General features: G+C 40.6%; 955 protein-coding genes, 28 tRNA genes, 3 rRNA genes, 1 other RNA gene, 2 pseudogenes, 8 riboswitches and 6 other annotated features (2 of these 1003 running past the window's edge). Of the genes and pseudogenes, 217 read left to right on the top strand and 772 right to left on the bottom strand.

Annotated elements, in window-relative coordinates:
- From fliF to rnhB, 16 genes are all read right to left on the bottom strand, one after another.
- A protein-coding gene (gene fliF, locus ABC361_RS11680) for a flagellar basal-body MS-ring/collar protein FliF (RefSeq protein WP_413074141.1) crosses the window boundary here: on the bottom strand, positions 1-114 show its 5' portion. It extends 1,470 nt beyond the left edge of the window; 114 of the gene's 1,584 nt are visible here — the first part of the coding sequence; it begins with the start codon at positions 112-114; its stop codon lies off the left edge, out of view.
- Between the two features lie 22 nt (positions 115-136).
- Positions 137-436, bottom strand: coding sequence for a flagellar hook-basal body complex protein FliE (gene fliE / locus ABC361_RS11685; RefSeq protein ID WP_413074142.1), 300 nt, complete (start codon positions 434-436; stop codon positions 137-139).
- A gap of 10 nt (positions 437-446) precedes the next feature.
- Positions 447-878 carry a flagellar basal body rod protein FlgC gene (gene flgC, locus ABC361_RS11690; RefSeq protein WP_099301069.1) on the bottom strand — a complete coding sequence of 144 codons (432 nt, stop codon included), beginning with the start codon at positions 876-878 and terminating at the stop codon, positions 447-449.
- A gap of 15 nt (positions 879-893) precedes the next feature.
- Complete coding sequence (flgB, locus tag ABC361_RS11695; protein ID WP_413074143.1) at positions 894-1,289, bottom strand: flagellar basal body rod protein FlgB; 396 nt, start codon at positions 1,287-1,289, stop codon at positions 894-896.
- 353 nt (positions 1,290-1,642) lie between these two features.
- Entirely contained in the window at positions 1,643-2,422 is a 780-nt protein-coding gene (codY, locus tag ABC361_RS11700) for a GTP-sensing pleiotropic transcriptional regulator CodY (protein WP_413074144.1), read from the bottom strand.
- A 22-nt stretch (positions 2,423-2,444) separates the two neighbouring features.
- Positions 2,445-3,848 (bottom strand): ATP-dependent protease ATPase subunit HslU, encoded by a 1,404-nt coding sequence (gene hslU / locus ABC361_RS11705; protein WP_413074145.1) that lies wholly within the window; start codon positions 3,846-3,848, stop codon positions 2,445-2,447.
- 31 nt (positions 3,849-3,879) lie between these two features.
- Complete coding sequence (gene hslV, locus ABC361_RS11710) at positions 3,880-4,419, bottom strand: ATP-dependent protease subunit HslV (protein WP_413074146.1); 540 nt, start codon at positions 4,417-4,419, stop codon at positions 3,880-3,882.
- Positions 4,420-4,441: 22 nt separating this feature from the next.
- Complete coding sequence (gene xerC, locus ABC361_RS11715) at positions 4,442-5,347, bottom strand: tyrosine recombinase XerC (RefSeq protein WP_413074147.1); 906 nt, start codon at positions 5,345-5,347, stop codon at positions 4,442-4,444.
- Positions 5,348-5,409: 62 nt separating this feature from the next.
- The gene (gene trmFO / locus ABC361_RS11720; protein WP_099301075.1) at positions 5,410-6,720 is read right to left on the bottom strand and encodes an FADH(2)-oxidizing methylenetetrahydrofolate--tRNA-(uracil(54)-C(5))-methyltransferase TrmFO; all 1,311 of its coding nucleotides are present in this window, start codon (positions 6,718-6,720) and stop codon (positions 5,410-5,412) included.
- Between the two features lie 214 nt (positions 6,721-6,934).
- On the bottom strand, positions 6,935-9,007 hold the full coding sequence (gene topA, locus ABC361_RS11725) for a type I DNA topoisomerase (RefSeq protein WP_413074148.1): 2,073 nt from the start codon (positions 9,005-9,007) through the stop codon (positions 6,935-6,937).
- 98 nt (positions 9,008-9,105) lie between these two features.
- Positions 9,106-9,945 (bottom strand): DNA-processing protein DprA, encoded by an 840-nt coding sequence (gene dprA / locus ABC361_RS11730; protein WP_413074149.1) that lies wholly within the window; start codon positions 9,943-9,945, stop codon positions 9,106-9,108.
- 138 nt (positions 9,946-10,083) lie between these two features.
- Positions 10,084-10,986: a succinate--CoA ligase subunit alpha gene (sucD, locus tag ABC361_RS11735; protein WP_413074150.1), complete on the bottom strand. Its 903-nt coding sequence runs from the start codon at positions 10,984-10,986 to the stop codon at positions 10,084-10,086.
- Positions 10,987-11,004: 18 nt separating this feature from the next.
- Positions 11,005-12,165 (bottom strand): ADP-forming succinate--CoA ligase subunit beta, encoded by a 1,161-nt coding sequence (sucC, locus tag ABC361_RS11740; protein WP_413074151.1) that lies wholly within the window; start codon positions 12,163-12,165, stop codon positions 11,005-11,007.
- Positions 12,166-12,301: 136 nt separating this feature from the next.
- Complete coding sequence (locus tag ABC361_RS11745) at positions 12,302-12,469, bottom strand: hypothetical protein (protein ID WP_413074152.1); 168 nt, start codon at positions 12,467-12,469, stop codon at positions 12,302-12,304.
- Positions 12,470-12,531: 62 nt separating this feature from the next.
- Positions 12,532-13,221 carry a hypothetical protein gene (locus ABC361_RS11750; protein WP_413074153.1) on the bottom strand — a complete coding sequence of 230 codons (690 nt, stop codon included), beginning with the start codon at positions 13,219-13,221 and terminating at the stop codon, positions 12,532-12,534.
- A 10-nt stretch (positions 13,222-13,231) separates the two neighbouring features.
- Positions 13,232-14,032 carry a ribonuclease HII gene (gene rnhB, locus ABC361_RS11755; protein ID WP_413074154.1) on the bottom strand — a complete coding sequence of 267 codons (801 nt, stop codon included), beginning with the start codon at positions 14,030-14,032 and terminating at the stop codon, positions 13,232-13,234.
- Positions 14,033-14,106: 74 nt separating this feature from the next.
- Between rnhB and ABC361_RS11760 the strand changes: the two genes are divergently transcribed.
- Entirely contained in the window at positions 14,107-14,862 is a 756-nt protein-coding gene (locus tag ABC361_RS11760; RefSeq protein WP_413074155.1) for a sulfite exporter TauE/SafE family protein, read from the top strand.
- Positions 14,863-14,913: 51 nt separating this feature from the next.
- On the opposite strand, the gene ylqF is transcribed toward ABC361_RS11760, so the two are convergent.
- The 14 genes from ylqF to smc form a co-directional block, all read right to left on the bottom strand.
- Positions 14,914-15,777 carry a ribosome biogenesis GTPase YlqF gene (gene ylqF, locus ABC361_RS11765; RefSeq protein WP_413074156.1) on the bottom strand — a complete coding sequence of 288 codons (864 nt, stop codon included), beginning with the start codon at positions 15,775-15,777 and terminating at the stop codon, positions 14,914-14,916.
- 15 nt (positions 15,778-15,792) lie between these two features.
- Entirely contained in the window at positions 15,793-16,344 is a 552-nt protein-coding gene (gene lepB / locus ABC361_RS11770; protein WP_413074157.1) for a signal peptidase I, read from the bottom strand.
- 182 nt (positions 16,345-16,526) lie between these two features.
- Positions 16,527-16,991 (bottom strand): CHAP domain-containing protein, encoded by a 465-nt coding sequence (locus ABC361_RS11775; RefSeq protein WP_413074158.1) that lies wholly within the window; start codon positions 16,989-16,991, stop codon positions 16,527-16,529.
- A 168-nt stretch (positions 16,992-17,159) separates the two neighbouring features.
- Complete coding sequence (gene rplS, locus ABC361_RS11780) at positions 17,160-17,507, bottom strand: 50S ribosomal protein L19 (protein WP_099301086.1); 348 nt, start codon at positions 17,505-17,507, stop codon at positions 17,160-17,162.
- 131 nt (positions 17,508-17,638) lie between these two features.
- Positions 17,639-19,462, bottom strand: a complete 1,824-nt coding sequence (locus tag ABC361_RS11785; RefSeq protein WP_413074159.1) for an arginine--tRNA ligase — start codon at positions 19,460-19,462, stop codon at positions 17,639-17,641.
- Between the two features lie 18 nt (positions 19,463-19,480).
- Entirely contained in the window at positions 19,481-20,224 is a 744-nt protein-coding gene (gene trmD, locus ABC361_RS11790; RefSeq protein WP_413074160.1) for a tRNA (guanosine(37)-N1)-methyltransferase TrmD, read from the bottom strand.
- On the bottom strand, positions 20,224-20,742 hold the full coding sequence (rimM, locus tag ABC361_RS11795) for a ribosome maturation factor RimM (protein WP_413074161.1): 519 nt from the start codon (positions 20,740-20,742) through the stop codon (positions 20,224-20,226). Before rimM ends, trmD begins: the two co-directional genes overlap by 1 nt.
- Entirely contained in the window at positions 20,739-21,149 is a 411-nt protein-coding gene (locus tag ABC361_RS11800) for a YlqD family protein (protein WP_413074162.1), read from the bottom strand. Before ABC361_RS11800 ends, rimM begins: the two co-directional genes overlap by 4 nt.
- A 49-nt stretch (positions 21,150-21,198) precedes the next feature.
- Complete coding sequence (locus tag ABC361_RS11805) at positions 21,199-21,426, bottom strand: KH domain-containing protein (protein WP_413074163.1); 228 nt, start codon at positions 21,424-21,426, stop codon at positions 21,199-21,201.
- A 24-nt stretch (positions 21,427-21,450) separates the two neighbouring features.
- The gene (gene rpsP / locus ABC361_RS11810) at positions 21,451-21,723 is read right to left on the bottom strand and encodes a 30S ribosomal protein S16 (RefSeq protein ID WP_099301092.1); all 273 of its coding nucleotides are present in this window, start codon (positions 21,721-21,723) and stop codon (positions 21,451-21,453) included.
- Positions 21,724-21,813: 90 nt separating this feature from the next.
- Positions 21,814-23,169, bottom strand: coding sequence for a signal recognition particle protein (ffh, locus tag ABC361_RS11815; RefSeq protein ID WP_413074164.1), 1,356 nt, complete (start codon positions 23,167-23,169; stop codon positions 21,814-21,816).
- Positions 23,170-23,188: 19 nt separating this feature from the next.
- Positions 23,189-23,524, bottom strand: a complete 336-nt coding sequence (locus ABC361_RS11820) for a putative DNA-binding protein (protein WP_375078410.1) — start codon at positions 23,522-23,524, stop codon at positions 23,189-23,191.
- Positions 23,525-23,614: 90 nt separating this feature from the next.
- The gene (gene ftsY, locus ABC361_RS11825) at positions 23,615-24,601 is read right to left on the bottom strand and encodes a signal recognition particle-docking protein FtsY (protein WP_413074165.1); all 987 of its coding nucleotides are present in this window, start codon (positions 24,599-24,601) and stop codon (positions 23,615-23,617) included.
- 8 nt (positions 24,602-24,609) lie between these two features.
- Positions 24,610-28,173 (bottom strand): chromosome segregation protein SMC, encoded by a 3,564-nt coding sequence (gene smc, locus ABC361_RS11830; RefSeq protein ID WP_413074166.1) that lies wholly within the window; start codon positions 28,171-28,173, stop codon positions 24,610-24,612.
- Between the two features lie 175 nt (positions 28,174-28,348).
- Here smc and ABC361_RS11835 point away from each other — a divergent pair, with 175 nt between their 5' ends.
- Entirely contained in the window at positions 28,349-28,570 is a 222-nt protein-coding gene (locus ABC361_RS11835) for a DUF1128 domain-containing protein (RefSeq protein ID WP_099301097.1), read from the top strand.
- Positions 28,571-28,613: 43 nt separating this feature from the next.
- Here ABC361_RS11835 and rnc read toward each other — a convergent pair whose 3' ends face one another.
- From rnc to ABC361_RS11895, 12 genes are all read right to left on the bottom strand, one after another.
- Positions 28,614-29,396: a ribonuclease III gene (gene rnc, locus ABC361_RS11840; protein WP_413074167.1), complete on the bottom strand. Its 783-nt coding sequence runs from the start codon at positions 29,394-29,396 to the stop codon at positions 28,614-28,616.
- 158 nt (positions 29,397-29,554) lie between these two features.
- A complete protein-coding gene (acpP, locus tag ABC361_RS11845; RefSeq protein WP_099301099.1) occupies positions 29,555-29,788 on the bottom strand; it encodes an acyl carrier protein in 234 nt (77 codons plus the stop codon).
- 71 nt (positions 29,789-29,859) lie between these two features.
- A complete protein-coding gene (gene fabG / locus ABC361_RS11850; RefSeq protein ID WP_413074168.1) occupies positions 29,860-30,603 on the bottom strand; it encodes a 3-oxoacyl-[acyl-carrier-protein] reductase in 744 nt (247 codons plus the stop codon).
- A 1-nt stretch (position 30,604) separates the two neighbouring features.
- Complete coding sequence (fabD, locus tag ABC361_RS11855; RefSeq protein WP_413074169.1) at positions 30,605-31,546, bottom strand: ACP S-malonyltransferase; 942 nt, start codon at positions 31,544-31,546, stop codon at positions 30,605-30,607.
- On the bottom strand, positions 31,539-32,543 hold the full coding sequence (gene plsX, locus ABC361_RS11860; RefSeq protein ID WP_413074170.1) for a phosphate acyltransferase PlsX: 1,005 nt from the start codon (positions 32,541-32,543) through the stop codon (positions 31,539-31,541). The genes fabD and plsX overlap by 8 nt, the downstream gene beginning before the upstream one ends.
- A 2-nt stretch (positions 32,544-32,545) precedes the next feature.
- A complete protein-coding gene (gene fapR, locus ABC361_RS11865; protein WP_413074171.1) occupies positions 32,546-33,118 on the bottom strand; it encodes a transcription factor FapR in 573 nt (190 codons plus the stop codon).
- A 92-nt stretch (positions 33,119-33,210) separates the two neighbouring features.
- Positions 33,211-35,256 carry an ATP-dependent DNA helicase RecG gene (gene recG, locus ABC361_RS11870; protein WP_413074172.1) on the bottom strand — a complete coding sequence of 682 codons (2,046 nt, stop codon included), beginning with the start codon at positions 35,254-35,256 and terminating at the stop codon, positions 33,211-33,213.
- A complete protein-coding gene (sdaAA, locus tag ABC361_RS11875) occupies positions 35,256-36,143 on the bottom strand; it encodes an L-serine ammonia-lyase, iron-sulfur-dependent, subunit alpha (protein ID WP_413074173.1) in 888 nt (295 codons plus the stop codon). The genes recG and sdaAA overlap by 1 nt, the downstream gene beginning before the upstream one ends.
- Positions 36,144-36,156: 13 nt before the next feature.
- Positions 36,157-36,819, bottom strand: coding sequence for an L-serine ammonia-lyase, iron-sulfur-dependent subunit beta (gene sdaAB, locus ABC361_RS11880; RefSeq protein ID WP_413074174.1), 663 nt, complete (start codon positions 36,817-36,819; stop codon positions 36,157-36,159).
- A gap of 62 nt (positions 36,820-36,881) precedes the next feature.
- Positions 36,882-37,742, bottom strand: a complete 861-nt coding sequence (locus tag ABC361_RS11885) for a DegV family protein (protein WP_413074175.1) — start codon at positions 37,740-37,742, stop codon at positions 36,882-36,884.
- Between the two features lie 19 nt (positions 37,743-37,761).
- Positions 37,762-39,399 carry a DAK2 domain-containing protein gene (locus ABC361_RS11890; protein WP_413075765.1) on the bottom strand — a complete coding sequence of 546 codons (1,638 nt, stop codon included), beginning with the start codon at positions 39,397-39,399 and terminating at the stop codon, positions 37,762-37,764.
- A gap of 55 nt (positions 39,400-39,454) precedes the next feature.
- Positions 39,455-39,817, bottom strand: coding sequence for an Asp23/Gls24 family envelope stress response protein (locus ABC361_RS11895; protein WP_099301109.1), 363 nt, complete (start codon positions 39,815-39,817; stop codon positions 39,455-39,457).
- A 200-nt stretch (positions 39,818-40,017) separates the two neighbouring features.
- Here ABC361_RS11895 and rpmB point away from each other — a divergent pair, with 200 nt between their 5' ends.
- Positions 40,018-40,206: a 50S ribosomal protein L28 gene (rpmB, locus tag ABC361_RS11900; protein WP_035441949.1), complete on the top strand. Its 189-nt coding sequence runs from the start codon at positions 40,018-40,020 to the stop codon at positions 40,204-40,206.
- 39 nt (positions 40,207-40,245) lie between these two features.
- On the opposite strand, the gene spoVM is transcribed toward rpmB, so the two are convergent.
- The 13 genes from spoVM to ABC361_RS11965 form a co-directional block, all read right to left on the bottom strand.
- Positions 40,246-40,326 (bottom strand): stage V sporulation protein SpoVM, encoded by an 81-nt coding sequence (gene spoVM, locus ABC361_RS11905; RefSeq protein ID WP_035395149.1) that lies wholly within the window; start codon positions 40,324-40,326, stop codon positions 40,246-40,248.
- Between the two features lie 200 nt (positions 40,327-40,526).
- Positions 40,527-41,177 carry a ribulose-phosphate 3-epimerase gene (rpe, locus tag ABC361_RS11910; protein ID WP_413074176.1) on the bottom strand — a complete coding sequence of 217 codons (651 nt, stop codon included), beginning with the start codon at positions 41,175-41,177 and terminating at the stop codon, positions 40,527-40,529.
- 2 nt (positions 41,178-41,179) lie between these two features.
- Positions 41,180-42,064: a ribosome small subunit-dependent GTPase A gene (rsgA, locus tag ABC361_RS11915; protein WP_413074177.1), complete on the bottom strand. Its 885-nt coding sequence runs from the start codon at positions 42,062-42,064 to the stop codon at positions 41,180-41,182.
- A 41-nt stretch (positions 42,065-42,105) separates the two neighbouring features.
- Positions 42,106-44,205, bottom strand: a complete 2,100-nt coding sequence (gene pknB, locus ABC361_RS11920; protein ID WP_413074178.1) for a Stk1 family PASTA domain-containing Ser/Thr kinase — start codon at positions 44,203-44,205, stop codon at positions 42,106-42,108.
- A 1-nt stretch (position 44,206) separates the two neighbouring features.
- Complete coding sequence (locus tag ABC361_RS11925) at positions 44,207-44,953, bottom strand: Stp1/IreP family PP2C-type Ser/Thr phosphatase (RefSeq protein WP_413074179.1); 747 nt, start codon at positions 44,951-44,953, stop codon at positions 44,207-44,209.
- A gap of 50 nt (positions 44,954-45,003) precedes the next feature.
- Positions 45,004-46,362: a 16S rRNA (cytosine(967)-C(5))-methyltransferase RsmB gene (gene rsmB, locus ABC361_RS11930; RefSeq protein WP_413074180.1), complete on the bottom strand. Its 1,359-nt coding sequence runs from the start codon at positions 46,360-46,362 to the stop codon at positions 45,004-45,006.
- The gene (gene fmt, locus ABC361_RS11935) at positions 46,349-47,290 is read right to left on the bottom strand and encodes a methionyl-tRNA formyltransferase (protein ID WP_413074181.1); all 942 of its coding nucleotides are present in this window, start codon (positions 47,288-47,290) and stop codon (positions 46,349-46,351) included. Before fmt ends, rsmB begins: the two co-directional genes overlap by 14 nt.
- A gap of 11 nt (positions 47,291-47,301) precedes the next feature.
- Complete coding sequence (gene priA, locus ABC361_RS11940; RefSeq protein WP_413074182.1) at positions 47,302-49,698, bottom strand: primosomal protein N'; 2,397 nt, start codon at positions 49,696-49,698, stop codon at positions 47,302-47,304.
- On the bottom strand, positions 49,695-50,903 hold the full coding sequence (coaBC, locus tag ABC361_RS11945) for a bifunctional phosphopantothenoylcysteine decarboxylase/phosphopantothenate--cysteine ligase CoaBC (RefSeq protein WP_413074183.1): 1,209 nt from the start codon (positions 50,901-50,903) through the stop codon (positions 49,695-49,697). Before coaBC ends, priA begins: the two co-directional genes overlap by 4 nt.
- Positions 50,904-50,994: 91 nt before the next feature.
- Positions 50,995-51,222, bottom strand: a complete 228-nt coding sequence (gene rpoZ / locus ABC361_RS11950) for a DNA-directed RNA polymerase subunit omega (RefSeq protein WP_099301118.1) — start codon at positions 51,220-51,222, stop codon at positions 50,995-50,997.
- Entirely contained in the window at positions 51,222-51,833 is a 612-nt protein-coding gene (gmk, locus tag ABC361_RS11955) for a guanylate kinase (protein ID WP_413075766.1), read from the bottom strand. The genes rpoZ and gmk overlap by 1 nt, the downstream gene beginning before the upstream one ends.
- 21 nt (positions 51,834-51,854) lie before the next feature.
- On the bottom strand, positions 51,855-52,118 hold the full coding sequence (remA, locus tag ABC361_RS11960; protein ID WP_035395155.1) for an extracellular matrix/biofilm regulator RemA: 264 nt from the start codon (positions 52,116-52,118) through the stop codon (positions 51,855-51,857).
- A gap of 193 nt (positions 52,119-52,311) precedes the next feature.
- Positions 52,312-55,029 (bottom strand): cation-translocating P-type ATPase, encoded by a 2,718-nt coding sequence (locus ABC361_RS11965; protein ID WP_413074184.1) that lies wholly within the window; start codon positions 55,027-55,029, stop codon positions 52,312-52,314.
- 143 nt (positions 55,030-55,172) lie between these two features.
- On the opposite strand from ABC361_RS11965, the gene ABC361_RS11970 reads away from it, so the two are divergent.
- A complete protein-coding gene (locus tag ABC361_RS11970) occupies positions 55,173-56,879 on the top strand; it encodes an Rqc2 family fibronectin-binding protein (protein WP_413074185.1) in 1,707 nt (568 codons plus the stop codon).
- 46 nt (positions 56,880-56,925) lie between these two features.
- Here the strand turns inward: ABC361_RS11970 and ABC361_RS11975 are convergent, their stop codons facing one another.
- The 39 genes from ABC361_RS11975 to ABC361_RS12165 all read right to left on the bottom strand — a co-directional run bounded on the left by ABC361_RS11975 (position 56,926) and on the right by ABC361_RS12165 (position 97,693).
- Positions 56,926-57,585, bottom strand: a complete 660-nt coding sequence (locus ABC361_RS11975; protein WP_413074186.1) for a class I SAM-dependent methyltransferase — start codon at positions 57,583-57,585, stop codon at positions 56,926-56,928.
- Positions 57,586-57,597: 12 nt separating this feature from the next.
- Entirely contained in the window at positions 57,598-58,239 is a 642-nt protein-coding gene (gene pyrE, locus ABC361_RS11980) for an orotate phosphoribosyltransferase (protein ID WP_413074187.1), read from the bottom strand.
- Positions 58,236-58,955 carry an orotidine-5'-phosphate decarboxylase gene (gene pyrF, locus ABC361_RS11985; RefSeq protein WP_413074188.1) on the bottom strand — a complete coding sequence of 240 codons (720 nt, stop codon included), beginning with the start codon at positions 58,953-58,955 and terminating at the stop codon, positions 58,236-58,238. The genes pyrE and pyrF overlap by 4 nt, the downstream gene beginning before the upstream one ends.
- Positions 58,928-59,866, bottom strand: a complete 939-nt coding sequence (locus tag ABC361_RS11990; protein ID WP_413074189.1) for a dihydroorotate dehydrogenase — start codon at positions 59,864-59,866, stop codon at positions 58,928-58,930. The genes pyrF and ABC361_RS11990 overlap by 28 nt, the downstream gene beginning before the upstream one ends.
- Positions 59,867-60,646, bottom strand: coding sequence for a dihydroorotate dehydrogenase electron transfer subunit (locus tag ABC361_RS11995; RefSeq protein WP_413074190.1), 780 nt, complete (start codon positions 60,644-60,646; stop codon positions 59,867-59,869). It lies immediately after the preceding gene.
- Between the two features lie 67 nt (positions 60,647-60,713).
- Positions 60,714-63,902: a carbamoyl-phosphate synthase large subunit gene (gene carB, locus ABC361_RS12000; RefSeq protein WP_413074191.1), complete on the bottom strand. Its 3,189-nt coding sequence runs from the start codon at positions 63,900-63,902 to the stop codon at positions 60,714-60,716.
- Between the two features lie 23 nt (positions 63,903-63,925).
- Positions 63,926-65,011, bottom strand: a complete 1,086-nt coding sequence (locus ABC361_RS12005) for a carbamoyl phosphate synthase small subunit (protein ID WP_413074192.1) — start codon at positions 65,009-65,011, stop codon at positions 63,926-63,928.
- A complete protein-coding gene (locus ABC361_RS12010) occupies positions 65,004-66,281 on the bottom strand; it encodes a dihydroorotase (protein WP_413074193.1) in 1,278 nt (425 codons plus the stop codon). The genes ABC361_RS12005 and ABC361_RS12010 overlap by 8 nt, the downstream gene beginning before the upstream one ends.
- A gap of 24 nt (positions 66,282-66,305) precedes the next feature.
- The gene (locus tag ABC361_RS12015; protein WP_413074194.1) at positions 66,306-67,211 is read right to left on the bottom strand and encodes an aspartate carbamoyltransferase catalytic subunit; all 906 of its coding nucleotides are present in this window, start codon (positions 67,209-67,211) and stop codon (positions 66,306-66,308) included.
- A 14-nt stretch (positions 67,212-67,225) separates the two neighbouring features.
- Positions 67,226-68,530, bottom strand: a complete 1,305-nt coding sequence (locus tag ABC361_RS12020; RefSeq protein ID WP_413074195.1) for a solute carrier family 23 protein — start codon at positions 68,528-68,530, stop codon at positions 67,226-67,228.
- 140 nt (positions 68,531-68,670) lie between these two features.
- Positions 68,671-69,201 carry a bifunctional pyr operon transcriptional regulator/uracil phosphoribosyltransferase PyrR gene (gene pyrR / locus ABC361_RS12025; protein WP_413074196.1) on the bottom strand — a complete coding sequence of 177 codons (531 nt, stop codon included), beginning with the start codon at positions 69,199-69,201 and terminating at the stop codon, positions 68,671-68,673.
- A 159-nt stretch (positions 69,202-69,360) separates the two neighbouring features.
- Positions 69,361-70,269, bottom strand: a complete 909-nt coding sequence (locus ABC361_RS12030) for an RluA family pseudouridine synthase (RefSeq protein ID WP_413074197.1) — start codon at positions 70,267-70,269, stop codon at positions 69,361-69,363.
- Position 70,270: 1 nt separating this feature from the next.
- Entirely contained in the window at positions 70,271-70,735 is a 465-nt protein-coding gene (gene lspA / locus ABC361_RS12035) for a signal peptidase II (RefSeq protein WP_413075767.1), read from the bottom strand.
- Between the two features lie 149 nt (positions 70,736-70,884).
- Positions 70,885-71,517: a TraR/DksA C4-type zinc finger protein gene (locus ABC361_RS12040; RefSeq protein ID WP_413074198.1), complete on the bottom strand. Its 633-nt coding sequence runs from the start codon at positions 71,515-71,517 to the stop codon at positions 70,885-70,887.
- A gap of 190 nt (positions 71,518-71,707) precedes the next feature.
- Positions 71,708-72,232 (bottom strand): DivIVA domain-containing protein, encoded by a 525-nt coding sequence (locus ABC361_RS12045; RefSeq protein WP_413074199.1) that lies wholly within the window; start codon positions 72,230-72,232, stop codon positions 71,708-71,710.
- 95 nt (positions 72,233-72,327) lie between these two features.
- Entirely contained in the window at positions 72,328-73,089 is a 762-nt protein-coding gene (locus ABC361_RS12050) for a YlmH family RNA-binding protein (RefSeq protein WP_413074200.1), read from the bottom strand.
- 3 nt (positions 73,090-73,092) lie between these two features.
- Complete coding sequence (locus tag ABC361_RS12055) at positions 73,093-73,374, bottom strand: YggT family protein (RefSeq protein ID WP_099301135.1); 282 nt, start codon at positions 73,372-73,374, stop codon at positions 73,093-73,095.
- 27 nt (positions 73,375-73,401) lie between these two features.
- Positions 73,402-73,845 carry a cell division protein SepF gene (locus ABC361_RS12060; RefSeq protein ID WP_413074201.1) on the bottom strand — a complete coding sequence of 148 codons (444 nt, stop codon included), beginning with the start codon at positions 73,843-73,845 and terminating at the stop codon, positions 73,402-73,404.
- A gap of 11 nt (positions 73,846-73,856) precedes the next feature.
- On the bottom strand, positions 73,857-74,558 hold the full coding sequence (locus ABC361_RS12065) for a YggS family pyridoxal phosphate-dependent enzyme (protein WP_413074202.1): 702 nt from the start codon (positions 74,556-74,558) through the stop codon (positions 73,857-73,859).
- The gene (gene pgeF / locus ABC361_RS12070) at positions 74,558-75,385 is read right to left on the bottom strand and encodes a peptidoglycan editing factor PgeF (RefSeq protein WP_413074203.1); all 828 of its coding nucleotides are present in this window, start codon (positions 75,383-75,385) and stop codon (positions 74,558-74,560) included. The genes ABC361_RS12065 and pgeF overlap by 1 nt, the downstream gene beginning before the upstream one ends.
- 63 nt (positions 75,386-75,448) lie before the next feature.
- Positions 75,449-75,757 carry a YlmC/YmxH family sporulation protein gene (locus tag ABC361_RS12075; RefSeq protein WP_413074204.1) on the bottom strand — a complete coding sequence of 103 codons (309 nt, stop codon included), beginning with the start codon at positions 75,755-75,757 and terminating at the stop codon, positions 75,449-75,451.
- 86 nt (positions 75,758-75,843) lie between these two features.
- Positions 75,844-76,629: an RNA polymerase sporulation sigma factor SigG gene (gene sigG, locus ABC361_RS12080; protein ID WP_099301140.1), complete on the bottom strand. Its 786-nt coding sequence runs from the start codon at positions 76,627-76,629 to the stop codon at positions 75,844-75,846.
- 163 nt (positions 76,630-76,792) lie between these two features.
- Positions 76,793-77,506, bottom strand: coding sequence for an RNA polymerase sporulation sigma factor SigE (gene sigE / locus ABC361_RS12085; protein WP_413074205.1), 714 nt, complete (start codon positions 77,504-77,506; stop codon positions 76,793-76,795).
- Positions 77,507-77,516: 10 nt separating this feature from the next.
- Positions 77,517-78,407, bottom strand: coding sequence for a sigma-E processing peptidase SpoIIGA (gene spoIIGA / locus ABC361_RS12090; RefSeq protein WP_413074206.1), 891 nt, complete (start codon positions 78,405-78,407; stop codon positions 77,517-77,519).
- A 177-nt stretch (positions 78,408-78,584) separates the two neighbouring features.
- Complete coding sequence (ftsZ, locus tag ABC361_RS12095) at positions 78,585-79,691, bottom strand: cell division protein FtsZ (protein WP_413074207.1); 1,107 nt, start codon at positions 79,689-79,691, stop codon at positions 78,585-78,587.
- Positions 79,692-79,733: 42 nt separating this feature from the next.
- Positions 79,734-81,029 carry a cell division protein FtsA gene (ftsA, locus tag ABC361_RS12100; protein WP_413074208.1) on the bottom strand — a complete coding sequence of 432 codons (1,296 nt, stop codon included), beginning with the start codon at positions 81,027-81,029 and terminating at the stop codon, positions 79,734-79,736.
- Positions 81,030-81,326: 297 nt separating this feature from the next.
- Positions 81,327-82,088, bottom strand: coding sequence for a cell division protein FtsQ/DivIB (locus ABC361_RS12105; RefSeq protein ID WP_413074209.1), 762 nt, complete (start codon positions 82,086-82,088; stop codon positions 81,327-81,329).
- A 228-nt stretch (positions 82,089-82,316) separates the two neighbouring features.
- A complete protein-coding gene (spoVE, locus tag ABC361_RS12110) occupies positions 82,317-83,414 on the bottom strand; it encodes a stage V sporulation protein E (protein ID WP_413074210.1) in 1,098 nt (365 codons plus the stop codon).
- Positions 83,415-83,579: 165 nt separating this feature from the next.
- Positions 83,580-84,938, bottom strand: coding sequence for a UDP-N-acetylmuramoyl-L-alanine--D-glutamate ligase (gene murD / locus ABC361_RS12115; protein WP_413074211.1), 1,359 nt, complete (start codon positions 84,936-84,938; stop codon positions 83,580-83,582).
- Positions 84,935-85,912, bottom strand: coding sequence for a phospho-N-acetylmuramoyl-pentapeptide-transferase (gene mraY, locus ABC361_RS12120; protein ID WP_413074212.1), 978 nt, complete (start codon positions 85,910-85,912; stop codon positions 84,935-84,937). The genes murD and mraY overlap by 4 nt, the downstream gene beginning before the upstream one ends.
- 1 nt (position 85,913) lies before the next feature.
- The gene (locus ABC361_RS12125; protein WP_413074213.1) at positions 85,914-87,272 is read right to left on the bottom strand and encodes a UDP-N-acetylmuramoyl-tripeptide--D-alanyl-D-alanine ligase; all 1,359 of its coding nucleotides are present in this window, start codon (positions 87,270-87,272) and stop codon (positions 85,914-85,916) included.
- Positions 87,269-88,732 (bottom strand): UDP-N-acetylmuramoyl-L-alanyl-D-glutamate--2,6-diaminopimelate ligase, encoded by a 1,464-nt coding sequence (locus ABC361_RS12130; RefSeq protein ID WP_413074214.1) that lies wholly within the window; start codon positions 88,730-88,732, stop codon positions 87,269-87,271. The genes ABC361_RS12125 and ABC361_RS12130 overlap by 4 nt, the downstream gene beginning before the upstream one ends.
- A gap of 88 nt (positions 88,733-88,820) precedes the next feature.
- On the bottom strand, positions 88,821-90,755 hold the full coding sequence (locus tag ABC361_RS12135; RefSeq protein ID WP_413074215.1) for a stage V sporulation protein D: 1,935 nt from the start codon (positions 90,753-90,755) through the stop codon (positions 88,821-88,823).
- A 194-nt stretch (positions 90,756-90,949) separates the two neighbouring features.
- Positions 90,950-93,130, bottom strand: a complete 2,181-nt coding sequence (locus ABC361_RS12140) for a penicillin-binding protein (protein ID WP_413074216.1) — start codon at positions 93,128-93,130, stop codon at positions 90,950-90,952.
- A gap of 53 nt (positions 93,131-93,183) precedes the next feature.
- Positions 93,184-93,501, bottom strand: coding sequence for a cell division protein FtsL (locus tag ABC361_RS12145; RefSeq protein ID WP_413074217.1), 318 nt, complete (start codon positions 93,499-93,501; stop codon positions 93,184-93,186).
- Between the two features lie 24 nt (positions 93,502-93,525).
- Entirely contained in the window at positions 93,526-94,455 is a 930-nt protein-coding gene (gene rsmH / locus ABC361_RS12150; RefSeq protein WP_413074218.1) for a 16S rRNA (cytosine(1402)-N(4))-methyltransferase RsmH, read from the bottom strand.
- A gap of 36 nt (positions 94,456-94,491) precedes the next feature.
- Positions 94,492-94,923, bottom strand: coding sequence for a division/cell wall cluster transcriptional repressor MraZ (gene mraZ / locus ABC361_RS12155; protein ID WP_413074219.1), 432 nt, complete (start codon positions 94,921-94,923; stop codon positions 94,492-94,494).
- Positions 94,924-95,075: 152 nt separating this feature from the next.
- Positions 95,076-96,698 (bottom strand): bacillithiol biosynthesis cysteine-adding enzyme BshC, encoded by a 1,623-nt coding sequence (gene bshC, locus ABC361_RS12160; protein WP_413074220.1) that lies wholly within the window; start codon positions 96,696-96,698, stop codon positions 95,076-95,078.
- A gap of 92 nt (positions 96,699-96,790) precedes the next feature.
- A complete protein-coding gene (locus ABC361_RS12165) occupies positions 96,791-97,693 on the bottom strand; it encodes a 2-dehydropantoate 2-reductase (protein ID WP_413074221.1) in 903 nt (300 codons plus the stop codon).
- Positions 97,694-97,845: 152 nt separating this feature from the next.
- Between ABC361_RS12165 and ABC361_RS12170 the strand changes: the two genes are divergently transcribed.
- The gene (locus ABC361_RS12170; RefSeq protein ID WP_413074222.1) at positions 97,846-98,346 is read left to right on the top strand and encodes an N-acetyltransferase; all 501 of its coding nucleotides are present in this window, start codon (positions 97,846-97,848) and stop codon (positions 98,344-98,346) included.
- A gap of 34 nt (positions 98,347-98,380) precedes the next feature.
- Here the strand turns inward: ABC361_RS12170 and ABC361_RS12175 are convergent, their stop codons facing one another.
- From ABC361_RS12175 to ABC361_RS12185, 3 genes are all read right to left on the bottom strand, one after another.
- Positions 98,381-98,935, bottom strand: a complete 555-nt coding sequence (locus tag ABC361_RS12175) for an RsfA family transcriptional regulator (protein WP_413074223.1) — start codon at positions 98,933-98,935, stop codon at positions 98,381-98,383.
- A 145-nt stretch (positions 98,936-99,080) separates the two neighbouring features.
- Complete coding sequence (gene rpmF, locus ABC361_RS12180) at positions 99,081-99,254, bottom strand: 50S ribosomal protein L32 (protein ID WP_099301159.1); 174 nt, start codon at positions 99,252-99,254, stop codon at positions 99,081-99,083.
- Positions 99,255-99,294: 40 nt separating this feature from the next.
- Positions 99,295-99,810: a YceD family protein gene (locus ABC361_RS12185; RefSeq protein WP_413074224.1), complete on the bottom strand. Its 516-nt coding sequence runs from the start codon at positions 99,808-99,810 to the stop codon at positions 99,295-99,297.
- Between the two features lie 180 nt (positions 99,811-99,990).
- On the opposite strand from ABC361_RS12185, the gene ABC361_RS12190 reads away from it, so the two are divergent.
- Positions 99,991-101,211: a nucleotidyltransferase gene (locus tag ABC361_RS12190; RefSeq protein WP_413074225.1), complete on the top strand. Its 1,221-nt coding sequence runs from the start codon at positions 99,991-99,993 to the stop codon at positions 101,209-101,211.
- 89 nt (positions 101,212-101,300) lie between these two features.
- Here ABC361_RS12190 and ABC361_RS12195 read toward each other — a convergent pair whose 3' ends face one another.
- Entirely contained in the window at positions 101,301-102,323 is a 1,023-nt protein-coding gene (locus ABC361_RS12195; RefSeq protein WP_413074226.1) for a SepM family pheromone-processing serine protease, read from the bottom strand.
- A gap of 3 nt (positions 102,324-102,326) precedes the next feature.
- Entirely contained in the window at positions 102,327-103,109 is a 783-nt protein-coding gene (locus ABC361_RS12200; RefSeq protein WP_413074227.1) for a patatin-like phospholipase family protein, read from the bottom strand.
- A gap of 133 nt (positions 103,110-103,242) precedes the next feature.
- Between ABC361_RS12200 and ylbJ the strand changes: the two genes are divergently transcribed.
- Positions 103,243-104,469 (top strand): sporulation integral membrane protein YlbJ, encoded by a 1,227-nt coding sequence (ylbJ, locus tag ABC361_RS12205; RefSeq protein WP_413074228.1) that lies wholly within the window; start codon positions 103,243-103,245, stop codon positions 104,467-104,469.
- Between the two features lie 45 nt (positions 104,470-104,514).
- Here ylbJ and coaD read toward each other — a convergent pair whose 3' ends face one another.
- Complete coding sequence (gene coaD, locus ABC361_RS12210) at positions 104,515-104,997, bottom strand: pantetheine-phosphate adenylyltransferase (RefSeq protein WP_413074229.1); 483 nt, start codon at positions 104,995-104,997, stop codon at positions 104,515-104,517.
- Positions 104,981-105,556, bottom strand: a complete 576-nt coding sequence (rsmD, locus tag ABC361_RS12215; protein ID WP_413074230.1) for a 16S rRNA (guanine(966)-N(2))-methyltransferase RsmD — start codon at positions 105,554-105,556, stop codon at positions 104,981-104,983. The genes coaD and rsmD overlap by 17 nt, the downstream gene beginning before the upstream one ends.
- 268 nt (positions 105,557-105,824) lie before the next feature.
- Here rsmD and ABC361_RS12220 point away from each other — a divergent pair, with 268 nt between their 5' ends.
- Positions 105,825-106,196: a DUF7147 family protein gene (locus ABC361_RS12220; protein ID WP_413074231.1), complete on the top strand. Its 372-nt coding sequence runs from the start codon at positions 105,825-105,827 to the stop codon at positions 106,194-106,196.
- A 25-nt stretch (positions 106,197-106,221) separates the two neighbouring features.
- On the opposite strand, the gene ABC361_RS12225 is transcribed toward ABC361_RS12220, so the two are convergent.
- Positions 106,222-106,500: a YlbG family protein gene (locus ABC361_RS12225; protein ID WP_099301168.1), complete on the bottom strand. Its 279-nt coding sequence runs from the start codon at positions 106,498-106,500 to the stop codon at positions 106,222-106,224.
- A gap of 82 nt (positions 106,501-106,582) precedes the next feature.
- Positions 106,583-107,023 (bottom strand): YlbF/YmcA family competence regulator, encoded by a 441-nt coding sequence (locus tag ABC361_RS12230; RefSeq protein ID WP_413074232.1) that lies wholly within the window; start codon positions 107,021-107,023, stop codon positions 106,583-106,585.
- Between the two features lie 121 nt (positions 107,024-107,144).
- On the opposite strand from ABC361_RS12230, the gene ABC361_RS12235 reads away from it, so the two are divergent.
- The gene (locus tag ABC361_RS12235) at positions 107,145-107,909 is read left to right on the top strand and encodes an ATP-grasp domain-containing protein (protein ID WP_413074233.1); all 765 of its coding nucleotides are present in this window, start codon (positions 107,145-107,147) and stop codon (positions 107,907-107,909) included.
- On the opposite strand, the gene ABC361_RS12240 is transcribed toward ABC361_RS12235, so the two are convergent.
- Together ABC361_RS12240 and ABC361_RS12245 are read right to left on the bottom strand one after the other, a co-directional pair.
- Entirely contained in the window at positions 107,906-108,172 is a 267-nt protein-coding gene (locus ABC361_RS12240; RefSeq protein ID WP_099301171.1) for a YlbE-like family protein, read from the bottom strand. The genes ABC361_RS12235 and ABC361_RS12240 overlap by 4 nt on opposite strands.
- A 9-nt stretch (positions 108,173-108,181) precedes the next feature.
- On the bottom strand, positions 108,182-108,673 hold the full coding sequence (locus ABC361_RS12245; protein WP_413074234.1) for a YlbD family protein: 492 nt from the start codon (positions 108,671-108,673) through the stop codon (positions 108,182-108,184).
- 143 nt (positions 108,674-108,816) lie between these two features.
- Here ABC361_RS12245 and ABC361_RS12250 point away from each other — a divergent pair, with 143 nt between their 5' ends.
- Positions 108,817-109,299: a PaaI family thioesterase gene (locus ABC361_RS12250; protein WP_413074235.1), complete on the top strand. Its 483-nt coding sequence runs from the start codon at positions 108,817-108,819 to the stop codon at positions 109,297-109,299.
- Positions 109,300-109,403: 104 nt separating this feature from the next.
- Here ABC361_RS12250 and ABC361_RS12255 read toward each other — a convergent pair whose 3' ends face one another.
- On the bottom strand, positions 109,404-110,498 hold the full coding sequence (locus tag ABC361_RS12255; RefSeq protein ID WP_413074236.1) for a CAP domain-containing protein: 1,095 nt from the start codon (positions 110,496-110,498) through the stop codon (positions 109,404-109,406).
- Positions 110,499-110,673: 175 nt separating this feature from the next.
- Here ABC361_RS12255 and ABC361_RS12260 point away from each other — a divergent pair, with 175 nt between their 5' ends.
- On the top strand, positions 110,674-111,027 hold the full coding sequence (locus ABC361_RS12260) for a YugN family protein (RefSeq protein ID WP_099301175.1): 354 nt from the start codon (positions 110,674-110,676) through the stop codon (positions 111,025-111,027).
- Positions 111,028-111,083: 56 nt separating this feature from the next.
- On the opposite strand, the gene ABC361_RS12265 is transcribed toward ABC361_RS12260, so the two are convergent.
- From ABC361_RS12265 to coxB, 6 genes are all read right to left on the bottom strand, one after another.
- Positions 111,084-111,563 carry a TcaA NTF2-like domain-containing protein gene (locus ABC361_RS12265; protein ID WP_413074237.1) on the bottom strand — a complete coding sequence of 160 codons (480 nt, stop codon included), beginning with the start codon at positions 111,561-111,563 and terminating at the stop codon, positions 111,084-111,086.
- A gap of 65 nt (positions 111,564-111,628) precedes the next feature.
- Positions 111,629-112,174, bottom strand: a complete 546-nt coding sequence (locus ABC361_RS12270; RefSeq protein ID WP_413074238.1) for a DUF420 domain-containing protein — start codon at positions 112,172-112,174, stop codon at positions 111,629-111,631.
- Between the two features lie 214 nt (positions 112,175-112,388).
- Positions 112,389-112,736 carry a cytochrome C oxidase subunit IV family protein gene (locus ABC361_RS12275; RefSeq protein ID WP_099301178.1) on the bottom strand — a complete coding sequence of 116 codons (348 nt, stop codon included), beginning with the start codon at positions 112,734-112,736 and terminating at the stop codon, positions 112,389-112,391.
- A gap of 2 nt (positions 112,737-112,738) precedes the next feature.
- The gene (locus ABC361_RS12280) at positions 112,739-113,362 is read right to left on the bottom strand and encodes a cytochrome (ubi)quinol oxidase subunit III (RefSeq protein WP_099301179.1); all 624 of its coding nucleotides are present in this window, start codon (positions 113,360-113,362) and stop codon (positions 112,739-112,741) included.
- 1 nt (position 113,363) lies between these two features.
- Complete coding sequence (ctaD, locus tag ABC361_RS12285) at positions 113,364-115,238, bottom strand: cytochrome c oxidase subunit I (protein ID WP_413074239.1); 1,875 nt, start codon at positions 115,236-115,238, stop codon at positions 113,364-113,366.
- 29 nt (positions 115,239-115,267) lie between these two features.
- Complete coding sequence (gene coxB / locus ABC361_RS12290; protein ID WP_413074240.1) at positions 115,268-116,302, bottom strand: cytochrome c oxidase subunit II; 1,035 nt, start codon at positions 116,300-116,302, stop codon at positions 115,268-115,270.
- Between the two features lie 362 nt (positions 116,303-116,664).
- Here coxB and ABC361_RS12295 point away from each other — a divergent pair, with 362 nt between their 5' ends.
- Positions 116,665-117,579 carry a COX15/CtaA family protein gene (locus ABC361_RS12295; protein WP_413074241.1) on the top strand — a complete coding sequence of 305 codons (915 nt, stop codon included), beginning with the start codon at positions 116,665-116,667 and terminating at the stop codon, positions 117,577-117,579.
- An 86-nt stretch (positions 117,580-117,665) separates the two neighbouring features.
- On the opposite strand, the gene pyc is transcribed toward ABC361_RS12295, so the two are convergent.
- Both pyc and ABC361_RS12305 read right to left on the bottom strand, forming a co-directional pair.
- Entirely contained in the window at positions 117,666-121,112 is a 3,447-nt protein-coding gene (gene pyc / locus ABC361_RS12300) for a pyruvate carboxylase (RefSeq protein WP_413074242.1), read from the bottom strand.
- 132 nt (positions 121,113-121,244) lie between these two features.
- The gene (locus ABC361_RS12305) at positions 121,245-121,523 is read right to left on the bottom strand and encodes an Fpa/YlaN family protein (protein WP_035398491.1); all 279 of its coding nucleotides are present in this window, start codon (positions 121,521-121,523) and stop codon (positions 121,245-121,247) included.
- Positions 121,524-121,685: 162 nt separating this feature from the next.
- Here ABC361_RS12305 and ABC361_RS12310 point away from each other — a divergent pair, with 162 nt between their 5' ends.
- Positions 121,686-122,198, top strand: coding sequence for a peptidyl-prolyl cis-trans isomerase (locus ABC361_RS12310; RefSeq protein WP_413074243.1), 513 nt, complete (start codon positions 121,686-121,688; stop codon positions 122,196-122,198).
- Here ABC361_RS12310 and ABC361_RS12315 read toward each other — a convergent pair.
- Entirely contained in the window at positions 122,195-123,514 is a 1,320-nt protein-coding gene (locus ABC361_RS12315) for a PhoH family protein (RefSeq protein WP_413075768.1), read from the bottom strand. The genes ABC361_RS12310 and ABC361_RS12315 overlap by 4 nt on opposite strands.
- 215 nt (positions 123,515-123,729) lie before the next feature.
- Between ABC361_RS12315 and ABC361_RS12320 the strand changes: the two genes are divergently transcribed.
- Positions 123,730-123,933, top strand: a complete 204-nt coding sequence (locus ABC361_RS12320) for a YlaI family protein (protein ID WP_099301186.1) — start codon at positions 123,730-123,732, stop codon at positions 123,931-123,933.
- On the opposite strand, the gene ABC361_RS12325 is transcribed toward ABC361_RS12320, so the two are convergent.
- Together ABC361_RS12325 and typA are read right to left on the bottom strand one after the other, a co-directional pair.
- Positions 123,930-124,283 carry a YlaH-like family protein gene (locus ABC361_RS12325; RefSeq protein ID WP_255223399.1) on the bottom strand — a complete coding sequence of 118 codons (354 nt, stop codon included), beginning with the start codon at positions 124,281-124,283 and terminating at the stop codon, positions 123,930-123,932. The genes ABC361_RS12320 and ABC361_RS12325 overlap by 4 nt on opposite strands.
- Before the next feature lie 20 nt (positions 124,284-124,303).
- Positions 124,304-126,142: a translational GTPase TypA gene (typA, locus tag ABC361_RS12330; RefSeq protein WP_413074244.1), complete on the bottom strand. Its 1,839-nt coding sequence runs from the start codon at positions 126,140-126,142 to the stop codon at positions 124,304-124,306.
- 194 nt (positions 126,143-126,336) lie between these two features.
- Here typA and ABC361_RS12335 point away from each other — a divergent pair, with 194 nt between their 5' ends.
- Positions 126,337-126,519 (top strand): DUF5325 family protein, encoded by a 183-nt coding sequence (locus ABC361_RS12335; RefSeq protein ID WP_413074245.1) that lies wholly within the window; start codon positions 126,337-126,339, stop codon positions 126,517-126,519.
- 21 nt (positions 126,520-126,540) lie between these two features.
- Here ABC361_RS12335 and ABC361_RS12340 read toward each other — a convergent pair whose 3' ends face one another.
- The 3 genes from ABC361_RS12340 to ABC361_RS12350 form a co-directional block, all read right to left on the bottom strand.
- Positions 126,541-127,440 (bottom strand): NAD(P)-dependent oxidoreductase, encoded by a 900-nt coding sequence (locus ABC361_RS12340; protein WP_413074246.1) that lies wholly within the window; start codon positions 127,438-127,440, stop codon positions 126,541-126,543.
- Between the two features lie 2 nt (positions 127,441-127,442).
- Positions 127,443-128,234 carry an inositol monophosphatase family protein gene (locus tag ABC361_RS12345; protein WP_413074247.1) on the bottom strand — a complete coding sequence of 264 codons (792 nt, stop codon included), beginning with the start codon at positions 128,232-128,234 and terminating at the stop codon, positions 127,443-127,445.
- A 106-nt stretch (positions 128,235-128,340) separates the two neighbouring features.
- On the bottom strand, positions 128,341-128,529 hold the full coding sequence (locus tag ABC361_RS12350) for a hypothetical protein (protein ID WP_413074248.1): 189 nt from the start codon (positions 128,527-128,529) through the stop codon (positions 128,341-128,343).
- Positions 128,530-128,689: 160 nt separating this feature from the next.
- Here ABC361_RS12350 and ABC361_RS12355 point away from each other — a divergent pair, with 160 nt between their 5' ends.
- On the top strand, positions 128,690-129,331 hold the full coding sequence (locus tag ABC361_RS12355) for a YktB family protein (RefSeq protein ID WP_413074249.1): 642 nt from the start codon (positions 128,690-128,692) through the stop codon (positions 129,329-129,331).
- Positions 129,332-129,464: 133 nt separating this feature from the next.
- Here the strand turns inward: ABC361_RS12355 and ABC361_RS12360 are convergent, their stop codons facing one another.
- On the bottom strand, positions 129,465-129,725 hold the full coding sequence (locus ABC361_RS12360; RefSeq protein WP_413074250.1) for a UPF0223 family protein: 261 nt from the start codon (positions 129,723-129,725) through the stop codon (positions 129,465-129,467).
- Between the two features lie 111 nt (positions 129,726-129,836).
- On the opposite strand from ABC361_RS12360, the gene ABC361_RS12365 reads away from it, so the two are divergent.
- The gene (locus ABC361_RS12365; RefSeq protein ID WP_413074251.1) at positions 129,837-131,315 is read left to right on the top strand and encodes an aminotransferase class I/II-fold pyridoxal phosphate-dependent enzyme; all 1,479 of its coding nucleotides are present in this window, start codon (positions 129,837-129,839) and stop codon (positions 131,313-131,315) included.
- Between the two features lie 44 nt (positions 131,316-131,359).
- Here ABC361_RS12365 and ABC361_RS12370 read toward each other — a convergent pair whose 3' ends face one another.
- Positions 131,360-131,497, bottom strand: a complete 138-nt coding sequence (locus ABC361_RS12370; RefSeq protein WP_099301196.1) for a GapA-binding peptide SR1P — start codon at positions 131,495-131,497, stop codon at positions 131,360-131,362.
- 190 nt (positions 131,498-131,687) lie between these two features.
- Positions 131,688-132,536, bottom strand: coding sequence for a polysaccharide deacetylase family protein (locus ABC361_RS12375; protein ID WP_413074252.1), 849 nt, complete (start codon positions 132,534-132,536; stop codon positions 131,688-131,690).
- Between the two features lie 271 nt (positions 132,537-132,807).
- On the opposite strand from ABC361_RS12375, the gene ABC361_RS12380 reads away from it, so the two are divergent.
- Together ABC361_RS12380 and ABC361_RS12385 are read left to right on the top strand one after the other, a co-directional pair.
- Positions 132,808-134,460 carry a glycine betaine uptake BCCT transporter gene (locus ABC361_RS12380; protein ID WP_413074253.1) on the top strand — a complete coding sequence of 551 codons (1,653 nt, stop codon included), beginning with the start codon at positions 132,808-132,810 and terminating at the stop codon, positions 134,458-134,460.
- A 117-nt stretch (positions 134,461-134,577) separates the two neighbouring features.
- The gene (locus ABC361_RS12385) at positions 134,578-134,970 is read left to right on the top strand and encodes a hypothetical protein (RefSeq protein WP_413074254.1); all 393 of its coding nucleotides are present in this window, start codon (positions 134,578-134,580) and stop codon (positions 134,968-134,970) included.
- A gap of 40 nt (positions 134,971-135,010) precedes the next feature.
- Here ABC361_RS12385 and opp4C read toward each other — a convergent pair whose 3' ends face one another.
- From opp4C to ABC361_RS12435, 10 genes are all read right to left on the bottom strand, one after another.
- Entirely contained in the window at positions 135,011-135,898 is an 888-nt protein-coding gene (opp4C, locus tag ABC361_RS12390; protein WP_413075769.1) for an oligopeptide ABC transporter permease, read from the bottom strand.
- Positions 135,899-135,929: 31 nt separating this feature from the next.
- Positions 135,930-136,895 carry an ABC transporter permease gene (locus ABC361_RS12395; protein WP_413074255.1) on the bottom strand — a complete coding sequence of 322 codons (966 nt, stop codon included), beginning with the start codon at positions 136,893-136,895 and terminating at the stop codon, positions 135,930-135,932.
- A gap of 79 nt (positions 136,896-136,974) precedes the next feature.
- The gene (locus ABC361_RS12400; RefSeq protein WP_413074256.1) at positions 136,975-138,720 is read right to left on the bottom strand and encodes an ABC transporter substrate-binding protein; all 1,746 of its coding nucleotides are present in this window, start codon (positions 138,718-138,720) and stop codon (positions 136,975-136,977) included.
- An 85-nt stretch (positions 138,721-138,805) separates the two neighbouring features.
- The gene (locus tag ABC361_RS12405; protein WP_413074257.1) at positions 138,806-139,789 is read right to left on the bottom strand and encodes an ABC transporter ATP-binding protein; all 984 of its coding nucleotides are present in this window, start codon (positions 139,787-139,789) and stop codon (positions 138,806-138,808) included.
- The gene (locus ABC361_RS12410; protein WP_413074258.1) at positions 139,786-140,805 is read right to left on the bottom strand and encodes an ABC transporter ATP-binding protein; all 1,020 of its coding nucleotides are present in this window, start codon (positions 140,803-140,805) and stop codon (positions 139,786-139,788) included. The genes ABC361_RS12405 and ABC361_RS12410 overlap by 4 nt, the downstream gene beginning before the upstream one ends.
- Positions 140,806-140,963: 158 nt before the next feature.
- Complete coding sequence (lpdA, locus tag ABC361_RS12415) at positions 140,964-142,370, bottom strand: dihydrolipoyl dehydrogenase (RefSeq protein WP_413074259.1); 1,407 nt, start codon at positions 142,368-142,370, stop codon at positions 140,964-140,966.
- Between the two features lie 3 nt (positions 142,371-142,373).
- The gene (locus tag ABC361_RS12420; RefSeq protein ID WP_413074260.1) at positions 142,374-143,663 is read right to left on the bottom strand and encodes a dihydrolipoamide acetyltransferase family protein; all 1,290 of its coding nucleotides are present in this window, start codon (positions 143,661-143,663) and stop codon (positions 142,374-142,376) included.
- 98 nt (positions 143,664-143,761) lie between these two features.
- Complete coding sequence (locus ABC361_RS12425) at positions 143,762-144,739, bottom strand: alpha-ketoacid dehydrogenase subunit beta (protein ID WP_413074261.1); 978 nt, start codon at positions 144,737-144,739, stop codon at positions 143,762-143,764.
- 3 nt (positions 144,740-144,742) lie between these two features.
- Entirely contained in the window at positions 144,743-145,828 is a 1,086-nt protein-coding gene (pdhA, locus tag ABC361_RS12430; RefSeq protein WP_413074262.1) for a pyruvate dehydrogenase (acetyl-transferring) E1 component subunit alpha, read from the bottom strand.
- A gap of 450 nt (positions 145,829-146,278) precedes the next feature.
- Positions 146,279-146,929, bottom strand: coding sequence for a YkyA family protein (locus ABC361_RS12435; RefSeq protein WP_413074263.1), 651 nt, complete (start codon positions 146,927-146,929; stop codon positions 146,279-146,281).
- Positions 146,930-147,228: 299 nt separating this feature from the next.
- Here ABC361_RS12435 and ABC361_RS12440 point away from each other — a divergent pair.
- The 6 genes and pseudogenes from ABC361_RS12440 to ABC361_RS12465 form a co-directional block, all read left to right on the top strand.
- Positions 147,229-147,300 (top strand): annotated as a pseudogene (locus ABC361_RS12440) (YjcZ family sporulation protein); the annotation flags it as partial.
- Positions 147,301-147,474: 174 nt separating this feature from the next.
- A complete protein-coding gene (def, locus tag ABC361_RS12445; protein ID WP_413074264.1) occupies positions 147,475-148,026 on the top strand; it encodes a peptide deformylase in 552 nt (183 codons plus the stop codon).
- Between the two features lie 282 nt (positions 148,027-148,308).
- Positions 148,309-148,518, top strand: a complete 210-nt coding sequence (locus tag ABC361_RS12450) for a DNA-dependent RNA polymerase subunit epsilon (protein ID WP_413074265.1) — start codon at positions 148,309-148,311, stop codon at positions 148,516-148,518.
- On the top strand, positions 148,519-150,186 hold the full coding sequence (gene rnjA / locus ABC361_RS12455; protein ID WP_413074266.1) for a ribonuclease J1: 1,668 nt from the start codon (positions 148,519-148,521) through the stop codon (positions 150,184-150,186).
- A gap of 109 nt (positions 150,187-150,295) precedes the next feature.
- A complete protein-coding gene (locus tag ABC361_RS12460; RefSeq protein ID WP_413074267.1) occupies positions 150,296-151,090 on the top strand; it encodes a mechanosensitive ion channel family protein in 795 nt (264 codons plus the stop codon).
- Positions 151,091-151,202: 112 nt separating this feature from the next.
- Positions 151,203-151,901 carry an SDR family NAD(P)-dependent oxidoreductase gene (locus tag ABC361_RS12465; RefSeq protein ID WP_413074268.1) on the top strand — a complete coding sequence of 233 codons (699 nt, stop codon included), beginning with the start codon at positions 151,203-151,205 and terminating at the stop codon, positions 151,899-151,901.
- A 34-nt stretch (positions 151,902-151,935) separates the two neighbouring features.
- On the opposite strand, the gene ABC361_RS12470 is transcribed toward ABC361_RS12465, so the two are convergent.
- The 7 genes from ABC361_RS12470 to ABC361_RS12500 all read right to left on the bottom strand — a co-directional run bounded on the left by ABC361_RS12470 (position 151,936) and on the right by ABC361_RS12500 (position 158,646).
- Positions 151,936-152,187 (bottom strand): YkuS family protein, encoded by a 252-nt coding sequence (locus ABC361_RS12470; protein WP_413074269.1) that lies wholly within the window; start codon positions 152,185-152,187, stop codon positions 151,936-151,938.
- 51 nt (positions 152,188-152,238) lie between these two features.
- Positions 152,239-153,378 carry an N-acetyldiaminopimelate deacetylase gene (locus ABC361_RS12475; RefSeq protein ID WP_413074270.1) on the bottom strand — a complete coding sequence of 380 codons (1,140 nt, stop codon included), beginning with the start codon at positions 153,376-153,378 and terminating at the stop codon, positions 152,239-152,241.
- Complete coding sequence (locus tag ABC361_RS12480) at positions 153,375-154,583, bottom strand: aspartate aminotransferase family protein (RefSeq protein ID WP_413074271.1); 1,209 nt, start codon at positions 154,581-154,583, stop codon at positions 153,375-153,377. The genes ABC361_RS12475 and ABC361_RS12480 overlap by 4 nt, the downstream gene beginning before the upstream one ends.
- Before the next feature lie 60 nt (positions 154,584-154,643).
- Positions 154,644-155,363 (bottom strand): 2,3,4,5-tetrahydropyridine-2,6-dicarboxylate N-acetyltransferase, encoded by a 720-nt coding sequence (gene dapD, locus ABC361_RS12485; protein WP_099301217.1) that lies wholly within the window; start codon positions 155,361-155,363, stop codon positions 154,644-154,646.
- A gap of 63 nt (positions 155,364-155,426) precedes the next feature.
- Positions 155,427-156,323, bottom strand: coding sequence for an AEC family transporter (locus ABC361_RS12490; protein ID WP_413074272.1), 897 nt, complete (start codon positions 156,321-156,323; stop codon positions 155,427-155,429).
- Positions 156,324-156,344: 21 nt separating this feature from the next.
- Positions 156,345-157,364 carry an HD-GYP domain-containing protein gene (locus ABC361_RS12495; RefSeq protein ID WP_413074273.1) on the bottom strand — a complete coding sequence of 340 codons (1,020 nt, stop codon included), beginning with the start codon at positions 157,362-157,364 and terminating at the stop codon, positions 156,345-156,347.
- A 181-nt stretch (positions 157,365-157,545) separates the two neighbouring features.
- Complete coding sequence (locus ABC361_RS12500) at positions 157,546-158,646, bottom strand: mechanosensitive ion channel family protein (RefSeq protein WP_413074274.1); 1,101 nt, start codon at positions 158,644-158,646, stop codon at positions 157,546-157,548.
- A 423-nt stretch (positions 158,647-159,069) separates the two neighbouring features.
- Between ABC361_RS12500 and ABC361_RS12505 the strand changes: the two genes are divergently transcribed.
- Positions 159,070-159,666: a copper resistance CopC family protein gene (locus ABC361_RS12505; protein ID WP_413074275.1), complete on the top strand. Its 597-nt coding sequence runs from the start codon at positions 159,070-159,072 to the stop codon at positions 159,664-159,666.
- Between the two features lie 244 nt (positions 159,667-159,910).
- Positions 159,911-161,008 carry a sporulation integral membrane protein YtvI gene (gene ytvI, locus ABC361_RS12510; protein ID WP_413074276.1) on the top strand — a complete coding sequence of 366 codons (1,098 nt, stop codon included), beginning with the start codon at positions 159,911-159,913 and terminating at the stop codon, positions 161,006-161,008.
- Between the two features lie 43 nt (positions 161,009-161,051).
- Here the strand turns inward: ytvI and ABC361_RS12515 are convergent, their stop codons facing one another.
- On the bottom strand, positions 161,052-161,696 hold the full coding sequence (locus ABC361_RS12515) for an SDR family oxidoreductase (protein ID WP_413074277.1): 645 nt from the start codon (positions 161,694-161,696) through the stop codon (positions 161,052-161,054).
- Between the two features lie 138 nt (positions 161,697-161,834).
- Here ABC361_RS12515 and ABC361_RS12520 point away from each other — a divergent pair, with 138 nt between their 5' ends.
- Positions 161,835-162,860 (top strand): NADH:flavin oxidoreductase/NADH oxidase, encoded by a 1,026-nt coding sequence (locus ABC361_RS12520; RefSeq protein WP_413074278.1) that lies wholly within the window; start codon positions 161,835-161,837, stop codon positions 162,858-162,860.
- A gap of 82 nt (positions 162,861-162,942) precedes the next feature.
- On the opposite strand, the gene ABC361_RS12525 is transcribed toward ABC361_RS12520, so the two are convergent.
- A tRNA-Val gene (locus tag ABC361_RS12525) sits at positions 162,943-163,014 on the bottom strand.
- A 149-nt stretch (positions 163,015-163,163) separates the two neighbouring features.
- Between ABC361_RS12525 and ABC361_RS12530 the strand changes: the two genes are divergently transcribed.
- Positions 163,164-163,715: a GNAT family N-acetyltransferase gene (locus ABC361_RS12530; protein ID WP_413074279.1), complete on the top strand. Its 552-nt coding sequence runs from the start codon at positions 163,164-163,166 to the stop codon at positions 163,713-163,715.
- Between the two features lie 34 nt (positions 163,716-163,749).
- On the opposite strand, the gene copZ is transcribed toward ABC361_RS12530, so the two are convergent.
- Together copZ and ABC361_RS12540 are read right to left on the bottom strand one after the other, a co-directional pair.
- Positions 163,750-163,959: a copper chaperone CopZ gene (gene copZ, locus ABC361_RS12535; protein ID WP_099301225.1), complete on the bottom strand. Its 210-nt coding sequence runs from the start codon at positions 163,957-163,959 to the stop codon at positions 163,750-163,752.
- A gap of 76 nt (positions 163,960-164,035) precedes the next feature.
- Positions 164,036-164,344: a metal-sensing transcriptional repressor gene (locus ABC361_RS12540; RefSeq protein ID WP_413074280.1), complete on the bottom strand. Its 309-nt coding sequence runs from the start codon at positions 164,342-164,344 to the stop codon at positions 164,036-164,038.
- Between the two features lie 160 nt (positions 164,345-164,504).
- On the opposite strand from ABC361_RS12540, the gene ABC361_RS12545 reads away from it, so the two are divergent.
- Positions 164,505-165,281: a Cof-type HAD-IIB family hydrolase gene (locus tag ABC361_RS12545; protein ID WP_413074281.1), complete on the top strand. Its 777-nt coding sequence runs from the start codon at positions 164,505-164,507 to the stop codon at positions 165,279-165,281.
- A 74-nt stretch (positions 165,282-165,355) separates the two neighbouring features.
- Here the strand turns inward: ABC361_RS12545 and ABC361_RS12550 are convergent.
- From ABC361_RS12550 to ABC361_RS12590, 9 genes are all read right to left on the bottom strand, one after another.
- Positions 165,356-165,428 (bottom strand) — tRNA-Arg (locus ABC361_RS12550).
- Positions 165,429-165,496: 68 nt separating this feature from the next.
- Entirely contained in the window at positions 165,497-165,862 is a 366-nt protein-coding gene (locus ABC361_RS12555) for a hypothetical protein (RefSeq protein ID WP_413074282.1), read from the bottom strand.
- Between the two features lie 123 nt (positions 165,863-165,985).
- Positions 165,986-166,414, bottom strand: a complete 429-nt coding sequence (locus tag ABC361_RS12560) for a BrxA/BrxB family bacilliredoxin (RefSeq protein ID WP_413074283.1) — start codon at positions 166,412-166,414, stop codon at positions 165,986-165,988.
- A 67-nt stretch (positions 166,415-166,481) separates the two neighbouring features.
- The gene (locus ABC361_RS12565) at positions 166,482-167,738 is read right to left on the bottom strand and encodes a dihydrolipoamide acetyltransferase family protein (protein WP_413074284.1); all 1,257 of its coding nucleotides are present in this window, start codon (positions 167,736-167,738) and stop codon (positions 166,482-166,484) included.
- Positions 167,739-167,749: 11 nt separating this feature from the next.
- Positions 167,750-168,733 (bottom strand): alpha-ketoacid dehydrogenase subunit beta, encoded by a 984-nt coding sequence (locus ABC361_RS12570; RefSeq protein WP_413074285.1) that lies wholly within the window; start codon positions 168,731-168,733, stop codon positions 167,750-167,752.
- A complete protein-coding gene (locus tag ABC361_RS12575) occupies positions 168,733-169,734 on the bottom strand; it encodes a thiamine pyrophosphate-dependent dehydrogenase E1 component subunit alpha (protein WP_413074286.1) in 1,002 nt (333 codons plus the stop codon). Before ABC361_RS12575 ends, ABC361_RS12570 begins: the two co-directional genes overlap by 1 nt.
- Before the next feature lie 14 nt (positions 169,735-169,748).
- A complete protein-coding gene (gene lpdA / locus ABC361_RS12580; RefSeq protein WP_413074287.1) occupies positions 169,749-171,170 on the bottom strand; it encodes a dihydrolipoyl dehydrogenase in 1,422 nt (473 codons plus the stop codon).
- Between the two features lie 15 nt (positions 171,171-171,185).
- Entirely contained in the window at positions 171,186-172,283 is a 1,098-nt protein-coding gene (locus ABC361_RS12585; protein WP_413074288.1) for a Glu/Leu/Phe/Val family dehydrogenase, read from the bottom strand.
- Between the two features lie 157 nt (positions 172,284-172,440).
- A complete protein-coding gene (locus tag ABC361_RS12590; RefSeq protein ID WP_413074289.1) occupies positions 172,441-174,414 on the bottom strand; it encodes a sigma 54-interacting transcriptional regulator in 1,974 nt (657 codons plus the stop codon).
- Positions 174,415-174,568: 154 nt separating this feature from the next.
- On the opposite strand from ABC361_RS12590, the gene ABC361_RS12595 reads away from it, so the two are divergent.
- Positions 174,569-174,820: a DUF2627 domain-containing protein gene (locus ABC361_RS12595; protein WP_413074290.1), complete on the top strand. Its 252-nt coding sequence runs from the start codon at positions 174,569-174,571 to the stop codon at positions 174,818-174,820.
- A gap of 21 nt (positions 174,821-174,841) precedes the next feature.
- Here the strand turns inward: ABC361_RS12595 and ABC361_RS12600 are convergent, their stop codons facing one another.
- The 24 genes from ABC361_RS12600 to ABC361_RS12715 all read right to left on the bottom strand — a co-directional run bounded on the left by ABC361_RS12600 (position 174,842) and on the right by ABC361_RS12715 (position 194,955).
- On the bottom strand, positions 174,842-175,594 hold the full coding sequence (locus ABC361_RS12600) for a hypothetical protein (protein WP_413074291.1): 753 nt from the start codon (positions 175,592-175,594) through the stop codon (positions 174,842-174,844).
- A gap of 145 nt (positions 175,595-175,739) precedes the next feature.
- Positions 175,740-176,531 carry a sporulation transcription factor Spo0A gene (spo0A, locus tag ABC361_RS12605; RefSeq protein ID WP_413074292.1) on the bottom strand — a complete coding sequence of 264 codons (792 nt, stop codon included), beginning with the start codon at positions 176,529-176,531 and terminating at the stop codon, positions 175,740-175,742.
- Between the two features lie 234 nt (positions 176,532-176,765).
- The gene (gene spoIVB / locus ABC361_RS12610; RefSeq protein WP_413074293.1) at positions 176,766-178,061 is read right to left on the bottom strand and encodes a SpoIVB peptidase; all 1,296 of its coding nucleotides are present in this window, start codon (positions 178,059-178,061) and stop codon (positions 176,766-176,768) included.
- Between the two features lie 117 nt (positions 178,062-178,178).
- Positions 178,179-179,858: a DNA repair protein RecN gene (gene recN / locus ABC361_RS12615; RefSeq protein WP_413074294.1), complete on the bottom strand. Its 1,680-nt coding sequence runs from the start codon at positions 179,856-179,858 to the stop codon at positions 178,179-178,181.
- Between the two features lie 18 nt (positions 179,859-179,876).
- On the bottom strand, positions 179,877-180,326 hold the full coding sequence (ahrC, locus tag ABC361_RS12620) for a transcriptional regulator AhrC/ArgR (RefSeq protein WP_413074295.1): 450 nt from the start codon (positions 180,324-180,326) through the stop codon (positions 179,877-179,879).
- A gap of 188 nt (positions 180,327-180,514) precedes the next feature.
- Positions 180,515-181,330, bottom strand: coding sequence for a TlyA family RNA methyltransferase (locus ABC361_RS12625; RefSeq protein WP_413074296.1), 816 nt, complete (start codon positions 181,328-181,330; stop codon positions 180,515-180,517).
- 6 nt (positions 181,331-181,336) lie between these two features.
- Complete coding sequence (dxs, locus tag ABC361_RS12630) at positions 181,337-183,223, bottom strand: 1-deoxy-D-xylulose-5-phosphate synthase (RefSeq protein WP_413074297.1); 1,887 nt, start codon at positions 183,221-183,223, stop codon at positions 181,337-181,339.
- Positions 183,224-183,387: 164 nt separating this feature from the next.
- Entirely contained in the window at positions 183,388-184,272 is an 885-nt protein-coding gene (locus ABC361_RS12635) for a polyprenyl synthetase family protein (protein WP_413074298.1), read from the bottom strand.
- Positions 184,269-184,472 carry an exodeoxyribonuclease VII small subunit gene (gene xseB, locus ABC361_RS12640; RefSeq protein WP_413075770.1) on the bottom strand — a complete coding sequence of 68 codons (204 nt, stop codon included), beginning with the start codon at positions 184,470-184,472 and terminating at the stop codon, positions 184,269-184,271. Before xseB ends, ABC361_RS12635 begins: the two co-directional genes overlap by 4 nt.
- A gap of 19 nt (positions 184,473-184,491) precedes the next feature.
- Positions 184,492-185,853, bottom strand: coding sequence for an exodeoxyribonuclease VII large subunit (gene xseA / locus ABC361_RS12645; RefSeq protein WP_413074299.1), 1,362 nt, complete (start codon positions 185,851-185,853; stop codon positions 184,492-184,494).
- 33 nt (positions 185,854-185,886) lie between these two features.
- The gene (gene nusB, locus ABC361_RS12650) at positions 185,887-186,297 is read right to left on the bottom strand and encodes a transcription antitermination factor NusB (protein WP_413074300.1); all 411 of its coding nucleotides are present in this window, start codon (positions 186,295-186,297) and stop codon (positions 185,887-185,889) included.
- A gap of 117 nt (positions 186,298-186,414) precedes the next feature.
- On the bottom strand, positions 186,415-186,819 hold the full coding sequence (locus ABC361_RS12655; RefSeq protein ID WP_413074301.1) for an Asp23/Gls24 family envelope stress response protein: 405 nt from the start codon (positions 186,817-186,819) through the stop codon (positions 186,415-186,417).
- Between the two features lie 13 nt (positions 186,820-186,832).
- The gene (accC, locus tag ABC361_RS12660; RefSeq protein ID WP_413074302.1) at positions 186,833-188,194 is read right to left on the bottom strand and encodes an acetyl-CoA carboxylase biotin carboxylase subunit; all 1,362 of its coding nucleotides are present in this window, start codon (positions 188,192-188,194) and stop codon (positions 186,833-186,835) included.
- 19 nt (positions 188,195-188,213) lie between these two features.
- A complete protein-coding gene (accB, locus tag ABC361_RS12665) occupies positions 188,214-188,705 on the bottom strand; it encodes an acetyl-CoA carboxylase biotin carboxyl carrier protein (protein WP_413074303.1) in 492 nt (163 codons plus the stop codon).
- Between the two features lie 128 nt (positions 188,706-188,833).
- Positions 188,834-189,181: a hypothetical protein gene (locus ABC361_RS12670; RefSeq protein ID WP_099301251.1), complete on the bottom strand. Its 348-nt coding sequence runs from the start codon at positions 189,179-189,181 to the stop codon at positions 188,834-188,836.
- A gap of 108 nt (positions 189,182-189,289) precedes the next feature.
- On the bottom strand, positions 189,290-189,841 hold the full coding sequence (locus ABC361_RS12675; RefSeq protein WP_413074304.1) for a SpoIIIAH-like family protein: 552 nt from the start codon (positions 189,839-189,841) through the stop codon (positions 189,290-189,292).
- 4 nt (positions 189,842-189,845) lie between these two features.
- Positions 189,846-190,490, bottom strand: coding sequence for a stage III sporulation protein AG (gene spoIIIAG / locus ABC361_RS12680; protein WP_413074305.1), 645 nt, complete (start codon positions 190,488-190,490; stop codon positions 189,846-189,848).
- The gene (gene spoIIIAF / locus ABC361_RS12685; RefSeq protein ID WP_413074306.1) at positions 190,483-191,103 is read right to left on the bottom strand and encodes a stage III sporulation protein AF; all 621 of its coding nucleotides are present in this window, start codon (positions 191,101-191,103) and stop codon (positions 190,483-190,485) included. The genes spoIIIAG and spoIIIAF overlap by 8 nt, the downstream gene beginning before the upstream one ends.
- Positions 191,104-191,115: 12 nt before the next feature.
- Entirely contained in the window at positions 191,116-192,303 is a 1,188-nt protein-coding gene (gene spoIIIAE / locus ABC361_RS12690) for a stage III sporulation protein AE (protein WP_413074307.1), read from the bottom strand.
- A gap of 15 nt (positions 192,304-192,318) precedes the next feature.
- The gene (gene spoIIIAD, locus ABC361_RS12695; RefSeq protein ID WP_099301255.1) at positions 192,319-192,708 is read right to left on the bottom strand and encodes a stage III sporulation protein AD; all 390 of its coding nucleotides are present in this window, start codon (positions 192,706-192,708) and stop codon (positions 192,319-192,321) included.
- Positions 192,709-192,729: 21 nt separating this feature from the next.
- Positions 192,730-192,936, bottom strand: a complete 207-nt coding sequence (gene spoIIIAC / locus ABC361_RS12700; protein WP_038481281.1) for a stage III sporulation protein AC — start codon at positions 192,934-192,936, stop codon at positions 192,730-192,732.
- Between the two features lie 29 nt (positions 192,937-192,965).
- Positions 192,966-193,478, bottom strand: coding sequence for a stage III sporulation protein SpoIIIAB (spoIIIAB, locus tag ABC361_RS12705; protein ID WP_413074308.1), 513 nt, complete (start codon positions 193,476-193,478; stop codon positions 192,966-192,968).
- Positions 193,475-194,377 carry a stage III sporulation protein AA gene (gene spoIIIAA / locus ABC361_RS12710; protein ID WP_413074309.1) on the bottom strand — a complete coding sequence of 301 codons (903 nt, stop codon included), beginning with the start codon at positions 194,375-194,377 and terminating at the stop codon, positions 193,475-193,477. Before spoIIIAA ends, spoIIIAB begins: the two co-directional genes overlap by 4 nt.
- 122 nt (positions 194,378-194,499) lie before the next feature.
- On the bottom strand, positions 194,500-194,955 hold the full coding sequence (locus tag ABC361_RS12715) for a hypothetical protein (RefSeq protein WP_413074310.1): 456 nt from the start codon (positions 194,953-194,955) through the stop codon (positions 194,500-194,502).
- A 146-nt stretch (positions 194,956-195,101) separates the two neighbouring features.
- Between ABC361_RS12715 and ABC361_RS12720 the strand changes: the two genes are divergently transcribed.
- Complete coding sequence (locus tag ABC361_RS12720) at positions 195,102-195,668, top strand: shikimate kinase (RefSeq protein ID WP_413074311.1); 567 nt, start codon at positions 195,102-195,104, stop codon at positions 195,666-195,668.
- Between the two features lie 45 nt (positions 195,669-195,713).
- Here ABC361_RS12720 and efp read toward each other — a convergent pair whose 3' ends face one another.
- The 3 genes from efp to ABC361_RS12735 form a co-directional block, all read right to left on the bottom strand.
- Positions 195,714-196,271, bottom strand: coding sequence for an elongation factor P (gene efp, locus ABC361_RS12725; protein WP_099301260.1), 558 nt, complete (start codon positions 196,269-196,271; stop codon positions 195,714-195,716).
- 85 nt (positions 196,272-196,356) lie between these two features.
- Complete coding sequence (locus tag ABC361_RS12730; protein ID WP_413074312.1) at positions 196,357-197,421, bottom strand: M24 family metallopeptidase; 1,065 nt, start codon at positions 197,419-197,421, stop codon at positions 196,357-196,359.
- Between the two features lie 57 nt (positions 197,422-197,478).
- Positions 197,479-197,979, bottom strand: coding sequence for a YqhR family membrane protein (locus ABC361_RS12735; protein ID WP_413074313.1), 501 nt, complete (start codon positions 197,977-197,979; stop codon positions 197,479-197,481).
- A 193-nt stretch (positions 197,980-198,172) separates the two neighbouring features.
- Here ABC361_RS12735 and ABC361_RS12740 point away from each other — a divergent pair, with 193 nt between their 5' ends.
- Positions 198,173-198,556 carry a hypothetical protein gene (locus tag ABC361_RS12740; RefSeq protein WP_413074314.1) on the top strand — a complete coding sequence of 128 codons (384 nt, stop codon included), beginning with the start codon at positions 198,173-198,175 and terminating at the stop codon, positions 198,554-198,556.
- Between the two features lie 18 nt (positions 198,557-198,574).
- On the opposite strand, the gene ABC361_RS12745 is transcribed toward ABC361_RS12740, so the two are convergent.
- The 3 genes from ABC361_RS12745 to splB all read right to left on the bottom strand — a co-directional run bounded on the left by ABC361_RS12745 (position 198,575) and on the right by splB (position 201,108).
- Positions 198,575-199,471, bottom strand: coding sequence for a patatin-like phospholipase family protein (locus tag ABC361_RS12745; protein WP_413074315.1), 897 nt, complete (start codon positions 199,469-199,471; stop codon positions 198,575-198,577).
- Positions 199,472-199,575: 104 nt separating this feature from the next.
- Positions 199,576-200,004 carry a transcriptional regulator MntR gene (gene mntR / locus ABC361_RS12750; RefSeq protein WP_413074316.1) on the bottom strand — a complete coding sequence of 143 codons (429 nt, stop codon included), beginning with the start codon at positions 200,002-200,004 and terminating at the stop codon, positions 199,576-199,578.
- 78 nt (positions 200,005-200,082) lie between these two features.
- Positions 200,083-201,108, bottom strand: a complete 1,026-nt coding sequence (gene splB / locus ABC361_RS12755; protein ID WP_413074317.1) for a spore photoproduct lyase — start codon at positions 201,106-201,108, stop codon at positions 200,083-200,085.
- A gap of 142 nt (positions 201,109-201,250) precedes the next feature.
- On the opposite strand from splB, the gene dat reads away from it, so the two are divergent.
- Positions 201,251-202,105: a D-amino-acid transaminase gene (dat, locus tag ABC361_RS12760; RefSeq protein WP_413074318.1), complete on the top strand. Its 855-nt coding sequence runs from the start codon at positions 201,251-201,253 to the stop codon at positions 202,103-202,105.
- Here dat and helD read toward each other — a convergent pair.
- Positions 202,102-204,405, bottom strand: coding sequence for an RNA polymerase recycling motor HelD (helD, locus tag ABC361_RS12765; RefSeq protein WP_413074319.1), 2,304 nt, complete (start codon positions 204,403-204,405; stop codon positions 202,102-202,104). The two genes, dat and helD, sit on opposite strands and share 4 nt — an antisense overlap.
- A gap of 78 nt (positions 204,406-204,483) precedes the next feature.
- Positions 204,484-205,320 (bottom strand): lipoate--protein ligase family protein, encoded by an 837-nt coding sequence (locus tag ABC361_RS12770; protein WP_413075771.1) that lies wholly within the window; start codon positions 205,318-205,320, stop codon positions 204,484-204,486.
- Positions 205,321-205,434: 114 nt separating this feature from the next.
- Here ABC361_RS12770 and ABC361_RS12775 point away from each other — a divergent pair, with 114 nt between their 5' ends.
- On the top strand, positions 205,435-205,821 hold the full coding sequence (locus ABC361_RS12775) for a rhodanese-like domain-containing protein (protein WP_413074320.1): 387 nt from the start codon (positions 205,435-205,437) through the stop codon (positions 205,819-205,821).
- 52 nt (positions 205,822-205,873) lie between these two features.
- Here the strand turns inward: ABC361_RS12775 and gcvPB are convergent, their stop codons facing one another.
- From gcvPB to gcvT, 3 genes are read right to left on the bottom strand one after another with little or no spacing between them, the layout of a single operon-like run.
- Positions 205,874-207,361: an aminomethyl-transferring glycine dehydrogenase subunit GcvPB gene (gcvPB, locus tag ABC361_RS12780; protein ID WP_413074321.1), complete on the bottom strand. Its 1,488-nt coding sequence runs from the start codon at positions 207,359-207,361 to the stop codon at positions 205,874-205,876.
- Entirely contained in the window at positions 207,358-208,680 is a 1,323-nt protein-coding gene (gene gcvPA / locus ABC361_RS12785; RefSeq protein ID WP_413075772.1) for an aminomethyl-transferring glycine dehydrogenase subunit GcvPA, read from the bottom strand. The genes gcvPB and gcvPA overlap by 4 nt, the downstream gene beginning before the upstream one ends.
- Positions 208,681-208,726: 46 nt before the next feature.
- Entirely contained in the window at positions 208,727-209,818 is a 1,092-nt protein-coding gene (gene gcvT, locus ABC361_RS12790; protein ID WP_413074322.1) for a glycine cleavage system aminomethyltransferase GcvT, read from the bottom strand.
- Positions 209,819-209,974: 156 nt separating this feature from the next.
- A riboswitch (glycine riboswitch) is annotated at positions 209,975-210,071 on the bottom strand.
- Between the two features lie 158 nt (positions 210,072-210,229).
- Between gcvT and ABC361_RS12795 the strand changes: the two genes are divergently transcribed.
- Positions 210,230-211,906, top strand: a complete 1,677-nt coding sequence (locus ABC361_RS12795; protein ID WP_413074323.1) for a DEAD/DEAH box helicase — start codon at positions 210,230-210,232, stop codon at positions 211,904-211,906.
- Positions 211,893-212,693, top strand: a complete 801-nt coding sequence (locus ABC361_RS12800) for a YqhG family protein (protein WP_413074324.1) — start codon at positions 211,893-211,895, stop codon at positions 212,691-212,693. Before ABC361_RS12795 ends, ABC361_RS12800 begins: the two co-directional genes overlap by 14 nt.
- Positions 212,694-212,737: 44 nt before the next feature.
- Here the strand turns inward: ABC361_RS12800 and ABC361_RS12805 are convergent, their stop codons facing one another.
- Positions 212,738-212,923, bottom strand: a complete 186-nt coding sequence (locus tag ABC361_RS12805) for a DUF2759 family protein (RefSeq protein ID WP_413074325.1) — start codon at positions 212,921-212,923, stop codon at positions 212,738-212,740.
- A 126-nt stretch (positions 212,924-213,049) separates the two neighbouring features.
- Here ABC361_RS12805 and ABC361_RS12810 point away from each other — a divergent pair, with 126 nt between their 5' ends.
- The gene (locus ABC361_RS12810; protein WP_413074326.1) at positions 213,050-213,682 is read left to right on the top strand and encodes an MBL fold metallo-hydrolase; all 633 of its coding nucleotides are present in this window, start codon (positions 213,050-213,052) and stop codon (positions 213,680-213,682) included.
- 50 nt (positions 213,683-213,732) lie between these two features.
- On the opposite strand, the gene ABC361_RS12815 is transcribed toward ABC361_RS12810, so the two are convergent.
- The 7 genes from ABC361_RS12815 to comGC all read right to left on the bottom strand — a co-directional run bounded on the left by ABC361_RS12815 (position 213,733) and on the right by comGC (position 216,063).
- Positions 213,733-213,975 (bottom strand): DUF2626 domain-containing protein, encoded by a 243-nt coding sequence (locus tag ABC361_RS12815; RefSeq protein ID WP_038485837.1) that lies wholly within the window; start codon positions 213,973-213,975, stop codon positions 213,733-213,735.
- Positions 213,976-214,047: 72 nt separating this feature from the next.
- The gene (locus ABC361_RS12820; protein ID WP_413074327.1) at positions 214,048-214,242 is read right to left on the bottom strand and encodes a YqzE family protein; all 195 of its coding nucleotides are present in this window, start codon (positions 214,240-214,242) and stop codon (positions 214,048-214,050) included.
- A 47-nt stretch (positions 214,243-214,289) separates the two neighbouring features.
- Positions 214,290-214,652, bottom strand: coding sequence for a competence type IV pilus minor pilin ComGG (comGG, locus tag ABC361_RS12825; protein ID WP_413074328.1), 363 nt, complete (start codon positions 214,650-214,652; stop codon positions 214,290-214,292).
- On the bottom strand, positions 214,630-215,073 hold the full coding sequence (locus ABC361_RS12830; protein ID WP_413074329.1) for a ComGF family competence protein: 444 nt from the start codon (positions 215,071-215,073) through the stop codon (positions 214,630-214,632). The genes comGG and ABC361_RS12830 overlap by 23 nt, the downstream gene beginning before the upstream one ends.
- A complete protein-coding gene (locus ABC361_RS12835; protein ID WP_413074330.1) occupies positions 215,057-215,320 on the bottom strand; it encodes a hypothetical protein in 264 nt (87 codons plus the stop codon). Before ABC361_RS12835 ends, ABC361_RS12830 begins: the two co-directional genes overlap by 17 nt.
- Before the next feature lie 19 nt (positions 215,321-215,339).
- Positions 215,340-215,765, bottom strand: a complete 426-nt coding sequence (comGD, locus tag ABC361_RS12840; protein ID WP_413074331.1) for a competence type IV pilus minor pilin ComGD — start codon at positions 215,763-215,765, stop codon at positions 215,340-215,342.
- The gene (gene comGC, locus ABC361_RS12845) at positions 215,752-216,063 is read right to left on the bottom strand and encodes a competence type IV pilus major pilin ComGC (RefSeq protein ID WP_099301280.1); all 312 of its coding nucleotides are present in this window, start codon (positions 216,061-216,063) and stop codon (positions 215,752-215,754) included. Before comGC ends, comGD begins: the two co-directional genes overlap by 14 nt.
- Positions 216,064-216,246: 183 nt before the next feature.
- Between comGC and yidD the strand changes: the two genes are divergently transcribed.
- Complete coding sequence (gene yidD, locus ABC361_RS12850; RefSeq protein WP_413075773.1) at positions 216,247-216,486, top strand: membrane protein insertion efficiency factor YidD; 240 nt, start codon at positions 216,247-216,249, stop codon at positions 216,484-216,486.
- Positions 216,487-216,563: 77 nt separating this feature from the next.
- Here yidD and ABC361_RS12855 read toward each other — a convergent pair.
- The 12 genes from ABC361_RS12855 to ABC361_RS12910 form a co-directional block, all read right to left on the bottom strand.
- Positions 216,564-216,645, bottom strand: a tRNA-Leu gene (locus ABC361_RS12855).
- Between the two features lie 6 nt (positions 216,646-216,651).
- Positions 216,652-216,742: transfer RNA gene (locus ABC361_RS12860), tRNA-Ser, on the bottom strand.
- A gap of 14 nt (positions 216,743-216,756) precedes the next feature.
- Positions 216,757-216,830: transfer RNA gene (locus ABC361_RS12865), tRNA-Ile, on the bottom strand.
- 20 nt (positions 216,831-216,850) lie between these two features.
- Positions 216,851-216,921 (bottom strand) — tRNA-Gly (locus ABC361_RS12870).
- 87 nt (positions 216,922-217,008) lie between these two features.
- Positions 217,009-217,080 (bottom strand) — tRNA-Gly (locus tag ABC361_RS12875).
- Positions 217,081-217,087: 7 nt separating this feature from the next.
- A tRNA-Gln gene (locus ABC361_RS12880) sits at positions 217,088-217,162 on the bottom strand.
- Positions 217,163-217,167: 5 nt separating this feature from the next.
- Positions 217,168-217,244, bottom strand: a tRNA-Met gene (locus ABC361_RS12885).
- Between the two features lie 92 nt (positions 217,245-217,336).
- Positions 217,337-217,429 (bottom strand) — tRNA-Ser (locus ABC361_RS12890).
- Positions 217,430-217,437: 8 nt separating this feature from the next.
- A tRNA-Ala gene (locus ABC361_RS12895) sits at positions 217,438-217,510 on the bottom strand.
- Between the two features lie 161 nt (positions 217,511-217,671).
- Positions 217,672-218,712, bottom strand: coding sequence for a competence type IV pilus assembly protein ComGB (comGB, locus tag ABC361_RS12900; protein ID WP_413074332.1), 1,041 nt, complete (start codon positions 218,710-218,712; stop codon positions 217,672-217,674).
- A 2-nt stretch (positions 218,713-218,714) separates the two neighbouring features.
- Positions 218,715-219,713 carry an ATPase, T2SS/T4P/T4SS family gene (locus ABC361_RS12905; RefSeq protein ID WP_413074333.1) on the bottom strand — a complete coding sequence of 333 codons (999 nt, stop codon included), beginning with the start codon at positions 219,711-219,713 and terminating at the stop codon, positions 218,715-218,717.
- Positions 219,714-219,752: 39 nt separating this feature from the next.
- On the bottom strand, positions 219,753-220,058 hold the full coding sequence (locus ABC361_RS12910; RefSeq protein ID WP_413075774.1) for an HNH endonuclease: 306 nt from the start codon (positions 220,056-220,058) through the stop codon (positions 219,753-219,755).
- A gap of 81 nt (positions 220,059-220,139) precedes the next feature.
- Between ABC361_RS12910 and ABC361_RS12915 the strand changes: the two genes are divergently transcribed.
- Both ABC361_RS12915 and ABC361_RS12920 read left to right on the top strand, forming a co-directional pair.
- Entirely contained in the window at positions 220,140-222,428 is a 2,289-nt protein-coding gene (locus tag ABC361_RS12915; protein WP_413074334.1) for an ATP-dependent helicase, read from the top strand.
- Between the two features lie 83 nt (positions 222,429-222,511).
- Positions 222,512-223,894 carry a glycosyltransferase gene (locus ABC361_RS12920; protein ID WP_413074335.1) on the top strand — a complete coding sequence of 461 codons (1,383 nt, stop codon included), beginning with the start codon at positions 222,512-222,514 and terminating at the stop codon, positions 223,892-223,894.
- Here ABC361_RS12920 and ABC361_RS12925 read toward each other — a convergent pair.
- Together ABC361_RS12925 and ABC361_RS12930 are read right to left on the bottom strand one after the other, a co-directional pair.
- Positions 223,868-224,956, bottom strand: a complete 1,089-nt coding sequence (locus ABC361_RS12925) for a glycosyltransferase (protein ID WP_413074336.1) — start codon at positions 224,954-224,956, stop codon at positions 223,868-223,870. The genes ABC361_RS12920 and ABC361_RS12925 overlap by 27 nt on opposite strands.
- Before the next feature lie 23 nt (positions 224,957-224,979).
- Positions 224,980-226,620: a glycosyltransferase gene (locus tag ABC361_RS12930; RefSeq protein WP_413074337.1), complete on the bottom strand. Its 1,641-nt coding sequence runs from the start codon at positions 226,618-226,620 to the stop codon at positions 224,980-224,982.
- A gap of 87 nt (positions 226,621-226,707) precedes the next feature.
- On the opposite strand from ABC361_RS12930, the gene ABC361_RS12935 reads away from it, so the two are divergent.
- Complete coding sequence (locus ABC361_RS12935) at positions 226,708-227,136, top strand: hypothetical protein (protein ID WP_413074338.1); 429 nt, start codon at positions 226,708-226,710, stop codon at positions 227,134-227,136.
- Here ABC361_RS12935 and ABC361_RS12940 read toward each other — a convergent pair.
- A complete protein-coding gene (locus ABC361_RS12940) occupies positions 227,119-228,081 on the bottom strand; it encodes an NAD-dependent epimerase/dehydratase family protein (RefSeq protein ID WP_413074339.1) in 963 nt (320 codons plus the stop codon). The two genes, ABC361_RS12935 and ABC361_RS12940, sit on opposite strands and share 18 nt — an antisense overlap.
- 10 nt (positions 228,082-228,091) lie before the next feature.
- A complete protein-coding gene (locus ABC361_RS12945; protein WP_413074340.1) occupies positions 228,092-229,345 on the bottom strand; it encodes a nucleotide sugar dehydrogenase in 1,254 nt (417 codons plus the stop codon).
- Positions 229,346-229,782: 437 nt separating this feature from the next.
- Here ABC361_RS12945 and ABC361_RS12950 point away from each other — a divergent pair, with 437 nt between their 5' ends.
- The 3 genes from ABC361_RS12950 (at position 229,783) to ABC361_RS12960 (ending at position 232,289) form a co-directional block, all read left to right on the top strand.
- Complete coding sequence (locus ABC361_RS12950; protein WP_099301291.1) at positions 229,783-230,484, top strand: BMQ_0737 family morphogenetic spore coat protein; 702 nt, start codon at positions 229,783-229,785, stop codon at positions 230,482-230,484.
- Positions 230,485-230,616: 132 nt separating this feature from the next.
- Positions 230,617-231,363 (top strand): hypothetical protein, encoded by a 747-nt coding sequence (locus ABC361_RS12955; protein WP_413074341.1) that lies wholly within the window; start codon positions 230,617-230,619, stop codon positions 231,361-231,363.
- Positions 231,360-232,289, top strand: a complete 930-nt coding sequence (locus ABC361_RS12960) for a CgeB family protein (RefSeq protein WP_413074342.1) — start codon at positions 231,360-231,362, stop codon at positions 232,287-232,289. Before ABC361_RS12955 ends, ABC361_RS12960 begins: the two co-directional genes overlap by 4 nt.
- Here the strand turns inward: ABC361_RS12960 and ABC361_RS12965 are convergent.
- From ABC361_RS12965 to ABC361_RS12995, 7 genes are all read right to left on the bottom strand, one after another.
- On the bottom strand, positions 232,282-233,346 hold the full coding sequence (locus tag ABC361_RS12965) for a glycosyltransferase (protein WP_413074343.1): 1,065 nt from the start codon (positions 233,344-233,346) through the stop codon (positions 232,282-232,284). The two genes, ABC361_RS12960 and ABC361_RS12965, sit on opposite strands and share 8 nt — an antisense overlap.
- Positions 233,346-233,672: a DUF1360 domain-containing protein gene (locus tag ABC361_RS12970; protein WP_413074344.1), complete on the bottom strand. Its 327-nt coding sequence runs from the start codon at positions 233,670-233,672 to the stop codon at positions 233,346-233,348. Before ABC361_RS12970 ends, ABC361_RS12965 begins: the two co-directional genes overlap by 1 nt.
- A gap of 101 nt (positions 233,673-233,773) precedes the next feature.
- Complete coding sequence (gene fabI / locus ABC361_RS12975; RefSeq protein ID WP_413074345.1) at positions 233,774-234,553, bottom strand: enoyl-ACP reductase FabI; 780 nt, start codon at positions 234,551-234,553, stop codon at positions 233,774-233,776.
- Positions 234,554-234,641: 88 nt separating this feature from the next.
- Positions 234,642-235,544, bottom strand: a complete 903-nt coding sequence (locus ABC361_RS12980; RefSeq protein ID WP_413074346.1) for an RluA family pseudouridine synthase — start codon at positions 235,542-235,544, stop codon at positions 234,642-234,644.
- Positions 235,537-236,337 (bottom strand): NAD kinase, encoded by an 801-nt coding sequence (locus ABC361_RS12985; protein WP_413074347.1) that lies wholly within the window; start codon positions 236,335-236,337, stop codon positions 235,537-235,539. Before ABC361_RS12985 ends, ABC361_RS12980 begins: the two co-directional genes overlap by 8 nt.
- Positions 236,338-236,354: 17 nt before the next feature.
- Positions 236,355-236,978 (bottom strand): GTP diphosphokinase, encoded by a 624-nt coding sequence (yjbM, locus tag ABC361_RS12990; RefSeq protein ID WP_099301299.1) that lies wholly within the window; start codon positions 236,976-236,978, stop codon positions 236,355-236,357.
- Between the two features lie 19 nt (positions 236,979-236,997).
- Positions 236,998-237,375 (bottom strand): UPF0738 family protein, encoded by a 378-nt coding sequence (locus ABC361_RS12995; protein ID WP_413074348.1) that lies wholly within the window; start codon positions 237,373-237,375, stop codon positions 236,998-237,000.
- A 99-nt stretch (positions 237,376-237,474) separates the two neighbouring features.
- Here ABC361_RS12995 and ABC361_RS13000 point away from each other — a divergent pair, with 99 nt between their 5' ends.
- Positions 237,475-238,047, top strand: a complete 573-nt coding sequence (locus ABC361_RS13000; protein ID WP_413074349.1) for a CYTH domain-containing protein — start codon at positions 237,475-237,477, stop codon at positions 238,045-238,047.
- 14 nt (positions 238,048-238,061) lie between these two features.
- Here ABC361_RS13000 and ABC361_RS13005 read toward each other — a convergent pair whose 3' ends face one another.
- Positions 238,062-238,718 carry a lytic transglycosylase domain-containing protein gene (locus ABC361_RS13005; protein WP_413074350.1) on the bottom strand — a complete coding sequence of 219 codons (657 nt, stop codon included), beginning with the start codon at positions 238,716-238,718 and terminating at the stop codon, positions 238,062-238,064.
- Between the two features lie 166 nt (positions 238,719-238,884).
- On the opposite strand from ABC361_RS13005, the gene ABC361_RS13010 reads away from it, so the two are divergent.
- The 3 genes from ABC361_RS13010 (at position 238,885) to ABC361_RS21520 (ending at position 240,534) form a co-directional block, all read left to right on the top strand.
- Positions 238,885-239,280, top strand: coding sequence for a globin domain-containing protein (locus tag ABC361_RS13010; protein ID WP_413074351.1), 396 nt, complete (start codon positions 238,885-238,887; stop codon positions 239,278-239,280).
- Positions 239,281-239,297: 17 nt separating this feature from the next.
- Positions 239,298-240,191 carry a ClpXP adapter SpxH family protein gene (locus ABC361_RS13015; RefSeq protein WP_413074352.1) on the top strand — a complete coding sequence of 298 codons (894 nt, stop codon included), beginning with the start codon at positions 239,298-239,300 and terminating at the stop codon, positions 240,189-240,191.
- 121 nt (positions 240,192-240,312) lie between these two features.
- Positions 240,313-240,534, top strand: coding sequence for a hypothetical protein (locus ABC361_RS21520; protein ID WP_488199663.1), 222 nt, complete (start codon positions 240,313-240,315; stop codon positions 240,532-240,534).
- Positions 240,535-240,536: 2 nt separating this feature from the next.
- Here the strand turns inward: ABC361_RS21520 and pepF are convergent, their stop codons facing one another.
- The 9 genes from pepF to trhA form a co-directional block, all read right to left on the bottom strand.
- On the bottom strand, positions 240,537-242,342 hold the full coding sequence (pepF, locus tag ABC361_RS13020) for an oligoendopeptidase F (RefSeq protein ID WP_413074353.1): 1,806 nt from the start codon (positions 242,340-242,342) through the stop codon (positions 240,537-240,539).
- 38 nt (positions 242,343-242,380) lie between these two features.
- Positions 242,381-243,535 (bottom strand): competence protein CoiA, encoded by a 1,155-nt coding sequence (locus ABC361_RS13025; RefSeq protein WP_413074354.1) that lies wholly within the window; start codon positions 243,533-243,535, stop codon positions 242,381-242,383.
- A gap of 99 nt (positions 243,536-243,634) precedes the next feature.
- Positions 243,635-244,264 carry an adaptor protein MecA gene (gene mecA, locus ABC361_RS13030; RefSeq protein WP_413074355.1) on the bottom strand — a complete coding sequence of 210 codons (630 nt, stop codon included), beginning with the start codon at positions 244,262-244,264 and terminating at the stop codon, positions 243,635-243,637.
- Between the two features lie 190 nt (positions 244,265-244,454).
- Positions 244,455-244,850: a transcriptional regulator SpxA gene (spxA, locus tag ABC361_RS13035; protein ID WP_099301308.1), complete on the bottom strand. Its 396-nt coding sequence runs from the start codon at positions 244,848-244,850 to the stop codon at positions 244,455-244,457.
- Between the two features lie 488 nt (positions 244,851-245,338).
- Positions 245,339-245,476 carry a hypothetical protein gene (locus ABC361_RS13040; protein ID WP_413074356.1) on the bottom strand — a complete coding sequence of 46 codons (138 nt, stop codon included), beginning with the start codon at positions 245,474-245,476 and terminating at the stop codon, positions 245,339-245,341.
- Between the two features lie 17 nt (positions 245,477-245,493).
- Complete coding sequence (locus tag ABC361_RS13045; protein ID WP_413074357.1) at positions 245,494-246,060, bottom strand: GNAT family N-acetyltransferase; 567 nt, start codon at positions 246,058-246,060, stop codon at positions 245,494-245,496.
- 147 nt (positions 246,061-246,207) lie between these two features.
- Positions 246,208-247,440 carry a putative glycoside hydrolase gene (locus tag ABC361_RS13050; protein ID WP_413074358.1) on the bottom strand — a complete coding sequence of 411 codons (1,233 nt, stop codon included), beginning with the start codon at positions 247,438-247,440 and terminating at the stop codon, positions 246,208-246,210.
- A 24-nt stretch (positions 247,441-247,464) separates the two neighbouring features.
- Positions 247,465-247,689: a hypothetical protein gene (locus ABC361_RS13055; RefSeq protein ID WP_413074359.1), complete on the bottom strand. Its 225-nt coding sequence runs from the start codon at positions 247,687-247,689 to the stop codon at positions 247,465-247,467.
- Between the two features lie 192 nt (positions 247,690-247,881).
- Positions 247,882-248,532, bottom strand: a complete 651-nt coding sequence (trhA, locus tag ABC361_RS13060) for a PAQR family membrane homeostasis protein TrhA (protein ID WP_413074360.1) — start codon at positions 248,530-248,532, stop codon at positions 247,882-247,884.
- Positions 248,533-248,613: 81 nt separating this feature from the next.
- Between trhA and ABC361_RS13065 the strand changes: the two genes are divergently transcribed.
- Positions 248,614-249,138, top strand: a complete 525-nt coding sequence (locus ABC361_RS13065; RefSeq protein WP_413074361.1) for an HD domain-containing protein — start codon at positions 248,614-248,616, stop codon at positions 249,136-249,138.
- Here ABC361_RS13065 and ABC361_RS13070 read toward each other — a convergent pair.
- On the bottom strand, positions 249,135-249,659 hold the full coding sequence (locus ABC361_RS13070) for a TlpA family protein disulfide reductase (RefSeq protein ID WP_413074362.1): 525 nt from the start codon (positions 249,657-249,659) through the stop codon (positions 249,135-249,137). The genes ABC361_RS13065 and ABC361_RS13070 overlap by 4 nt on opposite strands.
- A gap of 32 nt (positions 249,660-249,691) precedes the next feature.
- Here ABC361_RS13070 and ABC361_RS13075 point away from each other — a divergent pair, with 32 nt between their 5' ends.
- Both ABC361_RS13075 and trpS read left to right on the top strand, forming a co-directional pair.
- The gene (locus ABC361_RS13075) at positions 249,692-249,871 is read left to right on the top strand and encodes a hypothetical protein (RefSeq protein WP_413074363.1); all 180 of its coding nucleotides are present in this window, start codon (positions 249,692-249,694) and stop codon (positions 249,869-249,871) included.
- A gap of 62 nt (positions 249,872-249,933) precedes the next feature.
- Positions 249,934-250,923 (top strand): tryptophan--tRNA ligase, encoded by a 990-nt coding sequence (trpS, locus tag ABC361_RS13080; RefSeq protein WP_413074364.1) that lies wholly within the window; start codon positions 249,934-249,936, stop codon positions 250,921-250,923.
- A 20-nt stretch (positions 250,924-250,943) separates the two neighbouring features.
- Here trpS and ABC361_RS13085 read toward each other — a convergent pair whose 3' ends face one another.
- From ABC361_RS13085 to ABC361_RS13095, 3 genes are all read right to left on the bottom strand, one after another.
- Positions 250,944-251,435: a MarR family winged helix-turn-helix transcriptional regulator gene (locus ABC361_RS13085; protein ID WP_413074365.1), complete on the bottom strand. Its 492-nt coding sequence runs from the start codon at positions 251,433-251,435 to the stop codon at positions 250,944-250,946.
- Positions 251,436-251,722: 287 nt separating this feature from the next.
- On the bottom strand, positions 251,723-252,469 hold the full coding sequence (locus tag ABC361_RS13090) for a DUF3603 family protein (protein WP_413074366.1): 747 nt from the start codon (positions 252,467-252,469) through the stop codon (positions 251,723-251,725).
- Between the two features lie 42 nt (positions 252,470-252,511).
- Positions 252,512-253,351: a DUF2268 domain-containing putative Zn-dependent protease gene (locus ABC361_RS13095; RefSeq protein ID WP_413074367.1), complete on the bottom strand. Its 840-nt coding sequence runs from the start codon at positions 253,349-253,351 to the stop codon at positions 252,512-252,514.
- Positions 253,352-253,520: 169 nt separating this feature from the next.
- On the opposite strand from ABC361_RS13095, the gene coaA reads away from it, so the two are divergent.
- Complete coding sequence (gene coaA, locus ABC361_RS13100; protein WP_413074368.1) at positions 253,521-254,471, top strand: type I pantothenate kinase; 951 nt, start codon at positions 253,521-253,523, stop codon at positions 254,469-254,471.
- A 105-nt stretch (positions 254,472-254,576) separates the two neighbouring features.
- Here the strand turns inward: coaA and ABC361_RS13105 are convergent, their stop codons facing one another.
- Positions 254,577-255,230 (bottom strand): CAP domain-containing protein, encoded by a 654-nt coding sequence (locus tag ABC361_RS13105; protein ID WP_413074369.1) that lies wholly within the window; start codon positions 255,228-255,230, stop codon positions 254,577-254,579.
- A gap of 597 nt (positions 255,231-255,827) precedes the next feature.
- Here ABC361_RS13105 and ABC361_RS13110 point away from each other — a divergent pair.
- The 3 genes from ABC361_RS13110 to ABC361_RS13120 all read left to right on the top strand — a co-directional run bounded on the left by ABC361_RS13110 (position 255,828) and on the right by ABC361_RS13120 (position 259,458).
- Positions 255,828-256,421, top strand: a complete 594-nt coding sequence (locus ABC361_RS13110; RefSeq protein WP_413074370.1) for a cell wall hydrolase — start codon at positions 255,828-255,830, stop codon at positions 256,419-256,421.
- An 81-nt stretch (positions 256,422-256,502) separates the two neighbouring features.
- Positions 256,503-256,919 (top strand): hypothetical protein, encoded by a 417-nt coding sequence (locus ABC361_RS13115; RefSeq protein WP_413074371.1) that lies wholly within the window; start codon positions 256,503-256,505, stop codon positions 256,917-256,919.
- Between the two features lie 73 nt (positions 256,920-256,992).
- Complete coding sequence (locus tag ABC361_RS13120) at positions 256,993-259,458, top strand: CBS domain-containing protein (protein ID WP_413074372.1); 2,466 nt, start codon at positions 256,993-256,995, stop codon at positions 259,456-259,458.
- A 17-nt stretch (positions 259,459-259,475) separates the two neighbouring features.
- Here ABC361_RS13120 and fabF read toward each other — a convergent pair whose 3' ends face one another.
- From fabF to ABC361_RS13140, 4 genes are all read right to left on the bottom strand, one after another.
- A complete protein-coding gene (gene fabF / locus ABC361_RS13125) occupies positions 259,476-260,717 on the bottom strand; it encodes a beta-ketoacyl-ACP synthase II (RefSeq protein WP_413074373.1) in 1,242 nt (413 codons plus the stop codon).
- A 42-nt stretch (positions 260,718-260,759) separates the two neighbouring features.
- Positions 260,760-261,695 (bottom strand): beta-ketoacyl-ACP synthase III, encoded by a 936-nt coding sequence (locus tag ABC361_RS13130; protein WP_413074374.1) that lies wholly within the window; start codon positions 261,693-261,695, stop codon positions 260,760-260,762.
- Positions 261,696-261,805: 110 nt separating this feature from the next.
- The gene (locus tag ABC361_RS13135; RefSeq protein ID WP_413074375.1) at positions 261,806-262,120 is read right to left on the bottom strand and encodes a hypothetical protein; all 315 of its coding nucleotides are present in this window, start codon (positions 262,118-262,120) and stop codon (positions 261,806-261,808) included.
- The gene (locus ABC361_RS13140) at positions 262,117-262,305 is read right to left on the bottom strand and encodes a ComZ family protein (RefSeq protein WP_413074376.1); all 189 of its coding nucleotides are present in this window, start codon (positions 262,303-262,305) and stop codon (positions 262,117-262,119) included. The genes ABC361_RS13135 and ABC361_RS13140 overlap by 4 nt, the downstream gene beginning before the upstream one ends.
- A gap of 148 nt (positions 262,306-262,453) precedes the next feature.
- Between ABC361_RS13140 and ABC361_RS13145 the strand changes: the two genes are divergently transcribed.
- The gene (locus ABC361_RS13145) at positions 262,454-264,058 is read left to right on the top strand and encodes a peptide chain release factor 3 (RefSeq protein WP_413074377.1); all 1,605 of its coding nucleotides are present in this window, start codon (positions 262,454-262,456) and stop codon (positions 264,056-264,058) included.
- Positions 264,059-264,104: 46 nt separating this feature from the next.
- Here the strand turns inward: ABC361_RS13145 and ABC361_RS13150 are convergent, their stop codons facing one another.
- From ABC361_RS13150 to ctaG, 14 genes are all read right to left on the bottom strand, one after another.
- Entirely contained in the window at positions 264,105-264,848 is a 744-nt protein-coding gene (locus tag ABC361_RS13150) for an STAS domain-containing protein (protein ID WP_413074378.1), read from the bottom strand.
- Positions 264,835-265,494, bottom strand: coding sequence for a cobalamin B12-binding domain-containing protein (locus ABC361_RS13155; RefSeq protein ID WP_099301329.1), 660 nt, complete (start codon positions 265,492-265,494; stop codon positions 264,835-264,837). The genes ABC361_RS13150 and ABC361_RS13155 overlap by 14 nt, the downstream gene beginning before the upstream one ends.
- Positions 265,495-265,589: 95 nt before the next feature.
- Entirely contained in the window at positions 265,590-266,300 is a 711-nt protein-coding gene (locus ABC361_RS13160) for an NAD-dependent epimerase/dehydratase family protein (protein ID WP_413074379.1), read from the bottom strand.
- Between the two features lie 29 nt (positions 266,301-266,329).
- Positions 266,330-266,983 carry a hypothetical protein gene (locus tag ABC361_RS13165; RefSeq protein WP_413074380.1) on the bottom strand — a complete coding sequence of 218 codons (654 nt, stop codon included), beginning with the start codon at positions 266,981-266,983 and terminating at the stop codon, positions 266,330-266,332.
- A 131-nt stretch (positions 266,984-267,114) separates the two neighbouring features.
- Positions 267,115-267,294: a YjzC family protein gene (locus ABC361_RS13170; protein WP_413074381.1), complete on the bottom strand. Its 180-nt coding sequence runs from the start codon at positions 267,292-267,294 to the stop codon at positions 267,115-267,117.
- Positions 267,295-267,314: 20 nt separating this feature from the next.
- Positions 267,315-268,286 (bottom strand): ornithine carbamoyltransferase, encoded by a 972-nt coding sequence (argF, locus tag ABC361_RS13175; RefSeq protein ID WP_413074382.1) that lies wholly within the window; start codon positions 268,284-268,286, stop codon positions 267,315-267,317.
- Positions 268,262-271,429 carry a carbamoyl-phosphate synthase (glutamine-hydrolyzing) large subunit gene (gene carB, locus ABC361_RS13180; RefSeq protein ID WP_413074383.1) on the bottom strand — a complete coding sequence of 1,056 codons (3,168 nt, stop codon included), beginning with the start codon at positions 271,427-271,429 and terminating at the stop codon, positions 268,262-268,264. The genes argF and carB (ABC361_RS13180) overlap by 25 nt, the downstream gene beginning before the upstream one ends.
- Entirely contained in the window at positions 271,422-272,498 is a 1,077-nt protein-coding gene (locus tag ABC361_RS13185; RefSeq protein WP_413074384.1) for a carbamoyl phosphate synthase small subunit, read from the bottom strand. The genes carB (ABC361_RS13180) and ABC361_RS13185 overlap by 8 nt, the downstream gene beginning before the upstream one ends.
- Positions 272,499-272,571: 73 nt before the next feature.
- Complete coding sequence (gene argD / locus ABC361_RS13190; RefSeq protein ID WP_413074385.1) at positions 272,572-273,717, bottom strand: acetylornithine transaminase; 1,146 nt, start codon at positions 273,715-273,717, stop codon at positions 272,572-272,574.
- A 15-nt stretch (positions 273,718-273,732) separates the two neighbouring features.
- The gene (gene argB, locus ABC361_RS13195; RefSeq protein WP_413074386.1) at positions 273,733-274,497 is read right to left on the bottom strand and encodes an acetylglutamate kinase; all 765 of its coding nucleotides are present in this window, start codon (positions 274,495-274,497) and stop codon (positions 273,733-273,735) included.
- 12 nt (positions 274,498-274,509) lie between these two features.
- Positions 274,510-275,739, bottom strand: a complete 1,230-nt coding sequence (gene argJ / locus ABC361_RS13200) for a bifunctional ornithine acetyltransferase/N-acetylglutamate synthase (RefSeq protein ID WP_413074387.1) — start codon at positions 275,737-275,739, stop codon at positions 274,510-274,512.
- Positions 275,740-275,752: 13 nt separating this feature from the next.
- Entirely contained in the window at positions 275,753-276,790 is a 1,038-nt protein-coding gene (argC, locus tag ABC361_RS13205; protein ID WP_413074388.1) for an N-acetyl-gamma-glutamyl-phosphate reductase, read from the bottom strand.
- Between the two features lie 192 nt (positions 276,791-276,982).
- The gene (locus tag ABC361_RS13210) at positions 276,983-277,582 is read right to left on the bottom strand and encodes an SCO family protein (RefSeq protein ID WP_413074389.1); all 600 of its coding nucleotides are present in this window, start codon (positions 277,580-277,582) and stop codon (positions 276,983-276,985) included.
- Between the two features lie 12 nt (positions 277,583-277,594).
- A complete protein-coding gene (ctaG, locus tag ABC361_RS13215) occupies positions 277,595-278,488 on the bottom strand; it encodes a cytochrome c oxidase assembly factor CtaG (protein ID WP_413074390.1) in 894 nt (297 codons plus the stop codon).
- A gap of 115 nt (positions 278,489-278,603) precedes the next feature.
- On the opposite strand from ctaG, the gene ABC361_RS13220 reads away from it, so the two are divergent.
- The 6 genes from ABC361_RS13220 (at position 278,604) to ABC361_RS13245 (ending at position 285,106) form a co-directional block, all read left to right on the top strand.
- Positions 278,604-279,413: a Cof-type HAD-IIB family hydrolase gene (locus ABC361_RS13220; protein WP_413074391.1), complete on the top strand. Its 810-nt coding sequence runs from the start codon at positions 278,604-278,606 to the stop codon at positions 279,411-279,413.
- A gap of 24 nt (positions 279,414-279,437) precedes the next feature.
- The gene (locus ABC361_RS13225) at positions 279,438-279,893 is read left to right on the top strand and encodes a GNAT family N-acetyltransferase (protein WP_413074392.1); all 456 of its coding nucleotides are present in this window, start codon (positions 279,438-279,440) and stop codon (positions 279,891-279,893) included.
- A gap of 118 nt (positions 279,894-280,011) precedes the next feature.
- Complete coding sequence (locus tag ABC361_RS13230) at positions 280,012-280,617, top strand: hypothetical protein (RefSeq protein ID WP_413074393.1); 606 nt, start codon at positions 280,012-280,014, stop codon at positions 280,615-280,617.
- Between the two features lie 135 nt (positions 280,618-280,752).
- Complete coding sequence (locus tag ABC361_RS13235) at positions 280,753-282,006, top strand: hypothetical protein (RefSeq protein ID WP_413074394.1); 1,254 nt, start codon at positions 280,753-280,755, stop codon at positions 282,004-282,006.
- A complete protein-coding gene (locus ABC361_RS13240; RefSeq protein WP_413074395.1) occupies positions 281,978-284,941 on the top strand; it encodes a DEAD/DEAH box helicase in 2,964 nt (987 codons plus the stop codon). The genes ABC361_RS13235 and ABC361_RS13240 overlap by 29 nt, the downstream gene beginning before the upstream one ends.
- Before the next feature lie 18 nt (positions 284,942-284,959).
- Positions 284,960-285,106: a hypothetical protein gene (locus ABC361_RS13245; protein ID WP_413074396.1), complete on the top strand. Its 147-nt coding sequence runs from the start codon at positions 284,960-284,962 to the stop codon at positions 285,104-285,106.
- 28 nt (positions 285,107-285,134) lie between these two features.
- On the opposite strand, the gene ABC361_RS13250 is transcribed toward ABC361_RS13245, so the two are convergent.
- The 9 genes from ABC361_RS13250 to ABC361_RS13290 all read right to left on the bottom strand — a co-directional run bounded on the left by ABC361_RS13250 (position 285,135) and on the right by ABC361_RS13290 (position 291,695).
- Positions 285,135-285,632 (bottom strand): BsuPI-related putative proteinase inhibitor, encoded by a 498-nt coding sequence (locus ABC361_RS13250; protein WP_413074397.1) that lies wholly within the window; start codon positions 285,630-285,632, stop codon positions 285,135-285,137.
- Between the two features lie 15 nt (positions 285,633-285,647).
- Entirely contained in the window at positions 285,648-286,469 is an 822-nt protein-coding gene (locus ABC361_RS13255; protein ID WP_413074398.1) for a YitT family protein, read from the bottom strand.
- A 1-nt stretch (position 286,470) separates the two neighbouring features.
- Positions 286,471-287,247: a serine aminopeptidase domain-containing protein gene (locus ABC361_RS13260; protein WP_413074399.1), complete on the bottom strand. Its 777-nt coding sequence runs from the start codon at positions 287,245-287,247 to the stop codon at positions 286,471-286,473.
- 56 nt (positions 287,248-287,303) lie between these two features.
- The gene (locus ABC361_RS13265; RefSeq protein ID WP_413074400.1) at positions 287,304-287,564 is read right to left on the bottom strand and encodes a hypothetical protein; all 261 of its coding nucleotides are present in this window, start codon (positions 287,562-287,564) and stop codon (positions 287,304-287,306) included.
- Positions 287,565-287,765: 201 nt separating this feature from the next.
- Positions 287,766-288,146 carry a rhodanese-like domain-containing protein gene (locus ABC361_RS13270; RefSeq protein ID WP_413074401.1) on the bottom strand — a complete coding sequence of 127 codons (381 nt, stop codon included), beginning with the start codon at positions 288,144-288,146 and terminating at the stop codon, positions 287,766-287,768.
- Positions 288,147-288,166: 20 nt separating this feature from the next.
- Positions 288,167-288,715: a hypothetical protein gene (locus ABC361_RS13275; protein WP_413074402.1), complete on the bottom strand. Its 549-nt coding sequence runs from the start codon at positions 288,713-288,715 to the stop codon at positions 288,167-288,169.
- A gap of 132 nt (positions 288,716-288,847) precedes the next feature.
- The gene (locus tag ABC361_RS13280) at positions 288,848-290,299 is read right to left on the bottom strand and encodes an acyl-CoA carboxylase subunit beta (RefSeq protein ID WP_413074403.1); all 1,452 of its coding nucleotides are present in this window, start codon (positions 290,297-290,299) and stop codon (positions 288,848-288,850) included.
- A 59-nt stretch (positions 290,300-290,358) separates the two neighbouring features.
- Positions 290,359-291,201, bottom strand: a complete 843-nt coding sequence (locus ABC361_RS13285; protein WP_413074404.1) for a dimethylarginine dimethylaminohydrolase family protein — start codon at positions 291,199-291,201, stop codon at positions 290,359-290,361.
- Positions 291,202-291,398: 197 nt separating this feature from the next.
- Positions 291,399-291,695: an IDEAL domain-containing protein gene (locus ABC361_RS13290; protein WP_413074405.1), complete on the bottom strand. Its 297-nt coding sequence runs from the start codon at positions 291,693-291,695 to the stop codon at positions 291,399-291,401.
- A gap of 149 nt (positions 291,696-291,844) precedes the next feature.
- Between ABC361_RS13290 and asnB the strand changes: the two genes are divergently transcribed.
- The gene (gene asnB, locus ABC361_RS13295; RefSeq protein ID WP_413074406.1) at positions 291,845-293,728 is read left to right on the top strand and encodes an asparagine synthase (glutamine-hydrolyzing); all 1,884 of its coding nucleotides are present in this window, start codon (positions 291,845-291,847) and stop codon (positions 293,726-293,728) included.
- A 77-nt stretch (positions 293,729-293,805) separates the two neighbouring features.
- Here the strand turns inward: asnB and ABC361_RS13300 are convergent, their stop codons facing one another.
- The 12 genes from ABC361_RS13300 to ABC361_RS13355 form a co-directional block, all read right to left on the bottom strand.
- On the bottom strand, positions 293,806-294,255 hold the full coding sequence (locus ABC361_RS13300) for a chemotaxis protein CheW (protein ID WP_413074407.1): 450 nt from the start codon (positions 294,253-294,255) through the stop codon (positions 293,806-293,808).
- Positions 294,248-296,203, bottom strand: coding sequence for a chemotaxis protein CheW (locus tag ABC361_RS13305; RefSeq protein WP_413074408.1), 1,956 nt, complete (start codon positions 296,201-296,203; stop codon positions 294,248-294,250). The genes ABC361_RS13300 and ABC361_RS13305 overlap by 8 nt, the downstream gene beginning before the upstream one ends.
- Before the next feature lie 109 nt (positions 296,204-296,312).
- Complete coding sequence (locus ABC361_RS13310) at positions 296,313-296,681, bottom strand: hypothetical protein (RefSeq protein WP_413074409.1); 369 nt, start codon at positions 296,679-296,681, stop codon at positions 296,313-296,315.
- Positions 296,682-296,766: 85 nt separating this feature from the next.
- Positions 296,767-297,414, bottom strand: a complete 648-nt coding sequence (gene phoU / locus ABC361_RS13315) for a phosphate signaling complex protein PhoU (protein ID WP_413074410.1) — start codon at positions 297,412-297,414, stop codon at positions 296,767-296,769.
- 12 nt (positions 297,415-297,426) lie between these two features.
- On the bottom strand, positions 297,427-298,203 hold the full coding sequence (gene pstB, locus ABC361_RS13320) for a phosphate ABC transporter ATP-binding protein PstB (RefSeq protein WP_413074411.1): 777 nt from the start codon (positions 298,201-298,203) through the stop codon (positions 297,427-297,429).
- A 17-nt stretch (positions 298,204-298,220) separates the two neighbouring features.
- Entirely contained in the window at positions 298,221-299,024 is an 804-nt protein-coding gene (gene pstB, locus ABC361_RS13325) for a phosphate ABC transporter ATP-binding protein PstB (protein ID WP_413074412.1), read from the bottom strand.
- A 10-nt stretch (positions 299,025-299,034) separates the two neighbouring features.
- On the bottom strand, positions 299,035-299,922 hold the full coding sequence (pstA, locus tag ABC361_RS13330; RefSeq protein WP_413074413.1) for a phosphate ABC transporter permease PstA: 888 nt from the start codon (positions 299,920-299,922) through the stop codon (positions 299,035-299,037).
- A complete protein-coding gene (gene pstC, locus ABC361_RS13335) occupies positions 299,919-300,848 on the bottom strand; it encodes a phosphate ABC transporter permease subunit PstC (RefSeq protein ID WP_413074414.1) in 930 nt (309 codons plus the stop codon). Before pstC ends, pstA begins: the two co-directional genes overlap by 4 nt.
- A 90-nt stretch (positions 300,849-300,938) precedes the next feature.
- Entirely contained in the window at positions 300,939-301,871 is a 933-nt protein-coding gene (locus ABC361_RS13340; RefSeq protein WP_413074415.1) for a phosphate ABC transporter substrate-binding protein, read from the bottom strand.
- Positions 301,872-302,061: 190 nt separating this feature from the next.
- Complete coding sequence (locus ABC361_RS13345; protein WP_413074416.1) at positions 302,062-302,535, bottom strand: DinB family protein; 474 nt, start codon at positions 302,533-302,535, stop codon at positions 302,062-302,064.
- Positions 302,536-302,607: 72 nt separating this feature from the next.
- Positions 302,608-304,068: an amidase family protein gene (locus ABC361_RS13350; protein WP_413074417.1), complete on the bottom strand. Its 1,461-nt coding sequence runs from the start codon at positions 304,066-304,068 to the stop codon at positions 302,608-302,610.
- Between the two features lie 39 nt (positions 304,069-304,107).
- A complete protein-coding gene (locus ABC361_RS13355; RefSeq protein WP_413074418.1) occupies positions 304,108-304,824 on the bottom strand; it encodes a gamma-glutamyl-gamma-aminobutyrate hydrolase family protein in 717 nt (238 codons plus the stop codon).
- Positions 304,825-304,952: 128 nt separating this feature from the next.
- Between ABC361_RS13355 and ABC361_RS13360 the strand changes: the two genes are divergently transcribed.
- Both ABC361_RS13360 and ABC361_RS13365 read left to right on the top strand, forming a co-directional pair.
- A complete protein-coding gene (locus ABC361_RS13360) occupies positions 304,953-306,071 on the top strand; it encodes an NAD(P)/FAD-dependent oxidoreductase (protein ID WP_413074419.1) in 1,119 nt (372 codons plus the stop codon).
- Between the two features lie 155 nt (positions 306,072-306,226).
- Positions 306,227-306,670, top strand: a complete 444-nt coding sequence (locus tag ABC361_RS13365; protein WP_413074420.1) for a DUF4385 domain-containing protein — start codon at positions 306,227-306,229, stop codon at positions 306,668-306,670.
- A gap of 1 nt (position 306,671) precedes the next feature.
- On the opposite strand, the gene ABC361_RS13370 is transcribed toward ABC361_RS13365, so the two are convergent.
- The 10 genes from ABC361_RS13370 to ABC361_RS13415 all read right to left on the bottom strand — a co-directional run bounded on the left by ABC361_RS13370 (position 306,672) and on the right by ABC361_RS13415 (position 313,355).
- Positions 306,672-307,298 carry a uracil-DNA glycosylase gene (locus ABC361_RS13370; protein WP_413074421.1) on the bottom strand — a complete coding sequence of 209 codons (627 nt, stop codon included), beginning with the start codon at positions 307,296-307,298 and terminating at the stop codon, positions 306,672-306,674.
- Positions 307,299-307,300: 2 nt separating this feature from the next.
- Complete coding sequence (locus ABC361_RS13375; RefSeq protein ID WP_413074422.1) at positions 307,301-307,435, bottom strand: hypothetical protein; 135 nt, start codon at positions 307,433-307,435, stop codon at positions 307,301-307,303.
- 26 nt (positions 307,436-307,461) lie between these two features.
- A complete protein-coding gene (locus ABC361_RS13380) occupies positions 307,462-308,613 on the bottom strand; it encodes an amidohydrolase (RefSeq protein WP_413074423.1) in 1,152 nt (383 codons plus the stop codon).
- Between the two features lie 57 nt (positions 308,614-308,670).
- Complete coding sequence (locus ABC361_RS13385; RefSeq protein WP_413074424.1) at positions 308,671-308,958, bottom strand: AbrB/MazE/SpoVT family DNA-binding domain-containing protein; 288 nt, start codon at positions 308,956-308,958, stop codon at positions 308,671-308,673.
- A gap of 207 nt (positions 308,959-309,165) precedes the next feature.
- Entirely contained in the window at positions 309,166-309,444 is a 279-nt protein-coding gene (rpmA, locus tag ABC361_RS13390) for a 50S ribosomal protein L27 (protein ID WP_099301373.1), read from the bottom strand.
- Between the two features lie 4 nt (positions 309,445-309,448).
- Positions 309,449-309,790 (bottom strand): ribosomal-processing cysteine protease Prp, encoded by a 342-nt coding sequence (locus tag ABC361_RS13395; protein ID WP_099301374.1) that lies wholly within the window; start codon positions 309,788-309,790, stop codon positions 309,449-309,451.
- A 5-nt stretch (positions 309,791-309,795) separates the two neighbouring features.
- Positions 309,796-310,104, bottom strand: coding sequence for a 50S ribosomal protein L21 (gene rplU / locus ABC361_RS13400; protein WP_054706797.1), 309 nt, complete (start codon positions 310,102-310,104; stop codon positions 309,796-309,798).
- Between the two features lie 12 nt (positions 310,105-310,116).
- Positions 310,117-310,190 (bottom strand) — a sequence feature (ribosomal protein L21 leader region).
- Between the two features lie 55 nt (positions 310,191-310,245).
- On the bottom strand, positions 310,246-311,733 hold the full coding sequence (locus ABC361_RS13405; protein ID WP_413074425.1) for an Rne/Rng family ribonuclease: 1,488 nt from the start codon (positions 311,731-311,733) through the stop codon (positions 310,246-310,248).
- Positions 311,734-311,794: 61 nt separating this feature from the next.
- Entirely contained in the window at positions 311,795-312,640 is an 846-nt protein-coding gene (locus ABC361_RS13410) for a M50 family metallopeptidase (RefSeq protein ID WP_413074426.1), read from the bottom strand.
- Positions 312,633-313,355 (bottom strand): peptidoglycan DD-metalloendopeptidase family protein, encoded by a 723-nt coding sequence (locus ABC361_RS13415; protein ID WP_413074427.1) that lies wholly within the window; start codon positions 313,353-313,355, stop codon positions 312,633-312,635. The genes ABC361_RS13410 and ABC361_RS13415 overlap by 8 nt, the downstream gene beginning before the upstream one ends.
- Positions 313,356-313,476: 121 nt before the next feature.
- Here ABC361_RS13415 and ABC361_RS13420 point away from each other — a divergent pair, with 121 nt between their 5' ends.
- Positions 313,477-314,394 (top strand): aldo/keto reductase, encoded by a 918-nt coding sequence (locus ABC361_RS13420; RefSeq protein WP_413074428.1) that lies wholly within the window; start codon positions 313,477-313,479, stop codon positions 314,392-314,394.
- A gap of 66 nt (positions 314,395-314,460) precedes the next feature.
- Here ABC361_RS13420 and ABC361_RS13425 read toward each other — a convergent pair whose 3' ends face one another.
- Positions 314,461-314,994, bottom strand: coding sequence for a biotin transporter BioY (locus ABC361_RS13425; protein WP_413074429.1), 534 nt, complete (start codon positions 314,992-314,994; stop codon positions 314,461-314,463).
- Positions 314,995-315,150: 156 nt separating this feature from the next.
- Here ABC361_RS13425 and ABC361_RS13430 point away from each other — a divergent pair, with 156 nt between their 5' ends.
- Positions 315,151-315,606: a cyclic pyranopterin monophosphate synthase MoaC gene (locus ABC361_RS13430; RefSeq protein ID WP_413074430.1), complete on the top strand. Its 456-nt coding sequence runs from the start codon at positions 315,151-315,153 to the stop codon at positions 315,604-315,606.
- Between the two features lie 66 nt (positions 315,607-315,672).
- Here ABC361_RS13430 and minD read toward each other — a convergent pair whose 3' ends face one another.
- From minD to ABC361_RS13490, 12 genes are all read right to left on the bottom strand, one after another.
- Complete coding sequence (minD, locus tag ABC361_RS13435; RefSeq protein WP_413074431.1) at positions 315,673-316,470, bottom strand: septum site-determining protein MinD; 798 nt, start codon at positions 316,468-316,470, stop codon at positions 315,673-315,675.
- Between the two features lie 32 nt (positions 316,471-316,502).
- Complete coding sequence (minC, locus tag ABC361_RS13440; RefSeq protein WP_413074432.1) at positions 316,503-317,189, bottom strand: septum site-determining protein MinC; 687 nt, start codon at positions 317,187-317,189, stop codon at positions 316,503-316,505.
- A gap of 65 nt (positions 317,190-317,254) precedes the next feature.
- Positions 317,255-317,779 carry a rod shape-determining protein MreD gene (mreD, locus tag ABC361_RS13445; RefSeq protein WP_413074433.1) on the bottom strand — a complete coding sequence of 175 codons (525 nt, stop codon included), beginning with the start codon at positions 317,777-317,779 and terminating at the stop codon, positions 317,255-317,257.
- Positions 317,776-318,681 (bottom strand): rod shape-determining protein MreC, encoded by a 906-nt coding sequence (gene mreC, locus ABC361_RS13450; protein ID WP_413074434.1) that lies wholly within the window; start codon positions 318,679-318,681, stop codon positions 317,776-317,778. The genes mreD and mreC overlap by 4 nt, the downstream gene beginning before the upstream one ends.
- Positions 318,682-318,692: 11 nt before the next feature.
- The gene (locus ABC361_RS13455) at positions 318,693-319,724 is read right to left on the bottom strand and encodes a rod shape-determining protein (RefSeq protein ID WP_413074435.1); all 1,032 of its coding nucleotides are present in this window, start codon (positions 319,722-319,724) and stop codon (positions 318,693-318,695) included.
- Between the two features lie 241 nt (positions 319,725-319,965).
- Positions 319,966-320,649 (bottom strand): RadC family protein, encoded by a 684-nt coding sequence (gene radC, locus ABC361_RS13460; RefSeq protein ID WP_413075775.1) that lies wholly within the window; start codon positions 320,647-320,649, stop codon positions 319,966-319,968.
- A 21-nt stretch (positions 320,650-320,670) separates the two neighbouring features.
- Positions 320,671-321,252, bottom strand: a complete 582-nt coding sequence (locus tag ABC361_RS13465) for a Maf family protein (protein WP_413074436.1) — start codon at positions 321,250-321,252, stop codon at positions 320,671-320,673.
- Between the two features lie 133 nt (positions 321,253-321,385).
- On the bottom strand, positions 321,386-323,335 hold the full coding sequence (locus ABC361_RS13470; protein ID WP_413074437.1) for a S9 family peptidase: 1,950 nt from the start codon (positions 323,333-323,335) through the stop codon (positions 321,386-321,388).
- Between the two features lie 140 nt (positions 323,336-323,475).
- Positions 323,476-324,546, bottom strand: coding sequence for a hypothetical protein (locus ABC361_RS13475; protein ID WP_413074438.1), 1,071 nt, complete (start codon positions 324,544-324,546; stop codon positions 323,476-323,478).
- Positions 324,547-324,589: 43 nt separating this feature from the next.
- On the bottom strand, positions 324,590-325,327 hold the full coding sequence (locus ABC361_RS13480) for a prepilin peptidase (protein WP_413074439.1): 738 nt from the start codon (positions 325,325-325,327) through the stop codon (positions 324,590-324,592).
- 361 nt (positions 325,328-325,688) lie between these two features.
- Positions 325,689-326,975 (bottom strand): bifunctional folylpolyglutamate synthase/dihydrofolate synthase, encoded by a 1,287-nt coding sequence (locus ABC361_RS13485; RefSeq protein ID WP_413074440.1) that lies wholly within the window; start codon positions 326,973-326,975, stop codon positions 325,689-325,691.
- 54 nt (positions 326,976-327,029) lie between these two features.
- Entirely contained in the window at positions 327,030-329,672 is a 2,643-nt protein-coding gene (locus tag ABC361_RS13490) for a valine--tRNA ligase (protein ID WP_413074441.1), read from the bottom strand.
- A gap of 48 nt (positions 329,673-329,720) precedes the next feature.
- Positions 329,721-329,941, bottom strand: a binding site (T-box leader).
- A gap of 157 nt (positions 329,942-330,098) precedes the next feature.
- Between ABC361_RS13490 and ABC361_RS13495 the strand changes: the two genes are divergently transcribed.
- Positions 330,099-330,311 (top strand): hypothetical protein, encoded by a 213-nt coding sequence (locus tag ABC361_RS13495; protein ID WP_413074442.1) that lies wholly within the window; start codon positions 330,099-330,101, stop codon positions 330,309-330,311.
- Positions 330,312-330,319: 8 nt separating this feature from the next.
- On the opposite strand, the gene ABC361_RS13500 is transcribed toward ABC361_RS13495, so the two are convergent.
- The 23 genes from ABC361_RS13500 to ilvD form a co-directional block, all read right to left on the bottom strand.
- The gene (locus ABC361_RS13500) at positions 330,320-331,009 is read right to left on the bottom strand and encodes a hypothetical protein (RefSeq protein WP_413074443.1); all 690 of its coding nucleotides are present in this window, start codon (positions 331,007-331,009) and stop codon (positions 330,320-330,322) included.
- Between the two features lie 138 nt (positions 331,010-331,147).
- Positions 331,148-332,152 (bottom strand): spore coat protein YsxE, encoded by a 1,005-nt coding sequence (gene ysxE, locus ABC361_RS13505; RefSeq protein ID WP_413074444.1) that lies wholly within the window; start codon positions 332,150-332,152, stop codon positions 331,148-331,150.
- Positions 332,149-333,027 (bottom strand): hypothetical protein, encoded by an 879-nt coding sequence (locus tag ABC361_RS13510; RefSeq protein WP_413074445.1) that lies wholly within the window; start codon positions 333,025-333,027, stop codon positions 332,149-332,151. Before ABC361_RS13510 ends, ysxE begins: the two co-directional genes overlap by 4 nt.
- A 7-nt stretch (positions 333,028-333,034) precedes the next feature.
- Complete coding sequence (spoVID, locus tag ABC361_RS13515) at positions 333,035-334,141, bottom strand: stage VI sporulation protein D (protein WP_413074446.1); 1,107 nt, start codon at positions 334,139-334,141, stop codon at positions 333,035-333,037.
- Positions 334,142-334,326: 185 nt separating this feature from the next.
- A complete protein-coding gene (hemL, locus tag ABC361_RS13520; protein ID WP_413074447.1) occupies positions 334,327-335,619 on the bottom strand; it encodes a glutamate-1-semialdehyde 2,1-aminomutase in 1,293 nt (430 codons plus the stop codon).
- Positions 335,620-335,634: 15 nt separating this feature from the next.
- Positions 335,635-336,615 carry a porphobilinogen synthase gene (gene hemB, locus ABC361_RS13525; RefSeq protein WP_413074448.1) on the bottom strand — a complete coding sequence of 327 codons (981 nt, stop codon included), beginning with the start codon at positions 336,613-336,615 and terminating at the stop codon, positions 335,635-335,637.
- A complete protein-coding gene (locus tag ABC361_RS13530; RefSeq protein WP_413075776.1) occupies positions 336,599-337,351 on the bottom strand; it encodes a uroporphyrinogen-III synthase in 753 nt (250 codons plus the stop codon). The genes hemB and ABC361_RS13530 overlap by 17 nt, the downstream gene beginning before the upstream one ends.
- The gene (gene hemC, locus ABC361_RS13535) at positions 337,351-338,283 is read right to left on the bottom strand and encodes a hydroxymethylbilane synthase (RefSeq protein ID WP_413074449.1); all 933 of its coding nucleotides are present in this window, start codon (positions 338,281-338,283) and stop codon (positions 337,351-337,353) included. Before hemC ends, ABC361_RS13530 begins: the two co-directional genes overlap by 1 nt.
- Positions 338,284-338,663: 380 nt before the next feature.
- The gene (gene hemA, locus ABC361_RS13540; RefSeq protein ID WP_413074450.1) at positions 338,664-340,037 is read right to left on the bottom strand and encodes a glutamyl-tRNA reductase; all 1,374 of its coding nucleotides are present in this window, start codon (positions 340,035-340,037) and stop codon (positions 338,664-338,666) included.
- A gap of 168 nt (positions 340,038-340,205) precedes the next feature.
- Complete coding sequence (yihA, locus tag ABC361_RS13545; RefSeq protein ID WP_413074451.1) at positions 340,206-340,802, bottom strand: ribosome biogenesis GTP-binding protein YihA/YsxC; 597 nt, start codon at positions 340,800-340,802, stop codon at positions 340,206-340,208.
- A gap of 2 nt (positions 340,803-340,804) precedes the next feature.
- Positions 340,805-343,132 carry an endopeptidase La gene (gene lon, locus ABC361_RS13550; protein ID WP_413074452.1) on the bottom strand — a complete coding sequence of 776 codons (2,328 nt, stop codon included), beginning with the start codon at positions 343,130-343,132 and terminating at the stop codon, positions 340,805-340,807.
- 197 nt (positions 343,133-343,329) lie between these two features.
- Complete coding sequence (lonB, locus tag ABC361_RS13555) at positions 343,330-345,000, bottom strand: ATP-dependent protease LonB (protein WP_413074453.1); 1,671 nt, start codon at positions 344,998-345,000, stop codon at positions 343,330-343,332.
- 139 nt (positions 345,001-345,139) lie between these two features.
- Positions 345,140-346,411, bottom strand: coding sequence for an ATP-dependent protease ATP-binding subunit ClpX (gene clpX, locus ABC361_RS13560; protein ID WP_413074454.1), 1,272 nt, complete (start codon positions 346,409-346,411; stop codon positions 345,140-345,142).
- A gap of 310 nt (positions 346,412-346,721) precedes the next feature.
- Positions 346,722-348,020 carry a trigger factor gene (tig, locus tag ABC361_RS13565; protein ID WP_413074455.1) on the bottom strand — a complete coding sequence of 433 codons (1,299 nt, stop codon included), beginning with the start codon at positions 348,018-348,020 and terminating at the stop codon, positions 346,722-346,724.
- 154 nt (positions 348,021-348,174) lie between these two features.
- Positions 348,175-349,230: a hypothetical protein gene (locus ABC361_RS13570; RefSeq protein ID WP_413074456.1), complete on the bottom strand. Its 1,056-nt coding sequence runs from the start codon at positions 349,228-349,230 to the stop codon at positions 348,175-348,177.
- A gap of 167 nt (positions 349,231-349,397) precedes the next feature.
- Positions 349,398-350,003, bottom strand: a complete 606-nt coding sequence (gene leuD, locus ABC361_RS13575; protein ID WP_413074457.1) for a 3-isopropylmalate dehydratase small subunit — start codon at positions 350,001-350,003, stop codon at positions 349,398-349,400.
- Complete coding sequence (gene leuC, locus ABC361_RS13580) at positions 350,000-351,415, bottom strand: 3-isopropylmalate dehydratase large subunit (RefSeq protein WP_413074458.1); 1,416 nt, start codon at positions 351,413-351,415, stop codon at positions 350,000-350,002. The genes leuD and leuC overlap by 4 nt, the downstream gene beginning before the upstream one ends.
- Before the next feature lie 12 nt (positions 351,416-351,427).
- Positions 351,428-352,516: a 3-isopropylmalate dehydrogenase gene (gene leuB / locus ABC361_RS13585; protein WP_413074459.1), complete on the bottom strand. Its 1,089-nt coding sequence runs from the start codon at positions 352,514-352,516 to the stop codon at positions 351,428-351,430.
- 9 nt (positions 352,517-352,525) lie between these two features.
- Positions 352,526-354,070 carry a 2-isopropylmalate synthase gene (locus ABC361_RS13590; protein ID WP_413074460.1) on the bottom strand — a complete coding sequence of 515 codons (1,545 nt, stop codon included), beginning with the start codon at positions 354,068-354,070 and terminating at the stop codon, positions 352,526-352,528.
- Positions 354,057-355,085 (bottom strand): ketol-acid reductoisomerase, encoded by a 1,029-nt coding sequence (gene ilvC / locus ABC361_RS13595; protein WP_413074461.1) that lies wholly within the window; start codon positions 355,083-355,085, stop codon positions 354,057-354,059. Before ilvC ends, ABC361_RS13590 begins: the two co-directional genes overlap by 14 nt.
- Positions 355,086-355,103: 18 nt before the next feature.
- Positions 355,104-355,622: an acetolactate synthase small subunit gene (gene ilvN, locus ABC361_RS13600; protein WP_413074462.1), complete on the bottom strand. Its 519-nt coding sequence runs from the start codon at positions 355,620-355,622 to the stop codon at positions 355,104-355,106.
- Entirely contained in the window at positions 355,619-357,358 is a 1,740-nt protein-coding gene (gene ilvB, locus ABC361_RS13605; protein ID WP_413074463.1) for a biosynthetic-type acetolactate synthase large subunit, read from the bottom strand. Before ilvB ends, ilvN begins: the two co-directional genes overlap by 4 nt.
- Positions 357,359-357,426: 68 nt before the next feature.
- Positions 357,427-357,651: a binding site (T-box leader), on the bottom strand.
- Between the two features lie 3 nt (positions 357,652-357,654).
- Positions 357,655-359,319 (bottom strand): dihydroxy-acid dehydratase, encoded by a 1,665-nt coding sequence (gene ilvD / locus ABC361_RS13610; RefSeq protein WP_413074464.1) that lies wholly within the window; start codon positions 359,317-359,319, stop codon positions 357,655-357,657.
- Positions 359,320-359,584: 265 nt separating this feature from the next.
- Here ilvD and ABC361_RS13615 point away from each other — a divergent pair, with 265 nt between their 5' ends.
- The 4 genes from ABC361_RS13615 to cynS all read left to right on the top strand — a co-directional run bounded on the left by ABC361_RS13615 (position 359,585) and on the right by cynS (position 361,899).
- Positions 359,585-359,998: a hypothetical protein gene (locus ABC361_RS13615; protein ID WP_413074465.1), complete on the top strand. Its 414-nt coding sequence runs from the start codon at positions 359,585-359,587 to the stop codon at positions 359,996-359,998.
- Between the two features lie 81 nt (positions 359,999-360,079).
- A complete protein-coding gene (locus ABC361_RS13620; protein WP_413074466.1) occupies positions 360,080-360,634 on the top strand; it encodes a CatB-related O-acetyltransferase in 555 nt (184 codons plus the stop codon).
- Positions 360,635-360,644: 10 nt separating this feature from the next.
- The gene (locus ABC361_RS13625) at positions 360,645-361,325 is read left to right on the top strand and encodes a glycosyltransferase family protein (RefSeq protein ID WP_413074467.1); all 681 of its coding nucleotides are present in this window, start codon (positions 360,645-360,647) and stop codon (positions 361,323-361,325) included.
- Between the two features lie 106 nt (positions 361,326-361,431).
- On the top strand, positions 361,432-361,899 hold the full coding sequence (gene cynS, locus ABC361_RS13630) for a cyanase (RefSeq protein ID WP_413074468.1): 468 nt from the start codon (positions 361,432-361,434) through the stop codon (positions 361,897-361,899).
- 64 nt (positions 361,900-361,963) lie between these two features.
- On the opposite strand, the gene ABC361_RS13635 is transcribed toward cynS, so the two are convergent.
- The 12 genes from ABC361_RS13635 to ABC361_RS13690 form a co-directional block, all read right to left on the bottom strand.
- Positions 361,964-362,037: transfer RNA gene (locus ABC361_RS13635), tRNA-Arg, on the bottom strand.
- 2 nt (positions 362,038-362,039) lie between these two features.
- Positions 362,040-362,113, bottom strand: a tRNA-Gly gene (locus ABC361_RS13640).
- Between the two features lie 334 nt (positions 362,114-362,447).
- Complete coding sequence (locus tag ABC361_RS13645; protein ID WP_413074469.1) at positions 362,448-362,969, bottom strand: metallophosphoesterase family protein; 522 nt, start codon at positions 362,967-362,969, stop codon at positions 362,448-362,450.
- On the bottom strand, positions 362,966-363,559 hold the full coding sequence (locus ABC361_RS13650; protein ID WP_413074470.1) for an XTP/dITP diphosphatase: 594 nt from the start codon (positions 363,557-363,559) through the stop codon (positions 362,966-362,968). Before ABC361_RS13650 ends, ABC361_RS13645 begins: the two co-directional genes overlap by 4 nt.
- 3 nt (positions 363,560-363,562) lie before the next feature.
- The gene (gene rph, locus ABC361_RS13655) at positions 363,563-364,300 is read right to left on the bottom strand and encodes a ribonuclease PH (RefSeq protein WP_413074471.1); all 738 of its coding nucleotides are present in this window, start codon (positions 364,298-364,300) and stop codon (positions 363,563-363,565) included.
- 98 nt (positions 364,301-364,398) lie between these two features.
- Complete coding sequence (locus tag ABC361_RS13660) at positions 364,399-365,553, bottom strand: GerMN domain-containing protein (RefSeq protein ID WP_413074472.1); 1,155 nt, start codon at positions 365,551-365,553, stop codon at positions 364,399-364,401.
- A gap of 130 nt (positions 365,554-365,683) precedes the next feature.
- The gene (trhO, locus tag ABC361_RS13665; protein ID WP_413074473.1) at positions 365,684-366,652 is read right to left on the bottom strand and encodes an oxygen-dependent tRNA uridine(34) hydroxylase TrhO; all 969 of its coding nucleotides are present in this window, start codon (positions 366,650-366,652) and stop codon (positions 365,684-365,686) included.
- Between the two features lie 165 nt (positions 366,653-366,817).
- Complete coding sequence (locus tag ABC361_RS13670) at positions 366,818-367,057, bottom strand: 4Fe-4S ferredoxin (RefSeq protein WP_035398139.1); 240 nt, start codon at positions 367,055-367,057, stop codon at positions 366,818-366,820.
- Positions 367,058-367,189: 132 nt separating this feature from the next.
- A complete protein-coding gene (gene racE / locus ABC361_RS13675; protein ID WP_413074474.1) occupies positions 367,190-368,008 on the bottom strand; it encodes a glutamate racemase in 819 nt (272 codons plus the stop codon).
- Between the two features lie 38 nt (positions 368,009-368,046).
- The gene (locus ABC361_RS13680) at positions 368,047-368,511 is read right to left on the bottom strand and encodes a MarR family winged helix-turn-helix transcriptional regulator (RefSeq protein ID WP_413074475.1); all 465 of its coding nucleotides are present in this window, start codon (positions 368,509-368,511) and stop codon (positions 368,047-368,049) included.
- 121 nt (positions 368,512-368,632) lie between these two features.
- On the bottom strand, positions 368,633-370,348 hold the full coding sequence (gene ptsP, locus ABC361_RS13685) for a phosphoenolpyruvate--protein phosphotransferase (RefSeq protein ID WP_413074476.1): 1,716 nt from the start codon (positions 370,346-370,348) through the stop codon (positions 368,633-368,635).
- Entirely contained in the window at positions 370,348-370,611 is a 264-nt protein-coding gene (locus ABC361_RS13690) for a phosphocarrier protein HPr (RefSeq protein ID WP_099301428.1), read from the bottom strand. The genes ptsP and ABC361_RS13690 overlap by 1 nt, the downstream gene beginning before the upstream one ends.
- A 374-nt stretch (positions 370,612-370,985) precedes the next feature.
- Between ABC361_RS13690 and ABC361_RS13695 the strand changes: the two genes are divergently transcribed.
- Positions 370,986-371,210, top strand: coding sequence for a helix-turn-helix domain-containing protein (locus ABC361_RS13695; RefSeq protein ID WP_035398135.1), 225 nt, complete (start codon positions 370,986-370,988; stop codon positions 371,208-371,210).
- Between the two features lie 23 nt (positions 371,211-371,233).
- On the opposite strand, the gene ABC361_RS13700 is transcribed toward ABC361_RS13695, so the two are convergent.
- Genes ABC361_RS13700 through ABC361_RS13715 form a run of 4 tightly spaced genes read right to left on the bottom strand, consistent with a single transcriptional unit; the run spans position 371,234 to position 374,888 of the window.
- The gene (locus ABC361_RS13700) at positions 371,234-371,674 is read right to left on the bottom strand and encodes an acyl-CoA thioesterase (protein WP_413074477.1); all 441 of its coding nucleotides are present in this window, start codon (positions 371,672-371,674) and stop codon (positions 371,234-371,236) included.
- Positions 371,675-371,734: 60 nt separating this feature from the next.
- On the bottom strand, positions 371,735-372,484 hold the full coding sequence (gene sdhB, locus ABC361_RS13705) for a succinate dehydrogenase iron-sulfur subunit (protein WP_413074478.1): 750 nt from the start codon (positions 372,482-372,484) through the stop codon (positions 371,735-371,737).
- Positions 372,481-374,247, bottom strand: a complete 1,767-nt coding sequence (gene sdhA / locus ABC361_RS13710) for a succinate dehydrogenase flavoprotein subunit (RefSeq protein WP_413074479.1) — start codon at positions 374,245-374,247, stop codon at positions 372,481-372,483. Before sdhA ends, sdhB begins: the two co-directional genes overlap by 4 nt.
- A gap of 32 nt (positions 374,248-374,279) precedes the next feature.
- Positions 374,280-374,888 carry a succinate dehydrogenase cytochrome b558 subunit gene (locus tag ABC361_RS13715; RefSeq protein ID WP_099301432.1) on the bottom strand — a complete coding sequence of 203 codons (609 nt, stop codon included), beginning with the start codon at positions 374,886-374,888 and terminating at the stop codon, positions 374,280-374,282.
- 314 nt (positions 374,889-375,202) lie between these two features.
- On the opposite strand from ABC361_RS13715, the gene ABC361_RS13720 reads away from it, so the two are divergent.
- The gene (locus ABC361_RS13720) at positions 375,203-375,604 is read left to right on the top strand and encodes a DUF2507 domain-containing protein (protein ID WP_413074480.1); all 402 of its coding nucleotides are present in this window, start codon (positions 375,203-375,205) and stop codon (positions 375,602-375,604) included.
- Between the two features lie 17 nt (positions 375,605-375,621).
- Here ABC361_RS13720 and uvrC read toward each other — a convergent pair whose 3' ends face one another.
- The 15 genes from uvrC to ABC361_RS13795 all read right to left on the bottom strand — a co-directional run bounded on the left by uvrC (position 375,622) and on the right by ABC361_RS13795 (position 393,332).
- Positions 375,622-377,397 (bottom strand): excinuclease ABC subunit UvrC, encoded by a 1,776-nt coding sequence (gene uvrC / locus ABC361_RS13725; RefSeq protein ID WP_413074481.1) that lies wholly within the window; start codon positions 377,395-377,397, stop codon positions 375,622-375,624.
- Between the two features lie 56 nt (positions 377,398-377,453).
- On the bottom strand, positions 377,454-377,768 hold the full coding sequence (trxA, locus tag ABC361_RS13730) for a thioredoxin (protein WP_413074482.1): 315 nt from the start codon (positions 377,766-377,768) through the stop codon (positions 377,454-377,456).
- A gap of 157 nt (positions 377,769-377,925) precedes the next feature.
- Positions 377,926-378,891, bottom strand: a complete 966-nt coding sequence (locus tag ABC361_RS13735) for an electron transfer flavoprotein subunit alpha/FixB family protein (protein ID WP_413074483.1) — start codon at positions 378,889-378,891, stop codon at positions 377,926-377,928.
- Positions 378,892-378,905: 14 nt separating this feature from the next.
- Positions 378,906-379,676: an electron transfer flavoprotein subunit beta/FixA family protein gene (locus tag ABC361_RS13740; RefSeq protein ID WP_413074484.1), complete on the bottom strand. Its 771-nt coding sequence runs from the start codon at positions 379,674-379,676 to the stop codon at positions 378,906-378,908.
- A gap of 16 nt (positions 379,677-379,692) precedes the next feature.
- Positions 379,693-380,463 (bottom strand): enoyl-CoA hydratase, encoded by a 771-nt coding sequence (locus ABC361_RS13745; protein WP_413074485.1) that lies wholly within the window; start codon positions 380,461-380,463, stop codon positions 379,693-379,695.
- Between the two features lie 17 nt (positions 380,464-380,480).
- Positions 380,481-381,068: a fatty acid metabolism transcriptional regulator FadR gene (gene fadR, locus ABC361_RS13750; RefSeq protein WP_413074486.1), complete on the bottom strand. Its 588-nt coding sequence runs from the start codon at positions 381,066-381,068 to the stop codon at positions 380,481-380,483.
- Between the two features lie 134 nt (positions 381,069-381,202).
- Positions 381,203-382,903, bottom strand: a complete 1,701-nt coding sequence (locus ABC361_RS13755; RefSeq protein ID WP_413074487.1) for a long-chain-fatty-acid--CoA ligase — start codon at positions 382,901-382,903, stop codon at positions 381,203-381,205.
- Between the two features lie 335 nt (positions 382,904-383,238).
- Positions 383,239-383,649, bottom strand: coding sequence for a DUF350 domain-containing protein (locus tag ABC361_RS13760; RefSeq protein ID WP_413074488.1), 411 nt, complete (start codon positions 383,647-383,649; stop codon positions 383,239-383,241).
- Positions 383,650-383,662: 13 nt separating this feature from the next.
- The gene (locus ABC361_RS13765; RefSeq protein WP_413074489.1) at positions 383,663-386,026 is read right to left on the bottom strand and encodes an endonuclease MutS2; all 2,364 of its coding nucleotides are present in this window, start codon (positions 386,024-386,026) and stop codon (positions 383,663-383,665) included.
- Positions 386,002-387,747 (bottom strand): DNA polymerase/3'-5' exonuclease PolX, encoded by a 1,746-nt coding sequence (gene polX / locus ABC361_RS13770; protein WP_413074490.1) that lies wholly within the window; start codon positions 387,745-387,747, stop codon positions 386,002-386,004. Before polX ends, ABC361_RS13765 begins: the two co-directional genes overlap by 25 nt.
- 49 nt (positions 387,748-387,796) lie before the next feature.
- On the bottom strand, positions 387,797-388,336 hold the full coding sequence (locus ABC361_RS13775) for a CvpA family protein (protein WP_413074491.1): 540 nt from the start codon (positions 388,334-388,336) through the stop codon (positions 387,797-387,799).
- Between the two features lies 1 nt (position 388,337).
- On the bottom strand, positions 388,338-388,574 hold the full coding sequence (zapA, locus tag ABC361_RS13780) for a cell division protein ZapA (protein ID WP_413074492.1): 237 nt from the start codon (positions 388,572-388,574) through the stop codon (positions 388,338-388,340).
- Between the two features lie 225 nt (positions 388,575-388,799).
- The gene (gene pheT, locus ABC361_RS13785) at positions 388,800-391,226 is read right to left on the bottom strand and encodes a phenylalanine--tRNA ligase subunit beta (protein ID WP_413074493.1); all 2,427 of its coding nucleotides are present in this window, start codon (positions 391,224-391,226) and stop codon (positions 388,800-388,802) included.
- A 14-nt stretch (positions 391,227-391,240) separates the two neighbouring features.
- Complete coding sequence (pheS, locus tag ABC361_RS13790) at positions 391,241-392,275, bottom strand: phenylalanine--tRNA ligase subunit alpha (protein WP_413074494.1); 1,035 nt, start codon at positions 392,273-392,275, stop codon at positions 391,241-391,243.
- Positions 392,276-392,588: 313 nt separating this feature from the next.
- The gene (locus ABC361_RS13795) at positions 392,589-393,332 is read right to left on the bottom strand and encodes a TrmH family RNA methyltransferase (RefSeq protein ID WP_413074495.1); all 744 of its coding nucleotides are present in this window, start codon (positions 393,330-393,332) and stop codon (positions 392,589-392,591) included.
- 117 nt (positions 393,333-393,449) lie between these two features.
- Between ABC361_RS13795 and sspI the strand changes: the two genes are divergently transcribed.
- Both sspI and ABC361_RS13805 read left to right on the top strand, forming a co-directional pair.
- The gene (gene sspI, locus ABC361_RS13800; protein ID WP_413074496.1) at positions 393,450-393,656 is read left to right on the top strand and encodes a small acid-soluble spore protein SspI; all 207 of its coding nucleotides are present in this window, start codon (positions 393,450-393,452) and stop codon (positions 393,654-393,656) included.
- Positions 393,657-393,762: 106 nt separating this feature from the next.
- Positions 393,763-393,945: a hypothetical protein gene (locus ABC361_RS13805; protein WP_099301449.1), complete on the top strand. Its 183-nt coding sequence runs from the start codon at positions 393,763-393,765 to the stop codon at positions 393,943-393,945.
- Positions 393,946-393,952: 7 nt separating this feature from the next.
- Here the strand turns inward: ABC361_RS13805 and ABC361_RS13810 are convergent, their stop codons facing one another.
- Together ABC361_RS13810 and ABC361_RS13815 are read right to left on the bottom strand one after the other, a co-directional pair.
- Complete coding sequence (locus ABC361_RS13810) at positions 393,953-394,237, bottom strand: hypothetical protein (RefSeq protein ID WP_413074497.1); 285 nt, start codon at positions 394,235-394,237, stop codon at positions 393,953-393,955.
- A 15-nt stretch (positions 394,238-394,252) separates the two neighbouring features.
- Positions 394,253-395,329, bottom strand: a complete 1,077-nt coding sequence (locus tag ABC361_RS13815; protein WP_413074498.1) for a M42 family metallopeptidase — start codon at positions 395,327-395,329, stop codon at positions 394,253-394,255.
- A gap of 160 nt (positions 395,330-395,489) precedes the next feature.
- On the opposite strand from ABC361_RS13815, the gene ABC361_RS13820 reads away from it, so the two are divergent.
- Entirely contained in the window at positions 395,490-395,888 is a 399-nt protein-coding gene (locus ABC361_RS13820; protein ID WP_413074499.1) for a sigma-w pathway protein ysdB, read from the top strand.
- A 58-nt stretch (positions 395,889-395,946) separates the two neighbouring features.
- On the opposite strand, the gene ABC361_RS13825 is transcribed toward ABC361_RS13820, so the two are convergent.
- The 12 genes from ABC361_RS13825 to ABC361_RS13880 all read right to left on the bottom strand — a co-directional run bounded on the left by ABC361_RS13825 (position 395,947) and on the right by ABC361_RS13880 (position 404,727).
- Positions 395,947-397,473, bottom strand: a complete 1,527-nt coding sequence (locus ABC361_RS13825; RefSeq protein WP_413074500.1) for a solute symporter family protein — start codon at positions 397,471-397,473, stop codon at positions 395,947-395,949.
- Entirely contained in the window at positions 397,470-397,796 is a 327-nt protein-coding gene (locus tag ABC361_RS13830; protein ID WP_413074501.1) for a DUF485 domain-containing protein, read from the bottom strand. Before ABC361_RS13830 ends, ABC361_RS13825 begins: the two co-directional genes overlap by 4 nt.
- Positions 397,797-397,937: 141 nt before the next feature.
- The gene (locus ABC361_RS13835) at positions 397,938-398,522 is read right to left on the bottom strand and encodes a TVP38/TMEM64 family protein (RefSeq protein WP_413074502.1); all 585 of its coding nucleotides are present in this window, start codon (positions 398,520-398,522) and stop codon (positions 397,938-397,940) included.
- Positions 398,523-398,551: 29 nt separating this feature from the next.
- Positions 398,552-398,809, bottom strand: coding sequence for a DUF1294 domain-containing protein (locus ABC361_RS13840; protein WP_413074503.1), 258 nt, complete (start codon positions 398,807-398,809; stop codon positions 398,552-398,554).
- Positions 398,810-398,865: 56 nt separating this feature from the next.
- Entirely contained in the window at positions 398,866-399,225 is a 360-nt protein-coding gene (gene rplT, locus ABC361_RS13845; RefSeq protein WP_255223592.1) for a 50S ribosomal protein L20, read from the bottom strand.
- A gap of 32 nt (positions 399,226-399,257) precedes the next feature.
- On the bottom strand, positions 399,258-399,461 hold the full coding sequence (rpmI, locus tag ABC361_RS13850) for a 50S ribosomal protein L35 (RefSeq protein ID WP_413074504.1): 204 nt from the start codon (positions 399,459-399,461) through the stop codon (positions 399,258-399,260).
- Between the two features lie 39 nt (positions 399,462-399,500).
- The gene (gene infC, locus ABC361_RS13855; RefSeq protein WP_413074505.1) at positions 399,501-400,004 is read right to left on the bottom strand and encodes a translation initiation factor IF-3; all 504 of its coding nucleotides are present in this window, start codon (positions 400,002-400,004) and stop codon (positions 399,501-399,503) included.
- Between the two features lie 66 nt (positions 400,005-400,070).
- Positions 400,071-400,193 (bottom strand) — a sequence feature (ribosomal protein L20 leader region).
- A gap of 60 nt (positions 400,194-400,253) precedes the next feature.
- Complete coding sequence (locus tag ABC361_RS13860; RefSeq protein ID WP_413074506.1) at positions 400,254-401,447, bottom strand: ABC transporter permease; 1,194 nt, start codon at positions 401,445-401,447, stop codon at positions 400,254-400,256.
- 22 nt (positions 401,448-401,469) lie between these two features.
- Entirely contained in the window at positions 401,470-402,141 is a 672-nt protein-coding gene (locus tag ABC361_RS13865) for an ABC transporter ATP-binding protein (protein WP_413074507.1), read from the bottom strand.
- Positions 402,138-403,472 carry an efflux RND transporter periplasmic adaptor subunit gene (locus ABC361_RS13870; RefSeq protein ID WP_413074508.1) on the bottom strand — a complete coding sequence of 445 codons (1,335 nt, stop codon included), beginning with the start codon at positions 403,470-403,472 and terminating at the stop codon, positions 402,138-402,140. The genes ABC361_RS13865 and ABC361_RS13870 overlap by 4 nt, the downstream gene beginning before the upstream one ends.
- Positions 403,473-404,195: a YIP1 family protein gene (locus ABC361_RS13875; protein WP_413074509.1), complete on the bottom strand. Its 723-nt coding sequence runs from the start codon at positions 404,193-404,195 to the stop codon at positions 403,473-403,475.
- Positions 404,196-404,355: 160 nt separating this feature from the next.
- Entirely contained in the window at positions 404,356-404,727 is a 372-nt protein-coding gene (locus tag ABC361_RS13880; RefSeq protein ID WP_413075777.1) for an OsmC family protein, read from the bottom strand.
- A 133-nt stretch (positions 404,728-404,860) separates the two neighbouring features.
- On the opposite strand from ABC361_RS13880, the gene ABC361_RS13885 reads away from it, so the two are divergent.
- Both ABC361_RS13885 and ABC361_RS13890 read left to right on the top strand, forming a co-directional pair.
- A complete protein-coding gene (locus tag ABC361_RS13885) occupies positions 404,861-405,397 on the top strand; it encodes a GrpB family protein (RefSeq protein ID WP_413074510.1) in 537 nt (178 codons plus the stop codon).
- A complete protein-coding gene (locus ABC361_RS13890; protein ID WP_413074511.1) occupies positions 405,394-405,714 on the top strand; it encodes a cupin domain-containing protein in 321 nt (106 codons plus the stop codon). The genes ABC361_RS13885 and ABC361_RS13890 overlap by 4 nt, the downstream gene beginning before the upstream one ends.
- Before the next feature lie 114 nt (positions 405,715-405,828).
- On the opposite strand, the gene ABC361_RS13895 is transcribed toward ABC361_RS13890, so the two are convergent.
- From ABC361_RS13895 to ABC361_RS13980, 18 genes are all read right to left on the bottom strand, one after another.
- Positions 405,829-406,752: an aldo/keto reductase gene (locus ABC361_RS13895; RefSeq protein ID WP_413074512.1), complete on the bottom strand. Its 924-nt coding sequence runs from the start codon at positions 406,750-406,752 to the stop codon at positions 405,829-405,831.
- Positions 406,753-407,748 (bottom strand): Gfo/Idh/MocA family protein, encoded by a 996-nt coding sequence (locus ABC361_RS13900; RefSeq protein WP_413074513.1) that lies wholly within the window; start codon positions 407,746-407,748, stop codon positions 406,753-406,755. It lies immediately after the preceding gene.
- 147 nt (positions 407,749-407,895) lie between these two features.
- Positions 407,896-409,824 carry a threonine--tRNA ligase gene (gene thrS, locus ABC361_RS13905; RefSeq protein WP_413074514.1) on the bottom strand — a complete coding sequence of 643 codons (1,929 nt, stop codon included), beginning with the start codon at positions 409,822-409,824 and terminating at the stop codon, positions 407,896-407,898.
- 331 nt (positions 409,825-410,155) lie between these two features.
- Positions 410,156-411,022, bottom strand: a complete 867-nt coding sequence (gene ytxC / locus ABC361_RS13910) for a sporulation protein YtxC (RefSeq protein ID WP_413074515.1) — start codon at positions 411,020-411,022, stop codon at positions 410,156-410,158.
- 139 nt (positions 411,023-411,161) lie between these two features.
- Positions 411,162-412,274 (bottom strand): cyclic dehypoxanthinyl futalosine synthase, encoded by a 1,113-nt coding sequence (gene mqnC / locus ABC361_RS13915; RefSeq protein ID WP_413074516.1) that lies wholly within the window; start codon positions 412,272-412,274, stop codon positions 411,162-411,164.
- 121 nt (positions 412,275-412,395) lie between these two features.
- Positions 412,396-413,322: a primosomal protein DnaI gene (dnaI, locus tag ABC361_RS13920; RefSeq protein ID WP_255223602.1), complete on the bottom strand. Its 927-nt coding sequence runs from the start codon at positions 413,320-413,322 to the stop codon at positions 412,396-412,398.
- Positions 413,323-414,735, bottom strand: a complete 1,413-nt coding sequence (locus ABC361_RS13925) for a replication initiation and membrane attachment family protein (RefSeq protein ID WP_413074517.1) — start codon at positions 414,733-414,735, stop codon at positions 413,323-413,325.
- A gap of 55 nt (positions 414,736-414,790) precedes the next feature.
- Entirely contained in the window at positions 414,791-415,246 is a 456-nt protein-coding gene (gene nrdR, locus ABC361_RS13930; protein ID WP_255223604.1) for a transcriptional regulator NrdR, read from the bottom strand.
- A 74-nt stretch (positions 415,247-415,320) separates the two neighbouring features.
- The gene (locus tag ABC361_RS13935) at positions 415,321-415,731 is read right to left on the bottom strand and encodes a DUF1499 domain-containing protein (RefSeq protein ID WP_413074518.1); all 411 of its coding nucleotides are present in this window, start codon (positions 415,729-415,731) and stop codon (positions 415,321-415,323) included.
- A gap of 123 nt (positions 415,732-415,854) precedes the next feature.
- The gene (speD, locus tag ABC361_RS13940; RefSeq protein WP_413074519.1) at positions 415,855-416,247 is read right to left on the bottom strand and encodes an adenosylmethionine decarboxylase; all 393 of its coding nucleotides are present in this window, start codon (positions 416,245-416,247) and stop codon (positions 415,855-415,857) included.
- Positions 416,248-416,453: 206 nt separating this feature from the next.
- The gene (locus tag ABC361_RS13945; protein ID WP_413074520.1) at positions 416,454-417,485 is read right to left on the bottom strand and encodes a glyceraldehyde-3-phosphate dehydrogenase; all 1,032 of its coding nucleotides are present in this window, start codon (positions 417,483-417,485) and stop codon (positions 416,454-416,456) included.
- Positions 417,486-417,642: 157 nt separating this feature from the next.
- Complete coding sequence (gene coaE, locus ABC361_RS13950; RefSeq protein ID WP_413074521.1) at positions 417,643-418,236, bottom strand: dephospho-CoA kinase; 594 nt, start codon at positions 418,234-418,236, stop codon at positions 417,643-417,645.
- 16 nt (positions 418,237-418,252) lie between these two features.
- Entirely contained in the window at positions 418,253-418,876 is a 624-nt protein-coding gene (gene ytaF / locus ABC361_RS13955) for a sporulation membrane protein YtaF (protein ID WP_413074522.1), read from the bottom strand.
- Between the two features lie 58 nt (positions 418,877-418,934).
- Entirely contained in the window at positions 418,935-419,759 is an 825-nt protein-coding gene (mutM, locus tag ABC361_RS13960; protein WP_413074523.1) for a DNA-formamidopyrimidine glycosylase, read from the bottom strand.
- A gap of 14 nt (positions 419,760-419,773) precedes the next feature.
- A complete protein-coding gene (gene polA, locus ABC361_RS13965) occupies positions 419,774-422,401 on the bottom strand; it encodes a DNA polymerase I (protein ID WP_413074524.1) in 2,628 nt (875 codons plus the stop codon).
- A gap of 221 nt (positions 422,402-422,622) precedes the next feature.
- Positions 422,623-424,386: a two-component system histidine kinase PnpS gene (pnpS, locus tag ABC361_RS13970; protein WP_413074525.1), complete on the bottom strand. Its 1,764-nt coding sequence runs from the start codon at positions 424,384-424,386 to the stop codon at positions 422,623-422,625.
- On the bottom strand, positions 424,379-425,098 hold the full coding sequence (locus ABC361_RS13975; protein WP_255223610.1) for a response regulator transcription factor: 720 nt from the start codon (positions 425,096-425,098) through the stop codon (positions 424,379-424,381). Before ABC361_RS13975 ends, pnpS begins: the two co-directional genes overlap by 8 nt.
- Positions 425,099-425,198: 100 nt before the next feature.
- Positions 425,199-425,642: an Lrp/AsnC family transcriptional regulator gene (locus tag ABC361_RS13980; RefSeq protein WP_099301480.1), complete on the bottom strand. Its 444-nt coding sequence runs from the start codon at positions 425,640-425,642 to the stop codon at positions 425,199-425,201.
- Positions 425,643-425,791: 149 nt separating this feature from the next.
- Between ABC361_RS13980 and ABC361_RS13985 the strand changes: the two genes are divergently transcribed.
- Complete coding sequence (locus tag ABC361_RS13985; protein ID WP_413074526.1) at positions 425,792-426,409, top strand: YitT family protein; 618 nt, start codon at positions 425,792-425,794, stop codon at positions 426,407-426,409.
- A 46-nt stretch (positions 426,410-426,455) separates the two neighbouring features.
- Here ABC361_RS13985 and mdh read toward each other — a convergent pair whose 3' ends face one another.
- From mdh to ABC361_RS14040, 11 genes are all read right to left on the bottom strand, one after another.
- On the bottom strand, positions 426,456-427,400 hold the full coding sequence (gene mdh, locus ABC361_RS13990; protein ID WP_255223612.1) for a malate dehydrogenase: 945 nt from the start codon (positions 427,398-427,400) through the stop codon (positions 426,456-426,458).
- A gap of 42 nt (positions 427,401-427,442) precedes the next feature.
- Positions 427,443-428,708 carry an NADP-dependent isocitrate dehydrogenase gene (gene icd, locus ABC361_RS13995; RefSeq protein ID WP_255223613.1) on the bottom strand — a complete coding sequence of 422 codons (1,266 nt, stop codon included), beginning with the start codon at positions 428,706-428,708 and terminating at the stop codon, positions 427,443-427,445.
- Between the two features lie 69 nt (positions 428,709-428,777).
- The gene (gene citZ, locus ABC361_RS14000) at positions 428,778-429,893 is read right to left on the bottom strand and encodes a citrate synthase (protein WP_413074527.1); all 1,116 of its coding nucleotides are present in this window, start codon (positions 429,891-429,893) and stop codon (positions 428,778-428,780) included.
- A gap of 346 nt (positions 429,894-430,239) precedes the next feature.
- Positions 430,240-430,638 carry an FxsA family protein gene (locus tag ABC361_RS14005; RefSeq protein ID WP_099301484.1) on the bottom strand — a complete coding sequence of 133 codons (399 nt, stop codon included), beginning with the start codon at positions 430,636-430,638 and terminating at the stop codon, positions 430,240-430,242.
- A 60-nt stretch (positions 430,639-430,698) separates the two neighbouring features.
- The gene (gene pyk, locus ABC361_RS14010) at positions 430,699-432,453 is read right to left on the bottom strand and encodes a pyruvate kinase (protein WP_413074528.1); all 1,755 of its coding nucleotides are present in this window, start codon (positions 432,451-432,453) and stop codon (positions 430,699-430,701) included.
- 23 nt (positions 432,454-432,476) lie between these two features.
- Positions 432,477-433,436 carry a 6-phosphofructokinase gene (gene pfkA / locus ABC361_RS14015; protein WP_413074529.1) on the bottom strand — a complete coding sequence of 320 codons (960 nt, stop codon included), beginning with the start codon at positions 433,434-433,436 and terminating at the stop codon, positions 432,477-432,479.
- A 141-nt stretch (positions 433,437-433,577) separates the two neighbouring features.
- Positions 433,578-434,555 (bottom strand): acetyl-CoA carboxylase carboxyl transferase subunit alpha, encoded by a 978-nt coding sequence (gene accA / locus ABC361_RS14020; protein WP_255223614.1) that lies wholly within the window; start codon positions 434,553-434,555, stop codon positions 433,578-433,580.
- A gap of 15 nt (positions 434,556-434,570) precedes the next feature.
- Positions 434,571-435,416 carry an acetyl-CoA carboxylase, carboxyltransferase subunit beta gene (accD, locus tag ABC361_RS14025; protein ID WP_413074530.1) on the bottom strand — a complete coding sequence of 282 codons (846 nt, stop codon included), beginning with the start codon at positions 435,414-435,416 and terminating at the stop codon, positions 434,571-434,573.
- 23 nt (positions 435,417-435,439) lie between these two features.
- Positions 435,440-436,099: a FadR/GntR family transcriptional regulator gene (locus ABC361_RS14030; RefSeq protein WP_413074531.1), complete on the bottom strand. Its 660-nt coding sequence runs from the start codon at positions 436,097-436,099 to the stop codon at positions 435,440-435,442.
- A 9-nt stretch (positions 436,100-436,108) separates the two neighbouring features.
- Entirely contained in the window at positions 436,109-437,311 is a 1,203-nt protein-coding gene (ystJ, locus tag ABC361_RS14035; RefSeq protein WP_255225383.1) for an NADP-dependent malic enzyme, read from the bottom strand.
- Between the two features lie 141 nt (positions 437,312-437,452).
- Positions 437,453-440,728, bottom strand: coding sequence for a DNA polymerase III subunit alpha (locus ABC361_RS14040; RefSeq protein WP_413074532.1), 3,276 nt, complete (start codon positions 440,726-440,728; stop codon positions 437,453-437,455).
- A gap of 100 nt (positions 440,729-440,828) precedes the next feature.
- Between ABC361_RS14040 and ABC361_RS14045 the strand changes: the two genes are divergently transcribed.
- Positions 440,829-441,164, top strand: a complete 336-nt coding sequence (locus ABC361_RS14045) for a YtrH family sporulation protein (RefSeq protein ID WP_099302146.1) — start codon at positions 440,829-440,831, stop codon at positions 441,162-441,164.
- Positions 441,164-441,682 carry a sporulation membrane protein YtrI gene (gene ytrI / locus ABC361_RS14050; RefSeq protein WP_413074533.1) on the top strand — a complete coding sequence of 173 codons (519 nt, stop codon included), beginning with the start codon at positions 441,164-441,166 and terminating at the stop codon, positions 441,680-441,682. The genes ABC361_RS14045 and ytrI overlap by 1 nt, the downstream gene beginning before the upstream one ends.
- Before the next feature lie 26 nt (positions 441,683-441,708).
- On the opposite strand, the gene ABC361_RS14055 is transcribed toward ytrI, so the two are convergent.
- Complete coding sequence (locus ABC361_RS14055; RefSeq protein ID WP_413074534.1) at positions 441,709-442,644, bottom strand: DHH family phosphoesterase; 936 nt, start codon at positions 442,642-442,644, stop codon at positions 441,709-441,711.
- 83 nt (positions 442,645-442,727) lie between these two features.
- Between ABC361_RS14055 and ABC361_RS14060 the strand changes: the two genes are divergently transcribed.
- Positions 442,728-443,015, top strand: coding sequence for a YtpI family protein (locus ABC361_RS14060; protein ID WP_413074535.1), 288 nt, complete (start codon positions 442,728-442,730; stop codon positions 443,013-443,015).
- Between the two features lie 120 nt (positions 443,016-443,135).
- Here the strand turns inward: ABC361_RS14060 and ABC361_RS14065 are convergent, their stop codons facing one another.
- From ABC361_RS14065 to ABC361_RS14075, 3 genes are all read right to left on the bottom strand, one after another.
- Complete coding sequence (locus ABC361_RS14065; RefSeq protein ID WP_413074536.1) at positions 443,136-444,446, bottom strand: DRTGG domain-containing protein; 1,311 nt, start codon at positions 444,444-444,446, stop codon at positions 443,136-443,138.
- Positions 444,447-444,515: 69 nt separating this feature from the next.
- Positions 444,516-444,755 (bottom strand): hypothetical protein, encoded by a 240-nt coding sequence (locus ABC361_RS14070; protein ID WP_099301495.1) that lies wholly within the window; start codon positions 444,753-444,755, stop codon positions 444,516-444,518.
- 98 nt (positions 444,756-444,853) lie between these two features.
- Positions 444,854-445,540, bottom strand: a complete 687-nt coding sequence (locus ABC361_RS14075; protein WP_099301496.1) for a metal-dependent hydrolase — start codon at positions 445,538-445,540, stop codon at positions 444,854-444,856.
- A 113-nt stretch (positions 445,541-445,653) separates the two neighbouring features.
- On the opposite strand from ABC361_RS14075, the gene ABC361_RS14080 reads away from it, so the two are divergent.
- A complete protein-coding gene (locus tag ABC361_RS14080; RefSeq protein WP_413074537.1) occupies positions 445,654-446,769 on the top strand; it encodes a M24 family metallopeptidase in 1,116 nt (371 codons plus the stop codon).
- Here the strand turns inward: ABC361_RS14080 and ABC361_RS14085 are convergent.
- The 19 genes from ABC361_RS14085 to ezrA all read right to left on the bottom strand — a co-directional run bounded on the left by ABC361_RS14085 (position 446,729) and on the right by ezrA (position 464,881).
- Complete coding sequence (locus ABC361_RS14085; protein ID WP_413074538.1) at positions 446,729-447,175, bottom strand: hypothetical protein; 447 nt, start codon at positions 447,173-447,175, stop codon at positions 446,729-446,731. The genes ABC361_RS14080 and ABC361_RS14085 overlap by 41 nt on opposite strands.
- 46 nt (positions 447,176-447,221) lie before the next feature.
- Positions 447,222-447,974, bottom strand: coding sequence for an SDR family oxidoreductase (locus ABC361_RS14090; protein WP_413074539.1), 753 nt, complete (start codon positions 447,972-447,974; stop codon positions 447,222-447,224).
- A gap of 137 nt (positions 447,975-448,111) precedes the next feature.
- Entirely contained in the window at positions 448,112-448,252 is a 141-nt protein-coding gene (locus ABC361_RS14095; RefSeq protein ID WP_413074540.1) for a hypothetical protein, read from the bottom strand.
- A 138-nt stretch (positions 448,253-448,390) separates the two neighbouring features.
- Positions 448,391-449,767 (bottom strand): argininosuccinate lyase, encoded by a 1,377-nt coding sequence (gene argH / locus ABC361_RS14100; protein ID WP_413074541.1) that lies wholly within the window; start codon positions 449,765-449,767, stop codon positions 448,391-448,393.
- The gene (locus tag ABC361_RS14105) at positions 449,764-450,975 is read right to left on the bottom strand and encodes an argininosuccinate synthase (RefSeq protein WP_413074542.1); all 1,212 of its coding nucleotides are present in this window, start codon (positions 450,973-450,975) and stop codon (positions 449,764-449,766) included. Before ABC361_RS14105 ends, argH begins: the two co-directional genes overlap by 4 nt.
- 178 nt (positions 450,976-451,153) lie before the next feature.
- A complete protein-coding gene (locus ABC361_RS14110) occupies positions 451,154-451,918 on the bottom strand; it encodes an EcsC family protein (protein ID WP_413074543.1) in 765 nt (254 codons plus the stop codon).
- Entirely contained in the window at positions 451,918-452,832 is a 915-nt protein-coding gene (locus ABC361_RS14115) for a CMP-binding protein (RefSeq protein ID WP_413074544.1), read from the bottom strand. The genes ABC361_RS14110 and ABC361_RS14115 overlap by 1 nt, the downstream gene beginning before the upstream one ends.
- A gap of 106 nt (positions 452,833-452,938) precedes the next feature.
- Positions 452,939-454,123, bottom strand: a complete 1,185-nt coding sequence (locus tag ABC361_RS14120; RefSeq protein WP_413074545.1) for an acetate kinase — start codon at positions 454,121-454,123, stop codon at positions 452,939-452,941.
- A 180-nt stretch (positions 454,124-454,303) separates the two neighbouring features.
- Positions 454,304-455,293 carry a class I SAM-dependent methyltransferase gene (locus tag ABC361_RS14125; RefSeq protein WP_413074546.1) on the bottom strand — a complete coding sequence of 330 codons (990 nt, stop codon included), beginning with the start codon at positions 455,291-455,293 and terminating at the stop codon, positions 454,304-454,306.
- Between the two features lie 107 nt (positions 455,294-455,400).
- A complete protein-coding gene (gene tpx / locus ABC361_RS14130) occupies positions 455,401-455,898 on the bottom strand; it encodes a thiol peroxidase (protein ID WP_413074547.1) in 498 nt (165 codons plus the stop codon).
- Positions 455,899-456,061: 163 nt separating this feature from the next.
- A complete protein-coding gene (ytfJ, locus tag ABC361_RS14135) occupies positions 456,062-456,502 on the bottom strand; it encodes a GerW family sporulation protein (RefSeq protein WP_413074548.1) in 441 nt (146 codons plus the stop codon).
- 31 nt (positions 456,503-456,533) lie between these two features.
- Positions 456,534-457,190, bottom strand: a complete 657-nt coding sequence (locus ABC361_RS14140; RefSeq protein WP_413074549.1) for a DUF2953 domain-containing protein — start codon at positions 457,188-457,190, stop codon at positions 456,534-456,536.
- 56 nt (positions 457,191-457,246) lie between these two features.
- Entirely contained in the window at positions 457,247-457,804 is a 558-nt protein-coding gene (locus tag ABC361_RS14145) for an RDD family protein (protein ID WP_413074550.1), read from the bottom strand.
- 11 nt (positions 457,805-457,815) lie between these two features.
- Positions 457,816-458,781: a signal peptide peptidase SppA gene (gene sppA / locus ABC361_RS14150; protein ID WP_413074551.1), complete on the bottom strand. Its 966-nt coding sequence runs from the start codon at positions 458,779-458,781 to the stop codon at positions 457,816-457,818.
- Positions 458,778-460,364, bottom strand: coding sequence for an amidohydrolase (locus ABC361_RS14155; protein ID WP_413074552.1), 1,587 nt, complete (start codon positions 460,362-460,364; stop codon positions 458,778-458,780). Before ABC361_RS14155 ends, sppA begins: the two co-directional genes overlap by 4 nt.
- 99 nt (positions 460,365-460,463) lie before the next feature.
- Entirely contained in the window at positions 460,464-460,658 is a 195-nt protein-coding gene (locus ABC361_RS14160; RefSeq protein WP_035393924.1) for an alpha/beta-type small acid-soluble spore protein, read from the bottom strand.
- 76 nt (positions 460,659-460,734) lie between these two features.
- Positions 460,735-461,940: a tRNA uracil 4-sulfurtransferase ThiI gene (thiI, locus tag ABC361_RS14165; protein WP_413074553.1), complete on the bottom strand. Its 1,206-nt coding sequence runs from the start codon at positions 461,938-461,940 to the stop codon at positions 460,735-460,737.
- On the bottom strand, positions 461,940-463,076 hold the full coding sequence (locus ABC361_RS14170) for a cysteine desulfurase family protein (RefSeq protein ID WP_413074554.1): 1,137 nt from the start codon (positions 463,074-463,076) through the stop codon (positions 461,940-461,942). Before ABC361_RS14170 ends, thiI begins: the two co-directional genes overlap by 1 nt.
- Positions 463,077-463,183: 107 nt before the next feature.
- Positions 463,184-464,881, bottom strand: coding sequence for a septation ring formation regulator EzrA (gene ezrA, locus ABC361_RS14175; RefSeq protein WP_413074555.1), 1,698 nt, complete (start codon positions 464,879-464,881; stop codon positions 463,184-463,186).
- Positions 464,882-465,071: 190 nt separating this feature from the next.
- Between ezrA and hisJ the strand changes: the two genes are divergently transcribed.
- Complete coding sequence (hisJ, locus tag ABC361_RS14180; protein WP_413074556.1) at positions 465,072-465,872, top strand: histidinol-phosphatase HisJ; 801 nt, start codon at positions 465,072-465,074, stop codon at positions 465,870-465,872.
- Here hisJ and refZ read toward each other — a convergent pair.
- Entirely contained in the window at positions 465,858-466,490 is a 633-nt protein-coding gene (refZ, locus tag ABC361_RS14185) for a forespore capture DNA-binding protein RefZ (RefSeq protein WP_413074557.1), read from the bottom strand. The genes hisJ and refZ overlap by 15 nt on opposite strands.
- A 169-nt stretch (positions 466,491-466,659) precedes the next feature.
- On the opposite strand from refZ, the gene ABC361_RS14190 reads away from it, so the two are divergent.
- Together ABC361_RS14190 and rpsD are read left to right on the top strand one after the other, a co-directional pair.
- A complete protein-coding gene (locus ABC361_RS14190) occupies positions 466,660-467,157 on the top strand; it encodes a GAF domain-containing protein (RefSeq protein WP_413074558.1) in 498 nt (165 codons plus the stop codon).
- 212 nt (positions 467,158-467,369) lie between these two features.
- On the top strand, positions 467,370-467,972 hold the full coding sequence (gene rpsD / locus ABC361_RS14195; protein ID WP_099301517.1) for a 30S ribosomal protein S4: 603 nt from the start codon (positions 467,370-467,372) through the stop codon (positions 467,970-467,972).
- A 91-nt stretch (positions 467,973-468,063) separates the two neighbouring features.
- Here the strand turns inward: rpsD and tyrS are convergent, their stop codons facing one another.
- Complete coding sequence (gene tyrS, locus ABC361_RS14200) at positions 468,064-469,308, bottom strand: tyrosine--tRNA ligase (protein ID WP_413074559.1); 1,245 nt, start codon at positions 469,306-469,308, stop codon at positions 468,064-468,066.
- 44 nt (positions 469,309-469,352) lie between these two features.
- Positions 469,353-469,559: a binding site (T-box leader), on the bottom strand.
- A 105-nt stretch (positions 469,560-469,664) separates the two neighbouring features.
- Between tyrS and ABC361_RS14205 the strand changes: the two genes are divergently transcribed.
- Complete coding sequence (locus ABC361_RS14205; protein WP_413074560.1) at positions 469,665-472,139, top strand: transglycosylase domain-containing protein; 2,475 nt, start codon at positions 469,665-469,667, stop codon at positions 472,137-472,139.
- 51 nt (positions 472,140-472,190) lie between these two features.
- On the opposite strand, the gene acsA is transcribed toward ABC361_RS14205, so the two are convergent.
- The gene (gene acsA, locus ABC361_RS14210) at positions 472,191-473,900 is read right to left on the bottom strand and encodes an acetate--CoA ligase (RefSeq protein ID WP_413074561.1); all 1,710 of its coding nucleotides are present in this window, start codon (positions 473,898-473,900) and stop codon (positions 472,191-472,193) included.
- A gap of 184 nt (positions 473,901-474,084) precedes the next feature.
- Between acsA and ABC361_RS14215 the strand changes: the two genes are divergently transcribed.
- The 3 genes from ABC361_RS14215 to ABC361_RS14225 are packed head-to-tail and all read left to right on the top strand — an operon-like array spanning position 474,085 to position 476,580.
- Entirely contained in the window at positions 474,085-474,717 is a 633-nt protein-coding gene (locus tag ABC361_RS14215; RefSeq protein ID WP_413074562.1) for a GNAT family N-acetyltransferase, read from the top strand.
- 43 nt (positions 474,718-474,760) lie between these two features.
- Positions 474,761-475,414, top strand: a complete 654-nt coding sequence (locus tag ABC361_RS14220) for a CBS and ACT domain-containing protein (protein ID WP_413074563.1) — start codon at positions 474,761-474,763, stop codon at positions 475,412-475,414.
- Positions 475,411-476,580, top strand: coding sequence for an acetoin utilization protein AcuC (locus tag ABC361_RS14225; protein WP_413074564.1), 1,170 nt, complete (start codon positions 475,411-475,413; stop codon positions 476,578-476,580). The genes ABC361_RS14220 and ABC361_RS14225 overlap by 4 nt, the downstream gene beginning before the upstream one ends.
- A gap of 36 nt (positions 476,581-476,616) precedes the next feature.
- Here ABC361_RS14225 and ABC361_RS14230 read toward each other — a convergent pair whose 3' ends face one another.
- The 24 genes from ABC361_RS14230 to ABC361_RS14345 all read right to left on the bottom strand — a co-directional run bounded on the left by ABC361_RS14230 (position 476,617) and on the right by ABC361_RS14345 (position 500,741).
- On the bottom strand, positions 476,617-477,027 hold the full coding sequence (locus ABC361_RS14230) for a PaaI family thioesterase (RefSeq protein WP_413074565.1): 411 nt from the start codon (positions 477,025-477,027) through the stop codon (positions 476,617-476,619).
- Between the two features lie 19 nt (positions 477,028-477,046).
- Positions 477,047-477,814: an SDR family oxidoreductase gene (locus ABC361_RS14235; protein WP_413074566.1), complete on the bottom strand. Its 768-nt coding sequence runs from the start codon at positions 477,812-477,814 to the stop codon at positions 477,047-477,049.
- Positions 477,815-477,971: 157 nt separating this feature from the next.
- Complete coding sequence (locus tag ABC361_RS14240) at positions 477,972-479,663, bottom strand: sigma-54 interaction domain-containing protein (RefSeq protein WP_413074567.1); 1,692 nt, start codon at positions 479,661-479,663, stop codon at positions 477,972-477,974.
- Between the two features lie 147 nt (positions 479,664-479,810).
- Positions 479,811-480,215 (bottom strand): MaoC/PaaZ C-terminal domain-containing protein, encoded by a 405-nt coding sequence (locus ABC361_RS14245; protein WP_413074568.1) that lies wholly within the window; start codon positions 480,213-480,215, stop codon positions 479,811-479,813.
- Entirely contained in the window at positions 480,212-480,661 is a 450-nt protein-coding gene (locus ABC361_RS14250) for a MaoC family dehydratase N-terminal domain-containing protein (protein WP_413074569.1), read from the bottom strand. The genes ABC361_RS14245 and ABC361_RS14250 overlap by 4 nt, the downstream gene beginning before the upstream one ends.
- Before the next feature lie 15 nt (positions 480,662-480,676).
- Positions 480,677-481,438, bottom strand: coding sequence for a 3-oxoacyl-ACP reductase FabG (fabG, locus tag ABC361_RS14255; protein ID WP_413074570.1), 762 nt, complete (start codon positions 481,436-481,438; stop codon positions 480,677-480,679).
- Positions 481,439-481,451: 13 nt separating this feature from the next.
- On the bottom strand, positions 481,452-482,627 hold the full coding sequence (locus tag ABC361_RS14260) for an acyl-CoA dehydrogenase family protein (RefSeq protein ID WP_413074571.1): 1,176 nt from the start codon (positions 482,625-482,627) through the stop codon (positions 481,452-481,454).
- Between the two features lie 18 nt (positions 482,628-482,645).
- On the bottom strand, positions 482,646-483,845 hold the full coding sequence (locus ABC361_RS14265; protein ID WP_413074572.1) for an ABC transporter substrate-binding protein: 1,200 nt from the start codon (positions 483,843-483,845) through the stop codon (positions 482,646-482,648).
- A 20-nt stretch (positions 483,846-483,865) separates the two neighbouring features.
- The gene (locus tag ABC361_RS14270) at positions 483,866-484,570 is read right to left on the bottom strand and encodes an ABC transporter ATP-binding protein (RefSeq protein ID WP_413074573.1); all 705 of its coding nucleotides are present in this window, start codon (positions 484,568-484,570) and stop codon (positions 483,866-483,868) included.
- A 1-nt stretch (position 484,571) separates the two neighbouring features.
- A complete protein-coding gene (locus tag ABC361_RS14275; RefSeq protein ID WP_413074574.1) occupies positions 484,572-485,330 on the bottom strand; it encodes an ABC transporter ATP-binding protein in 759 nt (252 codons plus the stop codon).
- Positions 485,327-486,319 carry a branched-chain amino acid ABC transporter permease gene (locus tag ABC361_RS14280; RefSeq protein ID WP_413074575.1) on the bottom strand — a complete coding sequence of 331 codons (993 nt, stop codon included), beginning with the start codon at positions 486,317-486,319 and terminating at the stop codon, positions 485,327-485,329. Before ABC361_RS14280 ends, ABC361_RS14275 begins: the two co-directional genes overlap by 4 nt.
- On the bottom strand, positions 486,312-487,187 hold the full coding sequence (locus ABC361_RS14285) for a branched-chain amino acid ABC transporter permease (protein WP_413074576.1): 876 nt from the start codon (positions 487,185-487,187) through the stop codon (positions 486,312-486,314). The genes ABC361_RS14280 and ABC361_RS14285 overlap by 8 nt, the downstream gene beginning before the upstream one ends.
- Positions 487,188-487,203: 16 nt before the next feature.
- A complete protein-coding gene (locus tag ABC361_RS14290) occupies positions 487,204-488,763 on the bottom strand; it encodes a long-chain-fatty-acid--CoA ligase (protein ID WP_413074577.1) in 1,560 nt (519 codons plus the stop codon).
- A 38-nt stretch (positions 488,764-488,801) separates the two neighbouring features.
- A complete protein-coding gene (locus tag ABC361_RS14295; protein ID WP_413074578.1) occupies positions 488,802-489,965 on the bottom strand; it encodes a thiolase family protein in 1,164 nt (387 codons plus the stop codon).
- Between the two features lie 218 nt (positions 489,966-490,183).
- Entirely contained in the window at positions 490,184-491,182 is a 999-nt protein-coding gene (gene ccpA, locus ABC361_RS14300) for a catabolite control protein A (protein ID WP_413074579.1), read from the bottom strand.
- A gap of 305 nt (positions 491,183-491,487) precedes the next feature.
- Positions 491,488-492,579: a bifunctional 3-deoxy-7-phosphoheptulonate synthase/chorismate mutase gene (locus tag ABC361_RS14305; RefSeq protein WP_413074580.1), complete on the bottom strand. Its 1,092-nt coding sequence runs from the start codon at positions 492,577-492,579 to the stop codon at positions 491,488-491,490.
- A 240-nt stretch (positions 492,580-492,819) separates the two neighbouring features.
- Complete coding sequence (locus ABC361_RS14310) at positions 492,820-493,263, bottom strand: YtxH domain-containing protein (RefSeq protein WP_413074581.1); 444 nt, start codon at positions 493,261-493,263, stop codon at positions 492,820-492,822.
- Between the two features lies 1 nt (position 493,264).
- On the bottom strand, positions 493,265-493,711 hold the full coding sequence (locus tag ABC361_RS14315; protein ID WP_413074582.1) for a DUF948 domain-containing protein: 447 nt from the start codon (positions 493,709-493,711) through the stop codon (positions 493,265-493,267).
- Between the two features lie 196 nt (positions 493,712-493,907).
- On the bottom strand, positions 493,908-495,215 hold the full coding sequence (gene murC, locus ABC361_RS14320; protein ID WP_413074583.1) for a UDP-N-acetylmuramate--L-alanine ligase: 1,308 nt from the start codon (positions 495,213-495,215) through the stop codon (positions 493,908-493,910).
- 173 nt (positions 495,216-495,388) lie between these two features.
- A complete protein-coding gene (locus ABC361_RS14325; protein ID WP_413074584.1) occupies positions 495,389-497,782 on the bottom strand; it encodes a DNA translocase FtsK in 2,394 nt (797 codons plus the stop codon).
- A 60-nt stretch (positions 497,783-497,842) separates the two neighbouring features.
- Positions 497,843-498,445, bottom strand: coding sequence for a YtpR family tRNA-binding protein (ytpR, locus tag ABC361_RS14330; protein WP_413074585.1), 603 nt, complete (start codon positions 498,443-498,445; stop codon positions 497,843-497,845).
- Positions 498,446-498,509: 64 nt separating this feature from the next.
- On the bottom strand, positions 498,510-499,310 hold the full coding sequence (locus ABC361_RS14335; protein ID WP_413074586.1) for a DUF1444 domain-containing protein: 801 nt from the start codon (positions 499,308-499,310) through the stop codon (positions 498,510-498,512).
- Between the two features lie 78 nt (positions 499,311-499,388).
- Positions 499,389-499,715: a thioredoxin family protein gene (locus ABC361_RS14340; protein ID WP_413074587.1), complete on the bottom strand. Its 327-nt coding sequence runs from the start codon at positions 499,713-499,715 to the stop codon at positions 499,389-499,391.
- 15 nt (positions 499,716-499,730) lie between these two features.
- Positions 499,731-500,741 (bottom strand): PTS sugar transporter subunit IIC, encoded by a 1,011-nt coding sequence (locus tag ABC361_RS14345; RefSeq protein WP_413074588.1) that lies wholly within the window; start codon positions 500,739-500,741, stop codon positions 499,731-499,733.
- A 144-nt stretch (positions 500,742-500,885) separates the two neighbouring features.
- On the opposite strand from ABC361_RS14345, the gene ABC361_RS14350 reads away from it, so the two are divergent.
- The gene (locus ABC361_RS14350; protein WP_413074589.1) at positions 500,886-501,332 is read left to right on the top strand and encodes a YtoQ family protein; all 447 of its coding nucleotides are present in this window, start codon (positions 500,886-500,888) and stop codon (positions 501,330-501,332) included.
- A 97-nt stretch (positions 501,333-501,429) separates the two neighbouring features.
- Here the strand turns inward: ABC361_RS14350 and ABC361_RS14355 are convergent, their stop codons facing one another.
- Both ABC361_RS14355 and ABC361_RS14360 read right to left on the bottom strand, forming a co-directional pair.
- A complete protein-coding gene (locus tag ABC361_RS14355) occupies positions 501,430-501,939 on the bottom strand; it encodes a DUF84 family protein (protein WP_413074590.1) in 510 nt (169 codons plus the stop codon).
- The gene (locus ABC361_RS14360; RefSeq protein ID WP_413074591.1) at positions 501,936-503,009 is read right to left on the bottom strand and encodes a M42 family metallopeptidase; all 1,074 of its coding nucleotides are present in this window, start codon (positions 503,007-503,009) and stop codon (positions 501,936-501,938) included. Before ABC361_RS14360 ends, ABC361_RS14355 begins: the two co-directional genes overlap by 4 nt.
- 238 nt (positions 503,010-503,247) lie before the next feature.
- Between ABC361_RS14360 and ABC361_RS14365 the strand changes: the two genes are divergently transcribed.
- Positions 503,248-503,550, top strand: coding sequence for a hypothetical protein (locus ABC361_RS14365; protein WP_413074592.1), 303 nt, complete (start codon positions 503,248-503,250; stop codon positions 503,548-503,550).
- A 51-nt stretch (positions 503,551-503,601) separates the two neighbouring features.
- Here ABC361_RS14365 and trmB read toward each other — a convergent pair whose 3' ends face one another.
- Complete coding sequence (gene trmB / locus ABC361_RS14370; protein WP_413074593.1) at positions 503,602-504,240, bottom strand: tRNA (guanosine(46)-N7)-methyltransferase TrmB; 639 nt, start codon at positions 504,238-504,240, stop codon at positions 503,602-503,604.
- Positions 504,241-504,314: 74 nt separating this feature from the next.
- Here trmB and ABC361_RS14375 point away from each other — a divergent pair, with 74 nt between their 5' ends.
- Positions 504,315-504,551, top strand: coding sequence for a YtzH-like family protein (locus tag ABC361_RS14375; RefSeq protein WP_413074594.1), 237 nt, complete (start codon positions 504,315-504,317; stop codon positions 504,549-504,551).
- Between the two features lie 47 nt (positions 504,552-504,598).
- On the opposite strand, the gene ABC361_RS14380 is transcribed toward ABC361_RS14375, so the two are convergent.
- Positions 504,599-505,393 (bottom strand): phosphotransferase, encoded by a 795-nt coding sequence (locus ABC361_RS14380; protein WP_413074595.1) that lies wholly within the window; start codon positions 505,391-505,393, stop codon positions 504,599-504,601.
- A 393-nt stretch (positions 505,394-505,786) separates the two neighbouring features.
- Here ABC361_RS14380 and purU point away from each other — a divergent pair, with 393 nt between their 5' ends.
- Positions 505,787-506,650: a formyltetrahydrofolate deformylase gene (gene purU / locus ABC361_RS14385; protein ID WP_413074596.1), complete on the top strand. Its 864-nt coding sequence runs from the start codon at positions 505,787-505,789 to the stop codon at positions 506,648-506,650.
- A gap of 266 nt (positions 506,651-506,916) precedes the next feature.
- On the opposite strand, the gene ABC361_RS14390 is transcribed toward purU, so the two are convergent.
- Together ABC361_RS14390 and ABC361_RS14395 are read right to left on the bottom strand one after the other, a co-directional pair.
- A complete protein-coding gene (locus ABC361_RS14390) occupies positions 506,917-507,633 on the bottom strand; it encodes an SDR family NAD(P)-dependent oxidoreductase (RefSeq protein WP_413074597.1) in 717 nt (238 codons plus the stop codon).
- Between the two features lie 134 nt (positions 507,634-507,767).
- A complete protein-coding gene (locus tag ABC361_RS14395; RefSeq protein WP_413074598.1) occupies positions 507,768-508,070 on the bottom strand; it encodes a type II toxin-antitoxin system HicB family antitoxin in 303 nt (100 codons plus the stop codon).
- 332 nt (positions 508,071-508,402) lie between these two features.
- Here ABC361_RS14395 and cysK point away from each other — a divergent pair, with 332 nt between their 5' ends.
- Both cysK and ABC361_RS14405 read left to right on the top strand, forming a co-directional pair.
- Entirely contained in the window at positions 508,403-509,338 is a 936-nt protein-coding gene (cysK, locus tag ABC361_RS14400; protein WP_413074599.1) for a cysteine synthase A, read from the top strand.
- Between the two features lie 401 nt (positions 509,339-509,739).
- Positions 509,740-509,958 (top strand): DeoR family transcriptional regulator, encoded by a 219-nt coding sequence (locus ABC361_RS14405; RefSeq protein WP_038482055.1) that lies wholly within the window; start codon positions 509,740-509,742, stop codon positions 509,956-509,958.
- 14 nt (positions 509,959-509,972) lie between these two features.
- Here ABC361_RS14405 and ABC361_RS14410 read toward each other — a convergent pair whose 3' ends face one another.
- The 6 genes from ABC361_RS14410 to ABC361_RS14435 all read right to left on the bottom strand — a co-directional run bounded on the left by ABC361_RS14410 (position 509,973) and on the right by ABC361_RS14435 (position 516,287).
- Entirely contained in the window at positions 509,973-510,698 is a 726-nt protein-coding gene (locus ABC361_RS14410; RefSeq protein ID WP_413074600.1) for a pseudouridine synthase, read from the bottom strand.
- A gap of 53 nt (positions 510,699-510,751) precedes the next feature.
- Positions 510,752-511,912 (bottom strand): rod shape-determining protein RodA, encoded by a 1,161-nt coding sequence (gene rodA / locus ABC361_RS14415; RefSeq protein WP_413074601.1) that lies wholly within the window; start codon positions 511,910-511,912, stop codon positions 510,752-510,754.
- 20 nt (positions 511,913-511,932) lie between these two features.
- Positions 511,933-513,069 (bottom strand): putative lipid II flippase FtsW, encoded by a 1,137-nt coding sequence (ftsW, locus tag ABC361_RS14420; RefSeq protein WP_099301558.1) that lies wholly within the window; start codon positions 513,067-513,069, stop codon positions 511,933-511,935.
- A 174-nt stretch (positions 513,070-513,243) separates the two neighbouring features.
- A complete protein-coding gene (locus ABC361_RS14425) occupies positions 513,244-514,860 on the bottom strand; it encodes a putative polysaccharide biosynthesis protein (RefSeq protein ID WP_413074602.1) in 1,617 nt (538 codons plus the stop codon).
- A 162-nt stretch (positions 514,861-515,022) separates the two neighbouring features.
- Complete coding sequence (locus ABC361_RS14430; RefSeq protein WP_413074603.1) at positions 515,023-515,889, bottom strand: SMP-30/gluconolactonase/LRE family protein; 867 nt, start codon at positions 515,887-515,889, stop codon at positions 515,023-515,025.
- A complete protein-coding gene (locus tag ABC361_RS14435; protein WP_413074604.1) occupies positions 515,886-516,287 on the bottom strand; it encodes a secondary thiamine-phosphate synthase enzyme YjbQ in 402 nt (133 codons plus the stop codon). The genes ABC361_RS14430 and ABC361_RS14435 overlap by 4 nt, the downstream gene beginning before the upstream one ends.
- Before the next feature lie 189 nt (positions 516,288-516,476).
- Between ABC361_RS14435 and ABC361_RS14440 the strand changes: the two genes are divergently transcribed.
- A complete protein-coding gene (locus tag ABC361_RS14440; protein WP_413074605.1) occupies positions 516,477-516,590 on the top strand; it encodes a LuxR C-terminal-related transcriptional regulator in 114 nt (37 codons plus the stop codon).
- Here the strand turns inward: ABC361_RS14440 and ABC361_RS14445 are convergent.
- A complete protein-coding gene (locus ABC361_RS14445) occupies positions 516,587-517,768 on the bottom strand; it encodes a M20 metallopeptidase family protein (protein WP_413075778.1) in 1,182 nt (393 codons plus the stop codon). The two genes, ABC361_RS14440 and ABC361_RS14445, sit on opposite strands and share 4 nt — an antisense overlap.
- 134 nt (positions 517,769-517,902) lie before the next feature.
- On the opposite strand from ABC361_RS14445, the gene ABC361_RS14450 reads away from it, so the two are divergent.
- Positions 517,903-519,162, top strand: coding sequence for a BaiN/RdsA family NAD(P)/FAD-dependent oxidoreductase (locus ABC361_RS14450; RefSeq protein WP_413074606.1), 1,260 nt, complete (start codon positions 517,903-517,905; stop codon positions 519,160-519,162).
- A gap of 33 nt (positions 519,163-519,195) precedes the next feature.
- On the opposite strand, the gene leuS is transcribed toward ABC361_RS14450, so the two are convergent.
- Both leuS and ABC361_RS14460 read right to left on the bottom strand, forming a co-directional pair.
- Positions 519,196-521,610 carry a leucine--tRNA ligase gene (gene leuS / locus ABC361_RS14455; protein ID WP_413074607.1) on the bottom strand — a complete coding sequence of 805 codons (2,415 nt, stop codon included), beginning with the start codon at positions 521,608-521,610 and terminating at the stop codon, positions 519,196-519,198.
- A 53-nt stretch (positions 521,611-521,663) separates the two neighbouring features.
- Positions 521,664-521,881, bottom strand: a binding site (T-box leader).
- A gap of 72 nt (positions 521,882-521,953) precedes the next feature.
- A complete protein-coding gene (locus ABC361_RS14460) occupies positions 521,954-523,153 on the bottom strand; it encodes an MDR family MFS transporter (protein ID WP_413074608.1) in 1,200 nt (399 codons plus the stop codon).
- 154 nt (positions 523,154-523,307) lie between these two features.
- On the opposite strand from ABC361_RS14460, the gene mnmL reads away from it, so the two are divergent.
- Genes mnmL through ABC361_RS14475 form a run of 3 tightly spaced genes read left to right on the top strand, consistent with a single transcriptional unit; the run spans position 523,308 to position 525,413 of the window.
- Positions 523,308-524,261 (top strand): tRNA modification radical SAM protein MnmL/YtqA, encoded by a 954-nt coding sequence (gene mnmL, locus ABC361_RS14465; RefSeq protein WP_413074609.1) that lies wholly within the window; start codon positions 523,308-523,310, stop codon positions 524,259-524,261.
- Positions 524,258-524,827, top strand: a complete 570-nt coding sequence (gene mnmM, locus ABC361_RS14470) for a tRNA 5-(aminomethyl)-2-thiouridylate-methyltransferase MnmM (protein ID WP_413074610.1) — start codon at positions 524,258-524,260, stop codon at positions 524,825-524,827. The genes mnmL and mnmM overlap by 4 nt, the downstream gene beginning before the upstream one ends.
- Before the next feature lie 19 nt (positions 524,828-524,846).
- Positions 524,847-525,413 carry a beta-class carbonic anhydrase gene (locus ABC361_RS14475; protein ID WP_099301567.1) on the top strand — a complete coding sequence of 189 codons (567 nt, stop codon included), beginning with the start codon at positions 524,847-524,849 and terminating at the stop codon, positions 525,411-525,413.
- Here the strand turns inward: ABC361_RS14475 and ABC361_RS14480 are convergent.
- Positions 525,321-525,593 carry a hypothetical protein gene (locus tag ABC361_RS14480; RefSeq protein ID WP_413074611.1) on the bottom strand — a complete coding sequence of 91 codons (273 nt, stop codon included), beginning with the start codon at positions 525,591-525,593 and terminating at the stop codon, positions 525,321-525,323. The two genes, ABC361_RS14475 and ABC361_RS14480, sit on opposite strands and share 93 nt — an antisense overlap.
- Before the next feature lie 43 nt (positions 525,594-525,636).
- The gene (locus tag ABC361_RS14485; protein WP_413074612.1) at positions 525,637-526,419 is read right to left on the bottom strand and encodes an alpha/beta hydrolase; all 783 of its coding nucleotides are present in this window, start codon (positions 526,417-526,419) and stop codon (positions 525,637-525,639) included.
- 89 nt (positions 526,420-526,508) lie between these two features.
- On the opposite strand from ABC361_RS14485, the gene ABC361_RS14490 reads away from it, so the two are divergent.
- Together ABC361_RS14490 and ABC361_RS14495 are read left to right on the top strand one after the other, a co-directional pair.
- Positions 526,509-527,021 carry a gamma carbonic anhydrase gene (locus tag ABC361_RS14490; RefSeq protein WP_413074613.1) on the top strand — a complete coding sequence of 171 codons (513 nt, stop codon included), beginning with the start codon at positions 526,509-526,511 and terminating at the stop codon, positions 527,019-527,021.
- A 32-nt stretch (positions 527,022-527,053) separates the two neighbouring features.
- Positions 527,054-527,794, top strand: coding sequence for an SDR family NAD(P)-dependent oxidoreductase (locus ABC361_RS14495; RefSeq protein ID WP_413074614.1), 741 nt, complete (start codon positions 527,054-527,056; stop codon positions 527,792-527,794).
- 46 nt (positions 527,795-527,840) lie between these two features.
- On the opposite strand, the gene metK is transcribed toward ABC361_RS14495, so the two are convergent.
- A complete protein-coding gene (gene metK, locus ABC361_RS14500) occupies positions 527,841-529,040 on the bottom strand; it encodes a methionine adenosyltransferase (RefSeq protein WP_413074615.1) in 1,200 nt (399 codons plus the stop codon).
- 222 nt (positions 529,041-529,262) lie between these two features.
- A riboswitch (SAM riboswitch) is annotated at positions 529,263-529,368 on the bottom strand.
- Between the two features lie 641 nt (positions 529,369-530,009).
- Between metK and pckA the strand changes: the two genes are divergently transcribed.
- A complete protein-coding gene (pckA, locus tag ABC361_RS14505) occupies positions 530,010-531,590 on the top strand; it encodes a phosphoenolpyruvate carboxykinase (ATP) (RefSeq protein ID WP_413074616.1) in 1,581 nt (526 codons plus the stop codon).
- Between the two features lie 32 nt (positions 531,591-531,622).
- Here the strand turns inward: pckA and ABC361_RS14510 are convergent, their stop codons facing one another.
- Positions 531,623-532,408 carry an alpha/beta hydrolase family protein gene (locus ABC361_RS14510; RefSeq protein ID WP_413074617.1) on the bottom strand — a complete coding sequence of 262 codons (786 nt, stop codon included), beginning with the start codon at positions 532,406-532,408 and terminating at the stop codon, positions 531,623-531,625.
- Between the two features lie 107 nt (positions 532,409-532,515).
- Between ABC361_RS14510 and ABC361_RS14515 the strand changes: the two genes are divergently transcribed.
- Genes ABC361_RS14515 through ABC361_RS14525 form a run of 3 tightly spaced genes read left to right on the top strand, consistent with a single transcriptional unit; the run spans position 532,516 to position 535,051 of the window.
- The gene (locus tag ABC361_RS14515; protein ID WP_413074618.1) at positions 532,516-533,502 is read left to right on the top strand and encodes an ABC transporter substrate-binding protein; all 987 of its coding nucleotides are present in this window, start codon (positions 532,516-532,518) and stop codon (positions 533,500-533,502) included.
- Between the two features lie 12 nt (positions 533,503-533,514).
- Complete coding sequence (locus ABC361_RS14520) at positions 533,515-534,264, top strand: ABC transporter ATP-binding protein (RefSeq protein WP_413074619.1); 750 nt, start codon at positions 533,515-533,517, stop codon at positions 534,262-534,264.
- A 19-nt stretch (positions 534,265-534,283) separates the two neighbouring features.
- Positions 534,284-535,051, top strand: a complete 768-nt coding sequence (locus ABC361_RS14525; protein WP_413075779.1) for an ABC transporter permease — start codon at positions 534,284-534,286, stop codon at positions 535,049-535,051.
- Positions 535,052-535,079: 28 nt separating this feature from the next.
- On the opposite strand, the gene ytkD is transcribed toward ABC361_RS14525, so the two are convergent.
- From ytkD to ABC361_RS14550, 5 genes are all read right to left on the bottom strand, one after another.
- Positions 535,080-535,565 carry an RNA deprotection pyrophosphohydrolase gene (gene ytkD / locus ABC361_RS14530; RefSeq protein ID WP_413074620.1) on the bottom strand — a complete coding sequence of 162 codons (486 nt, stop codon included), beginning with the start codon at positions 535,563-535,565 and terminating at the stop codon, positions 535,080-535,082.
- Positions 535,566-535,631: 66 nt separating this feature from the next.
- Entirely contained in the window at positions 535,632-536,843 is a 1,212-nt protein-coding gene (locus tag ABC361_RS14535) for an MFS transporter (protein WP_413074621.1), read from the bottom strand.
- Positions 536,844-536,955: 112 nt separating this feature from the next.
- On the bottom strand, positions 536,956-537,447 hold the full coding sequence (locus ABC361_RS14540) for a YwpF-like family protein (protein WP_099301577.1): 492 nt from the start codon (positions 537,445-537,447) through the stop codon (positions 536,956-536,958).
- An 18-nt stretch (positions 537,448-537,465) separates the two neighbouring features.
- Positions 537,466-537,618 carry a hypothetical protein gene (locus tag ABC361_RS14545; protein WP_413074622.1) on the bottom strand — a complete coding sequence of 51 codons (153 nt, stop codon included), beginning with the start codon at positions 537,616-537,618 and terminating at the stop codon, positions 537,466-537,468.
- 82 nt (positions 537,619-537,700) lie between these two features.
- Positions 537,701-538,873, bottom strand: coding sequence for a MalY/PatB family protein (locus ABC361_RS14550; protein ID WP_413074623.1), 1,173 nt, complete (start codon positions 538,871-538,873; stop codon positions 537,701-537,703).
- Positions 538,874-539,020: 147 nt separating this feature from the next.
- Here ABC361_RS14550 and ABC361_RS14555 point away from each other — a divergent pair, with 147 nt between their 5' ends.
- Both ABC361_RS14555 and ABC361_RS14560 read left to right on the top strand, forming a co-directional pair.
- Positions 539,021-539,653, top strand: a complete 633-nt coding sequence (locus tag ABC361_RS14555) for a deoxynucleoside kinase (RefSeq protein WP_413074624.1) — start codon at positions 539,021-539,023, stop codon at positions 539,651-539,653.
- A complete protein-coding gene (locus ABC361_RS14560; protein WP_413074625.1) occupies positions 539,640-540,275 on the top strand; it encodes a deoxynucleoside kinase in 636 nt (211 codons plus the stop codon). The genes ABC361_RS14555 and ABC361_RS14560 overlap by 14 nt, the downstream gene beginning before the upstream one ends.
- Before the next feature lie 83 nt (positions 540,276-540,358).
- On the opposite strand, the gene ABC361_RS14565 is transcribed toward ABC361_RS14560, so the two are convergent.
- The 6 genes from ABC361_RS14565 to ABC361_RS14590 form a co-directional block, all read right to left on the bottom strand.
- Positions 540,359-540,964 (bottom strand): restriction endonuclease, encoded by a 606-nt coding sequence (locus ABC361_RS14565; RefSeq protein ID WP_413074626.1) that lies wholly within the window; start codon positions 540,962-540,964, stop codon positions 540,359-540,361.
- 130 nt (positions 540,965-541,094) lie between these two features.
- On the bottom strand, positions 541,095-542,072 hold the full coding sequence (locus ABC361_RS14570; RefSeq protein WP_413074627.1) for a siderophore ABC transporter substrate-binding protein: 978 nt from the start codon (positions 542,070-542,072) through the stop codon (positions 541,095-541,097).
- A gap of 100 nt (positions 542,073-542,172) precedes the next feature.
- The gene (locus ABC361_RS14575) at positions 542,173-542,988 is read right to left on the bottom strand and encodes an iron ABC transporter ATP-binding protein (RefSeq protein WP_413074628.1); all 816 of its coding nucleotides are present in this window, start codon (positions 542,986-542,988) and stop codon (positions 542,173-542,175) included.
- Complete coding sequence (locus ABC361_RS14580; protein WP_413074629.1) at positions 542,985-543,938, bottom strand: iron chelate uptake ABC transporter family permease subunit; 954 nt, start codon at positions 543,936-543,938, stop codon at positions 542,985-542,987. Before ABC361_RS14580 ends, ABC361_RS14575 begins: the two co-directional genes overlap by 4 nt.
- Positions 543,928-544,881 carry an ABC transporter permease gene (locus ABC361_RS14585; protein ID WP_099301585.1) on the bottom strand — a complete coding sequence of 318 codons (954 nt, stop codon included), beginning with the start codon at positions 544,879-544,881 and terminating at the stop codon, positions 543,928-543,930. Before ABC361_RS14585 ends, ABC361_RS14580 begins: the two co-directional genes overlap by 11 nt.
- Before the next feature lie 191 nt (positions 544,882-545,072).
- Complete coding sequence (locus tag ABC361_RS14590; protein WP_413074630.1) at positions 545,073-545,705, bottom strand: phosphatase PAP2 family protein; 633 nt, start codon at positions 545,703-545,705, stop codon at positions 545,073-545,075.
- 168 nt (positions 545,706-545,873) lie between these two features.
- Here ABC361_RS14590 and ABC361_RS14595 point away from each other — a divergent pair, with 168 nt between their 5' ends.
- Positions 545,874-546,017, top strand: a complete 144-nt coding sequence (locus ABC361_RS14595; protein ID WP_413074631.1) for a Fur-regulated basic protein FbpA — start codon at positions 545,874-545,876, stop codon at positions 546,015-546,017.
- A gap of 13 nt (positions 546,018-546,030) precedes the next feature.
- Here ABC361_RS14595 and ABC361_RS14600 read toward each other — a convergent pair whose 3' ends face one another.
- The 4 genes from ABC361_RS14600 to cyoE form a co-directional block, all read right to left on the bottom strand.
- Positions 546,031-546,519, bottom strand: coding sequence for a small multi-drug export protein (locus ABC361_RS14600; RefSeq protein WP_413074632.1), 489 nt, complete (start codon positions 546,517-546,519; stop codon positions 546,031-546,033).
- A 282-nt stretch (positions 546,520-546,801) separates the two neighbouring features.
- Positions 546,802-547,173, bottom strand: coding sequence for a DUF1516 family protein (locus ABC361_RS14605; RefSeq protein WP_413074633.1), 372 nt, complete (start codon positions 547,171-547,173; stop codon positions 546,802-546,804).
- A 69-nt stretch (positions 547,174-547,242) separates the two neighbouring features.
- On the bottom strand, positions 547,243-547,737 hold the full coding sequence (locus ABC361_RS14610; protein ID WP_099301590.1) for a CcdC family protein: 495 nt from the start codon (positions 547,735-547,737) through the stop codon (positions 547,243-547,245).
- Positions 547,738-547,821: 84 nt separating this feature from the next.
- The gene (gene cyoE / locus ABC361_RS14615; protein WP_413074634.1) at positions 547,822-548,748 is read right to left on the bottom strand and encodes a heme o synthase; all 927 of its coding nucleotides are present in this window, start codon (positions 548,746-548,748) and stop codon (positions 547,822-547,824) included.
- Between the two features lie 308 nt (positions 548,749-549,056).
- Between cyoE and ABC361_RS14620 the strand changes: the two genes are divergently transcribed.
- Positions 549,057-549,989 (top strand): manganese-dependent inorganic pyrophosphatase, encoded by a 933-nt coding sequence (locus ABC361_RS14620; RefSeq protein WP_413074635.1) that lies wholly within the window; start codon positions 549,057-549,059, stop codon positions 549,987-549,989.
- 117 nt (positions 549,990-550,106) lie between these two features.
- On the opposite strand, the gene ABC361_RS14625 is transcribed toward ABC361_RS14620, so the two are convergent.
- From ABC361_RS14625 to ABC361_RS14660, 8 genes are all read right to left on the bottom strand, one after another.
- On the bottom strand, positions 550,107-551,297 hold the full coding sequence (locus tag ABC361_RS14625) for a Ger(x)C family spore germination protein (protein WP_413074636.1): 1,191 nt from the start codon (positions 551,295-551,297) through the stop codon (positions 550,107-550,109).
- Positions 551,294-552,754: a spore germination protein gene (locus tag ABC361_RS14630; protein ID WP_413074637.1), complete on the bottom strand. Its 1,461-nt coding sequence runs from the start codon at positions 552,752-552,754 to the stop codon at positions 551,294-551,296. Before ABC361_RS14630 ends, ABC361_RS14625 begins: the two co-directional genes overlap by 4 nt.
- Positions 552,738-553,832: an endospore germination permease gene (locus tag ABC361_RS14635; RefSeq protein WP_413075780.1), complete on the bottom strand. Its 1,095-nt coding sequence runs from the start codon at positions 553,830-553,832 to the stop codon at positions 552,738-552,740. The genes ABC361_RS14630 and ABC361_RS14635 overlap by 17 nt, the downstream gene beginning before the upstream one ends.
- A gap of 115 nt (positions 553,833-553,947) precedes the next feature.
- Positions 553,948-555,315: a GntP family permease gene (locus ABC361_RS14640; RefSeq protein ID WP_413074638.1), complete on the bottom strand. Its 1,368-nt coding sequence runs from the start codon at positions 555,313-555,315 to the stop codon at positions 553,948-553,950.
- Positions 555,316-555,395: 80 nt separating this feature from the next.
- On the bottom strand, positions 555,396-556,394 hold the full coding sequence (gene pdxA, locus ABC361_RS14645) for a 4-hydroxythreonine-4-phosphate dehydrogenase PdxA (RefSeq protein WP_413074639.1): 999 nt from the start codon (positions 556,392-556,394) through the stop codon (positions 555,396-555,398).
- 3 nt (positions 556,395-556,397) lie between these two features.
- Entirely contained in the window at positions 556,398-557,696 is a 1,299-nt protein-coding gene (locus tag ABC361_RS14650) for a four-carbon acid sugar kinase family protein (protein ID WP_413074640.1), read from the bottom strand.
- Positions 557,697-557,723: 27 nt separating this feature from the next.
- Positions 557,724-558,479 carry a DeoR/GlpR family DNA-binding transcription regulator gene (locus tag ABC361_RS14655; RefSeq protein ID WP_413074641.1) on the bottom strand — a complete coding sequence of 252 codons (756 nt, stop codon included), beginning with the start codon at positions 558,477-558,479 and terminating at the stop codon, positions 557,724-557,726.
- Between the two features lie 242 nt (positions 558,480-558,721).
- Positions 558,722-558,794 (bottom strand) — tRNA-Ala (locus ABC361_RS14660).
- Positions 558,795-559,157: 363 nt separating this feature from the next.
- Here ABC361_RS14660 and ABC361_RS14665 point away from each other — a divergent pair.
- Both ABC361_RS14665 and ABC361_RS14670 read left to right on the top strand, forming a co-directional pair.
- Positions 559,158-559,325 (top strand): hypothetical protein, encoded by a 168-nt coding sequence (locus ABC361_RS14665; protein ID WP_413074642.1) that lies wholly within the window; start codon positions 559,158-559,160, stop codon positions 559,323-559,325.
- A gap of 21 nt (positions 559,326-559,346) precedes the next feature.
- Entirely contained in the window at positions 559,347-559,559 is a 213-nt protein-coding gene (locus ABC361_RS14670; protein WP_413074643.1) for a hypothetical protein, read from the top strand.
- A 3-nt stretch (positions 559,560-559,562) separates the two neighbouring features.
- Here ABC361_RS14670 and ABC361_RS14675 read toward each other — a convergent pair whose 3' ends face one another.
- The 5 genes from ABC361_RS14675 to ABC361_RS14695 form a co-directional block, all read right to left on the bottom strand.
- On the bottom strand, positions 559,563-559,724 hold the full coding sequence (locus tag ABC361_RS14675; protein WP_413074644.1) for a hypothetical protein: 162 nt from the start codon (positions 559,722-559,724) through the stop codon (positions 559,563-559,565).
- Positions 559,725-559,785: 61 nt separating this feature from the next.
- A complete protein-coding gene (locus tag ABC361_RS14680) occupies positions 559,786-560,202 on the bottom strand; it encodes a YugN-like family protein (protein ID WP_413074645.1) in 417 nt (138 codons plus the stop codon).
- Positions 560,203-560,302: 100 nt separating this feature from the next.
- The gene (locus ABC361_RS14685) at positions 560,303-561,649 is read right to left on the bottom strand and encodes a glucose-6-phosphate isomerase (protein WP_413074646.1); all 1,347 of its coding nucleotides are present in this window, start codon (positions 561,647-561,649) and stop codon (positions 560,303-560,305) included.
- Between the two features lie 66 nt (positions 561,650-561,715).
- Positions 561,716-562,819 (bottom strand): D-alanine--D-alanine ligase, encoded by a 1,104-nt coding sequence (gene ddlA / locus ABC361_RS14690; RefSeq protein WP_413074647.1) that lies wholly within the window; start codon positions 562,817-562,819, stop codon positions 561,716-561,718.
- Between the two features lie 104 nt (positions 562,820-562,923).
- Positions 562,924-564,087, bottom strand: coding sequence for an iron-containing alcohol dehydrogenase (locus tag ABC361_RS14695; RefSeq protein WP_413074648.1), 1,164 nt, complete (start codon positions 564,085-564,087; stop codon positions 562,924-562,926).
- Positions 564,088-564,273: 186 nt separating this feature from the next.
- Between ABC361_RS14695 and ABC361_RS14700 the strand changes: the two genes are divergently transcribed.
- A complete protein-coding gene (locus ABC361_RS14700) occupies positions 564,274-564,507 on the top strand; it encodes a DUF378 domain-containing protein (RefSeq protein WP_099301603.1) in 234 nt (77 codons plus the stop codon).
- A gap of 29 nt (positions 564,508-564,536) precedes the next feature.
- Here ABC361_RS14700 and yugI read toward each other — a convergent pair whose 3' ends face one another.
- From yugI to ABC361_RS14725, 5 genes are all read right to left on the bottom strand, one after another.
- Positions 564,537-564,956: a S1 domain-containing post-transcriptional regulator GSP13 gene (gene yugI / locus ABC361_RS14705; RefSeq protein WP_413074649.1), complete on the bottom strand. Its 420-nt coding sequence runs from the start codon at positions 564,954-564,956 to the stop codon at positions 564,537-564,539.
- A 78-nt stretch (positions 564,957-565,034) separates the two neighbouring features.
- On the bottom strand, positions 565,035-566,168 hold the full coding sequence (locus ABC361_RS14710; protein WP_413074650.1) for a DEAD/DEAH box helicase: 1,134 nt from the start codon (positions 566,166-566,168) through the stop codon (positions 565,035-565,037).
- Between the two features lie 14 nt (positions 566,169-566,182).
- Positions 566,183-566,962 (bottom strand): hydroxyethylthiazole kinase, encoded by a 780-nt coding sequence (thiM, locus tag ABC361_RS14715; protein WP_413074651.1) that lies wholly within the window; start codon positions 566,960-566,962, stop codon positions 566,183-566,185.
- Between the two features lie 33 nt (positions 566,963-566,995).
- Entirely contained in the window at positions 566,996-568,189 is a 1,194-nt protein-coding gene (locus tag ABC361_RS14720; protein WP_413074652.1) for an aminotransferase, read from the bottom strand.
- Positions 568,189-568,686 carry an Lrp/AsnC family transcriptional regulator gene (locus tag ABC361_RS14725; RefSeq protein WP_413074653.1) on the bottom strand — a complete coding sequence of 166 codons (498 nt, stop codon included), beginning with the start codon at positions 568,684-568,686 and terminating at the stop codon, positions 568,189-568,191. Before ABC361_RS14725 ends, ABC361_RS14720 begins: the two co-directional genes overlap by 1 nt.
- A 130-nt stretch (positions 568,687-568,816) precedes the next feature.
- Between ABC361_RS14725 and ABC361_RS14730 the strand changes: the two genes are divergently transcribed.
- Positions 568,817-569,365: a cysteine hydrolase family protein gene (locus tag ABC361_RS14730; RefSeq protein WP_413074654.1), complete on the top strand. Its 549-nt coding sequence runs from the start codon at positions 568,817-568,819 to the stop codon at positions 569,363-569,365.
- Between the two features lie 128 nt (positions 569,366-569,493).
- On the opposite strand, the gene ABC361_RS14735 is transcribed toward ABC361_RS14730, so the two are convergent.
- Positions 569,494-569,964, bottom strand: a complete 471-nt coding sequence (locus ABC361_RS14735; RefSeq protein ID WP_375078251.1) for an S-ribosylhomocysteine lyase — start codon at positions 569,962-569,964, stop codon at positions 569,494-569,496.
- A gap of 121 nt (positions 569,965-570,085) precedes the next feature.
- On the opposite strand from ABC361_RS14735, the gene ABC361_RS14740 reads away from it, so the two are divergent.
- Both ABC361_RS14740 and ABC361_RS14745 read left to right on the top strand, forming a co-directional pair.
- Complete coding sequence (locus tag ABC361_RS14740) at positions 570,086-570,916, top strand: YihY/virulence factor BrkB family protein (protein ID WP_413074655.1); 831 nt, start codon at positions 570,086-570,088, stop codon at positions 570,914-570,916.
- Between the two features lie 63 nt (positions 570,917-570,979).
- The gene (locus ABC361_RS14745; protein WP_413074656.1) at positions 570,980-571,252 is read left to right on the top strand and encodes an HU family DNA-binding protein; all 273 of its coding nucleotides are present in this window, start codon (positions 570,980-570,982) and stop codon (positions 571,250-571,252) included.
- Positions 571,253-571,295: 43 nt separating this feature from the next.
- Here ABC361_RS14745 and ABC361_RS14750 read toward each other — a convergent pair whose 3' ends face one another.
- From ABC361_RS14750 to ABC361_RS14760, 3 genes are all read right to left on the bottom strand, one after another.
- Complete coding sequence (locus ABC361_RS14750) at positions 571,296-572,627, bottom strand: Na+/H+ antiporter family protein (RefSeq protein ID WP_413074657.1); 1,332 nt, start codon at positions 572,625-572,627, stop codon at positions 571,296-571,298.
- Positions 572,628-572,750: 123 nt separating this feature from the next.
- Positions 572,751-573,032: a hypothetical protein gene (locus tag ABC361_RS14755; protein ID WP_413074658.1), complete on the bottom strand. Its 282-nt coding sequence runs from the start codon at positions 573,030-573,032 to the stop codon at positions 572,751-572,753.
- Between the two features lie 139 nt (positions 573,033-573,171).
- Positions 573,172-574,656, bottom strand: a complete 1,485-nt coding sequence (locus ABC361_RS14760; protein WP_413074659.1) for a leucyl aminopeptidase — start codon at positions 574,654-574,656, stop codon at positions 573,172-573,174.
- Between the two features lie 137 nt (positions 574,657-574,793).
- On the opposite strand from ABC361_RS14760, the gene ABC361_RS14765 reads away from it, so the two are divergent.
- The gene (locus ABC361_RS14765) at positions 574,794-575,267 is read left to right on the top strand and encodes a divergent PAP2 family protein (RefSeq protein ID WP_413074660.1); all 474 of its coding nucleotides are present in this window, start codon (positions 574,794-574,796) and stop codon (positions 575,265-575,267) included.
- A gap of 118 nt (positions 575,268-575,385) precedes the next feature.
- Here the strand turns inward: ABC361_RS14765 and ABC361_RS14770 are convergent, their stop codons facing one another.
- The 3 genes from ABC361_RS14770 to ABC361_RS14780 form a co-directional block, all read right to left on the bottom strand.
- Positions 575,386-576,009: a 3D domain-containing protein gene (locus ABC361_RS14770; RefSeq protein WP_413074661.1), complete on the bottom strand. Its 624-nt coding sequence runs from the start codon at positions 576,007-576,009 to the stop codon at positions 575,386-575,388.
- Between the two features lie 83 nt (positions 576,010-576,092).
- Complete coding sequence (locus tag ABC361_RS14775) at positions 576,093-576,419, bottom strand: YuiB family protein (protein ID WP_255223742.1); 327 nt, start codon at positions 576,417-576,419, stop codon at positions 576,093-576,095.
- 113 nt (positions 576,420-576,532) lie between these two features.
- Positions 576,533-577,735: an NAD(P)/FAD-dependent oxidoreductase gene (locus tag ABC361_RS14780; protein ID WP_413074662.1), complete on the bottom strand. Its 1,203-nt coding sequence runs from the start codon at positions 577,733-577,735 to the stop codon at positions 576,533-576,535.
- Positions 577,736-577,987: 252 nt separating this feature from the next.
- Between ABC361_RS14780 and ABC361_RS14785 the strand changes: the two genes are divergently transcribed.
- Positions 577,988-578,983 (top strand): NAD(P)/FAD-dependent oxidoreductase, encoded by a 996-nt coding sequence (locus tag ABC361_RS14785; RefSeq protein ID WP_413074663.1) that lies wholly within the window; start codon positions 577,988-577,990, stop codon positions 578,981-578,983.
- Positions 578,984-579,031: 48 nt separating this feature from the next.
- Here the strand turns inward: ABC361_RS14785 and ABC361_RS14790 are convergent, their stop codons facing one another.
- Genes ABC361_RS14790 through ABC361_RS14805 form a run of 4 tightly spaced genes read right to left on the bottom strand, consistent with a single transcriptional unit; the run spans position 579,032 to position 584,430 of the window.
- Positions 579,032-580,159: a mannitol-1-phosphate 5-dehydrogenase gene (locus ABC361_RS14790; RefSeq protein WP_413074664.1), complete on the bottom strand. Its 1,128-nt coding sequence runs from the start codon at positions 580,157-580,159 to the stop codon at positions 579,032-579,034.
- On the bottom strand, positions 580,159-580,590 hold the full coding sequence (locus ABC361_RS14795) for a PTS mannitol transporter subunit IIA (protein WP_255223745.1): 432 nt from the start codon (positions 580,588-580,590) through the stop codon (positions 580,159-580,161). The genes ABC361_RS14790 and ABC361_RS14795 overlap by 1 nt, the downstream gene beginning before the upstream one ends.
- Complete coding sequence (locus ABC361_RS14800) at positions 580,587-582,653, bottom strand: BglG family transcription antiterminator (RefSeq protein WP_413074665.1); 2,067 nt, start codon at positions 582,651-582,653, stop codon at positions 580,587-580,589. Before ABC361_RS14800 ends, ABC361_RS14795 begins: the two co-directional genes overlap by 4 nt.
- A 55-nt stretch (positions 582,654-582,708) precedes the next feature.
- Positions 582,709-584,430: a PTS mannitol transporter subunit IIBC gene (locus ABC361_RS14805; RefSeq protein ID WP_413074666.1), complete on the bottom strand. Its 1,722-nt coding sequence runs from the start codon at positions 584,428-584,430 to the stop codon at positions 582,709-582,711.
- Between the two features lie 215 nt (positions 584,431-584,645).
- Between ABC361_RS14805 and ABC361_RS14810 the strand changes: the two genes are divergently transcribed.
- Positions 584,646-585,470 carry a transporter substrate-binding domain-containing protein gene (locus tag ABC361_RS14810; RefSeq protein WP_413074667.1) on the top strand — a complete coding sequence of 275 codons (825 nt, stop codon included), beginning with the start codon at positions 584,646-584,648 and terminating at the stop codon, positions 585,468-585,470.
- 17 nt (positions 585,471-585,487) lie between these two features.
- A complete protein-coding gene (locus tag ABC361_RS14815; protein WP_413074668.1) occupies positions 585,488-586,162 on the top strand; it encodes an amino acid ABC transporter permease in 675 nt (224 codons plus the stop codon).
- A 31-nt stretch (positions 586,163-586,193) separates the two neighbouring features.
- On the opposite strand, the gene ABC361_RS14820 is transcribed toward ABC361_RS14815, so the two are convergent.
- Positions 586,194-586,547 carry a HesB/IscA family protein gene (locus tag ABC361_RS14820; RefSeq protein ID WP_413074669.1) on the bottom strand — a complete coding sequence of 118 codons (354 nt, stop codon included), beginning with the start codon at positions 586,545-586,547 and terminating at the stop codon, positions 586,194-586,196.
- A 64-nt stretch (positions 586,548-586,611) separates the two neighbouring features.
- A complete protein-coding gene (locus ABC361_RS14825; RefSeq protein WP_413074670.1) occupies positions 586,612-586,782 on the bottom strand; it encodes a Spo0E family sporulation regulatory protein-aspartic acid phosphatase in 171 nt (56 codons plus the stop codon).
- Between the two features lie 211 nt (positions 586,783-586,993).
- Here ABC361_RS14825 and mqnE point away from each other — a divergent pair, with 211 nt between their 5' ends.
- Positions 586,994-588,088, top strand: a complete 1,095-nt coding sequence (gene mqnE / locus ABC361_RS14830; protein ID WP_413074671.1) for an aminofutalosine synthase MqnE — start codon at positions 586,994-586,996, stop codon at positions 588,086-588,088.
- A 41-nt stretch (positions 588,089-588,129) separates the two neighbouring features.
- On the opposite strand, the gene dapF is transcribed toward mqnE, so the two are convergent.
- Genes dapF through ABC361_RS14845 form a run of 3 tightly spaced genes read right to left on the bottom strand, consistent with a single transcriptional unit; the run spans position 588,130 to position 589,496 of the window.
- Entirely contained in the window at positions 588,130-588,990 is an 861-nt protein-coding gene (gene dapF / locus ABC361_RS14835; protein ID WP_413074672.1) for a diaminopimelate epimerase, read from the bottom strand.
- Positions 588,987-589,226 carry a hypothetical protein gene (locus ABC361_RS14840; RefSeq protein WP_413074673.1) on the bottom strand — a complete coding sequence of 80 codons (240 nt, stop codon included), beginning with the start codon at positions 589,224-589,226 and terminating at the stop codon, positions 588,987-588,989. Before ABC361_RS14840 ends, dapF begins: the two co-directional genes overlap by 4 nt.
- Positions 589,227-589,262: 36 nt before the next feature.
- On the bottom strand, positions 589,263-589,496 hold the full coding sequence (locus tag ABC361_RS14845) for a YuzB family protein (protein ID WP_413074674.1): 234 nt from the start codon (positions 589,494-589,496) through the stop codon (positions 589,263-589,265).
- 206 nt (positions 589,497-589,702) lie between these two features.
- Between ABC361_RS14845 and ABC361_RS14850 the strand changes: the two are divergent.
- Positions 589,703-589,867 (top strand): annotated as a pseudogene (locus ABC361_RS14850) (TetR/AcrR family transcriptional regulator); the annotation flags it as partial.
- A gap of 393 nt (positions 589,868-590,260) precedes the next feature.
- A complete protein-coding gene (locus ABC361_RS14855) occupies positions 590,261-591,328 on the top strand; it encodes an NAD(P)/FAD-dependent oxidoreductase (protein ID WP_413075781.1) in 1,068 nt (355 codons plus the stop codon).
- A 41-nt stretch (positions 591,329-591,369) separates the two neighbouring features.
- On the opposite strand, the gene ABC361_RS14860 is transcribed toward ABC361_RS14855, so the two are convergent.
- On the bottom strand, positions 591,370-591,681 hold the full coding sequence (locus ABC361_RS14860; protein ID WP_413074675.1) for a YuzD family protein: 312 nt from the start codon (positions 591,679-591,681) through the stop codon (positions 591,370-591,372).
- A 140-nt stretch (positions 591,682-591,821) separates the two neighbouring features.
- Between ABC361_RS14860 and ABC361_RS14865 the strand changes: the two genes are divergently transcribed.
- Together ABC361_RS14865 and ABC361_RS14870 are read left to right on the top strand one after the other, a co-directional pair.
- A complete protein-coding gene (locus ABC361_RS14865; RefSeq protein ID WP_413074676.1) occupies positions 591,822-592,061 on the top strand; it encodes a NifU family protein in 240 nt (79 codons plus the stop codon).
- Between the two features lie 102 nt (positions 592,062-592,163).
- Positions 592,164-592,382 carry a small acid-soluble spore protein Tlp gene (locus ABC361_RS14870; protein WP_413074677.1) on the top strand — a complete coding sequence of 73 codons (219 nt, stop codon included), beginning with the start codon at positions 592,164-592,166 and terminating at the stop codon, positions 592,380-592,382.
- 49 nt (positions 592,383-592,431) lie between these two features.
- On the opposite strand, the gene ABC361_RS14875 is transcribed toward ABC361_RS14870, so the two are convergent.
- The 4 genes from ABC361_RS14875 to yutH form a co-directional block, all read right to left on the bottom strand.
- Positions 592,432-592,653, bottom strand: coding sequence for a transcriptional regulator SplA domain-containing protein (locus ABC361_RS14875; protein WP_099301635.1), 222 nt, complete (start codon positions 592,651-592,653; stop codon positions 592,432-592,434).
- 44 nt (positions 592,654-592,697) lie between these two features.
- The gene (gene thrB / locus ABC361_RS14880; RefSeq protein WP_413074678.1) at positions 592,698-593,588 is read right to left on the bottom strand and encodes a homoserine kinase; all 891 of its coding nucleotides are present in this window, start codon (positions 593,586-593,588) and stop codon (positions 592,698-592,700) included.
- Positions 593,589-593,590: 2 nt separating this feature from the next.
- Positions 593,591-594,652: a threonine synthase gene (thrC, locus tag ABC361_RS14885; RefSeq protein ID WP_413075782.1), complete on the bottom strand. Its 1,062-nt coding sequence runs from the start codon at positions 594,650-594,652 to the stop codon at positions 593,591-593,593.
- 128 nt (positions 594,653-594,780) lie between these two features.
- Entirely contained in the window at positions 594,781-595,821 is a 1,041-nt protein-coding gene (gene yutH / locus ABC361_RS14890) for a spore coat putative kinase YutH (RefSeq protein WP_413074679.1), read from the bottom strand.
- A 115-nt stretch (positions 595,822-595,936) separates the two neighbouring features.
- On the opposite strand from yutH, the gene ABC361_RS14895 reads away from it, so the two are divergent.
- Positions 595,937-596,419 carry a phosphatidylglycerophosphatase A family protein gene (locus ABC361_RS14895; protein ID WP_413074680.1) on the top strand — a complete coding sequence of 161 codons (483 nt, stop codon included), beginning with the start codon at positions 595,937-595,939 and terminating at the stop codon, positions 596,417-596,419.
- 65 nt (positions 596,420-596,484) lie between these two features.
- Here the strand turns inward: ABC361_RS14895 and ABC361_RS14900 are convergent, their stop codons facing one another.
- Complete coding sequence (locus tag ABC361_RS14900; protein WP_413074681.1) at positions 596,485-597,240, bottom strand: TIGR01457 family HAD-type hydrolase; 756 nt, start codon at positions 597,238-597,240, stop codon at positions 596,485-596,487.
- A gap of 2 nt (positions 597,241-597,242) precedes the next feature.
- Positions 597,243-597,689 carry a DUF86 domain-containing protein gene (locus tag ABC361_RS14905; RefSeq protein ID WP_413074682.1) on the bottom strand — a complete coding sequence of 149 codons (447 nt, stop codon included), beginning with the start codon at positions 597,687-597,689 and terminating at the stop codon, positions 597,243-597,245.
- Between the two features lie 70 nt (positions 597,690-597,759).
- On the opposite strand from ABC361_RS14905, the gene ABC361_RS14910 reads away from it, so the two are divergent.
- Positions 597,760-598,005 carry a hypothetical protein gene (locus ABC361_RS14910; protein ID WP_413074683.1) on the top strand — a complete coding sequence of 82 codons (246 nt, stop codon included), beginning with the start codon at positions 597,760-597,762 and terminating at the stop codon, positions 598,003-598,005.
- Positions 598,006-598,055: 50 nt separating this feature from the next.
- On the opposite strand, the gene ABC361_RS14915 is transcribed toward ABC361_RS14910, so the two are convergent.
- A complete protein-coding gene (locus tag ABC361_RS14915; RefSeq protein ID WP_099301642.1) occupies positions 598,056-598,352 on the bottom strand; it encodes a YutD family protein in 297 nt (98 codons plus the stop codon).
- A 169-nt stretch (positions 598,353-598,521) separates the two neighbouring features.
- Here ABC361_RS14915 and ABC361_RS14920 point away from each other — a divergent pair, with 169 nt between their 5' ends.
- Positions 598,522-599,127, top strand: coding sequence for a YhcN/YlaJ family sporulation lipoprotein (locus tag ABC361_RS14920; RefSeq protein WP_413074684.1), 606 nt, complete (start codon positions 598,522-598,524; stop codon positions 599,125-599,127).
- Between the two features lie 67 nt (positions 599,128-599,194).
- Here the strand turns inward: ABC361_RS14920 and lipA are convergent, their stop codons facing one another.
- Positions 599,195-600,121: a lipoyl synthase gene (lipA, locus tag ABC361_RS14925; protein WP_413074685.1), complete on the bottom strand. Its 927-nt coding sequence runs from the start codon at positions 600,119-600,121 to the stop codon at positions 599,195-599,197.
- Positions 600,122-600,296: 175 nt separating this feature from the next.
- On the opposite strand from lipA, the gene ABC361_RS14930 reads away from it, so the two are divergent.
- Positions 600,297-601,292 (top strand): M23 family metallopeptidase, encoded by a 996-nt coding sequence (locus ABC361_RS14930; protein ID WP_413074686.1) that lies wholly within the window; start codon positions 600,297-600,299, stop codon positions 601,290-601,292.
- Positions 601,293-601,319: 27 nt separating this feature from the next.
- On the opposite strand, the gene ABC361_RS14935 is transcribed toward ABC361_RS14930, so the two are convergent.
- The 28 genes from ABC361_RS14935 to ABC361_RS15070 all read right to left on the bottom strand — a co-directional run bounded on the left by ABC361_RS14935 (position 601,320) and on the right by ABC361_RS15070 (position 628,577).
- Positions 601,320-602,936 carry a Na+/H+ antiporter NhaC family protein gene (locus ABC361_RS14935; RefSeq protein WP_413074687.1) on the bottom strand — a complete coding sequence of 539 codons (1,617 nt, stop codon included), beginning with the start codon at positions 602,934-602,936 and terminating at the stop codon, positions 601,320-601,322.
- A gap of 84 nt (positions 602,937-603,020) precedes the next feature.
- Positions 603,021-603,193: riboswitch (Lysine riboswitch) on the bottom strand.
- 183 nt (positions 603,194-603,376) lie between these two features.
- Positions 603,377-604,177: a sporulation protein YunB gene (yunB, locus tag ABC361_RS14940; protein WP_413074688.1), complete on the bottom strand. Its 801-nt coding sequence runs from the start codon at positions 604,175-604,177 to the stop codon at positions 603,377-603,379.
- A 63-nt stretch (positions 604,178-604,240) separates the two neighbouring features.
- On the bottom strand, positions 604,241-604,723 hold the full coding sequence (locus ABC361_RS14945) for a dihydrofolate reductase (protein ID WP_413074689.1): 483 nt from the start codon (positions 604,721-604,723) through the stop codon (positions 604,241-604,243).
- The gene (locus ABC361_RS14950; protein ID WP_413074690.1) at positions 604,720-605,514 is read right to left on the bottom strand and encodes a thymidylate synthase; all 795 of its coding nucleotides are present in this window, start codon (positions 605,512-605,514) and stop codon (positions 604,720-604,722) included. Before ABC361_RS14950 ends, ABC361_RS14945 begins: the two co-directional genes overlap by 4 nt.
- A gap of 24 nt (positions 605,515-605,538) precedes the next feature.
- On the bottom strand, positions 605,539-605,853 hold the full coding sequence (locus ABC361_RS14955; RefSeq protein WP_099301649.1) for a YunC family protein: 315 nt from the start codon (positions 605,851-605,853) through the stop codon (positions 605,539-605,541).
- Positions 605,854-605,893: 40 nt separating this feature from the next.
- Positions 605,894-607,270 carry a bifunctional metallophosphatase/5'-nucleotidase gene (locus tag ABC361_RS14960; RefSeq protein ID WP_413074691.1) on the bottom strand — a complete coding sequence of 459 codons (1,377 nt, stop codon included), beginning with the start codon at positions 607,268-607,270 and terminating at the stop codon, positions 605,894-605,896.
- A 6-nt stretch (positions 607,271-607,276) separates the two neighbouring features.
- Positions 607,277-608,092 (bottom strand): sulfite exporter TauE/SafE family protein, encoded by an 816-nt coding sequence (locus ABC361_RS14965; RefSeq protein ID WP_413075783.1) that lies wholly within the window; start codon positions 608,090-608,092, stop codon positions 607,277-607,279.
- 21 nt (positions 608,093-608,113) lie between these two features.
- Positions 608,114-608,959, bottom strand: coding sequence for a DUF72 domain-containing protein (locus ABC361_RS14970; protein ID WP_413074692.1), 846 nt, complete (start codon positions 608,957-608,959; stop codon positions 608,114-608,116).
- 75 nt (positions 608,960-609,034) lie between these two features.
- The gene (locus tag ABC361_RS14975; RefSeq protein WP_413074693.1) at positions 609,035-609,427 is read right to left on the bottom strand and encodes a DUF1259 domain-containing protein; all 393 of its coding nucleotides are present in this window, start codon (positions 609,425-609,427) and stop codon (positions 609,035-609,037) included.
- Between the two features lie 100 nt (positions 609,428-609,527).
- The gene (gene sufB, locus ABC361_RS14980; protein ID WP_099301653.1) at positions 609,528-610,925 is read right to left on the bottom strand and encodes a Fe-S cluster assembly protein SufB; all 1,398 of its coding nucleotides are present in this window, start codon (positions 610,923-610,925) and stop codon (positions 609,528-609,530) included.
- A 19-nt stretch (positions 610,926-610,944) separates the two neighbouring features.
- Entirely contained in the window at positions 610,945-611,388 is a 444-nt protein-coding gene (gene sufU / locus ABC361_RS14985; RefSeq protein WP_413074694.1) for a Fe-S cluster assembly sulfur transfer protein SufU, read from the bottom strand.
- On the bottom strand, positions 611,375-612,598 hold the full coding sequence (locus ABC361_RS14990; RefSeq protein ID WP_413074695.1) for a cysteine desulfurase: 1,224 nt from the start codon (positions 612,596-612,598) through the stop codon (positions 611,375-611,377). The genes sufU and ABC361_RS14990 overlap by 14 nt, the downstream gene beginning before the upstream one ends.
- Complete coding sequence (gene sufD, locus ABC361_RS14995) at positions 612,595-613,905, bottom strand: Fe-S cluster assembly protein SufD (RefSeq protein WP_413074696.1); 1,311 nt, start codon at positions 613,903-613,905, stop codon at positions 612,595-612,597. The genes ABC361_RS14990 and sufD overlap by 4 nt, the downstream gene beginning before the upstream one ends.
- A 51-nt stretch (positions 613,906-613,956) precedes the next feature.
- The gene (gene sufC / locus ABC361_RS15000; RefSeq protein WP_413074697.1) at positions 613,957-614,748 is read right to left on the bottom strand and encodes a Fe-S cluster assembly ATPase SufC; all 792 of its coding nucleotides are present in this window, start codon (positions 614,746-614,748) and stop codon (positions 613,957-613,959) included.
- A gap of 535 nt (positions 614,749-615,283) precedes the next feature.
- Positions 615,284-615,433, bottom strand: coding sequence for a YuzK family famiily protein (locus tag ABC361_RS15005; RefSeq protein WP_413074698.1), 150 nt, complete (start codon positions 615,431-615,433; stop codon positions 615,284-615,286).
- A 212-nt stretch (positions 615,434-615,645) separates the two neighbouring features.
- Positions 615,646-615,975 (bottom strand): carboxymuconolactone decarboxylase family protein, encoded by a 330-nt coding sequence (locus ABC361_RS15010; protein ID WP_413075784.1) that lies wholly within the window; start codon positions 615,973-615,975, stop codon positions 615,646-615,648.
- Between the two features lie 100 nt (positions 615,976-616,075).
- Positions 616,076-617,008, bottom strand: coding sequence for an ABC transporter substrate-binding protein (locus ABC361_RS15015; protein WP_413074699.1), 933 nt, complete (start codon positions 617,006-617,008; stop codon positions 616,076-616,078).
- The gene (locus ABC361_RS15020; RefSeq protein ID WP_413074700.1) at positions 617,005-617,547 is read right to left on the bottom strand and encodes a hypothetical protein; all 543 of its coding nucleotides are present in this window, start codon (positions 617,545-617,547) and stop codon (positions 617,005-617,007) included. The genes ABC361_RS15015 and ABC361_RS15020 overlap by 4 nt, the downstream gene beginning before the upstream one ends.
- Before the next feature lie 201 nt (positions 617,548-617,748).
- Positions 617,749-618,588: a MetQ/NlpA family ABC transporter substrate-binding protein gene (locus tag ABC361_RS15025; protein WP_413074701.1), complete on the bottom strand. Its 840-nt coding sequence runs from the start codon at positions 618,586-618,588 to the stop codon at positions 617,749-617,751.
- 23 nt (positions 618,589-618,611) lie between these two features.
- Entirely contained in the window at positions 618,612-619,280 is a 669-nt protein-coding gene (locus ABC361_RS15030; protein WP_413074702.1) for a methionine ABC transporter permease, read from the bottom strand.
- Positions 619,273-620,295, bottom strand: a complete 1,023-nt coding sequence (locus ABC361_RS15035) for a methionine ABC transporter ATP-binding protein (RefSeq protein ID WP_413074703.1) — start codon at positions 620,293-620,295, stop codon at positions 619,273-619,275. Before ABC361_RS15035 ends, ABC361_RS15030 begins: the two co-directional genes overlap by 8 nt.
- A gap of 59 nt (positions 620,296-620,354) precedes the next feature.
- A riboswitch (SAM riboswitch) is annotated at positions 620,355-620,463 on the bottom strand.
- Between the two features lie 58 nt (positions 620,464-620,521).
- Positions 620,522-621,805: an MFS transporter gene (locus ABC361_RS15040; RefSeq protein WP_413074704.1), complete on the bottom strand. Its 1,284-nt coding sequence runs from the start codon at positions 621,803-621,805 to the stop codon at positions 620,522-620,524.
- Between the two features lie 73 nt (positions 621,806-621,878).
- Complete coding sequence (locus ABC361_RS15045; RefSeq protein WP_099301664.1) at positions 621,879-622,100, bottom strand: DUF2553 family protein; 222 nt, start codon at positions 622,098-622,100, stop codon at positions 621,879-621,881.
- 129 nt (positions 622,101-622,229) lie between these two features.
- The gene (gene gcvH / locus ABC361_RS15050; protein WP_413074705.1) at positions 622,230-622,619 is read right to left on the bottom strand and encodes a glycine cleavage system protein GcvH; all 390 of its coding nucleotides are present in this window, start codon (positions 622,617-622,619) and stop codon (positions 622,230-622,232) included.
- Positions 622,620-622,705: 86 nt separating this feature from the next.
- On the bottom strand, positions 622,706-623,062 hold the full coding sequence (locus ABC361_RS15055) for an arsenate reductase family protein (protein WP_413074706.1): 357 nt from the start codon (positions 623,060-623,062) through the stop codon (positions 622,706-622,708).
- Positions 623,063-623,215: 153 nt separating this feature from the next.
- Positions 623,216-625,000 (bottom strand): acyl-CoA dehydrogenase family protein, encoded by a 1,785-nt coding sequence (locus ABC361_RS15060; RefSeq protein WP_413074707.1) that lies wholly within the window; start codon positions 624,998-625,000, stop codon positions 623,216-623,218.
- A 19-nt stretch (positions 625,001-625,019) separates the two neighbouring features.
- A complete protein-coding gene (locus ABC361_RS15065; RefSeq protein ID WP_413074708.1) occupies positions 625,020-626,198 on the bottom strand; it encodes an acetyl-CoA C-acetyltransferase in 1,179 nt (392 codons plus the stop codon).
- A 12-nt stretch (positions 626,199-626,210) separates the two neighbouring features.
- Positions 626,211-628,577 carry a 3-hydroxyacyl-CoA dehydrogenase/enoyl-CoA hydratase family protein gene (locus ABC361_RS15070; protein ID WP_413074709.1) on the bottom strand — a complete coding sequence of 789 codons (2,367 nt, stop codon included), beginning with the start codon at positions 628,575-628,577 and terminating at the stop codon, positions 626,211-626,213.
- 305 nt (positions 628,578-628,882) lie between these two features.
- On the opposite strand from ABC361_RS15070, the gene ABC361_RS15075 reads away from it, so the two are divergent.
- Positions 628,883-629,155, top strand: coding sequence for a ferritin-like domain-containing protein (locus tag ABC361_RS15075; RefSeq protein WP_413074710.1), 273 nt, complete (start codon positions 628,883-628,885; stop codon positions 629,153-629,155).
- A 12-nt stretch (positions 629,156-629,167) separates the two neighbouring features.
- Positions 629,168-629,488 (top strand): spore coat protein, encoded by a 321-nt coding sequence (locus tag ABC361_RS15080; RefSeq protein WP_413074711.1) that lies wholly within the window; start codon positions 629,168-629,170, stop codon positions 629,486-629,488.
- A gap of 48 nt (positions 629,489-629,536) precedes the next feature.
- On the opposite strand, the gene ABC361_RS15085 is transcribed toward ABC361_RS15080, so the two are convergent.
- The 15 genes from ABC361_RS15085 to ABC361_RS15155 form a co-directional block, all read right to left on the bottom strand.
- Positions 629,537-631,570 (bottom strand): catalase, encoded by a 2,034-nt coding sequence (locus tag ABC361_RS15085; protein WP_413074712.1) that lies wholly within the window; start codon positions 631,568-631,570, stop codon positions 629,537-629,539.
- Positions 631,571-631,664: 94 nt separating this feature from the next.
- On the bottom strand, positions 631,665-632,327 hold the full coding sequence (locus ABC361_RS15090) for a glycosyltransferase family protein (RefSeq protein WP_413074713.1): 663 nt from the start codon (positions 632,325-632,327) through the stop codon (positions 631,665-631,667).
- 85 nt (positions 632,328-632,412) lie between these two features.
- Positions 632,413-633,696, bottom strand: coding sequence for an aspartate aminotransferase family protein (locus ABC361_RS15095; RefSeq protein WP_413074714.1), 1,284 nt, complete (start codon positions 633,694-633,696; stop codon positions 632,413-632,415).
- Positions 633,697-633,711: 15 nt separating this feature from the next.
- Complete coding sequence (locus ABC361_RS15100; RefSeq protein ID WP_413074715.1) at positions 633,712-635,100, bottom strand: YjiH family protein; 1,389 nt, start codon at positions 635,098-635,100, stop codon at positions 633,712-633,714.
- Positions 635,101-635,182: 82 nt separating this feature from the next.
- Positions 635,183-635,746, bottom strand: a complete 564-nt coding sequence (locus ABC361_RS15105; RefSeq protein WP_413074716.1) for a histidine phosphatase family protein — start codon at positions 635,744-635,746, stop codon at positions 635,183-635,185.
- Positions 635,747-635,830: 84 nt separating this feature from the next.
- Positions 635,831-636,184: a transfer-messenger RNA gene (gene ssrA, locus ABC361_RS15110) on the bottom strand.
- Between the two features lie 73 nt (positions 636,185-636,257).
- The gene (gene smpB, locus ABC361_RS15115; RefSeq protein WP_099302159.1) at positions 636,258-636,725 is read right to left on the bottom strand and encodes an SsrA-binding protein SmpB; all 468 of its coding nucleotides are present in this window, start codon (positions 636,723-636,725) and stop codon (positions 636,258-636,260) included.
- A gap of 36 nt (positions 636,726-636,761) precedes the next feature.
- Complete coding sequence (locus tag ABC361_RS15120; protein ID WP_413074717.1) at positions 636,762-637,172, bottom strand: DoxX family protein; 411 nt, start codon at positions 637,170-637,172, stop codon at positions 636,762-636,764.
- 109 nt (positions 637,173-637,281) lie between these two features.
- On the bottom strand, positions 637,282-639,621 hold the full coding sequence (rnr, locus tag ABC361_RS15125) for a ribonuclease R (protein WP_413074718.1): 2,340 nt from the start codon (positions 639,619-639,621) through the stop codon (positions 637,282-637,284).
- A 25-nt stretch (positions 639,622-639,646) separates the two neighbouring features.
- Positions 639,647-640,393 carry an alpha/beta hydrolase gene (locus ABC361_RS15130; protein ID WP_413074719.1) on the bottom strand — a complete coding sequence of 249 codons (747 nt, stop codon included), beginning with the start codon at positions 640,391-640,393 and terminating at the stop codon, positions 639,647-639,649.
- A complete protein-coding gene (locus tag ABC361_RS15135; RefSeq protein ID WP_413074720.1) occupies positions 640,390-641,106 on the bottom strand; it encodes an alpha/beta hydrolase in 717 nt (238 codons plus the stop codon). The genes ABC361_RS15130 and ABC361_RS15135 overlap by 4 nt, the downstream gene beginning before the upstream one ends.
- Positions 641,107-641,123: 17 nt before the next feature.
- Entirely contained in the window at positions 641,124-642,080 is a 957-nt protein-coding gene (locus tag ABC361_RS15140) for an LLM class flavin-dependent oxidoreductase (protein ID WP_413074721.1), read from the bottom strand.
- A 93-nt stretch (positions 642,081-642,173) separates the two neighbouring features.
- On the bottom strand, positions 642,174-642,404 hold the full coding sequence (gene secG, locus ABC361_RS15145) for a preprotein translocase subunit SecG (RefSeq protein ID WP_255223773.1): 231 nt from the start codon (positions 642,402-642,404) through the stop codon (positions 642,174-642,176).
- Between the two features lie 66 nt (positions 642,405-642,470).
- Complete coding sequence (locus tag ABC361_RS15150) at positions 642,471-642,917, bottom strand: hypothetical protein (protein ID WP_413074722.1); 447 nt, start codon at positions 642,915-642,917, stop codon at positions 642,471-642,473.
- Positions 642,907-643,476 (bottom strand): non-oxidative hydroxyarylic acid decarboxylases subunit B, encoded by a 570-nt coding sequence (locus tag ABC361_RS15155; RefSeq protein ID WP_413074723.1) that lies wholly within the window; start codon positions 643,474-643,476, stop codon positions 642,907-642,909. Before ABC361_RS15155 ends, ABC361_RS15150 begins: the two co-directional genes overlap by 11 nt.
- Positions 643,477-643,662: 186 nt before the next feature.
- Here ABC361_RS15155 and ABC361_RS15160 point away from each other — a divergent pair, with 186 nt between their 5' ends.
- On the top strand, positions 643,663-645,075 hold the full coding sequence (locus tag ABC361_RS15160; RefSeq protein WP_413074724.1) for an alkaline phosphatase: 1,413 nt from the start codon (positions 643,663-643,665) through the stop codon (positions 645,073-645,075).
- Positions 645,076-645,200: 125 nt separating this feature from the next.
- Here the strand turns inward: ABC361_RS15160 and eno are convergent, their stop codons facing one another.
- From eno to rpoN, 8 genes are all read right to left on the bottom strand, one after another.
- Positions 645,201-646,490, bottom strand: coding sequence for a phosphopyruvate hydratase (gene eno / locus ABC361_RS15165; RefSeq protein WP_413074725.1), 1,290 nt, complete (start codon positions 646,488-646,490; stop codon positions 645,201-645,203).
- 23 nt (positions 646,491-646,513) lie between these two features.
- Positions 646,514-648,046, bottom strand: a complete 1,533-nt coding sequence (gpmI, locus tag ABC361_RS15170) for a 2,3-bisphosphoglycerate-independent phosphoglycerate mutase (protein ID WP_413074726.1) — start codon at positions 648,044-648,046, stop codon at positions 646,514-646,516.
- A complete protein-coding gene (gene tpiA / locus ABC361_RS15175; RefSeq protein ID WP_413074727.1) occupies positions 648,043-648,798 on the bottom strand; it encodes a triose-phosphate isomerase in 756 nt (251 codons plus the stop codon). The genes gpmI and tpiA overlap by 4 nt, the downstream gene beginning before the upstream one ends.
- A gap of 24 nt (positions 648,799-648,822) precedes the next feature.
- Complete coding sequence (locus ABC361_RS15180; RefSeq protein WP_413074728.1) at positions 648,823-650,007, bottom strand: phosphoglycerate kinase; 1,185 nt, start codon at positions 650,005-650,007, stop codon at positions 648,823-648,825.
- Between the two features lie 84 nt (positions 650,008-650,091).
- Positions 650,092-651,099: a type I glyceraldehyde-3-phosphate dehydrogenase gene (gap, locus tag ABC361_RS15185; protein WP_099301687.1), complete on the bottom strand. Its 1,008-nt coding sequence runs from the start codon at positions 651,097-651,099 to the stop codon at positions 650,092-650,094.
- A gap of 51 nt (positions 651,100-651,150) precedes the next feature.
- The gene (locus ABC361_RS15190) at positions 651,151-652,173 is read right to left on the bottom strand and encodes a sugar-binding transcriptional regulator (RefSeq protein ID WP_413075785.1); all 1,023 of its coding nucleotides are present in this window, start codon (positions 652,171-652,173) and stop codon (positions 651,151-651,153) included.
- Between the two features lie 118 nt (positions 652,174-652,291).
- Positions 652,292-652,549 (bottom strand): glutaredoxin family protein, encoded by a 258-nt coding sequence (locus ABC361_RS15195; RefSeq protein WP_413074729.1) that lies wholly within the window; start codon positions 652,547-652,549, stop codon positions 652,292-652,294.
- The gene (gene rpoN / locus ABC361_RS15200) at positions 652,546-653,865 is read right to left on the bottom strand and encodes an RNA polymerase factor sigma-54 (protein WP_413074730.1); all 1,320 of its coding nucleotides are present in this window, start codon (positions 653,863-653,865) and stop codon (positions 652,546-652,548) included. Before rpoN ends, ABC361_RS15195 begins: the two co-directional genes overlap by 4 nt.
- 171 nt (positions 653,866-654,036) lie before the next feature.
- Here rpoN and clpP point away from each other — a divergent pair, with 171 nt between their 5' ends.
- Positions 654,037-654,699 carry an ATP-dependent Clp endopeptidase proteolytic subunit ClpP gene (gene clpP / locus ABC361_RS15205; protein WP_303708797.1) on the top strand — a complete coding sequence of 221 codons (663 nt, stop codon included), beginning with the start codon at positions 654,037-654,039 and terminating at the stop codon, positions 654,697-654,699.
- A gap of 51 nt (positions 654,700-654,750) precedes the next feature.
- Here the strand turns inward: clpP and ABC361_RS15210 are convergent, their stop codons facing one another.
- From ABC361_RS15210 to uvrB, 26 genes are all read right to left on the bottom strand, one after another.
- Positions 654,751-655,116 (bottom strand): DUF4870 domain-containing protein, encoded by a 366-nt coding sequence (locus tag ABC361_RS15210; protein WP_413074731.1) that lies wholly within the window; start codon positions 655,114-655,116, stop codon positions 654,751-654,753.
- Positions 655,117-655,258: 142 nt separating this feature from the next.
- A complete protein-coding gene (locus ABC361_RS15215; RefSeq protein WP_413074732.1) occupies positions 655,259-655,516 on the bottom strand; it encodes an HPr family phosphocarrier protein in 258 nt (85 codons plus the stop codon).
- A 29-nt stretch (positions 655,517-655,545) separates the two neighbouring features.
- A complete protein-coding gene (gene whiA / locus ABC361_RS15220; RefSeq protein ID WP_413074733.1) occupies positions 655,546-656,496 on the bottom strand; it encodes a DNA-binding protein WhiA in 951 nt (316 codons plus the stop codon).
- 31 nt (positions 656,497-656,527) lie between these two features.
- The gene (locus ABC361_RS15225; RefSeq protein WP_413074734.1) at positions 656,528-657,499 is read right to left on the bottom strand and encodes a gluconeogenesis factor YvcK family protein; all 972 of its coding nucleotides are present in this window, start codon (positions 657,497-657,499) and stop codon (positions 656,528-656,530) included.
- Entirely contained in the window at positions 657,496-658,386 is an 891-nt protein-coding gene (gene rapZ, locus ABC361_RS15230) for an RNase adapter RapZ (protein WP_413074735.1), read from the bottom strand. The genes ABC361_RS15225 and rapZ overlap by 4 nt, the downstream gene beginning before the upstream one ends.
- Before the next feature lie 7 nt (positions 658,387-658,393).
- The gene (locus ABC361_RS15235; RefSeq protein ID WP_413074736.1) at positions 658,394-658,861 is read right to left on the bottom strand and encodes an NUDIX hydrolase; all 468 of its coding nucleotides are present in this window, start codon (positions 658,859-658,861) and stop codon (positions 658,394-658,396) included.
- A gap of 214 nt (positions 658,862-659,075) precedes the next feature.
- Positions 659,076-660,029, bottom strand: coding sequence for a thioredoxin-disulfide reductase (trxB, locus tag ABC361_RS15240; RefSeq protein WP_413074737.1), 954 nt, complete (start codon positions 660,027-660,029; stop codon positions 659,076-659,078).
- 111 nt (positions 660,030-660,140) lie between these two features.
- Positions 660,141-661,214, bottom strand: coding sequence for a tetratricopeptide repeat protein (locus ABC361_RS15245; RefSeq protein WP_413074738.1), 1,074 nt, complete (start codon positions 661,212-661,214; stop codon positions 660,141-660,143).
- Positions 661,215-661,346: 132 nt separating this feature from the next.
- Positions 661,347-661,955, bottom strand: coding sequence for a bifunctional phosphoribosyl-AMP cyclohydrolase/phosphoribosyl-ATP diphosphatase HisIE (gene hisIE, locus ABC361_RS15250; protein ID WP_413074739.1), 609 nt, complete (start codon positions 661,953-661,955; stop codon positions 661,347-661,349).
- Positions 661,952-662,710: an imidazole glycerol phosphate synthase subunit HisF gene (gene hisF, locus ABC361_RS15255; protein ID WP_413074740.1), complete on the bottom strand. Its 759-nt coding sequence runs from the start codon at positions 662,708-662,710 to the stop codon at positions 661,952-661,954. The genes hisIE and hisF overlap by 4 nt, the downstream gene beginning before the upstream one ends.
- Positions 662,700-663,440 carry a 1-(5-phosphoribosyl)-5-[(5-phosphoribosylamino)methylideneamino]imidazole-4-carboxamide isomerase gene (gene hisA, locus ABC361_RS15260; protein WP_413074741.1) on the bottom strand — a complete coding sequence of 247 codons (741 nt, stop codon included), beginning with the start codon at positions 663,438-663,440 and terminating at the stop codon, positions 662,700-662,702. The genes hisF and hisA overlap by 11 nt, the downstream gene beginning before the upstream one ends.
- A 3-nt stretch (positions 663,441-663,443) precedes the next feature.
- Positions 663,444-664,073, bottom strand: a complete 630-nt coding sequence (gene hisH / locus ABC361_RS15265) for an imidazole glycerol phosphate synthase subunit HisH (protein ID WP_413074742.1) — start codon at positions 664,071-664,073, stop codon at positions 663,444-663,446.
- Positions 664,073-664,660: an imidazoleglycerol-phosphate dehydratase HisB gene (gene hisB / locus ABC361_RS15270; RefSeq protein ID WP_413074743.1), complete on the bottom strand. Its 588-nt coding sequence runs from the start codon at positions 664,658-664,660 to the stop codon at positions 664,073-664,075. The genes hisH and hisB overlap by 1 nt, the downstream gene beginning before the upstream one ends.
- A gap of 2 nt (positions 664,661-664,662) precedes the next feature.
- Positions 664,663-665,940, bottom strand: coding sequence for a histidinol dehydrogenase (gene hisD, locus ABC361_RS15275; protein ID WP_413074744.1), 1,278 nt, complete (start codon positions 665,938-665,940; stop codon positions 664,663-664,665).
- Positions 665,941-665,950: 10 nt separating this feature from the next.
- Positions 665,951-666,571 (bottom strand): ATP phosphoribosyltransferase, encoded by a 621-nt coding sequence (hisG, locus tag ABC361_RS15280; protein WP_413074745.1) that lies wholly within the window; start codon positions 666,569-666,571, stop codon positions 665,951-665,953.
- Positions 666,568-667,740, bottom strand: coding sequence for an ATP phosphoribosyltransferase regulatory subunit (locus tag ABC361_RS15285; RefSeq protein ID WP_413074746.1), 1,173 nt, complete (start codon positions 667,738-667,740; stop codon positions 666,568-666,570). The genes hisG and ABC361_RS15285 overlap by 4 nt, the downstream gene beginning before the upstream one ends.
- Positions 667,741-667,909: 169 nt before the next feature.
- On the bottom strand, positions 667,910-668,404 hold the full coding sequence (locus ABC361_RS15290) for an acyltransferase (protein ID WP_413074747.1): 495 nt from the start codon (positions 668,402-668,404) through the stop codon (positions 667,910-667,912).
- Positions 668,401-669,042 (bottom strand): pyrophosphatase PpaX, encoded by a 642-nt coding sequence (gene ppaX / locus ABC361_RS15295; RefSeq protein WP_413074748.1) that lies wholly within the window; start codon positions 669,040-669,042, stop codon positions 668,401-668,403. Before ppaX ends, ABC361_RS15290 begins: the two co-directional genes overlap by 4 nt.
- Positions 669,032-669,988, bottom strand: a complete 957-nt coding sequence (locus ABC361_RS15300) for a nucleoside recognition domain-containing protein (RefSeq protein ID WP_413074749.1) — start codon at positions 669,986-669,988, stop codon at positions 669,032-669,034. Before ABC361_RS15300 ends, ppaX begins: the two co-directional genes overlap by 11 nt.
- Before the next feature lie 14 nt (positions 669,989-670,002).
- Entirely contained in the window at positions 670,003-670,866 is an 864-nt protein-coding gene (gene lgt / locus ABC361_RS15305; protein ID WP_413074750.1) for a prolipoprotein diacylglyceryl transferase, read from the bottom strand.
- 27 nt (positions 670,867-670,893) lie between these two features.
- A complete protein-coding gene (gene hprK / locus ABC361_RS15310) occupies positions 670,894-671,829 on the bottom strand; it encodes an HPr(Ser) kinase/phosphatase (protein ID WP_413074751.1) in 936 nt (311 codons plus the stop codon).
- 132 nt (positions 671,830-671,961) lie between these two features.
- Positions 671,962-672,306 carry a phage holin family protein gene (locus tag ABC361_RS15315; protein WP_413074752.1) on the bottom strand — a complete coding sequence of 115 codons (345 nt, stop codon included), beginning with the start codon at positions 672,304-672,306 and terminating at the stop codon, positions 671,962-671,964.
- Between the two features lie 12 nt (positions 672,307-672,318).
- A complete protein-coding gene (locus ABC361_RS15320) occupies positions 672,319-672,504 on the bottom strand; it encodes a PspC domain-containing protein (protein WP_413074753.1) in 186 nt (61 codons plus the stop codon).
- A gap of 32 nt (positions 672,505-672,536) precedes the next feature.
- The gene (locus ABC361_RS15325) at positions 672,537-673,607 is read right to left on the bottom strand and encodes a DUF4097 family beta strand repeat-containing protein (protein WP_413074754.1); all 1,071 of its coding nucleotides are present in this window, start codon (positions 673,605-673,607) and stop codon (positions 672,537-672,539) included.
- 82 nt (positions 673,608-673,689) lie between these two features.
- Positions 673,690-676,551: an excinuclease ABC subunit UvrA gene (gene uvrA / locus ABC361_RS15330; protein WP_413074755.1), complete on the bottom strand. Its 2,862-nt coding sequence runs from the start codon at positions 676,549-676,551 to the stop codon at positions 673,690-673,692.
- A 4-nt stretch (positions 676,552-676,555) separates the two neighbouring features.
- Positions 676,556-678,538: an excinuclease ABC subunit UvrB gene (gene uvrB, locus ABC361_RS15335; RefSeq protein ID WP_413074756.1), complete on the bottom strand. Its 1,983-nt coding sequence runs from the start codon at positions 678,536-678,538 to the stop codon at positions 676,556-676,558.
- 276 nt (positions 678,539-678,814) lie between these two features.
- A riboswitch (FMN riboswitch) is annotated at positions 678,815-678,937 on the top strand.
- 111 nt (positions 678,938-679,048) lie between these two features.
- Between uvrB and ABC361_RS15340 the strand changes: the two genes are divergently transcribed.
- Complete coding sequence (locus ABC361_RS15340; protein WP_413074757.1) at positions 679,049-680,035, top strand: DMT family transporter; 987 nt, start codon at positions 679,049-679,051, stop codon at positions 680,033-680,035.
- 89 nt (positions 680,036-680,124) lie between these two features.
- Here the strand turns inward: ABC361_RS15340 and ABC361_RS15345 are convergent, their stop codons facing one another.
- The 10 genes from ABC361_RS15345 to ABC361_RS15390 all read right to left on the bottom strand — a co-directional run bounded on the left by ABC361_RS15345 (position 680,125) and on the right by ABC361_RS15390 (position 691,313).
- Complete coding sequence (locus ABC361_RS15345; RefSeq protein WP_413074758.1) at positions 680,125-681,297, bottom strand: hypothetical protein; 1,173 nt, start codon at positions 681,295-681,297, stop codon at positions 680,125-680,127.
- A 91-nt stretch (positions 681,298-681,388) separates the two neighbouring features.
- Positions 681,389-682,855 carry a S41 family peptidase gene (locus tag ABC361_RS15350; RefSeq protein ID WP_413074759.1) on the bottom strand — a complete coding sequence of 489 codons (1,467 nt, stop codon included), beginning with the start codon at positions 682,853-682,855 and terminating at the stop codon, positions 681,389-681,391.
- 149 nt (positions 682,856-683,004) lie between these two features.
- Positions 683,005-684,399 (bottom strand): murein hydrolase activator EnvC family protein, encoded by a 1,395-nt coding sequence (locus ABC361_RS15355; RefSeq protein WP_413074760.1) that lies wholly within the window; start codon positions 684,397-684,399, stop codon positions 683,005-683,007.
- A 31-nt stretch (positions 684,400-684,430) separates the two neighbouring features.
- Complete coding sequence (ftsX, locus tag ABC361_RS15360) at positions 684,431-685,321, bottom strand: permease-like cell division protein FtsX (RefSeq protein ID WP_413074761.1); 891 nt, start codon at positions 685,319-685,321, stop codon at positions 684,431-684,433.
- Positions 685,311-686,003 carry a cell division ATP-binding protein FtsE gene (gene ftsE / locus ABC361_RS15365; protein ID WP_413074762.1) on the bottom strand — a complete coding sequence of 231 codons (693 nt, stop codon included), beginning with the start codon at positions 686,001-686,003 and terminating at the stop codon, positions 685,311-685,313. The genes ftsX and ftsE overlap by 11 nt, the downstream gene beginning before the upstream one ends.
- A gap of 196 nt (positions 686,004-686,199) precedes the next feature.
- Positions 686,200-686,523, bottom strand: coding sequence for a c-type cytochrome (locus ABC361_RS15370; protein WP_413074763.1), 324 nt, complete (start codon positions 686,521-686,523; stop codon positions 686,200-686,202).
- 61 nt (positions 686,524-686,584) lie between these two features.
- Positions 686,585-687,692, bottom strand: a protein-coding gene (gene prfB, locus ABC361_RS15375; protein ID WP_413074764.1) for a peptide chain release factor 2 whose coding sequence is annotated in 2 segments (ribosomal slippage) — positions 686,585-687,619 and positions 687,621-687,692 — 1,107 coding nt in all. Because the reading frame shifts where the segments join, the coding sequence is not laid out codon by codon here.
- Positions 687,693-687,720: 28 nt separating this feature from the next.
- Positions 687,721-690,246: a preprotein translocase subunit SecA gene (gene secA, locus ABC361_RS15380; protein WP_413074765.1), complete on the bottom strand. Its 2,526-nt coding sequence runs from the start codon at positions 690,244-690,246 to the stop codon at positions 687,721-687,723.
- Between the two features lie 147 nt (positions 690,247-690,393).
- Entirely contained in the window at positions 690,394-690,957 is a 564-nt protein-coding gene (gene hpf / locus ABC361_RS15385; protein ID WP_099301723.1) for a ribosome hibernation-promoting factor, HPF/YfiA family, read from the bottom strand.
- Between the two features lie 158 nt (positions 690,958-691,115).
- Complete coding sequence (locus tag ABC361_RS15390; RefSeq protein ID WP_035420575.1) at positions 691,116-691,313, bottom strand: cold shock domain-containing protein; 198 nt, start codon at positions 691,311-691,313, stop codon at positions 691,116-691,118.
- Between the two features lie 433 nt (positions 691,314-691,746).
- Between ABC361_RS15390 and ABC361_RS15395 the strand changes: the two genes are divergently transcribed.
- On the top strand, positions 691,747-692,595 hold the full coding sequence (locus tag ABC361_RS15395) for a DUF6612 family protein (protein WP_413074766.1): 849 nt from the start codon (positions 691,747-691,749) through the stop codon (positions 692,593-692,595).
- Between the two features lie 90 nt (positions 692,596-692,685).
- On the opposite strand, the gene ABC361_RS15400 is transcribed toward ABC361_RS15395, so the two are convergent.
- From ABC361_RS15400 to ABC361_RS15475, 16 genes are all read right to left on the bottom strand, one after another.
- Positions 692,686-693,030, bottom strand: coding sequence for a flagellar protein FliT (locus ABC361_RS15400; protein ID WP_413074767.1), 345 nt, complete (start codon positions 693,028-693,030; stop codon positions 692,686-692,688).
- On the bottom strand, positions 693,027-693,419 hold the full coding sequence (gene fliS / locus ABC361_RS15405) for a flagellar export chaperone FliS (RefSeq protein WP_413074768.1): 393 nt from the start codon (positions 693,417-693,419) through the stop codon (positions 693,027-693,029). Before fliS ends, ABC361_RS15400 begins: the two co-directional genes overlap by 4 nt.
- A gap of 12 nt (positions 693,420-693,431) precedes the next feature.
- The gene (fliD, locus tag ABC361_RS15410) at positions 693,432-695,192 is read right to left on the bottom strand and encodes a flagellar filament capping protein FliD (RefSeq protein WP_413074769.1); all 1,761 of its coding nucleotides are present in this window, start codon (positions 695,190-695,192) and stop codon (positions 693,432-693,434) included.
- 16 nt (positions 695,193-695,208) lie between these two features.
- Complete coding sequence (locus ABC361_RS15415; protein WP_413074770.1) at positions 695,209-695,505, bottom strand: flagellar protein FlaG; 297 nt, start codon at positions 695,503-695,505, stop codon at positions 695,209-695,211.
- Between the two features lie 37 nt (positions 695,506-695,542).
- The gene (gene csrA, locus ABC361_RS15420) at positions 695,543-695,776 is read right to left on the bottom strand and encodes a carbon storage regulator CsrA (RefSeq protein WP_413074771.1); all 234 of its coding nucleotides are present in this window, start codon (positions 695,774-695,776) and stop codon (positions 695,543-695,545) included.
- Complete coding sequence (fliW, locus tag ABC361_RS15425) at positions 695,777-696,208, bottom strand: flagellar assembly protein FliW (protein ID WP_413074772.1); 432 nt, start codon at positions 696,206-696,208, stop codon at positions 695,777-695,779. It abuts the gene before it with no gap.
- A 9-nt stretch (positions 696,209-696,217) separates the two neighbouring features.
- Entirely contained in the window at positions 696,218-697,273 is a 1,056-nt protein-coding gene (gene flgL, locus ABC361_RS15430; RefSeq protein WP_413074773.1) for a flagellar hook-associated protein FlgL, read from the bottom strand.
- Positions 697,274-697,291: 18 nt separating this feature from the next.
- The gene (gene flgK, locus ABC361_RS15435; RefSeq protein ID WP_413074774.1) at positions 697,292-698,647 is read right to left on the bottom strand and encodes a flagellar hook-associated protein FlgK; all 1,356 of its coding nucleotides are present in this window, start codon (positions 698,645-698,647) and stop codon (positions 697,292-697,294) included.
- A gap of 12 nt (positions 698,648-698,659) precedes the next feature.
- Positions 698,660-699,055, bottom strand: coding sequence for a flagellar export chaperone FlgN (flgN, locus tag ABC361_RS15440; RefSeq protein ID WP_413074775.1), 396 nt, complete (start codon positions 699,053-699,055; stop codon positions 698,660-698,662).
- Positions 699,052-699,315, bottom strand: coding sequence for a flagellar biosynthesis anti-sigma factor FlgM (locus tag ABC361_RS15445; RefSeq protein WP_413074776.1), 264 nt, complete (start codon positions 699,313-699,315; stop codon positions 699,052-699,054). Before ABC361_RS15445 ends, flgN begins: the two co-directional genes overlap by 4 nt.
- A gap of 12 nt (positions 699,316-699,327) precedes the next feature.
- A complete protein-coding gene (locus ABC361_RS15450) occupies positions 699,328-699,750 on the bottom strand; it encodes a hypothetical protein (RefSeq protein ID WP_413074777.1) in 423 nt (140 codons plus the stop codon).
- A gap of 14 nt (positions 699,751-699,764) precedes the next feature.
- Entirely contained in the window at positions 699,765-700,211 is a 447-nt protein-coding gene (locus ABC361_RS15455) for a ComF family protein (protein WP_413074778.1), read from the bottom strand.
- A 257-nt stretch (positions 700,212-700,468) separates the two neighbouring features.
- Positions 700,469-701,824: an ATP-dependent helicase ComFA gene (locus tag ABC361_RS15460; protein ID WP_413074779.1), complete on the bottom strand. Its 1,356-nt coding sequence runs from the start codon at positions 701,822-701,824 to the stop codon at positions 700,469-700,471.
- A 22-nt stretch (positions 701,825-701,846) separates the two neighbouring features.
- Entirely contained in the window at positions 701,847-702,686 is an 840-nt protein-coding gene (locus ABC361_RS15465) for a DegV family protein (RefSeq protein ID WP_413075786.1), read from the bottom strand.
- Between the two features lie 110 nt (positions 702,687-702,796).
- Positions 702,797-703,504, bottom strand: a complete 708-nt coding sequence (locus tag ABC361_RS15470; RefSeq protein WP_081762106.1) for a response regulator transcription factor — start codon at positions 703,502-703,504, stop codon at positions 702,797-702,799.
- Between the two features lie 30 nt (positions 703,505-703,534).
- Positions 703,535-704,665, bottom strand: a complete 1,131-nt coding sequence (locus ABC361_RS15475) for a sensor histidine kinase (protein WP_413074780.1) — start codon at positions 704,663-704,665, stop codon at positions 703,535-703,537.
- 241 nt (positions 704,666-704,906) lie between these two features.
- On the opposite strand from ABC361_RS15475, the gene ABC361_RS15480 reads away from it, so the two are divergent.
- Positions 704,907-705,545, top strand: coding sequence for a YigZ family protein (locus tag ABC361_RS15480; RefSeq protein ID WP_413074781.1), 639 nt, complete (start codon positions 704,907-704,909; stop codon positions 705,543-705,545).
- Here the strand turns inward: ABC361_RS15480 and ABC361_RS15485 are convergent.
- Complete coding sequence (locus ABC361_RS15485; RefSeq protein WP_413074782.1) at positions 705,518-706,135, bottom strand: pyroglutamyl-peptidase I; 618 nt, start codon at positions 706,133-706,135, stop codon at positions 705,518-705,520. The two genes, ABC361_RS15480 and ABC361_RS15485, sit on opposite strands and share 28 nt — an antisense overlap.
- 75 nt (positions 706,136-706,210) lie before the next feature.
- Here ABC361_RS15485 and ABC361_RS15490 point away from each other — a divergent pair, with 75 nt between their 5' ends.
- Entirely contained in the window at positions 706,211-706,816 is a 606-nt protein-coding gene (locus tag ABC361_RS15490; protein ID WP_255223795.1) for a trimeric intracellular cation channel family protein, read from the top strand.
- 36 nt (positions 706,817-706,852) lie between these two features.
- On the opposite strand, the gene ABC361_RS15495 is transcribed toward ABC361_RS15490, so the two are convergent.
- The 6 genes from ABC361_RS15495 to ABC361_RS15520 are packed head-to-tail and all read right to left on the bottom strand — an operon-like array spanning position 706,853 to position 713,035.
- Positions 706,853-708,688: an oligopeptide ABC transporter substrate-binding protein gene (locus ABC361_RS15495; protein ID WP_413074783.1), complete on the bottom strand. Its 1,836-nt coding sequence runs from the start codon at positions 708,686-708,688 to the stop codon at positions 706,853-706,855.
- A 14-nt stretch (positions 708,689-708,702) separates the two neighbouring features.
- Entirely contained in the window at positions 708,703-709,614 is a 912-nt protein-coding gene (locus ABC361_RS15500; protein ID WP_413074784.1) for an ABC transporter permease, read from the bottom strand.
- A 15-nt stretch (positions 709,615-709,629) separates the two neighbouring features.
- Positions 709,630-710,592, bottom strand: a complete 963-nt coding sequence (opp4B, locus tag ABC361_RS15505; protein WP_413074785.1) for an oligopeptide ABC transporter permease — start codon at positions 710,590-710,592, stop codon at positions 709,630-709,632.
- 2 nt (positions 710,593-710,594) lie between these two features.
- Complete coding sequence (locus ABC361_RS15510; RefSeq protein ID WP_413074786.1) at positions 710,595-711,521, bottom strand: ABC transporter ATP-binding protein; 927 nt, start codon at positions 711,519-711,521, stop codon at positions 710,595-710,597.
- Positions 711,502-712,524 (bottom strand): ABC transporter ATP-binding protein, encoded by a 1,023-nt coding sequence (locus tag ABC361_RS15515; RefSeq protein ID WP_413074787.1) that lies wholly within the window; start codon positions 712,522-712,524, stop codon positions 711,502-711,504. Before ABC361_RS15515 ends, ABC361_RS15510 begins: the two co-directional genes overlap by 20 nt.
- Positions 712,525-712,558: 34 nt before the next feature.
- On the bottom strand, positions 712,559-713,035 hold the full coding sequence (locus ABC361_RS15520) for an Lrp/AsnC family transcriptional regulator (protein ID WP_413074788.1): 477 nt from the start codon (positions 713,033-713,035) through the stop codon (positions 712,559-712,561).
- A gap of 445 nt (positions 713,036-713,480) precedes the next feature.
- Here ABC361_RS15520 and ABC361_RS15525 point away from each other — a divergent pair, with 445 nt between their 5' ends.
- Both ABC361_RS15525 and ABC361_RS15530 read left to right on the top strand, forming a co-directional pair.
- Positions 713,481-714,521, top strand: a complete 1,041-nt coding sequence (locus ABC361_RS15525; protein ID WP_413074789.1) for an LCP family glycopolymer transferase — start codon at positions 713,481-713,483, stop codon at positions 714,519-714,521.
- 191 nt (positions 714,522-714,712) lie between these two features.
- Positions 714,713-718,936 carry an SH3 domain-containing protein gene (locus ABC361_RS15530; protein WP_413075787.1) on the top strand — a complete coding sequence of 1,408 codons (4,224 nt, stop codon included), beginning with the start codon at positions 714,713-714,715 and terminating at the stop codon, positions 718,934-718,936.
- 45 nt (positions 718,937-718,981) lie between these two features.
- Here the strand turns inward: ABC361_RS15530 and ABC361_RS15535 are convergent, their stop codons facing one another.
- From ABC361_RS15535 to ABC361_RS15565, 7 genes are all read right to left on the bottom strand, one after another.
- Complete coding sequence (locus tag ABC361_RS15535) at positions 718,982-721,933, bottom strand: CDP-glycerol glycerophosphotransferase family protein (protein ID WP_413074790.1); 2,952 nt, start codon at positions 721,931-721,933, stop codon at positions 718,982-718,984.
- Between the two features lie 250 nt (positions 721,934-722,183).
- On the bottom strand, positions 722,184-724,373 hold the full coding sequence (locus ABC361_RS15540) for a CDP-glycerol glycerophosphotransferase family protein (protein ID WP_413074791.1): 2,190 nt from the start codon (positions 724,371-724,373) through the stop codon (positions 722,184-722,186).
- A 53-nt stretch (positions 724,374-724,426) separates the two neighbouring features.
- The gene (gene tagD, locus ABC361_RS15545) at positions 724,427-724,822 is read right to left on the bottom strand and encodes a glycerol-3-phosphate cytidylyltransferase (RefSeq protein WP_413074792.1); all 396 of its coding nucleotides are present in this window, start codon (positions 724,820-724,822) and stop codon (positions 724,427-724,429) included.
- 102 nt (positions 724,823-724,924) lie between these two features.
- Positions 724,925-725,689: a CDP-alcohol phosphatidyltransferase family protein gene (locus ABC361_RS15550; protein ID WP_413074793.1), complete on the bottom strand. Its 765-nt coding sequence runs from the start codon at positions 725,687-725,689 to the stop codon at positions 724,925-724,927.
- A gap of 3 nt (positions 725,690-725,692) precedes the next feature.
- Positions 725,693-726,874, bottom strand: coding sequence for a CDP-glycerol glycerophosphotransferase family protein (locus ABC361_RS15555; protein ID WP_413074794.1), 1,182 nt, complete (start codon positions 726,872-726,874; stop codon positions 725,693-725,695).
- Between the two features lie 68 nt (positions 726,875-726,942).
- Positions 726,943-728,331, bottom strand: a complete 1,389-nt coding sequence (locus ABC361_RS15560) for a sugar transferase (protein ID WP_413074795.1) — start codon at positions 728,329-728,331, stop codon at positions 726,943-726,945.
- A gap of 137 nt (positions 728,332-728,468) precedes the next feature.
- Positions 728,469-729,494 (bottom strand): glycosyltransferase family 2 protein, encoded by a 1,026-nt coding sequence (locus ABC361_RS15565; protein WP_413074796.1) that lies wholly within the window; start codon positions 729,492-729,494, stop codon positions 728,469-728,471.
- 130 nt (positions 729,495-729,624) lie between these two features.
- Here ABC361_RS15565 and ABC361_RS15570 point away from each other — a divergent pair, with 130 nt between their 5' ends.
- The 8 genes from ABC361_RS15570 to ABC361_RS15605 all read left to right on the top strand — a co-directional run bounded on the left by ABC361_RS15570 (position 729,625) and on the right by ABC361_RS15605 (position 737,506).
- Complete coding sequence (locus ABC361_RS15570) at positions 729,625-730,410, top strand: SGNH/GDSL hydrolase family protein (protein ID WP_413074797.1); 786 nt, start codon at positions 729,625-729,627, stop codon at positions 730,408-730,410.
- A 258-nt stretch (positions 730,411-730,668) separates the two neighbouring features.
- Positions 730,669-731,061: a class Ib ribonucleoside-diphosphate reductase assembly flavoprotein NrdI gene (nrdI, locus tag ABC361_RS15575; protein WP_413074798.1), complete on the top strand. Its 393-nt coding sequence runs from the start codon at positions 730,669-730,671 to the stop codon at positions 731,059-731,061.
- Positions 730,982-733,126, top strand: coding sequence for a class 1b ribonucleoside-diphosphate reductase subunit alpha (nrdE, locus tag ABC361_RS15580; RefSeq protein ID WP_413074799.1), 2,145 nt, complete (start codon positions 730,982-730,984; stop codon positions 733,124-733,126). Before nrdI ends, nrdE begins: the two co-directional genes overlap by 80 nt.
- 36 nt (positions 733,127-733,162) lie before the next feature.
- Entirely contained in the window at positions 733,163-734,140 is a 978-nt protein-coding gene (nrdF, locus tag ABC361_RS15585) for a class 1b ribonucleoside-diphosphate reductase subunit beta (protein WP_413074800.1), read from the top strand.
- Between the two features lie 174 nt (positions 734,141-734,314).
- Entirely contained in the window at positions 734,315-734,941 is a 627-nt protein-coding gene (locus ABC361_RS15590; RefSeq protein WP_413074801.1) for a hypothetical protein, read from the top strand.
- 121 nt (positions 734,942-735,062) lie between these two features.
- Positions 735,063-735,254 carry an SE1832 family protein gene (locus ABC361_RS15595; protein WP_099301990.1) on the top strand — a complete coding sequence of 64 codons (192 nt, stop codon included), beginning with the start codon at positions 735,063-735,065 and terminating at the stop codon, positions 735,252-735,254.
- Positions 735,255-735,372: 118 nt separating this feature from the next.
- On the top strand, positions 735,373-736,665 hold the full coding sequence (locus ABC361_RS15600) for a glycoside hydrolase family 18 protein (protein WP_413074802.1): 1,293 nt from the start codon (positions 735,373-735,375) through the stop codon (positions 736,663-736,665).
- An 88-nt stretch (positions 736,666-736,753) separates the two neighbouring features.
- Positions 736,754-737,506: an SDR family oxidoreductase gene (locus tag ABC361_RS15605; RefSeq protein ID WP_413074803.1), complete on the top strand. Its 753-nt coding sequence runs from the start codon at positions 736,754-736,756 to the stop codon at positions 737,504-737,506.
- Between the two features lie 508 nt (positions 737,507-738,014).
- Here the strand turns inward: ABC361_RS15605 and ABC361_RS15610 are convergent.
- Complete coding sequence (locus ABC361_RS15610; protein ID WP_413074804.1) at positions 738,015-738,848, bottom strand: NYN domain-containing protein; 834 nt, start codon at positions 738,846-738,848, stop codon at positions 738,015-738,017.
- A 314-nt stretch (positions 738,849-739,162) separates the two neighbouring features.
- Here ABC361_RS15610 and ABC361_RS15615 point away from each other — a divergent pair, with 314 nt between their 5' ends.
- Genes ABC361_RS15615 through ABC361_RS15630 form a run of 4 tightly spaced genes read left to right on the top strand, consistent with a single transcriptional unit; the run spans position 739,163 to position 742,223 of the window.
- Entirely contained in the window at positions 739,163-739,987 is an 825-nt protein-coding gene (locus ABC361_RS15615; protein WP_413074805.1) for a hypothetical protein, read from the top strand.
- Entirely contained in the window at positions 739,988-741,148 is a 1,161-nt protein-coding gene (locus ABC361_RS15620) for a hypothetical protein (RefSeq protein WP_413074806.1), read from the top strand.
- Positions 741,149-741,160: 12 nt separating this feature from the next.
- Positions 741,161-741,547: a GntR family transcriptional regulator gene (locus tag ABC361_RS15625; protein WP_413074807.1), complete on the top strand. Its 387-nt coding sequence runs from the start codon at positions 741,161-741,163 to the stop codon at positions 741,545-741,547.
- On the top strand, positions 741,534-742,223 hold the full coding sequence (locus ABC361_RS15630; protein ID WP_413074808.1) for an ATP-binding cassette domain-containing protein: 690 nt from the start codon (positions 741,534-741,536) through the stop codon (positions 742,221-742,223). Before ABC361_RS15625 ends, ABC361_RS15630 begins: the two co-directional genes overlap by 14 nt.
- A 91-nt stretch (positions 742,224-742,314) precedes the next feature.
- On the opposite strand, the gene ABC361_RS15635 is transcribed toward ABC361_RS15630, so the two are convergent.
- Positions 742,315-743,067 carry an MBL fold metallo-hydrolase gene (locus ABC361_RS15635; RefSeq protein ID WP_413074809.1) on the bottom strand — a complete coding sequence of 251 codons (753 nt, stop codon included), beginning with the start codon at positions 743,065-743,067 and terminating at the stop codon, positions 742,315-742,317.
- A gap of 102 nt (positions 743,068-743,169) precedes the next feature.
- Between ABC361_RS15635 and ABC361_RS15640 the strand changes: the two genes are divergently transcribed.
- Entirely contained in the window at positions 743,170-743,673 is a 504-nt protein-coding gene (locus ABC361_RS15640; protein WP_413074810.1) for an Rrf2 family transcriptional regulator, read from the top strand.
- 18 nt (positions 743,674-743,691) lie between these two features.
- Positions 743,692-744,543, top strand: coding sequence for a metallophosphoesterase (locus tag ABC361_RS15645; RefSeq protein WP_413074811.1), 852 nt, complete (start codon positions 743,692-743,694; stop codon positions 744,541-744,543).
- A 40-nt stretch (positions 744,544-744,583) separates the two neighbouring features.
- Here the strand turns inward: ABC361_RS15645 and ABC361_RS15650 are convergent, their stop codons facing one another.
- The 5 genes from ABC361_RS15650 to ABC361_RS15670 form a co-directional block, all read right to left on the bottom strand.
- Positions 744,584-745,246, bottom strand: a complete 663-nt coding sequence (locus ABC361_RS15650) for a type 1 glutamine amidotransferase domain-containing protein (protein WP_413074812.1) — start codon at positions 745,244-745,246, stop codon at positions 744,584-744,586.
- Positions 745,247-745,347: 101 nt separating this feature from the next.
- Positions 745,348-746,160 (bottom strand): sugar-phosphatase, encoded by an 813-nt coding sequence (gene yidA / locus ABC361_RS15655; RefSeq protein ID WP_413074813.1) that lies wholly within the window; start codon positions 746,158-746,160, stop codon positions 745,348-745,350.
- 39 nt (positions 746,161-746,199) lie between these two features.
- A complete protein-coding gene (locus tag ABC361_RS15660) occupies positions 746,200-747,150 on the bottom strand; it encodes a ribose-phosphate diphosphokinase (RefSeq protein WP_413074814.1) in 951 nt (316 codons plus the stop codon).
- A 125-nt stretch (positions 747,151-747,275) separates the two neighbouring features.
- Positions 747,276-748,373, bottom strand: a complete 1,098-nt coding sequence (locus ABC361_RS15665) for a Gfo/Idh/MocA family protein (protein ID WP_413074815.1) — start codon at positions 748,371-748,373, stop codon at positions 747,276-747,278.
- An 89-nt stretch (positions 748,374-748,462) separates the two neighbouring features.
- A complete protein-coding gene (locus tag ABC361_RS15670; RefSeq protein WP_413074816.1) occupies positions 748,463-749,092 on the bottom strand; it encodes a D-Ala-D-Ala carboxypeptidase family metallohydrolase in 630 nt (209 codons plus the stop codon).
- Between the two features lie 150 nt (positions 749,093-749,242).
- Between ABC361_RS15670 and ABC361_RS15675 the strand changes: the two genes are divergently transcribed.
- Positions 749,243-749,581: an SCP2 sterol-binding domain-containing protein gene (locus ABC361_RS15675; protein WP_413074817.1), complete on the top strand. Its 339-nt coding sequence runs from the start codon at positions 749,243-749,245 to the stop codon at positions 749,579-749,581.
- A gap of 95 nt (positions 749,582-749,676) precedes the next feature.
- Here the strand turns inward: ABC361_RS15675 and ABC361_RS15680 are convergent, their stop codons facing one another.
- Both ABC361_RS15680 and ABC361_RS15685 read right to left on the bottom strand, forming a co-directional pair.
- Positions 749,677-749,859 carry a CsbD family protein gene (locus ABC361_RS15680; RefSeq protein WP_413074818.1) on the bottom strand — a complete coding sequence of 61 codons (183 nt, stop codon included), beginning with the start codon at positions 749,857-749,859 and terminating at the stop codon, positions 749,677-749,679.
- A gap of 62 nt (positions 749,860-749,921) precedes the next feature.
- Positions 749,922-750,884 carry a Gfo/Idh/MocA family protein gene (locus tag ABC361_RS15685; RefSeq protein WP_413074819.1) on the bottom strand — a complete coding sequence of 321 codons (963 nt, stop codon included), beginning with the start codon at positions 750,882-750,884 and terminating at the stop codon, positions 749,922-749,924.
- 177 nt (positions 750,885-751,061) lie between these two features.
- Here ABC361_RS15685 and ABC361_RS15690 point away from each other — a divergent pair, with 177 nt between their 5' ends.
- From ABC361_RS15690 to ABC361_RS15705, 4 genes are all read left to right on the top strand, one after another.
- Complete coding sequence (locus ABC361_RS15690; RefSeq protein ID WP_099302007.1) at positions 751,062-751,310, top strand: YuzB family protein; 249 nt, start codon at positions 751,062-751,064, stop codon at positions 751,308-751,310.
- Positions 751,311-751,538: 228 nt separating this feature from the next.
- Positions 751,539-753,290: a LytS/YhcK type 5TM receptor domain-containing protein gene (locus ABC361_RS15695; protein WP_413074820.1), complete on the top strand. Its 1,752-nt coding sequence runs from the start codon at positions 751,539-751,541 to the stop codon at positions 753,288-753,290.
- Complete coding sequence (locus tag ABC361_RS15700) at positions 753,290-754,024, top strand: LytR/AlgR family response regulator transcription factor (RefSeq protein WP_413074821.1); 735 nt, start codon at positions 753,290-753,292, stop codon at positions 754,022-754,024. Before ABC361_RS15695 ends, ABC361_RS15700 begins: the two co-directional genes overlap by 1 nt.
- A gap of 139 nt (positions 754,025-754,163) precedes the next feature.
- Positions 754,164-755,615: a carbon starvation CstA family protein gene (locus tag ABC361_RS15705; protein WP_413074822.1), complete on the top strand. Its 1,452-nt coding sequence runs from the start codon at positions 754,164-754,166 to the stop codon at positions 755,613-755,615.
- 32 nt (positions 755,616-755,647) lie between these two features.
- On the opposite strand, the gene ABC361_RS15710 is transcribed toward ABC361_RS15705, so the two are convergent.
- The 6 genes from ABC361_RS15710 to ABC361_RS15735 form a co-directional block, all read right to left on the bottom strand.
- Entirely contained in the window at positions 755,648-757,306 is a 1,659-nt protein-coding gene (locus ABC361_RS15710; protein ID WP_413074823.1) for an alpha-keto acid decarboxylase family protein, read from the bottom strand.
- Between the two features lie 1,197 nt (positions 757,307-758,503).
- A complete protein-coding gene (guaA, locus tag ABC361_RS15715; RefSeq protein WP_413074824.1) occupies positions 758,504-760,051 on the bottom strand; it encodes a glutamine-hydrolyzing GMP synthase in 1,548 nt (515 codons plus the stop codon).
- Between the two features lie 201 nt (positions 760,052-760,252).
- Positions 760,253-762,433 (bottom strand): transglutaminase TgpA family protein, encoded by a 2,181-nt coding sequence (locus ABC361_RS15720; RefSeq protein WP_413074825.1) that lies wholly within the window; start codon positions 762,431-762,433, stop codon positions 760,253-760,255.
- Positions 762,423-763,595, bottom strand: a complete 1,173-nt coding sequence (locus ABC361_RS15725) for a DUF58 domain-containing protein (protein ID WP_413074826.1) — start codon at positions 763,593-763,595, stop codon at positions 762,423-762,425. The genes ABC361_RS15720 and ABC361_RS15725 overlap by 11 nt, the downstream gene beginning before the upstream one ends.
- Positions 763,592-764,539: an AAA family ATPase gene (locus ABC361_RS15730; RefSeq protein WP_413075788.1), complete on the bottom strand. Its 948-nt coding sequence runs from the start codon at positions 764,537-764,539 to the stop codon at positions 763,592-763,594. The genes ABC361_RS15725 and ABC361_RS15730 overlap by 4 nt, the downstream gene beginning before the upstream one ends.
- Positions 764,540-764,743: 204 nt before the next feature.
- Positions 764,744-765,328, bottom strand: coding sequence for a thioredoxin family protein (locus ABC361_RS15735; protein ID WP_413074827.1), 585 nt, complete (start codon positions 765,326-765,328; stop codon positions 764,744-764,746).
- Positions 765,329-765,459: 131 nt separating this feature from the next.
- Between ABC361_RS15735 and ABC361_RS15740 the strand changes: the two genes are divergently transcribed.
- The gene (locus ABC361_RS15740; RefSeq protein ID WP_413074828.1) at positions 765,460-766,410 is read left to right on the top strand and encodes a metallophosphoesterase; all 951 of its coding nucleotides are present in this window, start codon (positions 765,460-765,462) and stop codon (positions 766,408-766,410) included.
- Between the two features lie 73 nt (positions 766,411-766,483).
- On the top strand, positions 766,484-766,765 hold the full coding sequence (locus tag ABC361_RS15745) for a hypothetical protein (protein WP_413074829.1): 282 nt from the start codon (positions 766,484-766,486) through the stop codon (positions 766,763-766,765).
- Positions 766,766-766,802: 37 nt separating this feature from the next.
- Here the strand turns inward: ABC361_RS15745 and ABC361_RS15750 are convergent, their stop codons facing one another.
- The 8 genes from ABC361_RS15750 to ABC361_RS15785 form a co-directional block, all read right to left on the bottom strand.
- Complete coding sequence (locus ABC361_RS15750) at positions 766,803-767,042, bottom strand: spore coat protein (RefSeq protein WP_413074830.1); 240 nt, start codon at positions 767,040-767,042, stop codon at positions 766,803-766,805.
- Positions 767,043-767,118: 76 nt separating this feature from the next.
- A complete protein-coding gene (locus ABC361_RS15755) occupies positions 767,119-769,092 on the bottom strand; it encodes a penicillin-binding transpeptidase domain-containing protein (protein WP_413074831.1) in 1,974 nt (657 codons plus the stop codon).
- Between the two features lie 566 nt (positions 769,093-769,658).
- Complete coding sequence (locus tag ABC361_RS15760) at positions 769,659-770,237, bottom strand: nitroreductase family protein (RefSeq protein ID WP_413074832.1); 579 nt, start codon at positions 770,235-770,237, stop codon at positions 769,659-769,661.
- Positions 770,238-770,442: 205 nt separating this feature from the next.
- On the bottom strand, positions 770,443-771,264 hold the full coding sequence (gene ehuA, locus ABC361_RS15765) for an ectoine/hydroxyectoine ABC transporter ATP-binding protein EhuA (protein WP_413074833.1): 822 nt from the start codon (positions 771,262-771,264) through the stop codon (positions 770,443-770,445).
- Positions 771,261-771,941 carry an ectoine/hydroxyectoine ABC transporter permease subunit EhuD gene (gene ehuD, locus ABC361_RS15770; RefSeq protein WP_413074834.1) on the bottom strand — a complete coding sequence of 227 codons (681 nt, stop codon included), beginning with the start codon at positions 771,939-771,941 and terminating at the stop codon, positions 771,261-771,263. The genes ehuA and ehuD overlap by 4 nt, the downstream gene beginning before the upstream one ends.
- Positions 771,938-772,609: an ectoine/hydroxyectoine ABC transporter permease subunit EhuC gene (gene ehuC / locus ABC361_RS15775; protein WP_413074835.1), complete on the bottom strand. Its 672-nt coding sequence runs from the start codon at positions 772,607-772,609 to the stop codon at positions 771,938-771,940. The genes ehuD and ehuC overlap by 4 nt, the downstream gene beginning before the upstream one ends.
- Before the next feature lie 77 nt (positions 772,610-772,686).
- On the bottom strand, positions 772,687-773,562 hold the full coding sequence (ehuB, locus tag ABC361_RS15780; RefSeq protein WP_413074836.1) for an ectoine/hydroxyectoine ABC transporter substrate-binding protein EhuB: 876 nt from the start codon (positions 773,560-773,562) through the stop codon (positions 772,687-772,689).
- Between the two features lie 368 nt (positions 773,563-773,930).
- Complete coding sequence (locus ABC361_RS15785) at positions 773,931-774,743, bottom strand: DUF6612 family protein (protein WP_413074837.1); 813 nt, start codon at positions 774,741-774,743, stop codon at positions 773,931-773,933.
- Between the two features lie 233 nt (positions 774,744-774,976).
- Here ABC361_RS15785 and ABC361_RS15790 point away from each other — a divergent pair, with 233 nt between their 5' ends.
- The 6 genes from ABC361_RS15790 (at position 774,977) to ABC361_RS15815 (ending at position 780,101) form a co-directional block, all read left to right on the top strand.
- Entirely contained in the window at positions 774,977-775,933 is a 957-nt protein-coding gene (locus tag ABC361_RS15790; RefSeq protein ID WP_413074838.1) for a glycosyltransferase family 2 protein, read from the top strand.
- Positions 775,917-776,336 (top strand): GtrA family protein, encoded by a 420-nt coding sequence (locus ABC361_RS15795; protein ID WP_413074839.1) that lies wholly within the window; start codon positions 775,917-775,919, stop codon positions 776,334-776,336. The genes ABC361_RS15790 and ABC361_RS15795 overlap by 17 nt, the downstream gene beginning before the upstream one ends.
- Positions 776,326-778,911: a YfhO family protein gene (locus tag ABC361_RS15800; protein WP_413074840.1), complete on the top strand. Its 2,586-nt coding sequence runs from the start codon at positions 776,326-776,328 to the stop codon at positions 778,909-778,911. The genes ABC361_RS15795 and ABC361_RS15800 overlap by 11 nt, the downstream gene beginning before the upstream one ends.
- 118 nt (positions 778,912-779,029) lie before the next feature.
- Positions 779,030-779,194 carry a hypothetical protein gene (locus ABC361_RS15805; RefSeq protein ID WP_413074841.1) on the top strand — a complete coding sequence of 55 codons (165 nt, stop codon included), beginning with the start codon at positions 779,030-779,032 and terminating at the stop codon, positions 779,192-779,194.
- Between the two features lie 92 nt (positions 779,195-779,286).
- Entirely contained in the window at positions 779,287-779,469 is a 183-nt protein-coding gene (locus tag ABC361_RS15810) for a hypothetical protein (protein WP_413074842.1), read from the top strand.
- Between the two features lie 95 nt (positions 779,470-779,564).
- On the top strand, positions 779,565-780,101 hold the full coding sequence (locus ABC361_RS15815; RefSeq protein WP_413074843.1) for a hypothetical protein: 537 nt from the start codon (positions 779,565-779,567) through the stop codon (positions 780,099-780,101).
- A 25-nt stretch (positions 780,102-780,126) separates the two neighbouring features.
- Here ABC361_RS15815 and fdhD read toward each other — a convergent pair whose 3' ends face one another.
- From fdhD to fdhF, 3 genes are read right to left on the bottom strand one after another with little or no spacing between them, the layout of a single operon-like run.
- Complete coding sequence (fdhD, locus tag ABC361_RS15820; protein WP_413074844.1) at positions 780,127-780,927, bottom strand: formate dehydrogenase accessory sulfurtransferase FdhD; 801 nt, start codon at positions 780,925-780,927, stop codon at positions 780,127-780,129.
- 1 nt (position 780,928) lies between these two features.
- Positions 780,929-781,573 (bottom strand): helical membrane plugin domain-containing protein, encoded by a 645-nt coding sequence (locus tag ABC361_RS15825; protein WP_413074845.1) that lies wholly within the window; start codon positions 781,571-781,573, stop codon positions 780,929-780,931.
- On the bottom strand, positions 781,566-784,520 hold the full coding sequence (gene fdhF / locus ABC361_RS15830; RefSeq protein WP_413074846.1) for a formate dehydrogenase subunit alpha: 2,955 nt from the start codon (positions 784,518-784,520) through the stop codon (positions 781,566-781,568). The genes ABC361_RS15825 and fdhF overlap by 8 nt, the downstream gene beginning before the upstream one ends.
- A gap of 169 nt (positions 784,521-784,689) precedes the next feature.
- Between fdhF and ABC361_RS15835 the strand changes: the two genes are divergently transcribed.
- On the top strand, positions 784,690-785,499 hold the full coding sequence (locus ABC361_RS15835) for a formate/nitrite transporter family protein (protein WP_413074847.1): 810 nt from the start codon (positions 784,690-784,692) through the stop codon (positions 785,497-785,499).
- Between the two features lie 156 nt (positions 785,500-785,655).
- On the opposite strand, the gene moaD is transcribed toward ABC361_RS15835, so the two are convergent.
- From moaD to moaA, 5 genes are read right to left on the bottom strand one after another with little or no spacing between them, the layout of a single operon-like run.
- Complete coding sequence (gene moaD / locus ABC361_RS15840) at positions 785,656-785,895, bottom strand: molybdopterin converting factor subunit 1 (RefSeq protein ID WP_413074848.1); 240 nt, start codon at positions 785,893-785,895, stop codon at positions 785,656-785,658.
- Positions 785,892-786,335 (bottom strand): molybdenum cofactor biosynthesis protein MoaE, encoded by a 444-nt coding sequence (locus tag ABC361_RS15845; protein ID WP_413074849.1) that lies wholly within the window; start codon positions 786,333-786,335, stop codon positions 785,892-785,894. Before ABC361_RS15845 ends, moaD begins: the two co-directional genes overlap by 4 nt.
- A gap of 1 nt (position 786,336) precedes the next feature.
- Positions 786,337-786,840: a molybdopterin-guanine dinucleotide biosynthesis protein B gene (gene mobB / locus ABC361_RS15850; protein ID WP_413074850.1), complete on the bottom strand. Its 504-nt coding sequence runs from the start codon at positions 786,838-786,840 to the stop codon at positions 786,337-786,339.
- Positions 786,816-788,090, bottom strand: a complete 1,275-nt coding sequence (locus tag ABC361_RS15855; protein ID WP_413074851.1) for a molybdopterin molybdotransferase MoeA — start codon at positions 788,088-788,090, stop codon at positions 786,816-786,818. The genes mobB and ABC361_RS15855 overlap by 25 nt, the downstream gene beginning before the upstream one ends.
- Before the next feature lie 16 nt (positions 788,091-788,106).
- A complete protein-coding gene (gene moaA, locus ABC361_RS15860; protein ID WP_413074852.1) occupies positions 788,107-789,120 on the bottom strand; it encodes a GTP 3',8-cyclase MoaA in 1,014 nt (337 codons plus the stop codon).
- 99 nt (positions 789,121-789,219) lie between these two features.
- Between moaA and ABC361_RS15865 the strand changes: the two genes are divergently transcribed.
- From ABC361_RS15865 to moaC, 3 genes are read left to right on the top strand one after another with little or no spacing between them, the layout of a single operon-like run.
- Complete coding sequence (locus tag ABC361_RS15865; RefSeq protein WP_413074853.1) at positions 789,220-789,708, top strand: MogA/MoaB family molybdenum cofactor biosynthesis protein; 489 nt, start codon at positions 789,220-789,222, stop codon at positions 789,706-789,708.
- Positions 789,705-790,271: a molybdenum cofactor guanylyltransferase gene (locus ABC361_RS15870; RefSeq protein ID WP_413074854.1), complete on the top strand. Its 567-nt coding sequence runs from the start codon at positions 789,705-789,707 to the stop codon at positions 790,269-790,271. The genes ABC361_RS15865 and ABC361_RS15870 overlap by 4 nt, the downstream gene beginning before the upstream one ends.
- Before the next feature lies 1 nt (position 790,272).
- Complete coding sequence (gene moaC, locus ABC361_RS15875) at positions 790,273-790,785, top strand: cyclic pyranopterin monophosphate synthase MoaC (protein WP_413074855.1); 513 nt, start codon at positions 790,273-790,275, stop codon at positions 790,783-790,785.
- Here moaC and ABC361_RS15880 read toward each other — a convergent pair whose 3' ends face one another.
- Complete coding sequence (locus tag ABC361_RS15880) at positions 790,786-792,225, bottom strand: 4-hydroxyphenylacetate 3-hydroxylase family protein (protein WP_413074856.1); 1,440 nt, start codon at positions 792,223-792,225, stop codon at positions 790,786-790,788.
- Positions 792,226-792,370: 145 nt separating this feature from the next.
- Here ABC361_RS15880 and ABC361_RS15885 point away from each other — a divergent pair, with 145 nt between their 5' ends.
- On the top strand, positions 792,371-793,189 hold the full coding sequence (locus ABC361_RS15885; protein ID WP_413074857.1) for an alpha/beta fold hydrolase: 819 nt from the start codon (positions 792,371-792,373) through the stop codon (positions 793,187-793,189).
- 158 nt (positions 793,190-793,347) lie between these two features.
- Entirely contained in the window at positions 793,348-794,022 is a 675-nt protein-coding gene (locus ABC361_RS15890) for a queuosine precursor transporter (protein ID WP_413074858.1), read from the top strand.
- 89 nt (positions 794,023-794,111) lie between these two features.
- Here ABC361_RS15890 and ABC361_RS15895 read toward each other — a convergent pair whose 3' ends face one another.
- Positions 794,112-794,468: a hypothetical protein gene (locus ABC361_RS15895; RefSeq protein ID WP_413074859.1), complete on the bottom strand. Its 357-nt coding sequence runs from the start codon at positions 794,466-794,468 to the stop codon at positions 794,112-794,114.
- Positions 794,469-794,721: 253 nt separating this feature from the next.
- On the opposite strand from ABC361_RS15895, the gene ABC361_RS15900 reads away from it, so the two are divergent.
- Entirely contained in the window at positions 794,722-796,257 is a 1,536-nt protein-coding gene (locus ABC361_RS15900) for a glycosyltransferase family 2 protein (protein WP_413074860.1), read from the top strand.
- A gap of 84 nt (positions 796,258-796,341) precedes the next feature.
- On the opposite strand, the gene groL is transcribed toward ABC361_RS15900, so the two are convergent.
- Complete coding sequence (gene groL / locus ABC361_RS15905; RefSeq protein ID WP_413074861.1) at positions 796,342-797,982, bottom strand: chaperonin GroEL; 1,641 nt, start codon at positions 797,980-797,982, stop codon at positions 796,342-796,344.
- Between the two features lie 44 nt (positions 797,983-798,026).
- The gene (gene groES / locus ABC361_RS15910; protein ID WP_099302048.1) at positions 798,027-798,311 is read right to left on the bottom strand and encodes a co-chaperone GroES; all 285 of its coding nucleotides are present in this window, start codon (positions 798,309-798,311) and stop codon (positions 798,027-798,029) included.
- A 227-nt stretch (positions 798,312-798,538) separates the two neighbouring features.
- Between groES and ABC361_RS15915 the strand changes: the two genes are divergently transcribed.
- A complete protein-coding gene (locus ABC361_RS15915; protein WP_413074862.1) occupies positions 798,539-799,450 on the top strand; it encodes a CPBP family intramembrane glutamic endopeptidase in 912 nt (303 codons plus the stop codon).
- Positions 799,450-799,629 carry a DUF4305 domain-containing protein gene (locus ABC361_RS15920; protein WP_099302049.1) on the top strand — a complete coding sequence of 60 codons (180 nt, stop codon included), beginning with the start codon at positions 799,450-799,452 and terminating at the stop codon, positions 799,627-799,629. Before ABC361_RS15915 ends, ABC361_RS15920 begins: the two co-directional genes overlap by 1 nt.
- 45 nt (positions 799,630-799,674) lie before the next feature.
- Here ABC361_RS15920 and ABC361_RS15925 read toward each other — a convergent pair whose 3' ends face one another.
- From ABC361_RS15925 to ABC361_RS15955, 7 genes are all read right to left on the bottom strand, one after another.
- Positions 799,675-800,589, bottom strand: coding sequence for an ABC transporter substrate-binding protein (locus ABC361_RS15925; RefSeq protein ID WP_413074863.1), 915 nt, complete (start codon positions 800,587-800,589; stop codon positions 799,675-799,677).
- Positions 800,590-800,601: 12 nt separating this feature from the next.
- Entirely contained in the window at positions 800,602-801,366 is a 765-nt protein-coding gene (locus tag ABC361_RS15930) for an ABC transporter permease (RefSeq protein ID WP_413074864.1), read from the bottom strand.
- Entirely contained in the window at positions 801,363-802,367 is a 1,005-nt protein-coding gene (locus ABC361_RS15935; protein WP_413074865.1) for an ABC transporter ATP-binding protein, read from the bottom strand. The genes ABC361_RS15930 and ABC361_RS15935 overlap by 4 nt, the downstream gene beginning before the upstream one ends.
- Positions 802,368-802,382: 15 nt before the next feature.
- On the bottom strand, positions 802,383-802,979 hold the full coding sequence (locus ABC361_RS15940; protein WP_413074866.1) for an ABC transporter permease: 597 nt from the start codon (positions 802,977-802,979) through the stop codon (positions 802,383-802,385).
- Between the two features lie 241 nt (positions 802,980-803,220).
- On the bottom strand, positions 803,221-803,970 hold the full coding sequence (gene tatC, locus ABC361_RS15945) for a twin-arginine translocase subunit TatC (protein ID WP_413075789.1): 750 nt from the start codon (positions 803,968-803,970) through the stop codon (positions 803,221-803,223).
- A gap of 7 nt (positions 803,971-803,977) precedes the next feature.
- The gene (gene tatA, locus ABC361_RS15950) at positions 803,978-804,166 is read right to left on the bottom strand and encodes a twin-arginine translocase TatA/TatE family subunit (protein ID WP_035395357.1); all 189 of its coding nucleotides are present in this window, start codon (positions 804,164-804,166) and stop codon (positions 803,978-803,980) included.
- A gap of 17 nt (positions 804,167-804,183) precedes the next feature.
- Positions 804,184-804,819, bottom strand: coding sequence for a redox-sensing transcriptional repressor Rex (locus ABC361_RS15955; RefSeq protein ID WP_099302053.1), 636 nt, complete (start codon positions 804,817-804,819; stop codon positions 804,184-804,186).
- Positions 804,820-804,988: 169 nt separating this feature from the next.
- On the opposite strand from ABC361_RS15955, the gene ABC361_RS15960 reads away from it, so the two are divergent.
- Positions 804,989-806,905, top strand: coding sequence for an ABC-F family ATP-binding cassette domain-containing protein (locus ABC361_RS15960; RefSeq protein WP_413074867.1), 1,917 nt, complete (start codon positions 804,989-804,991; stop codon positions 806,903-806,905).
- Between the two features lie 36 nt (positions 806,906-806,941).
- On the opposite strand, the gene tsaD is transcribed toward ABC361_RS15960, so the two are convergent.
- The 6 genes from tsaD to ABC361_RS15990 form a co-directional block, all read right to left on the bottom strand.
- Positions 806,942-807,949 carry a tRNA (adenosine(37)-N6)-threonylcarbamoyltransferase complex transferase subunit TsaD gene (gene tsaD, locus ABC361_RS15965; protein ID WP_413074868.1) on the bottom strand — a complete coding sequence of 336 codons (1,008 nt, stop codon included), beginning with the start codon at positions 807,947-807,949 and terminating at the stop codon, positions 806,942-806,944.
- The gene (rimI, locus tag ABC361_RS15970) at positions 807,927-808,370 is read right to left on the bottom strand and encodes a ribosomal protein S18-alanine N-acetyltransferase (protein WP_413074869.1); all 444 of its coding nucleotides are present in this window, start codon (positions 808,368-808,370) and stop codon (positions 807,927-807,929) included. The genes tsaD and rimI overlap by 23 nt, the downstream gene beginning before the upstream one ends.
- Positions 808,351-809,097: a tRNA (adenosine(37)-N6)-threonylcarbamoyltransferase complex dimerization subunit type 1 TsaB gene (gene tsaB, locus ABC361_RS15975; RefSeq protein WP_413074870.1), complete on the bottom strand. Its 747-nt coding sequence runs from the start codon at positions 809,095-809,097 to the stop codon at positions 808,351-808,353. The genes rimI and tsaB overlap by 20 nt, the downstream gene beginning before the upstream one ends.
- Positions 809,075-809,548: a tRNA (adenosine(37)-N6)-threonylcarbamoyltransferase complex ATPase subunit type 1 TsaE gene (gene tsaE, locus ABC361_RS15980; protein WP_413074871.1), complete on the bottom strand. Its 474-nt coding sequence runs from the start codon at positions 809,546-809,548 to the stop codon at positions 809,075-809,077. Before tsaE ends, tsaB begins: the two co-directional genes overlap by 23 nt.
- Positions 809,549-809,561: 13 nt before the next feature.
- On the bottom strand, positions 809,562-810,536 hold the full coding sequence (thiL, locus tag ABC361_RS15985) for a thiamine-phosphate kinase (RefSeq protein ID WP_413074872.1): 975 nt from the start codon (positions 810,534-810,536) through the stop codon (positions 809,562-809,564).
- 61 nt (positions 810,537-810,597) lie between these two features.
- Positions 810,598-810,671, bottom strand: a tRNA-Met gene (locus tag ABC361_RS15990).
- 201 nt (positions 810,672-810,872) lie between these two features.
- On the opposite strand from ABC361_RS15990, the gene ABC361_RS15995 reads away from it, so the two are divergent.
- The gene (locus tag ABC361_RS15995) at positions 810,873-811,016 is read left to right on the top strand and encodes a hypothetical protein (protein WP_413074873.1); all 144 of its coding nucleotides are present in this window, start codon (positions 810,873-810,875) and stop codon (positions 811,014-811,016) included.
- 53 nt (positions 811,017-811,069) lie between these two features.
- Here ABC361_RS15995 and ABC361_RS16000 read toward each other — a convergent pair whose 3' ends face one another.
- From ABC361_RS16000 to ABC361_RS16010, 3 genes are read right to left on the bottom strand one after another with little or no spacing between them, the layout of a single operon-like run.
- On the bottom strand, positions 811,070-812,206 hold the full coding sequence (locus ABC361_RS16000; RefSeq protein WP_413074874.1) for a trans-sulfuration enzyme family protein: 1,137 nt from the start codon (positions 812,204-812,206) through the stop codon (positions 811,070-811,072).
- Between the two features lie 19 nt (positions 812,207-812,225).
- A complete protein-coding gene (locus ABC361_RS16005; protein WP_413074875.1) occupies positions 812,226-812,582 on the bottom strand; it encodes a fluoride efflux transporter FluC in 357 nt (118 codons plus the stop codon).
- Positions 812,579-812,956: a fluoride efflux transporter FluC gene (locus ABC361_RS16010; protein WP_413074876.1), complete on the bottom strand. Its 378-nt coding sequence runs from the start codon at positions 812,954-812,956 to the stop codon at positions 812,579-812,581. Before ABC361_RS16010 ends, ABC361_RS16005 begins: the two co-directional genes overlap by 4 nt.
- A gap of 114 nt (positions 812,957-813,070) precedes the next feature.
- On the opposite strand from ABC361_RS16010, the gene ABC361_RS16015 reads away from it, so the two are divergent.
- A complete protein-coding gene (locus ABC361_RS16015; RefSeq protein WP_413074877.1) occupies positions 813,071-813,781 on the top strand; it encodes an MgtC/SapB family protein in 711 nt (236 codons plus the stop codon).
- A gap of 72 nt (positions 813,782-813,853) precedes the next feature.
- Positions 813,854-814,492 carry a DedA family protein gene (locus ABC361_RS16020; protein WP_413074878.1) on the top strand — a complete coding sequence of 213 codons (639 nt, stop codon included), beginning with the start codon at positions 813,854-813,856 and terminating at the stop codon, positions 814,490-814,492.
- Positions 814,493-814,872: 380 nt separating this feature from the next.
- Here ABC361_RS16020 and rrf read toward each other — a convergent pair.
- From rrf to ABC361_RS16065, 9 genes are all read right to left on the bottom strand, one after another.
- Positions 814,873-814,988, bottom strand: a 5S ribosomal RNA gene (gene rrf / locus ABC361_RS16025).
- A gap of 208 nt (positions 814,989-815,196) precedes the next feature.
- Positions 815,197-818,132 (bottom strand): 23S ribosomal RNA (locus ABC361_RS16030).
- A 381-nt stretch (positions 818,133-818,513) separates the two neighbouring features.
- A tRNA-Ala gene (locus tag ABC361_RS16035) sits at positions 818,514-818,589 on the bottom strand.
- Positions 818,590-818,601: 12 nt separating this feature from the next.
- Positions 818,602-818,678: transfer RNA gene (locus ABC361_RS16040), tRNA-Ile, on the bottom strand.
- 99 nt (positions 818,679-818,777) lie between these two features.
- Positions 818,778-820,325: ribosomal RNA gene (locus ABC361_RS16045) — 16S ribosomal RNA — on the bottom strand.
- Together the 16S, 23S and 5S rRNA genes with 6 tRNA genes alongside form the textbook arrangement of a ribosomal RNA operon.
- A 232-nt stretch (positions 820,326-820,557) precedes the next feature.
- Positions 820,558-820,634, bottom strand: a tRNA-Ile gene (locus ABC361_RS16050).
- Positions 820,635-820,657: 23 nt separating this feature from the next.
- Positions 820,658-820,731 (bottom strand) — tRNA-Gly (locus tag ABC361_RS16055).
- Positions 820,732-820,753: 22 nt separating this feature from the next.
- Positions 820,754-820,827, bottom strand: a tRNA-Pro gene (locus tag ABC361_RS16060).
- 3 nt (positions 820,828-820,830) lie between these two features.
- A tRNA-Arg gene (locus tag ABC361_RS16065) sits at positions 820,831-820,907 on the bottom strand.
- Positions 820,908-821,118: 211 nt separating this feature from the next.
- Between ABC361_RS16065 and ABC361_RS16070 the strand changes: the two genes are divergently transcribed.
- Positions 821,119-821,985, top strand: a complete 867-nt coding sequence (locus tag ABC361_RS16070; protein WP_413074879.1) for a polysaccharide deacetylase family protein — start codon at positions 821,119-821,121, stop codon at positions 821,983-821,985.
- Positions 821,986-821,991: 6 nt separating this feature from the next.
- Here the strand turns inward: ABC361_RS16070 and ABC361_RS16075 are convergent, their stop codons facing one another.
- The 9 genes from ABC361_RS16075 to ABC361_RS16115 form a co-directional block, all read right to left on the bottom strand.
- Positions 821,992-822,345, bottom strand: coding sequence for a YuzC family spore coat inner layer protein (locus ABC361_RS16075; RefSeq protein ID WP_413074880.1), 354 nt, complete (start codon positions 822,343-822,345; stop codon positions 821,992-821,994).
- A 187-nt stretch (positions 822,346-822,532) separates the two neighbouring features.
- Positions 822,533-822,617, bottom strand: a tRNA-Leu gene (locus tag ABC361_RS16080).
- A gap of 31 nt (positions 822,618-822,648) precedes the next feature.
- Positions 822,649-822,731, bottom strand: a tRNA-Leu gene (locus ABC361_RS16085).
- A 20-nt stretch (positions 822,732-822,751) separates the two neighbouring features.
- Positions 822,752-822,828 (bottom strand) — tRNA-Asp (locus ABC361_RS16090).
- An 8-nt stretch (positions 822,829-822,836) separates the two neighbouring features.
- A tRNA-Val gene (locus ABC361_RS16095) sits at positions 822,837-822,912 on the bottom strand.
- A gap of 179 nt (positions 822,913-823,091) precedes the next feature.
- Positions 823,092-823,166, bottom strand: a tRNA-Glu gene (locus tag ABC361_RS16100).
- 11 nt (positions 823,167-823,177) lie between these two features.
- Positions 823,178-823,268: transfer RNA gene (locus ABC361_RS16105), tRNA-Ser, on the bottom strand.
- 1 nt (position 823,269) lies between these two features.
- A tRNA-Asn gene (locus ABC361_RS16110) sits at positions 823,270-823,344 on the bottom strand.
- A 74-nt stretch (positions 823,345-823,418) separates the two neighbouring features.
- Positions 823,419-823,865, bottom strand: coding sequence for a SprT family protein (locus tag ABC361_RS16115; protein ID WP_413074881.1), 447 nt, complete (start codon positions 823,863-823,865; stop codon positions 823,419-823,421).
- Between the two features lie 80 nt (positions 823,866-823,945).
- Between ABC361_RS16115 and cmpA the strand changes: the two genes are divergently transcribed.
- Complete coding sequence (gene cmpA / locus ABC361_RS16120; RefSeq protein WP_099303503.1) at positions 823,946-824,083, top strand: cortex morphogenetic protein CmpA; 138 nt, start codon at positions 823,946-823,948, stop codon at positions 824,081-824,083.
- A gap of 46 nt (positions 824,084-824,129) precedes the next feature.
- Here cmpA and ABC361_RS16125 read toward each other — a convergent pair whose 3' ends face one another.
- The 13 genes from ABC361_RS16125 to acpS form a co-directional block, all read right to left on the bottom strand.
- The gene (locus tag ABC361_RS16125) at positions 824,130-826,322 is read right to left on the bottom strand and encodes a Tex family protein (RefSeq protein WP_413074882.1); all 2,193 of its coding nucleotides are present in this window, start codon (positions 826,320-826,322) and stop codon (positions 824,130-824,132) included.
- Between the two features lie 39 nt (positions 826,323-826,361).
- Positions 826,362-826,958 carry a PP2C family serine/threonine-protein phosphatase gene (locus tag ABC361_RS16130; RefSeq protein ID WP_413074883.1) on the bottom strand — a complete coding sequence of 199 codons (597 nt, stop codon included), beginning with the start codon at positions 826,956-826,958 and terminating at the stop codon, positions 826,362-826,364.
- Positions 826,958-827,743 (bottom strand): RNA polymerase sigma factor SigB, encoded by a 786-nt coding sequence (gene sigB, locus ABC361_RS16135; protein ID WP_099303509.1) that lies wholly within the window; start codon positions 827,741-827,743, stop codon positions 826,958-826,960. Before sigB ends, ABC361_RS16130 begins: the two co-directional genes overlap by 1 nt.
- Entirely contained in the window at positions 827,709-828,188 is a 480-nt protein-coding gene (gene rsbW, locus ABC361_RS16140; RefSeq protein ID WP_099303511.1) for an anti-sigma B factor RsbW, read from the bottom strand. Before rsbW ends, sigB begins: the two co-directional genes overlap by 35 nt.
- Positions 828,185-828,511 carry an STAS domain-containing protein gene (locus tag ABC361_RS16145; protein ID WP_413074884.1) on the bottom strand — a complete coding sequence of 109 codons (327 nt, stop codon included), beginning with the start codon at positions 828,509-828,511 and terminating at the stop codon, positions 828,185-828,187. Before ABC361_RS16145 ends, rsbW begins: the two co-directional genes overlap by 4 nt.
- 66 nt (positions 828,512-828,577) lie before the next feature.
- Entirely contained in the window at positions 828,578-829,594 is a 1,017-nt protein-coding gene (locus tag ABC361_RS16150; RefSeq protein ID WP_413074885.1) for a PP2C family protein-serine/threonine phosphatase, read from the bottom strand.
- Positions 829,595-829,606: 12 nt separating this feature from the next.
- A complete protein-coding gene (locus tag ABC361_RS16155) occupies positions 829,607-830,023 on the bottom strand; it encodes an anti-sigma regulatory factor (protein WP_413074886.1) in 417 nt (138 codons plus the stop codon).
- Between the two features lie 2 nt (positions 830,024-830,025).
- Positions 830,026-830,382: an STAS domain-containing protein gene (locus tag ABC361_RS16160; protein WP_035398810.1), complete on the bottom strand. Its 357-nt coding sequence runs from the start codon at positions 830,380-830,382 to the stop codon at positions 830,026-830,028.
- Positions 830,383-830,401: 19 nt separating this feature from the next.
- The gene (locus ABC361_RS16165; RefSeq protein ID WP_413074887.1) at positions 830,402-831,220 is read right to left on the bottom strand and encodes an STAS domain-containing protein; all 819 of its coding nucleotides are present in this window, start codon (positions 831,218-831,220) and stop codon (positions 830,402-830,404) included.
- Positions 831,221-831,371: 151 nt separating this feature from the next.
- Positions 831,372-831,722 carry a type II toxin-antitoxin system PemK/MazF family toxin gene (locus ABC361_RS16170; RefSeq protein ID WP_099303522.1) on the bottom strand — a complete coding sequence of 117 codons (351 nt, stop codon included), beginning with the start codon at positions 831,720-831,722 and terminating at the stop codon, positions 831,372-831,374.
- A 3-nt stretch (positions 831,723-831,725) separates the two neighbouring features.
- A complete protein-coding gene (locus ABC361_RS16175; protein ID WP_099303524.1) occupies positions 831,726-831,932 on the bottom strand; it encodes an antitoxin in 207 nt (68 codons plus the stop codon).
- Between the two features lie 373 nt (positions 831,933-832,305).
- Complete coding sequence (locus ABC361_RS16180; RefSeq protein ID WP_413074888.1) at positions 832,306-833,328, bottom strand: LolA family protein; 1,023 nt, start codon at positions 833,326-833,328, stop codon at positions 832,306-832,308.
- A gap of 115 nt (positions 833,329-833,443) precedes the next feature.
- Positions 833,444-833,806: a holo-ACP synthase gene (acpS, locus tag ABC361_RS16185; protein ID WP_413074889.1), complete on the bottom strand. Its 363-nt coding sequence runs from the start codon at positions 833,804-833,806 to the stop codon at positions 833,444-833,446.
- A gap of 91 nt (positions 833,807-833,897) precedes the next feature.
- On the opposite strand from acpS, the gene ABC361_RS16190 reads away from it, so the two are divergent.
- Both ABC361_RS16190 and ABC361_RS16195 read left to right on the top strand, forming a co-directional pair.
- Complete coding sequence (locus ABC361_RS16190; RefSeq protein ID WP_413074890.1) at positions 833,898-834,650, top strand: rhomboid family intramembrane serine protease; 753 nt, start codon at positions 833,898-833,900, stop codon at positions 834,648-834,650.
- A gap of 94 nt (positions 834,651-834,744) precedes the next feature.
- Positions 834,745-835,356: a YitT family protein gene (locus tag ABC361_RS16195; protein WP_413074891.1), complete on the top strand. Its 612-nt coding sequence runs from the start codon at positions 834,745-834,747 to the stop codon at positions 835,354-835,356.
- 159 nt (positions 835,357-835,515) lie between these two features.
- On the opposite strand, the gene ABC361_RS16200 is transcribed toward ABC361_RS16195, so the two are convergent.
- Together ABC361_RS16200 and ABC361_RS16205 are read right to left on the bottom strand one after the other, a co-directional pair.
- Positions 835,516-837,432 (bottom strand): LTA synthase family protein, encoded by a 1,917-nt coding sequence (locus tag ABC361_RS16200; protein WP_413074892.1) that lies wholly within the window; start codon positions 837,430-837,432, stop codon positions 835,516-835,518.
- A gap of 143 nt (positions 837,433-837,575) precedes the next feature.
- Positions 837,576-838,334 (bottom strand): M15 family metallopeptidase, encoded by a 759-nt coding sequence (locus ABC361_RS16205; RefSeq protein WP_413074893.1) that lies wholly within the window; start codon positions 838,332-838,334, stop codon positions 837,576-837,578.
- Between the two features lie 288 nt (positions 838,335-838,622).
- On the opposite strand from ABC361_RS16205, the gene ABC361_RS16210 reads away from it, so the two are divergent.
- Complete coding sequence (locus ABC361_RS16210; RefSeq protein WP_413074894.1) at positions 838,623-838,931, top strand: hypothetical protein; 309 nt, start codon at positions 838,623-838,625, stop codon at positions 838,929-838,931.
- Positions 838,932-839,031: 100 nt separating this feature from the next.
- Positions 839,032-839,664, top strand: coding sequence for a YesL family protein (locus ABC361_RS16215; RefSeq protein WP_413074895.1), 633 nt, complete (start codon positions 839,032-839,034; stop codon positions 839,662-839,664).
- Here ABC361_RS16215 and ABC361_RS16220 read toward each other — a convergent pair whose 3' ends face one another.
- The 6 genes from ABC361_RS16220 to ABC361_RS16245 form a co-directional block, all read right to left on the bottom strand.
- Positions 839,665-840,603, bottom strand: coding sequence for an MBL fold metallo-hydrolase (locus tag ABC361_RS16220; RefSeq protein ID WP_413074896.1), 939 nt, complete (start codon positions 840,601-840,603; stop codon positions 839,665-839,667).
- A 27-nt stretch (positions 840,604-840,630) separates the two neighbouring features.
- Positions 840,631-841,965, bottom strand: coding sequence for a dihydrolipoyl dehydrogenase family protein (locus ABC361_RS16225; protein ID WP_413074897.1), 1,335 nt, complete (start codon positions 841,963-841,965; stop codon positions 840,631-840,633).
- A gap of 99 nt (positions 841,966-842,064) precedes the next feature.
- Positions 842,065-842,805 (bottom strand): sugar phosphate isomerase/epimerase family protein, encoded by a 741-nt coding sequence (locus tag ABC361_RS16230; protein WP_413074898.1) that lies wholly within the window; start codon positions 842,803-842,805, stop codon positions 842,065-842,067.
- A gap of 13 nt (positions 842,806-842,818) precedes the next feature.
- Positions 842,819-843,856 (bottom strand): Gfo/Idh/MocA family protein, encoded by a 1,038-nt coding sequence (locus ABC361_RS16235; RefSeq protein ID WP_413074899.1) that lies wholly within the window; start codon positions 843,854-843,856, stop codon positions 842,819-842,821.
- Between the two features lie 14 nt (positions 843,857-843,870).
- On the bottom strand, positions 843,871-844,839 hold the full coding sequence (locus tag ABC361_RS16240; protein WP_413074900.1) for a sugar phosphate isomerase/epimerase family protein: 969 nt from the start codon (positions 844,837-844,839) through the stop codon (positions 843,871-843,873).
- A gap of 124 nt (positions 844,840-844,963) precedes the next feature.
- Positions 844,964-845,806, bottom strand: a complete 843-nt coding sequence (locus ABC361_RS16245; RefSeq protein WP_413074901.1) for an SDR family oxidoreductase — start codon at positions 845,804-845,806, stop codon at positions 844,964-844,966.
- A gap of 120 nt (positions 845,807-845,926) precedes the next feature.
- Here ABC361_RS16245 and ABC361_RS16250 point away from each other — a divergent pair, with 120 nt between their 5' ends.
- Positions 845,927-846,784 (top strand): PRC-barrel domain-containing protein, encoded by an 858-nt coding sequence (locus ABC361_RS16250; RefSeq protein WP_413074902.1) that lies wholly within the window; start codon positions 845,927-845,929, stop codon positions 846,782-846,784.
- Here the strand turns inward: ABC361_RS16250 and ABC361_RS16255 are convergent.
- The 7 genes from ABC361_RS16255 to ABC361_RS16285 are packed head-to-tail and all read right to left on the bottom strand — an operon-like array spanning position 846,781 to position 852,638.
- A complete protein-coding gene (locus ABC361_RS16255; protein WP_413074903.1) occupies positions 846,781-847,188 on the bottom strand; it encodes a Na+/H+ antiporter subunit G in 408 nt (135 codons plus the stop codon). The two genes, ABC361_RS16250 and ABC361_RS16255, sit on opposite strands and share 4 nt — an antisense overlap.
- Positions 847,166-847,450, bottom strand: coding sequence for a Na(+)/H(+) antiporter subunit F1 (locus ABC361_RS16260; RefSeq protein ID WP_413074904.1), 285 nt, complete (start codon positions 847,448-847,450; stop codon positions 847,166-847,168). Before ABC361_RS16260 ends, ABC361_RS16255 begins: the two co-directional genes overlap by 23 nt.
- Positions 847,450-847,932 carry a Na+/H+ antiporter subunit E gene (locus ABC361_RS16265; protein WP_099303559.1) on the bottom strand — a complete coding sequence of 161 codons (483 nt, stop codon included), beginning with the start codon at positions 847,930-847,932 and terminating at the stop codon, positions 847,450-847,452. Before ABC361_RS16265 ends, ABC361_RS16260 begins: the two co-directional genes overlap by 1 nt.
- A 39-nt stretch (positions 847,933-847,971) precedes the next feature.
- Positions 847,972-849,459 carry a Na+/H+ antiporter subunit D gene (locus ABC361_RS16270; protein WP_413075790.1) on the bottom strand — a complete coding sequence of 496 codons (1,488 nt, stop codon included), beginning with the start codon at positions 849,457-849,459 and terminating at the stop codon, positions 847,972-847,974.
- On the bottom strand, positions 849,452-849,796 hold the full coding sequence (locus ABC361_RS16275; protein WP_099303561.1) for a Na(+)/H(+) antiporter subunit C: 345 nt from the start codon (positions 849,794-849,796) through the stop codon (positions 849,452-849,454). The genes ABC361_RS16270 and ABC361_RS16275 overlap by 8 nt, the downstream gene beginning before the upstream one ends.
- A gap of 3 nt (positions 849,797-849,799) precedes the next feature.
- Complete coding sequence (locus ABC361_RS16280; RefSeq protein WP_099303563.1) at positions 849,800-850,222, bottom strand: Na(+)/H(+) antiporter subunit B; 423 nt, start codon at positions 850,220-850,222, stop codon at positions 849,800-849,802.
- A complete protein-coding gene (locus ABC361_RS16285; RefSeq protein ID WP_413074905.1) occupies positions 850,209-852,638 on the bottom strand; it encodes a Na+/H+ antiporter subunit A in 2,430 nt (809 codons plus the stop codon). Before ABC361_RS16285 ends, ABC361_RS16280 begins: the two co-directional genes overlap by 14 nt.
- A 622-nt stretch (positions 852,639-853,260) precedes the next feature.
- On the opposite strand from ABC361_RS16285, the gene ABC361_RS16290 reads away from it, so the two are divergent.
- A complete protein-coding gene (locus tag ABC361_RS16290) occupies positions 853,261-853,947 on the top strand; it encodes a universal stress protein (protein WP_413074906.1) in 687 nt (228 codons plus the stop codon).
- A 57-nt stretch (positions 853,948-854,004) separates the two neighbouring features.
- Here ABC361_RS16290 and ABC361_RS16295 read toward each other — a convergent pair whose 3' ends face one another.
- Both ABC361_RS16295 and ABC361_RS16300 read right to left on the bottom strand, forming a co-directional pair.
- Positions 854,005-854,583, bottom strand: coding sequence for a nitroreductase family protein (locus tag ABC361_RS16295; protein ID WP_413074907.1), 579 nt, complete (start codon positions 854,581-854,583; stop codon positions 854,005-854,007).
- Between the two features lie 78 nt (positions 854,584-854,661).
- Complete coding sequence (locus ABC361_RS16300; protein ID WP_413074908.1) at positions 854,662-855,498, bottom strand: VOC family protein; 837 nt, start codon at positions 855,496-855,498, stop codon at positions 854,662-854,664.
- 130 nt (positions 855,499-855,628) lie between these two features.
- On the opposite strand from ABC361_RS16300, the gene ABC361_RS16305 reads away from it, so the two are divergent.
- On the top strand, positions 855,629-855,970 hold the full coding sequence (locus tag ABC361_RS16305; protein ID WP_413074909.1) for a winged helix-turn-helix transcriptional regulator: 342 nt from the start codon (positions 855,629-855,631) through the stop codon (positions 855,968-855,970).
- Between the two features lie 79 nt (positions 855,971-856,049).
- On the opposite strand, the gene ABC361_RS16310 is transcribed toward ABC361_RS16305, so the two are convergent.
- From ABC361_RS16310 to ABC361_RS16355, 10 genes are read right to left on the bottom strand one after another with little or no spacing between them, the layout of a single operon-like run.
- The gene (locus tag ABC361_RS16310) at positions 856,050-856,406 is read right to left on the bottom strand and encodes a DoxX family protein (protein ID WP_413074910.1); all 357 of its coding nucleotides are present in this window, start codon (positions 856,404-856,406) and stop codon (positions 856,050-856,052) included.
- A 12-nt stretch (positions 856,407-856,418) separates the two neighbouring features.
- Positions 856,419-857,576, bottom strand: a complete 1,158-nt coding sequence (locus tag ABC361_RS16315; protein ID WP_413074911.1) for a CapA family protein — start codon at positions 857,574-857,576, stop codon at positions 856,419-856,421.
- Positions 857,577-857,596: 20 nt separating this feature from the next.
- Positions 857,597-858,604: an ABC transporter ATP-binding protein gene (locus tag ABC361_RS16320; protein WP_413074912.1), complete on the bottom strand. Its 1,008-nt coding sequence runs from the start codon at positions 858,602-858,604 to the stop codon at positions 857,597-857,599.
- Complete coding sequence (locus tag ABC361_RS16325) at positions 858,601-859,518, bottom strand: C40 family peptidase (RefSeq protein WP_413074913.1); 918 nt, start codon at positions 859,516-859,518, stop codon at positions 858,601-858,603. Before ABC361_RS16325 ends, ABC361_RS16320 begins: the two co-directional genes overlap by 4 nt.
- Positions 859,519-859,522: 4 nt before the next feature.
- Positions 859,523-860,449 (bottom strand): S66 peptidase family protein, encoded by a 927-nt coding sequence (locus ABC361_RS16330; RefSeq protein WP_413074914.1) that lies wholly within the window; start codon positions 860,447-860,449, stop codon positions 859,523-859,525.
- Between the two features lie 52 nt (positions 860,450-860,501).
- Positions 860,502-862,136 (bottom strand): peptide ABC transporter substrate-binding protein, encoded by a 1,635-nt coding sequence (locus ABC361_RS16335; protein ID WP_413074915.1) that lies wholly within the window; start codon positions 862,134-862,136, stop codon positions 860,502-860,504.
- 17 nt (positions 862,137-862,153) lie between these two features.
- Positions 862,154-863,149: an ABC transporter ATP-binding protein gene (locus ABC361_RS16340; protein ID WP_413074916.1), complete on the bottom strand. Its 996-nt coding sequence runs from the start codon at positions 863,147-863,149 to the stop codon at positions 862,154-862,156.
- Position 863,150: 1 nt separating this feature from the next.
- Positions 863,151-864,092 (bottom strand): ABC transporter permease, encoded by a 942-nt coding sequence (locus ABC361_RS16345; protein ID WP_413074917.1) that lies wholly within the window; start codon positions 864,090-864,092, stop codon positions 863,151-863,153.
- A complete protein-coding gene (locus ABC361_RS16350) occupies positions 864,092-865,015 on the bottom strand; it encodes an ABC transporter permease (RefSeq protein ID WP_413074918.1) in 924 nt (307 codons plus the stop codon). Before ABC361_RS16350 ends, ABC361_RS16345 begins: the two co-directional genes overlap by 1 nt.
- Positions 865,016-865,030: 15 nt before the next feature.
- Positions 865,031-865,849 (bottom strand): M55 family metallopeptidase, encoded by an 819-nt coding sequence (locus ABC361_RS16355; protein ID WP_413074919.1) that lies wholly within the window; start codon positions 865,847-865,849, stop codon positions 865,031-865,033.
- 215 nt (positions 865,850-866,064) lie between these two features.
- Here ABC361_RS16355 and rarD point away from each other — a divergent pair, with 215 nt between their 5' ends.
- Together rarD and ABC361_RS16365 are read left to right on the top strand one after the other, a co-directional pair.
- Positions 866,065-866,979, top strand: a complete 915-nt coding sequence (gene rarD, locus ABC361_RS16360; protein ID WP_413074920.1) for an EamA family transporter RarD — start codon at positions 866,065-866,067, stop codon at positions 866,977-866,979.
- Positions 866,980-867,032: 53 nt separating this feature from the next.
- Positions 867,033-868,085, top strand: coding sequence for a lactonase family protein (locus tag ABC361_RS16365; protein WP_413074921.1), 1,053 nt, complete (start codon positions 867,033-867,035; stop codon positions 868,083-868,085).
- Positions 868,086-868,133: 48 nt separating this feature from the next.
- Here the strand turns inward: ABC361_RS16365 and ald are convergent, their stop codons facing one another.
- The 5 genes from ald to ABC361_RS16390 all read right to left on the bottom strand — a co-directional run bounded on the left by ald (position 868,134) and on the right by ABC361_RS16390 (position 874,219).
- Positions 868,134-869,255 carry an alanine dehydrogenase gene (gene ald, locus ABC361_RS16370; protein WP_413074922.1) on the bottom strand — a complete coding sequence of 374 codons (1,122 nt, stop codon included), beginning with the start codon at positions 869,253-869,255 and terminating at the stop codon, positions 868,134-868,136.
- A 378-nt stretch (positions 869,256-869,633) separates the two neighbouring features.
- Entirely contained in the window at positions 869,634-870,788 is a 1,155-nt protein-coding gene (locus ABC361_RS16375; protein WP_413074923.1) for a PucR family transcriptional regulator, read from the bottom strand.
- Between the two features lie 70 nt (positions 870,789-870,858).
- The gene (locus ABC361_RS16380; protein ID WP_413074924.1) at positions 870,859-872,280 is read right to left on the bottom strand and encodes a cryptochrome/photolyase family protein; all 1,422 of its coding nucleotides are present in this window, start codon (positions 872,278-872,280) and stop codon (positions 870,859-870,861) included.
- A gap of 63 nt (positions 872,281-872,343) precedes the next feature.
- Positions 872,344-873,171, bottom strand: coding sequence for a sulfurtransferase (locus ABC361_RS16385; RefSeq protein WP_413074925.1), 828 nt, complete (start codon positions 873,169-873,171; stop codon positions 872,344-872,346).
- Positions 873,172-873,262: 91 nt separating this feature from the next.
- The gene (locus ABC361_RS16390; RefSeq protein WP_413074926.1) at positions 873,263-874,219 is read right to left on the bottom strand and encodes an ABC transporter substrate-binding protein; all 957 of its coding nucleotides are present in this window, start codon (positions 874,217-874,219) and stop codon (positions 873,263-873,265) included.
- Positions 874,220-874,386: 167 nt separating this feature from the next.
- Between ABC361_RS16390 and ABC361_RS16395 the strand changes: the two genes are divergently transcribed.
- From ABC361_RS16395 to ABC361_RS16405, 3 genes are all read left to right on the top strand, one after another.
- A complete protein-coding gene (locus ABC361_RS16395) occupies positions 874,387-875,718 on the top strand; it encodes an APC family permease (RefSeq protein WP_413074927.1) in 1,332 nt (443 codons plus the stop codon).
- A 105-nt stretch (positions 875,719-875,823) separates the two neighbouring features.
- The gene (locus tag ABC361_RS16400) at positions 875,824-876,459 is read left to right on the top strand and encodes a M15 family metallopeptidase (protein ID WP_413074928.1); all 636 of its coding nucleotides are present in this window, start codon (positions 875,824-875,826) and stop codon (positions 876,457-876,459) included.
- 130 nt (positions 876,460-876,589) lie between these two features.
- Positions 876,590-877,855, top strand: coding sequence for a helix-turn-helix domain-containing protein (locus ABC361_RS16405; protein ID WP_413074929.1), 1,266 nt, complete (start codon positions 876,590-876,592; stop codon positions 877,853-877,855).
- A gap of 133 nt (positions 877,856-877,988) precedes the next feature.
- On the opposite strand, the gene ABC361_RS16410 is transcribed toward ABC361_RS16405, so the two are convergent.
- Positions 877,989-879,125: a S8 family peptidase gene (locus ABC361_RS16410; RefSeq protein WP_413074930.1), complete on the bottom strand. Its 1,137-nt coding sequence runs from the start codon at positions 879,123-879,125 to the stop codon at positions 877,989-877,991.
- 195 nt (positions 879,126-879,320) lie between these two features.
- On the opposite strand from ABC361_RS16410, the gene ABC361_RS16415 reads away from it, so the two are divergent.
- The gene (locus ABC361_RS16415) at positions 879,321-879,470 is read left to right on the top strand and encodes a hypothetical protein (protein ID WP_413074931.1); all 150 of its coding nucleotides are present in this window, start codon (positions 879,321-879,323) and stop codon (positions 879,468-879,470) included.
- A gap of 54 nt (positions 879,471-879,524) precedes the next feature.
- On the opposite strand, the gene hflX is transcribed toward ABC361_RS16415, so the two are convergent.
- Together hflX and ABC361_RS16425 are read right to left on the bottom strand one after the other, a co-directional pair.
- Entirely contained in the window at positions 879,525-880,787 is a 1,263-nt protein-coding gene (gene hflX / locus ABC361_RS16420) for a GTPase HflX (RefSeq protein ID WP_413074932.1), read from the bottom strand.
- Between the two features lie 222 nt (positions 880,788-881,009).
- Positions 881,010-881,906 carry an alpha/beta fold hydrolase gene (locus tag ABC361_RS16425; RefSeq protein ID WP_413074933.1) on the bottom strand — a complete coding sequence of 299 codons (897 nt, stop codon included), beginning with the start codon at positions 881,904-881,906 and terminating at the stop codon, positions 881,010-881,012.
- Positions 881,907-882,041: 135 nt separating this feature from the next.
- Positions 882,042-882,210, top strand: a riboswitch (yybP-ykoY riboswitch).
- A gap of 43 nt (positions 882,211-882,253) precedes the next feature.
- On the opposite strand from ABC361_RS16425, the gene ABC361_RS16430 reads away from it, so the two are divergent.
- The 3 genes from ABC361_RS16430 to ABC361_RS16440 all read left to right on the top strand — a co-directional run bounded on the left by ABC361_RS16430 (position 882,254) and on the right by ABC361_RS16440 (position 884,566).
- A complete protein-coding gene (locus ABC361_RS16430; RefSeq protein WP_413074934.1) occupies positions 882,254-883,066 on the top strand; it encodes a TerC family protein in 813 nt (270 codons plus the stop codon).
- Between the two features lie 86 nt (positions 883,067-883,152).
- Positions 883,153-883,252, top strand: a riboswitch (TPP riboswitch).
- 58 nt (positions 883,253-883,310) lie between these two features.
- Positions 883,311-883,997, top strand: a complete 687-nt coding sequence (tenA, locus tag ABC361_RS16435) for a thiaminase II (RefSeq protein ID WP_413074935.1) — start codon at positions 883,311-883,313, stop codon at positions 883,995-883,997.
- Positions 883,994-884,566, top strand: a complete 573-nt coding sequence (locus ABC361_RS16440; RefSeq protein WP_413074936.1) for a hypothetical protein — start codon at positions 883,994-883,996, stop codon at positions 884,564-884,566. Before tenA ends, ABC361_RS16440 begins: the two co-directional genes overlap by 4 nt.
- 44 nt (positions 884,567-884,610) lie before the next feature.
- On the opposite strand, the gene ABC361_RS16445 is transcribed toward ABC361_RS16440, so the two are convergent.
- Genes ABC361_RS16445 through ABC361_RS16455 form a run of 3 tightly spaced genes read right to left on the bottom strand, consistent with a single transcriptional unit; the run spans position 884,611 to position 888,302 of the window.
- Positions 884,611-885,318, bottom strand: coding sequence for a TasA family protein (locus tag ABC361_RS16445; RefSeq protein WP_099303623.1), 708 nt, complete (start codon positions 885,316-885,318; stop codon positions 884,611-884,613).
- Complete coding sequence (locus ABC361_RS16450; RefSeq protein WP_413074937.1) at positions 885,299-885,859, bottom strand: signal peptidase I; 561 nt, start codon at positions 885,857-885,859, stop codon at positions 885,299-885,301. Before ABC361_RS16450 ends, ABC361_RS16445 begins: the two co-directional genes overlap by 20 nt.
- A gap of 49 nt (positions 885,860-885,908) precedes the next feature.
- Complete coding sequence (locus ABC361_RS16455; RefSeq protein ID WP_413074938.1) at positions 885,909-888,302, bottom strand: S8 family serine peptidase; 2,394 nt, start codon at positions 888,300-888,302, stop codon at positions 885,909-885,911.
- 431 nt (positions 888,303-888,733) lie between these two features.
- Between ABC361_RS16455 and ABC361_RS16460 the strand changes: the two genes are divergently transcribed.
- From ABC361_RS16460 to phnE (ABC361_RS16480), 5 genes are all read left to right on the top strand, one after another.
- Positions 888,734-890,236: an AbgT family transporter gene (locus ABC361_RS16460; RefSeq protein WP_413075791.1), complete on the top strand. Its 1,503-nt coding sequence runs from the start codon at positions 888,734-888,736 to the stop codon at positions 890,234-890,236.
- A gap of 412 nt (positions 890,237-890,648) precedes the next feature.
- Complete coding sequence (locus ABC361_RS16465; protein WP_413074939.1) at positions 890,649-891,596, top strand: phosphate/phosphite/phosphonate ABC transporter substrate-binding protein; 948 nt, start codon at positions 890,649-890,651, stop codon at positions 891,594-891,596.
- Positions 891,597-891,707: 111 nt separating this feature from the next.
- On the top strand, positions 891,708-892,508 hold the full coding sequence (gene phnC, locus ABC361_RS16470; protein WP_413074940.1) for a phosphonate ABC transporter ATP-binding protein: 801 nt from the start codon (positions 891,708-891,710) through the stop codon (positions 892,506-892,508).
- A complete protein-coding gene (phnE, locus tag ABC361_RS16475) occupies positions 892,477-893,265 on the top strand; it encodes a phosphonate ABC transporter, permease protein PhnE (protein WP_413074941.1) in 789 nt (262 codons plus the stop codon). The genes phnC and phnE (ABC361_RS16475) overlap by 32 nt, the downstream gene beginning before the upstream one ends.
- Positions 893,262-894,065, top strand: a complete 804-nt coding sequence (gene phnE / locus ABC361_RS16480; RefSeq protein ID WP_413074942.1) for a phosphonate ABC transporter, permease protein PhnE — start codon at positions 893,262-893,264, stop codon at positions 894,063-894,065. The genes phnE (ABC361_RS16475) and phnE (ABC361_RS16480) overlap by 4 nt, the downstream gene beginning before the upstream one ends.
- A gap of 42 nt (positions 894,066-894,107) precedes the next feature.
- Here the strand turns inward: phnE (ABC361_RS16480) and ABC361_RS16485 are convergent, their stop codons facing one another.
- A complete protein-coding gene (locus ABC361_RS16485; protein ID WP_413074943.1) occupies positions 894,108-895,115 on the bottom strand; it encodes a zinc-binding alcohol dehydrogenase family protein in 1,008 nt (335 codons plus the stop codon).
- A 130-nt stretch (positions 895,116-895,245) separates the two neighbouring features.
- On the opposite strand from ABC361_RS16485, the gene ABC361_RS16490 reads away from it, so the two are divergent.
- Complete coding sequence (locus ABC361_RS16490) at positions 895,246-896,760, top strand: CocE/NonD family hydrolase (RefSeq protein ID WP_413074944.1); 1,515 nt, start codon at positions 895,246-895,248, stop codon at positions 896,758-896,760.
- A gap of 36 nt (positions 896,761-896,796) precedes the next feature.
- On the opposite strand, the gene ABC361_RS16495 is transcribed toward ABC361_RS16490, so the two are convergent.
- Positions 896,797-897,435 carry a peptidylprolyl isomerase gene (locus ABC361_RS16495; protein ID WP_413074945.1) on the bottom strand — a complete coding sequence of 213 codons (639 nt, stop codon included), beginning with the start codon at positions 897,433-897,435 and terminating at the stop codon, positions 896,797-896,799.
- Positions 897,436-897,440: 5 nt separating this feature from the next.
- A complete protein-coding gene (locus ABC361_RS16500; protein WP_413074946.1) occupies positions 897,441-898,214 on the bottom strand; it encodes a hypothetical protein in 774 nt (257 codons plus the stop codon).
- A gap of 167 nt (positions 898,215-898,381) precedes the next feature.
- Between ABC361_RS16500 and ABC361_RS16505 the strand changes: the two genes are divergently transcribed.
- A complete protein-coding gene (locus ABC361_RS16505) occupies positions 898,382-899,440 on the top strand; it encodes a DUF3900 domain-containing protein (RefSeq protein WP_413074947.1) in 1,059 nt (352 codons plus the stop codon).
- 82 nt (positions 899,441-899,522) lie between these two features.
- Here the strand turns inward: ABC361_RS16505 and ABC361_RS16510 are convergent, their stop codons facing one another.
- On the bottom strand, positions 899,523-899,975 hold the full coding sequence (locus ABC361_RS16510) for a flavin reductase family protein (protein ID WP_413074948.1): 453 nt from the start codon (positions 899,973-899,975) through the stop codon (positions 899,523-899,525).
- A gap of 257 nt (positions 899,976-900,232) precedes the next feature.
- Between ABC361_RS16510 and map the strand changes: the two genes are divergently transcribed.
- Positions 900,233-901,000: a type I methionyl aminopeptidase gene (gene map, locus ABC361_RS16515; protein ID WP_413075792.1), complete on the top strand. Its 768-nt coding sequence runs from the start codon at positions 900,233-900,235 to the stop codon at positions 900,998-901,000.
- Between the two features lie 100 nt (positions 901,001-901,100).
- Positions 901,101-902,210, top strand: a complete 1,110-nt coding sequence (locus ABC361_RS16520) for a PstS family phosphate ABC transporter substrate-binding protein (protein ID WP_413074949.1) — start codon at positions 901,101-901,103, stop codon at positions 902,208-902,210.
- 58 nt (positions 902,211-902,268) lie between these two features.
- On the opposite strand, the gene ABC361_RS16525 is transcribed toward ABC361_RS16520, so the two are convergent.
- Positions 902,269-903,549: an aspartate aminotransferase type Ic gene (locus ABC361_RS16525; protein WP_413074950.1), complete on the bottom strand. Its 1,281-nt coding sequence runs from the start codon at positions 903,547-903,549 to the stop codon at positions 902,269-902,271.
- A gap of 461 nt (positions 903,550-904,010) precedes the next feature.
- Here ABC361_RS16525 and ABC361_RS16530 point away from each other — a divergent pair, with 461 nt between their 5' ends.
- A complete protein-coding gene (locus tag ABC361_RS16530; protein WP_413074951.1) occupies positions 904,011-904,517 on the top strand; it encodes a GNAT family N-acetyltransferase in 507 nt (168 codons plus the stop codon).
- A 24-nt stretch (positions 904,518-904,541) separates the two neighbouring features.
- Here the strand turns inward: ABC361_RS16530 and ABC361_RS16535 are convergent, their stop codons facing one another.
- A complete protein-coding gene (locus ABC361_RS16535) occupies positions 904,542-904,898 on the bottom strand; it encodes a hypothetical protein (RefSeq protein ID WP_099303653.1) in 357 nt (118 codons plus the stop codon).
- Positions 904,899-905,093: 195 nt separating this feature from the next.
- Between ABC361_RS16535 and ABC361_RS16540 the strand changes: the two genes are divergently transcribed.
- From ABC361_RS16540 to fni, 4 genes are all read left to right on the top strand, one after another.
- Positions 905,094-905,537, top strand: a complete 444-nt coding sequence (locus tag ABC361_RS16540; protein ID WP_413074952.1) for a MarR family winged helix-turn-helix transcriptional regulator — start codon at positions 905,094-905,096, stop codon at positions 905,535-905,537.
- Positions 905,538-905,724: 187 nt separating this feature from the next.
- On the top strand, positions 905,725-906,402 hold the full coding sequence (locus ABC361_RS16545; protein WP_413074953.1) for a nitroreductase family protein: 678 nt from the start codon (positions 905,725-905,727) through the stop codon (positions 906,400-906,402).
- 83 nt (positions 906,403-906,485) lie between these two features.
- Positions 906,486-906,653: riboswitch (M-box (ykoK) riboswitch) on the top strand.
- Positions 906,654-906,848: 195 nt separating this feature from the next.
- Positions 906,849-908,219: a magnesium transporter gene (gene mgtE, locus ABC361_RS16550; RefSeq protein WP_413074954.1), complete on the top strand. Its 1,371-nt coding sequence runs from the start codon at positions 906,849-906,851 to the stop codon at positions 908,217-908,219.
- 142 nt (positions 908,220-908,361) lie between these two features.
- Positions 908,362-909,411, top strand: a complete 1,050-nt coding sequence (gene fni, locus ABC361_RS16555; RefSeq protein WP_413074955.1) for a type 2 isopentenyl-diphosphate Delta-isomerase — start codon at positions 908,362-908,364, stop codon at positions 909,409-909,411.
- On the opposite strand, the gene ABC361_RS16560 is transcribed toward fni, so the two are convergent.
- Both ABC361_RS16560 and ABC361_RS16565 read right to left on the bottom strand, forming a co-directional pair.
- Positions 909,399-911,018, bottom strand: coding sequence for a YndJ family protein (locus tag ABC361_RS16560; protein ID WP_413074956.1), 1,620 nt, complete (start codon positions 911,016-911,018; stop codon positions 909,399-909,401). The genes fni and ABC361_RS16560 overlap by 13 nt on opposite strands.
- Complete coding sequence (locus ABC361_RS16565) at positions 911,018-911,905, bottom strand: helix-turn-helix transcriptional regulator (protein ID WP_413074957.1); 888 nt, start codon at positions 911,903-911,905, stop codon at positions 911,018-911,020. Before ABC361_RS16565 ends, ABC361_RS16560 begins: the two co-directional genes overlap by 1 nt.
- A 159-nt stretch (positions 911,906-912,064) precedes the next feature.
- On the opposite strand from ABC361_RS16565, the gene melA reads away from it, so the two are divergent.
- The 3 genes from melA (at position 912,065) to ABC361_RS16580 (ending at position 914,382) form a co-directional block, all read left to right on the top strand.
- Complete coding sequence (melA, locus tag ABC361_RS16570; protein ID WP_413074958.1) at positions 912,065-913,366, top strand: alpha-glucosidase/alpha-galactosidase; 1,302 nt, start codon at positions 912,065-912,067, stop codon at positions 913,364-913,366.
- A gap of 200 nt (positions 913,367-913,566) precedes the next feature.
- Positions 913,567-914,139: a sigma factor-like helix-turn-helix DNA-binding protein gene (locus ABC361_RS16575; protein ID WP_413074959.1), complete on the top strand. Its 573-nt coding sequence runs from the start codon at positions 913,567-913,569 to the stop codon at positions 914,137-914,139.
- A 3-nt stretch (positions 914,140-914,142) separates the two neighbouring features.
- Positions 914,143-914,382 carry a hypothetical protein gene (locus tag ABC361_RS16580; RefSeq protein WP_413074960.1) on the top strand — a complete coding sequence of 80 codons (240 nt, stop codon included), beginning with the start codon at positions 914,143-914,145 and terminating at the stop codon, positions 914,380-914,382.
- Positions 914,383-914,448: 66 nt separating this feature from the next.
- On the opposite strand, the gene ABC361_RS16585 is transcribed toward ABC361_RS16580, so the two are convergent.
- From ABC361_RS16585 to pepT, 7 genes are all read right to left on the bottom strand, one after another.
- Entirely contained in the window at positions 914,449-915,330 is an 882-nt protein-coding gene (locus tag ABC361_RS16585; protein WP_413074961.1) for a carbohydrate ABC transporter permease, read from the bottom strand.
- 11 nt (positions 915,331-915,341) lie between these two features.
- Positions 915,342-916,289, bottom strand: coding sequence for an ABC transporter permease (locus ABC361_RS16590; protein WP_413074962.1), 948 nt, complete (start codon positions 916,287-916,289; stop codon positions 915,342-915,344).
- Between the two features lie 13 nt (positions 916,290-916,302).
- Complete coding sequence (locus ABC361_RS16595) at positions 916,303-917,487, bottom strand: response regulator (protein WP_413074963.1); 1,185 nt, start codon at positions 917,485-917,487, stop codon at positions 916,303-916,305.
- Positions 917,472-919,205 carry a histidine kinase gene (locus ABC361_RS16600; RefSeq protein WP_413074964.1) on the bottom strand — a complete coding sequence of 578 codons (1,734 nt, stop codon included), beginning with the start codon at positions 919,203-919,205 and terminating at the stop codon, positions 917,472-917,474. The genes ABC361_RS16595 and ABC361_RS16600 overlap by 16 nt, the downstream gene beginning before the upstream one ends.
- A gap of 105 nt (positions 919,206-919,310) precedes the next feature.
- The gene (locus ABC361_RS16605; RefSeq protein ID WP_413074965.1) at positions 919,311-920,978 is read right to left on the bottom strand and encodes an extracellular solute-binding protein; all 1,668 of its coding nucleotides are present in this window, start codon (positions 920,976-920,978) and stop codon (positions 919,311-919,313) included.
- A 178-nt stretch (positions 920,979-921,156) separates the two neighbouring features.
- Positions 921,157-922,008, bottom strand: a complete 852-nt coding sequence (locus ABC361_RS16610) for a GNAT family N-acetyltransferase (protein ID WP_413074966.1) — start codon at positions 922,006-922,008, stop codon at positions 921,157-921,159.
- Positions 922,009-922,023: 15 nt separating this feature from the next.
- On the bottom strand, positions 922,024-922,746 hold the 3' portion of the coding sequence (gene pepT / locus ABC361_RS16615) for a peptidase T (protein ID WP_413074967.1). It continues 507 nt past the right edge of the window; only the last 723 of its 1,230 coding nucleotides appear in the window; its start codon lies beyond the right edge, outside the window; its stop codon occupies positions 922,024-922,026.

Genomic DNA, 922,746 nt, shown 5'->3' on the forward strand with positions numbered 1-922,746 from the left:
GATAATTAGCATGATGACAATAAAACTTGCAATAAGTAGACTTTTTTGTAATTTTGAACGCTCATTCCAAAGAAGTTTCATTTTTGATAATAACTCATTTACTTTCTCGCTCATGACGCCTCCATCTAGACATACCTTAGACTTGCATACGCATCATTTCTTGGTATGCTTCCACGACTTTATTTCTCACCTCAAGCGTTCCTTGCAATGCAACAGAAGCCTTATTAGCTGTAATCATTACATCATGTAAATCGATTGGTTCTTTACGGGCCATAGCTTGTGTAGCTGCCGAAGATTGTAACTGGGCTTCATTGACTTTCTCTAACGCAGTCGTTAAAGCTTGTTTAAACGATTGTTCACCTGCGACTTCTGGCTTGACTTCGGTGCGCTGTGCTTGTCCTATTTGAAAAGGTGATTGAATGGCTTGAATCTGCATATTCTTCTACCTACCTTCCGATCTCTAGCGATTTCATTAACATCCCTTTACTCGCTTGTAATGCCGTTACATTCGCCTCATATGATCGAGTAGCACTTGTCATATCCACCATCTCTCGAGCAATATCGACATTCGGTTTCGCAACGTATCCAAGCTCATTTGCATCTGGATGTACAGGGTCATAAATAAGACTCGGTGGTGTCCCGTCATTTACAATTGCACTTGCGACAACCCCTTCATTTAATTGCGCTTTTGCTTGTTGAAGGTGATTGGCAAATGATTGGGGTTGTTGCACAACCATTTTTCGTTGATAGGGCTGCCATTCCCCATTTACGAGCTGACCTCTTGTCGTATCCGCATTCGCAATATTGCTCGATGATACGTCCATTCTTAATCGTTGCAACGTTAAAGCAGAGCTAGAAACATTCATACTATCAAACATGCGTGAACCCCTCCATTAACTACTTCCTCGAATTGCCGTTTCTAATGATTGAAAATTACTCGTTAGTCGATCAACGAGCGCCTGATGATAAATTTGATTTTCAGCCATCAAACTCATTTGCTTATCAATATCTACGCTGTTTCCATTATGATTGTACTGCTGCAGTTGCTGCATCATGTTTTCTTGACTTATATGCGGCAAAGGAAACGTCACATGACGATCGTCCGTTTTACGAGCAATAAAGTCACTCCCATTCGCCTGAGCCGTTTGTAGGACATGCTGAAACGATGCTGACTTCTCTTTATAGTTCGGTGTGTCAACATTAGCAATATTTGAAGAGATCGCTTTTTGCTGGTCTGTCGCGTATTGAAGCGCCCCTTCTAAAACTGATATCGATTGTGTGGTAAACATGTTTGCCTCCTATCCATTCAGAAAGATCATCGTCCCGAATTTAAGCATATTTTACCAGTTCATTTATACATGATAAAATTTTACTAGTTATTTGTGTTTTTGTCTAAGCACTTTTCAATTTTTTTTGATTTTGAGCCTAAAGAACTAATGATTTTATGGAAATAGACAACTATATACCTATAAATAAACTATAGAGCATTGCTTTAAACCTACATAATTTTTTCTATCTCTACTAAAAGAATGGAAATTGTACTAGATGATTGGAAAAACCCCCTCGTCTATTCCAATGGCATTAACAACAAAAAAACGCGCTAGAATCATTGCTGATCCTAACACGTCATGACGATATCGATTTAGTTGTCTTTCAAACGATCTAATTCTACTAAGAACTTATCATTTAATACTTTAATATACGTCCCTTTCATTCCTAGAGAACGAGATTCAATGACGCCTGCACTCTCAAGCTTACGAAGCGCGTTTACAATTACAGAACGTGTAATACCTACACGGTCAGCGATTTTACTTGCTACAAGAAGCCCTTCTCTGCCGTCAAGCTCTTCAAAGATATGCTCAACTGCTTCAAGTTCACTGTACGATAATGAACTAATTGCCATCTGCACAACCGCTTTGCTACGTGCTTCTTCTTCAATTTCTTGTGTTTTCTCATGAAGGATTTCCATTCCAACTACCGTAGCACCATATTCTGCTAAAATAAGATCATCATCGCTAAAATGATTTTCTAAACGAGAAAGAATAAGAGAACCTAGACGCTGACCGCCACCTTTGATTGGCACAATTGTTGTTAAACCGTTTTTGAAAATGTCACGATTTTCAACAGGGAATGCTGTATATTCGCTATCAACATCAATATTCGCTGACGTCTCTTCAATTTTGAATAATCCTTCTGTATAATCTTCAGGAAATTGACGATCATCAAGCATTTTTTTCATGCGGTCATTTTCAATTTCTTCTTCGATTGAAAAACCAAGTAGCTTTCCTCTTCTACTTACGACGAAAACGTTTGAACCAATTGCTTCACGCAGTGTAATCGCCATTTCTCTAAAGTTGACGTGCTGACCGCTTGTCTTTTGAAGCATCTCGTTAATTTTCCTTGTTCTTGTTAATAAATCCATTTTTTCATCTTCTCCTTAAAATTTAAAGTATAAATTGACTTAAATCTTGATTCTTTGCGATCGTTCCGAGCTTTTCTTCCACATACTGTTCTGTAATCTCGAGACGTTCCATATTTACATTTGGCGCTTCAAAAGACAAGTCTTCTAATAACTTTTCTAAAAGTGTATGAAGTCGTCTAGCACCAATATTTTCTGTTTCTTGATTCACTTGACTCGCAATCGTCGCAATCTTATGAACAGCTTTGTCTGAAAACGTAATTTCTATACCTTCTGTTTGCAAAAGAGCTTTATATTGCTTAATTAACGCATTATCAGGCTCTACAAGGATACGTACAAAATCATCAACCGAGAGGCTACCAAGTTCAACACGAATCGGAAAACGCCCCTGTAGTTCAGGAATAAGATCTGAAGGTTTAGCCATGTGAAATGCTCCAGCTGCAATAAAGAGGATGTGATCCGTTTTTACTGCGCCATATTTCGTAACGATCGTTGACCCTTCAACAATTGGTAAAATATCACGCTGGACGCCTTCTCTTGACACGTTTGCACCTTGATCATTTTTCCCAGCGACTTTATCGATCTCATCAATAAAGATCATTCCCACTTGTTCGGTGCGCTTAATCGCATCTTGCGTAACGTCATCCATATCGATCAATTTTTGTGCTTCTTCTTCTGTCAGTACTACCCGCGCATCTGCAACAGACATTCGTCTTTTTTTCTTTTTCTTTGGCACCATATTCCCAAGCATTTCTTGCATATTCATGCCCATTTGTTCCATGCCTGCTCCACCTTGAAAAAGATCCATAAATCCTTGTGACTGTTCAGACACTTCAATCGTTACAGTTCGATCTTCTAGCTCTCCAGACACAAGCTTCTGATACATTTTCTTCTTAAGGTTAGCCCGATTTAAATCTTCTTCCTCGGTTTCTTCCTCTTGATCAGCTTCTTCGTTACCTGGAGATTGAAACAACATTTCAAAAGGATTTTTGTAGTTGCTTTCCTTTTTCAATGAAGGAACAAGTAAGTTTATCAGTTTTTTATCGGCTAATTCTTTCGCTTGTTCTCTGACAAGAGCCACTCGTTCTTCTTTAACAAGTCGGACACTCGACTCCACTAAATCACGAACCATTGATTCAACATCACGACCAACATACCCTACTTCAGTAAACTTAGTCGCTTCCACCTTTATGAAAGGCGCTCCAACAAGCTTAGCTAATCGCCTCGCAATTTCCGTTTTGCCGACTCCAGTTGGCCCAATCATCAAGATGTTTTTTGGCGTAATCTCATCTCGCATCTCTTGATCCAAGAGCGTTCGACGATAACGATTTCTAAGTGCGATCGCAACAGACCGTTTTGCTCCTTGTTGCCCGACGATATATTGATTTAATCGTTCCACAATTTGACTTGGCGTTAGTGAACTAGTCATTCCTACGTGCACTCCTTTGTCATGATTATAGTTAAAGCTCTTCCACAATAATTTGATCGTTTGTATATACACAAATTTCCGCTGCTGTCTTTAACGCCGCTTCCGCGATTTCTTTTGCCGTTAATTGTGGAGCAAACGTTTTAAGCGCACGTCCTGCACTTAACGCATAATTCCCTCCAGAACCAATGGCCAAAATCCCGTCATCAGGCTGTATGACTTCACCCGTACCTGACACTAAAAGGAGGTCGCTTTTATCCATAACAATGAGCATCGCTTCCAGCTTTCTTAACACACGATCGCTGCGCCACTCTTTTGCAAGCTCTACAGAAGCACGTTGCAAATTGCCATTGTATTCTTCCAGCTTTGCTTCAAATTTCTCAAACAATGTAAATGCGTCTGCGACAGAACCTGCAAAGCCTGCGACGACTTTCCCTCTGTAAAGCTTTCTCACTTTTCGGGCTGTATGCTTCATCACGACTGCGTTTCCAAGTGTAACTTGACCATCACCAGACATAGCAAACTGTCCGTTATGCGAAACAGCAAAAATGGTTGTTGCGTGAAAAGATTCCATTTCTCAACGCTCCTTTTTCATACTAGGCTCTTGGATGAAAATTTTTATAGACAGAATATAGCCGTTCTTTACTGACATGGGTGTAAATTTGCGTTGTCTTTAAAGATTCATGACCAAGCAGTTCTTGAACGGTTCTTAAATCCGCTCCACCATTTAACAAATGCGTAGCAAAAGAATGGCGTATGTCATGGGGACTAATTCTTTTTTGAACAGCTGTTTGCTGTATTCTTTTTGCCACAATCTTCCGAATGCTTCGATCACTTAATTGGTTTCCTCTATTATTTAGAAACAGCGCTTGGGTGGCGCTTGTTTCCTTCAACAATTTAGGTCTCGCTTGTTGCAAATAATCATGTAAAGCCACTTCGGCTTTTTTTCCAAATGGAACGTATCTTTCTTTTCTACCCTTTCCAAAAACACGCACCGTCCTAGACTGCCAATGCACTTGTTCAAGATGTAACAAACTACATTCTGACACACGAATTCCAGTTGCGTAAAGCAACTCAATAATGGCTTTATCTCGCAAGTCATATGGCGTGGTCGTCGGTAGTAAACGAAGCCAGTGATCCATCTCTTCTTCATATAAAAAACGGGGAAGCTTCGTGTCTTGTTTTGGAGTATGAGCATGTAAGAAAGGATTAACGGAAAGAATCTGCTCTCGTTCGAGAAATTTGCCAAAGCTACGTAGGGATGATAACTTTCGAGCGATTGTACGTTTTGAATAACCTTTATCTACAAGTTCGCTAATATAATAGCGTACATCTTGATGAACCAGCTCTTGTAAACGTTTTGAATCATGTGTAGACAAATAGGTATAAAATTGCTCAATATCTTTTGTATAGTGCGTAACTGTCCAAGAAGAACAATTTTTCTCTACTTCAAGATAGCGAACAAACCAACTCAGCCATTGCGCTTCCTTGGATTCCACCATTTTGTCCTCCCTCTTAGAACTTATAAATTCTAACACAATTGCGGAACGTTAGGCAACAAAAGTCACATATCTTTCATAAAATTCTGAATTGACCCTAATGCCCGCTCTGCCAATGCTTCGTAGCGTTCTTTTTTTACTTTTATCCGAACATTCATCGGAGGAACAAGTCCAAAGTTCGCATTCATTGGCTGGAAGTTATCTGGATTTGCTGTTGTAATATAAGCAGCCATACTTCCAATCATGGTTTCTTCAGGAAACGGTACAAGCGTTTCACCAACGCTTTGTTTATACGCGTTAATCCCAGCCGTTAAACCTGCAGCGGCTGATTCAACATATCCTTCTACGCCAGTAATTTGCCCGGCAAAGAATAAATCGTCCCGCTGTTTCGTTTGGTAAGTAGGACGTAATAGTTTTGGCGAATTCAAGAATGTATTACGGTGCATCACACCATAGCGGACGATATCTACATTCTCTAAGCCTGGAATCATTCGAATGACTTCTTTTTGTGGTCCCCATTTTAGATGGGTCTGGAATCCGACAATATTAAACAACGTCCCAGACAAATTGTCTTGTCTTAGCTGAACGACTGCATATGGACGCTTCCCTGTTTTCGGATCCTCTAAACCTACGGGCTTAAGCGGTCCAAAAAGCATCGTTTTTCGTCCTCTTCCTGCCATGACTTCAATTGGCATGCAGCCTTCAAAGAAAATCTCTTTTTCAAACTCTTTTAAAGGAACTGTTTCGGCTGCGATGAGCGCATCGTAAAAGCGGTTAAACTCTTCTTCTGTCATTGGACAGTTCAAATAAGCAGCTTCGCCTTTATCATATCGACTTTTTAAATAAACTTTATCTCGGTCAATGGTCTCTGCATCAAGAATAGGTGCTGCTGCATCATAAAAATACAGCGACTCTTCACCTGTTAATGCTCGTAATTGATCCGATAATGCTTTAGATGTTAGTGGACCCGTTGCAATAATCGTTGGTCCATCGGGAATTTCTGTAAGTTCTTCGTTTACAACTGTTACATTCGGATGCTCTTTTACATAATTTGTTACGCGAGCTGCAAAATCATGTCGATCAACAGCCAATGCACCACCAGCTGGAACCGCTGCTTCGTCCGCTGCTTTAATAATAACCGAATCCAAACGACGCATTTCTTCTTTAAGTACACCTACTGCATTAGCTAGTGAATTTCCTCTTAACGAATTGCTGCAAACTAGTTCAGCAAACTTGTCCGTATGATGCGCAGGTGTTTGTTTGACTGGACGCATTTCATACAAGCGGACTTTTCCACCACGCTTTGCAATTTGCCAAGCAGCTTCACTTCCAGCGAGTCCTGCGCCAATTACGTGTATCTCTTTTTGATCTGTCATCTTCATTCCCCTTTAAACGAAAAAACTCGTGAATAAACATTTACAAACGTATCTTTTGTCAGCGTAAAGGTATAACGCTCACATTTATTCATTCATAGAAACGCCTTCACTCCTCGGTAGAGTGAAGGCTCATCATTTGATCGTACTCATATCATAGTATCTTTACTCATTGATTTCAACTAATAGCTACTACAAAACGATAAATTTCGACATTTTACTGTTTTTCTTCCTCATAATCACATGAAGTACAGGCGACGAATACACCTTTTTTTGATTTTTTTTCCACTAGCAAGCTTTCACACTTCGGACATGGTCGTGCAATCGGTTTATCCCATGAAACAAATTCGCACTCTGGGTACCGGTCACACCCATAAAAGATTCGGCGTTTCTTGCTTTTTCGTTCAACAATATTGCCTTCTTTACAGGTCGGACATGTTACGCCAATGTCTTTTACAATTGCTTTTGTATTACGGCAATCTGGAAAGTTTGAGCACGCCATGAATTTCCCGTAACGGCCCATTTTATATACCATCTCATGCCCGCATTTTTCACAATCTTCCCCAGCAGGTTCATCTTTAATCTCGACTTCTTCCATCTCTTCTTCAGCAACTTCAAGCCTTTTCTCAAAGCTCTTGTAAAATTGGTCGATAATCTCGATCCAATTATCTCGACCATCTTCAATGCTATCAAGGTCTTCTTCCATTTTTGCTGTGAATTCGACATCGAGAATTTCCGGGAAGAATTCAACGATTAAGTCTAAGACAATTTCGCCTAATTCAGTCGGTACAAATCGCTTCTCATCTAAAGCGACATAGCCGCGACGTTGAATCGTATCAAGAGTTGGCGCATACGTAGATGGGCGTCCTATTCCAAGTTCTTCTAAAGTCTTTACAAGCCTTGCTTCTGTGTAGCGTGGCGGTGGCTGTGTAAAGTGCTGGTTAGGCGTGAGCTCTTCTTTTTGTACCGTTTCATCCTCTTTTAAATCCGGCAATAAGCGGTCTTCTTCTTTCTTGTTATCATCATTGCCTTCAATGTACACTTTCATAAAACCAGGAAACTTTAGTTTTGATCCATTCGCTCTGAAAAGAACACCATTGTTTTCTAAATCAACAGTCATTGTATCCATAACGGCTGGAGCCATTTCACTTGCTACAAGACGTTCCCAGATTAAGCGATATAAACGCAGTTGATCACGGGATAGATACTCTTTCACTTGCTTTGGTTCATGCAAGACAGATGTTGGTCGAATGGCTTCGTGCGCGTCTTGACTTTTTTTATCTTGTTTCTGCTTTTGCGTTTCTTTTTTCGTGTACTCTTCGCCGTATGTTTGTTGAATATAATCAAACGTTTCTTGTTTAGCCGTGTCTGATATTCTTGTTGAGTCCGTTCTCATATACGTGATTAGACCAACTGTACCTTGCTTACCTAAGTCGATCCCTTCATACAGTTGCTGCGCAATTAACATCGTTTTCTTTGCTCTGAAATTAAGCTTTCGAGCAGCTTCCTGTTGCAATGAAGATGTGGTAAACGGAGCGACGGGGTTACGTTTCCGTTCGCGCTTTTTTACTTCCGCTATACGAAAATCTTTTCCATCAAGTGTGTTTAAAACATGATTCACTTCATCCTCGGTTGCTAATGTTTCTTTGTTTCCTTTTATACTGTGGAATCGCGCTTCAAATTGTTCCTTACCATACATAAATTGACCTTGGATACTCCAGTACTCTTCCGGTGTAAAAGATTGAATTTCTTTTTCACGATCCGTAATGAGTTTTACCGCTACAGATTGCACACGGCCAGCGCTCAACCCTTTTTTCACTTTCTTCCATAATAAAGGTGAAATGTTGTAGCCTACTAATCGATCCAAAATACGTCTTGCTTGCTGCGCATCCACTAAGTCCATATTAATGGGCCTTGGTTGTTTAAACGCATCTTTAATCGCATTTTTAGTAATCTCATTAAATACAACACGACAATCCGAATGTTCATCTATATTTAGACTGTGGGCCAAATGCCATGCGATGGCTTCCCCTTCACGATCCGGGTCAGCCGCAAGATAAATGCGCTTGGCTTTCTTTGCCGCTGTTTTTAATTCTTTTAACACTGGGCCTTTCCCGCGTATTGTAATGTAACGAGGCTCATAATTTTCTTCTACACTAACGCCCATTTGGCTTTTAGGTAAATCTCTCACATGACCCATAGAAGCTTTTACGACATACTTCTTACCTAAATACTTACCAATGGTTTTGGCTTTAGCGGGAGATTCCACGATTACTAAATAATCGGACATGTAAAGCAACTCCCTCATCTTAGTTTCTCTATTTATGAATTAAATCTTCCTCATTATTAAACAGACTTTCCCCGTTTGTCAAACCGAACTTCCTACAATTAACAAAATCGTTGTTCTTCGATAGAATTCGACATAAAGCTCGGCATGCATTCAAATAAAGCCCTTTCATGATAGAGGCAATAGGCTCCTTGGCTAATTAACCAATTCGCCCCTTCAGATTCTAAAGAATAAATGGATCCAGGTAAAGCAAAAACATGTCTGCCGTGCTCAAGTGCACAGTCTGCGGTAATAAGGGAGCCACTTTTTTGTTTGGCTTCAATGACAATCGTTGCGTAGGAGAGACCGCTTATAATGCGGTTTCGCATAGGGAAATGCCATTTTTGCGGTTTAACATGTGGAGGGTACTCTGTGATCGTTAAAAGAGCTGTAGGTGGGGTTTTTTCCATAAAGATTTTACTTTCACTCGGGTAAGGGTGCTCAAAACCAGATGCAGTCACCGCAATGGTTGAACCACCTGCCTTTATAGCAAAACGGTGTGCATGGGAATCAATCCCTCGTGCCATGCCACTAACAATCGTCACCTTTGATTCGGTTAACACCTTTGTTAAAGACTCGACTGCGTGCGTTCCATAGCTTGTAGGTGAACGTGAACCTACGAGCGCAACTTTTTTTGTAGCTAAAAGCTGTAGGTTTCCTTTGCCATACAAAAGAACAGGAGGATCATAAATTTCTGCTAATAATGAGGGGTAAAGAGGATCATTTATTTGGAGAACGTGGATGCCTTGCTGTTGGAGCTTTGAAACATAGGCTTCAGGGGTAGAGTGGGCGATCCAGTGCATGAGTTTTGTGAGTGTTGGCTCTTTTAGTTGCAGGACGCTACGACTTGTTGTCGTTGAGGCTGTATAGATTTTCGTTAAATTCGGGTCCCACGTTAACAAACGTTTCCAACTAGCCATTTGGTTGTAAAGCACTGCATTTATGTGGATGAGGCGAATCAAGCGAGGGTCGATCAGAGTCAGTCCTTTCTGAAATTAGTAGAGAAAACCCCTTGCAAGATTGCAAGGAGTTTCAAAGACTTAGTGCGTTACACTTTTGTCATAGATATCATTCGCTTTGAGAGATTCAATGAGTGTTTCACCCATAACAGACGGTGTTGCAGCAACACGAATGCCACACGCTTCCATTGTTTTAATCTTCTCTTCCGCTGTTCCTTTACCACCAGAAATAATTGCGCCAGCGTGACCCATGCGCTTTCCTGGAGGAGCTGTTTGACCACCGATGAATCCAACAACAGGTTTGTTCATATTTGCTTTAACCCACTCTGCTGCTTCTTCTTCAGCAGTTCCACCGATTTCACCAATCATAATAACCGCATACGTATCCGGATCATCATTAAAAAGCGATAAGACATCAATGAAGTCTGTACCGTTTACAGGGTCTCCACCAATCCCAACAGCAGAAGACTGACCAATGCCAGCAGTAGAAAGTTGGTGCACCGCTTCATACGTAAGGGTACCAGAACGAGAGACAACACCAATGTGACCTTTTTTGTGAATATATCCAGGCATAATCCCGATTTTACATTCGTCTGGAGTGATGACACCAGGACAGTTTGGCCCGATTAATCTCGTTTTCTTTCCTTCCATGTAGCGCTTTACGTTAACCATGTCGATTACTGGAATGCCTTCTGTAATACAGATTGCGAGATCCAATTCCGCGTCTGTTGCTTCCATAATCGCATCTGCTGCAAAAGCTGGCGGTACATAAATAACCGATGCATTTGCACCTGTAGCTTTCACTGCTTCTTCAACCGTGTTAAATACTGGAACGCCTTCGATTTCTGTTCCACCTTTACCAGGTGTCACGCCACCAACGATGTTCGTACCATATTCTAGCGCTTGCTTCGTATGAAACAAACCAGTAGCGCCAGTGATTCCTTGAACAATGACTTTCGTCTCTTTATTAATTAAGATGCTCATTCGTCTAGCTCCACCCTTCTATTTCACTAAAGCTACAATTTTTTGTGCGCCATCAGCCATTGAATCAGCGGCTGTAATGTTTAAACCTGAATCTTTAAGAAGCTGCTTACCAAGTTCCACATTTGTTCCTTCTAAACGAACAACTAATGGAATGTCAAGACCAACTTCTTTTGTAGCTGTAATGACACCTTCAGCGATGATGTCACATTTCATGATACCACCAAAAATATTAACAAAGATTCCTTTTACGTTTTCATCAGAAAGGATTAGTTTGAATGCTTCTGTTACTTTTTCAGCTGTCGCACCGCCCCCTACGTCAAGGAAGTTTGCGGGATCACCCTGATAATGTTTGATGATGTCCATTGTAGCCATCGCAAGACCAGCTCCATTAACCATGCAGCCAATGTTTCCGTCTAGTGCAATGTAGTTTAAATCATGCTTAGAAGCTTCGATTTCTTTCACATCTTCTTCTTCTAAATCACGTAATTCAACGATATCTTTATGGCGGTAAAGGGCATTTGAATCAAAATTAAATTTCGCATCAAGAGCCATTACTTTACCATCACCTGTTGTAACAAGTGGGTTAATCTCTGCGATAGACGCATCTTTATCAACAAAGACTTTATATAAGCCCATCATAAATTTAACCGCTTGACCAACAAGTTCTTTTGGAATGTTTATGTTAAAGGCAACACGTCTTGCTTGAAATCCTTGTAATCCTACAGCTGGATCAATCACTTCTTTAAAGATTTTCTCAGGTGTTGCTTCCGCCACCTCTTCAATCTCTGTTCCACCTTCTTCAGAAGCCATTAGTACCACGCTTGATGTAGCACGATCAACTACAAGTCCAATATAGTACTCGTTTTTAATATCGCACCCTTCTTCAACTAGTAAGCGCTTTACTTCTTTTCCTGCTGGTCCTGTTTGGTGTGTAACAAGTGTCTTCCCAAGAATTTCATCCGCATATGTACGAACGTCATCCAAGTTTTTTGCGACTTTAACGCCACCGGCTTTTCCACGTCCGCCCGCATGAATCTGCGCTTTTACGACAGATACAGAAGAACCAAGTTCTTTTGCCGCCTCTACTGCTTCGTCAACAGAGAATGCTACTTTACCGTTTGGAACGGCAACTCCGTAAGAACGAAGAATTTCTTTACCCTGATACTCATGGATATTCATTCTCTCTCCAGCCTCCTGTTATATCGTACATCCAACGCTCATGTACGAGAATTTTCGTTACTAAGACGAAATCCTTTTTCATTTTAGCACTTTTTTTCGTTCTTGTGGAGGGGTAAACGCTATCATTCCGACAATTTCATTTCTTTTCTTCTTTATTCTCCTTTTTTTCGCTTTTTTTCTTGTTATCGTCTTTCTTTTCAAACAGCTTTTTAAACCCTTTAGCTTGCTGATCTTGTTGAACGCTCGGTTGAAGCTGACCGAATTCACCTGAAAATTCCTCTTGATGCTTTTGTTTTTTTGTCATACGAAAAAAGCCTCCTATTCTCTTCTTAATATGAGCAAAATAGGGGCATTTATGTAGCAATTTTACAGCTTGATATCAATTGGACGCCTTTGTTTTTTCTGTTCATTTTCTAGAGCAAAATAAGCAAAAATCGTTTGGAAAACAGGGTCGTTGGCATAGTCATTTTGAAACGTTTGTATCAACTGAAAATTTACGCCACTCTGCTGCTCACCGCCTTTTTTTCCAGCCTTACTCACGCTTTTTTCGGAGATATTTTGTTGCTTTAGCCATTGTTGTAGCTTATTTGTCATCGTTTGAACACTTGGAGTCTGGTTTTCCAATAACAGGATCCATTTAAGGTGTTCCCGGGTTACCGATACACCCCAATCACGTTTGCATATCACTACAGCTTCGCATAGTTGTTTACGTGTTCGCCGCTCTTTTTTTCTCATTGACTCTAGCTCATCCAGCATTCGTTGAGTGAAGGCTGTGTGGGTATAATAAAAAACTGTTAGTAATTCTTGATCAACTTTTAAATAGTCGCTTAATGCCGAAATAGAGTCAGATGGAACGATCATTTGTAGCGTTAAAACAGGTGTCACGTGTTTAATACGAAACCAATAGCGCTTATCCACTTCTAGCGATGCGTCTAAATAAGCAACAAGACGTTGATGCTGAATCGTAATAGCCGCAAGCTTTTCTTTTGGATAAAGCATCGTAACAGTCCCAACAACATATTGATTAACGGTCCATTGACTAGTCGTGTCGTGCATTGCGCTTTCCCTACCTCCTTTGTTCAACTAAATCCTTTACATGAATCAACGAACCTGCTTGCTCAAGGACAGGTTTGAATGAACGACGATGTTCACGTGTTAGTCCGTATGTCTGGAGCGCATCTAAATGCTTTTTCGTTCCATATCCAGCATGGCCATCAAACCCATACTCTGGATAGGTTTTCGCTAGTTCTTCCATATAGCCGTCTCGCCAGACTTTTGCCAATACCGAGCTAGCGGCGATCGAGATGCTTTTTGCATCCCCTTTTATTAATGATCGCTGTGGTGTGTTCAGCTTAAGTTCAATCGCATCTAATAGAAGAAAATCCGCTTCTACTTGTAGTTGTTGGATCGCCTCGGTCATTGCTTTTTTTGTTGCGAGTAAAATGTTTGTTTCATCAATCTCTTGTGCGGACACACTTACGATTTGATAGGCAATTGCATGTTGTTTTATGTAGACAGCGTATTGTTCGCGCTTTTCTTTCGATAATTTTTTTGAGTCGGTCAACCCTAACAGTTTAAAGTCAGCTGGCAATATAACAGCAGCTGCTGTAACAGGACCAGCTAAAGGACCTCGTCCTACTTCATCTACTCCGCAAATCAATGAATACCCGCTATCTCGTAAGCCTTGTTCGTGAAGGCTCATTTCAACATGCATGGTTTCCAATTGCTTTCTTTGCGCCAACGCTTGATCGTATTTTTTTAGTAACGCTTGTACACCTTTTCGTTCGTCTAGTCGCAGACTGTTTACCTCTTCAGTTGTTAGTTCTTCATTATTTAATTGCTCTTTTATCGTCGAAATCGAAATCACGTGTTTTTTGCCCCTTAATGATTAAAAATTTATGCTATAGTAAAACAAGATTCAAAGAATAGGAGTTCACATGTATGGCCTTAACAGAAGGGATCATTCTTATCGTGATCGGCTTTATTGCCGGTATTATAAACACCGTATCTGCAGGGGGCTCTCTTTTGACACTACCCTTACTACTTTTTGTAGGGTTGCCTGCTACAGAAGCCAATGCAACCAATCGTGTAGCTATTGTCGCACAAAGCATCACGTCGATCATCACATTTAAGCAAAAACAGTCGCTTCAATTAAAGCGACATGCAGCTATTTACATCGCAGCTGCTACCGGAGCGGTCTTTGGCGCTTTATCTGCTTTATCCATTAGCGATCAAGTTTTTGTGCTAATCTTAGCGCTCACCATGATTACATCCATTGTTTTTTTAATTTGGAACCCCATTCAAGCTGTAGATCAATCTGTCATCCTCACTCCACTTGTTTCTTTTATTGGTCTCGCTTTATTTGGGTTTATTGGTTTTTACAGCGGTTTTATTCAAGTTGGCGTCGGATTTTATATTATGATTCTAGCAATCTTACTATATAAAAAATCATTCGCTGAAGCAACATTAATAAAAGTGATGATTGTTGGCATTTCTGTTTCTCTTTCCCTTGTTATTTACGCCGTTAACGGCCAAGTGAATTGGCTAGTTGGAATCGTCTTAGCTGTAGGGAATATTGCTGGTGCCTTTCTCGGAAGTCGAATGGTGTTAGGAAAGCACACACAGTGGATTCGGATTGTGCTCATTGTCACAGTTCTTATTTTGGCGATTCGCTTAATCATTGAATTTTTCTCGTAAAGAAAAAAGCACAGTTGGTCAATGGACCTTCGTGCTTTTTCCTTTTCCTAGCTATTCATGTTCAGGTACGTTTTCCAACGTCATCCTCCCGATCGTGCCGCTTCGTAATTCCCGCAAAACAAGCTCTGCCGTGCGTTCATAATCAATGAGACCTCCGCGTAAGATACAGCCTCGTTTGCGTCCAATTTCATCAAACAATGCACCGATATCTTCCGTATCTACGTCTTCACTAATATCATAACGCTTTTGTAACTGAGTAGGATACGCCTGCATACAGAAACGAAGCACAAACGCTGCCACATCACCATAATCAAGAATTTCATCTTTAATTGCGCCTGTTGCCGCCAGTCGAAATCCTACTTCCTGATCTTCAAATTTCGGCCATAAAATTCCTGGTGTATCAAGCAAATCTAAACTCGTTCCCACTTTAATCCACTGTTGCTGCTTTGTTATACCAGGACGGTCGCCTACTTTTGCTTGCCGCTTATTAACGAGACGGTTGATAAATGTCGATTTCCCAACATTTGGTATCCCTAAAATAACGGCACGTAACGCTCTTGGCTTCATCCCTTTTGCTTCCCATTTCTTATATAAATCCTTTGCTAATGACTGGCATGCAGGGACAATTTTTTTTACCCCTTGCCCTGTTTGTGAATTCACTTCCACAACAGCATGGCCTTGGCTTTCGAAATATTGCTTCCAACGCTCCGTTTGCTTCGGATCTGCTAAGTCCGATTTATTTAATAAAATAAGGCGTGGTTTATTTTGAACAAGCTCATCAATAACAGGGTTTTGCGAAGACAAAGGAATTCGCGCATCTAACAATTCAATGACCACATCAATCATTGAAAGCTTCTCATTTATCTCTCTACGGGCTTTTGCCATGTGCCCCGGATACCATTGAATGGTTTTCATCATTACACCTACTTACTAATCTACAATTGATATATTTTCAAATGGATAAAAAATGACATTCGCCTTCCCAATGACATCTTCCTCCGATACAAGTCCAATAGCTCGACTGTCTTTGCTTAAACGACGGTTGTCTCCCATTACAAAATAAAACTTTTCTGGAATCACTGCTTCACCAGTAATTTCTTGGAGCGTGAAATCGCCTGTTAACGGTTGACCGTGATAAAGGGTGCCCTTCAGACTGTCTAAGTATGGTTCCTCTAAAGCTTCTCCATTAATAAATAAGGTATCCTCACGATAGACAAGCTCGTCACCTGGTAAACCAATTACGCGTTTAATATAATTCTTTCCTTCAGGGGCATGAAAGACAATAATATCAAATCGATCTGGCTGCGAGAAGGTATATTCGATTTGATTAACAATCATCTTGTCTCCCGAATCGAGCGTTGGCTGCATCGAGTGGCCATCAACCACAATCGGCGCCAACAAAAACATGCGGACAACAACGGTAGTCATTAATGCAATAGTGAGTATCTTCGCCCACTCAACAAGATTTGTGCGACTCTTCATATCGCGCCCCTCCCTTGCCTTTATCATACCATGTTTTTTGTGTGCTGGTCATCGGTTATCTGAAAGAAGCGTTCACAAAATACGGAGACCGCTTAGCATTAAAACATTTTTTTGACGCCTTTCCCTGACGATTGTTCGCTCGTTCAGTTTCTTCCCCATGATGATCATCGCACAATTGCCACTTACAAGCGCGTATCAGTTCGTTTATAAGCGGGTCGAGCAAAAAATAACGTGTATTCATAGGAAAAGAAAGGTCGCTCCATACGCTGAACACGATCAAAAAAATTCCCTTCAATTGTTTGAATGGCTAGCATTGATACGTCCTCTACGATGCCCATATGCGTTAATTGTTCATTTCCAGTCCAACAAAAAAAGACAAGATCTCCCGGTTGTGGAAATTGGACTGTCCGTCCATTTTCGGCCAATGTCGAAAACAAATGCCGGCACGCAGCATGCTTTCCATAAATCGCCGACAACACACCAGCTTGATGCATGATCCAAGAAATAAAGGTTGCACACCATGGATACTCGTCTCCATTTTTAATCGAGCCGTAGTACCAATCATTGTATTTAATTTGGTTAATTGGTAATTCTTCTAGCCCGATTTGCGACTGTTCCATTGTTAAAACAGTTTGTACGCTTGACATATTTTACCTCCGCTTCACGTAAACATTTTTATTGGTTTAGTGTACGCAGAAGCATGTAATATGCCTGTCCTTTTACCTATTAGCAGTTTTATTCCCAACAAAAAAACGCTCCTTCTAGAAGGAACGTTCTTTTCGTTTACGGCACGACATGCCGTTATAACGTTTTGATTAGCGACGAATTTCTTTAATACGTGCTTTTTTACCACGTAGGTTACGTAGGTAGTAAAGTTTCGCACGACGTACGCGTCCTTGACGCTTCACTTCGATCTTTTCGATCTTCGGTGAATGTAGTGGGAATGTACGTTCAACACCTACACCATAAGAGATTTTGCGTGCAATAAACGTCTCACTGATACCAGTACCACGACGCTTAATGACAACACCTTCAAATAACTGAATACGCTCACGTGTACCCTCAACAACTTTTACGTGAATTGAAAGAGTATCACCAGGACGAAAATCAGGATGATCAGTACGCAACTGCTCAGTAGTGATTTCTTTAATCAGGTTGCTCATCGTATCGTTCCCTCCTTCCCAACAGACACTCTTGCTTCATGAAGCAGCGGAATATCGTAATCTTACTAATGATTCATCATTAGTCACAACAATCATCATAGCATAAACGTCGATTGGACACAACTAGTCTGTTAAATTCTTTGAAGTTTTGGTAGACCTAAAATGGAAAAGATTATTTCTAGTTGCGCCAAGACAAGTTCGGTTAGTTTTAGTCTTCTTTTTTGTTGCTCTGGCGACGCTTTTATGACTGGGCATTGCGCATAAAAACGATTATAAAAGCTCGCTAATTCAAACGCATACGTACAAAGTAAATTTGGTTCTAATTCATTGACACCACGCTCCATTGCCAAAGTCCAACCAGCGAGATGTTTTAAAATCGCTCGTTCCGTATCTTCTGCTTCAACAAATGAACTACCTTGAGACGTTAATCCCTCTTGTTGTGCTTTTTGTAGGATGCTGTTCGCTCGAGCATAGGTGTAAATTAAATAGATTCCTGTATTTCCAGTTACTTGCGTTGCTTCTTCTAAGTCAAACACAATGTCTGAAGTAGTGTTGTAGCGAAGCATATTGTAGCGAATCGCAGCAAAAGTAAGAGCTTCGATTGTTGCATCGTTCGCTTGTGGACTTTGGGTGCGAATCGCTTCTTTCATTTCTTCAATCAACTCGCTAATTTTAATACCGATGCCTTTTCGACCTGACATCGCGTATACATCTTTACCGTCTACTGTTTCAAGCCCTAAAGTTGATGCCGTATTCTTACTTAACGAGACAACACCGTAAGAAACATGCTTCAGTTGGTCTGCTTGTTGTTCATAGCCAACTGCATACAATGCTTGCTTAACGACTTTTTGTGGGTATTCTTGACGGTAATCAATGACATTAATGACCGCATCTGCACGTCCAAAAGATCGCGCTTGTCCATCGGCTGCGGTTGTCCATAACGTATCTGTTTTCTTCTTATAAGAAAAGTCGTTTTCTAGCAAGCCAAACTTCCACATATGGTACGCAATATCCTTAGCTGTATACGTCAATACTCCGTTAGACCGTACTAACACTTTATCAGCTAGATACTCAGATGAGTGGTCATCTTGTTCTTCTCCTGTTCGAATGACCCAGCAACCTGCTTGTGGTCCTTCTTGTTGCTTAAAAAACACATCTGTTGTTTGCAAGGTTTCAAACGCTTTTTGCCAAAAACCATTGCGGACAATCTCTCTTTCCCATACGAGCAAATCGTATGAAATATCAAATTGTCCCATTTCTTCTACATGCTCCATTGATAATTTGTCGGCCACTGCATAACCAAGCCACGACACGCTATTATTCCCTTCTTCAAGCTTATGTAGTACGTCATCTCTCGTTTCGGTCGAGCGCTCTCCTTTATCGTAAAGTTGATTTAAAGACGAATAGACATCCCAACAATAGTCACCAAAACGGACAGCAGGTTTATCTGATTCAATATGTAAGAGAGCCGTTAGCGTATCTGCAAGTTGATTGCCTAAATCATCAATATAGTTATGGGTTTCAACTTGGTTGCCGCCGTGTCGCATCATGCGAGCTAGAGTGTCACCGATACAAGCGTTGCGAAGATGACCAATGTGAGCAGATTTATTTGGGTTAATGGACGTATGTTCGATCACAACTTTTCGCTGTTGATCTGAATGAAGCGGGTTCATGTCAAATGTGACTTGTTCCCAAGCGATAAAAAAATTAATAAACCCAGGCTTTACAACATCAATTTGCTTAACAGGTAACTGCTTTTCTTCTAACTTCAATTTTAACTCATTCGCAAGATCAAATGGGTTTTTCCGTGCGACTCGCGCAAGTTTCAGCGCAATATTTGTAGCATAATCGCCGTGGGATAGTTGCGCGGGTTGTTCGATTTCAATCTGGATCTCCGAAGAATAAGAAGCGACAACATCGTTAATCGCTTGTTGTAAAACCTGGCCTATGTTCATCGTTGTTTCTCCTTTATGCTATAGTTTGTTTTGTTCGTCTTTAAGCTGTTGAATAAATGATTCATCTTCTTTCGTTAATGAATAGACGTCAAGTAAATCTGGGCGCCGATGAAACGTTCTCCGCAATGACTCTTTTCTGCGCCAGTCTTCAATATTTTCGTGATGACCAGATAACAAAACGTCTGGTACATCCATGCCGCGAAATGTAGCTGGTCGTGTGTAATGAGGATGCTCCAGAAGCCCAGTAGAGTATGAATCGGTTATGGCGGAATCATCATTCCCAAGCACACCAGGAAGTAAACGTGTGACGCTATCTGCAATCACCATCGCCCCTAATTCACCGCCAGTTAAGACAAAATCCCCGATTGATACTTCATCCGTTACGAGGAATTGGCGAACGCGCTCATCAAATCCTTCATAGTGCCCACAAAGAAACACTAGATGTTCTTCGTTTGCAAACTCTTCAGCTTTTGCCTGTGTAAATCGCTCGCCTTGCGGACAAAGCAACACGACTCTCGGTTTCGTTTCCTGTTGCTCCGTAATCTGAGCCACAGCATCAAATATCGGCTGGGGAGTTAGCACCATTCCAGCTCCACCACCATACGGATAGTCGTCCACTTTTTTGTGTTTATTTTCAGTGAATGCACGGAAATCAATTGCGCGAAAGGAAACGACGCCTTTTTCTTGTGCTTGCTTTAAAATTGATGAACCAAACACCCCTGAAAACATTTCCGGGAATAACGTTAATATATCAATTTTCATTAATCGTCTAACCCTTCCATTACGTGAACTTTCACAACGCTTGCTTCAAGATCGACTTCTTTTACCACCTGTTCAATATATGGAAGGAGTAAGTCTTTTTTACCTGAGCGTTGTACCACCCACACATCATTCGCTCCTGTTTCAATAATGTCTGTAATCGTCCCCAGATCATTTTCTTCTTCATCCGTAACCCGACAGCCGATGATCTCATGGTAATAAAACTCGTGTTCGTCAAGTTCACTTAGTAGCTTTTCAGACACATAAAGGTAGCTTCCTTTAAAGCCCTCTACATCATTCATATTCGTGTAGCCTTCAAACGTCAGCAAATCAAAATTCTTATGCTTGCGGTGGCTTGTCACTTGTAGCAACGTTCCTTTTTCCTCTGGACGACTGGCCACCTTTAATTGCGATCCAATTGCAAATCGCTCTTCTCCAAAATCAGTATTTGCTAATACTCTTACTTCGCCACGAACACCGTGTGTATTTACAAGTCTTCCTACATTAAACCATTGTGTCATGTGTCTTTGTTCTCACTTTCTCTAATTTCATGTATCATGCCATCTTTCACAACAATCGTCAACGGGGATTGCGCTGAAACCCACTTTTCACCAACAGCTACATCGACTAATACATCTGTGTACTCAACAAATAGTTCTGTACCATCTGCTAGATGATGTAATTGTTCGGATTTAAATTGAGTCGACTGTAGCTTTTCTTGACGTTTTTTTATTTCGGAATCAAATCTTTCTTTCAGCGAAGGTGCCGTTTGTGCAGATGCTTTTTTTTGGGCACGCTGAAGTTGAAATTCTAGCTGCTTCATTTCTTTTTCATATTGCGCCTGTTCCGCTTGAAATGATTGTGTCAACTCCTGACGTTTCTTTTCTGTCAATACATGTTTGACAGATGCTTTTCGGATGCATTTCATCACACATTCCTCCTATGCAAAAAAAAGGGTGAGGTTTCCCTCTCCCTTTTCAATCAGCAATATCGAGTCGTACCCGCTCATGTTGTTTGTTTGCAGCATAAAGCACTGAACGAATCGCCTTCGCTGTTCTACCTTGCTTTCCAATCACTTTTCCCATATCATCCGGATGGACAGAAAGACGTAACACTGTTGTTCTTTCCTCTTGCGCTTCTTCGACTTGCACAGCATCAGGGTAATCCACTAATGATTTCGCAATATGTTCAACCAAAGCTTTCATCCATTTGATCCTCCTTAGGAGTGATTATTTAGCGTTTTTTTCGTTATGAAGCTTCTCCATAAGACCTGCATTTGAGAACAAGTTACGAACTGTGTCAGAAGGCTTCGCACCTTTTAACATCCACTCAAGTGCTTTATCTTCTTTGATCTCTACTTTAGCAGGTTGAGCGATTGGGTTATATGTTCCAATCTCTTCAATGAATCGTCCATCACGTGGGAAACGAGAATCTGCAACTACTACACGGTAAAATGGGGCTTTTTTAGAACCCATACGCTTTAATCGAATTTTAACAGCCATTAGCTGTACACCTCCAAATAATATTAAACACAATTTTTAATCATATCATTAATGATACGTTCGGACAAGGTTTTTTTAAATCAGTACGATTTAAAATGGGAGTTTAAACCCACCGAGACCTTTGCCTCGTTTTTTCCCTTTTCCAGCTTGCATGCCCGACATTTGCTTCATCATCTTCTTCATATCTTCAAATTGTTTCAACAAGCGATTCACGTCCTGGATGGTCGTACCGCTTCCTTTCGCAATTCGCTTCCGACGACTTCCATTAATGACAGCCGGGTCACGCTTTTCAAGGGGCGTCATTGATTTAACAATCGCCTCAACTCGAACAAGTTGGTTTTCATCAACTTTTAGATCTTTCATACCCTTTTTGTTCATACCTGGCATCATACCAAGTAAATCTTCTAAAGGGCCCATGCTTTTGACTTGTTCTAACTGCTCTAAAAAGTCATCAAATGTAAAGTCCATCGTCCGCAATTTTTTCTCTAGTTCTTTTGCTTTTTCTTCATCTACATTTGTCTGTGCTTTTTCAATAAGAGAAAGAACATCTCCCATCCCTAAAATCCGGGATGCCATTCGCTCTGGGTGGAACGCTTCGAGCTGGTCGATCTTTTCCCCCATACCTGCGAATTTAATCGGCGTGTTCGTCACCGCTTTAATCGAAATTGCGGCCCCCCCACGGGTATCGCCATCAAGCTTCGTTAAGACTGCGCCTGTAACATCTAGCTGCTCATTAAAGCTTTCTGCTACGTTGACAGCATCTTGACCTGTCATGGAGTCAACAACAAGCAAAATTTCATCAGGCTTGACTGTTTCCTTAATGTCCGATAGCTCGGTCATTAACGTTTCGTCAATGTGTAATCGTCCAGCTGTATCAAGGAGCACATAATCGTGGTGCTCTTCTTTTGCTTTTTGAACCGCTTGTTTCGCAATTTCAACGGGACTTACTTGATCGCCTAGTGAAAACACTGGCATATCAAGCTGTTTTCCGAGCGTTTCTAACTGCTTTATTGCGGCAGGACGGTATACATCACAAGCAACCAGTAAAGGTGTACGATTGTGGTTTTTGCGTAGATGGTTCGCAAGTTTTGCCGTAGTTGTTGTCTTACCAGCACCTTGCAACCCAACCATCATCACAATCGTTGGTGATTTTGGAGATACGGCAATTTTGCTCTGTTCAGAGCCCATTAATGCCGTTAATTCTTCATTCACCACTTTGATTACTTGTTGCCCTGGCGTTAAGCTTTTCATGACATCTTGACCTAACGCTTTTTCTTTCACACTCGCAATAAACTGCTTCACGACTTTGAAGTTAACATCTGCTTCAAGAAGAGCTAAGCGAACTTCACGCATCATTTCTTTGATGTCTTGTTCACTCACTTTTCCTTTTCCGCGGATTTTGGTTAACGTATCTTGCAGGCGTGCGGCGAGTCCTTCAAATGCCAATAAAATCGCCTCCTACGTCCTAATCAAGTTTCTCTAATTGATCCGTCAGTTCATTCAACAGCTGCTCTCTATCGTCCTCTTTAGCGTATTCGCGTAAACGCGACACAATCGAACGACGGGCTTCAAACTTTTCTAACAAACCAAGCTTTGCCTCATAATCTTCAAGCATCGTTTCCGTTCGTCGAATGTTATCATACACTGCTTGGCGGCTCACTTCATATTCATCGGCGATCTCACCAAGCGAATAGTCATCTAAATAATAACGGGTCATGTAGTTTTGCTGTTTTTCCGTTAATAAGGGCTGATAAAAATCAAACAAGTAGTTCATGCGTAACGTCTTATCGAGCACGGTCATTTCTCCTTGTTAAGTCAATTCCCTTTACGATTAAACATGTTACAACATCAACGTTCTGCTGTCAAGTTTTTATCTTAACAACACTTTTAGCTACGCTTCGTTAGACTCAATCATGTCTTTGAAAAGGCCATAAACAAACTGCTCTGCATCAAATGGCTGCAAATCATCTTTCTGCTCGCCTAGTCCAATAAATTTAACAGGAATGTCAAGCTCTTGACGGACTGCAATAACAATTCCCCCTTTTGCTGTTCCATCGAGTTTCGTAAGGACTAAGCCAGTTACATCCGTTGATTGTCCAAATGCTTTTGCTTGTGCCAGGGCATTTTGACCTGTGGTCGCATCAAGCACGAGCAAGACTTCATGAGGCGCGCCTGGCACCTCTCGCTCAATGACGCGCTTTACTTTTGCAAGCTCATTCATTAAATTGACTTTGTTTTGCAGACGCCCAGCTGTATCACAAATAAGAACATCGGCTTGCCTTGATTTTGCCGCTGCCACTGCATCATACATGACCGCTGCTGGATCAGAACCTGCCTGTTGTTTAATGACAGGCACACCGACTCGTTCTCCCCATACGTCTAGTTGTTCAATCGCGCCAGCCCGAAACGTATCCCCTGCTGCTAGCACAACGGATTTCCCTTGACTTTTCAAATGGTGCGCCAGTTTACCGATGGACGTTGTCTTCCCAACCCCATTCACACCAACAACGAGAATAACAGAGAGTTCGTCTTCTTTCAGCTTTAACCCTGCATCGTCTCCATCTTTTTCAAGCAGACCAGCAAGCTTTTCTGAAATAACTGGCTGGATTTCGACCGTGTCTTTAATATTGCGTAGACGAACTTCATCTTTTAACTCATCTACAAGTTCCATTACATTCGTCACACCGACGTCGGCACTAATTAACAATTCTTCTAGCTCTTCAAAAAAGTCCTCATCGACTTTCCTGTAGCGAGCAACTAGTTCGTTCATCTTTCCTGAGAAGCTTGTTCTCGTTTTCTCTAAGCCACTCTTAAATTTCTCTGACACATCGGTTGTTTGCTGTGTCATTTTATCTTTCAATTTTTTAAAAAAGCTCATTGGCTCACCTAACTTTCAATCATTTGTCTTGATTCTTCTAACCGAACAGAAACGACTCTCGATACGCCTGACTCTTCCATTGTGACCCCGTACAGGACGTCAGCACCTTCCATCGTCCCTTTTCGGTGCGTTACGACAATAAACTGGGTGCGTGTGGAAAAATCGCGTAAATACTGGGCAAAGCGACTCACGTTTGCTTCATCTAACGCCGCCTCCACTTCATCAAGTACACAGAACGGTACTGGACGCACTTGGAGAATCGCAAACAAGAGCGCAATGGCCGTTAGCGCCCGCTCTCCGCCAGAAAGCAAGCCAAGCTGCTGCTTTTTCTTCCCAGGAGGTCGAGCCACAATATCAATGCCTGTGGTCAGTGGCGCGTTTTCATCCGTTAAGATTAAATCAGCATCACCGCCGCCAAAGAGTTTCACAAACACTTCTTGAAAATGGGTGCGAATACGTGCAAAGGTCGTCATAAAACGTTTGCTCATCTCTTCATCCATTTCCTCAATCGCTTGATCAAGCGACTGCCTAGCATCAAGCAAGTCTGTTCGCTGTGCCGTTAAAAATTGGTAGCGTCCATTAATCCGTTCGAATTCGTCTATCGCGCCGAGATTAATGACACCTAGCTCTTCAATTGAACGCCTTGTGAGCGTCAGTTTCTTTTTCGCCTCTTCAAGTGTGTCTGACATTGGGTATCGTTGTTTTGCTCCTTCGTAAGACAGTTCGTACTCCTCTCTTAATCGATTTAAGCGATAGTCCAAATCAACATCAAGGCGATTCACTCGCACTTCTAACGTTTGACTCTTCGTCAAAATTGTCTCAAGTTCCTCTTGATTGTGCTTATTTTCTTTGCCAAGGCGTTCATATTTTTCATGGTACTGCGTTTCTTCATCATTCAACATGTCTAACTGTTTTGCGAGTGCCGCTTTTTCATCCATGCCGTCTGTAATTAATTTTGTTAGCGACTCTTTTGTTAGCGTCTGTTCACCAGAACTTGAATGGAGCAATTGATAGTTTTCCATTTCCAATTCAAGTGCTTGAACATTTTGCTCGTATTGTCTCGTCGTTTCTTCAAGTTGACTTTGGTTATACGTGAGCTGCTGACGAATTTCTGCTCGCTGCACTTTCAGCTCCGTTAATTCCGCCTGCGCTTGTTCTTTCGCTACTTGCTCATGATCGAGCTGGAGCTGAAGCTCTTCAATTTTTTTCTCTAATTGAGCCGCCTCTTGCACAGCATGTTGCTCAGCTTGCTCAATGTCAGATAAGCGTTTCTTCGTTACATCGCCTTCCTGTTCATCCGACGCTTTTAACCGTTCTAGCCGCTCATGTTCGCGTTTTAATTGGGTAACCTCAAGCTCTTTGCTTTGATAAGCTTGCTTGATTTGTTCATAGTCACGAACCAACGCCGATTCTTTCTCTTGTAACACTTGAATGTGACCCTGTTTTTCATCTCGAGCAGATTTGAAGTTAGCAACTTGTTGTTCTAAAGAAGCAATTGCTTGGTCTAGCTGTACTTTTTTCTCATCTAATTCTTCTTTTTCACGCTTTCGGCTTAACAGCGATGATTGATTTTGTTTAACGCTTCCTCCCGTCATAGAACCGCCAGGATTAACGACATCTCCTTCAAGCGTTACGATTCGATAACGGTGGTTAAATTGCTTAGCAATTCGATTGGCTGCTTTTAGTTCTTCTACAATAATTGTCGTCCCTAGCAAAGATTGAATGACATGTTGGTAGCTTTCATTGACACTTACAGAATCAGAAGCGATGCTCACAAATCCTTGCTCACGGCTTAAGGCACTTACAACCGCTTCAGGAATCATTCGTGGTTTAATCGTTTTAACAGGTAAAAATGTCGCCCGTCCAGCTCGCTGATCGCGTAAATACCCAATCGCAGCCCGTGCGGCAGCGTCGTCGTTCACAATCACGTGCTGTGCTTGTCCACCAAGGGCAATGTCAATCGCTTTTTCCACTTTTTGCGGTACATGAATTAATTCAGCAACAGCCCCGATGACGCCTGTTAGACGATTCCGCTGTTTCAATACTTCTTTTACGCCTTGAAAAAAGCCAGAGAAATCCTCTTCCATTTCTTGCAAAGCTTCTCTGCGACCATCCACTTTCTGCATGATTTTATAGGCTTCATACAGCTTCGTTTCTTTTTTGAACAGCGCTTCTTTTTCCGATTCTTCCGATTCACGAAGCGCATGCAATTCCTCTTTTTGCTTCTCTACTTTTGAATGAATCGCATCCAGTTCCGCTTTTTGTCTTTTTAATTCCCGTTCCCCTTCAAGTAGCGTTTCGTCTAGAGACGATAGTTCAGACTGATTTTTCTCTGAATAGCGTTGCTTTTGCTCGACTTGTTCATTTAAGTAACGACGCTCATTCCGAAGAGACGCTTGCTCATTTAACCACTCAATATAGTCTCCTTTTGCATCTTCAATATGGGCTGCAATCGTTTCTTTTGATTGCGAAAGGGTTTTTTCGAGCTTTTGATAGGCTTCATTTATCGCGCGACTCTTTTGCGTTAGCGTCTCATTTTCTCTTTCAAATTCTTCTTTCTTGAGCGCCAATCGATCTTTCTCTGCTTGTTTTTGCGCTAATGCTTGCTTACTTTGTTCTTCATCTTTTTGTTTGCTTCGCTGTTTTTCTTCTAAAATGCCTTTTCGGCCTTCATTTTTTTCAAGCTCTTCACTAATTTTCATGTAGCGCTGCTGAACGTCTGAATTTTTTTCACGACTAGAGCGCTGCTGTTGGCGAATGGTCTCTAATTCTTCTTCATTAGAGGCTAGTTGAGTTCGTTGTTTTTCAATGACCGTTTTTAAGTTTACTAATTCCTGCGATTGGCTTTCCCACTCTGTATGTAAATGAGAAATTTCTTCTGTTATCACTTGAATGTCTAGCTGTTCTAGTTCTTCTTTTAAGCGATTGTATTCTTTTGCAACAGCTGCTTGTTCGCGTAATGGCTCAACTTGGTCTTCAAGCTCATTTAAAATGTCATTGACACGATGCAAATTTTCTTCTGTTTGATTTAATCGTTTTTCAGCAGTCAACTTTCTAGTTTTATATTTTAATACACCCGCGGCTTCTTCAAAAATTAATCGTCGTTGCTCCGCTTTGCTACTTAAAATTTCTTCAATTTTCCCCTGACCAATAATGGAATAGGCTTCGCGCCCAAGGCCAGAGTCTAAAAATAAATCCGTTATATCCTTTAATCGACACGTTGTTCCGTTTAACAAATACTCGCTCTCTCCAGAACGATACAGGCGCCGCGTTACGCGAACTTCACTATAATCAATTGCTAAGTGCTCATCTTCATTATCCAATATGAGCGACACTTCTGCGACGTTTACCGCTTTTCTCGTATCACTCCCAGCAAAAATGACATCTTCCATTTTCGCGCCTCGAAGTGAACGTGCACTTTGTTCACCTAATACCCATCGAATGCCGTCTGCAATATTACTTTTCCCGCTACCGTTTGGTCCGACAACAGCTGTTACACCTTGGACAAAATCGACATGTATAGGTTCGCCAAAGGATTTAAACCCTTTAACTTCTATCCGTTTAAGGAACATATTTCTTCCCTGCTTTCATACTCAATACTAATCTGCACATCTTTATCATTTATTCTATGAACCATCCTATTCTATCACATTAAAAAACCTTGTGACATGAGGAAAATCTCTTCAGAGTTTTGTTTCATTCGAAAACATGTTATCGTAAGTTTATTCATGTAAAGGAGGGATTTCGATGGGTCAATCTTTATCTTCAAATGAAGTAGAAACATTAGTTGAAGAGATTAAAAAGAAGTTAAATGTTGTAAATGCGAGCGTAATTAAAGCCAACAGTGTTTCGCCTACTAAACATGATGATTTAATTGCTTTACATACACATGTGATGAGACAGCCGTCTTTTTCTATTAGTGAAATGGATGAAATTGTTCAAGAGCTTGGACAACTTCGTGAGACGTAATAAAAAGAAAGCTAGAAAAAAGGAGCCTAAATGCTTCTTTTCTCTAGCTTTTTTTCCAATTCAGCGCATCAAGTGCTTGTTTCGCAGCCAATTGCTCTGCTTCTTTCTTTGAACGTCCTGTACCGGTCCCAATTGTCTCTTCATTTAACCGCACATTTGAGACAAATTCACGGTCGTGTGCAGGACCTCGTTCTTGCACGATTTGGTACTTAATTTGACCACGATTATCACGCTGGACAAATTCTTGCAGCTGACTTTTAAAATCCATTTTATGGGTGAATGCCCCTTCTTTAATCTTCGGGTACATAAACCGTGATAAGAATAAGAAAACAGCATCTAAGCCTTGGTCAAGGTATAGCGCACCAATGAAAGCTTCAAACACATCCGCTAATAAAGCTGGCCGCGTTCGCCCACCAGTTACTTCTTCCCCTTTTCCAAGTAAAACGAGTTCGCCAAAATTTAATTCTTCGGCAAATGTAGCAAGTGATGGTTCACATACAATAGACGCCCTTAGCTTCGTCATGTCGCCTTCACTCATTGCTTTATATGTTTTAAACAAATACTGTGAAACAGCAAGTTCTAACACCGCATCACCAAGGAATTCCAAGCGTTCATTATCCGAAGAAGAAAAAATACGCTGTTCATTCACATAGGATGAATGTGTAAATGCTTGAATCAACAGTTTGCGATTTTCAAATGTTAGTGACGTTCGTACGAGTAAATCATCAAACTGACGCTTTTGCTGCTCCGTGAGCTCTAAGCGACGTTGCGTTCGTTTTCGATCATGTGGTTTTGATTTTCGTTGATATTTTGATGGTTGTACCATATGCTACCTCCAGATGCTGGAGCTTAAAAAATGTAAGAGCACAAACTCTTGTTATTTCTTTCTCCTGTCATCATTTTAACAGATTCTTTCTGCTCTATCTGTGTAAAGATGTGTTAAAGAGCCCTGACAGGGTCGCTGAAAGGGCTCTCTTCAATCGGTTATACGTTGTTATTTATGTAGTCGACAACATCTTTAACCGTTGCAATTTTCTCTGCATCTTCATCAGCAATTTCCATGTCAAACTCATCTTCGAGTTCCATCACAAGCTCCACCACATCAAGTGAGTCAGCTTTTAAGTCATCTTTAAATGACGCTTCAAGCGTTACTTCTGATTCTTCTACACCTAAACGGTCAACGACGATTTTCGTTACGCGCTCCATTACATCAGCCACACAAGTCACCTCCTCTCAAAAGTGTCAGCAAATGAAATTGTACTGACACATCGATTGCATGTCAACACATTTTATGGCATTGCCATCCCGCCATCGACGTGTAACGTCTGTCCAGTCATATAGGCAGCATCTTCACTTGCTAAAAAGCGAACAACTCGAGCGACATCTTCTGGCTGACCAAGTTTAGCAAGTGGTATTTGCCCTAAGAGCGTATCTTTCGTCTCGCCTTCTAGTTCATTTGTCATATCCGTTGTAATGAACCCTGGCGCTACCGCATTTACGAGAATATTCCTAGAAGCAAATTCCTTTGCCAATGTTTTTGTCAGCCCAATAACACCTGCTTTAGCAGCGACATAATTGGCTTGTCCTGGATTTCCTAGGACACCTACAACAGATGCGACATTAATAATCCGCCCAGAACGTTGTTTCATCATTTGCCGGCTAACGCCTTTTGCACAATGGAACACGCCTTTAAGATTGATCGCTAATACTTCATCCCAATCCGATTCTTTCATACGCATCACTAAGTTGTCACGGGTAATTCCAGCGTTGTTAACGAGAATGTCAACAGAGCCAAAACGAGTAACGGTCTCTTTAATCATACCTTTTACCTCATCTTCCACCGCTACATTCGCTCGAATGGCCATTGCTTCTCGACCTAACGCGTTAATTTCACTTACAACTTCTTCAGCTTTCGCTTCATTTCCTGCAAAATTCACAACAATATTGGCGCCATTTTTCGCTAACTCTAGTGCGATCGCTTTTCCAATCCCTCTAGAAGCACCTGTTACAATCGCTGTTTGTCCAGTGAACATGTTATTCCCCTTTCAGCACGTCGACTACTTTATTAAACGATGCTTCGTCATGTACCGCATACGCTTGTACATCACGATTTATTTTTTTCACTAATCCAGTTAAAACATTGCCTGGTCCGATTTCAATAAACGTTTGAACACCCAAATCGATCATACGTTGAATGCTTTCTTCAAAGCGGACTGGTGAATACAATTGTTCAGCAAGAAGCGCTCGAATGACTTCTGGCGCATGAACGACATCAGCGGTCACATTCGCGACAACAGGCACCATCGGCATCGTAATCGTTGCACGATGTAAATTCGCTTCAAATTGCTCTGCTGCAGGCTTCATTAATGAAGAGTGAAATGGACCACTTACAGCAAGAGGAAGCGCTCGCCTTGCTCCTTTTTCTTTAGCAAGCGCGCTTGCTTGTTGAATTCCTTCTGCTGTTCCAGACAATACAATTTGACCCGGGCAGTTTAAATTTGCAAGATCAACGACTTCCCCGCCATTTGTCACTTCCGTACAAATAGACTGCAACGTCTCTTGATCAAGTCCTAGCACCGCCACCATAGCACCTTGACCATTTGGCACAGCTTGCTCCATTAAGGTTCCTCGTTCATGAACAAGCATCACGGCTTCTTCAAACGTTAGCGCTTCACTCGCAACAAGAGCTGCATATTCGCCTAAACTGTGTCCTGCCACATAGTCTGGTTGGATGCCTTGATCATGAAATAATTGCAGAACTGCCGTGCTCATCGTAACAAGGGCAGGTTGCGCATAAGCGGTTTGTTTTAAAGTATCTTCAGGGCCTTCTTTCATTAACTCCCGCAACGAAAAGCCTAGCGCCTTGTCTGCTTGTTCCACAATCGCGTTAGCCCGTTCGTTGGATGAAAAGAATTCCGTTCCCATGCCGACTTTTTGCGAACCTTGACCAGGGAATAAAAACGCAACCTTACTCATGTTCTGACCTCCTATTTGCTGAAATATTTGCTTCAACGACGGAAACAACGTCTTGGTCAACCATAAGCTTTGCTTGGCGTATCGCATGGAAGAACGCATTTGCATCCGACGAACCATGTGCTTTGATTACTGGTGCTTTTAAGCCAAACAAACCTGCACCACCGTATTCGGAGTAATCCATTTTGTTTTTTAATCCTGTTAATTTCGGTTTTAACACGCCAGCTGCAAGCTTCGCTGAAAATGAACTCGTTAATTCTGATTTCAACATTGAAAACAGCATTTTCGCTGTTCCTTCAATGGTTTTTAAGACTAGATTACCTGAAAAACCATCGCAAACAACAACATCGCATACACCGTCCAGTAAATCTCTGGCTTCAACGTTTCCTACAAAATGAAGTGAACTTTCGTCAAGCAACGTATATGCTCCTTTTGTTAGTTCCGTTCCTTTCCCTGCTTCTGTACCGACATTTAAAAGACCAATGCGCGGCTGCTCCACCTGATGAATTTTTTTCATATAGGCATCTCCAATAACCGCATATTGAAGAAGGTGTTCAGGTTTTGCTTCCATATTTGCGCCAACATCTAAAAGCAAAAAGCCGTTGCCGTCTTTAGTCGGCAGCATCGGGGATAACGCTGGACGATCAATGCCGTTTTGCCGTCCAACATAAAGTAACCCCGCCGTCATCAAGGCTCCTGTATTCCCAGAAGAAATGGCAGCACTTGCACGGTTTTGCTTCACTTCATTAACGGCTAATACCATTGAAGCATCTTTCTTTCGACGAACAGCCGTTGTTGGTTTATCTGTATCTAAGATCGACTCTAGTGTATGCATAATCGTAATTTGTTTGTTCTCTTCTGATAAGAGAGGCTTTATTTTTTCCTCATCTCCAATTAATGTTACCTCAAGGTCGCTGAATTCTTTTACCGCTCGAATAGCGGCATCTACTTGTGCTTTCGGCGCATGATCGCCACCCATTGCATCAATTGCTATTCTCATGATCAATCGCCCTTTTCTTCCGATTCTACTTGCTTAAACATAAAAAATTCACCATCAAATACGATTTCTTGATTCACTTTACTCGTAACGGTGACTTTCGTTCGTTCACCTTGGGTTTCCTTCACTTCCGCTTTTGCAATCACTCGCTCCCCTAGCCGAACAGGGCGTCTAAAGTGAATATCTGCTTTAGCTGTTAATACGAGTTCATTATTCATTAACGCAACTGCTAAAGAATTGGCTTGCGCAAATAAGTGATGACCACGAGCAATTCCATTACGGGCAAATACGTGCTCTTCATTCACTTCAAAAATGGATATCGCTTGTTTCTCTAAAACAAGATCAATAATTTCGCCAATGATTTCATCTGGGGATAACGAGATGACCGTATCCCGATGCTGATAGGCAACATCTTTAATGCGCTCTCGTAATTCCGGAATGTTTTTTTCCATTCGATCTAAACGTATGGTTTGAATACTAACGGAAAAATGCTCAGATAAGGCTTCATCTGTCATAAATGGATTTTCATTTAGCAAATTGGTAAGTTGTACTTGCCGTTCCTTTTTCTTTATTCGCATCGTTCGTTACTCCATCCATCTGTCTATCTATCATTTATATTATGACTAGGTACTAAGACTAGTATAAAGTTCTTTTCGATTTCATTCAAGTCCTAATCAATTTTTTCTCCAGTGTAAGCGCCTACCCCATTTAAATACGTAGCTAAATGGATATATTCAGGATCTTGCTCTAACACATTTGAACGAATAATGACGTCCGCATCTTGCCGAGCTGTTTCAAGGGTTCGATAATCATGAACCACGTCTGCTAGTTTGAAATCTGGCAATCCGCTCTGTTTCGAGCCGAAAAAGTCTCCTGGGCCACGAAGCTCTAAATCCCTTTCAGATAGCTCAAATCCATCTGTCGTTTCAGTCATGATGCGCATCCGCTCTTTTCCTACTTCAGATTTCGGTTTCGCTACTAATATGCATGTTGATTGTGCTTCTCCACGACCAACTCGACCCCTTAACTGATGTAGTTGCGCAAGCCCAAATCGATCTGCGTCATAAATGACCATGACGGTCGCATTTGGCACATTTACACCTACTTCAACAACGGTTGTAGACACGAGTAACTGTGTTTCATTTTTTGCAAAAGCATTCATAACCTCGTCTTTTTCCGCTGCCGACAAACGTCCGTGCATCAAGCCAACGTTAACAGCCCCGTTATAGTGCTGCGCCAACATCGTATGTAGATCAATCGCATTTTGCACATCAAGTTTTTCTGATTCCTCTATGAGCGGACTGATCACGTACGCTTGGTGCCCAGCCTTTATTTCTTTTTCAATAAACGTTAACACACGTTCAAACAAATCGTGGTTCACCCAATATGTTTCAATTGGCTTTCGTCCAGCTGGAAGTTCATTAAGCACAGATACATCCATATCGCCGAAGACAGAAATCGCAAGCGTTCTAGGAATTGGGGTTGCTGTCATAAACAAAACATCGGGGCTTTCTCCTTTTTGACGCAACACCCTTCTCTGTTCAACACCAAAACGGTGCTGTTCATCCGTAATCACAAGACCGAGCGAGTTAAAATAAACATCGTCTTGAATAAGTGCGTGGGTTCCGACGACAATATCGACATCGCCCGAGGCAATATGTTCAAGTAAATGCGTGCGCTTCTTGCCTTTCACCGAACCCGCTAAAAGGGCAACAGTTATGCCTAGTGGTTCAAACCAATCTGCAAGAGACTTAGCATGTTGCTCTGCTAAAATCTCTGTCGGTGCCATGAGCGCACTTTGCGATCCAGCTTTTACAACTGCATACATACAGGCGGCCGCAACAGCAGTTTTACCTGAACCTACATCCCCTTGCAATAAACGATTCATCCGATAAGGGGATGCAATGTCTGTTAAAATGTCCTTCACTGCTTGATCTTGCGCACCGGTTAATGAAAATGGCAACCTTTCCAGAAATGGGGTAATGTATTCATGGTGAACATCCAATCGATTTCCTGTTTGTAGCTCTCGATTCATCTGCTTAAATATGCGCATGCGGAGTTGAAAATATAAGAGTTCTTCATAGACATATCGCCGTCTTGCTTGTTTTACCTTTTCTGGATGAAGCGGATGATGAAGATGACGGATCGTTTCACTTTTATTCATCAATTTGTAGCGTTCCCGTATCGATAGAGGGAGTGGTTCTACTAAATGATCCGCATAAGCATCTAAAGCTACTTTTATCCAGCGCTGCAATTGTTTACTTGAAATGGTGCTCGTTGCGTGATAAACAGGTTCAACATTTCCTTCTCGCTCTACCTCACCGAATTTTAGCTCGTTTCCTGTGATCGTTAATCGATGCGCGTCCCATTTCCCGGTTACAGTGACTGGTGCCTGCACGGATATCTTTGATTTTAAAAAAGCACGATTAAAGAAAATAACTTGTACAAGCACGCCATCAACGACCATTCGAAACGATAAACGGTTTTTTTTCTTCCCAAAATAGCGCACAGACGGTTCATTTTGAACAGTACCGACCATCGTGACGCGCTCTTCATGGGCTACATCTGTTGGTGATTTCAGCGAGTAATCTTCATAACGAAATGGAAAAAATTCCAAAAGGTCTTGGACCGAGTATATTCCAAGACCTTCCAAAGCTTTTGCGCTTTCTTCCCCAATTCCTTTCACAGTATCTACACCTAGCTTTGTTAAATCCACTAGTTTCTTTCAGCTGTCTTTCCGAATACAGCTGCCTCCAAACGGCGTCCTGTCGGTGTTGCCGCAAGTCCACCTTCACCTGTTTCTCTTAGTGATTCTGGCATTGTTTGGCCGATTCGATACATCGCTTCAATCACTTCATCACATGGGATTCGACTTTCAATCCCTGCTAACGCCATATCAGCAGCAGTAATTGCAAGAGACGCACCAGCTGCATTTCGTTTCACGCAAGGAACTTCAACAAGGCCAGCAACAGGGTCGCACACAAGTCCAAGCATATTTTTTAAGGCAATTGCCATCGCATGAGCAGATTGTTTGGGCGTACCACCAGCTAATTCTACTAAAGCAGCAGCTGCCATTCCAGTCGCCGATCCTACTTCTGCTTGACATCCACCAGCAGCACCAGAGATCGACGCATTGTTTGCGACAACAAAGCCAAACGCTCCACTGGTGAAAAGAAACGCTAGCTTCTGTTCTTCAGTCGGGTTTAGCTTTCCTTCAACTCCAAATAGGACACCAGGTACGACGCCAGCTGACCCTGCGGTAGGTGTTGCACAAATGGTTCCCATTGCTGCATTTACTTCATTGGTTGCCATTGCGTTGGCAACAGCAAGAAGGGTCGTCTCTCCCCCAATAAACTGCCCTTTACGAATATATTCTGCAAGTTTCTTGCCGTCACCACCGGTTAAACCAGATACAGATACAACGTCTTCTTCGATTCCTCGTTTAGCGGCTGCTTCCATCGTTTCAAGGTTCACCCGCATTTTAGATAAAATGTCTTCTCTGGATTTTCCTGTAACATCAATTTCTTGCTGAATCATCACTTCGGAAATGGAACACTGCTTCTCTTCTGTTAGAGCAAGCAATTCTGATACGTTACGAAACATATCCATTCCCTCCTTAATCGTGTATTTTCGTTACATGTGTAATATTTGGTAAGTTTTCTAATGGCTCAAGAATGGAAGCATCCACATTTTGATCGACTTCAATAACCATTAACGCTTGTTCACCTTTTTCTTTCCGCGACACTTCCATATGGCCGATATTTAACTGATGTTTTGCGAGCAAATTACTGACAGCTGCAATCACCCCGTAACGGTCTTGATGAACCACAAGAATAGCAGGGTGATTACCAGATAAGCGAAGAACAAAGCCATTTAATTCAATGATCTCAATCTTCCCTCCACCAATTGATACACCAACAAGCTCAAACGTTTCATCTTCTTTATAGAGTTTAATTCGGACCGTATTTGGATGGTGATCAATCTGGCCTTCTTCAAAAATGGAAACGGTTAAATTTGCCCGTTCTGCTTCTTTATACGCTTCTCGAATTCGCTCATCGTCGGTTTCATAATCAAGTAAACCTCCAATAACCGCTACATCCGTGCCGTGGCCTTTATACGTTTTCGCAAACGATCCATAAAAATGCAAATCAGCATGATCAGGCTGCTTCCCAAATAACGTTCGCGCTACTTTTCCAATTCGAGCGGCTCCGGCTGTATGTGAACTTGACGGTCCAATCATCACCGGTCCAATAATATCAAAAACCGTTCTATATTTCATTTTCAATCCCTCCCGCAATCGAACGAAAAGGTTGCCATCAAAGACAGTTGGCAACCTTCTCGTTAATTTGGATCTACATTTGTCATTGATAAGGAAACCGTTCCAGGTCCAACGTGGGCTCCAATGACAGCACCAATTTCAGTTATCACCACTGAATCAACGTTAAATTCTTGTTTTATATCTTCAGCTAACGCTTGAGCAAGTTCTTCATTAACGGCATGAGAAATGCCAACTTGGACGAGATTATCACCAAATTGATCGTGTAAAAGTGTCATTAATCGCGACACTGCTTTTTTCTGTCCACGAACTTTTTCATGCGGATACACTTCCCCTTCAGAATTCAATGAAAGAATCGGCTTCATTTTTAAAAGAGAACCGAGTAAAGCAGAAGCTTTGCCAATCCGTCCATTTTTTTGAAGGAATTCAAGCGTATCAACCATAAAATAAACGGTTGCATCATTAAGAAGTTGATCGAGACGAGCTTGACAAGTCTTTAGGTCTGCTCCTTGTGCAGCTAGTCGCGCTACTTCAACCACAACGATTCCAATCGCGTACGAAGCACGCTTTGAATCATATACGTGGATGGCTAATTCATCCGCCAAAGCATCTTTTGCAATAAGGGCTGCTTGCATCGTTCCGCTCATCTTTGAAGACAAATGAATAGACAAAATCTCCGTTGTCTCATCGGTCGCAATCGACCGATATAAGTCTTCAAATTGTTGCGGAGAAGGCTGCGATGTTTTTGGCATCACGTCTGTTTCTTTTAAGCGTTTGTAGAATTCATTAGGATGTAAGGTTACACCGTCTTCAAATTGCTCATCACCAAAATGAACGTTTAATGGAATGACAGATATCCCCAATTGTTCAACGAGTTCATGTGGGATATCCGCTGTTGAGTCGGTTACAACTTTCACTTTCGCCATTGCATTCCCTCCCATTTCGTTATTCAACAGAAAAGATATAGGAATAAAGAGGCTGTCCGCCTTCCACTACATCAATTTCTACATCAGCTTTATGATTTTCTAGAAAATCCTCTAGTTGTTTCGTGACATCATCCTTTGCATCTTCTCCAGTGATGATTGTCACAACTTCTGAATCATCCTCTAGCATATCGTTCAATAACCCTTGAGCCGTTTCAAATACATCTTGACCACATGCAACGATTTTCTTGTTGTAAATTCCCATGTAATCGCCTGTTTTTATGGATTGACCGTCCATTTCCGTATCGCGAACTGCATAGGTTACTTCACCAGTTTTTACATCTTTCATTGCTTCTTCCATCGCCGAGGCGTTTTCTTCTGCAGAACGTCCAGGATTGAAGGCAAGTAAAGCCGCTAAACCTTGAGGCACAGTTTTGGTTGGTACGACGACACAATTCACATCAGCTACTTCCGCGGCTTGCTCCGCAGACATAACGATGTTGCTATTGTTTGGCAGTATAATGACATTTTTTGCATGTACATGCTTAATGGCTTGAACAATATCCTCTGTACTTGGGTTCATCGTTTGTCCGCCAGCAACTACTTCATTTACACCTAACCCTTTAAAGATCTTTTCAATGCCTGCACCGACTGACACGGCAACCATGGCAAATTCAGCTTTTTCTTTCGGCTTGGATGCCTTTTCTGTTTTTTTGATCGCGTGAGAATCTGACAAATTCGATTGTTGTTCACGCATATTCTCTACTTTCACCTGCACGAGTGAGCCAAATGCTTGAGCTTCTGTTACCACTTGTCCAGGATACTCTGCATGAATATGAATTTTTAACAAATCATCATCAGAAACGACCAATAAAGAATCTCCGTATTCACTTAGTTTCAAGCGGAATTCTTCTTCATCGTAAGGATTTTGGGAAAGTTGCTCAGCGTCAAATTTCACCATCACTTCCGTACAATAACCAAATTCAATGTCACTCGGGTCCATGTCGCCATGACCATCATGATGATGCTCAGCACGAATCATCTCATCCATTTTAGGCTCTTGTAAAATACTAATCGTTTCGCCGCCTGTAAGCGCTTGTAGAAACCCAGCATAAATATATAATAAGCCTTGTCCACCAGAGTCAACAACACCTACTTCTTTTAAAACAGGAAGCAGATCAGGTGTTTTCGCAAGGGAGCGTTCCCCTTCTTTAATAACAGACGTTAAAAATCCTTCAAAAGCGGTTTCTTTCTTCGCGATTTTCACAGCATGTTTTGCCATATCTTTTGCAACGGTCAAAATCGTTCCTTCTACAGGTTTCATTACAGCTTTATACGCCGTTTTAACCCCTGCATCCATCGCTTGCGCAAATTGTTCTGTAGTTAATTCCGCTTTCCCCTCAGCTTCTTTTGAGAAACCACGGAAAAGTTGAGATAAAATAACACCTGAGTTCCCTCGCGCGCCCATGAGCAAACCTTTTGCGAATGAGCCAGCAACTTTGCTTGCTTCATCAATCGCTTGTTGACGCACTTCCTTTACGCCGGAAGTAATCGTTAAATTCATATTTGTACCGGTATCACCATCAGGTACAGGGAACACGTTAAGCGAATCTACAACGTCCGCTTTTTTCCCGAGCTCATTTGCCCCTTCAATAAACATATGAGCGAGCTCTTGACCTTTCAAATTCTTTGTCACCTTGTCTTCCCCCTTAATCCTATGGATTCGTCACACGAACCCCTTGTACAAAAATATTTACAGATTCCACTTCAAGACCAAGCATTTTTTCCAAATGATATTTTACTTTTGATTGGACGTTATGCGCAACCTCAGATATTTTCGTACCGTAACTGACGATGATGTACATATCTATATGAAGTTCTTCTTCCTCTTCACGTGTAATCACTCCACGGCGGAAATTTTCTCTTCCTAATAAGTCGCTTAATCCATCTTTAAATTGTTTCTGTGAGGCCATTCCAACAATTCCGTAGCAATCAATTGCGGCTCCTCCAGCAATGGTCGCAACAACATCTTGAGACACATCAATTGTGCCTAATTGTGTTTTTAATTCAATAGTCATGGTTTGCCTCCTTCAATAATATACAACGTGCATACGTATCAATATTTTACTATAACACCCACTAATTTAAAAGTCATTTTTTAGTCAAGGAGATTTACTTGTCTTTACTTATTGCTTTCTTTTAATGGCTATGCTAAGATACTTGGGTGACTAAGTCATCGTGATAAAAAACGAGACTGTTTTAAGGAGGTGCCACTGACATGGCTCGTGAATGTTATATTACTGGTCGTAAAGCGCGTTCTGGAAACAAGCGCTCTCATGCAATGAATAAAACAAAGCGCCGTTGGGGTGCAAACGTACAGAAAGTTCGTATCATGGTAGATGGAAAACCTAAACGTGTATACGTTTCTGCTCGTGCACTTAAATCCGGAAAAGTAGAACGTGTTTAATCAAAAAAACGCCCTTGCATGCGCAAGGCGTTTTTTTGGTTAGTCTTTTTTAAACGAGCCAAGCATTACTCTTACAAATCCCCCTAAAAACTTCGGTAGCTTGATCGTATAGAATTTCATAGATCCTCCTCCTAAAGAGCATTCAAACCGGCCCTAGCTCTAAGAATGTCAATCGAGCACACATTACATATAGGGGAAGTCCGTATCAAAACAAAGGCTACAATCTCTTTGACCTCTACGCATTTTAATAGAACATTCCTACAAGCAAACGTGTCCACCCGTCGTTACTCTAGCGTATGCAGGAGAAAAGAAAATCAGACCTACTTTCCACCTCGAATTTCAGCAATAGCCTTCTCATAGTTCTCTGCTTTAAAGATCGATGAACCTGCTACAAGAATGGTAGCTCCAGCTTCCACGCAAGCTCTCGCTGTCTCAACATGAATCCCTCCATCTACTTGAATATCAACAGGAAGCTGTCGTTCATCGATAACAGCGCGAATTTGTCTGATATTTTCTAACGTAGTCGGAATAAACGATTGGCCACCAAAACCAGGGTTTACAGTCATCTGAAGGACAAAATCCACATCTTGTAAAACCGGCATAATCGCTTGTGCCGGCGTACCTGGATTTAAGACAACGCCTGCTTTTAAGCCAGCTTCTTTAATGGAATGAATGGTCTTATGTACATGCTTTGTTGCTTCCACATGAACACTGATACAATCTGCACCTGCGTTCACAAAAAAATCAATTTGATTTTCTGGTTGCTCAACCATGAGATGGACATCAAGCGGTAAATTCGTTAAGGGGCGAATGGCTTCAACCATTTGATGACCGAAAGTAATTGGTGGAACAAATTGACCATCCATCACATCAAGGTGAATCCAATCAGCTCCAGCATGTTCCATTTCTTTAACGTTCTCCCCCATTCTTGAGAAGTCGCTTGCTAAAATGGACGGGGCAATTTTTATCATCATTAATATCTCCTTTTTTGACTTTTTACTTCTTCTAAAAATTGAAGATAGTGTTCGTGTCTTGATGGCTGGATGTCTCCATCTTCCACAGCCTCTTTTATCGCGCATTTTGGCTCCTTATCGTGTAAGCAGCCTCGAAATTTACATCCATCCATTCGTTCGACAAACTCCGGAAAATAAAAGCGTAGGTCCTCTTGCTCCATATCTTCAAAATCTAGCGAGCTAAACCCTGGTGTATCGGCAATTAAACCTTTCTCAATTTCAATTAGCTCAACGTGTCGAGTTGTATGCTTCCCTCTTCCTAAATGGGTTGAGATTTCATTTGTTTCTAAATTCATCCCAGGCTTTAACGTATTTAAGAAAGACGATTTCCCTACACCAGACTGACCAGCAATGACAGTGACTTTTCCTTCGATATATGGTGTGAGTGTGGATGGGTCTAATTCTTCTTTAGAAGACGCATATAAAACCGTGTAGCCAACTTGCTTATACAGCGATACAACCGTTTCAATGTCGACTTTTTCATCTTGTTGATGGACTAAGTCCATTTTTGTAATAATAATAATGGGCAAAATCTCTTGTCGCTCGATATGGACGAGAAAGCGGTCAAGTAGCGCTGTTGAAAAATCAGGCTCTTTCGCCGAAAAAATTAAGAATGCTTGGTCAACGTTTGCAATTGGCGGACGAACTAGTTCGTTGCTTCGCTCCATAATGTCCATTACGTATCCATCCGTCTCGTTTTCAGCTTGATACTCTACTTGATCCCCAACAAGAGGCGAGCGCTTTTGCTTACGAAAGACACCTCTTGCGCGACATTGGGTGATTGTTCCCTTATCATATACATAATAATAGCCGGCCAATGCTTTTATAATGAGTCCATTTGGCATGCCATTCCTCCTTTAAGAGAAGCTGTCACGTGAGACAGCTTCTACTCATCATCTTCGTATTCGTACACGTCCGATTCGCGGTTGAACTCTCCGTCAATATAAACTTCATAGGAACCTGGATAACTTGGGCTGACGCGCAAATCAATCGTAAATTCCGTCGGTTCGGAAATGGTTTCTTCGATAACGACACGCTCATCCCCTTGTGAATTCGCATCTGTGGCTACAATACGGACATCAAAGCTCCGTTCTTGAGCTTGATGTTCTTCTGACACAACAACCGTTTGCGTAACACGATACACTGAACTTGGCTCTTCTTCATCAACTGGGTCTTCCACTGGATCTGCGTCCACCGGGTCTTCGACTTCACCTTCAGGTTGCTGTGGTACGTCTGCAGACTCATCTGGCTCACTCGGTTCTGGCCCGCGGGAGAGCACAATCTCAACACGATCTCCTTGATTCATGGAAGTAAGTGGTTCTGGCGATTGACGAATTACACGCCCTTCTGGAATATCTTCATCGTGTTCACGTTCAAATGTACCCCTTAACCCTTCTGTGTTAAAGTAGGCACGTACATCTTCTTCTGTTTGATTAACAAGATCATCAAGCTGTATGGTTTCAGGCACGGCGACTGTTAACACAATGGTTGTATCCGCAGGCACAACGCTAGATCCTGATGAAGGGCTTTGGGAAATAACCGTTCCTTCTTGGGCGCTGTTATCTTCTCTTGCTTGTTCTTCTACACTAAACCCTAGCTGATCGAGCAAACGCTCTGCTTGACTAAAGGTATAACCTGAATAATCATCAAGGGTCACTTCTTCACGGGACGCAACAATATAAAGCGTCACTTCCGAACCTTCTTTTACCGTTCTTCCTGCTCGTGGAGACTGATTTGCCACCTGCCCTGGCTCATAATCCTCACTGGAAATTGGTTCCGTACTTGCTTCAAGCTGGTTCTCTTCAATTTCGGCAATCGCATCTGCCTCTTCCATGCCAACCACGTCAGGAATATCTGTTTCTTCGACGAAAAATACTTCACTCCATACGGTAAACACAAGGATAAGAGATCCAATTAAAACGAGGAGACCGATGATGCTCGCCCATAACCATTTTTTCTTCTTTTTCTTTTTCGTTTTCCCGACAGGAGCAGTGCTCTTTTTCTGTTCTTCTTCCTCTGTTGCTTCTTCAGGCTTGTCTTCTACTTGCGCAGGAATTTCAATCGTTTTTTCCTCATCTTCGTTCGTTGCAAATCCAGCGACAAGCGGTAGTTCTTTTGTTTGGTCGTGGTCTTCATCTCGATCGTCTGTCAGAATAGGTGCCTCTTGATTTGGATCTAACGCCACGTCACAAGCCCAGATGACATCTTCCGCTGAGTTAAACCGTAAATTCGGGTCTTTCATTGTTGCCTTTTTAATGATGTCTTCCACACTTTGCGGAATGCTCGGTACAAGCTCTCTTGCAGACGGAATGTCGTTTTGTAAATGTTTAATAGCAATCGATACGGCTGTATCACCTGAAAACGGAATCTTACCTGTCAGCATTTCAAACAAAACAATCCCGAGGGAATATAGATCCGAGCGGTACGTCACATGACCACCACGAGCTTGCTCTGGAGACAAATAATGAACAGAGCCCATTACAGAGTTTGTATGAGTGATGGTTGTCGATGTCATGGCTCTTGCAATGCCAAAGTCCGTTACTTTTGCTTCTCCATCCTCACTAATCAAGATATTTTGTGGCTTCATGTCCCGGTGTACAATTTGCATCGCGTGGGCATGGCCGACACCATGTAAGATTTGCTTAAAATAATCAAGCGCTGTTGCAATATCTAATGGGCCATCTTCTTGAATGACTTCTTTCAGCGTGCGACCTTTCACATACTCCATTACAATATAATAAAGATCTTCCTCTTCACCAACATCAAAAATGTTGACAATGTGAGGATTGGTCAAACTTGTCGCTGCCTGAGCTTCTCTTCTAAACCGTTTAATAAACTGTTCGTCTTTTGAAAACTGAGGTTGAAGGACTTTTACCGCTACATGACGATCTAAAATGACATCTAATGCTAAATACACATTTGCCATACCACCGCCGCCGATGCTGTCCAAAACGACGTAGCGGTCACCAATACGTTCTCCAATCATTTTATTGCAGCTCCTCAGTGAATCGTACTAAAGCGACTGTAATGTTGTCTTCGCCTCCGCGATCATTTGCACGAGCAACGAGTGATTTTGCAACTTGGGACAGCTCATCCTCTCGTTGCAGTTCAATTGCCAACTCATTGTCTTTTACCTTATCCGATAAACCGTCTGAGCAAATCATTAAAAGTTTAATCGGGTCTGCCGCTATCGTGTCTGTCTCAACCTTTACGTCCACTTCTGTGCCAAGAGCGCGTAACACAACATTTTTGCGGGGATGATCTTCTGCCTCTTCCGGAGACAATTGTCCATTTTTCAAGAGTTCAGCAACAAGCGAGTGATCCATGGTCTGTTGTTTAAGCCCTTGGTCTGTTAGCACGTACAACCGACTGTCTCCTACGTGAGCGACGGCTATAAATTCATCTGTACAAAAAGCAGCCACTGCCGTCGTTCCCATCCCATCACATTCTTTGTTTTCTTTTGCATGGGTATAAATGGCTTCATTCATTTCAACAAACGTTTGTTGTAAAAACGTCTCTGCTTCTATAGCGGTCATCGGTTGCGACAAATCGTCCCACTTTTTTTTCATAATACGGAGCGCAATTGCACTCGCCACATCGCCAGCAGAATGCCCGCCCATCCCATCAGCTACAAAGGCGAGCGTGCCGTTCGTTGACGTTAAAATCGCACCATTATCTTCATTGTTTGAGCGAACTCTTCCTATATCCGTTAAAAAAGCAGTGCTTTCAACCAAAAACTTCACCTCATTTGTTCATTATCATGACGTTTTATAGACGGGACAGTCTAGCTTTCTTTTCGTTTTAGCGCAACCATAAAAAAGCCATCTGTCTTAAAATCTTGTGGCAGAATCGTTAATCCATAAGGACCAAAGCGCCCTTCTTCTCTTACACGACTCGGCAATCGCTCATACGCTTTCGTGTCCACTTCAAACCCATGAGAGTCTAAAAAGGCTTCTACAACGTGGTCATTCTCTTCATGATCAACTGTGCACGTACTATAGACAAGCGTACCACCTTGATGAACAAATTGACTGGCATTTTCTAAAATTGTACGTTGCGTATCAACAATTCGAACCGTATCTTCTTCGGTCTTAGACCAGCGGATATCCGGTTTCCGACGAATCACGCCTAAACCTGTACAAGGAGCATCAACAAGAACCCGATCATAAGAGCCATCTAGGCGCTCCGTTAATTTTTTTGCATCTTGCATATCAGCCTTTACGTTCGAAAGCTGTAGCCTGTCCACTTGTTCCTGGATGAGACGAATCTTTTGTTTATGTAAATCAAAAGACGTCACACTTCCAGTTCCATTTAACGCTTCGGCTAAGTGGGTTGTCTTTCCTCCAGGAGCTGCGCATGTATCAAGTACATCCATACCTGCTTCTACACCAGCTAGCACCCCTACCAACATAGATGCTTCATCTTGAGCCGTAACAAGACCCGTCTTGTATACCGTTGTTGAAAATGGGTTCCCTTTTTTGATCGTAACAGCCAGTTCTGGCAGAATGTTTGAAGGAACAGCTTCTATCCCTTCCGTTTCAAACTGTGCAATCACGTCAGCAACCGTCACTTTCATTTGATTCACACGCAAACTTGTTTCTGGCGGTTGATTGTTCTGTAACGCCATTGCTTGAGCATCATGATAGCCATACTGCGCGACCCATTTTTTCACTAGCCACTCTGGATGGCTTGTCTCCACAGCTAAGCGCTCAATCTCATCTTTAATCGCCGTAACAGCAGGTACCCCTTCACGTTGAATCGAGCGAAGGACACCGTTAATTAATCCACTAATCCCTTTGTGCCCTCGTTTATTCGCAATCTTTACGGCCTCGTGCACAATGGCTCGATCTGGGATTCGATCTAAATAGACCATTTGATAAACAGACAAGCGCAACAGCACATCAACCCAAAGTTCACGCTTCTTTTTGCCTTTTTGTAAAAATGGACTTAAATAATAATCGAGGGTTAATCGACGGGCAATCGTTCCATAGACAAGCTCTGTTAAAAGTCCAGTATCTTGTTGCGATAATCCTGCTTCTTTTAGCGTATGGTTAACGAGTAAATGACTGTATGCTTGGTTTTTTTCAATTTTTATTAATGCATCAAGCGCGACTTCTCGTACGGTTACATTATCCTTCGTCATGCTGTACTCCTAGTTGTATGGATTGAGAAAATTGTTGCGTGAGCTGACTAGCATCCATTGCTTTTTTTCCTGCTAGCTGCACATTGGTTAAGCAAAGAATTGTACCGTCTCCAGTAGCAACAAAAATGCCTTCTTTATTGCTTCGTACCACTGTTCCTGGCTTGGCGGAAGTCGTTTCGGTTGTGGCAGTGGCTGCCCATACTTTTAAACGCTTGCCTTCGAACCATGTGAACGCGCCTGGCCAAGGGCGCATGCCGCGCACTTGATTCGCAAGTTGCTGTGCGGGCTTTTCCCAGCTCAGTTCCTCTTGTTCACGTCGAATGTTTGGCGCAAACGTGACTTGATCATTTTCTTGAGGAACAGCTTTTGCCTGGCCTGACCGAATCTCTTTTATTGTTGTCATAAGCAGATCGGCACCAATTATACTTAATTTATGGTGCATCGTCCCAACATCATCATCTGCTTCAATCGGCGTTGCTTGCTGAGCTAATACATCTCCAGCGTCAAGTTTTTCTTCCATATACATAATGGAAATACCTGTTTCCTTTTCTCCATCTATAATCGCTTGGTGGATAGGTGCTCCACCACGGTATTTTGGAAGCAAAGAAGCATGGACATTAATACAACCGTATTTTGGTGCATCTAACAAAGCTCGAGGGACGATTTGCCCGTAAGCTGCCGTAACAATAATGTCAGGATTTAATGAGACAATCTCTTCATAGTTTTGGCGAATCTTTTCTGGCTGAATCACTTTAATATCGTGTTTTTGCGCTTCCACTTTAACAGGACTTGGCGTTAAAACACGCTTCCTTCCAACAGGTCGATCTGGTTGCGTAACAACGGCGATCACACTATGATGCTCCATTAATTTCTTTAAAACAGGCACCGAAAACTCCGGTGTTCCCATAAAAACTACGTTCACGTTCATCACTCCTACTCTTACATAAAAAAGTACGGATGGACATCCATACTAATGGCTAACCTTTTGTTTGTTTTATCGCGCTGATAGTGATTTAACACCGCTTCTAGCGTATCGTGTAGCTTTGGTTCATGCCTGTATTTTATCACGCATTGGTAGCGATATCTATCTTTGATCCGAGCAATTGGCGAGACGACTGGGCCGAGGATAATCGTTTCATCCGAAAGAGCTTGTTTAAAGTATGCAGCAACCTTACCTGATGCTTTAATGACTGATGCTAAATCTTCATCCGAAATCGTGACTAACGCCATAAAGTAATAAGGCGGATACCCACCTTGTTTCCGAATTTGCATCTCATTGGCATAGAACTGCTCATAATTGTGTTGTTTCACAAGTTGGATACTATAGTGATCTGGTGTATAGGACTGCACAATCACTTCTCCTGTTAATTCAGCTCGACCCGCTCGACCAGCTACTTGCTCAAGGACTTGAAACGTTCGTTCAGCACTTCGAAAATCAGGTATATGAAGCATAGAGTCTGCAGCAAGTACGCCTACTAACGTGATATTAGGAAAGTCTAGTCCTTTTGCGATCATTTGCGTTCCTAGTAAAATATCGCCTTTCCCTTGTCCAAATGCATCTAAAAGCGTTTTATGAGAGCCTTTTTTTCTTGTTGTATCGACATCCATGCGAATTACTTTTGCTTCAGGAAAATATTTATAAAGCTCTTCCTCCACTTTTTGCGTTCCTGAACCGAAAAAGCGAATATGTTCACTCTCACATTCATGACATTTCGTTGGCATCGGTTTTTCATCGCCGCAATAATGGCATTTTAGCGCATGTCCTTTTCGGTGATACGTATAAGAGATGTCGCAGTAATCACACGTTGCCACATATCCACAGTCGCGACACATAACGAAAGTAGAGTAGCCTCTGCGATTTAAGAAAAGAACCGTTTGCTCTCCTCGATTTAAACGCTCTTTTAAACCGTCGAGGAGCGCAGTCGAAAACATTGACCGGTTCCCGTTGCGTAACTCTTGCCGCATATCCACAATTGTTACATCCGGCATCGGTCTGGCGTTAATACGTTCACCTAGTGAGAGCAGTTTATAATTGCCTTTTTTTGCACGAGCAAACGATTCAATAGATGGTGTGGCGCTACCTAAAATGACTGGTGCACGATGCGATTCCCCACGGTAAATGGCTACATCTCTCGTGTGATAGCGCGGCGCTTCCTCCTGCTTATAACTGGTCTCATGTTCCTCATCGATTATGATAATACCAAGTTGATCAAAAGGAGCAAATACTGCAGATCGGGCACCAACAACCACACTCACTTCTTTTCGATGAATTTTTCGCCATTCATCGTATTTCTCTCCATTTGATAATCCAGAGTGCATGATCGCAACCAAATCCCCAAACCGCGCTTTAAAACGGTCAACCATAAGTGGAGTTAAAGAAATTTCAGGTACGAGCATGATCGCTTGCTGTCCTTTTTCTAACACTTTCGCAATCGCTTGGAGGTAAATTTCTGTTTTTCCACTTCCTGTTACGCCGTGTAAGAGCATAGTCGCATGGGTTCCAGTATGAATTGGTTCGGAAATCTCATCTAAAACAAGCTGTTGGTTTTCTGTTAACGATAGCGGTGCCGTCTTTTTAAACGTTTCGTTTAACGTTGGGTCACGATAGACTTCTTGGTCCCACTCTCGCACAAATCCTTTATCAATTAATGCTTTTAAAGACGCTCGACTTGTGTTCGTTTTCATTAATACTTCTTGCGACGGAACTTGCTTGTTCTCTTTTAAATGCGCGAGCAACACCCATTGCTTTTTGGCTTTTCGTTGGAGTTCCTCTAAATCTTTGTCCGTCCCATGTACAAATTCTACGACACGCTGTGTTTTCATTTTTGTATGGGCACTTGTTGCATAGTCTAATTCTACCAGCCCAGCTTCCATCGCTTTTTTAATATCAACGAGATGTTGTGGCGTTTGTTTTTTTACGTCATCCCAATCGAGCTGATCCTGTTGGAATAACGCTTGAAGCGTATGCGTTAGCTGCGATCGATCTGCAAGTAAATTAATTTTTTTTGACACTTTCGTTTTCAACGCGGCAGGAAGCATTGCCTGAAATGCTGTTACCTGAAAACAAATGGTTGAGTTTGCAAGCCATTTCCCTAGCGCTAACAACTCTTCACTTAATACAGGAACTGGATCTAGCACTTCAGTGATTTCTTTTAATTTCTTCACATCACTTACTTCTACGAGTTCAACGACAAAGCCTTGTATCTTACGAGGTCCAAAAGGCACAACAACCCGAACGCCTGGCTGCACGACCGTTGTCCACGCTTGAGGTACGAGATAGTCAAACTGCCGATCTGTCTGGGCCGTTGGTACATCAACAATAATACGCGCAATCACAAAGCATCTCTTCGATTCAAATAATCTTCCATTTCATCAAAAATGTGGCGCGCCACCTCTGATTTTGCCGCTAAGGGATAGCTTTGTTCGTGACCATCTTTTGCATACACTGTCACAATATTTGTATCGTGATCAAAGCCAGCCCCTTCGGCTGTAATATTGTTCGCAACGATGATATCCAAATTCTTGCGTTCAAGCTTCGATTTTGCATATTGCTCAACATGTTCCGATTCTGCAGCAAATCCAACTAATAGTTGATGCTGCTTTAATTCGCCAAGACGTTTTAACGTATCTTTTGTTTTCGTAAGAGAAAGAGACCAATCCTCTGTTTGTTTCTTCCGTTTTTGATTCGAAACCGTTTCCGCTGCATAATCGGCTACTGCTGCAGATTTGATCACAATATCAACCTTATCGTAGCGAGCTGTTACTTCTCGATACATGTCTTCTGCGGATTGAATCGAAATCACCTCTACGCCTGTTGGAGGGGTTAACCCTGTTGGTCCGGTAACAAGCGTAACGTGAGCACCGCGATTTCTTGCTTCAAGTGCCAGTGCATACCCAGTCTTTCCTGATGAATAGTTTGACAAATAGCGAACCGGATCAATTTTTTCTCTCGTCGGTCCTGCTGTAATGAGAACGTGCTTACCTGTGAATATGGTCGTATCAATCATCATCAACTGGATGAGCTCGAGCAAATCTTCTGGTTCAGCCATTCTGCCTTTTCCTACCCAGCCACAAGCGAGGTAGCCAGCATTTGGTTCAATCAGGTGATAGCCATACGTTTTTAATTGTTGTAAATTACGCTGTGTTGCTGGATGATCATACATATTAACATTCATCGCTGGCGCAATAACAACTGGTGCTTTCGTCGCAAGTAATAGAGTCGTTAACATATTGTCAGCGATCCCATTCGCTAGTTTTGAAATGGTATTGGCGCTCGCTGGTGCTACAAGCACTAAATCCGCTCGATCCGCTACATCAATATGAGCAATCTTTGTTGCATCTGGTTCATAAAACGTATCTGTAAACACTTCATTTCTTGAGAGTGCTTGAAACGTTGTCGTCGCGATAAATTGCTTTGCTGATTCAGTCATAACCACATACACGTTTGCCCCAGCTTGTGTTAGTTTACTAACCAACGCCGCACTTTTAAACGCAGCAATCCCACCACTTACGCCAATAACAATGGTCTTATTCTTCAACACAATTATCACCCCACATAAAAAAAGCTGTCTCCTCTACTAGCACGTTGTTGACACAAAACATGCTGATTAGTCTACGAAGACAGCTTACGATTTACTCTTTGTTATTTAATTCGTCTTCTGATAGAACACGGTGTGTTAATTGATTTCCAACAATTTCTTCTAGTGCTAAGCCAACAAACTTGTATGATTTCGCATCTGGAACAAGCGGCGTGCGGCTTGGTACTTCTTTCATTTCTCTTGCTCGTCTTGAAGAGACAGTGACAAGGGAGTATTTCGAGTCTAATTTTTCTAATAAGCTATCAATGGATGGATATAGCATTATTTTTTCACCTCAACTAATTCTTGGTATTTTAAACGTTCTCTTCGACAATGCTCAGCTGTGACAATCGATTTAATTCGCTCCACTGCAAGCTCAACCTCATCATTTTCAACCACATAATCATACATGCGCATCAAGTCAATTTCTTCTTTTGCCACATGCATACGCTCATTTATAATCGCTTCGGTTTCCGTTCCACGACCAACAATTCGATCACGCAGTTCTTTCAAACTTGGCGGTGCTAAAAAGATAAATACACCTTCTGGGAACGCTTGACGTACTTTCTGTGCGCCTTGAACTTCAATTTCTAAAATAATGTCTTTTCCAGAGTTAATGGTTTCCCTTACGTATTCAACAGGTGTTCCATAATAGTTTCCTACGTACTCCGCCCATTCTAATAAAGCTTCATCTTTAATCATTTGTTCAAAGTCTTCTCTTGATTTAAAGAAGTAGTTAACACCATGCTCTTCCCCAGCTCTTGGCTTTCTCGTTGTCGCTGAAACAGAATATTGAATGGCTGTATCTTGTTTTCGAAGAGCCCCACAAACCGTTCCTTTGCCAACTCCAGCTGGACCTGACAGAACAATTAGCAGTCCCTTTTCTCTCTTCATCAAAATGGTTTACCCTCCTGCTTAAGCCTCGTCAGCTTCTTCGTCTTTCGTATGTAATCGCTGGGCAACGGTTTCTGGTTGAACCGCACTTAAAATTACATGGTCAGAATCTGTAACAATGACAGCTCGTGTTCTTCTTCCATATGTCGCGTCAATTAACATATTTCGCTCCCGAGCTTCTTGCATAATGCGCTTGATCGGTGCTGATTCTGGACTGACAATCGATATAATTCGATTCGCGGAGACAATATTGCCGAAGCCAATATTAATTAATTTTATGGTCATTCTTCAATCCTCCAAAAAAGTAAACGAGCTGCTATTCTATCATTCATTATACCAAATCTCTCTTTTGTTATACGGATAAAATGGTTTTTAAAACTCGTACAAGATTCATGTAAACTTAATTTTACCTTATTTCGCATTTGCCGTAAAGATCACGAAGCCCTTATCTATGAATAGACAAGGACTTCGGGTGTATTTATGCGGCTGAGCGGACGTCATGTTTCTTGAATAATTGAAATCCACCAAGAACAACAGTAGGAATCGCTGCCATTCCCATTACTAGAAGCCACTCTTGTAAACCAAGAGGTACAGTATGGAAAATTGGTTGTAGTTGCGGTACATAGATTACGGCGATCATGAGAATGACCGAAATCAGTACAGCACCAACTAAGTATTTATTTTCGAATAAATTTCTGTGATAAATCGAATACTCGCTTCGACAATCAAAAACATGAATTAATTGTGCCATAACGAGAGTCAAAAATGCAACAGTTTGCGCTAGGATGAGCTGTTCAGGATCATTGTTATACGTTAACGCAAATGCGACAATCGTCACAACTCCGATCATAATGCCACGGCTTATAATCTTCCAGCCAAGTCCCCGAGCAAAGACGCTTTCGTTTTGTTTTCGAGGCTTCCGTTTCATCACATCGCCTTCCGCCTGATCCATGCCAAGTGCAATAGCCGGTAGTCCATCTGTTACGAGATTAATCCATAAAATTTGAATCGCTACGAGCGGCAACGGCATGCCTAAAATCATCGCAAACAGCATAACGAGAATTTCTCCTACGTTTGAAGCGAGCATATAGCGGATAAATTTACGGATGTTCTCATAAATGTTTCGCCCTTCTTTAATCGCTTCTTTAATTGTTAAGAAATTATCGTCAGCGAGCACGAGCTCTGATGCTTCTTTCGCCACATCCGTCCCGGTAATGCCCATAGATATCCCGATATTTGCCGCTTTAATGGCAGGCGCATCATTCACACCATCCCCTGTCATTGCCACAATATGGTCTTTCTTTTGAAGTGCTTGAACAATCTTCAGCTTATGCTCAGGCGATACCCGGGCATAGACGTAGATGTCATCCACCATTTCTTCAAGTTCGTCCACTGAGAGGCTATCAAGGGTTTTTCCATCAATCACAAGTCCACCTTGAGGCAAAATCGTAAGCTCTTTTGCAATCGCTGCGGCTGTGATCTTATGGTCACCTGTAATCATGACCGTTTTAATACCAGCTTCTCGGCATTCTTGAATCGCTTGTTTCGCCTCTTCCCGAGGAGGGTCGATCATGCCTTGAATGCCGATTAACGTTAAATCCGTTTCTGCTTCTTTTGTTGTTTGAACCGTCTCCCCTAAACGTAACGGACGATACGCAATTGCAATCGTTCGCAACGCTTTACTCGCCATTTCATCTACAGTCTCATTCACTCGCTGACGTGTAGATTGGGTTAACTGTTCATCCATCGATCCTTTACGAATGCGCTCACAGTGAGCAAGGACGACATCTGGTGCCCCTTTCGTAATCACGTATGATTGACCTTTCTTATCTTTTATGATAACTGTCATCATTTTTCGTGCCGAATCAAACGGAAACTCTATTACTCGATTGTACTGCTCGTGTAAACCTTCTTTTGAGTAGCCTGCTTTCATGGCTGAAAGGAGTAAAGCCCCTTCCGTTGGATCCCCATCTAATACAAGTTTTTGTTTCGTTTTTCGCTTTTCACGCACTTCTTTTTCAACGAAAGAGGCATTGTTACAAAGGGCTCCATAACTTAACAGTCGGCTTAAAGTTGGTTTTTTATCTGGTAATACAACGGCATCGTATTCTTTAAACGTCCCTTCTGTTTCAAAGCCATTTCCAGTAACGTGAACGTGCTCGCTTGCTGTCCATAATTCTTTAACGGTCATTTTGTTTTGCGTTAAGGTTCCCGTTTTGTCCGAACAAATGACCGATGCACACCCTAGTGTTTCGACGGCAGGAAGCTTCCGAACAATACCGCGTCTCTTAATCATCCGCTGCACACCTAAGGCTAACGCAACCGTTACAATGGCTGGCAACCCTTCTGGAATCGCCGCAACGGCTAACGATACCCCGGAAATAAACATGGTTTGAACGTCATGGCCTTGTATAACCCCAATGCCTACGACTAAGGCTGTTAAAAGCAAAGCAACCGCAATTAAAGTCTTACCGAGTTGTTCAAGACGTCGCTGCAATGGTGTAACGACATTGGTTGTTTCCTGAAGAAGATGCGCAATTTTGCCCATTTCGGTTTTCATTCCAGTGCCAACCACAATGCCTGTTCCACTTCCTTGTGTGACCATCGTTCCCATAAACGCCATATTTTCCTGATCACCTAGAGAAACGTCTTGCTGTTCAATCGGATGGTGATGTTTATGGGTGGGGACCGATTCGCCGGTTAAAGAAGCTTCATCAATCCGTAAACCTGATACAGAGATGAGACGTAAGTCTGCACCAACCCGATCCCCTGCGCTTATTTTTACATAGTCGCCTGGAACGATTTCGCTTGATAATACTTTCGTCCATTCATCATTTCGTTTTACGTTCATTTGTGGGGCTGAAAGTTCTTTTAATGCATCAAGGGATTTCTCAGCCTTACGTTCTTGAACAAATCCAAGAATGGCATTTAAAAACACAATACCCATAATCGTGACCGCATCGAGCATTTCACCAATTAAACCAGAGATCAACGTTGCTGCCAGTAAGACTAGCACCATAAAATCTTTAAATTGGGCGAGGAAAGTCGCCAACGCTGAAGGCTTTTCTGCTTCTTTAAGCTTGTTCAACCCATACGTACTGACGCGTTTTTTAACATTCTTGTCTGTAAGACCTTTCGCTATGCTTGCATTCGTCTTGTGTTCCACTTCTTCAGGCTTCATGCTATACCATTTCATGCATACACCTCACACATCTACATCCACCCTTTGTCCTCATAAACTGTACATGCTATACTTACAAGCCATCTTATTCAGCAAGTCCCAAAAAAATGCTATACTTTATCAAGGAAACGATTCGCAGAAAGTAAAGAGGTGATCACATGTCTTACGATGGCATGATGACAAGAGCGATTACACATGAACTTCAACACTTAATTGGCGGACGAATTTCAAAAATTCATCAGCCGTTTAAAACAGAATTAATTTTAACGATCCGGGCGAAAGGGAAAAATCACGCCTTACTCGCTTCAGCAAATGCCCAATTTGCTCGTCTTCATCTGACAGAGGAAAAATATGATAACCCAAGCGAACCACCGATGTTTTGTATGCTGCTTCGTAAGCATCTTGAAGGTGGCTTTGTCCAATCCATTACCCAAGACGGGTTTGACCGTGTCGTTCGTATGACCGTCGCAAACAAAGATGAACTTGGCGACCAAACGGAACGAACGCTCGTCTTTGAGATTATGGGACGCCATAGTAATATTGTTTTACTAAACCCGCACACAGACATGATTTTGGACAGTATTAAACATGTGCGCTTTGACCAGAGTAGCTACAGAACAGTAGGTCCAGGGCAAACGTATAAAACCCCACCTGCTCAAGATAAAAAAGATCCACTTCAAGCAAATGCAAATGATGTGTTAAAACAAATTGATTTTAATTCCGGGAAATTAGATAAGCAGCTCGTTTCAGCGTTTGCAGGACTATCACCACTTCTAACGAAAGAAATTGTGAGTCGAGCCCCGTTTGCCAATCAAACATCCTTACCTGAATCGTTTTTAGGGATTATGGAAGCACTCCGTGAGCATCAGTATTCATTCGAATATGTAAAAGGGGAAAAAGAAACGTTCTCTTACGTCTCTTTGCAACATGTGGAGGGTGAACGGCAACTTTTTTCAAGCGCGAGTGAGCTACTAGATTCATTCTTTTACGGAAAAGCAGAGCGCGATCGAGTGAAACAGCAAGCGCATGATTTGGATCGGTTGTTAAAAAATGAATACCAAAAAAATGTTCGCAAGCAAAAAAAGCTTGAACAAACGTTAACACAAGCAGAAGAAGCGTCGAAGTTTCAAAAATTAGGAGAGTTGCTAACTGCAAACATGCATCTCGTTCAGCGAGGTCATACCCAAATTGAGGTGGTTGACTATTACGATGAAACTGGCGGAATGGTCGCAATTGAACTAGACCCGCAAAAAACGCCTTCAGAAAATGCCCAGTGGTATTTTAAGAAATACCAAAAGGCGAAAACCGCACGTTTAGAAGTCGTCGAGCAAATGAATAGGACCGAACAAGAATTAGCTTATTTAGAAAGCCTCATTCAGCAAATGGATTCAGCGTCTCCTCGTGACGTTGAAGAAATTCGTGAGGAATTAATGGAAGAAGGCTACTTAAAAAAACGCCTTCAGCAAGGCAAGAAAAAGAAAAAACAAGCCACTACACCTACACTAGAACGGTACCAATCATCGACAGGAATCGAGTTTCTTGTCGGTAAAAACAATCGTCAAAATGAGTATCTTTCCAATCGATTTGCCCGTCAAAACGACATTTGGCTGCATACAAAAGATATTCCAGGTTCTCATGTTGTCATTCGTGCGGACGAACCCGACGACACTACGTTGGCAGAAGCTGCACTTGTTGCTGCGTTCTTCTCGAAAGCACGAGACTCTGGTTCGGTGCCTGTTGATTACACAAAAATTCGCCATGTTAAAAAGCCAAATGGCGCAAAACCTGGCTACGTGACGTACGACAATCAATCGACACTGTTCGTCACTCCTAATGAACAAAAGGTTCGACAATTGAAAGCATAACGAAAATGAGCGTATGGAGAAGACTCTTCCATACGCTCACTCTTTATTAATAGGCTTTTGTCATCATCCCGAGACCATTTAAAACGTTTCGATGCTCCACCTGCGAAAAGCCTACGTCTGTTAAAAGACGAGATAATTCTGTTTCGCTTTTACGGTGACGTCGTTCCGATACGGTTGCCCATTTCAGTAAGAATGCTTTTTCGTTATCAGAAAATCCATTGGCTTCGGCATAGCTTGATGCTGTTGCTATTGACATGTGCGGAGCAGGATTTAAGAGAAACACTTCACCTTCAGGTTTTGTCACTCTTTTTAATTCAGCTATTCCGGATTCGATTGAAGGCAATAAAAACAGTGCGCACGTTGAGAAGACACGGTCGTAGGACGCGTCTGTTTCTGCAAGCGCGAGTGCATCCCCAACTTTTGCTATAGCCTTATAATCAACCCGGGCATTTGTAAACAAGTCATTGGCTCGCTTAACCATTTCCCCGGAAATATCTACACCAACCACTTCTTTCGCTTCTTTTACACCTCTAAGCAAAAATCGCCCTGTACCACAGCCAACATCAAGCACACGCTTGTTTTCCCACGAACCGGAAAACCGTTTTAGTTCCGAATGAATCGCAGACAGCCAATCCGTTTGGACCATCTCGTCAAAGAAATCTACTAATGGATCAAATTCGCTGCCTTCCATTTTACGCATAGACATCCTACCTTCCTCTTATGATGAACGAACGGTAAGCCAATCTTCATTATGTGGATTTTCTCGCCATAAGGTTAGCTTTTGCTGTTCATTCGCAGAAATAAGCTGTCTTTCCTTTGCTTGTTCAATTAACGCATCATATGCGCAGAGAACGTGATAGTCTAAGTTTGCCTGCTTAAACGCTAATTCTGCTGCGTTTAATTGATAAGAGAAAATTGCAGCAACAAAGGAAACCTCTCCACCAGCCTCTCGAACAGCATCGGCAGCAGCAATCGAGCTGCCTCCTGTAGAAATTAAATCCTCAATAATGACTACTTTGCTAGAAGCCGGTAAATGTCCTTCAATTTTATTTTTCTTCCCATGACCTTTTGCGCTACCTCGTACATAGATCATCGGTAGCTGTAATTCTTCCGCGACCCATGCGGCATGAGGAATTCCAGCGGTAGCAGTTCCGGCCACGACATCTGCATCTGGCGCATAGGTTTTAATCAAGTGAGCCAGCCCTTTCGCAATGTCTTTTCGTACATGTGGATACGACATCGTTAAGCGATTGTCACAATAAATGGGCGATTTCAACCCTGAACTCCATGTAAATGGTTCGTTTGGTGATAATGTAACAGCTTGAATATCGAGTAAGTGATTGGCAATTGTTTGACTCATGTAAGAGCCACTCCCTTCCATTCCGAATGCATTTCTTTATACACGTGAAGGGGATCTGACGCCATCGTTAAACTTCTACCGACAACGATTCCCCAACTTCCTAGTTGTCTTGCTTCGGCAGGAGATACGATTCGCATTTGATCTGCCTTATCGTCTTCCGCTCGACGAATTCCAGGGGTGACTGTCAAAAATTCTCGGCCGCATCCTTCATGAATAAATGGCACTTCTTTGGCTGAGCAAACGACTCCGTCTAAACCAGATGTTTTTGCTAGCTGTGCGTAGGAACAGACAACGTCTTTTAAAGGCCGATCGATGTGAAGCTGTTGCTTGAGCATGTCTTCGTTTGTACTTGTTAGCTGTGTCACAGCAATACATTTTGGTCGTTCCTTCCCTGGCCGTGTACCTGCTTCTAACCCTTCAATTGCAGCCTCCATCATGGCTTGCCCGCCGGCAGCATGTACGTTCACCATATCAATTTCCATTTCTGCCAGCACGCGCATCGTTCGTTTCACTGTATTTGGAATATCGTGAAGTTTTAAATCCAGAAAAAGATTGTACTGTGCCTCTTTTAATTCTTCAATCGCTTTCAGCCCTTCACGATAAAAAAGTTCCATGCCGACTTTGACATCAATCGTTTCGTTTGAAAAGTGTTCAAGAAATTGTCTTCGTTTTCCGCGATGATTAAAGTCTAGCGCGATAAAGAGTGGGTTTTGCAAGATTTCCAGCTCCCTCCAATAATGTCCGTAATGCTGTTCATTTCCATCTCATCTAAGTACTGTGGCAATTCGTCAATAATCGTGGGGCATGTGTACGGATCGACGAAGTTCGCTGTCCCTATCGCAACACAGCTTGCACCAGCTAGTAAAAATTCAATGACATCTTGTGCATTTTGAATGCCGCCCATTCCAATGATCGGAATGTCGACTTGTTGACTGACTTGATGAATCATGCGTAATGCGACTGGTTTAATCGCTGGCCCCGATAATCCACCGTATGTATTCGCCAAAATAGGTTGACGGGTTTTAAGATCGATTCGCATGCCGAGCAGTGTATTAATCATCGACAGTCCATCTGCGCCAGCTGTTTCAACTGCTTTTGCCATCGCTACGATATCCGTAACATTCGGAGACAGCTTGACGTAAACCGGTACTTTAGAAACAGCTTTCACTTCTTTTGTTAATTCGGCGGCGGTTTCAGGTACGGTTCCAAATGCAATTCCACCTTGTTTGACGTTCGGACACGAGATGTTCAGCTCTAATGCGTGCACGTTTTGTTCTGCCGATAATCGGGCGGCGACGTCAATATAGTCGCCCATTGTTGAACCTGCAATATTTGCTACAATCGGCACATCGTAGCGATCAAACCGCGGTAATTCCCTTTCAATCACGCCTGCTAATCCGGGATTTTGCAACCCAATTGCATTGAGCATGCCTGCTTTTGTTTCGGCAACACGAGGCGTGGCGTTTCCGAATCGCGGTTCTGGCGTCGTTGCTTTTATCGCAATGGCCCCTAGTTGATTTAAGTCAAAGAATTCCGCATACTCACCGCCAAATCCAAAGCAACCAGAAGCTGGCATGACCGGGTTTTTCATCGACAATCCTGGTAGATTCACTTCTAATCGATTCATTTATAGTACAACCTCCCCAACTGGAAATACTGGTCCATCCGAACAAATTTTACGATATTCATGGGCATCGCCATCTTCAACTGCACACACACACGCAAAGCAAGCGCCGATTCCACAACCCATTCGCTCTTCCAACGAAATAAACGCTTTTTTGTGACGGTATCGCTCTGTGACCACTTTTAACATTGGTGTAGGGCCGCATGAATAAAGCACGTCACACTTGAGCTCAAATTCGTCGATCGCATTCGTCACAAAGCCGTGAACGCCATGAGAACCATCAACTGTCGTCACATAGACATCCCCAAGTGCTTTAAATGCTTCTTCGTAAAAGACATCCTGTTTTGAAGCAAATCCTAGCACACTAATGACGTGAACCCCTTTTTTTACGAGTTGTTTTGCTAGATAGTAGAGTGGAGGTACACCGATACCGCCCCCAACAAGTAGTGCCACATCGCCTGTTTGTGCTTCTTCAACAGGAAATCCTTTTCCGAGGGGTCCCATGACGTTTAACGTTTTTCCATTTTCATAGTGTGAAAGTCGAGATGTTCCTTCGCCACCAGCGCGATAAATCATCGTTACTTGCTGTTTGTTTAAATCAACGTCAGCGATGCTTATTGGGCGACGCAAGAGTAGATCTTCTGACTGCCCTACACGAACATGTAAAAACTGTCCAGGTTGCGTCATATGCGCAACTGTTTCCCCTTCTAAAACAAGCTGATAGCTGTCTTTTGCAAGTAATGTTTGTTCAACAACTGTTAATGACCCATAGCGATCTCTCATCTTGATTCCCCCTCTTTTGTTTTCATGGAAAGAGTCACGTACCTGTGGCCGTGACCCCTTTTTTCATTTATACCGGCTGCGGCATACTTTCTGCTGCAAACGTAATTGACTCAAGTACGCTTAACAAAGCTGCTGCTGTATCAATGGATGTGAGGCAAACAACACCATTTTCAACGGACTCTCGGCGAATTCTAAAGCCATCCCGAGCAGGTTGTTTTCCTCTTGTAAGGGTATTAATGACGAATTGGGCTTCCCCTTGACGTATGAGGTCAAGCAAATGAGGTTTTCCCTCATTAATTTTATTGACGACACGAACAGGAATCCCTTCCATCTCTAGCAAGTTTGCTGTTCCAGAAGTCGCCATAATGCTGTATCCAATCTCATGGAATCGTTTCGCAATCTCAATCGATTCTTGCTTATCTTTATCAGCGATCGTGAATAAAACCGATCCGTGCGTAGGGATATTCATACCTGATGCCACGAGTCCTTTATATAACGCTTTTTCTAATGTGCGGTCGCGCCCCATGACTTCTCCCGTTGACTTCATCTCCGGTCCAAGGGTGATGTCAACTCGACGTAACTTCGCAAACGAGAAGACTGGAACTTTAACCGACACTTCTTTTGCTTCAGGGTGGTAGCCTGTGCCGTAACCGAGTGAAGCAAGGCTTTCTCCTAACATCACGCGAGTTGCGACATTTGCCATTGGCACACCTGTTATTTTGCTTAGAAACGGTACCGTACGACTAGAACGCGGATTTACTTCTAACACATAGACATCATCTTGATGCCAAACAAATTGAATGTTTAGGAGTCCAATAATGTTAAGTCCACGGGCAATCTTAGTCGTTCGTTCAATCAACCGTTCTTTTAAGTGTTCTGGAACCGTTTGAGGCGGGTATACCGCAATGGAATCACCGGAATGGACCCCTGCTCGTTCGATATGTTCCATGATGCCTGGTATATAGACATCTGTACCATCTGAGATCGCATCGACTTCAAGTTCTTTCCCTGTTAAATAGCGATCAACGAGCACTGGATGTTTCGGATTTACTTTAACAGCTGACTGCATATAGCGAAGAAGCTCTTCTTCATGATAGACAATCTCCATCGCCCGTCCGCCTAATACATATGATGGCCGCACTAGAACGGGATAACCAATCTCAGTGGCAATCGTTACCGCACCCTCGACCGAGGTTGCTGTTCTTCCTAATGGCTGTGGAATCGCTAAATTCATCAACGTTTGCTCAAATTTGTCCCGGTTTTCGGCACGATCCATATCTTCTAGCTGAGTGCCGATAATCTTTACGCCTCGAGCAGCTAAATCCGCAGCAAGGTTGATCGCCGTTTGCCCACCAAATTGCACGATGACTCCTTTTGGGTTTTCAAGGTGAATCACATTCATGACATCTTCAATCGTCAAAGGTTCGAAATAAAGTTTGTCAGAGGTAGAAAAGTCTGTCGAGACAGTTTCCGGATTATTATTCATAATGATCGCTTCATACCCTGCTTCTTTAATCGCCCAAACGGTATGAACCGTTGCATAGTCAAACTCGATGCCTTGACCAATTCGAATTGGACCTGAGCCTAGGACAAGGATACTGTCTTTTTCTGTAACATTAGACTCATTCTCACGTTCATAGGTACTATAAAAATATGGTGTAGCCGATGCAAATTCCGCTGCGCACGTATCGACCATTTTAAAAACAGGTTTAATTCCCGCGGCATCTCTTAACTCAAATACCGCTTGTTCCTCCGTCTTCCATCTCTTGGCGATAAACGAATCAGCGAAACCTGCTCTCTTTATTTTTCGTAATAGCTTTTCGTTCGTTCTCGCCTCCGTCAACTGTTCTTCTAGTGCGACGATCCGCGCTAGTTTTTGCAAAAAGAGACGATCAATTTTCGTTGTTTGATAAATTGTTTCTACAGGTGTTCCTTTTCGAAGCAGCGCACCAATCGCAAACAGACGCTCATCGTCCGCTTTCGCAATTTTCTTGAGCAAATTTTCTTCTGACTGCATGTCTAGTGTTGCGTCTTGAATATGGTCGTAGCCTGCTTCAAGTGATCGAACTGCTTTTAAGAGTGATTCTTCCAGCGAACGTCCAATCGCCATCACTTCACCAGTTGCTTTCATTTGCGTCCCTAGGGTACGGTTGGCACTTTCAAATTTGTCAAAAGGCCAGCGAGGAATCTTCGAAACAACATAGTCTAGCGCTGGTTCAAAGCTTGCATACGTTGTTTCTGTTACTGGGTTTTTCAACTCGTCCAAATGGTAGCCTACCGCAATTTTCGCAGCAATTTTTGCAATTGGATAGCCTGTCGCTTTTGAAGCCAAAGCAGATGAACGGCTGACTCGCGGGTTTACTTCAATGATATAGTATTGATCACTATGTGCATCGAGGGCAAACTGTACGTTGCAACCCCCTTCAATGCCGAGTGCGCGAATAATGGAAAGGGAGGAATTCCGTAACATTTGGTAATCGCGATCGGATAGGGTTTGGCTAGGTGCGAATACAATTGAATCTCCTGTATGAACACCGACAGGATCAAAGTTTTCCATGTTACAAACAACGATTGCTTCATCTTGTGCATCTCGCATGACTTCGTACTCTACTTCTTTAAAGCCCGCAATACTTTTTTCCACTAAACATTGCGTAACCGGACTATACTTTAACCCACTTGCAACGATTTCTTGTAAATCCTCATCATTATAAGCAATGCCTCCACCTGTACCACCAAGTGTGTAGGCGGGACGAATGATCACAGGGAAGCCAATATGCGCAACAAATTTTTCCGCTTCAGCTAGCGTATGGACAATCTCACTTTCAGGAACCGGCTCTCCTAGTAAGTTCATAAGGGCTCGAAATTGCTCACGATCCTCTGCTTGTTCAATTGCGCTCAATTTTGTTCCAAGTAGCTCAATGTCGTAGCGTTCAAGCACGCCCGCATTCTTCAATTCAAGCGCCATATTGAGACCTGTTTGCCCCCCTAGCGTTGGCAGTAGTCCGTCTGGACGTTCTTTACGAATAATTCTTGTCACAAAATCGAGTGTCAACGGCTCAATATACACCCGATCTGCCATCGTTGTGTCTGTCATAATTGTTGCAGGATTTGAATTAATGAGGATAACCTCGTACCCTTCTTCTTTTAACGCTTGACACGCTTGTGTCCCTGCATAATCAAATTCAGCTGCTTGACCGATCACAATTGGACCTGATCCGATCACAAGAATTTTTTTCAAATCTGTACGCTTTGGCATAACAACACTCTCCCCTAATCCTATTAAACAAGTACGTTTGTTTTTACTGTTTTCATCATCTCGACAAAACGATCAAAAAGATCATTTGCATCATGAGGTCCTGGGTTTGCTTCTGGATGATACTGAACGCTAAAGGCGGCTGCTCGTTTATGGGATAATCCTTCCACGGTTCCGTCGTTCACCGCTTCGTGCGTTAACACTAATTCTGTTCCTTCTAAAGAAGCGAGGTCAACGGTATAGCCATGGTTTTGCGCTGTAATATCAATTCGACCTGTTGTCAATTCACGTACAGGATGATTCGATCCACGATGACCGAATGTCAATTTGCTCGTGGTTGCACCGCTTGCTAGTGCTAAAAGTTGGTGGCCTAAACAGATTCCGAATAGCGGGATTTCTCCTACTAGTGCACGTACCGTTTCAATCGTTTCAGGAACATCTTCAGGATTACCGGGTCCGTTTGAGACAAGCACACCGTCAACACCAAGGCGTTTGATCTCTTGTGCAGTTGTGTTGTATGGCACAACAACCACATCACATTGTCGTTCAATAAGGGACTGTAAAATGCCATGTTTCATTCCACAATCAATCAATGCAACACGCTTTCCTTTTCCAGGCACATGATAAGCCGTATTTACTGATACTTGTGATACTTGCGTCGTTTGAAGGGGTATGTGCTGGAGCTCTTCGACCACATCCTCAACCTTTACCGACAACGAGCATACATAGCCTTTCATGGTTCCGTGTGCGCGAATTTTTCTCGTTAACATACGTGTATCGATTCCCGCTAATCCTGGAATTCCTTTTGCAACAAGTAACTCATGAAGCGATTCTTGCTCTCGATAGTGACTAGGTTCATCCTCTACTTCTCGCACGATCAGAGCGGAAATGGCAGGGTCAAGGGATTCAAAATCATCTCGATTGATGCCATAGTTGCCGATTAGCGGATACGTCAACATTACAATCTGTCCACAATAGGATGGATCAGACAAAATCTCTTGATACCCAGTCATTCCTGTATTAAATACAACTTCTCCACTTATTTCTACGTCGGCTCCAAAACCTTCTCCAATAAATACAGTGCCATCTTCTAAAATGAGTTGTTTATCCATGGTTCACTCGCTCCTTTGTAAAAACCGCTTCGCCTGCTACATAAGTGGCGTGTGGAATTCCTGTACACGTCCACCCTGCAAACGGTGTGTTTGTACCTTTACTGTAAAATGTCTCAGGGTTAATCGTTTCCGTTGCCTGTAAATCAATCAGCGTGAAATCGGCCGGAGCCCCGACATTCAATGTTCCATATGGAAGTTCGAATGTTTCTGCTGGTTTTGTTGTAAGCCAATCAATAAGCTGGTTCAAGCCGAACGAGCCTGATTCAACAAAGTGTGTATACAATAATGGGAATGCCGTTTCGAGTCCGACAATTCCAAACGGCGCTCGATCCATGCTCGTTTGTTTCTCTTCTTGTGTATGCGGCGCGTGATCCGTTGCGATGAAGTCAATCGTCCCATCGAGCAACCCTTCAATTAATGCTTCTTGATCGGCTTTTGATCGAAGTGGCGGATTCATTTTAAAATTCGTATCTTGACCGTTAATGTCCTCTTCACTTAGGAGCAGGTGATGAGGTGTTACTTCTGCGGTTACCCGAATACCCGCTTTTTTTGCGTCTCGAATCGTGCGTACCGACTCTTTCGTTGACACGTGGCAAACATGGTAGTGGCAATTTGCTGCTTCTGCAAGCAGCACGTCTCTTGCAATATGTACAGATTCACATACTGATGGAATCCCATTTAAGCCTTCTTGCATGGCGTACTGTCCTTCGTGCACAGAACCGCCGTTAATCAAGGTATTGTCTTCACAATGGGCAACAACTGCCATTTGATACTTAGCTGCTTCTTTCATCGCCGCAAGCATCATACCAGCGTCTTGAATGCCTACCCCGTCATCCGTGAACGCAAAGGCGCCTGCATCTTTAAGAGCTGAGAAGTCTGTTAGCTCTTTTCCTAGTTGTCTCGTTGTAATAGAGGCATAAGGAAGAACGCGCACATGTGCTTTTTCAGCAATTCGTGCCATTAATGCAGTCATCGTTTCAGCTGTATCTGGAACAGGTCTTGTGTTCGGCATCGCGGCTACTGTCGTAAATCCCCCTCTCGCTGCTGCTTTTGTACCTGTTTCAATCGTCTCTTTCTTTTCGCCACCTGGTTCTCTTAAGTGGATGTGAAGATCAACAAAACCTGGCGTAATCAAAAGGTTATTCGCGTCAATTTCTTTTGTAATGTCGGTTGTTTCCTCAACAAAATGGCCATCTCGTACAAACAAATGTTTTTGCTCTTTCTCGCCTGCCGCGTTTATGATAAATCCGTTACTAATTTTTAGTGTCATTTTGTCTTCATCCCCTTTTTATACTTAACGTTGTAACGCTCGTTTTAACACCGCCATGCGTATAGCCACACCATTCTCGCTTTGCTTGTAAATTCTAGAGCGATCACATTCAACTAAAGCACTACTAATTTCAACATCCCGATTTACTGGGGCCGGGTGCATAATGATGCTGTCTTGCTTCATCTTTTTTTCGCGTTCCATCGTTAAACCGTAACGTTGATGATAGTCTTCTTTAGAAAAAGCCATTGCACCGTCATGCCGCTCATGCTGGACTCGAAGCAACATGACCACATCCGCAGTTTTAACTGCTTCATCCATTGAGAGATACCGATAACGAGTCTGAAAATCCCCCATCCATTCAATCGGACCAGCAATTGTTACCGTTGCCCCCAATCGTTGAAGGATTTCAGCGTTAGAGCGCGCTACTCTACTGTGTTGAAGATCCCCTACAATCGTGACCGTCAGCCCTTCAAACTGTGAAAACTCTTGTTTAATTGTTAGCAAATCTAAAAGCGATTGTGTTGGATGATTGCCACATCCATCTCCAGCATTAAGAACCGGAATGTTTATTTCTTTTAACTCTTCATAAAATTCATCTTTTGAATGGCGGATCACGACTGCACTCGCTCCAATCGATTGCAGTGTTCGCACAGTGTCGTATAACGACTCACCTTTTTGGGTGCTTGATGACGCCCCATCAAATTGTAAGACGTCAAAGCCCAGTCGGCGTTCCGCTACTTCAAAGCTAAATCGTGTACGTGTGCTCGGTTCAAAAAATAAATTTGCGATAAACGTTTGGTCGCTTGGCTGCCACGTTTCTCCATTTGCAAATCGCTCAGCTTGCTGCAGAATGTCGTACACCTCATCTACGTGTAATTCTGTCATCGTATAGAGGCTCTGATTTCGAGAGCCATATAATTGAACCGTCATTCGTACATCCTCCTTTAGTGTTGTTCCGGATTTTCTTCAAACATGTTTTGTTCACCGTAGCTAACGTTTTTATTTGGCAAGACAGCATGTAGGACTAAACCAATAATGGTGGCGAGTGACATACCTGCAATTTCAAATGTGTCGGAGAAGCGTACAGTTGCGCCACCGATCCCCACTACGAGAATGATCGATGCAATCACCATATTTCGTTTTTCACCCATATCAAGCTTATTATCGACGAGCATGCGTATACCAGCAGAAGCGATGATGCCGAACAACATAATGGAGATGCCGCCCATCACCGCTTCAGGAATCGAGCTGATTAACGCGGCCACCTTTCCAATGAATGAGAACGTAATCGCCAACACTGCCGCACCTGCTATCACGAAGACGCTGAACACTCGAGTAATCGCAATAACACCGACATTTTCACCGTATGTGGTATTCGGTGGTCCACCGATGCCCGCTGCAATGATTGTCGCTAAACCATCACCCATTACCGTTCGGTGCATGCCTGGCTTTTGCAAAAAATTCTTTCCTGAAATCTTGCTTAACACCATTAATTGTCCTGTATGTTCCGCTAATGTCACTAATGCGACTGGCGCCATAATGGCGATGATTGCCCAGTTTAAGGAAGGGTCATACGTGTAGAATGGGATCATTAATTCAGGAACAGCAAACCAGTTTGCGTCTCGAATCGGGTTTAGATCAATTAACCCTTGTGAGAGCGCGAATACGTAACCCGCTATTAAACCAAGTAATATCGGAATTAAATTTAAAAATCCTTTAAAGTACATCGTCGCAATGACGGCAACCCCTAGCGTTATACCTGCTGTAACGATGTGAACAAGGCTATATTCATCCGTTCCCGGTAAATACATCGCATTATCCACTGCCGTTGTTGCTAAACTTAGACCAATCACCATAATGACTGGACCTACAACAATCGGTGGTAAAAGTTTAGTAATCCAGTTTGTTCCTGCCGCTTTGATAATAAGTGCTACAACCCCATAAATAATTCCAGCGAAGAAACTTCCGATCATGGCTCCTTCCGTTCCGCCTAATGCTTGTGCGGATAAAATCGGAGCGATAAAGGCAAACGATGAACCTAAGTAGGCTGGTACTTGCCCCTTTGTAATGAGGATAAATGCCAATGTCCCTAGTCCACTTGATAAGAGAGCCGTTGCTGGACTCATATCAATTAAAAATGGAACGAGTACCGTTGCACCAAACATTGCGCATAAGTGTTGTAAACTGAACAAAAGCCATTGGTCTGCTCGAGGTATTTCTTGGATGCCTAATCTCATTTTTTGTTTCATCGATTTTCTCCTTTTGCCTTTTTGTTCATATAAAAAGCCTCCTAGAGTCTAGGAGGCGGCAAGAAAGAAGCACAAACGTGTTGCTTTGCGTGTGTTCTTATTCCTCTTGCCAGCCTCACAGGACTACGATTAAAGAGGAGCTATACAATTGTTACTTCATCTAATTCATCTACTTCTTTAAGCTTAGCGGAGATGCGCTCTTGCTTCGAAGTTGGCACATTTTTCCCAACATAATCAGGACGAATTGGCAGTTCACGATGCCCTCGATCCACTAACACAGCAAGTTGTATTAATGAAGGCCTCCCGAGATCAATCAAAGCGTCAAGGGCTGAGCGCACCGTTCTCCCTGTATAAAGAACATCATCCACAAGAATTACGGTAAGGCCATTAATGTCAACCGGTATATCCGTTCCTTGTAAGACTGGTTCGTGATCGCTTGTTTTAGGTGTTAAATCATCACGATAAAGCGTAATATCAACTTCACCGACAGGAATATCTTGTCCTTCAATATCCTTAATTCGTTGAGCCAACCGATTAGCAAGATAAATGCCTCGTGTCTTAATCCCAACTAACACACAGTTCTCTACGCCTTTATTTCGCTCAATCACCTCGTGTGACATCCTCGTTATTGCACGGCGCATCGCATCTTCATCAATGATCATTCTTGCCATCGTCGAGCCTCCTCACAAAAAATCCCTACCTGTCCTAAAGGAGCAGATAGGGATTTAGATAGACGTATCCAAATTCACCGACTCCTTGATAGCCTCACAGGACTATGTTTAAAGGACATATAATCTTCTTTTGTAGTATGCATCACTCGTACGGTTTTGTCAATCTTGTTTTCGTAAATCTTGCAATAATGTTTCCATATCTTCAGGCACTGGCGCAGTAAACAAAAGTTCTTCATTTGTTCTCGGATGAACAAATCCAAGGGTTTCTGCATGTAGCGCTTGTCCAGCAATCGGCAATGTTTTCTTATACCCGTATTTCGGATCTCCTGCTAATGGATGTTCAATATATTGAAAATGTACGCGAATTTGATGAGTTCGGCCTGTTTCTAATTCACAAGTCACGTAAGAAAAAGCGCGAAACGTTTCTTCTAAGGTGAAATGCGTAACAGCTTGCTTACTGTTTCTGTCCGTCACCGCCATCTTTTGACGATCTTTTAAATCTCGACCGATCGGTGCATCAATTGTCCCTTTCTTATGAGAAAGCACACCATGTACAATTGCCTTGTATTGACGCTTTGTTGTTTTGTTCATTAATTGTTTGGACAAATGTTCATGGGCATGGTCATTTTTTGCTGCAACAATTAAACCTGTCGTGTCCTTATCGATTCGATGTACAATGCCAGGACGAACCTCGTCATTAATGCCTGACAAATCGGTGCAGTGGTACAGAAGCGCATTGACAAGGGTCCCGCTTGAATGCCCTGGCGCCGGATGTACAACCATGCCTCTAGGTTTGTTGACCACAATGAGATCCGCATCTTCATAGACGACGTCTAGGGGGATATTTTCAGCTTTCACTTCCGTTGACGCTAGCTCTGGCTCCATGACGCCAATTACATCGCCTTGTTGAACTTTATAATTTGCTTTTATTGCTTGTTCATTCACAGTCACCAGGCCGTCTTGAATCCACTTCTGGACGTGGGTTCGTGATGTATCTCCATGTAAAAGAACGATCATTTTATCAATACGCTCATTGATTTGCGTTTCATCAATTGTCCATTGTTTCATATTAGTTCTTGCTCTCCTTCTTTTCACGCCTAGCTTCTAAAATTAAATTTATTAAAAATAGCCCCACACCGACTGTTAAGGCCGAGTCAGCAATATTAAAAATCGGGAAGTTTCCAAATGTATCAATAAAATCAACCACTTCTTGACGAAAAAGACGGTCAATAAAATTCCCAATCGCGCCACCTAAAATAAGGCCCAAAGCCCACTTTAATAATGTATGGTTCTTAGCTTCGGTTTGGATCAGATAAATAATCACACCAACCATAATGACGGTAATAATGTAAAACAACCACATCTGCCCTTGCAAAATGCCAAACGCCGCACCAGAATTTCGATGAGAGAAAATGTAAAAAACATTTTCAATGACCGTAATGCGTTCACCGATGACCATATTTTGAACAACAAGCCACTTGGTTAATTGATCAAGTCCGATAATAAGTAATGCAATTATGTAAGCCATTCGTATCCTCCACTATGTAATAGGCTTAGTGTAGCATAAATACAAAAAAATGTCTGTCCTTTCTCCATGGATGACAGCGACTTATACTCAATCCTGTTTGCATAGAAATTAAGAACGGAGGTGTTAAAACCTCCGTGTTTTTGCACAAACCGCTATTATCTCTGGTCTCGTTTCCGATAAGCATTATAATGTTCATTTTGCTCAACCGTCACACTGTCCGGCCCATGATACCCATCAATACCTGTGGAAAGAAACCCTTCAAAGTCTTCCACACCATTCGCGCCATATAAGTCGGTATCTCCTGTTTCTTCATCATATTCCAAAGACGTATCATTAAAACGAGCGACCGCTTGATAGGCATCTTCTCCATCAAACTCTGTTTCATCTTCATCATGGTCCTTATTATATGCTTCAAACCCTTGTACAACTTCTTCCTCAACAGGTCGATCATAGGGCACAGAGTGGGAAGCCACAGATGCAATCGTTCGTGCTTCTGGATAAGCTTTAAGTCTTTCTTCAGGGATGTGTTCACCAGTCACTTCACATCTACCATACGTACCTTGATCAATCTTTTCTAACGCATCGTCAATTGCATGAAGTTCATGCTCAGCGTGTTGAAACAACGCTTCATCTTTTTCGCGATCAAATAAATCGGTCGCATTATCAGCAGGATGATTATCATAATTCGATAACTCTGCTTGTTGTTGTTTAGGGTCATGAGAAGATTGATGTTTAACGAGTTGCTCTCTACGTTCAATCAGCTTGCTTTTATACCACGTTGTATCCATTTAAAATCACTCCTTATACGTAGGATGACCCGTTCTACGTATTCATTGAGCGCCAAATAAAACCAGCTGAAAATGGATTCTTTTTCATACAAAAAGCATCGATCTCTACGAAACGTGAGTCGATGCTTCATTTGAAAAACTTTTTTAATAAAACGCAGATAAACCGTTACATGTATATGTAAAATGCACCTTACGATTTGCTTTCTTGTTCTTCAAATTCTTTAAGCAGTTCTTCTTCGTTAAAATTATCTTCACTACCAGCAAACTGCTCCCAGTCGTCTGTCTGAAGCATTTCCATTTGCGCTTCAATCAGCATTTTAAACCGCATTTTATAAACAGACGCTTGTTTTTTAAGCTCTTCCATTTCCATCATAACTTTTCTTGATTTGCTCAACGCTTCGTTTACAATTCGGTTTGCATTTTTCTCCGATTCTTTCACGATTAATTGCGCTTCTTTTTGAGCATTATTACGCAAATCATCTGCAGCCTCTTGCGCAACCATGATCGATTTATTTAAAGTTTCTTCGATATTGTGGAAATGTGAAAGTTTTTCATCTTGAGCATTCACTTGTTCAAACAATTCCTTTTTTTCTCGAAGAACCGCTTCATAATCTTTAATAATTTGATCAAGAAACTCATTTACTTCATCTTCGTCATACCCGCGAAACGAGCGTGTAAACTCTTTATTATGAATATCTAACGGCGTTAATGGCAACCGTCCCACCTCCATGAAATCCTGATTCTTTTCTTCATTCGACATTCCCCGAAAAATACCTTCTTAAAACAACAAATTTCGCCGTCAAGGCAAAATCACTTCTTTCGTCCTACTGTTAAACGAATTTTTTCTTTTTTCGTTATGCCGTCTGTATGCATGACTTTTCCGCGACCGTAGCCACGCAGAGACAAGTAATCACCAATTGCCAATGTAAAAGCTGGTTGGTCAACCAATCGCCAGTTCACTTTTACATATCCTTTGGAAATCGCTTCGACCCCTTTTGAACGGGATAAACCGTACACAGAAGAAAGAACCGCATCTAATCGCATCGAGGAAACGAGCACCTGCTCTGTTTGCCAATGTTCTTCTTCTATTCCCATTGTATCTGTTTCTTCCAATGAAATCGAGGTTTTTCCTACATAATCAAGCGAAATTCGTATGTAAGCTGCTGTATCTGCCGCCGTTGCAAACGTAAAGAAGTCATTGCCTACAACAATATCACCAAACTTCTCACGTTTTAAGCCTGTATTCATGAGAGCGCCTAAAACATCACGATGCAAAAGCGTCACAAATTTAGAGGAAAAGGAAGCGTACAAAAATGTAATTCCCCAATTGGGCGGCTCATCCTGTAGATAAATCGGTCGCAAAAGGGCTCGCTTTCGCTCACAGCCTTGAGCGCCTCCGTGAAAGAGAAGCTCACACTCCTCATTCTTCCCTACAATCGAAGTCAAAATATCTTGCTGTCTTGGATCAAGAAAATCCGTCAGCCGTTCTTGATGAAACAAGGTGACGGACTCAATCATGTCTTGGACTTGATCAACAAAAGGGTGCTCTTCCTTTCGAAAATGTTCGTACATCGTCTAAAATAGCCCCATAATCCACTGTTGAACTGGCCCTAAACCACGAACCGCTAAGTTTAAAAGGAAGATCGCAACAATCGGCGATAAATCGATCATGCCAATTGGTGGGATAATATTCCTGAAAATTCCTAAATACGGTTCAACAATACTGCCAAGGAATTCTCCAAATGCGGAATCTCTTCCACCTACCCATGACATGATGATGTAAATTAAAATCGCAAAGAAGTACCCTAGCGCTAAGTAACGTATAAGGTTAAATATAAAGTTAACAAACAATTCCATCTTGCTTTCATCACCTACCTTGTAAAATCAAAATTGATTAGCAATATCACTAATCGACCCTGATATTTCCACATTATCTGGTGCACATATGAAAATACTCGCACCAATTTTTTGAATGTCTCCTCCAATAGCATATACGGTTCCGCTTAAAAAATCTACTACCCGTAATGCTTGATCGTGTTCCATTCTCTGTAAATTAATAACGACTGTTTTCCGATTCTTTAATTGATCCGCAATGTCTTGGCTTTCGTCATATGAACGTGGTTCAATCAACGTCATTTTCGCATGTTGCTGAACACTTTTTAAGCTCACAATATTCGATTGTGATTCTTTTTCTTTTGCTTCATTTCCTTGAAATCGATTTGGCATTGTTTGTCCCTCATCTTCTTCAGGCTCGTCTACATAACGTTCAACTTCTTCAACATGGTCATCTAAATTAAAGTACGTTTTAAACTTTGATTTAAAGCCCATTTCCATCCTCCTTATTCAGACACGTGTTCATTGCCTACTAGAATGGTTCCAATGCGTATATACGTAGCACCTTCTTCAATTGCCACTTCAAAGTCATTCGACATGCCCATCGACACTTCTGTGCAAGGAGCGTGCTCGTAGTTTTTATCGGCAATCGATTGTTGCAGTTGTTTTAATCGTTTAAAGTAAGGTCGCGTTTCTTCAGCATCGGGAACAAACGGTGCCATTGTCATAAGACCCACCACTTTAATTCGGTCATACGCTTTTAGCTTTTCAATAAACGGCTCAACTTCAGTAAGAGCTAGTCCACTTTTGGATTCTTCTCCAGACACATTTACTTGCACAAAGCATCGTAGCGTCTGATCTTGCTGGTTTAAACGTTTTTGTAATTCCTTAGCTAAACTTAAGCGATCGAGCGAATGGAGAACCGATATTTCGCCGACAACATCTTTTACTTTTCTCGATTGCAGCGAGCCAATGAAATGCCAGTCAACTTCTGTATCGAGCACTGCTTTTTTCGCAAGCAGCCCCTCTATGCGGTTTTCCCCTATATGAGAAATGCCTGCATCTATTGCAGCTTTAGCCGTTTCAACTGAAACATACTTTGTGACAGCAATAATCTGAATATCGTCTAATGACCGCCCGACTTTAGTAGCAGAAGTTTCAATTCGAGACAGTAGCGCAGCAACATTCTCTTGTACGTTTGTATTCATTACTCTTTCACCTTCTTTAAGCCTATCATACTCATCATTCTACCTGTTTTCCCCTGTGCTTGTCGATGAGAGAAATAACGATCGTCCCCATATGTACATTGATCAGGTTCAAATATGTGCCCAGGGAGAATTCCCGATCGTTCTAATAACAAACGATTTAAAGCAGGTAAGTCAAGTAAATAGCGCTGATTCCGAGTGGGTGTAAAGATGTTCTTGATGTCTTCAGGTATAAGAGGCATGACATGTTCCATGACATGGCGATCAACTTCATACGCTTGTTTTGAGATACAAGGACCAATAAGAACGTAAATATCACCAGGATCAACAGCATGCTTTTCAATCCAAGTTTGCACCATCTTTGGTCCGATTTCCGCTACTGTGCCTTTCCAACCCGCATGGCAAAGGCCAATCATTTCGCTCTTCTTTGAGAAAAAATAAAGCGGGACACAATCTGCATACAAGCTCGTCAACAGCACATTTGAATCACTTGTATAAAGCCCATCTGTTCCCTGAACAGCTGTATCAAGCTGGCGTGCCCCTTTTCCTCGATCGTGTTTTGTCACTTCCACTATCGTTGCATGGTGGACTTGTTCAGAACCGATCCAAGAATTAAGCGCAAAACCGATATCATGAGCAACTCGCTCACGATTATGTACAACCGCGTCAGCAGAATCTTCAACATGAAAGCCCATATTCAACGAGTCATAAGGTGAATCGCTCACACCGCCATGACGTGTTGTAAAACCGGCGAATAAATCTTTGTGTAAGGAATTAAAGTTGGTTTCATACTCTACTCGTTCTGTGAGTAACTGCCAGTTTGCTTTCATCGTTGTGACTCCTTTTTGTGTTCCTCGCTTTATTTTACCATAATGCCTGCGGAGAAGAAATGTTTACCGCTGCGGTTCTTTCCTTTCTTGTTCTTGCTCCAATTCCGTAATCATTTGCTTCTGCTTATAACGTTCCGGTAGCTCTACTAAAATGACGTCAGAACCAATCTTCAGTATATTCTTCCAAGGAATGATGGTTTCATTTGAGTCTCTGCTTCCTAATAAATTCATCATCTTCCCCTGGCTTGAAATAATAATCGCTTCAATTCTGCCTGTATTCAAGTTAATATCCAAATCATTTAAGTGACCAAGTCGCTTTCCATTTTCCATATTCACAATGTCTTTCGATGAGAGTTCAGATATTTTAATCATCGCATGCCCTCCTTTATTCTTACTATATGCTTCTCCTAGAATCATTTATGAACAAGAAAAAAGCCGTTGCAACAGCAACGACTTATTTACGATTCAATATGCTTATTCATTTGTTGAATCGCGCCTTTTTCTAGACGTGACACTTGTGCTTGGGAGATTCCTATTTCGTCTGCTACTTCCATTTGTGTTTTTCCTTGGAAGAACCGCATATTTAAAATAACTTTTTCACGATCGTTTAATCGAATCATTGCCTCTTTTAAAGCGATCTCTTCTACCCAATTCACATCTTTATTTCGCTCATCGCTAATTTGATCCATTACAAAGATTGGGTCTCCACCATCATTGTAAATCGGCTCAAATAAAGAAACTGGATCTTGTATTGCATCCAGTGCAAACACGATATCCTCTTTTGGTACATCTAATACCGCCGCGATTTCTTGTACAGTTGGTTCATTTTCTCTTTTCTTTTCTGCCATCATCTGATCCCGAACTTGTAACGCTTTATACGCAATATCTCGTAGTGACCGAGATACGCGAATTGGATTATTATCTCTTAAGTATCGTCGAATTTCTCCAATAATCATCGGAACCGCATAAGTTGAAAACTTCACATTTTGACCTAAATCAAAATTATCAATGGATTTCATTAACCCAATGCATCCCACTTGGAACAAGTCATCAACATTTTCACCACGATTGTTAAAACGCTGAATGACGCTAAGTACTAACCGAAGATTGCCATTAATTAATGTATCCCTTGCCGGCTCATACCCTGACTGTAGTTGCGAGAAGAGTTCCCGCATCTCAGCATTTTTTAAAACGGGTAGCTTTGATGTATCTACGCCACAGATTTCCACTTTATTACGAGTCAAATTCTTTACCCCCTAAACGGAAGATGATGTCAAAAAAAGTATCTCCCTGGGAAAAAAATTTTATGCACTCGCTTTTTGTTTGGAAATCAGTAAACAAAGACTTAACCTTGTCACGACACTGCTAAAATTTAGAAATTATTTTTTCTGCTCATCGCTTACATTTCTAAACCATTTTGTTGAATTCTTTTTGAAGCCGTTTAATAATTCGTTTTTCTAATCGTGAGATATACGATTGTGAAATCCCTAGCATATCCGCAACGTCTTTTTGTGTCTTTTCTTCTGTACCAGTTAAGCCGAAGCGCAGCTCCATAATTTGTTTTTCGCGGGCAGACAAGGTATGTAGCGCTTTTACGAGAAGGCGGCGATCCACTCTTTCTTCAATCCCTTTTGTAATGATGTCTTCTTCTGTTCCGAGCACATCTGATAAGAGTAATTCATTTCCGTCCCAATCAATATTCAACGGTTCATCAAACGACACTTCCGAACGGGTTTTATTGTTACGACGTAAATACATCAAAATCTCATTTTCAATACAACGTGACGCATAGGTCGCTAGTTTAATTTTTTTCTCAGGATTAAACGTGTTTACGGCTTTAATCAGTCCAATCGTACCAATGCTAATTAAATCTTCGATGTTGATACCTGTGTTCTCAAACTTCCTTGCAATATAAACAACAAGTCGAAGATTACGCTCAATCAAGACAGAACGTACCGCTTCATCTCCATTTGGTAGCTTTTGAAGCAGTTCAGCTTCTTCTTCTTTTGATAATGGCGGAGGTAATGCCTCGCTCCCACCAATGTAATAAATTTCGTCTTCTTTCATCCCAAACTTTTTCAGTAGACGAATGATCAGTAACTTCCATTTCATTTTTATCATCGCTTCCTCCTTAGCTCACTTGTGAAATAACTAGCTGAGGGTGGATAATCGTTTGATACTCCCCCTCAGATGATAATGCTTCTCCATACAGCCCTAACAACACACGCTTCGTCACAAACTGTTCATCGCCATAATAAATGGTCACTTGATCAGGTTTAAATGCTGTTAAATACGGTTGTTTTTGCCCTACCGCCTTATACGGCACGAGGCGAATTCGATGCATAAACGGATGATTCTCTTTCGTGTCCAGATTGAGCATGTCATCGGTCTGTTGTTTTCCAAGTAACGGATGAAGTAGATGTGCTTCAATAATCATCACTGGCGCTCGAGTGAGTGGGTCTTTTAATTGATTTCCAGTATCGACAAGCCCCCTTGTTTCAAATGTAAAGTCTTCAATTTCAATCTTCACTGTTGCCATTTCACTTGCATGTACTTTTTTTATCTTGAAGGTATCAACTTGTTGTTTACTAAACCAAAAAACAAGGGGAAAACCAATAAGCACAAACGCCCAGCTTATTGTACTACCACCGAGTCCATGCCCTGGTAAATGAGCCATTAGATCAACATCAGTTTGAAAAAAATAATGCATGGCAAACAGACCGCCGCCGGTAACAAAAGTGAGGAAAAAAAAACCGGCTAGATTTTGCAGAAAAAAAGTAAAACGTATGTATCCGAAAGCAATGAATACAATAAAACAAGAATAAATAAATTTAACAATTGGATTCATAAAGATGGACACATATGGCGTAAACATAAAAAACACAACGAGAGAAGCGAAAAAAGCAGCTGCTCCCATACGCACATAGTTTTTTTTTCGTTTTAACAAGAGAGCCGTTCCTATGATTAAAAGAAAATCAATTCCTAGATTCAGTAACCAAATTAAGTCTAGATAAACGGTCATGAAGGCTCCCCCTATAGTGATAAAACTTAGTATAGTAGATACGAAGAGGGAAGTCTGTCACTTCGTGGCAAGGACAAGCCTGTTATTTTGAAAGCTTTTGCCAAACGTTGTCCTTTCTCCGAACAACAAAAAAAGACCTGTTACCCTATGAAGCTGGTAACAGGTCTTTTAGAATGCTTAACGATTTCTACGGTTTCGTAAAAACGTTGGAATATCTAGTGTATCTGATTGTTCGTCGTTGCTTGGTTTTTGCTTTTCTGTTGATTTTGATTCGACTTGTTTCGATTGCGCTGGTTTTTGTGCAGATGGACGCGGTTGAGGTTTTCTTTCCGCTTCTTCAAAACCTGTGGCAATAACTGTCACAACAATCTCATCTTTCAAATTCTCGTTAATGACAGAACCAAAAATCATATTTACTTCTTCATCACATGCTTCAGAAACGATTTCCGCCGCTTCATGCACTTCATAAAGACTAAGGTTTGTTCCACCAGTGATATTCATTAACACGCCTTGCGCACCGTCTACTGACGTTTCAAGTAACGGACTAGAAATCGCTTTTTTCGCCGCTTCAGCCGCGCGGTTTTCACCAGTAGCAATCCCAATCCCCATAAGTGCAGATCCTTTTTCACTCATGACCGTTTTTACGTCAGCAAAATCAAGGTTGATTAAACCAGGTGTAGCAATTAAATCAGAAATCCCTTGTACACCTTGGCGAAGAACGTTATCCGCTTCACGGAACGCTTCAAGCATCGGTGTATTTTTATCAACAATCTCTAACAATCTGTCATTTGGAATAACAATTAACGTGTCAACTTTTTCTTTAAGCGCAACAATTCCTGAAAGCGCTTGGTTTTGACGTTTGCGACCTTCAAATGTAAATGGCTTTGTGACAACCCCTACTGTTAAGGCACCAATTTCTTTTGCGACTTCAGCAATTACAGGTGCGGCACCAGTTCCTGTACCACCGCCCATTCCAGCAGTAATAAAGACCATGTCCGCTCCATCTAACACTTCTTCTAGCTGCTCTCGGCTTTCTTCAGCAGCTTTTTTTCCGATATCTGGATTAGCCCCAGCACCGAGACCTCTTGTTAATTTACCTCCAAGCTGTAATTTCTTTTCAGCTTTTGAAAGATGCAACGCTTGTGCATCTGTATTCACGGCAATAAATTCCACACCTTGTAATCCATTTTCAATCATACGGTTTACAGCATTAGAACCGCCGCCACCGCAGCCGATGACTTTAATTTGTGCTAATTGTTCCATGTCCATTTCAAAATCAAACATTTATTTGTCCCCCTAACCATACTGGCAGTAAGCTTCTCTTCATTAATCAAAAAATGTCTTAAACCAAGATTTCATCTTGGATTCTTTTTTCTCATCTTGCACCGTTTCGGTTTCTTTTCGCTTACTTCGCTTGGCAACAGGTGCGGCTTTCGCCTCTTCAGGAACCTGCTCAGCTGACGAAAAAGCAGCGGCAATTTCTTTTCCTTGTACACGGCCATTTTTGTGTGCAAAATGAATCAGCCCGATGCTAACCGTGTAGCGCGGTTCGCGTACACCGATATAATTCGGAATGGCCACTCGAACATTTCCTTCAAGCATGTCTTTCGTTAACTCTAGTACACCAGGCATCATAACAGCTCCGCCTGTTAATACAAAGCCACTCGGGAACTGTTTAAAACCTAATCGTACCAATTCCCTTGCACACAGCTCAATGATTTCTTCAACTCTTGGTTCAATAATACTCGCTAATTCTTGTTGCGTAATGGTGTGTCTTTCGTTCGAGCCAATTTTCTGGATGGTAATTTGTTCTTCTGTTGAAGCCTCTGGAACAAAAGCATGTCCATGTTTACATTTTACTCGCTCTGCCTCTTCCGTTGTCAACTTTAACCCAACAGCTAGATCATTTGTAATATGTTCACCACCGATTGGTAAAACCGACATCGCAACGAGCGAACCCTGTTCAAAAACGGAAACAGTCGTTGAACCTCCACCAATTTCGAGTACACATACACCTAAACTCTTCTCGTCTTTTGACACAGCGACAGAACCCGTAGCTAGTGAATTAATGCTGATTTCAGCAATTGATAACCCTGCACGCTCTACACATCGCAATAAATTATGTAAGACCGTCTTTGATCCAGTAATTAACGTTCCTTCCATTTCTAATCGAACGCCAATCATTCCGCGAGGGTCCGTAATTTCATCTAATCCATCAACAATGAATTGTTTTGGAATGACATCAATCACTTCTCGCTCAGGTGGGATCGACATCACTTGAGCAGCATCGATTACACGACGTACATCTTCTACTTCAATTTCTCGATCTGAACTAGAAACCGCTACAACACCGTGACAAGGCGTTAGCTCAATATGACTCCCATTTACACCGACAACAACATGCTCAATTTGAATCCCGACCATGCGCTCGGCTTGATCGACCGCTCTTTTAATTGATTTTACCGTCTCATCTATATCGACGACGGCTCCTTTTTTAATTCCTTCAGAAGGAACACTGCCGACACCTAAAATGTTAATTGAACCTCCAGCAATCTCTGACACAACAACTTTTACTGAAGATGTTCCAATATCTAGGCTTACATATGTTTCATTACTCACCAATGGCACCTCCTCATCTGCACAATCATGGTGTTCAACTTTCATAGTTTCAATTTTTTATCACACAAACAGTATTCGACAAGCGTTAATAGAATCCTTTTAAATCTCGTAGCATTATGTATGTTTTAAGGCTCTTGTTCTTTAGTCTACACCATGTTTCTGCAGGTGAAAAGATAAAACCTTTCGCAATCCTCTATTAAGAATGTGTTACATAATGAAATAAACGTGTTCATCAACGGCTTGAACCGCTTCAAATCGTGCGTCAATAGAAAAGTAGAGCAAAAAAATCCTTCCAAATCCCTACTCTTCAGCCGTTTCGTTCTCTTTAAAATATGGACTCATTTTCATATAAAGCACACCAGATCTAGATGAATCTATTTGCGCATGAACTTGCGGATACGGTTGCATGTATTCTGCGAATGACGATAAATCTGTCCGAACTTCAACGCCATCTGTCATATACAAGGTCAACTCTTCCGGTGCTTCTTCTGTCGGTGTATAAATAATTTCTGATATACGCCCTACAATTTCTGGCGCCGTATTCGTTAATTGCTCACCAATCATTGCACGGGTCTCTTCGTCTTCAAAGTCAACTAAAATGGGGGCATCGCCAACCAACTGACTTTCATGCACGGTATCAAGAATTTGTCCATTTTGCAGAAGGGGTAAGTAACCTTCATCGCTATACACATAGCCAACACGAGGATACTCTTCCACTTGAATGTGTATGGAAGAAGGAAGGCTACGATTAATCTCTACAGATTCAATTTCCTTTAATTGAGAGACTTGATTTATGCGCTGGTCCTTATCGATGTTCCATATATTCATACCTTCACTTAGTCCACTTGCTTGACGTATTTCCTCTTCAGTTAGCAATTGATTGCCTTCAACATGAATCGCATTTACTTCACTAAGCGGACTTTGAAAATAAACGAGCACCATAATTAAAAAGAAAAACACAATCACAATACTTAATAAGCGTTTGTTCGCTTTCCGACGTCGTTTTTCTTGTAAAGTGGGAATTCGTTCGTTTACGGACACCACTTTTTCATCTCTACTCACATTCATTCCTCCAACGAATTCATCTGTTGATGATTGAACACAAGCAATTCTATAAAATAAAAAAGATGCTAGACTTGCTTCTATTCCCTATTTGTTATCAAACAAAACCAATTATCGTTATGTTTTCTGCATTTTATCATAAATCCCCTTTTTGATTCTAATAATAATAAAAAGAGAGAAGGGAAAACCCCCTCTCTCTACATGTATCGACGAAAAACTACGAATGGTTTACCGATTATGCCTGCTAATGTTAAGTAAAATCCCGATTGACATCAACATTAAGGTTAAGGATGAACCACCATAACTTAAAAGCGGAAGCGTGATTCCAGTAACAGGCATTAACCCTGTAACAACGCCAATATTTATCATTACTTGAATGACAATCATCGTGACAACACCTGCCGCTAGAAAACTACCGAATAAATCTGGGGCTCCAAGCGCAATTCGTACCCCGCGCCAGAAAATAATCGCAAATAAAAGTAAAACGAACACACCACCCATAAAGCCTAATTCTTCTGCTAAAATCGCAAAAATGAAATCGGTCTGTGGTTCAGGTAAATAAAAATACTTTTGTCGACTTTCCCCTAGCCCCATTCCTAGCAATCCACCAGGGCCAATGGCCAGGAGGGATTGAATAATTTGAAAACCGCTTTCCATTGGATCTGCCCAAGGATCGAGGAAAGAAGTGATCCGTTTTATTCGATAAGGCGCACTAATGATTAACACAACGAATCCTGCTACGCCAATTAAAAACAAGCCCATAAAATGCTTGACACGAGCCCCAGCAATGAAAATCATCGCCACACACGTTCCTACCATGACCGTGCCTGTCCCTAAGTCAGGCTGCAACATAATCATTGCAAATGCGACCATAACAAATCCTAATGCTGGCAATAACCCTTTTCGAAATAAGACAATTCGCTTTTGGTTAACAGCTAAAAAATTGGCCAAGAAAATAATCATCGCGATCTTCATAAATTCTGAAGGTTGAATAGAGAATGCACCAATTCCTAACCAACTTCTTGCTCCCCCACGCACTAAGCCAACTCCTGGAATTAAAACAAGGACGAGCAACACAAAACAAATGATTAACAATACTTTTGAATACGTGCGCCAAGTCCAATAATCAACTCTTGATATGAAGAACATTAAAAGGACGCCTACACTCCCAAAGAAAAATTGTCTTTTTGCAAAAAACAATGAATCATCAAAGCGGTAGGATGCCCACGCTTCACTTGCGCTGTATACCATAATCAAACCAACTGCGAGCAATGTGATGGTTGCAACAATTAAGATATAGTCGGGCGCCTGTCTTTCTTTATTCATTGTTCACCCCCAGCAAGTACCTTCTCTTCCTCACTATATGAACAAGAAGGGGAAAACATGTCCAAAACATTGTCACAGACTCTTTCAATTCATACGACCACGATAAAAAAACGAATACCGTAAAGGCATCCGTTTTTTATAGGTAGCTCTATAAGCATGTACACGCTATCCCTGCAACTCTTTCACTTGTGACACAGCTGCCAAAAAGGCGTCTCCTCGTTCTTCAAACGTTGCATATTGATCCCAGCTTGCACACGCTGGCGAAAGCAAAATGACGTCATTTTCAGCTGAATGGTTAAATGCTTCTCTTACAGCGTCACGAACGTCAACAGCCTGTACAACGCTAATACCTAGACGGGTAGCAAGAGATGTGAGCTTGTCTTTTGTTTCTCCAAATACAATCATTGTTTTAACGTAAGACAAGCTAGGTGCTAAGTCGTCAAAATCATTGCCCCGATCAAGCCCACCTGCTAATAATACAACAGGCTTCGAAAACGACGTAAGTGCAGCTTGTGTAGCCAATAGATTTGTTGCTTTTGAATCATTATACACGTTACGCCCCTGAACATTCCCTACGTACTGTAGGCGATGTTTCACTCCTGTAAAAGAAGTCAGGACGTTTTGAATTTGTGCCGTTTTCGCACCTGCTAATTTAGCAGCGGCTACAGCAGCAAGCATATTTTCCAAGTTATGCGCTCCTGGCAATACAATCTCTTTTAGTGCACATATCATTTCTTCTTTGAAATAAATGGCACCCTCTTTCACATAGGCACCTGTTGGTTGCATAGATGTTGTGGAAAAAGGAACGAGTGTTGTAGAGGCACGCTGAACATAATTTGACACAATGGCATCATCCGCTGAATAGACGAGATAATCCGACTCTGTCATATTCTGATACACTTTCGCTTTTGCCTCTATGTATAGCTCTTTTGTACCGTGATAATCCAAATGGGCATCAAATAGATTGAGCCAAACTGCAACTTTAGGTTTGAATTGATCAATGCCCATGAGCTGAAAACTAGATAATTCAAGGACAATGACATCGTCTGCCGTTGCTTCTACCGCAACCCCCGTTGCCACCGTACCAATATTCCCAGCTATTAAAGGGGTTTTTTCTGAATCCATTAGCATTGCGTGCACAAGTGTGGTGGTGGTTGTCTTTCCATTTGAGCCTGTAATCGCAACGATCTCGGCTTCAGACAAATGATAAGCAAGCTCCACTTCTGTCCAAACTGGAATGTCACGCTGGACGGCTTCCGAAATAAGCAAGTTCGAGTATGGAATCCCGGGGTTTTTGATGATGAGGCTTGTTTGGTCTAATAAATGCAATGGATGACCACCACTTACAACCGTTATGCCTTTCTCTTCCAAGCTTTCAACTTCTTTGCTTTCCTCGCGAGGCTTCCCATCATTCACTGTGACAATCGCACCGAGTTTATGAAGTGCCAGTGCAGCTGCCATCCCACTTTTTGCAAGGCCGACAACAAGAACGGGTTTGTTCGTTAAAGTTGAAAAGGGCTTCATGTTAACCACACTCCAATATAAATCCCCATAATGGCAAACACCATTCCTAGTAGCCAAAACGTCACAACAACTCGCCACTCAGACCAACCTACTAACTCATAATGATGGTGTAAAGGGCTCATTTTAAAGACACGTTTTCCTGTTGTCTTATACGAAATGACTTGAATAATAACGGATAGGGTTTCAATAACAAATACGCCACCAATAATGATAAGCATTAATTCCATTTTGGTTAATATCGCAATACCCGCTATCGCCCCGCCTAATGCTAAGGAACCGGTATCACCCATAAAGACTTTTGCTGGATGCGCGTTAAATACAAGAAACCCAAGTACCGCGCCTGTAATTGCTGTGGAAAAGAGTGCTGCATCAATAAAGCCGGCGCTCCATGCTAAGATCGCAAATGCCCCAAATGCAATAGCACCTGTTCCTGCTAAGAGACCATCAAGACCATCCGTTAAGTTCACGGCGTTGCTTCCAGCAAGCAACATCACAACAACGAGAACCGCATAAAACCATCCTAAGTCAATTCCTATCTCTGTGCCTGGTATAGAGATCATCGTGTCTAAATCTATATAGAGCAGTCCGAGGTAAAACAATCCTGCAATAATAAGCTGACCGACTAGCTTTTGCTTAGAGGTTAACCCTAGATTATGTTTGCGCGCGACTTTTAAATAATCGTCAAAAAACCCAACGAGCCCGTAGCCAATTGTTACGAGCATTAACAATAATAATTCAGGTGTAAACTCAAAAAATACAAAGCCAATTAATAATGAGGTTACGAGAATGGACAAGACAATGACAATTCCACCCATCGTCGGTGTACCACTTTTCTTTTGATGTGATTTTGGTCCTTCCTCACGAATACTCTGCCCGAACTTTAACCTTCTAAGGAAAGGAATAAAAATCGGAGAAAGTATGACCGCAAATAAAAAGGACAGCGAGAGGACGATCAGTAACGTCCATTCTTCCATTTTAAGCGCCTCCTTTGACAGCCGATAACACTTGCTCCAAAGCAAGACGTCGTGATGCCTTTAGCAATACAACGGTGTCATGTTTCAAATGTGGTCGTACTAACGCGGCTACATCTTCTACTTTTTCTACGTAGTCAATTGCTGCTGACCCATGCTGTTTCTTTAATTCATCGTAAATCCAAAATGCCTTCTCTCCGACACAAATCACATCAGTGATCGGTGCACCAATGGCTTCTGCCACACTTCGATGAAGATTTTCTTCATCAGGCCCTAATTCATAAATATCTCCTAAAACTGCAATTCTCTTGTGAAAACCAGACATTGATTTTACCGTCTCAATTGCAGCTTTCATCGAACTAGGATTCGCATTATAAGCGTCGTTAATAAAGATAGAGCCTTCAGGACCTTCTACTCGTTCAAGCCTCATACCTGTAATCGCCGTTTGCGCTAGACGTGCTTTTATCACGCTATCTGGTACACCTAGTCGCTGTGCAATCCACATGCCATATGCCGCATTTTTCACATTATGCTTGCCAAGTAGAGGCAAATGCCAAAACGACTCATCTAAAAATGAAAAGGTATACCCATCGTTTGTTTGTGTAACATCAGAAATGGTTTTTGTTGCAGCATCACCAAAACCAATTGAAATGGTTTCTTGCTGTCGAAACGACTCTAGCAACGGTTCATCTCCATCCATTACTAACGCTCCGTTAGGCTTTAATCCATCAAGCATTTCCATTTTCGCTTTTGCAATACCTTCTCTTGAACCTAAATGTTCAATGTGCGCTTCCCCGATGTTCGTTACAATCCCTAAATCTGGTCGCGCTAGTTTCGAAAGAAGCGAAATTTCTCCTGCATGATTCATCCCCATCTCAACAACGGCAAACTTGCAATCACGCGGCATTGAAAGCAGCGTCAAAGGTAAACCAATATGGTTATTTAAATTTCCTGCGGTACGATGAACAAATGGTTCTCCACCTAAGAGTTGAAAAACAATATCTTTTGTTGTCGTTTTTCCATTTGATCCTGTAATGCCAATGACATAAGGATTGACAGCATCGCGATAAACTTGAGCTAGCTTTTGAAGCGCCACTAGCGTGTCTTCAACAAAATAAAGTTGAAAATCAGCAGCTAGCCAAGTTGGAACGGGTTCATCTTCTTGCCAAATCGATCCTGTTGCGCCAGATTCGATTGCAGCTTGAAGGTAATGATGGCCATTAAACCGGTCGCCAACGAGCGGAATAAACAGCGCATGCTTCGCTTGTTTTCTTGAATCAGTAGTGACACATTCAAAAGATCGAACGTCATGTTGAATGTTCACCTGTTTTGCAACGGATTCAACCATTTTTGATTCAATCATTTCACTCGCTCCTTTAACGCTGCCCTTGCCACTTCTCGGTCATCAAAATACGTTCGGTTTCGCCCAATTTCTTGGTACGTCTCGTGTCCTTTTCCGGCTATCACAATAATATCATTTTTCTCCGCTTGATTCATGGCGTAATGGATCGCTTCCGTCCGGTCTTCAATTAAACGATATTGATCACGGTCAAGCCCTGACGTCATGTCTTGTAAGATCATTGATGGGTTTTCCGTTCTAGGATTATCAGAAGTGAAAATCGTCTCATCTGCGTATCTCACAGCGATTTCTCCCATAACGGGGCGTTTCGATTTGTCACGATCTCCACCACAACCAACGACTACGCGAACTTTGTTACTTGCAAAGTCTTGAACCGTTTTTAATACATTTTCCAAGCTGTCCGGTGTATGGGCATAGTCTACAATGACGGCAAAATCCTGACCAGAGTCTATAGGCTCAAACCGTCCTGCAATGCCTGAGATGTGCGCTAACCCTTTTTGAATCGTCGGAAGTGAGAATCCTGATACATATGCTGCAGACACAGCCGCTAACACGTTATATACGTTAAATAAGCCAATTAAACTCATTTTTATTTCGACCGATTCTCCAAAGACTGTAAGGGTAAAAGTCGTTCCGTTTGATTCAATGCGCACATCGGAAGCCATTATATCTGCCGGCTTTTTTATTCCGTAAGTGATCAGATCTGCTGTTGTCATTTGAATCAGTTGATCCGCCACTTGATCGTCACTATTAAAGATAGCTGTTTTCCCATCATAAGTGTTACCAAGTTGTGAAAACAGTAAACTCTTTGCGTACATATAGTGATCCATCGTTTGGTGATAATCGATATGATCTGGCGACAAGTTTGTAAAGATCGCAATATCAAAGTCACATCCACGTACGCGCCCTAAGTGAAGAGCATGGGAAGACACTTCCATCAAAGCTGTATCGACTTTTTGATCAACCATTGCCTGGAATCGTTGCTGCAATACGAGCGACTCAGGCGTCGTATTTTTCGTTTCAATCACTTCGTCGCCGACTTTCGTGTACATCGTCCCAATCAAGCCGGTTGTGCGTTGTTCTTGTTTAAAAAGTTGATCTAAAATGTGCGTTACAGATGTTTTGCCGTTTGTTCCTGTTACACCTATCAATTGTAATTTTTTTGTCGGGTTATCATAAAATCGATTCGCAAGCTGTGCCATCACTCGCTTTGTATCACGAACAACGAATACAGGAATAGGAAGATCAAGCTCCTTTTCTGCGATAATCGCGACAGCTCCATTGTCATAAGCGCTTCTAGCAAAATCGTGTCCGTCTACCGTATAACCATTAATACAGAAGAACAATGTTCCAGCACGCACTTCTCGAGAATCCATCTCTAAATGATCAATCTCAATCGCTGCTTCTTTCTCTTCTGTTAGTTTTATGCCTCTAATTTGGTGAAGCAATTCTTCTAGTTTCATTTTTATTGCCTCCAACGTTCAACAATCAATCTTATCCACGTTTCTAGATGTTTAAAGATGAATGAGTAATAAACACACGTCTTTTATTTTAGTCGTTCTCACTCGTTTTGTCACCCATATATACACGGATTGTTGAATCTTTTGGCACTCTAGAACCTGGTTCCGGGGCTTGACGAACGACGACATCTCCTTCTCCAGAGGCAGAAAGACGCAGTTCATAGTGAGATTCATAAATGTCTCTTGTCGTTCGACCAAGTAGATTTGGAACCTCCACTAAACCTTCCTCATCCCATGTTAATTTTTTTTCAATTTGATCGCTTCGTTTCTCCACACCCATCGCCTCTAAACTATCGCCAATAATTTTCCCAGCGATTGGAGCTGCCACTTGGCTACCATACTGCACAGCACCTTTCGCATTATCAATCGCAACATAAACGATAATTTCCGGATCATCCATAGGCGCAACGCCAAGAAAAGAAAGAATGTAATTGTTTTCTAAATAGCGACCGTCTTTTGCTTTTTGTGCAGTCCCCGTTTTTCCACCAACACGATAACCATCAACAAACGCTTTTCCCCCAGACCCTTGCGCAACAACATGTTCCATTGCATACCGCACTTCTTCCGATGTTTCAGGTGAAATGACTTGTCGCTTCATCACTGGATTCGTACGTTCCACTACTTCTCCCGTTATATCATCGACCCATTCTTTGGCAATATAAGGCTCATACAAGTAGCCCCCATTCACAGCTGCTGCAACGGCCGCGACTTGTTGGATTGGCGTCACCGCCACCCCTTGACCAAAAGAAGTTGTCGCTTGCTCTAGCGGCCCTACTCGATCACGGTTAAACAAAATTCCTTTTGCTTCCCCTTGCAAGTCAACGCCAGTTTTTTGCCCAAAACCAAAGTCTTCAATATAGTCAAACAATCGATCTTTCCCTAAACGCTGCCCGAGCTCAACAAACCCCGGGTTACAGGAATTTTGCACGACTTCTAAAAACGTTTGCGAACCATGGCCGCCTCGTTTCCAACAATGCAGTTTGGTACCAGCTACATCCACATAGCCCGGGTCATAGAAATGATCATTATCTAAATCTACGAGATCTTCCTCTAGTGCTGCCGCTAAGGTAATTAACTTAAACGTTGAACCAGGCTCATACTGCATCCATACTGGCTTGTTTTGATTGTAAATTTCTGCAGGGACGTCGCGATAATTCTCAGGATTAAAATGAGGCCGACTACTCATTGCTAAAATTTCCCCATTCTTTGGATTCATCGCAATGGCAATTGCCCCATCCGGATCATATTTCGCTTCGGCAATATCCAACTCTCGTTCCATGATCGTTTGCACTTCGCTATCAATCGTTAATTTTAAATTTAAACCGTTAATCGGCGCTGTATATTCATCTGCCAAATTCGGCATCTTCGTATTTTTTGCTGTTGAATAAAAGGACACATAGCCTTCTTTTCCTTTTAACTTGTCATCGTATACGTATTCAAGCCCTGTCAGTCCTTGATTATCAATGCCAGCAAAGCCAAGCACATGTGACAAGTAACTACCAAACGGATAATGACGCTTTGAATCTTCGGCAATATAAATGCCTTCTAAATTTAACAGTCGGACTTCTTGTGCTGTTTTTTGATCCATTTTCCGACCTTCTGGCCGAATGTATACTTTACTTTCTCTCTTCGTAATGGTTTTGTAGATTTCTTCTTGATTCCCTTTCAATACAGAGGCTAATCTTTCTGCAGCATCAACAGGATCTGTAATTTGTCTAGGAAACGCAACAATCGACGGCGTACTAATATTCGTTGCGAGTTCTACACCATCACGATCCAGTATGTCTCCTCTTTTTGGTTGGAACGGAATGTCTCGACCCCAAGAATCTTCTGCTTTTTCTGTTAACCATAATCCTTGTCCGAACTGCACATATCCTAAACGCGCTCCAATTACTGTAAACACAACAAATCCTACAGCAAACAACAATAGAAGCCGTTTTCTAACGGTCACATTTGAAACTCGCACGGCTCTCCCTCACCTTCTACTCATTAGCATCCTGTCCTATGGTTATCCCTATGAGGCAATCACTAAATTTAGAACGAGCTGTCTGTGAACAACTAGATAAGGGCTTTTACACAGAAAAAAAGACCCCGAGATTAGGAATCTCGAGGTCTTCATCAGTTTCTTAAACTTAAATTGACTACATTTAACTGCTACACTTACTCATCACTTGAGTCTTCTTCGCTCGCTTCGGTTTCCTCTTCCGTCTCATCCACCTCTTGTGGCGGTGTTGATTCAAGGGTTACGGAAACGACATCTCCTTCCGCTATCGTTGTTCCTGCAATCGGTTCTTGCTGGACAACATAGCCACTGCCTGAGTAATCCAGCTCTAAATCAAGTAAATGGACCATTTTTAATACGTCTCTTCTTGACCAGCCACGCATATCAGGGATGGTTTTTTCATCACCATCTGTAATAAGAATGACGGTTTCATCTTCTAGTAATCGCGTACCTGCTTCTGGTTCTTGATGCTCAATTGTATCCCCATCACCAATCACAACCACATCTTTGTCCGCAAGGGTGTCGGTCGCTTGAGACGTCCGTTCTCCAATTGCTTCAATCATATGAAACCCTTGATCTTCTGCTTCTTCTTGTAACTCTTCATCATTCGGTTCTAAGTCAAGGTACGCCATACTACTTTGCATCACGGCATTAAAAATGGTAGACACAGGGTCGTTTCCAGATTGATCTGAACTTAAATTTGGTTTTGTTACGGATACATAGACAACAATATCTGGATCGTCATATGGAGCCATCCCAAGAAACGAATACAAATACTGACCGTGGCCTTTTAAATAGCCACCTTGTTCAGCAATTTGCGCTGTCCCTGTCTTTCCGGCTACCTCTAGACCTTGAATATTGTACTTATTTCCTGTTCCGTGCTCTTCTGTTACAACACCACGGAGCAAATCACGAACGTGAGCAGCAGTTTCTGCTGAGATCGGCTCTCCCACTACTTCACTTTCTCCATGTTGTAACGATTCACCCTCTTCATCCCGTATATCTTGGACGATATACGGTTTCATCATCGTGCCACCGTTGGCAATTGCCGTCGCTCCTTGAATAAGCTGAATCGGCGTCATCGTCGACGTTTGTCCAAACGCTGTTGTTGCTGCATCAAGCCGTCTTCCTTTTTCAAGTCGACCAGGGCTTTCTTGGTCAAGGTCAATACCGGTTGGCTGTGAAAAGCCGAATGCTTCTAAGTATTGATAAAATGGTTCGATCCCTAAATCTTCTAAAACAAGCTTAGACATCAATACATTGGATGAACGATGGAACCCTTCCTCAAACGTGATTTCCCCCCAACCGTCAGGATTAACGTCGTGGATCTTACTGTTCATGTCAATTTCATAATTACCAGATTTAAACATCTGTTCATCATTAAAATATCCTTCTTCAATGGCTGCAGCAACGGTAAACATTTTCAGCGTTGAACCAGGCTCAACCGCATCGGTAACCGCGTAATTCAAATAATTTTCGATTTGCCCGTATTGGTTCGGATTGAAACTCGGACGGTTCGACATCGCCAAGATTTCGCCTGTATTTGCATCTGCAGCAATCGCCGTCATTTTTTCTGGCGCATACTCTAATTCTACTTGAGACATCGCTTGTTCCATAGAGGCTTGGATTCTTGTGTCAATGGTTAACTGAATATCAGCTCCATCTTGAGGCAACGTAATATTTTCTGCTGGTGAATTCACTCTGCCCAATCGACTATATTCAATTGCGCCATCCGTTGATGCTAAATACTCATCTAATCGACCTTCTAAGCCGATATTGTTAATTTCTTCATTGACACTCTGTTGGCCAATCACATGAGAAGCGAACGTTTGTTTAGGATAATAACGACGTGTCGTCTCCTCCATTTGAATACCTGGTAGCTGTAGTTCAACAATGTCTTGCTTCGTTTCATACGGCAAATATCGAGACGTTGGCCCTAATTCAATTTGATAGCGTCCTTCTTCTTTTCCTTTGTCCAGCATGTTCGCCAACTCTTCCACTTCTAATTGAACATAAGGAGCTAGTTGTTCAGCTGTCGCCTCGGTATCTTTGATATAATTTCCTTCGCCTTGATTTTCTGACAATACCGCAAGCACATGGTAGGCTGGAACATCCTCAGCTAACACACTTGCATTTCGGTCTAAAATAGAGCCTCGCTCACTCGGCAATACTTCCGATTGGTTGTAACGCTCTTCTGCCATCGCAACCAAATCGTTCCCCTTTACTTCTTTTGCAAGTTGTATATAAGCGATCCGTCCTACTAAAACAGCAAATACAGCTAAGAAAATAAATAGCAGGACAACAGCTCGCTTGTTTGTAACGGCGCGTTTAATTTCCAATTCGGTTCCTCCTTTAAGAATCTAAAGAAAAAACTAGTTCAAAATTGAACTAGTCATGGTTGCATCCCCATCTCTTTCGCTCGACGCATGACATTCACTGGCGCACTCTCTTCAGCAAGGATTGTTTTTAGACCATCATTTTCCATTGTCAATTCGGTTACTCTCGTTTGTTCAGTTTGAACAGACGTGCTTAACCCGTAAATGTTCGAGTAATTATGTACAATCAAACACAGCATGGCAAATACGACGATTGCTAACAACGTGGCAATCATTTTTTCCCCTAGTGTAATTCTTGCGCGGTAACGAATGACTTGTTTTTCCTTGTGAATTGGGCGTTCCTGTGGCTGTGTGTACGATTGTCTAGCTAACATCCTTTATCCTCCTTTTAATCGAGCCTACCTTTTTTCAATCACACGTAATTTCGCTGAGCGAGAGCGATTATTTTCATTAAGCTCTTCATCTGACGCAACAATTGGTTTTCTCGTCACTAATGTGAACGGTGCTTGTTTATCATCTGGTATAATCGGTAATCCTTTTGGCAAATCCGGAATCGACGTCTTTTCTTTAAACACTTGTTTACACAAACGGTCTTCAAGTGAGTGAAACGTAATAACCGCGATTCGTCCTTTTGGCTTTAACAACTGGAGCGCATCAACAAGAGCGTCTTCAAATGCACCTAATTCATCATTTACGGCGATGCGGATCGCTTGAAACGTCCGTTTTGCAGGATGTCCCCCAGCCCGACGAGCTGGAGCTGGAATCGCATCTTTGATAATTTCGACTAATTCATCGGTTGTTTCAATTGGTGCTTTTTCTCGCACTGCTTCAATTTTTCTCGCAATTTGTTTAGCAAACTTTTCTTCCCCATATCGAGAAATAATGGCCATCAATTTTTGAAAGGTCCACTCATTCACAACATGTTTAGCTGTTAGCTCCGCACGTTGGTCCATCCTCATATCGAGTGGTGCGTTTTGATGGTAGCTAAATCCTCTTTCCGCTTCATCTAATTGAGGAGAAGAAACACCTAAATCAAACAGGATCCCATCGACTTCATAAATACCATGCTCCGCTAATTCCTCTTTCAAGAAACGAAAATTACTCCGGATGAATGTCACTTTATGGAGATGATCTTTCAATACTTCTTTTGCATGATTGATTGCCTTTTCATCTTGGTCAAACGCATAGAGATGGCCTTGATCAAGTTGCTCAACAATTCGCTTGGAATGACCTGCACCACCTAAGGTACAGTCAACGTAAATTCCATCTTTTTTAATGTCCAATTGTTGAACAGATTCTTCTTTTAACACGGTTGTATGTAAAAACATCTTGCACCTAATTCCTTTTTTCAATTTGCTTTAGAGCTATAGATCAAAGTCAACGAGATTCTCCGCAATTTCTGCGAAAGAGTCTTCCGAGTCTGACACATAGTCTTCCCAAAGAGACTTACTCCATACTTCTACTCGGCTTGACACACCTATGACCACACACTCTTTTTCTAATTTAGCATACTCTCGTAAGTGATTCGGAACATTTATTCTTCCTTGTTTATCCAATTCACACTCTGCAGCACCTGAAAAAAAGAATCGAGTGAACGCACGGGCATCTTTTTTTGTAAAAGGGAGTTCTTTTAATTGGCCTTCAAGCTTGTCCCACTCTGCTTTTGGATAGACAAATAAGCAGTGATCCAGGCCTCTTGTTACAACAAATGAAGGGCCGAGTGGTTCTCTGAATTTGGCAGGAACGATCATACGGCCTTTATCATCAATGGTATGCCGATATTCGCCTAGAAACATACGCTGCCAACCTCCCACCACTTTCTCCCCTAAACTTACCACAAAGCCCCACTTTGTACCACTCTGAAGTGCACATTTCCACGAAATAAAAAAAAATCCTGCATTCCTACAGGATTTTCCGTTGATTTTTTTATTGACAAGCACTGACAAGATTAGATGTAAATTAAAAGGTGACGATATGAATCTCCATCTAATTCATCTATGAAGCGTTGGATGCTGTCGGTCCCTGCAAGGTTTAACAGAATAATTGGGTTTAAAATTCGTTCTTGCAAACTAGAAAAAGGGTGCAGCCAGCGAATCGCTTCATCATATTTTTTCAATTCTGTTTCGTAGCGACGGTTTATTTCTTTATTCATAAATGCTTTGAGACGATCTAATTGATCTTCTATGAAGGCTTTGTTTTTTAAACTGAGATCATAAACCGTTGGATCCATTTCTTTCGCCAGCTCTCGTAACGGAAGATGAGCGTCTTCCATTTGCTGCTGAGCACGCTGAATCTGACTTTCAATTTCAAATGAGTGTTGCCGATCAAGCCATTGTTGCTTTAGCAGTGGGCCATCTCCGTTAATATAGGCTCCAGGGTCTTCGTTTTTGTCAGCTAAATGTTTTTCAACAGATCTTGGTACAATCGTTGCTGAAAACCGCTGCACCACAGGGGTCATATTAAATTCAAAGCATGAGAAGCAATCTTTTAACGCGCCCCAATACGCAATCTCTCCTGGTCCGCCTACAAAAGCAAGCGTTGGCAACAACCATTCTTGCATAAGCGGTCTTGTGACCACATTGTTACTAAACCTTTCAGGATGTTCATCAAGTTCTGCTAGTAGTTCCGATTTCGAGAATCGTATCGATGTTTCTGAAATGTAAAAGATCTCGTCACTATAGTTAAGTCGGTGGCGTTTTCCATCTACTGTATAAAAAAGATGGGCATTGTCATGATCTGTATCGATTGGTTTCTGATAACCTTGTTCTGCAAATCGTGCTTCTCCATTGATGTAGGCCGTTTGCAAGTCTTCCACACGGTCAATAAGGCTTTTGAAAAATGGCTTTTCAATTGTTCTTAACGCTTTATCATCACTATCTAAATACAGCAAGCCTTCTTCTGCAAACAAGTCGTGCATCATCGCCATAAAAAAGTCAACATACGTACCGGCATGCTTGGCATGCTGTTCAACTTTTTCTTTTAACCCAGCGGTATGGCTCGTTTCAGGTAGCGCTGAAAATAACTCACTAATTAGATGTTGAAGTTCTGCTTGTGGTAAACCCTTTTTGGAAGCAGACGTCCCGTCCACTTCATCCGTAAGCAATCGTTTTTTCCATTTCGCTGCTTCTGGTTTATAGATTGTTCGCACTTCATCCAAATCATGGTCTTCCCCTGCAATCCAAAACAATGGGACAACTGGACGACCTAACTTTTTTTCATAGGATTTCGCAAGTACAACGACCGTTACTGCTTTATAGACACTGTATAAAGGGCCAGTAAATAAGCCAGCTTGCTGTCCACCAACAACAACCATCGCATCTTCTTGTTTTAATTTATGTAATTGCTCCTCGATTTTTTTTCGATTCGGAAGGCTTTCCATATTCCGTTCCAAATACCTAATAACATCTTGTTTATGCGTAAAACGACGCTCCGTTAAATCTTGACATCGTTTTTGTAACCAATGCTTATCCGATGGGATGTAAGAAAAAAAGTCAGCCATTTGCTCTCGACTTTTTTCATAATCGGCGGCGAAGCCTTTTAAGGTATTCTCACTAAGCTCCTCAATTTTCATAGCAAATCTTCTCCTCATCAGCCATTTTCCATATCCGCTTACCATCATAGCAAAAACAGGTGACACAACCAAATAAGTTGCTTCATCATCTCCTATTTGTACATCGCTTGCTTTCCCTGCAACAGCTCGTACAATAAAGACAGCATCGGAATTGGAAGTTGACGCTCCTGCCCTTTCTTTAAAAGGTACCCAACGATCCCATCCAGTTCTAGCGGACGTTCGTGTCGTAAGTCCGTTAACATCGACGATTGATTTTCTTTCGTTTGTTCGCAAATGCGCTTTAATTCTCGCCACTTTTCATCTCGATCACGACGTTTTAACACCAGCATCACTTCTAGAAAGCAACGTTCCATCGCTTGCTCATAAAAAGGATTTTCGATTAATCCTCCATTTTTTACGTTCAACAACGCTGTTAACGGATTGATGCACGCATTCATAATTAACTTTGATTCTAGCATATCTTTATAGTCACTCTGCCATTCAAATAAAAGGCGTTTGGGCGTAATAAGAGTAGTAAAGTCAAACAATCCATCTGCAGATCCATTACGAAACGCAGCGATTTTCACTCTTCCTTCTCCTTTCACATGTACAAGATTTGGTTTATCAACATCTTTCAGTAATCCATATTCAACAATTCCGACGTAAACAGGCTCCGTAAGCTGTTCAATGAGTTGCAAGTGCTCCATTCCATTTTGCAAAAATAGCCAGCGGGCTCCCTTTACATCCAGTCCGCGGTATTCTTCTACTACCCGTTTAACTTGGTAGGACTTCACACAGACAATAATTAAATCATACGTTTCGTCTACGGACCTTTTAACTAAAACGTCCATTGCATCATCGTCTTTGTCTTTTCGCTTAACCTTAACCCCTTCCGCTTCTATAAGAGAAACAGTTTGTTTGCTTCGCATAAATAACGACACGTCCACCTGTTCGCTTCGCAGAGTCGCAGCTATAAATAACCCAACAGCACCTGCGCCAATCACAGCAATATTCATCTTTCCACCACCACTACATTTTGAATACTTCCTATTATACGTGGTCACTGATTGTTTTTAAATTGACAAACATGTTTGTTTTTAATGCGCTTCCATTCAATTTATAGTAAAATAAAGAAGAACACATCAGTGGAGCAGGAGGTTTATACACAATGATTAAAGTTGAACGACTACTAATTAATTATAAGACTTTAGAAGAATTTAAACACTTTCGTGAATATGGTGCAGCTGAACTATCGATGAAAGACGATTTAAATCAGAGCATCGTTGATAATGATAGTGAATCTCCTTTTTACGGAATTTATTACGGCAAAAAACTTGTTGCACGAATGAGTCTGTATCAAATTGACGGAAACTTCGATCAGTATTTTGACCCTCCACAAGATTATTTAGAATTATGGAAGCTTGAAGTGCTAGAGCCTTATCGGGGTCAAGGGTATGGTCGTGCCTTAATTGATTTTGCCAAAAGCTTTGAGATTCCAGTTAAAACAAACGCGCGCCAAAGCACAGGCGAATTTTGGTCAAAGTTAGGGTTCGAACCAATTACGTATCAAGAAGAGCGCGACCGTGGCGAAAGCCCTTACGTTTGGTTTCCTTCCGGCGTGTTTGAACAAAAGAAGCCAAAACCGAGACAAACACAATCCCAAGAGTAAGAAAAAAACAGCCCCGTGTCTTCACGTGGCTGTTTTATAATGTCTTTTCAAGCAAACTATGATTCGTTAGCTTTCGAGCACGATCCATAATTTCTAGCAGAGAGCGATAGTCCTGCGTAATCACATTCTTTTCTTTTTCTACTTTTTCAAGCTTTTCTTTTAACATTTCATTTTCCGCTTTAAGCATACTTGCATCCTCTACATCTTGCTTTGCTTTCATTGATTGTAAGTAATCAATCACTGCATCTAAATCTAAAGGCTTTTCTTGTGAAACCTCTTCTACATGATCGATTGGTGCTGCTTCAATTCTTTCTGGCTCATGCTGATACACCATTTCTGAATCTGACTTTGCTTTTTCCTTCTTTAGTACCGTACGTTTTTTCTTCGCCATATTTACTTCTGCTGTATATTTTTTTCGGATTGTTGAATTCCATCTAAATCCACACGCTGCACTCGTTCGAGAAAGTGTTTCTGCAACTTCTTCAAATGCTGCTAGCTGCGTACTTCCTTCCCTAATATGACGCAATACGGTGTCAGCTAAAAGTAAATCATCTTCATGCGACCATGCATCTTGACGATTTGCCGTCATGTTTAGCCCCTCCCTTTCCTTATCCACTTAAACCGTAGTTAAGTCTATGCCCCAACTTACAGAAATAGACGTTTCTATTAAAACATCATCTCCAAGTCTACTCTTGCTTATACAAAAAAAAGAAAGCCATCGAATGGCTTTCTTTTTATTTTGAAGCTACTTTTTCACCTTTGTAAGAACCACACTCTTTGCAGACGCGGTGAGAAAGTTTGTACTCTCCACAATCTGGGCATTCTACCATACCTGGTACTTCTAGTTTAAGATGCGTACGACGCTTCGCTTTTCTAGTCTTAGATGTTCTTCTAAATGGAACTGCCATGTTTATTACACCTCCTTAAAATTAAATCGAAGAATAGCGCTTATTTTTCATCAAAGAATTTCGCCAAGTCTGCTAGCCTTGGGTCAATTTGGTCACTGTTCTTCTCATCTGAAACCAATTCCCAATCCTTCCCAGAAGAAGGAGCAGGTGTTTCGGTTGGTTTATCAGCGAACACTTGCATAGGAATTTCTACAAGAATACGCTCTTGTATCATATGAGATAAATCAATCACATCACCCGAATACGTGAAAACATCTTCTTCCCTTAAATGAGAAGGAGGCATTTCACCCTCTGGGACAAAATGAGCTTGACCCTTTATTTCATATGGCCATTCGACATCCGCTAATGTTCGGGAACAAGGTAAAACCAAATGCCCCTTCACAGCAAAATCAAACGAAAACACGTTTCGACTTGCATTTGCTGTCCCTTTAAAGGAAACAGGACTTGCGGCTCGAACATCCTGGTGTTCTTTTAATTGATCTTCCAACGTTACATTTTCATCAAAATGAAACGATTCATTTCGCGCTTGTTGAAGAGCTTGAACGGTCCATTTCATGTATCCTCACCTCATAGGCAACAAAAATCATTATAAGTCTCAACGACAGGAATGTCAACCTTATTTCTTTACAGCAAAAGCCTTTTATTCTCTGCCATTATTCTTGTATAATGTAGCCACAGACGACTAATATTTAGTTTATCACGAGAACGTTTTTCATGCAAAAAAAGGAGGGTTTGAATGAAAGCCGTCGGTCTTGTAGTTGAATATAATCCGTTTCATAATGGTCATTTGCATCACGTGTTACAAGCAAAAGAAGATACACAAGCAGACGTGGTAGTAGCCGTTATGAGCGGATCATTTTTACAAAGAGGAGAGCCAGCGCTGCTTTCTAAAAGGGTTCGAGCGGAAATGGCGCTCCGAACAGGCGTTGATGTTGTGGTCGAACTTCCTTATGGATACGCTGTTCAAACCGCTCCCTATTTCGCAGAAGGGGCGGTTCGGATTCTGTCAGCGTTATGCTGCTCTTCGCTTCACTTCGGCAGTGAAGAAGGGGAAATCAAGCGATTTACAGAACTTGCGACTTTTATACGTACCCATAAGGCTGAATACGACACTTATGTACGACACTTTTTAAAACAAGGCTTCTCGTACCCTAAAGCAAGCGCCGATGCCTTTTCTTCTTTAGCTGGTTCTGACAAACAGCTACCGTTAAACCAGCCAAATAATATTCTTGGCTTCCATTATGTTCAACAACTCTATGCCCAAAACACATCAATGCAGCCTTTTACAACAAAACGTATTGTGGCAAACTATCACGACGAAGATCTAGGAGCCCATTCAATTGCAAGCGCTACAAGTATTCGCCACGCGCTTAATCAAAATGAAGCAGTTGAACGCGTCTTACCACCTTATTCACGGTTATTATTGGACAACTTTAAAGAAGAACATGGTCAGTTTCACTTTTGGGAAGCCTATTTTCCTTACCTCAAGTATCAAATGTTAATCCGTAGCCCGGAAGAGTTAAAAGAGATTGCTGAATGTGAAGAAGGTTTGGAGTACCGATTAATCGAAACAGGGAAAGAAGCAACCACTTTTCAAGACTGGATCAATCGATTGAAAACAAAGCGATATACGAGTACAAGACTACAACGTTTGTTTGTACATTTATTAACAGGAACGACCAAAAATCAAATCGAAGCAGCACGTTTAGAAGGCGATCATTCTTACATTCGTTTACTTGGCATGAGTCACAAGGGAAGACAGTATTTAAACGAGCATAAAAAAAGCTTCACCCTCCCTGTCATTACAAGAGAAGCTGAATTAAAGCATTACGGCACATTAGGTGCTCTTGACCAACGTGCCACGAATTGCTATTGGTTAACAAAACCAGCATCTCTTCATGCAAAGACAATCGAGCGTGAATTTAAAGCGACACCGAGTTACATAAAAGATGAATAACCTTAGAATCAAACGTTGATTTCTTTCTTAACTAAAATCGCCGCATAACCCTTAGCTGAGGTCTGTGCGACGATTTTTTTTAAGCCCTACTATTCATCTTGTAGCGTTTCTAAAAAGGCCAACGCTTCTTCAAACGTCTGGATGGGCACAATTTCCATATCTGTGTTAATGGATTCTGCTGCTGCACGTGCATCTTCATAGTTATTTCCACTTGTTGGAACGAGGAAATAATCGGCACCTGCTTGATCGGAAGCGACTACTTTTTGATTTGCACCACCGATGGAACCCACTTCCCCATCTTCATTGATCGTTCCTGTTCCAGCAATGTGATAGCCAGCAGTTAAATCGATCTCTTCTAATTGACTATAGACTTCCAATGCGAAGATAAGACCCGCTGAAGGTCCCCCTATTGCCCCTGCGGTAATGTCAACCTCTGGCGTGAATGTCGTTGTACGAACCGTTTCCACTGAAACTCCTACGCCAACGCGGTCATTATCCATGTTAAATTCGTCCGGAAACGAGGAAAATTCAAGGTTTTTCATGAGGGTTTCTTCTTCTCGTTCAAACGTCAGCGTGACAATGTCTCCTTCAGAAAACATGGCTAGTGAATCAATTAGCGCTTCACTTGTTTCAATTGCTTCCCCATCGACGTGGGTAATAATGTCACCAGGCTCCAACTGTTCATCAGCTGACATTCCTTCTGTGGTGCCTACAACATAAACACCCGTATACTCAATCTCCACTTCCCCTACTTCAGACGCTTGATAGGCTGCAATTTTTGCATCATCTTGAGAATTTGCCATTAACAACTGTTGTCGCTGGTCATATTCTTCATCTGTCATGCCAGACGGGGCTGGATTAAGAGAGCGAAATTCACTAAACCACGACCACGCCGCTAATGCCGGTGTCGCTTTTGCGCTTCGAACCGTCGTTAACATAAAGGTTCCTTCATCATCTTTATTTCCATCTGTTACATCGACCATCTCTTCTACAGATTGCGCTAATCCTGGTTGACTATAGTAGTACGGCAGTTCAAAACGAACAATGACGAGTAAGACAACGAGAAGGACGAGCCATTTTACCCATGGAAATGACTTTCGCTTTTGTTCCATTCTTTACCTCCACTGCTTCATTCTATCTTTGATTTCAGGCAAAACGTTTTGGCATGCCTGCTCACCCTGTTCAATCAGTGTCTCCGTTTCGGAAAAGTCTAACGGAGAAGAATGTTTAATAATGGGACGAATCATAATGTCCCCTTGCTCTTTTTGTTTGCGCGCTAATTCCCTGCCCATAATATCCATTGTTTGCATAACAATTTCATGAATAGATGGCGTTTTTAAATGGGAGCGAAAAAAAGATACGTCCACCCCAATAACAATGTCTGCACCCATTTCACGCGCCACCGATACTGGTACTCGTTCCACCACCCCACCATCAACAAGTAATTGATCGTTCCACTTGACCGGTACAAAAATACCTGGGATGGACATGCTTGCTCGGACTGCTTTTGCTACATCTCCATCAGCTAGAATGACTCGATTTCCTGTTAACAAATCAGTCGCTACGACACGAACCTCTTTATCGAGCTCTTTGAACGTTTTTTGCTTCGCTAATATCCGAACTAAACTTTCAATCTTATCACCAGCAATTAAGCCTTGCCTCGAAACGGTAAAATCTAAGTAAAATTTATTTTTAAATAGCTTTGCAAAGCGCTCCATATGCTCAATGGAATGTCCGACTCCATACATCGCTGCCACTAGAGCACCCATGCTGCTTCCTGCGAGAAAATCAATGTGAATCCCCGCCTTCTCTAGGGCACGAAGAACACCAATATGCGCAAAGCCTCGCGCGCCACCAGAGCCTAATGCCAGTCCAATTCTAGGGCGATTGACTTCCACATGAGTCCCTCCTTTTCTCCTGATGCACTTCCTTACATCTGCTTTTAATCTTATGGTCTAAACAAAATTCGTATGCGTATATTTATATGGACATGCTTTTGTTTGCTAGCCACAGTAAAGGAGTCCTGAATGCATGCATGAAGCACGAAAAACCTCTCTAATTAAATCCGCCATCTTTGCTATGGCAGCAATTATTTTAGCTCTCTCGCTCGTTCTTTTTCCGAAAGAGGCTCTAGATGCGTCCACACGAGGACTAGATATGTGGTGGAACGTTGTCTTTCCGTCATTATTGCCCTTTTTTATCGTATCTGAACTGCTTATCGGATTTGGCGTTGTCGCTTTTCTAGGTGTCGTTCTTGAACCGCTAATGCGACCCCTTTTTAAAGTACCGGGAATTGGTGGCTTTGTTTGGGCGATGGGACTCGCAAGCGGAAACCCAGCTGGCGCTAAATTAGCTGTGCAAATGCGTAAACTTGGAAAAATTACGCGTATCGAGGGGGAGCGACTTGCAGGTTTTACGAATTCTTCAAATCCCTTATTTATTTTTGGTGCGATTGCCGTCGGTTTTTTTCATAATCCAGCTTTAGGGATGATTCTGGCTCTTGCTCATTATGTCGGCAATTTATTTGTCGGTTTCTTGTTTCGCTTCTACGGAAAAGAAACAGAAACGTTAACACGCACACACGGAAAGAAGCGTTTAAACATAACCGATGCATTTGCCGCCCTCCACCAAGAACGAATAAATGATGGTCGAACGATCGGAAAACTCCTGGGAGATGCCGTTCGTTCATCAATTGAAACGTTACTGTTAATCGGAGGATTTATTATTTTGTTCTCCGTTTTAAATCAACTATTAAGCTTATTAGGAATAATATCCATCATTGCTTTTTTCGTCAGTTATCTTTTCGGCCATATTGGGTTGTCTCCGGAACTAGCTCACGCCTTTATTTCTGGTTTATTCGAAATCACAATCGGTGCTCAAATCATTAGTGAAACAACATCGGCTGATTTTCTATCTCAAATCATTGTCGTTTCATTTATTCTTGGCTTTGGCGGATTCTCTATTCAAGCACAAGTTGCCAGCATACTTGCTGAATCGGACATACGCTTTCGACCTTTTCTCTTAGCGAGGGTGTTACAAGGGTTTTTTGCAGCTTGTCTTGTCGTTGTCTTTTATCATTTATTATACAAACCGCTAACAGATGAAGTGAGCGGTCCTGACAACGGGATGCTCCCAACATTAGCAGAAACTGTATGGCATACGTTTCTTGATTGGTCGCCATACATAACGTTTTTCTTCCTCGGCTTATTTATCGTACTCAAAATTCCTAACGTAAAAAAAGACGATCGCTTGAGCTAGAAACCTTATGGATTAGACTCTTTAATTGCGTTAGGCAACGACTGATTATTTTTTTGCATATACACGGGTTAACGCATCAGCAACAGCTGCGGGCACGAGCGAGGACACATCTCCGCCGTAGCTCGCCGCTTCCTTTACAATCGTAGAGCTCACATAACTATACTCAGGCTTTGTCATTAGAAAAAGCGTGTCTACACCTGGAACAATGGTTTTGTTCATTGCAGCAATATTATGTTCGTAATCATAATCTGTGCTCGAGCGTAAGCCACGTATAATCGCTGTGGCACCATTATTTTTTGCGTAATCAACAAGTAACCCCGTAAACGGCTCCACTGTTAAATTAGAAATGTGGGCAGTTGCTTGTTTTAATAAATCGACTCGCTCTTCTAAAGAGAAAAGTGGCGTTTTTTTACTATTCACAGAAACAACAATAATTAATTCGTCAAACTGATTCGCCGCTCGTTCAAATAAGTCAATATGTCCATTCGTAACAGGGTCAAAACTACCTGAACTAACTGCTTTCCTCATCCACTTGCACCCTTTCATATATCGTTATTTTTGTTTCTCCATATCGTTCCGATCGAATAATAGGTAAACGCTCAAAATGAGGCAACTCGCTTGATACGGCTGTTTCACAAACGATGAGCCCTCCTCGTTCCAACACTTCACTACGATCGATTTTTTCTAGCGCATCTTTTATGTATAGCTCTGCCTTTGCATATGGAGGATCAATCAATATTAGTTGAAAGGTTTCATCGCGGCTAATGCATGCTTTTAGGCCTCTCAAACTGTCATTTTTATAAACAGTGGCTTTTTCGCTTAATTTTGTATGGGCTAAATTGGTTTGTATCGTTTGCACGGCTTGATGTTGTGCTTCAATAAAAAATCCTTTATCCATTCCTCGGCTTAACGCTTCAATTCCAAGGGCTCCACTGCCTGCAAATAAATCAAGCACATGTCCCCCTTCAAAATAAGGCCCAATCATATTAAAGATCGATTCTTTCACTTTATCTGTTGTTGGCCTTGTCTGTTTTCCAGGAACAGGTTTAAGTTTTAACCCACCTTGTTCACCTGAGATTACCCTCACATCATCACCCTATCCTATGAATTAATGAATACATGTATAACGCATGCGTTTCTTGTACATACTAAATCTAGCAACACAGAACGTGTTGCGACAACCGCGGAGAAGACTTACATTTCCCCATAAGATCTTCCTCCGGTTTCTCCTCTCCCATTGCCATGTGGATCATGGCAAGGCATTCTTCTTCGTGAAGAATGCCTTTTTTTATCGACACTCGACCAAAGAAATGGTATGATGCAAGCGATTCTAGAGAAGGAAGTAGGAAGAAAAGATGAACCAACGCGTCATTAAACTAGGTAATGGTCACGCTGATTTCTTTGAACTGATGGAACTTGCGTCATCAAACAAAACTCGTTTACTTGCTTGTTTTCAGCTTCAAACGTTAGAAGACCGCTTGTCTCTCGGGATTGTGTTCAAACCTGCTCGTCATCCGTCTACCTTTATGCCCATTTACCTTTGTCTTGAAGGCTTTAAACCAGATAGTAAAAGAGTACAACAATTTACAGCCTTTGCACACCAAGAAGACCTCACCGTTCATACAGTTGCTGTAAAGGCAATCGATCAATTTTTTGATGAAGACCAGTATGCTCGCTACCTAATCGGACTGTTACGATCACAGCGAGTCATTCCTCCCATGAGTTAAAAAATAAACCAGACGTTCGTCTGGTTTAGATTCCTAGCTTATAATCATATTCTTTCGCTTTATCCGGCTTTGCATCCTCATACTCCGTATTGACGAACGGTCGCATAGAAGGCTTCACATCGGTCACAAAATGAAACGACTGCAATTTATCAATAATGTCGTCTACTTTCTCTTGATCACAGTAGAATACGACATACTTCATTTTTTTTGATACGTATTGAACATGGCCAAAACGTCGTAACTGCCTTGCATACTTTAGTGATGTAAGCCAAACAACAATCCCTTGACGACTTGGACTTAACATAACTCATACCCCTCTTTTTTAAAAAATCATACGTTTATTTTACCACAATTTTCTTTTTTTATGTAAAAAGAATGTAGCTGCGTTACCCGCAACTACATCCACCACCAGAACCACATCCACCACTGCACGACATCGAATCAAAAAATGGGTTCCCAGTAGGTACTTTAATTGATGGCGAAACCGTATGGGCGAGCACGCCGCTCAATTCATTTAATAAATCTTCAAGCTCTGTTTCAGCTTTTTTAAACTCAGCAACAGATTCGTCTCGATCCAACTCTCTCTTTGCTGTACGTATATCGTTTGATACGGTTTTATAATCAGGATGGTATTTCCCAAAACGTTGCACTTCTTCATGCGCAACTTTTAAATTAGAAAACCGTTCAATTTTTTGTTGAGCTTCAGTATCACGATTAAGGCGATCACGCGCTTCGATATACTGTGCGAACAGCTCTGATTGAAGAACAACGGATGCGAGTTCATCAGAGGCGTTTAATAGTTCAACAGTATCTAATGTAGCTATCACGGCTGCACCTCCTCTTGCATATTGTATCATGGGTATTTAGTAGATCGAAAGGTTTTTTTCAATTTGACAAGGACAGGTTTCTTCCATATAATTCTTTCGACACACACTGGAGGACGCTTACATGAATTTAATTACGTTCAACCCGTTTCGAACGATTGGACTTCCTGGTATTGACTATGTAAAACCAGAAAATATGTTTAAAGATCAAAGCCGAATTGAGCAAGCCGACCTTTGTTTATTCCCAGAAAATTGGCAAGTGAACAGCCTTGTTTACGGCTTAAAGAAGAAGATATTCCCAAGTATTGAGAGTATTCATCTCGGCTACAACAAAATTGAAATGACGCGAGCGCTATGGACAATTTGTCCGACAAACGTTCCCTATACACTCATCTTAGGATCAAGCTCAAAAACCGTACAAGATGTGCTCGACACATTCGCCTTTCCTTTCGTAGCGAAAACCACACGCTCATCAATGGGAAGAGGTGTGTTCCTCATTCAAAACGAAGAAGATTTTCACGCCTATGCATCGAATCATGATGTTTTGTATGTGCAAGAGTACATCGAGTCAAACCGAGATCTTCGGCTATGCGTCATTGGTGATAAAGTCGTGAATAGCTATTGGCGAGAAAGCAGTGGATTCAAGAACAATGTTGCGCAAGGTGGTGTAATCTCGTTCGAGTCTATTCCTCAAGAGGCTATTGTGCTCGTTGAACGAGTTGCAAAACAACTTTCGTTGGACCATGTCGGCTTTGATGTAATTGTAAGAGATGGTCATTTTTATATTTTAGAGTTTAATACGTTATTCGGGAATCAAGGGTTCTTAGCCCAGGGGATTCGCGTTGAAGATTATATTTATGCATATATCAAAAAGTCTGTAACGAGTTAATTCGTTACAGACTGTACGGTTTCTGAGACTGTACTTTGCCCCATTTTAATCATTTCCATTAGCATCACCATCATACTCACATTATTTTGCATGCGCTCTACACGCTGTGGAAACGTCTTACCATAGAAATAATTTGACTCTTTTTCCATTTCATTTAATCGCTGCGGATTACGAGACAAGGTTCGGTACCATTCCGGATGATACCGCATAAATTCACGTAATTTTGCATCCTGCATCATTTTTAAGCGAATATCTTCTCTCATAAGCACTCCTTAATCACGCCTAAACGAAAAAGGCGATTCACTTTCCGATGGACGGGTAGGCTCCTGTGGTCTTTGAAACGTCTGCATCAAGTTCTGTACATTCCCAAGCACTGAACTAAACTGTGTTAGATGAGACTGTAAATCTTGGACATTCATTTTTTTCACTAGACCCATTAATTGACCAAGAAACTCCCCTGTACCTGCTGCACTCTCTTCTTCAGTCGCATCGTTTGAGGTAGTCGATTCAGTTGCATTTGTTGATGATTGCTCCGTCTGAACCTCTTCTTGCTCTGGTTGATCGTCTGCTTGTTGCCCGGATTGAATCTCTTCTTCATAAAGGAATGGCTGCCATTGTTCATGCTCTTCGCCTAAAATGGACCATTCCTCATAAATATCTTGCAATGTCCGCTTCCCATCCTTCACTTCCGTTACTAAACCTGGATGATTTCGCACAAAGACTTTAAATTGCCGAACCGAAGGATGCAGATTGGTTTGATTCATCTGACTCATCCCCTTTTATAGACTTATGTATAAGTAGTGTATACAATAGTCTGGTCCAATGTTCATGTTTTTTTGCTATTTATTCGTTAGATTTGATACACTAATACATGTCCGCATTAAAAAGAAATGAAAAGGTGAAAATAGTGACAGTAGAAGACAAAATTCGTACATTTATGAATGACGCATCAGAAGAAGAAAAAGCTGTTCTTGAACAAGTGATTGATGGCTTTTTAGCTAAGCAACAGAAACAACAATTAACGTATTTATCAGGAATTACGAAAGCTGAAGCATCCATACCATCTAAAGACACATTTTCGATTCGTGTACCCATTACCCCACTTATCCATAATCCACTTGAAATTGTTCACGGTGGAATGACGGCAACACTTCTTGACTCCACTATGGGTGGGGCTGCAATGGAAGCGTTACCTGATGATTTAACCGCTGTAACATCTCAATTAAATATTCATTATTTACGACCTGGCGTTGGCGAATACTTAGAATGTTTTGCGACAGTTGTTCATGCCGGAAAGCAGCTTATTATTGTTGAAGGTAACGCCTATAACAATGAAAAGAAATTAATCGCAAAAGCTACTGGAACGTTTTATGTCATTCCGCGTAAATAATTGCTCGCATAGCTCGTTAACCCTTTGGTTTATGGGCTTTTTTCATACAAAAAGGTACGGATAGACGTTGGTCAATCCGTACCTTTAACTATTCGTTCCCTCTTTTATTCAACCGAGAAGTTTTGCGTGTAATACGAGTTGTGGACGCCCACGCCAAGATCAGTAAATTCTTCGTGAAGCAACACTGTGCGATGACTATCACTGTTTAACCAACCACCAACAGCCGCAATACCGTCTACATAGTTGAAAGCAATATTCTCCCCTGCTTCAGCAAACGAAACATGTCCAGCGTGAAAACGATCCAGCAGCGTCCCATGCACAGGCGAGACATGATCAAAATAATCTTCATCGTACATATCTTTACTGTGATTGTACGCCACTTGAGCGACATCATCCGCCCAAGCAAACGCCTCTAACCCATAACTCGTTCGTATTGCATTTGTTAGTTCAAAAATTTGCTTCTCGTTCGCTTCATCAATTTTTTCCATGTCAGATCGACTGAGCGAGGCTTTCTCAGGCAGCTCGTTTGTATATCGAAATGAATAAGGCCGCTGGTTCAACAATACTTCGTCTGTCATTAGCCGAACCGAAGCCAATGTATTTGTATGGATATCCATATAAAATTGAATATAATAATCGCCCACTTGTGCTAACGGCCTCATTTGCACGTCTTGTTCAGTTAACTGAAATGTAAACAAGCCTGTTTCGGTTTCCAGTGGAACCGTATCATCGAACAAGAACATCCGATTTAACGTCTCAAAGCTATGCTCGCCTTCACCTAGAAACGAATGGATTGGAGAACCTTGTGCGACCACAGTGACTGCGTGATCATCTTTTACACCAATTGTTAAATACCCTTCACCAACATTATTATAAATCCATGATTCATAGCCAAACGCTGAAGGGTCAATACGCTTTGGATCTCCAAGTGCATCAATAATCTCTTCGGTGTTTAAGCCCATAAGCGACCCAATATTAGAAGAAAATGCTACTGACTCGTCTTGTTCCGTATTGGCAATCGTCTCATCTTGTTCTAAAAAAGAAGGGGTTGCTCGACTCGTATAGTCCATATGTAAAGATGGTTGCTTTGTTGATAACTCATGGCCAACCACCACTTTTGAGGGGAGTTGGCGATACTCATTAATTAAGAGAAATAAAATGACTAATAGTACGGATAATATACCGAGGCGTTTATACACGCAGTACCACTCCTTCCTTTATCCTGTAGGATATCGCTGTTGGATCCTCTCAAGTTGAATAAAACCTTCCATCTTCCTACAGGGTCAGAGGAAAAGATCTGTTAAAACGTTGCATAAGAAAGCGTTTCATACTATGATTAAGAAGTGTGAAACAGCTAGTTAAGGAGGAATACTTTTGAAATTCACGGAAACAGGTCTAGAAAACCATCAAATTAAATTTACACTCGTACATGACTCAGCAGAATCAGTTGGCTTCGTCCATGCCGATCAGTGGGATTACGAGCGCGCAATGTTTGACTACAAAATGGTGCACCACGAAGGAACCTTTTACTTAAGAGTACCTGTTTACGCGGTGAAGGGCGATATCCCAGCTCAATCAACCATCGTCCAAATTATGAGTCCTGTTTTAGGAAAGCATTATTACCCACACGGCGTAGAATACGAAGGAGAAACATTCCCTGACGCTATCGTCGAAAAATCAAAAAAGAAGCTAGAGTTGTTAGCTAAACGAATTGAAGATGAACTATAAAAAGAGCTGTCCCTTGCGACGGCTCTTTTTTATAGCAAGCAACCTTTCATTTGCCTTTAATACCTTTCTTCATTCACATTAATAATGGTATACAGACGGTATGTCCCATCTGAACCTTCGATAATATGAAAACGAATCTCTCGTTCAATATCTTCTACATCGTCACCTGTCACAACTTGAACGTGTTCATGTGCGTCTGCGTAGTAATCCCCTTCTTCAGGTTCAAACCAGACGTCGCCTACTTCTAAAGAGACGAGCTCTTTACGTGAATTATTTTTTTGTAAATCTTCTTTTAATCGATGTAAAGCATGATAAAACGATGTATTTGGAATAAGAAACTCTTCCTCTAACCGCTCTGTCTGATTCTCATTGATCGCTAACAACATCTCATCCTTATAATCATGCACAAATGTTGTAATCGATTCAACCACTTCTTCATCGTTAATTTCTTCCAAATTTTCTGGTTCACTATACCCGCACGCAGCAAGCAGTAGCATCATTACCAGAAGGGGAAGTACATGTTTAGTTGTTCGCACAACAAACCCTTTCTGTCCACCCTGTCTTTCATTAGTATACAAAAGTTCTAAATGGAGGGGAACCTTTAATAGTAAGGTGAAATCAAGATGTAAACTAATACACCTGTAAAGCTCACATAGAGCCATATCGGCATCGTCCACCGGGCAATTTTCTTATGCCTTTGATTCTCGCCATTCCAAGCTCTCGCAACGCTTGTGAGGGCTAACGGCACAATTACCGCAGCTAACACGATATGTGTAATCAAAATGAAATAATAAAAGTACTTTGCAAACCCTTCTCCACCAAACGCTGTTGATTCAGCTAAGAAATGGTGCCCAACATACGTAAACAAGAAAAAGGTTGTTGTAACGAATGCAGCATAGATAAAGCGCTTATGAATGCGTACTTTTCCTTTCATAATTGCAATTAATGCACCGACTAAAAACAAGAACGTAAATGTATTAAAAATGGCATTCATTAGCGGAAGGATGGTTACATCAAACGCATCAAAGTCATCAACGCCTGGCAAGCCAGCTAAAATCCCAATCGCACCAATTAATACAATCGAAATAATAATAATAGCTGGTTTGTAATTTCGTTTTTTTATTGGTTTGTCAAAACCATTGTCCATAGTTGTCACTCCTTAGTAAAACTTTCTCAACTGTATAGTCTAAGTATACTACAAATTGATACCATCCCACACTAGCTCTAGTATTTACAATCTAGTGAACAATAAACGTAGACACACAATTTCAACCTATTGAACAAATTGATAAAACAAAAAGAAAAACGGATATGGCGCCGTGTCCATACCCGCTTTTTCCTTTAGCCGTTCTTCATTCTTCCTAATACTTCACAACACCAATTAACAGCATTAATGCCACAATCGTCGGCATGGTTACAAAGATTCCTGTAATCATAAATACGGTTGCCCAAGCATGGTCTTTATCTTTCATATGCATGAAGAACAAAAGTTGCAGAAGTAACTGCACGATCGCAAGAATTAAAATAAATGGTACCGCAAAGTTATTTGGAATAAGGTCTGCACCTACAGCGACAAACGCGAGAACCGTTAAAAACAAGAGTAAGATAAAAACGATAAACTGTTTTTTAATATCTCGCTTCATTTCACGCTTTTCAGCAGCTGTTAGTGAACTTTTCTCAAACGGTTTGCTTAAGTGGTCGTCAGCCATAATTAATAACCTCCTGCTCCCATTAAGTAAACGACGGTGAAGATAAATACCCAAACAACGTCGATGAAATGCCAGTAAAGACTTGCAACATAAAACTTCGGAGCATTCGTTAACGTAATACCTGTGCGCATGTTTTTAATGATAAGCAATGTGATCCAACAAAGGCCAAACAACACGTGGGCACCATGTAACCCAACAAGTGTATAGAATGAAGACGAAAATGCACTTGTTGTAAAACCAAATTCATAATCATGAACATAATGCTGGAACTCGTAAATTTCTAACCCTAAGAAAACAGCACCTAGAACGACTGTAATAATCATCCATGTCATCATTTTTCTAAATTGGTTTTTCTTCATGGCAAACATCGCCAACACACTTGTCATCGAGCTCGTTAAAAGAATCATTGTCATGATAAACACAAGCGGAAGTGCAAATATTTCATCAGAAGCTGGACCGCTTCCAACACCATTACGTAACCCTAAATATGTTCCGAAGAAAGTGGCAAACATGATGGTTTCCCCGCCTAGAAAGAACCAAAAACCTAAAAACTTATTCTTTCCTTCCAGCGTCGCCCTTTCCGGGTGAGAAGGTAAACCCTTGGATGTATCAACTGCACCAGCCATATTATTTGCCACCTCCTTGCTTTTTAAGATCCGATTGAATGACGCTTTTCGGAATGTGATAGCCGTGATCGTCCTTAATCGAACGAGCTGCCATCCCACCAAATGTGAGTAAACCACCTAAAGCAACAACGATCCACGGGCTAATAAATGGCTCTGACATTTCTAACATAATTAAACCAAAACCTAAGAAATACAAACCAATTGAGATGATCACTGGCAAAATGGAACCATTTGGCATATGAATCTCGTCAACAGGTTCAGCCGGTTTCATCGTTCCGTCACCATGTACTTTTTCGTAAAAAAGTGGATCGAGTGAACGAATTTGTGGTGTTTGAGCAAAGTTATATTCTGGAACAGGTGTTGGTGTAGCCCACTCCAACGTCCGTGCATCCCACGGATCATTAATCCCAATAACACGCTCTCCTTTAATCGCTGAGTACACAATGTTAATTACAAGGACAATGACTGCAGCTGACATAAAGAATGTTCCAATTGTACTAATCATATTAAATTCATCCAGTCCTTGACCGCCTAAATATGTATACACGCGGCGCGGCATTCCCATTAATCCAAGGAAATGCTGAACGAAGAACGTTAAATGGAAACCGATCGTGAAGAGGATAAAGAACACAACACCTAACTTCTCATTTAACTTATGATTAAACATTTTTGGATACCAGTAAAAGAGACCGGCAAACAGCGCAAGTACAATCCCACCGACAATGATGTAGTGGAAATGCGCTACAACAAAGTACGTATCATGGTATAAGTAATCGACAGGTGCCATTGCAAGCATGACCCCTGTTACCCCACCAAGTACGAAGGTTGGAACAAAGGATGATGCAAATAACATCGCTGTATTAAAGGTGATTTTACCGCCCCACATGGTGAAGAGCCAGTTAAAGATTTTAATACCGGTTGGTACCGCAATCGTCATCGTCGCAATCGCAAAGATGGAGTTTGCTACTGGTCCTATACCGACTGTAAACATATGGTGAGCCCAAACCATAAATCCAAGAAACGCGATAATCATTGTGGCAAAGACCATTGCCGTATACCCAAACAAGCGTTTTCTTGAAAAGGCAGGAATGACTTCAGAGATAATCCCAAATGCTGGCAGCACGAGAATATATACTTCCGGGTGACCAAAGATCCAGAAAATATGTTGCCAAATGACAACGTTCCCTCCAGCTGCTGGGTTAAAGAATTGCGCGTCAAAAATCCGTTCGAGCATGAGAAGCGCAAGTCCTGCAGCAAGTGGCGTAAATGCAAACAAGATGAGCGTTGATGTAACAAATGATGTCCATACGAATAAAGGCAAGCGCATCATCGTCATTCCTGGTGCACGCATGTTGATAATTGTTACTAAGAAGTTAATGGCTGAGATCAGTGTACCAATCCCTGAAACTTGAAGTCCAAGTACATAGAAATCAAGTCCTAGTTGTTCTTCATTTAGTGATAGGGGAACATAAGCAGTCCAACCTGCATCTGGTCCTCCACCAAAAAACCAGCTTGTTGATAGTAATAAACCACCTGATAAGAAAATCCAGAATCCTAATGCATTGACGAACGGAAACGCAACATCTCGAGCACCGATTTGAAGCGGTATAACAAAGTTCATAAATGCAAATAAGAGCGGGGTGGCTGCCAAGAACAACATAATGGTTCCGTGCATCGTAATAAATTCATTAAACGTTTGTCCGGTTAAAAAGCTATTTTCAGGTATAATGAGCTGAATTCTCATGAAAACAGCCATTAGTCCAGCTTTTAAGAAGAAAAGCGTCCCGGCGATCAAGTACATGATGCCGAGCTTTTTATGGTCAACCGTTGTTAGCCAGTCCCAAATGACGCCTTTTTCTTTTTTATAACTAGCCAATCAAGACCCTCCTTTACCCAATCTTCCTTTTAATAATCCGAATCTGCTGGACGGACTTGTAGTGAGCGTAAGTACTCGATTAAGTCTTCCATATCCTCATCATTGATATCATGAGCTGGCATGTTATTGCCTTGCTTTAACTCTTCAGGATTACGAATCCAATTTGCAAGCTCTTCATCGTCATCCATATCGTAAACGCCGGCAAACTTTTTACGGTCACCAAAGTTTGATAACGTTGGGCCTGTTGCCATTCCTTCTCCACCGATCGCATGACAGTTAATACACGCATTCTCTTGGAACACTTCGTATCCTGCTTCTGCGTTCGCGGCTGTTTCTTCTGCTTCAACACCTTGCATGTCATCGACCCACTGGTCATATTCGTCACGCTCTAGCGCAATGACTTTAAAGTCCATAAGGGCATGAGATGGGCCACATAATTCAGCACATTTTCCAAGGTAAACACCTGGTTCATCTGCTTGTAACCATAGGGCATTCGAAATTCCAGGAATATTGTCAATTTTTCCACCTAAAGCAGGTACCCAGAAGGAATGAATCACATCTTCTGCGTTAAGTTCAAATACTACACGTTCTCCAACAGGAATATACACTTCTTGGCCAGCGGTAAAGCCTTCTTCGTAATCAAACTGCCACCAGTACTGGTGTCCAGTAACGTTTATGTATACCGCATCTTCATGCTCAGCTGGGTCAGCATCAACATGGAATTCAAACGTTCCTGTTACGGTTGGAATAAATAAGATGATGAGTAAGAGCACTGGGATTACAGTCCAGGTAATTTCCATCGCTGTATTTCCGTGAACTTGTTCAGGTAATTCATCATCGCCTTCTTTTCGACGAAATTTCACGACGATAATGAAGAAAATTGCAAACACGACAACGGATACAAATGTCATAATAATTAATGACAAGATCATGTTATCGTAGATCCATTGTGCCGCTTCTCCTTTTGGATCAAGAGCAGTTAGGTTTTCTTCACCAAGACAGCCTGATAAAAAAACAAGCACAAGAGCTGCAGGTGTTAAGCGCCACAGTAGGTTTTTTAACATGTTCGTTTCCCTCACTTTCTATGTAATTGTCTTGGCCTTTTCAAACAGCGGCGTGAATAACAAAATGGTTGAACAGTTTACAAGATTCGAAAACGGATACAACCTTTTTTATTCATGGCGGAATATGTACATTTACTCACACACATATTCTTACATTCTCCCACAATATCGATTATAACCGAAAATGTGGGCGGTTTCATCAAATTCCTTTTGTTCACATGATTTTCACATTTACAATCTTCAAAAATTGTTCGCAGTTGAAAAATTGACTTTACCCTGTTCATTTTCTTATCATGGAGAAAGTACATTATAAGACCCATACTAACTTTATCATACTTTTCAACAAGTTTATAGAAGGAAAGGTGAAACGATTGCATAAAGGACTAAAAAGATTTGGCGTATTCACCTCATTAGGTGTTCTTCTTGTTTTAATACAAGGAGCCGTTGTCACAAACACGGATTCTGGTGAAGGGTGCGGCCAAACATGGCCCCTTTGTTTTGGACAAGTCATTCCTATTGACCCTCCACCTGAAACCGTTATTGAATTCTCACACCGCTTGATTGCAGGCATTGTCGGGATGCTCGTTATTCTAATGGCCATCTGGTCATGGAGAAAGTTAAAACATCTCCCAGAAACAAAATTTCTAGCGATCATCTCAGTTTTCATGATTATTTTTCAAGGATTATTAGGAGCAGGCGCTGTTGTATTTGGCCAATCTGATTTAATTATGGCCCTTCACTTCGGGTTCTCAGCCTTATCCTTTGCTTCTGTTGTCTTGCTTACGAGGCTTGCCTTTGAAGACAGCAACCCTAAAAGACATTATGTACCAATTGTCTCAAAGTCATACAAATGGTTTGTAATTGGAACGACCATTTACTCCTACTTAGCGATTTATACTGGCGCTTACGTTAAGCACCGTGACGCAACACTTGCCTGCTCAGGTTTTCCACTTTGTAATGGGGAGCTCATTCCATCTATTTTTCATAGCGGAATTGCGGTTCAACTCTTACACCGGGGAGCAGCCATGATTCTCGTTGCGTTACTGGTAATCTTATTTATTTGGACATTAAAAACGTATCGATCTCAAGCAGTATTGGTGTTTTGTTCTGTACTAACAATTATTCTTGTTGCTGGACAAGCAGCCTCTGGTATCGCAGTTGTGTTAACAGAAAATTCGACGCTAACCATTGGTATTTTCCACGCATTACTCATTTCACTTCTCTTTACCGTTTTATGCTATATGGTGATGCTCGTTCTTCGCCATAAACGGAAATAAAATCAAACCTTCATGATGAACTTGTCATGAAGGTTTTTTCAGTAAAAAAGCTTGCTGAACGTCAATGATCAGCAAGCTTTCATTCCTTATTCTACTTCTATTAATAGATCTCCAGTCGAAATCGGTTCGCCATCTTTGACATGGACTTTCTTCACCGCACCATTCTTAGCAGCTTGCACGGTTGTTTCCATCTTCATTGCTTCTGTAATCATGAGGTGATCGCCTTTTTTCACTTCATCGCCTTCAGAAACAAGCACTTTCACAACCGTACCAGGCATTGATGCTCCAATATGACTTGAATTATTTTTCTCGGCTTTTGGACGGAGAACAGCATCTGTCTTTACATCTAAATCAAAAATATTTACTTCACGGGGCTGTCCGTTAAGTTCAAAGTACACGATTCGGGTGCCGTCTTGTTGCGGATCAGAAATGGAAATTAATTTAACAATAAGGGTTTTCCCTTGTTCGATTTCTATTTCGACTTCTTCTCCAAGATGTAACCCATAGAAGAATGTTGGCGTATCAAGCACAGAAACATCACCAAATCGCTCACTAAATTCTTCATATTCTTTGTATACCTTTGGATAGAGCAAATAAGACAAGACATCATGACTTGTAACTTGACGTCCAAGTTCATTATATAACTGCTCGCTTACTGCTTTAAAATCAACTGGTTCTAACTCAGCGCCAGGACGCCCTTTTATTGGCATCTTGCCTTTTAGTATAATGCGCTGCAATTCTTCAGGAAACCCTTGATACGGTTTCCCTAGCTGTCCTTGGAAGAACTCTACAACAGAATCAGGGAAATCCAAACTTGCCCCTCTTTCATACAAGTCTTCTTCCGTCAGCTCATTTTGTACCATATAAAGCGCCATGTCGCCTACGACTTTGGAAGATGGCGTTACTTTGACAATATCTCCAAACATATCATTGACCGTTCGGTACATTTTCTTAACGTCATTCCATCTTTCATAGAGCCCAACAGCTTTTGCTTGCTGCTGTAGATTGCTATATTGTCCACCTGGCATTTCATGCTCGTAAACTTCTGTGTGTGGAGCGTTCATGCCGCTTTCAAATCCTTGATAAAACTTGCGTGTATCATACCAAAATTGATCAAGCTTTTCATAGGTTTCGATGTTCATTTTCGGCTGACGTTCCGTTCCTGCCAACGCGTAATAAAGACTATTTGCACTCGGTTGCGAGGTCAATCCAGCCATTGAGCTAACAGCCACATCGACGATATCCACTCCAGCTTCAACTGCACGTGCATAGGAGAAGACGCCGTTGCCACTCGTATCATGCATATGCAAGTGAATCGGTATATCAATGGTTTGCTTCAGTTCACTTACGAGTTGATAGGCTGCTTCAGGTTTCAAGAGACCCGCCATATCTTTAATTGCTAAAATATGTGCGCCAGAAGCTTCAAGCTCTTTCGCCATTTTTTTGTAATAAGCAAGATCATACTTTGTCTTGTTTTTATCAAGAATATCTCCTGTATAACAAACGGCTACTTCTGCAACTTTTCCACTTTCTCTCACTGCATCAATAGCCGGTTTCATCGCTTCAACCCAGTTTAAGCTATCAAAGATTCGGAACACATCGATCCCTGCATCGGCTGATTTTTGTACGAAATCATAAATGACGTTGTCGGCATAACTTGTGTATCCAACCGCATTCGATGCACGGAGGAGCATCTGGAACAAAATATTTGGTGCTTTCTCACGCAACACGAGCAGCCTTTCCCACGGATTTTCATGCAAGAATCGCATAGCTACATCAAACGTTGCGCCGCCCCACATTTCCATTGAAAAAAGATCTGGCAGTAAATGAGCAGTCGGTTCTGCCACTTTCTTTAAGTCATGTGTTCGCACACGTGTAGCAAGTAACGATTGATGGGCATCTCGGAACGTTGTATCGGTTAAAAGCACGTTTTTCTCGTTTTTTACCCACTGAGCTAAACCTTCCGGACCTTTTTCATCTAAAATTTGCTTCGTTCCAGGTTTCACAGTTTCGTTTTGATCAAAGCTTGGTAACACAGGCGTATCAAAGAGAGGCTTTTCTCCTTTTTGCAAACCTGGGTACCCATTTACAACCGTTTCCCCAATAAACGACAGCATCTTTGTGCCTCGGTCTTTACGCTTAGGGAATACGAATAATTCTGGCGTTTGATCAATAAAGCCTGTGTTATACTCGCCATTTAAAAATTGGCTATGAGTGACAACATTTTCTAAAAAGGCAATATTTGTTTTAATGCCTCGAATTCGGAATTCGCGGAGGTTCCGAACCATTTTCAGTGCAGCATCTTCAAATGTTAATGCCCACGTCGATACTTTTACTAGAAGTGAATCGTAGTGCGGGCTAATAATGGCACCTTGGAAGCCATTCCCTGCGTCGAGACGGACACCAAACCCGCCACTTGAACGATAGGCGTTAATACGACCTGTATCTGGCATAAACCCATTTGCAGGATCTTCCGTTGTCACACGAGACTGAATCGCAAAACCAAAACAATGAATATCTTTCTGAGCAGGAATGTTAATTTCTTTTTCGTGTAATTTGTACCCTGCTGTAATTTTTAATTGTGACTGTACGATGTCAATGCCTGTTACCATTTCCGTAATCGTGTGTTCAACCTGAACACGAGGATTAACTTCAATAAAGTAAAAAGCTCCGTCATCGGTTACAAGGAATTCGACTGTACCAGCGTTGACATATTGGACATTCTCCATTAACTGAACAGCAGCATCACAGATCTTGTTACGCACTTCATCTGTTAACGAGACACTGGGTGCAATCTCGACCACTTTTTGGTGGCGACGTTGGACGGAACAATCACGCTCATGTAAATGAACAATATTGCCATGCTTGTCCGCTAAAATTTGAACTTCAATATGCTTTGGTCGCTCAACAAATTTTTCAACATAGACTTCATCATTGCCAAACGCTGATTTGGCTTCAGACTTTGCGCGGTCATACGCTTCTTTTAATTCTTCTTCCGCACGAACAATTCTCATTCCACGGCCACCGCCGCCTAAAGATGCTTTAATAATAAACGGATAGCCGTGCTCTTGAACAAATGATTTCACTTCGTCTAAATTACTTACAGGTCCGTCACTACCTGGAATTACTGGGAGGCCCGCTTTTAAAGCTTGCTCTCTCGCTTGAATTTTATCGCCAAACATTTCTAAATGCTCGAGCTCCGGACCAACAAAACGGATGCCCTCTTCATGACAACGTTTAGCAAATTCAATATTCTCTGACAAAAATCCGTATCCTGGATGAATAGCGTCTACATCATGAGCTTTCGCTGTAGCGATAATGTCTTCAATATCTAAATAAGCATCAATCGGTTTCTTTCCTTTTCCAACTAAGTAAGCCTCATCCGCTTTATAACGGTGGAACGCGCCTGTATCTTCCTTTGAATAAATGGCAACAGTACGGATATTCAGCTCAGAACATGCACGAAAAATCCGAATAGCAATTTCACCACGGTTTGCTACTAAAACTTTATTAATGTTATGTAGTCCATTCATGTACGTATTCCCTCTCCTCAAGCATTTAAGTATTTTCTTTTTACTTTGACTGATTTCTCTAAATTTCGCAACTAATATGCATAAAAAAGGTTTCAGAAAAACCGGGCGCATCAGCGTCCCGGTTTGGTACTACTACTTTAGAGAAGAATCATGAAGCAACGCTAGTTTTCTCTCTAGCTCACTTAAGATTCCTTTCCCTTTTTCTTCTTCAACAAGCCCAAGTCGAATGGCAAAATCAATTTCCCTTGATAAACCAAACATTCTTGTATCTAAAACCTCTTCGTAGAGGGGGCATTGCGGCATTGTTAAGTTTTCAAGCTGAACCTCAATAAGCTGACGGATTTTTTCCGCATCTTCTTGAAGTAAACTGTACGCTTTTTCACTTTGGCTTGTCACAGCATGTAACGTCAAATTATCCCCTCCTCGTCTGAGTTAGTGTCCTACTTTCCATACTATAGACATTTGCGTCAAATTGCAATCATTTTCATTACGCTAGATAAGTTTCTAATCGTGACAAATATCAAATGAAGGCGTATACTTTTCACTATCGTACATACTTTTTGGAGGGATTCCATGCAAGAATTTGTTTTTTTTATTTCTGGTAAAGTGAAGAAACCATTAACCATTGATCCAACTGTTTGGATTTTTGATGAAAGAAAGATTGATTTACAGACTTTTTTTGAATCCACGATACCACTTGAGGATGATAATGATTTAGCAAATTATACACAAAAAATTTCAAAGCAATTTGATAAAGAAATGCTTCAAGGCTCTGAGCCACCAAACCCAAATCGCGATTCAAATCGAATCAAATATGATCGACAAGAATTAATTAACGGTTCTTTCGGCATGCCGTTGCGCTCATTTATCCGCAACGCTGCACCTTATGATGATGCTCAGTCCATTTTAGTTGAAACGACGGAAAATCAACACGTAACCCTGCCGATTGAAAAAGCGGATTATTTAGTTGCTGCTTTCTCTGATCATGGACAGCCTTTAAAGGAAGATGGACCTGTACACCTTTACGTAGCAGACGGCACGAGTAAAACGGCCATCAAACGCGTGAAGCAACTCAAATTTGTTTAAAGTAAATCTGCCGCTAGTTGTGCAAGCGCTGAACGTTCCCCTTTAATTAATTTAATGTGGCCGCTCAGCGCTTCTTTTTTAAACGTTTCAACCGCATAAGTTAGCCCATTCGTATATTCATCAAGATATGGATGATCAATCTGTTGCGGATCTCCCATCAAGACAACTTTGCTTCGCTCACCAACTCGAGTCAAAATCGTTTTCACTTCATGCTTCGTTAAGTTCTGAGCTTCGTCGATAATAATGTATTGATCAGGTATACTTCTTCCGCGAATATACGTGAGGGCCTCCACTTGAATTGAACTCATGCCAGCAAGAATTCGGTCCAGTTCTCCAGGTTTTTTTGTATCAAATAAAAACTCTAAATTATCGTAGATTGGCTGCATCCACGGCTTTAACTTTTCCTCTTTTTCACCTGGTAGATAGCCAATATCTTTTCCTAAGGGGACGACAGGCCTAGCGACAATAAGCTTTTTGTAAAGGTGCAAATCTTCTGTTTGCAACAGTCCTGCCGCTAATGAAAGAAGTGTTTTGCCCGTCCCTGCTTTTCCGACCAACGTGACGAGGGGCAAATCATTTCGAAGCAACAGCTCAAATGCCATCTTTTGCTGAGCATTACGCGGCTTTATCCCCCATACATGATCATGTTCCCCGATTAACGGCTTTACTTTCTTTCCTAGTAAGTCAACTTTGCCGATGGCGGAACTTGAAGCTTGCGTATAATCTTTTAAAATAACAAATTGATTTGGATAAAGCTGATCTACCTCTAATTCATCAACGGAAATTTCTCCATTTTTATAAAATGCATTGATGACTTCTTGATTTGTATAGCAATCTTTATACCCATTATAACCCTCATCACTTTCAATGACCCGATCATTTAGGAAATCTTCCGTCAGCAGATCAAACGAGTCTGCTTTCACACGAACGAGTGCATCTTTACTCACGAGCACAACATCTCGTCCATTTGCCTTCTCGTTTTCTTCCATTTGTAAATTTAGCGCAACAGCTATAATGCGATTGTCATTTGTCATTTCAGCGAACACATGCTTTAAATGTTGAAACGAACGATGGTTTAGTTCTACTCGAACGGACCCTCCTTCTTTTAAAGCGACTCCCGTATGGAGCTTTCCATCTTCTCTTAATTGATCAATGATTCTCGCAATCATACGAGCATTCCGGCCTACTTCATCCATATTTTTCTTTTTTGAATCAACTTCTTCAAGAACAATTGCTGGAATAATGACGTCATGAGGTTGAAATTGGTAGAGCGAATACGGATCTTGTAATAGTACATTCGTATCAAGAACATACATTTTCTTGGCATTAGTCAAAAAAACGCCTCCTAAGTAAGTGCGTCAAGAATTTGCCTTTCAATGAAGCAAGCTTCCTCTCCTTTTAATCGTATGAATGAAGACAAGAACTTAGACGAGTGATTATTGATTATTATGAGAGTTTCTTTTTGTTCTGTAATTCGATACACTAAGAACTAGATAGAGGTAAAGAGAGGTGTAGGTCGTAAAGACGTAAGATGAAAGTACAATGTGTGATTTGCGATAAAATAGAAGATATTGATGATTATAGTGTAATAGCAAAAAAACTCCGCAATCGCCCGATTCACACGTATATGTGTGAGCATTGCCAAGAGCGAATTACGAAGCGAACAGACGAGCGGAAAGCGACAGGAAATTTTTCAGTTCCCCACAGACAAAAAGAAGAGAGCGATTGGCCTTAACCAACGCTCCCTCCATTTTCTTCGGATCGTGCTTTTTCTTTTCGGTGCATAAACAAACGAAAACGATAAATCCCCAGTACTAAAGCAGAGATTGCGAGCACTGCCATAATTGGCGCCCCAAACACAAACTCTAAAAACCATAAGCCAAAGCTTCCAATGATAAGCATAATATACACAACAACCATTTTCAGCACTGGTAACTTTCGAGCAAACCCTAAGTTAAAAACGAGAACAGTAAGCAATGTTGTTACAACAAAAGCTGCAAACCCAATCCAAGGCTGCTCATAGGTTGCCTGCATTAGCCATGAAAGACTTTCAACAGGTACCATCTCTTCCTCGTTTTGCATCATGATGCCTCCCTTCGTTCATCTTATGAATTCGAAGCTAGCTTCTTACGTTTCTCTTCTCTTTCACGCTCTGATTTATTTAGGATCTTTTTACGTAAACGAATGGATTCTGGCGTCATTTCACAGTACTCATCGTCATTTAAATATTCAAGCGCTTCTTCTAGCGTTAAGATACGTGGACGTTTCATCGTGACCGTCTGATCTTTCGTCGCTGAACGAACGTTTGTTTGTTGCTTCATTTTGGTAATATTGACAGTCAAGTCATTTTCTCTTGTATGTTCGCCGACAATCATACCTTCATAAATTTCAGTACCAGCATCTAAGAAAATGGTTCCTCTATCTTCAACACCCATAATGCCGTATTGCGTCGATTTTCCAGTTTCCATTGATACAAGGACCCCTTGACGACGACCACCGACGTGACCAGCAACCATTGGTTGATACGAATCAAATGAATGGTTAATAATGCCATAGCCGCGTGTTTGCGTAAGGAACTCAGTAGTATAACCAATTAACCCACGAGCAGGAACTAAGAAATCAAGTCGAACTTGTCCTGTTCCAGTGTTTGTCATATTAACGAGTTCACCTTTACGTTCACCAATCGACTGCATAACAGCACCTTGATATTCTTCAGGCACATCAATTTGTACACGCTCAACTGGTTCACTTCGGACACCGTCAATGTCGCGAATAATTACTTCAGGTTTAGACACTTGAAGTTCAAAACCTTCACGACGCATGTTCTCAATTAGAATAGAAAGGTGAAGTTCGCCACGACCTGAAACAACCCAGACATCTGGAGAATCAGTATCCTCGACACGTAAGCTTACATCTGTTTCTAATTCAGATTTCAAACGCTCTTCTAGCTTACGGCTTGTAACAAACTTTCCTTCTCTTCCAGCAAATGGCGAATTATTCACAAGGAACGTCATTTGAAGCGTCGGTTCGTCAATTCTCAATGTCGGTAGCGCTTCTTGTTGGTCGATAGGACAGACTGTCTCGCCAACGTTAATTTCTTCCATTCCTGAAACAGCAATAAGATCGCCTGCTTTAGCTTCGTTGATCTCGACACGTTTTAAGCCAAGGAAACCGAACATTTTCGTTACGCGGAATTGCTTCACAGAACCATCAAGCTTCATTAACGCAACTTGCTCGCCAACTTTCATTGTCCCTCTAAAAATTCGACCAACGCCAATTCGACCAACGTAATCGTTATAATCTAGTAAGGTAATTTGAAATTGAAGTGGCTCATCACTATTATCAACTGGTGCAGGAATCGTCTCAATAATCGTCTTGAATAAGTCTTTCATTGAATCTTCTTGCTTATCAGGGTTCATAGAAGATGTTCCATTAATGGCCGATGCATAGACAACTGGGAAATCAAGCTGATCTTCATCCGCTCCTAAATCAATAAATAAGTCAACCACTTCATCAACCACTTCAGCTGCTCTGGCTGCTGGACGGTCAATTTTGTTCACAACGACAATCGGTGTCAACTTTTGTTCAAGTGCTTTTTTTAATACAAAACGAGTTTGCGGCATACAACCTTCATAGGCGTCAACCACAAGCAACACACCATCAACCATTTTCATGATTCGCTCCACTTCGCCACCGAAGTCAGCGTGTCCTGGAGTATCCATTATATTGATACGCTTATCTGCGTAATTAATCGCTGTATTCTTCGCCAAAATGGTAATGCCTCGTTCTTTTTCCAAAGCATTGGAATCCATTGCGCGCTCTTGAACTGTTTCATGTTGCTGGAACGTTCCAGATTGTTTCAACAATTCATCTACCAACGTCGTTTTTCCGTGGTCAACGTGAGCGATGATCGCAATATTTCTTATATCTTCACGTACGTTCATTTTATTCTCTCCTTTATTTCCACCATAGAGATGTTCAACTGTCTAAGTATAGCATAAAGTTGAATCAGTTCCTATTTTATTTAAAAAACGTTCTCCTTAAAAAAATGTTTCCCTTTTTGTCACACGTAATACTTTCCCTCAGCACGAGAAAGCGTTACACTAATTATTAGTGAACAGAGGGGGTAAGACAGGTTTTGAATAAAGAAAATGTGATATTCCTAACACTATCCATCATAACTGTATTATGTATTATGGGAATCGGCGTTGCAGTTGCTGAACGTAGTCTTTTAATCGCCGTTATCTCTATCATCGGAATTGTTGTCTCCATGGGACTTGGGTTTGGGTTACGAAAAAAAAACGTGAATAGCCATAATTAAATTGTTAAAAAAGGAGAGCCATTAATGGTTCTCCTTTGTTCGTCTTTTGACAATCGTATTAGTTGCTTCTTCTAAAGGACGTATAATGGCACTTACATCTTGGTGTCCGTATTTTTCTTTTGCGTGAGCCACTTTACTTGCTCCCAACTGCACAAGTTCAAGAGGCATATTCAGTTCATCAGCTAACCCTAGCGCTAACTTAATATCTTTGTCCAATAAGTTAATTGAGAACCGTGCATCAAAATTACGATCAAGAATTGCGTCTACCGCCCAGTCCATACTTTTTGAGAAGCCTGCACTTCTTTTGATTACGTCGTACGCAATCGCAGGATCCACCCCGGCTTTTTCCGCCATCACGTAGCATTCAGCTAGAGCTGATTGATGTACACCGATAAGCATGTTATTCAGTAATTTAACCGTTGTGCCACTTCCGACTTCTCCAACACGAATAATATAATCTCCAAAAGCTCTTAAAACAGACTGAATCGCTGGAAACACTTCTTCATCACATCCACACATAATTGTTAATGTGCCAGCTTCTGCACCCATGGGGCCCCCACTAATTGGTGCGTCAACAAACGCTGTCCCTTTTTGCGCACTTGCTTTGTACGCCCATTCATTCGTAGCTGGGTCAACGGTTGAATGGTCTATAATGATTTTCCCTCTTGAAGCACCAGCGATTAATCCGTCTTCACCATCATAAACGTCTTTAATGGAACTAGGTGTTGGCAAACACGTCATCACCATATCAACGGCTTCCATTAAATCCCTAGGCGATTCTTTTTCAACAGCACCATACGCAACAGCTGTTTCAATCGGACCTCTACTCCGACTGACTACATACGTTTCATATCCAGCATCTACGAGATGCCTGACCATCGGTAACCCCATTGTCCCAAGTCCAATAAAACCTATTCTCACAATTATCCCTCCTGAAGATGTTCGATAATAGTTGGATGGAGCTCTTTCTTAGCAGCTAGAACCGTTCCTTTCTTTAGAAACGAGAGCTCTTGGTTGTCTAACCGTGTCGATACGCACCCAGCTTCCCTTAATAAAATTGCTCCCCCGGCGTAGTCCCAAGGTGACAAGTTCAAGCTAATATACGCGTCTATTCGATCTACAGCAACATAGGCCATTTCTAACGCTGCAGAACCATAAGACCTTGTTCCACGACAACTTTTCGCTACTTCGACTAATGCTTTTTGATACTGACGTTCCTCAAGCAGCCAATTAGAGTTTAGCCCAATAATCGCTTCATGAAGAGGTCGTTCTGTTTGTTTATCTACTTTTTCTTCGTTAATAAATAGCCCATCCTGATCATTCGCATGAAACAGTTCCCCTTTCATGACATCGTAAACAAGCCCAATTTTCCCAGTTCCATTTTCGTAAATACCGATGGAGATAGCAAAATTCTGTCGCTGGTGCACGAAATTCATCGTTCCATCTATTGGATCAACAATCCAGACAATCCCATCTAGATGGTCGATCGCTTCACTGATCCCTTCCTCGCCTAAAAAACGATGCTCTGGATATGTAAGGCTAATCTTTTTATAAAGAAATGACTCCGTCGATTTATCAATATCTGTTACAAGGTCATCAGGATTAGATTTTGTCTCAATAGCGAAAGAGCCATTTACAGCATCTTTTATTTGTTCCCCTGCTTGAATAATCCACTCTTTTGCTCGCTGCTCAATTTCTCTCCATGTCACGTCCATGTTTACCTCCTACAAGCTTCATTCCCCTACATTATCTCATAAACAATTTTGAATACAAAGTTCTTCCACTTCAAAAAAAAGAAAAAGCACAAACGCACTTTTTCTTTTACTCTTGAAGACTTAACAATTCTTGTCTATATTCATCTAATAATGCTTTACTTTGATTCATCATTTCGTTGTTCTCTGCTAAAATCGCGTCATACAACGTCATTAATTGGTAATCAATTTCAAGGCGCAAGACGGACAAACGGTTCTCAGGTTCAAATGATTGAAAAGAAGGAAGGACTTGTTTCATCTGCGGCTCTCCTTTTGTACCAGTCGGCACATGTTTTTAATTTTCAGATATTATATCACAAAAAACGGTTTTCGCCTAGAGGGTTTCGCAAATCAATGCGGTTTGATCTTTTAGAAAAAGTTCGCTAAGCTAAGCTTATAGATTGAAAGGAGCATGAACGATGACACATGTCGGTTTCACAAAAGAAGATTTTCATACATTTACAATTGAAGGGTTAGAACCTCGAATGGAAGCCATTCGCGCTTCCATTCAACCTAAATTTCAAATCATTGGTGAAGAGCTTCGAGCACATTTGGCACACTCCCTTGATACAGATATGCACCTTCACATTGCTCAGCATGCGCGGCGTACTACAAATCCACCAAATGATACGTGGTTAGCTGTCGCATCCAATAAAAGAGGGTACAAGAAACACCCTCATTTTCAAGTCGGCTTATTTGATGATCATCTTTTTATCTGGCTCGCTTTTATTTACGAGCTTCCAGGTAAGCAGGACATCGCGAAGTTATTTCTCGAACATGAAGAAGATTTGAACACAACGATTCCTCAAGATTACGTCGTTTCCCTTGATCACACGAAAAAGCCTGCAGAATCATTTCAAACGTTAGACTTAACCGCCAGTCTTGAGCGTTTTCGAGATGTTAAAAAAGCTGAATTCCTTGTTGGGAAGCACGTTTCTCCTCACGATCCTATTGTTCAAGATGGCGAAGCATTAATGAGCGAAATTAAAAAGACAGTCGATACGCTTCTGCCTTTGTACAAGCTTTCCTACACAGCACTAAACGAACCTTCTATCGAATAAACAGAGACATTCAATAGAGAATGAACACCCAAAAAGACGATTGATCTAAAGATCAATCGTCTTTGCTTTTTCGAGGTAAGACGTCTAATTAAAACGAGTTGCCGATTAAGTAGAACCTCATTTTTTCTCACTCTTACTTGGCTTTAATTATGCAATCGTGTTCTTTTGCTTGTTTTACTAATTTGTAGCACGATATACCGAGCTGTTCATCGACTTCTCGAAACACTTGTTTTTCCTCTGATATTGACGGCACGACATTTTTAAACATCGTATACGCCTCTCGAAGTTTTTTTGCTTCAACGCCTTTCTCTTGCGTCTGAGCAATTAAATCAAAAAACTCTGCGACGTCGACAATTTCTTGTTGACTCCATTCGTAACGGATTGGAATATTCATTCTTTCTCATCCTTTCATTTTTTAATAGCGAAATTGACCTTCATTTGCTATACTCTTCTTGCTTGCGTAAAATTAGACGCATGTGTGTTAAAGAAATGAGGTGTTCGTTTCATGGAATTTGATCAGCAAAAAACGCCTTTATTTACAGGGCTTAAACAATATGCAAGTAAAAATCCAACTCCTTTCCATATTCCCGGTCATAAAAAAGGGCAAGGTATGGAGCCGTCTTTTCGCGATTTTATTGGCGAAAATGCACTATCAATTGATCTCATTAATATTGCGCCACTAGATGATCTTCACCATCCACATGGCTTTATTCACGAAGCCCAGCAATTAGCAGCAAATGCTTTCGGTGCAGATTATACCTTTTTTTCGGTACAAGGTACAAGTGGTGCTATTATGACGATGATTATGAGTGTTTGCAAACCTGGTGATAAAATTATTGTTCCTCGGAACGTCCATAAATCGATTATGTCCGCCATTATCTTTTCAGGCGCCATGCCTGTGTTTGTTCACCCAGTTGTTGACCGTACGCATGGGATTGCACACGGCGTTACAACAGAATCAATTCAGCGTGCCATTGAGGCTCACCCCGATGCAAAAGCCGTCCTCGTCATTAACCCAACTTATTACGGCTTTGCATGTGATTTAAAAGAAATTGTAAAAATAGCTCACAGTGCATCAATACCTGTACTGGTTGATGAAGCACACGGGATTCATACTCATTTTTCAGACGACCTACCAATTAGTGCCATGGAAGCTGGGGCCGATATGGCTGCAACAAGCGTCCATAAGCTTGGCGGATCACTCACACAAAGTTCCGTATTAAATGTTAAATCTGGACTTGTATCGGTTGACCATACAACGGCGATCATGAGTATGTTAACAACAACATCGACGTCCTATCTCTTATTAGCTTCACTAGATGTTGCAAGAAAACATTTGGCAACAAAAGGTCGGTCTGAGCTCGCTCGAGTCATTGATCTTTCCCATTCTGCTCGCGAACGTTTAAATGCTATTGACGGAATCCATTGCGTAGGAACAGAGTGCTTAACGTCATCTGCAACATTCGCTCATGACCCAACGAAACTCTTTATCTCGTTAAATGAGTTATCAATTAGTGGGTATGAAGCCGAGGTTTGGTTGCGTGACAACTATGGAATTGAGGTAGAACTTTCTGATCTCTATAATATTCTTTGTATTATTACGCTTGGTGACGATCAGGCAAAGATTGATTTGCTTCTAAACGCTTTAACGGAATTAGCCCATTCCTTTAAACAATCGGAAAAGCAAACCGTTCAGCTTGATGTTAAAGTACCAGATATTCCAACCCTTGCCTTATCTCCTCGAGATGCGTTTTATGCGCAAACAGAATTTGTTTCTTTTCAAGAATCTACAGGGAGAATTATCGCTGAATTTATCATGGTGTATCCGCCCGGAATTCCCATTCTTAGTCCAGGCGAGCTCATTACTCAAGAGAATTTAGACTATGTAAAAGAAAATATAGCTGCCGGTCTACCTGTTCAAGGTCCAGAAGATCAAACACTTGCTTTTTTAAAGGTCATTAAAGAACAGTCAGCCATCGTATAAAAAAAAACAACGTAGCGAGAGATGCTACGTTGTTTTTTGTTTATTTATTTTTGTGATGAAGATGGCTTTGCGGATTTTGCCTGACAGTGCGTACAGTTTGATACAGCATAAAGGCGACTTACTTTCTCTCCCTCAAAGTGACCTAATGTCTGGCTGCAAACTTGACATATGAATGTTCCCACAATACATCCTCCTCAGTAATTGTAATCGCTTTCGTTTCCTTACTACCTATAATAGTATGTCTTATTATATTCGTCAACCTTTAATTAGTGTGTCACAATTATTTTTTAATCGCCTGATTAATGATCATATTTAGTTGCAGCCGAACATATAATAAAAACCCTCGCCAAAGGGCAAGGGTTTCATTTGTAATTATTTTAATTGATCAGGATCAACAAAGTCATAGCCTTTGTCTTGCAGACCAGTAACAATGTCTTCAAGGGCAGCGTTCGTCCACTCTCGATCGTGCATAAGAAGATTGCCACCATTCCCTAATTCCGGTGCGTTCACCATAATATCTGCAATTGCTTCTTCCGTCATATAACCTTCTGTAAAGTCATAGCCATACGTCCAGTTCATAAGCGTCATATCTTCTTGTTCCACAACTTCTTTTACATAATCCGTATTTGCTCCAAATGGTGCACGGAAAAATCTTGGTCGTTCTCCAATAATATCTTCAATCTTATCATTTAAATCAACAATCTCATTGTATTGTTCTTCTTCAGAGATTTCTCTTAAGTTCGGATGACTCATCGTATGATTCCCAATTTCAAAGCCCATTTCGTGAATTTGTTTTAATTCGTCAGCTTTTTCATCTGTGTTAATAAAGTGAGCATTCACAAAAAAGATTGCCGGAGCATTGAGTTCTTTCAATGTTTCCGCCATCTCAACACCATGCTTATCTGGTGCGTCATCAATTGTAAGTAAAACCACTTCTGGATCTGCATCTGTTCCTTCAATCGGTTCTACTGTCCACATATTTGGGTTAATTTCGTAAACAACTTCTACTTCTTCATCTTCACCTTCATCAGCTGAAGCTGCGTCTTCATTCTCAACCGCTTCGTCTTCTGTATCTTCTGTTTCACTATCTACTTCTGTATTTTGTTCTGTTTGCTCGTCCCCATCTACATTGACCGTTTCAGATGAATTGTCATTCTCATCAGAACCACAAGCTGATAAAGCAAGTAAACTTACAGCAGGTACTAAAAGCCATTTCTTCATTACGTTGACCCCTCTCAGAATGTTCTCGCCTCATCATAACATTTTTTTCCTTATTTCGACAGCAAAAAAGCAACTTGAAAAAAAGCCATCAATTCGACATATGTATAAAATTCCTCTTTTTTTTCATACTACAAACAGGTTTACTCACCCTCGGAAAAGGGTAAACAACGTTGTCTATATCAAGATGCATACTGGCACATTAAAATAATGTATGGTATGATTTTGTCTTGTTTTAAAAAATGAAAATCATTTGGAAAGGTTGACAATCAATATGAAGCAAGCAACGTCGGTATTTTACATCTCTGTTGCCGTTGCTCTTGCATTCATTTTTTGGGGTGTTGTTTTTCCAGAAAATATGCTAGAAGTGACAGAAAACATTCAAAGTTTTATTTCAACTGAATTAGGTTGGTTTTATTTACTATCCGCTACATTTTATGTTGCGGTCGGGATTTACCTAATTGTGAGCCCATTCGGAAGTATTCGTTTAGGAAAACCAGACGAAAAACCAGAATATACATATTTAACCTGGTTCGCTTTTTTATTTACAGCCGGTATGGGAATTGGACTTGTCTTTTGGGGTTCCGCTGAACCATTATCGCACTTTTTCACACCTGCTAATGCAGAACCTGGTACACAGCAAGCTGCTGCTGAAGCCATGCGTTATTCCATTTTCCACTGGGGCATACACCCTTGGGCCATTTATTCTGTGGTTGCATTAACGCTTGCGTATTTCCAATATCGAAAAGACGAACCTGCATTATTTAGTTCAACATTCCGTCCTCTTATTGGCCACCGTGTACACGGTCCAATTGGGAAAACAATTGATGTCTTTGTTGTTTTTGCCACAATCTTTGGTACGGCAACATCATTAGGATTTGGGGCTGCCCAAATTACGGCAGGTCTCATTTACTTATTCCCATCTCTTGATTCAATTGATTACAATGTATTTCAAATTGCAGTTATTCTAATTGTAACGGTATTATTCTCAATCTCAGCAACAACCGGTATTGATAAAGGCATCCGGATTTTAAGTAACTTTAATGTTCGTTTAGCCATCTTGTTAATGGCTTTCGTCTTGTTACTCGGACCGACCAGCTATATTATGGGTGTTTTCACGCAAGGAATTGGAAGCTACGTCCAAAACTTTTTTGGGATGAGCTTTAGTATGGATGTCTATGACCCTGACTCTTCTTGGGTGCAAGATTGGACCCTCTTCTACTGGGCTTGGTGGATTTCTTGGTCACCATTTGTTGGTGCGTTTATTGCCCGTGTTTCTCGCGGACGTACCATTCGAGAGTTCGTCATTGGCGTCATTGCTCTTCCTTCGTTATTCGGCGCCTTTTGGTTTAGCGTCTTCGGAGGATCAAGCATTTTCTTTGAAAGTAATGATGGTGGCTTGTATGCGCAAATGCAAGAAGGTGGAACAGAAATGGCGTTATTTGCCCTACTTGAACAGTTCCCACTCACCTTCTTTGTCGCCCTCATCACGGTTTTATTAATTGCTTCTTTCTTTATTACTTCTGCCGATTCAGCAACAGTTGTGTTAGGAATGCAAACAACTGGCGGTAATTTAAATCCACCAAATTCGGTAAAATTAATTTGGGGATTAATTATTGCAGGTACAGCGGGTGTCTTACTCGTGACAAGTGAAGAAGGTTTGGATGCCTTACAAACCGCCTCCATTATTGGCGCCTTCCCGTTTGCCATCATTATCATTCTCATGATCGTCTCTCTCTTTAAAGAGCTACGAAATGAGAAGGAAACATTAACGGTTAGTCGAGAACGTCTTCGCCAGGAGCGACTTGCTTTACGTAACGAACGTGAACGCGTTAAACGCGAGCAACAACTACTTAAGAAAGAGCGTCGTCGTCTGCAAAAAACAAACGATGAAGTAGAAAAAGACGATAACAAAGATAAAGAGTAAGCCAAAAAACACCTTCGAATTGAAGGTGTTTTTTTCCTTTCAACATTTTACGTTTTTTCCCTGTTTTATAAGGGTATGGAAACATAATGGTTAATTTCAAAGAGAGGATGGTAAAGAATGAAACAACGTCATATTGTCTTTACGATTTCGTTTAGTGCCATTATTCTCATTGCTATTTTTTCTTTGATACCTGGTTCAACGACTACAGGAAAATCTCATTCCAGCGAAAGCAGTCAAATCGTACTCATCTTATTCTCTGATGAGAATAAGCTTGCCAAAGAGCGTGTATACTACAATGCCATTCAACACTTACAAACAAATGACCTTTTCTCCTTTCATGAATTTATTTTTAAAGAATCAACAGATCGACGTTCTGTCTCATATTATGATGTTGATGTTGACACATTCCCCTGCCTACTCATTTATAAAGGGGAAGAAGAAGTGTTACGACTATCCGGCAAACAAGAGTTTGAACAAGTCGTTCGTGACATTCACCAATCAATAAAATAAGAGCAGATAAGCATAAACACTTATCTCCTCTTATTCCTTTCTATGATTTTGAATCAAACGCATCCCGTAAACCATCTCCAATAAAGTTAATGGCCAGAACGGTCAAGACGATACATAAACCAGGCGGAATCCAAGCTTCTGGATTATTTCGTAAAATCCTTACACTTTGTGCCTCCGTTAACATATTACCCCAAGTTGGTGTTGGCTGAGGAATACCAAAGCCAATAAAACTCAATGCCGATTCAGCCACTATCATTGAAGCCATCATAATGGTTGCATTTACAATGATCGGACCTACAGCATTGGGAATAAAATGCTTACGAATAATTCTTAAGTCTGAGCAACCAATACTTCTTGCACTTAATATGTATTCCTTTTCTCTAATGGAAAGAAACGTTCCACGTAACATCCGACAAATACCTGTCCACGATGTTAGGGCAATAACGAAAATGAAAATTGGAACGGTAATATTTTGCAACACGGCAACAATCGTTAAAAATAATAGTAAAAACGGAAAAATTAACATCCCATCTGTTACCCTCATAATAACTGAGTCAACTTTCCCTCCATAATATCCAGCTATTGATCCTAAGCTTCCACCGATTAGCACGGTAAAAAGCATTGCAAAAAAACCGACGGTCAACGAAATACGGGCACCGTGCACCAAGCGAGAAAAGTTATCTCGACCTGATTGATCTGTACCAAGAATGTTTTCACTATCTGCATTTGCTTCTACCTTTGCTAAGTTACTTTGTGTTGGGTCGTGGGTAGCAATAACATCAGCAAATATTGCGACTAGAACCATCAGTGCAAGGAACACAATTCCTGTAATCGCTAATTTATTTTTTTTGAAACGGTTAAATGCTAAACGTGTCGGGCTTAAGCTTTTTTCCTCTACATGCGTGAATTGAGGCGGTGAAGGCTGCATATCTACTCGTTTTGGTTCCAATGGTCTCACCTCAGTCTAATCGAATTCGTGGATCTGCTATCGCATAGCATATGTCTGCCAATAAATTTCCAACTAAGATTGTCATCGCTGCAATTAAGTTGATTGCCATAATAACTGGATAATCCCGATTTGCTAGTGATGAAACAAAGAGCGTTCCAATTCCTGGGTAACCAAAGACGGTTTCAATAATAATCGCCCCACTTAAGATCGTCCCAAACTCTATACCGAGCAACGTAATAATCGGAATTAAGGCATTTCGCAATGTATGCTTGTACAGAACTGAATTTGAGCCAACTCCTTTGGCACGTGCTGTTCGAATAAAATCGCTGCCTTTTAAATCAAGCATTTCTGATCGTAAGTAACGTAAAAAGACGGCTGTACTAGAGAGCCCTAACGTAATACCTGGTAATATTAAGTGATGAAGTCGACTAACAAACGCATCCCAGCCTGTTAAACTTGGTGAAGCCATTGACCCTTGAGTGGGCAGCCAACCTAATGTAAATGAAAATAAATAGATTCCTAGTAACGCTGCAAAGAAATTCGGTGTCGCTAATCCTAAAAACGCAAATGTTGTTGCACTATAGTCCAAAACAGAGTATTTCTTTCTTGACGAATAAATACCGATTGGGATAGCAAACAACAATGTGATAAACAACGAGAAAACACCTAAATAAAACGTATTATCTAAACGCTGTAAGATTAAGTCACTTACGTCTCTTCCATTAAAACTCATGGATTGACCTAAATCACCTTGAACGATATTTGATAACCAGTTCCAATATTGAACAATGAAAGGATCATTTAAGCCTAGCAAGTCTCTTTGTTGTTCCAAAACCTCTGCAGGTAAAGATGGGTCAACAATCTCTCCAGTTAACGCATCACCTGGAGCTAACCATGCGAAGAAAAAAACAACCATCGTTACAATGACAAGCATCGGTATAAATAACAGTAGTCGCCGGATAATAAATTTTGTCATCGTTTTTCCTCCTGTCTGCCTAACAAATGAAGAAAAGAAAGCAGCAGATAATCGTTGCTGCCCCCTTTACATCCCATTCCTACTCCGTTACGTACCATAAATGCGTATCGTTTGTGTACGTATGTGGCAAGAACTCTACACCTTGTAAACGAGAATTATAGACAGAGATTTCACTTTCTGCATAAAGAGGAAGAACATACGAGTTATCAATAAACAACTGTGCCCATTCCATATACTTCTCTTGTCTAAACTCTTGATTATCAAAAGCTTGATCTGGGTCAACCGCTTCTAAAAGTAGCTGATCCTGCTCGTCACTTTGGAAACGAGAATAGTTGAACATTGCCGTTGAACGATATAAATCTCCTGGATCCGGGTCACCAGAAGCTAAGCTCCAACCTGCAAGGTAAATATCTAAATCTTCATCTTCGTTGTTTTGAATGTTATCAAAGTAGACGCCTGCTTCCATTGGGTTTCGAACATTTGTGTTAATACCAACTTCCGCTAACTGCTCTGCTACAACTGGCGCTACACGCTCACGAACAGGATTTCCAAGTGGATAGTCGATATTTAAAACAAGCTCATTTCCGTCTGGATCCTCTACAAATCCATCGCCATCCGTATCCTCATAGCCAGCTTCTTCTAAGAGCGCTTTTGAATGTTCAGGATCATAAGTGAACCCTTCAACTCCTTCTGGATCGTACACCCATGAAGCTTCAGCAAACGGCGCGTCTAACATTTCGCCATGTCCTCTTAAGAAACTATCAATAAACAACTGACGATCAACGGCGCTAAAGATCGCTTCACGGAAACGGACATCTTCAAATTTCTCATTAGGTGTCCAAGCATCTGGATTAATCAAATCGTCGTTTGGTCCGTGGTTCATTTTTAATGACATATGTTGATAACCAAGTGCTGGCTGCTCATTAATCGTTAACGTTTCAACTGCATCAACTTGATCATAATCAGCCGCTGGGAAATAATTCGGCATAAAATCAAGCTCACCTTGCTCAAGCATTCCTGCCGATACACTTGCATCAACAACACGCCATGTAATTGCATCGAGTTCCGGTGCACCTTTCCAATAATCTTCATTGGCAACAAGTTCATAAGACTCATTTTCTAATACACTTTGTAATTTGAATGGTCCTGTTCCGATTACTTCGCCAGCATCCGTTGATGCAGCGTGATTCGGGAAGTCTTCTACCGCTACGCCTTCAAATTTATGCTGAGGGAAAATACCAATCGCTGTATCCGCTAATGCTTTTACGTTTGGCTCCTTGAAATAAAAACGAACTGTATGCTCATCAATCGCTTCTACCCCTTCAAACGTATCTGACTCACCGCTTGAATATTCTTCGTAGCCAACTAACGAACTAGCATATGAATGACGAGTTGCCCCTGTGCTTGTATAGCCAGGATCAGCAATAGAAGTGAACGTGAAGACAACGTCATCTGCTGTAAACGGCTCACCGTCATGCCACGTTACGCCTTCTTCTAAATGGTACGTAAGCTCTAACATGTCGTCACTAAATTCCCACTCACTTGCTAAGCCTGGCTCAAACTCAAGCTCACTATTTTGTGTCGTTAAACCTTCATTTACAAACGTAATAATGTTGTTATCGTATGTTGATGAATAAATGATTGGGTTAAATTGATTTTCTGGCGTAGATGTCATTCCGAGCGTTATTGATCCACCTTCGACTGCTTCTCCGCCTTCCCCTTCTTCGCCATCTGTTCCAGTTTCTGAATCTCCACCGTTACAAGCGACTAAAGCTGTTGCAAATACGGCCGTTGCTAGAAATGTGTAAAACGGCTTTTTCTTCATACATCTTCCCCCTTATGTGTATTTAACCATTTTTTTGGTAAGACCTTCGTATGTAGAAGCCTCACCTCCTCTATAAAATTCACGCTTATCCGCTTTTCTCTGTATACAAGTGACAGGCGACAAAATGATTTTGCGTATGTTCCACTAACTCCGGTCTTTCCTGTTTACAGCGATCATGCACATGTGGACATCTGGTGTGAAAGGCACAACCTACAGGCGGATTCGCTGGACTCGGCAACTCTCCTTTTAAGACAATTTTTTCTTTCTGAAACGTCACATCTGTAGATGGCACAGCGGAAATTAATGCTTCGGTATAAGGATGAAGTTTATTTTCATATAAATCAGATTTATTGGCAATTTCGACAATTCTTCCTAGGTACATCACCGCTACTCTTGAACTAATATGTTTGACAACACTTAAGTCATGAGCAATAAAAACATATGTAAGCTTAAATTCATCTTGTAAATCTTTCATTAAATTTAAGACTTGTGACTGTATCGATACATCTAGAGCGGAAACAGGCTCGTCACCAATAATTAAACTTGGTTTCGTACTCAACGCCCTGGCAATGCCAATTCGCTGCCGTTGCCCTCCAGAAAATTCATGTGGATACTTATCATACGATTGTTTCGGAAGACCGACGGTTTCTAATAATTCTTCGGCTCTTTTTTTCCGCTCTGCTTTTGTTTCGACCGTCTTATGAATAAGCAATGGCTCTTCAATTAGTTCCCCAATACTCATTCTTGGATTCAACGAAGCATATGGATCTTGGAAAACCATTTGCATATCGCGGCGATACGGTCTTAATTTTCGATTAGAGATGCCGGATATCTTTTCACCACGGAAATAAACGTCTCCATTCGTTTGATTTTGTAACTGCATCAAAATTCTTCCTAAAGTTGATTTTCCAGAGCCTGACTCGCCTACAATTCCAAGTGATTCTCCTTCAAAAATTTTTAATGAAATTCCATCTACTGCCTTTATATGTCCAACCCTTCGTTTTATGACACCTTGTTTTATTGGAAAGTGCATCTTAATGTCTTTTGCTTCTACAAGAACATCCATCATGAATGAACCTCTCTCTCTTGAAGACGTTGTTTGTCAGGTGTAAGCGATCCAGTTTCATACAATAGGCAACGAACTTTTCTACCACCTTCTGTTTCAATTAATGCAGGCATTTTGTCTGCACACAATTCTGTGGCAAAATCGCACCTCGAAGCAAAGCGACAGCCTGATGGAAACCGGTGAGCAGGAGGAACCATGCCTCGAATGGCATCTAACCGTTCTTTATCGTCTTCTAAGTTCGGCATACTTTTTAAAAGGCCTTGCGTATAAGGGTGGCTAGGATTTGTAAATAATTCATAGGCTGGTGCTTCTTCAACAATTTGTCCGCCGTACATGACAAGCACACGATCCGCTGTTTCAGCCACGACACCTAAGTCATGTGTAATTAATAAAATAGATGATTGAAACTCATTTTTTACTTTTAACATTAAGTCTAAAATTTGCTGTTGAATCGTTACATCTAAAGCGGTTGTTGGTTCGTCAGCGATTAGTAATTTTGGGTTACATGCCATTGCAATTGCGATCATCACACGCTGTCGCATTCCACCTGATAACTGATGTGGAAACTCTGTTAAACTTTCTTCAGCACGACTAAACCCAACCAGCCTCAGTAATTCAATTGCTCGTTCTTTCGCTTGTGCTTTTGATGTACGCGTATGCTTTCTTATTGTTTCAATAATCTGATTTCCAATTGAAAAAACGGGATTCAATGACGTCATTGGCTCTTGAAAAATCATTGCAATGTCTTTTCCACGATACTTGTCTAATTTTTTTGCAGACAACCCATTTAAGTTTGTTCCGTTTAGTACAATCTCACCAGATACTTCTCCCGGCGGATCAACTAAGCCCATAATAGACATGGAGGTCATACTTTTCCCGCTTCCAGATTCACCGACAAGCGCGACAACTTCATTCTGGGCAATATGAAAACTTACGCCATCTACAGCTTTAACTAAGCGATTTTTATCTACTTGAAAATACGTTTTAACATTATTAAGCTCCAGTAATGGCTTTCCCATTTCTACCTCCGTTGTTTTAATTTGCTAATTTTTTGATAATTATAGCACAAAAAGAACGTTTGCCAATCTTTTTTTGAAAGAATTTCTTACAGTATTTTATTTACGCAAAAAAAGTCCTTTATATGACTTTTACATCACATAAAGGACTACTGCTTACATTACATTGTGTGAATTGGTGTTCCAAGCGCTACTTCTGCTGTTTCCATTGTGATTTCACCAAGAGACGGGTGAGCATGAATCGTTAACGCAATATCTTCAGCAGTCATACCTGCTTCAATTGCAAGACCTACTTCAGCAATCATATCTGAAGCATTTGGCCCAGCAATTTGAGCACCGATTACTAACCCATCTTCTTTACGTGTAACAAGCTTCATGAAGCCGTCTGTATCGTTAAGAGATAGGGCACGACCATTTGCTGCAAACGGGAATTTCGCCGCTTTCGCATCATAGCCTGCTTCTTTTGCTTCCGCTTCTGTATAGCCAACTGTTGCAAGTTCAGGCTCTGAGAAACATACAGCCGGAATCGCTAAATAGTCGATCTCAGATGCTTCGCCACTAATTGCTTCTGCAGCAATTTTCGCTTCATAGGAAGCTTTATGCGCAAGCGCTGGACCTGGGACAATGTCACCAATCGCATAAATGTTTTTCACATTTGTACGACACTGCTTATCAATGTTGATGATTCCGCGATCCGTCATTTCAATCCCAATACCTTCAAGACCAAGCTCATCTGTATTTGGTGTACGGCCTACAGTTACAAGAACGTAGTCCGCTTCAATGACTGTTTCTTCACCTTTTACTTCAGCTGTTACTTTAACGCCTTTATCTGTTTCTTCTACACCTTTAGCCATTGCTTCTGTGTGGAAAGTAACATTATTAGCTTTAAGCTTTTTCTCAACCAATTTCGCCATCTGCTTTTCAAAGCCAGGTAAAATTTGTTTAGAACCTTCTAATACAGTGATTTCAGTACCTAGGTTTGCGTATGCACCTGTAAGCTCGATACCGATGTAACCTCCGCCAATAACAACCATTTTCTTCGGCACTTCTTTTAATGCAAGTGCGCCAGTTGAGTTAATAACGCGGTCTGTATATTTGAAAGAAGGAATTTCAATTGGACGTGAACCTGTAGCTATAATACAGTTCTTAAACTTGTACGTGCTTGAGTTCTTCTCATCCATAATTTTAACGGAATCCTCACCAGAGAAATAAGCTTCTCCACGGATGATTTCGACTTTATTTCCTTTTAACAATCCTTCAACGCCGCCTGTTAATTTATTAACGACAGAGCCTTTCCATTCTTGGACTTTGTCAAAGTTAACCGTGACGTTCTCAGCAATAATCCCCATATCTTCAGAAGATTTAGCTTGATGCGCACGGTGACCTGCTTGAATTAACGCTTTTGACGGAATACATCCAACGTTTAAACAAGCACCACCCATGCTATCTTTTTCAACGATTGTTACTTTTTGTCCAAGCTGGGCTGCGCGAATAGCAGCCACATAGCCTCCTGGACCAGAACCAATTACGAGCGTATCTACTTCTTGTGCGAAATCTCCTACAACCATGTCTTACCCCTCCATCAATAGTAATTGTGGGTCATTAAGCAAACGCTTGATTTGATTTAATGCACTTTGCGCTGTTACACCATCAATTAAACGGTGATCATAGCTAATTGATAGTGATAGCATTGTGCCCACAACAATTTCGCCATCTTTTACGACTGGCTTCTCTTCAATTCGACCAATCCCAAGAATCATTACTTCTGGGTGGTTAATTACTGGCGTAAACCATTGTCCACTTGCAGAACCAAGGTTGGAAATTGTTGCTGATCCGCCTTGCATATCTGCAGCAGAAAGTTTACCATCACGGGCTTTTCCAGCTAGCTCATTAATTTCATCTGCCAATTGGAAGATTGATTTACGGTCTGCGTCTTTAACAACTGGAACAACTAAACCTTGATCCGTGTCTGCTGCGATTCCAATGTTAAAGTACTTTTTGTAAACAATTTCGCCTGCTTCGTCATCAATTGATGCGTTCATGGCAGGGTACTTACGGATTGCAGACGTTAACGCTTTGACAACGTAAGGAAGATACGTTAGCTTCGTTCCTTGATCAGCTGCAATTTGCTTGTACTGTTTACGATGAGCAACTAGTGCTGTTACATCAATTTCGTCAAGATGTGTAACGTGAGGTGCTGTTTGCTTCGACTTCACCATTGCTTTGGCAATTGCTTTACGGATACCTTTTAACGGTACTCGCTCTTCTAATTGTTCACTAGAAGCAGCCGGTGCAGAAGTTGTTGCTTTTGATTCTTTTTCTTCTTGTTGATCAGCTGCAGAAGACCTGTCTTCGCTTTGATCGCCAGATAAGAATGCATCCACATCTTCTTTTACAACGCGACCATTTTTACCAGAGCCTTTTACACTTGAAATCGTTACGCCTTTTTCGCGCGCATATTTACGCACAGATGGCATCGCAATTACACGAGCGTCGTCGCTTGAATCTGAATCTGCTGACGGAGCAGCTTTTTCTTCTGTTTTTTCTTCTTCAGAAGAAGCTTCTGCTTTATCGTCTTTCCCAGACTCTTCGCTACCACTTTCTTCTTCACCATCGTCTTCAGAACCGTCATCAATGACTAAGATAACGTCTCCAACGTAGCTTGTTGTTCCTTCGTCTACTTTTACTTCAAGTACTTTCCCATCAACTGGAGATGGCAGTTCCACTACAGATTTGTCGTTTTGTACTTCAAGAAGGATATCATCTTCTTTAATTTCGTCGCCTTCTTTGACAAACCATTTTACAATTTCGCCTTCATGGATTCCTTCGCCCACTTCTGGCAGTTTATATTTATAAGCCACGGCTAAGCGCCTCCTTCATTATAACTCGAATTCAATCTCTATAAAAGAAAGAACGACCTAGTTTTCGACTAGCTTCGTCACTTTCTTCGTTTCGTTACTTAAAAGTTAATAACTTCTTTCGCCTTATCAACAATAATTGCTGGGTTTGGCAACCATGCATCTTCAACTGCAGCGAATGGATAAACCGTGTCAGGTGAAGTGACACGAAGTACAGGTGCTTCTAATGAAAGAATCGCACGCTCTGTAATTTCTGCCACGATTTGTGATGCAATTCCAGCTTGCTTTTGTGCTTCTTGTACAACAATTGCACGGTTTGTTTTTTCAACAGACGCAACAACCGTTTCCACATCAAATGGGCTAACCGTCATTAAATCGATTACTTCTGCTTCAATGCCTTCTTCAGCAAGCTCTTCTGCAGCTTTCATCGAAGCTTGTACCATAGCACCATAAGCGATGATCGTAATATCTTTTCCTTCACGCTTCGTATCAGCTTTCCCTAGCTCAATTGTGTATTCATCTTCAGGAACATCCTGACGGAATGAACGATACAATTTCATGTGCTCAAGGAATACAACGGGATCGTTGTCACGAATCGCTGAGATTAAAAGACCTTTTGCATCATACGGGTTAGATGGAATAACGACTTTAAGTCCAGGTGTTTGTGCCATTAACCCTTCTAAAGAATCTGCGTGCATTTCAGGTGTTTTCACACCGCCGCCAAATGGAGAGCGAACCGTAACAGGCATTGTTTGCTTATTGCCTGAACGGAAACGCCAGCGTGACATTTGACCTGCAATTGAATCAAATACTTCAAATACGAAACCGAAGAATTGAATTTCCATTACAGGACGGTGTCCAGTAAGGGCTAAACCAATCGCTAAACCACCGATACCAGATTCAGCAAGTGGTGTATCAAATACACGCTCTTCACCGAATTCTTTTTGTAAACCTTCTGTTACACGGAAAACGCCGCCGTTTTGGCCGACATCTTCACCAAAAACGAGTACATCTTCATCTTTGCTAAGCTCATTACGCATGGCATCCGTAATCGCTTGCGCCATTGTCCAATTACCCATGGGTTACTTCGACTCCTTTGCCGTATACTCTTCCAATTGCTCACGAATGTTCACTGGAGGATTTTCAAACATGAACCCTAGCAAGTCTGTAACGTTTTGCTTAGGTGTTTGGTCTGCATCTTTAATCGCTTGTTTGATTTCCTCTTTTGCTTGTTCAACGACTTCGTTTTCTTTCTCTTCACTCCAAAGCTTTTTGCCTTCAAGGAATTTACGGAAACGAATAAGTGGATCTTTCTTCGCCCACTCGTCATCTTCTTCAGATGTACGGTAACGAGTTGGATCATCACCAGCCATTGTGTGAGCACCATAACGATACGTTAATGTTTCAATTAATGTAGGACCTTCTCCAGCTAATGCGCGCTTACGAGCGTCAAGTGTTGCTTTATACACTGCAAGTACGTCCATTCCATCTACCTGAATGCCTTCAATTCCAGCAGCAACTGCTTTTTGCGCAATCGTTTTTGCAGCAGATTGCTTTTCCACTGGTACAGAAATTGCAAAACGGTTGTTTTGAACGATGAATACAGCAGGCGCATTGTATGCACCAGCAAAGTTAATTCCTTCGTAGAAATCACCTTGTGACGCACCGCCATCACCTGTATATGTGATTGCAATGTTATCTTTCTTTTTACGCTTAAGTCCAAGCGCAACACCTGTAGTTTGGATTATCTGTGCACCGATAATGATTTGTGGAACCACAATGTTTAGTCCATCTTCATATTGGCTTCCTTTAAAGTGGCCACGAGACCATAAAAACGCTTGGTGTAATGGCAAACCATGGAATACAATTTGTGGGATATCACGGTACCCAGGCAAGATCCAGTCTTGTTGGTCTAACGCAAAGTGAGAACCAAGTTGAGATGCCTCTTGTCCTGCTGTAGGCGCGTAGAAACCTAATCGTCCTTGTCTGTTTAGAGAGATCGCACGCTGATCCCAAATACGCGTGTAGACCATACGGCGCATTAATTCTTGTAATTGTTCGTCGCTTAAATCAGGCATTTCTGATTCATTTACGACTTCTCCTTCTTCGTTAAGAATCTGGAAGGTCTCAAATTGTTCTTCAACTTGATCAATTGTTCTTGTACTCAATTTGTTCACCAATCCTTTCAGTTAGTTAAAAGCGGTATGTGAAATCTTGCTTGTATACGTTTTTCATATGAAAAATGCACTGTTAGCATGCCCAATCCTAAAGATTACATAACCGCAATAAGACGTTGTTAAACCAGACAGTTGTTTACGTAAGAAACATGCGGTCATCTGTTACAATGAAATGGAATATCTAGTAGTACAACTCCCTACTGATTGTTAGTCTACATGAATGACCTAACAATCGTCAATCCTTTTGCACACTTATTAATTGCGATTTTAATAACAATCTTTGGAAACGCTTCAAAAATACATGTGTTATAGTATACATCAAATCTGAACTAATACAGATAGGTTTTTAAGTGTTTCCATGTAACCGCAATCAATCAAAACACTTTCCCCGCGCCCTTTTAAATATAAAAAAGCTCATCGACATGGTCGACAAGCTAAAGCTTATTCAAAACTTACTTCTAAATCAGACGCTTCGTAAAATTCACGTTTTGCATCATTATACGCTGTCGTATATTCGTTAAACTGCTCCGTTGCTTCACGACGTTCTTCATACTTTTGGTTTGTTTCCTCTATGTGTGCGGTTAATGTTTCTGCATCTAAATCTTCATCTTTAAGCATTTCATATAATTGTTCATCCAAGTCTAACGATTCTTCATAAATAGTATGTAAGTCTTGATAGCTTGCATAGCGATTATCCATCGCTTCTTGAACATTAGTTGCTAAGTCAACCAAATTGTCGTCCTCTAGTTCGGAAAAATCACTTACGGCATCTTCAAACGCACTAAAACCTTCTTCAATGCTTTCTTTTTCCTCTGCGAGCAGTTCACGACGTTCGTTAACAGATGCAATTGCTTGATCCGATAATTCGACGATTTCATCGTAAGCATCCATATCTAAATCGACAATTTGCGAATAAAGCTCTGCTTCTTGCTCCTCAGCATCTAACATTGGTTGCTGTAGCTCATCAAAACCTTCATTTTCTATTTCAGCGGCTTCTTCTAACGAGCTATGAATCGACTCTGTAGCGGTTTGTCCACGAGCTGCTAAAAACAAGCTTGAAAAGGCTACAGTAGCGATAAACTTTTTCGACAAAAACCTCTCCTCCTTCGAGTTTTCTCAACTTCTTTTTCTCTTCTCTCACAATATCTAACAAATAGGTATTTGGCAAGCATTTACTTTTATTTTAAAAAATAAATAGGCATTTATCCAAACATCTTTAAGACTTCTGCATAGGATAGCTATATAAATCGCCTAGTGTGGTGGTTATTAAAGGAGGAATTTCAAACATGAGCTACGCTGAAAAATACGGATATAACTACGGGTACGATCAATGCTGTGAGCCTTATGGATACGGATATGGCTACGCACAACAGAACTGCGGTGGCGGTGGTGGTAAAGGATTTGCACTAATCGTTGTTCTCTTCATTCTATTAATTATCGTTGGTGCATCTTGGTTTGCCGGCGGCGTTGACGAAGGTCCAGACTGTGGTCCAGGTCCTGGTCCTGGTCACGGTCCGAAAAAATAAGAAATATAAGCGAAAAAAGCGACACGAGGAATTCGTGTCGCTTTTTTCTGCTTGCACATAAGAATAATAATCCTTAAACTATTGAAAGATAGGGAAAGGAGTGGTACTTATATGATTACGATGAATGATGTTGTTCGTGAAGGACATCCTGTTTTAAGAAAAGTGGCTGAACCAGTCAGCATTCCATTAAGTGATGAAGACCGCAATACGCTCACATCGATGCTTGAATTCTTAAAGAATAGCCAAGACCCTGAGTTGGCGGAGAAGTACGACTTGCGCCCAGGGGTCGGTCTTGCCGCGCCACAAATCGGTATTTCAAAACGGTTGTTTGCTGTGCATTCGATGGATGAGAACGATAAACTATATAGTTTAGGAATTGCGAACCCTAAAGTCATTAGCCATTCAATTGAACAAAATCAATTAGAAAATGGAGAAGGATGCCTTTCCGTTGATCGTGAAGTTGAAGGCATTGTTCCGAGACATGCCCGTTTAACGATAAAAGGAATCGATCATAACAACGAAGAAGTAACATTACGTTTACGCGGATACATCGCCATTGTTTTTCAACATGAACTCGACCATTTAGACGGTGTCATGTTTTATGATCGCATTGAAGGACTAGAAGATCCATTTAAACAGCCCGTACCTGGTTATGCATTATAATTCCCAAAAACCCCCTCGTGTTTTTTCTTAGCTTAGCTACAAACTAAGAGCAAAAGTAGAGAGGGGTTTTTTCTTTTGTTAAAAAAATGGCGCGAAAAACTCTTAAAACGGTGCAAAGACCTTTTACCAAAGTCATTATTTCTTGATGTGTAAGACCACTTTAAAGTGGCAAGACTGTAAGCCATCCAGTATTATTTATACGGGTTGGCTTTTTGGCATTTCTAAAAAGCCTCATTTCCTATATAATAGATAAACAATGGTAGTAAAAGGAGAGGTTTATTCATGATTTTTAAAGTATTTTTTCAAGAAGATTTTTCGCAAGCACCTGTAAGAGAACGTACAGAATCCTTATATATTGAGGCAGAAAGTGTTAGTGATGTTCGTGCTAAGCTTGTAGAGCAGCCTTATAATATTGAATACATTACACCGCTCACTGGTTCATTCTTAGAGTATGAGCAGCAACGTGAAGATTTTAAGGTTGTGAATGCGTAAATGAAACAAGTTAAAAATAATCAAACCGCCGTATTTGCTCTCGGAGGAATGGGTGAAATCGGGAAAAATACGTACGGTGTTCAGTTTCAAGATGAAATCATTTTAATCGATGCTGGAATTATGTTTCCGGAAGACGATTTGCTTGGTATTGATTATGTGATCCCAGATTATACGTATCTTGTAAAGAACAAAGATAAGATTAAAGGGCTATTTATTACACATGGTCATGAAGACCACATTGGTGGAATTCCTTATTTACTTAGAGAATTAAACATTGATGTATATGGAGGAAAGTTGGCTCTTGGTCTTCTAAAAGGAAAATTAGAGGAACATGGCCTACTTCGTAACGCAAAGTTACACCCCATTTCTGAAGACCAAGTGATTAAGTTTACGAAAACATCGGTATCGTTCTTTCGGACAACCCATAGTATACCTGATTCCTATGGCGTTGTTGTTAAAACGCCTCCAGGTAATGTTGTACATACAGGTGACTTTAAATTTGATTTTACACCTGTTGGAGAGCCAGCGAACTTAACAAAAATGGCTAAAATCGGTGAAGAAGGTGTATTATGCCTCCTCTCAGACAGTACGAATAGTGAAATCCCTGACTTCACTATGTCGGAACGAAAAGTTGGCGACAGCATTAACAACATCTTCCGAAAAGTCGATGGACGCATTATTTTCGCTACATTTGCTTCAAATATTCACCGTTTGCAACAAGTCATTGACGCAGCAGTTGCTAACAATCGAAAAGTATGTGTATTTGGACGTTCAATGGATTCGGCCATCGCGATTGGGCAAGAGCTCGGGTATATTAACGCGCCAAAAAACACATTTATTGAACATTCTCAGCTGAATAAACTCCCTGACCATCAAGTAACGATTCTTTGTACTGGTAGTCAAGGTGAACCAATGGCTGCCTTGTCACGTATTGCGTTTGGCACTCATCGTCAAATTCAGATCATCCCTGGGGATACCGTTGTTTTTTCTAGCTCCCCTATCCCTGGCAATACATTATCGGTTGGGAAAATTATCAATCAACTTTATCGAGCTGGTGCAAACGTGATTCACGGACCGTTAAATGATATTCATACGTCTGGTCACGGTGGACAAGAAGAACAAAAGCTTATGCTACGGTTAATGAAGCCTCAATACTTCTTACCGATCCATGGCGAATACCGGATGTTAAAAACGCACATTAAACTAGCTCAAGAATGCGGCGTCTCACAAGATAACTGCTTTATTATGGACAATGGAGATGTACTAGCCCTGCATCCGAATGAAGCTGGCGTTGTAGGAAAAATTCCATCTGGTTCTGTATACGTTGACGGAAACGGAATTGGCGATATTGGCAACATTGTTTTACGTGACAGAAGAATTCTATCAGAAGAAGGTTTAGTAATTGTCGTAGTTAGTCTTGATATGAAAGAATTCAAGGTAACTGCTGGACCGGATCTCATTTCACGAGGCTTTGTCTATATGCGTGAATCAGGAGACCTTATCCACGAAGCACAAAAATTATTAACCGCCCATCTTCATCAAGTAATGGAAAGAAAGACCAATCAATGGTCTGAAATCAAAAACGAAATATCCGATTTGCTCGGTCCATTTTTATACGAAAGAACAAAACGGAAACCGATGATTTTACCAATCATTATGGAAGTATAAGGAAAAAACGCTGCAGCATGTTGCAGCGTTTTTTGTCGTAAAGCTTTTGAGATCTTCCCGCAAATATGGTACGCTCAATTTTGCATAAAGTAACGAAAGGAATGACACGATGTTAGAGAATGTAAATGACGTTATTTATCATCCTATTACCCAAACGTTATGGCAAATCCTCTTTGCCATTATTATTTATTTTATTGTACGATCCGTTGGGAAAAAGCTTATTAAAAAAGTGTTCAACAAAAAACAAGAAAAGCAAGTTTCACCAGCACGACTTCAAACGTTAGAAAAACTACTGCTTAACGTATTTTCCTATGTCCTATTTTTCATTATTGCCTTCAATATTCTTGATACACTTGGCTTTAATTTAGGACCATTACTTGCAGCTGCTGGTGTCGTTGGCTTAGCGATTGGTTTTGGCGCACAAGGACTAGTTAGCGATGTGGTGACTGGATTCTTCTTACTTTTAGAGCGACAGTTAGAAGTAGGAGACTATGTAAGTGCAGCCGGCGTCGAAGGAATTGTCGAAGAGCTCGGGTTCCGAACAACGATGATTCGAGGATTTGACGGCACGCTTCACTATATACCAAATCGAAACATTACAAATGTAGACAACCATTCAAGAGGAAATATGCGTGCGCTTGTTGATTTAACGATACCCGCTGGAGAAACAACAGAAGATTCCATTCAAAAAATACAAACGGCGATTGAATCCTTTAATCACCCCGCTCTCATTACGAAGCCAGAAGTCATTGGTGTAGAAACAAACGACCTTGCGACTACCGTAATTCGCGTAATTGCAAAGACTGAGAATATGCAGCAATGGGCCGTTGAACGTGAATTAAGAAAGGTCATTCGCGACTACTTTGAAAACGAGCAACAAGACGCTAATCAGGAATCACCGTGATACACAAAGCTTATTGGCAGCAACCCTGTCGATAAGCTTTTTTATTTAAACGTTATAGTAAAAGTAAGCGATTACACTTCGCTGCTTTTTTCACAACAAGGAGGAAAACATTATGTCGTTATTTTTAGAAGGACAAGCAGGTCTTGTAACAGCTGCCGGATCAGGTATCGGCCGAGCGAGTGCTTTGGCATTCGCTCGAGCAGGTGCAAACGTGATGGTTTCAGATATAAATGAAGAAGCTGGTAAAGAAACGCTACAACGAATAAAAGCAGACGGTGGAACTGCCGATTTCTTTCTATGTAATGTTTCAGAAGAATCACAAGTAAAAGCCTTAGTTGATTATACTGTCGAAACGTTTGGTCGCTTAGATTTTGCACATAACAATGCGGGAAAAGGAACGATGACACGCCCCATCCAAGACTCCGATAGCGAAGATTTTGAAAGCGCCATTGATATTACCGTAAATGGTATGTACTATGCATTAAAATACGAAGTAATGGCAATGATTAAGACTGGTGGTGGCGCAATCGTTAATACGTCTTCTGGTGCAGGTTTGCACGGTCCACCGAACATGGTTGGTCACGCGGCTGCCAAATGGGCAGTGAACGGAATGACGAAGGCACTTGCTGTCGAAACTGGTCAATATGGAATTCGAGTAAATTCTATTTGCCCAGGAATGACCCTTACTCCAGCTGTTGAACAAACACCAGAAGACCAGGCCGAAGCTGCCGTTTGGTTATGTTCGCCAATGGCGAAACACATAAGCGGAATTAATATGCCGGTTGACGGCGGCTATGTCGCTGGTAAATAAGAAAAGGTGCTGTTATCGTAACAGCACCTTTTTTCTATCCATTTTGATTGCTTAACGTTTGTTCCACGCGTTGTCCAACTTCTTGTGCACTTAAACCATCTGCTGAAACAATACTCATACTGCCTTGCGGACTCATTCCCGCAACATCTGCATCACGTCCAGAAACGACGCAACAATCGCATCCACTTGCATCCGTTTCGTTTTTAACATGAACCACATCATATCCTAAAGTTTGTAGCTCGTTTTCAATATCTGTTAGTCCAGACTGAACACCAATTTTCGCCATACTAAACCCTCCTTCTATCATTCAGAGTTAGTATGCGCGCTGTTAAATGGATTATTCAGCCTTTGTTCCAAAGTTCGACTTTTGTTGTAAAAACGCACACATATGTTTAACTGCGACTGTAATGGCGTCTTCATTCGGATTAAGTCTTGCATCATGTAAACCAAATGAGCTGTCGACACCTAGCCAAAACATCATTCCCGGATACGCTTTTAAAAAGTAGCCAAAGTCTTCTCCTGTCATGGCTTCCTTTGCGAGAGTGAAGTGAACGTTAGGCTGGTTCTCACTAAATTGAATAAATGCGCTCGTTAGCGCTTCATGATTACGAACCTCGCAATAGTTCGATCCGTAATCAATCGTCGCCTCACAAGAAAAACTTACTTCAATTCCGTTCGTTAACGCTTCGATTCGCTCTTTTACTTTTTTCATCGCTTCCATGGACAGTGTGCGAATCGTCCCCTCTACTCTCGCTTGCCCTGCGATCACGTTCTGCTTTGTACCACCTTGTATCACGCCAATTGTGACGACGGCAGAATCTAGCGGATCGATATTACGAGATACGATTGATTGCAGCTGAGTAACAAAGTGTGCTGCCGCCACCACCATGTCGTTCGCCGTATGCGGGTAAGCTGCGTGGCCACCAGTTCCTTTAAAATCAATAAACAGCTCAGAAGTATTGGCAAAAAGAAGACCAGGCTTCGTTGAGATCGTCCCGACTGGTAAATTCGGATCAATGTGTAGCGCATAGATTTCATCTGGCTGCCATTGGTCCAATACCTGTTCTTCTAACATCGGCTTTGCTCCACCTGGTCCCTCTTCAGCAGGTTGGAAAATAAATAATAAGGATGTTGGAGGCTTCGTTTCACTAAAATGTTGCAACATGCCCAGTGCAATCGTCATGTGAAGATCATGCCCGCAAGCGTGCATACTGCCTTTGTGCTGAGATTCATAGGAAAGATTCGTGTCTTCATGTAGAGGTAAACCGTCTATATCTGCACGATAAGCAACCGTATAAGGTGTTTCCCCTTCAACTTTAACAAGTACCCCTGTTTTCCACGTTGATACGGTTAAACGCTCCTGTCGCATCCCTGCGATTGTTTCTAAAATTAATGCCTGTGTTTTAAACTCTTCAAATCCTAATTCCGGAATTTGGTGAAATTGTCGTCTTAACTGAATCAACTCTTCTTTTTTCATCCATTTAACTCCTGTTCCATTTCAACTAATACAGTTTTGAAACAAGCGATAAACGCATCTACGTCTTCCTGTGAAACAACAAGTGGTGGAAGCAGTCGAATAATCGTTCGCTGTGTGACATCTACAAGTACACCTTTTGCAATCAATTTTTGTTGGATCGTTGCAACTTGTTGCGCATTTAGTTTTGTTGGGAGCCCCATCATCATGCCTTTACCGCGGTAAGATTCAAGTAAAGAAGGAAACTCTTTTTGTAGCGTTTCGAGTGACTCTTGTAAATGTGAAGCGACCGTTCGACTATGCGCCAATAGCCCATTTTCTAAAAGATCAAGAACAGTTAAACCTAATGCACAGCTTAATGGTGATGGAGCAAATGTCGTACCGTGATCACCAGGAACAAATAATTCATTTAAATACGGTTTCACAATCATACCACCGAGTGGCAAACCACCACCAACTCCTTTTGCAAATAACACAACGTCTGGTGTCACAGTTGCTTGCATATATGCAAAAAGGGTACCTGTTCTCCCCATTCCTGTTTGAATTTCATCCATACAAAATAATGCTTCATGTTCTTTGCAGAGAGATTCAATTTGTTGTAAATAGTCATGGGACAATGGAACAACTCCTCCAGATCCAAGGACAGGCTCCATTAAAACTGCGGCAGGCTGATACTGTTCTAAAACCTCTTTCAACCCATGTACATCTTCAGGCTCCACTTCATAAACCGGTAAATCATGTAGTGGAAAATCTTGATACACACCTTCTTGCCTTGTAAGTTTCATAGCACCTAGCGTTCGTCCATGAAAACTTCTCTTCAACACTACAACACCTTTTTTTGCAAAATCCTGTTGCTTACTCCACTTATGAATAAGTTTGATTACTGCTTCTGTTGCCTCTGCTCCAGAATTAGCAAAAAACACTTTACCACCAATTGTTTTTTCTGATAATTTCTCAGCAAGCTCTACTGCAGGCTTGTTAACGTATAAGTTTGAGATATGTAAAAATTTTGTTCCTTGTTCTTGTAAGGTTTCCATAATTGCAGGATGAGAATGGCCAACAATATTAACGGCCAACCCCGTAATAAAATCTAAATAACGGCGATTCTCTTCATCAATTAAATAACTTCCTTGACCTTCTTTAATAACGATCGGAAGACGACGATATGTATTCATTAAGGCCTGTTCATCTCTTCTAAGCCAATCCATGTCAAAGACTCCTTTTTTATGAAAACAGCTTTGCCCAAAAGGCAAAGCTGTGCTATCAAATTAATCTTCGTTTAAACGACGTAGTTCTTGTTTAATTTCTGTTTTACCTTTTGTTTTTTCATCAATCTCTTTAATGACTTTAGCCGGCGTGCCAGCAACAACTGTATTTGCAGGGACATCTTCTGTTACAATCGCTCCTGCTGCCACAACCGCTCCTTCTCCAACACGAACACCTTCTAAAATAACTGCGTTCGCTCCAACAACAACACCATCTTCTACCACAACCGGGGAAGCGGAAGGCGGTTCAATCACACCAGCTAACACAGAACCTGCACCAATGTGACAATTCTTTCCTACTGTTGCACGTCCGCCAAGTACAGCGTTCATATCAATCATTGTGCCTTCACCGATAACGGAACCAATATTAATGCTTGCCCCCATCATAATGACTGCACCTTTACCAATCTCAACTTGATCACGGATAATCGCACCTGGCTCAATTCGTGCTTCAATGTCTTTAAGATCTAGTAACGGAATAGCAGAATAGCGACGATCATTTTCAACAACATAATCTTCAATACTCGCTTCATTTTCTTTTAAAACAGGCTCAATTAATGCCCAGTCCCCAAAAATAACGCCTGTCTGACCATTGAAAAATGTTTGTACAGCTTGATCAAAGGAAAGCTTGTCTAACTCACCTTTAATATGTATCTTAACAGGGGTTTTCTTCTCTGCTTTTGAAATAAATTGAATAATCTCGTTTGCATCCATCATGTTCATCTGTATTGCCTCCTTTTATCACTGTTCATTATGATAAAGTGTGTTAAGAAAAAATGCAATGAACTAGCTTAAAATCCAAATAATAAATGTAATTGAGATTAAGCTGACTAGCGTTGAAACAAGCGTAATCGTTGAGACCAACTTTGGTTTTGCATCAAACCGAACCGCATACATCACAATCGTTGCAGCACTTGGCATTGCCGCAGCAACAATAAGAACATTTCGGAGCATTTCATCGATCGGCAAAAACAACGTTATTCCGTAAGCCAAAAGAGGTGAAAGAACCATACGAATACAAACGCCCACAGTAATTTTTTCCCATTCAAACGATTTCCACTCAATCATCGCTAGCTGCATTCCTAATATAAGCATAACAACCGGAATCGCCGCTTCTGCAACTAAGTCGATCGTGGAAAAGAACGGTTGTGGAAAACGAATAGAAAAAACATTAAGTCCAAGCGCTACGACTGTCGCATACGTAGCCGGCATTTTAAAAATTGCTTTTACCGCAAACGTCATTGATGCTTTCCCTCGCGCCGCATAATAAACCCCGAAGATATTCATAATGATTGACTGAAGAACCATGAAGGTTATGGCTAAATCAAAAGCCGTTTGTCCATATGCAAATAAAATAATAGGCGTGCCATAGTTACCAACATTCATAAAAGCAGTCGACAAAATCATTCCGCTTTCATCTTGAACAGAAAGCTTTCTTATTTTCGCATAAAGTTTCGTTATACTAATAAGAACAGCCATTAGTGCTAATGAAAAGATGACCATAAATAAATAGTCCATATTAAGAGGAGAAGTATAGAAGGTACGAAAAACAAGGCACGGAGTAAGAATGTAAATCGCTAAATTTGAAATTGAGCGGATATCGAGCATACTTGCACGCTGCAAAAGAAAGCCTGCGCCAAAAATAAGAAAGACAGGCAAGACTACTTGAAAAAAAATGGTCACAATATTCAACCTTTCTAGCTGTTAAGAAACAAATTGCGTAACAAAAAGAGTGAGCATTTTTGCTAAATCCACTGTTTCCACGTTCAATTCGTCTTCATTCTGTTGGTTTATGTAAATCAGTTTCACAATCGGCCGATGGGGCAAACCTCGATTTTGCGCAACGACTGTTCCAACCTCACCATTTGAAAGAATGACTTGGCTACCTGTTGGAAATAAAGCCACACATTCCATTAAAGCTGCCATACATAAAGGATTAAATCGTTTAGACGAAAATGCGAGCATAAATTCTAACGCATCAGAAGGATGCATAAGCGATTTTATATTTCGTTGATGGGTTAATTGATCATATACATTTGCAATGGAAACAATTTGCGTTATGTCATGAAGCATATGTGACTTTAATTGTCTAGGATACCCACTCCCATCCACGGTTTCGTGATGGGTTAAGGCAACAAGTGCTGCTAATTGATCAACATGGCTTAATGATTGCAGGTAATTGTACCCTTTCCACGTATGATCATGACCAAGCGGTACCCCTTTTTGTGTATAGTGATGGGAAACCACTTTTCCGACATCATGAAGCAGTGCTGCTCGAATCAATCGTTCTAAGTCTTTCTCTTTATAGCCTAGTTGAAATCCTATACTCGTAGAAAGGAAAGCAACACTTAGCGAGTGAACATAGATCGAGTCATTTCTGCCTTTTAAAAAAGCCAAAGATTCTTGCAATTGCGGGTCTTTTATGACCTGTTGGAACAGCGTTTCGAATCTTTTTTTCCAATCAGACGATTTTTCTTCCACAATCATTTTTAGGTTGGTCATGTATACATGTAAATGGTCGTACGCTTTCGTTTGGTTTTTTGGCACTCGAAGTGGCAAGACATCAATTCCAAATTTCTTTAGCCGTTTTAAGTGCAAGGTCGTTAACGATGCCCCTTCTCGCAAAAGAATTTGTCCATCTACGGAAAAAATTTCTTTCCCTAATAATGCGCCAGGCAACACTTCTTTTAAACGCACATATCTCATTTCACCATTTAGACCCATACACGTTCCTCCCCATCCGTAACGCTTTCATTATTATAGCGAATGAATCCTTTTTTAGAAAGACTATTTAATTGAAAAGGAACTTCTAAAAACACGCTTACAATAAAATCGTAAAAAAAGACCTTTATGAATGTCCTTTCCCATTCATAAAGGTCTTAAGCGATGTGTTGTTATTCTCAGTTTAACTCTCTGCTTTTTCTAGCTGGTGTTGTTCATGTTCATGTGAATCAAACACCACAATTGGTTTTAGAACAGATACGCCTTCTTTTGATAAGATATCAAGAATGTCGTAATTGATTTCTTCTTTCACATCATGCCATTCTGACCAAGCAACGGTTTTTGTAAAGTAATAAATGAAAATGTTGTAGCTCGTCTCACCAAATTCATCAAAATAGATCATGACCGTATCCGTCACCACACCAGGATGACTAATCACAAGCTTTCTTATTTCTAAAACAGCATGCTCTAATTCAGATCGGGTTGTTTCTTGACCAACACCGATTGAATAATTTACTCTACGCATGTTCATTTCTGACCAGTTCGTAATTGCTTCATTCGAAAGGGTTTTATTCGGGACAACGACAATGGCATCATCAAAGGTTCGAATTTTTGTACTGCGGAACGTAATATCTTCTACGGTCCCCTCGACGGAAGCAGACGAAATCCAATCCCCTTTTTTAAATGGCTTTTCCGTAATAATGACAATCCCGCCAAAAAAGTTCGCCACTGTTTCTTGAGCAGCCAAAGCAAAAGCCAAGCCCCCAAGTCCTAAACCTGCGATAAAGCCATTGACATCAACATCAAAGCTTGACAAGACGGTTACAAATGTCAAAGCAATCACGACGAACCGCAAAATGTTTGAAATAAAGGGAAGCAACATATGGTCATCGCTTAACTGTAGTTTCTTTTTTGTGAAAGCCATGAATGTTCCGTGGGTGGACACGTAATTATACAATCCCCATCCACCTAGAATGATTAAGCTGGCGTTAAACAGTCGCATCAACGTAACATTATCCGAAAATTCAACGCCAAAATACGTTAGCGCTACACGCGCCCCAATAATAACAAAGAGAAAACGTAGCGGCTTCTCATAAGAAAGCAAAAGTTGCGTCAGCAATGTAGCATGTGTTTTCCGTGACAACCCTAAGATAATTTTAAACAAATACGTAATAAAGATCTTCCGAAATAGAAGAAATATGGTAAAAATCCCTAGCGCTATTAGAAGGGATAGCCATGGAAATTCTACAAAGAATGTTACAATTGAATCCCAAATTGCATTCATGGTTCATCTCCTCTTACAAATACTCTAACCGTATTCTAGCATGGACCTTCGGAATAGGCTATTGTAAAAGAATGCGAAATAAACGGCCAAGTTTGGACTTTTGACTAATTGTATACAACGTTGGTCGGTTTTCAACATAAACCACTGGCCTTGAGCGAAACATGTACATACAAGCAGAACAAATGCAGATTACACCAATCATGAATAAGATCAAATCCATTCGTTTTTCTTTCACTGTCTCTAGACTCCTTTTTCCTTAGTATGTGAAATGGGCCATCTTTTATTTCTCCATAAATGATTCCGAATCTTAAAATCCGTCTATACTAATAATCGTGACGATTTTGTAGACAAACCTAAACTTCATTAAAAACACACATTTTCTTGTTAAGATAAGAGCGAGAAAAAGATTTGGAGGGTTTCAAGATGAAAAAAACACTAACAGGCTTCATACTACTTTTAGCCTTTATGCTCGCACTGCCAACAAATTTGGCATTCGCTCATTCTCATCAAGAGTCTACTTCACCAAGTGAGCACGAAGAGGTCACAGAACCAGTAGATGAGATTAGCGTTACATTTGATGCTGGGATCGCTACCGGAGATATTGAAGTGACAAACAATACAACAAATGAAGAAATCGAGCCTGCTTCTGTTGAAGTAGAATCAACTGTCATTACAGCTCAATTTGATGAACCACTTCCGAACGGCGAATACATCGTTTATTGGGAAAATATCGGGGACGACACGCACCATGTTGATGGTGAATTTACATTTACCGTGAACGTTCCTGAAGAAGAGTTAGAAGAAGAAGGAACAGCTGAAGAAGACGCGACAAATGAAGATGCGACTGAAGAAGAGTCTACTGATAATGCTTCTGAACAAGAAACAAATGTTGAAGACGAGCAGTCAGAAACAGACAATGCCGATTCTGGTTCTGCCGTCCTATGGATCTCAATTATTCTAGCCGTTTTATTCATTGGTGGTTTAATTGCGTTTGTTGTTTCACGTAAGAAAAAGAAATAACAGTGTTGAACAAGTCATGTATAAAACATGGCTTGTTTTTTTTACCCAATCTCATGCAAAATTCATACAAAAATAAAAGAAATACATAAATTTTCGTTTTGAGATGACAAAGTTTCAGCTATAATAAGAAGATACTGCATGTCAGCACAATTCATTTGATGACAAAGATAGCCCTCTTTAAAAAGTATGCTTGGCTACACTAAAATCATGTGCTGTGTTGTATTAGAGGAGGTTGTCTTATTTTATGCTTAATCGCCCCGTTTTAAAGAAACTGATCATCTTCTTACTAATTGTTGCGGCGGCGCTATTTGTATACTTTAATTTTTCTGCTTTTATGCCCATTCTTTTGGCTTTACTAACCGCAATGATTTTTGAGCCATTTGTAAAATACTTAAAGCGTAAAATGAAAAGTGAACGCAGACTTTTACCCGTTACAATTGTTTTTCTATCATTTTTACTTATTTGCGGGATTTTACTTTTTGTATCGATCCGTTATCTTGTAGAATCAATTTACAGTTGGTCTCTGCAAATCCCTCAATATGCATTTGAAGTACAACAGTTTGCCGATGACATGATTGATGGATTTCAAACAACACTTGAAAGCATTCCACAAGGTACAGCCATTGTCGCAGAATTAGAACGGTTGTCCACTACGATGGTTGACGCTGTACTAGGCATTACCGCAACAGTAATTACATCCGTTGCATCGTGGCTACAATCCATCCCTAATTTGCTTTTTGTTGCGCTAATTTATGTCATCACCCTTTTCTTATTTAGCTTGGACTTACCACGCCTGCTAACGAATACGTTTAATTTATTTAAAGACGACACTTCACAGAAATTACAATTCGTGTTTCGGCGTATGGGAAAAGTCTTCTTAGGATACTGGAAAGCACAATTCATTTTAAGTGTTGGCGTATTTCTTGTCTGTTACATAAGTTTATTATTTATCGCTCCTGGACCTGCGCTCATTATGTCCATTCTCATTTGGGTAGTCGATATCATTCCACTGTATGTAGGGCCAGCATTGATCCTTGTTCCATGGGGATTGATTGCGATGATTATTGGCAGTACAGCACAAGGGGTTCAATTAATCGTTCTTGCGCTCGTTTTATTAATCATTCGCCGCATTATTGAACCAAAAGTATTAGGTGATTCAATTGGCTTAAATGCGCTACCGACTGTTTTGTCCATGTACTTTGGTTTTGTTTTTTTCGGAGTGCTCGGGCTGATTTTAGGACCATTTGTTTATATTGCGATTCGTTCAGCAAAGGAAGCGGGACTGTTTCAATTAACCGCTGAAAAAGCACCTATAACAACGCCAAACACGACTCCTGATTAAAAAGAAGCTACATGGATTCATACTCCATGCAGCTTCTTTTTTGTTATAGTTGTTTTAATGCATCCTCAATTAAGTGATTTCCGCTCGTTAAATCAAAGGCCTGATTAACCGTCGCATCGTCTTCTAAACAAGCGACAATAACGTTCGCGACATCTTCTCTCGGAATATCACCTCGCTCAAGTTCTGTTGCCACTTTCACTTTTCCATTTCCGTCTTCATTCGTCAATCCGCCTGGACGAATGATTGTATAGTCTAAACCACTTTTTTTCAGCCATTCATCTGCATAATGTTTCGCAGCACTATAGTACGGAGCTTTAGACATCCAGTTGTCTCGATTATGAACGCCGATTGCACTTACAATGATAAAGCGATCAACGTTTGCTTGTTTGGCAGCTTCCATTGACTTAATCGCACCGTCAAAATCGATCATCATCGTTTTATCAGCTCCGGTATGACCACCAGACCCTGCCGCAAAAACAACGACATCCATATCTTCCATCAACGAAGTAAGGTCTTCTGTTTGTCCTTCTAAATCCCCGATTACTGCTTGTATCCCAAGATCTTGATAATTCTCATATTGTTCTGTTTTGCGAACCATTGCTGTTGGCGTATGATTTGTATGTTTTTCTAATTTCTGTACTAAGTGACGACCAATTTGTCCATTTGCACCAATGACAAAAACGTTCATGTAGACTCATCCTTTCTTGCTTTTACTACTTATATAGTACCCGTAGTCTATTGGATAAAAACATCAAAGCGTTAAGCAGATTGCTTGCTTCCAGATCGTTCGAGCATTACCGTTAATAATGAAAAAGGAGGAGAAACCATGAATCACTTAATGTCTTCATATAAAATTGGAAACCTAGAACTTAAAAACCGCATCGTCATGTCGCCGATGTGTCAGTATTCAGCGGTAAAAAAAGATGGGATGCCTACAGATTGGCATTTGCACCACTATACAACAAGAGCAGTAGGTGGTGTTGGATTGATCATAGTCGAAATGACAAATATTGAAGAAGATGGTCGAATTTCGGATTTTTGTTTAGGGTTATGGTCCGATGCGCATCGTGATGCTTTTAAACCTATCGTTGACCAAGCACATAAGCACGGCGCAAAAATTGGCATTCAAATTGCTCATGCTGGCAGAAAAGCTGAAGATACGGATTCACCTATTTCAGCATCTCCTATCGCTTACGATGAAACGTTTAAAAAGCCTTACGAAGCATCAGAAAGCGATATTAAACGTTTAGTAATTGGCTATCAAGATGCCGCACGTCGTGCAGTAGAAGCTGGATTTGATGTCATTGAACTTCACGGCGCTCACGGGTATTTGATCCACCAATTTTTATCCCCTTATACCAATCAGCGTCAAGATCGTTACGGAGAAGAACGCACATTGTTTGCAGTAGAAGTCATTAAAGCGATGAAAGCCGTCATGCCGACAGACATGCCGCTTATTATGAGAATATCCGCCATGGAGTATGTGGAAGAAGGATATGAGTTAACGGACGCAGTTGCCTTTTCCCGTACGTTAAAAGAAGCAGGAGTGGATCTGTTTGATGTTAGTTCCGGCGGTGAAGGGAAGCCAAGTTCAACACGTTTTCAGAAACCTTACGCTGGTTACCAGGTTCCTTTCGCCCGAAAAATTCGGCAAGAAATTGGTGTGCCGGTCATGGCAGTCGGTATGCTGGAAAACCCAGAAATTGCAAATGCCGCCATTCGCTCAAATGATGCTGATTTGGTTGCCATTGGTCGTGGGTTGCTTTCTCACCCGTACTGGACGTTTTCAGCAGCAACACAACTCAATTTAGACATGCATGTCCCAAAACAATATGAACAAGCAACTTTTTAATAGCATTTGAGAACGTGCCTACACTCATTATTTCATAAAAAAACTCGTCATACATGGCATGTATGACGAGTTTTTATTAAGATGCGCTGTACAAGATTTGAACTTGTGACCCCTTGCCTGTCAAGCAAGTGCTCTCCCACTGAGCTAACAGCGCTCAACCGTTATGTATGATCAACAAATATTATAGTAGCAAATCATTCTAAAGAAGTCAACTATTCTTTTATTATCCATTAGAATCATTGTACAAATGTGTCGACTACATGCTAGAATACGAGTAATACGATAGAGAGATGGTGAAAGCTGTTGGATTCTGAAAGCTTTAGTACCCCTAGACTACTTTTACGTGAACTGACGTTAGATGATGCCCCTTCGCTTTTACCAATCTGGTCTGACATCCGAGTAACCCGTTACATGAAAATTGACCGATTAACAACAGAAGAAGAAGCACGGCAGCTTATTTCATTATTAAAAAGTCAAATAAAAGCTGGTCAGTCTTCCCGTTACGCTATTATACTAAAAGATACAAATACGGTAATTGGCACATGCGGCTTTGATCGGTTCCATACGGAGCACGAAAGCGCCACTATTAGTTATGAGTTAAGTAAAACGTGTTGGGGAAAAGGCTACGCTTCCGAGGCGCTATTTGAAATCATTAAAGACGGCTTTACTCGTCTTCGCCTACACCGAATTGAAGCAAGAATTGAGCCAGAAAATGATCGATCCTTCCATGCTTTACATAAACTTGGCTTTATGCATGAAGGACGCTTACGCGGCGCATTGAAAAAAGGAGATAAATTTGTTGATCAACTCATTTTCTCCATCTTATCTGAAGAACTTGATTCATCTCTCCGATAAAAAAACCGAACGCCTTACGGGGCGTACGGTTTTTTTACTTTTTCACATCATACCCTTGCTCTTCAATCTCATTTTCCAATCCATCAAGGCTAACGAGGTCTTTTTTATAGCGAACACTTACTTCTTCCTTGTCTAAAGCCACATCAACTTGCTCTACCCCGTCAAGGCTTCCGAGCGCTTGCTCAATCGACTTAACACAATGTTGACAAGACATACCACTTACTTTAATGATTGATTGTTCCATTTTCCTTACCTCCTCATATTTAAAACAGACAATGTGAGCTAACACAACTCACTCGCTTTATTGCCTGTTGCCCATCTTATTTTGAAAACCGACTGATGACATCCATTAGTTCTGCAATGGCTTCATCGCCATTCCCATTCTTTATTGCATCAGACACACAATGTTTAGAATGATCTTCCAACATGGTCATACTCACTTTTCTTAGTGCCGCTTGAATGGCTGATAATTGAATGAGTACATCCACACAATAGCGATCGTCTTCAACCATTTTTTGAATTCCTCGTACTTGTCCTTCAATGCGCTTTAAGCGATTTGTTAATGACGTCTTTTCATCATGATTTCGATGCGTCTTTTGCTCCGTTGTAACGGATTGTTGCTCATGCATTACACTCACCCCGATCTTTCTTTAAGTATACAAGATCCATCTTTGATTGTAAAAACAAGGGTTTCATCATTGACACGCTACAGCCAATGCGATATCTTTTTGATGTAGAAGAACTTACAAGAGAGAGAAACGAATTTATCAATGTATTGGGAGTGGAACTATGGAGAAAGCAACGATTTTTTTTGATATTGATGGGACGCTTTTAGATGACAACAAAGAATTACCTTCATCGACAAAAGAATCGATTAAACAGCTACAACGGGATGGGCATCATGTCGCAATCGCAACGGGTAGAGCCCCTTACTTTTTTAAAGACTTACGAGATGAGCTGAACATCGATTCCTACATTTGCTTTAATGGGCAATACGTCGTCTACAAAGGCGAACTCATTTATCAAGATACATTAAACCCAACAACATTTAGTCGGTTCGAGCGCTATGCTTCAACGTCTAATCATCCACTCATTTTTATGTCTGCAGATGCGTTTACAGCGAATCATGCGGATCATCCAGATATTCGAGAAAGTATGTCATCATTAAAATTAGATTTGCCCACTTATAACCCTAATTATTATGAACAAAGCCATTTACATCAAGCCTTGTTATTTTGCAAACCAGATGAAGAAGCAGACTACCGTGAGCGGTTTCCAGATTTTAAATTCGTACGCTGGCATCCTCTATCTGTAGATGTTCTCCCCGTTAACGGTTCAAAGGCAATTGGAATTTCGAAATTCATTGCACACGCAGGGATTGATTTAAAAAGCGTTTACGCATTCGGTGATCAATTAAATGATCTTGAGATGCTCTCTTATGTTGAACATGGCGTAGCGATGGGAAATGCGCCTCAAGAAGTTCAAGCGCAAGCTCGTTACATTACGAAACATGTAAATGAAGACGGCATCAAACATGGCCTTTCCCTTGTCGGATTGTTGAATTAACACAACAAAGCTATACAAAAAAGAGCACGCAGTAGCGTGCTCTTTCTTTCATACTTATGTAACGATTTCTCAAACGCGCCTAGCAGGATTCGAACCCACAACGCGAGAACCGGAATCTCGTGTGATATCCCCTTTCACCATAGGCGCCAACGACACGTATAAATATACTTGAATGAGAGGGAGTTGTCAATTATAAAATCTCCCTCTAGCCATAATTAAGAAGATTGATGGTTCTTTTCGCCCTCTGCAAACATCACTTTAAAACGCTCGTTAATGTCCTCTTCCTTATACCCTGCTTGTCCAAGACGAACGCCAAAATTCTTCGCATACAGTTGAAGACGCTGAGACATCTTATTATATTTCTTTGCTTCTGTACCTTTTACTTCGCTAGCACGACCGTCTGCGTTTGAAATCACATTCTCCACAACAAACAGCGCTTTCCACAGTGTCTCTTCATCCATACCTTGGTGAATGGTGCTTAACTCGTCAACAACCTCTTTATAAAATTGCTGAAATTCTTTAAACGTAATGTCATCTTCCATGTTCAAGTAATGCTGAATTTTATCATATTGTTCTTGCATGATCTTACCCCCTTTGCTCTTGGTTATTATACCATAGGAAACTTTGGCATGCGACTGTATCGAAAAAAAGAGGACTCCCCCTAAAGAGGAGAAAGTTCCTTTTTAGGTGTGAGTCCTATCGTCTTATTTACAGTGAGAATCAAATGCTTGTTCAAGTTTCTGAACAACTTGAATCGGTTCATGTCCTTCAATTTCATGACGCTCAACCATCATTTGAATTTCGCCATCTTTTAAAAGCGCAAATGAAGGAGAAGATGGACCATATCCTTTAAAGAACTCTCTTGCTCGAGCAGTTGCTTCTTTATCTTGACCAGCAAATACGGTTACAAAGCGATCTGGTGTTGCTTCGTAATTTTTCATATAAGCGGCAGCAGGACGAGCAATTCCGCCTGCACAGCCACAGACTGAGTTCACCATAACGAGTGTCGTTCCTTTTTCTGTTAATGTTTGCTCAACGTCCTCGACCGTTTGTAATTGCGTATAGCCTGCTTGAATCATATCATTTCTCGCATCTTGTACGACATCATTCATGAAAAAATTAAATTGTTGCATGAAATCACCCTCCTTCCCTTATATTTTAGGGGAAACAATTGGTTTGCACAAGTTTTTAAAATCAAACTTAATAGATCGAGGTCGTTTCATCAATTGCTTCAAGTTTTGTTTTTATCGATTGTAAAAATTTACCGCATATCAAACCATCTAGCACGCGATGGTCAAGGGATAAACAAAGATTGACCATATGACGAATTGCAATAACTTCACCCGCTTCTGTATCCATCACAACAGGGCGCTTGACAATTGACTCAACAGACATAATCGCTGCTTGAGGTGCGTTAATGATAGGCTGAGACATAATTGAGCCAAACGAACCTGTATTATTAATAGTGAACGTTCCTCCGCTCATATCTTCGTTTTTCAGTTGACCAGTTCTTACTTTTTTCGCAAGCTCATTCGTACGTTTCGCTAGCCCTTTTATGGTCAACTCATCTGCATCTTTAATTACCGGTACATACAATGCGTCATCTGTTGCAACAGCCATCGAAAGGTTAATATCTTTTTTGCGGATAATTTTGTCGCCAGCCCACTGCGCATTGACTTCAGGATATTCCTTTAACGCTTCGACACATGCCTTCATAAAGAAAGGCAAATACGTAAGGCTAAATCCTTCTTTTTCTTTAAATGCATCTTTATGACGTTGCCGTATTTTGACAAGGTTGGTTACATCGACTTCAACCATTGTCCAAGCGTGAGGCGCATCTGTTTTGCTTTTCACCATATTTGCGGCAATCGCTTTACGGATGCCTGATACAGGAATTTCTGTATCTCCAGCAGAACTTTGAACATGTACGTCTTCAGCTTTTGATTTCGGTTGTTCAGCTTTAACAGGCGCATGTGATGACTGAGCTGTTGGGGCTGAACCATTCTTTCGATGCGCTTCAACATCTTTTCTTGTAATACGGCCCCCTTTCCCAGATCCTGCAACATCTTCTAACGAGATGCCATACTCTTGTGACAATCGGAGAACAGCAGGAGAATAGCGGTTTCGTTGATCCGTTGCTTCAGTCGTTTTCGCTGGTTTTTCCGACTCAACTTGCTGATTCTCTTGTTGTTTTGGGGCTTCTGTTGACTCTGAGCTTCCTTCTTCTTGAATGGAGCAAATTTCTGTACCGACTGAAACCGTATCGTCTTCCTCGACAAGGAGTTCTTGAATAACCCCTGTATACGAAGACGGAATTTCTGCACTCACTTTATCTGTCATTACTTCAGCAATTGGTTCATACTTCGTTACGCTGTCTCCTGGTGCCACAAGCCATTTGCTTATGGTTCCCTCTGTGACACTTTCACCAAGCTGAGGCATTGTCATTTTTGTCGCCATTGTATCCCTCCTTAAAACTCTGCTAAGTCGCGAATGGCTTGCTCGACTTTATCAGGGTTAATCATAAACTCTTTTTCTAATGTTGGTGCATACGGCATAGCTGGCACATCTGGACCAGCCAAGCGTTTAATTGGCGCATCAAGATCAAACAAACAGTGTTCTGCAATAATTGCACTAACTTCACTGATAATGCTTCCTTCTTTGTTATCTTCCGTAATTAATAACACTTTGCCTGTTTTCTTAGCTGCCTCAATAATCGCTTCTTGATCAAGGGGGTACACGGTTCGCAGATCAAGAATATGGGTTTGAATTCCTTCTTTTTCAAGTCGCTCTGCTGCTTGTAGCGCGAAATGTACAGCCAATCCATACGTAATAACGGTGACATCGTCTCCTTCACGCTTCACATCCGCTTTTCCAATTGGAAGTGTATACTCCTCATCTGGAACCTCGCCTTTAATTAATCGATACGCACGCTTATGTTCGAAAAAGAGAACCGGATCGTCTGATCGTATTGCCGCTTTTAAAAGACCTTTTACATCATAAGGCGTGGAGGGCATGACAATTTTTAATCCCGGAGTATTTGCAAACATCGCTTCAACACTTTGCGAGTGATAGAGCGCACCATGAATTCCACCACCGTAAGGCGCTCGAATGGTAATCGGACACGTCCAATCATTGTTTGTGCGATACCGAATTTTTGCCGCTTCCGACACAATTTGATTGACTGCAGGCATAATAAAGTCGGCAAATTGCATCTCAGCAACAGGGCGCATTCCATACATCGCCGCACCAATACCAACGCCTGCAATAGCCGATTCTGCTAGTGGCGTATCAATGACACGCGCTTCTCCAAATTGTTCATATAAACCTGCCGTTGCACGAAACACACCGCCGCGCTTCCCAACATCTTCACCTAAAACAAAAACTTTTTGGTCCCGCTCCATCTCTTCATGCAGTGCTTTCGTTACGGCTTCTATATAAGATAAAACAGCCATTAATTCCCCTCCTCGCCATAAACATGTAAATACGTTGTGCTTGGATCTGCATACGTCGCTTCTTCTGCATATTCCGTCGCTTCATTTACAAGCTGCTTCACTTCTTCTTCCATTTCATTAAGCTTTTCTTCATTTAATAAATTGGCATCCATTAAATATGTGGCATATGTATGGACAGGGTCTTTCGCTTTTGCTTCTGCTACTTCTTCTCGTGAACGATACGCACGATCATCGTCATCACTTGAATGAGGTGTAAGGCGATACGAAACCGTTTCAATTAAAGACGGCCCTTCTCCTTTTCTCGCTCGGTCTGCGGCTTCTTTTACAGCTTCATAAACAGCTAGTGGATCATTTCCATCGACTGTAACACCTGGCATTCCGTAACCGATTGCTCGGTCTGATACTTTTTCACAGGCAAGTTGCTTTTCAATCGGTACACTAATGGCGTATTTATTATTTTCGCACATAAAGATAACAGGTAGCTTGTGCACCCCTGCGAAATTCGCCCCTTCGTGAAAATCACCTTGATTGGATGATCCTTCCCCAAACGTTGTAAACGTGACAAAATCTTTCTTTTCTAAACGACCACCTAAAGCAACCCCGACAGCATGAGGGACTTGAGTGGTAACAGGTGATGATCCTGTCACAATCCGATTTACTTTTTGACCAAAATGACCTGGCATTTGACGTCCGCCAGAATTGGGGTCTTCTTCTTTCGCAAAACCAGATAGCATTAAATCTTTCGCGGTCATTCCAAATGTAAGCACAACGCCCATATCCCGATAGTATGGCAGTACATAGTCTTTATCTCGATCAAGTGCAAACGCCGCACCTACTTGCGCTGCTTCCTGCCCTTGACATGAAATGACAAAAGGAATCTTCCCTGCCCGATTTAATAACCACATCCGTTCGTCAATTCTACGGGCAAGTAACATCGTTTTATAAATATCAATGGCTTCTTCATCAGTCAAACCGAGCTGCTCGTGTTTTTGTTTTGCCATATAAATCCCTCCTATTACATATGAATTGCGCGTTTATCAATTAATAGTGCCGCTTCACCAATTGCTTCTGACATGGTTGGATGAGGATGAATCATATCCCCTAATTCAACATGCGCAGCATCTAAATATTTTGCTAGTGCCGCTTCACTTATTAAATCCGTTGCATGCGAGCCAATAATGTGAACACCAAGAACATCTTTCGTCTTTTCATCGGAAATTACCTTAACAAAACCTTCTTCTTCTCCCTGAACAAGCGCTTTACCGACTGCTGCAAATGGAAATGTCCCCACTTTAATTTGATAACCTTGCTCTTTTGCATCTTGTTCGGTCAATCCAACTTGAGCAGATTCGGGAAAGCTATAAACACAAGAAGGAACCATTGTTGGATTTAACGGTTCAACTGGCTCCCGCGTCATATGAGCAACAGCAATGAGTCCTTCATGAGTAGCGACATGGGCAAGTTGAAGACCCCCAACACAGTCTCCGATCGCATAGATGTGGGATTCTTTCGTTTGACCGTATTCATTCACTTTTATGTAACCGCTTTCTAAAACAATGTCTGTGTTCTCTAAGCCAATGCTTTTCACATTTGCTGATCGGCCAATCGATACCATCATTTTGTCAACAGGAATAGATAAGGTTTCATCTTGATATGAAATTGAAACGGTCACGGAATGGTCCTCTACCTTCAAATCCGCTTCATTGAGTGTTGCTCGTGTATAGATGGTTACACCTCGGTTTTGAAGCTGTTTCATCATTTCCTTGGAAATATCTTTGTCAGCAGTTGGAAGAATTCGATCACCAGCTTCCACAATCGTTACTTCGACACCAAAATCAATGAGCATAGATGCCCACTCAACGCCAATTACACCTCCGCCAACTATGACGATCGATGAAGGCAATGCTTCAAAGTTTAACGCCTCTTCTGAACTAATTATTGATGATCCGTTAAAAGGTGTTTGTGGCAATGTCCTTGGAGAAGATCCTGTTGCCAAAATAACGTTGGAGCCAATTAACATTTCATTTTCTCCATCACCTAAGTCAACTGACACGGTACCAGGTGTTGGTGAGAAAATGGACGGTCCTAGCAGCGTACCTCTACCTTCGTAGACATCAATTTTTCCTTTTTTCATTAATCCCTTTACACCCGTCGCTAAACGGTCAACAATACTTTGCTTCCGTTCTTGAACCTTAGTGAAGTCTAGTTGAGCATCTCCAACCGTCACGCCAAATGAAGCAGATTCCTTTGCTAAACGAAAAACCTCTGCACTTCTAAGCAACGCTTTACTAGGAATACACCCTTTATGAAGGCATGTGCCCCCTAACAATTGTTCCTCAACAAGCGCTGTTTTCAATCCTGATTGTGAGGCGCGGATGGCGGCTGCATATCCGCCTGTTCCGCCTCCCACGATCACGAGATCATAATTCTCTGCCATGGTTGTTTGCCTCCATTATTTTTTACGTGAAAGAATGTGGTGTTCATTTTGTAAAAACGTACCTCTTGCATAGCGCATACGTTCAATACGTTCCTCAGCCATTTTATCAGCTGCTTGAGACGTTGGGATTTGTTTTGCTTTAGCAATTTCAAATACGCGAGATACATTGTCGTAAATGCCTTCTACTTTTTTAAATGCACGATCACGATTGTATCCATTTAATTCGTCGGCAACATTGATGACGCCACCAGCATTAATGACGTAATCCGGCGCGTACGCGATCCCCATTTCTTGAAGAAGGTGTCCGTGACGCTCTTCTTTTAGCTGGTTGTTTGCTGCTCCAGCGATGACTTTTGCTGTTAATTTTGAAAGCGTTTCATCATTAATGACGCCTCCTAAAGCACACGGGGCAAAAATGTCGCAGTCTTGCTCGTAAATATCGTCAGGGTCAACTGCTTTTGCACCAAACTCTGCAACTGCTTTTTCTACTGATGGTTTATAAATGTCTGTCACAATTAATTGTGCGCCTTCTTCATGTAAATACTTACATAAATTATACGATACATTCCCAACACCTTGAACAGCAATTGTTTTACCAGCTAAGTCTTCTGTACCTAGCCCTGCTTTAGCAGCGGCTTTCATTCCGACATACACACCATAAGCAGTGACAGGCGATGGATTTCCTGAAGCACCAAAAGCTGGAGAAATTCCTGTAACATAATCGGTTTCGTCGTGAATCGTGTCCATATCTTCAACGGTTGTTCCAACATCTTCCGCCGTAATATAACGACCATTTAAGCCTTGTATGTAGCGCCCGAACGCACGGAACATTTCAGGATTTTTATCTGTTCTTGCATCACCAATAATGACAGCTTTTCCGCCGCCAAGATTTAATCCTGCCGCAGCGTTTTTATAGGTCATTCCTCTTGAAAGACGCAAAACATCTTCAAAAGCTTCTTCTTCGGTTTTATAATTCCACATTCTTGTGCCTCCAAGTGCTGGCCCAAGCGTTGTATCATGAATGGCAATAATCGCTTTTAATCCTGACGTTTGATCTTGGCAAATAACAAGTTGTTCGTAATCTTTCTCCTGCATCTTTGTAAATAATTTCATTTTAAATCCCCCTATAAGAATTCTAGCTAGTCTTAGACATGGTTTCTTTCTCTCTTCATGCAAAAACAATGCCAACTATTAATCTTAAGGAATAAGGTTTTCAACACCTTTACTATGCAAAATCTTGCATTCCCCCTGAAAAATATTGCATGCAACATCATTCAATCTTATGTTTTTCTAATTTATAATATAATGAGCGAACAGAAATGCCAAGCCGCTTTGCCGCTTCCGTTTTTACATGATCAACTCGTTCTAACGTCTGTATAAGAAACGAGCGCTCTTTTTCAGCCAAAAAATGGTCAAGTGTCTCGCCATCGATATTCGACTGTAGCGCCTGCTCAGTCTCATCTTGCTGCTCATTCGGTTCTGTAAGCGCCACTGTTTCAATTTCAGTTTCACCCAAATTTTTGTAAATCATTTCACGCGCTAATACATTTTCTAATTCTCGAATGTTCCCAGGCCATGGATAGTGTTGCAATTGAATAAGAGCTTCATGGCTTATTCTTCTAATGTTTCGACCGTAATCTTCATTAATTTTTTCTATTAAGCTTAACGATATGGTTGGAATGTCCTCTGAGCGCTCTCGTAGTGGTGGAATATAAATGGGCAATGTATTTAACCGGTAATATAAATCTTCCCTAAATCGCTTTGTAGATAACAGAACTTGTAAATTGACATTTGTCGCAGCGATAACCCGCGCTTTTATTTTTACTGGCTTTGTTCCTCCAACTCGCACCACTTCATTTTCTTGCAACACACGCAAAAGCTTTGCCTGTGTTTGAAGAGACATCTCTCCGACTTCATCAAGGAAAATGCTTCCCTCACCAGCTTCTTCAAACAACCCTTTTTTTCCTGTTCGTAATGCGCCAGAGAAAGCACCTTGCTCATAGCCAAATAACTCACTCTCAAGCAAAGTTTCAGTTAAGGCGGCGCAATTTACACGAACAAATGGTTTATCTCTTCGCTTACTTTCATGGTGTATCGCATGTGCAAACAATTCTTTCCCAGTACCTGTTTCACCTAGAAGTAGAATAGGTAAAGCCGTATTTGCCCCTAACTTTGCTTGTGCAATCGCGTGCTGAATGCCGTTCGATTGACCGAGTATATCTTGAAAAGAATAACGCGCTTCTAAACTCGCTATTTTTTTCTTCGCTTGCTTTAGTTCACCCATGAGTAGATTTAACTCTGATACATCGTGAATGACACCAATACTACCTTTAAGTTTTTTATCCACAACCACAGGCGCAACATTGACAATCACATCTCGTTTATTCGGACCTAATTTCAAACGAGCGCCTCGCACAGGTCTTTGGGTTTGCAATACTTGCATATGAATACTTTCGCCTTCAGATATGTCCGTTGTTGCAGGCTTCCCAATTACTTGATCTTCGGTTAATCCTGTTATTTTTTTGTAAGCAGGATTAATTAACAAGCCCACACCAAATTCATCAACAACAGAAATGGCGTCATTTGAAGAGTTTATGATCGCTTCAAGCATTTCTCTCATTCGATTTAAATCTGTAATTTGCTCAGCCATTTGTCTAGCTTCTGTGACATCTTTAAAGACAGCAATTGCGCCAGTAATGATCCCATTTGCGTGCAATGGTATACGAGTGGTAACAATTTTAGTACCATTCATAAAGGTTTGCAGTTGATTGTGTTCGGCTTGCCCCGTTTCAATTACTCTCGGTAATCCGCTATTTGGTAATAACGTTTGAATTTGCATCCCCATACTTTCTTGTTGTTGAACATCTGCCATCTTAGCGGCAGAGTCATTAAGATACAGCACAGTATTGTCTGAACGCACGATAATAACTCCATCATCAATAGAATCAATCGCTTTATGCATAAAGGTTTGTTTATCAAGCTCATTACTTATAACAGCCCATGCATCCTCATACGTCATAATGAGCTGATTCGATTGAAGTGAGTCATTTGCCTGCAAAACCGTATCGTAATGATGAATTGGAGGAATCGTATCAATTAAAGCAATTCGATGTTCCATAGCTAACGATTGCGTTTCGGGGTTTTCAGAACAAATGGCAGATACTGAAAACATAGGCATATGAATTAAACATCTTAATAAGGCAAATGCATCAGGACCGTCATCAATAAACAGGATCTTTTCCATCTCGCACCTCTAAATTTTTAGTAGTTGGTCATAAATGCTGCTGCCATTATTTTTAGTATCGTATAATTAACAAGCTTATGCAAGATTAAACTTGTCCAGAAAGGTTTTTTTAGTCTACAATAGATGTGGAGGATGTTCAAGAAAGGACTGTTCTATGGGCAGAATAATTGCTTTATTCATTGTACTTATCCCGATTGTTGGTGCTGGTTACGGTATAAAATTAATGCGAGATGCATTCTTTCTCGTTGAGCTTTTTCCTTACCCCACTTTATGGGTTCAATTTATCGCTGGTCTTCTTTTCTTTCTCATTGGATTAGGATTAATGGCAGGATTTATTTTCCATAGAGATAAAAAACGAGGTAAAGTTTCTGAAACTTTTTTAAAAAATAATGATCAACAGCTATAGAGATAAAGCTCTACAGCTGTTTTATTTTGCCAAATTGGTTTGTTTGAGCCACTTTTCGATCGCCATTTTCATAAACGGCCAAAAAATAAAAACGATTAACCCGGCTAGTCCAAAGATAAGAAACATAATTTGCACAGGTTCTTCAGGAACTGCTACAGCCCAGAAAGCAATGATTGCGCCTAGTACAAAAGATCCATTAAATCCATAGCTTGCTTGATCTTCCACTTCAAGGACGATGGCAATGTATATGATTGTCAATAAATAAAGCACATCAATAAACGTAGGGGTGACAATAAAAAAACAACCAATAACGGCTAAAAGAATAAAATACATCATTAAGCGATACGGAACTTTATTTGCAAAGTAAGCCGAGATAGGAAACACAAGAAAAAGCAAACTAACAATGAAAAATGACTTCCCCTCTCCTGAAGCTAACAAATAAGAGAAAAAACCTAGTGCAATCAAATAACTAATGATTACGCCATTTTTTAAGATGGCTTGTTTAAGCGTTTTTAAATAAAACTTTTTTTGACTTACATCAAGATAAAAACCTAACGCCCAAGAAAGTATCATGTAGCCCATCGCAATATAAGAAAAGAAAAAATGTCGTCCCACTAACAAAGAACTTAATGCTAGATACGCGTATAGAATAAACGCCCCTAAACTAAACGGGACTGCGTAAGGCTTTTTATGATCATGCCACCGCATATCATCAAAGCCGTACATCAGAGCAACCGCAATGATTGGTAGGGATAAAAATAAAACAGGAATCATCGTTACATCACCTACATCTTTTATTGTTTATCAACGTTTTTATAAACGCTAAAGATTGAAAAAGGTCATCTTTAGTATGAGATAATCAATAAAATCCATTCAAAAAAAAGAGTAAACATGATGAATCATGTTTACTCTTTTTTTATTAACTTACTTTATGCTCGATTCTCAGCTTATCAGCAACCATTGCGATAAATTCTGAATTGGTTGGCTTTGCTTTTGAATGACTGACCGTATAACCAAATAAATTTGAAATGGAATCAATATTCCCTCTGCTCCATGCCACTTCAATTGCATGACGAATTGCTCGTTCTACGCGACTTGCCGTCGTGTTGAATTTCTTCGCAATATCGGGATACAGCACTTTTGTGATGGAGCCTAATAATTCAATGTCCTTGTAAACCATTGTAATCGCTTCTCTTAAGTACATATAGCCTTTAATATGTGCAGGGACACCGATTTCATGAATAATACTTGTGATGCTTGCATCAAGATTAATTTGTTTTCCTTCTTTTCTTGGTACCGATGCAAAAGACATTGACGTCGTTTTTGGTATACGAACTTGTTGATTGCCAGCGATTTCTCGGATTTTAGACATGAGCGCTTCCATATCAAACGGTTTCAAGACATAGTAAGCGGCACCAAAATCGACTGCCCGCTTCGTTACATCTTCTTGACCGAAAGCTGTTAACATCACAATTTGCGGGCGATTACTTTTTTGACTTAAACGTTCTAATACAGCTAATCCGTCTAAATGCGGCATAATAATATCTAATAGCAGCACATCCGGCTCTTTTTCTTCAACCAAACTTAGACATTCTTGTCCATTAAAAGCGGTTCCGACCACTTCCATATCCGGTTGCGCACCTACATATTCACTCAATAAATGCACTAATTCTCTGTTATCATCAGCAATACAAACGTTAATTTGACTCATTATGTTTTCCCCCAGTTCCTTTTGTTGTATGTAACCGATTCGACAAAGATGCAAACAATCCTTTTAAATAATTCATTTAGATTTTAATTATAGCAAATCCTACTTTTTTCTAGTGTATCTTATGGTTTTCGACAACTTTTCTAAGTCACTTTTCTTTAATATACCATATCGCAATGGAGGATGTGGCGATTCTTGAAAGACTTTTATGTAAAAAAAAATCAAGCAAAGCTGAGATTAACTCGCTTTAGCTTGATGTTTAATTAAACCTGTATGGATTCCTGATTCTTCAAGCATCCAGCTAATGTGACATCCGTATCCAGATGTTGGATCGTTAACAAACACATGGGTAACAGCCCCGACAATCTTGTCCCCTTGAATAATTGGACTTCCACTCATACCTTGAACAATTCCACCTGTTTTATCGAGTAACCGTTCATCCGTTACTTTTATCACCATTCCTTTTGTCGCAGGACGATCTTGAGGCGTATTTGAAACAATTTCAATATCAAACTGCTCCACTTCTTCCCCATCTACAACAGTAAGAATTTTAGCAGGACCTTTTTTGACCTCTGCAGATGTTGAAATGGGCATCGGTTGATCAAACGTTTTGTTCTTTAATTCAATTTTGTCGTTCAGTGTGCCGTATATGCCTAATGAGCTATTTTTATTAATGGTGCCTAATATTTCACGGTCTTTCGATATACTTGCAAGTTTCTCACCAGGTTCCCCGTTCATTCCTCTAGAAATTGAGGTCACAGATGACCGCAATAATTGACCATTCAACACCGATACAGGTTTCTTCGTATCAATATCGGAGATGACGTGGCCTAATGCGCCATAGCGCTTACTCTCTGGGTCATAGAACGTCATCGTCCCAACGCCAGCTGCAGAATCACGAATATAAAGACCTAGACGGTATAAATGATCCCCTTTTGCTTTTTCCGGCGTTAAAACCGTTGTAATTTCTTTTTCACCACGCAACACTTTTACTTTTAAGTCTTCATTTTCTTCTCCAGCAAGCTGCACAAGCCGCGATACTTCACTCATGGTATGCATTTTTTCACCATTAATATCTGTGATCATATCACCAACTTCAATGCCCGCAAATTCGCCTGGAGATTTCTGACCTGCTTTTGTATCAATTTTATGATGGCCGACTACTAATACACCTTCAGTATTAAGCTTTACGCCAATGGATTGACCACCAGGAACGACTTTTATCTCCGGTAAAACGGAGACATCAATCTTCTTTGTTGGCCAGTTTCCATGCTGGACTGTAACGTTTGTTTTCCCCGTTTTGATGCCTTGGAAAATGGTTTGGCTCTCTACTTGATCCATCTGCACATGTGAAGAATCATCGATCACGAAGCCACTTGCTTCTATAACCTCTTCACTTCCTTCAAATAAAACCATTGATGTAGGAATTTCAATAAATTGTTTGAATTGCTGATTAAATCCTAAAAAAAGTAGACAAACTACAAACAAGACCCCAATCACATACCGTACACCCTCTTTTTTCAACCTTTTCACTCCTCACTCCCAACCTACACCTCCATGCTGGCTGTACTATTAATGTTGCCTTGAGTAGACGGAAATATAACTGTAAATAAAAGAAAAAAGCAACCTAATCAAGGTCGCTTTTTCCAATTACGTTTTTTTGTGACTGGCTAATGCTAATAATTCTTTTGCATTTTCTTTCGTAATGTCTGTTACTTCAAATCCAGAAAGCATCCGAGCAAGTTCATTTGTTTTTTCTTCTTCATCTAATGAAATCACTTCTGTTTTTACACGATCTGCTTTATTTTCTTTTCTAATAAATAAGTGTTGGTCGGCCATTGCAGCAACTTGCGGCAAATGCGTAATACATAATACTTGTGAACCAACAGAAATATGATACATTTTTTCAGCAATGGCTTGCGCGACGCGACCACTTACTCCTGTGTCTACTTCATCAAAGATTACAGAAGTAAGATTTTGCGAAGCTGAAAAAATCGTTTTAAGAGCTAGCATAATCCGTGAGATTTCTCCGCCGGAAGCCACTTTTATTAATGATTTTAAAGGTTCTCCTTGATTTGTTGAAATTAAAAATGCAGCTTGATCTTGTCCATTTTTATAAAATAAATCTGTTTGCTTTAACTCTACATGAAAGGATGCTTTTTCCATGTAAAGTTGACTTAATTCCGTCATTAAAGCCGCCTCTAGCTGTTGTGCTAACCGTTTTCGAATTTCGGTAATGGTTTCGGATTCAATTGTTAAGTCTTCAATTATAGCGTTTCTTGCATCTTGCAAATCCTCTAAATGGATATCTTTGTTTTCCATTTCCTCTAATTCGCGCTCAATAGTTTCTGCATACGTAAGAATGTCTTTTACCGATGTCCCATATTTACGCTTTAACTTTTCAATCTCCGCTAAGCGATTCTCTACGTCTTCTAGCAAGGAGGGATTAAAATCAACTTGATCCAACGCTTCACGAATTGAATAAGAAGCTTCTTCAATTAAATAATAACTTGACGATACCTGCTCAAAAAGAGGTTGCAGCTCTTCATCGATGCCAGCAGCACTTTCAAGATGACTAAGCATTCCACTTAAATAATCGAGACCTTTATCTTCCCCATACAAATGTTCATAACTACGCGTCAGAGACTCAAATAGCTTCTCGCTATTGGCAAGCTTGTTCCGGTCTTTTAGAAGCTGATCATCTTCTCCGACCTGTAAATTCATTTTAGTGATTTCACCTAGTTGATACGTATACAAATCGGTCCTTTGGGCAATTTCTTGTGCGTTTTGATCCAATTCTTTTATCCGTTTGTTTGTTGTCTCTAGTTTCGTAAACAACTTACGGTATTCATTTAGCGCTTTTTTGAGTGTATCTCCACCGAATTGATCCAATAAAGAAAGATGCTCGTCTTCGCGCATAAGTGCCTGGTGTTCATGTTGACCATGAATATCAACAAGGGCCTGTCCAATTTCTCGCAATGTACCGATCGTCATCAATTTTCCATTTATACGACAAATGCTTTTTCCTGTATGAGTAATTTCTCGCCTCATAATGAGCATATCGTCTTCCATATCAATGCCCAATGATTCTAATTTCGCTTCAATATGGCGGGCATCTTCTATAATAAATAAGCCTTCAATTTCCGCTTTCTTCTCTCCGTGACGAACAAATTCTACCGATCCTCGCCCACCTAACAATAAACCGATTGCATCAATAATGATTGACTTTCCGGCTCCTGTTTCTCCAGTTAAAACCGTTAACCCTTTTTCAAATGGAATGGTTAGTGAAGAGATGATCGCAAAATTCTTAACGGTTAATTCCATTAACATACAAGCAAGTCCACCCTTCTAAAGCATATTTAAAAATCGCTCTGTCACGGTTTCTCCATTTTTTTCAGTTCGACAAATAATTAAAATGGTATCGTCTCCACAAATGGTTCCCATTAGTTCTGGCCAATCTAAATTATCAATTAACACGGCAATCGCATTCGCATTCCCAGGCATCGCTTTCATCACAACTAAATTACCTGATTGATCAATACTAATGAAGCTATCCGTTAACGTTCGTTTAAGTTTTTGCTGAGGATTAAACTTTTGATCAGCCGGTAAGCTGTATTTATAACGGCCATCCTGCATCGGAACTTTCACTAAATGAAGTTCTTTAATATCTCTTGAAACCGTAGCTTGTGTCACATTATAGCCATCGCTTCTTAATTGATCGACTAAATCATCTTGCGTTTCTATTTCGTTATTCGTAATAATTTCTCTAATTTTTATATGGCGTTGTCCTTTAGTCATGCCATCACCTAACCTTTTAACAGATTCATTTCCGACGTCGTTTCTTCTATTATCTACAGTTTACCCTAATTGAGCAAGGTTGGAACCATTGCATTTATCGTAACTGTAAAAGAACCCTCCTTTATTTACAAGACATGAACAGCATAAGCATTCATTTCAAGTATTTGTTAAAGAGAGGGTCCAATTTGTTATTCTTTTTTTCGCAGCGCTTGTGACGCGTCGACAATTCGTTTCACTTCTTCATCGTCTAGTTTTTCAACGGTTGCTCGTTTCTTTAAATGAAGCAAAAACTCAATGTTCCCGTCTCCACCTGTAATCGGAGAGAACGCAAGACCGACTGAACTAAATCCAATCGTATGTGCAGCCGATAAAACCGTTTCAATCACGTCTTTATGAACAAGCGGATCACGAACAATGCCTTTTTTGCCAACATGTTCTCTTCCTGCTTCAAATTGAGGTTTGATTAACGCAATGACATCCCCTTCGTCAGACAAAATATCATATAGCGGAGGTAATATTAACTTTAGCGATATAAATGATACATCGATCGATGCAAATTGCGGGCGCTCATTCGTAAAATCAGCCTGTGTCGCATATCGAAAATTCATCCGTTCCATCACTGTTACACGATCATCTTGCCTAATTTTCCATGCAAGTTGATTATAGCCGACGTCGACCGCATACATTGATTTGGCATCATTCTGAAGAGCACAATCGGTAAAGCCACCTGTAGATGCGCCGATATCAAGTCCCACTTTATCTTTAATTTCTAGTTCAAAGACTTCGAGGGCCTTTTCTAGCTTCAATCCACCGCGACTTACATATTTCAACGTATCGCCTTTAATTCGTATTGGCAGTTCATAATCGACTTTTAAACCTGGCTTATCAAGTCTCTCATGCTCGCTATATACAAGTCCTGCCATAATACTTCTTTTCGCTTTTTCCCTCGTGTCAGCTAAACCTCTTTCAACAAGAAGGACATCAAGCCTTTCTTTTTTTCCCATGCGTCACTATGCTCTTTTCTTTTTTTGTGGAAGTTCAGAAAGCAGCAAATCAGAAATTCGTTCTGACGTTAACCCAATTTCTTCATACAGCTCTTTCACGCTTCCATGTTCAATGAACCAATCTGGAATACCTAGTCGCTTAATATCTACTTGTAGCGCCTCTTCGTTATAAAATTCCATTACAGCACTACCAAAACCACCTTGAAGAACAGATTCCTCTATCGTTAAAATTGGCAGCTTTTCTTCTGCAATAGCACGTAGCATGTCTTCATCAAGAGGTTTAACAGAGTTCGCATTGACGAGACGTACATTATAACCTTGGGCAGTCATTGTCTCAATTGCTTTTTCCGCTACTGGAATCATCGTACCGAATGTTAAAATGACCGCATCGGTTCCTTCATTTAGTACTTCCCATTTGCCAATTGGCAGCTGTTTTAATTGCTGATCCATTTTCACGCCTGTTCCGTTTCCTCTTGGGTAACGAACAGCAATTGGACCGTCATCATATTTTACAGCCGTATATAGCATGTGCTGTAGTTCATTTTCATTTCTTGGATTTAAGATGACCATATTTGGTAGCGCTCTTAGGAACGATATATCAAATACCCCTTGATGCGTCTCACCATCAGCACCTACTAGTCCGGCACGATCAATTGCGATTAAGACATTTAAGTTTTGACGACAGATATCATGAACGACTTGATCGTATCCACGCTGTAAAAACGTTGAATAAACAGCAAACACAGGTTTCATTCCTTGTGTAGCTAGTCCAGCAGACATTGTCGCTGCGTGCTGCTCTGCAATCCCTACATCAATCATTCGATCTGGAAACTCTTGTGCAAACAAATCAAGTTTTGAGCCACCTGGCATTGCTGGCGTAACCGCCACTACGCGCTCATCTTCACGAGCAATTGTCTTTAGTGTATTTGCAAACACACTTGGATAGCTAGGAGGTCCGGCTTTTTTCACCATTTCCCCATTTTCAATTTTATAAGGTCCAGTACCGTGCCAAGCGCCTGTTGCATCTTCTTCAGCCGGCTTATAACCTTTTCCTTTTTTCGTTAGAACGTGAACAAGAACTGGTCCACTCACTTTTTTCGCGTAATTTAAATTATGCTTTAAATCCTCTAAGTCATGGCCATCAACAGGTCCAAGATACGTAAAGCCCATTTCTTCAAAGAAAATGCCAGAAACGACCATATATTTCAAACTATCTTTTACACGCTCTGCTGTATCGGCAAGCTTTCCGCCAAATGCCGGAATTTTTCTTACCAACCATTCCATATCGTCTTTTGCTCGTTGATATTTCCCTGCAGTACGTAGCTTCCCTAAAATATGATGAAGGGCGCCTACATTCGGTGCAATGGACATTTCATTGTCATTTAAAACGACAATTAAGTTCTTTTGCTCATGACCAATATGGTTCAAAGCTTCAAGTGCCATTCCACCAGTTAACGCGCCGTCCCCAATAATGGCAACAACATTTTCATCGGTTCCTTTTAAATCTCTAGCCGTTGCCATCCCCATTGCACCTGACAAGGAAGTCGAACTATGACCAGTCTCCCACACATCATGTTCGCTTTCATTTCGCTTAGGGAATCCACACAACCCTTTATACTGACGCATTGTATCAAAGCGATCTGCTCTGCCCGTCAATATTTTGTGAACATAAGCTTGGTGACCAACATCCCATAAAAATTTATCTTTCGGGCTGTCAAACAATTGATGCAACGCTAACGTCAATTCAACGACACCAAGGTTTGGACCAATATGGCCTCCATTTACAGATAGCTTTTCGATTAAGAATTGTCGAATATCTGCTGCTAACTCTTCAAGTTGTTTATTTGAATATTGTTTAAGAAAGCTTGGGTCTTTTATTTCTTCAAGGTTCATGAACGAAACCTCCATTTACTAATCATTTTTATCCGTCTATCTCGTCAATGTTATTGTATGTATCATTATTATAACAAAAACAAGTCTATCTAGAACAGTAATACCCTGTATTGTGAACCATACACTATTCTCACAAAAAAAACCAGCCAAACGGTGCTGGTTCTTTAACGATCCCGATCAACAATATAAGTAGCCATATCTTCTAGCAATGTATGTCTTAATCCAAGTTCATCAAGGTATTGTAGTGCTTGCTCATAATGATTAGACAACATTGTTTTCGCTCCATCTAGGCCTAGTATACCAGGGTAAGTACTCTTGTCATTATGTACGTCACTGCCGACTGGCTTTCCTATGTCTTCAACACTACCTTCTAAATCGAGAATGTCATCTTTTATTTGAAATAATAAGCCAACTTCTTTTCCGTATGCACTCAACACTTTTGTCTCATGTTCTGATGCGCCTGCGATGATTGCCCCTGCTTTCACTGCAAAAGCAAGTAACTCTCCTGTTTTGCGATTATGGATCGATGCAAGTTGATCAACATCAAGAGACTTTCCTTCAGCGATCATATCAGCTAATTGACCACCGACCATTCCTCTTGCGCCTGCTGCTTTGCTAAATAACGAAACAAGTTGAATTTTTGTTTCCGCAGACAAATGTGAGACCTCAGAGAGAAGGGAGAAGCTATGAGTTAAGAGCGCGTCACCTGCTAAAATGGCTGTTGCTTCCCCAAACACTTTATGATTTGTCGGCTTTCCGCGACGTAAATCATCATCATCCATTGCAGGTAAGTCGTCATGAATAAGGGAATAGGTGTGCACCATTTCTAATGCACAGGCTACTTCAATTCCATCTTTAATCGGGCATTTATATGCATCTAAAACAGCCATCAACAAAACAGGGCGTACCCGTTTCCCACCTGCTTCTAAAGAATACAACATCGCTTCTTTTAAACGATATTCAGCATCAAGCGAGCGAACGTACTCCGGTAATTCCCTTTCAATTAATTGTTTCGTTTCATTTAAAAACGATTCAAATGTATGGTTCACTCACTTTCCTCCTTCTGCATATTGAGCTCTAACATTTCGCCGTCTTCTGTCATAATTTGATCCAGCTGCTTTTCAATTGAGACCAGTTTATCATGGCAAGTTTTGGATAGACTTATTCCTTTTTTATATAAGTCAATCGCTTTTTCAAGTGCAACGTCACCTTGCTCCAGACCTTCTACAATGTCTTCAAGCTGTTTCATTGCTTCTTCAAAAGGAATATCATTCTGTTGTTTCTCCACCTTGGTCAACTCCTTCGTGATTAATATCTTTAATAACTCCTGTGGCCCGACCATCTTTAAAAAGAAGGCGAACTTCAAGATTTTCCTCTAGCTCATCAACAGATTTTAGAAGCTTGTCTTCTTTATACACAAGCGAATACCCACGATTCATGATCTTTAATGGACTAAGAAGTTCGAGCTGAGCAAGAAGGGAATGCAGTTGTTTCTGCTTTTCGTTTCGTTGTAATTCAAGAGCGTGTATGAGCCTTTGGTCCAGTCGCTCAAGATCTTTTTTCTGAGCATTTACCAGTGTAGCTGGTTGATTTCGTAAAAGGCGTTGATGTGTTGTGTCATACATCATTTGCTTTTCTTTGACGCTTCGCTGCATCTCTCGTTTCAAACGCTCTACAGCCTGATCAAGCTGTTGCTCTTTTTGTTCTACCATTTGTTTTGGCGAGCGAAACGCGTATGAACGCTTAAGATATTGAAGCTGCGCGCGTTTTTTTTCAGCCAATTGTTCCATCGCTCTTACAATTCGTTGCTGATAAGTATGAACTTGATTTAATTTCTCACGAATATCAGGAACAGCCATTTCAGCTGCAGCTGTTGGCGTAGGGGCTCTTAAATCTGCGACAAAATCACTAATGGTATAATCCGTTTCATGCCCTACCGCCGAAATAACTGGGAGGGTTGAAGCACTAATCGCTCTAACAACACGCTCTTCATTAAACGCCCAGAGTTCTTCAATCGAGCCGCCTCCTCGACCAACAATAATGACATCGAAAATAGCTGCTTCATTCGCTTGAAGTATCGCTCGTTCAATCGAAGCAGGAGCGAAATCACCTTGAACCGCAACAGGTAAAAGGGTCACACGCACATTCGGCATCCGTCTTTTTACCGTTGTTAAAATATCTCGTATAACCGCCCCTGTCTGAGAGGTAATCACCGCAATATGATTCGGATAGACGGGAATAGGTTTTTTTCGCTCTTGGGCAAACAACCCTTCGTCTTCTAACTGCTGTTTTAGCCGTTCAAACGCCACATGTAAACTTCCAATGCCATCTGGCTGCATTTCTTTTACGTAAAATTGATATTGTCCATAAGGTTCATACACATTGATTTCTCCACGTAAAAGCACTTTCATCCCGTTTTCTGGCAAGAAGCGTAAATGCTGATTGTATCCGGCAAACATGACAGACTGCATACGTGCGTTCTCGTCTTTAACTGTAAAATACATATGCCCTCTAGAATGACGTTTGAAGTTAGAGAGTTCTCCTCTAATCCATACTTCAATTAACTGTGTGTCACTTTCAATTAGTCGCTTGATGTATCTCGTTGCTTCACTTACGGACCATGCTTCCATCGTAGCCCTCCTTCCCTCAAGTTTTCTTGAAACCTATTGATGATCTTTTTTTAATGCTGTTTCATGCGCACCAGAAAGAACGCCGTTCATAAAACGACCCGCTTCTTGACCACCGTAGGCTTTCGCTAATTCAATCGCTTCGTTCAACGTAATATTTTTTTCAATATCATCTATATATAACATTTCGTATAAGGCCATTCGTGCAATGGAACGGTCAACATGACCTAGACGGTCAATTGTATAGCCTTTTAAATTTTGACTAAGCAATTCATCTAAATGTTCTTGATACTGTAACGTCCCTTCCAACAATTGGAGGAAAAAGTCACTTGCTTGTTCTTCATGGTTGAGCGTGTTCTCAATTGCTTGGCTTGTTTCCAAAGTTGAAACAAGGCTAAGCTGATAGAGAGCTTGTACGGCTCGAAGTCTTGCCACACGTCTGTTCATAGTTAACTCCTTTTTCATTTATGCTTTTCATTATAACGTAAAACCTGCTATACGTAAAAACACAGAGAAAGAGAATCGACCATGGTCGATTCTCTTCTCCATATCATCGGTGAATCGTTATTCAACTTCTTCTTCAATCGGTGCATTTGGTGTATCAAAATACACACCTACGACATGAACATTAATTTCTGTAAGCTGAATCGCGGTCATCGTTTCAAGGGCTTGCTGGATGTTTAATTGAATTAACTTTGCGACTTCAGGTACAGACGCCCCATAAGCAATAACAATGGAAACATCAACATTAATGCCTTCTTCACTTAAATCTACTTTTACACCTTTACCATGATTCTTACGGCCTAAGCGCTCTGCAACGTCAGCAGCAAAATTGCCACGTAATGCCGCTACACCTTCAATCTCTTGAGTAGCAATTCCTGCAATAACCTCAATTACTTCAGGCGAAATTTCGACTTTTCCTAACCCGCTTTTTTCTTCATCTAATTCTAGTAACTGATGATCTTCCATATTTAGCGCTCCTTTACGATTGTTTCGCTGGCATTACTTCATATTCTTCAATGAATTTCGTATTGAAATCCCCTGAAATAAACTTCTCATGATTAAACAAATGTAAATGAAATGGAATCGTCGTGTCCACTCCATCCACTTCAAATTCTTCAAGAGCTCGCTTCATTTTAGCAATAGCCTCTTCTCTTGTCTCACCATGGGTAATCACTTTGGCAATCATAGAGTCATAGAACGGACTAATCTTATAGCCAGGATAGGCTGCTGAATCTACTCTTACGCCAAATCCACCCGGTGCTAAGTAATCTTGGATTGTACCCGGAGATGGCATAAAATTCTTGAATGGGTTTTCCGCATTAATTCGGCATTCAATGGACCACCCTTTAAACGTCACATCCTCTTGCTTAACGGAAAGTGTCTCATTGTTGGCTATGCGAATTTGTTCTTTTACTAAGTCAATTCCTGTCACCATTTCGGTTACCGGATGCTCAACTTGTATCCGGGTATTCATTTCCATAAAGTAATAGTGCCCCGTATGGTGGTCATAGATAAATTCTACCGTACCAGCACCTGAATATTCTACTGCTTTTGCTGCTGCTACAGCGGCTTCACCCATTTCCGCACGTTTCTCTGGGGTTAGTGCAGGAGACGGAGTTTCTTCAACAAGTTTTTGCAATCGACGTTGAATGGAACAATCGCGCTCACCTAAATGAATCGTATTCCCAAAATTATCTGCTAGAACCTGAATTTCAACGTGACGGAAATCTTCAATATATTTTTCTAAATAAACGCCAGGATTTCCAAAAGCGGTAGCTGCTTCTTGTTGTGTCACTTCAAGTCCAGATTTCAATTCTTTTTCATCACGAGCCACACGAATCCCTTTTCCGCCACCGCCAGCCGTTGCTTTAATAATCACTGGGTATCCAATGGTGTTGGCAACTTCTTTAGCGTCTTCAAACGATTCAACAATTCCTTCTGAACCAGGAACAACCGGTACACCAGCAGCCTTCATCGTTTCTCTCGCTACATCTTTTGTACCCATTTTACTAATTGCCGAAGGACTTGGTCCAATAAACGTAATGTTACAATCTCCGCAGATTTCCGCGAAATTGGCATTCTCCGAAAGGAACCCATAACCTGGGTGAATCGCATCCGTTTCTGTAAGCGTTGCGACACTCATTAAATTTGTAAAGTTTAAATAGCTTTTTGCTGAGGCTGTCGGTCCGATACAAAATGCTTCATCTGCTAATTGCACGTGTAATGCATCTGCATCTGCTTCAGAAAAGACTGCAACGGTTTCGATCCCTAGCTCCTTACATGCGCGGATAATACGTACCGCAATTTCTCCTCGATTTGCAATTAAGACTCTTTTTATCATAACGTGTCCTCGCCCCTAGTTATTGACGTTCCACAACCATTAATGGCTGACCATACTCTACAAGTTCACCGTTTTCGGCAACGATTTCAACGATTTTCCCTTTTGTTTCAGATACGATTGGGTTCATGAGCTTCATCGCTTCTACAATACAAACGACAGTATCTTCATCAACCGCATCTCCTTCTTTTACGTAAGGATCAGCATCTGGTGAAGGCGCCGAATAAAACGTTCCTACCATAGGCGATGTCACTGTGATTAGATTTTTGTTCTCTTCTTTTGCTTCCATTACGGTTTCTGTCTCAACATTTGTCTCTTCAACCACCCGGGTATCATGAGTCGGTACACTTTTAGCAGCAGGCTGAGCCGCAACTTGAAGAGATTGTTCGGCAACTTGAACAGCCACTTGTTTTTTTAATGAAAGTTTCACATTGTCTTGTTCTAATTCTAACTCATTAATGGAGGATTCATGCAGTGCATCTATTAGACTTTTAATTTCTTCAACTTTTAACATAACAAAACAACTCCTTATCTCTCGTTCATATCTAGAACAAACTCAATTTACTACTTCTCTATTCGTAACGCAATTTCCTTTATGTATCTTTCCCTTTGTAAACAAAGAGGAAAGAGGGTTTCCCCTCTTTACTCAGCTGGTTCTGTTGGATTGTTTGCTTCACTTTTATATTGGCGAAATACTGGAAATTCGGAGAGGTTGTCCGGAATTTTTCCATTTTCTAGCACAATAATCTTGACGATGTTTTTATTTCTTGCCATATGAAACTTATCGCCATATTCATTTTCTTGCGTATACTGTTTTAAATTTGCGTAGTCTTCTTCTTGAATGGAAACTTTATAAGAGTCTCCATCTTCATCTTCCACTTCTTCTGCGAACCCTACTTCAAATTCTACAATTTGTATGTGATCGTTTTTAATGTTTCTTGTTTGCTCAAGGACAGCCTTTGCCCCTTCAGTTAAATCGGACCAATCCATTACAATCTCTCCTTGTTTCATTCTACATTGCTGTATTATACCATGTGTGAAGAGTGATTGCATGCTCAATCTAAAAGAGAGCTTGAATTGCTTCAAGCTCTCTTTCCTTTATTCTCCATGTTTGACTAATACTTGGTCTTGTTCAGTTAAACTTAGTTCTTCACGAGCTAAAGACATAATGGTAAGAGCTTCTGTTTTGGAAAGGGCATCGGCTTGCACCATAATTTCCACTTTATCATCCGCTGTCATGACGAGCGCGTCTGAATAGCCAATTTCTTTGATTAATTCTTCAAGCTGTTCTTCCACATCCGTAAATGCTAACACGTCAAGAGCACGATCATTTGCTTCCACTACTTCATCTGCTGAACTTTCTTCACTCGATGCTTCACGAGAAAATTGCTCTGCTTCTTTTAAACGCACTTCATCACGCTTTAAACGAGCCTCTGTCATTGTATCGCTACCAGACACTTGGCTAAGAAGATCATCATTCGCGTCCTCCCCTTCTTCTTCACCAAGTTCATCAACGATTTGACGGGCTTCATCCATCATCGAGCCAGAGCTTGCCTGGTCATCTGAATCATTTATGACGTAATAAGCACCTAGTACAAGCATTAAACTTAACATTGTTAGCAACCAGACTGTTTGTTTTTTTAAGACCATTTCTTTATTCCTCCTCGATTTTTCTTGGTAATACGGAGACGCGGTGTGGCGCAACGTCTAATAAGCGTGTGACGGCTTCAATAACAAACGCCTTCACTTGAACATTTTCAACGCCTTCAGCTACTACAAGTACGCCTGCGACCCTCGGTTTTTCCGTAGAACTAATGAGCGCTTCTTCTTTATCTCCGTTTCGGACAATCACAACGGATTCTTCTTCCTGTACATCTTCTACTTGACGAGTGCCGCCTTCTCGATCCGTTTCTGAAGTCGTTTGTTTTCCTGATCGAACGTTAGTCTCGTACACATTTCTTTCTGAATCAGCAAGATTCACATTGACTGAAACAGCGTTAACGCCAACAATTTCAGCTAATAAATCCCTTAACTCGTTTTCATAACGCATCTCATAATCTTCCATTGAGTTTTTTTCTGATTCCCTTGCAAATGTCGGTGCTGCTTCTTCCTCCTCTTCAGGCGCAACAGTAGGGATGTCACCTGAATCTGGTTGATACAGTTGACCAAGTAGCATGAAGAGGACGCCTATGCCGCCTAAGAGTAAAATATACCTGGGCGAAATTTTGCGTTTTTTTTTATCGGGCTGTTTCGGCAACCATTTCTTGAACCAATCTGTATCTTTCGCTTCGTTATTCATTCACCCATCCCCCTTCCTCTCTAAGCGTAATGACTGAACTCGGCACCTCCCAAATGGTTGCTAACATCGAGATTACGTCCTCATCTTCGTAAGACGGCGCATCTTCCTCAGGTTCAGTCTCCCCAATAACAATGGAAACTGGTTCAACATCTCCTGATTGTGCTGTGCTTGTACCCCCGCCTTCTTGATAAGGGGCAATGGCCACTTCGATATGCGTTAATTCCCCATCGTTATCTTGCACAAGAGAGAGGTCCGTGACCATGACATCTAGTTCATCTTTCAAGCCTTTACTTGCTTGGTCTTTTAATTGGACAGCCACTTGTTCAGATGTATATGCATCAAAGAACTTTTCTATATCTTTTTTTTGAGAATTTATTTCTTCCTCCATATCCATTTCCTCTCTTAAGTCTTGTTGAATAACGCTATTTAGCCATTCATCAGGGTCCTCATAAAAAATTTTTAAGACAGGTTGCAGTAAGAAAAGGAGCAACAACAGGCTAACCGTTATTTTTACGTAGTTTTTCAAGTTGGTGTTCGGTAAAGCCATTTCTAGTACAACCGCTAAAATAATGAGAATCACAATCGAAGTAATCCATTCATTAATAAAGTCCATGTAATCACTCCCTTACCGCATCATAAATGCGATGTTACTTGCTGCAACCATAATGGTAATCGCTAGAAAAAACATAAAACCAATTAACGCCATCGCTGCAAAGATATACATGACCGCTTTCCCAATAATGGATAAACATTCAATAATGGCGCCATTTCCTAATGGCTGTAAAACCGCTGCCGACAGTTGAAAAATCAGGGCGATCGACAAGACTTTAATTGCTGGGAATGCACAAATTGCAAGCAACATGACTAAGCCACCCATGCCAATCGTATTTTTCAGTAATAATGAAGCACTCATAACCGTGTCTGTCGCATCTGTGAACATCCTTCCGACGACGGGAATAAAGTTACCTGCTATAAATTTAGCTGCTCTGAGCGTCAATCCGTCTGCTGCTGCTGCTGTCGTCCCTTGTACAGAAACCGCTCCAAGAAAAACGGTCATAAAGACACCAAGTAAACCTAAAGCAACGGTTCGAAATAAGGTCGCTAATTTTGTCACTTTATAATCATCTGAAAAGGTACTGACAATCCCAAGCACAGCTGATATAAACAACATCGGCAAGACAAATGTTTTAACTAAAATGCCGCTCGTATGCACAAGAAAGATGATGACAGGATGAAACAAAGCCGAACTAGATAGACCGCCTAATGAGGCCATTAACGCAATTAACATCGGCAAAAGGGCAATGGAGAAATGGACCATTGTATCAATCGCCTCTATGGCATAGGTCATGGCACTATGAAACCCATTCATGGCAATCATGCATAACACGAGTAGGGTGACTGCATAAGCAGTTTTGCTGACTGTATGTTGTTCAAAGGCATTTTGAAATGACTGCAAAATATAAGAAAAAATTGTTAACAACAAAATCATTCCGAGTAATTTCCCGTTCAAGACCAGCTCGTGCAACAAATATTTCAAGAACCCTATAAACCATTCTTTTAAATCAAACGTTTTTTCACCAGTTAAGAAGTCAGTGAATGAACCTTTTTGACTTTCAGGCAAAAACCCACCATACTCATCAACAATTTGATTCCAGTATGCTTGCACTTCATCCATTTTCAATAAGTCGATTTGTTCCTCAACTAGTTCATTGATCGCCTCGGTCGGATCTTCTTCTTCAGCAGATACCGTCTGCTGAAAAACAGGAAAAAAAAGCATAAGAATGACAACGATAAAAGCGACTTTGATTTTCAATTATGCTTGTCCTCCTTACGACGGGAGCAGGGCGAGAATCATTTCAATCACTGCTTTAATGATTGGAATTGCGAGAACGAGTATAAAAATTTTTCCAGCCAATTCAATTTTACTCGCTATCGCTGCATGGCCAGCATCCCGTGAAATTTGCGCACCAAATTCTGCAATATAGGCAATGCCAATGATTTTTAAAATCGTTTGCAAGTAAACCGTATGAATATTTGCTTGTGCCGCCAAGTCTTGAATAAGTTGAATCACACTAGCAATTTCATCTAGTAAAAATAAGAAGATGAGGGCACCTACAAACATCGTTAACAAAAACGCAAAAACAGGCTTCTGTTCTTTAACAATTAAAGCTAAGAACGTGGCGATAAGACCTAAACCGACAATCTGTACGATTTCAATCGCTGATCCCCTCCGCTCTTTTTAAGCTTGAAATAAAAACACACTTCTAATTTTTTGAAATAAATCATCAACAATTGTTGCAACCATATAAAGAACAACAACAAATCCAATTAACGTCACCCAGTGAGCCCAGTCTTCTTTTCCCATTTGTTTAAGCACTGTATGGAGCATGGCGACAATAATGCCAATTCCAGCTATTTGAAAGATTGTATTTACATCGTAGGCCACGTCATTGTTCCTCCTTTATTCCATATCCACTACATCATGAGAATGACGATTAATAAACCAGCCAAAACGCCTAATGCTTTATACATTTTCTCGTAACGCGCTTGGATGCTTTTCGCCTCTTCTTCATCTCTTTCTAAATGCGTCTGCGTAAGTTTCAATTGTTTTTGCTGGTGAACCCTGTCCATCGTTCCGAGAGTCGCACCGAATTGTAGCAAAACCTCTTTTTCTTTCTCTTGTAACGAGAGGTCTTTCCACGTATCATGAATCGCTGTTTCCCACGCATCTTTTGCTGTCGCTTTTTTTTCCGCTAAACGGCGAGAAAATGTTGCAAATAAAGCGGCAACTGGACCCTTTAATTGCTCTGCAATATTTTGTGAAGCTTTTGCCAAAGGCGTTTGCCCGTACAACATCTCCGCTTCAAGAGACTGGAGCGCAGATCGAAGTTGACGAATATGGCGCGGTCGGTCTTGTAATAATCGAGCTTGATAAAACCCGTATATGGTTGTACAACCGATAATTAAAAGCGCACCTAGCCACCTCATAACTGCTTAACCAATGTCGGTATTCGAATTTTGTTAATCGCACCAGGGTATGGCGTACGCCCAACTTCAACCACTCGATCAAACGCCTGTTCATTTAAAAGTTGTTTAAATATTGGGCGCTTATAGACTTCTTCAAATGAACGACCATGGGCAGTCGCGATTAACACGACTCCTGCATGCCTTGCCTCTAAAATGGCATATGCATCTTCTTCTCGCCCGACTTCATCTACGATCATGACTTGCGGCGACATCGAACGAATCATCATCATCATGCCTTCCGCTTTTGGACAACCATCTAACACGTCCGCTCTTGTTCCTAAATCGTGCTGCGGAACACCGTTCATACAGCCAGCTATCTCAGACCGTTCGTCGACAATCGCCACTTTACTAGCAGGAATTCTTTTTGTACCCGCACTTATATTTCTTGCTAAATCACGTAATAGTGTTGTTTTACCAGTCTGTGGTGCCCCAACAATTAACGTATTCCGCCATCCTGTCTTGCTATCATAAAGTTCAGGAACGAGTTTATCTGACACACCTAATTTCTGTTTCGCGACTCGGATATTAAACGAGCGAATTGGATGAATGGTTTTCACCCTCCCTTGATCAAGGATGGTTTTTCCAGCTAAGCCAACACGATGGCCCCCTTCGATCGTGATATAGCCTTTTTGAAGCTCTTCTTCAAATGCGTATAACGAGTATTCGCTTAACTGATTTAAAAAGAAATTTGCATCTTCCTCTGTGAAGCGGATTGAAGAAAATTTCGTATCATTTGCAAATAAGCATTCAATCGGTTGGTGAATCCGTAAGCGAATCTCTTCTATACTTTCATCTTTTACCATCATGTCTCTTACGAACGCCTCTACGTGTTCAGGCAATAAGTTAAGAATGGAATGCATCTGCTCTTCCCTCTCTTATGGAAAATCATTTGACTTAAAATGTTGCATAGGTTTTGTATTACGTTATGTAAAAGTAGACAAGTTCAGAACTCATCTTATACAAAATAAAACGGTCCCCTTAATTAGGAGACCGTTTTTTTGAACATATAGGATTGAAACAGCTGTTGTAACGGTCGTAACCGTTTTAAAAACTTTTCATTCTCAATTAGCTGTCCATTTTCTTTTAGCTGAACTGAATATTCCGGTAGCTGAATATGAGTATAACAAGGAAAATGCCCTCTTAGCGACATTTGAATAATCGCGTGATGGGCTGTTGTCCCATCGGTTGTCATTAACGTAACAGCTGTTGTTTGACGGTGTTTTGGCACGCTACTTAATAAACGTTTTAATTGAAGATAAGGTACTTTTTTTGCTGGAATAATAAAAAGAATGTGAGTCAATTCGGTCTTCCAATCATCCACTTCAGCTGCTGATAGTGTGTCAAGCCGATGGCGTTCTACTGACGCAAATTTCTGTTCTAGGTAGCTCGCTAATCCCTCAGCTTGTTGAGAATGACCGACGATCATTTTCGTTTTCATCACGAACACCCCTTTCTCATTATTCTTATCTATTTTATCGGAATTAATGTATTATTAGTCTACTCGATTCCATCTAAAGTTGCAACAAGAATATTCGAGTAATTTCTTCAAGCATAACCGATCATTTCTTGCTATACTAAAGCATAATGAATAAAAGTGAGTGTTGCACCGTGAATCATTTACCCTTAATTGAAAGAAACATTGTCCTTGTAGGTTTCATGGGCGTTGGAAAAACAACGGTTGGTCGTTTACTCGCCAAAAAACTTTATCGTGACTTTATTGACATTGACGCTGAAATTGAACGAACACAAGGCATGTCCATTCCTACTTTATTTGAACAACATGGAGAACCTTACTTTCGTCAACTTGAGAAAGACCATGTTTTGCATGAAAGTTCCGGGAAAATGAAAGTGATCTCCCTTGGTGGCGGTGCTTTTACCCAGGAAGACATTCGCTCTTATTGCCTGAAGCACTGTTTAGTGATCTTCCTCGATATTCGGTTTGATTCTTGGCAAGATCGCATTCATATGCTAGCAGGGAATCGACCGATACTTAAAGGAAAGTCTACGGAAGAGTTACAAGAGTTGTACACAGCTCGACAGGAAGCCTACGCTCTAAACCACTCGCAAATGCATACGGATTCTTTAACGGCAGAGGAAGTTGCTGTGTATTTAAAAGAGTCGTTAATTACCGCCTACGAGCTTGAAAAATAAGAAGCGCTAAAAAAGGTCTACGCTAAGCGTAGACCTTTTTTCTTTTTATGCTCTAGAAACGTAAGACGAATTACGTGTATCAATAATTAGTTTATCTCCTTGGTTTACAAAGAAAGGAACTTGAACCGTTAAGCCCGTTTCGACCGTTGCTGGTTTTGTACCACCAGAAGCCGTGTCCCCTTTTATACCAGGTTCAGTCTCTGTCACTTCAAGCGTTACTGTATTTGGCACTTCAACACCAAGCGTTTCGCTTTCAAACGTAATAACATGAACTTCCATGTTTTCTTTCAAGAATTTTAATTCGTGCTCGATTTGTTTTGTTGGTAGTTCTAGTTGCTCATACGTTTCGTTGTCCATAAATGTATGCATATCGCCACTCTCGTAAAGATACTGCATCCGACGATTTTCAATATGCGCTTTAGCAACCTTTTCACCTGCACGGAACGTTCTTTCCTGAACCGATCCTGTACGTAGATTACGAAGTTTTGAGCGTACAAACGCCGCACCTTTTCCAGGCTTTACGTGTTGGAATTCCATAACTTGCCAAATACCGTTATCCACTTCAATTGTTAAACCTGTTTTAAAATCGTTTACTGAAATCATTCAAAGTCCTCCATTTACGCGGTTATTTCCAATAGTTACTATACCACAGCTTTTTGAGTGTGTCTTCGCCTTTTCGTATTGCTTTTTAGAGCACAATCAATTCTTTTGCTGAATAATTTAACCGTTCATTCCCTGTTTCAGTAATGAGTATATCATCTTCAATTCGAACGCCACCGACACCAGGTACATAAATGCCCGGCTCTACCGTTACGACCATACCAGGTTCTAATACAACGTCTGACTTAGTAGATACACCAGGAGCCTCATGAACTTCCATTCCTAATCCATGTCCAGTTGAGTGACCAAAATACTCGCCATAGCCTTGTTCAGTAATATAATCTCTCGTTATTGCATCTGCTTCTTTACCAGTCATTCCAGGCTTAATACCATCAATCCCACGCTGTTGCGCTACACGAACGATCTCATAAATGTTTTTTAATTCCTCAGATACGTCTCCGACTGCTAACGTTCGCGTAATATCCGAACAATAGCCATTGTAGTAGGCGCCAAAATCAAGCGTAACCAGTTCACCTGACTGTATGACCTTGTCTGACGCGACACCGTGAGGTAACGCTGAACGAGTTCCTGATGCGACAATGATGTCAAAAGAAGATGAAACAGCGCCTTGCTTACGCATAAACATTTCAAGCTCGTTTGATACATCAATTTCTTTTACACCTGGTTTAATAAATGTTTGGATATGTTCATAAGCTTTTTCAGCAATCGTTGCCGCTTGTTTCATCGTTTCAATCTCTGCATCGGTTTTGAATAGACGTAACGATTCAACAATGTTTTCCACAGGAACAAGTTCTACTTCTTCTAGAAACTCATGAAGCTGTTCGTATTCTGCGTATGTAAGTTTTGCTTTTTCAAATCCGAGTTTATTTAGTTGTAGTGCGTTTACCTGAGTGAAGATTTCTTGCATTAATGTTCCAGTTTGCTTTACAATTTGAGCGTCTTTTACCTGAGATTCCGCTTGCTCGACATAACGAAAATCCGTAATGAAGAGCGCTTTTGTTTTTGTAAGTAATACCGCTCCAGACGTCCCTGTAAACCCACTAATATAGCGGCGATTCACATTACTCATTACAAGAAATCCATCAAGATCGTATTCGTTCAGTTTGTTTTGTAGAGATTGAATAATCGTCATGCAATTCCCTCTTTTCATTATCGTAATAAGAAAATTGTAGCACAACTTTAAAAAGCTTTAAACGGACTCACCTTGCGTCATTGAACTTTTTTGTTCAGCATACTCATAAGAGATGGAATAGCCAATAAATAATCCATAAATAATAAACAAGCATAGCGTCGTGACGATGGTATTTAAAGAATAGCTTTGGACAGGGTCTAAATCAACAATAAATGGATTTAATATATAAAACAAAATCACCCAAAGTACAACTCCAAATCCGACGCCTGGCCACATACTATTTACCTTTTGTAAAATAACTTTATATAAAAAAGCAATGCCTATTGATAGTACGGCAATGACAGCCATCCCAACCACTTGACCAGTATGGCCGACTTTCCAATCTCCTAATGCCCATGGCAACAAGACAAAAGAAGGCCCTACTTCCGTTAAATGGAAATAATAACAGGCATAGCCGACAAATGACCATATTAAGCCACCAAAAAAACCAATCAACACGACTTTCATCGGAAATCCCATTTGCTTCGTATCCATAATCTCTTTATCTGTTTTGTTCACTACTAACACACCTCCAGTTCTAGGGTGTCCTAAAATAAACAAAACATGATTGGTTTATTCGTTTGTTTACAATTCTTTTTATGAGCCATACTAAATAGAAATGAATCATAGACTTGATTGCACGGTGCCTAACACTTTATACTAAGAGTAGGAATAAACGACGTTTGTGTTACGCTATAGGAAGGGGATCGTTATGAAAAAATTATTTATGATTTTAGTGCCGATTATTTGCTTGCTGGCTTTTATTCAAATTCTTTCAAACATTCCTTACTTTTTAAGTGCGATCGGCGGAATGGCTTTATTTGTGGGTGTGTTTTACTTAGGATATCGATTTTATCTATCCAAACGATACGGGACGCCAGTAAAAAAGGGTTCATCCAAAGGACCCAATCGGTCTCAAATCCGAAAAGCACAGCGAACAAGCACAGTGAAGCCACAAACGAAAAAATCGATGCCATCCTCTTCAAAACAACGAGATTTAAATCAAAAACAACTTAAAAAAGTGCCAAAGCGACGTTCTTCCCCACACTTAACAGTCATCGAAGGGAAAAACGCTAAAAAAAAGAAAAAAGCATAACGATGCTTTTTTCTTTTTTTATCCAGTCCAACTAGCTAGAAACTGTGCTGTTTTTTCCTTTCCTAACTGAATCATTGTTTGTTTTTCTTCAATCGTGACGTCAAAGTCAGTGGATTTAATATGGTCAATCGGAATAAAGACAATATTTTTTGCATGCTCACTGCTAATATAGCGCGCATCGTGTGCATGGGTCATCGTCTCAAAAATCGCTTTATAAAGATCAAGGGCGTTATGAATATCGTTTCCATACTTATCACCATTTTGCGGGGCTAATTGAAACCCAATAACCGGCCTACGATAGCCTCCTCGCTTGCCATCTTTAAAGATCCACATTGGAAAATTACTTAAAAGACCACCGTCGACAATATACGAAGAATCGTTGCCAACCATTTGACTTTTTAACTTCACAGGTTCAAAAAAGAAAGGAATGCTGCAACTCATCCGCACGGCTGTTGCAACGCTAAAACGGTATGGATCAAGTCCATACTTAGGCAAATCATCAGGAAGAACGACCATTTGACCTCTCGTTACATCTGATACAACAATTCTAAGTGAACCTGGAGGCAAATCATTAAAGGTCGCAACGCCTTTTCGCTGAAGCTGCTCCTTTAACCACTCCTCTAATCGATCTCCTTTATATAACCCCATTCGAAAATATAAATTTAGCCATTTTGCTAGTTTTAATGGAACGATAGCAAGTCGTTCATCTCGAAAAGTCGAAACATCTAATGAGTTCAACAATTTATTAATTTCTTGACTTGTATATCCAGCCATTAAAAACGCAGCTACAATTGAACCTGCACTTGTACCTGCGATACGCTCAAATTCTAGTCCACTCTGTTCCGCTTCATCAATTGCGCCAACGAATGCGAAGGCCTTTACCCCTCCACCTGCAAAAACAGCATCCACCTTCAAGGCAATCCCTCCTTATTAAAAATGTATGTAGCAAGAGGGTTGGCTCATTTCTACAACGTAAAAAAAGGTGCATGGATTTTAATCCAGACACCTTTGTTACACACTTAATTCTCGGTTTGATCATTTTTCTTTTGAATCTCTCTTAATGTCTCAATCCGACTTTCTTTTTCTTGAAAATATTGGACAAGGTCACCAATTCGATCGATGGCATCCCAACTAATGTGATGCTCAATTCCTTCTACATCTTGATAAATATGTTCATCGTTGACGCCAATAATTTTCATAAAGTCTTCAAGTAACTCGTGGCGATACACTAAACGTTTGCCAATTTTGTTTCCTTTCGCTGTCAACATTAAGCCTCTATATCGTTCGTAAACAAGATAATCGCTCTTATCTAACTTTTGAACCATCTTCGTTACTGAAGAAGGGTGGACTTCAAGCGCCTCCGCAATATCAGATACACGGGCATATCCTTTTTCTTCAATCAACATATAAATTCGTTCCAAATAATCTTCCATGCTCGGTGTTGGCATAGACTCCCCCCAATCCAAAGCGGACAATATCCATTCTATCCTATCTTACTATAAAAGAAGAGGAAGAACCAAGGAAGATTACGTGAAGTATTCAATTTTTGCTTGCGGAAAGAAACGATCAATGTATTCCGTCAACGTGTCACGCAACGCTCCTGCTTGTTGATCTTGATAAACATATTTGCCTCGACCGTAACGACCCCATTTGTATTTACGCTCTTCTTCTTCCATCTCAAGCTTTGATTTTGGATAACGTTTTTGAATAATTCGTTTAGCGGTCTTCGTAAATCGATGTTGGATCATTTCAAACGTAAGGTCTTTTTTTGCATACGTAGGTAAGATTGCCTCTAAGCGTTCAAACAGTTCAAGATAACCTTCTTCCCATCCTTCATGCCAAATAATTGGCGCAACAATAAAACCTAACGGATAATCTGCTTTTGCTACTTTTCCTGCTGCTTCAATTCTTTCCAAAAAAGACGAGGTTCCAGGCTCAAAATATTTAATAACGTGAGCTGAGTTCACGCTAAAACGAAAGCGTGTATTCCCGTTATGTTTCGCATCAAGCAAATGATCAACGTGACCGTATTTTGTCACAAATCGAAGTCGCCCGTGGTCACGCTCTCCCATGAATTCAATCGTCTTTTTTAACGAATGGGTTAAGTGATCAATCCCCACAATATCAGATGTACATGCCGCTTCAAAACGCGTTGTTTCCGGGGCTCTTTCCTTAATATACGTTTCTGCTGACTCATAAATATCTTCTAAATTTACATACGTTCGAATATACGGTTTATCTCCAAGGGTAGTCTGCAAATAGCAATAATGACAATGACCCATACATCCTGTCGCTAACGGTATCGCATATTCAGCTGATGGTTTTGACGTATCGAACTTTAACGTTTTTCGAACACCAATGACAAGGGTTGATTTTGCGTTTCGATATTTTTGATTGTCGTTTTTGCCGGGAATATTTCTTACTTGATTGTGGGAAGTGGTTTCGCGAATTTCGACCCCTTCTGCTTTAAATTTTTCATATAATTGTTTACCTAACGGATAATCCAATGCTTTTGGCTCAATGTAGACGAGTTGTGGATAAAACGGCTTCACATTTAACTTCCTTTCCAATTGTAATAGTCTTAGCGTGCTTTAAAGTAGGCATTTTCATACAAAGCTTTTGCTCGATATTGACAAATTGTTAAGGATTACGGAAAATAATAAAGTAAATATGATAAAAAGTGAGGGCACCTTAATGACATACGTTCTCTTTAATGATTCAATCCTTGATGAAGCGGATGTAGCCATCTCTTACAAAGATCGTGGCTACCATTTCGGGGATGGCGTCTATGAGGTCATCCGGGTTTATAACGAAGAATTTTTCACATTAGATGAACATATTAACCGTCTTTATGAAAGTGCAGCAAAAATTGAAATAACCATTCCTTATGAAAAAAACGCTTTAAAAGCCATGCTCCATGAGTACAAAACAAAAGTTCAAACCGTAAATGGGTCCATCTATTTACAAGTAACTCGTGGCGTAGCGGATCGAAACCATCTTTATACGAAAGACGAGGTACCTGTTATTCTCGGATTTGATTTACCTGATAAAGGGGTTAGTCAAAAACAAGAACAAGGCGTCGCCGCATACGTAACGGAAGATGTTCGCTGGTTGCGATGCGACATCAAATCAATTAATTTGCTTGGCAATGTAATGGCAAAGCGAAAAGCATATGACCATGATTGCGATGAAGCCATTCTTTATCGTGACTCAGGTGTGACAGAAGGTTCGTCTTCTAATTTGTTTCTCGTAAATAACCAAACCCTTTATACACACCCAGCTAATAACCTCATTTTAAACGGGATTACGAGACAAGAAATATTAGCAATTGCTTCTGAACTTGAACTAGCTGTCATTGAAGAACCTTTTCCAAAAGAAGTGCTGTTACATGCAGAAGAAGCGTTTATCTCAAGCACTTCACTAGAAATTGTTCCTGTTCATTCATTTAAGGGTGACATCGAAACAACGTTAAACGTTGGTCCAGTAACAAAAAAACTTCAGTACGCGTTTCAAGAACGCGTCACAAAAAAAACAAACGCTTCCGTCTAGGATAGCGTTTGTTTTTTATAGAATGAAGCAGGGATTCCTTCCATCCAACGTGACGGAGAGCCAACCGTAAACAATGTAAGCTCATGCATCGCTCTCGTACAAGCTGTATAAAGATGAAGGCGTTCTTGTTCCGTTTGATAATTTTTATCTGAAGCATCAAAAACGATAACCGTATCAAATTCAATACCTTTGGCCAAGTACGTTGGCAATACAACAATACCGGTTTCATACTCGTGATGATCTTCTGTAACGAGCTGAATTTGGAGCCACTCACTTAAAGCAGCGTGTGCTTTTTTCGCCTCTTGAGCCGTTTTTGTTAATACGGCTATCGTTTGATACCCGTTGTCTTGAGCCGCTTCAATCGTTTCTGCCATCGGTTGAATCATGGTCATTTGATTGCTTGCCTTTACAACAGTAGGCTGCTTGCCATCCCGATCAAACGGCTCCACTACTTCCGGCTTCGGCAAAAGCTCTCGACAAAACAACATAATCGGTTTCGTTGACCGATAGCTTTTATGAAATTCTATATACGTTGACTCTTGCGGCAGCCCTGTGCCTGACAAGAGATCTGCCGTTGTGCCGGTTTGATGGTTCAAGGATTGCGAATAATCACCTACAATCGTAAAGCGAGCTCGAGGGTACAGCATTTGTAAATACATGAGCTGAAAGGACGAGTAATCTTGTGCTTCATCAATAAATACATGTTTAATGGATCGATTTACCCGTAGTCCTTTTAACTGATCCATTAAGTACAAATAAGGTGCGGCATCTTCATAGAGCATCCGATTGTGCTTTAATTCATGGACCGTAAAAAGAGCCACCTGAGAAAAACCCTCAACCTTTACATGCAGATTCGACATAAGAAATTGTTCATACATACCATCAATGTCTAAAAACGAAAACGAACGCACTTGGTTTTGAAGCGGGCGAAAGGCTTCTTTTACGATTTGTTTCTCTAGTAATTTTTCTTGTTGGTCTTCTAAGTTAAACAGATCTTCATTTGGATACTTTCCATCAACTTGATGGTACGTCCTCATTAACGCTTCTTTATCAACTAACTCTCGCTCTTGCTCAACCCATTCACTAGATCGCTCTCTGCCTTCTTGTTTAGCTAGCTCCTTTAACAACCATTCCGCCGTTAATTTTAAGCGATTTTGTAAAGAAACATCGTTGTTTAAGCAATAAAAATATGTTTGAATATCGGCTTTTTTTACAATCGTTCGTCCTTTAAAACGCAAATCTTTAAACAGCACCCCTTCAATTTGGAGGGCACCGATCCATACATCTAACCGTTCTTTAAAGCTCGGACTAGACTTTAACTCGATGCTCCGTTTGCGCGTTCGAAAACGGTCGGTTTGTTCATTTGACAAGATATACTCAAGTTGTTCGAAGTGATTTTCAACCGTAAATCTATGTCCTAAGCGTTTGTATAAATATCCCTTTAACGTCTGTTGCGTCATGTTTTCTTCACCAAGTTCAGGTAATACCGTTGAGACATAGTTTGAAAACAGTTCATTCGGCGAAAATAAAATTAATTGTTGTGCGTCGAGTTGTTCTCTATGACGAAATAATAAATAGGCTGCTCGCTGCATCGCAACAGATGTTTTTCCGCTACCAGCTACACCTTGAACGATGAGAAAACGATTTTTTTCATTACGGATCGCTTTATTTTGTTCTTTTTGAATCGTCGCCACAATGGACTTCATTGACGTTGAGGCTTGATCGCTTAGCGCATCTTTTAAACGCTCATCGCCAATTGCCAAGGAAGTGTCAAACATCGCCTTTAAATGCCCTCTCCGAAACACGTACTGGCGCTTTCCCGTTAACTCCCCTTTGATTGTTCCAGCTGGCGCTTCGTAGGAAACCGAACCGATTTCAGCATCATAATAAACACTCGATATAGGCGCACGCCAATCATATATGAGAAAGTCTTCTTCAGACTCATCCATTAAAGAGGCTAACCCAATATAAATTGGCTCAGCTTGTGACTGCCCCTGCTCTTTTAAATCAATGCGGCCAAAATAAGGTGCGTGTGCAAGTCGACGTAAGGTTCGCATTTGTTTTTTCAGTACTTCTTCGCTACGTTCCCGTTCATGTAAGAGTTCAGCTTGCTGACGAATACTTGAAATCGTCTCTTCCGCATCTTCCGCATTGGAAAAGTTCATTGTCACGTTATCCCAAAACGTTTCTTTTATTTCTTTTTCATCTTCCGTCACGCCTTCAAGCTGTTGTTTAATTAATGTTTGTTTTGTACGAATAAATGCATGAATAAAAGCAGCTCGTTCAAATTCAAATTGCAAAGAAACACGTCCTTTCGCGAACTCCTTTTTTAACAGTATCGACTATCGTAGCATAATCGAAATTGCCAGTTCAAGCTTTTACCGTCGAAAATTCCATTCATCATTTTCATAACGTTCCTTAGCAAGTTGCTGGACTTCCTTTTCCTCTTGATCCGTTAATGTATATGGCTGAAGCGTGATATGTAGCCCTTTTTCAAATCCTTGTTTGAAAGCGACAATGCTTTCCTCCATTGAAACTGGCGTAGACCTCAACTCGTTAATCGCAACGGCTTTTTTCAAAAATTGCTGCTGCATGCGCTCACGCAGTCGATCGGATCGGTAATAGAACAAGTCAAACAGCTTGTCTACATCAAAATCGAACACGATGGAACCATGTTGTAAAATAACCCCTTTTTGCCTCGTCTGCGCACTGCCGGCAATCTTTCTGCCTTCCACAACAAGCTCATACCACGATGGTGCGTCAAAACAAACAGACGAGCGTGGATTTTTAAGCGCTTCTTTTTCTTTTACGCTTTCAGGCACAGAAAAATACGCTTCTAACCCTAGCTGTTTAAATCCTTCTAGTAACCCAGTTGAAATCACGCGGTACGCTTCTGTGACCGAAGCTGGCATAGATGGGTGCTCCTCAGAGACAATCACACTATACGTCAGTTCATGTTCATGAAGAACGCCTCTTCCCCCTGTCGGACGACGAACAAACCCTAAACCTTTTTCCTTCACCATGTTCATATTAATTTCTTTTTCTAGTTGTTGAAAATAGCCAATAGAAAGCGTCGCTGGATTCCAACCGTAGAACCGTATCGTCGGAGGAATCTCTCCACGGCTATGCCATGTTAATAAAGCTTCATCTAAGGCCATATTATATGATGGACTTTTGTTTCCTGAGTTTATGAAACGCCACGTTTCGTTCATTATGAATCGCTTCCTTTTTGCTATAGTTTTCGTTCGCTCATACTTAAGATTGAAAAACATGCTCCCTCTCGATATAATAAAGAAAGATGAATCATTGAAGGGGAGTTCGCTAGAATTATGGAATTACAAACAATTATTCTTATTGTACTGACAATAGCGTTAGTAACGTTTATTGTGATTCGCTTACGCACACCAAAATATTTAAAAACACTTTCTCAAGACGAGTTTATTAAAGGCTATCGAAAAGCGCAACTTATAGATGTTCGAGAAACCCGTGAATTTGATGGTGGGCATATCTTAGGCGCTCGGAATATTCCGATGTCTCAACTTCGCCAGCGACAAAATGAGATACGCAAAGATCAACCTGTCTACATTTATTGTCAATCAGGTGCTCGTAGTAAGCAAGCAGCAAAAGTGATCAAAAAGAAGCGTGGTGCGGAAGATATCTCGCACTTAAAAGGCGGCTTCCGTAAATGGACAGGCAAAGTAAAAAAGAAAAAATAATCGCATCGAAAAAGCAGCTGTCGCTCACAGCTGCTTTTCTTTTTACCATTTTTTAAGAATGCACCGCTTCTCCATGCTGTTGCTCATATTTTAAAACAGGTTTTCTCGCTGCTAACGTTTCATCTAATCTACTGACAACGGTATGGTGAGGCGCTTCCTGAACAATTTCAGGTGTATCTTCTGCTTCTTTGGCAATTTGAATCATCGCCTCAATAAATTCATCCAACGTTTCCTTTGATTCTGTTTCCGTTGGCTCAATCATCATACATTCCTCTACATTTAAAGGAAAATAGATGGTCGGTGGATGATAGCCAAAATCAAGCAAACGTTTTGCAATATCTAGGGTACGCACGCCAAGCTTCTTCTGACGTTTACCGGATAAAACAAATTCATGTTTGCAATGCTGAGTATATGGAAGATCATAATAAGGCGCTAAACGTCTCATCATATAGTTCGCGTTTAAAACCGCATATTCAGACACAAGCCTCAAACCGTCTGCGCCCATCGTGCGGATATACGTATACGCTCGTAAATTAATGCCGTAATTTCCGTAGTAAGGCTTTACACGACCAATCGATTTCGGACGATCATAATCAAACATATAGAAATCGTCTACTTTTGTTAAGATTGGCTTTGGCAAAAACGGCATTAATTCTTTTTTCACTCCAACAGGGCCCGAACCCGGTCCACCTCCGCCATGAGGACCCGTAAAGGTTTTATGAAGGTTTAAATGAACAACGTCAAAGCCCATGTCCCCTGGTCGCGTAATGCCTAGTATTGCATTTGAATTCGCTCCATCATAATAGAGCTTCCCACCTGCTTCATGAATAATTGCAGCCATTTCTACTATATCTGCTTCAAATAAGCCGAGGGTATTCGGATTTGTTAACATTAAGGCAGCCGTTTCTTCATTCACGACTTCTCGTAAATGGTCCAAATCTACAAGGCCATGTTCATTCGTTTTAACCGTTACGGAATCAAAACCAGCTACAGTTGCAGAAGCTGGATTGGTTCCATGGGCCGAGTCTGGCACAATTACTTTTGTTCGATTATGGTCGCCATTGGCTTCATGAAAAGCACGAATCATCATTAATCCAGTCCATTCCCCGTGCGCTCCAGCTGCTGGTTGTAGCGTCACTTCGTCCATGCCTGTAATTTCAGCAAGAGACGTTTGCAGTTGATAAAGCATTTTTAACGAACCTTGAACTTGATAAGCTGGTTGATAAGGATGAACGTGACTAAGTCCTTCTATTCTAGCCACATCTTCATTCACTTTAGGATTGTATTTCATTGTACAAGAACCTAACGGATAAAAGCCGGAGTCTACCCCATGATTGCGCTTCGATAAAGCTGTATAATGACGCATAATTTGCAACTCAGATACTTGTGGAAGTTCAGGCTCATCAACACGTAAAAACGCATCAGGAATGATAGAGGAAATCTCCTCTTCATGAATATCTAATTCTGGTAAGCTATGACCTAAACGACCTTCCTTGCTCTCTTCAAAAATAAGTGCCATGCCGCCGTGTTGTGCTGTCATGCAAACGCCCCCAGTTCTTTTGCGAATTGATCTAACTCTTCTTTTGTTCGAAGCTCCGTTACACAGATGAGCATGTGATGAGTACGATCCTTATCCACTTCACCTAAATCAAATCCGCCGATAATTCCTTTTTTAAACAACGATTGATTGACAGATGAAACTGGTTGGTTCAGCTCGACAACAAATTCATTAAATGTTGCACCATTTTGCTGAACAAAGACGCCCTCATTATTTAATTGTTTTTTTAAGTAATTTGCCTTTTGCACATTTTGTGTCGCCATTTCTTTGACACCTTTTTTGCCAATAGCCGTCATAGCAACCGATGCAGCAAGGGCATTTAATGCCTGATTCGAACAAATATTCGATGTCGCTTTGTCTCTGCGGATATGCTGCTCACGCGCTTGTAATGTAAGCACAAAACCACGGTGTCCGTTTTCATCAACCGTTTGACCAACTAAACGACCTGGTACTTTTCGCATCAATTTTTTTGTCGTAGCGAAGTAACCACAGTGTGGCCCACCAAATTGAGTCGGGATTCCAAATGGCTGCGCATCACCAATAACGATGTCTGCTCCAAATGCACCAGGTGGCTTTAATAGTCCAAGGGCAAGGGGATTACTTGAAACAACAAACTGTGCTTTTGATGTATGTGTAATTTCCTCTATTTCCGCCAAAGGTTCTAAACTACCAAAGAAGTTTGGATGTTGCACAATCACACAAGCTACATGATCCCCGTGCATCGTTTTTAAGGCTTCTATATCTGTTGTTCCATTTTTTATTTCGATTTCTTTTACTTCTAAATTTTGGCCATACGCATTTGTACGCAAGACATCTCTTGCTTCTGGATGAACCGCTTTTGAAACGAGAATGGTTTTCTTTTTTGTATGACCTGCAGACAACATCGCTGCTTCTGCTAAAGCTGTCGGGCCATCATACATAGATGAATTAGCTAAATCCATACCCGTCAGTTCACAAATCATCGTTTGAAATTCAAAAATTGCTTGTAATTCCCCTTGAGAAATTTCTGGTTGGTACGGCGTATAAGCCGTATAAAATTCTGAACGAGAAATGACGTGATCAACGATTGATGGAATATAATGTTCGTACACACCAGCACCTAAATAAGATGGAAAGTCTTTAATGGACGTATTATCGTTTGCCAATCCTTGAAAAAAAGATAGTAGCTCCGGCTCCTTTAACGCTTTCTCGATGGCAAGCTTGCGTGTAAATCGTGTCTCATCCGGGATATCAGCTAACAATTCATCAATAGATTGAACACCAATTGCTGCTAGCATATCTTGTTTATCTTGATCGGTCATTGGTAAATAGCGATGTGCTTCCACTCATAATTCCTCCTTTAGCCTCTTAACCTCGTTTGTAAAATGGGGTTTTAACAACCTTTGCTAGAACGCGTTTTCCACGTATATCAATCTCCAATTCTGTGTCTAACGTCGTATAAGCTGCTTCTATTAACACAAGACCGACGTTTTTTCCGAGTGTTGGCGATTGTGTGCCAGATGTGACAAATCCGATTTTTTCGTTTTCTTTATAGACATCATAACCATGTCGTGGAATGCCTCTTCCTACCATTTCAACGCCAACTAACTTACGACTCGGTCCTACTTGTTTCTGTTCTTTCAATACGTCTTGACCGATAAAAGACGTTTCTTTATCCACTTTCACAGCAAAACCAATCCCTGCTTCAATAGGCGAAATGTCTCGAGTTAGTTCTTGCCCGTACAACGCAAGTTTCGCTTCAAAACGAAGCGTGTCTCGAGCGCCTAAGCCACACGGAAGTAAACCAAATGGTTCGCCTGCTTCCAATAAATTCTTCCAAAGCGTTCCAGCGTCGTGACTCGACACATAAAGCTCAAAACCATCTTCGCCTGTATAACCTGTTCGCGAAACAAATGTGGAAACCGTACCAACCATGACTTGTTCTTGAAAACGAAACGGTTTCATTTCCTTTAGGTCGACATCTGTTTTTGCCTGTAAAATTTCTAAAGCTTTAGGTCCTTGAATCGCAATTAAAGCCATTTCTTCAGACACATTCTTTAACGACACATCCCCTTGAACATGATCGCTTATCCATGCGATATCTGAATCAATATTTGCAGCATTTAATACAAGCATGTAGGCTTTTTCAGAACGTCGATAAACAATGAGATCATCAACCGTTCCGCCAGATTCCGTACACATGGCATTGTATTGAGCTTGGCCATCTTTCATTTTCATAATATCGTTCGTTAAAAGTCGTTGTAAATTCGCTTCTGCATCTGTTCCTTCTACCTCTAGTTCTCCCATGTGAGAAACATCGAATAAACCAGCAGCTTCTCGAACGGCAGCATGTTCAGCTTTAATTCCACTAAATGATACTGGCATCTCCCACCCACCAAAATCTACTGTTTTTGCAAGATGTTGATAGTAAGAAAATAAAGGTGTTCGTTTTAACGTCATTATGACCCTCCTCAAGGCTCTTATCAATAAAAAAAGGACAAAGCAAACACCAGTGTGTCTGCTCTGTCCTTTGAACCAGAAAGTTTCATTCAGAACTCATTTTATTCTGAATTGTCTTCGTAGGTGGCTTCGTTGCTCAAGCACTCTCCAGAGATGCGTCAAGTAAAAGTCTGCTTTGCCTGAGAGATTCACATTTGTTTGCTCCTTCGGCGCTATGTACCGGATTGGCCATAGTCTCTCCCTTTACCATCACCCGCTTTATTCAATTAAACAATCGTTTTAAAACCACAAATTTGGTACATACTAAAAAAAGTCTGTTAATACTTCTAATCCTACCAACGGACAATGAATTACGCAACAAATTTTTCTGAATTTCAGCATATTTTTCGAAATATAAAGGATGTGAACCCGTTGGATATTAACATTAACTTTGATAACGATTGGAATGTTCGGTTTTTAGAGAAAATCGCTCAAGATGGCCCATGGTCAGACTTTGAAACCTATAAACTTGCTTTTGAAGCGCAAAAACATTTACAAATACCAGAGTTTAGTGGGTTGGTAGCACCACGGTACCTGCCTCAACTCGAACCCTTTCAACATCAAATTGAAGCAGCAGAAACAGTCATTGAGCAAATGCATGGAAAAGCGATCCTTGCTGACGAAGTAGGTCTCGGTAAAACCATTGAAGCTGGACTCGTATTAAAAGAATATATGATTCGCGGTCTAGTGAAAAAAGTACTTATTTTAGTTCCAGCTTCATTAGTTTCACAGTGGGCGAATGAACTTACTTCAAAGTTTTATATACCAGCGATCCCTCAAAAAAAAGCATATGTATGGGAACAATGTGATGTCGTCGTCGCTTCAATTGATACAGCGAAACGTCCTCCTCACCGGGAGATTGTATTGGAACAACCTTACGACATGGTTATTATTGATGAAGCTCATAAATTAAAAAACCCTAAAACAAAAAACTATGAATTCATTCGTTTACTCAAGAAAAAATACTGTTTATTGTTAACCGCTACCCCTGTGCAAAACAAACTTGAGGAAATTTTTAACCTTGTCTCTCTTTTAAAGCCAGGACATTTAGGAAATATCGAAAGTTTCGATAAAGCTTTTCGCGCAGATAAACGATCAGCAAAAAATGATGAACAATTACGCTCTCTCGTTCAACAAGTAATGGTACGAAATCGTCGTGAAGATACGGGCATTGAGTGGACAAAGCGTGTTGTGCAAACCATCCCAATTGAATTTAGTAACAGTGAACGTCAATTTTATGAAAAGCTTGAGCACAACCAAGCAGGGCTCAATCACTTTACATTGCTAACGTTAAAACGAGAATTGTGTTCAAGTCGCGAAGCTGTATTTATGACGCTTAAAAACACAATCGAAAAAGCACAAGAAAATGGCAACGATCCAAGCAATGCAGTTGCACTGCTCAATGAAGCTGCAACCATTGAAGGACACGCAAAAGCGGAAAAAGCATTAGAATTGATTCAATCCATTGATGACAAAGTCATTATTTTCACGGAATACCGCGCCACACAAATGTACTTACAGTGGTTTTTCAAACAACACAATATTAGTTCAGTGCCCTTTCGCGGTGGATTTAAGCGCGGAAAAAAAGACTGGATGCGTGAATTATTTCGCAATCACGCGCAAGTGCTTATTGCAACAGAAGCTGGCGGTGAAGGAATCAATTTACAGTTTTGTCACCACATCATTAATTACGATTTACCTTGGAATCCAATGCGGATCGAACAGAGAATTGGTCGGCTCCACCGCTTAGGCCAACAGCATGATGTTCAAATTTACAATTTTGCCGTTCAAGAAACCATTGAACAAAAGATTCTCGACTTGCTGTACGATAAAATTCATTTGTTTGAATCGGTCATCGGACAGTTAGACGACATCCTTGCAAAAATTGAACTTGCAGATTTAGATGAACATGTAAATAACATTATTGAACAATCGTCTTCAGACGGTGAAATGAAAATTAAATTTGATCATCTCGCGGCTGTTATCAATGAAGCACAAGAGGAACTAAAGTCAGAAAATGAGGAGAAAGAAGATCATGAATCAGCTTGATATTCACCAGTATTTAAAACGTTATTTTCTTGCTCACGAAAGTTCAATCGTTGAAGAGTCCCCTGCTCATTTAACCGTTAAGCTGTCGATTAAGCTAGATAAAGCGTTAATGAACCGCCCGTTTTATTGGCATTATCAAGAAAAAATTGGTTCCGAACCTAATCCAATGACGGTAACACTCATCACTGACCAAAATCGCAGTCCAGAAGATTTGCAAGGTGAAGTCATCCACTTTGGCTCCCCTCGCTTGTCACAGATCTTTGATTCAGCAAATGAACTTGGTTCTTTCATTCGTATGTATGAATCCGCACCAAATTTGACAACTGGCTCGCACCCGCTACACCCTTGGTTAGCCGTTAACGCAAACATCTCTTTCCAATGCGATCGAAAGAAAGATGTTTTGCTATCACTTGGGTTAAATTTAATTAATGGTCAAATTGTTCCGCAATTCTTTGATAAAGTTGATCGATTAACGCTGACGCCTAAAATACCAGACTACTGCTTCACCCTCTCTCCTCTGGTTAAATTGGAATCGGGGTTAAAGCGACTTCAAAAAGTAATGACAACGTACATTGAGAATGAACCGACACATTGGGCAGCAGCTGCACATACACGTTGGGCGAATGATGAACAACTATTAGAATCATTTTACGAAGGAACCGACGACAAACCAGAAAGCTACTTCGCTGAAAAAGATGCGTTAAAAGAACGATACGAACCACATATACATGTATCCATTGTCAATGGCGGCATTTTTTATTTACATCAACAAATGTTTCAATCATAAAAAAGAAGCAAGCTGCATTGGCAGCTTGCTTCTTTTAGATCCCGCTATTCGAGCGGAACACCTCCACCGTGAACGAGGTAACTATAAATCGTCGCAATGGAGAAGAACCCAAATACAAGTACAGAAACTCCACTAAATCCTAATGCAAAGAAGTTCTTTCTTTTTAAACTTACAATTGCACCTGCGAAAGAAAAAATTGCGACTAATAATGCCATAACTGCAAAAACCATGAGCTTTTCCTCCAGTATGTATTTGATCTTATTGTACTCGTTTTCATTGCGTTTGTCGAGCGCTCTTCTTTTCTATTAGAGAGGGCTATGATACACTTTAACTCACAAGAAAAGGAGGTAGACCCTATGTTTAAACAAATTCCTTTAGGACCCATTCAAACAAATGCGTATGTCCTTTATAACGATAAAAAAGAGGCTGTTATCTTTGATCCTGGTGGTGACGGAGAAGCCTTTATTAACTGGTTAAACAATGAGGAATTAAACCCGCTCGCCATCCTGTTGACACATGCTCATTTTGATCATATTGGCGCTGTTGATGAACTAAGAACAGCCTTTAATATTCCTGTCTATTTACATACAGAGGAACACAATTGGCTTGGCGATCCATCTTTAAATGGTTCTTCTCGCTTAACAGGCAGAGCGTTAACAACTGCAAAACCTGCTGACTATGATCTTGAAGATGAAACAGAACTAACAATTGGCCCTTTTACGTTTTCATTGCTTCATACACCAGGTCATTCTCCAGGAAGTGTCTCGTTTTACTACAAAGAAGAAGCCATCGTATTTTCTGGCGATGTGTTATTTCAACAAGGAATCGGTCGAACAGACCTTCATGGCGGAGACCATGCTCAATTACTATCGTCCATCCATAAAAAAATACTCCCTTTACCAGAAGATACCACCGTTGCATCTGGTCACGGCCCATTGACAACCATTGGTCAAGAAATGGACCATAATCCTTTTCTAACAGGTTATTAAAAGAAACCGCTGCTTACAAATGTTAAGCGGCGGTTTATTGTATGTATATACTAGTGGCCAAAGCTTGGTACATTAATAAATAAAGCGTAGTACGTAAACCCTACAAAAAATACAGTACAATAGCCAGCAAAAATATACACATATACACGTTCAGACAGCTTTAGGTAGCCAAGCGCAATTAAAATAAACGTTTGAGCAAAGAACAGGAGTGACATATTATACATATTTCCAATATAAAATAAAACTGCAAAAATTCCTGTCCAAAAACCTAGGCCTCGATACATGCGATCCATCATGTCTACCCCTCCTTATCTTAGACGGCTGTCCTCTTCATTATATACGAGAAGATGAATTCTTGTAAATGCTTACTTATGCCGTTCATTCTTTCTTTGTCGTTTAAATACGGAGAGTGCAAACGGGATGATTCCAAAAGCCCAATGGGAAAGTGGTTCTTGCTCGCTTTTCTTTTCCGCGCGTTTACGATGACGTTCAGATTTTGGTTCATCAATTTTTTTTACTGCTTCTTGCGTTGCAAATTTAAGTAAATCTTGAAAAGACATCCTGTCACCTCTTGCTACCAGTCTTCCCAAATTCAATTTGTTTTATCCTACAATCCTTCTTTATATGAACTGATTTCACCAGATTTTTCTAACGTAACTGTCGCAGTTCTTTTTTTTCCATTTTCAAGAACAGCTGTCAGTTTAATTAATTTCTCGTCTTGTTGAATCGTTTGTACGCTCACCTCTCCGATTTCAACCGATATGTGAATGGTGTCTTTGTCATCATCTAATGCTTGTTGCAAACCAAGATGCAATAAGTTTTCAAGCTGCATATACTCATGTTGTTGGATCATATAAGCATGTTCACGTTGATATTGATTCATTTGCCATAATAAAAAGATCGTTAACAGAAGAAGAAAAAAGAGGGTTGGTAGAAAAACCAGCCCTTCATCTGACTGTTTGATAAACATGCACCCACTCTTTCATTGATACAATCAATTTCTTGTACGTTTTGCCACTATCCATTGTTAGGCTACATGTATAGTAAACGTCTTTCCTTGAGCATGAAAAGGAGTCTACACCTTCTAATACGACGACATGACCTTTCTTGTCTCTAAACCGTTGAATCCTTGTTTCTAGCCTCATTTGATAGGAAATAACCGTATCGCCTATAAATAATTCTAATTCATTGTCTTTCCACCTGATTGCATCTGCACCTTTTGCATCTTGAGAAACGTGATTAAAAAAGCGAATCGCATCGTCATTACCAGAGGTTTCAGAAGTTGTGACAACAAGGAAGATATTTGGCAAAACGAGCACAACTAGGCTTAATAAACTCAATCCAATTAACTGTTCGAGATACGTAAACCCTGTATCATTTTTCCAATACATAAACACATACTGCTTTATTTCGCTTTAAATGACTATCTTGACACTTCCTATACAACAGATCATCTCCTATTTGTTCCCACGCATCATGGGAACCGGAATGATAAGAAAGACGACTTTTCTCTAAATCGTACAAGAGTGAGAGTTCTTGATCGATTGCTCGCCTTTCTTCCATGAGCCAAATGCAAGCAGGTAGTAAACTTAAACTCATGAGGCTAATTAATAGAAAGGCACCTATTGCATCTACCAATATAAAGCCCTCATCACGACTACTGTTGGCGATAAACGATATGCCCCTTTCCAATTTGGATTGTAAAACGTACATGATGATGATGAGTTCTCACATCCCATGATCCAGACTTACGAGGATGACCATTTGCTAAAAATGAAACCTCTTGAAGGGCAAGAGATACTGGCTCTATTTTTAAAGGGGTCGGATACTGGACACGAGATTTTTCTTGTTGTTCGACATAGACAATAAGCGTATTGTCCTCAAATTGGACAGACGTCACTTTTCCTTCAGTCATGGCAACATGTTGGGCATACAAAAGATCATTTTTTAACTGCTCGATCGTTTGTTGTTCGATTTTTTTATCTTGTGATTGAAAATAAAGGATTGGAAGAAGAAGAAAAACGGATATAAGAAGAAGGGTGAAGAGGAGCTCTATAAGCGAAAAGCCTTCATTCGTTTTCAATAAGAACTTGCTTTCCATTTAAAACTAATTTCTTGCCTGAAGCACATGTGATTTGATCCACATAGCCTTCAGATACGAGCACATCGAGTGAGGCAGGAATTTTTCCGTGTTCGACTTCATAAGCACCAACTTGAGTTTGCACAAGTTTCTTTGTCGCATCACAGCTTTTGCCACCTGCCATATCCGTGTTTTTACTCATATTAGGGAGTGCAATAAGCAATAAAACGGAGATAATCATTAACACAACGAGCATTTCAATTAACGTGAAGCCATCATCTTTCTTTAAGCGCTTTATCATATATCACCTCATAAAAACAGATTGAATGTTCCTGAACCTCCTTTCTTTATGTGTCTCTTCTTTATTTGACAAATCCTTACAAACTCCTGCTAAATTTGACTAGTTTTTGAAATTTCTTGGCTCTTTTTTTCTCATCAATCTTTTTGGTATAATAGAGGGAATATGGATGAAAGGATATTGACTGTGAAATCAATCTTATTAGGCATCATACGTTTTTATCGTAAATACATTTCCTCTGTACTCCCACCAAGATGTCGCTTTTATCCGACTTGCTCTCAGTATGGTCTAACAGCGATTGAACAGCATGGAGCGATAAAAGGGAGTTATTTAACCATTAAACGCATTTTAAAGTGTCATCCCTTTCACCCAGGTGGCTTTGACCACGTGCCAGAGGGAAAAAAGAAAGAACACACGCATCAATAATGGAGTTTTATTAATATCATAGCTGGATGCAAAAAAACAATGGAGAAAATCTCCATTGTTTTAACATATTCGCTTTATGCGGGTGAAGGGACTTGAACCCCCACGTCATAAGACACTAGATCCTAAGTCTAGCGCGTCTGCCAATTCCGCCACACCCGCGATTTCTGGCGGAGAAGGAGGGATTTGAACCCTCGCGCCGCTTACACGACCTACACCCTTAGCAGGGGCGCCCCTTCAGCCACTTGGGTACTTCTCCGTAATATATAGGGATGGGCCTGAGTGGACTCGAACCACCGACCTCACGCTTATCAGGCGTGCGCTCTAACCAGCTGAGCTACAGGCCCCTTTTTTCACAAAATAAAAAAGCGGGTGATGAGAATCGAACTCACATCATCAGCTTGGAAGGCTGAGGTTTTACCACTAAACTACACCCGCATGGTAAAAAATAAAATCTTATCAACATATTCATCTAAAACGATATGAACTAATTATAACATTTAACTCTCTTTATTTCAACTAAAGAGCGGAAGACGAGATTCGAACTCGCGACCCCCACCTTGGCAAGGTGGTGTTCTACCACTGAACTACTTCCGCATATAAATGGCTGGGCTACCTGGGATCGAACCAGGGAATGACGGAATCAAAATCCGTTGCCTTACCGCTTGGCTATAGCCCAAAGTTTGGTTGCGGGGGGCGGATTTGAACCACCGACCTTCGGGTTATGAGCCCGACGAGCTACCAGACTGCTCCACCCCGCGTCGTTATAAAGTATTCAGATGATGCTTATTCAATGATGTCCAACATCTTCCTCTTCTCGTCTTTCAGAGAAGTAATTGCTGAAGAGTAAATATGGCGGAGGAAGAGGGATTCGAACCCCCGCGGGCTTTGACACCCCTGTCGGTTTTCAAGACCGATCCCTTCAGCCGAACTTGGGTATTCCTCCGTATAAAGTGGAGCCTAGCGGGATCGAACCGCTGACCTCCTGCGTGCAAAGCAGGCGCTCTCCCAGCTGAGCTAAGGCCCCATGAATTTGTTTATGTATGTCGTCAAAAGCGATTACCTCAGCGACATTTAATAATATATCATAGCTTTTATAAAAGCACAAGTGTTTTTATAAACTTTTTTTCTGGAAAAATCATTTATGGTCTTATTCTACCGATTAATTTGATCTCATGCAAGTTCTGCTTACATGAGATCAAACATTTCATACATAGGAAGCATAATCATTAAAAATAAGAAAAAGATAAAACACCCTATAAAAAGAAACAAAATCGGCTGAATCATTTGCAACAACTTCTCCAACCTTCGATCTAACTCTTCAATAATCCATTCGCTAAAAAATTGTAAATCTAGCGCTAGTTTAGCCGTTCGACTACCGTTCTCGACCACGATTGGAAGTTCACTTAAATAATAAGGTTGATGTCGAAGATATGAAGCTAAACTATCGCCTTGCTTTAAACTCTGATTCATTTTTTGAGCTTCATCTTTAAAAAAAGGCAAATACGATTGCTTTTCAAAAATATTTAAAGCTTCATGAATGGACATCCCTGTTTGCAGCAATTTCCCAAGCTGTAGAGAGAAATAAAATGTAATCACTTGCTTCATAACTGTTTGCGAAAGTTTCCACTTTAATAAAATGTGAACTTTTTCATGAGGGGTTAAATGTTTGATATAACGTTTGCTGCTCACGTATCCAATACACGCTATAAGCAAGAAGGCGATGCATACATAAGGAAGACTTTCTAGGAAAGAGAAGAAAACATGAATGAAACGCGGTGGGGATTGATTTAACGTAGAAAAAAGAGCTTGAAAATGCGGGACGATATAAAGATTTAAAATGAGCAAAGCCATTCCTACACCAAATGCTAATACGAGAGGGTATCGTAATAGTTTTTGCAGCTGCATTGTCGTTTTAAGCCTTTTTTCATAAAGTTTAGCTGCTTCCATTAACCCGTCAGCCACTTGCCCTTGTTCTTCATAAAAAAAGATATACGATTGAACATCACTTGGTAACGCTAACGTTTGTAAACTTTTTGAGAGTGGCTGACCCATGGTAAGTTGTTGTTTAATTAAATGAATGATTTCTTTCCAAGCCTCATTGACCTGTACCGATAAAAAGGATAATGCTTGATCTACACTATAGCCACTTTGCAACAATTCACCTAGTCTCTTAATAAACGAAATTTCGGCTTGTTTGTTTCGTTTTGTAAGCACTGAACGAAACATCGTTACTCCACCCTACTAAGACGAATGCATGCTTCGTCGTCAAGAATTCCTACCGCCCATGCTTTTGCAGCTTTTTTTAAGAAAGGACGAGACTTCCTCTTCCCTTCCCACACTTCTTTTACTTGATGAGCCAAAAGCCAGTCAAAGACGGCAATCCTTTTATCCGCTCCTTTTTGTGCAATCAATTTCTGATACACGATTGCTTGAAGACAAGATAGATTTCCACCAATGCCAAGATCTCTTAATCGATCAATGGTTAAAGATGAATTTGTCACGTGAAGACTAGCAATGACAAAATGACCCGTAATTGCTGCTTGAACTGCAAGAGCGGCCGTTTCTCTATCTCTTATTTCTCCAATGATAATAATATCGGGATCATGGCGCAAAATCGCCCGTAATGCCCGCTCAAACGTTAAGCCTCCTCTTGATTGAATTTCAACTTGCGTTATGCCCTGCAATTGATGTTCAACTGGATCTTCAACTGAAATTATTCGATAGCCCCCATTTTGTACAAGTTGTTTTACAAACGAATAAATGGTGGTGGTTTTGCCAGAGCCTGTTGAACCGGTTACTAAAAACAAACCGGGGAGTGCCAATAAGAGCTGATTGAAATAATGAGTATCTTTTAAGAAAGGGGAAAGGGACTGTAACGGAACAATTGAAGAGCTGTTTAAAATTCGAATAGCAATACTCTCTAAAGGGGTTGTTGGGAGGGTGGAGATTCGCATCGCGATTAATTGTTGTTTCCACATGTACTCAAATGCTTTGCTTTGTGATTGGCGACGGTCGCTAATGTCCATGCCTACAATATACTTAAGGTGATTTAAGATCTTTTTCGCTTCATCTGTATTCATCGTGTACATAAACGTTAAGTTACCTACTATACGAAAATACACATCATAGCCACGTTGATTCGGAATAAGGTGAACGTCAGAGGCTTGTAATTCTAATGCTTTACTTAGTAAAGTATCACTTATAAACGAATGGGTTGTTTCGAGCATAATACCCTCCTTTCCTTTTATGTCTATACCCATTCGACATCATTCCCCCAATTCCTCCTCATCTTTTTTTCGTCTATTGGCTTTTTTTGTTTTTGGGATTGTTTCTGCTGGCTGTTTTCGAATCCATTTAATAAATTTGCTTACTTTCTCATCTCGTTTTAACTCACTTATTGTAGTTAATCTAGAAGCAATTTCTTTATTTGTATAGAGTGCGTGAATATGTTTATGACAAGGCACACAAAGATTTGCCGTCGGTTTAAACGTTCCTCCTTCTTCTTTTGGCGTTAAATGATGAACCGTCGTCTGCACTCCTTTCCGCTCACATAGTTCACAAGTCTGTTCCATTTGTTTCACCTTTCTCGCCTCCAGCTTTTTATTGAGTTCTTGCCCTTTCATTGATACGATAAGAGTTTGAAAGGAGCTCTCATGCATATCGCACGTTATTTTAACCAACAAATTGACTTACACACTCTTGAACGCTCTGAGTGGAATAAATTGTATTTGGCAAGTAAACAAGGCAATCTTACTTGTACTTTTTGTCAAGCTCCTATGCGAATGACGTTATTCATTCAAGATAAACCTTTATTTATTCATCCGGAACCCGTGAGAGATGCATGTCGGGAAAATCAACTTGCATCCCCTTCAACGAAATCATCAATAGAAAAGCCAAAAGAATTTGCTGGCTTTAGTTTACCGAAAAACAACCAAATTGGCGGGAACGAACAAAAAGACACGGTTTGGAAGGAAGCGGAACCCTTAACTGGTCTGCAATCGTTTCAACCAGATACAGAGCAAACGCACGATCATGATCCATACAGGATGACACTAGAGGCAGCCTCTTTAACCTTTAACCAAGAACAATGGAACAGTATAAAACAAATTGATGGTCCATTACTTATTCTTGCTGGTGCAGGAAGCGGAAAAACCCGGGTTATTACAGCAAGAGCCGCTTATATGTTAACCGAGCTTAACATTCCAATTAACCGAATGGCCCTTGTAACCTTTACGTCTAAAGCAGCAAAAGAAATGAAAGAACGCATGATGCTCTACCCAAATATTACGAAAAAAATGGGTGAGCAATTATTGATCCGCACGTTCCATAGTCTTTTTTTGCAAATGCTTAAACATCATCAGCCTGATCAATGGCATCACTCTCGGTTACTCCAATCCCCTCTCCCGCTTATTAAGCAGATCGGATTAAGCTTCGGCTATGATGAAAACGAATTTGCATACGATTCAGCTGTCACACAAATTAGCTATTGGAAAAACCATATGCTACAACCAGATGACGTTACAGCAAAAACAGACTTCGAAAAGAAAGTGAAATCTATTTATCAGACTTACGAAGAAGAAAAAAAGCGTCAGACGTATTATGACTTCGACGATATTTTATTAGGATGCTTCCACTTGCTTCGAGAAAACCCGCTCTTACTTGAACGGTATCAAGAGCGATTTACTTATTTATCCGTTGACGAGTTTCAAGACATTAATCTTCTTCAATTTGAAATTGTGCGCATGCTGTCTGCAAAACAGCGTAACTTATGTGTCGTTGGCGATGACGATCAATCCATCTATGCATTTCGAGGGAGCGATCCTCACTTTATTCAACAATTTACATCGTATTATCCAAACGCGACTGTTGTTTCATTAGAACAGAATTATCGTTCCACACACGAAATCATTGCTTCTGCAAATACAGTCATTAAAAAAAATTCAAGTCGTCTGCAAAAAACATTGCACGCACAGCGGAGTAAAGCGAAACAAAAGCCACTGTTGTTTTATCCGTATAATGAAGAAGAAGAAGCGTCCATTATTGTAGAAGAAATTCTTCGCAAACAAGCTGATGGACAAGTTATTGATGACATCGCGATTTTGTTTCGAACAACAGCATCTGTTCGAGCTTTACTTGAACGATTCATTGACGCTGACATTCCTTTTTTAATGGATCAATCAATAGGGACGTTTTATGAGAAACCCATTGTCAAAAAGGCTCTCGCTTTTTTAAGACTCGCTCTCTATGAGGATCATGTTGAAGCAGCACTTTATGCTTTGCAAGCACTTTTCTTAAAAGCTGACAAGCAACGTGAACTAGTTGAATTACAACAACAGCGCGCTTGCACGTTACTAGAAGCTTTTCCCTTTTTATCAAATACACAACCCTTTCAGAAAAAAAAGTTACAGCAACTTCCTGGGTTATGTCGAAAATTAACAGGGCTTCCTCCAATTCAGGCATTAGAGAGTATTGAACAAGATATTGGCTTTAAAGATACGTTAAAAAAACAAGCACAAGAAGGCAATCAGCTTGATAAAGGCAGTGACGCATTCAAACAGCTAAAAGCGCTTGCCCGTCAACATGAGACAGTCGCTTCATTTCTTCACTATATTGATGCGATGACGCAAAAAGTAAATGAACATAAACAGTCAACGAATAAAAAGGGCGTTCGCCTGTTAACCATTCACCGTGCAAAAGGACTCGAATTCGAACAAGTTTTTGTGATTGGATGCGTTGACCGCTCTCTCCCCCACGATTATGCGCTCGATGCATTAAAAGATGGAGATGAGGGACCGCTTCAAGAGGAAAGACGACTCATGTATGTTGCAATGACCCGTGCGAAGTCCTCTCTTTATTTGTCCGCCCCTCTTTATTACTTTGAACATAAAAGCTTCGTCTCACGCTTTTTGCTTCCGTTATTACAAAGCCGTTCACGATCGTGAACGGCTTTTTTCCTCAGGACTAGTACAACCTTTTCATGACATAGAGTACTAAAGGACATGAACATGGAAAGGTGGCAAGGCAAATGAGACGAAAAACAAGTATCGTGATTTTAACCTACAATCAGTGGGAATTAACAAAGATGTGTTTAGAGAGTCTCTTTACTCACACGAATCCAGAAGAGATGGAAGTGATTATCATTGATAATGGTTCAACCGATGAAACGGTTGCCCATCTTACAAAAGAGACTCGAATCATCTTTGTTGCAAATGAAAGCAACCAAGGTTTCGCAAAAGCATGTAATCAAGGCGCTGAACTTGCTACAGGGAACGAAATTTTATTTTTAAACAACGATACCATCGTGACAAATGAATGGTTAACACGAATGAGGAAAACCCTTGATTCTGATCAAAAAATAGGCTTAGTGGGCCCAATGAGTAACTATGTAAGCGGTGAACAGCTTATCCAAGATCCATACCATTCATTAGAAGAAATTGAGGCGTACGCTGAAAAAAGACACAAAGGTTTCCATGAAAAAAAAGCATATGTCATGCGTTTAGTGGGATTTTGTTTACTCGTAAGAAAAAAAGTGCTAGAAGATATCGGTGGATTTGATGAACGTTTCGAGATCGGCTCTTTTGAAGATGATGATTTTTGTTTAAGAGCCGTGCAGTCCGGCTACCGATTGGCGATTGCTTTAGATGTCCATATTCATCATCATGGTCACGCAACGTTTACCGGTAGCCCTGAAATTAATTTTAATCAAACGTATTTGGATAATTATCAGCGCTACGTTCAGAAATGGGGAGAAGATCTCTCCTACTTTATGCACGGTAGACCTGAACTTGTTCAACTTGTCCCTCAAGATGCCAAGCAGATACTTGATATCGGCTGCGGCGCTGGGGCTACTGGTTTACAGCTTATCAATCGTCAAAATAGCGAGCTTGTTGGCGTAGAAGGAAATGAAAAAATGGCACAGATCGCTCGTAGTTATTACAAAGCAGTCTATGCCATTAATCTTGACGAAACAGTCCCGCCACTAAAGCAAGAGTCCTTTGATGTCATTCTATTTGCAGATATCCTTGAACATTTAAAAGATCCCTGGAAGATCGTTCAACAGTACGCATCTTTTTTAAAAAAAGGAGGCGCCATCATTGCGAGCATTCCGAATATCGGTCATGCAGAAGCTCTTTTGCCGCTCCTATCAGGTCGATTTGACTATCGAGACGCTGGCATTCTCGATAAAACACATTTACGCTTTTTCACACCACAAACCTTGTATACGTTATTTCCAACTGATCAATTTTCAATTAGGCAACAATTTTCAACCCATGTGCCAATTGACGCAAAAGTAAGTACGTTTTTTAATGAAGTAAGCTTACTCGGCAAAAAGTTTGATCTTGATTTAGAAGGACTTTCAGACGCGATTCGAACGTACCAATCAGTCGTTTTGTTTAAGAAGCTTTAACTGTTCTTTGAAATAGGTACGATTGTATTCAATCCGACTGTCGTTTGGTAAATACGTTGCAGCCTGTTCATTGTGCTCGTTTCCTTTTTCAATCATGCCGAGTTTATCATAGCTAACCGCAAGCTGCAGGTGAGGAATCCACGTCTCACAAGCAACATTTTGAAAGTAAGCATTTTCTTCTTTATTTGCAATTGCTAGCTCATACCAAAAAGTCGCTTCTGCAAATGCTTGCTTTTCTAAAAATAAATGTCCAATTCGACAGCATGTTTCTGGTTTCGGTTTTCCGTATTCTAACGCACGAAACACCCATTCTTTCGCTTGTTTTGGCACGCCTAAATTTAAATAACAATCGGATAGTTTATGACACGTTCGAATGAGATCTTCGGACCACCCTTTTTCCGTCTTAACAAACTTTAAATAATACTCAATCGCATCTTCAAATCGCCTGTGGTCCGTTAACTCATTTGCATAATATAATAAGTCCCTTGGTGTAAACGTTTCTCCAGACGCTTTCATTTGCTCATAAATATCTAGGTTTCGCGTAAGATCGTGCCCATCGTCAACACTTAAATGCGTAACAGCAATGTCACTATGGTAAAGTTCGCCGAATACTTCAAGATACTCATGAACGGCTCCATGCCAAACAAACCCACGATCTTTCCTTACAATTCGAAACCGTCTTATACTTGAACTAGGACGACCACTTTCGTCAAAAGCTAAATGATAGTCCATGGATACCGCATCAACTTTTTTAGAGAGCGAAGATTTTAAGTGAATGAGTTTTTTCACATCGTCTTCTTTTAACACATCATCGGCATCTAACCACATCACATATGGTTTTGTCGCATACGAGAATGCTTGATTACGCGCTTTTGCGAAGTGATTGACCCATTTAAAATCAAACACTTGCTCCGTAAAAGTCGACGCAATTTCTTTTGTTCGGTCCGTTGAGCCCGTATCCAAAATAACAATTTCATCCACTGCTTCTTTTACACTTTCTAAACAACGCGCTAAAACTTTTTCCTCGTCTTTTACAATTAAACACAAACTAATCTCAATCACGTGCACCACCTCCACAGCCCAGTTTATGTGTGCTCAATCGGTGTTGTGCCTGTATGAGTATAAGACACGCTTGCTTTTTTTACCTGTACTTGCTTCGTACATGAGTCAAACGATAATGGTGGTAAAAGTTCCCGTCTTCTCCCCTCATCCGTAAACCCCCCACGTCGATTCGTTTTTAAAAATAAGTGCTTAAATCCATTAAGCAAATCACAGAGCAGATCCTGTTGATAGTCTTTTAAGTAGGCATGCACATCTACTTTCGCACCTCTTACCACAGGCATTTGATCGACAAAAAGGTCAATTTGTAGGTTCTCAGGTAAACTTACATCGTATGCGAGCGATGTCGGTACCAAAAACGGTGGGAGGAGGACACTTGATAGATGAATATTTGTAGATGGATTTAACATCGTGACCAGTTGTTGTCCTCTAAAAAAACTGTCCATTTCTTCAAGCGTTGTAAAATGATCTTCTTGATCATTCACAATGAGAGCATGTGGATGAGCTGTTGCTTGGTCGACGAATTGAGCGATCTGGTAAACCGCTAGCGGGATGAATCCATGATGAAACAGGCAAAACTGCCCTCTAGCTAAATGGCGCCCCATTTCATAAGCATGACCTGGCTTATCGCTATTCGTTAGCCGGATATACGGCTGCTTCATTTGTTGAAATTGCCAGCATAGAACAGAACAATCCTCAACAACAACGGGGATCACTTCAATGGTTTCATTGCGTTGTAATTGAGCGATTGTGGTCACCATGCTCGGGTCGTATGACTGATCTAAATAGACAATGAAAGAGACTGGTTTTTCATCAAGCTCACTCCACCATTGTTCTCGACAATGATTTCGCTCCCCTTCGCTATAGCAGATCTCCGTCTCTACGATTGGTCGACTTGCTTCGCTAACATAGTAAGCCATTGCTTCTAACGCATCTCCTTGCATTCTTTGCATAGCGAGAGATAGCGTCTCCGTTCCTCTCGCGACATGGTTCTTTCTTGGCTTATTCATTTTTAATACATCAATGGCATAAGGCGAATTTACTTTTTTGGTTTTCTCTAGACAGATGCTAGTCGCGAGCACGGGATTCGCAAATGCACTCACACCCATCTTTTCTTTTAAAGAATGACTAATGGCATGGGGAATGGTTAATAGATTTTCTGCTCTTAAATCAGATCGTCCTTGCACTTCATTTAGAAAGTACCGTGCAGCAGAAATCGTATCCGCTTTTTCATAATGGGTAATCCAATCAATTGAGTTTATACTGGCATCCTCGCCCTGCTCAATCGCTTGAATAAACGGAAGATATTGCTCTGCTTTTATAACAATATCGGCGTCTGTCACTAAATAAATATCTGCATGAGCTTCCTTCAAACCAATCGCTCGACCAACATCGTTTCCAAGGGGGTATTGATAGTGGACCACTTTCGCTCCTTTAGACTGGGCAATCGCTGCGGTTTGATCTGTCGATCCGTTTACTACGACAATAAGTTCCTCCGGTTCTAGCCGATTGATTTCATCAAGCACACCCCCTAGTGTATCCTCTTCGTTCATTGCTGGAATAATCACCGCTAATCGGAACGAGCGATTTCGTTTCACCGGTCGCTGTTTTTCTGTATGCACTTGCTTTTGATACGCACGCTGATTTTTACGCTGAAAATATTGCATCTGTCAGCTCCTTTCTTCTTTTTTCATCATGATTAACATCGTTCTTTCATATGGTTATAGAAAAGCTAGTTGAGAGGACTGAACGCTATGTCATCATCCACTTCACGACTCACACCCGTACAGCTTCATCAACGGTTAATTCATGCAGAATCTGAAATTACACGATTAACGAAAGAGCTCAATCGCTATAAAAATGATTATCATTACAACATGATTGATGAATTACTAACGGAAAATGAAAGACTTCTTGAAGAGATTACTGCACTAAAGGAACAATTAGACCCTTCTGCTAAAAATGAGCCAGTGATTAAATCACATACACATCAGCCGACTCAGCAGAAAGAAACGTCTTCAAAGGTCACTGAAACAAGCCGAACGACACTTCCAGCAGATGAGTCCATCTTTTTTTCAAGCAAGGCAAAACTTCCTGATCAAGAGGAGCAAGATTCGCCTGAAACAGACGATCAAACGACTAACTGGTTTTCGCGAAGCATAAAATCACGTACCAAGAAGTAACCGATAGTGTGCAATCGTCTCAATTAACCCATCTTTCAGAGGTGTTTGAGCATGATGGTTTAACAACTGTTCCATTTTCTTGGTGCACGGTATACGTTTCTTCATGTCTTCAAAGCCACTTTCATAGACTTCTTTATAAGGGGTAAATCGGATCTCTGATTTACTATTTGTTAGGTCAATAATGAGTTTTGCAAGTTGTAAAATTGACACTTCATGAGCGGAACCAACGTTTATTACTTCACCGTTACACGTAGGGTCTACAGCAGATCGCGTCGCCGCTACAGTATCTTTCACATACGTAAAGCACCTTGACTGTAGCCCGTCACCATGTACGTACAGAGGGGTATTCCGCAAAGCAGCAGTAATGAAAATAGGAATAACCCCTCCATATAAACCTGACTTTGCCCGAGGTCCGTATGCATTGAAGTAACGTAAAATCGTAACTGGAAGCCCTTTTTTTGCTGCTGCTAAAAACATATGCTCTTCTAAAGCTTTTACCGTTGCATAGCACCAGCGATGTGTACTGGTTGCACCTAACAACCTGTCTCCATCTTCTTGATATGGAATGGCTTCACTTTTTCCGTATACTTCAGAAGTAGAGGCAAATACGACTTTTTTCTTAAATTTCACCGCTTTATTTAATACAACTTGAGCAGGGATTAAGTTACCCTTAATAATAAAATCAGGTTCTTCAACACAGCGCTTTACACTTAAAGAGGCGGCTAAATGAAAAACTACGTCTGCCCAATCAACCCACTTCTCCATTGTTTCCTCATCTTCTACCTTCCCATGGACGAAATTGAAATTCGCCGATCGCATGAACGGACTCACAACAGAGACCGTATCTTCTTGATCAATCACACAAACGTGAAAGCCTTCCGCTAGAAGCAGCTCTGTTAAGTGAGAGCCAATAAAACCAAGTCCTCCGGTCACTAAGATATTCATTCGTTTCCTCCTAAAGCGTAAAAAGATGCGGCGCGTTTCCATTTAGTCGATTTCTCGTATCAAAGATCGATTTGCTATGCTGCATAATAAAGTCGTAATCCAATTGATCATGATCGGTTAAAAGGACGACTAGATCAAATGACCCCAATCCTTCTTTCGTTAAATCAATCGAATGGTATAAACGATCGTTTAATGAGCAAGTTGATACCAACGGATCATAATAGGCAATACGACTGCCAGCTTGAATTAATTGTTCCGCTACAACAATTGATTTTGATTCCCTCACATCTTTGCTATTCTTTTTGTAGCTTAAGCCAATCAACAAGATGTCTTTTTGGTCAAGTGAGTGTAAGAGTGAACGGACTCGATTGACAATATATTCAGGCTGCTCATCATTAATCGCTTTAGCTAAATCAATAAAATGAGTCGGACTTCCTGCTTGATTTGCCTTCCATTTTAAATAAAGGGGATCAACAGGTATGCAGTGCCCTCCTACTCCCGGACCCGGTCGATATCCAGAAAAGCCATATGGCTTTGTTTCTACAGCTTGCAAAACCTCCCAAACGTCTACATCGAGTTCATTACATACCCGTGCCATTTCATTGACGAACGATAAATTAATAAAGCGTTGCGCATTTTCAACCATCTTCACTGCCTCGGCAGTTCGTGTTGAACTTACTGGGATTAGATCGTGAAACAATGTTTCATATAAACGCTTTACTTCAGCCAAACAATTGGAAGTTGTACCGCTAATTACTTTTGGCACATTCCTTAAATGGAACTGTTTATTTCCTGGGTCTAGTCGCTCCGGAGAGTAGCCGATAAAAATGGTCTCTCCTACTTCGAAGCCTCCCTGTTCAACAATGGGCACAACGATCTCTTCTGTAGTTCCAGGAAACGTAGAACTTTCTAAAACCAGTAGCTGCCCTTCTTGTAAAAATGGCAGCATTTGATTTAAAGCAATTTGTACATAACAAAGGTTTGGCGATCCTGTACTCGCTAAAGGAGTTGGAACACAGATAAGGATGACATCAACTTGACTGACTTCTTCATAATGAGTCGTTGCAAAAAAAGGCAAGCTCATCAACTCGACAATGGCTTCATCTGTCATTTCACTTAAATACGACTGACGCTGCTTTAATTGCGTAATTTTATTCTCATCATAATCAATGCCAATAACATCATGGCCTTTTTTACTGAATTCGAATGCTAAAGGTAGCCCTACAAACCCTAAACCAATAATGGCAATTTTTTGTTTCTTCATATTAAACTCCTTTATTCATTCTCCCTACACATTTGCCTATTGGTTTACACTATTCATTTGAAAACAAAAATGTTCAGCAAAACAAAAACCCACCCCATTCTATAGAATAGATTGGAGTGGGTTTTTTGATTACACTATGGTCTTTTTTTGCCACAACAGCCGGTGTTGTGCTTTTTATCTGATACAGGTTTCGCAACTGGCTTTTTTGTCACAAAGTAACCTTGAGGATTTTTTTTGTACTGCATCTTATTCTCTCCTTATATAGAAAGTATGGCTCGATGTATTCTATGCAGATTAAAGAAAGTTTGTTTAAGGTTTCAAAATAAGCCGCACATATTTAGACAATAGTCATAATATACAGTAGTCCGAACGCCTTTAGTTGCTTTATTCATTTTCCACAAGCTGACTAACGGTTAAAATTAAAAGGAGGTCCCTCCATGAGTCACGACCATGAAAAACACAATGTTTGCATCAGTGTTCCTAAAGTATTTGATTGGGTAACACGTCAAGTTGATTTACCAACACTTAGTTTCAGAGAGCCAGAATTGTCAACGCTCTTCCCAGATTGCACAGGTCCAACACCGGGACCAGGCTCTTTATGCGCATTACTACAAGCATTCCCAAATTACCAAACCGTTTGTCGTGTACTAGAAAATTCTCTTTTGACAAACGAAGTTACAAATCCTTTCGGTCGTACGGAAGTAGAAGTTACGCTACCGAATGGCGAAGATGTTTGCTTGGAGAAAGTAAAAGTACTAGCGAAAGGATTAATTGAAGTTGATATTTTAGATGAGCTTGGGAACCTTATCTGCACTTCTGATCCAATCGATTTTGCAACGATTCAAACATTTTATCTTTGCGCACCTGAAGGAACATCTGTAGATGCATTTATTTCTGCAGGTCAATGTGATGCAGAAGTTGTTTGCGATACAAACTTCTCACAACTAGACATTTCCTTCTCATTCTGTCTAGATGTACACGTCTTCGCAGATGTTCGCTTAGAAATTGAAGCAGCATACTGCAAACCAAGACATGAGTTTCCTGTTTCTGATGTCATTTGCAGCGAAAATAAATTCCCACCACAATGCCCAGTTGTTTTCCCTGGCAAAGGGTTCGGGAAAAAATCAACTGTAAAATAAACAGGATGGAAGTCGCACCTAATCGTGCGGCTTTTTGCGTTGTCTTGTCTAACGGATGTGTAGCTTTCTCTTCTTAAATCCATTGCTATCTCATAGAATAAACGAAAGCTATCAAAAAGTGAGGCGGTTCAATTGACAGAAGAGCGAAGCAACACACAAGATAAAAAAATGATTCAATTAAACCAAAAACTTCTTCATTACCGTTCTGAAGTTGTTAAGCAAGATCGTATTCTTGCTGATCAGCACAAACGACTACTTGATCAAGATGAAGTTATTCATGAACTAACTGCGCGCATAGAAGAGTTGGCGAACAATCCTGCTATTGCCGTCCAAGAAGAAGTAGCTGAGCCTATACAAAGTGAAGCGAATCATGAAGCAGAAGAAGCCAATCAACCCACAATCCAAATCGATTCTTATTTTACTTACGCGATTATGGCACCTTTTGAAACAAAGGATGACGAGCCATTTGTTATCAAAGGACATATGGTCATTGAAAATCGCAGTTCTACTTCCTTTATTAATCCAGTTATTTGTTTAAGTTTTAACAAACCAGCGCTTGCAAATTTGTCTGGACGCATTGAGCGCTCAAAAACAAATTTAAATCAATATTCGGTTTCTAGAGATGGCGTGACCGACACGTGGAAATTTGTAGAAGAGAAGGACGATAAGCAAGCGAAAGAAACAGGCCAATTCTGGCTAACACCTCCAATTGATGAAATTCCTGCACAGTCAACAATTACATTCTCAGATTTTGAAATTATTATTCCGACACAAGCTCAGGACACATCGCTTTCTTTACAAGTATCAGGATATGTTTATGGAGCTGAACTGCCAGAAGGAAAAGCTTCCTTAAATACGATTACGCTTACAGTATCATGAACATTTTATTGCTAAAGACGCCCTATGGTGGCATTTACAGCGATTTTGAGCGTTCTCTAACAAAAGGGCTGAGACAACATTGTACGGTAGTTGATGAATCTTACAATCGATTAAAAAATAACCGCTTAGTTTCGTTTTGCAGCCAACACCATATTGATTGGATCATTACGTTCAATGGCTATTTTTTTTCGGAAGATGAAAAAGAGCTTTTTTGCGCTGGTCGTCTTCCACCATTAGCAGTCTGGCTAACCGAAGACCCATATTATGTTTCAGCTTCTATGGATATTCTTTTGATTGCGACAAAAGCTTGGTCCGTTGATACCGCTGCCGTTGACTTCTACCGTCAACAGTATCAGTACGATCATGTGGATTTTTTGCCTCTCGGTTTTGAAGAGGATTGGTTTTATCCTGCAGAAAGCTCACCAATGTATGACCTTGTGTTTGTAGGCTATCCATATGAAAATCGAGTGAAATGGTTACATGCTATCGCGCAAAACATCGACTTCACTTTAGCGATTGTGGGTCCGTGGCGTCCAGATCAATGTCCGCCCAACGTTTATCATAAAGCAACCTGGCTTGCCCCTAGAGAAATAGGGGAGTTCTATCGACAAGCAAAGATTGTCTTAAATAGTTACCGTACGGCCCATGACGGAATTAAGGCAATCAGTATTAATAATCGAACATTTGACATTGCCGCTTCTCAAGCGTGCCAACTAAGCGAGTACCGTGAAGGGATTGAGACATTTTTTCCGAATCAAGAAATCGCCACGTTCACCGATACTCCACAGTTGCTTCATTCCGTGCAAGCTCTCCTAAACGATTCAGATTTAAGAAAAGACCATGCATATAGCAGCCGACAGCGGGCTCATGGCCATCGTTTTTATGATCGGGCATGTACCATATACAAAGAGCTGGAATCTATGTAATATCCGATTCCAGCTCTTTTTGTTTTGCTTCACATAATTCTTGTATTTTTTTATATAAAGCTTCTCCGGTAGTCGGTTCCACTAGCCAGCCAGCATGGTTTGTTTGAATGGCTTCTGCTTGAGCCCCTAAGTTAAACGCCAGAACAGGATAACCTAGTAAGATCGCTTCATGAGTTGTATACGAAAACGTCTCTGGAATAATAGAAGGAATGCAAATGAGATCAATGGCGTCCTCTAAAAGAAGTTCTGCAAGATTTTCATTCTCATATGTTCCTCTTTCGTGAATGATTCGTTTTTCCGTAAGCGCTGGCGCCAGACTCCCATAAGAATAAATCGTGAGCGGCAAAGACGTAGGAGCCTGTTCAATTCTATTCAACAAATCAAGCATAACCGCTTCTCCTTTATGTTGGTAAATCGTTCCTAACACAGCTAAATGCAGTGTTTGCTTACGCCGATTTGGCTGTTTTTTTACACTTTTTTTTATGGAGGGAAGTGGATGAGGTTGAACAGCAATTGATAACGCAGGAAAGTATGTAAGATAAGCTTGTTTTGTAAATTCACTTGGTGCAATGACCGCAGAAGCCCGTTGCAAAAGCTGTTTGAATGTCGCTCGCCACGCTTCAACCGTGTGTGGTGGTGGTCCAAACCTATGTAACCGTTTCGATTTATGTTGGTTTTCTAAACAACGCTGACAAACGAGTGGGTCTTTCTCCATTCCACAATAGCGATTGTGATCATTTAAAAAGAAAACGGCTGGACAGACGCCATAATAATCATGCAAATAAACATCATAAGTTGCCGATAGTCCTTCTAGTAATCCTTGAATTTCTTTTATACCAAACCCCCACACGTGATGAACTTCTATGTGCTCGATCGGGAGCTGACGCAGTCGATGAATAACGGTTTTCATCGACGAATAGCGTTCTTTTTTTGATTGAAACAGAAGCCAGTATCCTCGCGCAAGCGGTATACAGTCTATCGTAAACGTATGTTTCCGCGTTTTTAGGAATTGGCTAACACCGCCTCCTCCATTATGATGGATCAAGAGTGTATACATTAGAGACGCCTGCTGGCAGCTTCAAAAATCGCTGCGCCATATGCAATACTGAGGCAAAGAAAGACAGGGAAAAAGAAAGCAGGTAACGTGATAAATCCTACAAAAAAGCAAACAGCCACCCATACGCTTGTGCACCAATAACACGAAAGAAGCGATCCAATAAATTTGCGTAAGCCTCTTCCTTTTGGATAAGCATAGAGTGAATCTCCTTCTTCTTTTAACTCAATAAATGGTTGTCGAAACCATTCCATGATCTCATCCGTCACTAGAAGACGCGTCATTCTTCCGGTTGCCATAATTAAGATCATCCATTCAAACCAAGTCATCCTCATCCCTCCTATCCAACCATTCTATGAATGGCTTCAACTAAATATGAAGAGACAAGAATGTCACACAAAAAAGAGCGCCCTCCGGACGCCCTTCCTGTCTAAACTAACGATAATGTGCTATAACCACCATCAACATGAATCATTTCGCCAGTGATTCCACGAGCCAAATCACTTACTAAGAATAATGCTGTATCGCCAACTTCTTCTTGCGTTGTCGTTTTTCGTAACGGTGCTTTTTCTTCGATTTCTCTTAAAACATCATTAAAACCGCCAATTCCTTTAGCCGCTAATGTACGAATCGGACCAGCAGAAATAGCGTTTACACGAATGCCTTCTTTCCCTAAATCATTCGCTAAATACTTCACACTTGCATCTAATGCCGCTTTTGCAACACCCATGACATTGTAGTTCTTCACTACTCGTTCGCCACCTAAATACGTCATTGTAATCACACTGCCACCTTCCGTCATAAGCGGACGGGCAGCTTTACAAACAGCCGTTAACGAGTAAGCACTAATATTCTGTGCCATTAAGTAACCTTCACGCGTTACATTCAAGTACTCGCCTTCTAATTCTTCTTTATTAGCAAAGGCAATACAGTGCGCAACACCGTGAATTGTCCCTACTTGTTCTTTGATTTGTGCAAATGTCGCATCAATTTCGTCATCACTCGTTATGTCACAAGGCAACACAAGATGCTCTCCACTAAGGGATTCAGCAAGCGTACGAACGTTTTTCTCTAACCGCTCACCAGCGTATGTAAAAATAATTTTTGCCCCTGCTTCATCTAATGATCGAGCAATTGCCCACGCAATGCTTCGTTTATTCGCAACACCCATTACAACATACGTACGGCCTGTTAATTCAATTGATTTCATCGGAATCATCCTCCATTTTTATTATCAGGTACTAATAGTTTATCACATTTTTAGACACGCAACTAGCTTACGTCTAAAAAATCCCCTATTAATCTTCTTTCATCGCCTTCATATATATATCCCAGCTGCTCGGAAGTTCACTTTGAATGATCTTTTTTTCATTCGTCAGTGGTTGCGTAAAACGTAGTTGAAAACAATGAAGCGCCTGATGTGTAAATATACGCTGGTCTCCTCCGTATAACCCATCGCCTATGATTGGGTATCCACTCGTTTTAAGATGAACACGAATTTGATGAGTCCGCCCAGTTTCCAGTTTTAAATGGACGAGGCTCCATTTACCGTTCGTCGCGATGCGTTTGTAATGGGTAACGGCAGGCTTTCCATCATCACGCACTTCTCGTTCAATAATGCTTGTCTGTTTCCTTCCAATCGGAGCTGAAATCGTTCCTTGCCTTGGGGGTGCACCTGTTACCAATGCTGCGTAAGATCGATTTAATTCCCCTTGCTTCTGTGCTTTCGAAAGCAAATCATGGGCATAACGGTGTTTGGCAACAAGCAACAATCCGCTCGTTCCCCGGTCCAAACGGTTGACAGCATGGAACGTAGCATGAATCCCGTTTTCATGATAATAATACATAATGGCATTTGCTAGTGTATGATCGGGATGATCCTTTGAAGGGATTGTCGCAACATGTGCTGGTTTATGAACAACAAGCACATCCGTGTCTTCATAATAAATTTGGAATGTCCCTTTTTGCGGCTTTAAAGATGGACTTACCTCTTCAACAGGTAAAAAGATCCGAACTTCATCTCCTTCTTTAAGTTCAGCCCTCACGCTAACGGATTGATCGTTAACATAAAGTCCTCCACCTTGAAATTTAATGGCGGAAAGAAGGCGCTTTGAGAGATTCTTTCGTTCACGTAAAAAAGCGCGCAGTGAGAGAGTGTGCTCACTTTTTTGTACGCGCCAAATAAATTGTGTTCTACTCACTAATAAACGACTCCTTCACTCGCTTCCAGAAAGGGAATGGTCGAAAGCGAGCAAACCGAACTTTTTCTTCTGCAACACGGCATTGAACAGTATCTACATTTTCTTCATAAATAGGAACATTAAAATGATCGATTGTCACTTGAACAGAGACATCGTTTAATAGCTTAAGTAAACACGTATGATGTTGTGGTAAGACGAGCGGTGAACCGAGCGTACGGTAAACCCGATTGTTAATTGAAGCCATTTCAGACAGCTGGATTGACGCAAGTGATGGGTGTAAAATGGCTCCACCTAGCGCCTTGTTATAGGCTGTGCTTCCAGATGGCGTGGACATACACAAGCCATCCCCTCTAAACGTCTCAAACGCTTCTCCTTTTATTTCTACATTACAAACGAGAGATCCTTCTGAACTTTTGATCGTTGACTCATTTAATGCTAAATAACGTCGAGAAGCTCGTCCGTCTCGATAACGAATAACAACTTCTAATAAAGGGTATTCCACAATTTGATATGGTGTTTTAATAATATGTGTCACTAAATGATCTGCTTCTTCAGGAACCCAATCCGCGTAAAAACCTAAATGACCTGTATGTATACCAACAAAAGCCGTTTCTTCCAAACGGTGTGCGTATAAGTGAAACGCTTCGAGTAATGTGCCATCCCCACCGACTGTAATGACAATGTCTGGCGCCTCATGGTCAAGAGTCAAATCTGCTTTTAACAGCTTTTCTTTCATGGATTCGCACAATTCATTCGAGAGGTGATCCCCTCTCGAAGCAACTGTAAATTTCAAGCCATTCGCCCCCTGTTTTACCCTCTATTTTGTCGCTGTTTAGCCGTAATGATACGTTGGGCTTCTTGTACTTCATCACGTATAATCGACATTTCTTCATCTAGCCAAAACGCTGCTTCCGATGCACGCTGCAGCCTCATATTAATATCATCAGGAATTTCACCACTATATTTATATCGTAATGAATGCTCAATGGTTGCCCAAAAGTTCATTGACATCGTTCGGATTTGCAGCTCAACAATCACATGCTCGCTCCCTTTTATCGTGTGCACTGGATAACGTAGCATCATATGGTAGGAGCGATACCCGCTTGGTTTTTTTTCTTTAACATAGTCTCGTTCTGAAACAATCTCAAAATCGGTCCGTGATCGTATTAAATCAATGACTTTATCAATATCTTCTACAAATTGCGTGACGATGCGAACACCACCAATATCTTGCATATCATCTAAGCGGTCAAGCGGGATTTGCTTTCGTTCTGCCTTATTCAAGATGCTCGATATCGGTTTGACACGACCTGTAACAAACTCAATTGGTGTATGAAGCGATGTTTTTTGATACTGTTCACGTATCCCTTTAAATTTCACTTTAAGCTCGTCTACTGCCTGTTTATAGGGCGTTAAAAAAGAATCCCAATCCACTTTTATCACCTACTTTTTGCTATTCAAACACAGCCTTAACGGTTTGTTCGAACGCTTCTCCATAGTTTCCATTTCCTTTGATATTTTCTAGCAGAAAGGACATTTCTTCATTAAATTCAGCTAGCGTTAGCCGGGTCATCTCATTTAACTTAAGAAAATAAGTCGTTCCTTTGTTAAAACCCTCTTTTAGCTGTGGCCAAACCTGCTCATTAAAACGAATTCCATAAAAACCTTCTTGATCTTCAATTATATAAATAAAAGCAAATTCATCTGAATCCACAAGAATTCGTTCTCCATCTTTCATTTCTTTTCCAAGTCGTTCATCTAGCTCTTGCTTTAAATATACCGTTGCAACTTCCTCGTCTACTTCAACAGCCTTTACATGTAAATAATTCATCCAAAACCTCCAACTTGCCTCTTTTTCCGATTTTATTTTATCATAAAAAGGATCTAAAACACACACGATGAGAGAATGGATCATGAAGGAGCGAACATTATGACAACTGAAATGGAATACGAGGCAAAATCCCTTTTAACAAAAGAAGAATATACAACCTTACAACAATGGTTCGGTAAAAAGAACGCTGTTACGCAAACGAATGACTACTACGATACAGAAGCGTTCATGTTAAAGCAGCAAACTGCAGCTTTACGCGTTCGTACAAAAGAACAAAAAGCTACGCTCACATTAAAGCAGCAAACGGAGGAAGGCATGGTCGAAACACATCAATCGATACATGCAGAAGAATTGGCATTACTAAAGAAAGGCACCCTTCCTGAAGGTGCCGTAAAAACAGCGATTGAAGCGTTGTTAGGAAACGCCTCTTCTTTTCATCACTATGGGCAATTAACAACCCATCGCTCGACTTATTCGTATAAAAAAGGAATGATTTGCCTTGACCATAGTGTATACAATGATCGAGAAGATTTTGAAATTGAATATGAAGGAACGTCTATGACACAAGCAAGAACTGTTCTGTTTGAACTTTTACACGAACAACAAATTGAGTATAAAGCAGCTAAAAACAAAGTCGCTCGATTCTTTGCGTCTTCTCCTTACCTTTCATAAGACAACGTTTGATTTTACAGCTGCTTAAATGTCTGTAATACTCTTGGCACATACGCCTGCGTTTCTTTAAATGGAGGAATGCCGCCATATTTATCAACATTTCCCGGGCCAGCATTATACGCCGCCAGCGCTAAAGAGACATCTCCATTGTAACGGGTTAACATATCTTTAATATAGCGCACACCACCACGTATATTCTGCTCGGGATCAAAGATAGACGTAACACCTAGCCCCCGTGCCGTCCCAGGCATAAGCTGCATTAATCCACTTGCTCCTGCCGAACTAACCGCATTCTCATTAAAATTTGATTCATGTTTAATAATTGCTAACGTTAAATTCGGATCCACTTGATGTTCTTTCGAAATTCGTTCAATTAGCGGTAAATAAGGTTGAGCGTTAGCATCGCTGACCGTTTTAAGCGAAGAAGCTTGGTTCGATGTTGGGTACACCGTTTCAACATTTGCTTGATTCGTTTCATTTGGCTGTATCATTTGTTGACCATTTAAAAACGGCATTAAAAACGGCATTGGCAGTCCAGACGTTTGAGACGTAAGCGTTTGCTGCATGGCTTTTAGTAAAAAGGAATCAAAATCCTGTTGGTGTGTTTGGCTAGGTTGATTAAAAGAAGCTTGCGCATGAATGGTTGTTTCTGGCCAGAATTGAATTGTCACTTGCTTCACCTGCTCCCGTAATCATTTTCTTTATTGTACAAGGATCGCTAATTTTAGACAATATAGATTACCCTATTTATCTATTCTAAAACACATGATTTGCCCAACTTCTTAATCGTTGCTACAATAGATGTATGGTATTGAATTAAAAGGAGCGAAGGTAAAGGTGTCTGACCAAGAAAATCAGCGTCCATTCGTTTTAATTGGTGGTGAAGAAACACTCGACCACCTCGTTGAAGCGTTTTACGATTACGTTAAACAGCATAGCGATCTACAACATTTATTTCCTGATGATTTAACAGAGACCAAAGACAAGCAAAAAAAATTCTTAACGCAGTTCTTTGGTGGTCCTCAATTATACACTGAGGAGTTCGGTCACCCTAGGCTTCGAGCACGACATATGCCTTTTGTCATTACCCCTATCCAAGCTGAGGCTTGGCTGTCCTGTATGGAACAGGCGATGGACGACGTGCATTTATCCGGTGACATTCGTGATTTTATGATGCAGCGCCTTACACTTACTGCACATCATATGGTCAATCACGCTTCAACACCAAGATAAAAGAAAGGAGTTGTACCATGAACCTTAAACGTCATTCCTTTGAAGAATGTAACCAAGAACTGGGTATTTGTGGCATCTCCGACTCACGCGAACGATTGCCATTAAAAAAACCGATTGAAATTTATCTTTTTATCGACCCACTTTGTCAAGAGTGTTGGTCAATGGAACCAATTATAAAGAAGTTGCAAATTGAGTATGGTCATTATTTTAAAGTCCGCATTTTACTAGCCGGTAAACTTTCACATTGGAATGCTTTTGACCGTTCTCTTAAGAAGAGAAACCAACGAGAGCAAACACTTGATCCAACGATGTGCTGTGCTGGAAACGTTGAACTAAATAAAATGGACCTTCACCCATATAATGCGTTTATGGCAGTAAAAGCCGCTGAACTACAAGGCCCACGTGCAGGACTTCGCTTTCTAAGAAAGCTACGTGAAGCATTGTTTCTAAAGAAATGCAACGTAACTGATGAAGCAATTTTAAAAGAATGTTCACAGGAAGCTGGACTTGATGAAGATGTCTTTTTAGCAGACCTTCATTCAGCTACGGCAACGAAAGCACTTCAATGTGATATTCAAACAACGTCTGAAATGGATGTTGAATCTGTTCCAAGCCTTGTTTTTTTTAACGGAAATTCCGAGGAAGCTGGCATCAAAATCTCTGGAAGTTACCCGTATCATATTTATGAACAATTGCTCGAAGACATGTTGGGGCATAAACCAGAACGAGCGTCTCACCCTCAGCTAGAAGCATTTTTATGCCATTACGGCTTTCTAGCAACGTCAGAAATTGCGACTGTGCTTGATAAAAGTCCAGAGGAAGTAGAGCGATCGTTAAAAACCTTGATGTTGCAACAAAAAGTAGAAGCTGTTCCATTTAAATATGGAACGTTTTGGAAGTGGATAGCATAAGAAAAGCGACGCCCCCCGGTTACGGAGGCGTCGCTCTTTATTTTTTCAAAAGGAATGTGACATGCAAAATCTATCTTAACGTATAATGAAAGAAGAAAGCAAGTAGAACCTTCAACGTCATGTGACAGTTCTTTTACATATAAGGGGTGTATCACCATTGAAGAAGAGTGTTTTTCTTATACGTTTTGCCATTTTGCTCATCGCATTTTGCCTTTATTTACTGAGTTTGCTGCACCTATTCCCAATTTGGCTTGCCGCACCATTGTTGTTTTTTGCTAGCTATTATTTCTTTAAACCTACCCAAAAAAAACATCGTTTTAAAGGCTACCGATCACGTGGTTAGCCTCACTGCTCAAGCAACTGCTCTAGTTCGTGAAGCGTTTCTTCAAACCGCTTCATGGTTGCTTGCACAGGTTCGGCAGACGTCATATCTACTCCTGCTTTATTTAATAAGTTAATTGGAAAATCAGTTATGCCTGACTTTAAAAATGAAACAAATCGCTCGGCAGCTGGTTCTCCTTCCGTTAAAATTTGTTCCGAAACCGCAACAGCCGCACTAAAACCAGTCGCATATTGATACACATAATAATTCATGAAGAAATGCGGAATTCTTGCCCATTCATAAGCAATCCAATCATCTGTGACAACATCTGGCCCATAGTATTTTTCGTTAAGAGCCTTATAAGCTTCTGCTAATGAATCTTTTGTCACGCCTGACCCTTCTTCATGTTTCGTGTGTAGGATATGTTCAAATTCAGCAAACATGGTTTGCCTAAACACTGTTGTTCGAATGCTTTCAAGCAATTGGTTAAGCAAGTAAATCTTTTTTTGTTTCTCTTGCTCTTTCTGCATTAAATATCGATGAAGCAACAACTCATTTAACGTTGATGCTACTTCAGCTAGAAAAATCGTATAGTGTCCATAGACTGGAGGTTGCGTGCTCCTAGTATAATAGCTATGAACACTATGCCCAAATTCGTGCGCTAAGGTTGATAAACTACTATGCGTATCTTGCCAGTTCATTAAAATAAATGGCTTTGTCGCATAGCTCCCTCCAGAATACGCACCACTATCTTTCCCTTTATTTTCATAAACATCCACCCACCGCTCGTTTAAACCTTTTTGCACAATCGATACATATTCTTCTCCGAGGGGCGCAAGTGAAGCAAGCATAGTTTCTTTTGCTTCCTCGTATGTATACGTTAATTCAGCATCTTTTACGATTGGTGTATAAACATCATACATATGAAGTTTTTCGAGTTGAAGCTGGTTTTTCCGCAACTTCATATAACGATGAAGCAAAGGGAGATGCTCATTTACAGTATCTACAAGTTGATCATACACTCGTTCTGGAATAAAGGTTTCGTTCAAAGCTGCTTCTCTTGCATTGCGATAACCTCTCATTCTTGCTTCAAAATGCTTAGCCTTCACTTCTCCACTTAATAGAGAGCCAATTGTATGGCTGAATTGTTCATACGTTTGATAAAATGATTTGTACGTTTGCTTTCGAATCGACTGATTAGGATGTGCCATCAACGTTAAAAAACGGCCTGATGTCACAGCGATTTCCTCGTCTTTCTCACCTTGAATAGGCGGATACGTTAGATCTGCATTTGTTAATAGGGAATACGTATGACTTGAAGCGTGGAAAGGCTCTTTAAGACGGGAAAGCAAAGCTTCTTCATGGTCTGATAAAATATGGTCCTTGCGATGTTCAATGAACGAAAAATACGCTTCATATTTCTCCAGTGGTTCATATTGCTCTACATACGTTTTTAATGTTTCCGAATCAAGGCCCACAATTTCCGGTTCAAGAAAAGCGGTCTTCTCTTGAAAGGATATATAAAGTTGCATTGCTTTTTCACTACGTTCTTGCATCGTAGCGTTTGTTTTATCAACATCGCTATAGTGACGTGCATAAGCGAGAATCTTAGATGCCTTCACTTCCAGTTCATAATAATTCTCAAGCGATTGATACAAGGTCGACGCTGATTCCGTCACCTTTCCCTTAAATGATTGATACATATCTGATTCAGCTTGTACTTCAGTACAGGCTTCACTCCATTCCTCAACCGTTGTAAAAATCGACTCTAAATCCCAAGTGGATGCTTCAGGAATTTCATCGCGCTTTAAAATGTTGTCGTTTGACATTCTTTGACCCCCTAATTGTTATTTTTTCATTATAACAATTATTTAAAATTACCGCATGTTTCAGACCACTTTTTCAAGAGTCCTATCTTTTCTTCATTAATGTCCACAGCATTTGAAATCCGTTCATAAATGGAATCCCTTTGTCGTTTTAAATATCCAAACGAAATGAGTAACTCTATATATTGCGAAACGATAAGGAACTGTACTGTTTCAGGTGTACATCGCGTCCTTACACGCCATTGATATCGATCGTACATGAATTGGAATTGGTTTAGGATTACCGTTAGTGAAAAGGTTTGATGGAGTGGAAATTTCTCAAGACCTTCAAAAATAAAAAAAGTTTGCCATTCATAAGGAGAAGGAAGGAAGTACAGTTGTGCTGGAAGAGACCAGCCAACAATTGGAGGTGTTTGCTGACGTTGCATTTGTAGATAATATGTTAGTAAATAAGGAAACTGCAGAAGCGTTCGTGTTGAAGCTTTTTTTCGAAAAGTATCGTATCCCCCCTCGATAGCTGTTAAATGACTAGGTCGAGGAAAAAAGAAACTTGCTGGTGAGAGTTGTTCCATTTTTATAAAATGGCAGTTTGCCAAGATAAGGTTTTTGTGTATGCTGATCAAATTTGTAAGGAGGCAGAAGGTTTGAATGTTGGGGTCAAAATAGTAGAGGTATCGCTGTTGATTGTTCGTAAAAATCGCATAATATTCATATTCCTGAAGCCGAAACATACTAGCACCAAGACGTTTTAATCGGTTTGAACCTAAGACCCAAATCGGCTTTAATCGTTGAGTGTGATAATCATCGTTTCGCTTTACGATTTGTTCTACACTGATGACAGAGCATTGGTATTCAATAACAAATTGATTGGCTTCTATTAAAATGTCTGGACGCTGTTTTGTTTGAGGTAAGTACGATTCGAGTTTTGTTTGCGGGTAGCTTTTCTGAAAAAAGGTGTAAAGCATCTTTTTTCCTCGTTCATGTAAGACTGTCTCCTTGCCTGCTTTTCCTGTACACGATGTTGACACGCGATGGGCAAAGTGCCAGCTCCGTTTATTCCCTAACTTGATTACAACTTCACGATCGCAAGCAGGACAAAAGAATAACTCCTTTTCTCTTTTTAATACCCAATACTGTTCGGAATAAGCTCGGCTAATATAAATCGATTCATTCGCTCGATTACGTGCAATAAACAAATGATCCCTCCTCGCTAGCTCTTTCTTCCATACATTCTTGTATGTAGCACCAAACTCCTGCAAAAAAAGACAAAAAAAGAACGCCCGCAGACGTCCTTATTAAAACGCTGTCTTAATCACATCTAGTGCATTGTCAACAGCAATTTCTTTTCCGTATTCTTTTAATCGATGAATCGTCAATTCTGACTCATACCCATATTCAAGCATTCGGCTCAACAAGTTATCTTGTTCATCCTCCGTGTAGTGATCATTACTGAAATGGATGTGCAAGAAGTAACGCCCTTCATAGTGGTACAAACTATTCGGCACATGATCAGGCTGAACAGAGTGGCTCAATGAAATGACATCTTCCAGTTCTCTAAAGCCAATAATAATTTCAAGCTGATCATACTGAGAATCCACTTGTTTATTTATCTCATCAAGATCGACGTCTTTTTCTTCCAAGTCGTCTTCTTTAACTGGAATTTCAAGCTTCATATTCCCATCAGAAATTTGGCCACGTGTCACGAGAATTTCTAAGCCTTTGTCGTGTGCATGAACTTGAATCCACAATGGACCGTCAAGTTCAAAATCATCACGATCGCTTGCTTCATTCATCATGTCATAAAAGAGTTCTTCTCCTCGTTCACGATTATACCAGATCTCATCACGTTCGAAACCACGTTCCTCAATATCTTTATACGTAATAAAAAATCGAATCGTTGACTCGTTTACGCGTTCAATCTCCATTCTCGCTCCCCCTCCTAACGGATAATGGTTGTTCAACTCAAGAAGTGAGCAGATCCTCTATCTCTATTGTATGATAGATACGAAAAAAATGAAATGAATCTGCATCTTTTCGGCGAGATTATTGATTTATAATTTTCTCTTATTTATTTTTAAAAGTCAAGAAAAAACCTTCTGTGTTCTACAGAAGGTTTTAATTAACAAGACGTTGTGCTTCTTGAAGTTGGAATGTACGAACCTTCCGTGGCAAAAAGCGACGAATCTCCGCATCGTTATAACCAACCTGAAGACGCTTTTCGTCGAATATTATCGGTCTACGTAACAAACCAGGGTTATCACTGATTATTGTAAACAACTTTTGTAGTGGAAGAGATTCCAGTTCAACATCCAGCTCTTGAAAAACTTTCGAGCGGGTTGAAATAATTTCGTCTGTTCCATCTTCTGTCATACGTACAACATGCTTAACTTCTTCTACAGAGAGTGGTGCTGCAAAAATATTCCGCTCTTCGAAAGGAATATTGTGCTCTTCTAACCATGCTTTTGCTTTTCTACAAGATGTACAACTAGGGGATGTTAGTAGTGTGACCATCTTATTGAATCTCTCCTTTACATAAGTAATCAAATTAGATTTATATTCTATTTGCATCCGTTCACTTAATCACATTTCTTATTATACAAGTTTGTCTAATAGTTGTATAGGGTTGAACCGTAAAACTTATACAAAGATTAAACAAAAATATGTGAAAGACTACAACTATAGGTATAAGTACCCTGTACGATTCTTTTTTAAACCTATAAAGCGAAACAATTTATTTACATATCCCTAAGTGCATCCATTTTACAAGGATGGTAACGGCAATTTTTATTAAATGGCGACGACTTCTACGGCCACCTGAAGCAAAGAAAATACCGGGAGCGCAAGTACATTCGGATGTCGCCTCGATTTTTTCGAACCGATCGAGTTATGAAATTCATACATGTAAGAAATTAAATCAATTCGACAGAACTTTATTCTCCTGCCAACAACCAAAAAACTCTTTCTATAAAGCGCCACGCGCTTATAGAAAGAGTTTTTTATTATGCACTACATTTTTTTGATTGAGGATAAGGGTGATCATTTAAGCGACGTTTTCGAAATCGACCAAAACGTTTTTTTAATAAATCTTCCCAAATACGTCGTTTCTTTTTATTTTTTTGCTTTTTCTTTTTATGCACCACAAACACCACCTTTTTTAAGGTTTAACTGGTTTGCTTTGTTCATCATACGTTAACACTTTATTTACGGGTTCATAGGATTCTCCGTACAAATGTTCATCCTTGTACGTGTGAATCGTTTCATACGTATGTTTCATTTGCTCATATATCGTATTTTCATCATCGTTCTCTGGTGACCAAAAAAGAATTTCTAGTTCATTTACTTCATTTGTCGCTAGAGAACGCCGACGATAGCCAATGGATTTCGCGTGAGTAAACCCTTCTCTCTCATAAAACCGTTGCCGTTTTTCTGTGTCGGTATCTTCATAATCAACTGGTTCTACCTCAAGTATAATCGGCTTTTGCTTTTTTTTCAATTGGTCCAGTAGTTTTTTCCCTAACCCTTCACCTCGAGCATGACTAGACACAAATAAATAATCAACAAAAACAAACTCATCTGTCTCAACATACATCAAGACGTGTTTATCACTTTCATCTTTGTGATACACATCTCCTTTTTCCCTTAACAACAATTTCATGTGTTCCTCAGATTTCATTTCTTCAATTGGAAAATACTCTGCAAGCTTATCATACCATGTTTTCATATTCATTCCTCCTTGTCTTTTCACTTATTATACCGTTATTTTACAAAAAGCAAACCTGTTTCCGCTAGTGTACCCAAACAGATGAAAATCATTTCATGCAAAAAACCGATCGTTTGGTTTTGCACCAATCGACCGGCTTTATGTGTTTTATGGGTTAACGTAGTCAACGCCTTCTGTATACGTGTTGCTTGCGTTCCATAGTAAAAACTCATGAATATCATTATCGTATAGCGCTTGAATTTGCGCTTCAATTTCATTCACACCGTAATTGGTGTAATTTCCTGCACCTAGGTAGCTAGCAGTAAAATCTTGTAACCACGGTCTTTGCGTAGGTTTTTCATCGCCTAACTCATCAAGAACATCATTTTCTAACTGTGAATACTCATCCATTACTTCATAAGGATATAGATCTGGTTTATCAATATCTCCAATGGAAAATGGTCCCCAGTGACTCGGATACGGCATAGAAGAAATAACATCTACGTTTCTAGAAATTTTTACGAAATCTTGTCCAACGTTTTCTTCAAATCCACGTGCTGCTGCTCCAAAGATATCAACAGATACATCAACATCATATGGTTGTAGCTCTTCACGCGCGTATCCAACGAAATCAGCTACAGCGTCAATTCTGCTATCGACTGTATCGCCTTCTCCATCATCGTAATTCCCTAAACCGTAAGTTAAACTTTCAGAGCGATTTAAGAATCCTTCCGGGAAACGAACATAGTCAAATTGCACGTCTCTAAAGCCCATTTTCGCAGCTTCTTTCGCAACTTCAACATTATAATCCCATACTTCTTCTAAGAACGGATTCACAAATGCATCGCCGTTACGGTTTTTCCATAATTCGCCGTTACTCTCTCTAAACGACAACTCTGGCTTTAAATCTGCAAGAACAGAATCTTTAAAGACAACGATACGAGCAATTGGATAAATTTCATTTTCTTCAAGCACTGACATCATTTCCGCTGGATCATCAATATAGTTTTTAGCAATATCATAAAAAGGGGAGTCTTCATCAGGCATATACGTAATATTTCCGGTATCATCTTTAATATCAATAACCATTGAATTAATATCTGTTTCATTAACAAAATCAACTAATGTATCAAGTCTTGAACCGCCTGCTGAATGAGCGGTTAGGAAGATTCCCCTTACGCCATCTTCTGGATAATCAAAATGGTAACCAGATTGATATACAAAACGTGCAGATGAAGAAGGGATTTCAAATCCATTATTTTCGTTTGCAACTTTTTGCGAATGCATGAGCGCTACACCTGAGTCAGCCTTTGCTTCTGTAGTCGTCGCCGCTAAAAGCAGAGCAGATCCTAATGCTCCAGCACCGATGGTAAAGAATGTTCGTTTCATAAATGTGTTCATACTTACACTCCCCGTATTTTATCGTTAATCTTCGTCCCGAGCGTCCCAGTCCTCTTCTAGCTCTAACTCTTTTAGAAGCTGTCTTCGCTTATGCTCAAGCTGATCTTTCTGCACAGCAAATTGTTCTTTGTTGAAAAGCCATTGTTTACCGTCATAGACACCCTTAACATTTCCTAAAAGAAGCTGTTCTTTTATGTACGATTCCGTAAGTCCTAAATAGGTGGACAATTGATCTAACGTAATATACAAATAACGAGCCTCCTCGACATAAAGTATAACGTTCTTAATTCATTATTGCTATCAAAAAGCTAGAAAAAATTCTAATTTTTTTCAAGAAGCTTCCTTTTTTCCCAAATTGCATCTAACGACAGACTCATGCTATGCATTCACACAAAAAAAGCATGTTCACGACAAGTGTGAGCACGCTTCGTGTTCGTACTATTAAACACCAACAGGTAAAACGTGGTGTAAAATAAGAAAAAAATGAAAGACGGAACCAGCGATAACAAATAAATGCCAAACCGCGTGGTGGTAACGAAAGCCTCTCCACATGTAAAAGATCGTACCAATTGAATAAAACAACCCACCAATCACCAAATACCATAAACCAGTTGTGGATAACGCATTAAAGATTGGACCAATGGCTATCATCGCTAGCCAGCCCATCGCTAAATAAATGAGCGTGGAGATAAATAAGAATTTCTTCACAAAGAAAATTTTAAATATCGTTCCACCAATCGCAAGGCCCCAGACAATACCGAACATCGTCCATCCTAACGCGCCTTCTATTAAAATGAGCGCAATCGGTGTATACGTTCCGGCAATAAATACATAAATCGCTGCATGATCCAAAATTTCAAATACGTCCTTTGCTTTTCCAGGGGGAAAGCTATGAACCATAGTAGAGGAAACATAAAGAAGTAGCATGCTCACACCATAGATCGTGAAGGTTACAACATGCCAAGCTGTACCATACAAACTCGAGTACACAATAAGTAGAGTTAAAGCTGCTATACTAAGCAACGTCCCAATTCCATGTGTAACCGCGTTTGCAACTTCTTCTCGTTTCGTAAAAATATGCGTTTCCGCCAATTAAACCTCTCCTTTACAAACGCTTTAAACCATTATAGCATAGGTAATTAAAACTGCATATTGCATAGAAGGAGTGAAAATATGAGAGATGTTACATTAACACAAGTGTTTGATCATCATATTACACAAAAATACATTAACCGTTCCGGTATGGCGCATGCCATTCGTGTTGCTTACCATGGCTATGCGCTAGCGATTGACCATAAAGTAGACGTTGACTTAGCTACAAAAGCCGCCTTTTTGCACGACATTGGTCATTATATGTGGTATAAAAACGGAAAATGGGATTATAGTTTGTACAAAGCGTTCGACATTCACCCCATAAAAGGCGCAGAACGAGCGCACAAACTACTGATTCGACTAGGGGAACACCCTAGAAAAGCGAAGGAAATTGCTGTCGCGATTTTACTTCATACAGATTCTTACCTTCCATCTCACGACCTCTCTCTTACACCGCTACAAAATATTGTCGCAAAAGCAGACACATTAGATGAGGAGCCTGGTGGAGATCATCATTATCGTACGATTGATATGAAGCGCGCACGTCAGCTGCTTGTAGAGCTAGATGTTCAAGTGGATGCAGTCTTAAAAAAACAGCTAGGTTAACCCTCGCTTATAAGTTGAAAGTCATCTTTGTTTATTGGGCCATTGATTCGTTGAGTAACGATTCCATTTTGATCAACTACAATCGTTGTTGGAACGCCAAAAATTTGAAACTGTTTTTGCAAGGTTCCATCAAGATCTAGGACTGGGTCAAACTGAGCTTCGTACTGTTGTAAAAATGGCGCAATATCGTTTTTACTTCGTTCGGAACTTGTTAAATTAACGGGAATAAATTGACTCCCTTCTTGTTGTTGAAGCACATTGTGAAGAGCAACAATAGCTGGCATCTCTTCCTGACATGGATAGCACCACGTTGCAAAGAAATGAATGACCGTTTTATGATGTGTTCCCTTTTCATAAACGATAGGATTGCCAGTTAATGTGGAGCCTGAAAACGAAGGTAAAGTTTGCTCCATATAAGGACCTTCAACGCTTCCGTCGTTCGTAGCGGCAAGTACTTCAGTCGTTGCCAGTAATAGTACACAAATGAATAAACATTGGCCTAGCCATTTAGATAGCGTCATGATATCCCTCTTTCAAAGTTAGGAGTACGATTATGAAAGGTTTAGAACTTTTACAGTTTGTTGCCGTTCTTGCTTTTTTACTATTTGTCATCTTGTTTCAAGATATACCTTATTCCTTCTTATGGTTTTCCCTTTTACTCGCACTTAATATTGGCTTGTTTATCGTGCGGAAGAAAAAATCAAAACAAAAAGAATCATTCTTTGAGGAGTAATTTGCATTTATGCGTATTCTGAATTAGGATAATTTAGGAGTAGATGAACAGGAGTGAACGTTATGCAAACGGTATTTTCCGGAATTCAGCCAAGCGGTATTTTAACGCTTGGAAATTATTTAGGTGCACTGAAACATTTTTCAGCGATGCAGTATGACTATGATAGTTATTTTTGCATTGTTGACCAACATGCCATCACAGTGCCCCAAGATCGATTAAAATTACGTCAACAAATTCGCAGTCTCGCAGCACTCTATCTCGCATCAGGCATTGATCCGGATAAATCAACATTATTCATTCAATCAGAAGTACCAGCCCACGCCCAATTAGGTTGGATGATGCAGTGCCTTTCTTATATTGGCGAGTTGGAACGTATGACACAGTTCAAAGACAAATCCGCTGGCAAAGATGGTGTATCCTCGGCTTTACTTACATACCCACCTTTAATGGCGGCGGACATCTTATTGTATCAAACCGATATTGTCCCTGTTGGCGAGGATCAGAAGCAACACTTAGAATTAGCACGTAACCTTGCTGAACGCTTCAACAATAAATACTTGGATGTTTTTAAAGTGCCAGAAGTACAAATCCCTAAAGTCGGCGCTCGCATTATGTCTCTTAATGATCCAAGTAAAAAAATGAGCAAGTCAAACCCACAGCCTAAGAGCTATATTTCTCTTTTGGACGACCCGAAAACGATTGAGAAAAAAATGAAGAGTGCGGTTACAGATTCTGATGGGACTATCCGTTTTGATCCAGAGAATAAGCCGGCTGTTTCTAATTTGCTGTCTATCTTTTCACTTTGCACAGATGAAAGCATTGAAACACTTGAAAATCGTTATCAACATTCTGGCTATGGTCCATTTAAATCTGACCTCGCGGAAGCCGTTATTCAAACACTAGAACCCGTTCAACAACGCTATTATGAACTGATTGAGTCAAGCGAACTTGACGATATTCTAGATGCTGGCGCTGAAAAAGCGGCCCGTACAGCAAATAAAACGCTGAAAAAAGCGGAAAACGCGATGGGGCTTGGTCGCAAAAGAAAATAACATAAAAAAGAACACGCCTTTTAGCGTGTTCTTTTTTCTTTTTCCTGGAGACGCTTATTTTCAGCGATCTTAACGGAACTATAGTGGCGAAGTCGATCGCGAATTTTATTCATTAATTGATAAAATTGAGCAATCTCTTGCGCTTCAAAGTCCGAAAATAACGTTGTGAAATATGCGTGAACTTCATCTTGATAAGCCTTCATTTTTGCTTCCCCTTCTTCTGTAAAGGAAACATATTTGAGCCGGCTATCGTGCGCGCTCTCTTTGAACTGAATTAATTGTTTTTGCTGAAGCTTTTTTAATCGATTTGATACTGCACTTTTATGGGTTCTTTGAAAAGCCGCAATCTCTTTTGACGTTAATGGCCCCGATATATCAATAATAATTAGTACAGCTAGCTGCTCAGGTGAGAGCTCACGAAATTCATGAGACAGTTCTTCTTCAATAATTTGATGGCCATAAAAAAATACATCTTTAAAAACATCCATGGCTTCTATAAGCGAACTTTTCAAGTCACCACATCCTTTTAGTTACACCGTTCAGATTATGTATGAGTGCTCGTGATGAAAAAAAGGCTTCCTAAGATGGAACCCTTTTTTTTCACTTAATAGCCGTTTTGTTTTTTCAATACTTTCCCAACGAAAAAAGATAGACCGAGTGTTCCTACTAATAAAATGACCGTAAAGATTTGCATAATCAAGTAAGCTAAATCATTTGTATCCATACGACTTTCCCTCCTTTTTACTTATTATTATAAGAGAAAGCCGAATTGATGTAAATAAAACGCTTTTACAAACCCTTACTTTACACGTTCTGGGTGTTCAAGCTCCCATAACTTCTCAAAAAACGTATGTCCTTTTACCATCGCTTTACATAACTGGTAATGGTCTTGTGACCAACCTGCTTCAACACCAGCTATTAAATATGCCCATACATCTTCTCGGGATTTATTCTTCAACTGTTCGTACGCATTTGGATCCCACTCCGTACACCAGTAAATTAACTCTGCATCAGAAGCCGTTGTATAAAGCTGATCAAGCACGGTAAATAATAATTGCTTCAAACTTCGTTCACTTCGAGTAAGTCCTTGTAACTCATTAGGACTAAGTGAAAGCATGTGATAGTCTTTTTCAGGTAACGGCGTTAAAATTTCATAATATTCAACTTCTTGATCGTTAAGAGCTTCATAAACCAGTTGTTCTTGCCTTGGAGTTAGGCGACTTTTTCGAATAGGTGTTTTGTAGCCCATTGAGTCAACCGCTATAATTCTCGTCCCATCAGATATAATAAAACAATAATCCAATTGAATTCGCGACATATTTTTACGTAAATAACTTTTTTGATGAACCGAATCTAACAAATCTTGAGGTAGATCAAGCAATTGATTTTCAATATAAGAGAAAAGATCCACACTGCCTCGAATTAATTTCACTTGGTCTAAAACCTCAACACGATCTTCACTTCTCCATTCATGAAACTCACAGACGTTATAGCCATTTTCTTCGCCTTCAAACCAATTTACCCATACATCTCGCATCATTACCATACTCTATTCCTCCCTGCTAGGTTGCTCTTGGAATCAGTATGGTCATGGCTCATTGTTCTTAAACCCATTTTCTAAATATCCATATCGATAGATTTTATCTGCAGGAGTCGTTAATAGCGCGACGGATTTCTCACCTAACTGCGACGCTGCTTGTTGACAAAGGCAGTAGCCGAGGGTATAGCCCATCATATAGGGAATTCTTTTTTTACGACTTCCATAAAGAAAATCTTTATGTTCTTTTCTCCCTTTAATGGCAAGAGTTTTTTCGCTTAAATATTGATTCCACAACATTTTCCAATCGCTCTTTTGCTTATGCGCCCAAGGAGCCATACTTGATTCGCCAACATATTCCTTCACTGCTAGTTCAGCCAACCCTTCCATTACCATTGATTCTAAAAGCGTAATTGATTGTTCTGATTCCTTCGTATGGTAAAGGCGACAAACGTGATGATATTCATGGGTTAAAAGCGCACGTAAACGATTGAGTTCAATTGACTTTGGTATGAGTAGCAAAATTCCATTCTCAAAACTTAATCCCATCATCCCTCTTACATCTTCTTGTCTACGTTCCAGTGACTGATTCGCCATGAGTACGTAAACTGGCACATTTGGCCCATTCCATGCTTGTTTTAATTCCAGAAATTGCGCTTGCAAGATTGACCAGTAATCATGGTCAATAAATGCTGTTAACTGCTCCATATCTTTTACTGTAAACAGGCCAACCTTTTGCAAATAAGCGGCTAGTTGTTCATCGTTTTGAAATTGAAAAAGAGGTTGTAATGGATTAACAAATAATCGTAAATAAGTAGATTCTAGCTCACGTTTTGAATCTGCATGCTTTAGAAATAATTGAATCCATTTATTTGTTCGAATAACAGCCATCTTCTCCTCCTTATTTAAACTTGTTTTCCATTGTGATTAAATGCCCTTCGCATAAAAAAGTGCGCTTTCATTTACACTATGCGAGGAAGACACCAATCTTGATTATCGCGTGCTACCGTGCTACGCTTCTGTTACACACACGTATAGAACTGTCGTAAAGGAGATCCATATGACAACGGATGAGCTGACAAAAACGTTAGATGCATTTACTTCCCTTCCCCGCAAAGAGTGGGCTTCTTTAAATAAAGGCTTGAATGCAACGTTAACAGAACAAGAAAGAAAAAACATTGAAGGTATTTATGAAACCATTTCTTCCTCAGAAGTTAATGATGTGTATTTACCATTATCAGAATTGCTTTATAAACGTATGTATCACAATGTTCAATTACATCAAGATATGAATAAATTTCTCCAGCGAAGCCGGACGCGCGTGCCTTTTATTATTGGTATTGCAGGTAGCGTATCTGTAGGAAAAAGCACAACCGCTCGGTTAATTCAAACACTTGCAGAACGTTGGCCAAATCAACCAAAAGTCTCGCTTGTTACAACAGATGGATTCTTATATCCTAACGAAGTGTTAGAAGAACGAGGTTTGATGAAACGAAAAGGATTTCCAGAAAGTTACGATATTCGCCGTTTAATTTCATTTCTTACTGAGCTTAAATCTGGTGTAAAAGAGGTAGAGGCACCTGTGTATTCTCACTTGACGTACAACATTGAATCCGATCAAACTCAAAAAATCGAGCAACCAGACGTTGTCATTGTAGAAGGCATTAATGTGCTACAAGTAAATCGAAAAGGAAAACGCATGCCACCTTTATTCGTTTCAGATTTCTTCGACTACAGCATTTATGTTGACGCCGATGAAGAAGATATTATCTCATGGTACGTGGAACGATTTCATTTACTACGGAATACAGCCTTTCAAGACCCTAGCTCTTATTTTCACCGTTATAAAGATTTAAGCGATGTAGAGGCTACAGAGATGGCAAAATCAATCTGGCAGTCCATTAACGGTGTCAATTTAGATAAGAACATTAAACCAACTAGGCTACGTGCAGATTTAATTTTGACAAAAGGGAAAGAACATCGCGTGGAGCAAATTCAATTACGTAAATAATAGCCCGTTCGGCTGCCTCAAGACAGGACTTCTTGGGGCTTTTTCTACAAAAAAAACTCAACTAGCCCTTAAGACTAGTTGAGGAATGGAGCGTCATCTAATCAATTATCCTTTGAATAATTGAACAAACATTTTTCCGTAAGGTCCACCATCTACGATGCCAATCCCCACTTCAGAATAGTTACTACTCAAAATATTCTCTCTATGTCCTTGAGAGTTCATAAGAGATGTGTGAGCGCTATCTACTGTTTGATTTCCCGCTAAATTTTCACCTGCCGTTTGGTATGTAATACCAAAGTGATCCATCATTTGAAACGGTGAACCGTATGTTGGTGATTCGTGAGCAAAGTAATTGTTATCAATCATATCTTGTGCTTTCACGCGCGCAACTTCTGTTAGTTCTTCATCAATTTCAAGTGGTTCAAGTCCATTTTGAGCACGTTCTGAGTTCACTAAATCAACCATCTGCTGCTCTTCTGCACTAACGTCTCCAGAATCTGCAACCTCTTCTGTTTCAGCTGCTTCTTCCTCTTCTTCAACGATTGGTTCTTCTACAGGTGCTTCTGGTACTTCTTCTACCTGACCGTTTCCTGGCTGCTGCCATTCGCCATAACCATTTTGATCAATCGCAAAACAGTCACTACTCCATTGAATTGGTGTTCCTTTATATTGATGACCAGATGATGCCTCTGCTTGATCAACCTGAGTAAACCCTAAGGCTAGTGTTGCCACAAATGTTGTAATCGCAAGTTTCTTCATTCCGGTTTCCTCCTAAGAAAATGTTCTTTTTTTTGCCCAACGTCTTGAGCACATGGCAATCCTAGCATAGCTTTTTTTGATAAACGATGGAAAAATTATCTTCCATACCCATATTACAATGGTATGTAACATTCGGCTGGCGCACGTTTTAAAGAGCTTCAACAATTAGCGCTTAAGCAATATCAACTGGAAAATAAGCAACTTTTGTTACGAAGATGTAATCTTTGTTTTATCTGTTACATCGTTGTCATAATTGGATGAACGTTGTCTGTATCGACTTCTAGAGAGTTTGGAAATCATTCCTAGTTTTCTCCTCATCTTTTTTTGTTAAAGTAGTCACGTGAGTCAATTTCATACCTTCAAATTGATGCGAAAAAAGGCGTACCCTTTTTAAAATTGGCGAACGCTTTCCTCGGGCACGGCCTCAGCCATTACGCGAAAACTGCTCCATTGTCTTCGGACACGCGCTGTTCCCGTAGGGGTCGTCACCATTTAATAAGAAGAATGTCACATTCGCAAAATAACGATTACTACCTATGATGAAATTCATTCACGTGCTTTTATTAAATAAAACTTTTATTAGGAGTGAATCACGTTATGATTAAAAGAATAACTCTTTCATTCGTTGCACTATTTGGTTTTAGTTTGTTTTCAACAGCTGTTACAGAAAGTAAGACCTTAAAGCACCCTGTACAAACAGGTGAATCGTTATATACCATTAGTGAGCGTTATGGAGTATCGGAAGCATCCATCCAACGTTTGAACCACTTAGCCTCTGATCAACTGGAAGCTGGTACTTCATTAGCCATCCCAACAGCTATTACGGCAGCGGATCGTGACTTAATGGCTCAGCTCGTATTTGCAGAAGCAAGAGGCGAGTCCTACGAAGGAAAAGTAGCCGTTGCGACCGTTCTATTAAATCGTTTGGACCACGAAGATTATCCAGATACCATGTACGATGTTATCTATCAAGTGACCCCTTCTGGTCATTATGCTTTTTCACCTGTATTAGACGGGGCAATTCATAACGATGCGGATCAAGAATCTCGCCAAGCTGTCAATGAAGCCATTACGCATCGCGGCCTAGGCCAACAGTCCATTTATTTCTATAACCCGGTTACAGCTACAAGCGATTGGGTCGCAACAAGAGAACAGACCATTGTGATCGGCAATCATATTTTTGCAAAATAAATGCTCCAACGAACACATTGTCCGCAAAGGCAATGTGTTTTTTTCATAGATATGGGTATGGATAAAAAAGAGGTGATGACATTGGAACGTAACGCTCGCTATGACCGCATGGTCGCTTCAGCCATTCACAGCCGTTCAAATCCCCAATCAGTTGATTCGGTTGAACGTATTCGGCACGCTGTCCCTACATTGGCTACAGGACGTTATATCTCTGAAAACGAGATTTATAGTTACGGCTTTGCGTATCATAAGCAAGATGAGAAAATCGCATCCAAGCAATCCCACCCTCCTGCTGAACAACCGTTACATTTTTTAAAAACACACTATTTTTTCCGTCAACTATATCAATCCATTGCTCCGTCTATTCATGCCCTGTCCCATCAAAGTGGCTCTAATGAAGATGTAGAAGCACTTTCTCAACATCTTCGCCAGTCGAGTAAGAAATCTTTATTATCATCCTATATGCGCCAAGGAATCGTTCTTGACGTATATCGATAAACAAGCAAACAACGGCTAAAGCTGTTGTTTTTTTGTTATACTAATGACAAATCAATGAGAAAGGAGTTTTGGTGTGCAGATTATTGTTAGCCATACAAACCTTGACTTTGACGGTCTCGCCTCCCTATTTGCTACACAGAAATTGCAATCAGAAGCCAACGTTTGCCTCTCTCCGCAACTAGGCGGGCGCGTTAAACAATTTTTACACCTTTATGCAGATGCATTTACCTGGCATAGCTATGAAGAAATGAGCTGGGATCACGTTACGCACATTACATATGTTGATTGCTCCACTCCTGAGCGGGCTGGGATCACCGATTATTTACAAAATAAAACCATTCCTAGCAAAACCATTGATCACCATCATACAGGGGAAACAGGCGCAAACATTACGCTACTTGTGAATCAATTAGAAGAACAGGGAATTTCCTTATCAGCGCTTGAGGCAACCCTGTTTGGGCTTGGCCTATATAGTGATACAAACTTGTTAACAAATGATACTGTAACGATTAACGACCTTAATGCCGCTGCTTTTTTATTAACAAACAAAATGGACCTAAAGCTAATAAGTGAATTTTTACGTACATCAGCTGGAGAGCATCCACTTTTCGATCCCCTCTATGAAAATGTTACGTTTGAAACAGTCCAAGGGAAAACGGTCGTCCTTACAACATGTGTTTCCGACACTTATATACCTGATATATCTGTTGTGGCAGAGGAAATTCACCGTCTGTTTGCGCCAGATGCCACGATTGTTTTATGCCAATTACACAAGCATACCTATGTCATTGCGAGAGCAAACAGTAGCGATGTACCTGTTCAAACTCTAGCTAAACAATTAGGTGGAAATGGTCACCCTTACGCCGCTTCTGCTATTTGTCGACATCAGGGATTACAAGAAGCCTTACCACTTGTGCGACAAGCACTTGAAGACACGATTCGCATTCAAAATCCTGTTTCGTCAATCATGTCATGGCCCGTCCACACGTACTCAGAACATTCAACAATCACGGAAACGATCGCTGCCAATTGCCACAATCATCATACCGGTTTTCCCATTGTAAATGAGCATGGCCAACTTTCAGGGATTATGACAAAACAAGATTTACATAAAGCGGAGCAATTCCATCTGGGAGAAAAGCTTCTTTCCTCATACATGACAAAAAAAGTCATATCTGTTGAAGCAACAGAGTCGATTGAACGCACCAAACAACTATTGATTGATCATCAAATTGGTCGGATTCCAGTGATCGACACGAACCAACAAGTCATCGGCATCATTACACGAAGTGACATCATTCACAGTCAACAATTCGTAAGTGAGTCCTATTCTTCTTCCGATCTTGCTCATTACTTTGGAAAAGAACGCTTTTCATTCCTTCAAAAAATGGGTCAGTTCGCTGATGAAAAAGGCGTTTCAATTTATTTAGTCGGCGGGATTATTCGCGACTTTATTTTACAGCGACCGTTTAAAGATATTGACTTTGTTATAGAAGGAAATGCAATTGAATTTGCTGAATCACTTGTAGATGCATTTGGTGGTCACATACGTAGTCATGAATCGTTCTTAACTGCAACGTGGTTTCATGAATATGAAATTGATCTTGTTACAGCAAGAAAAGAGTTTTATAAACGAGTAGGAGCTCTTCCAGAAGTACGTGCAGGATCTATAAAAGAGGATTTAGCTCGACGCGATTTTTCGATTAACGCCATTGCCGTCCAGCTTAATTCTTCACATTTCGGCAAAATTGTTGACCCATTTAAAGGTCGTGATCAAATAGTCAATAACGAAATCACGATTTTACATCCATTAAGCTTTATTGAAGATCCGACCCGACTTTTTCGCGCCGTTCGACTTGCCACAAGACTCGGGTTTCATTTTGATCACGACACCATGAAACAAGCTACAAACATGAACGATGCTTTATTGCATATTAGCAAACAACGCCTGTACCACGAACTTGAGCTTATGTTACAAGAAAAGCAATTCCCTGATCAATTTAAGACACTTGATCATTTTAATGTGTGGGTACTCCTTCTTGGTAATGGGCTTAACTCCTCAAAGCTGACACATATTAAAACGTTGTTTGATTTAGAACTTAACGATGTTCTCTTTTTATCGTTAATCGCTATTTCATACGAGCCGCACGGACATTACGTAAACAAAATGGAGCCCTTTGCGCTGACAAAGAGGCAAAGAAAATTATTAAACGATAGTCTAAAAGTCGAGAATGCTAAGCATCTTACATCACTCCTTACGCTCCATGATGCCCTCTCGACAGTAGAAGATGAAGCCGTTCTTTTTATTGCCTCGTTGCCAAGTGTTGAAAACCCCTCACTCCTGCATTACGTAGAAGAGCGTAAACAGCTCCTACCGCTTGTCACAGGAAGTGATTTGATTACGGCTGGCTTTGAACCTGGTCAACAATTTTCTCGTTTGCTGTTTGAAATTGAGAAACAGCAACTACTCCACAAATTCAGCACAAAAGAAGAAGCGTTGCGCTGGATCACACATCAAAAAAACCAGTATGAGCACTAGTCTCATACTGGTTTTTCTTACTCGGCAAATCGTTTAAATACTAATGACGTATTATGACCACCGAAGCCTAATGAATTGCTTAAAACCGCTTGAACATCCATCTTTCGTGCCTCATTTGGCACATAATCCAAATCACACTCTGGATCTGGCTCTTCAAGGTTAATGGTAGGTGGCACAATTCCCTCTTCAATTGCTTTCACAGAGAAAATAGCTTCAACTGCCCCTGCCGCTCCTAATAAATGGCCTGTCATCGATTTTGTTGAACTAATCGCAACATCATACGCATAATCACCTAAAACCGATTTAATCGCTTGTGTTTCAAACGGGTCATTTAAATCAGTGCTCGTACCATGAGCATTAATGTAGCTAATCTCTTCATTTTTCAATCCTGCATCTGCAATCGCTGCTGCCATTGCACGAGCGCCACCTTCTCCATCTGGAGCAGGCGCAGTCATATGGTGAGCATCTCCTGTAGAACCATAGCCAACAATTTCCGCATAAATCTTCGCGCCACGAGCTTTTGCAGACTCAAGGCTTTCTAGAATTAAGATGCCAGCTCCTTCTCCCATTACAAATCCACTACGGTTAACATCAAACGGGCGTGATGCTTTCTCCGGGTTATCTGTGGTCGTAATAGCCTTCGCTGAAGAAAAACCTGCAACAGCCATATTTGTAATAGGTGCTTCACTTCCTCCAGCAATCATTGCATCTGCATCGCCACGTTGAATCGTTTTAAACGCATCCCCAATTGAATTCGCTCCTGATGCACACGCTGTTACAGAACAAGAATTTGGCCCTTTTGCACCTGTGAAAATGGACACTTGGCCGCTCGCCATGTCTGGAATCATCATTGGTACAAAAAACGGACTAACGCGTCTTGGCCCTTTTTCAAGCAACGTACGAAATTGATTTTCATAGGTTTCCATTCCACCGATTCCTGAACCAATCCATACGCCAACACGTGCTGCATTGTCCTCTGTAATCTCTAAGCCAGAGTCTTCTAACGCTTGCTTTGCTGATGCAACAGCAAACTGTGTGAATCGATCCATTCGCCTAGCTTCTTTCTTATCCATAAAATCGGCTGGATCGAAATCATTAATTTCGGCAGCCACTTTCATTGGATACGAATCTGCATCAATTCGTGTTAAATACCCGATTCCTGATTTGCCTGCAATAGCGGCTTCCCAAGAGCTTGCTGCATGAAGTCCTAAAGGTGTAACAGCACCGATCCCTGTTACAACCACTCGTCGTTTTTCCACTATAGTTCGCTCCTTTAATTCGTTCTACTTCCCAATTTTCGTTTATCGGCCCCAGCGTAAAGCAACTGAACCCCAAACAAGACCAGCGCCAAATCCAACAAGGACTAGCAAATCTCCATCTTTAATTTTCCCGGCTTCGATCTCTTCAACCATCGCCATCGGAATGGAAGCAGAAGAGGTGTTTCCATATTTATTGACGGTTACCGACATTTTTTCTTTCGGTAATTCAAGTCGTTCACGAGAAGCTTCCATAATGCGTATATTTGCTTGATGAGGAACAAGAAAATCCACATCCTCCTTGGTTAAGCCCGCTTTTGTTAACGCTCGAATAGAGGCGTCTCCCATTTGGCGAACTGCAAATTTAAACACTTCTCGACCATTCATTTCAATAAATTCATTCTTTTGATTAATATGCATGCCGCCTGATCCATCCGACCCTAAATCAAACGCCAAAATTCCGCGGTCTTCAGAAACTGGCCCAACCACACAAGCACCCGCGCCATCTCCGAATAAAACAGCTGTATTTCGGTCATTTATATCTGTCACTTTTGTTAGTTTTTCCACGCCAATGACAAGAACATTGGTGTAAGCTTCTGTTTCAATAAATTGTTGCGCCGTGGCGATCCCGTAGATGAACCCAGCACAGGCAGCACTTATGTCCATTGCTGCTGCTTTTTTTGCCCCTAATCGATGTTGAATCATTGAGGAGACACTAGGGAACGGCATATCCGGTGTCACCGTTGCAACTAAAATTAAATCAATATCTTCAGCCTCTACTTGCGCCGACTCAAGCGCTTTTAAAGCAGATTGAAATGCCATTTCTGACGTTTCTACATCTTCAGCAAAACGTCTTTCTTCAATTCCTGTGCGTGAACGAATCCATTCATCAGATGTTTCTAAAAATGCTTCGAAATCTTTATTTGTGACTACTTTTTCAGGAACATAGCGTCCCATACCGAGTAAGCCTGCTTTTGCCATGGATGAATCCCCTTCCATATCAAACAGAAATTAGTACCTGATACTAATATTAGCAAACAATTTGAGAAACTGTCTAGTACTATTTCGCTTTTCATCGGACGAACCCTTTTTTATTGTTCGTTTAATCCGTTCAGCAGTGCCTCAAACCAAGCATCTAAATCAGCCTTCATCTTTTCTTCTGCTCCATTTGCAGCTTCTTGCATCTTCATTAACTCGTATGTGGACATAAAACCTTCAACGTCTCCTGATTTGAACTGGGCTACTGCATAGTAGTAAAAAATTTGAATCGGTAACGTTTTCGCTTCTTCCATCATCTTAATAAAGGGCTCCATTTTCTCTAGCCCTTGTTCATAGTGACCATCTTTTATGTAGCCAATCCCTTCTTGGACCGGTTTCATAAATGTCGTTAACGGCTGTTGTGTCATTTTTGTTCCTCATCCTTTTGACCTAATTCATATGCTTCGTTCATTACTTTTGTAAACAAAGCTAACATCGGCTGAAGATCATCGAAACCTAATTCGATCCCCTTTGCTTCTAACATTTCTTTCGCTTCAGGTACGTATTTCATTGCAATTTGCATAAATGCCATGTTTTTTTCTTGCTCAGTCATTTTGTTAAAAACCTCCTTCATATCTTTATTAACGTAACTGATTGGTTTTTTATAATCAAGTGAATTGACCCTAATTCAAAAAGGAAAGTGAAACACAAAGAAAAACTTGTTATAATAGGGAAATCGACGTTTGGAAATGAGGATGAACATGAACGGAACATTAACAGATAAAATTAATTCAAGACGAACCTTTGCGATTATCTCCCACCCTGATGCAGGGAAAACAACGCTTACTGAAAAGCTTTTGTTGTTTGGTGGAGCCATTCGTGAAGCAGGAACGGTTAAAGGTAGAAAAAATGCCAAGCACGCTACAAGTGACTGGATGGAAATTGAGAAACAACGTGGCATTTCCGTCACAAGCTCTGTGCTCGAATTTTTGTATGATGGCTATCACGTTAACATTTTAGATACGCCTGGTCACGAAGACTTCTCAGAAGATACGTACCGAACACTAACGGCAGCTGACTCTGCGACAATGTTAATCGACGCAGCAAAAGGGGTCGAGGCACAAACAAAGAAGTTATTTAAAGTTTGTAAGCTTCGCGGAATCCCTATCTTCACATTCATTAATAAGCTTGACCGTCAAGGGAGAGACCCATTTGAACTGATGGAAGAGCTTGAAAACCTATTAGGGATTCGCTCGTTTCCAATGGGATGGCCAATTGGCATGGGGCAATCATTCAAAGCGGTATATGATCGCATCAATAAACGATTAGAGCTTTTTAACCCGAACAATCCAAAAGACATTGATATTATCTCCGTCACCGGTCCCGATGATCCTAAAATTGATGAAGTTGTTGGAGACCAAGAGCTTGTCCAACAATTTCGTGAAGAACTGGAACTACTAGATGTTGCAGGGGATGACTATGATCTCGACAAAATTAACAGTGGTGAACTAACACCGATCTTTTTTGGCTCGGCGATTTCAAGCTTTGGTGTTCAAACATACCTTGACCACTTTTTAAATCTGTCACCTGCGCCAAGTCCACGAGACAGCTCTATTGGAACTATTGATCCGATGGAACGCGAACAGTTTTCAGGCTTCATTTTTAAAGTACAGGCGAATATGAATGCAAAGCACCGAGATCGCGTTGCTTTTTTACGGATTACATCTGGTACATTTAAGCGAGGGATGGCCGTTAAACATGTAAGAACAAATAAACCACTGAAGCTTTCTCAACCGACTCAATTCTTGGCTCAAAGCCGTAGCATTATTGATGAAGCATACGCTGGTGACATTATCGGCTTGTTTGATCCTGGTCATTTTCGAATTGGTGATACACTCGTTGAGGGAGAATCGTTCGAGTTTAGTGAGATGCCTCACTTCTCACCAGAACATTTTTCGGCAATTACCGTTAAAGAGGCACTAAAGCACAAGTCTTATGAAAAAGGCTTGCAACAATTAACAGAAGAAGGCGCCATTCAGCTATTTCGCACCTATAATAAATATATTGAACAACAAATTGTTGGCGTAGTCGGCGTCCTCCAGTTCGAAGTGCTTGAACATCGCTTAAAAAGTGAATATCATGTCGACATTCAAATGGATCGTCAACCATTCTCTTTTGCACGATGGATTGACGGAGAAGAAAAAGACATGAATCTCTTTAAAGACAAACAGCGTAATCTCGTCATCGATAAAGAAGGTCGGATTGTTGCTTTATTTGAAAATGAATTTCAAATGCGAACAGCAAAAGAAAAATACCCGAACTTAATGTTCTACGAAAACTCTTTTTATAAGAAAACGGTTGAATAAGTACAAAAAAAACGCTCAATAGAGATACCTCTCTTTGAGCGTTTTTTTACATATGTTTGCGAATCATTTCTGCTAAACTTCCTTTAAACTCAGCGCGTTTTTGAATGTCATTTCCATGAACAAGTTGAGCATGCTCTGGCCTAAGACCGATAACGCGTGTTTCAATCCCCATGATTTGTAAAGCTTGGACTAAACGTAACAACTCCCTCATTCCTAAACTTGTGACGTTTCCAACACCACTAAAATCAAAAAAGAGGTAGTCAAAATTTGCTTGATACACATTTTTAGAGATAATTTCTTGGTTTTGTTTGATTAAATGCTCATCTAAGTCACCAAAAAACGGCACAAACGCAAGTTCTGAAGAAATGGAAATAAACGGAGCCGACAACTGTTTAATCATGCTTAACGACTCTTCTAGCTCTTCTTTTTTTTCAAGTAGCTCAAAGTCCGTTTGTGCTAAACGTCGGCTTTGCTTTTGCACCTTTTCAATGAGCTCCGTTAGATTTCCATCTTGTTTAATACAGATAACATGGATTCGATTCTCATCCCAATTGACGAACATATTATGCAAAACATAAGGTGCTTCAATGGTATCCATGTTCATTTCAATCTTTCCGCTTTCTCGACTAGAAAAAAAGCGTTTCACTTTCTCCACACTTCCTATATCTAAAAGGTCTAAGAAAGATTCTGCTTGCTTAAAAGCTTGGTTTGCTTGTATTGAACGTGTAACAATATTATACGTTTCATCAAGCTCAAAGTAGGGAACAGGTAATTGATTAGTTGCGGACATCCGCCTTCACCCCTAATTGGCTTTCTTGCCATTCAGCTAATTGTGTTAAGGTACCGATTAAAACGGTCTGCTCGTTACATAAAGGACTTAAATCATACATTGAAACGAGGCGCCCGCCAATAACAATGGTAGGTTTATGTGGTAGATTTTCTAATGTGTCAATATATAAATCTAAGCTACGAGCATGGTATGGAATAGATACTGAAATGGCAATGGCGTCTGGCTGCCATTTTTTCGCCATCATTTCTGCTTGCTCTAATGGAACGCTTGCGCCTAATAAGCGCGTTGTCCATCCATATTCTTCCAGTAAACAAGCGCACATTTTTATTCCTAAATCATGTTGTTCTTGATCTAAACATAAAAACATCATACTTTTTCCATTTTTAGGTTTTTTCCACTGACGAATATAATGATAATAGCGCGTTAGCACAAAATCACATGTCGATGTCGCTAAGTGCTCATCTGCGATTGTAATTTTATTTTGCTCCCACAACACACCTGTATGCGCCATCGCTTTCGTTAAGAGGTTTTCATAGATCCAAATACTATCGTATCCAGCATCAGAAAGGCGACGGACACATTCCCAGGCAGCATCTTCATCTCCAACGAGTAATGCATCAACTAAAACTTCCCATGATTGTTCCATAACTTGTTCCGCCTCCCTCTATCCTATTACACCCTATAGTAAGAGTAACGGTTTTAGTAAGCGAACGCAAGTACGAGGAACTGATGGAAAATCAGTTATTTTAAGTCATTTTGTCGGATCCACTTTTTTTCTGCGTCTCTATAAAGTAGATATCCTTCATTGATCGAGGTGGTTGCTGAATCGTGTAGAATGTCATCTTGATCGATCGTACGATTCCTCTTTTCTTCTAAAGTAGAAGGCTCGATATACGATTGGATCGTTTCAAGAATATACGTTACAAAATCATCAATGTATAATAGTTCCTCGTTCGACTCGACCTTCTCAGCCACATACGAAAGAGGGATCTCACTATGCAGTCCATACGTTAACGGAGCACGTAAAATCAAAATTGAAAACGAACGGTCTGCTGCTATTTTCTTTAACGCTGTTTCAATTGAAACAACATCTTGTTCATATTGAGAGTCATTACCTGTTCTGTGCAGATAGTGAGCTTTTGACATGGATAAATAAACAAAAAGGTCATCTTTATCCAACTGTTCGGCAACAGCGACAACTTCTTCCACTCCAGTAGATCTAGCTGCGTAAATATAACATGACGATTTTGCACGGGCTATGCAGCTACTTGCAACTTCGGGAAAACATGTATAATTGGCATTTCTACCCATGGACATGTCAATGGCTTCTTTCTCTTCAGCATTCTTCTCCATTGCATCAATGGCGTTTACTTCCCAGCCTTCTTCTAAGAAACGACCGCTCAGATGACTTCCAAAAAAACCCAGCCCGCCAATCACTGTAATTTTATTCATTATCACGACTCCTTACGTTGTTCTGACATTCATCGATCTCTCGCAATAAAAGCTTGATAAAAACAACTCATTTCACTAAATATCCGGGATTGCTCACTAAGCAACTCTTTATTTTCTTCGTCTTCTGCTATTTCGTTTTCTGTAAAATGTAAAACAGGTAAGGTATAAGGTGGAAATAGCCTTTCATCAATTGGTTTTAGTGATGCTGAATTTAGTTGGGTTAGGTCATATTGCGAACGCATTTCTTTTTTGAATCGTTTTAACGCTAATTCATCCTTGTTGTAAGCATGCAAACAGTCCTGCAAGGATAAGAAAGGCTGAATAAACGTTGCTGCTCGAATCTGAATCGCTTCTTTATGAAACAACTGCTGTGCGATGAGTGCGCCAGTGCCTTCTGCACATAAAAAAATACGTTCATTAATGGTCTCTTGCCTCAAAAGGAGTTGAATTAAGTGTTCAGCATGTTTGACCGCTTTTTTTGAACCCCATTCAGCTAACAGCAAATTAGATGAAAAAACGGTGTAGCCTTTTTTCACAAATGTTTCAATTAACTGCTCTGCAGTGTCAGATGTTAACAATCGGTAATCAAGTAGCATAAAAAGCGCATATCCATTTGGTTTTTCTGGAATACAATAGCTATTCTTGCAGCCATTTAAGTCTATATAACGGACATAAACAGGCATGTCGTTCATCTCTCCTGAATAGTTGATAGTCGTTATAGCTTATGTATAACCTCATAAATGTGAAAGTAATTTTTTTCATTCCACTAAAAAAACTACACACATGTATGCAACAATGTGTGTAGCCTCTTGGTTTATGGTTTCCGCTGTTGTGTCCATTTTCGATCGTCATTTGTTGTTTCAGGAAATTCGTCTCCAGCATGTAAATGAACCGATTTTGGTCTCGTTACCATGCTTCCAGTTTCCCCAATTTCAACGTATATGCCGTTATTAGGCGCTTTTTGCCCTGGAGTGAATTGTTTATTTTGACCCATGATTCCACCACCTCTTCAGGTTAGAGTCCCCCGAAAGTGGTGCCTTTATGTGCAATTACCGAGTGCAGAATCGCTTTTTGTACATGGAGACGATTTTCAGCTTGGTCATATACAACAGATTGGGTTCCATCAATGACGCTACCTGTTACCTCTTCATCTCGATGAGCAGGTAAACAATGCATGAAGATGGCCTGTTCATGTGCAACAGCCATCAACTCGTCATTAACTTGGTAGGCTTTTAAATCATGTAAATGCTTGCTCTGTTCACTCTCATACCCCATACTTGTCCAGACATCTGTGTAAACGATGTCAGCACCTTTTGCTGCCAATAGTGGATCGGTCTGTAGTGAAATTACGGCACCAGTTTGCTTGCCACCTTCTTGCGCACGCTTCAAAATAATTGGGTCCACTTCATACCCACTAGGACTTGAAATCGTCACATTCATGCCTGTTTTTGCACCGACTGCCATGAGTGAATGCGCCACATTATTTCCATCTCCCACGTAAACAAGTGACAGACCAGCAAGCTTTCCCTTCTTTTCTTGGATCGTTAATGCATCCGCAAGTGCTTGGCAAGGATGGTAGGCATCTGTAAGTGCATTAATAACAGGAACGGATGAATACTCAGCTAGCTCTTCTACAGTCTGATGTGAATTTGTACGAATCATGATTGCATCTACGTAACGAGATAACACATTCGCTGTATCTTTAATCGGCTCTCCACGTCCAATTTGTAAATCCTTAGGGCTTAGAAATAACGCATGGCCTCCTAATTGCGTCATTCCTACTTCAAACGAGACTCGCGTTCTCGTTGACGCATTTTCAAAGATCATTCCTAGCGATTTTCCTTTTAACGTTGACGAGCTTTCGCCGTTTTGAAACATTTTTTTTCCTTTTGCTGCTTCACTAAGTAAATAAGTCACTTCTTCAACCGAATAATCGAATAACGTTAACAGATGTTTTCCCGTTAAATTGACGGCAGTGCTTTGCATGAGATCGACTCCTTTTTTTCAAACGTTTTTGAACGCCACTCCTGAATCGATTGTAACGGGAATGACGGATGATAAAAGTATTGAAGAAACGCACCTAACGTTTCCACTTCCGTCAAAACTGTGAGCTGATTGGCCAATGCTTTGTGACGGTTGCGCTCATTCCCTTTTTGACCCGGATTTGAAATATCTATAAGTGCTTTGGCACCTGGAGAAGAGACCCATTGATCAAAATCCGCTTTCACGATGGCAAACCCTTCTCTTTCTAACTGTTCGATTAATGGACTACACGCGTTTTCAAGCGCAGGCTCTACACAACAGAAAATGGATTTCTCTTCTTCTTTTTCAAATAGCGCAGGAAGAGTTTCAAACGGTGCACTTACTTTCGCCAATGCTTCTTCCGGCGTCGTACCAATCATCAATAATTCACCAGTTGATTTCATTTCTGCTCCTAATTTTGGGTCGAGTCCCGCTAGTTTTCCATAAGAAAAAACGGGTGCTTTCGCTGCAAAATAAGGAAGGGCGTTCGTTTTGATATTTAATTGTTCCAACGTCTCCCCGACCATTAAACGTGTTGCATAGTGAATATACGGTTCTCCAGAAAGTTTTGCGAGTAAAGGAACCGTTCGTGATGCACGTGGATTTACTTCGATCACATACACACGCTCGTCTTGTAAAACGAATTGAATGTTGAAAATTCCTTTAAATGTCATTGCCTGAGCAAGCTTATTTGCCATGTCCGTCATTTGCTGTTGAATGGCTTCACTAAGTCGAAACGGCGGGGTGATTGCTAAGCTATCTCCAGAATGAACGCCAGCCTTTTCAATATGCTCAAACATTCCAGCAACATGAATCGACTCCCCATCTGTCAAGACGTCCATTTCTACTTCGATACCTTGCACATACGTATCCATTAAAAGTGGAAATAACCCTTTATAAGGATGATTGACTAAATATTCCTCCAGCTGTTCTTTGGAATGCAGAATCGCCATCCCTTGCCCTCCAATCACAAATGAAGGACGAACTAAAATTGGAAAGGTCATTTGGTTACATAACGCAAGCGCTTCTTCCATCGTTGCTACGGTTTCGCCAGGGATTGGTTCAACATTAATGGATGAAAGTAGATCGTAAAAAGCATCACGCTCTTCTAATTGATCGACAGATGCAGCGGAAACGCCAAATACATGCACCCCAGCTTGCTCTAGCTCTTTCGTCAGCTTAATGCCTGTTTGACCACCTAATGTAACGATGACACCTTCAACAGCCTCTGTTTCAATGACTGCAAGCACATCTTCTAGTGCAAGTGGTTCAAAATAAAGGCGATCAGCCGTCATATAGTCTGTACTAACCGTTTCGGGATTGTTGTTTATGATAATGGCTTCATAACCTAGCTCTCTTACGGTGTTCGCTCCATGTACAGAGCAATAATCAAATTCAATCCCTTGCCCGATTCGAATTGGACCCGAACCAATAATCACAATTTTTTTGTTTGTTGACGGCACGCTTTCATTTTCACCAAAGTAACTCGAATAAAAGTAAGGCGTTTGTGCTTCAAATTCTCCTGCGCACGTATCTACCATTTTGTAAACAGGTTTAATGTCCATTTGTTGACGAACGTTTCGAACGTTTCTCTCTTCTTCTTTCCATAAAACTGCTAAAGTTTCATCTGAAAAGCCGGCTTTTTTATATTCATTCATTTGCGCAGTCGTTACACGTTCTAGAGACACTTGTTCGATGTCTTTTTCTAACGCAATTAATTGTGCAAATCGCTGTAAAAAGAACGCATCAATTTTCGTCTGCTGATGTAACGCTTCAATCGTTGAGCCTCTTCGTAAAAGCTCAAACAGTCTAAACAATCGTTGGTCGTCTGCTTCCACCACATCTTTCCATAGGGACGTATCGTCTTCATGGGTAAACTCACCTTTACCAAGATCATAATAGCCAATTTCTAACGATCGGACTGCTTTTTGCAGCGCAGCATTAAAGGAGCGCTCGATCGCCATTACTTCGCCTGTTGCTTTCATTTGAGTACCAAGCTTGCGGTCTGCATTGTAAAATTTATCAAAAGGCCAGCGCGGAAATTTCACAATACAATAATCAAGCGCCGGCTCAAAGCTTGCGTATGTGTGTCCGGTAACTGGATTTAAGAGCTCATGTAAGTGATAACCAACTGCCAATTTCGCCGCAATTCGAGCAATCGGGTACCCTGTTGCCTTAGATGCTAACGCAGAGGAACGACTAACACGAGGGTTCACTTCAATTAAATAATATTGATCACTGTGAGGATCAAGGGCAAATTGAATATTACACCCGCCAATAATTCCTAACGCTCTAATAATTTTCGTTGAAGCAGATCGAAGCATTTGATAATCACGATCTGATAACGTTTGAGAAGGGGCAACCACGATTGAATCACCAGTATGAATGCCGACAGGATCGATATTTTCCATATTACAAATTGTGATGCATGTATCGTTGTTGTCTCGCATCACTTCATACTCAATCTCTTTAAATCCAGCTATACTTTTCTCTATTAAACATTGGTTAATCGGACTTTGTTTGAGGCCATTTGCAACAATTGTACGTAGCGCTGCTTCATTTTTGGCAATTCCGCCTCCTGAACCTCCTAGTGTGTAGGCAGGTCGTACAATGATCGGAAAACCAATGGTTTGTGAAAACCTCACCGCTTCTTGGACTGTATGAATGATGTCACTTTCTGGCACAGGTTCGTTCAACTCATTCATTAGATTACGAAATAATTCACGATCCTCACCTTTTTTAATCGATTCAATTGGTGTACCAAGCAACTGCACGCCATGTTTGTCTAAAGTCCCTTCATCATGAAGCTTTAAAGCCAAATTTAATCCTGTTTGGCCACCTAACGTCGCAAGCAAGCCATCTGGTTTTTCTTTAACAAGAATGTCTTCAACGGTTTTTGCGGTTAAGCGTTCGAAATAGACAACATCTGCACAATGCTCATCTGTCATAACCGTTGCAGGATTAGGATTTAAAAGAATGACACGGATTCCCTCTTCTCTTAAAGCTAGACAACCTTGGGTACCAGCATAATCGAATTCAGCTGCCTGACCAATAACAATCGGGCCGGAGCCGATGACAAGGACACTTTTGATTGATTGTTTATGCATATAGATGATCTCTCTCCTTTACAGGAATCTGTTGAATAAATGTGTCAAAAATGGCGTTTGAATCGACTGGTCCCGGACTTGCTTCTGGATGGAATTGAACGGTTAGAATCGGTAAATGGTTGTGCATGAGCCCTTCTACACTCTTGTCATTGATATTGATATAGCGGACGGTTAAATCCGTTTCTTGGATAGAGCCTTCTTTTACTACATAGCTATGGTTCTGACTCGTCATATACACTTGATTCGTATGACAATCGAGAACCGGTTGGTTGGCTCCTCTATGTCCAAATCCTAACTTCTCTGTTTCACCACCAAATGCTAAGGCAAGTAACTGGTGCCCTAAACAAATGCCAAGAGTTGGATAGATGGTTGCCAACTCACGTATCTCTCCAAGATGGGCATGTAGCTTCTTTGGATTTCCAGGTCCATTTGAAAGAACAAGACCATCTGGTTGTAAACGCTCAATTTCTTTTTTTGACGTTTGGAAAGGAACAACCGTCACTTTCATTCCTTTTACCGATAATTCTCGAGCAATGGAATGTTTATAGCCGTAATCAATTAACACCACGTGCTGCTTTCCTTGAGGGTTATATACTTTGTTTTTTTGAACACTTACTAACGGAACAACTTCTTGATGTTCTAATGATTCTTCCCCTGTTTTCAGCGTCATTTTATTTGATGTAAGTGTCGCTTTCATATCTCCATGTTTACGGATTCGTTTCACGATTGCTCGTGTGTCAATTGCTGTGACGTACGGAATATCGTGCTTTTCTAAGTACGAACAAAAACTTTCTATTTGACTATGGTGAGAAGGGGATTGCTCGACTTCTGCTAAGACAACCCCTTCTACTTGCGGTCCATTGCTTTCAAAATCATATTCGTTTATTCCATAATTCCCTATCATCGGATACGTGAAGACGACAATTTGACCTTTAAATGATGGATCGCTTATCACCTCTTGATAGCCAGTCATACCTGTAAAAAAGACTATTTCCCCGTTAACTGGTTCCTTTCCATGCCAGTTCCCTTCGAACTGTTCTCCGCTCTCTAACAAAACATATCCTTTCAACTTTCATCACCTCAACGAAGAATAAATATTCTTTAAATCGGATAAAAATACATTAATGTGCAAAAAAAAATGGTCACGATACTTCAACTAGTGCAGCTTTTAACATCGATACTGCTTCATTCCACTCCTGTTCTTCTATTAAAAGCGAAGGCAAAAGTCTCGTGACATGTTTCCCTGCTGGTAAGAGCAACAGCCCTTTCTTTTCACACTTGTGAATGACCTCTTGTGCGAGAACAGTTGTCTCAATCCCAATTAAAAACCCACTTCCTCGAATGTCTTTCACAGTCGAACATGCTAAAAGTTCTTGTCGAAGGGTATCAGTAAATCGATCGGCTTTGTTTTTTACTTCTTGTAAAAATTGCGGCTGACTCATCGTTTCCAAAACCGCTTTAACAACTGCCATTGCTAACGGATTTCCTCCGAATGTCGATCCGTGAGCACCTGCTTGAAAATGTTCAACGAGATTGGACTTACCAAGCATGGCCCCTACCGGGAATCCATTTCCGAGCCCTTTGGCTACCGTGATCACATCAGGGTCAAGCTGATAGTGCTCGTATGCAAAAAATGTACCCGTTCGACCAATTCCTGTTTGAATTTCATCAATAATGATGAGAAGATCTTTTTCTTTTTTTAACTTCATTATGGTGCTGGCAAATTGATCACTTAAAATGTTCACACCGCCTTCACCTTGAACCACTTCAATCATGATCGCAGCTGTCTCTGGTTGAATCGCTGCCTCAAGTGCTTCTGAATCGTTAAATGGCACGTACGTAAATGAATCGAGCATCGGACCATATCCTTGATGAACGGCTTCCTGTCCAGTGGCCGCCATTGAACCTAGCGTTCGTCCATGAAACGATTGATTCATCGTAATGATATGCGATTTTCCTGATGCTTTGCGTGCAAGCTTAATGGCCGCTTCATTTGCTTCAGCTCCGCTGTTACAAAAGAACACAGCGTCACAGACACTTTTTTCGACAAGCATTTTGGCTGCTTGCTCCTGGATCTCATAATGAAAAAGATTCGATCCATGCCACAGTAAGTCTGCTTGTTTGTGTAACGCTTGAACAATGGCAGGATGACCATGTCCTAAATTTGTCACGGCTATACCTGACATAAAATCAAGATAGCGCGTTCCGTCTTGACTATAAACGTTTGATCCTTTTCCTTGCGTTAACTGAATTTCTTTTTTTGTGTAAGTAGGAAATAAATAGCTCATAATCGACTCCGTTCGTTATGGAACAAGTGTCCCTTTCTCAATCATTGTACCGCTGTTTAACGTTAATTTTTTCTTGCCACTAACGATTCGAACGCAGGTTAGATGGTCCGATAAACTATTTAACGCGCCTGTCACCTTTGGAATCATTCCTCCGGTGATTTCACCTTGCTCAATAAATTGAGTGATTTCGAATTCATTTAATTTCGCTTGCTTTTGCTTCTGTATATAAACGCCATCAACATCTGTTACGACAATAAATTCGTCTGCCGCCAATGATTTTGCTACAGAAGCAGCGACTGTGTCCGCATTAATATTGACTTCCCTACCACATGAAGTCAGCCCGAGTGGCGCAATTACTGGAATGGCCTTTTTTCGTAAGACCGCTTCAATATCTTTTGTTTGAACCGACGTTACAGTCCCAACAAATCCTAATCGTTCTTCATCTATAAGTTCTGCTCGGATACATCCATGTTCAAATCCACTTAACGAAACGGCTTCAATACCTGTTTGCTGAAGCGTCTTTACGATGCTCTTGTTCATTTGCTCAAATAGCACATCTCTTACAATCGCTAATACCTCAGCTGTTGTTATTCGTAAACCTTGATCAAATTCAGTGGAAATATTTGCTTTAACGAGTTGTTGATTAATAGCTGGTCCTCCACCGTGCACGATGATGATTTCCTCACCTGCCCGCTGTCGTTCAGCTAAGCCTTTATAGAAATCAGCACTCAACTCAGCAAGCATGCTACCACCAATTTTAATCACTGTACGTTTGCTCATATTGACAACCTCCTAAGTACGATAACCTGCGTTAATTCGGACATAATCATAGGATAAATCGCAACCCCAAGCCTTGCCTATTCCATCACCAATATGTAAATGAAGCGTAAAAACAATCGTCTCTTCTTCCGTCATATAAGCAGTAATTGCGGCATCATTTGTTTCACAAGGCTCGCTTTCTACTAATGTTGAATATGGCCCAATGGCAATATCAATTTTATCTGGCGCAATCGTACAACCACTATACCCAATGGCACCTATAATCCTGCCCCAGTTTGCGTCTTTACCGAACACAGCTGTTTTCACTAAGTCTGAACCAACAATCGTTTTTGCCACTTGACCTGCTTCCTCATCCGATGCCGCTCCACTCACATTTACTTCAATTAATTTCGTCGCACCTTCTCCGTCTCGAGCAATCATTTTTGCTAACGATGTGGCGCATAGTTGAAATGCATATTTAAACGTTTCCCATTGCGGGTGTTGCTCGGATAATACGTGATGATCTACCGCCTTTGACGCAAGGGCCAGCACCATGTCATTTGTTGAACAGTCGCCATCAACAGTAATTCGATTAAACGTTTGGTCTGTGACTTCACCTAATAGTTGTTGTAAAGCTGGTGCTTGTATGGTTGCATCCGTTGCTAAGAATCCAAGCATGGTCGCCATATTCGGATGAATCATACCTGACCCCTTGGCCACGCCTGCAATCCGTACAATCTGCTCATCGATAATAAGTTCGACACAGATTTCTTTTGTGGCCGTATCTGTAGTCAAAATCGCTTCCGCAAAGGCAAATGGTTTTGTGTGAATAGACAATGCGTTAATGCCTGCTCTTACTTTATTCATTTGCAGCTTCTCTCCAATTACACCTGTAGAAGAAACCGCAACAAGTTCATCACATACATTTAATTTTTCAGCTAACAACTGCTGCATTTCCTTCGCATCTGCTTCTCCTTGCTTGCCTGTTACCGCATTTGCGTTGCCACTGTTAACAATGACCGCTTGTAATTGGCCGCTATGATTTAAAGCCTGTTTTGTTAACCTAAGCGGCGCAGCTTGAATTTGGTTCATTGTGAAAACACCAGCCGCTTCTGCTGGACGATCACAATAAATCAGGCCAAGATCCAATTTATTTTTCTTTAGCCCACAGTGAACACCTGTGGTATAAAAGCCCTTCACATCAGCAATTGAGCCGTTTTCTATCATCTTTACATCTGTGTGAATTTGCTCACTAACAAACATCGTTTCACCTCATTTACGGGTAAATTGGCAGCATCCCTAACCCAGTTTTTTCATCAAAGCCATTCATGATATTGAAATTTTGTATCGCCTGACCTGAAGCACCTTTCACCAAGTTATCAATGACTGATACGAGGATAACCCGGTTTGTGCGCTCATCATAAGCCACACCAATGTCACAATAGTTACTTCCGAACACATGCTTTGTCGCAGGAAAATCGCCAATATCTCTTATTCGAACGAATGGATCGTTCTTATATGCGCTCGTTAGACATGTATGTAGTTGCTCAGAATTCACTCCATTTGCAGCAGTGGCATACATGGTCGCCATGATGCCCCGCGACATTGGAACTAGATGCGGTTGGAAACTAACTGTTAGTTCTTCCTCAACCACGTCCATTAACTGTTGCTCAATTTCAGGGGTATGCTTGTGTGATGTTACGCCGTATATTTTAAAATTCTCGTTCATTTCACTAAAGTGGGTGATTGATGAAGGGCTCTTCCCTGCACCAGACGTTCCTGTCTTGGCATCTATAATAATAGATTGAGATTGAATCAGATTCGCTTTCAAAACTGGCAATAGTGCTAATAGAATAGCCGTTGGAAAGCAACCTGGATTTGCTATAATAGAAGCATGTTTTATTTGCTCTTTACTCCATTCACTTAGCCCATAAACGGACTGCTCTAGTAATTCTTTTTGTGCCGCTTCTCTCTTGTACCAAGTCTCATAGACTTTTGGAGAAGAAAGCCTTAAATCTCCTGATAAATCAATGACACGCATGCCCTGATTGCGTAACCATCCACTCCACTTACTTGATACACCTGGAGGAGTCGCTAAAAAAACTGTATGAATGTCATCCATAAGTTCAGCCTCTTCCAACGGTCGCAATGTATATTTATTCTCATTTAATAAATGCGGATATTGTGAAGTTAATGACTGCCCATCTTCATTTGATGTATAAAGATCAATAGATTGAACCTGAGGGTGTTCATTTAAAAACCGTAGTAACTCTACGCCACCATATCCACTAGCGCCGATAATACCAACCTTCATCCTCTCACTCCCGAAACGATTTCTCTTGATATTCACCTATTATAAATATGAATAAAAATAAATTCAACTGTATTTTTATTTTATTTTCACCTAATAGATGTTCTACCGAGATATCCAAGTGATGAAAAAGCAAAAAGCCTTAACAATTTACTAAACAAAAAACACCTAGCTAAGGGCTAGGTGTTAAGCTCATTACACTTTTTCTTGTGAGATTGACGCGATTATATCTTCAAGGATCTCTTCTTGATTCATCTCCAGGCCGTTATATTTTCTTACAACATGCCCTTCAGAATTAATTAAAAAGAAACTTGTCGAATGAATAATATCTTCAGGTTGCTCACCGTGTGCATATGGAACTCGAAACGCTTCATTTGAAAATGTTTCAAGCTCTTCAATTGAATAACCTGTTAAGAAATCCCAATTTTTGTTTTCTACTCCAATGTTGTGTGCATACTGATTCAGTTGTTCCGGCGTATCCTCAACCGGGTCTGCGGTAAATGTAATAAACTGAACGTCGTGCCCTTCTGACTCTAAATCATTTTGCAGCTGGTTCATATTTGGCATCATTGTTAAACAAACGGTTGTACAGTTTGTAAAGGCAAAGTTTGCCAGCCAATAGTCACCTTCTAAATCATTAGAGCCAACTGCTTCATTCTCTTGATTCACAAATGTAAACGCAGGGATAGTAATGTCGGCTTCCGAGATATCAAAGTCAGAATTCTGCCCCATTTCATACATCCATCCACATCCAGATAGCATCAATACTACGAATATCGTTCCAATTACTTTCAAAGAAACCACCCTTCACCCTTGAGATTGGGGAATATCGCTAATGGTTAATTCACCATCTTGCATTTTTTCTTTTTTCAACCATTGTTTAAAGACGTAGCCAATGGCAATCCCATAAACAATTTCTTGAAATACTTTCATTAAAACACCAGCTAATTGCTGATCTGTCCGGGCATCGAGGAACTGTAGTGCCTCTGGACTTCCGAATGCAGCAAGCAATGCTTCTGGTCCTGCTCCCCCGGGTAAGCAATACGCCATTACATTCGCCCAAATTAGCGGATCTGTGTATACAGCATACATGGCATTAGGGGCAAAAATGATGAGTGCACAAGCAGGTGTAATTAATAAACCATTTGCAAAAATATAAAAAATGCGTCGTAACTCAGGAAGCTTGTACGTACTCGGCACAGGGGATAAAATATACCACCACATTAGCGCTGCTGCAATTAGTAATACCCATTGATAAAGACTATGTAAGAACGGTGCTTGCATAAGCGTGTCAAACATAAGCGGAACGTGATAGAATGAAAATAGACCATTAAATAAGAGCAGTGCAACAATTGGATTCCAGAAGTAACGTAACGGTCGAAACGCCCATTTACTAGTTAAAAATGCTTCATACCATTGTCTCGGAATACCGAGTAATAGCAAAGGCACTGCGATAAAATAAGCAAAAACCATTTGTAGCATATGGATCGTCATCATGACGTGTCCGAATACATATAGTGGACTTCCCCAGCCTAAATAAAGCGCTAGCAAACCACTCATGAAGAAAATCATGTTTTTCACTGTGCCGGTTTTTGTCTTTCGCACAAGTAAGCCATATAGAATCGCTATCACGACAATCGTTACAAGCAACTCTGGTGTCCATAATGCGCGGAATCCCAAGCTTGAGGCAAACGTTTCCATATTTATACTCCTTTCAAGCAGGATCTCTCTTACGTACTCATCATAGCACATCTACAGTTGAATCCAAATGTGCTTCCGTGTATTTTTTGTTACTAATTTAAATGAAGGAGAGCTTATGAAACAAAGACATTTAATCGCCTTAGATTTAGACGGCACATTACTTCCAGAAAATCAGATCATTTCCCCACGTACAAAAGACGCGCTCTTAAAAGCGAAAAAAGCAGGTCATATTGTTGCCATTGCGACTGGACGACCTTACAGAGCAAGTAAACGCTATTACCAAGAGCTAAATCTGACCTCACCTATTATTAATTTTAATGGCGCGAGTGTCCATCACCCTCTTGATAAACAGTATCCAACCACTAAAGAAACGATTGATCTTAAGACAAGCCTGCATCTTATTTCGATTTGTAAAGAAGTTGGCATCGAAAATATGATGATTGAAATCAATGATTCATTTTACATGATGAAAAATGAAGGTTTTTTTGCAAATTTTTTAACTGATGGCATTGAACCCATTGCTTCAGGATCATTAGAATCATTGTTAACAGAACCACCTACTGCTATTCTAGTTGAACCTCAAGCGGACCGCGTAAAAGCGTTGCGCGATACCCTTGACCAAACAAATAGCGAAACGACGTTACAACGTTGGTGGAAAAGCAAAGTATCTGTTTTGGAAATTGCACCAAACCATGTCACAAAGGCGACCGCTTTACATGAAGTAGCAAAACACTACAACATTGACACTGAGCATATCATCGCTTTTGGTGACGAGGAAAATGACTTAGAAATGATTCAGTTTGCCGGACAAGGGATTGCAATGGGGAACGCCATTACAGAATTAAAAGACATTGCCCATGCAGTTACCGATACGAATGAAGAAGATGGCATTGCTGTGTATCTTGAAAAAGCCTTAACACTTTAATTTCCATTTTTGGGAGGGGACCTCATGATTGAAATTGTTGAACTTTCGGCAGATACAACAGCTGAAACAAAACGCGAACTGACTTATCTTTTTGAAAAGCAACTTCACAACATCGCTGGTAAAAAAGCGATGACGCAAATTGAACATATTTTAAATGAAGCCCTTCTCCCTCAATCACAAACCTATTTCTTTATTGCACGCTATGAAGGTCAAGCAGTCGCATTTGCTTTTTTTAATACTATGACTAGCTTCCAAAAAGGCGGACAGTACATTTGGCTCAACGAAATTTATGTTGAAGAAGAGTACCGGAACCAGGGAATTGCCAAAAAACTGTTGCTTCGGATTATTTACTGGGCTGAAACACGTAATATTAAAGGCATTGAGCTCGAAACGGGTTTAAACAATGAAGCAACAAAGTCTTTATATAATTCCCTCGGCTTTTACGATGTTGTGTCTAAACGGTATTCCTTTCGTTTTTAATTGAAGTCATACGCCTATTTTCTTCCATAACTAGGCGTATAGCTTCTTTTTTTTTGCGATTTTACATAGACTAAAGCAATCTCTTATTTAGTGCCTTTTGCAAAAGGAGTGTAAGAATATGACTGCAATTCCTTGGCCGACAGAATTTCAAGAACTTTCAATTAAAATCACAAAACGAGCGTTACATCAGTTTATAAAAAAAATGATGGCGAATGAATATGACCTTCACTGGCGCTATGACTCAAATTTCATTTATCTGATTATCGAATTTGAAGACTTGATTCATGAACTTCCTTTTATCCGCAACGATCATTTTTTGACAATGACAGCCAAAAAACTTTATGTGTACGATGCTACTCTTTCTGATGTACTTGAACACTTATTGCAATCTGAAAAAGGAACAGGTGTTGTTAAGCGAATGACGGAAGGGCCTCAATATGTCACAACCTATGAACACGGAGATATTGCCTCTACAGTAGAAATTGAAGGGAGTGAGCAAGGGATGGCGAATAAAAACGTACCGATGATTCAGTATAAGGAAAACGGAAAATCGCTTGGACCAAAAACGATGATTAACGTGATGAATCTAGAAATTAATTACATCCTGATGGAACTTTTTGAGGCAATGGAAACAAAGAATGAAGAAGCTATGGTCGAACATAAACATCGACTAAAAAAACTGGTAAACCGTCGCTCACAAGTAGAAAAACTTTTAAAGCTTTAGCGCACTTCAATTGATAGCACATCTTGTGCTTTTTTTTTGAGTTTAACGGTTTTTGCTCAAATCCGTAGCTAGACTTTTTTTTCCTTAGTAAAAAAGGTAAAATAGAGAGATACTGTTTTATCATGAGGTGAAAAATTGTCTAACGCTTATCGGCGCTTGCGCACAGAAATGGAACCTTATTTAAAAGGATTGAATCGCAAACTTCGATCTTCCCGTTACCTTGCTCCAGCTCAAATCGAGTCATACGGGCTTGAGGTACGAGATCATTTACATACATTTAAAGAAGATGAACAACTGAATGGGAGTTTTGTCATCATTGATTATTTATATGGACAAGCAAAAGGAGATGGCCAGTGGGCGTCACTGGAGAGACGGTTTAATCAATTTTTTGATACTATCACCCACCAGATGTATGAGTCAGCGTTTTCTAAATCAAAAAAATTAAAGACTCGATTTGCTAAAACATTAGGATCATCTTTTATTGCTTCGATGGAAGACGAACACGCTCCTTATCCGAGATTGTTCTATACGTTTATGAAAACATTTTCTACAGATCAGATTGATAAGCTCGATCATTATTTTTATGAGCATGATATGAAGAAAGCGTCTCGCTCATTTAGCATAACGATGAGCTACTTCTTCTTATATATCGGAAAAGAATCCTATGCAAAGACGTTAATGAAGCAAGCTCAACCATTAACATCTGATGAAGCCGTTCCACACTTGTCTTTACTAACGCACCGAGAACGATATGAACAAGTATTATCATGGTTTGATACGTTTTTTCCTAACAAAACAGATAAGCTAGGTGTTTTGCAGGAGTACTATGATCAATCTGCCTCCTTACATCATTCATCGTCTATTCAGTACGAAACATGGGATCGTTGGTTAAAAGCCCCTTCTTTTAAACGGTTTCAAACGTTGATGAGTCATTATTCGGAGCAACAAAAAGCACTTGTGCTCGATTATTTGCTACCGCCTTTGGAGCGACGACTCTTTAGCGAAGCGAATAAACTCGTCTATGCACAGATTTTAATTCAATACCCAGACTATGATCGCATGCAGCAATATTTTTTGCTACATGAAACCAATCCACTTGATTTACATGAGCAAAAGCAACAGTTATTACAGCAGCTTGTACAAGAGCAGCCAGCTCTTTCACTTCCTGTTGTTCATCAGTTTATCATTCGATTAGCAGAAAAACGCACGCGTAAATATTACGTGGAAGCAGCTGAATACGTTGAAAAACTTGCTTCTATTTATAAGCGTATGAACAAAACCGAACGTTATCAGCAATACAAACAAGCATTATATAAACGATATCAATCGTATCGAGCGTTTATTGAGGAGTTGAAACGTCGTGAACCAATCATCCATATGGATTCATAGTGGCTGGGTCAATCAGTCCTTTTTCGTTTGGGCAGAGGCAAAAGGACAAACCAATCAAGCAAAAAGCGGGTTTATCTATCCTTTTCTCTACTCTCCTTTCGAATTAAAATTACGACTGTTTCAAAACGATCCTATTTCTTTTTACGGAACGTTTTTAACACTATCACGGGCGATTATTCACGTCCCTCTCGTTCAACGTGAGTTTCAATCCTATGTCGGCTCAACGATTATTTATCAATCAGCCGACTCATGGAAAACACATTTTTTTCCAATAGAAGGCATTTCGTTCACTTTAAAAGAATTCATTCAGTTCCTTCCGTTGTTTCGCACATGGAAAACAGACTTTCAGCTAGCGGACGATTTTAATAGTTGGCTTCGGTTTATGGATGACGTTTACGCTTTAATTGAAGGTGGCTATTTTGAACCCAACCAAGCTGGGAAATGGGTTTTAAAAGTGAAAGAACAGTGGTTTAAAGATTGGGCTTCATCTATACCAATGTCATCGTTCTCTATCGCCAGCAGTCAAGAAAATCAATCGATTGAGCAAGAGGATGATGAGCACTATGCTCAACGCAAATCGATTATGGAAGCATTGATCGATTGTACGATTCGGGATTTGTTACACGAAGAAGATGTCACGGTTCTTTATAATGAATGGCAGCAGTCTGTTGAAGAACCATTACAGCCGCTTCTATCGACATTAAAAACGAGAACCCCAATGACAGCGAAAGAGAATTGGTCGACCCACGCGATTCAAGATCGATTAGGGGTAAAGCAACGAGAACCGTTTAAAACAGCTATTGTACTAAATGAACCAAAGGAAAACCAAGTTGACTGGACCCTCTCTCTAGCGTTGATTGATCGAACTAACCGTGAGCAAGTGATTCCGGTAAAACAATTGTTAACAGGAGACCATCCTTGGCTGACAAACCCCATTCCACAATTAAAAAAGGATTTATCGCACATTCAAGATGATTTTCAACCCCTATCGGCCATTAGCTTGTCAGCTCCAACTGTTACAGTTACGAGCGAAGATGCGTTTGAGCTGTTTATGCAACATGACCGATTTGAGCAAATTGGCGTAACCTTAATTGTGCCAAACCAGTTAAAGCAAACGCCATCGATTAAAGTGAAATTAAAAGACATGCAGCAAGATCGTTATAGTGGTGTTGACCCTATTTTGAATTGGAACAGTCTTTCACAATTTGATTATTCCATCATGGTTGGTTCTCAAGAAATGTCACAAGAAGAGTTTCAAACATACGTGAGTGAACAAAAATCCCTTTTACATCTTAATAACCAATGGCTTGTGTGGGATCCAAACCTTGCAGAACGGCTTAAGCAGTTTTTGGATCAGATTCAAGACCAATATACGTATTTAGATGCATGGCGCCTTGATCAAGAGGAAGACGGGCTTGAAGAACTTGATGACATTGATCTTTCTATTGAGTGGTCAGAAAAAGTTCAAGAGAAATTACCACAATTGTACCGGCGTGAACCTGCTCTTGTTCCCGTTCCTTCTAGACTACAAGGCAGTTTACGCATGTATCAGCAACAAGGCTTTAGCTGGCTCGTTCACTTGCGCCAAATTGGGTTTGGAGGATGTTTAGCAGATGACATGGGCTTAGGAAAGTCTATTCAAACCATTGCATATCTCCTTTATATTCTTGAACAACAACAGCAAAAAGCGGAGCCGTTTTTACTCATTTGCCCGACTTCCCTGCTCTATAATTGGGAGGCAGAATGTCAAAAATTCGCTCCTGAACTAAACGTATTTATCCACCATGGGAACGATCGAATTCTTGAAAAAGATGAACGACTTAGTGAATACGATTTAGTCATTACATCTTATACCCTTGCATTACGAGATGAAGACCTACTGCACGAATTCAATTGGAATGGCCTTATTCTAGATGAGGCTCAGCATATAAAAAATAAAGAAACGAAACAGCGTAAAGCCATTCGCAAGCTCCATGCGACTCATCGAATTGCGTTAACTGGAACGCCAATAGAAAATCGATTAACAGAATTATGGTCATTAATGGATTTACTGAATCCGTCCTTACTCGGCAACTATAAACAATTTTATGCAACGTACATTAAGCCGATTGAGAAAGATGGGGACAACGAGCGCCAGCAACAGCTACGAACAGTGATTCATCCATTTCTTTTAAGAAGGACAAAAGAAACAACGGACTCTGAATTAAATTTACCTGCAAAACATGAAGAATTGAAGTACGTTCCATTGACAATTGAGCAAGTAGGCTTATATCAGGCAATTGTCAATGACATTGAAGATCAAATCCATTCGGTCTCTACAATGGAGCGACGCGCGCTCATCTTACGGACAATTACGCGCTTAAAACAAATCTGTAACCATCCAGCTCAATTTTTAAAAGCACCTATTGAAGCGCATCGTTCAGGTAAGTGGGAAATGTTCCAAACATTGGTGCACGAGATTTATGAGCGACAAGAAAGTACACTCATTTTTACCCAGTATAAAGAAATGGGCAAACTCATTCGGTCGTATTTAGAAGAAACGTATGGTGCAACATCTTTTTTACATGGAGGATTAACAAAAAAACAACGGTTAGAGGCAATTGAAAGCTTTCAAGATCGTGAAGGACCTTCCTTTTTTGTTTTATCACTAAAAGCAGGCGGCGTTGGCTTGAATTTAACAAAAGCGACGAACGTCATTCACTACGATCGATGGTGGAATCCAGCAGTTGAAAACCAAGCTACCGACCGCGCCTATCGGATTGGCCAAACAGACGAGGTTCATGTGTACAAGTTGCTAACAGAGGGAACGATTGAGGAAAAAATCGACCGAATGATTACAGGTAAGCAACATTTGGCCGACGGCATTTTAGCCTCCTCTTCACAAGTAACAGAACTAAGTGATGAAGAATTACTTTCTTTATTGCGATTAAGTTAATAAGTTGGTGAAAGCATAATGAAACAGCCATTTGAGTCATTTTGGAAAACAGTTGAGCGTGAAAAAGAGTCTAAGACAGTCACCATTCCTCAAACAGAAGCTGGTACGCCAGAATGGAAAGCATTAAAAGAACGCATCCAGCAAAAAGCAAAAGAAAGAAGGTAGAGACGAGTCTCTACCTTCTTTCTTTGTGTTACGATTTACTAATTTCAACTTCAATCGACTGTGTAAATGTATTTGGATCGCTTAATGATTCTACAATGTTTTCGTCAACCAAAAGCTCCACAGTCATCATATACGCTCCTGCTGGTATGTTCTCTGTAGAAATTTCTTCTCGTACGTCTTCAATTTCGCCTGGCTCATACGTTTTTTCCGTTACGCTTTGAGCAAACATATGCTCATCCGAATAGCGGAATACTTCTTCTTCTTGTGCATTCACAAGTGTGATTTCATATAATTGTTGCGATGGGAAGGTTAACGTCTGTGCTTCATCTGTTCCGTTTTCAATGTACATCTCTACAAATAGCGTATCATCTGAAAGTTGATGATCAACTGTAAATACCCATTCATCAGACATAGTAGAATCTCCTCCAGCTGGAATATTCTGATCTTCTTCTTCCTCAGCCTGGCCACCACAAGCTGCTAATGTAAAAGCAAACGTAAGGCCCATTAGTACATTCAACGTTTTCAAGACAAATTCCTCCTATTAATCTTTCCGGAACAACCCGAAGATGTTCGCTGTCTCAACAATGTTCGTGAACGCCGCCGGATCGACTTCTTCAACGATATTTTTCAGCTCATACAGCTCGTACCTTGTAATAACAATCACTAACATTTCTTTTTCCTCAAATGTATACCCACCTTTAGCTGGTAAACGGGTAATCCCTCTGGTTAAACGTTGATGAATCGCTTTATTTAGCGTATCTGCGTTTTTTGTTACAATCATCGCGGTTAGTTTCACATAGCGAGTGTGAATGGCGTCAATAAAGCGTGAGGTTACATAAATAGAAATTAACGTAAATAACGCTTTTTCAGGATCTAGCATAATTCCTGATGCCACTACAATGATTGAATTTAAAATGAAGAAAAAGCTGCCAACAGGTCGATCAGACATTCTCGCTAACACGAGCACTATAATATCCAAACCACCCGAAGATGCGCCCCATTTAAGCAACAGCCCGGCACCACCTGCAGCGATAACCCCTCCGAAGACGGCATTTAACATAATGTCTTCAGAGAAAGCATAAACAGGCAAGACTTCTAAGAAAATGGTTGTCAGCACAACACTTGCAAAGCTATAGATTGTAAAACTCTTTCCAACTTTAAGCCAACCAAGGATTGCGACTGGAATGTTTAATAGCAACAATAGGATCCCTGTAGATAATGGCACGACATAGGATAAAAGCTGCGCGACACCAGTAAAGCCACTGGCAAATACATCAGCTGGTAGAAGAAAGAAATTTAGTGAACTTGCAAGTAAAAACGAACCAATAATAACAATGAAAATTTTTCCGAATTTACGAATCATTTTACATCGTCACCTGGTTCTGGCTTTCCACTTGTTTTTCAAACCAATTCGCAGCATCGAGCATAGCACTTCGCGTTATTTTGTGATCCGCTCCTTTTTCAGGGTAGAATGTCACTTGATGATCTTGAACGATAGAAGATGCTTTTAATTGTTCTAAAAAAGCTTGAGCGAATTGATAAGGGACCGTTTGATCTTCCATACCGTGCCAGATGTATAGCTGCCGATCTTCAAGGACACGTACATCCCGTGATAGATCAAACACACGTACCTGCTCTAAAATGGCTTCTTTTTGTTCCTCAGTAATCTTCATACCACGTTTTGTAGCGACCTCAAACATCAATTTTGCAAATTCTTCATATTGAGGCGCTCCCATAAACAAACACGCATGTTTGATCCAGTCATATTGTTGCAAGAGCCCATATGAAGTAATTGCACCCATCGAAGTACCACCAATAAATAGTTGGTTCTCCTCGGTTTGAAATCGTTCATTGATTGCCTGTACGAGACGTGGAAACTCTTCAATTGACTGTTGGATAACCGACCAAAAATGAAGGTACGGATCTTTTGAGCCTTCTCCTGGCTGTCGGACACCATGATAGAGCGCATCTGGTAACACCACTCGGAATCCTTTCTTTGCAATGGTATACGCAATATGCAAATTATGTTCTTTTGCGCTTGTGACGCCATGATAAAAAAACAACGTTGGCTTTTCACCACGTTCTTCTTCCTCTACAATAAGTAGAGGGATATTATGTATCACATCTTCTTGAATTCGCATCTCTCTGATCCACTCCTACGTTCAAAAAAGCCGCCTAGAAGGCAGCTTTCACAAAATTATTGGTACTTTTCGTTATAACGTTGGATGCTGTATAACGATCCTTCGTCAACCATTTTGCTGTCTTCCGTATAGGGTCTAGGGTTCCCTAATTGAAAGGATTTAATTTTTTCTTCTTTTGATTTCCCTGTCACTTTGTTTAAAAAGTCTTGACTCTTTTCTTTTAAATCTGCTCGCTTATCACCATCTACTAAGTAAACCGTCAATGCTCCTGCTACGGCTGCCGATGCTACAGCAACAATTGTTTTCTTTGCATCCACTACAAAAAACCCCTCTCTAAACAAAATCAACGATTCTCTTTATAGTATGTTCCCTAAATGATACTTCATAAACCTAAAAGAATGATTCAATTTCATAACCCATAAATCGTTACAGTGATAAAATAGGAAGAATCTTTATAAGTGGTCATAACCCACTCATAAAGATTCTTTTCACTTAAGCTCAATCCTACTAATTGACTATTATTTACCTGTGTACAGTTCTTTTGGTTCTTTTACGATCCATTCTTGACCAAAAGAACGCTCGCCGTCCCATTCTAACATCCCGCCATCATAATTACGGACATTTGTAAAACCCTGTTCCTTCATGTACATTGCTGTATTTTGACTTCTACGTCCACTTCTACATACAAGAATATAACTCTTGTCGTCATCCATTTCTTGAAGCATGGATGGCACTTCATTCATCGGAATGAGTGGAACCCCTGGAATGTGTCCGTCTTCATATTCAGTTACTTCGCGAACGTCAATAACAATCGGCTCATCGTGCGGTTTTTTGTTTTGTAATTCGTCTTTCAATTCACTCGTAGATATTTGTAAAATACCATCTTCAGTTTTACTCATAGGAACCTCCAATTTTTCGCTTATTCAATCGTTATGTCAATGTGGGGAAACGACTCTCGAAGCTGCGTTAGCGTCACTTCTTCAGCTTCTAATTGTTCAAAGACAGGTAGAACGACATCATCAATGTAGCTTGCCACATCAATGGTACCATCAGACCGAATGTAATCATCGTGATCAGACACAATCTCATATAAAGGCTGAAACGATTGAATCTGAAATGCTACTGTTCTTCCTTGGATGTCTCTCGTATAGTCTCTCGTATCAATTGCATGCACACGATAGACCGATGCCAAACTTACGTAACGCGCCTGCTCTTGTTCGATTTGCTCTTCTTGATTGTCTGTCATAACAACATCGCCACTATATGCCGTTGGGACAAAAACGGAAATAGCAAAGTAAAGTGTCAATACTGTTATAAAGACGAGAAAGGAACTTGTCCTTTCTTTTCCTCTTGTATCTCCGCTTCTCTTTTGAATACTTCGATGGACAATAAAGAGGGTAACTGCTAATAAAAGAATGCAGCTAGTAATAAGGATAAACTGAAACCAACCTTCAGATAAGATCACCATTTAAAACGACTCTCTTTCTCGTACAATAATGTTCGTTAATCATTCGTATCGTACCATAAGAGCGTTCATTTAAAAACGAAAAAGCGTTAAATTGAAGAAGATTTTGCGATTGTTTTCCATCTGTCTCTAGCCTTACATGGGCATATTTCCCCGTTTTCTTGTTTCGTCAACAGGTTTGGCTTTTAAATAGCGAAACGACTGAATTAAAAACGAACGGGTTTCTCTTGGCAAAATCACATCATCAATATACCCTTTTTTTGCAGCATGATATGGGGAATCGGTCTCTTCTAGATTTCTAACAGCTTTTTCTGCAACAATCGCTTCTGAACTTTGACTCCCCATAACTGCAATAGACGCACACGGCCAAGCTACGACTAGATCTGCACCAATCCCTTTACTATTTAATGCGACAAACGCACCTCCGTATGCTTTTCTAAGTACGACGGTAATTTTCGGTACAGATGCTTCAGCAAACGCGTAAATTAGTTTAGCGCCGTGGCGCAATAGGCCTTTATATTCTTGGTCTTTTCCAGGGATAAATCCGCTCACATCTTCTAACACAAGCAATGGAATGTGGAAACAATTGCAGAAACGAACAAACCGGGCACCTTTATCACTTGCATCAATATCAATGCAACCGGCTAAATGAATGGGGTTATTAGCCACAACACCGACTGTTTTACCGTTTAAGCGAATAAAACCGGTCACGATGTTTTTGGCAAAACCTTTTGACCATTCAAACAAGTACTGTTGATCTGCAAGACACGCAATGATTTCTTTCACATTATATACTTCTCGCTCATCTTTTGGTAAACACGTCTCAATTTCTGTTTCTGAAGCGACACTGGTCGATTCTTTTTTGCGGTTTCCTAAAAAAGATAAAAACTCTTTCACTTGAGCAAACGCTTCTTGCTCTGTGTCAGCCACAAAATGAGCCAACCCGCTTTTGGTTGCATGTACATCTGCACCACCAAGATCTTCAGGCGACAACGTCTCTCCACTTATTGCTTGAAGAACTTTCGGTCCTGTTATAAACATTTGGCTAATCGTTCGTACCATAAATATCGCATCGCTTAATGCAGGGGAATAAGCAGCTCCTCCTGCACAAGGTCCAAGCATAACCGATAGCTGGGGAATAACGCCTGAGTACTGAACGTTTCGCTTGAATATTTCTCCATAACCATGCAGCGCCTCTATGCCTTCTTGAATACGTGCTCCGCCTGAATCAATTAAGCCAATAATTGGCATCCGATGTTCGTAAGCTAAATCCATTAACGAACAAATCTTTTGTGCGTGCATGCCTCCAAGCGTACCGCCGACAATTGTAAAATCTTGTGCATAAATACAAACATCTTGCTCGTTTATTTTGCCAATACCAGTAATGACACCATCGCTTGGTTGACCGTCTAAACCTAATGCAAATCGATACAACTCAGAAAAGCTATTCGCATCAACAAGCTGACTAATCCGCTCCCGTGCTAATAGCTTCCCCCGTTTCTTTTGCGCTTCTTGCTTATCAATTCCGCCGCCTAATGAAATGATCTCTAATCGTTTCTCATAGTCTTGTTCTTCTTGATTGTCCATTGTGATCCACCCTTTTTAGGTTCTTGTTGTAATGTAACCAAAAAGGGGGACGCTATGCGTTAGGGTGTTCTGTGAACAGGCAAGGTTACACATCGAAATGAACCACCTGATTTAATAATCTCAGAAAAATCAACTTCAATGATCGTATAGCCACGATCCCGTAGCGCTTGGTTCGTTTTTTTGTTTTGGGGCAGTGCTAAAATACGCTTTTTCCCTATCGACAAAACATTTACACTTAAATGAAATTGTTCTTCTTTTGAAACTTCAATACAATCATAACGTTCAGACAGCATTCGATAAGCAGCAGCATCAATCGCCTCAGGGTATACGAGTGCTTCATGTTTCGAAATAGGTTGAAACACACAATCTAGATGCAAATACTTATGATCAAATGGCACCCATTGAAATTGTTTACTTCCATGATTCTGTTCTAACATTGATAAACTATTTGACGATGTACGCCCACTCGCACCGACATAAATGATATGCTCCGTAACGATGACGTCTCCGCCCTCGATTGTCCCTTTTGGAATAAATTGATACGGACGATCAATCGCTTCCAAAAATTTAGCAAGCTCTTTTTCCTCGCCTTGTCGGATCTCACTTTCCATTCGCGCAACATATAGAACGTTTTCGATTGTAAATCCGCTATCACGCATAAAAATCTGTTCAGGAAATGATGCATGAGGCGGCAACATCCGTACATTAACTCCTTCATCCCTCATCGTTTCAATAAGCGTTTGGTGCTGGGAACAAGCTAATTCTTTATCAATATTTTCTTTCATATACTTCCGCTGCGTTTCATTGATGGGTTCTTTAATTGTCATATACGTTGGTTTGCATACAACCACTTCTGTCAACGTATCAAATTCAGAATTACAATAAACGTTTTCATTTTTCATGAGTGAATGACCCCTATCTTTTGAATCAATTCTTTATTAAGATTTGCATACAGGATTGTAAAAATCAATTTTATCCATTATATTTTTATATATTCGTATACCTTTTCCTAAGTGTATACTACAATAAGGATATCTTATCCATTTTAAATGATTAATCTTACAAACATAAAAATCAGACCAACATACTTGGCCTGATCTTAATGAAAAGTCAAAAATAAATTATAGCCATTTTCAGAAATGGTCTTTCCATTTTTATGACTTTCGATGTGAGACGAGAGCTCTGAAGAGAGAATATAAAATTGTTCTTTATTACGACATTCAAGAGATAGATCAATTTGCTTTCTTAAATATTGTTCTTTAAAGTAATAACTTGAATACGTTAGAACAGCTCGAGCATAGAGAGATTGAACAGTGAGATCGGTACGAACTTCTAAACTGTTAATAATGTGCAACTGCTTTAGGACATTCTTATCAATGGCAAATGGCTCTTTCATTGTTCTCCCTCCATCTGTTATGATGATATCGTTTAATTTACTCATGTTTTACCCTGAAAAGAATGGTCATAAACCTGAGGGTGTTGGATGTTCCAACCCATTTTTTCATGTCCATTTTTTCACCCTACTTATTCGGAGGTGCCTCACTTATGTGTGGTTTTATTGGAGAGCTCTTACACAAACATAACGAAAACAACCACGCTGATGATCAGACGTGGACTGAAGCTTTAGAGATGATCCACCATCGTGGACCAGATCAAACAGGCGAATATAAAGACGAATTTGTTCGGCTAGGCTTTAAACGCTTAAGCATTATTGACTTAGAAAACGGCTCACAGCCTTTTTCTTATCAAGAAGGTCGCTATCAAATGGTGTTTAATGGCGAAATTTATAACTATATTGAACTCCGAGAAGGGTTACAAAAGCAAGGCGTAACATTCCGTACACACTCGGATACCGAAGTTCTTATTGCGATGTACGCGCATGAAGGCAAAGAAATGATCAAAAAACTGCGCGGGATGTTTGCCTTTGCGATTTGGGATACTGAAGAAAAAACACTTTTCTGTGGTCGCGACCGTTTCGGTATTAAACCGTTCTATTATATGAGAGACAACGGTCGTCTTCATTTTGGTTCAGAGCAAAAATCTCTTATGCCTTATATTGATGAAGTACAAGTACGTACAGATTCGTTACAACATTATACAACTTTTCAATATGTACCAGAACCACATACATTAACAAATCATGTAGAAAAACTATTACCAGGTCACTATTTAACCATTGATGAGCATCTATCAATTGACGTCACAAGCTATAGCGATCGCTCGTTTTATCAGCACTCTCGCAATCAATCACTTGATTCGTTAGTAAACGAAACGAAAGACGTGTTAACAAATTCGGTAGAAAAACATATGCGTTCAGATGTTCCTGTCGGATCTTTTCTATCAAGTGGAATTGATTCTACAGCGATCGTCGCACTTGCCAAAGAACAACACCCAGAATTATTAACATTTACAGTGGGCTTTGAAACACAAGGCTATAGTGAGATTGATCTAGCTCAAGACTCGGCAGAAAAATTAGGTGTCCGAAATGTTTCAAAATTAATCACGCCGGAAGAATTTTTAGAAGAACTTCCTAAAATTATGTGGCATATGGATGAGCCTGTTGCCGATCCAGCAGCTGTTCCACTCTATTTTGTTGCAAAAGAAGCAGCTAAGCATGTGAAAGTTGTTTTATCTGGAGAAGGTGCCGATGAATTATTTGGTGGTTATCGGATTTACCGCGAGCCGTTAGATTTAAAATTCTTTGACAAAATACCAAAAGGCTTGCATCCTGCTTTAAATCGATTTGCTCAACGATTACCTTCGTCTGTTAAAGGACGTGGATTTTTATTAAGAGGAACAACGCCTATTGAACAACGTTATGTCGGGAACGCGTTTATTTTTAATGAAGAAGAAAAGAAAGAGCTTTTTCATTCGTATGATGCATCCCATCCATATACAGATGTGACCCGTCCGCTTTATGACGCCGTCCGTCACTATGACGATTCTACAAAGATGCAGTATGTGGACATGCATACGTGGCTTGCTAGTGATATTCTTGTTAAAGCGGATCGTATGACAATGGCCCACTCGCTTGAATTACGCGTGCCATTTCTTGATAAAGAAGTCTTTGAATTTGCTCGTTCTTTGCAAACAGATTTAAAATTAGCAAACAATACAACAAAATTTGTTCTAAGAGAAGCCATGAAAGAGATCGTACCAGATTCCATTGTATCTCGTAAAAAACTTGGGTTCCCTGTACCTATTCGCGTATGGCTTAAAGACGAGCTGTACAGCTGGGCGCAACAAACCATTAAAACAAGCGGTGCGGATGAATATTTCAACAAATCCTTCTTACTGCAAATGTTAGAAGATCACCGTCAAGGAAAAGCGGACTACAGTCGTAAATTATGGACCGTTCTATGCTTTATGATGTGGCATGATCTTCATCTTGCTAGTAAAAGCGAGAAAGTAAGCAAAATTGTCATATAACAAGAAAGAATCTTCTTGAAGGCGTGTCGCAACGTCATTCAGGAAGATTCTTTTTTTAGTTACTCTCGTTTATTTGTTTACACTTGAACAGCTTTATTTGTTTCAATGTACGTCAGCAACTCGTGAAGATCAATCATTGACGCAAAACCTGTTTCCACTTGGATAAGCTGGTTAATAAATGGTGTTGGAGACTGAACATCACTTGCTTCTTGGAATGCTTCAATCTCGACACGCAAAATATCGCTCGCCTGATCCACGAGTAGCGCAACGTCTTTCTCTTGAGAGGTGCAAATTAACAGCCGAGAATGCCTTGTGATTGTTGCTTTTGTGCCATTCAAAATTTGATTCATGTCTACGACAGCAATTAACTCTCCACGAACGAGCACAACTCCCTCTATCACTTTAGCCGTATTCGGAACAGAGGCAATCCCGTTAACAGGTTCGATTGAAAGGAGGTTTTGCAAATGCATGCCATATTCTTGCTTTCCGACAGTAAAAAGAAGCAATTTTTCTAATGCATTACTCATGTTTCATCCTCCATTCATCCTGAAAGTACATAGAGGTATCTAAAACCATTGCAATCTTTCCATCCCCAAGGATGGTGGCACCTAACAACCCCGTAGTCCCTTTTAATAATGACCCGAGAGATTTTAAGACAATTTCACTGTGGCCAACGAAATCATCTACACGTAACGCGACTAACTTATTTTTTTGATATATAACCACAACCGACCACTCCTCTTGCTCGTCCACCTCCACTCCCACAAACGTTCGCAAAGAGACTACGGGAGTATAGAGACCACGTACATCAATCATTGCTTGATTTTGTGAATAGTGAATGTCTTCCGTTTTGATTGTTGCGGTTTCGAGTACAGCAGAGACCGGAATGGCAAATGTGTCATTATTAACACGGACAAGTAATGCTTCCATTATCGAAACGGTTAATGGAAGCGAAATAGAAAAGGTAGACCCTTCACCTGGTCGAGACGCGACTTCAATGGTTCCACCGATCTTCTCTAAATTCGTCTTAACCACATCTAAACCAACTCCTCGACCTGATAGATCGGTTACTGTATCAGCTGTACTAAAACCTGATTGGAAGAGGAGTTGAAAGACCTCTTCATCGGTTCGATTTGCTGCATCATCTTCGGTTAGCAGGTCGAGAGACAACGCTTTTTGCAATACTCGCTCCCGATCAATGCCCCCTCCGTCATCTTCAATTTCAATCACCACCCGGCTTCCTTTATAAAAAGCGCGTAACGTGATCGTCCCCTTCTCAGCTTTATGAAGAGCTTTTCGTTTGTCACGATGCTCGATGCCATGATCAATTGAATTTCTTAATAAATGGAGCAAAGGATCGCTTAATTCATCGATCAAAGCCTTATCGATTTCAGTTTCCCCGCCTTCCACAACAAAATGAATGTCTTTGTCGACTTCTTTTGCAATTTTGCGGACCATCTTTGGAAATCTAGTGAATACCGTATCTAACGTCATCATTCGAATAGAGAGCATCACAGATTGCAAATGACTAATGCTCCGATTCATTTTCTCTGCCGTCACCAGTAGATCAGGCTGATCGATTTGTTTTGCTAATTGTTCTAGCCTGCTTTTTTCAATGACAAGCTCTTCAAACATATACATTAATTCATCTAATTTTGATAGCTGCACACGTATGGATTTCTGCACACGTGCATCTGCTCCCTCTCCCTTTTCAACAACCTTTTGATCCCTACTATCAGGGCTTGCATTTGACTGGGTTTGCTCAAGGACAAAATCTTTCACGTCCACATTTGTAATCTCACTTAACCCTTTTATGACTGAAACCATGTCTTGAGCCTTTGATCCTGTCGCTACTATTACCTGAAAATCGCGGTCAAACAGACCTTCTTCAAGGGCTTCTGTGTTTGGATTTGTATGTAAAATTTCACCCAAGTTACTAAGTTCATTTATTACCATATACGCACGAACGCCTTTTAGCATCGCTTGCTCATCCACTTCAACATGAACCGTTTTAAGTGGAATCCCCTCTTCAAGCGCTTGTGCAAGCATCCGCAACGTATAGCCATCTATATCATCTTGCATAGACGAACGGACTTCATTTGGGTTCATGCGCAGAAGCTGCTGTTCTAACTCTTGACCATAAGGCAGTTCTGTTCCACTTTCCTCAATGGATTCAAGCGAGCTATCAAGAAAATCGACAATCATAAAAAATAGATTCATATGCTCATTCTCTAAAGACACATTCCCTGTTCTTAAGTCGTCTAGCATATTCTCAAATTGGTGTGTAACATCGGCCATAACAGTAAAGTTCATTGAAGCGGCCATGCCTTTAATCGTATGAGCCGACCGAAAAACGTCGTTCAGAGTAGTCGTTTGATTTTCCTCTTCTGATAGTCGAGGCAGTTGTTCATTTATAAGTGAAAGATGTTCATGACCTTCTTCAATAAACATCGTTAAGTACTGGTTTTGACTCAACACATTCTCCACCTTAGCAAAAAAGAATACGAGAGCAACTGCTCTCGTATTCTTTATCGGATTCATTCTAATGAAAGTTGATACCGATCTAGAAATACTCCAAATCCCGCTAACGCCCATTTATCCCTAACAGCCAAACCATTAATCCAGAAAAAAGAAAGATGCTTATATGTAGCGCAAATAAAGAATAGTTCTTCCGCTTTAATGCCAGTCGACTCGTTTCAAAAAAGATAAACAGTAAAAGGGCAATTGCCCCTTTCACACTATAATAAGGGGTAAATTGATACATATATAAAATCACGACACCTGTTAACAGTAAAAGAACCTGTGTTAACCTGACAAACACGGCAATAAGCTTTCTGCCTGTTTGCAAATCAAACCACGTGAGGATCAACCATACGGCAGCTCCTATAAAAAAAAGCGGCCATACATAATTATGAAACTGTAAGTATGGTAAAAAGGTTTGGGCAGGAATCACACGTTGCCCTCCTCTAGCAATAGAATAGGTTTCAATTCACCATTCTAGTATAGCATAAAATAAAAAGCGAGAACCGAGGTTCTCGCTAGTTCAAATCAAAATGGTGCCCATTTGCTTCATAGATAATCCACTCTGATAAATTCGTCGCATAATCCGCAATTCGCTCCACATACCGAGCGATAAAAGCTAATTGCGTGGTTCCTTCAACATTTTGTTCATTCACATCTTGTCTGAACAAACGTTTAATAAACTTTCCAAACCGTTCATCTATTGCATCGTCTTCTTTCGCTAGCTGCTGCGCTGCGAAAACATCTTTCTCTTTATAGGCAACGAGTGCCTTAGCAACCATAGCCCGCGCATCTTTTGCCAGTGAAGAAAGCTCACTAATTGTGTCATCATCTACTGCTGATATTCGTCGTGACACTTTTGCCATATCAACTGCTAAATCAGCAACCCGTTCTAAATCTCCGCTAATTTTCATTACCACAATCAGCTTTCGAAGATCACTTGCTACAGGTTGTTGGCGCGCAATAATATCAAAAACTTGCTCATTTAGTTCAAGCTCTCGCTTATTAATTTTTTTATCATTGGCAATAATGTCGTCTACTTTACTCGTATCCCCTGTCTCAAAGCAAGCAATAGCCCGATCCAGCTGCACAAGGGTTCGTTCCCCTAGTTCCTGAATGTGCGTGACGGATTCTTCAAGCTGTTGAACAAACATGCTACGTAACATATGCTTCGCCCCTTAACCGAATTGACCTGAAATATAAGCCTCAGTCCGCTTATGTTCAGGGTTAGAGAAAATTTTTCTTGTATCATCAATTTCAATCAGTTCACCCATATAGAAAAACGCGGTCTTATCAGAAATTCGCGCCGCCTGCTGCATATTGTGTGTCACGATCACAACGGTATACGTTCCTTTTAAAGACGTAATCAGTTCTTCAATTTTTGTTGTTGATAATGGATCTAGTGCACTCGTTGGCTCATCCATTAATAATACTTCTGGCTTTGTAGCAAGTGCTCGCGCAATACATAAACGTTGCTGCTGTCCTCCGGATAAGCCCATGGCGTTTTTACTTAATCGATCTTTTACTTCGTCCCAAAGAAACGCTCCTTTTAAACTGGATTCTACAATTTCATCCAATTCTTTTTTCTTACGAATACCGTGAACTCTTGGTCCATACGCAACATTTTCATAGATTGACTTTGGAAATGGGTTTGGCTTTTGAAACACCATCCCGACCTGTTTTCGAAGATCTGCCAAATCCATAGAACTATGCAACAGATTCTGCTCATGATAGTTTAATTCACCTGACATCTTAATGGTTGGATTTAACTTGGACATTAAGTTCAGTGTTTTTATAAATGTGGACTTTCCGCAACCGGACGGACCAATAATCGCTGTCACTTCTTTTTCATTTAACGCTAAACTAATATTTTTCAACGCATGATTTTGTCCGTACCATAAATTAAAATCTCTTACTTGATAAACTGCTTTGGTTTCTTCTAACGTTGCCACCATATTAAGATGCCCCCTCCTTAACCAAATCGACCAGAAATATAGGCTTCCGTTTGCTTATGATCAGGATTACTAAATAATTTCTCCGTAGAGTTTGTTTCAATTAATTCACCGTTGTAAAAGAATGCCGTTCGGTCCGATACACGAGAAGCTTGCTGCATATTATGCGTTACCACAACAACCGTATATTGTTTCTTTAACTCGATCATTAATTCTTCTACTTTTGCAGTGGCGATCGGATCTAGTGCTGAAGCTGGTTCGTCTAGTAAAATGACTTCTGGCTTTAATGCGAGCGTGCGCGCAATACATAAGCGCTGTTGCTGTCCTCCAGAAAGATCAAGTGCAGACTCGTGCAAACGATCTTTGACTTCCTCCCATAAAGCCGCTTTTGTTAACGATTCTTCCACGATGCCTTTCCATTCTTTCTTGGGCACACCGTGAAAACGGAGTCCGTGGGTCAAATTATCATAAATCGACTTTGGAAATGGGTTTGCTTTTTGAAAGACCATCCCAATTTCTTTGCGCAGTGATACCACATTGACCGCATCGCTTAGCAAATTCACATCTTCATACATCATTTTTCCTGTAACTCGTGCTGACGGAATCAAATCGTTCATCCGATTAATACTTCTTAAAAAAGTCGATTTCCCACAGCCTGAAGGACCAATTAACGCAAGAATTTCATTGCGATTGACTGCTAGAGACAGGTCTTTAACAGCATGGTTCTCTCCATAATAAATGTTAATGTTTTCTGCTTTTAGTAACGTGTTTTCCGTTACAAGCTCAGTCTGTTGTTCTTCTTTTCGAACGGTTAAGGTTGACATGGAATTCCTCCTATTTTGCAGACGTTAATTTTTTGTGCACATAGCGTCCAAGAAGTCGGGCCATTAAATTAAATAACAGAACAGCAATAATGAGCACGAGCGCCGCACCGTCAGCAATATCTCTGGCATCCGGAACAAGCCCTTGAGTGTTTACTTTCCAAATGTGAACAGCCAACGTTTCTGCTGGTCGAAACACGTTTAATGGTGATGTCTCTGAAAATGGATTAAAGTTTGCCCAATCAAGTCGTGGTGTCGTCACGCCAGACGTAAATAATAACGCAGCCGCTTCACCAAACACACGTCCTGCTGATAAAATAACTCCTGTCAAAATTCCTGGGAATGCTGCTGGCAAAATAATCGTCCGAATCGTATCCCAATGCGTAATGCCAAGAGCTAAGCTTACTTCTTTTTGTTCACGGGCAACGCTTGTAATGGAATCCTCAACGACACGCACCATGACAGGTAAATTAAAGACTGTTAACGCAAGTGCACCACCTAAGATTGAATAGCTCCAGCCGGTTAATTGTACAAAGACAAGTAAACCGAAAAGACCTACAACAATGGATGGAAGGGACGCTAATACTTCAATACATGTACGAATAAAATCTGTTACCTTGCCAGGCTTTGCGTATTCAGCCATGTAAATCCCGCCACCAAGGCCAAGGGGAACAGTAAATAACATTGTTAGAACAAGAATGTAAAAAGAGTTAAATAGTTGTGGACCAATTCCTCCACCTTCACGAAACGAGCTCGGCGGACTTGTTAAAAAGTTCAAGTCCAGTTGGCCAATCCCACGTACCAATATATAACTAATCAAACTTGCTAATACGGCTACAATGAGAAGCGCAATCAGTGTAAATACTGATGTCGCTAATCGATCTGTCCATCGTTTATTCATGAAAAACGCCTCCTAGATGACAAGAAACGAACGATGATAATGAACAAGTAAGACATCACTAGAAGAATTAATCCTAATGACCAGAGCACGTTGTTTTCCGTGCTTCCAGGTACCGTATGTCCCATGTTTAATGTAATAATCGTCGTTAATGTTGCAGTTGGATCAAGTAAAGATTCTGCAATGGTTCGAGAATTTCCGATTACCATTTGTACAGCAAGTGCTTCACCAAAGGCACGGGCCATTCCTAAAACAATCGCCGTTAACAGCATCGGTCCAGCAGCTGGCACAATGACGCGGCGAATCGTTTGCCATCTCGTTGCCCCTAAAGCGAGGGATGATTCTCTAATCCCATTTGGAACAGATCGAAGCGCGTCGGTCGCAATACTTGTCACAGTCGGTAAAATCATAATGGATAATACGACCATTCCAGCTAATAAGCCAAATCCTTGCCCACCAACATTTTCACGTATAAAAGGAACAATGAGTGTTAAGCCAATAAATCCATAAACAACTGATGGAATCCCCACTAACAGCTCTACTGCTGGTTGGAGAATTTTCCGTCCCCAACTTGGCGCAATTTCAGTCATGTAAATGGCGGCACCAATTCCAAGCGGTGCAGCCACTAAAGCGGCTAAAATGGTTACGGCAAACGAGCCGACAATAAAAGGTAAAGCACCATAAGCTGGTCCGCCTTGATCGGCACTCCGGGCCGGATTCCAGTCTAGACTAGTTAAAAATTCAATCGGACTAACGCCGTCAGCAACAAAAGCTTGCATTCCGCGTAAGACTAGGAAAAGTGTAATCGATACGGTTGTTAAAATGATAATTGTTGCACATGTGTAAACAATCAATTTCCCTTTGCGTTCTGTTTTTATCGTTTTCTTTTTATCTAGCAAACGGTCTGCTACAGATTGGGTAGCTGGCATGAATACGTTCCTCCTTGATCTTCTCCTCAATGAAAATCAATGTTTGAAAAGGGGCTCGGCCTTTTTAACCAAAGCCCCCTTTTATTCTCTTTATTTTGCTGTTTCATTTCCTTCAGCATCTCGTTCTACTTGCATCCCGGTTTCAGGAATGTAGCCCATTTCTGGAATCACACCATCTTGTACCGTTTCACTGAACAGGAAGTCGATAAACGCTTTTGTTAACCCTTCAGGCTCTCCATTTGTATAAGAGTGCATGTAGGCCCAGATTGGGAAATCCCCTGACATGACGTTTTCATCGGTTTGCTCAACGCCATCTACTGCTAACGGTAAAACCGAACCTTGGTCATCGTAGTACGAGAAAGCAAGGTAGCCGATTGCACCAGGAGTCTCGCTAATAATCTGACGCACGGTACTTGATGAATCTTCTGTAATTGCATCAGATGAAGGCTCATTGCCTTCAAGGCCATATTTTACAAATGTATCTCTCGTTCCAGAAGAATCTGGGCGGTTGACAAGAACAATCTCTTCATCTGCGCCACCGATTTCACTCCAGTTCGTTACTTCTCCTGTAAAAATATCAATCATGTCTTCCGTTGATAGATCGTCTACACCGACTTCAGGGTGAGCGGCTGGACCCATTCCTACGACCGCAATGCGGTGATCAACAAGATTTGATGCATCAATATCGTCTTTTTCTTCCGCAAATACATCCGAGTTCCCGATGTCAACTTGTTCACTTGCGATAGAAGATAAACCTTGGCCAGATCCACCGGCTTGTACAGAGATACTTGCTTCCAAGTTCTCTTCCATAAACACTTCACTTGCCGCTGCCACAAGCGGTTCCATGGCGCTTGATCCTGCTACAAGAATGCTTCCTGATACTTCTTCCGTATTATTATCATTGGAGTCATCTCCACCATTTGATGCGTTGTCACCATCACCATTCGTTCCCTCATCTGATCCACATGCAGCTGCTGTTAATAGAAACGCTGCAAAAACTGCTCCAAGGTTTAACTTCTTCATCTGTTTGTTTCCCCCTATTTGTTAAGCGTTCGGTATCGTTCTTACAAGCCCAAGTATAGATGGCAAGTATTAAGTTCATATATGGCTCGTGTAAAGCTTTTGTAAAAAGCATGAAGATCACCTTTACAAATGAACATAAAAAAAACGTACTGATCATGATCAGTACGTTTCATATCTACACGATTATTTCTTAGTTTGTTTGTTCCTTTGTTGGTCCATAGACCCCAGGTACCGTTAACCCTGCTTGACGAAGGAGGACCGTCATTTGCCCACGATGGTGCGTTTGATGGCTAACAAGCATACGTAGCATCGTTCCTTTTGTCATCGTTGCACCTAAGGCTTCGAGTTCTTCTTCCATAAAGCTGTCTGAGTCGATGTTTTCCATCGCTTGAAGCAACGCTCGGCTTACGCGATCATACGAATCTTTTATAACACTTGCACTGCTCGGCTGTTTTTCCGCAAGGTCCACGTCAAGCTGCACACCTAGTTGCCCTACAAAAAATACAGGAGATGTCGTGAGGTGCCAACCTAACCAACCTAATGTGTTATGCCCTTCTTCAATCGCTTGTCCTAATTTCTCATCTGACACGGCGTCTAAAACCGCTGATGTTAAATAAGATTCTTGTTTCCATTCTTGAATAAAATCTGCTACTTTGCGATACATACTACCAGCTCCTTTTTTACGTCACTTCTTAGTATAGTAAAAACGATCAAACACATACAAGTAAGACGACCTTTATCCTTGCCACAAATCACTTTGTTCAAGCATTGCTGCTAACCTTATGAGTAACGCTTCATTTCCTTTAGACGCCATCGCTTGAACACCAATGGGCATACCTTGATTCGTTTGATAAACAGGGATGTTCATAGCTGGTTGACCGGTTAAATTTGCAAGCTGTGTAAAAGGCGTGTACGTCAAACTTGGTAAGAACATCTCATAAACAAGATCAAGCTGATCCTGAACGCCAAGTTTCTGCACCGTTTCTTTCAACCTCTGCTCTTCTTCTAATGATGGTGTTAGCTCGCCAATTTTCGGTGCAATCGATGCGGCACCTGGTGTTAAATACAAATCATAGTTTTGGTGAAAGGCCATCGCTTTAGCAGCATGCTCGTCCCATGCAGTAAGGCTACTCGCATATTGCGCTGCTGATACATGCCTTCCAGCCTCTGAGAGAACAAAGGACTCGGTTTCCAATTCCTCTTCACGAAGGATTCTACCAATTGATTTCTCTAAACGCCCACGCATGTTTGCCATTTCGCCAGCGTTCATTAAATAATATTGCTGCATTAAATAACGACCATCAATGGATGGAGACGCTTCTTCTAGCTCATATCCAAGAGAGTCAAGATATTGAACCGTTTCCATAAGTGCAGTTTTCGCATCGTCCGAAACAGGTGTACCGACTGGCGATTCATAGGAGTACGCAATACGCATAGGCGGTTCTTGATACATCGTCTCTTCAAACCCACCTACAAATAAAGGTGTATGAAATGCCGCTTCTGGTTGATACGTTTGCAACACATCTAGCGCCCGTGCGCTATCCCTTACCGACCGACTTAAGACAAAATCAATCGCAGCTCCTTGCCACTGACGTCCTGCACCAGGCCCGACAGGTGTACGACCTCGTGTTGGTTTTAAGCCCACAAGCCCTGTGAATGAAGCAGGAATACGAATGGAACCCCCGCCATCACTTGCCCCAGCAATTGGTACGATCCCACTTGCTACAGCTGCCGCAGCACCACCACTGGAACCACCTGGCGAGTACGATTCATTGTGTGGATTTCTAGTTGCTCCGTACAATTTCGGTTCCGTAATGTTCTTTAGTCCAAATTCTGGAGAGTTTGTATAGCCCATCATAATAAACCCTGCATGTTGCAAGCGTTTGGTGTAATGACTGGACTCTTTAGCAACAGATCCTGTTAGTAATGGACTTCCAGCATTTATTTCTTCCTCTTTTAACGCTTGAGAAGAATTCTTTAATAAAAACGGAACGCCTTGAAAGAGTTGCTCCGCGTGGAGATCTTTCAATTCTTCTGTTGCTCGTTTTTCTCGGGTCGATACGACTGCATTTAATTGTTGATTAGCCAATATCCCTTCTGAACAAGCTTGAAGCACATCTAATGGTTGAATGCTCCGTTTTTTTATTAATTCTGCTAACGCCACACCATCAAACTGCTTATATTCACGAAAATTCATGTAGTTCGCCTCCTTTTCTTCAGTATAAAAGAACGCACATTAATTTGCTTTTGATCTGCTTCTACATGACTCGCAAGCATGGAGAAAGCCTTGAAAGAGTTTTTTTGAATAATCATCCTTCATATTTTCAGGATGCCATTGAACACCAACTTGAAAAGGATGTGTTTCATGTTCAATCGCTTCTACAACACCGTCATTCGTCCAACCGACTACTGCGAATGGAGATGGAACATGCCTAACAGCTTGATGGTGAAAACTGTTTACAACCATGGTTTGTGTCCCAACAATTGATGTAAGTGTAGAAGAATCGTTCATTTGAATTTGATGGCTACCGTACTCTCTCGGCGCTCGTTGATGATGCTGAATTAATTCACCTTGAAATTGGCTTGGTAAATCTTGATACATATCTCCCCCAGCCGCAAGATTTAAGATTTGCATGCCTCGACAAATCGCGAGCACCGGTTTCTCTTCTGCTAAAGCCGCTTTAGCAAGCGCCATCTCAAATAAATCTCGCTCCGGTGTGATACTCCCTAGTTGAGGATGCGGTTCTTCATTAAATAGCATCGGATTAATATCCCCTCCACCCGTCATCAATAACCCGTCTAAATTCTTCATGTAGGACCAAGCTTTCGTCGGTTCAATATTTGGAAGCACAAACGGCAGAACTTGTTTCCCATTAATTGAAGCAATATTATCTAGCGCCGTACTTAGTCTCCCTATGTCAACAATCGAAGAGGTAATGCCAATGGTTATCATGTTACACGCCTCCTTTTTCTTACACTATGCGTATGAAAAAAAATGATGTCAATGCTAAAATTGACATTTTTGGTTTGATTCGCTACGCTTTTCTAGTGATTGATACGCAAAAAGTGAGGCATTATTTTATGAGAAAACGAATGGTTTTAATTGGTGGAGGCATTGTTGGTAGCTCCACCGCATTTCATTTAGCCAAACAAGGGTACGATGTCGTTCTCGTTGATGACAAACATCCAAATCGGGCAACAAATGCTGCTGCTGGAATTGTGTGTCCTTGGTTATCAAAACGACGAAATCAAGCTTGGTATCAGCTCGTGAAAAACAGCGCTGCCTATTACCCATCGTTTGTAGACACGCTCGCTACGCTCGGCGGCGAAAATACTGGATTTAAACGAACTGGCGCCCTCTGGATTCATGAAAAAAAAGAAAACGTTCTTGATACCATCGAACGTGCAAAACTCAAACGACACGACGCACCAGAAATTGGCGAACTCACGTATCTTGAAGGGGAGGACATTCAACAGCGATTTCCTGTTCTTGATACGCGTTATTATGGTGTATTCGTAGAAGGGGCTGGACGTGTTGATGGTCAATCGTTAAATCACTCCATGCAGCAAGCCGCACAACGTCTAGGCGCAACCATCGTCCATCAAAAAGCGTCAATTGAAGAGCAAATGGACGGGCAGTTAGCCGTTTTCACTTCAGAAGGTGAGCTTGAATACGACGAATTAATTATTACGAATGGCGCATGGGTGAAGCCATTATTCGAAAGAACTTCCATTACAGTAGACATTCGCGATCAAAAAGCACAGATTGTTCATTTACAAATTGACCAAGATACATCCGAGTGGCCTGTGGTCATCCCTCCTGGAAATCAATATTTATTAGCTTTTCCTAACGGGAAAATTGTCGCTGGCTCTACGTATGAAAACCATACGAACTTTAATTCGTCAGTTACTGCCGATGCTGTTCATACCTTACTAGACGAAACATTTTCTGTTGCTCCAGGATTACGAACCGCATCGTATGTAGAAACAAAAGTTGGGTTTCGACCTGTTGCCCCACATCACATGCCACTTTTCGGAAGAATGCCAAACTACGAAAAAGTATGGATTGCAAACGGCCTCGGTTCTACTGGTTTGACGGCAGGACCTTACATTGGCTACGCACTCGCTGAATGTCTTGCAAGGCGAGATGTTCCCCTGTCGGATACCCTATTTAACGTCGAATCCATTATTAAACCATAAAAAGCTTGAGCAAAGGCATAAGAGAGAAAGATGAGTAATCTAGCAGTGATTACTCATCTTTTTTTAAAAAACGATCGTTGGATTTGAACGAAACTCGAGGTCTTTTTGCTTACAGTTGGTTGAAACGGGTATGGGTATAAACTGGAGGGATGACGATGAGTTACTATGACCAAATGGACAAAGACGCAAATCATCGAGAGCAACCTGAGAAGTATCGTGTAGGGCGGGGTGAACAAGGCGTATTAATGATTGAACCATATAAAAGTGAAATCCTCCCAAATTGGCGATTTAAAACGCCTAAAGTCGCTAAAGCATCTTCAGAAAAAATCTATGAACAGTTTCTTGCTTATAAAAAAGAGGATGATCTGGTCGGCATGGATATGGCGAGAAAATTTTTGCAAATGGGCTACACTCGAGCTAGACGGTATGCAAATTACCCTGGAGGTAAAAAATACGATAAAGATGGGAACCTTAATGACCGTGATATTGATGAAGAAAAAGCAAAAGCAGCGTCTTATTTTGAAGAAAAGTGGATAAAAGTAAGGGAAGATCAAGACTACTTAAAAAAGAAAAAGCAACACCAAGACCGTTATGGCTAACTTAATAAACGGTTAGTAGTTGCTTAAGACCTTGCATATCTGCTGCAATCGTTTCTTTTAAATGCTGCCGATAAAATACAGAAGACGGATGGTAAGTGGGAAAGATCATAAACCAATTATTGCTCCGCTCGTAGGCGCCTTCTTCTGAATAACGTAAAATTTTACTACAAAAAGGCTTTCCATGCTGTTCGTTGACTTTAAATGACGAACCAACAATTCGTTCGAGGGCAATTCTACCTAGCGTCACAATGACTTTAGGTTTAATGTGTTCAATTGTTTCATCTAAAAGGATCGCATGGGCGTCTATCTCTTTTTTGATCGGCGTTCGATTTCCTCTCTCTTCAACCGGCTTTTGCTGACTTTTGAGGTCTGTTTTATACGGTCTACTTCGAATAACACTCGTAACAAAGATCTCTTCCCGCGTTAGGTGAATAGAATGAAGGTAGGTTTGGAAGCTCTCTGCTGATTGACCTGAAAAAGGTTTTCCTGTAACGATTTCCGTTCTTCCTGGCGCTTCTCCTAAAAATAAAACGTCAGCTTGCTCATTTCCCGCTCCTTCTAAGAACCCTTCACAAGCAAATGGTTGCATTCGTCGCTTCGCTTCTTTTATCGTCTCTTCTTTATACATCGTTATCCTCTTCTAGTTTTTACTTGCGCCTGTAGCAAAGCTAATTTTGTAATAAAGCGTTTCCGTTCACCGTCACTAGCCGCACACCAAATCGACTGATAGAGCGCATTAATCCGATTTTGATCACGATTCACCATTCAAACCTACTTCCATACTTAGTTCTTTACTGCTTAGTATAGACCGTCTCACCATTTATAATCGTTTGTTGGACGACTGAAGTTATCGCAAGGGGATGCTCGCTCCATATGACCATATCTGCATCTTTCCCTTCCTCCAGCGTACCTAATCGATCTTCTATTTGTAAATGCTCTGCCGCATAAACGGTTAATGCTTTTAGCATCGTGTTCTCGCTTACACCATATTTCAAGGCATGAGATGCTGTTGTAATTAGATGCTCAATTGGAATAACGGGATGATCTGTCGTAATTGTAAAAGGGCTACCGGTATCGGCAAATCGTTTCACAGTTTCCCAGCTTTTATTCGCTAATTCCTGTTTTGACCGGGCCGAAAATGTTGGTCCAATTGTAAAACGAAACCCACTCGCACGTAGTTCATCTACAATTAGATGTCCTTCTGTTACATGCTCAATGGTCATGTTTATGTTAAATTCTTTTGCAATGCGAATGGCTGTAGCAATATCATCCGCTCGATGGGCATGGATTCGCATTGGTAACTCGCCATTCACAACAGGTAGCAACTGTTCCATTCCTAAATCCCTCGTCGTAAGCGTTCCTTGCTCTTTTTGTTTTCCATAATCTTGAGCCTTCATCAATTCTTGGCGAAGTACAGCTGCAACGCCCATTCTTGTAAGGGGCATTTTCCCTTTTGGGCCGTGGATATTTTTGGGATTTTCACCGAGTGCCCCCTTCATAGCTGATGGAGATTGCACAATCATGTCTTCCACCGTATTTCCGACTGTTTTAATGACACATGTCTCCCCTCCAATGACGTTCGCACTGCCAGGCAACACTTGCACAGTCGTAATTCCTGCTCTTCTCGCATCAGCAAATCCACTATCTTCTGGGTGAATGCCATCTAGCGCCCGAACTTCTGGTGTACACGGTTTTGTGGTTTCATTGAAATCATGACCAGCTTTCCCTACATCTTGTGCAAAGACCCCTAGATGCGTATGGACGTCAATTACCCCAGGCGTCACCCATCCCCCTTTCGCATCAATGACTATCCAATCAGCTTGTCGATCAATTTCTTTTTCTACTTTTACAATTTTTGTTCCTTCTACAAGAATGTCGAACAGTACAACTTCTTCTTGGGTCCCTGTCCATACCTTCCCATTTACAATGAGTGTTTTTTCCATTATTCATTCCCCCTATTGAATAATTTCGACACAAAAAAACCGCTGCCTTCTTTTTGGCTAACGGTGATTGGAGTCCATCCGATCTTGCAATTCTTTAATCAAGTGCTCAGCACCTTCTTTGCTCAAACAAATACTGCCATTTGCAAGCATTAGGTTCTCGTCTGAACTTTCCCCAGTAATCAAACATGCGCTGTATGGCTGATACTTTTCTAATACAATCTGATCGCCATCGATTAAAATCGCAAGCGGTGTTTTAATTTCTATATTCAACATGCTCCTTAATTCTTTTGGAATAACAATTCGTCCGAGCTGATCTAGTTTTCTTACAATACCTGTTGATTTCACTTCAACGAGTCCTCCTTAACAATTCCTAATTTTACCTTTTTATTAACCATTCTAGTTTACTTCATCTTTTCCTTTTTTTATAGTGTATTTCGACAAAATTAGTGTTAAGTCGCACCTGAATTCCAAAAGCTGCTAGCTTATGTAGTACTTTTTGATCATTTTTCAGATAATGATTTTCGACAAAAAAAACCTTGCGAATGCAAGGTTTTATGCTGGATATACACTTACTTGTTTACGGTCACGGCCAACGCGCTCGTATTTAACAACACCGTCCACTTTCGCGAATAGTGTGTCGTCGCCACCTTTACCAACATTGGTTCCAGGGTAAACACGTGTACCTCTTTGACGAACAAGGATTGATCCTCCCGTTACAGCTTGACCATCAGCACGTTTAGCACCAAGGCGTTTTGAACGAGAATCACGACCGTTTTTCGTACTACCTACTCCCTTTTTCGAAGCGAAAAATTGAAGGTCCATTCTTAACATATCGTCACCTCCTGTCGGTTTCAATACTCATAAATGAGCGATATGATTCTTCCATTGATTGAAGGGATAGCTCCATCCCTTTCAAAAGCAATTGAACATCATCATATGTTTTGGTATCCAGATTTTCTGGAACTTCACAGTGCAGATAACCACCTTCTGAACCAGCCAAATCAACAACAAGATCCACTCCACACAACGCATGAACAGCATTAATCGCTCCAATTGAAACGGCTGAAGCACCTGCACAAACAATATCTTGTCCATGCGGTCCTGCTTCGGCATGGCCACTCATTGTAAACATGGTAATGTTCTCTTCTTGATCATGGTTAAATTGAATACGTATCATCGGTCTTACCCGTTAATTTTGCCAATAACAACTTTTGTATAAGGTTGACGATGGCCTTGCTTACGACGATAGTTTTTCTTCGCTTTCATTTTGTATACGATAATTTTCTTGTTACGACCGTGTTTTTCAACCGTGCCTGTAACAGATGCACCGTCTACAAATGGAGCGCCGACCTTAGCTGAGTCGCCACCTACAAATAGAACTTTATCAAAGCTTACCTCTGCTCCAGCCTCAGCATCTAGTTTCTCAACATAGATCTCTTGACCTTCTACCACTTTGATTTGTTTCCCACCAGTTTCGATAATTGCGTACATCTCTGCACCTCCTCATAACATAAGACTCGCCATTTTAGGCAGGAACACGTCCGTTTAACACCTAATCCGCGCGGTTGTAAGTTCATTGGGTGCTACCAAATCACTAACACACATCATCATAGCATAAGTTTTGATTCACTGTCAATCACTGATCGCAAGGCTTTTAAGTCGTTGCTTTGCAGAGTCGTAATCACCCTGGAAAATAACTTCATATGGTTTCCTGCTGCTTAACGAATTATTTTCGACGAAATAAATACGTGCATCCATCCATGCCTCTAACCGTTTTAACACAGCTTCATCGTTTTCATAAAAAAGCTCCCTAATAGACGAATGGGCACCAATAATGATACACGCTTCACCACGGTAGCCGACTAATTCATTTTCCAATTGAAACGCATGACCAAAATCCGTGAGAACGCGCCCGCTCCCATGACAGGTTGGGCATGGCTCTTGCAACACTTCCGCTATCGGTCGCGCTGTTTTTTTTCTCGTTAATTCAAGCATGCCAAGCTTTGTAAATCCTTTAACACTCGTTTTCACCAGATCCTGTTCAAGCTCTTTCTCTACCAGTGTGACGATTTTCTTTTGCGCGCGTTCGTTTTCCATTTCAATAAAATCGATTAAAACCATCCCACTATAATTGCGCAGCCGTAACTGACGGCAAATCTCAATCGCCGCTTCCTCGTTCACTTCAATAGCCATTGCGAACTTATCCTTTTTTTTCTTATACTTGCCAGAGTTGATATCAACGACGGTTAAAGCCTCGGTCTCATCAAATATTAAATAGCCGCCATTTTTGAGCCACACATGACGCCTTAAAGCTTTGTCCAGCTGCTTCTGAACTGTCGAAAAAACATCTTCGTTACCTGGTACTAAACGGACTCGATCTTTTAACGAGGCAGGAAGCAACTGCTGGACGAGCTTAAAATCATCATAATGATCAACAACCCACTCATGGAGCTCTTCTTTCGATTGACGTTTCACCAACTGTTCTATTAGGGATGATCCTTGATACAGTCGGTACGGAATTTGATCTTGATGCGTTTGTGTCTTCTGCCACAAAGCACGTAAAAACCTTAACTCTTCGCTGATTTCTTCAATAGAGGCACCATTTCCTTGCGTGCGGATGATCATGCCTTCATCTTCTTGTAGCAATGGCGACATTTTCTCTTTCAATTCTTGTCTTTTGCTTTCATCGTCAATTTTTTTTGATATTGACACTTCTTGACCTGCCGGTAAGTACACGATTCCATGGCCAGGTAATGAAATGATTTCGGTTAGTCTGGGACCTTTTGTCCCGTCACTTTCTTTTGTTACTTGAACGATTAATTCTGTCCCTGCTTTCAAGTATTGAGCAATAGACAGCACGTCTTTTCCCTCACGTTGATCTTTTTGAAAAGCATAAAGCTCGTCTCGATGTAAAAAGCCATTTTTATCGCTTCCAATATCAATAAATGCTGCCTGCATATTCGGCATGACTTTCTCTACTTTTGCTTTATAAACAGAGCCGATAAGATGAGGGATGAATTCACTTTCAATAGACCATTCCACAGCCTTCTCTTGATCAACCAACACTGCTTCTCTTTTTAAAGCTGTTTGTTTCATTAAAATCGTTTTCGTCATATCCATTCGTTGCTCCTTTTTCACTCCTGTTTAGTTTAAAGGATGATAAAAAAAAGGACAACACTGGTCATTCGCTTTTCGGAATGGTATGCACAGGAACGTGACCACCTTCACGAAAGTAGACATCTAATAAAGCTTGCAGTGAAAAGGTAGTTTGATTGATTCCATCTTTTATGACGACTGTATGTAATGCATTTTTTTTAATTTTTTCAACGACGGTTTTGATCGTCGCCTGCTTCTCTACAAAGATAGGAACTGGATGATTGGAAGTGTCATCATCTTTTTTCGCCATTAAAAAGCGGATAAATCGATACTCTCTTTGTTTAAACTCTAATACGAGTGTAAGAAGTAGAAAAGAGAAAATCATGATGAGATTAAGCTGCATGGCATAAAAAGCGACAAAAAGAAATCCACTAAACAAAAACATACATGATGTTACTAAAGATAGCTTTATGGCTTGTTTGTATGGAAACCATTTGTAAAAAGCCAGTTGAATCAGCCTCCCGCCATCTAACGGATGAATAGGGATTAAATTAAAGAGTAAGATCGCGATATTATGACTAACAAAAAGTTGATGGTCTTGATAAAGCCAAATATCAGTAAAATGATATAAACCATAGGACATGGCAATCATCCAAATATGTTGTACTGGTCCCCAAAGAACAATGAAGCATTCTTCCCGAGCAGGTCGAATGCCTCTTGGTTCTAATACAGCAGCACCACCAAAAGGTAATAATTCTATTTTTAGAATTTTCCACCCAAAGCGATGCGCCATCCAGACATGGCCCATTTCATGAACAAGCACAATAAAAAGAAGCATCACGACTTCTTTAAAACGTCCAGTTATGACACCCATTGCAATAATGAGCCAAAAAATCGGATGAATGTGGACTTTTTTTAAGAGATTAATCAAAGTTGATCACTGTGCTCGGATCAATGTAATCGCCATCCTGTTTTAAACCAAAGTAAAACATACCTGCTTGCTCTTCATCCGCTTCAACAACGGAGCCAATAACCGCTCCTTTTGAGAGAATGTCGTACGGTCGCACATTAACATCATCGAGCATCCCATAGACTGAAACGGTCCCATCTTGATGCTGAAGTTCTACGACCTGCCCTGAGGAATCCTCTCCCTCGTAAAGTTCAATGACGTGACCACCTTTGACAGCTTTAACGTCTTCTCCTAGACCTGTTTCAAGTAAAATACCTTTTCTGTCTTTAGAAAAACTTTCTTTAATTGTTCCTGAAGCAGGCAAGGCATAATTCACCACATCATCCGAGCCTTCTTGTATTCTTTGATCAGGGAGTAGCGCTAAAGGAGAGCCAAACACGCTTTCAAAATAAGAAGATACGGCCGCAAACTGAAAGTGTTCTTCAAAGGTATGATCTACTACCGCCTGTACACTTTCTAAATTTCGATGGTTGGAGTCATACACAATCCCTACGGCAAAAAATAAACAACCAGCAATCACAAGCTGTAGCAGGACCTTATGGAAACGAGTTGAACCTGGTCTTTGTTCATCGACCTTGTTAAAATTAGGGCGCGATACTGTAGAAGTGTTTGGAGCAAATTCTTTTTGTTTTTGTTTGGAAGCAATCTGTTTTTCAATTTGTTTTCTTCGATCCACTTAGAACCCTCCCCATTACATATCTCAAATCTATACATTCCATCTTATGACTTGTCCTGTTCATCTATTCAGATTAATACTAAAATAATTGGGGAATAGTTCCTCAATAAGGAGTGATCGTATGAAAAAAAATCAATTAGGGAAATCCTCTCTATTTATTAGTGAATTAGGGTTAGGCGGCATGTCGCTGGGGACAGATTGGAAAAAAGCAACAGCCATTGTAGATGAAGCAATTGACTTAGGCGTGAACTACATTGATACAGCGGATTTGTATGACTTTGGAGAGAATGAAAGCATTATTGGTCAAGCAATACAAGGAAAAAGAGACCAGCTCATCATTGGCACAAAAGCAGGCAATCGATTTGAAAAAGGAAAAGATGGCTGGGAGTGGGATCCTTCAAAAGCACATATTAAACAAGCTGTAAAAGAAAGCTTGGCTCGCTTAAACCTTGATTATATTGATCTCTATCAACTACACGGTGGCACGATTGATGACCCAATCGACGAAACCATCGCCGCTTTCGAGGAATTAAAGAAAGAAGGATCTATTCGTGAATATGGCATTTCGTCTATTCGACCGAATGTCATAAAAGAATATGTTGAACGTTCTTCGATTGTTTCTGTGATGATGCAGTACAGTCTATTAGATCGCCGTCCGGAAGAGTACTTCTCCTATTTGCAAGAAAACGGTATAAGCGTCATTACGCGAGGTTCACTTGCAAAAGGAATCTTGAGTGATCGAACATTGAAGTCGGTAGATGCTGCAAAAGATGGCTATTTATCGTACTCTACTAAAGAACTTGCTCAGTTAAAAGATATCCTTATGCAAAACTACGCAAGCGCACATTCCATGAACGGACTCGCTTTCAACTATTGTTTATCCCATAAACCTGTTGCAAGTGTTATTTCAGGTGCAAGCAGCATTGAACAAATTCGCCAAAACGTTCAAGCTGTTAAAAATGAATCATTAACAGAAAAAGAAGTCGATAATCTTGCGCGGATAGCCAAACAAGATAGTTATTCTCAACACCGAGTTTAATAATGTTCAAGAAAAAAACTTCCTCATTGATACTAGTCAGAGGAAGTTTTTATTTATGTGGATTCCTTATATAGTCGGCATTGCTCTCAACACCCGTAGTGTGATAACGGTTGCCAATAGCGCTTTCAACACATCTCCAGGAATGTAAAAGACATTTAACCAAAGCGCTTCTCCCAAGCCCATTCCCGATGTAGCAGCAAGGTAGCTTGCCCCGCACACGTACAAAACGCCTAACCCAAACAAAAGGTTTATACTAAATACCTTAATAAACGACTTATGTTTCAGCCTTGTTACACAGAAGCCAACCCCCCACGCCACAACGGCCCATCCAAATATGTATCCACCCGTCGGGCCAAAAAGAATCCCAATTCCCCCTCTTCCACCAGCGAGTAGCGGAAGCGAGCAAGCAACAAGAAAAATAAAGAGCAGCACGGATAGACCGCCACGCTTTCCACCTAGTACCCCACCAATCATCATTGGGGCGACTGACTGAATCGTAATCGGTACCGGAGAAATAGGTAGCGGGATAGGTGGTATAACCCCTAAGACAGCAAGGACAGCTGTCATCATAGAAATTTTCGTTAAATCTTTAATCCCCATCGTAATCTTCCTCATTCTTTTTCTTTTAGATTATCGAATTGATGTTTTATTGTCAACTCAATTTTAAAAAGGTTAACAATGAGGGCTTACCTTGACGCCAGCAGGTTAAGTCGATTATCATAATACGTACAGATACGTCGAGAAAAGAGGGGTAGGATGAGGCGAAGGCACGAAGTAGATCATAGTGGCTTTATGGATATTTCTTCAATGACTTCAGCAAAACAACATGCATTTGCAAAATCAAGCGTTCAGATCGATAAAGAGCTTTACGAAAAATTACAGCACGGCGATCTGAAACATAAACAAGTTTTAGAAAACGCGCGATTTGCTGGCATCATGGCCGCTAAACATACATCAACGCTTCTTCCTAATAATCACCCAAAAGCGTTAACGTACATAGATATTTCATTTCATTGGGAAGTACATTCAGGCAGCTGGGAACTCATTATTGAAGTAGAAGTAAAGGCAAAACATGCTTTACCGGTTCACACAGAGGCAATGACCGCGGCTTCAATTTCGGCTTTGGCTGTTTATGATCTTTGTCAACAGGACTCCCAATCCATCGTCCTAGGTCCAACTTACCTTTCTCGAAAAGGAAACCAAAGAGCGTAAAGCGCTCTTTTTTTTGTAAAAAAGCAGCCGCTGAGGTTTCTCCTCAGCGGCTGCTTTTTTCTGAACTTATCGTACACCAAACAATCGTTTTAATTTCGTAAACATCGTTGTAGATTCTTCAAGTGACATAAGAGGAATCGTTTCGCCTAAAATTCTTCGTGCAATATTGCGATAAGCTATAGACGCCTTGCTTGTCGAGTGAAGCGCGATTGGCTCCCCTTTATTTGAATGTTTAATCACTTGGTCATCATCTACCACGATACCAATTAAATCAATCGCTAAGATTTTTGTAATCTCATCAACATCAAGCATCTCACCATTCTTAACCAAATGGGTTCGAATACGGTTGATAACTAACCTCGGTCGTTCAATCTTTTCTTGCTCAAGAAGTCCAATGATTCGATCCGCATCTCTGACGGAGGAAACTTCTGGTGTTGTGACAACAATTGCTTTATCCGCACCTGCTACTGCATTCCGGAAACCATGTTCAATTCCTGCTGGACAATCGATAATAACAAAATCATATTCTTGTTTCAATTCATCTACAAGACGTTTCATTTGTTCAGGCAAGATATCGGTTTTATCTTTCGTTTGCGCTGCTGGTAATAAATATAAGTTGCCATCAAAGCGTTTATCTTTAATAAGCGCTTGGTGCAATTCACAATTTCCTTCAACAACGTCAACTAAGTCAAAAATGATTCGATTCTCTAAACCCATTACAACATCAAGATTTCGTAAGCCGATATCCGCATCAATTAAACAAACTTTTTTTCCTTCTAGAGCAAGCGCAGTTCCAATGTTTGCAGATGTAGTTGTCTTTCCTACACCGCCCTTACCACTCGTAATTACAATTGCATCGCCCACGCTCATATCCCCTTTCTCTCGTACGATCCAAATTAAGAAACAGCTTCTGCTTCTTTTAAACCTCTAATCTCAACATCAAATAATCGTTGAACTTTTGTTAGTGCAATTTCACCACTATCGTCTTCAATGTAAGCTGCTTGCATGCTTGTATCTTCAACGACTTCATCTGCAAAGTGAATCATTTGTTCATGAATATGTAGGCTTGTTGGCGACATATAGCTTGCACAAATGAACGCGCTTGTCTTCCCTTCATACCCTGCATGTGCTTTTCCCTTCAATTCACCGATAATATAAATATTACCAGTAGCCATTAAGCAGCCTCCAGGATTGACATCACCGATTAGCAAAACGTTCCCTTTCATTTTGACGATTTGGCCTGATCGAATCATTCTCGTAAGTGTCGCAGTTTGCACTTCTTCTTGCATCTCTTTCGCTTTTTCAACTGTCATAACGTTTGAATGATAATGATGTACGCGTAAGTGACTATTAGAAGTAATAATGGATTCGATTATCTCGCGATCGGCTTCTGTCAAAAACCGGTTCCCTAAATCAATTTGCACATAGACAATTGGATCGTCTTTCTCACTCTTATAATAATCAGAGGACAGTTTCTCACGTAAATCGTCAATTAACTGTTCAAATGAACAACGATCATCAAATAAGAAAATAAGCCCATCCTTTGTTCCTTTAATTGTTACTAGTGATTTCACTTGTGACATTCACATTCACCTCTACTAACTCCCATTGTAACAATAGATTCCACGTTCAAGACATAATTCCTGCTTTAACGGTTACGAAAGCTCGCTTGCTCATTGACATAGTTCGCTAATTTTCTAAACGGTAGTACAAGCAAGATTGCAAATGCACTATTTAAGACGAGGGTCGGAATTAGTCGATTCAAAAAGAAATCCCCACCGGTCATCGACGTTACGCTTAGAATATAAAATAAACCATACTGAAAATACTCAAATAGAAAAACAGATGCCACACATAGCAGAACAGCCCATAGCGCTGATTCTTTCACTGCTTTTAAAGGAACTGCCGCTAGATAGCCTAGACAAGCAAAACCAAACATATAAATGCCTAAGTAATTTGTATAGACTACATCGTAAAGTAAGCCAAAAGCAAGTCCATATATTAAAGCGACTTGCTTTCCAGAGTATAAGCCTACTAAAACGATCGTCATTAATACTAACCGTGGAACAACGTATTGTGTCGCTTCTGTGTAATTTGCGAGCATATATGGAAGAAGAGAACCTTCTATGACGAATAGAGAAACAAGGACGATCGAAAAGTACGTTCGACTCATTCTCCGTCACCTTCTTCGTCCTCTTCTAACTCTTCAATACCTGCGTCCATACTTGGCAAGTGTCTTTGTACCACAAACACGTAGTCAAGCGTTGAGAAATCAGCAGTTGGTTCAATGTAAATGTTTTGTGAAAGGCCAAATTCATCTACTTCTACTTCAACCACTTCCCCGATTAACAATCCTGACGGGTACACATCTCCTAATCCGGAAGTTGTGACGGTCTCCCCTTCTGAAATCTCCACATCAATGTCCACTTTTCTCATAATTAGTCGGTCTTCTGCTACATCATAGCCTTCGATAAAGCCCATTGCTGGATCTTGATCGTCTTCTTCAACCAATACTTGTGCAGACACGAGATTCGTTGGGTCATTATCACTTAATAATTGTACATATGAAGTAAATTTGCTTGAATCGTTGACTTTCCCAACAAGTCCACCTTGCGAATCAATCACAGCCATATCGTTTGTTACTTCATCTGTTTCACCGCGGTTAATACCAATATACTGTTCCCACGCGTCTGGAGAACGATTAATGACAACAGCAGAAATCCGCGAGTAGTCACTTAACGTCTCGTCGATTTCCAACATTCCTCTTAACCGTTCATTTTCCTCATCAAGTAAATCTTTCTGAACCGATAATTGTGCATATTCCTCTAGCCTTGTACGTAGTAAACGATTCTCATCATACACGTGGATGATTTCACTTACATTTTCATAGATCCCCCCGAAAAAATGCGCAGGAGCCGATACAAGGTTCTGAACCCAACCAACAGCATCGCGCATAATTTGCTCAGGTTGGGATAAATTTCGGTCATCTCTCATTGTAAAGCCGATTAGCGCCATTAAAATAATAATACTTACTAATAGGACAATAAGCTTTTTGTTAGAGAAAAAAGATCGCATTCCCTATCCCTCTATTTCCAATCTGATCGAGCTGAACCTGCTTTAGTACGGAATAAATGGATATTCTCCAACGCTCTTCCCGTTCCAATTGCTACACAATCAAGCGGCTCTTCAGCAACGATTACAGGCATATTTGTTTCTTCACTCAACACTTTGTCTAAGTTTTTCAGGAGTGCCCCTCCACCTGTCAGTACAATCCCACGATCCATAATATCAGCAGCAAGCTCTGGCGGAGATTGTTCAAGCGTATCTTTCACTGCTTCAATAATCGTATCAACGGTATCTGATAAAGCACCAGAAATTTCTGCTGACGTCACCGTAATGGTTTTAGGTAGACCGGTTAACAAGTCACGACCGCGAATGTCCATATCTTGGTTTTCTTCGTCATCAGTGCTTGCTGAACCAATTTCTAATTTAAGCGTTTCTGCTGTACGTTCCCCGATCATTAGGTTATACGTTTTTTTCACGTATTGAATAATTGCATCGTCCATTTCGTCTCCTGCTACACGAATTGATTGACTTGTTACAATCCCACCTAATGAAATAATTGCGACTTCCGTTGTTCCGCCACCAATATCAACAACCATACTTCCTGTTGGTTCCCATACTGGTAAATTTGCGCCAATTGCCGCAGCAAATGGTTCTTCTAGCGTGTAAGCTTCTTTTGCACCTGCCTGCTTCGTCGCATCTTCAACCGCACGCTTTTCGACTGCAGTAATCCCAGACGGAACACAAACCATAACCGCAGGCTTACGGCTAAACATCGAACTGTTCTTCATCGCTTGTTGAATAAAATGTTTAAGCATGGTTGCCGTTGTATCAAAATCTGCAATTACGCCGTCTTTCATCGGTCTAACTGCAACAATGTTCCCAGGCGTTCGACCAATCATTTTTTTCGCATCATCCCCAACAGCTTGAATGGAGTTTGTGTCTGTACGTAATGCCACAACCGATGGTTCTCGTAGAACAATCCCTTTTCCCTTTGTATAAACAAGTGTATTTGCTGTACCTAAATCGATTCCAATATCTCTACTTCCAAACATGTATGTATACTGTCTCTTCCGCTTTTATTGATGCGACCTAAAAAATAGACAGATATCCTCCCTTTATTTCACGTAGGTTCGTGGTTTCTCAATCCATTTATAAATGATGCGCGCGCTTTCGCTACGTTTTGACATCACTATAACCTAAACTCATACCCTTTATTATATCGAAATGTATCCAAAAAAAATAGCCTTAAAGTTCCCCAGGCAAAAAAAAATCATTTCATGTTTGTCGTTATTTTTACATACTTATAAAACCTCGTTCTTTTAGACTAATAAAGTTCGCTTCGTCGCCAATAATTATATGGTCCAATAAAGTAATACCGAGAATTTTCCCAGCTTCATATAGCCTTTTGGTTACACTAATATCTTCCGGACTTGGTGAAGGATCACCACTAGGATGATTATGAAGACATATAACAGCTGCGGAAGACGTACGAAGTGCTTCTTTAAATACTTCTCGTGGATGAACAATACTTGCATTTAAGCTGCCAATAAAAACGGTTTTTTGTTTTATTACATAATTTTTTGTATTTAAATAAAGCACAACAAAATGCTCTTGATGAATGCCTACGAGATCATTGACCACTAGCTGCACCGCATCATCAGGTGAAGCAATCACTCTTTTTTCACCTTTTCCTTCACGCAAGATACGTTTACCTAATTCAATAGCGGCAGATAACTCAATCGCTTTTGTTTCACCAATTCCTTTAACGAGTTTCATTTCTTCAAGAGACGCCTCACTTAACGCAGTGAGTGTTTTATACGTTGAAAGTAATGTTGAAGCGACTTGTAGTGCAGAGTAGTGTTTTGTACCAGTCCGTAGCATAATCGCTAGTATTTCTTGATTTGATAGTGCTCTTGCCCCCTCTCGAAGGAATCGTTCTCGGGGGCGTTCTTGAATTGGAACATCTCGAATAATAATCGACACGCTTATCGCTCCTTTTTACGAAGGAATATTGGGGTAAATGTGAAACGAGGATAATGCTTGAACCGTTTTCACTAAAGGCAAGCCGACAACTGTATAATAATCACCTTTTATTTCCGAAACAAATAACGCTCCTAAACTTTGAATTCCATACGCACCTGCTTTATCTACCCATTCATCTGTTTGTAAATAGCGCTCTAACAAGGATTCACCGATTGTTGTCATCGTCACAGATGTGGTTTCTGAAAAAAGGACCGAACGATCTTGACCTAATATGGCTACACCAGTAGACACAGCGTGAGTTCTATGAGACAAGGTCTGTAGCATATATTTGGCTTCTTCCTTAGATTTTGGTTTGCCTAAATGCTCGCCATTTAACGAAACAATTGTATCTGCAGCAAGAACAACGTGTTGAGGAAACTGTTTCGCGACTGCTTCTGCTTTTCTTTTTGCTAATGTACAGGCTGCTTCTTCTACAGGTTGATTTTCATGAAGCGTTTCATCGACATCACTTGAAAACACGGTAAATGGAATATGACATTGTTTAAGGAGTTCGCTTCGCCTTGGGGAACTTGAAGCTAATAGGAGGGATGAATTCATGGGACACCTCTACTTTTTTCTTTATTGTACAAGTGTTAGCACTAGTTTACCAATAATTGCGTATAAAAAACAAGCATCATTTCCAGAAAATGAAAAAACAAGAAGGCTCAATACGCCTCCTTGCTACACATTTTTATGCTTTTAAATAGCGCTCAAACCAGCCGAGAATAGCTTCTAATCGCTCAATTCTTAAGTTAGGCTTTCCACTTCTAGATAATTCATGATTTGCTTCAGGGAATCGAATGAATCGTGTGTCTTTCCCAAGACGTTTTAACGCGATAAACAATTGTTCCCCTTGTTCAATCGGACACCTTAAATCGTTCTCGCCATGTAAAATCAATAACGGTGTTTCAACGTGCGCGACGTATTTTAATGGTGAATGATTCCACAACGTTTCGATGTCATCTAGTTCTGCTTTTATTTGCCAATCGGAAAAATAATAGCCTATGTCACTAACACCATAAAAACTGATCCAATTAGAAATGGAGCGCTGTGTCACTGCTGCTTTAAAGCGGTTTGTGTGCCCGACAGCCCAGTTCGTCATAAAGCCACCGTAACTTCCGCCAGTCAGACCTATTCTTTCTTGATCAATCCACGTATGGGTTTCAACAGCGTGATCAAGGATCTCCATAAGATCTTTGAAATCACCACCGCCATAGTCTCCTCTTACAGCATCAACAAAGGCCTGGCCGTAGCCATGACTTCCGCGTGGATTTGTATAAAGCACACCATATCCTTTTGCAGTTAACATTTGAAACTCGTGAAAATACGTGTTGGCATACATCGCATGTGGACCACCGTGCACTTCAACGATTAAAGGATACGAATGTCCGTCTTCATAATTTGTTGGCTTCATCAACCAACCTTCTACAAACGAGCCATCTTCTCGATTTAAATGAAACGGCTCAGGAACAGAGAAGGAAATCGTTTGTTCGACCTTTTGATTAAAAGTTGTTAATCGTTCAAATTCCGCCTCTTGTTGGTTTACTCGATAAAATTCACTTGGTTCCTCAACACGACTATGCGTTACATATAATTCACTTCCAAAGATATCAAAGCCGTTAGTATGCGCGTCGGTGCTCGTTCGTTTTTCTTTTTCACCAGATAAAGCAAAGCGCCATACATTTACAGCACCTCTGTTTGAGACCAAACTGTAGATGGCATCTCCATCAATAGAAAATCGAATACCATTGGATCCGCTCTGCTGAAGAAAATCGCCAATCGCACCGTCTCCTAAATACTGATCAAAATCTTCCGTTAAATTTGAAATGTTTCCCGTCTCTAAATTGTAGATAACGAGATTCGGCAATGTTGCATTTTCATATTCACGTTGATGACTAAGCAGGGCTACGGTTTGTCCATCTGGAGAAAAAGCCCCGCCAGTGATGACATGAGGTTCCTTCGTCACTTGTTGCTCCTTATTTGTATCAATGTTAAGAATGTAAGCATGGGAAGTAAACGAAAAATCTTTGTTATCTAAACGATCGCTTGCAAACAAAAGGTGTTTTCCATCAGCTGAATAATCGAGTAGCTGACTATCCCCTTTATCGCTCGTTAACCATTGCTGCTTATTCGTTATCAAATCAACCTGACCAATACGAACAATGCTTTCATCGTACAAGCCTCTTGCATCTGATTTATACTTCATTCGGTCAACAACAAGTGGTTGTGGCTTGCTCTCTTCTTTTGTCGTTTCCTTATACAAAGCGGAATAAACGATGGATGCACCATCTGCTGCCAAGGCATACGTTTGTACCCCTTGCTTTTCATCGGTTACTTGTTTTTCTTGTGCCAAACCTTGTTTCACAAACACTTGCTTTTTCTTACCATCCATACTGGCGAGATATGTATAGCCATCACCGTTCGGTAACCACTTTGGTGATCCGTAACTTCCTTTTCCAAAGGTTAATTGCGTTGGTTTTTCACTCGTTTTTAAATTTACAACATATAAATGCGATTCATACGTATTCTCTTCTTCGTTTAATTCCGTCACAACAACTATCGCTTGATGACCATCCGGTGAAATAACAGGATTTGTAACGGTTTTTAACTGATACAATGAACTTGCGGTTAATTCTTTCACTGGTATCCCTCCCTTTTAATCGAGTATACCGAAATCTTTCGATTGACGAAAGAAAAATCTTTCTCAAAAATCATGCAATTTAAAAAGCGCTCCGATAATCAACCTTTTTTACAGGAAGTGATCGAAAAGCGCTTCTTCTCTTATACTTCATTAATTGATGTTAGCACCTCTTCATACTCTACAATGAGCTGAAGCAGCCCTTGCTGGACATGTTCAAGCGCTTCATGATTGTTTGACGTTTGATAGTCGTTCAACGCACTGGCAGCAGTAAATAAAGTATCCGCGTAACGTAAACTATTTTCTTTTGCTAATTCATTCATTTGTGAAAAAGCCACGTCCCGCGAATTACGTAATTGTTCAACAGATTGATTTAATTGTGATAGATTGTCCTCATTAATGGATCCACTTTCACTCGCAACCATTAATTCAGATGAGACACTGCTTAAGAAATGGTAGACCGCATTTGCATTTGTATACCAAGTAGCTGCATCTTCACCACCAACAGTTACTTCTCCACCTTCAACCGTGTACGTTTTTACATAAGTCTCCTGACCGTTATCGCCGAAATAATTGCTCAATTTCGTTCCTTTTGTTTGATCATTTGCCACGCCTAAGAACATGTACTGGCTCTCGTCACCTGGAATTAAGACAGCTGGAAATCCTTTATCTTTTGTTTCATCTACAACTTGTTGAGCAGTATCTATATCGGTAAATGCAGCTCCTTGAACAACATCAACATGCAGACTAGGAAACGAAACATCCGTGTATACTGTTGCTTGCGCTGGCAAAGCAGCTTCGCTATAGCCCGTATCATCATTAATAAAAAATTGAAAAACTACTACGCCTAAACCTAACCCTACAATTACTGCAGACATCACTGCACCAATGATTGGCCAAGGTACGTTAAGCTGAATTTTATTTTTCCGGTTTTTAGGCGGAAGTTTTGGTGCTCGTGAGCGATCCCCGTCATCCCAAAACGGTTCGTTCCCCGTTTTTTTTGTTTTTAACTTGTCTGTAAAATCAATGACTTTATCTTTTTTTGGCTCAAAGTCGTCTTCTTCTTGCGGATTTGTTACCTGCTCTCCGTCAGTAGGTTCATCCCAACTACAAACTTCAATCGGATTATGCGATTCATTGTCGGGTGCAGGACGATTTGATTTTTTGTTTGATTGAGAGAATTTAAAATTCATCGTATGCTTTTGATCACTCATGAATAAACACCCCTTTCTACTATACTATGAGGCTTGTCTTCATTTAGACCAGATTAGGTGAAAAATAAACAATTATTGTCGCGATGCTAATAAATGGTGCAAACGGAAGCTTAACGCGTTTTTGTTCTAGAAAGCTTGCCCACATGGATCGCCGAGTTATCGTGTATAACAGTGCAACCATTGAAGAAATCATGATGATTAAGAGCGTTGACTGAATTCCCAATAAAACCATGAACACAACAAATAGTTTTACATCACCGCCACCTAATTGCCCTTTTTGATAAGCATAAAGTAAGATAAATAAAAGAACAAGACCAATGATGAAGGAAGAGCCTTGAAATAAAACGGGTTGATTTACAAAACGAAGTAGAAGAAGTGGAATGGAAAAAAGCAGCAGGATTCGATTCGGAATACGAAACGATTGAATGTCGGTTAAGGTAATGAGGACTAATAATGAAACGAGAAGAAGCGACGTGATGAGTTCTGTTAAGCTTTCTGAATACATCGAAGCAAGGAAAAACAGTCCACCTGTTACAGCTTCAACAAGAGGAAAATGACGAGGAAGTTTATGAAGGCAATAGCGACACCTTCCTTTTAATAGCAGGAACGATAACACTGGCACAAGATCTTTAGGCCGCAATTGACGCTTGCAGCTTGCACAGCGAGATCGCCCCGCTACCGACTGTTTAAATGAACCTCTTGAGATAAAAGCTAAAAAATAAGAGCCTACTACCATACCGACAATCGTCAAATAAATACTAATGAAAAGCGAATCATCCAATTCCACAACGCCTCCTTTTTATGGCACTGTTCTATGATTCAACAAAATTAGTCATTCACCTGCTAGTTGAGTCAATTTCATCATTCAAGTTAGATGCGAAAATGACGTACAATCTATTTAAAATGGCGAACGCTTTCACCACAGGCACAAGCGCGACATCCGTTTGCGCTACGTTATCACTTGCCCTCACGGTGTTTTCTTTGCTCTGGGCACGGCCTCAGCCATTTCTGCAAAAAACGCTCCATTGTCTTCGGACACGTGCTGTTCCCGCGGGAGTCGTCGCCATTCAATGATACGAGTGTTACAAACAATATTTCTGTTATCATTCGTGAAAATGACTACTACTTATTATGAAATTCATTCAGTTATTTAATTTCTGTACAAATTGGCGAACGTCGGCAATAAAATAAAGAGAACCTGTAATAAGAATTAATTCGTCCTCATCAGCTGTTTCAAATCGTTCTTGTAACGCTTGTTTCCAATTTTCAACAAGGTATTTTTCTGTATTGCCCTCAACTTGGTCATAGAGCTCTTGCGCTGTAGCTGCTCGGAAAAATGAAAAAGAACAACAATAGTACGTAACCGGTAATTCTTCTAGCTGTTTCACTAGGGGCGTCACATCTTTACCTTCCGTAACTCCGATAAACAGCGAGATCCGTTTTTCGTGAAACTGATGCTGTATAGTGTTCGCAAGTGCTAAAAACCCTTCTTGATTATGAGCGCCATCAACGATTAGTGCTGGCTGATCAGAAAGCCACTCCATTCGCCCTGGCCACGTTGTGCGTAGTAACCCGTTCGCCTTTTCTTCAGATGAAGTTGACATCTCACATTTGTCATCCAATATTTCTATCGCCTTTAATGCAAGGGTTGCGTTATGATGCTGATGTGTACCAAGCATCGATATACGGTACGAGCCAAACGTGTTTCCGTGGTAACTAAATTGGTCGGACTTACTCGTTTCATAAGAAAAATCTTTATTTAATAAGTATACAACTGCCTCCTGAGATACAGCTTGATCGACGATGACCTGTTTTGGCTGACCTTTTACATCACCAATAACAACAGGCGTGCTTTTTTTTATAATGCCTGCTTTTTCATACGCAATGTCTTCTAACGTGTCTCCTAAAATATGCATGTGATCGTGTCCAATCATTGTAATAATAGAGACGAGTGGTTCAAGTACATTGGTTGAATCAAATCGACCACCTAGTCCAACTTCAATTAAACAAAGATCAGGTTGCTTCCGCGTAGCAAAGTAAAGGAACATGATTGTGGTAATTACTTCAAATTCAGTCGGTGAACCGAGCTCAGTCTCTGCAAGTTCTTCTACAAGCGGACGTACTTGATTCGCTCCCCAAACAAGATCTTCTTCTGAGATGGGTTCTCCATTAATCGAGATTCGTTCTTCAAAACGTTCAATATACGGTGACGTAAACGTGCCGACATCCCAGCCTTTTTCCATAAGCATATGTTGTAAAAAGCTGACTGTGGATCCTTTTCCATTTGTTCCACCAATATGAACCGCCTTTAGCTTTTTGTGGGGATTATTTAGTTTTTCAAGCATCCATTCCATTCGCTTTAGACCTGGTTTTATGCCAAAAGGTAAAAGAGAATGAATCCACTCAATCGCCTCTTTACTCGTTTTCAATGCACTTCCTCCTTAAAAGAAGCTCAAGCGTATACTCGCTTGAGCTCAATTTGTTTAGGCACTTAATTCTTCAATTCGATCGATGACTTTTTTGCGTTTTAACTCATAGTCTTCTTTTTTGCTTTTTTCTTCTTCAACGACATGAGCTGGTGCTTTTGCAACAAATCCTTCGTTGCCTAATTTTTTCTCGATCCGTTCAACTTCTTTCGTTAATTTATCTTTTTCTTTTTCCAGACGAGCAATTTCTGCATCTAAATCTAGTAAACCTGCAAGCGGTAAGAAAATGTCCATTCCGGTTAGCGCATGAGACATTGCTTTTTCCGGTGTTTGTAGGTCTTCTTGAATGACCAGTTGACTTGGATTGGCGAATTTCTCAATATAAAGCGAACCGCGCTCTAATCGAGCTTTCATGCCATCATCTGCTGGACGAATAAACAGTTCAATTTGCTTGCTCATCGGCACGTTTAATTCCGAACGGGTATTACGGATCGATCGAATTAACGTCTTTAACGTTTCCATATCTTCAACTGCTTCTTGGTCGTTAAAAGAACGCGTAAACGATGGCCATTCTGCAACCGTAATCGACTCTCCTTGATGCGGCAAGTGCTGCCAAATCTCTTCTGTTATAAACGGCATAAATGGATGGAGCATGCGCATCGTATGATCGAGCACATAGGCAAGAACGGAACGAGTCGTTGCTTTTGCTTGTTCATCTTCCCCGTAAAGCGTTAACTTCGCCATCTCAATGTACCAATCACATACATCGTCCCAAATAAATGAGTAAAGTGTGCGTCCAGCTTCACCAAATTCATAGCTATCGATTAAGCGGCTAACCGTCTCAGCTGTCTCGCCTAGACGTGTCAGAATCCACTTGTCAGCTATGGTTTTTTCTTTCGTTATGTCAATTTCATCATAGGTTAAACCTTCCATATTCATTAAGGCAAAACGAGACGCATTCCAAATCTTGTTTCCAAAGTTCCACGTAGATTCGACTTTCTCCCAGTAAAAACGTAAGTCATTCCCTGGCGTACTCCCTGTTGCTAAGAAGAAACGAAGGGAATCGGCGCCATATTTTTCAATGACATCTTGGGGATCAACACCGTTTCCGAGTGATTTACTCATTTTCTTGCCATCCGCTGCACGAATTAAGCCATGAATCAGCACATCTTTAAATGGTCGTTTATTCGTAAAGGCTTTGCCTTGGAAAATCATCCTTGATACCCAGAAGTAAATGATGTCGTAACCTGTTACAAGAACGTCTGTTGGATAGTATCGCTTTAAATCTTCTGCATCTTCATTCGGCCAGCCCATCGTTGAAAATGGCCATAACGCTGATGAAAACCATGTATCTAATACATCTTCATCCTGAACCCAATTTTCACTGTCTGCCGGCGCTTCTTTTCCTACATATAATTCATTGGTTTCTTTATGATACCAAGCTGGGATACGGTGTCCCCACCAAAGTTGTCTTGAAATACACCAGTCGCGAATGTTTTCCATCCAGCGTGTATACGTATGTTCAAAGCGCTCTGGCACAAACGTAATTTTTGTCTCTTCATCCTCTTGCATCTTAAGTGATTCTTCCGCAAGTGGCTGCATTTTTACAAACCACTGCGTGGACAAATACGGTTCAACAACAGCACCACTGCGCTCAGAGTGACCAACTGAATGCAAATGTTCTTCAATTTCAAACAGAACGCCAGTTTCTTGCAGGTCTTTAACAATTTTCTTACGGCAGTCAAATCGATCAAGCCCTTGGTAGATTCCTGCATTTTCATTCATCGTACCATCTTCATTCATAACCAAGACACGAGGAAGGTCGTGTCGATTTCCAATTTCAAAATCATTTGGGTCATGAGCAGGTGTAATTTTCACAGCGCCAGAACCAAATTCACGATCAACATAGTCGTCTGCAACAATCGGAATTTCCCGCCCGACGATTGGCAACTTCACGCTTTTACCGATTAAGTGGCTATAACGCTCGTCTTTAGGATGAACCGCTACCGCCGTATCACCGAGCATCGTCTCAGGACGTGTCGTTGCAATTTTAATCGAGCCTGATCCATCTGCTAGTGGATAGTCCATATGGTAAAACGCACCTTGAACATCTTGGTGAATAACCTCAATATCAGAAAGCGCCGTTTTTGTTTGTGGGTCCCAGTTAATAATATATTCGCCTCGATAAATAAGCCCTTTTTCGTAAAGAGAGATAAACACTTCATTTACAGCATCTGATAAACCAGAATCAAGCGTAAAACGTTCTCTTGAATAATCAACAGAGATTCCAACTTTCGCCCATTGCTGGCGAATAAACTCCGCATATTCTTCTTTCCATTCCCATGACTTCTCAAGAAAACCTTCTCGACCTAAATCATGCTTGGAAATTCCTTGTTCCTTTAATCGAGCCTCTACTTTTGCTTGCGTTGCGATCCCAGCATGATCCATTCCTGGTAGCCAAAGTGTATCGTACCCTTGCATACGTTTTGTACGAGCAAGAATATCTTGTAACGTCGCATCCCACGCATGGCCTAGATGAAGCTTTCCAGTTACGTTTGGTGGAGGAATAACAATGGAATACGGTTCCTTATTCGGATCATCAGTAGGTGTAAAAAATCCGCCTTTCTTCCAATAGTCATACCATTTCTTCTCTGTTTCACTCGGATCATATTTTGTCGGCATTGCATGCTGTTCCGTCATTAAACAGTCCTCCTTCTTTAAAATAAAATACAAAAAAACCCTTCCGTCTCAAAGGACGAAGGGATTGTTCGCGGTGCCACCTTTGTTCACAGAACGATCTCTGTGCAACTCAAATCGAATAACGGTTCGGTCCGTTTCTGTTTACTTCATCGTTCAACAGAAAAGCTTACAGGCGACTTTCAAGAACTTACTTTCTAGAAAGACTTTCAGCCGAGGTCTTTCCTCTCTAAAGAAGCAGTTTCTTTACTCCTCCTGATCATAGCTTGTTTTATAGGTTATGTTCGTATTTTATCGTTTGCGTTTACTTTCGTCAATAACAGCTTTGGCTTATTTTCTATAGTCTATACATCTTCAACTGTTTTTGCAACAGTTTTAGGCGCTGTGCATACACTACAGAAACAATACGATTAAGGAGGAACTGATACGATGGCGAAACGATTCCAAGGGTTTCCACCCCCATGTCCCCCACCTGGTCCGCCTAAAAAATTTGGTCGCTTTAAGTTCATTTGTTTGCAATGTTTACCGCCGATTTTGGTGTTTCAGCTCATTCGCACGTTGCTTCTACCAACAGCAGTTGATTTATTCCTTCTAACCCTTATCATCGTCTTTTTTGTCTGCCTATTCTTTGGGATCGTATAAGACAAATCTTAGGAAAATAAGATAACGTCATTTTGATCCCTCTCCGTTTCTTTTTCTTCAAGTTGTTGCTTCCATTTTCCGACAAGAAAAAACGTGACAGTAAAAAAGATTACCAGGATTACAGAGTTCAATAAGTTTAGTTGGATGGTTAGTACACCATCCCATAGTCGCATACTTGCAAAAAAGAGAAGAAAAGCAGCAGCTTGCAAAAGGATACCTGACATCTTCCACATAAAGGATCTTTCTTTTTGATTACTCTTATCAAATACATAGACACCTAGTAAACCAAAACCTGCTAACAATAAAATTGGCAGAAATGAAAAGGAAGCTGCTTGAATATTCGGTTCAAATAATCCTACTGTTTGAATAATAAGCTGTAAGACAAAATAAACGACGAAAAGAAGAAGTCCACCTCTCAGCAATAATGCTGTTTTTAATGATGTTGACATTTGAGGAAGCCCCTTTGTTCGCTTCTCACAGTACGTATAAATATTTTTTTGATTAACATCTAATTCAAGATTATGTTTTTCCGCATAAATCCACTCATCTAACACTTGATGTAGCAGTTGGTACCGCTTTCGTTTCGAAAAGCTTGCTGCTTCCATATAGTGAACGACCTCTTCAAAAAGCACTTTTTTTTCAGAACTAAGCTTACTCTTTTTTTCTTCAAGCTTTTCATAAGGTATTCCTTGTTCCATGCCTTACACCTACTCCCTCACGTCTACTGTTACTTTAAGCATACCCGCATCGTCCTAAACTAAGCATTCTTCTATCTATTTAATGGCATTTTTTTCTTTTTTTCAAGTGTAAAATCATAAAAAAAAGCAAGCATCAGCTTAGGACTGATTACTTGCTTGTTCTTCATCTTGCGGCACAATCTTCGGAACAAAACGCTGAACTTTACGTAGCGCATAAATTCGCTTCTCCAGTTTCTGCGTTAATTCAAGCTCGTTCCCACCTTGACGATAGTTCATCATCGTATAATAAATCGGTTCAGGAAATAAAAGATAAGCACTCACCAAATACTTTTCTGCGTTAATTAATGGCAAGTGTTGTTCATACCGAGCAAACCACCGCAGCACTTCATCTTCATCCCATAACGAATGCGGAAAGCCGTGGCGACATAATGTCGCTAAATCTCTCGCTGGCGTATCCAAGCTTGCCCGTTCAAAGTTTATAAATAAATGTTGTCCATTAGTGGCATGCAAAAAGTGGCTTCTCGATAAGCGACCATGAGTTAAGACACTGCGATAAGATCCTTTGTCAACAGTAGTCTTGTACCACTTCTCCAAATGAGTCGTTGCTTCATCAGCTAATTGTTCAAACATTTTAAAATGAGTCAAAAACGATAGTTCAAATGGAGATAAATAAGGTTTCATTTCTGCTTCATCTGCAAATCGAGCTAATTCAAGGGAGTGCATCTCCCACCTAGATAATAACCGTTCACAAGATTGATCAATAACCTCTTTTGTTGCAGTCTGAGATTTTACTGTCATTCGATGAATCGTTCCAATTGAATCGGCCATAATCTCTTCAATAGACTGCCTTCCTTGATAGGTCTGTGTTTCTATCCACGGCATTAAATAATAGGATTTTCCAGAAATAAATAAGGAATGCTCCCCAAATTTTGTTGGCATAATCGGCACAAATGACTGATATTTGAGACGCGTCAGTTTTCTAACAGCATGAATACACTCTTCCGCCTGTACAGGGTCCATGCTCGACTCTTTTAATGCAAAGACCCCTTGCTCCGTCTCCACTCGATAAATCTTTCCTTTTTGCTCGATCGCTGTTGGCATTAAATCATAATAATAGAGTAATGCCTCAATAAACGCATTCATTCCGTCACCTTCTTTGAATCAAGCCATTTTGCTAATGTTGAAGCAAAAGACTGAGTCCGATCCCACTCTTCTTTCAAATGAACAATGAACTCACTGATTTCTGCTTCATTCATTGTCTCCGATTCCTTGCTTAGCCTATTTAGCTCATCTGGAATTAATACCGTCGCCATAATGGCTTTTCGTTCGTAAGCAGTAAGTTGTGCTTTTTGGTTGACTGCATCTAATAGAGCCTCAAGGGACTGCTCTCCTTCATTCAAATGCCATTCTTTTAGAAAAGCATTCAAGGAATCATAGCCGTATTCAGGCTTTTCTTCACTTCCTTCAACAACAAACAGCGATCCATAGATATCCCCTCTAAGATTGCTTATGTTCGCCATTTTTGGAGCGTTCATTTCGTCTGCGCGCAATACCTTTTTTGCTTGATTCAAGCGACGATTGGCTTCTTGAAGAAACGTGTAAAAAAACAGCTTTTGCTGCCGATTGGCTTGTTCTAAAAATGGATACTCCTGTTCAATGTCTTCTGGTAACGGCTTAACTGTTTGATCTTCCCGTCCATTTATGATCATTAAGCCCAATAGTTCTCCCCAATGTGCTTCGCTTCCTTTTTCTCTCTCATTTGAACGAATCACATCATGTACACTAATATAAGCATCTCCCTCTTGAATATAAGCACAGCCTTTTTTTGTTCGCAACATACGATTCATAATCATATAAGGCGCGACACTACAGTTGTCACGCCATGCTATATGCCATTTCAAACAGTCCTCATCTTGCCAGTAGCAAAGCTGTTTTACCCCTTTATCCGTCTCAAGCTGGTTTCCCTCGATAGAAGATGCTTCCTTAAACCCGTACTCATTTTTTAAGCGCTCAATCATAGGTCACCTACTTACTCTTCGAAGGTATATAGATAATTTGCCCCTCTTCAACTTTTTCACTATCTAAGTTGTTGTATCGCGTAAGTTGGCTAGTGGAAAGTTCGTAGCGATCGGCAATGACTTGAAGCGTTTCTTCTTCTTGGATAATACACATTTTCCATCTTGAGAACTGCTCGTCTTCGTTTCGAAGCATACTCGTTAAGTAAGAAGCACTATCTCTTTCTTTTTTGACAGCTTCTTGTACTTCTTCTTCAATATCCACTTCTTCAGGCTCATAGCTTTCATGGACGTCCATTTGCTCTGTTTCTGTTACATATCGATAAGCTGGGGCTTCTTCCATATCATGATTAGCGTAAGTGGCATGATCCGATTGAGTTTCCCCTTGATGATCCTCTTCCTGCCAGTCTGATTGCTGAAATGTCTCAATAATATCTTGCTCCATTGAACGATTGCTTTCATACGAAGGCGCCTCTTCTTGTGGCTGATAAGCGACTTGAACCTCTTCAGGCTTCTCTTGATGAGACTTATACGCTTCAAATTGAAATGCAGTGTTTTCTTCTTGCGCTTCTTCTTCCTCCACAACCGTTTCAATGTCTTCTTCTGTTTCTTCATAATCATACTCGGCATCAATCAATTCAATTTCACGCTGTTGCTCGTCTGACTTTACGCCACTAATTGAAACATCAGCAGTAAGCTGAATACAACTTTTTTCTGGTAAATCATAATCAAAACTAGATACTTCTACATAAATATCATCTACATGCTGAATGCGGGTCATGGGGATTGTGATGTCAATTGGAAATACATGTTCGATCTGTCCAGTGCCTGTTTCTGTTTCTGTTTGAATATCACCAGAGTTACGGAAATCACTAAGAGCTGTAAACGATGATTCCTCGTCCTCCTCTTCCTCATCCATCTGTCTGTTTTCTTCCATCATTTTGTACTCACCAACAAAACGAAGGCCACCTTGAATCGTGACGTGGTCATCCATTTGCATGACAGAAATTTCAGGTGTGAGGGACATCCCAATAATTTCATCAATTTGTTGTCCTTTATTAAGCCAAACAGAGTCTTCAATTGAAAACGTTAATGCTGACGACTGTTCTTGAGACAATTTAATTCCTCCTTTTTCACCGTGATCCGTTGTACACGTACACTATTACGTCTATGTGCAAGCGACGATGAATATGCTACCTTTCGCATTCGTTATAAAATTGACACAACGATAACCATGTAATCAAAAAAAATCTTCCTGAATGATCATTTCATTCAAGAAGATTTCTTCCGTGCGGATTCTATTTATTTCGTTGAAAGAGAAGCAAACACTCGGTTAGCAGCAGCAATTGTTTCCTCTATATCTTCATCAGAGTGGGTAGTGGAAAGGAACAATCCTTCAAATTGTGACGGAGCGATAGAGATTCCTTCTGCAAGCATGCCTCTGAAATATTGAGCAAACAAGTCTAAGTCTGACGTTTTTGCTTGATCAAAATTGGTCACTTTCTCATTCGTAAAGAACAAACCAATCATTGAACCAGCACGATTAATCGTATGAGGGATGCCATGAGCTGTTGCTGCTTCTGCAAGCCCTTGCTCTAGACGCTCCCCTTGTCGACGGAACGTATCGTAATCCTCTCTTGTCAGCTGTGACAACGTATAGTACCCTGCTGTCATAGCTAGTGGGTTTCCAGATAGGGTTCCAGCTTGATAAATTGGACCACTTGGAGCAATTTGTTCCATTATTTCACGCTTCCCACCAAAGGCACCGACAGGAAGTCCTCCGCCAATCACTTTTCCAAGACACGTTAAGTCAGGTGTCACACCTAATTCGCCTTGAGCGCACTCATAGCCTACGCGGAAACCAGTCATCACTTCATCAAAAATGAGCACGGTGCCGTTAGCCGTTGTCCATTCTCTAAGCGACTCTAAAAATCCAGGTTCAGGAGGCACAACACCCATATTACCAGCAACAGGTTCAATAATGACAGCGGCTAAATCATCTCCATAGTGATCAAAAACATACTTCACACTATCTAAGTCATTGTAATGCACCGTTAACGTATTTTTTGCAACAGATTCTGGCACCCCTGGACTATCAGGTAGACCTAAAGTCGCAACACCGGACCCTGCTTTAATTAGTAAGGAGTCGCCGTGTCCGTGGTAGCAGCCAACAAATTTTAAGATTTTATTGCGCCCTGTATAGCCTCTAGCTAAACGTAAGGCACTCATTGTTGCTTCCGTACCAGAGTTCACCATTCGCACAACTTCAATTGAAGGGACACGCTCAATGACTAATTCAGCAAGCTTTGTTTCCAGTTCATGAGGAGCACCAAAACTTGTACCAAGCTCTGTCGCTTTTTTTAATTCTTCTACAACAATATCGTCCGCATGACCGCGAATTAACGGCCCCCATGATAGAACATAATCAATGTACTGGTTATCATCTAAATCCGTTATTTTTGACCCTTTTCCTTGTTTCATATAAACCGGGTTCATGTTAACCGATTTAAATGCACGCACTGGACTATTTACTCCACCTGGCATAAGCGGTTTTGCTTGTTCAAACGCTTGCTTTGATTTCTCATAGTTGGCCATTGTTTCAATTCCCTCCTAATTCTTGTCTTGTAGCCATTTAGCGGCGTCTTTTGCAAAATACGTTAAAATAAGTGAAGCACCTGCTCGCTTCATGCTCAATAACTTCTCAAGTACGATTGCTTTTTCATTAACCCAACCATTTTGTGCAGCTGCTTTCACCATCGCATACTCACCACTAACGTTATAAGCGACAATTGGCACGTTTGTCCGTTCTTTCACATCTCGAACAATATCCAAATAAGACAATGCCGGTTTAACGATTAGGAAATCTGCTCCTTCTTCGAGGTCAGATGTAGCTTCTCGTATTGCTTCCTCTCGATTGGCAGGATCCATTTGATACGTTTTTCGGTCACCAAAAGCCGGTGCGCTATTCGCGGCATCACGAAATGGTCCGTAAAAAGCAGATGCGTATTTCACTGCATAAGACATAATCGGTATATCAACATATCCCGCCTCATCTAAGCCATTTCGAATCGCTGCCACAAAGCCATCCATCATATTTGAAGGGGCAATAATATCTGCTCCTGCTTCAGCTTGAGAAACGGCAGTCTGAACTAAAAGCTCCAGACTCTCATCGTTTACAACATCTCCATCGCGAATAATGCCACAATGACCGTGGTCTGTAAATTCACATAAGCATGTATCCGCAATCACTAACATGTCAGGAAAGGCTTCTTTTATTTGTTTAGTGGCTCGTTGAATGACACCATGGCTAGCAAATGCCTCTGAACCAATTTCGTCTTTATGATGCGGCAAACCAAACAGAATAATGGCATGAATGCCTAGCTTTTGTACTTCTTCAATTTCTTCATTCAATCGATCTAATGAATATTGATAGACTCCTGGCATGGACGAGACTTCATTTTTTTGATTTTCCTCTTCAGTAACGAACAGAGGATAAATAAAATCATTAGGTGATAGCGTCGTTTCTCGGACCATCGCCCGCATTCCACTCGTTTTACGTAACCTTCTATGACGATTAAATGTTGCGTTCATCAGTTTGTTCCTCCTTCATCATAATCGCATGAAATAATCCCTCAGCTGAATAAGACTGAGCGGTTATCGTTGGTGTTAACCCTAGCTGGTCAGCTCTGCTCCTTGTTTTCGGACCGATACAGGCAAATGTTTTATACGATAAAGGGCACTCCTGTAGCACGTCATGAAAATGCGTTGCAGTCGAAGCGCTCGTTAATGTGACGTAATCAAACGTAATGTTCGGCAGACGTGCGGCTTGTTGATAGACTTGATGAGGCATAGCCGTATCGTATGTAACAAGTTCGTCTACATTTATATTGGCAGCAGTTAGCGTTTTTATCAGAACTTGTCCCGCTAGTTGACCTTTTATCACTAACACGCTATCACGTTGTGTTATATGATCTAATAAGGTTTGCGCCAACGATTCCGCTATTTGTACATTGGGAATCACCGCTACGTTTTGGTGAAAGCACTCAAGGATTTTCGCTGTCTTTTTTCCAACAGCCGCAATCTTTCCTCGGATTGGACCACCTTTATAATTAGAAAAAAATGAACGAACCCCGTTCGCACTTGTAAACACAAGCCAATCGTATTCTGAAATATGCGCGTAATTTTTTTCTAACGGTTCGCGATAAACAATGTTAATTAATGGTAAATAATGAGGGGTTCCGCCTGCTTCCGTAATTCTTTCCGCAAGCAGCTTTGCATCTTCTTTTTCCCGCGTAAGCAAAATATGTTTATTTTGCAACCGTTGCATCACTGGTCTAAATTCTCTCTCACTTTGTTTAAAATATCTTCCGCACCTTGAGCCGAAAGCAACTCAGCTAAGTCTCGTCCCATTTTTTCAGGATCACGACCTGTTAATGATTCTCTTAAAATGACTTTTCCATCAGGTGATCCCACTAACCCCGTTAACGAAATCTCACCATCTGTATCAACAGTTGCAAACCCTCCAATAGGCACTTGGCACCCACCATTTAGCTTATGTAAAAACGATCGTTCTGCTCTAACGGCTAAGGCTGTTTGTTGATGATTAATCTGACTAAGAAGGGCTTTCACTTCATCATCATCTTGTCTGCATTCTAGACCTAACGCACCTTGACCAATAGCTGGAATACAATCTTCTGCCGACAAGTACTCGGTTACAGTGCCTTGTTCATACCCTAAACGATTCAAACCAGCAGCGGCTAGTACAATGGCAGAGAAGGATTCTTCCTTTAATTTTCTTAATCTCGTTTCTACATTGCCACGAATCCACTGGACCTTTAAATGAGGATACATGTGTAAAATTTGGGCAGATCTTCTTAAACTGCTCGTCCCAATGATTGCGCCTTCTGGCAGTTCGTGAAGAGGAACATGGTTTTCACTAATAATGGCATCTCTCGGGTCTTCACGATCAGTAATGGCACTTAAATCAAATTCAGGCAAAATTTCCGATGGTACATCTTTCATAGAATGAACAGCCACGTCAATTTCTCCAGTGCGTAGAGCTTCTTCAATTTCTTTTACGAAAAGCCCCTTTCCACCAACTTTTGAAAGCGTCACATCTAAGATTCGATCACCCTTTGTCACAATTTCTTTAATTTCAAATTCAAATGGTGCGTTCATCTTTTTGAATTGATCAATGACCCAATTGGTTTGCGTCATGGCAAGATTACTTCTTCTTGTACCAAGTACAATTTTTCTCATACTTATCCTCCTAAAACAGCTGTCGTTCGTTTATGTATTGTACAAATGATCCGTGTATCGTTATGTATTTACTTGTTTCACGTCAAAGGGAATGAAAAAAGCGCTACAACGACGTTCTCCTCAACACGTGTTCACGCATTTGCGAGAACCGATGTTTTCATTAAAAAAGAAATTAGACAGCTATCTTACGCTCAAGATGTCCACCTGCTTCCTTTCTCTTAAGGTCGCCGACTGATGCGCTTTTTTCTTATGCTTGCTGCTCGTACAATTTACATTTAGTGTGAAATGGCTTTCTTAAGACTTAAGAGACAATCTCTTGTCATCACCTTTTATCAATTATTCCCGCTAACCAACTGGTTGTAAACATCATTTAGAAAGGTTTATGAACGAAGTGCAATACTTTCATCTAATTCGGTGAATGATCCACTTTCCTGTCTCCATAATGCTTTCATTTCGCTTTGTCGTTCACGATCTTTTTGTTCTTCCAAAGATTCTTCAAGCGCAAAAATATCAGTAAACAACTGTAAAGAAGTCTGTGCGTCTGGTTCAGCAGCAAGTTCTTTTACTTTTGTTAACGGATCACGAAGCAATTGATTCACAATACTTTTTGTATGCTTGCGCAACACTTTTAACTCTCGTTCAGTTAAATGAGGTAGTTTACGCTCAATACTTGACATTGTATCCCCTTGAATTTGCAATGCTTTCCCTCGTAAAGCTGTAATAATAGGAACGACACCAAGTGTATTTACCCACGTATTATACTCCACAATTTCTTCTTCAATCATAAGAGAAATCTTTTCTGCTTCTTTCTCACGCTCTTGTTTATTTGATTCGACAATATGCTGCAAGTGATCAATATCATAAATATGAACATTTTCCCATTCATTTAAAACAGGGTCGACATCACGAGGAACAGCAATATCAATGATAAATAAAGGTCGATCTTCTCGTTCCTGTAGCGCATCTGACGTATTGTCTTGGGTAAGCACAAATTCCCTTGCACCTGTGGAACTAATCACCACATCTGCTTGCTTTAATTGTTCAGTTAAATATTGAAAGGAGACAGCTTCTCCATTAAACTGATCCGCAAGCGCTTCCGCTTTATCGAGACTACGGTTCATCACAACGATGGAAGCGGCTCCATTCGCATGTATATGCTTCGCGGTTAGCTCACTCATTTCACCTGCGCCAACAATGAGTACACGCTTTCCTTCAAAGCTTCCAAAGATTTTCTTCCCAAGCTCCACACCGGCATAGCTAACTGAAACGGCTTGAGAAGAGATCGCCGTCGTACTATGAGCTCGTTTACCGAGTGTAATGGCTTGTTTAAATAATTGATTAAACACCGTTCCCGTCACTTGCAAAGACTGAGCAAGTTGAAACGCTTGTTTGGCTTGACCTAAAATTTGCGTTTCGCCAATAACCATTGAATCAAGACCACACGCTACTCGAAAAAGATGTTCAACCGCATGATCATTTTCTTTTATCGTCAAGTATGACGTTAATTCATCTTTATTAATGGAGAACCAGTTTGCTAAAAAAGTTTTTGTGAAGTGCCTTCCGGTATGAATTTGATCTGCAACAACATAAAGCTCTGTGCGATTACACGTTGAAAGAATCACACATTCCATAATACTTTTCGCTGAACGCAACTGGGCAAGTGCCGCTGGCAATTGCTCTTCATCAAAAGCTAGTTTCTCGCGAATTTCCACCGGGGCAGACTTATAATTCACTCCTACGACAATCGTATGCATTTAAAAAGCCCCCTAAAGCTGTACGTTTCCAATCTCTTTCTTCTAATTTATCCAATTCTCATTATATCATGCCTAAATTATAACATGTCTAAATAAGGACTCAAAATTTTTTTGTGAACAATCAGAGACAATCAAGACAAGTAAAAAAATAAGCAGTGCATACACTACTTATTTTTTGGCTAACTGTAAATGAGATTGGATCGTTTTCCAAGCTTCCTCTTTTCCGTAGCCACTCTCTGATGAAAATAAAAGCAGCGGATCATCCGGGTCACGATCAAGTTCTTTGCTTATAATACTTAAGTGCTTTTGCCATTTAGATTTTGAGATTTTATCTGCTTTTGTGGCGACAAGAATAATAGGAATCTCAAAATGCTTCATCCAATTATACATAAGCTTATCGTCTTCAGACGGCTTATGACGAGCATCTACTAATTGTAAAACCGCTTTAAGCTCTTCTCTTTCAGACAAATACGTTTCAATCATTCGTCCCCACGCGGCACGTTCTGATTTTGATACTTTTGCATATCCGTAACCGGGAACATCAACGAAATACAGCATTTCATTAATTTCATAGAAATTAAGTGTTTGGGTTTTACCAGGTTGACCAGACGTTCTGGCCAACCCTTTTCGATTAAGCATTTTATTAATAAACGAAGACTTCCCAACGTTAGATCGACCTGCTAGCGCAAGTTCTGGTAAACGCGTTACTGGATATTGTTCCGGTTTGACTGCTACATGTTCTAGTTCAGCTTTTGTGACTTTCATTTTTATTCTTCACTCTCATTCAATGCGACTTCCAACACTTGATCCAAGTGTTCAACTAATACAATCGTTAGCTCTTTCCGAACGCTATCAGGAATATCGTCAATGTCTTTTTCGTTATCTTTCGGAATAATAATGGTCGTTAACCCTGCGCGATGGGCACTCATTGCTTTTTCTTTTAGCCCACCAATTGGTAAGACCCTACCTCTTAGCGTAATTTCGCCTGTCATTCCGACCTCACGTTTCACTTTTCGACCAGTTAAGGCAGAAACCAACGCTGTCGCCATCGTAATACCTGCTGATGGTCCGTCTTTTGGCGTAGCCCCTTCTGGAACGTGAATATGAATATCGGTCTTATCATTAAAGTCTGCCTCAATGGACAATTCTTCTGAACGGGAACGAATGTAGCTAAACGCCGCTTGAGCAGACTCTTTCATCACGTCACCAAGTTTTCCCGTTAACGTTAACTTCCCTTTTCCTTTAACGGCAGAAACCTCAATCGCGAGTGTTGTACCTCCAGCAGCTGTATAAGCTAACCCTGTCGCAGCACCGATCTGATCCTCTTGTTCTGCCATGCCGTAGCGGAACCTTGGCTTCCCGAGCATCTCTTCTACGAGCTTTTCCGTAACCGTTACGCGTTTACGTTCTTCCATCACAACCATTTTTGCCGCTTTTCGACACGCTGTCGCTAACTGGCGTTCAAGATTTCGGACACCTGCTTCACGCGTATAATACCGAATGATGTTTGTCAGAGCTTCGTCTTTTACTGGCATTTGCGCTTTTGTTAAACCATGCTCTTTAATTTGTTTTGGTAGTAAATAGTTACGTGCAATTTGCTTTTTCTCAAGCTCCGTATAACCAGGAATCGAAATGATCTCCATTCGGTCCAATAACGGCGCAGGAATCGTACCAATATTGTTTGCTGTTGTGACAAACATGACGTTGGATAGATCATACGCTTCTTCTAAATAATGATCACTAAATGTATTGTTTTGTTCCGGGTCCAATACTTCAAGTAATGCTGATGCTGGATCTCCTCTAAAATCATTTGCCATTTTATCGATTTCATCTAAAAGGAATACTGGATTTACCGTTTCCGCACGCTTCATTCCTTGAATGAGACGACCTGGCATTGCTCCGACATACGTTCGACGATGACCTCGAATCTCTGCTTCATCACGAACGCCCCCTAAAGACATCCGTACAAATTTACGATTTAACGAACGCGCGATCGAGCGAGCCAACGACGTTTTTCCGACGCCTGGAGGTCCTGCAAGACAAAGTATGGGTCCTTTCATCGAATTCGTAAGTTTTCGAACAGCTAAATATTCAAGCACACGCTCTTTTACTTTTTCTAATCCATAGTGATCTTCATCAAGAATTTTGCCTGCTTTTTTCACATCAAGCTGATCTTCTGTTTGAGTAGTCCATGGAAGCTGAATCAGCCAGTCTAAATACGTTCGCAAAATGGAACTCTCACCTGCGTTTGCAGGCATTTTCTCGTAACGACTTAACTCTTTTAATGCTTTTTCATATACGTGTTCAGGCATTCCCGCAGCTTCAATTTTTTCTTTTAACTCTGCGATTTCTCCTGTTTTTCCTTCACGATCACCAAGCTCTTTTTGAATGGCTTTCATTTGCTCGCGCAAATAGTACTCTTTTTGCGTCTTTTCCATGGATTTCTTCACGCGCTGGCCGATTTTTTTCTCTAACCCTAACACTTCTTGTTCATTACCAAGATATTCGATTAGCTTTTGTAGTCGTTCTTTTACATCAATCAACTCAAGCAACGTTTGTTTTTGTGCTAATTTTAACGTTAAATTTGCAGAGATTAAATCAGCAAATTTCTCCGGAGCTGTTGTTTCTTTTAATGTTGCTAATGTCTCTTGAGAAGCACGCTTTGACTGCTTCGAGAATTGATCATACATGGAAAGCAACGTTCGCATTAACGCTTCTGTTTCAGAATCTGCTTTTGCATCCTCATCGAACAATGTAACATCTGCAACTAACACATCTCCATGGTCATTAAATGTGACAAGCTCAGCACGCTGCAAACCTTCAACTTGAACACGAACTGTTCCGTTCGCAAGCTTCGTAGACTGTACAATTTTCGCAAACGTTCCTACTCTATATAAATCTTCTTCCGTTGGATCTTCTTTTGTCGTTTGTTTTTGTGTTGCTAAAAATAAATATTGATCGTTTTGTTTAGCTTCTTCTAATGCTTTAACCGATTTTTCACGACCTACGTCTAAGTGCATAATTGCCCCTGGGAAGATTAATACACCACGCAAAGGAAGGAGCGGAACTCGGCGTTCTTGTAATTGGTCAACCATCCGCATGACACCTCCGCCTTTATCTTTATAAAAATTTCATTATGTCTAATCATCTTATTTCTATGCTGGAAATTAAAAACGATGATATACACAATGGATAAAGCGCCAATCTTAGTAGAGTGACGCTTCAATCATCCATTTTCGTTTTGTTAACCATCTACTCATTTTAGCTTACGAAGGGCTTTGTTGTCCATTAATTAGATTGGAACAATTCCTCCTGTTGAGAAGGCTTGTGCAGGAATGACATTTTCATCTTCTTCCTCCTTACAAAAAGCTAAATCAAAGACTTCATCTAATGTTGTTACTGCAATCACTTCGATTCCATCAATTTTCTTTAAAATCGCTTGTTCATTTTCTTTTGGGATGATGACGGTTTTCGCACCAGCCATTTTTGCGGCTTTTACTTTTGCAATCACACCACCAATTGGCTTTACTTTTGCATGAATACTTAACTCACCTGTCATGGCGACTTCATTTGAGACAGGCACTTGTTCAATCCCTGAATAAATTCCTGTCGCAATTGCTATACCAGCTGAAGGTCCATCTACAGGTGTTCCACCAGGAAAATTAACATGAATATCATAATCGTTTGTTGGTACACCTTTCCGTTTTAAAACGGAAATAACGTTTTCAACCGAAGAACGAGCCATACTTTTTCGCTTAATAGAGCGAACTTGTGAACCTGACTGTTCTTCTTCTGCGATCCCAGTTATCGTCAACTTCCCATGACCAACGTTTTCGTGAACGAGTACTTCAATCTCAAGTAGAGCACCACTAGTTGGACCGGTAACTGCTAAACCATTCACTAAACCAATTGCAGGTTGTTCATGAATTTGGCGTTCAGGTCTCGGTGCCATTTGACTTGAATGCGCGACCCATTCTATATCTTGCAGTTGAACTTCTTGACGTCCATCTGCACGAGCTGCTCCAACGGCAATTTGTAGCATATTAACGGTTTCACGACCATTCGTTGCATAAGATGCGATTTTCTTTGAAGCTTCAGTAGTGAGCGTCATCGCTGCTTTTTCAGCCGCACGCTGAGCAATCTCTTCAATTTCAGACGGATCTAATCCTCTAAAAAACACTTCCAAACAACGAGAACGAATAGCGGGTGGCATTTCTTCTGGTTGTCTCGTCGTAGCAGCTATTAGTCGAAAATCTGCTGGTAAGCCTCGTCTAAAAATATCATGAATGTGAGAAGGGATTTGTTCATTTTCTGAACTATAATACGCACTCTCTAAAAAAACTTTTCGATCCTCTAGCACTTTTAATAATTTATTCTGTTGAATGGTGTGTAATTCACCAATTTCATCAATAAATAAAATTCCACCATGTGCCTTCGTCACAGCTCCAGGCTTAGGTTGGGGAACGCCCGCTTGGCCCATCGCGCCAGCTCCTTGATAAATTGGATCGTGTACAGAACCAATTAACGGATCCGCAATCCCTCTTTCATCGAATCGTGACGTAGCACCATCTACCTCTACAAAAACTGCTGTTGACTGAAATGGGGATTGGTCGCTTTTTTTTGCTTCATCAAGCACAAGTCGAGCAGCGGCTGTTTTCCCAACGCCGGGTGGACCGTAAATGATGACATGCTGTGGATTTGCACCGCATAATGCCATTCTTAATGTTTTTAGTCCATCTTCTTGTCCAACAACTTCTGATAGCGATTTCGGGCGCACTTTTTCTGCTAATGGTTCCGATAATCGTATTGCTCGCAATTTTTTCATTTTATCTAATTCGATTTTAGATTCCTTATCAATATACGTTTTTTGACTGCGCTGGTTTTTTAGTAAGTTCCAAAAATAAACTCCGATGATAATCCCAAAAAATAATTGGACAAATAATGCAATCGTTGTAAAGCCCATTTGTATGCCTCCTAATTGTTATGTTGTCGTTAGTATGACCTTGAGGCAAGCCATTAGTCTTAAACATCGAAGCGCATTATTTCCAATTCTAAACACGATGCAAAAAAACCACGTTAGCTCAACGCCAACGTGGTCTCTCTTACGCACTTTCTTTCGGTTTATTTAAAGACAGCTCTGTTCCATCTGCTGATTTAATAATTGGCGCTGCACCATCGGTAATACAGTCTTCATGAATGATACACTTCACAGCATCTTCTCTGGAAGGAAGATCAAACATTACATCAAGCATAATGCTTTCGATGATGGAACGAAGTCCACGAGCACCTGTTTTACGTTCAATTGCTTTTTTCGCAATTTCTTTCAATGCTTCTTCTGTAAACTCTAGTTCAACTTCATCTAACTCAAGTAGTTTTTGATATTGTTTAACGAGCGCATTTTTAGGCTGCGTTAAAATCTCAACGAGCGCATCCGTATCAAGAGGAGCAAGACTTGAAATAATCGGAAGACGTCCAATAAACTCTGGAATTAAACCAAACTTGAGAAGATCTTCTGGAAGCACTTTTGACAAGTACTCGCCTGGTTTTAGCTCTTCCTGTTTTGAATCATCTGAGCCAAAGCCAATGATTTTCTTGCCTAGACGGCTTTTAATGATTTGTTCAATTCCATCAAACGCTCCTCCGCAAATAAACAGGACGTTCGTTGTATCAATTTGAATAAATTCTTGATGAGGATGCTTTCTTCCACCTTGTGGCGGTACACTCGCTGTCGTTCCTTCAAGAATTTTTAATAATGCTTGCTGAACACCTTCACCAGAAACATCTCGTGTAATAGATGGGTTTTCGGATTTACGGGCAACTTTATCGATTTCATCAATGTAAATAATACCTTTTTCCGCTTTTTCCACATCATAGTCAGCCGCTTGAATTAGTTTGAGTAAAATGTTTTCAACATCTTCACCTACATAACCAGCTTCTGTTAATGAAGTCGCATCAGCAATGGCAAACGGTACATTTAGAATTCGAGCAAGCGTTTGTGCAAGTAATGTTTTTCCGCTTCCTGTTGGTCCAATGAGCGTGATATTACTTTTCGCCAGTTCTACATCTTCAGAACGAGCCATTGAATTTATGCGCTTATAGTGATTGTATACTGCAACGGCTAATGATTTCTTTGCATCACGCTGACCAATAACGTAATCATCAAGAATGACACAGATTTCACTCGGCTTCGGAATTTCTTCTAACTCTACTTCATCTTCCGTTCCAAGCTCTTCCTCCACAATCTCTGTACAAAGCTCAATACACTCATCACATATATAGACGCCAGGTCCAGCTACTAGCTTTCTCACTTGATCTTGTGTTTTTCCGCAAAAAGAACATTTCAACTGTCCTTTTTCTTCGTTAAATTTAAACATAACCTCACCCCTTACAGGATTTCTTTTTTCGATTTGAATACAAATAAACTGTAATGTCAAATCATTTTAGCATAGACTAATTCAACAAACTAGAAATATGCATTTTATGTACGAGTTCAAGCAGATTGCTATTCCTCTACCCTCTCTGAGTACAATTCAAGCTTAAATCAGAAAATCCTTTTTTTAAGCTACTATCATTTTGTTCAATTTAAAGGGCAATCATACTAAGCATATGAATATAGGAATGCTTTCATGCAGGATAACGCTTGATAATTGAAAAAGGTACGGGAGTTAGCCCGCACCTTTGACATTAAGCTGTCGCTTCTTTGCTGTGATCCACTAATACGTCAATTGCTTTACGCATTTTAAGATCACCTTTCACTGTATCAAGACCACCTTGTGCAGATAGCAATGCTTTAATTTCATCAGCTGAACGTTGATACATATCAGCCATTTTTTGAATTTCTTCTTCCACTTCTTCATCGGATACTTGAACGTCTTCCTGTTCAGAGATCGCTTCAAGCGTTAAGTTTACACGTACACGCTTTTCTCCATCTTCTTTGAACTGGCTACGCATATCTTCTTCTGTTTGACCAGAGAACTGGAAGTACATCTCTAAATTCATACCTTGAGCTTGAAGACGTTGTCCAAACTCTTGTAGCATACGATCAACTTCAGAGTTAACCATCGCTTCTGGTACAGTAATGTCAGCTTGATCAGCAGCTTTTTCTAGAAGGGCATCACGTACCGCATTTTCTGAATCAGTCTTTCTTTGGTCTTCAAGCGTCTTACGTAATTCCGTTTTAAGCTCGTCCAGTGATTCAACATTTTCATTAGCATCTTTCGCAAATTCATCATCAAGCTCAGGAAGCTCTTTACGCTTAACATCATGAATTTTCACTTTAAACGTTGCTGGCTTACCAGCTAAGTCTTCTGCGTGGTACTCTTCAGGGAACGTTACTTCTACATCTTTTTCGTCGCCTGTTTTAAGACCAACAAGTTGTTCCTCGAAACCAGGGATAAACGAATTAGAACCAATTTCTAGTGAATAGTTCTCTGCCGTTCCGCCTTCAAATGCTTCCCCGTTCGCGAAGCCTTCGAAATCTAGAACAGCTGTATCGCCGTCTTGGATTTCTCCATCTTCAACAACCACAAGCTCAGCGTGACGTTCTTGAAGTTTTGTTACTTCTTCTTCAACGTCTTCGTCTGTCACTTCTGTACTTGGAACATCTACTTCTAGTCCTTTGTAGTCACCAAGTTTCACTTCTGGTTTAACCGTTACTGTCGCTTTAAATATCGCTTTTTCGTTTTTGCCAATTGATTCAATGTCCACTTCTGGACGATCAACCGGGAAGATTCCTGTTTCTTCTACAGCATTTGAATATGCTTCTGGAAGCATAAGGTCAATGGCATCTTGGTATAAAGACTCAACACCAAATTGCTTTTCAAAAAGACTTCTAGGCATTTTCCCTTTACGAAACCCAGGTACATTCACTTTCTGTACAACTTTTTTAAAAGCTTTATCTAAAGCGTCGTTGACTTTATCTGCTTCAACTTCAAACGTTAAGACGCCTGTATTTTGTTCTGTTTTTTCCCAATTTGCAGACATAATATTTCCCTCCAACATGTAATTTCTACACTACTTTATCACGTTTTTGACAACCATTCCATTATAACATATCGATTTAATCTTTCAATGTCTTCCTCTTGCTTAAATTAACTGAAGCGACGTTCCGAAATGTGGTGCAAATGATAGTCTTTCATTATGTATGAAACCAGTCGTTTTGATTTTGTGCTTCAATTAAAATATCTTGTTCAAGTGCTTCAATTTCATTTGATGCAGACAGGACATCAAAACGTTCACAGCCGTAGCAATGCACCATATCTGATTCATCCGTATCTAACCCTAATTGTTCGGCCGCAACAAGATGAAACGCACATGCCCACGCTTTAGGATTTTCAGGGTTGAGTTCAAATGGGTACGTCATTAATAAGTATGAATGGTGAAGCTGCTTTGCCATATGTAATAATGTTGGGTCATCTTGCTCTAGTTGCCCTTCAAGTGCTGCTCGAATAGCTTGATCTACCTGTCGTTCTCCAGGCTCCTCTAGTTCACTTGGTGTAACAATAATCGCTTGATCTTCTCGTTCGTACGTCAGTGGCTTGGAATCGCCCCACTCGTGCAAAAGTTGAAGTGCGTATGTACGCATAAGTGGATTTGTTTGCTTATTTTCCACAAATTTACGGATTTCGCTCTGTAGCGAAGTTAAGCCTAATTTTCGCACACTTTGCAATGCATTCCATTTTGCTGGCTCATTTGCAGCTTGAAGTCCCGCTTTGAGTTCCATCATTGTCTCTTCTTGATTTTCGTCCGTTAACACTTTTGTGTCGTAGTTTTTCGATTCACTCATCTGTCTACTAAAATGCAGAAGTTCATAAAACGTTTCTGCGTCTTTAGCCGGTATTTTATCTTCACTTAATACAGCCTCTAGCAAATGAACAACGTGATCATAGCGTGAAAGTTGAACAAGCAAAGAAACATGCACCTGCAAAATCTCGAAATAATTTCCAATTCCTTCATTCAACAACACTTCTGTCTCTTGTACGGCCTCTTGCTGTCGTTCCAACTCTATTAGACTTAATACAATGCCAAATCGTGCTTGCGGATCTGTATCGTCATGAGAAGCAGCTTCTTTAAACAACTGATAGGCTTTTGTTGCCTGTTTTTGTTTAAGCTCATTCATTCCTTCTTCTACTAATCGCTTCACTAAACCAGGAAATAAAATGACATTATTCTTTTTGTGCTTATCCTGTTCCAATTTTATCGCCTGCTTTCCTTATCCCTTACTTTAACACGTACGTTTTCCTTATCCAAAGGTCTCCATGTTTTTATTCGTTATTCCTTCCCTAATCCCTTTCTTTCAAAACCTAAGAAAACTCCTTAGTTTAACACTAAGGAGTAAGAGGTGCCGAAAATCGATATTCGCTACCCAAATCTAGTTGTCGTAGATCCCGCATATTTTCGTTCAAAAGCTGTGATTTCGTCTTCTTGTTTCAACGTTAAGTCAATCTCATCCCATCCATTTATCAGCATATTTTTCCAATGCTCATCAATGGTAAAGGAAGAAACCTCTTCTTCAAAAGTTACTTTTTGTTCTACTAAGTCAACGGCCAGTTGACCTTTATCTTGCTGGGCAATGTTCATCCAACGCTTCACTTCTTCGTTTGAAAGCCTAACAGGTAGAAGCCCATTTTTCATACAGTTATTATAGAAAATGTCCGCAAAACTTGGAGCAATGACAACTTTAAATCCATAATCATATAAAGCCCAAGGGGCGTGCTCTCGTGAAGAGCCACAGCCAAAGTTATCCCCACTTATTAAAATACTTGCTCCTTGGGCCTCAGGTTTGTTTAATTCAAAATCAGGATTTTCCACTCCCTCATCCTGATACCGCCAATCGTAAAATAAAAATTTGCCGAATCCTGTTCGTTCAATTCGTTTTAAAAATTGCTTCGGAATAATTTGGTCAGTGTCAACGTTCACGCGATCTAACACCGCTGCTTTCCCAATATGAAGGCGAATCGGGTTCATGTTACATCACTCCTTATGTCAAATGTGCGTACATCAACAAATTTCCCACTAACTGCTGCAGCTGCGGCCATTGGTGGACTGACAAGATGAGTCCGCGCACCCTTTCCTTGTCGACCTTCAAAATTCCGATTAGACGTCGACGCGCAACGTTCGCCTTCAGGTACTCGATCTGGGTTCATACTAAGGCACATGCTACAGCCGGAACTACGCCATTCAAAACCGGCTTCAATAAAGATTTGGTCTAAGCCTTCTTCTTCTGCTCTTCGCTTTACTTTTTCCGAGCCAGGAACCACAATTGCCGAAACGTCTCTGTGAACAAATCGCCCTTTTACAATTCGAGCTGCCGCTTCTAAATCACTGAAACGTGAATTCGTACATGAGCCAATAAACACATGCTGAATCGCTATCTCACTCAATGGTGTATTAGGCTCTAAATCCATATAAGCTAACGCTTGAGTAATGGCTCGTTGTTCCGTTTCATTTACAGCCATACTTGGATCTGGAACAGCTGCTGAAATCGGAAGCCCTTGGCCAGGGTTGGTTCCCCATGTAACCATTGGCTCTATTTCACTTGCATCTATTGTAACAGAGTGATCATAGGTGGCATCTTGATCGGTTGCTAATGTTGACCAGTATTCAACGAGTTCTTCAAATTCTTTTCCATCAGGTACACGACTGCGCCCCCGCAAGTAATCAAACGTTACAACGTCTGGACTAATTAATCCTGCCTTTGCTCCAGCCTCAATAGACATATTGCAAATCGTCATTCGTTCTTCCATTGTCATCCCGCGTATCGCTTCTCCTGTAAATTCAATGACTGAGCCAGTACCAACGTTCACGCCAAATTTTGAAATAATCGCCAGAATGACATCTTTTGCAGCAATTCCGGTACCTAATCGCCCAGTAATATGAACTTGTAACGTTTTAGGACGGGATTGCCAAACCGTTTGCGTCGCAAGTACATGCTCCACTTCACTCGTTCCAATTCCAAATGCCAGTGCTCCAAATGCACCGTGGGTCGACGTATGACTATCGCCACATACAATGACATGACCTGGTTGTGTAAGGCCAAGCTCTGGACCGATTACATGAACAATGCCATTATCCGGGTGCGCTAAATCGGCAATTTCTATTCCAAATTCCCGACAGTTGTCAGCTAATGTTTCCATTTGCAAGCGGGCAATTTGATCTTGAATGTCATAGCGGTTGAATGTTGGCACATTATGATCCATGGTCGCAAATGTTCTTTCCGGCCTGCGCACTTTTCGATTTGCAATTCTTAGACCTTCAAAGGCTTGCGGAGATGTTACTTCATGCACCATGTGTAGATCGACATAAAGCAAATCTGGCTTCTGCGCTTCGGAAACAATTGTATGTTTCTCCCATATCTTTTCTATAATCGTTTTTCCCATCTTCAAAGCCTCCTAAGAATGTATCGCAACGTTTATTTCGTTGATGACCGCAGCAGTCATCTCACTCGTTGAACAGGTGGTCGCTTGATTATGGGCTAAATCAGCTGTTCGATAGCCTTTATTTAATACGGTACGAATTGCCTGTTCCACACAATCTGCTTCTTCGGACATTTTAAAACTATAGCGTAACAGCATAGCTGTTGAGGAGATCGTCGCCAGCGGATTCGCTTCGTTCAGTCCAGCTAACTCAGGCGCTGACCCATGAACAGGTTCATACAGACCAAATGACGTTGAGTTTAAACTGGCAGATGGAAGCATCCCAAGCGATCCTGTAATCATAGAAGCTTCATCACTCAAAATGTCGCCAAATAAATTTTCAGTTACAAGCACATCAAACTGCTTCGGATTACGAATAAGCTGCATAGCTGCATTGTCGACGAGCATGTGCTCTAGGGTGACGTCTGGATATTGTTGCGCTATTTCCGTTGCACACTCTCTCCACATTCTACTTGACTCGAGGACATTCGCTTTGTCTACAGACGTTACATGACGCCCTCTTAATTGTGCGAATTGAAAAGCACGGTGCAGAATGCGTTCAATTTCTTCTTTTTTATATACGAGCGTATCAATCACGCCTTCTTCTCCATCAATTTGCCGGCGTTCACGAGGCGTTCCAAAATAAATACCGCCTGTCAATTCTCGGACAATGAGAACGTCTACTCCTTGGATGACATTTTTTTTAAGTGTAGATTCGTCTACTAGGGCATCCAGCACTTGAACAGGCCGTAAGTTTGCATAGAGGTTAAGGATTTGCCGAATAGCCAATAACCCTTTTTCAGGACGAAGGTGCGGAGGGTTTCCGTCCCATTTCGGCCCACCAACGGCACCAAGTAAACAAGCATCAGCATTTTTACACCGTTCAATTGTCTCTTCCGGGAGCGGTTCTCCTGTAGCATCAAGAGCCGCCCCTCCAATATGTGCTTCTTGAAATGTGAACTGGTGACCGAAGCGATTGGCAATAGCTTCAAGTACTTCCTTACCAGCCTTTACGATCTCTGGTCCGATTCCATCCCCAGCTAGTAGCGTAATTGTTTTATCCATCATTTCCCCCTAGCCTACTGTCGATGTCGATGGTTCTTGTAGTCGTTTTTCTTCTTGTAAAAATCGATTTACAGCATGAATGTACGCTTTTGCTGATGCTTCTAATACATCATTGGCGACACCTCGACCTGAATGAGATCGATCGTTTTTTGATAAATTAACGTGTACTTCAGCTAGCGCATCTTCTCCCTCAGTAATGGATTGAATCCGATAATCTCTAAGTCGATAGTGAAAATCGGTCAGTTTGGCTAGTGTATTGTAAATGGCTTCTACGCTGCCTGACCCTGTGCTCGCCTCTGTGTATTCCCTACCCTCTACGTGCTTTAATTTTATCGTTGCGGTTGGTGTTTGATTCGTGCCATAAGAAACCTGGAGCGCTTCAAGTTTGTACTCATGTTCTCGATCCTCATCGCCTTGATCAATCATCAACGCATATAAGTCATCTTCCGTAACCGTCTTCTTTTTATCAGCTAACGTTTTAAACCCGTTAAAAAGCGTCAGCAATTCTTCCGAAGACCCTTTAAATCCTAGCGCCTTCATTTTTTCTTGAAACGCGTGTCGTCCAGAATGTTTTCCGAGTGGATTTGAAGACGTTGCCCCTACTAATTCTGGCGTAATAATTTCATAGGTTTCTTTATGCTTCAGCATCCCGTCTTGGTGGATACCTGACTCGTGTGCAAACGCATTTGAACCAACAACCGCTTTATTTTTTGGAATAGGCATGGATGTGTAGCGACTCACTAGTGCACTTGTTCGCTTCAATTCATTTAGCTGGATGTTCGTTCCTGTTTCATAGTAATCAGAACGAATGTGTAACCCAACCGCAATCTCTTCAAGTGAAGCATTTCCTGCCCGTTCACCAATCCCATTTATGGTACATTCGACTTGTCGCGCCCCACCTTGAATAGCAGCTAACGAATTCGCCACACCCATACCTAGATCATCATGATTGTGGGTCGAAAGGATAGCTCGATCTATATTTGGCACAGTCCGGCTTATATATTCAAATAATTCGGATATTTCCTTTGGCATCGTATACCCAACTGTATCTGGTAGATTAATAACCGAGGCACCTGCATCAATCGTTGCTTCAATTATTTTTGCTAGAAACGCCCAGTCAGAACGACTTGCATCTTCTGCTGAAAATTGAACGTGTGGAAATCTTTTTGCTGCATACTTGACACTCCCTATCGCCTGTTCGATCACCTGATCTGGTGTTAGTTTAAGCTTGTATTTCATATGGATAGGAGAGGTCGCAAGAAACACATGAACTCTCGGTTCTGCACTTGCCTTTAGCGCTTCCCAGCATGCGTCAATGTCGCTTTGCTTTGAACGAGCTAATCCCGTGACGGAAGAGCCTTTTATTTGAGTGGCAATGTCTTTTACTGATTGAAAATCTCCTTTTGAGGAGGCTGGAAACCCAGCCTCAATTATATCTACTCCTAGGCGCTCTAACTGAAACGCAATGTCCAGCTTCTCTCTGTGATTAAGATTAATACCTGGAGATTGCTCTCCATCTCGCAAAGTCGTATCAAATATGTTAACTTTGCCCATGACCAACGGCTCCTTTTTTCGATTTAGATTGTTTTACAAATGGCATCATTTCTCGAAGCTCACGTCCTACCACTTCAAGAGGATGATTCGCTTCTGCTGCATTAATGGCGTTATACTCGGGACGATTTAGTTTGTTTTCCAAAATCCACCCCTTTGCAAACTTCCCTTTTTGAATATCCTCTAAGATTGCGCGCATTTCTTTCTTCGTTTCGTCGGTTACAATGCGTGGTCCTGCTTGGAAATCTCCCCACTGCGCTGTATCTGAAATGGAATAGCGCATATACTCTAGACCGCCTTCATACATCAAATCAACAATGAGCTTTAGTTCATGCAAACATTCAAAATAAGCGATTTCCGGCTGATACCCAGCCTCTACGAGGGTTTCAAACCCAGCTTTTACAAGTGCGGAAGTTCCGCCACAAAGGACCGCTTGCTCTCCGAATAAATCTGTTTCCGTTTCTTCTTTAAACGATGTCTCTAGCACACCAGCTCGAGCTGCACCAATTTGTTTCGCATAAGCAAGCGCAAGATCCTTTGCCTCTCCTGTTGCGTCTTGTTGAACAGCGATTAACGCTGGTACACCCGCTCCTTCTGTAAACGTTCGGCGGACTAGATGGCCAGGTCCTTTAGGGGCAACAAGAAATACATCTACATGGCTCGGAGGAACAATTTGATTGAAATGAATATTAAAACCATGGGCAAACACTAAGGCTTTACCTGCTGTTAACTCCTTTTCAATTGACGCTTTATAGACGTCTGGCTGCTGTTCATCTGGTAGAAGAACCATGATGACTTCCGCTTTCTCTGCCGCTTCTTGTACGGAATAGACGTTAAAACCATCTTCTTTTGCCTTCTCCCATGACTTCCCTTGACGGAGACCGACGATTACATCTACACCGGATTCTTTTAAGTTTTGCGCATGTGCATGCCCTTGAGACCCATACCCAATAACCGCAACCGTCTTTTCATTTAAAAATCCTTCATTTACGTCACCATTGTAATAAACTTTTGCCATAATAATCTCTCCCTTTTTTTAATGAATAAGTGTTAAACGCGATGCTTCTGTTTGCGATTTCACGCTTCGATTGATAGCCGTTACGCCTGTTCGTGCAATTTCTTGAATACCATACGATTTAATCAATTCGATAAATGCCTCGACTTTGTCTGTATGGCCCGTTACTTGCAAAGTTAGCGAGTCTCTTCCAACGTCAATCATTTGTGCACGGAAGGTTTCTGCTAGAGAGCCAATTTCTGCTCTTTGCTCAGCGGTTGCTGAAATTTTTACTAAAGCAAGTTCTCTAGATACAGTCGCTTCGTCCGTTACATCCTTCACCTTTAAAACATCTACTTGTTTGTGAAGTTGTTTCATCACTTGCTCAACGTTTTCCATGGCGTCTGCCACAACAACAAACGTCATTCTAGATATAGTTGGATTATCTGTCACCCCGACCGTAATACTGTCAATATTGTATTGCCTTCGAGCAAATAAACCAGTAATTCGATTAAGCACACCCGAGCGATTTTGCACAAGAACGGTTATCGTTCGCTTCATAGTGGCTCTACCCCCTCCATACAATGGTGACCTTGCCCTGGACAAATCATTGGGTAAACATTTTCTTCTTGTGCGACACACACTTCGAGCAAAACAGGACCTTGATGGTTAAACGTATCTTTAATGGCGTCTCCTAATTTTGAGCGTTCTTCAACTTTAATTGCTTTGATGTCATAAGCTTCTGCCAATTTGGTGAAGTTTGGTTGAATCGGAAAAAGAGAATGAGAATACCTTTCACCATGGAAAAGTTGTTGCCATTGCCGAACCATTCCGAGTGATGCATTGTTTACGATGACGATTTTCACCGGAAGCTGCAGTTCTTGCAAGATTGACATTTCTTGGAGTGTCATTTGAAACCCAGCATCTCCCGTAATCGCAATAACCGGAAGCTCTGGCTCAGCAATTTGTGCGCCAATCGCTGCAGGGAAACCGAAGCCCATTGTTCCGAGCCCACCAGAAGTGACCCAACGATTTGGTTTATTGAAGGAGAAAAATTGCGCCGCCCACATTTGATGTTGACCAACATCTGTTGTAACAATCGCTTCTCCCTCAGTTTCTTCATACAATCTTTCAATAAGCTCTTGTGGTTTTATCGTTTCTTTATCGAGCTTATACCAGAGTGGATAGTCCTTCTTCCACCGCTGCGTTTGTTCACGCCAGTCATCATGTTGTGAGAGGGAGACATTATCACCCTTTAACAGCAACGTTAAAGCTGCTTTTGCATCCCCTACAACAGGAATATCAACATGAATATTTTTTCCGATTTCAGCAGGATCAATATCGATGTGTGCGATCTTTGCGTCTGGAGCAAAATGTTCTAAAACCCCAGTCAGGCGATCATCAAATCGTGAACCAATATTTAAGAGAAAATCTGCTTCATGTAGCGCCATATTCGCCGCATACGTTCCATGCATGCCAGCCATTCCTAAGTGATTCTGATTATTTCCCGGGTAAGAACCTAAACCAAGTAATGTTGAGACGAGCGGAATATTTGTTTTTTCGACAAATGCAGTTAGTTCATCAGAAGCACCAGCGTGTAGGACACCTGCGCCTGTAAGCAAAACAGGTTTTTTAGCTGCTTGAATCGATTCCAGAACCTTTCGAATTTGCTGCTTATTCGGCCTGGCGTTTGGTTGATAACCAGGTAAGTAAACAGGTTTATTATAAGAAAATAACGCCTCTTGTTGAGATATATCTTTTGGCAAATCGATCAAAACAGGGCCCGGTCGACCGCTTTGGGCGATATGGAATGCTTCTTTTACTGTTTGCGATAGCTCCTCTACAGAGCGAACTTGATAGTTATGTTTTGTGATTGGCATTGTAATTCCGAGCATATCGGCTTCTTGAAAAGCATCGGTTCCAATGACTTTTGTTCCAACTTGGCCGGTTATCACGACTAATGGCAACGAATCAATCATTGCATCCGCAATGCCCGTTACGACGTTTGTTGCCCCTGGTCCTGATGTAACAATACAAACACCCGGCTTTCCTGTTACTCGTGCATATCCTTCTGCTGCGTGAATTGCACCTTGCTCATGACGCGCGAGAATATGGTTGATACCTAGCTTATAAATCTCATCATAGGTAGGAAGGATTGCTCCTCCAGGATAACCAAAAATCACGTCGACGTTTTCTTTTGCTAACGACCTTAGCAAAATCTCAGCACCACTGCACGGACCGCTTTTGTCTTGCAAATTCTTATTTTTCTGGTCTGTTTGTTCACTCGCATGTAGCATTTGTCTTCTCTCCCTTCCTCCTGTATACAAAAAGAAAGACCTTCTCAAACCCCATGTATGATCGTCATACAAGGGGCGAGAAAGTCTCTCGCGGTACCACCCTTTTCACTAATAATGCATTAGCCTCATTTTTTTGATAACGAATGATTCTTTCTAATCATCCGACGACCCCTACTCTTTTTTCAAAGTCGTACTCAAAGGTGAGTTTCGCGCTTATTCTATCACCGTTTTCCAGCTACCAACGGCTCTCTGTAGATAAAAATGAACGCTACTTTCCTTCTCAACGTATTCGTCTATTATATTTTCATAATGCCGCCTGTATTCGCAGACGTGACAAGTTTTGAATATCGAGCAAGATAGCCTTTTTTGACTTTCGGTTCTGGTTCAACCCAACCTTCTCGTCGGCGAGCCAGTTCTTCATCTGCCACATCCCAATGAATCGTGCGGTCAATGAGATTAATTGTAATTCGATCCCCATCTGCGACAAAGGCTATAGGGCCTCCTTCAGCAGCTTCTGGCGAAATGTGACCGATCGAGATCCCTCTTGAAGCACCTGAAAAGCGCCCGTCGGTCATTAACGCTACTTTTGTACCTAATCCTCGTCCTTGAATTGCAGAAGTCGGTGCCAACATTTCCGGCATTCCCGGTCCACCTTTAGGGCCTTCATATCGAATAATGACAACTTGCCCTTCTGTCACCATGCCTTTATTAATTTGTTCCTGCGCTTCTTCTTGTGAATTAAAGCAGATCGCTTCACCCTCAAAGATTTTGATTGACGGATCAACAGCTCCGACTTTTATAACGGCGCCATCTGGAGCAATATTGCCATATAAGATGGACAAGCCACCTACCGGACTATATGCCGTTTCACGTGTTCGTATGACATCTGTATTTGTAATCTCTGCATGGGCAACGGTATCGTAAAGGGACTGACCAGTTATCGTTAACCGTTCTCCTTTAATCGCACCTATGTGGATTAATTCTTTTATAATGGACGCAACGCCACCAGCTTTATGAACATCGTCCATTGAATAATCTGAGGCTGGACTCACCTTACAAAGATAAGGTACTCGTTCTGCCACTTCATTAATTCGCGTCATGTCGTATTCAATTTCAGCTTCATTCGCAATCGCTAGTGTGTGGAGCACAGTATTCGTTGAACCACCCATCGCCATGTCTAATGCAAATGCATCATCGATTGTTTCTTCTGTGACAATATCTCGTGGGCGAATATCCTTTTCGATTAAATTCATGAGATGCTTCGCTGCATCTTTAATTAGATCATGGCGTGCTTGTGAGGTAGCGACTAGCGTACCGTTTCCAGGTAGCGCGAGCCCTAACATTTCCATTAAAGAATTCATTGAATTCGCTGTGAACATTCCTGAACAAGAACCACATGTCGGACATGCTTGCTGTTCGATTTCAAGCAATTCTTCTCTTGTCAGTTTTCCTGACGAAAATGCGCCTACGCCTTCAAAGACAGAAACAAGTGAAAGGCTTTGCCCATCTTTTGTTCTTCCTGCCTCCATCGGACCACCTGATACGAAAACCGACGGTACATTCGTTCTAACTGATGCCATAAGCATACCTGGCGTAATCTTGTCACAGTTCGGAATATAGAAAACACCGTCAAACCAATGTGCATTAATAACGGTTTCTGCCGCATCACAAATGATTTCTCGACTTGGTAATGAATACCTCATCCCAATATGTCCCATTGCAATTCCATCATCTACACCTATTGTATTAAATTCAAACGGAATCCCTCCGGCATCAATAATGGCTTGCTTTGCTACTTCTGCAAACTTATTGAGATGCATGTGCCCAGGTATAATGTCAATATATGAATTGCAAACCCCGATAAATGGTTTATCCATATCTTCTTCACTTACACCAGCCGCACGAAGAAGACTCCTATGAGGTGCGCGATCAATTCCTTTCTTGATCATGTCGCTTCTCATGCTAATCTCCCCTTATTTCCGTTTTATCAAGCGAGAATTGAATCCACCTGAAAAACACATTTGTTTTTTCGTTTATCTTTATTGAGACTTACTATACCCCTGTTAAAAATGCAGGTCAACCCTTTTTTAAAAAGAATTTTAATCTTTCTGTCATTTGTATACGCTTACAGTATCAGGGGATTAAGGATTATTCGTCAGAAAATTTCTTTTAAAAAATGGCTATATTTTTCAAAAAAACGGGGATAGTAAACAAAGAGGTGATCCTATGCAGACAAACCGAAATAAAAAGAAACGTATGTTCACTCCTTTCTCGTTTCTCTTCCATTTCTTTAAACCCATCAAGCGTCCTTCTCTCGTGCTTGTTACGAATCATTGGAACGAATGCAAAAATGAGTCACAACAAACGCTTTGTCGTTCTTTAAGAGAACGCGGCTTTTATGCATCTCCAGATTATGTTGTTGACCACATACCCGTTTACGTTGCGCTTGTTCCGTATCGAGTCGCATTTTTGAAGCAACAAGACTTCATGAAAGACAAAAAAAGGATACGTTCTTTAGAGCGAAAAGGTTGGAAGGTTTATTCAATTCCTGAAGACCATAAAAGCGAGGACATCCATTCTTTTTTATATGCCTTCCAAAACCAAACACATACGCTAAATAACGCCTCTTATTCGCAATAAATAAGGGCGTTTTTGTTTTGCCCCTTTCATAGGCGATCAGGTCGTTGAATAGACTATTACAATCAAGGGAAGGGGTAACTTATGCTTTTTTTAAATGACCACCCAAATTTACAAGGTTTTGACATTGGTTCCTTTTCATACGGGTCCCCCATAGACCTTCTGCATCTTGTTCCAGAAGTTACGTTAAAAATAGGGAAATATTGTTCTTTCGCCGCCGGCATTCGGATTCTTTTAGGTGCTGACCATCAAGTTGGCTGGGTGACAACCTATCCATTCAACGTTCTTTATCCTGATATAGCAAAAACGAAAGAGCACCCGACAAGTAAAGGAAATATTGTCATTGGCAACGATGTTTGGGTAGCAAGCGGTGCTGTTATTTTATCCGGACTAACCATTGGAGACGGAGCGATTATTGCTGCCAATGCTGTTGTGACAAAAGATGTAGCCCCGTATGCAATTGTTGCTGGAAATCCCGCTAAACAGATTAGCGAACGCTTTACTGAAGAACAGCGACAAGCCCTTTTAACCATTCAATGGTGGCATTGGCCAGACGACGAAGTAAAACAGGTTTCCCCTCTTTTGCAATCAAACCGATTGGATGAGCTTTTTTTATACGCTAAAAATCGAAATGAATAAGGAGGGCAAAATGATTTCAGATACAACGATTAGCTTTATTAGTTGCGTCAGCAATAAAACGCTTTATGAACAATGCCTCGCTCATATTCAGCAACTTTCGATTCCCTCTGGTATGTCAATTGAAACCGTGCCTATTTATAACGCGACTAGCATGACAGCTGGATACAATGAAGGTATGAAGAGAGCCACAGGTACATACAAAGTGTACCTTCATCAAGATGCATTCATTCTTAACCAATCCTTTCTCTATGACCTTCTCTTTTTATTTCACAATAATAAAAAATTGGGATTATTCGGGGTCATTGGCGCTCGCCAGCTTCCAGAACATGGAATGTGGTGGCAAAGTCCTTATGAAAATAAACTAGGGAAAATTATAGAAGTTCGTGATACGTATACTCAAACAACGTGTATGGAAACCACTTATATGTATGGAAAAGCTGCATGTGTTGATGGTCTGTTAATGGCTACCCAATATGATCTCTCTTGGCCAGAGGCAATAAAAGGGTGGCATTTTTACGATACGGCTCAATGCTTACATTATTCAACACACAATTACGATGTAGGTATTGCTCATCAACCGAGCCCTTGGGTCATTCATTATTGCAAAACCTCAACAATGGAAGGCTACTATGAAGCATTACCGGCCTTTCAAGAATGGCGCAGTCTTATTGATGACTCTACAAAGACATAAATAAAAAAGATGTAAGAAAGGTTCACAACCTCCCTGAACATTTTTTTCATCTTTGGTACGCTTTTTTGTAACCAATTAATTGGAAATAGAGAAGGAGAGATGACCCGTGGAGCAAAAAACGTATCAACGATTTCAGAAAGAAGAAGCAACGGATGCCATTTTACTAGCCAAAAGAGAAAAAGGGATCACCTATGATGATTTAGCCGCAGCAACAAACCTTCATCCTGTATATATCGCTTCAGCAATCATGGGGCAAAACACGTTAAACAAAGAAGAAGCGGATGCATTAGTAAATTGCTTAGAATTAGATGATTCCATCTCAAACGCTCTTCAACTTTATCCTACAAAAGGGTCGCTAGACCAAACGGTGCCCACCGATCCACTTATTTATCGGTTCCATGAGATTGTTCAAGTATACGGAACGACTTTTAAAGAAGTCATACAGGAAAAATTAGGTGATGGGATCATGAGTGCTATTGATTTCACACTCGATATTGAAAAGGAAGAAAATCCGAATGGCGATCGAGTTGTCGTTACAATGAATGGAAAATTTCTCCCCTACAATAAATGGTAAACAGCACTCATGAAAAAAACCTCTTACACTGATGTAAGAGGTTTTTCGTCTGTCGCTTATTAAACGTCCCAGGAGAGATTCGAACTCCCGACCGACGGCTTAGAAGGCCGTTGCTCTATCCTGCTGAGCTACTGGGACAATGGAGCGGGTGATGGGAATCGAACCCACATCATCAGCTTGGAAGGCTGAGGTTTTACCACTAAACTACACCCGCATATTTTTAGATTATCCTTATTTTATTTCGCACGCTACAATCATGTTCCTTTCTCTTCTCGCTCATCAAGGAAGTATCATGCGTCGGAACAACTCGTTGCATTTCATGAAGCGTCGCTCGTGGCTGAGGTTTTACCACTAAACTACACCCGCATATTTTTAGATTATCCTCATTTTATTTCGCACCCTATAATCATGTTCCTTCCTCTTCTCGCCCATCAAGGAAGTATCGTGCGTCAATTTTTATTATGTATAAGCGCCACAACAACAATTGCGACGCTTATAAATATACATGATTAAATAAAATGTGTCAACTACTTCTTAACAATTTTTTCTTAAGAAACGTCATTTCGGTTAAAGGTTGCTTCTAACGCTTCAATTGCAGTGCCGTCCATCGTGAAATAGTTAATTTGAATTGCCTCGTCGGTTATGTCTAACACGCAATAAGAGCCTGCATACTCGCCTTTTGGTAACCGTAAGCTACCTGGATTGATCGTAATGACCTCTCCGAACCGCTGTACTTTCGGGATGTGGGTATGACCATATACCGCAATCGTCGCTTTGTTCTCTTGTGCTTTCTGTGCTAATTCAGTTAATGAACTTTTGACGCCTTCGTAATGGCCATGGGTTAACTGAATAATTAAACCACTTGCTTCGAGTAATCTTTCTGCAGGGAACGAAGAAAAAACGTCACAGTTTCCTGCTACGGTTACGACATCTTTTAATTGACTTGAATCAGCCTGTAGCTCCGAGTCACCTGCGTGTAAAATCAAGTCAACTTGGTCACGTAAAGGCTGCAAAAATGATTCAAGCTCTCGTTCCCACCCATGCGTGTCGCTTATGACAAGAATGTTCATGAAGACGCTCCTAACAAAAACTCGTTTAACTTTTGAATTGCCTTTGCACGATGACTCATTTTATTCTTTTCCTCAAGAGATAATTGAGCCATCGTCTTATTTTTATCGGCAACATAGAAGATAGGGTCATAGCCAAACCCATGTTCACCTGCTTGTTCATGAGCGATAAGCCCTTCGCACGTTCCTTCAAAAAAAGATGTTTCTTTTTCTGGATCTGCAAAAGCAATCGTACATACGAACCGCGCTGTACGATCTCTTTCGGACACGCCTCTCAAATCTTCTAGCACTTTTTCAATATTGGCTTGATCGTTTTTGTCTTCACCAGCATAGCGGGCTGAAAACACGCCGGGTCTTCCGTCCAGGGCATCAATCACAAGACCTGAATCATCGGCAATGACAGGTTGACCTAAAGCTCTTGCAAGCACTTCCGCTTTTTTTCTTGCATTCTCTTGAAACGTTTGACCATCTTCTATGATTTCAGGAAACGATGGAAAGTCTAAAAGAGATTTCACTTCGTACATGCCCTGAAACAACTTTCTAAAATCTTCTATTTTTCCTTTGTTCGTTGTTGCGATTATAACTTCATTCATGATTCATGCCTCCTTTGAATTAGGCAAAAATAGATCTCCAACAATTGATTTTTGGACCTCAATTAGCTGATGAATTCCTTCTTCAGCAAGATCTAATAGTTCATTTAATTGCGCTCGACTAAATACAGCTTCTTCTCCACTGCCTTGAATTTCAACAAATTGACCAGCACCTGTTTGCACCACGTTCATATCCACATCAGCATTAGAATCTTCCTGATAGTTTAAATCACAAATCGCTCCCTGCTGATCAACAATTCCGACCGATATAGCCGCCACGTAATCTTTAACGGGAATTGCATTTAAGCCGGATGTTTTTTGCAAGGCTAACACCATTGCGACAAATGCCCCTGTAATAGCGGCTGTACGTGTGCCACCATCGGCTTGGATAACATCGCAATCGATCCAAATCGTCTTCTCGCCAAGCTTGTCTAAATCGACGACTGTGCGTAGACAACGGCCAATTAAACGTTGAATCTCCATCGTTCTTCCACTAAGCTTTCCTTTTGCTGCTTCACGAATCGTTCGTTGTTCTGTCGCTCTAGGAAGCATGGCATATTCCGCTGCAAGCCAACCTTTTTTTTGCCCGCGCAGAAAAGGCGGCACTTTATTTTCGATCGTTGCGGTACAAATGACTTTTGTATCTCCAACTGTAATTAAAACCGACCCTTCCGCATGCTTTGTGAAATGCGGCACGATTTCCACTGGTCGAATTTGATTCTCGCTTCGTTGATCCACTCTCATACTTTTTACCCCTCTTCTTATCCAGAAGATTTTCTCTTAGTTCGTCGTATAGTATAACATAATAAAAAGAGCACCTGTAGGAACAGATGCCCAATTTTTTATAGTGGATTTTTGTTTACATGCGCAGGACGTTGAATGGTTTCTACCGCTTCTCCCGATTCTGAGAAAATGTCTTCTTGACCGTTTACTAAGATCGAAATTTTCTCAACATCACTATGTTCCGTCAACGATAATGCAATCGATTCAATAATGGATTGTTCAATATAAGCATCTTCCCCAACCATCGTCTGTATCGCTTCATTGAAATCTAAAACGAGTTCCCCATCATTAATTTCTGGTTCATTTAACAACTCGATTTCATCATTCATTTCCGTTAGCAATGTTCGCATGCCTATGGATGGACCGTCAATAAGTTCATTGACAACCGTAGCAATTTCATTTTCCGTTTCTGCCACTCGTCGCGTTACTGGAACATAATAGGTTTCATTTTCATGAGAACCGAGGAAGTATACCGTCACATCTTGACTATTTGTAAAATCAACAACATTGCCATAATCAATATTAATGCCATCTTCTCGGCTAAAGTTTCCGACAATTGGCGATTCGCTCATCGGTAGTTGCTCAAGCTCAACCCCATTTACTTCAATTTTCACTTCATCAACATCATCAAATTGAGTTAACGTCCAAGTAATGGCTTCAAACATGCCTTTTTCATCTTCTAAATTGTAGTCTTCTACCTCATTTGAGAAGTTCGCGACCGCAATTTTGTCTTCTTTTAGATGATTGACATCTACCGTTGTGCCTGCTGGTAAAACAGCTCTAAACCCGTTCGGCAAAACATCTTGTAAAGGTCCTTCTGCCACAAGGTATTCGAGCGATTGTTTCATTGTTGTATCTGTTTTCGGCAATTCAATCGTTTGAGGTACGACCATACCGTTGCTATCGAATAAATAAAGTTGACGCAAATTTTGCGCATCTAAATCTTGGTCAGGTGTTTGTTCTGTTTCTTCAGCACCTTCGGCTGATTCTTCTGTTTCGTCTGCATCAGAAGCATCTTCATCTTCGTCCTCATCTGCTGCTTCTTCCCCAGCTTCACTTTCATCACTCAAGGAAGGATCGACTTCTTCCGTTTCATTCGTGTACGTGATTTCCGGCTCGTCTAAACTTACAGGCTCATCTGCTCCTGTTGAACACCCAACTGCCAAAGTGAGTGTGACAATTAGAGGCGCACTAATTCCAATTAATTTCCGCATTGCTTTCCCTCCCAGAATGGTTGTACTTTCATGTATACGAGCATCCCCGATCGTTTAGACCAGCTTGTTCAAAGAAAATAAAAAAAAGCTTATCGACATTGTCAATAAGCTTGTGCAGTAGACCTACTAATTATGAACGAACAGGTAGTTTTTCACCTAAAACGTCCAACCGTTCTTGATGTTGTTCAGGGGACAACTGCTGTTCTTTAATATATAAATTGCGTGGGTGAACACGACATTCAGGCGTACATCCACGAACATATTTGTGTTCATTCTCTTCAGAAGCGAGAATCTGTTTATTACACTCTGGGTTTGCGCAATTCACATAGCGCTCGCATGGTTCGCCATCAAAATAATCTTTCCCGATTATCTTGGGATCTACTTGGTTAATTGGTACAGTCAAGCGCTCGTCGAAGACATAGCACTGTCCGTCCCATAGCTCACCTTGTACTTCAGGGTCTTTGCCATACGTGACTATGCCGCCATGTAGTTGGGATACATCCTCGAATCCTTCTTGCTTTAACCAGCCTGAAAACTTTTCACAGCGAATGCCGCCTGTGCAGTACGTTAAGATCTTTTTATCTTCAAATTGCTCTTTGTTTTCACGAATCCACTCAGGTAATTCTCTAAATGTCTTAATATCTGGTCGAACCGCACCTCTAAAATGACCAACGTCATACTCATAGTCATTGCGAGCATCGATCACAACTGTATTCTCTTCCTGCATCGCTGCTTTCCACTCGGCAGGAGAAAGATAGTTCCCTGTCATTTCTAACGGGTTTACATCGTCTTCATGAAGACGTAATGTCACGAGCTCTTCTCGCGGACGAACATGCATTTTCTTAAACGCATGCTTTTCTTCCACATCTTCTTTGAACACAATCCCTTCAAAAAGCGGGTCTGACTCAAGTGCTGTTTTATACTGATCTGTTTGTTCTTTTAATCCAGATACCGTTCCATTAATTCCTTCACTCGCAACCAAAATTCGACCTTTTAAATTTAGACTGTTACAAAATGCTAAATGATCAATAGCAAATTGTTCCGGGTCTTCAATCGTGGTGTAGTGATAATACAACAATACGCGATATTCTTTTTCCATGTTCACCTATCTCCTTATATTTGCAAGATACAATTTGCAGGTGGCTTACCTCATTAATCACATCTGTGCTTCATGGTTTCCACTACATATTATACAAAAAAATCACCAAATGTCTAGCTTATAAAAAAGAAGAGCCTGATTGAACCTCAGGCTCTTCTAGCTTATTTATTCTACACCGAAGAATGCTTCAGCTTTCTTTAAGTACTTTTCATCTTCAGGGGCCATTTCGTATTCTTCTACAATGGCATCTACTGGACATACGCCTTGACAAGCACCACAATCGATACAAATATCAGGGTTGATGTAGTATTGATCTTCTCCCTCTTCAATACAATCTACCGGACAAACGTCAACACACTCGCCAGCTTTTTCGCCAATACATGGACTTAAAATTACAAAAGCCATTCGTTGTTACACTCCTTTTTATTTAACTGAAGCTTGTTTACTTCAAATTTAGTGGTTCACTATAGTACTAGCATACACTCGATTTCAAAAAACATAAAGCATTTCACTCAAAAAACTTACCTTATTTGTACCCTAACGCTCAATTTTTAAACGATGTTCAAATGTAATGGATTCTACTTTTGCGGGGAAAAGGCTCAGTCGCTTTCGAGCGAATTCTTCAAATGGCTTCGCTGCCCCAGTTGTGAAAAATTGGTGCGTCGGTGCCTCAGCTGCTTTTCGATTTAATGATTGGTGGAACAATACACTGCTTACTTCTCTAGCTGTTTCCTCACCTGACGAAATAACGTTAACGTGAGACGGAAGGTACGCTTCAATTAGCGGCTTTAATAATGGGTAATGCGTACACCCTAATATTAACGTATCAAATTGACCATCTTTAATTGGTGCAAGGGATTCCTCTACAATGCCTTCTGCTTCTTCTCCAGCAACGATCCCTTGTTCAACAAGCGGAACAAATAATGGACACGCCAAACTTTCCACTTTAACGTTCTCGCTTATCGCTTCCAGCGCATACGGGTAGGCGTTACTTTTAATCGTCCCAGATGTACCGATCACAGCAATATGTTGGTTATTCGTTACTTTCATTGCTGAAATTGCCCCTGGTTGAATCACACCAACAACTGGAATCGCTAGCTTTTCGCGTGCCTCTTGAAGAACGACCGCAGTTGCTGTATTACAGGCAATCACGAGCATTTTCACTTCATACTCGAGTAAATGATTGATCATTTCCCATGTAAAACGACGAACCTCTTCAACCGTTCTTGGTCCATAAGGGCATCGCTTTGAATCCCCCACATAATAAATACTTTCTTTTGGCAACTGTCGCATCATTTCCGTCGCAACCGTTAAACCACCATAACCCGAATCGATAATGCCGATCGGTTTATCCATAGTGTTCTCTCCTCAACTGAACTGTCGCTCTTACATTATTATGAACGAATCTCTCGTTTTGTTTTCATTGTTTCTAACAACATGCTTAAATTTTCTTCAAGTATGTTAACTTGTTCACATGAAAAGTCTTCAAGCATCTCGGCTAAGTAGTGCTGCCGCTTTTTAATGACTTCTAAAATGATCTCCTGTCCTTTTTGCTTTAAGTGTATACGAACGACACGACGATCTGACTCATCACGCACACGTGTGACAAGTTCGTTTTTTTCCATCCGATCAATTAAATCTGTCGTTGTACTGCATGCAAGATGCATTCGATCAGAAAGTTCTCCTATGGTCATGTCCCCATATTCATTGAGCCATTGTAGTGCCACAAATTGCGGAGGCGTAATGGGAAAATGCGTTAAAATCTCTCTCCCTTTCTGCCTTACTAAATCCGCTACTTTTCGTAAAGACCTTTCAATATCCTCAAATTGGCGCTCATGTACGTCATAAGCTTTCTCCAATCAAAACACCTCCATAGATAGTCGAACATCTCTCTTTCCCCTATTGTACCTAACTCCTTCACGTTCTCGCAACAGCCACACAATGAATCGAAAAAAAAGGAAGCCAAAAACGGCTTCCTTTTTAAGCGTAATGCTTTTTCACTAAGTTTTCGACTGCTTCCGATGTGCTTTCAAGTAGCGCCTTTTGAGCAAAATCGCTCAATTCTTCTTTTGAAAGTTTACTTAGTTGACTACGAGCAGGTAATACCGAAGTCGCACTCATACTAAATTCATCTAAACCAAGCCCTAGTAGCAATGGAATGGCAATCTCATCTCCAGCCATTTCGCCACACATGCCAACCCACTTACCTTCTGCATGAGCTGCTTTAATCACCATATCAATTAGCCTTAATACAGCTGGATGGTACGGTTGGTAAAGATACGAAACGCGCTCGTTCATACGATCCGCAGCCATTGTGTACTGAATTAAATCGTTTGTTCCGATACTGAAGAAATCAACTTCTTTTGCAAATTGCGGTGCAGCAACAGCAGTAGACGGAATTTCAACCATAATTCCTACTTCAAGTTCTTCAGAAACCGAAACGCCCTCAGCTTGAAGTTTTGCTTTTTCATCAGCTAAAATTTCTTTTGCTTCTTTTAGTTCTTCAATTGTTGCAATCATGGGGAACATAATTTTTAAATTCCCGAATGCACTTGCTCTGAGAAGAGCACGTAACTGATCTCGGAACATATCTTGTTTCTCTAAGCAAAGACGAATCGCACGGAAACCTAGAAACGGGTTCATCTCTTCAGATAAATCAAGATATGGAAGTTCTTTGTCGCCACCGATATCTAATGTACGAATCACAACAGGCTTACCTTCCATACGCTCAACTACTTCTTTATAAGCTTCAAACTGTTCCTCTTCACTTGGAAGTTCTGTTCTGCCCATATAAAGAAACTCTGTTCGATATAGCCCAATTCCTTCAGCACCGTTGCCGATTACACCATCAAGGTCTTGAGGCGTGCCGATATTTGCAGCTAGCTCAACATGAACGCCATCTTTTGTCAACGTTTTCTCATTAACAAGCTTCGCCCATTCTGCTTTTTGTTCAGCAAATTTACTTTGCTTTTCTTTATAAGCTGCAAGTTCTTCTTCAGATGGATTTATAATGACGTTACCGTCAATTCCATCAACGATCACAATATCGCCATTGTTCACCGTTTTCGTTGCTTCTTTTGTCCCAACAACAGCTGGGATTTCTAGAGAACGAGACATAATCGCCGAGTGAGACGTACGTCCACCAATATCCGTGGCAAACCCTTTAATCACTTTCGGATTAAGTTGTGCCGTATCAGAAGGAGTTAAATCATGAGCAATAATAACGGTTTCTTCTGCAATCGCCGCAAGAGAAACGACTTGTATGCCCATAAGATGTCCTAATACACGTCTTGAGACGTCACGAATATCCGCAGCACGTTCTTTCATGTAGGCATTGTCCATGTTTTCAAACATTGTAATGAACATATCCGCTACTTCATTTAACGCATACTCAGCTGTAACGCCATCTTCATTAATCTTAGCTTTTACTGCATCAATGAGTTCTGGGTCACTTAAAACGAGTAAATGAGCAGAGAAAATCTCCGCTTTGTCTTCGCCAAGTTCTTTGTGCGCTTTTTCTTTAATTTGCTCAAGTTCTTTTGATGATTGAGCTAATGCAGCCGTTAAACGGTCTACTTCAGTCTCTTTATTCGTTGCTTCTTTTTGTTTCACCGTAAAGTCAGGTTCTTCATGAACAAACGCTTTAGCAATCGCTATTCCAGCTGAAGCAGCGATTCCTGTTAAGTTGTTACTCATTATTCGCCTAATCCCTCTTTTACAACTTCTTCGATTGCTGCAAGTGCGTCATCAGCGTCAGATCCTTCAGCTTTAATCGTTACGTCTGCACCTTGGCCTACACCAAGTGACATGACGCCCATGATTGATTTTAAATTAACAGATTTCCCTTTGTATTCTAACGTGATGTCAGAAGAGAATTGACCTGCTTTGTTTACTAGTTGAGTAGCTGGACGAGCGTGAATACCTGTTTCCGCCGTAATTTTAAATGTTTTTTCTGGCATAATTGTTTCCTCTTTTCTATAGAATAATTTTTAGTTGTGTCTAAGTTTGACCTTTCTAAACTTCATACCCCGAATGATCAATAAATAACAAGATGTTTCATAAAAAAACCTAAACCCCACTGTTGTTTAGACCTTCGATTAAAACATCGTCATTATAGCATGCCCTTTTTCCCCTTTCAACACAAAAGAATCCTCGTTTCTTTGTATTTTGACTAATTACGACATAAATTGCTCAAAAGCTTCATCTGACAAACTTATCGATAAGTTTTTACATGAAGGCTCACACCTTCCAATCTTTATACATATACTGTTTTGACTAAAGCCTTTCTGGTGATGACAACCATCTCTTAGCCCGGCATGAAGGAGTGAACATATTGAAAGGAGCAGACTTCGGACCTAAACCCTTGCTTACAAAGAGGGAACGCGAAGTATTCGAACTACTTGTCCAAGATCAGACGACAAAAGAAATAGCTAATCATCTTTTTATCAGTGAAAAGACTGTTCGTAACCACATCTCGAACACAATGCAGAAATTGGGAGTCAAGGGGCGCTCTCAAGCAGTTATTGAGCTTATTCGACTTGGGGAAATTCAAATATAAAAAAAGCCTGAAAAGGGCTTTTTTTATGCGTGGATTTTTTCTTTAAACGTTGTTTGGAAAGGAGACGCTTTTCCTGAATATGCATCAATTTGAACGAGAGAGCCGCGGCCAAACAATGCTGGTTCACCGTTCACTAATCCGACATAATGTACATCCATTGATGACGAGCCCATTCGATGAATTTTTACACCTAAATGAACAATGTCACCGTACTTAATTTGTGATACATAATCACAATGTAAATCTGCTGTCACAATAATCAATCCTTGGCCTTTCATCCATTCTTCCATTAATCCTTTGCTTTCAAAATATTCGAGCCTAGCTTGTTCAAAATAAACAAACGCTACTGTATTATTGACGTGACCAAATGCATCCGTTTCCGAAAAACGAACACGGATATCGGTAAAATAAGAAAAATCCTTTTTCCAACTTTCTAGATTTTCAATATAGTCTGGTAACCGCATCAAGATCTCTCCTTTTATAAAAAAGAGGCTGTCTAAGAAAGACAGCCCTTCTTTTAGTTTTTAGAAACTACCGAAGAAGTTTTTAAATGATTGAAGTGCCGTTGCACGATTTAGAGAAGCAATAGATGTTGTTAATGGAATTCCTTTTGGACAAGACTGCACACAGTTTTGTGAGTTCCCGCAGTTCAAAAGACCACCTTCATCCATTAAAGCTTCAAGTCGCTCTTCTTTGTTCATTTCTCCCGTTGGATGAGCATTAAATAAACGAACTTGTGATAAAGCAGCTGGTCCGATAAATTCTGATTTAGAATTTACGTTTGGACAAGACTCTAAACATACACCACATGTCATACATTTAGACAATTCATATGCCCATTGGCGACGCTTTTCTGGCATTCTCGGTCCAGGACCTAAATCGTACGTTCCATCTACTGGAATCCAAGCCTTTACTTTTTTCAACGAGTCAAACATACGGCTACGATCAACCATTAAGTCACGGACAATTGGGAACGTACGCATTGGCTCTAGTCGAATTGGCTGCTCAAGTTTGTCGATTAGCGCTGTACATGATTGCTGCGGCTTGCCGTTAATAACCATAGAACAGGCACCGCAAACTTCTTCCAGACAGTTCATATCCCAAGCAACAGGCGTTGTATGTTCCCCTTTTGCGTTTACAGGATTTCTACGGATTTCCATTAAGCAAGAAATAACGTTCAAGTTAGGACGATAAGGAAGTTTAAATTCTTCTTCGTATGCTCCGCCATCCGGACCATCTTGTCTTGAGATAATGATCGTAATCATTTCACTCATTTCGCTCCAGCTCCTTTACTTTTTTGAGTGTAATCACGCTTACGAGGTTTAATCAATGAAGTATCGACGTCTTCAAACTCAAAGTCAGGAGCTCCAGTTGTTGGATTGTACCAAGCTTTTGTTGTTTTCAAGAACTCTTCATCGTTACGCTCTGGGAAGTCTGGTTTATAGTGAGCGCCGCGGCTTTCATTACGATTGTAGGCACCAATTGTAATCACACGCGCTAGATTTAACATGCCTTCAAGTTGTCTGGTAAACGATGCCCCTTGATTCGACCAACGAGATGTATCGTTAATGTTGATATTTTTGAAACGCTCCATAAGTTCTTGGATTTTTTCATCCGTTTTCAATAGCTTGTCATTGTAACGAACCACAGTAACGTTATCCGTCATCCACTCACCAAGCTCTTTGTGAAGAACGTATGCATTTTCTTTTCCATCCATTCGAAGAATCGAATCGAATTTATCTTGCTCTTTTTTCACTTCTCTTTCAAACATCGCAGAAGACAAGTCTTCCGCAGCATGCTCTAAGCCGTTAATATAATCAAGTGCTTTCGGTCCAGCAACCATCCCGCCATAAATTGCCGATAGTAACGAGTTTGCACCTAATCGGTTAGCACCGTGTTGTGAATAATCACACTCACCAGCAGCAAACAACCCAGGAATATTTGTCATTTGATCATAATCAACCCACATACCGCCCATTGAGTAGTGAACTGCAGGGAAGATTTTCATTGGTACTTTACGAGGATCATCACCCATGAACTTCTCATAAATTTCAATGATTCCGCCGAGCTTAATGTCAAGTTCTTTTGGATCTTTATGCGAAAGATCCAGGTAGACCATGTTTTCACCGTTAATGCCTAAACCTTCGTCTACACATACATGGAAAATTTCTCGTGTCGCAATATCACGCGGTACGAGGTTTCCGTACGCCGGATATTTTTCCTCTAAGAAGTACCAAGGCTTTCCGTCTTTATACGTCCAAACTCGTCCACCTTCACCACGAGCCGATTCACTCATGAGACGTAATTTGTCATCCCCAGGAATCGCTGTTGGGTGAATTTGAATGAATTCACCATTGGCGTATGCCACACCTTGCTCATAAAGCTTTGCAGCTGCATAGCCAGTGTTAATCATGGAATTTGTTGATTTTCCGAAGATGATTCCAGGACCACCAGTTGCCATAATAACAGCATCTGCTGGGAAGCTCCGAATTTCTGCTGAATTTAATTCTTGTGCTGTTAATCCACGACAAATGCCATCATCAACAATGGCAGATAAGAATTCCCAACCTTCGTACTTCGTGACGAGACCTTGTACTTCATAACGGCGTACTTGTTCATCAAGCGCATATAATAACTGTTGACCCGTTGTCGCACCTGCGAAAGCTGTTCGGTGATGTTGCGTACCACCAAAACGACGGAAATCAAGTAATCCTTCTGGTGTACGGTTAAACATAACGCCCATACGGTCCATTAAATGGATAATTGATGGTGCTGCGTCAGCCATTGCTTTTACAGGCGGTTGATTTGCTAAGAAATCTCCACCGTATACCGTGTCATCAAAGTGCAAGGCTGGCGAGTCGCCTTCCCCTTTTGTATTTACAGCTCCGTTTATTCCGCCTTGGGCACAAACAGAGTGCGAACGTTTTACTGGTACAATTGAAAATAAATCAACTGGAACCCCTTTTTCAGCTACCTTTATTGCGGCCATTAACCCGGCTAGACCGCCGCCTACTACAGCTATTCTTCCTTTACTCATTAAGTCCACTCCCTACACGTTGCATGTCTTTTTTACACAAATGCTAGAGCCGCAGCGACGCCTACATATGTAAGTGCGATAAATACTGCGATTGATACGTATGTCATGATTTTTTGTGATTTCGGCGTTACTGTAATTCCCCAAGATACGGCAAACGACCATAAACCATTCGCAAAATGGAATGTCGCTGCTACGATACCAGCTATATAAAATGCAAACATCCAGTTATTTTGTAAGATATCTGCCATCATTTCGTAATTCACTTCTTGACCAAGCATTGCTTGAACTCTCGTATCCCACACATGCCAAGCAATAAAGATGACTAAAAAGACACCTGATATACGTTGAAGTAAAAACATCCAGTTTCTAAAAAATCCGTAACGACTTGTGTTGCTTTTTCCTTTAAACGCAATGTAAATGCCATAAACTGCGTGGAACATAATTGGCAAAAAGATAACGAAAATCTCAAGCGCATAACGAAATGGCAAACTTTCCATAAAGTGCGCCGCTTGGTTAAACGCCTCAGGACCTCTAGTTGCAAAATGATTGATAACAAAATGCTGAATCAAGAAAATACCAATAGGAATAACTCCTAATAACGAATGCAGTCTACGATTAAAATACTCTAAATTACTCGGCATACACGTTTCCCTCCACAAATGTTTTCCAGTTTCTTACCCCTTTTAGAAATGAATGAAAATTTCTATCTCTTTCGTATAGCAGTACCTCCTACTTCATTTCGCGCCTATTTTCAAAAAATCAATAAAACTATGAAACAAACAGAACACTTTCATTTTACTCCGAGGGGATTTTCGAGTCAAGAAAACGGATTCAATTCTTATTGATTTAAAAGGGTTTTGAATCTTCACTCGAATAGGATTTTTAAAAAGGCTGACAAACGATCCAAAGAAATGTACTATAGAAGGAGCAATTTTTGAAACAAAGAGGTGCTGTTATGAGTGAATCAAATAATGATATTGTAGGCTACGACTTAATTCGCAATGATGTGCTGCAACTCGTTCTCGGGAAAGAGCATGATCAACTCTTGTACTGGGTTGGAAAATCGTTAGCCCGCAAATACAAATTAGAACAAGTAGAAGAATTACATACGTTTTTTCAGCAAGTTTATTGGGGAGAATTGCATCTTTCCAAACAGAAAAAAAATGAATGGCACTTCGATTTAAGCGGAGATTGGATGACAAAAAACGATGAGCGTTCCTATCAACTAGAAGCAGGTTTCTTAGCAGAAACACTTGAAACCCAGTTTGCTATTGCAACAGCGGCTACTTTCGTGAAAAAAGGTAAGACGGTTCGCTTCACGGTTCACTTCGATCATAAAGATACGTTAGCGGTGTAATTTAAAAAAACTGCAGTTTATGATTCAGACTGCAGTTTTTCATATACTAATTTTGCGACTGATTTTGGCACATATGCCTCTAATTGCGCCATATCCGCTTCACGCATTTTTTTTACTGAACCGAACGCTTTTAATAGCGTCCGCTTTCGCTTCTCACCAACTCCAGGGATATCGTCTAACTGTGATTGAAAGAAACTTTTTGATCGCGTTTGTCTGTGAAACGTAATCGCAAATCGGTGGACTTCGTCTTGAATACGTTGTAGCAAATAAAATTCAAGACTATCTCGCTTTAACGGTACAATTTCCGGAGGGTTCCCCATTAACAGTTGTGAGGTTTTGTGTTTAACATCTTTCGCCAATCCGCAAACAGGAATAGTTAACCCAAGCTCGTCTTCCAGTACTTCTTTTGCAGCAGAAATTTGTCCACTTCCTCCATCAATGACGACCAGATCTGGCAACGGAGCTTCTTCTTTTAACAAGCGAAGATAGCGTCTACGTACGACTTCTCTCATGGATCCGTAGTCATCTGGACCTTCTACCGTTTTTATTTTGTATTTACGATAGTATTTACGTGCTGGCTTTCCGTCGATAAACGTGACCATCGCAGAAACCGGGTCAACACCTTGAATATTCGAATTATCAAACGCCTCAATTCGATATGGCGTATGAATATTCATCGCCGTTCCTAAACGTTCTACGGCTTTAATCGTCCGTTCCTCATCACGCTCAATTAACGAAAATTTCTCCTTCAGCGCAATTGCAGCATTTTCTTCCGCTAAATCAAGCAAAGATTTTTTTTGCCCTCTTTTTGGCTGTGTCACTTTGATTTCTAAAAGCTCTGTAAGCAATTCAGCATCTACAGTCTCAGACACAAACACTTCTTTAGGCTTTACGTGATTTTTTTCCAAATAAAATTGGGCAATGAACGTGAGTAGCTCTTCGGTTGCCTCTTGATAAATAGGAAATAATGAAACATCTCGCTCAATTAATCGTCCTTGACGAACAAAGAATACTTGTACGCACATCCAACCTTTGTCATACGTAAAGCCAAATACATCCCGGTCTGATTGATCGGTGAACGACATTTTTTGTTTCTCCATGACCTTGTCCATGTGAATAAGCGTATCTCTCAGTTCTTGGGCTCGTTCAAAATCAAGCTTCTCCGCCGCTTCCGTCATCTTCGTTTGTAGACTTTCTTTAATTTCCGTATGACCATATTTAAGAAAACGCGTAATTTCTTGAATCATTTCTTGGTTTTGTTTATCTGTCACTTCATACACACAAGGCGCGAGACATTGACCGATATGGTAGTACAAACAAACAGAATCAGGCATTTTCCGGCATTTTCTTAGTGGGTAAAGCCGATCTAACAACTTTTTCGTTTCTGAAGCGGCTCCAGCATTCGGATAAGGACCGAAATACTTTCCACCATCTTTTTTTACTTGCCGCGTAATGACAAGGCGAGGGTGTTTTTCGTTCGTGATTTTAATGTATGGAAAGCTTTTATCGTCTTTCAACAAAACATTATACTTAGGATCATGCTTTTTAATTAACGTCAGCTCAAGAATTAACGCTTCTATATTAGTAGAGGTGACAATGTATTCAAAATCATGAATTTCTGAAACCAAACGCTGTGTTTTCGTATCATGACTTCCCGTAAAGTATGAGCGAACGCGGTTTTTTAACACTTTCGCTTTTCCTACATAAATGATTGTGCCTTGCCTATCTTTCATTAAGTAGCAGCCGGGTTTATCAGGAAGAAGCGGAAGTTTATTTTGAATGGTATCCGTCATAAACAATCCCCCTACGTGTAAAAAAACCGCCTCCCTTTAAAAGAAGGCGGATCGTTTTACATTTGTTTGTTTAGAAGTTCAGCTAGTGCTTCTTTTGGTTGGAAGCCTACTGCTTTATCGACTACTTCACCGTCTTTAAGAACGAGTAATGTTGGAATGCTCATTACGCCGAATTTGCCAGCTGTTTCTTGGTTTTCATCAACGTCGACTTTTACAATCTTCGCTTTATCGCCAAGATCTCCATCTAACTCTTCCAAAACAGGTGCAATCATTTTACAAGGTCCACACCAAGGTGCCCAAAAGTCTACAAGAACGACTCCGTCTTTTGTTTCATCTGCGAAATTTTGATCAGTTGCATTTACAATTGCCATTTTAAAATCCCCTTTCCTTTAAAGCGTACTTAAAGTATAACACTCCAGTTTAAAGCAAGAAAATAATATGCTCGTTATTAGAGTGCCCACTGTTGATTTATGATAAACGATAAAGATTGAAAAGAAAAGTCACTTGCTCACGCAAGTGACTTTATGGTTAGTTTGTAACGAGTACATTGCGTAATTCTTCTGTCAAAAGCGGCACAATTTCAAATAAATCGCCAACTATGCCGTAATCCGCAACATCAAAAATCGGCGCTTCAGGATCTTTATTAATCGCAACAATGACTTTTGAATTTGACATTCCGGCTAAATGCTGGATAGCTCCAGATAAACCAATTGCAAAATACAAGTCTGGCGTTACGACTTTACCTGTTTGCCCGATTTGAAGCGAATAATCACAATACTCGGCATCACACGCACCACGAGAGGCACCAATTGCGCCACCAAGGAGCTCGGCTAATTCTTCAAGAGGTTTAAAGCCATCTTCACTTTTAACACCTCTTCCGCCAGCAACAATGACGTTGGCTTCTGATAAATCGACCCCACCAGTTGCTTTTTTCACAACATCTTTTACGATTGTACGTAGATCTTTAATATCTACAGAAAGGGTTTCAACCTCACCTGTGCTGCCTTCAGTTTTTTCTGGAGCCACAATGTTGTTAGGACGAATCGTTACAATCAGTTTGTCGTTTTCCGTTGTACGCTTCTCGAACGCTTTACCGGAATAAATTGGTCTTATAAATTGGTCATCCTCGATGCCAACAACGTCAGAGAAAAGTGCCGCATCCATCTTTACAGCTAGACGCGGAGAAATATCTTTTCCACTTGACGTGTGACCTAGTACAACCGCATCTGGACTTTCTTTATCGAACACTTGGAGCAATGCTTGCTTATACCCGTCCGTCGTGTAGTGTTTTAATGCATCGTTTTCAACTGCAATGACGCGATCGGCTCCATATGCAAATAACTCTTTTGCTAGATCTTTGATCGCATCTCCAGCTAAAACCGCGACAACTTCGCCACCGTCAGCAATTTGTTTTGCTGCGCCGATCGATTCAAAAGATACATTTCGCAATTCCCCATTTTTTGCTTCTGCAATGACAAGTGTTTTTTTACTCATGTCGTGTACCCTCCTTATATCACTTTTGCTTCAGATCGTAATAATGAAACAAGTTCTTTCACTTGCTCGTTTGGTTCACCTTCTAATTTTTTGCCGGCTTGTTTCTCAGGTGGCAAGTACACTTCGCTCACCGTTGTTTTTGCTTCAACGTCATCTTCATCTACATCTAGATCATCAAGATCAAGTGTTTCAAGAGGTTTCTTCTTCGCTTTCATAATCCCTGGAAGCGACGGATAACGAGGCTCATTTAAACCTTGTTGTGCAGTTACAAGAAGCGGAAGTTGCGCTTCAAGCTTTTCCTCGTCTCCTTCAACATCACGAACGATTGTAGCTGTTTGGCCGTCAATTGAAAGATCAGTAATCGTCGTCACTTGGGCAATATCTAATAGTTCAGCCAAACGTGGACCAACTTGGCCCGATCCACCATCAACTGCAACGTTTCCTGCAAGAATAATGTCAAATTCTTGATCTTTAAAATAAGCGTGTAGTAAAGATGCCGTCGTAAATGGATCGCTTTCTTCTACATCTTCACGGTCTAGTAGAACAGCCTTGTCAGCACCCATTGCCAAAGCCGTACGTAATTGCTTCTCTGCGTCTTCTTCCCCTACTGTCACAACCGTTACTTCGCCACCGTGCTCATCACGAAGTACAAGCGCTTCTTCAACTGCATATTCATCATAAGGGTTAATGATAAATTCAGCTCCATCATCCTGCACTCGGCCATTTGAAATCGAAATTTTCTCCTCTGTGTCAAATGTGCGTTTTAAAATAACATAAATATTCATGCTTGAACCTCCTCTATTAGTTCCCGTTAAAAACAGGTTTTCTTTTTTCCAAAAACGCTTGAACGCCTTCTTTGCGATCCTCGCGCTTAAATACTTCCGCAAACGCATCCCGCTCTTTTTCTAAGCCTACGGTTAACTCATTTTCACTTTCTTGTACAAGTGATAGTGTTTTCTCAACCGTCAAAGGACTTTTCGTTGCAATGACTCTAGCGAGGGACATAGCATGTGAAAAAAGTTCTTCTTCTGGTACGACGTGATTTACGAGACCGAGAAGATACCCTTCTTCTGCGCCAATTGGTTCACTCGTTAGCATAAGTTCAGTCGCTTTTGCTTTCCCAATTAATTTCGGCAAGCGCTGCGTCCCTCCAAAGCCCGGAATTAAGCCCAGATTTAATTCTGGAAGACCTAGCTTTGTTCCTTTTGCTGCTAGACGGATGTGGCAAGCTAAAGCTAATTCAAGCCCTCCACCTAGCGCCGCACCATGAATAGCTGCAATAACAGGCTTTGGTGCGTTTTCAATTTTTGAAAACGTTTCTTGCCCGGTTCGACCGAGTTGAGCAAATTCCTGATCGTCTTTAACATCTGTAAATTCTTTAATATCTGCGCCTGCCGCGAAGAACCTTCCTTCTCCGTTCAGCACGACAACCTTAATCTCTTCATCTTTGTATACGTTTTCAAAAATCTCGTTTAGTTCTGCCATGACTGCTCTTGACAGTGCGTTGGCAGGAGGACGGGTCAACGTTACAACCGCAACACCATCCTCAACTTTCCACGCAACATTCTCCATTCTCTTCAACTCCTCTCCTAGCGTCCAGTTAACCCATGTAAGAGCATTTTTTGGACTGTATGTGTTTGTTTTTTTAGCGAGAACTTCCCTTCAGACATCACCCAATTTGATACAACCTCATCAAGTGTGCCGAAGATCATTTGTCTCGCCAATAAAGGATCTAAGTCGACATAAAACGTGCCGTGCTCTTTCCCTTCTTGTACTATTTCGTCTATTAAGAGAAGATATCCTTTTAAAACTTGATTTATTCTTTGTCTCAATTCTACTTTTGATTGCCTTAATTCCAGCTGGGTCACAACAGCTAGATGATAATCTTTTTCTAGTTGAGAGAAATGAGACGAAATTAATACCTTCAGTTTGTCTTCAATCGTTTTTTCTTTTTCAATTTTAGCCTTGCTTGTCTCGACAAAAGCGCCCATTTTTTCATCAAATAAAGAAATCAAAATATCTTCTTTATTTTTAAAGTATAAATAGATCGTCCCATCTGCTACTCCGGCTTCTTTTGCAATTTTAGAAACTTGCGCTTGATGGAACCCATGCTTCGCAATGACTAGAACAGCAGCATCAATGATTTGATCAAATTTTTGACCTTTACGTTTACTCAATACAATCTCTCCCTGCAACAAACATGAATGAATATTCATTCATAATTTGATTATAATAAATGAGAGCTCTATTGTCAATGATCTAAGAAAAGGTCTCCCTGCTCGCAACTCGCTGAGCAAAGAAACCAGTTTCTCTAGGCTTGCTTTTTTTCCTGCGAGTCTTCCTTTGTTCGTTCTTCATCTAATAATACTCTCTTTAATATTTTACCTGTTAATGTAGCGGGAAGTTCACTTCGAAATTCATACAGCTTCGGTAGCTTAAATGCTGCCATCCGCTTCGCACAATAGGCTTTTAAATCAGCTTCTGTTATTGTTGATCCTTCTTTTAACACAACAAACGCTTTTACTGTTTCACCTCGATATTCATCTGGAACACCGACAACTGCTGCTTGAACAATCTCTTCATGTTCGTATAATACTTCTTCAATTTCCCGTGGATAAATATTATAGCCACTGGCAATAATTAGTTCTTTCTTACGGTCTACAATGTACACATAGCCATCTTCATCCATTTTACCCATGTCGCCACTTTTGAACCAGTCACCATGGAAGGTCTGACTCGTATCTTCTGGCCGATTCCAATATCCAGTCATGACTTGTGGACCTTTTATAAATACCTCACCAATGTCTCCTGTTTCCGCCGGGCCATCTTTCTCAGCTGAATAAATCATAATTTCTGTGTCTGGCCAAGGAATGCCGACACTCCCAGGTTTCCGTTTATCCCAAATTGGGTTTGCACACGCAACAGGTGATGTTTCTGTCAAACCATACCCTTCAACAATTCGACCATTTGTTAATTTTTCGAATTTCTGCTGGACTTCTTGAGGAAGCGCTGCGGCACCACTAATACAGGCGTTAACAGACGTTAAATCATACTCACCAATATCTTCTTGCTTGCACAAAGCAATGTACATGGTTGGCGCACCTGGAAAGAGGGTTACCTTTTGCTTTTCAATCGTCTTTAACACGTCTTTTGGGTTAAACCGAGGTAATAAAACCATCGTTTGACTTTTCATCACCGCAACGTTCATCACCGTCGTCATTCCGTATACATGGAAAAACGGCATCACCCCGAGTACTCTCTCTTTTCCAGGCTCTGCTTTATAAAGCCATGCATCGCATTGCTGTGCATTCACAACTAGATTATAGTGTGTAAGCATCACACCTTTAGCTAATCCTGTTGTACCACCTGTGTATTGAAGCAACGCAAGGTCTGAACTCGAAACAGCCACATTAGGATCTTCTGCCTTACCTTCTTTAATTAGCTTTGTAAAGCTTAATACGCGTTCAGAATACTCAACCTTCACTTTTGGGATGCCTTGTTTTTTTTGTACAAGGGGAAATAATAGCCCTTTAGGAAATGGCAAATAGTCAGGGATGCCCGTTACAATAATTAGCTCAACTGGCGTTTGGTCCATTACTTTTTGCACACGTGGCAGAACGGAATTTAAACAAAGAATAAGTTTAGCACCAGAATCGGAAAGTTGATGCTGCAGCTCCCTCTCTACGTACAATGGGTTCACTTGAACAACGATGCCACCGGCCATTAGAATTCCATAATAACTTATTATTGATTGCGGCGAATTTGGCAACATGACAGCCACACGGTCGCCCTTTTTCACCCCCAGTTTCACAAGTTGATTTGCAAATCGTAACGCTTGATTATGCAAATCTTCATATGTCATTGACTTTCCTAGAAAATGAACAGCCTCATGTTCAGGATACTTTTTGGCAGATTCAGTGAAAAAATATTGCAATGGATGCTCATCATAATTCATTGATTCTTTCACACTCATTGGATAGTGCTTCGTCCATCTTTTTTCAACAGTCTCCATCGTTCTCCTCCTTAATCAGGCTCCTCACAATAGAAATGCATTCTCCTCCCTTCCATTGTATTGTAATCGCTTACAGTTTCCAAATGTTTTTTCTTATTTTTTCTAAAAAATTTCACTTTTCTAGGGCAACTCATAAAAAACGGAAACATGACCGATTAAAATCTGCATCAATTCAGTATTACACCATCGATCAACTTAACCGTACCTATAAAAAAAGACGGGGAAAACCCGTCTCTTTTTCTTAAGCATATATGAGTAAAAAAATGATCCCAGCTAGCGCAAAAATGCCGCAACAAATATATAGTATTCGTATTAAAAGTTTCATAAACAATCCCCTATTGTTTTATTCCCGCTGCAATAACGAATGACAACCCGACCGAAAGCAGAAGTGACAACAAACCAACTGCACGATTATCGTTTCCAATTTCTTCATCGACGTTAAATCCAGGTGTTAAAAATTCAAAAATAAAATAGCTAAATAGTAAAAGCGTAAACCCAAAACCACCCCACAAAAGCATCGTGATAAGAGATTCTGTCTGCTGAATGGCAGTCGCGAAGATGTTTGCGACACCAAACATCTTCCCTCCTGTTGCCATTGCTACTGCAACATTGCCTTTTTTTATTTCTTCCCAGTTATTATACTTTGTCACCGTTTCGAAAATGGCTAAAAAAACAATCAGCATTAAAATGGTTACACTATAGTTAGCAATCGTCAAGATCCATTCATTTGACAATAAGCGTTCCATTTACACGAGCCCCCTATTTTAATTCCACTACCGTATTGCCGATCCCGCCTTCATTCATTCCACCATCTCTAGATGATTTAATTCGGGGATGATTTGCGACGAGTTGTTTAACCCCTTTACGTAACGCACCCGTGCCTTTTCCGTGAATGATTGAGACTTGGTGATAACCAGCGAGCAATGCATCATCAATATATTTTTCAATTTTATTCATCGCTTCATCGTAGCGGACACCACGTAGATCCAGTTCTGATTTTACATGCGCGTCATTACCACGGATGGTTGTAATGGTCTTTTGGGCTTCTTGTGCTTTCGGCTGATCAAGTACGTGCATATCATCTAGCGCAACCGTCATTTTCATGATACCTAGCTGAACTTGATAATCGGTCTCATTAATTTTTTTGAGTACTGTCCCTTTTTGGTTAAAACTAATGACTTTTACTTCGTCACCAGCTTTTGGAGTTCTTTTAGCTTTTTCTGCTGCTTTCTTCACTTGCTTTTGTTTTTTATTCAGCTTCGGTGTTGCTTCTGAAAGCTGTTTTCGGGCATCAATAAGCTGATGCTCTTTCACACGATATCCTTCTTTTTGCATATCCCTTAATTCAGATATTATCACGTCCGCTTCTTCTTGAGCATCTGCTACAGCCTTTGCTGCTTTTGCTTCTGCTTCTTCCATCACGCTTTCTTTCATGACTTCAAACTCTTCAAGCTTTTTTTCTAGATCGGATCGCAAGCGCTCTGCTTCAGAACGGATTTTCGTTGCTTCACTCCACTCTCGCTCCGATAATTTCCGGCTATCTTCAAGGGAAGAGATCATATTTTCGACTTGGGTAGAGTCGCTATCAATTTGTAATTTCGCGTCATCAATAATCCCTTCCGCCAAGCCCAATCGTCTTGAGATTGCGAACGCATTGCTTCGTCCAGGTACACCAACAAGCAGGCGGTATGTTGGTCTTAATGTTTCCACATCAAACTCCACACTTGCATTAATAGCCCCTTCGCGGTTAAATGCATACCCTTTTAATTCACTATAGTGGGTGGTCGCAGCTGCTAACGCTCCTTTTTTGTACACATGGTCGAGAATCGAAATGGCGAGGGCAGCCCCTTCGGTAGGGTCGGTCCCTGCTCCAAGCTCATCAAATAAAACAAGGCTTTGAGCATTCATGTCTTCAAGGATTGAAACGATATTTTTCATGTGAGATGAAAAGGTACTTAAGCTCTGTTCAATGGATTGCTCATCTCCGATATCTGCAAATACATGTTCAAACACCGCAAGCTCAGTTTCTTCATTCGCGGGAACATGGAGGCCAGACTGACCCATTAAAGTAAGCAAACCAATTGTCTTTAACGTAACCGTTTTCCCTCCGGTATTTGGTCCGGTGATGACAAGTGACCGAACCTCGTTGCCCATTGCGATATCACTTGGTACCACTTCATCTGTAGGTAGTAATGGATGGCGTGCTTGTCTCAAATCAATTACACCTTGGTCATTTAGTTTCGGCTGAACGGCTTTCATTGATTTCGCGTAATATCCTTTTGCTGCAATAAAGTCTATTTTTGCTACAATATCTACATTCGTCAGCAGTTGCTCAGCTTCTTCTGCTACTTGGGCAGACAGCGCTGTTAAAATTCGCTCAATTTCTCTTTTCTCTTTCGCTTTTGCTTCCGTCAACTGGTTGTTTAGCGTCACGATAGAAGATGGCTCTATAAACAATGTCGCTCCTGACGACGATTGATCGTGAACAATCCCACCAAAGCTACTGCGATATTCTTGTTTTACCGGAACCACGTAACGGTCACCACGAATTGTCACGATCGAATCCGACAACATTTTTCTCGTCCCGCTTGAACGGGTAATGGATTCTAGTTTTGATTTAATCGTTGATTCAAAGCTTCGAATCTGATGACGAATCGTTCGCAATGATTGACTAGCCTGATCTAAAACGGCACCGTAGTCATCTATACATTGTTTAATTTCTTTTTCAAGTGGAGATAAAGGCTCTAGCTCTTGAATCAATTCTTGAAGAAGCGGGACATCGATATGCCCTTCCTCATCAATTTCCTCAAAGAAATAGTTTAGTTGCTTACTCCCGTATAGGGTTCCGGCTATTTCAGTTAGCTCACTAGCGGAAAGAACACCACCAATTGCAGCTCGCTTTACATGCGGTTTAATATCACTAATTCCCCCTAAAGGAATGTGGCCTTTAAGACGGATGACTGTACTCATTTCACCAGTCTCATTTTGCATAAGTTGAACGTTTTCCATACTTGTCGATGGCTGTAATGCTTGTACTTGTTGCTTTCCAAGGCTTGATGCCACAAACGTCATTAGTTGTAACTTCATTTTGTCATATTCTAGTACTCGGAGTACGTGCTCCATGATGAAAGCCTCCTATCTTGCTTTTTCGTAGTTAACCATGAGGATAGTTTCTCTTTTGACCATGTATTTATGATTTGTTCTTGCTTTAGACGTGCTTTCGCTGCTTGGGCGTATCCATATTTTAAATCATCAAGCATCGAGATACGGTGGGCATCTGAATTTATGGAAACCGGTATTCCGACTTCCGCCGCTCGTTTCAACCACTTCACTTCTAAATCAAGTCGATTTGGGTTTGCATTTAACTCAAGTGCGGTGCCCGTTTCTTTTGACCACTGAATAAGTTGCTCTACATCAACGTTATACCCATCTCGTTTTCCAATAAGGCGCCCTGTAGGATGGGCAACTAAATCAACTGCTGGATGGAACATGGCTGCTTTTAATCGAGCCATGATTTGCTCCTCGCTTTGTGAAAATGATGAATGAATGGACGCAATAACAAAATCAACCGATGCTAGTACATCATCTGGATAATCCAAATGACCATCAGGCAAAATATCCATTTCAACCCCGGTAAACACATGCACATTCTTGTTCTCTTTATTCAACTGACGAATGGTTTGATGCTGTTGATTTAAACGTTCGATTGTAAGTCCATTGGCTACCTTTAGAAACTGCGAGTGGTCCGTAATCGCTATATAAGGATAGCCTCTTTCTACTGCAGCCTCAATCATTTCTCCAATTGATTGTGCACCATCACTCCATGTTGTGTGCATATGGAGATCAGATTTGATTTCATAAGAAAAGGTTTGAGGGTCAAGGTCGATTTCTGACCCGTCTTCTCTTGCCTCTGGAGGAATGTAGCCAAGGCCGAAATGTTGAAAAAATGACGTTTCATCCTTGAACGTTAATAGGTCACCTGACTCCATCACTTCTACACCATACTCATTAATCTTTTCCCCTTGTTGCTTCGCTAACTGCCTCATACGAACATTATGATCTTTTGAGCCTGTAAAATGGTGCAAAGCAGTCGCAAATGCATTATCCTCCACTAGTCGAAAATCAACCGAAATTGTATGACGTTCCACTTTTATATCGAGCGAGATTTTCGTATCTCCTTTAGAGATAATATCTGTTATGCCAGTTAATTCGAGCAGCTGTTGTTTAACAACTGTAGGCTCATCTGTAGCGATGATATAATCTAAATCTTTGACAGTTTCTCTTAAACGTCTTAAGCTTCCTGCACGGGAATAGCGAATAATTCCTTTACACTGGTTTAACTGTGCTTCAATATTCGCTGCTATGGGTAAAACAGCTGCTAATGGAAGTCGCTCTGGTCGAACACTCCACGTTTCAATTGCCTGAATGATCTTTTCTTCTGATTTAGCACCAAAGCCTTCTAGCGCCCGAATTTTATTTGTTTGGGCAGCTTGAAGCAGTCCATCTTTGTCTGCGATTCCTAATTCTCGGTATAAGCGACCTACTTTTTTCCCTCCGAGACCTGGAAAATGCATTAATTCTATTAAAGTAGCAGGCAAACTTTCTTGTAATTCAATAAGAACAGTCGATTGACCCGTTTCCTTAAGCTCTTTAATGACTTCAGCGGTTGCTTTTCCAATTCCCGGTAGATCCTGCGGCTTCTCAATTCCTTGAAGTGGACGTTCATCTTTTTCGAGCGCTTGCGCTGCTTTGCGGTACGCTGATATTTTAAAGGCATTTTCACCTTTAATTTCAAGATAAAGGGCAATGTCTTCAAGCGCTTTAATAACTTGTTTTTTATCCATTTGTCTGTCGCTCCTTTACAAAAAAAAGCTCGCTATGCGCGAGCTGTCATTAAAATGAAGGCCTTACCCATAATTCACTTAACCAATCTGATAAATAAGGTGTATGTTCAATCATGATTCCCGCAACAACAGACGATTGAAGCGCGCTTTGAACACCTTCAACTGGAACAACGGTTGCGACGAATAGCAAAATAAATAATAACAGGTAAATTTCCAGAAATCCTAATACGCCACCTAATAGCCGGTTGACGGTTTTTAAAATAGGCAATTGCGAAACGAAGTCTAACATTGAACCAATAATATGCAAGACAATTTTGGTTACAAAAAATAGGATCGCAAACGCAATGGCAGAATAATACACACTTTCTGCATCAAATGATTGAATAATCATCCCAATTGTACCGTCACTCGAAAAATCTGGATAGGGAATATATAATCGAATGGTATTCGCTAATGGCTCATAATAACGCCACGCAATAAAAATTGCTACAAAAAAGCTCACTAAATGGATTAACTGCAGAATAAACCCTCTACGTCTACCAATAAAGAAGCCAAAGAGCAACAACACAAGAATCACTAAACTGAGCATCTTACTCTCCTTCAATATCTCGCTTTAATTTTAAATAGTCATCCGCAATGTTTAACGCTGTTAATACGGATAATTTTGTTGTATCTAAATATGGATTTCTCTTCTTTAATTCATCCATTTTTCCGTCTATATATTTGGCAACCGCTTTGACATGGGCAGTCTGTTCTTCACTTACCACATTATACGTTTGACCTTGAATACGGACTGTCGTCCTCGTTTTATTTTCTTCATTTTCCACGAGAGAACCTCCAAACCGTTAAGGCATTTAGTTGAAACTAATCTTCATGATACCATGTCGCACTAAAATTGGAAACTGCTAAATCCAGTCAATCCCACGCTCGATCGCTTTTTAGTTAAAAATTAATTGAATTTATAAACAGAAGCGCCTCTAATTGATCTAGCCTAAATAGGTGACGAAGCAAAACGAGCCCTCCTGCTGGCAAGAGAGCTCGTTCCTTATAGCCTATGAGCGTAATTTCGCTTGATACGTGTCCATTAACGCTTGAAGCACCTGATCGTGCTGTGCCTGCACTTCCTCATCTGTTAGAGTACGTTCATCATGTCGATACGTTAATGAGAACGCAACGGATTTTTTCCCTTCCTCTAGATGTTCGCCTTCGTATAAGTCAAACAACATCACGTGGTTTAATAAATCTCCTCCGTTAGAACGAATGACTGTTGTGAGGTCAGCAACTGGAATCGTTTTATCAACAACGAGGGCAATATCACGGACAATTGCCGGAAATTTCGGCACGCCTTGATAAGCGGTCGTTTCATTCGCTGATGTCACAAGCCCTTCAAGTTTTAACTCAAATACGTAGGCTTCATCCATATCCCACTCAGCTTGTAAAGCAGGGTGAACCTGACCAATTACGCCGATCGCAACGCCATCAAACAAGATCTCAGCCGTACGACCTGGATGAAAATCTTGTTGCTCAGTCTGCTTAAACGCTATACGATCCGTTAAAGCAAGTTCAGCAAACACTTTCTCTAACATTCCTTTTAATAAAAAGAAATCGCTTTGCTTCTTCTCTGCTTGCCACATGTGGTTCAGGAACGTACCGCTTATTAAACCAGCTAACCGTTCTTCTTCTTTAGGTAATTCCGTCAAGATTGTTTCTTCAGTTAAGAACACGGATCCTAATTCATAGATGAAAAGGTCTTGATTTCGATGGCTACGATTATGCGCTGCAATGTCAAATAAATGTGGCAACAAACTTGTTCGCATAACACTGCGCTCTTCACTCATTGGCTTATCAATTCGAATTGGCTCATAACCATCCTCAACGAAACGAGCTGCTTTTTTCGGACTTGTTAATGAATAGCTGATTACATCTGATAGACCGGCACCGCTAAGGGCACGTTGAATTTGTGAACGTACGGCTTGCTTCCATGAACGCTTTCCTTGCGTTGTCGTTCCTAGCGGAAGCGTTGATGGGATGTTGTCGTACCCATGGATCCGCGCCACTTCTTCATACAAATCTTCTTTGATTAAAAGGTCTTTTCGACGTTGTGGAATTGATACAACAAGATCTTGGTCCACTTTTTCGCAAGGTAGCTGGAGACGCCCCATAATGCCAGCCACTTCAGAAATGGTTAATTCTGTTCCTAAGCGATGGTTCATTTGCTCTAAGTTTAACGAAATCGTTGTTTCTTTTTTATTGCGGTGATCTTGAGTTACTTCGCCACTTAAAAGTTGCCCACCAGCAAGTTCTTGGATTAAATAAGCTGCTCTTCTAGCTGCTTCTCCGATTCTTCCTTCATTGATTCCTTTTTCAAATCGTGCACTTGAGTCACTGCGAACATTGCTTAGCTTTGAAGATTTTCGAACGAGAGCAGGTGAAAATGAAGCTGCTTCTAGTACAACGGTTGTCGTCGTATCTGTTACTTCAGAATCTAGCCCTCCCATGACTCCTGCTAATGCAACCGGCTCTTTCCCGTTTGTAATCACAAGTTGTTCACTAGCTAACGTTCGTTCAATCCCATCTAATGTCGTAAACGCTTCACCCTCTGTTGCGCGGCGAACGTGAATTTCACCTGTTCCAAGCGCATGAAAATCGAATGCATGGAGCGGCTGTCCATATTCAAGCAGTACATAGTTCGTAATATCAACCACATTGCTAATCGGACGTATCCCTGCTGCCATTAGACGATTTTGTAGCCAGGCTGGAGACGGACCAATGGTCACATTCTTAATAACAAGGGCTTGATAATACGGTGTGTCTTCAGCATCTTCCACGTGTACACGAATGTGCTCTTCCGCCGTTTCTTTTATTTCTCGCGCTTTAATTTTAGGCATTTTCACAGGTCGATCGTACAATGCCGCTAATTCATAAGCCACGCCAATCATATGCATACAGTCTGAACGATTCGCTGTTAAATCAAGTTCAAGCACACGATCGTGTAAGGCCATAGCGGATAAAACATCGTCGCCAGGCTCTACTTCTGCCGCCTCTGGAAAAACATAAATGCCTTCTGCATAGCGCTTCGGAACAAGCTTCCCTTCTATTCCTAACTCTTGCAACGAACAGATCATCCCTTGAGAAAGCTGACCTCTTAATTTCGCCTTCTTAATCTTCACATCTCCTGGTAAGCGTGCTCCTACTTTTGCAACTGCAACGTACTGACCAGCATCGACATTTGGCGCACCGCATACGATTTGCACATGCTCCTCTTCACCAATGTCTACTTGGCACACATTCAGCTTGTCAGCATCAGGATGTTGTTCTTTTGCGGTCACATACCCAACTACAACGTTGCTTGCGCCTTTATTCCGATCGTGAATAAAATCAATTTCGATCCCACTTCGCGTCATTTTCTCCGCAATCTCTTCTGGCGTGACATCATGAAGCTCAATGTACTCTTGCAACCAATCGTATGAAACTAACATTTATCTCTCTCCCCTCACTTTGTTTGAAATTGTTGTAAAAACCGAACATCATTCGTGTAAAACTGACGAATGTCATCAATATCGTATTTAAGCATGGCTAGTCGTTCTACGCCCATTCCAAATGCAAAACCGCTATATTCGTTTGGATCAAAGCCGCTCATTTCTAATACACGTGGATGAACCATCCCGGCACCTAATACTTCAATCCATCCAGACTGCTTACATACACGACACCCTTGCCCTTTACAAATACCGCACGATACATCAATTTCAACAGATGGCTCCGTAAAAGGAAAAAAGCTTGGACGCAAACGAATGTCACGATCTTGGCCGAAAAATTGTTTTGCGAATAACTCTAACACGCCTTTTAAATCACTCATGCGGACATCTTTATCCACATACAATCCCTCTGTTTGCATGAATTGATGGGAATGAGTAGCATCATCATCATCACGACGGAATACTTTTCCGGGGACGATTACTTTGACAGGCCCTTTCCCTTCATGAACTTCCATTGTTCTCGCTTGTACTGGCGATGTCTGTGTACGCAATAACAACTCTTCCGTAATGTAGAAAGAATCTTGCATATCACGAGCAGGGTGTTCTTTTGGCAAGTTCAACGCTTCGAAATTGTAATAATCGGTTTCAATTTCCGGACCTTCCCCTACCGAGAAACCCATTCCAAGAAAAATATCTTCAATTTCCTTCACAACACTGTTTAATGGGTGCACGGTTCCTTGTTTTACTTCTCTTCCAGGTAACGTGACATCTATGGTCTCCGACTTCAACTTTTGTTCCATTGCTGCAGAAGCCATTGTCTCCATCTTCGCATCTATTGCTGTTTTAATGTCGTCTCGGACAACATTTGCTAACGCACCAATAACAGGACGTTCTTCTGCTGATAATTTGCCCATCCCACGTAATACTTCCGTGATCGGTCCTTTTTTTCCTAAGTATGCCACGCGCACATCTTGTAGTTCTTTTTCTGATTGCGCGCCTTCAATTTTTGTTAACGCTTCTTGTTTTAAAGCCTCTAATTGATCTCGCATCGTATAGCCTCCTTTGTAGTTCAAGACACAAAAAAAGAGCCTCCATCCCCATGGAAAGGGACGAAAGCTCGTGGTACCACCCTTAGTTTACATACGTAAAACGTTGACTTCATTCTTATAACGGCTCAGCACCGGATTCATCCTTTAAAGACGACAGCTCAAGAGTGAATTCGGCTCATCCGTTCCTTGATGTTGCTTCCAGTCATGGCAACATCTCCCTGTAAGGTGGTTTCAAACGTACTACTCTCCATCATTGCTTTTCATTGTATTTAATTGTCCTCTATTATAATCAACTTACACGACAGTTGCAAGGTTACCTTTGTAAAGAAAACAATAAGATCCCAGTTGCGATTCCAACGTTTAGCGATTCTGCCCGTTCTTGTATCGGGATGTAAACATTCTCTGTTGTTTTCTCAAGCAAAGAAGGTTGAACGCCTTCACCTTCATTTCCAACAAGCAAAGCAAACGATTCGTACGTGACGTTTTTATCTAACGGCTTAGCATTTGTTAGAGCTGTTCCGATAACCGGTGTATTCACGTCTTTACAAGCATCAATCCACTGGTGTAAATCACCATGATAAACAGGAAGATGAAACAGCGCTCCTTGAGTAGAACGAATGACTTTGTCATTATATAAATCAACGGTACCTTTTCCGCATACAACCGCTGTGGCATTCATCGCCAACGCCGTTCTAATAATGGTACCAACATTCCCAGGATCTTGAAGACGATCTAACAATACATACGTTCCCGAAAAAGAATCAGGCTGCTTCCAGTTTTTCTTTTTACAAACTGCAATCATCCCTTGTGAAGATTCAGTTTGCGATAATTCCTTCATCACTACAGGAGTGACATAGAATACATCGCCAGAAAAAGACATACGCCATTCTTCTCGAGTCGTGATAATAGCATCAATATCAACATTTGCCGCGATCGCTTCTTCTACAAGGTGTTCTCCTTCAATTAAAAATAACCCGCTTTGTTCTCGTCCCTTTTTTGTATGAAGCTTCTTCCAAGCTTTTATTCGTTCATTTTTTGTTGACTCAATCGTTTTCAAGCGTTTGCCCTCACTTTATCCAATCACTTCTAACTAAAGAATAGCTGGTTTTGTACATAATTACTAGCCCAATTGAGCCATACTATCCATGATTCATTTACTTTAGGAGGTTGTCAAATGGGATTTAATTTACGTGGTGCAATTATGTCTAATATCCAAGGATCAAGTCAAGAAGATGTTGAAGCTACGATCTTAGACGCCATTCAAAGCGGCGAAGAAAAAATGCTTCCTGGCCTCGGGGTTCTCTTTGAAGTCTATTGGCAACAAGCCGATGAATCGACTAAAGATCAGCTCTGTGCTGAGATTAGTAAAGGGTTGAATTAAAAAAAGCGAGCGATTCCGCTCGCTTTTTTCTATTGCTTTTGCCGTGACTATTCAGAGTGACAAGCGCATAAGATGAAAGCATGTCTGTCTTCGAAAGGAAGATCCTATGCTTTATCGGTGGTTTTTTTCACTTGTTGCGCTTGTATTACTCGCTTATAGTGTATGGTTTATGTTTCAACATCCAATGGATACATACGGCTTTCGTGGATTTCGTTTTTTTCTGTTCATGCTACATGTCAGTATTTTTCTATATGGGATTGACTTAATTCGCAATCGATCGTACCAATAATGATTGATTAATTCATGTAAACAACGTTCATTAAAATCATTAACACAATGACACTCAAGCCAATTAATACCCATGGAGCTAATTTCCACTTTCCCGGTTCTCCCCTGCCAATTGAAGCCAAACTAAATCCTACCCCTGCGAATAGAACGAGTAAAGCAATCGATCCTAACGCATTCGTTACCCATGCAGGAAACGTTGTTGCAAACCCCGTAGCAAGGAAAACTGTAAAAACACTTAACATAATCGCAGAAATGAACGTTAAAACAAATGACCATTTACCAAACACATTCATGATAGAACTCCCTTTTTAGCCAAACGTTAACTGTTTTACCGAGTCTGCGTCTAATTTTTTGATAACTTCAACGAGTAATTTCACCGTATTCTCATAATCGTCTCGGTGAAGAATGCCTGCATGCGTATGAATGTAACGCGTCGCCACTGTAATGGATAATGCAGGTACACCGTTTGCCGTTAAGTGAATAGATCCAGAATCCGTTCCGCCACCAGCTAATGAATCGTATTGGTACGGAATCTTGTTCTCATCTGCGGTATTGACTACGAGATCACGAAGTTCTCTATGAGGTATCATAGACGCATCAAACAGAATAATTTGCGGGCCTTTACCAAGGGTTCCTTCTCCTTTTGTACCTGGTGTATCAGCACCAATTCCAACATCTACGCCGAAGCCGATATCTGGTTGTATTGCATGTGCACTTGTTTTAGCCCCTCTTAATCCAACCTCTTCTTGTACTGTACCTACCCCATAAACAATATTTGGATGTTGTTCGTCCTGTAGTTGTTTTAACACATCAATGGCAATGGCGCAGCCAATTCGGTTATCCCACGCTTTAGCCATCAGCATCTTTTCATTATTCATAACAGTAAATTCACAAACAGGAACAATCGGATCACCTGGTGTAACACCGAATTCTGCTGCTTCTTCTTTTGAACTTGCACCTACATCAATAAACATGTCTTTAATATCAACAGGTTTTTTTCTCGCTTCAGGCGTTAAAACATGTGGTGGTTTTGATCCAATAACCCCTGTCACATTTCCTTTTTTTGTCATGATGGTTACTCGTTGTGCAAGCATCACTTGGCCCCACCAACCACCAATTGTTTGGAAACGTATAAATCCTTTATCATCAATTGTTGTCACCATAAAGCCGATTTCGTCTAAATGGCCTGCAATCATAATTTTAGGGCCATTTTCATTACCGACTTTCTTCGCAATTAAGCTCCCAAGATGATCGGTTTCAATCGTGTCTGCATAAGGCGTTATGTATGATTTCATCACATCTCTTGCTTCTTTTTCAAAACCAGAAATCCCATTTGCATCAGTTAAATCTTTTAACATCTGTAACGTTTGATCCACTTTTAGCACTCCTTCAATTATCATTATCTGTAGTATAGCGAAATTTCTTTTTTTCAACAAACGTTTAGTAGACAAGTTCAGCGGGAAACTTTATAACTAATAATGAAACCTAACGATCTCTTTACACGTATGCATAAAAAGAGGACGATTTTGAGAGGAGCTGCTTGTTATGCTTGTGATTCTATTTCAGATCCTAATGATCACAGCTATTATTGTTATTGCTTATAGCCTCATTAAATATACATTAAAGCCAGAAAGAAAACTCTCTAAGGCACAAGAGAAGCGTGAATTTTATTTTCTTGATGATGAAGATAACGTCAGAAAAAATTTTTTCATTACGTATAAAGGACTCATGTTTGAAGGGGAAAAATATCTTGAGGCTACTTCTGATTCCTTTGACGTCACCCGTATCCAGATGCACACAGATACCCATACGTTAAAAGGCTTTCGCTATGAAGATTTCCATTTTCTTGAGGAAGAGATTCGAATTCGCTATCCGCAAGCAGTGATTGAATGGAACCAGCCTGTAAAAGCATTTATAAAGAATTCGACCCTTACAAATAATTGATCTAAGAAAAGAAGCGATCGACTCTAAGCCGAACGCTTCTTATTTATTACGATCTGGTTTATTCTGCTTTTTTCAACCCTACGTTTGCTCGAACTTTTACTTCTGCGTACTTTTGCTCATTTCGTTCTTTCGAAAGGAATGTACCGACAATTCCACCTAAAAAGCCGATTGGCACAGAAATGATTGCTGGATTCGTTAAATCAATTAACGGTTCACCTGTAATAAATGCCCCACCATCTGCTCGGATTACATTTGGACTAACTGCAACTAAAAAGAGAGCAGACAGTAATCCCGATAACATCGCCGTAATCGCTCCAGCTGTATTAAACCGCTTCCAATAAATGGTGTACACAATAACTGGTAAATTTGCACTCGCCGCTACACAAAAAGCTAATGCTACTAAAAACGCCACATTTAGATTTTGCGCGAATAGCGCCAGCGCAATAGAAAGAATAGCGACAGTTACAGATGCAAGTCTTGCTGCAACAACTTCCTGCTTTGGCGTTGCTTTGCCTTTTTTAACGATCTGTCCGTAGACATCGTGAGCAAAAGCAGAAGCTCCTGATAAAACGAGCCCTGCTACCACTGCCAAAATTGTTGCAAATGCTACAGCGGCTACAAAAGACATAAATAGTTCGCCACCAAGTTCTTGTGCTAACAATGGAGCCGCCATATTTCCAGCCGGGTTCGCTTCCATAATGGCTTCTGAACCTACAAATGCAGCAGCACCAAATCCTAAGAAAATCGTCAAAAGATAGAAAATGCCAACGATCCAAGTAGCCGTCACAACAGAACTTCTCGCGGTTTTCGCATCTCGGACTGTAAAGAAACGCATTAAAATGTGCGGAAGTCCCGCCGTACCAAGCACTAATGCAAGCATTAATGATATTGAATCAATCGGTGCTCTTCCTTGACCACCAGGATTCAAAAATCCTGATCCTTCATTGGCACTAACTGTTGAAAACATTTCTAAAATGTTGAAATTAAATTGAATCAGCACCATGATTGAAATGAGAACAGTTGCGATCATGAGAAGTGCCGCTTTTACAATTTGTACCCAGCTCGTTGCAGTCATGCCACCAAACAATACGTACGTTGTCATCATGACTCCAACTAATAACACTGCCCACGTGTAAGGGATATCAAATAATAATTGGATGAGTGCTCCCGCCCCTACTAACTGTGCAATCATGTAAAACACAACGATGGTAATTGTACTTCCAGCCGCAACACCACGAACTTTCCTTGCATCAAAGCGAGAGTGAATCATATCGGCAAGAGTGTATTTACCAAGATTACGCAATGGCTCAGCGACAATAAACATCACAACAAGATACGCTACTAAATAGCCAATGCTGTAGAAAAACCCATCAAAGCCGAATAATGCAATTGCCCCTGCAATCCCTAAAAACGAAGCCGCAGACAAATAATCCCCTGCAATGGCAAGTCCATTTTGCCAACCAGTTAAGCCGCCACCAGCTGTATAAAATTCACTCGCTGTTTTCGTTCGTTTTGCCGCAAAATATGTAATAACAAGGGTAAGCGCAACGATTGCTAAAAACAAAGAAATAACTGCTATATTCATAGGCTAACCCTCCCTTTCTCTTCATTTTCCTCAATCACTTTATCTGCAAGCTTATCGAATCGAGCGGCTTTTTTTACATATAGAATACAAAGTGTCCAAGTCATAATAAATTGCGCAACAGCTAGGACCCATGCCCACGTAATCTCACCAATGACCTGTCCCGTTAAGAGGTCCGTATAAACAGCTAATACAGGCAAAGAAAAATAAAAGATCATAAAGAAAATAATTGAAGGGATTAAAAATGCTTTTTTCTCTTTCATCAATTGCCTAAATGAAGAACTCTTCTCCACTTTCTCATAATACGTATCCTGTTTTTTTCTCATAAAACCTCTCCTCCATTCATTCAACGCTTAGACTGATTTTCTTTGTCCTCCTTCACATATATGAATATACTTATTTTATGTAAACGCTAACAATAAGTCAATTGATAATTTTCTAATAATTAATCTCGAACAAAAGACCCCTTACTTTTGCGGTATCGGGGTCTCTAAATCATCTGTGTGAATTGGGTCACCATGTTTTTTCGGGCGCAAGATGAACATAAATAAAAGTAAAAATAGAGCAAAAGCAACTACTCCAGGCAGTGGAAGTTGATGAATTAATCCTCCAAATGCTGTATACACAACGGCAGGTGAGATATTAATGATTGCCGACGTTTTTACGTAATCACGATAATTTTTTGATTCTTCCATAACGTAGAATGATAGTGCGTGAAAATGGACAAATGGCATAATCCGAAGTAGAAGCAGTTGCCAAATATTCACGTTCCCTCTTGAACCAAAAAGCTTTTCTTTAATCCCTTTTAATTTTTCATAGATGCTTGGAAACCGCTCAATCAGCCAATAAAAGGTCAGACTCACACCCATTAACCCAACATATGAAAAAATCATCCCGTAAAACATTCCAAATACATAGCCCCCGGCTAATGTAACGAGTAAAACAGGTAGAAAAAGGATTGGACGTATAATGTGAAGGATGATAAACAACATTGGTGCGTACCATCCAGCAGCTTCAATATAGGCGAGAGTATCATTTAGCAAGCCTTCCATAGTTACGCCTCCTTCTTTTCATGTATATGCTACAACGACGAGGAAATGAACAACCCTACCCCTATTTGAATGAGTATGATTGCTGGTATCCCATATTTAAACCCAGGTTTTCTTGTTTTGTGTCGAAACACATACATGCCTGCTAAAAGACCTACACTTCCGCCTAAGACAGCTAATAAAAACAGACTTTTTTCTGGTATCCTACTTTTTCGATTCCGTGCGTTGTGCTTATCCATACCCATTACCAGCATGGTAAAAACCGAAAGCAGTGATAAATAAATGATCATGCTTTCACTTCCCCTATATACTTTAAAAAAGTACAGCCACGGGGCTGTACTTTTTATTAATTATTTAAGCTAGCTTTTGCTTGATCTGCTAGTTGAGCAAATGCTTTTTCATCATTTACTGCTAGCTCAGCAAGCATTTTACGGTTTACATTAATTTCAGCAAGCTTTAGTCCGTGCATAAGACGGCTGTAAGAAAGACCATTCATACGCGCCGCTGCGTTAATACGTGTAATCCAAAGTTTACGGAAGTCACGTTTTTTCTGACGACGGTCACGGTATGCATACTGAAGTGATTTCATTACTTGTCCTTGTGCGGACTTAAATAACGTATGTTTTGAACCGTAATATCCTTTAGCTAGTTTTAAAACCTTTTTACGACGACGACGAGCGACATATCCACCTTTTACTCTTGGCATCGCAAATCCCTCCTTCTATCTGAACGAACAGTTTATTTTTTCTTGTATGTTAGCATTTGGTGAATACGTTTGAAGTCACCAGAGTGAACGATTGCAGACTTACGTAGTTTACGTTTTTGCTTTTGAGACTTGTTACGGAACATGTGGCTAGTAAACGCGTGTGAACGCTTTAGCTTGCCAGTTCCTGTTTTCTTGAAACGCTTTGCAGCGCCACGGTGAGTTTTCATCTTAGGCATAATAACGTCCTCCTTTTAACTAATCCTAAAAAACTATAATTATTTCTCCGCTTTTGGAGCCATAATGAGAAACATGCTGCGCCCTTCCATTTTCGGACGAGCTTCAATAGTGGCAACATCTTCACATTCTTTTGCAAGACGCTCTAGTACGTCACGCCCAATTTGAGAGTGCGTAATTGCACGACCGCGGAAACGAATCGAAGCTTTTACCTTATCGCCTTTTTCAAGGAATTTACGCGCATTTTTTAATTTCGTATTAAAGTCGTTATCTTCAATCGTTGGACTAAGACGAACTTCTTTAACCGTAACAATTTTTTGCTTTTTACGCGCTTCCTTATCTTTTTTCTGCTGCTCATAGCGGTATTTTCCGTAATCCATGATACGGCAGACAGGCGGTTTCGCATTTGGTGCCACGCAGACAAGGTCAAGATTTACTTTTTGTGCCATTTCCAGTGCTTCATGCTTTGATTTCACGCCAATTTGATCGCCATTAGCGCCAATTAAACGTACTTCTCGAGCTCGAATCCCTTCATTGACCAACATGTCCTTGCTAATAATGAGCCACCTCCAGTGGTTTTTGTGATGCAGCTAAAGCAATATAAAACGTCGCTACGCAAAAAAATGCGAGTACACACGGCACCCACATTTAATCAGCTTAATTCAAAAAACTGACGGTTTCTAACCTGACAACAAGCGTCAACAGGTGAGAAGCGGGTGCTTCTTCTTGCTTTATTTGACTAACACAAAAGCTACTATACCACGAGTGAACTTCCCTGTCAACGATTTATGGATCTATTCATAGCGCAATGCATCTACTGGATTAAGTTTTGCAGCTTTATTTGCTGGCAGGATTCCAAAAATAATTCCTACAACAATGGAGAACGTTGAAGCGATGACAATCACAGGGACTGATAAAGCAACATCTAAGTTAAAGCCTGATCCAATTAGAAACACGAGAACACTTCCAACAACAATGCCTATCATTCCACCTAAAAAGGTTAAGACAACTGATTCCACAAGAAATTGTAGCATAATCTGGCCTGTCGTTGCACCCATTGATTTGCGAATTCCAATTTCTTTTGTTCGTTCAGTAACCGATACAAGCATAATATTCATAACCCCAATGCCGCCAACGAGCAAGGAAATTCCAGCGATTCCGCCAATAATGATTGTAAGAATTTGTGTAATGCCCGCATCTGCTTCTAAATATTGACTGGAATCATGACTTTGGTAAGCATCGATTGTATCGTGATTCGTATTTAGTGTATGAATGGTGTCAGCTACCGCCCATTCAGCAGACTCAACGGATTCTGCTCGGATGCTAAGGCCTGAATAACCTTCCCGGAAGAAAACTTGCTTCCACGTTTCATAGGGCATAATAACTTGTGTACTATCATAACTGAGGACGCTCTCTGAAGGTGCTAAAACACCAACAATTTCAATAGGGTATGCGCCAATTTTAATCGATTGACCTACTGGGGACTCGTATGGAAAAAGTATTTCTGCTAAAGATGTGCTAAGTACGGCTTTTCTTGTTCCTGCTAGAAAATCAATCGGAGTTAACAGAGCACCATCCATTGCCTCATAGCCATAAAGGTCAAAATAATGCATCGTTGTGCCAAGAATTTCCGCTTCACTCTCTTGTTCATTAACCGTTAAATTCCGATGATCAAACGCGGTGGCTACAACTGCTTGAACATCAGACAATTGCTCAATGTCTTCAATATCACGTTCTGTAAATTGTTGTCCAACCCAAATATTCGGGTTTTGCATTTGGTCTTCTTCTGAAGGCTCAAAGAAAACTTGTCGAATATTCTCAACGCCCATCATTTGTTCTTTTAATTTTTGTTCTGCTCCTTGCCCAATTGCGACAACCATAATCACCGCTGCAACCCCAATAATAATTCCAAGTGTCGTTAAAATAGCGCGCATCTTTTGAGCGGCGATTGAACTAAAAGCCATTTTTATGTTTTCAATAATATTCACTGATTCAATCCTTTCCCCGACCCTACGATGCAGCTTCTTGAAGTTTCCCGTCTCGAACATAAACGATGCGATCTGTTTTCGCAGCAACTTCCGTTTCATGGGTAATAATAACTACCGTTGCACCTGCTTGATTCAATTCTCGCAGCAGCTGGATGATCGACTCACTTGTTTTTGTATCAAGTGCACCAGTGGGTTCATCCGCTAAAATTAATGACGGGTTATTGACTATTGCCCGGGCAATTGCCACGCGCTGTTTTTGTCCCCCTGATAAAGACGTTGGTTTATAGTGAACGCGATCCGCTAATCCAACCTTTTCTAACGCAGCAAACGCTCGCTGCTTTCGCTCTTTTTTCTTCATGCCACTATAAATTAGTGGCAGCTCAACATTTTTCCAGGCAGATTGTCGCGGAAGTAAATGAAACTGCTGAAACACAAATCCAATTTTTTGATTACGTATTCGGGCAAGTTGTTTCGGAGTTTGCATGCTAATGATTTCTTCATCCAACAAATACTGACCAGTTGTCGGCTTGTCTAAACAACCTAAAATATTCATAAGCGTCGATTTACCAGAACCAGAAGGCCCCATAATGGACATGAAGCTTCCCCTTTCAATTGTTAACTCAATTGGCGCAAGTACTTGTGACCAAGTAGGACCTAATCGAAACGATTTCGATACTTGATTTAACGTAATCACAACTCACCATCCCCCTCTTGCTCTTCTAGCTCGGGGTCTTCATCTTCTAAAAAGTCATCTTCAAACGACTCTCCATCTTCAACGTCAAATTCCTCTTCCTCAAAGCCGTCTTCACTACCCTCGTCTTCGTAGTCTCCTTCCATTATTTCATTTGGTGTAATGAGCATACCTTCTGTTACGACACCCATATAATCAGCAATAACAAGATCTTCTTCCGTTAACCCTTCTAAAATTTGTACGGCATAGTCGTTTGCATAATCGATTTCAACATCTCTACGAACGGCAAACCCATCTTCGTATACATACACATAACTTCCAAATTCATCATAAAGAACAAGCGCCATATCTAGCGTTAAGCCCATTTGCTCGCTCGTCACAATCTCCGCCATCATTTGATAACCAGGACGCAATTGTTCTGTGTCGCCTTCTGTAATTTTTATCGTAACAGGATACTGCGAGCCTGCTGAATCGCCATACCAATCATCACTTTCTGCTGGGAAATAGGACACATCAATCACTTCTCCTGTCCAAAATCCTTCTTCCATTGAATCTGAATACATAGAAGCTACGTGACCAAGCTCAATATCCATTGATTGACGTTCTGACACATTGCCTGTAATAGTAAACTCTGTTGTATCTGCAATTTCCATTAACGGCAATGAATTTCCTAGATCGTCTGTAGTGTCTCCAAGATCATTAATGCTCAGAACCTTCCCATTAATAGAACTTGTCAACGTTCGTTCTTCTTTTTGTTTCTTTGCAGTCTCTAACTGATTTTCTAGTCGAGTTAACGTGAAATTCTCAGCTTTTTTTTGCTGAGCTAATTCAGTAAGTTGAGCATCTAATTCGGCGATCGATACGAGCGGTTCTACTTCCGTTCGCTCACCTGTTTCCTCATTTTCTAAATATGTTGGTTGAACATCTGGGCTTGTTCTTTGTCTGTTTATCTCTGCTTCTGATGACGTTAAACTTGTGATCGTTGCTTGGCTTTGTTGCATCTGCAACTCTATATCTTGAATTTCAAAATCGATTTCTGTTGTACTATATTGCAGAATAGGCGTGCCTTCTTCCACGTCTTCACCTGTTTCAACTAAAATCTCGTAAGTCTCTTCTTCAGAAGAAGGTTGTACGATTTGTCGATTCACTAACTCTAAGGAACCAGGCACCATAACCGTTGTACTTAAATCCTCATACATCGGTGAAATAAGATCGAACATTTCTTCTTGTCCGCTCACGGCTAAATCTCTCCCTGTTGTCATTCCATAAACTGTAAATGTGGTGACCGATGCGACCACAAGACCTGCAACAATTCCTTTTGCCCATAGTTTCACTTACAACATGCCTCCTATAACTTGAAAAATAAAGACCATCGCATACATCCCGACACCAATTGCTAACGCTACCAAGCGATCAAAAGCAGCGGTACGCATTAAACCGACGGTGATTAGTATGATAAAGAGAATGGTTGAAACTTCTAAACTTGCTAAAAAAGGATAGAGAAGATGTTCTTCACTCACAAATACGGTTGGCGCCGTATAGATATAGCCATATGTACTTGCAATTGTATTCATAATCATTATGTATAAAAAGCCGATGCTTGGCACAAGTGAAGCAAAAACCGTCATAGAATAAAGTGCTCCATAGGTTGTTTCACGATTATGCATTTTACTAAAAGCAAAGAGAAGAAGTGCTAAAATAGGCGGAACAATTGAAAATATCCCTAACACCACTATCCACACAACTGCTCCCGTAATAAAAGATTCGACATTTATACCTACAAACGGATCAGATTCATAGTTATACTCATCCACATACATTTCATCGCTATAAGAATCACCTATTTCAGTTGGCAAAAGACCGCCTTGTCCAGCTAAAAGAGGAATAAGTAAACCAACTAACACAATGGCTAGAATAAGAAACATTGGACCTAGCGCTCTAGGTTCGTAACGAATACGATCAAACTGTTTCATTGGGCTAAAAAGAAATGAAAAAATATTTGGTTTTTTAACAGTATGAATGTCTTCGAGGTCGTAAGCCTCACTTCTTTGTTCCATTTCATGATCCCCTTTTTCTTTTTATTTCCTTAATTATACATATAAATGTCGTAAAATGGTGCCACTTTAGAAAAACTTTAGAAAATTTCTTTTCATTTTTCATTAAAAATGCACACAAAAAAACACCTCGGAATTTCTCACTCCGAGATGTTCCCAATCATTATGACTTGATTTGAATCGTTTCCGTAATTAAGATGCTTCCATTCACCGATTGCACGATTGGACAGTTTTTTGTAGCTAGTTCCAATGCTTTTTCTAGCTTTTCGTGACTCGCTTCTGCCCCTTCCACAATGAATCGTAAGTGAACTTCCGTTACTTCGTTTACACTTTTTTCGTTACGAACAACATCTGCTTCTATATCTATATTTGTATAGGAGAGCCGTTTTTTATCTAAAATCTTTCTAAATACGCCTCCACTACAAACCGCAATCGACGAAACAAGTAGTTGGAACGGTCTAAAACCAGCTGTTTCATCCCCACTTATATCAAGCTGCCCGTAAGGCAAATCAATTGAATAACCAATGTCTTTCATTTTGTATGTTAGCAAAAGAATACCTCCTTATTTCTTCTAGTATTATACCCTTTTGTAGCGACAAATAACAGACTGGCGATTGACTTAAAAATTCAGTAAAATTAGTAACACAATGCAAAGGAGTGATTTTTTGTTGCTTGGTTTAAAAAACAAAGATGTGTATCTTCTGCCTCATCAACAAACTTGGTCAGAAGCATTTCAAAACGAAAAACAGCGATTAGCTCAACTTTTATGCTCATTTTCTCCTACGATTGAACATATTGGCTCAACAGCCATACTGGGAATTAAAGCAAAACCCCTACTTGATGTATGTGTAGGCATTCAATCTTTAGCGACTTTTGACTACTTTCCATTTGATAAGCTAAAGCAACATCATTATTATCGGTTGCAAAACGTTAACTTAAAAGACCGATTTGTTATGGGCAGGTTTACTAGTCTTGAAACACAAGAAAAAACAGTCGTTCTTCATATTGTTGAGCAAGCTTCTCCAACATTTATGTCTTTCGTTACGTTTCGTGATTATTTAATAACACACCCTTCAGATCGTGACGTTTACGAGACATTAAAGATCGATTTAGCTCAACGATTCCCGTCAGATCAGAAAGCTTATACAAAAGGAAAAGAAGCATTTATCGCGTCCATCTTAAAAAAAGCAGGTGATGATCTGTGATTGTATCCACCTTATCCTCCAAAAAACTAACACAACATCAATCAAATGCCCTCGCTTTTCCATTGGCCTTAACTAGTGCAGCGACAAACATTTCGTTCATAACCATTTCGAAAGGTGAAAAAATCGGTATGCATCAAGCTCACACGGCACAACGCTTATGTTGTCTTCAAGGCCGAGTGGAGGTAAGTTCAAATCAAGAATCTTGTGAGCTATTGCCTTTACAAATGGTTGAGTGGACAGCAGGAGAATACCATGAGACTGTTGCATTAGAAGACTCACAAGTAATCGTGGTTGAGACCATTCAATTTGAACGTTAAGTAAAATATACTCAAAAAAATCAAAAATTGGCGGCGACCCTTTTGCAATGGAGTCATCGCCAATTTCAAATCAACATTGGTACTCAGTGCTATTAGAACGTTTCCTGTAATGAATTACTTTAAGTCCAACCAATCCACTTCTTCTTTTGAAAGCCTTAATCCAGCCCCTCTCGCACAAGAGATCATTTCTTGTTGGTTTTGAGGACCAATAATAGCTGCTGTCGGGAACGACTGATTGATGACATAGGCAAGAGCAATTTCAATGGTGGTCAGCCCTTTTTCCTTTGCTAAACGTGTTGCACGGTCATAGCGCTCCCAATTTTGATCGTTATAAAACACCCTTACAAGATCTTCATTGCTTCGATCTTCTCTCGAAAAGCGACCAGTAAAGAAACCTCTTGCTTGAGCTGACCAAGAAAAAACAGGTAGTTTCGTATCGCTGTGCCAATCCAGATCTGCCCCTGTTAAACTAAGGCAACCTGGCCAATACGGATCTTGTGCTTTAGCCAAGCTAAGATTAGGACTTGAAAAAGAAAAACCTTTTAACTGATGTTCAGCCGCATAGGCATTTGCCTCTGCAAGTCGCTCCACAGGCCAATTTGAACCTCCAAACGCTTCGATATACCCATCTTCCACAAAACGATTGAGCCATTCAAGAATTGCGCCAACCGGAACTTTCGGATCGTCACGGTGAAGGGCATATAATTCTACTTTGTCCGTTTTTAAACGGTCCAAGCTTTCTTTTAACTGTTCAGTAAGATCGTACTGGTTAATGGTATGGCCCTTTTGATTTGGATGCCCACCTTTTGTCCACAAATTAATGTTAGAACGATTGCCTTTGTCAATCCAATTCCCAATTGCTTCTTCACTCTTTCCACCATTGTAAATATAGGCAGTATCAATCGTATTCCCATCAATACTAAGAAACTGATCAATCATTTCGTCGACTCGGTTTTGCTCATCAGGCGAAAAATAGTCTGATCCCATAATTAACGATGATATCGGTTTTTGCACACCTTTAATTGAAATCGTTCTCATTTAATGGCCTCCTAAAGAAATTCGCGTTTGATTTTGGTGAGATTTCATACATGCATCAAGCAACTGTTGATTTTTTAACGAGTCTTCACTTGAAAATAACGGCGCTTCTTCTTCCCATACAGCTCGTACAAATTGGTCCGCTTGTTTTGCATAGTGATTCGTATCATTCACTTCTTTATGGATAACTTCGTCTCCTTTAAAAAGATCATACCCCTCGCTCCCGCCTGTAAAAGCGTTTGCAATTTCAATCCTTCCATCAGTTCCTAAAATTTCGACCTCGTTTCGAAACGCTGACCACATGCCACAATCAAACGTTAAAAACTTTCCATTTGAAAATTCAACAAGTCCTGCGGTAACCATATCCACATAATCATGGGTAGCTGGCGTAAAACTATGGGTTGTTACGGCATTCGGTTCTTCTCTAAAAATCATTCTTGCCAAACTTAACGGGTACACGCCGACATCAAATAAACTTCCGCCACCATTCTCTCGCTTCATGCGGAAATTTTGATAATCCCCTGCATTATTAAACGAAAATGCTGCGCGAATGCCCCTCAGCTCGCCAATTTCCCCGTTTTTAATATCAGTCAAGATGTGTTGATAGCGCAATTGATGACGATACATAAAAGCCTCAATAAGAAGTACATTTGCCTCCTTACACGCTCTCATCATGTCCTCTACTTCTTTTGCATCTAATGCTAAAGGCTTTTCACATAATATGTGTTTCTTAGCTGCCGCTGCTTTTTTTACCCATTCCATATGTAAATGATTCGGTAAAGGAATATAAACCGCGTCAATTTCCGGATCGGCAAGCAAGGCCTCATAAGATCCATATGCGTTTGGAATTGAAAAAGATGTTGCGACTTCTTCCGCTGCTGCCTGCGTGCGACTTGCAATTCCGTGAAGTTCTCCTAATGATGATTCTATGATACCTGGTATAACCGACTTCTTCGCGATCGTGGCTGTACCTAGAACACCCCATTTTAATGTTTTCATCTTATCCCTCCAATACATGTTCTCCACCTATGCTAGCATAAAAACAACATAAAATCCTAAACATTCTGCTTATTACATGTATGTGAATAAACGAAAAACCGACTTTCGCATGATTATAAGCTGAAAGTCGGTTTTTGCGCATTTCATTTATTTACGTGCTTCAGTTTGAATCATCTCGACAAATTGATCTAGGGATGTTGATGTTGATTCATTTTCCCCATATTTTCGGATGTTGACTGCATTTGCTTCAACTTCTTTATCGCCTAATACGAGCATATAAGGGATTTTCTGCATTTGTGATTCACGAATTTTGTAGCCAAGTTTTTCGTCACGATCATCAATCTCAACCCGCACTCCAGCTGCTTGTAACGTTTCTTGAACATGTTTCGTGTAATCCAAATGAGCCTCGTTTGAAACAGGAATGAGTTGCACTTGCACAGGTGCTAGCCAAGTTGGTAAAGCCCCTTTGTATTCTTCAAGCAGAAACGCAACAAAGCGTTCCATTGTGGACACAACCCCGCGGTGAACCACGACTGGACGATGTTGCTTCCCATCTTCTCCCACATATGTTAAGTCAAAACGCTCAGGTAGCAAGAAGTCGAGCTGAACGGTCGAAAGTGTTTCTTCCTTGCCTAGCGCCGTTTTAACTTGCACATCTAATTTCGGACCGTAAAATGCCGCTTCTCCAATGGCTTCATAATAATCTGCACCCAGTGTGTCCATCGCTTCTTTTAACATTGATTGTGCTTTATTCCACATCTCATCATCATCGAAATACTTTTCCTTATCCTCTGGATCACGATAAGACAAACGGAACGAATAATTTTCAAGACCAAAATCTTTATATACCTCTTGGACAAGACGTACAACACGCACAAACTCATCTTTAATTTGATCTGGACGACAGAAAATGTGGGCATCGTTTAATGTCATACCTCTTACACGCTGTAACCCAGAGACCGCACCTGACATTTCATAACGATGCATCATGCCTAATTCTGCGATACGGAGAGGCAGTTGACGATAACTGCGCATGTCTTGTTTATAAATCATCATGTGATGCGGGCAATTCATCGGACGTAATACGAGCGTTTCATTATCCATCTCCATCGGTGGAAACATATCGTCGCTGTAGTGCTCCCAATGTCCTGACGTTTTATAAAGTTCTGAAGAACCAAGTATTGGCGTGTAGACGTGCTGATAGCCAAGGCGTTCTTCTTTATCGACAATATAACGTTCAATAATTCGACGAATGGTTGCCCCTTTCGGTAACCACATCGGTAAACCTTGTCCAACTTTTTGCGATAACGCAAAAATCCCAAGTTCTTTTCCTAATTTGCGGTGGTCGCGCTCTTTTGCTTCTTCTAACATGTGCAAGTGTGCTTTTAAATCTTCTTTGTTAAAGAACGCTGTGCCATAAATTCGCTGTAGCATTTTATTTTTCGAATCTCCACGCCAGTATGCACCAGCAGTAGAAAGCAATTTAAATTCTTTCACTTTATTTGTAGACGGAATATGAATTCCTCTACATAAGTCAAAAAATTCCCCTTGCTTATAAATGGTTACATCCTCATTTTCAGGAATCGCTTTAATTAACTCTAGCTTATAAGGATCATGTATTTCTTTAAAACGAGCAATCGCTTCATTACGACTTACCACTTCTCGTACAATCTCGAGATTCTCAGCAACAATTTTTTTCATCTCTTTTTCAATTTTAGGCAAGTCTTCAGCTGTAATTGATTCATCCGCATCAATATCGTAATAAAAGCCACCTTCAATGACTGGACCGACGCCTAGTTTTACATTTGGAAAAAGTCGCTTAACGGCTTGAGCCATTAAGTGGGCCGTACTGTGACGCATAATTTCTAGCGCATCATCAGATGGAGGCGTCACAATTTCAATATCACCGCTATGAGGGAGCGGTGTTTTTAAATCAATTAATTCACCGTTAATCTTTCCTGCTAACGCTTTTTTCTTTAACCCTGGACTTATCGAAGCCGCAATATCTTCTGTTGATGTTCCTTCTGGAAACGACTTTTTCGCTCCATCGGGGAATACAAACTCCATGTCTGCCATGTCGGTTCAACCTTCCTCTTTTTCAGTTTTTTTCAAATAAAAAACACTCGTTCCTTAAACAAAAGGGACGAGTGTGGTTTCGTGGTTCCACCCTATTAAAATACTCTACATACAAATAACGGTTGCGGGCCGGCTTCAACTACTTTATTCATTGAAGCAGTTCAAAGGTGGTAATGACTCAACATTGCTTAGGGGCTTCCAGCCTAGACCCCATTCTCTAGTGAACAAACATTTGAGTAATCTTGTCCTTATCGTGACTTTTTCTTGTACTTTTTTCTTATTATAACTAGATCATCCTTCCGATTGCAAGTCTAATTTAGGTTTATTCGTACTAAACGTGATCGAGCGTTGTTGAAACATATCGTTCGAGCGGATAGATTTTCAAACGCTCTTGATAGATAGTTTGAATAAGCAAAATGGTGTGGTGGTCCGGTTGTTTTGTAAAAACGTAGATGTATTCAGGGGACATTTCAATTAGCGATAAAATCAGTTGTTCCATCTTCCCTACGAACGCATCATTTTCAAACGATTCCGTAATATAAAACTGGCACTCGTCTGCTGTTAACTCACGAAAATAGTCATCATAAATTCGAAACGTTTCATTATGTACTAAGTAAATAACAGATCGCTTCGTCTTTTGAAACGCGACAGTTTGGCGAATCGCATCAACCGTAGTTTGATGTTCTTGCTCTGAGCAGTATTCATCAATCGCTAGCTCAATACAATCCATTAAGAATTCCGTGTATTCTTTTATTCGAAAGGTCAGAAAAGCTTCATAATAAAGAGGCTCTTCAGACACCAGTTGTTGAAAAAACGCTTTGTACAACGCTCTACAACGATTAGTTGCAAGCTGTTTACAAAGTAAGTCTTCCCGATCTCCATTCAATATGGATTGCGCAATGGCAACAATTTGTTTGCGCTCTTCTTCACACGACTTATAACTCTCACGTGCTACCTCAGTTAACCACCCTATTTCATACGTTGCCAATACATCTTCTGTTAACAAAGCCGCTAGAAAACATTGATAGGACTCTGTGAGATCTGGATCTTTCTTTATAAAGGATAAAACCATCTTATTTTTTTCTTTCTGTTCAATCGTTGTCTCTAATCCAAGTTTATTTAATTCTCCCATTGATTGAGCCATCTTCACATAAAGCCTTTGACGACTTTTTTCTTCTTTAACATAAATGGCAAGCAAACTTGAGTCCCCCTAACTATTCCAACTACGTTTGCACGTATCCTTCACCTACTCTTAACTTATGTGAAATTAAACAAAACATGCCATTACAAAAAAATACTCTCAAGCGTGTACGCTCAAGAGTATGTTAAGAGGTTTATTAATTTTGCATGACAAAATCTTTATCAACCTTTTCGTCCCCTTCAAAACGATGAAGGACGTCGTATTTCGTATTACGTTGAGCTGGAATTTTTCCTGCTTCACGTATTAGTTTTAACGTTAAGTTAGAATTTACTTTGTGAGTCGTGTTTGCTGCTGACACAACGTTTTCTTCCATCATTGTGCTTCCAAAATCATTGCACCCGAAGTGAAGCGATTTTTTTCCTACTTCCGGTCCCATGGTTACCCATGAAGATTGGAAATTCGCAATGTTATCAAGGAAAATTCGTGAAATCGCTACGTTCTTCAAATAATCTTCAGGCGTCAGTTTCTCCAAACGTTTTAACCCTGTATTTTCTGGCTGAAGCAACCAAGAAATAAATGCTGTAAAGCAGCCAGTTTCGTCTTGCGCATCGCGAACACGTTGTAAGTGAAGTGCTCGTTCTTCAAATGATTCACCAAACCCAATGACCATTGTTGCCGACCCAAACATGCCTACTTTTTTAGAAGCTTTCATTGCTTCAAGCCATTGATCCGCCGTCACTTTCAAACGACTCACGCGCATTCTCGTTTCTTCCGTTAAAATTTCCGCTCCTCCACCTGGCATAGAATCTAATCCAGCCTCGTGAAGTTCACGTAAAACATCCTCTACAGTCATGTCCATAACGTCGGCAATCTTCCAAATTTCAGCCGGTGAAAACGAGTGCATCCAAATGTTCGGAAACCGTTCTTTAATCCCTTTTAAAAGATCTGTATAGTAATCAAGTTTTAAGTTCGGGTTTGTACCACCTTGCATCAAAATTTCTGTACCGCCAACATCTTCCGTTTCTTTGATCTTTTGAAAAATCACTTCATCATCAAGAACGTAGCCATCCTTATGATTTGGAGGACGATAGAACGCGCAAAATGAACAATATGTATCACAGAAATTTGTATAATTGACGTTTCGTCCAATAACAAATGTTGTGACAGGCTCAGGGTGCCATTGTTTCATAATTGTGTCAGCCGCTCGGCCTAGTTTATCTAAGTCATCACATTTATATAGTTCTACGGCGTCTGCCATAGATATGCGCTCACCATTTACTGCTCTTTCTAAAATCGCATCTACACTCATCTCTTGTACCCCCAAGCACAAATAGTCTAGTAGTCTCTTTAATCGTATCATAGATAATCTTAAACTTCCAATTCAATCGGCTTCATGACAGGCACAAATAAAGAAGGGATGCGCTCCCTTCTTAGCTACGCCGATTTCTTCCTTCCACTTCAACAAACGTTGTGTAATGCTTAATTCGTTCCATGATTCGCTTTGCCTTCAACTCTTCTGTTCCACCTTTATCTGAGTAAGCAAGCTGTGTCTCTAATTCATCGTAATCATAATTTGATGTAAAAACCGTTGGCAGACGTTCTGACATACGGTATTGAAGAATCGGTCCTAATATTTCATCTCGCGTCCACGCTGTTGTTGTTTCTGCACCAATATCATCTAGCATTAAAACAGGTGCTGTCCGAACGGCTTCAAGTTTTTCTTGAAAAGTACCGTCTCCAATCGCACCTTTCATCTCCCTGAAGAAATCAGGTGTGTAGATCAAAAAGCTTTTAACGCCATTTTCTTTTAAATCATTTGCAATAGCGCCTAAAAGATAAGATTTTCCAACACCAAATTTGCCGTATAAATACAGCCCTTCTCCATGTTCTCCAGGTTGTGCTTGTGCCGCAAACTTAATTGCCGCTGTAATCGCTTTTGTTCGAGCCGCATCTTGATCAATGTGGTCAAATGTCGCTTCTAACACATCCTTGGGAATATAAAACGACTGGATTAGCTTTTGTTGCTTATTTTTTTCTTCGTCGTCGATTTTAAGTGGACACTTTGAATACGTGAGTTCTAGACCGCCTCTTTCCACATAAACTGTAGGGCGATATCCTTGCATCATATTAGGACACTTATCTAAACCCGGACAAGCTTCACAGTTCTCTCGCTCTTTCTTAAATTCATATAGCTTACTTAAGCCACGATCAATCATGTCTTCGGTAATTTCATGTTGTTCTCGTAAAAAGGATTGAACCGGTTTAGACGTTGTGACACGCCGCTTTTGCTCCGCAATTTGCTTTTGAAGTCGTCCATTTTTGTCCATTGAAGCAAACGCATTTTGTATGGAATCCATTTAATACTCTCCCTTCTGCGCTCGGCGTCGATTACGTTCAGCCATTAGATCTGCAAGCTCTTGCGTATCAGCAGTGCCGCTCGCTTTTTCTTTCTGAGTGATTGTATCTTTTTTCATCTCTTGCTTTTTTTCATCATTTTTTTCTTGTACCAACCATTTTGGCAATTGATCTTGACGTTTGTTCCGTCTTCCAGAAGCCGCGTTTGCTTGGCCTTCTTTCTTCTTCTGCTTATCGGTTTTCACAAGATGAATCGCATCCGGCACAGTACCAATTTTTTTCCGCTTCCAATGACCTGCAATCTTTTGCATAAAAAGCTTGGACAATTTCATATCGTTTTGAAATAAATTGTAGTCAATTAAGACGTTAACAACACCAGGATTCAGCAAATAATCAACCATGAGTTCTTCAATAATCTTTAAATCTGGCGGCGAAACGACCGCTCCTTCTTGCCTTAATTCTAATAAAGTAAGAGGAGCGGTTTCTTCGTAAAATTTAACCACTCGTTCTTCTTCAGACTGGGGTTCGGCCTGAACCGTTCGCTTTGCTACAGGTTGGGTCTTTAAACCAAGCGCCGGTGCAACCGCACTACTCTCAAGTTTATACCAGTTCTGTACGGTCTTGCGAAGATTTTTCGCATCTAGCTCATCGTTTACGATGGATCGCTCCACAAGATTCGCCATTGTAAGGGGCTCAATTTGATAAACAAATGCCAGTTTTTCAATAAGCTGCAATCGCTCTTTTGACAGCACATCTTTTGGAACAACGTAGCTTGATAACGATTGTTTCATTAAATCATGATCAAATGTATGAAAGGATAATCCTTGCTTGTCTTTTCCTATAATAGCCAGATGGGCATGCTCTGCATCACCTTGTCGATTTCTTAAAGCTGGTTGCATCTCTGAGTGTTGGAACGATGCAAATACATCGGAAAACGCCACTGTTACTTCTTCAAACGCGTCACTCTCTATTTGCTTTAAGCTAAATCGTTCTTTAATCCCTCGATACCCATTTTTCCCTAATTTATTGTAAAGAAACACACTTAGCACATCATCATTAAAAAATTGATGCGGCTTCATCGGTGGTTGGATCTCATAAATAAAGGCACGCTTTGAAGAAGATTTTCGTTGATACGTTCTCATTAAATCGATAGCTTCTAGTTTTTTTCGGGCTTCAAGCAAATCAGACATCGAGAGTCCGACCATTAAACTTAAATGTTGATGGGTATGAAAATCACCCTCATAGACTCCGTTTGGCAATTGCGCAACAAGACTTTTAAAGAGACCAACGGCATCTGCTCCAATTAAAGGTTGATAAAGTAAGGTGAGCACATGGGCGTCCACCTCCGTAATAAAGTCCGCTAGCCTTATACAATAGGAGTCAACTGGTAAGACTTCTTTCCAGTGTCCAGACACATTCTTTCCTCCTAGCGAAAAAAAGAGCTTAAGCGCAGCTTCGCTTTAGCTCCTTTTATCCTTTGTTCATTAAATCTGTTAGTTCTTTAATAAAAACATTAATATCTTTAAATTGCCTATAGACAGATGCAAATCTTACATAAGCAACATCATCGATTTCTGCCAAATACCCCATAACGAGTTCTCCAACATCTTCACTTTGAACTTCTTTCTTGCCGTCATCACGTAATTGTCTTTCTACGTTTACGACGATGTCTTCTAGTGTTTCAATTGGGACAGGACGTTTTTCACACGCGCGCACGAGTCCTCTAAGAATTTTTTCTTTACTAAACTCTTCACGCATCCCGTCTTTTTTTATGACAAGTAAAGGCGTCTCCTCAACCGTTTCAAAGGTTGTAAAACGCTGCATACATTGCTCACATTCTCGTCTTCGTTTGATGGAGCGACTTTCGTCACTTGGTCTTGAATCTAGCACCCGTGTACCATTATGGTGACATTTGGGACAGCGCATCTCATCATCTCCATTTGCGACCTATACACTCATTTTAATCTATCATAGTAAAAAAAACTCGTTCTGGCAAGAGGTTACAGTAATTCACTTCCAAGCGCAGATCCAATATAAGGCAGCGTATTGTCTAATTCCTGATACAATGAAAGAGTCAGTTTTCTACTACTTCCAAAATCACTTGGAAGAGCTGTATCTGTTGCGCACGAAAAATCAACAGCCGTGCGAAACGGTTTAACGGTGATAACAGAGACGACAATCAACACTTTTTTTCCTTTGGCTGATTGCCCAACGATTTCACCACGTTCCTCTTCACTTCGTTTTATGAGAAAGCCGCGTTTTTTTAACAACTCTTCAATTGCTGCCATCGCCTTTTCTTTTGTGGTTTTATAGTAACGTGTTTGCAATTCTTTGTTTGGATGGATTTCCCCTGTTTCTGTTCTTGTACTAAATACTCGATTGAACGTATCCCGAACGCCCAAAGCCTTCATCTCCCTTTTCACCTTTTTTCCTATCATACCATAAGTTTCTTTATGATACGGTTCCGTTTTATGTAAGAAAGCGTATTAGGCGCACAAAAAAAGTATTGCATAGAATGCAATACTTTTTATTCATTAACGAGCAGTTTCGCTCATTTCCATTTTCTTGTCGATTTTAATTGGACCCATTCCACGAGGAATCTCTACTACTTCGCTCGTCTTCGCACCTAACTCTTCTGCAATAAATGTAGCAGCAACGTTAGGATCAATAATTGGACCACATGTATACACATCAATACTTGCGTAGCCGTGCTCTGGAAAGCTATGAATGGTTAAATGTGATTCGGAGATAATCACAACCCCACTAACACCTTGTGGAGCAAACTTATGAAACGCGACTTCTCTTACTTCTGCTCCTGCTTTCAAAGCGGCATTAACAAATACTTTTTCGATAAATTCCATGTTGTTTAATTTCTCAGTGTCACAACCCCAAAGCTCGGAAATGACATGACGACCCATTGTATCCATATCGATATCCCCCTTAATCGTTATTCGCCATACAGCTTTTCTGCATGTAGGATCGCATTCGTACAGGGGGGAAAGTTAGTCCAAAGAGGTCCTAACCCATGCTGCAAGAAAAACGAATCCCGTAGTTAAACGAACTCACGGGATTCAGTATACTTGTTTTAAATCGTTATTGCAACCGTATTTTGTAGAATTAAAAGGAAACTCGTTTATGAAGCTGAATATGCCTCTTTTTTATTCGTTAATCGTTCAGCAACGTAGTTCATTAAATCAACAACGCGACATGAATATCCCCACTCATTATCATACCATGCAAGCACTTTTACTTGGCGATTGTTTAGCACGGTTGTTGACTGACCATCAATAACTGCGGACTGCTCTTCCCCATTAAAGTCAATGGATACAAGAGGTTCACTCGTATAGCCTAAAATGCCTTTCATAGAATGGTTCGCTGCATGAACAAACGTGCTATTAATCTCGTCAACTGTGACATCTGTTTTTAATTGCACCACAAGGTCTACAAGAGAAACGTTTGGTGTTGGTACACGAAGAGCCATACCCGTTAATTTGCCTTCAAGAGCAGGTAATACTTTTGATATAGCCGTCGCAGCACCTGTTGACGTTGGAATAATTGATTGGCCACAAGCACGGGCACGACGTAAATCTTTATGAGGATTGTCAATATTTTTTTGGTCGTTTGTATAAGAATGAACCGTTGTCATCATTCCGCTTTCAATGCCGTACGTTTCTTCTAATACCTTTACAACAGGGGCGAGGCAATTTGTTGTGCATGAAGCATTTGATAAAATATCGTCGCTGTCCTTGTAATCGCTTTCGTTTACGCCCATCACAATTGTGACATCTTCACCTTTTGCTGGGGCTGTAATAATCACTTTTTTTGCGCCAGCTTCTAAATGATAACCAGCTGTTTCTCTTGTTTTAAACTTACCCGTCGCTTCGATGACGATATCAATTTTTAGATCGGACCATGGCAATAATTTAGGGTCTCTCTCTGCTAGTAAAACGATTTCATTTCCATTCACAAACAATTTACCATCTTGAGCAAATACTTCTCCCATAAACGGGCCGTGAACGGTATCATATTTTATAAGATGCGCCAACGTTTCCGCTGGATAAGAGGCGTTAATCGCTTTAATCGTTACGTTACCTTCCATAAACGCTTTTCGAAATACCATTCTTCCAATTCTTCCAAAACCATTGATCGCTATGTTTGTCTTCATCTGGATTTCATCCTCTCGGTCTGAAATGTGTTATATTTTTTATTAGTATTCTATGAATTAGTATAACATAAATGAACCTGATAACTCCATTATTTTCGTAAAATAAGAAAAAGAGGCGTACATGATGGTTCATTCATGTAGCCTCTTACGCTTTTTCTTATTCAAATTTGAGTCCATGTAACAGTTGATCAATTTGTTGAGCTGTTTCTTGTTTCGTGCCTGAGTTCTTGATGATTTGATCACCGTATTGGATTTTTTGATCTAACGGAATTTGCGCACGAATTCGCTGCAACGCTTCTTCTCTTGTTGATCCATCCCGTTCCATAAGTCGTTCTAATTGCGTTTCTTCATCCACATAAACGACCCAAACTTGATCAACTAGATGAAAAAGATGACTCTCCACTAAAAGCGGGATATCAAAAATAATCCTGTCGTACCCTTCTTTTTTATATGCTGCTGCATCATGTAACATTTTTTCTCTAACCGCAGGGTGAACGATTCGATTTAACTGATTCCGCTTTTCTTCACTTGCAAACACAATCGAACCTAAAGCTTTTCGATCTAAGTGGCCATCCGCTTGTAAAATCTTTTCACCAAATTGATTCACAATCTGTTCAAGTGCAGGTGTTCCTGGTTCTACGACCAGTCTCGCTATTTTATCCGCATCAATAATAGGAAGACCTTTTTCAGAAAGGTATGTTGAAACGAAAGATTTTCCACTTGCAATTCCACCAGTTAAACCAATATTCAAGACGCTTACCCCTCCACTACAGCTTTAATAGCCCAATAAGTATAAGTAAAATGCCTGGAAGAAATGATAATCGTTTTACCCACTTCACATGAGCAAGACGGTGTCCCCCAACCATCCCTAATAATACAAACATTACACTAAGAAAAGCAACTGATAGTGCCAGCCCAAGAGGAGAAAAACCCATTAACGCAGCTGCAATCCCAGCACCAAATGCATCTAAAGAAAGAGCTAAACCAAGTAGAAGTGCTTCACGTCCTGTTACAGTTCCGGATGAATCCATGTCGGCTTTTTCTGGATCACGTAAAATGTGAATGACAAACCCAAACATCTTAATGGTAAAATCAATCTCTTGTTTTTGTTGCTTCTGTACATGTTCTTTTTGAGGTCGATAGGATTCAAAGACAGCCCAAGCTCCAATGCCAATTAAGATAAAGGCACCTAGCATTTCCGCTGCCGACACAGAAATAAGCTGCGCAAGGGTGGTCCCTACACTCATCGCAATTAAAATGGAGATACCAGAACATAAACCGATAAAAACGAGCGAATGCCAAGGAATCTTAATTTTTCGCATGCCGTATGTTAAGCCAACACCAAAGCTATCTAAACTCAATGCCATAGCTAAAACAATTAAGGACGACAAAAAAACCCTCCTTACTATTCCATCTTTGAAATAGTATATGGAGGGGACAGCATGAGTGTTAATGTTGACAAAGTGGACAAAAGTGAGTGCCTCTACCACCTACAACCGTCTTTACAATCGGCGTTCCACAATGATGACAAGGTTCATCTTTCCGACCGTAAACATGAAGACTTTGCTGAAACATGCCCATTTCACCTTGGCCATTCACGTACGATTTTATCGAACTTCCTCCAGCATCAACGGCTTCTTGCAACGTATCGATAATGGCTCGATGCAACACTGTCATTTCTTCCGCTGTTAGTGATGAAGCGAGACGTTCCGGTTGAATCGCTGCACGGAATAACGCTTCGTCCACATAAATATTTCCTAAGCCTACAACCGTTTTTTGGTCAAGCAGCGCTGTTTTAATTGTTCGTTTGGACTGCTCATAAGCCGTTTGTAACAATTCGACTGTAAATTGTTCAGAGAAAGGTTCGACACCTAGCTGTATAAGCGGAAGAATCGTTTCCTCTGTTCCTTTTCGAAACAAATGCATCGTCCCAAACTTTCGCACATCTGCATAACGCAATTCTGTTTGATCGTCAAAATGAAAAATGACGTGCGTATGCTTGTCAATAGCTTGGTCAGACTGATATAACCCATAGCGGCCTTCCATGCGTAAATGAGAAACGAGCACGAAATCAGTTAGTTCAAACAGTAAAAATTTCCCTCGTCGCCGAACATCTTGAATCGTTTGCCCAACAATTTGCTGCATAAAAACTTGGGCATCGTCTGGTTCTTTAATCATTTTCGGCCAATGAATCGTGACATGTTGAACCGTTTTGTGACGAACGAGTTCGAGTAACGTTCGCCTTACAGTTTCCACCTCAGGTAACTCAGGCAAAACTCATCTCCTCCTTATTTTGCGTCATACCAAGAAGGACCGCTCGATACATCGACTTGCAACGGCACATCTAATTCGAGGGCATTCTCCATTACCTTTGTGACTAAATCCTTTAACGCTTGTTCGTCCTTTTTAGCTACCTCAAAAATTAATTCATCGTGTACTTGCAAGAGCATGGTCGCGTCAATGGACGTTTTCTCAAGCTCTTCGCTCATCTGGACCATGGCTTGTTTAATAATGTCCGCGGCCGTCCCTTGAATCGGCGTGTTCATCGCTGTACGCTCTGCAAAACTTCTTTGATTAAAATTGCTACTCGAAAGTTCTGGAAGATAACGTCTTCTCGCTAACATCGTTTGCACGTAACCCATTTTCTTAGCTTCTTTCACAACGTTTTCCATATAGGCTTTAACGTCTGGATAACTAGCTAAGTAACGGTCAATAAATTCTTTTGCTTCTTTTCTAGTAATACCGAGATTCTGCGATAACCCGTAATCACTAATCCCATATACAATGCCAAAGTTAACCGCTTTTGCACTTCTTCTCATCTGGTCTGTTACGTTCTCTTCATCAACATGGAAAACATCCATTGCTGTTTTTGTATGAATATCCATGTTTTTCAAAAAGGCTTCTTTCATTCGTTCATCACCAGAAATATGGGCCAGCACCCGTAGTTCAATTTGAGAATAATCGGCAGAGACAATCGCACAATCGTCTTTCGATGGTACAAACGCTTTTCGAATTTTCCTACCTTCTTCAAGTCTGATCGGGATGTTTTGTAAATTCGGATCAGTAGAGGACAATCGACCTGTTTGCGTTAATGCTTGATTAAATCGTGTATGGACTTTACCTGTCTTTTCATCGGCTACTTTTAATAAACCTTCAATATATGTTGAGTGAAGCTTGCCCAGCTGTCGATATAGCAAAATATGCTCAATAATCGGATGCGCGCCAGCAAGTTTCTCAAGGACGTCCGCACTAGTCGAATAACCTGTCTTCGTTTTCTTCACAGGAGGAAGCCCAAGTGTTTCAAACAATACTTGTCCAAGTTGCTTCGGCGAATTTATATTAAACGACTCGCCCGCTTCTTTGTGAATCGCTTGTTCCAACGTTTCTAAACGCTTCGATAAGTCCTCGCCCATATGTTGTAGCTGTTCTCGATCAACTTTTATTCCTTCTCGTTCCATTCTCCCTAATACGATAGAAAGAGGCATTTCCAGCTCGGCAAATAGCGAATACTGTTCATTTTGCTTTAATTCGTCTTCAAGGGTATCTTTTAACACAAACATTGCATTCGCTTTGCGCGCCAAGTGCTCAGCCAATTTTTCTTTCTCAGGAACAGCTTGTTTAGCACCTTTTCCATACACCGTCTCATCTTCTTGCACACGCACTGCTCCTTTTCGGGAAGCAATATCACTAATTTCATGGGAAGACAAGGATGGATCAAGTAAATAAGACGCCATTTGTAAATCAAATGCTACACCGTTCAATTCAATATCCTGCCATGCTAAAGCGACTACAGCTCGTTTGGCATCAAATAAGTATTTTTCTTTCTGTTCATCAGCCATGAACGATTGAAACGCTTCAGATTCGACTGCAATTGAAGTTGGAATAAAGAAGCTACCGTTTTCATTGGTCAATCCTAACCCAATAATCTCAGACTGATGGTAGTTCTCTCCTAAAATCTCAACGACTAGAGCTGAAGGACTGACAAGGTGATCAGAAGTGACATCTGTGACAATGTCGTATTTGAAGTCGTCTAATACCTCTTCTTGCTCCTCTTCATCTGCTCCGATCCGATTTAATAAAGATTGAAACGAGTACGATTTAAACAATTCTTTCACTTGATGATAATCATAGCCATCATAAAGTAATTCATTTAAAGGAGTATCTAACGGGACTTCCGTCATGATCGTCGCTAATTTTTTACTTAAAATTGCTTGTTCTTTATGCTCTTCTAATCGCTCTTTTAATTTCTTTCCGGAAACCTGATCAATCGAATCTAACACAGTTTCGACGTTTGAAAACTGCGCTAGTAGTTTTAAAGCCGTTTTTTCTCCTACACCTGGAACGCCTGGAATATTATCCGAGGTATCCCCCATCAATCCTTTTAAATCAATGATTTGCTTTGGCTTTAACCCATATCGCTCATCAATTTTTTGTTCATTATACCGATCGACATCCGTAATCCCTTTGCGTGTCAAAACGACTTCAATGTGATCATCTACAAGCTGAAGCAAATCTTTATCTCCAGTAATGACGACAACCTCATAACCTTCTTTCGCAGCTTCTATTGCTTGTGTTCCAATAATATCATCAGCTTCATAGTCTTTCGCTTCATAACGTTTAATTGAAAATGCGTCCAAAAGTTGGTGAATCATTGGAATTTGACCAGAAAGCTCCGATGGGGTTTTTTGACGCGTCCCTTTATACTCTGCGTACGTTTTATGACGAAATGTTGATTTACCAGCATCGAATGCGACAAGAAGATGGGTTGGTTTTTCATCTTCCAACACTTTTAAAAGCATTGTTGTGAAGCCATAAACGGCATTCGTATATTCACCTTTGTCGTTGCTCAATAATGGCAATGCAAAAAAAGCACGATATGCAATACTATTGCCATCAATTAGAACTAATTTTTTCAAACGGGATCTTCCCCTTCCTGACTTAACATGTATCGGTATTGTACCATACTCACAAATAAAAAAGAAAACAGATGGGAACGAACGTACGCAAAAAAAAGACAAGAGCACATGCTCTTGCCATCAAAGTCGACCGACAGAGGATTATCGATCTAAATAAGACCGTTCTCCTATAGTGTAGGCCACCTATATGAAGTTCACTTAAACAATGTGTAAAGATCTTGTTAAGCTTGCTTTTTAGGAAAGATCACTTTAAAAGTGGACCCTTCGCCTTCTTCACTTTCTACTTCTAGTTTCGCATGATGCGCTTCAGCTAAATGTTTGACAATCGCTAACCCAAGGCCAGTCCCACCTGAATTACGACTTCTTGCCCGGTCAACGCGATAGAACCGCTCAAATATACGCAGCTTCTCAGGTGTACTAATGCCAATGCCCGTATCTTGTACGTGCAATTCAACTTCATTTTCTTTTTCAATTAGATGAATAGAGACAGAACCCTTTGCTTGCGTATACGCAATCGCATTCGTAACTAAGTTTAAAATAATTTGCTTTAAACGCTGGGCATCCCCTTCTATGACCGATTGACCGGTTTCGGTTACACGTAGCGTCATTTCTTTTTCTTCTAGTTTATTCGCTAAAAGCGTTACGACTTCATCAGAAATCTCTTTCAATGAAATGCTTTCTAGATGGAGTAAAAATTGAGCATTTTCTATTTTCGACAATTCAAGTAAATCCATAATAAGTGACTGAAGTCGATCGCTTTCTTTCCAAATAATTTCTGAGAATTGCATCGCTAATTCTTGATCATTTAACGCCCCGTCAATAAGCGTTTCTGCAAACCCTTTAATAGAAGTAACAGGTGTCTTTAGTTCATGCGAAACATTGGCAACAAAGTCTTTTCGTATCTGCTCAAGTTTCTTTTGTTCTGTAATATCATGGAGAACAATCGTTACACCTCGTAGTCGACTAGCGTTCGTTACAACTGGAGCCCCATACACATCATACACTTTTGTGAAAAAATGATCTGTCCATTCAATTTGACCCCGCTGTTTGTTTTCTGTCATATAAATGGTTTGAATGAATTTGCTTAATGCTTCACTCGGTACGACTTCATAATAAGGTTTTCCTGTAATGCTTGAAGACTCTACATTAAAAACTTGTTCGGTGGTTCGGTTAATTAACTCCACATCACCACGAACATTAATAAAGAGCAATGCACTTCCCATATGATCAATTAACGCCGCCATTTGCTCTTGTTGTACTTGATGACGTCTTGAAAGTTGTTCTAGATTATAAGCGAGAATATTAATGGATCGACCAAGTCGCCCTAATTCCTTGTGCTGATCTTCAAATGTTCTCGTCTTATAGTCACCCTCAGCTAATCGAATTGCTGCATTCGTAGCATGGTCAATCGGACGTATAATTTGTTTCGTGATTCGGCTCACAAGGAGAAACAAAATTAAAAATGCCAAAATAAAACTTGCTGTAATGACGAGCCAAACGGTATGATTTATTTGATTCAGTGATTCAACAGACAGCCCAATCCTGACATAGCCTAGAAGCTCGTCCTCTTCATAAAGAGGTTGCGCATAATAAAGCAAATCTTCCCCTATCGTCTCGCTATAGCGCAGTTCAACATCGTCATCAGCTAAAGCTCGTACAATTTCTGGTCGATCTAAATGGTTCTCCATTTGTGCTGGGTTTGCCCACGAATCTCCAAACACTGTTCCATCAGCTGCAATAATTGTTAAACGCCCTTCAAAAATCTCCCCTGCTTTCGTAGCGATTCCTTGTGCTTCTTCTCGTTCAGGGAAGCCATTTTCCGCTACCGTCCAAGTTGCTAAAGCTGTTTCATTTTTCATGCGTTCTTCAACAAAGTTAACATATTGCTCGTTTGACCATGCCCCTATTGTTAAACCTAAAGCTAGCAGAACAAGAGTAACGACGAGCATAATACTAACAATAAACCGGTTTTTAACGTTATTCATTTAAAACAGGTTCTTCCAATTTGTAGCCGAGACCTCGAATCGTTTTAATATAGACCGGTTTTTTTGGATTAGGTTCAATCTTCTCACGTAAATGACTAATATGGACGTCAACAATGCGCGTATCGCCAACAAATTCATAATTCCATACAGCGTTTAAAAGTTGATCTCTCGTGAGGACTCGACCTTTATTTTCGGATAAATAGACAAGTAGTTCAAATTCTTTCGGCGTTAATGTTAACAAATCTTGCTTAACATACACCTCGTAATTATCAGGATAAATGGTGAGATCTTTAATGACACGTCCTTTTCCTTTTACCGCTACTTCCTCTCTAGAAGCTTGGGTTTGCTCTACTCTCCGCAAAATGGCACGAACTCTCGCCGATACTTCACGAGGAGAAAAAGGTTTTGTCATGTAATCATCTGCACCTAATTCTAAGCCGAGAACTTTATCAAATTCATCATCTTTGGCGGTAAGCATAAGAATAGGTACAAAAATATGTTCCTGCCTCAAATTCCGACATACGTCCATCCCGTCCATACTCGGAAGCATAAGATCTAACACAATTAAATCAAACGGAACCTCTTTTGCTCGTTCAAACCCAGCTAGACCATCTAGCCTCGTTTCCACTTCAAAACCAGCCTGTTCTAAGTTGTACTTTAATAAAGTGGAAATGGATGGTTCATCATCGACTACTAAAATGCGCTTTGCCATATAGGTAGTTGACACTCCTTTATCTATTGTTTGAACGGTCTTATCTTATTTTTTCTCTTCTCTCTATTCTCCCTTAGTATAGCAAAAATATGAAATAGTGCTATTCCTTTATGTCAGGAAGGATCGTCCGATATGGCACAGGCGAATTTAATACAGTGGAGGTGTTGATCGTTCCGTAAGGTATTAATCGGTCAATTAGCGCACGCATATTGTTCACATCAGAAACAGCTGCTTTTAAGAAATAACTTACTTCTCCGGTGACACGATGGCATTCAATAATATCTTTCTCTTCTTTTATAATCTGTTCAAAATCAGATAAAGAGACTTTTAAGCCACTCACTTGAATTAAAAGAAGGATGTCCTTGCCAATTTCTTTCAATGAAACTCTTGTTGTAAATCCTTGAATAACGCCTTTTTCTTGAAGGCGGACGAGTCTCTCAGACATACTTGGTCGACTTAACGCTAATTCCTTTGACAATTCACTAATTGTCATTCTTCCGTTATCTTGAAGCAATTTAAGGATATCGCAATCCATTCTATCCATAAAAAAAGATCACCTTTTTCATTTTGTACAAATAATTTATCATTTCCCTTCATTTATTAAACCACATTTTAGAAGATCCTACTAGTTGTTATACAAAAGTCGCCCATTGTTATATAAAATTAAGATAACAATAACATGAAGGTGATTACATGAACTTTATTAAAAAGATGGCATCCATTTTGGCTGGCTGCTTTATCGTCGCAATTGGCGTACTCTTATTGCGCCACGCTGGACTTGTTACTGGAGGTACGGCAGGATTAACGTTAACCCTCTCCTATTTAATTAGTCTCCCCTTTTCTCTCTTGTTTTTCCTAGTAAACATACCGTTTTACATTTTCTCATTTATGCGAATGGGTTTATCCTTTACGATCATTACAGCGCTCTCCGTTACATTGTTATCGCTTTTAACAGCTGTGGATACATTTTTACCTAGTTTTACGGTTCCTATGTTTGCAGGCGCTGTTTTTGGCGGATTATCTATTGGCTTAGGACTAACACTACTCTTTAAAAATCAAGCATCTCTTGGTGGCGCAAATATCTTAGCGTTATTTCTACAGAAAAAAGCGGGCATTGACCCTGGAAAAACAAATTTTCTTTTTGACGCTACGGTTGTCCTGCTTAGCTTCCTCGTTATTGGGGTTATACCTGGGTTGCTTTCAATCTTATCAATTGTGATTACATCGAAAGTCATTAGCCTATTTAAAAACAGTTTCGTTAAAAACGAGAAAACCGTAAAAATTAAAAAGCCTGCTGTTGCTAGAGCATAACTATAAAAACAAACAAAAAAGCCTCTAGCAAGAGGCTTTTTTGTTTTTATGCAGTTGGTAAAGCACCCATAACGTTTCGAACTGAATCGGCAGATTTCTCAAGCTGACTTTGTTCGTCCGCTGTTAATTCGAGTTCAATCACCTTTTCGATTCCATCACCACCAAGGATGGTCGGCACACCAAGATAAAGATCCTGCTGACCATATTCCCCTTCAAGATAAGCGATTGTAGGAATGACGCGTTTCTTATCTTTAACAATGGCTTCTACCATTTGTGTTAACGATGCAGCTGGTGCATAGTAGGCACTTCCGTTTCCAAGTAGGCCTACAATCTCTCCGCCACCTTTACGGGTACGTTCAACAATCTCTTCAATTCGCTCTGGAGAAAGTAGTGTTGAAAGCGGAACGCCTCCAGCAGCAGAATAACGAATTAACGGTACCATATCATCACCGTGACCACCGAGTACAAACCCCGTAATATCTTCTACTGAGAGGTTTAACTCTTCCGCAATAAAGGTTCGGAAGCGGGCTGTATCCAACACACCAGATTGTCCAATTACACGGTTTTTAGGAAGCCCAGATTCTTTGAATACGGTATATGTCATTGCATCTGCTGGGTTGGTTAAGACGATAATGTAGCAATCAGGCGAATGTTTCACAATTTCTTTTGTAACAGATTTCATGATTTTTGCATTAGTGGATACTAAATCATCTCGGCTCATTCCAGGTTTACGCGCAATTCCGGCTGTAATGACAACCACATCGGAACCTTTCGTGTCAGCGTAATCGGACGTACCAATTATGCGTGAATCAACTCCCTGTACAGGCGTTGATTCCATCATGTCTAACGCTTTCCCTTTTGTCGGGCCTTCCATATCCGGAATATCAACCAGCACAACGTCACCAAGTTCTTTTTGGGCAACCATTAATGCTGTTGTCGCCCCAGTGAATCCACTACCAATAATAGAAATTTTTCTACGTGTAATAGCCATGCTAACATCTCCTTACTCGAATTGTGGTTCGAACATTGACGTTTACAAGTTCTTGATTAGTTCATCCGCAAATCCAGAACAAGAAACTTCCGTTGCACCATCCATTAGACGAGCAAAGTCATACGTGACAACTTTACTTTCAATTGTTTTATCCATTGACGTCATGATCATATCTGCTGCTTCAATCCAGCCAAGGTGACGAAGAAGCAACTCACCTGATAGAAGGACAGACGATGGATTTACTTTATCTAAACCTGCATATTTTGGAGCTGTACCGTGTGTCGCTTCAAAAATAGCATGGCCAGTATCGTAGTTAATGTTTGCGCCTGGCGCAATTCCAATTCCACCAACTTGCGCAGCTAGTGCATCAGAGATGTAGTCACCGTTAAGGTTCATTGTTACAACAACATCAAATTCTTTTGGACGAGTTAAGATTTGCTGTAAAAAGATGTCGGCAATCGAATCTTTCACGATGATTTTCCCTGCTGCTTCAGCTTCACTTTGTGCTTGATCTGCAGCATCGCGGCCTTTTTCTTCAACGATTTTATCATACGCTGCCCATGTGAAAACTTTATCGCCGAACTCGCGCTCAGCTAGCTCGTACCCCCAGTTCTTAAATGAACCTTCCGTATACTTCATAATGTTTCCTTTGTGTACGAGCGTTACGCTCTTTCTGCCCTCATCTAACGCATACTGGATAGACGCACGTACAATACGCTCTGTACCTTCTTTCGATACTGGTTTAATCCCAATACCAGATGTTTCAGGGAAACGAATTTTGTTAATACCCATTTCATCTTGTAAGAAAGAAATGACTTTCTTCACTTCGTCAGAACCTTCTTGGAACTCGATACCAGCGTAAATATCTTCAGTGTTCTCACGGAAGATTGCCATATTTGTGTCTTCTGGACGCTTAACAGGTGATGGTACGCCTGTAAAATAACGAACGGGACGTAAGCACGTGTATAAATCAAGCTCTTGACGAAGCGCAACGTTTAATGAACGAATTCCACCACCAATTGGTGTTGTTAACGGTCCTTTAATCGCAATTAAGTATTCGCGAACCGCTTCTAATGTTTCAGAAGGCAACCATTCGCCTGTTTGGTTATATGCTTTTTCACCAGCTAAGATTTCTTTCCAGTGGATTTTGCGCTCGCCACCGTAAGCTTTTTCTACTGCTGCATCTAGTACACGAGAAGCTGCTGCCCAAATATCAGGACCAGTTCCATCTCCTTCAATATAAGGTACGATCGGCTCGTTTGGTACGTTTAATACACCATTATTTGTTTGAATTTTTTCTGCTGCCATGTTTCTATTCCCTCCATCCAAAATATGTAGAACGGAAAAACTCCGTCCATTTTTACATTAAACTAGTTGTTATCTTGATTCAATGGAAACATATGAACGTTTATCTGGACCAATATATTCTGCACGTGGTCGGATTAAACGATTGTTTGAGTATTGCTCTAGGATATGCGCCAACCAACCTGAAGTACGGCTCACTGCAAAAATTGGCGTAAACAAGTCATGTTTAATGCCGAGGCTGTGGTAAACCGTTGCAGAGTAAAAGTCAACGTTTGGTAGCAAACCTTTTTCTTTCGTAATCATTTCTTCAATTTGAATGGACATCTCATACCATTTTGTTTCGTTCACAACACTTGTTAATTGTTTTGACATATCACGTAAGTGCTTTGCACGTGGATCACCATTTTTGTAAACGCGGTGACCAAAGCCCATTATTTTTTCTTTGTTGTCTAATGCTTTTCTTAGGTAAGGCTCTACTTCTTCTGGTTCGTTAATATCCAGAAGCATATTCATTACCGCTTCATTCGCTCCACCGTGTAAAGGGCCTTTAAGCGCGCCAATTGCAGCCGTTAAGCCAGAATAAACATCTGATAAGGTTGCCACACATACACGAGCTGTGAACGTTGAGGCGTTAAGCTCATGATCAGCGTGCAAAACAAGTGCTTTATTAAATGCTTCTATCGAAAGATCATCAGGCGTCTCGCCATTCAGCATATACAGAAAATTCGCGGCAAAAGAAAGCTCTTGGTTCGGTTGAATTGGCTCTTGACCAGAGCGAATTCGTTCAAAACCTGTAACGATTGTCGGAATTTTCGCCTGAAGACGAATTGCTTTTTTGTAGTTTTCTTCTTCGTTCATCTTTTCTGCATCTGAGTCAAATAAACCAAGTGCCGAGATAGCAGAGCGTAATGCCGCCATTGGATGTACGTCTTTAATTGGATAGGCTTTCATTTGAGCGAAAATTTCTTCAGGAACTTCGGCTTCAGCAGCCAACTGCTCTGTAAACGATTTCAATTCTTCTTTGGTAGGAAGTTCGCCGTTCCAAAGTAAATAAATGACCTCTTCAAAGCTAGCATTTTCAGCTAAATCGTCAATGCCGTAGCCTTGATACGTTAATTCATCATCAATAATTGAACTTACGCTAGACTGTGTTGCTACAATACCTTCTAATCCACGAGTAGTAGTCACCTATATCTCTCCTTTTCTCTAATAAATCCTTCACCAGACGTATGGTACCCAAGTGAAGCGGTTTCGCAAAAGGATGCGAACTCTCCTATCTCCTTCATTATGAAAGAACTTGATTCGAACATGAATCTAGGAAATGCTCATAGTCTAGTAGACTAGACATAAGCCAAGCTTAAAACAACTTTCTTTAGGCTGTTTAATAAACCTACATCTTCTTATACCCATTAGCAAGATCTTTAAAAACCTTAAAACCATTAGGTACAATATGAGGTGCTTTTCGAACAACCTAAGCACTTCATATCATACCATAATTTTAAAATTACGGCTATAACCAGCATATTTTGACAAGTTATCTTCTTTTTATGACAATAAATTGCCCCTTGGCAATCCCTGTATGAATGGCTTTAAGCAGTCCAGCTTTAATGATTCCTCTTGTCCAAGGAATTAAGAAAAATGCACCTACTACATCTAAGAAGAAGCCTGGGAGCATAAGAAGCGCACCACCAATAAAAATACAGGCACCATCAATCAGCGCTTGACTAGGTACTTGTTGTTTCTGCATTTGCAATTGAGCTAAGCGTAGCACTTGCATTCCTTGTCGGCGTGCAAAGAGAAACCCTACGATACTCGTTGTAAGCATAGCTAAAATGGTGTACCATACACCAATCCACTGAACGGAAAGCACAATAAGCAACAGTTCAATTAAAGGAACACCAATTGCGATAGGGAACAGCAGTCGTTTCAACATACGTGCCTCCTCGATGATGATAAGCAAAAAGAAGAGCAAAGGCTCTTCTTTTTCTTTCTATTATAATACACGCGCTTTTCCGCTGTAAATGTTTCCGGTTTTTGCATCAACGGTTACTTCTTCACCGTCTGTGAATAAGGCTAGAGCACCTTCAACGCCAACAACAACAGGTGTGCTTAAGTTTAAGCCTACAACTGCAGCATGGGATGTCAACCCGCCTTCTTCCGTAATAACAGCTGCTGCTTTTTCAAACGCATCAATCATGTCTTTATCTGTTGACTTTGTCACTAATACTGCGCCTTCCGTCATTTTTGCATTTGCTTCTGCTGCATTTTCTGCAATAACGACTTTCCCTGCGCCAGAACGCTGTCCAATTCCTTGCCCTTTCGCTTTCACTTCACCAAGCACATGAACTTTTAATAAATTGGTTGTTCCTGTTTCACCAACTGGAACACCTGCTGTAATGACTACAAGATCACCTTGGGCAACATAGCCAGAACCAATCGCAGCTTCTACAGTTAAATCAAGCATTTCATCAGTTGAGCTTGCTTGTTTACCAAGTAAAGGCGTTACGCCCCATACTAAAGCCATCTTACGAAATGCTCTTTCATTGCTAGTAATAGCAAGAATTGGCGACTTTGGACGGAAACGAGACGTCATACGAGCTGTATGTCCACTTTCAGTTGCTGTTAAAATTGCAGTCGCATCTAAGTTCGAAGCAGTATGCGCAACAGATTGTCCAATTGCACTCGTAATCGTTTGCTTCGATTCTTTACTCTTCCTGCTAAGCATTTGCTCGTAGTTTAAAGCTTGTTCTGTACGACTTGCAATGTTATGCATCGTTTGAACCGATTCAACTGGATAATCTCCAGCAGCCGTTTCGCCTGACAACATGATTGCATCTGTGCCGTCAAAAATTGCGTTCGCTACATCACTAGCTTCAGCTCGTGTTGGGCGTGGGTTGCGTTGCATTGAATCAAGCATTTGTGTTGCTGTAATAACAGGTTTAGCAAGCTCATTACACTTGATAATCAGTTGCTTTTGTACAAGTGGTACTTCTTCGGCTGGAATTTCTACGCCAAGGTCCCCACGTGCAACCATTAGGCCATCAGACACTTCCAAAATTTCATCGATGTTATCAACACCCTCTTGATTTTCAATCTTAGGGATGATTGCAATATCCGCAGCACCATTCTTTTCAAGAAGCTCACGAATTTCTAATACATCAGACGCACGGCGGACAAATGACGCCGCAATAAAATCAACGTTTTGTTCAACACCGAACGTAATATCTGCTGCATCTTTCTCCGTCATACCTGGGAGGTTTACACTTACATTCGGTACGTTCACACCTTTTTTATTTTTCAACGTGCCGCTATTCATTACAACCGTTACGAGTTCATGATTGCGAACTTCTTTTACTTCAAGACCAATGAGGCCATCGTCTAGCAATAAGATGCTGCCCGCATGTACATCATTTACAAGTCCTGGGTATGTGATCGAAATTTTTTCTGTTGTTCCGACAACTTCTTCCATAGAAACAACTAATTCTTGTCCTTTTTCAAGCTCGATTGCACCATTCTCGACGGTCTGTGTACGAATTTCTGGACCTTTTGTATCAAGTAAAATCGCTACAGTTTTACCTGCTTTTTCCGAAGCTTCACGGATATTGCGAATACGTGCCCCATGCTCCTCGAAGTCTCCGTGTGAAAAGTTTAAACGTGCTACGTTCATGCCAGCATCAATTAATGATACGAGTTGGTCGACCGACTCACTAGCTGGTCCAATTGTACATACGATTTTTGTTTTACGCATTTTGTTCCTCCTACAAATTCTTCTTAAATAGATAGCTCTTGTGAGAGCTTGTACATATTTGTATCAATCTTATGGGGTTGATCTAAAATGTCATTAATAGAATGGTATACAATTTCATTACGTTGTATCCCTACAGTCATGCCCGCTTTTCCTTCAAGTAATAAGTCAACAGCTTTTGCAGCTAGACGACTAGCAAGAACACGGTCTGCTCCTGTTGGTGAACCACCACGTTGAATGTGGCCTAACACAGTGACCCGGGTTTCAACATTCATTTCTGCACTGATCTTCTCACCGAAATCGAAACCTGAACCAGCACCTTCAGCTACAATGATGATGCTGTGCTTTTTCCCACGTTCAACACCCCGTTTGATGTTAGCAAGAATAAGGTTCATATCATGTTCTTCTTCTGGAATGACAATGGTTTCTGCACCATCTGCAAGACCTGCCCAAAGTGCCAAGTCTCCAGCATGTCGACCCATTACTTCAATTACATACGTACGTTCATGAGACGTTGCAGTATCGCGAATTTTATCAATGGCGTCGATGATCGTATTAAGAGCTGTATCAAAACCGATTGTAAAGTCGGTTCCTGGAATATCGTTGTCAATCGTTCCTGGGACACCTACTGTTGGGAATCCATGCTCACTTAACTTTTGAGCGCCACGATAAGACCCGTCTCCACCAATCACGACAAGCCCTTCAATTCCAAATTTATTTAACTGCTCAATACCCTTTTTTTGACCTTCAAGTGTTTTAAATTCTTCACAACGTGCTGTATATAACATCGTACCACCGCGATGAATAATATCTCCTACAGAACCAAGCTCCATTTTCTTAATGTCGCCTTCAATTAACCCTTGGTAGCCATATGAAATACCATACACTTCAATTCCGTGATAGATTGCTTTTCGAACAACGGCGCGAATCGCTGCATTCATACCTGGTGAATCGCCACCACTTGTTAACACACCAATACGTTTCAATTCAGTTCCTCCTAACGAACACGAAGACAAAAAACATTGTCTCACATAGTCTCTGCAAGTAAAGATACCACTTTGATTTCACGAACACAAGTGTTACCACACTACAAAAAATGCTTTCATATCAATGAAAGCACTTCCAAATCATTTTGATTCTGCTTTGATTCGTTTATCGGAGATTTGTCCCATTTTCTTGTATTTTTCATACCGCTCATCTAAAAGTGACTCTACAGATTTTGCTTTCAAATCCGCTAATGCATCGCGCAAAATTTGCTTCATACTAGCTGCTTGTTCATGTACATCTCGTTGAGCCCCACCTTTTGGTTCTTCAATGATTGAGTCAATGACACCCAGCTCATATAAATCAGGCGCTGTAATTTTCATCGTTTCAGCTGCTCTTTTCGCTTGCGTAGAATCCTTCCAAAGCAATGCCGCTGCACCTTCAGGAGAAATAACAGAGTACGTTGAGTTTTCTAGCATATAAATGCGGTCGGCAACACCAAGTGCTAATGCACCACCACTTCCGCCTTCTCCAATGACAATACTTATCGTTGGCACTTTTAACCCTGCCATCATAAGAAGGTTTCGTGCAATGGCTTCACTTTGCCCTCGTTCCTCAGCGGATTTACCTGGATACGCTCCTTTTGTATCAATAAAACAAACGATAGGTCGATTAAACTTTTCTGCTTGCTTCATTAAGCGCAACGCTTTCCGATAGCCTTCAGGGTGTGGCGATCCAAAGTAACGCATAATGTTCTCTTTTGTATCTTTTCCTCGTTGATGGCCAATAACGGTTACTGGCTGGTCATCAAATGTAGCAATTCCTGCGACAATTGCTTTATCATCACCGAATAAACGATCACCGTGGAGTTCTAAGAAATTGGAAAACATTAACTCAATATAGTCAAGGCTCGTTGGACGCTCATGATCTCGAGCAATTTGAACCCGTTCCCACGGCTGAATATTCGTATAAACCGTTTCTTCTAATTCGCGTAAACGAGTCTCCATTTTATGAATTTCAGAACTTAAATCCAGTTCCTTTTCTTTTGCAAATTTCCGTAGCTCGTCGATTTTATTTCGAAGCTCAATCACTGGTTTTTCAAACTCTTTTTCCGTCGTCATGTTCGCTCCCCCTATCTACTGGTGAATTGCCAACACGGTTGTTAGCGTCTCTTTCATTTCAAGTCGCGGGATCACTCGATCTAATTGCCCATGCTCTAATAAGAATTCGGCAGTTTGAAAATCTTCTGGAAGCTCTTCTCGTATCGTTTGTTCAATGATTCGACGCCCAGCAAATCCGACCAACGCTTTTGGCTCTGCAAAATTATAATCCCCTAGTGAAGCAAAACTAGCGGAGACGCCTCCTGTTGTTGGATGGGTCATGACAGAAATAAATAGACCGCCATTTCGATCTAGCCGTTCAAGGGCCGCACTTGTTTTTGCCATTTGCATCAAACTAATCATGCCTTCTTGCATACGCGCACCACCAGATGCCGCAACGATAATAAGCGGGTATTTTGTTTCTAGCGCCCGTTCAGCTGCTCGCGTTAGCTTTTCACCAACGGCAGCACCCATGCTTGCCATACGAAAATCAGGGTCCATGACTGCTAGTACGACAGAGTAGCCACTCATTTCTCCTTCTCCTGAAACGCAGGCTTCTTTTAATCCCGTTTTTTCACGGTCTTTTTCTAGCTTGCCTTCATAATCAGGAAACCCAAGTGGGTTACCGCCAACCACATCTGCATCCATTTCTTTAAACGTGCCTTCGTCTATTAACGATTCAATGCGCTCCCACGCGCCCATTCTATGATGGTGTCCGCATGTACGGCATACACTTAAATTCTTTTTTAAGTCTTTCGTGTACATAATCGTCCGACATGATGGACATTTTGTCATTAATCCTTCTGGCACTTCTTGCTTTGCTCGCTCAGATGGAATGGTTGCATATCGCTTCTTTTTCTTTGAAAACATATCTTTTAACATGGAATCGCTCCTTGCTATATCCTTTAAAAACGGCTGTTTTTCAAGTGATGACTCATCGCTTCTAACGCCTCTTTTACTTCTCGATGCTTAATGGCTTCCACGACTAGCTCGTGCTCTTTAATGGACTCAGGCGGTCTTCCTTTGCGTTCTAAAGATTCTTTAATCGCTTCTTTATTAAACGCCACAAGCGATTTCCATATGTTGTAGAGCAAGACATTTCCACATGCTCGTACAATGGTTTCGTGGAATTGATAATCTGCTTCTACTGGAAAATCGCCATGACTCCATTTTAATTTTGAGTGCGTAATGAATTCATCTAGTTGTTGAATTTCTTCCGGTGAAATGCGATAAATTGCTAATTTTAACGCTTCTAACTCTACAATTCGCCTTGTCTCACTTAAATCCTTCCTTGCTTGGTCGTCTTTTAAAATAAAAGATAACAGCAAATCCACTAATCGATAGCTTGAAGTTGCCTTCATGAAAGTCCCTTCGCCTCTTTTAGTCTCAATAATATCTAGAAGTTCAAGACCACGCAGCGCCTCACGAATGGAGGAGCGACCGACTTGAAGTCGGTCGCTTAATTCTCTTTCCGATGGTAGCTTATCGCCACTTTTTAAGTCGTCATGCTGAATAATCTCGCTAAGGGCACGAATAATTTCGATGTAGCGCTTATCGGTAGCCATTGTGCCTCCTTAATCGATGATCGTCAACTGTCTTGTTTTCTCCGCAACCTCTTCTGGATCAACTTTCACTCTTGATACACCTGTCTCCATTGCTTTTTTCGCAACAGCAGCTGCAACTGCTGGGGCAACGCGAGGATCAAATGGTGCAGGAATGACATAGTCAGCTGTTAAGTCTTTTTCATCAACTAAGTTTGCAATGGCATAAACAGCTGCGACTTTCATCTCTTCATTTATATGCGTAGCTCGTACATCTAATGCCCCTCTAAAAATTCCAGGGAATGCAAGTACGTTATTCACTTGGTTTGGAAAATCTGAACGACCTGTTCCAATAACAGATGCGCCAGCTGCTTTCGCGTCTTCTGGCATAATTTCTGGCACTGGATTCGCCATTGCAAAAATAATTGGGTCGACGTTCATACTTTCAACCATTTCTTTTGTTACAGCTCCAGCAACAGATACACCAATAAAGACATCTGCATCTTTAATTACGTCTTCTAATTGTCCTTCTTGCTTATTCGGATTGGTACGCTTTGCAACTTGCTCTTTAACGCCGTTCATTCCATATGGACGACCTTCATAAATCGCACCTTTCGTATCGCACATCACAATATCACGAACGCCCATACGGAGCATCAGCTTAATAATCGCGATTCCTGCTGCTCCAGCTCCGTTCGCAACAACTTTGATTTCAGAAAGCTTTTTCCCGCTTAATTTTAACGCATTAATTAATCCAGCTAGGGTAACAATTGCTGTTCCATGCTGGTCGTCATGGAAAATCGGGATATTCGTTTCTTTCTTTAAACGTTCTTCAATAACAAAGCAATCAGGCGCTGCAATGTCTTCTAAATTAACGCCGCCGAATGTTGGCTCCAGCATTTTAACAGTATTGACAATCTCATCCACATCATTTGAACGCAAGCAAATAGGAAATGCATCCACGCCAGCGAATGATTTAAATAAAACTGCTTTTCCTTCCATTACTGGTAATGATGCTTCAGGACCAATATTCCCCAGTCCAAGTACCGCGGTACCGTTACTAACTACCGCAACCATGTTGCCTTTCATTGTATATTCATAAACCGATTCAACATCTTCAAAAATTTCCTTACAAGGTTCCGCTACTCCCGGGGAGTAAGCTAGACTCAAATCTCGAGCATCTTTAACAGGTACCTTTGCTTTTGATTCTAATTTCCCTTGATTAACACGGTGCATATGAAGCGCTTCTTCTCTAGTAGTAGGCACGATTCTCTCTCCTTTATAATGAAACCTGACTGGTCAGACCACCTAATGTTCGCTTTCTATTATAAACACGTTGCTTCCATCTGCCAATAGGTTGACAGAAAGTTCTTTCGCTCACGATTTATAATCGTCTTCTTCAACGTGAACATTTCCTTCGCCAAATAATCGTTTTAACAGCTGAAGCGTCCGCTTGCTTGGCTCAACAGCATACTTATCAGGCAGTTTAATTTTTGATTGATTTTTTTTTCGATAAAGGGTAACGGATGTCGCCCCCCGATCTCGACTCAATATATATTTTAGATCACTTAATTTTGTCGGAGTGTCTTGCTCAACCTCAATATGAATCGACAGACCCTTTTTTCTTTCTGAAGTTGGGAGCTGGTTTATATCTTTTGCTTGTTGAACAATAAATTGTTTTTTTCCTTCACGCTCTTCCACAACACCGTTTAACAGCACAAGACTTCCTTCCGTTATCACTTGCTCTACATCATGCCATACAGTAGGAAATACGACACAATCGCATTCCTCTGTCTCGTCACTTCCTACAAAAAAAGCCATTGCTTTTCCTTTTTTTGTTGTAATTTTCTTCACAGATTTAACTAAAACAGCGATCAGAATTTCTTTTCTTGACGGCGTCGCGTGAAGCAACGTTGTCCGTTGACTTTCATTTAACCGTTCTTTCACATTTTCAATCGGATGACCTGAAAAATAAAAGCCTAGCACTTCTCTTTCCCAACTTAATTCTTCCATCTTCGTAGACGGTTCGATCTCAATGAAAGCTGGTGTAACAGGGTTAATCGTAAACAGCCCACCTGCTGATTGTTTAAAGTCCTCAATTTGTTTTGCAAAGGCAATCGCTTTATCAACATTTGCAAGAAGTACCGCTCTCGAAATGCCAAACAAATCACACGCCCCTGATTTAACAAGCGCCGTCAAAACTTGTTGGTTAACCGCTGGTGAATACACGCTAGCGACAAACGCAAAAAAATCTGCAAACGACTGCGTACTCCCCTCTTTTATCCTTTCAACAACGCGCTGCGTCACCATCGAGATTGGCAAGAGTCCAAAGCGAATACCTTGATCCTCGACTGAAAAAAGCACATCACTTTTCGTCACAGAAGGTGGGAGAACATCGACACCTGCTTTTCTGGCTTCATAAATATAGTTATATAATTTTTGATGATCTTGCCAGTTTGCTGAACACAGTGCTGCAAAAAACGCCTTCTGATAATGAACACGCAAATACGCAAGCCAATAACTAATCATACTGTAAGCCGTCGCATGGGACTTTGGAAATCCATAATTTGCGAATTTTTCAATGAGAGAAAAGAGATTAACAGCCTCTTCTTCTGTGTATCCTCGCTTGATCGATCGTTCAACAAAAGCATCTTTGTTCATTAGTTCACGTTGTTTTTTACTAATCGCTCGACGAAACACATCTGCTTCAGCAAGGCTATATCCTGCACTAATTTGAATTAATTGAATGATTTGCTCTTGGTACACAATGACTCCAAATGTCGATTGCAACACGCGGTTAATGGCTTCATGCTTCGAAAACTTCGTCTTGCGCTCATGCTTTCGCTGAATATAGTCTGGAATAAAAGTCATCGGACCTGGTCGATAAAGGGAAGTCGTCGCCACGATATCGTTAAAGCTCGATGGCTTTAATTGCTTTAAAACACGCCTCATTCCGTCTGATTCAAGCTGAAAAATCCCCGTTGAATCTCCTTCTTGTAATAAAGCAAACGTCTTTTCATCATCAAATGGAATTGCACGTAAGTCAATTTGTTGGCCAGTAGACTGCTTAATCATACGGAGCATTTGTTCAAGCAGTGTGAGGTTCCGTAAACCGAGAAAGTCAAACTTCACATAACCTAGCGCGTCAAGGCTTCCCATATCGGCTTGAGTAATAATCCGATCATCACTCCCATATTGCAGCGCGACTTTTTCCTTTAACGGCCGATCGCTAATAATGACTCCTGCTGCATGTGTGGATTCATGGCGAAGCATGCCTTCTAACTGTTTGCCATATGAAAGAAGCGTATGAAGGTCTATAGATTCAAAATTTAAAAATACACCTTTTGACTCCGCTTGTTCTAACGTTAAAGAGGCATCCATTGCTTTGGCAACTCGATCAACAAAGCCGCTATTCAACCCGAGCGCTTTTCCTGCATCACGGATTGACGCTCTTGCTGCAAACGTGCCAAATGTTAACACCTGTGCCACACGATCTTCCCCAAAACGCTCTCTCACATACTGAATGACATCATCACGCCGATAATCAGGAAAATCAATGTCAATATCCGGAAGCGATAATCGTTCAGGATTTAAAAATCGTTCAAATAAAAGTCCATGCTTTAACGGATCAACATCTGTAATAAAAAGCGAATATGCTACGAGGGAACTTGCAGAAGAACCCCTGCCTGGTCCGGTCCGTATCGCTGATTGATGTGCAAACTGCATAAAGTCTGCCACAATTAAAAAATACGACGAAAAACCAAGGTTATTAATAACGTTTAGCTCTTTTTGCAAACGTTCCACCGCTTCTTCTGATGGTTGATCATGATATCGACGAAGCATCCCTTGATAAGCTTTTTCATACAACAGTTGATTGGCGTCATCGCGATCTAAGCCGTCATAGGAAGGTATAACTGGTTCATGAAAAAGAGAAAACGTCTCAACACGTTCAGCAACGTTATCTGTTTCACGTAACATCACTTCTGAAAACGATTCGGCTTGTTTGTCTAATGATAACAAATACCCGTCTTCTAGCTCTTTTTCAATCACGACATGATCGACCGTTGTCCCTGTTCCAATCGCACGAATTAAACGATACAAAGAAAAGTCCTCCTCCTCTTTGAATCGGACAGGGGGAGCAGCGACACATAAAAGGTGATGGGCATCAGCAAACTCAACAAGCTGGTAATCTTGTACACCTCTTACCTCTAGCCGCCCCTCACTATGAGACGTAAGCGCTAACCACCGCTTATACCAATCTTTTGCCTGTATAAATGATTGCTCAGATAAAAAAATGAAGCATTCGGTTGAATACAGTTGAAACTGCTCATAAGAAATGCCCTTGTCTTTGCTTAACCCTATCGCTGAGCTAATTTCAATTAATTGCTGGTAGCCTTGCTCATTTTTTGCCAGTAGGCGAACGACAATCCGTACATCTTTCACAAGAACCGTGCATTCAAGGCCAATTAGGGGCTTTAAACCAGCTGCTTCGCATTCTTTCATAAAAGGATAGACGCCGCTTAATGTATGATAATCCGTTAAGCCAATATTGTTGTACCCTAATTGTTTTGCGTGCTGGACATAGGCTTTAATGGTTAACCCTGATTTTAAAAGACTATGTTCACTATAAATGTTTGAAAGTAAGGTGCTCAACACCATCACTCTCCTTTAAAGTCTAGTTGCAATAATAGTGTCATAAAAAAAGTAGTTTGTCCTTATATATAAGTATACATACAAATAGGTGGTGAGAATGATGCTTTTAACGAGAGAAATGCTTGCTCACTTAGTAATGAATTTCTTTATCGCCTTTGGTGTGATGATTGGTGGTGCCTTAATTGGTGGTATTGGTGCATTTTTAATTGGAAAGCCTGTTCTCAGTGAAATATTCAGCTTATCAAACAGTTTAAAAATATGGGCAATCGTTGCTGCGATTGGCGGTTCCTTTGACGCCATTACAAAAATTGAAAGTGGTTTGTTTAGCGGTGTTCATGAAGATATATACAGAACACTCGCTATGCTACTCGTTGCTTTTTGCGGCGCCCAGTCCGGATCCATTCTGCTGAGGTGGATCGTTGGTGATCCTGTCTAATGTTTGTTCCTAATTATTCCAAACATCGCGGGTGGCTCCGTTTTTTTTCCGGAATGATGATTGGCGCTTTAATTGGCTGGTCTTTCTTTATCGCTGAATATGGCCAAAAGCACGATCGCCTTTATAGCGAAATTGGAAAGAAAGACATTATTATTCAAGAACTTCAAGAAAAAAATGCCCAGTTCCTTAACGATTTAACGCTTCAAAACGAAGAAAATGCTCGACAATTAATCGTTCAAACGGTTTCTGTTACGATTTTAAATGCCGAGCGTTATCATCTTAGTCAACTAAATGTTTACGAACTCCGCCAACAAATTCTCAAAGAACTTCAACATTTGCAAGGGACAAATATTGAAACAATCGCAAGTTTAACAGAAGTGATGGAGAGTGCCGTTGAAAATAAAGTTTATCAACTAAACGACAATCAATACTCCGTAAAAATCACGCGAACTTACGCATTGCCAGAGTTTCGGATTGACGTAGAGATCATTGACGAAGAACAAAGAAGCAACCGCTAGCTTATCGATAACTTCGGTAAGCTTTTTTATATGTTTTGTTTCGCTAGTCCTCTTAACTTCCCAATAATGTCTTCTACTTCTTTCCAAGAGTAAGCCGTTGCACCAGCGGCTACAGGGTGACCTCCACCGTGATGTTGCTTGGCAATCTCGTTAATAACAATTGATTTTGAACGCAAACGCACGCGGATGCTTTCTTCCTCTTCCACAAAAAAGACCCACATTTGGATATCTTCAACGCCAGAGAAACAATTAACGAGTAAAGAAGACTCATTCGCCGTAACATGAAATGATTCAAGCGTTTCTTTTGGCAAACGCATGACCCCTACTTTGTCATCGAATAGTTCAAAATGCTGTAAAATATAGCCTTCTAATCGGACAAGGGGTAAGGAACGTCGGTAAAGCTGATTAAATAATTGCTGTGTGTCAATCCCTTGATCTAATAGAAGAGCCGTCCTTTTTAAAGTTTCGCCAGTCGTGTTTCGAAAACGAAATCTCCCTGTGTCTCCAACAATTCCAGCATAGAGTAAGAACGCTGCTTCTTCATTTAACGTCAGAACCGGTGTATCTTCTTGTAACGCTACAATGAGTTCAGAGGTCGAACTAACCGTTGTATCAACAAGCACAATATCGCCATAAGGTTCTTCGTTCGGATGGTGATCGAGCTTTATTAGCACCTCTCCCTTGTCATAGCGGTCATCGCTAATTCTAGCCGTGTTCGCTGTGTCGCATACAATCACAAGCGCACCTTCATAGCAGCTATCTTCAATAGAGTCCATTTCCCCTAAAAAGGTAAGGGAAGGTTCTTCTTCACCAACAGCGTAAACGTGTTTTTCTGGAAACGTTTGTTGGATCATTATTTTCAAGCCAATTTGCGATCCTAATGCATCTGGGTCTGGACGAACGTGTCGATGAATAATAACCGTTTCGAACTGCTCAATTTTTTCAATAATATGCTTAAACATGTGATAACCTCTTTCAATCAGAACTAGTCTTTTGTATTTATTAACTGTACAATAAGAGCAGAATGTTTTATAGGGGGATCTGTATGATCAATCAAATTCTTGTTATCATTGCGATCGTAGCTTTTCTATTATATCTTTTCAGCCGTATTAAGGCCTTTCGTTTAAACGATTCACTTGAAAAGAAAATTTTAGAATCACGGGCACAACTTGCTTTAGGGAGCGTTTTATTCGCCATCAGTATCATTTTGCTTTTCCTATCTGATTTCACCGCGATTCAACTAATCGTTGGCGGTATTTTCCTCTTAGTTGGTGGTATTAATGTGTACCACGGAATACGCGCACACAAACACTATACGGCTCAACTCCATTAAGAGAATCAAGAAGAGCCTTTACACACGCCAAATAAAAAAGATACATAATGAAAGACGAATTTCCAATAGGATCATTCGTCTTTTTAAGTGTCACACCCTTATATGCTACTCTCTTTTGTCCTACCCTTCAATTAACTGCGCGGTTAATAACGCTTTTCCAACAATCTCTCCCTCTCGATACACTTCCACATCGAATTTACCATGCTTCCGCCCTATTTCTAATAAGCGCGGAATGATTTTCACTTCTGTATCGATCTGCACAGGCTTCAAGAAATACAGCGTTAAATTTTCCACAACAATATCACCACGCTTATGCATGCGTAGCGTACGCCGGGCTCCTTCAATCATTATCGTTGTCATAACGCCATATGAAACAGTCCCTAGTTGATCCGTCATTTGAGGGCTAATCACAATATGATAGATCGGTTCCTGTTTGTTTTCAGTTACTTGCTCCATTCGGCTTGTGACAATTTCTTCTAAGGTTTCGCCCACATGCGGCTGTCTTTGCGTCGTTTGCATGGCTTTTAACACATCTTGTCTACTTACAACACCGATGAGCCTTCGTTGTCCATCGGTTACTGGCAATAGCTCAATTCCTTGCCATACCATAATATGAGCAACCGCAGCGATAGAGGTTTTCTCATTTACAGTAATAGGATTTTGAGTCATGACTTTTTCAATAGGTTGCTGTTTTAATTGATCAAACACATCTTTAGCAGCGACCATCCCTTGAACTTTTAATGTGGTGTCCACAACAGGATAACGGCTGTGACCTGTTTGTGTGTTTAGCTCTTGCCAATGCTGTACAGACTCACCTATTGTTAAATAATAGGTTTTTTCTAATGGAATTAAAATATCGTCGACAACCACAATTTCTTTTTTAATCAGCTGATCATAGATAGCTCGATTGATCATTGCAGCGACTGTAAATGTATCGTACGATGTGGATATAACAGGTAATTCTAATTCATCCGCAAGTTTAATGACGTCAGAACTCGTATCAAATCCACCTGTAATGAGCACAGCTGCTCCTGTTTCAAGCGCAATTTTATGGACTTGATATCGATTTCCGACAATGAGAAGATTTCCAGGTGATACATACCGCATCATTGCTTCTGTTTTCATGGCGCCAATAACGAATCGACTTAATGTCTTATGTAACCCTGATCGACCACCAAGAACTTGTCCATCCACGATATTGACGACTTCCGCGAATGTTAACTTCTCAATGTTTTCTTTCTTTTTTTTCTCTATTCGAATGGTACCAACTCGTTCTATTGTTGAAACGAGTCCTTGTGATTCTGCTTCTTTAATTGCCCGATAAGCTGTCCCTTCACTTACCGACATTGCTTTTGCAATTTGACGGACGGAAATCTTCCCTCCGATTGAAAGTTGAGTAATGTATTCAATAATTTGTTCATGTTTTGTCACTTTGGCACCACGCTTTCACCCTATCACTTCTTATAAGTATACGACTTGACATGGTGCCCTAGCAACTTCTTATCCATACTGTCTTAACTTTTTTACAGTAGATGCCTTTACCGTCATCTTTTGTTTCTTTTCGAGGCGCTGGGCTTTCAGAACAGCCAGTCCATTTCCAATTACAACAAGAAGACAAAATCCCACCCATGAAAAGGCAAAAACTTGGCTTAATCCAGCTTCTTTAAACGGCAAATGTTCAAAAGCGTAAGCACCCATAATACAAGCAAGCAATAGACAAATGATTCCACGTTGTTTCATCGTATCCCTCCTTGTCTACTACTTTATGATTATTGAACAGAAACATGACTAGAAAAAGCTGAAAACAGGCAAAAATCCTGCGTTCAGCTTCAAACAACTTATAGTTGAATTCCTTCTCCTGCTTCTAACAATTTCCCTTTTCCTTCTGGAAGACGCTCGACAAATGCTTTTGCATCTTGCTTAATTGGCGGGAAAGTGTTGAAGTGAATCGGCACAGCGAGTTTAGGGTTGACCCATTCAACTGCTGTTTCCGCATCGTCTGGTCCCATTGTAAAATTATCGCCCATTGGAACGAAGGCCACGTCAATGTCGTTTCGTTCACCTATCATTTTCAAATCACTAAATAAGGCTGTGTCGCCCATGTGATAAATCGTTTTTCCTTCTGCGGTAAATAAAATGCCACCTGGCATTCCGGTATAAACAATTTTTTGATTGTCTTCTTCTGTATACGAAGAACCATGGAACGCTTGCGTGAATTTCACTGTTCCAAAATCAAATTCATACGAACCGCCAATTGACATTGGATGAACCGATTCAACGCCTTGGAAACCCATATAGGTGGCAAGCTCCGCAACAGCAACAACTAACGCTCCCGAACGCTTTGCAATCTCCACTGTGTCTCCTACATGGTCATTATGACCATGAGTAAGAAGAATGACATCTGGGTTTTCTTCTTGCGCATTTAAATCTGTTTGTCCATTTCCTGTAATAAATGGATCAATAAGTATGGTCTTTCCATTTGTTTTAATTTTTACAACTGAATGTCCATGAAAACTTACATCCATTCTTGATCCCTCCAAATTCGTGTTCTATTTTCTTTACATAACCTGTTTACAATTAACCTAAACATTCCTACTTTTATGTTTTATAATAAATAAGAAGAGGAGGACGGTACACGATGAATCAATCACATCTGACACATATGCAGAAACATCTACAAGAAGAAGGCGCCCACATGGCCTTTATTACGAGCAAGGAAAATTTATTTTACTTAACAGGGTTACGTGCCGATCCCCATGAACGCTTAATGGCACTCTTTCTTTTTCAAGACCACTTCTTTTTCGTTGTTCCGAAAATGGAAGAAGCACTCGTTCGAGAAGCTGGTTACGAAGGTGACCTGTTGACGTATCAAGATCATGAAAACGTGTGGGACAAGATTTCAGCTAGTATTGACAAGCTCGATTTAGGTGACCATTTATCCATATTAGTTGAGGAACGGACTGTGACGTATGCACGCGTTCAAGCACTGCAAGCACTACGTGCATCGACGTCATTTGCGGATTGCGAACATGTGCTTATGCAAAGACGCTTAATTAAATCCGATGATGAGTTAGCCATTTTGCAAGAAGCAGCAGCCTTTGCCGATGCTGGGATTGAGTTTGGCGCAAAAGCACTCTATACAGGTATAACAGAACTAGAGGTTGTTGCAGAAATTGAATATGAACTAAAGAAACAAGGCATACGAGAGATGTCGTTTCAAACAACGGTTTTATTCGGTGACCACGCTTCTTCTCCTCATGGCAAACCAGGAAATCGTGCCTTAAAAGAAGGAGAGTTTGTCCTATTCGATTTAGGTGTTGTCGTTGGTGGCTATTGTTCAGACATTACGCGTACCGTTGCTTATGGCGACGTATCAGAAGAACAGGTCCACATTTATCACACCGTTCTTCACGCAGAAGAAGCTGCAATCGAGGCTGTACGACCTGGATTTGTCATTGGTGACCTCGATAAAACAGCTCGTCGTATCATCACGGATGCAGGATACGGCGACTACTTTCCTCACCGACTAGGACACGGGCTTGGCATTGATGTTCACGAATTCCCTTCTATGAGTGAAAATAATACGGACGTTCTTTTAGAAGGTATGACGTTTACCATTGAACCTGGTATATATGTTCCTGGTGTAGCTGGTGTGCGTATTGAAGACGATGTTGTTGTGACGGCTGATGGTGTCGAGACTTTAACCATTTTCCCTAAGACGCTTGTGACCATTCCCGTTCGTCAAACGCAATAAAACCAAGGGGAGCACTCCCCTTGGTTTCGTTTTCTTTCCAACGCCACACGTATCGTTCACTTTGATCATCCATCCAACGAATTTCAAAGCTCGTCATGGCAGGATACAATTTTTCCAATACCTCTTTGTATTGTTCCGTTGTTTTCTCTTGCTCTAGCTGTAGCAAGGAAACCATTTTCACAACTTGAACCTTTGCATGGTCGCCTTTAAGCACTTTCGTTCCTCTTTCATATTCGTAATGGCTAGGATTATCAAATTCCCATTGATACTCGACCTCGTTTTCTACAACCGTCACACGAATAGAGAAAGCTTCCATCAGTTCATTTCCAGAGACGGCTTCAGCTGTTTTAAGGTCAAATGGCAAGCAAAGTAAGATAAGAAGTAAAACTAGAATCGCCTTTTTCATTCTGACACCTCTTTTTTATTAACGTGTGTCATTTTAAGCAATTTATTCATCGATAGCGATGAATCACATCGACTCCTCCTGTCACTTCTACAACTGTACCGGTCACCATGTCAGCATTATCTTCACATAAAAACATGACCGTTCGAGCAATGTCTTCACCTGTTCCAGAACGTCCAATTGGCGTATTATGATCGCTATGCTGACGCGCTTCTGCAATTGTCGCTTCTTTCATTTCACCCATAATATTACCAGGACATACCATATTCGCAGTGATTCCATATGCTGCTTCTTCAATTGAAATGGTTTTCATCAATGAGACCAATCCAACTTTTGCTGCTGCATAGGCAGATCGATAAATCCAGCCAGGAGCATTATTTGCACCTTGAAATCCATAAAACACGATACGTCCAAACTGTTGCTCTCGCATAATTGGGACAACCTCTTTTAACAAATGAAATGAAGACGTTAAATTTCCATTAATCATCCCATCCCATTCAGATTCACTGTAATCAATAAGTTTTTTCTTTTCAAATACATACGGCCCGGCATTATGTATAAAGACATCAATTCGACCAGCAAAAGAACGCGCAGCATCAACAAGTTGCTTGCAATCATCCCGCTTCGTCACATCGGCCTGCACAATGTGCACACGGTTCTCTCCCCACGTTTCCTTCAGTGCTTGCGCTCTCTCCTCATCGCTTAAATAAGTAACCGTCACACGATAGCCTGCTGTTAGAAAAGCTTCTGTCACTTTTAACCCGAGACCTTTTGTCCCAGCTGTTATCATTGCATGTCGCATACTAATCACCATCACTCTGCTAAGTTATCTCTTTTTAAGATACACCACCTTGAACATAATACGCAAAATAAAGCCTTTCCTTTTTCTTTCATAACCTTATTTTAGCTAACGATACCCAAACAAAAAAAGCCACGGAATTACTCCGTGACGTTGTTGTTCTTCTTTTTTTGTTCAGTCGTTTGATCGTCAATTGTACCTTGTTCATAAGAAGCAAGAATTTGATCGTGAATCACGTCTTCCCCAGATTGATTGCTTGCTATTTGTTCGTGTTTATCCATTAAAACGCCTCCTTTTTCTTAGCATTCCTTAAAATAGGTAAACTATTAACGATTTAACGGATGTAAAGTGTCGTAACGCTTCCGCTACTTCTCTAAAAAAAGATACGGCTGGATCATTCCTATCCAGTCGCATCTTCGTTAATCGTTTAATATGCTAGTTGCTTTTTCAATTGCCGCTTCAACTTGAGTAAAACCAGTGCCACCTGCACTGTTGCGACGTGCGACAACGGTTTTTGGTTGTAAGACATCGTAAATCTCTTCATCAAACAACGGGCTAGCTTGTTTGTACTCATCCATGTTTAAATCGAGCAAATAAACGTTGCGCTGAATCGCTGTAAGCACAAGCTTACCAACCACCTCGTGGGCTTCTCGGAACGGCATTCCTTTTGTTGCTAAATAGTCAGCTAATTCTGTTGCATTGGAGAAATCTTGGTTCACCGCTGCTTCCATGTTCTTCGTTTTTACGGTCATTGTCGCAATCATGCCAGAAAAAATACGCAATGATCCTTTCACGTTGACCACCGTATCAAACATGCCTTCTTTATCTTCCTGCATGTCCTTATTGTAGGCAAGAGGTAACCCTTTTAATGTCGTTAACAGTGAGAAGAGATTTCCGTATACACGTCCTGTTTTCCCACGAATTAATTCGGCCATATCTGGGTTTTTCTTTTGTGGCATAATACTTGAGCCTGTTGCAAATGCATCATCTAATTCAATAAACTGACACTCTTGAGACGACCAAAAAATCATCTCTTCGCATAAACGTGACAAATGCATCATTAACGTAGAAGAGGCAGATAAAAACTCAAGAATAAAATCACGATCACTCACTGCATCTAGACTGTTTTCGTAAATCCCATCAAAACCAAGCAAATCTGCAGTCATATGACGGTCAATGGGAAACGTCGTCCCTGCCAATGCACCTGCTCCAAGTGGCGAAAGGTTTACACGTTTCAAACTATCCTCTAAGCGGCTATAGTCTCGTTCAAGCATCCAAAAATAAGCTAGTAGATGATGAGCAAATGACACCGGTTGAGCTCGCTGGAGGTGCGTGTACCCCGGAATGAGCGTCTCAACATGTTCCTGCGCTTGTTTAACAAGGGCTTCTTGCATGGCACGAATCGCTTCCATAATCGTTTTTGTTTCTTTATGAAGATAAAGATGCATATCGGTTGCGACTTGATCATTTCGACTTCTTCCAGTATGAAGTTTTCCGCCAACTGGACCAATTTCATCGATCAATTGTTTTTCGATATTCAAATGAATGTCTTCTTGTGCCACTTCGTAAGCAAGCGTTCCATTTTCGGCTTTTTCCTGTAAACGTTGCAAGCCTTTAAGAATCGTATCTGCTTCGTCTTTTGTGACAATCTCGCAGGCAGCCAGCATCGTCACATGGGCGATGCTGCCTTGAATATCCTCAAAAACTAACTGCTTATCGAACCCAATCGATGCACCAAACTCATCGACCCACTCCTCAGCAGATTTTGTGAACCTCCCGCCCCATAGCTTACTCACGTTGTGACCTCCTCTTTTGCTTTCGTCACCATGCTATGCACTTTCGTTGGAAGGCCCCATAAAGAGATAAAGCCGACTGCTGCATTATGATCGAACTCATCATCAGGCGTATACGTAGCAAGTTTTTCATTATATAAAGAATATGGAGATTTTCTACCTTCCACAATTGCATGCCCCTTGAAAAGCTTCACGCGCACAACGCCTGTAACATGTTGTTGTGATTCTTTAAGAAACGCTTGGAGTGCCGGCTGGAGGCTTGAGAACCATAAGCCTTCATAAATAATTTCCGTTAATTTCTTTTCAATAACCGGCTTAAAATGAGCCAATTCTTTCGGCAATGTTAAATCCTCAAGTTCTTTATGAGCTTGAATCAATGTCATTGCTCCTGGACATTCATAGACTTCACGAGATTTAATGCCGACTAAACGATTTTCTACGTGATCAATACGTCCGACACCATGTTTTCCAGCCACATCATTCAAATATAGAATCAATTCATCTAGTGCCATTGCTTGATTATTAATCGCAACCGGAACACCCTTTTCAAACTGAATTTCTAACGTATCTGCTGTATCAGGTGTTTTTTCTAAAGGAGCCGTTAGTTCATATGCACCTTCTGGCGGTGTCGCCCACGGGTCTTCTAAAATCCCACATTCATTGCTTCTTCCCCATAAATTTTGGTCAACTGAATAAGGATTGTCTAAATCAATTGGAATTGGGATATTATTTGCTTTTGCATATTCAATTTCTTCATCTCTTGACCACGCCCACTCACGCACTGGAGCGAGTACTTTTAAATCAGGATTTAGTGCTTGAATGGAAACTTCAAAACGAACTTGATCGTTTCCTTTTCCTGTACATCCATGAGCAACAGCTGTTGCCCCTGTCTGTTCGGCAATTTCCACTAATTTTTTTGAGATTAGCGGACGAGAGAGCGCAGATACCAATGGATATTTCTGTTCATAAAGTGCATGAGCCTGAAGCGCAGGTAACACAAACATTTCTGCGAATTCTTTTTTGGCATCGATGGTATATGACTGAACTGCACCCACTGTTAATGCTTTTTGTTTTACGAACTCAAGATCTTTCCCTTCCCCAACATCAAGACCGACTGCAATTACGTCGTAGCCTTTATCCGCTAACCATTTCACTGCTACAGATGTATCTAATCCACCAGAATATGCTAATACTACTTTTTCGTTTGCCACAAAAATCTCCTCCAATTTATGAATAAAAATTCTTTTTATATTATTTTTATACAGTAAAGGGTAAAAAATGAACCGGAGCTGTCACTCCAGTTGCATAAAACCAAACTCTCAACTTATGAATATACATAACTTTAACAGCCAATGTTCCATTTGACAAGAGGTTTTGGCATTTTTTTGTTTAAAAATTTGCTTGATTGTTCGCAAGCCAGCGCTTTCGATAAAACATTTGTGCATCCTCTGTAACAGTCTGCATATGGCGGTAAGAAAGCGTTGCTTGATAGGTACCGAGCACCAAACGTTTTAACGGAATCTTCTTCTGGGTTATATGTTTATACATATACATTCGGGTCACTTGTTTAAGCATCTGGATAACGATTGTTTCAGATAAAATATCTTCTTTCCCTAGATACATTGGTTCAGACTCATCGATGTGAGAACTATCGGCTTTTAAAGACTCCCATTCTTCGTACTTTGCATAATCAGGGAGGTAGGTATACAAGAGTAACCGTAGCGACAGAATCGCTTCGGCCGTTTCACCTTCTTGTTGAAACTGATAAAAATAACTAATTTTATCAATTGCCTTCCTTGATACGTACAGAATCGCTGGAATTTGTGTGAGGAGTGTAGTCGTCGAATACATGCTGCTTCCACCTTGTACGAGTCCAAATAAACGTAAACGCGCTAGGTCTTTTTGCAAGAGGTGTTCTTTTTCTAATCGATCAGCCGCTGTATCCGTTGTCTCTAGTTTTACACCGGTTTGAAAAGAAGGCTGCAACCTATCTGATTGAAACCATTCATAAAATTGGATCACGAAAGGATCGACAGTTTGAGTCCATACCTCCAAATGATCAACATTATGTACACTTCTTTCCTTCTTCGCTCGTTTTTTCAGTCGATTTTCATACGTTCGTAGCTCCTCTTGCCAACGTTCAAGCTCAGACACTATTCACTCTCTCCTTCATCATGATTAGAGTTTACATACATGTTTCGTTTAAACATAGGAACGTAAGGAAACGTTCCCTCTTCTACTTGTTCCAAAGCACGCAATTCCGTATTCATACGTTTCAAATAAAAATACAAAATGGCTTCTGCGGTTTTAGGTTTAACGGACGTCTCTTCTGTTTGATCATATTGACCAAGGATTGTATGTTTAACTTTCATTAATTGTGGGTCGGTTTGATCAATCCCTTGTTGGTGTACGGCTTGATTAATCATTTCGATGCTCAAAATGACTTGACCAATAAGTTCACCAGCTTGGGTATATTCAGGTGTAAGCGGATCGTGAAGAGCTTGAACTTTGCCGATATCGCCTAATAAGCACGCTGATAGTACCGTATCACGGTCAATGTTTTTGTACAAAGGAAGCACTTGCAAAGCTAATGACATTAACTCGACAATTTGTTCGAGTAAGCCCGCATAGTATGCATGATGATACGTTTTTGCTGCGGGAAATGTCGTTACTTTTTCGCGAATGGAGCGATTGCTATACACCTCTTTTATAACTTGCTGCAAGGTTGGTGAATGGACCTCATCCATCATCATTCGGAGTTCATGCCATAAGTCTTCTCTTGATAGTCCAGGTTTTGAGATTAACTCGGTTCGGTTAATGTTATCGTCTTCTGTCGCTAATCGAATTTTTTTAATCGTTAACATTTGTTTTGATCGAAACGTCTCGAGCGGCCCTTCTACTTTCACAACAGATTTTGGTAAAAATTTTTGCTGCTGGTCATCGGTAATGTCCCATAAACGAGCAGAAAGGAGGGTATGTTGCTGCTGTAAAATAAAGTTTGCATAAAGCGAACCGTTTGACGCTTGCTTAATCTCACGTTCTCGAATCATAAAAAAACGCGCTTCCATCGTGAACACCTCCTTCATTATCTTATCTGAGATGTGTCTAAAAGGCAAAGCACAAAAAAACACCTTGCTCGGCTTGTAAAGACCGTTGCAAGGTGTTTGCTACCGTTTACGTTAAACGAACCGTATCTCGTGCAATCATCACTTCTTCGTTTGTTGGAACGATTAATACTTTTACTTTTGAGTCAGCTGTTTGCAGGAATGTTTCTTTGCCACGTACATTATTCTTTGAAAGATCAACATCAATGCCCATAAATTCAAGTCCTTTTAAGACACGCTCACGGACAACTGTACTGTTTTCACCAATTCCAGCTGTGAAAATAAGCACATCAATGCCTCCCATACGCGTTGCGTAAGAACCAATGTAATCTTGAATTCTTGATGTAAAGACATCCAGGGCAACTTTTGCACGTTCGTTTCCTTTTTCTTCTTCACTTTCAATATCACGTAAATCACTTGAGAACCCAGTAATGCCAAGTAGTCCACTTTGCTTGTTTAACGTTGAGATCACTTCTTCTACAGATTGACCTGTTTTGTCCATAATAAATGGAATAAGCGCAGGATCAATATCTCCAGAACGTGTACCCATTGTCACACCAGCTAGAGGGGTAAAGCCCATTGACGTATCAATTGATTTTCCGCCTTCAATGGCAGCAATACTTGCACCGTTTCCTAAGTGGCAAGAGACCATCTTTAAGTCTTCGATTGGTTGATCAAGCATTTCTGCCGCGCGCTCAGACACATATTTGTGTGATGTCCCGTGGAAACCATACTTACGGATGCCGTACTCGGTATAATACTCATAAGGCAAGCTGTATAAATACGCGTGCTCTGGCATCGTTTGGTGGAATGCTGTATCAAATACCGCAACAGATGGAACGTTTGGTAATACTTCTTTAAATGCTTTAATTCCTGTAATGTTTGCTGGATTATGCAGTGGCGCTAGTTCAGATACTTCTTCAATTCCAGCTAACAAATCATCTGTGATTAAAACCGAGTCATTAAACTTTTCTCCACCATGAACAACACGGTGCCCAATGCCTTCGATTTCATCTAAAGAAGAAATAATGTTTAAGCTTGTTAGTTTATCAAGCAACATTTTCACTGCTTCTGAGTGATCTTCAATGTCAGACGTTGTTTCGTGCTTTTCGCCATTTTTTTCGATTGCAAAAACAGAATCTTTTAATCCGATACGCTCTACAAGCCCTTTTGTAATGATTGTCTCTTCAGGCATGGAAAGTAGTTGAAATTTAAGGGATGAACTCCCTGCGTTAATTGCCATAATTGTAGCCATGTTTTCTTGCACTCCTTTTATCTAAAGCCATCTCTATCATTTAAGCATTCTCAAACACGCATTTCAAGCGGTCAAAATTGGTAAAGCGCATACATTGTAGTAGTTGAAATATACCACCAATTCATACATTTCATTTCAAAGAAAAAAAGGATACCATGAACCTCATGATACCCTCCAGGTTTACCGACCTAGCTGTTCCTTAAACCAGTTATTAATACTGCTCATCATGTCCTGCATCGCTTTTGCATTGGAGAATGATGGCAGCTCTGCTAGAAGTGCTTGCTGTGGCTTATGCATGTTCTTCCCTTTCTTTTGAATCATTAAAATGCTCTTTTGCTGCTGAGCATTGGAGAACATTGAAGAAGGAAGCTGTAGCAAGCCTAAAATAACCGCATGTTCTTTTAAATACGCATGGAGCTTTTCAGCTTGATCACTTTCAAACAAGAAATTTGGTACGAGCAGTACGCCAAACCCTTCATCATGCAACGCACGAATTCCTTGCTCAATCATTAAATGATGGATGTAAGCATGACCTGTTTCCGCTTTTAATTCAAATCCGCTGGCCACATCATCTTTTGGATAATAGCCAACAGGAAGATCAGCAACAACAAGATCCACGTTAGGAACCTTTAACTGAAGGCTGTCTTGGTGGAAAAGCTGAATTTCATGCTGTTGTAAATTTGCACTAGCAAATGCATTTTTCAGTAGCGTTTCGTCCACTTCAAATCCGTATGCTTGTCCGATTCGATCTTCTCCATGATTGCAGATTGAGAAAAGTAAGTTCCCTGAACCAACGGCAAGGTCCAAAACATCTCCTTTTTTATCTGTACCTTGAAGTTTATTAACGAGGTAACTCATAAACAAACTCACAGCATCAGGCGTCATAGAGTGATGAGGCTGAACAACCCCTTTCATCCCTTTAATAACCGCAAGTTGAAAGGCCTTGCGAATCTCTTCTTTTGAAAAAGAAATCTCTTTAACAGGCTCCATCAACGCAAGTAGTTGGGCTTGTTTATCTTGAGAAACTGGCTGAATAACACCTTTCTCAAATAAATTATCCCCGGCTTCTGCTAAAGCGTCTAAATAGGTGATCTCTAGTGTTTGCTCTAATAGTTGAGCAGTATGATTTAAATACTCATATAATGTTGCCACATTTGATTGTTCTTCCATTGTTTTTCACCCTTTATGTTCTCACTTTACTGATCCGTATTGTACAGATTTACACACGAAAAGTCCACTCTAGAGTGGACTTTTGTTTTCGCACATGTTGATCGGATTTAGTTGTTGCGCACTGCGTTTAATGCTGCTTCATAATCAGGGTGTTCGCTCACTTCACTCACATACTGTGCATAAACAACTTCGTCTTGCTCATTTACAACGAATACAGAGCGAGCAAGAAGACGTAATTCCTCGATTAACACGCCATAGGCTTGTCCGAACGAAACCTCTTTATGATCAGATAGAGTTTGGACATTTTCAATTCCTTCTGCTGCACACCATCTTTTTTGAGCAAAAGGTAAATCAACACTGATTGTTAAAACAACTGTGTTGTCTAAGCTAGCCGCTTCTTCGTTGAAACGACGTGTTTGTGCATCACAGACACCAGTGTCAATGGACGGAACAACGCTAATTAACTTTACTTTGCCTTTATAATCTGAAAGTGAAACATTGGACAAATCATTTGCAACGACTTGGAAATCTGGTGCTTTATCGCCTGCTTGAATTTGATTCCCTACTAATGTGACAGGCTTTTGCTTAAACGTAACTTGTGTCATTAATCATCCACTCCTTTTATCCTTTTCATCATAACGTTTTTCCTCCTTTTATTGCAAAAATAATGCATGGTCGTTTTTCAAATATAAAAAGACCTTCATAAGCGACGTGATGCACTTACGAAGATCTATTTTCTTAAGAAGGAAGAATTGTTCAGTGAACGAGTTACACAATTGGATCCTCATACGGTCGTTCTTCATGGTCATCATCTGTTGGATGAGTATGATCGTCATGCTTCATCATATGTTGAATTTTTTCAAACGCTTGCGGTGCCAAATCCAATAAACGTTCGTATAAATGAGTCGAGCTGTCTAAATGGACCATGTTTACGCCTTTATGATTCACAACAAGGAAAGCGATTGGCGTAATGGATACACCACCTCCACTCCCTCCACCAAACGGATGACCTTGTTCCGCATAGGTTCCTGAATGCTCTGTATAAAACTCGCTTCCTCCAGCAGCAAAACCGAAGCCTACTTTTGAGACAGGCATAATAATACTTCCATCTGGTGTCTCAACTGGATCACCAACAATTGTATTGACGTCTGCCATTGCTTTAATGTTTTCCATCGCGGTTTTCATTAAACCTTGAATCGGATGTTCCATCTTCTCATACTCCTTTATCATTGGTAAGCATTTACGCACTCGTTGCTTGATTAAAACGCTTCTCAACTTTTTTATAGCTGAATAAGAACAACAGCATTGTAACGATAGCGTGCCACAATGTGAACGTCACTATGCATGAAAGGAATAAGCGATAGCCTTTTGCTTGAAAATGAGGCGTTACCTCTAGTTTATGTTCACCATCCCACCTTACTTTTGCTTGAATCCACCCTAGACAACAGGTTTTTATTGTCCAAATAAGGCCTGCTACTTGAGCCGTCGTTGCTGCATCTCCTGTACCAAATTCAGTTTTCCATGTTACGTGTTTAAACGTTAATTTTGATAAAAAGCGGTTTAATGACTGTTTCATCTTTGGAAAATGAGCAGCAAATCGTCTTGCTTTCTTAAGAAGCATTCGTAAATCGGCCACTCCCCACTTTTTTTTCTTTTTAGAAGCGTTGTTAAATGTTTTTTCGTCCTCTTCAACCGTTACGGTTTGTGTAGAAGCGTTAAATTGAACAATTGGAACATTTAATGTGTAAAGTTTTATTTTTAAAAAATAAACATAAACCGTTAATAAATCATCTTTTTGATGATGGGCATAACGCATATGAATTTTAATTGGAATAAATAGGATAATCAAAATAAACATGAATAAAATGCTAAGTGGTGTTAAAACCCAATAAAGCATGATTTTCCCTCCTTCCCTTTACTATGTGCAAAATAATATAAAAAAACCAGCTAAATTTAGCTGGTTTCATCCACATGCACCACGTATGTTTCTGCAAATAAATCATGCACGCCTTGCTTTTTTGGTGTACACGCAACGACTATATAAGCGAGTAATGTGAGATTTCCTAAGATCGGCGCTTGATGTAAAAAACGGCCGACTCCTTCTCTAAAAAACAGTTGTCCCCACGTTAATCGGTCACCTTTTGCAGAAATCACTTCTATGCCAAAAATCATCTTTCCTAGTGTCTGCCTAAAAAAACGCGTCATTAGCCCGAAGTAGAGAAAAAATAAAATCGCATAGAGTACGCTCGGGACAAAGAAAGCCGTAAAGAAGAACGACCATCGTGAGTCACTACTCGCAATAAACGGAGCCCATGTATTGACAAGTACCCCATTTATTCCGGTTAAAATTAGTAAATCAAAAAGAAACGCCCAAAAACGCATCCAAAACCCTGCATACCGTCTTTGAACAAACCCTGTTTCCTCCACAGCATGATTGATCGTCGGGTTCATGGAGTCATCTTCTCTTCGTAAATGTCGTTTTACTCGAATTGATCCTGTTGTCTGATCCATTTTTCACCACCTCACTCGTGATTGTACATGTAGTATGGCTTCGGTTGATTAAAGTCTAGTTTAATTTCTGTGTCACTCCCAAAGAGTTGCTTGACTGATAAACCAAATAAATTTCCGAACCCAGGCAACGCTTCATTCGAGACAACTTGATAATTTGCCCCAAGTTCATCACGCATCGCTGTAATCGTATCTTCAAGCGATCCAAGTTCATCTACAAGACCTTCCTCTAACGCTTGACGTCCCGTATAGATTCGTCCATCACCTAATTCACGGACACGATCTTCTGGCATATCACGCCCTTCAGAAATGATTGCGACAAATTCTTCATAATATTCATCCACAATGCCTTGAATAATCTCATCTTCTTCTTCTAATGGCTCTCGTGTTGGTGAAAGGATGTCTTTATACGGTCCACTTTTATAAACTTGTTCTTCGATTCCAATATTATCAAGCAACTCCGCAACGTTTATTGAACTCATAATCACACCAATTGATCCTGTCAACGTTTGCGGTGTAGCAAAAATCCGATCGGTTGGTGCTGCAATGTAATAGCCTCCAGATGCAGCCATTCCACCCATTGACACATAAATCGGTTTCTCCGTTTGTTCTTGAATTTCTTCAATCGCTGAATGAATTTCTGCTGATTCCAGAATTCCACCACCTGGCGAATCGACGGAAATAATGATGCCTTGTACACTACGATCCGTCATTGCTGTTTCTAGTTCCGTTAAAAATGCCGCATGATTATAGCCACCAGCCGTATCAAAAATGCCCGGCTCACCTGAATCAATAATCGCTCCATTTAATTCTAATAACGCAATTTGCCCAGTTGGGTCCCCATCACTTATAACGGTCTGTTCCGTTCCACCCATTACCGGAGCTGAATATGTATTAAATGCAACGGTAATCGTTGTAATTAGCGTAAACAATAGGACAAAAGCTCCTATTCCTAACGCAATCCATCTTCTTGCTTTCATCGCTCTCTTCCTCCTTTTTCAAATACCGTATACCCATTGATGATTGTTGCTAAGACTTGAGCTTCTTCAAAAACTTTCTCATTCAATGTGAAGAGATTTTGATCAAGGATTGTCAAGTCTGCATCATATCCAGGTTTGATTTGCCCTCTTGTCTTTTCTCTCCCAATGGCATAAGCACTCCCTGTTGTGAATAAAGAGACGGCTTCATAGGGCGTTAGCGCTTCACTTTCATTGTAGACACCTTGATCATTTTTTCTGAAAACAGCTGCATGCATACCTTTCAAAGGTTCAACAGGTTCAATCGGCGCGTCCGATCCTCCAGCGCACGGAATAGAAGCTTGCAATAATGTTTTCCAAGCAAATGCATAAGGCATTCTTTCTTTACCAAGTCGATCTTCTACCCAAGGAAAATCAGATACCACAAAATGCGGCTGAACATCAACGATTAAAGGCAGTTTCTTCATTCGTTCAAGTAAATCTTTTCGAGCAACTTGTACATGAATGAGACGGTCACGCCTATTCGTTTGTCCGTTTTGCTCTAATGCTTGCAACGACATATCCAATGCTTGGTCCCCAATTACATGAATCGCAACGCCTAAATTTCGCTCCCTTGCTTTATGTACAAGATCATTGAGAGCAAATTGTGTGTGAATGAGCAAACCAGACGTGCTTGGCTCATCATGATACGGCATGCTTAATGCAGCCGTTCTTCCTCCTAAAGCACCATCGGCAAAGATTTTCAGGGTACCTAATTCTATGTATGGTGTTAGTTCTTGTTTACCTACATATGGAGATTGATCGTATGCATCCAGTTCTTCATGATGAATTAACAAATGTGCGCGAAAAGGACTCTCCTCTTGCACAACCTCATGATAAATGTCCAATGTTTCCATAAGTCCATTATAGTAGTGGAGGTCTTCACTATGTCCACCTGTTAACCCGTGCCTGTAACAATCTTCAACTGCAACTTGGAGCGCTTTTTTCACTTGAGCTTTTGACATAGGCGGCATAAGACTTTGCACATGATGAACAGCTGCGTCATGCAAAATGCCATTTGGATTTCCATTATCATCTCGCTCAATTCTCCCGCCAACCGGATCTTTTGTATAGCGGTCAATGCCAGCTAAATCAAGCACAGTTTGATTGACAATTGCCGCATGTCGGCAAATGCGCATAACAAAAATAGGACGCTCTTGACTAATCTGATTTAAATCTAAGCTAGTTAATTGCTCATGGTTGGGATCATTATGCTCATTCCAGCCAAGCGCTTCAATCCATTCTTCCTCTTCATCTGTTAGATCGTTTAATTGGGCGAGTGCCTCTTGTTTCGTCGATTCAGAAAGGTCTAACTTAAGTAATTTTTGCCCATGAGCAATAAGATGAAGATGGCTATCAACAAAGCCTGGATAAACAAAAGCACCGTTAAGGTTTTTCATTTCTGAAGCGGTTTCTGCCCATTTCTTTTCTAATGATTTAGACAACCCGACTTCGACGATCTTCCCATTTTCAATGTAGACAGCTTCAGTGGTCTTCCCTTCTGCTTCCATCGTAAAAACGGTTCCATTATAAAGAAGTGTCCCCATCTTCCTCCTCCTTTTTATTCCAATACTAGTATAGCATTAGTGTTCAGAAGAAAACATGAAAAAGGAGCAGGGAATCCTGCTCCTAGCCATCTTATGAAATTATTTTTGATATCCACCCATTTGTTGCTCAGCTTGAGCTACTAGACGTTTAGTGATTTCACCACCTACAGATCCGTTAGCACGAGCAGTTGAATCAGGACCAAGGTTTACTCCGAATTCGCTAGCGATTTCGTATTTCATTTGGTCAAGAGCTTGTTGTACACCAGGTACGACTAAGTTATTTGTGTTTGCCATGTTGTTTCACCTCCTTCGGTACTTCTAGAATGTGCGAAAGAGGGAAGAACATACACAAAAATTCACTGGAAAATTTTTAAAATAAGTTTTCGATTGCTGAATTCTCTTCAAAAGCATTGATATGAACAGTCTCAATGCCATTTAATGCTTCTTCACATTTTTTTTCAATCTCTACATATTGCTCAAATTTATTTGCGCCTTCGCGTTTCGGCTTTGTTTTTGAATCTGTTGGAAGAAAAATCGTGCAACAGTCTTCGTAAGGTAAGATCGACGTTTCGTACGTACCAATTCGTTTTGCATAAGCAATCGTTGTTTCTTTGTCAATGGCGATCAGCGGACGAATAACAGGAAGATTCGTTACTTCATTGATTGTATTCATACTGTGTAGCGTTTGAGAAGCAACTTGTCCTAAACTTTCGCCATTTGAGATCGCTAAAATGCCATTTTTTTGTGCATAAGCATCTGCAATCCGTAACATCATTCGTCTCATAATCGTCATTTCATAATTTGACGGGACTTCTTTATGAATATGCGTTTGAATATCCGTAAATGGAACAAGGTGAACCTTAATACTTGTGCCGTATTTTGTTAGTTCTTTCGTTAAATCAAGTACTTTTTGCTTTGCACGTTCATTTGTGTAAGGCGGACTATGAAAATGAAGCATCTCAATTTCTGCTCCTCGCCCCATTAACATATGTGCAGCTACTGGCGAATCAATTCCGCCTGAAAGCATGTGCAAAATTTTCCCACTCGCTCCTACAGGGAGCCCTTTCGCAGATTCAATTGCTCCTCCTGTAATATACGTGCCAGCATCTCGAACATCAATGGATAAGTCAAGATCAGGGTTATGCACATCTACTTTAATCTTACCATCTAAGGAGCGCAAAATATGCCCACCAATCACATGATTTAATTCTTGTGAATTGACTGGAAAGCCTTTGTTCGCCCGTCTTGAAGAAACTTTAAATGTTTTCACTGTTGGGTGCAGCTTTTCAATAAAATATAACGCGCCCTCTTGGATCGCTTTTGTGTCATTTTCAACGTGCATGGCCAAACTAAAGGAATAAATCCCAAATACATGTTTCAACGCTTCTTGAACCGGCTTTTCATCAGCACCATGCAGATGGACAATAATTCGACCTTGAATTCGTCTCGCTGTAACGCCTTGAAACGGCTTTAACACTTTTCGAATGTTTGCAAGTAATAGCTTTTCGAAATGGCTTCGGTTTTTCCCTTTTAACGCTAACTCTCCGTAGCGAACAACTATATGATCAATTTTCATTAATATACCTCCTGAAGTGACGGAACAAGTCGTTTCATTGTCTCAATGAACGTCGTAATTTCTTCCTCTGTTGTAAGAAAAGACATACTTACCCGAATAGCGGTCTCTGCTCGAACGTGATCATGACCTGCACCAAGTAAGATCCGGCTTGGTGCACCTGTCTTCGTTGAACATGCCGATTGTGTCGATACGTAAATGTCTTCTTTCGAAAGTGATTGTACAAGTACTTCTGCTTTGATTTTTGGGATCGACATATTAAGAATATGTGGGGCACCGTCTTGCTCCGGGCTATTAATCCACACACCATCAATCGATGCGAGCGCTTTATGAAGCTTGTCACGAAAGCTTTGTAAACGTTGGTGGTTTTTTGATACATCGGTTTCGCCCATTTCCAATGCTTTTGCAAAACAAGCTGCACCTGCTAGATGCTCTGTTCCTGGTCGTAATGCTTGTTCTTGATTTCCACCACGCATAAATGCTGTCAGCACAGAAGGATTTCGTGCGTACAAAACACCTATCCCTTTCGTTCCGTGAATTTTATGAGCAGACAACGTCATAAAATCGATGGATTGAATGATGTCAGGGTCCATTGGGATTTTCAACAAACTTTGAACGGCATCCACATGCAGGTGAATTCGTGGATACAAAAGAATCAGCTTGGCGATTTCCTCAATTGGCTGAATCGTCCCTAGCTCCCCTTGAACGTACCCAATACTCACTAAGGTTGTATTTTTTTGAATCGCATCTTCCACTTGCTTAACTGTCACCCTTCCAAACGAATCAGCTTGAATATACGTAACGTCATGCCCTTCTTTTTCTAATTGGCGAATATTCTCGTAAACCGATGCATGCTCAACAGTGGTTGTGATGATGTGAGATGGTTTACTCGTTGAAACAACCCCTCTTATTGCAAGTACATTTGCCTCTGTTCCTCCGCTTGTAAAAACAAGTTGGTCCGTTCGGCATTGTAAAAATCGTGCTATTTTTTTCCTAGCATGATTCATCACCTGCTCGGCTTCCATCCCTAGCGAATGTAAAGAAGAAGGGTTGCCGAAGTAGTCATACGAAATTTTTGTATATAAGTCTAACACTTCTTTATATGGTCGTGTTGTTGCACTGTTATCTAAATAAATCATGGACGTACTCCTTTATTGGTAACCAATTGTTCTTGTACAATCAAAGCTTATCTTAGCACAGAAATGAAGCTACTGCAGACAAAAAACGAAGCTGAAAACAGCTTCGTTTATGCACTCATATGTTTTGACACTTTGTTCATTAAGTCTGGCTCATAGCGTTGAACTGCATGCTGGACAATCGACAGTGCTTTTTCATAATCATACTGTAAGAAGGCTTGCTCCGCTTCATCAAGCTCTTTTCGCACGGATTCATCCTGTCCACGATAACGGTTGCTATATTGAATGGCAAGCTCGGCCATTTGCGCTGTTTCCACCATTTCTCGAATATCGTTGCTATTTTTTTCAACTACAGCAGACGCTTCTTGGACGAGGGCTTCTACTTGACTCATTTCAAGGGGAAACGACTGGAGTGCCTCTAGCGCTTTGTTAATTTTTTCTTCTGCTTCATCAAGTGATTCAACGTAGGTAACAGGTACACCTGGCAGGTTACTTTTATAGAGCAAGCGCTTTGACTCAAGCACAAGCTCTCTTAATTGACTTACGGTCTCTTGAGCTTGGAGTTCGTCTTTTCGCAGTCTTCTCAGTCGGTCAATGCTTTCTTCAATGCCGTTTGACAACTCTTCCATTTGAATACGCCAGTCTTCGGTCATCTCAAAAATGGATGAGAATGTTTGCTTTTGGTTTTCAAAGACGTCCATAATGACGGTTAACTGACTTTGTACATTTCGCAAATCTTTTTGAAGGGTTTGCTGAAGCTGTACCTCTTCACTTGCGATCATATAACTTTTTTCAACTTGAGTCGTCTCATCTAACAACTGTTTCATATTCTTATTCGCTTTTTCAATTTCCGCTTTCAATACAGGAATTTGTGCGAGTAACTTACTCTTATACGTCGCTTCTTTTTCCAATGTTTCATACATGCTATCAATCTCAGCTTGTACGTCTTCGAGTGTTGCCGCTGCCTCATCAACTTCTAGCGTTTTAAGAGCTATGTATGCCTTGTCAATTTCTTCCTTGAATGTACCAATCTTTGAATGAAATGAGAATGTCTCAAGATGATAACCGTCTTCTTCCATCTCTTTAATACCTAATTGAAGATTTGACAATTCTCCTGGAAGGGTGGATCTTACTTGCATAAGAAGATACGGGATCCGCTCCATTTTTTCATTTAAAATATAAAGAGAATCTTTCGTTTCAAGCAATTGTTTTCGAGCCTGCAAATAACTTCCATTTTGAGTGGACTCTTCAAACGCTACAAGTGCTTGTTTCGTATTCGTCATGACTTCATCAAGTGCTTGAATCGTCTCTCCAAATGAGCCTCTTTTTTTCAACAGTTCAGTGGATAAGTTTTGGTAAAGTTCTTTAATTGAAGCGATCTCGCTGCGATTTTTTTCTTCTGCAGAAACGAGTTTATCAATATCCTCAACCATTACATCAAGCTGTTGTTCAACAGAAATTAACCGATTTTCCGCCCATTTCAATTGATCTTTCGCTTTTGTAATGCGGTATTTTCCTGCTAGTTCTTCAATTTCAACGAGTTGCTCTTCAATACTAGGTAAAATTGATTCAAGTATTTCATCCCAGTCTTTACGCCAACTTTCAAATTTCTGTTCCGTTTCACCAGACATCTTCAGCTTTTTCACTTTTGATATTTCTTCTGAAATGTTTCGATTTAAAATTTGGTTTTTACGATTGTCTAATTCATCAACTGATTTATGTATTGTTCGCCTAATCAAAATGCCAGAAACTGTGCCAATCACAATAATGACTAGTAAGACGACAACAATGGTTATGATTATATTCACTGGAGACTCCCTTCCGACAAGCTCTTCCTTACTTTGCTAACTTTCTAGTTTATCCGATATCTAATACGTATTATAATATCATGAAAGCGACAGTTTGTGTGCAGATTCAACACATCACTCGCTGACAAATTTCACATTTTTAACATTTGAGTCATTTCTTCGTCCTATCACACGAAAAAGGAGGGTTCTCATGCACGATATTGATGGGCATGTTCATAGTCCGTATTGCCCCCACGGCTCTGATGACAGGATGGCTGCTTATTGTGAAGAAGCCATCAAGAAGGGAACTAAGCAGCTGACGTTTACCGAACATGCGCCGCTTCCTCCAACTTTTACAGACCCAACACCTGAACAAGATAGTGCCATGCCTATACATGACGTAAGTGACTACTTTTCTACGATTAAGCAATTAAAAAAAGAGTATGCGGGCTCACTGCGCATACTCACGGGAATGGAAGTTGATTTTATTGCTGGCTATGAAGCGGAAACGAGAGACTTGCTAAGTGAATTCGGTCCACATTTAGATGACAGCATTTTATCGGTTCATTTTCTACAAACGGATTCAGCCTATACATGTATGGATTTTAGTCCCGACACATTTGCTTCACTCGCTAACAAACTAGGTAGTGTCGATGCTGTTTATAAGTTGTATTATCAGACAGTCTTTCGCTCCCTTAGAGCAAACTTAGGCAAGTACAAACCAAAGCGAATCGGCCATATGACCCTTTGTCGTAAATATCAACGACGCTACCCTGCGAGTCATTTTTTTGAGCAGGAATGGATGGACATCCTGAATGAAGTTCAAGCCCAAGGACTCCAGCTTGATTATAACGGCGCCGGCATGAAAAAGCCTGATTGCTTAGAAACGTACCCGCCTCTTCCAATTGCCCGTGTTGCTAAAAAGATGGGCATTCCGCTTATTTACGGTTCCGACGCTCATACAGTCTCTGGCCTACAAAGCGGTCAAGCGGCGCTTTTACCCTCGGACTAAGTGAAGCCGCTTCGTGTCTTTTGTCAGTAGCAACGACTTCATCCACTGTTCTGCATGAGACACATACCGTTTCATAAACAAATGATCATCTGGCGCTAGTAAAAATAACTCACGCAAATATTGTGGAGAAGAGAACGGAAGTGTTAACATATTCCGTAAATGCAGCACAGTTAAGTCTACCGGAATCCGCTTTAGTTGCTTCCTATCAAGGTACACGTGAATAATTTGTTCTAACAGGAACTGCTCCTTCCTTAAATACGTACTCATCACTTCACGAACAAGGGTCGAGTCCATCGTCATTTCACGATGAGCCATTCTAGCTAATAAATGGCAAGACTGTTGATACGTGAATACGTGCTTAAACAATTGGGGTAGCACAGCATCAACGTCAACATTTGCTTGATACATGGCTTCTTCTATTGATTGAATGTAGCCTTCAAAGAATTCGATCATTAACGTTTCAAATAATGGTTGTTTTCCTCCAAAATAGTAGGAAATAAGCGCTGAATTGACGGAAGCTTCTTTCGCTATATCTCGAACCGACGTCCCATGATAGCCATGCGTATAAAACAAACGGGTAGCCGCATGTTTAATGGACTCTTTGGTTTGATCACTCATTAGGTCACCTCCGAGTAAAGTTGGTTTTTTTCAAACCCTTTTCATCTTTATACCTGTATTCGCTCTACTATTCCCGAGCTCCTGTTCAGCTTGGGATTTTAGAACAAATACTTTTAGACAAAACCCGTGATTTAAAGGCGATTATTGTATTTTAAAAGGAGAATCTGTCATGTTTACGACGAACACTTACTCAGATAACAAAAAAGACGCGTATGAGCTATTGTTAAAGCAAGCAAAGGCCTTGCTTGAAGACGAAACAAGCACACTCGCAAACTATGCAAATGCAAGTGCCCTTCTTGGACAATTTTTAGGTGATATTAATTGGGTTGGATTTTACTTGTTAAAAGAAAATGAGCTCGTATTAGGACCTTTTCAAGGATTACCAGCCTGCACACGTATCTCCATTGGTAAAGGAGTATGTGGCACAGCTGTTTCTAAAAATCAAACGATGCGTGTTGCAGATGTTCATGCTTTTCCAGGCCATATTGCATGCGATGCCGCATCGAATTCTGAGATTGTCATACCCGTTCGTCAAAACGGCAACGTGATTGGCGTATTAGACATTGATAGCCCAATAAAAGATCGCTTTTCAGAAGAGGACCAAGTCTATTTAGAACAATTTGTTGCAACGATTGAACCTTTCTTAAACGCAAACCTTGACTTTTAAACGGTATTTCGGTTATGATTATTCGGTGTGAAAGACAGCCGAGACAAACTGTTGTTTGTTTTATTCCATTCCTCGCGGCTGCAAGGTATGAGGTGTACTGTGTAACTTCTAGCTGTCGAAGCGAAGGTACATGAAAATGGAATAACCTGCATTCAGAGATTGTCAGACAGGTTGTTATTTTGCAAATCAAAATAACAAGGAGGAGACTACTTATGTCTCGTTATACAGGTCCATCTTGGAAACTATCTCGTCGCCTTGGTGTTTCACTAAGCGGCACTGGTAAAGAACTTGCGAAGCGTCCTTACGCTCCAGGTCAACACGGTCCAAACCAACGTAAAAAATTATCCGAATACGCGCTTCAGCTTCAAGAGAAGCAAAAGCTTCGTCATATGTATGGCGTAAACGAGCGTCAATTCGTTCGTATCTTCAACGATGCTGGCAAAATGTCAGGGATCCACGGTGAGAACTTCATGGTTCTTCTTGAGTCTCGTTTAGACAATCTTGTTTACCGTTTAGGTCTTGCTCGTACACGTCGTGCGGCACGTCAACTTGTTAACCACGGTCACGTAACAGTAGATGGTTCTCGTGTAGATATCCCATCTTACCGTGTAAAGCCTGGTCAAGCGATTTCTCTTCGTGAGCGTTCTCGTACCCTTTCTGCGGTAAAAGAATCTCTAGAAGTAAATGACTTCACACCAGCATACGTATCATTTGATGAAGAAAAGCTTGAAGGAACATACACACGTTTCCCAGAGCGTTCTGAGCTTCCTGCTGAAATTACAGAAGCGCTTATCGTTGAGTGGTATTCTCGTTAATAATCTCATAAAGAACGTCTACCTGATCAGGTGGACGTTTTTTTATTCATAAAAAAAGTGCTCCCACTTTGATCGGAGCACTTTTTCTTTCTTAAGAAACGCTTAGTTTAGCAAATTTCCGCTTCCCTACTTGAACAATCATGCCATCTTCTACCGTAATCATGGCTTGAAGATCTTCTTGCTTTTCCTCGTTAATTTTCACACCGCCACCTTGAATCATGCGGCGCGCTTCACCTTTTGAATTCTGGAGCTTTAATTCAACAAGCAAATCAATTAATGATACGGTTTGTTCGCCCGTCCATTCCACAACTGGTAAATCAGTAGGAAGATTTCGCTTTTGGAAGACCGTTTCAAAGTAGCTTTGCGCTTCTTTGGCTGCTTCTTCCCCATGGTACATTTCAACAAGTTTTCGGCCAAGACGCATTTTCGCATCACGTGGGTGAACCGAGCCATCTTTTAAACCAGCTTCAATTTTGTTTACTTCTTCCATTGGAACATCCGTTGCAAGTTTAAAGTATTTTGCCATTAACTCATCAGGAATCGACATCGATTTGCCGAAAATTTCATTTGGCGCTTCATCAATTCCGATGTAGTTGTTTAACGACTTCGACATTTTCCGAACGCCATCTAGTCCTTCAATTAACGGCAACGTCATCATGACCTGCTTTTCTTTACCGTACGCATCTTGCAGCTGTCTTCCCATCAGAAGGTTAAACGTTTGATCGGTTCCTCCTACTTCGATGTCTGTTTCCATTGCAACAGAATCGTATCCTTGCATAAGCGGGTAGAAAAATTCATGAACCGAAATAGGCTGACCTGACTTATAGCGTTTATTAAAATCTTCACGCTCTAACATTCGCGCAACCGTCATTTGACCAGCTAAATTCAGCACATCTTCAAACTTAAGCTCGGTTAACCATTGAGAGTTGTAAAGAATCTCTGTTTTCTCCATATCTAACACTTTGCCGTATTGTTCTACGTAGGTTTGCGCGTTCTGTTTTACTTGTTCATCAGTTAATACTTTACGCGTTTCCGATTTGCCGGTCGGATCGCCAATTTTTCCAGTAAAATCCCCAATTAGCAATTGAATATGATGTCCGTAATCTTGAAACTGACGTAATTTTTGTAAGACGACGGTATGCCCAATGTGCACATCAGGTGCAGACGGATCCATCCCTAGTTTTATCTTTAATGCCTTGCCTGTGCGCACACTTTTTTCAATCTTTTTACGAAATGCTTCTTCAGGAACAATTTCGACCACTCCTCGCATAAGGGTCTCAACCTGTTCATCCACTAATCTAACTTGCTCAGCCGTAAGCTGTTTTTCTTCCGTCATCTCTCTTCCTCCTCTATTTTTAAACACAAAAAAAGCTCCTCCCTAAAAGGGACGAACATTCGTCGCGGTACCACCCTCGTTGAAGGTTTATAAACCTCCCACTCGATAAATAACGGTCTTCCCGTCCTTGTGTGAAACACAAAGAAAGCTCCCAGCTGTAATTCTGCTTATCAATCGTGCTAGCTTTCACCACCCGCTAGCTCTCTATTGCTACCATTTATAAGCATACTTCGGCTTTTCAACGCTTGTGTATTTAGATATAAGCATAGTTTTATCACACCTGGTTTTCAAAGTCAACAGAACGTGTATGCCCGCTATCCTATTTATGGTATACTCACCATTATAGGGGGGAAAACATGAAATCTTTTCTATTTAATGTAAGACAGTCTTTTGAGCAAATGAATCAAAAGCTCTCAGACATTCAATTTTTTCACAAGGTAGGCATTACCTACCAAGTTATTTGGAATTTATTGCTCGTAGCACTTATCATAGGCTTTTTACTTATTGTCCTTGCAGGAGGGACCGCTGCGGGGTATTTCGCCTCGCTTGTTCACGACGAAGATGAGTATACAGAAGAAGACTTGCGCACGCACGTTGGCTCGTTAACAGAAACAAGTGAAATCTATTTAGCGAACGATGTGTATTTAGGGAAAATTCGCAGTGATGTCGAACGGGATATTATTACCTTAGATGATATTGCAGATGACGTAAAAACGGCCATTATCGCAACAGAAGATGAGCATTTTTATGAACATGAAGGCATCGTCCCTAAAGCACTGCTGCGAGCAACGATGCAAGAACTCTCCAATGCTTCTGTCCAAACGGGAGGAAGCACACTGACCCAGCAGTTAATCAAGCAACAGGTTCTCTCCAATGAAGTCTCGTTCGATCGAAAAGCAACGGAAATTATGTTAGCTATGCGCTTAGAACACTTCATGACAAAAGACGAAATTTTAGAGGCCTATCTAAACGTTGTACCATTTGGACGAAATGCTTCTGGTCGAAATGTAGAAGGTGTGCAGGCCGCAGCAATGGGCATCTTTGGCGTACCAGCCTCAGATTTAAACCTAGCACAATCTGCTTATTTAGCTGGAATGCCGCAAAGCCCGTTTGGGTATACGCCGTTTACTGGTGATGCAGAAGTAAAAGATGAAGACGGTTTGCAACCTGGATTTAATCGTTATCGCACCGTATTAAACCGTATGTACGAAAGTGGCTACATTGATCAAGAACAGCGTGATGAAGCACTTGAGTATGATTTGGCAGCGGATTTTATTGAATACGCGCCTGATCCGATGGCGCGCAACCCAAGACTGACTTCTGAAATTCTTGACCGCGCTACTGAAGCCCTTCTTTCTGTGGAGAAAGAAGCGTTTGAAGGCTGGGATCAACTAAGCGCGAGCGCGCAAAATTTAGAAGAAGAAGAAATGCGCACCGATGTCCGCAATCGCATCGAAAACGGCGGCTACAAAATTTCCACAACGATTGATGAAGACCTGTATGAGGCAATGAACGAAGCAGCTGGCGCTTCGGATTACTATTTTGGCCCTAACAATAGTAGCGGAGACCGGGAAGAAGTTGGTGCTGTAATGATTGATAATCGTACAGGAGCGATTCTGAGCTTTGTCGGTGGTCGAGAAGAAGATTTAGATAACCAGTTAAATCATACAACTCGGTTACGATCGCCAGGGTCAACCATTAAACCGATTTTACCGTTTGCCGGCGCTTTGGAAGCTGGCGTCACCCAGCCTGGGCTAGTCATTCCCGATACACCGGATACGTATCGATCGAATGGGGACCCAATAGGGAACTTTGATTCACAGCACGCTGGCAATTTAACTGTACGTGAATCTTTAATACGCTCACGAAATGTGCCGGCGGTTCGTGCTTGGTGGCATGTACCAGACGAGATGAAAACCCAGTTAATTGAATCGGCAGGTGTGACAGGTATGCCGCCATACGAAGCAGCCGCTATTGGCGGTGGCGGGGCAACCGTCGAACAAATGGTGTCTGCTTATACTGCATTTGCAAACGACGGCACGCGTCCTGACGCTTATATGATTGAGAAAATCGAAACGTACGACGGAGAAGTCGTATATGAACACGAAAAAGAAGAATTTGACTTCGTAAGCCCGCAAACAAACTATCAGTTAGTTGATATGATGCGTGATGTTGTCAATACAAGTGGTGGAACGGCGAGCCGTGTCCCAGGCTTGCTAAATTTCAGTGCCGATTGGGCAGGCAAGACCGGGACATCAAATCAAGACATTGACTCTTGGTTTATTGCCACAAACCCATACGTATCGTTAGGCGTATGGAATGGCTATTCAGGTAGCACAGAAGTTTCACTAGTAAATAGACACAACGGAATGGGTACTGGTGAACGCACACAAAACATCTGGGCAAATCTTGCCAATGCTGCTTATAGCGTTCAACCGAATTTAATGACAGCAGAAGGAACCCGTTTCCAGCGTCCAGGAGGACTAACCGAGCGAAGCGTGTGTGGCTTAACAGGCGGTTCTTCTAATGCCATCTGTGATGAAGAAGGGTTAGTGACAACCGATCTTTATGATAACGACATGCTTTCCCGTATTGATGGTCTTGCACCGTTTCAATCTGAACTAAAAAGTTCGATGCAAAGACAGCTTGAAGAATTAAGACAACGTCAATCTTCGGATGATGAGGGTGACGATGACGCTTCAGACAGTAGTGACGAATCTAGTTCAGATGAAGACGCAGCTGACGATGAAGACAGTAGCGATACTTCAACAGATGAAGAAACGGACGAAACGTCTTCGGACGAAAGCGAAACCGATAACGAAGACGACTAATCAATATAAAAAAGCTCCAAGTGCTTAGGCACTTGGAGCTTTTGCTATGCATTAATCTTCCATTGTCGATAAATCACCAGTTGGTAAGTCAAGCTCCCATGCTTTGAGCACGCGACGCATAATTTTACCACTACGAGTTTTAGGTAAAGAGGAACGGAACTCCATCTCTCTTGGTGCCGCATGTGCAGCTAAGCCGGTTTTTACAAATTGACGAATCTCTTCTTTAAGCTCATCCGTCACTTCATACCCATCTCGAAGGGCGATAAATGCTTTAATGATTTCGCCACGAACAGGATCTGGTTTCCCAATAACTCCGGCTTCCGCAACAGCTGGATGTTCCACAAGTTTACTTTCAACTTCAAACGGGCCAACGCGCTCCCCGGCAGTCATGATGACATCATCAATTCTTCCTTGGAACCAGAAATAGCCATCTTCATCCATGTAAGCAGAATCACCTGATACATACCAGCCAGCAATTTCAAAATAGCTTTTGAACTTTTGCTCATTATTCCAAATGGTCCGCATCATAGACGGCCACCCAGCTTTAATCGCTAAATTACCCATTCGATTTGGAGGCAATTCATTTCCTTTATCATCAATGATCGCAGCGTGTACGCCTGGTATTGGTTTACCCATTGACCCTGGACGAATTTCCATTGCTGGATAATTACAAATCATTTGCGCCCCTGTTTCCGTCATCCACCACGTGTCGTGAATACGCTGATCAAAGACATTTTTGCCCCAACGAACGACTTCAGGGTTAAGAGGTTCACCTACACTTAGTACATGGCGTAATGACGATAAGTCGTACTTTTTCACTAGTTCGTCCCCAGCACTCATTAACATTCTGAATGCGGTAGGTGCACTGTACCAAACCGTTACATTGTAGCGCTGAATCGTTTCATACCAATCATTCGGAGAGAAACGCCCGCCTCTGACAACGTTTGTAATCCCCGCCAACCACGGTCCAAAAATTCCATATGACGTACCTGTTACCCAGCCTGGATCCGCTGTGCACCAATAAATATCGTCTTCTTTTAAATCCAGTACAATTTTTGCAGTATGGTAATGTTGGACCATCGCTTCATGGACATGCAACACACCTTTTGGTTTTCCAGTTGAACCAGACGTATAGTGTAAAATTAACCCGTCCTCTTTATCAACCCACTCAATTTCTAACTCATCCGATGCTGCTTCTAACCGTTTATTGAATTGAAGAAACGCACCATTGTCTTCATAGTTTTTATCGTCAACAAGTACTGCTTCTAGTTCTGGTAAATCGTTAAACGGCACACGCTCAAGTAAAGTTGGCGTAGTTACAAGTACTTTGGCGCCACTATCTTCAAGACGATCTTTTACTGCCCCTTCCATAAAGGCTTCAAATAAAGGTCCGACAATTGCCCCTAGTTTGACAGCTCCGAGTAAAGCAAAATATAGCTCTGGAGATCGAGGCATAAAAATAAATACACGGTCTCCCTTTTTAACTCCAGCTTCTTTTAACACATTGGCAGCTTTGTTTGAATACGCTTTTAACTCATTAAAGGTATAGCTTTCATCTCGACGTGCGTCACTATAGTAAAGCGCAATTTGATCCGCTTTTCCGTATTCAGCGTGGCGGTCAATGGCTTCATATGCTAAATTTAATTTTCCTGTATCATTCCAAGAAAAATGTTCTTTCACTTGATCCCAATCAAATTGTGCTTTTGCATCTTCATAATTTTTTAGGTTGTATTGTCCATCAATAACAGGAAGCGCTTTCATAATAGCTTCACACCTCTCCTTCTCTAATTTAGTTCATTATATACAAGAAACGTCTCGATTTCAATTGAATAATCTTATTAACTTTCTGAAGTTCGCATAAATTAGTAATCCTTCGCTTTTTACTGGGACGTGCTACCTTTCTGTAGTATACTGTACGTGTAGAATGTTGACTTGAGGTGAAGCTATGGACCATCCAAAGAAATTTATAAAAGAAGCCTTTTCTTTTGATTCAAAAACCCTCTATTTAGAAGGCCCATTAGAACCAGAAGCGATTGATGCTTTAGACTATCATGAGAAATTGGTTTCGTTTCGACCAGCTCAAGCGCAAAAAAAAGCATTAATGGAAATCGCAGCACTTCCAGAAGGTCGCATTAACGTTATACGAGATGAGAATCAAATTGTAGGCTATGTGACGTTTGTTTACCCTGACCCTCTTGAACGTTGGTCAGAAGGAAAAATGGAAAATTTAATAGAACTAGGCGCAATTGAAATCGCACCAGAGTATCGCGCAAAAGGATTAGGAAAGCATTTATTGCGTTTGTCTGTAAAAGATTCAGCGATGGAAAACTATATTATTATTACAACAGAGTACTATTGGCACTGGGATTTAAAAGGAAGCGGCCTTGATGTTTGGGAATACCGCAAAGTAATGGAGAAAATGATGAATGCTGGCGGCTTAATTTGGTTCGCTACAGACGATCCAGAAATTAGCTCTCACCCAGCCAACTGCTTAATGGCAAGGATTGGCGCTAATATTGATCAAGCTTCTATGGAACAATTTGATCAACTGCGCTTCGTCAATCGTTTTATGTATTAATCGGTACGAAAGGAGGTTTCGCTGCTTAGGCAGGTTTACACTTATGAAATTACACTTAATTATGCGACAACACGTCCATACACTGTCTGAAACAGATACCATTCAAGATGCCATTGATTTAATGGCTAAGCAACAGATTCGACATATACCAATCGTCACTCATGAGATGCAAGTGGTAGGCATGTTATCGGATCGAGATATTCGAGACTGTCGCCCTTCAATTCTGTCTCCTGACTTTGATGAGACACTATTTTTGAAACCGATTACAACAATTATGTCTACTCCTGTTTTAACAGCTCACGAAGATGATGATGTTCAAGAAACAGCCAAATTGTTTTATCAACATCGCATTGGCTGTTTACCAATTACAAAAGATGAGCGCCTAACAGGAATTATTTCTGAGTCCGATATTCTTTATAGCTTAACGTCATTACTCGGGGCAGATCGACCTACGTCGGTTGTTGAAGTTTGCGTGCAAAATCATCCTGGAATGCTAGCTGATGTTGCCGCAATCTTTAAATCTATGAAGGTAAATATCATTAGTGCTGTTGCTTACCCTAGTCAAAAAGAAAACTACCATATGCTTTCGTTTCGTGTACAGACGATTGATCCGCGTAATGTGATACGCAAGCTAGCAGACAATGGATATGATGTATATGGACCTTCTCTTCCATCTATGGGAGGTGAGGCACGATGACACAAGATCGAGCGGCATTTATTTATGGAGCCGATGCGTATCCGTACAAGTTTAGTGAAACGCACCCATTCCACCCCCTACGATTGCAGCTTACGCATTCATTGCTAGACCAGATGGGGGCATTAGACAACACGACCACCATAAGTCCAAAACGAGCAACAGATGACGAGCTAGCGCTCATTCATGATCCAAAATTTATTGAAGCGGTTAAAGAAGGTGGAGCTGGCACGCTTCAAAACGGAAAAGCAGAGACGTTCGGTTTAGGAACGGAAGATACACCTGTCTTTCCAAACATGCATGAAGCCTCTTCCTATTTAGTCGGTGGCACACTGGCTGCTTGTGATGCGGTCTTGCGAGATGGGTACCAACATGCCTTTCATTTAGGAGGCGGGTTACATCATGGCTTTCGAGGACGAGCTTCGGGATTTTGCGTGTATAACGATTCCTCTATTGCCATCGAATACATGCGCCAAACCTACAATGCTCGTGTGCTTTATATTGACACAGACGCTCATCATGGAGATGGGGTACAGTGGGCATTTTACGAGGACCCAGACGTCTGCACGTTAAGCATTCATGAAACGGGCCGTTATTTATTTCCTGGAACCGGACATGTAACGGAAAAAGGCTCTGGTAAAGGGTTTGGCTATTCGATTAACATTCCGCTAGACGCATTTACTGAAGATGAATCTTTTTTACATGCCTATAAAGAGTCATTACGAGAGGCTGTTGACTTTTTTCGACCGGATCTTATCTTGACGCAAAATGGAGCCGATGCTCACTATTACGATCCACTCTCTCATCTTCACCTTTCTATTGATGCCTTTAAAGAAATCCCGAGATTGGTGCATGAAATCGCTCATGAATATTGTGAGGGACGTTGGGTAGCAATTGGAGGAGGTGGCTATGACAAATGGCGTGTTGTGCCCCGAGCGTGGTCCTATATTTGGCTTGCGATGACGGAACAACTCCATCTTGCTGAGGGCGACATCCCAAAAACTTGGCTCGATCAATGGCAAAACCAAGCGACTGAAATTCTGCCATCTACTTGGTCTGATCCAGCATTTCCAACTATTCCACGAAGAGCAGAGATTACGGAAAAAAATCGTCTCACTGTGGAAAAAGCCCTTTACCATATTAGAAGAGAGCAGAATAAACAGTGTTAATTATAAACCAGCCGTTTGTGGCTGGTTTTTTCTGAATTAACTGGATGGGTACAATACTTTCAATGTTGCCGTTGAGCGTGAGATCAATACTCCATCCATCGTACGAATATAAGAATCAACCATTACGATTTTCTTTCCATCATTTATAATCGTACCTGTTGCACACAAGTTTTCACCTTTAAAAGCCGGCTTTACGTAATGAATGGAGAGATCGACCGTTACGCAATTCAAATTTGTTTCACAGCGAACGATCATACCGACTATATTGTCATGCATCGTGGCAATGACACCACCATGGATCGTACCATTCAAATTTAAATGGTCTTCTCTGACTTTTAATAGGAGCTGTCGCTCTACTGAATCATCTCCCAATTCAAATCCTAACGTTGTAAAGAACTTACTTCTAGTTAAAGTCGATTGAATCGATGCTTCCTCCCCGTTTCTCACTGAGCGTCCTCCTTTCATGCTAAAGTGAACTGCCTCCGTCAACAGCAATCACTTGACCTGTAATATAATCACTTGCTGCAGACGCTAGAAATAACATGACCCCTATTAATGTTTCATCATCGCCTAATCGTCTCATCGGATTTTTAGCCGTAATCAACGCTTCATTTTCCTCTAAAACCCCTCTTGTCATTTTAGATGGAAAAAATCCCGGTGCAATCGCGTTTACGTGTATATTGTGAGCTGCCCATTTTCTAGCTAAATCCTTTGTAAAATGGAGGACTGCCGCTTTACTTGTACTATATCCAATGGCATTTAACACTTCTGGAGGTTCTGCACGCATGCCAGCTATTGAACTGACATTAATAATCTTGCCTCCACCGTTACGAATCATTTCTTTCCCTACCTGCTGGCTCATTAAAAACGTGCCCGTTACATTTACATTCATCACTTTATTCCATGCATCCAGTGGCATCTTTTCAACCGCTTCTCCCCATGTAGCCCCACTATTATTAACTAAAATATCGACTTTCCCATGTTGATCAATAACGCTCGTGAGAAGGGACTCGATTTGATCCAATTGCGTCACATCACACCCGTATCCAAATGCTTTGTACCCTTTTTCAGATAGCCACTTCGCCTTCTCTTCACACTGTTCTTTTTTTCTTGAACATAGAATGACGATACTGCCTGCACGAGCAAATGTTTCTGCGATTTGAAGCCCCAAACCTGTACTTCCTCCTGTAATGATGGCTACTTTTTGATTGATATTGAAGAGCCTATCTAACATATACGATTCCTCCTTATCATATTGTTTTTCTATGCAAAAATAATGCCAGATTGACTCCAACCCTTTACACGTGAAAAAGACGCTAAGACATGAGGAGTCTTACCATCTTTTTTAATTCAAAGTTGAATAAAATGATTCAATTTTAACTTATATTCGGTTATAGACTGGCCTTTGTGTGCTGAAATTGCTTCACTGATAAATTATATTTTTTTAATTTCCGAACAACAGTCGGCTGACTTGTTTTTAGCGCTTCTGCAATTTCATAAGTTGAACCATATTGTTCAGCCGCTTGACGCATAATCTTTTCCTCAGCTTGTTCGATGACTGATTTAAGAGAAACGGTTTTTGTGTTTTTCGCTTCATTTCCCAGCATATATTCAGAAGGCAGATGATCTAAACCCATAACTGGCTCCTCTGTTGTTAACAACATTCGTTCTACTAGATTTGACAATTCTCTCACGTTTCCTTTCCAGCGATGCTGAATAAAAAACTGTTTAAGTGATTGATCCATCGTTTTATGTAAGCCATATTTTTCGTTTAATTGATTTAAAAATAAATTGACTAACGAAACGATATCATCTTTACGCTCTCTTAATGGGGGGATATGAATTGGAATGACATTTAACCGGTAGAATAGATCTTCACGAAAGGTTCCTTGATCAACCATCTCTTGTAACTTTCGATTTGTTGCAGCTACTACTCGTACACGAACTTTTTTCGGCTGCGTTCCACCAATTCTTTGAATTTCGCCTTCCTGTAACACACGAAGCAATTTTACTTGTAAATGGATGGGCAACTCACCCACTTCATCTAAGAAAAGCATGCCTCTATGCGCCAATTCGAACATCCCGACCTTCCCTCGGCTACTAGCACCTGTGAACGCACCTTTTTCATAGCCAAATAGTTCCGATTCAAGTAGTTCTGGAGGAATCGCTCCACAATTAACTTTAATGAATTTTCCTTCTTTTGCCCGATAGCTCTGATTAAAAATATGCTTAGCGAGCACATCTTTTCCAACACCCGTTTCACCTAAGATCAACACCGTGGCATCAACATCCGCAATTCGTTCGGCCATCTGATAGATTGTTTTCATTTTCTGACTCATTACGACCACACCATCAGACTGGCTTTTATGTTTCAATTTGTCCAGCGCCACTTTGTAAGACTGGTTTAATTCAGTTGCTTTCCGCAACGCCTTTTGTAAATCATTTAGTTCCGAAAGATCGCGGATATTGGTCACAACTTTCTCTAACTGGCCATCTTGATCAAACACAGGCGTACCGGTAAACAATGTTTCTTTGCCTTCAAAATTCTTCTGAACAACCGAAACTACGCGCTTTTGTGCCCGCACTTTATGGGTGACCGAGTTCTCTAAAATGCCTCTTTCTACTAATGTATCTACACTCTTTCCAAGATAATAGCTCGGCGGAATGCCTGTAATCCGTTCAATGGCTTTATTGGCTTTTAATGTCGTTCCATTGGCATCCGTAATATAAATGCCGTCATACGAGTTTTCAATAATCGTATTTAGTTCACGGTTCACATGTTCTGCTTCTTGTAGTTGTTGAAAAAGCGGACGTACAGATGTGGCGCGTATGCCAACATATAGTTGATTCGTCTCACCGGTACTTTCTTCTTTTAAAAAGAGGAAATGTTCATCGTTTGAATCGAGATAGACTAGTTCTAATTCGTCTTCATCTTCACTATTTAAAGCGTGTCGCTTCCAATCCTTGTCACCAATTACATGATGAAACTTTTCTTCAAATAGACGATTGTATGTGAGCAACTCTCCTTGCTCATTCGTTAAAAAACTTGGAAATGGTAGCTTATGAATATCAATCTCCTTCATTTCTTTCACCTCACCACTTTCTTTAAGTAAAAAGAACGTGCTCTAGAGTGAACCCATCTCCTTGTATATTCTTTTTTCTTTCCATTAGTCCTGTTTTCTCACAAAATAAAAAATTCCAGATATGTGTGTACATACCTGGAATCTCTTTTAAGAATAGAGCTTAAAAATGGTATCTCCTTTTAATACCACTGTTCCATCTTGCTTAATTGCTTCTGTTGTAAACGTAATAGAATTAATGTCTTTCCTCTTTACTTTTGCCCGTAACGTGACGCGATCATCGATAAACACCATTCCTTTAAAACGAATGCGATACGTTTGCACAAACCCTTCTTCATAGTAAGGAGTGAATAACGAGGTGAACTGCCCCATTGTCCACATGCCGTGTGCAATCACACCAGGCAAACCTGCATTTTTTGCGTCTTCGTCAATCGTATGGATGGGATTAAAATCACCTGAAGCGCCTGCATATTTGATTAAATCTAAACGGGTTACTGGCCGGAGTTGTTTCTCTAATACTTGATCTTGGATATTCGCTGCACGCAAAGAAATCATCCGGTCCAAGCCCTCCTTACAGCATCGTTCATAATAATCACTTGCGTTGATGAAAAAATAACCTCCCTATCTTGTGTTTCGCCACAAGTCATCATGGTAAGCAATCCCATCGTACCACTCTTACCTGTTTTTTCTTGATAGTCTTTCACTTCACTATATACGTACACCTCTTCACCGATAAAAAGCGGACGTTTGTATTCATACACTTGTTCGCCATGAATCAAGCCTTCTGCCGGTAAATCTAACCCTTCGATTTTTCCGTATGCAAACGTTCGTGGAAATGTAGGCGGTGCAAGATTCTCTCGATATCGCGACCGTTTTCCATGGGCTTCATCGATAAAAAGTGGATGCGGATCTCCAATTGCATTAGCAAAAGCTTTTACCGCTCCACGTTCCACTGTATTTTTTATTCGCTCTGATCGTTTTCCGATTACTTGTTGAAACACAAGCTTGAACCTCCTTTATGCTTTTGGTCCACCCGCTACATATAAAACCTGACCATTTACAAAGCCTGAACGTTGATCTGCAAAAAACGCAACTGCCTGTGCAATGTCTTCTGGCTGTCCACTTCGAGCAACAGGAATGTTTGATACACTTGCTTCAATTAGTTGATCAAACGAAATACCGAGACGGTCTGCTGTTGATTTGGTCATATCCGTTTCTATAAAACCTGGTGCAATTGCATTTGCCGTTATCCCATATTTACCAAGTTCAATTGCCAACGTCTTCGTAAATCCTTGTAGACCAGCTTTTGCTGTGGCATAGTTTGCTTGACCCCGATTACCGAGAGCAGATGTTGACGATAAGTTAATAATACGGCCAAATTGTTGTTTCACCATGTAGGTTTGCGCTGCTTGTGTAACGATGAAAGCGCCTTTTAAATGCACATCCATTACGCTGTCCCAATCTTGATCGGACATTTTATACATCATGTTGTCACGTATAAGCCCGGCATTGTTCACAACAATATCAAGGGTCCCACATTCCTTGATTATCGCTTCAATCCCTTCCTCCACTTGCTCTCGGTCGGTGACATCAACGTGCATCATTTGAACATGAAGCGACCGTTTTTCAAAATAGAGAGCCGCTTCTTCTAGCGCACGTTCATTTACATCAAAAATCGCTACGTTCGCGCCATCGTTGGCAAGGCGTTCTGCCACCGCTCTACCAATTCCACGACTTCCACCTGTTACGAGTGCGGTTTGTTTGTGAAATTGTTGCATCCTCTCATCCCCTTTATATATGTGCTCCAAGTTTCACATGGCCTTTTAATAGATTTCGACTAATGATGAGCCGTTGAATCTCGTCTGTCCCATCATAGATTCTCCACAATCTTGCCTCGCGGTACCAGCGCTCAATTGGTAATTCTCGTGTATACCCCATGCCTCCATGAATTTGTAACACCCGATCAATAATGTCGTTTCCTTTTGTCGCGCCATACAGTTTAGCGATTGAAGCTAAATGACGATTATCTTCTCCAAGATCAAGTGTATAAGCTGCATTTAAAACGAGCCAGCGCGCTGCTTCCAGTTCAACGGCAGAATCTGCAATTTGCCATTGAATCGCTTGGCGTGTTGCAATCGGTTTTCCAAAGGTTGTGCGATCGTTGGCGTAGTCAATTGCCATGTTTAGCAACCGTTCGGATGCTCCTACTGCTCTTGCTCCAACAATCCAACGTGCAAAACCAATCCACTCTAGCCCTAAATCGTAGCCACGGTGCAAGTCGCCTAGAATATTTTCTTCAGGTACGCGAACGTTTTCAAAGAATAATGAAGCTGGTCCCCATTCCCCCATCGTATGAATATATTGGGATGTCCAGCCCATGGATCGATCCACAATAAAGCATGTTACCCCATGACGACCTTTGGCTTCATGGGCTTCTTTATCAGTTACGGCAATCACCATAACAAAATCAGCATCATTCCCACCTGTAATGAACGTTTTTTCACCGTTTAAAACCCACTCATCCCCGTCTTTAACAGCAGTCATTTTAATATTTTGTGTATCCGATCCTGCACCTGGCTCAGTCATCGCAAAACACGATTTCTTGTCGCCATTAATGGTTGGCAGCAGGTATTGTTTTTTTTGCGTTTCATTCGCTCGGTAAAGAATGTTGTCTGCACTACCACCAAATTTAAACGGCACGAATGTTTTAGATGTCTCCATCGTTAAGAGCGCCAGCATCATCTGACCTAAATTAGCGCCTCCATATTCTTCTGGTGTATTAATGCCCCAAAAGCCCATCTGCTTTGCTTTTTTCTGTAATTCATTCGTTTTCTCTTCGGAAAGGCTTGGTTTTCCATTTAATTCATTTCGGAGAACTTCGTTTTCGAGCGGCATTAACTCTTTCTCCACGAATCGGCGTATCGTTTGTTGAACCATTCGTTGCTCTTCATTTAATCGTAAGTCCATCTAGTATTCCCCCATCTATTAGTCTTGTACGGTCAATACAATTTCTCCATCTTCAATAACTGCCATTGTAAACGCCGTAACCATTCCCCCACCTTCATCAATTTCCGGAACATCATACAGCTGATATTCTGGTGGAACTTCTTTTAAGCCTTCATTTAAATGAGCGCGAATTTCATAGGCATCGGTTGCTGTTCCAGCGGCTTTTATGGCTTCCGTTAAAATATACATCGAAAAATAATGATAGCCTGCTTCTGAGCCTGGTACTTTATCGTATCGTTCTTCATATTTATCAATAAAAGCTGCATTGCCTTCATGACGATTGTAGCTAAGAGGAGCGACGCCAACCGATCCTTCTAATTCGGTTAAATCTCCATTAAAAACGTTCGCAATTTCATCTAGCTTTGCCTGCTCCATAATAAGAAAGCCACCCTCAAACCCCAGCTCTCTTGCTTGTTTCATCACTTGACCTGTTGGTTCTGATGATCCACCAACAAACAATACATCTGGATCATCACGCAAAGCATTTGTCACGATTGTAAAAAAATCAGTATCTTTACTGAAATCAACGGTTCCATCGTAAACAATCTCTCCACCCATCGCTTCCCAATGCGGACGAAGCTCATCTGCCCAATCCAAACCATATTGCGTATTCGTCGGCAGCATCGCTATTTTGGGACCAAAACGATCCATTTGGTATGAAGCAAACGGGTCCACGTAATGATCATAGGTCGGTGGCAAACGATACGTTAACCCGTTGTCTTGCTGCGTAATATCTGGTTCACTCGAAAAAGCTGCTAATAAAAATTCTTCTTGCTCGTTAAAAACTTGAGTTGCAAAGATGCCTCCACTATGAGGAACATAAATAATCGGTGTATCGTATTCTTGAACGAGTCTACGCGTATTCGCACCTGTTTCATTCGGTAAATATTTGTCATCTAGCGTGACAATATTCAAGGAGTGTGTTTCCCCGTCGACTTCAATTCCCCCTGCTTCATTAATTTCATCGACAGCCATCGTTAACCCACTTAACGCATTTTGACCGTAATAGGCAGCAGAACCCGATAATGGTCCACTGAAACCGATATGAATCACTTCGGTTCCTTCAATTGTTGTTGTGGTTACATCTCCTTCCATTTCCCCCTCCGCTCCCTCGTTTGCTTGGCACCCGCTTAGGAAGAGACTTACTAGGCCTAACGCTAACCATATTCTCGTTTTCATTGACTGATCTCCTTTCATTACTAGGCTCCAATATACGCTTTTCGAACATCATCATTAGCGAGAAGTTCCGCCTTAGTCCCTTCTAATACGACGCGTCCATTTTCAATCACATAGCCACGATCGGCAATTTTTAAAGCCGCATTCGCATTTTGTTCCGCTAGAAGTACCGTTGTTCCAGCTTCATTCACCGTTTTAATCACGTCCAATACTTGCTCCACAATTAATGGAGCCAAGCCAATGGATGGTTCATCAAACAAAATAAGCTGGGGTTTAGCCATCATGGCACGCCCAATTGCTAACATTTGCTGCTGGCCACCGCTAAGAGAACCTGCAGGATCTGCTTTTTTTTCTTCCAAGATTGGAAATAGTTGATAGACATAGGCAAGGGATTCCTTCATTTGCTTTTTTTCTTTAATCACGTAAGCACCCATTTTTAAATTTTCCAGTACCGTCATTTCTGAAAATAACTTTCTCCCTTCAGGACAATGAACAATCCCTTGCTTGACGAGCTGACTTGGGGAGAAGCCAGAGATCTTTTTTTCTTGCCACGAAATGCTTCCTTCTTCTAGCGGGGTCAATCCACTGATTGCCCGAAAGAGCGTACTTTTCCCTGCGCCATTGGCACCTAACAGTACAACTAACTCTCCTTTCTCCACCATCATTTCAATATCTTTAAGAGCTTCATATTGTCCATATTTAACCGCAATCGTTGAAAGCTTAAGCATGTTAAGATCCGCCTCCTAAATACGCTTCAATCACTGCAGGATTTTGGCGAATGTCTTCTGGCTTACCTTCAGCAATTTTTTTTCCGTAATTAATGACGATGACATGATCAGCTAACTCCATAACCATTTTCATTTTGTGCTCAATCAAACAAACCGTCAGGCCTGTGTTTATCATTTTTCGTATTAATTGTGCTAATCCATCTGTCTCTTCAGGGTTCACTCCGGCAGCTGGTTCATCTAAAAACACAATCTCTGGTCCCGTTGCAAGGGCTAATGCAATCGCAATTCGCTTCTTTGCTTCCTGAGAAATATCAGCAATCAGTTGATCTTTTCGATCTAATAACCCAACAAACGCTAAAACTTCTTCCGCCTTCTTTCTTGATAAGGCCTCTTCTTTTCTTAATCGAGGAGTTCGAAAGATCGTATCTAGTACATTTGATTTTGTCCGTAGTCGATTTCCGATGATGAGATTATCAAAAACTGTGGCGTTTTCAAAAAGCTTTGTTGACTGAAATGTGCGTGCAATTCCGAGCTTTGCGACTTGGTGAGGTTTACGTTTGGTGATGTCTTCATTTTTATACAGTACTTGCCCCTGACTTACTGGATAATAGCCACTCATTAAATTAAATAAAGTTGATTTGCCTGCTCCATTTGGACCGATAATGGCGGTTAATTTATTTTTCTCTACTCCGATATCCATTTGATTAACAGCCGTTAGCCCACCAAATCGTTTTGTTAAGCCTTTCGTTTCTAAGATCAAATGGACTCCCCCTTTTGCTCGCTATACGCTTTTTGCTTGATTTTACGCATTTTACGTCGTTGTAAAAATTGTTGAACCCCGCCAACAATTCCTTTTGGATAAAAAATAACTAAAAGAACGAGTAGTGGTCCGAATACAATCATCCGGTACTCTTCCATAAACTGCAGGCCTTGTGTTAATACAACGATTAACATCGTTCCTACTAACGGACCAAACAACGTCCCAATTCCACCGACGATTAAATAGGTGAGCATATCAAATGTCATCATGGTGTACGAGAGGTCTGGACCAATAAATCGCACAGTCGATGCATATAAAGCCCCTGCGACACCTGCTAATAGTGTCGATAAGACAAAGGAAATTAATTTTTGCTTCATCGTATTAATTCCAATTGTTTGCGCAAGATCTTCAGAGTTGCGGATTGCCATGTACGTTCTGCCTACCAATGAAGTAGCGATGCCTTTTACAAATAGAATTGTAAGCAGAAGGAACAGTAACACTAAATAATAGGTGCCTGTTCCACTATCAAACGAAAATGGACCAATTGCTGTTGGAGCAGGTATACCAATTAGGCCTCTCACCCCTCCAGTTAATTCATCCCACTGATAAATCACTAAATAGATAATATAGCCAACACATAAGGTGTAAATCGCGAAGAAATGTTCTTTTGTACGTAAAGCCACTAAACCAACAAGTAAACCAATGGTTGTTGTAATGGCAATTGCACTTAGAAACGCGACCCAAAACGGCATGCCAACATCCACTGTTAAAATACCTAATGAATAGGCCCCTATCGCAAAGAAACCAGCATGAGCAAGCGATAATTGACCTGTATAGCCTCCAATAATATTCATCCCGTACACCGCGATTGACCAAATAAACGCAATCGTTAACACATAAATGAAATATTGATTCGAGGTCAGTAATGGAAACAAGAGAGCAATGCCAACGAATACGCCAGGTAGAATGAGTGATTTCGCATTACGCATTTGCATGTGCCCCCTTTTTAGCAAATAACCCTTGCGGACGCATCGTTAAAATAAACACTAACAATACGAAAGCAATCAAATCGCTATACGTACTCGAAATAAAGGTTGCGCCTAAGCTCTCTGTAATTCCGAGAATATAGCCACCAACGATTGCACCAGGAATACTCCCCATTCCACCGATAATAATAATGACGAATGCTTTTAAAATGACAAGGTGACCCATGCCTGGATACACAAGATTTATAGGCGATGCAATGGAGGCAGCGACAGCGGCTAATGCACCTGAGATAAAAAATGTTAACAGGGCGACTTTATTCGCATTCACTCCGACTAGAAATGCACCTTCGCGATTTTGCGACATTGCGACAATAGCAGATCCCGTTTTCGTCTTTTTCAAAAAGAGCTGAAGTAGGATCATGACAATGACCGCAGCAAAGATGATTAGAATCCGTTGTTGCGTGACGGTAATGCCTAGAATGGAGATGACCTCGGTAAAGGGTGTTGTAACAGATCGATATTCTGCTCCCCATATGAGTTGAACAAGTGCTTCTAAAAATAAAAGAACACCAATAGCTGCTATCTTGTCATGAATGGGTGGCGAATGACGCAAGGGATGAAAAACAAGCCTTTGCATCATCATCGCCAATACGCCTACAACCAAAATGGCGATAAACATCGCGACAAAATATGGGACACCAAGCGAAGTCATTGAAAGCAATGTAATATAGCCACCGACCATGTAAAGAGCACCATGGGCAAAGTTCGGGATGTGTAGGATTCCATAGACGAGGGTTAACCCTAAAGCCACTAAACTATAAACACTTCCGACCGTTAAACCATTAACAATTTGTTGGAGTAATACGTCCATTTATGGGCTCCTTCTCTTATGGATTGACTTCTTCAACCAGCCTTCGTTTTAAAATTTTTCCTACAGCAGTCTTCGGGAAAGCCTCTTCAAACTGAATAAATTTTGGAACTTTATAGGGTGATAAGTACAAGCAACAATGATTGAGCACTTCTGACTCTGAAAGTAAACTGCCTTCTTTTTTCACAATAAACGCTTTGACAGTCTCTCCTCTGTATGCGTCTGGTATCCCAACTACCGCTGCCTCTACGACATCCTGTAATTGATAAAGAACTTTTTCTACCTCAATTGGGTACACATTGTAACCGCTTGCAATAATGAGCTCTTTTTTTCTTCCTACAATATAAAAGTAGCCATCTTCATCTCGTTTCGCTAAGTCACCTGTGTACAGCCAGTCGTTCCGCAATGTTTGACCAGTCTCCACTTCCATACCGAGATACCCTTTCATCACTTGTGGGCCCTTTATAATGAGCTCACCTACTTCATCATTTGCTAGCTCTCTTTCCCCTGTTTCAATATCAACAATTTTCGCTTCAGTATTGGACACTGTAATGCCAATACTGCCAGGCTTTTGCACACCTTTATAGGGATTGCGGTGTGTGACTGGAGACGACTCTGACAGGCCGTATCCCTCTAACACATCTGCCCCAGTTAACTCTTTCCATTTATAAATCATTTCTACCGGTAGAGGAGCCGATCCACTTGTGCAACGCTGTATAGAGGAGAAATCACTTCCATATTTGTTCGCATACTGGATAAGCGCCATATACATAGTCGGCACACCTGGAAAACTAGTCGGTCGTTCAGTTTCAATCACTTTTGCCATTTCAGCTACATCAAACTTAGATAACAATAAAATCGTACTACCACGAAGAAAACTTGTTGTCATAGCACTCGTCATGCCATAAACGTGAAACAGAGGAATCGCGGTTAAAACAATTTCTTCCTCCACATCCATATTCATTGTGACCGAGGACTGATAGGCGTTCGCAACAAGATTAAAATGGGTCAGCAATGCGCCTTTTGATCGACCAGTCGTTCCTCCTGTATATTGAATCACTGCTACATCTTCTTTTGGACGAACAACCGCACTTTTTTGTTGAATTGGTGTGCTTTTAAGTAAGCGATCGAAGCTTGCAGGCCTCTCAAAAGATGTCGTGTACACCCGCTTAACTTGACTATCCCCTTTTATTTCAGCAAAGACAGGTTGCAAGGATTCATGCAAGATCATGGCACATACCTTTGCATCCTGTAAAATATAGAGCAGTTCGTTCGGTCGATACATTGGATTAATTTGAACGACACTTGCACCAAGGTACATAATAGCAAAGTAACTAATGGGGTATGCTGGCATATTCGGTAACATTAACGCCACCCGATCCCCTTGCTTTACACCGTCTTCAGCTAATCCATTTGCGACGCATAAAACTTGTTGATAAAGTTCATCATAGCGATAAGTCCGTCCATAAAATGTGAGGGCTATGTTCTGGGAATACGCTTGAACAGCTGTTTCAAACAGAGTGGAAAGAGAAATGTCTGGAATCGCAACATCCTCATATCGGAAGTCGTTTTTATCCACACCATCACATCCTTTCTTCATTTTGAAAACGTCTTTGTCTACACAGACTCTAATAAAATTGCAATGCCTTGCCCTCCCCCAACGCAAGCGCTTACAATTCCGTTTTTAGCTCCCCTTCTTTGCATCTCATAGCAAAGTTTTGTGATAAGCATGGTTCCAGTTGCCGCAATCGGATGACCATGCGCAATTGCCCCTCCATTGACATTTAATTTATCCATATCAATGTTTAACTCGTTTTTACATGCAAGTACTTGAGCTGCAAAAGCTTCATTTATTTCGACTAAGTCAATGTCTGCTATTGACAAATTCGTCTTTTTAAGTAATTTTTGAATGGCTGGAACAGGACCCATTCCCATCATACTTGGATGAACACCTGCTACGACCCAATTGACGATTTTTGCTAATGGCTTTAAGCTTCTTTGCTTAGCTTGCGTTGCTGACATCACAACTAATGCAGCAGCTCCATCGTTCACACCAGAAGCATTTCCTGCTGTTACCGTTCCATTTTGCTTAAACACTGGGTTTAATTGACTTAAACGTTCAATGTTTGAGTCTGGTCGTGGATGCTCATCTTCTTTGAATACAGTCATCCCTGTTTTAGAAGGAACTTGTAATGAAATGATTTGTTCTTCAAACAAACCGGTTTCCATTGCATGAGCCATCCGCATCTGACTTTGAAGCGCATATTGATCTTGCTCTTGCCTAGAAAGCTTGTAAAATTCTGCTATATTTTCTGCCGTCAGCCCCATTGGAGGATCGCCAATTGAATCAGGTGATAATCTTCGTTTAATAAACAAAGGTGGAACACGATCAAACGGTTTTTGTTGGGGGGCCATTAAATAAGGAGAACGTGTCATACTCTCGGTGCCACCAGCAACGTAAATCTGCTGTTCATTTAACAGGACACGATCACAAGCAAGGGCGACACTATTAATGCCTGATCCACACTGACGATCCACTGTTAAGCCGGCAACCTCAACAGGTAAACCAGCTTGCAGTAAGCTTACTCTCGCCATATTTCCCCCACCTGCTAAACAATTTCCAAACACTACATCTTCCACTTCATTTCCATCCACTTCAGCACGCTTTAACGCCTCCTTCAAAACAATGGCGCCAAACTCATGGGGCTCCATTTTTGCAAGACTTCCTCCAAAACGTGCGATAGGTGTGCGTACGGCTGACACGATAACAGCTTCAACCATTTCATCTCTCCTTCTGGTCACATCTTACAAGAACACATGCAAAACCTATGCCAAGAAGAAAAAGCCCGTACGTACAGAAAACATCAAGAATCATTTTTTAACAACTGCTTGAAATGATGCGAAAATGACTTAGTTGATTCGTTTTTAAATCATTTCTTTCTAAACAAAAAAATCCCCACTGTACATAAGCACAGTGAGGGAATGTTTCAAAAAGCCATTTATTTCGTTGAATCTCTGCTTTCAATTCGGTGAGGCAACGTAACAGTGGACTCAGATACTTCTTCTTTATTCATTAATTTCGTTAAGAGGCGCATTGACACAGCACCGATGTCATAAAGCGGCTGAACAACTGTTGAAAGAGTTGGTCGAACCATTGTCGCAAGTCTCGTATTGTCAAAGCCAACGACCTCGTAATCACCAGGTACGTTTAAGCCTTTATCTTGAATCCCATGAATGACGCCAAGAGCCATTTCGTCATTAGATGCAAAAATAGCCGTCGGCTTTTTGCTTACTTCTACAAATGAATCCATTGCTTCAATCCCAGAATCATACGAATAGTCCCCAATGACAATTAAATCTTCATCAAATTCGATATTATTCTTTTCGAGCGCATTTCGATACCCTGCAAATTTTTGATAGCCATTTATCGGATCTTCTAAAGACCCACTCAGCATGCCAATACGCTCATGCCCCTTATCAATTAAATACTGAATAACATCTTCAGCTGCTTTTGTATAATCAATATTGACAGAAGGGAACGATTTCTCGCTATCTAATGTGGCAGCTAACACAATAGGGACAGGAGAACGTTTAAATTGCTCCGCATGCTCGTCTGTAATCTCGCCACCCATAAAGACAATTCCATCAACTTGCTTCTCTAAAAGCGTATTAATCAAGTGAATCTCTTTATCTTTATTTTGGTCAGAGTTACATAAGATGATGTTATATTTGTACATTGTTGCAATATCTTCAATCCCTCGAGCAAGCTCTGAGAAAAAGATACTTGATATATCTGGAATAATCACACCGACCGTTGTTGTTCGTTTGCTAGCTAGCCCTCTTGCCACAGCATTTGGACGATAGCCTAAACGTTCAATGGCTTCTAATACTTTTTTTCGTGTTGTTGGTTTTACGTTCGGATTCCCGTTCACAACTCTTGATACAGTTGCCATTGAAACCCCTGCTTCTCTTGCTACATCATAAATTGTTGTATTCATATGTTATTCCTGCTAGCGTTCAGCAGTTATCCTCCTTTTCGCTCTCATAAAAATGTGTATTATTAAGTTCATTAACTCTGTTTTTCAAGCTTATTTCTTATAAGGATACGATAAACAAAGATTTAGTGCAATAAATAAGCACGTGTTCACAAAAATTTTCATAAATGAAAAACAGTTTTCTTTTTTATGGAAAACAGATTTATCAATACCATTATTAATGTGCCCGCTTTCACGTAAATTTAAACACGAAAAACGTAGAACAAAAAACACTCCCATTCACATGAATGGAAGTGTCTATTGAATGTTTAGGCTTGATTTACTGCTTGTTTAATTAAACCAGACGATTCAAGATCATTCATAAATGAATGGAATTCGTCAAAATTCATTTGCTGTGCAGAATCAGATAGCGCCACTGCAGGGTCTGGATGAACTTCTGCCATCACTGCATCTGCACCAATAGCCAGTGCTGCTTTTGCAGTTGGAAGGAGTAAGTCTTTTCTTCCTGTAGAGTGGGTAACATCAACCATAACAGGTAAATGTGTTTCTTGTTTTAAAATTGGTACTGCCGAAATATCGAGTGTATTTCGAGTCGCTTTTTCGTACGTTCGAATACCTCTTTCACAAAGCATGATTTGGTCGTTCCCTTTTGAGACAACATATTCAGCAGCATGAATAAATTCTTCAATGGTAGCCGATAAACCACGTTTCAGTAAAACTGGTTTTTTCACAGATCCAGCAGTTTTTAATAATTCGAAGTTCTGCATATTACGTGCACCAATCTGAATGACATCTACGTAATCAAGTGCTACTTCAATATCTTTAGGAGTCACAATCTCACTAACTACAGCCATATCAAGTTCATCTGCTACACGCTTTAAGATTTTTAATCCGTCTAGACCAAGACCTTGGAAATCATAAGGAGACGTTCTTGGTTTAAATGCCCCACCTCGAAGGAGACGCTGACCACGCTTCTTCATTTCTTTTGCAACAGCTAATACTTGTTCGTAGCTTTCAACTGCACAAGGACCAAACACGAAACGCTGTTTCCCATCACCAATCGTCTCCCCTTTTACAGCGACGGTCGTATTATCCGGATGCCTCTTTCTAGATACAAGAAGCGCTTTGCTATTGTCTTCTTCTTGAAGTTCTAGACTAGCTTTAAAAATTTGTTTAAATAAGTGCTGAAGGGTTGTCGTTTCAAATGGCCCACTATTATGTTCAGCAATGTGGTCGAGCATTTTTCGCTCTCGGACAGGGTCAAAACGCGCAATCCCTTGCTGTCTTTTCACTTCTCCAATTTCTTTTACTAACTGAGCTCGCTTGTTAATTTGTTCTAACAAGTCCAAGTTTACTCTGTCTAATTGATCTCTTAAGTCATCTAACTGTTCGTGACTCATTTCTCTCCACCTCTCCCATACATCTTTAATTTATTCTGTCTATTATAACGAAGAGATCAAAAAAAGTCACGGTTTTTTTCTTTATTACTTAAACGCTTTTGTGCACTAAAGTAAACATACTGTGTTTAATAATTGATTAAGACCGCTCATCTTCGCTTCTCAAACATCGAGTTCCTTATCCTCATCATAAAAAATAAGAGCCTTTCCATTAATTTAATGAAAAGACTCTATTCGATCACATTATTTCTTAGCTGATGATTTTGCTTTTTTCTCAGCGTCTTTTACTTCGCTTTTTACAGTTTCAGAAATATTTTTCCCTGCTTCTTCAGCATCTTCTTTTAAATCTTTTGCTAAGCTTTTCGCTTCTTCCATTTGATTCTCAGCTTCGTCTTTTGCAGAAGAACTTAGATCCTTCACTTTATCAACCACTTGTTGAGATTGATCAGAAACCGTCTTTGCTATGTTTGTAGACTTTTCTTTTGCAAGGTCTGCCCACTCGTTTCCTTTTTCATAAACGTCGTTTGTTAGTTGAGCCGTTTTTTCTTTTGCATTATAAGCTTGCTCACTAATATCGCTACGTAATTCTTTACCTGATTTTGGTGCTAGAAAAAGAGCTGTAGTCGCTCCAACGATTCCACCTACTAGTGTACCAATTAAAAAATCTTTCGTATTCATATCTCCCATGTTAAAACTCCTCCTTGGATTGATTTTGATCTAATTGTTGTTTTCGTTGCTTAAACTTTGTATAGAAATCTAAAACAGCTTGGCCCCATTGAACGGCTTGCGAAACTGTTTCAGCATTTCGACTGGTTTCGGCATTAACTTTCGTCGTTACTTGTCTCACCGATTGATTAATGGTTTTTAATGATTCTCCCAAGTCTTTCGATGAATCAAATAACACCTGTAGTGAATCTGATTTTCGCTGAACATCGTCAGCTAAAGCATTTGTTTTTTGAAGCAAAGCTTCGGATTCAGCTGTAATGCCTTTCATCTGACCTTCCAACGATTTAATCGTTGCAGATGTTTGTTCTAATGTCTTTGTTGTTGATTTTAGTGTTTTTATTACGTAAATAACAAAAAGTGCAATCGCTACAGCTATAATAAAGACACTTATGTATAACAAAGCTTCCACTAAGCATACCCCCTCCTCAATTCTTTACCCAATTCTACAATCTTAAAACAAAAGATTCAAATAGAGGGCTGCAAAAAACAAATTCGACATTTCCCATCGATCTCCTGCTAGCAATTGTTTATCTTACAAAAAGAAAGAAGATAACTAGAACTGTTCTAGTTATCTTCTTATACCCTTTTTTAGTAAGAACTATGCATTAGCTGCTTTTTTTCTGACTTATTTCATAAGCTTTTTGATATTTTTGGATATCCCCAGCCCCCATAAACAATAATACTTCATGCTCATGGACCTGCAGTTGTTCAATTTTTGATTCATGCATTAAGTGGCTGCCGTCAATTAATTGTTGTAGTTGCTCAATGGTTAGCGAGCCTTGATCTTCTCTTGCAGAACCGAAAATGTCACAGAGATAAACAGTATCAGCTTGACTTAGGGCATCAGCGAACTCTTGTAAGAATGCTTTTGTACGAGTAAATGTGTGTGGCTGAAAGATTGCCGTTACTTTACGGTCTTTGTATTTCTTTTTCGTTGCTTCAATGGTCGCCGCAATTTCAGTGGGATGATGTGCATAGTCATCAATTAAAATTTGCGAACCAAATACTTTTTCACTGAAGCGCCTCTTCACACCTGCAAATGTTTTTAAATGTTTCGCAACGTCTTCATACTGTAAGCCTTCATAATGACACAACGTAATGATGGCGAGTGCATTTTTCACGTTATGATCGCCATAACCTGGTATTAAAAACGTTCCGTATCGATCCCCACGGATGTACGCATCAAAAGATGTTCCTTCTGACGTGCTTTTAATGTCTCGCGCTTGGAAATCATTATCTTCACTTAAGCCATAATAAAGAATTGGTACATTGGCTTTAAGCTCCTGCAAATGCTGATCGTCCCCACACGCAATAATCGCTTTTTTGACTTGACGAGCCATTTCTTCAAATGCAGAAATGACATCGTCTACGCTTTTAAAATAATCTGGGTGGTCAAAATCAATGTTCGTCATAATGCAATAGTCAGGTGAATAGTTTAAGAAATGACGACGGTATTCACACGCTTCAAATACAAAGTAGTTGGAATCAGTCGTACCTTTCCCTGTGCCGTCTCCAATTAAATAAGAAGTTGGCTTTATTGACCCGATGACGTGAGCAAGTAAACCTGTTGTTGATGTTTTTCCATGGGATCCTGTAATTGCTACGCTTGTAAATTGCGAAATAAACGACCCTAAAAATTCTGGGTACACATCTACTTTTAAGCCAAGTTCTCGTGCACGAACAATCTCTTCATGGTTTTCTCCATACGCAGCGGACATAATGACATGCTGCTGTTCTTTAATATTATCCGCAGAAAAAGGAAGAAGCGGGATACCTTTTTTCTCAAGAGGTTTTTGAGTAAAAATGGCTTCAGTAATATCTGAGCCTTGAACGTCTTCTTTCATATCATCTAATATTTGCGCTAACGCACTCATACCAGAGCCTTTAATTCCGGTAAAATGGTAGGTTGTCACTGATAAAGCCTCCAATCTAAGCCCTAGGTTCGTTTCTAGGTGCCGATCCAATCGCTAAATTTCCGTTAATAATGTTTAGTATATGCGATAACCTATAAATGGTCCGGTCATTCACTATACAATCCATCACTTTCCATTACATATCATATATAAGTTTTGCCATTTTCTCAAGTTCAAGCTAGATCTGACTTTGAATGGAACGTTTGATTTAGCTGATCTTCCGTTACTAACACCGTTCTTGGCTTACTTCCCATCGCACCAGAAATAACGCCTCTTGCTTCCATCATGTCCACGAGTCGAGCGGCTCGATTGTATCCAACTCGAAAGCGGCGTTGAATACTTGAAGCAGAACCACTTCCTTGTTCCACGACAAAATAACACGCATCTTCTAACAACTCATCTTCTTGCTCTGTTTGTTCAAACGCTTTCTCTATTGCTTCACTTTCAAACGCATAGTTCGGCGATCCTTGTTTTTTTGCGTAGTCGATTACCGCTTCAATTTCGTCATCAGATACAAATGTACCTTGAACGCGAACCGGCTTCGCTGCACCATTTTCATGGAACAGCATGTCGCCTCTTCCTAATAACCGTTCTGCACCGCCCATATCAAGAATGGTTCGTGAATCGGTTTGTGACGAAACAGAAAAAGCAATTCTTGTTGGGATGTTCGCTTTTATTAACCCTGTAATAACATCTACAGATGGTCTTTGGGTTGCTAATAGTAAATGAATGCCGCATGCACGCGCTTTTTGAGCGATACGACAAATGGCATCTTCTACGTCTTGAGGGGATACCATCATCAAATCAGCTAGTTCATCAATAACTACAAGAATATAAGGAAGCTTTTCATGTCTTTCGTTGTACTTCTCGATATCACGTACACGGGTCTTACTAAAGAGCTCATAGCGCCTCTCCATCTCTTGGACAACCCATTTTAACGATGCAGTCGCTTGCTTTGGATCTGTAATAACAGGCGCTAATAAATGTGGCACATCGTGATAAGGCGCTAATTCCACCATTTTAGGATCAACGAGCAACAGTTTTAATTCTTCAGGTGAAGCTTTGTACAATAAGCTAATTAAAATGGAGTTGATACATACACTTTTACCTGAACCCGTTGCACCTGCCACTAAACCGTGAGGCATTTTTTTTAAATCAGTCACAACTGGATTTCCAGATATATCAAGACCTAAAGCTGCCGTAAGCGGAGAGGATGGCGTACGAAACACATCTCTTCGCAAAATTTCCCTAAGCATAACTGGCGTAGACGTTCGATTTGGTACTTCAATTCCGATTGCATTTTTCCCTGGAATTGGCGCTTCAATTCGAATATCTTTTGCAGCTAAAGACAGCTTAATGTCGTCTGTTAAATTTGTAATCTTGTTCACCTTTACACCTTTTGCTGGTTGAATTTCAAACCGCGTGACAGCTGGACCTTTTGTCCGATTCACCACTTTGGCATCAACGTGAAAGCTAAGCAATGTTTCCTCGAGCAATGTAGCTTGTTCATCTAGCCAAGCGCTATCATCGTCTGTTGTTCTCTCAGGATAATGAAGCAGTTTAAGAGGCGGCGCATCATAGTGATCCACTCGCTCAGCCTGTCGCGAATGCTGCTGTTTCTTTCGTCGATCTGTTGGCAGCATTAAAACATTAAAAGGAATCTCCTTTTTTTCCGATGGCTTGGGAGTACTTTTTATAGAGGCCTCTTTATGCGATTGAACTACTTCATTTTCTTCTAAGCGCGTGTTGCCTTCGTCCATCGGCTCCACCACATCTGGCGTGAACGCTTCTTCAGCAATGACCGCTGTTTCAGGCTCCTCTTGAATGGATGCTTCAGTGGATGGTTTACCTTCATCTTTTGAGACGACAACGTCTGCCTCAATGTTCGGCTCCATTTCCAGTTCAGGTTGCTTCTCATTATCTTCCAATGTCTCTTCAGAAATTGGAACAATGATCGGCTCCTCAGCTTGATTTTCAGATTCTTTGTCAGCTACACGTTCCTCTTTTAAAGAAGCAAGCGCTGATCGAGCTTCTTCAACTGTAGGTTGTTTTTCAGCGGTTTGTAAAAGCTGAACGGACTCACTTGTTTGTTCATGATCGTTTGACATTGAATCATCTTTTTCGTTCATACGCTCAATAAAGTTTTTCTGTGCGTGTCTCGTGTTGCGTAATAGCCAATTATAGTCGCTATTATCACTCACCATGTTTTTTTGAATCCCGTGTACAGGCGAGGGAATGGTTGTCGGCTTAAACGTTCCTTGAAAATACGTTGACTCACGAGATGGCGTTCCAGTTCTTAACGTTGAAGGTTTCTTTTGATGGTTCGTCTCAATTGCTTTAGCTACTTGGTTCTTTTCCTTTTGTACTTCGTCATTCCCTTGATTTTGATACGAATAGCCATAGTAAAACGTCATTCTAGCATCTTCTAACTCTTCAACTGGCTTTTGATCGGTCTGCTTTGGACGTTTTACATCTTCCTCTGAATGAGTGGATGTATGTATTGGTTCTTCTCGATTCTCATCCTCTTGTCCTTTGAAGTAATTGAACCATTTGTTCAAAAAATTCATGATTTCACCACCTGAAGTAAAAAAGCTGGCATTCTTAAAAAGAGCCAGCCTTATTAACAATTATAAATATGCAGATCCAATTTGTTTGTCATCTGACAATACAAGAATGCCTTTTTCAGCAGGAGCATCTTTTAACCCTAGTTCTTTTGCAGAACATATCATTCCATGGGACGCTTCTCCACGTAGTTTCGCTTCTTTAATAACTAACCCACTAGGCATAATGGCACCAACCTTTGCCACAACGACTTTTTGTCCTGCAGCAATATTCGGTGCTCCACACACAATCTGTGATTTCTCAACACCAAGATCCACTTGGCAAACGGATAGTTTATCAGCATTCGGATGCTGTTCACAACTCTCTACATACCCCACAACAAATAGTGGCTTTTGCTCAAAATTAAAATTAATGGTTTGTCCATTCTCTGATGCAGCTTTTTGTACGAGCGCTTCAATATCTTCCGTTAATTCAATAGCGCCTTCCCCGTCTACTTCGCCATAATTCGATGCATGTAGCACGTTAATACCAGCTAGTGCACCTGTTGTTCGATTTTTTATTTGGACAAAGTCTCCATACTGTTCAACAAGACGGTCATCAATGGAAGCCTGTTCCTTAACAAGCAATAAGACATCGCCAATTCCTTTTTTGTTATAAAATGCGTTCATCGTCTGCTCCTCTTGCCACACGTAAGCGTAGCGTTTCTAGTATACTTCATTAATCAAACTTGGACTATCGGTCTTTAGGCTTTTTTTGCGCTAAGATAAAAACAGGTTCAAGTTCTCCTCTTTCAACAGCAAAAGGAAGTGCGGTAACCGGAATTCGTCCATTTCGGAAAAATTGCAAGGCCATTTGTCCTAAAACGTCATAACCGGTGTGATTTTGGATATCTGCGAAGATTAGTGAATCTTGATGAGGAATTGCGATCGCTAGCTCCCCTTTAACCTTTTGTTCCATTTTTTCAAGGAATGATTGATCAAGGACGCGACTTGCATCATAGCCATCGTTTGCACTTACAAAATAAAACGTATTTCCAGCTACCTCATCTTGCTTCACCGGACACTCTAATGAACGAATGTTAAACATCGCCATCTCTTTTAATTCTTTTAACCCTAGAGAGCTGTCCGCTAAACGAGCTTCATCGATTAACGTGTACGTTTCACCTAGATCGAGCGCATAATAAATTCTTGTTTCTGCCGTGTGTTCGTCAAAGATGAGCTTTTTTCCGTCTGACGTTTCTTCTGGAAAAGATGCAGCCCGAATAACAGGGAAAATATGCTTTTCTTTTCCATCGAGCGCGACGCTTTCTTTCATTGACATAAGCCCAACTCGTACATGGCGAATCGCTTCTTCAATCGAATCGTACTCTTTTCGTTCCCATCGCGCTAATAATGGTTTAAGCGCTAACGTTACACCTTTGTTAATGGATGGATCTTCTACACGTAACGTACTCTCTTTATGGTCATAACGGATGGTCCAGCCATCGTGTTGTAATTTGTCTTCGATTTGTTTTCTAAAGGTTTGAAGATTCAACGTTAACCCTCCTTATTCGTACTTTAGTTTAACACGAATCGACTAAAAACTAAAAAGCTAGGAGGTTGATTTCACCTCCTAGCCTACTTTTGCTTCTGCTTCAGTTAAAAATGTTTGAATTTCTTCTTCTGTCTTACGGTCTTTAGAAACAAATCGTGCTAATTCTTCACCGTTTGAAAAAGCAAGGAAGCTTGGTATTCCAAACACATCATGAGCGATACAAACATCGATAAGTTTGTCTCGGTCCACATAATAAAACGTAAAGGTTGGGTAATCTACTTCCAGTCGAGGTAGAAACGGCTCAATCACTCGGCAATCTGGACACCAATCAGCTGAGAATAGAAAGACCGCTGTCTCCGATTCTTTAATTTTGTTAAATTCTTCAACACTTGCTACATGTTCCATCGTATACACCCCATCTTAGCCTTCTAAAAGATTCATGTCGTTCTGTTTGATCCAGCCTTTTTTTCTCATCCACTCAGACACGATGAGCGCGACGACCGCTGGTATTCCTACATAGCATACTACAACTTGAGTGAAAATCAACCAAGTAAAGCCCATTTCTGTAAAAGTCATAATCGGTCCGACTAGCCCACTCGTTCCCATTCCAGCGCCAGCTGCATTATTTATTAAACCGAAGACCATTGTTCCAACTGGGGCAGCAACTAAACTTGCCACTGTTGGCGGAATGAGAATGCGAGGATTTCGAATAATATGTGGCACTAGCAGCATGGATGTACCAATGCCAATTGAAAGTAACCCGCTTACTCGATTGTCTCGATAACTAGCAACCGCAAAACCGACCATTTGCCCTGCACAACCAATTGCAGCAGCCGCAGCGACAGGCCCTTGTACATCAAGCATAATTGCTATGGCGGCACTAGAAATAGGCGCAGTTAATGCCCAACCCATTAGAACCGCTACAACGCTACTCATAATAAGTGGTTGTTGAGTCGTCGCCCACGTAATTGCGTCACCAATCGACACCATTAAAAACTGGATTGGTGCACCTAAAAGAAGCGCAACGCTATAGCCGGAAACAATTGTCGCAATCGGTGTAACGAGAATATCAATTTTTGTTTCTCCTGCAACGATTTTTCCTATCTCCGCTCCTACTATAACTGCTAAAAAACTCCCGGCAGGTCCTCCATAAAAAGCACCTGCAGCACCGCAGACAATTGTTGCTAGTACGACGAAATTAGGCGCACCAAGCGCGAGAGCAACAGCAGCGCCAATCGCTGCCCCGTATAGGTCCATCGTAAATTGACCAAGTTCAATTATCTGCTCAATTTGAATTTGTTCTCCGATTGTTCGAATAATAATACCAATAATTAATGTCGCAAATAAACCAAACGTCATTTGTCCCATCGCTTTAATAAAATAGGTACGTAATGACGGTTGAACACCTTTTTTCTCTAAAAAAGCTTTCATGTCTCACACTCCAAAAATTAATCTTGTCTTCTTTAAGAATACGACATGTCTTTTCATGTGACAAGACAATTTAAGTAGGTTTACTTTTCTGCATATAGGATAACCATTATCATAGAAACTAAAGAAATGAAAAGGAGTTTTACAATGGAACTAAATGTGTACTTAGCTGGCGAAATTCATTCAGATTGGCGCGACACAATAAAAGATTTAGCAAAGAAAAACGATTTACCTGTAAACTTTTACGGGCCAATGGAAAATCATGATAAAAGTGACAAAATTGGTGAAATGATTTTAGGAGAACAACCAACAAACATTTACACAGATGAAGCTGCATCAAGTATAAACAATTTACGAACGCAAATTCTTATGAAAAAATCAGATGTTGTCATCGCTTTATTTGGTGAGGAGTACAAGCAATGGAATACTGCTATGGATGCATCAAGGGCCATTGAGGCCGGCATCCCCGTCATTCTAATTCGGCCAGAAAAACTTCATCACGCCCTTAAAGAATTATCAAATAAAGCTCAAGTGGTGGTCGAGACACCTGAACAAGCGGTACAAACGTTAGGCTATATTTTTGCAGAACAGTAAAAAGTTCGGATGAAGATCGAACAAAAACGACCGATCCTAAATAGGATCAGTCGTTTTTTGTCTGTGACAAGCTCTAAAGAAAAGCTGCGGTTCATGTTTAATGGAGTGTGGAACGCTGTTCAAACTCATACATGCCGTAACAACTCGCTACAAGCTGTGAAAACATTTGTTTACGCGTTACACGACCATTTGTTAACAATCCAATTGCTCCATCTTTTTTCCCAATTTCATTTCCAATAATGTGAGAGAGCTCCACCCCTGACTCTAACGAATCATTATATACTTTAGGTAACGGCAAACTTAAACCTGAAGCTGGGTAAATGCGACCATCGCGGGTCACTAAAACACCCCAATTGCAGATATAATATATGCCTTTGACGAGCATCACGCCACCTTCAAGGCCAATTCCTAAATCGGCGTCCTCCGCTTGTCTTGCACGTTCAGCTCGATTTAATGCCCCTTTTCGTGTTTCTTCACTTGATAAGGGTTGATCCCTTACTCCTGAAGCAGATGCAATTGCAGAGATGACAATGGCTTCTTTAATAAGCACATCTTTAACAGCATGAACTTTTGCAGGATTTTTTGTCCCTACCGCTAGCGTCATCATACGTATGACGTTAAACTTTCATACGTTGACTTATCAGTGGAACGAACAAGTTTTACTAACAGTTCTTTTGCCGCAGCATAGTCATCAACATGTAGAATCGATGAAGACGTATGAATATACCGCGCACATACGCCAATAACAGCAGAAGGAACACCATCCCCAGACGTATGAATGCGCCCTGCATCCGTACCACCTGGTGAGATGAAGAATTGATACGGAATATTATTTGCTTCAGCCGTATCAAGTACAAAATCCCGCATCCCTTTATGTGTAATCATTGTGCGGTCATGAATTCGAACTAACGCGCCTTTACCTAAATGACCAAATGCATCTTTTCCACCAGTTGCATCATTAGCTGGACTTGCATCAAGCACATAGCTTAAATCAGGTTGAATCATATGTGCCGCTGTTGCCGCTCCTCTTAAGCCGACTTCTTCTTGTACGGTTGCACCAGAGAAGAGCACGTTTGGTACAGTTTCTCCTTTTAGCTCTTTTAACAATTCAATGGCTAGACCAACACCGTAACGATTGTCCCAAGCTTTTGCCATAATTTTTTTTTGGTTCGCCATAGGAGTAAACGGACATTCAGGAACGATTGGTTGTCCAGGCTTGATGCCTAATGATAGACAATCGTCTCGATCATCAGCTCCAATATCAATGTACATTTCTTCAATTGGCATTGGCTTTGAGCGCTGTGAATCTTGCAGCAAATGAGGAGGGGTTGAGCCAATCACCCCAATAATTGGTCCTTTATCCGACATAATTTGTACGCGTTGCGCAAGAAGAACTTGCGACCACCAGCCACCTAATGTTTGAAATTTAATTAGTCCTTTTTCATTGATTGATGTCACCATGAACCCTACTTCATCCATGTGCCCAGCTACCATTACTCTTGGACCCTCTTCATTTCCACGTAAAACACCAAACGTGCTGCCTAATTTATCTTGAATAATTTCGTCGGTATGTTTCGATAATTCTTTTTTAACGAAAGCTCGAACATCATGCTCAAAGCCTGGCGGTCCTACAAGTTCGGTTAAAGACTGAAATAATTGTTTTGTTTGATCGTTCATATGTACCTCCCACAAGCTATTCTCTTTTTTATTTTACAGAACTTCTTTCAGATAAGCTAGCGATTCATTTGTCCTATTCAGTCGTCGTGTAAAGGAGATTTACTTTTCACACAAAACTATGGTATCGTAAATGGTGATTCTAACAGAGATGGTTTTTATTTTTTGATTTAAGGGGATATCATGAATTGTACCCATCAGCTGGCACTCCACTTACTTTTATAATAAGGAGAGGTTTAAATTGAAACGTTTATCGATTGGAATTGGCGTAGGCGTTCTTATAGGTGTTCTAGCATCTAGAGCTTGTCAATCGGATGAAATGAAGCCTGAGACCGTTCTAAAGAAAGTCAAAGCAGTAGTAAAACAAGAATACATTATTCACGGCTCATGGATTCACATGCAGCCTGAAACGATTACTCATTTAGGTCTTACGTATCAAGCTTATCGAGGAGGCTTAACAAGTTCAACAGTCGACGGTCCTGTTCAATATGAATTTGTTGCCGATATAAACAGCGGTGTTCTTCTAAAGCTTGAACAAATTTAAATCCTTTTAACCTCAAAAAAAGAGTCCTGCGATGCAGGGCTCTTTTTACACTTATGAAAACGTTGCTTCTAACCGATAAATCCGATCACCTTTAGCAGAAAATTTCTCTTCATATTCTGTCATAATATTGCCTTCCATCTCGCTGTTATGAAGATCGAGGCTTACATTTTTTAACGACATTCCATAGCTAGACATACTATGTAGGGAATATTCGAATAGCCCTTGATTATCAGTTTTAAAATGAACCTCTCCTTGAGAATCCATTACCTCGCGATACATACTCAAATAATGTTCGTGAGTCAGACGTCTTTTTTCATGACGATTTTTTGGCCACGGATCCGTAAAATTAATAAACAAACGATTAATTTCTCCAGCTGAAAAAAATTCGGTTAAATCGCCAACATCTTCACTTAAAAGCTTAACGTTTGCAACACCAGCTTCTTCTACGTTTTCCATTGCTGTAATAAGAACACTCTCATATCGTTCTACGCCAATGAAATTCACCTCAGGATGAGCCTGTCCCATCTTCGTTATAAACTGCCCCTTCCCTGTTCCAACTTCAATATAAATTGGATTGTTGTTCCCAAAAATGTCATTCCAGTTTCCTTTTTGTAAAGCTGGTTCTTGAATAACAATCGTTGGACGTTTACTCAATTCTTCTCTGGCCCACGGTTTATGTCTTAAACGCATGTCTATCCCTCTTTCTTATTATCTCTGAATAATTTTCAAACAATTAAGCTACGCTATAATGAAGGAGGTGTAACATGCCTTTATCAACGAATCATAAACTTTCATTAATTAAAGATTTACTACTCAGTCAGCAAACCGAGCATTTCCTCACTCAAAATGAACAAGAACAATTGACGCAGCTCTTGTCAAATGTCGCTCAAGATCAATCGCTTGATTCGAGCCTTTCTGATACAATCTCCCAAATTGCAAGCGCATCGGAGACCGACACATTCGATTCTCAAGCCATTGATAGTTGGATTAATCAATTATAGTTGGCTTATTTCCTAGGAAATAAGCTATCTCGTCTCAAGCAAATAGCTCATCTCTGATAAGATGAGCTATTGATTAAATAAGACAATTTTTTTTCATAGCTACGTACTTGATCTTCGTTATTTCGACTATAGTGCCATAGATACTCTGATATGCTATTTGCTACAACATACCAGTACATTCTTAATCGTAAAGAATCTGTTAACCGCTCCCCGTACACTGTTAACCAGTCAGCCCACTCATCTTCAGGGATATACGTATATAACAATAGACCTAAATCAAGAGCAGGATCAGCAACGGTCGCACCGTCCCAATCAATTAAATACAAATTCTCGTGTTCATCACGCATCCAATTATTATGGTTAATATCGCCGTGACAAACCGCATATTTAGTGTCATCCAATCGCTGAAGTAAACGCTCAAGTTCGCTTAAACCTTTAACAATTAGCGGGTTATCAAGTCCATAAAGCGATACTTGCAAATGCATGTTTTCAATCATTACAGACGGAACTAAAGGTTTATTCCCCATCCTTGTAAACATATCTAGCAAATCAGCGGAATTATGAATATTCGCAAGCAGTTTTGCTGTACTTGCTTTCCTCATTTCCTTCGCTTTTAGTTCTCTTCCTTGAATCCAGCGCTGTGCCGTAATGACGTCACCACTTTCCAACCTCTTTGTCCACAATAATTTCGGGACAATTCCTTCAGCAGAAAGAACCGCAAGAAAAGGAGATGAATTTCGCTTTATGAATAATTGATAGTCGCCATGTCTAGCAACGTATGCTTCACCAGTTGCGCCTCCAGCGGGTAAGACATCCCAGCCTTCTCCTAAAAACAATTCCACCAGGTTCACCCTCAATTTCCTTTTCTTTTCTTCCGCTTCCTTACTGCTTTTCTAATAAAAAAAATCCATTAAAAGAAGCAGAGCACAGCAAAGTCTCTGCCATCTATTCAATCAACTCTATAATCGTTACGATTGAAGCGGCATCGTGCATGATCACAATCAATAGGTAGGTCTTATGTTACCAAAAATTTATAAGAAACGTCAACGTGAGATTGAAAAAAACTATTTCCAAATGCCTTTGGCAGAAATCGAATCTTCTCATAGTAAAAATGATTCTGTCAATCGACTTTTTACTTGAGGAAAGATTGACAGCAAGCGAATAAGTTTGCTTCAATAGGGGAGTTATATAACGATATACTTGTTTAAAAGGTGTTTAGAACGGAGGAACAAAACGTGCACCATCACGAAAATCGCGCAATCTTACTTGTAACATGTCAAGATAAACCAGGAATTGTCGCTGCAATTTCTACATTACTCTTTAATCATCACGCAAATATTGTTCAGTCGGACCAATATTCGACTGACCATGAGCACGGTCGCTTTTTTATGAGAATTGAATTTGAATGGCAAAAAGATCAAGCTCATTTCCGATCAATTCAACAAGCGCTCCAATCGTTGGCTGCCACACATGATTTCACCTATAAATTAGAAGAAGCTCAACGAAAGAAGCAAATGGCCATTTTTGTTTCTAAAGAAAATCATTGTTTGTCTGAACTTTTATGGAAATGGAAAGCAGGCGAATTATACGCAGACATTCCGCTTGTGATCAGCAATCATCCCGATACACAAGTAGAGGTTGAATCGTACGGAATTCCTTTTTATCATATTCCAGCCACAAAAGAAAACAGAGAAGAGGCAGAAGCCGCTGCAATTGCATTGTTAAAAGAACATAATATTGAGTTAGTCGTTTTAGCTCGCTACATGCAAATTTTAACATCAACATTTGTCTCCCAGTTCCCGCAGCGCATCATTAATATTCACCATTCGTTTTTGCCTGCATTCATCGGCGCAAATCCTTATGCAAAAGCATTTGAACGCGGCGTTAAATTAATTGGCGCTACTGCTCATTATGTTACAGATGATCTAGATGAAGGTCCGATCATTGAACAGGACGTGATTCGTGTCGACCACCGTCACTCTGCAAAAGACCTTCGAATTGTCGGCAGAAATATTGAGCGAATCGCCCTTGCCCGTGCTGTACAATGGCATTTGGATGACCGCTGTATCGTTCATCAAAACAAAACGATTTTATTTTAATAAACGTACGTAATGCAAGTGGCTGGGACAAAAGAATATGAACAAGTTGAAAAGACGGTTAATCCAATGGATTAATCGTCTTCTCTTTGTTATAAGAACCTGAGACTCGTGCGGGACAGCACATGTCTGAAGATCCTGTAGCGACTTTCTAGCAAGAGAGGCTAAAGTCGGTCCCGGCATAGAAGACCACGGTGAACGAAAGGAACCTTGAGTTTTGTCCTACTCTCTATCCTTTTAAGAAACTTGCCCTTGTACTCATACTTTATTTAATGCTCATAAATCATTTTTCTTGTCATGCCCCCATCAATCGTGAGCGTTTCACCATTAATAAAGTTATTTTTGGGATTCGCTAAAAATAAACACGCCTGTGCAATATCACTCGGTGTGCCCACACGCTTTGAAGGATGCTGGTGGTGATCAATCTCTCTTAACTCTTTAACATCGCCTGTATGAATCCATCCAGGTGCAATAGCATTGACGGAGATGGTTGTGTCTTGAAGTGAGACAGCCATGGCATGTGTCAGCGCGGCAATTCCTCCTTTAGAGGTCGCATATGCTTCTGAATCAGGTTCAGACATATAGGCACGTGTTGATGAAATGTTAATGATGGCAGATGGGGTCTTCTCACTTTTCATCTTTTTTGCAAACCCTTGAGAGAATAAAAATGTACTTGTCACATTTGTTTGGAGCACATGGTTCCACTCTTCAATGGTCAATTCAAAAAAATTTTTGAATGTGGAGACTCCAACATTGTTAATTAACACAGCAGGGGTTCCAAATTTTTCTGTTATGTGGTTCATTGTTGCCTGCACTTGATCATAATCTGCTAAATCAGCTTGCAACGCTACTACATGTTCCTGCTCCCATGTCGGCTCCTCTTTATCAATTGCAATGACTTGATGCCCTTCTTTTGCAAATGCTTGGGACACAGCCTTGCCAATCCCATTTGCACCACCTGTTACAACGACTAAGCGGTTTTCCACGTTCCATCATCCTTTCCTGTACCAACTATTTACCCTCTTAATTCTAATAAAAAACGATCTATTTACTCATGTACCTCGTTATATATAAATAAAAAAGCCTCCACATCTAGCTTTGGAGACTTCTTACGTTTGCACTATCCTTGTTCTAACGCTAATAGTTCATGATTAATAAACGCAAATTCGGATTTATCCATCGGTGCGTCAATCCATATAATTTGCGGTCTCTGCAAATGTGGAGGAAAACTTTCTTTCCCATATGTTTGTTCCCATACTTTTATGCTCTCATTGAGGTTTTTTTTGGCTTCTAAAAACGTATCACCAAAACCTACGCATTCTTCCAATCCCATGAGTTCGACCATCATTTCGGTCGCTCCGAGCCAATTAAACACTTTCCTTACACGTAAATCATAGAAAGAGATGTAGCTGCCCTGGACCATCAAATACCTCCCTTTATTTCTGAACAGCTCAATAACAATTGTTTTTATATTAGTAAATTTTGTAAATGGATAACGTACATTAAAATAACACGACCTTTTTATTATAGCCTTTACGACTATACGTTTCAATGCTCTTCCTGATTAATTTTAAAGAATATGTAAAGGTCACGTTGAATGTGATGAAATAATTGATGATTTATTGGTCAATCTATACGTACACATCGCTTAATTTAGGTCGTCATTTCGCACGATTGAAGCAAAAATATTCGCATGTCTCCTATATTGCCTTTATAATGTGTAACGTAGAGAAAGACATTTAATGAGGTGAAAAAATGAAAGTCGTAAATAATGTTGCTGAATTGATTGGAGAAACGCCGTTAATCCGTTTAAACAAATTAGCCGATTCAAAGGGAGCAGCCGTTTATTTAAAGCTAGAAATGTTTAACCCGAGTGGCAGCGTGAAAGACCGTGCAGCCTATTCGATGATTGTACAAGCAGAAGAAGATGGCTTATTAAAAGAAGGATCAACAATTATTGAACCAACATCAGGGAATACGGGTATCGGCTTGGCGATGAATGCAGCGGCCCGGGGGTATCGCGCCATTTTAGTCATGCCAGATACAATGAGTCAAGAACGCATAAACTTGCTTAAGGCTTATGGTGCTGAAGTCGTTTTAACCGAAGGCGACAAAAAAATGCCAGGTGCCATTGATAAAGCAAAACAACTTGTTGAAGAAATTCCTGGTGCATACATGCCGATGCAGTTTGAAAACGAAGCAAACCCGGATGCGCATCGAAAAACAACCGCTCATGAAATTAAACATAGCCTTGATTCTATCGGTGTTAGCCTATCAGGTTTTGTTGCAGCTTCTGGAACTGGTGGAACCATTACCGGCACTGGCGAAACATTAAAAGAATTCTACCCAAATGCAATTATTCACGTTGTTGAGCCTGCAGGTTCCCCTGTATTATCTGGCGGCAAACCTGGCCCTCACAAACTTGTGGGAACAAGCCCTGGCTTCATTCCATCGATTTTAAATCAAACCGTTTATGATAAAATTAGACGCATAGATGATGAAAATGCGTATAAAACGACACGTGATTTAGCCCGATTAGAAGGCATTCTTGTTGGCCCTTCATCAGGAGCTGCCTGCTTTGCTGCGCTAGAACTTGCAAAAACAATGTCTCCTGATGACCATGTCGTTGCGATTGCATGTGATACAGGCGAACGTTACTTATCAACAGATTTATTCCAGTTTGAAGACTAAGAATCGCTTAAATGATCTTCGTAATGAGTTACCCTCATTTACGAAGATTTTTTTCGAGCATTGATTCTGTTTACGTTAAAAAAAACCTCGTATAGCCGCAAAACCATTGCTTGTTTTCTGTACAATCCTTTCGATACATTCATAAATGTTCGGCTTTTTGACGATGTTTTCATATAGGTGTTCCATTTTAACCAACAATTTACATGATTTCTTCTTTGCGCTTTTTCTTATTTTGGTGTAAACTATAAGTGTCTAAATAGAGAGCGATCTTTTTTAGATTAGATGCACGACAATCAAGACCATCACCTCACCTAACTTAGTAACATTGGATTAAATGGTTTTCAATTTGCATAGGATTGGGTATAGGGATTTGAATTCATGTTTAAAGAAGGAGTGGTTTTTTGCAAACTTCAACTGATCGTATGCTGACTCGAATTAAGTCCATCTACTTGTACATCAAACAGAAGGGAACTGTCACGACGAATGAATTAGTTGAAGAGTTCGGCATCACTCAACGAACCGTGCAGCGAGACTTAAATGTACTTGAATATAACAATCTTGTCGTTAGCTCAGCACGAGGCAAATGGAAAGCAACAAGTAAAAAAACAAAAGTATCATAAAAAAGAAAAGACCCTCATAGGTCTTTTTTTTGGTTTGTTTTGGCCATGACACGTTCTTCAGAAGTTAATTCACGAAAATGGCCGCGGGGCAATTTTTCATCCATCCACAATGAGCCAATTCTTAATCTTTCAAGCTCCATCACTTGTTTCCCTACCGCTTCAAACATGCGCTTTACTTGGTGATATTTCCCTTCCGACACTTCTACATGTACAATTGACAATTCATCTGCCTGTTTTATTTCTAATTGTGCAGGCTTTGTCGTGTAGCCATCCTTTAACGTTACGCCTTGTTGAAACGCTTGGACATCTTCTTCCGTAACGCTTCCTCTAATTTCAGCACGGTACAGTTTTCCTACATGTTTTTTTGGTGACATCAATTCATGGGAATACTGCCCGTCATTTGTCAATAGGATGAGTCCTTCTGTATCCAAATCCAAGCGCCCGATAGGAAAAAGCGGGTAGTGTCCATACTCTGCTGACACTAAATCAATTACGGTTTTATGCACCCGGTCTTCTGTAGCGGACAGAACATTTTTTGGCTTATTTAACATGATGTAGACGTATTCTTTGTACTCAACCTCTTCCCCGCTTACTTGGATCAAGTGCTGATCTGGGTCGACCTGAGTTTTCGCATCCTTTACCTGTTTTCCATTAACATGAACAGCACCATGTTTAAGTATTTTTTTCACCTCTGCACGTGATCCATAACCTGCATTCGCGAGGAGTTTATCCAATCTCATTTTCACAACCCTTTCTTTCTCAAAAGAAATAGCTGAAGGAGGTTCCCCTGTCTTCAGCTATACGCTTCTTTGCTTTTAAACATATATTCTCTCGTTCTGTAGTGGACGTTTAGTACGATCCCTACCGCTAGCATATTTGTTAATAAGGCACTACCTCCATAGCTTATAAACGGAAGCGCAAGGCCTGTAATCGGCATTAAGCCAATGGTCATGGCGATATTTTGAAACACTTGAAACACAAGCAGTCCAATGACACCTGATACAAGATACGTACCAAATAAGTTGTTGCACGTTAAAGCAATCATAATCATGCGATAAAACAATAAGAAATAAACGACTAGCAACACCATCGCTCCGAGAAAGCCAAACTCTTCCCCAATAACGGTGAAAATAAAATCTGTGTGTATCTCAGGAATGGCATCGCCTTGTGTTTGTAAGCCTTCCATAAACCCACTACCAAACAACTGTCCGGAACCAATCCCAAGAATGGCTTGATTTAATTGATAGCCAATACCACTTGTATCATCATCCGGCGTTAGCCAGCCATAAATTCTTGATAGTTGGTGGGGCTCAATTAAGTATTCGCTAAAAAACTCAAAGTGAGCTTGATGCATATACACCATGAAGGCCAAGAAGGCGACCACGATCCCCACTAAGGAGAATAAAATCTTCCAGCGTATCCCAGACATTAAGACCATCGTTGCAATAACCGCCGCTACCACTAACGCTGTCCCTAAATCTGGTTGTTTTAAAATAAGGAAAAAAGGAGGAACACTTACAGCAAGCACCTTTGCCAGCAAAATAAAATCTGCTTTCACAGAAAAATCACTTCGCTCGCTCGTTAAACGATAAAGCAAATGTGCTAAAGCTAAAATGAGGAAAATCTTCATGAATTCAGACGGCTGAATACCAAAAATCCACCGCTGTGCCCCATTTCTTTCCGTCCCAAAAAATTCAACTGCTAATAACAGGATCATGCCGATACCATATAACGGGATCGTTAAAAATTTAAAGTGATCAAAATCAACGAGCATAACCCCCGCAATAATTAAGGCGCCAACCCCGTACCAAATGACCTGTCTCACAACAAAGTATGTCGGATCTTCATTAAAGTACTGTCCTGCCCCACTGTATATGGCGAGCAAGCTAATGCACATTAATAAAAATACGAGGAACAAAAGTGTGTAATCAAGACCATGTTGTTTTCGTTCCATCTTAAGCCCCCAAACTCCAATTAAGCACTAAGTGATTCATCATTCTCTTGTTTACGTTTTTGTCGTTCATTGTTTTGATGGATATTTGCTAAAATCGCAATACTCAACAATGTAACGAGTAAAGACGTACCACCATATGATACAAGCGGTAACGTGACACCTGTTATCGGCAACATACCAGAAATGGCGCCCACGTTAAAAATAATTTGAATCGCAATTGAAAAGACAATCCCAAACGCAAGTAAACTCCCAAACGGGCTTTTACATTTTGTCCCGATCGAAACCCCGCGGAAGAGAATGATGCCATAGCAAATGAACACAAGGGCTATACCTAAGAAGCCCAACTCTTCTGAGATGATCGTTAAAATGAAATCGGTATGCCCTTCAGGTAAATTCCGCAACTTCTGCATGCTCTCACCTAAACCTAATCCAGTGAATCCGCCGTTTGAAATCGCTAAATACCCGTGAATCAACTGATACCCACTTCCAGATAAATCTTCAAACGGATTCATAAACGACACTAATCGCTGTAACCGGTATGGTTCAAGCAAAGCCAACGCCGAAAAGACAACTCCTCCAACAATGACTAAACCAATTAAATGCCGCCATCTTGCACCAGAAATAATTACAAGTAGAATGGCTGTTAACATGATGGAGGTTGCTGTTCCTAGATCCGGTTGTAGCATCACAAGACCAAACATGACACCGACCACAATTAAAGGGGGCATCACACCATTTACAAAGTCATCAATATACGCTTGTTTCCGAGAATACACATGTGCTAAATATATAATTAACCCTAATTTAACAAATTCAGATGGCTGTAACCCAATCGGGCCAAAACGAATCCACCGACTTGAACCAACTTCTTCCCCCATTCCGATAACAAGAACTAAGACTAATAAAATAAAGGAAGCGAGTATGATAAGTGGTGTGATTTTCTGAAAATGCCTGTATTGAAAATGCATTAAAATAATAAACGCTACAGTTGATAGACCAAGCCACATTCCTTGCCTCGTTACATAGTGGTACGGATTCTCACGAATATAGCCTTCTACATAACTTGCGCTATACACCATTAATAAACCAAACAATGCCAACACTACGGTTGCACCAATTAAAAGCCAATCATTATCTTTACGAAAGGAATAATTCATTCGTCCTCCTAATTGACTTGTTTTAAATGTTCAAGTCTCTTACTCTCATAAAACTGGCTTCATTATACCAAAGCTTGTCCGCAGGAAAAAGAGGCTTTTCGGTGAAACAAATGTCGAAAATCATCTACATTATGGGAAAGCTGTGAGAAAAAAAGAGACACGTCAATAGCGTCTCTATCTAAGCTTAAATTTATCCCCTAATACTTTACCTGCTAAATGGGAGCGAATGCCTAAATAAAAGTAGACAATGACGCCAGCACCTACACTTATAAAGAGCGGAACCGCTACACCAATTCGACTAACATCGTCACCTAACCAGACGCGCATTCCTCCCCAAATTAGTCCTACAGCGATCACCATAATCGTTGTAAATACCGCAATTAGGACCGTTCTTCTAAAGATAATGGTATAGTCAAACGCTGCATGTCGACCAATGGCATAAATATTTAACGCAAGCGCGACACCGAATCCGATATATGTTGTCCAAATCGCACCATAAGGACCAAACCACAAAATAAAGACATAGGTCAAACTTAATTTTAATAGTAACCCAATAATAAGGCTTAACACAGCATTTTTTTGACGATTCATCCCTTGTAAAATGGAGCCAGTTACTGCATAAACCGCAAAAAGAATCGTAACAGGTGCATAGAATCGTAATGTTTCCACACCGAGAACAAAGCTTTCGTTCGCACCAAATAAGAAGTAATAAATCGGCTCTGCTAGCACAAACATGCCAAATGATGCTGGAATCGTAATAAATAAAATCACTTGATACGTTTGAGTGATATACGTTTGTAAGACCGTTTGATCACCAGAAACATACGCTCTTGTAATCGTTGGCACGAGCGTTATTGATAATGCTGTTGCGAGCGCCATCGGAATTAACACAATCTTATGTGCCATCCCTGTTAATACACCAATATATGCCTTGCCTAGATGCCCTAATCCCGCTGCGGTCATCGCATCTTCTATCGTGTAGACATCAATCATTTGAAAGAGCGGTATCGATAAACCAACAAAGGATAATGGAAGCGCATATGAAATAAGCTCTTTATACATCTTTGGCAACTGTTGGCGGTTTTGAAGTGGTTGTTTCGTTTCTTCCACTTTTTTCAAGATATACGTACGTTGACTTCGATAATAATAGATTAACACAGCTAATCCACCGAAAGCCCCTACAAGCGCACCTAGAGTAGCAAACCCGACCGCAAGCGGCATATTGCCACTACCAAGATTCATGATAAGAAAAGCTGCTATTAAGATAAAGGCAATTCGAATAATCTGTTCCAATACTTGCGAAACAGAAGTAGGGACCATTTGCTGAAACCCTTGCATGTACCCTCTCATTAACGACATCACTGGAATCACAAGAAGTGCAAAGCTGACCATTCGAATAACGAACACCACATCATCGAATACATACTGGTCCCCTTCATTTGCTGTATAAGCAACTGTCGCTAATAAAGGCGCTCCTAAAAATAAAATCCAAAACGATAGAAAGCCCATTATGAGCATTAGTGGAATGCCGGATTTAAATAAGCGATGAGCCGTATCATAATCGCCTAACGCATGATATTTTGATACATATTTTGATAAAGCGACTGGTACGCCCATTGTCGCAAGTGCAATCATAATCCCGTACGGCATGTAGCCAGCTTGATAAAGGGCAACCCCTTGTTCTCCTACTAACGGGACAAAGGGAATAATATAAAGAAATCCAATGATTTTTGAAATAAGTGTTGCAAGGGTTAACGCTTTTGTTCCTTGCATTAATTTTGACCCAGCCATGACTTCCCCCGTTCAACCAAAAAAAAAGACTTCTTTCGCATTTTAGCATAGTTTGTCATCCATTGCCTTAACTATCCAATCCGACAAAAAGAATTCAATTTTTCTCCGCGTAAAAAAGCTAGTTTAACGAAAAATGTTGTCGTTAAACTAGCCTGTCCTTATTTAGTCATAGCTTTTGTATGAGCGTGAACCCACACCTTTAACATTTACTTTAGCAGTAAACAATCCACCGCTTTCTACTTCATTTTCTTTCGCTGCCGTTGTAATAAACAATGTCTGATAATCTTCGCCACCAAATGTACACGATGTTGTATGAGAAGCCGGTACTGTAACGGTTTCGATCACTTCACCGGTTGTTGGCTTGACTCTAATAACCGCTCCTGCTCCCCATAAAGCGACCCACAGCATCCCTTCTTTATCAATTGTCATGCCATCTGGGCTTCCTCCATAATCACTATAGGTGATGGGAACTGTTCCAATTGCCGTTATGTTCCTTGTGTCCTCAGCTTCATACCGATAAATGCTGGTTGTGTTTGAAGTTGTTTCATTATGATAAAAGAGTTGCTTCGACTCGTCCCAAGCCATACCATTTGAGATCGTTAAGTCTTTTACTTTCTCATGAATGGTCCCGTCCTCATCAAGTAGATATAAAATCCCACGATTATCTTTGCCATTAAACGCCATCGTTCCTGCCCATAAGCGACCTTGAGGGTCACATTTAGCATCATTGAAACGGACCGCTTTCCCTCCATCAGGTAAGAGAAAGAGAGGCGTTAAACGATCTCCGACGTATCGATACAGTCCATCCCTCATAGCGAGCACAAAACCACCATGGTCCGTTTTCACAACTGCTGTTACGTGCTGCGCAAAAGGTAACGTATCCAACTTTTCGGAGGTTGGATCATAACTGTGTAGCTTGTAACCATCAATATCCACCCAGAGCAAACGTTTCTCGTGCTCATCCCAAAAAGGGCCTTCTCCTAACAAGGCTCTACCGTCCCAAACTTTTTTCGCTTTAATCGTTTTCATCCTTCGACTCCTTTTACCGCAAATGACCGATTGCGACGTGGACCATCAAATTCACAAAAATAGATCCCTTGCCAAGTTCCTAATACAAGCTCACCTTCGACTATTAAAACGGTTTGAGATGGTCCTACAGTGGACGTTTTCAAATGAGCGGCTGTATTTCCTTCCATATGTAAGTCGCTCTCTTGATTCCACGGGTACACTTCATCTAATCGTCGTAAAAAATCTGTTACAACATCAGGATCTGCATTTTCGTTTACTGTAATTCCAGCTGTCGTATGGAGGGATTGAACGATGACAAATCCATTCTGAATTCCCTGATCTTTTATTTCAGCTTTCACCTTTTCGGTGATATCAATCATTTCACTGTGCGCATTTGTATTGATCATGTACGTTTTCATCTTTTTATCGTCTCCTTTCTTTCTGTCATACCCGTGTGCAACTTCAAACTAACCTTACATCGTGACATTTGTCATTGGAGTTAATACGTATGACCATCCTTCGTATATGCCGCATTCACATAAGAGAATCCACTTCCCCCCTCATGAAAAAACGTTGTTAACACAAGCTCGCCTCAACAACGAAAAGAGATGCACCTCTCTCCAGGAACGATTCACAATCAACTATCGCACATTTTAACGAAGCTTGATTGTGAAAATCGAGTGGAAGCTGTGCATCTCGCAGTGAATAAAGGCTGGATTTAAGGTTTCACGAGATAATGATTGGCTAGCGCAATAAACAATGACGTAATGTTTTTAAGTGCTTGCTCATCAAAATCAAATCGAGGATGGTGATGAGGGAATTGGGTAAATTCCTCCTCTGTTCGACCGCCAACATGGAAAAAGGCGCCTGGTTTCTCGGTTAAATAATAGGCAAAATCCTCTCCACCTAAAATAGGAGGCGCCATAATCACACTGTTCTCTCCTAACGTTTCAGTAGCCAATTTACGGACAATTGCGCTTTCTTCTTCACTATTTACAAGGGTTGGATAGCCGTTTAAATAATCGATTTCAGTGGACACATGAGCGCTCTGCTCCTTTCCACTCACAATCGACCGCATTTCCTCTTCCACTTTTTGTCGAGCATCAGGATCAAACGTACGAACAGTACCCTCTATCGTTGCCGTATCCGCTATCACGTTAAAAGCGGTTCCTGCTTGAAACACACCAACCGTCACAACTGCTGGTGCCATTGGATCAATTCTCCGACTTACAATCGTTTGCAGTTCATTCACAAGCTGACTTCCGACCACAATGGAATCAAGGGTTGTATGTGGCTGCGCACCGTGTCCCCCTTTTCCTTGGATATGGATCTTAAATTTATCGACGGCAGCCATAACTGCACCAGGCGTACAGCTCATGTTGCCTAAAGGAAGATGGCTTGAAACATGGGCACCAAAAATCGCATCAACCCCGTCCAAGCAACCATCCGCTACCATTTCTCTTGCTCCGCCTGGTGGCAATTCTTCGGCATGTTGAAAAATGAGCACAATTGTCCCGGCTAGTTGATCGACCTGCTCTTTCATAATCGCTGCGAAACCGAGTAACGCGGCGGTATGCCCATCGTGGCCACATGCGTGCATTTTTCCAGGTACTTTGGAAGCATAAGCCACTTCATTTTCTTCTTCAATCGGTAAGGCGTCAAAATCTGCGCGGAAGGCTATGGTTTTTCCTGGCTTCGTCCCTTTTATTCTTGCTACAATGCCACGGCCTCCTACACCAGTGGTTAGATCGGTAATGCCTAATTTCCTTAACTGTTTTTCGATATAAAGTGGCGTTTCTACTTCTTCAAACGATAATTCTGGATGTTCGTGTAAGTGTCTCCGCCACATCACCATCTGTTCAAATACGTGCGTGACTTTTTCTTTCGCCTCCAACAACATGTCCATCACCCTTTCTCTATTCTTCTTTCACCTTCGCTCTTTTTCTACGATTTCCTGCAACATTTTCATGCTTTTGTTTTTCGTCAGAATGTGTACAATAGAAAGATACTGTTTTAACGATAGGTGGAAAAAAGATGTACGATGTAGTAATTATTGGTGGAGGGCCCTCTGGTTTAATGGCAGCTGTCGCCGCTGCTGAAAACGGAGCAAAAGTCCTTTTACTTGATAAAGGGAATAAATTAGGCCGAAAACTAGCCATTTCCGGTGGCGGACGGTGCAACGTCACCAACCGAATGGAACACAAGCAATTAATCGAGCACATCCCCGGAAATGGACGCTTTATGCACAGCCCTTTTTCCGTTTTTGATAATGAAAACATTATTACCTTTTTTGAAAATTTAGGGATTCAACTAAAAGAAGAAGACCGGGGACGTATGTTCCCTATTAGCGACAAGGCACAGACGGTTGTCGATACACTCCTAAATCGTATTCGATCATTGAAGGTTGACATTCGTACGAATACAGAAGTTGGAGATCTGCACTTTTCGGAAGAAGATCTACATTCCGTTTTGTTAAAAGACGGAACAACAGTTGCCACGAAGGCAGTCATCATTGCGACTGGTGGAAAATCTGTCCCTCATACAGGGAGTAATGGAAGTGGGTATCCGTGGGCAAAAAAAGCAGGTCACACGATTACAGAGCTTTATCCAACCGAAGTTCCAATCACCATTGATCAACCGTTTATTACGAATAAAGATCTACAAGGACTATCACTACGGGAAATTGAACTAACGGTTACAGCACCAAACGGCAAAAAAATCAAAACCCATGAAGGCGATATGATCTTCACACATTTTGGCATCTCAGGCCCTGCAGCCCTTCGGTGTAGCCAATACGTCGTCAAAGCATTAAAGAAATACAACGCGCAGTGGGTGCCGATGAGCATTCAGCTTTTCCCTGGTTCTTCCCATGAAGATCTATTTCAACAACTCGTTAAATTAATAAAAGCTGAGCCAAGAAAAGCATTAAAAACGGTCTTAAAGGGCTTTGCTCCTGAACGATTGCTCACGTTCCTTTATAAGGACCTTAACATTAACGAGCAAGAAGTATGTGCCAATACATCTCACGAAGCACTACGAAAACTCGCACAAACATTAACGGCTTTTCCTTTAAAAGCAAACGGAACCTTATCAATTGAAAAAGCATTTGTTACAGGTGGCGGCGTAAGCGTGAAAGAAATTGAGCCAAAAACGATGCAGTCTCGGAAAACAAAAGGGCTTTATTTCTGTGGGGAAGTACTTGATATCCACGGCTATACTGGTGGATATAACATTACATGTGCCTTTTCTACTGGCTATACAGCTGGTTCTGGTGCGGCATTGAATAGCAAATAAAAAGCAGAGTGCCATGAGCACCCTGCTTTTTCGTTATCCGACAACGATGTTCACAAGTTTTCCAGGAACAGCAATAATCTTACGGATCGCTTTGTCGCCAATGGCTTCTTGAACTTTTGCATCTGCTTTGGCAGCTGCTTCTAGTTCGTCTTTCGAAGCCGTTTTTGCTACAACCAATTTGGCTTTTACTTTGCCGTTAATTTGAACAACGACTTCGATTTCATTTTCAACTAATAGGGACTCATCGTACGTCGGCCACTCCGCATAAGCAATCGATTCACTATGACCAAGCTTTTGCCAAATTTCTTCAGCAATATGTGGCGCAATCGGAGAAAGCAACTTCACGAAGCCTTCTGCCAATTCTTTAGGCAAAATATCTTGTTTATTTGCTTCGTTAACGAATACCATTAGCTGTGAAATACCGGTATTAAAGCGAATTTCAGTAAAGTCTTCTGTTACCTTTTTCACCGTTTGATGATACGTCCGTGTCAGCACGTCTGTTGCCTCTGCATCTTGAACTTTATCGTTCAATTGCCCGGTTTCTTCGTTTACAATGAGTCGCCATACACGCTCTAGGAAACGTCTTGAACCATCAAGTCCATTTGTCGACCAAGCAATCGATGCATCAAGTGGCCCCATAAACATTTCATAAAGGCGAAGTGTATCAGCACCGTGAGTCGCAATGATATCGTCTGGATTGACCACATTTCCTTTTGACTTACTCATTTTCTCATTGTTGTCTCCAAGAATCATCCCTTGGTTAAACAGTTTTTGGAACGGCTCTTTTGTTGGGACAACGCCAATATCGTATAAGAACTTGTGCCAGAATCGTGCATAAAGAAGATGGAGAACCGCATGTTCAACGCCACCGATATAGATATCAACTGGCAACCATGCCTTCGCTTTTTCTGGATCTACAAGCACGTCTTCATTGGTTGGATCGATATAGCGTAGATAGTACCAGCAGCTACCTGCCCACTGGGGCATTGTGTTTGTCTCACGACGGCCTTTCATACCTGTTTTAGAATCTGTTACTTCAAGCCAGTCTGTTGCGTTGGCAAGCGGTGATTCCCCTGTACCAGAAGGTTTTATCTCATCAAGTTCTGGCAACATGAGCGGTAGCTCACTTTCAGCCACCGTCGACATCGACCCATCTTCCCAATGGATCACTGGAATCGGCTCGCCCCAATAACGCTGTCTGCTAAATAACCAGTCGCGCAGGCGATACGTAATTTTTTTCGAACCAGAGCCACTCTCTTCAAGCCACGCTATCATTTTTGTGATTGCCTCTTCTTTATGAAGCCCGTTCAAAAAGTCAGAATGTACATGTTCGCCATCCCCAGTATGAGCTTCTTGAGACAAGTCACCGCCGGCAACAACTTCTTTTATCGGTAGGTCAAATGTTTTGGCAAATTCATAGTCACGCTCATCATGACCAGGAACAGCCATTACCGCGCCAGTACCATAGCTGATCAATACATAATCTGCAACCCAGACTGGAATTTCTGCTCCATTAGCTGGATTAATTGCATAGGCTCCTGTGAACGCGCCAGTCTTTTCTTTCGCAAGGTCCGTACGTTCTAGGTCACTTTTCAACGAAACTTGTTTCTTGTATGCTTCAACCGTTTCCTTCTGCTCACTTGTTGTAATTTGATCAACAAGTTTGTGTTCAGGAGCAAGAACCATGTACGTTGCACCAAACAATGTATCGGGACGAGTCGTAAACACCCTTACCTCTTCACCGTTAATGTCGAACGTTACTTCTGCACCTTCTGATTTGCCGATCCAGTTGCGCTGCATGTCTTTCAAACTTTCTGGCCAGTCAAGGTCTTCTAAATCCTCAAGCAAACGATCGGCGTATTCCGTGATCCGTAATACCCACTGCTTCATCGGACGACGCTCAACTGGGTGACCTCCACGTTCTGACACCCCGTCGACTATCTCTTCATTTGCCAGCACGGTACCAAGCGCAGGACACCAGTTCACTGCCACTTCGTCCACATAAGCAAGACCTTTTTCATATAGTTTAATAAAGATCCACTGCGTCCACTTATAGTAGTCTGGATCTGTTGTGCTAATTTCACGATCCCAGTCATAAGAGAATCCTAGTTCTTGGATTTGACGCTTAAAGGTTTCAATGTTTTCCTTTGTAAAAATCGCTGGATGATTCCCTGTATCAAGTGCATATTGCTCTGCTGGTAAGCCAAACGCATCCCACCCCATTGGGTGTAACACGTTATACCCCTGCATTCGCTTCATACGAGCAAGAATATCCGTTGCCGTATAGCCTTCTGGGTGCCCTACATGCAAGCCAGATCCTGATGGGTATGGAAACATGTCAAGCGCATAGAAGTTTGGTTTATTCTGATCTTCTGTTGTTTTGAACGTTTTATTGTCTTGCCAAAACGTCCGCCATTTCTTTTCAATTTGTTGATGTGAAAATGACATTCATATTCCTCCTTTTTCCAAGTCGATAAAACACAAAAAGCCCTCATCCCTATCAAAGGGACGAGAGCTGTTATATCCCGCGGTACCACCCAGTTTATTAAGCGCATTCGCTTAATCACTTACACATAACGGTGTGTGCCGTTAAGAACTACTCAACGTTCATTCTTAATCACTAAAAGGCGAGTTCGCTACGCTATCTGACTGACTTGCACCAACCGTCAGCTCTCTTGTGTCCAAGCGTTCACTACTACTCCTTAATGGTTGTGTTTTCATTATCGATGATTATCGTCATTGTATGCAAAGTTATTCCCAATGTCAAGCAGGCATATACCTATTTTTCCTATTATGAAGCCGATTGCTGTGCTTTTTCTTCTTTTTGCAAAGGTCGATCATACATGCGAACAAGAGGAATCGATAACAGCAAGAGTCCACTTATGAGTAGAAATAACCATTCAATTGAATAGAAGTCAACAATTAAGCCGCCTAACAAAGGACCAATCATTCTCCCACCAGTTGAAATGCTGTTTACAATTCCTTGATAAGAACCTTCTTTCCCTTTAGGAGCAAGTTGATTCGCAATGGTAGGCACCGCTGGCCAGACAAACATTTCACCAATGGTTAAAATCAACATGGCAACGAGAAACATTGTAAAGACACTCGCTTGTGTTAACACTAAATAGGACAAGGCAAAAATAATGATGCCCGTTGTCATTTGCCCTTTGATGGTTAAGTGGAACTTTCGAATAATTAGGGCGATTAGAGGTTGTGCAAACACAATCATGAGGCCATTAATCGTCCAAAGTAAACTATAGAGAGGAAGCGCAATGCCTAAGTCTTGAATATGGACGGAAACATTCGCTTGCCACTGAGTATAACCAATCCATGAAATCAAGAACGCTCCACAAATCAGAATAAGGGCCTGCAAACGATAGTGCTTTTTAAACGGAACTTTTTGTGACACCCGTAGCGTAGCATCCGCAGTTCGACCAAGTTGTCCATCCCATTTACGAAAGAAAAAGGCAATAAACCCGAGCATAAAGACATGGACGGCTGCATTGGCGATAAACACATCCGTTAAACGGACAAGCGTCACAACTCCGATTAGTGCTGTCCCAAGGGAAACCCCCACATTTTGCGCCACATAAATCGCATTAAACGGTCGTCTGCCTCCTTCTGGCCACAGGCTTCCAGCTAATGCATACATGGACGGTGCCATCATCCCCGAACCGAAACCCATACAAGCTAAAAATAAACCATAAAGCACATATGTTTCAAAAAAGAAAGCAAGTAAGATTGATGCACTTGCAGATGTCGTTGCGCCAATTAAAATCGTTCGAAATGCGCCTAATTTATCAAATAAACGTCCACCGATTAAACTTCCAATCACACCAGCACCTGCATTGATCATTAACACAAACCCTGAAGCCGTTAACGTTTGGCCAAGAACTTGCGTCATAATGACAGCATTTAGCGGCCATAGAAACGAAGCACCGGTGATATTAATCGCTGTCGCAATAATAAGAATCCAAATGGATTTAGGCATAAACCCGCCTCCTTTATCATGTCAAAACCCTCATCAGTTTAGAAGAAATTCAAGAATTTAGCAACAACTTTTCTATGACGTCATTCAATAGGAAGACTTCTAATGGAAGAGATGATACACTAAGCTTATTCTTTAAAAGGCAACGGTGATAGACATGATTGATGATACAAAACCAACGAACCTTAATGAGAAATTTTATTATACGTGGAACGACCACCTGAAAGACTATTTCGGTTCAAAAGTAATGAAGATTTCGCTAGATGCAGGCTTTGATTGCCCAAACCGTGATGGAAATGTTGCGTATGGAGGCTGCACATTTTGTAGCCAACGAGGGTCAGGAGATTTTGCCGGTGACCGAAAAGATGATTTAGTTACGCAATTCCACACACAGAAAGAAAAAATGGCTCGTAAATGGAAAACAGATAAATATATCGGCTATTTTCAAGCTTATTCAAATACCTATGCGCCCGTAGAGACACTTCGGCGTTATTTTGAAACGATTTTAGCGCAAGATGGTGTTGTCGGCTTATCTATTGCGACAAGACCTGATTGTTTACCTGATGACGTGGTTGACTACTTAGCTGAATTGAACGAGCGTACATACCTATGGGTAGAATTAGGTTTACAAACGGTACACGAAAAAACCGCACAGCTCATTAACCGCGCACATGATTATGAATGCTATCAAGAGGGTGTCGCAAAACTACGGGCCAAAGGCATCCGTGTATGCGCTCATATTATTAACGGACTGCCCCTTGAGACAGAAGAGATGATGCTTGAAACAGCAAAAGAAGTAGCCAAGCTCGATGTGCAGGGAATTAAAATTCATTTGCTTCACTTGTTGAAAAAAACACCGATGGTCAAACAATTTGAAAAAGGATACGTCGATTTTATGGACCAAGAGAGCTACACAAAACTTGTTGTCGATCAACTTGAAGTGTTACCTCCGTCTATTATGGTTCATCGTTTAACAGGAGACGGACCTGCAGACATTCTCATTGGCCCAATGTGGAGTACAAACAAATGGTCCGTATTAAATGGCATTGAAGCAGAATTTCAGAAGCGTAATAGTTGGCAAGGAAAGTATTATAAAGGAGTTCCATCATGAACGTACAAGGAATTTTACCTTACGCACGCACACTGCTACAAGAAATAGTCCGATCTGGAGACACGGTTGTTGACGCAACAGCTGGAAATGGACATGACACCCTTTTTTTAGCCAACCTTGTTGGTGATAACGGAAAAGTGATTAGCTGTGACATTCAAGACGAGGCAATAATGGCAACAAACGAAAGAATTCAAAAAGCAAGCATGAGTAAGCGTGTGAAGCTCCATCACATTGGACATGAACATCTCAACCAGCTCCCTTCTTTTCAAACGGCAGAGATTCGAGCGGCAATCTTTAATTTAGGTTATTTACCTAAAGGAGATAAGGGTATTACAACAACGGGAGACACAACGATCCAAGCAATTGAACAAATCTATTCCAAACTTTCAAAAGAAGGTCGCATCGTACTCGTGATCTACCATGGACATCCTGAAGGGAAAATAGAAAAAGACGATGTGCTTCACTATGTTTCAAACTTGCCGCAAGAAGAGGCACATGTAGCTTCTTACCAATTTATTAATCAACGCAACAATCCACCATTTGTGGTTGTTATAGAAAAACGCTAAAGCAAAGGGGAACGGGTAAATGAGTAAACTAGATACCATTCTTGAATTTAATCAATCTTTTGTGGAGAACAAAAAATATGAACAATTTTCTGTTGGGAAGTTTCCACAAAAGAAAATTGTGATCCTCACATGTATGGATACGCGATTAACAGAATTGCTACACTCTGCGATGGATTTGCGAAATGGTGATGCCAAAATTGTTAAAAATGCTGGAGCGGTTATTTCTCATCCATTTGGAAGTATCATGCGTAGTATTTTAGTTGCCATTTACGAACTTGGCGCAGAGGAAGTCTATGTTGTCGGCCACTATGGCTGCGGTATGACTGGCCTTTCTTCTGATAACGTTCTACAGAAAGCGGAAGACCGTGGGATTAAAATGGATCACATCGACTCGTTACGCTACGCTGGCGTTGACATTGACACATTTTTAACTGGCTTTGAAGACGTAACAGATAGCGTAAAGCACAGCATTGATATGATTGTAAATCATCCACTACTTCCCAAAGATGTAACCGTTCATGGGCTTGTGATTAGTCCAGAAACAGGGAAACTGGATGTGGTTCAACGAGATCTGCAACCAAACTAAAAAAACATCGTCGCTTTCATCAAAGCGACGATGTTTTTGTCTTTCAAACGATTCTTTTTTGGTTTTCGTTTTTCTCGTCGCTAAATCGGCCATTGCGTACACACTACGATTGAGAGCTGGATTTCGTTTTCCTTCACGGACACGTTTATCTCGTTGCTTCTTTGCTTTAGATTTACTCATCATACATCACTCCTCTGCCTCCTATTGTAACATAGGAGGAGCATTAAGGAATGAGCATGTTCACAAAGCTGACCGTATAACGAAAAACCTCTTCTTTTTCAGGTTCATTATAAAGCTCGTGGTACAAACCGTTCCATTCTTTGAGCATCTTATGACTTACATCAAGATGATTAAACCACGTCAGTGCCGCCCGACTATCAACAACATGATCTTCCCCGGCTACCATTAACAGGATTGGGATATTTGGCATTTTTTCAGGATACCGTCGTGTTGTCAGCATTGCCTTGCTTAACTCGTGATACCAGCGCGCCGAAACTTTTGTCACACGCAAAGGATCTCTTGTGTACGCTTCTCGTACCAATTCACTCCTCGTTGTCAGCTCCGGCTTTAGCCCAGACTGCATACTGAACGTTGGCGCCACATGGTTCAACACTTTAGCCGCAGCTTTTTTTGGCGGTGACACACGCATATTTAACTGAAGGCAAGGAGCAGAAAGGACGACAGCTTCAATAAATGAATTATCGCGTTCAATTAACGTTCTTATGGCAATCAAGCCACCCATACTATGTCCAACTAACACAATTGGAAGTTGCTTAAGACGGGCTTGCTTGAGCCAGCGGTCAACGGTTTTTATGTATTGTTTAAAGGAATCGATGTGTCCACGCTTCCCTCTTGATTCTCCCTGCCCTGGTAAATCCCCTAATAAGCAGTCAAAGCCGTGTAAGTTCCATTTCTCTACTAACCAATTGTAGCGACCACTGTGCTCACCAGCTCCATGAACGATGACCGCTACACCTCGCGCTTCTGGGACTTCAAAATAACGCACGACATCTCCTCCTTATCTAGCTATTTTTATACTCGTACGATAAAATTAGTATAGCCGATTTCAACCTGATTAGGAAAGGAGATGTTCGGATGATTTTACCATACTATGATAAAAAACCAGTCATAGATTCATCTGTTTATGTCGCAAGCAATGCCGTTATTTCTGGAGATGTGGAGATTGGCGAACAATCGAGCGTTTGGTTCCACACGGTCATCCGCGGGGATGTGGCACCAACTCGAATTGGAAAACGAGTCAATATTCAAGATCAATCCATGCTTCATCAAAGTCCAAACCGTACCCTCGTCATTGAAGATGATGTGACCATTGGTCATCAAGTGATGTTACATAGTGCCATTATCCGTAAAAATGCGTTAATTGGCATGGGTTCCACCATTCTTGATGGAGCTGAAATTGGAGAAGGCGCTTTTATTGGTGCAGGAAGTCTTGTGCCACCAGGAAAAACAATTCCGCCCCATACGCTTGCATTAGGGCGACCAGCAAAAGTCGTGCGTGACTTAACTGATGCCGATGTAAAAGAAATGAAACGCGTGCGCACCGAATACGTAGAGAGAGGTCAATACTATAAAAGCATTGACATGTAAATGACAACATAGCGTTCAATTCAGGAGGTACTATGCCAAGATTAAATGATAAAATCATTCTGATAACCGGCGCAAATCGTGGACAAGGGAAGACAATTGCCCATGACTTGGCTAATGAAGGAGCCCATGTAATCGTTGGCGCGCGACGTTTGGATCAAGCACAAGCTGTCGCAGAAGAAATTGGTTCAAAAGCGACGCCATGTAAACTTGATGTCTCGAAGCAACCCGATTGGGACGCAGCCATTACAATGATTGTACAGAAGTTTCAACGATTGGATGCCTTGGTGAACAATGCCGGTGTGTTTCTTAAAAAACCGTTTATGGAATCAACACTTGATGACTATCAAGGTCTAATTGATGTCAACCAGCGCGGAGTCTTTTTAGGTATGCAGGCCGCTGCAAAACAAATGATCCACCAACAAAAAGGGTCCATTATTAACAATGTCTCCATCTCATCTTTTTCTCCAATTCGCCATTCTTCCCTGTACGCTTCTACGAAAGCAGCCATTACAACGTTATCTAAAGCGGCAGCGGCTGAATTAGGTAAGGACGGCGTGCGTGTAAACGTGGTTCATCCTGGTTTAATTGAAACAGAGATGGCAAAAGGACTTTACGATGATCCGCATTATATGGAGAGCATTCCCTTATCACGTACCGGGTCTCCTCTTGATGTTGCTAAGGCCATCGTTTTTCTAGCTTCTGATGACAGCTCCTACTGCACTGGGACAGAAATTGTTGTTGATGGCGGTGTCACGATAGGAAATGCTTTATAAGATAAAAAAAGAGCCCGGATATTTTCCGGACTCTTCTTTTCTGTACTTAAGCTTCTGCTTTCAGCACATCCGCTTTATCTGTTCGTTCCCAAGGAAGTTGAACATCTTCACGACCGAAATGACCATAAGCAGCAGTTTGCTTATAAATCGGACGACGAAGGTCAAGCATTTTAATAATGCCAGCAGGGCGAAGATCAAAGTGCTTTCTCACAAGTGTAACAAGGGTTTCTTCATCCGCTTTTCCAGTGCCAAATGTGTTGATGGAGATGGAAACTGGTTGAGCGACACCAATTGCATACGCAAGCTGAACTTCACACGACTCTGCAAGACCAGCAGCGACAATGTTTTTCGCTACATAACGAGCCGCATATGCGCCTGAACGGTCTACTTTCGTTGCGTCTTTTCCTGAGAATGCTCCGCCTCCATGACGTGCGTAACCACCATACGTATCAACAATAATTTTTCTTCCTGTTAAACCAGCATCCCCTTGAGGACCGCCGATTACGAAACGACCAGTTGGATTAATGAAGAACTTTGTGTTATCGTCCATTAGTTCAGCAGGGACAACAGCTTGAATCACGTGTTTCTTAATATCTGCTTGAATTTGCTCAAGCGTAATGTCTGGCGCATGCTGAGTTGAAATAACAATTGTATCCACGCGGACAGGTTTATCATTGTCATCATATTCAATTGTCACCTGCGTTTTGCCATCCGGACGTAAGTAGTCAAGCGTTTCGTTTTTACGTACTTCGCTTAAACGGAATGCTAGTTTATGGCTTAATGAGATTGGGAGGGGCATCAGCTCTTCTGTTTCATTTGAAGCAAATCCAAACATTAACCCTTGGTCACCTGCACCAATTGCTTCGATTTCTTCGTCTGTCATTTGTCCTTCTCTTGCTTCTAATGCTTGGTCCACCCCTTGAGCGATGTCGGCAGACTGCTCATCAATGGATGTGATGACTGCACACGTTTCGGCATCAAATCCGTATTTTGCTCGTGTATAACCAATTCCTTTGATGGTCTCACGAACCACACTTGGGATATCTACATAGGTGCTTGTCGTAATCTCTCCGGCTACGAGTACCATTCCTGTTGTAACAGATGTTTCACACGCCACACGTGCATTCGGATCTCTCTTTAAAATTTCATCTAGAATCGCATCTGAAATTTGGTCACAAATTTTATCTGGATGACCTTCCGTAACCGATTCTGATGTGAATAAGTGCTTTCCTCTTTTTTCAGACATTCTAATTCCTCCTATTCCATACTTTCGCTCGGAAATGCATGTTGTATTTTAAAACGAACGATCAGAGCTGACTTTGGTAAGTAGGCTAAAGGCATCTTATGCCCACGGACACACAACCGTAACTTATCCGTATCATTTTTATCTTCTCTTTATATGTTGTCACATACAAAACGAAAAAACTCTTTTCCACATGAGAAAAGAGCTGACTTGTTTATCGATCGTCTCTTATCTCCCAGAACAAAACTGTTCTGCAGGTTAGCACCTTTTCACTAACGTGATGGTTGCTGGGTTTCAAAGGGCCTGTCCCTCCACCTTCTCTTGATAAAAGCGTGATGTTATCTGTTTTAAAAAGCAGTATAACTTTAACTTGTGACGATGAATGATCGCCATCTTTTTCGAGCTATTTCTACAGCAAGCCTGTAAGAAATTAGTCGTTTTTTCAATGGGAATCGCAGGCAATGTCATAAGTTTGCGCTTTGTTCGTTTTCGCACATTAGCATAACATAATTTCCTCTACTTTGAAAGGTTTAAGAAGAGTCTTTGCTTTATCTCTTTTAAATCGAAATAAAATCTTGTATGATTGAACACCAATAAAAACATTAATTATTCTGAATTAGAGGTGTTTTATGTCTACTAAAACAAAAGTCATTCTTTTGATCTTTTCGGGATTTGCTTTCGGAACGCTCGCTTATCTAGGCTTCATGTATCTATTTTTACCAAATATGCTTGGATGAAGTCATTAAAGCAGGACCGAGGAGAGTCAAATGACAAGCGAAAGCTTCATGGTGTGAATACAGTAGCGATATGAATGGAGTTTTACTTCAGCAATCACTTCTCCATTCAACATCATAAAAAAACACATAAAAGCATCCTTTCACTTTTTTTCAAAACATCTTTCACTTTAGTATGGACTAATAAATATAATGTGTTATACTATTACCACGAACACCGACCATAAAGGAGCCGATTATGAAAATTTTAAATGGATCAACACAATTAGAGCAGCTACTTTCAAGTCCTAAGACGGTTCACCAACTTTCTGTTCCCTCTTTAGTAGAGCGAGCGTTAATGAATCAAGAAGGTGAATTAACAGATACTGGCGCGCTTTCTGTGCAAACTGGGAAGTATACTGGTCGCTCACCCAAAGATAAATTTATTGTAGATGAGCCAAGTGTTCGTAATACGATTGATTGGGGACCAGTCAATCAACCAATTTCTCAAAACACATTTAAAGCGCTTTATGAAAAAGTGTTATACTATTTGCAACAAAAAGAAGTTCGCTATGCCTCGAATGGCTTTGTTGGCGCAGACCCCAATTATCAATTGCCGATCACATACATTAATGAATTTGCATGGCACCACCTTTTTGCTCGTCAACTTTTTATTCGTGAAGGCCAGTCAACAAAAACCAATCAAGAACCATTTACGATTGTCAGTGCGCCTACATTTAAAGCAGACCCTGCTGTTGATGGCACCAATTCCGAAGCGTTTGTCATGATTTCGTTTGAAGAGCGCGTTGTGTTAATCGGCGGAACCGAATATGCAGGTGAAATGAAAAAATCAATGTTTTCGGTTATGAATTATTTAATGCCTGACGAAAATGTATTGCCTATGCACTGTTCAGCAAATACAAACGAAAATGGTGAAACCGCTCTATTTTTCGGTTTGTCTGGAACAGGAAAAACCACCTTATCTGCCTCTAGCCACCGCTCGCTTATTGGGGATGACGAACATGGTTGGACAGAAACAGGAATCTTTAATATTGAAGGTGGTTGCTACGCGAAATGTATTAACCTTTCACAAGAGCAAGAGCCACAAATTTGGAATGCGATTTCATTTGGCGCGGTTCTTGAGAATGTTGCTGTTGAAGAAGGGAAAGCGAATTACGATGATTCTTCATTAACAGAAAATACAAGAGCAGCTTATCCGATTGAAGCGATTCCGAATGCATTAAAACCAAGCGTTGCAGGAAGCCCTACTGCCATCGTCTTTTTAACTGCTGATGCTTTTGGGGTTCTTCCACCAATTAGCAAATTGACAAAAGAACAGGCCATGTACCACTTTTTATCTGGCTATACGAGCAAACTTGCGGGAACAGAAAGAGGCATTACGCAACCGGAAGCGACATTCTCAACATGTTTTGGCGCACCTTTCCTTCCAAGAAAACCAGAAACCTATGCTGCAATGCTCGGGGAAAAAATCGAAGCAAACGATGTGGATGTGTTCTTAGTAAATACTGGTTGGACCGGTGGCAGCTACGGTACTGGAAGCAGAATGAAGCTCAGGTTTACAAGAGCCATGGTTGAAGCTGCTCTTCAAGGTGAGTTGAATCAAGTTGAGACAGAAACAGACCCTATTTTCGGTCTTCATATGCCAACTCGTTGTCCTGGCGTCCCTGATGAATTAATGAATCCGCGAAACGCTTGGGCAGATAAAGATGCCTATGATCAAACAGCAAAATCATTAGCGAACCAATTTGCAGACAACTTCTCTCGTTTTTCTTCTGCAAAAGAAAGCATCCAGCAAGCTGGCCCAACTCGTACAAACTAAATAGAAAAAAAGAGTAGTGATGATGAGATCACCTACTCTTTTTTTGTGTGCTTCATCCAGCTAGCTGCTTTTTTTAAAATATCTGCCTGTTCCATTGGCGGAAAATGATGTCGATAATGTGGGAAGATCCACGTTTCCGTTCGATACTGGTTTTTGTCTGGAATGTGGTCCAGTAGCTGATACACGTGTTCAGCTGAGACATGCTCGTCTTTTTCTCCATGTATAACAAGAAGATGCGGCTGAAATTCACCCATATTCTTAAGAGGCGTCCGCTCTTCATAACGCTCTGGATATTTCCAGGGAGTTCCCCCAATGACTCGCTTCATCATCTTTCTTAAGTCTACTCGCTCTTCATACGTAAGCACCATATCCGTTACACCATTCCAACAAGTAACGGAGCGAGATTGCGGACGATAAATCCCTGTCCACAATGCCATAATTCCTCCTCTTGAAAAACCGACAATATGAATGCCTTTCGCTTTATCAACTTGTTCATGCTGTTCCAATAGATCAAATCCGTTAATCGCATCAAAACGATCATTGCCACAAAAATCTTCTCGCCCCTCCCCACCGCGATTCCCGCGATAGTAAGGCGCAAATACAACAAAACCCTCACTCGCCCATTGAATAATGCGTTGCGGTCGAACCATACCGACTGTTTTGATCCCACCACGTAAATAAAGTAAGCCAGGTAACGAATGGTGACCGATCGGTTCTGCCATCAAGCCGATCACCTTCAGTCCTTCGCTTATGTACGTCACTTCATACAAATGAATACGTATACTCGGTGAGGGCACTCTTACTTTTTCAATAATCATAAAACCCTCCTCTTAGGCATACACCCTTTTCGCTCACTACGCATAGTGTAGCAATAAAGTCATTTTCCCATTCGAACGGTAAGAAAAACATAGAAGGAGTGATAAAAATGAAACGCCTGCTAGCTTTTTTCATCCTTACATCTTCTATTGCGCTGATGGTTGGCTGCCAAACCAATGATCGTGCAGATAAATTAGAAGTTGCTGAAGTGACCCGTTCTGTTTTTTATGCACCATTATACATTGCCTTATCAGAAGGCTATTTTGAAGAAGAAAATCTCGAAATTGATTTAACCACGACATGGGGTGGCGATAAAACGATGACTGCTTTGCTTTCCGATGGGGCGGACATTGCTTTAGTAGGATCCGAAACATCGATTTATGTTGCTGGTCAAGAAGCGACAGATCCCGCGATTAATTTTGCGGCGTTAACTCAAACAGACGGCACATTTCTTGTTGCTCGAGAAGACGTCTCTTCTTTTGATTGGAGTGATTTAAACGGCACCACGTTTCTTGGTCAACGCAAAGGTGGGATGCCGCAAATGGTAGGAGAATATGTGTTAAAGCAACATGATATTGATCCGCAAAATGATTTAACTCTACTTCAAAATGTTGATTTTGGAAATATACCGAGTGCATTTGCTTCAGGCACTGGCGATTATGTACAGTTATTTGAACCACAAGCGTCTACATTTGAAAAAGAAGGACTCGGTCACGTTATTGCATCGTTTGGCGCAGAATCTGGAGAAGTCCCTTATACGTCATTTATGGCAAAACAAAGCATAATTAAAAAAGATGAGGAAGCGCTCATTCGTTTTTCTAAAGCCATTTACAAAGGGCAGCAATTTGTTGAAACAGAAGATTCAGCGTTAATCGCAGAATCAATCCATGGCTATTTTGAGGATACAGACGTGGATATTCTAGCAAATGCAATTGACCGCTATAAAGAACAAGGGTCTTATGCAACAGATCCGCTTTTATCCGAAGATGCATGGAACACGCTACTTGAGATTATGGATGAAGCTGGTGAACTTCCAGATCACATTCCATTTGAAGAGTTAGTTAATACAACCATTGCAACGGAAGCGATGGAATGAAGGAGGCCACCGATGTCAAACGTATCGATTGACTCATTATCGTTAACATACGTAAATGAATCTGGGGCTTTTCCTGCTCTCCAAAATGTTTCACTATCCATTGAAGAAGGCGAATTTGTTTCATTTATTGGTCCAAGTGGATGTGGGAAAACAACGCTACTTTCGATTATTGCCGGACTTCTTGAGCAGACGAGTGGGTCAATTTTTATTAAGAATAAAGAATCCATCGGCTATATGCTTCAGCATGATTACCTTTTTCCTTGGCTATCGATCGAAAAAAATATAACCCTTGGCCAACGAATTCAAGGGTCAGACAATGAAATCGCACACCGTAAAGCATTAAAGTGGCTTGAACGCTTCGGGTTAACAGATAAAAAAAACGACCTTCCTCAAGCACTATCGGGCGGGATGAGGCAGCGTGTAGCACTAATTCGAACACTCGCTACCGATCCGTCTCTTATGTTGCTTGATGAACCTTTTTCCGCCTTAGATCAACAAACAAAATTAAAACTGGAAGATCTCGTTTCTGCTACCTTAAAAGCGGAACAAAAAACAGCGATTCTTGTCACCCATGATATTAGTGAAGCCATTGCCATGAGTGATCGGGTCATTCTTTTTTCGCCGCGTCCTGGAAAAGTTGCTCAAGTCTTTACCATACCACAGTCTATTCGTGACTGTACGCCGTTTGAGAGTCGGCAGCACCAAGATTTCCAAGACCAGTTCCAGTTAATTTGGAAGGAGCTGGATCGTTTTGAATCCTAATGAACTTCACAACCATTTCATGCTCGCAAAAAAGAAGGAAAAGCGTTTTGTTCGGTTCACACAAGTGAGCATAATCGTGCTTGTTATTGTGGCTTGGGAACTCGCTTCTCGCTTTGCTCTTATTGATCCCTTACTGTTCAGTATGCCTTCACGAATTGTCACGTTGCTTTATGAACATATCATTGCAGGGACATTATGGCTGCATGCTTCAGTCACCATGTTTGAAACAATTTTAGGCTTCTTACTTGGTACCGTTATTGGAACACTCTTGGCTGCATTATTATGGTGGTCGAAAATTCTTTCAAAAATCTTAGATCCTTTTTTAGTCATTATGAATTCAATGCCTAAAGTAGCTATTGGCCCCATTTTAATTGTAGGAATTGGACCAAATATGGGGTCCATTATTGCAATGGGCATGCTTGTGTCTGTCATCATTACAACGATGGTTGTTCATACGGCTTTTAAAGAAGTGGATCAAAATTATATAAAAGTGCTTCAAACATTTTCAGCTTCAAAGCGACAAATCTTCACGAATGTTATTTATCCTGCTTCCATCCCCGTTATTATCTCAACTCTTAAAATGAATGTGGGGCTAGCTTGGGTTGGTGTAATCGTCGGAGAATTTCTTGTCTCCAAGCAGGGATTAGGTTATTTAATTATTTATGGTTTCCAAGTGTTTAATTTCAATCTTGTGTTTATGAGTTTATTGGTCATAGCCATACTCGCAACACTCATGTATCTTTTTGTTGAATATATTGAAAAGAAACTTACTAAATACAGCATATAGCGCCCGTTCAGGGCGTTATTTGCCTATTCTAGTCGTTATTAAAGATCGCTTTTGCAATGGTGTATTGAATCGCTTGAGGGACAACATCATCTTTCATAATGGGGCTAAATCGATTATCAGCTTTCATCCCAATCGGCAACTCTTCCATTAATTTCGCCCCATTCGTTTCAAACCCAGGTTCCAATTCTTCAAACGAAGCTACTCTTACAGCATAAATAGATTTTTGGATTGTTTCTTCAGGCATCTCAACTTCGTATTGACCAATATAGACAATTGAATTTGCACGCCCCCCTGTTTCTTCCCTTAATTCACGTTTGACGGCTTCTTCTGGTTCCTCACCTGGCTCTAGCTTCCCTCCTGGAAATTCATACCCTCTTTCTTTATGGTCGGTTAATACCCATGCCGTTTTATAGCGGGCTACAATCAATACATGCTTTGGTGAAGAGGTGAACGGCAGTTCCTCTCCTAGCACAAGGTTGACTAAATACCCTTTTTGATCTTTAAACGTTCTCATTTCAATTCCCTCGCTTTTGTCACATTCTCCTTAAAGTATAGAACAAAAACGATTGCAGTTCGACTCTTACCACGTGCGAACCCCTTTTTTTTGTGGACGAATGCCCCATAGTACAAGAATAATGGTTAACAAGACGACAACCGCATTACCTGTGAAGGTGAAGAAATGACTACCTTTCATAAAAATCGCAAACAGAGGTGGTCCTGCTGCAACACCAATAAAGCGTGTACTATTATAAAAAGACGAAATTGATCCTCGTTGTTCAGCAGGTATGCCTTCTGTTACGAACGCATCTAAGCTTGGGAGGGCCGCCCCAATGCCAATACCTGCCGCAAACAATGCGGTTAACATCATGTAAAGTTCTTTATTAAACGAAATAACAAACACAGCCAATGTTAATAAAGAAAGTCCTGCAACCGTTATCCATTTCATTTTTAACTGATCTTGTCCGATTCCTTTTCCAGCTGCATACGACGTTAAACAAAGCGCCAATAGCGGGAACGCAAGAATGACTCCTTTTCTCACGCCATGAATCTGGTGGCTATCTTCAAGGAAAGTGGACAAATAAAACAGAATTCCAAATAGAATGTACATGAGTACACCGCCTGTAACAAAAACCGTATACAGCCAGCGTCCTTCACGTTTAAAGATTTGTTTCACCTGCTTAATGAACTGTTTGAATTTTTTCGGCTTCTTTGTTTTCGCAGGTGTTTGAATAAAAAAACGAATCATGATTATGGAAATCGCACAAAAAATAGGAAACGCAAAAAATGGCATAAACCATACGATTGAAGCTAGCAGCGCGCCAAATATGGGACTTAGCACTTTTCCAAATGTATTGGATGTTTCAATTAACCCTAAACCTTCACTGATCTCTTGTTTTTCTTTAAACAAGTCACCTACAAATGGCATGACGATTGGCGCCGCTCCGGCTGCACCAATCCCTTGTAATAAGCGACCAATAAAAATAACCCAATACGCTTGATCGATTTTCCAGGCAGCCAATCCTGCCACCAAACCACCAATACCAGCAAGAATTAAGCTTGGGATGATTACTTGTTTTCGTCCAATATGATCCGATAAATAACCTGCAATTGGAATAAAAATAATTGCAACGACCGAATAAGCGGTAATTAATAAACTAACCATAAATGAACTTACTTGTAGCTCGCTACCTATTGTCGGTAAGACTGGGATTAACATTGAATTCCCTAATGTCATCACAAGAGGAACGGAGGACAGAGAGAGTAATCCCCACATTTTCTTTGAATTTTCCACGTTGTTGTTAAGCCCCTTTACTTACATCAGATACATGTAGTATGAGCAAACAAAAACAACGTATACACACGTAAAAAGACAGGTATCCCTCAAGATATCCTGCCTGCTTTTTTTAATAAAGATGGTATTTTTCACTTTTCTTTAGTTGATCGTATACTTCTGCAATCGTCTTATCGGAGTATGCATCAAGTTTTTCCACTCTACTTTTGTATTCTAGAAGCAACGATTCACGCTGAATGCCTTCCTCAAGAAGATCCTCAAAAACATCTTCCAACACATCATCGCGACCTGAAACAATTTGGCCTTTTAAAATAATACTTTTGTTTTCTTTTAAGTCAGTAATTGATTCAATCGACGTAATCATAACAGCAGGATGGTTGTCTTTACTCGTAATGACAACACTAACAAGGATGTGACGCTCGCCTTCTTGTTCACGTTCAAACAATCGTGCATCATCTTTTGAAATAACCGCATCGATAAACCACGTATGCTCTTCATTTTCCATGTTTATAATGAGGCCTTCATGAAGCGGAATTGGTTCTTGCTTCACATTTCCCTGTTGCCCATCAATTACTTGCATCGCGTATAGTTTGAATGTCTTCATGAGCGCCCCCTCTCTCCATTATGAGCTTTTTACTTTATTGTACACTTGTTGAAAATGGCTTGACACAACCCACTTTAATAGCTGATGTTCCTTTGCTTCTAACGCTCTTCCAAGCTTTTCTTTACATTCCTTTTCAAGATCGTCAAACAAACAATTAGAAGGGTTGCTCATTCCGTACATCGACTCCTCTTCACTCATTCGTTCTATATTCTTGTCCAATCATGTAATTCGATAAAACTTAGCGCGTTCCTGCTTAAAAGTGCTTTTGTTTATAGGCTGCATGCAGTTGATCGAGAGCTTGCATCAGCGTTTCTCTAGATGTAGCTAAATTCATTCGCTCAAAATGCTCCCCTTCATCACCAAAAATTGGACCGTGATTAAAAGCCAGTTTCGCATCTTCTAGGAGCCATTTTTTTCGTTCTTCTGCCGTTAAACCAATTCCCTCAAAATCAATCCATAGTAAGTACGTTCCTTGAGGTTTCATTGGTTTAATTTTTGGCATATGCGTACTTAAATAGTCTTCCACAAGTTTATAATTGTCTTGAATGTAAGCCATTAATTCTTTCAACCATGGCAAACCGTGATCATATGCCGCTTTTGTGGCCACTTGTGAAAACATATTAGCCCCGACAAATGTGCTTGCAAGCGTTTGTCGGTAACGAAGACGCAATGTCGCATCTTTGATGACCACATACGCACCCTGAACGCCAGCTAAATTAAACGTTTTCGTCGGTGCCAGAGCCGTGAAGACACGATTTTCAAGCGATTCATACACACTAGCGAACGGGATGTGGCGATAGCCATCGAACAACAAGTCTGCATGAATTTCATCAGAAATCACATAAAGATCATGTTTCTCGCAAATCTCCGCAAGCTTAGAAAGTTCTTCCTCTGACCACACACGACCACCTGGATTGTGTGGATGGCATAGAATAAGCATTTTCGTTTTCTCTGTAACGACCGATTCAAGTCCATCAAAATCCATTTTATAATGCTCATTTTCAAGAAGCAGCGGATTTTTCACGACTTTGCGACGGTTTTTCTCGATCACATCGTAAAAAGGGTAATACACAGGGGTTTGTATAATAATTTCGTCTTCTTCTTCAGTAAATGTACGAATGAGGTTACTTATTGCCGGTACCACACCTGTAACATGAACAATATCTTCATCACGAACCGCCCATTTATACTGTGTTGATAGCCAATTGACAATGGATTGATTCACATCAGGAGATGGTGCTGCGTATCCGTAAATCCCGTGTTCAACTTTATCTTTTAATGCATCAATGACAGGCTGCGGCGCTTTAAAATCCATATCTGCCACCCATAATGGTAGAAGGCCTTCTTGTCCAAAACGCTCTTTTGCGCCGTCCCATTTCATAGAATCAGTTCCAATTCGGTTCAATGCTTCATCAAAATAACTCATCATCTTGCTGCTAACGCAGACTCCCTCCCACTCACTCTTTTTATATCTCTAGTGTAACATAAACTCCAAAAAGGTTTGTTGTTCAGGCTTTAGAAAAAATGATACACTATCAAAGTCGTTTAGAAAAAAAGAAAGGAGTGATGATGCATGCGCGGCTCATTCCTGTGCGTTGAAGGTGTCATTGGTGTCGGAAAAACTACTCTTATGAAAAAACTAGCAGCTCATTTTCAGACAGAGCGATTATTTGAAATCATTACTGAAAATCCTTATTTAGAAAAATTTTATGATGACATGGATGCTTGGAGCTTCCAAACGGAAATGTTTTTTCTCTGTAATCGAGTTAAACAGTTAGAAGATACGAGCACGCTTTTAGACCAAGGTCAAGCGGTCATGGCTGACTATTATATAGGCAAGAATTTAATCTTTGCGCACCAAACGCTGCACGAAGCAAAATACAATCAATACAAACGTATTTATGATATTTTAATTGAACCACTACCAAAGCCAGAAGCCATTATTTATCTTAAAGCCGATTTCAATACGATTATGGATCGCATTAAAGTAAGAGGTCGCTCTTTCGAACAAAATATGGATCATACGTATATAAAAAACTTAATGAACGATTATGAACAGGCAATGTCGGCCATAGAAGACGTCATTCCTGTTATTACGATTGATACATCCCATTTAGATTTTGTTACGAATCAAGACGATTTTGAAGCAATCGTCGATCAAATTACAACGAACTTCAGCATACGAAAGGAAAATGACCATGCCTAACATTCCAACAAACGCCATTATCACCGTTGCAGGTACAGTCGGCGTTGGCAAAACAACAATGACAAAAAAGCTGGCGGAAACGCTTCAGTTCAAAACATCTTTTGAAAAAGTTGACAATAATCCGTATTTAGATAAATTTTACGCAGATTTTGAACGCTGGAGTTTTCATCTGCAAATTTATTTTCTCGCAGAGCGATTTAAAGAGCAAAAAGCAATGGTCGAAGCTGGCGGCGGCTATGTACAAGATCGTTCTATTTATGAGGATACAGGCATTTTCGCAAAGATGCATGCAGATAAAGGAACGATGACTAAAGTTGATTATGAGACGTATACAAGCTTGTTTGATGCCATGGTGATGAACCCTTACTTCCCCACTCCAGATGTATTAATCTATTTAGATGGTGATCTTGATGCAATCATCAACCGCATTCATCATCGCGGACGAGAAATGGAAAAGCAAACGTCTACCACCTATTGGGAAGAGATGCACGGTCGTTACCACAATTGGATTCAATCCTTTACTGCCTGCCCTGTATTAAAGCTTAATATCCAAGACTACGATTTAGTCAATGACGATACGTGTATGGACGATATTATAAAAAAACTAGAACAATATTTCTAAACCTTAAATAGGAAGTAAAAAGAACCCTCCAAAGTAGACACGTAAAAAGTGAATGCGATGAAGGGTTCTTTGTTTGAATTCAATTATTTTAAATAATAATCGCCTACTTGGATTTTCCTCTTCGTACTATCGATTTCATCTAAATGAATCGTTCCATTCTTTTTTTCAGGAATGTGCGGAGTCATTAATAACCAATAGACATCGTCCCATTTCTCTCTTTTTATCAGCTTCGTCATTTCTTCTATATCAGCTCGAAGCAAAAAATACACATTCGTCGCAGCTGCTAATTTCCAACAAGAATCCGTTACCTGTTCCGCAGTGGTGACGACCACCGCTTTATCTGCGCGATAATACGCTTTAGCTGCATAACTCTCTTGAACACTGCTGAGGCCGAGGGTTGCACCATAACGCTTTAACTGAATTACTGCTTTTTGACCGTCTTCATCGGTTACAATTAGATCCGCACCGTAATCCCTACTTTTTTTCGTTTGATAAGTCGCACACCCACTTGCCGCATACACAACAGCCATATAATCTTCAAACGCATGCCCATCCATGCGATCAATATGTCGAATAGTAATTTTACTAACATCCGTTTGTAATCGAGCTACATACGTTCGCCATAACCAACCGATCACAATAAGGAGTATGATAAGACTAATACTAATTAAAGCGATAGTTCCTTCCATTTGCTTCGATCCTTTACATTCATCTCTATCGAATCATACACAATTCTCTCGCCCACGTCCATGGCTGATGGCTGTGGACGTTCAAAAAAAGAGGAATGACTGGATTCGTCATTCCTCTAAAAACATGTAATTACTGCTCGTATGCTTCATCAATTTCATCAACAATCATTTTTACAGACTCTAGTCCACTACCACTTAAGTACCAAACTTCGCTATTCAGTTGATGGATGTTGTCATTCTCATACGCGGTTGTACGTTGAACTTCTTCATTTCCTAATACATCGTCAGCTGTTGCAGAGTTACCGATCGATGCACCACGGTCAATTGCGAAAATGTAGTCAGGATTAGTAACAGAAAAATATTCATTTGATACGTTGCTACCATGTCCTTCTGCAGGAATATCTTCATCTGCTGCCGGAATACCCATTACATCGTGGACAATACCAAAGCGAGAGCCGATTCCGTAAGCACTTGCTGAACCTTCATCAATGGAAACGATGAGCGCATTTGCTTCAGATTCATCAGCACGTGCTTGTACATCTTCAATTACACTATTAATATCTGCTAATTGGCTATCGACTTCTTCAGAAGCATCAAAAATCTCGCCAAGAACGTTCATATTGCTTTCAAACGTCTCCATGAAGTTTTGATTATCTACTTGTAAAAAGACAGTCGGTGCAATTTCACTTAACTCTTCATAATTATCAGATGCACGTCCAGAGATAAAGATGACATCTGGGTCCATCTCATAAATTAATTCAAAATCAGGTTCAAACAGAGAACCGATGTTTTCAACGCTATCATCATTTTCTAATTCTTGTAAATATTCAGGAACATTACTACCTTGAGGAATACCAGAAATATCTCCACCAATCGCTCTGATTGAATCAGTAATTCCATGATCGAATGAAATGACCTTTTCAGGATTAACTGGAACTTCAACCATATCGCCGTTCATTGTTTCAACTTCTACTGTTTGTTGCTCTTCTGTATCGTTACCCTCACCTGAAGATGCGTCATTTGAATTGTCTTCGCTATCTCCATTTCCACATGCTGCTAAAAATAATGCTGCTCCTGCTGTCATAAACCACTTGCTAGATGTTTTCATTTATATAATCCTCCTAAAATGTTGGTTGACCCTGTTATAAGTGACGCTTTATGTATGAAAGTTGCTCTTCAACTCACCTCCTTTCCATACAGTTATTAAATTAATTAAAGTACACACAGATTTTGTTACAGTTCACTTCCTGTATGGCAATCTCCATGTCATAAATATTACGCAATGTGTCTGGGTTAATTATATCGTGGCAATGACCTTCTTCAATAATTTCGCCATGTTTCATTGCAACGATATTATCTGAATAACAAGAAGCAAAATTAATATCGTGTACAACAATGAGAATCGTCTTGTTTCGTTCGTCCACTAACCGACGTAATGTTTTCATAATGGAAACAGAGTGCTTCATATCTAAATTGTTCAATGGTTCATCGAGTATAATATAGTCCGTATCTTGAGCGAGAACCATTGCGATATAAGCACGTTGACGCTGTCCTCCACTTAATTGATCCAAATATTTGTCTTGGATGTCTCTAAGTGACATAAAATCAATTGCGTCTTCTACAAACGTCCAGTCTTCTTTTGTCAATCGATTTTGCGAATAAGGGAACCGTCCAAAGCTAACGAGCTCACGAATTGTTAGTCGGATATTAATATTGTTTGCCTGTTTCAAAATGGATATTTTTTTCGCTAAATCTTTACTCTTATAGGAATCAATTTCTTTCCCATCAATCAATACTTCTCCGCCATCTTTTTTAGCAATTCGGCTCATTAACGAAATGAGCGTACTTTTTCCGGCACCGTTTGGCCCAATGAATGACGTAATCGTTCCTTTTTTCACATCAACACTTACATCATTCAGTACTTGTTTTCCGTCGAAAAATTTATTTACCCCTTTTACTTGTATCGCTACCGGTAACGTTTTCCGATCAATCCGTATCTCTCGATCAACTAATGCTGTTGTCATGTCGTTTTCGTCCCCCTTAATAATAAGTAAATGAAGTAAATTCCGCCGACAAAATTAATAAATACGCTGAGTGGTGCAGAGTAAGAAAAGACTCTTTCTACTAACAAGGTCCCACCTATAAGTGCAATAATGCTTACAAGAGCACTTACAGCTGCCATATGTGTATGTCGATAAGTCGGCAACATCTCTCTGGCAACGTTTACAACGAGTAGTCCAAGAAATAAGATTGGACCCACAAGCGCCGTCGAGATTGAAACAAAAATCGCAATCATAATTAAAAACTTTCGTATCGCTTTATCATACGGGACACCTAAATTAATGGCTTGATCTCTACCGAGTGAAATCGCATCTAAATACTTTAAGTAAGGCCATATGTATAAAATTGTTAGCACAATTAAGAGCATTGAAATCCATAATAGATCCACATGGATATTGCTAAAGCTTGCAAACATTCGATTTTGAATCGTTAAGAAATCATTTGGATCAATAACGACCTGCATAAAGGTCGATAAACTTGAAAACAGCGTTCCGAAAACAATTCCTACAAGGAGCAAAAAGTATAAATTTTGCTGCTCACGCCTAAATAACATGACGTAAAGTAAAAGCGCAAATAATACCATAAATACAATGGATAACCCGTAATTGGCATAGCGGCTAACTGCTACAATCCCTGCTGTTCCAAAAATAAAAACAAGCACAGTCTGAATCAACACATAGAGTGAATCCAACCCAATAATGCTTGGCGTTAAGATTCGGTTGTTCGTAATCGTTTGAAACACAAGCGTCGAGAACGCAATGACGGCACCGACAATGATAATGGCTAAGACGCTTCTCGCTCTTCTAGGTAATGCATAATCCCAGACACCAGGTGAAATACCAGCGAATAAGAACGTTAAAATTAACACAATTGCGCCTGTGCCGAAGCCAATGTAAATCCATTTAGCTTGCATGTTTTGGCCTCCTTAAGAGCAAATAAAGGAAAATTGCGCTCCCAATGACGCCAACCATTAATCCAATTGGTATTTCATATGGATAAATGAGAATTCGGCCTAGTATATCGCACGCCAGTAAGAAAATGGCTCCAAATAATGCTGTGTGCGGTAAACTATTCTTTAAATTATCTCCACGCATAATCGAGACGATATTTGGTATGATGAGTCCTAAAAAAGGGACAGAACCGATTGTAACAACAACCGTTGCTGTTACCATAGCTACAATTAATAAGCCAATATTCATAATGCGATTATAATTCATTCCTAAATTTGTAGAGAAATCTTTCCCTAAGCCTGCAACCGTAAATCGATTTGCAAAGAGAAACGCAATAAATACTAAAGGAATGCCTATGTAAAGTAGTTCATAATTTCCTCTTATGATTAGAGCAAAGTTTCCCTGCATCCAAGAGGATAGTGATTGAATTAAATCATTTTGGTATGCAATAAACGTTGTAATAGAATTCACAACACTTCCAAGCATTAAGCCAACTAGTGGGACAAAGATGACATTTTTAAAGCGAATGCGCTCTAAAATTTTCATAAATAAAAGCGTTCCACCTAAAGCAAAAGCAAAGGCAACGAGCATACGCTCCATCGTGCTTGCTGATGAAAAAACGAGCATCGCAACTAAAATGCCTAAGCGCGCCCAGTCCATCGTTCCTGCTGTTGTTGGCGAGACAAATTTATTTTGCGTTAGCTGCTGCATAATTAATCCACATACACTTAAACTAACGCCTACAATGAGAATGCTCAAAAGTCTTGGCACTCGATTAATTAAAATAGTCTGGACTTCTTCATCCGTTAAACGAAAAAGATCAAGTGGTGAAATTTCATGGGCACCAATAAAAAGTGAACTAATCGATAACACAATGAGAATCGGCAATAAAATCTTTATTTTCATACATACTTTACATGATTAAACCATGTATTTGCCTCCTTCTCTTCCAATAATGATACTCATTATCAATTACAATTATTATTCTACCATTTATTGAGAAAGAGTCAAGGATAAATGAGAAAGAATCTCATTATCATCAAAAAACATATGAGTATTGACTCATATGTTTTTCCTATTGTTCTATTTCGTTTGTCTTACATCTTTCCAGGCGTTCGATTGTATAACAACCAATAAAAAAACGTTAAAATGGCCCCGCTCAGAAAGAAGCCGCCAAGAACATCCGTTGGGTAATGAACCCCTAGAAACACTCTTGATGCGCCCATAAGTAAAATCATAACTGCTGAAAATGTCACCATAATGACTCGAGTCGGTCGATGATCGGTTCTTTTCCAAATGAGAAATACTAGTACGCTATAAAAGGAAGCCGCTCCCATCGTATGACCACTCGGAAAACTATACGAGGATAAATCGACCATCATAAAATCCTCAGGGCGTATACGGGCAATGCTATATTTGGCAACCGTGTTTAGTATGCCTGTCATACTCATGACGATCGCCGTATAGAAAATATCTAGCCACGACGAGCGTGTGAGCACCAATATGACAATTACTGCTATTGTAAGGATTACAACAACATTTGTGGAACCAATAAATGCAAATCCATCCATAATCGTATAAATAAAATCGGTACGGATGTCTTGAAACCACTCTAACGTTCTATAATCAATAAACGTGACCACATTCGTACGAAAAGACAAAAAGATACAAAAAAACAATACGAGAAAAACAGCACTTGAGAGAAGAGGGGATTTTTGAATCGTTTTCACAACAGACTCCTTATAGGTTAGTACGTTTCATGTATACAAAATGATTCAACACATTTCCTTATACCCTTTTTGTCGTTTTTTATCACATCTCAACTAAAGTTGAAATAATTCCCAAGAACTGGTTTCGTTTTTTACTTTGGTGGAATAATAAAAGCGGGAGTGATCATAATGCCAGAAGATCAAACGAATACGATTGACCAACTAATTGATGAACTCATAAAACGTGGAATTTATAAATTAAATGATCGACACTTATTCGAACTAAGCGAGGAAGAAATAAAAGGATTCTATTCTGACCATATGAAAGAGTAGCTTAACTATTAAGCTACTCTTTCATTGCTTGAGGCCCTAAGAAAGGTTCAAACCAATGACTTGCATATACAGATACGATACCGAATACAATTGCCCAAATCATAACACCAATAACGGTCCAAAAGATGGCTAATCCTTTTGGAACACCAAGAGCAACCGCTGTTGCCGCAGACAAATGACTGCTCAATAGAAAAGAACCTAGAATTCCAACACCGGGCATTCCATATTTCTCTAAATATTTTTGTGTCTTTTCTTTTCTTCGATTTGGTCTATTCTCTTCAGTATCTTTTTTACGACGAAGTATAAGTGCTCGAATTTTATCACCTAATAATACAATTCCAATAACCCCTAATATATTTCCAATAATTGCTACAACGACGACTGGTACAACAGGCTCTCCCATTAAAATCACGCCAACTGGGACGGCTAACATATATTCTACCAGTGGAATAATGGCTCCAATAAAAAGAACAAGCATATAAGAAAAATCAACATCCATCATCTAATCCCCCTTTCCCAGGAAATAGTTTCTTGCTAATGCAATCAATTGCATGTGGTCACTTCAAAACGACGCGAAAAGAAAGAATCGACAAATACTAGCCACAGAAAAAAGCACGCTGACGATCGTTTTTCACCATGCCTGAAACAGAATCACAGCTTAGTAAATCTGCTTCGTTAGTAGGGACTCCTCTACTTTTAAACGAAACACTCAAAGTGTTTAAGCAATTACGATTCCTAATGGTGTCGTCGTCAAGCGTGCTTGTTACAGTATTGTACAAACGTCTTAGAAACTAATGACCCGAAAGCCCATTAGTACAACAATTAACACGAGTACAAGAACAATGAAAAGCGATCCAAGACTATTTTCATTTCGTTTTGCCTTACCTGCTGCCATCTCCATAAAACCAATAACGAGAATAGCTAAAAGGCCTTTAACGACATAGAAAAGTTCAAAGTTAAGGGCAATTAACATCCCTATGCCCGAAACAAGCATGAACAGGTAAAATAGTCTTGTGATCATATGTAGGATTGTTGCTGCTTTCATCTTTCTACTTCTATATAAGATAAAAGCTACAATAAATAAGATAACAAGAAAAGCCCATGAGCCTTCATGTGTTCCGCGGAAAATATTATAATACTCAGTAAAAAAATCCATCTTTTTTCATCCTCCTTTCCAAAATTTCTCTCCTCTCAGTATAACTTGTCCCTTTACGAAATGCGAACGTTATGAAGTCGTGTAGTGATTTAATCCTTGTTTCAACTTCATATAGCGAATGAGCATGGCAATTCTCCATGGTAAAAGCATGGCAAACGCTAAAATAAAGAACATCCCAGACAATTCTGCTGGATTAATGTCTTGTCCAACTAGTAATCGTAAAATAATGCGCACAACGAGTAAACCGACAAGAATGTATGCAAATGCTTTAGAACGCTTTAAATAGATTTCTCCATCACGAACCTCAAATTTAGACGTGTAGATTAAAATAAGCGAAAACAGCAAACCTGCAACAATGGCTTCCATGACATAAAAAAACGGAGGTCTCGTCGGCTCATATAAAAACATTAACGCACCTGTAGACATCGCTAATGGAGGAATAATAATTAACTTTGCAGATGTTGGTCGCTTGGAAGCTCTCATTCGAATCACAAGAGCGGCACTCCCCATAAACAAGGCAATAAGAATAGGGATAACGATTACAATCCAACTTGTTTCTTCCATTAAAATCACCCTAACATGATCCTTCTTTTTTATATGTATAGATGAAAAGGTGCCTTGTTCATAATCACAAGGCACCTCTCAACATTAAAACAATGGCGCTAACATCGAATAGCCAATTATAACAGCAAATAAAAGTACAAGATGATTTAAAGAGAAGACAAACATAAGTGTTGCCCATTTCTTTGGTTCCATTCGCTTATGACCAACAACACTTACAACTAGCCATGCCGTTGCCAGTAGGAAAGCAACGATGGTAATAATCCAACTTACTGACACAAATAAAAAGCTTGCAGCAATTAACGCAACTAGGTATACATTTGTTTGAATGTAAGTGCGCTTGAACCCTTTTACAACAGGTAACATCGGCACGCTCGCTGCCTTATACTCATCGTGTCTTCGAATGGCAATCGCATAAAAATGCGGCATTTGCCAAATGACCATAACCACAAAAAGGCCTAGAATAGCAGGATGATACAATTCTGGTGAAATCGCTGCCCATCCAATTAAAGGAGGAAGTGCTCCACTAATACTACCAATCTCCGTATTGTATATCGTTCGTCTTTTTGACCACATTGTATAAGGAACAACATACAAAAACAGACCTAAAAATCCAAACAAGGCAGCCATCGGCGTCGCAAGGAACAATAATAGAATTCCAAGTAACGACAAGGAAATCCCTAGAATAAGTGCATTTAACGGCTGCATTCTGCCCGTAACAGTCGGTCTATTTTTTGTCCGATCCATAATGGCATCAATATCTCGATCATACAAGTTATTAAAAGCACCTGCAGCTCCAATGACTAGTGCAGACCCAATCACAGCAAAAAGAATTTCCGAAAAACGCTCATTTATAGACGTACCACTTACATACAGAGCTAAACTTAACCCAGCAACCATTGCTAATAAGTTTGATTTAATAATCCCTGTCTTTAATGTTTCTGATAATACTTGTGAGAATGCCTGCTTAGGCGCAGCAAGAGAGGGTTTCTTTTCTATTTTTATCGACCGCAATCCTCTCTTCCCCCCCATCTGTTAGTATAATTCGTTAATGAATAGCTATAGTTTATCATAAAGTGTGAGCTTGAGAAGCATCTGACAAATCTGTCGTCTCCCTGTCAAGAAGTTATGGCTAAATCTTGAACAACACTTGTCCTGTTCACATCTCTTCTATTATACGCTTTTTAATTCGTAATGCAAAGTATATCAGAAACAAATCTGATTTTTTGTCATTGTGAACAACTAGGCTTGACTTAACCTTTCCCTAGTGAACATGATATGATACTATTGATCGTAATTTTGTATAAAAGGAGTCAAATTTCATGTCGAACCTATTAATCTTTGGTCACAAAAACCCAGACACGGATACAATTTGTTCTGCGATTGCCTATGCAGACTTAAAAACGCAGCTCGGTTTTCAAGTCGAGGCTGTTCGGTTAGGTGATGTAAGTGGGGAAACCGCTCACGCATTAGAAACATTTGGGGTCGAAGCTCCTCGTTATATTACATCTGCTTCAAACGAAACAAAAGACGTCATTTTAGTCGACCATAACGAGCGTCAACAAAGTGTGGACGATATTGATGACGTTCATGTACGTGAGGTCATTGACCATCACCGTATCGCAAATTTCGAGACAGCCGATCCTGTTTATTATCGTGCAGAACCTGTTGGTTGTACAGCAACGATTATTTATAAAATGTATCAAGAAAAGAACCTAACAATTCCTAAAAAAATTGCGGGTCTTATGCTTTCTGCTATTATTTCTGATTCTTTACTTTTTAAATCACCTACATGTACAGATGAAGACATTGCAGTAGCCAAAGAACTTGAACAACTAGCTGATATTGATGCCAAAACATACGGACTCGCGATGTTAAAAGCAGGTGCAGATGTTTCAAGCAAAACGTCAAAAGAGCTATTGTCTATTGACGCAAAGGAATTCTCAATGAACGATTATGCTGTGGAGATTGCTCAAGTCAACACGGTAGACATTAACGACATTTTGTCTAGAAAGAGCGAACTTGAGAAAGAAATCCAAGCTGTCATTGATTCCAAACAATTGGACTTGTATGTCTTAATTATCACAGACATTCTTGAAAACAACTCCACCGCCATAACGATCGGAAAAGATACAGCGGTTTTTGAACAAGCTTTCCAAACTACACTTGATCAGCATGTTGCTCCATTGCCTGGTGTTGTTTCAAGAAAGAAACAAGTTGTGCCACCATTAACAGAGAGCTTTTTACAAAAATAAGCTTGGTTCCATATAGTAGAAAAGACGAGCAATCCTTTGTAGGATGGTTCGTCTTTTTTCTCTAAAATAGCGTAGTCCCCTGAACCGATCCGAACCTTTTTCATTCTCCCTATCTCACTATTGTTCTTGTCTCGACTTTGGAACACGATCGCGATAAAATTCATACTCTCCTGTGTGTTCAATTACCGGGTGGATCGTAATGGTTCGCAGTGATTCTTTTGTTAATTGAATGGATTGGTTCAATTTGTTATATGCGCGAACATTACTACGATAAAAATGATTCTCAAGACTATACACATCTTTCCCATGCTCTAATCCTAGTTCATACGTATCCCGAATTTGCTTTTCAATCATTTCCTTCATTAGCTCCAAAATTTCGTCAATTGTTCGAGAAGCCCCTAACGTTTCATCAGGTGGAAAGTCTAATAAAGACGCGTGTATGTCAAGATCAATATCAAAAAACACTTCGCCATTATTAACTTCTGATTGAATCACGTTCTTTGGTCGGATAATATTTAATGCCGCAATGGTTTTTCCGTCTTCTTCAATTTGCAGCGGCGTGTTTTCGGTATGATAATCAAGCCAGCGTATACCAGCAAGTTGCAAGTCTGAAAACGTTGTTGGTGCTTTCCCTCCTTTTAAAAGGACGGCTCCATTCGAATGCACCGCATCTTTTTTCTTGCCGTTGTTATCTTTTAACTCTTTTTTACTAATATCAATTTTCGGTAAAACAACCGATCGCCCTTTCTCTGCATATGTGCGCATTAACTGATGGAGCGTAATTGGTTCAACAAAGGATCGTTCTTTATAAACCGAATCTGGATTAAACAATACAGTGTGAACGGTATCCCCAAACATATTTGTGACAAGTAATAATTCTTCCAAGCTCTCTGTTGTTCCAAAGACCCAAGGTGTAGTCCGAACCTGTTGAAACCGATACAAGCCCTCGTTAATCTCAATGATTTCTTCATGCTCCAACGCATTCATGCTATAAACAATGACTGTAACATGCCCCCAGTGAAGCATCTGATTTGACCGAGAACTAAAGTTTTCTAAAGCCATTAAAATTGTCTCGCCCCGCGCTTTTGCAACCCATGCACCAGATTCAGCTTGACTTGTTCCTTCTTGATTTACGGATAATTGACCAAAATCAATTGATTGTGCATAAATGACATATTCTTCGTTGTCCTCATCAAAATCAACGCCAAGTGCCGTTATATACTGCACATCTTGCAAATCAGTTGCGTCCCAGCATCCGCTTATACTTATAGAGAATAGCAACAGGACTAGGAAAAAACCTTTCTTCAACGAGATCGCCTCCTCGTTGAGTCCACTGTTTTTAACGTCGCAGGTCTACGTTTACGCCATTCCCATGGTTTAACAACGACAGCCGAAAGAAAATCTTTTTTATTAAACGGAGAAATGGGAGAAAGATAAGGCAGACTGAAGGATTCTAAGCTCGCTAGATAGACAATAATAGAAATGACCGCAATACAGAATCCAAACATTCCCAGAAAGGCCGATAAGATTAAGACATAAATGCGAATAATGGATACAGTTCCTGACAACACTTGACTTGTAATTGCAAATGTGGAAACAACCGTTAACCCAACCACAACGAGCATCGTTGGCGATGTTAAACCAGCTCGAATTGCCGCATCTCCAATAATTAACCCCCCAACAACAGCCAACGTTTGGCCAACAGACTTCGGTAACGTCGTCCCAGCCTCCCTAAACAACTCAAACAACACAATCATTAAAAATATTTCAAGCGTTGACGATAATGGTAAACCAAGGCGTGAAACGTAGATTGTGGCTAGAAAAGGTAATGGGAGTTGATCAACATGAAACGTGTTTAGCGCAATCCACAATCCAGGTAAAAACAATGCCAAAATTAGTCCTGTTATCCGCAATAAACGTTGGAAGGCAACAAACAGAAAGGAGTTGTGGAGATCCTCAGCCGTTTTTAAAACAAACATTAAATTTACTGGCGCAATGACGGCTCCTGGCGAACCATCAATTAATACTGCAAACCGACCGTTTTCTAAACAAGCGGAGACGAAATCAGGACGACTGGAGAACACAGTCAGTGGAAAGAACGTAAATTTTGTATTTGTTAATCGTTCTTCTACTTCTGCTAAACTCAAAACCGAATCTGTATCAATGGCTAAAATTTGATCGCGTACATCCTTTAATACTTCTTCACGAGCAATATCTTTCATATAAAGTAACGTTAGCTGAACTTGACCTCGTTTGCCAACTGTGTAAGATTCATTCACTAGAGCACTCGTTCTGAGACGTTTCCGAACAAGAGCAATGTTTTCTTCTACATCTTCTGTGAACCCATCTCGAGGGCCCCGAAAAGAAATTTCCGTATTCGATTCTTCCGGTTGTCTCTTCGGAAACTTCGGCAGTTCGATCTTCACAACCGTATTGTTTTGTTGGTCATACATGAAAACAAAGCCTGAGAAGACATCCTTAATCACGTCTTCTTCAGATGTTTCTTTTGGAACGGGAAATGCTTGAAGCTGATTGATTGTTGTGACATGATGAAGAAAATCTTCATTTACTTGGCTGAAAATAGTGTACATCGCAGGGATGGTTTCGGTTTTTAGCGTTTTTACATCTACAATTGAATGGCAATAAATCAATTCAACAGCATAATTAGGCTCTTCTTGAAAAGTAAGCGACTCGATAATGACATCGTCGCTACTTTCTAGTTGCTTTTTAATCGCTTCAATCGAAAACTTAGAACGATGCCCCATCTTGATTCCTCCTTTTCTTCGGTTTTTTCACTTTCTTGAAACTGACAATCCAAAGCCATAGCATCACACAGCACGTAAAGACAAACGAGAACGGCATGTAAAAACGACTTAAGTAAATCGAAAAATTCGGTTCATCAAGAGGAATGAACAACGATAGCCACAATAAACCGCACAACACAAAAATCGTAATGAATCGAGATTTAGGGGTTTGCTTGCCTAACAAATCAGCTGCTACATAAAGACCCAGAGCTTGTCTTGTGAAAGCACCAGCTAACCACTGAAAAATAGAGAAGAAATCAAGTCTTGTTAAATACTTACCAAGCTCTAATATTCGCCATTGTGAAAAGGCTGGATATTTCATACGCTGCGCCTCTTCAATTCCGAAGATGGTAATGGCTCCTACCAATGGTCCAAGGGCCAACCCAAATAATAAGAAGGCAAGAATATAGAGATGTGATTTCTTTAATTTTGATCGTGCATGATGTTGAATAAATAGCAAAAAGACCAGTTCAGCAAATCCACATATCACAAGTAATGCACTTAGAAGAGCGGAAGTTGATCCATTCTCAAATATTGGCAACAACAAGGTATAATCTTTTTCTTTCATATTGCCAATTCCGACTAGAAAACCAAAAGAAACAACGATTGGTAACAAGATCCCAGCTGTAAAAGCGATGGTTCGGATACCATAATAAGCGGCAAATCCACACAAGATTAAGTACGGTAGAGCCAAGACAGGATTCGGGGTTAGTTTTAAATATGTACTTGTCGTCCAACTAATTGTTGAATATAGAGTGGTATAGCTAAAAACGGTTAAATAGATAAACATCAGTATTCCAAATAGATACGTACTAACAGTTGATGAGCGCGCTCCAACAAAATCAACAATGTGCTCTTGCTTTGTTCGTTTATGAATAAACACAATGATTGGCACCCAAATAAGAAGGAAAATAGATGAGAGTAGAACCCCAACCCATGAATCTTTCTCACCAAACTGCAATAGGATTGGCATCATAATGACATGATTCATTAGTCCACTTGATAGTAAAATTAACGGGAACAGTTGCAACATCGTCACAGATCTCAATTCTCTCACCTCGCAATCTGCCCTTATCATTCCAGAGGGGTGAGATATTTATGCAAGCGGAGAAAATAGAAGAAGCTCACATCCATGCTTGAATGTGAGCAAAATTTTAAAAGAAAAAGTCTGCAATAATTAGCATAATTAATGACACAAACCATGCAATCGTTGTCGGAACAGACCACACAAGAATCTGCTCTTTGGCTTGTTTAATGCCAATTGTTCGGTTCACGACCCAGAATAGACTATCGTTAAAATAAGAGAAAAACAGAGAACCAAGTGCCGCTGCCTGAGCTGCTAACACCATATTTACGTCCATACCCGACAAAATTGGTGCTGTAATGGACGCGGCTGTAATCATGGCCACCGTTCCACTTCCTTGAATGAATCGAACAAGCGTTGCAACAACAAACGGTAATAAAATCGCGGGAATTCCCGTATTTACGACAATTTCTGCAATATGGTCGCCAACGCCCGTTGCACGAAGAACAAATCCTAATGCCCCACCTGCACCGGTAACAAGTAACACAATACCTGCTTGTTTAATTCCTTCTTCCATTCGATCAAGTGCTTCTGAACGTCGAACATGTCCGAATAATCCATAAATTGCTAGTAGTACCCCGATACCTACTGCGATTATTGGAGCCCCAAAAAATTGCACGTATTCTACCCACATACCAGACAATTCCATCGCTGAGGTCGTCGTATTTAAGAAGATTAAGAACACCGGGACAAAAATTGGTAAAGCCGAGCGTAGAAGTGAAGGCAAGTCTTTGTTTTCTTTTTCTTCCATCCACTCTTCAATTGTTACTTCTTTTTCAGGGCGAATCCAGTCAAGTCCATCGTCACTTGGTAACTGATAAATTCGCTTCCCAAGCCATTTCGCGTATAACACCATAGAGATAACAATGGGAATCCCAAACAACATCCCTGAAATAATCATCCAACCAATATCTATGCCAAAAATTCCAGCTACACCTAGCGGACCTGGTGTTGGTGGCACCGCACTATGAATGACAACCGCACCACCGGCTAAAGCGATGGCGAGTGTAACAATGGAACGGCCAGTTTTCTTTGATAACGCTTTCGCCAATGGGCTTAAAATAATAAAGGCGGAATCAACAAAAATGGGAATCGACACAATATAACCAGTGACCGCCATCGCCCACTCTTCTTTTCGTTTTCCTAACCACTTCACGACTGTATAAGCGAGTCGTTCAGCCGCCCCTGAGACTTCAAGAATTCGGCCCATCATCACACCAAAACCGATGACAATGGCAATGGATCCTAACGTATTACCAAACCCTTCTGTGATTGCATCAACGACCGCTGTTGGCGTCATTCCTCCCACTAAACCTGTAATAGATGCAGCAATAATTAATGCTAAGAACACGTGAACCTTTGTTTTTACGACTAAGAAAATTAACACAACAATTGCAATTGCAAGTCCGAGTATCATTTGCGTACCAGATACGTCCATAACCCTATCCCCCTAAACGCGTAAGCGCTTTAATCGTTAATAAAGAGTGAAGGACTGATTAACAGCCCTCCATAAGTGCTTTATTCTTTTCCTGCAAAATGTGGTGCGTACTTAGCTGCTAACTTAATGGACTCTTCCATTGAGACGGAGCTTGCAATCCCTTGGCCAGCAATATCAAACGCCGTACCGTGATCAACGGACGTACGTAAAAATGGTAATCCATTTGTAATGGAAATCGTGCGGTGAAAATCTGTCATTTTTGCTGCGATGTGTCCTTGATCATGATATAAGGATAAAACCGCATCATAGCGTCCATTTAACGCTTGGAAGAAGACGGAGTCTGCTGGAACTGGTCCGACTGCATCAATCCCGCTCTCTTTTGCGAGTTCAATGCCAGGCTTAATTTCGTCCATTTCCTCTGTTCCGAATAAACCATTCTCTCCACTATGTGGGTTTAAACCTGCAACTGCAAACGTTCGCTTTTCTACCCCTAGCTTTTGTAGAGCTGCATCACAGCGAACTAAATAATCATGCACACGCTCTTTTGTCATTTGACCAATCGCATCTTTTAACGATAAATGTCTTGTTAAGAAAAAGATCCGCATATTACGTACTTCAAACATGGTTAATGGATCATCGATATTGGCAATACCGGCGAGCATTTCCGTATGACCAATGTAAGGAACGTTGCCTGCTTTTAATGATTCTTTGTTAATCGGCGCTGTCGCCATTGCTTGCGCTTCATTTGCTCGACAAAGCTCTGCCGCATGTTTGATGTAGATAAAAGCAGCTTCTCCATTTTTTCCGTTCACTTGACCAAATTCATATTCTGGTAAATCCGGAAAATCTATTAAATCAATTGTACCAAATTCACCTTTTGCTTCACTTGCTTTTTCAATTTTGTTAATCTTGAAGTCTACTTCTTTTACAGAAAACAAGCTTTCCAACACTCGTGCATTTCCGATTACAACCGGCGTACACACATCGTAAATCTCTTGTTTATTTAATGACCCTAGTGTAATTTCTGGTCCAATCCCTGCTGGATCCCCCATTGTAATTGCAATTACTGGTTTCATCATTCATCATCCTCCAATTTTTGTCGCTGCTTGATCAATAAATTTCACACATTCATAGATGGCTTTTTTATCTCCGATCAGTCCACCTTTTGTTACAACAGGTAGTCCATCAAAGTACCCGCCATCAAAAGTTCCATACGCTGCAAGCGGCATGACTTCATCTTTAAGGGCGATTCCGTTCGCTCTTCCTAAAGCACAGACAGAAGCGGTAACATCGCCTCCACTTGTAAAACAACCCGCAAATGTTAACTGCTCTTGTGTTAATAACTTTCGGCTAATTGTGGCAAGTCCATCTGTAATTCGCTTTGCCAGCGCATCTTGACTTTTGCCTTCTTGCTCAGCTTTGGCTTTCAATGGGACGAGTTTTTGACCGCTTTTATGTGTGGTCACAATAAGAACACGATCTACCTTTGCTTGTTCTAGGGCAGCTCCTGTCGCGCGTTCCACTTCTTTATCCCACGTACTGCTGTAACTAGCCAACATCGCTGGATCGACATAAACAGGGGTTGAGGCTGTTTTTTCGATTAGATAAGTAAGCTGTTCTCCTGTTAAACTCGTTGCACTTCCAACCGATACGAGAATCGTGCCGTTTTGGTTCTCTTGCTGTAACAAAGCGCGGGCATAATTTGCTGTTAATGGTCCCGGATCTGCACAAAGGATTTGTCTCTGAAGCATTGTTAATGCGAGCGCTACTTTTTCAATTTGTTCCGTTGTCATCGCGTCAACAATGATGATGCGATTGCCTTGACTGATTTCTTTTTGAATGGCCGTTTCAATTGCTGATTCCGTTTTCATTACTGTACTTAATGAAACAAATCCAACAGGGTGCCTTGTCTTTTCTGCTAGTAAATCGGGAATAAACGATTCCGTTATTGGAGCAATCGGATCTTTTGAGACATATGTTTCTTGCAACGGTACCCCATCTAATAATAGATAACCTCCTGCCATTGTTCGCCCAGACTCTGGAAACGATGGCATCACGATGCTAATTGCATCTTCAGTCATATGCGAGAGCATTTCGTCAATTTCAGCGCCAATATTTCCACGAAATGTACTGTCAATTCGTTTCGTAAACACATCAGCTCCCCAAGCTTGAAGTTCCTTCATCGCTCGTCCTACACGCTGGCTCGCAATAGCTTCGTCAATATATCGGCTATCGGTATCCATCACAACGGCATCTACATAACTATTTTCTGGTAAGCTTGCACTATGAACAATGGTTGTTGCCTGAAAACCTTGTTTCACTAGCTTGACACCTGATGCATTGGCGCCTGTTAAATCGTCTGCAATCACGCCAACCTTCATTTTGCATGCCCCCTTTCTATTCCATCGCTACACCTGTATGATCTTTTCATGGTATTGGCCGAGTTCATGTAACCCCAGATCAGAATCGGTTATGATTCCTGCAACTTGATCGAGTCTGCAAACATGGGCAAACGATTGCTGCGCAAATTTACTAGAATCACATAAGAGCCATGTTTCACGCGCAGATTGAATCATTAGTTGCTTCATTTTTGCTTTTTCAAGGGTTGGTGCCATCACACCTGATAACGCATTAACTGCATGCGCACCAAGTAAAAATAGATCAACGTGAATAGACTCAATCAATGCCTGCGCTTGACTGCCGTATAAAGCACCAACTTCTGCCTGTACTTCACCACCTGTCACAATACATGTAACAGATGAATGCACAAGTTCAGCAGCGATTTTAATATCATTCGTGACTACGGTTAAATCTTGACGATCTTTAATGAGACGAGCCACTTCAAGTGTCGTGGTTCCTGAATCAAGTAAGATGGTTGAATTCGATTCAATCAGTGTCACTGCTTTTTTAGCAATTTCTTTCTTTGCATCTAGATGTTCGACTTCTTTTCTAGCATAAGGCGTTTCCCGAATTAATGCTTTTTGCGGGATGGCCCCTCCAGGTGTTCGTATTACTTGGTTATCTGCTTCTAGCTGCGTTAAATCTCGACGAATGGTCATCTGAGATACGTTCAATTGCTCCGCTAACTCTTCAATTTCAACTTTTCCATTTGATTCTAAAAGATTTTGAATGACGTTTTTTCGTTCTTGTGCTTTCATGTTCATTTCTAACACCTTTCACTGTTAATTTAAAACATTATTCGACATAAGTCAACATTAATTTGTTTAATTTTTTCATATATTGTTTATTATTTACGTTAAATCTTCATTTATGTGTTTATTTTTCTCAATTAAGTATAGCAAATTAAGGTCAAATGACAAACGAAAACCATATTACATATGGAAACACGAGGAACGTGAGAAATAAAAAAACACTTCCTCATGAGGAAGTGTTTCACAATAACTGATGGAGCCTAGGGGGCTCGAACCCCTGACCTCTTCGCTGCCAGCGAAGCGCTCTCCCAGCTGAGCTAAGGCCCCGAATATGTATGGAGTTGATTGTACTCTCATAATATATCATAGACAGCCTCAACGGGACAAGCGCTTTTTATCGTGGAAACCGTCCGTTTGATCGTGATCATATCGGGTATTGATAAACAAAGCACAAGGAGGAATAAAGGGAGTATAAAACGATGGTTCGGTTTAACAAATGGATTAACGCATTGGTTTTAGCGATGATAGGCGGTAGTGTTTACTTCTTCTTATCTCTCATTTACGATGATCATGTAAAGTGGGTGAATGCGCTCGCTATCACTGTAGCGCTTTTTTTAACCCATACATTCCTTATCCCAAGAATTTTCAATAAGCGGAAATCTAAATGATTTTGCTTAGGAGTTGAACTGAATGATTTTATTTTTCACTTTCATCATTCTCTTTATCATCATGTTTTTGTTAATGGTTATTATTGATTCTGCTTTAAAAAATGAACCAAGTATAAAGCGATGGTTCATTACTACATTAATTTTAACAGTTGTGATCTTTTTAACGTTTTTATCTCTCTCTTTATTTTAAGTAAAAATCGAGGTGCTGTAGATGAGTGTGTTCCGCGTAGTAGGTCATGGGTTTGTTATTTCTATATGTGCAACGAGTATATATCTCCTATTGATATGGCTAATTGGAGACATAAGCGAAGTTCGTGCTTCCATTTTTGCCGTTATCATTGGTTCATTTATTGGCGGTTCCATTCGCGGGATCGTAAAAGAGCGCAACCGTTACAAACGAAACCGAATACTTAAGACGAAATAAAGACTACCCTAACAATACACCAATAACATACCAAATAATCCCGCCAACCACACCAACAAAGCCAGCCTGTATGATCACTTCCCCTGTTACTTTTTTCGTTTTCGCAATGTCTAAAATAATCCATCCTAAAAAAACGGCAAAAGCAAGTATAATGGCATCAGTCATTGTCATCCCTCCACGTTCTCTCCTTACTTTAGCAAGAACCTAGAGGGACCGCAAACAATTGTTACAGATGAAACGTTTGTTCAACTTCTTCTATTAAATTTTTGGCGACGTCAACATATTTTTCGTCCACTTCCCCATCTTTATCAATTGGTCGCTGAAATTGGTTAATTAGTCCATCAACCGCAGGAGGAATGTAGCCTCCTATGCCTTCATCTGTGTTTCCGTCTTGATAAACATGATTCAATAAATATGGTCGCCCCATTTCAAATACAGCATGGCTCGAGCCAACTTCTCCTTCTACTGCTGTAAACGGTAAACGAAGAAATGTATAGCCTCCTTCTTCTGCTAGCTTATAATCATAGTAACCATGGTCATAATCCCAATTTCCACCGATTGAATAACCAAGAGGAGTTAATAGTGACTCTAATTCTTTTGCTTTCACTTCTTTGCCTTCAATTTTTGAAGATACATAAATCATATGACCGCTCCTAATCGTTTTTATTGATTAGTGTGTGAGCCTGCGAAAAACTTATGCATCAAAAAAGCACGGATAATGGTTCATCCGTGCTTTCCCTTTTTTATAGTCGTTTTTCAAGTTCTTCTTTTTCTTTTTCGAAACCCGGCTTTCCGAGTAAAGCAAACATATTTTTCTTATATGCTTCTACTCCAGGCTGATCAAACGGGTTAACGCCTAATAAGTAACCACTTACTGCGACCGCTTTTTCAAAGAAATAAACAAGATAGCCAAATGTGTATTCATCTAGCTTTGGAATCGACACAATTAAGTTTGGAACACCGCCATCTGTGTGAGCGAGCATCGTCCCTTTAAACGCTTGTTTGTTCACAAAATCCATCGTTTCTCCAGCAAGATAATTTAATCCGTCTAAATCTTGCTCTGCTTTTTCAATTTCAATATGCTTGTCCACATTCTCAACATGTAAGACAGTTTCAAATAAATCACGACGTCCATCCTGTACATATTGACCCATCGAGTGAAGATCTGTAGAAAAATCAACCGAAGCTGGATAAATTCCTTTTTGGTCTTTTCCTTCACTTTCACCAAATAGTTGCTTCCACCACTCTGAAACAAAGTGAAGCTGCGGCTCATAATTCACCATAAGTTCAATCGTCTTCCCTTTGTTGTATAGAACATTTCGAACTGCTGCATATTGATATGCTTCGTTTTCTTCAAGCTTAGGTGAAGCATACGCATCTCTCGCATCTGCAGCACCTTTCATCATTTGTTCAATATTAAGACCAGATACAGCAATCGGTAGAAGTCCGACAGCGGTTAAAACAGAGAAACGTCCGCCTACGTCATCAGGAATGACAAATGATTCGTATCCCTCTTCGTTCGCTAGGGTTTTTAGAGCACCTTTTTCTTTATCAGTTGTCGCATAAATGCGAGTACGTGCTTCTTCTTTGCCATATTTCTTCTCCAGGAAGTCACGGAAAATACGGAATGCGATAGCCGGCTCCGTCGTTGTGCCTGATTTGGAAATGACATTAACAGAGACATCGCGCCCTTCCAGCAAGTCAAACAAATCGCGGATATAAGTTGAACTGATATTCTGCCCGACAAAAATGACTTGTGGTGCGTTACGCTGTTCGTTTGAAAGAACATTAAAAAATGAATGGTTTAACGCTTCGATTGCTGCTCTTGCCCCTAAATAGGAACCACCAATTCCGGCAACAAGTAATACGTCTGAATCGTTACGAATTTTTTTAGCTGCTTCTTGTATACGTGCAAATTCCTCTTTATCATAATCAACTGGTAAGTCGATCCACCCTAAAAAGTCATTCCCTGCTCCCGTTTTTTCGTGAAGGGCTTGATGTGCAGTTGTTACTTGATCTTGCAAATGCTTCATCTCATGCTCTCCGAAAAAGGAAAGTGCTTTGCTATAATCGAATTGAATATGTGCCATTAAAAAGAGCCTCCTTATATTCGGTACTTCATTAATGTACCGAAAGGAGGCAAAAAACACAAGTAATCAGCGGTCAAAAACTGAGCTCTTTAATAGCTTATCTTGTTCATGACGTTCAATGGCTAAATCAATTAGCGTGGAAATTAAATCTTGGTAGGAAAGTCCGCTCTCTTCCCAAAGCTTTGGATACATACTGATTTTTGTAAACCCTGGAAGAGTGTTGATTTCATTAATTACCACTTCATGATCTTCTGTTAAGAAAACATCTACACGTGCTAATCCTTCACAGTTTAAAGCTTGATATGCACGTTTAGCAATTTCTTGAATTTGTGCGCTAACATCTTCTGAAAGTTCTGCTGGAATGGCAAGTTTTGCACCATCTTCGCTAATGTATTTCGCATCATACGAATAGAAACCGTCTTGAGGCAAGATTTCTCCGCATACACTTGCTTTTGGTTCATCATTCCCAAGAACTGCACATTCAATTTCTCTTCCTACAACAGCTGCTTCAATTAAAATTTTGTGATCATAGGAGAAGGCAGATTCTACAGCTTCCTGAAATTCAGCTTCATTTGTCGCCTTACTAACACCAACAGATGAGCCTTGGTTGGCTGGCTTAATAAAGACCGGCATCCCTAATGATTCGTTAATCTCGTTAAAGGTAATGGATGCTTTCGTTGCACGATTAAAGCTTACCCCTTTTGCTACTTGAAGCCCTTCTGCTTGAAGTAGTTTCTTGGCGATATCTTTATCCATGCTCACTGCAGATCCTAAAACATTTGAACCAACAAATGGTAAATTTGCGATTCGCATCATACCTTGAAGAGACCCATCTTCTCCAAGCGTTCCGTGTACAATTGGAAAAATGACATCTAGTTGTCCAAGCGCCGTATGTTGATTAACGGGCTGGAGTTGATTGGATTCTTTTCCAGGTAAAAAAGAAATCCCTTCATTTGATTGATTAAGCTCAATTAAAGCTGGATTGTTTTCATTTAATAAGAAATTAGAGGCTTCATTTAAATGCCACTGGCCCCTTTTATCAATACCGATAAGTGTTACGTCAAAACGATCTTGATCAATCGCGTCTACTATGTTTTTTGCTGACTGAAGCGATACTTCATGTTCAGCTGATTTTCCACCAAAAATAATTCCTACACGTGTTTTTGCCAAACCCTTCACTCTCCTTCCCGTTTATTATACACGTAAATAGCTTGTTACAGAATGAGAAATACGTAATGAAAAAAGACAACCAAAAATTGGTTGCCCTCTTTATTTTACAGTGCTTGCTTAAGAATTTCTAACGATTCTGGCTTACCGATTTTGTGGTAGTTGCCGTAGTAACCATTTGTACTTGCAATATCTGAAATTTCTTCAAGCTGATCTTCTGTAATTTCATAATGACTTAACGTTGTTGGTGCCCCTAAAGCAGTCCAGAATGCAGACAATTTGTCGATTCCTTCTAAAGCAACATCACGATCTTCTTTACCAGTGCGATCTACACCGAAAACACGCTCGGCAAGTTGTGCGCCTCGCTCAGGATTCACATCAACGCTATGGCGCATCCAATGCGGGAATAAAATGGCTAATCCACCGGCATGAGGAATATCGGAAACGGCAGATACCGCGTGCTCTAAATTGTGCGTACCCCAGTCACCACGCGCTCCCATTTGCGTAATTCCATTAAGAGCCATCGTCCCACTATAAAGAATCGTTTCACGTAAATCCGTGTCTTCTAAATCATCTAGCAAGTCTGGAGCTACTTCCATAACGGTTAAAAGAATGGACTCGCATATACGGTCTTGCAACGGCGTATTTTCAGCTGGGTGAAAATAGGCTTCCAGTACATGTGTCATCATATCAACAATGCCATACACGGTTTGATCTTTTGGCACAGATACCGTGTTTTCTGGATCTAAGATAGAAAAGTTCGGGAATGTAAAAATCGAGCCCCAGCCGACTTTTTGATGCGTATCCCAATTTGTAATCACAGATCCAGAGTTCATTTCTGATCCGGTTGCTGCTAACGTTAAAATCGTGCCAAACGGAAGAGCATCTTCTGCAAGTTCTTTTTTTGTAATAATGTCCCACACATCGGTTTCGGTCCGTGCACCAACAGCGATTGCTTTAGTTGCATCAATGACGCTACCGCCACCAACAGCTAAAATAAAACCGATCGAGTGCTCTTTACAGAGTTCGATTCCTTTTCGAACAGTCGTTAAACGCGGGTTAGGCTCGACACCAGCCAATTCGGTTACGTTACAGCCTGCATATTCCAATTGTTGCATGACCGTATCATATAGGCCATTTTTCTTAATACTGCCTCCACCGTATACAAGCAATACATTTCGATCATATACAACGAGCTCATCTGCTAAATTTTCTGTTTTGCCTTGTCCAAAAATTAATTTTGTCGGGTTATAAAATGTAAAAGCGTCCATAAAGGAGCCTCCTTTAAAATTGATCCACACTTATCGTAGCTTTTTTGTCCATTAAACGCAAAAATAACCACCTGCTTTATTTCCAACATTATTGGTAGACATCACCTAGAATAATCGTGTCTTTTCCATCCAATCTAAGAAGAGTACATCTCAATCGATGTGCAAAACAAAAGGAGGTGCTTTTAAGTGAGTGGTATTCAAAAAGCAGCATTAGTATTAGCCATCATTGGTGCTATAAACTGGGGATTAATTGGGTTCTTCCGATTTGATCTTGTCGCTTTTCTATTTAACGGTCAAGCGTCTGCGATTTCACGTGTCATTTATGCCTTAGTTGGTTTAGCTGGTCTTTATGCAATTTCTATTCTAATGAAACCAAAAGAAGAGTTAGGCCGCGACCATGAAGTGGAGCCACAACGATAAAAACAGCTAGTTTTCACTAGCTGCTTTTTTTATTTCTTCGCGCGCTTATTTAAATCTGCTTGAATTTCGTTTGACTGCTTTAACCACTCTTTAAGTTTATCTTCTAGCGTGTTAAAGCCTTGTTGCTTCTGCTGAGCTGCTTGAGGTTTGCGCGCTCCGCCACCGCCAGCATTTGGTGTACGTGGTTTCGCTTGTGGACGAGCAGGCGCCTCTTGCGTCGCACGGATTGATAAAGAAATCTTTCCAGATTCTTGATCAACTGACATGACTTTAACTTTCACTTCGTCTCCTACTGTTAATACATCTGCAATATCCTTCACATATCCGTGAGCGACTTCAGAAATATGAACGAGACCTTGTTTTTTTTCATCGATTGCTACAAAGGCTCCGAAAGGCTTAATTCCTGTTACCTTTCCCTCTATAATGCTACCTTCTTCGTAATTAGACATTCATATACAACTCCTAAACAATGATTTAACCAACTAATTTTACCATAGGTTTCTCTATAGCGCAAAGTCCGGTCATGTTTATTCGCTGATTAGCGTCCCATTTTTTAAAAAGACTTCATTCACATGAATGTTTAAATATTTTTCATACTTCTCTTTGAGGTATCGTTCTTGGCCGTTTAACAAAGAGATGACTTTTCCATCTTCCTTGACGCGCCCTGTCCGACCAGCACGATGAAGGTAACTTTCAAACGAACGAGAGGCATCAAGCTGAATAATGTGAGATACTTTTTCAATATCAATTCCTCTTGCAGCAACATCTGTCGCCACTAAAATTGATGCTGCACCACTTTTAAAACGGGCGATTGCTTGTTCTCGATCCGTTTTCGTTTGTTCAGAAGATAATGCTACTGCCTCAACTTTACGGTAGCGTAATTTTTCAACGGTCTCATTCAACCGATCTAAATGATTGACAAACACAATTCCTTTTTTAATCTCTTCCGCGTGAACAATTTTACGAACGGTATCAATTCGATCTCGTTCTTCAATCATGACGGCAAGATGTTCAATTTGCTCTGGTAAAGTCGACGTATTCTCTTCCAATTTTTCTACGTTTGGTGAAAACACTTTAAGCTTGTCCTCCAACCCTTTAGGGATCGTGGCAGAAGCAAATAACCCTTGGACGTTATAGCCTAATCGTTTTCCAAGCTCCTCAACGTCTTTCCACGATTCTTGTTCCTCGACTAACCGATCCACTTCATCAAGGACAAACATGCGGATATTTGCTAACTTAATTTTTTTTAGTCGAATTAGCTCCATTAAGCGACCTGGTGTTCCAACCGCAATATGTGGTTTACTTTTCTTGAGCTTTTCGACTTGGCGATTTACATTCGCCCCACCAATAAACGCCATCGATGACAATGTTGTTTGATCCGTCACTTCTTTAATAACCGATTCGATTTGAACAGCCAACTCTTGCGAAGGAGCCACAATTACAGCCTGAATCGTTTGTTGATCTGCCTCAATTGCTGCTAAAAGTGGGAGGACATATGCTAATGTCTTTCCTGAACCTGTTTGCGAACGAAACATTACGCTTTCACCATTCAATGCTTTAGGAATCACAGCTTGTTGAATTGGTGTCGGCTCTGTAATGTTCTTTTTTTCGAGGTTTTCATTTATTTGGGGGGGTACGTGTAAATTCAATTGATTAATCATGCTTAACTCCTCTATTATAACCACTCAATTCGATAGAATGGTTCTGCTTCTTCTTCATTGATCATGCTTAGCTCGTTAAGAAATTCCATTTGGAACGAGGCAACACCATGTTCATTTGCTTTTGCATACGCTCGCTCGGCAGCGACTCCGTAAAAAGCTAAACCATTTGCTGCAGCATTAACAAAGTCTTTCCCATTTACTGCAAGATATGCTGCCAGCACACCACCAAGTAAACAACCTGTACCCACAACACGGGTGAGCCATTCATGTCCATTTGACACTTGTACAACTTGCTTCCCGTCTGTGACCACATCTTTTTCTCCGGTTACGACGACCACCGTCTGTAGTTGCTCTGCTGCTTTTTTCGCTAAAGCGACTGGATCTGTCTTAATATTCGTGTCAACGCCTTTAACAGTCCCTGCTTCACCTAAAACCGCAGCAATTTCACCTGCATTTCCACGAACAAGCGTAATGTTTACTTCTTCTAAGATGCGGGCAACAAGCTGATTTCGAAACGTGGTCGCACCAACACCAACTGGATCAAGAATTACAGGGGTCCCTTTTTTATTGGCAGCTTGACCGGCGTGAATCATCGACGCCACAACAGTCTCAGATGGCGTCCCAATGTTTAACAATAGCGCATCTGCTGCCGTCGCCATTTCATGTGTTTCTTCTTTTGCATAGGCCATCACTGGTGATGCTCCAATTGCTAATAGTCCGTTTGCCGTAAAATTGGTCACAACTGCATTGGTCATGCAGTGAATCAACGGCTGGTGGTCTCGTACAATACTCATCCGTTACATCCCTTTCTTTACCCTATTGTTCGATTATTTCGTTGCTTGCCAATTATGATTCTCTAAAAAGCGTCCGATACGAGTTAACGCTTCTTCTAAATTTTTTAGAGATGTTGCGTAGGAACAACGAATATGGCCTTCACCGCCTGCACCAAAAACTGAGCCTGGTACCACAGCAACTCGCTCTTCTATTAAAAGCTTTTCTGCAAACGTTTCAGATGACAAACCTGTATGTTCGATTGAAGGAAATGCGTAAAATGCCCCGCTTGGTTTATGACAAGGCAATCCAATTTCATTCGCTGTTTTCACAAAGAAATTTCGTCGTTGCTGATAGGAAAGCTTCATTTTCTCAATATCTTCCATGCCATGCTCAAGCGCTTCTAACGCACCGTATTGAGCCATTGTCGGCGCACACATCAAGCTATACTGATGAATTTTCAGCATCGCTTGCAGCAAATCTGGTGGTGCAAGCACAAATCCAAGACGCCAACCGGTCATGGCAAATGCTTTTGAAAAACCATTAATAACGATGGTTTGTTCTTTCATACCAGGTAAGGCGGAAAAACATGTGTGCTCCTCATCATAAGACAATTCAGCATAGATTTCATCTGAGAACACAAGTAATTGATGCTTTTTGACAATGGCCGCAATTTGCTCAAGCTTGTTTTTGCTCAACGATGCACCTGTTGGATTGTTCGGATAACAAATCATAATGGCTTTCGTTTTATTTGTAATAGCTTTTTCAATATCCACTGGCTCAACTTCAAAATGATTCGCTGCGCTCGTTCCAACTGAAATCGGCACACCACCAGCAAGAGAGACAAGCGGCGCATAAGAAACAAACGTTGGCTCAACAATGATGACTTCATCACCAGGATCTAAAATCGCCCGCATGCCTATATCAATTGCTTCACTTGCACCAACCGTTACTAAGATCTCTTCATCAGGGTTATAGTGGACGCGATAACGCTGCTCCATGTAATGAGAAATGGCTACACGCAGTTCCGGCAGTCCAGCATTTGCCGTATACGCTGTAAAACCTCTTTCAAGGGACGAGATACTTGCTTCTCGGACATTCCAAGGCGTGACAAAATCAGGCTCTCCCACACCAAGGGAAATAATATTGTCCATTTTCGATGCTAAATCAAAAAAACGTCGTATACCAGACGGCTGTATACTTGATACTTTTTGTGAGAGGCGCTCTTTTTTTACAACTGTCTCCTTCATTACGGCGTCACCACGATTCTACGATCTTCGTCTGGTTCTTTAAAAATAACCCCATCATGCTTATAGGTCTTTAATTGAAAATGAGTTGTTGTTGATAGTACAGAATCAATGGTGGACAATCGTTCGGATACAAACCGAGCCGTTTCTTGCATCGTTTTCCCTTCAACGACAACAGATAAATCATATGCACCTGACATTAAATACAACGCCCTTACCTCTGGAAAACGGTGAATACGCTCAGCCACTTCATCAAATCCTACGCCACGCTTCGGCGCGACTTTCACATCGATCATGGCTGTCACAGTTTCTTGAACCGGCAGTTTAGCCCAGTCTACAACAGCTGAATAACTAAGGATTACGTTCTTATCTTCAAGTTCTGTAATGTATGTGTCTACCTCTTCTGCCGTTAGATCAACCATTTTTGCAATCTTTTCCGATTCAATTCGGCCATTTGCTTCAATAATTTGCAAAATCTCAACTGATTTCTTATCAAACACAGTGATCGCTCCTCATCTTACGCTAGTCCTTTAGAGTAATTATAGTTTGTTTGTTTATCCTAATCATAACATAGGAATTTCCCAAACTCCTGTTTTAAATTAAGGGATCCTTTAGGAGCTGAAGAAAAGCATGGATAAACATACAGCACTACTTATTATTGACATGATTAACCCACTTTCTTTTGAACATGGGGCTGATATTTACCCACAAACAAGAGACATTACAGAAAACATTCTTGCCCTTAAAAACACGATGAAGCAAAAAGGTTGTCCCATTTTATATGTAAATGACAACTACGGCAAATGGAAATCGGACTTCAATCAACTCGTTTATGATATTAAAACAAGTAATGACCTCGGTTCATCTATTGCGGCTCGACTTGAGCCAAGTGACGATGATTATTCGATCATCAAACCTAAATTCTCTGGTTTCTTTGACACACCTCTTCATCTTCTTCTCGAGCATTTAGGCGTACACACTCTTGTGTTAACGGGAATTGTTGGGAATATGTGTGTACAGTTTACAGCAAATGATGCTTATACATTAGAATACGAGCTTTGTATTCCCGCAGACGCCATCGCTAGTTTCACACAAAAAGACACAGATGTTGCTCTGCATCATTTTGAAAACATATTAAAAGCCGATACACGTTTATGCCGAGATTGGATAACGGACTAATAAGAACGAAGATTTCAGACTTCTTTCATATAAAGAAAAACAAGCGCTACGAGATGAACCGATTGAGGCTCTCGAAACTCGTTAGCGCTTGTTTTAATTAAACGTTTTTGATCGTTAGAACAAATGGTTTAGAATACTTGTTTTAAACTTTCTTTGTCCTCTGCAAGCCACTTGCGCATTCTCTCTTTTGTTCCTTCTAAATCATGAAGCACAGCCTGCCCACACTCTTTTTCCGTAGCAGCAGGAACTTGTTCTGTTTGCAGAGAATAGGTCATAGTCTTTTCTAGGACATCTATTATTTCAGCGACGCTTGGTGTTCCACTCATAATTAAATAGTAACCAGTTTGGCATCCCATTGGAGAAATATCAACGACATCAAAGTGATCGTACTCTTCAGAAAAGCGGCGAATGTTGATTGCTAATAAATGTTCCATCGTATGAATCACGTCAGGCTTTAATGCTTCCTTATTAGGCTGACAAAAGCGAATATCAAACTTGTTCACTTCTCCATCCGTCCCAATTTTGTGCGTCCCACAATGTCTAACGTATGGTGCTTTTACAATCGTGTGATCAAGCTCAAAGCTTTCTACTGATGGCATATGGTACACTCTCCTTTCATCTTCGTATATAGTATAAAGGATAGCAGTCTGTCCTGTCGAAGCTTTCATTTAATTTTATAATGAATTTGCTAAGTAATTTTTACCTATCTAGGAGGCGTACATGAAATTCCGTCCATTTTTTAAGCTATTAGTTGAACAGATCAAAAAAGATCCGATTCCTGATTTAGCAGCTACTTTATCTTTTTACTTCTTACTTGCCATTTTTCCGTTAATGATTTTTGTGCTTGCAGGAGTGTCTTTCTTTGATATAGACAATGAACAAGTATCGAACACCATTACGGAATTTTTCCCGGGCGAAATTGGCGAAACCTTTAGTGAGATTGTGTTAAATACAATTGGTGAACCACAAATAGGACTATTCTCGATTGGGATTATAGGTACACTTTGGTCAGCTTCAAACGCCATTAACTCATTTATACGTTCTGTCAATCGTGCATACAACATTGAAGAAACACGACATTTTTTAAAGTTACGCGGAACGGCAATTGTTCTAACCTTAGCGATGATTATTGTCATTATCATCACGCTTGCACTACCTGTCTTTGGTAGCTTAATTCTTGATTTCTTAGAAAATTTCTTATCGGTTCCGTCTGAATTCATCTCAATGCTTGATAATCTACGTTGGGTTGTGGCAGTTACAGTCATGATTTTATCGTTAATGGTTTTGTATCGTATTGCTCCAAACAAGCACCTTAAATTAAAGGACGGGTTACCAGGTGCAATTGTGGCTACATTCGCATGGCAGCTAATCTCTTTTTTCTTTTCTCTTTATGTGAGTGATTTTTCAAACTTTGAGAGTACATACGGACCACTTGCAGGTGTCATTATTCTCATGTTTTGGTTCTTTTTAACGGGGATTATCTTAATTATTGGCGCTGAGATTAATGCAACGATTCATCAGTTGCAGAAAAAAAGCAATAATCATGTATAAACTTATGTAAGCTGGGTAAGATGGTACCAGTACTTAACATATACGTTTTAAGGAGTGTTCGTTATGAATAAAACTGAATTAATTAATGCACTTGCTGAGCGAGCTGAGCTTTCAAAGAAAGATGCGACAACAGCAGTTAATAGTATGTTTGATCTTATCGCAGAGTCACTTGAAAAAGGAGAAACGGTTCAACTAATTGGCTTTGGTAACTTTGAAGTTCGTGAGCGTGCAGCTAGAAAAGGACGTAACCCACAAACTGGTGAAGAAATTGATATTTCCGCTACAAAAACACCGGCATTCAAAGCAGGTAAACAACTAAAAGACGCAGTAAAATAAAAAAAGAGCGAAGAACAGTCAATCTGACTGGCTTCGCTTTTTTTTATAAGATAATGGCCGTTAGCCAACCAACAAGAAATAGTGGAACGGTCAAGTGCAAGAACGTCGGCACACAGGTATCCCAAATATGATCGTGCTGTCCGTCTGCATTTAAGCCTGCCGTTGAGCCTAGAGTTGAATCCGATGCTGGCGCACCTGCGTCACCAATCGCTCCAGCAGAACCAATAATGGAGATAATTGCTAATGTCGACATCCCGACTTCTAAACCGAGTGGAACAAAAAGCGCTGTAATAATCGGAATGGTTGAGAAAGAAGAACCAATCCCTAAAGTAATAATCAAACCAACGACCATCATTAAGAGTGCTGCGATGATTTGATTGCCGTTAATCATGCTCGCTACGTTTTGCACAAGGCTTTCAACATGACCCGTCTCTCGAATCACATCAGCAAACCCTGCTGCAGAAAGCATGACAAACCCAATAAAGCCCATCATTTTAATACCTTCTGACATCACTTCATCTGTTTTTTTCACTTTAACAGCTCCGGTTACAAACAGTAGAAGTAATCCAGCTAGTGCAGCCGGAATCATAGAATCACGATAAAAACTTTGTACAACAACGGTCACGACAACCGCAAGCCCCGCAAGCAATAGCGACGTTGTGCTATAAGATTTTTCCTCGCTCATGCTAGGATCATCACCTGATAGCGGAACATCTTTGTAGACACGGCGCTGACGATAGGTAATAAATACTGCAATTCCTAAGCCAATTAGCGTACTTGCTGTTGGAAGTAGCATAGCTTGTGGAATAAGATCGATGTTAATAGGCAATCCACTTGCTTCCATATTATCCGCAATCGTCTTATGGAAAATTTGCCCGAACCCATAGGGGAGGAGCATATAAGGAGCAGTTAAACCAAATGTTAAAATACACGCAATCAATCGGCGATCCACTTCTAATCGATTTAAAATAAGCAAAATCGGCGGAATTAATATCGGAATAAATGCAATGTGAACAGGTACCGCATTTTGCGACATACTCGCAACAATTAAAAGCATGAGGAAGAGCAACATTCTTGATAGCGTATCTCGTTCACGCTCTCCGTTTCGCTTCATCCAGACTTGCAAACGATCCACCATAAAATCTGGTAAGCCAGTCCTCGAGAGCCCAACTGCAAAAGCACCTAAAAGAACATAGCTAAAGGCAATTTCTGCGTTGCCCCCTAAACCATTCCCAAATATTTGTACGGTACTTGAAAAATCTAGTCCTCCTAGTAGTCCACCTACTAAAGCAGAGAGTGTGATCGCCAATACGACGTGCACTCTTAACAAACTCAATAGAATCATAAGTAAAACGGCAATTATTACTGCATTCATATCCATCATCCTTTAGTCTGATAAATCACTAAAACATTTGTATAATTTATCATCCTTCTCTTCCCTTTGTCAAGGTGATAAAAAAACCCAAAAGGATTTGCTCCTTTTGGGTTTCGTCATTCGTTATATCGCTAATATTTTTGTGAAGGACAGTGATTTATCACGACAACCTTTTAACTGATACGACACTCTGTCTCCTTCTTGAACCGATAGTTCTAACGTTTCAGTATCAGATGCATCATTCGTCGCAAAAAGTTTATGGGTCCCTGCAGGTACTTCAATGGTCATTTTTTGCCTGCGTTTAAGCGAGCCCACAAAATGGTCATTAATAAATACTCGGTATTTCCGATTTGTCGCATAAAGCTCACGTGCACACTTTATCTCCACATAAGCAGTTTCAATCATTTTGTTCCCCTTCCTCATACAGAAACGTTCTGTTTGGCTAGGTTCCACTCATTAATATCCTTCATTATAACGATATGATTCATGCGGTACAAGTATTAATACAAATTTACCTTTTAAGCCATTTGTTAAATCGCTTCTATTACGACTGTTCTACAAACTTTGCAAGCGTTCGAGCCATTACACCAGTCGCTCCAGCAGGGCCTGTTGATGAACCTTTGTCTTTTGACGCCGTTCCAGCGACATCAAGATGTACCCAAGGCGTTAAACCTACAAACTCACCAATGAATAATCCTGCTGTAATGCTACCACCTGCTCGACCAGGAGCATTATTTAAGTCTGCTACATCACTTGTTTTCAACATATCTTTGTAAGGTTGGCTATTTGGAAATGCCCATACTGGCTCACCTGTTTCTTCGCCTGCTTGACGTACACGTTCCATTAAGCGCTCATTATTTGTGACAGCACCTGTCGTTTCTTGCCCTAATGCTACCACACAAGCTCCTGTCAACGTTGCCACATCAATTAAACGTGTCGCTCCGAGTTGAACCGCATAAGCAACCCCATCAGCCAAAATGAGTCGACCTTCCGCATCTGTATTACGTACTTCTATTGTTTTCCCATTCATTGCTCGCAATACATCACCTGGCTTCATTGCAGAACCATTTATTAAATTTTCGCTAGAAGGGATCACGCATAGAACGTTTTGTTTTGGTTTTGTTCGGCCGATGATGTCCATCGCTCCGAGTACGGCTCCTGCACCACCCATATCGGTTTTCATCGTATGCATATTCGCCGCCGGTTTTAGCGAATAACCACCTGCATCAAAGGTTAACCCTTTACCAACTAGTGCAGTTACTTCCTCGCTATCACTGTCCCCGTTATAGCGCATCACGATCATTTTTGCTGGTTGATCGCTTCCTCGGGATACAGCTAAAAGCGCTCCCATACCGAGGGTTTCCATTTCCTCTTCTTCTAACACATTAAACTCAAAACGATGCTTGTCAGCGATGGCTTTAGCCTCATCAGCAAGGTCAGTCGGCGTCAGAAGGTTCCCTGGAATGTTTACTAATCGGCGCGTTGTATTTGCTCCTTCTCCATATGTATACCCAAGCTCTGCATGTTTGGTGAATCCTTCTTCATCCACATAAAAACTAACAGATGTTAGCTCTTTTTTCACTTCATTGGTTTTTTCTTTATACGTAAGCTTGTCATAAGAGCTTAACGCAATGGCTTCCCCGCAAGTGAAAGCAATCTCTTCTAAGGAGAGACCAGCCTTTGTGAAACTATCAATGACAAATGCTGCGTGCTCGACTTTGTCCTTTTTTAAAGCTAAGCCTACATTTCCTACTGCATTTCGAAGCTCGTCCTTATGTAGTTGTCCTTCATCACCTAGGTAAACGGCATAAATTTTCTTTACCCCTATTGTTCCGAGCGTAAACAGTTCTGTAAAAGAGCCTTTCTTGTTCGGAAACGATTTCTGTTTAGAAAGTTCCGTTAATTGCCCGTTCATTTCCTTATCGATCGCTTTAACCCCTGTTGAAAAATCGCCTTTATTCCAGACAGCAAGAACAAGCACTTGCTCATCCATTTGTCCAACATTCCATTGTGCTTTTTCTTTAAACATTCTTACAGCTCCTCTCTTTAGCAACTAGTATAGCATGTTAAAAAAATGTCTCAAAGGATTAGACTTGAAAGGAAATCACAATTCGCTTATGATATACTATTCACATCAATAAATGAGAAGAGTGAAAGGAAGGAACTATGGAAATCTTTCAGAACTACCCGCTTTGGACAGCTTTAATTGCGATTGCATTGGCTCAAGTCATTAAAATTCCACTCGCATTTTTTGCTACCCGTAAGCTTAACATGTCTCTTTTAACGAGCACTGGCGGCATGCCAAGTTCACATTCCGCTGCAGTAACAGGTGTATCAACAGCTATTGCTATTGAACACGGTTTAGACTCTTCTCTATTCGCTATTTCTGCAGTATTTGCTGTTGTTGTCATGTTTGATGCTACAGGTGTAAGAAGGCATGCAGGGTACCATGCAACCGTCTTAAACCAACTTGTACTCGATTTTAATCGATTAGTAGAAGAAGTAAAGACGTGGCCTAAAAAGGAAAATGAACAAAAGCTTAAAGAATTACTCGGTCATCAACCGATTGAAGTGTTTTTCGGAGCATTGCTAGGAATTATCCTCGCTTTTGTTCTATATCCACTCCTGAGCGCTATCTAAAAGAAGGTAACAAGAAAAAGAATCTGTATGAGTCATCACCACTCATGCAGATTCTTTTTATTTACCTTTTACGCCAAAGCAACGCTTCACTTCCCCACTTTATGTAGCAAGGCCAGCCTTATGTTTCACGGGTACGTTTAAATTCGTGATAGCTCGTCCGTTCATTTAATGCATTTAATTCTTCCTGCGTAATCGAGCCTGTACCTTCTTTAATGACGAACACATCTAGGTCTTTTTTGCCCCACTCATTAAACACATCATCAATGGAATCATAATATAAGTCCAATTTCATTCCCTTTATCGCCGATCCTGTATCTGCTACTACACCATATCCGTAGCCAGGAATAAATAAGACTGTTCCGAGAGGAAATACCGACGGGTCTGCTGCAACCGTCGAATAAGAATCTCTTAGCACAGGCAGTCCTGAAAAGGTAATGCCGTACGCTGGATCTCCTGGGTATTTTCCGGTTGATTCGACTCCAGCTGTATACCCTGTCGCCGTTACATGAACACGATTATATTCTGTCGTATCCAATTCTTCCTCCATAAGCGTATAGGTCGGCACTGTTAAACCAGGAATCGAGCGATCCTGTTCATGAAACGCTTTTCCGTTCATATCTTGCACGTGAATAGTTGAGAATGGGAAATTGGTAAATACTGAAAATGTAGTAAGTACTGCACCAATAAAGAGAACACACATAAATGATCGAAAAAGCCATTTATAGGTTGCGTTTTTATACATATAATTGTCACACTCCTCTACTACAGCATTTCCAGTAAAGGAGACATTATGCAAAAAAAAACAGACTCTCTCAACAAGTCTGTTTAAAACATCTGATAGCCCGCTTTTCTTAATAATTTCATAATAATTCCGGCTGCGATTGCGCCAAGAAATCCGCTTGTTAGCACAACAATGTCAGCAAAATGCAGCGAAATTACCCGCTCAAATAACTGACTAAATGCTTCTCCAGGTTGTTGAAAAAAGAAGCGATACGGCTGTTGATTCACAATTAATAGCACAACGATCGGATAAATAAATGCCATGATCCACGTTAAACGCAACACCATATTTAATAGAAAGCCAATCCCGGCAAATAGAATAAAGAACAATATGATTGAAACAATTAATTGTAAGATATGTATACCTTCCATAACTCATCCTCCCCTCTTAGTTTACGAAAAAGCGCTTCCGTAAGTCAATATCGAATCAAACTTAAAAAAATCAGTAAGGCTTCAAGCCTCACTGATTTTTCAGTTGCTACCTATTATAGAGGGAATTTCCCTTTTTTCAACGTTAGCATTGGTCCACCAAGAACAAAGAGCGCACGGTTATCAATCATCTTCTTCATGAAGTTAGCCGTACCACCGTAAATCTTTTTAGATCCTACGACACCGATTGCTTCTTTACCGCCTAGAGAAGCGACGGTTCCTTTAATGTCCGGCTTAAAGCTTTCTAAACTTGAGCCGCCTTTGTTTAGCGTTTCAATGTTTGTTGCAGCCGTTTTCGCCATTTGCATCGCAATTTGCGCTGTTGGAGGATAAGGACGATTCGCTTCTTCATTAATAATAAGCGCGCAGTCGCCAATAACGAACACATCTTCATAACCTGGTGCACGTAAATCTGGATCTACCTTAATACGGCCACGGTTCGCTTCAAAACCAGATTTGTCGATGACTGGGTTCCCACGTACACCTGTAGCCCAAACGATCGTTTCCGATTTGATTTCTTCTCCTTCACCAACAACAACACCAGAAGCAGTTACTTCCTTAATTGGTGTATTAATTTTGAATTCAACCCCACGGCTTTCAAGAAGGTTCATCCCGTATTCAACTAATTCAGGATCAAATCCTGGAAGAGCACTAGGTGCTGCTTCAACAACGAACAAACGAACCTTTTCACGTGGTACATCGTATTTCTTACAAAGTTCAGGAACACGCTCAGATAATTCGCCAATAAATTCAATACCCGTAAATCCTGCTCCAGCCACAACAAATGTTAGCATGCCTTCATGAGGATCCGCTGTATTGTTGTAGTTTGCAAATTGTGCATCAATGTGATCCTTCACTTGACGAGCACCGTTTAATGTCCATTTTGTAAATGCATGTTCATGGACACCTGGAATACCAAATGTTTCAGAAACAGCACCTAACGATACAACAAGGTAGTCATACTCTAATTCGCCATCTTTAAGCATTACTTTTTTATCGTCTGTTTTAATTTCAAGCACTTCATCTTGGACGAAATTTACTTTATTCGTATTTAATACATCAGAAATTTTAACACGCGTACGGTCTGGGTCCATTGTTCCAGCAGCCGGCTCGTGTAACCATGTCGTTTGATAATGATAGTCATGCTTATTCACAAGTGTAATCGATGCATCATTATGTCCTAATTTTTTTGACAACGTTACCGCTGTATTCATACCACCGTATCCAGCTCCGGCAATAACGATTTTTGCTTTGTTCACTTCAAATCACTTCCAATTGTCAGTATTTTAATTCGTATGGCGTTTATGTTTGTGATCAATTTCACGTTCTAATTCATAACTAGAGAATTTCATATAATCGTCATATAATCCAACACTCTAATAATATTCGTTTTTTCTTCAAAATTCAACTCCATTGCATAAAAAAGTTTGGTTTAATTGCTGCCCTTTGTATTTGTTTCCACCACCATGTATAATGAGAAAGGATCTCAATTCAGTCTGGGGGGTAACACATTGGAAGAACGTGAAGATTTATATGACTTAACCATTATCGGTGGCGGTCCAGCTGGACTTTTTGCTGCCTTTTATGCAGGAATGCGCCAAATGAAAGTGAAAGTTATTGAAAGTATGCCCCAATTAGGCGGCCAACTTTCAGCGCTTTATCCTGATAAATATATTTATGATGTTGCTGGTTTTCCGAACGTAAAAGCACAAGATTTAGTGGATCAACTCACTGCACAAGCTCAGCAGTTTAATCCAGAGCTTGCGCTTGAAGAAGCGGTACAAACGTTAACGAAAGAAGAAGATAATACGTTTACATTAACCACAAATAAGCAATCTCATGCAACAAAAGCGGTATTAATTACGGCTGGTGCCGGTGCCTTTGCTCCAAGAAAGCTTAAAGTAGACGGAGCAGAGCAATACGAGGATCAAAATATCCATTATTTTATCCGTGATTTATCTGCTTTTACAGGTAAGCGTGTCGCTGTGATTGGTGGAGGCGACTCTGCGGTTGACTGGGCACTTATGCTTGAACCAATCGCAAAAGAAGTGACGCTAGTTCACCGCCGCGATGAATTCCGTGCTCACGAGCATAGCGTTGACTTATTGAAAAAATCAAATGTGCGACTCCTTACACCATTTGAAACAACTGAACTGCATGGAGAAAATGATCGTGTGTCTGCTGTGACTTTCACAAAAGTAAAAGGCGAAGAAACAGAAACGATCGAAGTTGATGATGTTGTTGTCACATTTGGCTTTGTATCTACATTAGGACCTATTAAAGAATGGGGCTTAGACATTCATAAAAATGCCATTCAAGTAAACACAAAAATGGAAACAAACATTGAAGGCGTCTATGCAGCAGGAGACGTTAGCACATACGATGGAAAAGTAAAGCTAATTGCGACTGGATTTGGTGAAGCACCAACAGCTGTTAATAACGCCAAAGTATACATTGATCCTAAAGCACGTGTCTTTCCAGGTCATTCCACAAGTATATTTGAATAAGAAAAAGCTCGTACATAGAACCTACTCTATGCACGAGCTTTTTTATTTCTAGAAACGTTTCTTCAATAAATGAACAAGTGGATGTGATTCTTCTAATCCTGTAATGCTCGTAAACGCGCCAATACAGCCTTTATCCGAGATTAATTGCTTAAGCTTTACGCTCTCCTCATCTGTCTCATCATAAAAGTGTAAGGCGTCATAAATCGTTTCTACAAGGGACTCTGGGTGAAGTCCTTTTTCAGCCAAAGCTTTTGCTGGCTTCACAAGTCGATCGTTTACTCCTAATTTGCGAATCGGTCCTCGACCGACACGGTTCACTTTATCTTCTAAATAAGGATTTTCAAAACGCGAAATGATTTTATTAATATAAGCTTCTTGTTCTTCTGCCTCAAATCCATGATCCTCAACTAAGATTGCTTTTGTTTCATTTAATGCACCACGCACACGGTGTTTAATGTAATCTTGAGCCAACGCTTCTTTAATGGTCTCAATCCCTGCTTGAAAACCAGCATATGAAGCAACCGCATGACCAGTGTTAACAGTAAAAAGCTTTCTTTCAATAAACGGTGCCAAGTCTTGAACACGTTTTGCTTCACCTAATGAAATCGATTCACCTTTTAATGAAGGCTCTTCGACAACCCATTCAAAAAAGGGTTCTACGGTTACAGACAACACATCATCAGACTGTACATTCGGCACAATACGGTCTACAGCAGCATCTGCAAAACCAGTATACGCATTTACTGCTTCCCATTCATCTGAGGTTAACTGTGAGACAACGGCTTCTTTTAATTGCGAAGTAGCTCGAATCGCATTTTCACAAGCAATCACGTTCACTGGCTTAGTTGAAGTTCGCGCTAAAAGACCTTTTGCAATTGTTCCTGCAAGCATTGGCAAAATATGTGGCCCAACTGCTGTTGTGATGATATCTGCTTGTGCAATTGCATCAAGAACGGCAGCCTCATTTGTTTTGCTATTAATTCCGGAAACGTGTTCCACAGTGAACGAATGGTTTTGCTCACCTACAACGTGAACATCATAGCGAGCCCGTTCATTTAATGCATTAATGACGGCATCATTCACATCCACAAACTGAACTTGATAGCCTGCATCGGCTAATAAAGCGCCAATAAATCCTCTTCCTATATTACCTGCACCAAAGTGAACAGCTTTCATTATTCAGCAACCTCGGAGAAGAAATCAAGGACGTCCTTTTCTGAAGTGGCTTTTAATAGTTCGCGAACATTTTCTTCTTCTGAACAAGCAATCGCAATTTGCGAAAGAATCGCTAAATGCTCGTCTCCTTTTCCTGCAATCCCAATAACAAGCTGAACAGGGTTTCCGTTCCAATCCAACTCTTCATCAAGTAATTGAATCGACAAGCCCGAAGAACGTACTTCGTCTCTTGCGTCTTCTGTACCGTGAGGAATTGCTAGAAGATTCCCCATATACGTGGATGTCACTTCTTCTCTTTCGAACATCTTATCGATGTAGTTTTCGCTAATATATCCTTGTTCAGCAAGGATTTCTCCAGCTTGACGAATCGCCTCTTCTTTTGAACTTACTTTAACGTTTAATCGGATGTTTTCTTCTTTTAAAATACTCATGTTGTATCGACTCCTTCATTTATAAATCTGATTAGAAATGTTTTACTTTTTTCTTCGAGCAACGATTTAATTTCTTTTATCGATTCCTCTTTAAACAATCTCGTTTGTTCTTCTGATTCAATCAATAAGATACTTAAATAGCTCATATAAGCTAGTTGTTGCTCTGTTAATTGAATCGGTGCGAGCATAAGGATCATTCTTGTAATTTCTTCATTCTCGCCAGCCATTGATTGGACCGTTACTGGGGTCGTCAATGATAGTATCCCAAATACAGGCGTAATTATATCCGCTGTTCTCGTATGATATAATGCTAACCCCGAACCTGGAATCGCTAAACCTCCGAGCGCTTCTCTTTCTTGTAGCGACGACAGAACACGCTCTTTCTGTTTAACCTTCCCCTTTTCTTCCAACTGTCTAATAACCATTCCAAGCCCGTCTTCAACGGAAATAACGTCACAATGAAAAATAGAATCAAGCACTTGTTCAATGTACAAACTCATATTGATAATTTCTTTCATGGAAGTTGGGGTACTTCCCTCTTTTTTAGGTGGAAGGTTAAGCATAGGCGTTTGTTCATTATGACTATCAAGATACGTACGAATCATCGTCACTTCATTGTCTGTTAATACTGGACTAACATGAATGGCCTGTCGCTTTTGTTCATTTAACCGAACCGTTGATAAAAATAGATCAAATGAATGAGGATCAAATTGATCAAGCTCCAACATTGAAGCGAGGGTAATAGACTTAACTTCAGGGAATTCATCACGAATTCGGCTAGATAACATTCTCGCCGAACCAATGCCGCTTGAACAGACGACCAGCGCCCGCAAAGAGTGGCGGTTTTTCTTACGTGTCATAGCAGCCCCGAAATGTAGCGTCAAGAATCCAATCTCTTCGTCAGGTAACACGATTGGCGCAAATACTTTATTCGCCTTTTCTTTCGTCGTCTCAAAAAGTTCTTGATAGTCCGCTTTAATTTGCTCTAATAACGGATTGTGAATTTTCATTTGTTGCTCGACACGGTAAATTGTTGGACGTAAATGCGCCATCAACCCTTGAAAAAATGACGGGTCACTAAAGGTCATCTGTAGCGTTACTTCCATTTCTCGAATAAACGCTTTGACACGGTAAGAAAGTTCCGGGTTCCCCTTCACTAATGTTTCTTCAAATGGTTGTGAGGTTCGCGTCCCCCGAAGATGCATGATCAAATAACCAATTTCTTCTTTTGGAATATGAACAGAAAATGTTCGCTCAAGTGCACGAGCCAGCTTTTGTGCCAATGGCACCACTTCTTTCTCTCGCTTCAGCACTTCAAGTTGTCCAGCGTCCATTTGAATCTTCTCACCTTGACGAATTCGTTCAACCGCTAAAGTGATGTGAACGACAAGCGCAACATAAGATTGATCCGTTAACCGTTCTAATGATTCTGCTTGTAATTCAGACAACGTTAGTTGGACACTTCGTATTGTTTGTAAATCCACAAAATGAAGCAGTCGATTGGCAACTTCTTGCTGTAGGTCTTTCGAAAAAACAGCTTGATAAAAAGTTTCTTCTGTTAAATGTTCAGACAGAACGGCAGACATCGCGCGGCGGATAGACGTCTCATTCCCAACCGCCTCAATTCCGAAACCTCTTTTCCGGACAAGCTCAATTCCAAATCGCTCTAGCCACTCACTCGCTTTGTAGAGATCCGAACTAACCGTTGCAACGGCAACATTTAGATCTTTTGCCAACGTATAAAGCTTTATTGGTTCTTTTGCATCTAAAAGGCTGGCAATTAATAAGCTAATACGTTCTTGAGCGGTAAAGTCGTTCTGAACTCCTTCCGATAATCTTTCAAGCAGCTGCTGCTTTTGTTTCTCGTTTCCAACAATCTTTAAGTGTGGCTTCCTTTGCAACTGTAGGTGTTGGTTCACAAGTGTCTTTTCCAGTTGTTTAAGATCACGTTGGACCGTACGCAAACTAACTGATGCCGCATCCGCTAGTTGCTTCATGCCGATTCCAGAGTCATGATCGATTAACACCCTTAATAGCAAACGCTCTCTCGCCGTTAAGAACACATAAAAAACCTCCATCTAAAGCAGGAAGCATCCCTAGAGTTAGGGATGCCAATTTTTATTTCAAGCGTTCAATTAACTCATCATACTTCGGACTGTTCATGAAGTTTTCTACAGAGATATGTTCAGCATCAGGTAACTTTTGCTTCGCACGCTCCGTTAAATCTCTATGGGTAATGACAATATCAGCATCCGATGGGATGGAGTTAATCGCTGTATTCGATACATGAATACCCTCGATATTTGCTTTCTTAAACTTATTTTTTAATAAAGAAGCACCCATCGCACTTGAACCCATTCCAGCATCACATGCAAAGATAATTTTATCGACATCTTCTTGTACCGCTTCGGCTTCCACTGGCTCTTCAGCCGAGTCGCCACCTTTTAAATCTTCAATGATTTCATTGTAGCGCGGGCTATTCATAAAGTTGTCTACGGATACATGAATGGCAGACGGATTTTTTTGCTTCGCACGTTCCGTTAAGTCCTTATGGGTAATCACAAGGTCTGCGCTATCAGGAATATTGCTAATCGATGTATTTGCAACCGATACCCCATCAATTCCTGCTTTTTTCACGCGATCTTTCATGATCGATGCGCCCATCGCACTTGAACCCATTCCGGCATCACATGCAAAGATAATGGATGAAACATTTGCGTAACCAGTTGCTTGTGACTGACCTGCATCAGCAATGACAGATGATTTCTTTCCTTTCATGTCTTGCATTTTTGCTTGCGCGTCTTCAATGTTATCATCTTCGCCTTTTTTATCGAAGCGAAGTACAAGAGAAGCAATTACAAAGGAAACAGCTGTTGCAACAAGCACACCTAAAATCACGCCTAGATAATCCCCTTGTGCCGTTAAAGCCATTATTGGGATAATACTACCTGGTGAAGCCGGTGCTACTAAACCTACTTCAAATAAATTAAAGACGAGTACACCAGATGCCCCACCAAAGATAACAGCAACAAACATTAGTGGCTTCATTAACACATAAGGGAAGTAGATTTCGTGAATACCACCAAAGAAGTGAATAATTCCTGCTCCGTATGCAGATCCACGAGCAGCACCTCTACCAAAAATCATGAACGCCAGTAAAATTCCTAGACCAGGTCCTGGGTTGGCTTCTAATAAGTAAAAAATTGATTTTCCTAACTCATCTGCTTGAGTAGCTGCTAAAGGTACAAGTACACCATGATTGATGGCGTTATTTAAGAAGAGAATTTTTGCAGGCTCAATAATAATACTTACAAGCGGAAGAAGTCCTGTTGAGATTAAAAGATCTGCTCCACGCCCTAAAATTTCCGTTAAGCCTTGAACAAGTGGTGCTACAACTAAAGAACCAATGACAGCTAAAGCGGCACCAATTAAACCAGCAGAGAAGTTATTAACAAGCATTTCAAACCCTTGTCTAATTTTCCCTTCAATGAGCTGATCAAACTTTTTGATGACATACCCACCAAGTGGTCCCATCACCATCGCTCCGATAAACATTGGTGCGTCTGGTACGGCTGCAATTACACCCATAAGTGCTGTCGCACCAACGACACCTCCACGCATATCGTGAATAAGCTTACCACCTGTGTATGCAATTAAAAGCGGTAGTAAGAAATAAATCATCGGTTGGACCATATTGTCCAAAATTTCTATCATGAAGAAAGCATTAATTGCGGTTATCGTACCAAAGGCAATAAACGCGCCAATGTTTGGCATGATCATACTACTTAAATTACTCCCAAACTTTTGTACGCGGGACCGAATGCTTTTTTTCTCGGCCATCGTATTTCCTCCTATTCGTGTATATACTTTAATTCAATCTTATCCACCTATAGCGTGCCCTTCAACAAAAGGAAAATACAATTTCGTCGCAGTGCTTGCGACAACATTGATTTTAAGGGTATTCTTTTATAATGGAAGAAACTGTTTACACCTTGATTGTTTTGCTTAATCGGTGCATACTTACTAAGGATATTGAATTAGGGGGATTTACATCAATGAAAAAACTTATTTTTCCTTCTTTACTTGCAACGACTTTTCTCGTCGCTTGCGGATCTGATGAAACGGACGAGACAAGCGGAAATGAAGCTTGGAATGCGATTCAAGAGTCTGGAACGATGACGGTTGCCACAGCGGGAACGTTGTTTCCAACGTCGTATCATTCTGAAGATGATGAATTAACGGGCTACGAAGTTGAACTTGTAAGGGAAATTGCTGCTCTTCTTGATGTTGAAGTTGAGTTTGAGGAAATTGGCGTGGATACGATGACACAAGCGTTAAATAGCGGTCGCGTACATCTTGCTGCAAACAGCTTAGCGATTACTGAGGAGCGAGAAGAAAACTTTGATTTTTCCACACCGTATAAATACTCATTTGGAAGTGCGATTGTTCGAGAAGATGATTTATCAGGAATTGAATCTCTTGAAGATTTAGATGGAAAAATAGCGCTTGGCGCAATGAACACGACTTATATGCAAAAAGCTGAAGAATACGGAGCTACACCTACCTATTTTGATAATGTGACAAATGATGTTTATTTGCGCGCTGTTGAAAATGGACAAGGAGATGTGGTCTTAAATGATTATTATCTTCAGTCTATCACCGTAAATCATCTTTCAGATATAGCCGTCCAAATTCATCCGACCTTATTCTATGACCCAAGCGAACAAGGGATGATGATGGCGAAGGACGAGCCTCTTTTGCTAGAAGCCGTGAATGATGCATTAACGCAATTATTGGATGATGGTACAGCTACAGCCCTTTCAGAAGAATTTTTTGAAGGCTACGATGTAACTGAACTTCCAGATATTGATTTTGAATAATAAAGGAATGTTCATCTATGAGTTCATTTGACCTTACGCTAGCAATTGAGTCTTTCCCATTCATTTTAAAAGGTCTGCAATATACAATGCTCGTCGCTGTTGTGAGTATGGTCATTGCCATGATACTTGGGTTATTTTTAGCACTCGGCCGTATGTCTACCCATAGATATGTTCGATGGCCGAGCATGCTCTTTATATCGTTCAACCGTGGTGTGCCAATACTTGTGCTTCTTTTCTTACTCTATGCCGCTTTGCCGGAGCTTGGCTTAAGTTTAAGTGCTGTCGCTGCTGCGATTGTTGCGTTTAGTTTGAATACGTCTGCATATATTGCAGAAGTGAATCGCTCAGCACTTTCATCGGTTTCTTATGGCCAGCAAGAAGCTGCTGCTGCTTTAGGATTAAGAAAATGGCAAGCGATGCGCTACATTATTTTGCCACAAGCAATTCGGATTGCCCTGCCACCATTGAGTAACGTCTTTTTAACATTAATTAAATCAACGTCCATTGCGTCTACGATTGCCTTACCTGAATTAATGTATCAAGCTCGGATCATTGGCGGACGGGAATTTAACTATTTAACCGTTATTGTCGTCGCAGCACTCATATACTGGGGCGTCTGTTCGCTACTTGCTTGGTTACAGCGGTATCTAGAAAAACGTTATAACCATTATTTAGAGCCAGAACAAAAATAAGAACCGAAGACAAAAGTCTTCGGTTCTTTCTTTAACAGTTTTCCGGTGTACCTGCGTTTGTAGCGGTTCTGAAAGAAGAGCCACATCCACAGTTGGCAATGGCGTTTGGATTATCAATTGTAAATCCGCCGCCCATCATATTTTGTTTATAATCAATCACTAATCCTTTAATGATCGGTTCACTTTCCTGATCCACTAAAATATCGAGTCCATTGACTTGGAATTGTGTATCGGATTCCGCTTTCTCATCATCAAAACCCATGCCATAGGAAAGACCAGAACAGCCTCCGCCTTGTACACCGATTCGTAGCATTAATGAATCGTCGCCTTCGTCTTTCTTCATTGAAAGAATTTGCGCTGCCGCTGCATCTGTTAGAGTAATCATGTTCGTGCCTCCCTTTTTATCTTTCCTATAGTATAGACCCTTTCGTTTTGATACTCAAGTCATACTACTTAATTGGACATTGATCTTTGCGCATTAAATCATTATGTATATCATCAATTTGTTCACTATATGTGAGGACAAGAGGATGGTTTAATCCATGTCGCTTAGCTGCTAGTAACATCTCTTGGCGTAACAATTCTAACTTATCCAAACATCGATCATGCCGTGTTTTCAATTTTACTTACCTCCAAGATTATAAGTATTCACCACCCTGTATATTACCTCGGCCAAGCATGATGTTTCAATATGTCATTCTGCTTATTTTCTTGTATGATCGTTTTACGTTCCTTTCATTCTTAAATATGTAGTAGTATAATAGAATACGTGATCAACTAATAGACTTCGTACGATGCACCAAGCGATGTTGTTAAAGGAGGAATCCGAAGATGAGTGTGCTTTTGACAGACACAAAACTTCAAGACGTAAAAGAAAAAGTTTTGAACGGTGAACGCTTATCCATAGAAGACGGCCTAACATTATATGAAACACCAGATTTACTTGGTGTTGCTCAATTAGCTAACCTTGTAAATGAAAGAAAAAATGGTCAGAACGTTTATTTTATTGAGAACCTCTACATTAATCCAACAAATGTATGTGAAGCGAATTGTGGCTTCTGCGGATTTAAGCGCAAGCCTGGTGAAGAAGGCGCTTATACAATGGATGAAGAAGCTTTATTAAAATACGTTTCAGATCGCTGGAATGACAACATTCGCGAATTCCATATTGTCGGCGGGCACAACAATGAAGTTGGCTTTGACTACTATGTGAATATCGTGAAAACGTTGAAAAAGCACTATCCGCAAGTAACGGTTAAAGCATACACCGGAGCCGAGATTGAATTTTTCTCTCGTCTTGCTGGAATTTCAATGAAAGAAGTCATCCAAACCTTAATGGACGCGGGCTTATCTACACTTACTGGTGGAGGCGCTGAAATTTTAACAGAGCGTTACCGCGCGATTATGAGTCCGGAAAAAGCTTCAACAGACCAGTGGCTCGAAGCACATGAAACCGCTCATAACTTGGGACTTCGTACGCATTCAACGATGCTTTATGGTTCGGTTGAATCCCATGAAGAGCGTTTAATCCATATGCAGCGTGTGCGTGAATTACAAGATCGTACGAATGGATTTATGGTGTTTATTCCATTAGCGATGCAGCCTAGAAATGTAAAAGCAGGGTTAAACAGACGTACTTCTGCTTATGATGACATGAGAACAATCGCGGTTAGCCGCTTAATGCTCGATAATTTCCAGCATATTAAAGCGTATTGGATCAACATCGGTGTGCAATTAACACAAATGGCATTAACATTTGGCTCAAGCGACATCCATGGTACATTAATTGAAGAGCGAATTTCTCATTCCGTTGGAGCCCTTACTTCTGCTGGAATTACAAGAAAAGAGCTCATTCATATGATTAAAAGCGCAGGCAAAAACCCTGTTGAACGAGACACATTTTATAACATCATTAAAGAATATTAAAAAAGAAGCTTGCAGCGTATTCGTTGCAAGCTCCTTTTTCGTTATAAATACCATTCTCCACTGCAAATATACTCGGCTGGTCCATTCATCAAGACGTCGCCATTATCTTTCCATTTAATCTGTAAATCTCCGCCTAATAAATGCACCACGACATCTGTTTCTTTTTCTAAGTGACCATTCAAGACGCTCGCTACAACCGCGGCACACGCACCTGTTCCACACGCTTGCGTAATGCCAGAACCTCTCTCCCAAACACGAAAATGAATGTCTGATTTATTTACGACTTCAACCCATTCTACATTCACCCACTCTGGAAAGAGCGCATGTTTTTCAAGTATAGGGCCTAACGCTTCCACTGGAGCTTCTTCAATGTTGTCAACAAATTGAACGGCGTGAGGGTTGCCCATAGAAACAGCGGTTAGTTCAACGACCTCCCCTGCTACGTCAACCGGTTTGGCTATTACTTTTTGCTTAAGATCTTCTGCCTTCATTGGAATCTCTCCCGCTAGCAATCGTGGTTTACCCATATTAATCGTGACCGACGACACGATCCCAGCTTTATCTGGAAAAACTGTTGCTTCCACCATTCCACCTGCTGTTTCTATTGAAAAATCGCTTTCTGAAACCAATCCATGTTCATAGCTATATTTCGCAACACAACGTAAGCCATTTCCACAGTTTTTTGCTTCAGATCCATCGTTGTTAAACACACGCATCTTCACAGCCGCTTTTTGTGACGGATAAATTAAAATCATCCCATCACTTCCAATTCCTTTATTCTTATCTGCTACGCGCACAGCGGTTTCACTCAACTGACTTTCGGGTATTTTCTCCTTAAACATATTCACATAAATATAACTATTTCCTAAACCGTGCATTTTTGTAAACTTCATCATCTTCACCTTCTTAATGGTTCATTTGCCCAAAAATAGTCTTCATCTGCTTCTAAAACGACCATCACGCTATGACAGCATGGCATATTTAAACGCACTTTAAATTGTTCTTTAGCAAGCTTCAAGTCTTTTTGCTTCATAGATGTCAGCACATGCTGTTGCTGACAATATGGACATTCTTCAACATAAATGTCTTTTCCCTGAACTTCATATGGCCAAGTATGACTAAATGGTATGTGCTGCAAGATGACTGCCTCCTCATTTTTAATGTATCTTTTTGTTTATTCGTTAAGGGCTGACACATAATTCATGACATGCTTCACAAGCTCATCTACGGTCGTCCCAGCAATGTACGTATCGTTTACAAGTAAAAAATGTTCATGTCTGCATGTTCCACAATAGGATAAACACCCGTAATCAATGATTTCTGTATTAGGAACTGATTGTAGCTGCTTAATCGCCTCAATCGTTCCCTCATCTAAATTGGTCATACAGCATTCAATTCGTACATTCACTTGCTTCACCTCTTTTTTTATGCTACTTTGTCGGTCATATAAAGTCAATCTGCAGCGATTCAGAAATAAAAAGAGAAACTCGCATTTATGGGTTGTCGAAAGAAAGCGCAATCGGTATAATCAAAACTGACCAGAGTCAATTTTAAATCGTACTAAACATGTACCGAGGTGAAGGATAGCCGTAAATTCGGAACGGTTAGGTATACATGAACAAAACAAAAAAATCTCGAACACGTTCAGCTATCTTAGAGTCTGCCGTTATTCTTTTTTATGAAAAGGGTTTCGAGCAAACGACTGTTGAAGAAATTACAAAAGGCGCACAAGTTGCAAAAGGGACGTTCTTTAATCACTTTCCAACAAAAGAATCGATTTTACATGCCTTATTCGAGAAGCAGTTACTCCAATTAATGGAGCAACGTACAAGCATCCTCCCTGTATCGAATGTATTAACACAAATTCGATCAAGTTTACTGTATTTATTGAAAGATTATGATATCCATCCAAGTCTAACAATCCAAACCTGGAAAAACGTCATTGAAAACGAAAAGCGTTTGCATGCCTATTGGGTTGAATTGTTAGAGGAGGCAGACTTGGTGCTTACAGGCGAAGAGGCAGAGCATTACGCCCATATCATCAATAGCCATATCGGTTATACGATGAGTGCCTTTCGTCAAGAAGGAACAAGAATGGGACTTGTCCATCAAGCGATGTCCCTAATCGAAACTAGTTTTAAAGCAATTTCGCTTAAAAGGAGATCTCTACTTATGAAGAAACTCGTTGTACTTGGAGCTGGTTATGGCGGCATGCGTGTCTTGCAAAGACTATTGCCTAATGACTTGCCAAAAGACTGGGAAATTATTCTTGTTGATGAAATGCCTTATCATTGCTTAAAGACCGAATACTATGCACTTGCTGCTGGAACGGCTTCCGACCACCATTTAAGGGTGTCTCTACCAGAAGATGAACGGCTAACACTTAAATACGCGACGGTTTCCACCATTCACGCGAACGATCATTTAATTGAATTAAGCAATGGCGAAACCATCCCCTTTGATAAATTAGTCATCGGTTTAGGATGCACAGATAAGTACCACGGGGTTCCTGGTGCAGATACTTATACGTACAGCATCCAGACAATGAGCGCAACGCGTCGCACGTATGAAGCCTTAAATAATGTTCGACCTGAAGGGGTTGTATCCATCGTTGGAGCTGGGTTAAGCGGCGTGGAGTTAGCAAGTGAACTTCGAGAAAGCCGTCCGGATCTTTCTATTAAACTTTTTGATCGTGGCGAATCGGTTATGAGTCAATTTCCAAAAAAATTAAGCTCCTATGTTCAAAATTGGTTTATTGAACACGGAGTTGACGTAAGCAATAACTCCAATATCACAAAAGTGGAGCCAGGAGCTCTTTACAATCATGACGAACGAATTGAAAGTGATGTCGTGATTTGGACAGCTGGGGTACAACCAGTTAACGTCGTACGTGAACTCGATGTGGAAAAAGATCGCTCAGGTCGTGTTGTATTAACACCTCAACACTTTATTCCAGACCATCCCGATCTTTTCGTAGTAGGTGATTGTGCAAGCTTGCCTCATGCACCGAGTGCGCAACTAGCAGAAGGTCAAGCAGAACAAATTGTTTCGATCCTAAAGCACCAATGGAAAGGTGAGTCCTTACCTGAAGAGATGCCGCGAATTAAATTAAAAGGTGTCCTTGGTTCATTAGGGAAGAAACACGGTTTTGGTATGATGGGCGAACGTCCGCTAACAGGTCGGGTCGCTCGAATCTTAAAAAGTGGTGTTCTATGGATGTACAAATATCACAGTGGATGATCAAACAAGCGCTAAGGAATGAACATTCCTTAGCGCTTTTCTTAAAGGGAAAGAGCCGCTTCCACTTTTTGTGTTACTTTTTTTAGCTGGGGATTCCCTTCCGCAATCACTTCTCCATTTAGCAGAACAAGTGGATAAAAAAACTCTTCATTCAATATGCTTTCAGACCATTCTCGCTCCTGCTCCGTCTGCGGTGCTTGAATGTCAACATAATGAAAGGAAATCACTTCGTCAGGAAATTTTCGTGCTAAAGCTGCCTCGAGCCATTCTTTTGTTTCTAATGCACTTGGCAAATGTACGCAAGATGCACATTTCTGTTCTGCGCCATACACAGTAAATTCAATTTTTGGCACGCCTTCCACCCTCTCTATCGCCTTTATAATAAGCTTACAGGAGAAGCAGAAGGGAATCCACAAAAAATAATTGTGCAGATGCATGGATTTTTTTTTTCTAGACGATTATAATGAGAGTATGATGAAAGGAGTGATTCCAAATGGAAACAAGCACAGATATGATGGAGCAAGTACAAGAGGTATTGGATAAGCTTCGTCCGTTTTTGCTACGTGATGGCGGAGACGTTGAACTTGTTGATGTGGAAGAAGGAATCGTAAAAGTACGCCTTCTTGGTGCTTGCGGTTCTTGCCCAAGCTCTACAATTACGTTAAAAGCTGGGATTGAGCGTGCCCTTTTAGAAGAAGTACCAGGGGTTGTCGAAATCGAGCAAGTATTTTAATCACCAGTTTATTCAGCAGTAAAGCATTCGCTTTACTGCTTTTTTACGTACATATTCGCCACTTTTTGTAGAATACTTCTACTAAAGGAGGCTAACATTTTTATGGCAAACCACGACGATCGCAGTGACAATGCAGAAAAAATTCAATCAATGATTGATGACACGAAACGGCGCATGCATGAAGCAGAAATGTATCAAACAGAGCATGCAGAAGAGCTTCACCCAGATGAAAAGCGTGCGCTTATAGAAAAAAAGCGGAATCGCGAAATCAGTATTGATGCTCTTGAAGAGGAAAAGCAAGAGGAAGAGGGCCAGTCCTAAGTCTCTCGACAAAGAAAGCAAACCTAGAAAGATCTAGGTTTGCTTCTTTTTACATCATATACTGATTGTATACTTGTTCTGCATCTTCATAAGAGGCAAATACAGCGTCATCTTCTTCTAGAGTGTGATAATAATCATAGACAACAACAGATGTGCCAAGTGAATCGACCGAAATGTAGCCTTCTTGAATTGTTGCAACTGTAGGGGTGTGGGGATTGCTATAAATAACAAAGACCGATTGACCATCTTGTAACTCACTAACGTGTAACATGCATACGCCTCCTTTTTTGAGTAGTATGCCAATTCTTCTTCAAGCTATGCTTGGGCAACTGAAACGGCTGTTCCAACCGTTTCAGGTTGTAGAACCAGTGTTTCAAAATATGGAAAACGTCGTTTCACTTCTTTTGCAAACATGTCGCTGTTTCCTTGCTCAACAAAGCAAAGTACGGTTGGACCGGCCCCACTTAATGCGGCACCATATGCATAGGGGTGATCCTTTACATATGCCATCACCTCTTCCCAATATGGGATGAGATGTTTGCGGTAAGGATGATGAAATTCATCTTCCATCATGAGTTCGCCTACTAAAGCCCAATTATTTGCCATCATTGCGGCAGTCATCACATTTGCTAATGCACTCGTTTGAACGGCCTGCTTATAATCGAGCTCTTTTGGCAGAATGCCTCTCGCTTTCTTCGTTTCCAATATCTCTGGTGGAACAAGCGCGACCAAATCGACTTGTGGCTGTTCAACTTTAATAACGTCTGTTCGGTGTTCACGGTGCGCCCCAATAATGAGCCCTCCATATATGGACGGTGCCACATTATCGGGATGTCCCTCATACAACGAAGCAATGCGCACTTTCTCTACTTGAGCAATCGTTTTCTCTGCGCAATAGCAGGCGATTTCAACGCCAGCTACAATCGCAGCCGCACTTGATCCAAATCCTTTTGCGAGCGGGATCTCATTTTTCATGGAGACACGACACGGTAGTAAGTCGATTTGTAAGTGCTTTGCAGCAAATTCAGCGGCTTTAACCATTAAATTATTTGGTTTCAGATTCGTTAAGCCTGGAGAATCACAATGAAACGACCATTGTTCAGCTCGTTCCACTTCTAAGTAAAGATACCGATTAAGCGCCATACCAATTGAATCAAACCCTGGTCCTAAATTTGCAGTACTAGCAGGAATCGTTATTGAAAGCATCGTCACACCACCATTTCTTTACCGAGCAAATAATTTTTAATTGCTTCAGTAGAATGCGGGAGTACAACTCGCTTCGATGGTGATACATCCATTGCCGTTACAGGATCTTTTAATCCATTTCCTGTTAATACTGCAACCACTTTCGACCCTTTGGCGATTTGACCATTCGCAACGGCTTTTTTTATGCCTGCAATCGATGCACAAGATCCTGGCTCCGCAAAGATCCCTTCGTTTTTGGCCAACGCTTTATAAGCTTCAATAATTTCTTCATCCGAAACCATATCAATCGTGCCATTTGAACCTTTTGCTGCTTCCGTTGCTTTTTGCCAACTCGCAGGATTCCCAATTCTTATCGCAGTCGCAATCGTCTCCGGATTCTCAACAACTTCATTCCGAACAATTGGAGCAGCACCTTCAGCTTGAAAGCCATGTAATTGTGGAAGCCCTGTTTGAAAGGCTTGATGGTATTCTTGAAATCCTAACCAATAGGCAGAAATGTTGCCAGCATTGCCAACAGGAATCGCTAATACATCTGGAGCTGAACCAAGCTGATCACAAATTTCAAACGCTGCTGTTTTTTGACCTTCCAATCGGTATGGATTTACTGAGTTTACAAGTTCTATAGAAGAATCGCGCGTAAGTTCACGGACTGTTTGTAAGGCTTGATCGAAATTTCCCTCCACTTCAATCACTTCTGCACCTAACATTACGGCTTGTGCTAACTTCCCTTGCGCAATTTTCCCTTTCGGAATAACGACAAATACACGAATTCCAGCTTTAGCCCCGTAAGCAGCTGCCGATGCTGACGTATTGCCTGTTGACGCACACATAATAGCCGTTTTTCCTTTTTCAACGGCTTTTGCAACAGCCATGACCATACCTCTATCTTTAAATGAGCCTGTCGGGTTTAATCCTTCATACTTTCCATAAAGCTCAATTCCCCATTGTTCTGATAGGCGCTCAAACTGCACAAGTGGTGTATTGCCTTCACCTAGCGAAAGCTTTGGTGTCTGATCATTTACTGGTAAATACGTTCTATATTCTTGCAGTAACCCTTTCCACATTAACAACTACCCCACTCCTTATCCGTAAAAAACGTTCGATTGGTAACTCGAAGTCTTTTTCAGAAGAACTAATGTCTTTATATAATGGACATTATAGCGGGAGTTTGTTTTCTTTGCAAGGAAAATTCTTAAATTTTTTGCCCAATGATCCAATCCAATTCGGGAATCGACTGATAACGGTGAAGTTTCGCATCTTCCGCTAATTCATTTAGAAAAGCACCATTTTGTTTCTCCTTATCAAGAAACGAGCTAAGTTGTTCTGAGTAGCCCAACTGCTCTCCTGGTATTTGTGCACGATAATAGTGTTCAATTAATTCGAAATAATGCAGTGGAAAAAGCAATCTCGAATACATTAATTGCCATGAAAACCTTGATAACACTTGCGTTTCTTCATAACCGCTCATAAACGAAGCGATATCTTGCTGCGTTTGTCTTTGTTCTTGCTGAACACGTCGATCTCGAATCCACTCGGCAAGGTCTCGTGCTGGATGATCAAATAAAAAGGTTGTTGGTAATTTAATGATTTGCCCACTCTCTGAAACCTTCAGCCACGACGTATCTTTAAACCGGTTATGACAAATTGTCCCACTGTCTCTTGGCTCCATTGGGATATCCATCTCTGTGTCTACTGCGTATTGAATCGCATTCTCCGTCATTCCCATAAAATAAGGATACGTATACAAAAACAATTCGTCCGTTTGTGTAGATGGTCCCGTAGCTCTTTTTTGCGCGTACCAATTTTCAAGCTGCTCAAGTCGTTGCTCCCAGATAGAGGGCCAGCGACTCGCTTGAAGCGTCGTCCAATTCCCTGCACCTTGTTGCCCTCTAGCATGCCAGCCTTTTAACTGTCCACCTAGATCATGAGTTGATCGAATTCTCATACTACGTTCTTCTTGGACAGAAGGAATGTGAAAGACGTAGACTTCTGTACCATCGATAAGAGTAGAGGGTTGATTTGATCGATTTTGTACAAGTTCAAGTACGGAATGATCACCAGCAGTTCTCATATAATCGGAAAAAGCCAGCATTTGTGCCTCCTCCATTTGCAATTCCTCTTTCGGGATAATTAAATAGGATTCTTGATTTGCTTGAAATCCTTCAAACTCACCAATGGCAAACCGCTCCGTGCAATACAATTTATAATGATCATACAAGTTGCGTTCAAGCATGAACATTCCTCCTCTCCATATGTATCCTTTTCTAGTCTATGACCTAGTCGCATAAAATGTGTGTCGGAACGTAAACTATATGGAAAGAATGTCTGTGCGAATATGGAGGGATGACATGGACGCTGTTGAAAAAACGGCTAGAGATCTTTTGCTTGAACGAGGCGTCACGATTGAAGAAATTGCCGAGCTTGTATACGAACTACAAAGCAACTATCATTCTGCCTTAACGATTCAAGCATGTATCGACAATATTGACCGAGTGCTTTCTAAAAGAGAAGTTCAAAATGCCATTATTACCGGTATTCAGCTTGATAAACTAACTGAGAAAAAGATGCTTGATGAACCACTGCAATCCATTTTAGCTCGTGATGAAGGGTTGTACGGCATTGATGAAATTATTGCGCTATCGATTGTTAATGTGTATGGATCAATTGGGTTTACCAACTATGGATACGTAGATAAAATGAAACCAGGCATAATCAAAAAATTGAACGATAAGTCTTCCTCTTATTGCCATACATTTTTAGACGATATTGTTGGTGCAATTGCTGCTGCCGCTTCAAGCCGCCTCGCTCACCGTAGAGAGCATACAGAATAAAAATCGCAAAAAAAACGAATGATTTCCTCACAAGGAATCATCCGTTTTTTGCTTATCCTCTTCTCTTAAATAACCCAATCCTTTAACGAAGCAATTGAAAACGTTGGTTGCTTCTCATAAATGGTACAATCCACAGTAATTCCTGTCTGTACGTGTAGAGTAGCTAAACCAGCTTGAATTCCGGTCATAATATCAGTCTCGTAATTATCCCCAACTAAAATCGTTTCATCTTTTGGAAACTGTAGCTGCTCTAAAGCCATAGAGACGATTTCTTCATTCGGCTTTCCGATTGTCACAGGTTCCTTTTGAGCAGCATAAGCAATAGCCGCCACAAGAGCTCCATTTCCACACACAAGCCCGTCCGCTGAGGGTAGCATTCGATCAGGGTTTGTCGCAATGAACTGAGCGCCTTCACGAATAAACCGTGCGGCTTTGCTTAATTTTTCATACGTGATCTGACGGTCTAGTCCTACAATCACTGCATCTGGTTGTTCGTCATCTTTTTGAAAATTAGCAAAGGCTTTTTCCAATCCAGTCTCGCCAATTACATAGACAGAGGAAACCGCTGCTTGTTTTTTTACGTAAAGAGCCGTCGCTAACGCAGACGTTACAATTTGTTTCGGTTCAACAAGTATATGAAATTTCCTAAGCTTGTCCGCCACTTGTTCCGTCGTTTTTGTAGAATTATTTGTAATAAATCCATAAGGAATCGCTTGTTGATTTAGTTTGCGAATAAATGCAACCGCACTGTCAATCGGTGTGTCTCCATTGTAAACGGTCCCATCTAAATCAAATAAATAACTTTTAAAATGGTGATTCATCTTTACTTCTCCTCAGGAATAAACGCCGTGATTACACCTAGCTCGTTTTTTAAATAGACCTGTACGTTTTGGGGAAATTGTTTTAAACTTTCTAATTGATTCCTTACATTTTCATACAGCGCTTGATGGTCAATCGTCGTATATTCATAAGCAAGCGGTTTACGCAAACGAATGACAACCTTTAACGATTCACCATCACTTGGCGTAATGACTTTTTCATCTTCTAAAATGTCAATAATATCTTCATAGCCACCTGGATCCCGCATAATAAATCCATCTATGAGCTGATTGCCTACATCGATAATGGATTCAATCAGGACAGTTACAGCTCGTTCAAGAGAGAGTTTTCCTCTCATGTCTTCTGGTGCCGTTTCATTTGTTAAAAAATGTGTTAATACTTCCATATTGGACAACACGTCGTCTATTCTTTTTCTGTCAACAAAATACATATGCCTTTCCTCCTGATGTGTTCATTTTTTTATTCTTACTGGGCATAATGCTTTTAAAGGAGGAGATCACATGGCAGAAAAAGACACCTACCATGATTTTAAAAATGTTGAAGCCTCTCACCAATATATTGTGCCTGAAGCGACACCTGAAGGGCCTTATGGGTCACCTATTCGTAAAGATACTCCTGTTGAAAACAAATCAACACCGTGGGAAGATGACCAACGTGAGTACAGTGCGTTTAACTACAATGATAAAGAACAACATGCCCATCAACCACGAAAATACCCGAGTCATCATCCTACTCATGATGAATAATGGTTAAACAAACGAGCTAATGGCGAGCGCTCCCTTAGAGATTTCCGCCATTAGCTTTTATTCGTTGCAGCTTTTTCACTCACACGTTTGACGACAAAATAAGCACAGCCAAAATTACAGTATTCATATAAATAATCAGGTAGTGTACTAATTTTTTTATCAAACGTTGATTTTTTATTTTTATCTTCAAAAAATCCACGCAAACGCAATTGGTTATAACCCCAATCACCGACAATATAATCGTATTTATTGAGCACATCACTGTAACGCGCTTTAAATGCTTCTTCGTCCCAACCGGCTTTCTCGTCTTGAACGACTTCATAATGTTGACCACAAATGGTTATCATGAAAAACCACCTCAATTCACTTCTTCAAACGTACTAGCCTTAGTTTATCATATTTGCTCACAATTCTCTGTAGTCTTTCCGTTTTCTTCATCCATTATTTGTTACCACTAGGTAATCCTCTTGCGTGGAATAGTAAATGTGCACGATAAACTTAAAATGGGGGATTCAAATGAGAATTGCACTTACTATACTTGCTGCTGTTAGTGTTCTCACAGCTTGCAATCAACAATCTCAACAGGGAATTTATGAAACAAATGAAGCCCATCAAACCGCTAGAGGCACAGAATACGACTCAAATTTAATGGCTCGTGGCTATGGGTTTTCCCAGCATACGTATGAAGAAATGCAGCACAATAATGATGAAGCAGGCGCGTTAGTTGTCAACCGCGATATGTTAGCTGAAGGCATTTCACGTATGATTGTCGATAACCCATCAATTGAAGAAGCAGCTGTGCTTGTAACCGACAAGTATGTTCTTGCCGTTTATGAACAGCGAGACAACCAGCCAGAAAATCTTGTAGCCGATCAAGTAAAACGTACAGCCTTATCCGTTGTACCTAGCTTTTATGATGTGTATGTTTCAAATGACCCAATGCATATGAAAGATATTGAACGTTACCAAAACTCTACTTCAGGAAGCGTAGAAAATGCGTCTTTAATTGACGATACGATTGAGGAATTAAAGAAAGATCCTCAAGGTGATGTGGAATTAGGAACAGATGAAGATATGGAAATTATGCGTGAAAAACAAAAAGCACTACGAGAAGGCAAATAAAAAAGACCGTTAATGCAAACGGTCTTCAGCTTGTCGACATTGTCGATAAGCTTTTTTAGATTTTTATTTATGAAGAAACATGTGTCTCGCTCTGCACTTTTTTTGCTTCCATATTTACTTGCGCTTGATTCACTTGCTCATCAGCATGGTAAGAAGAACGAACGAGTGGACCAGCTTCACAATGACTGAATCCTTTACTCAATGCAATCTCTTTCAGCTCAGCAAATTCATCTGGGTGATAGTATTTGATTACTTTTAAATGTTTTTTTGTTGGTTGCAAATATTGACCGATGGTAAGAATGTCCACATCATTTGCGCGTAAATCGTCCATCGTTTCCACAATTTCTTCTTTTGTTTCGCCAAGTCCAATCATAATACTTGATTTTGTTGGAATGTCTGCGTGCATGTCTTTTGCTCGACGCAAAAATTCTAACGTACGATCATATTTCGCTCTTGCACGTACTTTTGGCGTTAAGCGACGAACCGTTTCAATGTTGTGGTTCATAATATTTGGTCTAGCATCCATTAACGTTTGTAAGCTTTGTTCATTTCCGAGCATATCTGAAGGTAGCACTTCAATTGTGCAAAAAGGACTTTTACGACGAACGGCTTTTACGGTTTCAGCAAACACAAAAGCGCCACCATCTTTTAAATCATCTCTTGCGACTGCTGTAATGACGACATGCTTTAATCCCATTGTTTCGACAGAGTCCGCAACGCGTTCTGGCTCTTCTAAATCCAATTCTGTTGGAAGTCCTGTTTTAACTGCGCAAAAGCGACAGCCTCTTGTACAAGTATCTCCGAGAATCATAAACGTTGCTGTTTTTCGCACTGCCCAACATTCATGAATATTGGGACATCTAGCCTCTTCACACACAGTATGTAGCTTTTTTTCTCGCATCATTTTTTTTAAGCCTGTATACGATTCATTTGTATTTAGTTTAATTTTCAACCAATCTGGCTTACGTAGATGCATGTCTTTCTTTTCAGTCATTCAAAAACATCCCTTCTTTGGGAAAATTCTTTTTATCAAACTAATCGTAACATGATTTAAGCAACTTGACCAATGACGTTTTACAAAAATTCTACAAAAAATGGCAAGTTTTTGTTGTAATGTTTTTTGCCTAACAGTTAGAAACTAAGCAAAAGCTTGAGAAAGGAGAATGCAAATGTTCACGTATCGTTCCGTCATTAGCTCGATATTGGTTTTCTTGTTTTGCCTTAGCCCTATTATTCCTCAAGCACAAGCAGAGGAAACGCCTAATCCTTATATTGAACGAAATGCCTTATATCATAAAATGGAAACCATTACGAGCGTTCCCTGGTATTACTTAGCTGCAGTTGATTCGTATGAGCGCGGTCTTCGAAAAGCATTACGCGATCGTCCAGATGCAGAAGGATATATTTCAATTTACTATGCAAAAGAAGAATGGATCGGGCCCTTAAACCCAAATCAAGATGATGATAATCCCAATACGATTCAGTTGTTTGAAGGCATTGGCTTAGATGGCAATGGGGATGGAAAAGCTTTACTAAACGATGACGAGGATGTCCTTTATACACTTGCTCGTTATTTAGAATCGTATGGTCTAACAGAAGAAGATTTTCGTATAGCATTATGGCATATTTACCAACGCGAACAAAGCGTAAATATTGTCGCTGGTCACGCAAAAGTGTATCAACAGTTTCAAACACTTGACCTTCATAAACATGCCTTTGTTATGCCGCTACACCATAACTATAGCTATCGTAGCACGTGGGGGGATAGACGTGGTTGGGGTGGTCGACGCATTCATGAAGGAACCGATCTATTTGCAAATTACAACGTTCCGATTCAATCGTCTTCTTATGGAATTGTTGAAACAAAAGGTTGGAATCCTTATGGTGGTTGGCGTGTTGGTATTCGTGATTTAGATAATATCTATCATTATTACGCTCATTTAAGTGGATTTGAAAAAGGGATTGAAGAAGGCACTATTGTTGAGGCTGGGCAAGTAATTGGCTATTGTGGTTCATCTGGTTATGGAAAACCGGGTACACAAGGGAAATTCCCACCCCATTTACATTACGGCATGTATCGTGATAATGGTGTAACAGAATGGTCCTTTGATCCATTCCCTTCCTTAAAACAGTGGGAGCGGGCGGCAAAACAAGCAAAAAAATAGAGCAAAGCAGTTGCTTTGCTCTATCTCTTATGATGCTACAGCATCTTTTTTGTTTAATCGTTGAAGAATCACTACAGCTATAACAAGTATGACCACTACAGTAATCCAAGCAACAATCGCGCCGAAGAATCCAAGAATAAAAAAGGCAATTGTTGACACGATTGCTGTCATAATGGCGTACGGCAGCTGCGTAATGACATGATCCATATGATGTGCACCAGAACCCGCTGCTGACAAAATTGTTGTATCCGAAATTGGTGAGATGTGATCACCAAATATAGAACCAGCAAGTACCGCCGCAAGCATTGGAACGAGCATTGTTGGCTCAACAACGACCGCAATTTGCGCCGCAATTGGTAAGAGCATACCAAACGTCCCCCAAGACGTACCAGTTGCTAATCCAGAAAACGCGGCTACTAAGAAAATAAGCACTGGTAAAAATCCAGGGTGAATAGATTGATCAATTAACGAAGCCAAATAGTTTCCTGTACCTAGTAACCCAATCATTTCAATTGTTGTCCATGCTAATAACAAAATTCCAATCGCTGGTAGCATTGATTTCACACCAGCAATCACTGCTTTACCAAAATCAGGTGCTTTTGGTTTTGTCATAAAGGTCATAGCAATCGTTGTTAAAAGGCCAATAAAACTACCGACTAAAAGTGATAAACCAATGTCTGTGTACTCCATCATCGTTAAGACCGTGACGTCTACGCCATCCCCACTCGCACCTTGAGCACCTGTAACCAACATCATTGTTACAGTTGCAATAACAAGAACAAGAATCGGAACAAACAATTGCGAAACACGCCCGTTATCCATCTGTAAATCAGCAGATAAGCTTCCTGGCACATCTCCTTTAGCTGGATCTGTTAATTGATTATCTTCTTTTGCGCGTTTCTCATGCTGTTTCATCAATCCAATATCAATGTTAAAAACAATGACTAATACAATAAAAATAAGTGCGATTAACGCATAAAAGTTAATTGGAATCGTGTAAATAAATGCTTGTAGCGGACTATATTCAATAATTTGGTTTGCAGCAAACACGGATGCAAAAATCCCAATGATATATGCACCCCAACTTGACATAGGCGTAATCACACATATTGGCGCTGATGTTGAATCGACAATATATGACAATTTTGCCCGTGATACACGATAACGATCGGTTAGAGGGCGACTCGTATTTCCTACTGTTAATGCATTAAAATAATCATCTATAAAGATAATAATTCCTAAAACAAAAGGTAAAAACAATGATTTTTTTCTAGTCGTAATTCGTTTTTCTGCCCAGCGACTAAAAGCTTGTCCACCACCAGAAAACGTAATCAGACTCGCAACAATCCCTAAAAAGACTAGAAACAACATAATGTACAGTTCCCAATCATTTATGGAAACCCCATTCTCAACCATTGATTGCACAACCCCTGCAAAGCTTGGCTCTTCTAATGTTTCAAACGAAATAAAAAACGAGATAAAGGTTTGAAAAATCCCCGCAAAAGCCTGCATAATTCCTTCAAATGCAATAAATGCCCCAATTAAAATGGCAATTCCTAGAGAAATAAAAACCTTCCTTGTTAAAATCACTAATGTTAACGCCACAATTGGCGGGACAAGTGATAACCAACCTACGTGATCCATAATAACCTCTCCTTTAAAGACTGTAACCAAAAAAAAGACAATCATGGTATAAACCCATTATTGTCTAAAACAATTAACAGTCCCATCCATAGTAGTCCTCCACAGTTTCCTGTGACAGTCCGCCATTTCTTAAATGACGACCCAGCTAAAAAGAAATGAACGTTTCTTCTCGCTTCGGCAAAAAAACCTTTCCACTCCAATCATTGCTGTTCAAGCTCCAAGCATGTACTGATTTTTTTTGCGCCTCTACCCCATCAAGCAGATGAGGTGTTCTATTCAATTCAATATTTATCTTACCACACGTTTGTTTCACAAACAATGACAAAATACGACAATTTTACTATTTTGTTGCGCTCAAATGTAATCATGAATCTCATTAATTTAGAGCGGTCTGGACCTGACGACCATTTTTTAACAGAGTGATGTACACGCTCGCGTCTCTATTCTTCTTGTTCTTGATTCGTGTCTTCTTCATTCATCTCTTCTTGGTTCATGTCTTCTTGGTTCATGTCTTCTTCACCAATGACTGGATACCCGAAGCCACCTTGCCCTCCGTAAAACTGTGGGACAGGTCCAGCAACATAAGCAAAACCTGCTGGCAATTCAACGGATATTGTATCCGATGTTTCAGAAAACGGGAGAATGACATCCATATTGACATCAATGTTCACATAAAAAGATAACCGTGTATTGTTAATGCCGAGTGCCTCAGCCTCATCCCTCATTTGCACTTTTGCATCACCCATTAATGCAAATCGAACAGGAATGCCAGGTCCTACATCGGTTAATAACGCATTATTTAATGCACGACCTAGAGGAATCGTTGCAACAACATGATTTTGATCACCGTAGCTATTTATCTCTCCACGCTGAATTTGATTCATGACTTCATGAACCCGATGCTGAACCCTTCCCATTAATTCATTATACTTCTGCGTATTAACATCAAGAAAAACGACAATTCCATCGTTATTGGTTTCTTTTATAAAGATCTCACTCATATCCATATTGGAAAGCTCTTCTGTCATTGCCTGCTCAATCGTATACGTTGCGACCCGCTCCATTTCACGATGTGCAATTTGCGAAATAATTGGTCGAAGTTGCGAATCAACAAACCACAATCCTTGAATTGACAAGATCGCAAATAAGATGGACGAAAAAAGCAAGACATATCGAAAAGGCAAAGGAGCTCCAGATTGTTTAGCAGCTTTAATTGGTTGAAATCGATGACGTTTACGCAAAACAAGCCCACCCCCTCTTGTCTATTTCTATGCAAGAGGGACTAGGCTTTGAACTAAAAAATGTTATTTCTTTCTCACATACGTTCGATACTCATGAGGGTAGCGGTTTTTCTCATCCATCGTACCTTGAATCGCTTCAACCAAATCCCACTTTTCTTTATCAAGTGCAGGGATAAACGTATCCGCGTCAAATACATGATCAATGACCGTTACAATTTGCTTGTCACACTCGTCCCAGAATAACTTAAATATCTCTGTACCACCAATTACATAAATATCTTGCTCTTTGCTTTCCTTCACGATTTCATCGATTGCATAAACGACTTCTGTGTTAGGTGCCGAAAACGTTTCATTTCTTGTTAGAACGACATTGCGACGATTTGGAAGTGGGCCATTCATCGAGTCAAATGTTTTTCTCCCCATCACAATCGTTTGACCAGTAGTCGTATTTTTAAAATGCTTTAAATCAGCTGGCAAGTGCCAAGGCATATCGTTATCTTTTCCGATTCCATACTGCTTGTCTCTTGCATACACAAAAATAATCAAACTGACACCTCCGCCTTAATATGCGGATGTGCTTCATAGCCAACCAATTCAAAATCCTCGATTGTAAAATCAAAGATATTCTTCACACTTGGATTTATTTTCATCGTCGGCAGTGGATGAGGATCTCTTGTTAGCTGCAATTTGGCTTGTTCAATGTGATTGGAGTAAAGATGGGCATCACCAAAAGTATGAACAAATTCTCCAGGCTCTAAATCGCAAACTTGCGCTATCATCATCGTTAATAATGCGTAAGATGCAATATTGAACGGAACCCCTAAAAATACATCTGCACTCCGTTGATACAGCTGACAAGATAATTTTCCATCTTGAACATAGAATTGGAACAAGCAGTGACACGGAGCAAGGGCCATGTCATCAATTTCTGCCACATTCCACGCATTCACAACAAGACGACGAGAATCTGGATTCGTCTTAATTTGTTCAACGACTTCCTTGATTTGATCGACCGTTTTCCCATTAGCTCCTTCCCAAGAGCGCCACTGTTTTCCATATACAGGACCTAAATCGCCCGACTCATCTGCCCATTCATTCCAAATACGTACGCCATTTTCTTTTAAATAATTAATATTCGTATCGCCTTGTAAAAACCATAGAAGCTCATGGATAATAGAACGAAGATGGACTTTTTTAGTCGTGACAACTGGAAATCCTTGTTGTAAATCAAATCTCATTTGATACCCAAATGTACTAATCGTTCCAGTGCCTGTCCGATCTGATTTTTGCGAGCCTTGTGTTAGCACATGCTCGCATAGCTGTAAATATTGCTGCATTGTTAGCTTCATCCCTTCAATCAATTACTCTTCTACTTGTTTCATTTTTAATAAAGCGTCTTTGCCAATGGTTCCTTTTGTTATACCTAATTCTTCACATTTTAACGTGACAGATTCTAATGGGGCCTCTAGTAACTGTTCAATCGTTCGAACCCCAACTGCACGTGCAGCGATAATGCCTCTCTCTTTAAGCTTATCATTTAAGAGCCCTACATCTAAAGCGCCACACATGATATAACCTGCATCACATGTAACAGCCATAAAATTAGTCTTTGGTAATTTCACCGTAATCGCTAAAAATGTTTCGCCATCAATTACAATAGGATCAACGTTTATCATTGGACAAATCCGCTCCTTTTTCAACTGGTTTCTTCTCACCTTATGAAAAAGAAAACGTGTTTGTTCCTGTCTGCAATAACTTTGCAACTATGTCACGTAAAAATTCAGGAAGTAAATATTGTTTATAAGCCGCATTCGCAATATGCGGAAATAAAAAACCGAAAGTATACATATCAAGAGTTGCCAGTCGATACATCGCATCTTCAACTACGTGCTCACCTTTTACAAAGATCCCTTCAGATGTGATGTCGACACCAGTAAACAACATCAGACCGAGCACTTTGCCTCGAAAGCCGAAGCCTTTTAATTCTAGCTTAACGATATCATCGGTCTGAGCTCTGCGAATTGTATCGATTAATTGCTTCCCTGTCAATTCCACAATACATGGATTAATGGGGTGTGGACAGATTCGATGAATATCCCCATACGTCACATTGCCTTTTGGCAAACTTTCCATTAGCACTCCTGCATTCATCATACCAATCTCTTCGCCACACCATTCGGTTAATGCATCGCATAATCCCTGTGTCGCATGTGTTGGTTCAAACCATTTCACATCAAATGGTTTTGTCAGTGCAATCATTGGCTCAGAAAGGGCAGTAGTTGCTTGCTGATTTAACGTTTCTAGAAGCTGCTTACTATTTTCGTCTTCCTGACATTGGGTAGGATCGATTAACTTTGGCTCTGTATGGATCAATTGATTTTGCTCAAATGTTAGCGTCAATTCACCAAAATAGTTGCCGTGTTTCCCGGCTTGGGTAATCCATGTCTCATTGATTTTAAGCCCACCGTGTAAACTATGGTGCGTGTGTGCACCTATAATCGCTGCAATTCCTTGGACGTTTTTTGCAATCATTTCATCTTTTGGTAAACCTAGATGAGATAATAAAATAACGGCATCAACGTCCGGTTTTAATCGATCAACATCGGCTTGAATGTCGTCAATTGTATAAGAAACATCCCACCCTAACTGTTCATAAAAATGCGTCATAGCTGAGGTATAGCCAATATAGCCAATCCTTACGCCGTCCATTTCATCAATAAGATGAGGAACAGTCCAATGTGGACGCTGTCCTGTTTTTCGGTCTCGAAGATTTGCTAAAATGATTTGAAACTGCGCTTCGCTATACATATCATCTAACATTTCTTGAGAAAAGGTAACCCCTTCATTATTACCAATTGTTGCAAAATCAACGTTCGCTTCATTTAACAATTGAATATTGCCAACCCCGGCCGTAGCTTCCGTCATTGGGTTTGCTCGATCCGCGTGATCACCTAAATCCACATAACGTGTGTGTGGATGACGATGTTGCTTTATGTATCCAACGATATTTGACCAGTTTTGAAAACCACTATGGATATCGTTCGTATGAAAAATTGTTACAGTTGTCTTAATGACGATTCCCTCCTTGATCAACTACCCTTACATAAAACCTTGGACGATGAGCTGTATAGCTAGTGCAATAAAAACGACTCTCATGACAATTAAAAGCACATTCGATTGCAGGCGTCGATTGAGCCAAGCACCAAACCTTGCTCCAAGCCAAGCACCTGGGATAAGAGCCAGCACAAGCATCCATTCAATATGTCCACCTACTGCATGTGCGCCAGTTCCCACAATAGCTGAAAACAGCACAATTAACATGGCTGTTGCTGTAGCTATTTTGATTGGGTAGCCGAATAATAGCATTATAACTGGAACCATAATCGCTCCACCACCCACACCGAATAGACTCGATAAAAAACCGACCACGATGCTAATGAGAATAGCCGTTGGATAAGTGAAACCATATGCAAATGGCTTACCTCTCTCGTCTAAACCTGTGCGCCAATACGGCTTTTGTGTTCTTTTTTCAACGTGATGCTTAGGTCGAAAAAAGAGACTTAACGCGATTACTAACATGAAGAATCCAAAGTAAACTAAAAACGCTTCTGTAGGTAAGATTCGACTTACAAAAGCACCGAGCACAGCCCCTGGTACAATACCTATTAAAAAGATAAACGCGCTTTTCACGTCAATGACACGTTGCTTATGGTAGGCAAGTACAGAGGATAAGCCTGTTATTATCATTGTGGCTAACGATGTCCCTGCAGCCGCTTGGGCAGAGATGGCACTTAAATCTGTGACCACAAGAGGCATCAGAAGTAGTGCTGGAACAACAATGACGCCTCCACCTAACCCAAGCAAGCTCCCGAACGCTCCTGCTACAAAACCGACAAGTAAAAACAATAGAATCATCAAAGCGCATTCCCCTAGCCGTTAAAATAAATCTAATTGTCGAGAAGCTAAGTCCTCATACACAATGTTCATATCTTGAATTAGCGTTTGCGCGTTCCCTGCCGCATGTCCACCTGAATTGTTATTAAACACAACAAAGACATTCTCTACTTCTTGAGCAAGCTGCACTAGATTTGCTTTCCATTCCCTAAGCTCTTGCTTGTTGTAATCATATAAATAGCGAACCTCTCGCCAATTCTCACCATTTCTTGGGCCATTCCAACCATGGCGATTGCGACCGTGAAGTCGGACGAGTGTTTTTTCTTTTACGGTTGGCTCAAGTATGGTCGGAACAGATCCCTCTCCTGCTTGAGGCTCATCGCAAATACTATGAATCCAGTTATCGTTGCGCATATATTCCAGAGTTTTTTCTTTATATTGGGACGAGAACCAAGACTGATGCCGAAACTCTAATGCCGTTGGATAGTCTCTCAGCTTTTCTCGCACATACCGAAGAACCTGTACGTGTTTTGACTGGACATCAAACCATGGCGGGAATTGACAAAGTACCATGGCAAGCTTATTTGCTTTTTTTAGTGGCTCCAATGAAGCCGTAAATGCTTGATACATCTCGTCTCGTGATGAGAAAGGCGATTCATTACGCGTGTGTCCTGTTATATCTTGATACGCTTTTACAATAAATTGAAAAGAATCCGGTGTTTCTTTGATCCACTTTTCCATAGAAGCTTGTGACTGCACAGCATAAAAGCTTGAATCTAGTTCAACAATCGGAAAATAGCCAGCATAGGTCTCTAACTTTTGATGAGGTTTAATGCCTTCATATAAAGAATGGTGATCGCCCCAACCAGTTAAACCAATGTAAATCACATTCCGTTCCCCCAGAGCTGTTTTTTTCTATTTTAACGTAAACAAGTAGGAAATGCGATTCTCTACATCCTTCTTTTAAAAAGATCGTAATGTTTGCATCGCATTTGCCGTTTTTTGAGCAAATTGAATCGGTAGGTCAATTGACTGGAAGTGGACATAGAGTAACGTCGGATTTGTGAAGATCCAATGGTTATGAATCGCACTAATAGCGATTCCTTGCTGAAGGAGAGCATGTGTAAACGAGTAAAGCTCTTCTTCTAGGATGACGAACTCCCCTAAATTTAATGCAAACCCTTGTTCATCGAATGACTCGAATGTCACCCCAGCATGAATCGCTCTTTTCGTCCACCTTCCTTGAATCGTAGCAGAAATGTGTCTAGGGATCGTGATCGAACAAACACCGTTATGCACCGAGCTCTGTCCATGTAGAACGGTTGAACACTGATCACATAATTCCTGAATATTCATCGCCTCACCTCTTCTTTGTATGTACTTTCAGCATACGAAAGAGAAAAGAATTCATGACAAAAAAGAAGAGCGATGATCGCCCTTCTTTTTCAAAATGATATTAACCGATTGAACCTTCCATCTCGAACTTGATAAGACGGTTCATTTCAACGGCATATTCCATTGGAAGTTCTTTTGTGAATGGCTCGATGAAGCCCATAACGATCATTTCTGTCGCTTCTTCTTCACCAAGACCACGGCTCATAAGATAGAACAACTGATCTTCAGACACTTTTGAAACGGTTGCTTCGTGCTCAAGCGTAATGTTGTTATTCAAGATCTCATTGTAAGGAATCGTATCAGAAGTCGACTCGTTATCCATGATAAGCGTATCACACTCAATCTTAGACTTAGAACCATCTGATTTACGACCAAAGTGACAAATACCGCGGTACGTTACTTTACCACCTTGTTTTGAGATTGATTTTGAAACAATCGTAGAAGAACAGTTTGGCGCTAAGTGAGATACTTTTGCACCAGCATCTTGGTGCTGTCCTTTACCAGCAATCGCGATGGAAAGAACCGTTCCTTTTGCACCTTCTCCACGCATGATAACAGCTGGGTATTTCATTGTAAGTTTTGAACCGATGTTTCCATCAACCCATTCCATTGTTGCACCACGATCAGCAACTGCACGCTTCGTTACAAGATTAAATACGTTTGGCGCCCAGTTTTGAATCGTTGTATAACGGCAATATGCGTTATCTTTTACAATGATCTCAACTACAGCACTATGAAGAGAGTTTGTTGTGTAAACAGGTGCTGTACACCCTTCTACATAGTGGACTGAGCTATCTTCATCTGCAATGATTAACGTACGTTCGAACTGACCCATGTTTTCAGAGTTAATACGGAAGTACGCTTGAAGTGGCGTATCTACTTTTACCCCTTTAGGAACGTAGATGAATGAACCACCAGACCATACCGCTGAATTTAAGGCAGAGAACTTATTATCTGCCGCTGGAATAACAGAAGCAAAGTGTTCTCTAAAAATGTCTTCATTTTCTTTTAAAGCAGAGTCTGTATCTTTAAAGACAACGCCAAGCTTTTCAAGATCTTCTTGCATATTGTGGTAAACCACTTCAGATTCATACTGAGCAGATACACCAGCTAAATACTTTTGCTCTGCTTCTGGAATCCCAAGCTTATCAAACGTATTTTTAATTTCTTCAGGTACTTCATCCCAAGAACGCTCTGTTTTATCAGACGCTTTAACATAGTACGTAATGTCGTCAAAGTTGAGCTCTGAAAGATCGCCGCCCCACTGAGGCATTGGCATTTTATAGAATTGCTCAAGTGACTTCAAGCGGAAGTCAAGCATCCACTGAGGTTCATCTTTCATACGTGAAATTTCTTCAACGATCTCTTTTGTCAGTCCACGTCCAGAACGGAAGATAGACACGTCACGATCCGAAAATCCGTATTTGTATTCACCGATATCAGGCATTTTTTTTGCCATTCGGAATCCCTCCTAATAATTATGATGATGGTTTTACGTCTAAGCCTTGTTCAAGTGCTTTCCATGCAAGCGTAGCGCATTTAATGCGCGCTGGGAATTTTGTCACACCCGAAAGTGCTTCAATATCCTCTAAATCGAACGTCTTCTCATCATAGTCTTTTCCTTGCATCATGTCTGAAAAAATATCTGAAAGCTTCAGGGCGTCTTCTACTGAAAGTCCTTTAACTGCTTGCGTCATCATCGATGCAGACGCAAGGCTGATCGAACAACCTTCACCCGTAAAAACCGCTTCTGTTACTTCGCCATCTTTTACTTTCATTTGAACTTGAACACGATCTCCACATGTTGGGTTATTCAAGTTTACAGTAAGTGGATCTCCCTCTAGCTCGCCACGATTTCGTGGATTCTTGTAATGATCCATAATCACTTGACGATAGAGTGTATCTAAATCACGAGAAGACATCGCTGAAATACTCCTTTGCCTTGACTAATCCGTTTGCCAGAGCGTCAACATCTTCTTTTGTATTGTAAACATAGTAGCTAGCTCGAGCCGTTGCCACGACGTTCAGCCATTTCATTAATGGTTGTGCACAATGGTGACCTGCGCGAACGGCAATGCCTTCTGCGTCTAATACGGTCGCAACATCATGAGGGTGAACATCACCAAGCTGGAATGTCACAACACCAGCACGTTGACGAGGGCCAAAAATCGTTAAATCACTAAGATCTGCTAAGCGCTCAAACGAATAGTCAACCAATTCTTTTTCGTGCTGTTCTATTTCATTAAACCCTAAATCGGTTAGAAAATCAATCGCAGCACCCATACCAACCGCACCAGCGATAATCGGGGTTCCTCCTTCAAATTTCCAAGGAAGTTCTTTCCACGTTGAGTCATACAGACCGACAAAATCAATCATTTCACCGCCAAATTCAACTGGCTCCATGTTTTCAAGCAACGCTCTCTTTCCATAAAGAGCACCAATTCCAGTTGGTCCGCCCATCTTATGGCCTGAAAATGCAAAGAAATCACAATCAAGGTCTTGCACATCGACTTGAATATGCGGAGCACTTTGCGCGCCATCTACCGCCATTACTGCACCATTCCGATGAGCAATTGCCGCAATCTCTTTAATAGGATTTACAGTTCCAAGTACATTTGATACGTGCATGACGGAAACAATCTTCGTTTTTTCTGTGATCGTATTTTCCACATCATGTATGGAAACCGTACCATCTGCTTGTAGCGGAATATACTTGAGCGTGGCGTTTTTACGCTTTGCCAGCTGTTGCCAAGGAATAATGTTAGAATGGTGTTCCATCGGGGTGATGACAATTTCATCCCCTTCTTGAACATGCTCATTCCCATAGCTTTGGGCAACGAGATTTAACGCTGTTGTTGTTCCTCTTGTGAAAATAATTTCCGCTGTATCATTCGCATTGAGGAATGCTCGAACTTTATCTCGAGCACCCTCATATTCATCTGTAGCAATTGTCCCTAATGTGTGGACACCTCGGTGAACGTTTGAGTTATAGCGACGGTAATAATCATCAAGCTTTTCAATCACTTGAATCGGCTTTTGTGAAGTAGCCGCACTATCGAGATAGACGAGCGGATTTCCATTCACATGTTGATCAAGGATTGGAAAAAGCTTTTTTATCTCCTTCGCATTCATCGCTGCGCCTTTCTCTCAATAACCGAACGCATTTGTTTACGAACAGATTCAACTGGGAGCTGTGCAACAACTGGCTCAAGGAAGCCGTGAATGACAAGACGTTCCGCTTCAGTACGAGAAATACCGCGGCTCATCAAGTAGAACATTTGTAGCGGATCAATACGTCCAACAGATGCTGCGTGACCTGCTGTAACATCATCTTCATCGATTAGAAGAATTGGATTTGCATCTCCACGAGCACGCTCACCTAGCATAAGCACGCGCTCTGTTTGCTCACCGTGAGACTTCGTAGCTGCTTTTTCGATTTTCGAGATTCCGTTAAAGATACCTAGCGCTCGTCCAGTCATAACACCATGCTTTAAGATGTACCCTTCAGAGTGTTTCCCGTAATGCTTAATGAGCGTTGTGAAATTCTGCTTTTGGGTACCTGTTCCAATTGTAACAAGCTTCGCATCTGCAAACGAACCGTCGCCAATTAAATACGTCGTATTATCTGCAACTGTGTCCCCATCGTTCATTTGACCAAGTGCCCACTCAATGCGGCCATCACGCTCAACATGTCCACGACGCACAATATACGTTGTTGTTCCTTCTGAAAGTGTATCAACGCCGCCGAATGAAACCCGAGCACCTGAGCCAACATAAACTTCAGCTACAACGTTTGCTACTTTCACGCCGTCACCATAAGCTGCGTAGTTTTCAACGTACGTCACTGAACTATTATCTTCCGCCACTAAAAGAACGTGATTAAATAGTCCACCGTTTTCTTTTGAAGATGCATAAAGCGCTTGTAGTGGCACTTCCACATGTACGTTCTTTGGTACATAGATGAAAACTCCGCCAGTCATAAGAGCGGCATTCATCGCTGTCAATTTATTTTCGTCTTGATCAACGGCTTCAGAGAAAAGATATTTCTTTACTAGATCGCCATTTTCCACAACAGCTGTGGCAAGATCCTTAAAGATAACGCCTTTATCCGCTAATTCAGTAGCATTCGTTTGATAGACCGTGGATGCATTATCTTGAACAATTAAGCTGTTCCCAGTCGCATCTTCGTCCAGGTATTCGCGAATATCTGCTGAAAGCTCGTCCACTGCTGTGACAACTTTCGATTGACCTAAATCTTGCGTAAAGTTTACAAAATCCCAGTTATGGATTTTTGTTTTATCCGGTTTAGGGAGTTCCAAAGACTCTACTTTTTCAAGAGCTGCTAAACGAAGATCGCTCAGCCATTTTGGTTCATTATTTAATTCAGAGCGCTTTTGTACTTCTTCCGCTCCAATCATTGGATTTGTCTCAACTGACATACAATACCATCCTTTGCTGTTTTATCGTTAAAAGCAATTTTGTTATCTGAATTACGCTTCTTGACCAGCGTCAATTCGCTCGTCTTCAATTCCAAGCTCTTCTTTAATCCAGTCATAACCTTCTGCCTCAAGACGCTCAGCAAGTTCAGCTCCGCCAGATTTAACAATACGACCTTGCATCATTACGTGTACTTTGTCTGGTGTAATGTAGTCAAGTAAACGTTGGTAGTGGGTGATAATGAGGCAACCAAAGTTCTCTCCGCGCATTTGGTTTACACCTTCCGCAACGACTTTCAATGCATCGATATCAAGACCAGAGTCAATCTCATCTAGAATCGCGATACGTGGATCAAGCATTAATAGCTGAAGAATTTCGTTACGCTTCTTCTCACCACCAGAGAAACCTTCGTTTAAGTAACGCTGTGCAAACGATTGATCCATATCAAGCGTATCCATTTTCTCATCCATTTTACGAATAAATTTCATTAGAGATAGCTCGTCGCCTTCTTCACGGTTTGCATTGATCGCTGAACGCATGAAATCTGCATTTGTAATCCCGCTAATTTCACTTGGATACTGCATTGCTAGGAACATACCAGCACGGGCACGCTCGTCCACTTCCATTTCAAGTACATCTTCGCCGTCCATTGTGACTGAACCAGATGTGATCTCGTATTTAGGGTGACCCATAATCGCAGAAGCAAGTGTTGACTTCCCTGTTCCGTTAGGTCCCATAATTGCGTGAATTTCTCCACCGTTAATTTCGAGGTTAAAATCCTTTAAAATTTCCTTATCGTCAATAGAGACGTGTAGATTCTCAATCTTTAAGTTAGGTACAGACATGTGTATTCCCTCCATGAATTAAGCAAGTCTGCTAGCTTGAGCAGACTTGCATGCTTTTTTTAATGATTATCAATCTATTCTCATTCTAATTTTATAACAAATACTCATAGACTTCAAGAAGACGGAATTAGAAATATCCGCCTAATCGAAATCTGTCTCCATTTAAATGAATGTCTCCACTCAAAAACGGTTCAACTAAGTCGTGCATATAGGAGAATGACGAACACTTTTCAAGCTGGAGTTGTCCACATCCGCCAAAACGCAACATGCAGCCCACCGCTATGATTTGTGAACATGAGTTTACCAAACATGATGCGTAGCTTCTCTCCTATAAAAAGGTACACATAAAAAGCACGGACAACGGCTGCTTCTCACGGACAGCGCTTGAGCCAAGTGCTCTTGGTTCTATAGTCGCTGTTCATTCCATTAAAGTCAACGTTATGCGTGCTTTTAAACATTTTGCTTCATATAATTGTCGCTTTGATATAGTGTTTTTCTAGCTGTACGTAAGCGATTTTAAACGCTTTTAAAGGTATTAGCTTGAATGGGATTGGATCGATCGAACAAGCCGGTTACAAGCATCATGTTCTTTTGTTCGCTCCCGCTCAATTTGCAGTCGTTTGTCTAGGCTGCTTTCATACTCGGCATAGCTTACTCCATGTCTTTGCTGTAATCCTTTTTCCATTTCACTCGTGTAGGAAAGTCGCGTGTTCGTAATTGTCTCTCATCCTCTCTTGTTTTAAAGGGATCTCTTTTTTTTCCCAACAACAACTATGCTACAGGTTTTCTTTAATCAAATCAAAAGAAAAAGAGCAGCATATCTGCTACTCTAACCCTCTATTCCCGACTCTGTTCAATTTAAACGTCTTCTCCGCACTGTTTCTTCTTTTTTCGCTATTATTGAAGGGTATTGCCAAATTCGCGGAATGCTTCTTGCACAAGCGTCGCCCCTTGGCTAAGCGCCGCCCCACTCCCAAATGCTGTTGCAACGGAAATCGCTTCAAGTAGCTCTTCTTCCGTACAACCGTTATCTAAGCATCCTTTTGTATGATAAATCATGCAATATTCATCTTGTGCATGAATACTCATGCCAAGAGCAATCAGTTGCTTATGCTTTTTAGAAATAGCGCCATCTTTAAAACATTGTTCCGTAAATTCATTGTACTTCTCAGCGAAAATGGGCATTTTTTCTTCAAATGTGCCTACGCCTTTTTTAAATTGCATCATATGGTGTTCTGTTGATGTATGTCCTTCTCGATTCAAAAAAATCGCTCCTTTTAACGTGATACCGATAGTATGAGCGATTTAGATCAAGGCATACAAAAAATTATTCAAATGCTTCTGGATAAGCCGTTTCCGCTAGAATGCGCGTTGCTTCAGTAATTCTCGGTCCTGGACGATCCATAATATCTGGCGGCATTTGCTCAACGTTGTCATTTTCAACTGCATCGATCGTGTTCCACCCATCTCGTTGGCGAATCTCTTCAAGCGGATCTTCTGTGTAATGAACCGTTGTATAAATAAGTTCAGGGTTTCGTTCAATGACTTGTTCTTCGCTAATGCTTGTCCATCCTTGTACATCATCAAACACATTTTGTAAGCCTGCAATTTCAATCATTTCATGCTGAAACGTACCTGTTCCTAATGTCCAAATTTCAGGTGAGGGGCTAATTTCGAAATAAACTGAGCGATTCTCTACACCTTCTACCGCTTCTGCAATTTCATCGAACTCCGCATTCATGTCATTGATTAACTGCTCGCCTTCTTCTGGTACACCTAACGCATCTGCAATCAATTGAATATCTTCAAAGATATCATCCATTGTTGCCGCTGAATCAATTGCAAAGGCAGGTAAACCAAGGTCATTCAGCTGTTCCATTTCATTATTGCCGTATTCGTAACCGATAATAATATCGGGATCAAGTTCAAGCATCCGTTCTGCATATGGATTCTCATATTCAGCAACGACTTCAATCTCTTCGACTGCTTCTGGATAAACGTCTGTATCAGACACGCCAATCACTTTATCTCCTTGACCAAGAGCAAAGATGATCTCTGTATTGCTCGGTAAAATGGAAACAATGGTTTCTGGTGGTTCTTCAAATGTAAATTCCATCCCTCTTGCGTCTTCTACGGTATAGCCTGTTTGTTCTTGATCTTGATCTTGATTTTGCTCTTGTTCGTTTTGCTCTTCTGAAGAATCCCCACAAGCTGCCAGCATAAAGCTAAAGGCAACTGAAGAATACATGACTTTTTTCATTCTGCTTTTCTCCTCTTCTTTGGATATGATTGACTTGCAAAAGGGATCTCCTCTACACCAGCTCGTTTATTTACAAAAACAGCAAGCAGGAACAAAACATTGGCAAGTAAATGCGTGTAGTCAAACAGCAACTTTGGAACGTCTTTCTCTAAACTAACGTTATGTAATGCCCGAACAGATTTCTTTGCTTCACTTCGAGCAACGTGAAGCGCACTAGCAGCAGGCGATCCTTGTGGCAATAAAAATTGTTGAATCTGATCTCTTACTTGTTCTTCATAGGTATCGTAGACTTCACTCAACCAATCAAGCTCTTCTTGCTTAATCGCTTGATTTCCGCGGACAGAGCCGTTCAAGTGGTACGCTTGCGCTGTCAGCTCCAATAGGAGTTCCCTCACTTCTGGTAACGATTCAACCAATCCAGCCGCTTGTCCAATGCGAACAGCAAGCGAATCTGTACGAATTTCAAAATCAACAAGTGATCCCTTTTCCCTCATATATGGGTAACATAAGAACCGCATATCCTTTTTTGAACTCAACATATCCTCTCCTTTTTCCAGTGTTAATCTTACACATTACTTTCATCATCGTGCAACTATTTACTCAGGAATTAGGAAAGCGTTTTATGACAGAAGAAAAAGCGCCTCAGACCGTTCTCTCCAACGAGTTACGTCAATTCTCGTTTCAAAAAACTGACGGATTACCCGGAGAGTGCTGTTGTCTGAAGCGCTTGTTAAACAATTTTATTCGGCTGGAATCACAGCACCGTCGTACGTTTCTTCTATAAATGACTGAATCTCATCCGATTTCAATACATCGACAAGTGCTTGAATCGCTTCGTCATTCTCATTCCCACTTTGAACAACAATTAAGTTCACATAGGGGTTATCTTCGCCTTCAATGGCAATCGCTTCTTCAGTCGGAGAGATATCAGCGCCTAACGCATAGTTCGAGTTAATCGCAACGACTTCTGCTTCATTGTTTTGATAAGCTGCCGGAAGGAGTTCTGCGTCAGGACTCATGTTAAACGATAAGTTTTTCGGATTATCCACAATATCTGCTTCTGTTGCTTCTACTGAGACGCCATCTTCAAGCGTAATAACACCATTTTCTTGCAACAAGGAGAGAATTCTACCTTGGTCTGCAACAGAGTTACTCATCATTACCGTCGCACCGTCTGGAAGATCATTTAAATCCTCATAGTCTTGCGAATATAAGCCGATTGGCTCGACATGAATTGCGCCTGCTTCAGCAAAGTCATAGTTTTCATTTTCCGCTAGTTGACTCTCTAGGTATGGACGATGTTGAAAGTAGTTCGCATCGACTTCGCCATCCGCTAAGGCACGGTTCGGTAAAATATAGTCTTGTGCAATCTGAATATCAAGTTCAATCTCTTGTTCCTCAAGAATTGGAGCTACTTCTTCTAAAATTTCAGCATGAGGGATGTTTGATGCACTAATACGAATGGTTGTTACCCCATCTTCATTCTCAGCCAAATCATTGCTTTCTTCATCACCTGATCCACAAGCAACGAGTGCCACGGATACACCTGCAATTCCTACTGCTTTTAAAAATTTATTCATATGAACTCTCTCCTTTTCCTCTTTTATCTTTTATCTAATCGATTGACTAAGAAATCGCCAATCCATTGAAATAGAAATACGATCGCTAGTATAGCCACTGTCGCCATAATCATGACGTCTGTATTTGTTCGTTGGAAACCCTCTTGGAACGCGAGCGTCCCAAGTCCCCCAGCACCAATTGTTCCTGCCATGGCCGTATAGCCGATTAATGCAACAGTTGTTACAGTAATACCAGAAATTAATGCCGGCATGGATTCTGGTAACAAAACTTTAAAAATGATATGCCGATTGGAAGACCCCATTGCTTGCGACGCTTCAACTACACCTTTATCCACTTCTCGAAGGGCAATCTCTACCATGCGTGCATAAAAGGGTGCTGCACCGATAATAAGCGCTGGTAATGCCGCACTTGGCCCAAACATACTACCTACAATAGCTCTCGTAAATGGAATAAGCAAAATGATTAAGATAATAAACGGTATGGATCGAAAAATATTTACAAAGGCACCGACAAGCGTATAGAAAAATCGATTCTCCCAAGGGTTTCCCTTTGCGGTTAAATACAAAAACAATCCTAATATAATCCCTAATATAAATGTAACAGCAGCCGCAATCACGGTCATATACACCGTTTCATAAGTGGCGAGCCATAAATTCTCCCAAACCACATTTGGAAAGAGCTGATCAAGCATGTTTAATCACCTCGACTTCCACTTCTTGTTGGCGAATAAATTGAACCGCTTCTGCTAGCGATTCTTGCTCGCCAGCTACACGAAGATACAGCTTTCCATAAGATCCTTGTTGAAGCTTGGAAATGTTCCCTTGCAGGATCGAAACGCTAATCGGAAACGACCGAATTAAATCAGTTACAAGCTGTTCTTCCGCGGGGTTACCGATAAATGTTAATTCAATGACCTGCTCACCACGTTGAAGCGTGACATCTTCTGCGATAAATTCATCCGATTGAACTTGCGCTACTTGTTTTACAAACTCTTTTGTCATCTCTTCTTTTGGCCGTCTAAATACATCAATCACTGGGCCTTGTTCAACAATTTGACCGTCACTCATAACTGCTACTTCATGACAAATTTTTTGAATAACATGCATCTCATGTGTAATAAGAACAATTGTTAAATTTAGTTTTTTATTAATATCGGTTAAAAGATCGAGTATCGAATCGGTTGTTTTTGGATCAAGAGCAGAAGTCGCTTCATCACACAAGAGCACCTTTGGATTGTTTGCGAGTGCACGAGCAATGCCAACCCGTTGTTTCTGACCGCCACTGAGTTGGGACGGATAATTATCTTCTCTTCCGCGTAGTCCAACTAGATCAATTAACTCTTCAATGCGTTTTTTACGTTCTTCCGCAGGAATCTTTGCAACTTCAAGTGGGAATGATATATTTTCTTTTACCGTTCTTGACCAAAGTAAATTAAAGTGTTGAAAAATCATCCCGATTTTTTGACGCTCTTCTCGCAACGCTTTTTTTCCAAGAGAAGCTAGTTCCACACCATCTAACGTAATTTTACCTGTTGATGGACGTTCTAATAAATTCAACAATCTGACTAGCGTACTTTTTCCAGCCCCACTATAGCCGATAATGCCGAACACATTTCCCTTATCAATCTGCAAATCCACATTGTCTACAGCTTGCACAGTTGATGTTTTGGTCGTATATGTTTTGCTGATCCCTTCTAACGAAATCAAGTCATTCCCTCCAATAAAAAAACCTTCCTGTAAGATGACAGGAAGGTTTACCTATGATCATCTCATCTCTCAAAGCATAGCTGCTTTGCAGGATTTAGCACCTTCAAACATAATGTTTGCGGTTGCCGGGTTTCAACGGGCCAGTCCCTCCACCACTCTGGATAAGAAATATTCTATTAAGATAATATGGGCATCATAGCATGTTGAGCTACAGCCGTCAATCCTTTTATGAACCTATGTGCTTTTCCATCTCTAGTTTATTCAACTCATTGTGTTCTGCTACCTTTTTTTGAAAAACAAGTAAAAAGAATACAGACCCTAACACATATAAGCATGCGGTTATGCAAAACACAATTGCATAACCTGAATATGCTCCATATGCAGCAACAATGCCCATTGAAACAGGTCCCATAAGCGCCCAGCCTAACTGGAACACCATTTGTGTAACGGAATTTGCTGTTCCCCTCATTTTCGGGTGAACGAGTTTCATGACAAGGGCAGCTTGAATCGGATTTCCAGCATTCATTAAGGCTTGCCTGAATAAAAACCCAATAACGGCTAGCCAAATTATGTTTGTAAAAGCGGTTAGTAGTAAAAACGGAATCGACCCCATTTGTAGAATGAAAACTGCCCTGACTTCTCCAACGCGCTCAACAACCTTTGGTCCAATCAGCATAGCAAATACGGTCATTGCCTGACCTAAAGCGAGAATAAACCCGACCATTGAATAATTTAAATCAAAGCGATCATTAAAATACAAATTTAAATACGGAATAACGAGACCGGACCCAAAACCAATTAATAAGCTCGATACTGCAAATAAGCTAATTAGTTTCCACTCTTTGCTTCTAGGCACATGAGATAACGCCATGGCTACTTTTTGTACCTTTTCAACTTTAACGGATTCTTTTACTTTCCAAAGTGGAAAAAAGGAAACCAGCGCTAACACACAAGCAAGGAACAATGTCATTTGAATGGCTTGCTGCATGGTCAAAGTCGTAAAGGCAAACAAACTATCTGCCAACGTGCCACTAAATAAATGACCGATTACATTGGCAGCCATCATCAGTGCTGCATGGAGGGCAAATAACTTCACACGCTGCTTTTCTTTAGAATGTTCTGCCAATAAAGGAATAGCCGACACTTGTAAAAACGCAAAGAAAAACCCTGTTAAGCTTGCTCCAAATAGCAAAAGCCATTCTGACGTTCCAAATGAACGGATAATAAAACTAATTGCGAGCATACTTGCACCAATTAAGAGCATTTTTTTCCTTCCATAACGATCGCCTAATATGCCTGCAGGTAATAAGGCAATTGCCGTGGCAGCAGCTTGAAAAGCAATAATTGAACCATTCAGGGTATCATCGTAACCTAATTCTCGAACATAAAACGGGTACATCACCATAAAAATACCCATTGCAATATTGAAACAAATTGATGAAACAAAAAAATATCGAACAGTCTGACTATAAGGTTGGAACGTTGATAACAGATTTTTTCCCCTTATCATGTATGTACCCCATTTAGCGGTTATTTCGTCTCTCTAAGTAAGTATACGAAATACCCGCTCATATGGGTAGCCTTTAATGCCAACTATCCTCAATAAATGACGTTACTTCATGCCAATTTTCATTTTGCGCTTGAAAGATTTGTTCCTTATCAAAGATAAAGCCATTACTCATATTATGTTGAAGGCCTTGACTCGTCTCAATGACTTCCCCAATCATTGCTCCGTCGACGTATAGCTTTAGCCGACCTCCATCATATTTTGCGACAACTTTTTGAGTGATATTTACGTTTTCCATAAACTCCTCCTTCGGCCTCTCCGCCTACAGTTATCGTATGTATGGAGAAGCTCCACTATCCGAGGGAAGATAAGCCAGAAAATGAAAAACGCCCAAGGAGACACGTTTCTCCATGAGCGTTTTATTTAATCAATCTTCTTCGTTAATCATGCTGCTGTACTCACTAGGAGACATGAGCTTGTCCAGTTCACCTGAATCAGTTGGCTCAACAACGATCATCCACGCCTTTTCGTATGGCGATTCATTCACAAATTCAGGAGAGTCATCTAAATCTTCGTTCACTTCAACGACTTTCCCACTAATCGGTGCATAAAGCTCTGATACCGTTTTTACAGATTCAACGCTGCCAAAAGGCTCATTTGCTTCAATCTCATCGCCTACTTCTGGTAATTCTACAAATACAATATCACCTAGTTCAGATTGGGCAAAATCGGTAATGCCAATTCTCACATTTCCATCTTCTGTTTTTACCCATTCGTGTTCTTCGGAATACTTTAATTCCTGTGGTAATTTACTCATGTTTTCCCCTCCATTGTAACGTTTTCGTCATAATCATACATGAAAATCACTGTTTCGAAAAGAATAACTTGTTTGACAACAGCTCATTATGCCCAGTTTTCTTGAAACTGATTTTCTTTAAAACCAAGTGTAACGGTTTTTCCGTCAGTTACAATTGGACGTTTTATGAGCATACCATCAGAAGCAAGAAGTTCGTATTGCTCTTGCTCGCTCATTGCTTCACGTTTATTTTTCAAATCTAACTCGCGATATTTTTTTCCGCTCGTGTTGAAAAACGCTTTAAGTTCTAAACCGCTTTTTTGATGAAGCTCTTTTAACGTTTCGGCATGTGGTGGCTCTTCGACAATATGAATCGCTTCATAATTGACGTTCTGTTCGTCTAACCATCTTTTCGCATTGCGACACGTCCCACATTTTGGGTATTCATAAATTGTTACGCTCATGATTTCTCCTCCTCAAAACTTCTCAACTACGAGCATTTTAACATAATTTAAAAGGAAACAGCGAATCGCTGCTTCCTTTCTGAGGAGAACGCTCCTTGCGAGAGGAGCATTTATATTTTTTTGAGGGATAACCCTCAAAAGTGTAACCAATCGTTAAACAACAAATCTCTTTTCAGCAATAACCGCTTTTGCGATCTCTCTTTTCTTACCAACAACGTTAATTGGCGTATGTCTTGTTAATTTTTTCAACATTGAAAGCATCGTGCGAAGCGTGTCGCCTTCTTCCACATGCACAAGTGCTTTTTTCGCGTTTGCTTCAATACGATTCATTGCTTCTTGCGCAAACACTTGCGTCATCAACAATTTTTGGCTCTGAGCTTCAACTGACGATTTCGCAATTGCTTTTTCTGTGCGTAATACAACAGACTCAAGCGAATAAATATCATTCACGATATCCGCGACTACCGCTAACACTTCTTGCTCTTTATCTAGTTCAGGACCATATTTTTGCGCCCCTGTACCTGCAATCATTAAGAAGATTTTCTTTGCCATAGAAAGCAAATACTTCTCTTGCTCTAATGGCTCATCGCCTACTTCTTGTGGCATCAACATCATTAATTCTTCTTGAAGAGCAGTCGCCTTCTCTAGGAATGGCAGCTCACCTTTCATCGCTTTACGCATTAACGTACCAGGCACAAGCATCCGGTTAATTTCATTGGTTCCTTCAAAAATACGGTTAATCCGAGAGTCACGATAAATGCGCTCTACTTGATACTCGGCCATAAACCCGTAACCACCATGGATTTGTACCGCTTCATCCGCAACAAAATCAAGGGTTTCAGATCCATCAAATTTATTAAGGGAACACTCAATTGCATACTCAGCGATCGCTGATGCTACTGCACGGCCATCCTTTTGCTCTTCTTCTGACAAGCTTGCAAATCGATCTTCAATTAAGCCGCCTGTGCGATAAATCGCACTTTCTGATGCGAAAATTTCTGTCGCCATCGAAGCCAATTTTTCTTGAATTAACGTAAATGATGCAATTGGTGTTTTAAATTGCTTACGCTCGTTTGCGTAGTTTGCCGCTAACTCAAGTGCTACTTTCGCTCCACCAATACAACCTACACCAAGCTTGTAACGACCAATGTTTAAAATGTTGAACGCAATAATGTGTCCACGTCCGATTTCACCTAGTACATTTTCCACAGGGACTTTTGCATCTTCTAATACTAGTGTACGTGTAGATGAACCTTTAATACCCATTTTCTTTTCTTCTGGTCCAGTTGAAACACCATCAAACTCTTTTTCAACGATAAACGCCGTAAACTTTTCACCGTCGATTTTAGCGTAAACAACAAAGACATCAGCGAAAGCAGAGTTTGTAATCCATTGTTTTTCACCATTAAGAACGTAGTGTGTGCCTTCTTCATTTAACACAGCTGTTGTTTTTGATCCTAATGCATCTGAACCAGAACTTGGCTCTGTTAGCGCGTAAGCAGCAAATTTTTCACCTGTTGCAAGAGCTGGCAAGTATTTTTCTTTTTGCTCATGTGAGCCGAAGAAAACAATTGGTAAAGAACCAATTCCAACGTGAGCGCCGTGACTTAAACCAAATGCCCCTACGCGACTAAAACGTTCTGAGATGAGAGAAGAACTAATCTTATCTAAACCAATTCCGCCATACTCCTCTGGCACATCTGCTCCTAGTAAGCCTAATTCGCCTGCCTTTTTCAATAGACGAGTCGTGTGTTGAAACTCATGGTTTTCAATGGCATCAACATAAGGTTTAACATCTTTTTCGATGAAATCTTCCGTTGTACGCGCAATCATCAATTGCTCATCGGTAAAATCTTCTGGCGCAAAGTATTGTGATGCGTCAATATCCTCTAGTAAAAAGCCGCCACCTTTTAATAAATTGCCTGTTGCTTCACTCATTTTAGTTCCTCCTTATTAGTTAAACGAGTTCAAATACACCTGCAGCACCCATGCCGCCGCCAATACACATCGTCACAACGCCGAACTGCTCACCGCGTCGCTTCATTTCGTGCGCTAGGGATAACGTTAATTTTGAACCTGTACAGCCTAGTGGATGGCCGAGCGCGATCGCACCACCGTTTACGTTCACTTTATCGTGATCGAGTCCTAACGTACGGATAATTGCTAACGCTTGCGATGCGAATGCTTCATTCAGTTCAAACAAGCCAATATCTTCTAATTGCAAGCCCGCTTGACGTACCGCTTTCGGAATCGCTTCAATCGGTCCAATCCCCATTACTTCTGGTGCGACACCGGCAACTGCAAAACTTCGGAATTTAAGGATTGGCGAGAGCCCACGCTCAGCCGCTTCTTCTTTTTCCATTAATAATACGGAAGCAGCGCCGTCACTCATTTGTGATGAATTCCCTGCTGTAACTGTCCCCTTTAATTGAAATGCTGGTTTTAATTTTGACAACGTTTCCAATGTCGTATCTGCTCGCACACCTTCGTCCACAGAAACCATTCTATCTTGCACACTTACTTTTCCATCTTCACCTAACACGTGCTCTTGAACATGGACTGGGACGATTTCATCTTCAAAATAACCATTTTGAATGGCTGCAGCAGCGCGTTTATGACTTTCTGTCGCAAACGTATCTTGATCTTCGCGACTAATGCCATATTGACGCGCGACTTCTTCTGCTGTGTAGCCCATGGACATATAATATTCTGGTGCCTCATCAATGAGTTTAGGATTTGGCTTAATCACGTGTCCGCCAATTGGAATCATACTCATGGATTCTGCTCCACCTGCTACAATGATCTTGCTTTGCCCGAGCATAATTCGCTCTGCGCCATACGCAATCGTTTGAAGACCTGAAGCACAATAACGATTAATGGTTACAGCTGGTACAGATTGTGGAATACCTGCTAAAACACTTAAGTTACGCGCCATGTTCATGCCTTGTTCTGCTTCAGGCATGGCACAACCAATAATGACATCTTCAATCTCACTTAATTCAACATTTCCAGCTCGACGTATCGTCTCTTTAACAGCAGTTGCGCCTAAATCATCTGAACGTACATGTGCGAAGGCACCTCGTTTTGCCTTTCCAACAGGCGTTCGAGCGCCTGATACAATGACAGCTTCCTTCACGTGTGTCCCCTCCTAGTTACGTAATGGTTTTCCCTTTGTAAGCATATGTTGCATCCGTTGTTGTGATTTTGGTTCAGCAATTAAGCTCAGGAACGCCTCTCGCTCAAGATCGAGTAAGTATTGCTCATCAACAAGTGTTCCTTCTTTTAAACGGCCACCTGAAATCACAAATGCCAACTTCTTCGCAATTTTTAAATCGTGTTCCGACGCATATCCGCCCCACTTCATCATTTCTGCACCTAACATCAACGTCGCGTAGCCTGCTTCCCCGGTAACTGGAATTTTCTTTCTTGCTGGTGCTTGATAGCCTGAATCAAATAGAGAAATGACTTTTCGTTTTGCAGCGTGGTTGACGAATGAATCGTTCATGACAATGCCATCACGGTGATTCATAAAGCCGTTTTCCTTTGCTTCAGCGGCAGACGTTGACACTTTAGCTGTTGCAATCGTTTCAAATGTTTCCCGTGCTACTTGCTGCAGCTGTGCCGGTGAGTTTCCGTAACGTTCTAAGTTACGAAGGTATAATTCTTTATTTCCGCCTCCACCTGGAATAAGACCAACGCCTACTTCAACAAGGCCCATATAGGTTTCATGACTCGCTTGAATACTTGCAGCAGGTAGGCTTATTTCAGCTCCACCACCAAGCGTCATTTGAAACGGTGCCGTTACAATTGGAACGTTGGAATAGCGAATGTTCGCCGTTGCTTGTTGGAACTGCTTTACAACCATATCAAGCTCGAAGAAATTATCGTCTTGAGCTTCCATAAGCATCATCATCAAATTTGCTCCGACGCAGAAGTTCTTACTTTCATTCCCAATGACTAGTCCTTTATAATTCTTCTCTGCTTCCACAATAGACTTATTAATCATTTGAATGACGTCAAGACCAATGGAGTTGTTTGGTGATGTAAATTTTAATAACGCTACATCATCGCCAATATCAATCATGGCAGCCCCGGTATTTTTCATAACCGTATTTGTCTTGATTAAATGATTTAATGATAAATACTTTTCATGTTGGCGAACCGGTACATATTCTGCCGCATGAATAAATTGACCGTCTGTATAAAACCCTTCTTTCCCTGATTCATACATCTCTTCAACCCAAGTAGGAAGCGATCGTCCGTCGGCTTTCATCTTCTCTACGGTCTGTCTGAAACCAAGTGCATCCCATAATTCGAATGGCCCCATACTCCAGCCGAATCCCCAGCGCATGGCTTCATCTACAGCTAGCACATCGTTCGCAATCTCGTACGTTTTTTCTGCCGTGTAAAGAAGGACTGGACTAATGATATTCCATAAAAGTTGGCCCGCACGATCATCGGCAAACACAACGGTTTGAATTTTTTGCTTCTTTGACTTCAAGGCTTTTGTTTTTTCAATAGATGGTGCTTTTAATTTTTTTCGATCTTCATATTCCATTGTTTCAGGATTAAGTTCATAGATGACGCCGTCTTTTTTTAAGAAAAAGCCTTGACCTGCTTTTGCTCCAATCCAGCCTTTTTCCGCCATGTCACGCATAAATCCTGGTGGGTCGAACATCTTTTGTTCATCACCACTTGTCACGTCGTACACATTTTTCGCTACATGTAAAAAGGTATCCAACCCTACTACGTCTAGCGTACGGAAGGTAGCACTTTTTGGGCGTCCAATTAATGTTCCTGTAACCGAATCTACTTCCCCAACCGAATAGCCTCCGCGCAGCATTTCATGAACGGTTACAAGTAAGCCATACGTTCCGATACGGTTAGCGATAAAGTTTGGTGTATCTTTCGCTTCGACGACTCCTTTTCCAAGGGATTCTTCGGCAAATGAACGAATGAAATCAATGACTTCTTGATTTGTCTCCTTCACTGGGATCACTTCAAGAAGCTTTAAATAACGAGGTGGATTAAAAAAGTGTGTTCCTAGGAAATGCGCTTTAAAGTCAGCACTTCTTCCTTCTGACATCGCTTCAATCGAAATACCTGATGTGTTAGAGGAAACAATTGAACCTTCTTTTCTAACCTCATCAATCTTTGCAAACAATTCTTTTTTTGCATCGAGATTTTCAATGATGACTTCAATGATCCAATCCGCTTCACTTAAACGACTTAAATCATCTTCTAAATTTCCTGTTTCAATCAATTCAATATTTTTCTTTGAAGACAGTGGTGCTGGTTTTTGTTTTAGGAGTTTTTTAACTGCTGTATCTGCTAATTGGTTACGCGCACGTTTTTTTTCAGCAGTGGCAACACTAGACTGAGATTGCGATTCTTTCTCTTTTGGTACGATGTCGAGCAGTAAAACAGGCGTTCCTGCATTTGCCAAATGAGCAGCAATGCTTGCTCCCATCACACCCGATCCAATGACCGCAGTTTTCTTAATATGACGTGACATGATTCGTGTCATCCTCCTCTCATATTAAAAACGAATGAATACTCATTCATTTTTTGAGCCAAAAAAAACGCTCATGTCATAAGCTTTCTTCTACTATAACGAAATATGATAGCGTTTGCAATAGCAATTTTCTGCAAATTCTTCTTTTTTTCTTTAATCCCTGCAACTCCCGCTTTTTTTATTTGCAGGACAAAACCATTGCCGCTTCATAAAGCAATTCTTATGCAATCTTGAAGTCGACTTGAATAAAAAAATACCCGATTAAAAATACTAATTGTGATCGTTATTTTTTAAGGAGGTACACCATGAATCCACAAGAACAAACTAATCAACAACAGCAAAATCAATCCATGATGCAAGAAGCTCCAGCCGTTATGACCGGAAAAGATTTAAATTATATTAACGATATGATGGCATGGAACTTAACAGCTGCAAAAAAAGCTCATTCTTTTGCACAAAGTTGTCAAGACCCTGAGATCAAACAAGCGATTGATCAAGCTGGTCAGATGCACCAACGTCATTACGAGCAGTTTTTGCAATTGCTTACGAATCAAAATCAACCACCGACTTACCAATAAGGAGGCTACATGATGAACCAACAAAAAGTACAAAACCCGAAGATTCAAATGCCAACAACAACAGCGATGAATGATCAAGATTATATTACAGACATGCTTACAACTGAAAAATATATCACCGTATCTTATTCAATTGCTGAACATGAAGCAAGTCATGAAGCCTATTACCAAACCATTCATCAAGCAAACAACGAAGCCTCACAAATGCAACGAACATTGTATGAAACCATGTTTCGTAAAGGGTTATATAGTTTAACGCCAACTCAAGAAGCCTCTATTCAACAAAGCTACCAACAGCACACACAAGACAAATCGCAACTTCCATATCAGTAAATCTTAGATGCTAGGCAACGCGGCAAGCTTGTCGCCTAGCATGTTTTCTTATACCCGTTGAAAAAAGCGCTGTTCAGCGAGTGCATTCATATAATCATCAAGGAAAGAATCATGTTCATTTACTAAGACGGCTTCTTTTCCTTCGATTCCTAATTCTTTCAGCAGCGGTTTTACTTTAGCAGAGACGCCTATTGGTTTATAATGCATAAATTGTTCGCGAATAAAGTGAGCCATCTGACCAATTGAATAGCTATCAGGTCTTCTGCCACCTGCAACGTAAATGGAATCATACAATAATGGTGACCCCGTTAAGAAACTTGCATCGGGTGTATACGATACGTCGTCAGTACCTCTAACTTCCGCTTGCTTTTCACTTAAAATTTCAACCCTTACCCCATCCTGTTTCAAGCGTTCTACTACACGTTTGGTTGCAGGTCCATCAAACCCCTCAGATAGTAAAATACCCACTTTAAGCCATTCCACGGATTTGTTTTGATTCGCCATACTTAATGCTTTTGATGCTTTCCTTACTTTCGATTCTGCTACGGAAGGGGGCTGAACGCCGATTTGTTTGGCAACAACTGTAGCTAATTCCGTACTTACGCCACCAATATGATTAATCATTTGTTGACGAACCGATTTGCTCTTCACTTTCCCTAATTCAAAGCTAAAAGCATTCGCAATATGATCTCGTTCCCAGCTACTCATACTATTATAAAAAAGCCTAGCTTGTGAATAATGATCGAGAAAGCTCTTCGCCGTTTTTCGAATTTTAACACCGTTGACTTTTTCTGGGTACGAAACAAATCCACCTTTACTAGGGTCTACTTCAAAAGGGGTATTGTTCCAAAGAGAATTTTTATGATAGTGTACTTGCCCTTTATCGACGGTATAACGCATAGCGCCATCACGTTGATTATTATGAAACGGACATAATGGCTGATTAATCGGTAACTCTTGATGGTTGGTGCCCACTCGATACATTTGCGTGTCTGTATAAGAGAATAATCGCGTTTGCAGAAGTGGATCATCAGTAAAATCAATACCCGAAACAATATTTCCGGGGTGAAGCGCAATTTGCTCTGTTTCTGCAAAGACATTTTCCACATTCCGATTTAATCGCATTTCCCCAATGATTCGAACTGGCACATCTTCTTCTGGCCATAGTTTTGTTGAATCTAAAATATCAAAGTCAAATTTAAACTCGTCTTTCTCATCAAGGACTTGAATGCCTAGCTCCCAAATCGCTTCGCCACCTGCCTCAATCACATCCCATAAATCTCTCCGATGAAAATCAGGATCAATTCCGCCTAGTTTCTGGGACTCATTCCAGACAAGAGAATGAACCCCGAGCTTTGGCTTCCAATGGAACTTCACAAAGTGGGACTTTCCTGCTTCATTCACTAGTCTAAATGTATGTACGCCAAAGCCTTCCATCGTTCGGAAGCTGCGTGGAATCGTCCGGTCACTCATAATCCACATCATCATATGAGCAGACTCTTTATTGTTCGCCATAAAATCCCAAAACGTATCATGAGCTGTAGCTGCTTGAGGAATTTCATTATTCGGCTCTGGCTTCACAGCATGAATGAGGTCGGGAAACTTAATACCATCTTGTATAAAGAAAACAGGAATATTGTTGCCAACTAGATCAAAATTCCCTTCATCTGTATAAAATTTCACCGCAAAACCACGCACATCTCGTACGGTCTCGGCTGCACCTTTGGAACCTGCCACTTCCGAAAAACGAAGAAAGACAGGCGTTTCAATGCTAGGATCTTGCAGAAAATGAGCTTTTGTTAACGCTGCTTGAGATTCATATACTCGAAACGTTCCATAAGCGCCGTACCCTCTTGCATGTACGACCCTTTCTGGGATTCGTTCTCGATCAAAGTGAGAAAGCTTTTCGCGCATCACAAAATCTTCAAGCAAACTCGGTCCACGCTCACCCGCTTTTAATGTATTTTCATCATTTGAGATTTTAATCCCTTGATTTGTTGTTAACGGTTTATTGTAGTTATTTCGAGAATATCGTTCGACTTGTTCTGCCTTTCGATTTGGCTTTTTCGGCTTCCGTTCCATTTCCACACACCTCCAATGCCCATTTTATTCAAAGGTGCTCCAATCTATGTTTGTCCATAAGTAATTATTGTGAACAAACACACACACTTCCTGTTTATTGTGAAAGTGTGCGTTGCCATATGTGAAATTGGTGGAGGTAATGGCCATAGGCGATCTGATCAAACTCTTCGCCACATTCATGCATGACCCACGGGTGAGGTTGATGCGCAATGCCTACCTCATACCCTTCACTTTGGAAAAGAAAGCTTTGACTCACATCATAAAAATGCCAGCCATCAAACTGTTCTTCCCACGGAATGTCGTATTGAGTTGCCATTAATACACCATCAATAACTGCTGCTGTTTGAAAAGCGTAATCTGCTTCAATAAATGATAAATAACCGTACGTGTCCCGCTTCTCTAATATTTTTCCCGCTTTCAGCTTACTGTCCCACCAAACGCTATTTTCAGGTAAATCTTTCGCGCCAATTACGCCAAACATGCCTAAGCTTGGGTGATTTTCAAATAAGAACAGTAAATCATGAAGAAACATCCGATTAATAATCATTGTATCTTGGTGAAGATATACTTTATACGTTGCATTCGATTGCACCATTGCCTCATTATAGCCACTTGTCATGCTTTTCGCATCACGTATGGCTATTTTTGTGACCGTATAGTCTCGCGGTAAATACAACATATCTATATGACTAGCTGCTCGTTCGTACAAGGTCTCATCGTTGACGCACGTAATAAAACATATTTCTTTTTTGTTCATCAGACAACGCCACCCTTCTATCCACTCCTATCAGAAGCAGTATATTCAAGAGTGGGCGCAGTCGTGTATAAAAATTTTCGTCTTACTAACGGTTCAATCGATTAAGAGCTTGGCGCAATTTTGTAAGCCCTTCATCAATTTGTTCTTTTGACACAGTAAGGGGTGGAATCATGCGTAAGACTTCACCCTCGTTGCCACAAAAGTAAAAGAGAACCCCTTCTTCAAGCGCTAAATCTAAAATCTTTGCTGCTCGTTCTCCGTCTTTTTTTCCAGTATCTGGATCAACGATTTCAATTCCAATCATCATGCCTAAATGGCGGACAGATCCAATACATCTGAATTCGTCTTGAAGTGAGCGTACTTCATTCGCTGCATACGTTCCAACTTCTTTTACATTATCAAGCAACTTCTCTTCTTTAATGATTTGAAGCGTTGCCCTTGCAGCTGCACATGCAATAGGGTTCCCACCAAATGTTGTCGCATGGCTTCCAAGTGGCCATTGCTGCATAAGCTTATGGTTCGCTACGGTTGCACTAAGCGGCAAGCCAGAAGCAATCCCTTTTGCTACCGCCATAATATCAGGTGTGACATCAAATGCTTGTGCCGCAAACCATTCTCCTGTTCGACCAAAACCGGTCTGCACTTCATCAAAAATGAGCAGGATTCCATGTTCATCACAAATCTCTCTTATTCGCTTAAGCCAAGCAGCAGGCGGCACAATATAGCCTCCTTCTCCGAGTACAGGCTCAATGATAAAGCACGCTACTTCTTCCGGAAGTGTTTGATGAGCAAACATGGTTTGAGATGCTTCATCAAGCTTTTGAATGGCTAGCTCTTCGCTATCACCAGATTGGTAATAAGGAAGCTGCAATACATTGTTTTGAGCAGGCTGGTACGCTTTATATTTAGCTTTTGACGTACTTACACTCATTGAGCCTAACGTACGACCGTGAAAACATCCTGTAAAGGAAACCACGTTTGGACGTTTTGTCACATGTCTTGCAAGTTTTAACGCCCCTTCAATCGCTTCTGTTCCACTATTTCCAAAGAAAAAGCAATCTAAATCTCCCGGCATCACGTCTGCAAGTTCATTTGCTAATGATAAGATTGATTCATATTGAATCACACCAATTGGACCATGCGTAAACGAATCCGCTTCTTTTTTAATGGCTTCAACAATCTTCGGATGACGATGCCCGACATTTGTAACCGCAATGCCTGATGTGAAGTCTAAATATTGCTTTCCATCCACCCCGTAATAGTAACAGCCTTCTTCTTTGACAACCGGTAAATTCGGATGGTCTTTTGCCATACTTGGGGCAAGACGGTAAGGAATGGTTTCTTGTAGATCGTTCCAACGTTGTGACATTCTAGATGACTCCTTTTAAAAAATAATAACGTGCGCAATCAATACAACAACAGGGATCGCAATAATCGTACGTTGAATAAAAATAATAAACAACTGCCAAAATGAAATTGGAATACTTGAACGCATCAACATGACCCCAATCTCAGACATGTAAACGAGCTGAATCAGGGAAACTGCACCGATGACAAACCGAGTTAATTCACTCTCTATTCCTGCACCTAAAATAGCTGGTAAGAACATGTCAGCAAAACCAACAAGCAAAGCTGGTGCCGCCTCTGCAGCTTCCGGAATGTTCATCCATTCTAAGACCGGTACAAGTGGGTAAGAAAGATACGTAAAAATTGGTGTAAACTCAGCAATAATAAGCGCAATCGTTCCTATCGCCATTACAAGAGGGAGCATACCGAACCAAATGTCTAACGCGTTAAACGCGCCTTTCTTAAACACTTGTCTCGTTTTCGGAGCGTGTGCGGCTTTTGTTACGCCACGTTTAAATGCTTGGCTCCATAATGAACCGCTTGCGACTGTTTCATTAATCATACCAGGTTGTTCACCAGCATAAGTGTGGCTCATTTTGGAAAGCGGTGGAATCCTCGGACAAATAAACGCTGCTACAAATACTCCAGCTAGAACTGTTAAATAAAACGGAACAAAACGATCACTTAAATTTAAAATCTCAGCAATAATTAAACTAAAACCAATCGATGTAATCGTAAAATTGGTGACAATAATGGCGGATTCACGTTTCGTGTAATAGCCATTTTCATATTGATTAATGGTGATTAAAATGCTCATCATGTTGTTTCCCATCCACGATGCTAATGAATCAACAGAAGCTCTGCCTGGAAGATTAAATAAAGGTCTCATTACTTTTTTCGCAAGCGTTCCTAACCATTCCATTAAACCATACTCAAGCAAAAGGGGCATTAATAATCCCATAACAACGGACCAAACAGCCAATACTGGCAATAGATCTGAGAAGATCGTTCCTCCTGTTGCAGGGCTATAGACAACTTCTGATCCAGTTTCGGTCATTACCATTAGCGCAAAAAGGGCACCGATAACACGAATAATTGTCCAAGGTAAGCTAGTATAAAATAGCGCTTTTAAAGCTGTGTTTTCCATTATAAGCGCTGGCTTTACTGCCCATGTTAACAAGGAAACAACGCCAGATGTTAAAATGATGACTAATAAAAACATCGGTAATATCGCTTCAAGTGAACCTTCAATTTGGCCAGCTGCATAACCGATTAAAACCGTCCAATTATCGTTAATTTTAAACGGCACTAGAAATAAAAAAGCGCCAAGTAAGGATGGCAATAAAAAAGTAAGAATCGAACGAGTCGATTGAGGTTGGTTCTTTTTATCATTCGAATCAGGTTGTTGATGTTTTAGCTGTTCCATAACGTTCTCCTTAAATGCATATTAAATCTAATTTATTTATAATTATACATAAAAGAAGACAAGTTGCCTAGCACTTTTTTTCTTACATATTCTTCCTCCAAACCTTTTTACAATCAATCATTTGTTGTTCTTTTAACGTTAATTGATAAATATCTGGCATATCTAGCTGTTGCCAAAATGCATAATTATAACGTTTATTAAAATGATTTAATAAAAGCGCTAACAAGTTCCCGTGCGTCGAAATCACAATGGTTTCCGTTTGCTTGTCTTGATCTAGAGCGCGCCAAAGACTGTTGATGCCTCTTGTTCTCGCATTCTCATTTGATTCGCCACCATCGTGTGCAAATGTTTCGTCTTTCCAAACCGCTTGTATTGCAGCCTCAAAATCGACAACGGACTCTTTAGCAAGCTTGCGCTCTTTAAATCCTTCTTCAAGGGTAATGGATTTGTTTTTTACTTTTGCTGTAGGTTCAATGGTTTGAATTGCTCTTTGATAAGGACTGGAAATAAAGCGATCTACATGGATAGACTGAAAATGTTTGGAAATTTCTAGCGCATCGTTCATTCCTTTTGTCGATAGTGGGCGGCCCTGTTCGTCTGGAGTATAAAGAGAATGGGCATGTCGAACAAGATAAATTGTATGCATACGAAAAGCTCCTAACGTTAAGTCGTGTTTCTATTATACAAAAAAACCCTGAAGCACATAACGTAACTTCAGGGTTTCTTTCCTATATGGAGACGGTGGGAATTGAACCCACGTCCAGAGATAACGGCACTTACGCTTCTACGAGCGTAGTCTTTGTATTAGCATTTCGCTAACACGTCAGCCCAAAGACAGGCTTCTGTGCAGCTAGCCTGATTAGTCTCTTCCAACTCCCTCAGGCGGAGGGAGTAAGGCGTATCCCACTTAAGTTGAGTCTCAACCACTCCACATGGGCGATGGAGAGGAGAGACCGCTTAGCTTATGCAGCTAAAGCGAAGTTATTGTTTTCTTTGCCAGTTATAGGCTAATGCGTTTTAACGAGGCCGCACCTCGACTCGCAACGTAAGCTCGACCTATCCCTGTCGAATCCAGAACGTCCCCAGAAAATTATACAAGGCTTTACGCCTAGATTTCCTATTATACTAAATTCATAAGAAAAATCAAGTATAACGCCTTACCCTTTCATTCGCTCTTTAATCGCCCGATCCATTTCACGTTTCGCATCTTTTCGCTTAAGGGTCTCGCGCTTATCATAATTCTTTTTCCCTTTTGCAAGTCCAATTAACACTTTCGCAAACCCATTTTTAATATAAACTTTTAATGGGACGACTGAATACCCTTGTTGCTGGGTTTCACCAATCAGTTTGTCAATCTGCTTTTTGTGTAAAAGCAATTTTCGCGCTCGTGTTGGTTCATGATTGTAACGATTTCCTTGTTCATACTCACTGATGTGAGCATTGTGCAAGTACGCTTCGCCATTTCGAATACGGGCAAACGAATCTTTTAAGTTCATTCTTCCCGCACGAATGGCTTTAATTTCTGTTCCTGTTAACACAATCCCAGCTTCATACGTTTCTTCAATAAAATAATCGTGGCGCGCTTTTTTATTTTGCGCCATTAATTTTCCTTCTGTTTCAGCCACTGACACACCTACTTCCCCATCAATTTACAACGTTTACTACCTTCTACCGAAGCGTTGACGCTTTTTCTTTTTTGTTAATAAGGCATCTGTTGCTAAGAATTTACTGCCATTCATAACAAATAATAAGAGCACAAAGAAAAGCAATAAATCAAATTCAAAGCCTCCGATAAATCCTTGATCAAGCTTCACCATATAAATGGCACCAGCCATCACAACCATAAGGATGCCGCTCATAACCCGAGTTAATAAACCAAGAACGAGGGCAAGACCAGCAACAATTTCAATTAGCGCAACTGCAACGGCCATAACATCTGGTGATGGAATATTGACGCTTTGAAAAAATTCAGCCGTTCCTTCAATACCCCCATTAAATTTATCTAGTCCGTGGGCAATAAAAATAATCCCTACAACCACTCGTAACAATGTTAAACTTACTTCTGTCTTCATTATCGTTCCTCCTTCCACTCACCTAGTGTAAAGAGGAACGACCCAAGACTCAAGCAGGCACCTTTATGAAACCGACAGACGTCTTCAGACAAAAGGGCTATTTATCTCATTAAGAACGCTTTTTTCTGCGTGCTTTTTTTCGCTTTACACTAGGAGCATTTTCATAAAATGCTTTCTTTTTACGTTTACCGCTTTTTTGTGATCCGTCTTTTTTCGGATCTCCTGTTAATTGAGGACGATCTGATTTGTTGCGCTTTGGATTACGCTTTCCTCCATCAATGACTTTTGGACGATCTTTGCCTCTTTTTGGTTTTTGTTTCTTCATTCCAACGATCTCAAAGTCAACAGATGCTTCTTCAGTATTTACGGAAACGACTCGTATTTCAAGCTCATCTCCAATACGAAAGACAGTTCCCGTTCGCTCTCCGATCATCGCGTAGTGCTTTTGGTCATAACGATAATAATCGTCGGTCAAGTAGCTAACATGGACAAGACCTTCTACCGTATTTTCTAATTCCACAAATAAACCAAAATTCGTCACACCACTAATCATACCCGTATATACTTCACCGATTTTATCTTCCATATATTGAGCTTTTTTCACATTGTCTGTATCCCGCTCAGCATCAACCGCACGTCGCTCCATGTCAGATGCATGCGCCGTTAAGCCAGGAAGTTTCTCCTGCCAATGATTTGTGGTTTTGGCATCGGTCTTTCCTTGGATTAAATACGTTCGAATTAAACGGTGAACGAGTAAATCTGGATAACGACGGATGGGCGATGTGAAATGCGTATAGAACTCGGCAGATAATCCAAAGTGTCCAACTGAATGGACATCATATTTTGCCTGTTTCATTGAACGTAGCATAATTCGGCTAATAATTGTTTCCTCCGGTTCACCTCGAACTTCTTTTAAAAGCGATTGTAATGCTCGTGGATGAATCGTGTTAGCCGTACCTCGAACCACGTAACCAAAACCAGTAATAAATTCTAGAAACGAGTTTAATTTTTCTGCATCAGGGTCTTCATGAATTCGATACACAAACGGAAGCTTCATCCAGTGGAAGTGTTCGGCTACTGTTTCATTTGCGACAAGCATAAATTCTTCAATAAGCTTTTCAGCAACAGAACGTTGGCGTAAGACCACATCTTCTGGCGCACCTTCACTATCAACTAATACTTTTGCTTCTTTGAAATCGAAATCAATTGCACCACGACCAAAACGCTTATCCCGCAATATTTGTGCGAGTTTCTCCATGTCTTCAAACATCGGAACGAGCGCATGATATTTCTCACGCAGCGTTTCATCTTTATCGACAAGAATGTCTCGCACATCACTGTACGTCATTCGCTCAGCCGTATTAATGACACTTTGGAAAATTTCATGCTTCACGACGCCACCATTTTGATCAATTTCCATTTCACAAGAAAGTGTTAAACGGTCAACTTGCGGGTTTAAACTACAAATCCCGTTTGATAAACGATGGGGAATCATTGGAATTACCCGATCGACGAGATACACACTTGTTGCACGTTCAGACGCCTCTTTATCAATTGGGCTTCCTTCTTTTACATAGTGAGATACATCCGCAATGTGAACGCCTAGAACATAGTTACCGTTGTCTAGCTTCTTCACTTGCACTGCATCATCCAAGTCTTTTGCATCTGCCCCATCAATCGTCACAATTTGTTCGTTTCGCAAATCACGACGATTGTTTAGGTCACTCGGATCAATGGCATCAGGTACATTTTCTGCTTGTTCGATCGTCTCATCAGCAAAGCCTTGCGGAATGCTGTATTTGTAAATGATCGATAAGATGTCCATCCCCGGATCATTTTTGTGACCTAGCACTTCTTTGATTTCTACTTCGCCGCCAAAACGTCCCTCTGGATATTGCGTAATCGTTGCGATGACTTTATGACCGTCAACAGCACCTTTTTCTTTTCCTTTAATCACAAGGAAATCGGCGCTGATACGTTTGTCATCGGCTACGACTAATGCGTACGATTTAAACTCTTTGTATTCTCCTACGATTTCCGTTACTTTACGTTCAACAATACGGATGACTTTTCCTTCTGCTCTTGAGCCATTTCCTCGCTCGTCAATGCGAACAAACACGATGTCTCCGTTCATTGCACCTGATAATGACCCTTGAGGGACATACACATCCTCGTCTCCCTCATCAGGTATGACAAAGGCAAATCCTTTTGCATGCCCTTGTACACGTCCACGAATTAAGTTTAGTTTTTCTGGAATTCCGTAACGGTTGGTTCGTGTCCGAATAATTTCTCCTTTTTCTTCAAGCTCGTTTAGCGTTGTAATAAGTTCTTTAAACATGTCGCTTGAAGTAACGTGGAACCGTTCCTCTAATTCTTCAACAGAAACGGGTTTTGTTGCTTCTTCTTTAAAATACTTTAGAATTTCTTCAATATTTATTTGGTCAGACATTGTTTCACTCCTTTTTCTTCTATTTTTAGTTTGACCAGTCTAGTTCATTTAAAAACGACAGAATGTCTTGGTGAAGCTGCTCTTTTTCATCGCCTAATGTGATGACATGAGTCGAATCTTCATACCATTTTATCTCTTTGTCGTCTGTTTCAATTTCATTATAAATAATAGTGGCACTTTCTGTATCAATCATTTCATCATGCCGTGCTTGTACAATAAAGGCAGGTGAATAAATTAAGTCTAATTCACTGCTCACATTATTCATTAGCTGACGTAATTGATAAAGCGTGTCCATTGATGTTTCCTTTAACGCATTGACTTCTTTCTCAATGTCGTCTTCGTTTTTCTTTTCCAGTTGCTTGTATTCTTTTGCATACTTTAAAAAGCCTAATTTAATCGCTTCTTCTGTTCTCGGTCGAACTGGGGCACACATTGATACAATGCCTTTTACTGGTTTAGAAAGGCCTAACTTAAGCGTAAACACTCCGCCAAGTGACAACCCACAAACCGCAATTTCATCGTATCCTTCACTTTTAAGGTGGTCATAGGCTGCTTCCACATCCTCCCACCAATCGTCAGGGCTGTACGTAACCAGTTCCTCAGGCGGGACGCCATGACCGCGATAAAGCGGCGCATGACACGTGTACCCTTCATTTTGTAAAAACCGTCCAAGCATACGCACATCTGCTGTTGTTCCGGTAAAGCCATGAAGGAGTAATACAGCTCGTTTTCCTCCTGTAAATGTAAATGGCTTAGGTGCAACAATCTTCATGTTGTTTTCTTCCTCTCTTCATTACTTTCTATTAGAAATGCTTTAATTTGATTAATTACTTCTTCGCTTTCAAAACCATGAAAAATCATATGTCGAGATCGTTTCATCGCAATTAACTCTTTTTCATCTGATTCTATAATATCATAGAGATGATAGGCTGATTTCATTGGCACCAGACCATCTTGCTCACTTTGAATAATTAATGTGGGCACGCTAATTCTGCTCGCATACGGCTTTGTTTTCTGCACGAGTTGCAAGAATTGTGCTAACGCTGCGAAAGGCGTTTCTTTGAACTTCTTCTCATAGAGCTCAATCAGTTGATCTTTCTCTTGATTGCCAGTTATGTGAAACCGAATGGCTGCAATCATATCTTTAAAAAATTGTTTTGGGTTGAAATAAAATGCCGCTGCATTTAATAAGACTAACTTTGCAACTGGGTACCTCGCCGCTATGTAGCTTGCGAGCATCCCTCCCATTGAAAAACCAATGACAAAAACTTCTGTACATCGCTTCTGTAGCTCTTCAAATGCTACTTCAACCGTATAAACCCATTCTTCATACGTCGCCGTTTTTAATTGATTCAACTCTTTCCCATGACCAGGCAAGACCGGGCTGTACACGAGCCAGCCTTCTTGCTTTTGTAGCTCTTTGACAATCGGCTCAACTTCCCATGGATCACCAGTAAAGCCGTGAATGCATAAACACCCAATCAAACCCATCGCCTCTTTTCTTAAGATGACAGTAATGTGGATAAGCGCTCAAAGGATTGCCTTTTTTCTTTGTAGTCGAACACATTTGTTAAAAGTAAAAATTGATCCGATTGTGCTTGTTCAGCGAGTCGTTCTAGCTTTAGCTTTACGGTTTCAATTGATCCAACGATCATCCGTTTTCGGTTTTCAACAATTCTTTCCTCTTCGCGAACCGTTAACTCACGGTTTAATTCATAAGGGATTCGACTATCAATGCCTTTTTCCGTTTGTAAGAGCCACAAGTCTTGCTGTTTAGCTAAAGTCTCTGCATGTACATCATCTTCTCCACAAATAACAAATACAGCTGTTAATGCATCTCTATGATTCCTTGCTGCTAAACGATACGCTTCGTGGGCTTCTTTTAATCGGTCCGGTTGAATAAAAAAGCCATGAACAAAGCCCAACCCTTTCTCTGCAGACACTGTTGCGCTCCGCTCTCCTAAACCAAGTATATATAAAGATGGATTGGCAATCGGCAATGGTGAAGCCGTCATGCCAGCGTGACTTCGATTCGTTGTCCACTGCGCGACTTCGTCCACCTTATCCCAGAAGCGATCCATCTCGCTATCTTTTCCGTTCGCAAGTGCTCTCCGTATTCGCTCATTTCCACCTGGCGAACGTCCTAATCCGCCATCAATTCGATTTGGGTACATCACTTCTAATTGATTAAACATGCTCGCTACTTTATAAGCACTATACTGCGGCAACAAAACGCCACCTGAGCCGACACGAATTCGAGACGTTTTCGCTGCTGCTGCTGCCATCCAAAGCTCTGGAGAACTTGAGACTAGCCCCTTCGTTCCATGATGCTCGGCAAACCAATAACGTTCGTACCCTAGTTGCTCCGCTTGAATGACAAATTCAACTGTTTGTTGTGCTGTTTCTTCCGCTGTTTTCCCTATTGACGTAGGGACTTGATCTAAGATACTTAACCGCACGCAACATTCACCTCTTCATGCGAAGTTTTCCTCTTTTTGAGCATTTTCAAACACAAAAAACGTCTGGATGAATGTCCAGACGTTCGGTTCTTCTTATAAGAAATACGCATTTGCTGCTGTTAATACAAAAAATAATACAGCAAGCACAATAGTCGCTCGATGCAAAACCGCCTCAAGACCTCGCGCTTTCTGCTTTCCAAGTAACTGTTCTGCTCCACCAGAGATCGCTCCAGCTAAACCAGAACTACGACCTGGCTGAAGTAAAACAACAGTAACAAGTAAAACAGATACGATAATTAACGCAATCATTAAAAACAGTTGCATCCCTACACCTCCGTAAACACATTCAATAACACCATCTTAACATAGTGAATAGATCGAGACAAGGGGTTATTTTTTCAATAATGCTTGCTTCGTTGCCCAGTGATCCAAAGTTTGCTTTTCGTTGTTCAAAAGAAACTGCACAGGCGAGACAATGCTGGCATAAGGCGCTTGGTCTTCCTTAACTTGCCTAACTTTGCCTTCAAATACAGCTTGTCCCTCTTCTGTTCGAACGTGCTTTAACTCCATTTGAATATCAAATGCTTTAGGTGGAAGCACAAGGAGAAGCGTTGCCTTTTTCGTTTTTTTCGCAAATAAGACAGAACTTGAACGTTCCCATAAAGCAACCCGGACCGTACGTGCATCCATTCTCAATAATTCTCCTACACTCAACAACGCTTTATAAGGAAAGCCTTCATTATTAACTGTTACAAAATAAACGGCCATCCCGGTTTTTTCTTTAAGATTTTTTCCGTTTAAAACGTGTTGAATCTCAGCAGGTAAATCATGATTCATCTTTCAACCCCTCCCAACGTTTCGCGGACTGATGTTCAATGCCAAACTGATCAAGCGCTCGATAAACAAGGTGTTCAATGAGATCATCAATCGTTTGAGGTTGATTGTAAAAAGCAGGCATAGGCGGAAAAATTGTCACACCCATCTTTGACAACTCTGTCATATTTTCAAGGTGAATCGTATTAAGAGGTGTCTCTCTCGTCATTAATAGTAATTGCTTTCGCTCTTTTAACATAACATCTGCTGCTCTAGCAATTAAGTTATCCGCTAAACCTATACGAATCGCGGCTAATGTTTTCATGGAACAGGGCACGATGATCATCCCATCCACACGTTTTGATCCACTTGAAATTGATGCAGCTTGATCCTCGCTCCCATACGTATAGTCTGCAAGAGCCTTTACATCTTTTACGCTATAGGACGTTTCCTGCGCAATCGTCACGGCTGCCCATTTCGATAATATAAGATGCGTTTCAATCTCTAATTCTTTTAACGTTTTTAAAAGTTTTATCGCAATAGGTGCACCGGTCGCACCTGTTACGCCAATAATTAGTTTCATTCTTATTCTCCTATACACTACCGTCTTTGCTCTATTATAGCGTGGTCATGACAATTATAAAAAGCGTTTCGTTTCACTTCTTAACATCTGAAAATTCCTAACTTTTTCAAAGCAATTAAATTTCGTTTAACATTATGCTAATATAGAAATATAAGGACGTTTATCCAAATTTAGGGGGAATGATTTTTGAAGAAACATGCGGGTTATTTTACTGCGTTCGCTGTAACCGCTTTAATGGTGGTTGGATGTTCAGATCAAGAAACAGCTCAAGAAAGTGACACAGACATTGAAAACGATCGACCTCAAAATGTCATTATGATGATTGGAGATGGATTAGGGTTTGGTCAAATTGAAATCGCTCGTTTACTTGAATATGGCAAAGAAGGCGAATTACATATGGAATCCCTTGATCACACAGCACTGATGCGTACATATTCAGCTAATCAATGGGTGACCGACTCTGCTGCTGCGGGAACGGGCATTGCCACGTCGACGAAAACGGATAACGGAATGATTGGCGTTGATCCAGACATGCAGCCACTTGAAAGCATCTTGCGTCTTTTCCAAGACGAGGGTAAAAAAGTTGGCGTGATCTCAAATAATACCGTTACCGACGCAACACCAGCAGCATTTACAGCAAGTGTAGAAAGTCGTGATGGGCAAGCTGACATTGCGCGACAAATGTTTGAAAATGAATATGATCTCATGCTCGGTGGAGGTGCTGAATACTTCTCTCCAGAAAGACAAGACGGACGAGACCTTGTCGCCGAATTTGAGGAAAACGACTATACCGTTGTTACCGATCGTGATGAGTTACTGGATGCAAATTCTTCAGATCGATTGCTCGGATTATTTCACGATTCTTATATGAACTATAAAGCAGATTTAGACCGTAACGACTCCAACGAGCCAAGTTTAAATGAAATGTCTGAATCAGCTTTAGATCTGCTTGAAAATGATGAAGAAGGCTTTTTCTTAATGATTGAAGGTGCGCGAATTGATCATGCTGCTCATGCTGCAGATGTAACCGGCGTATGGCAAGAAACGATTGAGTTTGATAATACGGTAAAAGATGTGTTGGATTGGATTGATGGGCGCGATGACACCTTACTCGTTGTATTAGCGGATCATGAAACAATGGGTATGGCCACATCTGAAGTGATGGATAAAGAAGGGCTTCGAAGTGTCTCTGCTTCTCCAGAATATATGGTACAGCAATTTACATTTCAAGAAGACGAAGGCATATATGATATTGACAGCGTGAAAGCTACAGTGGAAGAATATGCTGGAATTACGTTAACAGACGATGAGCTTGACGCATTTAATGCGTACATTTATGACGAGAACAACGAACTAAAACCACTTCATGAACAAGCTTGGGAGATTGGAAGTTTTATCGCGAATCATTACCAAGTAGGCGTGATGAATCGCGATATACGCGAGGCCAGTGCAACTGGTGGACATAGCGGGAACATGATTCCTGTATTTGCCCAAGGTCCTGGAGCCGAGCAGTTTAACGGTGTTCTCGACAATACAGATATCTCGCAAATCATTACCGACATCACCGATTCTCAAGAACCAGGATCGGCAGTGGAATAAGAGAATAGGCTGAGTCATGGCTGATTGCCTATTCTGTAAGCCTTCTTTTTTGAAAAAGGTACAAAAAAAGCATCAGACGGACGCTCTCATAAGAGTCGTCATCTGATGCTTTTATTCATTTCGAATTACTTGCTTAAGTTATAGAAAGACTTAAGACCATTGTACTGTGCTAAATCAGCAAGCTCGTCTTCGATGCGAAGAAGTTGATTGTACTTCGCAACACGGTCTGTACGTGAAGGTGCACCTGTTTTGATTTGACCAGCGTTTGTTGCAACAGCAATGTCTGCGATTGTTGCATCTTCTGTTTCACCAGAACGGTGAGAGATAACAGCTGTGTAACCAGCGCGCTTCGCCATTTCGATCGCATCAAATGTTTCTGTAAGTGTACCGATTTGGTTTACTTTGATAAGGATTGAGTTACTGATTCCTTTTTCAATTCCTTCAGATAGCTTCTTCGTGTTTGTTACGAATAAGTCATCTCCTACTAATTGAACTTTATCACCAAGACGCTCTGTTAACAGTTTGTGGCCATCCCAGTCGTTTTCGTCTAATCCATCTTCAATTGAGATGATTGGATATTTTTCACAAAGCTCAGCGTAGAAATCAACCATTTCTGCTGAAGAAAGAACTTTGCCTTCACCAGATAAGTGGTATTTGCCATCTTCTTTATTAAATAGCTCAGAAGATGCCACGTCCATTGCAAGCTGGATTTGTTCACCAGGCTTGTAACCTGCTTTTTCAATTGCTTCAATGATTGTAGATAGCGCTTCTTCATTTGAAGAAAGGTTCGGAGCAAATCCGCCTTCGTCTCCTACAGCTGTGTTATACCCTTTTGCTTTAAGCACGGATTTTAAGTTATGGAAAATTTCTGCGCCCATACGTAATGCTTCTTTAAAGCTTTCAGCACCTACTGGCATAACCATGAATTCTTGAATGTCTACGTTGTTATCCGCATGCTCACCACCATTGATGATATTCATCATTGGTACTGGAAGTTGCTTTGCGTTAAATCCACCAAGGTATACATATAAAGGAAGATCAAGCGCTTCAGCAGCTGCATGTGCACAAGCCATTGACACACCAAGAATTGCATTGGCACCAAGGTTCCCTTTGTTTTCTGTTCCGTCAAGCTCAATCATTAAACGGTCAATGCCGATTTGATCAAGAACATTTTCACCAATAAGTTCAGGTGCAATCGTTTCGTTTACATTATCAACCGCTTTTTCTACACCTTTACCCATGTAACGGTCTCCGCCATCACGTAGTTCAACTGCTTCGTATTCACCAGTTGATGCACCACTTGGTACAAGGGCACGGCCCATAATTCCTGATTCAAGATGAACTTCTACTTCAACTGTTGGATTGCCACGAGAATCGAGTACTTCGCGTGCATAAACATCAGAGATAATTGTCATGATTTACGTCACTCCTAGAAATATTATTTTCTTAACGTTGTTCCAGTCATTTCTTTTGGTTTCTCTGCACCTAAAAGGTCGAGAACAGTTGGTGCTAAATCTGCTAAAATCCCGTCTTCACGTAACGTTGCATGCTTGTCCGTTACGATAACAGGGACTTTATTTGTGGTATGAGCCGTCATCGGATTACCTTCAAGTGTAATGACTTCATCTGCATTACCGTGATCAGCAGTAATGATGGCATGTCCGCCTTGTTGATGAAGCGCGTCTACTACTCGCCCAAGGCATTCGTCAACGACTTCAATTGATTTAACAGTAGGTTCAAGTTTCCCTGAGTGCCCCACCATATCTGGGTTTGCAAAGTTTAAGATAATCGCGTCATGTTTATCCGCTTCAATATCTTGTACCAATGCATCTGTTACCTCATACGCACTCATTTCTGGTTGTAAATCATAAGTCGCCACTTTTGGAGAATCAATGAGAATTCGCTCTTCTCCTTCAAACGGCTCTTCTCTACCACCACTAAAGAAAAACGTGACGTGAGGGTATTTCTCTGTTTCTGCAATGCGCAATTGCTTATAGTTTTGTTTCGACAATACTTCACCGAGGGTATTATCAAGGTTTGTCGGTTTAAACGCGACATAGCCGTCGACCGTCTCACTAAATTTTGTTAAACAAACAAAATGTAAGTGTTCAGGGTGCGCTAGTCCACGATCAAAGCCGCTAAATTCTTCATTTGTAAATACTTGCGAAAGTTGAATCGCTCGGTCTGGACGGAAGTTACAGAAGATGACGGCATCCTCATCCTTTACCGTCGCAACAGGTGAACCGTCTTCGTTTGTAATCACAGAAGGAATCACAAATTCATCAAGGATATCATTTTTGTAGCTATCTTCTATTACTTCTATGCCAGAAGAGTAGCTTGGCCCTTCACCGTAAACCATTGCGCGGTACGATTTTTCGACTCGATCCCAACGCTTGTCTCGGTCCATCGCATAATAACGTCCGTGCACTGACGCTAGTTTGCCTGTTCCGAGTTCATCAAGTTTCGTTTGAAGCCCTTGCAAATAAACTTCTGCTGATGTTGGACCTACATCACGTCCATCTAAGAAGCCATGCACATAGACACGTTTGACGCCTTTTTGCTTTGCTAGGTCCAGTAAAGCATAAATGTGTTCAATGTGACTGTGGATACCGCCATCAGAAAGCAGTCCATAAATGTGCAATGCCGAATCTTTTTCATTTACGTGATCCATCGCTTGTTGGAACGTATTGTTTTCAAAGAACTCCCCTGTACGAATTGATAAATTCACACGTGTTAAGCTTTGATATACAACGCGACCAGCACCAATGTTAAGATGTCCAACTTCTGAATTTCCCATTTGACCTTCAGGTAGTCCTACATACTCTCCATCTGCTCGAAGGGAAGCATGAGGATACTCATTCCAATAACGATCAAAGTTTGGTTTGTTCGCATGCGCGATGGCATTGCCTTTTGCCTCATCTCTTAGACCAAAGCCATCGAGAATAATTAGCGCAACGGGCTTTTTGCTCATTTTGCAGCACCAGCTAATTCTTTAAATGAATCTGCTTCTAAGCTTGCGCCACCAACAAGGGCACCATCAATATCGCTTTGCGCCATATATTCTTTAATGTTTGCTGGTTTTACACTACCGCCATACTGAATACGAACTGCGTCAGCTGCTTCTTGTGAGAAAGCTTCTGAAACGACTTTACGAACAAACGCACAGGCTGCATTAGCGTCTTTTTCAGTCGCAGATTTACCTGTTCCGATTGCCCAAATTGGCTCGTACGCAATAACGGTTTGTTTCACTTGATCTTCTGTTAATCCAGCAAGACCTTTTTCAACTTGTTCTTTTACAACAGATTCCATTTTGCCTGATTCACGTTCTTCGTCTGTTTCACCACAGCACATAATTGGCACAAGATTATGAGTAAATGCTGCATGGACTTTTTTATTAACAGATTCATCTGTTTCCGCAAACATGTCGCGACGCTCAGAGTGACCAATAATCACATAGGATACATTTAAGTCGTTCAGCGCAACAGGACTTACTTCACCTGTGAATGCACCGTTTTCTTCAAAATGCATGTTCTGAGCACCAATTTTCAAATCTGTTCCTTTAGCAGCATCAACAAGACGCTCTAAGAAAAGTGCAGGCGCACATACAACCGTATCGACGCCAGACTGGCTTGGAATATCATTCTTAACCGCTTCAGCAAATGATGTTGCCTCGCTAAGCATTTTATTCATTTTCCAGTTACCTGCAATAATAGGCTTACGCATAAATTCTTTCACCTCTTTTTAAGATTACTTATCGGATAGTGCCACAACGCCCGGAAGGTCTTTTCCTTCCATGAACTCAAGGCTTGCTCCGCCTCCTGTTGAAATATGGCTCATTTTTTCTGCTAAGCCAAATTTCTCAACGGCTGCGGCAGAATCTCCGCCACCAATAACAGAATACGTTCCTTCTGCTTCTGCTAGTGCATCTGCGATTGCTTTTGTTCCTTTTGCGAATGAATCAAGCTCGAATACACCCATTGGTCCATTCCAGATAACAAGCTTTGATTCTTTTAATACATTTGCATAGGTTTTTGCCGTTTTCGGTCCAATGTCAAGCGCTTCCCAGTCAGCTGGAATCTCTGAAATTGCGACTTCTTTCTTGTTTGCATCATCAGAGAAATCATCTGCAACAATGACATCTTCTGGCATATAGAAGTTTACGCCTTTGTCTTTCGCTTTCTGCATAAACTGTTTAGCTAAATCGATTTTGTCTTCTTCTAGAAGAGATTTGCCTACCTCATGGCCTTGTGCTTTAACGAACGTGTACGCTAAACCACCACCAATAATGAGGTTGTCGACTTTATCTAGTAAGTGGTCGATTACACCAATTTTGTCTTTCACTTTTGCTCCACCGATCACCGCAGTGAACGGACGCTCAGGTGTTTGTAGAGCTTTTCCTAATACATCAAGTTCCTTTTCCATAAGAAAACCTGAAGCTGATGGCAAGTATTGCGCAATGCCTTCAGTTGACGCATGAGCACGGTGAGCTGCACCAAACGCATCATTTACATAAAGATCTGCTAAGTTTGCAAATGCTTTCGCAAGTTCCGCATCATTTTTTTCTTCACCAGGGTAGAAGCGTACATTTTCAAGAACCGCAATGTCACCATTATTCATGGATGAAACAGCTTTCTCTACTTCTGGACCATGTGCTTCTTTTACAGCTTGGACCTCTTGCCCTAAAAGTTCACCTAGACGCTTGGCTACTGGGGCTAAGCGTAACTCTTCAACTACCTCACCTTTTGGACGACCAAGGTGGCTAGCAAGTAATACTTTCGCGCCTTGCTCTTTTAAGTATTGAATCGTCGGAATAGCCGCTTTGATTCTCGTTTCGTCTGTAATCGCTCCGTCTTTCATCGGTACGTTAAAGTCAACGCGACAGAATACGACTTTTCCTTGTAATTCATAGTCATGAAGGGTTTTTTTATTCATGAGATAAACCTCCTAATAAGTCTTACAGACAGCGCAAAGGAGGGAGGCAACGTGCCTTCCTCCCCTCACTTGTCTATTTTAAACTTAAAGTCCTTTGCTCGCAACGTAGTCAACTAAGTCAACAACACGGTTTGAATAACCAGACTCGTTATCATACCAAGAAATCACTTTAACCATGTTTCCTTCCATGACCATTGTTGACAATGCGTCAATTGTAGAAGAATGTGGGTTACCGTTATAGTCTTGAGAAACAAGTGGATCTTCAGAATAACCAAGAATTCCTTTAAGATCGCCTTCAGCTGCTTCTTTAAGCGCTGCGTTTACTTCTTCAGCTGTAACTTCTTTATCAAGCTCTGCTACAAGGTCAACAAGTGATACGTTTGGAGTTGGAACTCGCATTGCCGCACCATTTAATTTTCCTTTAAGCTCTGGAAGTACAAGCGCTACTGCTTTCGCTGCACCAGTAGAAGTTGGGATGATGTTCTCTGCTGCTGCACGCGCACGACGGTAGTCTTTATGTGGCAAGTCTAAGATTTGCTGATCGTTTGTGTAAGAGTGAACCGTGTTCATCAAACCACGACGGATGCCAAACTTGTCGTTTAATACTTTTGCAAACGGAGACAAGCAGTTTGTTGTACAAGAAGCATTTGAGATAACGTGATGGTTGTCCGCATCATATTTATCTTCGTTAACACCCATTACAACTGTGATGTCTTCATCTGAAGCTGGTGCAGAAATGATTACTTTCTTCGCGCCTGCTTCGATGTGTTTCGCTGCATCCGCACGCTTTGTGAAGAATCCAGTTGATTCAACAACTACGTCTACTCCACGCTCGCCCCAACCGATGTCAGCAGGGTTACGCTCAGCAGATACATAAATTTCTTTCCCATCAACAACAAGAGTGTTGTCTTTTGCTTCTACTTGCATATCAAGAACACCGTGCACCGTATCATATTTAAGTAGGTGTGCAAGCATGTTTGCATCTGTTAAATCATTAATCGCGACTACCTCTACATTTGGGTTGTTTAAAGAAGCGCGAAATACGTTACGTCCAATACGTCCGAAACCATTAATTCCAATTTTAGTTGCCATTCTTTATTTCCTCCTAGTCAATCATTTATGAAAAAGGGAAATCCCTTTTTTTCAAGCTTTGTGTTGCAAAAGTTCCTTAGCTGCAGCTTCGTCTGTGACGAGTACATCACTTGGGCGATGTTTCATAAACGCAAGAATTGCATTTGCCTTTGATTTTCCACCTGCTACAGAGATAACATGCTTCCCTTCTAACTCGTTGAGCTGAAGACCTATCGTCCGTTGCTTATAGATGATTTTACCTGAAGCATCGAAATAGTAACCAAATGCTTCTGCTACAGCTTCTTCCCGCTCCAGCGTCTCCATAAACAGATCTTTTGAATGACGTCTTGTTGCCATTCGTTGCGCGTCGCCAATTCCATGTATGACCACGGCTGAAGATTTAATCACTTCTAGAATATCCTTTACGGTTGGTTCTAATACAAGCGATCGATATGCCTCTTCACTTAACTGATCCGGAACATGCAATAAGCGATAGGCGGCACCTGTTCGTCTGGCAAATTCAGCACTAATCGTGTTTGCCTGAATTTCAACTTTTTCTCCAAGCCCACCTCTTGCAGGGACAAATGTTGTAGAAGCGAGCGTATCGTTTCGCTCAGCCATATTTGCTACAGCTGCCAATGTTGTTCCACCCATTACAGCAAGAACATCATTTTCTTCGGCAATTGCTTGGATCTCTTTCATACAGGCCCTTCCTAGCTCTTGCTTAACCCATTCGTCATCATCACTATTACCAGCAACAACAATAACATGCGTCAAACCTAAGTGTGTAGCTAAGCGCTCTTCTAAATGAGTGAGACCTAACAATTCAGCGACGACTTCTTCAAGCTCTGTAAAAACAGCTTCGCCATGTGCCGTAAGCGTCATACCTGCTGTACTAAGGTCAATCAACCCTTGATCTTTCAGAAGCGTGACTTCACCTCTAACAATCCGTTCAGATAGCTGCATATTCGTTGCTAATCCACGCCGACCAATCGGTTGCATTAAGCGAATCGATTGTAAAAAACGATACCGTTTTAACATCGTCTGCATCAGATCAGGCACCAAATGCTGTTGCAATTTCAATAACGAACGAATGACATCACCTCCAACACCCGGGACGTAAATTGTCCACCTGTGACATATTGTGTCCCGACAAGGGTAAAAAAAGATCACTTACGCTTGTATTTTAACAAGGAAGTGATAATTAAACAAGCTAAAGTACTTGAATTTCTTTTTGTATCCGCTTTAATTGAGCATCAAGTTTATTTGCATCCAGTTGACCATACCCCAGCTCATATTCTCCATAGTAGACAACTGGAATCATAAGCTGAAATTTCTCTAATAACGAATCATCGGAATAAATATCGATTTTTTCGATGACTAGTTGATGTTCTTCAGCAACTTGTTGCACTTCTTCAAAGCCATTTTCGCACAAAGGGCAGTGGTCTTTTGTATAAAATACTAAATTCATAAAACAATCCTTTCATGATCTTGATAACGCTTGCGCTTAACAGATGATAAAATTCCCAGCTCATCACGATATTTTGCAATCACTCTCCGAGATAACGAAATGTTCTCGTGCTCCATAAGGAGTTCAACAATTTGCTGATCCGATAAAGGTTTTTCTTTATTTTCTTGTTCTACGAGCTTTTTCAGCATCAACTTTACGGAAGAATTTGATACATCTTCACTTTGCGTAGATGCCCGAGCTGAAAACAACGATTTTAATTCAATTAATCCTCTCGGCGTTTGCGCATATTTATTAGCTGTTGCACGACTAACGGTAGACTCATGAATATCTAGTTCTGTCGCAATCATTTGTAACGTCATTGGCTGTAGCTGCCCTTGTTTTGATAAGAAATAAGACGCTTGGATGTTGCTAATCACTTCTGCTACTTGCAAAATTGTTTTTTCACGTTGTTTTAAACTCGTTAAGAGCCAGTCAATTTGCTGTTCTTTTTCATGACAATACCGTCTCGTTTCTTGGTCAACCTGAAGCAATTGCTTATATTCTTGATTCATCTCAATGTTAGGCAACATATGTGAATTTGTTGTTACGACTATTTCTTCTTGGTGAATCGTTAAATAAACGTCAGGTTCAACGTACATTGTCGGTGCAGAATAAAAGGAAGCACCTGGTTTAGGATGCAATGTGCGCACTAAATCATAGATCTCTTGAACGTCTAGCATAGTGATATTATAAACTTTCGCAAGCTGTTTCCACTTTCTTTCAGCCAATTTATCGAGCTCATAAAGGACAATCGCTTCGGTTTTAGGGTGAGCAAGATTTAATCTCTCTATTTGTAAAAACAAACATTCAGCTAATGCGCTTGCCCCGACGCCTGCAGGTTCTAAAGATTGCAATTTCTTTACTAATACATCAAACTCATCTTCTGTACAACTTAACCACTTACAATATTCGGCTTGTGTTTCAACTAAATAACCGTCATCGTCCAAACTATCTATTAATCGTTTCATTTGGTTTTTTTCGATGCTTGTTAAACCTAAATCAATAAGTTGATCGACCAAAAAATCTTTTAATGTCCCGTTCATTTCTGGCGTATTTTCTAGTGCACGATGTTTCTCATCGCTTGTCACACGCGAAAACTGCTTTTGGTTTTCTTGTAGAAATGCTTTTTTAATTTCCAATAATGGGTTTTCCAACGTTAATTCTTCTAAATAAGACCGGACATCTACAGTTGAATACTGCAATAAATGAATGGCTTGACGCAATTCATGAGTCATAACTAAATTAATGGTTTGTTTCTGAAAAAGACCTAGCTCCATGTCGATCTCCTCCTTTAGCTATCATATCATAAAACGGCATATCTTTTATTGAAAACGCTTTCTTTTTTACGTATTTTTTTAAAGGTTTACATCAAACCAAATTCGGCTATCATGAAAGAAGGTATGCACCTGGTTCATTCTACATAAATAAAACAATAAATTTGACCTTAATTGACCATTAGGTTAAAATGGAACCAGAGTAATAAAGTACTACTATACTATGACGAAAACGAGGAGGAATCACTTGTGAATTTAATTCCTACTGTAATTGAGCAAACGAACCGCGGTGAACGAGCATACGATATTTATTCTCGCCTTTTGAAAGACAGAATTATTATGCTTGGTAGCGCAATTGATGACAACGTAGCAAATTCAATTGTTGCTCAATTACTTTTCTTACAAGCAGAAGATCCTGAAAAAGACATTTCCATTTATATTAACTCTCCTGGTGGCTCCATTACTGCTGGAATGGCAATCTACGATACAATGCAGTTTATTAAACCTGACGTATCCACGATTTGTACTGGAATGGCAGCATCTATGGGTGCATTCCTTCTAACAGCAGGTGCAAAAGGAAAGCGAATGGCACTTCCGAATAGTGAAGTGATGATTCACCAACCATTAGGCGGTATGCAAGGTCAAGCATCTGATATGGAAATTCATGCTAGACGTATTATTGAAATGCGCCAAAAACTTAATGAAATTATGGCTGAGCGCACAGGTCAACCGTACGAGCAAATTGCAAAAGATACAGATCGTGATAACTTCATGACGGCTGATCAAGCAAAAGAATACGGTTTGATTGATAAAGTATTTGAAACGAACAAAAAATAAACGGTCAAACAAAAACACGGTAGCGATGATTCACATCGTTCCCGTGTTTTTTTATGATTTCGCTCGAAAAAAAGGAATCGACAAAGGGATTACATAGTACGCCCCTTGATAAGCTTTAACAGCCGCGACAATGGTGAACACAAACGCGAGCAGTCCAAGAATAGGTAATAAGACAATCCCGATAAGAACAATGACTAAAATACCTGCTATAGCTGAATAAATGGTATAAGAGATAAAGAAATTAAAATATTGTTTACCGTGAAAATCAATAAAGTCCGAATCAGGCCGTGCAATTAACCAAATTAACAACGGTGCCAAGATTGGCGCAAATAAACTTAGTACATAAATTAGAGCAGCGATTCCTTTTCCTTCTGGTTCTTTTTCTTCTCTATAATCAATAATATCATCATTTTCCATAGTGCCATCTCCTTTCTATCCTATACGATTCGCTACATAAAAATGTTTCAAAAAAAGTCTTTCACTTCCAACAGAAAATAAAAAGCGATGACCTCTGCTGTTCGATCGATCGCTTTCCACCCTATTATCGCCGTGTGAAGCCTTACTCCTCGTTTTGTACGTACGTAACAAGCGCGTCAAGTGCCTCGTCCTCATCATGACCTTCTGTAACAATCGTGATGACAGTCCCTTTACCAAGAGCTAAACTCATCAGACCCATGATACTTTTCGCATTTACTTTAGAATGCTCTTTAACAATAAAAACATCCGAAGCGAAACGAGTTGCTTCTTGGACAAATAAAGCTGCCGGTCTTGCTTGTAAACCAGTTTTCAATTGAATTGTCACTTCTTTTTGCGCCATAGTCATACTCCTTCAACCAATTATTTTCTTTATTTTTGATTATACGTACCGTTTCTTAGCTTGTCTGCAAAATCATCAATTTTTCTTAAACGGTGATTCACACCTGATTTACTTACTTTTGCACCTTCAACCATTTCACCGAGCTCTTTTAGCGTGACATCTTGATGGGTCACACGCAACGTTGCGATCTCTTGAAGTTTTGGTGGAAGTTGATCTAATCCTATTGCCTTTTCAATAAAGCGAATGTTTTCCACTTGGCGTAATGCAGCTCCAACGGTTTTATTAAGGTTCGCTGTCTCACAGTTCACGAGACGGTTCACAGAATTTCGCATATCTTTAAGAATCCGAACATCTTCAAAATATAGAAGTGCTTGATGGGCGCCAATAATATTTAGAAATTCAGTGATTTTCTCGCTCTCTTTTAAGTACGTAATAAATCCTTTTTTCCGCTCGAGTGTTTTTGCTGATAAGGAAAACTCGTTCATTAATTCACATACCGCTTGATTATGCTCTTCATATAAAGAAAAGATCTCAAGGTGATAAGAAGAGGTTTCAGGATGGTTAATGGATCCTCCTGCTAAAAAGGCACCTCGTAAATAGGCCCGTTTGCAGCAACTCTTGTGAACAATCGTCGGCTCAATCGTGCGAATAAATTCAAACGGTTCTTTTAAAATGCTTAAGTCCGTGAGAAGCTCACGCGCTTCTTTTGTTATGCGCACGAGATAGACGTTGTTTTTCTTAAGACGCATTTTCTTTCTAACGAGCAATTCAATGTGTATATGCGGATACAAACGCTTTATTAATGTATACATGCGCCTAGCAATCGCTGCATTTTCTGTTGTAACATCCAGACTAACTTGCTGATTCGCTAGCGACAATGCGCCGTTCATACGAATCAATGCAGACAGTTCCGCTTTCGCACAACATGCATCAACTTCAAGCTGTGTTAATTCTTTTTTGGCGCTCGCTGCAAATGACACGCCTGATCACCCTTTCTAACAGAACAGAGGATTAACGTAGGTTCACGCTTTCATCCTCTGCTTCCAACAAACTCAACAACGCTTCCGATACTCGAATCGCATCATGCCGTATCTTATAATTTGATTCTACCACAAACTGATCTTTAATAACCGAAACACCTAATTCTTTCAAGATTTCTTCATCAAACACGACCTGTTCTGCTTTTTCAAGTTTATAACGTGAAAGCGCCATTTCAGTCATTTCTTGATGGTTAACAAGAACACTCTGCACAATTTCACCTTTGCAGTGAGCTAATAACGCTTGAACATGATCGGAAACTGTGTATTCATCGGTTTCCCCTGCTTGCGTCATGACGTTACAAATATACGCTTTCTTCGCTTTAGAGGACACAATCGCTTCAACAATTCCCGGAACTAGAAGGTTTGGAAGAATACTAGTGTATAAAGATCCTGGACCTAATACAATTAAGTCGGCTGACTTAAGCGCATCAAGCGTCTCTGGTAATGGCGAAATCTCATCAGGTGTTAAATACACTCGTTTGATTTTCTTTCCTGCAAGTGGGATTTTCGACTCCCCACTCACATGGGTTCCGTCTTCCATTTCAGCATGTAAAATAATACTTTTATTCGCAGCTGGCAACACATTTCCGTGCACATTTAACACACGACTTAGTGTCGCAATTCCTTTTTGAAAGTCACCTGTAATCGATGTCATTCCAGCAAGAAGGAGATTGCCTAATGAATGGCCGTTTAACCCATCGCCACTTGCAAAACGGTGTTGAAACAATTCTTCAACAAGTGGCTCCACTTCCGCAAGCGCCACCAATACATTTCGAACGTCTCCAGGTGGAGGAATATCGAGTTCTTTACGCAAGATTCCCGAGCTTCCTCCATCATCTGCAACCGTTACAATAGCTGTAATATCGACTGGATATGTTTTTAATCCTTTTAAGATAACCGATAAACCAGTTCCCCCACCGATGACAACTACTTTCTTTCTCATCGTTGTGTTGCCTTTCTTTTATCAATATCTCGGTGTGACGCATACACATGATATTGATCCTTATACGTATCCGCTAAATATTCAGCTAGCGTCACAGATCGATGTTGCCCACCTGTACATCCAATTCCGATGATCACCTGACTTTTCCCCTCACGTTTATAGTGTGGAAGCGTAAAGTCAAAGAGATCGGTTAATTTTTCTAGAAATTGTTTGGTTTCTTTCCATTTTAAAACGTAAGAAGAAACTTCCGTTTGCAGCCCTGTTTTCGGACGTAATTCGTCAAGATAATGGGGGTTAGGTAAGAACCGGACATCAAAAACAACATCTGCATCAATTGGAATCCCGTACTTAAATCCAAACGACACGAAATGCACGGTGAAGGAATCACTCACATTTGACGCAAAACGCTCCATAATTTTCGCACGTAGTTGTACAGGCTTAAGTTCTGTTGTGTCAATGAATTGTTGTGCTCTACCCTTCATTTCTTCTAGGAGCTCACGTTCTTTTTTGATTCCTTCTAAAGGAAGGCCACTTTTTGCTAAAGGATGAGTTCTTCTCGTTTCCTTATATCGTTGAACAAGCTTGGCATCCTTTGCATCTAAGTACAAAATTTGAATATGAAGACGGTCTGCTGGATCTTCTCTTAGCAAGTCAATTGCTTGAAAAAATTCATCAAAAAACGACTGGCCCCTTAAATCCATGACTAAAGCCACTTTTGTTACTTTATCAACACCTCCATCAATCAGCTCAATAAATTTAGGGAGCAATGCTGGAGGAAGATTATCGACACAGTAGTAACCTAAATCTTCAAAGCTTTGGACGGCAACCGTTTTACCAGCACCTGACATACCCGTTATTACGACAACTTCTACATTTTTCAAGGTCAAGACCTCCTTACTGGCAAGCTGAACTTCGTCGACTTTTTAATAGTTGGTGCTCTGTATTATAATAAAACGTGCTATATAAAATGCCTTCACCATAAAAGACATGATCAAATATGAATCGATCTCCGTCAGCCATCGGGAGTGTTTTGTACGCATTAATTGGCTGCCACTGTAGCTTTCCTTCAGGCGAGTGTTCAAACAATTCACCTGTCGATTGAACGGCTTTAAACGTAAACATCATCCATTCATCATGGATGTCACCATTTTGATCAAGTATGACCATCGTTGTTACAGCTTGAAGCTCAGGCTTCTCTACAGTAAGCCCTGTCTCTTCTTTTAATTCTCTTATTGCTGCTTCTTGTATCGTCTCCGTTTGTTCCATTTTCCCACCAGGAGCGACCCACCAACCTTTACTTGGCTTTTGCAACATAAGACATTGATTCTCAGTAGTTAATAAACAATTGGTTATCCGTTGCAAATTAATCACCCCACGTTCCTAATTCTATAGTATACATTTAAATGATAAAAGCGACAATGATTCTAGCTTTATCAACATGCACAAAAAAATGAGCACGGATAGAATCCGTGCTCCAAAGAAAACTCTATAATAAAAAAGGGGGTCAATTACAATTCTAAGTTTAGCATCTCTCTGTTTCAAATAGGTTACAGATACTTTAAGAAAAAATATCTTTCTACTCAGTGACAGCCTTTTTTTGATCTTCTAAGTGCTCTAAATAATGTTGAACATTCTGAGCCGCTATGGAGCCGTCCCCAGTTGCTGTAACAATTTGACGAAGCGATTTTTCACGTACGTCTCCAGCCGCAAACACACCTGGAACTTTCGTTTCCATCTCTTCATTTGTTTCAATGTAGCCTTCCTCGTTCGTAATGGAGAGGTTTTTTACACTTTCATTTAACGGAAGCATCCCAATATAGACGAATACACCATCTGCAGACATTGTTGACGTTTCTCCTGTTTCTGTATCCTCTAGAGTAACGCCACCTACTTTGCCATCTTTTTCATTGATTTCAGTGACTACTTTATTCCAAACAAAGTCGACTTTATCGTTTGCGAATGCACGATCCTGGAGAATTTTTTGCGCTCGTAATTGATCTCTACGGTGAACAATTGTCACTTTAGAAGCAAAGCGTGTGAGGTAAACGGCTTCTTCAACAGCAGAATCTCCGCCACCAACAACAATTAACTCACGCTCTTTAAAGAAAGCACCATCACATACTGCACAATAAGAAACACCGCGACCGCCTAATTCTTGCTCACCTGGAATTCCTAACTTTTTGTATTCAGCTCCAGTAGACACAATGACGGCTCTCGCTCGGTACTCTTTTGAACCTGCAATCACTTTTTTGGTTTCACCTTCGTCAATAATTTCCTTGATGTCCCCATAGCTATATTCCGCTCCAAATTTCTTGGCATGTTCAAACATTTTATTTGATAAGTCAGGCCCTAAAATATGATCGAAACCAGGATAGTTCTCAACCTCTTCGGTGTTCGCCATTTGACCACCTGGCATTCCTCGCTCTAACATAATGGTTTTTAAATTTGCTCTAGACGTATAAACAGCAGCTGTCATTCCAGCTGGACCTGCTCCTGCAATAATAACATCATAAATCATTTCTTCTGACATCGTTACACCCCTTACATATTTCCTTTATTCTAGCTGATTTAACGTACTCATAAGCATCGTTACGTAACTAGCTTCCGATCTTCTATTAGCTATTCCTTTTTCGCTTCATTCTTATCCTAGCGGAGTTTTTGGCTGATTGTCTACTAACATGCTCATATCGACATCCTGCTCCATTAAAGGAAAGAAAATACGATGCGCCGCTTCTTCTTCTACCTGCTCCAAAACGTACGGTGCATTCGAATCGCCTGCTGATATTGCTTCTTTCAGCAAGTGAATGGCAAAATCTCGGTTTCCATTATGATAATCCGCTACCGCAAAACAGCGTAGCAACATCGACTCCTTTACGAGCGTCTGATCCTTTTTACGAAAGGCAACCTCTTCATATTCTTCAAGATGGCATAAGACATGTAGAAGTCGAATTTTATAGTCATGTTGAATAGGCTTAATTTTCTTTAGCATTTGCACATAATGAGCGGTTTCGTTTTGATAGCCAAGTTTATAATAAAAGACGGTTGCATTACATAGCGCTAGTAAGTTACCAGGATCTTCAGCAAGAACGGCGTCACACGTTTCAAACGCGGACTCTACCTCCCCTGTTCGAAACAACGCTTCTGCTAAATGATTCTGCGCAGCCCAATTTTTCGGATGAATCTCAATCACTTTTTTTAAAAGAGGGATCGCGTCATTCGCTTTCCCTTCCGTTAAAAACACCCAGGCTTTTTCATGATTATTTAGCGATTCTTCTTCTTTTTCTTCTTCATCCAGCGGATCTTCTTCAAACAACTCCGCTAACTCTCTCGCATCCTCGACAAATGGTCCCTCTGGATCATGAGTTAAATAGAGGTTTACATGCTTTTCTGCTTGAAAGAAATGCCCAAGATAGACTTCATTATTGGCAATAAAAAAATGACAAGCAGGATGTTCATCATTCGATGCCTCAAGCACACCATATAATATTTTATTCGAGCGCTCATATTCTGCTAACTCAGTAAGAACCGCCGCAAGTTGAATTTTAAACACAGGCTCCGTTTCCGTTAGCTTTACTGCACGTTCAAACAATTTCGCTGCCCGAGTAAGATGTTTATTTTGAAAAGCTGCCAAACCTTTATGGAAAAAATAATCGCCACTCCGATAAAATGGGACGACCGTTGAACCGGCATGTTCGCTCGCTTGTTTTTTACTCATTGTCGGTTGTACCTCCAACCAAATCTAATCTATGCTCAAGTATTCATTATAGCTTAATCTATTCGTTGTTCCGACTACATTTTCTAGAAAAAAAAGAAAAAGTCAAACATTCTTTGACTTTTTCCTAATTGTTTACTTATTATGGCGTTTTTCAAGGGTCTGCATAATGGTTGTTAGAGGGATTTCTTTTTCTTCAAGTAAGACGAGAACGTGATAAAGTAAGTCGGCTACTTCCCAATGCATTTCTGTTTGATCGTTGTTTTTCGCTGCAATAATAACTTCACTAGCCTCTTCCCCAACTTTTTTAAGGATCTTATCCAATCCTTCATTAAATAAATACGTTGTATACGCCCCTTCAGGCATGTTTTTTTTACGGCTAGAAATGGTTTTTTCGAGGGTCTTTAAGATTGTTAATGGATCCGAAATGTCTTTGTCTTCCTCGCTTGTAAAACAGCTATAGGAGCCAGTGTGACAAGCAGGACCTTGAGGTTCAACGAGCAATAAGACCGCGTCTTGATCGCAATCATAGCGAATATCAACCACCGTTTGTTTATTTCCAGACGTTGCACCTTTATGCCATAACTCCTTTCTAGAACGACTATAAAACCAAGATTCCTTCGTTTCCATCGTTAAGTTAAGCGCTTCTTCATTCATGTAAGCAAGCGTTAATACATCTTTTGTAGACGCATCTTGAACAATGGCTGGCACAAGACCGTCTTTGTTAAATGTAACGTGATTCATCTTACGTGCACCCCTTTTGATTTCGCGACGTCTTTCACTTCTTGAACAGTCGTTTCTTTATAATGAAAAATAGAAGCAGCCAAAGCCGCATCTGCTCGTCCTTTTTGAAACACTTCTACAAAATGCTCCGCTGCTCCAGCGCCTCCAGATGCGATAATTGGAACCTCGACAAGTTCATTAATTGTTTGCAGCAATGGCAAATCAAATCCTGATTTTTCCCCATCTTTATCCATGCTTGTGACTAATAACTCTCCTGCACCTAATTGTACTGCTCGCTGCGCCCATGCGGCGGCTGTCCAATCTGTTTCTTTACGTCCACCGTGGGTATAGACTTTCCACGTTTTTAGTTCTGGATGAAATTTTGCATCAATGGCAACGACAATACATTGCGAGCCAAAGAAACGTGCTGCGGTTTCGATAAAAGCTGGATTCATCAAGGCCGCTGTATTTAGAGAAACTTTATCGGCTCCTGCCTGTAAAATGCGGCGAATGGCTTCGTTATCATTGATGCCTCCACCAACTGTAAATGGAATAGAGATGGAAGCAGCCACTTGCTCAACCACATCCAACATCGTTCTGCGCCCTTCATGAGAAGCGGAAATATCTAAAAATACAAGTTCATCAGCTCCTTGCTCATCGTAATATTGAGCAAGTTCAACAGGGTCACCAGCATCTCGCAATGAAAGAAACTGAGTTCCCTTCACAACCCGTCCTTCTTTCACATCTAAACAAGGAACAATTCGTTTAGTGAGCATTCGACTTTTCGCCTGCCTTTATCGCTTCAACTAAGTCAAAGCGTGCATCATATAGCGCTTTTCCGATCACAACACCAGCTATAGCCGTTTCTCGTAATGTTTCCACATCGTTAAGCTGGCTTACCCCTCCTGAGGCAATAATTTCTGCATGGCCTTCTGCAATCTGTGCTAACTTTTCACATGCATCGACGTTTGGTCCTTCAAGCATTCCGTCTTTAGCAATGTCCGTATAAATAAAGGTTTTCACACCTGCGTCTAACAACATTTTCGCCAAATCTTCGGCTTGGATACTTGACGTTTCTACCCAACCTTCCGTTGCGACATACCCATTGCGAGCATCTAAGCCGATCACAATCGCATCGCCATATTTCTTCACCATCTCTTTCGTGAAATCAAGATGATTGACAGCAACACTTCCTAAAATGACCCGCCTTACCCCTAAATCTAAGTAATACTTAATATCATCTTCTGTCCGAATACCTCCACCAACTTGAACAGGTATGGTTAACTGCTTAGCAATTTCTCCAATTTGTTCATGGTTCACAGGTTTCTTTTGCTTTGCCCCGTCTAAATCAACAAGGTGAACCCATTTCGCTCCAGCAGCTTCAAAAGATTGGGCTGTCTGTAGCGGCGAATCATGATAGACCGTATTTTTAGCATAATCACCTTGCTCCAATCGAACACATTTGCCATTTAAAATATCAATTGCAGGAAAGATTGTTACACTCATCTTCTACACCCCTCTTTTTACTAAATCACCAAAGCGCCTTAATAGGGAAGTCCCTAGTTGACCACTTTTTTCCGGGTGAAACTGCATACCGAATACGAGATCCTGCTCCACAATTGCAGGAACGTCTGTCCCATAATCAGCTCTTGCCGCTATAATTGCTTCAGGTGCTTCCACGACGTAGGAATGAACAAAGTACACATAACCTTCTTCCATTCCTTCCGTACTCGCTTTATCGTTTATAAATGACAGTTCATTCCAACCCATGTGCGGAATTTTTAAGTTTATTTCGTTTGGATGAATTTTTTCAGAGAAATGAACTACATGCCCTTTCAAATAAGAAAGTCCTGCCGTTTCCCCGTATTCTTTACTGTGTTCAAACAACAACTGCATGCCTAAACAGATGCCAAGTAGAGGCTTTTGCTGGTAAACCTGTTCGTCTAAAAATGTTCGTAAACCAGTGCTTTCTAGATTCTTCATTGCATCAGGAAACGCACCTACACCAGGTAAAATAAAGCCATCACACGTTTTCAATTCTTGCGGGATGCTGCTAATAAGGTATGGAATCTCCAGACGCTCAAGCGCTTTTGAAACGGAATGAAGATTGCCCATTCCATAGTCGATAATACCAATCATTAAAGCAACCCCTTTGTGGACAAAACGCCTTTCTGATTTGAGTCAACGCTGCTCGCTTCATTTAACGCACGTGCACAAGCTTTAAAGATCGCTTCAATGATATGGTGTGTGTTGTGGCCATAATGAACAATGATGTGGAGATTCATTCTTGCTTCTATCGCTAGTTTCCAAAAGAATTCTCGTACAAGTTCTGTATCAAAGGTTCCTACTTGTCCGCTCGGCAAATCAACTCGATATTCTAAATGGGGTCGATTGCTCAAATCAACAACCACTTGTGCAAGTGCATCGTCCATTGGCACGATTGCTGAGCCATAACGGCGAATTCCTTCTTTATCGCCTAATCCACTTTTAAATGCTTCACCTAAACAAATGGCGATATCTTCCGTTGTGTGATGAGCATCTACTTCGATATCCCCTTTTGCCTGTACGTTTAAGTCAAATTGGCCATGCTTTGCAAACAAGTGAAGCATGTGTTCTAAAAAGGGTACGCCTGTATGTAAATCAATCGTACCTTCCCCATCAACATTTATCGTTAACTCAATATCTGTTTCGCCTGTTTTTCGCTTAACGGTTCCTTGACGACTCATGATTAATCCTCCTGTAATCGAACTTCAATTGCTTTTGCATGGGCCTCTAACCCTTCCATTTGTGCGAGCGACATAACCGCTTGTGCATCTGCTTGAAACGCTTGTTTGCTATATGAAATAATACTCGTTTTCTTTATAAAATCATCGACCGATAATGGGCTTGAGAATTTCGCTGTCCCGTTCGTAGGCAGAACATGGCTTGGTCCCGCTATATAGTCACCTACTACTTCAGCGCTATACGGACCAATAAAAATAGCACCGGCATGCTTAATTTTCCCAAGCATGTCCATTGGCTCTTCAGTCATAATTTCCACGTGTTCACACGCTAATTCATTTACGACTTTCACCGCTTGATCAATGGATTCACACACATAAATTTGACCATAGTCGGCAATTGATTGCTTTGCAACCTGGGGACGCGACAATTCATCCAGCTGTTGCGCAACTTCCATTTGAACACGTTCTGCTAAGGCAGAAGAGGTGGTAACCAATATGGCTGAAGCCAGCTCATCATGTTCAGCTTGCGAAAGCAGGTCCGCTGCAATAAAGCGGACATTTGCCCCTTCGTCTGCTAGCACACAAATCTCACTAGGGCCAGCAATCATATCAATGTCAACTTCTCCGAATACAGCCCGCTTGGCGAGCGCCACATATTGATTGCCAGGTCCTGTTACCTTGTCTACTTTTTTGACCGTTTCTGTTCCGTAAGCAAAAGCAGCAATCGCTTGAGCACCACCCATTTTATAAATTGACGTCAGTCCTAGTTCATTCGCAGCAACTAACACCCCTGCTGGAAGTTGTCCATCTTCATCTGGTGGAGAAGCCAAGGCAATCTGTCCTACTCCAGCCACAAGCGCAGGCACAGCGTTCATTATGACAGATGAGGGATAGGCCGCTTTTCCCCCTGGAACGTATAAGCCTACCGTATCAAGTGGCGTCACTTTTTGTCCAAGCATCGTTCCGTCTTCTCTCGTCTTTATCCAAGAACTTTTATACTGTTCCTCATGATACACTCGAACATTTTTTATCGCTTTACGAATGGCTGCCAGTTCGTCCTCCTGAATGGCTGAATACGCTGCATTCACCTCTTCTTTTGATACAAAAAGTGAGGACAGGTTCGCACCATCGAACTGCTTTGTTAGTTCATATAAAGCACGGTCTCCGTCTTGCTTCACGTTTTCTATAATGGACGTTACCCGATCCATGACAGCTTGATCGTCTTGTAATCGTCGTTTTTGTAGTTTAATAGTTTGATCTTGTTGCATGTTCGTAATAATCACGCTACCCCTCCTACACGACAGCTTGCAATTGTTTAATCATACGTTGTATTTCTGCACGTTTCACTCGATAACTCGCTGCATTTACGATAAATCGAGACGTAATTTCTTGAATCTTTTCCAATTCAATCAAGCCATTTTCCTCCAACGTTTGACCGGTCGATACAATATCAACAATTCGGTTGGCGAGTCCCATAATTGGCGCAAGTTCAATGGAGCCATTCAGTTTGATGACTTCTACTTGCTCACCTTGTTCTTTAAAATATTGAATCGCTAAGTTCGGATATTTTGACGCCACTTTCGGATGAAGCTCACCTTTCTGATAATCTGGTAAACTCGCAACGGCTAGATGACAAGCACTAATTTTCAAGTCTAGCATTTCATGCACATCGCGCTTCTCTTCCAACATCACGTCTTTTCCTGCTACCCCTACATCAGCTACCCCTTGCTCAACGTAAGTCGGGACATCCATTGGCTTAGCTAGGACAAAGCGCAAACGCTCTTCTGGCACATCTATAATTAACTTCCTTGACTCTTCAAAGGTTTCAGGAAGATGGTAGCCTGCCGTTCTTAACAACGCTACAGCTTCATGAAAAATTCTTCCTTTTGGCATCGCAATGGTAAGTTGATTCATTTCCCCTCCTCCTCTTCAAAATAAAGATACGCCATTTGGGACTGGTCTTTTTTCCAATTATCCGTTAGTCCAGCTTCATCTTGTAAAATAACGCTATACCCCTCTTGACGTAATTGGTACGCTTTTTCAAATGCTTCTTTTCTACGAGACTGGTGGTATACGAAACACCAACTCTCTTCGTTTTGTGCAAACTCCCCACATACCTCACTTAAAAGGTCGACTCTTACACCGAATCCTGTTGCAGGAGCACTTCGGCCAAATTGCGCTAATAGTTCATCATAACGACCGCCACCACCGATTGGTTGGGCACTATCTTCATGATAGGCTTCAAAAACAAACCCTGTATAGTAGCTCATATGCAACACTGTACTTAAATCAAACTGAACAACGTCTTCAAATCCTTCTTCCTTAATCACCTTCCAAATATGACGAAGTTCTTGAATGGCTTGTTTTCCTTCTTCAGATGTAACGAGCGCATCAGCTTGATCCAACATTTGTTCATTGCCGCGTAAGTCTGTGAGTTGAAGTAGTCGCTCTTCAATATGTGAAGGCAAGTTACATGCAGACACGGATTCTCGAAAACCGACATCATTTTTCTCAAATAACTGCCTTTGAATGTTCTCAGCATCTTGCGTTACCGGTATATACTCCTTAAGCACCGCTTGTAAAAACCCAATATGTCCAAGTACCAGCTGATAGCGTTCAAGCCGAATTTCCTCAATTGCTTGTTGAAAGAGCACAATAATTTCACTGTCTCCACTCGCTGTTGCATCACCAATTAACTCAACCCCAACTTGTTCAAACTCTGCTGGACGCCCGCCTTCGAGTTGTTGCGCACGGTATAAGTTTGAATGATACGATAACCGTAACGGAAAAGAACGATTCTTCATTGTTGATGAAACGAGTCGAGCAATTGGGGCCGTCATATCCGGTCTTAAAACGAGGGTATTCCCCGACAAATCAATGCACTTAAACAGTTGTTGATCAGGGATTGCCGATAATTTCCCAACAGTTTCAAAATACTCCAACGCAGGGGTTTGTACTTTCTCATACCCCCATCCTGCAATTACTTGTAACAACTGTGCAGCAATGGTGCTCTGCATGCGATATTGATGAGGCAATTTATCTCTCATACCTAACGGCTTTTCAAATAAAAATAACTGGGACACGCTAAACACCTCAAATGCTTTAGTTTATTAAATCGCTAACGAATTAAAGTTTTTTAATAGTTTACATTTGTTTGGTAGGAAAGTCAACAACAGCCCTTCTCGTTTTTGGTTACAAAAAAAGACTTAGACCATCGTCTAAGTCTTTTCTCGACAAAAACCGAGAATCCCTTTATTCGCTTGAAAGTTTCTTAATAAAACGCATCGGATTTCCAGCAACAAACGTATCCGCAGCTACATCTTTATGAACAACTGTGCCAGCGCCTACGACAGCACGATCACCTATCGTGACCCCAGGTAATATCGTGCAGTTTGCACCAATCATCACATCATTTCCTATTATGACATCGCCTAAGCGATATTCGTTAATGAGGTATTCATGAGCCAAGATTGTCGTGTTATAGCCAATAATTGAATTTGTTCCGACTTTAATACGTTCAGGAAACATGGCATCAACCATTACCATTAGCGCAAACGCTGTATACTGACCAATCTTCATGTTTAAAAACGTTCGATACAGCCAATTTTTCATCCTCATAGAAGGGGTGATCCTTGCTACTTGACTGACGAGAAAGATTTTCACAACTTTCCAAAACGAGACTGTCTTGTATAGCTGCCAAAGAGAATTCGTCCCTGACACCGGGTAACGCTCTGTCTTTCTACTCATCTCTCTTTCGCGATCTGAATGAGATCGTCCATCGAATGAATAATAAAGTCTGGGTTAAAGGATTGCAAATAGGCCTCTCCTTTAAGGGCCCAGCCTACCCCAACACTTATCGTACCAGCCCGTTGACCAGCTAATAAATCATGAGAATTATCCCCAACCATAATGGCTTCATCAGGGGAAGTGCCTAAACGCTCTAATGCTTTGAAAATGGGTTCTGGATTCGGCTTCTCGTTTGTTACATCATCAAGCCCAATCACTACATCAAAATAAGGTTCTAAGCCTGTTAACTTCAACCCCATTCGAGCCGTCTCTTTTATTTTTGTCGTGACAATCGCAAGTTTATATCCTTGTTGATGAAGCTTCTCAATGCCTTCTTTAACTCCTGGATAAATGGTTACGAGCGCATCATGATGTAAATGATTGTGTGCGCGGTACGTTGCAATATACGCTTCCGCTTTCTCTTGATCTATAGAAGAAAAGGTATCCATCAAAGAAGGTCCTATAAACGGAAGAACCGATTCTCTCGTATATTGGTCTGGATAATCCGCCTGAAGCGTGTGAAGAAACGACTGGATAATTAACTCATTTGTATCAATTAACGTACCGTCTAAATCAAACAAAATTGTATTAATGGTCATATAGGGCATCCTTTCCATACGCAGACTCTTTTCTTTTTTCTAATCGTGTCCAAACTCTTGAAATGACGATGGTTAGCAAGAGAGCTGTTATCACTCTTATCACTAGCAGTGGCCAAACTGGAATTCCTAGCACAACAAAGACTAGCGTATCCTCTACAACTGCATGACACGCGACTAGAAAAATAAAAACGATGTACAGATCTTTTTTCTTTACTTTATCTTCTTTTACAGCGTCAATCATCACTCCTGCCCCATAAGCAAGACCGATGGTTAATCCCGATGCAAGCGTTACGGATGTATTGCGATCCACTCCAATAAGGCGAGTAAGTGGCGATAGCCATTTTGAAATGACCTTTAGCCAACCTCTTTCCCTCATAATTTGCACAACAAGCATTAAAGGAATAACCACCATTGCTAACTGGGCTACGCCCCAAAAAGCTGTTTGCAGCCCAACAGACACCATTCCTAGAATCGTTGTCGGCTCTGCTGCTTGCGTAGCTGAAGCGAGTCCATAAACCGCTTGCTCGCTACCGCCATCCCAAACGAGGTTAATCACAAATGCAGAATAAAGAGCTAAGAACATCCGAACAGCGACAATGGGGAATACTTTAATTCCTACTTTTGTCGCCACCGCTGATTCCACAATTAAATTGTGTGAGAAGGATAACATGATCGCAAGAATGAATACTTCTTTTACGGTTAATTCAAGGGATAGAATGGCGCCAATCCCTGCAAACAAATTAAGCACATTTCCAATCACTAGAGGAATGGCAGCTTCCCCAGGTAAACCAATAAGATTCATCACTGGTGCAATTCCTGAAGCAATCCACCCTAAGACCGGCGTGTAACCTAAAAGCGTGACAAACAATGTAATCGGAAAAATAATTTTTCCTAATGTCCAGGTCGTTTGCAATCCAGACAAGAGCCCTCGTTTCACCACTCCCATGGTACCCCTTCTTTCTATTTTTTCTTTTTCTGTTTATTGTTCTTTGTGTTGGCTGTAGTTGTAGCACCATCCGTATCTAAATAGCGTGGGGGCTGAACGACCATACGTCGATAAATCCATAGAATGATTGCCAATCCAATTAGAACGATTGAAATAAATTGCGCAGTTCGTAGCGTTTCCCCGATTAACAAATAATCCAAACGGATGCCTTCAATAAAGAATCGACCGACGGAATACCAAATCACGTAACTGAAGAAAAGTTCCCCTTGTCTTAAGTTCACTTTTCTTAACAGAATTAAGACAATAACACCTAAAAGACTCCATAACGATTCGTACAAAAAGGTTGGATGATAATACGCACCATTTATGTACATTTGATTAATCATCCAGTCAGGCAAGAATAAACTCTCTAAAAATTCTCTTGACACTTCCCCGCCATACACTTCTTGGTTGACGAAGTTCCCCCATCGACCAATCGCTTGACCAATAAGAATCGCTGGCGCAGCAACGTCGGCAATTTTCCAAAAAGATAACTTCTTCACTCGAGCAAAGACAATTGCCGTTACAACCGCACCAATTAAAGCACCGTGAATCGCAATTCCACCTTCACGAATGTTAAATACACTTAACGGGTTATCTGCAAATTGATCCCATCTAAAAATGACATAGTAAAGTCGCGCACAAATAATAGAAATTGGCAGCGCCCAAACGAGCAAATCTGCAAACGTTTCTTTAGGAAGGCCACGCTTATCTCCTTCATAACGTGTCCATAAATAACCAACAAACACACCTAAAAGAATCAACACCGCATACCAATAAATATCGATTGGCCCAAGCGAGATAAAAACGCGATCCATCGGTTCAATTTGTGTATTCAATCTGTCTCACCTCTCTACTCTCTGTTCTTAAAATTCTTCATTATCCCCTTGTTCAATCACTTGTGTCAGACGCTCTGAAAATTCTTGCGCAGCGTTAAACCCAAGCCGCTTTAAGCGGAAATTCATTGCAGCCACTTCAATGATAACCGCCAAGTTTCGTCCTGGACGAACAGGCACCGTCATCTTTGTTATTTCTGTATCAAAAATTTTCATTTTATCTTCTTCAAGTCCTAATCGGTCGTACGCTTTTTTCTGATCCCATGTTTCGAGGTTCATACACAAGCTTATGCGTTTAAACGGACGAACCGCTCCAGCACCGAACAAGGTCATGACATTGATAATCCCTAACCCACGAATTTCAAGTAAATGTTGCAATAACGGCGGGGGATGCCCCACTAATGTATCTTCATTTTGCTGACGAATTTCAACTGAATCATCAGCCACTAAGCGATGGCCTCTTCGTACAAGGTCGAGCGCGGTTTCACTTTTACCGACACCACTCCCACCAGTGATTAACACCCCTATCCCATAAATATCAACAAGAACCCCGTGTACAGCCGTCACAGGCGCTAACTCACTTTCTAAGTAGTTGGTCACGCGGCTACTAAGCTGTGTCGTTGTTAATGTTGACCGAAGAACAGGCACATTTTTTTTATTTGCCGCCGCAATTAATTGAGATGGCGCTTCTAATCCTCGAGATAAAATAATACCAGGTGTATCATATGTACATAGCTTCGTCATCCGCTCTTCTTTTTCTTCATCCGATAACGACTTTATAAAAGATAGCTCGGTTCGACCAATTAACTGCAGACGGCGAGCAGGATAATACGTAAAAAAACCAGCCATTTCAATCCCTGGACGAGAAATGTCACTCGTCGTAATAGGACGATAAATCCCTTCTTCCCCTGCTAATAGTTCAAATTGAAATTTCTCTAATATATCATTCGCTGTCACTTTTGACATGCACACACCTCTTTTACATAGCTTTCCACTAGCCATATTGTAGCACGATTTTTATCAGAGTCATAAACCTTAAAAAAGTGATCAAAAAAGACGCAGAGCGAACGCCCTACGTCTCACGGATTTCTTATATAATTAGCTTCGTTTGACAGGGTTTATTAATATCGCTTGGAACAGCGCAATAATAACAGCTGCAAGTAAAGCAATACCAAAACCATCAATGACAAAGTAACTTCCCATAAACCAAGCGGTCAACATTAACGTTAACGCACTAATGACAAATAGGAATAATCCTAGCGTTAAAATGGTTATTGGCAACGTTAATACCGTAAGTAATGGTTTCACAGTCCAATTTAAAACTGATAAGATAAGCGCAGCAATCAAGGCAGCGCCAAACCCACTTAAGGTAAAACCAGAGAATAACTCTGATAAAAGTAATAGCACAAGTGCGTTCAGCACAAGACCAATAAGCCATCTCATATGAACCCCTCCTTACTCAGTTGGCATTAAAAATGTAGCAATGATATAGGCAATAAGAACGGGCCATACCGTTGAGATTAGCGCTAAGATAACAGCGATAAGACGAATAATTGTTGGGTCAATTGAAAAGTATTCAGCAATTCCGCCACATACTCCTGTTATCATACGTTTACTCGATGATCGTTTTAGTTGCTTCATCTTACATTACTTCCTTTCAAAGACGTATACTTCTATTGATTTCTTAATGTGATACTACCAGTGTTAGCAACAGCACGAACTTTCACCTTACCTGGAATATCATCATTTGCGGTTACGTGCATATAACGCTGCGCAAGCTCTTTTTTCTCGTCATGAACAATCGACGATTCAAGATGGTTATGAATCGAGCCGACATTTGAACGAAGTTTCCCTTCAAATCGGACATCTTCCGCAACAAATAGTTTCACGCTACCTGTGGTCGTTTTGACATCTAAATAGCCACCTGTATTATGATGTTTATTTAAATAATACGTAATGGACCCATTTACTGTTTCTACATCAGCATCTTCAATTTTTCCGTTTGCTTTAATCGTTCCATTTAACGTTTTCGCAAATAAAGAGCCGATTGCGTTCTCTTCAATCGTAATCGAGCCGTTCATTGTTTCTAAGCTTGCTTTTGTTGCTTCCAAATGGGTGACTTTAATTGAGCCATTTGTTGTGTTCGCTTCAAACTCTTTCGTCTGTACTGATTCCCCGGTTAAAGATCCATTAAACGTATAAAGTTTGATGCTATCGTAGGCGGATTTTGGAACATATAACGTTCCATTCACTTTCATTGTTTTTGACTTTGTTTCGAATACTAGTTCACCGTCCGTTATTGAAAAAGACGATTCCTTCATTAAAAATTCATGTGCCTGCTCATCGTTATTAGTTCGGTACACTTTTGCATCAAGTTCTAATCGCGCGCCTTGTTTTTCCCACGGTACAATGGTAAACGAGCCATTTTCTAAAGAGACCTTCACTTTATTCAATTCTGCTTGCTCTTCTTCAAACGTATGTTGAATATCAATTCCGTTTCCGAAGTTAAAGTCAAAATCACCTTCTCTTACTTTTTGAAAGGCTGATTCAAAAAAACTGGTAAATTTCGTAAAAGGTGACTCTTCAGGCTCTTGACGTTCTTTACTTGATGAGCTAGCCTTGCTAGCAGTTGATCCAGAGGATACGTCTTCCTCTTTCCCAACAGCTTCAAGTAACTTCAAGCCTTCTTCAGCAGAGACTTTCCCATCTTCTATCATCTTTAAAATCATTTTACGTTCTTCCATCACGATCGCTCCTTTTCAATATTATCTTCTATGATCTTATTACGAAGAAGCAAGGTCACATGTTTCATTTTTTCCCTATTTTTTATGATGAAAACTCGAATTTTTCCGCATAGCGTGCTTTATCTCTTTCTAATATCGGTTTTAAGTAGCGTCCGGTATATGAACCTTCCACTTCTGCGACTTCTTCAGGTGTTCCTTGAGCAACGAGCTGACCGCCACCTGTGCCGCCTTCAGGGCCTAGATCAATAATGTGATCAACCGTCTTAATAACATCGAGATTGTGCTCAATTACAAGAACGGTATCGCCATTATCGACAAGACGCTGAATGACACTTAATAAGCGATCAATGTCATCAACATGCAAACCTGTCGTCGGTTCATCTAAAATATACAGGGTTTTCCCTGTTGGTCGTTTATGAAGCTGTGAAGCGAGTTTTACACGCTGGGCTTCTCCACCGGATAATGTTGTTGCCGGCTGCCCTAAACGCACATATCCCAAACCAACATCAATTAATGTTTGGATTTTACGCTTAATCTTTGGAATGCTTCCGAAAAACTCAACGCCTTCTTCGACTGTCATTTCCAATACATCTGCAATCGTTTTGCTTTTATACGTTACTTCTAACGTTTCGCGATTATAGCGCTTCCCGTGACAAACTTCACACGGGACGTAAACATCAGGTAAGAAGTGCATTTCAATCTTAATAATGCCGTCTCCTTTACATGCCTCACATCTACCGCCTTTTACATTAAAACTAAAGCGCCCTTTTTTGTACCCTCTTACTTTTGCTTCATTCGTTAGTGCAAACACATCACGAATATCATCAAACACACTTGTATAGGTTGCAGGGTTTGATCGCGGAGTACGGCCAATTGGTGATTGGTCAATGTCAATGACTTTATCCATTTCTTCAATACCAACAATTTCTTTGTGCTTTCCAGGCTTATCTTTGGCACGATGAATTTTTTGCGCAAGAGACTTGTGTACAATTTCATTTACAAGTGTACTCTTTCCGGAGCCAGAAACACCCGTAATGGCAGTAAAGACACCGAGCGGAAACGTAACATTTATATTCTTTAAATTGTTTTCCGTAGCACTTTTCACAACAAATTTTCTGCCAGTCAAGGAGCGACGCTCGGTTGGAACGTTAATAAACTTTTCACCAGCTAAATATTGACCAGTCAAGGAGTTAGGATCAGCAATTAATTCTTCTGGAGAGCCTTGTGCTGTCACATAACCACCGTGCACACCTGCGCCAGGACCAATATCGATAATGTGATCCGCGGCCAACATGGTGTCCTCGTCGTGTTCAACAACGATGAGCGTGTTTCCTAAATCGCGCATCCGTTTTAATGTTTCAATTAAGCGGTCATTATCTCGTTGATGCAACCCAATGGAAGGTTCATCTAAAATATAGAGCACCCCCATAAGAGATGAGCCGATTTGTGTCGCAAGACGAATACGCTGTGCTTCACCACCGGATAACGTGCCAGCCGCTCGAGATAGTGTAAGATAATCCAACCCTACATTGATAAGGAAGCCGATTCGATCTTCAATTTCTTTAAGAATAAGTCTTGAAATGGAACGATCTTTTTCTGATAGCTCCAACGTTTGCATAAACTGAAGGGCATCGGTACAAGAAAATTGACTCACTTCACCAAGGTGCTTATTGCCAACAAAAACAGCAAGCGCCTCTTTTTTTAATCGATAGCCTTTACAAGTTGGACAATTTTTCTGTGACATGTAGGCTTCCATCTGCTCGCGTATATAATCTGAGCTTGTCTCTCTGTATCGACGGCTAACATTTGTTAAAACCCCTTCAAACACAATCATATGCTCACGAACGCGTCCAAAATCATTTTCATAATGGAAAAAGATCTTTTCTTTTCCGCTCCCATTCAAGATGATGGATTGTTGTTTTTCAGGCAGTTGATTAAAAGGCGTATCCATATCAATTGAAAAGTGCTCGCATACCGCTTCAAGCAGCTGTGGATAATAGGATGAGCTCGTTGGCTCCCACGGTGCAATGGCATGATCCCTTAACGTTCTGTCTGAATCAGGAATCACGAGCTCCGCATCTACTTCTTGCTTCACACCGAGACCATCACAAGCGGTACATGCGCCGTATGGACTGTTAAATGAGAAAAAGCGTGGCTCTAATTCAGGAATGGAAAATCCGCATTCGGGACAAGCATGATGTTGACTGAACAATAGTTCTTCGCCGTCAATCACATCGATCAAGACACGTCCATCAGCAAGATTTAAAGCTGTCTCTAATGAATCAGCCATTCTCGTTTGAATCCCGTCTTTCACAACAATCCGATCAATGACCACTTCAACGTTATGTTTCTTATTTTTATCAAGCTCTATTTCTTCCGTTGCTTCTCTCATTTCTCCATTTACACGCACACGAACATAGCCATCTTTTTTAATTTGATCAAATACTTTTGCGTGAGTCCCCTTTCGACCAGAAACCATAGGGGCAAGGATTTGCATTTTGGTACGTTCGGGAAACTGTTGCAATTGATCAACCATTTGCTGAATCGTCTGCGATGTAATCTCGATGCCATGTTTCGGACAAATAGGCTTGCCGATTCTTGCATATAAAAGCCTTAAATAATCATGAATCTCTGTTACCGTTCCAACGGTTGAACGAGGGTTTCGGCTCGTTGTTTTTTGATCAATCGAAATAGCCGGCGACAATCCTTCAATTGAATCAACATCAGGTTTGTCCATTTGCCCTAAAAATTGACGAGCATAGGCGGATAACGATTCTACATACCGCCTTTGCCCTTCTGCATAAATTGTATCGAATGCCAAAGAAGATTTTCCAGAACCCGATAAGCCCGTCAAAACGACGAGCTTTCCTCTAGGAATTGAGACATCCATATTTTTTAAATTATTTGATCGTGCCCCTTTAACGACAATCTCTTCGTGTGCCATACCGTCATCCTTCCGCTTTAAGCTCTAACAGCATATCTCGAAGTTCAGCTGCTCGTTCAAAGTTTAAATCTTTTGCAGCTTGCTTCATTTCTACTTCTACTTGTTCAATAGTCTTTTCACGTTCTTTTTTCGTCATTTTTTGTTGCGGTTTTTGCGTAACATCGTATTCGCCATCTTCTTCTGCTGCATACGTCGCTTGGACAACATCAGGAATTTTCTTTTGGATCGTTTGAGGCGTGATGCCATGCTTTACATTATATGCTTCCTGAATTTCTCGACGGCGCTTCGTTTCGCTTATCGCTACTTCCATTGAACCTGTCATTTTATCCGCATACATGATGACTCGACCGTGTTCGTTTCGGGCAGCTCGACCAATCGTTTGAATAAGAGAACGCTCCGCTCGTAGAAATCCCTCTTTATCTGCATCCAATATTGCAACGAGAGAAACTTCTGGAATATCTAGTCCTTCTCGTAATAAATTTATCCCAATAAGAACATCAAATGTTCCCATTCTCAACTGCCGTATAATCTCAAGTCGATCCAACGTCTTTACTTCAGAGTGTAAGTACCGGACTTTTATCCCTAACTCTTTCAAGTAATCCGTTAAGTCTTCAGACATTTTCTTTGTTAATGTGGTAACGAGCACACGCTCATTCCGCTCAATCTGCTCGTGGATTTCGCCAATTAAATCATCAATTTGTCCTTCAATTGGACGAACCTCAATTGGCGGATCTAATAAACCAGTTGGTCGAATAATTTGTTCAACCATTTCTGGTGTATGTTCTAGCTCATAAGGTCCTGGTGTAGCCGAAACATAAACCGCTTGACTCACTTTTCCTTCAAACTCAGCAAATTTTAATGGTCGATTATCCAGTGCTGAAGGCAAACGGAATCCGTGGTTCACAAGAATTTCTTTTCGAGCTCGGTCACCATTATACATGCCTCGTACTTGAGGCAATGTAACGTGGGACTCATCCATAATAAGCAGAAAGTCTTCCGGAAAGAAATCGATCAACGTGTACGGTGTAGCCCCAGACTCTCGTAATGTTAAATGACGGGAATAGTTTTCAATCCCTGAGCAAAAGCCCATTTCAGCCATCATCTCAAGATCATAACGCGTACGCTGCTCTAAACGTTGCGCTTCTAGTAATTTCCCCTCTTCATGCATCGTTTTTAACTGTTCTTCTAACTCCGTTTCAATATTAGCAATTGCTTTTTTCATTTTTTCTTCTCGGGTAACAAAGTGAGATGCCGGAAAAATAGACACGTGGTTGCGTTCGCCTTTTATTTCACCGGTTAATGCGTCTACTTCAGTCATGCGGTCAATTTCATCACCAAAAAACTCAACCCGGATACATTGCTCGTCGCGAGAAGCTGGGAAAATTTCCACAACATCGCCTCTTACACGAAATGTTCCGCGGATGAAGTTTAAATCGTTTCGATCATACTGGATGTCTACAAGCCTGCGTAACAACTCATTTCGATCCATTTCCATTCCTGTACGTATAGATAAAACAAGGTCTCGGTACTCTTCTGGATTACCTAAACCATATATACACGACACACTAGCTACGATAATCACATCTCGTCTTTCAAATAAGGAACTTGTAGCCGAGTGACGTAATTTATCAATTTCATCGTTAATGCTTGCATCTTTTTCAATAAAGGTATCAGAAGACGGCACATACGCCTCTGGTTGATAATAATCATAATAGCTAACAAAATATTCAACAGCATTATTCGGAAAAAATTGTTTAAACTCGCTGTACAGCTGTCCGGCAAGGGTTTTATTGTGTGCCATAATTAATGTCGGCTTATTCACTGCTTGAATCACATTTGACATTGTAAACGTCTTACCGGTCCCTGTTGCTCCAAGTAACGTTTGATGCCGGTCACCGTTTTCAATCGCACGCACAATTTTTTCAATTGCATTTGGTTGGTCGCCTTGAGGCGAATAGTCTGATACTAATTGGAACGTTTGATCCATCTTTAATAGAGCGATTAACTGGATGTTCGTCAGTTAATACACTCACCCCTCCTTCGCAAAAGAACATTATCCTACTGTTATTCCCATTTTCCGTCCGTTAAAACAATACATGCTAACCTTCTCTAAACACACGTTCGCTTAATTATATCACATGTCTCATTCCCGACACCAGTTTTTACGAACGCACGTGCGTAACCATTTATTGTTAACGAACATATCTATGGACGAATAGCTGATAATCCAGTATGATAACAATAATGATTATTACATTTGAATAGGTGTCTTCGGGGCAGGTGAAATTCCTGACCGGCGGTAAAGCCCGCGACTCCACATCATTTTGTGGACTGATTTGGTGAAATTCCAAAGCCGACGGTAAAGTCCGGATGGGAGAAGATCAAATTGAAAGAATGTAGCGTTTGCTATGTTTATTTCGTCAGCCCTGAACATTTTTGTCCAGGGCTTTTTTTGATTTTTACAGAAGACCTTTTCACTGAAAAGGAGCTCACAGCTGTGAACGAACAACGTACGAATAAAACATTTTGGTTTATTGTCATTGGTGCCGCCTTTTGGGGGATTAATCCATTGTTTCGAATCTTATTACTCGATACAATGACTTCTCTACAAATTGTATTTGTCGAACACATTATCTTAGCTTTAATCGCTATACCCATTTTATATAAATTCCGAAGCGACATTAAAAAACTGCGCTTTAAAGATTTAGGCGCACTCTTGTTTATTTCGTGGGGTGGCTCTGCCATTGCAACGCTCTTATTTACTCAAGGCTTAACAATTGCTTCATCCGGTGGCGAAATTAATTCTGTTCTCTTATTACAAAAGTTGCAACCACTTTTTGCGATTACCCTGGCACATTTTCTATTAAAAGAGAAGCTTCCACAACGTTTTGGTCTATACGTACCAATTGCACTAGTTGGTACCTATTTATTAACGTTTGGGTTTTATTTTCCGATTAATAATCCAGGTGATATCCTTCAGCTAGGCAGCTTGTATGCGATTGGTGCAGCCGCGCTTTGGGGAGGTTCAACCGTAATGGGGCGTATCCTTCTCCAAAAATGTCGTCACGAGACGGTGACGGCGCTTCGCTTCTTACTTGCATTGCCTTTGCTTGGTGTGTTGATTACAGTATCGCCTGACATGTGGACAACACCTGAGTCAGCTGTTGCTTTAACCTTCATCGGACTTAACATTCTCGCATCTGCTTTATTGCCAGGACTTGTATCAATGCTTCTATACTACCGAGGTCTTCAGTCCGTTAAAGCTTCCGTGGCAACGATTGCGGAATTGAGTTTTCCAATGACGGGTGTACTCGTATCATGGATTACTCTTGAAGAAACGGTCACGATTGCTCAATTAGTTGGCTTTGCTCTTATCTGGTTTGTTTTATATCGCATTTCTAAGCAACAAGATACAATTTCCCAGCTCCCGCCTTTAAAGAAGAGGCAAAAAGCAGCGTTACGAACGTCTGAAGATACACCTTAAATAAGCTCTGCCTTGCACGCATTACGACAAAAAAGACGACTGATCCAGTATAGGATTAGTCGTCTTTTTATGAGGTTATTTTAGTTGATTCAAATAATAGAGTTACTCAATTTCTCTTGCTTTCGCACAAGTAAGACACCTAATTGATAGTGCTCGCCATTATAGAGTGGGCCTTGCACGAAGCGCTTCTCTCCATATTGATCTTTTACCTCAATTTTACAGTAAACTGAATTCTTCTGAAGCGCTTGATAAAGCGTCGTCTCGTCAAACACCATCATTCCATTTACCTTTGTAATTTCCTCACCAATTATAATCTTCATTTTTCCAGCAGGACTATGAGGCAGTACACCTACCACACGACAGCTCTCTTCTTCCTCCGTAAAGAAAGCAGGGTCTTTCTTTGCTTTTTGCCAAATGGACAATTGCAATGTGAGATGAAGAAGCGCCATCAATCCTAGTATACTTGCAAACAGCCATGCACTCGAATAAAAGGTTACGATAATTGTAGATACAGCAGCTACGATTGCTAGTAAAAGATATGTACGTGTATGTTGATCAGTACGTAGGTGCATCTGATTACGCGTTTGCAATTTGAATCCGAGAAAAATTGGAAACAGAACAGGCTGAAGAGCCAGATTCCCTACTGTAAACAATGGCCATGACCAAGGAAGGGAAACGATGCCCTCTGGAATAAATAGTACAACTGGTATAACCCACAACCGATTTATCTTGTGAATGCCGACATACCGTCCTCTTTTCCCTTTTTCTAACTGCGGAGACACTAACTTCGATCCATTTTTTCGAATTAACACCGCTTGCGCTAGTAAGCAGACGGTCATAATAAATAGGATTGTTGGGAAAATGAAAGAGGCACGCATTGAATCATCTACGTTAGGAACTGAAAGAACTTGCGGAACGAGTACAAGATAAAGTCCAACAAGTAAAAATAAATAAGTCGGTGTCACGAGCTGCATTTGTCCGGTTATTACCAACAGCAGCGTTGCCACTCCTATCGCAATCACAACATCAACCGGCAATAATGTCCCGACTGCAACTGTAGAAATACTAATTAGTACACCTGCTATTAATGAAGGAATGATACTAAATAAAAAATCAGCGCGTCGTGCATATACCCGAGTATGAAACGATCCTCGTTCCTGCTTTACACGTTGATGTGCAATAAAGAAGAGTACGAGTAAGCCAATATAGACAATAGGATTTAAAAAAAAGCTCGCTAGTGCAATTACGATTGTATCTACCATAACTTGTCCTCCAGCACTTACTTAAAAAGAGATATCTGTGCGATCTCATACAGATATCTCTTTTTCATGCATGTAATACTTCTCATTATACTTATGATGCTTGCTCAGCAGCAAGTTCAATCGCTCGATTTAGCTGTGCATCATTTTCCACATCTCGAATATGAGCGCGTATCTCTTCTTGAATCATTTGCGCAGTGTCTTCATCGAGTTGTCCATTAACATCTAAATCATACGTTTCTTGAAATTCAATTATCGCACTTTCAGTCTGCTCGTCAAAGTAGCCATCCGTTCGTCCTACTTCATACCCCAATCCTTCAAGCATGCTTTGTGCACGTCCGATTTGATCGGATACTTGGTCTTGTTCAAAAGCCTCTTCAATTGAAAGGGCAACTGAGTAAAAATAATCTGGCTGATCAACTTCAACAGTCGGTTCAACACCATCTTGATCAATGGTATTTCCCCCTGCTGTTAACCATCGATCGGTCGTAATCTTCAAGGCACTACCATCGGTCATTCGAATTGATTTTTGGACAGTTCCTTTACCAAAAGTCGTGTTCCCTACCAGATCATAATCACCTGATTCTTTTAGTGCTGCAGCTAGAATTTCGGAAGCTGAAGCGCTACTTTCATTTATTAAACCTACAATTGGATACGGTTTACGATCATCTAGATCGGATTCATAGCTTTCAATACTGCCATTACTATGCTCAATTTGAACAATCGGGTTATTTTCAGGGATTATAAGGTTTCCAATATTTTGCGCTCCATCTAAATAACCACCTGGGTTATTTCGAACATCGACAATTAAACCATCAATGCCTTCATCCTCTAATTCTTGTAATAATTCTTCAAACTGACTTCCTACATCCTCAGAAAACGAAGTAATTTCTAAACGGCCAATTAATTGACCATCCGCTTCAAATGTATCCGCACGAACTGCGTCTACTTGAATGCGGTCTCGCTCAATTGTGACATCAAAAGGTTCACCTTGTTCACCTCTTTGAATTGTCAACGTGACATCCGTACCACCTTCGCCACGAATCAACTGGACCGCTTCATTTACTGAATAGCCTTCAATCGATTCACCATCAATTTCTAAGATTGCATCGTTTGGTAAGAGTCCTGCCCGCTCCGCTGGAGATTCTCTCATCGGAGTAATAATGGACACATAGCCATCTACCATGCCAACTTCTGCACCGATGCCTTCAAAATGAGAGCTCAATGATTCCTGAAAGTTTGCTGCTGATTCGACATCCATATAATCTGAGAAGGGATCTTCTAATGTCTCAACCATTCCGTTAATGGCGCCTTCAACCAGCTTTGTTCGCTCCACTTCAGATACGTAGTTATTTTCAATCGTTGTCAATGCTGTTTCGAATTTCTCCATCAACTCATCATCATCTAATAGCACTTCTGGAACATCAACATCTTCACCACTTGAAGAAGGCGGTGTTTCATTTGAAGCTCCAAACTGAATTCCATCATTTATAAAAAAGACAGCAGCTACAGCAATAATGACCATCACCGATAAAGTAAAAATCAATTGCTTTAATTTCAAAACCCTTCACCACTCCCAATGAGTTAGACATACAATTCAAGCATTATATTTATTCTAAGTCGTTCTCAGCCTAATGTCAAAACTCGTTTGTCCTATTTTTGTCAAAAAATTTAAAAATAGCGCCCCTATAGGTGGACGCTATTTTTGTTTTATATATAATTCATTGGATCAACAGCATTTGTACGAGCCCAGTTAAAGGCACCTCTGTGTACTTCAAAGTGTAAGTGTGCGCCTTGTGAATCACCAGTGTTCCCCATTGTGCCAAGTTGGTGGCCTTGACCAACACGTTGGCCAGCACTAACATCAATTCGATCTAAGTGTGCATATACAGTTGTATATTGTTGTCCATCCATTTGATGCGTAACAAGTACCCAATTACCAAAACCACCATCGTGGTATCCCGCTTCAACAACGGTTCCGTCTAATACGGATACGATTGGTACATCGCCACTTCTTCCATTTTTACCAATATCAATTCCCCAATGTTGTCTTCCCCAACGTGGACCAAAGTGAGAGGTTACAGTTCCTGTTGCAGGTCGAATAAAGGAAGATGAATTGTTTGTTGAAGGTGCTGCTGCAGTCGTTTGTACGGTTGCATTGTTCCCACTAGATGACGGTGTTGCTGAATTTGATGACCGCTCTGTTGTTTCTGGTTTAGATTCAGTCTCTGCTTGAGCAGATTCTGCTGCTTTTTTCGCTTCTGCAGCTTCACGCTCTTGTCTTTCTTTCTCTTCTTGTTTACGACGCTCTTCTTCTTCACGTTTTCTTTCTTGCTCTTCTTCCCACGCAACAAGCTCTGCTTCAAGAGCTGCTTCTTGCCCTACTAGCAATTCTTCATCAGAGATAATTGCATTTAATTCCTCTTGAAGTTGTGCTTCTTTGTCATTTAAATCATTTTGCAAATGCTCTAATTCATCTTGTTGGCTATCTAACTCTTCTTGAACGGTTTTTAACGCTGCTTTATTTTCTTCTACCTTTGCTTTTTTCTCTTGAACTTCTTCTTTCGCATTATGTAGACGCTCTTCATCTGCAACGTGCTCGTCTAGTAACTCTTGATCACTTTCAGCTATGGTTGTAATTGCACTAAAACGTTCAATAAAATCACCGAAACTTTGCGCCCCAAGCAAGACTTCAATATAGCTTACTTCTCCGTCTGTTTCATAAGCTGCAACTGCACGCTCCTGCAAAATTTCTGTACGCTCTTCAATGCGCTCTTCGATAATCTTAATTTCTTCTTCAAGCGCTTTGATTTCCTCTTCAAGTTGAACAAGTTCAGCTTCTGTGTCATTTAGCTTTTGCTCGTTCTCATCTTGTTTTTCCGTCAATGTTTGAACTTGACTTGAAAGTTCATCAAGCTCGTTTTCTAGATCAGTTATTTCAGAACGTGTTTCGTTTGCAGATTCTTGGTTCGATGCTTGCTGTTCACGCACCTGATCTAATTTTGAATTGATTTCTGTATTTGCCATTGCTGGTTGGATCCCAGTAAATAGGAGAGCAGCTGCTGCAGTTACTGCAACAGTCGCTCTTATCGTACGCTTTTTCAACCCTTTTTCCCCCTTGACTTTGACTATACCTTTATACTTTTAAAAATTTCCGTACAGACATGACGCTTCCCCATATACCAACGCCAAGTCCAACAACCACTAATAAGATTGATAATTGTAAGATTAATAGATTAGGTGAAATTAAATCATACGGTACGCCCTGTAAGAAGCTCGCCGATTCATTGTATAAGAAGGTGTAGCCGAAGCTAATTAGTAGAATAGGAACAATACTTCCTAATAAACCTAATAACATCCCTTCAATTAGAAATGGCCAACGTACAAAACTATTTTTCGCACCTACTAATTTCATAATTTGAATTTCATTTTTTCTCGCTAAAATTGTTAATTTAATTGTATTTGAGATTAAGAACATTGCCGTGAATAATAGTGCAGCTACAACAACAGCTCCTGCTACTCTTCCTGTGTTCGTAATTGTAAACAGATCAGAAATAATTTCCTCTCCATAAGAAACTCTTCCTATATACGGATGTTCATCTACTGACTGAGCAATTTCTTCCGTTAATTGAGGTGTTGACGCAATAATTCGTAGTGCATCCCTGAGTGGATTGTCTTCTCGTAAGCTACCCCAATAATCCTCTCCGTCTGTTGAGGCAATTAAGTTTTCAAGTCCCTCTTCTTTATCAATAAACTCTACTTGTGCAACATCATACTCTTCATTCACTTCTTCAATTAAGTCATTGATTTCAGCTTCGTCTGTGCCTCTCTCAATAAAAGCTCGAATTTCGACATTATCTTCAATTGTTGAAGCAATATGATTCCCGTTTAAGAAAACAATCATAAAAAAGCCAACAATGACGAGCATAACTGTTACAGCACTTATTGAGGCAAATGTCATCCAACCGCTACGTCCAATATTTTTAAATCCTTCACGGATATGACGCTTGGCTGCATTAAACTTCATAACCGTAGTTCCCCCTAGCTTCGTCACGTACAATGCGCCCAGCTTCGATTGCAATCACTCGGCGCTTTAGTGTATTCACAATTTCTTTATTGTGCGTAGCCATGATAACCGTTGTACCAAGTGCATTAACATTTTCTAAAATGTCCATGATGCTCCAAGCTGTATCCGGATCGAGGTTCCCTGTAGGCTCGTCCGCAATTAAAATGTCTGGTCGATTGACAACAGCTCGCGCAATCGCCACACGCTGTTGTTCGCCACCTGACAGTTCACTTGGATAAAATTTCGCCTTACTTTTTATCTTAACAAGCTCTAATACATCCATCACTTTTTGCTTGATTTTTGAAGGGTGTTCTTCAATAACCTCTAGTGCAAAGGCGATATTCTCATATACTGTAAGAGATTGAAGTAGCTTGAAATCTTGAAAGACCACGCCAACTCTTCTTCTTAAGCTAGGTACTTCTTTATGTTTCAACTGAGACAAATTCACGTTATCAATGTAAATTTCACCTTTAGATACTTGTTCTTCTCGATATAATAAGCGAATAAATGTTGATTTACCGGCGCCACTTGGACCAACGATATAAACAAACTCGCCTTTATTAAATTGAACAGACATGCCATTTATTGCTTTCACACTGTTTGGATAGACTTTCCAGACATCCGTAAGCTGTATTAAACTCATTTCATCACAACCTTTAATCAATAATCCCAAGGTCAATTGTTGTTATTTGTCATGTTTTGCAGACATTTAGTCATGCTTCGCGGTTATTATATCATTAGATAAGCGCTAAAAATATTACATTTTTATTTCAATTGAGGTTTACTGTCAGATATTAGCGGGTAGGCATGATGAACGCAAAAAAAAATGAACTGTATGGTTACAGTTCACTTATCCATTTTGCCAACGCTTCTCGATCTTCTTCCTCGACTTTTTGAGGTGCCATATAGCCAATACCTTCTTTTATAATTGCCTCAATTTCTTCAGCAGAATAATCTAAGCCAATTAATGTTGGTCCCGTTGCTCCTTGCAGTTGATCTCCGTGGCACGTAATACAGCTGTTTTCTCGATAAAGCTCATATTCATCACCACTAAACGTTCGTTCCTCACTATCCTCTACTTGGATGGAATCATCGCTTTCAGATCCACACCCACTTAATAGGAGAAGAAACGACACTATACTTACGGGTACATACGACTTCAATAACGCCCCTCCTCATTAGCAACATTCAAGCAAAAAACCGGCTACTAAGCCGGTTTTTTCACTAGTCAATGTTAATAGTTTGACGTAAATACGCATCAATAAACGGGTCTAGATCCCCATCCATCACGGCATTCGAATTTCCATTTTCATGATTTGTGCGATGGTCTTTCACCATAGAATACGGGTGGAAGACATATGACCGAATTTGGCTACCCCAGCCAATTTCTTTTTGTTCACCACGAATTTCGGCAAGTTGTTGCTCTTGTTCTTCAATTTTTAATTGATAGAGCTTTGCTTTCATCATTTTCATCGCTTGTTCGCGGTTTTTAATCTGGGAGCGTTCACTTTGACACGTGACAACGGTGTTCGTCGGAAGGTGCGTAATACGAACAGCAGAATCTGTGGTATTGATATGCTGACCACCTGCACCACTGGCGCGATACGTATCAATTTTTAGATCTTCCGTATTTAGTTCAATATCGACGGTATCGTCTAACTCCGGCATGATTTCACACGAAACAAACGATGTGTGCCTTCTTCCAGACGAATCAAATGGCGAAATTCGCACCAAGCGATGAACCCCTTTTTCCGCTTTTAAATACCCATAGGCATTATGTCCTTTAATAAGCAATGTTACACTTTTCACCCCAGCTTCTTCACCAGGTAAATAATCAAGGGTTTCAACGGAGTAGCCTCGCTTATCAGCCCAACGCGTATACATTCTTAGAAGCATCGAAGCCCAGTCTTGGGATTCTGTTCCACCAGCACCAGGATGAAGTTCAAGAATGGCATTGTTTTTGTCATAAGGCTCGCTTAGTAAAAGCTGCAGTTCAAATTGGTTCATTTTCTCTACAAGCGCTTTTACCCCGTTTTCTAATTCAGACGCTAGCTCAGGATCGCCTTCCTCCCGAACTAACTCAAGATTCACTTCTAAATCTTCGTAAGCCTCAGCCATATCTTTAAACGTGTGCACTTGATCTTTAAGACCGTTCGTTTCCGCAATCACTTTTTGTGCTTCTTCTTGGTGATTCCAAAAATCAGGATCAGTCATCTTCTCCTCTAGCTCAGCAATTCGCTCTTCTTTATCTGCGACGTCAAAGAGACCCCCTAAAGTCCGTTAATCGTTTCTCTAAAGCCGTTAGCTCTTGCTTAATTTCTACTAAATCCAACGCTTCCACCTCATTATTTTAAAAAAACTTAGCCGTTTGCACCGCAACAGTTTTTATATTTCTTGCCACTTCCACAGATACACGGATCATTTCGACCAACGTCTTCCCCTTTGCGGACAGGCTTTTTCTTCGCTTGCTTTTGTTCTTCATTATTTGCTGATGGCTGAACAGCTTTCCCTTGTGCAACTTCTTGTCGCTGTAGGTTTTGCTGAACTTCTGCTTTCATGACGTACATAGACACTTCTTCTTCGATCTCAACAATCATCGCTTCAAACATGTTAAAGCCTTCAAAACGGTATTCACGAAGCGGGTCGTTCTGCCCGTATGCACGTAAATGAATCCCTTGTCGCAACTGATCCATCTGATCAATGTGATTCATCCATTTACGATCGACGGTACGCAGCATGATCACCTTTTCAAATTCACGCATTTGCTCAGGCGATACTTCTGATTCTTTCTGATGATAAGCCGCACGAACTTTTTCCGTTACCAGCTCCACAATTTCCTCTTGTTCCAGGCCATTAATCTCTTTTTCAGTTAACGCCCCTTCAGATAACAACTGTCCATTAATATACGTGACAATCGCTTGATAATCCCACTCTTCCTGAACAAGAGAATCGGGCGTATGCGTCTGAACAACATGCGCAACCGTTGCTGTTAGCATATTCTCTACAATTGATCGTAAATTGTCTGACTCAAGCACTTCCATCCGCTGCTTGTAAATAATCTCACGTTGCTCGCGCATGACATCATCAAACTGCAAGATTTGTTTACGGGCATCATAGTTATTTCCTTCTACACGCTTCTGCGCTGTTTCCACGGCTCTAGATACGAGCTTAGACTCAATCGGTTGGTCTTCTTCCATGCCAAGGCGCTCCATCATGTTGCGCATATTATCCGATCCAAAACGTCTCATTAGTTCATCTTCCATAGACAAGTAGAACTGCGAAGAACCTACATCTCCTTGACGACCAGAACGTCCTCGTAACTGGTTATCAATTCGGCGAGATTCATGTCGCTCCGTTCCAAGTACATGAAGGCCACCTACTTCCTTCACACCAGGCCCTAGCTTAATGTCCGTTCCACGCCCGGCCATATTTGTGGCAATAGTCACAGCACCTTTATGGCCAGCATTTTCAATAATTTCCGCTTCACGCTCATGGTTTTTCGCGTTTAGCACATGGTGCGGGATACGTTTTTTCGTTAGCATTTTCGAAACGATCTCAGACGTATCTACATTCACTGTACCTACAAGAACCGGTTGTCCAGCTTTATGTAGCTCCGCGATTTCATTCACAACCGCATTAAATTTCGCTTGCATCGATTTATAAATTAAATCAGAGCGGTCATCCCGGGCAATGTCTTTATTTGTTGGAATTACCATAACATCCATACCGTAAATATTTCGGAATTCTTCTTCTTCCGTTTTGGCAGTACCAGTCATGCCTGCAAGCTTTTGATACATTCTAAAATAGTTTTGGAATGTAATGGAAGCGAGCGTAATGCTTTCTTTTTGCACTTGCAAATTTTCTTTCGCTTCTAACGCTTGGTGTAAACCGTCACTGTATCTTCGGCCTTTCATTAGTCGGCCTGTAAATTGGTCAACAATCACGACCTCGCCGTCTTCTACTACATAATCGGCATCACGTTGCATAGCTACATGTGCTTTTAACGATTGGTTAATATGGTGATTAAGCGAGACATGCTTTTGGTCATACAAATTATCAATATTAAAGGCGCGCTCCGCTTTATTAACGCCTTCATCGGTTAATTGAACGGCTTTTGTCTTTTCATCATACGTATAATCTTCATCTACTTTAAGTACACGCACAAATGTATTGGCTTGCCCATAAAGCTTTGTTTTCCGCTCAACCGAACCTGAAATAATTAATGGAGTACGAGCCTCATCAATTAAAATGGAGTCAACTTCATCAATTAACGCAAAATGAAGAGGACGTTGAACCATTTGATCTTTATAAAGAACCATGTTGTCACGTAAATAATCAAAGCCAAGCTCGTTGTTCGTGCTGTACGTAATATCTGCAGCATAAGCTTTTTGTTTCTCTTCTCGGGATAGACCGTTTTCGTTTAAACCAACTGTTAGTCCTAAAAATTGAAATACGCGACCATAATTCCCTAAGTCACGGCTAGCTAAATAATTATTGACAGTAACAATATGAACACCTTTTCCAAGTAACGCTTGTACATAACAAGCTGAAGTACCAACAAGTGTTTTTCCTTCACCTGTTTTCATTTCAGAAATATTCCCTTGGTGTAAAGCAAGTGCTCCAAGCAGCTGCACACGGTAAGGGTACTCATTGAGCACTCGTTTCGATGCTTCTCTTACAGTGGCTAGGGCAGGAACAACAATGTCATCAATTGACGTTCCTTCTTCAATTTGTTGCTTAAATTCTTCTGTTTTATTTCTTAATTGGTCATCTGAGAGCTTTGTCATCTCATCAGCTAAAGCCTCAACTTGATCAATCACTTTTTCATTTTTCTTTAATTGCTTTTGAGCAGGATCGCCTACTACTTTTCGAAGTAATCCGAGCATCTTCATCTTCCTCTCTTAACGGCAATACACAAAACGATTCTTTTAATATGATCATACCTTATATTAGCAGTTTAAACAGTGGCTTACAAGACTACTTGCCCACCTGTCAACATTAAAAAGTGTCAGCGCGTGGCTGACACTTTCATTTTATGCTTCCGACTCAATTAACCCGTATTTCCCATCTCTTCGACGATACACAACGTTTGTACTTCCGCTATCGGCATCAGAAAAGACGAAGAAATTGTGACCTAGTAAATCCATCTGCAGAATTGCTTCTTCTGCATCCATTGGTTTTAAATTGAATCGCTTCGTTCGAACCACTTCTAAATCATTTTCGTCTTCCTCTTCAATGATTTCTTCTCTTAAAGGTTCCAACTCATTTTTAAACATATGCTTGAGGCTACCCTCTTGTCTAAATTTACGATTGACTTTCGTTTTATGCTTTCTAATTTGGCGTTCTAACTTTTCGACGACTACGTCGATCGCTGCATACATATCCGCATTTGTTTCCTCGCCTCTTAATAAGAGTCTTGGCATTGGAATAGTAACCTCTATACTTGATTCGCTACTATTAATGATCTGTAGCTTTACATTTACATCCGCAATTGGAGTAGTATCAAAGTATCTTTCAAGCTTACCGACTTTCTTTTCCACATACTCCCTAATTGCTGGCGTTACCTCAATGTTTTCACCACGAATATTATAATGCATCGTTGAACTCCTCCTTTTCCCTTGCTTACTTCTACATTTCCCTCTAAAATCCTTCTTAAACATTGAAGATATGACAAAATCCATACAAAAAACCCACTCCATTCTTAATGGGGTGGGTTGAGCATTAGCTATTATTCATATCCTTACAGGAATGTGAATTAAAGCTTAACTACGTTTGCAGCTTGTGGTCCACGAGCGCCTTCAACGATTTCGAATTCTACATCTTGACCTTCGTCAAGTGTTTTGAATCCTTCAGAGTTGATTGCTGAGAAGTGTACGAATACGTCGTCTCCATCTTCACGCTCGATAAAACCAAAACCTTTTTCTGCATTGAACCATTTTACTTTTCCTTGCATGTTTCACATTCCCTTCGTTACATAAAATTTCATTATATGGTGTTATACCACAGATTCAATATACCAGTACGATTCATATAAGTCAAACTCTTTCTTCAAATTGCGAGTCGGCATTTTGTCTGATTATGTCGATAATATTCTCTTAAATTGGTAACGCTTTCTATTAAGGGTTAATAGAATAGAAGTTTTAAGTCAAACATAAAAATGATGGAAAATATGAAATTTGTCGAAAGGTTTTCTGAGAAATTTTTTCGACATGAATCTTTCTCCTGTTTCTTCCATAATATATAACGCTTTACGTTTAAAAAAGTAGCCTTGGTTCTAATTTCCTATTTGCAACTTATACGACTTTTGTTACAATGTCACAAGCGCTTGTAACACAAATGTAATATTATAATAGAGCGCTCACTCAAATTAGCAGGAGTAGATGACCATGTTACACAAAAATTGGCTATATTCAAGTGTGACTTTATCAATCCTTCTCGGGGCATGTTCATTATCCGATATTGAAACAGATGAAACGGTACAACTAACAGATGAGACAGAAAAAATGACTCATCAACCTTCAGAAGATCAAAGTCATGCTCTTATTGAAAACGCCATTGCTGCTGAGTCAACACTTGAAAATTATAGTGCAAATATAAAAATGACAGATTTTATTTCATTCAGAGATGAACAGATTCAAAAAGTAACCGATGGAACCCTGTCTTTTCAAAAAGAACCAGAAATTATCTACTCAAATTTCGCCAGATACGCGATGAATGGTGCTGGGAATATTGATCAAGTGGAAGAAACACTGGGTTTATTAAAAATGAATGATACGCTTGTTTCAAATCATAATAACGACGGATGGGAAGAGATTAATGAAACAGCGGAGCTAGGATCGATTTTGTCCTCTGACTATTCCCCTCAAAACCAGCTATCACTTCTACAGGGAATAACAGAATTTGTGTCCGTAAGGGAATATGACGATCTATATGTATTAACGATAGAAGCAACTAATGAGGACCTCGACGATATGGCGTTACATATGGATTTGTTTGACCAATCCCTATTTGGACTTGAAGAAATCGACTTACGAAATAGCTCTTATCAGGTTTCACAGCTTGATTTTATGCTATTTATTGATAAAGAAACGTATCTCCTTGAAAAATCAAATACTGTATTTGAATTCATCATTGACGCTCCAGCTGAAGAATATGCGGTACGAAAAGATTTAACCGTCACACGATCGAGTGTAAACAGTCCTGAAGGTATCCAATACCCATCTCTTGCACAATAATTTCGAAGAATCCCTCGCACCATAAAAAGGGATTCTTTTTCATTAAAAAACACGCCCCAGTTTACAAACTAGCGCATGTCCATAATTCGTTTATAGCGTTTTTTTATCTAAAAATACACCTGATTCGGTTCTTCCATATGTCTGTTGGTATTTTTGACGGCCCTCTTTTTGCTTGGTAAATCGACTTATCTCTTTTTTAAGTGATTCAAGCTGGGTTGAAAGAAGCTCTTTGATCCGCTTTTCTTCTGTTAAATCCATTGGCTCATGTCCGTCTTGATTAACCAACTCATTAATAACGTTTTGTCGATTGTCTAGTAAACGCATCAGTTCTTCAATATAACCATCTCGATCAAGATCCTGATTAGGCAACCCATTGGAAAGGTGTGTCACAAGGTTCGTAGTGTGCGTCGCCAACCTATTTTCTAAATTGTTCAATTTACGTCAGCTCCACCATAACGTTGCTGGCGCTCCAATCGAATGACTTCTTTCCACGTGTCTCGAAATTCCACCACATATTGTTTTGCTTCCTTTAAAGCTGACACATCGCTTTTTATATTTGCTTCAACTAAATGATGGTGAATATACTCATACATTCGCATCATATTTTGCCCAACTTCACTGTCAGTTTTTAGTGTAATCATGAGTTCTTTTACAATAGCCTCTGCTTTTGTTAACGCTTCGTTTCTTTGTTGAAACTGGTTTGCACCAATGGCTTCTTCAGCTATTCTCAGTTGTTTCAAACAGCCATTGTACAGCATAAGCGTTAATTCTCCTGGAGAGGCTGTTTGGACGGATTGTTGTTTGTACGTCGCTTGTTTTAGCATACAGTGCCTCCCTTAATTGTTGTAAAGCAAGTTAAATAACGATTCACTTTGTTGATTTGCCATTTGCATCGCTCTCTCCATGGCTGTGAACTGGCGCCAATATCTTGACTCTTTCTGCTCTAACCGTCGTTCAAAGTTTTCTAATTGCTGATCAATCGTTCGAGTTTGTTGCCCAATCGTAAACTGGTGTAATTCATGAAATCCTTCTGAACCTCCAGCCCGTCTTGCAATTGCAGACATAGATTGTTGCAAATCTCGCCTCATGGACTGGGCGATTCCTTCTGTTTCTTGATTTCCATTAAATAGTGTGAAAATGCCCTCAGGATCATTCTCAATCGCTTCTCGTAACTTATCCTCATTGATTTCTAACTTTCCGCCATCCGCGTAGTCTCTCGTCGTTGTAATGCCAATTTGAGATAGGTGCGTAAACGAACCACCAGTAGGGATTACTTTATACACATTATTCCTCATTTGGTTCATGCTCGTTTGTAAGAGTGAATCATTTCGTAACAAGCCACTTTGCGCTCGTTCATCCCATCGTTTCGCTTCTGTTTCAGATAGTGCATCTCTTTCCTCATCTGTTAAAGGGTCATAATCGCGATAGTAGCGTTCGTTGACTTTGCCATTCATAAAGTCAACCAACTCGTTATACTCTTTTACAAATGATGTAATCGTCTCATAAATTGAGTCAACATCTGTGGATGCAGTGAGCGTAATAGGTTGGGTTGACACATCTTTAAGCGTTATAGACATGCCGCTAATAGCGAATGTATTGCTCCGTCTCTCCGTATCAAGGCCATTTATAGTAAAAATCGCATTTTGACCGTTTGTCACTTCATCTAATCCAAAGGCAGATGTAAATAACCCACCGCTAAAGGCAAATTCATCAACTGATGTATTAAATGTGCCAGTATCTTTATTCGTCAACACAAGCTTTTTATTATGGTCATCAAAAAAAGCCGATACATTTGCTTTTGATTGATTGACCGTCGTCACGACACTTTGAATCGTATCAGCTTCATTAAAGAAGAAGGATGTTGTGTGGAATTCCCCTTTTTCATTTGCCATGACAGAAAGGGATGAAAACGTATAGCGCTGTGCTTGCTCTTCATTTTCAGCTTTTGCAATGTATTCAACTTGTACTTGCGACGACAACGAAACGTCTTCATGGAAGGTGACAGTTCCGGAATCATCTAAGCGAACTTGATTTTGTTGTAAAGGAGCATCTTGGTCTGCTACAACTTCATAAGCTTTGCCTTGAACGAGAATATGCGTTGCACCCTCTGCTAAAGGCTGCGTTAATGAAATCGTCTTACCCTCTCCAACTTGAACAGATGCTCGTTCTTTTCTTCCTGACACCCAATCGATTTCATCGCCAGCCAGTTCCTTAATAGACGTCTGGTTCGAAACAGGTTCGCTTGAGTTCTGTTTTGAAATCGGTCGACCAATTGCTGTCGTGGAAGTAGCCAATTGCTTTACTTCATTGATTGTAAAACTCGTATTCCCAACATTAGAAGAAGCCGTAGCTGAAACAACCGCTTGATTCGATGACAAGACCGAGCGCCTTTGCATAGAGGATGCACGCATAATGGAATCAAACATTGATGTATGTAGAGCGCGCAGCTTCAAATTAATATCTCGGTAGTTGTCCATTTTCCAACCAAGCTCTGTTTTTTGTTTTTCTAATTTATTTACAGGCATACGCTCTGCCTGCATGAGGTCTTTCATCATTTGATCGATATCTAGCCCCGATGATAAGCCTGATAGTCGCATCGTTTCTTCACCTCTTTTATACTTGACGATCGATTATTAATCCTGCTGACTTCATCATTGACGCAACAAGATTCAGTAATTGTTCAGGTGGAACTTCACGAACAACTTCCTCAGTATCCGAATCAACAACTTTTACATACACCCGACCAAGATCAGAATGAATGTGGAAAGATAAGGCACGTTTCCTTACCTTTTGCTCATCAGTCGCGAGGGTATTCTCTGTTTCTGTTCGGTTATGATTCCCATCCAAATTTCGGAACGGGAGATCGCTTAAAAATGAACGGTTTCCTGCTGAATGAATTTCCATGGACATTGCATCGCCACCTTCTGAAAAATCATACTAGCCAAACTTACGATTGATTCTTTTGTTCAATTAACGCTTTAAGTGAATCAATGGATAAGGATTCGACAGCTTGCTTATTTTCTTTTTCAACCATTTCAATGATTTCTTTACGGATAATATCCACCGATTTAGGTGCTTGGATGCCAATCTTGACTTGATCACCACTTACTTCTAAAACAGTTAGTTCAACATGATCGCCAATGCAAATAGATTCATTGATTTTTCGTGAGAGAACAAGCATTTATTCGCCTCCCTTACCTGCGAGTAACGCTTTTGATGAATACAGCTGTGCTTCATAAATGAGTTGCTTGCCCAAATGGCTGACCGTATTCACAACAAGTGGTGCATTAAGGTTCGCCGTTGATGTAGAAAAGGGTTCTTTAACCGTAACAAGTACAAATACAGCGACATCGGTTTCCGTTTCAATGTTTAGCTGGTCAATCGTTTTTTGGTCTAGCTCAATCCGATAATCCTTCCAGATTGAAAACGGATTTAAACAGACAAAAGCAACGTGTTTTCCTTTTGTAGATTGTAAGAGATAAAAGTCACTTTGTGGAAAAGGAATTAATACGAATTCATTTTCTAAAGGAAAGCCAGGAAGGCCATTTGGAAAATGAAGCACGTCCGCTTGTTCGATTTCAAGTGTGCCTAAATAATTTGTCTCAACTTGCATGGAAACCACCTATCTTAAGAAATCTAATAACGAAGGTTGCAAAACCCGTGCACTAGCTGCTAATGCAGCAGAATGAACGGTTTCCGCAACTAATAATTTCATAACCGTCTCTTCAAAATCAACATCTTCGTTCTCTGATTTCACTTTTTCTAGTAACAATGCTTGCGTATTTAGCCGATCTTCAATTAAATCAACCCGGTTCATTCGTGCTCCAAGTTGCCCATTTATATCTGCCGCTGTTCTTAAGTGAGCATCTACCTTACCAACAAAAGCACTTAACTCTTCTGCTTCGATATTCGGGTCAGCCAGCGCTTGTTGAAATTGATATAATTCATTAAACATATCGGTTGTAAACAAACGATGAGCATCGGCTCCAACCGTGATCTTTACGCCTTGCTGCAGTTCTAATTCAAATGCTGCAGAAGCAAATTGATGATTCATCATCCGCATTTCTTCCGGGTGAATAGACTCTTCACCCGAAAGCCATTGCCCATCTTGAAATTGAATATGCGCACCTTCCTCATTTTCAAACGTACCGTTTTCTTGATAGGCGTACGTAGAACCATTAAAATAAATCACTGTATTGTCATTAAATTGATCGCTTGTAACCGTGGATGGGTCAAGTTTTTCAATTGGCGCACGATCCCGTTGTTCGCCATTAAAAATATGGTTTCCTGCAATATTTGTATTTGCTACTGTTAACAAATGGTCTGTCAATTGCTCTACTTCTTGAGCAATACTTTTTCGTTCGTCTTCTCCATATGTATCCGTTGATGCTTTTATAGCCAATTCGCGAATTCTCGTTAGAATACTATTGGTTTCTCGTAGAGATGTATCACTTTGATCCAATCGATTGTGCGCTTCACTCATATTACGCTTATACTGCTGAATTTGGTCAGCCGATTCGCGAAATTGCATTGATTTAGCAGCTGTAACGGGATCTTGTGAAAATCGTGTAATTTTTTTTTGCGTGCTCAATTGTTCCTGTAGTGTAGAAAGTCTTTGATAGCTTGCTTGTGAATAGTGCAACGTATTTGCCGTTAACATTGATTGTGTAACTCTCATATCATCATTTCCCTCCCTTTAACGTCCTACTACACCCATTCCATTAATAACGGTGTTAAGCATTTCGTCCATTGCCGTCATTACCCGGGCAGCCGCATTATAGGAGTGCTGGAACTGAACCAACATCGTCAGTTCTTCATCTAGCGAAACGCCACTTACCGACATGCGATTTCCATCAATATTGCGTAATCGAGCCTGAGCAGCCTCAGCCTTCCTCTGTACACTTTGTGTCTCCACGCCTAATTCGCTCATAAACTGCTGGTATTGCTTCGTCACTGAACCATTCTCTTGACTAAGATTTGCGATACGCTGCGCTGTCTCTTTATTCACATTTAATAAATTGGGATTTTCAATTAATTCATTTGAAACGCGTTGGCTTGTTTCATCAAAAAAATTAGGCAAGATGCCATTCACATCTTCAATAAGCTGACCTCGAAGACCTTGCATGGTTTCAATCGCTTTTTCAACGTTGGAAATAGAAGCATTGATACCAAGAAATTTTCCACTAATCACAGCACTATACGATTCACCATTGACTATCAATGCGGGTTCACCGTTTTGATCCTCTACTGAAAAGGTAAAAGGAGAAAATGAATCTGCTGATTCCTGCCCATCTACTAGCATAATGTCACTGTTTAATAGCTTAATATCATAACTACCTTCATGCCCTTTTTGAGAACTTGATCGGCTTACTTCAACCGGGATCAAGGTTGCCAATTCGTCAATTAACAGATCTTGCTGATCATAAAGTTCGTTCGCTGCTTGTCCACTCTCTTCTATTTTCTTGATCGCAGCATTATTGTCTGCGATTTGTGAGAGTAAATCGTTTATCTTCGTTTCAGTCATGCCTCGCTCTTGCTCTAGTAAATGTATTTCAGATTGAAACGCTTTCTCTAAAGAATCAAACGTGTCCATCACTGCTTCAGATTGTTCGACCAACACAGCCTGACTATCTTGTCCAGCAGCAATCTCTCTCCAGCCGTTGAAAAAACCATTTAATTGACTTGAAAGCCCACCTAAATCCCCTTCATTATGAGGCGCCTCATTAAACAAATCTTCAAGTCTACTAAACGTTCTGCTTTGAACGCCTGTATATCCCGAAACATGGGCTTCTAATCGAAACTGTTGATCTAAAAATTGGTCGCGCACTCGTTGAATACGATCAATTCCAACACCAGTACCAACGCGACCTTCCATAATCGGTTGCCCAAATGGTCCCGATCCAGGGTAACCTGGTGTAGCATGCATGTTCACTCTTTGACGCGAATATCCTGGCGTACCTGCATTCGCTATATTGTTTCCCACCGTCTGTAATGCTGTTTGATTTGCCGCAACCGCTCTCCTCATGGTTTCCATACCTAAAAAAGTTGACAAGTAGACACCCCCTTACGCTCTTGAATCAAAGATTGATACAGGTTCAGCCTTTGATTTTGCTTCCTTTGTATAAACCGAACGGTCATTCTGAAACAATTGCAGTGAACCCCTTACAAACGCAAGCGAGTCATTTAATAGTAACGTATTTTTCTCGTTTTGCTTTTTTAAATCCAGCAAAACTGAAACCAATCGTTCTGTTAACGGCTTAAGGGTATAATCAGTCAGATTCACTTCTAACCGCATTCTCTCTTCTAATGCATTTGCTTTTGTTACAAGAGATGATTCTTTTCTAACGATCATTTGTAATGACTCAAGTTCGTTGTTAATTAAAGCTTGTTCCTTTTGAATAGCCAGGTCAACTAGCGTATCTTGTACATCAATCATTTGATTTACTAATGTTTCACTCATTTAGGATTTTCCGCACCTTTCCACGCAGTTAAAATGGCTTGAGCCGTTTTTTCTGGCTCCAATTCATACGTTCCATTTTGAATTTTCTCTTTTAACTCTTGTAAGCGGATCTCTTTCGCTTTATTCGATTGAGCACTTAATTCCAATGCTTCTTTTGAAATTTCAACCTTATCGTTTCTTGGTTCTGATTTATTGGTTGTTTTCATTTGATTTTTATATGGTTCACTTGCGCCAATATAGTGCGAAGAATGGATTTTCATAAGTTGCCTCCATTAACGATTATTTTGTAAAGTATGGTTTAACGGTTTGTTACGTATACGTTCACCACTAAGCTGTTGACGACTATGCTTTTGCGTTTCGTATTCACTTAATTCCTTTTTCAGTTCCTTTAAACATGTATGACAAAAGCGCTCTTCTTGCGTTAGTTCGTTACAACGTTCGCAGTAGTGCTGTAAATTAGGAAATCTTGATAATTTTAATCTTCCGGAGCGAATCAGCGATTGCAAAAATTTAAACGGAATCTTTGTTTTCTCCATGAGCATGTGTTGCGTAAATCGTTGATCCTCATGTTGCCTTAAATAATCACTAATGACTTGTAACCACTGCTCTTCTTCCGACTGACACTCTACACAGGTTGCTTGATTAACTTTAACAAAGAGTGCTCCACAATTCATACAATTTGCTAGTTCGCTCACACTAATCCCCTACCTTAAATCGCTCTAGCAACTGTTAAGGAGGAAACGGACTCAGCACCTGATTCAAGTAGGGCTTTTGCCGCCATCCGTACAGTTACTCCTGTAGTATATATATCGTCTAATATTAAATATTTTTTACCTTTAATATACGACTTTTCTTCTGTAATAAGGGAAAAAGGATTGTGATGGAATAAATTGATTCTCTCATACCGGGTCTTTTTACTCTGTTTTTTGTTATCGTCTGCAGAAACTCTCGTTAAACAGTGGTGTATTTGTCCTCTTTTTAAAAATTCGTCCGCTTGGTTAAACCCCCTTTCTCTCATTCTTAAAGGTGAAAGAGGAACCGTTGTAACAACGAATTCTTGATAGTGTTCGCCAATCATTTTCAACAATGACTCTGTGAAAATATGCCCAATTGCTACATCGCCTCTAAATTTGTATGTCGAAAGCAGTGTTTTCAAAAAATCATTGTACTCATACAGGGATTGATTACGTTGAAGAACATCCTGTCCGAGAAGTTTCCTCCACCAAATACAATCACGACACTCCCCCTCTATAAATGAACCAAAGCGCGCCGGCTTTCCACACCTTATACACCCGCGCCTGCAAAGCATTAATTGGCTTGAACACTCAACGCAAAGCTGTGACTGTTTTAAAGTAAACAGTGATTGGATCGATACTTCTTGAAAAAAAGATGAATGACAAGACACACAGGAACTCATTTCCTCCCCTCATTGTTCATTTGCCTGATATGACGCTTTGCTTTTATCATTGAGTGCGTCACGCCATAGTGCCAATAAACCACATCTCCATCGGGAAAAGCTTGTTTTCTACCTACTCTACCTGCAATTTGAACAAGACACGCTTCATCAAAGATCGGTTGTTCCGCACCGATAACAGCTACTTGTAAATTTTCCACCGTCACGCCTCTTTCTAAAATGGTTGTCGTTAAAAGCAAGTTGGTTCTCCCTTCACGAAACGATTGAACATGCTTATGACGTTCAGGGGCATCTGCATAGACAAACTCATGTTTAATACTAAGCCCTTGGAGAATGGAAGAGCATTTCTTTAGCATTTCAATTGATGGGAAAAACAGTAATAAGGGTTTATTCTCATGCTGCATAAGCCATTGATGAATAGTAGGAGGAAGGCTGCCTTTACTTAATCGGCGCTGCCAATTGCCAATCCATTGAAAACGAGGTTGAGGAATCGGCTTCCCATGAAATCGAACGGGAATTTTAGTCACTGTAATAGAAGGGGTATTCAAGATTCGTTTTGATGGTGTTGCACTTAAGAAGATTGTGGTTCCATGAGGTTTTTTAGCTCGAGAACTTGCATAATGTAGGGAGCGGTCATACGTATAGGGGAATGCATCTACTTCATCAATAATAAGCACATCAAAGGCGTGATAATAGCGAAGCAATTGGTGAGTGGTTGCGATGACTAGTTGGGCAAGAGGGTTCTTTTGACGACTTCCTGCATACAGGCTGGATTGCTTAATTGATGGAAACGCTATCTTTAACCGTGGGCTTAACTCTTTCACCACGTCGGTTCGAGGTGTGGCAATTCCAATGCGCATCCCTAGTTGCAAGCTTTTTTCAATCATAGGAAATAGAATTTCAGTTTTTCCAGCACCACATACAGCCCAAATTAAATGGGTTTGATTTTGCTGTTCAACAGCTTTTATGAGCTGAATACTTGCTTGCTCTTGGTGAGAAGAAAGTACTCCTTCCCAACGACAGCTATTTTCTTGAGGCTTGTAACGAAAATGTGAAGCGTTACAAGTAAGAAGCTGTGTACAGGAAGAAGCTTTTCCCATTTCAATACAATGTCGACAATAGGAACAAAGCGTCTGGCAATGATAACAATCGTGCTCGTAAAAAAGGGTCTGTTTCTCATTTCCACACCGTTTACATTTCCATTGACCGTTTTCTTGCACTAGTGTAGGTTCTGACTGAACGACTTCTTTTTCAATTGCTTGAACGAGTAATTCATTTGAAAAAGGCCATTCGCTCGATAACATACATCGATTGTACAAAAACAGTCTAATCTTTTGAATGTCATCCCTCGTCAACACTCTACCTCCTCGACATCGTTCAACACCAGCCAATACCTAAACTACTTGGGCCTAAATGCGTACCAATTACCGGTCCAAAATAGCTTATTTCAATATCAGCATGAGGGTAAGCTGAGTGAATTTTTTCTTTTAACATGTCAGCACCTTCAGGACGATTCGCATGGATAACAGCGATTTCGCTAACGTTGCCCTTTTGCAAATCTGCAAAGAGCAAATCTAAAATGCGGTTTAATGCCTTTTTTTCCGTACGGACTTTTTCAAAAGGCATGATTTGTCCATCTTCAAAATGTAAGATCGGCTTAATTTGTAATAAACTGCCAAATACAGCTTGAGCTCCACTCAATCGTCCACCTCTTCGTAAATGGTTCAAATCATGTACCATGAAGTAGGCACGCACTTGCTCTTGCTGCGTGGTTAAATACTGAATAATATCAGATCCACTGCTACCTTCTAGCGCTAATTTTGCAGCTGAACGTACGTAGAAACCTTGTGGAGAACAACTGATTTTCGAGTCAAAGCCATAGACGGTTAGGTTCTCTTTCATTTCACCAGCAGATAACGCCGTTTGCAAAGTACCACTTATCTTGGCCGAAAGGTGTATGCAAACGACATCTGTGTACCCTTCTTGCTCAAGACGATCAAAGAGCTCAATAAATTCCCCTATCGCCGGCTGTGAAGTTGTTGGCAAAGCCTCTTCCTCTGCAAGCTTTTGATAAAATTCTTCAGTAGTAAGGTCAATTCCTTCTCGAAATGAGCCGTCTGAAAAATTTACGCTTAGTGGAATGGTATGGATTTGCAGCGCTTCAATCGTCTCTTTTTGTAAATAGGCAGTCGTGTCCGTAATTACTGCGGTCTTTATCATATTTGTTCCTCGCTTTTCTACAGTCAGTCACTCCACTTAAATTTAGCGGAAATAGATCTGATATTCAAGAAATAACCGAAGAATTTCCCGAGAAATAATATCGTTTCTTAGCGAACAATGACGTATCCTTTTTTAATTGCTTCAACAACTGCTTGTGTTCGGTCATTTACATTCATCTTCTGCAAGATATTGCTAACATGGTTTTTAACCGTTTTTTCACTAATATACAAGGACTCACCAATAGCGCGGTTATTTTGACCATCTGTCATAAGTTGAAGCACTTCACATTCACGTCTTGTTAAAATGTGCAAAGGCTTACGATACTCGACTTCACGGTAGCCTACTGAGTCTTGATGCTTTTCATCCTGTTTTGCCAAACGGCGGTATTCCTTGATTAAATTTGACGTCACTTTCGGATGAATATATGCACCACCTGTTGCCACAACTTTGACAGCTTCTACAAGTGACTCTGCATCCATTTCTTTTAACAGATAACCTGATGCACCTGTACGCAATACGTGTGACACATAAGACTCATCATCATGAATGGATAAGATTAGCACTTTTACTTTCGGAAACACCTTTACAAGCTCTTTCGTTGCTTCCACACCGTTAAGTTTTGGCATGTTAATATCCATTAAAATCACATCTGGTCGATGGTTACGAACAAGATCTATGACTTGTGAGCCATCTTCGCCATCCGCTACAACATTAAAATTTTGCTCCATTGATAAGATTCGTTTTACTCCTTCTCTAAACAATGGGTGATCATCTATAATCACGATTCTTATTTCATCCGTTTCTTGTACTATCATTGGATTCACCTCTCGTAAACTACTACGTTATTAGACTGTTGTTACAGGTAGTTGAATTAAGATATTCGTTCCCTGTTCTATTTCCGATTGAATCGTAATGGCGCCATTTAACATATTCACTCTTTCTTTCATGCCAATAATGCCAAATGAAGAGTCTTTTTTTGTCGAAGGGTTAAATCCAACCCCATCATCTTTTATGACAACCATTACGTTGTTTCGTTTCATTTCAATTTTCACTAATACCTCGGTAGGGCTCGCATGTTTAATCGCGTTTTGGACGGCTTCTTGAATGAGTCGAAAAACAGCTATTTCAAAATGTTGTTCAAGTCGAGTTTCAATGCCTAAATGTTTAAAATGAACCGTTAATCCATGTCGCTCTTCAATATTCTCTAAATATTTTCTAAGCGTTGGGATTAAGCCTAAATCCTCAAGCGCCATCGGGCGTAAGTCATAAATAATTCGTCTTACTTCAGCTAATGAAGATCGAACCATTTTACGTAAACCGCGAATTTCTTTTAACGCTTCATGAATGCCCTTTTCTTGATAGATTCGCTCGATTAATTCTGAATGTAGCATAACGTTCGCCATCATTTGCGCCGGTCCGTCATGAATTTCACGAGATAATCGACCTCTTTCTTCCTCCTGAGCTTCTATAATCTTCAACCCAAATGATTGCTTTTCCTTCGCATCTTCAATTATTTCTCCAACTTTTTTTAAATCGCTCGACAGAAAATCAAACACAACCGACATCTGTACAGACAGCTGTTCCGCACGACTAATCGTATCCTGTAAGTTCTTTAAGCGACGTTCAATGTCATCTCTTCTTGTTCGCAATAGCTTCTCTTCTTGTTGTAAAACGGCCATTTCGACTTGATATTCACTTGCTTGCTCATACGCTACCCTCACCTCATCGTTCGTGTAGCTTTGAAATTCTTTGCTTACTTTTGCTAAACGATTTCTTGCATGCCTTGCATGTAAAGAAGACTTGTCTACTTTATCAATGACTTCGACAACCTTCTGCTTCGTTTGCTCAAGCTCTTTGCTTAAATAAGCATGTTCGTTTCTAGATCGTTCGCCAATTTCAAATATCTTTTCTCTACTTGTTGAAACTGTATCTATAGTCTGAGAAATAATCTGATTCAGAACTTTTACTTCTTCCATTTCTAATCCCCACTTTTTATGAAAGCAATGGTGTAGGTTAGCTCAAGCCTTCCGCTTTTAAATTAAGCCACTTTCCGTTATTCTTATCTTACACTATCCGATGGAGAAAGAAAGACGAATATCGTAAAAGAACGGGATCTTTTTCTCTGTAGTAGAGAATATCGCCTATACTATCAGACCAGTATTACATCACGGTTTCGCCAATATGTAAAAATATAAAAATTATAATGGAGGGAACCCATTGCTAGAGAACTATAAAACGGTTAAAGAGCGTGGTAATCACGAAATCGTCATTCAAAAATCGCGATTTATTGCTCATTTCAAACGGACAAAAACAGAACAAGAAGCGCTTGACTTCATTCAAGAAATCAAAAAAGAGCATTGGAATGCCACGCATAATTGCTCTGCTTACCTAATTGGTGAACAAGATCTCATTCAAAAAGCAAATGATGACGGAGAGCCTAGTGGAACAGCCGGTGTACCTATGCTAGAAGTCTTGAAGAAAAGAAGTCTTAAAAACACGGCTGTCGTTGTGACTCGTTACTTTGGCGGGATTAAATTAGGAGCAGGTGGACTCATTCGTGCATACGGTAGTTCCGTAAGTGAGGGCTTAAATCACGTTGGCGTTGTGAATCGCACCCTTTGCTATACAATGGAAACAACGATTGATTATACATGGCTTGGAAAAATTGAAAATGAAGTTCGACAGTCTCTTTATCCATTAAAAGAGATCACATACGCGGACCTTGTTACCATCCATGTATATGTTGAAGCGAACAACGTTGAAGCCTATCACGAGTGGATGACAGAATTAACAAACGGGCAAAGCGAAACGAAACAAGGAAAAAGCGTCTATTTAGAAACAGACGCTGATACGTGAGAAACGAGTGCATGAATCGATGCCTCAATCGCCTGCAAAAGCTGATCATTGGATAGGGGCATACCTTGTTTGATTTCATTCGTAATCGGAATATGGATAAAACCAGCAGGGACCATTTCATTCTTTCGCTTCATCTCGTGAAGCGTTTCGTACATCAACGCATTACACACATATGTACCAGCTGTATTTGACACATACACACTCTCGTCAAACGGAAGGATCGCTGCTTCCATGTCTCGTAAAGGCAACGTTGAAAAATACGCAGCCGGTCCTTCTTCCTTTATTACGCAATCTTTCATTTGAACCCCATCATTATCGCCTGGTCCATCCATGATATTAATCGCAACTCGTTCAAGAGAGATCGCAGTTCGATTCCCTGCCAACCCTAGCATGACAACAGCCGCAGGATCCGTTTCCTCCACGATACGTGCTAATGTTTCACTAGCTCGGTTAAACGAAACAGGCAGTACTTCTCCCTTTATGGTCACGCCATTAACCGTCTTTCCATCTAGCTCGCCTACTACCCACTGACTTGGATTTGCTTCATGGTCAAGGAAAGCCTCAAATCCTGTTAAAATGATTGGTTTCATCCTAAAAAACCCCTTTACTTTCCTGATTATTGTCACTATCATATCATATGACAACATAAGAATGAGGGACGTTCATTGGATACTTGGGAAATCTTTACGATTATTGGCACAATTGCATTTGCCTTATCAGGAGCAATTGTCGCATTTGAAGAAAAATATGATTTATTTGGCGTCTATACATTAGCCTTTATCACTGCCTTTGGCGGTGGAATGATTCGAAACATCGTCGTTGGCATACCGGTTTCAGCTTTTTGGAGTCAGACGTCTTTATTTATTATTACGTTTTTGCTTATTACTACACTATTCTTTCTACCCGCTTTTTTATTTAAGCTTTGGGATCGCTGGGGCGTCTTCTTTGACGCAGTCGGCCTATCCGCTTTTGCGATACAAGGCGCCCTTTTTGCAAAAACCGCAAATGAATCCATTTTTGCGATGATGCTTGCCGCCGTGCTAACAGGAGTAGGAGGCGGTATCCTCCGTGATGTCCTGGCTGGAAGAAAGCCGATGGTGCTTCACAGCGACATTTACGCAGGCTGGGCTCTAATGGGCGGTATTATTATCGGACTCGGGTTCGACCATCCGATTATGCAATATGTATTATTCGTAATGATTATTGTTATGCGTATGCTTACGGTTCATTATAAATGGCGCTTGCCCCAGGTGGATAAGCGGATAGGGTAAAAAAGAATGGGAAGCATATGCTCCCCATTCTTTTTCTTATTCATCTACAGCTGCATTTTCATCATTTAATTGAACGGTGTGCCAGCCATAATCATTATTTCCAACTTCATATGAGATTCCACTCACGCGATTGTTAACCGGAAACGTATCAATTTGGTAAAGCGTCGGTGCTAAAGGCAAAACTTCATTTATATATGACTGAAACTCGTTATATACATCTTGACGATAAGAAAGATCAAAAGCTTCTTCTGACAGCCCATCTGCTAAGATTCCCTCTAAAGTATCATCTGTATATCTTGGGTAATTAAACATAGCCTGTGGACCAAACAGTCCAGATGGGTCAATATCAGAACCTACACCCCAACCAGCTGTATACATATCAATTGCCGGATCATCTTCTTCAATTCGATCGTAAAATGCGTTTGGCTCAGTAAGAGACCCTTCAAGCAACTCAATATTTAAACCAATGTCTCTCCACGCTTGCATCTCATAATTTGCAACTGCTTCTGCCGTTGCATCACCTTGACGAGCTGCATACGTAATAACGAGTTCCTCACCATCTGGGTCTTCGACAAAGCCATCTCCATCTAAATCTTCATAGCCTGCTTCTGCCAATAACTCTTTCGCTCTTTCTGGATCATATTCAAACCCAGGATTACTATCATCATGGTAAAGAGCATGGTAAGGAGTAATAACCGTAGTCGCTGGATATCTTAGCCCATTATACATACGATTTCCTAACTCTTCATAATTTACCGCTAAGCGAACCGCTTCACGTAACGATTGATTCGCCATTTTTGAATCTGGATCATACGCTACCTCTCCAGCGTCAGCATCCCATGTACCAAGTTTAAATCCTGTATACGTGTAAAATCTAGAAGTACGACCTAACCAATCAACATTACTCATATCCGCATTATCAGCAAACTGAGTCGCTGGGAATGTTGTGACCATATCAATTTGTCCAGAACTTAATGACTCTGCAACCACATCCGGGTTTACGACAGTAAGAATAACCTCATCAACAAGTGGTTCCCCTTGCCAATAATCCTCATTTTTCGATAGGGTGACAGACTCACCAGGTACAATATTTTCAACGACAAATGGTCCATAACCTAATGGCTCTTGACGTACTTGATCAGATGCTGGCATATCAGCTACTTCAACACCTTCAAAGTAGTGCTTCGGCATTGCGTAATAATGAATCCCACCACTCATTAATGAAGGCGTGGCTTCTTTAAACGTTAATTCAACTGTTTTTTCATCAATAATGTTTAGACCAGAAATCTCATCTGCTTCCTCATTATGGTATTCTTCCATCCCCACTATATTTCTATAGGAAGCATCATAGCGTACACCATCGTAATCTTTATGGCCAATAACCTCATGAGCAAATACAAAATCTTCTGCTTTTACAGGCTCTCCATCATGCCAATTAACATTATCTTTAATTGTAATTGTATAAGTTAAATTATCATCCGATACATCAATTGTTGCTGCTCCTTCATCGGTAATGTTAAAGGCTTCATCCATCTTAAATAATGATTCACTGAAGAACTCTAAGATATCAGCATCTGTTGAAATAGAATAGTGTTGCCAATCTAGCGTCCCTTCGAATGGGGATGGCGTTACGATACCTACATTTAATGTACCGCCCTCAATTGGGTCTCCGTCAGCAGTTTTTGTTGGCTCAAAATCATCTAAAGAATATACGCCATCTTCATTTTCAATTGTCTCTTCTGAACCACCCTCTTCTCCAGTACCGCTCGATTCAGACGATCCACCATCTCCATTATCACTACATGCAGCAAGTGCTAACACAGCAACTAGTGTAGGTGCTAAATAAAATTTAGGTTGTAAAAACTTTTTCATAATTGCTCCTCCTTTTAACCTCTTCTTTGTTTTGCGTCAGTCGCACGTTTTAATGCTTGACCAACATTATTTATACACAGCATCAAAATCAAAACTAAAATTGATGCGGGTAACCATACCCATGGGCGCAGCTCGAAAATCTGAGGATTTGTTGCATGACTCATTAATGTACCTAAACTAGGAGTTGACTCTGGAAAGCCAAAGCCTAAAAATGAAAGCCCTGTTTCTATCCCAATATTTGCTGCCAAACTTAACGTAAGATTTACGATAATAATTGAATTAAGATTTGGTAACAAATGACTAAATATTATTTTATAGTGCGGTGTCCCTAAAGTTCTTGCTGCTTGTATATACTCTAGTTCACTTTGTTGTAATGCTTTTGATCGAATTAACCTAGCCATTGATATCCAAATAAATGCAGACATAATTAGTGTAAATTGCAGTAGAGAATAATTAGGAACTACCGCTACAAAAGCAATAATAATCATCGTTGTAGGTAGCACTAAAAAGAAATCTACTATTCTCATAATGACATTGTCTGTATGACCACCAAAATATCCTGCTAACAATCCCATTGCTAAACCTACTAAACCGGACAAAGTTGTTACAGCGATCCCGATAAGTAAAGAATTACGGGTACCAATAATTAACTGACCAAATACATCACGGCCACCATGATCGGTCCCTAACCAAAACTCTGATGATGGCGGTTCAAATATTGCTAATAAATCAACAGTAACAATTTGATCTTGATCTAAAATAATCGAAACACCAAATACAAATGCAGCTATTAAAAAGAGAAGAATCGCCGAGAATAACGCTACCTTATCTTTTAAGATTTCAACAAGTATAACTTTAGCTCCAGACGGTGTTTTGATGGCAGAATCATTATTTGGATCTATTTGCATGTTTTTTTGAGTTTCCATTTAAATTCCCACCTCTTACTTAATACGAATTCTTGGATCTACCATACTTAATATAATGTCTGAGAGCATTGTTCCAATTACAGCTAAACATCCTGAAAGCAATAACAGAGCGGTTACCACACTATAGTCTCTATTATTTATTGAAGATATGAGTAAATCCCCAATGCCAGGAAAGCTAAATACTCTCTCAATGAAGACAGAACCACCAAGTATACCTGTTATTTCATATCCAAAAAAAGCCGCAATAGGAAGCAGGGAATTCCTAAAAATATGCTTATTATAGATTCTATTTTCACTTGCACCTTTTGCTTTAGCAGTTAGAATAAACTCTTTGTGCTTAATATCTATAATCTCACTTCTCAAATATTGAACTGTACCGACTGTAGTAATAAGTGCTAAAGATAGCGCCGGCAAGGTCATATGATAGATTTTACTTATATAATATTCTAATGTTCCAGCAGTAAGACCCGGAGATACACTACCACTAACTGGGAACCAGTCCAATCGAAAACCGAAAATGAACAATGCTATTAATCCGAAAATAAAACTTGGAACCGCAAATCCTACATATGTATATCCTGCAATTGCACGGTCAGCCCACGTATCATTAAAACGCCCACTAACAATCCCTAAAGGAATTGCAATTAAATATGAGAATATTAGGGTTAACAACCCAAGACCTGCTGTATTTAATAATCGATCACCAATCAACTCCGTAACAGGCATCTTATATCTAAATGACTGTCCAAAATCACCTGTAACAGCACTGGATATCCAGCGTCCATATTGCTCATACCACGGATCGTTAAGACCATGAATCTCTCTCATCTCTTCTAGTCTCTCTGCTGTAATGCTTGGATCGATCATTCCTGTAAAAGGATCACCAGGCATTTGGCTTGCTAATATAAAAACTAATAAACTCAAGAAAAAAAGTTGCGGAATTGCAATTATTATTCTCCTAATTATAAATTTCCACATAATTAACCTCTTTCCGGTATTGCAACTTTATGTGTATTAGATATTTTTTTTAAGGGGTGCGCAAGACCCTCACTATCAAAATAATTTTTAGTATTTGATTCATAATCCTCATTTATTAATCTTCTTGTATTCTGAACTTCCTTTCTCTTTGTAGGATCTATGTCTGGTATTGAAGCGATTAATCGTTTTGTATAGATATGTTGCGGATTATTAAATATATCGTCTGGTGTTCCTTCTTCTACAAATCTACCTTTATACATAATTCCGATATGGTCACAGATATGACGGATAATACCTAGGTCATGACTAATAAAGAAATAAGTCAAGTTTAGATCTTTCTGAATGTCTTGCATAAAATTTAAAACTTGCGCTTGAACTGACACATCTAATGCAGATACTGGTTCATCAGCGATAATTAATTTTGGCTTTAACGCTATTGCTCTAGCAATTCCTATACGTTGCCTTTGCCCACCTGAGAATTCATGAGGGTATTTAAAAATACTGTCAGGACTGATACCTACCCTTTCTAGTAACTCCTGAACAGCTTTTCGCTCCTCTGACTTAGACAATTTCTCGAAATTTCTAAACGGTTCTGCAATTATGTCTAAAATCCGTTTCTTTGGATTCAATGATGAATATGGATCTTGAAAGACCATTTGAACATCTCGTCTAAAATTTTTCATATTGCGCTTAGTTACTTCTTTATTGTCAATAAAAATTTGACCAGATGTAATATCGTTCAAGCCAATTATTCCTCGCCCTGTTGTCGTTTTTCCAGAGCCAGATTCACCAACCAATCCATAAGTCTTTCCTTCTTCAAGATTAATATTTAAACCATCCACAGCTTTGACATGACCGATGGTTCTTTTTAAGATACCTGCCTTGATAGGAAAGTGTATCTTTAAATCTTTAATTTCCAAAAACCCCATCTGTTGCTTCCCCTTTCGGCGCGAAATCAAATGTTTTATAACAACTGCAACGAACGTAATGATTAGGCGAAATTTCGTGCAGCTGAGGATCTTCTTCATGAGCTGATTCACTTAACCACGGAATACGACTTGCAAACCTGCAACCTGTTCTTGGCAAATTTGCTAGAGAAGGAACAACCCCTTGAATAACATGTAACTTTGTTTTGGCAATATTGTTTGTTGGATTTGATTGCAACAAAGATCGAGTATATGGGTGTTTAGGATTTTCAAATAACTCTTCGACTGGCGCTAACTCAACGATTTGTCCAGCGTACATAACTGCTATTTTGTCAGCCATCTCCGCTACTACCCCTAAATCATGCGTAATTAAAATAACACCACTATTTAGTTCATTTTTCAATTTACTTATTAACCCTAAAATTTGGGCTTGAATTGTTACATCCAACGCTGTAGTTGGTTCATCTGCTATTAAGAATGCTGGATTACATGAAATAGCAATTCCAATGACCACTCTTTGTCTCATACCACCAGATAATTCATGGGGGTATTGGTTATATACAACATCTGGCCTTGCTATCCCAACTTGCTGTAAGAGCTCTAACACTCTAGATTTACGCTCAGCCTTTGACAATTTCGTATGTAGAATTAAAGACTCCTCAATCTGCTTACCAATAATCATTAACGGATTTAGAGCAGACATAGGGTCTTGGAAGATCATTCCTAACTCTCCACCTCGCAATTTTTGTAACCTTGTTTCGGAGACTTTAAGAATATCTTCACCTTTGTACTTAATCTCACCCTCAATTTCAGAATTATTTTTGGGGTGTAGACCTAAAATAGAAAAACCTAGTGCGCTCTTACCTGATCCTGATTCACCGACAATTCCAAGGACTTCATTTTTATTAACATCAAGTGATACGTTGTCTACTGCCGCGTAATAATCATCTTTTATACGGAATGATGTTTTTAATCCCTTAATTTCTAATAATCTGTTATTTTCCATTATGCCCACCCTACTCGGTCATTTGTTGTTTTAATTAGATAATTGATTTTCCGTCTTTACTAGTTAACAAGTAATCAATCGAGTCTTTGTAACCTTTTAATTGAATACTAACGTCCATGGCTAAGATAGCAGGGGATTTTGCTAATGTTCCGTTAATAAAATCAATGAGATGCTCATTGCTATTCAAATATGCTTGTACAATAAAATGATGATAGCCAGAAACAGAATCCACACATAAAATTTCAGGAAACGATGCGAGCCATTTCCCAACCTCGTCTTGCTTACCTATTGCAACACTTAAACCGATAATTGCCTTTACCGATAAGCCTAGTTTGCTTGGATCAATTTTAATAATAAAATCAAACACACCGTTATGTACCATTTTTTTTGATCGCTGCCTTACCGTACCCTCACTAACGTTGAGTTGCCTAGCGATTTGACTGTAAGTGAATTTTCCGTCTTTTTGGTATAAATCCAATATTTTAAAATCTAAAGCGTCAAGTTTCTCCATTTGGTTATCACTCTCTTATTTCCCAACATGAATGTAAACTTCATTCTACGAATTCATTATTGAAAGTTCTGATTTATTCATTTTTTCGTAAAAGTTATTGTTAGTATATAAGACTGATTCAGGTAAAGCAATAGAAATTTTAGATAAATGTGACTTTCATTTAGAGTTTTACTTAATTTTCGATATTTTCGTCCAATCAGTATAACATATCCTAGAATAATGTATATTCTTATTTTTTTGCTTTTTTCTTTGTTAGTACTAGCTACTGGTTTTCCCATTTATTATACTGACAAATTCTGCATCACACTTGGTAGAACTTGTCAGAAGATCTGACAGCTTTTTTCTATAATTCAGTGACATTTTTATGTAACGTTTATGATATAATTCTAATTTGGAATAGAACACATTTATTTTTATAAACGAACTGAAAAGAGGGATTGGCGTAATGGAGGAAACACGTAAACGTCGCCGAAAACAAAAGAAGAAGAGATTTGTACTAAAAACAGCTTTGTTCACAGCCCTTGTTGGCTTACTCGCAGTTGGCACAGGGGCTTGGTATATTGTTAATCAATTGAATGATACCGCGGCAAGTGCTTACCAAGGATTAAATCGTGGTGATAAATCAGAGTTGCGCGTTCAACCTGTTGATGTTGGGAAAGATAACTTTTCCATGCTTATTCTAGGAAGTGATTTCCGGGATGGCGACAGTGGTGGAGAACGAACAGATACAATGATTGTTGCAACATTTAACAAAGGAGATCGTTCAATTAAATTAACAAGTATACCTCGCGATACGTATACGGAAATCATTGGTTATACTGAAGGGCCTTTTTACGATAAAATTAATCATGCTCATGCTTTTGGTGGCATTGACATGGCAATTGATACGGTAGAGAATTTACTAGATATTCCAATCGATCATTATGGCTTAGCTCGTTTTGACGGCCTTGTTGACATTATTGATGCACTTGATGGGATCGAAGTGGACGTCACTTACGAGTTTAGCTTTAATGAAAAAAGCCGTGATGTTGATTTTGATTTCACAAAAGGTCCTACTCATATGGACGGAGAAATGGCTCTAGCTTATGCAAGAGAACGAAAGTCTGCTGAGGGTGGCGGTGATAAAGGCCGAGGAATTCGTCAGCAACAAGTAATTGAATCGATCATTGACCGCACAGCTTCATTCTCTAGTATCACACGTTTTAATGAATTCTTCGATGCAATTGGAAACAATCTACAGATGGACTTAACGTTCGGGAATATCGTCTCCTTACACGGCTATGCTTCATCAATTGATTCAATTGAGACATTGCAGCTTCAAACTGATGGTCATATGCGCCAAGATATTTATGGAAATAATATTTGGTACGAGGACGCAGTAGAAGAAGAATTAATAGAGGTGCAGCATACTTTAAGAGAACATTTAGAACTTCCGGTAGAAAGTGATTCAACATTAGAGACATCAACTAACGATTCGTTAGACTAGACAAGAGTCTAGTCTTTTTTTTTGTCGAAAATTCAAAAACAGGACTTCGTAACTAGGTTTTATTCTTTATAATAAGTGGTATAGTTTCAGGATATCTCTGCATTCGACGAGATATTGCAAAAAATACTTCAACTCTATTAATATATGAAACTTTTCATTCGATAATATAGTTGAGGTACAAATTTTTGGAGGTGTTTATCATAAAGAAGAAGATTTTGATCACAAGTGGCTCAGCCTCCGCACTAACGCTCATCGCAACGGCTCTGCCTCTTCAAACAACATTGGCCAACTCTTACAACGTTGTCGAGAATCACTACCCTATTTCATTCAGCGACGCAGTCGACCGGCAAATGGGCCTTTCTGCTCCCCCCCAAACTGACAAAAATGGTCGTTGGCAAAATGCATCTAGAAATGATGTTGCGTACTACATGAATCCAAGCAATTTCAGTCAAGGAACATCCTCATATCTACAATTCCTTGATTTGACTTCTAGTGCTGGTTTAAGTGCACAAGCAATCAATTCACAACTTTTGTCCAATAAAGGTATCTTGTCTGGCCATGGGCAAACTTTTATAAATGCGAGTAAGTTGCATGGCGTGAATGAAATTTATTTGATCTCTCATGCCCTTTTGGAAACAGGAAATGGCGGCTCTCAATTAGCACGTGGTGTCCAGTACAACGGAAGAACCGTTTATAATATGTACGGAATCGGTGCCTTTGATGGCAATGCAGTTCAAGCAGGCGCTCGTTATGCGTATAACCAAGGTTGGTTTACGCCTGAAGATGCCATTATTGGTGGTTCTCGCTTTGTATCTAATAATTATTTTGGGCGTGGCCAAACCACATTATACAAAATGCGTTGGAACCCCTCTACTCCAGGGACACACCAGTACGCTACCGATGTAGGTTGGGCGGTTAAACAAACCCATCAAATGGCGAATCTATATGGGATGGTTGACAATTATAATTTACAGTTCTCATTACCTGTCTATAATAACCAGCCTGGTGGCAACCAACAAAACGACAATGAATTAGAACCATTACCACCAAATACATACGGAACGACAACCGCTCGTTTAAATGTGCGAACAGGTCCTGGAACAAGTCATTCCATTGTAACAACGCTAAATAAAGACCAAAAGGTTGATCTGATCGCAAAGTCTGGTCAATGGTACAAAATTAAAGCTGGGAATGTGGAAGGCTATGTTTCCGAACAATTTTTGTCAATCGCAAAAGACAGCGAAGATCAAATTGATGAGATTGATGAAGATGTTATTGCAGAAGGAAAAACAACGGCTCGCTTGAATCTTCGTAGCCAACCAAATACATCTAGTTCGATTCGGACAACCTTGTCAAAAGGACAAACCGTACAAATTGTTAAACAAGAAGGAAACTGGTACTTTGTTCGTGTCGGGTTTCAAACGGGTTGGGTTTCTTCTGAATTCGTTTCCACTTCAAGTGAAAACGTCGATAACGGTAACCCTTCTCTTGGTTCTGCCACAACGACAGCTCGCTTAAACCTTCGTTCTGGCGCTGGCACATCTCATCGCGTTCTAACGACGTTACCCATTGGTCAGAAACTTGAGCTTCTTCAGAAACAAGGCAACTGGTACCAAGTCAAAGCTGGCAATCAAACGGGTTGGGTTTCTTCCGAATTCGTTTCAACTTCAAACGAAAACGTTGGAGACAACAACCCTTCTCTTGGTTCTGCTACAACGACAGCTCGCTTAAACCTTCGTTCTGGCGCTGGCACATCTCATCGCGTTCTAACGACGTTACCCGTTGGTCAGAAACTTGAACTTCTTCAGAAACAAGGCAACTGGTACCAAGTCAAAGCTGGCAATCAAACGGGTTGGGTTTCTTCTGAATTCGTTTCAACTTCAAACGAAAACGTTGGAGACAACAACCCTTCTCTTGGTTCTGCAACAACGACAGCTCGCTTAAACCTTCGTTCTGGCGCGGGTACGTCTCATCGTGTTTTAACAACGCTACCTGTTGGACAAAAACTTGAGCTTCTTCAGAAACAAGGCAACTGGTACCAAGTCAAAGCTGGCAATCAAACAGGCTGGGTCTCTGCTGAATTCATTCAAACAAGTGGTGGCAACAACGTCGATAACAGTAACCCTTCTCTTGGTTCTGCTACAACGACAGCTCGCTTAAACCTTCGTTCTGGCGCGGGTACGTCTCATCGTGTTTTAACAACGCTACCTGTTGGACAAAAACTTGAGCTTCTTCAGAAACAAGGCAACTGGTACCAAGTCAAAGCTGGCAATCAAACAGGCTGGGTCTCTGCTGAATTCGTTCAAGCAAGTGGTGGCAACAATGTTGATAACAGCAACCCTTCTCTTGGTTCTGCCACAACGACAGCTCGCTTAAACCTTCGTTCTGGCGCCGGCACTTCTCATCGCGTTCTAACGACGTTACCTGTTGGGCAGAAACTTGAGCTTCTTCAGAAACAAGGCAACTGGTACCAAGTCAAAGCTGGCAACCAAACAGGCTGGGTCTCTTCTGAATTCGTTCAAACAAGTGGTGGCAACAATATCGATAACAGTAACCCTTCTCTTGGTTCTGCTACAACGACAGCTCGCTTAAATCTTCGCTCTGGCGCGGGCACGTCTCATCGTGTTTTAACGACGTTACCTGTTGGGCAGAAACTTGAGCTTCTTCAGAAACAAGGCAACTGGTACCAAGTCAAAGCTGGCAACCAAACAGGCTGGGTTTCTGCTGAATTCGTTCAAACAAGTGGTGGCAACAATGTAGATAACAGCAACCCTTCTCTTGGTTCTGCCACAACGACAGCTCGCTTAAACCTTCGTTCTGGCGCCGGCACGTCTCATCGCGTTCTAACGACGTTACCTGTTGGACAGAAACTTGAGCTTCTTCAGAAACAAGGCAACTGGTACCAAGTCAAAGCTGGCAATCAAACAGGCTGGGTCTCTGCTGAATTCATTCAAACAAGTGGTGGCAACAACGTCGATAACAGTAACCCTTCTCTTGGTTCTGCTACAACGACGGCTCGCTTAAACCTTCGTTCTGGCGCGGGAACATCTCATCGCGTTCTGACAACGCTACCTGTTGGACAGAAACTTGAGCTTCTTCAGAAACAAGGCAACTGGTACCAAGTCAAAGCTGGCAATCAAACAGGCTGGGTCTCTGCTGAATTTCTATCAATGGACAAAGCAGCTCCGTCTCAAGAGGCTACTGTATCCAAAGCCGGTGAAACAACTGCTCGCGTGAACCTTCGTTCTGGTGCTGGCACGTCTCATCGCGTTCTAACGACGTTAAATAAAGGACAAGCGGTTGAAATTTTGAAGACAGAGAGTGGCTGGCATCAAGTTAAGGTTGGTTCGCAAACGGGTTGGGTTTCTGCGCAATATGTTTCCGAAAGAAAAGCAGCGCCTAGCATACAAGCCATGTCTCGCTCACTAATGGGACCAATGTTTATTCAAGAACATTCAAACGATGTAGAAACGGATATATCTAGTTCTCCTTCATCAAAAGAAAATACACCTACAGAAAAGGAAGTCGCCAGCATTTCCGATGAAGACGAGACAAGCAACTCGTCTCAAAATGCAGTCACAAATACGGATGAGAACAATGTTGACGAGACATCTTCTGTTGATAATGATGAAGAAATAAACACTGTTGACAAATTTGATAATCCTCATGACACGGATGTTGATGAAACATCTTCTGTTGATAATGATGAAGAAATAAACACTGTTGACGAATTTGATAATCCTCATGACACCGATGTTGATGAAACATCTTCTGTCGATACTGACGAAGAAATAAACGCTGTTGACGAATTGGACAATTCTCATGACACGGATGTTGATGAAACATCTTCTGTTGATAATGATGAAGAAATAAACACTGTTGACGAATTGGATAATCCTCATGACACGGATGTTGATGAAACATCTTCTGTCGATACTGACGAAGAAATAAACGCTGTTGACGAATTGGACAATTCTCATGACACGGATGTTGATGAAACATCTTCTGTTGATACTGACAAAGAAATGAACGCTGTTGACGAATTGGACAATTCTCATGACACGGATGTTGATGAAAATTTAGGTGAAGAGATTTTTGATGCACCTGAGATGGATAAGAGATCATCAGATGAAGAAATCGAACAGAACAACGATCATACTATCGAGGAAATCAATGAGGATCGCGCTACGAACACTGTCGAGCAAGAGCCAAATGATATTAAAGAACTTAACTCAGCTCATTACGCTTTGCTAACTGACACGTCTCTTTTATTATCTGCAGACAGTGAAAGCGAGACCTTAGTTCAATTATCGGAAGGTCAAGAGGTAGACGTTTTAGAAGAGAAATCTGGCTTCATAAAGATCAAAGTGAATAATCAAGAAGGCTGGATTATTAGTAATTCGCTTAATTTATAAGGATACAAAGACCCATTCAATGTTCTCGAATGGGTCTTAATTTTTTTATTTTGCTTTAGAAATAATATACTTCCCGACTTTATTTACTGTAGGTATTTTTTTATACCTTCTCCAAGCGGTTTTAATCAAATCATTTTTCTTTATTCTTTCAAAAAGAGATCTTCTTTGATAAATTTCTTTTTCTTTTATTAGAATCTCTTGAAAGATTCTTTCACTGTTATGATTGTCGATATGCTTAAAATAGTCACTTCGCATAGTAGCAAATTCCGCTTTTTCTTTAAACCCTGATTTCATGTAGTGAGATAATACACTTACAAGATTGCTTACATCATAACAAGCATCTCCAAACAAATCCTTCTCTAAATCCATATAGGCACCTTGATAATAATTGTATTTATCTCTATCAAATTGAAAGAAAACGACTGGTTTTTTCTGATAATACATTTCCCATGCAACACTGGAATAATCAGTAATTAACAGACTAGCTCTCATTAAGAGATCATTGACCTTTGCATCTCCGAACGCCAAGATGTTTATATTTTTATGTTCTGTAACAAAGCTTTTTACATATGGCATAAACTTAGGATGAACGTAAAAATTTAGCTTTACATTGTTCATCTTTAGCAAATCATAAAGTTTCCTTGAATTAAGTAATTCATTATAGGATTTATAATAATCGGATTTAATAAACTCATCCTCTGTGACTTCTTCTAGCCAATTTCTCCAAGTCGGCATGAAGAAGATTTCTTTCTCGTTAGACTCATGAGAGCGATCTCTTAATACATCCCAGCGAGGCAAACCAGTAACCATCATATGTTTTTCTTTATAACCAAAATAATGCTTAACAATCTCTTTTTCATAATCTGATGACACAACAAAAAGTTCAGCGGTATTTGCTGTATTATAATTAAACGTGCTGTCTACCTTTTTCAACCCTAAAACGCCATGCTGTAAGAATATATATTTTTTCTCATTTAAATACTCTTTTATAACACCTTGAGAAACTCTCCAAGCATAGCCATGTCCTTTAGCTTCAGAAGAAACGATTAATTTGCTTGCTATCAGTAAAAGTAAGTGCTTAAACGACATGAAATATACAACTCTATCCATATAGGCTTTCACGTTGCTTTCATCTGCAGTGCCTTTCTTTATTACGTAGTATACTTGTTTATCATTATGATTTTCATACGCATATTTAAAGAAATAAAAACTGTTATCTTGAGCAGTCTCACTGTATTTTTCATGCACTAACCAAATTTTTTTTCGATTAAAGAATTTAAACCACACATGATAGGTAAAAAAGGCAAGATATTCTTTCCATTTGTCAGGACGATCTTCATGATCCCCTCTTAGCCTATATGTCAAACTCACTCCCCCGTTCATGGTTACATAAGGATAAATGACATACCCAAATTTATCTTGAACAGAATGTTTAAACATAAAATGCTTCAATTTTTTATTAATGAGTAAGTTATCATTCGCTAAACGTAAACTAATTTCTTTGCCATCTACTTCGACTATTACATGGAGGTCCCAATAAAACTGTTCAAACGGATAGTTAAGTAAATCAATGCTAAATGTCGAGCGTAATAAATCTCCTTTTGCTTTTACATCTTGACTCTCAATGCGAAATTTCTTCTCATGATCAGATCTTAACACTAAATCTAAACCCGATATCTTCAGATCAAAGTTCTTTTCGTTACGAACATCAAGCTTAATTATTAAGTGTGACTGCTTCATTGATAATTTCTTTACAGATATATTGAGTGGATGTTTATTCTTGTAGTAATGATTTTTTGTAGCAAATTGAAAACTAACTTCATTCGCTTTTGTTATATAAGGTATAACTGATTGATTTTGCGTTATTTGATGGTAACCTATGTATTTATCTGTTTGATCTATTGACCCTGCATTGTAAAGGCCTACTCTTAATAGCTCTATATACTTATCTGTTTTTCTTTCTGCATATAAATCCCAGCGAGTATTTTGGATTTCTTCTTCATCAAATTGATGTGTACCCACTTTTATTAAAGGATGATTTTGATTATACACAACCTTAAAATCAAGGTTAATACGCTTCGAGGTTCCTCTATGTTTTAGATAAAGTAAGGAGTGTTCAAGCATCTCTGTATCTTGACATTTTAGCGTAATTGTTTGATCCCTATTATCCATATAAAAATCTGTTAGTGACAGGTTTCCCTTTATGATCTCTAAATGGTCTCTTGTGCTTTGTTCTCTTATTTGTAGTACAAACCTATCCGTAATACTGTATTTGTATATGTCTCTTTCTGAATTCAATTCTTGATCAAAGGAGCTAAAATTGATATAAGGCTCATACTTTTCAATTACATGATTGTTAATGAACTGAATATGAAAAAAATAGGCACCAGATTGTTTCACTTGCTTGTTTAGCATAAACCCTTTTTCTTTTTTTGAATAAATAATAGCGTCTTTCTTTAAACTGACCATATTCTCGGAATATACGATTTCGTAATGATGGGCTTCGTTCATAAAATCCAGACTTTCTTGACTCAAGACTAATAAAACAAAATCCTTTTTATCTATTATACTGGTAATTGTTATAGACTTTTTGTAACTTAAAAATAATGCTTCTTCTAATAAAATGGGTGTTGATACTTTTATACATAACCCACGTTTTTTGGTTGTATATGGCACTATAGCTTTCTCTTGAGAGGCATAATGGATTGGTTTCAAAAAAATCATCTTTTTAGGTACTGAAGGTCCGTGAAATTCCAGCTTGAATTCTTGATCTTTATTATGATTTTTCGCCATTATTTTCCAATCTCCTGCCTCATGTGTCATTAATTCTTGGACAGGTATATGAACATCATTTTCATCAATTGTTACATTAATCTTAACCTTGATACATTCATCTTGTACTAAATAAAAGTGCAAATCATTCAAATTGCCTTTAATGACCTGAAATGATAAAACCTCACCATTCCAACATACTTTTTTAATATTAATCTCTGACATATTAGACACCTTTTCACTATAAAATTTCCATATATAGATTTTAGCTTTAAAAATAGTCAAAGCTAATTCTTTATTTTAACAGGCTACAACCCTTATGTGCAGGTTTTCAAAGAAATTATTGTCAATAATTTAGTTTATAATGCACATGAATAAGTGGAGACAGCTATAGTGAGTGATAAAAATAAAAGTCACTAGTACAATCCTAGTGACTTTTGTTTTTATATTGAAGCACGATCAAATTAGAGTTCATTTACTTTCTCTTTACAATGACTTCTTCCGCAATGTTCTTTGATGCTTCTCCATTATCTAAATGACAATACGTATTGTGAAAATCTTCCATTATACGTGCATATTTTTGACTTGTATCCTCTAAGTTTGTTAGAGCTTCAATAACGTCCTCAGTTGTTTTTAGCAATGGCCCGGGAGCTTCTGTTTCAAGATCAAGATAAAAACCTCGTAATGTGTCTCTATATTTTTCCAAGTCATACGTGAAGAAGAGAATTGGTCGTTTTAAATTCGCATAATCAAAGAAAACAGATGAATAGTCTGTTATTAATACATCTGAAATTAAATACAGTTCAGTGATGTCATCATAATCAGATACGTTTAACACAAAATCCTCTACGCCTGTAAAATCTAGCTTATCGGCAATAAAATAATGCGTACGGATCAAAAAGAAGTATTCGTCCCCTAGTTGTTCTTTTAACAGATTTAATTCTAATTGTAGTTTAAATTTGTATTGTCCAGGCTTATAAAACTCATCATCGCGCCATGTGGGCGCATAAAGAACAACCTTTTTATCCGTTGGCACTTGTAATTTTTTCTTAAACGCAACCGACAGCTCGTCTTTATTTTTTGCATACAATAAATCATTTCTTGGGTACCCATATTCAAGAATTTTGTTATCAAATAAGAAGGCACTTTTAAAAATCTCCGTTGAATAATGGTTTGCAGACACTAAATAATCCCACGATCTAGACTGATCATAAAAATCTTTTTTATAATTAGGATTTGCAGAATGGACGTCGTTCATATCAAAAACAAGTTTTTTCAACGGTGTGCCATGCCATGTTGCTAAAAATACTTGATTTGGTCGTTTAATAAACCATTTTGGTTGCCTCATATTGTTCACATGATACTTCGCTTTGGCCATATAATACATGTGTTTAAAACTAAAGCGTTTGACTTTTATAGCATCACGAGGCTCTTCTTTAGATGGGTCGTTAAACACCCATATATGTTTATATTTGTTAGGATATTGGTTCTTTAAATATTCATAAATATACTTAGGACTATCTGAGTAGTTTCGACCTAAAAAGCTTTCATATAGAATAACATGATCTTTGATCTTTGTTTTTCTTGCAAGCCAAGATTGATAGAGAACGCGACTTAATGACTTTGGCTTATTTTTCACTTTCTTAATTGTTCGGAAAAGCATTCTTCGTCGAGCGATTTTTGTTGCTTTTGAATAATTTTCATCTATTAAATTTCTAACTTCTTTTTCATGTATTGCACGAGCAAAAGGGATGTTTTCAAGGCCAATACGTTTAAAGCTAGCTGACCATGCTTTTTTTATTTCGCTCGCTTCTACATCCTGATAAATATGATTTAAATACTTGTATTGGTAGGATTTAAGAAACTTATTGATTAATTTTGCTTTTAAAGAAGCATGATCGGGTCCTATCTTAGCAATTGCTTCTGATATTGATAAAGGGTAATGAATAGCTCCTTCTAGCTCTTGGTTTAATGAAGGGTTTTGGATAGGGTCATTTCGAACATACTTTTGATATATTGCATCTTTATCATAAATAACGGGCATAATTGTCTTTGTATAAGCTTGTGTCGTAAACAAAACATCAGCAAATCCTTGTTTGTTTTCATCAAAAAGAATAGAATTTGCATGAATGAATGTTCTTTTAAACAATATATTTAAGACAGATTGACGATATTTTTTCTCTGATAATGTCGCAGGTTTGCTAATTCGGTTATCAAGCAGTCGTTTAAGTAATCGATTATATGCAACAGATTCTGCATCTTTCTTAAAGGTTGTATCTTTGATTGAACCTAGCACAATATCATAATGATTTGGCAGACTTATAGCCGACTCCCTTAATACATACAGTGTGTGCTCATGAAGGCGGTCATCGACATCTAAGAAATAGAGATACTCACCTGTTGCTATTTGAATACCTTCGTTTCTTTTTGCATAAACGTTCGCATTTTCGGTCTCAATTACCCAAATCGACAGATCTTTATTTTCCATCTGTACCCTTTGAATCTGTTCATCAATCATTATTGATTTTTTTTCAACTAAAACAATCCACTCAATACCCGTTTGAATTTGTCCAGCAACTGATAGCCCACAGCTTAAAATATAATGCTCGTCTGCTACCGCCACAGGCGTTATAATACTAACGTTCACCTTCTTCATTCCTTTCATACAAAAAGAACTCCACACTTTTATCGATAAGCATGAAGCTCTCAAGATTGTTCTTATTTATTCGCTTCTAGTAATTCCGTTTTTATTTTTGTTGTTGAGATGCCTTCTGTGCGCGGTAAATAAACCACTTCACAGAATTCATTAAGGAAATCAAATTTCCCTTCCCAATCGTCGCCCATCACAAAAACATCCACATCATGTTTTTGGACATCGATTACTTTTTGTTCCCAGTTATCTTCTGCTATTACTTCATCCACATAGCGAATCGCCTCTAAGATCATTTTTCTATGCTCAAAGCTGTGATACGCTTCCTTTTCTTTTAACGCGTTAAATTCATCTGAAGAAATAGCGACAATTAAATAGTCACCTAAATCTTTTGCACGTTGAAGTAAGTTAATATGACCCCAGTGTAATAAATCAAAGGTTCCGTAGGTAATGACTTTTTTCAAAATGTTCTCCTCCTATCAATTTCTTCTATATGAACGATCTATATTTGTCTAATTTACAATAGGCACATTATAACATAGATTCTTCACTTTCAATTTGTAATATCATGGTTCTTTAGGGAAACTCTTGACGGTAATAAAAAAGCGCGCCGCAACTTTTAAAGCTAAAATAATTAAAAAGAGAATGACATACCAAGTTTGTATCGTAACCGATTGAAAACCTGATGCAATTGTTAACAGCAACAAGGTTAAAAAGAAACCTGGCAATCCTAACATGACACCCGCAATTTCAAAAACAAAGGATTTGGTACGAATTTTATTCACAGGATCTCGTTCATTTTGTTCTGACGCTCGTGTCAATTGGTAAGCAATTGGAACAAAAAGCGTCATAATAATAATGATTAGCATTATATAAAGACCCACAAGCTCTAATGAAGTTAAAAGCAGTAAGTCATTAATTACAAGGATCGCTAACGGCATTGATAAGAAAACTGGTAACGTGGCTCCTTGAATTAATAAATCAATGAAGTAGCCTTTCTTTGAAGTGTTCCCAGTAAGACGTGCTACTTCTCCATCAACACAATCCAATAGATACCCTGCATTATAGAAGAGAAATGCCATAAAAAATGCAAATGGCGTTGCTTGAATAAGCCATGCTCCAGAGGAAACGACGAATATGGCACTCAACCAGCTTATAGCATTTGGCGTTAATTTTAGTTTTATAAAAAGGATGGTCACAAAGATTGATAACCTTCTTAACACATACCAAGACCATAAATCTTCTTTTGCGCTATACGATTGAGACCGTTCCCTAAGCGCTGTTATTTTTTTCGTATCAAACCATGTTGATGCAATTTGTTTGTGTCTCATCATCTATTCTCCTGCCTTAAAGACACGTTCCACCACTCGCCTTGTCGCCTGACCGTCGTCTAATGGACAGTATAACTGATAAAACGTTTCGTTTTTCTCATCAGTTATTTCTTTAGAAGCGCGAATTATGGCTTCAATGCACTCATCGCTTGTTTTCACAATTGGTCCTGGTGCATGGTCTTCTAATGAGAAGTAAAATCCTCTAATGTCGTCTCGATATTCTTCGAGATCATAAGCAAAGAATATCATTGGTCTACGTAAGATTGCAAAATCAAAAAAGACGGATGAATAATCTGTTATTAAAATGTCAGCAATTAGATAGAGCTCATTGATATCTAAACTCTTTGTTACATCAATTACAAATCCTTCATACCCACTCAAATTAAGAGGAGTTGTAATGAACGAGTGTAAGCGTATTAGAATAACGTGGTCGTCACCAAGTTGTTCTTGACAACGCTTTAAATCAAGCTGTAGGTCAAAGTGATATGAACCAGGACCAGCATTGTGGTGATCTCGCCACGTTGGCGCATATAAGACCACTTTCTTCTCATGTGGAATGTTTAACTTTTTTTTCAAAGTTTCAATTTTTGCTTCGTTGTTCCCATTAATGAGTCGATCATTTCTGGGGTAACCTGTTTCTAATATCGTCTTTTCAAATGCAAATGCTCGTTTGAAAATTTCGGTTGAATAGGGATTGGGTGAAATTAAATAATCCCAATTTTTTGCTTCCTTATGGAAATTTTCAACATAGCGCTCCTTGTCCGTGCCAGGCATTCGAACTTCGTCCATGTCTGCAGCCAGCTTTTTTAAAGGAGTACCGTGCCATGTTTGCACATAAGTCGTGTGACCTGGTTTTTGAATCCAGTTCGGCATACGACTATTTGTTACCCAATAACGAGACCGAGCTAGTTCAAAAAACCACCTTAAACTTAGTCTCTTAATATATGGAATGTTTCTCTCTTCAAACTCTTTAACAAAGTTTTTATTTACACTCCATATAAGATTGTAGTTAGTCTTCTCTTCTTTGAGGTATTCATAGATTGCTCTTGGGTTACAGCTGTATTGTTTTCCAGAATAGCTTTCAAACATCACTTGCTTTTGTTTTACTGGCAACTTTGCAGATGCTTGAAAAAAAAGTTTGGTTAGTCGTCTAACTACATTCAACCGCTTTAGCTTTTTTAACATTGTTAAACCCTCTCCGTTACAAACAGATTCCCCACATACCGTTTATGATGTGGGGAATTCACATTTCTTTAGTGGCTCTGTTGCTTCTTTGTGTAGTAAGAAACTTTCTTGTCCGCTTTTTTATTTTTGCTTGTATTCGTTTCGCCTTCTGATTTTGCTTTGTTAATAACAACCAAAATTGTTTGCATTAGAATCGTTAAATCCAACCAGAAGGAGTAGTTTCGAATATAGTGTAAATCAAATTTAAGTTTTTTATCCGCGTCTGTCGTATATTTCCCCATGACTTGTGCATAACCAGTTATGCCTGGTTTTACTGCGTGTCGGTAATTGAACCATTTATTCTGACGTTGGAACTGTTTTGTGAAAAACTCTCGCTCTGGTCTGGGACCGACAAGGGACATATCGCCTTTTACAACGTTAATCAATTGTGGCAATTCATCAATTCTTGTTTTTCGAATAAATTTCCCCATCTTCGTGATGCGATCATCATTGGATTTCGCGAGGATTGGTCCGGTTTTCGACTCCGCGTCAATAACCATGGAGCGAAATTTTAAAATGTTAAAAGGTTTATGGTTTTTCCCGACACGTTCTTGTTTAAAGAAAACGGGGCCACGATCTTCAAGCTTAATTGCAAGAGCCGTTACGAGCATGACTGGTAACGTTGCAACAATCATCACAACCGCAGCACCGATGTCTACGCCACGTTTAACAAGTAGTTGTGTTAATGAGAGTGTAAACGGCTTTACTTGCATCACCATCGTATCGTCCATTGTCGTAACCGACGTATTCATCAGCAACATGTCGTTCACTTTAGGAACGACGAAAACTAGCTTTTTATTTTTCATTGCATGAAACATTAAGCGATCTTTTTTCTCTTCATCTAATTCAGAGCCAATGAAAACTACGTTGAATTGATTAATCTGCGTTCTAAGTTGTGCAAGCGATTCTTTTTTGTCGTACCATCTTACATAGCTACTTTTTGAAAGGAAGGAAGCTAAGCTGTCTTCCATCTCTTCAAATTCTTTTTCCGTCCCAATAAACATAACTTTCCCTTTTCGTGACAGCTGGCTATATTTCGTGTAGGCTGACTTCCAAATAAATAAAGAAAGAAATGCAAAACCGTGTGCAGAAAGTAGAACCGACCTTGGCATCGCAAATTCTCGGAAGAAAAAAGACACAGTCATCGTTATTAATAAGATGAAGGTCACAGCGATAGCAAGCTTTCGTACGATATCCCACACGTCATATTGTACCAATCGATCAAGTTCATATATGCCTAGAAATAAAATGCTTATCACTATAATCCAAGGTAAAATCCCTAAGAAAGCATCGTAGTTTTTAGGAGTCATTTGGTCATTAAAAAGAAGAAAAGCAAGTCCGTATGATAATACAATTAAAAGTAAATCGACGACCATTGTAAGCGCTCGTGTCGCGCGGTTTGGTATCATATTTGGCATCGTCTTAACTCCTAGATTCATAGAATTTTAAGCTAAGCTTCATTTTAGCATAAGAACGATCGAATGTCTTTTGTCAAAAGAAGGTTTTATAAAATACCATAGAGGGCGCATTCTTCACATATTTTTTCATAAACGATTTATTGATGTGTTCGTTTAATATGCCAATAATGGCGCGAAAAATAAGCTTGAAAGGAAGCGAACCCACGTACGAAATGCAAGATAAAAAAGGTGCCGATGCACGGGAGCCAAGACGTCAGTCCATTTTCTTTTGCACACTGATAAGAAACGGTAGCGTTCAAAGCAACATAAACCAAAACGATGCCGCTAAATAAAAGAAGCATGGCCGTACTAAACAAGGAAGCGATCAGTAAGACAAGGCCTGTTAAAAAAGCAAGCAACGGAATTCGATGCCTTAAACCTAGTGCACCTGGGGTTGCAGCATTGGCAATCATATTCCATTTCCCATCACCTAATGACTTATCAATCAAGCCCTTTAATGTCGGTCGCACATAATACGTCGATTGTATCGTTGTCGACAAATAAAAGGTTTTCCCCAAATCACGCATCCGCTTATGAAACTCGATATCTTCATTGCGCTTTAATCGCTCGTCAAATAACCCTACATCTGAAAAAACAGAGCGTTTATAGGCGCCGTATGGGACCGTATCAACGTACCCTTTCCAAGCTTTTCCTTCCAGTGTACGAAATTTTGAATTGCCAACACCAAATGGGTGGGAATAGACATACTCATTTACCTTCCCTTGTCTTCCAACACCTCGTGATTGAATAATTCCGCCGACCACATCCGCATCCGGCTGTTGTTTAATACAGTCTACATATTGTTGGAGAAAGTCGTTTGGGACTGACGTATGCCCATCTACTCGCAAGATGTAGGCACCACTTGCTTCCTTAATTCCAATATTCCAACCTGTAGGTAGTGTTTTCTTTGGATTGGTTACTACTTTAATTGCGTGTCCAATTGCCACGTACTCATTCACAATATCTAACGTCTTGTCTGTAGATTCCCCGTCGACAATGATTAGGTCAAACGTAAACCCTTTTCTTTTTTGATTGAGGAGATTCTCAATTAATGAGGCGATATAGCGCTCTTCATTTCGAATGACGAGCAGCACGCTTATGTGTAACGGTTCATTATGTAACATAGGGTTCTCCTTGTTCTAAGCCTAGCAAGGCACTTGGTTATAGTAACGATTAATTAAAAAATTCTTTCTATGTGTACCAACCATGACTATAATAGATTGTAGATAATTGTCAAGAAAGGACGTAATAATGGTGAAAAAAGCAATTTTCCCTCTTGTTATTCTTTTTAGTGTAACAGGAATTATCGTAAGCTATTTGTATTATCAGCAGCAAATTTCTTCTATAGCTGAGGATGCAACGACAGCTAGTACAAGTGACCGATCGGAATTAACCACTGAAGAGGAAGTCATTAATGAGCCCGACCTTGAAGATGTCTATTCTTCTGGCTGGTTAGGAGACTATTTTGATTCAGAGCCTCCTGCTGACCAACATCTTGTATTTGTTGGATCTCACGCGTTTGAAAGCACAGAAAGTGACCTTACTTGGCCATCGATTGTCATGGATGAGACTCTCGAGGCAATTGCACCAATTGAAATGAGCTATGACGTTTTAACGTTTAGTGAAGAAACCGTAACGTCTTCTTTAATTGACGATGTGTCTTCGGCCATTATCGCAGCTGAACCAACCATTTTAATTGTTGAATCGTTTTCATTAAATGATAATCAATACTACCTCCCGTTCACCGAAGAAGAATCTGTTCAGAATTTAGCTACCTTTTTGACACATATGGAAGATGAACTACCGGATATTGAAATGATTGTTGTTCCTTCTAATCCTTTTCCTAATGCTTTACATTATTTAGACCGAAAACAAATCCTTGATGAACAAGCCGGTTCACTGCCAGGAGAATATGTTGACCACTGGCAAGAGTGGCCGACTGGATCCGAGCTAGAGACTGTTATTCAAAACCTTCGACCAAATGATGAAGGTCAGCAAATTTGGGCCGATGCATTTCTAGAATTTTTTATCGATTCATAAGCTTATGTGTTCAAAATTTTATCTGTTAATCATGTAAATTTCCGTTATAATGGACAGCGTTCTACATTTTGTAGAACGCTTTTTGTTTGTCGAAAAAACGTTGAAAATCGCTTATCCACAAAGAAAGAGTTGAAACAAGCGTGTTTTTCCCACTTTCCCACAGGTTGGGGATAAAATCAATATATTGATTTATTCGCGTTTATCGTCTACCATATGTGGTATTAGAGATATAGAACAATCTATTGGAGATGCTCACTAATGAAAATATATTTTGATTCTAGAACTGGAAATGTCAAGCGTTTTACTCAAAAATTATCGTTTGACTGTGAACAGATTACAGAGTCGTTAGTCGTGGACGAGCCATTCATCCTTATTACGTACACGACAGGGTTTGGTGATTTGTCTCCTAAGACTCGTCAATTCTTAGAAACAAACCATAGATGGCTAGTAGGTGTGGCCGCGAGTGGAAATCGTATCTGGGGAGATCGATTTGCAAGAAGCGCCGACACAATTGCTAGCACGTACCACGTACCGATTCTTCATAAATTTGAACTAAGTGGGACATCAACCGATGTTGCACACTTTACACAGGAGGCTCATTCCATTGACAACACTAACGCAAAACACAGTACCCAAGTGGGTTCAGCTTAATAACGAGCTCATGATTGCAAAAGACGGCACTTATCAATTTGAAAAAGATAAAGAAGCCGTACATAGTTATTTTGTTGACCATGTTAATCAAAATACCGTTTTCTTTCATGATTTAGAAGAAAAAATGGAGTACCTCGTTGAAAATGATTACTATGAGGAAGAGCTTCTCGAGCTTTATACGATGGAAGAAATAAAAGAAGTGATGAATGTTGCGTATAATAAAAAATTTCGCTTCCCTTCTTTTATGTCTGCCTTTAAATTTTATAATGACTATGCATTAAAAACAAACGATAAAAGCAAAATCTTGGAACGTTATGAAGACCGCGTTGCTATCGTTGCTCTCTTTTTTGGTAAAGGCGATGTCACAAAAGCCAAAGCCCTTGTTCAAGCGATGATTTCTCAGGAATTCCAACCGGCCACACCAACATTTTTAAACGCAGGGCGTAAACGCCGTGGAGAGCTTGTCTCTTGCTTCTTACTAGAAGTAAATGATTCACTAAATGACATTAGCCGTGCTGTTGATATTTCCATGCAGCTTTCAAAGCTTGGCGGTGGTGTTGCGTTAAATCTTTCTAAACTTCGTGCAAAAGGCGAAGCGATTAAAGATGTAGCCAACGCGACAAAAGGTGTGGTTGGCGTTATGAAGCTTTTAGATAATGCCTTTCGTTATGCCGATCAAATGGGACAGCGTCAAGGTTCAGGTGCAGCATATCTCAACATTTTCCATGCGGATATTAACGATTTTCTTGATACAAGAAAAATCTCTGCTGATGAAGACGTTCGTGTCAAAACACTCTCGATTGGGGTAGTCATCCCAGACAAATTTATCGAGCTTATGCGTGAAGACAAAGATGCATATCTTTTCTATCCACATACCGTTTACAAAGCGTACGGGATGCACCTTGATGAAATGAATATGGAAGAAATGTACGAAACGTTAGTGGATGACCCGCGTGTTCGAAAAGAGAAAATCAACCCGCGTCGTTTGTTCCAAAAGCTAGCAATTCTTCGTTCAGAATCTGGTTATCCTTATATCATGTTTGCAGATAATGTGAACAAAGCACATGCGAACAATCACATTAGCAATGTAAAATTCTCGAACCTTTGCTCTGAGATTTTACAGGCTTCTCAAGTATCTACCTATAACGATTACAATCAAGATGATGAAATTGGGCTCGATATTTCTTGTAACCTCGGTTCCATTAATATTATGAACGTCATGAAAAATAAATCGCTCGAACAGACTGTTGCCCTCGCTACCGATGCTTTAACACGTGTATCCGAGTCAACAAACATTACGAATGCACCTGCTGTTCGCAATGCAAACGAAAAAATGAAATCAATCGGCCTTGGCGCAATGAATCTACATGGTTTCCTTGCAGAACAACATATTGCGTACGAGAGTCCTGAAGCACGTGATTTTGCCAATAGCTTCTTCATGGCAATGAACTACTATTCAATTAAACGTTCAGCTGAAATTGCGCGCGATCGTGGTGAAACGTATTACCGATACGATGAAAGTACGTATGCAACTGGTGAATATTTCACCCAGTATGTGACAACTGATTTCACACCTGAATTCGATAAAGTTGCGGCGTTATTTGAAGGCATGCACCTCCCAACAATGGAAGATTGGAAAGAACTACAAGCATTTGTAAGTGAACACGGTCTTTACCATAGCTATCGCTTGGCTATTGCCCCAACAGGTTCTATCTCATACGTTCAGTCAGCAACGGCTAGCGTCATGCCAATTATGGAGCGAATTGAAGAGCGTACGTACGGAAATTCAAAAACGTATTACCCAATGCCTGGCTTAACAGCAAACAACTGGTTCTTCTTTAAAGAAGCATACGATATGGATATGTTCAACGTTGTGGATATGATTGGAACGATACAACAACATATCGATCAAGGTATTAGTTTTACGTTATTCTTAAAAGACACAATGACAACGAGAGATTTAAACCGCATTGATCTATACGCTCACCATAAAGGCGTCAAAACGATCTATTATGCGCGCACAAAAGACACTGGCCAAGATGACTGTCTCTCTTGCGTTGTCTAAGTTTAATCGTGCAACAAGATAAAAGGAGAGTTTCTAATGACACACGTTTATGACGCAGCCAACTGGTCGAAACACGAAGATGATTTTACGCAAATGTTTTATAACCAAAATGTAAAACAATTTTGGCTTCCTGAAGAAGTCGCCTTAAATGGCGATCTTCTTACGTGGAAGTACTTGTCTGCTAATGAAAAAGATACGTATATGAAAGTATTAGCTGGACTAACCCTTTTAGATACAGAACAAGGAAACACCGGTATGCCAATCGTCGCAGAACACGTTGAAGGGCACCAGCGAAAAGCGGTTTTAAATTTCATGGCGATGATGGAAAACGCTGTGCACGCAAAATCTTACTCCAACATCTTTATTACACTCGCAACGAGCGAGCAGATTAACGATGTTTTTGAATGGGTAAAAGAAAATCCACGCCTACAGAAAAAAGCTGATATGGTTGTATCGCTTTACAAAGGCATTCAAAAAGGAGACGACATCTCTTTATTTAAAGCGATGGTCGCGTCTGTTTATTTGGAAAGCTTCTTGTTTTACAGTGGTTTCTACTACCCTCTTTATTTTTATGGACAAGGGAAACTTATGCAAAGCGGAGAAATCATTAATTTGATTCTACGTGATGAAGCCATTCATGGTGTATATGTCGGCTTACTTGCTCAAGAAATTTACAACAAGCAAACATCTGAAAAACAAGCTGAGCTAAGAGAATTCGCATTAGATTTACTTAAAGATCTCTATAAAAATGAGCTTGCCTATACAGAAGAGTTGTATGATCCGGTTGGTTTATCTCATGATGTGAAGAAATTTATTCGTTATAATGCCAATAAAGCACTCATGAACCTTGGGTTTGATCCTTACTTTGAAGATGAAGAGATTAACCCTATTGTATTAAACGGATTGAATACAAAAACGAAATCACATGATTTCTTCTCTATGAAAGGGAACGGCTATAAAAAAGCGACCGTTGAACCTTTAAGAGATGATGATTTCTTTTTCGCGGAGAAATAAACTTAACGAACATTTACTCAAGAAAGAAGTGCGACAGGTGGTAGTTATAAAAGCCCCTCGTTCGCACTTTTTTACTGATATAATCTACAGCTACACCTCTTTTCTGCTTGCGTCTGTACAAGCCCTATACGATAATAGAGAGGTTAAGCGTTCTTTAACAAGGAGGTACAAATCATGGGCAAGATGGATGAAATGATTGTCGTTGCACCAAGAAAACACGTTTTTCATGATGAATCACTCACCTTTCAAGGTGTTGTAAGCAATCACGAGCGAGTTGCAACAATCATGAACCGTATTAATCGCCATTTTAGTGAGATGAGACGAGGCAATGCGGAAGAAGATGAGACCTATAAACAGCCCATTCCCTACGTTGTGATTCGTAAAGGGAATGACATATACGCATATGAACGATTAAAGGGTGGCGGCGAATCAAGATTACACCAGAAGTTATCAATTGGTTTTGGTGGACATATGAACGCAACCTCTTCTTCTGATTTTAAAGAGATGCTCGAAACCAACACAGAGCGCGAACTTCATGAAGAACTAAACTTCGACCCTTCCTTAATTAAAGGCACGAAAACTATCGGCCTCATCAACGACGATGAAAACGATGTCGGCCGTGTTCATATTGGTATCTTATCGGTTCTAGATTTAGCCGAGGAAGCGACAGTAACGGTAAAAGAAACAAACCAACTATCTGGAATGTGGTTGTCTGTTGACCAATTGAGTGAAACGGAGACATTCGAGCGCTTAGAGACGTGGTCACAGTTCGTTATTGATATCCTTAAAAAAGCTTCATGATTGTACAATCATGAAGCTCTTTTTCTATAGAAGCTGACCCTACATAACCAAACAAAAGACAGATTTCTTGTCACAAGTAAATCGATCTGGTACATTCAAACAAAATAAGGGAGGCATACACATGAAAACCGTGAAAGAATTGGAGCAGGAGCTAGCTGAATTAAAAAGCGATTTTGTTCGTCTACAGGGAGATGTAGAAAAAATTGAATCAACAGGCGGAAATGTGGCCAAAGCAATGGAGCAACTTGATTCCCTCGAAGCCGAAATTGCTAACGTGAGAGGCCAACTTCGCGAAGCACTAACAGAAAAATAAAACCAACTACAAAAACGATCTTAAGGAGCAGAGAGTTTAAACTCTTTGCTTTTTTTCATGCACGCCCCTCCTTATGCATACGTTTAATAGTATCAACGATTAACGGTAGGAGGTTCCTATGCAAATTCACGTTATTCAACAAGGTGAATCCCTTTATGGTATTGCACAAGCCTATAATCTTTCCCCACAGGAAATTATTAACGCTAATGAGTTAGATGCACCAAACGCATTAGTCATCGGACAAACGCTGGTTATTCCCATTGAAGGTAGATATTATTTTGTTCAACCTGGTGATACCTTATCGATTCTTGCAGCACGCTACGGCATATCGGTTGAGCAAATCATCCAAATTAACCAACTCGATCCCAATCAACCTCTTTCCCCAGGTCAAAGGCTTTACTTTCCACCTGTACCAAAAATGGAGATTGAAAGTAACGCTTATATCGAGCCGATCAACAATAATTTAACCGATGCACTTATTGAAGAAGCCCGGAAGCTCTCCACTTACCTTACTTATTTAGCCCCTTTTAGCTATCAAATTAATCGTGACGGGACACTCGGTGAGCTTACGCTTGGACCGCTACCCGATATTGCAGCTGCAGATGGGTCCTCCTTAATGATGGTCATAACCAATTTAGAAGAAGGGGCATTTAGTGGAGAGCTCGGTCAGGCTGTTCTTGAAGATGATGCACTTCAAGATGAATTACTTCGTTCCATCATTGCTGAAGCAAATCGTGTCGGTCGGTTTTCCGATGTTCACTTTGATTTTGAATTTTTGCCACCCACAATGCGCGAGCCGTACAATCAATTTTTACGAAAAGCGGTTGAACAACTCCATCCACAAGGACTTCTTGTATCAACAGCGCTTGCTCCTAAAACCAGTTCCGAGCAGTCTGGTCAATGGTACGAAGCACATGATTATCGTGCACATGGAGAAATTGTCGATTTTATCGTGCTGATGACGTACGAGTGGGGCTATTCTGGAGGACCGCCCTTAGCGGTTTCACCTATTGGACCTGTTACCGATGTCGTCGAGTATGCGTTATCTGAGATGCCATCTGAGAAAATTATGCTCGGCCAAAATCTCTATGGCTATGATTGGACACTTCCATATGAACCTGGTGGCGACTATGCAAGAGCGGTCAGCCCTCAACAAGCCATTACACTAGCTAGAGAAAATAATGCTGCTATTCAATATGATGAAGAAGCGCAAGCACCCTTCTTTTTTTATATTGATGAATCAGGTGCAACCCATGAAGTGTGGTTTGAAGACGCACAATCCATTAACGCAAAGTTTTCCCTCATTCGAACGTATCAATTAAGGGGAATTAGTTATTGGAAACTCGGCTTAGCGTTTCCACAGAACTGGCTCTTGTTGAATGACCAATTTACCATCCGGAAGCGTGCTTAACTCCCCTTACAATAAAAAGGGGAGTTTTTTCGTTTCAATTCGTTTAAATCGGGAATTCAAAAAATAAAAAGTAAAGCAGGTGATTTGAATGGAAGGCACTGCCGTCATAACTGGAGCCGCATCTGGAATTGGCTTAGCAACAGCTCATTTGTTCATTAAGCACAGTATTCCAGTGGCATTAATTGATATAGATGGGGAAGCGCTAGAAAAATTGAAACAACAATACCCTGAACACACAATTTATACTTACCGTGGAAATGTTGCCAATAATGAAGAAATGAAGCGTATTTTTACAGATCTTTCATCCTCTGTAGCTACCATTTCAACCCTGTTTGCCAATGCCGGAATAAATGGAAAAGTCACGTCGATTGAAGCTTTTGATCCCGACGATTGGGATGAAACCATCCATACAAATTTACGAGGTACGTTTTTAACAGTTAAATATGCCATCCCCTTTATGAAAAAACATGGTGGATGCATTGTGTTAACAAGTTCCGTAAATGGCACCAGAACGTTTTCAAATGTTGGTATGTCTGCCTATAGCGCGTCAAAAGCGGGAATTGTCGCCTTTGGGAAGATGGCAGCACTAGAGCTTTCTCATTACCATATACGGGTTAATACGATCTTACCAGGTGCTATTAAGACAAACATTGGCGAGCGCACCTATCGAGAGGACACTGAGCTCGAGCATCTTTCCTTTCATAAAAAAGTAGACTCGTTCCCAACTTCTGCTGCCGATCCAATTGAAATCGCCCAAACCGTCTACTTTCTTTCAACCAATGAAGCAAAACATATAAGCGGTACGGAGATTGTTATTGATGCTGGACAAACCCTTTTATAGTGAAAAAGCAACACATCTAGATGTGTTGCCTCGTCTACTAGCGTATAATAATCATGATTAAAACGATTAGCCCTAACCACATTGGAATACTTAATAAAACGCCCCAACACAAGCCCACCAAAAAACGTGTACCATACATGACAGAATCCCTCATTTGGATTTGTTTTCTTCTAGCTTTGGCGAAAAAAGGACCGTTTATGCAATCAACGCTCTTTTTCTATAGTGTATGTGTACAGTTGAAAGGTTGAACCATTCGCGTTTCATTCATATTATAAAAAAATTAATAAAATGAGGTTTGGTTCGTATATAAACGGGGAAAAGTATCAATACATTCGGACGTTTGATAAACATACAAAAAGAGACAAGGTATGTCCCCGCCTCTTTTAACGAATTTGTCTAACGCATAAATGTTTTATCGAATTGTAACGAATCATTTGTCTATCCCTATCATATGAGAGACTTATCTACAAGTCAACCCTTAAGATTCGACAAACCTATCATTTACACTTTACGTTTTAGATAAGGGCGCTAACCAATTGCGCCCTTCTTCTGTTAACGCAATACTCGGTTTGACATCTCCGTTTTTCAACTCTTTATTCTCTGAACCAATTAATTTCTCCACTTTTAATAAATCGATTAGTTCACTTGCTGAATTTGCTGGAATCCCAAACTTCACTGAAAATTGATTTCTAAGCCATGGAGCCCCTAAATACAACTCATTTTCCGTTCCAAATCGATCTTCCCAATCATCAATAAAGCGTAGTGCATCCATTTTATAAGATTCTAAATGATATTCTTTCACTTCTAAATGTAAAAATTCTCTTAAATCCTCACTGTAATGAGAGTAATTTGTAATATCAGTATGCTTAGGTGCCGCTTCTGATAAATAATAAAGTTCAACACGTTTTCCTTTATACATTAAACGGCTCATAATTGGAACCATATCGCTATCTGCGGTAACAAAAACATAGCAGGAAATATTTTCATCTTTATACGTCATCTCAATCGCATCGATACACAGTTCAATATCAGAAGAGTTCTTTCGTGAATCTCCTTCTTTGTCATTTGAATAGACATGTCGGATTTGAACGCGTTGCTTTTGTAAATCCGTTAAGCTCGAACGAATTCGTTGGAAATCTGCATAGGCACGAAATGTTCGAACTTGATCCTGTCCATACCGGTCCCACAACGAATAGAATAAATTCTTTTCTTCACTCTCATGATTAGGATTATGATTGTACCGATTCATTAATGTCCAATACACGTTGTCATAATCAACAAAGATGGCAATGTTATCATGGTCCCCTGTTTTAAACGCGCTGTCTCTCTGTGCTCTGCTCATTCTACTAACCGCCGTTTAACGATCGTACGTTGCCCTCAAAAAGCGGTCTTCCTCCTATTCATTTCCATGAGGCACATGGCTTGTCACGAATATGCTCGATTTCTATTTTAGAATAACCTAAGTGTACGATAAAATTTAAACCTTGCATATATGAATTTCGATATTTTACATTGGGCAAATAAACCCGCTCTTTTCCAAAAAAACAGGAAAATATTCTTATTTGCGAGAAAATTTCAGTTGACACCTTGAGTGTATGATACATATAATACACTCATAATGTGTATGAAGTACTTAATACATGAAGGAGGGATTTTATGTCAATTATAAAGTTAATGCTATTTGAGTACAAAAGAATTTGGAAGCTCTACCTCGCTCTTGCTATTGGCATTGTGGTCGTTCAACTTCTTTCTATCTGGTACGGCTCCTATCAGACCGCTTCATTCTATATCGAGAATGCACGTATTAGCGGCAGAAGTTATCTGCAGATTGCACAAGAATATGGCGTCTTCTTTTCTCAACCTTTTCATGGCTTTCCAGTTATCGCGTCCATTATGATTTCCATAGCAGCTTTGCTTCTTTATAGTTGTTTAATCTGGTATCGAGACTGGGTTGGGAAATATGCCATGGCGCAGCGGTTATTTACACTTCCGATTAACCGTTCTTCCCTTTACTTTTCAAAGTTATTTACGATTTTCTCTCTTGTATTAGGACTCATTGTGTTACAATTTTTTATTCTTCTAGCAGGCATAGGACTTGTCTACCTAACGGTTCCAAGTGAATTTCTACAGACTGATGACTTTTCTATTCAAGCGATTATAGCTTATGAACGTTTTTTTTCAGTCCTTTTACCATCGACATTCACGAATTTCTTGCTCATCTACGGAGCTGGCTTCACTTTTTTAACCGTTTTATTTGCACTAATTTTATTGGAGCGGTCCTTCCGTGTTAAAGGCGTCTTTTTAGGCGTAGGTTTCGCAAGTTGGTCCATTGCCTTAAACGGTTTTGGTACGTACCTTTCCGTTCAATTTCATTTATTTGAGCGAGAAGTTTTGTTTATTTTGGCATTAACGCTCATCTTAACAACGATTTTCTCGACTTTACTCAGTCTATCTTTATTAAAACGAAAGGTGATGGTGTAAATGAATAAAAAGCGCTATGTCTTTTTCGCTTTGTTTTTAGTGTTCATCGTTGGAACCATTACCACTGTCTATAGCGTGCAAGCATATGAGCATCGACTCATTAAACATCCGTTTCAGTGGGAAGTAACAGAAGGAGATCAACATTTCTTTAACCAAGTTTCGTTTGAGGGACACGCAGAAAGTGTAAGGACTACTAGTTTTTATGCATTTCAGGCTAACGGCTCTTCCATAGAACATAGTCGCACTCGCCCCCTGCTCGAATCCTTTATGGACTCAGCGAAAAAGAATCAAATGATGTATGAGAATCGTTCCTTTTTCCGTATGAAGCCGTTAGAACGGCAATTGGTACTAGAGAACGACCAGTTCCTTGCTGCGGTTGGGTTTGAAGAGGTTTATCAGAATGGAATCTATCAATACGATTTAGTTATTCACAGTAAGGCGAAAGATGGGACTGAATCAAAGCGACTCAAATTTGAATCTGAAGACGAATATCAATCGATTCTTAATGGTACGATACATGGAAATCGCTTGCTTCTATTCAGTGGCGATTATTATAGCAATGAAGAGTTTCCAGGTTATCTTACAGCCTACGACATCGACTTAACAACAAATGAAGTTGTACATGAAACAAAGCTTACTGCGCCAACTACTGCTACAGGTATAAACGCAGATGATATGCTGAGTGATTCGATGTATAACCCTAACGCCATTACCTTTCATCCTGAGAAACCAATTGCTATTTATACATACGAAACCTCTGACCGGACAGTTGGCTACAGCATCTATCATTTTGATACACAAGAGATTCAAACGGTTGAGCAACCTCCAGACTATCAACACACACTCGTCTCTACATTTTCTGATGGGTTTCACCTTTTGGATCTTTCTAAAACAACTGGAAAAGCAAATGTACACACGATTCACATGGACGAGGCTGGTGCGATAAATGATGAAGTAATTAAAGTAGAGTTGCCCTCCTTACGAGATACAGTCCAGTTTTCCTATGCGAGCGATCAATTAACGTTGCTTCATCGAGATGACACCGGCTATCAACTTGATATGTATCATGTTCCTGAACAGCACCAGCTTCTTTCAGCGACATTACCAGTTAAAGAGGAACATGGCTTGTTTCGAATTACATCCATGCAAACGAATGAATAAAAGGAGGGAATCATGAGTATTCAATTTAACACCAGAGAACCCGTCTACATTCAAGTCATTCGTTATTTTAAAGAACAAATTGCGTTAGGTCATTTACAAGCAGGACAAGAGATTCCATCCCGTCGTGAGCTTGGCGCTTCACTAAATATTAATCCAAACACAGCCCAGCGTGCCTACAAAGAAATGGAGGAACAACAATTGATTGAAACGGAGCGAAATAAACCGAGTCGAATTACGCAAGACCAAACGATTGTCAATCAAGTACGTACCGAGCTCATTCAGGAATCTGTTGATTTTTTTCTCGATTCGATGAAAACTATCAATGTGCCCCTTGAAGAGTTACTTGGCTTGATACGAACAAGGTATGAGAAAGGAGCCGACTCTTATGATAAGCGTTGAACACGTATCCCTTTCGTTCGGGCGCAAGTCGATTTGTACGGATGTCACATTCACGGCAAAAAAAGGTGAGATTACATGTTTAATTGGCATGAATGGGGCAGGGAAAACAACCTTGTTAAAAGCAATCGCACACCTACTCCCCATCAAATCTGGGCATATTACCATTGATGGCACGACGATGGATGCATCTAAGCAAAAAGAGGTCATGTTCATCCCTGATCTTTTGCCAATGTCCCCTAGTTTCACGATTCACGAAGGGATTTTGTTTATGAAAGATTTCTATACAAATTGGAACGACCGTCGTTGTAACGAACTGCTTTCTTTCTTTAAGATCGATTCGAAACAAAAAATAGGTCAGTTATCAAAAGGGAATTTAGCGAAAGTCAATCTAGTATTAGGCTTATCGGTTGATGCGAGGTATGTCATCATGGATGAACCATTTTCTGGAATTGACCTGTTTAGCCGTGAGGAAATCGCCTCGTTATTTGCAAGCGGCTTTCTTGAAGATAAAGGCATTTTAATGACCACCCATGAAATTCGTGACATTGAACATTTAATTGATAAAGCCATTCTATTAAAAGATGGAACAAACATAAAAGAATTTTATACGGAAGATACGCGTTTCGAAGAAGGAAAATCAATTGAAGATGTCATGCGTGATGTGTACGTGATGTAAACCTACAGCTGACAAAACGATCTTCATGAATGAAAATGGATCATTCATGAAGGTACGTTCATTAAACAATTATTACGTGGAAAGAGCATTCTTATTGTACAACGTAATCAGCAGCCACACGAAAGCCCTTTTCCTTTACTGCATGTATCGGAAATGTCTCATCCAAATGCATGCAGCAAATGAAGGCACGTTGATCTTCAGAAATGATCTCTTCCAATTTCTTTAACGATAAATGAACATTTCCTGGATAGTCTAAATAAGAGGTGTCCTGATAAACGGTATGGTAAAACTGTTGGCTTATTTTTTCTAATATGGTTACAGGAATGCTTTTGCCGTCCCCACTGTAATAAAAATGCTCGTTTTTTGCTCCATGCACACATTCATACGCGTAACATTCTAGATGTTCGGCATGCTCAGCTTTTATCGCCTTTAATTGATAAGGACCAAATGTTCCACCTTCCTCTACTGCTTCCCATATTACTTGTCCTTCTTCCACACCCATTCCGATTAAAATTTGTTTAGCATGATCTAATAACGATTGGGGTGCTTTTAGTCGTAGCTTCGCTGTAAAGGCAGGCTGCATTTTTATATACGAATAGAAAATAAAATCACCTAGTGAACCAATGTGATCAGGGTGCGTATGTGTTAAGACGACCGTCATTCGCTCAACACCTTCTAATACTCGAAAACGCATTAAGCGCTCAAATGTTGCACTCCCACAGTCAAACATGCATAATTCTCGATCATGATAAAAAAAACCTCCATTGTTTCCTAGCTCCGTATGAAAAGCACTGCCACATCCGATAAAAGTAAGTGGGCTATGTATGATTGTTTCATTTGTCATTAGAGGTTCTCCCTTCTTGTTTGTAAAAAACCATTTGCGTTGCTGTCTCGTTGACTTTATAGTAAAACAAACAGCAATTTATTAAAAGGGTGCGATTGAGCGATGAAAGTAAAGAGTGGTGTTGAGCAGGCCGTTTGCATACTTGTTATGCTCGCCACACAGTCAAATCAACAATATGTGAAAAGCGATACAATATCAACACGTTTAGATGTGTCCCCGTCTTATTTAAAAAAGGTGATGCGAAAATTAGTGGTCCATGAACTTATTACGAGTACACCGGGGAATAGCGGCGGATTCTCGCTTGCTCGTCCGGCTGAATCCATTCATATGCTCGACATTGTCCGAGCTATTGAAGGTGGCGGTTCTTTTTTGAAAACAGAAGGGCTAATTGAACGGGTTTTTCCAGAAACGGATGCAGCTCGAGTCGGTTCACAACAGCTCGAGGCCATCTTTTCTGATGCCCAAGAAGCCTATTATCAATCGTTACAGAACGTCACGTTAAAAGAAGCCATTCTATCAACATTAAGTCGAGATACGATTCAGCTTGTCGACTGGAACGATGCTTTTGGACAAACGGATATTCAGAAATTAAAGAATGAGCTGTAAAGAGAAGGAGTCGTTCTGTTGTTTAGTCGAAAAACCGTTCTCGTTTTAATCGTTGCACTGATCGCAGCGATTTATTTTTTCTATGCACAGAATCACCAGCTAGTTGAAAGCAGCCATACCATTGAAGTCGAACACTTGCCTTCAGAGCACGACGGTATTACAATGGTCCATTTATCTGACCTCCATTCAGCCGAATTCGGCGATCGCAATGAACGCTTGTTAGAAATGGTTGTTGCCCAGTCCCCTGATTTAATTTTTATGACTGGTGATTTAATTGACTCCTATACGTCTAATCAAGGAGAAGGGGTTCAGTTAATGGAAGATCTTGTCGCGATTGCACCGACCTATTATGTAACAGGTAATCATGAATGGCGTTTAGACCTCGTAGATGAACTAAGCGAAACGTTGACGAATTTCGGGGTTCACGTCCTTCGTGACGAAACCGTAAATGTGGAAGTAGATGATTTCGCCTTTCAATTAATCGGAATTGATGACCCTGACCGCTCACCCAATGCGGATCCAAGCGAAGTAACCGCATCTTCATTAGAAGAAGCAAATGTTTCAGCTTCCCAAGAATTGTTTACCGTTTTACTTGCTCACCGACCTGAAATGTTTTCTACTTATCAAGAAGCGAATCTTGACCTTGTCTTGTCCGGCCATGCTCATGGTGGCCAAATTCGCCTTCCGCTTATTGGAGGCATTCTTGCTCCAGGACAAGGCCTTTTTCCAGATTACAGTGAAGGCATGTATGAGGAGCTGGACACAAAAATGATTGTTAGCAGAGGTCTTGGCAACAGCCTTTTTCCGCTACGTGTATTTAATCGACCAGAAGTTATCCGCATTGATCTCATTCCTTCCCCAGCCTCATGAAATCATAAAAGCACACGCCCAATGGCGTGTGCTTTTTCGATTATAGTGCGTGAATAAATTGTTTTGCTGTTTCAATGGATGACTGTGGATTTTGACCCGTAACAAGTTTTCCATCCGCATAGACGTTTTCTTCCCAGTCGCCTTTCCCAACAAAGATTGCGCCTTCTTTACGTAAGCGTGTTTCAAGAAGGAACGGCATTTGATTCACTAATTCTACACCCTCTTCTTCCGTATTCGTGAATGCCGCAACTTTGCGATTTGCAACAAGAAACTCTCCGTTTTCTAGCAGTACACCTGTTAATGCAGCAGGACCGTGACAAACGGCACCAATGCCTTTATCTGCCGCATGGAAATCACGCAAGATTTGCTGTAACTCTTCATTATCTGCTAAATCAAACATTGCTCCGTGGCCACCAGGCATGAACACACCGTCATAACTAGCTGATTCCACTTCCGATAGGGGGATTGTCCGTTTTAAAAGCTCTGCTAATTCATGCCACTTCTCTGGAATTTCACCGTTATCTAGACTTGCATCGTCGATCGGAGATTCTCCGCCTTTTGGACTAGCAACCGTTACTTGATAGCCTGCTTTTGTAAATTCTTCATATGGCTCTGTAAACTCTGATAACCAGATACCAGCGAACTCTTGATTATTCATTCTTTCACCGTTTGTTACAACCATTAGTAAATGCTTTGTACTCATGTTTATCTCTCCCTCATTTTTATGCTACTCCTCTTTTTCCCCTTGCCTTTTCCCTTTAAACAAGAAAAAACATTGCGACTACTGCAATGTTTTTCCTGTTGCTATGACTTGCGCATTTTCGTTTGAATTGCGTAAGCCACACCATCTTCATTATTTGATTTTGTAATAAAGTCAGCAGCTTCCTTTAATGCTGGAATGGCATTTTCCATCGCCACTCCACACCCAGCATATTGAATCATTGATAAGTCATTGCCGTTATCTCCAATACACATGACTTCTTCTTGAGTAATCCCAAGCTTTTCTGCTAAATGTTTCACGGCATTCCCTTTGCTTGCTTCTGGATGAAGAATTTCTAAAAAGAACGGGGCACTTTGGACCATTTCATACCGTTCTTTAATATGACTCGGAATAGAAGCTTTTGTTTTCTCAAGCTTTTCCGGATCATCAATAAACATAATTTTCGGCAAGACGATGTCTTTATCGAGCTCTTCTTTTGTTCGAAAACTTAACGGAACTTGCGTCACGTATGATTCATAGACCGTATAAGGAGAGACATCTTTATCGAGGGTATACAGCTTTTGTTGATCAAAAAAATGCATCGGCGTTTGTAAATCAGCGGCAACATTCGATAAGTCGAGTAAGTCTTGAAACCCAAGCGTCAACGAAACCACATTCTCATTTGTGTGCGTATTTTGAACAAGGGCACCATTATAAGCAATGACATAATCATCTTCCGTCGTTAATTCAAGCTCAAGTAAATACCGTGTCACGCCGCCTAACGGTCTGCCTGTACAAAGAACGACCGTCGCTCCTTCCGCTTTCGCTTGTTGAAGAGCTTCCTTCACTCCCGGTGTTACATGATGCTGATCATTTAATAATGTTCCATCCATATCAATCGCAATTAATTTATACATTTCTCTCTTCCACTCCTTTAAAACCCACACATTAGACAGTTATTTAAACAATTTACTAACCGATTGTTCTTTATAGATTCGATATATCGCATCGGCAAGCAAATCGGCCATCGATAAGATCGTCATGTTATCAAGCTTCTTATCGTCAGGCATTTCAATGGTATTCGTTACGACAATTTCTTTAATTGGTGCAATGCGTAACCGTTCAATTGCTGGTCCTGTTAAAACAGGATGCGTACAGCATGTATACACGTCCTGCGCACCATGTTCCACAAGTGCATTTGCTGCTAAAGTAACGGTTGCCGCTGTATCAATAAGATCATCAATAATAATCGCATTCATTCCTTTTACATCCCCAACAATTTCAATCGCTTGTGGAAAACCAGGTTCTGGGTGACGCTTGTCGACAAATGCGATTGGTGCATCAATGTATTCAGCTAGCTTTCTCGCCCTCCCCAAGCCAGAGGTATTTGGTGCAACGACTACAGGGTTAGCCAAATTCTTTTTCACATAATGTTGCGCAAGAAGCGGCAACCCCTGAAGCGGGTCAACAGGAAGATTAAAAAAGCCTTGTATTTGCGGTGCATGGAGATCTACCGTCACCATTCGATCAGCGCCAGCAGCTTCAAGTAAGTTTGCAATTAGTTTCGCAGCAATTGGTTCTCTTGAACGGGCTTTTCGATCTTGTCTGGCATACCCATAGTAAGGAATGACAACATTAATCTCACGTGCTGACGCTCGTTTTAACGCATCAATCATAATTAATAATTCTACAACATGTTCATTTCCAGGCTGAGCGGTTGACTGCACGACAAATACTTTTGCCCCGCGAACACTTTCTTGAATATGTATCTGAATTTCTCCATCACTAAATCGATTGACTGTACATTGGCCGATTGAGCATCCAAGTCGATCCGCAACTTCTTTTGTTAACAACGGGTTTGAGTGCAGGGTAAAAAGCTTAAACTTCTCATCTAATTCGTAACTCACGTCAACGCCTCCTCGCTTTAATCAAATTGCTTTTATTGTAGCTTACTTTTGCAGTTTATACAAAGCGTTGTCTCCAAATAAAAAAGTGCTCCTCTCAATTAGTAAGAGAAGAACACTACCGTACATCAAAATCCTCGTGCAGTCATCGTTAATGGAAGAATAGAGGGTTGTTCACAGGTGCTTGTCATTTGATAGTGCCGCCCGCTTTCCGATGCCTCTAGCAGTCCATACATCGCTTCTAGTACATGATATGCTAGTGCATCATTTGCGCGATGTAGGCGCTTCTCTCGAATGGCCATAACCATATCTAGCACACCAAGTCCTCGATTATTTTCTTGAAACCCATATGTAAGCGGCACTTCTTTAAAGGCTAATTCACCCTGTCTCTTATATAAAAGTGGACCTCCGAATGTATTCGGGTCAGGTAAAAGAAGTGAGCCGAGTGTTCCGTGAATTTCTAGGTTAGGCGCATTAGAACCCCACACATCAAAACTTGTAAGTAAAGTAGCAATTGCGCCATTTTCAAAATCGATGACACTAGCTATATGAGTCGCTACATCAACGTCTATCAATTCTCCGTACTTAGCTGCTGAAGTAATTTGACGCTGATCGTAGGCTTTTCCAGCCGAAGACGTGAGTCGCTTCATGGGTCCTAAAAGGGAAGTCAAGGCTGTTAAATAGTAAGGACCCATATCAAATAACGGTCCAGCACCTTCTTTATAAAAAAATTCTGGATTTGGATGCCAATCCTCCGGTCCATGACTCATCATAAAACCGTTCGCTGACACTGGCTTCCCAATCCAACCATCTTCAATAAGCTTTTTCGCAGTTTGTAATCCCCCTCCTAAAAATGTATCTGGCGCTGCCCCTAAATAGAGCTTTTTCTTCTTGGCAAGTTGACGTAGCTCCTGTGCTTCGCCTAACGTTAACGCTAGCGGTTTTTCCCCGTAAGAATGTTTCCCCGATTCTAATGCACGCTTATGTACGACATAATGAGCGGTTGGAATCGTTAAATTAATGACTACTTCAATTCGTTCATCTTTAAAAAAATCGTCCATTGTTAAAGCTTCAACATCTGTGTACTGATCCGCTTTCTTCGTAGCTTGAGCCATATTTACATCTGTACAAGCAATTACGTTTATTCCATCAAAGCGCTGATTCAATTGAAAATAAATATCACTAATGTTTCCACAGCCAACTATCCCAGCTTTTACAGTCTCCAAATTACCCTCTCCTATGTCTTAGTCGCAATTTAATAGCGCTTTCATTATGATACATTAAGAAAGCGAGTGCAAGCACACTCGCTTAATTTTTATGGCCAATAATAGCCTGCCCCAGTTGTTTCTGCACGGCTATCCACATGTGTAAACGTCTGGTAAATAATAATCCCACTAAAACCACATGTTCTAGCTATATTTGCTTTCTGAGTTGGTGTGATCGATGACGATACATCCGCAGCAGACCCGTATAAATGCATGCTATTGCTTGCACCACCTACACTTGAGTTGTGGCTCCGGCTTCGAAATCCAGAATTAATCGTTAGGGCAATGTTACCAAGCTTACGACGCTTTGCTTCTAGTTTGTACATTAACCGTCGAACATTCTCTTGAATTTGCGTTGCAGATAATGCCCCTCCAGAAAAACGAGAACCATCTCGAGAATGAAATTCACTCCAATTGAAATGTCTAGTTGAACCATCTGCTGCTTCTAAGTTGTTTAGCGCAGTATGGGTTTGTGGACCAGCTACACCATCGGCACTTAAATTGTAACTCGTCTGAAAACGACGAACAGCTCCTTCAGTAGCCGGTCCGAATTGCCCATCTACGGTAATATGTGTTCTGCTAGGTGATGCAGATGCATATCCAGCAATTCGAATTTGTAATTCACGTACATCTTCTCCACTCATTCCAGCTCTTAGTGTTCTTGCCCAATTAAATGCCATCTTCATGCCCCTCTATTTTAGACTCGCAAGCGCTTGCTAATTTTAATAGAGAAGGATTTGCAAATAAATAAAAAGTCCTCACTAATCTTTTCAGCTAATTGAAAATAAGCTATAATTGAATGAATACTCATTCATAAAGGGGCGAAGAACTTGTCGACTGAAAAAAGATTACTCCAACTCGCAGAGAAAATGAACAAAAACCCAGAAAAAATTAACGGTTTAAACCGACACTACCAATTTGAGTTAAAGCCACAGGCTCGATATGGTGTCCAATTTTCCGACGGAACTGTACAGGTGGATAAAGAACCTCCTTATAGTGAAGAAGCCTGTATTTTAAAAATGAGCGAAAGCAATTTGCACAAATTATTAGAAGGAACATGGAATCCTACCGTTGCTTACATGACAGGGCAATTAAAAGTTGATGGAGAAGTTCGTCATGCGCTTAAACTTCATGAAATTGTTAAGCATTATACAGACTCCACAAAGTAAAAGTTCGATGATGCTGTCCGACTTTCATGCACATAAAAAATCTTCATGAACGAGCATTCATGAAGATTCTTTTGCATCACCTTTTAAGACACGCTTTAGTTGTTCGCTTTGTTTTTCACATCGCCTTTAGCGTCTTGTGTTTCGCCTTTTACTTTATCTTTCTTACCTTCAGCTTGCATTTTTTTATTATTTGTTACATTTCCAACTGCATCTTTAACTGCACCTTTTGCTTTATTGCCTGCACCCTTTGCTTTATCGCCAGCTCCGTTACTACTCATGTAAAACGCCTCCTTATGTTTCTGTACTATGTGTATAGACGTTTTACAAATTCTTTAAACCTTTATTTATTGCGACGTTCAATCTCCCATTGGGACCGAACCTCGTCCATTACTTTCATAACGTCTCTTGTTACGTTCAAGTAGGAGCAATCATTTCCCGATATTGTTTGTTCCATAGCAATGATTTCATTAATAAGTGCATCTGAATCGTTCATTCTTATCACTTCTGTTCGCCCATCTAACCAATGAATGGTTGCTTCTTGAGCTCTTGGGAAATCCTCTACCGTAACAAACCCATTTTCACAAGCGACCATTCCTCTCTTCGGCATTTTTGCACGAAATGCGAGTGAGATTGTCGCCATTTCATCCTGGCTCGTTCTTAATAGAATGGCTGATTGCTCATCTACCAAAGAACTTGATGGTTTCATTGTTGTAAACACTTGATTTGGTTGACCAGACATAAAATAACGTGCAAACGAAAGGGCATATGTACCAATATCTAATAATGCCCCGCCAGCTAATTCAGGATTAAAAAAGCGGTTTTTTTCATCGTAAGGTTTGTAGCTACCAAACGTCACGTTAATTGTTTTCACAACTCCAAGCTGATTGGCCGTCATCATCGCTTTTAATTTATGGTACAACGGCATGTGAAAAATCGTCATTGCTTCCATTAAGACAAGCTGCTTCTCTTTCGCAAGTGCGACTAACTCATTTAGTTCAGTAGCATTTACCGTAATGGCTTTTTCACAAAGTACATGCTTTCCTTTGCTCAACGCTTGTTTTATGTATTCATAATGATTCACGTGCGGTGTCGCTACATAAATAATATCCACTTGATTATCTTGCAACAATTGATCATAGTCTCCGTAAGCTTTAGCACCAGCGTAAGGCTTGGCAAACGCTTCAGCCTTTTCCTGAGAGCGAGACGCCACTGCATATATGTTTCCATGGTGCTTATTTAGTGCTTTTGCAAAATCATGAGCAATCGTACCGAGGCCTAAAATGCCCCACTTATAGTCTTTCAACACATTCAACTCCCTTATTCAGTCCTAGTTCTATTCTACAAAAACTGTCAAGCCACGACTACTCCCCTCATTCACAAAAACTCCCTCTACACTTCTACTAGAATTTCCATCGTTGTTCCGATATAATGAACTATTGACTTCTTTAAGTTATGAATATCGATAGAAAGGGTGGAAAACATGGGCATAATTGTTGTCGAAGTCTGTGATGGAAACCTAATGAGTCGCGTCGATTTAGAGGAAATGCTTGAAGCAGAATACCCTGAAGTGGCTGTTATGGAGAATGAATGCCTTTCGTTCTGTGGTCTTTGTGCAGTTCGTCCATACGCTATGGTGAACGGTACACGGATTTATGGAAAAACAGCCGAAGAGTGTGTCGCTAAAATTAAGCACCGAATTGAGTTAGAACTCGCTTTATACGAGCTTTAATATGAATGAATATCATTATAGGTCGTAATAGTCATTCAAAATAGATCGTGCGTCTTTTTCGCATCAATTTCGAGTTATGAAATTCTTCACATAGCAACCTATTCTTAACGTCACACGTTGTGGCGTTTTTTAACGGTTTTAAGCGAAAGGGCTTACAGATATTCGGCTAATTTTAAGCGTTAAGGAAATACTAAGTGAGTCGATTGAAAGAGATATAGGAGAATACATATGTTCGAGTTACTGCTTCTCATGTTAGAAAGACTAGGTCTTATCGTCATGTTAGCGTTTATTGCAACGAGGTTCCGTTTTTTTCGGAAGATGGCCTCTTCTAGTAAATTATCTACAAAACAAAAAACAACAGCCATTCTCTTTTTTGGTCTTTTTGGAATTATTGGCACCTATTCAGGTGTGACGTTTCAACCCGAAACACTTGCGCTTCAACGTATCACGTTTTCCATTTCCGATGATGAAGCAATTGCGAACTTTCGTGTGATTGGGGTCATGCTAGCCGGTCTTTTTGGTGGCTATAAAGTTGGCTTAGGCGCTGGCCTCATTGCAGGAATTCATCGGATGTTTTTAGGTGGGTTTACGGCATATGCTTGTGGAATTGCCTCCATTCTTGCTGGTGTTCTCGCAGCTTTTTATCGCAAAAAAAATCCTCGTGCTATCCACCAGCCTGTGCAAATCATGACTCTTGGCGCATTAGCCGAAACCATGCAAATGGGGTTAATCGCTTTACTAGCGACACCGACATCTCAAGCAGTCGAACTTGTGCAGTTAATTGGACTACCAATGATTATTGCCAATGGCATTGGCTGTGCACTGTTCTTTCTTATTATTCAAAGCGTCGCAAAAGAGGAACAAAAAGCAGGTGCGTTACAAGCACAGAAAAGCTTAAGAATTGCTGAACAAACTCTCGTTTATTTAAAGCACGGTTTGAGCAACGAGTCTGCTTATAAAGTGTGCAAGATCCTTTATAAAGAGCTTAATGCATGCGCGATTGCCATCACCGACAAGAGCATGATTTTAGCTCATATTGGTGTAGGAGCGGATCACCATAAAGCAAATAGCCATATTCAAACACGTTTAACATTAGATGTCATTCAACAGAAGCGAATGAGTATTGCTGGAGATGACGAGATCCATTGCAAAGAAGACAACTGTCCTTTAGGGGCTGCGGTTATCGCGCCTCTCATTATACGAGATGAGGTCGTTGGAACATTAAAATTTTACTTTCATTCTAAAAAAGAGATTACGGCACTTGAAACGGAGATGTTGTCTGGACTTACAAACTTATTAAGTAGTCAGCTTGAATTAGCAGAAGCGGATCGTGCTTATCAGCTCGCTAAAGATGCTGAAGTGAATGCCTTACAAGCTCAAATCAGTCCACACTTCTTATTTAACACGTTAAATACGGTTATTTCCCTTATCCGTTTGGATCCAGCAAAAGCACGAACCATGCTTCATTCATTGTCGCAATTCTTACGTCAGAACGTGTCCGCTACTACCATTAAATCACATACTTTAAAAGAAGAGCTGCATCATATTCAAGCTTATTTATCGATTGAAGAAGTCCGATTTGAAGATCGTTTGACCGTCACCTATTCGATTGATCAAACATTTTTATCGACAGAGATTCCACCGTTAACGTTACAACCCTTAGTTGAAAATGCAGTGAAGCATGGATTTCGTCATAAAGGAACGAACTGCCAGCTTTCTATTGAAGTATTTGACCACGGTCGAGACGTCGGTTTACGTGTTCGAGATAATGGTGCTGGTTTTCAGCTTGATGACGTTAATATTCACGAGCACGGTCAACAAACTGAATCAAGTACAGGAATTGGGATCTACAATAGTAACAAACGACTACAAATGATGTTTGGAGAACGCTCTTCTCTCCAATTTTTCACGGAACCTGGTAGTGGAACAATGGTTGAATTTTATATCCCTAAAACAACTAGAAAGGAGGATCTTTCATAATGCCAAATACAGAAATACGCACGCTTATTGTGGACGATGAAAAATATGGACGAGAAGAGTTGATTTACTTACTTCGGCTTTTCCCAAATATCGTCGTTGTAGGAGAAGCACAATCAGGGCAGGAGGCGATCGCAAAAGTCATGGACCTACAACCTGATTTACTTTTTCTAGATATTGAAATGCCAGAAATGAACGGTAAAGAAGTCGCTACGATTATGAAACAAATGAAAAAGCCCCCTTATCTCGTTTTCGCTACTGCGTATCCACAATTTGCCGTTGATGCGTTTCAGCTACAAGCTAAAGGGTATCTCGTTAAACCTATTAACGAAGTCCAGCTAGCTGAAACCATTACTCAAGTTGAAGAAGCACTACAGGCCAAATCTTCACAAGAGAAGGCGAATCCAATAGGCAAGCTAGCCGTTGAGAAGGATGACACCATTCACTTTCTTGATCCTGAAGCGATTCTCTACGCTTATCGGGATGAGAAGAACACAAAAATGGTAACGGACCAGAATGTGTTTGAAACAAAATTGACGTTGAAGGAATTAGAATACCGTTTAACACCGTATTCCTTTTTCCGAGTTCATAAAAGTTACTTAGTTAATACTGCTTATATAACAGAAATGAACGCTTGGTTTAATGGAGCTTACCAACTCTCGTTAAATGGCATGCAAGAACAAATACCAGTGAGCCGTAATTATGTTAAACCATTGCGCAAAATGATTGAATTGTAGAGCCAACCACTTGGCTCTACTTTTCTACGTCTTATCATCATTTTTTGACATCTCACGACAAAAAACGTCATTTCCGTCATGAAATTGTATATACTTTCTTCATGAAACCGCATACACATCATGCGAGGGGAGAACGTATATGATTACTTTTTTAATTGCTTTAGTCTTACTATTTGTTGGTTATTTAACGTACGGCAAATTTGTAGAAAAAGTCTTTCAACCAAAAGCAGACCGTCCTACACCAGCCTATACACAAGCTGATGGCGTCGACTACTTGCCGATGGGTAAAAATAAAAATGCCTTAATTCAACTTATTAGTATTGCAGGTGTCGGTCCCATTTTTGGTCCGATTATGGGTGCGCTTTATGGACCAGTTGCCTTTATCTGGATTGTACTAGGCTGTATATTTGCAGGAGCTGTACATGACTATTTAACAGGTATGATTTCGATTCGAAACGGTGGCGCCCATTTGCCAGAACTTGCAGGGCGATTTTTAGGAAAAGCAATGAAACACGTTGTAAATGCTTTTTCGATCTTACTTTTACTTCTTGTTGGTACTGTATTCGTTGCATCACCGGCAGACTTACTTTATGACTTAGTCAATGGTTCTGTTCCTGTTATCATTTTTGTTGTACTTATCTTTATATATTTCTTATTAGCAACGGTTCTACCAATTAACAAGATTATCGGAAATATTTACCCTTATATTGGTGCTTTGTTAGTGTTTAGTACTGTCGGTATTGGTATTGCTCTTGTTTGGCATCAAGCGCCAATTCCAGAATTATCGCTTGAAAATACACACCCAGCTGGAGCAGCGATTTTCCCACTGTTATTTTTAACAATCTCATGTGGTGCATTATCTGGATTCCATGCAACCCAATCGCCAATCATTTCAAGAACGACACAAAACGAAAGCCAAGGCCGTCGAATTTTTTATGGCATGATGATTGCTGAAGGTATGATCGCAATGATTTGGGCAGCTGCGGCAATGAGTTTATTTGATGGCCCTGTTAGTTTGAATGAATTGATTACGACCATTGGTACTGGTGGAATTGTATCAGAAATCTCTACAGCTATGCTTGGTCCAGTTGTTGGTACACTAGCGATTCTTGGTGTAATTATTCTTCCAATTACGTCTGGAGATACGGCTTTCCGTAGTGCTCGAATGATTATTGCTGACTACATTAAAGTACCACAAGTAAAAATTATGAACCGTATTTGGATCGCAGCACCATTGTTCATTGTGTCTATTTTCTTAACGACTGTTGACTTCACCATGTTATGGCAGTATTTTAACTGGGCAAACCAATCTACAGCTGTTATTGCACTTTGGATCGGGGCAATGTTCTTATATATCGCTCGCCGAAACTACTGGATTGCGATTATTCCAGCTTGGTTTATGAGTGTGACGGCTACCGCTTATATTATGAACGCACCAATAGGCTTTAATTTACCGATGCAAGTCTCTGTCATTATTAGTATTCTCTTTACCGTGTTGTTAACCGTACTCTTCTTCAGGGCTGCTAGCAAACGTCGAGCAAGCAATCATCCATTAGAAGACGATGTGTCTGACTGGAAACAAAGCGCATAATCCAATAAAGAAGAGTAACGCTCACGTGAGCGCTACTCTTCTTTTTTAAATGCTCGAATTTGTTTTACATAGTCTGGTGCATCCATTGGATCATCAACAACTAATTCTACCACGCAAAGTTGATCAACATCGTTTACTTTTTGAAGAACCTCTTTTAGTTCCATCGTTGTTTTCGCCGTGAAGCTGCTTGCGCCTCCGCCAAAGCCTTCAAGAAGCGCATCATAATTCCACTTTGGAATCTCATTGTAGTCTTGCTCTTTCGTTTCCGTATTTAAATATTTTTCAATTGTGTAGCCCTGATTATTTAAGATAAAAATAATTGGCTTACAATCGTAATAAAGCATTGAACTGATTTCTTGAGCAGTTAGCTGTAGCGAACCATCTCCTGTAAAAAGAAGAGTTCGACGGCTTGGTGCTGCAATACTCGCTCCGAATGCAGCTGCTGTTGCAAACCCAATCGACTGCCAGCCGCCTTGCTTTAAATAGCTAACCCCTTTTTTCATGCGGGCTTGAGACATTCCATAAAAGAACGTTCCCGTTTCGACAACAACAACATCCTCTTCTTTAATAAAGTCTTGCAACATCGGGTAATACTGTTTTGCACGTAATGGCCCGTCCTCAACTTCCTTGCTGCTTCCGTACGGGAAGGAAATCGTCCTTTGATAAGATTTATCTTCTGATAGATTGAGTTGCCCAATTTGTTTCAATACATCATACGCCTTTACCTGCTCATACGTTGCATGCTCAACTCTTACATAGTGAGGCTGAATGTCTATAAGCTGTTCTTTTTGTATCGATGCAGTGAAATTTGCTGTGTTCGTATCTGCCCATACGAGACCGACACCAATGACGCAATCAGATTGTTCTACTATGTCTCTCACTTCATGGCTGCCAAAATCTCCTGCGTACAACCCAATGTATTCGTCTAAACTTTCGTCGACCGATCCTTTTCCATACATCATGCTGGCTACTGGAATATGGAACGTTTTCGTAACGGTTTGCATCATCTTTTCTAATTCAAAACTCTTTACTTTCGTATCAACAAGCAAAACTGGCTTTTTACTCTCTTTCAACTTTACATCAAGGTGACGAATTGCTTGGTCAAGGGTTTGTTGATCGGTTTCAAATACCTCAATTGGGTTCGTCTCTGCTTCTATTATTAACTCATTTATAAGGTCATCTGCAATCATCAAATAAACTGGTTTCTGGTAATCTTTTGCTAGTTGAATCGTTTTTGTTATTTCCGTTCTCGCATTGCTTGGTGTGACAACAGTCGAGTATGCCGAAATTTCTGCGAACATGCGCTTAAATACGCCAAAGTCGCCATTCATTAACGTATGGTGAACTTGTAAACCTTTTGCTTGTTTATCATGGTCCGGCGCACCAACAATATGAATAATCGGGATATTTTCGCAATTCGCCCCTGCAATTGCGTTCGCCGCGCTAAGTTCCCCAACACCGAACGCCGTAACAAGTGCGGAAATTCCATGCAGACGGGCATATCCATCCGCGGCATAACCTGCATTTAATTCATTTCGATTATGAATAAAGCGTATTCCGTCTGTTCGTTCTAGTGTATCAAGTAATGCAAAGTTATAGTCACCAGGAACACCAAATACGTCTTTTATCCCTTCCTTCCGTAATGCTTCATACAAATATTCCCCAATTGTTTCTGTCTGATCTGAAGCCATTTAAACCTCTCCTTTTCAACGTCTGTACAAAACGTATACCCTTAAATCCAAATCACACACCCGCTTAAACGAGATAAATCGTTTATCAACTAGCTATCTGCTTAAACGATCTTTACGTGTGTCATCAATCATCAAAAGCCTCTAACATAAAACAGCCGAAAACAGTCCCTATGACCTAATTAAAAATATTTAAACTTTTTCCTTTTTATAGGAGGTATTTAAAAAGTTATGAAGAATTATCTAATTGCAAAATTAAATTACACAAAAATCCTACATGGCTCTACTTCATTAGACAAAACACCCTTCTATCGTTCTGTCCCCATCCCTTTGGTCAAATGTCCCTTTATCGTCCTGCGTAAATCATTGAAAGGAGGTGAGTGCTTAAATTAATCGCACAACCCTCGCGCCCTAGTCTCTCTTAACTATGGCCTTCATCCCTTTTATCAAAGTGTTAGATGTGCTCTTCCCTCCCAGCATGCTCTTACACTCATTGGTCTTTCCTCATTGACCACTTATTTAATCTTATTCGTTAAGCTGTATTAAAAAGAGCCCTATAACCAACTGATGGTCTCTAGGGCTCAATTTAAAGCAGGAATGTAAAGGTCAGAGTCCTCATTTCTCTTTTCCTTAACATTCTTGTTTAACTCAAAAGGTGTGAGGGTATGTAAATAAGTTACAACCCCTATCTATTTGCCGTTATCTATGAGACACTTGTTCATAAGCCTAAAGCTAGGCTAATTAAGGAGAGTGCCTTATTTACAAAGTAGTTCGGTACGTTAATGGTATAGCAGAAAATGCTAAGACCATCAATTGCAACATAAAATCGTTTAAAGATTTAGCTTCTGCGGAACTAGAAATAAAAAAATTGAATTTAGATCTTATTCTCTTAGACAATGATGTTTGGGGAATTGAAGTGATATAAGTAGGCATGGCCTGCTTATTTTTTTGCCTTTTAAGCAGGACACTTTACTTGCAGACATGTATATCATTTTAAGAGCTTCCTCGAGTTACTTATTTTAGAGAAGATCAAGATAGAGACAACCCTAAAAATAACTTCAACAACACAAAAAAGCCACCTTCTCAATTGAAAAGAGAAGATGGCTTCAATTGTTTCCGACAATCTTTGTAGAGAGCTTAAGAACTTAAAACGTAGTTTTCCAATTGAAGCCAGCGTTTCTGTCAATTCTCAAGAACGTGTTACTCCCACTCGATTGTGGACGGTGGCTTACTCGTTACGTCATACACGATACGGTTTACGTGAGCAACTTCATTCACAATACGAGTAGAGATAATCTCTAACACATCCCAAGGGATACGTGCCCAATCAGACGTCATACCGTCAATCGATGTTACAGCGCGAATACCTACAGTATAATCATACGTACGAGCATCGCCCATTACGCCTACACTTCGCATGTTTGGAAGCGCAGTAAAGTACTGCCAAATTTCACGTTCAAGTCCAGCTTTTTTAATTTCTTCACGCAAAATCGCATCACTTTCACGAACGATGGTTAGCTTTTCATCCGTAATTTCACCTAATACACGAATGCCTAAACCTGGTCCAGGGAAAGGTTGACGCCAAACAATTTCATCTGCGATTCCGAGTTCTGAACCGAGGGCACGTACTTCATCTTTAAATAAAGCATTTAATGGCTCGATTAATTCAAAGCTCATATCTTCTGGTAAGCCGCCAACATTGTGGTGCGATTTAATCGTTTGGGCTGTATCCGTACCAGACTCAATAATATCTGTATAAAGAGTTCCTTGAGCAAGGAAGTCCATTTTCTTATCTTTTAATTTCGCTGCTTCCTCGTCGAACACGTAAATAAATTCATTCCCGATGATTTTACGCTTTTGCTCAGGGTCTGTTACACCTTTAAGTTTTCCTAAGAAGCGATCAGCTGCATCAATTTTGACGACATTCATATTGAAGCCTTCACTGAATGTCTCCATGACACTCTCAGCTTCATCTTTACGTAGTAATCCATGATCAATAAACATACACGTTAATTGGTCACCAATTGCTTGATGAATTAAAACAGCTACGACAGAAGAATCAACGCCACCGCTTAACGCACATAAAACGTGACGATCGCCGACTTGCTCACGAATCTTTTTGATTTCTTCTTCAATGAAATTCTCCATTGACCAATCGCCTTTAGATCCACAAATTGTGAATGCAAAGTTCTTTAGCAATTCATTTCCGAATTCAGAATGACGTACTTCTGGGTGGAATTGAACACCATAGAATTTTCTTGACTCATCGCTCATTGCAGCTACTGGGCAAGATGGGTTTGAACCGTCAACCGTAAAACCTTCTGGTGGTGCAATAATTTTATCACCATGACTCATCCAAACCGTTTGCTCAATCGGCAAACCTTTAAATAAGTCAGATTGATTTTCTACATGTAACACAGCTTTCCCATACTCACGGTGGGATGCTTTTTCAACTTTCCCGCCAAAATGGTGTGTCATGAGCTGAACACCATAACATATTCCTAAGATCGGAATACCTAAATCATAAATAGCTGGATCACAAGAAGGTGCTCCTTCTACGTATGCACTGTTTGGTCCACCAGAGAAAATAATCCCAATTGGATTTAATGCTTTAATTTCTTCAGCCGTAATTTTGTGAGAGTGTAGCTCACTATACACGCCTAAGTCGCGGATACGACGTGTAATCAATTGATTATACTGGCCTCCGAAATCAAGAACAACAATTGTTTCATGATTCGTCACTTGCATCTTATTCACCCTTTATCCTGTTTTCTTCCTTTATTTAAAAAGTTATGAAGCGTCCTAAGCAAACAAAACGGCTACAAAAACAATGAACATTCCATTGAATTGCAGCCCTAATTTCGCGCTAGCTTTCAAACTCTTTTTAGTATGTGCATAATTAAATAGAACTCATTCAACTTTAATCATAACAAGCAAGTATTCCGCAGGTCAAGAAGTGATTTGATTCAGCATTTTTTTCCAATTTTCATCAAATTTCTGCTTATTTAACTGCTCTTTGTTGTCACTATATAGAAATTGCTCATACGTTGCTGCCAACTGCACCATCGGCCTATCATGAAGCGCCAACTCTTTTTCTACATATTGAGCGTACTCCCGTATTGTTTGGTTTTCTGTTCGTTTCACTCCATACAATCGTAACAACCACAGTAAGCGCTCAAAGGATTGTGCGTAATCCTCTACTGATTGAGCAGATCGCTGTTTCCGGTTTACATAGCTTGTACTTAGTCTCTTTCGGAAAACAAACACAAGCGTACCGAATACAATGAATAAACCAACACTGGTTCCAATAAGCCAACCATACGATTGTCCATCATTTGAAGCTGCCTCGTCATTTGTTCCTTCTTCTGCTTCTTCAATCTGCGCTTCTTCTTCAGGCAGCTCAAAATCCTCTTGCTCTTCTGGTGTCGGAATTTCTTCTAAATCGTTATTTTCAAGATCCAGTTGTTCTTGTTCAAAATTAAAGCCAGTAAAACTAGGCGTGGGTTCAAACGATACCCATCCAGCACTCGGAAAGTAAACTTCCACCCAAGAATGCGCATTGTTGTTAGAGATTAAAAACGATTGATTGTCTTCATTTGATTCAATGAGTTCACCTTCCGTAAACCCTTTTACCCATCTTGTCGGAATATCAAGGGTTCGAAGCATCACTGCCATCGCCGTTGAAAAATTATCGCAATAGCCTCTTTGCGTTTCAAATAAAAATTGGTCCACATAATCTTGATTGGCACTAGGGACCGGTACATCCTCTGTTTCATATTGAAATTCTGGACCCCGCAAATACTGTTCAATCGCCCTTACTTGATCATAGACAGTCTCACTCGTTGCCGTTATTTCCTCAGCAAGCTCTTGGACGCGATCAGGTAACGCTTCAGGTAGCTGCGTATACGCATCCATTTCAAGGCCTGAAAACCCTTCCTCATCTTCTTTCAATGCAGCTATTTGGAACGTTTGCTCAAAGTAGGCTAATTCATACTGATTGGGCGGCGCTTGTCCATTTAAGAAAGTCGCTTGATTTGATACCGGATGAATGACTACCGGTTCAACTTGTTCCGTATGAACATTTTCAATTTCATTTGAGAGTAACTCTCCTGGATAAAAGAAATGATTAAAACGCTGCTCTCCTTCTCCATAAAACTGCAGCTGCGCTTCTTTTTCTTCTCGCTCAACTGGTTCAAGTTCGTCAGGCTGTATAGGTGGAGATACATGCCCCTCGTTCGTTTCATCAACTGATAAATCCCAACCAGATCCAGTGTAAACATTTTTCGTTTCGCCTTTCCAATACTCCCCCTGCTCCATGGTTGCTTCAAAAACAGGCGTGTCATCTTGAACAAATCCACCACCTAGCATACTGTCATCTTCACTATAGCCAATACGCTGAATCGGTGTGCCACCACTTGCAAAACCAAATACAGATTCAAGAAATGGAACAGGGTCTGACCATTGAGGCTCAGGTTTTGGCATCACAAAACTTAAAGAAGCGGCAGTTAAGATAAAAACGCTTATAAAAGCCATGACTTTCCCTAGTTTCGCAAAAGAAAAGTTGCCATTTTTCTCCCCATTTTTTAATAAACGAAGCGTCACTACAAGGAGCATTCCAATTATAAACAAACGAACGATGGAAGCTTCCCCACTATATTCTGTGAATGAGTCAATCGCCCCTACATAAACAACGCTTACAATTAAAAACAGCAAGATCTTTCTTACATGAACGATCCAATAATGAAGCAAATAACTTAAGATTGATAATAAAACAATGAATAGAAACGTACGAAATAATTCAGAGAGCTCTAATACATTGCCTGCAAGGATATAAACGATGTTATCAAAAAAATCTTGTGCCACTAGGGAAAACCAAGATTCTTGGGCTCCTTGACTGGAAGGAAAGAGCCAAAATAACGCTCCAACAGTAACAACTACTCTTAATAAAAAAGAGAGAATGATCGGTAGTCTTAAAAGCGTAACAATAAAAAACACCGCTGCAATGACAATAAATGCCGTGACGCCTCCACCACTCGTAATGTAAGGAACGGGATAGAGCCATTCGAGTAATAGAATAAATCCAAGGCCATATAAAAAATAATCGCGTAACGCATGATTGTTATGATTCACTTTTTTCACCCCTTACATGATGGTGATGGGGGATAAACACATGCCCTCCCGCTTTACGAACTTCTAGGATATGATCTTGTGTCAGTGCTTCGGTTACTACGAGATAAACGTTTATGCGACTCGTAGCCGTAGTACGAACCAAATGAAGAATTGTCTTTGACAAACGAGGTGTTATGAAGAAATAAAGTCCATCTTTTTTTTCAGGCAAGAACCAATCTGCTTTCGTTTGTGGGACTGGATTAATCATGGCAAATAACCGTAACGTGTGCTTCCATTTTTTTTGCGTGAGTTCTTTGCGGATCCACCCATCGTTATAAACAAACAAGGTTGTATGTATACGATCTTGAATGAGCGTAGACGTTATCGAAGCCGCATCCTTAATACTCTCTTCATATTGTAAAGGGTTGGCAAACGCATCGTCATCTGTTGCGTAATGAACAACAGTCACACCTTTATCTTCTTCCGTTTCAAATTCTTTCGTTAAGAGGCCACTTACACCAGCTGAACGTTTCCAGTCAATTTTACTTAACCGATCTCCTGCAACGTATGGCCTAATGCTCGAAATTAGATCTTCATTTAAGCCTTTTCGAACATGCTTCGCTTGACTAGAATAAGCAAATAATTCATGTTTGTTGGCAATTGTATAAAACGGTGGTGAAACAACGACTTCGGTATTTACTTGTAATGACCGCTTCACCCAGATTAATCCGAATAAATCATTGGCATACACACTTGCTTGATTGAACTGATACACCCCTCTTTGCAAACCCTTTGCATCATAAGAAAGCGTGAACCGGTTATCAAACGAAAACGAAAAGAGCTGCTCATTTTTTTCAGATATAAACGTGTCTGGCGTGCGGTCAATGAGTTGGTAATAGAAAAACGGAATGTAAGCAGGCTTGGACAATGTTACTTCCACAGTTACAACTTCCCCTACTTCAATGCTATTGTTTTGCAACGTTCGATCTATCTTTAAGCCAATGACAGAAAGAAACGGAATCATGCAGGAAAAAAGAAAGACAAACACCAACCCGTAAAAAAGAAACCAACTAACAAACCCACCTTGAAACATCGCAAACATAAAAGAAAGTGAGAAGATTGCCATGGCTATAAGCCACCTTAAAACAAATCGACTCGCCTGCTTTATCGTGGATGTATTCATTTAAAATTGTCCTTTTTATCCATTACTGGTACACGAATATGTGCGAGAATGCCTTCGATCACTTCTTCCACTTTCTTTTCTTTTACTAAAGACTCATTTGTCAGTCGTATCCGGTGACTTAGTACAGAAGACGCAATTTCTTTCACGTCATCTGGCGTCACGAAATCTTTTCCGTTTATTAACGCATTTGCTTGACTTGCTCGCATAAGGGCAATCGTCGCCCTTGGACTTGCGCCTAGTTCAATCGCTTTACTCATTCTTGTCGCATGAATAAGATTGACGATATACGTTTTAACAGCTTCATTTATATAGATGTTTCTCGCAACTTTTTGTAGTGTAATCACTTCTTCTAACTCAATCACATTCGTAATTGAATGAATCGGGTGTTCCTTCTCTACTCGATTTAATAACTCAAGTTCTTCTTTTACTGATGGATACCCTAAATTGATTTTAATCAGAAAACGATCAAGCTGAGCTTCTGGTAATGGAAATGTCCCTGCATATTCAATTGGGTTCTGCGTAGCTAGCACAAAAAACGGCGCGTGAATATTCATGGTTTCACCATCAACTGTAACATTCCCCTCTTCTAAAGCTTCGAGTAACGCTGACTGCGTTTTAGGTGAAGTACGATTGATTTCATCAGCTAGTACCACATTCGCAATGATTGGTCCTGCCTTAAATTCAAATAATTGAGTTTTTTGATTGTAAATGGCCACACCTGTTACATCTGAAGGAAGCAAATCGGGTGTAAATTGAATGCGTTTGAATGAACCTCCAATGGTTTTAGCCATGGCTCGAACGAAGACGGTTTTTCCTACTCCAGGCACATCTTCTAGTAAAACATGACCACCTGCTAACAACGCAACGAGTGAAAGTTTTATCTCTTTTCGTTTCCCTATCATGACGGTTTCTACATTATCGATTATTTTATCTATTGTTAACATATGCGAATGTAAAATGGTCTCCAACGCTTAAATCCCCCTAAATCTGTACTTTTCCATATTGTAACATCTCTATCTTACTTATTAACAGTCGCTTTATAAATAAAAAATGCCAACTTTCCACATTGTGTCTCTTATGAAAATAGCCTTTGACTCTAAACGTACAAAGGCTCTTCAGTATAATCAAAACCTAACATCTCGCCGCCGTTAAAGCGCAGGAAATGTTCTGAACACAGTTAATAGATCTTTTTCAACAGCCGTCCACGTTGATTTCTCTTTAAATAGTTGATGCATTTTCGGAAGAAATATCTCTTTAAATTCTTTTTCGTACGTTGGTGCATCTTTTTCAGGTAAAGAAGTTTTATAACTTGAAACGACTTCCTCAATTTCTTGTGCTCGCGGTCCCCATTTTGCAATTTCCTCTCCCTTTTCATTCATAAAAAGAATGATTGGAATTGAACGAGCTCGCCCGTTTGTTAAATGTTGATCCATGAGCTCTAGATTTTCATCTCTAATGAGAAATCGACATTCCATTAAGCTATTTTGCGTCAATTTCAGTAATACAGGAATATTTACCATCGCATCGCCACACCAATCGGCGGTTAGTACAACCGCTTTTATCCCTTTACCTACTGAGGCTTGCGTAACTTGCTTTGCTTCTTGACTAAGTTGGTAACCATGAAAAATGGAGATTAGCGATTCTTGGTTTACCTGCATGGATTCAATATATTCTTGCGTGGTCATTCCTTTATCAAACCATTTTTTTAAATACATATCTGTTGTCTCCTTCATAACATCTTCACTCCTTATAGTTTACCATAATGTAGCGATCCAACTCTGCAAATTAGCTTATGTCGCTTTTGCAATGGGACTACATAAAATTTCCTCTAAATGACACACTACAAAGATGAGGGAGTGATTAAATGAAGTACATCTTAAAAAAGAAAACATGGTCTTTATTCATTACAATGTTCGCCGTATTAATGTTCTTTCAGTCTTCTCATCCAGTTGATGCTAAAAATGACAAGTCATTCTCTTTTGTCTGGATGTCAGACACCCAATACTATTCACAAAAATACCCTTATATTTACGATCATATGACATCATGGATTGCTGAACATGCGAAGGAAGAATCGATCAAATATGTCATACATACAGGTGACATTGTCGACAGAATGAATAATGAATTTGAGTGGGTTCAAGCCGATGTCGCAATGAAAAAATTAGATGAAGCAAACATTCCTTATGGTGTATTAGCAGGGAATCATGACATCGGACATAATGATCGAAACTATAAAATGTTTAAAACGTATTTTGGGGATGAACGGTTCAAAAACACGAAAGCATTTAAAGACTCTTACAAAGATAATGAAGCACACTATGATACGATTGTCGTAAATCGGCATAAATTGCTTATCTTATACTTAGGTTTTGGTTGGGACCAAGAAACCTTAAATTGGGCAGAAGACGTGTTGAGCGACCACTCTGACCATACTGTAATTTTAGCAACACATCGCTATTTACAAGTGGACGGTCAACGCTCAAAGGATGGAAATCTTCTTTTCGAGAAACTCGTGGTTCCACATGAAAATGTTCAACTCGTTTTAAGCGGACACTACCATGGGCATGCCCAACGATTTGATCGGTTAGACCAAGACGGAGATGGTATTAATGAACGTATCGTCGTACAATTATTATCCGACTATCAAAGTTATGAAAAGGGTGGAAATGGCTTTATGCGTATTTTAACCTTCCATCCAAATACGTCTACTGTCGAAATCCGTACCTATTCTCCATATACGAACGAACATTTACTAGAAGATGAAGAATTCCAAAAAATACCAATGAGTTTTCATTTTCCATTAACGTTCTAACTTTAGCCCAATTTGCGTTCGTGCTTCACCTTTCTTGGTGTACAGCCATATTGTGTACTAACCAAGAAAGGTGGTGCTTAATATGAGCTATTATCAAGCTGGTTACGGCAATCCATGTTGTCCTCCACCGCCTTGTGGAGGTTATGGCTATGGTCCTGGTCCCGGCGGTTATGGTCCTGGCGGCTACGGTCCTGGTTATGGCGGTGGTGGCTACGGTGGCGGCTGGGCCATCGGTATCGTCGTTGTTCTCTTCATTCTCATCATCATTATTGGTGGTGCAGGTTTCTATGGCGGCGGTTATGGTGGCGGCTTTGGTGCCGGAGGTTACGGTCCAGGCGGCGGCAAACCTTGTTAAACGAAAAGACAACAGCTTTTGCTGTTGTCTTTTTTTTCTAATAGTAGTATCCGCCACCATAAGGTGGATAACCGTATGGTGGGTAACCACCATACCCATATCCGTACCCAGTGCCGCCAAAAAGGTATGGCGCCACTAAAGCACCGCCTAAACCTCCAACAAAGCCACCTAACAGCGCATTTCCCCCTCCGTAAAAGGGTCTTCTTCCATAGCCATATCCATATGGTCTACGGTAGTCTTGTGGCATGTTTCTTACATACCTATAGGGTGGTTGCATGTTTTTAGACCTCCTAGCTTGTTATGAGGTATACTATGCGCCAGTAAACAGGCATGTGCGGAGCGAATGAAATAAATTAATCGAGAAATTGACCATAGATGTGGTCAATTATTGGTAAAACATCTCCACTGCCAACTCCATCTTGCATAACTGCAAGCAACAAACTCGGCTCGTCTCGATCATAACTTACGACCCAACCTAATGTATCTTCTCCAACCTCGGCCGTTCCAGTTTTTGCAGCAATTGAATGCCCATCCCTTTGCAACGAACCTGCCGTTCCAATCTCACTTGATACGACGTTTTCTAATGTTTCATCTACAAGGTTGGCTGTTTCCGATGATACTGGCTCTAAAGCGATTTGGCCTGTTTCCTCATCTTGATCTAATACTGGCCTTATCATTGTGCCTTCATTAACGAATGTCGTAAACATTGAAGCTAAATGAACGGGGTTCACTAAAATTTCCCCTTGTCCATATCCTGTATCTGCTACCTGTATTTCTGATTGAAAGCCATTTTCTCCCGTCAGCAACGAGGTTTGCAAAGGATACTCATACTCAAATGTTTCCCCAAAACCAAATAATTCCGCTCCAGCTTGCATTTGCTCTTCTCCTAGTGCTAATGCTGCTTGAGCAAAATAAATATTGTCTGAATAAGCCATTGCATCAAATAAATCTACAGCACCATTTGGATCCGTGACACGACGGACATGAAAACTCCCCCAATCCGAGTCATCTGGCTGCCATTCATGTCCAGGAACATCCATAGTATCTTCGGGATTTAACGTATCGCTTTCAAGACCAATAGAAGCTGTTACTGCTTTCATTGTAGAACCAGGAGAAAAGCGGTTATAAAACCGATTCAACAAAGGTTCAGCTTCATCCTCTTCTAACTCCTCGCGTTGATAACTAGACAGCCCTACCGTCATAAAGTTCGGATCATAACTTGGAGAACTCACTAGAGCTAGTGTTTCTCCTGTTTGCGGATGAAGTGCTACAGCCGTGCCTGGCTCTCCATCTAGTTCGTTCATTAACGCTTCTTGAATATCCATATTAATGGTTAAATGTACGTTGTCCCCATCAACTGCCTCTTGTTCAACAATTGTATCTTTTCGCTCTCCATCAGATCCAACTATAAAGATTTCGCCTCCAGGTGTACCTCTTAACTGTTCTTCTTTTATGCGTTCTAATCCAGTCTGACCAATTAAAGATTGTTGATTATAACCTTCCTCTGCCAATTCCTCTAGTTGTTCAGCTGAGATTGGGCGAATGTAGCCAATTAAATGAGCCGCCGCTTCTCCAAACGGGTACACACGTCCCTCTCCCATTTGATACGTAAAGCCAGGTACATCTTCGTGAATGTCTTCCACCATCTCTAATTCCGATTCCGGTAGTTGGCCAATAATGACGAGGCTATCTTCTTGGACCCAGCCTTGCTCTAGGATTTGTCGAATCGAATCTTCGGACCGATTCAATCGTTCAGCTAATTCCGCTATTTCTTCTTCCTCATTTTCAAAACGATTTGGAACGATAGCCAAATCCACAACTTGTCCATTTAGCGCTAAACCCTGACCCTCTTGATCAAAAATTTCTCCCCTTTGTTGTGTAGACGATTGATAATCAACAGTGTCATCTTCACCTAATTGAGGAAAAATTAAATGATGATCCCAATTAACTTCCCACGCTTCCTCCTCTTCTTGATTTAATACGAGCGGAAGAGATTCTTCAAATTCGTACGGTCCGACGAGCGTATTCATTGAAACATTTATAGAAATAGATTCTTGATTCTCACCTGAGAATTCTTCAGGATAGGAAGCCTCAATTGAAAAATCATTTACAAGTCCATCATAAATATTTTCATAGCGCTCGACAAACGCCTCTTCTGTTATCGCTTGCTGAGCATCCTCCGTTAGCATCTGATACATAGCTTCGTAATTACGGTCTTCCCAATTTTCAATATAGGTTTCAATTGAATCTTCCGGCGTTGTAGCTGAACATGCCGCTAAAAATAAGCCAACAATTGAAAAAGTAATGAATACGCTAGGTTTCTTCAATCCATCCAATCCCCTTTTACAACTAGATTTCATTTTCTTTACATTCACTTTATCACACTCATGAAGGGGATTGAACCGTTTTCCCTTTACGAAAACAGGTAGAAAGGACCCATTAAACCTTCGCTATTACTTACAGCACCAACATGGACTCACATCCACTTCTGTGAGTTTTCTTACCTCCCCACATACATTCAATTTCTTCTTCTTTTTCGAGGCAATTTCACAACTCGAATTTGATGCGGTAAAGACGTACGTTTTATTTAAAATGGCGAACGCTTTAACCACAGAACAAGCGCGACATCTATTTGCTCTGCGTTATCACTCGTCCTCACGGTGTCTTCTTTGCATCGGGCACTGCCTTAGCCAGTCCGTAAACATCTCCATTATCTGCGGACACGTGCTATTCCCGCAGGAGTCGTCGCCACTTAATATAACGAATGTTACAAACAATATTGTTATTATCCTGTTCCTATCTATTATGAAATTCATTCAATCAAATGAATGGTATATACCAAAAAAAGACGACTAACCCTTAGATTGGACCAGTCGTCTTCTCAATTAATTCCCTATTTATTAACGATCGTTAATTTATCTTTAATACTTGTCCGTTCTTTTGCTTCTGGAATAAAGTCTGCGTATCCAATCATCAACGTTCCAATAATTTTTTCGCCATCTTTCACACCAATTGCCTCTCTAAAGACAGGATCATAAATCCAGTCATTCGTCCTCCAAATCATTCCAATCCCTCGCGCCCAAGCTGCAAGTTGGAAGTTTTGAATCATAGCACTAACCGCACCATAGTCTTCATCCCACGTTTTCTGACGAGGATGTTCAGGCATTACGACCACAAGATGAATCGGAATTTGCCTGAAATAAGTTGCTTTTTTTTGCGCTTTTTCAGGTACACTTTGGTCTGCGCCCATTTGCGATTTCAAATAAGCTTGAATAAATGTTTCTTTTCCTTCATCTGCAAAAAGCAAAAAACGCCAAGGCTCAGTTAATTTATGGTTAGGTGCCCACTTAGCAACCTCTAGAAGCTCAATGATATCTTCCGTTGATAAAGCATCTGACTTAAATTTTTTGATTGATCGTCTTTCTTTTATGATTGTGTCGATTATATGTGCTTGATTCGTCATATCCATCATCCTTTTATCTAACATTACATTTAGTGTAGCGAATACATGTTATGAAAGCAAGGAATGATTCTCATTATCAATTATCTATGATTTAACGAATGCGAGGTGTACATTTTAGTTCCAATACGAAGAGACGTAACATTTCATGACCCTGAATTTCCTTACCGTTTAGAAGACAACCAGTCGCTACATATGAACAACTATTCGTTCATCACTATGAGTGAAATCTACCTAAAAACGATTTTAACCGGTCCGTCTTCGGGTTTTTTATTACTTCATCAGGCGTACCTTGTTCCGCAATCTTCCCCGCATCTAAAAAGAAAACTCGATCTGCCACATCCACAGCAAAATCCATTTCGTGGGTAATAAGCATCATTGTTGTTTCTCCCTCTGCTGCAATATCACGGATGACTTCTAATACCTCACCAACAAGCTCTGGATCAAGCGCCGCTGTAACCTCATCAAACAACATGACTTTTGGCTGCATCACTAAAGAGCGAGCTATGGCAACCCTTTGCTGTTGACCACCTGATAACTGGGATGGGTACATATCCATTTTGTCTTCCAAGCCAACTTTGGCGAGCATTTTTTTTGCTCGCTCTTGCGCCTCTTGTTTGCTAAGTCCTAATACATGAATGGGCGCTTCGGTACAATTTTTCATAATCGTCATATGCGGAAACAAATTGTATTGTTGAAATACCATCCCTATATTGCCTCTAACTTTTCGTAAATGCTTTTCATCTGCTGGAACAAGCTTTCCATCTACCTCTTTATGCCAAAGCATTTCACCGTCTACTTCAATTGTACCTTCTGTCGGTTGCTCTAACGTCATAAGCATACGAATAATCGTCGTTTTCCCCGATCCAGACGGACCTATTAACGCAATTTTTTCCCCTTTTTTGACGTCAATATTTAGTTCATTCAATACAATTGTATCGCCAAATGCTTTTTTCACATCACGATACCGAACAATGATATCTTCCGTGTTCTCATGCTCATCCCGCTGTTCTACTTCTTCTTTTACAAGTTCATTCATGTTTTAACCCCCCGTGTCTCAACTTTGTTCCCGTGTAAGTTCCCTACTTTCCTCTCTAGGTAACGAATCAACAATGCAGATGGATAACTTAATAGAAGGAATAGCAGCCCTACGATTGTAATTGGTTCCACAAAGCTATACGTTTGCGAGCCAATTGCTCGAGCTGTTGACATCATTTCCATAACGAATACACCTAGTAATAGCGGTGTCTCTTTAAATAAGACAATTAAGTAATTGCCAAGCATCGGAATGACTGGAGGCACGGCTTGCGGCAGGATAATTTTTCTCCACATTTGTGCTTTAGAAAAATTTAACGCTTGACCAGCTTCCCATTGGCTCTTCGGAACAGCTTCGATCCCGGAACGATATATTTCTGAAACATATGTTGCATAGTGAATACCAAGAACCACAACCCCTGTTTGAAATCCGGTTAATGGCGTTGTATAAAAGACAAAAAACAATTGCACAAGTGGTGGCGTAGCCCTTATGAACTCTACAATGCCACCAATGAGGAATGACACAAGCTTGATCTTTGAACGCCTTAATAATGCAAAAAGTAACCCAACTGTTAGTGAAATGATATAAGCAATCACAGTAACAGAAATGGTTACGGTAATAGCTGATAAGATTTCTGGAAAGATTTCAAACGCAAATTCCCAATCCCAAACGTCATTCATGAGGTACTCACCCCTTTAGAGACACGCTTTTCTAAATAGCGTGCTAAGAAAATAAGTGGCAATGCTAGCAGGAAATAGGCAAACAATAAGTATGTATAAATTTCCACTTGGCTACTAATCGCCGTATTGCTGCCTCGAAGTACGTTTGCGTTAAACGTTAAATCGGCCAATCCGATAAAATAAACTAATGATGTCCCTTTCAATAATTCGATTGCATTATTCCCAAACCCTGGTAGCATCAAGCGAAAGGCTTGTGGTAAAATGACAAGCCTTAACCGCTGAAATCTTGTCATATTTAAAGAAATGGCTGCTTCGGTTTGTCCGACGTGAATCGAATTAATCGCACCTCGTACAACCTCTGATGCATAAGCACCATAATTTAAGCCAACTGCTAATGAACCTGCAAGCATGAGGCTCATATTTAACCCATCGATCAGTTGAGGAAGTGCATAATAAAGAAAGAACATTTGTACAAGTAACGATGTGCCTCTAAACAATTCAACAAAGACTGCGGCAATACTTCTAACAACGCCATACTGAGACGTTCGCATTAAACCAGCGACGATGGCGATTGAATAAGCGATTAAAGCTCCATAAAGAAAGACCATTACCGTTGTCGTCAACCCTTGCAAAATAAATGGCACAAACGTACCAAAATTTGAAAACATAGCATACACCTCTCTTTCTACGAGAAAAAGCATGGTTATCGGCTATGCAGCACCATGCTTCGCTCATCTATTTCTTATTAGCTATCCATATTACATCGATCTTCTGTTGTAATATCATCTGGTGGCAAATTTGCTTCTGTGAATCCGAACTCTTCAATGATGTCTAAAAGCTCGCCAGATTCAATTAATTCTTGAAGACCTTCATTATACGCTTCTCTCAACTCGTCATCTGCAAATACAGCTGCACCATATGCCGTTACAGGTTCCCCATCAACAATTGGCTGTTCGAAATCTTCAACAAATTCTACTTGACCGGATTCATTATTTTGAGCAGCCGAGTTTGCTGTTGCATCTGTAGCCACCATGACATCTGCTGACCCGTTCTCAACAGCTGCAATGTTATCCGCAATACTCGAGCCTTGCATAAACTGACTGGAATCTATCCCTAAATCTTCAAGCATGCCAATTTGATTGGCACCTGACATAACGGCAACGGTCACATCGGGGTTTGCAACAAGATCTTCATAGCTATTTAGATTGAGCGGATTGCCTGATTGTACAACAATGCCTTCTCCATATTGGATTTCAATATCACCAAAATTCCCTGCATCACAGCGCTGAGGTTGAACATCCATCGCTGCTGTAGCCATTTCAAAAGAACCACTGTTTACACCTTCAATAAGTGCACCAAAATCATTAACCGTCCCTTCGATATCTTCATAGCCGATACTTTGTAACACAGCACGAGCAATCTCAGGAGCAGCCCCTGTTACTTCATTGTTTTCAACGTCAATGTAACCATATGGCTCTTCATTCGCTACACCCACACTTACAATTCCGCCACCGTCTTCGCCACTGTCTCCACCTGCATCGCCGTTATCATCACTATCTCCACATGCTGCAAGTGCCAATGTTGATACGAAAAATACGCCGAATATTCCTATTTTTCTCAATTCAAATGTTCCTCCTCTAGAATCATCACACAAAAAACAAGCTGTTTTAAAACGCGCAATGTTTCCCAACAACCTCTTTTTTGGCGACCAAATATAATATGAGTATCATCATAGCACACTTACAAGATTGACCAAAATCACTTTTTCCGCAAATATCCTCTCCTTTTGCCTTAAGACTCCTTTACCCACTCTCTCATTAAAATAAGCTCAAATAGCTTTAAAATAAGCGATTTTTCGGAAAATAACGTTAGCTTTTGCTTTTTTTCCTTCATTTGTGCACCTGTAACCTTGCGACTAGGTCTTTTCTTCCATAAAAACCTGGTTATAAAAAAAGAGTAAGGGGGATCGTCCCTTACTCTTAAATCGGTTTACTCTTGTTGTTGTTCCATTTCTTGTTCCATTTCAGCTTGCATATCGGCCATTTGTTCTTGAGCTTCTTCCAAGGAAATCGCCTCATCCATTGCAGATTCATCTACATCAGCTTCTTCTAATGCATCAAACTGACTAAATTCATAAGCAACTTCTTCAGAAAATGGTTGTCCTTGCTCCACTAGTTCGCCATCAATACTTAGTTGACTACTCTCCTGCAACAACGAATCTTTGTCAATAAGCATTTCGTAACTAAAGTCATTCAACTCAATATCAAGCTCTTCAGGACTTTGATTCATGAACGTAAGCACTAGTTCCGTCGCCTCTTCACTTGTTCCTGAGGCTGTTATTTGATAATGCTCCTCTGTTTCTTCCATGCTCAGAAGATCTGCATGATTCGCTAACGCTTCTAATTGATTTTCTGCAGGCTGAATAGCAGCGGGATCATCCATGCCAGCCTCTTCAGTTGGCACAGTTATCCATTCCTCAAGCATAGGATCTTGTTCGTAATATTGACCATCTTGGATAAACATCATTGTCTCCTGTGTTTCGTCAGTTTCAGGGTTACTCATAGATTGCACAGAAGAATAAGCAAACGGTTCACGAACAAGTTTCATTGTCGTTTCTAAACCTTGGTCATTTTGAGCTGACCCTGCTGTTGTATCCATTTGATAGCTTGTTGTTTCCGACATTGTATCGTGTGAATTTTGAAGAACAGTTTCTATATTTTCACTTGACTCTTCTGAACTTTGACATCCTGCAAGAGCCATTGCGGCTATTCCAGAAAAAAGAACAAACGATGTTTTTTTCATGGGTTCCACCTCTAAGCTTTGACTTCTAAGCTACCCTAACATAGAGACGCAACAGATTGGGGAGACTTGACCACATTTCACTGCTTTTTTATACTTTCCGTCATTTCAACTCACAGCTAAGATGTTTTTTAGAATCAACCATACTTTACAATATTTCTTTAAAACAACCGTAAGATTCAAGTCCGACAACAAGGGGTATAATAGGACTATTACTGGTTTATGGAGGATTTTTTATGAACAAACCACTTCTATCTATTATTGTTCCTTCTTTTAATGAAGAACAAAACGTTGAGCCTTTTTATTTTGCATTGAAAAAAGTGCTTGACCAAAGCCATTATCGGTATGAAGTGATCTATATTGATGACGGTAGTTCAGATTCTACACTCCCTCTGCTTCAAAGGCTTTCTACTTGGCATCCACAAGTGAACTATATTTCGTTTACACGAAATTTTGGAAAAGAAGCAGCAATATTAGCAGGTTTCCAGCATGCAAAAGGGGACTGTGTCATTGTTATAGATGCTGATTTACAACACCCCGTAGAATTAATTCATGATTTATTAGACGGGTATGAAGAAGGATACGATCAAGTCATTGCTTGCCGTAACCGAAAAGGGGACAACGTTGTAAAGACGGCGCTTTCGAAATTGTATTATAAAATGATAAATAAAGTGGTCGATGTCCGTTTGGAAGATGGAGCGGGTGACTTTCGTTTGTTAAGTCGTCGTGCAGTCGATGCTCTCCTTATTTTAAGTGAAGGAAACCGTTTCTCGAAAGGGCTGTTTTCATGGATTGGCTTTGATCAAAAAGTGGTTCATTATGAAAACGTAAGTCGTCAAAACGGCGATTCGAAATGGTCTTTACCGAAGCTAATCAATTACGGTATTGATGGAATCATTTCGTTTAATTTAAAACCTCTTCGCATTTGTTTTTACATGGGTGGTACAATTTTGCTCGCTGCACTTGTTTACATTTTCATTATGCTAACCCAAATTATTCGGACGGGAATTGATGTTCCAGGCTACTTCACCATTATCTCAGCTGTTCTCTTTCTTGGCGGGATTCAACTCGTCTCTCTTGGTATTATTGGAGAATACATTGGTCGAATTTACAATGAAACAAAGAAACGACCTCACTATTTAATTAAAGAAGCAAATGCAACTAAAGGAAAACGCTATGAACGCATTCAGTAATTTTTGTCAGAAAATCTATCGAAATCAATTTATGCGTTTTGCATTTGTAGGAGGGATAAATACGCTTGTCTTTTATTCCTTATTCCTCCTTTTCCATCAAGTGTTTGGTCTCTTTTATTTAGTAGCTCATATTACCGCCTTTCTTTTATCAATGGTTGTTTCCTACTTTTTAAACGTATTTTTCACATTTGGAGTAAAACCATCTTTAAAGACGTTTTTACAGTTTCCACTAACTCAAGTCGTTAATTTTAGCGTATCCACAACCCTCGTGTTTGTTTTCGTAGAATTAATTGGTTTATCTCCAGTTATTGCGCCAATACTTGCTGTTTTCCTTACAGTTCCTATTACGTATATTGTTACCGCAAAAATTTTAAAACGAGATGGAGTTTCCCATGAGTCTTAAAAAAGTCCTACTTCTAATTGGTGCAAGTATTGGCGTCGCCTTTCTTGCCCATGCTTTTTTTCTTTATCAATTAACAAATGGACAATTCATGGTCGGACCAAACGATGGTACTGCACAAATGCTCCCTTTTAAACAATTTCTATATAACTCGTTTAGCGAGGGAACGTTCTTTTATTCCCATCAATTTGGTCTTGGTGGAGGTATTTTCAGTCAGCTTGCTTATTACTTTTCAACAAGCACAGTATTTTTTGTTTCTTTTCTCTTTATCTTCTTAGGAGAATGGGTACAACTCTTTCAAAACCCTGACGACGTCCTTTTTTGGGCAAATGCAGCAGTATTTGTTAACATCTTCCGACTATCAGTCGTTATCATAATAACAACGTTTGTGTTTCGTTATTTTCGCATACGCTTCCTTTATGCTTTTTTAGGCGCTGTATTGTATGGCGCAAGTGTGATGTATTTTCGCCACGCATCGTTTTGGGAGTTTTTCGCAGATGCTTACTTATGGTTACCTTTACTAGTGTTGGGGGTAGAGAAAATCGTTAGAGAGAAGAAACCTTGGTGGTTTATCTTTGCAGTCGCGATCTCTATTATTAACAACTTTTATTTCGCCTACATGAACTTTCTATTTATAGCCATTTACGCAATTTTGCGTAGTTTTATAAAATTTTCACGTGACGAAATTTCATTGAAACAGCAGTTTCTTACATACTTGCCAGCCACCATTCTTGGGTTTTTTATTGGTTCATTTTCATTTGTACCAGCGGTTTATGGATTTTTAAACAATCAACGACCTCCTTTTGAACAATCAATAGAGTGGTTTCATTTTCACGATGAAATCTTTTTCACAAGCCGTTATCTTTTGATTCCTGCTTTGTTTATCTTGTTGATTTGTTGCAGGAGTTTATATCGCTTTAAACCGTTTCTTCTATTCACAATTCTTTCTCTCGTCTTTATCGTCTTTCATTATAGTCCAATGATCGGGAGTGTGTTTAACGGTTTCTCGGCACCCCAATATCGCTTTCAATACATGGGGGCATTTGCATTTGCTGCAGCTGTCGCAATCGGCTTAAGTAAGTTTCATCAAATCCCTAAAAATGAAAAGCGTCACGCGCTCATATTGACACTTTTCGTCTACAGCATTCTTTTTACGATTGGCTTATTGACAGATTCAAATGCGTTTCTTTCTTTTCAAGCAATCATTCTGTTAATTACAGCGATCGTAACGGTTTTATTTGGATTCTTCCAATTAAAGGGCCACTATAAAGCAACCATGCTTGGGCTGGTTGTAACGACCGTTGTTCTCCACCTCGGCGTTACAAATGCCTATCAAAAAGAGTGGTTGTTTGAAAGAGGAGATTTAAGCGCAACTTCTGAAGAATTCTTACAAAGTCATGCGTACAATCACACCAAACAAAAAGAGTTAATTGAGGCTGCTGACGTTCAGGAGCCCTTATCACGAATCGAGTGGGTAACGAATTTTAGAAACAATACACCCATGGTCCAAGACTTTAACGGCGTTAGTGCTTACTCAAGCGTGTTAAATCGTGAGTTGCTTTTCTTTTATTACACCGACCTGCAAATTGATATGAATCGAGAAAGCGTGAGCAGGTATTCTGGCTTCGGTGATCGTGCAAATTTGCATAGCCTTTATCAAGTCTCACATAAACTTGTTTCAAAAGAAGATCCCGACCCAATTCCATATGGCTTTTATGAAGTCGAAGAGAACGAAGACTATCGATTGTATAGAAATGAACTGATTCTGCCTTTTGCGCGCACGACGTCAAATCTTTACAGTAAGGACGACATGGCATCACTGAGCATCATGGACAGAGAACACGCCATGCTAAATGGCGTCATTGTTGAAGATGAACGCGCGAACGCTTCTTTTGAAGCCGAACGAACCGATCGAATCGGTGACACAACTATTACTGCAGTTGGAGGATCGTATCATAACGGAATTCTTACAGTTGAAGAAGACACAGGTGGAATTGATATTGAAATTGGAGAACGTGGTGCAGACGAAGTGGACGACTATCTTTCCTTCTATCTTCTAAACAATTCAAAGACAGCCCCTCTGTTCCCTTTAACGATTAATGAATTTGAGACAGATCGTAAATCGCTGCAGTCAATATACAAAACTGACATTAATCAATTAACGGTTCGTGTGGAGGCAAATGAAACAATTTCCTTAAGAGTTCCAGAAGGAGAATATACACTAGACCATCTCTCTCTTTACACAGAGGACTACGACCTGTTAGAAGTTCAGCAGGAAGAACATGAGACAATTGAAGTTGATGTTGATGGACGACATGTTGATATTGCATTAGATAATACTGACAACGAACAAATGCTCATGTTACCAGTTCCTTATGAAAAAGGATGGGAAGTGAAACGAAATGGGCAATCCGTTGACGTTGAACAAGTAAACTACGCGTTTCTTGGCGTTGAACTTGAAGAAGGACAAAATACCATTCAATTTTCTTATTTGCCACCTTTCTTTAAACCAACACTTGCATTATCAATCATCGGCTTGTTGCTGACGTTCATATGGGTGTATGCAAGAAGAAAATAATTTCTTCTTGCATCTACACTCATTTAATGATATTATGGAGTTTAAACCTATTGAAACGGATGAATTTCTAATTTTTCATAGGATTTAAAAAATTAATGAAATATGGAGGTGATTATGAATGAAACGCTTGTATATAAGCTATGTAACACTGCTTCTAGCTCTCGGTATCGTGTTAATTGCGTTTGGTGTTTTAGATAGCATCGCACCAACAATTGTATTTACCCTGCTTATCCTTGGATCGGTCCTCTCATTATTGTTTAGCCCTCGTAAAGCGCATAGTTAACGTCTTTCCCGAGCCAGTTACTTCAACTTTTTTGACCTAAGTCATTTCGTTCGCTACAATACTCTTAATAGATATTATGGCGGAGGTCGAACATGTCCAATCAATCAAACGAAAAGCCACCTAATGAAGCATTCGGAATGATATTTGGCTTACTAATCGCAGTTGGCGCAAGTATTGTTTTTGACAGTATTCCAATTGGAATTATTCTCGGAATTATTGTTGGAACAATGATTAGTTTCTATAGTAAGAAACCTAAAAAAAAGAATGAAGAATAACCGGCTCAGCATTGAGTCGGTTTTTCATATTCCCTTTTATAACAGCATAGACTGTTCATTAAGACTACGTAACCATGACACTTGGAGGTGTTCTTTTGCTATTTAAAAAAAAGAAAGCCCCGTCCTTTGAGCAGCCTCAACCAACTCAAGCACCTTATCGACAGCCACCACCCAACCCAACACAAGGGATAACCAAACAAGCCCCAACTAAGCAGCCAAAGCCTATTTCTGACGAGCAACTACATCAATTACAACAATTCCTCCAGCATTCCTATCAATCCGTGACCGATTTTGAATATTTGATTGAAAAAGTTCCAACTGAGCAAACCGCGTCAACTTTACGTGACATTATTGAAGATCACAAAAAGCACTATCAAACCCTTTTGCACCTCTATCGTTCACAAGCAAATAAAGATCCTGAAATTAGCGAAGCATCGTTAAACCGCAATGCTTATACACCCGCATTAAAGAAGGCATTTGAACAATCACAATTTCAGTCTCACCTGTTTGAAGAAGCCACACGTCATACTGAAAATCCTCAAATACGTAATATTTATTCCTCTATCGCAAGAGACCATCAACGTCACGCACTTTGGTTCCTCTCTTATCTAACCGTTTTTTCAAAAACATAAAAAACAGAAGCTAGGTTTGAGTTGCCTAGCTCCTGTTTATTCTTTCTTGTACGGTATAAACGTTCATAGATTGCTGTCGAATAAAACCAACCGTCGTAATCTGGAGCTCTTCTGCTATTTCTAAAGCTCGATTTGTCGGAGCAGATTTAGATAGAATCATTTCACAACCAATCTTAGCCACTTTTAAAACAATTTCTGAAGATAACCTCCCGCTAAAAAGCAGTACTTTATCATCTAAAGAGATTTGGTTCCGCAAACAATAGCCATAAATTTTATCTAGCGCATTGTGTCTCCCTATGTCCATTCTCGTTAATACAATACCATCTTGTGTCGCAAGGGCTGCATTATGCACGCCACCTGTTTCTTTGAAGGTATTTGCTGTATCTTGTAGTTCTTGCATGAGCATGAGACATTGTGCAGGCGTAATACTTACAGAACGAGTATGCATCGTTTTCGTTGTTTTCGCATCCGAAGCAAAAATAAAGCTTTGGCGACTCATACCGCAACATGAAGTTAAGTATCGTTTTGTTTGTAGTTTTTGGTGAAGTGAATGAATCGGTTGATTGACGGTTAAGTGGACGAATCCCCTCGCTGCTTCATACCGTATGTGCTCGATGTTGGATATAGAAGAGACAAGCCCTTCAGAGATAAGGTAACCGACGACCATATCTTCAATATATCCTGGTGAAGAAATCATTGTAACGACTTCTTCACCGTTCATTTTCACCGTAATTGGAATCTCTGTCGCAACCATATCCGTTATTGTTTCCTCAATACCATCTCGAAAACGTAAGATCTCTCTTGCTGTTTGCACGGAATGTGTCATCTTACTTTTTTCTCAGCATAAATGGAATGGCAAAAGCGATTGCGCCAGCAGCAATGGCAAGCCAATTTGTTCCACTGGCTTGGGATTGAGTTCTTTGTTCTTGGCTGCTTTCTTGATACGTCTTGTCTGCAATTGTCGTTAATTCGAACTGTGGCTGATGATGTTCAAACTGGGTTTGATCTTCACCCATCCCTTTTAGCAACGCAATAAGCGTATTCACGCCTTCCAATGTTTTTGGATCTTTCATTGATTTAAATAGGTAGCCAGCACTTGATTGATTCGTGTTATGTTCATAATCAGCCACTTGATGTAAAGCCGAGTTTATTTTAAATAGCATAGGTTCTAAATCTGCTAGCTTGATGGACCCAAGTGACTGAACAAGAACGAGCAAGTTTTTTAGCGCTTGTGTAATGTGCGGATCATCCAACGTCTTAACAAGTTGATTTAACAATGGGTTTTTTTGATCCATTAAAGAATGCGCAATATTAAACGCCTCTGTATCATGAAATTTATTTAGGAGAGCAAGGACGTCCGTAATGGCGTCCTTGTTCTCTAGTAAAGCATTTTCTAATTCATGTAAGTCGTTTTGTCGTTGCGTTTCTGGATCAACAGGCATTCGTTTTATGGAAGTTACCGCTTTAGCCATTTTTCGCCTTCCTCCTCGCTTCAACTAAGTCACCAGGGAAAATGTAGTCACGTCGTGCCCATTTTGCTTCCACATTTACGCCGATTTGTGGCTGTGGATTTCCGTTCCGATGATTAATTCTCGGTAATGGACTTTCACCTTTAGGCTCTAGAATTTCCATTTTCGCAGAAATTTCTTTATATGCCGGTGTATCCGTATCCTTGTCGGAGTGAGAACTTGTTAAGTAGTTAATCGCTCCATCGCCACTTGTATTCATCGGAAGGTACACTTCTTTCCCTTTTACTCGATCCGTTACGATACAACGGACAAATACATGGCCATATGGAGAAGTTAGCTTTACTTTCGTGCCATCTTCAATCCCACGGTCTTTCGCAAGTTCCGGTGATACTTCCAAGAATTCATTTGGCGTTTTACGACTAATCGCTTTTGACTTATACGTCATATTTCCTTCATGGAAGTGCTCCAATAGTCGACCGTTATTAACATGAATGTCGTATTCTTCATCAAATTCAAGGGGTTTTGTCCACTCAACTGGCCATAGACGAGCTTTTCCTTCAGGTAATGCAAATCCATCTGTAAACAAGAGCGGCGTATCTGTACCATCTGCTTTAACTGGCCACTGCAAGCTATTATAGCCTTCTAAGCGATCGTAGCTTACACCAGCAAAAAGTGGTGTTAGCGAAGCCGCTTCATCCATAATCTCACTTGGATGTGTATAAGACCAGTTTGCACCCATGCGTTTGGCAATCTCTTGAATAATCACCCAGTCAGGTTTTGAATCACCTAATGGCTCAAGAACTTGATACAAACGTTGGAAACGACGCTCCGTATTTGTAAATGTTCCTTCTTTTTCTAAACTTGGACTTGCTGGAAGGATAACATCTGCATATTGAGCTGTTTTCGTAAAGAAAAGATCTTGCACAACGAAGAACTTAAGTTTTTCAAACCCTTCTTGCACATAGTTTATATTTGAATCCACAATTCCCATGTCCTCACCTTTAAGGTAAAGAACATCAAGGTTCCCATCGTGCATCGCGTCAACCATTTCGTGGTTATTTAATCCTGGCTCTGCTGACAAGTTTACGCCCCAGTTTTTCTCAAAACGCTCACGCACCTCATCATCTGTTACATATTGGTAGCCTGGAAAACGATCTGGCATACTTCCGAAATCACTTGCGCCTTGTACGTTATTATGTCCACGTAAAGGATACGATCCTGCACCTGGTTTCATATAGTTACCTGTAACAAGGAGTAGGTTAGAAATGGCTGTACTTGTATCTGACCCACCACCATGTTGCGTAACACCCATTGCCCAAAGGACAGATGTTGTTTTCGCTTCATGAATAGATGTTGCTAGTGCAATCAGTTCCTCTTTCGTTAAATGCGTCACTTCCGCTGCATAATCAAGTGTATACGCATCTAAACTAGCTAAATACTCGTCCACATCATTTACATGATTCGCTAAAAATTCTACGTCATGCCAACCTTGGTCGACGATATATTTTGTTACAGCTGACAGCCACACAAGGTCGCTTCCTGGGGCAGGTTGCACAAATAGATCAGCGCGTTCTGCTAGCTCATGCTTACGAATATCTGCTACGATGACCTTTTGACCGTTTAATTTTTGTGAACGTTTTACGCGCGTCGCTAAAACAGGATGTGATTCAACGGTGTTTGATCCAATTGAAATGATTAGTTCTGCATTCGCAATATCTTCAATGCTACCTGAGTCTCCACCGTAACCAACTGTACGCCAAAGCCCCATTGTTGCTGGTGACTGACAATAGCGAGAACAGTTGTCGATGTTATTCGTTCCAATAACGCCACGGGCTAATTTTTGCATAACATACGATTCTTCGTTTGTACATTTTGAAGACGATATAAAAGCAAGGGCATCCGCACCTTTATCTTCTCGTACTTCTTTAAATTTAGAAGCAATTAAATCTAACGCTTCTTCCCATTCTGCTTCACGGAACTCATTGCCATCACGGATAAGTGGTTTTGTAATACGCTCTTCACTATTCACAAAATCCCATCCAAACTTCCCTTTCACACAAGTGGAAATTCCGTTTGCAGGTGCTTCAGCGTTTGGTTCAACTTTTAAGATTTGGCGATCTTTTGTCCAAACATCAAAGGAACATCCTACGCCACAATACGTACAGACCGTTTTTGTTTTTTCAATTCTAGACTCACGCATTTGTGCTTCTAAATCAGAAATCGTCATGAGTGACTGATAACCCGTTTCTACGTTTTTCGTAATATTGATCATCGGTCTCATAGAATCGTCTTGTATGCCTGTAAGGAAACCTGCTTCGCCTTCCATCCCTACTTCCATCATTGCATTACAAGGACAAACAGTGGAACAGTGTCCACAGTTTACACAAGAAGATTCATCTATAGGAGAATTTTTATCCCATATAACTCTGGGTCTTTCTAAGTTCCAATCAATGGATAATGTTTCCGTAACTTGTACATCTTGACATGCTTCCACACATCTACCGCATAAAATACATTGATCAGGATCATAACGATAAAATTGGTTTCGCTGTACATCTGCTTCCTTTGAGCTATGTTCCGTTTCTTGATGAGTAACTTTCATATCTTTCACAGCATTATGTATCTCACAGTTGCCGTTGTTAAAATCACATACCGTACAGTATAATTCATGGTTTCCTAAAATACGGTCCATCGCAATTAACTGGGCTTCATGGACATCGTCGGTTCTCGTTTCTACTACATCGCCTGGTTTAATTTCTGTCGAACATGAGCGCACATACTCGCCGTTCACCTTAACAATACATGTATCGCAGGTTTCAATTGGCCCTAGGCTAGGATGATAACAAAGACTTGGAATATCAACAGATTCGCCATTCATCGTATTTAATACAGAATCTTTTTGAACCGTTTTCTTTTTTCCATTTAACGTAACCTCGTAAAATTCAGCCAATTATTTTCCCTCCCTTTTGAAAATAAACCAACCCATAGAACATATGAATTAGTTAATTTTACCTTTCCCTAAACTTACCATCCATAAACATCGCAGTATTAGGACTAAAAAACTGTTTGAATTAAGGAATATTTGGGTATATTCGGTAACATAGGAAAGGAGGATGTTTATGTATAAAGACACATTACATACGTTAAACAAACAAGCTAAAAATAAATATGGCTTGTTACGGAAATCACCATTTCGCTACTTACTTGCTTCGATTCTTGCAGGCGCTTACGTAGGGATTGGATCCCTTGTTCTTTTTGCTGTTGGAAACCCTTTATATGAAGCAAACTCACCATTTGTTAGCATTATGACAGGAGCGACATTCGGTGTTGCATTAGCGCTTGTTCTTTGGGCAGGATCCGAATTATTTACAGGTAACAATATGATTTTCATGGCATCTTCACTCTCTAAAGTAACGAATTGGCGTCAAACCCTTATCATTTGGGGGTGGAGCTACTTTGGAAATCTGATTGGCGCACTTGCCATTTCAGCCCTTGTTTTTTTATCCGGAATTTTTGCTGCTGTAGGTCCAGATGATTATATGATGACTCTAGCAGCAAACAAAATGAATGCTCCTATGCTTGAATTATTCTTTAGAGGTATTTTATGTAACTGGATTGTCTGTCTTGCCATTTGGACATCTTTACGAGCTGAAGGGGATATCGCAAAGCTCTTTTTAATTTTCGTATTAATTTTCGCCTTCGTTGCTGCAAGTTTTGAACATAGTGTTGCCAATATGTCTATACTTGGTATGGCTCTTATGCACGGCGGATCAGAGGCTGTTACGATAAACGGATTTTTCCACAACCTCATTCCTGTAACACTCGGTAATATTATTGGTGGTGCAGTCTTTGTTGCTGGAACCTATTTTGCCATTAGCTATACGAAAAAGGAATATCAAGAAGAAGATTTCGAAAAGAAAAGTAGTTGATATAATTGAGCAGCTCCCTCTACTACCTAATCCTTTTGTAGATAACTGTGGTGCTGCTTTTTCTTTATATGCTATTTTGCAGCAAATAAACGCAAAAAACTTGATGAGTGCATCTTAAGACTTCACTCACCAAGCTTCCTTTTACGTGAACGTTTTTTATCCACCGCTTACTGGCGGTATGAATGCCACTGTATCTTCTGACTTCAACGTTTCTTCATTTGTAGCGAATTCCTCATTAATCGCAACCATCATCGTAGTTAAAGAACCTCGATCTAATTGGTACGTCTCTTCTATATATGCCTTTAGTTCAGCAACTGTTTTCCCTGTAAATGAAAATTCTAACGTTTTATGACCTATTTTTTCTTCTAAACCGGCAAATAAAAGCAGCTGAATCATAACGGTCCTCCTGTTTGATAAGACTGTTGCTCTAATTGATCGCCAATCCATTTGGAACCATCTTCCCAGTATTCTTTTTTCCAGATTGGCACCATTTCTTTTATCCGCTCCATTGCATACTCGTTTCCTTCGTACGCTGCTTTTCGATGAGGTGAGCTAACAGCAATGACAATGGCGATCTCGCTAATCTCTAAAACTCCTAATCGATGGGTAATGGCCACCTTTGTTCCAGGCCATTTGCTTTCAACTTCTTCCCCAATTTTTTGCAACATTTTTGTAGCCATTGTTTCATATGCATGGTACTCAAGCCTTATTGTTTTTTTCCCATGGGTTAATTCACGTACAGTTCCAAGAAACGTGGCGACAGCACCGCAATTTCGATCCATTACTTTATTGATGATGTCTTGAACTTGGATCGGATTCTTTGTTAATTCATACACGTTACGCTCCCTCACTTCTCTCTATATACTCTTTTATGTATGTTAAAGCAGCTGGATCATCCCGTTGAAAGACTGGAAATGGCACGTTTTCTATGGCGTTCAACTTGTGATAGAGAACACAACAAATATTGTTTAAAGACAGTAATGCCAAATCTGTCTCGTCTCGTAAACAAACCACCTTTGGGTACGTTTCTTGCTTCCACCCTTCAATAAAAATTATATCTGGACGACATAAGTAGGTTTGAACATTGATTAAATGGGTGAGGGAAGGGTTGATGGCATTTGTAGAAAGATGCACCACGCCAGCCCCTTCAACAATGGAAGATGCCGAACCCTTTTGCATGAAGCGAGCGCTATCTGTCATGCCATCAGGTTCGCCCCCATGTCCGTGATGTTTAATCGTTGCCACAGTTTGGGGGGTCTGTTGGAAAGCAACTAGTAACCTCTCAATAAAAGTAGTTTTGCCGGCATTTTTATACCCTACGACTTGAAGAATTTTTCCCAAGAGGAATCACTTCCTTCAATGCTATTTAGGATCAAAACATCGACTTTGTCCCCTTTTTCATACCCTCTTGTCCCACCGGGTAATAAAATGAGCACGTCAGCTTCTGCAAGTGAAACGACGGATCCGGATTTATCCAGTCCAGAGGGGTACACGATATGCTCTCCTGTAGCTTCTTCCAACTTACCTCGAATGAGCCTTGTAAACGGATTCGGTTTTGGAAAATCAACGCCTAGAGTTCCTTTACTTAAGGGAAGATGCGCTTTTGCTCGTTGTGAACGTCGAATAACTGGTCGAGCAAATAATTCAAAGCCAACAAAACATGCCCCTGGATTCCCAGATAGACCAAACAATAGCTTTCCACTTTTTGTTGCAGCAGCTGTTGTGACACTACCAGGCCGCATTGCTACTTTATTAAACAGTGTTTCTGCTTCTAATTGTTTCACAATTTCAGGCACTAAATCAAAATCCCCTACAGAAGCGCCACCTGTTGTAATCATAAGATCCACTTTATGTAATTGTTCACGAATAATCTTCATACATGGTTCTATTTTATCTTCAACGTGTCCAAGCATGACTGGAATACCACCAGCACGTAATACTTGCGCAGCAACCATATATGCATTGCTATTTCGAATTTTCCCTGGTTCTAGTGGTTCATTTACGTCTACTAATTCACTTCCAGTTGCGAGGATACCTACAACAGGTTGCGCGGCAACTGAAACGTTAGCAACTCCAAAGGTGGCAAGTTGAGCAATAATTCCAGGGTGAATCAAACTGCCTGCCTTTGCGATGATTTCTCCTTCTTCTGTGTCCTCTCCAATAAAAGAAATATTGTCATGATGCTTAACTTGCCGCTTAATGTCAATCTCGCTGCTGTTTTTTTCGTGAACAAGCTCAAGCATAATGACTGCATCACAACCTGTGGGAATCATGGCTCCGGTCATAATTCGAACGGCTTCATATTCGCCGACTTCTGACTGAAACACTTGACCAGCGCCAATTTCTCCTATCACACGAAACAAGACTGGTGTCTCTCGCGAGGCAGAAGCGGTGTCAACTGAACGAATAGCAAACCCATCATAAGGCGAGCGATTAAAAGAAGGAACTGGATGACTTGCTCGTAAGTCATCCGCTACAATTCTGCCATAGCTTTGAACAATTGATACGTTTTCCGTTCGTACTTCTAATGGATAGGCCATCACACGTTCAACGGCTTCGTCGATTTGAATTGGTTGTCTTCTTTCTACCATTTTGGCACCTCCATTCCTATCCACCGATATAAGACATCTCAATTTTCTTCCTATTTTTTGATGATTCTGCGGTTCTTAATTCTGAATATCGATCAGAACGATTTTCCCAAATTGTCTTTATTTTTTCTTTGATAAAGGCATCCGATTGACCAGCTCGTAGGTCCTCTTTTAAATCGGTTCCTGATTCAGAGAACAAGCAAGTAAACACTTTTCCATCAGCAGAAAGGCGCGCTCTCGTACAAGTTCCACAAAATGTCTCTGTTACGGATGAAATAAACCCGACTTGAACGTCAGACCCTTCGTACTGGTAACGACTAGCCACTTCGCCAAAGTAATAGTGGTCAACAGGCTGTAGCGGACCAATCTCCGATACTAACGTATGAAGTTCTTTCTTGGAGACGACTTTTGAATAACCCCAGCCGTTCGTTTGGCCCACATCCATAAATTCAATGAACCTCAGCATAACGCCTCGGTCTTTACAATACTTCGCCATTGGCACGACTTCTTGCTCGTTTAACCCACGCTTAACCACCATGTTCACTTTCACACCTAGGCCTGCTTCAAGCGCCGCATCAATGCCGCGAAGGACCACATCGGCTTTTGTTGCACGTCCGCTCATTTCTTGAAAAACAGTCGTATCCAAAGCATCTAAACTGACATTCACTCTCTTAAGTCCTGCTTCTTTTAATGATTTCGCTAACTTAGGCAGCATAACGCCGTTCGTCGTTAAAGCAATGTCGTCAATGCCTTCAATTTGATTTAGTTCTTGTATAAGTTCTTCCACATTCTTTCTGAGAAGTGGTTCTCCACCTGTTATTCGGAGCTTATTAACACCTAAAGCGGCGAACTGATTCGCTGTCTGAACAATTTCTCCAAACGTTAAGAGTTCTTCTTCTTTCATAAAAACATAGTCTTTACCGAATATTTCCTTAGGCATACAGTACGTACACCGAAAGTTACATTTATCCATAATCGAAATACGCAAATCTCGTAGCGGTCTACTTAATTGATCTTCAACGTTCATGTTCATACTTTACTGCTCCTTTCTACTCACTTACTATAGAGTGAGAGAAATTAGAAATTAGTTAGTTATTCATTATGTATATAGAAAGTAGAGGGATCTAAAGTTATGCACCATTTATTTGATGTCAATTACGCCAACGTTGCCATTCTAACGTTATCTGACTCTCGTTCAAAAAAAGAAGATAAGAGTGGTCAACTTATTCAATACTTGCTAAATGATCACCATAAAATTGCATCATATATCCTTATACCCGATGATCCACAACTTTTAACGTCAAATCTGCGTTCCTTAGAAGAAAACCATGCTGTTGACGTCATTATTTGTAACGGGGGGACTGGAATAAGCAAACGTGATAACACTTACGCTACCATAAAAAGCTTAATCGATAAGGAACTACTCGGCTTTGGTGAACAATTTAGGCAAAGAAGTTATGAACAAATTGGCGTAAGAGGACTTTTTAGCAACGCCATTGCCGGCGTGATAAACAACACTGCCATATTCGCCTTACCTGGTTCTTCAAATGCAGTTAAACTCGGCATGGAGGAATTTATTATCCCGATGATTCCTCATCTATTAGGAGAACTCAGAAAATGAACATTGCGGGTCTAGTCCTAGCAGGTGGAAAATCTAGTCGGTACGGTACGCAAAAATTATTTGCTGAATATGAAGGGGCTCCTCTTGTCTTGAAAAGCGTTCGTGCGTTTCAAAAAGCATCCCTTTCTTATTACATTGTAACAAACGAAGAGCTTGCAGCCTATTTTAATAAAACCGATCCTTTCATTATTGAACAAACCCCTCATGAAGGACCACTCTCAGCATTATACACAGGCTTGCACTACGTTCAACAACATAACTTTACTCATGTTCAAGTTTTAGCAGGTGATTTACCCTATATAGATGAATCTTTTACCGTGTTTATGCAACAACAACTATATCGGCATCCTGATTCAGATATTCTCCTCCCAGTTCATCGAGGACTCGATCAACCTTTACACGGGTTGTATCATGTTAACTGCCTGTCAAAAATTGAACGATTGCTACCGGATTATTCAAGTATGCGCGCCCTTTATTCAACTGTTCACACAAAGCGAATTAACTTTTCAGATGAAGTACCTTATTTTAAAAATATTAACCGTATAACGGATTGGAGCGACTAATATGACTTCTTTTTCACATTTCAACAATGAAGGCCGAGCAAAAATGGTGAACGTCGCCGATAAAGACGAAACGGCTCGCACAGCTACAGCACGTACAAAAGTCCGCTTATCGCCTGCTTTATATCAGGCAATCCATGAGGAAGGGTTAAAGAAAGGCGATCCCCTTTCCGTTGCCCAAGTTGCCGGCATCATGGCAGCAAAAAAAACAGCAGATTGGATTCCTATGTGCCATCCAATTACGATCCAAGGAACAGATTTAACGTTTTCCTTTTCCGAACGTAAAGAATCGAATGATTATGTACTCGTCATTCATGCCACAGTAACTGTTAAAAGCAATACTGGAGTTGAAATGGAGGCTCTTACCGCCGTCAGTGCTGCCGCTTTAACATTCTACGATATGTGCAAAGCCGTCGATAAAAGTATGATCATTGAAGAGACGCTGCTCGTTGAAAAAACCGGAGGCAAAAACGGTGATTTTTATCATCCACTTCTAGAAAAAGAGAGAAGCGAATAATCACTTCTCTCCCTTTAAAAACCTATGAACTCTTTCTTGCAGTGCTTCTTTTTTCGGGCGATACAGCCCGTTTAAAGAAGAGAGTACACGAATAGGATCTCCGTAAAAGTATCGCTCATAAAGCAGTTGCCGGCTACCAAACTCAGTAATCGATAGATCTCGAGCAAGTTGGATTAGCTGAAATTTATCGTAAGCACTTACGTATTCACCTTTTACAAATCGTTCAAGCTGAGGTGCGATCGCTGAGTTAAAATCTTTTTCACTTGGAGCGGCAATAAAGTGACTTGCTCCTAAAAGCTGAATAATTTCAATTAATCGTGGGTAGGTTGACTGATAATAAGACGCACAAGCTTTTAATGTTTCCAATTTAGGAACCATGATGCCATAGTCGTTTAATTCTGCCTGAGCCTCGGACGAATAGACGAAACCCATCATTGCTTCTAATGCAATGATGATCTCTGCAAGTTTTCCTTGAATATGCTGGTGCCGTTCGATATCGAATGTTGCTACCAACGCTTGAGCAATTCCTAGCACCCACTCTGTTTTGACAATTTGGCGGTTAACTGCTTGATATAATAAAAATGATTCAACGCCTGTTTTCATAAATAAATCATTCATTAGCCACTCGTCTCGATACAAGAAGACACGCTCCCACGGAATAAACACGTGGTCAAATACAACAATCGCATCTCCTTCTTCAAATTGAGCGCTCAAAGGCGAATCGAATACACTTTCCTTTTTGTAAGCAGGTCGATTAATAAACGTTAGCCCCTCTGCATCCGATGGAACTGTACAACCAAATAAATAATCACTATCAATAAAAGCAGCAGATGGGACTACAAGCAATTCGTCTGTAATCCCACCTTGAGTAGCTAATAATCGAGCCCCATCAATGATGATGCCCTCTTCCGTCTCTTCCACAATCTTTGTTGCAATCGCTTGCTCTGTCCCCTCGCCGTCCGGATAAAAAGGTTTTCTGCTAATAGATGGGTTCACGAAAGTATGTGTAAATGTTAAGTCTTCCTCTTTTGCTCGTCTATAGATACGGTCAATATGATCACCAAATGCCGGATCATTCTCGGAAAAAAAATCTTTCGCTCCTGCCATAATGGTAATCATCGTATTCACATAATCTGGAGAGCGCCCAAGAACCCCTAACGTTTGATTTGCCCAAAGCTGTGTCGCTTTTCTCCGTTTAACTAAATCATCTTTTGTACGTGGAATTTCAAAAGAGAAATTCGATTGTTTATCCTTTGCTTGTAAAATAGCTGAATGCTGTTCGTCATGGACCATGTCATAGAGAAAGCTCTTGGCACGGAGGACCGAACGGAAAGGCTCAACCTCAGTGTAAGGAAGCTTGATACGCTCTCCGTCCATCCATACATCACTCTTTAGACGCCCCATCCGCTTTAAAAACTCAGCACCAGTCGCAATTGTCATTTTTCACACTCCTTCATTTCTCGCTATACCTTATGCACGTTTGCCTAAGTGTGTGTGCTAGAAAAATAAATCTCATCGTTTTAAAACAAGTCATTTGGGTACACAAAAGACAAGAACATTACTAGATAAAAGGAGCGCGATTTAAATGGCACACCGAATTGAAGTCGAACACGGAACGACATTATTTGTTGAAGATATTGGCAGTGGACAACCTGTTATCTTTTTACACGGTTGGCCTGTCAATCATAAGATGTTTGAACATCAGATGGCCACATTGCCAGAACAAGGATTTCGCTTTATTGGTGTAGATTTAAGAGGATACGGACAATCGGATAAACCAGCTCATGGCTATGATTATGACCGCATGGCAGATGATTTACGTGTTGTAATTGACACATTAGGATTAAAAGATGCTGTACTCTGCGGTTTCTCTATGGGTGGGGCAATTGCAATTCGCTACATGGCGAAACACGGAGAAAAAGGAATTGCTCGTTTAGCGCTATTAGGAGCTGCTGCTCCAGTGTTTACGCAAAGAGACGATTTTGAGTATGGATTACCAAAAGAAAATGTGAATGGTCTTATAGATGGCGCCTATACAGATCGAGCAGATATGCTAAAAGACTTTGGCGGACTATTCTTTGGAAAAGAGCCGAGCACGCATTACAATAGCTGGTTTCATTCACTAGGGATGCAAGCAGGACCCCATTCCACCATTGCTTCTGCTCGTACCCTCCGAGATGCTGATTTGCGAGATGATTTAGCAGCAATCTCAGTCCCGACAGCGATTCTACATGGACGAAATGATGGCATTTGCCCGTTTGATCTAGCAGAACAAATGGAAAAAGGCATTGAAGATGCTACCATCATTCCCTTTGAAGAAAGTGGACACAGCCTCTTTCATGATGAGCAAGAGAAGTTTAATGAAACGCTCATCCAGTTTATTTCTGAACCAGTAAAATTATAGGCAATAGACGGAGCACAGAAAACGAACAAACTTGTTTTCTGTGTTTTTCTTATATGTAAGACTGTACAAACCTTCTCGCTTGTGGTAAAGTTTCTCGGTGCATTCATGACACGCAGTTCGTGACCTTCCTGCGCTATCAAAACTAGAGGAGTTTTTTTATGCCGACAGAAATTCTTGGTTTACTTTTTGCTATCGCAAATTTTTCTTTTCTTGTATTATTTTATAAATTATTTGGCAAGACAGGCATTATTACCTGGATTGGTTTTGCCGCCATTTTAGCTAATTTACAAGTGTTAAAAACCATTGAGCTTTTTGGACTTATTGTCACCATGGGAAACGTGATGTACGCCACAACTTTTCTTGCTACTGACCTCCTAAATGAAAAATACGGCAAAGCAGTTGCCAAAAAAGCGGTTTGGCTCGGTTTCTCGACACTGCTCGTCTCAACGATCATCATGCAATTTGTCTTGCTGTTCCCCCCTCATGGAGAGGACTTGGCACATGGCCATCTTGCGTTTATTTTTGATTTTGCACTTCGAGTGGCATTAGGAAGCTTAACAGCATTTCTCATCAGCAATCATATTAATATCTACATTTTTGCTTTCTTTAAAAAACTTTTTCCAAACATGCTTTGGTTGCGTAACATCATCTCAAGTATTTTTGGGCAAGCGCTAGATACACTCATCTTTTGTGCAATCGCCTTTTTAGGTGTCTATTCCATGGGCGTATGGTTTGAAATTGCATTAACGACGTATATTATGAAATTTATCGTCTCGCTATTAGCGATGCCCTTTATTTATTGGGCACGCAGTATAAAACCGTTACAAGATTGAAAGCTTTCCTTCAGCTTAACGGTAATAGAACATCATAAAAATCTGTAGGGTTGATACATGTATCACTCCTACAGATTTTTTATGGTTTTTTACATTTCTTTATGAAACGCATTAATCATGATTTTAATATTCGTGATATCCGCTTCATTTTTTTCTTCAATTTCTTCTTTTAATTCTATTAAAAATTGTTTCTTTGCTCGTAAATTATCAAGGGCTGATTGATAGTGCTGATACACTTCCCCTTCTGTTTGATTACTTTGCTCAATGTTGGCGTACACCGCTTCCATAAAGCGATATTCCGATAACTTATCGTTGACATTGACCGTTTCACCAGTGTCTTCCTCTTTTATTACTTCTGGTGTATCAATGGTATAAATCTCTCTTAATCGTTTTTGTAGAGAAGACATATGCTCCTCACAAAATTTTTGTAGCAATTCATCATCCATGATAAGTCCTCCTTCCACATAAAGATCTTCTCTAAAAGTATACAGGAAAATCACAAATAATTGTCTTAAAATGGATTCAACTTTCCCCCACCTACACCTTTTACAAACATTTGTTTAAACGTATGATGGTTAGGGTAATGAAATAGTTGTCTTCTTTTTAAAAAAAGCTCAATAAGTTTACGGAAAGCGGGTGCATCGTTTACAACATGGGCTCACTACGTTTCTGTTTAGACTTGAAATGGAGGAAAAATACATGGGCCTACTAAGACAGTGGAAAGATAAACAATATTATAAAAAAGTTCCTTACACCATTTTAAATGAAGAAATGCTTCAGCATAAGAGTGATGTGACCATTGTTGTCCCTATTTTTAATGCTTCAGAATCCATTAAACATACAATTGATTCCGTTCTTAAACAAACAATGGGACTTGATCGCATGACCATTATTCTAGTAGATGACAACTCTACTGACGGCACACAACACATACTAGAAGACTATGCAAACACTCACACTCAAATTATTAGCGTATTGTTAGAGAAAAACACCGGGACACCGGCATTTCCTCGTAACCTTGGCGCACACTTGGCGAACTCAACTTATTTATTTTATTTAGATGCTGACGACTGGCTTCACCCAGAAGGCATTCAAACACTGTTTCAATTGTTAGAAAAGACAGGGGACGATTATGCAGTCGGAAAATCGATTAAAGTAGTCGATAAAGGCGAAAAAGTGGCCGGCAAGCATGGGTCAAACCGAACACGACACAATGCATCACCCTACACGATTAAACATATCTTCTATCACTTAGGTCCAACTGCTCGAATGATGCGCTTAGAGCTATTACGAAAAAACGAAATTCGTTACCCTGAAATGAGGTTCGCTGAAGATAAACAGTTTTTTATTGATGTGATCCTAGCAGCGGGAACCATATCAACGACGACCTCACCAATCTATTACATTAATCGCTATGATTCAAATGAATCCCTTGTGACCAAAACAAGCATATTCGAAAAAATCGATGCCAACATTAGCGTTTTAAAATACGTTTTAAACAAACATTTAGAGCCTGAAAAAGAAAAGCTTATCGTCAATCGTTTAATTGAATTTGATGCGATTACACGTTTATTTGATCGCAAACACTTTGTCAAAAGCAAGCAAAAAGAGATCTACTATAAAAAATTTCACGAAACGATGAAGATTTTTGCTAAAGCGAAGCGGTCATATCAATTTGAAGATACGATTATAAAACCAATTAATCGCATCTTTTATCAGCTAGCAATGAACAAAGACTATCAGAAACTAGAAATGCTGGCTAGATGGTCGCGATATAGTAAACGAGAAGCGACCATATTAGATGATAAAAAGCCCTATTATATCGCAGTGTTAGAGGACGGGAGCACTTTTCATATTCCCATCAATGTGCAGGCAAAACTAAAAAACACACAAATACAAGACTCGTCACTTACACTTCACGTTCAACTTTATGGACATATCATTCCAAAAATTGAAGGAATGAAGTTAACCAGTCGTTCCACTGTTGTTCACAGTAAAGACTTAAATGATCAAATTGAACAGAACGGGGATGAAGTGAAGATTGTATTAAATCAAGAAGATTTAGATTTACACGACCCTGGCTATTCCGTTAATCTGATTCACTCTGACTATGAGCAAGTATTTATTGAAACAGAAAGAAAAGAAACGTATAGCCTCTCACTCAATTCGAAAGAGAAAGCAATCATGTACCAAACGGTAAAAGGGAACGTTGGCTTAAAGATTGCTAGCTTATAACGAACAAAAAACCACTTCTCGCGATGAGAAGTGGTTTTTTTGACAGAAAGAGAAGGGTAACAATCTCTCACATGGGAGCATGAATTACATCATGCCGCCCATACCACCCATTCCGCCCATTCCGCCCATATCAGGCATGCCGCCGCCGTCATTTTCTTCAGGCTTATCAGCGATTACAGCTTCTGTTGTTAAGAACATTGCTGATACGCTTGCCGCATTTTGAAGTGCAGAACGTGTTACTTTAACTGGATCAAGGATACCAGTGTCGACCATATTTACATACTCGCCTGTAGCAGCATTGTATCCAATTCCGACTTCTTCAGTCTTCAGTTTTTCTACAATGATTGATCCTTCAAGACCAGCATTATGAGCAATTTGGCGTACCGGCTCTTCAAGTGCGCGAAGAACAATGTTTACACCTGTTGCTTCATCACCAGAAGCTTCGACCGCTCGAACTGCTTGAATGACATTAATAAGCGCTGTACCACCACCGGCAACAATTCCTTCTTCAACTGCTGCACGTGTAGAGTTTAGGGCATCTTCAATACGAAGTTTCTTTTCTTTCATTTCTGTTTCAGTTGCAGCGCCGACTTTAAGTACGGCTACGCCACCTGCAAGTTTCGCAAGACGCTCTTGTAGTTTCTCTCTGTCAAACTCAGATGTTGTTTCTTCCACTTGACCTTTTAATTGGCCAACACGAGCTGAAATTTGTTCAGGATTACCAGAACCTTCAACAATTGTTGTGTTTTCTTTCGTCACAACCACTTTGTTTGCGCGACCAAGAGAATCAATTGTTGCTGCTTTAAGATCTAAACCTAGATCTTCTGTAATTACTTCTCCACCTGTTAGGATCGCGATATCTTCAAGCATTGCTTTACGACGATCACCGAAACCAGGTGCTTTTACTGCAACAGCATTAAATGTTCCGCGTAATTTGTTTACGACAAGTGTTGCTAATGCTTCCCCTTCAACATCTTCAGCGATGATCAAGATTGGGCGACTTTGCTGAACCACTTGCTCAAGAACAGGAAGAACTTCTTGAATGTTTGAGATTTTCTTATCTGTAATTAGGATATAAGGATTATCAAGAACCGCTTCCATCTTATCAGAGTCTGAAACCATATATGGGGAAGCATATCCACGATCAAACTGCATTCCTTCTACAACTTCAAGCTCTGTTGAGAAGCCTTTTGATTCTTCAATCGTAATAACACCGTCGTTTCCAACGCGTTCCATTGCTTCTGCAATAATTTGACCAACCTCTTCATCTGCAGAAGAAATCGCTGCTACTTGAGCAATGGATTCTTTGCTTTCGATTGGCTTAGAGATGCTTGCAAGCTCTGTTACAGCAGCTGCCGTAGCTTTCTCAATTCCTTTACGAATACCCATAGGGTTCGCACCAGAGGTAACGTTTTTCAACCCTTCGCGAATCATCGCTTGCGCTAGTACAGTTGCTGTTGTTGTACCGTCTCCAGCGATATCATTTGTTTTGCTTGCCACTTCAGCGACGAGCTTAGCACCCATGTTTTCGAATGCATCTTCAAGCTCAATCTCTTTGGCAATTGTTACACCATCATTTGTAATTAACGGTGAACCAAATTTCTTTTCTAATACAACGTTACGACCTTTTGGTCCAAGCGTCACTTTTACAGCATTTGCAAGTGTATCTACACCTTTTAGCATGGAGCGGCGTGCTTCTTCACTAAACTTAATATCTTTAGCCATTGTATCTGCCTCCTGTATGTTGGTTCGTATTTATTCGTTCTTTATTAGCCGATAATTGCTAGAACATCGCTTTCGCGAAGAATAAGATAGTCCGTACCTTCATACTTAACTTCTGTACCAGCATATTTTGAGAAGATGATTGAATCGCCTTCTTTTACTTCAAGCGCTACTTTTTCGCCATTGTCTGTCACACGACCTGTACCGACAGCTACGACCTTGCCTTCTTGCGGCTTTTCTTGTGCAGAGTCAGGAAGTACAATCCCACTCGCTGTTTTTTCCTCTGATTGGATTTGCTCAATAATGATGCGATCTCCTAATGGTTTTAACAAGGAAAACACCCTCCTTTGAAGACGTATGTAGTGTTTATTATTAGCACTCGTTTAGGATGAGTGCTAACACAATTCCTATGATAATCATTCCGCACCCGTTTTGCAAGGGGTAAGCCTGACTTTTTTGGACAGTTTTTTTCCAAAAGGGTCTGAAACTGAAAACAGGTGAATAATATGATATGATGAGTGGGAATTTAGACTGATTACATGTATAAAGGAGTTCGCCTGTGAAGATTATTTATAATGGCGTCGGGATATTGTTTTTTGTTATTATGCAAATTGCTGTCGCGTTTACGCTAGTTTTTACATTGCAAGGTTTACTCAATATAAATAGCGGACTTTCCATGATTCTTTCCGTAGTATTGACAATTGGCATTGCGCTCGTAACATCACGAATGCTTTTCCGGAATACGTTAACGATGAGATACGCGCTTGTCGTCTTTGCTTACATTGTCATGCAGACCGGTTTATCACTTGTTGCTTCAACAGTGTTACAATCCTTTTTTGGCGTTACAGATGAAGCATTCCTCATAGGAGTATCGTCAATTTTATCTTTTTCTGTTGGACTTGTTGCCATCCTACTGATTTTACGTCGGGATGAGCAGCTAGGTGGTGGATTACGCGGAACAAAAATTACGCCACTTGAAACCGTATCATGGTCAATTATTGGTGTTTTTCTTGTCTTTGGTACTCAAATTGTTGCGGGTCTAATCCAAACTCTTATTTTTGGAATTGATCAAGGTTCGGAAAATACTGCGGACCTAGTCGCCATTGCGCAAGAGTTCCTACCGTTTATTATTGTTATTGCTGTGATTGGGCCTATAATTGAAGAGCTTGTTTTTCGAAAAGCGATCTTCGGTTGGCTCTATGTTCGAACAAATTTCTGGATTGCCGGCTTAATTAGTTCAGTCATCTTTGCTGTGATTCATTTTGATTTTCAACATATTTTAATATACGGTGCCATGGGCTTTGCGTTTGCCTTTCTATATGTAAAAACAAAGCGAATCATTGTGCCTATTATTGCCCATATTGCGTTGAATTCATTTGTCGTGATTGTTCAGGTTCTATTTATTGACGACATTAATGAGATGATGGATGTACCGAGTTTTATTCATAACATGTTAGGAATGATGATTTAATGAGAATGTTTGGCTTCTTTTACATTTTACTTGGTCTTTTATTCGTTTACTTAACGTATATCCAAGTTGAAACAAATGGTTGGGGCTTTTTCCCCATCGTGCTTGTTTTCATTGCGGCGCTTGATTTTTATTTAGGCTGGCAAGCATTGAGGCGACCACCAAACCCACCTCAAAAATAAAAATAGAACCACCTCTAGCAAATCATGCAGAGGTGGTTCTTTTGTTTAATTATCTCCTTCGATAAACCCTTCTTCAACAAGAAACTCATGAGCAACGAGGGCGACACTTTGCCTTTCGATATCAACTTGATAATTCAACCCACGCATGATCTCACTATCCAACGTCTCCGCTAATGGCCTTAACAATTCTTCAATCTCTGGATTCTCCTCAAATACATCTAATCGCATATGAACAGCAGCGTTATAAGGCGCGAAAAACACCTCATCATCTTCTAAAATGACTTGATCATAATCATCGATTCGCGCATCGGTCTCATAACCCATTGCCACTTCCAATTCTTCATTATACAGCGCTTCATATAATAAGCCTGCATCCATGTATTCGATATTGCCGCTGCCAAATTCAAACCCGTATGCCTCTTCTAAACCAGGTAATCCATCAGCTCGATTCGCAAAAGCTGCATCAGTTCCCATACTAATTTCTCCAGGATTTTCATTCACATAATCCGCTAAGTCCGATAACGACTCAATCCCAAGATCTTCAGCTTGTGTTCGATTCATAATTAGCGCATACGTATTGTTCACTTCTGAAATATTCATCCAGTGTAGCCCGTTTTCAACGTCCACTTCTTGCAATGTTGCGTAAGCCTCTTCTGGATCAGTTATTGGTTCCATATTCAAATAAGTCGCTATTGCCGTTCCAGTATATTCCCAGGTAATATCGACTTGGCCATTTTCTAATGCAGATCGCAATACATTACTTCCAAGGTTTTCGACTTGCCGAACCTGATAGCCCGCATCTTCGAGGATGAAGTAAGTCATCTCTGATAAAATATACTGCTCGGTAAAAGATTTTGCACCGATGGTGATACTATCTCCAAAGCCTAGATAACCACACCCGCTTAGTGCCAATCCAGTAACCGCTACAGAACCTAATGCATAATGACGTACCGTCTTCATAGTTTTCCCCCTCTATGCAGTCGCCGCTGTTTTTGTATTTACTTGTTTTTTCGATGAACGCATCCCCTTTGGTGTTAGCCAATGCTCTACCCCGCGAAGTGCATAATCAAAAAAGATTGCGAGTAAAGTCACTGGCACAGCACCAGAAATTAAATACGCATTATCAAAAAGTTCAATTCCAGTAAAGATCCATAACCCTAAACCTCCGCCTCCAATAAAATAGGCAAAAGCAGCTGTACCTACATTTAAGACAATCGCTGTTCGCAGCCCCCCAATAATCGCATATGCAGCGTTTGGGACTTCAACTTTAAAAAAGATTTCTACCGGCTTCATACCCATCCCTTTTCCAGCATCAATTAAATCTGGACTAACAGAACTAAATCCAGCTACAGCATTACGAAAGATCGGTAGAACCGAATAAATAAACAACGCAAAAACAGCAGGCACAAACCCGATCCCTAAAATTCCAATCATTAGCGCCACAACAGCCAAACTAGGAATGGTTTGCGCTAAATTGGCAATATTTGATGTAATCCACTCGGCTTTGCGAAACTTCGGTCTTGTTACAAAAACCGCAAGTGGCAACGCAACAATGACAGCTAATAAAGAAGAAACTAAAACGAGCGCTACATGTTCTCCTAGCAAGGTTAAAAATTCGCTTGTTGATTCAAAAATATGGACGTATAATCCTTGGGATGCAGTCCAATAAATAAAAGTCGCCACAATGGCAAACAACATAATTCGAACAATATACGTAATGACTATTTTGCTATTCAACCTGTAACCACCGCCTCTTGAACGGCATTTCTTTTCTTTCCTAATTTAACGTGTAAAAATTGTTGCACGAGATCAATCGTAATGGCTCCACGTATTTTGTTTTCATCATCGTATACACAAACTTGTTCGGCTTCTTGATTTAATAACATTGATAACGTATTTTTGAGGTCCGCATGTAAATAGATTTGCTTGGAATCGGCAATATCCTCCTTACATTCCAATAAGCCAATGTCGTCATTTAACTCCTGAATCGTATGAAGACTTAGCATCTTAATTGCACGATCTTTCCCAATAAAGTCAGAAACATACTCACTGTTTGGCTTCATTAATATCTCTGAAGGCGTTCCATACTGCATGATTTCACCATCACGCATCAAAACGATCTTATCAGCCATCCGAATCGCTTCATCAATGTCGTGACTAACAAACAAAATTGTCTTTTTTACTTTCCTTTGGATCTCCAAAAACTCATCTTGAATATGTTCACGAATTAATGGATCCAATGCACCAAATGGTTCATCCATTAACATAAGCGGCGGATCTGCAGCCAATGCTCGAGCGACACCCACTCGCTGCTGCTGTCCCCCAGATAATTCACTTGGGTAACGCTTTCGAAATTCCTTAGGATCGAGTCCTACTAAATTCATCAATTCGTTATAACGAGCTTTTTTCTTTTTACTTCCCCACTTTAATAAGTCAGGAACTACCATTACATTATCCTCTATATTCATATTAGGAAATAACCCGTTACTTTGAATAACATAGCCAATCTTGCGGCGTAATTCAATGTTGTCTAATTCAGATATGGACTGCCCATCAACATAAATCTCACCTGAACTTAAATGAACCAATTTATTTACCATTCGCAAAAGCGTTGTTTTTCCACAGCCAGAAGGTCCTAAGAAAATGACAATTTCACCACTTTCCACTTCAAACGAAACATCATTGACCGCTTTTTTATCCCCATCATATGATTTTGTTACGTGTTTAAATGAAATCATTTCATTTCCCCCTTCTTATTCTGTTATCCCTTTAGGTGTAAGCCACTTTTGTATAAACAGTAACAACGTATCTGCAAGAATGGCTAAAAGTGAAACGAGCACAGCACCAGCAACAATTGAATACATGTCGCCGCGAGAAATGCCTTGTACAATAAATGACCCTAACCCTCCAGCTCCAATAAATGCTGCAATGACCCCGATACCAATATTAAGAACAACCGCTGTACGTATGCCAGCCATAATAACAGGTAGTCCATTAGGTAATTCAACCTTTATCAACCGCTGCATTTTTTTCATTCCTAAACCATTAGCTGCATCAATAATAGTTGGGTCGACGTTTTTAATTCCTGTATACGTATTACGGATAATAGGTAAGAGTGAATAAAGCACAAGAGCCGTTAATGCGGGGACGAATCCAATACCTTGTCCAATAATGGAAAAGAACGGAATCATAATACCAAATAAAGCAAGACTTGGGATTGTTAATAAAATTGAGGCTGCTGCTAAAACCGTTTCGGCTAGCGTCTCATTGACAGTTAAATAAATACCAACACTCACACCAATGGCAATGGCAATAATGATGGCGAGGCCAACAAGCATGATGTGTTCCATTGTTGAATTAAACATACTTGTTGAATTGATTTGCACAAATTCAATAAATTCTCTCAGGTGAGCCCCCTCCTTTTCGTGTAACCTATCAATACCCTGCTATAAAGTAAATGAAACAAAAAGAGACAAAATTTTTCAAATCTCGATTCTTTTCTTCATCTCTAAAAAATTGATTCGCTTTTACAAATAAAGAAAAAAGACGATTAATCCATAGTAGGATCAACCGTCTTTTGTCCAAGCTTCATTACTGTGCTTCACTATGTGATTCCGGTGTAGGTTTCGTATATTTACGATAAGTTGCACGTGAAATGGCGATACTAATCTCATACAAAATGAGCATCGGTAATGTGACCAGTAAATGCGACATCAGTTCTGGAGGTGTAATTAAGCCTGCAATAACGAGTAAAACAAAGTACGCATACTTTCTAATCTTTGTTAACAATTGTGGTGTTACAAGTCCAATTCTCGTAAAAAACATCACGACAACTGGTAGTTGAAACAAAATACCAAATGGGATGGTTAATTGAAACAAAAACGAGAAATATTCATTAATGCCGTACATTTCGTTAATGTCCAGACGATCTGCCATCGTACTCATAAACGACATGACATACGGAATTAAGATAAAATAAGCGAATGCAAACCCTGCAAGTAAAAGAAAAAATGAGATCGGAATATATGCAAGCGTCGCTTTTTGCTCTTCCTCTTTTAAACCAGGTGCAACGAATGCCCAGAGTTGATAAAGAATCACGGGTATAACGAGCACAAACGCAACAATCATTGCAAAATTAACGTAAATTCTTAAAGGATCCGTTAATCGAAAAGCGTGAAACGGCATATCGACTGCTTGAGGTGCCGTTTGCAAATAAGAAATAACTGGGACAGCAAGCATAAAGCCACCAATCAGCGCAACTACAAAAAAGACGAGGATCACGAGAACCCTGCGTCTTAATTCCACTGCGTGATCCATAATCGACATATCTGATAGAGGAATATTCTTTTTATGCTTTTTCTTTTTGAACATTTGCTGGCTTGTTATCCTCATCATCGTCGGCTAACCCTTTTGTTGCGTTTTTAAACTCTTTTAACGTACTACCTGCCGCTTTTCCAAACTCAGGTAATTTCTTTGGTCCAAAAATAATCAATGCTACAATCGCAATGATAATTAAACTTCCTCCTGATAATGGCATGTGTGTATGCCTCCCTTTTAAAGTGGATAGTGTTTTAAAAAATATACAAGCGCTTGCAATTCAATTGCAAGATCAATATGGTGAACGCGAATATGTTCAGGTACAGAGAGTCGTACCGGTGTAAAATTAAGTATGCCGCTAATTCCTGCTTCAACGAGCTTGTCCGCACTATTTTGCGCTTGTGATGCTGGTACGGTTAAAACAGCGATCGCTGTATCATTCATTCCAATCTCATCAATCTTATTCCAGTCATAAATAGGTACATCGCCAATCGATGTGCCAATCTTCTTTTCATCTACATCAAAAGCATGGGTCATGACTGTACTATTGTTTTTAGAGAAATTATATTGAAGTAAAGCTGTTCCCAAATTTCCGACGCCGACAAGAATAACATTTGTCCTCTCATCTTGATCGAGTGTATCTCGAAAAAAAGAGAGAAGATATTGTACATTGTACCCATATCCCTTCTTTCCTAACGCTCCAAAATATGAGAAATCTCTGCGAATCGTTGCTGAGTCTACTTTAAGCGCTTGACTCAACTCTGTTGAGGAAACCCGTTGCTTGCCTGATGTGTGAAGATTCTCTAGAAACCGATAATAAAGCGGCAAGCGTTTTGCTGTTGCTTGAGGAATCTTTAGTTGGTCTGATTTCATGTCCGCCCCTTTCCGAGCATCAAGCTACATTCGCAACTTGCTTCCCCTCTATTGTACACCATTTTTCGTAAAATGAAAGAGCTCCCATAGAATGATTTGTTGTTGTTTGTTTGTCATTTGATGTAAACTGATGACAGTATAGAAATTTGTTTGTAAGGGTTGACTAAAAATGATTGTATTACAATGTGTGAACGTCTCAAAGTCGTTTGGCGCCGAGCCAATTTTAGAAAACGTAAAACTAGAAGTTCAGTCCAAAGAGCGAGTTGCATTAGTCGGACGAAATGGTGCTGGTAAATCAACGCTATTAAAGATGATTGTTGGAGACATGGGTATTGATTCAGGCGATATTGTCATTCCAAAAAACGTTGAACTCGGTTACCTTTCACAGCACACGGACTTAAAATCAACGAAAACCATTTGGGATGAGATGGTAACTGTTTTTGAACCACTTATTAAAATGGAAAAACAGTTGCGCGCATTAGAACAACAAATGGCAGATCCAATGCCTAATCATGCGTACACAAAGCTTTTGCAGGAATATGACCAAATGCAAAATGATTTTAAAGAACAAGGTGGCTATCAATATGAAGCCGATATTCGAGGTGTTCTTTCTGGTCTTCATTTTCAACAATTTGATTATGAAACACCGATTTCTTCGTTATCTGGCGGCCAAAAAACAAGGCTTGCTCTAGGAAAACTGCTTTTATCAAAGCCCGCTCTTCTTGTTCTTGATGAGCCTACGAACCACTTGGACATGGTGACACTAACATGGCTAGAAAACTATCTAAACAATTATCCAGGTTCACTTTTAGTCGTTTCTCATGACCGCTATTTTCTTGATCGTCTAACGACCAAAGTCGTTGAGCTCTCACGCCAGCAAACAACAACGTTTCACGGCAACTATAGTTTTTATCTTGAGGAAAAAGCAAAGCGTTACGAACAAGAGTTAAAGCAATTTGAAAAGCAACAAGCAGAAATTGAAAAACTCGAAACCTTCGTTGCAAAAAATCTTGTCCGGGCTTCCACAACAAAACGAGCCCAAAGTCGGAGAAAGCAATTGGAGAAGATGGATCGTCTTGAACGTCCTCAAGGAAATGAAAAATCAGCTTCGTTTGGCTTTGATATTGTCCGACAATCCGGTAATGATGTGCTTACGATACGTGAACTTGAAGTGAAGTACGAAGATCATACCGTTTTCTCAAATATGGATTTTGCGCTCACAAGAGGGGAGTCCGTCTGCTTATTAGGCGATAATGGTACAGGAAAAACGACCCTTTTAAAAGCTGTAACCAAACAAATCGATCATACTAGTGGGCAAATTTTGTTTGGTAGCAATGTTTCCGTTGGCTACTATGACCAGGAGCATGCAAAACTTCAAAGCAACAAAACGGTCCTTCAAGAAGTTTGGGACGAGTTTCCTGGAACTGTTGAAAAAGAGATTCGCAGTTTACTTGGGCTGTTTTTATTTAGTGGCGATGATGTTCTTAAGATCGTCTCCTCCTTAAGTGGTGGTGAAAAAGCGAGAGTGGCTTTAGCGAAGTTAATGATGGTAAAAGCGAACCTTCTTATCCTTGATGAACCGACCAACCATTTAGATCTTGATTCAAAAGAAGTGTTGGAAGCTGCATTAATCGATTATCCTGGTACCATTCTGTTCGTCTCGCACGATCGTTATTTTATTAACCGAATTGCGTCACGTGTTGTTGAGCTAGAGAGTGGTGTGACAACAAGCTACCTCGGTGACTATACCTATTACTCAGACAAGAAAAAAGAAATGGCTGAACGTGCTGCACTTAACGATGAAACGACGAAAACGAATGAAGCAACACACTCAGAACAAACAGATAAAACCAATTATCAACAAGATAAAGAACTGAAACGTTTGGAGCGTCAAAAAGAAAGACGCCTCCTTTCAATTGAAGAGCAGATCGAATCTCTAGAGCTTGAAAATCAAGAACTTGAGACACAGATGCTCGAGCCTGACGTCTATTCAGATCACGTTAAGGCAAAAGATATCCAAGACCAACTTGCATCAAATGGAAAAAAGATGGACGCCTTAATGGAAGAATGGGAATCATTGCAGTAAAAAAAAGAGAGTAGTGGCTACTCTCTTTTTTACTTACTATGAGAATGACGTTAACGGCATTCCTGGTCTTCCGTTCATATTTAATTGGCCTTTTGCACCGTTCATCCACATCTGATGCGCACATGCTCCAATCATCGCCGCATTATCTGTACACAAATGAATTGGTGGAATCACAAGGTCTACGCGCTGAGCCAAGCGTTCTTCCAACCCTTTACGTAAACCTTTATTCGCAGCTACTCCGCCTGCAACTAACACTTGCTTGGGCTCATATTGCTCATACGCCGCCACTGTACGTGTCACTAATACATCAACGACACTCTCCTGAAACCCTTTTGCTAATGCTGCTACATTCGTTTCGATCCCTTTTTGCTGATCGTTATGAATTCGATTTAAGACAGCTGATTTTAATCCACTAAAGCTAAAATCGTAGCTACCTTTTTCAAGCCAAGATCTTGGCAACTCAATCTCTTCAGTGGCTTCTAATGAAAGTTTTTCTACGTTCGGACCACCTGGATACGGAAGCTTCATGGCACGTGCAGCTTTATCGTAGGCTTCCCCTACTGCATCATCCCGCGTTTGCCCAATTTGTTCAAACTGACCATCTTTCTCCATCAAAATGAGTTCCGTATGCCCACCAGAGGCAACAAGTGCCAGAAGAGGAAATTCCATTGGCTGTACCAACTGATTTGCGTAGATATGGCCTGCAATATGATGGACGCCGATTAGCGGAAGTTGATGCGCAAACGCAATGGCTTTAGCAGTATGAATCCCGACGAGTAACGCTCCAACAAGTCCAGGCCCTTCCGTCACCGCTACAGCAGTTAAATCAGCAAAACCTACGTTCGCTTGCTCCATTGCTTCCTCCACAACGGCTGTCACCGCTTCAACATGGTGCCTTGAAGCTACCTCTGGAACAACGCCTCCGAATCTTGCGTGGCTTGCCATTTGCGTTGCGACAACATTTGCTAAAATCGTATCTCCATTTTGAATGACTGCAGCAGCGGTTTCATCACAACTTGTTTCAATTGCTAATATGATTGTCATTTAACATCACCCACATTACCCATGCATCTTCTTGATTATCTGCATAATAATTTTTTCGGACCCCTACTTTCAAAAATCCAAGCTTTCCGTAAAGACCTTGTGCAATTTCATTCGAAGCTCTCACCTCAAGCGAAAGCGTTTTTGCCTCAACCATTTTTAACCATTCCATTATCGAGCCTAGTAAGTATTCTCCATAAGAATGTCCTCGTCGCGCTTTCAAAATGGCAACGTTCGTAATTTGTGCTTCATCGAGTACTTTCCACAAACCGCAGTAGCCAATAATCGCTTCATTTTCTTGAAGGACAAAATAAAAAGCATAGTGGTTTCTTGTTAATTCGGCTTCAAATGCTTCTCTCGTCCAAGGAGTTGTAAAAGCTTCACGTTCTAATACAAGAACGTCGTCAATATCTGTTAACTCCATTCTCCTTACCTGAACGTTCGGTTTCATTTCGCTGTTGTTCATGCTGCCAGTTCACCTCCGCTTCAGGCAGACGGTGATAATCTGGCGTAAATGCATGAACATTCTCCATAGGTTCTTGATTTAAAGCAAGGAGGCATAATGCACCTGCGCGGGCGCTCGGTAAAGCACCAGGTGTAAACATCGCTTGATCCCCTAATTCTGCTTGAATCCACTCTTGATGTAGAGACACATCTTCACCAACAAACAAAATACGTTGATTCATCGTTTTCAGCTGTTCTATAAGATCTGCAAGCAACTGATGTTTTTCAGCTTCTTTTTCAAGAATCGTCCCGTCTTGTGTTGATTGATAACACGCAGCAAAAACAGTCCCTCTTCTTGCATCAATAAGAGGAACAATCATTCCGTCAAAGTATCGGCCAGCTTCTGCCATCACGGCTAATGTCGATAGCGGGATTAACGGGATTTTCAACGCCCAAGCCAACGATTTTGCAGTTGTCACAGCCATTCTTACACCTGTATAGGAGCCTGGCCCCTTTGCAACAGCAATCGCATCCAAGTCAGCTGGCTTTAGGTCCACATCTTGTAGAACATGTTCAACTGCTGGCATTAATCGCAATGCATGGTTTTTCTTTAACCACGTTGAATATTCCGCAATCACTTGTCCATCTTTACAAACCGATACGCCTAGACGGTAAGAGGACGTATCAATTCCCAATATCGTTGTCATTAAACCACTCCTCCAAACGCTTTACATGTGAGGCTCCTGCTGCTTTAAACGTTAACACTCGCTCAGTCTCACTCATTTTTTCTATCTTTAATGAAAAATAAGTAGTTGGAAGCATGTCTTCAATTAAATGAGCCCACTCGATAACCGTGACACCCTCCCCCTCTATATACTCTTCTAGTCCTAATTCTTCTGCTGTTTCTCCAACACGATAAACATCCATATGGTAGAGAGGCAGCGTACCTTCATACTCTTTTATAATCGTAAAAGTTGGACTTGTAATCATTTGCTTTACATGTAATCCACTGCCTAGACCTTTGACAAAATGTGTCTTACCAGCACCCAAATCGCCATCAAGTAACAAACAGTCACTTGGTACTAAAACAGTTGAAAACGACGAAGCCCATCGTAATGTCTCTTCTACTGAATATGATTTTAATTGATACGATTGCATATCGAACACTCCACTAGTTAAAATGATTATAGCCACTTTTTGAAATTAAAGACTCGGTTTCACCATTTCGCAAAAGTACACTAGGAGAACCGGACCGGACATACCCTATCTCAAACAAGTCGCTTTGAGCACTTTTTTGTAGCTGCTGAAAGGTTTGTCGAGACGTAGCTCCAATTAGCTGAAAGTCTTCTCCACCGTTAAACAGCCAATCAAGCTTACGCTCCATACTTACTGACTCAATACTTGGCAAAACCGGCGTCAACTTTGATTGTTCAATAACAATTTGCTGTTTACTCGCCTCCGCTAACTCCATCGCTTCACTTGATAATCCATCACTAATATCATTTAATGCGATCCGTTTGTTCACCTGCGAAAAAAGCATGCCACTATCCACCTGAGGTTCGGGTTCCTGATGGACTTGAATACACACTAATTCTTCATTCGTAAATGGTTTATTATTTTTTTGTTGTAATAGATGCAATCCAGCTGCCGAACGACCAAGAGGGCCTGTTACGAATACAATGTCATTTGGTTTGGCTGTACTTCGTTTTAACGCTTGACCTTTTTTAATCGTTCCAATTGCCGTAACAGATAGCATTAATTGCGAATCACTTGATACCGTATCGCCACCAATTAAATCCATTTGATAGCTAGCGGCAATTTGATTCATTCCTCTATAGATTTCTTGCAACTCTTCATCTGTCCACGTACGAGGAACCGCAAGCGTAACAAGATAATATGTTGGAGTTGCGCCCATTGCAGCAAGATCACTTATGTTAATCGCTAGGGCTTTTCTGCCAATTTGAAAGGAACTTAATGTATCTTTACGAAAATGAATCCCTTCAACCATCGCATCAACACACACGACTTGTTCCGTTTCATTTGACGTTTGGTACACCGCTGCGTCATCACCAATTCCAATTGATAACTGCTTCTGGAAATGATAATTCGGTGTAATGCTCGTAATAAAGGAAAATTCATCTCTCATGACCTGTACACTTCCCTCTAGATAAATAAAAAAACCGAGAGGGCATCTCGGTTCATTGGTATTGCGGGGGGCGGATTTGAACCACCGACCTTCGGGTTATGAGCCCGACGAGCTACCAGACTGCTCCACCCCGCGTCGTTATAAAATTTTATGATCTATTTTAAAAACAGATCGTTGCGTTGCCTTAATTAGTTTTCCTAACAACAAAAATAAATATACCATATTTCTTTACACGATACAAGTTTTTTTCTTAAAAAAAGTTCTTGTCAATTTTGTGAAAGAGGAGTATGATATGAAAAATAAACACAGACTAGTTATCTTTGAGGAGATGTTCGTATGAAAAAAGCATTTCGATTAATGGTTCTTGCGCCAGTAGGGTTACTTTTAGGCATGCTACTACTACCTGCATTCCTCGTTACAGACGTAGCTTTGTTTTCTACATTTATTGAGTCTATTATTATAGGAAACCAAAAATCTTAATAGCTTATTATTGACACCACCAAGTCATACGCACACTACTTGGTGGTGTTTTTTTATGCTTTCTTTAACGCTTCTAAAAAATCGTTTATAATATCTCGATGATCCTCAATACCAACAGAAATGCGAACGTCTTGCGAGCTAATTCCAAGTGCCTCTCTTTTCTCAATAGGAACGGAACGATGAGATGTTCCAACTGGATAAGAGATTGATGTTTCGACCCCTGCTAAAGTTGGTGCAATCTTCACAAAAGAAAAGCTAGAGAAAAAAGCGTGAATGTCAACCTCTTGCTTTAAACGAATGGTTACAATTGCACCATTACCAAATGAAGATAAGGACTCTGGATAGTAAACGTGCTCAACTTTCGGTTGTTTTTTCAGATAATCTGCAAGCGTTGCCGCATTGCTGGACTGTCTTTCCATTCGGAGACCCAATGTTTTTAACCCTCTGCATGTTAGCCAAGCTTCGAAAGGGCTTAATGTCGTTCCCATCGTAATAACAAGTTGTTTAACTCTTGAAATAAGTGGCTCACACCCAACAATGACTCCTGCTGTTACATCGCTATGCCCGCCTAAATATTTCGTTGCACTATGAATAACAAGGTCAGCCCCAAGTATTATTGGTTTTGCGAAGTAAGGTGTAGCAAACGTATTATCAACGATCACACGAAGTTGATTTTCTTTTGCAAATTTCATCAGGTCCTCAATGCTTTCTACGCGAATATGTGGATTTGTGACTGACTCGCAAAAAAGCGCTCTCGTATTCTCTTTAACCGCTTTTTGCCAATCTGTATGTGGTTCAACAAAGGTCACTTCAATTCCCAAATTCTTTAGTTCTTGCTCAAATAACGAATATGTCCCTCCATAGACATCGAGGGCTGCAAGAATATGATCCCCTGAACGACAAACAGACAATACTGCACATAAAATGGCCGACATTCCTGAAGAAGTTGCAATGCCGTCATCTGCTTCCTCAAGCAGTGCCACACCTTTGCCAAGATCTTCGGTATTTGGATTTCCGTAGCGCGAATATAAATATTCTTTTTCCCCGGAAAAATACGATTCCATGTCAACAAGACTCTCAAACACAAATGCAGATGTTTGATAAATAGGTTTTGCCTTACTTTTGTTTTTCGTATGTTCATTTCCATTAAAGTGTACAGAATTCGTGTGAAAATATCTTTTTCTCTCCACAATGCAAAACCCTTTCCCCTCATAAGATAAGATGAATTCCTAGCCAAAAGCCAACAACAGACCCAGTAACCGTAAGCGCAATATATAGGAGCCCTCTCCACGCATGTCCATCTTTAAAACATTGTAACGCCTCCACACTAAATGTCGAAAACGTTGTAAACCCACCGAGGAAATAAATAATGAAAAATTCCAACATTTCGTTAAGAGATGATCCCACAGCAATACCTAAACATGTACTTCCAATGATATTCACGAACGTTATAACTGTAAAATACCTTGGCCAGTTAAATCGCTTTGCTAATATCTCACCAATTGTATAGCGAAGAAAAGCTCCAGTCCCCCCTGCAATCGATATAAGAAGGAGCGTAAACATCATTGCATCACCTTCTTACTCATTATACGCATTCCAAACCAAGCGAATAAAATACCGCCACACACCGATAAAAGAAGGTATAAACTAGCTAAAAGAGAATTTTCAGTAAGTAATGAAAAAAAATCAGCTATAAATGTTGACATTGTAGTAAAACCGCCGATAAATCCTACTGTTATTCCTTTTTTCACAGTTTGCGATACGTTTATTCGTTCATTAAAGGCTTGAACGGTTAGCCCCATCATAAAACTACCGGTTAGGTTAGCAATGAAAATTCCGAACCACTGATGGTCTGGAAATATGTATGTAAGAGCAAATCGCGCGAGACCACCTAACGCCCCGCCAGCTGTAACGGCAAACCATATAAAAAAGGGAAGCATGATTCACCACCTCTAAAAGTTAAACTGATTTTACTATAAGCAGCCGCTTTCCACAAGATCTTTAGCATTCATGTTTATCTAGAAAAATAGACTATAAAGAAAGGTGTGATTTCATTGGGGATTGTTTTACTAAAATTAAGTATTGCCTTATTCTCTGGCTTTTTAATTGGCATTGATCGTCAAATTAAACATAAACCACTAGGTTTAAAAACAAGTATGGTCATTTGTATAGCCAGCTGCTTAATTACGATTGTTTCAGTTGAAGCGTACCTCTATTTCTCAAGTACAGAAACTGCACGACTCGCCATGGATCCTATGCGATTAGCAGCACAAATTGTTAGTGGCGTCGGCTTTCTCGGCGCAGGCGTGATTTTAAGACGAAGCAACGACGTCATATCTGGCTTAACAACTGCCGCCATGATTTGGGCAGCTTCAGGTATTGGTATTGCAATTGGAGCTGGTTTTTATATTGAGGCATTTTTGTCCGTCTTACTAATCTTGATAGCTGTAAACGTTATTCCTGCATTATTAAAAATCATCGGTCCTACTTCTCTAAGTCAAATTGATGTATCTCTAAAAGTGGTAATGGCTGAAGAAGCCACTTCTACCCACTTAATTAAAAGCATCCAGCGAAAAGAAAAAGGCTGGAAGAAACGAAAAGAAAAAAACATTATTATCCATGACGTAAAAATTAGAGACATTGAGGAAAATAAACAACAGCTAGATATTCTACTCTCTATTCCGCGTACCATGTACATGACACAACTGTACGATATTGTAAAAAAGATTGATCATGTACAAACCGTCGCAATTGAACAAAAATAGTTTATGAATGGATAGAATCTGGTTAGATCCTTGTATATACTATAAGTAAAGTCTCTTAATAGGAATGAAATGATGGATATTTTAAAGGAGTTTATCATCCAATATGGCTATATCGGTGTCTTTTTTTCATTAGTAGCAGGAATTGCAGGCTTTCCAGTACCTGACGAAATTCTGCTTGTTACGCTTGGATACTTATCCTACATTGAATACTTTCATTTAGGTACTATTCTATTTATTTGTTTTATTGGTTCGTTGAGCGGGATGTCTATATCATATGTTTTAGGCATTAAACTAGGCGCTCCTTTCTTAGAAAAGTATGGTCCTCGTTTTTATTTTTCAACTAAAAAACAGCTTTATGTCCATTCTTTATTTGTTCAATACGGAAAATGGCTGCTGTTAATTGGCTTTTTTATTCCTGGTATAAGGCATTTAATTGGATATGTATCTGGTATCACCCGATTTCACTACAAAACGTATGTTGTCTTCACAGGAATTGGAAGTGGACTGTGGACAGTCCTTTTCATCTATATTGGCTATGGACTAGGCGGTCAGTGGCTCTTTATCCAAGAGGACATCTATGCACATAAAATGCTCTATATGGCTGTATTATCGTTCATCCTCATAAGTGCCCTTATTTCATACCTTGTTTACAAGCAGATATCGCATACGAAAAAAAAGCAGCATCAAAAAGAGGATCATCCAATCTCATAGAAAGAAGCATTAGTAGCTGTTTTTTTAAATACGCCGCTTCGAAGCGCAGCTCTTTTCCGTTTCTCTATACAAAAAAAAGACACCTTTTCAGGTGTCTCTCTGCTTGCCTGGCAACGTCCTTTTGCTCCGTCATGATTTCCTACGGGGACGTTTCGCATGCCGTTCTTCCAAAGATGCGTTTCATGTAGGTTTACGAAATTCACGACTTTGTCTCACAGAGGGAAGCATGGTGCCTCTTCTTCGTTGATCCTTCGTGATGGGTTTGGGTTGATGCCTTTTTCGAGCTGGGTACGTTCTTTTTACATTTGCTTCTTCAAAGCGCAGCTCTTTTGCGCTTCTCTATACAAAAAAAAGACACCTATTCAGGTGTCTTTCTGCTTGCCTGGCAACGTCCTACTCTCACAGGGGGAAGCCCCCAACTACCATCGGCGCAAAAGAGCTTAACGACCGTGTTCGGCATGGGAACGGGTGTGACCTCTTTGCTATTGCCACCAGACTATTTTGACGTCCGATCAACGGCGAATCTCTTTGTCTGGTTCCTATTTCTCCTTCTGTCACGTACCGACGTACGCTCCATCTATCTAATAGTTTCCATCCTCGATCTTCTTGTTTCTCGTTGTCATAGGGATTCAACCCTTATGGATAAAAGAATCGTTGATTCTTTCAAAACTAAATCTAGAAATCAAACTCAAGTCAAGAAAAATTAGGATAAGCCCTCGACCGATTAGTATCAGTCCGCTCCATGTGTCGCCACACTTCCACTTCTGACCTATCAACCTCATCATCTCTAAGGGGTCTTACTGGCTTACGCCATGGGAAATCTCATCTTGAGGGGGGCTTCATGCTTAGATGCTTTCAGCACTTATCCCGTCCATACGTAGCTACCCAGCGATGCTCCTGGCGGAACAACTGGTACACCAGCGGTATGTCCATCCCGGTCCTCTCGTACTAAGGACAGCTCCTCTCAAATTTCCTACGCCCGCGACGGATAGGGACCGAACTGTCTCACGACGTTCTGAACCCAGCTCGCGTGCCGCTTTAATGGGCGAACAGCCCAACCCTTGGGACCTACTTCAGCCCCAGGATGCGACGAGCCGACATCGAGGTGCCAAACCTCCCCGTCGATGTGGACTCTTGGGGGAGATAAGCCTGTTATCCCCAGGGTAGCTTTTATCCGTTGAGCGACGGCCCTTCCATACGGCACCGCCGGATCACTAAGCCCGACTTTCGTCCCTGCTCGACTTGTAGGTCTCGCAGTCAAGCTCCCTTATGCCTTTGCACTCTACGAATGATTTCCAACCATTCTGAGGGAACCTTTGGGCGCCTCCGTTACTGTTTAGGAGGCGACCGCCCCAGTCAAACTGCCCACCTGACAATGTCCCTGACCCGGATCACGGGTCGAGGTTAGAATGTCAGCACCATCAGGGTAGTATCCCACCGACGCCTCCACCGAAGCTAGCGCTCCGGTTTCCTAGGCTCCTACCTATCCTGTACAAATGGTACCAACACTCACTATCAAGCTACAGTAAAGCTCCATGGGGTCTTTCCGTCCTGTCGCGGGTAACCTGCATCTTCACAGGTACTATAATTTCACCGGGTCTCTCGTTGAGACAGTATCCAAGTCGTTGCACCATTCGTGCGGGTCGGAACTTACCCGACAAGGAATTTCGCTACCTTAGGACCGTTATAGTTACGGCCGCCGTTTACTGGGGCTTCAATTCAGAGCTTCTCCTCATGCGGATAACCCCTCCTCTTAACCTTCCAGCACCGGGCAGGTGTCAGCCCCTATACTTCGCCTTGCGGCTTGGCAGAGACCTGTGTTTTTGCTAAACAGTCGCTTGGATCTATTCACTGCGGCTCTCTCAGGCTATTCACCTTAATAGAGCACCCCTTCTCCCGAAGTTACGGGGTCATTTTGCCGAGTTCCTTAACGAGAGTTCTCCCGAGCGTCTTAGAATTCTCTTCTCGCCTACCTGTGTCGGTTTGCGGTACGGGCACCTGTATTCTAACTAGAGGCTTTTCTCGGCAGCGGAGGATCAGGGATTTCGGACCCTTGGGTCCTTCACGGTCACAGCTCAGCCTTCACGGAACACGGATTTGCCTATGTTCCAGCCTTGCATGCTTCGACGCGCACAGCCAGCGGCGCGCTCACCCTACCTTTCTGCGTCCCCCCATCGTTCAAACAAATACGAGGTGGTACAGGAATATCAACCTGTTGTCCATCGCCTACGCTTTTCAGCCTCGGCTTAGGTCCCGACTAACCCTGAGCGGACGAGCCTTCCTCAGGAAACCTTGGGCTTTCGACGGAGGGGATTCTCACCCCTCTTTTCGCTACTCATACCGGCATTCTCACTTCCAAGCACTCCACTAGTCCTCACGATCTAGCTTCACAGTCCTTGGAACGCTCCCCTACCCAATCCCTACTGGGATTGCCATAGCTTCGGTGATACGTTTAGCCCCGGTACATTTTCGGCGCAGAGTCACTCGACCAGTGAGCTATTACGCACTCTTTCAATGATGGCTGCTTCTAAGCCAACATCCTGGTTGTCTAAGCAACTCCACATCCTTTTCCACTTAACGTATACTTGGGGACCTTAGCTGATGGTCTGGGCTGTTTCCCTCTTGACTACGGATCTTAGCACTCGCAGTCTGACTCCCGAGTTAAAGTTTTTGGCATTCGGAGTTTGACTGAATTCGGTAATCCTGTGGGGACCCCTCGTCCAATCAGTGCTCTACCTCCAAAACTCATCACTCGAGGCTAGCCCTAAAGCTATTTCGGGGAGAACCAGCTATTTCCGAGTTCGATTGGCATTTCACCCCTACCCACACCTCATCCCCGCATTTTTCAACATGCGTGGGTTCGGGCCTCCAGTCGGTGTTACCCGACCTTCACCCTGGACATGGGTAGATCACCCGGTTTCGGGTCTACGACAACGTACTCACTCGCCCTATTCAGACTCGCTTTCGCTGCGGCTCCGCCTCATCAGCTTAACCTTGCACGTTATCGTAACTCGCCGGTTCATTCTACAAAAGGCACGCCATCACCCATTAACGGGCTCTGACTAGTTGTAGGCACACGGTTTCAGGATCTCTTTCACTCCCCTTCCGGGGTGCTTTTCACCTTTCCCTCACGGTACTGGTTCACTATCGGTCACTAGGGAGTATTTAGCCTTGGGAGATGGTCCTCCCGGATTCCGACGGGGTTTCACGTGTCCCGCCGTACTCAGGATCCACTCTGGAGGAAACGAAGTTTCAACTACAGGGCTGTTACCTTCTTCGGCCTGTCTTTCCAGACAGTTCACCTACTCCGTTTCTTTGTAACTCCGTATAGAGTGTCCTACAACCCCAAGAGGCAAGCCTCTTGGTTTGGGCTGATTCCGTTTCGCTCGCCGCTACTCAGGAAATCGCATTTGCTTTCTCTTCCTCCGGGTACTTAGATGTTTCAGTTCCCCGGGTCTGCCTCTACCTACCCTATGTGTTCAGGTAGGAGTACCATCCCATTACGGATGGTGGGTTCCCCCATTCGGAAATCTCCGGATCAAAGCTTACTTACAGCTCCCCGAAGCATATCGCTGTTCGTCGCGTCCTTCATCGGCTCCTAGTGCCAAGGCATTCACCGTGCGCCCTTTCTAACTTATCCATTTTGACGTCAGATTAGCATCGAATCTCATCGTCTGGTTCCTGTCTTTCCGTCAGTCACGTAGAAAACTACGATCCTTCCATTAAGCATTTCCCATCCTCGATCTTCTCGCTTCTCTTTGTCAATCGTTGCTTCCGATTCCCGAAAGGGTTTCTTCGCAACTTGGTTAACCTAAAAGGTTTATGAATTCTTGACGTCTCGTTCAAACAGTTTAAAACCGATGAACAAAACTTTATTTGAGTTGATTTTAGATTTAGTTTTCAAAGAACCATGCCTACAGGATGTAGGTACCAGGCATCTAGCTTGGTTCTATACCCATCGCATTTTCTGAATCATTCATTCAGACATAAATAAAACCCTTATCAGGGGGTAATATTCGTTTGGTGGAGCCTAGCGGGATCGAACCGCTGACCTCCTGCGTGCAAAGCAGGCGCTCTCCCAGCTGAGCTAAGGCCCCGTTTCATTAAAATGGTGGGCCTGAGTGGACTCGAACCACCGACCTCACGCTTATCAGGCGTGCGCTCTAACCAGCTGAGCTACAGGCCCATTTTAATAAGAAAGAAAGAGTTCTTTCAAAACTGAACAAAAGATCCGAAGCGTTATATGACCAACGGTCATATATCGACTAGAGTAAATACTCCATAGAAAGGAGGTGATCCAGCCGCACCTTCCGATACGGCTACCTTGTTACGACTTCACCCCAATCATTTGTCCCACCTTAGGCGGCTGGCTCCAAAAGGTTACCTCACCGACTTCGGGTGTTACAAACTCTCGTGGTGTGACGGGCGGTGTGTACAAGACCCGGGAACGTATTCACCGCGGCATGCTGATCCGCGATTACTAGCAATTCCGGCTTCATGCAGGCGAGTTGCAGCCTGCAATCCGAACTGAGAATGGCTTTATGGGATTGGCTCCACCTCACGGCTTCGCTGCCCTTTGTACCATCCATTGTAGCACGTGTGTAGCCCAGGTCATAAGGGGCATGATGATTTGACGTCGTCCCCACCTTCCTCCGGTTTGTCACCGGCAGTCACCTTAGAGTGCCCAACTAAATGCTGGCAACTAAGATTAAGGGTTGCGCTCGTTGCGGGACTTAACCCAACATCTCACGACACGAGCTGACGACAACCATGCACCACCTGTCACTTTGCCCCCGAAGGGGAAGCTCTGTCTCCAGAGTGGTCAAAGGATGTCAAGACCTGGTAAGGTTCTTCGCGTTGCTTCGAATTAAACCACATGCTCCACTGCTTGTGCGGGTCCCCGTCAATTCCTTTGAGTTTCAGCCTTGCGGCCGTACTCCCCAGGCGGAGTGCTTAATGTGTTTACTTCGGCACTACGGGCATCGAAACCCCTAACACCTAGCACTCATCGTTTACGGCGTGGACTACCAGGGTATCTAATCCTGTTTGCTCCCCACGCTTTCGCGCCTCAGCGTCAGTTACAGACCAGAGAGTCGCCTTCGCCACTGGTGTTCCTCCACATATCTACGCATTTCACCGCTACACGTGGAATTCCACTCTCCTCTTCTGCACTCAAGCTCCCCAGTTTCCAATGGCCGCTCGGGGTTGAGCCCCGAGATTTCACATCAGACTTAAGAAGCCGCCTGCGCGCGCTTTACGCCCAATAATTCCGGACAACGCTTGCCACCTACGTATTACCGCGGCTGCTGGCACGTAGTTAGCCGTGGCTTTCTGGTGAGGTACCGTCAAGGTGCCGGTAGTTACGCCGGCACTTGTTCTTCCCTCACAACAGAGCTTTACGACCCGAAGGCCTTCCTCACTCACGCGGCGTTGCTCCGTCAGACTTTCGTCCATTGCGGAAGATTCCCTACTGCTGCCTCCCGTAGGAGTCTGGGCCGTGTCTCAGTCCCAGTGTGGCCGATCACCCTCTCAGGTCGGCTACGCATCGTCGCCTTGGTAAGCCGTTACCTTACCAACTAGCTAATGCGCCGCAGGTCCATCCCTTAGTGACAGCCGAAACCGTCTTTCAAAAGAAAATCAGGCGATTCTCTTTATTATCCCGTATTAGCTCCGGTTTCCCGGAGTTATCCCAGTCTAAGGGGCAGGTTACCTACGTGTTACTCACCCGTCCGCCGCTAACTTCCGGGAGCAAGCTCCCTTCTGTCCGCTCGACTTGCATGTATTAGGCACGCCGCCAGCGTTCGTCCTGAGCCAGGATCAAACTCTCCGTTAAAAGTGTTTTCTTACACACGGATGTGTTGACTTCGACGTTGCAACACGACGTTGCGGTCTTAGTCGAAGATCCTAAGCTGTTGCACATTTTTTAAAGCTGTGTCTAACTTCATTGACGAGATACCTTGTATCTCTTTTACGCTTGGCTTTTGTTCAGTTTTCAAAGAACTCGTTTTGTTTTAGCAACTTTTCTATCATAATAACTGAAAGGAAAATTGTCAACACTTTTTTCATGGTGGGCCTGAGTGGACTCGAACCACCGACCTCACGCTTATCAGGCGTGCGCTCTAACCAGCTGAGCTACAGGCCCATCAACTTATGGTGCTATAAGTATGGAGCGGGTGATGAGAATCGAACTCACATCATCAGCTTGGAAGGCTGAGGTTTTACCACTAAACTACACCCGCAAATATATTTTAAAGAAAAGAGTCGGGAAGACAGGATTTGAACCTGCGACCCCTTGGTCCCAAACCAAGTGCTCTACCAAGCTGAGCTACTTCCCGTAATGGCGCGCCCGAGAGGAGTCGAACCCCTAACCTTCTGATCCGTAGTCAGACGCTCTATCCAATTGAGCTACGGGCGCTTATTGTTTGCTTCACCGTCTCGTTGACGACAAATAGAAATATATCATAAATACTCGAACCGGACAATAGTTTTTTAAAAGAAAATTAAAGACAGAATCTTCCCCTGATTCAAGTATTACTTCTAACCCTTATTATAGACCAGTTTCAGAGTTGTCCATACTCTTTTGAGCAATTAAAATAAACATATAGTCAAATTGAAAGGATAACTCTATGAATTATATTAAACCACTTACACTGACAGTTTCATGTTTACTATTCGCAAGTTGCACTTCTAACTTGGACAACACTCAAGTGACTTCTCTCTCGGTTAAATCCCCAACAATCATCGAAAGAAGTACAGCCACTCCTTCTTTTTTACAAAGTCTAGATAGAGATCAATTTGACTTAAATGCTTATCAAGATCAAGCACCAACTGAATGGGGAGAATTTATTTCAGGGGTCAAAACAAAACTAGATACATCTGAAAAGGTCATCGCCTTAACACTTGATGCTTGTGGAGGTGAACACGGTAGTCAATATGATGAGGAATTAATCAATTATTTAATTGAGCATAGAATTCCAGCGACCTTATTTATTAATGCGCGCTGGATTAATCATAACTCCGACCAATTTCTAAAGTTAGCGAACCATCCATTGTTTCAAATTGAGAATCACGGAACAGAACATAAGCCTCTTTCAGTGAATGGGGAGGTAGCTTGGGGTATCAAGGGAACACATTCTATAGAAGAAGCTCATCTAGAAGTCATGACCAATCATCAACTCATTACTGAAACGACAGGCAAGGAACCAACCATGTTCCGTCCTGGCACTGCTTATTTTGACGATGTTACTGTCTACATGCTCAATGATTTAAACATAATACCGGTCAATTATTCCATATTAGGTGATGCAGGTGCTACTTACACGCCAAATCAAGTGGCTGATGCACTCGTTAACCAAGCTGAACCAGGCGCAATTGCTTTGCTACACATGAATCAACCGAATAGCGGAACCGCCGAAGGGCTAAAAGAAGCCATTCCTCTATTACTTGACCAAGGCTATTCTTTTGTTAACCTTAGCGACTACCCATTAAAGTAGATTGCCTCATCCCCACTTTAAAACAACGGACAAGGAGCAACAACTTTCACCTTCATTCATACCAGGAGACTGCATTTGAAACACAACTCCTGTGGGGGAGTATTGTATATTCGTCACCACGGTCAAACCTGGTATGGACTTAATTAGTTGGTCCACAAGAGGTTGGTTGCTTTTCTGAGCAGCATCCATTAATTGATATGAAAATTGCTTATCTTCAAGTCTCGACATTAATAATTGGCTTTGTTTTAATAAATACTCAAACTGATGAACCGACTGAGATAACGTGGTCGTATCAATGGCCGGTAATGACCTCATTGGCATATGGTTCATGTAGCCACGATGAAAATAAGGATTAGTCACCTTCTATCACTCCTTCTCATTTATCATACTCTATGCGAAGGCGTGCTCAGTTGAGCCAGTATTCCCTATCTTTAATCGATCGTCATTAAGACAAACACCACTACATTAAACATGACCTTTATTTTTAGAATCACAATACAAAAAGTACCAAGACGACTTGTCTTGGTACTCGTAACTTTAACTATTATGCGGTTGAGAAGACTCGAACTTCCACGGGATTTAACTCCCACTAGGCCCTCAACCTAGCGCGTCTGCCATTCCGCCACAACCGCTCATTGAATAAAAAAAGCACTTTTTAAAAAGTGCGGGTGAAGGGACTTGAACCCCCACGTCATAAAGACACTAGATCCTAAGTCTAGCGCGTCTGCCAATTCCGCCACACCCGCGAAAAAACAAAATAATATAATGGCGGTCCGGACGGGACTCGAACCCGCGACCTCCTGCGTGACAGGCAGGCATTCTAACCAACTGAACTACCGGACCAATATACATGGTGGAGGATGACGGGATCGAACCGCCGACCCCCTGCTTGTAAGGCAGGTGCTCTCCCAGCTGAGCTAATCCTCCAAATATGACTTTAGATAACCTTCGTATTTTTTCGTCCAATTCATGTCTTTCAGTCAGTCATGTACAGTTGTACACTCTCTCCTTCAAGCATTTCTTGTCCTCAATCTACTCGATTCTCTTTGTCAATTTTCAACTTTAGATAAACTTAAAGGTTATCTAATTTACTAAAACAATCGTGTTGGTGACCCGTACGGGATTCGAACCCGTGTTACCGCCGTGAAAGGGCGGTGTCTTAACCGCTTGACCAACGGGCCATTTATAAAAATGGCGGAGAAGGAGGGATTTGAACCCTCGCGCCGCTTACACGACCTACACCCTTAGCAGGGGCGCCCCTTCAGCCACTTGGGTACTTCTCCATGGCTCCACAGGCAGGATTCGAACCTGCGACCGATCGGTTAACAGCCGATAGCTCTACCACTGAGCTACTGTGGAATATGTAAAAATCGCTTGTCTCCTTAGCGACTTCTATAATATATCATAAGCCACTAATTAAGTGCAAGACTTTTTTATGATAAAAATGCAAGTTTTCCTTTACATACTCCACATACATATTTGGATTGATTCACTTTTCTTTTTCTATAATATTTCTGTGTACACGACATACATTGATACACTAAGAAAGATGGGCTTTTCTCTTCTTTTACCGAACGACAAAAGCGCGGCGCACCAACTTTTTTCAGCAGTTGTTTGAAATCTTGATCGCCGTGGCGATAGCCCTTGCCTAACAAATGTAGGTGGTAATGGCATAATTCGTGCTTAATAATGCCGATAAGCTCTTCTTTTCCATACTTCAGGAAATGTTTTTCGTTTAATTCAATATGGTGGCTTGAGAGTAAATAGCGTCCTCCTGTTGTACGTAATCGTCCATTAAACATCGCCTTATGTTTAAAAGGAAGACCAAAATAGGAGTGAGATAATTCTTCAGTTAATCGCTGTAATTCTTCGTTTGTCATAACGCCTCCTAAAAATAATCATCAACACTGACAAACCCGCAGGCATATACTATTTGAAAAGCGGAAGGAGCGATTTCGTTTTGCCAACTTGGCTTCAAAATCAATTAAAAAAAGCATATAACGAAAAAAATCGTCACCAAATTAAAGTACTTAATCAGTGCTGGTTTTATTATAGATCGACGGCGCAAAGCCGCTTTACGAATAAGAAGACCATTTAAATGGTACCACAAAAAAAGGAGAGCCGTCATGCTCTCCTCATTTATTTTATGGTTGCTTCATCGTAAGTCCAATGCGCTCTTTCTCATAATCAATGGTTTCAACCCAGACTGTCACGATTTCTCCTATGGATACAACATCCAGTGGGTGTTTCACGAAACGATTCGCTAATTTAGAGATGTGAACAAGCCCATCTTGTTTAACCCCTATATCGATAAAAGCACCAAAATCGACGATATTTCGGACAGTCCCCTGTAGTTCCATTCCTTTTTCTAGATCTTCCATTTTTAAAACATCTTGCTTTAGCTGGGGCGCCGTTACTTCGTCCCTCGGATCTCGATTCGGACGGATAAACGCATCTAATAAATCTTCAAGCGTATGGTGACCAATATCCAGTGATTGTTGCAATTCTTCTTTTCGTACCCCGTTCACTTTTTCTTTTAAATCATTGCTTCCAATTTCATGAACGGTTGCCTTAAGTGTCTCTAAAATCGTGTTTGCTTCTGAATAACTTTCTGGATGGATCGCTGTTGCATCGAGCGGATTTTTCCCACCAGCAATACGTAGGAACCCAACAGCTTGCTCTAACGATTTTTTTCCTAACCTCGGAACTTTCTTTAATTCCACTCGGCTCACAAATGCACCATTTTCATTACGGTAATTTGCAATATTTGTTGCTTGCGTTTTATTTAACCCTGACACATAAGATAATAAAGCTGCTGAAGCGGTATTTACATTGACACCAACCCGGTTTACAACCGTTTCTACAGTAAATCGAAGAGATTCGTTTAACTTCTTTTGCGTCACATCATGTTGATATTGCCCGACCCCAACTGATTTCGGGTCAATTTTCACTAACTCTGCTAGCGGATCCTGAAGCCTTCGCGCTATTGAAATCGCACTCCTTTGCTCCACTTGCAGTTCAGGAAACTCATTACGAGCTAATTCGGAAGCAGAATAGACGCTTGCCCCGGCTTCATTTACGATGACATAAAAAACGGTATCTTTTACATCCTTCAATACACTAGCGACAAATTGTTCCGTTTCTCTTGACGCTGTACCATTCCCAATCGCAACCATTTTGACCTGGTATTTTGTAATAAGGTTTCGAACGACCTCTGCCGCTTCTTTTTCTTTATGATGCGGCGCCGTTGGATATATAACGCCAATATCTAGAGGTTTGCCGGTATCGTCTATAACCGCCCATTTGCAGCCTGTCCGAAAAGCAGGGTCAATGCCAAGTATGACTTGCTCTTTCATTGGAGGTTGTAACAATAATTGCTTTAAATTCTCTGCAAAAATCGAAATGGCTTGCTCTTCCGCCACTTCAGTTAAGCGATTTCGCACTTCCCTCTCAATAGAAGGTTCAATTAACCTTGTGTAAGCATCTGTTATTGCTGCTTCAATTACTGGTACAACTGGAGAACCGTGTTTTCGAATAAACAAACGTTCCACTTTTTCAATAAACGCTTCTTTCGGAAACGATAAGCCAACTTTAAGGACATTTTCTTTCTCACCACGATTTAAAGCTAACGTTCGATGCGGCACAATGGTTTTGACAGATTCCTGATACTCGTAATAATGGCTAAACACACCTTTCTCGTCTTCAGCACCCTTCTTCAATTCGGCTGTAATAAGTCCCTCTTTCATTGCTGCAGCTCTTAATGCCTCTCTTACTTTTGGGTCTTCAGCAACAATTTCGGCAACAATATCATTTACGCCTGCAAGGACATCCTCAACCGTATTCAACTCTTGTTCTACATTTATATAAGATTGCGCTTCTTTTTCGATTTGAAACGAACTTGGGTATGTCAACATCGTCGTGGCTAATGGTTCTAAGCCTTTCTCTTTTGCAATCGTCGCCTTGGTTCGTCTTTTTTGACGATATGGCCGGTATAAATCCTCTACTTGTTGAAGCTGTGTTGCGCTCGTTATTTTCTTTTCTAATTCTGTTGTTAATTTATCTTGTTCTGCAATTAAGCGAACCACTTCATCTTTTCGTTCCGAGAGATTTTTTTCATAGTCGTATGTATCAGCAATTGATTTAATTTGAACTTCGTCTAACGCACCTGTTTGTTCCTTACGATAGCGTGCGATAAAAGGAACCGTATTCCCTTCTTGCAATAAGGAGACGACATTCTGAACTTGCTTAACTGATAAATTTGTTTTTTTAACGGTTTGATTAATCCATTGTTCCAATACGTACTTCCTCCTTTTTTCCACACTTTCACCATTTATCATAACATAAAAAAATAAGCAGCTGATTTATGCAATCCCTGCTTATTTTAAATTACCTACCATAAGTGTAGCATCATCTTTGTTACTATAAAAATCACCGTGCAATAAATTATCGCTAACTGAACAGGAAGGCACTTTGTACTGATGCAGTTTAGGTACTTGCTCAATTCCATCAGAGTACATAACAAATCTTGAACCTGGTTTGTAACTAAACTGTTCGCTACTTAGCTTTTGCACACGTCCACATAAGTATCCTCTTTTTGGTAATGGTTGAACAACCGTTCCATCTGGTTGATAAAGGATAAACCCAATGTTGCCAAAGTTTGAATACGTTAAAGTTGAGGCTTCGTAGTCAATTCTTAGTAGCGTAATAACTGCGCCTCTTTCATTCGTAAGATACTCATTGCAATGCTCGAGAATCTGTTGTGCGTCTTCGCCTTGATGATCTTGAATGGCACGAATCGCTTTCTCCGCTGAAAGGTGCGCCCCCTTGCCACTTCCAAGGCCATCGATCACAGCACAAATCGTGTACGTATCTGCCTGTAGCACAATATGGCCATCGCCACACACAGTATTTCCCGGCTTTGTTTTCTGTACGGTTGCCACATCGATATGATGATCTTTATAATATGTGACCATTAGAAAATCTCCGTTGGCTCTATTCGAATGGAATCGCGGAGTTTTTGTAACGCGCGTCGTTGCAAACGGGATACGTGCATTTGTGAAATTCCTAATTTTTCTCCCGTTTCTTTCTGGCTAAGATTCTCATAATACGTGCATTGCAAAATTTCTTTTTCACGTTCATTTAAAACCTGAAATGCTTTTTCCAACAACATTTTTTGATCAGCTTGTTCATAGCCATCATCATCATTCCCTACTAGATCAAGGAGCGTAACTTCTCCACCTTCTTGATCTGCTTCTAGCGAACGATTTACAGAAAGAGCTTGATAACTCTTGCTCATCTCCATTGTTTCGAGTACTTCTTCTTCGCCAACTTCGAGGTACTGAGCAATCTCATGCACATAAGGAGAACGCTGAAGTTCAATCGTTAGCGCATCAGCAGCTTTCTTTATCTTAGGACCAAGTTCTTTAATTCTTCGTGGAACATGGACACTCCAAGTTTTATCACGGATAAAACGCTTGATTTCCCCTACAATAGTGGGTACGGCAAAAGATTCAAAACTTCTTCCGTATTCTTCATTATAGCGGTTTAAAGCCGCAAGTAATCCAACCATTCCAACTTGGAAGAGATCTTCGTCGTATTCTCTACCCTTTGAAAATTTTCGAGATAAAGAACGAACAAGTGCCTCAAAATGTTTCACAAGGCGGACTTGAACTTCTTCATTTTTTGTGCGTTGATATTCCTCTATCCACTGATAAATTTCATCCTTATTCTGATTGTAAGGAAGAGATTCCGTCGACACTTTCCTTCACCCCACTCTCGTAAAGGTACTTTGTCATAACGAGCATCACGCCGTTGTCTTCATTAATTTCTACTTTATCCATTAACGTACTAATGAGGAATAAGCCAAGCCCTCCTTCCTTTAAATCTCCAACGGGCTTCTTGGCATCAACAGGACCAAGACGGCTTTCCACTTCCGCTATGTCAAAGCTTTTTCCTTGGTCAGCTACTACAATTTGAATTCGGTCTTCAAAGATATAGCAAGCTAATGAAATAAATCCGTCTTCTGAATAAGCGTGCTCGACTACATTTGTACATGCTTCAGCTACGGCAATTTTCAAATCCTCAATGTCGTCGTAAGAAAAACCTAAACGATTCGCTATACCTGAAACTGTTAGACGTGCGATACTAACAAATTCCGGCTTTGCAGGAAGTTCTAGATGGATGCGATCATTTTGTTCCATCACCCTTGTCCCTCCTTCTCTTTAATCGAAATGACTTCATCAAGACCAGTAATCGAGAATAATCGTTTGATTCGACTAGACATTCCCAATAACGTTAATTCACTGTTTGTCGCATCTGTTGCTTTTAAAACACCAACAAATACGCCTAAACCTGTACTATCTATATATTCTACTTCATCAAAATGAATGTTAATTTGTTGATTTTCTTTTTCAGCTAAAGGAAGTAATGATTCTCTTAATTGAGGTGCCGTGTAGGCATCAATTTCTCCCGAAAGGTGTATATGATAAGCGGATTCCACTTGTTCAGACTTTATTGAAAGGTTCATACTTGTTACTCCTCCTAAAAGACCATTTCATTTCCATTGTACTCTCTTACCACGTATTAATTTACTTTAAACCTTTCTTCGCAAAATAATTAATGTAAAGTCATCCCTTAACGTGAAATCTTGTAACTTCATTAACTCATCATATACATGATCAACCATTTCCTGAGCTGATAAATGCATATATTTACGAATAAGATCTGTGATTTCATCTCTCTCTATAAAGTCGTCGCCAACTCTGCATTCAGTCACACCATCTGATAAAAGAACAACAAAATCACCAATGTTTAAATGACGTATGTATTCACGGTAGGTCGTTTTCCGAGATACACCTAATACAAGCCCTTTAGCTCGTAGCTCTTCAAAAGCATCTTTCTCGTCACTGTAAAAAAAGCCTGGTTCATGACCAGCTCCAGAATAATGAAAATCAGAGGTTGTTCTGTTATAGTAACCATACATCATCGTAATAAACATACTATCGTCAACATTTTGCTCAACGACACGATTTAAATTTTCTAATAAGACAGACGGTTGCAATTGTTGTTCAGAAGGCAAACTGTCCATCGCGTATTTAATCATCGACATACATAAAGCGGCCGGGACGCCTTTCCCAATAATGTCCGCAATCGCCATTCCAAGTCCTCTATTATCATCATGTACATAATGATAATAGTCACCGCTCATTTTTTTAGCAGGTACCGAAACAACGCCAACATCGAGAAAGTTGGCATTTGGCTTCTCTTGCGGCATTAACGTTTGCTGCATATTTGCAGCAACCTCAATTTCCGATTCTAATTCTTGCTGTCGATTTCTTAATATTTGGTGCTCTTGATACGCTAAGCCATAACCCATCATAACCTCAAGTAATAAATCAAACGAATCCTTAACCTTCTTATCAATGGCGGGTAATAATTCTGTTAATAACTTAAAATGAATGCTCACAAACTCTTCTGGAGAGATTTGTTGCTCCAGAAGAAATTTGCTTATCTTTTGCGCTTCATAAAGACTTTCCTCTGATTGATTCTCAAGAAAATCTTTTAAAATCCGCTTATAGGAGAGTTGTAATTTATGGTCAGTCAATGGCATTCACGCCCCTCCTTACCTTGTCCATTTCGTTGCGGTAATTGTTGTTCCCACTCCTACTTCAGAATCAATGGTAAACTCATCCATCAATCGTTTTACACCAGGTAAACCAGCACCTAAACCACTAGATGTTGTAAACCCATCAACCATAACCTGTCTTATATTTTGAATTCCTGGACCTTCGTCTGTCGCTGTTACCCGAATACCTCTACGAGCTCTAGGATTATTCGTATCTTCTACAACTTCCAGACGAATTTCTCCTCGGTTTGCATACAAATAAATATTCCGTGCAAGCTCTGAGATGGCTGTAGTGATGCGCGCTTGATCGACATTTCCAAAACCAATTTGGCGAGACAGATCACGACCTGCTTGTCTAGCCGCCACGATGCCCCACTCATTATTCACTTCAACAGCGGATTGGAGATTATCCATAATTAACCCTCCAATTCCTGTTGCAAACTTGCGAGTCCTTGCTCAAGGTCTAGAGCGGTTGATACACCCTCTAATTTTATGCCCATGTCGATTAGCGTAATGGCAACAGCCGGCCGAATGCCAGTCAATACAACTCTCGCCCCCATTAAACTCGACATATCAACGACATCACCTAAAACTTTTGCAATAAAAGAATCAATCATATCAACACTTGTTAAATCAATGACAACACCGTTAGAGCCTTCTTCATGAATTTTCCCTAATAAATCTTCTTGAAACTGAAGAGCCGTTTGGTCATCAAGCTCGGTTTGTATGCTGATTAACAAATACTGATTTAATTTCAGAATTGGAATTCTCATATTCCATTTCTCCTTCCAATTACATATCCGATAATTGTTTACCTGTTATTTCAAGGGCTGTGACAACGCCCTTTCTTAAAGTACTTTTCGTTGGAAATTTTGTTAAATCTATTCCTAGATTGACAATCGTTTGTGCAATTTCAGGTCTAATTCCTACTAGTATACACTTAGTGCCCACAAGTCGTACAGCTTCAGATGCTTCAATTATATGATGAGCAACCATTGTATCCACAACAGGGACACCTGTAATATCAATTAATACGACTTTAGAGCGATTTTCAATGACACCTTCTAATAAATTCTCCATTATTAATCTTGCCCGCGCCGTGTCAATACTTCCAATTAAAGGCATAACGGTAATCCCTTCAAAAACAGGGATAAGCGGCGCAGATAGTTCTAATAGAGACAATTTTTGCAGTTCAATGGTTTCTTCCCACGCTTCCGAATAATCTTTAACGATTCGGTTCATTCGTTTATCAATCCACTCGTCTAGCTCTATAAGAAATTCCAGTGCTTCCTTCTTTTCAAAATCTGAATCAAGCACAAGTTGCTGACACGCTTTACGCAGAAGGTGAATGGAATGTGATAGGAAATGAAGCGTCCCTCCATTTTGAATATAGCGGTGTACATAATCATTTATTTTACTATTAAGTTTTTCACTTCGTTCGTCCGCGGTTTCAAGCATTAAATCTAAAAACTCTTGGTTTGTTTTTTCGAATGATTGATCTGTTAACGATTGTAAGTAGTTTTCAGATCGAAGTTCCGTTAGCTTCTTTCCCCATTCATCTAGTAGCTTACCCCTATTCTTTTTCAAGTACGAGACAATATAGGACTGCATTGATTTGTCTCCTCCTCCCACTAAGAACATCCTTCCCCCTATTATTCCACGAGTTTCGGTTCGTTGCAAAGGATTATATGTTTGATCACAATACTAATTTTTGTTAGCCTGTCATTTAGACACAAAAAAACCCCTAATCAACACCGAGGGGTTAAAAGTCAATCAATCCTAAACTGATTGTCAATGCTTTATCAACTGAATGCATCATCTTTTCATCGAGATGAGTAATCTTGTCTGTCAGTCTTTGTTTATCAATTGTTCGTAACTGCTCAAGTAAAATAACAGAATCTCGATCAAATCCATACTTGCTAGCGTTTATTTCTACATGTGTAGGTAATTTTGCTTTTTGAATTTGAGCCGTAATCGCTGCAACAATAACAGTAGGACTAAACCGATTTCCAATGTTATTTTGAATGATGAGCACTGGTCGTACCCCACCTTGCTCTGATCCTACAACTGGAGATAGATCAGCAAAATAGACATCTCCGCGTTTCACTATCAAAGGCTACACCCCACTAACAAGACGTGTCAGCGTATGATTAGCTTCCTCCTCAGCAAGAAAGGCTTCTGATGCAATCGTTAGATTAATTTTTGCCATTTCCATATAGCCTTGTTGCATCGATTCGCGAATTTCAGCCTTCAGTTCAGCACGGTCTTTTAGTCTTGGATCATTCCATTTTTCTTGTTCAAGCACAGTGTCCACCTCATTCATTCAGTGTGTATGGCCTAGACGCCGAATTAGTCCGTTCATATATACATGTTCTACATGTTTCATCATAGCATTCTACACCTAACTTTGCAAAGCCTCTTTTGAAAAAATAAATTTGCCCGATTTGAATAAGTTGCTTGGCGCAAACGTCGTCTCGAATCCTAGTTTTACCTACTCTTGTTAATCTATGCAACTTCGATTTTATTTAGTTGTGTTCCGATAAAAAACTCATTCATTGTTGTATTGAATATCTCCAACAACAGGGTTCTCAAACCATCATATGTTGCAACACCTGCGTTCCTTCTAATAAAAAGAACCGGGCACGGGTTCCCCATGACCGGTTTCATTTTCAAACGAACGACAGCTTGCACTCCACTTATTTCTCGCCTACCGCTACAACTGAACGCGCAACTTCAATTAACTCTTCTGTTTCCATGTCTTGTGATAACAGTGAGAAGTCAGAGCCATTGTGTGACCACATAATCGTATCATTCATCTGGATACCAACCGCAAAGCCTAAATCAACAATTTCAGCTGACACTAAGTTCTGCGGTGCAGATGCTGGAACCGCTTGTGCTTGTTCTTGAATAAGCGTGAATGACTTATCACCTGAATATTGCTGTACATACGTTGTACGGTCTCCTGTTTCCACTTGATCTTCTTGCGGCTGATCATTTACACCATCAGGAACAAATTCAGGGTAATATATACGAAATTCTTCATTTAACTCCTCTTCAGGATCGGCCATTGTCGGTTCAGACATTTGCGCTCCCGTCATAACCTTCTCTGTTTCGAATTCCTCTGCCGCTACTTCAGGATTCTTTTCAAACTCTGTAAACGTAAGATCGACTAACACATTCCCGTCTGCATCCATAATCTTAACAGAGGCTGGTTTTAGATCTTTCTTGTGCAAGCGAATTTCTTGGCTATTTAAATTTTTGTTTTGGTACATCGTAGCTGTTGTAAACGTATAGAAATCATCATCTTGAGTAAATTCCATGTCAGCGCCTAAGCTAATATCTTTCAGCAATGACTCATAAAGATAAGCTTGACTGCTTGTTTTTGGCCAGTCGCTTTGGAAACGAAATACTTTATTTAATGCAGGTGTAAGAACAAAGACCCCTTCGTCATTCTTTAAAATAATTTGGCTTTGGTCATTTGATGTATTCTTCAAATCCACTTTATAATACGTTTGATCTTTTTGCATAACGTCAACGTCATAAGTTTGTGGTTCTTGACCTGTAGCTAACTGCATCGTTGCTTTTGACTTGTAGCTTGTTGTTTCTTCAAGTGCCTTTTCTACATCATTTAACACGTCTTCTTGCGATTTCTCGCCACACCCTACTAAAATCACGACTAATAAAGCAGCGACTAGCGAAAGCCACACCTTTTTTTTCATCTTACTCTTCACCCCTTCAGCTCACATTCGGCGATTGGACAAAATCCAATACCCCTGTTGCTGTAAACTATATGAGCGGGGTCCAAGCAATATGCAGACAAGTCGTGACAAGTTTTCAGGTTCGCTCAATAATCACCTGCGCAAATGCGTATTCCTTTGAGTGTGTAATGGATAAATGACTCAAAAAATTTTTTTCTCCTTTTATCCAAATTTCCGGCTTCCCCATGTGGTCAGCTAGAATTTCAATGTCTTGAAAAGAAAGATGGGCACCAATTCCAGTTCCTGTTGCTTTCGCGTAAGCTTCTTTTGCAGCAAAACGTCCAGCAATGTACTCTACTTGCCGCGATTGTTCAGCTGAAGCAATACGAGAAAACTCTTTTTTTGTTAGAACCCGCGCAATAAATCGCTCTGGCTTGCGCAAGAGCACTTTTTTGATGCGGTCAATTTCAATGATATCAATACCGGTTCCGGCAATCATCTCCTCACCCTTTCTTAGTATGTCTTGCGGTATGGAACTGTTATAATACGAATAGAATAAAATGATCACTTTATGTAAAAGGAGCTTGCTTATGTTTTTTCGAAATGAGACGTTTTCTTCTTATATAAGAAATTACCCTATCGTCTCCACGATTATTGCGCTAAACGTAGTGATATTTTTGTTAATGACTCTTTTTCCAGTCATTCGCGAAGCTGGGATCGGCTTTAATTTAGCGATTTCTTATGGCGAGTATTGGAGACTGATAACACCAATCTTTCTCCATAGCGATTTGTTTCACCTTGCCTTTAACATGGGTGCGCTTTTGATTTTCGGACCTGCTGTGGAGTCGATGATTAAAAAGTGGAAATTTGTTTTCCTTTACTTATTACCAGGTGTGCTGGCTAACATCGTCACATTTTTTCTCCAAGATCCTTTTTACTTACATCTTGGTGCGTCAGGGTCGATTTATGGTTTATTCGGTGTTTATTTGTACATTTATTTATACCGTAATGATCTCATTAGCAGACAAACATCGCAAATTATCGTTCCGCTTGTAATTATTGGCGTCATTATGACATTCATCAATCCGGGCATTAGCATTACTGGTCACATATTCGGTCTCGTCTCCGGTGGATTGCTTGCCCCGCTGTTTTTAATTGGCGCTACGACTCCATTTGTCTATCGAACACGTACACGTAAAGCTTATATTGACGAAGACGAAGTGTCGTTTAATCCAGACCGCTGGAAAAATCGAGAACGGAACAAAAAGATTAAAATCGCGTTAATCGTCGTTGCTGTTCTATTATTTCTAGGGTTTGTCTTTTTACAATCCATTCCACAGTAAAGCTTTTCTCCCTCATACAGCATGTCAGCATAGTTAAAGAGTTGTCCGCATATGTATAACCAAGCTTAGCTAATTGTTGTGTGAGGGTGATAAAGTGGGAAAAGGATTACGCTACGTACTAATTTTATTTTTAGGCTGTCTACTTATTAGTGTCGGAATTAACTTCTTCTTCGTTTCTTATCATTTGTTAGATGGAGGCATTATAGGTATTGGCTTAATTGCACACTATTTATGGAATGTACCTGTTGGGATGACCATTATCGTTGTTAGCATCCCTATTTATATCTTCGCATGGATTTATTATCGACCGTTCTTTTTTAATTCTCTGGCCGGTGTCATTGTATCCTCTTTAATGATTGACTTTTTTGCTGCCTTCATTCCAGAAACCCCGATACTCGGTCCATTAGCAAGTGCGGTTATTGGCGGCTTAATGTTAGGGGTCGGTGCTGGTATTATGTTTTTACTCGATATTAGTACAGGCGGTTTCGATCTTCTCGCTCAAATGATTTCAGCAAAAACGACTTGGAACGTTGGTGTGCTTATTGTTGGTTTTGATTTAGCCGCCGTTGTAGCAGGTATCCCTGTCATTACCTTTGATGAAATAATCCTTTCTACCATCGCTGTTATTGCAACTGGTTTTGCCACAACTGTTATTACAGCGGTTGGGGGCGTAAATGCTCATCCAAGGCCACCGTTAAGCATTTAGGGCATGTATAAATCTCCTGAAAAAATCCAGTACAAGGCGCCGTACACGACGGCAATACTTGCAATTAAAATGAACCAAAATCGGTTACTTTTCTTCATTCCCTACACCTCTTTTCAACCACATTGTACAAAAAAGCCGTCGCAATTGCGACGGCTTTTTTTATTCTTCTTCACTATCGTTGTTTCGTTCATCTTGATCTGTAAGGTTCTCGTTGTTCGGTTCAAAGAAACGTAGTAAGTCTCCGTAAATAAGCTTATCGGAATACTCTAAATCTGAAGCGGCACGTTGCGCATACTCGCCGCAAGCATTTGCATCCTCTTCCTCTTCAAACGGTTCACCAGTTTCTTTGTTGAAACATGTGTTATTGGTCCAAACCACGTCGTCCGTTATAAACGAGCCGTTACGTAAAACAGCAAAAGAATCACGTTCTGGAGCAAATAAATCTGAACCAAACTGAATATCTTCTTTCGTACTCATACCGAGTAGATGCATTAACGTCGGCTGAATATCAATTTGTCCACTAACTGTATCAATCACTTCCCCTTCATGGCCTGGGATGTGAATAAACATCGGCACACGTTGAAGCTGTACCGTATCATATGGTGTAATTTCTTCTTTCTCTAGATAATCCGCCATTGAACCATTATGGTTGGTAGAGATACCGTAATGATCTCCATACAAAATAAAGATCGAGTCTTCGTACATCCCTGCTTCTTTAATTTCTTCAAAGAACTGTTCAACTGCATAATCCATATAACGAACAGTTGGGAAGAATCGATTTAGCGTGCCGCTACTGAACTCACCTTCTGGAATCATTTTATCTTCTTCTTCTAATTCAAAAGGAAAATGATTGGTAAGGGTAATGAACGTGGTGTAAAAAGGCTCCGGTTGTTCTTGTAAATGATCAATTGATTGTTCAAAGAACTCTTTATCCTTTAAGCCCCACCCTACTGAGTTTTCTTCTGTTACATCATAATACTCAACATCGTAAAACTTGTCATAGCCAAGTGTCTCATAGACTACATCTCTGTTCCAGAAAGAACGATTGTTGGCGTGCATAACTGATGTGTAATATCCATTTTCACCAAGAATTTGCGGCGTCGCGTTGTATTCGTTTTGTGCATGTGTAAAGAATACCGCACCACTACTACGCCCAAACATGGAATTCGCTACAATAAATTCTGAATCAGACGTTTTTCCTTGTTCGGTTTGATGATAGAAATTCTCGAAGTAATAACTGTTCTCTTTTAATTCATTTAAGAATGGTGTAATTACTTCGCCGTCCAAATCATTGTCAATGACAAACGACTGGATGGATTCTAACGAAATCATAAAAACATTTTTACCTTCAGCAGCGCCAAACATTTCTGGGTCTGGCTCTTTATGGTTTGCTTGTACATAGTTTTGAACTTCAACAATGTCTGAGCTGTCAGCTAAAACACGCTGCGCTCTTGACTGAGATTGCAAAAAGACATCATATAAATGAAAATTAAATACGCCAATATTTTTCACTAACATATCCCGGTCAAATGAACGGGTTAATAGTTGTGGACGTTCTGTTTGCGCTAAAGCCAAGTTTCCTAAGAAAAGGAGAATGGATAGTGAAAACAAAAGGATTGGCTCTCTCTTTAAACGACCAACTACAGGTACTTTTTGTTTAAATACTAAAAAGGCTAATATCAATACGTTTGAGAAGATGAATACATCCCAAATCGTCATTAATTCAATGACACTTGATGATAAGTCTTGCATGTTGTTCGTTTGAAACAAGACAGGGATGGTCAAAAAGTCTGAATAAAAACGATAGAACAACAAATTGCCGTACAAAATAAACGATCCAATAAAGGATAGAACGATAATCATAACGTTCCGGGCACGATTCTTAAATAATAACGCAATTGCTAAAAGCAGTATGGATGAACTAATCGGATTTATAAACAGTAAAAATTCTTGCATCATATTCTCTGCTGGAATCGTAAACGACACTTTATAGAGAATATATGTCGTAAGTGACAATAACGCGACGGCAAGCCAAAAGAACTTTAACCGCCTAAAGCCAGCTTTAATTTTGGTCATATCGCTAGTCTCCTCTCATAACACGAGTGTGACCCTATTTTTTATCTACTTTTTTATCTCGTGGGTTCTACAAAGATAAAGTTTATCAAAAATCGGTTCCCTTGAATACCGTTCCACTGACATAATGAACTTTCACACTGGTTTTACATTTTCTTTACATTTTCAATAAATTCTTCATACGACACAGATTGTTCATACATGTCATTCGCGATGGTTCCCACATACCTTAAATGCCACGGCTCATAGCTATAGCCTGTAATGTCTTCTTTGCCCTCTGGATAACGAATGATAAATCCAAACAGATGGGCATGGTCTTCAACCCAAAGTCCTTCTTCTGTTTGGCCAAATTCCTCCGTTAGACCGAAGTTCACACTAGAGGATGACACATCCATTGCTAGGCCTGTTTGATGTTCACTAAATCCAGGTTGGGCAACTAGCGTTTGGTCCATCCCGCTTTGAATTTGTTGGTTTTTAAACAACTCATACTGGCGTTCAAATGAACGAAATCCAGAATTTGCATATAAAATATGACCCTCTAGCTCGGCCTCATAAAATAATTGCTCTAATGCATCTGCCGCTTCTTCCCGTAAGTAAGAGCGTTCTTGGATGCCTTCATAAGGTCTACGTACATCTGGTACAACTAAATCGTTAGGTTCATAATCAACAGGTAAACGGTTTACTAAATTAACGTTCGCTTCAATGTTCTCTGGGTTCTGTATAATGGGCTCACCTTGAACCGTAATGACATTATTAAATTCGATTACATCATTGGCTTCCTCAATACCTTCTTCATCGACAGGTTCTTCTTCATATTGTCGGTTCTCTTCATCTTCCGTATCTGCAGTTGAACACCCGACAATAAAAAGACTAACGATAATAGAAGGAACTATATATTTTTTCATACTGATCATCCTTGCTCTTTTTTCTTACCGTCTAATAGTACCTATTTTTTTACCTGTTGAAAAGAACTTCTTTGCTTTTTTACTCTTGTCCACCATTATAGTCTATTTAGGATATGCATAAGGAAACATCTTTATGAAGGTGATAACAATGGTCATTCAACCAGATTCAGGGAATTGTTTAATTATTCAAATACCCCTATAAAAAAGACATAAACCTAATTAGATGTGTAAGCTTAAAGAAAATGGGGAACGGATACATACATTAACTCATAGAGAGGTGAAGAAATAATGAACCGTGAGCGCTACTATGTAACCATTGATATGTCTATGATGAAAATTTCCGAAACGAAGATTCCTGATAATACGATTCAATATGAAATTTATGCAAATAAAGAAGAAGTTGACAAGATTAACGCGTTAATCGAACAAATAAAGTCAGAAGATTTCCGTCAGGAAGAAATTTTTCAACGACCTTTCCAAGAAGGGAAGGCTGACGAAGATAAAGAAACAACTGACAATGAACTGCAGGAACTCTACACAGTTATCTATGATCTTGGAACCATTGAAACAAAAGAAGTGGTCAAAGATTTAAAATAGCAGACAAAAAAGCGTGCTCGTTGTGAAAAACGCAACGAACGCGCTCTTTTTTTATGGTACAATTACGATAACGCTTTCATAATAAGAGGTGATCATTCAGATGGAAATGAACGGACTTATGGGTGGCGTCTATCGTATAGCAGAATGGATTATGCGCTTAGCGGCCATTAATTTGCTTTGGATCGCTTTTACAGTAGGCGGATTAATCGTAGGTGGATTATTTCCGGCTACTCAAGCCACTTTCGCAATGACTAGACAGTGGATACGCGGAGAAACAGATTTACCTATTTTTAAGACCTTCTTACATTATTTCAAGAAAGATTATTGGAAAGTTCAAATAATGGGCTTTTCATTAACATTCATTGGTTTCATTCTTTATATTGATCTTTTGTTTATCTATCAATCAACAAATTCATTTGTACAGCTTTTAACGTTTCCTCTGCTCATACTAACACTCATTTATGCATTAACTTGTTTCTATGCGTTCAGTGCATTTGTTCATTATGAGTTATCTGTTTTCAAATTATTAAAACATGCGGCGCTGCATACGGTTGTTCGCCCGTTTTTAAGCGTTGGTATGATGACGAGCTTTGCTGCCTCTATCTTTCTCATGTTTCAATTTCCTGGCGTCTTGCCTTTCTTCGGCGTCTCTATCCCTATTTTCTTACTGATGTGGTTTTCTCATACAGGATTTGTACGCAATGAAGAAAGACAAAAAAGCCAAGCAGCCTAATTATGTTTTTGATTCCAACTGAAGCGTTCCCCCTATTGGGAGGATGCTTTTTTTATCCTCTGACATCCCTTGCTCACGCCAAGATTGCTCAAATCGCTCTAGCGCTTCAGGACCCGTGTCATCTGCTAATCGAAACGTTCCGTAATGCATCGGCACAAAATGCTTTGCACCTACATCTTGAAAGCCTTGAACCGCTTGTTCAGGAGTCATATGGTCAAGTTCCATAAACCATTCTGGTTCGTATGCCCCAATGGGGAAAATCGCATAATCGATTTCTGGCTTTTCTTGACCTACTTCTGTAAAGCCGTCAAAGTAACCACTATCCCCTACAAAATAAACAGACTGTTTCTCTGCTTCAATAATCCAGCCACCCCACTTCGATGTATTTGTATCAAATAAACCTCTTTTCACCCAGTGTTGAGCGGGAACAAACGTAAACGATAGTGCCTGACTAGACCTCCATTGCTCCCACCATTCTAGCTCAAACACACGATCACTTAAAAATCGTTTCGTCACGAACAGAGACTTTAGCCCTTTCGGTACAAGGAAAATAGGATCTCCTGGTAGGTTTTTTAACGTTTGAAAATTAAGGTGATCATAATGTCCATGCGAAATGACAACAAAATCAACGGGCGGTAACGAATGAATAGGAATGGTTATCGGTACACCTCTCTTCGTTGTGCCCATAAAATTAGCCCATACAGGATCGGTCAAAACGGTAACCCCATTCATACGTAATAAAAATGTGGCATGACCAATCCACGTTAAGCTATCAACGTTCATATTATGAAAGAGTTGATAATCTGGCTTCGTTTGGATTGGGATTGTTGTGTGCAAGTCTTTGTTTTTACTTTTTCGTTCCCGGTACCATTGAAAAAAATCTTTTATACGATGAGTATTTCGAATCCCGTTTGGATTTTCATATTTTGGTTTTCCCATGTACGCTGACACCTTCTCATTTTAACGTTAAATTAAGTTACTACTATCACCTAGAACAGACGGATAAGTAAAATGAACAGAAGACAGTGCATCCGTTTTTAAACCGAGTTGAATGGCCGTTGAGAAATAGTTTACCCATTGATCTGCATAAACGGTCAGAAATTCTGCACCGAGCACTTGATTTGTTTTCTGATCAATATAAACCTTTCCTAACGCTTTGTCTTCTTTAATCATTGTGTATGTTAACCATTCTGTCATCTCTACATCATGCAAATCGTATGCCACTTGCTGCTTATCTAATTCTTCTTTTGTATACCCGACTCTTGCTAGTTTCGGAATCGTAAATACGACTGATGGCATTGCACCTTGATCGAGCTCTTGTTTTTTGTCGTTCAGAATATTATTTACCACGAGCCCGCCTTCTTGTCCAGAGAGTGGTGTTAACGGTAATGATTGGGTGGACGACACATCCCCAGCAGCATACACCCTTGGATTCGAGACACTTCTAAGCGTGTTGTCGACAATGATGCCACCTTCATCAGTTTCAACCCCTGCTCGATCTAAATCCAATATCGCGATATTTGGCTTTCTACCAGCACCATGGACAACTTTATTCACGGTTACGGTTTCTTCTTCTGTTTTGATTACGTAGTGCTCGCCGTTTGCAGTAACTGACTGAATGGATGCATTCCAATGAAAGGTTATCCCTAGCTGCTCTGATTGTTTGACAAGTTCGTTAACATGATCTTGATCAAACGCCTTTAATGGTCGATCGCCAGCATCAATAATATGAACGTCAACACCTGCTCTTGCAGCAAGGTGAGCGAATTCAAACGAAATATAGCCAGCGCCAATGAATGCAATCGTTGCTGGTAACGACGATAAATTTAAGAAGTCTTCATGAGTAAGCAATTGGTCTGAACCAGAAAACGGCAAATCAGATGGCGTTAACCCTGTCGCAATGATAAAATGTTCGGCTTTCATGTGCTGGTCGTTTACTTGAATCGTCTCTTTTCCTAAAAACGTCGCATAGCCTAAATACGTATCAATTCCTGAATCCTTCATCAATTGTTCAATATCTATATAAACCGATTCAGTATAGCGATTTTTCTCTTTCATCGCGTCTTCCCAATTAAACACAATCTCACCACTTATACCTGAACCAGTCAGCTTTTGTGCCTGCCAAACCGCTTCACTTCTCGTATAAAGAATTTTTTTCGGATCACATCCGAAATTCGGACACGTCCCTCCAAAGCGTTTTCCTTCAATAACGGCAACTTGTTTATTTGCTTCGGCCAATGAAAATGCTGCAGCCATTGCAGCAGGACCGCTACCTATAATAATGACATCATATGATTTCACGTGAAATCCTCCTTTACTAGCTCTCTAGTTCCCGTTTTTATTCTGATAAAAACAAAAAAGACGAGTAAGGATTTGAATTCCCCTCACTCGCCTTCATTGCTATGCCATTGCCTTGATGTTTTTATAGCTAATGGCAATGCTTTCAAGTGGCGTACGCTCACTAACGTCTTGTTCCACAATAAAATACTGTGTCCCCACGCTTTTAGCCGTCTCAATAATTTCTTTAATGTTTAACGTCCCTTCGCCTACCTCAGCAAAAGGAATGTCCCCGTCTTTCTTATCTTTAACGTGAATAACAGGCACACGGTCTTTATGCTTCGCTAAGTAATCAGTTGCTTTGTAACCTGCGTATTCAACCCAAAACGTATCGCATTCCAGCGCCATATTACATGTCCTTGTATTGCGTAACAAGAGGTCTAACGCCAATTCTTCATCAAATGATTCCATTTCAAAATCATGATTATGGTAAAGCAAGAGCATCCCCGCTTCTCTAATTTCATTGCCGATGGTTTCAAGCTCTTCTGCCAGATCAAAGTAATCGGTTTTTGTTCCTCGTTCGTCTTCAGTTAAATATGGGCAGACAATATATTGCACACCTAACTCTTTATGATACGTAATCACGTCTTGAAGTTCGTTCCGCAATTTTTCAAGCGGAACATGACTCGACCACGGCTCAAGTCCAATCTCATCTAGCATCGCTTTTACTTCTCTTGAAGAATAACTGCTAAATCCAGCAAATTCAACGCCGGTATAACCGATTTCTTTTACCTTTTGTAACGTTCCTTTAAAATCCTTTTCCATATCATCTCGTACCGTATATAACGCAAGCCCTACATTCATCGGATCGTCCTCCCTAATTAACTGATTTTACAGTGACAAACGATTTTGATTCTGATGACTTTAATGCTGCTAATACTACTTGTAGTGATTTCATTCCTTCTTCTCCACTGATAGAAGGGGTACGGTCCTCAGTAATCGACGAGATAAATTCATCAATGACGCCACTTGCCACTTGACCGTCAGCTTCATTTGTTGCAATGGCTCCAACGGAATATTGCTCAACACTGCCGTCTATTAATTTCACAACGACCTGCACATCAGGATGATCATGAATTTCCAGCACACCTTTTTCTCCGTAGACAGTTGTTGTATTATCTTCACCTTTGTAATACGTCCAGCTCGCTGCCATCGTACCAATGGCACCGCTTTCCATTTTTAAAAGCGTTGTTGCATTATCGTCCACATCTGCTTGTTTATGAAGCGTATTGACAAATGCCGCTACTTCATCCACTTCCTCGTCTAATAACCAGCGCATAAGATCAATCTTGTGAACACCTAAATCGCCCATCGCCCCGACAAAAGCTTTGTCCTTTTTAAGGAACCACGTATCTTTTCCTTGGATACTCCAAGAATCAGCGCCACCATGACCAAAGGTTGTTTTAAACGTTAGCGGTTTGCCAATTTTTCCAGACGATAAAATTTCCTTTGCCTTTACATGCGGAGGCATTAACCGTTGATTATGACCAATCATGAGCTTTACGCCATTGTTCGTAGCCGCTTCAATCATCGCTCTCGCTTCTTCTAAAGAAGTAGCCATTGGTTTTTCGCATAGGACATGGCATCCAGCATTTGCTGCATCAATAGAGACACTTGCATGATCAACATTCTGTGTACATACACTAACCGCATCAATATCGACTTCAGCTAAAAGATCTTTATGTGACGTATACACGTTCGTTACGCCGTAGCGATCTGCCATTTGCTGGGCAACTTCTTGATTTAAATCACAAAATGCAACAAGTTCGACGTTTGGATTTGCCGCATACTCTGGAACATGACGGTGAATCGCAATGGATCCACAGCCTACTACAGCCACTTTAATTTTACTCATGTTGTTTTTCCTCCTTAAAGCCACCACATCTCAGGAGCTGGCTCTTTCATTAAGACTTGTTGTAAATTGCTTACTGCTTTTTGAAACCCTTCATCAATGGACATAAGCCCATCTTCATGTTCAATGCTAATGGCACCGTCATAGCCAACTAGGCGTAGAGCGCTAATCATATCTGCCCACGTTTTTAAATCATGGCCATATCCAACTGATCTAAAATACCATGCGCGATCTTGAAGATTCGCATATGACTGCATATCAAGCACACCATGCATGTTCATATTTTCTTGATCTAAATACGTATCTTTTGCATGGAAGAAATGTATGGCATCTTTCTTTCCAAGAATTTTTATCGCTGCTACTGGATCAATCCCTTGCCACCAAAGATGACTTGGATCGACATTCGCTCCAATGGCTGGACCACACGCTTCACGTAATCTCAATAACGTCGCAGGCGAATGGACGAGAAAACCACCGTGAAGTTCTAAAGCAATCTTTACGTCATGTTCTTCTGCAAACGTCGCCATTTCTTTCCAATAAGGAATCAGCTTTTCTTCCCACTGCCATTTTAAAATATCACTGTATTCATTCGGCCAAGCTGCAACAGGCCAATTTGGCTGTTTGTCGCCTTCATACGCGCCTGGAGTCCCTGAAAAAGTGGTAACCGTAGACACATTTAATTTTTTTGCTAATTTTACCGTTTGGATGAACGAATCATGTGAAGCTTTTGCAAAAGCTTCATCCGGAGAAATGGCGTTTCCATGACAGCTTAAACTAGAAATAGTCAACCCACGATCATCTACCGCTTTTTTAAACGCTTTCATTTTTGCTTCATCAGCTAAAAGTTCGGCAGGATCACAATGAGCCGTTCCAGGATAGCCACCTGTTCCAATTTCAACGGTTTCTAAACCGAGACTCTTTACATGATCGAGCATTTCTTCAAAAGGTTTTTCCGAAAATAAAACGGTAAAGACACCAAGTTTCATTATTGTTCCTCCTATGAGATCGATTTCACATTTGTTTATGAAAGTTCCTCTTTATTGTACTGCTTTTGCTTTAAGATTTTAACCCTTTTTTTAAAAAAAGTTATGAAAACAGCCTAAGCCGTTCTCATAACGTTAAATAACCTGTTTGCTTCTCGCTCCATTCCCAACACTTTTGAGCCAGCTGAACATCTTGTGCTTGCTTGGCGGTCTTCGTTACTTTCCGATTAACAAAATACTTCCCTGCATCTGCCTTTACTTTCTGAGACAATGCTAAATATAGAGTCGTATCTGCCCCCTCCCTCGGCGTTTGGAAAAATGGACGTAGTAATTTGTGAATGGTCGCGCCAAACCCCGAATCACGGTTTACCCCGAGATTGGTCGATACAGCGCCTGGGTGCATGGCAAAGACCGATACGTTCGTTTCTGCTAGTTTTTTTGATAACACTTGAGCAAATAGCAGGTTGCACAATTTTGACTGTCCGTAACCTTTTAACACATTGTAGTGCTCATGAAGATGAGGGTCCTTTTCATAAAAGTTTCCCCATTCATGTGCTCCTGAAGAGACGATAATAATTCTTCCATCATCGGCACGTTTTATAGCGTTTAACAGCAGGTTCGTCAGTAAAAAATGACCTAAGTGGTTAACCCCAATTTGCATTTCAAACCCGTCTTCTGTTTCTTGTCTTTTAGGGGTCACGATCCCGGCGTTATTGATTAAAATATCAATGGTTTTATGCCTTGCTTGAATGGCTTTGGCAGCTTGTTTAACGCTTGCCAATGAACCAAGATCACAAAGCTGCAGTTCAACACTGCCGTTCTTTTTCTGTTTTTCTATATTCGCAAGTGCTTCTTTTCCTCTTTTCTCATTACGACATAAAAGAATGACGTGCATTCCACTGTTCGCGAGTACGAGTGAAATACTTTGCCCCATGCCTGAGTTCGCTCCTGTTACAGCTGCAATTTTCATCTTAGCGCCTCCTTGCTGTTTTTATTCCTTCATTTTCGTTAAACAAAACCACTCATCTTCGTGGTTTTAGTTTTCTTAAAACGGTTATAGCATTATTATCATAACAATGGAGGAATGACAATGTTAATTCATGCGAAGTCATTGAGTAAATTTAATATGAATGCTACTGATGGTGAGCTTGGACAGCTAGATGATTTCTATATCGACTCTCATACATTAAACGTTCGGTATTTTGTTGGTGATACGAGGACGTGGTTCTTCGGAGGAAAGGTCTTATTAAATGTTGATGCTTTCACAGACATTGATCTTGATGAAGGACATATATCGATTAACGCTACAAAAGAGCAAATTAAAAACAGCCCTAAACCAGATGACGCTGCACCGATTAATCGTTTTTACGAACAGGAGTTAAGCGAACATTATGGATGGCCTGCCTATTGGTCTGTCCCAGCAGTTCCAACTGCCTCTGGTTACGGCACAACGACTGCAGCAGGTGCCCCACTAATACCGCCTGTTTATACACCAAATCCAACTGAGACTGCGGAAGACACAAAAGCAACGATGCGAACTGGTGCAGAAGAACAGAAGATGGAAGAGAAATTTCAGCAACACGTTCACTTGTTTAGCCTCGATGAGCTAAAAGGGTATCACGTTCATGCGAAAGGCGGCGAAGTAGGGAAAGTGTTAGATTTCGTGTTGCACTTTGACAAAAATGTAGAAATCGGAAATTGGAGCGTTCGTTATATGATCGTCGACGTTGGTGGGTTTATGCAAAAAGAACCTATTATTGTTCCTATGCAAACCGTTAAAGAAGTTACTTGGTTTGACAATAGTATCATCATTGATTTGGATAAGGAAAAGATTGAGGAAGCGGAAGAATACACAACAGAACAAACCATCACCGCCGAGACTGAACAAGGATTGTTTACTCATTATCAGTTGACTCCTTATTGGGAACGAAAAAAAGAAGAAGGCTAACGCCCTTCTTCTTTTTCTTCATCCCCTGCGCTTTTTGAAGGGTCATGATAATCTTTTTGTTCCAGTACATCTTTTAGTTCATCTTCCACACTCGTATCCGTTAAAGGAACTTTAGACCGGTAAGCAGCTCGTGCAATTAAGTGACCTGCTACTGGCGCTGTTAGGAAGACAAACACAATCCCTAAAATTAATCGGATACTTACATATTGATCGGTCAGCCAAAAGTAAAAGAAGGTCCCTGTTAACGTTAATAAAACGGCTAGAGTCGCACTTTTTGTTCCAGCATGAGAACGGGTATAAACATCTGGCAGCCTGATGATCCCAATGGCACTAATAACAGCCATAATTGCACCAGCTAGAATAAAAATTGCACCTAAGGCTTCACCTGTTACGCTTGCGCTCAATGATAACACCCCTCTCGATGAATTTAGAGAAAGCAATCGTACTAATAAACGCTAAAATCCCAATTATTAATATCACTTCTAAAAACGCTCTTGTATTTAACACGATCGATACCACTGCAGCAACAGAGATAAGGTTTACCCCAATTGCATCTAATGCAACAACCCGGTCCGGCATACTTGGTCCTTTAATAATCCGATAAGCCGCAATCCCAATTGCAGTAGCAAAAAGAAACAGCGCGATAATTAACATCGTTTGGAACATTATCTTGTCACCTCCATGATCGCCTTTTCAAACTTTGTCATTGCTCGTAAGACGGCGTTTTTGGAGTCTGGTATATCCATAGCATGTATATAAAAGACATTGTTCGAAGGAGAGATCTCCAGTACAACAGAACCAGGAGTCAACATTAATAGCAATGCCAGTGCAGTTACTTCCCAATCCCCTTTTAATTTTGTTTCGTACGTGAAGATACCCGGCGTTAGATTTAGTTTTGGTGACAGAATTTGTCGGATAATAAGGATGCTTGAACTTAGCAATTCTCTTATAAAAATGAGCAATAATTTAAATGCCGAGTACGCTCGCTTTAAGTAAAATTCTTTAAAGAAAAACCGTCTCATCACATAAATAATCCCCATACCAATAAGAAAACCAGCAAATAGCGTCGAGAATTCGAATGAATCTTCATCTTGTAGTAAGACCCATAGGAAGGCAATTAATATATTTAATAGGAGTTGACCAAACATTCTTGATTCCCCCCTCTTCGATTAAAAGCTTGATTCATACTAAGCCCCTCCTTGATCTAACACTGCATCAATGTAGATATCCGGGTTCATTAATGTTTCAGCAGCGTCGCCCACAATTCCCGCGATTCCTTCTACACCTAATCCAAGTGCTAGAGAAGCAACTGCAAACAATACACATGGAATGATCATGCCTTTTTTCATTGGAAGCGCGCGGTCTTTACTAATCGTCGTTTCGCCAAAGAATACGTTTTTAAAAATACGTAGCAATGAGTATAAAACAAAGATACTGGAAATCAGGGTAAATGCCAATATAACGTAAGCTCCAGCCTCTACAGCACCTTGCGCAACGAACACCTTGCCAATAAAGCCACTTAACGGAGGAATTCCAGCTAAGGCGATCATGGTGATGAAGAACAGCCACCCAAGTAATGGGTAGTGACGGATCATACCGCTTACTCGATCAAGCCTTCCGGTGTTGGCTAAATAGATCGTTACACCAATTAATAAGAAGAGCAATGCCTTCACAATCATGTCATGAATCAGATAATAAATAGCTCCCTCGACTGCCGCTTGATTAAAAATAGCTAACCCACTCAAGATGAAACCAACAGCAATGACCACATTATAGGCAATAATTTTTCTAAGATCATTGTAAGCAATTGCTCCAATAGAACCGCCAATCATCGTCAAAATTGCCATGATCCCGATTAATGAGTGTGTAATCGTTGGTTCGTGATAAAACAAGAGTGTAAAAACACGAAATAACGCATAAATCCCAACTTTTGTTAAAAGCGCTCCAAATAAAGCCGCGATGCCCATTGGAGGAGCACCATATGAACCTGGTAACCAGAAGTACAGAAGAAGACCTGCTTTCAAACTAAATACCAATAAAAGGATAATCGCAATAGTTGTTAATAAAGCTGGTTGACCTGCTTCTGCAATACGTAACGATAATTGCGCGAAATTAAGGGTACCGAGTGCGCCATACATATAAGCAATCGCAATTAAGAAAACGAAAGACGAAAATACGTTAACCAATACATATTTGATTGACTCTCGTAGTTGTCCTTTTTCTCCTCCTAAAACGATCAATGCATATGAAGCAAGAAGCATCACTTCAAAACCAACATATAAGTTGAATAAATCACCTGTTAAGAAGGAACATGCGACACCTGCAAGAAGCAATAGGATTAGCGGATAGACAAACATTTTTTCTTTGTCCTCGCCAATAGTTGAAAACACATAGATTAAAACAACTGCTGCAATAAAGTAAGCTGTTGCAGTAAGCAATAACGAAAAGCTATCGCCTACAAAGGTAATCCCATATGGTGCAGCCCAGCCACCGAAATCTAACGTTTGGATACCATTCGCTTGCGCGTCAATCAATAAATACGTACTAACACCAAAAGTGAAAACCATTGTAATAAGGCTAATCACTCTTTGGGTTTTTACGAAAGGTCTTAAAAAGATTAATATGATTCCAACAAACAATGGGAGGACCATTGGAATTACTAGTAAATTACTCATCATTATCATGTCCCCTCAATTTTGTGAGATCATCTGTTTTTAATTCTTTATACGTTCTATATGCTAATACGAGGAAAAAAGAGGTTACGCCAAAGCTAATGACAATCGCTGTTAAAATAAGTGCTTGTGGCAATGCATCTGTATACGATGCAGCATCTTCTCCAAGTAACGGTGCACTCGAATCTCTAGAAAAGCCGCCCATTATTAGAATTAACATATGGACTGCATGAGACATAATAGCTGTTCCTAAAATGACTCGTAGTAAGCTTTTAGAGAGGATTAAGTACGTTGCGACAGTGACTAAGATCCCAACTAAGATCGACATCATCGTTTCCATAAGCTATACATCCTCACTTATACTAATAATAATCGTTACTACGGTCCCAATTACAGCTAACGCCACGCCAGCTTCAAATAATACAACAGAAGCCAAGGGGATTTCTCCTAGGATTGGTAACGTAGCAGATACTTCCGTTTGGCTCAAAAATGGAACACCAAAGGCAAGCGCGGCTAAGCCCGTTCCGACTGAGAGAAATGCGCCTACTGCCGCTAATACTTTAAAATCGATCGGCATCCCTTTTCGAACTGTATCGATATCAAATGCAAGCAACAATAAAACAAATGCTGAGGCAAGAACTAATCCACCGACAAAGCCTCCACCTGGCTCATAGTGACCAGCAAGAAACAAATGGACACCGTACGTTAATATAATAAATACAGCTATTTTGGAAACGGTCTGAACAATTACGTCATTCGCCTTCAACGTCCTGCCCCCTCTCATCTTTTTTTGGCTTCAACTTGATTAATACATATACGCCAAGACCAGCAATAAGAAGGACAACCACTTCTAGCATTGTGTCAAACGCTCTAAAATCACCTAATATCGCATTGACTATATTTTGCGCGCCAGCAAGCTCATACGCGTTTTCATAAAAGGACGAGATTGATTCAAAGAAACGATTGCTTTGTACGGAAAGAGCTAATACGGTTACTAATGTTCCTACCGAAACCGCAATAATAGCATTCATCACTTTAATTCGCGGTCTACGTTTTTCTTTCTCCCACTCTGGTAGGAAATAGAAACATAATAAGAATAGTGCCGCCGAAACCGTTTCAACAACTAACTGGGTTAACGCCAAATCTGGAGCACGGAAAAACACAAAGAATAATGCAAGCAAGTAACCTAATACACCATTTAACAGAATTCCAGTTAACCTTGATTTTGCAAACGGAATTGCTAAGGCTGTAATCGCCATAACAACTGCTAAAAATCCTTCGTAAATGCTGATTGGTGCATTGTCTGATGTATCAATTTGAATGGCACCAGTATACGCTACAGCACCTGTAACGACGACAATGATGGCAAGGAAAATATATACCATATAATGATACATGTTTCCTGTCATGTAGCGATTTGTCATTTTTGTTGATTGGTTTTCAACCGTAATTAATGAATAATTATATAAATTGTCTAGCGTTAACTTTCTCGGGAACAGAGCGTAAATGCCCTGCCATTTTGGCCATAGCTGATACAGCACTATACCAAAACCAATTACACCTAACGTCATGAGTAACTCTGTATTCACTCCGTGCCAAACAGAGATATTAAACATGGTTTCTGTACCTTCAATACCAACAAATGCAGGCATGACGGCTGCATAGCCTGGTTGAATGAGATATTCCCCGATAACGTTCGGGAAAAAGAAGAACACCACGACTAAACTTGCTAAAATAACTGGGGAAATTAACATACCTATTGGAGCTTCGTGGGCTGTTTTTTCCAGTTTTTCTGGCTGATGTTTGCCAAGAAACGTTTTGAAGACAAGGATCATGCTGTAAACAAATGTAAAGACACTTGCAATCCAGGCTATAACCGGGAACAGCATTCCCCATGTATCAATAGAGAAAAACGATAGCTGCGTCACATCAAGTACGCTCGTGAAAAACATCTCTTTACTTAGGAAACCATTAAACGGTGGTAAACCTGCCATCGCAAAACTTCCGATGACTGCAAGTGTAAAGGTAACTGGCATAATTGCCATTAAACCACCGAGTTTTCGGATATCACGTGTACCCGTTTCATGGTCGACAATTCCAACGACCATAAAGAGCGCACCTTTAAAAGTGGAATGATTCACTAAATGAAACAAAGCAGTAAAAATAGCCATTGAATAGACAACGGATTCACCGTTTGCAACATCGAAATACATCGCTGCCGAACCAATCCCAAGTAGACTCATAATTAAGCCTAATTGGCTAATCGTGGAGTACGCTAAAAGCGCTTTTAAATCCGTCTGCCTCACAGCATTAAAGGAACCCCAGAATAGTGTAACAATCCCGACAATACTTACAACCCAGAACCACACCGCATCACCACCGAAAACCGGGGTGAACCGCGCAACTAAGTAGATACCCGCTTTAACCATAGTGGCAGAGTGAAGATACGCGCTAACAGGCGTTGGTGCTTCCATCGCGTCAGGCAACCAAATATGAAACGGAAACTGGGCTGATTTCGTAAATGCGCCTAATAACACTAACAACATAGCTGGAATGAATAGTGTGTGATCGGTATATTGTGAAACGTTTGCGATAATTTCTCGTATACTAAACGTATCCATCATCGTGGAGAGCATAATAAAACCGGCCAACATCCCAATTCCACCTGTTACGGTGATTAACATGGACTTTTGAGCACCATAGCGCGATTGACGTCGATGGTACCAATACGCAATCAGAAGAAACGATGAAATACTCGTTAATTCCCAAAATAGATAGAGCACCATTAAATTATCTGAAAAGACAACGCCTAGCATGGCTCCCATAAACATAAGAAGATACACGTAGAAATGGCCTAATGACTCACGTTCTTTCGATAAGTAATAAATGGAATACAGGACCACAAGACTCCCTACTCCAGTAATAAGTAAAGCCAAAATTAAACTTAGACCATCTAAATAGGCGGTAAAGTTAATCCCTAATGACGGAATCCAAGGAACTTCGCTTAGATGGACTTCTCCCCTAGCAACATTAGGAATAAATTGGACAAGGTAAATAAAAAGTACAATTGGCACTAGTAAAACAAACCAACCTGTATGTACGCGCTTTAGTGTTTTATATAATAGCGGCACAATGAGCGCTACAATAAATGGTAAAACAATAGCAAGATTTAACATGTACACAAAAACCTCCTCTGCAACAACATTGAATCATCTATAAAAACATACATATCGCTTTAATAAATCCTTACAAGTTTACCCTTAGAAAACAATGCTAACCAATGCTTGTGCTTCGTATTTTGTGGGTGTAAGATGGGGACAATGACTTATTCAAAACGGTATGACAAACCAAAATCGCGCAGCTTTGCAACCTGACTGCGCGCCAAACCGTATCGATTAAAATCTATGTAGACGAGTGCATTGTACATCCATCATCGTTATTTAGGAGGGTTTTTATTGAAGGGAATCGATCACATGCCTAAGTAAATGATTACTTTCTACAGAAAAGTATATACTATTTTTAGTTACGATGCACCGAATATGCCTTGAACTTTACTAGTTGTGTCCAAATCGTCACATTTTAAAGCGTCCAATCAAAATTGGATTCGCTGCATCTTATATAGATGAAAAAATAGTTCAAACTTTTTTCGGAAAGCAATTGAAATTTATGGAATCACGTTATATAATTACCTAGTTTCAACAATGCCTCAGTCGCTAAGAGCAGCTGAGGGAGTGACTACGATCCGTCTTATTCACAATTTCTATGTTCTTAGAATCACATTATTAAGCTGAGGTGAACTCTTTCATGAAAAAAGCTAAAGGACGTATGGATGAGAGCATTTTAGTTTGCGTCTATTATGGTCCAAACGGCGAGCGTCTTATTAGACGAGGCGCAAAAATCGCTACGATGCTAGATTGTCCACTCTATATATTAACGGTAGATGCACTACCTTACGATGAATTAGATGCTGAGAAATCAGCTTATGTTGATCGTTGGAAGGAACTTGCGGAAGAATGCGATGCAGAGGAATTTATTGTTCGTGACAATGAAAAGAAACCGTCTGTAAAAGTAATCGCAGAAATCGCTCGAGAACACCATATTACTCAAATTATTATTGGTCAAACAGCTAAGAGTAGATGGGAAGAAATTACTAAAGGCTCGTTTATGAATGTTCTATTAAGAGAAATTCCGTTTGTTGATTTCCACGTTGTATCTTGTGACCGCGCCATTAAAGGACTGGAAGGTCATTTTGAAAAAGGAGTTCGCGCTTATCTCGTAGAAGACGAGGAAGGCTATGCACTTATGTTTTCACACTCAAGTATGGCAAAGTATGAAGGCATCTTCTTTAAAGAAACCGGAACAGATTTCAATAACGGGATCTTTAAATTTATGAAGCACAACAAAATGATTCAAGTTCATATTACAGACGACCGTGTAACGGAGCCGACGAAAATTTACCCAACTCTAAAAGAAGAAAAGCTGCAGAAATAATGAAAAAGCGCAAAAGATGGTTTATCTTATAGCCCATCCTTTGCGCTTTTCATTTTATTATTCAAACGATTTGAATTGCTTTTCCATATCGACTTCTTCTTTATCTAAAGCTTTCCCATTTGGTTTCCCGAATGGTAGCTGCGCTTTTAAATCCCATGTAGATGGAATGGTCCATTTGTCTTTTTCGGATTCAGTGGTCCATGCCTCGTAATGTGTTAAATTCCCACCAAATCCTTCTACCTGTAGTGCGTTCCAAACCGTAAACTGGAGCATGCCAGACGATTGATTTGACCAAGTTGGAAAATATTCAAGGTATTTTGGGTTCTTTCTTTGTGCTTCTGAAATAGCTGCGTAATCTTCAAAAAAGAGAACAGTGCCGTATCCTTTTTCATAATGATGTAGCTGTTCACGTTCTTCCTCACTAATGGTCTTCAATTGTTTCACATGCGCCCAAAATTGCTCGTGCCGCTCACCTGTGATAAGCCATACTCTACTTGACTGAGAATTAAACGGTGTTGGTACATACTTAATCGCATGTTCAATCACTTCAATAATACGTTCTTTTGACACAACAGCTTCAGCAGAAAGATCCACATACGCCTGTCGATTTTGAATCGCTTCAAAAAAAGTTGTCATAGCACTTCCCCTTTCAATCTGTACTTCTAATCACTTAGTTTACAGAGCGTATTTAGAGATCTCAAGAAAACTGCCTTCTTATTCATGTGTAAATTTTATGAACATCTCCGATGGATCTTGTATTGTAAACGATGTCTCGTCCTCTTTAACTAAAACGGCTCTAACAGTTGGCGCTGACCGTAAAGCATGAAACTCTTTACTATCAAGCATTCTTACCGTATACCGACTCATTCCAACAAATGGTTCTGGCGCGGTGATTTTATTTCTTACCCACGTGTTAAACCCAAAATGGTGATGATAGCCTGTCCCAGACATAAAGAGTGCCTGCTGGCCAAAATGCGTCATTGTATTAAATTGGAGTACGTCTTTATAAAATTGTTCCGTTTCCGTTAAATCCTTTACATGCATATGAACATGACCCATTGTTAACCCATTCGGTATACCGTTCCACTCTCCAGCTAGATCAAGGAGACTTTGTACATTTAGTGGAATCGTATCCATCCGAATAGAACCGTCCTCCGAGTACGTCCAACTGTTTCGGGGTCGGTCGCAATAAAGTTCAATCCCATTTCCATCTGGATCATCTAAATAAATGGCTTCACTCACTAAATGGTCGGCACCACCTATATCGATTTGTTTCTTTTGTAAGTGGAGAAGTTGTGTTCCAAGCGAAGCACGATCGGGATACAATAAAGCAAAATGATACAGACCTACATAAAGTTGACCAGGATTCTTTTTCGCATCACGGTTTTCATTTAGAATTAAAAGACTGCTTCCTTCGTTTACAAAAAGTTCAGCCCTTTGTCCTTCCACCTTTACTTCTTTAATCCCTATTATGTCACGGTAAAAATTCAATGACTCATCCAAGTTTGTTACAGTTAACTCCACTTCACCTAAGATCATCCGTTCATACATTACGATAGACGCCTCCTTATTTTATAGAATACAACGTTAAGAAAATTGTATACGGTCAATTTAATTATTGGAAGTACGCACTTATTTGTACTATAGTATATAAAAAGATACTAAATATGAGGTGGATGATATGGAGAATTCCTGTCAAGTAGATACGGCTCTTGAAATTTTAGTCGGCAAGTGGAAGCATAAAATCTTGTTTCAGTTGTTACACGAAGATGTAATGCGCTTTAATGAGTTAAAACGCGCAATTCCTGGTATTACACAAAAAATGCTCACATCGCAACTACGTGAACTCGAACAAAACGACATTATTCAACGTGAAGTTTATCCACAAATCCCACCAAAAGTTGAATACTCGATGACGCCTTACGGTGAAAGTTTAAAACCGATTCTAGATGCAATGCATAGTTGGGGCTCTAACCATATTAAACATTTGGACCTCATGTTCCCGAAGACGAAAGAGCAATAATAGAGGCCGATGAATAAAAGAAGACGATTGATCCTATTGGACCAATCGTCTTTTCAATATGTTCATCTACATCTCGTAATTATGATTTCGTTACTTTCAGAACCCACCAAATCAGTAAAAACTGTAAGGGCAATCTTAACCATAAAGCATAAGCAGGTAAACTAAACTGTTCTGGCACCAATGCCATATAGAGATTTACTGGAAAAACGAGGATCAAAAAGATCGCTGTCCATATACCGGCTCTTGAACGAGTCGGCTTATACACAAGTAAGACGGCAAGTGCCATCTCAACAATCCCAGAAGCATAAACAATAAACGGGCGAAACGGAACCCATTCAGGCATCGCTTCAATGAAAAATGAATCAATTACAAAATGACCGATACCTGCCATAAAAAACAATAGGGCAAATACATACAGTCCAATAACTCGTAACATAGCCAATTACTCCTATTCTGTCATGACGTCTAACTCTGGTAGCCATTGGCTCATATGCGCTTCAACATCTGCAAGATGCGTATCAACATCTGGTAACTCACTGTCCGTTAGGTCTTTCATAGGTGTCACACGATAATGGCGATCCCCTTCTTCAAATTGAACATAAGTAGGAAGAAGCGCAGGATTTACAGCTCTTGCTTTTTCACCTTCAACCATTTCTAATTCAAAATGAAAGATGCCTCCCACACGTCTTGGGTGGTCATATTGACCAGACAAAAAATTCCCAAGTGAATAGACAACAAGCATATCGTGCTCATGCTTTCTTTCAATCCATTCAACAGGTTGAAGAACGTGTGGATGATGGCCTAATACCGCTGTTGCTCCATTGTCCGCAGCAATTTGTACCCAATCCCGTTGTTGTTGATTAGGATAGTCTACATACTCATCTCCTGCATGTAAAGCAACAAGAACTGCATCGGCCTTCTCGCTAGCCTCTGATATTTGGGTTTCCATAAGAGCAGGATCTGCAAGATTAACAAGATAGTCCCTTCCATCTGGAACAGGAATCCCATTTGTACCATATGTATAGCTTAAGACAGCAATCGAGATGCCTCCACTTTCAATAATTCGTAACTCGTTTGCATCTTCTTTATCTCGGAATGATCCTGTGTAAACCATATCTAATTCATCCCAATATTGAAGCGCATTCATAATAGACTGGGGCCCACGGTCTAACGTGTGATTATTTGCTAACGTAACAACATCAACACCTGCTTCTTTTAATGCATCACCAACTTCAAATGGAGAATTAAAAGCAGGATATCCAGATAAACCGATTTCTTCCCCACCAATCATCGTTTCTTGATTCGCAATGGTTACGTCTGCCTCTTGTAAATAAGGAGCGACGTCTTCTAACATCGGAGTAAAATCAAAGCCATTTTCTATTCTAGCATCGTCATAAACACGATCATGGATTAATATATCGCCTACTGCACGTATTGTTGTTGTTTGATAAAAACGATTCGCTTGTGCCGTTCGCTCCATCTCCTCAACATGCTCCATTTTCCCTAAAGGTGTTATTTCCATTGAAGTCGCTTCTACTTCTGTATCGCAACCGGTCATAAAAAAAAGGAAAGCGATAAAACCAAAAGCAGGAGTGGTTCGCTTCATTCACGTTACCCCTTCCAACACTATTCTCTAGTCATCGCTACTTCATCATGGTCCCAGTTAGACTTCTCATCGTACAAGTGACATGCGGCATAATGACCAGGTTCATACTCCTTCATTTCTGGTACCATCATAGCACATTTTTCCATTGCTTTGGGACATCTTGTCCGAAACACACATCCGCTAGGTGGTGAAATAGGACTAGGAATTTCTCCTTTTAATAGAATTGGTTTACGTTTATCTTCAAGATCAGGGTCTGGAATGGGGATCGCCGATAATAACGCTTCCGTATAGGGATGCAGTGGCTTTTTATAAAGTTGTTCACTTGTTGTTAATTCAACTAATTTCCCTAAATACATGACTCCAATTCGATCACTAATATGACGTACCATCGAAAGGTCATGAGCAATGAATAAAAACGTTAATCCATGCTCCCGCTGAAGTTTTTGCAGCAAATTTACTACTTGCGCTTGAATCGATACATCCAAAGCCGAAATTGGCTCGTCCGCTACAATAAACTCTGGCTGTAATGCAAGTGCCCGAGCAATTCCAATACGTTGACGCTGTCCCCCACTAAACTCATGGGGATACCGATTGGCATGTTCTTTGCTTAAACCTACTGTTTCTAACAGCTCCCATACCCGTTCCTTTCTTTCCTTTCCTCTTAAGTGCCGATGAACATCTAAACCCTCGGCAATGATATCCATCACCATTGACCGGGGATTTAACGAGGCATATGGATCTTGAAAAATCATTTGCATGCTTCGGTCAAGTTCTTTCTTCTGCTGGGCATTTGCCTGATGAACAATTTGATCCTTAAAAGTAATGAATCCTTCAGTTGGTTCATAGAGCCTTAGTATTGTCCGTCCTAATGTCGACTTTCCACATCCCGATTCACCAACCAAGCCAAACATCTCACCTTTTTTTATTGAGAATGAGACACCGTCCACTGCCTTAAGCGTTTGATTTTTTCGAATGTAAAAATGCTTCTTTACATCTTTTAACTCTACCATCATCTCTTCTGTTTTCATGACGCATTCATCTCCCATAATGAGGAACTGCTATATCTTCTAACGCCACATAATTCTTTTTCATAAATCGTCCCGCTTAGCGCAATCTCTTCAACATTTTTTCCTGTTTTAGGTGCGTGTATGATCTTTCCATTTCCAGCGTACATCGCTACGTGATGGACGCTACCTGCCCCTTCGTCATAAGCGAAATAAAGCAAATCCCCCTGCTCCATATCCGTCTCATTCACCGTGATTCCTGTTTGAAATTGATTCGATGCATCTCTTGGGATAATGATGCCGCTACTTTTATACATTCGATAAACAAAACCGGAACAATCAAACCCAAAACCGCTCATCCCTGCCCATAGGTAAGGGAGACCGAGAAATCGCCTTGCATTTGTTAAAAAGGTCGTTCCATCCTTTTCAAAAAGCTGAAACGAAGCCTCCTCTCTCTTCAAATACCCTTCTCCAAGCGGCGTGCGAACACGAATCCAGTCATCTTCAGCGGTTGTTACTTCAAATGTTGTTCCAAAGCTAAGATGGAGCCAACGCTGTTTTTGAATCGTATAAAGCCAAGCGGTTTGACTCGTAATATACACATTTTTTTGCTCATTGTTTTCATAGTTTAAGACAGTAAGCTGTCTACTTGGCACCCAACCTGGGTATCCGCTTGCATGCTTCACTGTCGGTTGATCAGGAATTACAATTTCGGACCACCCGTTTTCTTCATTTAAAACTTCGACTCGATCGTTAAATAAAAGTTGTGTCTGTGCGAGATTGTCTGTGCACAGCTGAAGACGGTCTTCATATGACATAGTAGCTAAATACACATCTATTCGATAAGGCTCTTCTGTAATCAGTTGATCAATTGGTCGTGGGGATGTGTTTGTCGTCCAGACTGTTGATATCGGAACACTTACGCGCTTTTCTATCATGTTCTCACTCCCTCGTTCCCGCTTCAATTGTTAACGTTTTTTTGTGTGTATCAAGAGTTGCTAAAGCCCCGTAAGGTACAGAATAAACCGGCATGCAATGACCGATTGGAAATCCTCTTATGCACGGTTTTCCGCTTCGATTTAAATAGTGATCGAATACATCTTCTAAACGAAGAGACCGATGTCGCTTTTTCGGTGTACATTGATTAAAATCACCGATTACAAAACCAATTGCATCATCAAGTATACCTGCGAGTCTTAGCTGATTTAACATGCGATCAATCCGGTACGGCTCCTCTTCAATTTCTTCAAGAAACAAAAGAGCACCTTTCGCATTTATTTCGTAAGGGCTCCCAATTAAACTGGATAACAACGTAAGATTGCCTCCAATAAGAGGTCCTTTCACGTAGCCACCTTGCAGACTCGTTACTGGTTGATCTTGTTCCTCCAACGTAAGAGCTGTAGGGGACATAACTTGTTTTAATCCTGCCATTGTTAAGGGGTCAACTTCATTTGCTAAATCAGAGCTCATCATCGGTCCGTGAAAGGTTACGAGTCCTGTCTGCTGGTAAATCGCCGTATGCAGACACGTGATGTCGCTATAGCCCCAAAAGATTTTTGGGTTTTCCTTAATAATGTCGTAACAAATTTGGTCGACTATTCGTGGCGTTCCGTAGCCACCGCACGCGCAAAAAATTCCTTTCACCTCATCATTTAAAAACATATCTTCTAACGCCTTAACACGTTGGGAATCTTCTGCACTTAAATACCCAAAACCATCTGTTAAATGTTCAGATAGGAGTACTTGTAACCCCATCTCTTCATAAATTTTCATAGCCTTCTCAATATTTGCTTGAAGCGGTTTACTAGCTGGCGCGATTACTCCAATTGTATCGCCTTTTTGTAATGCCTTAGGATAAATGGTCTTCATGTCACCCTCCAAATGGAAAAAGGGAGAGAGCTAGAACTTCTCCCCTAATAATTTATTCGTTTAAATCTGCCCACTTTAGCTCTGTATACCCAACTGGGTGGCGAACAATGCCTGAAACGGCTTCATTTTCCAATACTGGCTGGTTATAAAAATACAGTGGAAAGAACGGCATTTCTTCTAATACTAAAGCTTCCGCTTCGTGCATAAGTTCAAATCTCCGCTCCTCATCTCCTTCAGCTTTAGAATCAGCAATTAATTGGTCATACTCTTCGTTTGACCATGCTGTTCGATTCATGGAGCTATCTGTCACAAAGCTTTCTAAAAAGTTAATAGGATCAGCATAGTCTGCCACGAAAGAGGAACGAGACATTTGCATTTCTAACCCACGTTGACGATCTAAAAATACACTCGCCTCTACTACTTCAAGATCTACATCAACCTCAAGATTTTCGGCGTACATCTGCTGTAAGCTTTCTGCAATCCGCTCATGTTCAGGAGGTCCAGAACTATACGAAATTGTAATAGACGGAAGCTCATCATACCCTTCTTCTTCCATTCCTTCAGCAAGGAGCTGCTGTGCCTCTTCTACATCGTATGCAAATAAGTCACCGCCTACCTCTCTAAAATCTTCACCAGAAGGTTCCGGAAATCCATAGGACACAAAGCCATTTGCAACATTTTGATTTTGACGAATCACGCTATCCACGATCGTTTGTCGGTCAACAGATTTAGCAAATGCTTGACGAATTTTTTTATTTTGAAAAGGTTCTTCTGTCGTTAAGAACCGATAAAAATAGGTTCCTGCTTGGTCATATAAATCCACTTCTCCACTAGCAATTAACTCTTCCGCCAAATCCGCTGGAGGCGTTGTTGAATGAAGTCCGCCCTGCTCAAATAAACTGTAGGCAGTATTTTGATCTTCTACCATGAGCCAAGTCGCTCCATCAAGGGCAACAGAATCCGCATCCCAGTATTCTTCATTACGTGTCATTCGTAGTTCGGTATTATGATCCCAGCCAGTCAATTCGAATGGTCCATTGCTAATGTACGTATCTGCTTCTTGATGCCATGCATCATTTTCCTCTACAGTGGCTTTATGAACGGGAAAGAATGAAGGATTGGTTACCAAGTTTAAGAAGTATTGTTGCGGACTATTGAGAACCACTTCTAACGTTTTTTCATCAACAGCCGTCACCATCACGTCATCTTCAGAGCCTTCGCCTTCATAAAATTCATTTGCGCCATCAATCAAGTTTGCTAAAAAAGCAGCTGGCGAGCCTGTATCTGGATTAACAAGTCGTTTCCAGGCATACTCAAAATCTTCAGCTGTCACTGGATCTCCATTCGACCAGTTTGCATTTTCTCGAAGGTAAAACGTGTAGGTTAACCCATCCTCTGATACCTCGTACCGCTCTGCCACTGCCTCTTCAGGCTGATGATCTGCATTTAGTCGCATTAATCCTTCCATAATATTATTTAATGGTGCACTCGAAACCGTTTCGAACGCAATTTGTGGATCTAAGCTAACAGGCTCAGCACCATTATTCACAATAAGTACTTTATCGCCGGTTTCGTTTTCTTCGGTTCCCTCGTTCTCGTTTGGTTCGTTATCATTTGACGTACCCGTTGTACAAGCACTTAGCATCATCGTGGCTGCAACAGTTCCTAAAAACCATTTCTTTTTCATTTTGTTTCCCCCTTTTTTTATGCTAATTCTTTAAATACTTGCTTTGACCTTTCATCAAGCAACCAACATGCCGCTTGATGAGTCTCGGACACTTTTGTCATCTCAGGCATGTGATGACGACAAACATCCATCGCGTAGTGACAACGAGCCGCAAACGGACAGCCTGTTGGTGGTGAAAACAAATCTGGTGGTGTCCCAGAAATTGGCACAAGTTCCTCTTTTGCATCGTCTAATCGAGGAATAGAGCGTAACAACCCTTTTGTGTAAGGATGAGCGGACTGATAAAAAAGCCCCCGGCGATCGCTTAATTCAATTACTTTTCCTGCATACATCACGTGAACTCGATCCGCTAATTGAGCGACAACCCCAAGATCATGGGTAATCAAGATGATGGCAACGCCTGTTTTACGTTGAATCTCTTTAAAGAGCGATAAGATTTGCGCTTGAATCGTGACATCTAGTGCTGTGGTTGGCTCATCAGCAATCAAAATGTCCGGTTCACAAATGAGCGCCATTGCAATCATAAGACGCTGACGCATACCGCCACTAAATTCATGTGGATATTGCTTTAAGCGATCTTCTCCATTGGAAATGCCGACGATTGTCAACATTTCCAACGCCTTTGCTTTCGCTGCTGATGCAGAGATGGACGTGTGCTTGCGAATGCCTTCTGTTAGCTGAGTTCCGATGCTAAGCGTGGGGTTTAAAGACGTCATCGGATCTTGGAAAATCATCGAAATATCATTTCCTTGAATCCGTCTCATTCTTTTATCTGACAACGTAAGCAAATTCGTTCCATTGAACCAAACTTCGCCTTGCTTCACTTTAGAAATTCCTTTTGGGAGCAGACGCATGATGCTTTGTGCCGTTACGCTTTTTCCACAACCACTTTCCCCAACAATGGCAAGGGTTTCTCCTTTTTCAAGCTTTAAGTTCACACCTCGAACAGCTTGGACTTCTCCACCATACGTTTTAAAATTTATATGTAAATCTTTTATTTCCAAAAGCGACATGTTAGTTCCCCCTCGTCTTCGGATCAATGGCGTCTTGTAGGCCATCACCAAATACGTTAAACGCATACATCGTTAGCGAGATAAAAAATGCAGGAAAGAATAAACGCCACCAGTTCCCTGTTAAGATGGAAGAAAGTCCGTCCTCCGCAAGCGATCCCCATGAAGCATAAGGTGCGGAGATGCCTAAGCCAAGAAAACTTAAAAATGCTTCTGCAAAGATAGCTGTAGGTACCGTTAGCGTCATTTGAATAATGATGGGTCCCATTGTATTTGGGAGTAGGCTTTTTCGAATAATATGACTTGTGCTCGCCCCAAAAACTTTAGAAGCAAGCACGTACTCATTTTGTTTTAACGAGAGCACTTGCCCTCGAACAATTCGTGCCATGCCAACCCAACCGGTAATTGTTAAAGCAATGATGATCGTCAGCAAGCCTGGACCCATAATAACCATAAGGAGGATGACAACAAGTAAGTATGGAAGACCGTATAAAATCTCGACAATCCTCATCATAAACGAATCGGTTTTTCCACCTTTATAGCCAGAAACCCCACCGTAAATAATGCCGACAATACAATCGATTAACGCCGCTACTAATCCAACGAATAGAGAAATGCGCGCACCATACCAGGTTCTTGCAAACATATCTCGTCCTAGAGCGTCTGTGCCAAACCAATATTCACTCGATGGAGGTTGATTGACCATCGTATAATTGGGTGACGCGATTGAGTGTGGTGAGATCCACGGTCCAATAATCGCCATAATGGTTAAACCAATCATTGTAACCAAACCAAACATAGCAAGCTTATTTTGTTTTAGTCGCATCCAAACCGAGCGCCAATAAGAAAGAGACGGTCTTGATACCTGCTCAGCATTTAGCTGTTCTGTATTCCGTTGAAATAATTCGTCTTTCACTGATTGACCATTCGAATCGAGCAAAGCCATTATTTTGCCTCCTTCTTGTCGAGGCGAATTCTTGGATCGAGGAAGCCATAGATAATATCAACAATTAGCAGCATAACGAGCAAGATCGCACTGTAAAAAATGGTTGTACCCATAATGACGGCGTAATCTCGATTGTTAATACCTTCAACGAAATAACGACCAATTCCAGGAATGGCAAAAATCTTTTCAATCACAAAACTTCCTGTTAAAACCCCAGCAACGAGCGTCCCCATAATCGTGACAACTGGCATTAGTCCATTTCTTAACGCATGTTTTGTCACGACAACAAAAGGTGAAAGGCCTTTCGCTTGAGCCGTTCTTATGTAGTCTTGAGTGAGCACATCCACCATTGTCGAGCGGGTTAAACGTGCTATGATTGCCATCGGTGATGTTGCTAAAGCAAAAACAGGTAAAATCATATGTGTCCAATCGTGCCACAATGCAACGGGTAAGTAGTCTTTAAAAGACTGAATAAGCAATGCTGCTAAAATGAAATTTGGTACGGACAACCCTAAAACCGCTAATGTCATTAATAGATAATCAATCATGCCATTTCTCCTTAAAGCAGCAAGTACGCCTAAGGTCACACCTGAAATGAGAGCAAACCCTAACGCGTATAAGCCTAGTTCAAGTGAAACGGGAAATCCTCTTGAAATTAAATCGTTAACGGATACAGCTGGTTGAGAGATCGATGGACCAAAATCAAACTGGATAATTGAGCCTAAATAATCAATGTATTGCAGGAGAACTGGACGATCTAATCCATAGTACGCTTCAAGATTTGCTTGAACTGCTTCACTTGTATTGTGCTCGCCATTTAATGGTGAACCAGGCACACTATGCATCAGAAAAAATGTCGCCGTAATAATAATCCATAGCGTCATAATCATCGCTAAAAACCGACGACTGACATATTTAAGCATGAATATCGCCTCTCTTTAACAAAACGTCGTCTGCATGGCAAGCTCCGTCATCACCAGCATTGCTTGATATGCCTCTTTTACGTCTTTCGCTTTAAACCCTACCGTTGTTCCAGTTTCAATAAATGCGCCTGGCATAAGCGCTGCCCACTCAGCTTGACCATAGTTTGCAAATTCAATATGGAAGGTCGGCGCTCCTTTTAGTTTCAACGGAGAGGCTGTCGGTGTTTGTAACGCTAAATGCGTTTTTTCCTGAAGCAGCTTTTGACTTTCACTCGGTGATAAACATAAAGCGGAAGATCGAGACTGAGCTACTTTAACCGAAGCTGTCACAACTCCTGGAAGAAGGGCTTCCGCCTCTTTGCAAGCGCCTTCATCACCAGCTACAAAGGCAACCGGCACATCATAATAGCCGGCAAGAAACGCATTTAATCCTAATTCACCGATTAATACACCATCTAACCACATATTGCGAACACCAAAAATCATCGTATGACTCATAACACCCGGCATAGAGGCTCGAGCATGGTAACCGATGAAGAAGACACTTTGAAAAGTACCGTCCAAGCCTTGCATCATCGAATATGGCTTAACTTCGCCAGAGATAAGTTGGATCTCATCATGTAAAGCTTCAATAAGTAAATTATTCATTTTTCCATGTGAATCGTTTGCAATAAAGCTCTTACAACCATGTTTAAATGCGGCTTCTGCAACATGATTGACTTCTTGTGTCATTAACGTTTGTCCCCTTGGGTAAAAACGTTCGCCAGGCGTAACAAACTGACGATCGACTAAACCGGTAATGCCCTCCATATCAACGGATGCATAAATCTTCATCTTCTTTACGCTCCTTTACAAATCATGATGTCTCTTTACTTATTCGTAACGGTCGCCGGTTTTCCTGCCGAAAAGAAGAAGTGAATCATAAAAATTGTCAACTTTCCTTACATTCTGTCTTTTTTAAATCGTTTTTGGAGTTAAAGTCGGATTCGTTTTCTATTTAGGCTAAATCGTCTAAAATAAAGCTATTATTATGAATTGGAGAATGATTTATGCAAAATGAGCAAAATTTTCGCACTGGTGTTACAACAACGCTTATATCTTATTTAATTTGGGGCTTGCTTCCACTCTATTGGGCATTGCTCTCGTTTATTCCCGCTTTAGATGTATTAATGTATCGAATTTTATTCGCTTTCCTTTTTATGATCGCACTCCTCGTTTTCGCAAAAAAGAAAACCTTATACATACGCGAAATTAAAACGGTTTTTAGTCAGTCGAAACAGCTAATTCCAATGATTTTCGCAGCAGTGTTTATTAGTATAAACTGGTTTTTATTTATTTTTGCAGTGAGCAGCAATATGGTACTAGAAGCAAGTCTAGCTTATTATATTAACCCTCTTCTTAATGTCGTATTGGCAACCGTGATCATTAAAGAAAAGCTAAGTACAGCTGAGAAGTTTGCTGTATCCGCCGCAGGTATTGGCGTGCTCATCTTAATTCTATTTAACGGTACCATTCCTTGGGCAGCTTTTGGGATGGCGTTAAGTTTTTGTTTTTACGGCTTTATAAAGAGGTCCGTGTCCATATCTGCTACTGCAGGTCTTTTTATTGAAACATTATTAGTTACACCGATTGCGCTCCTTTATTTATTTCTGTTTACATCTTATGCTTTCAGTGAATTTACAAGTTCAACACTGCTTTTACTTGCAGGTGCAGGGATTTTTACAGCGGTACCTCTGATGTTATTTTCCTACGGCGCCAAACATATTCCGTTTTCGTTAGTTGGCTTTCTACAGTATATCGCGCCAACTTCTATGCTAATTCTCGGCATATTCGTGTTTGAAGAACCATTTTCATATGTCCAATTTCTCGCTTTTTTCTTTATTTGGATTGGACTTATCACGTTTACTTCCTCAAAATTTTCACAACGTAAAAAATCGAAACACGCACGATTACATGAACGATGACGACGTTTCATGTATACTAGCAGTGACAAACGAATGGAAAGGAATGATAAAACGTGACAACCTATCGTGGCTATATCGGTACTTATTCAAAAGGAGATAGCAAAGGCGTCTACACATTTACTTTAGATACCGAAGCGAAGAACCTGCAACATTTGGACGTAGCGGCAGAATTAAAAGATCCGACATTTATAGCGGTTACGAAAACAAATAAACTTTATGCTGTAATGAAAGAGGGATCAGAAGGCGGTATTCACGCGTTTGACCTAGATGCTAAGAGCGGAGCGCTCACACCGTTAAACAAAAACATTACGTCAGATGGTGGCCCTTGTCATGTAGCCGTTCGTTCAGACAACTTGAACGCCTTGTCCGCAAACTACCATAGCGGCTCCATTCTCTCTTATCAGCTAAAAGAAGATGGGTCAGTAGGCGAGATTCTTTCTAGCGTAACCCATGAGGGAAGCGGACCAAATAAAGACCGCCAAGAAAAAGCACATGCTCACTTTTCAGGATTCACGCCAGACGAACAGTTTGCTGTGGCTGTTGACTTAGGAACAGACGAAGTGGTTCTTTATAAACACGAGGAAGGACAGTTAGAGCGTCACTTTACATTAAACGTTGCGCCAGGAGCAGGCCCTAGACACATTGCTTTTCACCCTCACGAAGCGTACGCCTATATTATGACAGAGCTTTCAAATGAAGTAATTGTGTGCGAATACAATGCGTCTCTTGGTGAACTCTGTGAAATTCAAACTATTTCTACGCTACCAGAAGGCTTTGTCGAGGAAAGCTATGGCAGCGCGATTCACCTTTCACGTGACGGGAAATTCGTATACGTAGCCAATCGCGGTCATAACTCAATTGCAAGTTTTGCTGTGAACGAATTATCTGGCGAGCTAACACTAGTTGAGATTATCAGTACGGAAGGAAACTGGCCTCGTGATTTTCAACTTGATCCGTCCGGCAACTTTTTAGTTGCATCCAACCAAGAGTCTGGCAACATGACATTGTATGAGCGCAACCAAACTTCAGGACATTTGACCTTATTGGAAAAAGACATTCCTGTGCCTTATCCGGTATGCGTAGTCTTCGTACAAGAATCCATTTAATAAAGAATACAGAAAAGCGCTGAGATAAGTTCTTCAGCGCTTCTTTTTCTATATGAGCAATAAGCTTTCTTCGGTAGGTTTGTACTCAAACGCTAAATCTCGAGCAACCGCTTCGTACGTTACAAAGCCAGCAGCTGTATTTAATCCTTTTGCTAAAGCTGGATTTCTACTTAGCGCCTGCTTGATCCCTTGATCTGCAATCTGCTTCGCATACGGAATGGTTACATTTGTTAAAGCAATCGTTGACGTTCGAGGCACCGCACCTGGCATATTCGCCACAGCATAATGAATAATGCCGTGTTTCACATAGGTCGGTTGATCGTGTGTTGTCACTTGGTCAGCTGTCTCAATAATTCCTCCTTGATCCACCGCAACATCAACTACTACGCTTCCTTCTTTCATCGCTTTGATCATTTCTTCCGTAACAAGTTTTGGCGCTTTCGCTCCTGGTATGAGAACAGCTCCAATGACAAGGTCCGCCTCCTCTACTGCAACAGCAATATTGAGCGGGTTCGACATCATCGTCTGGATATCGTTGCCGAACTGATCATCAAGCTGACGCAAACGCTCTGCACTTACATCTAGCAACGTAACTTGAGCCCCTAAACCGATCGCCATTTTTGCTGCGTTCGTCCCAACGACTCCGCCACCGACAATCGCTACTTTTGCTCTTTTCACTCCGGGTACACCAGATAAAAGAATCCCTTTTCCTCCATTTGTTTTCTCTAAAAAGCGAGCGCCCATCTGTGTAGCCATTCTCCCCGCAACTTCACTCATTGGTGTTAAGAGAGGGAGGGTGCCCCATTGTTCCACCGTTTCATAAGCAACCGCTGTGACTTTCTTAGTAATGAGCGCTTCCGTTAAAGAACGCTCTGCTGCTAAATGTAAATACGTAAATAGGATCAACCCTTCACGAAAATAAGCAAACTCAGGCTTTAACGGCTCCTTCACTTTCATAATCATATCCGCATTCGTCCATACATCAATTGCTTTCGCTTCCAATCGTGCACCAGCTTGCTGATATTCTTCATCTGTAAACCCACTACCGTCTCCCGCACCAGATTCAACGATGACAGAATGACCACTTACCGTTAACGTCATGACCCCAGCAGGTGTAATCGCGACACGATTTTCATAGCTTTTTATCTCTTTCGGAACACCAATTATCATGATTCCTAACCTCCTACGACCGATTCTATTTGTAGTATATCCACAAACAACCCGTTTCTCTTCATCCTAGTTAGCTAAAAATTCCCCTATTCATTTGTGCAAATAACACAAATGATTCGATAATTTAGCCAGTTTCACAACTCGAAGTTGATGTAAAAAAGACATACGATCTATTTAATATGGCGAACGCTTTCAGTCACGGTGTCTTCTTTGCCTCGGGCACGGCCTCAGCCGCAAAAAATGCTTCAATATCTTCGGACACGTGCTGTTCCCGCAGGAGTCGTCGCCATTTATTAAGTCGACTGTTACAGACGATATTGCTGAAATCATTCATAAAAATGACGATTACTACCTATTATGAAATTCATTCAATTCTTCTTACTCTCCATGATTTCGCAAGTCTAAATATAACCCAATGCGCTCATTTGGCTTTTTCAAATCAAGATTCGTTAATTCAGAGATTCTCTTCATCCGATACTGTAGAGAGTTTGAGTGAATGTGAAGTGCTTTTGCTGTCATTGAGAGATGCCCATCTTTCTTTAAAAATTCATCTAACGTTTTTAACAAATAGGTTTGATTTTGTTCATCATACTTCTCCAATACATGTAAAGCAGGGTGCTTGCTCATGACGTACGCTTTTTCCTCGTAAGGGACAATATACCGCATTGCTCCTGCTTGATAATAAAACAACTCTTTACTCAATTCATTTTTGAAACGTTTTTTTAGTGCGAGCATCATTTTTGCTTGTTCATACGATTTTGCCATGCTTTCGAATTGCGTAAATGGATTCCCACATGCAACTGGAATCTCGTTATGTAAAGATTGATGTACCTTCCCAACTGGTTCCGCTACAGTTGAATGAACAAAAATAGCAATGAAATAACGTCCATCGAACATGTATATCGAACTGAAAGACTGAATCAATTGCTCTACTTTCATAAGATTTTCTGCAAAATTCTGTAAATCAACCATAAGAATACATTTCTCTGTATTTGGACTTAACCATGATGCTGGCAAATCCGCAGTCGTAAAGGTATTCGTAATGATTTTCCACAGCTTCTCTTCTTTTGTCGGCGCTAAATGCTCGCGGTCGTATAAAGAGAAATAACCACTTGCTTTAACAGCGACTTTTTTTAGCCATTGTTGCTCAAATACCGTTAATGAACGAATCGTTTCTGAAACCCATATATAGCCGATCACACCATTCGCCCCATCCCGGATTGATAGGGCGACACGCCGGCCAAGTCCAAATTCTTCAATCCCGGCAATAACGAGCGGTTCTGGTGATTGATTTAATGCTGTCATAATTCCATCTTTCCAAAAACGATGAATCAGTTTATCAGGAACTTTTCTGCCAATAATGGTCGAGACCCGAGCGGAATCGGTTCCTTCACCATGTTCCGAATACGCCAATAGGTGGTGATGTTTGTTTTCAATTGTAATGGGGCAAGCCAGGAGTTTTCCTAAACTTTCAGCGAATGAATCTAAATGGCTATAGGTCTGATTTAGAAATTGTTTATATGCATCGGACATAGCTAACCCTACTTTCTCTTTAGTTCCTTCTCCTAAGTATAGCAAACTCCCGTCTTCCTTTCGCCACGATTTATGAACCACCAAACGCTTCCAATGCTCGTTGACGTGCACGCTGATGATTCACAATAGGTGCAGGATAGTGGTTAGAACCGTACTCTTTTTGCTTATCCTTATCCATTTCATGCGGCGTATGAATCCAATTTGTAGGTACATCTTTCAACTCTTCAACGTGTGAGCGAATAAAACGACCATGAGGATCGAACCGCTCTGCCTGGCGATATGGGTTAAAAATCCGAAAATACGGAACCGCATCCGTTCCAGTTGAAGCCGCCCATTGCCAGCCACCAATGTTCGATGCTGGATCATAGTCAATAAGCCGTTCCGCAAAATAGTGTTCGCCTAAACGCCAATCGATTAGCAAATGCTTTGTTAAAAACGATGCCACCACCATTCTTAAACGATTGTGCATCCACCCCGTTGTGTTAAGTTGACGCATAGCGGCATCTACTAGTGGGTAGCCTGTTTTTCCTTCTTTCCATGCTTGCAAATGTTCTTCATCCGTTCGCCATTTAATGCCTTGGTACTGCTCTTTAATTTCTTTATCGTGACTACTAGGGTAGTGGGCATAGATCATATTATAAAAATCGCGCCACGCTAACTCTTGGATAAAGGTCTCCGCGCCTGCATCGTTATGCATTTGGTCTCTTTTTTCCTGCACGGCATGAAAAACTGTTCGTATGGATAATGAACCAGTCCTTAGAAATTTCGACAACTGGCTTGTTCCATCGTACTCAGGAAAATCTCTTTCTTTTTCATACGATTCAATACGATCTTCTAAAAATGTTGCTAAATAATCATGGGCTGCTTTTTCACCAGCCTCGTCTTTCCATTTTCCTGTTTTCTGCTGCATGATTCGTTTATACGCTTCATCACCAGCTTGGTGTACGCTGCTCTGTTGGGCACTTCGTTTTGTTAATACTGCTTCATCAATGGACCATGACTCAGGTTTACCTAATTGCCTCCATTTCTTATAATACGGCGTAAATACTTTATAGTGCTCTCCATCATCCTTTAACAGCTCATACGCGCCATGTAAGTGATGATCAATGAAGGAATATGTCTGAATGCTCGCTTGCTCAGCCCATGATTCAAATGCGTCATCACGGGTTTTGCCAAAGCCTGTTTCGTCTTTATTAAAATAAATGCCCTTTACGTTATCTATAGAAGAAAGAAGTTGACCAAAACTCTCCTCTAGCTCACCATATAAAAACACGACCTGGAACTTTATGCGATTCGTGTGGTCGACAAACGCTTTTAATGTTTCATAAAAGTAATCATGCCGAACGGTGAACGAATCCGTGAGTGCTGGATGAATATGAAAGACTCCTAAAATCGTATCATCTGCTTGATCTGCATTTTCAATTGCCTTTGCCAATGCTTGATGATCGCTCAAGCGTAAATCTCTTCGAAACCACACAATGTGAACAGCCATGTTATTCGCTCCTCTAATACGTAATAAAAAAGCGCATTGCTTTTTTTGCAACACGCTTCTCTCCTATTCCCCTTTTTCTGTCGGATAATCATGGGTAATCCAATCACTCCAAGAACCTGGATACAATTTTACATCTTTAAAACCAGCCTGCTTTAATCCTGCAAAAAGAGGGCAAGCCGAAATCCCGGAACCACAGTAGACAATCACTTCGTCTTCCTTGGAACCTATTGATTCAAACATCTCTGCTAGTTCATGTTGATCTTTCCACAGTCCATTATCTTGCAGCACATGCTTCCAGAAAAAACTCGTGGCACCAGGAATATGCCCTGCTTTTGCATCTAGTTCTTCGTTTTCACCAAGAAATCGATCATACGACCTTGCATCGAGTAGCGGTTTGCCATGATCTCGTTGATGCACGTCTTCATGCGTGACGAGCATATTCCTTTTTAACTGTGGATGAAATGTCGTTGGTGCCAGATTCTGTTGGGTAGCAGTTGTTTCATAGCCGCGTTTTTTCCATTGTTGCAAGCCTCCATCTAAAAGGTAGACGGATTCATTTCCGATGTACGTAAGCATCCACCATGCTCTGCCTGCAGCCATCCCCCCGCTTCCTTCATCATAAATCACGACGACACTGTTTTCATTGATCCCCTTATTTCCCGCCATTTCCGCAATTTGTTCTGGGTGCGGCATCGGATAACGTCCCCCTTGCTTTAAAGAGCGGTCTGCAAGGTCATTGGTCATATCAACAAAAATTGCGTTGGGAATATGACTTTCTTCATATTGACGTTTACCTTTTTGTTCATCTTTTAAATCATGCCGTGCATCTACTAAAACGAACTCTTTCTTTTCATCTAACCACTTTTTAAGCATATCAACGGATACAATCATTTTCCTTCCTCCTTAACGTTTAGTATTGCACGTAAAAAACTTGCCACTTTCACCGGATTCTTGATGAGAGTAGCAAGTTTCGAGTCAATCCTTAGTTGTTTAGTAAGAAAGTAGAAATTTCATCAAGATGTTGTTCTACTGAAATGGGATCGTTAAAGTAATAGCCAATCGGGTCCATTTCAAACACTCGCTCATTTTCTACCGCATCAAGTCCTTCCCAGATTGAGCTTTCATACAGGAAGTTTCCATCTAGGTTCACAGTCCAAGGTGCTGTTAAGATATAATCTCCAGCATGCTCAGGAACCGCTTCTAATGAAAGATTGTTAAAGCCATCTGTTCCAACGGATTCAACCGCTGCTTCTGGCATATTTAGTTCGAATTCCTCGTACATAATTTCGCCACCACGGCCCCAGCCGCTTCCATATAAATAAACATCGCTATCGGTTGGCTGTAGGATTGAAATCGTGTCTTCGCCCACTGCTTCTTGTACTTCTGGTTTTAACGCTTCTACTTGCTCATCCCAACTATCGATCCAGCTTTGTGCTGCATCTTCTCTTCCGAACATTTCACCAAATTCCATTAACTGCTCTTTATATCCTAATGATGCATAATCAACCGCTACAGTTGTGGCAACACTTTCTAGTTGATCAAGGATTTCAGAAGAGCCGTAAGCAATAATTAAATCAGGATCAAGCTCAACAATTTGCTCGATAGAAACAGAACTTGCGTCACCTAGATTTTCAATACCGTCTGTGTACTCTTCTAGAAAAGGACTTTCAAACACATAGTCAGTCGTTGCTGCTACATCAATTCCTAATTCTTGTAAGTAACCGAAATATACATCTGCTAATAATACAACACGCTCAGGATTAGCAGGAACTTCCTGCATGCCATTCATCGCCTCATATGAAATGGTTTCTTCCGTTGTTTCTCCATTATCATCTGCTGGTTCTGATCCAGTATTATCCTGTTCCCCATCGCCACAAGCAGCTAACGCCATCGTACTAAACGCGACCGCACCGAGCGACCATTTATTAAACCAACTCATTTGTTTATCCCTCTCTTTATTGATAAAGATTTTCAATTACATTCAAATTATAGTATGAATAGACAGAATGCGCAAATTATATCGATAGAAAGTCCTCGTTTTTGTCCTTTTTTTAAACTACATATTGCGACAGGTTTCTGAAAACATTAAAATAAAATCTATATTTTATGGGGGTGGTTCACTTGGAGAAAGAACATGAAACAAAACTGAAACGTACGCTTACGCTGGTACCGCTTTTAGTCATTGGCTTAGCCTATATGGACCCGTTAGTCGTTTTTGATACGTATGGCATTGTCGCTCAATTAACAGAGGGACATGTCGCAACAGCTTATTTATTTACCATCGCCGCACTTCTCTTAACAGCCTATAGCTACGGCAGGATGGTACAGGCTTTTCCAAAAGCGGGGTCAGCGTATACGTACGCACAAAAAAGCATTCATCCTAACGTCGGGTTTGCAGCTGGCTGGACGCTCTTGCTCGATTATTTATTCTTACCGATGGTTAACTTTGCCATTGGCATGGTTTATTTACAAGCCGCTTTTCCACAAATCCCTGCCTTTATTTGGGTTGTACTTTTAGCTACAGCGATTACCACAATTAATATTCTTGGCATTCGCCTCACCGCAAACGTTACAGGACTTTTTGTCGCGTTTCAAATTCTCGTTGCTGGCATATTTGTATTCTTTATTGTCCGCGGTCTAAATAATGGGTTCGGGACTGGTGAACTATTATCCATGATGCCCTTTTACAGTACTTCACTAGAAATGACGACCATTTTCACTGGCGCAGCCATACTCTGCTTTTCTTTTCTCGGATTTGATGCGATATCAACCCTTTCTGAAGAAACGAAAAACCCAAAAAGAACGGTACCACTTGCGATTATTTTGGTTGTGTTGATCGGTGGAGCACTGTTTGTTGGAATCTCCTATCTGATGCAGCTCGTTTATCCACATTACGACACATTTATGTCGGCGGAAGCCGCATCATTAGAAATTGCCCATTACGTTGGCGGTGCATTTCTTTATTCCTTGTTCCTTGCCGGAACGATGGTAGCTGTTGTGTCATCGTCCATGTCTTCTCATGCAAGTGCATCTCGACTGTTATTTGCAATGGGGAGAGACCAAACATTACCAAAGCGTTTTTTCGGTTATTTACATCCAAAATTCAAAACACCTGTTTTTAATATTGTTCTTATTGGTGTCCTATCGTTAACAGCCATTTTCGGTGAACTAGAAATCATCTATTCCTTTATAAGTTTTGGTGCTCTAATTGGCTTTACAAGCGTGAATGCTTCCGTAATTGCTCATTATTTCGTTCGACAAAAACAACGTTCTTTAAAAGGAATTATATTAAATTTATTGATTCCGCTCCTAGGTGCCCTATTTTGTTTGTCCTTATTGTACTCCATTGAAACAAATGCACTTATTATTGGCGTTAGCTGGATGGTACTTGGTCTTCTTTATTTCATTCTTCGCAGGAAAAAATTTGCAGCTACTTAATAATTGAAATCATAAGTCAGAACAAGTAAGATGTAGACGAATGAAAAACGATGAATTACGATAAAATTCTACACCTTTGTCGTATCATGATTAAGGGAGGTTTATGTGCGACAATTCAAGAAATCATTCTTACTTATTTTTGCTTGTCTCCTTACGATTGGTTTCATTATTTCCTATTATGCCTTAATGAACGATCGATTCTTTTTTACAATTGATCATGCTGAAGGGACATTGGCAGATAAATTTGTTTTTCAGGAGCCAGAAGTTCCCATTGAAGAAGTGATCTACGCAGAAGAACTTCACCCAATAGTCGCAGATAAAACCGAAACGTTAATAAAACAAGCCGCGGACAATGGTATAGATATCATTATTACAGATGGATTTCGGAGTTTTGAAGAACAGGATGAGCTTTATCAACAAGGTCGATCCACAAGCGGGAAAATCGTCACCAATGTTTCAGGAGGCGAATCTTTTCATAATTTTGGCTTGGCTGTTGATTATGCGTTGTTAAATAGCGATGGTCAACCGATTTGGGATACCGAGTATGATGGCAATCAAAATGGCGAGTCCGATTGGTTTGAAGTTGCAGATATGGCAAAAGACCTAGGATTTGTGTGGGGTGGAGATTGGAACCATTTTGTCGATTATCCTCATCTAGAAATGACGTTTGGGTATTCCATACGGGACATTCATCGCGCACTTGAACAAGTAGAACATCAAAACGAAGCGACTACGCAATAAAGCCTATTGTAGTCGCTTTTTTTATATTTACACGGCCATTTTCATCGTTCTTGCAGGAAATTAAAGAAAAAGCGAGAATTCATTTTAAAGGAAAGTATGTAATGATTGATATATTATAAGAAGTGGGTTGATGACCGTGGAACTAGGTAGAACAATAAAGTACTACCGGATTAAACATAACATGACACAAGCCGAACTTGCTGATGGTATATGTTCTATTCCACATTTAAGTAAAATCGAAAATTCCATATATAATGCCAATTTCGGGACTGCAGCACTACTTTTAGAAAGACTTGGAATTAATATTGAGGAAGAATATGCCCAGCATACGGAGATTAAACAAACGCTTGATTCATTTATTGAAGCCATTCAGTTCGCAGATGAAGAAAAAGCAATTGAACATTATGAATTGCTGTTAGATAAAGAAACGGTTATCCCGAGAACAAATTACAGAAATACGTATCACTTATATATGATGCGCTACCACCTTATGAACGGGAATCTGAATCTCGCTTTTAAGGATTGGAGCATTGTCGATAAAAATCGAAGTAACCTCGACACGATTGAAGAGCGCTTCGCCGAATTGTTCTATGGGATTTACCTTGTGGAGATTGGTCGGCTAAAAGAAGCCAAACAATTGCTTTTACGACTACAAAATGAAGAGTACGCTGCGAATTTTCTATTTGTTCGCGAAGTTGCGTTTATTATGTCACATTGCTACACACAATTAAATGAACCAGAAAAAGCCATTATTTATGCAAAAGAAGCCCTTTATATTTTTAAACAAGAAGATAATTACTTACGCATCGCTCAATCACAAATGCTTCTAGGCATTAATTATACCCAGCTCAACATGCTTGAAGAATCGTTTCGAGTATTTAAGGTTCTTTTACGAAACACACGCTTAATTGGTCACAAACCCTTATTCTTTCAAGCGACGTTTAATTTCGGCATTCTATTAAAAAAACAAGCTCAATACGAACAAAGCCATGAATGTTTTCAGCAATGTACAGACTACTATAAAGTCGGTAGTAAAAACTACCTGTATACCCGTTTAGCCAATGTTGATGTTTTGTTCTCAATGAATGCGGAAACAACGTTTATTCGCGACATATTAGATGAGATTATCGAACTTAGTTTGCATCATGCTTATGAACGAATTGAACTTCAAGCACGCTATTTTCTCTATCGTCTTGATTCTTCAGATCAGCTTTATCATTTTCTAGAAAATGAGCTCCTGCCTCATTTTGAGCAATTAGAAGATGCTTCTGAATTTATCCCCTATGCACAGGAGCTCGCTAGGTGGTATCAACAAAATGGACAATACGAGAAAGCGAATGAATATTTACAGAAATACATTACTAAACCACAAAAACGAGATTTATCAATGGTTTAGAAGAATAACCTAACCAATAAACCGAAAAAACATCTCCTCGATTACGTTCATCAAAGGAGATGTTTTTTTAACGCTTATGTTTTCAAAAAAAAACTCCTGATGCAGACGAATCCACAAAAGGAGTTTTTTACAATTAACGAGTTGCAGCCTCAGCGTTTACAAGACCACTACCAAATTGATTTGTGTTTCCTAAGCTTGTTGCTGTGTTTTTAAGATGGTTACGGATTTGAACATTAGACCATGAAGGGTTCTTTTGTTTCACTAATGCAGCAACACCTGAAACGTGAGGTGTAGCCATAGACGTGCCGTTAAAGCTTGAGTAGCCGTTACCAGGAACTGTACTCTGAACGCCCACACCAGGAGCAACAATATCAAGCCCTGCGCCGTATTGAGAGAAGCTTGCACGGTTATTGTTTTGATCCGTTGCCCCTACTGCCATTGCATTTGCATAACGAGCTGGGAATCCAACATTTGCGGCACCAGAGTTACCAGAAGCAGCAACGACTAATACACCGCTTGCTGTTGCTTGATTAACCGCTTGTTCCATCGTTGCACTACCTGAACTACTACCTAAGCTCATGTTGGCAACGTGCATGCCGTTATTTGCAGCCCACTGTAACCCTTGAGCAATGCCACTAATCGAACCTGAACCATTTGCGCCTAATACTTTAACTCCGTATAAATCAACGTTTGGTGCCACACCAAGTACACCAATTGAGTTGTTCAACGCAGCAATTGTACCAGCAACATGTGTACCGTGACCATTTCCATCACTAATGTTTGGCTCTCCTGGAACGAAGCTTGCTCCACCGCGGATTCTTAAATCAGAGTGATTTGAAATCCCAGTATCCAATACAGCTACTCGGACGCCTGTACCAGTGAAACCTCTACTTTGTGCTACAGGAGCTTGTACACGATTAATGCCCCAAGGCACCGTCTGCATTGTTGTCATTTCCGCATCTTCTTCAATATAAGAGATGGCTGGATCGAGTTCTAATGCATCCACGTCGTTAGGATCGAGTTCAACAGATAAAACAGGGATAAAATCAAATTCATGAAGGAGATCAATTTCTACATCTTCTGATTGTGCAGAGATGGAAACCTCATCGCCATCAATTTGATCAACAAATTGTGACATCGCTTCTTCTTCGTTGAAGCCAATGAGGTATTTTTCCTTTGCTTCTTCTGCCGCTTGAGCGATTGATGAACTAAATGCTACAGATATGATTAGAGCTGTTCCGGCTACAATTTTCCCCATTTTCTTATTCAATTCGTTTTCCCTCCTCAAAATGTTCCAACCTGCGCAGCTGGTAATTTAAAATTAGCAAATATCTGAACTTTTTTGTATTGGGAAACCGAAATCTCCATTGGGAAAATTCTGTTAATTTCTTGTTAACATTTCCTTAAAAGTTACGGTTAAAACAGATAACTATTGTCAATAATGACTAAAAAAGGAGGCGTTTTCATGGAAACACTTGCTCCATTTAAAGGAGACCACAAACCTAATAAACCCCTTATTAATAAACGATTATCTCGTCATATCCTTACGTATAGTCACTGGTATGAACAGTCAACCATTGAGAAAGCTAAGGCCGATTTGCGAGATTCCATTTAAGGATTAAACTTTCCAATTCAGCGAAAAAGAGACCAACTATGGTCTCTTTTATCGTTACTGCTTATATGCTGACAATGTCGCACTATGCTTTTCATGCATAAACGTTGTCACATGCCATCCAGTTTCATTTTCCGTTTGATTAAGAACGTGCGTATGCTCATTCACATATGCAAATGCTTTACTTTCATCAAAGGGGATGAAAAGTTCTTCTTGTACAAAATGCTGAAATACCCGGGTTTGAATGGTTTCAATTAATTCATTTACCCCGGTACCTTCTTTAGCAGATATAAACCGTTCATCCTTTTTCGTTGCCCAGCCAGTATTGGTGGCACGATCGATTTTGTTAAAGACGGTCACAGAAGGTTGATCAATCTCTAGCTCTTTTAATGTGTTTTCCGTTGTTTTCATCATTTGTTTATAAGAATCACTCGAATAATCAACAACGTGAAGAAGCAAATCAGCTTCTCTCGCTTCCTCTAACGTTGAGCGAAACGCTTTAACTAAATGAGTGGGTAATTTAGAAACAAAGCCAACCGTATCAGCAAGTAAGAACGGTAGATTTTTCTTATATTCAACACGTCTTACAGATGTGTCAAGTGTAGCAAACAGCATATCTTTCTCAAAAACGTGCTTGTCATTTTTGTCCGATACGATTGCATTCAACAAAGAAGATTTCCCGGCGTTGGTATAGCCTACTAATGCTACAACAGGAATGCCTTCATTTTTACGCTTTTGTCGTTGCGTCTGTCGACGATCAACAATCATTTCAAGATCTTTCTCTAACGCGCTTATACGACTTTCAATCTTTCTTCGATCAAGCTCGAGCTTCGTTTCACCAGCCCCACGGTTTGCTAAGCCAGATCCACTTCCCCCTTGTCTACTTAATGATGCGCGCATGCCTACAAGCCGAGGCAACAAGTATTTAAGTCGTGCAATTTCAACTTGGAGCTGTGCTTCATTCGTTTTTGCCCGCTCGCCAAATATATCTAATATGAGCATTGTTCGGTCATAAACTGTCACTTCAAGCTCTTTCTCTAAGTTTCGAATTTGCGAAGGAGAAAGCTCATCATTAAAAATGACTAAGTTTACGTCACATGTTTCGACCAATCTCGAAAGTTCATTAACTTTCCCACTCCCAATATACGTTGTTTGCTTGGGCGTACGAAGTTTCTGCGACAATGAAGCAACCGGATTTAAATCGAGCGCTTTCGCCAAATTTTCAAGCTCTTCCATCCCATATTGAAAATGTTCATCTTCTTGCCGTTCTACACCAACGACAATGATATCTTGAATTGTTCTTGTATTTGTTTCAATCATAAGTGTTAAAAGACCTCCATCATTTTGTGATACACAAAAAGCACACACGCCTCAGCCTGTGGATAAACGAAGGACATTTAACTACCATCGTCTACAGGTGATGCATCTTGCATTTAATCATTCTTTCTCGAGATCGGAACGTGAATCATCTGAACGATCCCTCCTTTTACCTGAATAAACGTATCGTACCACTAGAAAGAGAGCAATGTAAATCTCGGTTGCCTAGTCGCTCAGAACTTGCTCCGATTGAGACTCGTTTTTGCTTAGACTCTTTACTATTAGATGATTAATGATGCTAGGATATTCATGGTGAACCCAGTGCGTCGCATCTCCAATATAAATAAGCTCACCTTGTGTACATCGTTTCAAGCTTTCTTTCGCCAGTGTCTTAGATAAGAATGGGTCATTCAGCCCCCAAAGGATCGTAGTAGGCACGTCAATCTTAAAGTCAAGAGCCTTCCATCCGTGACGAAAATCAATTCGTACTGCTCGATACCAATTTAACATCGCTTTGATCGCCCCTGGCTGTAACCAAGCTGTTCGGTAATGCTCTAATTCCTCTTTGTCAAATGCACCATGACGACCTGTCCACTCTAACCCTTTCGCCATATACTTAAAGGCATCTGCCTTTAATACCTTTTCCGGCACATAAGGTAATTGAAAAAACACCATATAGAGACTTCGAACCAACTGAGTCGGATTTTTCAGCATTCCTTTTGGCATGTCAGCAGGATGAGGAATATTTACTGGAATGAGTTTCTTCACACGATTTGGTCTTGTTGCAGCTAAATGCCAGGCCACCGCACCGCCCCAATCATGCCCAATGACAATCGCACGCTCTCTTTTAAAAAAGTCAATCATCGCTTCACAGTCATCGCGCAGTTCATCAAGTGTATACGATTCAATCGCCTGAGGTTTATCGCTTTCGTTATAGCCTCTTTGATCGGGTACAACAACATAATAACCATTCTCGGCAAGCTCAGTAATTTGATGCCTAAATCCATACCAAAACTCTGGAAAACCATGTAACATTAAAACGAGTTCGCCTTCTTTCGGTCCTGCACAAACAGCATGAAAATGATAGCCATTTGCTTCAATCATACGATGTTCAAGTCGCACCTTACACCACATCCTTTTCGTCATTATTCATCTCTACCCGAATTAGAAACGCATTATGCTCGCCCGTTTCATTATTTTGAAATTTTTCTTGACGGATCTTTCGTCTTCACATATACTATTTTTAACAATCACATACATTCCTTCAAAGGGGAGTAGCTGCAAGTTTCTATAACTTGAACCAAAGTCGTCATTACGTGGAGAAATTCCACCGGCTTTGTTTGGCATGATATACATAATGTCTAGCAAGACCTTTGCCTCGTTCGTACAAGGCAGGGGTCTTTTTGTATTCATAAAAAACCTGTTTTTGTCGAACCTAAGGGGTGCAAACAAAGAGAGGCGTGTTGACTATGGATGCAGCTTTATTGTTAGAGTATAGCTGGGTATTACTTGTTCTTATTGCTTTAGAAGGGATTCTTGCTGCAGATAATGCACTCGTTTTAGCTATTATGGTGAAACACTTGCCCGATGAACAACGTAAACGAGCGTTGTTTTACGGCTTAGCTGGTGCATTCGTTTTCCGATTAGCTTCGTTATTTGTCATTTCGTTCTTAGTAGATGTTTGGCAAGTTCAAGCACTTGGTGCCGCATACTTATTATTTATTGCCTTAAATCATTTGTTCCGAAAACATATTGTCAAAAAACAGGAGCAAGCCGCTGGGATAACCAAAGTGAAAAAAGGCAGTGGGTTCTGGACAACGGTATTTAAAGTTGAAATTGCTGACATTGCATTCGCAGTTGATTCAATCTTAGCTGCTGTCGCGCTTGCAACTGCACTAACACCTACAGGACTTGGAACCGTTGGAAGCATGGATGTCGGACAGTTTGTCGTTGTTTTCTTAGGCGGATTTATCGGTCTTCTAATCATGCGTTTCGCTGCTTCAAAATTTGTTGTGCTTTTACAAAAACGACCTGGACTCGAAACAGCTGCTTTCATTATCGTCGGCTGGGTAGGCGTAAAGCTCGCTGTGCAAGTTCTGGCTCATGATGCAATAGGTGTCATTCCGCATGAATTTCCACACTCAACAGGTTGGAAACTATTCTTCTACAGTGTACTTGTCTTAATTGTGCTTGGCGGATGGTTCTTATCTAAAAAACCAAGCGAGGGAGAAGAAACGAAAACGGAAATCGAAAAACGAGCAGAAAAACAAGTCGAAGGTTAACCAATACGTTTGAAGCATGGTTTAAGCGCCATGCTTTTTTTACGTAAAAAGAATTGAATAATCTGTCAATGTATGGTTCACTAATAAAGAACCACTAGGGGCGTCTTATGACTGAGAAAAGCTTAGCTTTGACCCTTTGAACCTGATCTGGTTAATACCAGCGTAGGGAAGTGGAGCTGCAGCGCTATTTGCTGACACTCCTTTAGGGTCCTCCCTTTGTGAACAAAAAAGGAGGTCATTTTTTATGCGTTTTAGTAACGAGTTAAGACAGAAAGCAAACCCCGTATTTGAAGCAATTCTTCAGCATCCATTTGTTCAAGGCATCGGGAAAGGTACGTTAGAGCCTGAAGCTTTAATCCACTACGTCAAACAAGATTTTGAGTACTTAAACACGTTTATGCAAATTTATGGATTAGCGATTAACAAAAGCACATCAAGAGACGATATTGCCATGTTTAATGAGCAAATTTCGTTTATTCTCCACAGCGAAATTCACCCGCACAATAATTTTTGCCGAGTCGCAGGAGTCTCTTATGACGATTTGCACCACGAACCATTAGCACCAACTGCCCATCATTACACAAGGCATATGCTTGATGTTGCTCAAAAAGGATCGTTGGCAGATGTTCTAGCTGTGTTACTTCCTTGCCCATGGACTTATCAAGTGATTGGCGATTATTTATACGAAACCTTCCAACCTACAGAAGACCATCCGTTTTTCGAATGGATCTCTTTCTATCGTTCCGGTGGCGAGATGAGCGTTACAACCGTTTTTTGTAACCGCCTCGATGAACTCGCAAAGGATACGACAGCAGCTCAAAAACAGGACATGCTTGATCATTTTTTGAAAAGCTGTCAATTAGAATACGCCTTTTGGGAAATGGCGTACACGAAAGAATCATGGCCTGTGTCGCTTGAGGCTGTTACATGACGCACGTATGGTATGCAAGCTATGGATCGAACATGCTTGAAGAGCGTTTTCTTTGTTATATTCAAGGTGGGCGACCTAATGGCTCATTAAAAATAGAACGAGGAGCTCGGGATCGTACCCCTCCTCTTTGCTCGACCCCGTTTCGGTTACCCTATGATCTCTATTTTGCAAAGGAGCAAACAAAATGGGGGCTTGGAGGAGTCGCTTTTATTCGGAATAAGGTCAATCCACACACGCACACGTATTCGAAAGCTTACCTTATTACAACCGAGCAATTTATCGATGTTGTAAAACAAGAAAATCAGCTCGATGTTCTTTCAATCGATTTTGACGAATTATACAAAAAAGGTTCACTCACACTAGCAGACGGTTGGTATAACAAACTGGTTGTAGCTGGCTTTATGAACGATCTACCCGTTTTAACATTTACCTCCGATCAGGATTGGCCGCAAAGTCAGGAAACCAAGCCTGCTTCATCATATGAACAAACCCTTTTAAAAGGATTACTCCAGCTAGACGTAACAAAAGAAGAGGCAGTCTCGTATTTAACTTCTCATTATCCACAATGAAAAAAACCGGTCTCGGCATATGCCAGACCGGTCTCTTCTCACGATTAATATTCAGACCCATTATCTGTTTGTTTCGCTAAAACTTCCAGAACAGCTTGATAAACAGCCCCCTGGTATTCATTTCCAGCATTCGCATCAAGCTTCACACCAAAATTAAGGTCAATGTACTGCCCCTCGTCAAGCTGCCAAAATTCATTATCCGTTCCTGATTGCGCTCCATCCCCTAAGAAAAGCTCACCAGTGTTTTGGTCGTAATCACTTTCATCCACTAATGCAACTAAAACCTCAACATCATCGGAACCTGCATTCGATGCAGCTGAAAACGTCTGAACTTCATTCGTTACGCCGTTGAAAAGTTGATCCAAACGGTACTGTGCATCTTCATAAACATCTCTTCCTGGAGCGACAGTATACTTAAGCGCAATATACCCGACTTTGTAAGCGTCAATTGGCACTTCTAAGTTAACGTTGTGTGCATAAGTCGCTTGCAAGTGTGTATCAAGGGTCCCCGTATTTTCAACGGACAACCAATCCCCAAAGATGAGTTGAGATGGTGCAAAGTTTGACGCTTCCACAATTGATCCATTGATGTCTTCACCATTGTTTAACTCCAACGTTCCCCCTTGAATCTCACCAGTTGCTTCCACTGAATCTGTGAACCAGGCAAATGACCCTGTTGATGTCGCTGTAAAAACTAATGCTCCTGCGAATGCCGTACCTAGTAATGAGAGTTTAAGTGCTTTCTTTTTCATAAAGTTGCTCCTCCTCAGGTTTCTTATGGTTTTTTTGCGTAAATTCCATGATGGTTATAATGAGAAAAATGACTAAAGGAATAAAAACAACATAGCGCATATCAACATTATTTTGAATTGACTCGGAGATCAGCCCGATTTTTGGTATCGTGAAGCGGTGAACACCTACAATTTGCTCATCAACAATGGGGAGTCGATCTTCAATAGAGTTATTATCTCCCTTCGTTGTGTAAAAGGTTTTCCCGTCTTCCCTTTCTTCACCAACAATTCGATGGGTAAACAAGCGGCGTTCTGGCGTCATATACGTGACGACATCCCCATTTCTTACGTCTTCATTTTGTTCGATAATAATCACGTCGCCGGCATGAAACGTCGGCTCCATACTATTGGACAACACGGTAAAAGAAGTGTAGCCAAATAGTTCGATTCCTGCGCCTTCTTCGCCATTACTTTGCATAAAAACAAGCAACACAACGAAGAACAGAAATGAAAAGATCGTCATAAGCACTAAGCGGATACTTGTCCAGATTTTTTTTGCCATATGTTACACCCTTAGTAAGAAGGGGAGACGCTCTCCCCCGCATATTCTTTTATGATGCTGGAATTGACGCCACAACAGGTTGACCAATTGGTAGGTCCGCAATTGCCTGTTCAGACACATACGTTCCAAATGGGACACGGTACACTTCAGATGAATCATCTTTATTCGTGAAGACCATATAGCCACCATATAATCCTTGTCTCGCAATTTTCGGTGCAACTAAGAAACTATTGCTCGTAACTGTTTCACCAGCTGGAACGGTAATCGACTTATTTGTCTGCAACGTCATCCCACTTGCTCCTGCTGGTAGCGTGCCGTTCACAGCTTCAAATTGGGTTTGAACCGTAAATGATTTTGCTTCGTCACCTGTATTTGAAATACGAAGGCTTTGAAGCTCACGAATATTTCCTGTTGCCGTGCTCACTGGTCCAAAGCTTAGTGCGCCTGTACGGTCAGGGATTATCGTTAGTAAGCTATCTTCAACATGTAAAGCGTCCATCGTTGATTGGAACATCATTGTTGAATCAATCGCCGCTTGTGGATCTACACGACCAGCACCTACCTCAAAGACATTGTAATCATTCGTTAATGGTACAGATGTGTTCATTAATTTGGTTTTCACTTCTGCTGGCGTTAACCCTTCATTTGCTTGAAGCATTAGCGCTGCGATCCCCGCTACGTGAGGGGAAGACATGGATGTACCGGAAGATCTTCCATATGAAAATTCATAATCACCGATAAACTCCGGTCCAGACATGTAGCTTGGAACAGTTGACAATACATCTACACCAGGGGCTACTACTTCTGGTTTAATTGCGGCTGTATAATTCACAGGACCTCTCGAGCTAAAATCAGCCAGTGTGTCGCCAATTGTCGTGAAAGCACTCATATCACCAAACGTTACCGTTGAATCTTCATTGAGTAAGTCGACAATCGCTCTACCTTGTTCATACGTGAGTGAGAAACCTGGAATATAACCACGGCTCGCCCCAACATAAACAGGATTATGACCTGCACCTGGAAGATTGTTATAAATAATAATACCGGCTGCACCAGCATCTTTTGCATTGGCAATTTTATCGACAAATGCAAGATCTCCTCTAGCGACAATTGCAACTTTGCCTTCTACATCAATTTCTGCAAACTCTTGCACGCGTCCCAATCCAGCTTCAACAAGTTCGAACGTTTCTCCAGTAAATTCTTCAAGAGAGGTTTCGAATGATTCTGAAATAACACGCAAATCTCCAGCCAACGTTTGATTCGCTACATTGTACTCGCTTGTAAATTCAGGCACTTCAATTGGCACATTGCTCGCACCTACTGAAATAGGCAAAGCGGCAGAACCAGGAGCTCCAATTGTGTATAGCCCACTTCTTCCACTATTACCTGCTGACGTGACAACCGTTACGCCTGCTAAGACCGCATTATTTGTTGCGATGCCCGTTGGTGCAATCGGATTATTCGTTGCGCTTCCTAACGAAAGGTTAATCACATCCATTCCATCTTCAACAGAGCGCTCAATTCCTGCAATGACACCAGAGGTCGCACCAGAGCCATATGGTCCAAGAACACGATAAGCATAAAGATCTGCATCAGGTGCTACACCAGTGACTGCGTACTCAGACTCATTTTCGCCTGTACCGTTCGTTGTTCCACTTACGTGCGTACCATGACTGGTGTAATAAGAACGGTTACCACTATCAAACTCTGGTAAACCTGATGCTAACCAATCTTCATATGTTGCTTCCATTGGGTCATCATCATCATCGACAAAGTCATATCCGCCTTTATAGACATCTTTTAAATCTGGATGGTTGTAGTCGACACCTGTATCAAGTACACCAATCTTGATACCTTCTCCCGTTAACCCGTCAATATGTAAATCGTTTACTCCTAAGAAAGGAATGCTATCTACCATTGTCGCGTCTACTGGTTCATCGTGTTCTTTTGTATCAACTGGATGGATTAGTTCGACTTCTTCATCGTTGTAAATCGCTTTTATTTCTTCATATTGCAGCAACTCTTCCACTTTATTTGCTGGTAACGTAAGCGCTGCACCATTAAAAATTGTCGTATAAGTAAAATTTACAGTGTAATCGATTTGATCTTGTTCTTGTTCAGAGAAAACATCGCCTAAAATTCCTGCGAACGTTTCTTGTGACTGCTCAACGTTCTCTTGTGCCTCTTCTTCCGACAACGCTTCGCCTTCCTCTTCAGCTAACGCGAGCGCCACTTGTTCTGACAACTCTTCTAGTTCGACAATAATCGAAACTTCTTCTTCACTATCAAGATCAATTGATTCAGGTAAGAGAAGCTTTCCATCGAGATTTTCCTCAGCTTTTACTTGCAAAGACGGCAAAGTAAAAGAACTCGCAACCATACAAAAAGACAGTGCAACTACAGACAATGTCTTTGTACAGTTTAATTGTGTCGTTTTTTTCAAATGCGGTCACCCTTTCAAACGATTATTGTCTTGCTTAATCGAATTATATCGAAAATGCAGAAAACAACAATTATTTTTTCAATTCTTTTACTTATTTGCCAAACCATTTTTATTCTGTGACAAAAGTCTGAAATAATCGACAATTATACCGATAAATTACACATTATTTCAACATTTCCGTATTTCCCAATATCGATTATCCAAACCTTGACTAAAAAAAAACCATTCTATATACTCACTTTTTGTAGAACGTATTTCCCTAAAATATTGGGAATAAAAGTAAGGTACTTAGTCCTACTTACTTATCTCAAATATTGGGGATTGTATCCGTCGTTCATTGTGATAGACTTGTTCTTTTAGATTACTTGAAAAGAGGGAAGATCGTGGCACAACAACAGAAAACAGGCTTCTTCTCGCGCACGTTTAATCGAATGTTAAACGGTGTGGAATGGCTTGGTAATAAATTGCCTCACCCAGTTACGCTGTTTGCGATTTTAGCTGTTCTCGTTATTATTGCGTCAGCTATTTTTTCAGCATTAGATGTAACCGTTGATGACCCTACTCAGCCCGGCGAAACCTTGCAAGTTGAAAACTTGTTAAGTGCTGATGGGATTCAATACTTATTCACAAGCATGGTTGATAACTTTATTAACTTTGCTCCATTAGGCGTCGTGCTTGCAACAATGATTGGAATTGGTGTAGCAGAGCGAAGCGGATTAATTGGGGCCGCCCTTCGAGGAATCGTTACATCTGTACCGAAACGACTTGTCACAGCAGCTTTAATATTTGCTGGTGTTCTATCAAGTATGGCTGTCGACGCAGGATATGTGATTTTACCTCCACTTGGAGCGTTAATTTTCTTATCACTCGGACGTCACCCACTCGCTGGTATTGCCGCAGCATTTGCAGGGGTATCTGCCGGTTTCGGGGCAAATATTTTTGTCACGTCACTCGATCCATTACTTGGCTCACTCACAATGGAAGCCGCAGCAACGGTTGATCCAGAGTACGCAAGTGGCCTTAATTATCTAATGAACTATTACATCATGGTCGCTTCTGTTTTCTTACTAACGATTGTCGGAACATTTGTTACAGAGAAGATCGTTGAGCCACGATTAGGAACGTTTAAAGGAAAAGCAGAAGAAGGCGAAGAAATTACGTACCTTTCTAAAGTTGAGAAAAAGGGATTGGTGTATGCCGCCTTAACAATTGTCGGACTTATTGCGCTAGCATTGCTACTCGTTGTTCCTGAATGGGGACCGTTACGTGGAGATGGCGATAGTCCAATACTAAATTCACCATTTATGGACGCACTTGTTGCGATTCTTTTATTCATTTTCCTTATCCCAGGAATTGTTTACGGCATTGTTACAAAAGAAATTCGAAACGATAAAGATGCTGCTAAACAAATGTCCGACACAATGGCTTCAATGGGCATGTTCATCGTTCTTGCCTTTACAGCAGGACAGTTTGTTGCTTACTTTGAAGAAACCAACATCGGTCTTGTCTTAGGTGCTTTTGGAGCGGAATTGCTCGAATCTTTACAAGTCGGCGGGATTCCACTTATTCTTGGTTTTATGCTTGTTTGTGCAGTCATAAACCTCTTTGTCGGTAGTGCCTCTGCAAAGTGGGCCATTATGGCACCGGTATTCGTACCACTGATGATGGACTTTGGCTTTTCACCTGCTACCACACAGGCAGCATACCGAATTGCGGATTCAACAACGAATATCATTACACCAACGATGACATACTTTGCCATGGTCATCGCATTCGCTCAGAAATATGACAAGAAAATTGGGATTGGTACACTCGTTTCAATGATGCTCCCATACACAATCTTCTTCTCGATTACATGGACCCTTATGTTTATTATTTGGATTCTACTTGGAATTGATTTGGGACCTGGTGCACCAATCTATTATGAACCTTAAACATTTGAACAAAACGACTGGAGTAAGGATACTGATCCTTGCTCCAGTTTTTTTATCTCTATATATTAAGGAAAAAAACCGTCTAGCTCTGTCAGGAAATCTCTCAACATTCTTTTACGATTTACTTAAAAGGTACAATTTCTTTATACATGGTTTACAAAAATCGATTATACTAGACTTGTTTCCTCATTTTACTAGTTTATCGTTGATTGACCGGCAATTATTTTCAAAAATTTAGCACATATTTTCTTTTCCTATTAATACGGAACCCATTGGTATTCTTACGTTTTTTACTTTATTCGTTTACAGCACTACATGAAAGCGGTAAAAACGGTTATTGACGGTTTTATAAACTATATCTACAATAATCGAGGAAGCTACATTTTCAACCAAACTTTAGGGGGATCTACAATTGAAAAAAAAGGTGTTCGGTTCAACGTTTGTAGCAGTAACAGCTCTTATGCTTGCAGCATGTGGTGGAGACAGTGATGACAATGGTGGAAATGGCGGCGGGGATGATGCCGGGAATTCAAACGATCCAACAGATGTACTGAATGTGCAATTTGTTCCATCTCAGAATGCAGAAACACTTGAAGCAACAGCTGCACCATTGGAAGAATTGCTTTCTGAACAATTAGACGGTATTGACGTAAATGTTTCTGTATCCACAGACTACTCAAGTGTTATTACAGCTTTAAGTTCAGGTACAGTCGATGTAGGATTTTTACCTCCAAACGCGTACGTGACAGCGAAAGAAGAAGGATTTGCTGAAGTCATTCTTCAATCATTACGTTATGGCGTAAATGAAGAGGACGGTTCACCAACTGACGAATTAGTTGATGGATACAAAGCACAATTTCTTGTGAGAGAAGATTCTGACATTGAAACAATTGAAGACGTTGAAGGATCAACTGTAGCATTCCAAAATAGAACCTCATCTGCTGGATATGTATGGCCAGCTGCAGCTTTGTTAGATGCAGGAATTGACCCGGAAGCAGACGTTAATGGCATTGAGCGACAAGGGCATGACCAAGCAATTTTAAGTTTGCTTGATGAGTCTGTCGATGTAGCTGTAACGTTCCAAGATGCACGTAATACAGTTGCGAATGACTTCCCTGACATTTGGGAGACAACACGCGTCATTGCCACAACTGAAATGATTCCTAATGATACGATTTCTGTACGCTCAGACATGTCTGAAGATTATCAAGAAAAATTACAAGAAGCATTCATTGCCATTGGTCAATCAGAAGAAGGTCGTCAGATCATTTTTGATGTATATTCTCACGAAGGCTATGTAGAATCTGAAGATAGTAATTTTGATATTGTTCGCGAATACGCAGACCGTATCGAAGAATAACATATATACGCTCATAGAGCCCGTTCATCCTAAATGTACGGGCTCTCTCAATAATTAAATACTTTTATAAACCTATTAGATTTGACGATTGAACAAGAAAGTTGGGACGTAATGATTGAAATCAAGAATGTGTCTAAGACGTATCCAAATGGCACAAAAGGACTACAGAACGTTAATTTAACAATTGAACAAGGCGAATTTGTTGTTATTGTCGGTTTATCGGGTGCCGGGAAGTCCACCTTACTTCGCTCCATTAATCGATTAAATGACATTACAGAAGGTGAAATTCTCATAAATGAGCAATCAATTACAACCGCAAAAGGCCGTACTTTGCGAAAAATTCGTCAGCAAACGTCGATGATCTTCCAAAGTTTCAACTTAGTGAAACGTTCATCCGTTCTACGAAACGTACTTTCAGGTCGTGTTGGCTATCACAGCACGCTCCGTACAGTACTAAACTTATTTCCAAAATACGATGTAGAACTTGCGTTGCAAGCATTAAATCGTGTCAATATTTTAGAAAAAGCTTATTCCAAAGCAAGTGAATTATCTGGAGGACAGCAGCAACGTGTTGCCATTGCTCGAGCGCTAGCACAAGAACCGAGCGTGATATTAGCCGATGAACCAACCGCTTCTCTTGATCCCTTAACAACGAAACAAGTCATGGATGATTTGAAGCGAATTAATCAAGAAGACAAGATTACGACAATCGTTAATCTGCATTTTATAGATTTAGCACGTGAATATGCCACTCGCATCATTGGCTTGCGTGCAGGAGAAGTTGTGTTTGACGGTCCAGTATCTGAAGCAACGGACGAGAAATTCGCTGAAATTTATGGACGCCCGATTCAAGAGGATGAGCTTTTAGGGGAGGATATACATGAGCCAACCACTCCACCAACAACTAACTAAACCACCTAAAACAAAGCTCTACACAACGCTCCTTCTCATTCTAGCCGTCATTTTAACGAGTGCCTGGTATATTAATGCTGATCCCCGTATTTTCCTTAGTAATTGGGATAATGCGTTAGATATTATCATTCGAATGTTTCCACCAGACGTTACATTCTTTATTGAAGCAACTCCAGCCATGCTTGAAACCATTCGGATGGCATTAATTGGGACAACGTTTGGAGCCATATTAGCGATTCCAATTTTATTTTTTTGTGCAGCAAACGTGGCTACACCTATATGGATTCACCAACCTGCTAGAATTGCGCTAAACGCTCTACGTACCGTTCCTGATATTTTACTCGCTGCCATTTTTGCTGCGATCCTTGGATTTAATACATTGGCTGGGATTGTTGCCTTAAGTATTTTTTCTATTGGGGTTATCGGTAAACTTTCTTATGAAGCAGTGGAGAACATTGATAAAGGACCACTTGAATCGATGACGTCTGTTGGGGCCAATAAAATTCAGTGGATTGTTTTTGGGGTCGTCCCACAAATGTTGCCACAGTTTACTTCTTACGTTCTTTATACGCTAGAAATTAATGTACGAGCCGCAGCCATTTTAGGAATTGTTGGTGCAGGTGGAATTGGTCGCTTGTATACAAACTCACTAAATACTTTTCAGTTTGATCAAGTACTCGCATTAATTCTCTATACATTGTTAGTTGTTTTAGTAATAGATTTTATTAGCTTAAAAATTCGGGAGCGCTTAATATGAGTGATTTAAGAAGTAAGGTTAAGAGACCGAAGAAAAACCGTATCAAAACAGCTTTTATCATTTTGATTTTACTTTTATTATATGTTTGGGGATTTGCAGGTATTAATTTTAGTGGAATCTCCCCTAATGCAGGTACCGTTACATCCGCTATTCTTGATGGTTTCCTTAATCCAGAGTGGGATTACATCTATCGTCCTGGACAAGAAGATTTAATTCAAAATTTACTTGAAACCTTTGCCATTGCGCTTGTGGGCATAACGTTGTCCATTGTATTGTCGTTTCCGATTGCGTTTTGGGCGGCTCGCAACTTAAGCGTAAAACGTATTATTTCTGGTTCTGGTAAATCATTTTTGAGTTTCTTCCGTACCTTCCCCGACATCGTGATGGCGTTGCTTTTTATCACCATTGTCGGACCAACTCCTTATGCAGGAATGCTCGCCCTTGGCGTTAGTGCCATGGGGATGCTAGGGAAACTGTATGCAGAGGAAATTGAATCGATTGATCCAGGCCCTTCAGAAGCACTTGTTGCGGCTGGAGCCAATAAACTACAAGTTCTTTTATTTGCGGTCGTGCCACAAGTCTTGCCTGGCTTCATTTCTGCGACCCTGTATCGTTTTGAAATTAACCTTCGTTCCGCAGCTACGTTAGGAATCGTTGGTGCAGGTGGAATTGGTGCGCCACTAATTTTTGCAATTAATGGCCGAAGCTGGGATCGGGTTGCCGTCATTCTAATCGGATTAGTGTTGTTCGTTTTAGTGATCGACTTAATTTCTAGCGCGCTACGTAAAAAAGTGATTTAACAAGAAAAGCGATTGGCTGTGAGCCAATCGCTTTTTTCTAATCTAGTGTTGTTCAATCACAAGCTTCCCAATCATCTTGCCTTCTTCAAGCTGTTTATGTGCTTGTCTCAAGGTATTGTCGTTTAAAGGCGATAGCACCTTTGTCATTGTGTGACGCAGCTCCCCGCGTTCAAACATCCCACTCATTTTTGTTAACATCTTATGCTGTTCAATTTGATCATCCGTTTGAAACATCGCGCGCGTGAACATAAACTCCCAAGCAAATATGACGCTCTTTGCACGAATTTTTTGCATGTCCAACATATCTTTATTCTCTACAATCGCACAAATGGTGCCTTGTGGTTTAATACATGTTGCCATCCCGTCCCAATGTTGGTTCGTATCCGCTAAACACAAAATGTATTCAACCTCTTTATAACCGATTTCTTGTAGTTGTTCATGAAGATTTTGACGATGATTCACGACATGATCGGCTCCAAGTGTTTGACACCATTCTTTTGTCTCTTGTCTAGAAGCAGTAGCAATCACGTTTAGCCCTTGCTGTTTGGCAAGTTGAATCGCAATTGAGCCTACACCACCGGCACCACCAATTATAAGGATTGCTTTTCCATTGTCTTGGTGGCTTATTTTCATTCGGTCGTACAGTGATTCCCACGCCGTAATCGCAGTAAGTGGCATTGCTGCCGCTTCTGCAAACGTTAAGGTTGATGGCTTTTTCCCAACAAGACGCTCATCGACAAGCTGGTATTCCGCATTTGAACCATTTCGTGTAACGTCACCGGCATAGTACACTTCATCTCCCACTTTAAAGAATGTACATGCCTCTCCAACAGCTGTTACAATCCCCGACGCATCAAAGCCAAGTATACGTAGCTGTTCTTCTGGTTCCTTTTTAGCCATTCGCTGCTTTGTATCAACAGGATTTACCGATACCGCTTTCACTTCAATTAACAGATCATGCCCCTCTGCTGTTGGGGTTTCTACCTCTTCATTTCGCAAACTGTCTTCGTTCTCAATTGGTAAGTACTCGTACAATCCTACTGCTTTCATCCAAATCCCTCACTTTAGAACGCTTTCTTTAAGAGTAAACAATTAGCCACTTCCTTGTCTACTCTATTGCATTTCCTTTATAAAATTAGTACCTTAAGAGAATGAAATCAAAAAGAAAAGCAGGTTATGAATGATGTCACGTTCCTTATTAATTGAAAAAGACGTGCCCTGTCGCATGCGCGATGGCGTCACACTCTATGCAAATATTTACCGACTAAATGATCAAAACACCTATCCTGTGCTGTTAACGCGTGTGATTGACGGGAAGGATTCACATCTCTTTCGCCCAACAGATCTGATGAAATTAGTAGAAAAAGGCTATGTTGTTATCGTTCAAGATGTACGTGGACGATTTGCATCAGAAGGAACATTCACTCCCTTTTTTCATGAAGAAGAAGACGGCTCTGATACAATTGATTGGGCGGTTCACCTCCCCTACACGACCAGTAAGGTTGCTATGTTTGGTGAAGCGTATAGTGCCTACACACAATACGCTGCAGCAAAAGCCGCTCCTCCTCATCTTTCTGCCCTGTTTCCAGTTCATTTAATTGAATCAAAGCAAGCTTTTTCACATCGAAACCGCTTCTTAAACAGTAAAAAAGTCATTGATATGGCACTATCGCTCACAAAAAATATAATTGAAAAGCGCGAGATACAAGCGGAACATAAAAGAGATCAGCTTTTTCATTTGTTTGCTTATCAAGACCGTCAAGAAGCTCTCTACCGCTATCAGCCCATTCAAAAACTACCTGTTTTTAAAATGCTTGGCGTTCAAGAGCTTTTTACAACACTTATTAAAGAGTCTCCTGTTGAGACGGATTCGCTTACGTATCCACCGTCCTATTTTTTGACTGGTTGGTATGATGACGCGCTTCCCCATACGTTACGCGCTTTTCAAACAGCAACAAAACAAGATTCGGATCGCCATCTCTTGCTTGTGGGCCCATGGACTGGAAATCGCTTAGAAACCGTTCAGTCTTTCGGATATACAGCACATATTGACACCATGGCAAATGGAGGAAGCTTAACAGACTTTCAACTTCGGTGGTTTGATCGCTGGCTAAAAAACGAAAAAAACGGCATCGATGATGATGCTCAAGTGTTGTTGTTTGTCATGGGCATCAATAAGTGGCGGAAAGAGAAAACATGGCCTCTGGAACAAGACGAGCAACGACATGTACCTTTTACGTTTATAACAGAAGAAACGCCACATCCTTTTTCACTTATGCGGAGTAAAGACGACAAACAGCTAACGTTTATTAGTACACCTTTTCAAGATATCCATGAGCTTATTGGCACTCCTTCTTTGCAATTGCATGTAAACCAAGACGTCATGGTGGAGTCGTTTTATATTCGACTGCTGGCTGTTCCTAAAGATGGGGCTGCTTTTCAAATTAGTGATGAACTCGTAACAGTTTCTGCAGAGACATTGGATGAAAATACATTGAAAATTGAGCTTAGTCCAGTCGCTTATCATTTTAAGGTAGGAGATCGCATGAAGGTGGAGGTGACAAACGTACCCAACCACATCTATCGTTCACATTCGGAAAGCTCTGTGGAGAGTTCTCTTCTAGCGCTTGAACCTTGTTTCTTCCATCAACATACACAATTTGTTTTACCAGTCGCTACACAGCCATTGCGCTAACAAAAAAACCAACCTCACGATTGAGGTTGGTTTTTTTTATCGTTCAATTGTGATGGATTGGATGATCGGTTCCTCACCTGGAGCTGGTGTTTCTCCATTCGTCTCCATCGTGGCGATCGCATCAACAACGTCCATACCAGACGTTACTTTTCCAAACGCGGCATAATTCCCGTCTAATTGCGCATTATCTTCATGCATAATAAAAAATTGGGAGCCGGCTGTATCCATTCCTTGTGCACGAGCCATTGATATGACACCACGTTCGTGCTTAATTGGGTTATCTACATCATTGCTTTCAAATTCACCTTTAATTCCGTACCCCGGTCCACCAGATCCATTTCCAGCTGGATCACCGCCTTGAATCATAAACCCTTCAATAATTCGATGAAAGGTTAGACCTTCATAGAAATGATCTTCTGCCAATGCGACAAAATTATTAACCGTAACAGGTGCATGTTCAGGGTAAAGTTCAACAATGACTTCTTCACCATTTTCCATCTGAATTGTTGCAACTGGCGTATCATCTTGTTCAACAGGAACGTCAGGAACACCTTCATCTGATGTCTCGTTCGTTTCTTCTGGAGCCTGCGCTTCATCAGCTGGATTCGGTTCTTCAGAAGAACCACAAGCTGTTACGATAAATAAACTCGCAACTAATACAACAAAATATTTCACCTTACTTACTCCTCGTTCTTGGCATCTGATTCAGCTTCCATGTCATTTTCTTCTTCATTCTCTTCTTGAACAGCCTCAGCAAAATCTTCATTTTCTTCTTCGTGGATAATAATCCGCGCTGTATCTGATTGGGCAGGAATGCCTTCGACAATTTTACTACGAGGAATGACTTCAACAATTAACCCAAGCTCTAAATCACCAGTATACCGTTCATATTCTTGTTCTTCACTCATGAGCAACACTTCCGTTGCAGGATCATAATTAAATCGCGTACCAGACTCATAATGTCCATCTTCACCAGAGATGAAAAATGTCTGTTCTTCATCATTTACGTTTGAAATCTTGCCCGTAATGGACATATCTTTGGATTGAATAACGATTTTACTTGCAACGGTTTCATCCCGTTCTCCATCGTCATCTAATTCTTCATATACCGTTACATCAATATCGTTTTTCAAGTAGGATTGGTTCACTCTTAAATAAGACGACAAATGCTTAATATACACTTCTGTTCGATTACTTAAATGAACAGGTGCACTCGTGTCATCGACGTCAAACGATTCAATACCTGGTAATTGCTCTGCATCTTCATTGGATACATAGGTCTGTAAGCCAGCCATTGCATGTTCATTACCTTCATATTCTATATTCGTAATCGTCCCATCTGTCGCAACCATATCATCATCTGTAATTACATTTCGCTGTTGATTACAGGCCGCTAGAAAGACGATCAGTCCCATTGTCACAGCAAAAAAAAGGGCTTGTTTCAATGAATCCACACCTCTCTTGCTCCTTTTTTCCTAGTATACCCTAAAACAAATCATTACGCTTTCTTAACAACTAGATTTCAATAATATCACACAACCCATTTGACAAATGTCCATACTTTTAAAAAAATGTGTGCTATACTCCTCGTAAATGAACGTACGGACAGGAAGGATTATTTATGGAGTTTTCGATTCAATACTTATCTTTTTTTGTGGTTGAGATTGATCCGCAAAAAGACAGCCGCTCATATGATCATTATCAGACGATGGATGAAGAGCTGTTTGAACGCAGCGCTTTATCTCACTTTCTTGAAGGTGAACTGAAACGAATTGTAAAGCGAAAGGCGCAATCTCATCCAAACCACGCTCAAGCACCAACAAAAATTGGTCAATTTGTAACAGAAGGCGAGCATCCACTTGATTCAAACCCTAACTATGCCTTGTTTCAGCGAGCGCTACTTGCTGCTACGATTGATGATTTTAAGAAAGAAAGCGTGGCTTTTGTTGAAACCTATCTTAGTACGAGCGCCGTTCGTGGAGGGGTTTTTCTTGTATGTCAGGCAAAACCGAAGAAATACTTCGACGACCCATTTTTATTTCTTCTAAAATGTGATTTTCAAGACGATATAGCGGTTTTAAGTGATGCCACTACACTCTTAAAAAAAGTTGAACGCGCCATTACGACTAAAAATATGAAGTCTATTCAATATCCATACATGATTGAAGAAGGCATGCTTGAGCATGACAAAGTAAAAATTCACCAAACCTCTCATGCCCGCTATTTTGAAGATTTTTTACCATTTGTGGAGTATGGCGATCCTATGCCAGAAGTCATAAAAACTCAGGTTCATTCGATGGTGCAAGATCATGTAAATGAAGTATATAGCTCCAATAGCAATGAAAAACAAGAAATGGAAGAACGGCTTGAATCCTGGTCCATTAGTGAAACAAGAGAGCTACAAGAACAGCTCAATCACCATCAAGTTGTTGAAGCAACAGCGGCTATTACCGCGCATATACCTGATTCCAAAACAACGATTAAACTGGGTGATGTTGTTGTGAAATTTCCATTAGAAGTTTATGGCACAAATGTCCATTTGGCAAAATTAAATGACCGCTACGTGCTCGTAGTCGATGCTGAGCAGGTGACGTTTGATAAGCACGCTTCGCCAATTGAGTTTTTAAAGCCTGACCATCTAGAGGCGGTTATCCAACGGATGCAACAAGACGACGAGTAAAGACGAGCAAAAAAACCTTCATGAATGAACGATCCTGTTCCATTCACGAAGGTTTTTTCAATGATATTATTTTGTGGGTGGATTAGATCTTCTTATACCCGCCTTGATAATACACAAGTGGTTCCCTGTCTGTTACAGCTACATCTTTCACTTTGCCAATAAATAGCGTATGGTCGCCCTGCACACTCGTATCATGTAAGTCACAAGCGATAGTGGCAATTGCACCATCAATGGTTGGAAGTCCAGCAAAATTCGTTAACGCTAAATCTTCTTTTTCTTTTTGACGAGCAAAGTGCATGGATATGTCTTCGTGACCTTCTGCTAATATGCTCACTGCAAACGAACCTGCTTGCTCAATTACTGGTTTCATTCTTGCTTTATTATCGACCGATACAAGGATTAATTTCGGGTCAAGCGATACAGATAAGAAGGCGTTCGCTGTCATGCCGTGAACCTCATTCTCAAGCTCCGTGGTGACAACCGTAACACCTGTTGTAAATTTACTCATTGCTGTTTTAAATAAACGATCATCCATTGTTTCCCCTCCTCATTCCTATCATTTCTCATATGTTTACTCCATTAAAATAATACCTACAATTAAAACACCTTGCAACAAGTTGAACTTGCATCAATCTTCCAACTCTATCGTATGCTATAAAAAGAATGGATGAATGGACATCTTGACTTTCTCATTTTACAATAATACATTTAATTCATTACGCTCGTATAACGTTCACTGCATAAATGAAGAAATAAATGACGAAATGGGTTAAACAGAAAGAAGGCGATTTGTTGATTACTCTTAAATCTAAGCGAGAACAACGTATGATGCATGAAGCAGGGAAATTGCTAGCAGCATGCCACAAACAATTATCCAAGCAAATCAAGCCTGGTGTAACAACCGCTGAGCTTGATCATTTTGTAGAAGACTATTTAAAAAAGAACGGTGCTACACCAGAACAAAAAGGCTACAACGGTTATAAGTATGCAACCTGTGCGTCTATTAATGACGAGATTTGTCATGGATTTCCGAGATCCTCCCCTTTACAAGATGGGGATATTGTGACAATTGATTCTGTTTTTAATTTAAACGGTGCACTTGCTGACTCCGCATGGACGTATGCTGTCGGTACACCATCGCCAGAAGCACAAGCACTCATGGATGTGACCTATCGTGCCCTGTATGAAGGCATTAAACAGGCGAAGGTTGGAAACCGCATCGGCGATATCGGTCACGCAATTCAATCCTATGTCGAGCCAAAAGGTTATACAGTTGTACGCGATTTTACAGGTCATGGAATTGGACCGACTTTACATGAACCACCCCAGATCCTTCATTATGGTTCACCTGGAAAAGGTCTGCGCTTAAAAGAAGGTATGGTCATTACGATTGAACCTATGATTAATATTGGCGAATACCCAAGCAAACTTGATTCTAACGGCTGGACGGCTCGAACGGTAGATGGCTCTTTGTCGGCTCAATATGAGCATACACTCGTCATTACAGCAGATGGTCCACTTATTTTAACGGATCAAGGGGATGCACATTTGTACATGTAATGCCGACTTTACCGCACGCATATGATCGTGCGGGATTTTTTTTGCAAACATGTAATTAAAACATGAAAAATAGGGAAAAGAAGGAAAAAGGAGGGAGAGCATGGTTTTAACAAAAATGATACGCCTAGTTGTGCTATCAACGATTTTAGGAATTGGCCTGATCACAGTCATTGTATGTGCGTTCCTCGGTGTGTCCATGTTTTATTTATGGTTTATTTCTGCCGCTACAATATGTGTGCTTATTTTTGTGACGCTTATGTTTTACCAGTGGCACCGACCAGGGTTTCGCAGAATGTTTTTTATTAGTATGATTGTTGTCGGCACCGTGAGCATTTATACATATGAACAACGCAGTGGCGATTTACAAATGATTGAAGAACCATACATACCATTAGAACAGTGGGAACCCTTCCATCCAAATCGCCCTCTCGAATTTAGAGAAGAAGATGTATCGGTTTCATTAGATTCTATTCAGATTGCGGGTTCAACTTTTCTTTACCCTCTATATAGTTCGTTTGTCGAAGCAATTGTATCGGATGAAGACCCACTTCAAGCGCATCAAAAGCTTACAGCATCTTCTGATCCACTTGATGAACTCGAAGATTCAAACACCGTTGTTTTTATGCCAGAATACCTTTTGCCAGCAGATGAATCGTACGAAACGACTCCTATCGCGAATGATGCATTAGTTTTTTTCACTCACCAAGATCAAGAAGTGACAGAGTTAAGTCGAGATCAAGTTCAAGCCATATATAACGGCGACATGGCGAATTGGTCTCAAGTCGGTGGAACTGTGCAAAGCATTCGCAACTACCAAAGAGATGAAGAAGATAGTCAACTAGCGTTTGAATGGTTTATGCGAGGAGAACCCTCTTCTAGTTTGATGGAAGATTCAATCGGAATGAATCAATCCGAATCATCAGTAGTTATGACTTATGAAAATTACGAAAACGCAATTGGGTATACATTTTTTAGCAACTATTACTATGCATCGTCTAATCATCACATTCAGGCACTTGCTCTTGATGATACAGAGCCAACCCAACAAGCCATTAGTCTAAAGAACTACCCGATTTCCATTACCATATACGCCGTCACGTTACCGAACCCTTCAGAAGAACTCAATCAATTTATAGAATGGCTACAATCCGATCAAGCTCAGACGATCGTAGAAGCAGTAGGATTTGGAACAAGTAACGACGAACAGTAAAAACCACCACCGTAGGGAAAAGATCCTAATGGTGGTGGTTTGCTTTTAAGAAGCGAACTTAATTGAACTGCCAACGCTCAATTGTAGCAAGTTCTACACAATCACAGAAAACGTCCATTGCTTGTTTTAATTCATCTACATTTGGAAAGGTTGGCGCGATCCGAATATTACGATCAAGTGGATCTTCTCCATATGGGAATGTAGCACCAGCTCCTGTTAACGTAAGGCCCGCTTCTTTACAAAGAGAAACGATACGTTTTGCACACCCTTCCTCAGTATTTACGCTAATAAAGTACCCGCCATTTGGTTCAGTCCAATTGACAATGTCTTTATCCCCTAGCTTTTCTTGAAGCTTTTCAATAACAAGGTCAAACTTTGGCTTAATAATAGCTGCATGTTTTTTCATCAAAGGTTCAACGCCACCTTGTTGATCAAAAAAGCGAACGTGTCGTAATTGATTTATTTTATCGGCGCCAATCGTTTGAAAACCAAGCTGTTTTTTTGTAAACGCAACATTGTCTTCTGACGATACAAACGCAGAAATTCCTGCACCGGGGAACGTCACTTTTGATGTAGATGCAAATACATACACGCGATTTGGATGGCCTGCCGCTTCTGCTTCTGCCATGATATCAGCCAATTCATCTGGTTGATCGGTTAAATGATGGATTGTGTAGGCATTGTCCCAAAAAATTCTAAAGTCATCAGCTTTTGTATCCATAGACGCAAGTCGTTTTACGACGTCGTCTGAGTACGTCACGCCTTCAGGGTTGCTGTATTTCGGTACACACCATATGCCTTTAATGGTTTCATCTTCACGTACAAGCGCTTCAACTTCGTCCATATCCGGCCCTTTTTCTGTCATCGACACCGGGATCATGTCAATACCTAGAAATTCACAAATTGCAAAATGACGATCGTATCCTGGAGACGGGCATAAGAATTTTACTTGCTCGTACGATGACCAAGGCTTTGCTTCTGGCTCAACACCTTTTAATAATCCACGAGCAACCGTATCGTGCATCATCGATAAACTAGAATTGCCGCCAATGATAATTTGTGATGCTGCTACATGAAGAATGGAAGCAAAAAATGATTTAGCTTCAGGAATTCCGTCTAATTGACCATAATTTCGAATGTCCACACCATTCTCTGCAGTTAGATCATGATGATCAAGAATTGATAGCATCTCATTTGAGAGATCAAGTTGTTCTGGACTTGGCTTCCCCCGAGACATATCTAACGTCATATTAGCTTGCTTATACGTTTCAAATTGTTCTTTTAGTTCTGTTAATCTTTGCTGAAGGTGTTCAGATGATGATTGTTTTAGATTTGCCAACATTTTTCTCTCCTCTAAATAAATTTCAACATTCAATGAGCAACCCATAAAAGCGAATATTCTCGTTAAATTGGCGAAACGTGGATAACCTACTATGGGAGCTATAAGGACGATCGTCAATTTGTTCTTATTTGCTAAACGACTGGAAAGACCTTCCTTGTTCTTATCATTCATTGTTACCAATTACTATGATATTGAATTCTTATTAGTGTTTTAAGATTAAAAACAGCTTTTCATTCGTTTCCCTTTTCTAGTTTAAGCTAGATCAGGTGTCGCGAGCAAGTTTCCTCATTTCATCGTGACTATAAAGAATTTAAATCATTCATTCGCTTTTTTCTTTTCTGACTTCATGCAAGATGGTTGCGTTTTGTCATGATAATATGCTAAAAACATGAAGGTATTTTTCATTATGATTTGAAGAGAATGAACCAAAGTCATGTTCATTTTGGAGGGATAAATAGATGATTCGTAAAGCAGCATCATATGATTTAAAAAAGATTGAGGAAATGGCAATTCGGGCAACTAAGAAAATGAATGCTGAAGGAAGTGACCAGTGGGACAAACAGTACCCAACTATTCAGCACTTTGAAAAAGATCTTGCCGAAGGGTCACTATTTGTATATGAACAAGATGAAACAGTAGTTGGCTCCATTACCGTTGACCAGACGTTTGCACCTGAATATCGTAGCAAATCATTAATATGGTCTAACGTTCAAGAACATGCCGGTACGTTTCATCGTTTATTAGTCGATCCGGATGCTAGAAAAGCTGGTATTGCGGCTTCGCTGATTACGTATGCAGAAGAGCACTGTAAGCAACAAGGATTAAAAGCGATGCACATTGATACGTATGCATTAAATGAAAAAGCTCAACAACTCTTTTCGAAATATGGCTATACAAACGTTGGAACACTCCAATTTGCTGGTAAAGAGGCAGCATTCATTGGATTCGAGAAGGAGCTCAATTAAAAAAAGAGGGGTACCCCTCTTTTTTTAATGTTGCTTGTCTACTCTTGTCATATCTAAATCGTAATCGCCATCTTCTTTCTTTGTTTCAGCTGGCTTTGATTCAAAAATGCTGTTACGATTAATATTTAATTTTTCTGCAGCACGATCAGCATAAGGATCAGCCAATTGACTATCTTCATTTAGTACGAATTCTAACGCATTGATTTGCGTACGTAAGCGCTGCATTGTACGATCTAAATAAATATATACTTGTTGCTCATGTTGATCCATTTGCTTAAATGATTCTTCATTTACTTTCATTTCTTTTACCTTATTAATACACTTGCCTAATTCTTCACGTAGAATGTTTCGTTGTTCTTTCACTGTTGATACGTCTCTCATGTCATGTCATCCTTTCAATTCTTAAGCAGATTTATACTATTCTATGTGTCTACTTTCTAGTATAAAGGTTTCAAGTGAAAATATCAGCATATTCCAATGAATTCACAAAATTATTCGGACCGCTCATTGACAGGGAAAGATTCATACGCTACAATTATTTCTAATTCGAGATAAATGCATTCGAGGTGATTTTCAATGAAGACAGACGAACAAGACTCATTAAAGCTATTCACGGTTTTAACGAGAGCGATGCAATCCGTCAAAACAAATGTGGAATTTGATATAAAGAAACATGGTTTCAACCCGACAGAATTTGCTGTACTTGAACTCCTCTATTCCAAAGGAGATCAAACCGTTCAAAAAATTGGTCAAAAAGTATTAATTGCAAGTAGTAGCATCACCTACGTCGTCGACAAGCTTGAAAAAAAAGAGATGATCGTTCGGAAACCTAGCCCAACGGATCGTCGTGTAACATTTGTTTCCATAACCGCTAAAGGAACGGATTGGATGGATGCCGTTTTTCCTAAACATGCAGCTGCACTTAGTTCAATTTTTTCTCCTCTTGAAGCAAATGAAAAAAAGGCGTTAATTGAGTATTTGAAGCGTGTCGGTCTCCATGCAGAAGAAACCACACAATAAGAATTCCCCATTTTATAAGCAAATGATTTGGTATTCCTCTCTTGAATCTTTTATGATAGGAACAAATACGCTTCCTCTTCGTAAGACAACGATTCACTTCTAGGCATCATCGCCTCTTTTAGCCTATTCGCGCATAATTACGAGAAATGTTAGAGAAAATAAAGTGATAAAGGAGTCATCATTTTATATGAGTAAATGGTCTCGTTTGTTTAAAAAAGATATTCAAACAGATAATTCAACCTGGGAAAACCCAGTGCCACCAGGAATACAAAAAGAAGGCACAGAGAAAGCGGACGACGATTTTTATCAAGCCATTGAAAATCGACGATCAATCTATGTGCTAAGCAAAGATACTGTTCAATCTGACAAAGAGATTAAAGCGTTAATTGAGCAAAATCTTCAATCCGCACCTTTTTACGCGGACACCCCTTCTAGCCGTGTTGTTTCGCTTCTTCATGATGAACATGATCGGTTTTGGCAACAAACACGACAAACGTTACGCTCCATCATGGATTACAGTGATTTTGTTGATACACAAGCAAAACTAGAAATGTTTGAACATGCATATGGAACCATTCTTTTCTTTGAAGACGAAAAAATGTTCTCCACTTCTTACACGGAGTCGATTGCACAACAATATGCGGGCATGCTTCAATTCTCCATCTGGGTATCCCTTGAAGCAAATGGATTTGGTGCTTCGCTTCAGCACTACAATCCAATGATTGACGATAATGTGAAACAAACTTGGAACCTTCCATCAAGCTGGAAACTCGGTGCACAAATGCCGTTCGGAAGACCGCATGAATATCCAAATGCAAAAGAGTTTCGCCCTATAAATACTCGCTTTAAGATTGAAGATTCGTGATGATACGAATCTTTTTTCGTTCCCTTTAAAATAAGGTTTGACAAGTTTCCCTTTGCGTTGTAAAGTGAAGTTTGCAAGAAATTATATGCCCTCGTTAGGTGAGGCTCCTGTGCTGGAGATACGCTGCTACCCAAAAATGTCCAAAGACGCCAATGGGTCAACAGAAACCATCGACATAAGGTGGTTTTTAATGTAGCTGGATTGCGTTTCCTATGCCGCACAGTGCTAAAGCTCTACGAATGGAGGAGAGTTCGATGATACGATATGTTTTTTTAGTATGCGTTCAAACCGCCTCCATGTTAATGAGGCGGTTTTTTATTTTTCTAAAAGGTGGTGGTGTGGGATGGATAGTTTACCCAAACCGAGGATAGGCTTAAGAAAAATAGGAAGGGAGCCATTCCACACGAATTGTATGGTTCTCTCCTAAGAAGTAGGAGGAGATCACGATGGATAAACTAAAAACAGACCGGAAACGGAATGAATATAAAAAAGAAATTGTCAAACACCTTGAGTCTCGAAACTTAAAAGCTTTTCGCGAGACGTTTCTAGAGTTACACCCTACAGATCAAGTCGAACTTTTTCATGAGATTGAACGCCCACAGCAAAAGCAAGTGTTGCTTTTTCTAAGTCCAGCTGAATTCGCTGACCTGTTTGAAGGATTAGAACTTGAAGACCAACTCATTGTCTTTGAAGGCTTGAGCTACCAATATGCTGTCTCAATGTTTAATACAATGTCCGCTGATGACGTGGCGGATTTCCTAGCTGAAATTGATTCTGATCGAGCAGACGACATTTTAAGTTCAATGGACTTAGAAGAAGCAAAACGAGTCGAAGAATTAATGGCTTACGCACCTAAAACAGCTGGTGCCATTATGACAAAAGAGTTCGTGCGCTTATCTGTTGAATCATCTGCCAAAGAAGTCATCGCCGAACTTCGAGAATCAGCTCCGAACGCGGAAACGATCTATTATCTTTACGTTGTTGATCAACAGCAAAAACTAGCAGGCGTTGTGTCGTTACGGGATTTAATCATCGCTACACCAGAGATGACGGTCGAGGAAATTATGAGTACACAAGTGGTATCCGTTAGCGAGCACGAAGACCAAGAAGATGTTGCTCGCTTAATTAAAGAATACGACTTCCTTGCTGTACCTGTTGTCACACCAGAAAAACGACTTGTCGGGATCATTACAGTCGATGACGTCATTGATGTATTAGAAGAAGAAACAACAGAGGACTTTGATGAGTTCGCTGCAACAAGAGGGGCAACAGACCTTTCCTTGACGGCCGTTACGGCAGCACGTAAGCGAGCGCCGTGGTTAATTCTTCTAATGTTCTTCGGCTTAATTACTGCCAATATTATTGGTCAATTTGAGTCGACGCTTGAACAAGTTGTGTTGCTCGCCGCCTTTATGCCGCTTATTATGGGTACTGCCGGTAATACTGGAACACAATCACTAGCGGTTGCCGTTCGTGGTATTGCAACAGGGTCATTTGATCGCGGTGGAGTTTGGAAGACCGTTAAACGTGAACTTGGCACTGGTGTCATTCTTGGGATTGTATGTATGGTTGTACTGATGGGTATTATCTATCTCTTTTACAACGGTGACTTTATTCTAGCATTTACAGTTGGTTTCTCTCTCTTTGCAGCACTAAGTGTTGCTGCAGTAATTGGTGCAACGGTTCCTGTTGCCATAAATAAATTAAAAATTGATCCTGCCGTTGCATCGGGCCCATTTATTACAACACTCAATGACATTATTAGTTTAATGATTTATTTCACAATCGCAACGACCCTTCTTGATCAACTCTTATAATGAACGTACAGCACGTCAGGCATTTACTGCTTGACGTGTTTTTATATGAGAAAGGCTTATCCTTGCTAAATTAGGATTTTATGTGGTTAAATGCAATCAAACAAGTATTAAAAAGTAGATTATGTAAGGAAAAGGAGTTCAAATGTCTAGAGAACAGCGAAAGCAAGACCATATTCAAGAAGCGATTCAACAACATCACACTCGTTCCCCTTTTGACGACATCCATTTTATTCATCAAACCCTTGCAACATCAACGTTCGATCAATGCAATTTAGAAACAACCTTTTTAAACCAATCAATCTCAGCTCCTTTCCTGATTAACGCAATGACTGGTGGAGGTGGCGAAAAAACGACCCGGATCAACCAACAGTTAGCCGAAGCAGCTCGACACTTTCGAATCCCTATGGCGGTTGGCTCACAAATGGCAGCTATAAAAGAAAAACAGCAGGAGCATACATACCGAATTATTCGCGATGTTGCGCCGGACACATTTTTTTTAGCGAATCTAGGGGCTGAAGCTACTGTAGAGGATGCATTGCGCGCTATTGACATGATTGACGCAAACGCCTTACAGATTCATTTTAACCACATTCAAGAACTTGCAATGCCAGAGGGTGACCGAGACTTTTCGAAACGAGTCGCTCATTTAGAGAAAATTGTCGCCTCCAGTCCAGTCCCTGTAATTGCAAAAGAAGTTGGATTTGGTATGACACAGGAAGCCGTAAAACAACTTTACGAAGTCGGTGTTCATGCTGTTGATGTGAGTGGAGCTGGCGGAACCAATTTTTCACAAATTGAAAACGCGCGTCGTCACCTCCCTCTATCTTTTTTTAACAACTGGGGTATCGAAACACCTACTGCGCTCATTGAAGCAACAACATTACGACTTCCTATTCCGCTCATCGCATCTGGAGGCATTGCATCAAGCTTAGACATTGCAAAAGCACTCTCGCTCGGTGCGTCAGTTGCAGGGATGTCAGGGCTTTTTATCAAAACGCTCCAAACAAAAGGTTATGATGCGCTTATTTTATGTATGGAGCAAATCATAGAAGACTTACGCTACATTATGACTGCCTTAAACGTTCATACCATCCCCGAATTAAAAAACGTCCCTCTTTTAATAAAAGGAGAGACGCATCATTGGTTAACGGAACGAGGCATTGATACGAAGGCGTTTGCTCAACGTACGTAGTCGTGTTCGTTTGCCTCATGAATCTGATAATGAATGGTTAGCATTTTTTTACGAAAAACGTAAATGGTATGGACCGCTTTTAAGCCACTCTCATCCTCGATTAAATGAAACACTTCCCGTAGCGGCGTCTTCCATGTCCACTTCCACAAGGAGACATAGACGCCGGTGAAACGGTCATAATTGTTCCCCACTAAATAAAGTCCGTCTTTTTCATCATTTAATGGTAGTAGCACCGCTGACATCACTCCAATTGGCAGCGGTAATTGAATAAAATTATAGCGTTTTTCAGCTAACCAGCTTGAATAATAAGCTGTTAAAATGGGTTCGTGGGTATCCGCATGTTTTCGAACCCAAACCGATGTCTGTTCATCTGAAAATTTATAAGTGTCCCCTTTCATCGCCACAAGACCAGGCGGTAAGTACAATTGTTTCATGTTTTTCGTTACCCTTATAATAAGTGGCAATACAAACGTAAACGGTCGATGCCACGAAATATTTGCTGATAAATGATAGTGGCTCGTTTTTTCATGGAAAGAACGGATTGATGGCTTCACAAGAGTAGGGTTAAACTGCTCATGGCGATAAGCTCCCCAATCTTCAATTAGTTCGTTTTTTGGAATGAGAGGGAGATGTGTAAACAAACGATCTTGAATAAACGCGCGACCTCGTATCGAGTGATTTGGAAACTTGTGTTCAGCGACTTCTTGCTCCGGTTTAACGGACAACCATACGATAATGGATAAAAGCGCAAATCCAAATGCGTTCGCCATCCCGTGATACCGAACCATGTCAGGAATTGACAGCCTTTGTGGAGCCCAAGCTAAGCCCGCACTATACAAGTAAGATAGCACCATCGTCGCAATAAGAATCGCCATTGCAACGAAAAGACCAAACTTTATAAGCCCTTTTAGAAGAAGGCTATAGCGAATTGCCGCTAATGCGAACCAAATGACAAACCAAATATAAATTAACACGAGAACCGGCTCCAGCGGTGGTCCAACTTCGATGCCAATTGCCACTAAAAAAGGACCAGCAAGTAACCCAGCCGCCATTGTTGAAAATCCAGCCATATTCACATTAATCTGTTTTAACCACCGGCCAAACATCCCGGCCATAATCGGCAATACAAACGCGGAATAATGAAAATGAATCGCCGTAAGATCAATAATCGTTTGACTATAAGAGAGGAAGCGCCCAGCGTCAAGAGCCGATAGGACAAACCAACCTCCTCCGATTGCCAAATAGAGACACCCAACAAAAAGCAAGACTTCTTCTGCATCGCGAAATCCTTGTAAAGACAAGCGAAAAAAGCCAAAACTAGCCACGATGATCGTAGCGATTAACCATATAACGGAAAAAACGGTTGCCCCTATCGGGTTTTCCAGACTTAAAGAAAGCAAACCTGCGAGTGAAAAGAGGACGAGCCACGGCTTGAACCGTTCTAACAGCAATATGTATGGCGTTTGTTCATTCGTCTTTATAAGTAAATTTACCGTTAATGGCACAATGACCATTACCGCAAACCCTAATCCTAAATCAATCCCGCCAGGTTGAAACCAAAACGCCCAGAAAACAAAAAGCATACTATGTAGGAAATAATACAGCATTATTCCCACTCCGTAATAACATAATTAATCAAATGAACATCTTCATTTTTTCGAAATTTGCTGGCAGAGACTCCAACCGTCTTTTTAAAAAGTTTTGTGAAATAATTCGCATCATCTATCCCTACTTGATGAGCCACTTCCGCAACCGTCAAATCCGTTTTTGATAAAAGGTAAGCCGCTTTTTTCATTCGTAAAATTGATAGGTATTGCATAGGTGTGATTTGCATCTCCTCCTTGAATTGCTTGATAAAATAGTATTTTGATAGACCAATATGGCGAGCAATATACGACAGGTCCATCGGTTGCTCGAGGTTTTCTTTCATAACAGTAATGGCTTGAGCAATCGGCTGCTTTACTTTTTTTCTCTCGGGAACATCAAGAAAATGGAACAGCGTCATCATGAATTCATACGCACGTTGTGAGCCAATATACGAATGATTAATTTCTCCAGCCTGTGTCTCAGACAAGAGTCTTAGCAATAATCGGATTGGTGCTGCCTCTTGCTCAATTGAAAGCACAGGACCATATTTTTCTAGTAGATGATGATGAATAGTAAGCGCTTCTTTTCCCTCTAACGTAATATAAATAAATTCCCAGTCAGCAGTTGCTTCTTTAGGATAGTAGTATTGGTGATCACTTGGGATGGCGACAAAGAAGGCTTGCTGTTCACCAATTTGAAAAACTTGATCATCATACGCTAATTCACCTTGTCCAGCTAACGTATATTGGAACACAATTTTTTCTTTTTCCATTCTTGTTTTCCCGTTCCAATAATAATTTGGATTGTTGACTACTTCCCAACCAATATTCCAGATATTCACTTGAAACGGATATGGATTTTCTTGAAAACGAAAGCCATATGAGGCTTTGCTAAACTGATCAATCAACTAGCACCCTCCTCTCCTTTTTAGTATAACGAAGATTATGCGACTCGACTACCTCTGTTTGTAAGCGCAATAATTTCCATAAAGTTAACAGCAATTTTCTACTACTTTTCCCCTCTCCCTCACTATACTAAGGGTATAAACATATGGAGGTTGAGACGTATGAAGAAAATTACCTTTATTGGTGCCGGTAGTACCATTTTTGCAAAAAATGTGCTTGGAGACTGTATGCACGTTGAAGCTTTACAAGGATTTGAATTCGCTTTGTTTGATATTGATCACACCCGCTTACAAGAATCTTACTCTCTCTTATCACAATTAAGAGACAATCTTCAATCAACTGTCACAATAAAAAGATATGATGATCGCAAAGAAGCGTTACGTGGAGCAAGCTATATCATTAATGCGATTCAAGTCGGAGGATACAAGCCTAGTACGGTTATTGATTTTGACATTCCAAAAAAATATGGCTTACGTCAAACAATCGGCGATACAATTGGAATTGGCGGGCTTTTCCGTTCACTTCGAACGATTCCTGTCATGCTTGATATCGCTAAAGACATTGAAGAAGTTGCGCCTGACGCTTGGTTCTTAAATTATACGAACCCAATGGCAGCTCTTACCGGTACATTATCACGTTTCACAAATGTGAAAAACGTTGGACTTTGCCATAGTGTGCAAGTATGTACCCGTGATCTTTTTAAACATCTAGATATGGACCACACTGGAATTCAAGAAAAAATTGCTGGGATTAATCACGTTGCCTGGTTGCTCGAAGTAACAAAGGATGGCGTTGATTTATACCCAGAAATTAAACGGCGTGCAAGAGAAAAAAGCAAAGAAACCCATCACGATATGGTCCGGTTTGAGTTAATGCAGCGCTTTGGTTATTACCTTACAGAATCATCGGAGCATAATGCAGAGTACCATCCATACTTTATCAAGTCTGCATACCCAGAGTTAATTGAACGCTTTAACATTCCCCTAGATGAGTATCCGAGACGGTGCGTAAACCAAATTGAAGGTTGGGAAAAAATGAAACAATCCCTCGTTAACAATGGAGCGATTACCCATGATCGTTCCATTGAATACGGTTCACGCATTCTTGAAGCGATGGAAACTGGTCAACCGTTCTTATTCGGCGGGAATGTCTTAAATCAAGGCGGCTTAATTGCCAACTTACCAACAAACGCATGTGTTGAAGTGCAATGTATCGCTGATCGTTCTGGCGTCACACCAACCCATGTCGGCAATCTCCCAGAACAACTTGCTGCTGTGAATCGTACAAACATTAACACTCAACTCCTAACGATTGAAGCAGCCATTACCCGCAAGAGGGATCACATTTACCATGCTGCGATGCTTGACCCTCATACATCAGCAGAACTATCAATTGACGATATTGTCGCCTTATGCGATGACTTAATTGACGCGCATGGAGACTATTTACCAAGCTATAGCTAATATTTTTCAAACCCCACGATTCCTTAATAAGGACGTGGGGTTTTTCATGTTTATCAAATAATCACTCACATTTCCCAATAGAGACATGCTTGATAACCGAACAATTGTTCTGTATAATTTTCTATACGAAAATATGTTCGTATTTTTATTTTCGAAAAAACTTTTCTCTATATGAACTAGAGGTCAAGGAGGTCATTTATGTGGAGGATTCCATTAAAAAGAGAAAACAGTCTGTCCGACTAATGATTGAACGATTCCTAAAAGATGATGACCATAAGCAGCTTTTTCTTACGGCTCAACAATACCCTACTCCAATAAACCGTCAAGCCTTAGATGACGCATTTCGTCACTTTTTTACTAGAATGAAGACCGTTCAATATATTAGTAAACTAATCAAAGGCTATTCCGTTGATTTTGATAAGCGAATAAGAAATCAACCACACTTTTTTTCTTTAGATGATGAAGGAGAGGCTGAAGATTCTACCTCGTTCCTGCAAATGATACAAGCCGGGGACGTCTTGACGGATGTGGAGAATTATTTTGATGAAGAGGGTTCTATTATAGAGCTGTTTACGGACAAGCAAATGACAAAAGCGTTTACTTCTCTTAAAAACTTGCAGCAGACGATTCTGATTTACGCGTATTTTTATGGTTATCAAAATAAAGAAATTGCGCTTTTCCTTGATATGTCCGAGCAACGAATTTCATATAACAAAAAAAGGGCGCTTACCCTTTTAAAACAAACCATTCCTAATACCCCTAAGGAGGGCTAACGCATGTCCATACGCTATGAAACCATACTTAAAGAGTTCCAGCCAAAAATAAAAAAAAGCCTCTACCAAACGGCACCACCGAATCGAGAGGATTTAGAACAAGAGATTAAGATGAAAATTTTTGAAAAGATGGACGTTATTCAAAACATAGATGCACCTGGTTACTATGATTTTGTTAGCGGTCATGAGGATGTTGCAGAAACCCTTGGTGTCTATCTAATCAGTGATAGAAAACGAGATTAAACGGGTTTGAATCGCTAGAACGTGCGCCTAAATCACTTAAAGGATACAACTAGCGATTCATTGCGCTTATTCTTTCACAGACCCTAGTACAATCCCCTTCACAAAATACTTTTGTAAAAAGGGATAAACCAAAATAATCGGTAAAGCCCCAATAAAGATTTGAGCAGAACGAACCGTTCGTTCTGATAAGGCACGCACCTCATCTGGATTTACGTTAATTTGAGAGAAATCGTTTTGAACAATAATGGTTTGTAAAAAGGTCGACAACGGATATTTAGTCGTATCTGTTAAATAAATCAACCCATCAAACCACGAATTCCATTGACCCACCATTGTGAAGAGTCCTACTGTTGCTAAAGCAGGTAGTGAAATAGGCAAATAAATTTTAAACAAGATTCTAAAATGACCCGCTCCATCTATTAACGCGGCTTCTTCTAGTGATTTCGGAACACCGGTCCGGAAGAAGTTTAAAAGTAAAATCATATTAAATACATTAACAGCACCAGGCAGAACGAGCGCCCAGATCGTATTAATCATGCCAAGGTTTTGAATCAAAATATAAGTAGGAATCAATCCACCGTTAAAAAGCATGATGAAAATTAGAGAATACACGTACCATTTTCGACCACGGAATTCATGGTCTTCTTTAGATAGTGCATACGCGGCAAGCGTCACAACAGTTAAGCTAATAAGTGTTCCTAACACTGTTCGAAAGACACCATTCCAAAGTGCACGTAAGAAATTTGCGTTTCCAAGGGTTTGCTCCCAAGCTGCGAACGTAAAATCAATTGGAAGAAATCGAACTAAATTCGCATTTGCCGGGGCTGACGCACTAAATGAGACAGCAAGAATGTGGATGAGCGGCAAGATACAAATAATTCCTAGCGCTAATAGAAAGATGTTGTTGCACACGGAAAAAATTTTATATGAACGACTGCGATGGTGCATGGCCACCCCTCCTAAAAGATCCGATAATTTGCATATTTGTAAGCCAGACGATAACCAGTAACAATAAGAATAAAGGCAATAACCGATTTAAATGCGCCGACCGCCGTAGCATAACTGAAGTTTCCTCCAAGAAGTCCTTGTCGGTACACATATGTATCAATGATATCTCCTTTGTCATAGACGAGTGGATTGTAGAGGTTAAAGATTTGGTCAAAACCTGCATTAAGAATATTTCCAAGCGCTAACGTTGCTACGACAATGGTTATCGGTAATAAGCTTGGAAGTGTAATATAAAGCACTTGTTGAAAACGATTCGCGCCGTCTACAATGGCGGCTTCATATAAACTTGGATTAATGCCTGCAAGCGCCGCTAAAAAAATAATCGCAGAAAAGCCAAAATCCTTCCAAACATCGGACGCAATAACTGTCACCCTAAACCAATCACTATCCCCTAAAAAGAAGATTGGGTCCATTCCTAGAAAGCCAATAAATTGGTTTACGAGACCGCCATCAACAGATAGCAAATCTAGTAAAATACCTCCTAAGATCACCCATGATAAAAAATGCGGTAAATAGACAAGTGTTTGAATAGATCGTTTATACGCCATAATTCGTACTTCATTTAACAACAGCGCAAACATAATTGGCACGACTAGCTGAAAGATGATCTTGAATGTTGAAATCACGAGTGTGTTCCAAATCACCTGCCGCCCTTCTTGAAACTCAAAAATGCGGATAAAGTTATCAAACCCAACCCATTGTGAACCTAAGAAGCCTTCCCATGGTTTAAAATCTTGAAAAGCCATGACAATGCCTGCAAGTGGAATGTAGTTGAAGATGATTGCAAAGATAATGGCTGGTAAGACAAGTACATGGAGCGGCCAGTTGCGCTTCATATTCCAAGCCTGTTTTTTCTTTTTAGGTACTTGGACAAGTGTTTCACTCTTTATTTGAGCCACCTTTCTTCCCCCCTTAGCGTTTTCTAAATTCATGTGGTGTTTGATTGAATTCTTTTTTGAATACACGTATAAAATAAGATGCATTTTGGTAGCCAAGTTCTTTTGAAATGACACTTACTTTCAAGTTAGTGTCAGCCAATAACGAAACGGCTCGATTCATTCGTAATCGATGGATATAGTCTGTAAATGTTTCTCCGGTTTCTTCTTTAAATCGTTTGGATACATAAGCTGGATTCAAATATAATTCGTTTGCGACATCTTGCAAGGTCGGCTGGTTCAAAAAAGATGCGTGAATATACTCTTTGACTTTTTTTGCTAACCTTTCATCACGAATTCCCTCTTCAATGGGCGCCTTTTTATTTCCAGTTAAGATTTGTTTTGCCTGCTTCCAAAACAGAATGGGTTCTCCGATTATGATGGAAACCCCTTGATAGAATTCTTTCTTTAAACCTTTTCTTAGTGACGAAATATCCCGATGCACATTCACTTCAAATTCAAGCGGTTCCCGGTCATGAATCGGATAAAGTACATACATAGTTGATCGTTCATTCTGTAATAAAATATATGAGGCTGTTAATTCCTGTTGAATTCGTTCATGCAACTGATCCTCTTCTTGTTTTTGATCATCCCGAAACACCGTAATCGGTATTGCTCTTGCATCATCTCGGTTGTTAATTTCATAATGATGAAGTTCAATTTTTAATGCTTCGTCACTTTTGTCACCTGTAAGCCAAGGCTGAAAAATCGATTCACTGATGTGAGTGAGATGCGTTTTAATGGCTTCTACAGACTTCTCTTGCACATATTGTTCTTTTTTTTCCTCGAGTCTTTCCGCCAGTGCTTGCCGTACTGCTTTCATTAAGTCCTCGTCATGTACCGGCTTTAATAAATAATCAATTGCTCTCGCTTTTATCGCCGCCTGTGCGTAAGTAAATTCGGAATAGCCAGATAGTAAAATGCATTTCGGCTGTTGCTCCCGCTGCTGTTCATTCATTTCTTGAATCAAATCAATTCCTGACCTTCCAGGCATACGAATATCCGTTACAATGACATCAATCGAACATGCAGAAACAATGTCAAACGCTTTTCTAACAGAAGTGGCACAGTGAACGCGACTGATTTGTAATTGTTCCCATTGTAAACTAGCTAATCCTTGTAGGGTCGCTTCTTCATCGTCAACAATTAACAATTCGTACACGACTTCGCCTCCTTTTGATCATCTGTTTTACAAACAATCGTAACTTTTAATCCCCCTAGCAACGATTGTTCCAGCATCAGTCCAGACCCCATCCCAAAGCGATGTCGTAACCGCTGATGGACGTTTCGCAATCCATAATGATTTGTTAAATCCTGCTCAGCATATAGAAATGAATTGAGTGAAGAAATACGTTCTTGCGTCAAATCCTGACCGTTATCTTCAACAACAACAAGCCATCCATCTGGCTGCACTTGACCAGTAATTGTAATGATTGCCTCATCTTCTAAATTTGCAACACCGTGAACAATTGCGTTCTCAACAATTGGTTGTATCAACAATCGCGGTATAAGAGCAAGTTCACACGCTTCTGGAACAGCTATTGAATAAGTTAGATTCCGTTTCCGTAAAGCGTGAATAGCCAGAAAGTTATTGACCAGCTTTAATTCCTCTTTGATTGTTGTCTCTTCTTGTTCCATTTCTGTTCTATAGCGAAAATAGTCACCTAAATGAAGAGACATCGCCTCGACTGCGTCGGTATTGTTCACTTTAGCCATATTTTTTATATAAAAGAGACAGTTGTATAAAAAGTGTGGATCGATTTGAGCCTGCAATAGCTTTAAGCTCGCTTGTTGTGAACGAATTTTTTCTTCGTACACCTCTTCTATTAATGTTTGAATTTGATCCGCCATTTCATTAAATCCGCTCATTGCAATGGCAAACTCCTTTTGGTCAGGTACAGTCATGCGCGTCTGATAGTGACCTCTTTTGAATTGCAAAATCGCATCTTTTAACTTATCAATTGGTCTATGAATTTGCGTGTATAAAAGCCAAGCTGACATGACACCTAAAAGAAGCAATACGCCTCCCGTCACATAAAACCAGACGCGGGTTGTTGCGATAGGGCTAAGGACTTCCTCCAAAGGAACAAGATCAACAAGGACCCAATCTAAGCTTTCTGAAGCAATGTAGGATAATGTATAATCCGCTTCATTCCATTCAAATCGATATGTACCTTTCGACTCTTCATGCATCTGTAAAGTGAATGCTTCACCTAATGGCACATCTTCGGTTGTACCTGCTGGTTTAATGGGGTCAAAATCAGGATGATACAAAAACGAATACCCATCATTCATTAGCTCCAAGTCTTTTAACTGGTGTTGTACGGCTTCGCTATAAATTCGAGCTTCCACAATAACCGCTTGATCGTTTTCACCACCATAAACCGAGTCTGTCACATGTTGAACAAAGTAAGGACGATCCGCATCCTTGCCTTGTCCATCTGCGACGTAGCGCCATGACCGTGACAATGTTTCTGGTCTTTCTGGCGATGCACCCATTGTGGAAAGCTGTCTCTCGCCGTCGGGAAAAAAAATCGTCACATCAACTAGAAATGTACTTAACTGCTGGTAAAGCATAAGTGTTTGCTGGATATCTTGCTGGAGTTCTATCGATTCATAAGGACTTAATAAATCAATCGTCCGTAACCGACTTGTGTCTTGGTCGATGCTTAATGCGACAAGAAATTGCGATACTTGCCATAAATCAGCTTCAATTCGATTCATTGATACGTCCAATCGGTTTAAGTTTCGTGTATCAATTTCTTCACGAACAACTCGCTCACTAACTAGATTTGAGTACGTATAGAGCGCAACGACTGGCACAAGTAAAAGAATCATACTGACGACCATTTTGTGAAATAAACTTAGTTGTTTAAACATAACGCTCCCCCTCTTAAGCGTTATTTTAATCGATAAAAGAGGATTGTGGGACACTTGACTCAAGAAAAAGACAGCGCTTACTTTTTACGCTGTCTTCTATATGAATTAGTTTGCATTCACGATCTCAAACCATTCATTCACTTCAGCGACAACATCATCGCCACCTTGATTTTTCCATTGTTCAATTAGGCTATCAAATTCATCAATCGACGTTTCGCCATAAATCATCTTATTGAATCCTTCACTAAGCAACGTATCTAAAGCATCACCGCGGCTGACCATTGTTTCTGTTGGTCTTCCTGTAAACATACTAGGAATTTGAGCGTCTGCACTATCAACAACAATTCGAGCGCCTTCCCATGCTTCTTCTGGATACTGTAAATATACTTTTCGTTCAAAAGGTGTTTCTGGTTCATCGCCTCTTGCAAAATCAGCTAATGCATTAATGTAAAGACTAGGAATGCGGGCACCATCGTAGGTTAACGTATATTTAACTGGATCAATTCGTCCACCAGGAATATCTGCGTCCGCATAGTTCACGTCTCCGTCTTCTAGTACATAGTCGTACCCTTCTGCAAATCCATATTCAAACTCACTTCCTTCATCTGGATTCGCGAAATGCTCAAATAAATAATTTTGATAGACAAAGAAGGCTTGAATTTCATCTTCTGTTGCATTTTCATTGAACATAACGGCTCCGTTTTGTGACGTAATTCCTGTTGAGCGTCCTTTGTGTCCATCTGGACCTGTCGGAATATCATACGCTTTGTATTCTGCACCTTCCACATTTTCCAGAAGTTCTGCTAATGGCCAGTCTGGCATCCAGTGTGGTCCCGCAATGATTCCAGCACGACCAGCAGTAAACAATTCAGCTGCTTTTCCTTCATCCCAAAGTCCAGATTCAGGGTGCATATAGCCTTCGTCCATCCAGTGCTTGAGGGTTTCTAACCCCTCTTTAATTTCCGGCTGAACGTCTCCATTTTCAAGCGTTCCATCATCGGCTAGATTGTATTGGTTTGGCATGCCTCCATGGGCACCAAAAACCCAGTCAACCGTCGACATCCACGTATTAAGCTGATTCGCAAAACCAGCAGCTAATCCATAAACTTGCTCGCCTGTTCCCGTAGGATCATCGTTCACAAATGCATCCATGATTGCTTCCACATCGTCTATTGTCTCAGGGGCTTCTAAATCGAGTTCATCCATCCAATCTTGTCGAATGAACAAAACCGTATCACCATTCATTTCATAATCTAAAATTGGAATCGCGAACCTTCCTTCTTCCCGAGTGTAAGGGTCCCATGCATGGGGATCTGCGTCCATTGCTTCTTTCCATGTAGGCGATGCATATTTATCAAAAATATCGCCAACCTCCATTACACGACCTGAATCAATTAGATCCTGGGTTAAATGACTCCGCAGAGCCAAAATCGACGGTAATTCTTGATTTGAAGACATTTCAAGCTGTAATTTGGTTTCAAATGTTTCACCAGGTCCACTTGTCGTCCACATATAATTTAAATCGACATTAAATGTATCTTTCACCCATTGCGTGTGCACGTTGTCTTCAATCGTTTCACCTTCCCGGAAAAAAATATCGCCAGAAACATGCTTAATTAAATCCAATGTTACAGGTTCTTCAAAACGCTCTGTCAATTCTTCCGCCGAAGTTACCGCATCAACCGTGCTTTCTTTTTCATTGGAATTGTCACTACAAGCAGAAAGCGCTACAACAGCCACACTAGATAAGACAATCGCATGATATCTTTTCAAACTTGCTCCCCCTCTGTTTCATCTATTCGTATCAATCCGCTTAACGAAAAAACTATTGTAAGCCTTTTCATTTGTACTATATCTTGTTTTTCAGCGTTTTAATATAACACTTCTTTTAGATTTATATCACTTTCTTTACTTATCGAGAGGAAAATGTAGCCAAACGCAAAAAAGGCCGTTATTCGACCTTTTTCACTTCAATGACCACTGCTTTACTTATTTTTTTGAAACCTATGTCTTGGTAAATATGGTTAGAGGTTGGGTTCGCTAAATCCGTATAAAGAAGAATCGTGGTAAAGCCTTCTTCTCTACATTGTTGGCAAAGGGCGGATACACAACTAGATGCATAGCCCCTTCTCCTTAAATGTTCAGGAGTATACACAAGATTAATCGTTACCGTTTTATCAATTTTACGGGTTGCGTTTGCCATTGCCACGCACTCCCCATCTACAATGAATAGATGGAGTCCACTTTTTTCAAATTGAATTTGAGCACTCCTATACGCTTCTTCTAACGTTTGTCTCGCTTCTGAAAGATTTGCTTCTTTATCAAACGCACGGATCCACTCCGCTACAGTTGCTATATCCATTCGCGTCATCTTTCGTAATGTCCCCGAATAGGAAGGATTAAACATCGACATATCTAATGAATAAAGCTGTTGGTCCATTGTAATGACTGGTTTTCTGCTTCGTAATGCCGCCAAAGCATTAGTGATCATTTGAGTCGGTTCTTTCTTCCCGACAAACCGTGTAACGGAATACGCACTCAACATTTGAGCAAACACATTTGCCGCTTCTTCTTTTAATGGTGCAGAGAAAGCTAACACAACTTGTTCTGGGATTGTTTGTAAACAAAAACCAATTGGCTCCTCTTTCATTGTTAAACAACCCATTAAGTGAGGACGATGTTTTGCACGGAGCGCTTGCTTCAAAATGCCAAGAAATAAACTATTCTCACTCAGATTATGCGATAACGCCGCAGTGCTCATTTCGTAAAAAGCATCTACGTCTTCGAATAGGTTTGCTTCCATTCTGTCCCCCTGACGTTACGATTGTCTCTCTTCCACAAGCTCCACAATTTTTGCAATTACTTGAACCGCTTTTTCCATGTCATCGACTGAAATATATTCGTAGCGACCGTGATAATTTTGCCCACCCGTAAAAATATTTGGTGTTGGTAAGCCCTTATAAGAAAGCTGTGATCCATCTGTTCCACCTCGAATTGGCCCTACAATTGGTTCAATGTCACAAGCCTTCATTGCATCAAGTGCTACATCAACAATCTCTGGCTTCGGTTCAATTTTTTCACGCATATTGTAATACTGATCTCTCATTTCTAACGAGACATTTTCTTCGCCATGCTTCCCCTGCATCTGTCTAACAATCGCTTCCATCTTCGCTTTGCGACTGGCAAAATCTTTTCGATCAAAATCGCGAATGATGTAGTGCAATTCGGCGTAATCTGTATCCCCATTCATTGATAAGAGGTGATAAAAGCCCTCATACCCTTCCGTAAATTCTGGTGCCTCATCTGCAGGTAATTGATCTTGAAACTCCATTGCTCGCTTCATCGCATTAACCATTTTATTTTTTGCAGTTCCAGGGTGTGTACTTACACCTTGAAAACTTACTTTTGCAGCTGCCGCATTAAAGCTTTCAAATTGAAATTCGCCTAGCGGTCCACCATCCAATGTGTAAGCAAAATCAGCATGAAACGCATCAACATCAAAGTGATGAGGTCCTCTGCCAATCTCTTCGTCAGGCGTAAA

The sequence above is a fragment of the Shouchella phoenicis genome (genome assembly GCF_047238345.1).
Classification (GTDB): Bacteria; Bacillota; Bacilli; order Bacillales; family Bacillaceae_D; genus Shouchella.

Bases quoted from the DNA above. Each gene is read 5' to 3' on its own strand.
- fliE (WP_413074142.1), bottom strand. From the start codon at position 436: ATGCAGATTCAAGCCATTCAATCACCTTTTCAAATAGGACAAGCACAG.
- flgC (WP_099301069.1), bottom strand. From the start codon at position 878: ATGTTTGATAGTATGAATGTTTCTAGCTCTGCTTTAACGTTGCAACGA.
- flgB (WP_413074143.1), bottom strand. From the start codon at position 1,289: ATGTTTACCACACAATCGATATCAGTTTTAGAAGGGGCGCTTCAATAC.
- codY (WP_413074144.1), bottom strand. From the start codon at position 2,422: ATGGATTTATTAACAAGAACAAGGAAAATTAACGAGATGCTTCAAAAG.
- hslU (WP_413074145.1), bottom strand. From the start codon at position 3,848: ATGACTAGTTCACTAACGCCAAGTCAAATTGTGGAACGATTAAATCAA.
- hslV (WP_413074146.1), bottom strand. From the start codon at position 4,419: ATGGAATCTTTTCACGCAACAACCATTTTTGCTGTTTCGCATAACGGA.
- xerC (WP_413074147.1), bottom strand. From the start codon at position 5,347: ATGGTGGAATCCAAGGAAGCGCAATGGCTGAGTTGGTTTGTTCGCTAT.
- trmFO (WP_099301075.1), bottom strand. From the start codon at position 6,720: ATGACAGATCAAAAAGAGATACACGTAATTGGCGCAGGACTCGCTGGA.
- topA (WP_413074148.1), bottom strand. From the start codon at position 9,007: ATGTCCGATTATTTAGTAATCGTGGAATCTCCCGCTAAAGCCAAAACC.
- sucD (WP_413074150.1), bottom strand. From the start codon at position 10,986: ATGAGCATCTTAATTAATAAAGAGACGAAAGTCATTGTTCAAGGAATC.
- sucC (WP_413074151.1), bottom strand. From the start codon at position 12,165: ATGAATATCCATGAGTATCAGGGTAAAGAAATTCTTCGTTCTTACGGA.
- ABC361_RS11745 (WP_413074152.1), bottom strand. From the start codon at position 12,469: ATGACAAAAAAACAAAAGCATCAAGAGGAATTTTCAGGTGAATTCGGT.
- ABC361_RS11750 (WP_413074153.1), bottom strand. From the start codon at position 13,221: ATGCACGACACGACTAGTCAATGGACCGTTAATCAATATGTTGTTGGG.
- ABC361_RS11760 (WP_413074155.1), top strand. From the start codon at position 14,107: ATGGCCTTAACAGAAGGGATCATTCTTATCGTGATCGGCTTTATTGCC.
- ylqF (WP_413074156.1), bottom strand. From the start codon at position 15,777: ATGAAAACCATTCAATGGTATCCGGGGCACATGGCAAAAGCCCGTAGA.
- lepB (WP_413074157.1), bottom strand. From the start codon at position 16,344: ATGAAGAGTCGCACAAATCTTGTTGAGTGGGCGAAGATACTCACTATT.
- ABC361_RS11775 (WP_413074158.1), bottom strand. From the start codon at position 16,991: ATGTCAAGCGTACAAACTGTTTTAACAATGGAACAGTCGCAAATCGGG.
- rplS (WP_099301086.1), bottom strand. From the start codon at position 17,507: ATGAGCAACCTGATTAAAGAAATCACTACTGAGCAGTTGCGTACTGAT.
- ABC361_RS11785 (WP_413074159.1), bottom strand. From the start codon at position 19,462: ATGAACATAGGCCAGGTTTTACAACAAGCGATTAACGATGTTGTCGCT.
- trmD (WP_413074160.1), bottom strand. From the start codon at position 20,224: ATGAAAATTGATATATTAACGTTATTCCCGGAAATGTTTTCAGGGGTG.
- rimM (WP_413074161.1), bottom strand. From the start codon at position 20,742: ATGACACAATGGTTTAATGTAGGAAGACTTGTAAATACACACGGTGTT.
- ABC361_RS11800 (WP_413074162.1), bottom strand. From the start codon at position 21,149: ATGAAATGCATCCGAAAAGCATCTGTCAAACATGTATTGACAGAAAAG.
- ABC361_RS11805 (WP_413074163.1), bottom strand. From the start codon at position 21,426: ATGAAAGCTTTGGTTGAACATATTGCGAAATCATTAGTGGATTACCCT.
- rpsP (WP_099301092.1), bottom strand. From the start codon at position 21,723: ATGGCTGTTAAAATTCGATTAAAGCGTATGGGTTCTAAAAAAGCCCCA.
- ABC361_RS11820 (WP_375078410.1), bottom strand. From the start codon at position 23,524: ATGACCGTGCTCGATAAGACGTTACGCATGAACTACTTGTTTGATTTT.
- ftsY (WP_413074165.1), bottom strand. From the start codon at position 24,601: ATGAGCTTTTTTAAAAAATTGAAAGATAAAATGACACAGCAAACAACC.
- smc (WP_413074166.1), bottom strand. From the start codon at position 28,173: ATGTTCCTTAAACGGATAGAAGTTAAAGGGTTTAAATCCTTTGGCGAA.
- ABC361_RS11835 (WP_099301097.1), top strand. From the start codon at position 28,349: ATGGGTCAATCTTTATCTTCAAATGAAGTAGAAACATTAGTTGAAGAG.
- rnc (WP_413074167.1), bottom strand. From the start codon at position 29,396: ATGGTACAACCATCAAAATATCAACGAAAATCAAAACCACATGATCGA.
- fabG (WP_413074168.1), bottom strand. From the start codon at position 30,603: ATGTTCACTGGACAAACAGCGATTGTAACAGGTGCTTCTAGAGGGATT.
- fabD (WP_413074169.1), bottom strand. From the start codon at position 31,546: ATGAGTAAGGTTGCGTTTTTATTCCCTGGTCAAGGTTCGCAAAAAGTC.
- plsX (WP_413074170.1), bottom strand. From the start codon at position 32,543: ATGAGAATAGCAATTGATGCAATGGGTGGCGATCATGCGCCGAAAGCA.
- fapR (WP_413074171.1), bottom strand. From the start codon at position 33,118: ATGCGAATAAAGAAAAAGGAACGGCAAGTACAACTTACCAATTTGCTA.
- sdaAA (WP_413074173.1), bottom strand. From the start codon at position 36,143: ATGTTTCGTAACGTATCAGAATTGCTTGCTCTAACAGAAGAGAAGCAG.
- sdaAB (WP_413074174.1), bottom strand. From the start codon at position 36,819: ATGAAATATAGAACGGTTTTTGATATTATTGGACCGGTGATGATTGGA.
- ABC361_RS11885 (WP_413074175.1), bottom strand. From the start codon at position 37,742: ATGGCGAAAGTGAAAGTTGTAACCGACTCAACAGCGGATATCCCACAT.
- ABC361_RS11890 (WP_413075765.1), bottom strand. From the start codon at position 39,399: ATGTTTATTGAAGGGGCAAATGAGCTCGGGAAAAAAGCGGACGTTGTA.
- ABC361_RS11895 (WP_099301109.1), bottom strand. From the start codon at position 39,817: ATGACTATTGAATTAAAAACACAATTAGGCACAATTGATGTGTCTCAA.
- rpmB (WP_035441949.1), top strand. From the start codon at position 40,018: ATGGCTCGTGAATGTTATATTACTGGTCGTAAAGCGCGTTCTGGAAAC.
- spoVM (WP_035395149.1), bottom strand. From the start codon at position 40,326: ATGAAATTCTATACGATCAAGCTACCGAAGTTTTTAGGGGGATTTGTA.
- rpe (WP_413074176.1), bottom strand. From the start codon at position 41,177: ATGATAAAAATTGCCCCGTCCATTTTAGCAAGCGACTTCTCAAGAATG.
- rsgA (WP_413074177.1), bottom strand. From the start codon at position 42,064: ATGCCAAATGGACTCATTATAAAAGCATTGGCCGGCTATTATTATGTA.
- pknB (WP_413074178.1), bottom strand. From the start codon at position 44,205: ATGATTGGAGAACGTATTGGTGACCGCTACGTCGTTTTGGACAGCATC.
- rsmB (WP_413074180.1), bottom strand. From the start codon at position 46,362: ATGACGAAGGATAATGTAACCGTACGAGAAGTCGCGCTTGATGCATTA.
- fmt (WP_413074181.1), bottom strand. From the start codon at position 47,290: ATGAACGTGAACGTAGTTTTTATGGGAACACCGGAGTTTTCGGTGCCT.
- rpoZ (WP_099301118.1), bottom strand. From the start codon at position 51,222: ATGCTATATCCATCCATTGATAGCTTATTAGAAAAATTAGACTCGAAA.
- gmk (WP_413075766.1), bottom strand. From the start codon at position 51,833: ATGAAGAGAGAAAAGGGACTGCTAATTGTTCTGTCAGGTCCAGCTGGA.
- remA (WP_035395155.1), bottom strand. From the start codon at position 52,118: ATGACCATAAAATTAATTAATATTGGCTTCGGCAATATTGTCTCCGCG.
- ABC361_RS11965 (WP_413074184.1), bottom strand. From the start codon at position 55,029: ATGAAATGGTATAGCATGAAGCCTGAAGAAGTGGAACACAAGACGAAT.
- ABC361_RS11970 (WP_413074185.1), top strand. From the start codon at position 55,173: ATGTCTTACGATGGCATGATGACAAGAGCGATTACACATGAACTTCAA.
- ABC361_RS11975 (WP_413074186.1), bottom strand. From the start codon at position 57,585: ATGTCTATGCGTAAAATGGAAGGCAGCGAATTTGATCCATTAGTAGAT.
- pyrE (WP_413074187.1), bottom strand. From the start codon at position 58,239: ATGAGTCAAACAATTGCCAATCACTTACTCGATATTCAAGCTGTTACA.
- ABC361_RS11990 (WP_413074189.1), bottom strand. From the start codon at position 59,866: ATGAATCGATTAGAAGTGAATCTACCAGGATTGTCGATGAAAAACCCG.
- ABC361_RS11995 (WP_413074190.1), bottom strand. From the start codon at position 60,646: ATGAGAGATCGCTATGGGTCATTAACAGTTGTTGAACAAACATTACTT.
- carB (WP_413074191.1), bottom strand. From the start codon at position 63,902: ATGCCAAAGCGTACAGATTTGAAAAAAATTCTTGTGATCGGATCAGGT.
- ABC361_RS12005 (WP_413074192.1), bottom strand. From the start codon at position 65,011: ATGGATAAACAACTCATTTTAGAAGATGGCACTGTATTTATTGGAGAA.
- ABC361_RS12010 (WP_413074193.1), bottom strand. From the start codon at position 66,281: ATGACACTAAAAATTAGTAACGGATTTATCATAAACGCGGCAGGCGAG.
- ABC361_RS12015 (WP_413074194.1), bottom strand. From the start codon at position 67,211: ATGACGGTTCAATTATATGGCTCTCGAAATCAGAGCCTCTATACGATG.
- ABC361_RS12020 (WP_413074195.1), bottom strand. From the start codon at position 68,530: ATGAAACAAAAAATGAGATTAGGCATCCAAGAAATACCTCGAGCAGAC.
- pyrR (WP_413074196.1), bottom strand. From the start codon at position 69,201: ATGGCAAGAATGATCATTGATGAAGATGCGATGCGCCGTGCAATAACG.
- ABC361_RS12030 (WP_413074197.1), bottom strand. From the start codon at position 70,269: ATGAAACAATGGACAATTGATGAAACGCAAATCAATGAGCGTATTGAT.
- ABC361_RS12040 (WP_413074198.1), bottom strand. From the start codon at position 71,517: ATGGATACAACGTGGTATAAAAGCAAGCTGATTGAACGTAGAGAGCAA.
- ABC361_RS12050 (WP_413074200.1), bottom strand. From the start codon at position 73,089: ATGTACGAACATTTTCGAAAGGAAGAGCACCCTTTTGTTGATCAAGTC.
- ABC361_RS12055 (WP_099301135.1), bottom strand. From the start codon at position 73,374: ATGGAATTGTTTGTTAACTTTATATTTAACCTTATACGTTACTTAGCG.
- ABC361_RS12060 (WP_413074201.1), bottom strand. From the start codon at position 73,845: ATGGGCTTTAAATCAAAGTTTAAAACGTACTTTAATTTAGATGACCAT.
- ABC361_RS12065 (WP_413074202.1), bottom strand. From the start codon at position 74,558: ATGAATACAAACGTACAAGAGAATGTTGCTGCGCTACTGTCTCGAATT.
- pgeF (WP_413074203.1), bottom strand. From the start codon at position 75,385: ATGAAAGCAAACTGGCAGTTACTCACAGAACGAGTAGAGTATGAAACC.
- ABC361_RS12075 (WP_413074204.1), bottom strand. From the start codon at position 75,757: ATGATTAAAATATCTGAACTCTCATCGAAAGACATTGTGAATATGGAA.
- sigE (WP_413074205.1), bottom strand. From the start codon at position 77,506: ATGATAAAAATGAAATGGAAGTTACTGATCATTCGTCTACTGAAAAAG.
- spoIIGA (WP_413074206.1), bottom strand. From the start codon at position 78,407: ATGACCGTTTATCTAGACTTAATTTGGTTACTGAATCTAGGAATTGAT.
- ftsZ (WP_413074207.1), bottom strand. From the start codon at position 79,691: ATGTTTGATTTTGAAATGGACATGGAACAATTAGCACAAATTAAAGTC.
- spoVE (WP_413074210.1), bottom strand. From the start codon at position 83,414: ATGAATAAAGAAAGACAGGCGCCCGACTATATCTTAATTGTTGCAACC.
- murD (WP_413074211.1), bottom strand. From the start codon at position 84,938: ATGAAGCCCTTTTCAACTTTAACGAACAAACCCGTTCTTGTTGTCGGC.
- mraY (WP_413074212.1), bottom strand. From the start codon at position 85,912: ATGGAAGAATGGACGTTACTGATCGTCCTCTCGCTGTCCTTTTTATTT.
- ABC361_RS12125 (WP_413074213.1), bottom strand. From the start codon at position 87,272: ATGATTGAATCAAAAATGGTTGAATCCGTTGCAAAACAGGTGAACATT.
- ABC361_RS12130 (WP_413074214.1), bottom strand. From the start codon at position 88,732: ATGAAACTAGAAGAATTGCTTCACCAAATTAGAGGCATAAAACTAACA.
- ABC361_RS12145 (WP_413074217.1), bottom strand. From the start codon at position 93,501: ATGTTAGCTAGACAATCGTACACACAGCCACAGGAACGCCCAATTCAC.
- rsmH (WP_413074218.1), bottom strand. From the start codon at position 94,455: ATGTTTTTACATACAACCGTGTTAAAAGAAGAATCTGTTCAACAATTG.
- mraZ (WP_413074219.1), bottom strand. From the start codon at position 94,923: ATGTTTCTAGGCGAATATCGGCATACCATTGATGATAAAGGCCGTATG.
- bshC (WP_413074220.1), bottom strand. From the start codon at position 96,698: ATGAAAATTGAGGAGCTTAGTGAGAATACCTTAAAAGGCTTCGCCGCC.
- ABC361_RS12165 (WP_413074221.1), bottom strand. From the start codon at position 97,693: ATGAATATTGCTGTGATTGGCGCAGGTGCTGTTGGGTTATTTATAGCT.
- ABC361_RS12170 (WP_413074222.1), top strand. From the start codon at position 97,846: ATGATTAAAGTTGAACGACTACTAATTAATTATAAGACTTTAGAAGAA.
- ABC361_RS12175 (WP_413074223.1), bottom strand. From the start codon at position 98,935: ATGACGGCAAATCGTCAAGATGCATGGTCGCATGAAGATGATTTACTT.
- rpmF (WP_099301159.1), bottom strand. From the start codon at position 99,254: ATGGCAGTTCCATTTAGAAGAACATCTAAGACTAGAAAAGCGAAGCGT.
- ABC361_RS12185 (WP_413074224.1), bottom strand. From the start codon at position 99,810: ATGAAATGGACCGTTCAAGCTCTTCAACAAGCGCGAAATGAATCGTTT.
- ABC361_RS12190 (WP_413074225.1), top strand. From the start codon at position 99,991: ATGAAAGCCGTCGGTCTTGTAGTTGAATATAATCCGTTTCATAATGGT.
- ABC361_RS12195 (WP_413074226.1), bottom strand. From the start codon at position 102,323: ATGGAACAAAAGCGAAAGTCATTTCCATGGGTAAAATGGCTCGTCCTT.
- ylbJ (WP_413074228.1), top strand. From the start codon at position 103,243: ATGCATGAAGCACGAAAAACCTCTCTAATTAAATCCGCCATCTTTGCT.
- coaD (WP_413074229.1), bottom strand. From the start codon at position 104,997: ATGAGGAAAGCAGTTAGTTCAGGTAGTTTTGACCCTGTTACGAATGGA.
- ABC361_RS12220 (WP_413074231.1), top strand. From the start codon at position 105,825: ATGAACCAACGCGTCATTAAACTAGGTAATGGTCACGCTGATTTCTTT.
- ABC361_RS12225 (WP_099301168.1), bottom strand. From the start codon at position 106,500: ATGTTAAGTCCAAGTCGTCAAGGGATTGTTGTTTGGCTTACATCACTA.
- ABC361_RS12235 (WP_413074233.1), top strand. From the start codon at position 107,145: ATGAATTTAATTACGTTCAACCCGTTTCGAACGATTGGACTTCCTGGT.
- ABC361_RS12240 (WP_099301171.1), bottom strand. From the start codon at position 108,172: ATGAGAGAAGATATTCGCTTAAAAATGATGCAGGATGCAAAATTACGT.
- ABC361_RS12245 (WP_413074234.1), bottom strand. From the start codon at position 108,673: ATGAATCAAACCAATCTGCATCCTTCGGTTCGGCAATTTAAAGTCTTT.
- ABC361_RS12270 (WP_413074238.1), bottom strand. From the start codon at position 112,174: ATGGACAATGGTTTTGACAAACCAATAAAAAAACGAAATTACAAACCA.
- ABC361_RS12275 (WP_099301178.1), bottom strand. From the start codon at position 112,736: ATGGCTGACGACCACTTAAGCAAACCGTTTGAGAAAAGTTCACTAACA.
- ABC361_RS12280 (WP_099301179.1), bottom strand. From the start codon at position 113,362: ATGGCTGGTGCAGTTGATACATCCAAGGGTTTACCTTCTCACCCGGAA.
- coxB (WP_413074240.1), bottom strand. From the start codon at position 116,302: ATGTTAAAAAACCTACTGTGGCGCTTAACACCTGCAGCTCTTGTGCTT.
- pyc (WP_413074242.1), bottom strand. From the start codon at position 121,112: ATGAATGGACTACATAACATTAATAAAGTTTTAGTAGCAAACCGTGGT.
- ABC361_RS12310 (WP_413074243.1), top strand. From the start codon at position 121,686: ATGCAAGAATTTGTTTTTTTTATTTCTGGTAAAGTGAAGAAACCATTA.
- ABC361_RS12315 (WP_413075768.1), bottom strand. From the start codon at position 123,514: ATGTATGTTCTTGATACGAATGTACTATTACAAGATCCGTATTCGCTC.
- ABC361_RS12320 (WP_099301186.1), top strand. From the start codon at position 123,730: ATGAAAGTACAATGTGTGATTTGCGATAAAATAGAAGATATTGATGAT.
- ABC361_RS12325 (WP_255223399.1), bottom strand. From the start codon at position 124,283: ATGATGCAAAACGAGGAAGAGATGGTACCTGTTGAAAGTCTTTCATGG.
- typA (WP_413074244.1), bottom strand. From the start codon at position 126,142: ATGAACGTACGTGAAGATATAAGAAATATTGCGATCATCGCTCACGTT.
- ABC361_RS12345 (WP_413074247.1), bottom strand. From the start codon at position 128,234: ATGGACGTGACATGGAGAGAAATTGAGCAGCGAGCAAAAGAGTGGATT.
- ABC361_RS12350 (WP_413074248.1), bottom strand. From the start codon at position 128,529: ATGAAACAAGTCCTTCCTTCTTTTCAATCATTTGAACCTGAGAACCGT.
- ABC361_RS12355 (WP_413074249.1), top strand. From the start codon at position 128,690: ATGACACATGTCGGTTTCACAAAAGAAGATTTTCATACATTTACAATT.
- ABC361_RS12360 (WP_413074250.1), bottom strand. From the start codon at position 129,725: ATGAATATTCCAATCCGTTACGAATGGAGTCAACAAGAAATTGTCGAC.
- ABC361_RS12365 (WP_413074251.1), top strand. From the start codon at position 129,837: ATGGAATTTGATCAGCAAAAAACGCCTTTATTTACAGGGCTTAAACAA.
- ABC361_RS12375 (WP_413074252.1), bottom strand. From the start codon at position 132,536: ATGAAGAAATGGCTTTTAGTACCTGCTGTAAGTTTACTTGCTTTATCA.
- ABC361_RS12380 (WP_413074253.1), top strand. From the start codon at position 132,808: ATGAAGCAAGCAACGTCGGTATTTTACATCTCTGTTGCCGTTGCTCTT.
- ABC361_RS12385 (WP_413074254.1), top strand. From the start codon at position 134,578: ATGAAACAACGTCATATTGTCTTTACGATTTCGTTTAGTGCCATTATT.
- opp4C (WP_413075769.1), bottom strand. From the start codon at position 135,898: ATGCAGCCTTCACCGCCTCAATTCACGCATGTAGAGGAAAAAAGCTTA.
- ABC361_RS12395 (WP_413074255.1), bottom strand. From the start codon at position 136,895: ATGACAAAATTTATTATCCGGCGACTACTGTTATTTATACCGATGCTT.
- ABC361_RS12400 (WP_413074256.1), bottom strand. From the start codon at position 138,720: ATGAAGAAAAAGCCGTTTTACACATTTCTAGCAACGGCCGTATTTGCA.
- ABC361_RS12405 (WP_413074257.1), bottom strand. From the start codon at position 139,789: ATGATGGATGTTCTTGTAGAAGCAAAAGACATTAAGATGCACTTTCCA.
- ABC361_RS12410 (WP_413074258.1), bottom strand. From the start codon at position 140,805: ATGGGAAAGCCATTACTGGAGCTTAATAATGTTAAAACGTATTTTCAA.
- lpdA (WP_413074259.1), bottom strand. From the start codon at position 142,370: ATGGTTGTAGGAGATTTCGCACAAGAAGTAGATACGCTCGTAATTGGT.
- ABC361_RS12425 (WP_413074261.1), bottom strand. From the start codon at position 144,739: ATGGGTAATTGGACAATGGCGCAAGCGATTACGGATGCCATGCGTAAT.
- def (WP_413074264.1), top strand. From the start codon at position 147,475: ATGATTACGATGAATGATGTTGTTCGTGAAGGACATCCTGTTTTAAGA.
- ABC361_RS12450 (WP_413074265.1), top strand. From the start codon at position 148,309: ATGATTTTTAAAGTATTTTTTCAAGAAGATTTTTCGCAAGCACCTGTA.
- rnjA (WP_413074266.1), top strand. From the start codon at position 148,519: ATGAAACAAGTTAAAAATAATCAAACCGCCGTATTTGCTCTCGGAGGA.
- ABC361_RS12460 (WP_413074267.1), top strand. From the start codon at position 150,296: ATGTTAGAGAATGTAAATGACGTTATTTATCATCCTATTACCCAAACG.
- ABC361_RS12465 (WP_413074268.1), top strand. From the start codon at position 151,203: ATGTCGTTATTTTTAGAAGGACAAGCAGGTCTTGTAACAGCTGCCGGA.
- ABC361_RS12470 (WP_413074269.1), bottom strand. From the start codon at position 152,187: ATGGCGAAAATTGGTGTTCAGTCTGGACTAACAGATATTGAAAACGAG.
- ABC361_RS12475 (WP_413074270.1), bottom strand. From the start codon at position 153,378: ATGAAAAAAGAAGAGTTGATTCAGTTAAGACGACAATTTCACCAAATT.
- ABC361_RS12480 (WP_413074271.1), bottom strand. From the start codon at position 154,583: ATGGATTGGCTTAGAAGAGATGAACAGGCCTTAATGAATACATATCGT.
- dapD (WP_099301217.1), bottom strand. From the start codon at position 155,363: ATGAACATGATGGATGCAAACGAGATTATTCAATTTATTTCAAAAGCA.
- ABC361_RS12495 (WP_413074273.1), bottom strand. From the start codon at position 157,364: ATGGGTCTAAATGGTGAAATGAGATATGTGCGTTTAAAAGAAGTGTTG.
- ABC361_RS12500 (WP_413074274.1), bottom strand. From the start codon at position 158,646: ATGAATGCAATTTGGGATTCAATTGTAACATTCTTTGTAGAATTTCCA.
- ABC361_RS12505 (WP_413074275.1), top strand. From the start codon at position 159,070: ATGAAAAAAACACTAACAGGCTTCATACTACTTTTAGCCTTTATGCTC.
- ytvI (WP_413074276.1), top strand. From the start codon at position 159,911: ATGCTTAATCGCCCCGTTTTAAAGAAACTGATCATCTTCTTACTAATT.
- ABC361_RS12515 (WP_413074277.1), bottom strand. From the start codon at position 161,696: ATGAACGTTTTTGTCATTGGTGCAAATGGACAAATTGGTCGTCACTTA.
- ABC361_RS12520 (WP_413074278.1), top strand. From the start codon at position 161,835: ATGAATCACTTAATGTCTTCATATAAAATTGGAAACCTAGAACTTAAA.
- copZ (WP_099301225.1), bottom strand. From the start codon at position 163,959: ATGGAACAATCAATCATTAAAGTAAGTGGTATGTCTTGTCAACATTGT.
- ABC361_RS12540 (WP_413074280.1), bottom strand. From the start codon at position 164,344: ATGCATGAGCAACAATCCGTTACAACGGAGCAAAAGACGCATCGAAAT.
- ABC361_RS12545 (WP_413074281.1), top strand. From the start codon at position 164,505: ATGGAGAAAGCAACGATTTTTTTTGATATTGATGGGACGCTTTTAGAT.
- ABC361_RS12555 (WP_413074282.1), bottom strand. From the start codon at position 165,862: ATGCAAGAACAATATGATAAAATTCAGCATTACTTGAACATGGAAGAT.
- ABC361_RS12560 (WP_413074283.1), bottom strand. From the start codon at position 166,414: ATGCAACAATTTAATTTTTTCATGAATGATGTCGTACAAGATGCGAGA.
- ABC361_RS12565 (WP_413074284.1), bottom strand. From the start codon at position 167,738: ATGGCGACAAAAATGACAATGCCTCAGCTTGGTGAAAGTGTCACAGAG.
- ABC361_RS12570 (WP_413074285.1), bottom strand. From the start codon at position 168,733: ATGGCTGTTTTATCTTATATAGAAGCCGTAACGAAAGCACTGCATGAA.
- ABC361_RS12575 (WP_413074286.1), bottom strand. From the start codon at position 169,734: ATGGCAAAACAAAAACACGAGCAGCTCGGTTTGACTGATGAAGAAGCC.
- lpdA (WP_413074287.1), bottom strand. From the start codon at position 171,170: ATGGCAGAGAATTATGATCTCGTGATCGTGGGAGGCGGAACAGGCGGA.
- ABC361_RS12585 (WP_413074288.1), bottom strand. From the start codon at position 172,283: ATGAAATTATTTACAAAGATGCAGGAGAAAGATTACGAACAACTTGTT.
- ABC361_RS12590 (WP_413074289.1), bottom strand. From the start codon at position 174,414: ATGGAAAAGATCCTGTTTATTGATGACGGTCCTGATGCATTTGCCTTA.
- ABC361_RS12595 (WP_413074290.1), top strand. From the start codon at position 174,569: ATGGGCAGAATAATTGCTTTATTCATTGTACTTATCCCGATTGTTGGT.
- ABC361_RS12600 (WP_413074291.1), bottom strand. From the start codon at position 175,594: ATGATTCCTGTTTTATTTTTATCCCTACCAATCATTGCGGTTGCTCTG.
- spo0A (WP_413074292.1), bottom strand. From the start codon at position 176,531: ATGAGTCAAATTAACGTTTGTATTGCTGATGATAACAGAGAATTAGTG.
- recN (WP_413074294.1), bottom strand. From the start codon at position 179,858: ATGTTAATGGAATTAACCGTTAAGAATTTTGCGATCATCTCTTCACTA.
- ahrC (WP_413074295.1), bottom strand. From the start codon at position 180,326: ATGACTAAAGGACAACGCCATATAAAAATTAGAGAAATTATTACGAAT.
- ABC361_RS12625 (WP_413074296.1), bottom strand. From the start codon at position 181,330: ATGGGAAAAAAAGAAAGGCTTGATGTCCTTCTTGTTGAAAGAGGTTTA.
- dxs (WP_413074297.1), bottom strand. From the start codon at position 183,223: ATGAACCTTGAAGAAATAAAAGACCCAAGCTTTCTTAAACAATATTCA.
- xseB (WP_413075770.1), bottom strand. From the start codon at position 184,472: ATGAAACAGCTTGAAGACATTGTAGAAGGTCTGGAGCAAGGTGACGTT.
- xseA (WP_413074299.1), bottom strand. From the start codon at position 185,853: ATGGAAGCATGGTCCGTAAGTGAAGCAACGAGATACATCAAGCGACTA.
- nusB (WP_413074300.1), bottom strand. From the start codon at position 186,297: ATGAACAGACGTGTGGCAAGACTTCGAGCCGTACAAGCTCTCTATCAG.
- ABC361_RS12655 (WP_413074301.1), bottom strand. From the start codon at position 186,819: ATGGAAGATCATCAGTTACTAGAATTAGATGAAGAAAAAAGCGGGTTA.
- accC (WP_413074302.1), bottom strand. From the start codon at position 188,194: ATGATAAAAAGAGTCTTAATTGCAAATCGAGGAGAAATTGCGGTACGT.
- accB (WP_413074303.1), bottom strand. From the start codon at position 188,705: ATGTTAAAAGTTGAAGAAATTAAAAGTCTAATAGATGCACTGCATGAA.
- ABC361_RS12670 (WP_099301251.1), bottom strand. From the start codon at position 189,181: ATGGATTGGTCCGATTTAACTGAAGGGGCAAAGGCTGTCCTTGAGCAA.
- ABC361_RS12675 (WP_413074304.1), bottom strand. From the start codon at position 189,841: ATGGTCTTAAAAAAACAAACAGTCTGGTTGCTAACAATGTTAAGTTTA.
- spoIIIAG (WP_413074305.1), bottom strand. From the start codon at position 190,490: ATGAATAACGAAGCGAAAGATACAGATTGGTTCAAGAAATGGTTGCCG.
- spoIIIAF (WP_413074306.1), bottom strand. From the start codon at position 191,103: ATGGACTTTATTAATGAATGGATTACTTCGATTGTGATTCTCATTATT.
- spoIIIAB (WP_413074308.1), bottom strand. From the start codon at position 193,478: ATGAGGTGGCTAGGTGCGCTTTTAATTATCGGTTGTACAACCATATAC.
- spoIIIAA (WP_413074309.1), bottom strand. From the start codon at position 194,377: ATGCATTCCATTCTTAACTTATTGCCTGAACACGTAGAGGCGTTCGTA.
- ABC361_RS12715 (WP_413074310.1), bottom strand. From the start codon at position 194,955: ATGAAAACGAAAATGATCGTCGGTCATTCTCAACAAGCTGAGGGATTA.
- ABC361_RS12720 (WP_413074311.1), top strand. From the start codon at position 195,102: ATGAATAAAAGTGAGTGTTGCACCGTGAATCATTTACCCTTAATTGAA.
- efp (WP_099301260.1), bottom strand. From the start codon at position 196,271: ATGATTTCAGTAAACGATTTTAAAACAGGTTTAACAATTGAAGTGGAT.
- ABC361_RS12730 (WP_413074312.1), bottom strand. From the start codon at position 197,421: ATGACGATTATTCAATCTCTACAAAACAAACTGAACGAATACGATCTT.
- ABC361_RS12740 (WP_413074314.1), top strand. From the start codon at position 198,173: ATGAAAAAATTATTTATGATTTTAGTGCCGATTATTTGCTTGCTGGCT.
- mntR (WP_413074316.1), bottom strand. From the start codon at position 200,004: ATGCCAACACCGAGCATGGAAGATTATTTGGAACGAATTTATATGTTG.
- dat (WP_413074318.1), top strand. From the start codon at position 201,251: ATGACATACGTTCTCTTTAATGATTCAATCCTTGATGAAGCGGATGTA.
- ABC361_RS12775 (WP_413074320.1), top strand. From the start codon at position 205,435: ATGGAATTACAAACAATTATTCTTATTGTACTGACAATAGCGTTAGTA.
- gcvPB (WP_413074321.1), bottom strand. From the start codon at position 207,361: ATGACAGCACAACACGGCGGCATGGCACTTATTTTTGAAGAGAGCAAG.
- gcvPA (WP_413075772.1), bottom strand. From the start codon at position 208,680: ATGACCGATCAAGATAAACAAGATATGCTAGCAGCAATTGGTGTTCAA.
- gcvT (WP_413074322.1), bottom strand. From the start codon at position 209,818: ATGACGTTAAAACGAACACCTTTATTTTCTTACTATCAACATCTTGCA.
- ABC361_RS12800 (WP_413074324.1), top strand. From the start codon at position 211,893: ATGAATCAGCTTGATATTCACCAGTATTTAAAACGTTATTTTCTTGCT.
- ABC361_RS12805 (WP_413074325.1), bottom strand. From the start codon at position 212,923: ATGGTTTTTGCAGTTATGGCATTATTAGTCGCAATTTTTTCTTTCGCA.
- ABC361_RS12810 (WP_413074326.1), top strand. From the start codon at position 213,050: ATGTTTAAACAAATTCCTTTAGGACCCATTCAAACAAATGCGTATGTC.
- ABC361_RS12815 (WP_038485837.1), bottom strand. From the start codon at position 213,975: ATGGATCGCATGTATCGAGGCCTAGGTTTTTGGACAGGAATTTTTGCA.
- ABC361_RS12820 (WP_413074327.1), bottom strand. From the start codon at position 214,242: ATGTCTTTTCAAGATTTACTTAAATTTGCAACGCAAGAAGCAGTAAAA.
- comGG (WP_413074328.1), bottom strand. From the start codon at position 214,652: ATGTTTATCAAACAGTCAGATGAAGGGCTGGTTTTTCTACCAACCCTC.
- ABC361_RS12830 (WP_413074329.1), bottom strand. From the start codon at position 215,073: ATGTATTGGAAAAATGATACAGGGTTTACGTATCTCGAACAGTTAATT.
- comGC (WP_099301280.1), bottom strand. From the start codon at position 216,063: ATGATAAAGCGCTTAAAGAAAGATGATGGCTTCACGTTAATTGAAATG.
- comGB (WP_413074332.1), bottom strand. From the start codon at position 218,712: ATGTTTCGTTCAGTGCTTACAAAACGAAACAAACAAGCCGAAATTTCG.
- ABC361_RS12905 (WP_413074333.1), bottom strand. From the start codon at position 219,713: ATGCTCGAAACAACCCATTCGTTTATAAGTGATACTTTACTAAGTAAA.
- ABC361_RS12910 (WP_413075774.1), bottom strand. From the start codon at position 220,058: ATGGAACAGACTTGTGAACTATGTGAGCGGAAAGGAGTGCAGACGACG.
- ABC361_RS12915 (WP_413074334.1), top strand. From the start codon at position 220,140: ATGCATATCGCACGTTATTTTAACCAACAAATTGACTTACACACTCTT.
- ABC361_RS12920 (WP_413074335.1), top strand. From the start codon at position 222,512: ATGAGACGAAAAACAAGTATCGTGATTTTAACCTACAATCAGTGGGAA.
- ABC361_RS12930 (WP_413074337.1), bottom strand. From the start codon at position 226,620: ATGCAATATTTTCAGCGTAAAAATCAGCGTGCGTATCAAAAGCAAGTG.
- ABC361_RS12935 (WP_413074338.1), top strand. From the start codon at position 226,708: ATGTCATCATCCACTTCACGACTCACACCCGTACAGCTTCATCAACGG.
- ABC361_RS12940 (WP_413074339.1), bottom strand. From the start codon at position 228,081: ATGAATATCTTAGTGACCGGAGGACTTGGTTTTATTGGCTCTCACTTA.
- ABC361_RS12945 (WP_413074340.1), bottom strand. From the start codon at position 229,345: ATGAAGAAACAAAAAATTGCCATTATTGGTTTAGGGTTTGTAGGGCTA.
- ABC361_RS12950 (WP_099301291.1), top strand. From the start codon at position 229,783: ATGAGTCACGACCATGAAAAACACAATGTTTGCATCAGTGTTCCTAAA.
- ABC361_RS12960 (WP_413074342.1), top strand. From the start codon at position 231,360: ATGAACATTTTATTGCTAAAGACGCCCTATGGTGGCATTTACAGCGAT.
- ABC361_RS12965 (WP_413074343.1), bottom strand. From the start codon at position 233,346: ATGTATACACTCTTGATCCATCATAATGGAGGAGGCGGTGTTAGCCAA.
- ABC361_RS12970 (WP_413074344.1), bottom strand. From the start codon at position 233,672: ATGACTTGGTTTGAATGGATGATCTTAATTATGGCAACCGGAAGAATG.
- fabI (WP_413074345.1), bottom strand. From the start codon at position 234,553: ATGAAATCAATTGAATTAACAGGCCGTACGTATGTTGTAATGGGTGTT.
- ABC361_RS12995 (WP_413074348.1), bottom strand. From the start codon at position 237,375: ATGAATTATTTACATGTAAAGGCTGTTGAAGTAGACGAGGAAGTTGCA.
- ABC361_RS13000 (WP_413074349.1), top strand. From the start codon at position 237,475: ATGACAACTGAAATGGAATACGAGGCAAAATCCCTTTTAACAAAAGAA.
- ABC361_RS13015 (WP_413074352.1), top strand. From the start codon at position 239,298: ATGAACCTTAAACGTCATTCCTTTGAAGAATGTAACCAAGAACTGGGT.
- pepF (WP_413074353.1), bottom strand. From the start codon at position 242,342: ATGTCAAACGACAACATTTTAAAGCGCGATGAAATTCCTGAAGCATCC.
- mecA (WP_413074355.1), bottom strand. From the start codon at position 244,264: ATGGAGATTGAACGCGTAAACGAGTCAACGATTCGATTTTTTATTACG.
- spxA (WP_099301308.1), bottom strand. From the start codon at position 244,850: ATGGTCACACTACTAACATCCCCTAGTTGTACATCTTGTAGAAAAGCA.
- ABC361_RS13045 (WP_413074357.1), bottom strand. From the start codon at position 246,060: ATGAAAACATGGTATGATAAGCTTGCAGAGTATTTTCCAATTGAAGAA.
- ABC361_RS13050 (WP_413074358.1), bottom strand. From the start codon at position 247,440: ATGAACACATTTATGAAACGAACATTCTTTACCATCGGTGCTGGAGCA.
- ABC361_RS13065 (WP_413074361.1), top strand. From the start codon at position 248,614: ATGAGAGATGTTACATTAACACAAGTGTTTGATCATCATATTACACAA.
- ABC361_RS13070 (WP_413074362.1), bottom strand. From the start codon at position 249,659: ATGACGCTATCTAAATGGCTAGGCCAATGTTTATTCATTTGTGTACTA.
- ABC361_RS13075 (WP_413074363.1), top strand. From the start codon at position 249,692: ATGAAAGGTTTAGAACTTTTACAGTTTGTTGCCGTTCTTGCTTTTTTA.
- trpS (WP_413074364.1), top strand. From the start codon at position 249,934: ATGCAAACGGTATTTTCCGGAATTCAGCCAAGCGGTATTTTAACGCTT.
- ABC361_RS13090 (WP_413074366.1), bottom strand. From the start codon at position 252,469: ATGGTAATGATGCGAGATGTATGGGTAAATTGGTTTGAAGGCGAAGAA.
- ABC361_RS13095 (WP_413074367.1), bottom strand. From the start codon at position 253,351: ATGGCTGTTATTCGAACAAATAAATGGATTCAATTATTTCTAAAGCAT.
- coaA (WP_413074368.1), top strand. From the start codon at position 253,521: ATGACAACGGATGAGCTGACAAAAACGTTAGATGCATTTACTTCCCTT.
- ABC361_RS13105 (WP_413074369.1), bottom strand. From the start codon at position 255,230: ATGAAGAAACTTGCGATTACAACATTTGTGGCAACACTAGCCTTAGGG.
- ABC361_RS13110 (WP_413074370.1), top strand. From the start codon at position 255,828: ATGATTAAAAGAATAACTCTTTCATTCGTTGCACTATTTGGTTTTAGT.
- ABC361_RS13130 (WP_413074374.1), bottom strand. From the start codon at position 261,695: ATGGCAAAAGCAGGCTTACTCGGTATGGGACGCTATGTTCCTGAAAAA.
- ABC361_RS13135 (WP_413074375.1), bottom strand. From the start codon at position 262,120: ATGACACAACAGCCGTTAACGACATTTATGAAACCGGTCCAAGAAGGG.
- ABC361_RS13140 (WP_413074376.1), bottom strand. From the start codon at position 262,305: ATGACTGAGCAAGAAAAAAACATGGCATTTATGCAAATTGCAATGAAA.
- ABC361_RS13145 (WP_413074377.1), top strand. From the start codon at position 262,454: ATGAACGGAACATTAACAGATAAAATTAATTCAAGACGAACCTTTGCG.
- ABC361_RS13150 (WP_413074378.1), bottom strand. From the start codon at position 264,848: ATGTCCGCAACTAATCAATTACCTGTTCCCTACTTTGAGCTTGATGAA.
- ABC361_RS13155 (WP_099301329.1), bottom strand. From the start codon at position 265,494: ATGGAACAATCATGGGAAGTTTTAGTTGATGCATTACTCGTTGGAGAT.
- ABC361_RS13160 (WP_413074379.1), bottom strand. From the start codon at position 266,300: ATGAATAAAATTACAGTGATTGGCGGGCTGGGTTTTTTTGGAAGTCAT.
- ABC361_RS13165 (WP_413074380.1), bottom strand. From the start codon at position 266,983: ATGCCTGTTTATGTCCGTTATATAGACTTAAATGGCTGCAAGAATAGC.
- ABC361_RS13170 (WP_413074381.1), bottom strand. From the start codon at position 267,294: ATGGGTCAAAATAAACAATTCACTCCAGGGCAAAAAGCGCCTAATAAC.
- argF (WP_413074382.1), bottom strand. From the start codon at position 268,286: ATGCAAAGCACTGCCGTCAATTTAACGGGAAAACATCTGTTAACGTTA.
- carB (WP_413074383.1), bottom strand. From the start codon at position 271,429: ATGCATAAACAATCAATCAAAAGTGTCCTTGTCATCGGCTCCGGCCCG.
- argD (WP_413074385.1), bottom strand. From the start codon at position 273,717: ATGAGCTATTTATTTCCTACTTACACAAAAAAAGAAATTCAGTTAACG.
- argB (WP_413074386.1), bottom strand. From the start codon at position 274,497: ATGAGCAAACGTACAGTGATTAAAATTGGTGGTAGCATGCTTGCTGAG.
- argJ (WP_413074387.1), bottom strand. From the start codon at position 275,739: ATGTTTGTTAGTGAGCAAATTCACACAGATGTAAAGATGATAGAAAAC.
- argC (WP_413074388.1), bottom strand. From the start codon at position 276,790: ATGAAGGTTGGTATTATCGGCGCTAGTGGATATGGTGGCGTAGAGTTA.
- ctaG (WP_413074390.1), bottom strand. From the start codon at position 278,488: ATGGAAACGTTTGCCTCAAGCTTGGGATTCCGCGCATTATGGACACCA.
- ABC361_RS13220 (WP_413074391.1), top strand. From the start codon at position 278,604: ATGAAACAAAGACATTTAATCGCCTTAGATTTAGACGGCACATTACTT.
- ABC361_RS13225 (WP_413074392.1), top strand. From the start codon at position 279,438: ATGATTGAAATTGTTGAACTTTCGGCAGATACAACAGCTGAAACAAAA.
- ABC361_RS13230 (WP_413074393.1), top strand. From the start codon at position 280,012: ATGACTGCAATTCCTTGGCCGACAGAATTTCAAGAACTTTCAATTAAA.
- ABC361_RS13245 (WP_413074396.1), top strand. From the start codon at position 284,960: ATGAAACAGCCATTTGAGTCATTTTGGAAAACAGTTGAGCGTGAAAAA.
- ABC361_RS13255 (WP_413074398.1), bottom strand. From the start codon at position 286,469: ATGATTCGTAAATTCGGAAAAATTTTCATTGTTATTATTGGTTCGTTT.
- ABC361_RS13260 (WP_413074399.1), bottom strand. From the start codon at position 287,247: ATGCGAATTCAAGAAGATGTGATACATAATATCCCTCTACTTATTGTA.
- ABC361_RS13270 (WP_413074401.1), bottom strand. From the start codon at position 288,146: ATGAGTAAAACTGAAGATGGTATTTTACAAATATCTACGAGTGAATTG.
- ABC361_RS13275 (WP_413074402.1), bottom strand. From the start codon at position 288,715: ATGGTGATCTTATCTGAAGGTTGGTTTCAGTTTATCCTTATTACTAGC.
- ABC361_RS13280 (WP_413074403.1), bottom strand. From the start codon at position 290,299: ATGGACAATCAAGAAGAACAAGACTATGAGAAACGATTAGAGATCATT.
- ABC361_RS13285 (WP_413074404.1), bottom strand. From the start codon at position 291,201: ATGAAAAATGAAAACGTTTATTGTAATTCTGAATTTGATACGTTGACA.
- ABC361_RS13290 (WP_413074405.1), bottom strand. From the start codon at position 291,695: ATGAAAGAGCCATTTGCCATTGATAAGAATGTCCTAAAGCAGTTGCAC.
- asnB (WP_413074406.1), top strand. From the start codon at position 291,845: ATGTGTGGTTTTATTGGAGAGCTCTTACACAAACATAACGAAAACAAC.
- ABC361_RS13300 (WP_413074407.1), bottom strand. From the start codon at position 294,255: ATGAGTAATGCATTAGAAAAATTGCTTCTTTTTACTGTCGGAAAGCAA.
- phoU (WP_413074410.1), bottom strand. From the start codon at position 297,414: ATGTTACGTAGCATGTTTGTTCAACAGCTTGAAGAATCCGTCACGCAC.
- pstB (WP_413074411.1), bottom strand. From the start codon at position 298,203: ATGGTGGCAACGTTAGAAGAAACCAAAGCAGTTTATCAAGTAAGAGAT.
- pstB (WP_413074412.1), bottom strand. From the start codon at position 299,024: ATGTCAACCTTAACCGTTCGAAAAGAAGAACAACAGACTGAGCTTGTA.
- pstA (WP_413074413.1), bottom strand. From the start codon at position 299,922: ATGAATAAACGATGGACAGATCGATTAGCGACATCAGTATTTACACTG.
- pstC (WP_413074414.1), bottom strand. From the start codon at position 300,848: ATGCCAGCTACCCAATCTGTAGCAGACCGTTTGCTAGATAAAAAGAAA.
- ABC361_RS13340 (WP_413074415.1), bottom strand. From the start codon at position 301,871: ATGAAGAAGTTAAACCTTGGAGCAGTTTTTGCAGCGTTTCTATTAACA.
- ABC361_RS13345 (WP_413074416.1), bottom strand. From the start codon at position 302,535: ATGTATCGCAAAGTAGCAGATTTTATTCAAGAATGGAAACAAGAATCT.
- ABC361_RS13350 (WP_413074417.1), bottom strand. From the start codon at position 304,068: ATGAATTTTCGTGAATATAAGCAGTTTGATGGTGTGGCGTTAGCAGAA.
- ABC361_RS13355 (WP_413074418.1), bottom strand. From the start codon at position 304,824: ATGATAACCATTGGCATTACCTCTTCGATTGTTGACATAGGGAGACTA.
- ABC361_RS13360 (WP_413074419.1), top strand. From the start codon at position 304,953: ATGAGAAAACGAATGGTTTTAATTGGTGGAGGCATTGTTGGTAGCTCC.
- ABC361_RS13365 (WP_413074420.1), top strand. From the start codon at position 306,227: ATGAGTTACTATGACCAAATGGACAAAGACGCAAATCATCGAGAGCAA.
- ABC361_RS13370 (WP_413074421.1), bottom strand. From the start codon at position 307,298: ATGTATAAAGAAGAGACGATAAAAGAAGCGAAGCGACGAATGCAACCA.
- ABC361_RS13375 (WP_413074422.1), bottom strand. From the start codon at position 307,435: ATGGTGAATCGTGATCAAAATCGGATTAATGCGCTCTATCAGTCGATT.
- ABC361_RS13380 (WP_413074423.1), bottom strand. From the start codon at position 308,613: ATGGAAAAAACACTCATTGTAAATGGGAAGGTATGGACAGGGACCCAA.
- rpmA (WP_099301373.1), bottom strand. From the start codon at position 309,444: ATGTTAAGAATGGACCTTCAATTTTTCGCTTCGAAAAAGGGAGTAGGT.
- ABC361_RS13395 (WP_099301374.1), bottom strand. From the start codon at position 309,790: ATGATACGTATTCAATTTAACCATGATCAAGAAGAGAACATTACCATG.
- rplU (WP_054706797.1), bottom strand. From the start codon at position 310,104: ATGTACGCAATTATCGAAACTGGTGGGAAACAAATCAAAGTGGTAGAA.
- ABC361_RS13405 (WP_413074425.1), bottom strand. From the start codon at position 311,733: ATGGATATGACGAAAACGATTTTAATGAAACAAACAGCTTTAAAAAGA.
- ABC361_RS13420 (WP_413074428.1), top strand. From the start codon at position 313,477: ATGAAAAAAAATCAATTAGGGAAATCCTCTCTATTTATTAGTGAATTA.
- ABC361_RS13425 (WP_413074429.1), bottom strand. From the start codon at position 314,994: ATGGGGATTAAAGATTTAACGAAAATTTCTATGATGACAGCTGTCCTT.
- ABC361_RS13430 (WP_413074430.1), top strand. From the start codon at position 315,151: ATGAGGCGAAGGCACGAAGTAGATCATAGTGGCTTTATGGATATTTCT.
- minC (WP_413074432.1), bottom strand. From the start codon at position 317,189: ATGTCACAAGTGAAATCACTAGTAACAATTAAAGGAACAAAGGATGGG.
- mreD (WP_413074433.1), bottom strand. From the start codon at position 317,779: ATGAGTCGAACGTACTTTTCGATCGTCCTTGTTTCTCTATTCGTCATA.
- mreC (WP_413074434.1), bottom strand. From the start codon at position 318,681: ATGCGATCTTTTTTCTCTAACAAAAAGCTTATTGTCCTATTAGTAAGT.
- ABC361_RS13455 (WP_413074435.1), bottom strand. From the start codon at position 319,724: ATGTTTGGAAGTAGAGATATTGGAATCGATTTAGGTACAGCAAATACA.
- ABC361_RS13465 (WP_413074436.1), bottom strand. From the start codon at position 321,252: ATGAATTCATCCCTCCTATTAGCTTCAAGTTCCCCAAGGCGAAGCGAA.
- ABC361_RS13475 (WP_413074438.1), bottom strand. From the start codon at position 324,546: ATGAGTGATCAAAAGCATACGATGAATTTTAAATTCTCTCAATCAAAC.
- ABC361_RS13490 (WP_413074441.1), bottom strand. From the start codon at position 329,672: ATGACGGAACAGCATGCAATGCCGACAAAATATGATCCGAGTGAAACA.
- ABC361_RS13495 (WP_413074442.1), top strand. From the start codon at position 330,099: ATGGCGAAACGATTCCAAGGGTTTCCACCCCCATGTCCCCCACCTGGT.
- ABC361_RS13500 (WP_413074443.1), bottom strand. From the start codon at position 331,009: ATGGAACAAGGAATACCTTATGAAAAGCTTGAAGAAAAAAAGAGTAAG.
- ysxE (WP_413074444.1), bottom strand. From the start codon at position 332,152: ATGAATGCGTTTATTGAGGCATTACTCTATTATTATGATTTAATGCCA.
- ABC361_RS13510 (WP_413074445.1), bottom strand. From the start codon at position 333,027: ATGATTGAGCGCTTAAAAAATGAGTACGGGTTTAAGGAAGCATCTTCT.
- hemL (WP_413074447.1), bottom strand. From the start codon at position 335,619: ATGGCCAACTATGAGAAATCAAAGCAAGCGTTTGAACAAGCAAAACCG.
- hemB (WP_413074448.1), bottom strand. From the start codon at position 336,615: ATGAACGCAACATTTAATCGTCATAGAAGGTTACGTAAAACGAGTGGA.
- ABC361_RS13530 (WP_413075776.1), bottom strand. From the start codon at position 337,351: ATGCAACGGTTGCAAAATAAACATATTTTGCTTACGCGGGAAAAAGAA.
- hemC (WP_413074449.1), bottom strand. From the start codon at position 338,283: ATGAGAAAAATTGTACTTGGTACAAGAAGAAGTAATCTTGCCATGACG.
- hemA (WP_413074450.1), bottom strand. From the start codon at position 340,037: ATGCATACGATTGTCGTAGGAGTGAATTATAAGTCTGCCCCGGTGGAA.
- yihA (WP_413074451.1), bottom strand. From the start codon at position 340,802: ATGAAAGTCACAAAAGCTGAACTAGAACATGTAGCAGTCAAACCGGAA.
- lon (WP_413074452.1), bottom strand. From the start codon at position 343,132: ATGGTTGACCAATTACAAGAACGCCGAGTTCCGCTCCTTCCTTTGCGT.
- lonB (WP_413074453.1), bottom strand. From the start codon at position 345,000: ATGGGCTTTACAACGATTGCATTATTTGTCCAATTATTTTTTGGGATT.
- clpX (WP_413074454.1), bottom strand. From the start codon at position 346,411: ATGTTTAAATTTAACGAAGAAAAAGGACAGTTGAAATGTTCTTTTTGC.
- tig (WP_413074455.1), bottom strand. From the start codon at position 348,020: ATGTCTGCAAATTGGGAAAAAACAGAACAAAATACAGGCGTCTTAACG.
- leuD (WP_413074457.1), bottom strand. From the start codon at position 350,003: ATGAACCCGATTCGCCTTCATATTGGGAAAGCAGCGGTGTTAGATCGC.
- leuC (WP_413074458.1), bottom strand. From the start codon at position 351,415: ATGGGAAAAACGATTATAGAAAAGATATGGGAGAAACATACAATTGTT.
- leuB (WP_413074459.1), bottom strand. From the start codon at position 352,516: ATGGATAAAACAATTACGCTACTAGCTGGGGATGGAATCGGACCAGAG.
- ABC361_RS13590 (WP_413074460.1), bottom strand. From the start codon at position 354,070: ATGGGCAAAGTTAACATATTTGATACGACTTTGCGAGATGGAGAGCAA.
- ilvC (WP_413074461.1), bottom strand. From the start codon at position 355,085: ATGGCAAAAGTTTATTACAATGGTGACGTAAATGAAGGATTTTTAAAT.
- ilvN (WP_413074462.1), bottom strand. From the start codon at position 355,622: ATGAAGCGAACGATAACCGTTCTTGTGCAAAATCGCTCGGGTGTGCTT.
- ilvB (WP_413074463.1), bottom strand. From the start codon at position 357,358: ATGCTACATGCGAGTGAACAAACAGACCAGAAAAATAAGAATTTGCAA.
- ilvD (WP_413074464.1), bottom strand. From the start codon at position 359,319: ATGAGAAGCGACATGATCAAGAAAGGAATTGATCGCGCACCTCATAGG.
- ABC361_RS13615 (WP_413074465.1), top strand. From the start codon at position 359,585: ATGCAGACAAACCGAAATAAAAAGAAACGTATGTTCACTCCTTTCTCG.
- ABC361_RS13620 (WP_413074466.1), top strand. From the start codon at position 360,080: ATGCTTTTTTTAAATGACCACCCAAATTTACAAGGTTTTGACATTGGT.
- ABC361_RS13625 (WP_413074467.1), top strand. From the start codon at position 360,645: ATGATTTCAGATACAACGATTAGCTTTATTAGTTGCGTCAGCAATAAA.
- ABC361_RS13645 (WP_413074469.1), bottom strand. From the start codon at position 362,969: ATGAACATTCTTGTCATAAGCGACACGCATGGGTGGGAACGAGAGCTT.
- ABC361_RS13650 (WP_413074470.1), bottom strand. From the start codon at position 363,559: ATGAATGAAGTTATAATCGCAACAACGAACAAAGGAAAAATAGAAGAT.
- rph (WP_413074471.1), bottom strand. From the start codon at position 364,300: ATGAGAGTGGATCAACGAAGCGAGAATCAAATTCGACCAGTGGAAATC.
- ABC361_RS13660 (WP_413074472.1), bottom strand. From the start codon at position 365,553: ATGCGGAAATTAATTGGAATTAGTGCGCCTCTAATTGTCACACTCACT.
- trhO (WP_413074473.1), bottom strand. From the start codon at position 366,652: ATGGAAAAAGAATATCGCGTATTGTTGTATTATCACTACACCACGATT.
- ABC361_RS13670 (WP_035398139.1), bottom strand. From the start codon at position 367,057: ATGGCTTTTGTAATTTTAAGTCCATGTATTGGCGAAAAAGCTGGCGAG.
- racE (WP_413074474.1), bottom strand. From the start codon at position 368,008: ATGGATAAACCGATCGGCATTATCGATTCGGGTTATGGTGGTTTAACG.
- ptsP (WP_413074476.1), bottom strand. From the start codon at position 370,348: ATGAGTAACAACTTAACAGGAATCGCTGCTTCAGCTGGAATAGCGATT.
- ABC361_RS13690 (WP_099301428.1), bottom strand. From the start codon at position 370,611: ATGCCAGAAAAAACATTTAAAATTACGGCGGAAACAGGTATTCACGCT.
- ABC361_RS13700 (WP_413074477.1), bottom strand. From the start codon at position 371,674: ATGCGGTTACCAGACTATATTGAAAATCTAGAAAGTTGGAAAAAGGAT.
- sdhB (WP_413074478.1), bottom strand. From the start codon at position 372,484: ATGAGTGAAATGATTACGATCATTATCTCAAGACAAGATGGTCCGGAT.
- sdhA (WP_413074479.1), bottom strand. From the start codon at position 374,247: ATGAGTAAAGGAAGAATAGCTGTAGTAGGCGGCGGTCTAGCCGGGTTA.
- ABC361_RS13715 (WP_099301432.1), bottom strand. From the start codon at position 374,888: ATGCCGAGTAATTTAGAGTATTTTAATCGTAGACTGCATTCGTTATTA.
- ABC361_RS13720 (WP_413074480.1), top strand. From the start codon at position 375,203: ATGAGTGAATCAAATAATGATATTGTAGGCTACGACTTAATTCGCAAT.
- uvrC (WP_413074481.1), bottom strand. From the start codon at position 377,397: ATGACGGATACCATTCAAAATAAACTTCCGCTTCTTCCTGATAAACCC.
- trxA (WP_413074482.1), bottom strand. From the start codon at position 377,768: ATGGCAATTGTAAATGCAACTGATCAAAATTTCGCAGATGAAACAAAA.
- ABC361_RS13735 (WP_413074483.1), bottom strand. From the start codon at position 378,891: ATGAGTAAAAAAACACTTGTCATTGCAGAAGCAAAAAATGGGGAATTG.
- ABC361_RS13740 (WP_413074484.1), bottom strand. From the start codon at position 379,676: ATGAATATTTATGTTATTTTAAAACGCACATTTGACACAGAGGAGAAA.
- ABC361_RS13745 (WP_413074485.1), bottom strand. From the start codon at position 380,463: ATGGAGAATGTTGCGTGGAAAGTTGAGGATGGTGTTGCGGTTGTAACG.
- ABC361_RS13755 (WP_413074487.1), bottom strand. From the start codon at position 382,903: ATGGAGACTGTTGAAAAAAGATGGACGAAGCACTATCCAATGAGTGTG.
- ABC361_RS13760 (WP_413074488.1), bottom strand. From the start codon at position 383,649: ATGGAACGCTTATTGTCAAATGAATGGATCTTGACGATTGCTAACTAT.
- ABC361_RS13765 (WP_413074489.1), bottom strand. From the start codon at position 386,026: ATGGAGCACGTACTCCGAGTACTAGAATATGACAAAATGAAGTTACAA.
- polX (WP_413074490.1), bottom strand. From the start codon at position 387,747: ATGGATAAAAAACAAGTTATTAAAGCGCTTGAAGACATTGCCCTTTAT.
- ABC361_RS13775 (WP_413074491.1), bottom strand. From the start codon at position 388,336: ATGCTCAGTTTAGTGATTCTTGTGTTGTTGCTCTTTGGCTTCTTTATT.
- pheT (WP_413074493.1), bottom strand. From the start codon at position 391,226: ATGTTAGTTTCATACGATTGGTTGCAAGAGTACATTGAGCTTCATGAT.
- pheS (WP_413074494.1), bottom strand. From the start codon at position 392,275: ATGCGAGATCAATTAGAGGCTTTAAAACAAGAAGCGTTAACAAAAATT.
- sspI (WP_413074496.1), top strand. From the start codon at position 393,450: ATGGGATTTAATTTACGTGGTGCAATTATGTCTAATATCCAAGGATCA.
- ABC361_RS13805 (WP_099301449.1), top strand. From the start codon at position 393,763: ATGCTTTATCGGTGGTTTTTTTCACTTGTTGCGCTTGTATTACTCGCT.
- ABC361_RS13810 (WP_413074497.1), bottom strand. From the start codon at position 394,237: ATGAATGTGTTTGGTAAATGGTCATTTGTTTTAACGTTCATTTCTGCG.
- ABC361_RS13820 (WP_413074499.1), top strand. From the start codon at position 395,490: ATGCTTGTGATTCTATTTCAGATCCTAATGATCACAGCTATTATTGTT.
- ABC361_RS13825 (WP_413074500.1), bottom strand. From the start codon at position 397,473: ATGAATATAGCAGTTATTTCTTTGTTTTTAGCAATCGTTGCGCTTACC.
- ABC361_RS13830 (WP_413074501.1), bottom strand. From the start codon at position 397,796: ATGAGAAAAAAACAGGATACGTATTATGAGAAAGTGGAGAAGAGTTCT.
- ABC361_RS13835 (WP_413074502.1), bottom strand. From the start codon at position 398,522: ATGGAAGGCTTGCTAAATGATACTCTCGCCTATATTGAAGCTGCTGGA.
- ABC361_RS13840 (WP_413074503.1), bottom strand. From the start codon at position 398,809: ATGATCATTTATTTATCACTGCTTTCGGTTTTTACCATGCTGGTAATG.
- rplT (WP_255223592.1), bottom strand. From the start codon at position 399,225: ATGCCAAGAGTAAAAGGTGGATATGTCGCTCGTCGTCGTCGTAAAAAG.
- rpmI (WP_413074504.1), bottom strand. From the start codon at position 399,461: ATGCCTAAGATGAAAACTCACCGTGGCGCTGCAAAGCGTTTCAAGAAA.
- infC (WP_413074505.1), bottom strand. From the start codon at position 400,004: ATGTTGGTCAATGAAGGGATTCGAGCTCGAGAAGTACGTTTAATTGGC.
- ABC361_RS13875 (WP_413074509.1), bottom strand. From the start codon at position 404,195: ATGGAACAAAGAAGTGAGGCTTACGACCTCGAAGACATTCATACTGTT.
- ABC361_RS13880 (WP_413075777.1), bottom strand. From the start codon at position 404,727: ATGAAAGACATTGGTTATTCAATTGATTTGCCTTACGGGCAGCTTGAT.
- ABC361_RS13895 (WP_413074512.1), bottom strand. From the start codon at position 406,752: ATGAGAACGATTTCAATTAAAGGTGTGCAAAAACCGATATCATCGTTA.
- ABC361_RS13900 (WP_413074513.1), bottom strand. From the start codon at position 407,748: ATGAAAACATTAAAATGGGGTGTTCTAGGTACAGCCACGATCGCGAAG.
- thrS (WP_413074514.1), bottom strand. From the start codon at position 409,824: ATGGCAGACATGGAGTTTGTATTCCCCGATGGAGCGAAAAAGTCGTTT.
- mqnC (WP_413074516.1), bottom strand. From the start codon at position 412,274: ATGAGTGTAGATGCGATTTTAGAAAGAGCAGTAAATGGTGAGCGCATA.
- dnaI (WP_255223602.1), bottom strand. From the start codon at position 413,322: ATGGATTCCATACAAAATGCGTTTGCTTCAATGGACAAAAATGGACGA.
- nrdR (WP_255223604.1), bottom strand. From the start codon at position 415,246: ATGCGCTGTCCCAAATGTCACCATAATGGTACACGGGTGCTAGATTCA.
- ABC361_RS13935 (WP_413074518.1), bottom strand. From the start codon at position 415,731: ATGAAGGCTTTGGGCGTTCGGGATACGTTCAATCGAGTATTTAGTACA.
- speD (WP_413074519.1), bottom strand. From the start codon at position 416,247: ATGGATACAATGGGTCGTCATGTCATTTCCGAGCTTTGGGGTTGTGAC.
- ABC361_RS13945 (WP_413074520.1), bottom strand. From the start codon at position 417,485: ATGAAGACAAACATAGCGATCAATGGTTTTGGAAGAATTGGAAGAATG.
- pnpS (WP_413074525.1), bottom strand. From the start codon at position 424,386: ATGAATAACGTTAAAAACCGGTTTATTGTTAGTATTATGCTCGTCGTT.
- ABC361_RS13975 (WP_255223610.1), bottom strand. From the start codon at position 425,098: ATGGCAAAGCGCATTTTAGTAGTCGATGATGAACCATCCATTTCCACT.
- ABC361_RS13980 (WP_099301480.1), bottom strand. From the start codon at position 425,642: ATGGATAGAATGGATTGCGATATCCTTAAATTGCTTCAAGATAACGGA.
- ABC361_RS13985 (WP_413074526.1), top strand. From the start codon at position 425,792: ATGAACTTTATTAAAAAGATGGCATCCATTTTGGCTGGCTGCTTTATC.
- mdh (WP_255223612.1), bottom strand. From the start codon at position 427,400: ATGGCTATTACACGTAGAAAAATTTCTATTATTGGTAGTGGATTCACT.
- icd (WP_255223613.1), bottom strand. From the start codon at position 428,708: ATGGCAGCAGAAAAAATTCAAACAAATAATGGTGTATTAAACGTACCA.
- ABC361_RS14005 (WP_099301484.1), bottom strand. From the start codon at position 430,638: ATGTTGAAACGACTGCTGTTCCCTATCGCAATTGGTGTTCCTTTAATT.
- pyk (WP_413074528.1), bottom strand. From the start codon at position 432,453: ATGCGTAAAACAAAAATCGTATGTACAATTGGACCAGCTAGTGAGTCG.
- accA (WP_255223614.1), bottom strand. From the start codon at position 434,555: ATGACGACGGAAAAAGAGTTTGAAAAACCAGTGATTGAGCTTCGAAAT.
- accD (WP_413074530.1), bottom strand. From the start codon at position 435,416: ATGTTAAAAGATATGTTTTCAAAGAAAAAGAAGCGATATGCAACCATT.
- ABC361_RS14030 (WP_413074531.1), bottom strand. From the start codon at position 436,099: ATGGCTACCGATAAGCGCTACATCGAAATTATTCGTGCCCTTAGCGAG.
- ystJ (WP_255225383.1), bottom strand. From the start codon at position 437,311: ATGCACCGTGTTAATCAAGGGAAATTAGAATCAAAAGCAAAGGTACCT.
- ABC361_RS14045 (WP_099302146.1), top strand. From the start codon at position 440,829: ATGCTTTTAACGAGAGAAATGCTTGCTCACTTAGTAATGAATTTCTTT.
- ytrI (WP_413074533.1), top strand. From the start codon at position 441,164: ATGTTTGTTCCTAATTATTCCAAACATCGCGGGTGGCTCCGTTTTTTT.
- ABC361_RS14055 (WP_413074534.1), bottom strand. From the start codon at position 442,644: ATGTTTAAGCATATTATTGAAAAAATTGAGCAGTTCGAAACGGTTATT.
- ABC361_RS14060 (WP_413074535.1), top strand. From the start codon at position 442,728: ATGATCAATCAAATTCTTGTTATCATTGCGATCGTAGCTTTTCTATTA.
- ABC361_RS14070 (WP_099301495.1), bottom strand. From the start codon at position 444,755: ATGAAACAACGTGGAATCATTTGTCTATTGCTTGCTTGTATTATGGGT.
- ABC361_RS14075 (WP_099301496.1), bottom strand. From the start codon at position 445,540: ATGGATGTAAGTTTTCATGGACATTCAGTTGTAAAAATTAAAACAAAT.
- ABC361_RS14080 (WP_413074537.1), top strand. From the start codon at position 445,654: ATGAATCAATCACATCTGACACATATGCAGAAACATCTACAAGAAGAA.
- ABC361_RS14085 (WP_413074538.1), bottom strand. From the start codon at position 447,175: ATGAAAAAGGCGATTCTAGTTTTACTTCTTATCTTACTTTGCTTGCCA.
- ABC361_RS14090 (WP_413074539.1), bottom strand. From the start codon at position 447,974: ATGCGACATGCAATGATAACAGCTGGGACAAAAGGTCTCGGGTTAAAA.
- ABC361_RS14095 (WP_413074540.1), bottom strand. From the start codon at position 448,252: ATGGATAAACACGAACAAATAGCAAGCAATCAATCTGGGGAAGACGTG.
- ABC361_RS14115 (WP_413074544.1), bottom strand. From the start codon at position 452,832: ATGGAAGCGCGTTTTTTTATGATTCGAGAACGTGAGATTAAGCAAGCG.
- ABC361_RS14120 (WP_413074545.1), bottom strand. From the start codon at position 454,123: ATGGCTACAATTATGGCAATTAACGCAGGGAGTTCATCCCTTAAATTT.
- ABC361_RS14125 (WP_413074546.1), bottom strand. From the start codon at position 455,293: ATGGAAGAACAATCAAATGTGGCAACATTATATGAGTATTTAAATCAT.
- tpx (WP_413074547.1), bottom strand. From the start codon at position 455,898: ATGACACAAGTTACGTTTAAGCAAAAGCCTGTCACATTAGTAGGGAAT.
- ytfJ (WP_413074548.1), bottom strand. From the start codon at position 456,502: ATGGAACATCCGATTCAAGGTTTAATGAAAACCGCGATGGAAAACATT.
- ABC361_RS14140 (WP_413074549.1), bottom strand. From the start codon at position 457,190: ATGCTTTATTGGGTTTTAACACCACTTAGCATTTTATTCATGTTTATT.
- ABC361_RS14145 (WP_413074550.1), bottom strand. From the start codon at position 457,804: ATGGATCAGACAACAGGATCAATTCGAGTAAAACGACATTTACGAAGA.
- sppA (WP_413074551.1), bottom strand. From the start codon at position 458,781: ATGAAAGCAAGAAGATGGATTGCGTTAGGAATAGGAGCTTTTGTCCTA.
- ABC361_RS14155 (WP_413074552.1), bottom strand. From the start codon at position 460,364: ATGGGGACACTTCTTTATAATGGAACCGTTTTTACGATGGAAGCAGAA.
- ABC361_RS14160 (WP_035393924.1), bottom strand. From the start codon at position 460,658: ATGGCAAACACAAATAACTTAGTCGTACCTGGTGTACAACAAGCTCTT.
- thiI (WP_413074553.1), bottom strand. From the start codon at position 461,940: ATGAAAATTGATCATATAGTTGTTCGCTACGGAGAGTTAGCGTTAAAA.
- ABC361_RS14170 (WP_413074554.1), bottom strand. From the start codon at position 463,076: ATGATTTATTTAGATAACAGTGCAACAACACGACCATATAAAGAAGTG.
- hisJ (WP_413074556.1), top strand. From the start codon at position 465,072: ATGCACGATATTGATGGGCATGTTCATAGTCCGTATTGCCCCCACGGC.
- refZ (WP_413074557.1), bottom strand. From the start codon at position 466,490: ATGAGTGATCAAACCAAAGAGTCCATTAAACATGCGGCTACCCGTTTG.
- ABC361_RS14190 (WP_413074558.1), top strand. From the start codon at position 466,660: ATGTTTACGACGAACACTTACTCAGATAACAAAAAAGACGCGTATGAG.
- rpsD (WP_099301517.1), top strand. From the start codon at position 467,370: ATGTCTCGTTATACAGGTCCATCTTGGAAACTATCTCGTCGCCTTGGT.
- tyrS (WP_413074559.1), bottom strand. From the start codon at position 469,308: ATGACGGAAGAAAAACAGCTTACGGCTGAGCAAGTTAGATTAGTGGAT.
- ABC361_RS14205 (WP_413074560.1), top strand. From the start codon at position 469,665: ATGAAATCTTTTCTATTTAATGTAAGACAGTCTTTTGAGCAAATGAAT.
- acsA (WP_413074561.1), bottom strand. From the start codon at position 473,900: ATGAAAGCGCTTCCTGTTATTGATGGACAATACAACCTAAAAAATTAT.
- ABC361_RS14215 (WP_413074562.1), top strand. From the start codon at position 474,085: ATGGACCATCCAAAGAAATTTATAAAAGAAGCCTTTTCTTTTGATTCA.
- ABC361_RS14220 (WP_413074563.1), top strand. From the start codon at position 474,761: ATGAAATTACACTTAATTATGCGACAACACGTCCATACACTGTCTGAA.
- ABC361_RS14225 (WP_413074564.1), top strand. From the start codon at position 475,411: ATGACACAAGATCGAGCGGCATTTATTTATGGAGCCGATGCGTATCCG.
- ABC361_RS14235 (WP_413074566.1), bottom strand. From the start codon at position 477,814: ATGTTAGATAGGCTCTTCAATATCAATCAAAAAGTAGCCATCATTACA.
- ABC361_RS14240 (WP_413074567.1), bottom strand. From the start codon at position 479,663: ATGAAGGAGATTGATATTCATAAGCTACCATTTCCAAGTTTTTTAACG.
- ABC361_RS14245 (WP_413074568.1), bottom strand. From the start codon at position 480,215: ATGATTTCTTTGCGTGCAGCGAATATCCAAGATCAAGTATTAGAGAAA.
- fabG (WP_413074570.1), bottom strand. From the start codon at position 481,438: ATGCAACAATTTCACAAACAAACCGCACTCGTAACAGGTGGAAGTCGT.
- ABC361_RS14260 (WP_413074571.1), bottom strand. From the start codon at position 482,627: ATGGACTTACGATTAAATGAAGAGCAACGAATGGTTCAACAAACGATA.
- ABC361_RS14265 (WP_413074572.1), bottom strand. From the start codon at position 483,845: ATGAAAACGAGAATATGGTTAGCGTTAGGCCTAGTAAGTCTCTTCCTA.
- ABC361_RS14270 (WP_413074573.1), bottom strand. From the start codon at position 484,570: ATGCTTAAGCTTTCAACGATTGCGGTTAAATATGGACAATATGAAGCT.
- ABC361_RS14280 (WP_413074575.1), bottom strand. From the start codon at position 486,319: ATGCGTAATGCGAAATCACTCATTCTACCTGGCGTATTCGTTGGCATT.
- ABC361_RS14285 (WP_413074576.1), bottom strand. From the start codon at position 487,187: ATGGACGTATTACTCCAACAAATTGTTAATGGTTTAACGGTCGGAAGT.
- ABC361_RS14295 (WP_413074578.1), bottom strand. From the start codon at position 489,965: ATGGTTGAAGCTGTTATCGTGTCAGCCGTACGCACACCTATCGCACGT.
- ccpA (WP_413074579.1), bottom strand. From the start codon at position 491,182: ATGAATACAACAATTTATGATGTAGCAAGAGAAGCAGGGGTTTCAATG.
- ABC361_RS14305 (WP_413074580.1), bottom strand. From the start codon at position 492,579: ATGAGTCACGAACAGTTAGATGACTTAAGAGATCAATTAGACAGAGTA.
- ABC361_RS14310 (WP_413074581.1), bottom strand. From the start codon at position 493,263: ATGGGAGATATGAATACGAAAGATTTTTTAATTGGTACACTAGTAGGT.
- ABC361_RS14325 (WP_413074584.1), bottom strand. From the start codon at position 497,782: ATGAATTTTTTGAACAAATGGTTCAATTACTTCAAAGGACAAGAGGAT.
- ytpR (WP_413074585.1), bottom strand. From the start codon at position 498,445: ATGAACGCATTTTATAACAAAAAAGGAATTGGCGATGTCTTATTGCTT.
- ABC361_RS14340 (WP_413074587.1), bottom strand. From the start codon at position 499,715: ATGGAACATGTAGCAAGTGTTGAAGAATTTAACAAAATTAAAGAATCG.
- ABC361_RS14345 (WP_413074588.1), bottom strand. From the start codon at position 500,741: ATGAAAGCTTTTTTAGAGAAAAAAGGTGTTCAACCGTCATTACGTACC.
- ABC361_RS14350 (WP_413074589.1), top strand. From the start codon at position 500,886: ATGGAACTAAATGTGTACTTAGCTGGCGAAATTCATTCAGATTGGCGC.
- ABC361_RS14355 (WP_413074590.1), bottom strand. From the start codon at position 501,939: ATGATGACGCTAGCGGTAGGGACAAAAAATCCTGCAAAAGTTCATGCT.
- ABC361_RS14360 (WP_413074591.1), bottom strand. From the start codon at position 503,009: ATGAACGATCAAACAAAACAATTATTTCAGTCTTTAACCGAACTTGTA.
- trmB (WP_413074593.1), bottom strand. From the start codon at position 504,240: ATGCGTTTAAGACATAAACCGTGGGCCAGAGAAGAATTGAGTAAACGT.
- ABC361_RS14375 (WP_413074594.1), top strand. From the start codon at position 504,315: ATGCCTTTATCAACGAATCATAAACTTTCATTAATTAAAGATTTACTA.
- ABC361_RS14395 (WP_413074598.1), bottom strand. From the start codon at position 508,070: ATGGTCCAGGGCAGCTACATCTCTTTCTATGATTTACGTGTAAGGAAA.
- cysK (WP_413074599.1), top strand. From the start codon at position 508,403: ATGAAAGTCGTAAATAATGTTGCTGAATTGATTGGAGAAACGCCGTTA.
- ABC361_RS14410 (WP_413074600.1), bottom strand. From the start codon at position 510,698: ATGAGATTGGATAAACTCCTCGCGAATGCAGGTTATGGATCACGTGCA.
- rodA (WP_413074601.1), bottom strand. From the start codon at position 511,912: ATGGAACGAAAACAACATGGTCTTGATTACACACTTTTGTTCCTCGTA.
- ftsW (WP_099301558.1), bottom strand. From the start codon at position 513,069: ATGAATTATTCCTTTCGTAAAGATAATGATTGGCTTTTAATTGGTGCA.
- ABC361_RS14425 (WP_413074602.1), bottom strand. From the start codon at position 514,860: ATGGCTGGGTCAAAATTAATGCAAGGAACAAAAGCGTTAACCCTTGCA.
- ABC361_RS14430 (WP_413074603.1), bottom strand. From the start codon at position 515,889: ATGAAAACGATTAAAGCGAAAAAAGTTTGGGACGGTAGAGCCTTGTTA.
- ABC361_RS14435 (WP_413074604.1), bottom strand. From the start codon at position 516,287: ATGAAAACGTACATGATCAATACAAATGCGCACAGTGAAATGATTGAT.
- ABC361_RS14440 (WP_413074605.1), top strand. From the start codon at position 516,477: ATGCACCTCTCTCCAGGAACGATTCACAATCAACTATCGCACATTTTA.
- ABC361_RS14445 (WP_413075778.1), bottom strand. From the start codon at position 517,768: ATGTTGTTGGAGGCGAAAGAAAAAGTCACGCACGTATTTGAACAGATG.
- ABC361_RS14450 (WP_413074606.1), top strand. From the start codon at position 517,903: ATGTACGATGTAGTAATTATTGGTGGAGGGCCCTCTGGTTTAATGGCA.
- leuS (WP_413074607.1), bottom strand. From the start codon at position 521,610: ATGTCATTTTCACATCAACAAATTGAAAAGAAATGGCGGACGTTTTGG.
- ABC361_RS14460 (WP_413074608.1), bottom strand. From the start codon at position 523,153: ATGCCTAAATCCATTTGGATTCTTATTATTGCGACAGCGATTAATATC.
- mnmL (WP_413074609.1), top strand. From the start codon at position 523,308: ATGATTGATGATACAAAACCAACGAACCTTAATGAGAAATTTTATTAT.
- mnmM (WP_413074610.1), top strand. From the start codon at position 524,258: ATGAACGTACAAGGAATTTTACCTTACGCACGCACACTGCTACAAGAA.
- ABC361_RS14475 (WP_099301567.1), top strand. From the start codon at position 524,847: ATGAGTAAACTAGATACCATTCTTGAATTTAATCAATCTTTTGTGGAG.
- ABC361_RS14480 (WP_413074611.1), bottom strand. From the start codon at position 525,593: ATGAGTAAATCTAAAGCAAAGAAGCAACGAGATAAACGTGTCCGTGAA.
- ABC361_RS14490 (WP_413074613.1), top strand. From the start codon at position 526,509: ATGATTTTACCATACTATGATAAAAAACCAGTCATAGATTCATCTGTT.
- ABC361_RS14495 (WP_413074614.1), top strand. From the start codon at position 527,054: ATGCCAAGATTAAATGATAAAATCATTCTGATAACCGGCGCAAATCGT.
- metK (WP_413074615.1), bottom strand. From the start codon at position 529,040: ATGTCTGAAAAAAGAGGAAAGCACTTATTCACATCAGAATCGGTTACG.
- pckA (WP_413074616.1), top strand. From the start codon at position 530,010: ATGAAAATTTTAAATGGATCAACACAATTAGAGCAGCTACTTTCAAGT.
- ABC361_RS14510 (WP_413074617.1), bottom strand. From the start codon at position 532,408: ATGATTATTGAAAAAGTAAGAGTGCCCTCACCGAGTATACGTATTCAT.
- ABC361_RS14515 (WP_413074618.1), top strand. From the start codon at position 532,516: ATGAAACGCCTGCTAGCTTTTTTCATCCTTACATCTTCTATTGCGCTG.
- ABC361_RS14520 (WP_413074619.1), top strand. From the start codon at position 533,515: ATGTCAAACGTATCGATTGACTCATTATCGTTAACATACGTAAATGAA.
- ABC361_RS14525 (WP_413075779.1), top strand. From the start codon at position 534,284: ATGCTCGCAAAAAAGAAGGAAAAGCGTTTTGTTCGGTTCACACAAGTG.
- ytkD (WP_413074620.1), bottom strand. From the start codon at position 535,565: ATGAGAACGTTTAAAGATCAAAAAGGGTATTTAGTCAACCTTGTGCTA.
- ABC361_RS14540 (WP_099301577.1), bottom strand. From the start codon at position 537,447: ATGAAGACATTCAAACTATACGCGATGCAAGTAATTGATGGGCAACAG.
- ABC361_RS14545 (WP_413074622.1), bottom strand. From the start codon at position 537,618: ATGAGCAACCCTTCTAATTGTTTGTTTGACGATCTTGAAAAGGAATGT.
- ABC361_RS14550 (WP_413074623.1), bottom strand. From the start codon at position 538,873: ATGAGTTATTTTGATGAAGCATTGAACCGAATTGGAACTGATTCTATG.
- ABC361_RS14555 (WP_413074624.1), top strand. From the start codon at position 539,021: ATGCGCGGCTCATTCCTGTGCGTTGAAGGTGTCATTGGTGTCGGAAAA.
- ABC361_RS14560 (WP_413074625.1), top strand. From the start codon at position 539,640: ATGACCATGCCTAACATTCCAACAAACGCCATTATCACCGTTGCAGGT.
- ABC361_RS14565 (WP_413074626.1), bottom strand. From the start codon at position 540,964: ATGGAAGGAACTATCGCTTTAATTAGTATTAGTCTTATCATACTCCTT.
- ABC361_RS14570 (WP_413074627.1), bottom strand. From the start codon at position 542,072: ATGAAAACATCTAGCAAGTGGTTTATGACAGCAGGAGCAGCATTATTT.
- ABC361_RS14575 (WP_413074628.1), bottom strand. From the start codon at position 542,988: ATGACAACAGCATTAGTTGATCGAGAGATACGGATTGATCGGAAAACG.
- ABC361_RS14580 (WP_413074629.1), bottom strand. From the start codon at position 543,938: ATGCAAGCTAAATGGATTTACATTGGCTTCGGCACAGGCGCAATTGTG.
- ABC361_RS14585 (WP_099301585.1), bottom strand. From the start codon at position 544,881: ATGAAAATAAAGATTTTATTGCCGATTCTCATTGTGTTATCGATTAGT.
- ABC361_RS14595 (WP_413074631.1), top strand. From the start codon at position 545,874: ATGCCAGAAGATCAAACGAATACGATTGACCAACTAATTGATGAACTC.
- ABC361_RS14600 (WP_413074632.1), bottom strand. From the start codon at position 546,519: ATGATGGATGTTGATTTTTCTTATATGCTTGTTCTTTTTATTGGAGCC.
- ABC361_RS14605 (WP_413074633.1), bottom strand. From the start codon at position 547,173: ATGGATTTTTTTACTGAGTATTATAATATTTTCCGCGGAACACATGAA.
- ABC361_RS14610 (WP_099301590.1), bottom strand. From the start codon at position 547,737: ATGGAAGAAACAAGTTGGATTGTAATCGTTATCCCTATTCTTATTGCC.
- ABC361_RS14620 (WP_413074635.1), top strand. From the start codon at position 549,057: ATGTCGAACCTATTAATCTTTGGTCACAAAAACCCAGACACGGATACA.
- ABC361_RS14630 (WP_413074637.1), bottom strand. From the start codon at position 552,754: ATGGGGCATCGTTCTAAGTTTTCGATTGAAGCGATTAAAAAGCAACTA.
- ABC361_RS14640 (WP_413074638.1), bottom strand. From the start codon at position 555,315: ATGGACGTATCTGGTACGCAAATGATACTCGGACTTGCAATTGCAATT.
- pdxA (WP_413074639.1), bottom strand. From the start codon at position 556,394: ATGATGAAACCAGTAATTGCAATTACAATGGGGGATCCAGCAGGGATT.
- ABC361_RS14650 (WP_413074640.1), bottom strand. From the start codon at position 557,696: ATGAAGGTTGGCGTGATTGCAGACGATTTAACAGGCGCCAATGCATCA.
- ABC361_RS14655 (WP_413074641.1), bottom strand. From the start codon at position 558,479: ATGAACATGAAAGCACAAGAACGAAAAAACGTCATTCAAAATCTTTTA.
- ABC361_RS14665 (WP_413074642.1), top strand. From the start codon at position 559,158: ATGATTTTATTTTTCACTTTCATCATTCTCTTTATCATCATGTTTTTG.
- ABC361_RS14670 (WP_413074643.1), top strand. From the start codon at position 559,347: ATGAGTGTGTTCCGCGTAGTAGGTCATGGGTTTGTTATTTCTATATGT.
- ABC361_RS14675 (WP_413074644.1), bottom strand. From the start codon at position 559,724: ATGACTGATGCCATTATACTTGCTTTTGCCGTTTTTTTAGGATGGATT.
- ABC361_RS14680 (WP_413074645.1), bottom strand. From the start codon at position 560,202: ATGATTTATGTATCTTCAAAAATTGAAGGCAAAGAAGTGAAAGCAAAA.
- ABC361_RS14685 (WP_413074646.1), bottom strand. From the start codon at position 561,649: ATGGCACATATTCAATTCGATTATAGCAAAGCACTTTCCTTTTTCGGA.
- ABC361_RS14695 (WP_413074648.1), bottom strand. From the start codon at position 564,087: ATGGACGCTTTTACATTTTATAACCCGACAAAATTAATTTTTGGACAA.
- yugI (WP_413074649.1), bottom strand. From the start codon at position 564,956: ATGTCTAATTACGAAGAAGGTAGCATTATAGAGGGAAAGGTAACAGGA.
- ABC361_RS14710 (WP_413074650.1), bottom strand. From the start codon at position 566,168: ATGATTAATCAATTGAATTTACACGTACCCCCCCAAATAAATGAAAAC.
- thiM (WP_413074651.1), bottom strand. From the start codon at position 566,962: ATGAGTATTGTACGAGACCACCAGCCGTTGATTCACTGCATGACCAAT.
- ABC361_RS14720 (WP_413074652.1), bottom strand. From the start codon at position 568,189: ATGAAGGAGACAGTTGTAAAAAAAGAGCGCCTCTCACAAAAAGTATCA.
- ABC361_RS14730 (WP_413074654.1), top strand. From the start codon at position 568,817: ATGGATAAACATACAGCACTACTTATTATTGACATGATTAACCCACTT.
- ABC361_RS14735 (WP_375078251.1), bottom strand. From the start codon at position 569,964: ATGCCATCAGTAGAAAGCTTTGAGCTTGATCACACGATTGTAAAAGCA.
- ABC361_RS14740 (WP_413074655.1), top strand. From the start codon at position 570,086: ATGAAATTCCGTCCATTTTTTAAGCTATTAGTTGAACAGATCAAAAAA.
- ABC361_RS14745 (WP_413074656.1), top strand. From the start codon at position 570,980: ATGAATAAAACTGAATTAATTAATGCACTTGCTGAGCGAGCTGAGCTT.
- ABC361_RS14750 (WP_413074657.1), bottom strand. From the start codon at position 572,627: ATGAATGCAGTAATAATTGCCGTTTTACTTATGATTCTATTGAGTTTG.
- ABC361_RS14755 (WP_413074658.1), bottom strand. From the start codon at position 573,032: ATGATTGAAACTGCTTATGTGGAGATAAAGTGTGCACGTGAGCTTTAT.
- ABC361_RS14760 (WP_413074659.1), bottom strand. From the start codon at position 574,656: ATGTTTAAAGAAAAAGCACAATGGAATGTTGGACAAATGGATGAGCAA.
- ABC361_RS14765 (WP_413074660.1), top strand. From the start codon at position 574,794: ATGGAAATCTTTCAGAACTACCCGCTTTGGACAGCTTTAATTGCGATT.
- ABC361_RS14770 (WP_413074661.1), bottom strand. From the start codon at position 576,009: ATGTATAAAAACGCAACCTATAAATGGCTTTTTCGATCATTTATGTGT.
- ABC361_RS14775 (WP_255223742.1), bottom strand. From the start codon at position 576,419: ATGGAAGGTATACATATCTTACAATTAATTGTTTCAATCATATTGTTC.
- ABC361_RS14790 (WP_413074664.1), bottom strand. From the start codon at position 580,159: ATGAAAGCTGTTCACTTTGGTGCAGGTAATATAGGAAGAGGATTTATT.
- ABC361_RS14795 (WP_255223745.1), bottom strand. From the start codon at position 580,590: ATGAGTATTTTAAAAGAAGAAAACATCCGATTAAACGTTAAAGTAAGT.
- ABC361_RS14805 (WP_413074666.1), bottom strand. From the start codon at position 584,430: ATGGCCGAGAAAAAAAGCATTCGGTCCCGCGTACAAAAGTTTGGGAGT.
- ABC361_RS14810 (WP_413074667.1), top strand. From the start codon at position 584,646: ATGAAAAAACTTATTTTTCCTTCTTTACTTGCAACGACTTTTCTCGTC.
- ABC361_RS14815 (WP_413074668.1), top strand. From the start codon at position 585,488: ATGAGTTCATTTGACCTTACGCTAGCAATTGAGTCTTTCCCATTCATT.
- ABC361_RS14820 (WP_413074669.1), bottom strand. From the start codon at position 586,547: ATGATTACTCTAACAGATGCAGCGGCAGCGCAAATTCTTTCAATGAAG.
- mqnE (WP_413074671.1), top strand. From the start codon at position 586,994: ATGAGTGTGCTTTTGACAGACACAAAACTTCAAGACGTAAAAGAAAAA.
- ABC361_RS14855 (WP_413075781.1), top strand. From the start codon at position 590,261: ATGAAGAAACTCGTTGTACTTGGAGCTGGTTATGGCGGCATGCGTGTC.
- ABC361_RS14865 (WP_413074676.1), top strand. From the start codon at position 591,822: ATGGAAACAAGCACAGATATGATGGAGCAAGTACAAGAGGTATTGGAT.
- ABC361_RS14870 (WP_413074677.1), top strand. From the start codon at position 592,164: ATGGCAAACCACGACGATCGCAGTGACAATGCAGAAAAAATTCAATCA.
- ABC361_RS14875 (WP_099301635.1), bottom strand. From the start codon at position 592,653: ATGTTACACGTTAGTGAGTTACAAGATGGTCAATCGGTCTTTGTTATT.
- thrB (WP_413074678.1), bottom strand. From the start codon at position 593,588: ATGCTTTCAATAACGATTCCTGCTAGTACTGCAAATTTAGGACCAGGG.
- thrC (WP_413075782.1), bottom strand. From the start codon at position 594,652: ATGTGGAAAGGGTTACTGCAAGAATATAGAACGTATTTACCAGTAAAT.
- yutH (WP_413074679.1), bottom strand. From the start codon at position 595,821: ATGCTTGAACGCAACTTGTATGATCATTATAAATTGTATTGCACGGAG.
- ABC361_RS14895 (WP_413074680.1), top strand. From the start codon at position 595,937: ATGGACGCTGTTGAAAAAACGGCTAGAGATCTTTTGCTTGAACGAGGC.
- ABC361_RS14900 (WP_413074681.1), bottom strand. From the start codon at position 597,240: ATGAATCACCATTTTAAAAGTTATTTATTTGATTTAGATGGGACCGTT.
- ABC361_RS14905 (WP_413074682.1), bottom strand. From the start codon at position 597,689: ATGTATTTTGTTGACAGAAAAAGAATAGACGACGTGTTGTCCAATATG.
- ABC361_RS14910 (WP_413074683.1), top strand. From the start codon at position 597,760: ATGGCAGAAAAAGACACCTACCATGATTTTAAAAATGTTGAAGCCTCT.
- ABC361_RS14915 (WP_099301642.1), bottom strand. From the start codon at position 598,352: ATGATAACCATTTGTGGTCAACATTATGAAGTCGTTCAAGACGAGAAA.
- ABC361_RS14920 (WP_413074684.1), top strand. From the start codon at position 598,522: ATGAGAATTGCACTTACTATACTTGCTGCTGTTAGTGTTCTCACAGCT.
- lipA (WP_413074685.1), bottom strand. From the start codon at position 600,121: ATGACTGAAAAGAAAGACATGCATCTACGTAAGCCAGATTGGTTGAAA.
- ABC361_RS14930 (WP_413074686.1), top strand. From the start codon at position 600,297: ATGTTCACGTATCGTTCCGTCATTAGCTCGATATTGGTTTTCTTGTTT.
- ABC361_RS14935 (WP_413074687.1), bottom strand. From the start codon at position 602,936: ATGGATCACGTAGGTTGGTTATCACTTGTCCCGCCAATTGTGGCGTTA.
- ABC361_RS14950 (WP_413074690.1), bottom strand. From the start codon at position 605,514: ATGCAGCAATATTTACAGCTATGCGAGCATGTGCTAACACAAGGCTCG.
- ABC361_RS14955 (WP_099301649.1), bottom strand. From the start codon at position 605,853: ATGATAAACGTTGATCCTATTGTAATTGATGGCGAAACATTTTTAGCG.
- ABC361_RS14965 (WP_413075783.1), bottom strand. From the start codon at position 608,092: ATGATTCTATTGTTTTTACTTGTCGGTTTTGTAGCAGGAGCGTTCGGG.
- ABC361_RS14975 (WP_413074693.1), bottom strand. From the start codon at position 609,427: ATGAATATTCAGGAATTATGTGATCAGTGTTCAACCGTTCTACATGGA.
- sufB (WP_099301653.1), bottom strand. From the start codon at position 610,925: ATGGCAAAAAAAATGCCTGATATCGGTGAATACAAATACGGATTTTCG.
- sufU (WP_413074694.1), bottom strand. From the start codon at position 611,388: ATGTCTTCTCGTGATTTAGATACACTCTATCGTCAAGTGATTATGGAT.
- ABC361_RS14990 (WP_413074695.1), bottom strand. From the start codon at position 612,598: ATGAATGCGAAGGAGATAAAAAAGCTTTTTCCAATCCTTGATCAACAT.
- sufD (WP_413074696.1), bottom strand. From the start codon at position 613,905: ATGTCAGTTGAGACAAATCCAATGATTGGAGCGGAAGAAGTACAAAAG.
- sufC (WP_413074697.1), bottom strand. From the start codon at position 614,748: ATGTCTGTACCTAACTTAAAGATTGAGAATCTACACGTCTCTATTGAC.
- ABC361_RS15005 (WP_413074698.1), bottom strand. From the start codon at position 615,433: ATGGAAAAAGGATTACAGCAAAGACATGGAGTAAGCTATGCCGAGTAT.
- ABC361_RS15010 (WP_413075784.1), bottom strand. From the start codon at position 615,975: ATGATGCAATTTAAAAAAGGCGTAGGCACATTTGAAGAAAAAATGCCC.
- ABC361_RS15015 (WP_413074699.1), bottom strand. From the start codon at position 617,008: ATGAAAAAAGTCATGTATTCTTCAGTTGCCTTTAGCTTTATGCTGGCA.
- ABC361_RS15020 (WP_413074700.1), bottom strand. From the start codon at position 617,547: ATGTTGAGTTCAAAAAAGGATATGCGGTTCTTATGTTACCCATATATG.
- ABC361_RS15025 (WP_413074701.1), bottom strand. From the start codon at position 618,588: ATGAATAAATTTTTAAAAGCAGTAGGAATTGCAGGTGTATCCGTGGCA.
- ABC361_RS15030 (WP_413074702.1), bottom strand. From the start codon at position 619,280: ATGCTTGATCAGCTCTTTCCAAATGTGGTTTGGGAGAATTTATGGCTC.
- ABC361_RS15040 (WP_413074704.1), bottom strand. From the start codon at position 621,805: ATGATAAGGGGAAAAAATCTGTTATCAACGTTCCAACCTTATAGTCAG.
- ABC361_RS15045 (WP_099301664.1), bottom strand. From the start codon at position 622,100: ATGGAAAACGTAAATATCACTCAAAAAGTTGTCGCAAAATATGATGGA.
- gcvH (WP_413074705.1), bottom strand. From the start codon at position 622,619: ATGAGTAAATTACCACAGGAATTAAAGTATTCCGAAGAACACGAATGG.
- ABC361_RS15055 (WP_413074706.1), bottom strand. From the start codon at position 623,062: ATGAGCGTAACAATTTATGAATACCCAAAATGTGGGACGTGTCGCAAT.
- ABC361_RS15060 (WP_413074707.1), bottom strand. From the start codon at position 625,000: ATGAGTGAAGCAACAGGCAATTTATTAAAAGGTGGCGGCTTTTTACTA.
- ABC361_RS15070 (WP_413074709.1), bottom strand. From the start codon at position 628,577: ATGTCACGTCATATTAAGAAAACTGCGGTCATTGGATCGGGTGTGATG.
- ABC361_RS15075 (WP_413074710.1), top strand. From the start codon at position 628,883: ATGAATCCACAAGAACAAACTAATCAACAACAGCAAAATCAATCCATG.
- ABC361_RS15080 (WP_413074711.1), top strand. From the start codon at position 629,168: ATGAACCAACAAAAAGTACAAAACCCGAAGATTCAAATGCCAACAACA.
- ABC361_RS15085 (WP_413074712.1), bottom strand. From the start codon at position 631,570: ATGGAACGGAAGCCGAAAAAGCCAAATCGAAAGGCAGAACAAGTCGAA.
- ABC361_RS15090 (WP_413074713.1), bottom strand. From the start codon at position 632,327: ATGAACAAAAAAGAAATATGTTTTATTACGTGCGTCAACGATGAGACC.
- ABC361_RS15095 (WP_413074714.1), bottom strand. From the start codon at position 633,696: ATGTCACAACGTTGGAACGATCTACAAGAAACCATTCCTTACCGTCTT.
- ABC361_RS15100 (WP_413074715.1), bottom strand. From the start codon at position 635,100: ATGGAACAGCTAAAACATCAACAACCTGATTCGAATGATAAAAAGAAC.
- ABC361_RS15105 (WP_413074716.1), bottom strand. From the start codon at position 635,746: ATGCATACAATTTATCTTGTTCGACATGCCCATTCTCTTTATACTCCA.
- ABC361_RS15120 (WP_413074717.1), bottom strand. From the start codon at position 637,172: ATGAAGACAGAAGTAAGTTTAACATTGTTACGAGTGGTTGTAGGGATT.
- rnr (WP_413074718.1), bottom strand. From the start codon at position 639,621: ATGTCTGACCAAATAAATATTGAAGAAATTCTAAAGTATTTTAAAGAA.
- ABC361_RS15130 (WP_413074719.1), bottom strand. From the start codon at position 640,393: ATGAAGATTGTTGCACCTAAGCCATTTACATTTACAGGAGGAAAACGA.
- secG (WP_255223773.1), bottom strand. From the start codon at position 642,404: ATGCAACTGTTTTTAATGATTGCGTTAATTATCGTATCTGTTTTACTT.
- ABC361_RS15150 (WP_413074722.1), bottom strand. From the start codon at position 642,917: ATGAATCATGATTTACCTGCTGAGATTCAACACGTTTTAAACGGAAAA.
- ABC361_RS15155 (WP_413074723.1), bottom strand. From the start codon at position 643,476: ATGAAACTAATTATTGGCGTAACAGGTGCGACCGGTGCACCTATTGCG.
- eno (WP_413074725.1), bottom strand. From the start codon at position 646,490: ATGACAATTATCTCTGATGTTTATGCACGCGAAGTACTCGATTCTCGT.
- gpmI (WP_413074726.1), bottom strand. From the start codon at position 648,046: ATGAGCAAAAAGCCCGTTGCGCTAATTATTCTCGATGGCTTTGGTCTA.
- tpiA (WP_413074727.1), bottom strand. From the start codon at position 648,798: ATGCGTAAGCCTATTATTGCAGGTAACTGGAAAATGAATAAAATGCTT.
- ABC361_RS15180 (WP_413074728.1), bottom strand. From the start codon at position 650,007: ATGAATAAAAAAACCCTTCATGACTATGAATTACAAGGAAAAGTCGTA.
- gap (WP_099301687.1), bottom strand. From the start codon at position 651,099: ATGGCAACTAAAATTGGAATTAATGGTTTCGGACGTATTGGACGTAAC.
- ABC361_RS15195 (WP_413074729.1), bottom strand. From the start codon at position 652,549: ATGAATTTAGTATTTTATACAAAAGACCACTGCCCTTTGTGCGAAAAT.
- rpoN (WP_413074730.1), bottom strand. From the start codon at position 653,865: ATGGAGCTAGGTCTTTTTCAGAAACAAACCATTAATTTAGTTATGACT.
- ABC361_RS15210 (WP_413074731.1), bottom strand. From the start codon at position 655,116: ATGGAAAATGATGATATTATTGATTATAGAGAAGAAAAAGAACCAGAA.
- ABC361_RS15215 (WP_413074732.1), bottom strand. From the start codon at position 655,516: ATGGCGCAAAAAGAAGTGACAATTCAATTGAAAACTGGTTTACAAGCA.
- ABC361_RS15225 (WP_413074734.1), bottom strand. From the start codon at position 657,499: ATGAGAAAGAAAGTAGTTGTCATCGGTGGGGGAACTGGTTTATCGGTT.
- trxB (WP_413074737.1), bottom strand. From the start codon at position 660,029: ATGTCAGAAGAAATGATTTATGATGTTATTATTGCAGGAGCAGGTCCA.
- ABC361_RS15245 (WP_413074738.1), bottom strand. From the start codon at position 661,214: ATGAGTAAAAAACAAGCGAGCGAACATGCCGGTTCAACGGTCGTCCCA.
- hisIE (WP_413074739.1), bottom strand. From the start codon at position 661,955: ATGAATCACGTTACATTTAACAAAGACGGTCTTGTGCCAGCCATTGTT.
- hisF (WP_413074740.1), bottom strand. From the start codon at position 662,710: ATGCTCACTAAACGAATTGTTCCTTGTTTAGATGTGAAAGAAGGACGG.
- hisA (WP_413074741.1), bottom strand. From the start codon at position 663,440: ATGAGTGTAACAATCTTTCCTGCAATTGATATTTTAAATGGCAAATGT.
- hisH (WP_413074742.1), bottom strand. From the start codon at position 664,073: ATGATTGGTATTATCGACTATGGAATGGGCAATCTTCATTCCGTTTCA.
- hisB (WP_413074743.1), bottom strand. From the start codon at position 664,660: ATGAGTCGTCAAGGAACCGTTAAGCGAAAAACAGGCGAAACAGATATT.
- hisG (WP_413074745.1), bottom strand. From the start codon at position 666,571: ATGAATCAACTTACCATTGCGATGCCAAAAGGAAGAATTTTTCATGAA.
- ABC361_RS15290 (WP_413074747.1), bottom strand. From the start codon at position 668,404: ATGAGTAGAAAGACAGAGCGTTACCCGGTGTCAGGGACGAATTCTCTT.
- ppaX (WP_413074748.1), bottom strand. From the start codon at position 669,042: ATGACCATTAATACAATTTTGTTTGATTTAGACGGTACGTTAATTGAT.
- ABC361_RS15300 (WP_413074749.1), bottom strand. From the start codon at position 669,988: ATGGGAGTGGTGAAACGAGGGCTCTTGTCTGGATTGCAAACGACCTGG.
- hprK (WP_413074751.1), bottom strand. From the start codon at position 671,829: ATGTCAAAAGTGACAGCGAATGATATATTAGAGAAATTTCAATTTGAA.
- ABC361_RS15315 (WP_413074752.1), bottom strand. From the start codon at position 672,306: ATGAGATGGCTTATTGGTCTTGTGCTGAACGCACTTGTGCTATTACTT.
- ABC361_RS15320 (WP_413074753.1), bottom strand. From the start codon at position 672,504: ATGAAGCAACTAAAACGATCATCGAGTAAACGTATGATAACAGGAGTA.
- ABC361_RS15325 (WP_413074754.1), bottom strand. From the start codon at position 673,607: ATGGAAGAACGTAAAATGATTTTAAAGATGATAGAAGATGGGAAAGTC.
- uvrA (WP_413074755.1), bottom strand. From the start codon at position 676,551: ATGGCACACGAAGAGATTGTCGTTAAAGGGGCACGATCAAATAATTTA.
- uvrB (WP_413074756.1), bottom strand. From the start codon at position 678,538: ATGGATCAAACGTTCCAATTAGTATCAGACTATTCGCCTCAAGGCGAC.
- ABC361_RS15345 (WP_413074758.1), bottom strand. From the start codon at position 681,297: ATGGTAGATACAATCGTAATTGCACTAGCGAGCTTTTTTTTAAATCCT.
- ftsX (WP_413074761.1), bottom strand. From the start codon at position 685,321: ATGAAGTTTAATGCAGCCAAGCGTCATATCCGTGAAGGATTTAAAAAT.
- ftsE (WP_413074762.1), bottom strand. From the start codon at position 686,003: ATGAGTTTAATACAGCTTACGGATGTCTGGAAAGTCTATCCAAACAGT.
- secA (WP_413074765.1), bottom strand. From the start codon at position 690,246: ATGCTCGGATTACTTCGAAAAGTAGTAGGCGATCCTGCTCAAAAGCAA.
- hpf (WP_099301723.1), bottom strand. From the start codon at position 690,957: ATGCATTATAATATTCGTGGTGAAAACATTGAGGTAACGCCAGCAATT.
- ABC361_RS15390 (WP_035420575.1), bottom strand. From the start codon at position 691,313: ATGCAAGGAAAAGTAAAATGGTTCAATGCAGAAAAAGGTTTTGGTTTT.
- ABC361_RS15395 (WP_413074766.1), top strand. From the start codon at position 691,747: ATGTTACACAAAAATTGGCTATATTCAAGTGTGACTTTATCAATCCTT.
- fliS (WP_413074768.1), bottom strand. From the start codon at position 693,419: ATGCTAAAACAAGCGACGTACAAACAACAATCCGTCCAAACAGCCTCT.
- fliD (WP_413074769.1), bottom strand. From the start codon at position 695,192: ATGCGACTATCAGGCTTATCATCGGGGCTAGATATCGATCAAATGATG.
- ABC361_RS15415 (WP_413074770.1), bottom strand. From the start codon at position 695,505: ATGTCCATGGAAATTCATTCAGCAGGAAACCGTTCATTTTTAAGCGAT.
- csrA (WP_413074771.1), bottom strand. From the start codon at position 695,776: ATGCTTGTTCTCTCACGAAAAATCAATGAATCTATTTGCATTGGCGAT.
- fliW (WP_413074772.1), bottom strand. From the start codon at position 696,208: ATGCAAGTTGAGACAAATTATTTAGGCACACTTGAAATCGAACAAGCG.
- flgL (WP_413074773.1), bottom strand. From the start codon at position 697,273: ATGAGAGTTACACAATCAATGTTAACGGCAAATACGTTGCACTATTCA.
- flgN (WP_413074775.1), bottom strand. From the start codon at position 699,055: ATGAGTGAAACATTAGTAAATCAAATGATTGATGTACAAGATACGCTA.
- ABC361_RS15445 (WP_413074776.1), bottom strand. From the start codon at position 699,315: ATGAAAATCCATTCTTCGCACTATATTGGCGCAAGTGAACCATATAAA.
- ABC361_RS15470 (WP_081762106.1), bottom strand. From the start codon at position 703,504: ATGATAGTACAAGAAACGGATGAAATAAGAATCGTGATTATAGATGAT.
- ABC361_RS15475 (WP_413074780.1), bottom strand. From the start codon at position 704,665: ATGGAAGAAGTAAAAGTTCTGAATCAGATTATTTCTCAGACTATAGAT.
- ABC361_RS15485 (WP_413074782.1), bottom strand. From the start codon at position 706,135: ATGAAACCAATCATTTTAACAGGATTTGAGGCTTTCCTTGACCATGAA.
- ABC361_RS15495 (WP_413074783.1), bottom strand. From the start codon at position 708,688: ATGAAAAAGTTTTTACAACCTAAATTTTATTTAGCACCTACACTAGTT.
- ABC361_RS15500 (WP_413074784.1), bottom strand. From the start codon at position 709,614: ATGGAAACTCAAAAAAACATGCAAATAGATCCAAATAATGATTCTGCC.
- opp4B (WP_413074785.1), bottom strand. From the start codon at position 710,592: ATGTGGAAATTTATAATTAGGAGAATAATAATTGCAATTCCGCAACTT.
- ABC361_RS15510 (WP_413074786.1), bottom strand. From the start codon at position 711,521: ATGGGGTTTTTGGAAATTAAAGATTTAAAGATACACTTTCCTATCAAG.
- ABC361_RS15515 (WP_413074787.1), bottom strand. From the start codon at position 712,524: ATGGAAAATAACAGATTATTAGAAATTAAGGGATTAAAAACATCATTC.
- ABC361_RS15520 (WP_413074788.1), bottom strand. From the start codon at position 713,035: ATGGAGAAACTTGACGCTTTAGATTTTAAAATATTGGATTTATACCAA.
- ABC361_RS15525 (WP_413074789.1), top strand. From the start codon at position 713,481: ATGGAGGAAACACGTAAACGTCGCCGAAAACAAAAGAAGAAGAGATTT.
- ABC361_RS15535 (WP_413074790.1), bottom strand. From the start codon at position 721,933: ATGTCAGAGATTAATATTAAAAAAGTATGTTGGAATGGTGAGGTTTTA.
- ABC361_RS15540 (WP_413074791.1), bottom strand. From the start codon at position 724,373: ATGAAAGGAATGAAGAAGGTGAACGTTAGTATTATAACGCCTGTGGCG.
- ABC361_RS15550 (WP_413074793.1), bottom strand. From the start codon at position 725,689: ATGAGACACAAACAAATTGCATCAACATGGTTTGATACGAAAAAAATA.
- ABC361_RS15555 (WP_413074794.1), bottom strand. From the start codon at position 726,874: ATGTTAAAAAAGCTAAAGCGGTTGAATGTAGTTAGACGACTAACCAAA.
- ABC361_RS15560 (WP_413074795.1), bottom strand. From the start codon at position 728,331: ATGCCAAATATGATACCAAACCGCGCGACACGAGCGCTTACAATGGTC.
- ABC361_RS15565 (WP_413074796.1), bottom strand. From the start codon at position 729,494: ATGTTACATAATGAACCGTTACACATAAGCGTGCTGCTCGTCATTCGA.
- nrdI (WP_413074798.1), top strand. From the start codon at position 730,669: ATGAAAATATATTTTGATTCTAGAACTGGAAATGTCAAGCGTTTTACT.
- nrdE (WP_413074799.1), top strand. From the start codon at position 730,982: ATGTTGCACACTTTACACAGGAGGCTCATTCCATTGACAACACTAACG.
- nrdF (WP_413074800.1), top strand. From the start codon at position 733,163: ATGACACACGTTTATGACGCAGCCAACTGGTCGAAACACGAAGATGAT.
- ABC361_RS15590 (WP_413074801.1), top strand. From the start codon at position 734,315: ATGGGCAAGATGGATGAAATGATTGTCGTTGCACCAAGAAAACACGTT.
- ABC361_RS15595 (WP_099301990.1), top strand. From the start codon at position 735,063: ATGAAAACCGTGAAAGAATTGGAGCAGGAGCTAGCTGAATTAAAAAGC.
- ABC361_RS15600 (WP_413074802.1), top strand. From the start codon at position 735,373: ATGCAAATTCACGTTATTCAACAAGGTGAATCCCTTTATGGTATTGCA.
- ABC361_RS15605 (WP_413074803.1), top strand. From the start codon at position 736,754: ATGGAAGGCACTGCCGTCATAACTGGAGCCGCATCTGGAATTGGCTTA.
- ABC361_RS15610 (WP_413074804.1), bottom strand. From the start codon at position 738,848: ATGAGCAGAGCACAGAGAGACAGCGCGTTTAAAACAGGGGACCATGAT.
- ABC361_RS15615 (WP_413074805.1), top strand. From the start codon at position 739,163: ATGTCAATTATAAAGTTAATGCTATTTGAGTACAAAAGAATTTGGAAG.
- ABC361_RS15620 (WP_413074806.1), top strand. From the start codon at position 739,988: ATGAATAAAAAGCGCTATGTCTTTTTCGCTTTGTTTTTAGTGTTCATC.
- ABC361_RS15625 (WP_413074807.1), top strand. From the start codon at position 741,161: ATGAGTATTCAATTTAACACCAGAGAACCCGTCTACATTCAAGTCATT.
- ABC361_RS15630 (WP_413074808.1), top strand. From the start codon at position 741,534: ATGATAAGCGTTGAACACGTATCCCTTTCGTTCGGGCGCAAGTCGATT.
- ABC361_RS15635 (WP_413074809.1), bottom strand. From the start codon at position 743,067: ATGACAAATGAAACAATCATACATAGCCCACTTACTTTTATCGGATGT.
- ABC361_RS15640 (WP_413074810.1), top strand. From the start codon at position 743,170: ATGAAAGTAAAGAGTGGTGTTGAGCAGGCCGTTTGCATACTTGTTATG.
- ABC361_RS15650 (WP_413074812.1), bottom strand. From the start codon at position 745,246: ATGAGTACAAAGCATTTACTAATGGTTGTAACAAACGGTGAAAGAATG.
- yidA (WP_413074813.1), bottom strand. From the start codon at position 746,160: ATGTATAAATTAATTGCGATTGATATGGATGGAACATTATTAAATGAT.
- ABC361_RS15670 (WP_413074816.1), bottom strand. From the start codon at position 749,092: ATGGCATTTAATTGGGCAAGAACACTAAGAGCTGGAATGAGTGGAGAA.
- ABC361_RS15680 (WP_413074818.1), bottom strand. From the start codon at position 749,859: ATGAGTAGTAACGGAGCTGGCGATAAAGCAAAGGGTGCAGGCAATAAA.
- ABC361_RS15690 (WP_099302007.1), top strand. From the start codon at position 751,062: ATGGGCATAATTGTTGTCGAAGTCTGTGATGGAAACCTAATGAGTCGC.
- ABC361_RS15695 (WP_413074820.1), top strand. From the start codon at position 751,539: ATGTTCGAGTTACTGCTTCTCATGTTAGAAAGACTAGGTCTTATCGTC.
- ABC361_RS15700 (WP_413074821.1), top strand. From the start codon at position 753,290: ATGCCAAATACAGAAATACGCACGCTTATTGTGGACGATGAAAAATAT.
- ABC361_RS15705 (WP_413074822.1), top strand. From the start codon at position 754,164: ATGATTACTTTTTTAATTGCTTTAGTCTTACTATTTGTTGGTTATTTA.
- ABC361_RS15710 (WP_413074823.1), bottom strand. From the start codon at position 757,306: ATGGCTTCAGATCAGACAGAAACAATTGGGGAATATTTGTATGAAGCA.
- guaA (WP_413074824.1), bottom strand. From the start codon at position 760,051: ATGCAAGTGACGAATCATGAAACAATTGTTGTTCTTGATTTCGGAGGC.
- ABC361_RS15725 (WP_413074826.1), bottom strand. From the start codon at position 763,595: ATGAATACATCCACGATAAAGCAGGCGAGTCGATTTGTTTTAAGGTGG.
- ABC361_RS15730 (WP_413075788.1), bottom strand. From the start codon at position 764,539: ATGTTAACAATAGATAAAATAATCGATAATGTAGAAACCGTCATGATA.
- ABC361_RS15735 (WP_413074827.1), bottom strand. From the start codon at position 765,328: ATGAAGGAGACAACAGATATGTATTTAAAAAAATGGTTTGATAAAGGA.
- ABC361_RS15740 (WP_413074828.1), top strand. From the start codon at position 765,460: ATGAAGTACATCTTAAAAAAGAAAACATGGTCTTTATTCATTACAATG.
- ABC361_RS15750 (WP_413074830.1), bottom strand. From the start codon at position 767,042: ATGCAACCACCCTATAGGTATGTAAGAAACATGCCACAAGACTACCGT.
- ABC361_RS15760 (WP_413074832.1), bottom strand. From the start codon at position 770,237: ATGATGGATATGACGAATCAAGCACATATAATCGACACAATCATAAAA.
- ehuA (WP_413074833.1), bottom strand. From the start codon at position 771,264: ATGAATGAACTTGTAAAAGAAGAAGTAGAACAGCGGGATGAGCATGAG.
- ehuD (WP_413074834.1), bottom strand. From the start codon at position 771,941: ATGAATGACGTTTGGGATTGGGAATTTGCGTTTGAAATCTTTCCAGAA.
- ehuC (WP_413074835.1), bottom strand. From the start codon at position 772,609: ATGTTTTCAAATTTTGGTACGTTTGTGCCATTTATTTTGCAAGGGTTG.
- ABC361_RS15785 (WP_413074837.1), bottom strand. From the start codon at position 774,743: ATGAAAAAAACATCGTTTGTTCTTTTTTCTGGAATAGCCGCAATGGCT.
- ABC361_RS15790 (WP_413074838.1), top strand. From the start codon at position 774,977: ATGAACAAACCACTTCTATCTATTATTGTTCCTTCTTTTAATGAAGAA.
- ABC361_RS15795 (WP_413074839.1), top strand. From the start codon at position 775,917: ATGAACGCATTCAGTAATTTTTGTCAGAAAATCTATCGAAATCAATTT.
- ABC361_RS15800 (WP_413074840.1), top strand. From the start codon at position 776,326: ATGAGTCTTAAAAAAGTCCTACTTCTAATTGGTGCAAGTATTGGCGTC.
- ABC361_RS15805 (WP_413074841.1), top strand. From the start codon at position 779,030: ATGAAACGCTTGTATATAAGCTATGTAACACTGCTTCTAGCTCTCGGT.
- ABC361_RS15810 (WP_413074842.1), top strand. From the start codon at position 779,287: ATGTCCAATCAATCAAACGAAAAGCCACCTAATGAAGCATTCGGAATG.
- fdhD (WP_413074844.1), bottom strand. From the start codon at position 780,927: ATGACACATTCCGTGCAAACAGCAAGAGAGATCTTACGTTTTCGAGAT.
- ABC361_RS15825 (WP_413074845.1), bottom strand. From the start codon at position 781,573: ATGGCTAAAGCGGTAACTTCCATAAAACGAATGCCTGTTGATCCAGAA.
- ABC361_RS15835 (WP_413074847.1), top strand. From the start codon at position 784,690: ATGTATAAAGACACATTACATACGTTAAACAAACAAGCTAAAAATAAA.
- moaD (WP_413074848.1), bottom strand. From the start codon at position 785,895: ATGATTCAGCTGCTTTTATTTGCCGGTTTAGAAGAAAAAATAGGTCAT.
- ABC361_RS15855 (WP_413074851.1), bottom strand. From the start codon at position 788,090: ATGGTAGAAAGAAGACAACCAATTCAAATCGACGAAGCCGTTGAACGT.
- moaA (WP_413074852.1), bottom strand. From the start codon at position 789,120: ATGAACATGAACGTTGAAGATCAATTAAGTAGACCGCTACGAGATTTG.
- ABC361_RS15865 (WP_413074853.1), top strand. From the start codon at position 789,220: ATGCACCATTTATTTGATGTCAATTACGCCAACGTTGCCATTCTAACG.
- ABC361_RS15870 (WP_413074854.1), top strand. From the start codon at position 789,705: ATGAACATTGCGGGTCTAGTCCTAGCAGGTGGAAAATCTAGTCGGTAC.
- moaC (WP_413074855.1), top strand. From the start codon at position 790,273: ATGACTTCTTTTTCACATTTCAACAATGAAGGCCGAGCAAAAATGGTG.
- ABC361_RS15880 (WP_413074856.1), bottom strand. From the start codon at position 792,225: ATGACAATTGCGACTGGTGCTGAGTTTTTAAAGCGGATGGGGCGTCTA.
- ABC361_RS15885 (WP_413074857.1), top strand. From the start codon at position 792,371: ATGGCACACCGAATTGAAGTCGAACACGGAACGACATTATTTGTTGAA.
- ABC361_RS15890 (WP_413074858.1), top strand. From the start codon at position 793,348: ATGCCGACAGAAATTCTTGGTTTACTTTTTGCTATCGCAAATTTTTCT.
- ABC361_RS15895 (WP_413074859.1), bottom strand. From the start codon at position 794,468: ATGGATGATGAATTGCTACAAAAATTTTGTGAGGAGCATATGTCTTCT.
- ABC361_RS15900 (WP_413074860.1), top strand. From the start codon at position 794,722: ATGGGCCTACTAAGACAGTGGAAAGATAAACAATATTATAAAAAAGTT.
- groL (WP_413074861.1), bottom strand. From the start codon at position 797,982: ATGGCTAAAGATATTAAGTTTAGTGAAGAAGCACGCCGCTCCATGCTA.
- ABC361_RS15920 (WP_099302049.1), top strand. From the start codon at position 799,450: ATGAGAATGTTTGGCTTCTTTTACATTTTACTTGGTCTTTTATTCGTT.
- ABC361_RS15925 (WP_413074863.1), bottom strand. From the start codon at position 800,589: ATGAAGACGGTACGTCATTATGCATTAGGTTCTGTAGCGGTTACTGGA.
- ABC361_RS15935 (WP_413074865.1), bottom strand. From the start codon at position 802,367: ATGATTTCATTTAAACACGTAACAAAATCATATGATGGGGATAAAAAA.
- ABC361_RS15940 (WP_413074866.1), bottom strand. From the start codon at position 802,979: ATGGAACACATCATGCTTGTTGGCCTCGCCATCATTATTGCCATTGCC.
- tatA (WP_035395357.1), bottom strand. From the start codon at position 804,166: ATGCCATTATCAGGAGGAAGTTTAATTATCATTGCGATTGTAGCATTG.
- ABC361_RS15955 (WP_099302053.1), bottom strand. From the start codon at position 804,819: ATGAAATCAGACCAACTAAAGATTCCTCAAGCAACAGCAAAACGCTTG.
- ABC361_RS15960 (WP_413074867.1), top strand. From the start codon at position 804,989: ATGATTGTATTACAATGTGTGAACGTCTCAAAGTCGTTTGGCGCCGAG.
- tsaD (WP_413074868.1), bottom strand. From the start codon at position 807,949: ATGACAATCATATTAGCAATTGAAACAAGTTGTGATGAAACCGCTGCT.
- rimI (WP_413074869.1), bottom strand. From the start codon at position 808,370: ATGGAGTTAACAGATATTGACGACGTTCTTGTATTAGAACGTGAAGCT.
- tsaB (WP_413074870.1), bottom strand. From the start codon at position 809,097: ATGACAACGATATTGGGAATTGATACGTCCTCTTACCGTCTAGGCGTA.
- tsaE (WP_413074871.1), bottom strand. From the start codon at position 809,548: ATGCAATCGTATCAATTAAAATCATATTCAGTAGAAGAGACATTACGA.
- thiL (WP_413074872.1), bottom strand. From the start codon at position 810,536: ATGAGAGATGAATTTTCCTTTATTACGAGCATTACACCGAATTATCAT.
- ABC361_RS15995 (WP_413074873.1), top strand. From the start codon at position 810,873: ATGAAAAAAGCATTTCGATTAATGGTTCTTGCGCCAGTAGGGTTACTT.
- ABC361_RS16005 (WP_413074875.1), bottom strand. From the start codon at position 812,582: ATGATGTTTACGCTCCTTCTTATATCGATTGCAGGGGGGACTGGAGCT.
- ABC361_RS16010 (WP_413074876.1), bottom strand. From the start codon at position 812,956: ATGCTTCCCTTTTTTATATGGTTTGCCGTTACAGCTGGCGGGGCGTTA.
- ABC361_RS16020 (WP_413074878.1), top strand. From the start codon at position 813,854: ATGGATATTTTAAAGGAGTTTATCATCCAATATGGCTATATCGGTGTC.
- ABC361_RS16070 (WP_413074879.1), top strand. From the start codon at position 821,119: ATGAATTATATTAAACCACTTACACTGACAGTTTCATGTTTACTATTC.
- ABC361_RS16115 (WP_413074881.1), bottom strand. From the start codon at position 823,865: ATGACAAACGAAGAATTACAGCGATTAACTGAAGAATTATCTCACTCC.
- ABC361_RS16125 (WP_413074882.1), bottom strand. From the start codon at position 826,322: ATGATAAATGGTGAAAGTGTGGAAAAAAGGAGGAAGTACGTATTGGAA.
- ABC361_RS16130 (WP_413074883.1), bottom strand. From the start codon at position 826,958: ATGGTCACATATTATAAAGATCATCATATCGATGTGGCAACCGTACAG.
- ABC361_RS16145 (WP_413074884.1), bottom strand. From the start codon at position 828,511: ATGAACCTTTCAATAAAGTCTGAACAAGTGGAATCCGCTTATCATATA.
- ABC361_RS16150 (WP_413074885.1), bottom strand. From the start codon at position 829,594: ATGCCATTGACTGACCATAAATTACAACTCTCCTATAAGCGGATTTTA.
- ABC361_RS16155 (WP_413074886.1), bottom strand. From the start codon at position 830,023: ATGGATAATCTCCAATCCGCTGTTGAAGTGAATAATGAGTGGGGCATC.
- ABC361_RS16160 (WP_035398810.1), bottom strand. From the start codon at position 830,382: ATGAGAATTCCAATTCTGAAATTAAATCAGTATTTGTTAATCAGCATA.
- ABC361_RS16165 (WP_413074887.1), bottom strand. From the start codon at position 831,220: ATGCAGTCCTATATTGTCTCGTACTTGAAAAAGAATAGGGGTAAGCTA.
- ABC361_RS16175 (WP_099303524.1), bottom strand. From the start codon at position 831,932: ATGAATGAGGTGGACACTGTGCTTGAACAAGAAAAATGGAATGATCCA.
- ABC361_RS16180 (WP_413074888.1), bottom strand. From the start codon at position 833,328: ATGAAAAAAAAGGTGTGGCTTTCGCTAGTCGCTGCTTTATTAGTCGTG.
- acpS (WP_413074889.1), bottom strand. From the start codon at position 833,806: ATGATTGCCGGAACCGGTATTGATATCATTGAAATTGACCGCATCAAA.
- ABC361_RS16190 (WP_413074890.1), top strand. From the start codon at position 833,898: ATGTTTTTTCGAAATGAGACGTTTTCTTCTTATATAAGAAATTACCCT.
- ABC361_RS16200 (WP_413074892.1), bottom strand. From the start codon at position 837,432: ATGACCAAAATTAAAGCTGGCTTTAGGCGGTTAAAGTTCTTTTGGCTT.
- ABC361_RS16205 (WP_413074893.1), bottom strand. From the start codon at position 838,334: ATGAAAAAATATATAGTTCCTTCTATTATCGTTAGTCTTTTTATTGTC.
- ABC361_RS16210 (WP_413074894.1), top strand. From the start codon at position 838,623: ATGAACCGTGAGCGCTACTATGTAACCATTGATATGTCTATGATGAAA.
- ABC361_RS16215 (WP_413074895.1), top strand. From the start codon at position 839,032: ATGGAAATGAACGGACTTATGGGTGGCGTCTATCGTATAGCAGAATGG.
- ABC361_RS16220 (WP_413074896.1), bottom strand. From the start codon at position 840,603: ATGGGAAAACCAAAATATGAAAATCCAAACGGGATTCGAAATACTCAT.
- ABC361_RS16230 (WP_413074898.1), bottom strand. From the start codon at position 842,805: ATGAATGTAGGGCTTGCGTTATATACGGTACGAGATGATATGGAAAAG.
- ABC361_RS16235 (WP_413074899.1), bottom strand. From the start codon at position 843,856: ATGAGTAAAATTAAAGTGGCTGTAGTAGGCTGTGGATCCATTGCGATT.
- ABC361_RS16240 (WP_413074900.1), bottom strand. From the start codon at position 844,839: ATGAAACTTGGTGTCTTTACCGTTTTATTTTCGGAAAAACCTTTTGAA.
- ABC361_RS16245 (WP_413074901.1), bottom strand. From the start codon at position 845,806: ATGAAAATTGCAGCTGTAACAGGAGCGAACTCAGGCATGGGGCAAAGT.
- ABC361_RS16250 (WP_413074902.1), top strand. From the start codon at position 845,927: ATGTTAATTCATGCGAAGTCATTGAGTAAATTTAATATGAATGCTACT.
- ABC361_RS16260 (WP_413074904.1), bottom strand. From the start codon at position 847,450: ATGTTCCAAACGATGTTAATTATCGCGCTGTTTCTTTTTGCTACTGCA.
- ABC361_RS16265 (WP_099303559.1), bottom strand. From the start codon at position 847,932: ATGTTTGGTCAACTCCTATTAAATATATTAATTGCCTTCCTATGGGTC.
- ABC361_RS16270 (WP_413075790.1), bottom strand. From the start codon at position 849,459: ATGAGTAATTTACTAGTAATTCCAATGGTCCTCCCATTGTTTGTTGGA.
- ABC361_RS16275 (WP_099303561.1), bottom strand. From the start codon at position 849,796: ATGGAAACGATGATGTCGATCTTAGTTGGGATCTTAGTCACTGTCGCA.
- ABC361_RS16290 (WP_413074906.1), top strand. From the start codon at position 853,261: ATGAAAAAAGCTAAAGGACGTATGGATGAGAGCATTTTAGTTTGCGTC.
- ABC361_RS16295 (WP_413074907.1), bottom strand. From the start codon at position 854,583: ATGACAACTTTTTTTGAAGCGATTCAAAATCGACAGGCGTATGTGGAT.
- ABC361_RS16300 (WP_413074908.1), bottom strand. From the start codon at position 855,498: ATGTATGAACGGATGATCTTAGGTGAAGTGGAGTTAACTGTAACAAAC.
- ABC361_RS16305 (WP_413074909.1), top strand. From the start codon at position 855,629: ATGGAGAATTCCTGTCAAGTAGATACGGCTCTTGAAATTTTAGTCGGC.
- ABC361_RS16310 (WP_413074910.1), bottom strand. From the start codon at position 856,406: ATGTTACGAGTTATTGGACTGTATGTATTTGCCCTATTGTTTTTTATG.
- ABC361_RS16315 (WP_413074911.1), bottom strand. From the start codon at position 857,576: ATGAAGCGAACCACTCCTGCTTTTGGTTTTATCGCTTTCCTTTTTTTT.
- ABC361_RS16320 (WP_413074912.1), bottom strand. From the start codon at position 858,604: ATGAAAACAGAAGAGATGATGGTAGAGTTAAAAGATGTAAAGAAGCAT.
- ABC361_RS16325 (WP_413074913.1), bottom strand. From the start codon at position 859,518: ATGATAGAAAAGCGCGTAAGTGTTCCGATATCAACAGTCTGGACGACA.
- ABC361_RS16330 (WP_413074914.1), bottom strand. From the start codon at position 860,449: ATGAAGACCATTTATCCTAAGGCATTACAAAAAGGCGATACAATTGGA.
- ABC361_RS16335 (WP_413074915.1), bottom strand. From the start codon at position 862,136: ATGAAAAAGAAATGGTTTTTAGGAACTGTTGCAGCCACGATGATGCTA.
- ABC361_RS16340 (WP_413074916.1), bottom strand. From the start codon at position 863,149: ATGTCGCTTTTGGAAATAAAAGATTTACATATAAATTTTAAAACGTAT.
- ABC361_RS16345 (WP_413074917.1), bottom strand. From the start codon at position 864,092: ATGGCTTTGCTCGATTCGAATGGTCAATCAGTGAAAGACGAATTATTT.
- ABC361_RS16350 (WP_413074918.1), bottom strand. From the start codon at position 865,015: ATGCTTAAATATGTCAGTCGTCGGTTTTTAGCGATGATTATGACGCTA.
- ABC361_RS16355 (WP_413074919.1), bottom strand. From the start codon at position 865,849: ATGAAGATTTATGCATCCGTTGATATGGAGGGCATTACCGGTTTAGTC.
- rarD (WP_413074920.1), top strand. From the start codon at position 866,065: ATGCAAAATGAGCAAAATTTTCGCACTGGTGTTACAACAACGCTTATA.
- ald (WP_413074922.1), bottom strand. From the start codon at position 869,255: ATGATAATTGGTGTTCCGAAAGAGATAAAAAGCTATGAAAATCGTGTC.
- ABC361_RS16375 (WP_413074923.1), bottom strand. From the start codon at position 870,788: ATGTCCGATGCATATAAACAATTTCTAAATCAGACCTATAGCCATTTA.
- ABC361_RS16380 (WP_413074924.1), bottom strand. From the start codon at position 872,280: ATGGCTGTTCACATTGTGTGGTTTCGAAGAGATTTACGCTTGAGCGAT.
- ABC361_RS16385 (WP_413074925.1), bottom strand. From the start codon at position 873,171: ATGATTGTATCCGTTGATATGCTTAAAAAGTGGTTAGATGAAAAGAAA.
- ABC361_RS16390 (WP_413074926.1), bottom strand. From the start codon at position 874,219: ATGAGTTGGTTTAATAAATGGTCGCTCGGTGCGGTCGCGTTTAGTACG.
- ABC361_RS16395 (WP_413074927.1), top strand. From the start codon at position 874,387: ATGGGGGTGGTTCACTTGGAGAAAGAACATGAAACAAAACTGAAACGT.
- ABC361_RS16405 (WP_413074929.1), top strand. From the start codon at position 876,590: ATGACCGTGGAACTAGGTAGAACAATAAAGTACTACCGGATTAAACAT.
- ABC361_RS16415 (WP_413074931.1), top strand. From the start codon at position 879,321: ATGGAAACACTTGCTCCATTTAAAGGAGACCACAAACCTAATAAACCC.
- hflX (WP_413074932.1), bottom strand. From the start codon at position 880,787: ATGATTGAAACAAATACAAGAACAATTCAAGATATCATTGTCGTTGGT.
- ABC361_RS16430 (WP_413074934.1), top strand. From the start codon at position 882,254: ATGGATGCAGCTTTATTGTTAGAGTATAGCTGGGTATTACTTGTTCTT.
- tenA (WP_413074935.1), top strand. From the start codon at position 883,311: ATGCGTTTTAGTAACGAGTTAAGACAGAAAGCAAACCCCGTATTTGAA.
- ABC361_RS16440 (WP_413074936.1), top strand. From the start codon at position 883,994: ATGACGCACGTATGGTATGCAAGCTATGGATCGAACATGCTTGAAGAG.
- ABC361_RS16445 (WP_099303623.1), bottom strand. From the start codon at position 885,318: ATGAAAAAGAAAGCACTTAAACTCTCATTACTAGGTACGGCATTCGCA.
- ABC361_RS16450 (WP_413074937.1), bottom strand. From the start codon at position 885,859: ATGGCAAAAAAAATCTGGACAAGTATCCGCTTAGTGCTTATGACGATC.
- ABC361_RS16460 (WP_413075791.1), top strand. From the start codon at position 888,734: ATGTTAAACGGTGTGGAATGGCTTGGTAATAAATTGCCTCACCCAGTT.
- phnC (WP_413074940.1), top strand. From the start codon at position 891,708: ATGATTGAAATCAAGAATGTGTCTAAGACGTATCCAAATGGCACAAAA.
- phnE (WP_413074941.1), top strand. From the start codon at position 892,477: ATGAGCCAACCACTCCACCAACAACTAACTAAACCACCTAAAACAAAG.
- phnE (WP_413074942.1), top strand. From the start codon at position 893,262: ATGAGTGATTTAAGAAGTAAGGTTAAGAGACCGAAGAAAAACCGTATC.
- ABC361_RS16485 (WP_413074943.1), bottom strand. From the start codon at position 895,115: ATGAAAGCAGTAGGATTGTACGAGTACTTACCAATTGAGAACGAAGAC.
- ABC361_RS16490 (WP_413074944.1), top strand. From the start codon at position 895,246: ATGATGTCACGTTCCTTATTAATTGAAAAAGACGTGCCCTGTCGCATG.
- ABC361_RS16505 (WP_413074947.1), top strand. From the start codon at position 898,382: ATGGAGTTTTCGATTCAATACTTATCTTTTTTTGTGGTTGAGATTGAT.
- ABC361_RS16510 (WP_413074948.1), bottom strand. From the start codon at position 899,975: ATGGATGATCGTTTATTTAAAACAGCAATGAGTAAATTTACAACAGGT.
- ABC361_RS16520 (WP_413074949.1), top strand. From the start codon at position 901,101: ATGGTTTTAACAAAAATGATACGCCTAGTTGTGCTATCAACGATTTTA.
- ABC361_RS16530 (WP_413074951.1), top strand. From the start codon at position 904,011: ATGATTCGTAAAGCAGCATCATATGATTTAAAAAAGATTGAGGAAATG.
- ABC361_RS16535 (WP_099303653.1), bottom strand. From the start codon at position 904,898: ATGAGAGACGTATCAACAGTGAAAGAACAACGAAACATTCTACGTGAA.
- ABC361_RS16540 (WP_413074952.1), top strand. From the start codon at position 905,094: ATGAAGACAGACGAACAAGACTCATTAAAGCTATTCACGGTTTTAACG.
- ABC361_RS16545 (WP_413074953.1), top strand. From the start codon at position 905,725: ATGAGTAAATGGTCTCGTTTGTTTAAAAAAGATATTCAAACAGATAAT.
- mgtE (WP_413074954.1), top strand. From the start codon at position 906,849: ATGGATAAACTAAAAACAGACCGGAAACGGAATGAATATAAAAAAGAA.
- fni (WP_413074955.1), top strand. From the start codon at position 908,362: ATGTCTAGAGAACAGCGAAAGCAAGACCATATTCAAGAAGCGATTCAA.
- ABC361_RS16560 (WP_413074956.1), bottom strand. From the start codon at position 911,018: ATGCTGTATTATTTCCTACATAGTATGCTTTTTGTTTTCTGGGCGTTT.
- melA (WP_413074958.1), top strand. From the start codon at position 912,065: ATGAAGAAAATTACCTTTATTGGTGCCGGTAGTACCATTTTTGCAAAA.
- ABC361_RS16580 (WP_413074960.1), top strand. From the start codon at position 914,143: ATGTCCATACGCTATGAAACCATACTTAAAGAGTTCCAGCCAAAAATA.
- ABC361_RS16585 (WP_413074961.1), bottom strand. From the start codon at position 915,330: ATGCACCATCGCAGTCGTTCATATAAAATTTTTTCCGTGTGCAACAAC.
- ABC361_RS16600 (WP_413074964.1), bottom strand. From the start codon at position 919,205: ATGTTTAAACAACTAAGTTTATTTCACAAAATGGTCGTCAGTATGATT.
- ABC361_RS16610 (WP_413074966.1), bottom strand. From the start codon at position 922,008: ATGGAAGCAAACCTATTCGAAGACGTAGATGCTTTTTACGAAATGAGC.